This is a genomic window from Ruegeria sp. HKCCA4812 (genome assembly GCF_013034245.1).
Lineage (GTDB): Bacteria > Pseudomonadota > Alphaproteobacteria > Rhodobacterales > Rhodobacteraceae > Ruegeria.
In genome coordinates, this window is record NZ_WQFQ01000001.1 from 670,743 (window position 1) to 1,502,180 (window position 831,438).

General features: G+C 58.0%; 785 protein-coding genes, 17 tRNA genes, 1 other RNA gene, 1 pseudogene and 2 riboswitches. Of the genes and pseudogenes, 405 read left to right on the plus strand and 399 right to left on the minus strand.

Features of this window, described 5'->3' with window-relative positions:
• The first annotated feature begins 234 nt into the window (after positions 1-234).
• The gene (locus GOW04_RS03385; RefSeq protein WP_171231547.1) at positions 235-1,008 is read left to right on the plus strand and encodes a 3-hydroxybutyrate dehydrogenase; all 774 of its coding nucleotides are present in this window, start codon (positions 235-237) and stop codon (positions 1,006-1,008) included.
• Between the two features lie 64 nt (positions 1,009-1,072).
• Positions 1,073-2,098, plus strand: a complete 1,026-nt coding sequence (locus GOW04_RS03390) for a patatin-like phospholipase family protein (protein ID WP_171231548.1) — start codon at positions 1,073-1,075, stop codon at positions 2,096-2,098.
• Here GOW04_RS03390 and GOW04_RS03395 read toward each other — a convergent pair whose 3' ends face one another.
• The 3 genes from GOW04_RS03395 to GOW04_RS03405 form a co-directional block, all read right to left on the minus strand.
• Entirely contained in the window at positions 2,099-2,776 is a 678-nt protein-coding gene (locus tag GOW04_RS03395; RefSeq protein ID WP_152458130.1) for a DUF502 domain-containing protein, read from the minus strand.
• A 64-nt stretch (positions 2,777-2,840) separates the two neighbouring features.
• The gene (locus GOW04_RS03400) at positions 2,841-3,752 is read right to left on the minus strand and encodes a pseudouridine-5'-phosphate glycosidase (protein WP_171115686.1); all 912 of its coding nucleotides are present in this window, start codon (positions 3,750-3,752) and stop codon (positions 2,841-2,843) included.
• Positions 3,749-4,642 carry a PfkB family carbohydrate kinase gene (locus GOW04_RS03405; protein WP_152458128.1) on the minus strand — a complete coding sequence of 298 codons (894 nt, stop codon included), beginning with the start codon at positions 4,640-4,642 and terminating at the stop codon, positions 3,749-3,751. Before GOW04_RS03405 ends, GOW04_RS03400 begins: the two co-directional genes overlap by 4 nt.
• Before the next feature lie 171 nt (positions 4,643-4,813).
• Between GOW04_RS03405 and GOW04_RS03410 the strand changes: the two genes are divergently transcribed.
• Positions 4,814-5,956, plus strand: coding sequence for a HupE/UreJ family protein (locus GOW04_RS03410; protein ID WP_171231549.1), 1,143 nt, complete (start codon positions 4,814-4,816; stop codon positions 5,954-5,956).
• Here GOW04_RS03410 and GOW04_RS03415 read toward each other — a convergent pair.
• Complete coding sequence (locus GOW04_RS03415) at positions 5,953-6,573, minus strand: thiamine phosphate synthase (protein ID WP_171231550.1); 621 nt, start codon at positions 6,571-6,573, stop codon at positions 5,953-5,955. The genes GOW04_RS03410 and GOW04_RS03415 overlap by 4 nt on opposite strands.
• A 155-nt stretch (positions 6,574-6,728) precedes the next feature.
• On the opposite strand from GOW04_RS03415, the gene GOW04_RS03420 reads away from it, so the two are divergent.
• Genes GOW04_RS03420 through GOW04_RS03430 form a run of 3 tightly spaced genes read left to right on the plus strand, consistent with a single transcriptional unit; the run spans position 6,729 to position 10,151 of the window.
• Positions 6,729-7,472 carry an RNA methyltransferase gene (locus GOW04_RS03420; RefSeq protein WP_171231551.1) on the plus strand — a complete coding sequence of 248 codons (744 nt, stop codon included), beginning with the start codon at positions 6,729-6,731 and terminating at the stop codon, positions 7,470-7,472.
• A 59-nt stretch (positions 7,473-7,531) separates the two neighbouring features.
• On the plus strand, positions 7,532-8,680 hold the full coding sequence (gene ctaA, locus GOW04_RS03425; protein ID WP_171231552.1) for a heme A synthase: 1,149 nt from the start codon (positions 7,532-7,534) through the stop codon (positions 8,678-8,680).
• A gap of 1 nt (position 8,681) precedes the next feature.
• Positions 8,682-10,151, plus strand: a complete 1,470-nt coding sequence (locus GOW04_RS03430; RefSeq protein ID WP_171231553.1) for a carboxypeptidase M32 — start codon at positions 8,682-8,684, stop codon at positions 10,149-10,151.
• A 961-nt stretch (positions 10,152-11,112) separates the two neighbouring features.
• On the opposite strand, the gene GOW04_RS03435 is transcribed toward GOW04_RS03430, so the two are convergent.
• Entirely contained in the window at positions 11,113-11,775 is a 663-nt protein-coding gene (locus GOW04_RS03435) for a hemolysin III family protein (RefSeq protein WP_171231554.1), read from the minus strand.
• A gap of 131 nt (positions 11,776-11,906) precedes the next feature.
• Positions 11,907-14,633, minus strand: a complete 2,727-nt coding sequence (gyrA, locus tag GOW04_RS03440; RefSeq protein ID WP_152458120.1) for a DNA gyrase subunit A — start codon at positions 14,631-14,633, stop codon at positions 11,907-11,909.
• A 193-nt stretch (positions 14,634-14,826) separates the two neighbouring features.
• Between gyrA and GOW04_RS03445 the strand changes: the two genes are divergently transcribed.
• Together GOW04_RS03445 and GOW04_RS03450 are read left to right on the plus strand one after the other, a co-directional pair.
• The gene (locus tag GOW04_RS03445) at positions 14,827-15,096 is read left to right on the plus strand and encodes an usg protein (RefSeq protein ID WP_152458119.1); all 270 of its coding nucleotides are present in this window, start codon (positions 14,827-14,829) and stop codon (positions 15,094-15,096) included.
• A gap of 99 nt (positions 15,097-15,195) precedes the next feature.
• On the plus strand, positions 15,196-15,858 hold the full coding sequence (locus GOW04_RS03450) for a hypothetical protein (protein WP_217356887.1): 663 nt from the start codon (positions 15,196-15,198) through the stop codon (positions 15,856-15,858).
• Here GOW04_RS03450 and GOW04_RS03455 read toward each other — a convergent pair whose 3' ends face one another.
• Positions 15,859-16,812 carry a radical SAM protein gene (locus GOW04_RS03455; protein ID WP_171231555.1) on the minus strand — a complete coding sequence of 318 codons (954 nt, stop codon included), beginning with the start codon at positions 16,810-16,812 and terminating at the stop codon, positions 15,859-15,861.
• Between the two features lie 163 nt (positions 16,813-16,975).
• Here GOW04_RS03455 and zwf point away from each other — a divergent pair, with 163 nt between their 5' ends.
• From zwf to GOW04_RS03475, 4 genes are all read left to right on the plus strand, one after another.
• Positions 16,976-18,430: a glucose-6-phosphate dehydrogenase gene (zwf, locus tag GOW04_RS03460; protein ID WP_171231556.1), complete on the plus strand. Its 1,455-nt coding sequence runs from the start codon at positions 16,976-16,978 to the stop codon at positions 18,428-18,430.
• Complete coding sequence (gene pgl, locus GOW04_RS03465) at positions 18,427-19,098, plus strand: 6-phosphogluconolactonase (protein WP_152458116.1); 672 nt, start codon at positions 18,427-18,429, stop codon at positions 19,096-19,098. Before zwf ends, pgl begins: the two co-directional genes overlap by 4 nt.
• A 4-nt stretch (positions 19,099-19,102) precedes the next feature.
• Positions 19,103-20,707 (plus strand): glucose-6-phosphate isomerase, encoded by a 1,605-nt coding sequence (gene pgi / locus GOW04_RS03470; RefSeq protein WP_171231557.1) that lies wholly within the window; start codon positions 19,103-19,105, stop codon positions 20,705-20,707.
• 186 nt (positions 20,708-20,893) lie between these two features.
• A complete protein-coding gene (locus tag GOW04_RS03475; protein ID WP_171232036.1) occupies positions 20,894-22,513 on the plus strand; it encodes a long-chain-fatty-acid--CoA ligase in 1,620 nt (539 codons plus the stop codon).
• 21 nt (positions 22,514-22,534) lie between these two features.
• On the opposite strand, the gene GOW04_RS03480 is transcribed toward GOW04_RS03475, so the two are convergent.
• The 3 genes from GOW04_RS03480 to GOW04_RS03490 form a co-directional block, all read right to left on the minus strand.
• Positions 22,535-22,609: transfer RNA gene (locus GOW04_RS03480), tRNA-Asn, on the minus strand.
• Positions 22,610-22,737: 128 nt separating this feature from the next.
• Positions 22,738-22,812: transfer RNA gene (locus GOW04_RS03485), tRNA-Asn, on the minus strand.
• 76 nt (positions 22,813-22,888) lie between these two features.
• A complete protein-coding gene (locus GOW04_RS03490) occupies positions 22,889-23,803 on the minus strand; it encodes an MBL fold metallo-hydrolase (RefSeq protein WP_171231558.1) in 915 nt (304 codons plus the stop codon).
• 44 nt (positions 23,804-23,847) lie between these two features.
• Between GOW04_RS03490 and GOW04_RS03495 the strand changes: the two genes are divergently transcribed.
• A complete protein-coding gene (locus tag GOW04_RS03495; protein WP_171231561.1) occupies positions 23,848-25,167 on the plus strand; it encodes an ATP-binding protein in 1,320 nt (439 codons plus the stop codon).
• 98 nt (positions 25,168-25,265) lie between these two features.
• On the plus strand, positions 25,266-25,823 hold the full coding sequence (locus GOW04_RS03500; protein WP_171115717.1) for a hypothetical protein: 558 nt from the start codon (positions 25,266-25,268) through the stop codon (positions 25,821-25,823).
• Positions 25,824-26,887: 1,064 nt separating this feature from the next.
• Here the strand turns inward: GOW04_RS03500 and GOW04_RS03505 are convergent.
• Positions 26,888-26,964, minus strand: a tRNA-Ile gene (locus GOW04_RS03505).
• Between the two features lie 106 nt (positions 26,965-27,070).
• Here GOW04_RS03505 and purM point away from each other — a divergent pair.
• The 3 genes from purM to rnd all read left to right on the plus strand — a co-directional run bounded on the left by purM (position 27,071) and on the right by rnd (position 29,982).
• Positions 27,071-28,117 (plus strand): phosphoribosylformylglycinamidine cyclo-ligase, encoded by a 1,047-nt coding sequence (gene purM / locus GOW04_RS03510; RefSeq protein ID WP_171231562.1) that lies wholly within the window; start codon positions 27,071-27,073, stop codon positions 28,115-28,117.
• The gene (gene purN / locus GOW04_RS03515; RefSeq protein WP_171228249.1) at positions 28,114-28,710 is read left to right on the plus strand and encodes a phosphoribosylglycinamide formyltransferase; all 597 of its coding nucleotides are present in this window, start codon (positions 28,114-28,116) and stop codon (positions 28,708-28,710) included. Before purM ends, purN begins: the two co-directional genes overlap by 4 nt.
• A 114-nt stretch (positions 28,711-28,824) precedes the next feature.
• On the plus strand, positions 28,825-29,982 hold the full coding sequence (rnd, locus tag GOW04_RS03520) for a ribonuclease D (protein ID WP_171231563.1): 1,158 nt from the start codon (positions 28,825-28,827) through the stop codon (positions 29,980-29,982).
• Between the two features lie 6 nt (positions 29,983-29,988).
• Here rnd and GOW04_RS03525 read toward each other — a convergent pair whose 3' ends face one another.
• Positions 29,989-30,519: a hypothetical protein gene (locus GOW04_RS03525; RefSeq protein ID WP_171204833.1), complete on the minus strand. Its 531-nt coding sequence runs from the start codon at positions 30,517-30,519 to the stop codon at positions 29,989-29,991.
• 139 nt (positions 30,520-30,658) lie between these two features.
• Here GOW04_RS03525 and GOW04_RS03530 point away from each other — a divergent pair, with 139 nt between their 5' ends.
• The gene (locus tag GOW04_RS03530; protein ID WP_152458107.1) at positions 30,659-31,069 is read left to right on the plus strand and encodes a SufE family protein; all 411 of its coding nucleotides are present in this window, start codon (positions 30,659-30,661) and stop codon (positions 31,067-31,069) included.
• Positions 31,070-31,071: 2 nt separating this feature from the next.
• Here GOW04_RS03530 and GOW04_RS03535 read toward each other — a convergent pair whose 3' ends face one another.
• The 3 genes from GOW04_RS03535 to GOW04_RS03545 form a co-directional block, all read right to left on the minus strand.
• Positions 31,072-31,731: a DUF1638 domain-containing protein gene (locus tag GOW04_RS03535; RefSeq protein WP_171231564.1), complete on the minus strand. Its 660-nt coding sequence runs from the start codon at positions 31,729-31,731 to the stop codon at positions 31,072-31,074.
• 77 nt (positions 31,732-31,808) lie between these two features.
• Positions 31,809-32,846 carry a Hint domain-containing protein gene (locus GOW04_RS22130; RefSeq protein WP_171231565.1) on the minus strand — a complete coding sequence of 346 codons (1,038 nt, stop codon included), beginning with the start codon at positions 32,844-32,846 and terminating at the stop codon, positions 31,809-31,811.
• A 146-nt stretch (positions 32,847-32,992) separates the two neighbouring features.
• Positions 32,993-33,691 carry a B12-binding domain-containing protein gene (locus tag GOW04_RS03545; protein ID WP_152458104.1) on the minus strand — a complete coding sequence of 233 codons (699 nt, stop codon included), beginning with the start codon at positions 33,689-33,691 and terminating at the stop codon, positions 32,993-32,995.
• A 270-nt stretch (positions 33,692-33,961) separates the two neighbouring features.
• Here GOW04_RS03545 and GOW04_RS03550 point away from each other — a divergent pair, with 270 nt between their 5' ends.
• Entirely contained in the window at positions 33,962-35,029 is a 1,068-nt protein-coding gene (locus GOW04_RS03550) for a PA0069 family radical SAM protein (protein ID WP_171231566.1), read from the plus strand.
• A gap of 135 nt (positions 35,030-35,164) precedes the next feature.
• Here the strand turns inward: GOW04_RS03550 and gltA are convergent, their stop codons facing one another.
• Together gltA and gltX are read right to left on the minus strand one after the other, a co-directional pair.
• Positions 35,165-36,460 carry a citrate synthase gene (gene gltA / locus GOW04_RS03555; RefSeq protein WP_152458102.1) on the minus strand — a complete coding sequence of 432 codons (1,296 nt, stop codon included), beginning with the start codon at positions 36,458-36,460 and terminating at the stop codon, positions 35,165-35,167.
• A gap of 121 nt (positions 36,461-36,581) precedes the next feature.
• The gene (gene gltX, locus GOW04_RS03560; RefSeq protein WP_171231567.1) at positions 36,582-37,982 is read right to left on the minus strand and encodes a glutamate--tRNA ligase; all 1,401 of its coding nucleotides are present in this window, start codon (positions 37,980-37,982) and stop codon (positions 36,582-36,584) included.
• A 78-nt stretch (positions 37,983-38,060) separates the two neighbouring features.
• Here gltX and GOW04_RS03565 point away from each other — a divergent pair, with 78 nt between their 5' ends.
• Positions 38,061-40,109 carry a ComEC/Rec2 family competence protein gene (locus GOW04_RS03565; RefSeq protein ID WP_171231568.1) on the plus strand — a complete coding sequence of 683 codons (2,049 nt, stop codon included), beginning with the start codon at positions 38,061-38,063 and terminating at the stop codon, positions 40,107-40,109.
• Here GOW04_RS03565 and lexA read toward each other — a convergent pair.
• The 6 genes from lexA to GOW04_RS03595 all read right to left on the minus strand — a co-directional run bounded on the left by lexA (position 40,103) and on the right by GOW04_RS03595 (position 44,928).
• Positions 40,103-40,801 carry a transcriptional repressor LexA gene (lexA, locus tag GOW04_RS03570; RefSeq protein WP_171167952.1) on the minus strand — a complete coding sequence of 233 codons (699 nt, stop codon included), beginning with the start codon at positions 40,799-40,801 and terminating at the stop codon, positions 40,103-40,105. The genes GOW04_RS03565 and lexA overlap by 7 nt on opposite strands.
• A 78-nt stretch (positions 40,802-40,879) precedes the next feature.
• Complete coding sequence (gene glp / locus GOW04_RS03575; protein WP_171231569.1) at positions 40,880-42,052, minus strand: gephyrin-like molybdotransferase Glp; 1,173 nt, start codon at positions 42,050-42,052, stop codon at positions 40,880-40,882.
• Positions 42,049-42,522, minus strand: a complete 474-nt coding sequence (gene moaC / locus GOW04_RS03580) for a cyclic pyranopterin monophosphate synthase MoaC (RefSeq protein WP_171231570.1) — start codon at positions 42,520-42,522, stop codon at positions 42,049-42,051. The genes glp and moaC overlap by 4 nt, the downstream gene beginning before the upstream one ends.
• Positions 42,522-43,334 (minus strand): indole-3-glycerol phosphate synthase TrpC, encoded by an 813-nt coding sequence (gene trpC / locus GOW04_RS03585; protein WP_152458096.1) that lies wholly within the window; start codon positions 43,332-43,334, stop codon positions 42,522-42,524. The genes moaC and trpC overlap by 1 nt, the downstream gene beginning before the upstream one ends.
• The gene (gene trpD / locus GOW04_RS03590; RefSeq protein WP_171228257.1) at positions 43,331-44,350 is read right to left on the minus strand and encodes an anthranilate phosphoribosyltransferase; all 1,020 of its coding nucleotides are present in this window, start codon (positions 44,348-44,350) and stop codon (positions 43,331-43,333) included. The genes trpC and trpD overlap by 4 nt, the downstream gene beginning before the upstream one ends.
• Positions 44,347-44,928, minus strand: a complete 582-nt coding sequence (locus GOW04_RS03595) for an aminodeoxychorismate/anthranilate synthase component II (protein WP_152458094.1) — start codon at positions 44,926-44,928, stop codon at positions 44,347-44,349. The genes trpD and GOW04_RS03595 overlap by 4 nt, the downstream gene beginning before the upstream one ends.
• A gap of 198 nt (positions 44,929-45,126) precedes the next feature.
• On the opposite strand from GOW04_RS03595, the gene GOW04_RS03600 reads away from it, so the two are divergent.
• Complete coding sequence (locus GOW04_RS03600; protein WP_171231571.1) at positions 45,127-46,560, plus strand: polysaccharide deacteylase family 2 protein; 1,434 nt, start codon at positions 45,127-45,129, stop codon at positions 46,558-46,560.
• Positions 46,561-46,617: 57 nt separating this feature from the next.
• On the opposite strand, the gene trpE is transcribed toward GOW04_RS03600, so the two are convergent.
• The 5 genes from trpE to fabI form a co-directional block, all read right to left on the minus strand.
• Positions 46,618-48,129: an anthranilate synthase component I gene (gene trpE / locus GOW04_RS03605; RefSeq protein WP_171231572.1), complete on the minus strand. Its 1,512-nt coding sequence runs from the start codon at positions 48,127-48,129 to the stop codon at positions 46,618-46,620.
• An 11-nt stretch (positions 48,130-48,140) separates the two neighbouring features.
• Positions 48,141-49,982 (minus strand): peptidylprolyl isomerase, encoded by a 1,842-nt coding sequence (locus tag GOW04_RS03610; RefSeq protein WP_171231573.1) that lies wholly within the window; start codon positions 49,980-49,982, stop codon positions 48,141-48,143.
• Positions 49,983-50,062: 80 nt separating this feature from the next.
• A complete protein-coding gene (locus tag GOW04_RS03615; RefSeq protein ID WP_171231574.1) occupies positions 50,063-51,238 on the minus strand; it encodes an aminotransferase in 1,176 nt (391 codons plus the stop codon).
• Positions 51,239-51,259: 21 nt separating this feature from the next.
• Entirely contained in the window at positions 51,260-51,769 is a 510-nt protein-coding gene (gpt, locus tag GOW04_RS03620; RefSeq protein WP_171231575.1) for a xanthine phosphoribosyltransferase, read from the minus strand.
• Positions 51,770-51,773: 4 nt separating this feature from the next.
• Complete coding sequence (fabI, locus tag GOW04_RS03625; RefSeq protein ID WP_152458088.1) at positions 51,774-52,580, minus strand: enoyl-ACP reductase FabI; 807 nt, start codon at positions 52,578-52,580, stop codon at positions 51,774-51,776.
• A gap of 135 nt (positions 52,581-52,715) precedes the next feature.
• Between fabI and pdxH the strand changes: the two genes are divergently transcribed.
• The 4 genes from pdxH to GOW04_RS03645 all read left to right on the plus strand — a co-directional run bounded on the left by pdxH (position 52,716) and on the right by GOW04_RS03645 (position 54,563).
• Positions 52,716-53,321 (plus strand): pyridoxamine 5'-phosphate oxidase, encoded by a 606-nt coding sequence (gene pdxH, locus GOW04_RS03630; RefSeq protein ID WP_171232037.1) that lies wholly within the window; start codon positions 52,716-52,718, stop codon positions 53,319-53,321.
• A 142-nt stretch (positions 53,322-53,463) separates the two neighbouring features.
• On the plus strand, positions 53,464-53,970 hold the full coding sequence (locus GOW04_RS03635) for a cold-shock protein (RefSeq protein ID WP_174829352.1): 507 nt from the start codon (positions 53,464-53,466) through the stop codon (positions 53,968-53,970).
• 5 nt (positions 53,971-53,975) lie between these two features.
• A complete protein-coding gene (locus tag GOW04_RS03640; protein WP_171231576.1) occupies positions 53,976-54,443 on the plus strand; it encodes a DUF192 domain-containing protein in 468 nt (155 codons plus the stop codon).
• Between the two features lie 43 nt (positions 54,444-54,486).
• Positions 54,487-54,563: transfer RNA gene (locus GOW04_RS03645), tRNA-Pro, on the plus strand.
• An 11-nt stretch (positions 54,564-54,574) separates the two neighbouring features.
• On the opposite strand, the gene GOW04_RS03650 is transcribed toward GOW04_RS03645, so the two are convergent.
• Entirely contained in the window at positions 54,575-55,105 is a 531-nt protein-coding gene (locus GOW04_RS03650) for a hypothetical protein (protein ID WP_254430055.1), read from the minus strand.
• A gap of 446 nt (positions 55,106-55,551) precedes the next feature.
• Between GOW04_RS03650 and GOW04_RS03655 the strand changes: the two genes are divergently transcribed.
• Both GOW04_RS03655 and GOW04_RS03660 read left to right on the plus strand, forming a co-directional pair.
• Positions 55,552-59,172 carry a vitamin B12-dependent ribonucleotide reductase gene (locus tag GOW04_RS03655; RefSeq protein ID WP_171231577.1) on the plus strand — a complete coding sequence of 1,207 codons (3,621 nt, stop codon included), beginning with the start codon at positions 55,552-55,554 and terminating at the stop codon, positions 59,170-59,172.
• 540 nt (positions 59,173-59,712) lie between these two features.
• Positions 59,713-59,958 carry a hypothetical protein gene (locus GOW04_RS03660; RefSeq protein WP_117868858.1) on the plus strand — a complete coding sequence of 82 codons (246 nt, stop codon included), beginning with the start codon at positions 59,713-59,715 and terminating at the stop codon, positions 59,956-59,958.
• A 45-nt stretch (positions 59,959-60,003) separates the two neighbouring features.
• Here the strand turns inward: GOW04_RS03660 and GOW04_RS03665 are convergent, their stop codons facing one another.
• A complete protein-coding gene (locus tag GOW04_RS03665) occupies positions 60,004-61,548 on the minus strand; it encodes a trimethylamine methyltransferase family protein (protein WP_171231578.1) in 1,545 nt (514 codons plus the stop codon).
• Positions 61,549-61,949: 401 nt separating this feature from the next.
• Between GOW04_RS03665 and GOW04_RS03670 the strand changes: the two genes are divergently transcribed.
• Complete coding sequence (locus GOW04_RS03670; RefSeq protein ID WP_253283440.1) at positions 61,950-62,480, plus strand: outer membrane protein; 531 nt, start codon at positions 61,950-61,952, stop codon at positions 62,478-62,480.
• Between the two features lie 8 nt (positions 62,481-62,488).
• On the opposite strand, the gene GOW04_RS03675 is transcribed toward GOW04_RS03670, so the two are convergent.
• On the minus strand, positions 62,489-63,676 hold the full coding sequence (locus GOW04_RS03675; protein ID WP_171231579.1) for a pyridoxal phosphate-dependent aminotransferase: 1,188 nt from the start codon (positions 63,674-63,676) through the stop codon (positions 62,489-62,491).
• A 56-nt stretch (positions 63,677-63,732) separates the two neighbouring features.
• Positions 63,733-64,077, minus strand: coding sequence for an MmcQ/YjbR family DNA-binding protein (locus GOW04_RS03680; RefSeq protein WP_171231580.1), 345 nt, complete (start codon positions 64,075-64,077; stop codon positions 63,733-63,735).
• Between the two features lie 218 nt (positions 64,078-64,295).
• Between GOW04_RS03680 and cysS the strand changes: the two genes are divergently transcribed.
• Genes cysS through GOW04_RS03695 form a run of 3 tightly spaced genes read left to right on the plus strand, consistent with a single transcriptional unit; the run spans position 64,296 to position 68,106 of the window.
• Positions 64,296-65,693, plus strand: coding sequence for a cysteine--tRNA ligase (cysS, locus tag GOW04_RS03685; RefSeq protein ID WP_171231581.1), 1,398 nt, complete (start codon positions 64,296-64,298; stop codon positions 65,691-65,693).
• Positions 65,693-67,327: a citramalate synthase gene (gene cimA, locus GOW04_RS03690; protein WP_171231582.1), complete on the plus strand. Its 1,635-nt coding sequence runs from the start codon at positions 65,693-65,695 to the stop codon at positions 67,325-67,327. The genes cysS and cimA overlap by 1 nt, the downstream gene beginning before the upstream one ends.
• Before the next feature lie 2 nt (positions 67,328-67,329).
• Positions 67,330-68,106, plus strand: a complete 777-nt coding sequence (locus GOW04_RS03695; protein ID WP_171232040.1) for a squalene/phytoene synthase family protein — start codon at positions 67,330-67,332, stop codon at positions 68,104-68,106.
• On the opposite strand, the gene GOW04_RS03700 is transcribed toward GOW04_RS03695, so the two are convergent.
• The gene (locus GOW04_RS03700) at positions 68,107-69,333 is read right to left on the minus strand and encodes an MFS transporter (protein ID WP_171115775.1); all 1,227 of its coding nucleotides are present in this window, start codon (positions 69,331-69,333) and stop codon (positions 68,107-68,109) included.
• Between the two features lie 97 nt (positions 69,334-69,430).
• On the opposite strand from GOW04_RS03700, the gene GOW04_RS03705 reads away from it, so the two are divergent.
• Positions 69,431-70,063, plus strand: a complete 633-nt coding sequence (locus GOW04_RS03705; RefSeq protein ID WP_171115777.1) for a DNA-3-methyladenine glycosylase — start codon at positions 69,431-69,433, stop codon at positions 70,061-70,063.
• A complete protein-coding gene (locus GOW04_RS03710; protein WP_171231583.1) occupies positions 70,060-70,725 on the plus strand; it encodes an alpha/beta hydrolase in 666 nt (221 codons plus the stop codon). Before GOW04_RS03705 ends, GOW04_RS03710 begins: the two co-directional genes overlap by 4 nt.
• A 45-nt stretch (positions 70,726-70,770) precedes the next feature.
• Here GOW04_RS03710 and GOW04_RS03715 read toward each other — a convergent pair whose 3' ends face one another.
• On the minus strand, positions 70,771-71,196 hold the full coding sequence (locus GOW04_RS03715) for a VOC family protein (protein WP_171167989.1): 426 nt from the start codon (positions 71,194-71,196) through the stop codon (positions 70,771-70,773).
• 32 nt (positions 71,197-71,228) lie between these two features.
• Positions 71,229-71,834 (minus strand): rRNA large subunit pseudouridine synthase E, encoded by a 606-nt coding sequence (locus GOW04_RS03720; protein WP_171231584.1) that lies wholly within the window; start codon positions 71,832-71,834, stop codon positions 71,229-71,231.
• Between the two features lie 212 nt (positions 71,835-72,046).
• Between GOW04_RS03720 and GOW04_RS03725 the strand changes: the two genes are divergently transcribed.
• The gene (locus tag GOW04_RS03725; protein ID WP_152458073.1) at positions 72,047-72,634 is read left to right on the plus strand and encodes an HNH endonuclease; all 588 of its coding nucleotides are present in this window, start codon (positions 72,047-72,049) and stop codon (positions 72,632-72,634) included.
• Here the strand turns inward: GOW04_RS03725 and GOW04_RS03730 are convergent.
• Both GOW04_RS03730 and GOW04_RS03735 read right to left on the minus strand, forming a co-directional pair.
• A complete protein-coding gene (locus GOW04_RS03730; protein ID WP_171231585.1) occupies positions 72,631-73,101 on the minus strand; it encodes a disulfide bond formation protein B in 471 nt (156 codons plus the stop codon). The genes GOW04_RS03725 and GOW04_RS03730 overlap by 4 nt on opposite strands.
• Positions 73,098-73,676: a YqaA family protein gene (locus GOW04_RS03735; protein ID WP_152458071.1), complete on the minus strand. Its 579-nt coding sequence runs from the start codon at positions 73,674-73,676 to the stop codon at positions 73,098-73,100. The genes GOW04_RS03730 and GOW04_RS03735 overlap by 4 nt, the downstream gene beginning before the upstream one ends.
• A 147-nt stretch (positions 73,677-73,823) precedes the next feature.
• On the opposite strand from GOW04_RS03735, the gene GOW04_RS03740 reads away from it, so the two are divergent.
• Positions 73,824-73,909, plus strand: a tRNA-Leu gene (locus GOW04_RS03740).
• 588 nt (positions 73,910-74,497) lie between these two features.
• Here the strand turns inward: GOW04_RS03740 and GOW04_RS03745 are convergent.
• Positions 74,498-75,115, minus strand: coding sequence for a hypothetical protein (locus GOW04_RS03745; protein WP_171231586.1), 618 nt, complete (start codon positions 75,113-75,115; stop codon positions 74,498-74,500).
• A gap of 427 nt (positions 75,116-75,542) precedes the next feature.
• On the opposite strand from GOW04_RS03745, the gene GOW04_RS03750 reads away from it, so the two are divergent.
• The 3 genes from GOW04_RS03750 to GOW04_RS03760 all read left to right on the plus strand — a co-directional run bounded on the left by GOW04_RS03750 (position 75,543) and on the right by GOW04_RS03760 (position 79,648).
• Positions 75,543-76,511 (plus strand): TAXI family TRAP transporter solute-binding subunit, encoded by a 969-nt coding sequence (locus GOW04_RS03750; RefSeq protein WP_152458069.1) that lies wholly within the window; start codon positions 75,543-75,545, stop codon positions 76,509-76,511.
• A gap of 99 nt (positions 76,512-76,610) precedes the next feature.
• On the plus strand, positions 76,611-79,220 hold the full coding sequence (locus tag GOW04_RS03755; protein WP_171231587.1) for a TRAP transporter permease: 2,610 nt from the start codon (positions 76,611-76,613) through the stop codon (positions 79,218-79,220).
• Entirely contained in the window at positions 79,217-79,648 is a 432-nt protein-coding gene (locus tag GOW04_RS03760) for a universal stress protein (protein ID WP_171231588.1), read from the plus strand. The genes GOW04_RS03755 and GOW04_RS03760 overlap by 4 nt, the downstream gene beginning before the upstream one ends.
• A 78-nt stretch (positions 79,649-79,726) precedes the next feature.
• On the opposite strand, the gene GOW04_RS03765 is transcribed toward GOW04_RS03760, so the two are convergent.
• The 3 genes from GOW04_RS03765 to GOW04_RS03775 are packed head-to-tail and all read right to left on the minus strand — an operon-like array spanning position 79,727 to position 83,815.
• Positions 79,727-80,767 carry a lipocalin-like domain-containing protein gene (locus GOW04_RS03765; RefSeq protein ID WP_171231589.1) on the minus strand — a complete coding sequence of 347 codons (1,041 nt, stop codon included), beginning with the start codon at positions 80,765-80,767 and terminating at the stop codon, positions 79,727-79,729.
• The gene (locus tag GOW04_RS03770; protein ID WP_171231590.1) at positions 80,757-83,171 is read right to left on the minus strand and encodes an FtsX-like permease family protein; all 2,415 of its coding nucleotides are present in this window, start codon (positions 83,169-83,171) and stop codon (positions 80,757-80,759) included. The genes GOW04_RS03765 and GOW04_RS03770 overlap by 11 nt, the downstream gene beginning before the upstream one ends.
• The gene (locus tag GOW04_RS03775; RefSeq protein WP_170344178.1) at positions 83,168-83,815 is read right to left on the minus strand and encodes an ABC transporter ATP-binding protein; all 648 of its coding nucleotides are present in this window, start codon (positions 83,813-83,815) and stop codon (positions 83,168-83,170) included. The genes GOW04_RS03770 and GOW04_RS03775 overlap by 4 nt, the downstream gene beginning before the upstream one ends.
• 173 nt (positions 83,816-83,988) lie before the next feature.
• Between GOW04_RS03775 and GOW04_RS03780 the strand changes: the two genes are divergently transcribed.
• Complete coding sequence (locus GOW04_RS03780) at positions 83,989-84,423, plus strand: ion channel (RefSeq protein ID WP_152458063.1); 435 nt, start codon at positions 83,989-83,991, stop codon at positions 84,421-84,423.
• Here GOW04_RS03780 and cls read toward each other — a convergent pair.
• The 3 genes from cls to GOW04_RS03795 all read right to left on the minus strand — a co-directional run bounded on the left by cls (position 84,420) and on the right by GOW04_RS03795 (position 88,515).
• Complete coding sequence (gene cls / locus GOW04_RS03785) at positions 84,420-85,832, minus strand: cardiolipin synthase (protein ID WP_171231591.1); 1,413 nt, start codon at positions 85,830-85,832, stop codon at positions 84,420-84,422. The two genes, GOW04_RS03780 and cls, sit on opposite strands and share 4 nt — an antisense overlap.
• 23 nt (positions 85,833-85,855) lie before the next feature.
• Complete coding sequence (locus GOW04_RS03790; RefSeq protein ID WP_171231592.1) at positions 85,856-86,830, minus strand: HAD family phosphatase; 975 nt, start codon at positions 86,828-86,830, stop codon at positions 85,856-85,858.
• Positions 86,831-86,904: 74 nt separating this feature from the next.
• A complete protein-coding gene (locus GOW04_RS03795; RefSeq protein WP_152458060.1) occupies positions 86,905-88,515 on the minus strand; it encodes an arylsulfatase in 1,611 nt (536 codons plus the stop codon).
• A 198-nt stretch (positions 88,516-88,713) separates the two neighbouring features.
• Between GOW04_RS03795 and GOW04_RS03800 the strand changes: the two genes are divergently transcribed.
• A complete protein-coding gene (locus tag GOW04_RS03800; protein WP_171204803.1) occupies positions 88,714-89,394 on the plus strand; it encodes a Crp/Fnr family transcriptional regulator in 681 nt (226 codons plus the stop codon).
• A gap of 3 nt (positions 89,395-89,397) precedes the next feature.
• Here the strand turns inward: GOW04_RS03800 and GOW04_RS03805 are convergent, their stop codons facing one another.
• The 8 genes from GOW04_RS03805 to GOW04_RS03840 all read right to left on the minus strand — a co-directional run bounded on the left by GOW04_RS03805 (position 89,398) and on the right by GOW04_RS03840 (position 97,836).
• Complete coding sequence (locus GOW04_RS03805) at positions 89,398-90,627, minus strand: BatD family protein (protein WP_171231593.1); 1,230 nt, start codon at positions 90,625-90,627, stop codon at positions 89,398-89,400.
• Complete coding sequence (locus GOW04_RS03810; protein WP_171231594.1) at positions 90,624-92,120, minus strand: VWA domain-containing protein; 1,497 nt, start codon at positions 92,118-92,120, stop codon at positions 90,624-90,626. Before GOW04_RS03810 ends, GOW04_RS03805 begins: the two co-directional genes overlap by 4 nt.
• 2 nt (positions 92,121-92,122) lie before the next feature.
• The gene (locus tag GOW04_RS03815; protein ID WP_171231595.1) at positions 92,123-93,106 is read right to left on the minus strand and encodes a VWA domain-containing protein; all 984 of its coding nucleotides are present in this window, start codon (positions 93,104-93,106) and stop codon (positions 92,123-92,125) included.
• Positions 93,106-93,579, minus strand: a complete 474-nt coding sequence (locus GOW04_RS03820; protein ID WP_171231596.1) for a DUF4381 domain-containing protein — start codon at positions 93,577-93,579, stop codon at positions 93,106-93,108. The genes GOW04_RS03815 and GOW04_RS03820 overlap by 1 nt, the downstream gene beginning before the upstream one ends.
• Positions 93,576-94,523, minus strand: a complete 948-nt coding sequence (locus GOW04_RS03825) for a DUF58 domain-containing protein (RefSeq protein ID WP_171231597.1) — start codon at positions 94,521-94,523, stop codon at positions 93,576-93,578. Before GOW04_RS03825 ends, GOW04_RS03820 begins: the two co-directional genes overlap by 4 nt.
• A 17-nt stretch (positions 94,524-94,540) precedes the next feature.
• Positions 94,541-95,518: a MoxR family ATPase gene (locus GOW04_RS03830; protein WP_171168023.1), complete on the minus strand. Its 978-nt coding sequence runs from the start codon at positions 95,516-95,518 to the stop codon at positions 94,541-94,543.
• Between the two features lie 116 nt (positions 95,519-95,634).
• Entirely contained in the window at positions 95,635-96,747 is a 1,113-nt protein-coding gene (locus GOW04_RS03835; protein ID WP_171231598.1) for an acetoin utilization protein AcuC, read from the minus strand.
• Positions 96,748-96,750: 3 nt separating this feature from the next.
• The gene (locus GOW04_RS03840) at positions 96,751-97,836 is read right to left on the minus strand and encodes an AI-2E family transporter (RefSeq protein WP_152458051.1); all 1,086 of its coding nucleotides are present in this window, start codon (positions 97,834-97,836) and stop codon (positions 96,751-96,753) included.
• Between the two features lie 170 nt (positions 97,837-98,006).
• Here GOW04_RS03840 and GOW04_RS03845 point away from each other — a divergent pair, with 170 nt between their 5' ends.
• From GOW04_RS03845 to GOW04_RS03855, 3 genes are all read left to right on the plus strand, one after another.
• The gene (locus GOW04_RS03845; protein ID WP_171231599.1) at positions 98,007-98,873 is read left to right on the plus strand and encodes a YihY/virulence factor BrkB family protein; all 867 of its coding nucleotides are present in this window, start codon (positions 98,007-98,009) and stop codon (positions 98,871-98,873) included.
• Positions 98,870-100,771 (plus strand): cytochrome c3 family protein, encoded by a 1,902-nt coding sequence (locus GOW04_RS03850; protein ID WP_171231600.1) that lies wholly within the window; start codon positions 98,870-98,872, stop codon positions 100,769-100,771. The genes GOW04_RS03845 and GOW04_RS03850 overlap by 4 nt, the downstream gene beginning before the upstream one ends.
• A gap of 87 nt (positions 100,772-100,858) precedes the next feature.
• Positions 100,859-101,050, plus strand: coding sequence for a hypothetical protein (locus GOW04_RS03855; protein WP_171204795.1), 192 nt, complete (start codon positions 100,859-100,861; stop codon positions 101,048-101,050).
• On the opposite strand, the gene GOW04_RS03860 is transcribed toward GOW04_RS03855, so the two are convergent.
• Positions 101,047-101,769: an RlmE family RNA methyltransferase gene (locus GOW04_RS03860; protein WP_171204794.1), complete on the minus strand. Its 723-nt coding sequence runs from the start codon at positions 101,767-101,769 to the stop codon at positions 101,047-101,049. The genes GOW04_RS03855 and GOW04_RS03860 overlap by 4 nt on opposite strands.
• Positions 101,769-102,881 carry a Ppx/GppA phosphatase family protein gene (locus tag GOW04_RS03865; protein WP_171115826.1) on the minus strand — a complete coding sequence of 371 codons (1,113 nt, stop codon included), beginning with the start codon at positions 102,879-102,881 and terminating at the stop codon, positions 101,769-101,771. The genes GOW04_RS03860 and GOW04_RS03865 overlap by 1 nt, the downstream gene beginning before the upstream one ends.
• Before the next feature lie 180 nt (positions 102,882-103,061).
• Here GOW04_RS03865 and GOW04_RS03870 point away from each other — a divergent pair, with 180 nt between their 5' ends.
• From GOW04_RS03870 to GOW04_RS03895, 6 genes are all read left to right on the plus strand, one after another.
• Positions 103,062-104,948 carry a PhoX family phosphatase gene (locus GOW04_RS03870; RefSeq protein ID WP_171231601.1) on the plus strand — a complete coding sequence of 629 codons (1,887 nt, stop codon included), beginning with the start codon at positions 103,062-103,064 and terminating at the stop codon, positions 104,946-104,948.
• Between the two features lie 247 nt (positions 104,949-105,195).
• Positions 105,196-105,492 carry a virulence factor gene (locus GOW04_RS03875; protein WP_117868895.1) on the plus strand — a complete coding sequence of 99 codons (297 nt, stop codon included), beginning with the start codon at positions 105,196-105,198 and terminating at the stop codon, positions 105,490-105,492.
• A gap of 25 nt (positions 105,493-105,517) precedes the next feature.
• On the plus strand, positions 105,518-106,444 hold the full coding sequence (locus tag GOW04_RS03880) for a methylenetetrahydrofolate reductase (RefSeq protein ID WP_171231602.1): 927 nt from the start codon (positions 105,518-105,520) through the stop codon (positions 106,442-106,444).
• A gap of 9 nt (positions 106,445-106,453) precedes the next feature.
• Entirely contained in the window at positions 106,454-107,515 is a 1,062-nt protein-coding gene (locus GOW04_RS03885; RefSeq protein WP_152458043.1) for a methyltetrahydrofolate cobalamin methyltransferase, read from the plus strand.
• A 126-nt stretch (positions 107,516-107,641) separates the two neighbouring features.
• Positions 107,642-108,469, plus strand: a complete 828-nt coding sequence (locus GOW04_RS03890) for a polyphosphate kinase 2 family protein (protein WP_171231603.1) — start codon at positions 107,642-107,644, stop codon at positions 108,467-108,469.
• Positions 108,470-108,539: 70 nt separating this feature from the next.
• Positions 108,540-108,613: transfer RNA gene (locus GOW04_RS03895), tRNA-Gly, on the plus strand.
• 126 nt (positions 108,614-108,739) lie between these two features.
• On the opposite strand, the gene GOW04_RS03900 is transcribed toward GOW04_RS03895, so the two are convergent.
• Positions 108,740-109,762: a LacI family DNA-binding transcriptional regulator gene (locus GOW04_RS03900; protein WP_171231604.1), complete on the minus strand. Its 1,023-nt coding sequence runs from the start codon at positions 109,760-109,762 to the stop codon at positions 108,740-108,742.
• 134 nt (positions 109,763-109,896) lie between these two features.
• On the opposite strand from GOW04_RS03900, the gene GOW04_RS03905 reads away from it, so the two are divergent.
• The 11 genes from GOW04_RS03905 (at position 109,897) to GOW04_RS03955 (ending at position 118,912) form a co-directional block, all read left to right on the plus strand.
• Positions 109,897-110,082: a hypothetical protein gene (locus GOW04_RS03905; protein ID WP_171115836.1), complete on the plus strand. Its 186-nt coding sequence runs from the start codon at positions 109,897-109,899 to the stop codon at positions 110,080-110,082.
• A 23-nt stretch (positions 110,083-110,105) separates the two neighbouring features.
• The gene (locus tag GOW04_RS03910; protein ID WP_171168041.1) at positions 110,106-111,251 is read left to right on the plus strand and encodes a TRAP transporter substrate-binding protein; all 1,146 of its coding nucleotides are present in this window, start codon (positions 110,106-110,108) and stop codon (positions 111,249-111,251) included.
• A gap of 110 nt (positions 111,252-111,361) precedes the next feature.
• Complete coding sequence (locus GOW04_RS03915; RefSeq protein WP_170344207.1) at positions 111,362-111,874, plus strand: TRAP transporter small permease; 513 nt, start codon at positions 111,362-111,364, stop codon at positions 111,872-111,874.
• Positions 111,875-111,885: 11 nt separating this feature from the next.
• A complete protein-coding gene (locus GOW04_RS03920; RefSeq protein ID WP_171231605.1) occupies positions 111,886-113,214 on the plus strand; it encodes a TRAP transporter large permease in 1,329 nt (442 codons plus the stop codon).
• 12 nt (positions 113,215-113,226) lie between these two features.
• Positions 113,227-114,534, plus strand: coding sequence for a histidinol dehydrogenase (gene hisD / locus GOW04_RS03925; protein ID WP_171231606.1), 1,308 nt, complete (start codon positions 113,227-113,229; stop codon positions 114,532-114,534).
• Entirely contained in the window at positions 114,527-115,288 is a 762-nt protein-coding gene (locus tag GOW04_RS03930) for an SDR family NAD(P)-dependent oxidoreductase (RefSeq protein WP_171204787.1), read from the plus strand. The genes hisD and GOW04_RS03930 overlap by 8 nt, the downstream gene beginning before the upstream one ends.
• Entirely contained in the window at positions 115,285-116,265 is a 981-nt protein-coding gene (locus GOW04_RS03935; RefSeq protein WP_171231607.1) for a zinc-binding dehydrogenase, read from the plus strand. Before GOW04_RS03930 ends, GOW04_RS03935 begins: the two co-directional genes overlap by 4 nt.
• Positions 116,266-116,288: 23 nt before the next feature.
• Complete coding sequence (locus GOW04_RS03940) at positions 116,289-116,699, plus strand: universal stress protein (protein WP_171231608.1); 411 nt, start codon at positions 116,289-116,291, stop codon at positions 116,697-116,699.
• 49 nt (positions 116,700-116,748) lie between these two features.
• Complete coding sequence (gene comD, locus GOW04_RS03945; protein ID WP_171231609.1) at positions 116,749-117,255, plus strand: sulfopyruvate decarboxylase subunit alpha; 507 nt, start codon at positions 116,749-116,751, stop codon at positions 117,253-117,255.
• Positions 117,252-117,806 (plus strand): sulfopyruvate decarboxylase subunit beta, encoded by a 555-nt coding sequence (gene comE, locus GOW04_RS03950; RefSeq protein WP_171231610.1) that lies wholly within the window; start codon positions 117,252-117,254, stop codon positions 117,804-117,806. The genes comD and comE overlap by 4 nt, the downstream gene beginning before the upstream one ends.
• Complete coding sequence (locus GOW04_RS03955; RefSeq protein WP_171231611.1) at positions 117,806-118,912, plus strand: alpha-hydroxy acid oxidase; 1,107 nt, start codon at positions 117,806-117,808, stop codon at positions 118,910-118,912. The genes comE and GOW04_RS03955 overlap by 1 nt, the downstream gene beginning before the upstream one ends.
• Positions 118,913-118,964: 52 nt before the next feature.
• Here GOW04_RS03955 and GOW04_RS03960 read toward each other — a convergent pair whose 3' ends face one another.
• Positions 118,965-121,010: an ASKHA domain-containing protein gene (locus GOW04_RS03960; protein WP_171232041.1), complete on the minus strand. Its 2,046-nt coding sequence runs from the start codon at positions 121,008-121,010 to the stop codon at positions 118,965-118,967.
• Between the two features lie 216 nt (positions 121,011-121,226).
• On the opposite strand from GOW04_RS03960, the gene guaB reads away from it, so the two are divergent.
• The 3 genes from guaB to GOW04_RS03975 all read left to right on the plus strand — a co-directional run bounded on the left by guaB (position 121,227) and on the right by GOW04_RS03975 (position 126,326).
• The gene (gene guaB, locus GOW04_RS03965; RefSeq protein WP_171168056.1) at positions 121,227-122,675 is read left to right on the plus strand and encodes an IMP dehydrogenase; all 1,449 of its coding nucleotides are present in this window, start codon (positions 121,227-121,229) and stop codon (positions 122,673-122,675) included.
• Between the two features lie 92 nt (positions 122,676-122,767).
• Positions 122,768-123,925 carry an RsmB/NOP family class I SAM-dependent RNA methyltransferase gene (locus tag GOW04_RS03970; RefSeq protein WP_171231612.1) on the plus strand — a complete coding sequence of 386 codons (1,158 nt, stop codon included), beginning with the start codon at positions 122,768-122,770 and terminating at the stop codon, positions 123,923-123,925.
• A gap of 109 nt (positions 123,926-124,034) precedes the next feature.
• A complete protein-coding gene (locus GOW04_RS03975; protein ID WP_171231613.1) occupies positions 124,035-126,326 on the plus strand; it encodes an ATP-binding protein in 2,292 nt (763 codons plus the stop codon).
• A 5-nt stretch (positions 126,327-126,331) separates the two neighbouring features.
• Here GOW04_RS03975 and GOW04_RS03980 read toward each other — a convergent pair whose 3' ends face one another.
• A complete protein-coding gene (locus GOW04_RS03980) occupies positions 126,332-126,925 on the minus strand; it encodes a sulfotransferase family 2 domain-containing protein (RefSeq protein ID WP_171228307.1) in 594 nt (197 codons plus the stop codon).
• A gap of 192 nt (positions 126,926-127,117) precedes the next feature.
• Here GOW04_RS03980 and recA point away from each other — a divergent pair, with 192 nt between their 5' ends.
• The 4 genes from recA to GOW04_RS04000 all read left to right on the plus strand — a co-directional run bounded on the left by recA (position 127,118) and on the right by GOW04_RS04000 (position 132,316).
• Positions 127,118-128,185 (plus strand): recombinase RecA, encoded by a 1,068-nt coding sequence (gene recA, locus GOW04_RS03985; RefSeq protein ID WP_152458025.1) that lies wholly within the window; start codon positions 127,118-127,120, stop codon positions 128,183-128,185.
• A 174-nt stretch (positions 128,186-128,359) separates the two neighbouring features.
• Positions 128,360-131,032 carry an alanine--tRNA ligase gene (gene alaS, locus GOW04_RS03990; protein ID WP_171231614.1) on the plus strand — a complete coding sequence of 891 codons (2,673 nt, stop codon included), beginning with the start codon at positions 128,360-128,362 and terminating at the stop codon, positions 131,030-131,032.
• Between the two features lies 1 nt (position 131,033).
• The gene (locus GOW04_RS03995; protein ID WP_152458023.1) at positions 131,034-131,321 is read left to right on the plus strand and encodes a DUF1330 domain-containing protein; all 288 of its coding nucleotides are present in this window, start codon (positions 131,034-131,036) and stop codon (positions 131,319-131,321) included.
• 371 nt (positions 131,322-131,692) lie between these two features.
• Positions 131,693-132,316 (plus strand): transglutaminase-like cysteine peptidase, encoded by a 624-nt coding sequence (locus tag GOW04_RS04000; RefSeq protein WP_254430056.1) that lies wholly within the window; start codon positions 131,693-131,695, stop codon positions 132,314-132,316.
• A 74-nt stretch (positions 132,317-132,390) separates the two neighbouring features.
• On the opposite strand, the gene GOW04_RS04005 is transcribed toward GOW04_RS04000, so the two are convergent.
• From GOW04_RS04005 to GOW04_RS04030, 6 genes are all read right to left on the minus strand, one after another.
• The gene (locus tag GOW04_RS04005; RefSeq protein WP_171231615.1) at positions 132,391-132,948 is read right to left on the minus strand and encodes a hypothetical protein; all 558 of its coding nucleotides are present in this window, start codon (positions 132,946-132,948) and stop codon (positions 132,391-132,393) included.
• Between the two features lie 298 nt (positions 132,949-133,246).
• Positions 133,247-135,064: a translational GTPase TypA gene (gene typA, locus GOW04_RS04010; protein WP_152458021.1), complete on the minus strand. Its 1,818-nt coding sequence runs from the start codon at positions 135,062-135,064 to the stop codon at positions 133,247-133,249.
• A 76-nt stretch (positions 135,065-135,140) separates the two neighbouring features.
• On the minus strand, positions 135,141-135,476 hold the full coding sequence (locus GOW04_RS04015; protein ID WP_152458020.1) for a multidrug efflux SMR transporter: 336 nt from the start codon (positions 135,474-135,476) through the stop codon (positions 135,141-135,143).
• A 379-nt stretch (positions 135,477-135,855) separates the two neighbouring features.
• Complete coding sequence (locus GOW04_RS04020; protein ID WP_171231616.1) at positions 135,856-137,019, minus strand: HD family hydrolase; 1,164 nt, start codon at positions 137,017-137,019, stop codon at positions 135,856-135,858.
• Positions 137,016-137,261 carry a hypothetical protein gene (locus GOW04_RS04025; protein WP_152458018.1) on the minus strand — a complete coding sequence of 82 codons (246 nt, stop codon included), beginning with the start codon at positions 137,259-137,261 and terminating at the stop codon, positions 137,016-137,018. Before GOW04_RS04025 ends, GOW04_RS04020 begins: the two co-directional genes overlap by 4 nt.
• Complete coding sequence (locus GOW04_RS04030; protein WP_152458017.1) at positions 137,261-137,914, minus strand: alpha/beta hydrolase; 654 nt, start codon at positions 137,912-137,914, stop codon at positions 137,261-137,263. Before GOW04_RS04030 ends, GOW04_RS04025 begins: the two co-directional genes overlap by 1 nt.
• Positions 137,915-138,095: 181 nt before the next feature.
• On the opposite strand from GOW04_RS04030, the gene GOW04_RS04035 reads away from it, so the two are divergent.
• The 11 genes from GOW04_RS04035 to GOW04_RS04085 all read left to right on the plus strand — a co-directional run bounded on the left by GOW04_RS04035 (position 138,096) and on the right by GOW04_RS04085 (position 146,708).
• The gene (locus GOW04_RS04035) at positions 138,096-138,554 is read left to right on the plus strand and encodes an Rrf2 family transcriptional regulator (protein WP_171115867.1); all 459 of its coding nucleotides are present in this window, start codon (positions 138,096-138,098) and stop codon (positions 138,552-138,554) included.
• A gap of 50 nt (positions 138,555-138,604) precedes the next feature.
• Positions 138,605-139,648, plus strand: coding sequence for a cysteine desulfurase family protein (locus tag GOW04_RS04040; protein WP_171231617.1), 1,044 nt, complete (start codon positions 138,605-138,607; stop codon positions 139,646-139,648).
• An 18-nt stretch (positions 139,649-139,666) separates the two neighbouring features.
• A complete protein-coding gene (gene sufB, locus GOW04_RS04045; RefSeq protein WP_152458014.1) occupies positions 139,667-141,187 on the plus strand; it encodes a Fe-S cluster assembly protein SufB in 1,521 nt (506 codons plus the stop codon).
• Positions 141,187-141,390 (plus strand): hypothetical protein, encoded by a 204-nt coding sequence (locus GOW04_RS04050; RefSeq protein WP_152458013.1) that lies wholly within the window; start codon positions 141,187-141,189, stop codon positions 141,388-141,390. The genes sufB and GOW04_RS04050 overlap by 1 nt, the downstream gene beginning before the upstream one ends.
• A gap of 49 nt (positions 141,391-141,439) precedes the next feature.
• Positions 141,440-142,195, plus strand: a complete 756-nt coding sequence (gene sufC, locus GOW04_RS04055; protein ID WP_152458012.1) for a Fe-S cluster assembly ATPase SufC — start codon at positions 141,440-141,442, stop codon at positions 142,193-142,195.
• On the plus strand, positions 142,195-143,475 hold the full coding sequence (locus tag GOW04_RS04060; protein WP_171231618.1) for a SufD family Fe-S cluster assembly protein: 1,281 nt from the start codon (positions 142,195-142,197) through the stop codon (positions 143,473-143,475). The genes sufC and GOW04_RS04060 overlap by 1 nt, the downstream gene beginning before the upstream one ends.
• Positions 143,475-143,960, plus strand: coding sequence for a YIP1 family protein (locus GOW04_RS04065; RefSeq protein WP_171231619.1), 486 nt, complete (start codon positions 143,475-143,477; stop codon positions 143,958-143,960). Before GOW04_RS04060 ends, GOW04_RS04065 begins: the two co-directional genes overlap by 1 nt.
• A complete protein-coding gene (locus GOW04_RS04070; RefSeq protein ID WP_171231620.1) occupies positions 143,957-144,523 on the plus strand; it encodes a YIP1 family protein in 567 nt (188 codons plus the stop codon). The genes GOW04_RS04065 and GOW04_RS04070 overlap by 4 nt, the downstream gene beginning before the upstream one ends.
• Before the next feature lie 12 nt (positions 144,524-144,535).
• Entirely contained in the window at positions 144,536-145,756 is a 1,221-nt protein-coding gene (locus tag GOW04_RS04075; RefSeq protein ID WP_171231621.1) for a cysteine desulfurase, read from the plus strand.
• Positions 145,757-145,833: 77 nt separating this feature from the next.
• Positions 145,834-145,910 (plus strand) — tRNA-Arg (locus GOW04_RS04080).
• Between the two features lie 426 nt (positions 145,911-146,336).
• Complete coding sequence (locus tag GOW04_RS04085) at positions 146,337-146,708, plus strand: hypothetical protein (protein WP_171231622.1); 372 nt, start codon at positions 146,337-146,339, stop codon at positions 146,706-146,708.
• Positions 146,709-146,763: 55 nt separating this feature from the next.
• On the opposite strand, the gene GOW04_RS04090 is transcribed toward GOW04_RS04085, so the two are convergent.
• A complete protein-coding gene (locus GOW04_RS04090; protein WP_152458006.1) occupies positions 146,764-147,333 on the minus strand; it encodes a DUF882 domain-containing protein in 570 nt (189 codons plus the stop codon).
• Positions 147,334-147,750: 417 nt separating this feature from the next.
• On the opposite strand from GOW04_RS04090, the gene GOW04_RS04095 reads away from it, so the two are divergent.
• The 4 genes from GOW04_RS04095 to GOW04_RS04110 are packed head-to-tail and all read left to right on the plus strand — an operon-like array spanning position 147,751 to position 151,926.
• Entirely contained in the window at positions 147,751-149,292 is a 1,542-nt protein-coding gene (locus GOW04_RS04095; protein ID WP_254430057.1) for a murein L,D-transpeptidase, read from the plus strand.
• A gap of 34 nt (positions 149,293-149,326) precedes the next feature.
• Positions 149,327-150,418: a UDP-3-O-(3-hydroxymyristoyl)glucosamine N-acyltransferase gene (gene lpxD / locus GOW04_RS04100; RefSeq protein ID WP_171231624.1), complete on the plus strand. Its 1,092-nt coding sequence runs from the start codon at positions 149,327-149,329 to the stop codon at positions 150,416-150,418.
• 32 nt (positions 150,419-150,450) lie between these two features.
• Positions 150,451-150,708, plus strand: a complete 258-nt coding sequence (locus GOW04_RS04105; protein ID WP_152458003.1) for an acyl carrier protein — start codon at positions 150,451-150,453, stop codon at positions 150,706-150,708.
• Positions 150,709-150,717: 9 nt separating this feature from the next.
• Entirely contained in the window at positions 150,718-151,926 is a 1,209-nt protein-coding gene (locus GOW04_RS04110; protein ID WP_171231625.1) for a beta-ketoacyl synthase, read from the plus strand.
• Between the two features lie 51 nt (positions 151,927-151,977).
• On the opposite strand, the gene GOW04_RS04115 is transcribed toward GOW04_RS04110, so the two are convergent.
• Entirely contained in the window at positions 151,978-152,556 is a 579-nt protein-coding gene (locus GOW04_RS04115) for an invasion associated locus B family protein (RefSeq protein ID WP_171115889.1), read from the minus strand.
• A gap of 448 nt (positions 152,557-153,004) precedes the next feature.
• Between GOW04_RS04115 and GOW04_RS04120 the strand changes: the two genes are divergently transcribed.
• Positions 153,005-154,552 (plus strand): helicase HerA-like domain-containing protein, encoded by a 1,548-nt coding sequence (locus tag GOW04_RS04120; protein ID WP_171231626.1) that lies wholly within the window; start codon positions 153,005-153,007, stop codon positions 154,550-154,552.
• Positions 154,553-154,584: 32 nt separating this feature from the next.
• Here the strand turns inward: GOW04_RS04120 and GOW04_RS04125 are convergent, their stop codons facing one another.
• The 7 genes from GOW04_RS04125 to GOW04_RS04155 form a co-directional block, all read right to left on the minus strand.
• Positions 154,585-154,839 carry a hypothetical protein gene (locus tag GOW04_RS04125; protein ID WP_171115893.1) on the minus strand — a complete coding sequence of 85 codons (255 nt, stop codon included), beginning with the start codon at positions 154,837-154,839 and terminating at the stop codon, positions 154,585-154,587.
• A gap of 181 nt (positions 154,840-155,020) precedes the next feature.
• Positions 155,021-156,334: a branched-chain amino acid ABC transporter permease gene (locus GOW04_RS04130; protein WP_171115895.1), complete on the minus strand. Its 1,314-nt coding sequence runs from the start codon at positions 156,332-156,334 to the stop codon at positions 155,021-155,023.
• Complete coding sequence (locus GOW04_RS04135) at positions 156,331-157,341, minus strand: branched-chain amino acid ABC transporter permease (protein ID WP_152457997.1); 1,011 nt, start codon at positions 157,339-157,341, stop codon at positions 156,331-156,333. The genes GOW04_RS04130 and GOW04_RS04135 overlap by 4 nt, the downstream gene beginning before the upstream one ends.
• 209 nt (positions 157,342-157,550) lie before the next feature.
• Positions 157,551-157,886, minus strand: a complete 336-nt coding sequence (locus tag GOW04_RS04140) for a hypothetical protein (protein ID WP_171231627.1) — start codon at positions 157,884-157,886, stop codon at positions 157,551-157,553.
• Positions 157,887-158,214: 328 nt separating this feature from the next.
• Positions 158,215-159,045, minus strand: a complete 831-nt coding sequence (locus GOW04_RS04145) for an ABC transporter ATP-binding protein (protein WP_152457995.1) — start codon at positions 159,043-159,045, stop codon at positions 158,215-158,217.
• Positions 159,042-159,830: an ABC transporter ATP-binding protein gene (locus tag GOW04_RS04150; RefSeq protein ID WP_152457994.1), complete on the minus strand. Its 789-nt coding sequence runs from the start codon at positions 159,828-159,830 to the stop codon at positions 159,042-159,044. Before GOW04_RS04150 ends, GOW04_RS04145 begins: the two co-directional genes overlap by 4 nt.
• A gap of 125 nt (positions 159,831-159,955) precedes the next feature.
• The gene (locus GOW04_RS04155) at positions 159,956-161,137 is read right to left on the minus strand and encodes an ABC transporter substrate-binding protein (RefSeq protein WP_152457993.1); all 1,182 of its coding nucleotides are present in this window, start codon (positions 161,135-161,137) and stop codon (positions 159,956-159,958) included.
• A 153-nt stretch (positions 161,138-161,290) separates the two neighbouring features.
• On the opposite strand from GOW04_RS04155, the gene GOW04_RS04160 reads away from it, so the two are divergent.
• Positions 161,291-162,388, plus strand: coding sequence for a PQQ-dependent sugar dehydrogenase (locus GOW04_RS04160; protein WP_171231628.1), 1,098 nt, complete (start codon positions 161,291-161,293; stop codon positions 162,386-162,388).
• 96 nt (positions 162,389-162,484) lie between these two features.
• Positions 162,485-163,012: a GNAT family N-acetyltransferase gene (locus GOW04_RS04165; protein WP_171231629.1), complete on the plus strand. Its 528-nt coding sequence runs from the start codon at positions 162,485-162,487 to the stop codon at positions 163,010-163,012.
• Between the two features lie 9 nt (positions 163,013-163,021).
• Here the strand turns inward: GOW04_RS04165 and GOW04_RS04170 are convergent, their stop codons facing one another.
• Positions 163,022-164,026: a GlxA family transcriptional regulator gene (locus GOW04_RS04170; RefSeq protein ID WP_171168156.1), complete on the minus strand. Its 1,005-nt coding sequence runs from the start codon at positions 164,024-164,026 to the stop codon at positions 163,022-163,024.
• A gap of 169 nt (positions 164,027-164,195) precedes the next feature.
• Here GOW04_RS04170 and GOW04_RS04175 point away from each other — a divergent pair, with 169 nt between their 5' ends.
• Positions 164,196-165,566, plus strand: coding sequence for a class II 3-deoxy-7-phosphoheptulonate synthase (locus tag GOW04_RS04175; RefSeq protein WP_171115908.1), 1,371 nt, complete (start codon positions 164,196-164,198; stop codon positions 165,564-165,566).
• A 68-nt stretch (positions 165,567-165,634) separates the two neighbouring features.
• Here GOW04_RS04175 and GOW04_RS04180 read toward each other — a convergent pair whose 3' ends face one another.
• A complete protein-coding gene (locus GOW04_RS04180; RefSeq protein WP_171228327.1) occupies positions 165,635-166,309 on the minus strand; it encodes a PAS domain-containing protein in 675 nt (224 codons plus the stop codon).
• A gap of 245 nt (positions 166,310-166,554) precedes the next feature.
• On the opposite strand from GOW04_RS04180, the gene GOW04_RS04185 reads away from it, so the two are divergent.
• From GOW04_RS04185 to GOW04_RS04235, 11 genes are all read left to right on the plus strand, one after another.
• A complete protein-coding gene (locus GOW04_RS04185; RefSeq protein WP_171232042.1) occupies positions 166,555-167,445 on the plus strand; it encodes a YicC/YloC family endoribonuclease in 891 nt (296 codons plus the stop codon).
• A 17-nt stretch (positions 167,446-167,462) separates the two neighbouring features.
• Positions 167,463-168,104, plus strand: coding sequence for a guanylate kinase (gene gmk / locus GOW04_RS04190; RefSeq protein ID WP_152457986.1), 642 nt, complete (start codon positions 167,463-167,465; stop codon positions 168,102-168,104).
• Positions 168,101-168,625 (plus strand): gamma carbonic anhydrase family protein, encoded by a 525-nt coding sequence (locus GOW04_RS04195; RefSeq protein ID WP_171231630.1) that lies wholly within the window; start codon positions 168,101-168,103, stop codon positions 168,623-168,625. Before gmk ends, GOW04_RS04195 begins: the two co-directional genes overlap by 4 nt.
• Before the next feature lie 27 nt (positions 168,626-168,652).
• On the plus strand, positions 168,653-169,693 hold the full coding sequence (locus GOW04_RS04200) for a cell wall metabolism sensor histidine kinase WalK (RefSeq protein ID WP_171231631.1): 1,041 nt from the start codon (positions 168,653-168,655) through the stop codon (positions 169,691-169,693).
• 194 nt (positions 169,694-169,887) lie between these two features.
• Positions 169,888-170,928, plus strand: coding sequence for a substrate-binding domain-containing protein (locus GOW04_RS04205; RefSeq protein WP_171231632.1), 1,041 nt, complete (start codon positions 169,888-169,890; stop codon positions 170,926-170,928).
• A 92-nt stretch (positions 170,929-171,020) separates the two neighbouring features.
• Positions 171,021-172,493, plus strand: a complete 1,473-nt coding sequence (gene pstC, locus GOW04_RS04210; protein ID WP_171231633.1) for a phosphate ABC transporter permease subunit PstC — start codon at positions 171,021-171,023, stop codon at positions 172,491-172,493.
• Positions 172,490-173,821: a phosphate ABC transporter permease PstA gene (gene pstA / locus GOW04_RS04215; protein ID WP_171231634.1), complete on the plus strand. Its 1,332-nt coding sequence runs from the start codon at positions 172,490-172,492 to the stop codon at positions 173,819-173,821. The genes pstC and pstA overlap by 4 nt, the downstream gene beginning before the upstream one ends.
• A gap of 12 nt (positions 173,822-173,833) precedes the next feature.
• Positions 173,834-174,631 (plus strand): phosphate ABC transporter ATP-binding protein PstB, encoded by a 798-nt coding sequence (gene pstB / locus GOW04_RS04220; protein WP_152457980.1) that lies wholly within the window; start codon positions 173,834-173,836, stop codon positions 174,629-174,631.
• Positions 174,632-174,647: 16 nt separating this feature from the next.
• Positions 174,648-175,349, plus strand: coding sequence for a phosphate signaling complex protein PhoU (gene phoU, locus GOW04_RS04225; RefSeq protein ID WP_171115921.1), 702 nt, complete (start codon positions 174,648-174,650; stop codon positions 175,347-175,349).
• A 12-nt stretch (positions 175,350-175,361) separates the two neighbouring features.
• The gene (gene phoB / locus GOW04_RS04230) at positions 175,362-176,051 is read left to right on the plus strand and encodes a phosphate regulon transcriptional regulator PhoB (protein ID WP_152457978.1); all 690 of its coding nucleotides are present in this window, start codon (positions 175,362-175,364) and stop codon (positions 176,049-176,051) included.
• Between the two features lie 185 nt (positions 176,052-176,236).
• Positions 176,237-177,004 (plus strand): SDR family oxidoreductase, encoded by a 768-nt coding sequence (locus tag GOW04_RS04235; protein WP_171168171.1) that lies wholly within the window; start codon positions 176,237-176,239, stop codon positions 177,002-177,004.
• Here the strand turns inward: GOW04_RS04235 and GOW04_RS04240 are convergent.
• Positions 177,001-177,870 (minus strand): acyl-CoA thioesterase II, encoded by an 870-nt coding sequence (locus tag GOW04_RS04240; RefSeq protein WP_171231635.1) that lies wholly within the window; start codon positions 177,868-177,870, stop codon positions 177,001-177,003. The two genes, GOW04_RS04235 and GOW04_RS04240, sit on opposite strands and share 4 nt — an antisense overlap.
• Before the next feature lie 51 nt (positions 177,871-177,921).
• On the minus strand, positions 177,922-179,154 hold the full coding sequence (locus tag GOW04_RS04245; RefSeq protein WP_171231636.1) for a serine hydrolase: 1,233 nt from the start codon (positions 179,152-179,154) through the stop codon (positions 177,922-177,924).
• A 197-nt stretch (positions 179,155-179,351) separates the two neighbouring features.
• Here GOW04_RS04245 and GOW04_RS04250 point away from each other — a divergent pair, with 197 nt between their 5' ends.
• Entirely contained in the window at positions 179,352-179,981 is a 630-nt protein-coding gene (locus GOW04_RS04250) for a 2-hydroxychromene-2-carboxylate isomerase (protein WP_171231637.1), read from the plus strand.
• A gap of 28 nt (positions 179,982-180,009) precedes the next feature.
• On the opposite strand, the gene GOW04_RS04255 is transcribed toward GOW04_RS04250, so the two are convergent.
• Positions 180,010-180,828: an SDR family oxidoreductase gene (locus GOW04_RS04255; protein ID WP_171204757.1), complete on the minus strand. Its 819-nt coding sequence runs from the start codon at positions 180,826-180,828 to the stop codon at positions 180,010-180,012.
• Between the two features lie 456 nt (positions 180,829-181,284).
• Here GOW04_RS04255 and aroQ point away from each other — a divergent pair, with 456 nt between their 5' ends.
• Together aroQ and GOW04_RS04265 are read left to right on the plus strand one after the other, a co-directional pair.
• A complete protein-coding gene (aroQ, locus tag GOW04_RS04260; RefSeq protein WP_171231638.1) occupies positions 181,285-181,734 on the plus strand; it encodes a type II 3-dehydroquinate dehydratase in 450 nt (149 codons plus the stop codon).
• Positions 181,731-182,486, plus strand: a complete 756-nt coding sequence (locus GOW04_RS04265; protein WP_152457973.1) for an autoinducer binding domain-containing protein — start codon at positions 181,731-181,733, stop codon at positions 182,484-182,486. The genes aroQ and GOW04_RS04265 overlap by 4 nt, the downstream gene beginning before the upstream one ends.
• Positions 182,487-182,852: 366 nt before the next feature.
• Here the strand turns inward: GOW04_RS04265 and tsf are convergent, their stop codons facing one another.
• The 5 genes from tsf to GOW04_RS04290 form a co-directional block, all read right to left on the minus strand.
• Positions 182,853-183,728: a translation elongation factor Ts gene (gene tsf, locus GOW04_RS04270; protein WP_171231639.1), complete on the minus strand. Its 876-nt coding sequence runs from the start codon at positions 183,726-183,728 to the stop codon at positions 182,853-182,855.
• Between the two features lie 76 nt (positions 183,729-183,804).
• Positions 183,805-184,605, minus strand: coding sequence for a 30S ribosomal protein S2 (gene rpsB, locus GOW04_RS04275; RefSeq protein WP_152457971.1), 801 nt, complete (start codon positions 184,603-184,605; stop codon positions 183,805-183,807).
• Positions 184,606-184,771: 166 nt separating this feature from the next.
• Complete coding sequence (locus tag GOW04_RS04280; RefSeq protein WP_171231640.1) at positions 184,772-185,626, minus strand: 1-acyl-sn-glycerol-3-phosphate acyltransferase; 855 nt, start codon at positions 185,624-185,626, stop codon at positions 184,772-184,774.
• Positions 185,613-186,368, minus strand: coding sequence for a GNAT family N-acetyltransferase (locus GOW04_RS04285; protein ID WP_171231641.1), 756 nt, complete (start codon positions 186,366-186,368; stop codon positions 185,613-185,615). Before GOW04_RS04285 ends, GOW04_RS04280 begins: the two co-directional genes overlap by 14 nt.
• A gap of 108 nt (positions 186,369-186,476) precedes the next feature.
• The gene (locus GOW04_RS04290; RefSeq protein WP_050602459.1) at positions 186,477-186,659 is read right to left on the minus strand and encodes a DUF3553 domain-containing protein; all 183 of its coding nucleotides are present in this window, start codon (positions 186,657-186,659) and stop codon (positions 186,477-186,479) included.
• A gap of 43 nt (positions 186,660-186,702) precedes the next feature.
• On the opposite strand from GOW04_RS04290, the gene GOW04_RS04295 reads away from it, so the two are divergent.
• Positions 186,703-187,299 carry a histidine phosphotransferase family protein gene (locus tag GOW04_RS04295; protein WP_171231642.1) on the plus strand — a complete coding sequence of 199 codons (597 nt, stop codon included), beginning with the start codon at positions 186,703-186,705 and terminating at the stop codon, positions 187,297-187,299.
• Here the strand turns inward: GOW04_RS04295 and GOW04_RS04300 are convergent.
• From GOW04_RS04300 to GOW04_RS04340, 9 genes are all read right to left on the minus strand, one after another.
• Positions 187,296-188,558 carry a glutamate-5-semialdehyde dehydrogenase gene (locus GOW04_RS04300; protein WP_171231643.1) on the minus strand — a complete coding sequence of 421 codons (1,263 nt, stop codon included), beginning with the start codon at positions 188,556-188,558 and terminating at the stop codon, positions 187,296-187,298. The two genes, GOW04_RS04295 and GOW04_RS04300, sit on opposite strands and share 4 nt — an antisense overlap.
• 33 nt (positions 188,559-188,591) lie before the next feature.
• Positions 188,592-189,698 (minus strand): glutamate 5-kinase, encoded by a 1,107-nt coding sequence (gene proB, locus GOW04_RS04305; RefSeq protein WP_171231644.1) that lies wholly within the window; start codon positions 189,696-189,698, stop codon positions 188,592-188,594.
• The gene (obgE, locus tag GOW04_RS04310; RefSeq protein WP_171231645.1) at positions 189,686-190,720 is read right to left on the minus strand and encodes a GTPase ObgE; all 1,035 of its coding nucleotides are present in this window, start codon (positions 190,718-190,720) and stop codon (positions 189,686-189,688) included. The genes proB and obgE overlap by 13 nt, the downstream gene beginning before the upstream one ends.
• A 38-nt stretch (positions 190,721-190,758) precedes the next feature.
• On the minus strand, positions 190,759-191,295 hold the full coding sequence (locus GOW04_RS04315; protein WP_152457964.1) for a GNAT family N-acetyltransferase: 537 nt from the start codon (positions 191,293-191,295) through the stop codon (positions 190,759-190,761).
• Complete coding sequence (locus GOW04_RS04320; protein ID WP_171231646.1) at positions 191,292-191,900, minus strand: LysE family translocator; 609 nt, start codon at positions 191,898-191,900, stop codon at positions 191,292-191,294. Before GOW04_RS04320 ends, GOW04_RS04315 begins: the two co-directional genes overlap by 4 nt.
• Before the next feature lie 95 nt (positions 191,901-191,995).
• On the minus strand, positions 191,996-192,265 hold the full coding sequence (gene rpmA, locus GOW04_RS04325; RefSeq protein WP_039535512.1) for a 50S ribosomal protein L27: 270 nt from the start codon (positions 192,263-192,265) through the stop codon (positions 191,996-191,998).
• An 11-nt stretch (positions 192,266-192,276) separates the two neighbouring features.
• Positions 192,277-192,888, minus strand: a complete 612-nt coding sequence (locus GOW04_RS04330) for a 50S ribosomal protein L21 (protein ID WP_152457962.1) — start codon at positions 192,886-192,888, stop codon at positions 192,277-192,279.
• A gap of 219 nt (positions 192,889-193,107) precedes the next feature.
• Positions 193,108-193,908: a DUF2059 domain-containing protein gene (locus tag GOW04_RS04335; protein WP_171231647.1), complete on the minus strand. Its 801-nt coding sequence runs from the start codon at positions 193,906-193,908 to the stop codon at positions 193,108-193,110.
• The gene (locus tag GOW04_RS04340; RefSeq protein WP_171168195.1) at positions 193,908-194,750 is read right to left on the minus strand and encodes a DUF2059 domain-containing protein; all 843 of its coding nucleotides are present in this window, start codon (positions 194,748-194,750) and stop codon (positions 193,908-193,910) included. Before GOW04_RS04340 ends, GOW04_RS04335 begins: the two co-directional genes overlap by 1 nt.
• A gap of 123 nt (positions 194,751-194,873) precedes the next feature.
• Between GOW04_RS04340 and GOW04_RS04345 the strand changes: the two genes are divergently transcribed.
• The 9 genes from GOW04_RS04345 (at position 194,874) to GOW04_RS04385 (ending at position 203,671) form a co-directional block, all read left to right on the plus strand.
• Positions 194,874-194,963: transfer RNA gene (locus tag GOW04_RS04345), tRNA-Ser, on the plus strand.
• 260 nt (positions 194,964-195,223) lie between these two features.
• A complete protein-coding gene (locus GOW04_RS04350) occupies positions 195,224-195,781 on the plus strand; it encodes a hypothetical protein (RefSeq protein WP_171231648.1) in 558 nt (185 codons plus the stop codon).
• A 200-nt stretch (positions 195,782-195,981) separates the two neighbouring features.
• Positions 195,982-197,010, plus strand: a complete 1,029-nt coding sequence (locus GOW04_RS04355) for an alcohol dehydrogenase catalytic domain-containing protein (protein WP_171231649.1) — start codon at positions 195,982-195,984, stop codon at positions 197,008-197,010.
• 75 nt (positions 197,011-197,085) lie between these two features.
• On the plus strand, positions 197,086-197,961 hold the full coding sequence (locus tag GOW04_RS04360; RefSeq protein ID WP_171168199.1) for a branched-chain amino acid ABC transporter permease: 876 nt from the start codon (positions 197,086-197,088) through the stop codon (positions 197,959-197,961).
• Between the two features lie 3 nt (positions 197,962-197,964).
• The gene (locus tag GOW04_RS04365; protein ID WP_171231650.1) at positions 197,965-199,062 is read left to right on the plus strand and encodes a branched-chain amino acid ABC transporter permease; all 1,098 of its coding nucleotides are present in this window, start codon (positions 197,965-197,967) and stop codon (positions 199,060-199,062) included.
• On the plus strand, positions 199,059-199,823 hold the full coding sequence (locus GOW04_RS04370; protein ID WP_171231651.1) for an ABC transporter ATP-binding protein: 765 nt from the start codon (positions 199,059-199,061) through the stop codon (positions 199,821-199,823). Before GOW04_RS04365 ends, GOW04_RS04370 begins: the two co-directional genes overlap by 4 nt.
• Positions 199,820-200,593, plus strand: a complete 774-nt coding sequence (locus tag GOW04_RS04375) for an ABC transporter ATP-binding protein (protein ID WP_152457954.1) — start codon at positions 199,820-199,822, stop codon at positions 200,591-200,593. The genes GOW04_RS04370 and GOW04_RS04375 overlap by 4 nt, the downstream gene beginning before the upstream one ends.
• 5 nt (positions 200,594-200,598) lie before the next feature.
• Positions 200,599-202,485 (plus strand): long-chain fatty acid--CoA ligase, encoded by a 1,887-nt coding sequence (locus GOW04_RS04380; RefSeq protein ID WP_171231652.1) that lies wholly within the window; start codon positions 200,599-200,601, stop codon positions 202,483-202,485.
• A 25-nt stretch (positions 202,486-202,510) separates the two neighbouring features.
• Positions 202,511-203,671 (plus strand): ABC transporter substrate-binding protein, encoded by a 1,161-nt coding sequence (locus tag GOW04_RS04385; RefSeq protein ID WP_152457952.1) that lies wholly within the window; start codon positions 202,511-202,513, stop codon positions 203,669-203,671.
• Between the two features lie 70 nt (positions 203,672-203,741).
• On the opposite strand, the gene rpsI is transcribed toward GOW04_RS04385, so the two are convergent.
• Both rpsI and rplM read right to left on the minus strand, forming a co-directional pair.
• Positions 203,742-204,227 carry a 30S ribosomal protein S9 gene (gene rpsI, locus GOW04_RS04390; protein WP_152457951.1) on the minus strand — a complete coding sequence of 162 codons (486 nt, stop codon included), beginning with the start codon at positions 204,225-204,227 and terminating at the stop codon, positions 203,742-203,744.
• Positions 204,228-204,233: 6 nt separating this feature from the next.
• Complete coding sequence (rplM, locus tag GOW04_RS04395; RefSeq protein WP_170354147.1) at positions 204,234-204,692, minus strand: 50S ribosomal protein L13; 459 nt, start codon at positions 204,690-204,692, stop codon at positions 204,234-204,236.
• 243 nt (positions 204,693-204,935) lie between these two features.
• On the opposite strand from rplM, the gene GOW04_RS04400 reads away from it, so the two are divergent.
• A complete protein-coding gene (locus tag GOW04_RS04400) occupies positions 204,936-205,301 on the plus strand; it encodes a nuclear transport factor 2 family protein (RefSeq protein ID WP_171231653.1) in 366 nt (121 codons plus the stop codon).
• A 3-nt stretch (positions 205,302-205,304) separates the two neighbouring features.
• Here GOW04_RS04400 and GOW04_RS04405 read toward each other — a convergent pair whose 3' ends face one another.
• Positions 205,305-206,708: a PLP-dependent aminotransferase family protein gene (locus GOW04_RS04405; protein WP_171231654.1), complete on the minus strand. Its 1,404-nt coding sequence runs from the start codon at positions 206,706-206,708 to the stop codon at positions 205,305-205,307.
• A gap of 99 nt (positions 206,709-206,807) precedes the next feature.
• On the opposite strand from GOW04_RS04405, the gene GOW04_RS04410 reads away from it, so the two are divergent.
• Positions 206,808-207,035, plus strand: coding sequence for a DUF1127 domain-containing protein (locus GOW04_RS04410; protein ID WP_171115969.1), 228 nt, complete (start codon positions 206,808-206,810; stop codon positions 207,033-207,035).
• Between the two features lie 61 nt (positions 207,036-207,096).
• Here GOW04_RS04410 and GOW04_RS04415 read toward each other — a convergent pair whose 3' ends face one another.
• Positions 207,097-207,540, minus strand: coding sequence for a PaaI family thioesterase (locus tag GOW04_RS04415; RefSeq protein WP_171115971.1), 444 nt, complete (start codon positions 207,538-207,540; stop codon positions 207,097-207,099).
• A gap of 58 nt (positions 207,541-207,598) precedes the next feature.
• On the opposite strand from GOW04_RS04415, the gene GOW04_RS04420 reads away from it, so the two are divergent.
• From GOW04_RS04420 to gluQRS, 4 genes are all read left to right on the plus strand, one after another.
• A complete protein-coding gene (locus tag GOW04_RS04420; RefSeq protein WP_171231655.1) occupies positions 207,599-208,384 on the plus strand; it encodes an enoyl-CoA hydratase in 786 nt (261 codons plus the stop codon).
• A 253-nt stretch (positions 208,385-208,637) separates the two neighbouring features.
• Positions 208,638-209,978, plus strand: a complete 1,341-nt coding sequence (gene trmFO / locus GOW04_RS04425) for a methylenetetrahydrofolate--tRNA-(uracil(54)-C(5))-methyltransferase (FADH(2)-oxidizing) TrmFO (RefSeq protein ID WP_171231656.1) — start codon at positions 208,638-208,640, stop codon at positions 209,976-209,978.
• Between the two features lie 37 nt (positions 209,979-210,015).
• Positions 210,016-210,630 carry a class I SAM-dependent methyltransferase gene (locus GOW04_RS04430; RefSeq protein WP_171231657.1) on the plus strand — a complete coding sequence of 205 codons (615 nt, stop codon included), beginning with the start codon at positions 210,016-210,018 and terminating at the stop codon, positions 210,628-210,630.
• Positions 210,627-211,508: a tRNA glutamyl-Q(34) synthetase GluQRS gene (gene gluQRS, locus GOW04_RS04435; protein WP_171231658.1), complete on the plus strand. Its 882-nt coding sequence runs from the start codon at positions 210,627-210,629 to the stop codon at positions 211,506-211,508. Before GOW04_RS04430 ends, gluQRS begins: the two co-directional genes overlap by 4 nt.
• A gap of 10 nt (positions 211,509-211,518) precedes the next feature.
• Here the strand turns inward: gluQRS and hisI are convergent, their stop codons facing one another.
• Positions 211,519-211,908, minus strand: a complete 390-nt coding sequence (hisI, locus tag GOW04_RS04440) for a phosphoribosyl-AMP cyclohydrolase (protein WP_171228735.1) — start codon at positions 211,906-211,908, stop codon at positions 211,519-211,521.
• Between the two features lie 48 nt (positions 211,909-211,956).
• On the opposite strand from hisI, the gene GOW04_RS04445 reads away from it, so the two are divergent.
• Together GOW04_RS04445 and GOW04_RS04450 are read left to right on the plus strand one after the other, a co-directional pair.
• The gene (locus GOW04_RS04445; protein ID WP_171231659.1) at positions 211,957-212,409 is read left to right on the plus strand and encodes an iron-sulfur cluster assembly scaffold protein; all 453 of its coding nucleotides are present in this window, start codon (positions 211,957-211,959) and stop codon (positions 212,407-212,409) included.
• A gap of 59 nt (positions 212,410-212,468) precedes the next feature.
• Positions 212,469-213,107, plus strand: coding sequence for a MarC family protein (locus GOW04_RS04450; protein ID WP_152457939.1), 639 nt, complete (start codon positions 212,469-212,471; stop codon positions 213,105-213,107).
• Between the two features lie 183 nt (positions 213,108-213,290).
• Here GOW04_RS04450 and GOW04_RS22135 read toward each other — a convergent pair whose 3' ends face one another.
• The 5 genes from GOW04_RS22135 to GOW04_RS04470 all read right to left on the minus strand — a co-directional run bounded on the left by GOW04_RS22135 (position 213,291) and on the right by GOW04_RS04470 (position 219,085).
• Positions 213,291-213,413 (minus strand): hypothetical protein, encoded by a 123-nt coding sequence (locus GOW04_RS22135; RefSeq protein WP_256367496.1) that lies wholly within the window; start codon positions 213,411-213,413, stop codon positions 213,291-213,293.
• A gap of 112 nt (positions 213,414-213,525) precedes the next feature.
• On the minus strand, positions 213,526-215,616 hold the full coding sequence (gene recG / locus GOW04_RS04455; protein ID WP_171231660.1) for an ATP-dependent DNA helicase RecG: 2,091 nt from the start codon (positions 215,614-215,616) through the stop codon (positions 213,526-213,528).
• Positions 215,613-217,865 carry an NAD-dependent DNA ligase LigA gene (gene ligA, locus GOW04_RS04460; RefSeq protein ID WP_171231661.1) on the minus strand — a complete coding sequence of 751 codons (2,253 nt, stop codon included), beginning with the start codon at positions 217,863-217,865 and terminating at the stop codon, positions 215,613-215,615. Before ligA ends, recG begins: the two co-directional genes overlap by 4 nt.
• A gap of 123 nt (positions 217,866-217,988) precedes the next feature.
• Positions 217,989-218,705, minus strand: a complete 717-nt coding sequence (ctrA, locus tag GOW04_RS04465; protein WP_152457936.1) for a response regulator transcription factor CtrA — start codon at positions 218,703-218,705, stop codon at positions 217,989-217,991.
• 86 nt (positions 218,706-218,791) lie between these two features.
• Complete coding sequence (locus GOW04_RS04470) at positions 218,792-219,085, minus strand: DUF1153 domain-containing protein (protein WP_171231662.1); 294 nt, start codon at positions 219,083-219,085, stop codon at positions 218,792-218,794.
• A 128-nt stretch (positions 219,086-219,213) separates the two neighbouring features.
• Between GOW04_RS04470 and mnmA the strand changes: the two genes are divergently transcribed.
• The gene (gene mnmA / locus GOW04_RS04475) at positions 219,214-220,359 is read left to right on the plus strand and encodes a tRNA 2-thiouridine(34) synthase MnmA (RefSeq protein ID WP_152457934.1); all 1,146 of its coding nucleotides are present in this window, start codon (positions 219,214-219,216) and stop codon (positions 220,357-220,359) included.
• Here mnmA and GOW04_RS04480 read toward each other — a convergent pair.
• From GOW04_RS04480 to GOW04_RS04565, 19 genes are all read right to left on the minus strand, one after another.
• Positions 220,356-220,901: a carboxymuconolactone decarboxylase family protein gene (locus tag GOW04_RS04480; RefSeq protein WP_171231663.1), complete on the minus strand. Its 546-nt coding sequence runs from the start codon at positions 220,899-220,901 to the stop codon at positions 220,356-220,358. The two genes, mnmA and GOW04_RS04480, sit on opposite strands and share 4 nt — an antisense overlap.
• A gap of 99 nt (positions 220,902-221,000) precedes the next feature.
• Complete coding sequence (locus GOW04_RS04485; RefSeq protein WP_171204731.1) at positions 221,001-221,576, minus strand: hypothetical protein; 576 nt, start codon at positions 221,574-221,576, stop codon at positions 221,001-221,003.
• Positions 221,569-222,735 carry a lipid-A-disaccharide synthase gene (lpxB, locus tag GOW04_RS04490; protein ID WP_171231664.1) on the minus strand — a complete coding sequence of 389 codons (1,167 nt, stop codon included), beginning with the start codon at positions 222,733-222,735 and terminating at the stop codon, positions 221,569-221,571. The genes GOW04_RS04485 and lpxB overlap by 8 nt, the downstream gene beginning before the upstream one ends.
• Positions 222,735-223,529, minus strand: coding sequence for an LpxI family protein (locus GOW04_RS04495; protein WP_171231665.1), 795 nt, complete (start codon positions 223,527-223,529; stop codon positions 222,735-222,737). Before GOW04_RS04495 ends, lpxB begins: the two co-directional genes overlap by 1 nt.
• Positions 223,530-223,533: 4 nt before the next feature.
• Entirely contained in the window at positions 223,534-224,319 is a 786-nt protein-coding gene (gene lpxA, locus GOW04_RS04500; protein ID WP_171231666.1) for an acyl-ACP--UDP-N-acetylglucosamine O-acyltransferase, read from the minus strand.
• On the minus strand, positions 224,316-224,789 hold the full coding sequence (gene fabZ, locus GOW04_RS04505) for a 3-hydroxyacyl-ACP dehydratase FabZ (protein WP_152457928.1): 474 nt from the start codon (positions 224,787-224,789) through the stop codon (positions 224,316-224,318). The genes lpxA and fabZ overlap by 4 nt, the downstream gene beginning before the upstream one ends.
• Before the next feature lie 74 nt (positions 224,790-224,863).
• Positions 224,864-225,442, minus strand: coding sequence for an OmpH family outer membrane protein (locus GOW04_RS04510; protein ID WP_171231667.1), 579 nt, complete (start codon positions 225,440-225,442; stop codon positions 224,864-224,866).
• A 6-nt stretch (positions 225,443-225,448) separates the two neighbouring features.
• Positions 225,449-227,701: an outer membrane protein assembly factor BamA gene (gene bamA / locus GOW04_RS04515; protein WP_371814346.1), complete on the minus strand. Its 2,253-nt coding sequence runs from the start codon at positions 227,699-227,701 to the stop codon at positions 225,449-225,451.
• Positions 227,702-227,936: 235 nt separating this feature from the next.
• Positions 227,937-228,065 carry a hypothetical protein gene (locus GOW04_RS22140; RefSeq protein WP_256367495.1) on the minus strand — a complete coding sequence of 43 codons (129 nt, stop codon included), beginning with the start codon at positions 228,063-228,065 and terminating at the stop codon, positions 227,937-227,939.
• Positions 228,066-228,143: 78 nt separating this feature from the next.
• The gene (gene rseP, locus GOW04_RS04520) at positions 228,144-229,496 is read right to left on the minus strand and encodes an RIP metalloprotease RseP (RefSeq protein WP_171231669.1); all 1,353 of its coding nucleotides are present in this window, start codon (positions 229,494-229,496) and stop codon (positions 228,144-228,146) included.
• A gap of 4 nt (positions 229,497-229,500) precedes the next feature.
• Positions 229,501-230,673, minus strand: coding sequence for a 1-deoxy-D-xylulose-5-phosphate reductoisomerase (gene dxr / locus GOW04_RS04525; RefSeq protein ID WP_171231670.1), 1,173 nt, complete (start codon positions 230,671-230,673; stop codon positions 229,501-229,503).
• Entirely contained in the window at positions 230,673-231,455 is a 783-nt protein-coding gene (locus GOW04_RS04530; protein WP_152457923.1) for a phosphatidate cytidylyltransferase, read from the minus strand. Before GOW04_RS04530 ends, dxr begins: the two co-directional genes overlap by 1 nt.
• Complete coding sequence (locus tag GOW04_RS04535) at positions 231,452-232,183, minus strand: isoprenyl transferase (RefSeq protein ID WP_171116012.1); 732 nt, start codon at positions 232,181-232,183, stop codon at positions 231,452-231,454. The genes GOW04_RS04530 and GOW04_RS04535 overlap by 4 nt, the downstream gene beginning before the upstream one ends.
• Before the next feature lie 9 nt (positions 232,184-232,192).
• On the minus strand, positions 232,193-232,756 hold the full coding sequence (frr, locus tag GOW04_RS04540) for a ribosome recycling factor (protein ID WP_171116013.1): 564 nt from the start codon (positions 232,754-232,756) through the stop codon (positions 232,193-232,195).
• A gap of 181 nt (positions 232,757-232,937) precedes the next feature.
• Positions 232,938-233,933 carry an acryloyl-CoA reductase gene (gene acuI / locus GOW04_RS04545; protein ID WP_171231671.1) on the minus strand — a complete coding sequence of 332 codons (996 nt, stop codon included), beginning with the start codon at positions 233,931-233,933 and terminating at the stop codon, positions 232,938-232,940.
• Between the two features lie 89 nt (positions 233,934-234,022).
• A complete protein-coding gene (locus tag GOW04_RS04550) occupies positions 234,023-235,126 on the minus strand; it encodes a dimethylsulfoniopropionate demethylase (protein WP_171231672.1) in 1,104 nt (367 codons plus the stop codon).
• Positions 235,127-235,657, minus strand: a complete 531-nt coding sequence (locus GOW04_RS04555; protein ID WP_371807865.1) for a DinB family protein — start codon at positions 235,655-235,657, stop codon at positions 235,127-235,129.
• Entirely contained in the window at positions 235,654-236,358 is a 705-nt protein-coding gene (locus tag GOW04_RS04560) for a DUF1326 domain-containing protein (protein ID WP_152457918.1), read from the minus strand. Before GOW04_RS04560 ends, GOW04_RS04555 begins: the two co-directional genes overlap by 4 nt.
• Before the next feature lie 4 nt (positions 236,359-236,362).
• Positions 236,363-237,127 carry a DUF2182 domain-containing protein gene (locus tag GOW04_RS04565; RefSeq protein ID WP_171232043.1) on the minus strand — a complete coding sequence of 255 codons (765 nt, stop codon included), beginning with the start codon at positions 237,125-237,127 and terminating at the stop codon, positions 236,363-236,365.
• A gap of 115 nt (positions 237,128-237,242) precedes the next feature.
• Between GOW04_RS04565 and GOW04_RS04570 the strand changes: the two genes are divergently transcribed.
• From GOW04_RS04570 to GOW04_RS04615, 10 genes are all read left to right on the plus strand, one after another.
• Positions 237,243-237,974, plus strand: coding sequence for a FadR/GntR family transcriptional regulator (locus GOW04_RS04570; RefSeq protein ID WP_171231673.1), 732 nt, complete (start codon positions 237,243-237,245; stop codon positions 237,972-237,974).
• Positions 237,975-238,091: 117 nt separating this feature from the next.
• Complete coding sequence (locus GOW04_RS04575; protein WP_152457916.1) at positions 238,092-239,492, plus strand: selenium-binding protein SBP56-related protein; 1,401 nt, start codon at positions 238,092-238,094, stop codon at positions 239,490-239,492.
• A 13-nt stretch (positions 239,493-239,505) separates the two neighbouring features.
• A complete protein-coding gene (locus tag GOW04_RS04580) occupies positions 239,506-240,159 on the plus strand; it encodes a hypothetical protein (protein WP_171231674.1) in 654 nt (217 codons plus the stop codon).
• A gap of 59 nt (positions 240,160-240,218) precedes the next feature.
• Positions 240,219-240,869, plus strand: coding sequence for a TenA family protein (locus GOW04_RS04585; protein WP_171231675.1), 651 nt, complete (start codon positions 240,219-240,221; stop codon positions 240,867-240,869).
• Positions 240,870-240,886: 17 nt separating this feature from the next.
• The gene (locus GOW04_RS04590) at positions 240,887-241,249 is read left to right on the plus strand and encodes a DUF4345 family protein (RefSeq protein ID WP_152457913.1); all 363 of its coding nucleotides are present in this window, start codon (positions 240,887-240,889) and stop codon (positions 241,247-241,249) included.
• A 36-nt stretch (positions 241,250-241,285) separates the two neighbouring features.
• Positions 241,286-241,633: a transfer-messenger RNA gene (gene ssrA, locus GOW04_RS04595) on the plus strand.
• A gap of 100 nt (positions 241,634-241,733) precedes the next feature.
• Positions 241,734-242,165 (plus strand): ester cyclase, encoded by a 432-nt coding sequence (locus GOW04_RS04600; RefSeq protein ID WP_171231676.1) that lies wholly within the window; start codon positions 241,734-241,736, stop codon positions 242,163-242,165.
• Positions 242,166-242,290: 125 nt separating this feature from the next.
• A complete protein-coding gene (locus tag GOW04_RS04605; protein WP_171231677.1) occupies positions 242,291-243,106 on the plus strand; it encodes a sulfurtransferase/chromate resistance protein in 816 nt (271 codons plus the stop codon).
• The gene (chrA, locus tag GOW04_RS04610) at positions 243,103-244,356 is read left to right on the plus strand and encodes a chromate efflux transporter (protein WP_171231678.1); all 1,254 of its coding nucleotides are present in this window, start codon (positions 243,103-243,105) and stop codon (positions 244,354-244,356) included. Before GOW04_RS04605 ends, chrA begins: the two co-directional genes overlap by 4 nt.
• A gap of 76 nt (positions 244,357-244,432) precedes the next feature.
• The gene (locus tag GOW04_RS04615; RefSeq protein ID WP_171168262.1) at positions 244,433-244,891 is read left to right on the plus strand and encodes an SspB family protein; all 459 of its coding nucleotides are present in this window, start codon (positions 244,433-244,435) and stop codon (positions 244,889-244,891) included.
• Between the two features lie 27 nt (positions 244,892-244,918).
• Here GOW04_RS04615 and GOW04_RS04620 read toward each other — a convergent pair whose 3' ends face one another.
• Positions 244,919-245,482 carry a hypothetical protein gene (locus tag GOW04_RS04620; protein WP_152457908.1) on the minus strand — a complete coding sequence of 188 codons (564 nt, stop codon included), beginning with the start codon at positions 245,480-245,482 and terminating at the stop codon, positions 244,919-244,921.
• 205 nt (positions 245,483-245,687) lie between these two features.
• On the opposite strand from GOW04_RS04620, the gene fumC reads away from it, so the two are divergent.
• Genes fumC through GOW04_RS04640 form a run of 4 tightly spaced genes read left to right on the plus strand, consistent with a single transcriptional unit; the run spans position 245,688 to position 248,137 of the window.
• Positions 245,688-247,082, plus strand: a complete 1,395-nt coding sequence (fumC, locus tag GOW04_RS04625; protein ID WP_171231679.1) for a class II fumarate hydratase — start codon at positions 245,688-245,690, stop codon at positions 247,080-247,082.
• Positions 247,082-247,258 carry a DUF4169 family protein gene (locus GOW04_RS04630; protein ID WP_171231680.1) on the plus strand — a complete coding sequence of 59 codons (177 nt, stop codon included), beginning with the start codon at positions 247,082-247,084 and terminating at the stop codon, positions 247,256-247,258. Before fumC ends, GOW04_RS04630 begins: the two co-directional genes overlap by 1 nt.
• On the plus strand, positions 247,255-247,476 hold the full coding sequence (locus GOW04_RS04635) for a ribbon-helix-helix domain-containing protein (protein ID WP_171231681.1): 222 nt from the start codon (positions 247,255-247,257) through the stop codon (positions 247,474-247,476). Before GOW04_RS04630 ends, GOW04_RS04635 begins: the two co-directional genes overlap by 4 nt.
• 58 nt (positions 247,477-247,534) lie before the next feature.
• Positions 247,535-248,137, plus strand: coding sequence for a DNA-3-methyladenine glycosylase I (locus GOW04_RS04640; protein WP_171231682.1), 603 nt, complete (start codon positions 247,535-247,537; stop codon positions 248,135-248,137).
• A gap of 4 nt (positions 248,138-248,141) precedes the next feature.
• Here GOW04_RS04640 and GOW04_RS04645 read toward each other — a convergent pair whose 3' ends face one another.
• From GOW04_RS04645 to GOW04_RS04660, 4 genes are all read right to left on the minus strand, one after another.
• Complete coding sequence (locus GOW04_RS04645) at positions 248,142-249,023, minus strand: fructose bisphosphate aldolase (RefSeq protein ID WP_171231683.1); 882 nt, start codon at positions 249,021-249,023, stop codon at positions 248,142-248,144.
• Between the two features lie 73 nt (positions 249,024-249,096).
• On the minus strand, positions 249,097-250,446 hold the full coding sequence (locus GOW04_RS04650) for a cytochrome P450 (protein WP_171231684.1): 1,350 nt from the start codon (positions 250,444-250,446) through the stop codon (positions 249,097-249,099).
• Between the two features lie 2 nt (positions 250,447-250,448).
• A complete protein-coding gene (locus GOW04_RS04655; protein ID WP_171231685.1) occupies positions 250,449-251,651 on the minus strand; it encodes a hypothetical protein in 1,203 nt (400 codons plus the stop codon).
• A gap of 62 nt (positions 251,652-251,713) precedes the next feature.
• The gene (locus GOW04_RS04660) at positions 251,714-252,466 is read right to left on the minus strand and encodes a cytochrome c biogenesis CcdA family protein (RefSeq protein WP_171228704.1); all 753 of its coding nucleotides are present in this window, start codon (positions 252,464-252,466) and stop codon (positions 251,714-251,716) included.
• A 106-nt stretch (positions 252,467-252,572) separates the two neighbouring features.
• On the opposite strand from GOW04_RS04660, the gene GOW04_RS04665 reads away from it, so the two are divergent.
• Entirely contained in the window at positions 252,573-252,806 is a 234-nt protein-coding gene (locus tag GOW04_RS04665) for a sulfurtransferase TusA family protein (protein ID WP_152457900.1), read from the plus strand.
• 49 nt (positions 252,807-252,855) lie between these two features.
• On the opposite strand, the gene GOW04_RS04670 is transcribed toward GOW04_RS04665, so the two are convergent.
• The 8 genes from GOW04_RS04670 to purC form a co-directional block, all read right to left on the minus strand.
• Entirely contained in the window at positions 252,856-255,726 is a 2,871-nt protein-coding gene (locus GOW04_RS04670; RefSeq protein ID WP_171231686.1) for a ribonuclease E/G, read from the minus strand.
• Positions 255,727-256,234: 508 nt separating this feature from the next.
• Entirely contained in the window at positions 256,235-257,569 is a 1,335-nt protein-coding gene (locus tag GOW04_RS04675) for a sigma-54 dependent transcriptional regulator (protein WP_050603452.1), read from the minus strand.
• Between the two features lie 12 nt (positions 257,570-257,581).
• Complete coding sequence (locus tag GOW04_RS04680; RefSeq protein WP_371807735.1) at positions 257,582-259,264, minus strand: ATP-binding protein; 1,683 nt, start codon at positions 259,262-259,264, stop codon at positions 257,582-257,584.
• 132 nt (positions 259,265-259,396) lie between these two features.
• Positions 259,397-260,065: a phosphoribosylformylglycinamidine synthase subunit PurQ gene (gene purQ, locus GOW04_RS04685; RefSeq protein WP_171116059.1), complete on the minus strand. Its 669-nt coding sequence runs from the start codon at positions 260,063-260,065 to the stop codon at positions 259,397-259,399.
• A gap of 11 nt (positions 260,066-260,076) precedes the next feature.
• A complete protein-coding gene (locus GOW04_RS04690) occupies positions 260,077-261,120 on the minus strand; it encodes a zinc-dependent alcohol dehydrogenase family protein (protein WP_171231687.1) in 1,044 nt (347 codons plus the stop codon).
• A gap of 4 nt (positions 261,121-261,124) precedes the next feature.
• Positions 261,125-261,355 (minus strand): phosphoribosylformylglycinamidine synthase subunit PurS, encoded by a 231-nt coding sequence (gene purS, locus GOW04_RS04695; protein WP_117872765.1) that lies wholly within the window; start codon positions 261,353-261,355, stop codon positions 261,125-261,127.
• 115 nt (positions 261,356-261,470) lie between these two features.
• A complete protein-coding gene (locus GOW04_RS04700; protein WP_171228698.1) occupies positions 261,471-262,136 on the minus strand; it encodes a MarC family protein in 666 nt (221 codons plus the stop codon).
• 139 nt (positions 262,137-262,275) lie between these two features.
• Positions 262,276-263,031: a phosphoribosylaminoimidazolesuccinocarboxamide synthase gene (purC, locus tag GOW04_RS04705; protein ID WP_117869044.1), complete on the minus strand. Its 756-nt coding sequence runs from the start codon at positions 263,029-263,031 to the stop codon at positions 262,276-262,278.
• 187 nt (positions 263,032-263,218) lie between these two features.
• On the opposite strand from purC, the gene GOW04_RS04710 reads away from it, so the two are divergent.
• Positions 263,219-263,536, plus strand: coding sequence for a DUF1476 domain-containing protein (locus tag GOW04_RS04710; RefSeq protein WP_152457893.1), 318 nt, complete (start codon positions 263,219-263,221; stop codon positions 263,534-263,536).
• A gap of 122 nt (positions 263,537-263,658) precedes the next feature.
• Positions 263,659-264,672, plus strand: coding sequence for a betaine--homocysteine S-methyltransferase (gene bmt, locus GOW04_RS04715; RefSeq protein ID WP_171204712.1), 1,014 nt, complete (start codon positions 263,659-263,661; stop codon positions 264,670-264,672).
• 11 nt (positions 264,673-264,683) lie between these two features.
• Here bmt and GOW04_RS04720 read toward each other — a convergent pair whose 3' ends face one another.
• The 10 genes from GOW04_RS04720 to GOW04_RS04765 form a co-directional block, all read right to left on the minus strand.
• Complete coding sequence (locus GOW04_RS04720; RefSeq protein WP_171116067.1) at positions 264,684-265,460, minus strand: enoyl-CoA hydratase-related protein; 777 nt, start codon at positions 265,458-265,460, stop codon at positions 264,684-264,686.
• Positions 265,461-265,535: 75 nt separating this feature from the next.
• On the minus strand, positions 265,536-265,991 hold the full coding sequence (locus GOW04_RS04725) for a cytochrome c-type biogenesis protein (protein ID WP_171116069.1): 456 nt from the start codon (positions 265,989-265,991) through the stop codon (positions 265,536-265,538).
• Positions 265,988-267,952 carry a heme lyase CcmF/NrfE family subunit gene (locus GOW04_RS04730; RefSeq protein WP_171231688.1) on the minus strand — a complete coding sequence of 655 codons (1,965 nt, stop codon included), beginning with the start codon at positions 267,950-267,952 and terminating at the stop codon, positions 265,988-265,990. Before GOW04_RS04730 ends, GOW04_RS04725 begins: the two co-directional genes overlap by 4 nt.
• 75 nt (positions 267,953-268,027) lie before the next feature.
• Positions 268,028-268,606, minus strand: coding sequence for a holin family protein (locus tag GOW04_RS04735; RefSeq protein WP_171231689.1), 579 nt, complete (start codon positions 268,604-268,606; stop codon positions 268,028-268,030).
• Complete coding sequence (locus tag GOW04_RS04740; protein WP_171231690.1) at positions 268,597-269,208, minus strand: holin-associated N-acetylmuramidase; 612 nt, start codon at positions 269,206-269,208, stop codon at positions 268,597-268,599. Before GOW04_RS04740 ends, GOW04_RS04735 begins: the two co-directional genes overlap by 10 nt.
• Before the next feature lie 118 nt (positions 269,209-269,326).
• Positions 269,327-269,773, minus strand: a complete 447-nt coding sequence (ccmE, locus tag GOW04_RS04745; RefSeq protein WP_171116077.1) for a cytochrome c maturation protein CcmE — start codon at positions 269,771-269,773, stop codon at positions 269,327-269,329.
• 7 nt (positions 269,774-269,780) lie between these two features.
• The gene (gene argC / locus GOW04_RS04750) at positions 269,781-270,809 is read right to left on the minus strand and encodes an N-acetyl-gamma-glutamyl-phosphate reductase (RefSeq protein ID WP_171231691.1); all 1,029 of its coding nucleotides are present in this window, start codon (positions 270,807-270,809) and stop codon (positions 269,781-269,783) included.
• Between the two features lie 94 nt (positions 270,810-270,903).
• Positions 270,904-271,713 (minus strand): glutamate racemase, encoded by an 810-nt coding sequence (locus GOW04_RS04755; protein WP_171168294.1) that lies wholly within the window; start codon positions 271,711-271,713, stop codon positions 270,904-270,906.
• 8 nt (positions 271,714-271,721) lie between these two features.
• On the minus strand, positions 271,722-272,600 hold the full coding sequence (locus tag GOW04_RS04760) for a lysophospholipid acyltransferase family protein (RefSeq protein WP_171231692.1): 879 nt from the start codon (positions 272,598-272,600) through the stop codon (positions 271,722-271,724).
• A 78-nt stretch (positions 272,601-272,678) separates the two neighbouring features.
• Positions 272,679-276,098, minus strand: coding sequence for an indolepyruvate ferredoxin oxidoreductase family protein (locus GOW04_RS04765; protein ID WP_171231693.1), 3,420 nt, complete (start codon positions 276,096-276,098; stop codon positions 272,679-272,681).
• Positions 276,099-276,267: 169 nt separating this feature from the next.
• Between GOW04_RS04765 and GOW04_RS04770 the strand changes: the two genes are divergently transcribed.
• From GOW04_RS04770 to grxD, 5 genes are all read left to right on the plus strand, one after another.
• Entirely contained in the window at positions 276,268-277,176 is a 909-nt protein-coding gene (locus GOW04_RS04770; protein ID WP_171116088.1) for a LysR family transcriptional regulator, read from the plus strand.
• Positions 277,177-277,446: 270 nt separating this feature from the next.
• Positions 277,447-279,693, plus strand: coding sequence for a mechanosensitive ion channel domain-containing protein (locus GOW04_RS04775; RefSeq protein ID WP_171231694.1), 2,247 nt, complete (start codon positions 277,447-277,449; stop codon positions 279,691-279,693).
• Between the two features lie 180 nt (positions 279,694-279,873).
• Positions 279,874-282,033 carry a phosphoribosylformylglycinamidine synthase subunit PurL gene (purL, locus tag GOW04_RS04780; RefSeq protein WP_171231695.1) on the plus strand — a complete coding sequence of 720 codons (2,160 nt, stop codon included), beginning with the start codon at positions 279,874-279,876 and terminating at the stop codon, positions 282,031-282,033.
• Positions 282,034-282,168: 135 nt separating this feature from the next.
• Entirely contained in the window at positions 282,169-282,405 is a 237-nt protein-coding gene (locus GOW04_RS04785; protein WP_170354080.1) for a BolA/IbaG family iron-sulfur metabolism protein, read from the plus strand.
• Between the two features lie 66 nt (positions 282,406-282,471).
• Entirely contained in the window at positions 282,472-282,834 is a 363-nt protein-coding gene (gene grxD, locus GOW04_RS04790; RefSeq protein WP_171116094.1) for a Grx4 family monothiol glutaredoxin, read from the plus strand.
• A 6-nt stretch (positions 282,835-282,840) separates the two neighbouring features.
• Here grxD and GOW04_RS04795 read toward each other — a convergent pair whose 3' ends face one another.
• The 3 genes from GOW04_RS04795 to GOW04_RS04805 are packed head-to-tail and all read right to left on the minus strand — an operon-like array spanning position 282,841 to position 284,434.
• Positions 282,841-283,188 carry an MliC family protein gene (locus GOW04_RS04795; RefSeq protein ID WP_152457876.1) on the minus strand — a complete coding sequence of 116 codons (348 nt, stop codon included), beginning with the start codon at positions 283,186-283,188 and terminating at the stop codon, positions 282,841-282,843.
• Positions 283,185-283,580, minus strand: a complete 396-nt coding sequence (locus GOW04_RS04800; RefSeq protein ID WP_171116096.1) for a cell division protein ZapA — start codon at positions 283,578-283,580, stop codon at positions 283,185-283,187. Before GOW04_RS04800 ends, GOW04_RS04795 begins: the two co-directional genes overlap by 4 nt.
• The gene (locus GOW04_RS04805) at positions 283,580-284,434 is read right to left on the minus strand and encodes a hypothetical protein (protein WP_171231696.1); all 855 of its coding nucleotides are present in this window, start codon (positions 284,432-284,434) and stop codon (positions 283,580-283,582) included. The genes GOW04_RS04800 and GOW04_RS04805 overlap by 1 nt, the downstream gene beginning before the upstream one ends.
• A 236-nt stretch (positions 284,435-284,670) precedes the next feature.
• Between GOW04_RS04805 and tkt the strand changes: the two genes are divergently transcribed.
• Positions 284,671-286,695 carry a transketolase gene (gene tkt / locus GOW04_RS04810; protein WP_171231697.1) on the plus strand — a complete coding sequence of 675 codons (2,025 nt, stop codon included), beginning with the start codon at positions 284,671-284,673 and terminating at the stop codon, positions 286,693-286,695.
• A 56-nt stretch (positions 286,696-286,751) separates the two neighbouring features.
• Here the strand turns inward: tkt and GOW04_RS04815 are convergent, their stop codons facing one another.
• On the minus strand, positions 286,752-287,711 hold the full coding sequence (locus GOW04_RS04815; protein WP_171231698.1) for a DUF808 domain-containing protein: 960 nt from the start codon (positions 287,709-287,711) through the stop codon (positions 286,752-286,754).
• Positions 287,712-287,892: 181 nt separating this feature from the next.
• On the opposite strand from GOW04_RS04815, the gene gap (GOW04_RS04820) reads away from it, so the two are divergent.
• From gap (GOW04_RS04820) to gap (GOW04_RS04830), 3 genes are all read left to right on the plus strand, one after another.
• On the plus strand, positions 287,893-288,894 hold the full coding sequence (gene gap, locus GOW04_RS04820) for a type I glyceraldehyde-3-phosphate dehydrogenase (RefSeq protein ID WP_152457871.1): 1,002 nt from the start codon (positions 287,893-287,895) through the stop codon (positions 288,892-288,894).
• Between the two features lie 72 nt (positions 288,895-288,966).
• The gene (locus tag GOW04_RS04825; RefSeq protein ID WP_171231699.1) at positions 288,967-289,110 is read left to right on the plus strand and encodes a hypothetical protein; all 144 of its coding nucleotides are present in this window, start codon (positions 288,967-288,969) and stop codon (positions 289,108-289,110) included.
• 82 nt (positions 289,111-289,192) lie between these two features.
• Positions 289,193-290,197 (plus strand): type I glyceraldehyde-3-phosphate dehydrogenase, encoded by a 1,005-nt coding sequence (gene gap, locus GOW04_RS04830; RefSeq protein ID WP_152457870.1) that lies wholly within the window; start codon positions 289,193-289,195, stop codon positions 290,195-290,197.
• On the opposite strand, the gene coaD is transcribed toward gap (GOW04_RS04830), so the two are convergent.
• From coaD to GOW04_RS04845, 3 genes are all read right to left on the minus strand, one after another.
• Complete coding sequence (gene coaD, locus GOW04_RS04835; protein WP_152457869.1) at positions 290,189-290,680, minus strand: pantetheine-phosphate adenylyltransferase; 492 nt, start codon at positions 290,678-290,680, stop codon at positions 290,189-290,191. The two genes, gap (GOW04_RS04830) and coaD, sit on opposite strands and share 9 nt — an antisense overlap.
• Positions 290,681-290,765: 85 nt before the next feature.
• Positions 290,766-291,203 carry a CBS domain-containing protein gene (locus GOW04_RS04840; RefSeq protein WP_171116112.1) on the minus strand — a complete coding sequence of 146 codons (438 nt, stop codon included), beginning with the start codon at positions 291,201-291,203 and terminating at the stop codon, positions 290,766-290,768.
• 60 nt (positions 291,204-291,263) lie between these two features.
• Positions 291,264-292,166, minus strand: a complete 903-nt coding sequence (locus tag GOW04_RS04845) for a LysR family transcriptional regulator (RefSeq protein WP_152457867.1) — start codon at positions 292,164-292,166, stop codon at positions 291,264-291,266.
• A gap of 104 nt (positions 292,167-292,270) precedes the next feature.
• Between GOW04_RS04845 and GOW04_RS04850 the strand changes: the two genes are divergently transcribed.
• On the plus strand, positions 292,271-293,770 hold the full coding sequence (locus GOW04_RS04850) for a CoA-acylating methylmalonate-semialdehyde dehydrogenase (RefSeq protein ID WP_171231700.1): 1,500 nt from the start codon (positions 292,271-292,273) through the stop codon (positions 293,768-293,770).
• Between the two features lie 203 nt (positions 293,771-293,973).
• The gene (locus GOW04_RS04855) at positions 293,974-294,558 is read left to right on the plus strand and encodes a L,D-transpeptidase (RefSeq protein WP_171116564.1); all 585 of its coding nucleotides are present in this window, start codon (positions 293,974-293,976) and stop codon (positions 294,556-294,558) included.
• A 68-nt stretch (positions 294,559-294,626) separates the two neighbouring features.
• Here GOW04_RS04855 and GOW04_RS04860 read toward each other — a convergent pair whose 3' ends face one another.
• Together GOW04_RS04860 and GOW04_RS04865 are read right to left on the minus strand one after the other, a co-directional pair.
• On the minus strand, positions 294,627-295,103 hold the full coding sequence (locus tag GOW04_RS04860; RefSeq protein WP_152457864.1) for a fasciclin domain-containing protein: 477 nt from the start codon (positions 295,101-295,103) through the stop codon (positions 294,627-294,629).
• Positions 295,104-295,174: 71 nt separating this feature from the next.
• Positions 295,175-296,026 (minus strand): class I SAM-dependent methyltransferase, encoded by an 852-nt coding sequence (locus GOW04_RS04865; protein ID WP_171231701.1) that lies wholly within the window; start codon positions 296,024-296,026, stop codon positions 295,175-295,177.
• A 137-nt stretch (positions 296,027-296,163) separates the two neighbouring features.
• On the opposite strand from GOW04_RS04865, the gene GOW04_RS04870 reads away from it, so the two are divergent.
• The 5 genes from GOW04_RS04870 to GOW04_RS04890 all read left to right on the plus strand — a co-directional run bounded on the left by GOW04_RS04870 (position 296,164) and on the right by GOW04_RS04890 (position 300,722).
• Positions 296,164-297,279, plus strand: coding sequence for a carboxylate-amine ligase (locus GOW04_RS04870; protein WP_171231702.1), 1,116 nt, complete (start codon positions 296,164-296,166; stop codon positions 297,277-297,279).
• A gap of 112 nt (positions 297,280-297,391) precedes the next feature.
• Positions 297,392-298,534, plus strand: coding sequence for an acyl-CoA dehydrogenase family protein (locus GOW04_RS04875; RefSeq protein ID WP_171231703.1), 1,143 nt, complete (start codon positions 297,392-297,394; stop codon positions 298,532-298,534).
• A 7-nt stretch (positions 298,535-298,541) separates the two neighbouring features.
• Positions 298,542-299,582 carry an enoyl-CoA hydratase/isomerase family protein gene (locus tag GOW04_RS04880; RefSeq protein ID WP_171231704.1) on the plus strand — a complete coding sequence of 347 codons (1,041 nt, stop codon included), beginning with the start codon at positions 298,542-298,544 and terminating at the stop codon, positions 299,580-299,582.
• A 3-nt stretch (positions 299,583-299,585) separates the two neighbouring features.
• On the plus strand, positions 299,586-300,458 hold the full coding sequence (mmsB, locus tag GOW04_RS04885; protein WP_171231705.1) for a 3-hydroxyisobutyrate dehydrogenase: 873 nt from the start codon (positions 299,586-299,588) through the stop codon (positions 300,456-300,458).
• 72 nt (positions 300,459-300,530) lie between these two features.
• Positions 300,531-300,722, plus strand: a complete 192-nt coding sequence (locus GOW04_RS04890; RefSeq protein ID WP_171168325.1) for a DUF2892 domain-containing protein — start codon at positions 300,531-300,533, stop codon at positions 300,720-300,722.
• 37 nt (positions 300,723-300,759) lie between these two features.
• On the opposite strand, the gene uvrA is transcribed toward GOW04_RS04890, so the two are convergent.
• The 3 genes from uvrA to GOW04_RS04905 form a co-directional block, all read right to left on the minus strand.
• Entirely contained in the window at positions 300,760-303,618 is a 2,859-nt protein-coding gene (gene uvrA, locus GOW04_RS04895) for an excinuclease ABC subunit UvrA (protein WP_152457857.1), read from the minus strand.
• 177 nt (positions 303,619-303,795) lie between these two features.
• Positions 303,796-303,872: transfer RNA gene (locus GOW04_RS04900), tRNA-Asp, on the minus strand.
• A 44-nt stretch (positions 303,873-303,916) separates the two neighbouring features.
• Positions 303,917-303,993: transfer RNA gene (locus tag GOW04_RS04905), tRNA-Asp, on the minus strand.
• A 180-nt stretch (positions 303,994-304,173) separates the two neighbouring features.
• Here GOW04_RS04905 and GOW04_RS04910 point away from each other — a divergent pair.
• Both GOW04_RS04910 and GOW04_RS04915 read left to right on the plus strand, forming a co-directional pair.
• Positions 304,174-304,248 (plus strand) — tRNA-Val (locus tag GOW04_RS04910).
• A gap of 112 nt (positions 304,249-304,360) precedes the next feature.
• Positions 304,361-305,947 (plus strand): APC family permease, encoded by a 1,587-nt coding sequence (locus tag GOW04_RS04915; protein WP_171231706.1) that lies wholly within the window; start codon positions 304,361-304,363, stop codon positions 305,945-305,947.
• A 44-nt stretch (positions 305,948-305,991) separates the two neighbouring features.
• On the opposite strand, the gene lon is transcribed toward GOW04_RS04915, so the two are convergent.
• From lon to GOW04_RS04935, 4 genes are all read right to left on the minus strand, one after another.
• Positions 305,992-308,400: an endopeptidase La gene (gene lon, locus GOW04_RS04920; protein WP_171231707.1), complete on the minus strand. Its 2,409-nt coding sequence runs from the start codon at positions 308,398-308,400 to the stop codon at positions 305,992-305,994.
• A gap of 223 nt (positions 308,401-308,623) precedes the next feature.
• Positions 308,624-309,031: a DUF6636 domain-containing protein gene (locus GOW04_RS04925; RefSeq protein ID WP_171231708.1), complete on the minus strand. Its 408-nt coding sequence runs from the start codon at positions 309,029-309,031 to the stop codon at positions 308,624-308,626.
• 91 nt (positions 309,032-309,122) lie between these two features.
• Positions 309,123-310,253: a tRNA guanosine(34) transglycosylase Tgt gene (gene tgt / locus GOW04_RS04930; protein WP_171231709.1), complete on the minus strand. Its 1,131-nt coding sequence runs from the start codon at positions 310,251-310,253 to the stop codon at positions 309,123-309,125.
• A 63-nt stretch (positions 310,254-310,316) separates the two neighbouring features.
• On the minus strand, positions 310,317-311,228 hold the full coding sequence (locus tag GOW04_RS04935; RefSeq protein WP_171231710.1) for a nucleoside hydrolase: 912 nt from the start codon (positions 311,226-311,228) through the stop codon (positions 310,317-310,319).
• A 174-nt stretch (positions 311,229-311,402) separates the two neighbouring features.
• Here GOW04_RS04935 and GOW04_RS04940 point away from each other — a divergent pair, with 174 nt between their 5' ends.
• The 3 genes from GOW04_RS04940 to GOW04_RS04950 all read left to right on the plus strand — a co-directional run bounded on the left by GOW04_RS04940 (position 311,403) and on the right by GOW04_RS04950 (position 313,028).
• Entirely contained in the window at positions 311,403-312,293 is an 891-nt protein-coding gene (locus tag GOW04_RS04940; protein WP_171168338.1) for an SPFH domain-containing protein, read from the plus strand.
• Positions 312,293-312,571, plus strand: a complete 279-nt coding sequence (locus GOW04_RS04945; protein ID WP_171231711.1) for an NfeD family protein — start codon at positions 312,293-312,295, stop codon at positions 312,569-312,571. The genes GOW04_RS04940 and GOW04_RS04945 overlap by 1 nt, the downstream gene beginning before the upstream one ends.
• 94 nt (positions 312,572-312,665) lie before the next feature.
• Complete coding sequence (locus GOW04_RS04950) at positions 312,666-313,028, plus strand: SUF system Fe-S cluster assembly protein (RefSeq protein ID WP_152457849.1); 363 nt, start codon at positions 312,666-312,668, stop codon at positions 313,026-313,028.
• A 220-nt stretch (positions 313,029-313,248) separates the two neighbouring features.
• Here GOW04_RS04950 and GOW04_RS04955 read toward each other — a convergent pair whose 3' ends face one another.
• Positions 313,249-313,518 carry a hypothetical protein gene (locus GOW04_RS04955; RefSeq protein WP_152457848.1) on the minus strand — a complete coding sequence of 90 codons (270 nt, stop codon included), beginning with the start codon at positions 313,516-313,518 and terminating at the stop codon, positions 313,249-313,251.
• A gap of 289 nt (positions 313,519-313,807) precedes the next feature.
• Here GOW04_RS04955 and GOW04_RS04960 point away from each other — a divergent pair, with 289 nt between their 5' ends.
• Positions 313,808-314,173 carry an iron-sulfur cluster assembly accessory protein gene (locus GOW04_RS04960; RefSeq protein ID WP_152457847.1) on the plus strand — a complete coding sequence of 122 codons (366 nt, stop codon included), beginning with the start codon at positions 313,808-313,810 and terminating at the stop codon, positions 314,171-314,173.
• Positions 314,174-314,321: 148 nt separating this feature from the next.
• Positions 314,322-315,071, plus strand: a complete 750-nt coding sequence (gene tpiA, locus GOW04_RS04965) for a triose-phosphate isomerase (protein WP_171232044.1) — start codon at positions 314,322-314,324, stop codon at positions 315,069-315,071.
• A 495-nt stretch (positions 315,072-315,566) separates the two neighbouring features.
• Here the strand turns inward: tpiA and GOW04_RS04970 are convergent, their stop codons facing one another.
• The 6 genes from GOW04_RS04970 to GOW04_RS04995 all read right to left on the minus strand — a co-directional run bounded on the left by GOW04_RS04970 (position 315,567) and on the right by GOW04_RS04995 (position 322,571).
• Entirely contained in the window at positions 315,567-315,878 is a 312-nt protein-coding gene (locus GOW04_RS04970; RefSeq protein ID WP_171116148.1) for a multidrug efflux SMR transporter, read from the minus strand.
• 154 nt (positions 315,879-316,032) lie between these two features.
• Complete coding sequence (locus tag GOW04_RS04975; RefSeq protein WP_152457844.1) at positions 316,033-317,409, minus strand: TRAP transporter large permease; 1,377 nt, start codon at positions 317,407-317,409, stop codon at positions 316,033-316,035.
• Positions 317,409-318,086 carry a TRAP transporter small permease gene (locus tag GOW04_RS04980; RefSeq protein WP_152457843.1) on the minus strand — a complete coding sequence of 226 codons (678 nt, stop codon included), beginning with the start codon at positions 318,084-318,086 and terminating at the stop codon, positions 317,409-317,411. Before GOW04_RS04980 ends, GOW04_RS04975 begins: the two co-directional genes overlap by 1 nt.
• Positions 318,087-318,199: 113 nt before the next feature.
• Complete coding sequence (locus GOW04_RS04985) at positions 318,200-319,201, minus strand: DctP family TRAP transporter solute-binding subunit (RefSeq protein WP_171228666.1); 1,002 nt, start codon at positions 319,199-319,201, stop codon at positions 318,200-318,202.
• A 362-nt stretch (positions 319,202-319,563) separates the two neighbouring features.
• Complete coding sequence (locus GOW04_RS04990) at positions 319,564-320,793, minus strand: sigma-54 dependent transcriptional regulator (protein ID WP_171231712.1); 1,230 nt, start codon at positions 320,791-320,793, stop codon at positions 319,564-319,566.
• The gene (locus tag GOW04_RS04995) at positions 320,790-322,571 is read right to left on the minus strand and encodes an ATP-binding protein (RefSeq protein WP_171231713.1); all 1,782 of its coding nucleotides are present in this window, start codon (positions 322,569-322,571) and stop codon (positions 320,790-320,792) included. Before GOW04_RS04995 ends, GOW04_RS04990 begins: the two co-directional genes overlap by 4 nt.
• Here GOW04_RS04995 and GOW04_RS05000 point away from each other — a divergent pair.
• Positions 322,570-323,751 carry a cytochrome P450 gene (locus GOW04_RS05000; protein WP_171231714.1) on the plus strand — a complete coding sequence of 394 codons (1,182 nt, stop codon included), beginning with the start codon at positions 322,570-322,572 and terminating at the stop codon, positions 323,749-323,751. The genes GOW04_RS04995 and GOW04_RS05000 overlap by 2 nt on opposite strands.
• 127 nt (positions 323,752-323,878) lie before the next feature.
• Here GOW04_RS05000 and GOW04_RS05005 read toward each other — a convergent pair whose 3' ends face one another.
• Complete coding sequence (locus tag GOW04_RS05005; protein WP_117869097.1) at positions 323,879-324,361, minus strand: Lrp/AsnC family transcriptional regulator; 483 nt, start codon at positions 324,359-324,361, stop codon at positions 323,879-323,881.
• Positions 324,362-324,505: 144 nt separating this feature from the next.
• On the opposite strand from GOW04_RS05005, the gene cobA (GOW04_RS05010) reads away from it, so the two are divergent.
• From cobA (GOW04_RS05010) to infC, 7 genes are all read left to right on the plus strand, one after another.
• Positions 324,506-325,282, plus strand: coding sequence for a uroporphyrinogen-III C-methyltransferase (cobA, locus tag GOW04_RS05010; protein ID WP_171231715.1), 777 nt, complete (start codon positions 324,506-324,508; stop codon positions 325,280-325,282).
• A complete protein-coding gene (locus GOW04_RS05015) occupies positions 325,282-325,596 on the plus strand; it encodes a DUF2849 domain-containing protein (protein WP_152457837.1) in 315 nt (104 codons plus the stop codon). Before cobA (GOW04_RS05010) ends, GOW04_RS05015 begins: the two co-directional genes overlap by 1 nt.
• A gap of 65 nt (positions 325,597-325,661) precedes the next feature.
• Positions 325,662-327,326, plus strand: coding sequence for a nitrite/sulfite reductase (locus tag GOW04_RS05020; protein ID WP_171231716.1), 1,665 nt, complete (start codon positions 325,662-325,664; stop codon positions 327,324-327,326).
• The gene (locus GOW04_RS05025) at positions 327,316-328,077 is read left to right on the plus strand and encodes a phosphoadenylyl-sulfate reductase (protein ID WP_171231717.1); all 762 of its coding nucleotides are present in this window, start codon (positions 327,316-327,318) and stop codon (positions 328,075-328,077) included. Before GOW04_RS05020 ends, GOW04_RS05025 begins: the two co-directional genes overlap by 11 nt.
• Positions 328,074-328,481, plus strand: a complete 408-nt coding sequence (locus tag GOW04_RS05030) for a DUF934 domain-containing protein (RefSeq protein ID WP_171116164.1) — start codon at positions 328,074-328,076, stop codon at positions 328,479-328,481. Before GOW04_RS05025 ends, GOW04_RS05030 begins: the two co-directional genes overlap by 4 nt.
• Before the next feature lie 109 nt (positions 328,482-328,590).
• Positions 328,591-329,424, plus strand: coding sequence for a ferredoxin--NADP reductase (locus GOW04_RS05035; protein ID WP_171231718.1), 834 nt, complete (start codon positions 328,591-328,593; stop codon positions 329,422-329,424).
• A gap of 158 nt (positions 329,425-329,582) precedes the next feature.
• Positions 329,583-330,131, plus strand: coding sequence for a translation initiation factor IF-3 (gene infC / locus GOW04_RS05040; protein ID WP_152457832.1), 549 nt, complete (start codon positions 329,583-329,585; stop codon positions 330,129-330,131).
• Positions 330,132-330,188: 57 nt separating this feature from the next.
• Here the strand turns inward: infC and GOW04_RS05045 are convergent, their stop codons facing one another.
• Genes GOW04_RS05045 through GOW04_RS05055 form a run of 3 tightly spaced genes read right to left on the minus strand, consistent with a single transcriptional unit; the run spans position 330,189 to position 332,743 of the window.
• Positions 330,189-330,602 carry a hypothetical protein gene (locus GOW04_RS05045; protein ID WP_171231719.1) on the minus strand — a complete coding sequence of 138 codons (414 nt, stop codon included), beginning with the start codon at positions 330,600-330,602 and terminating at the stop codon, positions 330,189-330,191.
• Positions 330,603-330,656: 54 nt separating this feature from the next.
• Positions 330,657-331,973 (minus strand): aspartate aminotransferase family protein, encoded by a 1,317-nt coding sequence (locus GOW04_RS05050; RefSeq protein WP_152457830.1) that lies wholly within the window; start codon positions 331,971-331,973, stop codon positions 330,657-330,659.
• Positions 331,970-332,743 carry a 3-keto-5-aminohexanoate cleavage protein gene (locus GOW04_RS05055; RefSeq protein ID WP_171231720.1) on the minus strand — a complete coding sequence of 258 codons (774 nt, stop codon included), beginning with the start codon at positions 332,741-332,743 and terminating at the stop codon, positions 331,970-331,972. Before GOW04_RS05055 ends, GOW04_RS05050 begins: the two co-directional genes overlap by 4 nt.
• Before the next feature lie 88 nt (positions 332,744-332,831).
• Between GOW04_RS05055 and GOW04_RS05060 the strand changes: the two genes are divergently transcribed.
• On the plus strand, positions 332,832-333,731 hold the full coding sequence (locus GOW04_RS05060; protein ID WP_171231721.1) for a MurR/RpiR family transcriptional regulator: 900 nt from the start codon (positions 332,832-332,834) through the stop codon (positions 333,729-333,731).
• A 65-nt stretch (positions 333,732-333,796) separates the two neighbouring features.
• Here GOW04_RS05060 and GOW04_RS05065 read toward each other — a convergent pair whose 3' ends face one another.
• The gene (locus tag GOW04_RS05065) at positions 333,797-334,798 is read right to left on the minus strand and encodes a molybdopterin-binding protein (RefSeq protein ID WP_171231722.1); all 1,002 of its coding nucleotides are present in this window, start codon (positions 334,796-334,798) and stop codon (positions 333,797-333,799) included.
• Entirely contained in the window at positions 334,795-335,763 is a 969-nt protein-coding gene (locus tag GOW04_RS05070) for an XdhC family protein (RefSeq protein ID WP_171231723.1), read from the minus strand. The genes GOW04_RS05065 and GOW04_RS05070 overlap by 4 nt, the downstream gene beginning before the upstream one ends.
• A 228-nt stretch (positions 335,764-335,991) precedes the next feature.
• Here GOW04_RS05070 and GOW04_RS05075 point away from each other — a divergent pair, with 228 nt between their 5' ends.
• Entirely contained in the window at positions 335,992-336,492 is a 501-nt protein-coding gene (locus GOW04_RS05075; RefSeq protein ID WP_152457825.1) for a hypothetical protein, read from the plus strand.
• Between the two features lie 4 nt (positions 336,493-336,496).
• On the opposite strand, the gene GOW04_RS05080 is transcribed toward GOW04_RS05075, so the two are convergent.
• On the minus strand, positions 336,497-337,756 hold the full coding sequence (locus GOW04_RS05080; protein ID WP_171231724.1) for a VWA domain-containing protein: 1,260 nt from the start codon (positions 337,754-337,756) through the stop codon (positions 336,497-336,499).
• Between the two features lie 6 nt (positions 337,757-337,762).
• On the minus strand, positions 337,763-338,671 hold the full coding sequence (locus GOW04_RS05085) for a MoxR family ATPase (RefSeq protein WP_152457823.1): 909 nt from the start codon (positions 338,669-338,671) through the stop codon (positions 337,763-337,765).
• Between the two features lie 162 nt (positions 338,672-338,833).
• On the opposite strand from GOW04_RS05085, the gene pyrC reads away from it, so the two are divergent.
• Positions 338,834-339,871: a dihydroorotase gene (gene pyrC, locus GOW04_RS05090; protein WP_171231725.1), complete on the plus strand. Its 1,038-nt coding sequence runs from the start codon at positions 338,834-338,836 to the stop codon at positions 339,869-339,871.
• On the opposite strand, the gene GOW04_RS05095 is transcribed toward pyrC, so the two are convergent.
• Entirely contained in the window at positions 339,868-341,160 is a 1,293-nt protein-coding gene (locus tag GOW04_RS05095; RefSeq protein ID WP_171231726.1) for an MmgE/PrpD family protein, read from the minus strand. The genes pyrC and GOW04_RS05095 overlap by 4 nt on opposite strands.
• 37 nt (positions 341,161-341,197) lie before the next feature.
• Complete coding sequence (locus GOW04_RS05100) at positions 341,198-341,644, minus strand: type II toxin-antitoxin system RatA family toxin (protein ID WP_171232045.1); 447 nt, start codon at positions 341,642-341,644, stop codon at positions 341,198-341,200.
• A 72-nt stretch (positions 341,645-341,716) separates the two neighbouring features.
• On the opposite strand from GOW04_RS05100, the gene hpt reads away from it, so the two are divergent.
• Positions 341,717-342,259, plus strand: coding sequence for a hypoxanthine phosphoribosyltransferase (hpt, locus tag GOW04_RS05105; RefSeq protein ID WP_171231727.1), 543 nt, complete (start codon positions 341,717-341,719; stop codon positions 342,257-342,259).
• A gap of 155 nt (positions 342,260-342,414) precedes the next feature.
• A complete protein-coding gene (locus GOW04_RS05110) occupies positions 342,415-342,738 on the plus strand; it encodes a hypothetical protein (RefSeq protein WP_171231728.1) in 324 nt (107 codons plus the stop codon).
• Between the two features lie 11 nt (positions 342,739-342,749).
• Here the strand turns inward: GOW04_RS05110 and GOW04_RS05115 are convergent, their stop codons facing one another.
• Both GOW04_RS05115 and lipA read right to left on the minus strand, forming a co-directional pair.
• A complete protein-coding gene (locus tag GOW04_RS05115; RefSeq protein ID WP_171231729.1) occupies positions 342,750-343,901 on the minus strand; it encodes an amidohydrolase in 1,152 nt (383 codons plus the stop codon).
• Positions 343,898-344,848 (minus strand): lipoyl synthase, encoded by a 951-nt coding sequence (gene lipA / locus GOW04_RS05120; RefSeq protein WP_152457817.1) that lies wholly within the window; start codon positions 344,846-344,848, stop codon positions 343,898-343,900. Before lipA ends, GOW04_RS05115 begins: the two co-directional genes overlap by 4 nt.
• A gap of 263 nt (positions 344,849-345,111) precedes the next feature.
• On the opposite strand from lipA, the gene GOW04_RS05125 reads away from it, so the two are divergent.
• On the plus strand, positions 345,112-345,660 hold the full coding sequence (locus tag GOW04_RS05125) for a peroxiredoxin (protein WP_171231730.1): 549 nt from the start codon (positions 345,112-345,114) through the stop codon (positions 345,658-345,660).
• Positions 345,661-345,708: 48 nt separating this feature from the next.
• On the opposite strand, the gene GOW04_RS05130 is transcribed toward GOW04_RS05125, so the two are convergent.
• A complete protein-coding gene (locus GOW04_RS05130) occupies positions 345,709-346,788 on the minus strand; it encodes a DUF6456 domain-containing protein (RefSeq protein ID WP_152457815.1) in 1,080 nt (359 codons plus the stop codon).
• A gap of 253 nt (positions 346,789-347,041) precedes the next feature.
• Here GOW04_RS05130 and GOW04_RS05135 point away from each other — a divergent pair, with 253 nt between their 5' ends.
• Positions 347,042-347,329, plus strand: coding sequence for a DUF6477 family protein (locus tag GOW04_RS05135; RefSeq protein WP_256368233.1), 288 nt, complete (start codon positions 347,042-347,044; stop codon positions 347,327-347,329).
• Here the strand turns inward: GOW04_RS05135 and GOW04_RS05140 are convergent, their stop codons facing one another.
• Together GOW04_RS05140 and GOW04_RS05145 are read right to left on the minus strand one after the other, a co-directional pair.
• Complete coding sequence (locus tag GOW04_RS05140) at positions 347,330-348,874, minus strand: trimethylamine methyltransferase family protein (protein WP_171231732.1); 1,545 nt, start codon at positions 348,872-348,874, stop codon at positions 347,330-347,332.
• A 123-nt stretch (positions 348,875-348,997) separates the two neighbouring features.
• The gene (locus GOW04_RS05145) at positions 348,998-349,447 is read right to left on the minus strand and encodes a GNAT family N-acetyltransferase (protein ID WP_171231733.1); all 450 of its coding nucleotides are present in this window, start codon (positions 349,445-349,447) and stop codon (positions 348,998-349,000) included.
• 93 nt (positions 349,448-349,540) lie between these two features.
• Here GOW04_RS05145 and guaA point away from each other — a divergent pair, with 93 nt between their 5' ends.
• The 9 genes from guaA (at position 349,541) to GOW04_RS05190 (ending at position 358,961) form a co-directional block, all read left to right on the plus strand.
• Positions 349,541-351,100 (plus strand): glutamine-hydrolyzing GMP synthase, encoded by a 1,560-nt coding sequence (guaA, locus tag GOW04_RS05150; protein WP_171204660.1) that lies wholly within the window; start codon positions 349,541-349,543, stop codon positions 351,098-351,100.
• Between the two features lie 204 nt (positions 351,101-351,304).
• The gene (locus GOW04_RS05155) at positions 351,305-352,210 is read left to right on the plus strand and encodes a DMT family transporter (RefSeq protein WP_371808017.1); all 906 of its coding nucleotides are present in this window, start codon (positions 351,305-351,307) and stop codon (positions 352,208-352,210) included.
• Positions 352,211-352,336: 126 nt separating this feature from the next.
• The gene (locus GOW04_RS05160; protein WP_171204659.1) at positions 352,337-353,497 is read left to right on the plus strand and encodes an OmpP1/FadL family transporter; all 1,161 of its coding nucleotides are present in this window, start codon (positions 352,337-352,339) and stop codon (positions 353,495-353,497) included.
• A gap of 102 nt (positions 353,498-353,599) precedes the next feature.
• The gene (locus tag GOW04_RS05165; protein WP_171231734.1) at positions 353,600-354,496 is read left to right on the plus strand and encodes a DMT family transporter; all 897 of its coding nucleotides are present in this window, start codon (positions 353,600-353,602) and stop codon (positions 354,494-354,496) included.
• A 48-nt stretch (positions 354,497-354,544) separates the two neighbouring features.
• The gene (locus tag GOW04_RS05170; RefSeq protein WP_171231735.1) at positions 354,545-355,417 is read left to right on the plus strand and encodes an ATPase; all 873 of its coding nucleotides are present in this window, start codon (positions 354,545-354,547) and stop codon (positions 355,415-355,417) included.
• 36 nt (positions 355,418-355,453) lie between these two features.
• A complete protein-coding gene (metA, locus tag GOW04_RS05175) occupies positions 355,454-356,371 on the plus strand; it encodes a homoserine O-succinyltransferase (RefSeq protein WP_171231736.1) in 918 nt (305 codons plus the stop codon).
• Positions 356,361-357,314 carry an alpha/beta fold hydrolase gene (locus GOW04_RS05180; RefSeq protein ID WP_171231737.1) on the plus strand — a complete coding sequence of 318 codons (954 nt, stop codon included), beginning with the start codon at positions 356,361-356,363 and terminating at the stop codon, positions 357,312-357,314. The genes metA and GOW04_RS05180 overlap by 11 nt, the downstream gene beginning before the upstream one ends.
• Positions 357,315-357,363: 49 nt before the next feature.
• Positions 357,364-358,233 carry a polyphosphate kinase 2 gene (gene ppk2, locus GOW04_RS05185; RefSeq protein WP_171231738.1) on the plus strand — a complete coding sequence of 290 codons (870 nt, stop codon included), beginning with the start codon at positions 357,364-357,366 and terminating at the stop codon, positions 358,231-358,233.
• Positions 358,234-358,346: 113 nt separating this feature from the next.
• A complete protein-coding gene (locus tag GOW04_RS05190; protein ID WP_152457804.1) occupies positions 358,347-358,961 on the plus strand; it encodes a TetR/AcrR family transcriptional regulator in 615 nt (204 codons plus the stop codon).
• A gap of 5 nt (positions 358,962-358,966) precedes the next feature.
• Here GOW04_RS05190 and GOW04_RS05195 read toward each other — a convergent pair whose 3' ends face one another.
• Both GOW04_RS05195 and GOW04_RS05200 read right to left on the minus strand, forming a co-directional pair.
• The gene (locus GOW04_RS05195; protein WP_171231739.1) at positions 358,967-360,025 is read right to left on the minus strand and encodes an adenylate/guanylate cyclase domain-containing protein; all 1,059 of its coding nucleotides are present in this window, start codon (positions 360,023-360,025) and stop codon (positions 358,967-358,969) included.
• Complete coding sequence (locus GOW04_RS05200) at positions 360,022-360,390, minus strand: group 1 truncated hemoglobin (protein ID WP_152457802.1); 369 nt, start codon at positions 360,388-360,390, stop codon at positions 360,022-360,024. Before GOW04_RS05200 ends, GOW04_RS05195 begins: the two co-directional genes overlap by 4 nt.
• Before the next feature lie 398 nt (positions 360,391-360,788).
• Between GOW04_RS05200 and speB the strand changes: the two genes are divergently transcribed.
• Entirely contained in the window at positions 360,789-361,763 is a 975-nt protein-coding gene (gene speB / locus GOW04_RS05205) for an agmatinase (RefSeq protein WP_171231740.1), read from the plus strand.
• Between the two features lie 33 nt (positions 361,764-361,796).
• On the opposite strand, the gene GOW04_RS05210 is transcribed toward speB, so the two are convergent.
• From GOW04_RS05210 to GOW04_RS05240, 7 genes are all read right to left on the minus strand, one after another.
• Positions 361,797-363,017, minus strand: a complete 1,221-nt coding sequence (locus GOW04_RS05210; protein ID WP_171231741.1) for an aminopeptidase P family protein — start codon at positions 363,015-363,017, stop codon at positions 361,797-361,799.
• Positions 363,018-363,180: 163 nt separating this feature from the next.
• Entirely contained in the window at positions 363,181-364,392 is a 1,212-nt protein-coding gene (locus GOW04_RS05215; RefSeq protein ID WP_171231742.1) for an ABC transporter permease, read from the minus strand.
• 5 nt (positions 364,393-364,397) lie between these two features.
• A complete protein-coding gene (locus GOW04_RS05220) occupies positions 364,398-365,672 on the minus strand; it encodes an ABC transporter permease (RefSeq protein WP_171231743.1) in 1,275 nt (424 codons plus the stop codon).
• 70 nt (positions 365,673-365,742) lie between these two features.
• Positions 365,743-366,834, minus strand: coding sequence for an extracellular solute-binding protein (locus GOW04_RS05225; RefSeq protein ID WP_171204651.1), 1,092 nt, complete (start codon positions 366,832-366,834; stop codon positions 365,743-365,745).
• A 103-nt stretch (positions 366,835-366,937) separates the two neighbouring features.
• Positions 366,938-368,038 (minus strand): ABC transporter ATP-binding protein, encoded by a 1,101-nt coding sequence (locus tag GOW04_RS05230; RefSeq protein WP_152457796.1) that lies wholly within the window; start codon positions 368,036-368,038, stop codon positions 366,938-366,940.
• A gap of 137 nt (positions 368,039-368,175) precedes the next feature.
• Positions 368,176-368,886 (minus strand): aspartate/glutamate racemase family protein, encoded by a 711-nt coding sequence (locus GOW04_RS05235; protein ID WP_171168409.1) that lies wholly within the window; start codon positions 368,884-368,886, stop codon positions 368,176-368,178.
• Positions 368,883-370,028, minus strand: a complete 1,146-nt coding sequence (locus GOW04_RS05240) for a Xaa-Pro peptidase family protein (protein WP_171231744.1) — start codon at positions 370,026-370,028, stop codon at positions 368,883-368,885. Before GOW04_RS05240 ends, GOW04_RS05235 begins: the two co-directional genes overlap by 4 nt.
• A 194-nt stretch (positions 370,029-370,222) precedes the next feature.
• On the opposite strand from GOW04_RS05240, the gene GOW04_RS05245 reads away from it, so the two are divergent.
• Positions 370,223-371,407 (plus strand): M24 family metallopeptidase, encoded by a 1,185-nt coding sequence (locus GOW04_RS05245; RefSeq protein ID WP_171231745.1) that lies wholly within the window; start codon positions 370,223-370,225, stop codon positions 371,405-371,407.
• A gap of 33 nt (positions 371,408-371,440) precedes the next feature.
• Here the strand turns inward: GOW04_RS05245 and GOW04_RS05250 are convergent, their stop codons facing one another.
• Positions 371,441-372,283: a LysR family transcriptional regulator gene (locus GOW04_RS05250; protein WP_171231746.1), complete on the minus strand. Its 843-nt coding sequence runs from the start codon at positions 372,281-372,283 to the stop codon at positions 371,441-371,443.
• 106 nt (positions 372,284-372,389) lie between these two features.
• Between GOW04_RS05250 and GOW04_RS05255 the strand changes: the two genes are divergently transcribed.
• From GOW04_RS05255 to GOW04_RS05275, 5 genes are read left to right on the plus strand one after another with little or no spacing between them, the layout of a single operon-like run.
• Positions 372,390-372,989, plus strand: coding sequence for an amino acid synthesis family protein (locus GOW04_RS05255; protein WP_171231747.1), 600 nt, complete (start codon positions 372,390-372,392; stop codon positions 372,987-372,989).
• Complete coding sequence (locus GOW04_RS05260) at positions 372,961-373,749, plus strand: alpha/beta fold hydrolase (RefSeq protein ID WP_171231748.1); 789 nt, start codon at positions 372,961-372,963, stop codon at positions 373,747-373,749. Before GOW04_RS05255 ends, GOW04_RS05260 begins: the two co-directional genes overlap by 29 nt.
• On the plus strand, positions 373,746-374,663 hold the full coding sequence (locus tag GOW04_RS05265; protein ID WP_171231749.1) for a flavin reductase family protein: 918 nt from the start codon (positions 373,746-373,748) through the stop codon (positions 374,661-374,663). The genes GOW04_RS05260 and GOW04_RS05265 overlap by 4 nt, the downstream gene beginning before the upstream one ends.
• A gap of 3 nt (positions 374,664-374,666) precedes the next feature.
• Entirely contained in the window at positions 374,667-375,701 is a 1,035-nt protein-coding gene (locus GOW04_RS05270) for an LLM class flavin-dependent oxidoreductase (RefSeq protein WP_171231750.1), read from the plus strand.
• Positions 375,702-375,710: 9 nt separating this feature from the next.
• On the plus strand, positions 375,711-377,189 hold the full coding sequence (locus tag GOW04_RS05275; protein ID WP_171231751.1) for an aldehyde dehydrogenase: 1,479 nt from the start codon (positions 375,711-375,713) through the stop codon (positions 377,187-377,189).
• A 423-nt stretch (positions 377,190-377,612) separates the two neighbouring features.
• Here the strand turns inward: GOW04_RS05275 and GOW04_RS05280 are convergent, their stop codons facing one another.
• The 5 genes from GOW04_RS05280 to GOW04_RS05300 are packed head-to-tail and all read right to left on the minus strand — an operon-like array spanning position 377,613 to position 381,259.
• Entirely contained in the window at positions 377,613-378,401 is a 789-nt protein-coding gene (locus tag GOW04_RS05280; protein ID WP_171231752.1) for an SDR family NAD(P)-dependent oxidoreductase, read from the minus strand.
• Positions 378,402-378,423: 22 nt separating this feature from the next.
• Positions 378,424-379,392, minus strand: coding sequence for an LLM class oxidoreductase (locus GOW04_RS05285; RefSeq protein ID WP_171231753.1), 969 nt, complete (start codon positions 379,390-379,392; stop codon positions 378,424-378,426).
• Positions 379,393-379,404: 12 nt separating this feature from the next.
• Positions 379,405-380,181, minus strand: coding sequence for a CmcJ/NvfI family oxidoreductase (locus tag GOW04_RS05290; RefSeq protein WP_171231754.1), 777 nt, complete (start codon positions 380,179-380,181; stop codon positions 379,405-379,407).
• A gap of 49 nt (positions 380,182-380,230) precedes the next feature.
• Positions 380,231-380,533: a DUF1330 domain-containing protein gene (locus tag GOW04_RS05295; RefSeq protein WP_171231755.1), complete on the minus strand. Its 303-nt coding sequence runs from the start codon at positions 380,531-380,533 to the stop codon at positions 380,231-380,233.
• An 18-nt stretch (positions 380,534-380,551) separates the two neighbouring features.
• The gene (locus GOW04_RS05300) at positions 380,552-381,259 is read right to left on the minus strand and encodes an NAD(P)H-dependent oxidoreductase (protein ID WP_152457782.1); all 708 of its coding nucleotides are present in this window, start codon (positions 381,257-381,259) and stop codon (positions 380,552-380,554) included.
• Positions 381,260-381,370: 111 nt separating this feature from the next.
• On the opposite strand from GOW04_RS05300, the gene GOW04_RS05305 reads away from it, so the two are divergent.
• A complete protein-coding gene (locus GOW04_RS05305; RefSeq protein WP_171231756.1) occupies positions 381,371-382,300 on the plus strand; it encodes a LysR family transcriptional regulator in 930 nt (309 codons plus the stop codon).
• 52 nt (positions 382,301-382,352) lie between these two features.
• Here the strand turns inward: GOW04_RS05305 and GOW04_RS05310 are convergent.
• The 9 genes from GOW04_RS05310 to pyrH form a co-directional block, all read right to left on the minus strand.
• Positions 382,353-382,442, minus strand: a tRNA-Ser gene (locus GOW04_RS05310).
• A gap of 134 nt (positions 382,443-382,576) precedes the next feature.
• On the minus strand, positions 382,577-385,003 hold the full coding sequence (locus tag GOW04_RS05315; RefSeq protein ID WP_171231757.1) for a DUF3772 domain-containing protein: 2,427 nt from the start codon (positions 385,001-385,003) through the stop codon (positions 382,577-382,579).
• Positions 385,003-386,037: a cysteine synthase A gene (locus GOW04_RS05320; protein WP_171231758.1), complete on the minus strand. Its 1,035-nt coding sequence runs from the start codon at positions 386,035-386,037 to the stop codon at positions 385,003-385,005. The genes GOW04_RS05315 and GOW04_RS05320 overlap by 1 nt, the downstream gene beginning before the upstream one ends.
• Positions 386,038-386,105: 68 nt before the next feature.
• Positions 386,106-387,221, minus strand: a complete 1,116-nt coding sequence (locus GOW04_RS05325; RefSeq protein WP_171231759.1) for an NUDIX domain-containing protein — start codon at positions 387,219-387,221, stop codon at positions 386,106-386,108.
• Between the two features lie 27 nt (positions 387,222-387,248).
• Complete coding sequence (locus tag GOW04_RS05330) at positions 387,249-387,689, minus strand: TrgA family protein (protein ID WP_171228617.1); 441 nt, start codon at positions 387,687-387,689, stop codon at positions 387,249-387,251.
• A gap of 15 nt (positions 387,690-387,704) precedes the next feature.
• Positions 387,705-388,913 (minus strand): cyclopropane-fatty-acyl-phospholipid synthase family protein, encoded by a 1,209-nt coding sequence (locus GOW04_RS05335; RefSeq protein WP_171231760.1) that lies wholly within the window; start codon positions 388,911-388,913, stop codon positions 387,705-387,707.
• A gap of 69 nt (positions 388,914-388,982) precedes the next feature.
• Complete coding sequence (locus GOW04_RS05340; protein WP_171231761.1) at positions 388,983-390,407, minus strand: deoxyribodipyrimidine photo-lyase; 1,425 nt, start codon at positions 390,405-390,407, stop codon at positions 388,983-388,985.
• Between the two features lie 50 nt (positions 390,408-390,457).
• Entirely contained in the window at positions 390,458-391,684 is a 1,227-nt protein-coding gene (locus tag GOW04_RS05345; protein ID WP_171231762.1) for an aminotransferase class V-fold PLP-dependent enzyme, read from the minus strand.
• A gap of 264 nt (positions 391,685-391,948) precedes the next feature.
• Positions 391,949-392,701, minus strand: coding sequence for a UMP kinase (gene pyrH / locus GOW04_RS05350; protein WP_152457773.1), 753 nt, complete (start codon positions 392,699-392,701; stop codon positions 391,949-391,951).
• Positions 392,702-392,798: 97 nt separating this feature from the next.
• Here pyrH and miaA point away from each other — a divergent pair, with 97 nt between their 5' ends.
• From miaA to GOW04_RS05375, 5 genes are all read left to right on the plus strand, one after another.
• Positions 392,799-393,692, plus strand: a complete 894-nt coding sequence (gene miaA, locus GOW04_RS05355; RefSeq protein WP_171231763.1) for a tRNA (adenosine(37)-N6)-dimethylallyltransferase MiaA — start codon at positions 392,799-392,801, stop codon at positions 393,690-393,692.
• Positions 393,693-394,045: 353 nt separating this feature from the next.
• The gene (locus GOW04_RS05360) at positions 394,046-395,710 is read left to right on the plus strand and encodes an ABC transporter substrate-binding protein (protein ID WP_171231764.1); all 1,665 of its coding nucleotides are present in this window, start codon (positions 394,046-394,048) and stop codon (positions 395,708-395,710) included.
• 136 nt (positions 395,711-395,846) lie between these two features.
• Positions 395,847-396,893 carry an ABC transporter permease gene (locus GOW04_RS05365; RefSeq protein ID WP_152457770.1) on the plus strand — a complete coding sequence of 349 codons (1,047 nt, stop codon included), beginning with the start codon at positions 395,847-395,849 and terminating at the stop codon, positions 396,891-396,893.
• A gap of 13 nt (positions 396,894-396,906) precedes the next feature.
• Positions 396,907-398,370 carry an ABC transporter permease gene (locus tag GOW04_RS05370; RefSeq protein WP_152457769.1) on the plus strand — a complete coding sequence of 488 codons (1,464 nt, stop codon included), beginning with the start codon at positions 396,907-396,909 and terminating at the stop codon, positions 398,368-398,370.
• A 93-nt stretch (positions 398,371-398,463) separates the two neighbouring features.
• Positions 398,464-400,551 carry an ABC transporter ATP-binding protein gene (locus GOW04_RS05375; RefSeq protein ID WP_152457768.1) on the plus strand — a complete coding sequence of 696 codons (2,088 nt, stop codon included), beginning with the start codon at positions 398,464-398,466 and terminating at the stop codon, positions 400,549-400,551.
• Positions 400,552-400,671: 120 nt separating this feature from the next.
• On the opposite strand, the gene GOW04_RS05380 is transcribed toward GOW04_RS05375, so the two are convergent.
• The 3 genes from GOW04_RS05380 to GOW04_RS05390 form a co-directional block, all read right to left on the minus strand.
• The gene (locus tag GOW04_RS05380; RefSeq protein ID WP_171231765.1) at positions 400,672-401,658 is read right to left on the minus strand and encodes an MBL fold metallo-hydrolase; all 987 of its coding nucleotides are present in this window, start codon (positions 401,656-401,658) and stop codon (positions 400,672-400,674) included.
• A 130-nt stretch (positions 401,659-401,788) separates the two neighbouring features.
• On the minus strand, positions 401,789-402,751 hold the full coding sequence (locus GOW04_RS05385; RefSeq protein ID WP_152457766.1) for a LuxR C-terminal-related transcriptional regulator: 963 nt from the start codon (positions 402,749-402,751) through the stop codon (positions 401,789-401,791).
• A 97-nt stretch (positions 402,752-402,848) separates the two neighbouring features.
• Complete coding sequence (locus GOW04_RS05390; RefSeq protein ID WP_152457765.1) at positions 402,849-403,427, minus strand: lytic transglycosylase domain-containing protein; 579 nt, start codon at positions 403,425-403,427, stop codon at positions 402,849-402,851.
• Positions 403,428-403,630: 203 nt separating this feature from the next.
• Here GOW04_RS05390 and ssb point away from each other — a divergent pair, with 203 nt between their 5' ends.
• Both ssb and GOW04_RS05400 read left to right on the plus strand, forming a co-directional pair.
• The gene (gene ssb / locus GOW04_RS05395) at positions 403,631-404,119 is read left to right on the plus strand and encodes a single-stranded DNA-binding protein (protein ID WP_152457764.1); all 489 of its coding nucleotides are present in this window, start codon (positions 403,631-403,633) and stop codon (positions 404,117-404,119) included.
• Positions 404,120-404,137: 18 nt separating this feature from the next.
• On the plus strand, positions 404,138-405,208 hold the full coding sequence (locus GOW04_RS05400) for a site-2 protease family protein (RefSeq protein ID WP_171231766.1): 1,071 nt from the start codon (positions 404,138-404,140) through the stop codon (positions 405,206-405,208).
• Between the two features lie 9 nt (positions 405,209-405,217).
• On the opposite strand, the gene aroB is transcribed toward GOW04_RS05400, so the two are convergent.
• Both aroB and GOW04_RS05410 read right to left on the minus strand, forming a co-directional pair.
• On the minus strand, positions 405,218-406,330 hold the full coding sequence (aroB, locus tag GOW04_RS05405) for a 3-dehydroquinate synthase (RefSeq protein ID WP_171231767.1): 1,113 nt from the start codon (positions 406,328-406,330) through the stop codon (positions 405,218-405,220).
• The gene (locus GOW04_RS05410; protein ID WP_152457761.1) at positions 406,331-406,918 is read right to left on the minus strand and encodes a shikimate kinase; all 588 of its coding nucleotides are present in this window, start codon (positions 406,916-406,918) and stop codon (positions 406,331-406,333) included.
• Positions 406,919-406,997: 79 nt separating this feature from the next.
• Between GOW04_RS05410 and GOW04_RS05415 the strand changes: the two genes are divergently transcribed.
• The 10 genes from GOW04_RS05415 to GOW04_RS05460 all read left to right on the plus strand — a co-directional run bounded on the left by GOW04_RS05415 (position 406,998) and on the right by GOW04_RS05460 (position 418,861).
• The gene (locus tag GOW04_RS05415; RefSeq protein ID WP_171168466.1) at positions 406,998-407,147 is read left to right on the plus strand and encodes a hypothetical protein; all 150 of its coding nucleotides are present in this window, start codon (positions 406,998-407,000) and stop codon (positions 407,145-407,147) included.
• Positions 407,137-408,657, plus strand: a complete 1,521-nt coding sequence (locus GOW04_RS05420) for a hypothetical protein (RefSeq protein WP_171231768.1) — start codon at positions 407,137-407,139, stop codon at positions 408,655-408,657. Before GOW04_RS05415 ends, GOW04_RS05420 begins: the two co-directional genes overlap by 11 nt.
• Before the next feature lie 2 nt (positions 408,658-408,659).
• A complete protein-coding gene (locus tag GOW04_RS05425; protein WP_171231769.1) occupies positions 408,660-409,616 on the plus strand; it encodes a site-specific tyrosine recombinase XerD in 957 nt (318 codons plus the stop codon).
• A gap of 63 nt (positions 409,617-409,679) precedes the next feature.
• Positions 409,680-410,987 carry an HlyC/CorC family transporter gene (locus tag GOW04_RS05430; protein ID WP_171231770.1) on the plus strand — a complete coding sequence of 436 codons (1,308 nt, stop codon included), beginning with the start codon at positions 409,680-409,682 and terminating at the stop codon, positions 410,985-410,987.
• 19 nt (positions 410,988-411,006) lie between these two features.
• The gene (locus tag GOW04_RS05435; protein WP_171231771.1) at positions 411,007-411,165 is read left to right on the plus strand and encodes a hypothetical protein; all 159 of its coding nucleotides are present in this window, start codon (positions 411,007-411,009) and stop codon (positions 411,163-411,165) included.
• Positions 411,166-411,401: 236 nt separating this feature from the next.
• On the plus strand, positions 411,402-413,819 hold the full coding sequence (locus GOW04_RS05440; protein WP_171231772.1) for an FAD-dependent oxidoreductase: 2,418 nt from the start codon (positions 411,402-411,404) through the stop codon (positions 413,817-413,819).
• A 31-nt stretch (positions 413,820-413,850) separates the two neighbouring features.
• Complete coding sequence (locus GOW04_RS05445) at positions 413,851-414,450, plus strand: NTP transferase domain-containing protein (protein ID WP_171231773.1); 600 nt, start codon at positions 413,851-413,853, stop codon at positions 414,448-414,450.
• A gap of 750 nt (positions 414,451-415,200) precedes the next feature.
• The gene (locus GOW04_RS05450) at positions 415,201-416,637 is read left to right on the plus strand and encodes a DegQ family serine endoprotease (protein WP_171231774.1); all 1,437 of its coding nucleotides are present in this window, start codon (positions 415,201-415,203) and stop codon (positions 416,635-416,637) included.
• Between the two features lie 180 nt (positions 416,638-416,817).
• Complete coding sequence (locus GOW04_RS05455; protein WP_171168480.1) at positions 416,818-417,498, plus strand: response regulator transcription factor; 681 nt, start codon at positions 416,818-416,820, stop codon at positions 417,496-417,498.
• On the plus strand, positions 417,491-418,861 hold the full coding sequence (locus GOW04_RS05460) for an ATP-binding protein (protein WP_171231775.1): 1,371 nt from the start codon (positions 417,491-417,493) through the stop codon (positions 418,859-418,861). Before GOW04_RS05455 ends, GOW04_RS05460 begins: the two co-directional genes overlap by 8 nt.
• Here the strand turns inward: GOW04_RS05460 and GOW04_RS05465 are convergent.
• Genes GOW04_RS05465 through GOW04_RS05475 form a run of 3 tightly spaced genes read right to left on the minus strand, consistent with a single transcriptional unit; the run spans position 418,858 to position 421,601 of the window.
• Positions 418,858-419,325, minus strand: a complete 468-nt coding sequence (locus GOW04_RS05465) for a CYTH domain-containing protein (protein WP_171231776.1) — start codon at positions 419,323-419,325, stop codon at positions 418,858-418,860. The two genes, GOW04_RS05460 and GOW04_RS05465, sit on opposite strands and share 4 nt — an antisense overlap.
• Entirely contained in the window at positions 419,322-420,077 is a 756-nt protein-coding gene (locus tag GOW04_RS05470; RefSeq protein ID WP_171231777.1) for a ParA family protein, read from the minus strand. The genes GOW04_RS05465 and GOW04_RS05470 overlap by 4 nt, the downstream gene beginning before the upstream one ends.
• Before the next feature lie 3 nt (positions 420,078-420,080).
• Positions 420,081-421,601 (minus strand): CHAD domain-containing protein, encoded by a 1,521-nt coding sequence (locus GOW04_RS05475; protein WP_171231778.1) that lies wholly within the window; start codon positions 421,599-421,601, stop codon positions 420,081-420,083.
• A 305-nt stretch (positions 421,602-421,906) separates the two neighbouring features.
• Here GOW04_RS05475 and GOW04_RS05480 point away from each other — a divergent pair, with 305 nt between their 5' ends.
• A complete protein-coding gene (locus GOW04_RS05480; protein ID WP_171231779.1) occupies positions 421,907-422,254 on the plus strand; it encodes a TfoX/Sxy family protein in 348 nt (115 codons plus the stop codon).
• A gap of 53 nt (positions 422,255-422,307) precedes the next feature.
• Here the strand turns inward: GOW04_RS05480 and ndk are convergent, their stop codons facing one another.
• Together ndk and GOW04_RS05490 are read right to left on the minus strand one after the other, a co-directional pair.
• On the minus strand, positions 422,308-422,730 hold the full coding sequence (ndk, locus tag GOW04_RS05485) for a nucleoside-diphosphate kinase (protein ID WP_068334875.1): 423 nt from the start codon (positions 422,728-422,730) through the stop codon (positions 422,308-422,310).
• A gap of 114 nt (positions 422,731-422,844) precedes the next feature.
• Positions 422,845-424,047: a multidrug effflux MFS transporter gene (locus GOW04_RS05490; protein ID WP_171231780.1), complete on the minus strand. Its 1,203-nt coding sequence runs from the start codon at positions 424,045-424,047 to the stop codon at positions 422,845-422,847.
• A 106-nt stretch (positions 424,048-424,153) separates the two neighbouring features.
• Between GOW04_RS05490 and GOW04_RS05495 the strand changes: the two genes are divergently transcribed.
• The 11 genes from GOW04_RS05495 (at position 424,154) to GOW04_RS05545 (ending at position 438,055) form a co-directional block, all read left to right on the plus strand.
• Positions 424,154-426,004 carry an ABC-F family ATP-binding cassette domain-containing protein gene (locus GOW04_RS05495; RefSeq protein WP_171231781.1) on the plus strand — a complete coding sequence of 617 codons (1,851 nt, stop codon included), beginning with the start codon at positions 424,154-424,156 and terminating at the stop codon, positions 426,002-426,004.
• Positions 426,001-426,390 (plus strand): ACT domain-containing protein, encoded by a 390-nt coding sequence (locus GOW04_RS05500; protein WP_152457747.1) that lies wholly within the window; start codon positions 426,001-426,003, stop codon positions 426,388-426,390. Before GOW04_RS05495 ends, GOW04_RS05500 begins: the two co-directional genes overlap by 4 nt.
• A 2-nt stretch (positions 426,391-426,392) precedes the next feature.
• The gene (locus GOW04_RS05505) at positions 426,393-427,010 is read left to right on the plus strand and encodes a MarC family protein (RefSeq protein ID WP_152457746.1); all 618 of its coding nucleotides are present in this window, start codon (positions 426,393-426,395) and stop codon (positions 427,008-427,010) included.
• A 42-nt stretch (positions 427,011-427,052) separates the two neighbouring features.
• A complete protein-coding gene (locus GOW04_RS05510; RefSeq protein WP_152457745.1) occupies positions 427,053-427,634 on the plus strand; it encodes a TIGR02281 family clan AA aspartic protease in 582 nt (193 codons plus the stop codon).
• A gap of 48 nt (positions 427,635-427,682) precedes the next feature.
• Positions 427,683-428,303 carry an ImuA family protein gene (locus tag GOW04_RS05515; RefSeq protein WP_152457744.1) on the plus strand — a complete coding sequence of 207 codons (621 nt, stop codon included), beginning with the start codon at positions 427,683-427,685 and terminating at the stop codon, positions 428,301-428,303.
• Between the two features lie 62 nt (positions 428,304-428,365).
• Positions 428,366-429,580, plus strand: a complete 1,215-nt coding sequence (locus GOW04_RS05520; RefSeq protein WP_171231782.1) for a CynX/NimT family MFS transporter — start codon at positions 428,366-428,368, stop codon at positions 429,578-429,580.
• Entirely contained in the window at positions 429,577-430,173 is a 597-nt protein-coding gene (locus tag GOW04_RS05525) for a YceI family protein (protein WP_171231783.1), read from the plus strand. Before GOW04_RS05520 ends, GOW04_RS05525 begins: the two co-directional genes overlap by 4 nt.
• Positions 430,174-430,254: 81 nt before the next feature.
• Complete coding sequence (locus GOW04_RS05530; protein WP_171231784.1) at positions 430,255-431,475, plus strand: MFS transporter; 1,221 nt, start codon at positions 430,255-430,257, stop codon at positions 431,473-431,475.
• 290 nt (positions 431,476-431,765) lie between these two features.
• Entirely contained in the window at positions 431,766-433,511 is a 1,746-nt protein-coding gene (gene metG / locus GOW04_RS05535; protein ID WP_171231785.1) for a methionine--tRNA ligase, read from the plus strand.
• Positions 433,512-433,813: 302 nt separating this feature from the next.
• Complete coding sequence (locus GOW04_RS05540; protein WP_171205018.1) at positions 433,814-434,914, plus strand: efflux RND transporter periplasmic adaptor subunit; 1,101 nt, start codon at positions 433,814-433,816, stop codon at positions 434,912-434,914.
• A gap of 3 nt (positions 434,915-434,917) precedes the next feature.
• Positions 434,918-438,055 (plus strand): efflux RND transporter permease subunit, encoded by a 3,138-nt coding sequence (locus GOW04_RS05545; protein ID WP_171231786.1) that lies wholly within the window; start codon positions 434,918-434,920, stop codon positions 438,053-438,055.
• Between the two features lie 71 nt (positions 438,056-438,126).
• On the opposite strand, the gene glpD is transcribed toward GOW04_RS05545, so the two are convergent.
• Positions 438,127-439,710: a glycerol-3-phosphate dehydrogenase gene (glpD, locus tag GOW04_RS05550; RefSeq protein WP_171232046.1), complete on the minus strand. Its 1,584-nt coding sequence runs from the start codon at positions 439,708-439,710 to the stop codon at positions 438,127-438,129.
• A gap of 180 nt (positions 439,711-439,890) precedes the next feature.
• On the opposite strand from glpD, the gene GOW04_RS05555 reads away from it, so the two are divergent.
• The 6 genes from GOW04_RS05555 (at position 439,891) to GOW04_RS05580 (ending at position 444,625) form a co-directional block, all read left to right on the plus strand.
• Positions 439,891-440,652 carry a DeoR/GlpR family DNA-binding transcription regulator gene (locus GOW04_RS05555; RefSeq protein WP_171231787.1) on the plus strand — a complete coding sequence of 254 codons (762 nt, stop codon included), beginning with the start codon at positions 439,891-439,893 and terminating at the stop codon, positions 440,650-440,652.
• Positions 440,653-440,761: 109 nt separating this feature from the next.
• On the plus strand, positions 440,762-440,917 hold the full coding sequence (locus tag GOW04_RS05560; RefSeq protein ID WP_171116330.1) for a DUF5993 family protein: 156 nt from the start codon (positions 440,762-440,764) through the stop codon (positions 440,915-440,917).
• Between the two features lie 10 nt (positions 440,918-440,927).
• Entirely contained in the window at positions 440,928-441,497 is a 570-nt protein-coding gene (locus tag GOW04_RS05565; RefSeq protein WP_171231788.1) for a disulfide bond formation protein B, read from the plus strand.
• Positions 441,498-441,533: 36 nt separating this feature from the next.
• Positions 441,534-441,896 (plus strand): DUF3302 domain-containing protein, encoded by a 363-nt coding sequence (locus tag GOW04_RS05570; RefSeq protein ID WP_171116334.1) that lies wholly within the window; start codon positions 441,534-441,536, stop codon positions 441,894-441,896.
• A gap of 21 nt (positions 441,897-441,917) precedes the next feature.
• On the plus strand, positions 441,918-443,063 hold the full coding sequence (locus GOW04_RS05575) for an HlyD family secretion protein (RefSeq protein WP_152457734.1): 1,146 nt from the start codon (positions 441,918-441,920) through the stop codon (positions 443,061-443,063).
• 11 nt (positions 443,064-443,074) lie between these two features.
• A complete protein-coding gene (locus GOW04_RS05580; RefSeq protein ID WP_254430060.1) occupies positions 443,075-444,625 on the plus strand; it encodes an efflux transporter outer membrane subunit in 1,551 nt (516 codons plus the stop codon).
• A gap of 3 nt (positions 444,626-444,628) precedes the next feature.
• Here the strand turns inward: GOW04_RS05580 and mprF are convergent, their stop codons facing one another.
• Positions 444,629-447,238, minus strand: coding sequence for a bifunctional lysylphosphatidylglycerol flippase/synthetase MprF (gene mprF, locus GOW04_RS05585; protein WP_371814351.1), 2,610 nt, complete (start codon positions 447,236-447,238; stop codon positions 444,629-444,631).
• Positions 447,239-447,355: 117 nt separating this feature from the next.
• Entirely contained in the window at positions 447,356-447,784 is a 429-nt protein-coding gene (locus GOW04_RS05590; protein ID WP_152457732.1) for an Lrp/AsnC family transcriptional regulator, read from the minus strand.
• Between the two features lie 86 nt (positions 447,785-447,870).
• On the opposite strand from GOW04_RS05590, the gene rocF reads away from it, so the two are divergent.
• The 3 genes from rocF to GOW04_RS05605 are packed head-to-tail and all read left to right on the plus strand — an operon-like array spanning position 447,871 to position 450,761.
• Positions 447,871-448,791 (plus strand): arginase, encoded by a 921-nt coding sequence (rocF, locus tag GOW04_RS05595; RefSeq protein WP_171231790.1) that lies wholly within the window; start codon positions 447,871-447,873, stop codon positions 448,789-448,791.
• Positions 448,791-449,711, plus strand: a complete 921-nt coding sequence (gene ctlX, locus GOW04_RS05600) for a citrulline utilization hydrolase CtlX (RefSeq protein ID WP_171231791.1) — start codon at positions 448,791-448,793, stop codon at positions 449,709-449,711. Before rocF ends, ctlX begins: the two co-directional genes overlap by 1 nt.
• Before the next feature lie 9 nt (positions 449,712-449,720).
• Positions 449,721-450,761, plus strand: a complete 1,041-nt coding sequence (locus tag GOW04_RS05605) for an ornithine cyclodeaminase (protein WP_171231792.1) — start codon at positions 449,721-449,723, stop codon at positions 450,759-450,761.
• 137 nt (positions 450,762-450,898) lie between these two features.
• On the opposite strand, the gene GOW04_RS05610 is transcribed toward GOW04_RS05605, so the two are convergent.
• The 3 genes from GOW04_RS05610 to GOW04_RS05620 are packed head-to-tail and all read right to left on the minus strand — an operon-like array spanning position 450,899 to position 454,009.
• On the minus strand, positions 450,899-452,302 hold the full coding sequence (locus tag GOW04_RS05610) for a TRAP transporter large permease (protein ID WP_171231793.1): 1,404 nt from the start codon (positions 452,300-452,302) through the stop codon (positions 450,899-450,901).
• 3 nt (positions 452,303-452,305) lie between these two features.
• Complete coding sequence (locus tag GOW04_RS05615; RefSeq protein ID WP_152457727.1) at positions 452,306-452,935, minus strand: TRAP transporter small permease; 630 nt, start codon at positions 452,933-452,935, stop codon at positions 452,306-452,308.
• A 57-nt stretch (positions 452,936-452,992) separates the two neighbouring features.
• Positions 452,993-454,009, minus strand: a complete 1,017-nt coding sequence (locus tag GOW04_RS05620) for a C4-dicarboxylate TRAP transporter substrate-binding protein (protein WP_171231794.1) — start codon at positions 454,007-454,009, stop codon at positions 452,993-452,995.
• A gap of 428 nt (positions 454,010-454,437) precedes the next feature.
• Here GOW04_RS05620 and acs point away from each other — a divergent pair, with 428 nt between their 5' ends.
• From acs to GOW04_RS05660, 8 genes are all read left to right on the plus strand, one after another.
• Positions 454,438-456,402 (plus strand): acetate--CoA ligase, encoded by a 1,965-nt coding sequence (gene acs, locus GOW04_RS05625; RefSeq protein ID WP_171231795.1) that lies wholly within the window; start codon positions 454,438-454,440, stop codon positions 456,400-456,402.
• Positions 456,403-456,409: 7 nt separating this feature from the next.
• On the plus strand, positions 456,410-457,093 hold the full coding sequence (locus tag GOW04_RS05630) for an adenylate kinase (protein ID WP_152459846.1): 684 nt from the start codon (positions 456,410-456,412) through the stop codon (positions 457,091-457,093).
• A gap of 181 nt (positions 457,094-457,274) precedes the next feature.
• Positions 457,275-457,559: a DUF4212 domain-containing protein gene (locus GOW04_RS05635; protein WP_152459845.1), complete on the plus strand. Its 285-nt coding sequence runs from the start codon at positions 457,275-457,277 to the stop codon at positions 457,557-457,559.
• Between the two features lie 15 nt (positions 457,560-457,574).
• A complete protein-coding gene (locus GOW04_RS05640; protein ID WP_171228579.1) occupies positions 457,575-459,359 on the plus strand; it encodes a sodium:solute symporter family protein in 1,785 nt (594 codons plus the stop codon).
• A gap of 108 nt (positions 459,360-459,467) precedes the next feature.
• Positions 459,468-461,291 (plus strand): DUF294 nucleotidyltransferase-like domain-containing protein, encoded by a 1,824-nt coding sequence (locus GOW04_RS05645; protein WP_171231796.1) that lies wholly within the window; start codon positions 459,468-459,470, stop codon positions 461,289-461,291.
• 27 nt (positions 461,292-461,318) lie between these two features.
• Positions 461,319-461,837, plus strand: coding sequence for a hypothetical protein (locus GOW04_RS05650; protein WP_171116357.1), 519 nt, complete (start codon positions 461,319-461,321; stop codon positions 461,835-461,837).
• Positions 461,838-461,839: 2 nt separating this feature from the next.
• Positions 461,840-463,252 carry a PolC-type DNA polymerase III gene (locus GOW04_RS05655; RefSeq protein ID WP_171231797.1) on the plus strand — a complete coding sequence of 471 codons (1,413 nt, stop codon included), beginning with the start codon at positions 461,840-461,842 and terminating at the stop codon, positions 463,250-463,252.
• Positions 463,253-463,340: 88 nt separating this feature from the next.
• The gene (locus tag GOW04_RS05660; protein WP_152457720.1) at positions 463,341-463,841 is read left to right on the plus strand and encodes a flavin reductase family protein; all 501 of its coding nucleotides are present in this window, start codon (positions 463,341-463,343) and stop codon (positions 463,839-463,841) included.
• Here GOW04_RS05660 and GOW04_RS05665 read toward each other — a convergent pair.
• From GOW04_RS05665 to GOW04_RS05675, 3 genes are read right to left on the minus strand one after another with little or no spacing between them, the layout of a single operon-like run.
• Complete coding sequence (locus GOW04_RS05665) at positions 463,838-464,317, minus strand: DUF6505 family protein (RefSeq protein ID WP_171231798.1); 480 nt, start codon at positions 464,315-464,317, stop codon at positions 463,838-463,840. The genes GOW04_RS05660 and GOW04_RS05665 overlap by 4 nt on opposite strands.
• Positions 464,314-465,012, minus strand: a complete 699-nt coding sequence (locus tag GOW04_RS05670) for a biotin/lipoate--protein ligase family protein (RefSeq protein ID WP_171231799.1) — start codon at positions 465,010-465,012, stop codon at positions 464,314-464,316. The genes GOW04_RS05665 and GOW04_RS05670 overlap by 4 nt, the downstream gene beginning before the upstream one ends.
• The gene (locus GOW04_RS05675) at positions 465,009-466,070 is read right to left on the minus strand and encodes an Mrp/NBP35 family ATP-binding protein (RefSeq protein ID WP_152457717.1); all 1,062 of its coding nucleotides are present in this window, start codon (positions 466,068-466,070) and stop codon (positions 465,009-465,011) included. Before GOW04_RS05675 ends, GOW04_RS05670 begins: the two co-directional genes overlap by 4 nt.
• A gap of 122 nt (positions 466,071-466,192) precedes the next feature.
• Between GOW04_RS05675 and GOW04_RS05680 the strand changes: the two genes are divergently transcribed.
• Positions 466,193-466,921, plus strand: a complete 729-nt coding sequence (locus GOW04_RS05680) for a cytochrome c (RefSeq protein WP_152457716.1) — start codon at positions 466,193-466,195, stop codon at positions 466,919-466,921.
• Here the strand turns inward: GOW04_RS05680 and GOW04_RS05685 are convergent.
• Positions 466,915-468,870: a 4Fe-4S binding protein gene (locus GOW04_RS05685; protein WP_171231800.1), complete on the minus strand. Its 1,956-nt coding sequence runs from the start codon at positions 468,868-468,870 to the stop codon at positions 466,915-466,917. The genes GOW04_RS05680 and GOW04_RS05685 overlap by 7 nt on opposite strands.
• Positions 468,871-469,132: 262 nt before the next feature.
• On the opposite strand from GOW04_RS05685, the gene GOW04_RS05690 reads away from it, so the two are divergent.
• The 11 genes from GOW04_RS05690 (at position 469,133) to GOW04_RS05735 (ending at position 478,694) form a co-directional block, all read left to right on the plus strand.
• Positions 469,133-469,687 carry a DUF3305 domain-containing protein gene (locus GOW04_RS05690; RefSeq protein ID WP_152457714.1) on the plus strand — a complete coding sequence of 185 codons (555 nt, stop codon included), beginning with the start codon at positions 469,133-469,135 and terminating at the stop codon, positions 469,685-469,687.
• Positions 469,684-470,265 (plus strand): DUF3306 domain-containing protein, encoded by a 582-nt coding sequence (locus GOW04_RS05695; protein ID WP_171231801.1) that lies wholly within the window; start codon positions 469,684-469,686, stop codon positions 470,263-470,265. The genes GOW04_RS05690 and GOW04_RS05695 overlap by 4 nt, the downstream gene beginning before the upstream one ends.
• A 4-nt stretch (positions 470,266-470,269) precedes the next feature.
• Positions 470,270-470,881 carry a molecular chaperone gene (locus tag GOW04_RS05700; RefSeq protein WP_171231802.1) on the plus strand — a complete coding sequence of 204 codons (612 nt, stop codon included), beginning with the start codon at positions 470,270-470,272 and terminating at the stop codon, positions 470,879-470,881.
• A gap of 57 nt (positions 470,882-470,938) precedes the next feature.
• Positions 470,939-471,127 carry a ubiquinol-cytochrome c reductase iron-sulfur subunit N-terminal domain-containing protein gene (locus tag GOW04_RS05705; RefSeq protein ID WP_171116379.1) on the plus strand — a complete coding sequence of 63 codons (189 nt, stop codon included), beginning with the start codon at positions 470,939-470,941 and terminating at the stop codon, positions 471,125-471,127.
• A gap of 105 nt (positions 471,128-471,232) precedes the next feature.
• Positions 471,233-474,127 (plus strand): formate dehydrogenase subunit alpha, encoded by a 2,895-nt coding sequence (locus tag GOW04_RS05710; RefSeq protein ID WP_152457710.1) that lies wholly within the window; start codon positions 471,233-471,235, stop codon positions 474,125-474,127.
• A gap of 12 nt (positions 474,128-474,139) precedes the next feature.
• A complete protein-coding gene (gene fdh3B, locus GOW04_RS05715) occupies positions 474,140-474,733 on the plus strand; it encodes a formate dehydrogenase FDH3 subunit beta (protein ID WP_010439472.1) in 594 nt (197 codons plus the stop codon).
• A gap of 111 nt (positions 474,734-474,844) precedes the next feature.
• Positions 474,845-475,195, plus strand: a complete 351-nt coding sequence (locus GOW04_RS05720; protein WP_171231803.1) for a putative quinol monooxygenase — start codon at positions 474,845-474,847, stop codon at positions 475,193-475,195.
• A 27-nt stretch (positions 475,196-475,222) separates the two neighbouring features.
• The gene (locus GOW04_RS05725; RefSeq protein WP_171231804.1) at positions 475,223-476,419 is read left to right on the plus strand and encodes a formate dehydrogenase subunit gamma; all 1,197 of its coding nucleotides are present in this window, start codon (positions 475,223-475,225) and stop codon (positions 476,417-476,419) included.
• The gene (locus GOW04_RS05730) at positions 476,420-477,682 is read left to right on the plus strand and encodes a c-type cytochrome (protein WP_171231805.1); all 1,263 of its coding nucleotides are present in this window, start codon (positions 476,420-476,422) and stop codon (positions 477,680-477,682) included.
• Between the two features lie 13 nt (positions 477,683-477,695).
• Positions 477,696-477,821, plus strand: coding sequence for a hypothetical protein (locus GOW04_RS22145; RefSeq protein ID WP_256367747.1), 126 nt, complete (start codon positions 477,696-477,698; stop codon positions 477,819-477,821).
• Positions 477,822-478,694 carry a helix-turn-helix transcriptional regulator gene (locus GOW04_RS05735; RefSeq protein ID WP_171231806.1) on the plus strand — a complete coding sequence of 291 codons (873 nt, stop codon included), beginning with the start codon at positions 477,822-477,824 and terminating at the stop codon, positions 478,692-478,694.
• A 49-nt stretch (positions 478,695-478,743) separates the two neighbouring features.
• On the opposite strand, the gene GOW04_RS05740 is transcribed toward GOW04_RS05735, so the two are convergent.
• The 10 genes from GOW04_RS05740 to GOW04_RS05785 form a co-directional block, all read right to left on the minus strand.
• Positions 478,744-479,559: a substrate-binding domain-containing protein gene (locus GOW04_RS05740; RefSeq protein ID WP_171231807.1), complete on the minus strand. Its 816-nt coding sequence runs from the start codon at positions 479,557-479,559 to the stop codon at positions 478,744-478,746.
• A 22-nt stretch (positions 479,560-479,581) separates the two neighbouring features.
• Positions 479,582-480,316 (minus strand): ATP-binding cassette domain-containing protein, encoded by a 735-nt coding sequence (locus GOW04_RS05745; protein WP_171231808.1) that lies wholly within the window; start codon positions 480,314-480,316, stop codon positions 479,582-479,584.
• Positions 480,309-481,022 (minus strand): ABC transporter permease, encoded by a 714-nt coding sequence (locus tag GOW04_RS05750; protein ID WP_171231809.1) that lies wholly within the window; start codon positions 481,020-481,022, stop codon positions 480,309-480,311. The genes GOW04_RS05745 and GOW04_RS05750 overlap by 8 nt, the downstream gene beginning before the upstream one ends.
• A gap of 157 nt (positions 481,023-481,179) precedes the next feature.
• Entirely contained in the window at positions 481,180-482,169 is a 990-nt protein-coding gene (locus GOW04_RS05755) for an ABC transporter substrate-binding protein (RefSeq protein WP_152457702.1), read from the minus strand.
• A 59-nt stretch (positions 482,170-482,228) separates the two neighbouring features.
• Positions 482,229-483,074, minus strand: coding sequence for an ABC transporter permease (locus tag GOW04_RS05760; protein WP_171231810.1), 846 nt, complete (start codon positions 483,072-483,074; stop codon positions 482,229-482,231).
• Entirely contained in the window at positions 483,071-483,988 is a 918-nt protein-coding gene (locus tag GOW04_RS05765) for an ABC transporter permease (protein WP_152457700.1), read from the minus strand. Before GOW04_RS05765 ends, GOW04_RS05760 begins: the two co-directional genes overlap by 4 nt.
• The gene (locus tag GOW04_RS05770; RefSeq protein ID WP_245217983.1) at positions 483,985-484,428 is read right to left on the minus strand and encodes a GNAT family N-acetyltransferase; all 444 of its coding nucleotides are present in this window, start codon (positions 484,426-484,428) and stop codon (positions 483,985-483,987) included. The genes GOW04_RS05765 and GOW04_RS05770 overlap by 4 nt, the downstream gene beginning before the upstream one ends.
• Positions 484,418-485,215 (minus strand): ABC transporter ATP-binding protein, encoded by a 798-nt coding sequence (locus GOW04_RS05775; protein ID WP_171231811.1) that lies wholly within the window; start codon positions 485,213-485,215, stop codon positions 484,418-484,420. Before GOW04_RS05775 ends, GOW04_RS05770 begins: the two co-directional genes overlap by 11 nt.
• A gap of 55 nt (positions 485,216-485,270) precedes the next feature.
• Positions 485,271-486,725, minus strand: coding sequence for a dihydropyrimidinase (hydA, locus tag GOW04_RS05780; protein WP_171231812.1), 1,455 nt, complete (start codon positions 486,723-486,725; stop codon positions 485,271-485,273).
• A gap of 92 nt (positions 486,726-486,817) precedes the next feature.
• Positions 486,818-488,068: a Zn-dependent hydrolase gene (locus GOW04_RS05785; protein WP_171231813.1), complete on the minus strand. Its 1,251-nt coding sequence runs from the start codon at positions 488,066-488,068 to the stop codon at positions 486,818-486,820.
• Between the two features lie 172 nt (positions 488,069-488,240).
• Here GOW04_RS05785 and GOW04_RS05790 point away from each other — a divergent pair, with 172 nt between their 5' ends.
• On the plus strand, positions 488,241-488,849 hold the full coding sequence (locus GOW04_RS05790) for a TetR family transcriptional regulator C-terminal domain-containing protein (RefSeq protein WP_171231814.1): 609 nt from the start codon (positions 488,241-488,243) through the stop codon (positions 488,847-488,849).
• Between the two features lie 47 nt (positions 488,850-488,896).
• Here the strand turns inward: GOW04_RS05790 and preA are convergent, their stop codons facing one another.
• From preA to GOW04_RS05805, 3 genes are read right to left on the minus strand one after another with little or no spacing between them, the layout of a single operon-like run.
• Positions 488,897-490,201, minus strand: a complete 1,305-nt coding sequence (preA, locus tag GOW04_RS05795) for an NAD-dependent dihydropyrimidine dehydrogenase subunit PreA (protein WP_171228556.1) — start codon at positions 490,199-490,201, stop codon at positions 488,897-488,899.
• An 18-nt stretch (positions 490,202-490,219) separates the two neighbouring features.
• Positions 490,220-491,056 carry a methyltransferase domain-containing protein gene (locus GOW04_RS05800; protein WP_171231815.1) on the minus strand — a complete coding sequence of 279 codons (837 nt, stop codon included), beginning with the start codon at positions 491,054-491,056 and terminating at the stop codon, positions 490,220-490,222.
• Between the two features lie 46 nt (positions 491,057-491,102).
• Complete coding sequence (locus tag GOW04_RS05805; RefSeq protein WP_171204581.1) at positions 491,103-492,437, minus strand: NAD(P)-dependent oxidoreductase; 1,335 nt, start codon at positions 492,435-492,437, stop codon at positions 491,103-491,105.
• A 442-nt stretch (positions 492,438-492,879) separates the two neighbouring features.
• Here GOW04_RS05805 and GOW04_RS05810 point away from each other — a divergent pair, with 442 nt between their 5' ends.
• The 3 genes from GOW04_RS05810 (at position 492,880) to GOW04_RS05820 (ending at position 495,953) form a co-directional block, all read left to right on the plus strand.
• Positions 492,880-493,875: a hypothetical protein gene (locus GOW04_RS05810; protein WP_171231816.1), complete on the plus strand. Its 996-nt coding sequence runs from the start codon at positions 492,880-492,882 to the stop codon at positions 493,873-493,875.
• Positions 493,876-493,947: 72 nt separating this feature from the next.
• Positions 493,948-495,240 carry an O-acetylhomoserine aminocarboxypropyltransferase/cysteine synthase family protein gene (locus tag GOW04_RS05815; RefSeq protein ID WP_171231817.1) on the plus strand — a complete coding sequence of 431 codons (1,293 nt, stop codon included), beginning with the start codon at positions 493,948-493,950 and terminating at the stop codon, positions 495,238-495,240.
• 2 nt (positions 495,241-495,242) lie between these two features.
• On the plus strand, positions 495,243-495,953 hold the full coding sequence (locus GOW04_RS05820; protein ID WP_171228551.1) for a GNAT family N-acetyltransferase: 711 nt from the start codon (positions 495,243-495,245) through the stop codon (positions 495,951-495,953).
• Between the two features lie 2 nt (positions 495,954-495,955).
• On the opposite strand, the gene GOW04_RS05825 is transcribed toward GOW04_RS05820, so the two are convergent.
• Positions 495,956-496,660 (minus strand): SIMPL domain-containing protein, encoded by a 705-nt coding sequence (locus GOW04_RS05825; protein ID WP_371814353.1) that lies wholly within the window; start codon positions 496,658-496,660, stop codon positions 495,956-495,958.
• Between the two features lie 155 nt (positions 496,661-496,815).
• Here GOW04_RS05825 and GOW04_RS05830 point away from each other — a divergent pair, with 155 nt between their 5' ends.
• The gene (locus GOW04_RS05830; protein WP_171231819.1) at positions 496,816-498,765 is read left to right on the plus strand and encodes a hypothetical protein; all 1,950 of its coding nucleotides are present in this window, start codon (positions 496,816-496,818) and stop codon (positions 498,763-498,765) included.
• Between the two features lie 89 nt (positions 498,766-498,854).
• Here the strand turns inward: GOW04_RS05830 and hppD are convergent, their stop codons facing one another.
• Positions 498,855-499,952, minus strand: a complete 1,098-nt coding sequence (hppD, locus tag GOW04_RS05835) for a 4-hydroxyphenylpyruvate dioxygenase (RefSeq protein WP_171231820.1) — start codon at positions 499,950-499,952, stop codon at positions 498,855-498,857.
• Positions 499,953-500,099: 147 nt separating this feature from the next.
• Between hppD and GOW04_RS05840 the strand changes: the two genes are divergently transcribed.
• Both GOW04_RS05840 and GOW04_RS05845 read left to right on the plus strand, forming a co-directional pair.
• On the plus strand, positions 500,100-500,555 hold the full coding sequence (locus GOW04_RS05840) for an Lrp/AsnC family transcriptional regulator (protein ID WP_152457686.1): 456 nt from the start codon (positions 500,100-500,102) through the stop codon (positions 500,553-500,555).
• Between the two features lie 20 nt (positions 500,556-500,575).
• Positions 500,576-502,456, plus strand: a complete 1,881-nt coding sequence (locus GOW04_RS05845; RefSeq protein ID WP_171231821.1) for a monovalent cation:proton antiporter-2 (CPA2) family protein — start codon at positions 500,576-500,578, stop codon at positions 502,454-502,456.
• Between the two features lie 30 nt (positions 502,457-502,486).
• On the opposite strand, the gene cobT is transcribed toward GOW04_RS05845, so the two are convergent.
• Positions 502,487-503,497 carry a nicotinate-nucleotide--dimethylbenzimidazole phosphoribosyltransferase gene (gene cobT, locus GOW04_RS05850; protein ID WP_171231822.1) on the minus strand — a complete coding sequence of 337 codons (1,011 nt, stop codon included), beginning with the start codon at positions 503,495-503,497 and terminating at the stop codon, positions 502,487-502,489.
• Positions 503,498-503,575: 78 nt separating this feature from the next.
• On the opposite strand from cobT, the gene cobS reads away from it, so the two are divergent.
• Positions 503,576-504,340: an adenosylcobinamide-GDP ribazoletransferase gene (gene cobS / locus GOW04_RS05855; protein ID WP_171231823.1), complete on the plus strand. Its 765-nt coding sequence runs from the start codon at positions 503,576-503,578 to the stop codon at positions 504,338-504,340.
• On the opposite strand, the gene GOW04_RS05860 is transcribed toward cobS, so the two are convergent.
• The 6 genes from GOW04_RS05860 to GOW04_RS05885 form a co-directional block, all read right to left on the minus strand.
• Positions 504,337-505,098, minus strand: coding sequence for an ion channel (locus tag GOW04_RS05860; protein WP_171231824.1), 762 nt, complete (start codon positions 505,096-505,098; stop codon positions 504,337-504,339). The two genes, cobS and GOW04_RS05860, sit on opposite strands and share 4 nt — an antisense overlap.
• Positions 505,099-505,215: 117 nt before the next feature.
• A complete protein-coding gene (locus GOW04_RS05865) occupies positions 505,216-505,725 on the minus strand; it encodes a CarD family transcriptional regulator (protein ID WP_152457681.1) in 510 nt (169 codons plus the stop codon).
• A gap of 282 nt (positions 505,726-506,007) precedes the next feature.
• Positions 506,008-506,346 (minus strand): ferredoxin FdxA, encoded by a 339-nt coding sequence (gene fdxA / locus GOW04_RS05870; RefSeq protein ID WP_152457680.1) that lies wholly within the window; start codon positions 506,344-506,346, stop codon positions 506,008-506,010.
• A gap of 66 nt (positions 506,347-506,412) precedes the next feature.
• Positions 506,413-506,778: an RNA-binding S4 domain-containing protein gene (locus tag GOW04_RS05875; RefSeq protein WP_152457679.1), complete on the minus strand. Its 366-nt coding sequence runs from the start codon at positions 506,776-506,778 to the stop codon at positions 506,413-506,415.
• Between the two features lie 6 nt (positions 506,779-506,784).
• Positions 506,785-509,610 carry a helicase-related protein gene (locus tag GOW04_RS05880; RefSeq protein ID WP_171231825.1) on the minus strand — a complete coding sequence of 942 codons (2,826 nt, stop codon included), beginning with the start codon at positions 509,608-509,610 and terminating at the stop codon, positions 506,785-506,787.
• 21 nt (positions 509,611-509,631) lie between these two features.
• The gene (locus GOW04_RS05885; protein WP_171231826.1) at positions 509,632-510,240 is read right to left on the minus strand and encodes a tetratricopeptide repeat protein; all 609 of its coding nucleotides are present in this window, start codon (positions 510,238-510,240) and stop codon (positions 509,632-509,634) included.
• Positions 510,241-510,270: 30 nt separating this feature from the next.
• Between GOW04_RS05885 and GOW04_RS05890 the strand changes: the two genes are divergently transcribed.
• The 4 genes from GOW04_RS05890 to GOW04_RS05905 all read left to right on the plus strand — a co-directional run bounded on the left by GOW04_RS05890 (position 510,271) and on the right by GOW04_RS05905 (position 514,126).
• The gene (locus tag GOW04_RS05890) at positions 510,271-510,561 is read left to right on the plus strand and encodes an SCP2 sterol-binding domain-containing protein (protein WP_152457676.1); all 291 of its coding nucleotides are present in this window, start codon (positions 510,271-510,273) and stop codon (positions 510,559-510,561) included.
• Complete coding sequence (locus GOW04_RS05895) at positions 510,561-511,535, plus strand: alpha/beta fold hydrolase (RefSeq protein ID WP_171231827.1); 975 nt, start codon at positions 510,561-510,563, stop codon at positions 511,533-511,535. Before GOW04_RS05890 ends, GOW04_RS05895 begins: the two co-directional genes overlap by 1 nt.
• Before the next feature lie 84 nt (positions 511,536-511,619).
• Positions 511,620-513,440, plus strand: coding sequence for a M3 family oligoendopeptidase (locus GOW04_RS05900; RefSeq protein ID WP_171231828.1), 1,821 nt, complete (start codon positions 511,620-511,622; stop codon positions 513,438-513,440).
• A 185-nt stretch (positions 513,441-513,625) separates the two neighbouring features.
• The gene (locus tag GOW04_RS05905; protein WP_171231829.1) at positions 513,626-514,126 is read left to right on the plus strand and encodes a GNAT family N-acetyltransferase; all 501 of its coding nucleotides are present in this window, start codon (positions 513,626-513,628) and stop codon (positions 514,124-514,126) included.
• A 36-nt stretch (positions 514,127-514,162) separates the two neighbouring features.
• Here GOW04_RS05905 and GOW04_RS05910 read toward each other — a convergent pair whose 3' ends face one another.
• The 4 genes from GOW04_RS05910 to GOW04_RS05925 all read right to left on the minus strand — a co-directional run bounded on the left by GOW04_RS05910 (position 514,163) and on the right by GOW04_RS05925 (position 517,788).
• Complete coding sequence (locus GOW04_RS05910) at positions 514,163-514,432, minus strand: DksA/TraR family C4-type zinc finger protein (RefSeq protein WP_170346639.1); 270 nt, start codon at positions 514,430-514,432, stop codon at positions 514,163-514,165.
• A gap of 58 nt (positions 514,433-514,490) precedes the next feature.
• Complete coding sequence (locus GOW04_RS05915) at positions 514,491-515,465, minus strand: Gfo/Idh/MocA family protein (protein ID WP_171231830.1); 975 nt, start codon at positions 515,463-515,465, stop codon at positions 514,491-514,493.
• Positions 515,466-515,714: 249 nt separating this feature from the next.
• Positions 515,715-516,611 (minus strand): RNA polymerase sigma factor RpoH, encoded by an 897-nt coding sequence (gene rpoH / locus GOW04_RS05920; protein ID WP_171116444.1) that lies wholly within the window; start codon positions 516,609-516,611, stop codon positions 515,715-515,717.
• A gap of 145 nt (positions 516,612-516,756) precedes the next feature.
• Positions 516,757-517,788 carry an RluA family pseudouridine synthase gene (locus GOW04_RS05925; protein ID WP_171231831.1) on the minus strand — a complete coding sequence of 344 codons (1,032 nt, stop codon included), beginning with the start codon at positions 517,786-517,788 and terminating at the stop codon, positions 516,757-516,759.
• Here GOW04_RS05925 and GOW04_RS05930 point away from each other — a divergent pair.
• The gene (locus GOW04_RS05930; protein WP_152457651.1) at positions 517,787-518,089 is read left to right on the plus strand and encodes a DUF6476 family protein; all 303 of its coding nucleotides are present in this window, start codon (positions 517,787-517,789) and stop codon (positions 518,087-518,089) included. The two genes, GOW04_RS05925 and GOW04_RS05930, sit on opposite strands and share 2 nt — an antisense overlap.
• 49 nt (positions 518,090-518,138) lie before the next feature.
• Here the strand turns inward: GOW04_RS05930 and GOW04_RS05935 are convergent, their stop codons facing one another.
• The 4 genes from GOW04_RS05935 to GOW04_RS05950 all read right to left on the minus strand — a co-directional run bounded on the left by GOW04_RS05935 (position 518,139) and on the right by GOW04_RS05950 (position 523,786).
• Positions 518,139-520,034, minus strand: a complete 1,896-nt coding sequence (locus GOW04_RS05935; protein WP_171231832.1) for an ATP-grasp fold amidoligase family protein — start codon at positions 520,032-520,034, stop codon at positions 518,139-518,141.
• A gap of 27 nt (positions 520,035-520,061) precedes the next feature.
• Positions 520,062-521,114: a glycosyltransferase family 2 protein gene (locus GOW04_RS05940; protein ID WP_171231833.1), complete on the minus strand. Its 1,053-nt coding sequence runs from the start codon at positions 521,112-521,114 to the stop codon at positions 520,062-520,064.
• Positions 521,115-521,136: 22 nt separating this feature from the next.
• Entirely contained in the window at positions 521,137-521,838 is a 702-nt protein-coding gene (locus GOW04_RS05945) for a class I SAM-dependent methyltransferase (protein WP_254430061.1), read from the minus strand.
• Between the two features lie 64 nt (positions 521,839-521,902).
• Positions 521,903-523,786 (minus strand): glycosyltransferase family 2 protein, encoded by a 1,884-nt coding sequence (locus tag GOW04_RS05950; protein WP_171231834.1) that lies wholly within the window; start codon positions 523,784-523,786, stop codon positions 521,903-521,905.
• A 400-nt stretch (positions 523,787-524,186) separates the two neighbouring features.
• On the opposite strand from GOW04_RS05950, the gene GOW04_RS05955 reads away from it, so the two are divergent.
• From GOW04_RS05955 to GOW04_RS05970, 3 genes are all read left to right on the plus strand, one after another.
• Positions 524,187-524,753 (plus strand): hypothetical protein, encoded by a 567-nt coding sequence (locus GOW04_RS05955; protein WP_171231835.1) that lies wholly within the window; start codon positions 524,187-524,189, stop codon positions 524,751-524,753.
• 481 nt (positions 524,754-525,234) lie between these two features.
• Entirely contained in the window at positions 525,235-525,759 is a 525-nt protein-coding gene (locus GOW04_RS05965) for a type II TA system antitoxin MqsA family protein (RefSeq protein WP_171231837.1), read from the plus strand.
• On the plus strand, positions 525,759-527,615 hold the full coding sequence (locus tag GOW04_RS05970; RefSeq protein ID WP_171613685.1) for a KGGVGR-motif variant AAA ATPase: 1,857 nt from the start codon (positions 525,759-525,761) through the stop codon (positions 527,613-527,615). Before GOW04_RS05965 ends, GOW04_RS05970 begins: the two co-directional genes overlap by 1 nt.
• Positions 527,616-528,143: 528 nt before the next feature.
• Here GOW04_RS05970 and GOW04_RS05975 read toward each other — a convergent pair.
• Positions 528,144-528,230 (minus strand) — tRNA-Leu (locus GOW04_RS05975).
• A gap of 141 nt (positions 528,231-528,371) precedes the next feature.
• Here GOW04_RS05975 and GOW04_RS05980 point away from each other — a divergent pair.
• Positions 528,372-529,031 carry a DsbA family oxidoreductase gene (locus tag GOW04_RS05980; RefSeq protein WP_171231839.1) on the plus strand — a complete coding sequence of 220 codons (660 nt, stop codon included), beginning with the start codon at positions 528,372-528,374 and terminating at the stop codon, positions 529,029-529,031.
• Between the two features lie 39 nt (positions 529,032-529,070).
• The gene (gene lipB, locus GOW04_RS05985) at positions 529,071-529,727 is read left to right on the plus strand and encodes a lipoyl(octanoyl) transferase LipB (RefSeq protein WP_171231840.1); all 657 of its coding nucleotides are present in this window, start codon (positions 529,071-529,073) and stop codon (positions 529,725-529,727) included.
• A 315-nt stretch (positions 529,728-530,042) separates the two neighbouring features.
• Here lipB and GOW04_RS05990 read toward each other — a convergent pair whose 3' ends face one another.
• On the minus strand, positions 530,043-530,984 hold the full coding sequence (locus GOW04_RS05990; protein WP_171231841.1) for a cation diffusion facilitator family transporter: 942 nt from the start codon (positions 530,982-530,984) through the stop codon (positions 530,043-530,045).
• 82 nt (positions 530,985-531,066) lie between these two features.
• Between GOW04_RS05990 and GOW04_RS05995 the strand changes: the two genes are divergently transcribed.
• Entirely contained in the window at positions 531,067-531,489 is a 423-nt protein-coding gene (locus GOW04_RS05995) for a helix-turn-helix domain-containing protein (protein ID WP_171231842.1), read from the plus strand.
• Here the strand turns inward: GOW04_RS05995 and GOW04_RS06000 are convergent, their stop codons facing one another.
• Positions 531,490-531,909, minus strand: a complete 420-nt coding sequence (locus tag GOW04_RS06000) for an HIT family protein (RefSeq protein ID WP_171231843.1) — start codon at positions 531,907-531,909, stop codon at positions 531,490-531,492.
• 305 nt (positions 531,910-532,214) lie between these two features.
• Here GOW04_RS06000 and ctaD point away from each other — a divergent pair, with 305 nt between their 5' ends.
• From ctaD to GOW04_RS06015, 3 genes are all read left to right on the plus strand, one after another.
• Complete coding sequence (ctaD, locus tag GOW04_RS06005) at positions 532,215-533,873, plus strand: cytochrome c oxidase subunit I (RefSeq protein ID WP_171231844.1); 1,659 nt, start codon at positions 532,215-532,217, stop codon at positions 533,871-533,873.
• 122 nt (positions 533,874-533,995) lie between these two features.
• The gene (locus tag GOW04_RS06010) at positions 533,996-534,595 is read left to right on the plus strand and encodes a 2-hydroxychromene-2-carboxylate isomerase (protein WP_171231845.1); all 600 of its coding nucleotides are present in this window, start codon (positions 533,996-533,998) and stop codon (positions 534,593-534,595) included.
• A 44-nt stretch (positions 534,596-534,639) separates the two neighbouring features.
• On the plus strand, positions 534,640-535,131 hold the full coding sequence (locus GOW04_RS06015) for a DUF2244 domain-containing protein (protein ID WP_171119599.1): 492 nt from the start codon (positions 534,640-534,642) through the stop codon (positions 535,129-535,131).
• 18 nt (positions 535,132-535,149) lie between these two features.
• On the opposite strand, the gene GOW04_RS06020 is transcribed toward GOW04_RS06015, so the two are convergent.
• Positions 535,150-535,635 (minus strand): GatB/YqeY domain-containing protein, encoded by a 486-nt coding sequence (locus GOW04_RS06020; RefSeq protein ID WP_152457635.1) that lies wholly within the window; start codon positions 535,633-535,635, stop codon positions 535,150-535,152.
• A gap of 183 nt (positions 535,636-535,818) precedes the next feature.
• On the opposite strand from GOW04_RS06020, the gene carA reads away from it, so the two are divergent.
• Both carA and GOW04_RS06030 read left to right on the plus strand, forming a co-directional pair.
• Positions 535,819-536,985 carry a glutamine-hydrolyzing carbamoyl-phosphate synthase small subunit gene (gene carA, locus GOW04_RS06025; RefSeq protein ID WP_171231846.1) on the plus strand — a complete coding sequence of 389 codons (1,167 nt, stop codon included), beginning with the start codon at positions 535,819-535,821 and terminating at the stop codon, positions 536,983-536,985.
• 81 nt (positions 536,986-537,066) lie between these two features.
• Entirely contained in the window at positions 537,067-538,944 is a 1,878-nt protein-coding gene (locus GOW04_RS06030; RefSeq protein WP_171231847.1) for a glycosyltransferase, read from the plus strand.
• 3 nt (positions 538,945-538,947) lie between these two features.
• On the opposite strand, the gene GOW04_RS06035 is transcribed toward GOW04_RS06030, so the two are convergent.
• Positions 538,948-539,595, minus strand: a complete 648-nt coding sequence (locus GOW04_RS06035; RefSeq protein WP_152457632.1) for a GntR family transcriptional regulator — start codon at positions 539,593-539,595, stop codon at positions 538,948-538,950.
• 100 nt (positions 539,596-539,695) lie between these two features.
• On the opposite strand from GOW04_RS06035, the gene GOW04_RS06040 reads away from it, so the two are divergent.
• The 3 genes from GOW04_RS06040 to GOW04_RS06050 all read left to right on the plus strand — a co-directional run bounded on the left by GOW04_RS06040 (position 539,696) and on the right by GOW04_RS06050 (position 541,945).
• Positions 539,696-540,340 (plus strand): pyrimidine 5'-nucleotidase, encoded by a 645-nt coding sequence (locus GOW04_RS06040; protein WP_171231848.1) that lies wholly within the window; start codon positions 539,696-539,698, stop codon positions 540,338-540,340.
• Between the two features lie 85 nt (positions 540,341-540,425).
• On the plus strand, positions 540,426-540,674 hold the full coding sequence (locus GOW04_RS06045; RefSeq protein ID WP_171231849.1) for a hypothetical protein: 249 nt from the start codon (positions 540,426-540,428) through the stop codon (positions 540,672-540,674).
• A 74-nt stretch (positions 540,675-540,748) separates the two neighbouring features.
• Complete coding sequence (locus GOW04_RS06050) at positions 540,749-541,945, plus strand: UbiH/UbiF family hydroxylase (protein ID WP_171231850.1); 1,197 nt, start codon at positions 540,749-540,751, stop codon at positions 541,943-541,945.
• 12 nt (positions 541,946-541,957) lie between these two features.
• Here the strand turns inward: GOW04_RS06050 and GOW04_RS06055 are convergent, their stop codons facing one another.
• Complete coding sequence (locus GOW04_RS06055; protein WP_171231851.1) at positions 541,958-543,085, minus strand: aminotransferase class V-fold PLP-dependent enzyme; 1,128 nt, start codon at positions 543,083-543,085, stop codon at positions 541,958-541,960.
• A gap of 229 nt (positions 543,086-543,314) precedes the next feature.
• On the opposite strand from GOW04_RS06055, the gene GOW04_RS06060 reads away from it, so the two are divergent.
• Entirely contained in the window at positions 543,315-544,016 is a 702-nt protein-coding gene (locus GOW04_RS06060; protein WP_254705361.1) for a GntR family transcriptional regulator, read from the plus strand.
• Positions 544,017-544,022: 6 nt separating this feature from the next.
• On the opposite strand, the gene GOW04_RS06065 is transcribed toward GOW04_RS06060, so the two are convergent.
• The gene (locus GOW04_RS06065; RefSeq protein ID WP_171206860.1) at positions 544,023-544,481 is read right to left on the minus strand and encodes an Lrp/AsnC family transcriptional regulator; all 459 of its coding nucleotides are present in this window, start codon (positions 544,479-544,481) and stop codon (positions 544,023-544,025) included.
• Positions 544,478-544,933, minus strand: coding sequence for an Lrp/AsnC family transcriptional regulator (locus GOW04_RS06070; protein ID WP_152457625.1), 456 nt, complete (start codon positions 544,931-544,933; stop codon positions 544,478-544,480). The genes GOW04_RS06065 and GOW04_RS06070 overlap by 4 nt, the downstream gene beginning before the upstream one ends.
• A 131-nt stretch (positions 544,934-545,064) precedes the next feature.
• Between GOW04_RS06070 and ilvC the strand changes: the two genes are divergently transcribed.
• Together ilvC and GOW04_RS06080 are read left to right on the plus strand one after the other, a co-directional pair.
• Positions 545,065-546,087 (plus strand): ketol-acid reductoisomerase, encoded by a 1,023-nt coding sequence (gene ilvC / locus GOW04_RS06075; RefSeq protein WP_171231852.1) that lies wholly within the window; start codon positions 545,065-545,067, stop codon positions 546,085-546,087.
• 132 nt (positions 546,088-546,219) lie between these two features.
• A complete protein-coding gene (locus GOW04_RS06080; protein ID WP_171231853.1) occupies positions 546,220-547,122 on the plus strand; it encodes a DMT family transporter in 903 nt (300 codons plus the stop codon).
• On the opposite strand, the gene glmM is transcribed toward GOW04_RS06080, so the two are convergent.
• From glmM to GOW04_RS06125, 9 genes are all read right to left on the minus strand, one after another.
• Positions 547,119-548,462: a phosphoglucosamine mutase gene (gene glmM, locus GOW04_RS06085; RefSeq protein ID WP_171231854.1), complete on the minus strand. Its 1,344-nt coding sequence runs from the start codon at positions 548,460-548,462 to the stop codon at positions 547,119-547,121. The two genes, GOW04_RS06080 and glmM, sit on opposite strands and share 4 nt — an antisense overlap.
• 33 nt (positions 548,463-548,495) lie before the next feature.
• Positions 548,496-549,494, minus strand: a complete 999-nt coding sequence (gene folP, locus GOW04_RS06090) for a dihydropteroate synthase (protein WP_171231855.1) — start codon at positions 549,492-549,494, stop codon at positions 548,496-548,498.
• On the minus strand, positions 549,491-550,411 hold the full coding sequence (locus GOW04_RS06095) for a dihydroneopterin aldolase (protein ID WP_152457620.1): 921 nt from the start codon (positions 550,409-550,411) through the stop codon (positions 549,491-549,493). The genes folP and GOW04_RS06095 overlap by 4 nt, the downstream gene beginning before the upstream one ends.
• Before the next feature lie 101 nt (positions 550,412-550,512).
• Positions 550,513-551,889, minus strand: a complete 1,377-nt coding sequence (locus GOW04_RS06100; RefSeq protein ID WP_171231856.1) for a multicopper oxidase family protein — start codon at positions 551,887-551,889, stop codon at positions 550,513-550,515.
• Positions 551,890-551,962: 73 nt separating this feature from the next.
• Positions 551,963-552,604 (minus strand): cell wall hydrolase, encoded by a 642-nt coding sequence (locus GOW04_RS06105; protein ID WP_171231857.1) that lies wholly within the window; start codon positions 552,602-552,604, stop codon positions 551,963-551,965.
• 187 nt (positions 552,605-552,791) lie between these two features.
• A complete protein-coding gene (locus GOW04_RS06110; protein WP_171119583.1) occupies positions 552,792-555,332 on the minus strand; it encodes a pyruvate, phosphate dikinase in 2,541 nt (846 codons plus the stop codon).
• A gap of 89 nt (positions 555,333-555,421) precedes the next feature.
• Positions 555,422-557,857, minus strand: a complete 2,436-nt coding sequence (gene glyS / locus GOW04_RS06115; RefSeq protein ID WP_171231858.1) for a glycine--tRNA ligase subunit beta — start codon at positions 557,855-557,857, stop codon at positions 555,422-555,424.
• 9 nt (positions 557,858-557,866) lie between these two features.
• A complete protein-coding gene (gene gltS / locus GOW04_RS06120) occupies positions 557,867-559,075 on the minus strand; it encodes a sodium/glutamate symporter (RefSeq protein ID WP_171231859.1) in 1,209 nt (402 codons plus the stop codon).
• An 8-nt stretch (positions 559,076-559,083) separates the two neighbouring features.
• The gene (locus GOW04_RS06125) at positions 559,084-559,605 is read right to left on the minus strand and encodes a DUF6446 family protein (RefSeq protein WP_171119580.1); all 522 of its coding nucleotides are present in this window, start codon (positions 559,603-559,605) and stop codon (positions 559,084-559,086) included.
• A 78-nt stretch (positions 559,606-559,683) separates the two neighbouring features.
• Here GOW04_RS06125 and GOW04_RS06130 point away from each other — a divergent pair, with 78 nt between their 5' ends.
• Complete coding sequence (locus tag GOW04_RS06130) at positions 559,684-560,316, plus strand: MarC family protein (RefSeq protein ID WP_171206867.1); 633 nt, start codon at positions 559,684-559,686, stop codon at positions 560,314-560,316.
• Positions 560,317-560,324: 8 nt separating this feature from the next.
• Here GOW04_RS06130 and GOW04_RS06135 read toward each other — a convergent pair whose 3' ends face one another.
• On the minus strand, positions 560,325-561,254 hold the full coding sequence (locus tag GOW04_RS06135; protein ID WP_171231860.1) for a glycine--tRNA ligase subunit alpha: 930 nt from the start codon (positions 561,252-561,254) through the stop codon (positions 560,325-560,327).
• Between the two features lie 206 nt (positions 561,255-561,460).
• On the opposite strand from GOW04_RS06135, the gene GOW04_RS06140 reads away from it, so the two are divergent.
• Entirely contained in the window at positions 561,461-563,200 is a 1,740-nt protein-coding gene (locus GOW04_RS06140; protein ID WP_171231861.1) for a serine protease, read from the plus strand.
• 52 nt (positions 563,201-563,252) lie between these two features.
• Here GOW04_RS06140 and GOW04_RS06145 read toward each other — a convergent pair whose 3' ends face one another.
• From GOW04_RS06145 to metZ, 5 genes are all read right to left on the minus strand, one after another.
• Positions 563,253-564,827 (minus strand): thiamine pyrophosphate-binding protein, encoded by a 1,575-nt coding sequence (locus tag GOW04_RS06145; protein WP_171231862.1) that lies wholly within the window; start codon positions 564,825-564,827, stop codon positions 563,253-563,255.
• Positions 564,827-566,275, minus strand: a complete 1,449-nt coding sequence (locus GOW04_RS06150; protein ID WP_171231863.1) for a TrkH family potassium uptake protein — start codon at positions 566,273-566,275, stop codon at positions 564,827-564,829. Before GOW04_RS06150 ends, GOW04_RS06145 begins: the two co-directional genes overlap by 1 nt.
• Before the next feature lie 52 nt (positions 566,276-566,327).
• The gene (locus tag GOW04_RS06155) at positions 566,328-567,320 is read right to left on the minus strand and encodes a hypothetical protein (protein WP_171231864.1); all 993 of its coding nucleotides are present in this window, start codon (positions 567,318-567,320) and stop codon (positions 566,328-566,330) included.
• Between the two features lie 64 nt (positions 567,321-567,384).
• A complete protein-coding gene (gene folE2 / locus GOW04_RS06160) occupies positions 567,385-568,488 on the minus strand; it encodes a GTP cyclohydrolase FolE2 (protein ID WP_171231865.1) in 1,104 nt (367 codons plus the stop codon).
• A 232-nt stretch (positions 568,489-568,720) separates the two neighbouring features.
• The gene (metZ, locus tag GOW04_RS06165; protein ID WP_171231866.1) at positions 568,721-569,926 is read right to left on the minus strand and encodes an O-succinylhomoserine sulfhydrylase; all 1,206 of its coding nucleotides are present in this window, start codon (positions 569,924-569,926) and stop codon (positions 568,721-568,723) included.
• 62 nt (positions 569,927-569,988) lie between these two features.
• Positions 569,989-570,066, minus strand: a riboswitch (SAM riboswitch).
• A 121-nt stretch (positions 570,067-570,187) separates the two neighbouring features.
• On the opposite strand from metZ, the gene GOW04_RS06170 reads away from it, so the two are divergent.
• Positions 570,188-570,886: a glutathione S-transferase N-terminal domain-containing protein gene (locus GOW04_RS06170; RefSeq protein ID WP_171231867.1), complete on the plus strand. Its 699-nt coding sequence runs from the start codon at positions 570,188-570,190 to the stop codon at positions 570,884-570,886.
• A gap of 69 nt (positions 570,887-570,955) precedes the next feature.
• Here the strand turns inward: GOW04_RS06170 and GOW04_RS06175 are convergent, their stop codons facing one another.
• The gene (locus tag GOW04_RS06175; RefSeq protein WP_171119571.1) at positions 570,956-571,342 is read right to left on the minus strand and encodes a hypothetical protein; all 387 of its coding nucleotides are present in this window, start codon (positions 571,340-571,342) and stop codon (positions 570,956-570,958) included.
• Positions 571,343-571,567: 225 nt separating this feature from the next.
• On the minus strand, positions 571,568-571,960 hold the full coding sequence (locus GOW04_RS06180; RefSeq protein ID WP_171231868.1) for an OB-fold nucleic acid binding domain-containing protein: 393 nt from the start codon (positions 571,958-571,960) through the stop codon (positions 571,568-571,570).
• A 127-nt stretch (positions 571,961-572,087) separates the two neighbouring features.
• Between GOW04_RS06180 and GOW04_RS06185 the strand changes: the two genes are divergently transcribed.
• Together GOW04_RS06185 and GOW04_RS06190 are read left to right on the plus strand one after the other, a co-directional pair.
• Complete coding sequence (locus GOW04_RS06185; protein WP_152457603.1) at positions 572,088-572,411, plus strand: 2Fe-2S iron-sulfur cluster-binding protein; 324 nt, start codon at positions 572,088-572,090, stop codon at positions 572,409-572,411.
• Positions 572,411-573,154 (plus strand): VCBS repeat-containing protein, encoded by a 744-nt coding sequence (locus GOW04_RS06190; protein WP_254430062.1) that lies wholly within the window; start codon positions 572,411-572,413, stop codon positions 573,152-573,154. Before GOW04_RS06185 ends, GOW04_RS06190 begins: the two co-directional genes overlap by 1 nt.
• Positions 573,155-573,288: 134 nt before the next feature.
• Here GOW04_RS06190 and purD read toward each other — a convergent pair whose 3' ends face one another.
• Positions 573,289-574,557, minus strand: coding sequence for a phosphoribosylamine--glycine ligase (gene purD, locus GOW04_RS06195; RefSeq protein WP_171231869.1), 1,269 nt, complete (start codon positions 574,555-574,557; stop codon positions 573,289-573,291).
• A gap of 75 nt (positions 574,558-574,632) precedes the next feature.
• Between purD and xseA the strand changes: the two genes are divergently transcribed.
• A complete protein-coding gene (gene xseA, locus GOW04_RS06200; protein WP_171231870.1) occupies positions 574,633-576,117 on the plus strand; it encodes an exodeoxyribonuclease VII large subunit in 1,485 nt (494 codons plus the stop codon).
• A gap of 22 nt (positions 576,118-576,139) precedes the next feature.
• Positions 576,140-576,361, plus strand: a complete 222-nt coding sequence (locus GOW04_RS06205) for a glutathione binding-like protein (RefSeq protein WP_171231871.1) — start codon at positions 576,140-576,142, stop codon at positions 576,359-576,361.
• Here GOW04_RS06205 and GOW04_RS06210 read toward each other — a convergent pair whose 3' ends face one another.
• Positions 576,362-576,742 (minus strand): hypothetical protein, encoded by a 381-nt coding sequence (locus GOW04_RS06210; RefSeq protein WP_171170685.1) that lies wholly within the window; start codon positions 576,740-576,742, stop codon positions 576,362-576,364. It abuts the gene before it with no gap.
• 155 nt (positions 576,743-576,897) lie between these two features.
• Here GOW04_RS06210 and GOW04_RS06215 point away from each other — a divergent pair, with 155 nt between their 5' ends.
• The 5 genes from GOW04_RS06215 to GOW04_RS06235 all read left to right on the plus strand — a co-directional run bounded on the left by GOW04_RS06215 (position 576,898) and on the right by GOW04_RS06235 (position 581,133).
• On the plus strand, positions 576,898-577,536 hold the full coding sequence (locus GOW04_RS06215; protein WP_171231872.1) for a lysoplasmalogenase: 639 nt from the start codon (positions 576,898-576,900) through the stop codon (positions 577,534-577,536).
• 58 nt (positions 577,537-577,594) lie between these two features.
• Entirely contained in the window at positions 577,595-578,734 is a 1,140-nt protein-coding gene (gene ftsY, locus GOW04_RS06220) for a signal recognition particle-docking protein FtsY (protein WP_171231873.1), read from the plus strand.
• Between the two features lie 90 nt (positions 578,735-578,824).
• Positions 578,825-579,727, plus strand: coding sequence for an EamA family transporter (locus GOW04_RS06225; protein ID WP_171231874.1), 903 nt, complete (start codon positions 578,825-578,827; stop codon positions 579,725-579,727).
• Positions 579,728-579,743: 16 nt separating this feature from the next.
• Complete coding sequence (locus tag GOW04_RS06230; protein WP_152457594.1) at positions 579,744-580,349, plus strand: inner membrane-spanning protein YciB; 606 nt, start codon at positions 579,744-579,746, stop codon at positions 580,347-580,349.
• A gap of 115 nt (positions 580,350-580,464) precedes the next feature.
• A complete protein-coding gene (locus GOW04_RS06235) occupies positions 580,465-581,133 on the plus strand; it encodes a Crp/Fnr family transcriptional regulator (RefSeq protein WP_171170683.1) in 669 nt (222 codons plus the stop codon).
• A gap of 220 nt (positions 581,134-581,353) precedes the next feature.
• Here GOW04_RS06235 and GOW04_RS06240 read toward each other — a convergent pair whose 3' ends face one another.
• From GOW04_RS06240 to rpiA, 6 genes are all read right to left on the minus strand, one after another.
• Entirely contained in the window at positions 581,354-582,868 is a 1,515-nt protein-coding gene (locus tag GOW04_RS06240; RefSeq protein ID WP_171231875.1) for a Do family serine endopeptidase, read from the minus strand.
• Between the two features lie 110 nt (positions 582,869-582,978).
• Positions 582,979-583,173: a DUF2065 domain-containing protein gene (locus GOW04_RS06245; RefSeq protein ID WP_152457591.1), complete on the minus strand. Its 195-nt coding sequence runs from the start codon at positions 583,171-583,173 to the stop codon at positions 582,979-582,981.
• Positions 583,173-584,069: a protease modulator HflC gene (gene hflC, locus GOW04_RS06250; protein WP_152457590.1), complete on the minus strand. Its 897-nt coding sequence runs from the start codon at positions 584,067-584,069 to the stop codon at positions 583,173-583,175. Before hflC ends, GOW04_RS06245 begins: the two co-directional genes overlap by 1 nt.
• Positions 584,069-585,211 carry an FtsH protease activity modulator HflK gene (gene hflK / locus GOW04_RS06255; RefSeq protein ID WP_171231876.1) on the minus strand — a complete coding sequence of 381 codons (1,143 nt, stop codon included), beginning with the start codon at positions 585,209-585,211 and terminating at the stop codon, positions 584,069-584,071. The genes hflC and hflK overlap by 1 nt, the downstream gene beginning before the upstream one ends.
• A gap of 72 nt (positions 585,212-585,283) precedes the next feature.
• Entirely contained in the window at positions 585,284-586,642 is a 1,359-nt protein-coding gene (gor, locus tag GOW04_RS06260; RefSeq protein ID WP_171231877.1) for a glutathione-disulfide reductase, read from the minus strand.
• 126 nt (positions 586,643-586,768) lie between these two features.
• The gene (rpiA, locus tag GOW04_RS06265; RefSeq protein ID WP_171231878.1) at positions 586,769-587,557 is read right to left on the minus strand and encodes a ribose-5-phosphate isomerase RpiA; all 789 of its coding nucleotides are present in this window, start codon (positions 587,555-587,557) and stop codon (positions 586,769-586,771) included.
• 167 nt (positions 587,558-587,724) lie between these two features.
• On the opposite strand from rpiA, the gene GOW04_RS06270 reads away from it, so the two are divergent.
• From GOW04_RS06270 to GOW04_RS06285, 4 genes are read left to right on the plus strand one after another with little or no spacing between them, the layout of a single operon-like run.
• Positions 587,725-588,426 (plus strand): glutathione S-transferase family protein, encoded by a 702-nt coding sequence (locus GOW04_RS06270; protein WP_171231879.1) that lies wholly within the window; start codon positions 587,725-587,727, stop codon positions 588,424-588,426.
• Position 588,427: 1 nt separating this feature from the next.
• The gene (locus GOW04_RS06275; protein WP_171231880.1) at positions 588,428-589,801 is read left to right on the plus strand and encodes an L-serine ammonia-lyase; all 1,374 of its coding nucleotides are present in this window, start codon (positions 588,428-588,430) and stop codon (positions 589,799-589,801) included.
• A gap of 23 nt (positions 589,802-589,824) precedes the next feature.
• Positions 589,825-590,241: a GFA family protein gene (locus tag GOW04_RS06280; protein WP_171231881.1), complete on the plus strand. Its 417-nt coding sequence runs from the start codon at positions 589,825-589,827 to the stop codon at positions 590,239-590,241.
• 45 nt (positions 590,242-590,286) lie between these two features.
• Positions 590,287-591,201, plus strand: coding sequence for a DMT family transporter (locus tag GOW04_RS06285; RefSeq protein ID WP_171231882.1), 915 nt, complete (start codon positions 590,287-590,289; stop codon positions 591,199-591,201).
• Here GOW04_RS06285 and GOW04_RS06290 read toward each other — a convergent pair.
• Entirely contained in the window at positions 591,146-591,853 is a 708-nt protein-coding gene (locus tag GOW04_RS06290; RefSeq protein ID WP_171231883.1) for a thiamine diphosphokinase, read from the minus strand. The genes GOW04_RS06285 and GOW04_RS06290 overlap by 56 nt on opposite strands.
• 207 nt (positions 591,854-592,060) lie before the next feature.
• Between GOW04_RS06290 and GOW04_RS06295 the strand changes: the two genes are divergently transcribed.
• The gene (locus GOW04_RS06295) at positions 592,061-593,677 is read left to right on the plus strand and encodes a hypothetical protein (protein WP_254430064.1); all 1,617 of its coding nucleotides are present in this window, start codon (positions 592,061-592,063) and stop codon (positions 593,675-593,677) included.
• 146 nt (positions 593,678-593,823) lie between these two features.
• On the opposite strand, the gene GOW04_RS06300 is transcribed toward GOW04_RS06295, so the two are convergent.
• The 5 genes from GOW04_RS06300 to nthA form a co-directional block, all read right to left on the minus strand.
• The gene (locus tag GOW04_RS06300) at positions 593,824-594,060 is read right to left on the minus strand and encodes a DUF2842 domain-containing protein (protein WP_171228487.1); all 237 of its coding nucleotides are present in this window, start codon (positions 594,058-594,060) and stop codon (positions 593,824-593,826) included.
• The gene (locus GOW04_RS06305) at positions 594,060-595,355 is read right to left on the minus strand and encodes an adenylosuccinate synthase (RefSeq protein ID WP_171119553.1); all 1,296 of its coding nucleotides are present in this window, start codon (positions 595,353-595,355) and stop codon (positions 594,060-594,062) included. Before GOW04_RS06305 ends, GOW04_RS06300 begins: the two co-directional genes overlap by 1 nt.
• A 224-nt stretch (positions 595,356-595,579) precedes the next feature.
• The gene (locus GOW04_RS06310; RefSeq protein ID WP_171231885.1) at positions 595,580-595,909 is read right to left on the minus strand and encodes a nitrile hydratase accessory protein; all 330 of its coding nucleotides are present in this window, start codon (positions 595,907-595,909) and stop codon (positions 595,580-595,582) included.
• A complete protein-coding gene (gene nthB, locus GOW04_RS06315; protein ID WP_171231886.1) occupies positions 595,906-596,583 on the minus strand; it encodes a nitrile hydratase subunit beta in 678 nt (225 codons plus the stop codon). The genes GOW04_RS06310 and nthB overlap by 4 nt, the downstream gene beginning before the upstream one ends.
• Entirely contained in the window at positions 596,580-597,194 is a 615-nt protein-coding gene (gene nthA, locus GOW04_RS06320; protein ID WP_171231887.1) for a nitrile hydratase subunit alpha, read from the minus strand. Before nthA ends, nthB begins: the two co-directional genes overlap by 4 nt.
• A 151-nt stretch (positions 597,195-597,345) precedes the next feature.
• Here nthA and secG point away from each other — a divergent pair, with 151 nt between their 5' ends.
• From secG to GOW04_RS06380, 12 genes are all read left to right on the plus strand, one after another.
• Positions 597,346-597,711: a preprotein translocase subunit SecG gene (gene secG, locus GOW04_RS06325; protein WP_152457575.1), complete on the plus strand. Its 366-nt coding sequence runs from the start codon at positions 597,346-597,348 to the stop codon at positions 597,709-597,711.
• A gap of 160 nt (positions 597,712-597,871) precedes the next feature.
• Complete coding sequence (locus GOW04_RS06330) at positions 597,872-599,515, plus strand: CTP synthase (protein WP_152457574.1); 1,644 nt, start codon at positions 597,872-597,874, stop codon at positions 599,513-599,515.
• Positions 599,516-599,637: 122 nt separating this feature from the next.
• Entirely contained in the window at positions 599,638-600,120 is a 483-nt protein-coding gene (locus GOW04_RS06335; RefSeq protein ID WP_152457573.1) for a bacterioferritin, read from the plus strand.
• Positions 600,121-600,287: 167 nt separating this feature from the next.
• On the plus strand, positions 600,288-601,073 hold the full coding sequence (locus GOW04_RS06340; RefSeq protein WP_171231888.1) for an isocitrate lyase/phosphoenolpyruvate mutase family protein: 786 nt from the start codon (positions 600,288-600,290) through the stop codon (positions 601,071-601,073).
• A gap of 66 nt (positions 601,074-601,139) precedes the next feature.
• Positions 601,140-601,433, plus strand: coding sequence for a DUF1330 domain-containing protein (locus tag GOW04_RS06345; protein ID WP_152457571.1), 294 nt, complete (start codon positions 601,140-601,142; stop codon positions 601,431-601,433).
• A gap of 42 nt (positions 601,434-601,475) precedes the next feature.
• Positions 601,476-601,925, plus strand: a complete 450-nt coding sequence (locus tag GOW04_RS06350; protein ID WP_152457570.1) for a TerB family tellurite resistance protein — start codon at positions 601,476-601,478, stop codon at positions 601,923-601,925.
• A 20-nt stretch (positions 601,926-601,945) separates the two neighbouring features.
• The gene (locus GOW04_RS06355) at positions 601,946-602,383 is read left to right on the plus strand and encodes a TerB family tellurite resistance protein (protein WP_152457569.1); all 438 of its coding nucleotides are present in this window, start codon (positions 601,946-601,948) and stop codon (positions 602,381-602,383) included.
• Positions 602,384-602,388: 5 nt separating this feature from the next.
• Complete coding sequence (locus tag GOW04_RS06360) at positions 602,389-603,147, plus strand: phosphate/phosphite/phosphonate ABC transporter substrate-binding protein (RefSeq protein ID WP_174830218.1); 759 nt, start codon at positions 602,389-602,391, stop codon at positions 603,145-603,147.
• A 109-nt stretch (positions 603,148-603,256) separates the two neighbouring features.
• On the plus strand, positions 603,257-604,033 hold the full coding sequence (locus tag GOW04_RS06365) for an ABC transporter ATP-binding protein (RefSeq protein ID WP_152457567.1): 777 nt from the start codon (positions 603,257-603,259) through the stop codon (positions 604,031-604,033).
• Positions 604,034-604,066: 33 nt separating this feature from the next.
• Positions 604,067-604,816, plus strand: coding sequence for a transporter substrate-binding domain-containing protein (locus GOW04_RS06370; RefSeq protein ID WP_171170557.1), 750 nt, complete (start codon positions 604,067-604,069; stop codon positions 604,814-604,816).
• Between the two features lie 82 nt (positions 604,817-604,898).
• Complete coding sequence (locus tag GOW04_RS06375; RefSeq protein WP_171170555.1) at positions 604,899-605,786, plus strand: ABC transporter permease; 888 nt, start codon at positions 604,899-604,901, stop codon at positions 605,784-605,786.
• Positions 605,783-606,589 carry an ABC transporter permease gene (locus GOW04_RS06380; RefSeq protein WP_152457564.1) on the plus strand — a complete coding sequence of 269 codons (807 nt, stop codon included), beginning with the start codon at positions 605,783-605,785 and terminating at the stop codon, positions 606,587-606,589. Before GOW04_RS06375 ends, GOW04_RS06380 begins: the two co-directional genes overlap by 4 nt.
• Before the next feature lie 94 nt (positions 606,590-606,683).
• On the opposite strand, the gene GOW04_RS06385 is transcribed toward GOW04_RS06380, so the two are convergent.
• Positions 606,684-606,760, minus strand: a tRNA-His gene (locus tag GOW04_RS06385).
• Between the two features lie 47 nt (positions 606,761-606,807).
• Complete coding sequence (locus GOW04_RS06390) at positions 606,808-607,290, minus strand: GNAT family N-acetyltransferase (RefSeq protein ID WP_171231890.1); 483 nt, start codon at positions 607,288-607,290, stop codon at positions 606,808-606,810.
• 77 nt (positions 607,291-607,367) lie between these two features.
• Between GOW04_RS06390 and GOW04_RS06395 the strand changes: the two genes are divergently transcribed.
• A complete protein-coding gene (locus GOW04_RS06395) occupies positions 607,368-607,556 on the plus strand; it encodes a DUF6324 family protein (protein WP_152457562.1) in 189 nt (62 codons plus the stop codon).
• Between the two features lie 2 nt (positions 607,557-607,558).
• Here the strand turns inward: GOW04_RS06395 and GOW04_RS06400 are convergent, their stop codons facing one another.
• Positions 607,559-607,990 (minus strand): MmcB family DNA repair protein, encoded by a 432-nt coding sequence (locus GOW04_RS06400; RefSeq protein ID WP_152457561.1) that lies wholly within the window; start codon positions 607,988-607,990, stop codon positions 607,559-607,561.
• A gap of 114 nt (positions 607,991-608,104) precedes the next feature.
• On the opposite strand from GOW04_RS06400, the gene GOW04_RS06405 reads away from it, so the two are divergent.
• The gene (locus GOW04_RS06405) at positions 608,105-608,428 is read left to right on the plus strand and encodes a helix-turn-helix transcriptional regulator (RefSeq protein WP_152457560.1); all 324 of its coding nucleotides are present in this window, start codon (positions 608,105-608,107) and stop codon (positions 608,426-608,428) included.
• Complete coding sequence (locus tag GOW04_RS06410; RefSeq protein WP_171170550.1) at positions 608,421-608,846, plus strand: SRPBCC domain-containing protein; 426 nt, start codon at positions 608,421-608,423, stop codon at positions 608,844-608,846. Before GOW04_RS06405 ends, GOW04_RS06410 begins: the two co-directional genes overlap by 8 nt.
• A gap of 214 nt (positions 608,847-609,060) precedes the next feature.
• On the opposite strand, the gene GOW04_RS06415 is transcribed toward GOW04_RS06410, so the two are convergent.
• From GOW04_RS06415 to GOW04_RS06435, 5 genes are all read right to left on the minus strand, one after another.
• Complete coding sequence (locus tag GOW04_RS06415) at positions 609,061-609,366, minus strand: hypothetical protein (protein ID WP_171170548.1); 306 nt, start codon at positions 609,364-609,366, stop codon at positions 609,061-609,063.
• A gap of 59 nt (positions 609,367-609,425) precedes the next feature.
• A complete protein-coding gene (nusB, locus tag GOW04_RS06420) occupies positions 609,426-609,908 on the minus strand; it encodes a transcription antitermination factor NusB (RefSeq protein ID WP_171231891.1) in 483 nt (160 codons plus the stop codon).
• On the minus strand, positions 609,905-610,456 hold the full coding sequence (locus GOW04_RS06425) for a 6,7-dimethyl-8-ribityllumazine synthase (RefSeq protein ID WP_171231892.1): 552 nt from the start codon (positions 610,454-610,456) through the stop codon (positions 609,905-609,907). Before GOW04_RS06425 ends, nusB begins: the two co-directional genes overlap by 4 nt.
• Before the next feature lie 2 nt (positions 610,457-610,458).
• Complete coding sequence (gene ribB / locus GOW04_RS06430) at positions 610,459-611,580, minus strand: 3,4-dihydroxy-2-butanone-4-phosphate synthase (protein ID WP_171231893.1); 1,122 nt, start codon at positions 611,578-611,580, stop codon at positions 610,459-610,461.
• Between the two features lie 99 nt (positions 611,581-611,679).
• Positions 611,680-612,267: a riboflavin synthase gene (locus GOW04_RS06435; RefSeq protein ID WP_171228475.1), complete on the minus strand. Its 588-nt coding sequence runs from the start codon at positions 612,265-612,267 to the stop codon at positions 611,680-611,682.
• Between the two features lie 150 nt (positions 612,268-612,417).
• Here GOW04_RS06435 and GOW04_RS06440 point away from each other — a divergent pair, with 150 nt between their 5' ends.
• The 3 genes from GOW04_RS06440 to GOW04_RS06450 all read left to right on the plus strand — a co-directional run bounded on the left by GOW04_RS06440 (position 612,418) and on the right by GOW04_RS06450 (position 616,925).
• Positions 612,418-613,707, plus strand: coding sequence for a capsule biosynthesis protein (locus GOW04_RS06440; protein ID WP_371814358.1), 1,290 nt, complete (start codon positions 612,418-612,420; stop codon positions 613,705-613,707).
• 104 nt (positions 613,708-613,811) lie between these two features.
• Entirely contained in the window at positions 613,812-614,921 is a 1,110-nt protein-coding gene (locus GOW04_RS06445; protein ID WP_171170542.1) for a polysaccharide biosynthesis/export family protein, read from the plus strand.
• A 3-nt stretch (positions 614,922-614,924) separates the two neighbouring features.
• The gene (locus GOW04_RS06450; RefSeq protein WP_171231895.1) at positions 614,925-616,925 is read left to right on the plus strand and encodes a capsular polysaccharide biosynthesis protein; all 2,001 of its coding nucleotides are present in this window, start codon (positions 614,925-614,927) and stop codon (positions 616,923-616,925) included.
• 2 nt (positions 616,926-616,927) lie between these two features.
• Here GOW04_RS06450 and ribD read toward each other — a convergent pair whose 3' ends face one another.
• The 4 genes from ribD to GOW04_RS06470 form a co-directional block, all read right to left on the minus strand.
• A complete protein-coding gene (ribD, locus tag GOW04_RS06455) occupies positions 616,928-618,028 on the minus strand; it encodes a bifunctional diaminohydroxyphosphoribosylaminopyrimidine deaminase/5-amino-6-(5-phosphoribosylamino)uracil reductase RibD (RefSeq protein WP_171231896.1) in 1,101 nt (366 codons plus the stop codon).
• Entirely contained in the window at positions 618,025-618,495 is a 471-nt protein-coding gene (gene nrdR, locus GOW04_RS06460; protein ID WP_117869416.1) for a transcriptional regulator NrdR, read from the minus strand. Before nrdR ends, ribD begins: the two co-directional genes overlap by 4 nt.
• 120 nt (positions 618,496-618,615) lie before the next feature.
• Positions 618,616-619,029 carry a secondary thiamine-phosphate synthase enzyme YjbQ gene (locus tag GOW04_RS06465; RefSeq protein ID WP_171231897.1) on the minus strand — a complete coding sequence of 138 codons (414 nt, stop codon included), beginning with the start codon at positions 619,027-619,029 and terminating at the stop codon, positions 618,616-618,618.
• A gap of 21 nt (positions 619,030-619,050) precedes the next feature.
• Positions 619,051-619,455, minus strand: coding sequence for a hypothetical protein (locus GOW04_RS06470; RefSeq protein ID WP_152457548.1), 405 nt, complete (start codon positions 619,453-619,455; stop codon positions 619,051-619,053).
• Positions 619,456-619,913: 458 nt separating this feature from the next.
• Between GOW04_RS06470 and GOW04_RS06475 the strand changes: the two genes are divergently transcribed.
• Positions 619,914-620,954, plus strand: a complete 1,041-nt coding sequence (locus tag GOW04_RS06475; protein WP_171231898.1) for an AraC family transcriptional regulator — start codon at positions 619,914-619,916, stop codon at positions 620,952-620,954.
• Positions 620,955-621,115: 161 nt separating this feature from the next.
• Here GOW04_RS06475 and rpoD read toward each other — a convergent pair whose 3' ends face one another.
• The 4 genes from rpoD to GOW04_RS06495 all read right to left on the minus strand — a co-directional run bounded on the left by rpoD (position 621,116) and on the right by GOW04_RS06495 (position 627,091).
• Complete coding sequence (rpoD, locus tag GOW04_RS06480; RefSeq protein ID WP_171119526.1) at positions 621,116-623,104, minus strand: RNA polymerase sigma factor RpoD; 1,989 nt, start codon at positions 623,102-623,104, stop codon at positions 621,116-621,118.
• 113 nt (positions 623,105-623,217) lie between these two features.
• Entirely contained in the window at positions 623,218-625,164 is a 1,947-nt protein-coding gene (gene dnaG / locus GOW04_RS06485) for a DNA primase (protein ID WP_171231899.1), read from the minus strand.
• Between the two features lie 80 nt (positions 625,165-625,244).
• Positions 625,245-625,541 carry a hypothetical protein gene (locus GOW04_RS06490; RefSeq protein ID WP_152457544.1) on the minus strand — a complete coding sequence of 99 codons (297 nt, stop codon included), beginning with the start codon at positions 625,539-625,541 and terminating at the stop codon, positions 625,245-625,247.
• Positions 625,542-625,660: 119 nt separating this feature from the next.
• Positions 625,661-627,091 carry a Glu/Leu/Phe/Val dehydrogenase gene (locus tag GOW04_RS06495; RefSeq protein ID WP_152457543.1) on the minus strand — a complete coding sequence of 477 codons (1,431 nt, stop codon included), beginning with the start codon at positions 627,089-627,091 and terminating at the stop codon, positions 625,661-625,663.
• A 390-nt stretch (positions 627,092-627,481) separates the two neighbouring features.
• Between GOW04_RS06495 and GOW04_RS06500 the strand changes: the two genes are divergently transcribed.
• The 3 genes from GOW04_RS06500 to GOW04_RS06510 are packed head-to-tail and all read left to right on the plus strand — an operon-like array spanning position 627,482 to position 630,241.
• Positions 627,482-629,110, plus strand: a complete 1,629-nt coding sequence (locus tag GOW04_RS06500) for a Tad domain-containing protein (protein WP_253282461.1) — start codon at positions 627,482-627,484, stop codon at positions 629,108-629,110.
• Positions 629,107-629,637, plus strand: a complete 531-nt coding sequence (locus GOW04_RS06505) for a TadE/TadG family type IV pilus assembly protein (RefSeq protein ID WP_171119523.1) — start codon at positions 629,107-629,109, stop codon at positions 629,635-629,637. Before GOW04_RS06500 ends, GOW04_RS06505 begins: the two co-directional genes overlap by 4 nt.
• Positions 629,638-629,641: 4 nt before the next feature.
• Entirely contained in the window at positions 629,642-630,241 is a 600-nt protein-coding gene (locus GOW04_RS06510) for a TadE/TadG family type IV pilus assembly protein (protein WP_152457540.1), read from the plus strand.
• Here GOW04_RS06510 and GOW04_RS06515 read toward each other — a convergent pair.
• Positions 630,200-630,682 carry a hypothetical protein gene (locus GOW04_RS06515; protein ID WP_171231901.1) on the minus strand — a complete coding sequence of 161 codons (483 nt, stop codon included), beginning with the start codon at positions 630,680-630,682 and terminating at the stop codon, positions 630,200-630,202. The genes GOW04_RS06510 and GOW04_RS06515 overlap by 42 nt on opposite strands.
• 157 nt (positions 630,683-630,839) lie before the next feature.
• Between GOW04_RS06515 and GOW04_RS06520 the strand changes: the two genes are divergently transcribed.
• Positions 630,840-631,751 (plus strand): pirin family protein, encoded by a 912-nt coding sequence (locus tag GOW04_RS06520; protein WP_171119522.1) that lies wholly within the window; start codon positions 630,840-630,842, stop codon positions 631,749-631,751.
• Positions 631,752-631,772: 21 nt separating this feature from the next.
• Here GOW04_RS06520 and GOW04_RS06525 read toward each other — a convergent pair whose 3' ends face one another.
• Positions 631,773-632,360, minus strand: coding sequence for a TetR/AcrR family transcriptional regulator (locus GOW04_RS06525; RefSeq protein ID WP_171119521.1), 588 nt, complete (start codon positions 632,358-632,360; stop codon positions 631,773-631,775).
• A 102-nt stretch (positions 632,361-632,462) separates the two neighbouring features.
• Here GOW04_RS06525 and GOW04_RS06530 point away from each other — a divergent pair, with 102 nt between their 5' ends.
• The 6 genes from GOW04_RS06530 (at position 632,463) to GOW04_RS06555 (ending at position 637,286) form a co-directional block, all read left to right on the plus strand.
• On the plus strand, positions 632,463-632,711 hold the full coding sequence (locus GOW04_RS06530) for a hypothetical protein (RefSeq protein WP_171119520.1): 249 nt from the start codon (positions 632,463-632,465) through the stop codon (positions 632,709-632,711).
• A 127-nt stretch (positions 632,712-632,838) separates the two neighbouring features.
• Entirely contained in the window at positions 632,839-634,125 is a 1,287-nt protein-coding gene (locus GOW04_RS06535) for a homoserine dehydrogenase (RefSeq protein WP_171119519.1), read from the plus strand.
• A 69-nt stretch (positions 634,126-634,194) separates the two neighbouring features.
• Positions 634,195-635,178, plus strand: coding sequence for a class II fructose-bisphosphatase (gene glpX, locus GOW04_RS06540; protein WP_171170520.1), 984 nt, complete (start codon positions 634,195-634,197; stop codon positions 635,176-635,178).
• A 93-nt stretch (positions 635,179-635,271) separates the two neighbouring features.
• A complete protein-coding gene (recJ, locus tag GOW04_RS06545) occupies positions 635,272-637,014 on the plus strand; it encodes a single-stranded-DNA-specific exonuclease RecJ (protein WP_171231902.1) in 1,743 nt (580 codons plus the stop codon).
• A gap of 98 nt (positions 637,015-637,112) precedes the next feature.
• Positions 637,113-637,187, plus strand: a tRNA-Glu gene (locus GOW04_RS06550).
• Between the two features lie 24 nt (positions 637,188-637,211).
• A tRNA-Glu gene (locus tag GOW04_RS06555) sits at positions 637,212-637,286 on the plus strand.
• Positions 637,287-637,352: 66 nt separating this feature from the next.
• Here GOW04_RS06555 and GOW04_RS21870 read toward each other — a convergent pair.
• The 9 genes from GOW04_RS21870 to GOW04_RS06595 all read right to left on the minus strand — a co-directional run bounded on the left by GOW04_RS21870 (position 637,353) and on the right by GOW04_RS06595 (position 645,667).
• The gene (locus GOW04_RS21870) at positions 637,353-637,868 is read right to left on the minus strand and encodes a hypothetical protein (RefSeq protein ID WP_371814359.1); all 516 of its coding nucleotides are present in this window, start codon (positions 637,866-637,868) and stop codon (positions 637,353-637,355) included.
• Positions 637,787-638,149, minus strand: a complete 363-nt coding sequence (locus tag GOW04_RS21875) for a DeoR family transcriptional regulator (RefSeq protein WP_371814360.1) — start codon at positions 638,147-638,149, stop codon at positions 637,787-637,789. The genes GOW04_RS21870 and GOW04_RS21875 overlap by 82 nt, the downstream gene beginning before the upstream one ends.
• A gap of 131 nt (positions 638,150-638,280) precedes the next feature.
• Positions 638,281-640,122 (minus strand): V-type ATP synthase subunit A, encoded by a 1,842-nt coding sequence (locus tag GOW04_RS06565; RefSeq protein WP_171231903.1) that lies wholly within the window; start codon positions 640,120-640,122, stop codon positions 638,281-638,283.
• Complete coding sequence (locus GOW04_RS06570) at positions 640,119-640,811, minus strand: hypothetical protein (RefSeq protein WP_171231904.1); 693 nt, start codon at positions 640,809-640,811, stop codon at positions 640,119-640,121. Before GOW04_RS06570 ends, GOW04_RS06565 begins: the two co-directional genes overlap by 4 nt.
• Before the next feature lies 1 nt (position 640,812).
• Positions 640,813-641,490, minus strand: a complete 678-nt coding sequence (locus GOW04_RS06575) for a hypothetical protein (RefSeq protein ID WP_171231905.1) — start codon at positions 641,488-641,490, stop codon at positions 640,813-640,815.
• Entirely contained in the window at positions 641,490-641,933 is a 444-nt protein-coding gene (locus tag GOW04_RS06580; protein ID WP_152457528.1) for an ATP synthase subunit C, read from the minus strand. Before GOW04_RS06580 ends, GOW04_RS06575 begins: the two co-directional genes overlap by 1 nt.
• Positions 641,930-643,726: a V-type ATP synthase subunit I gene (locus GOW04_RS06585; protein WP_171231906.1), complete on the minus strand. Its 1,797-nt coding sequence runs from the start codon at positions 643,724-643,726 to the stop codon at positions 641,930-641,932. Before GOW04_RS06585 ends, GOW04_RS06580 begins: the two co-directional genes overlap by 4 nt.
• Positions 643,723-644,328, minus strand: coding sequence for a V-type ATP synthase subunit D (locus tag GOW04_RS06590; protein WP_171231907.1), 606 nt, complete (start codon positions 644,326-644,328; stop codon positions 643,723-643,725). Before GOW04_RS06590 ends, GOW04_RS06585 begins: the two co-directional genes overlap by 4 nt.
• Positions 644,306-645,667: a V-type ATP synthase subunit B gene (locus GOW04_RS06595; protein WP_171119510.1), complete on the minus strand. Its 1,362-nt coding sequence runs from the start codon at positions 645,665-645,667 to the stop codon at positions 644,306-644,308. Before GOW04_RS06595 ends, GOW04_RS06590 begins: the two co-directional genes overlap by 23 nt.
• Before the next feature lie 244 nt (positions 645,668-645,911).
• On the opposite strand from GOW04_RS06595, the gene GOW04_RS06600 reads away from it, so the two are divergent.
• The 8 genes from GOW04_RS06600 to GOW04_RS06635 all read left to right on the plus strand — a co-directional run bounded on the left by GOW04_RS06600 (position 645,912) and on the right by GOW04_RS06635 (position 653,470).
• Positions 645,912-647,651: an ABC transporter substrate-binding protein gene (locus GOW04_RS06600; protein WP_152457524.1), complete on the plus strand. Its 1,740-nt coding sequence runs from the start codon at positions 645,912-645,914 to the stop codon at positions 647,649-647,651.
• Positions 647,652-647,733: 82 nt separating this feature from the next.
• A complete protein-coding gene (locus GOW04_RS06605) occupies positions 647,734-648,783 on the plus strand; it encodes an ABC transporter ATP-binding protein (RefSeq protein WP_171231908.1) in 1,050 nt (349 codons plus the stop codon).
• 1 nt (position 648,784) lies between these two features.
• Positions 648,785-649,861, plus strand: a complete 1,077-nt coding sequence (locus GOW04_RS06610; RefSeq protein WP_152457522.1) for an ABC transporter ATP-binding protein — start codon at positions 648,785-648,787, stop codon at positions 649,859-649,861.
• On the plus strand, positions 649,858-650,721 hold the full coding sequence (locus GOW04_RS06615) for a carbohydrate ABC transporter permease (protein ID WP_152457521.1): 864 nt from the start codon (positions 649,858-649,860) through the stop codon (positions 650,719-650,721). The genes GOW04_RS06610 and GOW04_RS06615 overlap by 4 nt, the downstream gene beginning before the upstream one ends.
• Complete coding sequence (locus tag GOW04_RS06620; RefSeq protein WP_152457520.1) at positions 650,718-651,515, plus strand: carbohydrate ABC transporter permease; 798 nt, start codon at positions 650,718-650,720, stop codon at positions 651,513-651,515. The genes GOW04_RS06615 and GOW04_RS06620 overlap by 4 nt, the downstream gene beginning before the upstream one ends.
• An 8-nt stretch (positions 651,516-651,523) precedes the next feature.
• On the plus strand, positions 651,524-651,925 hold the full coding sequence (locus GOW04_RS06625; RefSeq protein WP_152457519.1) for a DUF2160 domain-containing protein: 402 nt from the start codon (positions 651,524-651,526) through the stop codon (positions 651,923-651,925).
• 65 nt (positions 651,926-651,990) lie between these two features.
• Complete coding sequence (locus GOW04_RS06630) at positions 651,991-652,386, plus strand: BlaI/MecI/CopY family transcriptional regulator (RefSeq protein ID WP_152459841.1); 396 nt, start codon at positions 651,991-651,993, stop codon at positions 652,384-652,386.
• Positions 652,373-653,470 (plus strand): M56 family metallopeptidase, encoded by a 1,098-nt coding sequence (locus GOW04_RS06635; protein ID WP_171231909.1) that lies wholly within the window; start codon positions 652,373-652,375, stop codon positions 653,468-653,470. Before GOW04_RS06630 ends, GOW04_RS06635 begins: the two co-directional genes overlap by 14 nt.
• A 10-nt stretch (positions 653,471-653,480) precedes the next feature.
• Here the strand turns inward: GOW04_RS06635 and GOW04_RS06640 are convergent, their stop codons facing one another.
• From GOW04_RS06640 to xylF, 5 genes are all read right to left on the minus strand, one after another.
• A complete protein-coding gene (locus GOW04_RS06640; protein ID WP_152459840.1) occupies positions 653,481-654,836 on the minus strand; it encodes an MATE family efflux transporter in 1,356 nt (451 codons plus the stop codon).
• Positions 654,837-655,034: 198 nt separating this feature from the next.
• Positions 655,035-656,342: a xylose isomerase gene (xylA, locus tag GOW04_RS06645; protein ID WP_171231910.1), complete on the minus strand. Its 1,308-nt coding sequence runs from the start codon at positions 656,340-656,342 to the stop codon at positions 655,035-655,037.
• Positions 656,343-656,352: 10 nt separating this feature from the next.
• Positions 656,353-657,150 carry an ATP-binding cassette domain-containing protein gene (locus GOW04_RS06650; RefSeq protein ID WP_171119504.1) on the minus strand — a complete coding sequence of 266 codons (798 nt, stop codon included), beginning with the start codon at positions 657,148-657,150 and terminating at the stop codon, positions 656,353-656,355.
• A complete protein-coding gene (locus GOW04_RS06655) occupies positions 657,150-658,448 on the minus strand; it encodes a sugar ABC transporter permease (protein WP_171119503.1) in 1,299 nt (432 codons plus the stop codon). Before GOW04_RS06655 ends, GOW04_RS06650 begins: the two co-directional genes overlap by 1 nt.
• 75 nt (positions 658,449-658,523) lie before the next feature.
• On the minus strand, positions 658,524-659,543 hold the full coding sequence (gene xylF, locus GOW04_RS06660; RefSeq protein WP_152457515.1) for a D-xylose ABC transporter substrate-binding protein: 1,020 nt from the start codon (positions 659,541-659,543) through the stop codon (positions 658,524-658,526).
• 153 nt (positions 659,544-659,696) lie between these two features.
• Between xylF and GOW04_RS06665 the strand changes: the two genes are divergently transcribed.
• A complete protein-coding gene (locus GOW04_RS06665; RefSeq protein WP_171231911.1) occupies positions 659,697-660,914 on the plus strand; it encodes an ROK family transcriptional regulator in 1,218 nt (405 codons plus the stop codon).
• Between the two features lies 1 nt (position 660,915).
• Positions 660,916-662,415, plus strand: coding sequence for a CRTAC1 family protein (locus tag GOW04_RS06670; RefSeq protein WP_254430065.1), 1,500 nt, complete (start codon positions 660,916-660,918; stop codon positions 662,413-662,415).
• On the opposite strand, the gene GOW04_RS06675 is transcribed toward GOW04_RS06670, so the two are convergent.
• The 3 genes from GOW04_RS06675 to xylB are packed head-to-tail and all read right to left on the minus strand — an operon-like array spanning position 662,416 to position 666,115.
• Complete coding sequence (locus tag GOW04_RS06675) at positions 662,416-663,714, minus strand: cytochrome-c peroxidase (RefSeq protein ID WP_254430066.1); 1,299 nt, start codon at positions 663,712-663,714, stop codon at positions 662,416-662,418. It lies immediately after the preceding gene.
• Positions 663,711-664,658, minus strand: coding sequence for an aldose epimerase family protein (locus GOW04_RS06680; protein ID WP_171231913.1), 948 nt, complete (start codon positions 664,656-664,658; stop codon positions 663,711-663,713). The genes GOW04_RS06675 and GOW04_RS06680 overlap by 4 nt, the downstream gene beginning before the upstream one ends.
• Positions 664,658-666,115, minus strand: coding sequence for a xylulokinase (gene xylB, locus GOW04_RS06685; protein ID WP_171231914.1), 1,458 nt, complete (start codon positions 666,113-666,115; stop codon positions 664,658-664,660). Before xylB ends, GOW04_RS06680 begins: the two co-directional genes overlap by 1 nt.
• 323 nt (positions 666,116-666,438) lie before the next feature.
• Between xylB and GOW04_RS06690 the strand changes: the two genes are divergently transcribed.
• Positions 666,439-668,868: an FAD-dependent oxidoreductase gene (locus GOW04_RS06690; protein WP_171231915.1), complete on the plus strand. Its 2,430-nt coding sequence runs from the start codon at positions 666,439-666,441 to the stop codon at positions 668,866-668,868.
• Between the two features lie 31 nt (positions 668,869-668,899).
• Positions 668,900-669,904, plus strand: coding sequence for an Ldh family oxidoreductase (locus GOW04_RS06695; RefSeq protein WP_171170482.1), 1,005 nt, complete (start codon positions 668,900-668,902; stop codon positions 669,902-669,904).
• A 62-nt stretch (positions 669,905-669,966) separates the two neighbouring features.
• Here the strand turns inward: GOW04_RS06695 and GOW04_RS06700 are convergent, their stop codons facing one another.
• The 13 genes from GOW04_RS06700 to GOW04_RS06760 form a co-directional block, all read right to left on the minus strand.
• Positions 669,967-670,674 carry an ABC transporter ATP-binding protein gene (locus GOW04_RS06700; RefSeq protein WP_152457508.1) on the minus strand — a complete coding sequence of 236 codons (708 nt, stop codon included), beginning with the start codon at positions 670,672-670,674 and terminating at the stop codon, positions 669,967-669,969.
• Positions 670,674-671,405, minus strand: a complete 732-nt coding sequence (locus GOW04_RS06705) for an ABC transporter ATP-binding protein (RefSeq protein WP_171231916.1) — start codon at positions 671,403-671,405, stop codon at positions 670,674-670,676. Before GOW04_RS06705 ends, GOW04_RS06700 begins: the two co-directional genes overlap by 1 nt.
• Positions 671,402-672,349: a branched-chain amino acid ABC transporter permease gene (locus tag GOW04_RS06710; protein ID WP_171231917.1), complete on the minus strand. Its 948-nt coding sequence runs from the start codon at positions 672,347-672,349 to the stop codon at positions 671,402-671,404. Before GOW04_RS06710 ends, GOW04_RS06705 begins: the two co-directional genes overlap by 4 nt.
• A gap of 1 nt (position 672,350) precedes the next feature.
• Entirely contained in the window at positions 672,351-673,202 is an 852-nt protein-coding gene (locus tag GOW04_RS06715; RefSeq protein ID WP_171206564.1) for a branched-chain amino acid ABC transporter permease, read from the minus strand.
• Positions 673,203-673,267: 65 nt separating this feature from the next.
• Complete coding sequence (locus tag GOW04_RS06720; RefSeq protein WP_171231918.1) at positions 673,268-674,548, minus strand: ABC transporter substrate-binding protein; 1,281 nt, start codon at positions 674,546-674,548, stop codon at positions 673,268-673,270.
• A 95-nt stretch (positions 674,549-674,643) separates the two neighbouring features.
• On the minus strand, positions 674,644-675,054 hold the full coding sequence (locus GOW04_RS06725) for a Rid family hydrolase (RefSeq protein WP_171228440.1): 411 nt from the start codon (positions 675,052-675,054) through the stop codon (positions 674,644-674,646).
• Positions 675,051-676,232 carry a malate dehydrogenase gene (locus GOW04_RS06730; protein WP_171231919.1) on the minus strand — a complete coding sequence of 394 codons (1,182 nt, stop codon included), beginning with the start codon at positions 676,230-676,232 and terminating at the stop codon, positions 675,051-675,053. Before GOW04_RS06730 ends, GOW04_RS06725 begins: the two co-directional genes overlap by 4 nt.
• Positions 676,232-676,855: a BMC domain-containing protein gene (locus GOW04_RS06735; RefSeq protein ID WP_152457501.1), complete on the minus strand. Its 624-nt coding sequence runs from the start codon at positions 676,853-676,855 to the stop codon at positions 676,232-676,234. The genes GOW04_RS06730 and GOW04_RS06735 overlap by 1 nt, the downstream gene beginning before the upstream one ends.
• Positions 676,852-678,231 carry an aldehyde dehydrogenase family protein gene (locus GOW04_RS06740; protein WP_171231920.1) on the minus strand — a complete coding sequence of 460 codons (1,380 nt, stop codon included), beginning with the start codon at positions 678,229-678,231 and terminating at the stop codon, positions 676,852-676,854. Before GOW04_RS06740 ends, GOW04_RS06735 begins: the two co-directional genes overlap by 4 nt.
• Complete coding sequence (locus tag GOW04_RS06745; RefSeq protein WP_171231921.1) at positions 678,231-679,415, minus strand: hypothetical protein; 1,185 nt, start codon at positions 679,413-679,415, stop codon at positions 678,231-678,233. Before GOW04_RS06745 ends, GOW04_RS06740 begins: the two co-directional genes overlap by 1 nt.
• Before the next feature lie 22 nt (positions 679,416-679,437).
• Positions 679,438-679,746, minus strand: a complete 309-nt coding sequence (locus GOW04_RS06750; protein WP_117869464.1) for a BMC domain-containing protein — start codon at positions 679,744-679,746, stop codon at positions 679,438-679,440.
• Positions 679,747-679,786: 40 nt separating this feature from the next.
• Positions 679,787-680,053, minus strand: a complete 267-nt coding sequence (locus tag GOW04_RS06755) for a EutN/CcmL family microcompartment protein (RefSeq protein WP_152457497.1) — start codon at positions 680,051-680,053, stop codon at positions 679,787-679,789.
• Positions 680,053-681,345, minus strand: coding sequence for a glutamine synthetase family protein (locus GOW04_RS06760; protein WP_171231922.1), 1,293 nt, complete (start codon positions 681,343-681,345; stop codon positions 680,053-680,055). Before GOW04_RS06760 ends, GOW04_RS06755 begins: the two co-directional genes overlap by 1 nt.
• A 91-nt stretch (positions 681,346-681,436) precedes the next feature.
• On the opposite strand from GOW04_RS06760, the gene GOW04_RS06765 reads away from it, so the two are divergent.
• Positions 681,437-682,576: an FAD-dependent oxidoreductase gene (locus GOW04_RS06765; RefSeq protein WP_171231923.1), complete on the plus strand. Its 1,140-nt coding sequence runs from the start codon at positions 681,437-681,439 to the stop codon at positions 682,574-682,576.
• Here the strand turns inward: GOW04_RS06765 and GOW04_RS06770 are convergent.
• The 5 genes from GOW04_RS06770 to GOW04_RS06790 all read right to left on the minus strand — a co-directional run bounded on the left by GOW04_RS06770 (position 682,573) and on the right by GOW04_RS06790 (position 686,766).
• The gene (locus tag GOW04_RS06770) at positions 682,573-682,923 is read right to left on the minus strand and encodes a DUF1127 domain-containing protein (RefSeq protein ID WP_152457494.1); all 351 of its coding nucleotides are present in this window, start codon (positions 682,921-682,923) and stop codon (positions 682,573-682,575) included. The two genes, GOW04_RS06765 and GOW04_RS06770, sit on opposite strands and share 4 nt — an antisense overlap.
• Before the next feature lie 87 nt (positions 682,924-683,010).
• Positions 683,011-683,706, minus strand: a complete 696-nt coding sequence (locus GOW04_RS06775; protein ID WP_171231924.1) for a type 1 glutamine amidotransferase — start codon at positions 683,704-683,706, stop codon at positions 683,011-683,013.
• Positions 683,703-685,127, minus strand: a complete 1,425-nt coding sequence (locus GOW04_RS06780) for an FMN-binding glutamate synthase family protein (RefSeq protein WP_152457492.1) — start codon at positions 685,125-685,127, stop codon at positions 683,703-683,705. Before GOW04_RS06780 ends, GOW04_RS06775 begins: the two co-directional genes overlap by 4 nt.
• Entirely contained in the window at positions 685,112-685,825 is a 714-nt protein-coding gene (locus GOW04_RS06785; protein WP_171170454.1) for a glutamate synthase, read from the minus strand. The genes GOW04_RS06780 and GOW04_RS06785 overlap by 16 nt, the downstream gene beginning before the upstream one ends.
• Entirely contained in the window at positions 685,822-686,766 is a 945-nt protein-coding gene (locus tag GOW04_RS06790; protein ID WP_171231925.1) for a glutamine amidotransferase, read from the minus strand. Before GOW04_RS06790 ends, GOW04_RS06785 begins: the two co-directional genes overlap by 4 nt.
• 128 nt (positions 686,767-686,894) lie before the next feature.
• On the opposite strand from GOW04_RS06790, the gene GOW04_RS06795 reads away from it, so the two are divergent.
• From GOW04_RS06795 to GOW04_RS06805, 3 genes are all read left to right on the plus strand, one after another.
• Complete coding sequence (locus GOW04_RS06795; RefSeq protein ID WP_171231926.1) at positions 686,895-687,566, plus strand: GntR family transcriptional regulator; 672 nt, start codon at positions 686,895-686,897, stop codon at positions 687,564-687,566.
• A 254-nt stretch (positions 687,567-687,820) separates the two neighbouring features.
• Positions 687,821-688,213, plus strand: a complete 393-nt coding sequence (locus tag GOW04_RS06800) for a hypothetical protein (RefSeq protein ID WP_171170450.1) — start codon at positions 687,821-687,823, stop codon at positions 688,211-688,213.
• 38 nt (positions 688,214-688,251) lie between these two features.
• A complete protein-coding gene (locus tag GOW04_RS06805; RefSeq protein WP_171231927.1) occupies positions 688,252-692,541 on the plus strand; it encodes a thiopeptide-type bacteriocin biosynthesis protein in 4,290 nt (1,429 codons plus the stop codon).
• A 168-nt stretch (positions 692,542-692,709) separates the two neighbouring features.
• On the opposite strand, the gene GOW04_RS06810 is transcribed toward GOW04_RS06805, so the two are convergent.
• The 6 genes from GOW04_RS06810 to GOW04_RS06835 are packed head-to-tail and all read right to left on the minus strand — an operon-like array spanning position 692,710 to position 702,822.
• Positions 692,710-694,932 (minus strand): geranylgeranyl reductase family protein, encoded by a 2,223-nt coding sequence (locus tag GOW04_RS06810; protein ID WP_171231928.1) that lies wholly within the window; start codon positions 694,930-694,932, stop codon positions 692,710-692,712.
• A gap of 1 nt (position 694,933) precedes the next feature.
• Complete coding sequence (locus tag GOW04_RS06815) at positions 694,934-695,908, minus strand: polyprenyl synthetase family protein (RefSeq protein WP_171231929.1); 975 nt, start codon at positions 695,906-695,908, stop codon at positions 694,934-694,936.
• Entirely contained in the window at positions 695,901-696,356 is a 456-nt protein-coding gene (locus tag GOW04_RS06820; RefSeq protein WP_152457484.1) for a hypothetical protein, read from the minus strand. The genes GOW04_RS06815 and GOW04_RS06820 overlap by 8 nt, the downstream gene beginning before the upstream one ends.
• Before the next feature lie 30 nt (positions 696,357-696,386).
• Entirely contained in the window at positions 696,387-697,784 is a 1,398-nt protein-coding gene (locus GOW04_RS06825) for a S8 family serine peptidase (protein ID WP_171231930.1), read from the minus strand.
• 16 nt (positions 697,785-697,800) lie between these two features.
• Positions 697,801-702,030 carry a PKD domain-containing protein gene (locus GOW04_RS06830; RefSeq protein ID WP_171231931.1) on the minus strand — a complete coding sequence of 1,410 codons (4,230 nt, stop codon included), beginning with the start codon at positions 702,028-702,030 and terminating at the stop codon, positions 697,801-697,803.
• Between the two features lie 48 nt (positions 702,031-702,078).
• Positions 702,079-702,822: a hypothetical protein gene (locus GOW04_RS06835; RefSeq protein WP_171231932.1), complete on the minus strand. Its 744-nt coding sequence runs from the start codon at positions 702,820-702,822 to the stop codon at positions 702,079-702,081.
• 353 nt (positions 702,823-703,175) lie between these two features.
• On the opposite strand from GOW04_RS06835, the gene parE reads away from it, so the two are divergent.
• The 3 genes from parE to GOW04_RS06850 all read left to right on the plus strand — a co-directional run bounded on the left by parE (position 703,176) and on the right by GOW04_RS06850 (position 707,201).
• Complete coding sequence (gene parE / locus GOW04_RS06840) at positions 703,176-705,134, plus strand: DNA topoisomerase IV subunit B (protein WP_171231933.1); 1,959 nt, start codon at positions 703,176-703,178, stop codon at positions 705,132-705,134.
• Between the two features lie 129 nt (positions 705,135-705,263).
• On the plus strand, positions 705,264-705,950 hold the full coding sequence (locus tag GOW04_RS06845; protein WP_171231934.1) for a hypothetical protein: 687 nt from the start codon (positions 705,264-705,266) through the stop codon (positions 705,948-705,950).
• A gap of 282 nt (positions 705,951-706,232) precedes the next feature.
• Positions 706,233-707,201 carry a UDP-glucuronic acid decarboxylase family protein gene (locus tag GOW04_RS06850; RefSeq protein ID WP_171231935.1) on the plus strand — a complete coding sequence of 323 codons (969 nt, stop codon included), beginning with the start codon at positions 706,233-706,235 and terminating at the stop codon, positions 707,199-707,201.
• A gap of 83 nt (positions 707,202-707,284) precedes the next feature.
• Here GOW04_RS06850 and GOW04_RS06855 read toward each other — a convergent pair whose 3' ends face one another.
• Complete coding sequence (locus GOW04_RS06855; RefSeq protein ID WP_171206580.1) at positions 707,285-707,896, minus strand: hypothetical protein; 612 nt, start codon at positions 707,894-707,896, stop codon at positions 707,285-707,287.
• Positions 707,897-708,107: 211 nt separating this feature from the next.
• On the opposite strand from GOW04_RS06855, the gene GOW04_RS06860 reads away from it, so the two are divergent.
• The gene (locus GOW04_RS06860; RefSeq protein ID WP_152457476.1) at positions 708,108-708,389 is read left to right on the plus strand and encodes a hypothetical protein; all 282 of its coding nucleotides are present in this window, start codon (positions 708,108-708,110) and stop codon (positions 708,387-708,389) included.
• 39 nt (positions 708,390-708,428) lie between these two features.
• Here the strand turns inward: GOW04_RS06860 and GOW04_RS06865 are convergent, their stop codons facing one another.
• Both GOW04_RS06865 and GOW04_RS06870 read right to left on the minus strand, forming a co-directional pair.
• Positions 708,429-709,268 carry a DMT family transporter gene (locus tag GOW04_RS06865; RefSeq protein WP_171231936.1) on the minus strand — a complete coding sequence of 280 codons (840 nt, stop codon included), beginning with the start codon at positions 709,266-709,268 and terminating at the stop codon, positions 708,429-708,431.
• A gap of 98 nt (positions 709,269-709,366) precedes the next feature.
• On the minus strand, positions 709,367-710,137 hold the full coding sequence (locus GOW04_RS06870) for an alpha/beta hydrolase (RefSeq protein WP_171231937.1): 771 nt from the start codon (positions 710,135-710,137) through the stop codon (positions 709,367-709,369).
• Positions 710,138-710,240: 103 nt separating this feature from the next.
• On the opposite strand from GOW04_RS06870, the pseudogene GOW04_RS06875 reads away from it, so the two are divergent.
• Positions 710,241-710,996: pseudogene (locus GOW04_RS06875) on the plus strand (hypothetical protein); the annotation flags it as partial.
• A 7-nt stretch (positions 710,997-711,003) separates the two neighbouring features.
• Here the strand turns inward: GOW04_RS06875 and GOW04_RS06880 are convergent.
• A complete protein-coding gene (locus GOW04_RS06880; RefSeq protein ID WP_171231938.1) occupies positions 711,004-711,678 on the minus strand; it encodes a TIGR04283 family arsenosugar biosynthesis glycosyltransferase in 675 nt (224 codons plus the stop codon).
• A gap of 73 nt (positions 711,679-711,751) precedes the next feature.
• Here GOW04_RS06880 and GOW04_RS06885 point away from each other — a divergent pair, with 73 nt between their 5' ends.
• Both GOW04_RS06885 and GOW04_RS06890 read left to right on the plus strand, forming a co-directional pair.
• The gene (locus tag GOW04_RS06885; protein WP_152457472.1) at positions 711,752-712,489 is read left to right on the plus strand and encodes a folate-binding protein YgfZ; all 738 of its coding nucleotides are present in this window, start codon (positions 711,752-711,754) and stop codon (positions 712,487-712,489) included.
• Between the two features lie 113 nt (positions 712,490-712,602).
• On the plus strand, positions 712,603-713,544 hold the full coding sequence (locus GOW04_RS06890) for an ABC transporter transmembrane domain-containing protein (protein ID WP_171119462.1): 942 nt from the start codon (positions 712,603-712,605) through the stop codon (positions 713,542-713,544).
• A gap of 54 nt (positions 713,545-713,598) precedes the next feature.
• On the opposite strand, the gene efp is transcribed toward GOW04_RS06890, so the two are convergent.
• Entirely contained in the window at positions 713,599-714,162 is a 564-nt protein-coding gene (gene efp / locus GOW04_RS06895) for an elongation factor P (RefSeq protein ID WP_152457470.1), read from the minus strand.
• Between the two features lie 218 nt (positions 714,163-714,380).
• Between efp and GOW04_RS06900 the strand changes: the two genes are divergently transcribed.
• Entirely contained in the window at positions 714,381-714,701 is a 321-nt protein-coding gene (locus tag GOW04_RS06900) for a DUF6280 family protein (RefSeq protein WP_037310273.1), read from the plus strand.
• Positions 714,702-714,788: 87 nt separating this feature from the next.
• Here the strand turns inward: GOW04_RS06900 and GOW04_RS06905 are convergent, their stop codons facing one another.
• Positions 714,789-715,358: a cobalamin biosynthesis protein CobQ gene (locus GOW04_RS06905; RefSeq protein ID WP_171228415.1), complete on the minus strand. Its 570-nt coding sequence runs from the start codon at positions 715,356-715,358 to the stop codon at positions 714,789-714,791.
• A 62-nt stretch (positions 715,359-715,420) separates the two neighbouring features.
• On the opposite strand from GOW04_RS06905, the gene GOW04_RS06910 reads away from it, so the two are divergent.
• Positions 715,421-716,878, plus strand: coding sequence for a cobyric acid synthase (locus GOW04_RS06910; RefSeq protein ID WP_171231939.1), 1,458 nt, complete (start codon positions 715,421-715,423; stop codon positions 716,876-716,878).
• 3 nt (positions 716,879-716,881) lie between these two features.
• On the opposite strand, the gene GOW04_RS06915 is transcribed toward GOW04_RS06910, so the two are convergent.
• The 3 genes from GOW04_RS06915 to GOW04_RS06925 all read right to left on the minus strand — a co-directional run bounded on the left by GOW04_RS06915 (position 716,882) and on the right by GOW04_RS06925 (position 719,895).
• Complete coding sequence (locus GOW04_RS06915) at positions 716,882-717,655, minus strand: hypothetical protein (protein ID WP_171231940.1); 774 nt, start codon at positions 717,653-717,655, stop codon at positions 716,882-716,884.
• Positions 717,656-717,728: 73 nt separating this feature from the next.
• Positions 717,729-719,147 carry a TolC family outer membrane protein gene (locus tag GOW04_RS06920; RefSeq protein WP_171170416.1) on the minus strand — a complete coding sequence of 473 codons (1,419 nt, stop codon included), beginning with the start codon at positions 719,145-719,147 and terminating at the stop codon, positions 717,729-717,731.
• Between the two features lie 94 nt (positions 719,148-719,241).
• Positions 719,242-719,895, minus strand: coding sequence for a protein-L-isoaspartate O-methyltransferase (locus GOW04_RS06925; RefSeq protein WP_171231941.1), 654 nt, complete (start codon positions 719,893-719,895; stop codon positions 719,242-719,244).
• A gap of 225 nt (positions 719,896-720,120) precedes the next feature.
• Here GOW04_RS06925 and GOW04_RS06930 point away from each other — a divergent pair.
• A tRNA-Cys gene (locus GOW04_RS06930) sits at positions 720,121-720,194 on the plus strand.
• A gap of 15 nt (positions 720,195-720,209) precedes the next feature.
• Here the strand turns inward: GOW04_RS06930 and GOW04_RS06935 are convergent.
• On the minus strand, positions 720,210-721,367 hold the full coding sequence (locus GOW04_RS06935; RefSeq protein WP_371814361.1) for a tyrosine-type recombinase/integrase: 1,158 nt from the start codon (positions 721,365-721,367) through the stop codon (positions 720,210-720,212).
• A gap of 565 nt (positions 721,368-721,932) precedes the next feature.
• Here GOW04_RS06935 and GOW04_RS06940 point away from each other — a divergent pair.
• Positions 721,933-722,559 carry a helix-turn-helix transcriptional regulator gene (locus GOW04_RS06940; RefSeq protein WP_171231942.1) on the plus strand — a complete coding sequence of 209 codons (627 nt, stop codon included), beginning with the start codon at positions 721,933-721,935 and terminating at the stop codon, positions 722,557-722,559.
• Positions 722,560-722,758: 199 nt separating this feature from the next.
• Here GOW04_RS06940 and GOW04_RS06945 read toward each other — a convergent pair whose 3' ends face one another.
• The 3 genes from GOW04_RS06945 to GOW04_RS06955 all read right to left on the minus strand — a co-directional run bounded on the left by GOW04_RS06945 (position 722,759) and on the right by GOW04_RS06955 (position 726,592).
• Positions 722,759-724,138 carry a hypothetical protein gene (locus tag GOW04_RS06945; RefSeq protein WP_171231943.1) on the minus strand — a complete coding sequence of 460 codons (1,380 nt, stop codon included), beginning with the start codon at positions 724,136-724,138 and terminating at the stop codon, positions 722,759-722,761.
• A 3-nt stretch (positions 724,139-724,141) separates the two neighbouring features.
• Positions 724,142-726,292, minus strand: coding sequence for an ATP-binding protein (locus GOW04_RS06950; RefSeq protein WP_171231944.1), 2,151 nt, complete (start codon positions 726,290-726,292; stop codon positions 724,142-724,144).
• A gap of 81 nt (positions 726,293-726,373) precedes the next feature.
• A complete protein-coding gene (locus GOW04_RS06955; RefSeq protein ID WP_171206589.1) occupies positions 726,374-726,592 on the minus strand; it encodes a helix-turn-helix domain-containing protein in 219 nt (72 codons plus the stop codon).
• Positions 726,593-726,667: 75 nt separating this feature from the next.
• Here GOW04_RS06955 and GOW04_RS06960 point away from each other — a divergent pair, with 75 nt between their 5' ends.
• The 3 genes from GOW04_RS06960 to GOW04_RS06970 all read left to right on the plus strand — a co-directional run bounded on the left by GOW04_RS06960 (position 726,668) and on the right by GOW04_RS06970 (position 729,039).
• Positions 726,668-727,435, plus strand: coding sequence for an AAA family ATPase (locus GOW04_RS06960; protein ID WP_171231945.1), 768 nt, complete (start codon positions 726,668-726,670; stop codon positions 727,433-727,435).
• Positions 727,432-728,277 carry a hypothetical protein gene (locus tag GOW04_RS06965; protein WP_171231946.1) on the plus strand — a complete coding sequence of 282 codons (846 nt, stop codon included), beginning with the start codon at positions 727,432-727,434 and terminating at the stop codon, positions 728,275-728,277. The genes GOW04_RS06960 and GOW04_RS06965 overlap by 4 nt, the downstream gene beginning before the upstream one ends.
• A 195-nt stretch (positions 728,278-728,472) precedes the next feature.
• Positions 728,473-729,039, plus strand: a complete 567-nt coding sequence (locus GOW04_RS06970; protein WP_171231947.1) for a metallophosphoesterase — start codon at positions 728,473-728,475, stop codon at positions 729,037-729,039.
• A gap of 342 nt (positions 729,040-729,381) precedes the next feature.
• Here GOW04_RS06970 and GOW04_RS06975 read toward each other — a convergent pair whose 3' ends face one another.
• The 3 genes from GOW04_RS06975 to GOW04_RS06985 form a co-directional block, all read right to left on the minus strand.
• Entirely contained in the window at positions 729,382-735,792 is a 6,411-nt protein-coding gene (locus GOW04_RS06975) for a hypothetical protein (RefSeq protein ID WP_171231948.1), read from the minus strand.
• Positions 735,793-735,833: 41 nt separating this feature from the next.
• Positions 735,834-745,598: a hypothetical protein gene (locus GOW04_RS06980; protein WP_171231949.1), complete on the minus strand. Its 9,765-nt coding sequence runs from the start codon at positions 745,596-745,598 to the stop codon at positions 735,834-735,836.
• A gap of 487 nt (positions 745,599-746,085) precedes the next feature.
• Positions 746,086-746,872 (minus strand): IS5 family transposase gene (locus GOW04_RS06985; protein WP_171231950.1). Its coding sequence is split into 2 segments (ribosomal slippage): positions 746,086-746,530 and positions 746,529-746,872, totalling 789 coding nucleotides; the frame shifts between segments, so codons are not numbered across the junction.
• Between the two features lie 159 nt (positions 746,873-747,031).
• Here GOW04_RS06985 and GOW04_RS06990 point away from each other — a divergent pair.
• The gene (locus GOW04_RS06990; RefSeq protein WP_171231951.1) at positions 747,032-747,658 is read left to right on the plus strand and encodes a hypothetical protein; all 627 of its coding nucleotides are present in this window, start codon (positions 747,032-747,034) and stop codon (positions 747,656-747,658) included.
• Positions 747,659-748,134: 476 nt separating this feature from the next.
• On the plus strand, positions 748,135-748,869 hold the full coding sequence (locus GOW04_RS06995; RefSeq protein WP_171206596.1) for a hypothetical protein: 735 nt from the start codon (positions 748,135-748,137) through the stop codon (positions 748,867-748,869).
• Positions 748,870-748,904: 35 nt separating this feature from the next.
• Here the strand turns inward: GOW04_RS06995 and GOW04_RS07000 are convergent, their stop codons facing one another.
• The 10 genes from GOW04_RS07000 to GOW04_RS07040 all read right to left on the minus strand — a co-directional run bounded on the left by GOW04_RS07000 (position 748,905) and on the right by GOW04_RS07040 (position 758,958).
• Entirely contained in the window at positions 748,905-750,230 is a 1,326-nt protein-coding gene (locus GOW04_RS07000) for an MvaI/BcnI family restriction endonuclease (protein WP_171231952.1), read from the minus strand.
• Entirely contained in the window at positions 750,227-751,216 is a 990-nt protein-coding gene (locus GOW04_RS07005) for a hypothetical protein (protein WP_171231953.1), read from the minus strand. Before GOW04_RS07005 ends, GOW04_RS07000 begins: the two co-directional genes overlap by 4 nt.
• 31 nt (positions 751,217-751,247) lie before the next feature.
• Positions 751,248-751,664, minus strand: a complete 417-nt coding sequence (locus GOW04_RS07010) for a very short patch repair endonuclease (RefSeq protein ID WP_371814362.1) — start codon at positions 751,662-751,664, stop codon at positions 751,248-751,250.
• 31 nt (positions 751,665-751,695) lie between these two features.
• Positions 751,696-752,916 (minus strand): DNA (cytosine-5-)-methyltransferase, encoded by a 1,221-nt coding sequence (gene dcm, locus GOW04_RS07015; protein ID WP_171231955.1) that lies wholly within the window; start codon positions 752,914-752,916, stop codon positions 751,696-751,698.
• A 195-nt stretch (positions 752,917-753,111) separates the two neighbouring features.
• Positions 753,112-754,413: a hypothetical protein gene (locus tag GOW04_RS07020; RefSeq protein WP_171231956.1), complete on the minus strand. Its 1,302-nt coding sequence runs from the start codon at positions 754,411-754,413 to the stop codon at positions 753,112-753,114.
• Positions 754,414-754,715: 302 nt separating this feature from the next.
• Positions 754,716-755,030, minus strand: a complete 315-nt coding sequence (locus GOW04_RS07025) for a hypothetical protein (RefSeq protein ID WP_171231957.1) — start codon at positions 755,028-755,030, stop codon at positions 754,716-754,718.
• Positions 755,027-755,395 carry a hypothetical protein gene (locus GOW04_RS07030; protein WP_171206603.1) on the minus strand — a complete coding sequence of 123 codons (369 nt, stop codon included), beginning with the start codon at positions 755,393-755,395 and terminating at the stop codon, positions 755,027-755,029. Before GOW04_RS07030 ends, GOW04_RS07025 begins: the two co-directional genes overlap by 4 nt.
• Entirely contained in the window at positions 755,392-757,587 is a 2,196-nt protein-coding gene (locus GOW04_RS07035) for a DotA/TraY family protein (RefSeq protein ID WP_254430092.1), read from the minus strand. Before GOW04_RS07035 ends, GOW04_RS07030 begins: the two co-directional genes overlap by 4 nt.
• Positions 757,574-758,110: a hypothetical protein gene (locus GOW04_RS21880; protein WP_254430067.1), complete on the minus strand. Its 537-nt coding sequence runs from the start codon at positions 758,108-758,110 to the stop codon at positions 757,574-757,576. Before GOW04_RS21880 ends, GOW04_RS07035 begins: the two co-directional genes overlap by 14 nt.
• Positions 758,107-758,958, minus strand: a complete 852-nt coding sequence (locus GOW04_RS07040; protein WP_171206605.1) for a helix-turn-helix domain-containing protein — start codon at positions 758,956-758,958, stop codon at positions 758,107-758,109. Before GOW04_RS07040 ends, GOW04_RS21880 begins: the two co-directional genes overlap by 4 nt.
• 414 nt (positions 758,959-759,372) lie before the next feature.
• Between GOW04_RS07040 and GOW04_RS07045 the strand changes: the two genes are divergently transcribed.
• Both GOW04_RS07045 and GOW04_RS07050 read left to right on the plus strand, forming a co-directional pair.
• The gene (locus GOW04_RS07045) at positions 759,373-760,692 is read left to right on the plus strand and encodes a hypothetical protein (protein ID WP_171231959.1); all 1,320 of its coding nucleotides are present in this window, start codon (positions 759,373-759,375) and stop codon (positions 760,690-760,692) included.
• A 777-nt stretch (positions 760,693-761,469) separates the two neighbouring features.
• Positions 761,470-763,326: an SLC13 family permease gene (locus tag GOW04_RS07050; protein ID WP_152459837.1), complete on the plus strand. Its 1,857-nt coding sequence runs from the start codon at positions 761,470-761,472 to the stop codon at positions 763,324-763,326.
• On the opposite strand, the gene GOW04_RS07055 is transcribed toward GOW04_RS07050, so the two are convergent.
• Positions 763,323-763,502, minus strand: coding sequence for a hypothetical protein (locus GOW04_RS07055; protein WP_171231960.1), 180 nt, complete (start codon positions 763,500-763,502; stop codon positions 763,323-763,325). The two genes, GOW04_RS07050 and GOW04_RS07055, sit on opposite strands and share 4 nt — an antisense overlap.
• A gap of 51 nt (positions 763,503-763,553) precedes the next feature.
• Positions 763,554-763,761: riboswitch (cobalamin riboswitch) on the plus strand.
• A 91-nt stretch (positions 763,762-763,852) separates the two neighbouring features.
• Here GOW04_RS07055 and GOW04_RS07060 point away from each other — a divergent pair.
• From GOW04_RS07060 to cobJ, 7 genes are read left to right on the plus strand one after another with little or no spacing between them, the layout of a single operon-like run.
• Positions 763,853-764,224, plus strand: coding sequence for a DUF1636 domain-containing protein (locus GOW04_RS07060; RefSeq protein WP_152457464.1), 372 nt, complete (start codon positions 763,853-763,855; stop codon positions 764,222-764,224).
• Between the two features lies 1 nt (position 764,225).
• Positions 764,226-765,281 carry a cobalamin biosynthesis protein CobW gene (cobW, locus tag GOW04_RS07065; protein WP_171231961.1) on the plus strand — a complete coding sequence of 352 codons (1,056 nt, stop codon included), beginning with the start codon at positions 764,226-764,228 and terminating at the stop codon, positions 765,279-765,281.
• Positions 765,282-765,286: 5 nt separating this feature from the next.
• The gene (gene cobN / locus GOW04_RS07070; protein ID WP_171231962.1) at positions 765,287-768,580 is read left to right on the plus strand and encodes a cobaltochelatase subunit CobN; all 3,294 of its coding nucleotides are present in this window, start codon (positions 765,287-765,289) and stop codon (positions 768,578-768,580) included.
• Positions 768,577-769,698 (plus strand): cobalamin biosynthesis protein CobG, encoded by a 1,122-nt coding sequence (locus GOW04_RS07075; protein ID WP_171231963.1) that lies wholly within the window; start codon positions 768,577-768,579, stop codon positions 769,696-769,698. The genes cobN and GOW04_RS07075 overlap by 4 nt, the downstream gene beginning before the upstream one ends.
• Positions 769,698-770,327 (plus strand): precorrin-8X methylmutase, encoded by a 630-nt coding sequence (locus tag GOW04_RS07080; RefSeq protein WP_171231964.1) that lies wholly within the window; start codon positions 769,698-769,700, stop codon positions 770,325-770,327. Before GOW04_RS07075 ends, GOW04_RS07080 begins: the two co-directional genes overlap by 1 nt.
• Entirely contained in the window at positions 770,324-771,052 is a 729-nt protein-coding gene (locus GOW04_RS07085; protein WP_171206609.1) for a precorrin-2 C(20)-methyltransferase, read from the plus strand. The genes GOW04_RS07080 and GOW04_RS07085 overlap by 4 nt, the downstream gene beginning before the upstream one ends.
• Positions 771,049-771,813, plus strand: coding sequence for a precorrin-3B C(17)-methyltransferase (cobJ, locus tag GOW04_RS07090; RefSeq protein WP_171231965.1), 765 nt, complete (start codon positions 771,049-771,051; stop codon positions 771,811-771,813). The genes GOW04_RS07085 and cobJ overlap by 4 nt, the downstream gene beginning before the upstream one ends.
• On the opposite strand, the gene GOW04_RS07095 is transcribed toward cobJ, so the two are convergent.
• Positions 771,804-772,535, minus strand: coding sequence for a cobalt-precorrin-6A reductase (locus GOW04_RS07095; protein WP_171231966.1), 732 nt, complete (start codon positions 772,533-772,535; stop codon positions 771,804-771,806). The two genes, cobJ and GOW04_RS07095, sit on opposite strands and share 10 nt — an antisense overlap.
• On the opposite strand from GOW04_RS07095, the gene cbiE reads away from it, so the two are divergent.
• The 13 genes from cbiE (at position 772,534) to mdoH (ending at position 787,244) form a co-directional block, all read left to right on the plus strand.
• Complete coding sequence (cbiE, locus tag GOW04_RS07100) at positions 772,534-773,733, plus strand: precorrin-6y C5,15-methyltransferase (decarboxylating) subunit CbiE (protein ID WP_171231967.1); 1,200 nt, start codon at positions 772,534-772,536, stop codon at positions 773,731-773,733. The two genes, GOW04_RS07095 and cbiE, sit on opposite strands and share 2 nt — an antisense overlap.
• Positions 773,730-774,110, plus strand: coding sequence for a cobalamin biosynthesis protein (locus tag GOW04_RS07105; RefSeq protein ID WP_171231968.1), 381 nt, complete (start codon positions 773,730-773,732; stop codon positions 774,108-774,110). Before cbiE ends, GOW04_RS07105 begins: the two co-directional genes overlap by 4 nt.
• Positions 774,107-774,901: a precorrin-4 C(11)-methyltransferase gene (gene cobM, locus GOW04_RS07110; RefSeq protein ID WP_171231969.1), complete on the plus strand. Its 795-nt coding sequence runs from the start codon at positions 774,107-774,109 to the stop codon at positions 774,899-774,901. Before GOW04_RS07105 ends, cobM begins: the two co-directional genes overlap by 4 nt.
• Positions 774,888-776,210, plus strand: coding sequence for a cobyrinate a,c-diamide synthase (locus GOW04_RS07115; RefSeq protein ID WP_171231970.1), 1,323 nt, complete (start codon positions 774,888-774,890; stop codon positions 776,208-776,210). Before cobM ends, GOW04_RS07115 begins: the two co-directional genes overlap by 14 nt.
• On the plus strand, positions 776,207-776,935 hold the full coding sequence (gene cobA, locus GOW04_RS07120) for a uroporphyrinogen-III C-methyltransferase (protein WP_171231971.1): 729 nt from the start codon (positions 776,207-776,209) through the stop codon (positions 776,933-776,935). Before GOW04_RS07115 ends, cobA (GOW04_RS07120) begins: the two co-directional genes overlap by 4 nt.
• The gene (cobF, locus tag GOW04_RS07125; RefSeq protein WP_171119446.1) at positions 776,928-777,698 is read left to right on the plus strand and encodes a precorrin-6A synthase (deacetylating); all 771 of its coding nucleotides are present in this window, start codon (positions 776,928-776,930) and stop codon (positions 777,696-777,698) included. Before cobA (GOW04_RS07120) ends, cobF begins: the two co-directional genes overlap by 8 nt.
• 58 nt (positions 777,699-777,756) lie before the next feature.
• Positions 777,757-778,215, plus strand: a complete 459-nt coding sequence (locus tag GOW04_RS07130; RefSeq protein ID WP_171231972.1) for a DUF302 domain-containing protein — start codon at positions 777,757-777,759, stop codon at positions 778,213-778,215.
• Between the two features lie 78 nt (positions 778,216-778,293).
• Positions 778,294-779,913 carry a thiamine pyrophosphate-binding protein gene (locus GOW04_RS07135; RefSeq protein ID WP_171231973.1) on the plus strand — a complete coding sequence of 540 codons (1,620 nt, stop codon included), beginning with the start codon at positions 778,294-778,296 and terminating at the stop codon, positions 779,911-779,913.
• Positions 779,900-781,084, plus strand: coding sequence for a CaiB/BaiF CoA-transferase family protein (locus GOW04_RS07140; RefSeq protein WP_171231974.1), 1,185 nt, complete (start codon positions 779,900-779,902; stop codon positions 781,082-781,084). The genes GOW04_RS07135 and GOW04_RS07140 overlap by 14 nt, the downstream gene beginning before the upstream one ends.
• Before the next feature lie 179 nt (positions 781,085-781,263).
• Positions 781,264-782,634, plus strand: coding sequence for a tetratricopeptide repeat protein (locus GOW04_RS07145; RefSeq protein WP_171231975.1), 1,371 nt, complete (start codon positions 781,264-781,266; stop codon positions 782,632-782,634).
• A gap of 28 nt (positions 782,635-782,662) precedes the next feature.
• Complete coding sequence (locus GOW04_RS07150; protein ID WP_171231976.1) at positions 782,663-783,880, plus strand: OpgC family protein; 1,218 nt, start codon at positions 782,663-782,665, stop codon at positions 783,878-783,880.
• The gene (locus tag GOW04_RS07155; protein ID WP_152457446.1) at positions 783,877-785,376 is read left to right on the plus strand and encodes a glucan biosynthesis protein; all 1,500 of its coding nucleotides are present in this window, start codon (positions 783,877-783,879) and stop codon (positions 785,374-785,376) included. The genes GOW04_RS07150 and GOW04_RS07155 overlap by 4 nt, the downstream gene beginning before the upstream one ends.
• Positions 785,373-787,244, plus strand: a complete 1,872-nt coding sequence (gene mdoH / locus GOW04_RS07160; RefSeq protein WP_171231977.1) for a glucans biosynthesis glucosyltransferase MdoH — start codon at positions 785,373-785,375, stop codon at positions 787,242-787,244. Before GOW04_RS07155 ends, mdoH begins: the two co-directional genes overlap by 4 nt.
• On the opposite strand, the gene GOW04_RS07165 is transcribed toward mdoH, so the two are convergent.
• Entirely contained in the window at positions 787,245-788,069 is an 825-nt protein-coding gene (locus GOW04_RS07165) for a PHB depolymerase family esterase (RefSeq protein WP_171231978.1), read from the minus strand. It abuts the gene before it with no gap.
• Positions 788,066-788,506: a rhodanese-like domain-containing protein gene (locus GOW04_RS07170; RefSeq protein ID WP_171232053.1), complete on the minus strand. Its 441-nt coding sequence runs from the start codon at positions 788,504-788,506 to the stop codon at positions 788,066-788,068. The genes GOW04_RS07165 and GOW04_RS07170 overlap by 4 nt, the downstream gene beginning before the upstream one ends.
• A 257-nt stretch (positions 788,507-788,763) precedes the next feature.
• Here GOW04_RS07170 and GOW04_RS07175 point away from each other — a divergent pair, with 257 nt between their 5' ends.
• From GOW04_RS07175 to selD, 7 genes are read left to right on the plus strand one after another with little or no spacing between them, the layout of a single operon-like run.
• Complete coding sequence (locus GOW04_RS07175; protein WP_171231979.1) at positions 788,764-791,634, plus strand: monovalent cation/H+ antiporter subunit A; 2,871 nt, start codon at positions 788,764-788,766, stop codon at positions 791,632-791,634.
• Positions 791,634-791,993, plus strand: coding sequence for a Na+/H+ antiporter subunit C (locus tag GOW04_RS07180; protein ID WP_152457442.1), 360 nt, complete (start codon positions 791,634-791,636; stop codon positions 791,991-791,993). The genes GOW04_RS07175 and GOW04_RS07180 overlap by 1 nt, the downstream gene beginning before the upstream one ends.
• A complete protein-coding gene (locus GOW04_RS07185; RefSeq protein WP_171231980.1) occupies positions 791,990-793,531 on the plus strand; it encodes a monovalent cation/H+ antiporter subunit D in 1,542 nt (513 codons plus the stop codon). The genes GOW04_RS07180 and GOW04_RS07185 overlap by 4 nt, the downstream gene beginning before the upstream one ends.
• A complete protein-coding gene (locus GOW04_RS07190) occupies positions 793,531-794,028 on the plus strand; it encodes a Na+/H+ antiporter subunit E (RefSeq protein WP_171231981.1) in 498 nt (165 codons plus the stop codon). Before GOW04_RS07185 ends, GOW04_RS07190 begins: the two co-directional genes overlap by 1 nt.
• Positions 794,025-794,294 (plus strand): K+/H+ antiporter subunit F, encoded by a 270-nt coding sequence (locus GOW04_RS07195; protein ID WP_152457439.1) that lies wholly within the window; start codon positions 794,025-794,027, stop codon positions 794,292-794,294. The genes GOW04_RS07190 and GOW04_RS07195 overlap by 4 nt, the downstream gene beginning before the upstream one ends.
• Before the next feature lie 7 nt (positions 794,295-794,301).
• The gene (locus GOW04_RS07200; protein ID WP_152457438.1) at positions 794,302-794,688 is read left to right on the plus strand and encodes a Na+/H+ antiporter subunit G; all 387 of its coding nucleotides are present in this window, start codon (positions 794,302-794,304) and stop codon (positions 794,686-794,688) included.
• A 5-nt stretch (positions 794,689-794,693) separates the two neighbouring features.
• Entirely contained in the window at positions 794,694-796,853 is a 2,160-nt protein-coding gene (gene selD / locus GOW04_RS07205) for a selenide, water dikinase SelD (RefSeq protein WP_171231982.1), read from the plus strand.
• Here selD and mnmH read toward each other — a convergent pair.
• Positions 796,844-797,896 (minus strand): tRNA 2-selenouridine(34) synthase MnmH, encoded by a 1,053-nt coding sequence (mnmH, locus tag GOW04_RS07210; protein WP_171231983.1) that lies wholly within the window; start codon positions 797,894-797,896, stop codon positions 796,844-796,846. The two genes, selD and mnmH, sit on opposite strands and share 10 nt — an antisense overlap.
• Before the next feature lie 47 nt (positions 797,897-797,943).
• Positions 797,944-798,609 (minus strand): SOS response-associated peptidase, encoded by a 666-nt coding sequence (locus GOW04_RS07215; RefSeq protein ID WP_171231984.1) that lies wholly within the window; start codon positions 798,607-798,609, stop codon positions 797,944-797,946.
• Between the two features lie 103 nt (positions 798,610-798,712).
• Here GOW04_RS07215 and GOW04_RS21885 point away from each other — a divergent pair, with 103 nt between their 5' ends.
• Positions 798,713-799,396 (plus strand): lipopolysaccharide assembly protein LapB, encoded by a 684-nt coding sequence (locus GOW04_RS21885; RefSeq protein WP_254430068.1) that lies wholly within the window; start codon positions 798,713-798,715, stop codon positions 799,394-799,396.
• 195 nt (positions 799,397-799,591) lie between these two features.
• Positions 799,592-800,317, plus strand: a complete 726-nt coding sequence (locus GOW04_RS21890; RefSeq protein ID WP_254430069.1) for a sulfotransferase — start codon at positions 799,592-799,594, stop codon at positions 800,315-800,317.
• A 61-nt stretch (positions 800,318-800,378) separates the two neighbouring features.
• On the opposite strand, the gene GOW04_RS07225 is transcribed toward GOW04_RS21890, so the two are convergent.
• The gene (locus tag GOW04_RS07225; protein WP_171170355.1) at positions 800,379-801,962 is read right to left on the minus strand and encodes a bifunctional UDP-sugar hydrolase/5'-nucleotidase; all 1,584 of its coding nucleotides are present in this window, start codon (positions 801,960-801,962) and stop codon (positions 800,379-800,381) included.
• Positions 801,963-802,069: 107 nt separating this feature from the next.
• Between GOW04_RS07225 and GOW04_RS07230 the strand changes: the two genes are divergently transcribed.
• Genes GOW04_RS07230 through arsC form a run of 4 tightly spaced genes read left to right on the plus strand, consistent with a single transcriptional unit; the run spans position 802,070 to position 804,229 of the window.
• Positions 802,070-802,408 (plus strand): DUF952 domain-containing protein, encoded by a 339-nt coding sequence (locus GOW04_RS07230; RefSeq protein WP_171231985.1) that lies wholly within the window; start codon positions 802,070-802,072, stop codon positions 802,406-802,408.
• Positions 802,405-802,836: a DUF1330 domain-containing protein gene (locus GOW04_RS07235; RefSeq protein ID WP_171231986.1), complete on the plus strand. Its 432-nt coding sequence runs from the start codon at positions 802,405-802,407 to the stop codon at positions 802,834-802,836. The genes GOW04_RS07230 and GOW04_RS07235 overlap by 4 nt, the downstream gene beginning before the upstream one ends.
• Positions 802,833-803,891 carry a quinone-dependent dihydroorotate dehydrogenase gene (locus GOW04_RS07240; RefSeq protein WP_171231987.1) on the plus strand — a complete coding sequence of 353 codons (1,059 nt, stop codon included), beginning with the start codon at positions 802,833-802,835 and terminating at the stop codon, positions 803,889-803,891. Before GOW04_RS07235 ends, GOW04_RS07240 begins: the two co-directional genes overlap by 4 nt.
• Positions 803,888-804,229 carry an arsenate reductase (glutaredoxin) gene (arsC, locus tag GOW04_RS07245; protein WP_152457429.1) on the plus strand — a complete coding sequence of 114 codons (342 nt, stop codon included), beginning with the start codon at positions 803,888-803,890 and terminating at the stop codon, positions 804,227-804,229. Before GOW04_RS07240 ends, arsC begins: the two co-directional genes overlap by 4 nt.
• On the opposite strand, the gene GOW04_RS07250 is transcribed toward arsC, so the two are convergent.
• The 3 genes from GOW04_RS07250 to GOW04_RS07260 are packed head-to-tail and all read right to left on the minus strand — an operon-like array spanning position 804,226 to position 806,484.
• Positions 804,226-805,542 carry an MATE family efflux transporter gene (locus GOW04_RS07250; protein WP_171119427.1) on the minus strand — a complete coding sequence of 439 codons (1,317 nt, stop codon included), beginning with the start codon at positions 805,540-805,542 and terminating at the stop codon, positions 804,226-804,228. The genes arsC and GOW04_RS07250 overlap by 4 nt on opposite strands.
• A gap of 2 nt (positions 805,543-805,544) precedes the next feature.
• On the minus strand, positions 805,545-806,063 hold the full coding sequence (locus GOW04_RS07255) for a PaaI family thioesterase (protein ID WP_152457427.1): 519 nt from the start codon (positions 806,061-806,063) through the stop codon (positions 805,545-805,547).
• Position 806,064: 1 nt separating this feature from the next.
• On the minus strand, positions 806,065-806,484 hold the full coding sequence (locus tag GOW04_RS07260) for a PaaI family thioesterase (protein ID WP_152457426.1): 420 nt from the start codon (positions 806,482-806,484) through the stop codon (positions 806,065-806,067).
• A gap of 115 nt (positions 806,485-806,599) precedes the next feature.
• Here GOW04_RS07260 and GOW04_RS07265 point away from each other — a divergent pair, with 115 nt between their 5' ends.
• The 8 genes from GOW04_RS07265 to GOW04_RS07300 all read left to right on the plus strand — a co-directional run bounded on the left by GOW04_RS07265 (position 806,600) and on the right by GOW04_RS07300 (position 814,332).
• Positions 806,600-806,968 carry a MerR family DNA-binding transcriptional regulator gene (locus GOW04_RS07265; protein WP_152457425.1) on the plus strand — a complete coding sequence of 123 codons (369 nt, stop codon included), beginning with the start codon at positions 806,600-806,602 and terminating at the stop codon, positions 806,966-806,968.
• Positions 806,969-807,236: 268 nt separating this feature from the next.
• Entirely contained in the window at positions 807,237-807,638 is a 402-nt protein-coding gene (locus GOW04_RS07270; RefSeq protein WP_152457424.1) for a MerR family DNA-binding transcriptional regulator, read from the plus strand.
• 42 nt (positions 807,639-807,680) lie between these two features.
• The gene (locus GOW04_RS07275) at positions 807,681-809,462 is read left to right on the plus strand and encodes an acyl-CoA dehydrogenase C-terminal domain-containing protein (protein WP_171231988.1); all 1,782 of its coding nucleotides are present in this window, start codon (positions 807,681-807,683) and stop codon (positions 809,460-809,462) included.
• Positions 809,463-809,515: 53 nt separating this feature from the next.
• Positions 809,516-809,728, plus strand: coding sequence for a hypothetical protein (locus GOW04_RS07280; protein WP_152457422.1), 213 nt, complete (start codon positions 809,516-809,518; stop codon positions 809,726-809,728).
• Between the two features lie 60 nt (positions 809,729-809,788).
• Complete coding sequence (locus GOW04_RS07285; protein WP_171231989.1) at positions 809,789-810,427, plus strand: glutathione S-transferase family protein; 639 nt, start codon at positions 809,789-809,791, stop codon at positions 810,425-810,427.
• 11 nt (positions 810,428-810,438) lie between these two features.
• Positions 810,439-811,650 (plus strand): acetyl-CoA C-acetyltransferase, encoded by a 1,212-nt coding sequence (locus GOW04_RS07290; RefSeq protein WP_152457420.1) that lies wholly within the window; start codon positions 810,439-810,441, stop codon positions 811,648-811,650.
• Positions 811,650-812,138, plus strand: a complete 489-nt coding sequence (locus tag GOW04_RS07295) for a cupin domain-containing protein (protein ID WP_171231990.1) — start codon at positions 811,650-811,652, stop codon at positions 812,136-812,138. Before GOW04_RS07290 ends, GOW04_RS07295 begins: the two co-directional genes overlap by 1 nt.
• Positions 812,131-814,332 carry a 3-hydroxyacyl-CoA dehydrogenase NAD-binding domain-containing protein gene (locus GOW04_RS07300; RefSeq protein WP_171231991.1) on the plus strand — a complete coding sequence of 734 codons (2,202 nt, stop codon included), beginning with the start codon at positions 812,131-812,133 and terminating at the stop codon, positions 814,330-814,332. The genes GOW04_RS07295 and GOW04_RS07300 overlap by 8 nt, the downstream gene beginning before the upstream one ends.
• 56 nt (positions 814,333-814,388) lie before the next feature.
• Here GOW04_RS07300 and GOW04_RS07305 read toward each other — a convergent pair whose 3' ends face one another.
• The gene (locus tag GOW04_RS07305) at positions 814,389-815,162 is read right to left on the minus strand and encodes a Hint domain-containing protein (RefSeq protein WP_371814363.1); all 774 of its coding nucleotides are present in this window, start codon (positions 815,160-815,162) and stop codon (positions 814,389-814,391) included.
• Between the two features lie 281 nt (positions 815,163-815,443).
• On the minus strand, positions 815,444-816,379 hold the full coding sequence (locus GOW04_RS07310) for a DMT family transporter (RefSeq protein WP_171231993.1): 936 nt from the start codon (positions 816,377-816,379) through the stop codon (positions 815,444-815,446).
• Positions 816,380-816,526: 147 nt separating this feature from the next.
• Between GOW04_RS07310 and GOW04_RS07315 the strand changes: the two genes are divergently transcribed.
• A complete protein-coding gene (locus GOW04_RS07315) occupies positions 816,527-817,540 on the plus strand; it encodes a hypothetical protein (protein ID WP_171231994.1) in 1,014 nt (337 codons plus the stop codon).
• Between the two features lie 6 nt (positions 817,541-817,546).
• Here the strand turns inward: GOW04_RS07315 and upp are convergent, their stop codons facing one another.
• The 7 genes from upp to GOW04_RS07350 all read right to left on the minus strand — a co-directional run bounded on the left by upp (position 817,547) and on the right by GOW04_RS07350 (position 823,934).
• A complete protein-coding gene (upp, locus tag GOW04_RS07320) occupies positions 817,547-818,179 on the minus strand; it encodes a uracil phosphoribosyltransferase (RefSeq protein WP_152457415.1) in 633 nt (210 codons plus the stop codon).
• Positions 818,176-819,162: an adenosine deaminase gene (locus GOW04_RS07325; protein ID WP_171231995.1), complete on the minus strand. Its 987-nt coding sequence runs from the start codon at positions 819,160-819,162 to the stop codon at positions 818,176-818,178. The genes upp and GOW04_RS07325 overlap by 4 nt, the downstream gene beginning before the upstream one ends.
• Entirely contained in the window at positions 819,159-820,370 is a 1,212-nt protein-coding gene (locus tag GOW04_RS07330) for a phosphopentomutase (RefSeq protein WP_171231996.1), read from the minus strand. Before GOW04_RS07330 ends, GOW04_RS07325 begins: the two co-directional genes overlap by 4 nt.
• Positions 820,367-821,674: a thymidine phosphorylase gene (locus GOW04_RS07335; RefSeq protein WP_171232054.1), complete on the minus strand. Its 1,308-nt coding sequence runs from the start codon at positions 821,672-821,674 to the stop codon at positions 820,367-820,369. Before GOW04_RS07335 ends, GOW04_RS07330 begins: the two co-directional genes overlap by 4 nt.
• Positions 821,675-821,678: 4 nt before the next feature.
• On the minus strand, positions 821,679-822,095 hold the full coding sequence (locus GOW04_RS07340) for a cytidine deaminase (RefSeq protein ID WP_171206635.1): 417 nt from the start codon (positions 822,093-822,095) through the stop codon (positions 821,679-821,681).
• A 68-nt stretch (positions 822,096-822,163) separates the two neighbouring features.
• Complete coding sequence (locus GOW04_RS07345) at positions 822,164-823,267, minus strand: cupin domain-containing protein (RefSeq protein WP_171231997.1); 1,104 nt, start codon at positions 823,265-823,267, stop codon at positions 822,164-822,166.
• Entirely contained in the window at positions 823,230-823,934 is a 705-nt protein-coding gene (locus GOW04_RS07350) for a hypothetical protein (protein ID WP_171231998.1), read from the minus strand. The genes GOW04_RS07345 and GOW04_RS07350 overlap by 38 nt, the downstream gene beginning before the upstream one ends.
• Before the next feature lie 184 nt (positions 823,935-824,118).
• Here GOW04_RS07350 and GOW04_RS07355 point away from each other — a divergent pair, with 184 nt between their 5' ends.
• The 4 genes from GOW04_RS07355 to GOW04_RS07370 all read left to right on the plus strand — a co-directional run bounded on the left by GOW04_RS07355 (position 824,119) and on the right by GOW04_RS07370 (position 830,190).
• Positions 824,119-826,392 (plus strand): NADP-dependent malic enzyme, encoded by a 2,274-nt coding sequence (locus tag GOW04_RS07355; RefSeq protein WP_171231999.1) that lies wholly within the window; start codon positions 824,119-824,121, stop codon positions 826,390-826,392.
• A 125-nt stretch (positions 826,393-826,517) separates the two neighbouring features.
• Positions 826,518-826,748, plus strand: coding sequence for a hypothetical protein (locus tag GOW04_RS07360; protein ID WP_171232000.1), 231 nt, complete (start codon positions 826,518-826,520; stop codon positions 826,746-826,748).
• A 10-nt stretch (positions 826,749-826,758) separates the two neighbouring features.
• Entirely contained in the window at positions 826,759-828,648 is a 1,890-nt protein-coding gene (gene prpE, locus GOW04_RS07365; RefSeq protein ID WP_171232001.1) for a propionate-CoA ligase PrpE, read from the plus strand.
• 90 nt (positions 828,649-828,738) lie between these two features.
• The gene (locus GOW04_RS07370; protein ID WP_171232002.1) at positions 828,739-830,190 is read left to right on the plus strand and encodes an amidase family protein; all 1,452 of its coding nucleotides are present in this window, start codon (positions 828,739-828,741) and stop codon (positions 830,188-830,190) included.
• A gap of 240 nt (positions 830,191-830,430) precedes the next feature.
• On the opposite strand, the gene GOW04_RS07375 is transcribed toward GOW04_RS07370, so the two are convergent.
• Positions 830,431-831,192, minus strand: a complete 762-nt coding sequence (locus GOW04_RS07375) for an NAD kinase (RefSeq protein ID WP_253282455.1) — start codon at positions 831,190-831,192, stop codon at positions 830,431-830,433.
• Positions 831,193-831,438: the final 246 nt, after the last annotated feature.

An 831,438-nucleotide genomic window follows, 5' to 3' on the forward strand; every position in this document is an offset into this window, starting at 1 on the left:
TATCAAACTTTTAGCTTGGACCAAGGCGCAGAATTGCTTATAAAGGTTGCACTGCTCGATAGGTTTCTTGCCTGTATGAAACCTGCCTCAATAACTTAACGCCCGCTTCGTGCGGGCGTTTTTTTGTGCGTCGCGAAGTCTCAGGCCAGGATTCCAATCGGATGTGTTTCCCCGTTTTCTTTGCAGGTGCAGCATGGCATGGTGCGCCTGATTAACGCTTGAGGGAGAATGGACATGAGCCTGTCCGGTAAAACGGCAATCATCACGGGATCAAATTCGGGCATCGGGCTGGGCGTAGCGCGCGAGCTGGCCAAGGCGGGAGCCGATGTGGTTCTGAATTCCTTTACGGATCGCGATGAAGATCACGCGCTTGCCGCAGAGATTGCGAAAGAGACCGGAACCAATGCGCGCTACATCAAGGCCGACATGTCCAAGGGCGAGGAATGCCGATCACTGATCGAACAGGCGGGGTCCTGTGATATTCTGGTGAACAATGCTGGTATTCAGCATGTCTCACCGATCGATAAGTTCCCGGTTGAAAAGTGGGACGCGATTATCGCAATCAACATGAACTCGGCCTTTCACACCACAGCGGCTGCGTTGCCGATGATGCGCAAGGCGGGTTGGGGGCGGGTGGTGAACATCGCCTCGGCCCACGGTCTGACGGCATCCCCTTACAAGGCGGCATATGTTACGGCCAAGCACGGCGTGGTGGGAATGACCAAGACCGTAGCGCTGGAAACCGCGCAGGAGCCGATCACCTGCAACGCCATCTGCCCGGGATATGTGCTGACGCCGCTGGTCGAGTCGCAGATCCCCGATACGATGAAAGAATACAACATGAGCCGTGAGGACGTTGTGAAGAACATTCTTTTGGAACGGCAACCGTCCAAGGAGTTCGCCACCGTCGAGCAACTGGGTGGAACGACTGTCTTTCTGTGCTCGGACGCGGCGGCTCAGATCACCGGAACCACGATTTCCGTCGATGGTGGCTGGACAGCGCTTTGAGGTTTCGTGGGGGCGCTGCCCCCACACCCCCGGAGTATTTTGAAAAAGATGAAGGGGTTGCGGTATGAAGCGGATCAATCTGGCTTTGCAGGGAGGTGGGGCGCATGGGGCGTTCACCTGGGGTGTGCTTGATCGTCTTTTGGACGAGGAAGACATCGAGGTCGCTGCCATCACAGGAACTTCCGCAGGGGCGCTGAACGGTGCGGCCTACAAATCTGGTATGGTTCATTCCGGGCGCGAAGGCGCGCGGGCGCGCCTGGATGGGTTGTGGACGCGCATGGGCGCTATTGGCGACATGCGTTTTGCCAACTGGTTTCGCGGCCTGGAACCGGCGGCCATCGCGCAGGCGGTGGAATATTCTGTGCCGTTTTCGATCGGGGATGCGTGGTCGCGGATGGTGTCGCCCTATGCGTACGGACCGTTCTACAGCAACCCCTTGAAGCCGGTGGTGGACAGGTTCAATTTTGACGAGATATGCGCGGAAGAAGGCCCGCGCCTGTTTGTGTGCGCCACTTGCGTACGCAGCGGCAAGATCCGCGTCTTTACCGGAGACGAGATCAGCACGGATGCTATTCTGGCCTCGGCCTGTTTGCCGACCCTGTTCAAGGCGGTTGAGATTTTTGACCCGAAGACAAACCGGACCGAAGCCTATTGGGACGGAGGGTATACCGGCAATCCGGCGCTCTATCCGCTGTTCAACGATGATTTGCCGGATGACGTGGTGATCGTGAACATCAATCCGCTGGAGCGCGACGAGGTTCCGATCACGCCGCAGCAAATCCAGAACCGGATCAACGAGATCAGCTTCAACTCATCCCTGTTTCGCGAGTTGCGGGCGATCAGCTTTGTCCAGCGGTTGTTGAAAGAAGGCAAGCTGACGGCCGGAGAGATGAGCCGCGTGCTGGTTCACATGATTGCAGATAACGAGTTGATGAACAGCCTGTCTGTTGCCACCAAAACCGTGCCCAATCCGGTCATTCTGAACAAGCTGAAACAGGCCGGACGCAACGCCGCAGATGGTTTTCTTGCCAACCATAAGGACGATTTGGGTCAGACCAGCACAATTGATCTGCCTGCGATGTTCAGCTGATCACTCGGGCGGCTGTGTCGGGTCTTTTCCATTCGGGTATACAAGCCCCGCCGAAATCACCAGTTTGGCGGCGTCTTCGATGCTCATGTCCAGCAGGATCACGTCTTCTGCGGGGAAGAACAGCAGAAACCCAGATGTCGGGTTGGGTGTTGTGGGTACGAACACGCTCAATAGCTCGCCTCCGGTTTCGGCGCGTTGGCTGACCTCACCCTTGGCGCTGGTCGAGACAAAGCCGATGGCCCAGATCCCGCGACGCGGGTACTGGATCAGGCAGGCTTTTTCAAAAGAACGCTCGGTCTGGGCAAACACCGTTTCCGAGATTTGCTTGATCCCGGAATAGACCGAGCGCACGACGGGCATCCGATCAACAACGCTTTCGGCGAAGTGGATCAGGGAACGGCCCAGAATGCCCTTGGCGATCCAGCCGACCAGAACGGTGAAGATCAGGAAGATCACCACACCCACACCGCGCAGGTTGATGCCCACGTATTGTTCGGGCTGGAACTGTTGGGGCACCAGCGGCAGGACCGCGCTGTCTATCCAGCCGACCACCGACCAGATCAGCCAGACCGTCAACCAGACAGGCGCAATGACCACGATGCCCGTCAAAAAGGACGCGCGCAGCCGTGAAAGCATGCCCGGGCGGCGGTGAGGCTCTTCGTCGAAGGGTGTATTCATTGCGGTTCCGAATGGTTTCCGGATTTAGGTAGTCAATCCACGGCCTTGGTACAATAGGTTAACGTCACCTCTGTTTGACGAGCGCTTGCGCGATCTTGGCCGCCAAACGCGCATTGTTTCGAACAAGGGCGATGTTGGCGACCAATGACCGGCCTTCGGTCTTTTCAAAGATACGTTGCAGCAGATAGGGGGTCACGGCTTTGCCGGTGATGCGATGGGCATCTGCATCTGACTGGGCTTCGGCGATGATGGGGGCCAATTCCTCGGCCGGGATTTGATCGGCGGCTGGAATCGGGTTCGCCACCAACTGCCCGCCGGGCAGACCCAGCGCGCGGCGGGTCGTGTGGGCTTTGGCGATGGCATCGGCACTGTCCATGCGCAGGGGCGCGTTTAAGGGCGACTTTGCCGACCAGAACGCAGGAAACTCGTCCTGGCCATGTGCGATCACAGGCACGCCCAGGGTTTCCAGAACCTCAAGCGTTTTGGCGAGGTCCAGGATGGCCTTCGCCCCGGCTGCGACGACGGTCACGGGCGTATGCCCAAGCTCGTGCAGATCGGCAGAGATGTCGAAGGTGGTCTCGGCCCCCTGATGCACTCCGCCGATACCGCCGGTGGCAAAAACCTCGATCCCGGCATAGTGCGCGGCGATCATCGTGGCGGCAACGGTGGTGGCCCCGGTGCCACCGGTCGAGATGCACGCCGCCATGTCCGCGCGCGAGATCTTGGCAACGCCTTGGGCCTGACCCAGCCATTGCAGCTGATCCTGCTCTAGCCCGACATGCAATTTGCCTTCGATCACGGCCATGGTTGCAGGAACCGCACCCGCATCGCGGACGTCCTGTTCGACCTGTACCGCGACTTCGATGTTCTGCGGATAGGGCATCCCATGGGTGATGATGGTGCTTTCCAGCGCGACGATGGGCAGGCCCGCGTCTTTGGCGGTGCGGACCTCGGCAGAATATTGGATGTCGATCACAGTGGGGTTTCTCCGGAAACGTAGGTTGCAGCGGCGTGCAGAGCGCGGGTCAGAGCCTCGTCACTGGATGCACCGCCGGATTCTGAGGCGATATGGGCCGCCATGAAGGTATCCCCGGCACCGGTCACGCGGGTGACCAGAACGGCAGGGGGTGTTTGCGTCAGGATTTCTGTCGAGCTTCCGATGGTTGCCGAATTGCCGCCGTCGGTGACCAGCACCCGCAGCGCGCCGCGATCCAGAAGGCCTTTGGCCGCGGATTCGGAATCGGTGAACTCGCGCTGACACAGGATACCGGCCTCTTCGAGGTTCACGTACAGCGTGGCGCGGGCGTGTTTCAGGAACGGCAGCAATCGTTCGGCCTTGCCCGGCGATGCCGGTGCCACGCGCAGATCCGCACGCGCAAAAGCAGGGCTTTGGGCAATTTCTTCAAGCAGGTCCAGTGTCAGATTGCCATCCAGGGCGATCGGGCCCTCAAATGGTGCGTTCTCATAGCCCAGAGGCCCGTGCATCAAGGGGTGCAGTATCTTGGCGCCTGCGGCCTCCAGCGAATGCGCGTCGGCAATCGCCGCGATCAACCCGTTCGCACCTTCGACAGCCATGTAGCGGTCAGTTGGCAAATCCTGCGACCGATAGATGTGATCCGTCACCATGCCGAGGCGCGAACAGGCATGGACAAGCTCGTCGCCTTCGGGATCTCGGCCAATGGCGGTCAGCAGGGTGGGTGTCATGCCGAAACGTACCAGTGTCATGGCAATGTTCATCGCAACGCCGCCGGGCAGGCGGGTGATCCGGCCCGGCACGTCCGAGCCCTGTCGCATGGCGCTGGCCGATCGGCCGATCACGTCCCAAAGGACCGAACCGATGCACAGGATATTGGTGTTCTGAGTCATAGGGGATGTCATGCCGCAGCGGTGTTGCCCGTGCAAGCCGGAACGTCATCGCAACAAGAGATTCCCGACCGGCCTGGGCCGATATCGCCTTTGGGCTTGCGATCCGTGGTCTTCGCGGGAACAATCAAAAACAATGATTGGTGGTTATATTTTCCTGTTGGAGCGTTTCGTATGAATGGCCCTGTCTTCCGTGCCATCCTCCGAGCCCTCAATACCTGCGCCCTGAGTTTTGTCGTTCTTCTGACTTTGCATCCGGGATCCGTAAAGGCCCAAACGGCCTCGCCGACGGTCATTGATTTTTGGGTCAAGGATGACACTCTGTTTCTTGAGGTGAAACTGAACGCCGAGGCCATGCTGGTCGGTGCCGATCCGACACAACCCGACGCTTATTCCGGCAACTCACAGTACCGATCTCTGCGGCGCATGGTGTCGTCGGAACTGGAACCGCAGATCAGAAATTTCGTTCAGGTCTGGAAGCAGAACCTCGTGGTCGAAGCGCCTGAACGCCTCGACCTGTCTTATGAAGGTGTGCGCATTCCCGTTGTGGGGGATGTGGAAAAAGTGCGTGTTTCCAAATTGTTGTTGACCGCTCATTTGTCGGATCAGGCATCGAACCTGCGCCTGACCTGGCCACTGCATGGCGGGGCGGCCGTGCTTCGCCAGCAAAAGGTTGTGGCCCCGTATACTGGCTTTCTGGCGGCCGGAGAAATCAGCCCGTTGATCCCGTTGCGGGGCGGGGCGTCGTTGACGACCGAGCAGACATTGCAGACGTATTTCGCACAGGGGATCAGCCGATTTGTTCAAAGCCCCCTCAAGCCAACCATCGTTGTTCTGACACTCGTGATGCTGACGCTGAGCCTGCGGCCTGTGATGTCTCAGGTGGCGTTTTGGGCAGCAGGGGTTTTTGTCGGGCTCGGGTTGGACATGTACGGCGTGCTGGACCTGCCGGAAAGCTTACAGGATCAGGCCTTGGTGGCTTCGATCATCATTCTGGCGCTATGGAATCTGGTGGCCCGGCACTTGCAGGTCTGGCGCCTGCTGGCCGTGCTTGCCGCAGGCTGCGTTTACGGATTGGCGCTGGCTTCGGATTTGACAAAGATCGGGGTGCCGCCCGATCATCTGGCCCCTGCTGTTTTGGGGTTTGGCGTCGGAAATATACTGCCTGTCGTCTTTGTGGCTGTTGTGGCCTTTGCCTGCGCGCTTTTGGTTGCAGGCGGGTCACACAGAAAACGAGGCCGGATATCGGTTCTGGCCTCGATGCTGATTGCCGGGATCGGTGTGTATTGGATGGCTGAACCCTGGTTGCTGGCTTAAGACATTGCCGCCCGCAGCCTGTTCAGCGCACCCAGCGGGTCGTCATCGCCCCAGATCTCGTCCCCGATGCCGAAGAAATCGGTGCAGGGGGCCAGATCACCGATCAGTTCGGGCGTCAGGCCGCCTTCGGCCACGACCGGGACTTCGATCATCTCGGACCACCATTGGAACAGATCCTTTTCGGCGCGGGTTCCATCGCCCAACGTGGCGGTGCCTACGGGGCCAAAGGCCACATAATCCGCGCCATTTTCACCCGCCGTCATGCCGTCATGGCTGGACGCGCCGCAGAAGCTTCCGACGATCGCGTCCGCGCCCAGCTCCTTGCGCGCGGCACGGACCGAACGTGCGCCGTCATCCAGGTGCACCCCGTCCAGCCCAAGACGTTGCGCCAGCAGCACGTGGTTCGAGATAACGATGGCCACGTCGCGGGCGTGTGCCACCTCGCGGCAGGCATCAGCGGCACGGGCGATGCTGTCTTCGTCGTTGCCAGCCAGCGCCAGACGAATGCAGGCGATCTCGGCCCCGTCCAGAACCGATGCCAGTTTGGCGGGGAACGTGCTCAGCTCGATGGTCGGAGGCGTGATCAGGTAAATCTGCGGCTGCTCGGGGGTGTCCATGGGCGCGTCCTTCGGCTTTTGGTCTTTGGCGCGGTTTAGCGGATTGCGGCGGGGAAGCAAACTTTTATGGCCGAGACCACGCAAATTCCAGCCCCAGCGCCTTGCCCTGCAAGAGCCTGCCGATTACAGCAGGCCAAGTTTTCATAAGGTGAACCATGCCCAGCGACAAATCCCAGCCTTCCTTCGTGCTTGTGCGCCCGCAGATGGGTGAGAATATCGGTGCCGCGGCCCGGGCGATGTGGAACTTTGGACTGGACCGGATGCGCATCGTGGCGCCCCGCGACGGCTGGCCAAACCCCAAGGCGGTGGCCATGTCCAGCGGTGCGGGCCGGTTGCTGGACGAAGCGCAGCTGTTTGACGATCTGGCCGGATCGCTGGCCGACAGCACCTTTGTCTTCGCCACCACTGCACGGCAGCGCGGGTTGACCAAACCCGTCTACAGCCCCGAGCGCGCCATGCAGATCGCCGCCGAAAAGGTCGCGGCGGGTGAAAAGGTTGCGGTTCTGTTCGGCCCCGAACGCGCAGGGTTGGAGAACGAAGACATCGCCACGGCAAACGCAATCATCTCGGTGCCCGTGAACCCGGAATACGCGTCGCTGAACCTGGGCCAATGCGTTTTGCTGACCGCTTACGAGTGGATGCGCCAGACCGGCGACGTGGTGCATGAATCCACCGATCTGGGCAAGGGCGACTGGGCCACGGGGATCGAAGTCGAAAAACTGGTCGAGCACTACGAGGACCGGCTGGAAGAGGCCGGGTTCTTCTACCCCCCCGAAAAGGCCGAGGGCATGAAGATCAACCTGCGCAACCTGTGGTCGCGGATGCGGATGACGCGGGCCGACGTGCAGATGCTGCACGGGATCATGCGGCAGATGGTCCGCTGGAAAGACAAAGGCTGAGGCTGGACCTATCTTCCACCACACCCTAGCTTGCGACGAAATCAGGACATGAGGACAGCATGAGCGGTAAGCGCAGCATCTTCGAAGAGGTCTCGGACACCGAAAAACAACAGACCGTTCAACCCGGTATGATCGACCGGGGGCGTGGCGGTGCGCGCAAGGCAATCCGTGCCTGGCTGATGATCCTGTTCGCTTTGGTCGTGGTGATGATCGCTGTCGGCGGTCTGACGCGGCTGACTGACAGCGGGCTGTCGATTACTGAATGGCACCCAATCACCGGAGCCGTTCCACCGTTGAGCGAGGCAGACTGGCAGGCCGAGTTCGACAAGTATAAGCAGATTGACCAGTGGCGCATTCAGAACCAGTGGATGCAGCTGAGCGACTTCAAAACCATCTATTGGTGGGAATGGGGGCATCGCCAACTGGGCCGCGTGATCGGGCTGGTCTGGGCCATCGGTTTCCTGGGCTTCCTCGTGGCCCGCAAGATACCCACGGGTTGGACCGGCAAGCTGCTGATCCCCGGCCTTCTGGGCGGTGTGCAGGGTGCTGTCGGCTGGTGGATGGTCGCATCGGGTGTGACGCAGGGCGAGGGGATGACCGCCGTCGCCAGCTATCGCCTGGCCACCCATCTGGGGCTGGCATTCGTAATTCTCGGATTCCTCGCCTGGTATATTTTCGAGCTTGGCCGGGAAGAACGTGACCTGATGCAGGCGCGTCGCATGAAGGAAGCGAAACTGTTCTCGTTGTCCACCGGCCTGATGCATTTCGCCTTTTTGCAAATACTCATTGGCGCGCTTGTCGCCGGGATCGACGCCGGACGGTCTTATACCGATTGGCCGCTGATCGGCGGGCAGCTGCTGCCGCCGGACGCCACCGCGTTGGAGCCGATGTGGCGCAACTTCTTCGAAAGCCCGGGGCTTGTGCAGTTTATTCACCGCTGCGCAGGTTACCTGTTGTTCATCTTTGCTATTGTCGTCTGGCGCCGCGGCAGCGCCAGCGCGCATCCTCAGACGCGCTTCGCCTTCAACGCGGCTTTTGCGGCCCTGTCGTTGCAAGTTGTCGTCGGCATTGTGACCGTCGTCTACGGAGCGCCCTGGCAGATCGCCATCTTCCACCAGTTTATGGCCGTCGTCGTCTGGACCCTTATCCTGCGCACGCGGTTCCTGACTGCATATCCAATCGCAACATCTGTGCGCGGAGTAAAATAACATGACCGCTTTCGACGAACTGATGGCTTTTCAGCGTGAAACCTCAGCACTGGGCCAGATCGCCGGACGATTGGGTTGGGATCAGGAAACCGTCATGCCGCGCGGGGCCGCGCCTCAACGCGCCGAGGAAATGGCGGCGATCGAGGCCGTCCTGCACGCGCGCCGATCGGATCCGCGCGTGGCAGAGTGGTTGGATCAGGCTGCGCCTCAGGATGAAGTCGGAAAGGCGCAGCTTCGGGAAATCCGGCGCGCCTATGATCGGGCGGTCAAGGTGCCTGCCGATCTGGCTACGGCGATTGCCCGAATTACGTCCGCCGCACAGGGAACATGGGCCCAGGCGCGCGCGGATGAAGATGTCTCGGCGTTCCTTCCGGTGCTGGAAGAGGTCGTATCGCTGAAGCGTCAGGAAGGTGAGGCGCTGGCACAGGGCGGAGACGTCTATGACGCCATGGTCGAGGATTATGAACCCTGTACGACCGGCGCTCAGATCGCGGCCATTTTCGATGAGATGCGCCCACGTCTTGTGGCCTTGCGCGCGGCCGTTCTGGAACGCCCTGAACCTGCCGCGCTGACCGGAAGCTTTGACGAGCTGACCCAGATGCGGCTTACGCAAAAACTGGCGGTCGCCTTCGGCTATGACCTCAACAACGGCCGTGTCGACAAGGCGGTTCACCCGTTCAGCTCGGGTTCGGGCCTGGATGTGCGTATCACAACGCGAACCAGCGAAACGGACCCGTTCAACTGCTTTTATTCCACCATTCACGAGGTCGGCCACGCGGCTTACGAACAGGGGATCGACCGCGGCTACCTGCTGACGCCGCTGGGGCGTGGCGTGTCCATGGGGGTGCATGAAAGCCAAAGCCGGATCTATGAAAACCAGCTTGGCCGTTCGCGTGCGTTTACGGGATGGTTGTTCGATCAGATGAAAGACGCATTCGGCGATTTCGGAATTGCCGATGAAGATGCTTTCTACGCTACCGTCAACCGGGTTCACAACGGCTATATCCGCACCGAAGCCGATGAAGTGCAATACAATCTGCACATCATGCTTCGGTTCGATCTAGAGCGCGCGCTGATGGCCGGGGACTTGCAGGTCAACGAACTTGAGGCGGCCTGGAATGACCGCTTCAAGGCTGACTTCGGTTATGCGGTCGACAAACCGTCGAACGGCTGCTTGCAGGATGTGCACTGGTCGGTTGGGCTGTTCGGGTACTTCCCGACCTATTCGCTGGGCAATGTCTATGCAGGATGTCTGTATCAGGCACTGCGCGGCGCAGTTCCTGAACTGGATGCGCAACTGGCAGAAGGTGACACAACAGGCGCAACCGCTTGGCTGCGCGAACACGTTCAGCAACATGGCGGGCTTTATGCCCCACGCGAGATTATCCAGAGGGCGAGTGGAGTAGAGCCGGGGCCCGAACCTTTGCTGGACTATCTGGAACAGAAGTTCAGCGGATTGTACGGGCTGTGACAGCATGAATCGGTAGCCGATTGGCAAGGCTTCTCGCCATATACGCTGCAACATTGGCTTTGGCTTGAATACTCAAACCAGCGTGTCGTGCAAAACGTTTTCACATCTGTACCAAGCAGAGGAATTCGGGCGCGCGGGTATTTCATGTATGGTTTCCGGGTGACAACCCAGTGTCTTGCGTCCGAAGGGCGAATGACTATGTCCAACCGTGATTTTTCTTCATGGATATCGCGGAACGCGCAACGGGTGCTTCAGAGTGTGTTTCCTGTCACACCGGTACTTGAACGCCGGTAGGCCAGCGTCGTTCCGACCACGCTGGAAATTGAGCACCAGAATGGCCGGGGCACAGGCTGGGTTTGGAGTGACTCTCACGATAGGCGCGATGTTTCTGAATTCATTGCCAAATACGCTTGAGGAGGTGTTGGCACGATTCCCCATTGATCTGGCACAGATCGTAACCACCGGCCATTCCCGCGGCGAACCGGAAAAGTGCGCATCAACAGATTTCGACATGTATTGCCGCCATGGCTACGACAACAGAGGTACTCCCTTCGCCACGCCCGGTTCTGATTGGTTTGATCCAGGTTCTATGGGCGCCGTGGAAGCCACACTAAGGCGCGGGACCTCTGCGGGTTTTCAATGGGACCAAGTTTTTTAGCATGGTGCTATGATCGGCGCATTCCGGGGGACTATGAGACCGGTTTGAACATTTCGGTTGTTGGCTACTAAATCAGGCATGGCGTTCCAAATGGCTGGAGCGTTGTGATGCGCGACTGGTTTGAAGCGGTGAATGCTTTGGACCAGAGTGCTGCGAGCACAAATCCGATCACGTGAAGATCGAGTGGAGACTGCGATATATGAAAGTCAGATTGTTTTTTGATTTCACACTGAACGCTGATTTTGGGTGGCGCGTCCTTTCATTCTGCCCAAACACTTGCCGAACAAACATGCACAGATTGACCTAAACCACTGGCACCAGTTCAATCCGGGTCGCGACGGCTGCAAAGAACAAAACGCTGCCGACCAACACAAATACGTGCCAGATCGTATTGTGGAACGGCAGCCAATCCAGCAGGTAGAAGGCGACACCGATCGTATACACGAGCCCACCGGAAATCATCAGTGTGACGATTGTGGGGGACAGATCTGCCAACATGGATCGCCCGGCCCAGACGGCTGCCCAACCCATCATAAGGTAAAGCGCAAGCCCGAACCAACGGAACCGGTTTGGGTCTAACATCTTGAGAACTGACCCAAGCGTTGCCGAGGACCACAACCCGAGCAACAGCCCAGGAGGCTGAGCACCGGACAACAGTAAAAACGGCGTATAGGTCCCTGCGATCTTGACGTAGATGCCGGAATGATCGAGGCGTTGCAGAAACCCGCGCCATTCCTCGCTTTCGATCATGTTGTACAACGCAGAAAACGTCAGCATGAGTATCAACGTCACCCCGTAAACCGACGCGCCCAGTACCGCAGATTGATCATACCGGTAATTGATGGTCATCGTGATCAGCAGGGGAACCGCAATCAACGCACTCGAGACACCGAGCACATGGACCACCCCGTCGCTGATACGTTCTGTGCGGCTGTAAGCTGGTCGGATATGTGCAAAAGACCACATATAAAAAAGCTAGGCGTCAGAATGGCTTCGGGCAAGCGGATCATCCCGAGAGCTATCGATATCGTGACCCAGAATGACAAAACGCCCGCAGAGCGAGCGTTTTGTTTCATATCCGTAATTAAGCGTAAGGATTATTCTTCGGTTTCCTCATCACCCTGATCGGCGATCCGGGCGACGCTGACGACCTCTTCGCCCTTACCGGTGTTGAAAACTTTGACCCCGCCGGCGCTGCGGGACCGGAACGAGATGCCGTCGACCGGAACCCGGATCGACTGTCCCTTGGAGGTGGCCAGCATGATCTGATCGTCGATTTCGACCGGGAACGAGGCCACCAGCGGGCCGCCCCGCATCGCCTTGTCCATCGCCATCACGCCCATGCCACCACGGCCGCGCACCGGATAGTCATGCGACGAGCTGAGCTTGCCGGACCCCTTGGCCGTGATGGTCAGGATCAGGTTCTCGGCCGCCGACATCTCGGCATAGCGTTCCTGCGGTAGGATGCTGTCGGCATTGCCGCCATCCTCGTCGGCTTCGGTGTCGTCGGTCACGCCGGCCATCAGGCGGCGCATTTTCAGATAGGCGGCGCGCTCGTCCGGGGTGGCCTCGAAATGACGGATCACCGACATCGAGACCACGCGGTCGCCCGCGTTCAGCCGGATGCCCCGCACGCCGGTCGATTTGCGCCCCTTGAACACCCGCACGTCGGTTGTGGAGAAACGGATCGCCCGGCCGGAATTGGTGACCAGCATCACATCGTCATCGTCCGAGCAGATGCGCGCGTTGACCAGTTCCACGCCCTCGGGCAGGTCCATCGCGATCTTGCCGTTGCGCTTGACGTTGGTGAAGTCGCTCAGCGCGTTGCGGCGCACGTCGCCGGCGCTGGTGGCGAAGACGATCTGAAGGTTTTCCCATTCTTCATCCGGCACATCGACCGGCATGATCGCCGCAATGGAAACGCCGGTGGGAATCGGCAGGATGTTGACAATCGCCTTGCCCTTGCCGGTGCGCCCCGACTGGGGCAGGCGCCAGGTCTTGAGTTTGTAGACCATCCCGTCGGTGGTGAAGAACAGAAGCTGGGTGTGCGTATTGGCCACGAAGAGGGTGGTAACCACGTCCTCCTCCTTGGTCTGCATGCCCGACAGCCCCTTGCCACCCCGCTTTTGCGCGCGGAAATCGGCAAGCGGCGTGCGCTTGATATAGCCGCCCGAAGTCACGGTCACGACCATGTCTTCGCGCTCGATCAGGTCCTCGTCTTCCATGTCGCCCGACCAGTCGACGATCTCGGTGCGGCGCGGTACCGCGAATTGTTCGCGGACGCTGCGCAGTTCATCAGCGATGATGCCCATTATGCGTTCGCGCGAGGACAGGATATCCAGGTATTCCTTGATCTTTGCGGCCAGGTCTTCCAGCTCGTCCGTGACCTCTTTGACGCCCAGTTGCGTCAGGCGTTGCAGGCGCAGGTCAAGGATGGCGCGGGCCTGAACCTCGGTCAGGTTGTAGGTGCCGTCGTCGTTCATCTTGGACAGCGGATCGTCGATCAGGCGCAGATAATCCGCGATGTCCGCGGCCGGCCAGCGCCGGGTCATCAGCTTTTCGCGCGCCTCGGCCGCGTCGGCCGAAGACCGGATCGTGGCCACGACCTCGTCAACGTTCGAGACCGCCACGGCCAGACCGCACAGGATATGGCTGCGTTCCCGCGCTTTGCGCAGGTCAAAGGCGGTGCGGCGGGCAACGACATCTTCGCGGAAATCGATGAAGCTGGTCAGGAAACGGCGCAGGGTCAGCTGCTCGGGGCGGCCGCCGTTCAGTGCAAGCATGTTGCAGCCGAACGAGGTTTGCATAGGCGTGAACCGGTACAGTTGGTTCAGCACCACCTCGGGCGTTGCGTCGCGCTTCAGCTCGACCACCACCCGCACGCCGTTGCGGTCGGATTCGTCCTGAACGTGGCTGACGCCTTCGATGCGCTTTTCACGCACGGCTTCGGCGATCTTTTCGATCATCGAAGCCTTGTTCACCTGATAGGGGATTTCATCCACGATGATGGCATAGCGATCCTTGCGCAACTCCTCGACGCGGGTCTTGGCGCGGATGATGACGCTGCCGCGGCCTTCCAGATAGGCCTTGCGCGCGCCGGAACGGCCCAGCATCACGCCGCCGGTGGGGAAATCGGGGCCGGGGACGTATTCGATCAACTGCTCGGACGTCAGGTCCGGGTCGTCGATCAGGGCCAGCGTCGCGTTAACCACTTCGCCCAGGTTGTGCGGCGGGATGTTGGTGGCCATGCCCACCGCGATACCGCCGGCGCCGTTGACCAGCATGTTGGGGAACCGTGCGGGCAGGACGGTGGGTTCCTTGTCCTTGCCGTCGTAGTTGTCCTGGAAATCGACCGTCTCTTTCTCGATATCCGCCAGTAGGGCGGCGGCGGGCTTGTCCATCCGCACTTCGGTGTAACGCATGGCCGCCGGGTTGTCGCCGTCCATCGAGCCGAAGTTGCCTTGACCATCCAGCAGTGGCAGCGACATCGAAAAATCCTGCGCCATCCGCACCAGCGCATCATAGATCGCGCTGTCGCCGTGGGGGTGATACTTACCCATCACGTCACCCACCGGACGGGCCGATTTGCGATAGGCCTTGTCATGGGTATTACCGGTCTCGTGCATCGCATAGAGGATGCGCCGATGCACCGGTTTCAAACCATCGCGCAGATCGGGGATCGCGCGGCTGACGATGACCGACATCGCATAGTCCAGATAGGACGTGCGCATCTCGGATTCGATCGAGACCGTCGGGCCGTCATAGACAGGGCGCTCGGGCGGGGTTTCATCCATGTTTTCGGGGATTTCTGGCGTATCGCTCACGTAAACTGCCCGTATTTTGTGCTGGGTCTATATCTTGTGGATGCACCTTATCAGACCCGGCACATAAGGTGCAAGCAAGCAGCGCTCCCCGCGGTTCGAATCCTCGGTAACACCCAAGTAACATATTGTTATCTAAGTGTTAGGGGGTTTTCGTGCTAGCCTGAGAATACCGTGCAACAAACCGGAGGTCTGCATGAAGACAAGTGAAACCGAATTGATGCTCAAGGGCTATGGCCTGACAACGGCCGAATTTTTCTATCACATGCCCGATTACGTCCACGTCCTGAATACCTTCATCTGGCAGGAATACGACCTTGCGCCGGATCATCCGAAACTCTTCGAATTCATCGAGTTTTGGCAACGAGAAATAGAAGGGCCGCTTCATTCCGTGAAATTCACGCACCGCAAGATGATCGCGCCGGGCGAGTGGCGCAACATGGTTGGCGAGTTTCGCGTGAACTGAGTGATCGTCCAGGTCCGCCTGTGCGTCGGAATTCCTGTTCTCATTTGAGGCAAGTCGCGTATGGTGACTGCCAATCTGATGGCGTCACAGGAAAAAACAATGATCAGAGCCGTTCTCTTTGTTGCAGCGCTTTGCATGACCAGCCCCGTTTTTGCCGAGGGTGTTCTGGACAAGATCAAAAAGGGCGCCGAAAGCGTCGGGAAGACGATGGACAAAGGTGCCGAAGCGGTTGACGATACGATCACGTCCACCTCTGAGCTGCTGTCCAATGAGGCAACACCTGAAGAGACGCGCGCAAAGCTTGACGCGATGGCAGGCGAGATTTTGGATCAGCTTTTGGCGGAAAACCCCGATGCGCGGCCACTTTATGACGTCAGTGCCGGATATGCGGTGTTCGACTCTCGTAAGGTTACAGTATTCCCTGTGTCGGCGGGCTATGGCCGGGGCGTGGCGGTGTCGAAAGACACCGGGCAACACACATACATGAACATGGGAACGGGCGGCGTTGGCGGCGCCATCGGCATCGGTGGGTTCGAGACCAAATTCGTGATCCTGTTCGAAACCCCCGCTGATCTGGATAAGTTCATAAACCAGGGCTATGACGCGACCGCAGAAACGGGGGCCATGTATGGCGAGGACAAAACGGGCGAAACCCTGCGTTTTACTGACGGACGCTCGTTCTTTGTTCTCAACAAAAAGGGCTGGCGCGTATCGGCCGGCGCGTCCGGTACGAAGTTCTGGAAATCGCCCGAGCTGAACTGATCAGCCAGAACAGCTGGCCCCGCCCAAAACGCAGAATTTGGCGCAATGAGAGTGGTTCAGATGCACGTCCGCCTCGGCCTCGGCCAGGGTATGACCCATCTCGAACTCGGGCTCATAGGGCAGCAGGGTGCAGGCCAGGACAGCAGGTTTTTCGGCCCCCTTGCGTTTGACCACCATACGGGCGCTGGCGCACATGACGTCGTTGGGGGATTTGTCAAGAATTCCCCAGCACGCGGTGGTGATTTCTGGAACCTCGACAGTTTCGTCCATTTCGGGAAACAGAACGGTCTGAGCCGGGTTCTGCGGGTCAATGTCAAATCCGTGCTTGGCAAAGAACCTGGCATAGCCAGCACGGCTTTCCGCGTCTGACTCCCCCCAGACCGTACGCCCGGCGATGGCCATGTTGAAACCGTGGTCGCGCAACCATTCCATCCCGGCCAGGGTTTTGTCGAAACTGCCGTCGCCGCGTTCTTCATCGTGCAGGGCCGGGCGGAAGTGATCGACCGAAATGCGCAGAGTCAACATGTGGTTGAATTCCTTTTGCAACCCCAGCAACCCTTCGCGCATTTTGCGGCGCATCATCGGCGCCATTGCGTTGGTCAGGATCAGAACCTTGTACCCTCGTTCCAGCGCGGCGCGCGTCATGTCGATCATTTGCGGGTTCATGAACGGCTCACCGCCCGTGAAACCGATCTCGTGCACGGGCCAGTTGCGGGCTTCGATCTGATCCAGGTAGTTCCGGACCTCGTCAGCGGTGATGTAAACCAAAGCGTCATTGGTCGGGCTGCTGGCGATATAGCAGTTCACGCATTCGATATTGCACAAAGTGCCCGTATTAAACCAAAGGGTCTCGGGCCGTGTCAGGGAAACCTTTGCGCGGGTCTGGCCGTCAGCTGTCACCGATTTGTTTTGAAACTTGCCGATATTGGCGAGCTGAGGGGCGTTGTCTTTCATTCCCGCATCCGGTTCTTAAAGGTCATCGATCTGATCTAGCCCTTTGTCGCGGATTTGGTAAGGGTGACGCAGCGGTTCTGACAGAGTTTTGAACAGAGTGATTTTTTGCCGAATGGTTGCGCTAACATTGGACATGCCGGAAAGGGCGAGGTAAGGACAATTCATGGTTTCACGCGTCATACCTGTTGATCCCTTTGATCTGATCATTTTCGGCGGTACCGGTGATCTGGCGCAGCGTAAGATTCTGCCCGCGCTTTACCGTCGGTTTTGCGCCGGGCAATGGCACGAGGATGCCAGGATTATCGCAGCAGCGCGTACGGGCCATTCCGCGGAAGATTTCCGACAGATGGTCGCAGAATCGCTGCACCGGCATGCTGCGGTCCGCGCTTCAGAGTCCCAGAGAGTGTCTCGTTTTCTAAAACGGGTCGATTATGTCCCGCTGGATGCAGTATCAGCCGAAGGATGGGACCTTCTGGGTAAAAAACTGTCGCCCAACCGCGTGCGCGCGTTCTATTTCTCGGTCGGTCCCAGCCTGTTCGGCCCCTTGGCCGAGCGGGTCCGGGCCTATGATCTGGCGACCGAAGATACGCGCATCGTGGTGGAAAAGCCGTTCGGGCATGATTTGGGCAGCGCGCGAGAGCTGAATGCCACACTGGCTGCGCATTTTGATGAAAGCCAGATCTACCGAATCGATCATTACCTGGGCAAGGAAACCGTTCAGAACCTGATGGCCGTACGGTTTGGCAATATGCTGTTCGAACCGCTGTGGAACAGCCAGTATGTCGACCATATCCAGATCACCGTTGCCGAAACCGTCGGTATCGATGGGCGCGAAGAATATTATGAACGCGCCGGCGCGATGCGGGACATGGTGCAAAATCACCTGATGCAGCTGCTGTGCCTGATTGCGATGGAACCCCCGGCGAAGTTCGATCCGGACGCGGTGCGGGATGAAAAGCTCAAGGTGATCCGGGCGCTTGATCCGGTGGAGCCGCATCACATCGTGCGCGGCCAGTTTTCGGCAGGGCCGGAAGGGGTGGGATACCGCGAATGTGTCGGCAATCCACGCTCGACCACTGAAAGCTATGTGGCGCTGAAGGCGCATGTCAGCAATTGGCGATGGGCGGGCACGCCGTTTTATCTGCGTACGGGCAAACGGCTGGTGGCGCGCTCGTCGGTTATCAATGTGATGTTCAAGGACGCGCCGCATTCGATTTTCGGGGAAGAGGCCGGGCGTCACGCCAATGCGTTGTCGATCCGGTTGCAACCCAACGAAGGGATCACGCTGAAAGTGACGATCAAGGAGCCGGGACCGGGAGGGATGCGGCTGATCGACGTTCCATTGGACATGAGTTTCGCCGAAGCACTGGGGCCTGAGAATCAAGACCCGCCAGATGCTTACGAGCGCCTCGTCATGGACGTGATACGGGGCAACCAGACGCTGTTCATGCGTGGGGACGAGGTCGAGGCCGCCTGGGCCTGGACCGATCCGATCATCGCCGGATGGCTGGCGCGCGGGGACGTGCCGAAACTTTATGACAGCGGCAGCACAGGGCCGGGCGACGCCGAGCTGCTGATGAAACGTGACGGTCGCCGCTGGCAGGGAATAAAGCCATGAACATTCAGGAATATGCCGACCGGGAAATGCTGGCCATCGATGTGGCAAACGCGTTGGCGGGTGAGCTTGAGGCCGCTTTGTTGCATAATGACACCGTTGCATTGGCCGTCCCCGGCGGGACAACACCGGGGCCGGTTTTTGACAGCCTGTGTGCCGCCGATCTCGAGTGGGACCGTGTGCGTGTTCTGCCTACGGACGAACGCTGCGTGCCGGCTGATCACGAACGTTCGAACGAACGTCTGATCCGGGAAAGACTGCTGACAAACCGGGCATCCGTGGCGCAGTATCTTCCACTTTATGTTCCGGGCGCAGAGCCTGAAGCGGCGTTGCCGGAAATTGAATCGCTGATCGCGCCGGTGCTGCCTTTGTCGGTTCTTGTCCTCGGGATGGGGGAAGACATGCACACGGCCTCGCTGTTCCCGGGAATGGACGGGCTGGACAAGGCCCTTGACAGCCAGGCGCCGACCTTGATCGTCGCCCGGACCGATGTGCAGCCAGAGCCCCGGATTTCTTTGACGGCCCCTGTTCTGGACGGGGCCTTGTCGAAACATCTGATCATCTACGGGCAGGCAAAACGAGACGTATTGGACAAAGCCATGTCGATGCCACCGGAAGAGGCACCGATCGCCGCGGTCCTCAGCGGCATGACGGTTCATTGGGCGGAGTGAGGCAATGCAGTTGGATGCTTTGAAGGCGCTTGCAGCAGCTGACCGCCGTATCGTCGACCTGTTTGCAAAGGATGCAACCCGGGCCGGGTCGTTTTCAGCCTCGACCGGGGATTTGCTGTTCGATTATTCAAAAACGCAGATCGATGAAGACGTGCGCGCTGCTTTGTTGCAATTGTGCGAAGATGCCGGGCTTGCGACGCGGCGCGACGCCATGTTTGCCGGGAAGAAGATCAACGAAACCGAAGGGCGCGCAGTGCTGCACACCGCCCTGCGCAACCTTGATGGTGGGCCGGTTGACGTGGACGGTCAGGACGTCATGCCCGGGGTTCTGGACACGCTGCATCGGATGCGTGTCTTTGCCGAGGAAGTGCGCGGCGGCGCCATTGCGGGGGCAGGGGGCAGTTTCACCGATGTGGTGAATATCGGCATCGGGGGGTCCGACCTGGGCCCGGTGATGGCCACGCACGCACTGGCCCCTTATCACGATGGCCCGCGGGTGCATTACGTCTCGAACGTGGATGGGGCCCACATCGCGGACACGTTGCGCCCGTTGGATCCGGCGCGGACGCTTGTGATTGTCGCGTCCAAGACATTCACCACGATCGAAACGATGACCAATGCGCGCACGGCCCGCGCCTGGATGTCCGAGGGCGGAGGTGATCCGTCCCGCCAGTTTGCCGCCGTATCCAGCGCGCTGGACAAGACGCAGGCTTTCGGCATCCCCGAGGCGCATGTATTCGGTTTCGCCGATTGGGTGGGCGGGCGTTATTCGGTCTGGGGGCCGGTCGGATTGCCGGTCATGATTGCCGTCGGTTCAAATGCATTTGATGCGTTTCTGCTGGGCGGGCAGGCGATGGATCTGCATTTCCGCTCGGCGGATTGGGTGGAAAACATGCCTGTGATGCTGGCGCTGGTCGGCATCTGGCACCGTCAGGTTCTGGGTTGCACCAGCCGCGCTGTGCTGCCCTATGATCAGCGGCTGCTGCGCCTGCCAGCCTATCTCCAGCAGTTGGAAATGGAATCGAATGGCAAATCTGTCGCGATGGACGGGTCTTCGCTGGCTGTCCCCTCCGGGCCAGTGGTCTGGGGTGAGCCGGGTACCAATGGCCAGCATGCGTTCTATCAGCTCATCCATCAGGGGACGGATGTCATTCCCTGCGAATTCATGGTCGCCGCCGAAGGGCACGAACCCGAGTTGACCCACCATCACCGCCTGCTTTTGGCCAACTGTCTGGCCCAGTCAGAGGCTTTGATGCGTGGCCGGTCTTTGGATGAAGCCCGTGAACTCATGGCAGAAAAAGGCCTTGATGGCGACGAACTTGATCGGCAGGCGCGACACCGCGTGTTTCCGGGCAACCGCCCTTCCACAACGCTGATCTATCCGAAGCTTACGCCGTTCGTTCTGGGGCAGATTATCGCGCTGTACGAACATCGTGTGTTCGTTGAAGGTGTTCTGCTGGGCATCAATTCCTTTGATCAGTGGGGTGTGGAATTGGGCAAAGAGCTTGCCAACTCGCTTGGACCTGTCGTGGATGGTGTCGCCAGTGCTGACGGTAAGGACGGATCAACCGCCGCATTGGTCGCCTACGCGCTGAAACACCGAAACTAAGAGCGAAAAAATGCCGCCCACGGCCGTGTTGGGCTGCATTCTTTTATTGTCAGACAATTAAATGATTGGCAGGGTTCCTCCGTAGGAAACGACTGTATTGACGCATCGGGTCACGCCCCAAGCCGTCAATGCCAGATGGACGAGGCAGAGGCCATCCAAGGTCTCGCCAAGGACGGGAGGATGTCCATGTTAGGACAGATGATGACGCAGCCCTTGCTGGTTTCGTCGCTGATCGATCACGCTGACCGCTATCACGGTCAGACCGAGATTGTTTCGGTTGAAACGGATGGAACGGTCACTGAAACCAACTGGTCCGAGATTGCGGTGAATGCCCGACGGATGGCGTCGGCCTTGGCGAGTCTGGGGCTGGAACCGCAGGACAGAATCGGGACACTGGCCTGGAACAATCGGCGGCATCTCGAGATCTATTTTGCCACGTCGGGCGCGGGCTATGTCTGTCACACGGTCAATCCCCGCCTGTTCCCCGAGCAGCTGATGTTTATCATCAACCATGCCCAGGACAGGGTTCTGTTCTTTGATGCGACTTTTGTTCCGCTGGTAGCTGCCTTGCATGATGCCCTGTCCGAGGTTCAGCATTTTGTCCTCATGGGGCCTCGCAATGAAGAGGCTGCGGCTCAGGTTCCTGATCTGAAGTTCTATGACGAGTTGCTGGAGACCGGGGATGCAGGTTTCCAATGGCCCGACCTGGATGAAAAGACGGCCTGCGGTCTGTGCTATACGTCGGGAACCACGGGCAACCCAAAGGGCGTGTTGTATTCCCATCGGTCAACACTGCTGCACAGTTTTGCATCGAACACACGGGATGTGATCGGGTATTCAGCGATGGATGTTGTCATGCCGGTTGTGCCGATGTTCCACGTCAACGCGTGGGGGTCGCCCTACGCCTGCGCCATGTCGGGATCGCGGCTTGTGTTGCCTGGGCCGGATTTGCACGGCGAGGCGCTGGTCAATCTGATCGACACCTATGGCGTGACCTTGGCCATGGGCGTGCCGACCATTTGGCAGGGCTTGCTGGCCTATGCCGCGGCATGCGGAACCGAACTCAAAAGCCTTGAACGCACGGTTATCGGCGGCGCCGCGTGCCCTCCGTCGATGATCGAAACGTTCCGCGAAACCTATGGCGTTGACACGGTCCACGCCTGGGGCATGAGCGAGATGAGCCCGCTGGGCACGACGAATTATCCATTGGCCAAACATCTGAAGCTGCCGCCGGAAGACCAGCACAAGATCCGCCTGAGTCAGGGCAGACCACCCTTTGGGGTCGAATTGAAAATCGTGGACGAAGATGGGAATGATCTGCCGCATGACGGCGAAACCCAAGGCGATTTGATGGTGCGGGGTCACTGGGTACTGGACAGCTACTTCCAGTTGCAGGATCAGGAACTTTTGCAGGATGGCTGGTTCGCTACCGGGGATGTGGCCACTTTGGACCCGGATGGCTACATGACCATTCGCGACAGATCCAAGGACATCATCAAATCCGGTGGGGAATGGATCAGTTCGGTCGAGCTTGAAAACATCGCCGTGGCCCACCCCCAGCTTGCAACGGCCGCCGTGGTTGGTGTTCCGCATCCGAAATGGGATGAACGCCCCTTGCTGGTTGCCGTGAAAGCCGATGGTGAAGAGCCCAGCGAAGAGGATTTGCTTGCCTTTTTCGAAGGCAAAATCGCCAAGTGGCAGATCCCGGACAAGGTTGTCTTTGTCGACGCATTGCCGCTGAGCGCGACCGGAAAGGTATTGAAACGCAAGCTTCGGGCCGAGTTCGGCGACGCCCTGACAGGCTAGGTCTGCTGCGTTTTTGGGAATTGGCTCCGGCGGTAGGGATCGAACCTACGACCAATTGATTAACAGTCAACTGCTCTACCGCTGAGCTACGCCGGAACGGTTCGCGCCGTATAGCAATCCGGTTTCCCGACGTCCAGAGGGTGCGTGTGTTTTTCGACGAAAAAAACCGGCACGAATCGATGTGATTTTTTTCGGCAATGCAGGTCTGAACGAAGGGGGGATTTTGGCTCCGGCGGTAGGGATCGAACCTACGACCAATTGATTAACAGTCAACTGCTCTACCGCTGAGCTACGCCGGAACTGAGGCGCGTATAGCAACCCCGATTCCGGACGTCCAGAGGTTAAGTACGAGAACCATCAAAAATTTTTTCAGTTTTAGCGAACCCGCCGAAAAACAGATGAAACTGACAGGGGGCCAATGGGCCCCACTTTTTTTTTCCCAGTCAGATCAACGAGATGAGCAAAGACGTTGCGCTCGGCCGCGGGCAGCAATGCCGCTGGCGTATCCGTATAGATGCGCTCGGCCAGATGCCGCGCTGTCCCGTCTTTTTCTTCCAATGCGCTCAGAATCTGGGCCTCGCGGGTCTGGCGATGTGCAATCAGCCAGTCCAAACGTTCGGCAGGGCTGGTGATCGGTGCGCCATGGCCGGCGTGGAAAACCGACCAGTCGCGCGCGCGCAGCCGATGGCAGGCAGTCATGAAGTCGGTCAGATCACCATCCGGAGGGGACACCAACGAGCTGGCCCACCCCATAACATGATCCGCCGTGAAACAGATGTTCTGCCAGGCCAGAGCAATGTGATTGCCCAGATGGCCCGGTGTGTGAATGACCTCAAGCTGCCACCCGTCGCCATTGATGGTTTCACCATTCGCCACTTCGACATCAGGGCGAAACGTGGTGTCGATGCCTTCGCCGCCGCCGGTCAGTCCCTGCGCTGCAAGATCGGTCATGACGGCGCTGCGCCCCGCCTCGGGCCCACCATAAGCATAAATCGTCGCCCCTGTGCGCGCCGCCAGCGGAGCCGCCAAGGGTGAATGGTCCACATGCGTATGTGTGACAATGATATGGCTGATCCTTTGACCCGGCGCCAAGGAATCCAGAATTGCGCCCAGATGTGCCTCGCTTGCGGGGCCTGGATCGATGACGGCAATGTCGCGTTCACCCAGCAGATACGTGTTGGTACCGCGATAGGTCATCGGAGAGGGATTCGGGGCCAGAATACGCCGCAAACCCGGATGCAGTTCCTCTGGCTGGCCGACGGGCGGATCGAAATCATCTGGTGCCTGCATTCTGTGCTCTTTCTCTTGTCCGGGCAGCCCGTTAGGTTTAGCGCATGTCTTCGCACTGGCTCAAACCTTATATGCCTCGCAGTCTTTACGCCCGGGCAGCGCTGATCCTGGTTTTACCTGTGATCGTGCTGTTGCTGGTCGTGGGAATCGCGTTCCTTCAAAAGCATCTTGAGGATGTCACCGGCCAGATGACGCGTGCGGCATCCCGCGAGGTGATGCTGATTTCGACAATGATCGAGGACGCGGAAACGCAACAACAGGCGCTGGCGTCGATTCGTCCCGATTTGCAGGCCCTGGAGATGAAGGCCAGGTTTCTGGGCGTCAACGAACAGCCTGAGATTGGCGCGCGGCGTTGGTATGATTTCATCGCCCCGCAGGTCGAATCCGAACTGTATGCCAGGTTGCCCAATCTTGACGCCGTGGCTTTACCCAGCAGCAAAGAGGCGCGGGTTTATCTGAAGACCCATCTGGGGCTGCTGCAATTGACGTTCGATCGGCGCAGGTTGTCGCCCGCGGCCCCGCATCAATTGATCGTCACCATGGTGTTCTTTGCGGTCATCATGACGACGATCTCGTTTCTTTACATGCGGAATCAATTGCGTCCCATTACGCGCCTCGCTGATGCGGCGCAGGCATTCGGGCGGGGGCGAATCGTTCCGTATTCACCAGGTGGTGCTATCGAGGTGCGCGCGGCGGGAAATGCGTTTCTGGATATGCGGTCCCGGATCGAACGCCAGATCGAACAACGGACGTTGATGCTGTCGGGTGTCAGCCACGATCTGCGGACCCCGTTGACACGTTTGAAGCTTGGACTGTCGATGTTGCCGGAAGACGAGGCCGCACCGTTGCAAAAGGATGTCACGGAAATGCAGTCCTTGCTGGATGCGTTTCTGGATTTTTCGCGTGGGGCTGCCGAGGGATCGGCGGAAGAGGTCCAGCCGGATGAATTCCTCCGCCAGATCGTGGATGATGCAAAACGGGCCGGTCATCAGGCAGAGCTGATCGCGGTCGAGGGGCAGGGGACGGTCATGATACGCCCCATGGCTGTACGCCGGGCGGTGGAAAACCTGATTGGAAATGCCATGCGCTATGGCAGCCGGGCCGAGCTCAGCCTGTTTCTGAACGCGAAGTCGATGCGCATCCGCGTTGAGGATGACGGCCCCGGTATACCTGCGGACCAACGTACAGAGGCGGTAAAGCCTTTCACGCGGCTCGACCCGGCTCGCAATCAGAATCAGGGCAGTGGCGTTGGCCTTGGTCTTGCGATTGTGGCGGATGTCGCGCGTGCGCATGGTGGCGCTTTGCGTCTGTCGAAAAGTGAACGTCTCGGAGGGCTCTGCGCGGACATTATTATCGGGCGATAGACCCCCTGTTATGTCTGCGCTTGGGGTTCAATTTTGTTAATTTGTCTGGCCATGGCATCCTGTCCCCATAGTTTTTTGCTTTTTTGGGGGGGCATAAGATGGTTATCGCAGGATTTGTGAAATTGGCCGAAAAGGGGTTTGTCGGGTGCGCGACACTTGCGGCCCTGCTGCCTCTTTGGCAGTGGTATGACGAAACCGATGAAAGGCGGGTGGAACGTTTGACCGGTTTTATCGGGGCAGGCGATACATGTCTGAAATGGTTGCGGTCCGACCTGATCGAGTCGTTGGCATCCGAGTTGTGGCATGCGTCGCAGCAGGACGTGGTGGATGGCGACGAGGATCTGGCGCCTCTTCCGGTTCAGGTGCGTGCCAATATGGCGATATTTTGCGCTGAAATGCTGGACTATTTGCAGAATGACTTCGGCAAGTTCGATGAGCCTCTCGCCTATGATTACTACATGATGATCATGGATGCGTCCTTTTGGGTCGATCCTGATGAATTCGAGACCTATTTGGAGGCGGTGCATCAAGATCCGAGCCTGTCCGGCAGTCACGAAGATTACAGCTTTGGTGGGCGCGACGGCTATTCCTATGAATGGCAAGTAACCCAAGAGGAGCTCGACGCCTATTTTGGGTTCGAAGATTCGGACGGATAAGCCAGCGCATCAACGTCCAGACGTCAACAACCCACCCGGATGTTTCGGCGAAATGGTAGGCCCGGAGATTCTGTGAAAACGTTTCTAAAACAACAACTAAAATGGCTAACTCTTCGGCAAGTGTTGCGCTGGGATGGCTAACCATTCTAATTAACGGGTTAACAGTGACTAAGGGCTTCGAGAGCAATGGAATCGTACCAATTCATTGGCACAGTCCTGCCCGAAAGGGCGCAGATCAGCATCTCGTTTGGTCTTATGTTTTCTCATCCCAGCACTGGCCATGAAGGTAAGGTCGAGGTTTCGATTATTAACAATCAGATAATGGTCAGGGTTTACTCGGAGGCAGAATGGAGAGTTCATGACCTTCGCAACGTAGTGTTGAACATTGTGCAATCGGAGATAGCAACAGTCAGCTACCTCATTGGGCACGCCTATGACATTGAGATCACGCGGGTAACAAACGGTTCGAAAAAGATCGACTATGTGTTCGGTATCGACATGCCTTGCATCAAGGAGCCCAGAAAAGAACGAGACGTATCTTCGGAACTAAACAAGTTACGCCACCTGAAGGCTGGGGAGCACGGAATTCACATCAATAGATGTTTTAAAGATTTAAGCTTCGCGATGCGACATTCAGACGATACTGCATTTTATTGATTTCGTGCGATTGAGGCCTTTAGGCATCATTGCGCTGCAACACTCGGTATTGGTGGCGCTGATAAGAAGTCTCAATGGAAAAAGTTCAGTGACAGGTGTGGATTTGGTGAAGGCGAAATAGACATTGACGGAATTCGCGAAGCATCAATGCGAGTTCGACATGGGGAATCTCTGATTCAGAGCGAAGAAGAAATAGTGACATTGTTGCAGAATACATGGGCAATAGTTGATAGGTATATTTCGAAACTTCAATAATCCTGCGCCACCATGCCGCTCGGATAGCAGGTAAGAAAAGTCTGCAATAAACAAATAACTTCAATAACTTAAGATATAGTTGTCTGACTATCGACGGTTAGTCAAAATTCATACTCAAAAATATACAATAGTATCAGTTTCTTGCGGAGTTTTGGTAGGCCCGGAGGGACTCGAACCCCCAACCAAAGCGTTATGAGCGCTCTGCTCTAACCAATTGAGCTACAGGCCCGCCTAGGCGCTTGGGTATCACGGTGAACAGCCGCGTCAAGCCTGACCGTTGCAACAAACGCCACAATCGACTAACCCGCCCGCAAAGCTTTCTTGAGGGACCGGACATGACAGCGGGTAAAAACGGAATCACCTATGCCGATGCAGGTGTTGATATCGACGCGGGCAACGCCCTGGTCGATCGGATCAAACCCGCCGCCAAGCGGACCAACCGCCCCGGTGTGATGAGCGGCCTGGGTGGATTTGGCGCGCTGTTCGATCTGAAGGCTGCCGGATACCAGGACCCGATCCTGGTCGGTGCGACGGATGGCGTGGGCACCAAGCTGCGGATTGCGATTGATACCGGCGTCGTGGACGGGGTCGGCGTCGATCTGGTGGCCATGTGCGTGAATGACCTGATCTGTCAGGGGGCCGAGCCGCTGTTCTTCCTCGATTATTTCGCGACCGGCAGGCTGGATACCGATACGGCGGCGCGGATCATCGAAGGGATTGCCGAAGGCTGTGCGCAGTCTGGCTGTGCCCTGATCGGTGGTGAAACCGCCGAGATGCCGGGAATGTATCCCGATGGCGATTTTGATCTGGCCGGGTTTGCGGTCGGTGCGATGGAACGTGGCGCAGATCTGCCCGCGGGCGTTCAAGCCGGTGACGTCCTTTTGGGTCTGGCCTCGAACGGGGTGCATTCCAACGGCTATTCGCTTGTGCGCAAGCTGGTCGAACTGTCCGGTCTGGGCTGGGATTCGCCGTCGCCCTTCGGAGAGGGCAACCTGGGTGAGGCACTTCTGACGCCCACACGCCTTTACGTAAAACCGGCTTTGGCTGCGGTTCGTGCGGGTGGTGTTCACGCGCTGGCGCATATCACCGGCGGCGGGTTGACCGAAAATCTTCCGCGCGTGCTGCCCCAAGGGCTGGGGGCCCGGATCGATCTGGGCAGCTGGCAACTGCCCCCTGTCTTCGGCTGGATGGCGAAGACCGGCAGTATCGTTGAGGCGGAAATGCTCAAGACCTTCAATTGCGGCATCGGTCTTATTGTCGTGTGCGCCGCGGACAAGGCGGATGAGCTGTCGGCCCTGCTGGCGGATGCCGGTGAAACCGTCGCTCGGATCGGTACTGTCTCGGAAACGCCCGGCGTTGCCTATTCGGGCAAACTGCTGTGAGCCAGAAGCGCGTCGCGATCCTGATCTCCGGGGGCGGGTCGAACATGGTGTCGCTTGTTGACAGCATGACCAAAGATCATCCGGCGCGGCCCTGTTTGGTGCTGTCCAATGATGCGCAGGCAGGCGGGCTGAAAAAAGCTGCGGACCGTGGCATTCCGACCGCAGTGGTTGATCATCGCCCTTTCAAGGGGGACCGCAGTGCCTTTGAAGCCGAGCTTTTGAAACCCCTGCAAGAGGCGCAACCCGACATTGTCTGTCTGGCTGGCTTCATGCGGGTTCTGACAGCGGATTTCGTGTCTCGGTTTCAAGGGCGGATGCTGAATATCCACCCTTCATTATTGCCAAAATACAAAGGGTTACACACCCATGCCCGCGCGATACAAGCCGGAGATTCCGAACACGGCTGCTCGGTGCATGAGGTGACGGCGGCACTGGATGACGGCCCGATTCTGGGTCAGGCACGGGTGCCGATCCAAGCCGATGATACACCGGAATCGCTGGCTGCGCGGGTGCTGGTGTGGGAGCATAAGCTCTACCCTGAAGTGCTGCGACGCTTTGCAGAAGGCAACAGGTCGCCCGTCCTGTTGCCGTGAACGCTCGGTGGGTGATTTACACCCGTGCAATAATCGGCCTATGGTCGTCGACAACGCTCGGGACGAGGACAAAAACGGGCAGGCACAAAAACAAGAGCGATACTAGTACGGCGCATGAAAACCCTGACGACGACGCAAGAGCTGGCCGATTTCTGCAAGGCCGCCGAAGGCTATCCCTATATCACGGTCGACACCGAATTTCTGCGCGAGCGGACGTATTACTCCAAGCTGTGCCTGGTGCAATTGGCTGTCCCGTCCGAGGATGAAGACAGCGCGGTTCTGGTCGATCCGCTTGCCGATGGTTTGTCGCTTGACCCGCTTTACGATCTTTTCCGGAATGAAAGCGTGGTCAAGGTGTTCCATGCCGCCCGCCAGGACCTTGAGATCTTCTGGGTGGAAGCCGGCGTGTTTCCCAAGCCGCTGTTCGACACACAGGTCGCAGCGATGGTGTGTGGCTTTGGCGAACAGGTTGGCTATGAAACTCTGGTCCGGAAAATCTGCAAGCAGGGCGTCGACAAGACCTCTCGGTTCACCGACTGGTCCCGGCGCCCGTTGACCGATGCTCAGAAAAACTATGCTCTTGCAGATGTGACCCATTTGCGCGGGATCTACGAGCGTCTGGCCGCAGAACTTGAAAAGACGCAGCGCAGCCACTGGGTTGCCGAAGAATTGCGGACGCTGACACAGCCTGCCACATATGACATCCGCCCCGAAGACGCATGGAAGCGGGTAAAAACACGCACGAACTCGGCCAAGTTTCTGGCCGTGGTGCGAGAATTGGCGCAGTTTCGCGAATCCTATGCGCAGGAAAACAACGTGCCCCGGAACCGCGTATTCAAAGACGACGCGCTGATCGAGCTGGCATCGACCAAACCCAAAACACATTTGGATTTGGGCGGATCCCGCCTGTTGCTGCGCGAAGCCCGCAAAGGGGCGATCGCCGAAGGTATTCTGGCAGCGGTCAAGCGTGGCGTGAATTGCCCGCCCGACAAATTGCCCAAGGTCGACACTTCGCGCGACAAGCTCAAGGTCAATCCGGCGCTGGCTGACCTGCTTAGGGTTCTGCTGAAGTCCAAGACCGAAAGTTCAGGTGTGGCGGCGAAATTGATCGCCACAAGCTCGGACCTGGATCAGATTGCGGCCGGCGAGCGGGATGTTCCAGCCTTGTCGGGATGGCGGTTCGAGGTCTTTGGCGAGGATGCTCTCAAGTTGTGCGAAGGAAAGATTGCCCTCGCGGCCAAAGGACAGTCGGTCAAGGTCGTGTCCCTGTAACATCGCTTACCGGCGCCGTGATTCCAGTGCGTTTTGCTGTCCGACCACGCGGACCAGCCGAATACCTTGCAGTTCCTGATTCGAGATATTGATGGCGTCCGATACCATCCGAGTACGTTCCGACCCTTGCGGCGTCTCATAGCTGGGGTAGTTCACACGGAACACAAATTCCAAAGTTCCGTTCTTCTGGTTTTCTTCCTTTTCAACAGGAACCAGACGCGCGTTGAATGCCCCCTGTCGGACAGCCGTGCCAGACGCATAGATGATCGCGCCGGTGGGAGTTGGGTCGATACGCAACTCGTCGATCTGACCAATTGGAATGCTGGTGTCTTCGGCATCGGGGCGGGAAAACAGGCCGGTTCCTCCGCCTTGCTTCGGAACCAGTGCGTCGGCGGCATTTGGGTCGGGCGGTGTTTCGGCTTCGACAGATCTGCTGGATCCGAACCAGTTTGACGGGTTCACCCGAGAGTCACGCCAGCTGCTGCATGCAGTCAGGGTCAGCGTGGCGATGATGAGAACGGACAGAGATTTTTGCATGGACCCACAGACTTTCACACGAGTTCAGGCAATGGGTTAGCGCATATTCTTCGCGTTGAAAAGCCACCGCGGGGGCTGGACAGTGGCGGGTCACCGGCTTAGGTCACAATTGTGAATGCAACCAAAGGATCACCGCATCATGGCCACGCCTGCCTTTGAAGAGATTGTCGAGGATTTCGAGTTTCTCGAGGATTGGGAAGACCGGTATCGCCATGTCATCGAGCAGGGCAAGGCGATGGAGCCGCTGGACGATGCATTCAAGGTTCCGGCGACAAAAGTCCATGGATGCGCCAGCCAGGTCTGGCTGCATCCGATGATTGAATCCGGCGTCTTCAAATTCGATGGTGACAGCGATGCACTGATCGTGCGCGGCCTGATCGCTGTTCTTCGGTCCTTGTACAACGGTTTGCCCGTGGCCGAAGTTCCCAAAGTCGATGCGGGGGCGGAACTGGCACGCCTTGGGCTGAACGACCACCTGTCCGCTCAGCGCTCAAACGGCCTGCGGTCGATGATCGAACGCATCCGGCAGGTCGCACAGGAAAACGTCTGACCTCATCTTGGGCGGTTTGCCCAGTCCGACAGCGTGTTTTCCAGATCGCCGTAACCGGTGAACCGGCGTTCGAATTCAAGCCCCATCCGGTCTGCGCATTCGCGCGCGCGTTCCGTCAGCTCTGGGCTGTCGATCTGGGCCTGATAGACAAGTTTGGTGTAATTGCCGAAATACATGTCACGCAGTTCCGGGTGGCGGTCCAGGCCCAGTGGTTTCCAGACAAAGGCGTCGAATTGCCGGGCCAGGAAATCTGTCAGATAGAACGCGGTTGTTTCGTCTTCTCCGCGGTCCTGAAAGGCCTGATTTCCTTCGAAGAAGGAATAGCAATGGGGCCCCTTCACCATTTCGACCCCAAGTTTTTCGCAGGCGGCCTGAAGCAGACCCCCGGTCCCGCAATCGGCGTAAACGATGTAGATCTTGTCAAAATCGCTTTGATGCTTGGCCACGGCGTCTTCCACGGCCTGGGTGATCCGTTCCGGGTGAACGTGCAGGATCGCCGGCAGGCAGGTCAAAGCCATGTGATCCCAGCCATTCCGTGTTTTGATGTCCAGTATTTCGCGCGCAAGAGCGCCACAGGCAATCAACAGGATGCTTCCCTTGCCTGTATCGTCATAGCCCTTCGAGGTCAGGCTTGCATCATCTGGCAGGGATTCGTTTGACATCACTTGGCATCCTCCGGGGCTTTAGCCATAGGAGGATGATTGAGGCCGTTGGGCAAGCCCCGATCCGACATCTCATGTCAGGCCGCCGACGCATGCGCTTCGAACGCGGTCAGCAGGGGCCGGGCCAGCGGGCCGTACGCGGCAACACCGTTCAGCGACAGTTCCGGAAACAGAGACAGGATTTCTTGCCGTGCGGCAGACCCGAGACTGTCCCAGATATGCGCGCCGGGATGAAAGCTCTCGCTCAGGCAATCTTCGGCCCAGAGCAGCTCATGCCGGTCGAACAGCAAGTGGATGTAGGTCACCACCCCTCCGGGCCGCAGTATGATGTCGGACCCGCTCACGAGATGTTTGGCAGGCGCCAGGGCTTCGCAATGTCCGGTGTACAGCTCGAGACGCCAATGCCCAATCAGCATGCGGTGCTGTTGTGACACCAGAAGGTCGCGCGTGTTTCCGATGGCGCCCGCTTTGAAAAGAACAGGCGCATGCGAACCCGTTGCCTTGACGGTTCGCCGCCCCATCCAACGCAGGGGTTGCAGCCCATGATCATGGGTTTCAATCCGGTCGCCGACGGACAGGGTTTCAATCGGTCGCGCGCCTTGCTCGGTGCGGATCATCGTTCCGGGGGTAAAGCAGGGCACCAGATCCCAATCTTCACGGCGGGATGTCAGGCCTGAATACCGGTTTCCGGCAAGGCTGTTGAGCGTGATCGAGCGGACAGGGCCAGCCTCCAAGGCGGATTGGTCCGAATTGTCCGAGAATTCCGGCACCAGATAGGTGTTGCCATCCACATCCTGCGCCACAACTGCGGAAATCCTGGCAGTTGATCCGTCAAAATAGGTGATCGTGGCGTTGTAGACCGAAGTGCCATCGAATGTCTGAGGCGGCCCGCCATCGATCGAAAACCGATCATTGGCCGACATGTTGTTCATGTCGTAATACGAACCCGGATTGCCGACCGGGCTCCAGGTGACGCTGTTGTGAGCCAACGGATCGTCGGACCCGCCAAAGGTTTTCTCCACAAGCGCCGAAGCGTTTTCAGCTGTGTTGTTGCCTTCGAAACTGTCGATATCGACAAGTTTGCCGAGCGAGATGGCCGTGAACGTAGTCGGCACGAGACCCCCTGAGGATGTGGATGCCTCGTTCTTTTAGACCTGCTTTGGTTTAAAATTGGATAATCCGGATCGTCCGGTGACAAGGCGCTTCAGAATCGAAAAGGCCGCCCGGATCGGACGGCCTTTCAATCAGTATTGTTCGGGTCTTAGCCAGCCAGTTGATTGTGCTTGCGGCCCACGAATTCCTTGGCGGTTTCCACTGCAACAGCTGCGTCGCGGCAATAGGCATCCGCGCCGATGGCTTTGCCGAACTCTTCATTCAGGGGCGCGCCGCCGACCAGAACGATGTAATCGTCGCGGACGCCCTGTTCGACCATCGTGTCGATGACCACTTTCATGTAAGGCATCGTAGTGGTCAGCAGGGCCGACATGCCCAGAATGTCGGGTTGTTCGTTTTCCAGTGCTTCCAGGTAGTTTTCGACCGGGTTGTTGATGCCCAGATCGACAACTTCGAAGCCGGCGCCTTCCATCATCATCGAAACAAGGTTCTTGCCGATGTCGTGGATGTCACCCTTCACGGTGCCGATGACCATCTTGCCGACGCGCGGTGCACCGGTTTCGGCCAGCAGCGGCTTGAGAATGGACATGCCGCCTTTCATGGCGTTTGCGGCCAGCAGAACCTCGGGGACGAACAGGATGCCGTCGCGGAAGTCATGGCCTACGATGGTCATACCGCCAACCAGAGCCTTGGTCAGGATGTCATAAGGTGTCCATCCGCGTTCCAGCAGGATGTTGGTACCTTCTTCGATCTCTTCCTTCAGGCCATCGTAGAGATCGTCGAACATCTGCTCGACCAGTTCGTCGTCATTCAGTTCGGACAGGACGATGTCTTCTTCGTCGGACATGGGGTATTCCCTGTGCTGGGCGGGCCATCGACCCGTGGTGGCATTTTTTCCGTTTTGGCCAAAACGTCGCATCGTGACTGTGACGATTGCGACGTCGGTCGTTTCGGGACCGACCTATAAGCCAAAAAATGGGGGGGCTCGATAGAAAAGTCTGCAAGATAATCCTGCAGACTCTTCAACTAACTTCAATCCAACGATGATTTGGCGGGGGTTGCGCCAAATCGGTGACAACCCTATGTTCGAGAGAGAACAAAAAACGAACATACTGACATGAACATCGCGCGGACGATCAAGGCAAGAGGAACAACGACGAACGAAGCTGGTCGGTTTGAACGCTTTGCCACCACGGCCACAGAAGACGGGTGGGACATTGAGGAAGAATTGCCGCCGCTGCGGACCGAGACACGCGAAGAGGTTGCGCGCAGCGCTATTACTTACAACCGATCTCCTGACTTGCCCTTCGATCGGTCGATCAACCCGTACCGGGGATGTGAACATGGCTGCGTTTACTGTTTTGCGCGGCCCAGCCACGCGTATCTTGGGCTATCGGCAGGATTGGATTTCGAAACCCGCCTGATCGTTCGACCCAACATGGGGCGTGTTCTGCGCAAAGAATTGTCCGCCAGATCCTACAAAGTCGCGCCGATTGCAATTGGTACGAATACGGACCCGTATCAGCCGATTGAGAAAAAGCACATGATTACAAAGTCATGTCTTGAGGTTTTGAGTGAGTTCAACCACCCGGTCGCAATCGTCACCAAGGGTACCCTGATAGAGCGGGATCTGGAGTTGCTTGCCGACATGGCAGGCCGGGGGCTGGTGCGGGTTGGTATTTCGCTGACAACGTTGGATGCGGAATTGTCCCGCCGGATGGAACCACGGGCGCCGTCGCCCCTTCGGCGGTTGCGCGTGATCCGAACGCTGACGGAAGCGGGCGTTCCGGTGCGTGTCATGACGTCGCCCATCATGCCGGGGCTGACGGATCATGAACTGGAAAGCCTTCTGGAAGCCGGGAAAGAGGCTGGTGCGGATGCCGCAAGCTGGATCATGTTGCGCCTGCCGCGCGAAGTATCGCAGCTTTGGCAGGGCTGGCTTGCCGATCATGAGCCGTCGCGGGCGGAAAAGGTCATGTCCAAACTTCGGGAAATGCATGGAGGGCGGGACTACGATCCGCGTTGGGGGCACAGAATGCGGGGCGAGGGTGAGTATGCCGGGATTATCGCTCAAAGGTTCGTGAAGACCTGCAAACGTCTGGGGCTGTCCATAAAATCGGCCCCGTTGCGTTGCGACTTGTTTGCGGTGCCGCCGCAGCCCGGGGATCAGCTGAGCCTGTTCTGAGGTCTTGCGCCCCGGCTTGTCCGGTGCTGTCTTGCGCGGGAAAACACCGGGTCTTCGCGCTCTCATTGCTTCAGCCCAAACAAAAAGACCCCGGCAGTACCGGGGCCTTCGAAACAGATTGACGTGAGGCGCGTATCAGCGATTTTCGATATCCACGTAATCGCGCAGCGTTTCGCCTAGGTACAGCTGACGCGGGCGGCCGATTTTGTTTTGCGGATCGGCGATCATCTCTTTCCACTGGCTGACCCAGCCAACAGTGCGTGACAGGGCGAAGATCGGCGTGAACATCGAGGTCGGGAAACCCATCGCTTCGAGGATGATGCCCGAGTAGAAGTCGACATTCGGGAATAGCTTTTTATCGGCGAAGTACGGGTCTTCCAGTGCTTCGCGTTCCAGTTCCTTGGCAACCTGCAATTTCGGGTTGTCTTCAACGCCCAGCAGATCAAGAACTTCGTCAGCCGATTGCTTCATCACTTTGGCGCGCGGGTCGAAATTCTTGTAAACGCGGTGACCAAAGCCCATCAGGCGGAACGGATCGTTCTTGTCTTTGGCGCGGGCAATAAACTCGGGGATGCGATCAACGGTGCCGATCTCTTCCAGCATCTCCAGGCAGGCCTGATTTGCGCCACCATGTGCCGGACCCCAAAGGCAAGCGATGCCGGCGGCGATACAGGCAAACGGGTTTGCCCCCGAGGACGACGCCAGACGCACGGTCGATGTCGAGGCATTCTGTTCGTGATCCGCATGCAGCGTAAAGATGCGGTCCATGGCGCGGCTGAGGATCGGGTTGACCTCATATTCCTCGGCAGGAACGCTGAAACACATGCGCAGGAAGTTCGACGCATAGTCCAGATCGTTGCGCGGATACACGAAAGGCTGACCGGTGTGGTACTTGTAGGCCCATGCAGCAATAGTCGGCATCTTGGCGATCAGACGATGCGATGCGATTTCACGCTGCTGCGGGTCCGAGATATCCGTTGAATCGTGATAGAAGGCCGACATCGCGCCGACAACGCCGACCATGATGGCCATCGGGTGCGCGTCGCGGCGGAAACCGCGATAGAAATACTGCATCTGCTCGTGCAGCATGGTGTGGCGTGTGATCGTGGTCTCGAATTTCTCAAGATCCTTTGCCGCCGGCAGTTCTCCGTACAGCAGAAGATAGCAGACTTCGAGGAAATGCGATTTCTCGGCCAGTTGGTCGATCGGATAGCCGCGGTGCAGCAGTTCGCCTTTTTCGCCGTCGATATAGGTGATGGTGCTGTCGCAGCTAGCGGTCGAAGTGAACCCAGGATCGTAGGTGAAGACACCGGCCTGACCATAAAGCTTTCGGATATCAATGACATCCGGGCCAGCGGTCGGAGAATGAACAGGCAACTCATACTCTTTGCCGTGAACGGTCAGAGTGGCTGTTTTGTTGCTATCAGTCATGGTTGTCCCTTCTTCATTCATGCGCACGCCAGAGATACCTCCGGTGATACGGGCAATGACTGCGCGTGGACGCGCAGTCCGGGTGTTAGCGGAGCAGCGTTACCCCTTTATGAAGCTTGGGTTATTTCGCTGCTTCAGAAAGCCGCGCCAGGGTTTCTTCCCGTCCCAGCACAAGCATCATGTCAAAAACCGAAGGCGTAACGGCCCGACCCGCCAGGGCGGCCCTCAGCGGACCGGCCAGCTTGCCGAACTTGAGCTCCTTTGACTCGGCAAAGGAATTCAGGGCCTCCTCCAGTTCGTTCCGCGACCAGCTAACATTTTGCAGATGCGGCGTCAATTCCGTCAGTATACCATCGGATACAGTTGCCAGTGCCTTTGCCGCCTTTTCATCCGGAACGATCGGGCGGTTTGTCAGTGCAAAATGAGCCTTTTCAAGCAGTTCCGGGAAAGTGCGCGCCCGGTCCTTGAGGCAATACATCGCACGTTCCAGATCACTGGATTGTGTTTCGGTAAGGGGCGGAAGGTCTGCTGCGGCCAGATATGCTTCGATCTCTTGCCGCAGTGCAGCATCATCCGAGATTGCGATATGCTGTCCACACAGGTTTTCAAGCTTTTTCAGATCAAACCGTGCAGGGCTTTTGCCGATCCCGTCCAGATCGAACCAGTCCTTTGCCTGCGCATCCGTGAAAAACTCATCGTCGCCATGACTCCAGCCCAGCCGGGCCAGGTAATTGCGCATCCCGGCTGCGGGATAGCCCATGGCCTGATACTCCTGCGCTCCAAGAGCACCATGGCGCTTGGACAGTTTCTTGCCATCCGGCCCGTGAATCAGCGGGATATGCGCCCAGACCGGAACGTCCCAGCCCATGGCTTCGTAGATCATCATTTGCCGCGCGGCATTGTTGAGGTGATCGTCGCCGCGAATGACATGGGTGACACCCATGTCGTGATCGTCGACAACGACTGCCAGCATGTAGACGGGTGTTCCGTCCGAGCGCAGAAGAATCATGTCGTCCAACTGGTCATTGCGGATGCTCACATCGCCCTGAACCTGATCGTGGATCACGGTCACCCCGTCCTGAGGCGCCTTGATGCGTATGGCAAAAGGTGCATCCGGATGTGTAGCAGGATCGGCGTCACGCCATGGGCTGCGGAACAGGGTTGATTTCCCTTCGCTGCGCGCCTGGTCCCGGAAAGCCGCGATTTCTTCCTGGGTCGAGAAACACTTGTAGGCCTTGCCCTCGGCCAGCAACTGATGCGCGACCTCGGCGTGACGGGCGGCCCCTTCGAACTGGCTGATCACATCACCGTCGTGATCAAGGCCAAGCCAGGCCATGCCCTGAAGGATCGCGGCGGTCGCCTCGGGTGTCGAACGTTCGCGATCGGTGTCTTCGATCCGCAGCAGGAATTTGCCGCCCCGACCACGCGCATACAGCCAATTGAACAATGCAGTGCGCGCGCCGCCGATATGCAGGAAACCGGTGGGCGAGGGGGCAAAACGAGTGACGACCTGTTCAGTCATGGTGAGGATTAACCTTTTGGTAACCGTATCTGGCTTAGTTTGAAGCCTGTCTAACGAGCCCGAAGGACGGGGGCAACCATGCGTGTTCTTGCACGGGTCGAGGCCGCGCTGCTGCACCAGACAGGTTACCTTTTCCCTTGGACGCCGGTTTTTCTGGCGACGGGGATTGGTCTTTATTTCGGCGTCCGCGTCGAACCGGATTGGTCAGTTTATGCCGGTCTTGTCTGTCTTGGAATCGCTCTTGTCGCCTTGCGCCGCCGGCTGCCACCGGGGGTGGGAACGTTGGCAATCGGGGGGGTGCTGATCGCTGCCGGTTTCATTCTGGCAGGCGTTCGCGCCCATATGGTGGCAGAACCGGTACTGTCGTGGCGATATTATGGCCCTGTCGAGGGGAGGGTCGTCGCCATGGATCGGTCTGCCTCGGATGCGTTGCGGTTGACGCTTGATCAGGTACGCATAGGGGATGTACCTCAGGAGCGCAGGCCGCAGCGCATCCGTCTTTCCGTTCATGTTCCAACGGGCGCAATCGCACCGGGGCAGCGTATTATGACCACGGGTCATCTTTCGCCGCCGCAGGGCCCGGTCGAGCCCGGAGGTTTCGACTTTCGCCGTCATGCCTGGTTTCAACGATTGGGCGCGGTCGGCTATACCCGCGTCCCGATCATGACCATCGCGCCAGCGACCGAGGGGATCGACGGCATTCGGGTCACTGCGATCCGCATGGCCATTTCGCAGCGGGTCAGGCAGATTCTGCCCGGTGAAATCGGTGGATTTGCCGCCGCCGTCACCACCGGAGATCGCAGCGGGATGGGGCAGGAGACGCTATCATCCTTGCGGGCGTCCAATCTGGCCCATCTGCTGGCCATTTCCGGGCTTCATGTGGGGCTTCTGACAGGCTTCGTATTCGTCGCGTGTCGGTTGGGGCTGTCGTTGTGCCCCCCCGTGGCGTTGCGACTTCCGGTTCGGAAGGTGGCTGCTGTTCTCGCGCTTTGTGCCGCAACCCTTTATCTGTTGTTGTCCGGCGGCAACGTTGCAACCGAACGGGCCTTTGTCATGGTCAGCGTCATGCTGGGCGCCGTATTGATCGACCGACGCGCGATTTCGCTGCGTGCGGTTGCTGTTGCCGCCGTAATCGTGCTGGTTCTTCGGCCCGAGTCGCTGCTGAGCCCCGGATTTCAAATGTCCTTCGCCGCAACCACAGCCTTGGTCGCCGTCTTCGGAGCGTTGCGAGAGATGCGCCCGATGCCCGGCCCAAACTGGCTGAAGCCAGTCGCCGGCGTGGTGATGTCATCGGCAATTGCAGGCCTTGCAACAGCCCCCATAGGTGCAGCGCATTTCAATACGATGTCCCATTACGGTCTGCTGGCCAACCTGCTTTCCGTTCCTGTCATGGGCCTTTTTGTCGTGCCCTCCGCCGTCGTTGCGGCGCTTCTGGCCCCGTTTGGACTGGAGGCAATTGCCCTGACCGTCATGGGGTGGGCGTTGCATTGGATCCTTACGGTTTCGGACTGGGTGTCGCACCTTGATGGCGCGCAGGGTTTTGTCGTCAGCCCGCCTTGGTACATCCTGCCCCTGGTCGCATTCGGCGCCTTGTGGATGGCCTTGTGGCAGGGACATGCACGGCGGGCCGGAGCAGTGCCTGTTGTCCTGGCATTTCTGCTTTGGAACTCGGGGCACAGACCGGATGTCCTGATCGCTGAAAACGGCGGATTGGTAGGGGTCATGACCGACAAGGGGCGGGCCCTCAGTAAAAGCAAAGGCAGCGGGTTTGTCGCCGGTGTCTGGCTTGAAAATGACGGGGACGGCGTTGATCAGATCGAGGCGGCGCTCAGATGGCCGGACAGCGACATCGTGCAACGATACCCGCTGAAGGATTTTGAGATCATCCATATCACCGGAAAACGGGCGGCGCGGGTGTTTGATGAATGTCAGGAAAACCAGATCATCATCTCGGCCGTTGCGCTTGCCCTGCAAGGTTCGTGCGGAGTATTCGATCCGGAACGGTTGTACGAAACCGGCAGCCTGTCGGTTTCGAACGGAAAGCTGACCTCGAGCGCGGACATGACAGGTCATCGGCTTTGGTCCCCGAAACCTGCCGGGGACCGTCATTCCAATCAGGCTCAATAGGTGCGGATCAGTCCGACCAACCGGCCCTGAACCTTGACCTTTTCTTCGGGCAGGACGCGCGTTTCATAAGCCGGGTTTGCAGCCTCAAGCGCGATTGCGTTGCCGCGGCGGAGGTACCGCTTGAGGGTCGCTTCCTGATCCTCGACCAAGGCAACCACGATGTCGCCGTTATCCGCGGTCGAGGTTTCTCGGATGACGACCACGTCACCGTCATTGATGCCAGCGTCGATCATCGAGTCGCCGCGAACTTCCAATGCATAGTGCTGACCCTGTCCCGAAACCATGGGGCCGGGAACGGCCACGTGATGCGATACATGGCTGATTGCTTCGATGGGAACACCGGCTGCGATCCGGCCCATGACCGGCAGCTCGAGCGCGTCCACCGATACAGGCTCCACGTTCGCAGGGCGGGGGCCCTTGGGCCGGTCGCCTTCGATCACACGTGGCGTAAATCCAGCTGTCGGCTCACCGCCAAGGCTTTCGGGCAATTTCACGATCTCAATGGCCCGAGCGCGATGGGCAAGGCGGCGGATAAACCCACGTTCTTCCAATGCGGTGATCAACCGGTGAATGCCGGACTTCGACCGCAGGTCGAGAGCAGCCTTCATTTCATCAAAACTGGGCGGAACACCGTCCGCCTGCACGCGTTTGTGGATGAATTCCAGCAAATCCAATTGCTTCTTGGTCAGCATCGCTCACACCTCGTCGCTCATTCGTTTTCTTTTGTTCTACGCATGTTCACGTTTTGTGTCAACGAATTTGAGGGCAGGTCAGATCGGCAGGTATTCGACCATTTCCCGGATGTCGCGCGCCGGATCGTGTGGGGCGCGGACCAAAAGCGCGTTGGACTGAGCCAATACGCTGAGAAGGGAACTGTCCTGATCTGCGCAAGCTTCGATACCGGCATCCGTCACCACGGCGCGCATATAATGCTCGCGCGGGCCATTCTCGGGCAAAGGACCACTCAGCCGGGCCGTGCGGAAGGGCGGCAGCACCTGTTCAAGCCCCAGCATCCGGCGCACCATCGGAGCCAGAAACAGATAGCCGCAGACCATGGCGCTGACCGGATTGCCCGGCAACCCGACCATCGCCGCGTTGCCAATACGACCGGCCATCAGGGGTTTCCCGGGGCGCATTCGGATCTTGTAGAAGGATTGCTTCATCCCCAACCCCTGCGAGACGTCCGACACGAGGTCATAATCGCCAACCGACGCCCCGCCGATCGTCACGACCAGATCCGCCCCCTGCGCAAGACCAAAGGCCGTTTCAAGTGACGAAACAGTGTCCCGTGCGATCGGAAGCACGCGCACCACAGCCCCCAATCCTTCGAGCATTGCCTTCAGGCCAAATGTGTTCGATGCAATGATCTGATCCGGGCCGGGTTCTTCCCCGGGCATGACCAACTCATCACCAGTCGAGATGAGGGCGATCACGGGTTTGCGCGACACAGGGACGCGAGGGATGTTCATCGCGGCCATCAAGGCCATATCTTCAGCGCGGATCAATCGCGGGGCCGATATGGACGTGCCAGCCTTGAAATCCACGCCAGCGGGTCGGATGTTCGTTTTGGCGCCGGGTGTGTCCGTGATTGTCAGCAGATCACCGCGGCGGTCCGTATCCTCTTGAATCACAACGAAATCCGCGCCCTCGGGCACAGGGGCGCCGGTATAGATGCGAACGGCCTGTCCGGGGCCTACAGCGCCCTCAAAACGACGCCCGGCCGCTGACTCGCCCACGACTTTGAACATGGCGTGCAGTTCGACCTCGTCAGATTTGACTGCATAGCCATCCATGGAAGAGGCGGCAAAAGGCGGCTGATCCCGCGTGGCCGTGACGTCCCGCGACAGAACGCGCCCTGCGGACTGGGCCAGTGGGACTTCTTCTGTCGGCAATGGCCCCACAAGATCGAACAACAGGGCGCGCGCCTCTTCGACAGTAATCATTTCGCCTCGTAACGCCCTGATTTACCGCCATCTTTGAGCAGAACGCGAATGCCGCCTATCTCCATCGCCTTATCGACGGCCTTGGTCATGTCGTATACGGTCAAGGCGGCTGTCGATACGGCGGTCAGCGCTTCCATCTCAACCCCGGTCTGGCCCGAGGTCTTGACGGTGGCCTGGATCCGAACACCCGGCAGGTCCGGGTCAAGAGTCAGCTCTACGGCCACTTTGGTCACCGGCAAAGGATGACACAGCGGAATGAGGTCCGGCGTCTTCTTTGCGCCCATGATGCCGGCCAAACGGGCAATGCCCAGAACATCGCCTTTCTTGGCGCGACCTTCGGAAATGATTTCAAAGGTTTCCGGCGCCATCCTGATGTGACCTTCGGCAACGGCGATGCGATCCGTCACCTTCTTGTCCGAGACATCGACCATATGTGCCTGACCTTGGGCATCGAAATGGGTCAGTGGCATCACATCACTCCGGGGATCAGCGGGTTTGACAGGATATGGCGTGTTGCCGCTTCAACATCGTCCTGGCGCATCAGGCTTTCTCCGATCAAAAAGCAGCGGGCACCATAGCGTGCAATGTCCTTCAGATCGTCTGGTGTACCCAGTCCGCTTTCGCACACGATGGTGCGATCGGCGGGCACCAGCTTGGACAGGCGGCGCGTCGTGTCGAGCGTTGTCTCGAATGTCTTCAGATTGCGGTTGTTAATACCGATCAGCGGGCTTTTCAGCTGTGCCGCGCGTTCAAGCTCTGCTTCGTCGTGTACTTCGATCAGAACATCCATTCCCCAATCGAATGCAGTGTCTTCCAGTTCAGCCGCCTGATCATCACTGACCGAGGCCATGATGATCAGAATGCAATCCGCCCCCAAGGCGCGTGCTTCGACCACCTGATACGGGTCGTACATGAAATCCTTGCGCAAGGCGGGCAGGGACGTCGCCTCGCGCGCCTGCGTCAGATACTCTTTCTTGCCCTGAAAGCTGGGGGTGTCGGTCAGGACGGACAAACATGTCGCGCCACCATCTTCATAAGCCTTTGCAAGAACGGGCGGGTCGAAATCCGGCCGGATCAGTCCTTTGGACGGGCTGGCCTTCTTGACCTCGGCGATCAGGCCATAGCCTTGCCGCGAGGCGTGTTGCAGCGCATTGGCAAAGCCACGGGGTTCCGAGGCGGACCGGGCCTCACTTTCCAGCGTTTCCAGGGATTTCTGCGCTTTGTCCGCCGCGACTTCTTCCAGTTTGTAGGCTTTGATTCTGTCCAGAACGGTTTCGGTCATGCGGCTTCCTGTGTCTTGGCGGCCAAGGCCGTGATTTTGTTTTTGGCATTGCCACTGTCGATGCTTTCAGCAGCCATGGCCACGCCTTCGCGCAGATCATTTGCCGCTTCGGCGACGACCAGAGCCGCGGCCGAATTCAGCAACACCGCGTCACGATACGCGGACGGGGCGCCATCCAGCAAAGCCCGGAACGCAACGGCGTTTTCCTCGGGCGAGCCACCGATGATGTCCTCGAAAGGATGCACCGGAAGACCTGCGTCTTCGGGGTGCAGTTCGACCTCTTTCACAATCCCGTCTTCCAGAGCGGCAACCCAGCTGATACCGGTGATCGTAAGCTCGTCCGTCCCGTCCGAACCATGCACCAGCCAGGCGCGGTCCGAGCCCAGCAGGCCAAGCGTTTCGGCCATCGGGCGGATCAGGTCGCGGCTGAAGGCGCCGGTCAACTGCCGTTTGACGCCGGCAGGGTTGGTCAGGGGGCCAAGAATATTGAAGATCGTGCGCGTTCCCAGTTCTTGCCGGGACGGCATCACATGGGCGATGGCAGGGTGATGCATAGGCGCCATCATGAAGCCGATTCCAACATCTTTCAGCGCATTTTCAACGACTTGCGGGCCAACCATGACGTTGATGCCCATCTGGCCCAATGCATCCGCTGCGCCGGATTTGGAGCTCAGGTTGCGATTGCCGTGTTTCGCGACCGTGACTCCGGCACCGGCCACGACAAAAGCGGTCGCGGTCGAAATGTTCAGGGTGCCTTTGCCGTCACCGCCGGTGCCGACGATATCCATCGCCCCCTCGGGTGCGTTTACGGCATTGCATTTCGAACGCATCACAGCGGCTGCCGCGGCGTATTCATCGACCGTCTCACCGCGTGTCCGCATGGCCATCAGCAACCCGCCGATCTGGCTGGGCGTGGCTTCGCCATCGAACAGTATGGCAAAGGCTTTTTCGGCCTCGGCACGTGTCAATGGACGATCGGCAGCGGCTCCGATCAGCGGTTTCAGCGCGTCGCTCATGCCGGGACTTTCAGTTCTTGCAGGAAGTTTTTGAGAAGGGCGTGACCGTGCTCGGATGCGATGGATTCCGGATGGAACTGCACACCGTGGATCGGCAATTCCTTGTGCTGCAATCCCATGATCGTGCCGTCGTCCAGCTCGGCCGTGATCTCCAGGCAATCGGGCAGGGTTTCGCGCTCGACCACCAGCGAATGGTAGCGCGTTGCCTCAAAGGGTGAGGGCAGACCGGCAAACAACCCCTTGCCGGTGTGCTTCACCGTGCCCATCTTGCCATGAACGATCTCGTGGCATCGAACCACTTTGCCGCCAAACACCTGGCCTATGGTCTGATGGCCCAGGCAAACCCCCAATAGCGGCGTTTTGGTTTCAGCGGCCGCTTCCGTCAGTGCCAGGCAAATCCCCGCCTGATCCGGGTCGCAGGGGCCGGGGCTCAGCAGAATGCCGGCGGGGTTCATGGCCATCGCTTCCTGCACATCCAGCGCATCATTTCGGCGAATGACCATTTCGGCACCAAGTTCGCCTAAATAATGTACCAAATTGTAGGTAAACGAGTCGTAGTTGTCGATCAGCAGCAGCATTTGGGCACTTATCTTCGCTTGGGCATTTCGGGCTGGCGATGCAGCCCCGGGCCACGGTATAATGTCCGCACATACATGCTCAGGCTTGAGCGGCAGCGTCAAGAGGACATACCGTTTCTGGCGCGTTCAATTGGCCGAGCGCCACACCAGATGGCGCAGAGTTGGACGAGGCAGAGGAAAGAGGCGAAAGGCAGGAAAATGGGCGGATTTTTCGGAGGAATGGTCGCGGGCGCGATCGTTGTTTTGATCTTGGGTGCGGTTGTGTCACTCAAGACGCCGATGGTGAATACCCCGGTTGTTGCAACCGAAGCACCGGCGCCGACGATTTCTGAAACTCCCGAGGCTCCAGCTGAAGTGGCGGACGCCGGATCTGACGCCGATCTGGTGGAACTTGCCCCGCGTGCGCCAGAAGCCGCCGATGACGCAGGCGAGGATCTGGCTGATCTGTCGGGGCTGGAAACTTCAATCGATTCCCAGCCGGTTGTCGGTGCGGCAACGGATGCGCTGAACCAACCGGAAGCGGCAGGTGCAAATGAAGTGTCATTCGTTATCGAAGCGCCCGCCGCCCTGCCAGAGCCAAGTCAGGTTCCCGCAATTCAGCCAGACGATGCGCTGCCTGCCGTCATTGATGAAACACCGGCCCCGCCAGCAGAGCCCGAGAACACCGAGGTGGCCGCGCTTGCGCCCGAGCCAGACCCTCTGCCACGGGCAGCGCCAGAACCGGAGTCAGAGTCGACAGAGGCCGAAGAACAGAACCCCTTTGAAAACAGCCCGATTGCCGTGGAAGGGGATGAAGACACCATGCCTCGGGAACTGCCGCGCATCGCTGCGCTGCCCCAGATCGGGGGTGAGCAGAAAGCAAGTGCCAACTCGATCATCGGAAAACGCGTCGTTCCGCTGACGGAACGGGATGATGAGCCGGTCGTGGAACAGGCCTTGGTTGAGCAGCCGAAATCGACCAAGCCGATCGAGCGTTTTGCGGCAAAGTTCGAAAACCCCGAATCCAAGCCGCTGATGTCCATCATTCTGATTGATGACGAGGGGGCATTCGGGTCCGAGGCGTTGCAGGACTTTCCCTATCCGATCAGCTTTGCCGTGAACCCATCGGATCCAGACGCGGCGGAAAAGATGGCCCGTCATCGCAAGGCCGGGTTCGAGGTGCTGGCCCTGGCGGATCTGCCCGAGGCCGCAAGCGCGCAGGACGCCGAGGTGTCGCTGTCGGTGTGGCTGGATACCCTGCCGGAAACGGTTGGTATTCTGGAAGGTGTGAACAGCGGGATTCAGGGCAATCGCAAACTGGCTGATCAGGTCGCCGCGATTGCTGCGGGAACCGGCCGGGGGCTGATCACGCAGGACAACGGCCTCAACACCGTGCAGAAACTGGCGGCGCGAAACGGAATTCCGTCCAGTGTCGTTTTCCGCGATATCGACGGCGCACGGCAGGATCCCAAAATCATGCGCAGATTCCTGGATCAGGCCGCTTTCCGTGCGGGTCAGGAAGGGACAGTGGTCATGCTGGGGCGCGTGCGTCCCGAGACGATTTCAGCCCTGTTGCTGTGGGGGTTGGAAGATCGGGGCAACCGCGTGGCAATGGCTCCGATCTCGGCCGTCATGATGAAACAGGTGCAGTGACCTGCGCAGAATGCAAAGAAAAGGGGCGGTGATCATCTGATCGGCCGCCTCTGTTTTTTAGCCGTTTCCGTTGCCGGTAAACCGCGCGGCGTCAGCTGCTGCGCGCCGTATGGCGTTGGATTTATGAACAGTTTCCATGAACTCGGCTTCGGGGTCGCTGTCGTAAACAACACCACCCCCAGCTTGGATATAGAGTTTCTGATCCTTCACGATGGCGGTACGCAGGGCGATACACATGTCCATGTCTCCGCCTGCGCTGAAATAGCCGACGCCGCCGCCGTAAACGCCGCGCTTTTCCGGCTCCAGCTCGTCGATGATCTCCATCGCGCGCACTTTTGGCGCGCCCGAAACCGTTCCTGCCGGCATACCCGCAAAAAAGGCGTCCAACGCGTCTTTGTCTTCGGCCAATTCGCCCACAACGTTCGATACGATGTGCATCACGTGGCTGTAGCGTTCGATGATGAACTCTTCTGTCGGACGTACGGTTCCGATCTTTGACACGCGGCCGGTATCGTTGCGACCCAGATCGAGCAGCATCAGATGCTCGGCCAGTTCTTTCTTGTCGGCCAGCAGATCCAGCTCGTTCGCCTTGTCTTCTTCGGGCGTCGCGCCGCGTGGGCGCGTGCCTGCGATGGGGCGAATGGTGACTTCGTTGCCAAAGACACGCACCAGGATTTCGGGGCTTGCGCCCACCACCTGAAAACCGCCGAAGTTGAAATAGAACATGAAAGGTGACGGATTGGTACGCCGCAAGGATCGGTAGAGAGCAAAAGGCGGCAGTGGAAAATCCTGCGTCCAGCGTTGAGCCGGAACAACCTGAAAGATGTCACCCGCGCGGATGTATTCCTTGGCCTTTTCGACCGCCTTCATATAGCCGGACTTGGTGAAGTTCGACACCGGCGGGGCGACCTCGCGCGCGTCGCCTAGATCGCGGGTTTCCGCGGGCATGGCCCGTTCCAGGTCGCGGACCGCATCCATCACACGCTCAGCCGCCTGAGCATAAGCCGCCTTGGCCGATTGACCGTCGCTGGCCCAGACAGGTGAAACCACCGTCACTTCACCCTTGACCCCATCCAGCACCGCAATGACAGACGGGCGCAGCATGATCGCATCAGGCAGACCCAGTGGATCAGGGTTCACATCCGGAAGGTGTTCCACCAACCGAACCATGTCATAGCCCAGATACCCGAACAGCCCGGCCGCGGCCTGTGGCAGGTCATCGGGCAATTCCATGCGGCTTTCGGCAAGAAGCGCCCGCAGGTTGTCCATCGGATTGCCATCTTGGGGCAAGAACGCCTCGGCATCGAAACGGGCCGATCGGTTCAGTTCCGAGGTTTCCCCATGACAGCGCCAAACCAGATCAGGTTTCATGCCGATGATCGAATAGCGGCCACGAACCTCACCGCCTGTCACCGATTCCAGCATGAACGCATCTTTCTGCGCGCCCGTCAGCTTGAGCATCAGTGAAACAGGTGTGTCCAGATCGGCGGCCAGACGCGTATATACAACCTGGTTTTCGCCCGCATCATAGGCGCGCGCGAAGGTTTCGAAATCGGGTGTCAGGGCCATATCGGTCTCGTTTAAAAGCTCGCCTGCACGGCGTTCAACGCCTGTTGATCCAACACGGGGCGCGCCCGGGTCTGGGCATCACGTACGTAGGCGTTGAAAATATTCTGTGCCAAAGCCTGATCCATCTGCGAGCTCAGGGCATCACGCAACTGACGCAGTTCATCCGTATCCGCCGGCGGCAGGATTTCGTCCAGACGCACTATCCAAGCCGCACCATTGCCCGAAACAACGCGCAGCTCGCCCGGTTCCATCGCGAAAACTTCGTTCATGAAATTGGCCGGAACGTCATTCAGAAACGCCGTGCGGGTCAGGGCGTTTTCGACGCGGAAGGGCAGGCCGGTCGCCGCGAAATCACCGTCAGGTGCCAGTTGGTTCAGAATGGCATCCGCCTTTTCGCGCAGGGCTTTGTCGATCTCGGCCTGTTGCCAGGCCTCGGCGACACGGTCGCTCGCGCTCTCCAGCGGTTCCGGGCGACGCGGCAGAACCTCGTCCAGGCGCAGGGCAAAAATTGACCCGTCTTCGAGGAAGGCGATTTCAGGGAAATCCCCTTCCTGAACGGCTTCTGCGGCCGCTCGGAACCCGTCATAGGCCGCAACGCCTTCGTCGCTGTCACGGGTCCAGTCGATCTGGCCCAGTTCCATTTCGGTTTCTTCCGCCAGTTCTTCCAGCGTGGCACCACCCGCCAGCATATCGTTGATATCTTCGGATTGCGCCTCGATCAGACGGCGGGCGCGTTCAGTCGCCAACTCTTCGCGAAGTGCCGGCTCGGCCTCTTCAAATGGAACGTTGTTCGCCGCCAGTGATCCGTTGACGCGGAACAGCGCCGGACCGAACACCGAAGGCAACGGACCCACGACAGTGTCAAGCTCGGCCGCAAATACGGCGTCCGCAGCTTCGCCCAGATCCTCACGCGTCACGTCGCCCAGATCAATGTCGTTCAGTTCCAGATCGCGATCCCGAACCAACTGCTCAAAGGTCGTGCCGCCAACCTCAAGCTGCGCCAAAGCGTCCTTGGCGGCCTGTTCGCTTGGGAAGTTCAGACGTTCGACCAAACGGCGTTCGGGCTGGTTGTATTCGTCGTTTCGTTCTTCATAAAGCTTGCGCAGCGCGTCTTCGTCGATGTCGACCGTGTCCACCAACATTGCAGGCGACAGAATCGCGTAAGTCAGCTGCTTGGTGCGGGGCAGCATGAACTGTTCCCCATTGTCATCATAGAATGCCTGGATCTGCGCGTCCGTTGGTTCGGCCACAGGTGTTTCCAGCGCTTCCGTTCCAACAGTTGCAACCGTAAAGCTGCGCCGTGCGCCGATATAATCGATCATCGTGTCCGTCAGCGTGGCCGGCATTTTCACGCCGCCCATGATTGCGCCCTGTACGATGGTTCTGGCGGATTCCTTGCGCAGATCGGATTCGAATTCGGAATCGGTCATGCCGACCTGTTCCAGCTGAAAGCGATAGGATTCACGGTCAAAAGTTCCGTTGACACCCTGAAATGCCGGGATCGAGATGATCTCTTGCTGAAGGTTCTCATCGCCGATGGAAATCCTAAGCTGACCGACCTCGTTGTCCAGCGCCGCCAAAGCGGTCAGGCGGGCAAGGGCGTTTCGGTCCAGACCCAGGTCGCGGGCTTGCGACATCTGCAAAGGTTGCCCAGACTGTGCCTCTACCGCTCGGATCTCACGCTGCAATTCGCGCACGTACTCATCGACCGAGATGCTTTCGTCGCCGACTGTCGCAACTGTGCGGATCGTACCGCTGAGGTTGACCGCGCCAAATCCCGCAAGGCCCAGCATCAGCAGGCCCATCAGAATCCAGACAAAGGTTTTCGAAAGACTTTTAGCGCCTGCGGCCATGATGCCCTCTTGTTTTTTCGGCAGAGTTCTGCCCTGTCGGTTGCGGCCCTGAATACGACGCACACCGCCGAGGGGCAAGCTTAGAAGGACAGGGCCTGCAACCGGTCGAACAATTGGCCCAGCCCGGCCCGATCCAGATTGGCAAAAGCAATGCGCACCTGCCGTTTTCCAGCCGGGTCATGATCCGGCATGAACATGGTTCCGGGCAACAGCAGCACGCCAGCTTCCTTGACCAGACGGCGCGCCAGCTCGTCGGACGGCATGTCGAACGGATGTTCGAGATAGGCAAAATAGGCGCCAAGCCCCAAAAGCCGCCACCCCCGTGCTTCAAGCGCCGGCATCCCTTCTGCAATGGCTGCGCGGCGGTCAAGAATTTCGTCACGCTCGCCGGCCAGCCATTGCGACAGGTTTTGCATACCCCACAACGCTGCGAACTGGCCGATCTGGCCCGGGCAAATGGCGACCGTATCCAGAAATTTCTCGACCTCGGCCAACAAGGCCGGGCTTGTTGCGATGGCACCCACCCTGTGACCCGTCAGACGATAAGCCTTGGAGAAAGAGTATAGGTGGACAAGCGTTTCGTCCCACCCGGGTTGCTGAAACAGATCATGCGGGGGGCCGCTGCGGCTGTCGAAATCGCGATAGGTTTCATCGACGATCAGGCGGATCCCGGTTTCACGGGCCAGGTTGTAGAAGGCTCTGACAAGTTCGGCAGGGTATTCGACGCCGCCCGGATTGTTGGGCGTGACCAGCGCAATGGCGCGTGTCTTGTCGGTAATCATTCCGCGGGCACGCTCTGGATCGGGCAAAAGATCATCGCCGGTCGGCAGGTCCACGGCCTGTACTCCGGCCATATCCAGCCACATTTTGTGGTTGAAATACCATGGGGTTGGCAGAATGACCTCATCCGCTTCGCCGGTGATCGCCGATATCACGGCCGAAAACGCCTGATTGCAGCCCGAGGTGATGGCGATCCGAGGTGCATCTACCTGCGCCGCATAGTGAGAACTGATCTGCGCCGCCAGTTCGGTGCGCAGATCGTCATTGCCCAATACCGGGCCGTAAAGATGTGCGCTGTCTTCGCGCACAGCAAACTCGGCCATAGCCTGCCGCAAGGCCAGCGGCGGCGGATCGACTGGGGCCGCCTGGCTTACGTTGATCAACGGGCGGTCGGATGGGAAGGCAACGCCCTCGACCCATCGGCGCGCCTCCATCACCGGAGGTGCGAATGTTGCGGCGGTGCGGCTGAGCGTCATGTGCGGTCTACTGTTCAGAAATCAATCGGTGCCGCGATACGGCTCGACATATTGAAGGGCCATATCCCATGGGAAGAAGATCCATGTGTCCTGGCTGACTTCGGTGATGAAGGTATCCACCATCGGGCGGCCCTTTGGTTTGGCGTAAACCGTCGCGAAATGCGCGTTCGGGTACATGTCCCGAACCAGTTCCAACGTCTTTCCGCTGTCGACCAGGTCGTCGATGATCAGAATACCGGTTCCGTCACCCATCAGGTCGGCGTCCGGAGATTTCAGCACCTCTGCCTCACCCTGTTCCTGATGGTGGTATGAACGCACGCTGATCGTATCGACCGTACGGATGTCCAGTTCTCGGCTGACGATCATCGCAGGCGCCATGCCGCCGCGCGTGATCGCGGCAACACCCCGCCAATTGCCATCATCGGGACCTTGCCCGTCAAGACGCCAGGCCAGCGCACGCGAATCGCGATGAATCTGGTCCCAGCTGATATGAAAGCCTTTTTCGTGGGGCAGGCGGTCCTTGGCGCTCATGTTATTAACCTTTTTCAACGTCCGGGGCGTCAACTGCCTTCATGCCGACAATGTGATACCCCGAATCCACATGCAGATTCTCACCTGTGACACCGCTGGACAGATCCGACAACAGGTACAGCGCCGAGTTGCCGACGTCATCGATCGTCACGTTGCGGCGCAGGGGCGAGTTATATTCGTTCCACTTCATGATATAGCGGAAATCGCCGATGCCGCTGGCGGCCAGCGTCTTGATCGGGCCGGCCGAGATCGAGTTTACGCGGATGCCATCCTTGCCCAGATCCTCAGCCAGGTATTTGACCGACGCCTCCAGCGCGGCCTTGGCGACGCCCATGACATTATAATGCGGCATGACCTGCTCGGCGCCGTAGTAGGTCAGGGTCACAGCGCTGCCGCCCTCGGACATCATCTTTTCGGCACGCTGCATCACGGCTGTGAAGGAATATACCGACACATCCATCGTCAGTTTGAAGTTCGCGCGGCTGGTGTCGACATAGCGACCGCGCAACTCGTTCTTGTCAGAAAAGCCGATGGCGTGGGCGATGAAGTCCAGCTTGCCCCATTTCTCTTCCAGAGCTGCAAAGAGCGCGTCGATGGATGCTTCGTCACTGACGTCGCAGGGCAGAACGATTTCGCTGCCCAATTGCGCCGCCAGCGGGTCGACGCGCTTTTTCAAAGCCTCGCCCTGATAGGAAAAGGCCAGCTCGGCCCCGGCATTCGACAAGGCGCGGGCGATTCCCCATGCGATTGATTTGTCATTGGCCAGTCCCATGATGAGGCCGCGTTTGCCGGCCATCAACTGATTTGACATGTTCGGTTCTCCGCCTGTCTTCGCGTTATGTTGAGTTGGTTTATGCCATTGGTTGCGTTGCATCAAGGCCGTGCGCTCTTGCCCGCAGCGAGTTCTCGCCTTAGGTTCGACGTTAATACTTTCCAGGGGATGGAAATGACCGAGCGTGATGGCATCTTTGCTGGCTCCGATCCGTTTGAAATAGCGGCCCGGTGGCTTGCCGAGGCTGAAGAAACCGAATTGAACGACCCGAATGCGATTGCGCTAGCAACCGTTGATCCGTATGGCTTGCCAAATGCACGCATGGTGTTGCTCAAGGAAATCGAAGCGGACTCGTTTGTTTTTTATACGAACTACGAAAGCGCCAAGGCCAAGGAACTGGATGCCGCCGGAAAAGCTGCATTTGTGATGCATTGGAAATCTTTGCGGCGTCAACTTCGTGTTCGTGGTACAATACGTCGTGAAAATGGGCCCCAGGCAGATGAGTATTATGCATCAAGGTCATTGAAAAGCCGACTGGGCGCGTGGGCTTCAAAGCAGTCGCAACCGCTTTCAAGCCGGGCAGCTTTGATGGCAGAGGTCGCGAAAGTGACGGCGAAACTTGGGCCAAATCCACCGCGTCCGCCGTTTTGGGGCGGGTACAGATTGACGCCCACCGAGATTGAGTTCTGGGCCGATGGAGCATTCCGCTTGCATGACCGGTTCAGATGGCAACGAATTGAGCCGGGATCGGCATGGCATGTTGAAAGGTTGAATCCATGACGTTCACGTGTCGTGAAATGCAACAGGCAGAAAATAAACGATTTTTTCAGCTTGAATTTGCCTGCCATTCCCATAAACAACAAACCCTTAACGAACTGTTGAAATTCGCGATGGGAAAACCGTGCCAGAAGACCTGAACAACATGTACCGCGTCCGTGGACACGTAAAATGGTTCGACCCTGCAAAGGGTTATGGCTTTGTTGTATCCGAAGAGGGCGGCCCGGATATTCTGTTGCACGTAAATGTTCTGCGCAATTACGGCCAGAGTTCGGTTGCGGATGGCGCCAGCATTGAAATCATGACTCACCGCACGGACCGAGGGGTTCAGGCGGTCGAGGTCGTTGCGATTGATCCGCCGGCGCGGACCGACTCGATGATGCTTGCCGATTTCGCCGAGCTGGATCCGGAGGCTATCGCAAAGGCGCCGCTGGAAGCCGCACGGGTGAAATGGTTCGACAAAGGCAAGGGTTTCGGATTTGCCAATGTCTTTGGGCGAAATGAAGACGTATTCCTTCATATTGAGGTGTTGCGCCGGTCGGGTCTTGCTGATCTGCAACCAGGTGAAGCACTGGCCATGAGGGTGATCGACGGCAAGCGTGGTCGGATGGCCGCGCAGGTTCTGGCCTGGGAAGCGGCTTTGGATAGCTGAACCGGATGAAACGGCTTCGGATACTCTTGACCATATTCGTAACGTTGTGGGCAGGAGTTGCCGCTGCTGCTTGCAGATCGGATCGTGTCACACTCAGAAATGACAGTGCGACCGTGCAATTTAACGTGGAAGTCGCCGTCACTCCGCAAGAGCGATCCCGCGGTTTGATGTTTCGCCAATCGTTGCCGGCTCGATCCGGTATGCTGTTCGTCTTTGATCCGCCGCAACCCGTTGCTTTCTGGATGAAGAACACACTGATCCCGCTCGATATGGTTTTTCTGGATCGCACCGGTTTGGTGACGCGTGTGCATGAAGGCGCGATTCCGGGTGATCTTACGCCGATTGAAGGGGGCGATTCCGTATTTGCGGTGCTGGAAATCAATGCAGGATTGTCCGCGCGCTACTCCATCAGGCCCGGGACACAGATGAAGCACGAAATTTTTTCGCAAGGACCTGCAATTTGGCCCTGTTAGGGCTTTTCAAATCTGATCGGCGTCGTTAGGAAGGCGCACGGTCCGGGGCGTGGCGCAGTCTGGTAGCGCACCTGTTTTGGGTACAGGGGGTCGTAGGTTCGAATCCTGCCGCCCCGACCACTTCCATCAAGCTAATTCGGCGAGCCACCCATTGTCTGGTAGAGCTCGCCGATGGCTTGATTCAAAACCTTACTTTCAACCGGAACTTCAACTGCCGCACCGGTTTTTTGTGGGACGTGGAAGAAAACATGCGCGTCCACGCGATACCCTGCGTTTGTTTTTGTTGACGTAAGACGCATGACGCTTTGGGGCAGTTCCTGCGGATGGCCGTCATAGTTCAGAATCAGAAAAGCTGTCGCCTTCGGGGGCAGGAACTCACTGCATTCAAAAACTTGGTTCCCGGTTTTTTTGAAAGACTCGCCAGGGCCCGAGCAACTGGTTTCAAACGTATCGAACAGCCGTTTCGGGAAGGATTCAAACTGTGCGCTGCGTGACGGGATGGGCACATCTTGTGGTGCGCATGCAACGATGCAGGCCATGGCCGGGAAAAAATGAAACAACTTCATTCGTTTGAACTCCCTCGCTCTTGGGTAAACCGTTCGGCACATGGCGCAGGTCTGTTTGCCCGGACGGTATTGATTCCCTTTCAAGGTAACCAGCATGCCATTGGTTGATCAAATCCAGATAACTATGCTGGTAAAAACGGGAATTCATTTTGAGAGCGCAAAACGTCGGCGGAAATTCGCCGTGGATGAAGCTGTGGAGGAATCGCGGCCTGCACGTAGAAGACCTCAAGCAACCATCAGGTCAATAAAAAAGATTTGGAAAATGACCTAAAAAGGGCGTTGACCTACTATGGGAACATACGTCAAATTGTATGAGCCAACGAGATTGCCACAACATCTGGTGTATATTCCAGAAAAGGCAGCGGGCGAGGGTCGGATAAGCACAAACGATTATCGTGCGGCCGCATTAGCGGCATTGCGCTGTCCAAGGCAGCGAACAGTACCTTTTTGCACGCTTCTCAGGGCGTTGTGGGCGACACCCTGCAACACAAGATTTGGTGTCGGGAATCTGAAATTGAGCTGAATAAACCAGGGCTGCGGACATGAAGATTGAAAGAAAATTCACCAAACCGGATCAGGACGCCTATGCGGAACTGAATTTTGTGTCGGCAACATCTGAAATCCGAAATCCGGACGGTACAATTGTCTTTCGTCTTGATGACATCGAAGTCCCTTCCAGTTGGTCGCAGGTTGCAAGTGATGTGATTGCGCAGAAATACTTCCGCAAGGCGGGGGTGCCCACCAAGCTCAAGAAATTGAAGGAAAAAGATGTTCCTGAATTTCTGTGGCGATCCGTTCCCGCGGAAGGCGCAGAGTTCGAAGGAGAAACATCGTCGAAGCAAGTGTTCGACCGTCTGGCCGGTGCCTGGGCCTATTGGGGCTGGAAGGGCGGCTATTTCTCGACCGAGGAAGACGCGCGCGCCTATTTCGACGAGATGCGCTATATGCTGGCGACCCAGCGCGCGGCGCCGAACTCACCGCAGTGGTTCAACACTGGCCTGCACTGGGCTTATGGAATCGATGGCCCGGCGCAGGGGCACCACTATGTCGATTACAAGTCCGGCAAGCTGACCAAGTCGAAATCGGCCTATGAACATCCGCAGCCGCATGCGTGCTTCATCCAGTCGGTCGATGATGATCTGGTGAACGAAGGCGGCATCATGGACCTGTGGGTGCGCGAGGCGCGCCTGTTCAAATACGGGAGCGGCACAGGCACCAACTTCAGCCATCTACGTGCAGAAGGCGAGGCGCTGTCGGGCGGCGGTAAATCCTCGGGCCTCATGGGCTTTCTCAAGATCGGCGACCGCGCCGCTGGCGCGATCAAATCAGGCGGAACAACGCGTCGGGCAGCAAAGATGGTGATCGTCGATGCAGATCACCCGGACATCGAGCAATTCATCGAATGGAAGGTGATCGAAGAACAGAAGGTGGCCTCGATCGTTGCCGGATCGAAGATGCACGAGAAAATGCTGAACGGCATTTTCGAGGCCATCCGGTCTTGGGATGGATCTGCCGATGACGCCTATGATCCGAACAAGAACGACGCGCTGAAAAAGGCGGTTCGTGAAGCGAAAAAGGTCGCAATCCCGGAAACTTACATCAAGCGTGTGCTGGACTATGCCAAGCAGGGCCACGACAGTATCGAGTTCCCGACCTATGATACAGACTGGGATTCGGAGGCGTACAGCTCGGTTTCGGGACAGAACTCGAACAATTCCATCCGCGTGACCAATGCGTTCCTCAAGGCGGTTGAAAAGGATGCCGATTGGGAGTTGATCAACCGCACCGACGGCAAGGTGGCCAAGGTGGTCAAGGCGCGGGATTTGTGGGAAAAGGTCGGCCATGCGGCCTGGGCCTGTGCCGATCCGGGCATCCAGTTCCATGATACGGTCAACGAGTGGCACACATGCCCCGAAGACGGTGAGATCCGCGGTTCGAACCCGTGCTCGGAATACATGTTCCTGGATGATACGGCCTGTAACCTGGCCTCGATGAACCTGCTGACCTTCCTCAAGGATGGTGAGTTCCAGGCAGCGGATTACATGCATGCCTCGCGCCTGTGGACCCTGACGCTGGAAATCTCGGTGACCATGGCGCAGTTCCCGTCGAAGGAAATCGCGCAGTTGTCTTATGACTTCCGCACACTGGGTCTGGGTTATGCCAATATCGGCGGTCTGCTGATGAACATGGGCTACAGCTATGACTCGGACGAAGGCCGGGCGATCTGTGGCGCGCTGACCGCGATCATGACCGGTGTGGCTTATGCGACTTCGGCTGAAATTGCCGGAGAGCTTGGCCCGTTCAAAGGTTATGAGCGCAACGCCGAGCATATGCTGCGTGTCATCCGCAACCACCGCCGCGCGGCGCAGGGTGTGACAGAAGGCTACGAGAAACTAGCCGTCAAACCGGTGCCGCTGGATCACGGCAACTGCCCGGACAAGCGCCTGGTCGATCTGGCCATGTCAGCCTGGGATGAGGCGCTGAGCCTTGGTGAGAAGAACGGTTATCGCAACGCGCAGGCCACCGTGATCGCGCCCACCGGCACCATCGGTCTGGTGATGGATTGCGACACCACCGGGATCGAGCCTGACTTTGCGCTGGTGAAGTTCAAGAAGCTGGCCGGTGGCGGTTACTTCAAGATCATCAACCGCTCGGTGCCTTCGGCGCTGGAAAAGCTGGGCTATTCCTCGTCGCAGATCGAAGAGATCGTATCCTACGCAGTTGGTCACGGCACCATCGGCAATGCGCCGGGTATCAACCACACTTCGCTGACCGGTCATGGCTTTGGCCCCAATGAGCTGGCCAAGGTGGACGCCGCGCTGGAAAGCGCCTTCGACATCCGGTTCGTCTTCAACCAGTGGACACTGGGCGAGGATTTCTGCACCGGTGTTCTGGGCATCCCGGCGACCAAGCTGAATGACCCGACATTCGACCTGCTGCGTCATCTTGGTTTTTCCCGTGCGGATATCGAGGCGGCCAACGACCATGTCTGCGGAACCATGACGCTGGAAGGTGCGCCGCATCTGAAGGAAGAGCATTATTCAATCTTCGACTGCGCCAACCCGTGCGGGAAAAAAGGCAAGCGTTTCCTTGGGGTTGAAAGCCATATCACCATGATGGCGGCGGCGCAGAGCTTCATCTCGGGTGCGATCTCGAAGACGATCAATATGCCGAATGACGCGACCATCGAGGATTGCCAGAAAGCCTATGAACTCAGCTGGTCGCTGGGTGTGAAGGCCAACGCGCTCTATCGTGACGGTTCGAAACTGTCGCAACCGCTGGCGGCAGCACTGGTCGAGGATGACGACGAGGCGGCAGAGGTGCTGGAGAGCGGCTCGGCGCAGGAAAAGGCCGTCGTTCTGGCCGAAAAGGTGATCGAGAAGGTTGTGGTCAAGGAAATCATCCGCAGCCATCGTGAAAAACTGCCGCATCGCCGCAAGGGCTATACCCAGAAGGCAATCGTTGGTGGCCACAAGGTCTATCTGCGCACCGGTGAGTTCGAAGACGGCCAGCTGGGCGAGATTTTCATCGACATGCACAAGGAAGGCGCCGGCTTCCGTGCGATGATGAACAACTTTGCCATCGCCGTGTCGGTTGGTCTGCAATACGGCGTGCCGCTGGAAGAATTCGTGGACGCCTTCACCTTCACCAAGTTCGAACCCGCGGGGATGGTGCAGGGCAACGACTCGATCAAGAACGCAACGTCGATCCTGGATTATATCTTCCGCGAATTGGCCGTGTCCTATCTGGATCGTACCGATCTGGCCCACGTGAAACCCGAAGGCGCAACCTTTGACGATCTGGGTCGGGGCGAGGACGAGGGTGTCTCGAATGTATCGGAAATCAGCGATACAGCCGCGTCCAAGTCGTTGGAAGTACTGAAACAAATCAGCTCCACTGGCTATCTGCGCAAGCGCTTGCCGCAAGATCTGGCTGTGTTCAACGCGGGTCAGGTCGAGGTGAACGGCATGGCTGAACCGGCGGCTTCCTTCGAAGCACCGGCAGCCGAAACGGCGGTGGCCACCGGCATGGACGCCCGCACAAAGGCCAAGATGCAGGGGTACGAGGGCGATCCCTGCGGCGAATGCGGAAACTACACGCTGGTGCGCAACGGCACCTGCATGAAATGCAACACCTGTGGCGCGACAAGCGGGTGTAGCTAAGGAAAGCGCCCCGGCAACTCGGGGCGTAGGGGTCGGACGCTGCCCTAGGTAACCGACCCCGACGAATTCGGAGAAAGGACACAAGACTTACCAGATGTCCTTTCTTCACTCGGCCGACATGCCCGTGTTGGCCGGGAACAGGGTGGGGCGGAATATTTGCTCCCTCCCACTCTTTCACGGAACGGGTGCGCTCGTTCCATGCGACGTCCAGGCCGCAGGCAAAAAAACACCGGGCGGTCAACGAAATGAGCCTGGATGGCGAAACTGACAGGGGGCTTCGGCCCCCTTTCTTTTTTGCGACTGGTTGCCCGGATGAGCGCGGTCTTGCCGGATCGGGCCATGCCTGTCGGGCAAGTTTTGCCGAAACGGGTCTGGCAAGGTTTTGCCCGGCGGTGTGTCGCAACACCGACTCGGGCAAACACGCAAAGATTGGCGCGACTTCCCGGAAATCACGCAAAACGGGTGACGCCTGCGGCTGTTGCGGTGTTTCTGGGGCCTGTCCGGACGAAGACATAATCAACTTATCCAGGAGGCACGAAAATGAAACCGCAGTACTTGATTGGGATTTCCATTGCTGCACTGACCTTGCCGGGAGTGCTCTCGGCGCAGTCCTCAACCGACGCCAATGGCGATGGCGTTCTGACCATCGAAGAAATTCAGGCCGTGTTGCCCGACGTTGACGCCGATACATTTTCGGCGATGGACGCAAATGGCGACGGGGCGCTGGATGCTGATGAAGTGGCCGTTGCACAAGAGGCAGGTTTGCTTCCACCCAGCAACGGGTAAACAAGAAAGGGCGGCCCGACACGCATCGGGCCGCTTGTTCAGATGCTATAACGGCAAGTGAATGTTGAATTTTTCCCGAATTTCGGCATCCAGAACCGGGTCGAACCGGGCCGCCGACGGGGTGGACAGGATCTCATTCTTTCGGGCCACTGCCTTTTCAACCAGATCCGGCTTGCCAAGCTCCACCCATTCCTTGGGGGACGAGCGGTCACCAAAGGTCGGATAGACATAGTCGGCCTGCATCCGGCTGAGGGTCGCATCGGTGCCCAGATAATGGCCGGGGCCGCCCATGCATACGGATGCGATCTGATCCAGTGCCAGGGTTTCATCGGTCACTTCGATCCCGCGCACACAGCGCTGTGCCTGACCGATCAGGTCGTCGCTGAGGATGAGGCTTTCAAAGCAGAATCCCAGCAGCGAGGCGTGCATTCCAGCGGCTTCATAAACCATGTTCAGACCGGACAGCCCCGCCATCACGTTCGAGCACATCTGTTCCCACCCGGCCTGCATGTCGGGCAGCTTCGAATCTGACGCACCGGCCGCCGCGCCCCCCGGCAAGTCGTAGAAACGGTGCATCTGGGCGCAGCCTGCCGTCAGCAGAGCTTGTTCTCCGGAACCGATGGACATTGCGCCGGTCCGCAGATCAAGACCAAAGGGCCAGGTGCCGAAAACTGCGGGCGCGCCGGGACTTACGGCGTTTACATAAACCAATCCCGCAAGGCATTCCGCCGTGGCCTGGGTGATTGCTCCGGCGATGGTTGATGGCGCGGTGGCGCCGGCCATTCCGGCTGACAGCAACAGAACCGGCATTCCGGCCTTGATGCATTCCTCCATCACTTCGCAGCTTTCAGTGGCGAATTTCATCGGCGGGACGACGAAGCAGTTCGAGTTCGACACGAATGGTCGCTCGCGATATTTGTCTTCGCCGCCCGCGATCATGTAGATCATCTCCATCGCGGGGGCAACGTGGCTGGGTTCCGTGAAGGATGTGCCGACGTGTTTGAATGTTCCTGAACAGCTGGCGTAGATCGTGTTCAGGTCCATTTCCAGGTTGTCCGCAATGTCGCGACAGACCATGGGGCGCTGAACAAAGTGAATATTGTCAAGCTGTTGGCAGATACGTGCGGCATCGTGCAAATCCTGAACGGTTGAATCGCGATACTCGCGACCATGCACGTCGACCATGGAAACGGCTGCACCAGCCGTGCCGTAATGTACTTTTGTACCTGTAAGGTCCAGATCGGTTTTTCCGTCACGGCTGTACAAAGTGACATTGCGGTTCGCCTTTGCGATCGTGTCTTCGACAAGCGCACGGGGAAAGCGGATGCGGCCATCGTCGCCCAAAATGCAGCCTGCACCAACCAGATAGTCGATCCCGCTTTGCGGCGCGTCCGCCAGACCAATGGTTTCCAATGCGATCAGGGCGGCCTCGTGGATACGTTCGATCTGTGCCTGGGTCAGGACATTCAGGACACCGCCCTCCATACCGGGGCGCACGGGACGCAGATGTTCAGGCAATGCGGTTGCACGGGCAGCGCGACGCGCAGCGCGACCGCCGCTGCGCGATGTGTTGCGGGATTGGTCGTTCATTTCTTTTTCCGATCTGTGAGAGATGTTTGGGGAACTGGCAAATGGCCGCTTACGGCCGTCCTCTCGCTGCACGCCCCCGGTCCGCACCAATGGTGCGGCTGATCAGGCTGATTTTCCAGTCGTGGTCAGTCATTCCGCCTCTCAACGTTTGGCGCAACAATTCCAAAACACGGCGACGCAATCTGTTCTGTTTGCGACCTCAACGGAATTTACTTCAGCAAATATCTGCCCAACAAACCTCTGACGGAATTCTAAGGCAGATTTTCTCCCCCGAGGACAGAAATCTGTTATACTGCATTCACTTACTCTTGAGCTTTGCGTGCAAGGAATTGAACTCTGACAAAAGCGATCCCAGTTGAATTTTAAGTTAACACATGATCTGAAGCCCGAGTGAAATCGCGTTGAAACAGACTTTTGAACTTTTTTCTGTCCTGATTGTCGTGGCTCTGACGGCCAGCGCCAGCCCGGTTTTGGCAGAGGATTGGACAGGGGGGTACGTTGGGCTCAGCTTTGGGTACGCGGATGCGGATGGACCGGGTGGATCAAGCGGGGACGACACCGCCTTTGGTGCGCATGTAGGCTATGATCAGGATTTCGGGGCTTTCGTTCTGGGCGGTGAACTTGAATACAACCGCCTTTCCCTGAACCTCAGCCAGTCTCAGGGCAGTCTGGACAGCATGACCCGATTGAAACTGCGTGGCGGGTACGATTTCGGCAGCGCGCTGGGGTATGTCGTCGTTGGCGCGGCACGGGCCGAAACATCCGTCGACAGCGATACCGCCGCTGTTTACGGGATCGGCATCGCTTATCCGATTGGCGAGAATTTTGTCATCAGCGGTGAGGCGCTGCGGCAAGACTTCGATGATGTCACCCGATCCACCGGTGGTCTGGATTCTAACGTCTTCAACTTGCGTACAACGTTTCGTTTCTGACAACAGGCTTATTCAGCTGCGTGCTGCCTCGCAAGATGCGACGCGAATTCGCAAAGCGTTTTCAGCGCAACCGCAAAGCGTTCATCCGCTACGGTCATGGCCACCCGTATGTGCCCGGCAGCGGCCTTGCCGAAGCTTTCGCCGGGCATGACGGCAATTTTGTGTGCGTCCAGTAGCGCGTTGGCAAACGCGTCCCCCGACATCCCGGTCGCGCGGATATCCAGCATCAGATACATGGCGCCCTGCGCGGGGACGAGGCCAACGATGTTTTGCGAGGCCAGAATATCCATGGCCAAGGCACGGCGGCGGCGGAACGGAGCAGCGATTTTTTCTTCAAGTTCAACACCCGCGGTCAGCGCAAAACTCGACGCGTCCTGTACGAACCCGGGAACGCCGTAGGTGGTGTGGGTCGCCAGATTGATCAGATGGGCGATGACCTCCTGTGGGCCGACGACCCATCCACATCGCGACCCCGTCATGGCGTGGGACTTGGACATGGATCCAACCACAAGCGTTCGCTCTGCCATGTCGGGCAGCGCACGCGGAGAAAGATGTTCACCGTCCCAGACCTGCGTGTCGTATACCTCATCCGAGATCAGCCAGAGATCGCGCCGCCTGCAAACAGCAGCGACAGCCTCGAGCGATTGACGGGAATAAACCACGCCGGTCGGATTGTTCGGCGTGTTGATCAACAGCGAAACCGCGCCTTCAGCAGCGGCATCGATCCGCTCGGCCTGGGGCTGGAAAGCGTCATCGGCCGGGGTTTGAACCGCACGGGCCACGGCGCCAACGCCCCGAATCGTGCCGGGATAGGTGGCGTAGTACGGGTCGAGATACAATCCGACATCACCGGGATCGCAAACGGCCATATGTGCCGCGAACAGGGCGGCTTGCCCGCCGGGGGTGATCAGAACGTTGTTCCGAGAGGTCGGAACGCCAGTGCGGGTCTGAACTCGTGCGGCGACCGTGTCGCGCAACAGGTCCGTGCCGGGCACCATCGCGTAACCTGTATGGCCGTTGCGGGCCGACAGCTCCATCGCCCGAAGAATCGAAGGGTCGGTTCGGGTGTCATGTTCACCGATCGTCAGTTCGGTTACGGCTTGTCCTTCACTCAACATCCGGCGCGCGCGATAGAACACGTCCCAGCCATCGCTGCCGCCGCCGGTGATCTGCGTGATGCGTTCAGACAATCTCATGAAATCGCCCCTGGTTGCTTTGCGCTGAATGGGGCAGAGCAGTGGCCGTTTGTCAATCAGCTTCGCGGCGCCAGCGTCGCCTGAAGCTTTTTGGTCAGCGATGCGCGTACGAGGTCATAGGAAACCGTCAAACGATGGCGCAGCTCCTCGGTCTCGGCATCAAACGGCAGGCGGACCCAGCTGCGGTGAAAATAGGGGGCTTTCACCGCGACACCGGCATCAATCAGCATCTGAGCCGTCTCCGCATCGGGTGTTTTGACGGAAACACCGTCATTTGCAGTTCCGATACAGGCAAACATCTTGCCGCCAACCTTCCACGCGTCATGACCGCCGCCCCACGGGTCCGACAGCTCGGCTCCGGGAAATTCCTTGCAGATGGAATTGATGAAGTCTCGATCCATGACGGGCACTCTGCCGGACCTTGTGAACAAACTCAACGCTTGGCTTGGCGGGGTTCCCGTGCTAACCGAGGGGCATGAACCCGGTGACCTGCATCATTATCTGCTGCATTACCTGCTGATTTATCAAGCGGGCCGGTTTCTTTCGTTTTCATCCCTGAGACAAGTTGCTAAGCCCGCGCCAACGCGCAAGCCTTTGCTGTTTTCTAGGAGCCCGACCGATGACGACGATCAAGCTGCACAACACGCGGACGCGGACGAAGGAAGATTTCGTACCGATCGACCCTGATAACGTGCGGATGTATGTCTGTGGTCCGACGGTCTATGACCGCGCGCATCTGGGCAATGCCCGCCCGGTGGTCGTGTTCGACGTTCTTTATCGTCTGTTGCGGCATGTCTATGGCGCAGAGCACGTGACCTATGTGCGCAATTTCACCGACGTGGACGACAAGATCAACGCCACGGCACTGGCCCGCAAACAGGCGGGCGCGGAAGGCACGCTGGAGCAACTGGTGCAGGAACGGTCGGATGAAACCATCGGCTGGTACCTGCATGATATGGGCGCTTTGGGCACGTTGGAGCCGAACGAGATGCCGCGCGCGACCCAGTTCATCGCGCAGATGATCGCGATGATCGAAGACCTGATCGCCAAGGGTCATGCCTATGCCGCCGAAGGCCATGTTCTGTTCGCGGTGGATAGCTGGAAAGAAAGCTACGGCAAGCTGTCGGGGCGCTCGGTGGATGACATGATCGCCGGCGCGCGGGTCGAGGTGGCGCCCTACAAGAAGAACCCGATGGATTTTGTCTTGTGGAAACCCTCGACCGATGAACTGCCGGGCTGGGACAGCCCATGGGGGCGGGGACGTCCGGGCTGGCACATCGAATGCTCGGCCATGAGCTATGAGTTGCTGGGTGAGAGTTTTGATATCCATGGTGGCGGCAACGACCTGATGTTCCCGCACCACGAGAACGAGATCGCCCAGAGCAAATGCGCGCACCCGCACGGTGAATTCGCGCGGGTCTGGCTGCACAACGAGATGTTGCAGGTCGAAGGCAAGAAGATGTCCAAATCGCTGGGCAATTTCTTTACCGTGCATGATCTTCTGGAGCAGGGCGTTCCGGGCGAAGTGATCCGCTTTGTCTTTTTGCAGACGCATTATCGCAAGCCGATGGACTGGACCGAGAAGAAAGCCCGTGAGGCGGAGGCGACGCTGCGCAAATGGCGGGCGCTGACATCGGGCATAGAACCCGCTGCCAGCGCGGCACCTGAAGTGATCGCAGCGCTGAGCGACGATCTGAACACAGCAGGTGCCATGGCCGAGCTTTACCGTCTGGCGTCAGATGGAAACGCTGCGGGATTGCTGGCAAGCGCACAAATGCTGGGTTTGCTGCTGCCCCAGATGGGGGACTGGGCGGACACGGCGTCCATAGACCTGAGTGCCCATGCAGATCGCTTGGCAAAGGCGCGCGTATCTGCAATGGAAAACAAAGATTTCTCGGAGGTCGACCGCCTCAAGGCGGCGTATATTGCGGCAGGGCTTGAGGTTCGAATGAGCAAGGAAGGTGTTGAACTGGTGCCGGGCGCCGGTTTTGATGCCGCCAAGCTGGAGGAGGTCTGATGACCAGAGAACGCCTCTATCTTTACGACACGACGCTGCGTGACGGGCAGCAGACCCAGGGCGTGCAGTTTTCGACCGCTGAAAAAGTGCAGATCGCGCAGGCGTTGGACGCTTTGGGGGTGGACTACATCGAAGGCGGCTGGCCCGGTGCCAACCCCACCGACAGCGCGTTTTTCGAGGCGGCGCCAAAGACCGCGGCCCGGTTGACGGCATTTGGCATGACCAAACGGGCAGGGCGCTCGGCCGAGAATGACGATGTGCTGGCTGCGGTGATGAATGCGGGTACGCAGGCTGTCTGTCTGGTTGGCAAGTCGCATGACTATCACGTGACCCACGCGCTTGGCATTTCGCTTGAAGAGAACACGGAAAACGTTCGTGCTTCGGTCGCGCATATCGTGGCGCAAGGGCGCGAGGCGCTGTTCGATGCCGAACATTTCTTTGACGGGTACAAGGACAACCCCGAATACGCGACGGAAGTTTGCCGGGCCGCGCTGGAAGCGGGCGCGCGATGGGTTGTGCTGTGTGACACCAACGGTGGCGCGTTGCCGTCCGAGGTCGGGCGGATCGTGTCCGAAGTGATCGCGGCCGGTCTGCCGGGTGAACGGTTGGGTATCCACACCCATAACGATACCGATAACGCAGTGGCCTGTTCTCTGGCAGCGGTCGAAGCAGGTGCACGGCAAATTCAGGGAACGCTGAATGGTCTGGGGGAACGCTGCGGCAATGCAAACCTGACGGCGCTGCTCCCGACATTGCTGCTGAAAGAACCCTATGCCTCGCAGTTCGAAACCGGCGTCAGCCTTGATGCGCTGGCCGGGCTGACCCGCATCAGCCGCATGTTGGACGACGTTTTGAACCGGGTTCCCAGCAAGCAGGCGGCTTATGTGGGCGCGTCGGCTTTTGCGCATAAGGCGGGGTTGCACGCCAGCGCGATCCTGAAGGACCCATCGACTTACGAACATGTAGACCCGGCGAGCATAGGCAATGAACGTATCATTCCGATGTCGAACCAGGCGGGTCAGTCGAACCTGCGCAAACGCCTGACCGAGGCGGGGCTGAGCGTCAAAGCCGGTGATCCCGCATTGGGCCGCATCCTTGAACGGATCAAGGATCGTGAAGCGGTTGGGTATTCCTACGACACCGCGCAGGCCAGTTTCGAACTGTTGGCGCGGGATGAACTGGGACAACTGCCTGAGTTCTTCGAGGTCAAGCGCTACAAGGTCACTGTTGAGCGCCGGAAGAACAAATACAACAAGATGGTCAGCTTGTCCGAAGCTGTCGTTGTGGTCAAAGTGGACGGTGAAAAGAAACTGTCGGTCAGCGAGTCCATGGACGACTCCGGAAACGACAGGGGGCCTGTGAACGCGCTGGCCAAGGCGCTGGCGAAGGATTTGGGCCAATATTCGCAGGTCTTGTCGGATATGCGCCTTGTCGATTTCAAGGTCCGTATCACCCAGGGCGGGACCGAAGCGGTGACCCGCGTCATCATCGACAGCGAAGATGGTCAGGGGCGGCGCTGGTCGACGGTGGGTGTCAGTGCGAACATAGTTGATGCGTCCTTTGAGGCGCTGCTGGATGCGATCCAGTGGAAACTGGTCCGTGATTGCGATCCGCAAAAGGCAGCGGCCGAGTGAGTGTGACCTTCGACGATGATGTCAAAGCCTGCGCCGCGTTGGTACAGCGTGCGGATCCTGATCGGTTCCGGGCGACGATGGCTGCTCCGGTCGCGGCTCGCGTGGTTTTGTTTCCGATCTATGCGTTGAATGTCGAAGTCGCGCGCGCGCCATGGGTGACGCAAGAGGCCATGATTGCCGAAATGCGGCTGCAATGGTGGCGCGACGCGTTGCAGGAGATTGCAGAAGGGTCCGCGGTGCGGCGGCACGAGGTGGTGACGCCTCTGTCGCGGGTCCTTTCGCCGCATCTGGCAGGCGTTCTGGATGAATTTGTTGCCGTAAGACGTTGGGATATATACCGGGATCCGTTCGAGGATCAGGAACACTTTGACGCCTATATCAACCACAGTTCCGGATCTCTTTTCGTCGCCTCTGCGCAGGCGCTGGGTGCGGCGGATGAAAGCGTGTTGCGCGATTTCGGGTACGGAGTCGGTGTGGCAAATTGGTTCCGCGCCATTCCCGAACTGGAAAAGCGGGGGCGCATACCGTTGCTTGATGGTACGACGGGCGGCGTTCATAAACTGGCCCAATCCGCTTTGGACCGATTGCGCAAGGCGCGATCAAAGCGGGGCGACATCGCACCTGAGGCGCGTCCCGCGCTGTATGCGGGTTGGCTGGCGGAACGAGTTCTGAAGCAGGCCATCGCCCAACCCGAGCGGGTGGCGGCAGGAACGCTTGAGCCAGGCGAAATGCGTCAGCGACTGTCGCTGATGTGGACCGTCGGCAGCGGGCGCTGGTGATCAGACCCTTTCGGGATCGGCCGGGCGCAGAACCAGCCACAGCAATGCGCCACCTGCCAGTGTCAGCAAAGGGATCATGGCCAGGTTGACGGCATTCCACCCCTCGATCGCGGATCCGCCCGAGCAGTTCATCAACCCGCCCGAGGCCAGCGATGCCAATGTCACACCGCCAAACACCAACAGGTCATTGAGGCCCTGCATCCGTCCGCGCTCTTGCGGTTCATGCGACGCGGCCAGCATCGTGGTCGCGCCGATGAAGCCGAAATTCCAACCAATGCCCAGAAGAACAAGGGCGACAAAAAAGTTCCCCAATTCAACGCCTTGCAGCGCAACCACCCCTGATGCGGCAAGTATGGCCAAACCCAGAGCGACGATCTTCTCAACGCCAAACCGGGCGATCAGGTGCCCGGTGAAGAAGCTGGGGACATACATTGCCAGCACGTGACTTGTCACGATATCCGCCGCGTCATTGGCCGAAAACCCACATCCGACAACCGCAAGCGGTGTCGAGGTCATCACCAGATTCATCAACGCATAAGACACCATGGCACAGATGATCGCGACGGCGATGCGGGGTGTTTTCAGCAACTCGATCCGTGACCGCCCCTTGGGTTCATCGGCCGCAGGTTTCGCAGGTGTCGGAATGTCGAGAAAGAAGAACAGCGCCGAGCCCAGAACGTTGATCCCGATTACGGCCATATATGTTCCCAGAAAAGGGATGACGTATGCTTCAGACGTAAGCTTCACGATCTGAGGCCCGATGATGGCGGCCGCCAGCCCGCCGGCCATCACGTATGAAATCGCTTTTGGGCGGTAATCGTCTGACGCGGTGTCTGCTGCCGCAAAGCGATAGAACCCGTGTGCGCTCATGTAGATGCCGGTCAGCAGGCTGCCGACAAGAAAGGTGGGGAACGAGCCCAGAAACAGACCATAGGCCCCGATCAACCCGCCCAGTGCACCGGCCGTTGCCCCGACAAGGAACCCCACGCGACGGCCCCATTTTTGCATGATGGCCGAGATCGGCGTGGCTGCCAGCATCGATCCCAGAACGATCAGGGATATCGGCAGCGTCGCTAGGCAGGGGTTCGAGGCCAGCGACTGACCTGCAAGCCCGCCGACGATGAACATCATCGGCATCTGCGCGCCCAGAATGGCTTGGGCAGCCACCAGTACGGCCACATTGCGTTTGGCCTGCCGGTCGTCCGGAAGGGTTGAAATCATCGTCATGGGCGAATGGTTATCGGCTAAGTGTTTGCGGCACAAGCGGGTTGCATCTGTGTCACATGCGCCTAACCTGCCCGAAACAAAAGAGCAGGGAGGCCGCATGCCCGCGGGCCGCATCATCGAAACATCGGACTGTGTGGCCGAAGGGGCCGAGTGGCTGGCCAAAACCTGTCCGCGCATGGCGTATGCGATGGATCAGACCGGCCCCTTGCCGCTGCGCCGCCGCCCCGATGGGTTTGCGCAATTATTGAGTGCAATTGTCAGTCAGCAAGTCAGTGTGGCTTCGGCCAATGCGATCTGGAAACGGCTTCAGGATGCAAGGTTGACCGGCCCGCGCAAGATCCTGTGGGCAACGGATGATGATCTGCGGGCAGTTGGGCTGAGCCGACAGAAGATCCGATATGCGCGGGCACTGGCCGAGGCACGTATCGACTACAAGGCACTGCGCGATGCAACTGACGCCGATGTCGTCGCCATATTGACGCAAGTTCCGGGTATCGGTGTCTGGACAGCCGAAATCTATGCCATGTTCTCACTGGGTCGCGCAGATGTCATCGCGCCCGGTGATCTGGCCCTGCAAGAGGCGGCGCGCATCCTCTATGACTTGCCTGAACGTCCAACGGACAAGGAGCTGCGCAAAATGGCCGAGGCCTGGTCGCCTTGGCGTTCGGTTGCGGCACGGGTGCTGTGGGCCTATTACCGGGTTGCAAAACAAAGAGAAGGGATCAGATGACACGGGTTTTGAATGCGCTCCGGAAAGAGCCTGTTTCGGGCGACACGCGCTCGGTCGTGGTGTTCGTGCATGGCTATGGTGCAAACGGTGCCGATCTGCTGGGATTGGCCGATCCGCTGGGCGAACACCTGCCGGACACGTTGTTCGTGGCCCCCGACGCCCCCGAGCAGATCCCCGGAATGCCCAACGGGTATCAGTGGTTCCCGATTCCGTGGATCGATGGATCTTCCGAAGAAGAAGCCCGCCGGGGCATGGAAATGGCTGTCGAGGACTTCAACGCCTTTCTGAACGCGCTGATGGTGGACGAAGATGTTCTGCCCGAACAGGTTGTGTTGTTTGGCTTCAGCCAGGGCACCATGATGAGCCTGCACGTTGCTCCGCGGCGGGAAGATCCCGTGGCCGGGATCGTAGCCTTTTCAGGCCGTTTGCTGGAACCCGATCTGCTGGTGGATGAAACCGTCAGCCGGATGCCTGTCTTGCTGGTGCATGGCGACGCTGATGACGTCGTTCCCCCACAGTCCCTGCCGGGAGCGGCCGAAGCCTTGCAGGCTGCGGGTTTCAAAGAGGTCTATGCCCATGTCATGAAAGGCACCGGGCACGGTATCGCCCCGGATGGGCTGAGCGTTGCGCTGGCCTTCATGCGCGACAAGCTGAGCCTTTAGTCTTTGGAACTTGATCAGCGGAGTGCCCATGCGTTCCGCACCGGATCAAGTCCAAAGGTGCGCTTCGGCGAACTCGACCGAGTTTCCGGCCGGGTCGCGCACATACAGGGACCGTACGCCGCCAGGCCAGTCAAACTCGGCATCTACCGGAATATTCCAGTCCAGAAGGTGTTTGCGCATCACTGCGATTTCATCTCGTGACAGCACAAGACACACATGTCCGGGGCCGCGCGCGCCGTGGGGCGGAACCGGCATGCCGGGGTCGAGCGGCGGTTGTTCGGTCTGGTCGGGATTGAAAATTAGCAGGACCGATCCGCCGATGCGATAGAAAACATGGCGGTCCGCGACACGTTGTATGCGTTCGAGCCCAAGAACTTCGCCGTAAAACTGTTCTGCCGCGTCCAGATCATCGACATAGAGCGCCGCTTCCAGAATGGCCGAAGGGGCCGGGATGTCAGGCGTTTTCTTCATGACCCCAGTTTAGCAGATCGGGGCAGGGTCTGTCACCGGCGTGGGCGACGGTCGCGCTTGCGTTGGGGGGCCGCGTTCAGTGTCGGCATTGGCAGACTGTCCCACTGCCCGGGCTCAAGATCATCTAGGGTCCAGTCTCCGATGCGGTACCGGATCAGGCGCAGCGTCGGCAGACCAACTGCCGCTGTCATCCGGCGCACCTGTCGGTTTTTGCCTTCACGTATGGTCAGTTCAAGCCAGCTGTCCGTTACCGTCTTGCGTTCACGGATCGGTGGGGTGCGCGGCCAGAGCGCCTCGGGTTCGTCGATCTGACGAGCTTTCGCAGGACGGGTCAAACCATCCTTCAATTCGACCCCGTTGCGAAGCGTTTTCAGGGCAGCCTCGTCGGGGGTGCCTTCAACTTGGACCCAATAGGTTTTGGCCATCTTGTGCTTTGGGTCAGAGATCTGGGACTGCAACTTCCCTTGATCCGTCAGCAGCATCAAACCTTCACTGTCACGGTCCAGCCTGCCCGCCGGATAGACGCCCGGCAGATCGATGAAATCGGACAGCGTGCTGCGCGGGCTGTCCGTATTGGCGCGGTCGGTGAACTGCGGCAGAACATCATAAGGTTTGTTGAAGCGAATGAACCAGGACATGATCTGCGCATAGCCTGAAGATTACCCCCGTGCAAGCTGTGGATAACTGTCATGTGCCTGTTACGGATTCGCGTTAACCCGTCTGCGACATATTGTGGAAAATCAGGGCTTGTCAGAGTTTTAACACGATATATAGTTATAAAAAGACCGGGGCGGGTGCTCCCCGCTCTGGTGTCACAAACGGGCAGCTGAGAGCGAGGAGCGATTCTGTGATGGACGGAGACTTCAGGACCGAATTTGTAAGGGAGCCGGGTGCGCTCAAACAACACCCGGCCCTGGTTTTGAACGCCGATTATCGCCCCTTGTCCTATTACCCGCTGTCACTGTGGCCCTGGCAAGAAGCGATTAAGGCGGCCTGGTTGGATCGGGTCGATATCGTGGCTGAATATGACGAGGTCGTCCGCAGTCCGAGCACCGAGATCCGAATACCCTCGGTCGTTGTTTTGAAAGACTATGTAAAACCCAGAAAGCGCGTGGCCTTCACGCGCTTTAATTTATTTTTGCGGGATGAATTCCGCTGCCAGTACTGCGGCAGCCGTGACAACCTGACCTTCGATCATGTGGTGCCGCGGGCCGCCGGTGGTGTGACCAGTTGGCAGAACGTGGTGGCGGCGTGCAGCCCCTGCAATCTGCGCAAAGGGTCGAAATCGCTGCGCCAGGCTCGGATGACCTTGCGCAAGCCGCCACGTCAGCCCGATGCCGAAGCGTTGCGCAATATCGGACGGAAGTTTCCGCCGAACCACCTGCATGAAAGCTGGATCGATTTCCTGTACTGGGATGCAGAGCTGGACGAGTTCTAAGCCGCGCGGGTTTTCCACGCGGCCAGCCAGATCAGTACAAGCATGGCAGAAGCAATAGCGTTCCAGCCAGCCATCGAGATGCCGAACATCTCCCAAGGGATATCATCGCACCGCACCAAAGGCGCGGACATGATTTGATCGAACAGATCGTCTGCGGACAGACCGCTGATGCTGCCGGATGTGCAGCTGCTTGGGCCTTCCCACCAGCCTTGTTCAACGCCGGCGTGAAATGCACCCACCGCCGATGTCGTCGCGGCCGCCGCTGCGCCCAGCAAAGGAAGAAAGGTCAGCCTCGGTAAAGCCAGAGCCACGGCGCCGATCGCGATGGCCACTGCATGTGGATAGCGCTGCCAGATGCACATCTTGCATGGCGCAAGCCCGCCGAGATGCTGAAAGCCAAAAGCGGCCAGAAGAAGCGCCAGTGATCCAAGACTTGCCACCGCGACAAGTTGCGAACGTCTCGTCATAAGTATTTCACCACCAGGAATCCGCCAAACAGGAGGATGATGAACAAAGTGAACATTAGCCCCAGGCGCTTTTCGATGAAGTCGCGGATCGGCTCACCGAATCCCCAGAGCAGGCCTGCCACCAGGAAGAACCTCAAGGCGCGAGCCAGAATCGAGGTGGCAATGAAGGTTCCAAGCGGCATGCCGGTCCAGCCGGACATAATAGTGATGACCTTGTAAGGGAAGGGGGTCACACCAGCGGCCAGAACGGCCCAGAATCCGAAGTCGTTGAAACGGGTATTGAACTCTTCCATGGCATGTGCTTTCCCCATGGATTCCAGAATGGGCTGCCCGATGCTTTCATAGAAAAACGCACCAATCGCATAGCCCAGCATGCCCCCCAGAACCGAAGCCACCAGTGCCACGGTTGCGATCAGCCATGCCCGGGACGGGCGGGCCAGAATCATCGGAATCATCAACACATCTGGCGGAATCGGGAAGAACGAACTTTCGATGAAAGCCACGATGGCCAGCGCCCACAGCGCGTGAGGGTGTTCGGCCAGACGAATGGTCCAGTCATAAAGCGATCGTAACATAAAGCACTCAAATCCCGTTTTCGGTCTGAAGCCCAGCCAAACCATGCGCCTGACGGACCGTCAACAGTCGAGGGCGAAACAAATGGAATATTGGATGGTTTTTGCCTCTGGACCTTCGCTCGGATGGGCGCTAATCCAGTGTTCGTGGCCCAAGTGGCGGAATGGTAGACGCAGGGGATTCAAAATCCCCCGCCTTCACGGGCGTGAGAGTTCGAGTCTCTCCTTGGGCACCACATTTTTTGGCATGGCATTGATAATTAGTTGCTTTTCGGAACTGCCCTTCGTCATCCCCGAATCTATTCGCCCGAGATTTCGTTGACGCCAGCTGATTTCCTGCCGTTGGCGATTCCGCGCGCAGCGCGGTATCTCACCACAACAAAGTGGTCTGCCGGTTGCAGAGCTTCGCCGGTATTTCCCGCTGGGAAGTGGTCTAGGTGCAAAACAATCAACCAAATGCTGCGGCGTTGTATCGCTGCTTTCGGTGAAACATTTGCCCGAATGCAAGTGCGGCTGCGCAGCCGAATTCAAATGATGCCTCAAGTCCAACTATCCTGTTGGCACCTGCCTAAAGCGCAAGAATCCCTGAACCGCTGTATGGCTACTACGTTAGCGTAAACGGGTAAGTGTAAGAAAAACCTGTTGTATGACGGTGGGACAACGATTTTTTTGGTCATGGCGGGTTATAAGTGCTGGACGTCCCTCACAGCAGAGGACGTGGGTGCAAACTCTTGTGCACCCCAGACCGCCTTCGGGAAAGCGTCTTTTCCTTGCTGAATTTAGGAATGCCAAAAGGGGACATTATTCCTGACTAAAATCGTTCCTTAGACGGGCTCGTAGTCACGGCGTCCATGAGCCATTCTTTGAGCAATTAGTCCTAACGCCCCAAGTGCAACCAGAAGTAAGAATCCGGCAGGCGGAAGTGGGACTGGGGCTAGGGGATTTGCAACAGTATATTGAACCGCAGAGGGATTGCCGAAATTAAACAAAGGCGAACAGGTGCTTGCTTGCGAACCCGTGCAAGCAAGAGTCTGAAAATTGTTGTTGAACGATAGGTCGATAGTTCCGAATTGCGCGCTCGCAACTACTGTTACGTCACCGTCTGCATCGGGCGCATAGATAAATGCGCCACCCCCACCCGTCGCAGAAAACCCGAATGGAAGGATGGTCGTTCCAATCAGTGAGCCTGTTAAATTGTGTCCGGAATAAACATCTAACCTTAGCTGATTTGCTTGCACATCGGTGCTGGTAGAAAAGAAGGGATTTATTCCGCCGAACCCGGAACCAGCGCTGGCATTTATTGCCAAGGCCTGACTTGGACTAATCGTGATGGCAGAACTTGGATTAGCGAGCAATAAGCCGCCCAACAGTGACAGTACCGCAACAAAGAACCTCATTTCCCCCTCCCAAAAATGTCGATACAAGGCAATAAATATTAACATAATATTTTTTTAAAATTTGTGGATTCGGTCAAGAAACCCCCCAGTTGTTTTTTCGATCCGAATACGCGCTTCTCATTTGAGTGGCGGTTCGTGCTGTTTCGCGGCGTCTAGTGCCAGTTCATTTTGCTGACACTGAAACCGAGTTTTGGATTTGGAGTGACTGCATGAACCCAGACGGCTCGCTGTGAACTGATGGGGAAAGTTCGGCATTTATGCTCATATATGCGAATTGGCGCAGGTCAGACCGGTGCCGGCCTTGACATTGTGGGTATCTGAATGAAACCTCGAAAGGGTTGGGAGAAATTGGGAAATTCAAAGATTTGTAGCCGTTGCGATGCGGGCCGGTTTGTATTATCGGCACGCTTCCCTGAGCAGGTGATCAAACTTGATTTCCAACTGCCAGACAAAAAAAAGTGGGAGTTAACAGATGAAAAACAGCAGCAAACTGAGCGTCGGCGCCTTCGTCACCGCAGCCCTTCTGGCTCCGGCGGCATATGCCGAAGAGTTCATTACGATCGGTACCGGCGGTGTCACCGGCGTTTACTATCCGACCGGCGGCGCGATCTGTCGTCTGGTCAACAAAGGCCGGAAAGAGCACGGCGTGCGCTGCTCGGTCGAATCGACCGGTGGTTCAGTCTACAACATCAACACCATCCGCGAAGGCGAGCTGGAGTTCGGTGTGGCCCAGTCCGACTGGCAGTACCACGCCTATAACGGCACCTCGAAATTCGAAGAAGCCGGCCCGTTCGAAGGCCTGCGGGCCGTGTTCTCGGTGCACCCCGAACCCTTCACCGTGGTGGCCCGCGCCGATTCCGGCATCACCAACTTTGAAGACCTGAAGGGCAAGCGCGTCAACATCGGCAACCCCGGTTCCGGTCAGCGCGGCACCATGGAAGTTCTGCTGGGCGAGATGGGCTGGACCACAGATGATTTCGAACTGGCGACCGAGCTGAAAGCGGCTGAACAGTCGGCAGCCTTGTGCGACAACCAGATCGACGCGATGGTGTACACCGTTGGCCACCCCTCAGGTTCGATTCAGGAAGCCACCACCGCGTGTGACTCGGTTCTGGTGAACGTCAGCGGTGAGGCCGTGGACAAGCTGGTCAACGAAAACTCGTTCTACCGCAAAGCAACCATTCCCGGTGGCATGTACCGCGGGTCTGACGAAGACACCTCGACCTTTGGTGTGGGCGCGACTTTCGTGACCTCGGCCGATGTATCGGAAGATGCGGTTTACGCGGTTGTCAGCTCGGTCTTTGAAAACTTCGATGACTTCAAAAAGCTGCACCCGGCGTTTGCGAACCTGAAGCCCGAAGAGATGATTGCGGATGGCCTGTCGGCTCCGCTGCATCCGGGTGCCGAGAAGTACTACAAAGAAAAAGGCTGGATTCAGTAAACCAGACCTGACGCAGGGTGCCCACGGGCGCCCTGCACAAAACCCGTGTGAAACGGGATTTCAGAAGGCCGAACAATGGCCGCGACGGGGAGACATTTGATGAATTCCGACACTCAATCCAATCGTCCGCTTTCCGAAGAAGAGCTTCAGGATCTGGTTGCATCTTCTGACGCAGGAGGGCGCAATCCGGTCGGGAACGTGGGCGTTTTCCTGGCGGTCGTGGCCGCGATCTGGTCGATATTTCAGGTTGTTCTGGCTTCGCCCCTGGCGAATTATGTCTTGCCCGGAAGCGTCGTGAACAATGCACGGCAATTCCATCTGGCTTTTGCTTTGTTTCTGGCCTTTGCGGCTTATCCGGCGCTCAAATCCAGCCCCCGGAACTATATTCCGGTTCAGGATTGGATCATGGGATTGGTGGGCGCGTTCGTCGCGCTGTACGGCTATTTCTTCTATGACAAGATCGTTAATGCGGGCGGTTTGGCCGACGACACCGACAAATGGGTTGCGTTGCTTGGCCTGGTGCTGTTGTTCGAGGCCGCGCGCCGTGCGCTTGGCCCGGCCATGGCAATTATCGCGACCATATTTTTGGCCTATGTCTTCTTCGGTGCCTCGGAATGGGTGCCCGAAGTTATCCGCTGGAAGGGCGCGAGCCTGAAAAAGGCGATGAGCCACATGTGGATCACGTCCGAGGGCGTGTTTGGTATCGCACTGGGTGTTTCCACGAAATTCGTCTTCCTGTTCGTGCTGTTTGGCGCATTGCTGGATAAAGCCGGGGCAGGGAACTACTTTATCAAGATGGCCTTTGGGGCCCTGGGCCACCTGCGCGGTGGTCCGGCCAAGGCGGCGGTTGTGGGCTCGGCTGCGACCGGCCTGATCTCGGGCTCGTCGATTGCCAATGTTGTCACCACCGGTACCTTCACCATCCCGCTGATGAAGCGTGTCGGGTTCAGCAGTGAACAAGCGGGCTCGGTCGAGGTTGCCAGTTCGGTCAACGGGCAGATCATGCCGCCGGTGATGGGGGCCGCTGCATTCCTGATGGTGGAGTATGTGGGCATCTCATATGTCGAGGTGATCACCCATGCCTTCCTGCCGGCAGCGATTTCCTACATCGCACTCGTTTACATCGTGCACCTCGAGGCCGTGAAGCGGAACATGCCCACGCTGGGCGACCGCGATGTACATCTGGCGCGGACTGTGGTGGGGATGCTCGGCTTTTTCCTGGTGTTTGCAGGTCTTTGCTATGGGTCACAATTCCCGGTGGATGCCGTGACAAGCTGGGTGCCGTCGGCCGCTGGGATCGTGCTCAGCCTGATTATCTGCGCGGTATATGTCGCACTGCTTTATCTGGCGGCACAGGTGCCTGACCTGGAACCGGACGACCCTAACGCAAAAGAGGTTACGCTTCCGGTCATCGCCGATATCTACAAAGCTGGCCTGCATTACCTGCTGCCGATCATCGTTCTGGTCTATTTCCTGATGATAGAACAGAAGTCACCGGGCCTGTCCGCCTTCTGGGCCACATCGCTGCTGTTTGTCATCCTGCTGACGCAGAAGCCGCTGAAAGCGATGTTCCGGGGGCAGAGCAACCTGTACGACACTTTCATCGATGGTGTTGCCGACCTGTGGCAAGGTCTGATCGACGGGGCACGCAATATGATCGGCATCGCGCTTGCCACGGCAACCGCGGGCGTGATCGTGGGAACCGTCACGTTGACGGGTGTTGGTCAGGTGATGGCCGATCTGGTCGAGTTCCTGTCGGGCGGCAATCTGATCCTGATGCTGGTCATGGTCGGGCTGCTCAGCCTGATCCTGGGCATGGGTCTGCCGACAACCGCGAACTATATCGTTGTCAGCTCGTTGATGGCCGGAGTGGTTGTTGAGTTGGGCGCCCAAAGCGGGCTGATCGTTCCATTGATCGCTGTCCACCTGTTCGTGTTCTATTTCGGGATCATGGCCGACGTGACACCTCCGGTCGGGCTGGCCAGTTTTGCTGCCGCGGCTGTGTCGGGCGGTGATGCGATCAAAACCGGTTTCACGGCGTTCTTCTACAGCCTGCGCACCGTGGCGCTGCCCTTCGTGTTCATTTTCAACACCGATCTTCTGCTGATCGATGTGACATGGGTCGAAGGGATCATAGTGGCGGTTTTCGCGACGATAGCGATCCTTGTCTTCACGGCAGGCACCATGGGGTATTTCCTGACCCACAGCCGGATCTATGAAAGTATCGCGCTGATCGCCGTGGCCTTCGCCCTGTTCAGGCCGGATTTCTTCATGGATCGCATCGCGCCTCCATACACTTCGGTCGAGCCTGCGGCGTTTGTCGAAACCATTGGCCAGACTCCACCGGGGACCGAGGTTCGCATGGTGATCAGCGGGCCGGATTTTGATACCGGCAAGATGGTTGACACCACGATTGTGGTGCCAGTCGGATCCGAAGAGGGCGGTGAAGCGCGCGTCGATGCCATGGGGCTGCTGTTGCTGGAAGAGGATGGCCTTGTCAAACTTGACGAGCCGATGTTTGGATCACCGGTTGCCGAAGATCTGGCCAACTTTGACTATTACGGTGACGAGGCCGTGCGTCTGAGCTCGGTCAGCCTGCCGTCCAGCCAGCCTCCGAAGCAACTGGTCTATATCCCGGCGCTGATCCTGCTGGGTCTGATCGCTTTCCTGCAACGCGGCCGTGCCGCCAGACAAGAGGTGCTCGTATGACACGTTCCGTTCTGTGTGCCGTTGATATCAGCAATGGCGAGATTGATGCACCGGTGCTGCAAAAAGCAGCCGCGCTGGCGGATATGGAAGGGGCGCAACTTGACGTGGTAACAGTGCTGCCCGATTTCGGGGAAAGCTGGGTGTCGGGGTTTTTCGAATCCGACTTCCACGACAAGGCGTTGGAGGAAGCGCAGGTCAAGCTGACGGCGCTGTGCGTATCGGCCCTGGGGGCCGAGCGCAACGAAACCATCCGCCATGTGGTTGCGACAGGAACAGCTTATCAGGAGATTTTGAAGACGGCCGAAAGTGCCGGCTCTGATTTGATCGTAATCGGAGCCCACAAGCCGGATTTCAAGGATTACCTGCTGGGCCCGAATGCCGCGCGCGTGGTGCGACATTCCAACGTTTCGGTTTACGTGGTGCGCTGACGCGAAAAGCAGATGCCGTGCACAGAGGTGCCGGAGCCCCGACGGTCGCCTGCCACCGTTCGGGCTCCCGCAGCCAAGTCAGTAGCCCGTCATCTCGAGATACCCGACGCCCTCGTGGCTGCCGGTGACCGTGACCGGACCTTCCCAATATTCAAAACGCGTCCCCATCCAGGCGTCCGGCGTCAGGGCGGATACCTTGACGTCGATGCCTCGGTCCGCAAGCACGACGCGCCATTGCGTCGGGACGTCGCGACCTGCCACCTGATCGGTCGCAAGCGGCTCAAGCCTGACGGATCCGTCGGGGATGGCATCGGTGCTGCCGTCTGAATTGATCCATGTGGCCGAAGTGAAATCGCCGCGACCACCGCGCAGGCGAAAGGCCATCAGCTTGTCCCCGCCCTCGAAGCTGAGCGAAAACCAATCCCAGCCGGTTTGATCCTCGGCCAGGGGTTGCGAAGACCATTCCCGGTCCAGCCAGCCCTGACCGGTGACGCGCATATCGCCATCTGGTAGGTGCAGTACGCCTTCGACTGAATAGAAGGGTTGCGAATAGTAATAGCTGGCTTGCCCGTCGGCGGATTTCACAGAATAGCCCGCTTGGCCATGAAACACCAACGGGCCTTGTGCGCTCAGCGCAAGATCGTACCCGAAATCAGCCCCGTTTGCCGTCAGGGTCAGGGTGTCCATATCCGGTCCGGCCATGCGCCATTCGTCGATCCAGGCCTCGAACGGTTGCACCGCAACACCTGCCTGCCCAATCCCCCCACGCGACAGGCGTTCGGCAAAATAGTGGGTGTCAGGCGTGGTGACAGCCGCATGGCCCATCCAGATCTGCGGGCTGTGCCACCCATCTGTTTCAAACGGTTTCAGGGCCGACCGGAAAAGGGTCCATTGGATGCCATAGTCACGCCCGTCCTCGCCTTTTAGGTTGGCCGTCAGATACCACCATTCGATCCGATAGGCGGGGTGAGGTCCGTGGTCTTTGGGAAAGTCGAATTCAATCCCCGCCTGCGGAACCTCGAAGCCTTCCGCCGACCCTCCAAGACCTGCATAGCCCTGCGCCCAAAGAGGCGATGGGCACGAAAACACGAGAACGGCCAAAAGGGCATTAACGTTCATTGGCGAACACCTTCAGCAAATCGGCAGGGGGCAGACGCAACATGCGCAGCGCGGGCAGGGCCGCTGCAACCAGGGCGGCCAGCAGGGTCAACAGGAACAGCCACAACCAATCCCAGGGAAACACGAACATCGGCAACCGCCAGCCAAAGGCTTGCACATTGATCACTGCCAACAGAACCCAGGCGAGGATCAGACCAAGCGGCAACGCCAGACACGCGGTCAGAGCCGCGAGCAGCACGCTGCGCAAAAGCTCCAACCGCGCCAGTTGCGCCCGGTTCAGTCCCAGCGCCCATACCGGAGCAATCTGAGGCAGGCGCTGGGTCCACAGGGTCAGCAGGCTGGTGAGTATGGCAAATCCCGCTACGCCGAGGGTCAGAACATTGAGCGCCGATGTCACGACAAAGGTCTTTTCGAAGATTGCCAATGATTGCGCCTTCATGGCGGCCTGCTGGACCACGGCCTGACGCGGAAGGGCAAACCGCTCGCGCAAGGCTTGCGCCATTTCAGTCGCCTGCTCGGGGTTCAAACGGATGCCAAACCGTCGGGTTTCGGCCCCTGGCGCGATCCGGTCAAGTTGGCTCATCGACACAATGGCTTGTCCGGTTGGGTTTCCATAATCCGAATAAACCCCGGCGATGGTCAGCGCGTGATCCGGGGGCAGTGTCAGCGTATCTCCGGGCCAGAGATTCGCGCGCCGTGCCAGTTGTTCGTTGATTAGCACCGCGTCTCCGGCCATGACGTCGTCCCATACGGTCGAGTTTGCCGATATCAACGGCCAGTGCTGCCGATAGACCGGATCGTCAATGACCCCGTACAGAAACAGGGGGCCCGTCTCGTGCGACAGTTCCATGTTGCGAATTGGAAGGATGGCGTCGACCTGAGGCCGCAGCCATTCCGTGATCTCGCGCCCCTGTTCTTCGTCACGGACGGTCAGATACAGCTCTGAAGTCAGGCGCTGGTCGAGCCAGCCGACAAAGGTCAGCCGGAAACTTGAAACCATTGTGCCCACACCGATATTTGCCGCAAGCGCAAGCAACAGGGCCATCAGGGCAAGCGACAGCCCGGGCAATTGTGCGCGCATGTCGGCCCAGACCCACTGCGCGACGGCGCCACGGGATCTGTTGCCAAAGACGGAAAGCGCAAAGGTCAGAAGCGCCGGCAACAAAAGCGCGGCACCCGTCAGCAATCCGGCCAACAGCACGAAACCGGCAACCAGACCACCGATGCCGAGATAGGAGACGACACCGCCGAAGATCAGGAACAAGCCGAGCAAACCTGTGACAAGGCGTGTGCCGGCATTGCCCTGCCACGCTTGCACACCGGGCCCCGCCAGAAGGGGCATACGAGACAATCGCCACAGCGCATGGCCACTGGCAAACAAGGTGCCGCTAACAGCCATCGCCATCCCGGCAACCACCCAATGGGGGTGCAATGTCAGCTGTCCGGTCACGGGCGCACCATACAGGCCGCGAAGGGTTGCTGCGACATCGGGCAACAACGCTCCAGCCAGAAAGAACCCAAGAAGCAGACCCAAGGTTCCACCGATCAGGGCCAGCCCCGTCAGTTCGGTCAGGATCAGGAAGACCAGCCGCCGCATCGAAACGCCCAGTGCACGCAGGGTGCGGATCATGCCTCGGCGTTGGGCAAAAGCCAGCCCGACGGTGCCGTTCACGATGAACAGGCCAACGGCAAAGGACAGCAGGCCAAAAGCCGACAGGTTCAGGTGAAAACTGTCAGTCAGCCGAGCAGTATCGACTTGCGAGGATGGGCTGGCGCGCTCCAGTTCGGGCGCGACTTCGGCCAAAGGTGGCCGATCACGCGGCTGATCCGGCAATACAATGAGGCGCGAGATGAAACCGGTTTGGTTCAGCAGGGCTTCGGCTGTGCCGATATCCGTCAGAATTACGTCTGGTGGCAGCGCCGTGGTGAACGAAACCGGCGGAAGGTTGTTCTGGTCGCGCAACAGCGGCTCCAGCTCTGCCGCGACCAGAAGTCGCCCCGGAGCGGTCAGCATGTCCGCCGGCTCAGTCGGCGCGGCGCTTTGGCCGGCTTCGGTGACGGCTGGCAGGGCCGGGTAGGCGACCATGTCCACACCCATCAGGCGCAATGTGCGGCCCTGGATTCGATAGGGGCCCTCCAGGACGGCCGCCACCTGCCAACCAGCACGACGCAGATCGACGTAACGAGAAACCGGGATCAGACCGGAAGGATCGCGCAGCTCGTCGAACTGCCCAAGGGCAAGCTGCGCGTTGGCCCGGGCATAGCTGGCGCGCGCTTCGGCATTGATGGCCTGAACCGCGGACCAGAGACCGGTGGCCAACGCGATGCCTGTCAAAAGCGTTGCCAGTTGCAACCAGTGCACCCGCCAGTGGGACATCAAAGCCTGAATGACGGCGCGTGTCATTGGATACGACCACCGCAGAGCTGGACGGTTCGATCCAAGCGGGCTGCAATCTGTTGGGAATGCGTGACCAACAGAAGCGCTGCGCCGGTATCAGCCACCAAGGCCAACATCAGATCCAGAACCCTTGCGCTGGCGGTTTCATCCAGATTGCCCGTGGGCTCATCCGCCAGCAGCAGTTTCGGACGCGCTGCCATGGCACGACCAATCGCCACCCGCTGCTGTTGCCCGCCGGACAGGTTTTCGGGATATCGGTCCAAAAGATCGGACAGGCCCAAGCGTTCAGTCAGATGCGCGGTCCAATCGGCATCCTCGGCGTCGGCAAGGCGGGCGTGAAAGGAAAGGTTCTGCGCAACGGTCAGCGAAGGGATCAGATTGAACTGCTGAAAAACCAACGAAAGCTGACTGCGCCGTAATTCGGCCCGCCCGGAATCGTCCAGATGGGACAGGGGCGTACGGTTCAAGATGATTTCACCGCTGTCGAAACAATCAAGCGCTGCGGCAAGATTCAACAGAGTGCTTTTGCCACTGCCGCTTTCGCCGGTCAGGGCCAGTGTCCGCCCTTCATCCAATGTCAGCGACACGTCGCGCAGAACCGGGCGCCCGCCGGGATAGGTTTTCTGAACACGGTCGATGGTCAACAGCATGATCTGGCCTTTTTTCTTCCAAGGATGTGCGACGGAATTCCAAACTGTCCAGTGCGGACCGGTACCCGGTTCCATTCGCCGCAGGCTTTTGGCGCGATCGCCGGGGTTGTGCCTCGCACCTCAAAGGGCCATTCTGCCCGGACGGTCCACTGTCGTAAATCAGGATGAAAAACATGACGTTGCTGCATCAGATCGTTTGGGGCAGTACATTTCTGGCGCTCTGCTTCTTGGTCGAGATTCTTTTGTTGACCTGGTGTACCGTCACGATCATCAAGTGGGATGAAAAATGGTCGGCCAAGGGGGTGTTCTTTGGCACGGCAACACCAATCGCGGTATCTTTGGCCTTTATCGTCGCCACGCACACGATTCAGGTCTGGATTTGGGCCATCGTCTGGGTGTTGCTTGAGGTTCTGCCGGATTGGAACTCGGCCATCTATTTCTCATTGGTGACGTTCACGACCCTGGGATACGGCGATATCGTTTTGGGCGAAGGGTTGCGCATCTTTGGGTCTTTTGCCGCGGTTGCTGGTCTTCTGGCCTTTGGTCTGTCGACCGCTTACCTGGTGGCGATGATGACGCGCGTCTTTCAAGAGAAGTTCTTTACCTAGAGGATAGGCGCAAACAACCGCGCCAATGGGGCGCCAAACCGGATATGCGCGGGTTGCTGGGCCAGACTGCGCGTCAATTCATAGCTTGCCTCGAAATCCGCGCGTAGCATGTGATCAACAGCCAGGGCTGCGCGGGCATCGAAAAACAGGGCCATCGCCTCGAAGTTCAGCCGGAAGGACCGGTTGTCCAGATTGGTCGTGCCGACCGCAGCCAGCGTGTCGTCTACCACGAAAACCTTCTGGTGCATGAAACCGTCCGTGTATCGGAACACGCGTACGCCGCAATCGCGGATTTCGTCGAAATAGGCAAAAGCAGCCAGCCACGGCAGCCGATGATCAATCATATCCGGGACAAGGATGCGCACGTCCACACCGCGCATCGCTGCATGTTGCAGAGCGGTCATGACGTCGATGTCGGGCACAAAATAGGGCGAGGCAATCCACAGTCTTTCTTTCGCCTCGGCGATGGCCGAAAAGAACATCATGGCGCCGGTTTCGGTTTCGTCTCCGGGTCCGGTGGCCACCAATAGGGCATTCATGTCTTGCTCGGCCTCGCTGCCTGCCCAGTCGAGGTCGTCAATCAGGTCTTCATCGCGGGCCCAGTGCCAGTCTTCGGTGAAGATGAGCTGCAATTGCCGGACGATGTGGCCGGTCATCTTGATATGCGTGTCGCGCCAATGGCCGAAATGCGGGTCTTCGCCCAGATATTCAACACCCACGTTGTGACCGCCGATAAAGCCTGTTTCACCGTCGATGATGACGGTTTTACGATGGTTCCGGTAATTCAGCTGAAACCTGAAATTCGGCCCGCGTTGTTCACGCGGGTCGGCCACGTCAATTCCGGCCTCGCGCATTGTGTCCAGATAGGTGTTTGCCAATCCATAGCTGCCGACGGCATCGGTCATGAAACGGACATGCACCCCGCGTTTCGCAGCCTCTATCAGCTTGGTCTGAAGCTGTCGGCCCAAGGCATCGTCTCTGACGATGTAGAATTGGATCAGGATATAGTTCCTGGCCTCGTCTATCGCCTGAAAAATGGCGTCAAACGTTGCCTGACCATCGATCAGAAGCTGAGCGCCATTGCCACTGGATACCGGAAGATGAGCCAGAAATTCGAATGGTCGTGGATTGACCGACATCGTGGATGGGTCAGGTCTGGAGTAGTCAGCAAAGGTCTTGATGCCTTCGACGACCCGTTCGCTTTGTTGGCGCGAGATGCGGTAGCCGCGAAACCTGTGATGCCCCAGAAACAGGTACATCGGAACCGCAAAGATTGGCGCCGATACCAAAAAGACCACCCAGCCAACGGCTCCTTGCGGTGTGCGCGCGGTTTGTGCCGCGCGCACCGAAAACACAACTGCAGTTGCGTACAACGCAAAAACAAAGATGGATACAAGCAATGTCCACATGGGCGTTAAGTCTTTCGGGTCGTTCAGTTTCCTCCAGTGTAGACCCGCGACCAGTCTTTCGCCATATCGACGATGATCCAGCCTTTGTCCGGCCCCTGATCCAGACCGTCAACCAACCGCCCAATCGGACTTTCCCGATCATAGGCCCATTCACGTTCGGCATCCGTATGGTGGATCAGAACACCCAGCCGTGGTCCGTTACCCGAGGTTGTCCAATCCAGCATGGCGAAATCGCCGTCCGAGTTTCCTCCGGCCAGAATGGGGCGTTTGCCGATCGTGCGTTCGATGTTGATGGGTTTGCCTTCCTTGTCGTCGACGAAGGCAATGCCGGGGGCCTTGATGACAGTCGGAACGCCATCGACATCTTCGAATGTCGAGTTTCCATAGGTGCCCAGAATCTGTTCCGGCGGAATGCCATAGGCCTGTTCCGCGAAGACCCGCATGAAATGAATACCGCCGCCCGAGACAATATAGGTCTTGAACCCTTCGTCCCGAAGATAGCGCAACAGCTCGACCATGGGCTGATAGGTCATCTGGTCATAGGGCAATCCGGTGTCCGGGTGTCGGGCCTCGGCCAGCCATTCCGCGACTTGGGCCTGAAACGCCTCGACAGTCGTTCCGGAATGTGACGCGTTGACAACTTCGATCAACGCATCGTGGCCCCCTTGAAGAACCGTCGCAAGATCACCTTCGGCAGCGGCTTTCAAAACGGGTGTGGACAGGATCGAAGGATCTTGTTCAGCCAGTTCAGAAAGCCGATCCATGGCAAAGATAAACTGGAAATAAACCGGCTGTTCTGCCCAGAGTGTGCCGTCATTGTCAAATACCGCGATCCGATCTGAAGGCGTGACATAGTCAGGTCCTTCCGCGTCGGTAACACTGGACACGAATTCAAGGATCGCCTCTTTTGCCGCTGTGGCGTTCCAACTGGGCAGCGGATCAGCGAGCAGGGATACGGGAACACAGGTCAGAAAGGCACCTAAAAGAACGTGTTTCATGAAGATCTCGATAGCTGTTGTGTTGAAAAAAGGCCGCCCTGCGCAGGGCGGCCTACAGCGTGGGGCCGCCGGGCCTAGTTGTTGGTCGGCGTTGTCAGCTTCTCCATGACCTGATCTAGGTTGAAGCTGGCTGCTTTCTGACGTGGCGGGAACTCCTGGAACGTACTGAGGAAATTGCCAACGTATTGCTGGGCGGGCACAAGGAAATAGGCCCGGTCCAACAGCCAATCGTAATAAGTGTTGGACGTGCGGTACGCGCGTTCATACGGATCGCGGCGCAGGTTGACGATCAGCGGGATGCGCAGTTCGGTCCATGGCTCGATCCAGGCACGCAACGTGGCCCAGGCTTTCTGCTCGAGGAAGATGAGCTTCCAGTCTTCGAAGCGCAGCGCCGTGAGGTCACCATCATCCGAGAAATAGAAGATTTCTTTCCGGGGGCTTGCGGCAGTCTCACCAGTCAGCAGTGGCAGAATATTGTAGCCATCAAGGTGCACCTTATAGTCGCGACCCATGCCCGATGAGCTGTAGCCGGCCTTCAGTTTTTCCTTGATGTCCGGATCGCCGGCCACGGCGAGGTAAGTGGGCAGCCAGTCCATGTGATGCACGATCTCGTTTGTGACCGATCCGGCCTCGATCTTGCCCGGCCAGCGTACCATCGACGGAACGCGCCATCCACCTTCCCAGTTGGTATTCTTCTCGCCCCAGAACGGCGTGGCAGCCGCATCCGGCCAGGTGTTCATGTGGGGACCGTTGTCAGTGGAATAGTGGACGATCGTGTTGTCGGCGATGCCAAGCTCGTCCAGCAGATCCAGCAGCTGACCTACATGCATATCGTGTTCGATCATACCGGCGGTGTATTCATCAGCGACCCGCCCCGACAACTCATTGGCCTTGGCGCGCATCTCGTCTTTGACGTGGGTGCGGAAGTGCATGCGGGTACCGTTCCACCAGACATAGAAGGGCTGACCTTGCTCATGCGCCCGCTTGATGAAGTCGATGGCCGCGGCCACGGTTTCGTCATCTACCGTTTCCATGCGCTTGCGGGTCAAGGGTCCGGTGTCTTCGATCGTGCCATCCGCTTTGGACTTGATGACGCCGCGCGGGCCATAGGCCTCGCGGAAGGTGCGCCCATCCGCCAGAACGCGATCACCCGGATAGTCTTCGTTTTCCGGCTCTTCTTCGGCATTCAGGTGGTAAAGATTGCCAAAAAACTCATCAAAACCGTGGTTTGTCGGAAGATGTTCGTCTTTGTCACCAAGGTGGTTTTTGCCGAATTGACCGGTCACATAGCCGTGGTCTTTAAGAAGCCCCGGGATAGTTGGGTCTTCAACCTGCATTCCAAGATCTGCCCCAGGCAGGCCGACTTTGGAAAGACCGGTGCGGAACACGGATTGCCCCATGATGTATGACGAACGGCCGGCGGTACAGGATTGTTCACCGTAGTAATCGGTAAAGATCATGCCTTCTTTGGCAACCCTGTCGATATTGGGTGTCTGATATCCCATCAGACCCATTGTATAGGCCGAGATGTTGGATTGACCGATATCGTCGCCCCATATCACAAGAATATTGGGCTTTTGATCCTGCGCCCAGGCGGGCACGGCAAGGGCGACAGTTACGGTCGCCACTGCGAACCGGCGCAGTGTTCTACGCCAATTATCTGCAATCATTCGTGGAGAAGACATGAAGTGCTCCTGATCAGTCGAGCCTTAATGACCCGGAAAATTGAAATTTAATTGAAGCCGCTAGCTTATAACTTGAAGCTGCAAGCAAGTTCTTGATTGCCCGAATAAAAACAATTTCTTGTTCGGGCAGTGAACACAGCTATTTTACGCGATGAAACGTATCGAAAACTTATCATATGATCACTTTGAAAGATACAAATGTTTGATTCTGATGACGATATGCGGATTCTGGCCAAGACCGACTGGTTTGGCACGCGCGATTCAAAGTTTCAGAGCGATCTTATGACGTGCGCAATTCAAAGAACCTTCGATTCCGGAGAAACCCTGTACCACCACGGTGACCGCGCCAACGGTATTCATGCGGTGCTCGCAGGCGCGCTTCAGATCACGGCACCTGCCGATGATGGACAGGAATTCGTATTGCATCAGGATGGATCAGGATTCTGGATCGGGGATCTCGCGCTGTTTGCCGAAGCCAAACGCCTGGTCAGCGTCGTGGCAACGCAAAAGACCCGCACCTTGTATTTTCCCGGCTCGCGGGTAGAACGCCTGGTTCAGAAGAACCCGGAATACATCCGTGATTTCTATGCGTTGACGCATGAAAACATGAAGACTGCTCTGCGCATCATGGCCAATCTTGCGGTTACGGGGTCTGAAAAGCGCCTTGTGCTACGTCTGCTGCATCTTGACGAAGGCGCCTTGAGTTCGGACGGATGGATTGTTGTGTCTCAGGAAGAACTTGCTGAAATGGTTGCGGTATCTCAGCCGACCTTGCATCGACATCTGCATCATCTGGCAGATCTGGGCCTTGTGGAATTGGGGTATGGCCGGCTGCGGTTGATCGACCGGCGCAAGCTGATCAGCAACTGTCAAAGTTGAAATCTAAGGGTTGAGCGGGGGCAAAGACCCGATCTTTCGTTCTGTTGCGCTTTTCAGTGCGCCTAGGTGTTGCATGGTCGCTTCCCAGTTTTCCTGGCCGTTGCCAGCCGTCGCTGAATACCGCGCCGCACCGATATTCATAAGGCTCTTCTCAAGATCCAAAGAACGCTCTGGATGCGCGCTTCGCGATTTCCAAAGATCCAATGCCTGATAAACCGCAGGCAAATCCCGTGATATTAAAGCGGATCGCAAGGCATCGACGGCATATTTCTCCGATGCCAGATACCTGCGGCGCCGTTCCGTTTTCCAGGTTGCATAGCGCGGGCGCAGAAACCTTCCCAATGTCCACAATGCGAATACAACAATGACAAGGTAAAGAACTGATTTGATGATGGTTTGCGCGTCAGGCGGCTGTCGCCTGGGTGGTGCCAGTGTCAGCTTGGTCGAGGGAAGTGATGCCGTTTCGATCTGACCGGTGTCCAGATTGAACCAGTCGATGGAAACGGCTGACAACTGTGTTTCGCCATCATCTTGGGCGATGTACACGGTTTCTTCGACCCGCTGCCCGGACAAGATGCCCCGGTTCTCTGTTTCCGAAAAGCGGGGTTCCTTGGGATAGGCGCGAAGCAGTTGGCTTTGATCCTGCGGCGTCAGCGCCGGGATTGTCAGGGCCGTGGTGCCAGCGATCTGCGCGCTTATCTCGCGCGTGATGGAATCACCGGCCTGCATATCGGTCGGACCGTCCAGATTCTGATCAAGAGAGAAACCACTTGCGATGATCAGCGGGTCAAGACCTTGAGCGCCCTCGGGGATCTCAGCGTTCAGCTGTATGGAAGGAAGCGTCACCGAAACCTGAACCGGGTCATTGGACTGCGGGTCGGCAAATGTCACGACAACCTCTTGCGCATCATACGCGACCGGCCCTGATGTCAGCGGATACAGGCGATAACTGCGCTGTACTCCGGACCACGTTTCTCCGTCTACCGTTTCGCTTATCGGACCAGAAGCCCTCTCAGGCAGGCGAACAAGGACGTTTTGTTGCTCCAATGATGGGAATACGGGCGGCTGCGGCATGAAGGTCGGTACCAGAACCTTGATGCGGACGATGGCGGGTTGGCCGACGATGACGGCCTCGTTCGGGACGTCCACTGACACCCGAGGTTGATAGGCTGAGTTTTCCTGTGCGGACACGGATAACGGCAACAACAGGATGAAGACAGCAAGGTATCTCATTCTGTTTGCTCCTGAATTTCCAAAAGGAAACGGTTTCTCAGAAAATCCTGCATGTCGGTGTCGATCATACTGATCCACTGGTCGGCGGACAGTGACTGTGGCCCGTCCTTGGGGGCTTGAACCGTGGTGTCACTGCCACGTGCTGCATCGTTGTCAAACACCGTATCATCTGCGCCGATGCCAGCCTCTTCCCCTGTGTCAGACTGTTCACGCGTCGTTTCGACATAGTCCAGGATGGCCTTGGACAGGTCGAGATTATGCTGGGCTTCGGGCCAGTCGGGGCGACGTTCCAAGGCGGTCTCGAACGCCGATATGGCTGGGCGATACTCGCGGTTTTTTATGCGGGCCATACCTTCGGCAAACGCAGCTTCCGGTGTGTCCAGTGTGGAAAACACGGACGACGCCTTTTCATATTGACCATCCCTGAGATAGGCATATCCCTTGTGATATGGGTCTTCGAACATCTCGGCCGCGTCGCCAAATCGTTTTTGGTTCATCGCGATCTGGCCTTGTTGGTCGGAGGTGAAAAACCAGTCTCGCCATCCTTCTGCCCGCGCACCGGATGAAGGCAGCGCAATCAAAACCAGAACCGCCCAACGAATTACCCAGCCCTTGCGGAACCACAGCAGAGACAACACCGCAGCAGGCCAGGCCAGGATCCAGCCCTTGTCCTGCCAGTCCAGACGATCATCGTCATCCAGGGCGGCAGTATAGGCCGATTGAATGCGGCGCATCAGTTGATTGATGTCCCGGTCGTCGCCCGAAAACGCGACCACTGAGGCGTTGGGGATGTTGTCCAGCTGCGCGATACGACCACCATCCGGCAGCATGGTGAGAAAGAAAATATCAGAAGAAGAGGAGCTTAGCCCAGCTACCTGAGATGGATCAAGGTCGTCCAATACAAACAGAATCGCCCCCGGGCTGTCGCTGTCGTCCAGAATGGACTGAGCCAACGCAAGCGCATCGGCTGCTGCATCGCCATCCTTCGGCATCACCGCGGGGGTCAACCCCTCAAGCAACGGACGAAGTATGTTCGCGTCTTCGGTCAAAGGCGCAACTCGGTGCGGCGTTCCCGCATAGGCGATCAAAGCGGTTCGTGCGCCGGCACGTTCGGTGATCAGGTCGGAAATCTTGAACCGTGCCCGATCCAGCCGCGATGGCGCAAGATCCGAGTTTTCCATGCTGTCGGTGACTTTGAGAGCGATCACCAACGGGGCCGTGTCTGCGATCAACGGGTTGGGCGCGCGCGACCATGTCGGACCCGAGGCCGCCAATGCGACAAGCGCCGTAATGATCAGCGCAACATCAATGGGCTGGATGCGCCTGTTTTCTTCCTTGCCCATCAGCAAGGCCTCTGCAAGGTGCGGGGCGATCCCTGATGGCAGTTTGGTGTCTGCCATCGGTCTGGGTCTGATCCGCCACCACAACACAAGGATGGGGATGAGAAGCAGCAGGTAATAGCCTCGGATAAAATGGAAATCAGCCAGATCCATTGTCAGACGGCCCCCTGGTGTCGCTGTGAGAAATGGAACCAGGTCATGCTGACCATAATGACGATCAACGCGATGAGTAACGGAATATGGGCAAGGCTTTGCTTGGGGCGATAGCTTTGCGTTTCCACCATTCTGGGGTTCAGTGAGTCAATGCGTGCGTAGGTCTGTTCAAGGGCCGTTGCATCGTCGGCAAAGAAATATTCTCCGCCCGTGCGATCGGCTATGTCCTTCAGTGCCTGAAGATCGACACGGTCTTCGCCCGTGGCATTCGGGTCTCCGACACCAATCGTATACACAACCACGTTCTTTTCCGCAGCAATGGCCGAGGCATTGACGGGTGTCATGCGACTGGACGTATCGGCGCCATCGCTGAGAACAATCATCATGCGCTGGTCAACCTCGCTGGATTCAAAAGTTCGAATGCCAAGCCCGATCGCATCGCCCAAAGCCGTGTTCGGACCCGCCATGCCAACTTGAGTTTGGTCCAGGAACCCGTTCAAACTGTTCAGATCTTCCGTGAAGGGCGCTTGAATGAACGCGCGTGTTCCAAAGATGATCAGCGCCATCCTGTCACCATCTCTTTCAGAGATGAACTGCTTGAGAACCTCTTTGACCGCCTCCAACCGTTGCATCGGGGCACCGGATCCGGTCTGGAAGTCGCGCTGATCCATCGAGCCAGAGATATCCAGCGCCAAAACCACATCGCGGGCAGATTTTTCCATCACCACAGGGTCGCCCAGACGTTCCGGACGCGCCAGCGCCAGAACCAGAAGTATCCAGATCAAGGCGGCGCTGGCTGTTTGCAGCCGGGCCCGGGTTCGGATCATTGACCCGGATTGCGGCTCGACGCCCGCCGCCTGGGCCACGCGGCGAAAAAACGGAATGCGAATGGACACGGTTGTTTCCCGCCGGGGCGGAGCAATGGCGTACACCAGCAGCGGCAGCGGCAAAAGCAGAAACACCCAGGGCGCAGAGAAGGAAAACATCACGTTCCCCGATTCCGTTTATGGGACTTGACCCAATGCCGAGCAAGCTGGGTCAAGGCGCGGTTTGGCGGCATGTCCTTGTACGGCGCGTCGATCAGTGTTTGCCCAACCTCTGATAAAAAGGATTTTTCATCAGAGGTTTGTGAAAGGAAATTCAACCAGTCATCCCCGTGGATCCCTGCAACCTGCTTGCGCGGATATGCGACCAACGCGGTGCGGCGAAGGATTTCGGCAACTTTTGCCGATGTGATATCCGGGTCTGCCAGCTCTGCCAGCGCATGGCGGCGATACGCGCTTGCCCGCCTTCGCCGGACGAAAAGAACACTGACCAGTACGGCAAGGCCAAGCAGTATGACGGCCAGCGCCAACCACCCCCATGTCTGCGGAAACATCGAAACAGGCGTGGGTTCCGGTGCCGGCTCGAGCATATTCAGCAGATCAACCAGAGATTTCCCTGTCGTGTCGATGCTCATTTCTGCCCCCTGCGATGTCCGAACAGATACAGCAACTGATCCAGGGCAGGTTCCGCGGTCGTCAATGGAACAACCGGAAAACCGTATCGACGGGACCATGTGTGCAGGTGGTCCAACCTGTCTTCCATGGACTTGCGAATTTTGCCGGACAATTCGGGGTCGGCGCTGTCGATTTCGATCTGGTCGCGCCCGTCCGAGACCGTGAGTTTCAGATCAGGCGCCAGCCCCTTTGCTGTCTTGTCAGCAATATTGAACACGATCATATCGTTTGAGACCGCAATACGGCGCAGCAGGGATTCCGATCTTTCGTCAAGCCCGTCGCAGTCGGAAAACAGGCAAACCAGCCCGTTGGTTTGGAGCATACGCGCGGCTTCCGACAACATGTCATTCAGAGTTACGGTGGGTTGCGGGTTCAAGGCAGCATGCAAGGCCGAATTGGCAGCGCCGATGGAAGACAGAAACCGCATGAGCGCCGCCGCGCGGCGCTGCGGCCTGTGTTCAGCAACGCTTGTGTCGTTGAATACCAGACCACCGACACGATCGCCCTGACCAAGAACGCGATGTGCGGTGATTGCAGCAGCTTCGGCGGCGATGACCGATTTCATGTAGACTTCGGTTCCGAAAAACATCGAAACGCGCTGATCGACCAGCAACAGGGCAGGGCGGTCTCGTTCCTCGGTATAGACCCTAACATGGGGTTCACCGGTTCGCGCCGTGACTTTCCAGTCAATTGTTCGGATGTCGTCGCCCGGTTGGTAGTTGCGCAATTCCTCGAAATTCAGGCCGCGTCCGCGCAGGCGCGATGCGTGTCTGCCATTCAGGATCGACCGGGCAGGCTGACGTGGCAAAAAGCTCAGGGCACGGGAATGCAGTTCCAGACGCAACAGGTGATCCGCATCGACGTGAATGCGGGGATCATCGGGATATGCTGAGGATCGCTGCACCCGGCCAACCCTAACAGTCAGGGCAGCGCGACGAGACGCAGGATTTCCGCGATCACGTCATCTGCCGTTTTGGCGTTCCCCTGCGCCTCGAAGCTCAGCGTGATGCGGTGACGGAACACGTCATGTGCAATGGCTCGAATATCCGCAGGGTCCACATAGTCACGCTGGTTCATCCACGCATGCGCCCGACCGCATTTGTCCAATGCCAATGAGGCACGCGGGCTGGCACCGATTTCGATCCAGCTGGCCAGTTCTTCGCTGAGCGCCGCAGGCGTCCGGGTCGCCTGAACCAGATCGGCCATATAGCGATCCATTGCGTCCGAAACATGGATCTGCCCGATTTCCGAACGCGCTGCAAAAACGGCGTCCTGCGGGATTGTCGGTGGTGGCTCGCTTGACGCGCCTTTCCCGGCGGCGATCTCTTCGCCCCGCACCAGCCGGATCACTTCAACCTCGTCCTCGACCGGCGGATAGGTGATCTGAACATGCATCAGGAACCGGTCCATCTGCGCTTCGGGCAGGGGATAGGTGCCTTCTTGTTCAATAGGGTTCTGGGTTGCCATCACGATGAACAGCGGTTCCATCTTGTGGGTGGTCCCGGAAACCGTAACCTGGCGTTCTTCCATCGCCTCCAGCAAAGCGGCCTGCACCTTGGCCGGTGCCCTGTTGATTTCGTCAGCGAGGACGATATTGGCAAAGATCGGCCCGGGTTCGAACCGAAAGGTGCCGCCTTCGTCAGTTTGTTGAAACACCTCGGTTCCCGTCACGTCTGAAGGCAGCAGGTCAGGTGTGAACTGGATCCTGCTGAAGTCTGCATCCAGATTGCGCGCCATCGCCTTGACTGCACGTGTTTTGGCCAATCCGGGCAGACCTTCGATCAGAAGGTTTCCGTTGGCCAGCATCCCGATCAGCAGTCGGTCGATGACCTCGGTTTGCCCGATGATGGACTGGCCCATGCGGGTTTTGAGATCAAGTATCTGATTAAGTGCATTCATGGGTGGTGGTCCAATCGGTGCCAAGCTGGAAGAAACGAATTGATAACGGAACAGGGGGTAAGCCGGTCAGGAATATCCCGAAATATCGGAATGCTAACAGGCTTTGGCGGACCGATCTACCGTGAATGCCTGGCGGTGAGGTGGCGCAAATCTTTCCTCAGTTCCTGTCGTATGGGCCCAGTGTTTGGCGCGTCGCGCAAACTGTCCAGCCAGTGAGGGTGAGGCGCCTGTCCCGCGGCCCTGCTCCAGGTCAGATCCCGCAGGATTTTCTGTGCACCGACGTCAAGTGTGTCAGGAATTTCGAAATCATTCAGGGTGGCCCAGACGCCGCTCCACAAGCGCCCTACGGACCAGGGATTGTATCCGCCGCCACCCAGAACCAGAAAACGAGGCGAAAGAGGCTTCAGCGCCGCGACTGTTCGCCAATGCGCGTTGTTGGACAGGGTCAAACGCGAAAGCGGGTCTTCGGCCACGGCGTCGGCCCCGCATTGCAGGACAATGGCTTGCGGTTTGAACGCCTCGGTCGCTGGCAGGATCAATTGATCCAGAATGGCGGCGAATTCGTCGTCGTTCAGATGCCTTGGAACAGGCAGGTTGAAGGCCGCGCCACCGGCGTCTTCCTCAAGTTGACCCGTGAAAGGCCATCGCCGCGTTTCATGGACCGAGATCATCCGAACTCTGTCCGACCTGTGAAACGCAAGTTCAACCCCGTCGCAATGATGGGCGTCGATGTCGACATAGACCACGCGATCCAGGCCAGCGCTCAAAAGGGTCTGTATCGCCAGAACCGGATCGTTCAGATAACAAAACCCGTTCGCCCGGTCCGCAAGGCCATGGTGGGTGCCGCCCGCAGGGTTGAAAACGATCCCTCCATCCCGGATCAGTTCGGCGGCCAGCATGGAACCACCGGCGGCGGTTGCCGGCCGGCGATACATCTCGGCGAAGACCGGGTTCGACAGAGTCCCCAAACCGTATTTATCCCGTGTTTCGTCCGTAACATGCTGGTCCGCTTCTGCCTTTTGCAGGGCGGCGATATAGTCCGGCGTATGAAACCTTTCCAATACACTTGGCTTTGCGCAGGGGCTGACGCGGTAGTTTTCGGGCGTCAACCAACCCAGTTCGCGACACAGATCGATGACGGTTGAAACCCGTGGGATGGCCAGCGGGTGTTTTGAACCGTAGGTCGAGTTGCGGTAGATATCCGATCCGATGAACAGGGGGCGCTTCATGACCTAGCTTGCTGCGGCCTGACTGTTATCCTCGCCCAACCTGCCATCCAATGACATCAGTATGGCGACCGGTCGAAGGGCCGGGATGTGGCTGAACACGATCAGGATGCATACGGTCAGAGGAACGCTCAGAAACGCGCCGATCAGACCCCAGACCGTTGTCCAGAAGGTCAGGGCCAGAATGACAAGAAAGGTCGACATGTTCAGGGATCGGCCAAGCATGGCCGGATCCAGGAAATTGCCGATCAGGAATTGGATCGTTCCACATCCCAGCACGATCACCAGGAAGGGAAGGATCGTTTCGAATTGAACAAGCGCGATCATGGCCGGAAAAAACACCGCTATGATCGAACCGATCGAGGGGATGAAATTCAGGGCAAAGGTCAATACGGCCCAGGTTTCCGCGTATTCCAGACCAAGCGAGCGGAAAACCGTATAGCTGATGGTTGCCGTTATCAGGCTGATCAGGGTTTTGACGCCGACATAGCGCTGCAAGCTGACCGAAATCGCATCGAGCATGGTGGAAAACTCTGCTGCGGCGACAGGATTTCCGGCGGCCAGTTGGATCTTTTTCCGAAAGGCAAGCCGTTCGGCCATCAGAAAGGCGACATAAAGGCTGATCAGGAAGAACTGGTTCAACAATGAAGTGGCGCTGCCCAGCAACACGCGTGCGACATAGGACATGTCGATACTGACCAGATTGTCACGAATGAAGGTGGTCACGTCGTTGCCGACCAGCCCCGTTACACGCTCGACGGCACCATCAAACTGGTTTTCATAAGTGCTGATGGAGCGTGCAAACTGCGTCGCCTGACTGCCCAGCACGTACATGATCATGAACAAACCCGCCAGTACGACTGTCACACCGGCAATATTGGCCAGCCAGACCGGAGCGCGGGTCAGGGCTACTACGCGATCGCTCAGCGCGATGATCAGAACATTGACCAGCAGCGCCATGGCAAGCGGGATCAGGAAGTTCGCACCGGCATAGAGACCCAGCACGATCAGGGTCGCGATGATGCATGTATCCCGGACAACGGACAATCGAAGCTTGGGTCTAACCGTGATGTCTTTTTGATCCGGGGTCATTCGGTATCCTGTGTGCGGCACAAGCAGTGCCCATTTCCCATCCTGCGTGACCCAATCCTGCACGCGAGGTCTTGTTTATGCAATGCGTTCAGGCGTTTGTTGGCCCTCATTCTACAAATAGATTTTCACGACGGGTTCTGTGTTCTATTTCGGCAGGTTAGGGTTGCAGCATGACCACTGCCGCGAATCCCTTATTTGGCCGACCTATTCAGGCACTTTGGCTGTCGATCCGCCGGTTCAGCAGAAAGAACGGTTTCGTCATGAGCAGCCACGTGGCCATGTCGCTGATGATGGCGCTGTTTCCCTTTGTGCTGTTCACCGTGGCGCTGGCAGGGGCGTTATCTCAAGGCTATGTCACCGATGAGTTGATTGACCTGATTTTCGGCGCGTGGCCCAAGGACGTCGCAGATCCGATCGTGGCCGAACTGCGGGCCGTTCTGGCAGGATCCGGCTCGGGTGTCATCACCTTGGGGGGGCTGCTGGCGATTTACTTCGCCTCCAACGGCGTGGCTGCCGTACGTGCAGCCATGAACCAGGCCTACCACGACGAAGACAGTTGGCCTTTCTGGAAAACCCGACTGCTCTGTCTGGTGCTGGTCATTCTGGGCGGGTCGGCCATTCTGATCATTGCAGCGGTCGAGGTGGTTTTGCCGGTCTATACGAAACTGGTGGCTGAACACACGGAAGTTGCCGTGGCCAACTGGTTTTCCGTGGATCGCCTGCGCTGGACGTTCACCGTGGCGGTTCCTGCGGGCACCGTTCTTCTGGCGCATCTTGTGCTGCCGACTCGCAGGCACAGCCTGATGCAAATTTTGCCTGGCGTCTTGTTGACTTTGGTCTTGTGGGCGGCTGGTGGGTGGGCGTTTTCAATTTATATCAGCCAGTTCGCCACCTACAGCGCCACCTATGCTGGATTGGCGGGGGCCATGGCGGCATTGATTTTCCTGTATCTCTATTCGGCGATCCTGATCTTGGGTGCCGAATACAACGGTGCATTGATTGATCTGCAAAAAGCCGCCCAAGGAGATACGGCATGAGATTTGCCCTGATACTGGCCTGCCTTGCAATTGCTGGTGAAGTTCAGGCGCAGACGGCAGAGTATGTGGGTTCAGACCAGTGTACCGACTGTCATCTGCAAGAAGCCGAAGCCTGGGCCGCGTCACACCATGCGTTGGCCTGGACAGACCCCGCTGACGGCGCTGTTGTGGCGGATTTCAACGGTACCCGGTTCGATCATGACGGGATGTCCGTCCAATTCAAAAATGAGGCGGGCAGTTTCTCCGCCCGTGTAACGGAAAAAGACGGTGCAACGACGGAATATGACGTACATTCCGTCGTTGGAATCGAACCCTTGCAGCAATACCTTTTCGAGACCGAACCGGGCCGGTTGCAAAGTTTCGATGTGGTTTGGGACACAGAACAAAAGCGCTGGTATCACCTGTACCCTGATCAGGACCTGCCGCCTGATGACGGGTTGCATTGGACCGGTCCTTACAAAAACTGGAACGCGCGCTGCGCCGAATGTCATGCCACGGGTTTTGAGAAGAACTACGACCCTCAAACCAGAAGCTACACGTCACAGCAGGTCGAAATTGGGGTCGGGTGCGAGGCCTGCCATGGGCCGGGGTCCGCACATATCGACTGGGTCCGGGAAAAGCGTTCTTCAGATGGCCTGGCCAATGCCGGCTTTCTGTTGAGTTGGGGCAAGGGGCGGACCGAAGAAGAAATACAGCAATGCGCCGGATGTCATTCCCGGCGCGAGGCGCATGGCAACGGAAACCCGGTTCCGGGAACCCCGTATCATGATGCTTATAATCTGGCCGTGCTGCGCCCCGGGTCCTATCATCCCGACGGGCAAATTCTGGATGAGGTCTACGTCTACGGCTCGTTCCTGCAATCCCGGATGTACGCGCAGGGCGTCGGATGCATGAACTGCCACGAACCACACAGCGCAGACTTGAAAGCCGACGGAAACGGGGTTTGCACACAGTGCCACTCGCCTGCCGGAAATCCGGATTTCGCGACCCTTTCCGCAAAGGACTATGACACGCCTGCGCATCATAATCACCCGGAAGACAGCGAAGGCGCCCAGTGCAAAAGCTGCCACATGATCGAGCGGACCTACATGGGTGTCGACGGTCGACGCGATCACAGTTTTCGCATACCGCGACCGGATCTTGGGCTGGGCGTTGATGCCTGCACGGACTGCCATCAAGACCAGGATCAGGCCTGGGCCGCAAGCCAGATAGAGGGCTGGTTTCCGGGATCGCCAAATCGACACCCGCATTATGGGACAGTTTTCAAAGCCGCGGCCGAAGGGCAGCTCGACACGCCCGAAGGTTTGCTTGCGGTCGCAATGGATGCGTCGCAGCCGGGCATCGTCAGAGCGACCGCCGCGTATCTGTTGCAACCGTTTGGGTCGCCACAGATCGCCGCTGACACAGCGCCACTGTTGCAGGACGTTGACCCGCTGATACGAGCAATTGCAGCGGCGCTGCAACGTCAGGCCAGCCCGGCAGATCAGGTGCGCAGGCTCGAGCCGTTGCTGTCTGACCCTCTGCGAAACGTGCGCATCACCGCCGCCAAAGAGTTCCTGAGCATACCGCCGCAGGGCTTGACGGCTGAGCAGCGGGCCAAGCTTGGGCAGGGCATGTCGGAATGGCAGCAGGTCATTTCGAACAGGTTGGACGCCCCGGAAACCCATCTTGTTCTGGGGGGCATGGCTTTGACGCTTCGCAACGCGCAGGCGGCGGAGCAGGCGTTCAGAGAGGTCGTGACGCTGGACCCGCAGAGAGCAGAGGCGTGGCCGATGCTGGTACAACTGGCGCAGATCAATCGTGGCCCGGAAGCTGCGCGCGTAGTGCTGCAAGAGGCGCTGGACAGGTTGCCTGATGATCCGAACCTGCTGCAATTGTCGCAACAGTTCGGGCGTTGATCCGGCACATCCGTGCCCGAATTCTTTCATTTTGACGGCAGAATTCCTTGTTACAGCCAAGAACAAAGTGCTGATCCGAGGTGAGCCATGTCCAGAGAAGCAACAATGCGGAAGATGCCGGGTTCAAGCCCGGTTTCACTTGCCCAGCGCATCGAAGACCTGCGCAACCGGGAACCATCATACGTGACGCACGGAGATACGCTGATGTTGCAGGGAATGGCTGCCACGTCCTTGCGTGAACAGCGTCTGAGCGGAAATCTTATCCGGCTGGATGATTAAGAGCCGCCTCGAAACCCGGTTGCCACAACGAATTTTTCCGAACTGTCCGAGCGAGACGCCGGCGGTTTGACATTGGCGACTTTCTGGAATTTCTGCTTGAGCAACTTTTGCAGATCGCCCTCAGCCCCCCCAGCCAGAACCTTGGCAACAAAAGTGCCGCCTTCTTCCAGAACGTCGAATGCGAAATAGGCGGCAGTTTCGCACAGCGCCATGATGCGCAGGTGATCGGTCTGCTTGTGCCCCGAGGATGCCGCCGCCATATCCGACATCACGACGTCTGCCTTGCCGCCCAGCCAGTCTTTGACCTTCTGATCGGCGTCATCTTCCATGAAGTCCAGAACGTGGATTTCGGCCCCGGCAATTGGTTCGACCTCTTGCAGGTCGATGCCCAGCACGGTTCCGATCCGTTTGCCTGACTTTTCGCCCAGCGCGTTCACGCGTTTGACCGCCACCTGACACCAGCCGCCGGGCGCACAGCCCAGATCCACAACCCGCGCCCCGGGCACGAGAAAGCGGAATTTGTCGTCCAGTTCCAAAATCTTGTAAGCTGCGCGCCCCCGATAGCCTTCGGATTGCGCACGCTTGACATAGGGATCGTTCAGTTGCCGCTCGAGCCAGCGGGTCGAGCTGAGCTTGCGCCCGCGCGCTGTCTTGACCTTGACCTTCAGGTCGCGTTGCCCGCGGCCCGAGTTGTTTTTTCCACTTGGTGTTTTCGCCATCAGAACGGTCCGTCTTCCAATACACCGTCCGCGCTCATCTGTGCGTAAAGCAGACCTTCGCGCAGCCCCCGGTCCGCCACCGAAAGGCGGTCAGTGGGCCAGCAACGGAGCAATGCCTGCAATATGGCCGAGCCGGACATGATCAGGGCTTGCCGGTCTTCACCAATGCGAGGGTCCCGGCGCCGCCCGTGAGGGCCGAGTTCTAAATACCCGCGTATGACTTTGTCAATCTGATCGCTGGTCATGCGCAGCCCGTCCACTTTGGTCCGGTCATAGCGCTTGAGGCCCAGGTGCGAGGCCGCAACAGTGGTGACCGTGCCGCTGGTGCCGACGATCTGAAACCCTTCGCGCGCCTGTTCGTCCTTGTAGGGGGCAAAGTCGGCAAGGTTTTCCTCGAAAAACCAACTCATCAACGCAAAACGGGCCGCGTCATCCTCGACATCATTGAATTGGTCCCGCAGCGTTGCGACGCCCAGCGGCACGCTGATCCAGTCAACGACCTTGGCCGCTGGAAAAGGGCTGTCGACAGTGTGAAACCCGTGATGCAGCCGCATGATGGCCGCAGGTCGGTCGCGCCGTGGAACGGACGAGATGTCGATCCAGACCAATTCGGTCGAGCCGCCTCCGATATCGACGACCAGCAACTGCTCGGTCTTGGTCGAAACCAGTGGGGCACAGGAAATCACCGCCAGACGGGCCTCTTCCTCGGGCTGAATGATCTCAAGCGTCAGGCCGGTTTCGCGCTTCACCTGCCGGATGAATTCGCGCGAGTTCTTGGCGCGGCGGCACGCCTCGGTCGCGATCAGACGCATCCGTTTGACCTTGTTGCGTTTCAGCTTTTGCTGACAGATTCGCAATGCCTGAACGGTACGCGACATCGACGCCCGCGACAGTCGTCCGGTGCGTTCCAGACCCGCGCCCAACTGCACGGATTTGGAGAAGCTGTCGACCACATGGAACCCACTTCCCTTGGGTTGGGCTATCAACATGCGGCAACTATTTGTCCCCAGATCCAGTGCCGCATAAAGAGCATCCGGATCGGGTCTTGCCGGCGCGGGGCTTTCGACCGCTTTCGGGAACGCGCCCGCACCTTTGGGACGCTTGGGCGCCATCTTTACGCCCTCCGATTTTCGAGTTACCTCGACCCTAGGCGGGGGATTGCTGACGTGCAAGTGATTTCAATTTTGAAATTAACGCGCATGTCACATGCCGTTCACAAAATGATGCGATCTCCATGGGCGAACCCACGTTCGGGTTTATCTATTAGCTCTCAGCCAGATACGGAGACCGCAATGAAAGATGAGCGCATCCTTTCCTTCGACGAATTCGATGAAGTCGTAAATCCGCGCCCAGAAGAATGTGAATTTGATCGCGTTGTCGAACGCGCATTGTCCCGTCGCGGTTTTTTGGGCGGCGTTTTGGCGATGGGTAGTTTCACAGCTGTTGGTGGCTCGCTGATTCCTTCAGGGGCTCACGCGGTTTCCAACCGCTTCGCGTTTGAGGCGGTTCCCGTGTCGACTGCGGACGAGGTCATTGTTCCCGCTGGATACAAGGCGGATGTTATGGTGCGCTGGGGCGATCCGCTTTGGTCGGACGCGCCAGAGTTCGATCACGCGACCCGTGGTACGGCTGCCAGCCAGGAACGCGCCTTTGGTGACAATACCGATGGTCAGGACATTTTCTTGCATGACGGTCACGTTCTGCTGGTTGTAAACAACGAATATACCAATCGTGACATCCTGTGGGGCAACAATCCGGACGCCAAGCCAGCATCCGATGACGACATCGCAAAGGGCATGATGGCGCATGGTGTCACGATCGTGGAAATCGCGAGCACCGATGGCAAGTGGGGCATCGTGAAGGACAGCCCCTATAACCGCCGCGTTACACCGCAGACCGAAATGTCCATTACGGGTCCGGCCGCCGGTCATGACTTGATGAAAACCGCCGCCGATCCGTCCGGCACGACGTGCAAGGGAACATGGAACAATTGCGGAAATGGCGTGACGCCGTGGGGCACTTACCTGGCTTGTGAAGAAAACTTCAATGGCTACTTCTCGGCCGAAGACGAAAACCACGAGGTCAATGCTGATCTGAAACGTTATGGCGTATCGTCAAAAGACTGGGGTTACGGTTGGGCCAAAATTGATGACCGGTTCGACGTCTCGAAAAACCCAAACGAACCGAACCGCGCTGGTTTTGTGGTTGAGATCGATCCGACTGACCCAACCTCGACTCCGCGAAAACTGACCGCTCTGGGACGCTTCAAGCACGAAAACGCCGAAGTCATAGTCAACAATGACGGTCGCGTGGTCGTTTACATGGGCGATGATGAACGCGGCGAGTTTCTTTACCGCTTTGTCTCGGAAGGTGTTTATGCCGCTGGTGTGGACACAAACGCGCTGTTGGAACAAGGCACACTTTCGGTTGCCAAGTTCAACGACGATGGAACCGGCGAGTGGCTTGATCTGACGCCGGAAAGCACTGGCATGGCCTCGCAGGCCGAGATCAGCATCCACACCCGTCAGGCTGGTTCGGCAGTTGGAGCAACCACCATGGATCGTCCCGAGTGGGTTGCGGCTAATCCAAACGCGCCCGAGGTTTACTGTTGCTTGACCAACAACAAGAACCGTGGCGTGAAGCCGAATGCAGGGGGCGACGATACCTCGGCCAACGGCCCGAACCCGCGGGACAAGAACAACTACGGTCAGATCGTTCGCTGGCGCCCGGATGGCGGCGATCATGCTGCGGCTGGCTTTGGCTGGGATCTGTACGTTCTGGCAGGCAATCCCACTGTCCACCAAGACGCCTATGCCGGATCCGAGAACGTGAACGCCGACAATATGTTCAACTCACCCGATGGATTGAAGTTCGACAGCAACGGCTTGCTGTGGATCCAGACCGATGGCAATTATGGCAACGAAGGTGACTTCGCCGGGCAGGGCAACAACCAGATGCTGGCAGGCGACCCTGTCACCGGCGAAATCCGCCGTTTTCTGGTTGGCCCCAACGAATGCGAGGTCACCGGTCTCAGCTGGTCGCCGGACCGTCGTACGATGTTTGTCGGCATTCAGCACCCGGGCGAAGATGGCAACAGCCATTGGCCTGAAGGCGGGGACTCGGTGCCACGCTCGGCCATTATCGCCATTACGCGCGAAGATGGCGGTTTGGTCGGCTAAAGCCATTTGCCCCATCAATTCTTGCCTCGGACGGTTTTTCCCGTCCGGGGTTTTTCTTTTTCATGCAGCGCTTTCATAGAGACAATGAGAATTATGATATGCGCGTTTTCCCAGAAACTGGGTAAAAGCCACTACACAGCAGTGGGCGCAAAACGTCGTTTGGAAAGCGTCGTGTGTCGAAAATCGACCGACCCAGGCCTACATTGAAGTTTAGAACCGGCCCATCGGGTTAGGAGGAATCACAGCAATGCCTGACGTCACCATCGTATATTGGCGCGACATTCCCGCTCAGGTCATCGTCGGCAAAGGCCGTCGTGGCGCAAAGCGGCAGTTGGAAGAACGGTTTGAACAAGCAATCGACCGTGCCGCAATGAAGGTGAACGCCAAGGACAGTGATGCCTATCTGGCCGAATGGCGCAAAGCCGAACCTTTCGCGGTCGAAGGCGATCCTGCCGAGATTGCCGAAGCCGAGGCTGTGCGTCTGGAAACGGAATACGATCAGGACCGCGTCAAAGCGCTGATTGCAAATGACGGTTGGGCATGAGCCCCAGACTTTATGGGAGGCCGAAATGGCTTTGCTGAACTTCAAGAAACGTGATGCGGTCGAAAGCGGCCCAGTAAATCCGACCGTCGAAGCCTTTTTGCAAGGCTATTCGATCGAGGTCATGCCGCGTACCGCCGAAAAGGTCGACGATTTCCGCGCGCTGCTGCCCGAGAGGACACGCGTTTACATCGCCCATATCGAGGGCACGCCCATCGAAGACATGGTCAAGACGGCCAAGCGAATTGCGGCGGAAGGTTACCCTGTCATGCCGCATTTTCCGGCACGTATCATCAAGGATGCGGCGACGTTGGAAAACTGGATCGCCATGTATCAGGGCGAAGCAGGCGTTGAACAGGCGTTGTTGCTGGCGGGCGGTGTCGCCAACCCGCACGGCGAGTTCGACAGCTCGATGCAGCTGCTGGAAAGTGGTCTGTTTGACAAGGCGGGCTTCAAGCGCCTGCACGTGGCGGGCCACCCCGAAGGCAACAAGGACATCGACCCCGACGGTTCGACCAAGAACGTCGATGACGCGTTGCGCTGGAAGCAGAAGTTCAACGAGACCACGGATGCCGAAATGGCGCTGGCAACACAGTTCGCTTTTGACGCCAAGCCGATCATCGCCTGGGCCGACAGCCTGAAGGAAGCGGGCATCGATCTGCCGATCCATATCGGAATCGCGGGTCCGGCCAAGCTGCAAACCCTGATCAAATTCGCCATCGCGTGTGGCGTTGGGCCGTCTCTGAAGGTTCTGCAAAAGCGCGCCATGGATGTCTCCAAGCTGTTGCTGCCCTACGAGCCGACCGATGTCGTGACCGAACTGGCCAACCACAAGGCGGCCAACCCGGATTTCAACATCACCAACGTGCACTTCTTCCCGCTGGGCGGGATCAAGACCAACGCCAACTGGGCGATCAATAACGGCGGCGCTTCGGCAAAGCCTGTAAACTCCTAAGGAACGGACATGACCCGAACAGTCGTAGAATCAAAAACAAAAACAGCCGTCCTGGGCTTTGATGAACCGTTCTGCGTGATCGGTGAACGGATCAACCCGACCGGCCGTAAGAAACTGGCCGCCGAGCTGGAAGCGGGCGACTTTTCGACCGTCGAAAAGGACGCCTTGGCTCAGGTGGCGGCTGGCGCGACCGTTCTGGATATCAATGCGGGCGTTGTCTACAACTCGAACCCCAACCCGAACGAGACCGAACCACCGCTGATGCGAAAGATCGTCGAGCTGGTGCAGGGTCTGGTTGACGTGCCGCTGTGTATCGACTCGTCGGTTCCGGGCGCGCTGGAAGCCGGCCTTGAGGCCGCAGAAGGCCGCCCACTGCTGAACTCGGTCACCGGCGAAGAAGAACGTCTGGAACTGGTTCTGCCGCTGGTCAAAAAGTACAACGTTCCGGTCGTGGCTATCTCGAACGATGACACTGGCATTTCGGAAGACCCCGATGTGCGCTTTGACGTCGCCAAGAAGATCGTCGAGCGCGCTGCCGATTTCGGCATCCCTGCACATGACATCGTGGTTGACCCGCTGGTCATGCCCATCGGTGCGATGGCGACCGCCGGTCAGCAAGTGTTCGCGCTGGTCCGTCGTCTGCGCGAAGAACTGGGTGTGAACACCACCTGCGGTGCGTCCAACATCTCGTTCGGTCTGCCGAACCGTCACGGCATCAACAACGCGTTCCTGCCGATGGCGATGGGTGCGGGCATGACCTCGGCCATCATGAACCCGGTGGCGTTGCCCGTGACGCAGAAGAAGATCGCCGAGAAAAAAGAGGCCGTGGCGGCAGCCGGTATCATCCTGCCTGAAGGCATGGACGATGAAACCTTCGTGCAGATGTTCGGTCTGGGATCGACGAAGCCGCGCGCCGGCAAGGAAATGGAAGCCATCCGCGCGGCAAACCTGCTTACCAACAACGACCCACATGGCGGTGAGTGGATCCGGTTCAACAAAGCACCGGACGAAGCGGGTGCCGCAGGACCCGTAGGTGGACGTCGCGGTGGTGGCCGTCGGCGCCGCGCCTGATCTGAACGACACAGACTGCAAAGGCCGGGCTCAGCGCCCGGCCTTTTGCATTTGACCCTGATCAATGTCGAATTTGCAGAAGGTTTCAGAATACCCTGATCCAGGATGCATTGATCAGGTGGCAGCATGAGTAAACATCACCCCCCAAAACTCTCGGATGCGGATCTGACCAGGAAACTGAACAAAAAGGTCTACTTCGATCAGCTGATCGAATTGCAGACACGATTGGCCAGAATTCAGCAAGCTTATCTGTTTCACGGGCTCAAGGGCGTGTTGGTTTTCGAAGGGTGGGACGCTGCCGGAAAAGGGGGGACCATTCGCCGGATCAATCAGGCCCTGGACCCGCGCAGCTTCAAGGTCTGGCCGATCGGTGCGCCCCGGAACTACTATCTCAACCGGCATTATCTGTTGCGTTTCTGGGAACGCCTGCCGCCTTCGGGTGCGATCTCCGCCTTCGACCGCAGCTGGTACGGCCGGGTTTTGGTTGAGCGGATCGAAAAGCTGACCCCGGAAACACGCTGGCGGGCCGCGTATCAGGAAATCAATGATTTCGAACGAATGCTGGTCGATGACGGGACTCGAATCGTGAAACTGTTCTTCCACATTTCACAGGAAGAGCAGATGCGCCGATTTACTGAGCGGCTGACCAACCCGATGAAACGCTGGAAGCTGACTTATGAAGATTTCAGAAACCGCGAAAAATGGGATGTCGCAGAGGTGGCCGTGGATGAAATGCTGGCACGGACGTCTACAGAAGTTGCCCCTTGGCACGTGATCCCGTCCAACAACAAGAAATATGCGAGGATCACGGCCATGAAGGCCATTGTCGAGGCGTTTTCGGAAGGGGTTGATCTGAACCCCCAGCATCTGGATCGCCGTACTTTGGAAGCGGCAGGCAAGACCTTGGCAGTCGACCAGTCCCTGATCGACAGCCTGCGAGCCCGAACCGAGTAAGAACCCGAAAAAGGTTGGTTGCGATCCGGGTTGAACGTCTGGATGTTCTGGTGTTATTTCATCTGACAAGGCGGGTATGATGTAATGGTAGCCTGTCAGCTTCCCAAGCTGAACGCGCGGGTTCGATTCCCGCTACCCGCTCCAAAATCGGACTGTAAGGCGCTGTTATTTCATCAAAAAAGGTGGCGCTGCGTGGCTTTGCCACCACCTTCACGGGCCTGACTGGCACGTGTTTCCACGGATCTGCTCAACGGGCTTGGAAAGCCGGTTCTAGCTGTTGAGGCCAAGCAAGGACTCTCTGCCAACGATGTGCGTCGGCAGTTCAACAGATTTGCCCGGTGCGTTGGATTCGATCATCTGAATCAACGCCTGAGCAGCCTTGCGTCCCATGTCACGATGAGGAACATGGACAGTTGTCAGCGCAGGGGCGACTATGCGCGCAAGCTCGATATCATCAAAGCCGGTGATCGATACATCTTCGGGCACCCGCAGTCCCATCTGCTGAGCTTGCCTTACCGCACCGACGGCCAGAACGTCGTTGCCGCACAACACCGCGGTCGGCGGGTTATCATTCGACATGAGATGCTTGAACGCATCGGCGCCGTTTTCAATCTCGTACGAGGTTTCGATCACCGAAAGGTCGTCTTGCGACAGTCCATGTCGGGACATCGCGTCTTTTATCCCTTGGATCCTCAAACGCGCACGGTCGTTGCCCTTGCTGATGCCTGAAATCGTTGCCAACCGCGTATGGCCTAATTCGATGATCTTGCTTGTCAAAGCCTCCATCGCCCGTCTGTTGTCAAACCCGACGGACGGTATTGGTTCGTCTGGCAGGAAGGACCACGCGACCAGAGCCGGCACTTTACGCCTTTCGAGATAGTCGTAGATTTGCACGTCCCGGTCATGCCCGATCAGCAACAGCCCGTCGGCGCCCCGTGCAACCAGCGTTCGGATCTGTTCTTCTTCTGCGGCCGGTTGGTAGGCCGAGCTGGAGACCAGCAAGGTGTAGCCCTGTTTGTGGATCTCTTCTTGGAACGCCTGCAACCCCCTTGCAAAGATTGCATTTTCCATCGTCGGAATTATCGCGCCGATCGTGAAAGAACGCCGTGCAGCCATCACTCGGGCTGCAAAGTTCGGCGTGTAGCCAAGGGTGTCTACGGCAGACAGAACACGTTTCCGCGTTGCCTCGACCACCTGTTGCGGGGTGTTCAGGCACCGTGACACGGTGGCAGTTGAAACGCCTGCTGCCTTGGCAACGTCATCCAGCGTCGGTGCGGACCGATGTTTTGACATTCTCGAACTCTCAATTCCGGTTCGCCTAAGTTAGTCGCATTTTTCCAAGGATGAAAGCGTTTATGTAAGCGCTTGCATTTATGATGTAAGCGCTTACAAATGTATTTGAGCCGATTCTGAAGGGAGTCCCGGAAATGTATCTCGCTGCATCAGTCATCGTTTTTGCGATCTATTTCGCAAATGTCGCTTTGGGTGCTTTTGCGAGCAGCGCGTTTCTTGGCGACGTTGGAGAGATGTTGGTTCTGTTCGCGGCTTCGATCCTGTTCGTTGTCGCAATTCTGAAAAAGGAAGCTGACCGGGACGCACAAGACGGCAGCTGAACTTTTGCTTGGGAGGGCAATTGATGAAAACCGACAAGACCGAACTGGCATCGGCCGAGCGCCGCAATTTTCTGAAACTGAGCGCCAGTGGCGCGTTTACGGCCGCATTGGTCGCTGGGGCAGGGGGCGTTTTGTGGTCTTCCGAGGCCGCCGCGCAGACCGCGAAGGAAGAAAGCGAGCGTGAAAAGGCCGCTGACCATGTAATGACAGTAGCCACAGCTTACGTGCTGGGCGCATCGCGCAGCTACCCCATCATGCAACTGGATCTGAAAGAGAACATCCAGAACGCCACAAACGGCAAGGTCTATGTGAAACTGGCCCCCGGCGGTCAGCTTGGTGCGGGTGGCGCACTGGTCCAGAAGGTGCAGGGCGGCACCATTCAGGCGGCGCAGCATTCGCTGTCGAATTTCGCGCCGTTCGCGTCGACAGTCGACCTGATCAACATGCCGTACCTGTGCGGCTCGAACCAGCGTTTCACGAACCTTGTCCATTCGGACACGTGGAAAAGTGAGGTTCACCCCAAGGTCGAAGCGGCAGGGTTCAAGGCTCTGTTCTATGTGAACATCGACCCGCGCGTCGTTGCGGTTCGTCAGGGCGGCAATGCCGTGCTCACACCCGGTGATATGAGCGGGATCAAGTTCCGCGTGCCGGGATCCAAGATGCTGCAACAATACTACCGGATGGTCGGCGCCAACCCGACGCCCGTTGCCTGGGGCGAGACCCCCTCGGCCATCAAGCAGGGCGTTGCGGATGCGCTCGATCCTTCGGTTGGCGCACTCTATGTCTTCGGCTTCAAGGACATCCTCAGCCATGTGACCTTCACGCAGGCGGTGCCGGACAGCCAAGTTTATTCCTGTAATCTGGAATGGTTCAACTCGATGCCGGCTGATGTGCAGGAAGGCATCATGTGGGGGTCGGAAATGACCAGCCATCAGAACCTGTCCAAGGTTCCGTCGGCCCGCGCCTATGCCATGGCCGAGCTGAACAAGGCCGGGGTGCAGTTCCACTCGCTCAGTGACGACCAACTGGCGGAATGGCAGGATGCCGGCGGGTATCAAAACGCCGATTGGGATCCGTTCAAGATGGAACTGGCTGGATCGATGGAAAACTTCGAAAAGCTGGTCGAAGCCGCCGGTACTCAGGGCAAATACTACGTCCACGACGCGTAAGCCCAAGCCGTGGACGCCTGACGGGCGTCCACGAACCTTACTTTCAGTCAGCCCGACAACAACCCGCCACATCAGGCGCGGGTCAGGCTGTCCCTGCGCCGGAGGATCAGATGACCATTCTTCAAAACATAGACCGAAACGCAGAGCGTTGGTTGCTGCTGGTGTTCTACGTGATGCTGGTGATTACCATGGCCATCGAAGTGCTGCGGCGCGAGATTTTTGCTTATTCGTCGATCTGGGGCGAGGAAATCGTCCGGTATTCCTTCATCTATCTGGCCTGGATCGGTGCCGCGGCTGCGGTGAAAGAGCGGGCGCATATACGGATCGATGTGATCATGCATTACATCGGGCCTCGCCCCAAGGCGGTGCTGTATATTTTCGGCGATCTCGTGATGTTCGGCGTGGCAATCATCGCGCTCTACTGGTCGTATGAGGCGGTTCATGTCTCGGCCAAGTTCGGCTCGGTCACGGATGGGCTTCGGGTCTCGAAAGTCTGGTTCCTAATGGCCGTGCCCACTGGATTTGCCCTGATGATATGGCGGCTGATCCAATCCTTCCTGCGTGACCTGAAATCACTTCGTGACGGCACCCCCGTCTTCGAAGGCGACAAGCTGTTTGACTGAGGAGAATACGGATGCTTTGGAATTCCCTCAATCAAACCGTTGAACTGGGCTGGGATTTTTACCTGCCGGTGATCCTGTTCGTAGGCCTGATCGCCTTGGCCGTGCCCGTTTGGGCCGCCATAGGAACAGCGGCGGTCGTGATGCTGATCATGTCCGGTGATCTACCTCTCAGCCTGGTCGGAGAAAGCCTGTTCACAGGTATCGACGCATTTGCCCTGACCGCTGTTCCGTTGTTCATCCTGACCGGGGACGTTCTGGTGCGGACCGGTCTGTCGCGCAAATTCCTGGACGTAGCCGAGGCGCTGACCTGCTTCGCCAAAGGCGGGTTCGGTTCGGCCACGGTTCTGGTCTGCGGTATGTTTGCCGCGATTTCAGGGTCGGATGCTGCCGGGGCGGCTGCGGTGGGGCGCATGACCATCAACCGGCTGGTGGAAAGCGGATATCCGCGTCCCTATGCCTGTGCTCTGGTTGCGGCTGGTGCCTGTACCGGCATCCTGATCCCACCCTCGATCGCCTATATCATCATCGGCCTCGTGCTGGGTATCTCCGCCTCGACCCTGTTTCTTGCAGCCTTGATTCCGGGTCTGGCCATCCTGGTGTCGATCCTGATCACCAACATCATCATGAACCGTCTTTACGCCTATGAGGGCGGCGGCATGATGACCATGGGTGAATGGCTGTCCAATCTGGGCAAGGCGCTGAAATCGGGCTGGTACGCCTTCATCGTGCCGGGGATCATTTTCTACGGCATCTTCTCAGGTCGCCTTACCCCGACCGAAGCCGGCGCAACCGCCGTGGTCGTCACCATCATCATGGGCTTCATCCTGCGCACACTGACGCTGGCGGACTTTCCATCGATGCTGGTCAGTTCGGCCAAGGTTAACGGAGTCATCCTGCCGATCATCGCCTTCTCGGCACCCTTGGCCGAAGCACTGGCGATCATGGGCGTGCCACAGGGCTTCGTGGCCTCGGTCACGTCGCTTACCGATGATCCGTATCTGTTGATCTTGCTGATGATCGGCATCCTGATCGCAGCGGGCTGCGTCATGGAGACAACGCCGAACATCGTGATTCTGGCGCCGATCCTGAAGCCGCTGGCCGACAATATCGGCATGAATGAAATCCAGTTCTGCATCATGATGATCACCGCGCTGGGTGTGGGCTTTATCACGCCGCCGCTGGGTCTGAACCTGTTCGTCGTATCTGGCATTACCGGTGAGTCCATTCTGAAGATTGCCGCCCGGGCCATTCCTTTCGTACTGACCATGCTGATCGTGGTGATCCTGATCGCCTACGTGCCTGCTGTGTCGACCACACTGCTTCCTGAAATCTACCAATAGGACCTGCTGAACATGCCTCGTGAATATTTGAAAAAGGCGACTTTAACCGCTCAATCACATGCCTCAGAGGTGCATGATACGGTCAAGACCATCCTTGCCGATATCGAGGCCGGTGGCGATGCCAAGGCGCTGGAATACGCCGTCAAGTTCGACAAGTTCGAAGGAAATGTCCTGATGACGCAGGACGAGATTGATGCCGCCATCGCACAGGTGCCGGAAAAACTGAAGGCCGATATCCGCTTTGCCCACGACAATGTCCGTCGCTTTGCCGAGACGCAGAAGGCCACCGTGTCGGACGTACAGATGGAGATCGTGCCCGGTTTCGTTGCCGGGCAAAAGGCGATCCCGGTGGATGCGGCAGGATGCTATGTTCCCGGTGGGCGCTACAGCCATATCGCCAGCGCGATCATGACGGTGACAACGGCCAAGGTCGCCGGGTGCCGTCATATCACGGCCTGTTCTCCGCCCCGTCCGGGCGAGGGCGTGGCGCCAGCGATTGTCTATGCCGCGCATATCTGCGGAGCCGACAGCATTCTGGCCATGGGCGGTGTGCAAGGCGTGGCCGCCATGACCTATGGTTTGTTCGGATTGCCGCGCGCCAATATCCTTGTGGGGCCGGGCAACCAGTTCGTGGCCGAGGCCAAACGCATCCTGTACGGCAAGGTTGGTATCGACATGATCGCGGGCCCGACCGACAGCCTGATCCTTGCCGACAGTTCCGCGGACGCCCACGTGGTGGCAACCGATCTGGTCAGTCAGGCCGAGCACGGATACAATTCGCCCGTCTGGCTGGTGACGGATGATCGCGACCTTGCGCAGAAAGTCATGGAGCTGGTTCCGGTTTTGATCGACGATCTGCCAGAGCTGAACCGGGAAAACGCCTCGGCCGCGTGGCGCGACTATGCCGAAGTCATCGTTTGTTCCGACCGCGAAGAGATGGCCGCGTGTTCCGATGAATATGCGCCCGAGCACTTGACGGTTCAGGCCGAGGATCTGGATTGGTGGCTGGATCGCTTGACCTGCTATGGTTCGCTGTTCCTGGGTGAGGAAACCACCGTGTCCTACGGGGACAAGGCAACCGGAACGAACCATGTTCTGCCGACTTCGGGTGCGGCCAGTTACACCGGCGGTTTGAGTGTTCACAAATACATGAAGATCGTCACCTGGCAGCGCGCAACACGTGAAGGATCGAAATCGATCGCCGAAGCCACCGCACGGATTTCCCGACTGGAAGGTATGGAAGGTCACGCCCGTGCCGCTGATGTGCGTCTGGCCAAGTATTTCCCGGATGAGCAATTCGATCTGACCGCTGATGGATGACCCGCGCACATTGTTTGACCTGACGGGCCGGGTGGCCTGTATCACCGGCGCCAGTTCGGGGCTGGGGCGGCAGGTGGCGCGGACACTTGCCGCGGCCGGCGCGCGCGTCGTCGGCGTGGCGCGTCGCAGCGACGCGTTGGCGCAGATGCAGGCCGAAATCGGCGAACACGCAGAAGCCGTCGTTGCTGATGTTGCGGATCGTGCCGGAATCGGCGGGCTGGTGCAGGTGATCAATTCCAAGTTTGGCGCACCGGATATTCTGGTGCATGCGGCCGGGGTCAACACGCGTGAGGCCGCCGACGAGGTGACACCTGATGGCTGGGATGCCACGCTTGCCCTGAACCTGAGCGCGCCGTTTTTCCTGAGTCAGTCGATGGTGCCCGAAATGAAAAAAAAGGGGTGGGGGCGCATCGTCAATTTCGCCTCGCTGCAAACGACGCGGGCCTTTCCGGGCGGCATTGCCTATGGCGCGACCAAGGCCGGGATCGCGCAATTGACCCGTGCCATGGCCGAAGCCTGGTCGCCCTTTGGCATTACCGCCAACGCAATCGGTCCGGGGTTCTTTCCGACCGAGCTGACCCAGGCCGTGTTTGACGACCCCCAGCGCGCGGAACGCAACGCCGCTCAAACCTGCATTGGGCGCAATGGGCAGATGCAGGATATCGACGGGCCGATCCTGTTTTTGTGCTCGAACGCGTCCGGCTATGTCACGGGGCAGGTTCTTATGGTTGATGGAGGGTTCACAGCCAAATGAAAGCACTGGTTTACCAAGGTGTGGAGCAGATGGTGTTCGGCGATGTGCCGGATGCCGAGGCGGGTCCGTCCGAGCATTTGATCCGGATCGAGGCGGTTGGCATCTGCGGGTCGGACATGCACGCCTATCTGGGCCATGATGCCCGCCGTCCGGCTCCGCTGATTCTGGGTCACGAGGCGGCCGGTGTGATTGTCGACGGGATACGAGCCGGTGATCGTGTCACGATCAATCCGCTGGTAAGCTGCGGTCAATGTGCGGCCTGCCTTGCCGGTCGGGAAAACCTGTGCCCGGATCGCCAGATCATCTCGATGCCTCCGCGCGAAGGGGCGTTTGCTCAATACGTCACCATGCCTGCCAGCAATCTTGTTGAGGTCCCGGAGGATGTTTCGTTCGCCAAAGCCGCGCTGGCGGAACCGCTTGCCGTCAGCTGGCATACGGTCCGGTTGGGGATCGAGGCTCTGCATCCTGCGATGGACGGTCGCGCACTGGTGATCGGCGGCGGGGCCATCGGCCTTGCGGCGGCATTGGCCTTGCGGGCAATGGGCGTTGACGATGTGACCATCGCGGAACCACATGAGCTGCGTCGCAACTACCTGGCGAAAATCGAAAGCTTTGCGCTGGTGGAGTCAACCAAAGGGACTTACCCGTTGGTCATAGATGCCGTGGGGTACGCTGCGACGCGGTCGGTTGCCTCGGCCATGGCCGAACCGGGCGGCGTGATCGCGCATGTGGGTTTGGGTGAGGATACCGGTGGTCTGGATGTTCGCCGGATGACCTTGCAGGAAATCACATTCATAGGGACTTACACATACACCGCCAAAGACTTTCGCCAGACGGCTCAGGCGATCTTTGACGGGCGGCTGGGGGCTCTGGATTGGATGGAAGAACGCGCTCTGGCCGACGGCGCGCAAGCGTTTTGCGATATCCGGTCTGGCGCCGTGGCCGCACCGAAGATTATCCTGAGACCCTGGGGATAGAACTGACAGAACTGGAGACCTTCATGTACGCAAAAATACTGGTCCCGTTAGCTTTGGATCACGGCATATCGCAACACACGCTGGAAATCGCACGGGCCTTGTCAGGAGAGGGCGCAGAAATAATTGCGCTGCATGTCTACGAGATGCCTCAGGGATCGGTCAGCGCCTATCTGGACAAATCGGTTGTCGCCGAAGGGTTTGAACGGGCCCGTTTGCAACTGTTGCAAAAAGTCGAAGGGCTTGAAGGGGTGACGGCCGAAATCGTCAAAGGCCATACCGCGCGGTCCATCATCGACTATGCCAGCAGCAAGGATGTCGACTGTATCGTAATCGGCTCGCACAAGCCGGACCTGAGCGACTACTTCCTGGGATCGACCGCTTCGCGCGTCGTCCGCCATGCCCCCTGTGCCGTACACGTGCACCGAAGGGCCTGAATTCCTCAATCGCGCGTCTAGCGCCCCAAACAGGACCAAAAGCTGGATCATGAACATAGACAAAAAGATCACCGACGATCTGGTGGCCAACGAAATCTCGTTTGTCACCACTGTCCCGTGCAAGCAATTGGCAGGTGTCATCGCGGAAATCGACGAGCGCGAGGGCATCTATCACATCCCGTCCAACAAGGAAGACGAAGGGATGGGCCTGTGTGCAGGGGCGTGGATGGGCGGCAAGCGGCCCGCGATCATCATGCAGAACACGGCCATTGGCGTGACGATCAATACGCTGGCGACGCTGATCCAGTATTACCGGATGCCGCTGCCGATGCTGATATCGTACCGGGGGGAATTGCGCGAACCCATTGCCTGCCAGGTTGAAATGGCGGTTCACACCAAGGCGCTACTGGCTCAGTTGAACATCCCCACCTACCACTTCCACCATCAGGCCGATGTCGAAGAGCTCGACGCGATCCTGAAATACACATTCATGTGCAACAAGCCGGTCGCCATCCTGACCGACGCCAATTTCTGGGGAGGCTATGGCGACCAATGATCCGTTCTGAAATTCTGAAGGAAATCGCCCCGATCCTGCGTGATCAACTGGTTGTCTGCAACATCGGCATTCCCAGCCAGGAGCTGCATGCCATCGACGACCAGCCCACCAACTTCTACATGCTTGGCACCATGGGGCTTGCGTCCTCGATCGGTCTGGGGCTGGCGCTGTCACAGCCGAAGCCGGTGATCGTCATCGACGGCGACGGCTCGATCCTGACCAATCTGGGCACCCTGCCAACGATCGCCAACAACGTGGCGGACAATTACATCCTGCTGATCGTGGACAATGGCTCGTACGGTTCGACCGGCGATCAGCCGACCTATGCCGGGCAAAAGACCTCGCTGGCCAAAATGGCCGAGGCCGCCGGGTGTGAGCGCGTGATCGAATGTGCCGCCGAAGACACTGGGCGCGTACTGCAAGAGGCGCTGGATGCCAAACAGATGACCGTCATCGTCAGCAAATGCGAAAGCGGCAATGCCAAGATGCCGCCGATCACGATGGATCCGGTGGTCATCCGCGACCGCTTCATGAAGGCCGTTCAGGCCTGATGGGCGCAAGCGCCATCCACAGCGCCGAGGACGCTCGCCGCCTGGCGCGGCGGCGTCTTCCGTGGATGGTGTTCGACTATATTGATGGTGCAGCCGGGGCCGAGATGGGTGCCGATCGCAATCGGTCCGCTTTGGATGCAATGACCTTGCGCCCGCGCATCCTGCGCGACGTCAGTGAAAGATCTCTGGCAACTTCCCTGTTCGACCGGCCCGCGAAACGCCCGTTTGGTATCGCGCCGATGGGCATGTGCAATTTGTCCGCGCCGGGGGCCGACTTGATGCTGGCCCGCATCGCGGCACGCCACGAGGTGCCGCTTGGGGTTTCGACTGTGGCCTCGACCGCGATGGAGGATCTGATCGTCGAAGCGGAAGGCCATGCCTGGTTCCAGCTGTATTTCAGCGGCGATGGCAGCGGCACATTCAAGCTGGTCGATCGCGCCAAGGCAGCGGGGTACGAGACACTGGTGCTGACCGTGGATGTGCCCGAGGTTGGCCGACGCCCGCGCGAGTTGCGTCATGGGTTCAAAATGCCATTCAAAATGGGGCCAAAGCAGGTGATGGATTTTGCCCTGCACCCCCGGTGGTCCTTGCCGGTCCTGCTGAAAGGCAAGCCGGAAATGGCGAATTTCCGGATGGATGGCTACGATTTCGACCGCACCGAAAGCCGCGCCAAGGCCACGTGGGAGACATTGGCCCGTCTGCGCGACCAGTGGACCGGAAATCTGGTGGTCAAAGGCGTATTGGACGCAGACGACGCGCAAAGGCTCAAGTCAGCGGGCGTGGACGCAATTCAGGTCTCAAGCCATGGTGCACGCCAGTTGGAAAGTGCGCCCGCACCAATCACGGTGCTGCCCCAGATACGCAAGGCCGTCGGTCCAGATTTTCCGCTTTTCTACGACAGCGGGCTGCGTTCTGGTGAAGACGTTCTCAAGGCGCTTGCGAATGGGGCGGACTTTGCCTTTTTCGGCCGTATCCTTCAGTTTGCAATTGCGGCCGAAGGCGAAAAGGGTCTGGCGCAGCTATGGTCGGTACTCAGCGAAGAAATCAGCATCGCCTTGGCCCAGCTGGGCGTCACGTCGCTGGACGAGGTCCGACGCAACGCCTGATGTGGTTGACAGCAATGACCCGAGGTTTCCCACGGGTCACTGAACTGTCGGTTTAACCGCGGCGCCTGCGACGCCGACCGCCACCTGCTTCGGTTTCGCCGCCGGTGTTGAAGCTTGGGTTGGGCAAAGTGACAACCTGGGCCAGTTCCGGGAACGGATCCGTCTTGTGCGGGATCGCATTGGCGGCCACGAAGTGATCCTGAAACTTCGGCTCAATGGCGGTTTCGATCTTGGTGATCTCGCGCACGACGCGCTCGATCTCGGCGCGCGATCCGATATTGCACAGCGCGATACGTGCGCCGGTGCCTGCGGCGTTGCCCGCGCTGGAGACTTTCTCCAGTGGCGCGTCGGGTATCATTCCCAGCACCATGGCGTGTTTGGTCGAGATATGCGCGCCGAACGCACCGGCCAGAACCACGCGATCCACCTTTTCGACATTCATTTCGTCCATCAGCAGGCGTGCACCTGCGTACAATGCTGATTTCGCAAGCTGGATGGCACGGATGTCACCCTGCGTGACCGTGATGCGGGGGCCACCCTCGGCGCTGGCATCGTGGATCAGATAGGCATGTGTGCGACCTTCGGGCACGCAGCGGGCAGTGCCGGTCTGTTCCGCCGATCCGATCAGGCCGCCTTCGTCCAGCAGGCCTGCGATACGCATCTCGGCCACTGCCTCGATGATACCGGATCCGCAGATGCCTGTGATCCCGGTCGTGGCGATCTCCTGATCAAAGCCGTCTTCGTCGGACCATTTTTCGGACCCGATGACGCGGAACCGGGGTTCCTTGGTAACAGGGTCAATCTCGATTCTCTCGATCGCCCCGGGTGCGGCGCGCTGGCCGGAACTGATTTGAGCGCCTTCAAAGGCAGGCCCGGTGGGCGAGGAGCAGGCGAGCACGCGGCTGGTATTGCCAAGCAGGATTTCAGCGTTGGTGCCCACGTCGACGATCAGAACCAGATCCTGCGACCTTCCGGGTTCTTCAGACAGGGCCACCGCCGCGCAGTCCGCGCCCACATGGCCTGCGATACAGGGCAGGATATAGACCTGCGCGCGTGGGTTCATGGTTGTCAGATCCATGTCGCGGGCGGGCAGGGACATGCTTTCCGACGTTGCCAGCGCAAATGGGGCCTGACCCAGTTCCACCGGGTCCAGCCCCAGCAGCAAGTGATGCATGACCGGGTTGCAGACGAACACAGTTTCCACGATCAGAGAGGCATCGATGCCTGCCTCTTCGGCAATCGACGTGGCCAGGTCATTGATTGCCTCGCGCACTGCCTTGGTCATCTCCTGATCGCCGCCGGGGTTCATCATGGAATACGAAACACGGCTCATCAGGTCTTCGCCGAACCGGATCTGGGGATTCATGAGGCCAGAGGATGCCTTGACCTCGCCGGTTTCCAGATCGGTCAGATGCGCGGCGATGGTGGTCGAGCCGAGGTCGATGGCCAGACCATACAGCCCGCCTTCATGCAGGCCGGGCCAGATTTCGACGATACGCGCCACGCTGTCCTTGTGACCTTTGTGGACCGCCACGGTGACTTCCCATTTACCCTTGCGCAGAACCGGTTGAAGTTTGGACATCAGCGTCAGGTCCGCCGTGACGGCTTCGATGTCCCACTGTTCGCGCAACGCGCGCTCGAGCCGTTCCAGATCACCGGTGGGCGAATGCATGTCGGGTTCTTCCACCACAACGAAATAAAGGCGCGTGGCCGGGTCCATCGTGATGGCACGCGCGGCTGCCGCCTTGCGCACGACCTGCCGGTGCACCTGGCTTTCGGGCGGTACGTCGATCACGACATCGCCCTGAACCGAGGCCTGACAGCCCAGACGGCGGCCCGGTTTCAGACCGCGCTTGTCGTCATAACGCTGTTCGACGGCGTTCCATTCGCTCAGCGCGTCTTCGGACACCGTGACGCCGTGCTTGGGAAATTCGCCATAGCTGGGTGTGATCTGGCACTTTGAACAGATGCCGCGGCCCCCGCAGACCGAATCCAGATCCACCCCCAATTGACGGGCCGCCGTCAGAATTGGGGTGCCGACGGGAAAGTGCCCGCGTTTGCCGGACGGGGTAAAGACGACAAGAGGGTCGGTGGTCATCAGTGACATACCTTTTCATATTCGCGCGTATGCCGGGCAAGATATGGGTTTGCGCGAAAAGGGAAAGGCCATCAGCGGCACGATCTGCACAACGAGCGTCGTTTTCTTCCACTGCATCGACAACCAGAGCCAAAGAGTTGCCCCCAAGGGCTTTTCCTTTGGTTCAATCCATGTAATAGGGTCACCGCCAAACGGGCTTTTGCATGGGGTATTCAGATGCAGATTCGTGAGGCACTTACCTTTGACGACGTTCTCCTGGTTCCGGGCGCATCTTCCGTGCTGCCGGCAACAGCGGATACGACCACGCGTGTGACGCGCGAAATCACCATGAACATCCCATTGTTGAGTTCGGCCATGGACACCGTGACCGAGGCGCGCATGGCCATTGCCATGGCTCAGGCGGGCGGCATCGGTGTGGTACACAAGAACCTTTCGGTGGAAGAACAGGCCCGCGAAGTCCGCCGGGTCAAGCGGTTTGAATCCGGTATTGTCTATAACCCGGTGACACTGCGAGTGGATCAGACATTGGCGGACGCCAACGCGCTGGTACAGCGCTACAACTTCACCGGTTTTCCGGTCGTCGACGAGCAGGGCCGCGTGGTGGGTATCCTGACCAACCGCGACATGCGCTTTGCGAACTCGGACGATACGCCGGTACACGCGATGATGACTTCGGAAAACTTGGCGATGCTACAGGAACCGGCCGATCTGGAAGAAGCCAAAAGCCTGATGCGGGCGCGCCGTATCGAAAAGCTGCTGGTCGTGGATGGTGAAGGCAAGCTGACCGGTCTTCTGACGCTGAAGGATACGGAGCAGGCCGTTTTGAACCCAACCGCCTGCAAGGACCGCCTGGGTCGCCTGCGGGTCGCTGCGGCGACGTCGGTCGGGGATGCCGGGTTCGAACGGTCCGAGCAATTGGTGGATTCGGGTGTCGACATCATCGTCGTCGATACGGCGCATGGTCATTCGCAGGGCGTGCTGGACGCTGTAAAGCGGGTCAAGACCCTGTCCAACGAGGTTCAGATCATTGCCGGAAATGTTGCAACAGGAGAAGCGACCAAAGCCCTGATCGATGCTGGTGCCGACGCGATCAAGGTGGGCATCGGCCCGGGATCGATCTGTACCACACGGATGGTGGCGGGGGTTGGTGTGCCTCAGTTGACCGCGATCAGCGATTGTGCGGCGGCAGCTGGCGACGTGCCGGTCATCGCGGATGGGGGCATCAAGTTCTCGGGTGACTTTGCAAAGGCGATTGCCGCCGGGGCATCCTGTGCCATGGTCGGGTCGATGATTGCGGGCACCGACGAAAGCCCGGGCGAGGTGATCCTGTATCAGGGCCGTTCGTTCAAATCCTATCGCGGGATGGGCAGCTTGGGTGCAATGGCGCGCGGATCAGCCGACCGCTATTTCCAGAAAGATGCAGCCAATGACAAACTGGTGCCCGAAGGCATCGAAGGGCAGGTGCCCTACAAAGGCTCGGCCAGTGCCGTGATCCACCAGTTGGTTGGCGGCTTGCGTGCGGCGATGGGGTATACCGGCTGCGCCACCATCGAAGAGATGCGCAAGAACTGCAATTTCGTGAAAATTACGGGCGCCGGTCTGAAGGAAAGCCACGTCCACGATGTTCAGATCACCCGCGAAAGCCCGAACTACCGGGTCATGTAAGCCATCCAGCAAGACACAAGGCACCCGGGAACGGGTGCCTATTTGCCACTTGGATCGGCCAGCCGGACCCATTTTCGCCAAGGTATTCCACAATGACACCCGCCGCCCGTGTTCAGGCCTCGATCGAAATTCTGGATGATATTCTGGCTGGCGCGCCGGTTGAAAAAGCACTAACCGGCTGGGCGCGGCGCAGTCGCTTCGCCGGATCCAAGGATCGGGCAGCCATTCGCGATCACGTATTCGACGCACTGCGACGCAAGCGTTCATATGCAGCGTTGGGAGGGTCCGACACCGGGCGCGGTTTGATGATCGGTGCGACCCGTGCGTCAGGCTGGGATCTGGCCGACCTGTTCACCGGCGACCGTCACGCTCCGATGCCGGTTCAGAAAACGGAAGCGGCGCGGGATTTCGCGTCCCAGGCCGAAAGATATGACATTCCGGAGTGGCTTTGGCCTCGGTTCGTTGACTCTCTGAAGGATGCCTTGGTTCCTTGTGCGATGTCATTGCAGCACCGGGCGCCTGTTCACCTGCGGGTCAACTTGCGAAAAACCGATCTTGGCGGGGCCATCGACGCCTTGAAGTCCGAGGGTGTGATCGCCCATCCGGTTCAGGTATGCCAAACCGCGCTCGAGGTGACAGAGGGGGCCCGGCGCATTGCCCAAAGCCAGGCCTATGCCCAGGGTCTGGTCGAGCTTCAGGACGCTGCAAGCCAGGCGGTCGTGGCCGCGCTGGATCTGCGGCCGGGGATGCGTGTTCTGGATTATTGCGCGGGTGGTGGCGGCAAGGCGCTGGCGCTTGCTGCGCACGAGGGCGTCGACGTGTTTGCACATGATGTGAATGCCGGTCGCATGAAGGATATTCCGACCCGGGCGGAACGAGCAGGTGCAAAGATAACCATCCTCAACTCCGATGACCTTACAGGTGTTGATCCGTTTGATGTGGTTTTGGTTGATGCGCCGTGCTCTGGCAGCGGATCGTGGCGAAGGGCGCCGGCCGGGAAATGGGCCTTGACCGAGGATCGCTTGCGGGACCTCACCGCCATTCAGGCCGGTATTCTATCGGACATTGCGCCTTTGGTGCATCCGGGCGGCCTGCTGGCTTACGCAACCTGTTCGGTTCTGAACGATGAAAACGGCAAGATCATAGACGATTTTCTGGATCAGTTTTCCCAGTGGCGGGAAACCTTCCGGAAAACGTGGCACGTTACACACGAATCTGACGGGTTCTTTACGTCGCACTTGACGCGCTGAGTTTTTGGCAAATAACAACCTTGGGTAGATCGCTGCTTTCCGAACGCCGTTAAGCGGGAATTAACCAATTTTGGCCGTTATAGCCGATACCTTTGCGCCCGAGCCGTTTATGTCTGACACAGCAGAATTTTTCAGCGACCCATCTCTTGTCCACACGCCTTCCGCATCTCGTCTATGGTCGTTGGTGGCGGTGGCATTGTTGATCAGCATTGCCCCCATGGTCGGGTTGCTGCCACCGAATTGGACCATGGGCATGATGGTCGCGGGAACTTCACTTTTGATCGTTGCACTATGCGTCGTGATCAAGGGCCAGGTCCACGCCAGACATGCGCAACAAACCACTGCCGTCATGGCCGCGTTTGCAGAACAGGAAGAGTCACCTTTCCTGATCGCAAACACCTATGGCGACGTTCTGGCGTCCAACGCATCAGCGCGGGAACAGTTCGGTGCGGCGAAAGGAGCCAGCCTTGAAAACTGCCTCAGTTCGACGTTCTCGACCCCTCAGGTGATTTTGTTGAGGTTGCAATCTCAGGCCCGATCATTCGGTCGGGCCCGCGAAGACTGCGTGATCAGGGGAAACACAAGCAGTGTAACCGTGTTTCTATTGGCTCCCGACATTTTTTGCTGGCGGTTTCAACAGTCAGAACAGGAAAGCTGGCAGTCTCTCAACCTGCCGGTTCTGACCATCGGATGCGCGGATGACGTGGTGCGCCCGAATCCGGCGGCGAAAAAGTTGCTTGGGCCGCGTTCCGGTCGGGTTCGCGACATCTTCGGTGATGCTGACCCCCGGATCGGAGCCTCAAACATCATCAAGTCACAGGACGGAATGATTTCGGTCGCTGTGACGGAACTTTCCCGATCCAGCAAGGAACGAAGCCTTGGTTTGGTGCCGCTCATTGAAACTCCGGCGCCCGGGGCCAGCACGTCTTTTGCAGATCTTCCAGTTCCGGTCCTCACCCTGTCTCCGGCGGGGGCCATTCTGAATGCCAACAGGCTGGCGAATAAGCTGCTGGGAAATGAAAACCTGGAAGGCGCGAACATAGCCGACATCATGCGGGGTATGGGGCACCCCATTCTGGATTGGCTGGCGCGGACGGCCGCGCAAGAAGACGCGCAACGATCCGAGTTTCTTCAGTTGACCCGAAAAGACAAGGAAGTCTTCGTTCAGGTCACGCTGAGCCGTGTCGTTGTCGATGGCAAGATCTGTCTGATCGCGGTTCTGAATGACGCGACCGAGTTGAAGACTTTGGAGGCTCAATTCGTCCAAGGGCAGAAAATGCAAGCTGTGGGTCAATTGGCCGGCGGGGTCGCACATGATTTCAACAACCTGCTGACGGCCATTTCCGGGCACTGCGATCTGCTGTTGTTGCGTCACGATCAGAATGACCCGGATTATGGGGATCTGGTTCAGATCAACCAGAACGCCAACCGGGCCGCTGCGCTGGTCAGCCAGCTTCTGGCATTCTCGCGCAAACAGACTCTCAGGCCCGAAGTTCTGGATTTGCGCGACACGATCTCGGATCTCATTCACTTGTTGAACCGGTTGGTGGGCGAGAAAGTTCTACTGACCCTCAGCCATGATCCGGTGTTAAAGCCGGTTCGGGCGGACAAACGGCAGTTGGAGCAGGTGTTGATGAATCTTGTCGTCAACGCGCGCGATGCCATGCCTGACGGGGGCGAGATCCGTATCGAGACCGAGGTGTTGAAGCTGTCGCAACCGCTCAGCAGGGACAGGGCGACCGTCCAGCCCGGCGAATACGTTACGGTCAGGGTCATGGACAGCGGCGTGGGAATACCTGCCGACAAACTGCAAAAGGTTTTCGAGCCGTTCTATACGACAAAGCGTACGGGCGAGGGGACAGGGCTTGGGCTTTCAACAGCGTATGGTATCGTCAAGCAGACGGGCGGTTTCATCTTTGTCGACAGTACGGTGGGTCGAGGCACCGAATTCACCGTCTTTCTACCGGTTTGCACCACTGTGGCAGAGGCTGAACAGGACACTCCGGCCCAGCCCGAAGCTCAAAGCGCCCGGCAAGGAGAGGGCGTCGTGCTTTTGGTTGAAGACGAAGCGCCGGTCCGCGCCTTTGCAACCCGGGCCCTGCGGCTCAAGGGCTACACCGTGCTGGAGGCGGATTCGGCCGAGGAAGCCCTGCGGCTTCTGGAAGATCCGTCTTTGAACGTGGACGTATTCGTAACGGATGTGGTCATGCCCGGTATGGATGGGCCGACCTGGGTGCGCAAAGCTCGGGAAACACGTCCGGATGCCCGCGTGGTCTTCGTATCGGGTTACACGGAAGGTGCCTTTGGCGATTCAGAATCCGAGATCGCCAATTCGACCTTCCTGCCCAAGCCGTTTTCCCTCACCCAGTTGACCGAGGCGGTTTTCCAACAGTTGAACTGAGCACCCTACAAGGCTGCATCGTGGAGCGCGAATTCCTCTGCGTGTCTTTTGCGAAATTTCTGCCGTGTCTCGGGCGTCAGCGTCAGATCACCCGGTGGTGATACATTCTCTTGCGGCAGGTCGATCTGCATATTCAGTCGCGCTTGCAGGAAGTCGAGAATTTTGTCCTGGTTTTCGTATTTGAAAATATGCGTGGCGCCGCGACCATTGCTGCGGGTACGGAAAAACTGGCTTTGGCTGCCAACATCGGCAAAATCCGGGCGCGGGTTTGTCATATAGGCTTGCACAAACGCATCGAAACTCATGTCTCGGGTCGAATGGACGTGGCCGACCAGATCGGCGCGGCTGCGAAATCGATACCAGCTGCCCAGCCAGTCAACGGGTTCGCGAACAACTGCCAGGATCTCCATCTCGGTATCGTACATCTTCCGAAAAACGTTCTGGAAAAACCGATCATACCTGCGCACCGGAGCATGTTTGAGCTCGGGCGGATGAGTGACAACGATATCAGCGCGATCCCGCAACGCCGTGTGATAAGCCGTGCTGCCGGTTTTCGGAACGGCAAGGAAGGCAAGGCGTTCCTCATAGAAAACAAGCATTTAATTGCTCCAATTGTCATCCGGCTATGCGCGCAGATTGTCGTAAAGGACTTCTTAATACAATTGCTGAAGACTAAATCCCGTAAGTTTTTATTGAAATGTTCTTCTTTTGGTCCCATAAGGAACAAGAGGCGAACAAAGCAGCGATTGCCGCCCGATCAAGGGTGTGACAAAAGGGAAGGCGACAGGACAATGGCGGATCTTCTGACAATGAGCGACAAGAAAAACGCAGACAAGCAAAAGGCGCTCGACAGCGCGCTGGCCCAGATCGAACGGCAGTTCGGCAAAGGCTCCATCATGAAGCTTGGCGAAGGCGCCAAACAGGACATCGACGCAAGTTCGACAGGCTCGCTCGGGCTGGATATTGCGTTGGGAATCGGCGGTCTGCCCATGGGGCGCATTGTTGAGATTTACGGCCCCGAAAGCTCGGGGAAGACGACGCTGACGCTGCATTGCATTGCAGAACAGCAGAAACGCGGCGGCGTCTGCGCCTTTGTTGACGCCGAGCACGCGCTGGACCCGCAATATGCGCGAAAGCTGGGCGTTGATCTGGATGAGCTTCTGATCTCGCAGCCCGATACCGGAGAGCAGGCGCTGGAGATCACCGATACGCTGGTGCGCTCGGGCGCGGTCAACATGGTCGTGGTCGATTCGGTTGCGGCGCTGACGCCGAAATCCGAACTGGAAGGCGACATGGGTGATAGCAATGTCGGCGTTCAGGCCCGTCTGATGAGCCAGGCGATGCGGAAACTGACGGGCTCGATCAGCCGCTCGAACTGCATGGTGATCTTCATCAACCAGATCAGGATGAAAATCGGCGTGATGTTCGGCAGCCCCGAAACCACCACCGGCGGTAATGCACTGAAATTCTACAGCTCGGTCCGTCTGGATATCCGGCGCATCGGCGCGATCAAGGACCGGGACGAAGTTGTCGGCAACCAGACGCGCGTCAAGGTCGTCAAAAACAAGGTTGCACCTCCCTTCAAGCAGGTGGAATTCGACATCATGTACGGCGAAGGCATCAGCAAGATGGGCGAACTGCTGGATCTGGGTGTCAAAGCCGGTGTGGTCGAAAAGTCAGGGTCATGGTTCAGCTATGGCGACGAACGGATCGGGCAGGGGCGTGAGAATGCCAAACAATATCTGCGCGACAACAGCCGCATTGCCTTTGAGATCGAAGACAAGATTCGGGCGGCTCACGGGCTGGATTTCGACATGCCTCCGGGCGCAGCCGAGGATGATGACATCCTTGAAGCCTGACGATCGCTGACGGGGTGCGGTACGTTCCCGACCCGAGGCGCTGTGTTGAAAATACATGAACAAGGCGGTCCCCGGGCCGCCTTGTTTCGTTCGGACACGCCTCAGCTGTGGACACTCGTTTGACAGGGGGATAAACCTGCGGGGACCAAGTTTTTTGTGCGCCGAGAGAGCCCTATGCCAACCCTGAACGACATCCGATCGACCTTTCTGAACTACTTTGAAAAACAGGGGCATGAGGTCGTGGCGTCCAGCCCGCTGGTGCCGCGCAACGACCCGACGCTGATGTTCGTCAATTCGGGCATGGTGCAGTTCAAGAACCTGTTCACCGGATTGGAAACACGTGACTACAAGCGCGCCACCACGGCGCAGAAATGTGTGCGTGCCGGCGGCAAGCACAACGATCTCGACAATGTGGGTTACACGGCGCGCCACCATACATTCTTCGAGATGTTGGGGAACTTCTCGTTTGGTGATTACTTCAAACACGAAGCGATCCCATTCGCGTGGGAATTGATCACCAAAGAATTTGGGATCGATAAGAACCGCCTGCTGACAACGGTCTATCATACCGATGACGAGGCGTTTGAAATCTGGAAAAAGGTCGGTGTTCCCGAAGACCGGATCATCCGCATCGCCACCAGCGACAATTTCTGGCAGATGGGCCCGACCGGCCCCTGCGGCCCGTGTACCGAGATCTTCTACGACCACGGAGACCACATCTGGGGTGGTCCTCCGGGCTCTGCCGAAGAGGACGGCGATCGGTTCATTGAAATCTGGAACGTCGTCTTCATGCAAAACGAGCAGTTCGAAGACGGCTCGATGGTCGAGCTTGACATGCAGTCGATTGATACGGGCATGGGGCTCGAGCGGATCGGTGCATTGTTGCAGGGCAGCCATGACAATTATGACACCGATCTGTTCAAGGCACTGATCGAGGCATCGGCCGATGCAACTGGCGTGGATCCTTACGGGGATCAGAACGTGCACCACCGCGTGATCGCGGACCACCTGCGTTCGACTTCGTTCCTGATTGCTGATGGCGTGATGCCCAGCAATGATGGCCGCGGCTATGTTCTCCGCCGCATCATGCGTCGTGCCATGCGTCATGCGCATCTGTTGGGTGCCAAGGATCCGGTCATGCACCGGCTTGTCCCGGCATTGGTACAACAGATGGGCGGTCACTATGCCGAGTTGACCCAGGCACAGCCATTGATCGAAGAGACCTTGTTGCTTGAAGAAACGCGTTTCAAGCAGACGCTGGACCGGGGGTTGAGGCTGCTGGACGATGAGGTGTCCAGCCTTTCCGAGGGTGCGCCTTTGTCCGGTGAAGCGGCATTCAAACTGTATGACACCTACGGTTTCCCACTGGACCTGACACAGGATGCGCTGCGTGAAAAAGGCCGGACAGTTGACACCAAAGGCTTTGAAACAGCGATGGCCGAACAAAAGGCCAAGGCGCGGGCTGCCTGGGCCGGGTCAGGTGAAGCCGCGGATCAGGCGGTATGGTTCGATGTTCTGGACAGCGCCGGGGCGACCGACTTCCTTGGCTATGACACCGAGAAAGCCGAAGCTCAGGTTGTGGCACTGGTTGTCGACGGTGCCTTGGTTGACAAGATCGAAGCGGGCAACAGCGGCTGGGTCGTGGCGAACCAGACGCCGTTCTATGGCGAAGCTGGTGGCCAGGTGGGCGATACTGGCGAGTTGCGGCGTCTTGAAGATCGCGATCACCTCAGCCGGGTGGAGGACACCAGAAAATTCGCGGATGGGAAGGTCTATGCACATAAGGTGACGGTCGTCAGCGGTGCCGTGTCAAAAGGCGATTCTGTCGAGCTGGAAGTCGATCATGCGCGCCGCACGGCAATCCGGGCCAACCACTCGGCCACCCACTTGCTGCATGAAGCGCTGCGGGAAAAGCTGGGCGACCATGTGGCGCAGCGCGGCTCGCTGAATGCGGCGGATCGTCTGCGGTTCGACTTCAGCCATTCCAAAGCGCTGAGCCTGGAGGAAATCCAGAAGATCGAACGTGAGGTGAACGGTTTCATCCGCCAGAACTCGGCTGTCGAGACACGGGTCATGACACCGGATGACGCGCGCAAACTGGGCGCGCAGGCACTGTTCGGCGAGAAATACGGTGACGAGGTGCGTGTTGTTTCGATGGGCAAGGCACCTACGGGCAAGGGCCATGATGGCGAAACCTGGTCTATCGAACTGTGCGGCGGCACCCATGTGCGCCAGACGGGTGACATCGGCACCTTTGTCATCCTGGGCGACAGCGCAAGCAGTGCCGGCGTGCGCCGCATCGAGGCACTGACCGGGGATGAAGCTTTCCGTTACCTTTCGGCACAAGATCATCGTCTTGCGCAGGTGGCGTCGGAATTGAAGGCGCAGCCGGATGATGTGGTGGCCCGCGTGAAAAGCCTGCTGGAGGAACGCAAGTCATTGCAAAACGAAGTGGCGCAACTGCGTCGAGATCTGGCGATGGCCGGCGGGAGCGGGCAGGGCGGCGGTGCCGAAGCGCGTGATGTGAACGGCGTTAAGTTCATAGCGCAGGCCCTCAGCGGGGTGTCCGGCAAGGATCTTCCGGCATTGATCGACGAACACAAGGCGCGTCTTGGGTCGGGGGCTGTTCTGCTCATCGCGGATACAGGCGGCAAGGCCGCTGTTGCGGCTGGCGTCACCGAAGACCTGACAGGAACCGTTTCGGCAGTCGATCTGGTCAAGGCCGCCGTGGTGGAATTGGGCGGCAAGGGCGGCGGCGGTCGCCCGGACATGGCCCAGGGCGGTGGTCGGGATGCGTCGAACGCGGATTCGGCGATCAAGGCCGCAGAACAGGTTTTGGGAGGGTAAGTTGGCTGCACTTTGGATTGCACATGTGACGGTGACCGATGCTGAGGCTTATGGAAAATATGCCGAATTGGCCGGGCCAGCCATTGCCAAGCACGGGGGCACTTTCATCGCCCGTGCGGCGCGTTACGTTCAGTTGGAAGGCAAGGAACGGCCACGCAACGTTGTTGCCCGTTTCCCGTCGCTTGAAGCGGCTGTCGAATGCTACAACTCGGATGACTATCAAGAAGCATTGAGTCATGCGCGCGACGCCAGTGAACGTGAATTGGTTGTGGTTGAAATCACGGAGTGAACGTCTGCGTTCACGAAGTGTAGCGCGGTTTGCCAGGTAAACGGGCAGCCAATAGGCAATCATTGGCTTATACCACCACACGGCCAAGGGAACTCAGCCCGTCAACAGGGGGCTGGGTTTATTTTTGCATTATTTCAATCACTTGTCAGGCCACGCTGTCGCGGACTTGCGCGATCGGCGCCCGAATTGTGGCTGCGTCACCTAAATTCTTGCGCAAAATGGTCAGATTGACGGACGAATTTCCGCCCTTTTTCCCCTTCAACTTTTTAGGTGATTGCTTGGGAAGGGTTGTTCGCGGATAGTTTCACGAATCGGAATGCGACCCTGTTTGACGTGCAATCGTACGAAGAACATCGGATTGGGGTACAGGCATGAAACACTTCACAAATCTGGCCAAGCGGTTTGGTGCAAGACTTCTGCCGGTTTCAGTGCGGGCTTTCAGCATCAGTTGTTTGGCCGTTTGCACCATCGCCATGGCCCCTGTCGCACATGCGTCCGGGAACGGGTTTATCCCAAGTGTCGCGTCCTCGCCGCCTCCGTCAGGAGCCATCAACCTGTGTGCTCAGTACAAATGGGCCTGCGCAGGAAAACGATCCGTATCCATGTCCAGCCAGCAAGAACTGAAGGTTGTCGAACAGGTAAATCGGCGCGTGAACAGATCGACGCGAGAAGTCACCGATCAATCTCAGTACAAGATGACTGAGCGTTGGGCGCTTCCGACAGCCAGGGGTGGCGATTGCGAAGACTTCGCGCTGTTGAAGAAAAGGGATTTGATCCATGCCGGCGTCGATCCAAGTAAACTGTTAATCGCTACGGTTCTGGACACGCGTCGGGTGCCTCATGCGGTGCTGGTGTACCGCTCTTCAAACGGTGATTTGGTTTTGGACAACCTCACAAACCGTATCAAACCCTGGACAGCGACGCGGTATCTGTTTCTTCGTATGCAAGACCCGAACCGGCCCGGACGTTGGGTTGGTGTGTACGGCCATAGCTGAGGAAACCTGAAAGTCTTTTTGACAAACTGAATACCGGTGCAATCGTATCTTGCACCGGTAATATTGCTTCCCAATTAGAACGTTTCGCCGCCACCTTCGTTTTCGCCGCCGCCTTCGTTTTCGCCGCCGCCTTCGTTTTCGCCGCCGCCTTCGTTTTCGCCGCCGCCTTCGTTTTCGCCGCCGCCGCCAGAGCCGCTGCCTTCGCCCCCTCGGCCAGTGCCACCGCCGCCGGTGCCGCCGTTTTCACCGCTTGTGTCGCCAGATCCACCGCTTGAACCGCCGCCTCCTCCGAAATCCGGGCTGCTGTCGACTGTCTCATCGGACGGACCATCTCCGGATCGCTGATCACTTGCGCCGATCGAGGCCGTGGGAAAATCAGAAAGCAAGTCTGCAAGTGGTGTACATTCAGCTCCGACACGCGCCAGAATTTGATCGAAATCGTGCCGGCGTTGAATGTATCGGATCATACCCGATGTCACAGCGTCGCACTCACATAACACCTGTGCGGATGCTGCGGATTGTCTGGCTGTTTGAACGGTGCATGTTCCGGCTGCGAAAGCTTCACCCGTAGGCGAAAACAAAAATGTCGTAGCGACAAAATACAGCGGGATATTGCGGGACCGGATACTCATGTGGAACTCCTCGAAACTCGATACTTTACTACGTGTTCATATGAACCACCGAAGCGAGTGTGTTTATGAACGACGTCACACAACTGGCACATTTTCACCTTAAACGGGTCTCAATCACAATATGTGGATTGGGGGAGTGATAGAGAATTAATGCAACCTAAAGAAGAAAAGCTTCTCTTTTCAATTGAAAACCGGGCTTAGTGCCCGGTTGTCTGTTTTTCATCTTTTGTCCGTTTGGACGCAAAATTGCCACACTTGGGCAATTGTTTCCGATTGCGGCAGCGGTCTGCCGGGTAAATCAGGCCGACTTGGCCATCCGCTTGCGCTCGTGCGGGTCAAGATAACGCTTGCGCAAGCGCACCGCATTCGGGGTGACTTCGACCAGTTCATCGTCGTCAATATAGGCAATTGCCTCTTCCAACGAGAACTGAATATGCGGCGTTAGACGAACCGCATCGTCCGAGCCACTGGCGCGTACGTTTGTCAGCTTCTTGCCTTTCAGCGGGTTCACTTCCAGATCATTGTCACGAGAATGCTCGCCAATCACCATGCCTTGATAGACATCCGTTTGAGGACCGACAAACATCCGGCCACGCTCCTCTAGGTTCCACAGGGCATAGGCCACGGCTTGGCCATTTTCCATCGAGATCAGAACACCCGCCCGGCGGCCCGGGATCGGGCCTTTGTGCGGCGCCCAGCCATGGAACACGCGGTTCAGAACGCCTGTGCCGCGGGTGTCAGTCAGGAATTCGCCGTGATAGCCAATCAGGCCACGGGACGGTACGTGCGCGATGATGCGGGTCTTGCCTGCACCTGCCGGGCGCATCTCGACCAACTCACCTTTGCGGGCCCCGGTGATCTTTTCGATCACGGCGCCCGAGTATTCATCGTCCACGTCAATGGTGACTTCCTCGATCGGTTCCAGCCGCTGGCCGTTTTCTTCACGGAACAGAACCTGAGGGCGCGAGATGCTGAGTTCGAACCCTTCACGGCGCATGTTCTCGATCAGAACACCCATCTGCAATTCGCCGCGGCCCGCAACCTCGAAAGCCTCGCCACCGGGAGTGTCAGTGACGCGAATCGCGACATTGGATTCGGCTTCTTTCATCAGGCGATCACGGATGACGCGCGACTGAACCTTCTTGCCGTCACGACCGGCCAACGGAGAATCGTTGATACCAAAAGTTACGGTGATCGTCGGCGGGTCGATGGGCTGTGCAGGCAGGGCTTCTTCGACCTGCGGAGCAACCAGAGAATCTGCCACGGTGGCTTTGCTCATGCCGGCGATGGTGACGATGTCACCGGCTTCGGCCACATCGATAGGTTGCTGAGCCAGCCCGCGGAATGCCAATATTTTTGAGGCGCGAAAGTTTTCGATCAACGATCCGTCACGGCTCAGGGCTTTCAGGCTGTCGCCAGCTTTCAATGTGCCGCTTTCCACACGACCCGTCAGAATGCGGCCGATGAATGGATCGCTGCCCAAAGTGGTGGCCAGCATCCGGAACGGCTCGCCCTTATGCGCGATCTGTTTCGGGGCAGGAACGTGATCGACGATCAGATCAAACAGTGCGCTCAGGTCCTTGCGCGGGCCGTCCAGCTCCATATCCGCCCAGCCGGAACGGCCTGAGGCATACATGGCCGGGAAGTCCAACTGATCATCATCGGCACCGAGGTTTGCGAACAGGTCAAAGCATTCGTCAAGTGCGCGGTCAGGTTCCGCATCCGGTTTGTCGACCTTGTTCAGAACCACGATCGGGCGCAGGCCCAGCGCCAACGCCTTCGACGTCACGAATTTGGTCTGCGGCATCGGGCCTTCGGCGGCGTCAACCAGCAGGACAACGCCATCGACCATGCTGAGGATACGCTCGACCTCACCACCGAAATCGGCGTGGCCGGGGGTGTCGACGATGTTGATGCGTGTGTCTTTCCATTCGACCGAAGTTGCCTTGGCCAGAATGGTGATGCCACGCTCGCGCTCCAGATCGTTGCTGTCCATGGCGCGTTCCGCCACGGCCTGGTTTTCCCGGAACGCGCCGGATTGTTTGAGCAGCTCATCCACCAGGGTCGTCTTGCCGTGGTCCACGTGAGCGATGATTGCGATGTTGCGCAGGTCCATGAGAGGTCAGCCTTTGAACGGGAAGTTGCCGCGCGCATAGCGCGGCGCGACAAAATATACCAGCCCTAACCGATGATCAGTGACCGGCAGTCTTGGAAAAGAGGTGAATGATCAGGATTCCGGACAAGATCAACGTCAACCCCAGGATCGCAGGCCAATCCAGCCTTTGGCCGAACACGATGAATCCGATCACGGCGATCAGAAAGATGCCCAGACCGGACCAGATCGCATAAACGATACCGACAGGCATGTATTTCAGCGTCAGCGCCATGAGGTAAAATGCGAGTCCGTACCCTACGACCACAAGGACGGACGGCCAGAACCGGGTGAATTGTTGACTGGCCTGCAAGGCCGTGGTGCCAATGGTTTCCGCAACAACAGCCAGCATCAGATACAGATACGCTTGGGGCATTTTGATCCTCGAAACAGGAAAGATACCCTCGCGTTGAGCATGAAACCGAAGGGGTGGGCAAGGCGATTTTTTGGGTCTGAGGATATGAGAATACCATCTGAGGTCAGGTATACCTGACTATTCAGAGAATCGAATTGGTGTAGTCTTCTCAACGTATTTTATGATTTGTTATTGAGTTTTGAGTTATGACGACATTTTCGAAATCCGTAATATTTGCTGCGGGTCTGATAGTGGCGATTGGGTGGCTTGCTGACGGGGGGTCCGTCGAAGTTGAAGCAGCCAACATGGTTCAACAGTTTGATGGTAGTAGTGTTTTTTAAGCGCCACGTAGAGCTTAGCAGGGAAAAAGGAGCCGTCGGGCTCCTTTTTTCTTTTCTGCTTAGTGGTGTACAGCCTCGACGCTCTGGAAGTGTGCAGCCAGTTGCGGTTGCAGCCAATCCCACAGCCCGGGAGAACCTGCTGCAATCGCAGGCTGAACGCGTGCCTCAAGCTGGGCATATGTTACCTTGTAATCGACCCACGATCCGCCACCGGTTTCCAGATTGGTGACAGGTGTCTGAAAACGATCAACGGCTTTGGCGAATCTGGCGTCGGGGCTGTCTGCCGCTTCAAACTCATGCCACAATGTCGTGAAGGTGTTGCATTGCGTGTCGGGCAGCAACCCGAACAAGCGCTTGGCCGCCGCTTGTTCCTTGGCTGCTTGCGCTGCGTGATCGACCTGCCCGTGGATCGGATTGTCGCCAGCGTCGATTTCAACGATATCGTGCAGCAACAGCATTTGAAGGACCCGATCAACACTGATCCCTGTGGGCGCATTTTCAGCCAGGACCCAGGCGTAGAGCATGATGTGCCACGAGTGTTCTGCCGAGTTTTCGAAACGATCACCCGCCATCAGCCGCGAGGCACGGAGAACAGACTTCAGCTGATCAGCTTCGGTCAGAAACGCCAGCCGTGTCGTAAACGCGTTGGCCTGCGTATCTGCACCAGCCAGCAGGTTTGCGGCGTGCTCGTAGGCCAGTGAAAAAACCTGTTCCAGATAGGCGGCGCGACCGCCTTCGAGATTTGAACGCGCTATGTCCACGTGATCCGGATCTGGGTTCGGGGCACAAAGAACCTGAAACAGTGGCTGACAACGATCCAGAACCTTTGCAAACCGGGCGTCGGCGGTCTGATCCTCTTCAAATTCACGCCAGACAGCGTGAAACGCATCGGCCTGATCCTTTGGCAAAAGCCCAAACAGTTCTTTGGCTGCAGCTTGCTCAGCTTTGGCAACCAAGTTCCAGTCAGTCTCAAGGTGGATTGGATGGTCGCCGACAACAATTTCAACCAGGTCATGCAGCAACAGCATGCGTATGACCCGATCAATCGAGACATCCGGCCCTGCCAACGGGGCCATGACAAGGGCCCACAAGGCCAGATGCCAGCTGTGTTCTGCCGAATTTTCGGGTCTGGACCGGTCAAGCAGGACATTTGCCCGCTCGACCATTTTCAGTTCGTCGGCCCGTTTCAGAAACGCGATTTGCGCCGACATACGGTCGGTCATTGCTTTTCGATCGCCTTCTGCTTTGCACGATGCGCAGACAAGCGTTTGATCACGAACTGCCTGGCTTTCCGCTCAGCCAACCGAACACGAATTTCCGTCAGAAACGCCTCTTCCAGAGACTGAGACGCGGCCCCGAGCACTTCACCAACTTCGACAAAGAACCTGTCTTCGCCCGTCTCATCCATAACCTTCATCGTATCTTCGGCCAGTTTGGCGGCAAGAGATGTGATGGTGTCGGACATCAGCGGGTGTTCTCGGTCAGGCGGCGTTTCACATAGTCGCTGACATTGGTGATCAGCGTGTCCATGTGACGATCCTGAAAAAAGTGATCTGCACCTTCCACTTCGGTGTGCGTGATGGTGATTCCCTTCTGCTCGTGCAGCTTGTTCACCAGCGAGGTCGTGTCAGCCGGTGGCGCCACCCTGTCAGCCGTTCCGTTGATGATCAGGCCGGAAGACGGGCAGGGGGCAAGGAACGAAAAGTCATACATGTTTGCAGGGGGCGATACACTGATGAACCCCGTGATTTCAGGGCGGCGCATCAGCAGCTGCATACCGATCCACGCACCGAACGAAAAACCTGCGACCCAGCAGTGTTTCGAATTGTTGTTCATCGATTGCAGGTAGTCCAGCGCCGACGCCGCATCGCTCAGCTCGCCCACGCCCTGATCATACTCGCCCTGGCTGCGACCGACGCCGCGGAAGTTAAAGCGCAACACGGTGAACCCCATGTTGTAGAAGGCATAGTGAAGATTGTAGACCACCTTGTTGTTCATGGTCCCGCCGAACTGAGGGTGCGGGTGAAGCACGATGGCGATCGGTGCGTCTTTTTCCTTTTGCGGGTGGTAGCGGCCTTCCAGGCGGCCTTCGGGTCCGGGAAAAATCACCTCGGGCATGTGTGCTTTGGTCCTGTCTTTTTCGTACCGATGCCCGGATATACTTGACGATAATCGTCGGGCACCTTAGAACGGTTCTAATTATGTTGCTTGGCGCATACCAGCGCTGTCAGTCGGAGATACGCACTGGCAACGTCGGCGTCAATGATTTCGCGCAAATCCTGCTGAAAGGGGACATGGAATGAAGCTGTCGACCAAAGGGCGTTACGCAATGGTCGCCCTGGCGGATATTGCGCTCCAGCCGACGGAACGACTGGTGACGCTTGGGGAAATCTCCGAAAGGCAGGACATTTCGTTACCATATCTCGAGCAGCTCTTCGTCAAACTGCGCCGGGCGGACATGGTGTCTTCCGTGCGGGGGCCCGGCGGCGGGTATCGACTGGCACGCCCGGCATCTGAAATTCGTGTCGTCGAAATTCTGGCGGCCGTGGACGAAACCGTTGATGCGCTGCAAAAAGGGGCCGGAGCGTCCGGGGCCTCGTCCGGCAGCCGCGCTCAATCATTGACCAATCGGCTTTGGGAAAGTCTCAGCGCGCATGTCTATGTGTTCCTGCATCAAACCCGTTTGTCAGATGTGATCAAGAACGACCTCGCCCCGTGCCCGGCCGTTCCGAGCCTGTTTTCCGTTGTAGATGAATGATCTGAACGGGCGGGATATGAAATGAAGTCTGTCGGCAAAAAGATGTATCCATGAAACGTGTTTATCTGGATCACAATGCAACAACGCCGCTGCGCTCCGAAGCGAGGGACGCGATGATTGCCGCGATGGATGTCTGCGGCAATCCCTCGTCGGTTCATGCGGAAGGTCGGGCCGCCAAAGCTCTGATCGAGCGCGCCCGGGCCCAGGTTGCATCGGCCTTTGGGGCGGATGGGGCGGATATCGTCTTTACATCTGGGTCAACCGAAGGTGCGGCGTTGGCATTGTCGGGGCGCCAATTGCACGGCGCGGCGATTGAACATGACGCTGTAAGAGCTTGGATCAAAGAGGATCTTACGGTTTCCGAGGCCGGAGACGTGCAGGTAACCGCGCCTGAAATGTCGACATTGCAACTGGCAAACTCAGAGACGGGGATGGTTCAAACACTGCCGTCCGGCCTGGCCGTGACAGACGCCACACAGGCTTTCGGCAAGCTGCCCGTCGCGTTCAACTGGATGAATGCACAAATGGCCTTGGTCTCGGCGCATAAACTGGGCGGTCCAAAAGGTGTCGGCGCCGTTGTGATGCAGCGCGGAACCGATCTGGCGGCGCAGATCAAGGGGGGCGGCCAGGAAATGGGCCGCAGGTCAGGAACCGAAAATGTCATTGGTATCGCGGGGTTCGGCGCCGCAGCTGAGGCTGCGATGCGGGATCTGGCCAATGGCGTTTGGGAGCAGATCGAAGAATTTAGAAATATTCTAGAAAACGCTCTTGAGGCCGCTGTAAAATCACCTATTTTTGTCGGGAAAGGGCGGCAACGCCTGCCGAACACCCTGTGTTTTGCTGCGCCCGGGTGGAAGGGCGAAACCCAGGTTATGCAAATGGACCTGTCGGGATTTGCGGTCAGTGCGGGCTCTGCCTGTTCCAGCGGCAAGGTTCGTTCCAGCGCGGTGCTTACCGCCATGGGATTTGACGAGGAAACGGCCAGCAGCGCAATCCGCGTATCGCTGGGACCTCGGACAACGGAAGAAGATGTGCTGCGTTTCGCCGAAACGTGGCTTGAGAAAGAGAAAAAGCATCGCGCGCGCGCCGCGTGATCTGACGGAGGGTAAGTTATGGCCGCTTTGGACCAGACCCAGGTGAAAGAGGGTGTCGATCAGGAAACCGTGGATGCGGTGCGTGAGGTCGGAACCTATAAATACGGCTGGGACACGGACATCGAAATGGAGTACGCGCCGAAAGGTGTGAACCCGGACATCGTTCGTCTGATCTCGGAAAAGAATGAAGAACCGGAATGGATGACCGAGTGGCGTCTGGCCGCGTTTGAGCGCTGGACCAAGATGGAAGAACCGAAATGGGCCATGGTCACGTATCCCGAGATCGATTTTCAGGACCAGTATTACTATGCGCGTCCGAAATCGATGGAAGAGAAACCCAAATCGCTGGACGATGTCGACCCCAAGCTGCTGGCCACTTACGAAAAGCTTGGTATCCCTCTGAAAGAACAGATGATTCTGGCCGGCGTCGAAGGTGCTGAGGATGCTCCGGCCGAGGGTCGCAAGGTTGCTGTGGACGCGGTGTTTGACTCGGTGTCCGTCGGCACGACTTTTCAGGCCGAGCTGAAAAAGGCCGGTGTGATTTTCTGTTCGATTTCCGAAGCGATCAAGGAACACCCTGAGCTGGTCAAAAAGTATCTGGGCACTGTGGTTCCGGTGTCGGACAACTTTTACGCGACATTGAACTCGGCGGTGTTTTCGGATGGGTCCTTCGTCTACATTCCGCCCGGTGTCCGCTGCCCGATGGAGCTGAGCACCTATTTCCGAATCAACGCCGAAAACACGGGCCAGTTCGAGCGCACTCTGATCATCGCTGACAAAGGCTCGTACGTGTCCTATCTGGAAGGCTGCACCGCGCCCCAGCGCGACACCGCGCAGCTGCACGCGGCCGTGGTCGAGATCATTGTCGAAGAAGACGCCGAAGTGAAATATTCGACCGTTCAGAACTGGTTCCCCGGGGATGAGAACGGCAAGGGCGGGATCTACAACTTCGTGACCAAGCGCGCCGATTGCCGGGGCGACCGGTCCAAGGTGATGTGGACGCAGGTCGAAACCGGCTCGGCCGTGACGTGGAAATACCCGTCCTGCATCCTGCGCGGCAACGAAAGTCAGGGTGAGTTCTATTCGATCGCGATTGCCAACAACTATCAGCAGGCCGATACCGGCACCAAGATGGTTCATCTGGGCAAGAACACAAAGTCGCGCATCGTGTCCAAGGGCATCAGTGCGGGCAAGGCGCAGAACACCTATCGCGGTCTGGTCTCGATGCACCCGAAGGCCAAGGACAGCCGCAACTACACCCAGTGTGACAGCTTGCTGATCGGCGACAAATGCGGCGCGCATACGGTTCCATATATCGAGGTCAAGAACAACTCGTCCCGCGTTGAGCATGAGGCGACGACATCCAAGGTGGATGACGATCAGCTGTTCTATTGCCGTCAGCGCGGCATGGATGAAGAAGAGGCCGTGGCTTTGGTGGTCAACGGGTTCTGCAAGGACGTTCTGCAAGCACTGCCGATGGAGTTCGCCATGGAAGCGCAGCAACTGGTGGCAATCTCGCTGGAAGGGTCGGTTGGCTGATGACGCGGGCGTCACGAAGCGGCATCCGGAAAGAAGACGTGCTGACCTGGCTGGGTTACGCGTTGCCGGTTCTTGGCGGTCTGCTGGGTATGGCGTACGTCAACATCAACCACATGGAATTCATCAACCCGGTTTGGGCGGTTGGCGGAGGGGCGATCCTGGGCTGGATCGTCGCGCGTCTGATCCGCAAGTTGCTGGGATAAGAAGGTTTCGGGGCCACGGTGCCCCCTGCGATACGCAAAAGGATAAAAAATGCTGGAAATCAAGAATCTGCACGTAAAGCTTGAAGAAGAAGACAAGCAGATCCTAAAGGGTGTGGACCTGACGGTTGAAGCCGGCAAGGTACACGCGATCATGGGGCCGAACGGGTCAGGCAAGTCAACACTCAGCTACGTGCTGTCGGGCCGCGACGGGTACGAAGTGACCGAGGGTTCCGCCACGCTGGATGGCGAGGATCTGCTGGAGATGGAACCGGAAGAGCGCGCCGCTGCCGGCGTGTTTCTGGCCTTCCAATACCCGGTCGAAATTCCGGGCGTGGGCAACATGACCTTTCTGCGCACCGCCGTGAATGCACAGCGCAAGGCGCGGGGTGAGGACGAGCTGTCCGCCGCGGATTTCCTCAAGGAAGTGCGTGCCAAGGCCAAGACGCTGAAGATCGACGCGGATATGCTCAAGCGTCCGGTCAATGTGGGCTTCTCGGGCGGTGAGAAAAAGCGCAATGAAATCCTGCAAATGGCCATGCTGGAACCCAAGATGTGCATCATGGACGAAACCGACTCGGGTCTGGATGTGGATGCGATGAAATTGGTCGCCGAAGGTGTGAATGCGCTGCGCGATGAAGGTCGCGGGTTCCTGGTCATCACCCATTACCAGCGCCTGCTGGATCACATCAAACCCGACGTCGTGCACATCATGGCCGATGGCCGCATTGTCAAAACCGGAGGCCCAGATCTGGCGCTTGAGGTTGAAAACAACGGTTATGCCGACATTCTTGCCGAGGTGAACTGATGGCCTTGCCCGAAGTCAAACAATCCGCGACCGAGGCCCGGCTGTCTGCCTTGACCATGCCCGACGCGGGATGCACCCGCGCCGCGCGCGAAGACGCGCTGGCCCGTGTTCTGGAAACTGGTCTGCCCGGACGGCGTGACGAATATTGGAAATACACTCAACCGGACACTCTGGTCTCGCCAGACGCGCCTCCGGCTGCGGTGTTTGCCGATGACGAGCCGTTGATGTTCAGCGGACTCGACCGGCTGAACATCGTCTTCGTGGACGGTGAATTCAGCGCCGAAGAGTCGGACGACCTGACGCTGGAAGGCGTGACCATCGACCGGCTCGAGGATATCTGCTGCAAGGACATTCATTGGGCGAAAGACCTGTATGGCGTGCTTGAGACGCGCGGTCAGTCTCCGGTCCAACGTCCGCTGGCGGCGCTAAATACGGCCTTTGCGTCGGATGGTGTGGCCATTCATGTCACCGGCAAACCGTCCAAATCGATCAACCTGATCTATCGTCATGCGTCGCCGACCTCGGATGCGATCCTGCACCACGTCATTCGCGTGGAAAGCGGGGCCGAGGCCACCATACTGGAAACCGGCCCGGCTGCGTCACGCTTCAACAAATGCATGGAGATCGACATCGCCGACAAGGGCACGCTGCACCATGTGCGCGCGCAGGGCAGGGACCATGAACGCCGGGCCGCGACCCATATGTTCACCCGTCTGGGTACGGAGTCTGTCTATAAATCCTTCACTTTGACAGTGAATGGAGTGCTGACCCGCAATGAGCAGGTCGTTGAGCTGACAGGCGATGACGCGGTCGCCCATGTGGCCGGAGCCTGTGTTGGCGATGGCGACTTCCATCATGACGACACGGTTTTCATCACCCATGATGCGGTGAACTGCGAAAGCCGTCAGGTGTTCAAGAAAGTTCTGCGCAACGGGGCGACGGGCGTGTTTCAGGGCAAGATCCTCGTGAAGGAAGGCGCCCAGAAGACCGACGGTTACCAGATCAGCCAATCGCTGCTTCTGGATGATGACAGCCAATTCCTCGCCAAGCCCGAGCTTGAGATCTATGCCGATGACGTGGCGTGTTCGCACGGCTCGACCTCGGGTGCGATCGACGAAACCGCGCTGTTCTATCTGCGGTCCCGTGGCGTGCCGGTCAAGGACGCAACCAACATGCTGACCTTGGCCTTTCTTGCCGAAGCGGTGGATGAGATCGAAGACAGCGCCTTGGCGGAAGAGATCGTAAGCCGTCTGGAAGGGTGGCTGGCGCGTCGTAGCTGATGGCCGTCTCGTCTGACATATTGGCCACATACCGGGGGCCGGGGCGCGTGGTGCGCCGGCTTCTTGAAATGGGTCAGCGGGAAGACAGGGCGCTGGTGTTTGTCATGGCATTTTGCGTTGTGGCCTTTGTCGCGCAAATGCCCAGCCTTGCCCGCAAAGCGCATCTTGAAGGCGTCGAGCTGAACATGCTTTTGGGCGGCGCTTTACTGGGGTCGGTGTTCATACTGCCGTTGTTTTTCTACACGCTGGCGCTGATTTCCTATTGGGCAGCGCGGATGGCGGGCGGGCAGGGCACTGCTTATGGCGCACGACTGGCCCTGTTCTGGGCGTTGTTGGCATCCGCCCCCCTGGTCTTGTTGAATGGTCTGGTTGCCGGGTTCATCGGGCCCGGGCCCGCTTTGACAATTGTGGGTGTCGTCTGGGTTGCTGTTTTTGTCTGGTTCTGGTTATCCGGTCTGAGACAAGTACAAAGGTCCGCTGCATGACTATCAATTCCCTCGGCGCTCTGGCGGTTCTGACGATCAGAAGCCCCGACCAAGCCGCCCGCCAGCTGTTGTCCCTGAAACCGGGGCGGGAAGGGTTGTGGTTGGCCTTTGCGCTGGCAGTGGTTTTGAACTGTCTCGTGCAGTTGGGAATCGATTTGTCGGTGCCTGTGCCGCAAGGTCAAATCGCACCACCGCCCGAAAGTGTCCCAGTTGTTTTGCTGCGATCCGCCGGAGCGATGCTGCTGAGCATCCTCGCGTTCTTCGTCGTTGGAAAAGCGATAGGCGGCAAAGCAAGCTTTGACAATCTGATGGTCCTGACGGTGTGGTTGCAGTTCCTGCAAATCGTCGCCCTGGTCATGACCCTTATTCTAAGCCTGACGATGCCGTTTCTGATGATGATGATGCTGTTCGCGACGGCGATCCTGAGCCTTTACATCACGCTTCATTTCCTGAACGAAGCGCATCAATTCGGATCCCTTTGGAAGTCTTTCGCCGTAATTCTGTTGTCAGCCCTGATTGCGGTTCCCTTCGTCCTGTATTTAACACCGGCCGCGCCTGTCTAGGAAAACCGTATCATGTATGATGTGCAGAAAATTCGCTCTGACTTTCCGATCCTGTCACGTCAGGTGAATGGCAAGCCGTTGACCTATCTGGACAACGGTGCGTCTGCTCAAAAGCCTCAGGTCGTCATCGATGCGGTGACCCGTGCCTATTCCGAAGAGTATTCGAATGTTCACCGTGGATTGCACTATCTGTCCAATCTGTCGACCGAGAAATACGAAGCTGTTCGGGGGACCATCGCCCGTTTCCTGGGGGCATCGAACGAGGATGAGATCGTTCTGAATTCCGGAACGACCGAAGGGATCAATCTTGTTGCCTATGGCTGGGCCATGCCGCGCCTGGAAGCCGGGGATGAGATCGTCCTGAGCGTCATGGAGCATCACGCCAACATCGTGCCCTGGCATTTCCTGCGGGAACGGCAGGGCGTTGTTCTGAAGTGGGTGGATGTGGACGCTGACGGAGGGCTGGATCCGCAGGCGGTGATCGATGCGATCGGCCCGAAAACCAAACTTGTGGCCGTGACGCAATGTTCCAATGTTCTGGGCACCGTTGTGGATGTCAAAGCCATCACCGAAGGTGCACATGCAAGGGGCGTCCCGGTGCTGGTTGATGGCAGTCAGGGTGCGGTGCATATGCCGGTGAACGTGCAAGACATCGGTTGCGATTTTTACGCCATCACCGGCCACAAGCTGTATGGTCCGTCGGGGTCGGGTGCGATCTACATCAAGTCCGAACGCATGGCCGAGATGCGCCCCTTTGTCGGTGGCGGTGACATGATCAAAGAGGTCAGCAAGGATCAGGTGATCTACAACGACCCGCCAATGAAGTTCGAGGCCGGAACACCCGGCATTGTCCAGACCATCGGCCTGGGCGTTGCGCTGGAATACATGATGGATTTGGGAATGGACAACATTGCCGCCCATGAATCCGGCCTGCGGGACTATGCGATGCAGCGCCTGAACGGTCTCAACTGGCTTCAGGTTCAGGGCACGCGGCCAGACAAGGCAGCCATCTTCAGCTTTACGCTGGACGGGGCCGGCCATGCCCATGATGTCTCCACGATTCTGGACAAAAAAGGGGTTGCCGTCCGCGCCGGGCATCACTGTGCGGGTCCGCTTATGGATCACCTGGGCGTCACGGCGACCTGCCGTGCCAGCTTTGGTCTCTATAACACGACGGATGAGGTCGACACACTGATCGAAGCGCTTGAATTGGCGCATGATCTTTTCGCCTGATTTTGGTTTCAAAGAGGGTGCAACAATCACGATTTTCAGTTGCACCCGGATTGGAACAAGGTTAGCTAACGGCCAAGGCACCTGTAGCTCAGCTGGATAGAGCGCTGCCCTCCGAAGGCAGAGGTCAGAGGTTCGAATCCTCTCAGGTGCGCCACCATCGCCATATTTCTAAGGCTTTTTGGCAAAACAGGAACTTCTGCGCCGAATTGGAAGAAGTTCGCGGGCCACATGGCCGTCGCTAATGAAGAACAAGGGTCCTGCGCTGGTCCGAGGATATGCCGCAGAATAGCGTCATTCAACATCTGACCGGCCAGAAATTCTTTTGCTTTCGCGTTTTCGGTTTCCAGCGCCCGAAGCATCTTGGCTTCCAACAGTTCCAACCCGCATCTGCTGTTGAAACTACGAAAGGTGCCCTGGCTGATCCCCTCTCGGGATATTTTCAACGCGAATACCCTTTCGGGCCATGGATAGTGTCTGCACGCCTCCGTTTTTCGCCCGCTTGCCACCACCCTATTAATCCTGACAATCAATTTGAGGCTTACCCCCTCAAGCAGTGGTTTTTTTGATGTAAACTTTCCGAATGAGACTGGCGCGCGTCAGCTCAAATGGAGGAAGGAATGTGAAAGTCATCTCTTCAAATAAGAAGCTGATAATCGTTGTCGTGATTGTAGCACTATTGGGTAGCGCGATTACCGGGGTTTCAGCTTCAAGCGTTTTAGGATGGATCGTGGTCGCCGTAATTCTGGCGTTTATCCTTGGAAAGCTGACCGATGATGAAGAACCCGAAAGCGATGATGATTCAGAAAGCGACAATGCTTCCGGTTCCAGTGTTCCCGCTGACGTCGGCGATGAAAAGTCTCGTGAGACCAGCAATTCCACTGCGGCGACAGCATCCGCCAATGACACCGGAGGCGGTGATGCCGGTGGCGGAGGGGGAGACGCGGGGATGTAACTGGCCGCCCCAGTCAAACCCCTGTCATATAAGCCGAGATCGTAAAGTCGCTGTCTTAGCCGCGCCAGGTGCGGACGACACCGCAGTCCATATGCACGAAATTGGACCCGTAATATTGACCTACACCGCCGGCCCGGCATGACATAGCAGCCTTAGCCATCTGCGAGACGGAGCGGGAAGACAGGCGCAGGTCTGCCGCTTGTCCCTTCATGTGAAGCGATTTCCGGGCGACGCCGCGAGAGCGGGCGCGGAGCATGGCATTGGTCTGGGGGGAGCGATAGCCCGACAGCAACATGTAAGGTTCGTTGACATCCAGAAGGTTGTGTGATGCCGCCATGATATCAATCGTGCGTAAATCGATGGATTTTACGTGATCCGTGCGCCAATCGCGCATGAAATGGTTCACTTCTTTGACAGCGTCCTTGATATATTTACCATCGACCCAATAAATCATGTCCAACCGTTCGCCCGTGCGACCGGAATACATGCGAATGCGACGGATATCGCCGCCGCCGCGCAAAAAGCCTGCTGCTTTGGAGTAGGTGGGTGCTGCTGCGACTGCTGTTGCTGCAAACGCACCCAATAGGGCACGTCGGGTCAAGCCCGAGGAACTGCTCTTGGTCATTTTGGTTCGTCCCGTACTGTTCCTGCCTGCGCACGATGTTACGCGCGCTGTCTTAATTTTTTCCCATCCCAGATGCGGAATTTATGACACAATCGGATTCGACGGCCAAGAAGTGTTTCATAGTCACCTTTTCAAGGGGGAATTTTCGGCAGATTTTTGCGCAAATGTCACAGCCGAGCGCAGAATATTTGCAAGTGTGGGCTACGCATCACCGGGCCGATGCAAACGCGCATCAGGCGACAATAGAAGCAATTCGGTAAGGAATTTGTGAATAGACAAGTCTGCGCAGTCAAACTCATAGTTGTTCGACGCACGTATCACCAACCAAGCCATTGATTCCAAGGCCATCCAATGCTTTTTGTTTTCCGAACCCGTACCAGTATCCTGCTTGCCGCCTGTTTTGCGGCCACTGCCAGTATGGCAAACACCACTTCTGAACCTGCGCACAACACGGCGTTTCAGATGGCCGTTGCAGAACATACCCCACGGGAATCGCAGATCGCAGAGTTTTACCGGACAAACGGGTTTTCGCCGATTTGGGTGGGTGAATCCGATGAGCATATGCAACGCCGGGCCGCATTGATCCAGGCACTGTCACATGCGCATCTGCACGGTCTGCCGCAGGCTGATGCCACTGTTTCATCCTTGATTCAGAAAATGCAGGATGCACGCTCGACACGCGACCTTGGCGCCGTTGAGGCTGAACTGAGCAGGGTTTTCGTGGATTTTGCCGACGCATTGTACTCGGGTTTTCTTCGGCCCGGAAACATCGACGAAGGGCTTGTTCGGTCGGTGGATCGTCGTAGCGCGGCCGAGCATCTGAACGCCCTGAACACACATGGCGCCGCGTATCTTGCGCAATTGGCTCCTCAAACCCGTCAGTACCGGGCTCTGATGAAGCAGAAACTGGCGCTACAGGATTTGGTAGAACAAGGCGGTTGGGGGGCGACTGTCCCGGAAACCAAGCTGGAATATGGTGATACCGGGCCCAATGTCGTGAAGCTTCGCAATCGGCTGGTGTTGATGGGCTACATGAAATCATCGGCCAGCCCGTCTTTCGACGCCGCGCTGCTGGAAGGGGTCAGGGCCTTTCAATTCGCGCATGGATTGGAACCCGATGGCGTTGCAGGCAAGGGCACGATTGCTGAGTTGAATCGCCCCGCCGTGGACCGGCTCAAGGCTGTTTATGTCGCTCTGGAACGAGAGCGCTGGCTGCCTCGGGATCGCGGCGCGCGTTATATTCTTGTCAACCAGACAGATTTTTCGGCAAAGATCGTGGATGACGGGCAAGTCACGTTTGAAACCCGTGCGGTGATCGGCAAGAACACGCATGATCGCCGCAGCCCAGAGTTCTCGGATGTGATGGAACATATGGTGATAAACCCCAGCTGGTATGTTCCGCGCTCGATCATCACCAAGGAATACCTGCCGAAGCTGAAAGCCAACCCCAACGCGGTCGGTCATATCCAGATCACGGACAGCAGGGGGCGGCAGGTCAATCGCGGGGCGGTTGATTTCAATCAGTTCACCGCGCGAAGCTTTCCTTTTGCGATGCGCCAGCCGCCCAGCAAAAGCAATGCTTTGGGGCTGGTCAAGTTCATGTTCCCCAACAAGTACAATATCTATCTGCATGATACGCCTCAGAAAAGCCTGTTCGCGCGTGAGGTTCGGGCGTTCTCGCACGGCTGCATCCGACTGGCACAGCCTTTCGAGTTTGCCTATGCATTGCTGGCCAAACAGGAAGAGGACCCCAAAGCATTCTTCCATCGTGTTCTGAACACGGGAAAGGAAACCAAGGTCGATTTGGAACAAAAAGTTCCGGTTCATCTGATCTATAGAACGGCATATGTCGGGCCAAAAGGCGAGGTGCAGTATCGCCGCGATGTCTATGGCCGGGACCGCAAGATTTGGGAAGCCCTGCAAAAGGCAGGGGTGGCCCTGCCGGACGTTCAGGGTTAAGCACAGGGCAAATCCTGCCAAAAGGAAGCCCGAGATGCAGTTTACCATTCAGCAAATCGCCGACGCTTTGGGTGCCGAATGCCAAGGCGATGGTGGCCTGACGATCGTGCGGGCGGCCGAGCCGGGCGATGCCGGACCAACAGATCTGGCCATGGCCATGTCCCCGAAATACGCCGAAGCGCTTTCGAAAGGGGAAGCTCGCGCCGCCGTTCTGTGGGAAGGCGCGGATTGGCAGGCAATGGGGTTGCGAGCGGCCATTTTCGTGAAGCGTCCGCGCATGGCGATGGCGGGGATCACCGCAATGCTGGATCGCGGGCAAGGGATTGAACCGGGCATTCACCCTTCCGCAGTGATCGATCCAACGGCCGAAATTGGACCAGATGTGGCGATAGGACCTCTGACTGTTGTTGGTGCTCGGGCGCGAATAGGTTCGGGCTCGGTCATCGGTGCACACTGCGTGGTGGGAATGGACGCCATTCTTGGCGAACAGGCCCTGTTGCGCGAAATGGTCAGCATTGGCGCGCGCGCGCAAATCGGGGATCGGTTCATCGCGCAACCCGGTGCAAGGATTGGCGGCGACGGGTTCAGTTTCGTAACGCCCGAGGTCTCTGGCGCTGAGCGCGCCCGCGAAACGTTGGGTGACCAGGGGGACGCCAAGGCCCAAAGCTGGCTTCGTATTCATTCTTTGGGCGCGGTTGAGATTGGTGACGATGTCGAGGTTGGCGCCAATTGCACCGTCGATAATGGAACCATCCGCAACACGCGGATCGGTAACGGCACCAAGCTGGATAATCTTGTCCATGTCGGACACAACACCCGCGTCGGGCGGGATTGTCTGCTGTGCGGTCAGACGGGTGTGTCCGGCTCGGTCGAGATCGGCAACAACGTTGTTCTGGGTGGCCAGACCGGAGTGGTCGACAATATTTTCATAGGGGACGGCGTCATTTCGGGTGGGGGCACGAAGATTCTGTCAAATGTGCCCGCCGGGCGCGTCATCATGGGGTATCCGGGCATCAAAATGGAGACCCATACCGATGTCTACAAGGCGCAGCGGCGACTGCCCCGAATGGCACGCGACGTTGAGGCACTGAAAAAGGCTGTTTTCAAACAGACCCCAAGCGATTAAATCATCGTCAAACTGAAAATCAGGGGATCGACATGAGCATCAGCGACCGCGTCATCGCAATCATTGCAGAGCAGGCCGTGCTGGAGCCATCGGATGTGACGCCCGAAAGCACGCTGGAAGATCTGGGAATCGACAGCCTTGGTCTGGTCGAAAGTATTTTCGCCATCGAGGAAGAGTTCGACATTTCAATTCCGTTCAACGCCAACGAACCCGAGGCCAACGATTTTGACATATCCAATGTCGCTGCGATCATTGCCGGGATCGAAAAGCTCGTGTCGGAAAAGGTCTGACTGACGCTCATGAAACGTGTTGTCATTACCGGCGCAGGTACGATCAATTCACTGGGCCATTCGGTTCCTGACACCCTGGAAGCCATGCGCGAAGGCCGTTGCGGCATCTCGGAACTGGAATTTCGGGATGTTGATCGGTTGGCCATCAAAATCGGCGGGCAGGTTCGCGGCTTTGAGGCTGAAGGTAGGTTCAACCGTCAGCAAATGTCGTTGTATGACCGGTTCACTCAGTTCACTCTGACCGCCGCCAAAGAGGCCATCGATCAGTCCGGCATCGAGTTTCACGGAGAGTTGGCCGCAAAATCAGGTGTTGTTTTGGGGACCGCCGGCGGTGGCGTATCGACCTGGGATGACAATTATCGCTCGGTTTATGAGGACGGAAAGAACCGGGTACACCCGTTTGTTGTTCCCAAACTCATGAACAATGCGGCGGCCAGCCATGTTTCTATGGAACACAATCTCAAAGGCCCCAGCTTCACCGTGTCGACCGCCTGCGCGTCGTCGAACCATGCCATGGCACAGGCCTTTCAGATGGTCCGAAGCGGCATGGCCCCGGTCATGATCACTGGCGGATCCGAATCCATGTTGTGCTTTGGAGGCGTCAAAGCCTGGGAAGGGTTGCGCGTCATGTCCAAGGATGCGTGCCGACCGTTCAGCGCCAACCGCAACGGAATGGTACAGGGCGAAGGGGCCGGGGTCTTTGTTTTCGAGGAATACGAACACGCCCGCGCCCGTGGCGCCGAGATCATGTGCGAAGTCGTTGGTTTTGCCATGTCGTCGGATGCGGCCGATATCGTGATGCCCAGCAAGCAAGGGGCTTCAAGGGCCATGTCAGGTGCATTGGCCGACGCCAGATTGAATGCAAGCGATGTGGGTTATATCAACGCGCATGGCACCGGGACGGCCGCGAATGACAAAACCGAATGTGCCGCTGTGGCGGATGTTTTTGGGCCCCATGCTGACGACCTGATGATATCGTCGACCAAATCCATGCATGGTCACCTGATTGGTGGAACCGGTGCGGTGGAACTCTTGGCATGTATCATGGCGCTGCGGGACGGTGTTATTGCACCCACCATCGGATACGAGGAACCCGATCCGGAATGCGCGCTTGATGTTGTGCCGAACGAGGCTCGGGAAGCCAAAGTTGACGTCGCGCTCAGCAATGCGTTTGCTTTCGGCGGGCTGAACGCGGTTTTGGCGTTGAAGCGGATTTGATCCGCGAAGCGCCGCCGCAATCGGTGCGGCGGCGCAATCGTAAACGCACCCTCAGTTCGCGTTGACGGTCAGGGTGTCATAGCCGGACGTAAAGCCGGACAACGACATTTCCATCTCCAGTACCTGATCAGGGAAGCGGGCCGGAACCAGCGAAAAGATCGCCTTGGTGCCAGCTTTCATTGCATCGATATCGCCTTGGCTCAGGCCCAGCTGCGCGACGCAGCCAACAGGCAGGCAATGATGATAGTTGTACAACTTGCGGGGCGCACCATCGATGGACAGGGCGAGCTGAGCTTGCAGCAGTGTTTCCAACGGAACGATCACATTCGCCCATGCAACTGCCGCGCCGCCCTCGGGCAGTCTTCCAATCGACACCTCAGCTATCGGATCACCCTGGTTGCCCTTCAGAATCTGGACGATGGCGCACGGGTCTTCGCCTTGCTGCGCCTTGATGCAGGACAAGTCCCAGTCACCGAACTTTTCCTTGACGAACTGTTCTCCGGGGCGCGGGCCTTCCTGACCCAAATCGAGACCGTTGTCCGGTTCGGATGTCGTTGTGTCCTGCGCATATCCTGCGCCACATAGAAGAATTGCCGCCACTGTACTTAGCGAGAGGATTTTCTTGATCATGAATGCCTCGACTTGATGCTTGAGCTTTTTGCTTCGTTTAACACTCTTCTGAACTGGTGTCAGGCACTAACAGAACGCCATGTCTGAACGTGAACGGATTCTTGCCAGAACACCAGAAACCAACTGCCCTGAGACAGAAAAAGAGAGCTGTATAAGCCAGCTCTCTTTTCCAAAAGGTTCTCCCCGTCGGACTGGCCGACTTATTTATGCGCAAACCCTACGAAAGGGGCGCAGACGGGTCAACAGCTATCCTCAAATTTTAATATTACGGTCAGAACTTTGAAACCAAATTCGAGCCTGCAAAAAAGCCGTGCCCGAAGGCACGGCCAGTCGACAGGGAGGAAGTCTGCCCCACGTGAAGGAAGCAAACGCGGGGCAAATTGACTATCGCAGTCAAAGGTTAACTTTGTATGCTGGTCACGGATCGGTGAAACATAAGGCAATGTTAATGGGCAAGAATATATTTTTGGGTGGCGGAGGCGAAGGCTATGGCCAGCCGCAGGAACTGGCGCTGAAATATGCGAACCGCCATGGGCTGATTGCCGGCGCCACCGGGACCGGTAAGACCGTAACGTTGCAAATCCTCGCGGAAGGCTTTTCCCAAGCCGGAGTTCCGGTGTTTTTGTCCGATGTCAAAGGCGATCTGTCGGGCCTGGCTTTGCCCGGAAGCGACGCGCATAAACTGCATCAGGCATTTATGGATCGTGTCAAACGCATTGGGTTCGACGATTTTGCCTATTCCGCCTGCCCGGTTACGTTCTGGGATCTTTTTGGCGAACAAGGCCATCCGGTGCGGACGACGGTCACTGAAATGGGCCCTTTGCTGCTGTCCCGGTTGATGGAATTGAGCGAAGCGCAGGAAGGCATCCTGAACATCGCGTTCCGCGTGGCCGATGAAGAGGGAATGCCTCTTCTGGATCTCAAGGACCTTCAGGCGCTGCTGGTCTGGATCGGCGAGAACCGGGCCCAGCTTTCATTGCGATATGGCAATGTATCGACATCTTCGATCGGTGCGATCCAGCGGCGATTGCTGGTATTGGAAAACCAAGGGGGAACAAAGCTGTTTGGCGAACCCGCGCTGGATCTGTCCGATTTGATGTGCACCGATGAAAACGGGCAGGGGATGGTGAACATCCTTGCTTCGGACAAACTGATGGCCGCGCCACGGCTTTATGCGACATTCCTGCTGTGGCTGCTGAGCGAATTGTTTGAGGAACTTCCCGAAGTCGGTGATCCTGACAAACCCAAGCTGGTGTTCTTCTTCGACGAAGCGCATCTGTTGTTTGACGGTGCTCCGAAAGTGCTGGTGGACAAGGTCGAACAGGTTGCGCGCCTGATCCGGTCCAAAGGCGTGGGAGTCTATTTCATCACCCAGAATCCCGCCGATATTCCCGAGGATATTCTGGGGCAGTTGGGCAATCGCGTTCAGCACGCTTTGCGAGCCTTCACGGCGCGTGACCGAAAGAACCTGCGTCTGGCGGCGGAAACCTATCGCGAAAACCCCGCCTTCGACACCGAAGCCGCAATTCGTGAGGTGGGCGTTGGTGAGGCTGTCACGTCGATGCTGCAGAAAAAAGGTGTTCCCGGAATTGTCGAGCGCACGTTGATTCGACCGCCGGGATCCCAGTTGGGGCCCATTTCTGATGCTCAGCGGCGGGCCATTCTCGATGCCTCGCCGATGGCGTCTAAATATGGCAATGGAATTGATCGAAAATCGGCCTTTGAAATCCTCCAGGCTCGGGCCGAGGCGGCCGCCAAGGCCGCTGAACAGGCAGAGGCCGATGAAGTGCTGGAGGCACAATCACCGATGGAACGAGAGTATTCTTCAGCTCGCAGATATTCAGGAAGCCGGGTTGGCAGATCCTCGTCCCGGGTGCAACGGCGGAAAGACACGTTTGCATCGGCGATGACCGATGCGGTGATCAAGGAACTGAAGGGAACGACCGGACGCCGGATTGTTCGCGGTATTCTGGGTGGATTGTTCCGCAACAGATGACGTTACGGCGCCCATCACGGGCGCCGCAGTGTTTACTTCAAACGACGCTGGCCTTCCTGACGGCAGTAGGCGTCAGCCTCCGGCACGGACATTTTCGAAGCCGGGAAGTCAATCGCCCGGTCCCAGGTCACCCGGTCGTGACGGTATAGCTGACAGGTTACGACACCTTTGGGCGTTTGAACCTTGACGGGAGTTGTTTCAAGTTCTTCCGGAGTGGGAATGCAGGCGGTTGTTACGATGGCAACAACCGGAAACAGAAGCAGTGTCTTGAACCGTGGTGCTTTCATTTTTGACTCTTTTCAAAACGTGTAAATGATCGTTACAGATCGGCGTAGACGGATGTGAGTGCCGGCGACATACCGCAAAAAGAAAACACTGCGGTGTGTCCGTTTATTCAAAAAATCGTTAAGAATCAAGAAACCGCGCCGGATAAGAGGCGCGGTTTCGCTTATTGAAGGTGGAAGTGATCTATTTCTCTGGGATCAGCCCTCTTGGGCTGAATCTGAGAACAATCAACAAGATCAGACCCATCGTGAACAGGCGCATATGTGCGGCGCTGTCCAGCAAGTGGGCTTTCAATGCACTTCCGTCCGGCAAGCCGGCGGTAATGACATTCATCAGCCACAAGCCGATCGGTTCAACCTGAACCCACAGGAACCAGATGAGGAATGCGCCCAGAACGGCCCCGAAGTTGTTGCCCGAACCACCCACGATCACCATCACCCAGACCAGAAAGGTAAAGCGCAGCGGTTGATACGCGCTTGGCGTCAACTGGCCGTCCAGCGTTGTCATCATCGCACCTGCGATACCGCAAACGGCCGAACCCAGTACGAATATTTGCAGATGACGACGGGTGACATCCTTGCCCATGGCCTCAGCCGCCACTTCATTGTCACGGATTGCGCGCATCATCCGGCCCCACGGGCTTTTCAGCGCCATCTGTGCCATCCAGAGCAGAACCAGAAGTACTATCATGAACAGCAGCGAATAGCCGAGTTTGACCGAGAGGGTGGACGCGGTGACGGGGTCCAACCCCAACCATTCGGCCCGCGCCAGAAAGGCCGGGTCGTTCTGCAAATCCACTTCGTAGCCCACAACGGGGGACGGGCGAGGAATGCCGTAGACATTCTTGACGCCCCGGGCCAGCCAGTCTTCGTTTTTCATGACGGCGATGATGATTTCGGCGATCCCCAATGTGGCAATCGCCAGATAATCCGAGCGAAGGCCCAGCGCCGTTTTACCGATCAGCCACGCAGCACCCGCCGCCAGCAAACCACCCGCCGGCCAGGCCAGCAGAACCGGCAGATTCAAACCTCCGATATTGCCGGCAATTGCCGGGTCGATGGCCTCGACCGCCGCAATGCTGGGATCGAACACCGCGCGATAGACAAAAAAGCCCACGACAAGAACGGCGATGATCGTCAGGGTTTGCACACGGCCCTTCGGCAGCTTTGTTGCCACCAGAACGGCGGCAACCACTGTCGCGGCGCCCAGCAGCAAAGACAGAACGATGCCATAACCTCCGGCGGCCCAAGCACCGGGCGTGGGCGGCGTTGAAACCAGTACGACGGCCAGACCGCCCAGTGCGACAAAGCCCATCACGCCCACATTGAACAGACCGGCAAAACCCCATTGCAGGTTTACACCGATCGCCATGATGGCGGAAATCAGCCCCATATTCAGGATCAGGATCGCGGTGTTCCAGCTTTGCGTGAAACCGGTCAACAGGATCAGGCCACCGACAATTGCGAACAGCAGCGTGTTTTTGACAGAGTCGGTCATACGGCCTTTCCCTTGAAAAGTCCCGTGGGCTTGAACAGAAGCACGATCAGCAGGATGACAAAGCTGACCGCGAATTTGTAATCGGTCGAGAGGAGTTGGACCAAACCTGACGGCGCCAGACTTTCAGGCGACACATAGGTCAGCACCTTCTTCCAAGCGTATGTTATCGTCACTTCGGAAAACGCGATGATAAACCCGCCTGCGATGGCGCCCAGAGGATTGCCCAAACCACCCACGATGGCCGAGGCAAAGATCGGCAGCAGAAGCTGGAAATAGACGAAGGGTTTGAAGCTTTTGTCCAGCCCGTAAAGAACGCCAGCAGTTGTGGCCAGCGCCGCAACGATGATCCATGTGATCATCACCACACGTTCCGGGTTGATGCCTGACAACAGCGCCAGATCCTCGTTGTCCGAATAGGCCCGCATCGACTTGCCGGTGCGCGTCTTGTTCAGAAACCAGAACAGCAGCGCCACGGCAACAACGGCCACGATCACCGTGATACCTTGCGACGTCTTGATGGCCAGACCCTCACGCAGACCGGTCATCGCCTTGAAATCGCGTGCCGAAACAATGAACCGAGCCCCATCCGAAAACCGTTGGTCATCCGGCCCGATGATAAACCGGACAAGGCCGTTCATGATGAACATCACGCCCATGGAGACGATCACCAGAATAACGGGCTTTGCCTTTTGTTCACGGTAGAATTTGTAGACCAGCCTGTCGGTGATCAGCACCAGCACGATACAGCCCAGGATGGCAAAGGGCAGGGCAAGCAGGGCGGTTGGCAACGGTCCAAAGCTGATTCCGGCGGCCTGCAACCCCCATGTGACCAGTACGGCGACCATCGCGCCAAAGGCCATGGTGTCGCCATGGGCAAAGTTCGAAAACCGCAGGATGCCGTAGATTAGGGTCACGCCAAGCGCGCCCAATGCCAGTTGGCTGCCATAAGCGACCGCTGGCACCAACACAAAATTCGCAAGCGCAACAAGCGCGTTGAGTAGATCCATTATTTCTTCTCACTGTCCGGGTGCGGCTTTATGGCACGACGCCGACGAAAGACACAACAATTTGGAACATGATTTTTAGGGCTTTATGCATGTTTTTATGCCGTTTGGCAGGCTTCGGACACGCTGGCAGAGGCCGCCTGGTTCTTCCCCAAAGAAAAAGACCGCGCCCCACTGAGGGGCGCGGTCCGAAATCGCGAAAGATCGCGGGGCTAGGCACCGGTTTCCGTGCATTGGCCGCGGTCATTGTGCAGAACCGGGCGGCGGATGGACAGGTTGTAGGACAGATCCGGGCTTTTGACGAAGAACGTCATGACATGCTGTTCGGTCGTCAGGATGAACGTCAAGTTGTTCAGCCCCGGAAACACCTGCGCGTCCCCGGTCGTGTCACCGAACTTGACCGATCCCTTTTGCGCACCTTCGAACCGTGTCAGCCGATACTCGGTTCCATCAATTTCCGATGTACACACAAATTCGCGCTGCTGAGCGACGGCACCGGCACCGGTTGCCAGTTGTGCGGCCAGGGCGGCGATCATCCATTTTTTCATTTTGACTTCCAATTCTTGTGTCCCCAACCGTGGCGCGTTTCGGGGATTGGTTTAGGTGTTCGGGCGCAGCGATATTTTTGAAATTGGGCCTGATTAAAGCAGCAGATTGGCATTCGGCGCGTTTTCAAAGTCTTTTTTCCGCAACGGCCCGCAGGAGATTAATTGATATTTTTCAGATACCTAATAAAGGCTCTCATGTCCTGAGCCTCGGTTTGAAGCACCGGTTGCCATGTTCTGGCCTTCAATTTTGCGCATTGCGATCAAGCAAATGGACCAGCCGAGAATCTCGACTGGCCCCACATGAAAATCTGCCATTGAAAAGCGCCGATCAGCCGCCCAAAAACGACTTTCGCACCTCGGGGTCGGCCAGCAGTTCCTTGCCCGTTCCGGTATAGGCGTTGCGCCCCTGAACCAGAACGTATCCCTTGTCGGCAATCTCCAAGGCCTGGCGGGCGTTTTGCTCGACCATCAGGATCGGCAGGCCGGTGCGGGACACTTCGATGATCCGGTCGAACAACTCATCCATCACGATCGGCGAAACACCTGCCGTAGGCTCGTCGAGCATCAGCACCTTGGGCTGGGTCATCAGGGCGCGGCCCACGGCGACCTGTTGGCGTTGTCCGCCCGACAGCTCTCCGGCGGCCTGATTGCGCTTGTCGCGGAGGATGGGGAACAGGTCATAGACCTGCTCCATCGTCTGGCTGATGTCGTCGCGACGGATGAAGGCACCCATTTCCAGGTTTTCCTCCACCGTCATAGAGGTAAAGATGTTCTGTGTCTGCGGCACAAAGCCCATGCCACGCATGACCCGATCCTGTGGGGTGAGGTTTGTAATATCCTCGCCATCCAGACGCACAGACCCTGAACGGACATCCAGCATCCCGAACACGGCTTTCATCGCCGTAGACTTTCCCGCACCGTTGGGGCCGACGATGACTGCGATTTCACCTTTGTCCACCGCGATGGTGCAATCATGCAGGATGTCGGGCCCTTTGCCGTAGCCACCCGTCATGGTGTCGCCGATCAGAAACGGGCCGCCCCCGACCTTATGCGTCGCACCACTTTTGCGATGGGCCGGCGTCATGGTGCCGACACCGTGCGGATTGGTGATCGAGGCGTCCTTGTTGCCCTTGTCATCCTGATAGGGGTTGTCGCTCACGCGCCTGCCTCCAGTTTGTCTTTGTTCTTAAGGCCGGTGCCCAGATAGGCTTCGATCACGTGCTCGTTCGCCTTGATCTCGTCCAAGGTACCCTCGGCCAGAACCTTGCCTTCAGCCATGCAGATGACCGGATCACAGATCTTGCCGATGAAATCCATGTCATGTTCGATGACGACGAAGGTATAGCCGCGCTCTTTGTTCAGGCGCAGGATCGTGTCGGCAATGGTCATCAACAGGGTGCGGTTCACACCCGCGCCGACCTCGTCCAGAAACACGATCTTGGCGTCCACCATCATCGTGCGGCCCAGCTCCAGCAGCTTTTTCTGACCACCCGAGACCTGACCCGCCTTGTGATCGGCCAGATGTTCAATCGTCAGAAACTCCAGCACCTCATCGGCCTTGGCCTTCAACGCGCGTTCTTCATCAGCGATGCGCTTGCGGCCAAACCACGTGTTCCACAGCGACTCGCCTGATTGCGCGCCGGGCACCATCATCAGGTTTTCGCGGCAGGTCATCGACGGGAATTCATGTGCAATCTGAAACGTGCGCAACAGACCCTTGTGGAACAATTCATGCGGGGGCAGACCGGTGATATCCTCGCCGTCCATCACCACCTTGCCGCTGGTCGGCGGCAGAACACCTGCGATCACATTGAACAGAGTGGTTTTTCCTGCCCCGTTGGGCCCGATCAGGCCGGTGATCGACCCTTTCTGGATTTCCAGCGATGCCCCGTCCACCGCATGAAATCCGCCGAAATGCTTGTGCACGTCCTCGACGACGATCATCTTTTCCCCTTGCCGCCTGTCCGGCGCTGTTGTCTCGACCCCGTTTGTCGGGTGCGGTCTTTTTTCATTGAAACAGCCCGGACACAAGGCCCGGGCTGCTTTCATTCATAGCCTTTGGCGATCAATCAACGGAAGTTGACAGTCTTGTTTTCACCGTCGGTCACTTCGATCTCGCGATAGGAACCCGCGCTTTCGCCGGGGCCGATCAGCTCAACACCGGACGCACCGACATAGTCGATGTCCTGACCATTTGCCAGCAATTCCAGACCCTTGGCCAGTTCGCCGGGATAGATCTTTTCGCCCGGAGCGTTGGCGACGTCCATGATCTTGCCGCCATAGTCGGCCGGATTGGTCGATCCAGCAGCCTGCATGGCCAGCATGAACAAAGCCGCAGCGTCATAGGATTCGGGCGAATAGGGCGACGAACCGTCGAAGCCTGCTGCCTCGGCCATGGCGAAATACTTTTCGGCGCCTTCACCGCCCGAACCGGCGATCTGACCGAACGAACCGTTCAGGTCGGGGCCGACATTGGCCGGCAGCGAGTCACCGATCATGCCGCCGGGCAGGCCAAAGGTGTCAAACGCACCGCTGTCCAGCGCCGACTGGATGATGCCCAGACCGCCCTGATCCAGATAACCCGCAACGACCAGAATGTCGCCACCGGCCGAGGCCAGAGCACCAACTTCGGCCGAATAGTCGGCTTTGCCATCCTCGTGCGCTGCAACGATGGTCACTTCACCACCTGCTGCCTCGAAAGAGGTTTGGATCGCGTCCGCCAGACCCTTGCCGTAGTCGTTGTTGGTATAGGTCAGAGCGATCGAGTTGATGCCGCGATCCTTCAGGATATCCGCCATCACCTGGCCTTCGCGCGCATCTGAAGGCGCGGTGCGGAAGAACAGGCCGTTGTCTTCCATGGTCGACAGGCCCGGCGAGGTCGCCGAGGGCGAGATCATGACCATGCCATTCGGAATCGCGACGTTCTGAAGGATCGCACCGGTCACGCCCGAGCAATCGCCGCCGATGATGCCGGCAACACCGTCGGCAATCATGCGTTCGCCGTTCGAAGTGGCCAGACCGTTATCAATGCAGCCGGTGTCGGCGCGCGATGCGGTCACTTTGGATCCATCCAGCAGTTTTCCGGATTCGGTGACTTCCGCCATCGCCAATTCAGCGCCCGAACCCATTGCGGGTGCCAGCGATTCAATTGGGCCGGTGAATCCGAACAAAACACCAAGCGTAATGTCTTCGGCCAGCGCAGGTCCGGCCAGCAAAGCGGATGCTGCAGTTGCTGTAAGCAGCTTTTTCATATGGTTACTCCCTATTGTGAACGTATTCGTTCTGGCCACGAACCTAGGCAAGCTGCCCGGAAAAGAAAAGTCCTAACGCAATCGTGCCTTTATCGATCGGAAATCTATCTGTTTTGTTAGGGTTTGCCCAAGATTGTCCGGAGAGGGGTCAACATGCTCAGAGCTGCCGCGATTCTGTTCTTCACTTTTTGCACTCAAGGCGCCTTGGCACAGGCGTTGTCGACCTCGGTCGGGAATTTTGAACTTATCGAAATGGCAGGCGGGCTGGATACGCCTTGGGCCGTCGGCATCCTGCCTGACGACAGTTTTCTTGTCACCGAACGGGACGGAAACCTGCTGTATGTTAAGGACGGAGAGGCGAAAGCCATATCCGGTGTTCCCAAGGTTGCAGCTTCGGGGCAGGGCGGATTGCTGGACGTTACGGTCTCGCGCGATTTCAATCAAAGCCGCGAGGTCTTTCTAACCTTTTCAAAACCGCAAAAGGGTGGCGCAGGCACGGCTGTCGCGGTGGCGCGCCTGTCTAAGAACGGCACGCGTCTGACGAATCTGCGGGTCATTTTCGAGGCTTACCCCGGCGGATCAGGCGGGCGGCATTTCGGCTCACGTGTTGTAGAAGCCAATGACGGCACGCTTTTTGTAACCATCGGAGATCGAGGGGATGCGCCGCAGGCGCAGGATCGCTCGAACGCCCTGGGTTCCGTGATCCGTATCAACCGCGATGGCTCGGTACCGTCGGACAATCCTTTCATCGGGCAGGCAGATATCCGACCTGAAATCTGGACCTATGGGCACCGCAACCCACAGGGGGCCGATCTGGATGCGCGCGGCCGATTGTGGGTGTCGGAACACGGGGCGCGCGGCGGCGACGAGGTGAACCTTGTCAAACCCGGCGCCAATTACGGCTGGCCGGTCATCTCGTACGGCACGCATTATTCCGGAGAGAAGATCGGCGAGGGCACCAGCAAGCCCGGTATGGAACAGCCGCGCCTATACTGGGACCCGTCGATCGCGCCGTCGGGGTTGATGGTCTATTCCGGCGATATGTTTCCTGAATGGCGGGGCGACATTTTCGTGGGCTCGCTGAAATTCGACTATATCGCGCGGCTGTCCGGAGACCCGCTGCGCGAGGTCGAGCAGATCAAGGGCCCCGAGACCGAACGGGTCCGTGACATAGTGCAGGCCCCGGATGGGGCGATCTGGTTCATTTCAGTCGGGCAGGGCGCGGTTTACAGGATGTCTGTCAAACAGTGACATACGAAGCATGCCAGCAGACTTTACAATTCCATTTGCGCGTTTCCATCGTCGCAGTCACTCTGTCCAACAGGTTACACGGTTAAGGGGATACTAATGAGTGATTTCGACATTGAATTGTGCACAAGTATCCCGCTAAGAACCGAGCTGAATATGATTTTGGAGCAATATTATGCTCTTATCGCTCAAAGAATGCAGGGTATGGGGTTCGAATTGGATCCTTCCGCACCGCAAAGCGCACTTGAGGAATTCTGGGCGAACACGGATGACTACATGCCTCCGAACGGATGCCTGATCGTCGCAAGAAACCGCGATGGCATAATCGTAGGGTGTGGAATGATGAAACGGTTTGATCAGTCTACCGGCGAATTGAAACGTGTATTTGTAACCGAAGACGCTCGGGGCACCGGAGTGGGGCGCGCATTAATTCAAGCACGAGAACAAGCCGCCAGAGCCATGGGGCTAAAGCGGTTAATCGCAGATACACTCACCCCAAATGTGGAAATGAGGTCTTTGTATCCCAAGCTCGGGTTTGTGGAACTGGCCTCTCCGATCGAGACAACAACCTACAAAGATCAGCCCATGCTCCGACCGCACTTGCACTATTTCGTCAAAGAGCTTTGACGCTGGACCTTAGACTGACAATCTTCCACTTTGCGCACCACGTTCGCGATAGGGCGTGGTGTTGTAATGCGCCCGGTAGCATTTCGAGAAATGGCTGGGCGAGGCGAAACCACAGGCCAGCGCCACGTTGATGACGCTCATGTCTGTCTGCATCAGCAGGTTGCGGGCCTTGTGCAGGCGCAGTTCCATGTAATAGCGCTTGGGGGAACGGCTGAGATACCGGCGGAACAGACGCTCCAACTGGCGGGTCGACATACCCACGTCCTTGGCAAGGATCGATGGCGAGATCGGCTCTTCGATGTTTTTTTCCATCATCAGGATAACCTGGCTCAACTTCGGATGCCGCACACCGATTCGGGTCGGAGTTGACAGGCGCTGCGTGTCCTGGTCGGTTCGAATCGAGGAATAGATCATCTGATCCGCCACCGCGTTGGCCAGATCCTCGCCATAGTCATCTGCAATCAGCTTGAGCATCAGGTCAATCGACGAGGTGCCGCCCGCAGTCGTCATGCGGCTGCCATCGATCTGAAAGACGGCTTTGGTCAGTTCGACCTCATCGAATTCCTCGATGAAACTGTCAGAGTTCTCCCAATGGATCGTTGCCTTCTTGTTGTCCAACAACCCGGCCTTTGCCAGAGTATAGGCCGCAGTGCAGAGGCCGCCGATCCGCAATCCCCTTCGGGCTTCGCGCCGTAGCCAGTTCAGCACGCGCTTGCTGGTGGCCGCCTGAACGTCCACGCCACCGCAAATCAGAACAACGTCGTCTCGCTGCAGCTCTACCAGATCACTGTCAAGCTTGAACTCGGTCCCGGCCGAGCAGGTTACCGTCTCTCCGCCTTCTCCCATCAGCTTCCAGGTGTAAAGCTGTCTGTTCGCCATGCGGTTGGCGATGCGCAGACTGTCAAGCGCCGAAGCAAAGGACAGAAGCGAAAATTTGTCCAAAAGGACAAACACGAAATTCCGGGGTGGGGCCGCAGTGTCTTCCACCGTGACAACTTGGCGTTGCTCTTGCATGGCGAGATGTCCTTGCTTCGCTGCTGGTCAGTTGATTATCCAGCAGCAGATTTGACAGCCACCATGATCAAAGCTTGTTTACGTCGTCAAGAGGCGCAAATGGGATATGGTCACTCTTCATTGCATTTTGTATAGAGACCACCTGAAAACTTCAGCGGAGATCAAAGCTATGACCGAATGGCAAAAATCGAACTGGCGCAACAAGCCCCGGGTTCAGATGCCAGATTATACCGACGCGGCCGCGCTGGCCAAGGTCGAGGCTCAGCTTTCAAAGTATCCCCCGCTGGTCTTTGCCGGCGAGGCGCGGCGTCTCAAACAGCATCTGGGTGCCGCCGGGCGCGGCGAGGCCTTCCTACTGCAAGGTGGGGATTGCGCTGAAAGCTTTGAACAATTCAGCGCTGATGCAATCCGTGACACGTTCAAGGTGATGCTGCAAATGGCGATGGTTTTGACTTATGGCGCCAAGGTGCCAGTGGTCAAAGTTGGTCGTATGGCCGGGCAATTTGCCAAACCACGCAGTGCCCCGACCGAAGTCGTGAATGGTGTGGAACTGCCAAGCTACCGCGGCGACATCATCAACGAATTGGCCTTCACGCCGGAAGCCAGAATTCCGAATCCCAACAAGATGTTGCAGGCCTACACGCAAGCGGCGGCGACATTGAACCTGCTGCGAGCGTTCTCGACCGGCGGCTTCGCGGATATGAGCCGCGTGCATGCCTGGACTTTGGGTTTCGCGGATGAACAGGACGTTCAGAAATATTCCGAGGTTGCCGATCGCATTCAGGACACCATCGACTTCATGGAAGCCGCTGGAATCACTGCGGAAACAACCCATGAATTCTCGACCGTCGAATTCTACACCAGCCACGAAGGGCTGCTGCTTGAATACGAAGAGGCACTAACGCGTCTGGATTCCACCTCGGGCAACTGGCTGGCTGGCTCTGGTCACATGATCTGGATCGGCGACCGCACCCGTCAGCCCGACGGCGCGCATGTCGAGTTCTGCCGCGGGGTTCTGAATCCGATCGGTCTGAAATGCGGCCCGACCACCACGGCCGAGGACCTCAAAGTTCTGATGTCCAAGCTGAACCCCGACAACGAAGAGGGGCGTCTGACCCTGATCGCGCGCTTCGGTGCGGGCAAGGCGGGCGAGCATCTGCCGCGTCTGATCAAGGCGGTCAAGGAAGAGGGTGCCAAGGTCACCTGGGTCTGCGACCCGATGCACGGAAATACGATCAAATCGGCCACGGGCTATAAAACCCGCCCGTTCGATTCTGTTCTGCGCGAGGTGCGTGACTTTTTCGGAGTGCATCAGGCCGAGGGAACCATCCCCGGTGGCGTGCATTTCGAAATGACCGGGCTAGATGTGACCGAATGCACCGGCGGTGTACGTGCCGTGACGGAAGAGGACCTGTCGGACCGCTACCACACCGCTTGCGATCCGCGCTTGAACGCGTCGCAGTCGCTGGAACTTGCGTTCCTGGTGGCGGAAGAGTTGACCAACCTGCGCCGCAACGGTTCGAAACGCGCGGTAAGCTGAGCGCATCTGTAACAATGACAACAGCGGGCCATCGGCCCGCTGTTTCTGATCACGGCAATCGGCGGGTCTCAGTCGTCGCGAGACACCACCAGATGAAGATGGCTGGCAGAGCGTTTGAATTCGCGTTGTTCCTCGGCAAAACCGTCCACAGGGCGGCGCTGTGTGGGCGCGGGTACCTGAATTTCAGAAACCGGTTTGATCCGCGTATCAGTCAGTGTAAACCGGCGCGGTGTCTTGCCGATTGCGCCATCGGCGATCATGACCCCCAAAATACGACTGACATCCCCAAGGTCACTTTTCAGCGGCAGAAGGATCATCCGGGCCTGCATCCGGGTACGTCCCAACACCCCGCCCGACTTCAGACTCAATTCGGCAACAGCGGGGGACGCAAATACCTGTTCCAGTACATCTTTGGTCTGCGCGCGGGCATCGGGTTGAAAGAACGCGGTCAACGGCATCCCCCGCACTTCCATACCTGCAAGCGCGTTCAGATGACTGCCTGCCAGACGAAAACGGGCCAGGCCGGGTGCAATGCGTTCCAGGATAAAAGTATATTCAAGAACATTCTCAAGACCGCGCGGGTCGATTTGAGACCGCATCGGCACGCTGTCGCCGCTCAACAATGCGGTCCAATACGCCTCGGCCTGGCGGATCGGCGATAGGCTGCGCCCACTGTCAAAGCGATCCATTGCGACGATCTTTCCAAATTCTGACCCGGAACCTATCCCGAAAAAGGTTTTCATTTTCATCACCCTACCGTCAATTGGCCGCCTTTTTCATAAAATGCAACACATTGGAAGCATCTGCGGCCCGCAAACCATTGCTATAGGCATTTTGACTCGGGTTAATTCAATTTTGGAGCAATTCTTTAACGAATGGTTAACTTGCGCCAAACAATTGCGTCGTCAGCAAACTCTTGCTCTGCACCAGTCAATGGCATTAGGTGCGGCACATGCTCGAAACAGCAGGGGAACAGGAAAGGGCCATCATGATCAGATCCATGACCGGGTTTGCCTCGGGGAAGGGAACTTTCGGCCCGCACAGTTGGTCGTGGGAACTTCGCAGCGTAAATGGCAAGGGGCTGGACATGCGTCTGCGCGTGCCCGACTGGTTGACCGGCCTCGAAGTCGCGTTGCGGGCGTCCCTGTCCAAATCCCTGAGCCGGGGAAACGTGACCCTGTCGATGCGCTTGAACCGCGAGGATTCTGCCCCGGAACTGGCCTTGAACGAAACCGCGATGGCTGCGGCCCTGACGGCTCTCGAGCGGACGGAAGCGCTGGCAGCTGCGCGCGGCATCACGCTTGCGCCGTCGTGTGCGTCAGATCTTTTGGCGCTCAAGGGGATGATGGACGCAGGAACTGAGGCCGACGATCCGGCTCCGCTTGTTGCTCATCTGACGTCCGAATTCAAAGATCTTCTAGCGGCGTTCATAGTTATGCGCAAAACCGAAGGGGCAGCTTTGGCCGCGGTCTTGAACACGCAACTGGATCAGGTCGCGGAACTGACGGCGCAGTCCGCAGAGATTGCCGAGCAACGCAAGGACAAGATGACCGAGGGGCTGCGCGAGAATCTCGCGCGGGTGCTGGAGAATACGCAGGGCGCGGATCCCGATCGTGTCGCGCAAGAGCTTGCGATGATCGCGGTCAAGGCGGATATCACCGAAGAAATCGACCGCCTGACCGCCCATGTGGCGGCCGCTCGTGAGTTGTTGGCACAGGACGGCGCCGTGGGCCGCAAGCTGGATTTCCTGATGCAAGAGTTCAATCGCGAAGCCAACACGCTGTGTTCCAAGGCGCAAAGCTCGGACCTGACATCGGTCGGGCTGGAACTGAAAGCGGTGATCGATCAGATGCGCGAACAAGTGCAGAATGTGGAATAAGAATGGGAACGACTGACATGGCGGACCGCCGAGGCCTACTAATCATCCTGTCTTCTCCGTCCGGAGCGGGCAAATCGACCCTGGCCAGACGGTTGATGGCCTGGGATACGGATCTGGAATTCTCGATCTCGGCGACGACCCGCGCCCCACGCCCCGGGGAAGAGCATGGGCGCGAGTATTTCTTTCTGTCCGAGGACGAGTTCAAACAGCAGGTCGCTGATGGGCAGATGCTGGAACACGCCCATGTATTCGGAAACTTCTATGGTTCGCCTGCTGAGCCGGTCAAAAATTCGATCAATGCCGGTAAGGACGTGCTGTTCGACGTCGACTGGCAGGGCGAGGTGCAGATCCGAAACTCGGATCTGGGCAAACACGCGTTGTCGATCTTCATTCTGCCGCCGTCCATCCCCGAGCTGCGCCGCCGGCTGGAAACACGCGGGCAGGACAGTGATGACGTCATCGCCCGTCGAATGCTCAAAAGCTGGGATGAAATCAGCCACTGGGGCTATTACGACTACGTCCTGATCAACGACGACCTCGAGGCAACCGAAGAAAAGCTGAAAACCATCGTCAGCGCGGAACGGATGCGCCGCATTCAGCAACCCAGGTTGCAACAGCACGTCCGCAAGTTGCAGAGAGAATTCGAGGGACTGTCATGACCATTTACGCTTTGGGCGAGCACGCTCCGCACATTCACGAGGACACCTGGGTCGCGCCGGATGCCAATCTGATTGGCAAGGTTGTGCTGGAGCAGGGGGCCTCGGTCTGGTTCGGCTGTACGATTCGCGCGGATCACGAAGAAATCCGGATCGGCGAGGGCAGCAACGTTCAGGAAAACTGCGTGATGCATATCGACGCCGGCTTTCCCCTGACGATTGGTCGAAATTGCACCATCGGGCACAAGGTGATGCTGCATGGCTGCACCATAGGCGAAAACACGTTGGTCGGAATGGGCGCAATCGTTTTGAACGGCGCAAAGATCGGCCGGAACTGTCTGATCGGAGCAGGGGCCCTGATCACCGAGGGCAAGGAAATCCCCGACAATTCGCTTGTCATGGGATCGCCGGGCAAGGTCGTGCGCCAGCTGGATGAGGCCGCGGCGCAAAGGATCACGTTCAGTGCGCTGCACTATCAGGAAAGCATGCGCAAATTCCGCGAAACCCTGAAACCTGCGCTTTGACGCCACGGAATGAGTGGGTTTTGACGCATGACCGAAGACGTTCTTGAGGACATTGTTCTTGCGATCCCGCTACCGGCGTTGATGGTGGATCAGACCGAACGGATCATTGCCGCGAACACAGATGCAAAGTCCCTTCTGGGCCAGAACATTGTTGGACGTCATTTTGCGACCATATTGCGACAGCCGCAGGTTCTGGACGCGATTGAGCAAAGCCTGACAAGCAGAAGCGCAAAGAAAGCACGTCATCTGTCAAATGACGGTGCGCAGGACACAACATACACAGTTGAATGCAGATACATGAACGGGGTCGCTTCCGAAGGGGCCGTCATGGTCACGTTTCAGGATACCACCCATCTGGAACACGCCAGCCAGATGCGGCGGGATTTCGTGGCCAATGTCAGCCATGAATTGCGCACGCCGTTGACCGCCTTGATGGGGTTTATCGAAACCCTGCGCGGTCCGGCACGGGACGATCCCGCCGCGCGTGACCGGTTCCTCAAGATCATGGCCGATGAGGCCAACCGGATGAACCGTCTGGTCGGGGATCTGTTGTCGTTGAACCGGGTCGAAAGCGAAGAACGTGTTCGACCCAAGCAACAGCTGGAACTTACCGGTCTACTTCAATCCACAATAAACTCGCTGCGGCCCCTTGCGGAGGATGCTGGCGTGGTTTTGTCGCTGAATGTGAAAAACGGTCCGCTTTCAGTCACCGGTGACAGCGACCAGTTGCGACAGGTTTTCACCAATCTCATCGAGAACGGGATCAAGTATGGCGCCAGTGGCGGTAGTGTTACGGTACGTGTCCTGCCGGCGGACAGGGATCCGGCGATGCGCGGCCCGGCTGTCCGAATCCAGTTCATAGACAAAGGGCCCGGCATAGATGCTGTTCACCTGCCGCGCCTGACAGAGCGATTCTATCGCGCCGACAGCCACAGGTCGCGGCAGCTGGGTGGAACCGGGCTTGGCCTTGCGATCGTGAAGCACATCGTCAATCGCCATCGTGGAAGACTTCGCGTCGAAAGCGAATTGGGAAAAGGCTCTGTTTTTACGGTCATTTTGCCCCGTTGAAACAGCCTGGAATGCAAGTCTGCTTTTATTCTGACCCTTTGGGGCATTGGTTGTTCCAGGGGTCAAACGCAAAAAAATCCCCTGCTGTCATAAAACCGTTACGCATGTGTCACAAAAGGCTTACGCACGCCCCATAGGGGTCCCCGCAGGATCATCATGGTGGTGATCAAGTACACCTTTTCAGGGAGACTGAAATGTCCTTTGTAAAACTGTCGGCATCTGCGCTGGCTATCGCTGCCGTCTCGGCGACCACTGCTGCGGCGCGTGACAACGTTCAGATCGCCGGCTCGTCGACCGTTCTGCCTTATGCCTCGATCGTAGCCGAACTGTTCGGTGAAAACACAGACTTTCCAACTCCGGTTGTTGAATCCGGCGGTTCGTCGGCTGGTCTGAAGCGTTTCTGCGAAGGCGTTGGCGAAAACACCATCGACGTTGCAAACGCGTCGCGCGCGATCCGTGAAAAAGAGATCAAAGCCTGCGCCGAAAACGGTGTGACCGACATCATGGAAGTCCGCATTGGTTATGACGGCATCGTATTCGCAAGCCAGCAGACCGGGCCCGCCTTCACCACGTTCGAACCGTCCGACATTTTCAACGCTCTGGGTGCAAAAGTTCTGAAAGACGGTGAGATCGTTGACAACCCGTACAACACCTGGGCCGAGTTCAACCCGGAACTGCCCGATGTTGAAATCGCAAGCTTCATCCCGGGCACCAAGCACGGCACCCGCGAAGTGTTCGAAGAAAAAGTTCTGCTGATCGGTTGTGAAGAAACCGGCGCCATGGAAGCCATGATCGCGGGCGGCATGAGCGAAGACGACGCTGAAGATGCCTGTCTGGCGGTTCGCACCGATGGCAAATCGGTCGATATCGACGGTGACTATACCGAAACCCTGGCGCGTATCGACACCAACCCCAACGGTATCGGCGTGTTTGGTCTGGCGTTCTACGAGAACAACACCGACAAGTTGAAGGTTGCCACCATGTCGGGTGTCGCACCGTCGACCGAAACGATCTCGACCGGCGAATATCCGGTTTCCCGCCCGCTGTTCTTCTACGTGAAGAAAGCTCATATCGGCGTGATCCCCGGTTTGAAGGAATACGCGCAGTTCTTCACCCATGACGAAATCGCCGGTCCGTCGGGCCCGCTTGCCAACTATGGCCTTGTCGCCGATCCTGAACTGGCAAAAACTCAGGACGCAATCGCCAACGAAGTCACCATGGGTTCGGGCAGCTGAGCCTGACGTCAGTTTAACGCAAATAGGGGCGACGGATCAGTCGCCCCTTCACTGTCTTTTTACTACTCGCAATCGAAGGCAATGGGGGTGTCATGCCGATACTTTGGCTCTTTCTGATCGTTTCGGCGATCGCGGCTGTCGGCTATCTGTTGGGACGCACACGCGCACTGCAAAACGCAGGGGGTGACAGTCGGAACCTGCATTCCCTGCCATCTTTTTACGGTGCAAACGTTGCACTGAAGACACTTGTGCCGGCCTTCGGTCTCTTGATCGTGTGGCTGTTGGCGCAGCCTTTCTTCCTCAATGCGCAGGTGTCGGACATGATACCGGACTCCGTGATAAAGGAAGGTTCCTCCCGCAGCCTGGTGATGGCCGAAGTACGCCGCACCGCCGCCGGGCTGGACAATGCGGTTGCGCTTGGAACCCTGACCGAGAACGCCGCCAGTGATGCCGATGCAAATATCGGCGAGATCACACAGCTTTTGAAGGACGCGGGGCAGGTGGTGACCTCGGACATCACTCAACCGGTATTGCGCGCTGCGCAGAGCTATCGCTCCATGAGCTCGACCGGGTATGCGATCATGTCCATTGCCGTTATCGCGGTTGCCTTGATCGGTGCCGTAGCGGGCTGGTTGCAAACCAACGCCGAATACCGTGCGCGCAACGTTGTGGAACAGGGGGTTCGTGTCCTGCTTCTGGCGGCCGCGTCGGTTGCCATTCTGACAACGGTGGGCATTGTCCTGTCTCTTGTGTTCAACACCTGGGAGTTCTTCAAACTATACCCTGCGTCAGATTTCTTTTTCGGCATGACCTGGGCGCCCAGCTTTTCGGGCCGCGGCGGGTTGTCCGAACTCGGGATCTTGCCGCTGCTGTGGGGGACGCTCTACATCTCTGTCGTGGCGTTGCTGGTCGCAGTGCCGATCGGGTTGTTCGCCGCGATCTATCTCAGCGAATACGCTTCGCCCCGTTTGCGGTCTGTCGCCAAGCCGCTGCTTGAGGTGCTGGCCGGGATTCCGACCATCGTTTACGGTCTCTTCGCTTTGTTGACCGTTGGCCCGCTGCTGTTGGATGTTTTTGGTGAAAGTGGCCTGGGCTGGATGAAAGCCGGCACTGCCGTCATGACTGCGGGTCTGGTGATGGGGATCATGTTGATCCCGTTTGTCTCATCACTGTCTGACGACATTATCAACGCGGTGCCGCAGGCCATGCGCGACGGTTCCTACGGTCTTGGCGCCACGCAATCCGAAACCATCCGTCAAGTCGTTCTGCCCGCCGCGTTGCCCGGTATCGTCGGCGCGATCCTTCTGGCGGCATCGCGCGCCATCGGCGAGACCATGATCGTGGTTCTCGGGGCAGGGGCCGCGGCCCGCCTCAGCCTGAACCCGTTCGAAGCCATGACAACTGTGACAGCCAAGATCGTCAGCCAGTTGACAGGGGACGCCGACTTTGCCTCGCCCGAGGCGCTGGTCGCCTTCGCACTTGGCATGACCCTTTTCATTCTAACCTTGGGGCTCAACGTGTGTGCCCTGTATATCGTGCGCAAATACCGGGAGCAGTACGAATGACCGACACCAGTATGCAAAGCCCCGAATCCGGTCGCCATACGATCTCGCTCACGGCTTCGGATGAACGCACGAAGAAACGTGCCAAAGCCGAGAAACGGTTCCGTGCTTATGGCATCGCCGCAATCGCAACCGGTCTGTTCTTTCTGGTTGTTCTGTTCGCTTCGATCCTGTCGCAGGGGATTCCGGCCTTCCAGCGCACGGTCGTCAGCATTGATTTCACACTGACCGAACCGCAGCGGGACGAGGCCGAAGGGGCCCTGTTCAAGACAAAAGTCTATTCCAACCTGTTCGTCGCCCAGTTGAACAGTGAACTTGCTGAACGCGGAATCAGCGTTGATTTTGATGAGGCCGCGATCGAGCGTCTTTTGGGTAAAGTCGGCGGCACGATCCGGACCTTTTACACCGAAAACCCCGACAAGCTGGGTGAGCCGGTCCAATTCGATCTGGCAGCGTCCAGCCGGGTGGACGGGTATTTCAAAGGCCGCGTATCCCGCGACACGATACAGGACAGCCGGTTTCTGCAAAAAAGCGATCTGGATCTGGTCGATGCGCTGGAACAGGCTGGCATCATCAAGCAGGCATTCAACTGGCCCTTCATCACCGGCGCGGACGCAGGCGTGGACAACCCCGGCGGCGCAGGCATCGGTGTCTCGGTTGTGGGATCATTCTTCATGATGCTGGTCGTTTTGTGTCTGTCTCTGCCGATTGGCGTTGCAGCTTCGATCTATCTCGAAGAATTTGCGCCGCAGAACAAGTTGACTGACCTGATCGAAGTGAACATTTCGAACCTGGCCGCGGTTCCGTCCATCGTCTTCGGTATTCTGGGCCTGGCCGTTTTCATTCAGTTCATGCATCTGCCGCAATCGGCACCGCTGGTCGGCGGTCTGGTTCTGACCCTGATGACGCTTCCGACGATCATCATCTCGACCCGCGCGTCCTTGAAGGCCGTGCCTCCGTCGATACGCGACGCGGCGCTTGGGGTAGGAGCGTCGAAAATGCAGGCGGTGTTTCACCACGTGCTGCCGCTGGCTGCGCCGGGCATTCTGACAGGTACCATCATCGGTCTGGCGCAAGCCTTGGGTGAAACCGCACCACTTTTGCTGATCGGCATGGTGGGGTTTGTCGCACGCGGATATCCCGACGGCTTTCTTGCAGGCTTTACCGAGCCGAATTCGGCCATGCCCGCCCAGATCTATACATGGGCCGCACGCGCTGACGTCGGCTTTTACGAGAAGGCGTGGGGTGGGATCATCATACTTTTGATGTTCCTGCTGACCATGAATATCATCGCAATCATCTTGCGCCGCCGCTTTGAACGCCGCTGGTAAATGGGGGCTGGAATGAACGACATGACACGAGTGGAGAGAACCGTGGACTCCAAAGACATCAAGATCAACGCCAAGAACGTACAGGTTTTCTACGGTGAAACCCATGCCATCAAGGACGTGAGCGTTGAGATCGAAGACAAGACCGTCACGGCCTTCATCGGGCCATCTGGTTGTGGCAAGTCCACCTTCCTGCGCTGCCTGAACCGAATGAATGACACCATCGATATCTGCCGCGTCGAAGGCGACATCCTGCTGGATGGTGAAGACATCTATGACAAGCGTGTCGATCCGGTCCAGTTGCGCGCCAAGGTCGGAATGGTGTTCCAAAAACCCAACCCGTTCCCGAAATCGATCTATGACAACGTGGCCTATGGGCCGCGCATTCACGGCATGGCCCGCAACAAGGCGGAACTGGATGAAATCGTGGAAAAATCCCTGCGCCGCGGCGCGATCTGGGATGAGGTCAAGGATCGTCTGGATGCACCGGGCACCGGACTTTCCGGCGGCCAGCAGCAGCGTTTGTGCATCGCCCGGGCCGTCGCCACCGAACCCGAAGTTCTGTTGATGGACGAGCCGTGTTCGGCCCTTGATCCGATTGCGACCGCACAGGTCGAAGAGTTGATCGATGAACTGAGGTCGCGGTTTTCTGTTGTGATCGTCACCCACTCGATGCAGCAGGCGGCACGGGTCAGTCAGAAAACGGCCTTCTTCCACTTGGGTAATCTGGTTGAATTCGGTGAAACCGGCCAGATCTTTACCAATCCGATAGATCCGCGCACGGAAAGCTACATTACAGGCCGTATCGGCTAAGCACAGGTATCTGACAATGAGCGAACAACATATTGCAACTGCTTTTGACCGCGACCTCGAGGCGATCCAAGCGCATATCATGAAGATGGGCGGTCTGGTCGAGGCCGCCATCATAGGCGCGGCCCGCTCGCTGGAAACCCGTGACGAAGAGTTGGCGCAAGAGGTGCGAAAAGGCGACAAAGCTATCGACGCGCTTGAAGAGCTGATCAACGAAGAAACGGCCAGGTTGATTGCGCTGCGGGCACCCACGGCCAGTGACTTGCGTCTGATCCTGTCGGTTCTGAAGGTATCCGGCAACCTTGAGCGCATTGGCGACTATGCCAAGAATATCGCCAAACGAACTACGGTTCTGGTCAATGCCAGCGAGATTAACGGAAGCGCTGCGGCCCTGCGCCGTATGGCACGCGAGGTCGAGCGGATGCTGCGTGATGCGCTGGATGCCTATATTCAGCGCGATGCGGAACTGGCCACAGACGTCATCAACCGTGATGAAGAAGTTGACCAGATGTATAACGGCCTGTTCCGGGAGTTTCTGACATTCATGGCCGAAGACCCACGCAATATCTCGGCCTGCATGCACCTGCATTTCATCGCCAAGAACATCGAACGCATGGGCGATCACGTAACCTCGATCGCTGAACAGGTCGTGTATCTGGTCACCGGCGACCGCCCGGCCGAAGCCCGGCCCAAGGCTGACAACACGTCGCAAACCGTTTAGGAGACGAGCGAGATGTCCGCAGATCAACCTACCGTTTTGGTTGTAGAGGATGAAATGGCCCAGCGTGAGGTTTTGGCTTACAACCTTGAAGCTGAAGGGTTTCGGGTTTCCAAGGCTGGCAACGGCGAAGAAGCCATGCTGTTGGTAGACGAAGACTGCCCGGACATCATTGTTCTGGACTGGATGATGCCCAATCTGAGCGGAATCGAAGTCTGCCGACGCCTGAAAAGCCGCCCGGACACGCGTTCAATCCCGATTATCATGTTGTCTGCGCGGACCGAGGAAGTCGACAAAGTTCGCGGTCTTGAAACCGGCGCAGATGATTACGTGGTCAAGCCATATTCCGTGGTCGAGCTGATGGCGCGCGTTCGCACGCAATTGCGCCGCGTCCGTCCTTCGACCGTTGGTTTGCGCCTGGAATTCGATGACATCATTCTTGACTCTGAGACGCACAAGGTCAGCCGGGACAACAAACCCCTGAAACTGGGGCCGACCGAGTTCCGGCTTCTCAGCACATTCATGGAAAAGCCGGGCAGGGTCTGGAGCCGCGAGCAATTGCTGGACCGGGTTTGGGGTCGCGACATCTATGTCGATACCCGAACCGTTGATGTGCATATCGGGCGATTGCGCAAAGCTTTGACGCAATATGGTGGGACCGATCCAGTACGAACCGTCCGCGGCGCTGGATACGCCTTGGGATAACCACATCCTGCGTATATGGCGCCAAAATCGTTTGAATTTTGACAGGAGCCGTATTTGTGGGTGGCGCCCCGTGGCGGTAGTCGGGATTCGCATAATCTGTATTATGGTAATTACTGGCCGCTTGTAACTTGGCAGCAAAGTGAACACTCTGCCCAGAACACATAAGACTTGTTTTGGAATGCGCCATGGAGCTCAGAAATAGAACTGTCATCGTGACCGGTGCCGCAGATGGCATTGGCCGGGGTTTGGCGGAACGTTTTGCTCAGGAAGGTGCGCGCGTCATTTGTTCGGATATTGACGAAGCCGGAGCCCGTGAAGTCGCAACCCAAACTGGCGGTGTTGCGTTCACATGTGACGTTTCGGATGAGGAACAGATCAAGGCGTTGATTGATTTCACCGAAGATACTGTTGGCCCAATTGATCTGTTCTGCGCAAATGCCGGCATCCTGACGCTTGGCGGTCTGGATGTTCCCGATGATCAATGGGAAAAAATTTGGAAAATCAACGTGATGTCGCACGTGTGGACCGCGCGCCATTTGGTGCCTCGTATGATCGGTCGCGGCGGCGGATATATTCTGACGACGGCCTCTGCGGCGGGTTTGCTGAACCAACCGGGTGCAGCGCCATACGGTGTCACGAAACACGCGGCGGTCGGATTTGCCGAGTGGCTGTCGCTGACATATGGCGCCAAAGGTCTGCGGGTTTCGGTTCTTTGTCCTCAGGCGGTTCGGTCAAAAATGACTGAAGGACATGAGGTTTCAGTGGCATCGATCGACGGAATGCTGGAGCCCGATGACGTCGCTGAAACCTGCGTACAAGCCATCCGGGAAGAACGATTTCTGGTTCTTCCGCATCCGCAGGTTTTGGATTATCTGCAACTCAAAGCGGCTGACTACGATCGCTGGCTGGGCGGGATGCGAAAGTTGAATCAACAGTTTACGCCAGATACCTAACGTTTTCTCTGAACCTTCCTCATAAGACCTTCCTGAGCCACCGACGCGACCAGGGTTCCGTCTACTGAATAGATCGATCCGCGATTGAAGCTGCGTCCCTGCCCCGTCCACGGAGAATCCATCACATACAGATGCCAGTTCTGAAATTTCACGGGTGCATGAAACCACAAAGCATGGTCCAGACTGGCGCCGTTGAACTCTCCGGAAAACCAACTCAGCCCGTGCGGTCGCAAACCTGACGACATCAGGTTCATATCAGACGCATAGGCCAAAAGCAGATGTTGAGTTTTTGCGTCCGCAGACGCGGCAGCCGCCATGCGAAACCAGGTTTTATTGCGGTCGTCCGACACTTCGGGGTTGAACGGATCCAGATGGTCCACCTCGCGGACTTCGATCGGGCGTTCACGCAGAAGCTCACCGCGAAAACCTTCGGGCACGCGATCCACATATGCGTGTCGAAGCTCGGAACGTGATGGGTATGTCTGTGGAGGATTCACGGTTGGCATCGGATGCTGATGATCCCAACCTTCATCCTGAACGTGAAAGGAAGCTGACATATTCAGGATCTGCTTGCCATTTTGAATGGCAACAACGCGACGGGTTGTGAACGACCCCCCGTCACGCGCCCTATCCACCTGATAAATAACAGGTTTATCTGGATTCCCGGGGCGGATGAAATAGGCGTGCAGGGAATGGCACAACCGGTCTTCCACGGTTCTATATGCCGCGGCCAGGGCCTGCGCAATGACCTGACCGCCGAAAATTCGGGTCGGTGTTTCTCCACCCGATCCTGTGCCGCGGAAAAGATCGACTTCAAGCCGTTCGATATCCAGAAGGTCCAGTAAGATGCGTTCCGCTTCGGTCATTGTCTGCTCATGGGCTAATTGATCGAAACCCGGGTATCAGCCTGAGCAAAATCATTCAATCATGGCGGCGTGCACTAAGGCCTTGAGTTCAGCCCGGGATGGATAGGAACTGGACGGCGACAATTGCGTGAAGAACACAGCCGTCAGATCGTTCTGCCAGTCGATCCAGAAATAGGTCGAGGCCATGCCACCCCAGCTGAAATCACCAACGGATCCGGGCACGCGCACCCGACCCGGATTGAGGACAATCGACCCTGCAAGGCCAAATCCCATGCCTTCCATGGGCTGTTCCGCAAAGCTCTTTTGTCCCATCGAGGCGATATCGCCCGACAAGTGGTTGCGCATCATGAAGTCCACCGTTTTCGGGCCAAGCAGTTGATGCCCGTTGCCGGACCCGCGATTGCGAAGCATGTCGACGAATTTGACATAGTCATCGATTGTGGAAACCAGCCCACCGCCGCCCGAGAAGGTTGTCGCATTCGCAAATGGAGAGGTTTCGTGGGTATCCACCAGCCGCAAGGTATCGCCTCCCTGATCCGCGGAATTCAACGCCATCGCGTCGCCGGCCAGCGGCGTATAAAGCGAGGCGAACCGGTCCCCTGCCCCGTCGGGCACGGAAAACCCGGTTTCGCGCATCTCGAGGGGCGCCAGGATTTCCTGCCGGAAGAATTGTTCCAGGGTCTGTCCCGAGACGACCTCGACAACGCGCCCAAGCACATCGGTTCCAACCGAATATTCCCACCGTGTTCCGGGCTGGAAAGCCAAGGGAAACTCTGCCAGTTCACGTACGCGATCTTTCAGAAGGCCCTGATTTGGTTTGAATATAAGGTCCTTTTCATCCATCGCCTCCGGCAGTATCCCGGGGTTGAACGGATAGCTGAAACCGCCGGTATGGGTCAGCAACTGATGAAGGGTCGGGCTTGCCGCGTCCTCGGTTTGATCCAGCTTGTCCGCGCCGGGTACCAGAGCCTGCATCTGTTTGAACTCGGGAAGGAAATCCGAAAGCGGTGCGTCGAGGTGAAACAGCCCACGTTCCGCCAGCATCATCAAGGCAACAGACGTGACGGGTTTGGTCATCGAGTAGATGCGCACCAGCGTATCGCGTTGGAATGGCAAGTCTTCTTCAAGATTTCGCAGGCCGCTGGAGTGGAAAAAGACCTCATCCCCCTCGTGCTTCAGCAAAAAGGTCGAACCCGCGTACTTGCGCTGCTCAACATAGCTGTCCATCCAGATGCGAATCCGGCTCAGGCGCGTTTCATCGAACATGACTTGTTTTCGAAGCATTTTTGAGTTCCACCAGAAGTTGACTAATATCGTGTACGCGTAGGGCCTGAAACAACAGCAAAACCCGGGCTGAAATGAATGGTTATACAAGCAGAGCCAAGAGGCACGCCTTAAATCCAAGTGATACAGTGAAACCGTCACAGATTCGCTTGTAAATTGTTGGACGGCGACGTGCCGGATTGGCCTGGAGGAATAGCATGACGCAAAGCATAGATTTCGTTTACGATTTTTGCAGCCCAAATGCCTTTCTGGCCCACAAGATGCTGCCAGAGCTGGCCGCGCGGCATAATGCCAAGATCAGGTATTCCCCTGTCCTTCTGCCCGTTGTTTTCAAGGCAACGCACAACCAGAGCCCGTTTCAGGCGTTTTCCGAAAACCGCCAGAAAACCGCCTATCTTACTCATGACTTGCATCGGTTCGCGCGGCGTCGCGGGCTGAGCTTTCACATGAGCCCGCATTTTCCGATCAATACGAAATTTGCGATGCGCGGCGCCCGGTTCGCTAGTGGTAAATCATGGGAAATCCAATACATAAACGCCATCTTTGATGCCATATGGGTGCATGGCCAAAAGGCGGATGAACTGGCCGTTCTGATTGACATTCTACAGGAAAATGAACTGCCGGTTCGCAAGCTGCGCGAGGCCATGACAAGCCCTGAAATCAAACAGGATCTGAAGGATCAGACCAAATCGTTCGTGCGCCGCGGCGTTTTTGGCGTTCCCAGCCTGTTTTACGGCCCTGAAATGTTCTTTGGCAAGAACAGCTTGCCGAACCTGGAAATTGAACTGTCGAAAAACAAGAAACGACACAAATCCAACACGTTGTGAACGGGATCGGTTTTGATCGCAGCGCGACTTAGAAAGCTTCGGCAAAGATATTGCCCGACGTTACAACGTTGATCCCACCAGAAACCGGGATAATCGAACCGGTTACATAACTGCCCCCGCGTCCACACAGAAACAGCACGCACCCCGCTATATCTTCATCACAGCCGACGCGCCCAAGAGGCACTGACTTGCCGACCTTTTCACGCTTGTCCTCATCCGCCGTAGCAAAGGCTGTCATCCGCGATACGAACGGCCCCGGAGCCAGCGCGTTGACCGTCACGTGGTAGGGCGACAGTTCCTTGGCCATGATTTTTGTCAGATGCAGAACCGCAGCTTTCGAGGCTGAATAGCTATAGGCGCCATCCCCCATGGGAACCTCTCCCATCACGGATCCAACATTCACGACCCGGGCCGGATCGTCTGCGGTTCCGGATTGCATCAACATTGGTAGCAGCCTCTGGGTAAGCTCGAATACCCCGGCCACGTTGACCGACATCACCTTGTCCCACGCGTCATAAGGAAACTGGCCCAAGGGTGCCCCCCAGGTCACGCCAGAGTTATTCATAAGAATATCAAGCCCTTCCGTCCGGTTCTGAATGTCCGAAACCAGTTTGGCGATACTTGCCTCGCTGCCGATGTCTCCGGCAAACCCTTCGGCACTTCCCGGTGCCTCCAGCGCATTCAACTCGGCGGCGGCCGCGACACAGGCGTCCCCGTTTCGAGAAGCGATCAACACGCGCGCGCCGGCCCTGACCAACGCCTCTGCGGCCATCCGACCGATACCCGTGGCGCCTCCGGTGACCAATGCGGTTTTGCCGGGCAGCGAGAAAAGGGTATCGGGGGTCATTGTCGTGTTCCTCTGCTAAATCTGATTTCTGTTGCGTTCCGACCCGGTTCAAAGCGTTGTTGTTCTGACGGCGATCAGCCGTCCGCTGCGCTGGCACGAAACCGGGTTGCACCAAAATTCCACATGACAATCTTCAATCGCATCAGATACGGTTTGCAAGGATTACTCAGCGTCGCAAAGGGCCGGCCGATAAGCCCGAATAGTTTCAATGTTCCGATACTGAAACCGACGACAATGCGCCCGAAAACCTGTTTTCCCGCAAACGAAATGCGGATGAAGATGCACGGCCCAAGTCCAAACGGACGCGCTGTGTCGTCATGTCGAAGGACTGAACTTGGTTTCCTCTTCCATCTCAAGGTCTGTTTTCCGGGCAACTGTCTGTATTCAATCCACCAAAGTCAGGTAGACAACCCGGCCTTTTCGCGTCTATGAACCAAGTATGGGGATCGTGAAAACATGCATAACGTTTTGGTATTGAATGGCCCAAACCTCAATCTGCTTGGCACACGGCAGCCCGAGGTTTACGGCAGCACGACACTACATATGATCGAGGATCGTTGCGTTCAGCATGGCGCCTCCATCGGGCTGGACGTCACCCACCTGCAATCCAATCACGAAGGTGTGCTGCTTGACGCCATTCAAGCGGCCCGCGGTGTACAAAGCGGGCTGATACTGAACGCAGGCGCGTTCACGCATACGTCGATTGCCCTTATGGATGCGATTGCATCGGTGGAACTGCCGGTTGTCGAAGTGCATCTTTCCAACATTCATGCCCGGGAAACGTTTCGGCACAGGTCCTACATAGCCCCGGTCGCACTGGGTCAGATCTGTGGATTCGGTGCCCACAGCTATATCCTCGCGCTGGATGCGCTCGCGGCTCATCTGAAAGCAGGCAGCACGACATGAAGCTCAAGGAATATCTTCGGTTTGTCAGCTACGCCAAAACCCTGGAAGACCTGTGGGATGCACATTGCCGCCAAATGGCCGAATTTGGTTTTACCCGCCTGATCTATGGGTACACGCAATTCCGGACGGCCACGTCTCTGGGTGATCCAGAAGATTTCGTAATCCTGACGAACCACAAACGGGCCTATGTGGACGGATTCATCAAGGATGGTCTGTATTTTCACGCTCCGATGTTGAAGTGGGCCTTGGACAACGAAGGCGCCGCCAGTTGGAAAATGTTGCAGGACATGAACTCGGGCGGGACGATGACCGCGAAGGAACGCGAAGTTTTCGAGTTCAACAAATCCATGGGCGTGGTTTCCGGATATACCGTCAGCTTCAACTCGGTTTCCATGCGCTCGAAAGGGGCGATTTCCCTGTCGGCCAATAATGGGTTGAGCCAGGAGGATGTGGATGCGGTCTGGGAAGAGCACGGCGACGACATTCTACTTATGAACAATGTCGCCCACCTGAAAATCCTGACATTGCCGTTCCATCCGCCGAACCGGGCACTTACCAAACGCCAACGCGAAGCTTTGCAGTGGGTTGGTGACGGGAAAACCACTCAGGACATCGCGCTGCTGATGGGTCTGACATCTGCAACGGTGGAAAAGCACCTGCGACTCGCGCGCGAGGCGCTTTCGGTCGAAACGACGGCGCAAGCGGTTCTCAAGGCGTCACTGCACAACCAGATGTTCATTATGGAAGCATAACCGCAATATTTTGACGCTATCCCGCGTCAGTTTACCCTAGGTAAGGAAATCACTACTTTTCAAACCAATCGGAAAAGTTGCAAAGTGAGAGTGTTCCGTGAGTGGTGGCTTTAGCCAGGGAACATTGGATTGGATCTTTGCAATAACAAAGCTCTCCGATCACTCTGACAAGGGGGCGCCTATTTGTCCGCGTACCGGTGTCGGAATTTTGGGGGGCCTCGACCATCCCCATCATGCGGGGCCCTCCAATTCTTCTCTTCATTTCAGAATTTTGAAATCCGCCGATGGCAGAAAAAAGGGTTACGCAGTGCGTAACCCTTTAGATTTGTTGGGAAAGGCCGTTGCTGGTACTTTCCCTGTGCCCTTTTAGCCTTGCGCGGCTTTGGCGACTTCGGCGGCGAAATCTTCTTTTTCAACCACGATGCCTTCGCCAACTTCCAGACGGATGAAGCCGGTGATGGTCGCGCCTGCTTCCTTGGCCGCTGCTTCGACGGTCAGGTCAGGGTTCACGACAAATTGCTGGTTCAGCAGAGTCGATTCCGCGACGAATTTCTTCATGCGGCCTTCGATCATCTTTTCGATCACCTGCTCCGGCTTGCCGGATTCGCGGGCGATGTCCATCTGGACTTGCTTTTCTTTCTCGACAACTGCAGGGTCCATGTCTGCTTCGGACAGGGCCGCCGGGTTCACGGCCGCGATGTGCATTGCAACCTGCTTGCCGATCGCTTCGTCGCCACCGGTCAAAGCAACCAGAACGCCGATTTTGCCCATGCCGTTGGTGGCCGCATTGTGGACATAGGACACAACGGTGTCGCCCGACAGTTTCGCCATGCGACGCACCGACATGTTTTCACCGATGGTGGCGATTTTGTCGGTCAGGGTGTCCGCGACGGACTTGCCGCCCAGATCCGCTGCCAGCAGCTGCTCTACGTTGTCGACGCCTTCAGCCGCATATGCAATCTTGCCGACCATTTCCTGGAACTCGGCGTTTTTCGCGACAAAGTCGGTTTCCGAGTTCACCTCAACAGCAACACCGCTGCCGCCATCGACGTGAACTGCAACCAGACCTTCAGCTGCGGTACGGCCCGATTTCTTGGCCGCCTTGGCCAAACCTTTGGTGCGCAGCCAGTCAACGGCTTCATCCATGTTGCCGCCGGTTTCAGTCAGCGCTTTTTTCGCGTCCATCATGCCTGCGCCGGTCGAGTCGCGCAGTTCTTTAACCATTGCTGCTGTGATTGCCATCTTTAGGCTCTCCTCAATTCAAATGGAATTGGGGCAGGTCTACCCTGCCCCATATGTCATTTACGTGACGGGCAGCTTACGCTTCGGCTTTGGCTTCCGGAGCAGCTTCTTCAGCGGGTGCTTCTTCCGCAACGGCTTCTTCAACCGGCGCTTCTTCGAATTCACCCAAATCAACGCCAGCGGCACCCAGCTGAGCGGTCATACCGTCCAGAGCGGCACGTGCGGCCAGATCGCAGTACAGCGAGATTGCGCGGGCTGCGTCATCGTTGCCGGGGATGATGTAATCAACACCGTCGGGCGAGCAGTTGGTGTCGACAACAGCCACAACCGGGATACCCAGCTTGTTGGCTTCGGCGATGGCCAGTGCTTCTTTCTTGACGTCGATGACGAACAGCAGGTCAGGTACGCCGCCCATCTCGCGGATACCGCCCAGCGATGCTTGCAGCTTGGCCTGGTCGCGTTCCATGCCCAGACGCTCTTTCTTGGTCAGGCCTTCGGCGCCCGATTCCATCGCTTCGTCGATCTGGTTCAGACGGTTGATCGACTGGGAAACGGTTTTCCAGTTGGTCAGCGTGCCGCCCAGCCAGCGGTGGTTCATGTAGTACTGAGCCGACTTTTCAGCGGCTTCTGCGATCGGGCCAGCAGCCTGACGCTTGGTACCAACGAACAAAACGCGGCCACCTTTGGCAACGGTGTCACGAACGGCCTGCAAAGCCTGGTCCAGCATCGGAACGGTCTGGGTCAAGTCCATGATGTGGATGCCATTGCGCGAGCCGTAGATGAACGGGCCCATGCGGGGATTCCAACGCTGTGTCTGGTGGCCGAAGTGAACGCCAGCTTCCAGCAGCTGACGCATGGTGAACTCGGGAAGAGCCATGCTATGTTTTCCTTTTCCGGTTTACGCCTCGGCGGGGGTGAAAGAAGCGAATGCTCCAACCGGCGGGCCAGATAGGGATGTCTCCCCTACAAGGCCCAAACCCCGCCTGCGGGTTTGAATGGCGCGCGTATACGGCAGGTTTGAAGGCAGTGCAAGGGTCAAAGCCTTATTTTTCAAGCCGCGCCAATGCATGCGCGTGGCGCACTGCCGCCTCGCAATGGGCCGCCAGTTCCTTGCGGTTGGCGAAATCCCTGACCCGGGCCGGAGAGTGATAGATCAGTTCAACAGACCCCTGCCTACGCGCGCCCAATGTCTTGAGCAGATGAGGCGCGAAATCCATATCGCCCCACCAGCCATAGAACCGGTCAGGCTGACCTTTCGGCGCGTGAAACACCACCGAGACCGGTTGAACATACATGAAATCCCGCAGTTCGTCCGCGAAGAAAGCGGCAAAGAGCGTTGTTTTAAATGGCAAAACACGCAATCCGTCGGTCGAGGTGCCCTCGGGGAAAAACAACAGCTTGTGTCCGGCCTTCAGGCGTTCTTCGAAGATCGCCGTCTGCTCGCGCGCCTTTTTGCGATCCCTTTCGATGAATACGGTCCCGGTGGCCCGTGCCAACCACCCGATACCCGGCCAGGTTGCAACTTCTGCCTTGGACACGAAGTAGACCCTTTTTCGGGCGTTCAGGGCAAAGATATCCAGCCAGGATGTGTGATTGGCGACAACGGCACCGTGTTCCTTCATCAACGCGCCCGAGCAGCGAAATCCGATTCCCAGGATTCGGAACGCGTTTCGGCACACGAACTGGCTGATGAACGGTGTAACGGGGCGACGAACACCACAAAGTGGCAACTCGATCAGTCGAATGGCCAACAGAACAAGCAGCCCACCGAACACAAGCATGGCCAAGGGCAAGCCCCTCAGGATCACAAGAATCCAGCCGACAAAACCCAGTTCGATCGGATCCGGCGCATCCTCACTGTTCCAAAGCGGATCATTCACCGGATCAAGCCCCGCCATAGATGCGCTTCTGCCGCTCGTTCATACGGGTCGTGTCCAGGATCAGGCACACATCGGTGGTGTTGAAGGAATGATCGATGAACGCCCCCTCACCCACAAACCCGCCAAGCCTCAGATAGGCTTTGATCAGGGCCGGAACCTGTACCATAGCACGGCGACGATCCAGCGCGTCCGGTGCGACAAGATCCATGGTCTGAAACACGCTCGGCTGGGCGCGCACCCGCAGGTCTGGCGGCGCCAGATGATTGTGATGCAGCATCGACAGCGGCTGGGCCAGTTCCTGAACATCCGTGCCGTGAAAGCTGGCGACGCCAAACAGAACTTCGATCTGGCGTTCGGCCACATAGCGAGAGAGACCATTCCAGAGATGAAACATGGCCGTACCGCCCCGGTAGTCCCTGTGCACGCACGACCGGCCCAGTTCCAGCAACTTGCGGCCACTTTGCTTGAGAACGCTCAGATCGTATTCATCCTCGGAATAAAACTGCCCCAATTCAGCAGCGCGATCACCCGGTAACAGCCTGTAAACGCCGACAACTTCTCCGGTCGCATCATCAATGGCCAGCATGTGATCGAAATAGGGATCAAACCGGTCCCGTTCCAGCCCGGCCACATGATCGACCAGCGCCCCTCCGCCGCCGAGTTCGCGCACAAATACGTCATAACGCAACCGCTGCGCTGCGCGCAGTTCGTCCTGGGTTTCCGCCAGTTTGATCGTGAACGAGGGGCCAGCGTCCGGCATGTCAGACTTATCAATCCTGTTTTATCAACGCGGCTGATACCTCAGTTCTTCGGGGGAAGGCAACAAGTGGAGATCTGGTCTTTTCCGTTAACTCTTCTTAAACCAGTTTCACGGATCAAAGACCGGCATCAGGGCGATGCGTGTTCCGTCGATTACCACTTTCCCCTGCTCGCGAAAGTTTACGGTGATCTTGCCTGCGATGTTGGACTGAACCTGTCCGACACCCCATTCGGGGAAATCCGGGTGGCGAACAAACATGCCCGGTGCAAGAATAGCATTCATGTCTGTCATTTGGGGCTTCCGGTTCCTGCGGCAGATACCGCAGGAGGTACGCATGGGCAACACGAACGTCAACTTGGCTGAATTGATCGGCTCACGGATCTGCCACGATTTGATCAGCCCGATCGGGGCAATCACCAACGGGCTGGAACTGTTGGACATGGTTGGTGCTGTCCAGGGCCCCGAGATGGAGTTGATCTCGGGCAGCGTCGGCAGTGCGGGCGCGCGTATCCGGTTTTTTCGGGTTGCCTTCGGATCAGCAGGAGAACAGCCGCTGGGCCGGGCCGAAGTGGCCGAACTGCTCAAGGACATCGAACGCACCGGACGGGTGCGGGTAGACTGGTTTATGACCGAGCCCATGCCGCGCAACCAAATCAAGCTGGCGTTCCTTGCGCTCATGTGCTGCGAAAGTGCCATGCCGATGGGCGGAGAGGTTGAGATCGAGAACCAAGGCACCAATTGGACAGTGACCGGAACTGCCGACAAGTTGAACGTAGACAATACCTTATGGAAACACGTCGCAACCGGCCGGTTTCCCAACAAGATTACCCCCGCGCAGGTCCAGTTCGCTCTGCTGCCGGAAACGGCAAACGCGATGGGTCGGCGCATTTCCGTTGAAACCGCCGCGACCCGCCTTGTGCTGCGTTTTTAATCCCGAATCGTTCCGTTCCCGCGCACCAGATATTTGAAACTGGTCAACTGGGCTGCCCCCACCGGGCCGCGGGCATGCATTTTGCCCGTGGCGATACCGATCTCGGCTCCCATCCCGAATTCACCACCATCGGCGAACTGAGTCGAAGCGTTGTGCATAAGGATCGCGCTATCCAAACGCTCAAAGAAACGGGCCACGGCCGTGTCATCCTCGGTCATGATACAATCTGTATGGTTCGACCCGTAATGCTGGATATGCGCAATGGCAGCATCGATATCGGCGACGGGCTTGGCCGCGATCACGCTGTCCAGAAACTCTTTTCCCCAATCCTCCGCCGTCGCGGAAATTGTACCCTCGACCGCAAGTGCGCCTTCGGCGTGAACCTCGACCCCTGCTTTCAGCAACGCGGTGATCACGTCACGCCCCAGCGTTTCGGCGATGTCCTGATGGATCAGCAGGCATTCGGCAGCGCCGCAGATCCCGGTACGGCGCGTCTTGGCGTTCAACACCACGTCCAGCGTTTTCTGCGGATCAGCGGCCTTGTCGACATAGATGTGCACGATGCCTTCAAGATGGGCAAAAACAGGCACACGGGCCTCACGCTGGACCAGCCCGACCAACCCCTTGCCGCCGCGCGGAACGATGACGTCGACATAGTCGGTCATGGTCAGCAATTCCTGAACCGCCGCACGGTCACGTGTCGGCACCAGTTGAATCGCATCTTCCGGCAGATCGGCGGCCTTCAGCCCCTCGACCAGGCAGGCATGAATTGCTGTCGAAGAATGAAAGCTCTCGGAGCCGCCGCGCAGAATGACCGCATTTCCGGATTTCAGACACAGCGCACCTGCGTCGGCCGTGACATTGGGGCGGCTTTCATAGATCACGCCGATCACACCCAGCGGGGTGCGTACGCGTTGGATTTTCAATCCGGTCGGGCGGTCCCATTCGGCCAGAACTTCGCCCACCGGATCGGTCTGATCAGCCACTGCGCGCAGACCATCGACCATGCCCTGAACACGCGCCTCATCCAGCATCAGCCGATCCATCATCGCCGGGCTCAGACCTTTCTCGCGGCCGAACTCCAGATCCTTCCGGTTGGCTTCGATGATCTGCGCCCGATTGGCCCAAACCGCGTCGGCCGCTGCAATCAGGGCGGCATGTTTGCGCTCTGGGCTTGCAAAAGCCAGATCGCGCGATGCCGCTTTGGCACGTTTCCCAAGATCAGCCATCAGAGCGGGAATGCTGTCGAAATCTTTCATGTCGCGTGCCTTTCAGGTCATCTTTTTCAGTATTTACAGGGCCAGATCATCCCGGTGAATCAAGGCCGCACGGCCGGGATATCCAAGTGTCGCCTCGATCTCGGACGACTTGCGCCCCTTGATCGCGTCAGCCTCCTGCGCGGTGTAACGGCTGATCCCCTGCGCCAGCCGACGGGCTTTGGGGTCAAGTATCGCGACAGGGTCGCCGCGCCCGAAATCGCCGGTCACTTCGACAATACCCGCGGGCAACAGGCTTTTGCCATTTGCCAGCGCGTTGGCAGCCCCTTCATCGATGGTGATTTCGCCACGAGGTTTCATGGCCGAAATCCAACGTTTGCGCGCAGCATGCGGGTCCAGCGTTGCGGTGAACCATGTCGAGTTCGCGCCATTTTCCAGCGTTTTCAGAGGGTTCAGAACCGATCCTTCAGTGATCGCCATCGCACATCCGCCCGCGGTGGCCATCTTGGCGGCCAGCAGCTTTGTCTTCATTCCGCCCTTCGACAGACCAGAGCCCGCATCGCCCGCCATGGCTTCGATCTCGGGCGTGATCTTGTCGATCGTTTCGAAACGCGTGGCCGAGGCGTCCTCGTTGGGGTTGCCCGAATAGAAGCCATCGACATCCGACAGCAGGATCAACTGATCCGCCCCCACGGTCACGGCAATTTGCGCGGCCAGACGATCATTGTCGCCATACCGGATCTCATCCGTTGCCACGGTATCGTTTTCGTTGACGATCGGCACGACACCCAAACCCAGCAGCGTTTCCAGGGTCGCGCGTGAATTCAAATAGCGGCGGCGATCCTCGCTGTCCTCCAATGTCACCAAAACCTGCGCCGTGGTGATCCCATGAGGTGTCAACGCCTCTTCATATGCGCGCGCCAGACGAATTTGCCCGACGGCAGCGGCAGCTTGCGACTTTTCCAACGGCAATGTCGCCATGGGCAGACCCAAAACGCCGCGGCCCAGTGCAATCGACCCGGACGAGACGAGGATTACATCTGTCCCTTGCCCCTTGAGCCATGCGACGTCCTGCGCCAACGAAAACAACCATTCCTTGCGCAACAGGCCGGTTTCGCGATCAACCAGCAAAGCCGACCCGATTTTGACAACCAATCGGCGCGCTGAAGTCAGGGTTGCCAAGGCTGCGCCTCCTCAGCGGGTTTCTGACGCACACGATTGTCATCGATCTGGCCGCGCAACGCGCGCAAAACCTCGGTTACACCTTGATGAGCAACACCGGACATCATCATCACCGGGCCGCCAACGGCCTCTTCAAGCTCGGCTTTGGCCATATCACGTTCTTCGTCATCCAGCGCATCGACCTTGTTCAGGACGGTGATCCGGGGTTTCTGGGCCAGCTCGCCGCCATAGGCCTCAAGCTCGTGGATAATCGTGCGGTAGTCATCGGCAACCGTTTCCGAGGTACCATCGACAAGATGCAGCAGCACGGCACAGCGCTCAACATGGCCAAGAAAGCGGTCTCCGATCCCGCGGCCCTCATGCGCGCCTTCGATCAGGCCGGGGATGTCAGCCACCACGAATTCCATATTGTCGACCCCTACGACACCCAGATTTGGGTGCAGCGTGGTAAACGGATAATCCGCGATCTTGGGCCGCGCGTTTGACGTGGCTGCAAGAAAGGTCGATTTGCCTGCATTTGGCATGCCCAGCAGGCCCACATCGGCGATCAGCTTCAGACGCAGCCAGATCGTGCGGTCAATGCCGGCCTGCCCCGGATTTGCACGCCGGGGGGCTTGGTTGGTGGCCGATTTGAAGTGCAGGTTGCCGAAACCGCCATTGCCCCCTTTTGCAAGCAGAACGCGCTGTCCCACCTCGGTCAGATCGCAGATGACGGTTTCTTCATCCTCATCCAGGATCTCGGTGCCGACAGGCACGCGCAGGACAATGTCATCGCCATCCTTGCCGGTACGTTGCTGGCCCCTGCCCGGCTGGCCGTTCTTGGCAAAGAAATGCTGCTGATACCGGAAGTCGATCAGGGTGTTCAGCCCGTCCACGACTTCGGCCCAGACAGACCCGCCCTTACCGCCGTCCCCGCCATCAGGGCCGCCGTATTCGATGTATTTTTCGCGTCGGAAGCTGACGCAGCCGCTACCGCCGGCCCCGGACCGGATGTAGACCTTTGCAAGATCGAGAAATTTCATGGTCTGTCCCCTACTGCAAAGGCCCCATCGGCCACAAGTCAGAGTTTTTTACTGTATGTCCAGGTGGGCACATTCGCATCACGCGCCACCGAATAGCTTTCTGCATCGCCAAGATACTGGAACCCGCAATGAGTCAGGACCCGCGCCGAGGCCGGATTGTCCTGAAACACGCTGGCAAACATCGTCGCGTTTTTCAGCGGGTTGGCATTTACCAGCGCTTCGACAGCCATCGACGCAATGCCGGTGTTCCAGTAGATCGGCGCCACCCAATAGCCCACTTCGGACTGGTTCCGATCCAGCCGCTTCAGCGTGATCAGACCGATCAGTTCCGGACCGCCGTCCTTGGTGGCATCCATGACCCAGACGTCCTCGTCCCGGTCCTCGGCCATCGAGCGCGTCACAAAGGCCTCGGTCGAGCCGGGGGCCAAAGGATGCGCGATACTCGTCGTCATGCGCGCCACACGCTCATCACCGGCATAGTGCTCGATCAGCCCCATATCCGACCGACGCAGAGGGCGCAGATCGAACCGCTCGGTTTCTATGACCGGCTGATTTATTATTGTTTCAAGTTTCATGGGTGTGTTCCTCCTCCGAACAACACGAAAAGTACGGACGCAACCGTAAGGCCTGCCAACGTCCACATCAGATATTTTTCAACGGGTCGTCCTTCAACCGCATGGGCAATTCTATCGCCCGCAAAAGTCCAGATCGGATGAAGGATCACCTGGCAAAACAACAAACACAGAGCAATCGTAACCGTCGCTTCGAAACTGGGGGTGCCCACAGCCACAAACCCGGTGAACCCGGCAATGATCATGGCCCAGGCCTTGGGGTTGAGCGGATGGACAATCAGCCCGGCCAGAAAGCCGGGGGCGTTCCCTTCAGCCTGTTGTCGCGACAAACGCGTGTTGGCGATCTTCCACGCCAGCCAAAAAATATAGGCCGCTGACGCGTATTTAAGCACCGTAAACACCGCGGGTGCCTGATCCGCGAGATGCAGCAATCCAAAGCCGACCGGCCAAATGATCAACTGCTTCCCAAGGATAACACCCCCGACAAAAGGCAACGCGGCGCGAAATCCAAAACGCGCACCAGTACCCAGCAGGACCATGTTGGCCGGTCCCGGCGTGCCGACCTGGCTGGCGGCAAAGATCAGGAAACTGGTGGTTGCAACTGTCATCGGTTTGTTTGATCACGACTGCGTTAAAACGAAAAAGGGACCGGCACTTTGTGCCGGTCCCCCATGAATTTTTCTTAAACCTTCTGGGTTTCGGCTTACTCTGCGGCCTCCGCCACTGGCAGGACCGAAATGAAGGTGCGGTTTTTGAGCCCCTTGTGGAACTTCACGGCACCATCAGTAGTTGCAAAGATGGTGTGATCTTTGCCCATACCGACGCCTTCGCCCGGCCAGAACTTGGTGCCGCGCTGACGCACGATGATGTTGCCTGCGATGGCAGCCTGGCCACCATACAGTTTCACGCCAAGGCGACGACCCGCTGAGTCGCGGCCGTTACGGGAGGAACCGCCAGCTTTTTTATGTGCCATTCTCTCTCTCCTTAGCCTTTGGCCAGCTCTTTGGCCTGCTCAACCCATTCGGGTTTCACTTTGACCGTTTCGATAGCAGCAATCTGCTCGTCCGACAAGGCGGCCAGAGCGGCAAAGCTCTCGATACCGGCTTCGGCAAGCTTCTTGGCAGCGGCAGGGCCGACGCCGTTCAGCTTGGTCAGATCGTCCGCAGCAGCAGCGGCAGGTGCCTCTGCCTTGGCTTCGGCTTTCTTGGCAGGCTTTGCAGCAGGTGCCGCTTCGCCAGCCGGAGCCGAACCGGTTGCAGCCTTGATGCCCGACTTGTCAGCGCCCGACGACAGGATGTCGGTGATCTTGACCAGTGTCAGCTTCTGACGGTGGCCAACGGTACGCTTCGAGCTGTGCTTACGACGACGCTTGACGAACTTGATGACCTTGTCACCTTTGATCTGTTCGATAACTTCGGCCTGAACGCCCGCGCCTTCGATGAACGGTGCGCCAACGACCGGAGCGTCGCCACCCAGCATCAGAACATCGTTGAATTGAACTTTTTCACCTGCGTCGGCAGCCAGCTTTTCAACGCGGAGGATATCACCCGCCTGAACCTTGTACTGCTTGCCGCCAGTCTTGAGGACCGCAAACATGCGTCTTTCCTTTGTCTAACCGCGTTCTGTGGTCCCCTTCCGGGAGTTTCCGGCTCCAAGACACTTGAAAGCCACCTCGAACAGCGCGCCCTTTTCGGGCTGTGTGAATGACCATCAGGACATCCCAAGGGTCAAATAATAACGATACCCGGCACGGAAAACCGGCCGGGATGCGCGCTTATCCATAGATCGCCGGGAAAAGTCAACACCAAAGCGTCGTCAGAGATCAGACGCCCTGAGTGTCTGTGCGACCGCCCGCCCCAACCGGAAAGAGATATCGTTGAACATGCGGTCAAAGCCGTCGAACAGCGCCTCATTCAGGGCGCGCCCGGTTTCGGTTCTGGAGAACGCAATATTCTCACGCATCTGGGTCTCGTCCAACGGCCGATAGGCCATCAGAAGAAAGGAATAAAGCCACGCCTCGGTTTCCGCTGCGCGGCTTTCTTTCTGTGACAGAAGTTCGGCCAGCAATTCCTGATCGTCGCCTTGCGCGTCGACATCAAGACCCTGAAAGAAGCTGTAGTCGGAACTCAGCGCCCCATGAACGTTCTTTTCGACAAGGTCATTTGCCTGGATGTACTCATCGACCAACTCGAAACGAGTCGAATCGCGCTCAACGGACTCGTAAGCTTCGCGGGCCATGTCCTCGATGGCCGGGTCCGACATCGCCTGCCGGGCCGAGTTTTCCAGCGACACGATCGTCTGACCAAGATCGCTTTCGAAAAACAGGATCGCCTGATCAAGCTGCGCAACGGACAGACCCGCCTCAAAGGCATCCGTCAGGAATTTCTGCATCCAGACCGGTTCGTAAATGTCTTTGACCTGCGCTTCAAAATACGCGCCGCCGGTATTGTCCAACAGCGTTTCGTCAAGTTCCTCGCGGTGCCCTTGACCTTCCTGTACGAGAATTTCCATCACATGCGACAAGTGCATGGCCTGCGCCAGCCGGTCGACCCTTTGATCGGCCAGCAATTGAGCGCCCCACAGAACAAACGCAATCGCCAGAAAAACGCGGTGCATCAAATATCCTGCGCGGGATGCAGTTCGGCCATTCGGGCCGCAAGTACTTCGAACCGCATGGCCATGATTTCGTATTGGATCGCGTTCAGCAGTTCATACACTTCCTGCATCAGGGGTTGTTCCAGCGCCTCGACATACGAGTCGACATCCGCATCGGAAAAGTCCTGATAGGTATACGCTGCCCCCGCAAGGCTGGACAGTTGCAGCGACTGGCGCATACCGGCTTCGTTCCGCTTCATCAGCGCACGCAATTCATCCGCATCAAGTTGCAGGTCAATGACACCTGATGCGCTGGCTGCCAGAAGAAAACGCACCTGAATTTCTTGCAGGGCCCGCACTGCGGTACCGGTCGAATCGATCGCCTTGTTCATACGCTTGAAACTTTCGACCCGTTGCGATCCGTCCTTGATCAAGTCTGCGATGATTTTTTGGCCTTCCAGCTGCTTGGCCTCATCGTCCTCGAGCATATGCGAGGCGTTCTCGGCCTCTACCAAGCGCTGACCCAGATCCGATGCATAAAAGTCAACCGCGTGTGTCAGAGCCTCATCACTCAGGGTTTGTTCGAGGATGGAAACCGCGGTCTCGTGCATGGCGCCGACGTCAAAGACTTCGTCTGCCAGACGCGTCCAGTCCGATCCGAAGCCATCGGGATCAATCCCCAGCATCTGGGGGGCAGACCTCGAGCTCAGCGCGATGCTTTCCAGGGCAACGTCAAACCCGGTCGTGGTCAGAAAGGCCTCTATCCGATCACGGCTGGCGGCGGAAAGTTCCAACGGGATCAGAACAAGCGCAAAGAGCGGGGCCAGAAACCAAAAGGCGGAGCGGCGTACAAACTGTATCATGGATATCAGACTAGGAGTTTTGCGCTGGCAGGCAACGGAAAATCCCGGGTTTCTTCAATTCCCGAATTTTCTGCTTGCACCCCTGCCCGTTCCTCACTAAATCCCCCCCTCACAGACCCCCGCGGAGAGGTGCCGGAGTGGTCGAACGGGGCGGTCTCGAAAACCGTTGTGGGTGCAAGCCCACCCAGGGTTCGAATCCCTGTCTCTCCGCCACTATCCCAACGCAGGCTCAATGCTGCCTTTTAGCCCACAAGAAGCGCCCGAAAATTGGTTGCGTCTGCGGGCCATTCCCGGCGGATCGCCGCCAAAACAGGGCGCGACATCTTTGTGCAGGCGTGTTCTTGCCGCGTTTCAAAGGACAATGAGCATAGCCCGGCTTATACGCTATTCTGCTGAGAATTATCGGGAATTCCCCTTTGTAACTGAGTTATTTTTAGAGCATCCCGGCGACACAATTTCCAAAGGAGACACACATGTCGCGTACTGTTATTCTTGCCATCGTCATCGCCGCAATTGGCGCTGGCGGATACTATTACCTGAATCAACCCGAACCCACACCCGCCGAGCGTTTGGAAACCGCGGCAGAAGAAGCCGCCGAAGCGGTGACAGACGCAGCTTCATCCGTACAGGACGCTGCCTCTGACGCTGTCGATGCCGCGACCGAACAAGCTGCCGAAGCAGCTTCGTCGCTGACGGACCAAGCGACAGAAGCGGCGTCATCGGTTGCAGATCAGGCAAGCGAAGCCGCGTCATCGGTGGCGGATCAGGCCTCTGATGCTGCTCAGGAGGCCAGCGATCAGGTGGCCGCGCTGGCCGGTCAAGGGCAGGAGTTGCTGAACTCATGGATTCAGGAAGGCAAGCTGGACCCGACCAACTTCGACTATGATGGCATTATGACATCCCTTCAGGACAGCACTCTGGCCACCGATCTGAAAGATCAGGCGATCAAAATTGTGAATGATATCAAGGATTCGCCTGAAACGATCGTTCAGAAAATTCAGGAACTGACCAACCTGCTGACCCAACAGTAAAGTGTTGAAGGCCGATCCACGGGTCGGCCTTTGCCCCGGGGCGCATCTGCGCTGCCCCTACGTTACGGTGTCGTTGAATTGACCTCCTGCGCGGCTTTTGATTGGCTGTGCCTGACAAAAAGCCCGCGCCCTGCCCGACTGGTCTGACGCTTTTCGGACAAGGGGCGCGCTTTGATTCAGCCAAACTGGAGGATCAACCGATGACCGACCTGCCACAGACTATGTTCGCCGCAATCCTAAAGCATGACGGGTATTCCGGTACGGCGACCGGACCAGCCATTGAAAACGCCGCCGACTGGTTGGAAGAAGCCGAAGTTCCCACGCCGGAACCCGGCCCGGGCCAGGTGCTGATCCGTTTGCGCGCGGCTTCGGTCAATCCGTCCGATCTGCATTTCATCAAGGGTGAATACGGGCAGCCGAGGGTCAAGGGATCCCCCGCCGGCTTTGAAGGATGCGGAGACGTCGTGGCCGCCGGCAAGGGCGCCGAGGCCCTGCAAGGGCAACGCGTCGCGTTCGTCGCCGCCGGATCGGGGGCCTGGGCGGAGTATGTCGTCACGCAGATGCAGATGTGCATCCCTCTGCGCCCTGATATCTCGGACGATGACGGGGCCGCCCAGATCGTCAATCCAATGACGGCGATGGCCATGGTGGATATGGCCAAGGCCGACGGCGATGCCTTCGTCGTATCAGCCGCGACCAGCCAGTTGGGCAAACTGATGTGCAGCCTTGGTCAGGACCTGGGTTTGAAGCCAATCGCTTTGGTGCGTCGGGCCGAGACCGCAGAGATGTTGAAAGACCTTGGCGCGGCCGAAGTGCTTGTGACAACCGACGAAGGCATTGTCGCAAAGTTTGCGGATCTGAGCGCGCAGCTGAAACCGCGCGTGTTTCTGGATGCCGTGACGGACCAATTGTCCGAACAATTGTTCTGTGCCATGCCCAACCGGGCGCGCTGGATCAGTTATGGCAAGCTGTCTACCGAGGCGCCGACGCTGACTCAGACAGGGCAGTTGATTTTCATGGGAAAGCGGATCGAAGGGTTCTGGCTGACAAGCTGGATGATGTCGACCCCGCCCGCCGATCAGATGCGAGTTGTGGCCGAGGTTCAGGCCCGGTTTGCAGACGGGCGCTGGAAAACGGATGTTTCTGAACACCTTACACTCAGAAATCTTGTACCAAACCTGGCTGATGCGCTGAAAAAGAGTGACGGCAAGGTGATAATAACGCCATAGTAGAACAAACCCGCGTCACCGGAGGATGCGCGCGGGCGGAACGCGACACCGGCAAACCGGTCGAGGGAGGACAGTTTGGATAACGCGCAGCTGCTGATCAGCGGACTGGCAAACGGGTGTGTCTATGGCCTGATCGCGCTTGGCTTTGTTCTGATCTACAAGGCGACCGAAGCGGTAAATTTCGCGCAGGGCGATTTCATGATGCTGGGGGCCTTTGTCACCATCGGCCTGACCAATACCGAATATATGGGCCTGCCGTTCTGGCTGGCCCTGCCGATCTCGCTGGGGATCATGGGGGCATTGGGATATCTTCTGGATCGCCTGATCATCCGTCGCCTGTTTGGCGAAAGTCAGACCGCCGTCGTTATCCTGACCATCGCACTGGGCTTCGTGATCCGTTTCGTGGCCGGATTGATCTGGGGGCACGAACCGCAAACGCTGCAAAACCCGCTTGCGGGGAAAGAGCTGCGCTTTGGCGGCCTTGTGCTGGGCCTGGAGGATGTCGCCGTGATCGTCGTCACCATCCTGCTGACATGGGGCCTTTACGTCTTTTTCAACCGTTCCAAGCTCGGGCTGGCGATGCAGGGGGCGTCGCAAAACCAGCTGGCGGCGTATTACATGGGTGTGCCTGTCAAGCGGGTTCAGGGGTTCATCTGGGCGCTGGCCGGGATCGTGGCGGGGATTGCAGGCATTCTGTTCGCCGCCAAGGGCGCCGTGGATCCGACAACGGGATTGCTGGGCATCAAGGCATTTGCCGCCGCCGTCATCGGCGGGTTCGGAAGCCTGCCCGGGGCGCTGGCCGGTGGTCTTGTCGTCGGGGTGATCGAGCCTTTCGCCAGCCGCTATATCGCGGCGGGTTACAGCCAGATCGCGCCATACGCCCTGCTGCTTGCCGTGCTGATCTTTCGCCCCAACGGGTTGTTCAGTCAGGTTCGGGTCAAAAAGGTCTGAGCCATGCGGATCATCTTCAAAACTGATTACATGCAGGATATCCGCCCGTGGAAAGACCGTTACCAGCTTGTCCTGTATCTGATCCTTCTGACGGTGGTTGCCGCAGCCCCCTGGTGGCTGGATGAGTTCTATCTGGGCGAGCTGACAAACGTGCTGATCTGGGCCATTGCCGGATTGGGTCTGATGGTCCTGACCGGGCATACAGGTCAAGTCAGTCTGGGCCACGCAGCCTTTCTGGCTTTTGGCTGCTATGCCAACGTTGCCCTGATTGAAGCCGGGGTGCCCTTCCTTCTCGCTTTTCCGCTGGCCGGCATCCTGACGGGGATCGCGGGCGTGACCGTTGCGATCCCTGCCCTGCGCCTGCATGGCATCTATCTGGCCATCTTCACCATGGCTCTTTCGATCCTGATGGACGACATCATCGTTCTGTCCGAACCCATCACTGGCGGCGTTGCGGGCAAATATGTCGGCGGGGTCGAAATCTTCGGCCATCTGGTGGACCGCTGGGGAACGCCCGATCAGTTTTTCTGGCTGGTCCTGACCGTCACCGTGCTGGTCACACTGGGATATATCAACCTGCTGCGCGCGCCTTTGGGGCGCAGCTTCATCGCGGTGCGCGACTCTGAGGTTTCGGCCCAGGCCATGGGCATCGACATCGCGCGGACAAAGATGATCTCATTCGCGTTGTCCTGCGCGGTGACGGGCTGGGCCGGGGCACTGATGGGGTTGTTCGCCGGAGCGTTCAACAACGAAACCTTCAGTGTTCTGATCTCGATCCAACTGCTTATGATGATCGTCATCGGCGGGCTGGGATCGATCCATGGCGCATTTCTGGGCGCGATCGTGATCGGGTTCCTGCCGCAGTTTCTGTCGATCTCAAAAGAATATGCCGGTGCCCTGTTCGGCGGCAATACAGTCGCCATTCCGGGGTTGGAGTTCGGCATCTTCGGCATGATCCTGATCGCCTTCATCCTGTTCGAACCCATGGGCATCTATGGCCGCTGGCTGAAAATCCGCACGTGGTTCGAGCTGTTCCCCTTCTATCGAAAAGACATGTTCAAACGGCAGAAATCCTATCTCAAGACGGAGCGTCTGAGATGAGCTTGCTGGAGTTCGAAAATGTCACCCTCAAGTTCGGCGGCCTGACGGCGGTGGATGACCTGTCATTCGACGTTCGGGAAGGTGAAGTCTTTGCCATCGTCGGTCCAAACGGTGCGGGCAAGTCCACTGTTTTCAACCTGATTTCCCGGTTCTACGATCCCGTTGACGGGGCGATCCGGTATGACGGTCATGATCTGCTTCGGGTCAAATCGTCCGGTGTCGCCGCTTATGGCGTGGCGCGGACATTTCAGAACATCGAGCTGTTCGAACACGCAACCGTTCTGCAAAACCTGCTGGTCGGACGCCACCGCCACCGCAGGACAAACTTGATTTCCGAGATTCTGTTCACCCCGTCGGCAAAGCGACAGGAACTGGAAAACCGCGATAAAGTCGAACGGATCATCGACTTTCTCGACCTGCAAGCCTATCGCGACAAGATGATATCGGGGCTGCCCTACGGCGTGCGCAAAGTGGTCGAAGTTGCACGGGCTTTGGCAACTGACCCAAAACTCTTGCTGCTGGATGAGCCGGCCTCGGGGTTGTCCGTGGAAGAAACAACGGACATGCGTTGGTGGATCGATGATATCCGACGGCAGATGGGCATCACCGTTTTGATGGTAGAACATGACATGGGCCTGGTCTCGGGCGTGTCAGACCGGGTTCTGGCCATGGCAGACGGCGCAAAACTGGCGCTTGGGACCCCGGCCGAAGTTCAATCGCACCCGGCAGTGATCGAAGCCTATCTTGGGAAGGCTTCATGAGCGCGCCAATCCTGAAAATCCGAAATGTCGAAAGCTTTTATGGCCCGATCATGGCCATTCGCGGTGTTTCGCTGGACGTTCACGAAGGTACGATTGTTTCGATCCTTGGCGCAAACGGTGCCGGCAAGACGACGTTGATGAAAACCGTCTCGGGGGTGATGGACCCGGAAAAAGGCACGATCACCTTTGATGGAGACGACATTCAGGGGGCCGAGCCGCATACCGTCGTCCAGCGCGGGATCGTGCATGTACCCGAAGGGCGCGAGGTGTTTCCCCTGCTCACCGTCGATGAAAACCTGAGCCTCGGCGCGTATACCCGAACGGACAAAGTGCAGATCGACCAGGATCGCGAGCTTGTTTTCAGTTACTTTCCCGTTCTGAAAGATCGTCGCACGCAAGAGGCCGGCACCCTTTCGGGCGGGCAGCAACAAATGCTGGCAATCGGACGGGGGCTGATGGCCCGTCCCCGCATCATGCTGCTGGATGAGCCGTCGCTGGGTCTGTCACCGCTTTTGGTGCAGGAAATATTCGCCATTCTGAAACGTCTGAACGAAGAACAGCATATGACGATGCTGCTGGTCGAACAGAACGCCAATGCGGCGTTGCGGCTGGCGCATCATGGATACGTGATGGAGGTAGGCCGCATCGTCATGGACGGCGCTGCGGATACGTTGCTGAAATCCGAAGACATCCAGAACTTCTATCTTGGCGTGCAGGAAGAAGGCGCACGCGAAAGCCGCCGTTGGAAACGCAAGAAGACGTGGAGGTAAGCAAGATGGATGCCACGCCCCTCGCCTCGCAGGTCAAGATCAACGGCGTTGAACTGAATGCAACCCCCGGACAACGCCCGTTGCGCGTAGATGGGTGCACCACCATCAGCATGCTGTTTCAACACCGTTGCGCGGAACTGGGGGATCGTACAGCCCATCGCGAAAAGGATTTGGGCATCTGGAAGTCATATTCCTGGGCCGACTACTGGCAGCACGCCAAGTGGATCGGGCTTGCCCTGCGCAAGCTGGGCCTGGAACGCGGTGACGTTGTTTCGATCCTGTCCGAGGACCGCAAGGAATGGATGTGGTTCGATATGGGCATTCAGTGCGTCGGGGGCATTTCTTCCGGCGTCTACACCACGGATTCGGCCAATCAACTGCAATATCTGGTCAACGACAGTGGCAGCAAGTTCCTCATCGTCGAGGACGAAGAGCATCTGGACAAGTTTCTGGAAGTCGAAAATCAAGTTCCGGATCTGATCAAGGTGATCATTCTGGAAGACGAAGGCTTGCATGACCTGACCCATCCGCGCTGCATGATGATCGGCGATCTTTACGCTTTGGGCCAGCAGGCCGAACAGGAAGATCCGGGACGGTTCGAAGCCGAAATCGCATTGGCCAAACCTCAGGATACAGCATTGCTGGTTTACACATCCGGCACCACCGGCCAGCCCAAGGGTGCGATGTTAAGCCATGAAAACATCCTGGCCGGCATCGAGGCCGGTGCCTGGTCATTGCCAACGCAGGCCAGTGACGAACAACTGTGCTTTCTTCCCCTCTGCCATATCCTGGAACGCGACGTATCCGTCTATTTCCCACTGGCCGCCCGCTGCACCGTGAATTTCGCGGAAAGCCCCGAGACGGTCTTTGCAAATCTGCAAGAGGTCTCGCCTTCGACCTTCACGGCGGTGCCAAGAGTTTGGGAAAAGATCTATGCGCATGTGCAAATCCTGGCGCAGGATACAACGCCGTTGGGTCGAATGGCATACGGTCTTGCCCTGAAGGCCGGCGCACGGCGGGCCGATTACGTGAGTTCGGGAAAACCCGTTCCCGCCGCCATCGCGGCCCGGTTCTGGTTTTGGGATCAGTTGGTTCTGAAGAATCTGCGCCGGATGCTGGGCTTGGACAAGCTGCGCCGGGGTGGCACGGGTGCTGCGCCTATCTCGGCGGATTTGTTGAAATGGTACTGGGCCATCGGTGTGCCGATCGTCGAGGGCTTCGGCATGACCGAAACGTCCGGCCTTGCCACACTCAACACCGTGGAAAGCAACAGGATCGGAACCATCGGCAAGGTCGTCCCGGGGTGCGATATCCGCATCTCGGATGAAGGTGAAATTCAGCTCAAAGGCATGAACATCTTTCAAGGCTATTGGCACAACAACGCCAAGACGGCGGAAAGCTTTACCGCCGATGGCTGGCTGCGCACCGGCGATATGGGGCGTATCGACAAGGACGGGTTCGTTACCATCACCGGCAGGTTGAAGGACATCATCATCACCGCCGGTGGCAAGAACATCACCCCGGCCGAAATCGAAAGCCGGCTGAAGTTCAGCCATTACATCTCGGACGCGGTGATCATCGGCGACCGGCGCAAATACCTCACGGCGCTGATCATGATCGATCAGGAAAATGTCGAAAAATATGCGCAGGACCAGAAAATCCCTTTCTCGAACTTTGCCTCGCTTTGCGCCGCGGCCGAAGTCAAGGAGCTGATCGGCGCCGAAGTGGCCGCGGTGAACAAGGAATTCGCACAGGTCGAACAGATCAAGGATTTTCGCCTGATCGACGTTCTGCTGACCGCCGAGGATGATGAGCTTACCGCCACGATGAAGCTGAAACGCGGCCTGGTCGAAAAGAAACACGGACATCTGATTGAAGACATGTACACTTAGCCAAAGAGTTTTCGGGAGGAGAAAGATGAAGAAGTCATTCAAATGGCTGGCCGCCGCCACGGCGTTGACCGCCTCGGCAAGCATCGGTTGGGCTCAGACGCAGGGCGTGACGGATGATGAGATTGTCATCGGGTCCGTCAACGACCTGAGCGGCATCTTTGCCGCGGTGGGTGTCCCGGCGACCAAAGGTGCGAATGTGGTATTCGACCGGGTGAACGAAGCCGGTGGCATACACGGGCGCAAAATCCGCTATGTGGTCGAGGACAACGGATACCAGATGCCGCGTGCGATGCAGGGCTACAACAAACTGCTGAACCGCGACAAGGTGTTCGCCATGCTGCAATCGCTTGGCACGCCGATGAACATGGCCGGGTTCAAGCTGTTGGACCCCAAGGGCATTCCCAACGTGGCACCTCTGACCGCTGCGCGTCAGATGTTGCAAGAGCCGATGCGGAACAAGTTCACGTCTTTCTCGACCTACTATGATCAGGCGCGTGTCGGTGTGAAATATCTGGCCGGCGAATTTGGATCAAAGACGGTTTGCACCATGTATCTTCCGACAGATTTCGGCGAGGAAATTCTTGAAGGCAGCAAGGCCGGCGCCGAAGAAGCCGGGATCGCTTTTGGATCTGAAACGACCCACAAACCGGATGAGACGGATTTTGTCGGGTCGCTCAGCAAGCTCAAGGAAGAAGGCTGCGATATCGTCACCATGGCGCTTGGCGTGCGGCAGGCGATCACCGTAGTTGGCACCGCCAAGAAGATGGGCCTGACGGACATGAAGTTCCTCGGGACTTCGGCCAGTTTCCTGACTGTCGTGGCGCAGGTTCCCGGTGGGGTGACTGACGGGTTCTATGCAGCAGCCTCGTGGCAGGATCTTTGGGCGCGTGCGGACCAACCTGCCCCGGCGGCATTTATCGAAGAATACAAGGCCGCAACAGGCGAAGATCCGGTTGGATTTGCCATGTTGGGCTATTCCGCGGCCGAAATGATGGTCAAGGCGCTTGAGGCCGCGGGCCCTGACCTGACGCATGACAGCTTTATCGAAGCGATGGAGTCACTGGACTATCAGGATGACCTGGTCGGCAATCACATCACCTATGGTCCTGACGACCATCAGGGCGCGGATACGGTTTTCGTCAATGTCGTTGAAAACGGCGCGTGGAAGCTCGTCTACGAAGAATAAGATTTCCCGCAAAACAATGCAAAAGGGCTCGCAATTGCGAGCCCTTTCTTTGTTGGGTTTTCCCGGCGAATTAACGCTTGGAGAACTGGAACGAACGGCGGGCTTTGCGCTTACCGAATTTCTTACGTTCCACAACGCGGCTGTCGCGGGTCAGGAAGCCAGCGGCTTTCAGGGCGCCGCGCAGGTTGGGATCGTACAGTTGCAGCGCTTTCGAGATGCCGTGCTTGACCGCACCGGCCTGACCGGTCAGGCCACCACCTTTGACGGTGGCGACAACGTCGAACTCGCCTTCGACACCAGCAACCTGGAACGGCTGGCGCAGGATCAGTTGCAGAACGGGGCGTGCAAAATAGACGTCCTGATCCTTGCCGTTCACGGTGACCTTGCCGGAACCCGGCTTGATCCAAACGCGGGCAACAGCGTCTTTACGCTTGCCGGTGGCATAGGAACGGCCCAGCTCGTCACGTACGGGTTCACGCACGATGACTTCTTCGGCCACGGTTTCAACGCCTGCGACGGCGCTCAGCTCTTCGAGAGTATTGATCTGATCAGCCATCGGTCATTAGCTCCGGGTGTTTTTCTTGTTCATGGACTTGACGTCCAGAACTTCGGGCGCTTGCGCCTCGTGGGGATGCTCGGCACCAGCATAAACGCGCAGGTTGGTCATCTGCTTGCGAGCCAAGCGGTTGCCCGGCAGCATGCGCTTGACCGCCTGGGTCACGACGCGCTCGGGGTGTGCACCTTCCAGGATCTGCTGTTTGGTGCGCGACTTGATGCCGCCCGGGTGGCCAGTGTGCCAGTAGAAGTTTTCTTCGCGCTTCTTGCCGGTCATCTGGATCTTGTCAGCGTTGATCACGATGACGTTGTCGCCCATGTCCATGTTCGGGGTGAACGACGCTTTGTGCTTGCCACGCAGACGCATGGCGACGATCGACGCAAGACGGCCCAGAACAACGCCCTCGGCGTCGATCAGGATCCATTTCTTGTCGATGTCTGCAGGTGTTGCAGAAAAGGTTTTCATGGCAGGATAGTCCTGTTTGATGTGAAAGACCGCCCCAAGCGAGGCGGCCCGAATTCGATGGATGCGTATCTAGACACCCATGATCGCCACGTCAAGCGACCAAACGCCATTTAAAATGTCTTAAAACAATGACTTATTAAATAGGTATTATTTTACCCCATGTCGTCAGCACGGAAATCGCCCCAATTTCGACACTCTGATACACTCGGTTGGAATTGATCATGCTCAACCACGGAGGGTCGCATGCAGGAATTGATGCGCACGATTGAAAACTATGGCGCGGCCTGGCAGGAAGAGTCCGCCGAAAAACGGCTTGCGCTTCTGACCCAGTGCTTTGCGGAAAACGGTCGGTACGTGGATCCGACAGCCGATGTTTCAGGCCGAGAGCAGTTGAGTGCACATATCGGCGAAGTCCTATTGACTTCGAATGGGCGTGTCCAAATCACCAGCAGTCCGGTGTCGCACCATGATGTCGTCCACTTCACGTGGCATATGGTGGCCCCCGACGGCGCAATCATGGTGGCCGGGCATGATTTCATTCGATTGGACGAGGACGGAAAAATTGCCCATCTGGCCGGATTTTTTGGCGACCCGCCGCCGCTGAGTTGAATGCTAGACGCTGATCTGTTCAGGCGGATTGTCCAGCAAAGCGCGCAACCTCAGCATTGCGTCCTCGAACCGTTCCAACGAAACGTGGCCATTCATTGCGATGCGTACGGCGTTTGGGGCGCGCCCGTCGCGCAGGGCGAACTCATCCGCTGATCTGAGTTGAATGCCTTCCCGCTCTGCCGCGCGGCTGAACGCGGCAGACCGCCACCCCGATGGCAGGTTCAGCCAGATAAAAGGCACATCCGGTGCCCAGTTCAGATCGAAACCACCCAGCGCATTGACGGTGATCCGAACATAATCGCCCATCCGTTTGCGCACATCCTGGGCAATCTGGCGGGTACGCGGATCCGACAGCAGCAGCCGGGTCAGTTCGGCCAAGGGTTGAGCCAGGCCAAAATACCCATATTCGGCCGATCGGCGCAGATCGGCGCTGCGATCCTTTGGGGCAATGGCAAAGCCAACGCGCAAAGCCGGTGTGAGTATCTTTGAAATGGACGACACGTGCCAGCCCCGCTCGGGGGCGAGCGCACGATAACTGGGTTCACGCGCCTCTCCCATGCGATAGCAATCGTCTTCCACGATCTGAAGGTCGAAGCGCCGGGCGACGTCCACGACCTCTTTCCTGCGTGCCAGCGGCGTGTGGATGCCGGTGGGGTTCTGAACTTCTGGCGAGACGCAAACGGCCTGAGCATTGGTTTGCCGCAAGACATGCTCCATCGACGCCGGATCGATGCCCCATTTGTCCATCTTGACGCCAATGACTTCGGCGCGCATCAACTCTCCGGCCCGACGAAACCCGGCGTAAGAGAGGTCCTCAACCAACACGATTGGTTTGGGTCCGCGCAGGATGGTCTGGAACACCAGACACAATCCGTTCTGACCGCCATGGGTCAAGACGATGTCATCATGGGTCAGCGGGCCCAGCGGCAAATCCGACAGCCAATCCACGACCGATTGCCTCATGGGTATATAGGCGTCCCGCGTGGGGTAATTCAGAAACAGCCCGGGATCAGCTTGCGAAACCTTTTGCAGGCATTCCCGGATAAGCGCGACCTGCCCCGCATCCGGCAAACGCGGGCTGAACAGGCTGACATTGGCGTTGTACTTGTCTTCCCTCAGATGCAGTTGCCTGGCCCAGACATCATCTAGAATCGGTGATTTCGGCGGGGCCACAAATGTACCACGCCCAACTTCGGCGTGGAGCAAGCCCTCGTCGGTCAGGATCGTATAGGCACGTGCGACTGTACCAGGTGTGATTTGCAGGCGATACGCCAGTTCACGAACCGGCGGAAGCTTGGCGCCAACATCTAGTTTCTTGTCACCAATGGCTTTTCTTATTGCGTCAGCAACCAATGTATATTTCGGACCCTTGGATTTTGGCAGAGCCTCCGGCCAAATTGTATCCATTACAATTCTTCCTTTGCCTTTGACACAATTTCGAATGTATCAAATCTTTGTACCAAGCAATACTGTTTTGTGTCAATACAATTTGAAAGGAATTCCGAGATGACACGCACAATGCACACCACCGCCCTTCTGCTGCTGAACGACAGCCCACGGCTGCCTCTGCTCGCGGCTCTGGCCGTGCGGTTTGCGGCGGCGGTCACTCAATGGGAACGCCGTCGCCGCAGTCGCGTCAATCTGAGCTATCTGGATGACCGTCTGCTTCAGGACGTCGGGCTGACCCGCCATCAGGCTGGCCGGGAAACAAAGCGCTTTTTCTGGCAGCCCTGACTGATCCCCAGTCCCAATTATTGGGACCTCTTCCTGGGCCGGGGCCTGTCCCCGGCCTTTTTTATCCGAAATTCGCGGCAGCGGACCCTGCTGGCGGCAGGGAATAGGTCATCGTTGCCCGTGCAACCGGAAGATCACTGCCTTCCGAGTATAAAAGCACATCCCCAACGGCCAGTGTTTTTCCCAGCTTCAACAAACGACAGGCCGCAATCATATCGGCGCCGCCTTCCGGCTTGCGCAGGAAATCAAAAGAACTGTTGGTGGTAACAGCCAGTGACTGGCGCCCTTTCCGTGCCAGAACCATCGCATAGACACTGACATCGGCAAGCCCGAACATCGACGGGCCGGAAACCGTGCCCCCGGGACGCAGATGTTGATCCTGAACCACAAGGCGCATGGTGATCGAGTCTTCGGTCAAATCTTCAACGACGAAATCCTTGTGCACCTGCGGGAACACCTCTTTGAGGTATTGTGACAGTTCGTCCCGATTCATTGCCAAAGCCATACTTCCCCTCCTGCTCTTGCCGACCTAGAGTTGGCCCAACTTGGGAACGGAGGGCAAGATGGCAATTCTGGAACGTTACGACACGGGCGCGGTGGCACGGCTGACACTGAACGCCCCGGACCGGCTGAACGCACTGAGTGATGAGATGCTGGCTGCGCTGCAAGCCGAACTTGATGCGCTGCGCGACGACGGCTCGATCCGGGCCGTGGTCCTGTCGGGGGCGGGAAAGGCATTTTGCGCCGGGCATGACCTGAAGCAGATGACGGCCGGACGCCAATCCGAAGATGGCGGCAAGGCCTACTTTCAAGATCTCTTTTCCCGTTGCGCCCGGATGATGATGTCGATCCAGTCCCTGCCGCAACCCGTTATCGCGCAAGTCCATGGCATTGCGACCGCCGCCGGGTGTCAGCTGGTTGCAACCTGCGACATGGCGGTGGCCGCGGAAGGTACACGGTTTGGCGTCAACGGGGTCAATATCGGCCTGTTCTGTTCCACGCCGATGGTGGCTCTCAGCCGCAACATCCCCAGAAAGCAGGCCTTTGAAATGCTGACCACCGGCGAGTTCATCTCAGCGGAACGCGCCGCTGATCTGGGCTTGGTAAACCGTGTCGTTCCTGAAGAGGCGCTGGAACAAGAAGCCAACGGGCTGGCGGAACTGGTCGCATCCAAGCTTGGCGTGGCCGTGAAGATCGGCAAGGAAGCGTTCTATCAACAGCTGCAAATGCCTTTGGATCAGGCTTATGCCTATACCGGAGACGCAATGGCGCAGAATATGTTGTACCGCGATACAGAAGAAGGCATTTCCGCCTTTATTGAAAAGCGCCCCCCGAATTGGACCCAATGACGCAATTGTTTTGAACATTTTTTGCCACTGTTTTCATTTTAGCACTTTCCAAAAGGGCAACTCTGTGGCAAAGCTGGGTCGAGGCTAAGGCCTCAGTACACTTTTGGGTCGCCGTGGGCGGAAGGTCCCTCCAGCTGGTCTCTCTCACCAGCGCTGACATTCCCGCAGCGGCGACCCCAAGACCCCTCCACCAGATCAGTCACAAAAAATACGGCAGTTGCGCCTGTCTGTGCGGTGCCCTATGTGGCTGCACATGACACAAGTTTTGCATATCGTGGGCGGTGGAATGGCCGGGTCCGAAGCGGCCTGGCAAGCCGCTGAAATGGGCGTTGACGTGATCATTCATGAAATGCGTCCCACCGTTGGCACCTTCGCACATCAGACGGGAAACCTGGCGGAAATGGTGTGTTCGAACTCGTTCCGATCGGATGATGATGAACAGAATGCCGTCGGTCTGCTGCACTGGGAAATGCGGGCAGCCTATGGGCTGATCATGAGAACCGCCGACGCACACAGGCTCCCTGCCGGCGGGGCTCTGGCCGTGGATCGCGACCCGTTTGCCGAGGCGGTCACCGCAAAACTCCGCGCCCACCCACGCGTGAGCGTCACCGATCAGGAAGTCACCTCGCTGCCTGATGACGGCCATTGGATATTTGCGACCGGCCCGTTGACCTCACCCGCATTGGGAGAAGCCATCCGGGCGGAAACGGGATCGGACGCGCTGGCCTTCTTCGATGCAATCGCACCCATTGTCTATGCCGACAGCATCGACATGAGCAAAGCGTGGATGCAATCCCGGTATGACAAAGGAGAGACCGAGGAAGAACGCACGGCTTACCTGAACTGCCCGATGGACCGTGATCAATACGAGGCTTTCATCGACGCCCTTCTGGCAGCGGACAAAACCGAGTTTCACGAAGGTGAGACCGCAGGCTATTTTGATGGCTGCCTTCCCATTGAAGTCATGGCCGAACGCGGGCGCGAGACACTGCGCCATGGTCCGATGAAGCCGGTTGGGCTGACAAACCCCCATGCGCCTGACGTCAAACCCCATGCCGTGGTTCAGTTGCGGCGCGATAACGCGTTGGGCACATTGTTCAACATCGTGGGGTTTCAGACCAAGATGAAATACGGCGCCCAGACCGACGTGTTCCGCATGATCCCCGGCCTGGAAAACGCCAGCTTTGCCCGGCTGGGCGGCATCCACCGCAACACGTTCATCAACTCTCCCACCCTGCTCGATGCACAGATGCGCTTGAAATCCAAGCCCAACATCCGCTTTGCCGGCCAGATTACGGGCGTCGAAGGCTATGTTGAAAGCGCCGCGATGGGATTGCTTGCCGGTCGCATGGCCGCCGCGGAAATACTGGGGCGTGACTTGCCCGAAGTACCCAAAGACAGTGCAATGGGTGCGTTGATCCATCACATTACCGGCGGGGCCGAAGCCAAGACGTTTCAGCCGATGAACGTAAACTTTGGCCTGTTCCGCCCTGTGGACGGCCTGAAAGGCGGGCGGCGCGGCCGGAAAGACCGGTACAAGGCCTATACCGATCGCGCCAAGACAGAATGGCAAACCTGGTTGGATCAATGCTAACTGGACGCGCGGCGTGATCTCGGCCTAGCATGACGGGATGAGCGACAAGTTCCTGGACAGCACCTACAATCTCGACACGCCCGAAAACACTGAAACGCATTATCAGAACTGGGCCGCGACCTACGAAAAAGAGGTCGCGGAACAGGGATATGCAACCCCGGGACGGGTGGCCGCGGCTTTGTGGCAATTCCACCCTCACCCCCAAACGCTAATTCTGGACTTCGGCTGCGGAACGGGGCTTTCCGGTCTCGCCTTGCGGGCGGCGGGATTTGAGATCATCGATGGCATCGACCCCACCCCCAAAATGCTGGAAGAGGCAGAGGCCAAGGGTGTTTACCGAAGTTTGACCGGGTTTGACATCACCAAACCGGCCCCGCTCAGGCGCGGCGCGTATTCGGTGATCACCGCCATCGGTGTCATCGGTCAGGGCGCGGCCCCGCCCGAGACATTCGACCAGTTGATGCACACCTTGCCCAAAGGTGGGTTGCTGGCGTTTTCCCTGAACGATCATGCGCTGAAAGATCACAAATTCACCTGCCGAGTGACGGATTGGGTCGACATGGGAGCCGCACGTTTGCTATTTCGTGAACACGGGCCGCACTTGCCCGGCATCAACCTTAACTCTGACGTGTATGTATTAGAAAAAACGTGACTTTCGTAACGCGCTTCGCGCCATCCCCGACTGGCCCGCTTCACCTTGGTCACGCCTATTCTGCGATGATCGCCAGCGACATGGCCAGATCCGAACAAGGCCGGTTCTTGCTGCGCATCGAAGATATCGATCGGTCCCGCTCGCGTCCGCATTGGGAGGATCAGATCTATGATGACCTCAATTGGTTGGGGCTGACATGGCCGGAACCGGTGCTGCGTCAATCAGATCGGCTGAGTATCTATGATCGCGCGTTGGAGCGGTTGTGGATGAAGGGTTTTCTGTATCCCTGCCTGTGCAATCGCAAAGATATTGCCGCCGCCGCAAGCGCGCCCCAGGAAGGCGCGCCATTGCTTGGGCCAGACGGAATTATCTATCCCGGAACGTGCCGAAAAATTAACCAGGGCATAGACTTAAATCAAAAACCTCACCCAAAGGACCAGGTGTTGCGACTGGATGTTGCCAAGGCCTGTCAAACAATCCACGATCCGGCCAGATTCCAATTCTTGGAACTGGGCTCCGGCCCCGGTGGCGAATCAGGAACAATTGCTTTCACCCCGGATGAGATGGAAACCAGTGTCGGCGATATCGTTCTGGCCCGCCGCGACATGGGCACGTCCTACCATTTGTCCGTCGTTCTTGACGACGCGGCCCAGGGGATCACCCATGTGGTCCGAGGTCAGGATCTGTTCGAAGCCACACGCATCCATGTGCTGCTTCAGGTGCTGTTGGATTTGCCGACGCCTGCGTATTACCACCACGATCTGATCCGCGATGACGCCGGCAAACGACTGGCGAAACGCGACGATGCGCGTGCCATCGCGAAATACCGGGCCGATGGTGCCAGCCCGGCAGACATCCGGCATATGGTGGGGCTTTGATCTGGCTCGGTTACTCCATCGGGGCCATCAGTTCGGTCTCGGCCCCGTCCCGCACCGCAGTATAAAAGCACGTCCGGCGGTTGGTGTGACAGGCAGCACCGGTTTGACGCACCAGAACCAACAGGCAATCGCGGTCACAGTCGATGCGGAAATCCACCAGTTCCTGCACATGGCCCGAGGTTTCGCCCTTGATCCAGAAAGACTGGCGCGAGCGCGACCAATAGGTCACCCTACCCGTTTCCAGCGTCTTTTCAATGGCCTGTGCGTTCATCCATGCCATCATCAGCACTTCGCCCGACACCTCATCCTGCGCAATTGCCGGAATCAGTCCCGCCTCGTTATATTTCAGAGTCGATGGATCAAACGCGACGGGGTGAGACATGACAAAAACCTTTTGCATCCGCTGGGTTGGTCACTATGTATGAGGAACACACGACGAGGGAAAGCCATGAGCGGCGAGAACGACCTGATCAAGCTGTATTCTGGACGCATTCTGGCGTTGGCGGCGGACATCCCGCATCTGGACCGTTTAGAAAACCCGGATGCAACGGTCAAGAAACGCGCGCCTCTTTGCGGCTCTACCGTGACGGTTGATTTGAAGGTTCAGGATGGACGTGTCAGCGCCTTCGGGCAGGATGTCAAAGCCTGCGCGCTGGGACAGGCGTCTGCTTCGGTGGTTGGCGACGCGATCATTGGTGCCACGCGCGCGCAGGTCGAAGCAGCGCGCGATCAGCTTGCTGCGATGTTGAAAAAGGATGGCCCCGCCCCGGACGCGCCCTTTGACGGTCTTGAGGTCCTGATGCCGGCGCGGGACTACAAAAACCGCCACGCGTCAATACTGCTGGCACTGGACGCCACTGCGGAAGCCATGGCGCAGGCCGAACAGGCAGATTGCGCCTGATCATAGCTATTTGATGTAAACCCGTTTACCTTCCGCTTAAATTTAAGGAGGGATGGGTTTTGGAAAATCTACTCGAGCATTTTGTAACTCTTTGGGTCGTGATTGACCCGATTGGTACAATTCCCGTTTTCATTGCCGTCACTGCGGGGCTAGAGGCCGCCGCGCGTCGCAAAACAGCTTTGTTGGCATCGATAATAAGCGCCGGCGTCCTTTTGTTCTTTCTCGTGTTTGGGCAATTGCTGATCGAAGCGCTGGATATAGGACTGAATTCATTTCAAGTCGCAGGCGGCATCATCCTGTTTCTGTTCGCTCTGACCATGATCTTTGGCGAAAGCAAACAAGACATAGAACAGCGTCAGGCCGAAGAGGATCAGGAAGATAAGTATCACAAGCAGAATCCCGCGATATTTCCTCTTGCGGTTCCGTCTCTGGCCTCGCCCGGCGCGATGCTTGCAGTGGTGATCCTGACGGACAACCATAGATACAGTGCAGCCGATCAGGGGATTACCGCATTGGTCATGCTGTCGGTTTTAGTAGTTGCCTTCGTTCTCATGCTTCTGGCCGAACCGATCATCCGCCTGATTGGCCATTCAGGAGCAGCGATCATCAGCCGTATCATGGGGATGATCCTAGCCTCGGTCGCGGTTAACTCGGTCCTGTCCGCATTGCTTGAGATTTTCAAAACCGGCCAGTTGTAAAAAAACCGCCGCACCTTCCGGGCGAAAGGGCGGCGGCAGGCATTGCGTGTCTCGCGTGGGGTCCGGAGTACCGCACGGGGCCGAGGCAAGGCCCCTCAAGGGGTTTGGGACAGGCAGGTCACCCTTGACTGAAATGGGGATGACAGCGCGGTTTTTTCGGCACGAGATCGCAGGCAGAAAGGTTTAGAAGCCAACCGGCAGGTGCAAGGCGACCATCAGGATCACGACCAGAGACATCACGCCCACGGCATCCTGTAGGATCGTCGATTGTGAGCGGCTGAATACGGTCTTGATCTGGGTCAGCATAGTATCACCTCCGGTCAGAGCTTTAATCCTTTGTTGACCTTTTGTTCTCATATTTATCCGAGTCGGTAAAGAACTTTTTAAGAACATTTGTGAACTTTCTGGAACTTTTTGCCTAACCTACTGAAATCAAACGGATCGCCTGATCCTGCTTCATCAGCCACAAAAGTACGCGCGCCGCGCGCCCCCGGGCCGAGGTCAGCTTGGGATCCGCATTCAGCAATGCCCGGGCATCGGATTGGGCCACGGCCATCAAGCCGGCCTGACGCTCCAGATCCGCAATGCGGAACTTTGGCAGACCGGACTGCGCAGTTCCGATCAGATCCCCGGCGCCGCGCATCTCCAGATCGGTTTCCGAAATACGGAACCCGTCTTCGGTTTCACGCAGAACCTCCAGCCTTTTGCGCCCCCCCTCGCTGAGCGGCGGCTGATACATCAACAAACACGTCGATTCCGCATCACCCCGGCCCACGCGGCCGCGCAATTGATGCAGTTGGGCCAGACCAAAGATTTCGGCCCGTTCGATGACCATGATCGTGGCATTGGGCACATTGACCCCCACTTCTATGACGGTCGTGGCCACAAGAACCTTGGTGTCCCCGTTCTGGAATGCGGACATTGCCGCGTCTTTTTCCGACGGCGGCATTTGCCCGTGAACCAGCCCGACCACACCTTCGCCCAATATGGCACGCAAGCGTTTGAACCGTTCTTCAGCTGCCGTCAGATCTGAAACCTCTGATTCATCGACCAAAGGGCAGACCCAATAACATTGCCGCCCCTCATCAATCGCCCGACGCAGATGCGACACGACCTCGTCCATGCGCTGCGTACTGACAATCGCTGTCTTGATCGGTTTGCGCCCCGGCGGCTTTTCGTCCAGCACCGAGACATCCATATCGCCATATTGCGCCAGCGCCAGACTGCGTGGAATCGGGGTGGCGGTCATCACCAGAACATCCGCGCCCTGCCCTTTTTCCGACAACTCCATCCTCTGGCGCACACCAAACCGGTGCTGTTCATCAACTATGGCCAAGCGCAGCGCTTTGAATTCAACATCACTCTGAAACACGGCATGGGTGCCGACCAGAATTTGGACATTGCCATTTTTCAAAGCCTCAAGCTTGGCGCGCCGCTCTGCGCCCTTGTCACGCCCGGTGAGCAGTTCCAACACCACTCCGGCCTCTTCCGCCAACGGGCGCAACCCTTCCAAGTGCTGGCGGGCGAGTATCTCGGTCGGGGCCATCATCACGCCCTGCCCTTTAGCCTCGACTGCAATCAGAAGGGCCATGAAGGCCACCAATGTCTTGCCGGCCCCCACGTCACCCTGCAACAATCGGTTCATGCGGGAATCCGATGCCATATCGGCCGCGATTTCCTCGATCGCGCGGCTTTGTGCGCTGGTCGGACGATAAGGAAGGCTGGCCAACACCCTGGATTGCAACGCGCCTGTCCCTACGCTGACGACACCACGGTATTTCCGCTCTCGCTGACGCGCCAGAGCCAGCGTCAACTGATGGGCGAACAGCTCGTCATAGGCCAGACGCTGACGCGCGGGCGCAAATGGTGAGACATCATCAGCCCCCTGAGGATTGTGGCCAGCACGAATTGCCGAGATCCAATCCGGCCAGTTTTGCTGTGCCATCTGCGCCGGGTCGATCCATTCCGCCAGCTTTGGCGCCCGCGCCAATGCGCTGCGGGTGGCCTTGAAGGCCGTCTTTTGAGTCAGCCCCTGTGTCAGATGATATACCGGTTCGAATTCCGGAATTTCACTGGCTTGCTCAACCGGCAACATATGATCCGGATGCACCATCTGAGCCATCCCGTCGAACAGCTCCAGCTTGCCCGAGATCACACGGCGCGCGCCCTGAGGCAGTACTCTTTTCAGATAGTCCCCGCGCGCGTGAAAGAAAACCAGCTGAAAATCGGCCTGGCTGTCTTCGACATGCACGCGGTATGCGCCACCCTTGTTTCGAGGCGGCCTGTGTGGGCCGACAGTCACTTCGACCGTCAACGTCGCAGGCAGATCGACGCCCTGAATCGTCTCTCGCCGACGTCGGTCGACGACGGCATAAGGCAGGCCGAACAGAACGTCGCGTGGGCTCTCAACGCCGGCCTGTTCCAGAACTTGCGCGGTCTTGGGGCCGACGCCCTCGAGTGTTTCAAGCCCCGCAAACAGCGGGAACAGCTGTTCCGGCCTCCCGCTCATGCGCCTTCGATCAGCTGCAACCAGCCATCCTCATCCAGAGTTTCGATACCCAGCTCTGCCGCTTTCCTGGCTTTCGAACCCGCACCGGGCCCGGCGACCAGAATATCTGTTTTCTTGCTGACGGAACCGGAAACCTTCGCACCCAACGCCTCGGCCCGTGCCTTTGCCTCGGCTCGGGTCATCTTTTCCAGAGTACCGGTGAACACGACCGTCTTGCCAGCCACCGGGCTGTCTGAGGCGGGCGCATCAGGTGCGACGATTGTCAGTTCCTTGCGCAACGTATCGAACGCGCGCCTCTCTTCCACGTTCGAAAACGCATCGGACAGGGACAGACCCAGCGTTGCGCCGATCCCGTCTATTCCGATCAATTCAGCCCAGGCGGCATTGGCATCCGGCGGAACGCGCGCCGCGGTTATGGCCGCATCCCGCACTTCCTTGACACGTGCCCGACGACCTTCTGCCAGCGCGGCCGCCCGTTCGGCATCCTCGGCCTCATCCGCTTGCCGCTGAGCCAGAGCTGCCGGGCGGGCGGTGTCCAGGGCCTGCGTCATGGTCTCCCAATCGCGGTAAAACAGCGCCAGATCGCGCGCTCCGACCTCGCCGACATGTCGAATGCCCAAAGCGAACAACAGGCGCGCAAATGGAATAGTCCGCTTTTCGTCGATCGCGGCAAACAGATTTCTGGCCGAGGTTTCCCCCCACCCATCCCGGTTTTTCAGCCGTGCCAGATTGGCCCTGTCACGCTGTTCCAATGTAAAGATATCCGCCGGAGTCTTTATCGGAAGGATCGGATCATCATAGAACATCTCGATCTGTTTCGCGCCAAGGCCTTCTATGTCAAACGCCTTGCGCGAGACGAAATGTTTCAGCTTTTCAACGGCCTGCGCGGGGCAAATCAAACCACCGGTGCAGCGACGGACCGCATCACCTTCTTCACGGATCGCCTCGCTTTGACATTCCGGACAGCGCGTCGGAAAGATAAAGGGCTGCGAACCGGCCGGGCGCTTGGACAGATCAACATCTGACAGTTTCGGAATCACATCCCCGGCGCGGTATACCTGAACCCAGTCACCGACACGAATATCCTTGCCATCGCGGATCGTGCCGCCCTTGGCATCGCGCCCCGCGATATAGTCTTCGTTGTGCAAGGTGGCGTTGGACACAACAACACCGCCCACCGTCACCGGATGCAACCGTGCAACCGGGCTAAGCGCGCCTGTACGACCGACCTGAATGTCGATCGCTTCCAGCCTCGTCCAGGCCAGTTCGGCCGGGAACTTGTGAGCAATCGCCCATCGCGGCGTAGTTGAGCGGAACCCCAAACGCGCCTGAAGCGACAGATCATTCACCTTGTAGACGACCCCGTCGATGTCATAGCCCAAGGTGGAACGTTGCGCTTCGATATCCCGGTAATGTTCCAGCATCTCTTGCGTCGTTTTGCACAGGCGGGTCAGGGGATTCGTCGAAAATCCAAGTGATTTCAACCGCTCGATCGCCCCCATCTGCGAGTCCGACAATGGCTCTGAAACCTCTCCCCAGGCGTAAGCAAAGAAACGCAACGGGCGCGCGCGCGTGATTTCCGGATCCAGTTGCCGCAAAGACCCCGCCGCCGCGTTTCTTGGATTGGCAAAGGGTTTTCCGCCGCGCTCTGCCTGCCGCGCGTTCAACGCCTCGAAATCCGCGTGAGACATGTAAACCTCACCCCTGACTTCCAGAACCTCGGGCGCGTTTTTCAGGTGCTGCGGGATATCGGATACCGTGCGGGCGTTGGCAGTTACGCTTTCACCGACTTCACCATCTCCGCGCGTGGCAGCCTGAACAAGCCGTCCGTTTTCATACCGCAATGACAGCGACAGGCCATCAATCTTGGGTTCGGCGGTGTAGGCCAGACTTTCACCAGCCCCAATGCCCAGGTATTTCCGGATCGACCTGTCGAAATCGGCCACGTCGTCATCATCGAAAGCGTTGCCCAGCGACATCATGCGCACGGCGTGCGTGACTTTCGAAAAACCATCAGCAGGCTTTGCACCCACTTGATCCGTCGGGCTGTCGGGACGCTTGAGATGAGGGAAGCGCGCTTCTATCTCGGCATTGCGCCGTTTGAGAGCGTCATAGTCGGCATCCGACATGTCAGGCGCATCAGCCGTATGATACAGCGTGTTTGCTTTCAACAATAGTTCGGCCAGACGTGCAAGCTCGGCACGCGCCTCATCTTCCGTCAGCTCGGATATGGTAATTAAGTTGCTCATGGCCTCGCCCTGTCACGCGTACTTGGACCTCAGTGATAGGGCGAGGCCATGGCCAGGTCCAGACGTGCTGAGCCGTGAGTGCAATGTGCCGCCCTGGACCACCGGCGGCACGGGTGGTTCAAATCAAAGCCCGACCGCCATCCGTGTTTCGTCCAGCGTGTTGCTTTGCGGATCTCGCAGCACATAGCCACGGCCCCAGACGGTTTCGATATAGTTCTCTCCGCCGGTCGCATTGCTGAGCTTTTTGCGTAGTTTGCAGATGAACACATCGATGATTTTCAGTTCAGGTTCATCCATGCCGCCATACAGGTGGTTCAGAAACATTTCCTTGGTCAAAGTCGTCCCCTTGCGCAGGCTGAGCAGCTCGAGCATCTGGTATTCTTTGCCGGTCAAATGAACCGTCTTGCCATCCACTTCCACGGTTTTTGCATCAAGGTTCACCGCAATTCGCCCTGTATGAATGATCGATTGCGAATGCCCTTTGGAACGGCGGATGATGGCATGGATGCGTGCCACCAGTTCTTCGCGATGGAAGGGCTTGGTCAGATAATCATCGGCACCAAAGCCGAATCCCTTGATCTTGCTTTCGGTATCATCAGCACCGGACAAAATCAGAATCGGCGTTTCCACCCTGGCGATCCGCAACTGGCGCAGAACCTCGTGCCCGTTCATGTCCGGCAGGTTCAAATCCAGCAAGATCAGGTCGTAGTCATAGAGTTTCGCCAGATCGATTCCTTCTTCGCCAAGATCCGTCGCATAGACGTTCAGGTTCGCATGCGTCAGCATCAGTTCGATGCTTTTGGACGTGGTCGGATCATCCTCGACTAGAAGTATGCGCATTTTTCACTGCTCCAATTCGGGTCAATAATTCCAATTAAAATTAAACCTGACCAAGAATGGTTAATCTGACGTTACCGTTGAATCATTTATTCACGCTCTCCTTTAGGTTGTCGATACTTTTTTAGCGCCGTCGCCTTCAACGCCTCGGCGCCGTGTTCCGCGACCAAAGAAACCCAACCGTTGAATTCTTCGTCGCTCAGGCCGTATTTCATTTTTGCGTCAGACAGGCTGATCAGCCCGTAAAGCACCCCACGCACGACAAGAATCTTGCGTGACGCCACCCATCGCCTGGTGTTCGCGGGCGGCAAATCCGCATGCGTCAAAATGGATCCATCCGGCAGAGCAACAGACCTTGGCCCTTCAACTTTGTGCAAATACATCGCTTTACCCTTCTTGCTGCACCAAAGCTGCCCTCAGCCTACTTAAAGTCGCGTGAAACCGCCCCTTGAGAGTGTGTAGAATTTTCCTATATTCTGCCGGTCTTTCTTAACCCGGACTGGAATCTGCAATGGCCCTCGATACCGAGACCCCGCTGAACTCGCTTGGCTTTGCCAAACCACCCTCGGAAACGCGGGTCGTTGTGGCGATGTCGGGGGGCGTCGACAGTTCCGTTGTCGCGGCCTATCTGGCCGATCAGGGCTATGATGTGGTCGGTGTGACTTTGCAGCTATATGACCACGGCGCGGCATTGGCCAAGAAAGGTGCCTGTTGCGCTGGAATCGATATTCATGATGCGCGACGCGTGGCGGAAGAACGCGGATTTCCACATTACGTTCTGGATTACGAGAACATCTTCAAGGATGCCGTGATCGACGAGTTTGCCGACAGCTATCTGGCAGGCGCGACGCCGGTTCCCTGCATCCGCTGCAACGAGCGCGTGAAATTCAAGGACCTTCTGGAAACCGCCAAGGATCTCGAGGCAGACTGCATGGCCACCGGCCATTACATTCAGCGCAAGATGGGCGCCAACGGACCGGAACTGCACAGCGCCGAAGACGCCAATCGCGATCAGTCCTATTTCCTGTTCTCGACCACGCCAGAGCAACTGAATTTTCTGCGCTTCCCGCTGGGCCACCTGCCGTCAAAAGACGCAACCCGTGAGATGGCGGCGCAGTATGGGCTGTCGGTGGCGGACAAGCCCGACAGCCAGGATATCTGCTTCGTGCCCGACGGCAACTATGCCAGCGTCATCGAAAAACTGCGCCCCGGAGCCGCGGAACCCGGCGAGATCGTTCACGCCGATGGCCGCGTACTGGCGCAGCACAACGGCGTGATCCACTATACGATCGGGCAACGTCGCGGTCTTGGTATCGGCGGCCTCAGCGAGCCGCTTTACGTCGTCAAACTGGACGTCGACAAAAAGCAGGTCGTTGTCGGCCCGAAAGAGATGCTGGCAACGCGCGTCGTTCCGGTGCGCGAGATCAACTGGCTGGGCGATGAACCCTTCTCGTCACGCGATGAATGGCATCTGTCCGTCAAAGTCCGCTCGACCCGCCCGCCACGCGAGGCAATCATTCGGCCGCTGTCGGACACCACGGCCGAGGTCGAACTGCTGACCCCCGAGGAAGGAATCTCGCCAGGGCAGGCCTGCGTATTTTACGCAAACGAAGGCAGCCGCGTGTTCGGCGGCGGCTGGATCTGGCGTGGGTATTAGGCTGAAACCGGCTCGACCTCGGGTTCGATCTGAATCTGCAATGCATCGTTGAACCGATTGAACGCACCGCACAAGGCGATGCGCCAGGTCAGCTCAACGATCTGGGCATCGGTGAACCATTCCCTCAGATCCGCCACTTCGGCATCCTTCATACGGCCCGACCGGATCGTCACGGCTTCGGCATAACGCACGACCGCCTTGTCACAGGCATCCAGTTCCGGATGATCCTCGACGTCCGGCAGACGCGCCGCCCCTTCGGGGCTCAGCCCCGCCACGGTCAGCAGCGGTGTGTGATGCGAGACGCAATAATCGCAGGCATTCAGTTTTGAAACCGTCACCATCGCCAGCTCCAACGCACGGCGCGGCAGGGTCTCCTGCTCTCGCAGGGTCGTCAGCATTCCCGTGACGTGGTTCAGAACCGGAGGGCAATTCGCTGCGACGCGGGCCCAGTTTTCAAATGGTCCGTAGGCGCCCAATGCAGCGTGGGACGCGCGCGCGTCGGCCGTCATTTCCTGATCCGACAAAGGGGGGACGCGGGTCATGTCGAAAGCTCCTTTTCTGGGTCACGATACCTTGGACCTGCGCCCCAGCAACAGACCTTGCAGGTCACATATGCGAGACGGCGCGCTCTCTTTGCGGGGTCACAACATATCGGTGGGAGAATTGAAGAGAATATAGAGCCCGACGCAGACCATGATATATGGCGCAATCCGATCCAGCCGGGCAACGCGCGGGCCAAGGCTTTTGGCGTGGGGTGCCCCCCATGCCGCAACAACAACCAGCAAGGCGGCCGCGCTGGCGGCACCGATCAACGCAACAACCCGATAGGACGGCGCCGAATCCGCAAGCAGAGGGGTCATTACCGCAAAACTGTCTATCGAGAGGCTCAGGAAAAGCGTCACCACCGAAGTCACCGCCCCTTTTGACTCCGCACCTTCGGTGTCCGCGTCGCGAAACTGATGCCAGATTCCGCGCAAGCCAAACACCAGCGGGACAAGGCCAAGATAGCCGATCCAAAACGGAAGGCCGCTCTGGTTCAGGCCCACGGCTACGGTCATGGCCAGGGAAAGTACGATCGTCTGAGCGACGGCAAAGCCCACGATCGCACGGCGCTGTTCCATCACCAGAATCAAGCCCAACAAAACAGCCAGATTGTCCAGATTGGTAGAGATCATCGCGATCCCCGCAGAGACTGCAAACAGCGCGTGATCAAGCATTGCGTGGCTGCATTCTGTTCAAAACCGCTCGCGCCGCGCGCAAGCCGGGTGCTTCGCCCCCACGCCCCAACCTGTCCATGGTCAGGTTCATGGCTTGCTGTTGCGCATCGGGGGCGTCGGCGACATTTCGCAAGGCTTCGGCGATTTTTTGAGGCTGACAATCATCCAGCAGACATTCCGGCACGGCGCGTGTTTCCGAAACCAGATTGACCAGTGTAACGGTGTCCAGCTTGACCATCCGTTCCGCCATTTTCTGCGTCAGCCAGTTGAGTTTGTACGCAATGACCATCGGCGTATTCTGCGCCGCAAGTTCCAGCGAAACCGTTCCCGAAGCAGCAAGGGCAAGATCTGCGGCGCCAAAGGCCGCTCGTTTGTCGGCCGTGGCTTGCTCTGCCCCCACCTGGCGCGGGTCCAGCACCACGGGGGTGCCCGGCCATTCCGGCACCAGGTCGTTTATCAGATCGGTTGTCGCACCTACGGTCGGGATCACCACGCGGTAATTCGGGTGGTCATCGAAAAACAACCGCAACGCGCCGCCGAAAGACTCTGCCAGACGTTCGATCTCACCCCGCCGAGACCCGGGCAAGGCCAGCAGGATCGGCGCATTGCCCAGATCAAAGCGGTGGCGGAAGGCGGCGATCTCATCTGGTGTTGCAATCGGTTCGCCAACCACTGGATGGCCGACAAAGTCGCATTCCATCCCTGCCCGCTCCATGTACGGAGGTTCAAAAGGAAGAAGCGCCAGCACATGGTCGATGACCTTTGCCATCTTGCCTGCACGCCCGGGGCGCCAGGCCCAGACACTGGGGGCAACATAATGCACGGTTCGGATGTTGCTGTTGGCTTTTACGATTTTGGCGACGCGCAAGCTGAAATCCGGGCTGTCTATGGTGATTAGAACATCCGGTTTCGTGTCCAGCACCGCCTGTGCCGTCTCGGAAATCCGCCGTTTCAGGTGGAAAAACTTCGGCAGCACTTCGACAAGCCCCATGACCGAGAGTTCGGACATCGGGAACCGGCTGCGCAGACCCTGCGCTTGCATCAGCTGGCCTCCCACACCGTCGAATTCAACCTCGGGCACCAGGGTTTTCAACCCCTCCATCAGCGCGCCGCCCAACCGGTCACCCGAAGGTTCACCGGCGACCAGAAAGACACGCATCAGACCGCCCGCTCGCGGATATAGAGAAACAGACCCAGACGGTTGCATTCAGCGATGACACGCTCTTTTTCCAGAACCAGTACACCGCCTTTTTCCAAAACGATCCCGGACAAACCTGCCGCAACCGTGTCGGTAACGGTTTCCGGCCCGATGGCGGGCAAATCGGCGCGCCGATCCTGATCGGGTTTGGGACCTTTGAAAAGAATGCCGCCGCCAGCGTCGGGGCGTTGGGTCAGGGAGTGCAGCATCCACGCGGTGCCGAACACTCCCTCGATGGCCAGCGCCTGCCCTTTTGACACGGCACAGGCCTGCCCGGTATCCGCCGCCCCCATTGCCCGAAGAATCCCGGCGGCGCGGTCAGCGTCGGCCATGTCGGCGTCCGAGGGCTGGGTTTCGGTCAGACATCCCACAGGCGGCAACAAACCGGGCGCGATCTCATGCGCGGCCCTGAGGGTGAGGCCGGCCCCTTCAAGAATTCCGATCACGGCGCGCAAAGCGCCGTCATCCCCGGACAGGATGGCCTTTTGGATGATCGGAACCAGTGGCAGCGTCGCGGCGTCGATGCGCGAGGGGTCGATTGGCGGGCGCCGAACAGCGCCGGCCAGACAGATATCGGTCACGCCCCGCGCCTTCAGGTCAGCGATGAAACTGCCCAGCTGTTCCAGAGGAAACACGACATCCGCGCTCAGGGTGTCCGGCAGAAACCCCTCCATCGCGCAGATCAGAGGACGTTCTGTCAACTGCGCAACAACTTCGGTCGGCAGCGCCCCGGTTCCCGCAATCAACGCAAGCATGACCCTATTTCCTCGGGGTCAGGAAGGATCGGTCACTGTGACCGGTGACGAAATCCACGATCTGCTGCACATAGTCGCTTTCGTTGCCTTCACCGATCCGGCTGGCGCGATCCATAAAGGTGCCTTCGCCGTCGGACAATTCCTTGAAGGCCGCACGCAGCGCCGAGATATCTTCACGCGAGACACCCTTGCGCTTGAGACCGACGAGGTTTAGGCCATCCAGCTCACCCCTCGACGCCTGTACCAGACCGTAAGGAATAACATCTTTCGGCACCATGGTCAGCGCGCCAATAATGGCCCCGCGTCCAACGCGCACCCATTGATGCAACCCCGAAATGCCACCGACGATCACGTCGTCTTCGACGATGCAATGCCCCGCCGCGCCGGCATGGTTCACCATGATCACACGGTTGCCGATCTGAACGTCATGGGCCACGTGAACACCCGCCATCAACAGGCAGTCGTCACCGATCCGCGTGACCCCTCCGCCACCTTCCGTCCCGGTATTGATTGTCACATGCTCGCGAATGCGGTTGCGTTTGCCAATCTCAAGCCGGGTGTTTTCGCCGCTGAATTTCAGATCCTGAGGGATCTCACCAATCACCGAGAAATGGAACACGACGGTATCGTCGCCGATCGAGGTGTCGCCCGTCACGACCACATGCGATTTCAACTCGACCCGATCGCCCAGTTTCACCTGTGGGCCCACGTGGCAGAAGGGACCGATGATACAATCCTGTCCAATCTGCGCGCCATCTTCAATAATTGCGCTGGGATGGACTCCGTTCATGTTGTTTTTTCCATATCCCAGTCGACATAGGCCGAGAATTCCGCCTCGGCGGCGACTTCGCCTTCGACAGTTGCGCGGCCGCTGAATTTGAACAGCTTTCCGCCTTTTTTCCCACGCACGGTTTCCACATGCATTTCCAGCACATCACCGGGCACAACCTTGCGGCGGAATTTGCACTTGTCGATGCTCATGAAGTAAATCAACAGTTCGGTGTCGATGACGTCCATTCCCACACCCAGCATCACACCGGCGGTCTGCGCCATTGCCTCGACAATCGTGACACCCGGCATGATCGGCGTACCGGGGAAATGCCCCTGAAAATGCGGTTCGTTCATGGTGACATTCTTGATTCCGCGCGCCGACTGATAGCCCGAGATATCTACCACCTTGTCGACCAGCAAAAACGGATAGCGGTGCGGCAGGATCCTCTGGATCAGCTGAATGTCTGCGCTTTTGGTTTCTGTGCTCATGATGCAGATATCCCGTCTTGGATGTTTCTTTTTTTTGCGTGGTTAGCAATACAGCACTGCAAGGGCAAGCGAACCTATTCGCCCTGACCCTGTTGCAAATCGCTTCCATCACCAATCGCGGCGTTTATTCGGATGATTGCGGCTTCGGTGATGTCGGACGTGCTGACGACGACATTGGATCGCTCGATCATCACGCTGGCCCCAATTTCGCGTAACAGATCGACAAGCACCGGGCGCACAATTTCGGAAAAGGTCTGCTGGGCTTCTTCGCTGCGACGGGCCAGAACATCCAGCTTTGCCCTTTGCCCCTCGCGATGGGACTGAACCTTGAGATCAAACGCCTCGGCCAGGGGGCGGAACTCGTCGGCCGACATGGTGGCGCGCTGCTCGGTGAGTTCCTTTTCTTCGCGGCTCAGTTCCGCGACAATCCGTTGGTTTTCTTCGGCCAGTAAGGCGCTTTCCTTTTCAATTTCGCGAAAAACGCGCTGTCCAAAGGCGGACTTGGCAAACAGCTCTTCACTGGACAGGGTGACAACACTGGCTTGTGGCACACCAAGCTGCTGTGCATTTGCCAAAGGCGCCGAGACCATCGTCACAAATGCACACAGGGCCCAAAGCGGGCCCCGTGTTCTGCCAAGCAATCTGTTCAGCATCGCGGATCAGAACCGGGCCTGGATCGTGAAGTCAAAGTTCTGCTCCTTGTCGAAAGATTCTTTCTTGAGAGGCTGCGAAAAGTTGAACTGCAACGGCCCGAATGGAGTTTCCCAGAGCACCGAAATCCCAATCACGTGCCGGATCGATCCGTTTGCACCGACAATAGTTGCACCTGCCGTATTGACGTTGTCGATGTTGTAGAGGTTGCCAACATCATAGAACAAGCCACCGCGCAGACCGAGTTCCTCGGGAAGACCCAGCGGGAAGTCGGTTTCGAAACGGGCAACCCAGTAGTAGTTGCCCCCGATCGCGTCATCCTGACCGTTGGACAGGTCACGCGGTCCGATACCCGCAGGTTCGAAACCCCGGAAAGTATTGGGGCCCAGCACAAACCGGTCAACGGTACGGCTGAAATCGTTTCCGCGCCAGTGCAGAGCGCCCAGTTCCATCGTTGCCCGAAGCACCACCTCTTCGTTCCAAACCCGGGTTTGCGCGATGCCACGTGCCGTGGTCTTGAAGAATTTGTTGTCCCCACCAAGTCCGGCGGCATCAACACCTACTTCAAACAGAACGCCAGTGTTGGGGTCCAGGCCGCCGAGACGGCTGTCATAAATGTAGGACAGTCCCAATGAACTGGACGTCCGTTTGCCCTGCGCAATTTCAGAAGAAATCACCGCACCGTTAACTTCATTGTCCTGCTGCGTCATCTCGCTGCGGTCCCAACCATAGCGAACCCGCAGAGCCGACAATTCACCAATCGCGTAGGTCAGTTGAGGTGCAAAGAAAAGACTGCTTGTGTCGTAACTTGCAAACCCGGAATTGGTGGCTGACAACCCCAGACCAAGGTCAAAGCGCAGCTTGCGGCCCAGCAGATAGGGCTCTGTAAAGCTGAGCGTATATTGTTCCGAGTCCTGCGCGGTGGAGATCGAGACACCAAGGTTCTGGCCACGGCCCAGGAAGTTGGATTCGTTCAGACCAATTGCAATCCCGAAACCGTCCGTAACCGAGTAGCTGCCTCCAAGGCTCAGCGAGCCGGTGGGTTGTTCTTCAACGTCTACATCCAGAATGACCTGGCTAGGCGACGATCCCTCGCGCGGTTCGACTTCGGCGACAGCAAAGAAGCCCAAGGCATTGATACGCTCCGCAGCCTGACGGATTTCGCGTGGATTGAACGGGTCGCCTTCGACAGTGTCAAACTGCCGGCGGATCACTCGGTCCAGGGTGGTTGTGTTGCCTTCAATATCGATCCGCTCGACAAAGATCCGAGGACCTTTTGTCAGAACAAATTCGACATCCAAAGTCAGATCGCGGTCATTGCGCGTTACACGAGGTTCCACCCGAAGGAAATCCACGCCTTGCTTCAGGCCCAGTCGCTCTTGTCTTGTAATCGAGTTTTCAACAAGCGTCGGCGTATATGTGACGCCGGGTTTGATCTTCAGCGCGTCCTGATAAGGTGCCGGATCGACGCCCGGAATTTCGCTGACGGTCGTGATTTTACCGAACGAGAATTTTTGGCCCTCGGTTACATTCATCACCAGGAAAAAAGCATCCCTTTCACGGGTAAACTCGACGTTGGCGCTGTTCACACGGAAGTCGACATAGCCTCGTGAAAGGTAGAAATCCCGAATGACCTGCTTGTCGAATTCGATACGATCGCCGATGAACGTGTCGTTCCGGAAGAACGTCCGCAGGAAGGTTGCCTGCTTGGTTTCCAGAACACGGCGCAAACGACGGTCCGAAAAGGCACGGTTGCCAACAAAACTGACACGTTCCACTTCAATGGTCGTGCCTTCTGCCACTTCAAAAACCAGATCAACTCGGTTGTCGCTACGGCGGATAATCCGAGGGATTACGGTCGCGGCAACTCGGCCTTGGGCTGAATACACTTCAGCAATCATGTCAGCGTCAGACTCGGCCAACTGCGGGGTAAAGACGCGGCGCGGCTGAGATTCGATAACGTCCAACAACACGTCGTCTTTGACACGGGCGTTACCCTCGATGCTGATCTGATTGATCGTCGGATATTCCTGAACCGTGATGACCAGCGTAGACCCCCGCGGCGTCAGCTCAACTGTTTCAAATACACCACTGTCAAGCAAACGCTGATAGGCATCATTGAGCTGGCCCGCAGTTACAGTCTGGCCAGGTTCGATTCCCGTTCGGGCGATGATCGTACCGGTTTCAATCCGGCGATTGCCCTCAACATCAAACGAATTGATCGTATAGTTTTGCGCCTGTGCTGCATGCGGAAAAGTCATTAAGCTCGCAGCAACAAAAAGGAAAAGAACCGCTAGCGCCTGCCACAAAATATTGTTTGTTGGCATTTGCTGCCCGCAGGATGTGCCCGCCCCTCGCCTGTCAGTCATTTTTTGCTCTACCCAGAATTTAAGACTTTAATGCTGAGTAGCGGGATTGAATGAGCTTGTCAAAAGGCGAAATAGAAGCAGCCGCGAAGACTGCCATTCAAATTGACGACGTTAATTTCGGTAAGAATCACATGGCCGCCAGATAGGCGGCACCTGCCATGGCCAACGCCGTAACCGCAAAGCTCAGCAGAACATCCCAATTCAGCACGAACAGGAAGCTAAAGCTCTGATACGATTTTTTCAGCGTTTTGGTCATGGCTTTTCCCTCAGACGCAAAAACCATAACGTCAAAATGAGGCAATATTGCGGCCCAATCTTGCGCCACGCGCCACAATTAGCAGAACAAATCGTTGCTCACTGAAAACAGCATGAGGGTGAGAATTAAGGTGATCCCTACCCCCATGAGCACCCGCAAGGCCCCATCACTGGGTGGTTTCCCTGCAATGGCTTCATAGGCGTAGAACACGAGATGCCCGCCATCCAATGCCGGGATCGGAAACAGGTTCAGCAATCCGACCGCCGTCGACAGAACCGCGATGAAGAAAATGAAGTTCTGCGCCCCCTGGCTGGCCATTGCCCCCGAGGTTTCGGCAATTCCGATCGGCCCCGAGATGTTGCAGGTGCTGATTGCCCCCGTCACCATGTGCCATATACCCGACAGCGACCCTTCGATAATGCGGCCCGTCTGTCTGACACCGCCGGTCAGTGAATCCAGAATACCAGCCGGTTCAGTTGCCGGCTCCAGCATCATGCCCCCGATGATCCCAATCCGCCAATGGGTGACGAAACCGCCATCCGGCTGAGGTTCATCCGTGCGTCGCGGGGCCAATGCGAATTCCAGCTCGGACCCATCCCGCCAGACGTCCAACAGAAGAACCCGGCCATCGGACCCTTCGACAAAATCCTTCAGCTGCTCGAAGGCAAAGATCGGCTCCCCGTTCACCGCCGTGATGACATCGCCTTGTTTCAGCTGAATATCCATCGCCGCGCTGCGTGGGGCCACTTGGCGGATCAGGGGTGGAAACATCCATGGTGCTTGTACATCCAGCGTTTCACCGTCCCGGATCACCGTGTAATCCAGAACCGGTTCCACAGGCAGCGCCTCGATAAAGTCCTGCCAGGCCCCCTCTTCATCATAGTCAGGTGTCGGAACACCGGCGATGGCCGTGATCACATCACCTTCTCTCAGCTCCTGCACAGTGCCCGGCAAGGGTTGCAACGATCCGACTGTCAGCGGCTCTTTCGATACGCCTTGTGACCAGAAAATCAGGCCAAACACCAGAATGGACATGACGAAGTTGAAGACAGGTCCGGCCGCGACCGTTGCGGCCCGTGCCCACAAAGGGGCACCGTGCATGGTGCGGCGCAGCTCTTCCGGGCTTTGGGTAGCGATGCCTTCCATCGCCTTTTCATCCTTGCCCGATGCTGCATTGGCATCGCCCAGGAACTTCACATACCCCCCAAAAGGCAGCAACGCGATCTGCCATCTGGTCCCCCGTTTGTCGACACGGCTCCAGAGAACCGGGCCAAACCCGATCGAGAACACTTCGGCATGGATACCGGACCAACGCCCCACAATGTAGTGGCCGTATTCGTGCACCGCGACGATGACCGACAATGCGATGACAAACGCGACAATCGTCCAGAGAAGATTGCCAAATTGCGGGATTAGGGAAAGTACGTCCAAAATTCTATCCTGCTCGTTCCACCACAGCGTCATCGACCCACTGACGTGCCAGATGGTCTGTTTGCTGTACGTTATCAAGGGTCATCGGGGCATCAATAAGGCTGTCTGACGCGTCGAACCTGTCGAGAACCGCGGCGACGGCATCAGCCATATCCAGAAATCCGGTCCGGCGCGCGATGAAATGATCCAGCGCACGTTCCTTCGCGGCGTTGAAAACAGCACCCGCCAGGCCGCCACGCGCCATCACGTCTCGGGCCAGTTTCAATGCGGGATAACGTGCCAGATCCGGCGCGTTGAAACGCAACTGCCCCAGCTTGGCCAAATCAAGGCGCTGTATCGGCAATTCCCGTCTTTCGGGCCAATGCAGCGCGTAACCGATGGCGTGGCGCATATCGGGTGCCCCCATATGGGCCATCATCGCACCATCACGATAGCCAACCAGGGCGTGTACTATGGATTCCGGATGAACCAGCACTTCGATCTGATCCGGTTCGACACCGAAATATTCTTTTGTTTCGATGACTTCCAACGCTTTGTTGAACATCGATGCGCTGTCGATAGTGATACGCTGCCCCATATCCCAATTCGGATGGCTGGAAGCTTGTTCAACAGTCGCGTTCACCAGTTCACTCAGGGGCCAATCTCGGAACGCCCCGCCGCTGGCGGTGATGATCACACGCTCGACTGTTTCGACGTCTTCACCGACCAAAGCCTGAAACACCGCCGAATGCTCGCTGTCGACCGGCAGCAATCGCGCACCATGCTGTTTGGCCGTTTCCAGAACCAATGATCCTGCGCAGACCAATGTCTCTTTGTTTGCCAGCGCCAGGGTCGCCCCCTGTTTCAACGCCTCGATGCCCGGCGCCAACCCGGCCGAGCCGACAATGGCCGACATGATCCAATCCGCCGGACGTGCCGCAGCCTCGACGATCGCACGCCGGCCCGCAGCCGCCTCGACGTCACTGCCGGCCAAAGCGGAACGCAGGTCATCAAGCCGGTCTTCATGAGCGGTGACGGCAATATCGGCACCGAGCCGACGCGCGTCATCCGCAAGCCTTTGAATATTGGCACCACCGGTCAAGGCCACGACGTCATACTCGGACGGTGCGCGCGAAATCAGATCAATCGTGTTCTGCCCGATCGACCCGGTGGCTCCAAAAACAGATACCTTTCGCATTACATTTCACCCGGCGAATAGATCAGCCCCGCGATCAGAACAAACAGCGCGGCCCCCATCATGCCATCGAACCGATCCAGAAAGCCGCCATGGCCCGGTATCAGGTTCGAACTGTCTTTAACACCGAACTTGCGCTTGACCGCGCTTTCGACAATATCACCGGCCTGACTTGCCATTGAAGCCAAAACGGAAACAACGACAAAAGCGAATCCAAAGCCGGCCAGGCTTGCAAAAACCGCGCCGACACATGCCGCGGCGGCCCACCCGCCGGCGGTTCCCGACCATGTTTTCTTCGGGCTGACTTTGGGCCAAAATTTCGGGCCACCAACTGCCTTGCCCACGAAATAGCCCGCGACGTCCGTGGCAACCACGACAGCAATCAGCCAAACCATCCAGCCAAAACCGGAATTTTCGCGGATCGAAATGAAACCCAGCCCGGCCCCGACGATCCAGACCACGAACATCCCGAACAGAACCTTCGAACGACTGATCTGCCCCACTCCCACAAGCGCTGGCGCAAGCACGACCGGCAAAGTGTAAATTGGCGGGAGATGATAGCTGAGAACCACGGTGATACTTGTCAGAATCCCCAATTGAACGGCCACGCCGCGGGCTTGCGGGTCGATCATTCGAACCAATTCCCACGTCATCAGACCACAGGCTGCGGCAATGAAGGTTTCGAACCACCACCCGCCAAGCCAGACTTCGATTGATCCGATCACGACCAGAACCGCAGCAGAAAGAACCCGTGTTGTCAGGTCAGACCATCGGCCGTCTCTCATGCCAGAACCGCTCCAAACCGCCGATCTCTGGTGCCGTAATTCTGGCACAGACGGGCCAGTTCAGCAGCAGTGAAGTCCGGCCAGAGGGTGTCGATGAATTCATATTCCGAGTAAGCCGATTGCCAAAGAAGAAAGTTTGAAATCCGCGCTTCACCGCTGGTTCGAATAACAAGGTCGGGATCAGGAAGAACCCGCGTATCCAGATACTTAGGAAGAGTTTCTTCATCCACCTCTTCGGGTTTCAGCCGCCCTTCAGCCACATCCCGCGCCAGACGCTTGGTGGCGCGTGCTACTTCGTCGCGCCCACCGTAATTCAGCGCGACGGTCAAATGAACCAGATCGTTGTTCTTGGTTTCTTCTTCCAGCGAGTCCATCAACTCGATCAACTTGGAATCCAGCCGGACTCGATCTCCGATGAACCGAACGCGGATGCCATTATCCGCAAGTGTCCGGGTCTCCTTTATGATATAGCGGCGGAACAGGTTCATCAGGCCGGCCACCTCGACCTGGGTCCGCTTCCAGTTTTCGGTCGAAAAAGCGAACACCGTCAGGTACTTGATCCCCAAACCTGGGCAGGCCTCGACAACCTCGCGCACGCGCCGCGCACCGGCATGGTGGCCGAACAGCCGGGGACGGCCGCGTGCCTGCGCCCAACGACCATTGCCATCCATGATGATGGCCACATGGCGCGGGCCGGACTCCAGCTCGGTTTGCGGGTCTTTTGGCATCAGTTCGGCTCAGACCTGCATGATTTCGGCTTGCTTGGTTTCGAGCGCAGCATCTACGGCCTTGATCATCTCATCCGTCATGTCCTGAACTTCACTTTCCCAAAGCTTCTGGTCATCTTCCGACATGCCGTCCGCCTTGGCCTTCTTGATCTGATCCATGCCATCGCGACGCACGTTCCGGATCGCAATGCGCGCGTTTTCCGCGTAGTGACCGGCGACCTTGCTCAACTCGCGGCGACGTTCTTCGTTCAACTCGGGTATCGGCAGCATTATGATGGTGCCGTTCAATTGCGGATTGATCCCAAGGCCGCTTTCGCGGATGGCCTTTTCCACCTTACCCACCAGTGACTTGTCCCAGACGTTTACAGTGACCATTCGCGGTTCGGGCACGTTCACGGTGCCCACCTGGTTGATCGGTGTCATCGAACCGTAAGCGTCAACCATGACAGGTTCCAGCATCGAGGCGGAAGCACGCCCTGTTCGCAATGATGCAAATTCGGTTTTCAAATTGGCCATTGCGCCATCCATGCGGCGCTGCAGATCATCGGTGTCCAGTTCGAAGTCGTCAGACATTCTGCTCACTCCCCGTCTTCAGGTAATCTTTGGATGGGTCTTACGCCATCGCAATTGGGATGTATAGCAATCATGATCGGGAATTGTATCAATGGCCAGAGGTGTTGCGACCAATTTGGGCAAACATCTTTTCCGGAACCTGGCCGAGTTTCTTCGGCCAGGTTGAGTTCATGGGTCAGCCTCAGGCGTTCACGTCCACCACGACGCGCCCCTTGACCTGACCTTTCAGAATGTCGGCGCCCAGTTGCGGCAGATCGGACAGACCGGCCGGTTGAACCATCGCCTCAAGCTTGTCCATCGGCAGATCCGTGGCGATCCGTTTCCACGCGCGCACCCTGTTGTCATAGGGCTGCATCACGCTGTCGATGCCCAAAAGGTTCACGCCGCGCAGCAGGAACGGAATCACCGTCGCTGGCAAAGCAGCGCCCCCTGCCAAACCAACCGCAGCAACTGAACATCCGTATTTCATCTGGCCCAGAACACGCGCCAGCATGGCGCCGCCCACAGCATCAACGCAGCCCGCCCATGTTTCGCTTTCCAGGGGACGTTTTGTAGTCTCGTTCAGGTCGTCGCGCGGCACGATGGTCGTCGCACCAAGTGATTTCAGATAGTCACCGGTTTCGGGCCGTCCGGTGACCGCGGCGACCTCATAGCCCAAGTTACCAAGAATGGCCGTGGCCACCGACCCTACACCGCCCGCGGCCCCGGTCACCAATACCGGTCCTCGATCCGGGGTCAGCCTATGATCCTCCAGCGCCATGACCGCCAGCATCGCAGTAAACCCGGCGGTGCCCACAGCCATTGCCTGACGCGTTGTCAGCCCATCGGGCAGCGGCACCAGCCAATCGGCCCGCGCGTTGGCTTTTTGCGAATAGCCGCCCCAGTGTGCCTCGCCAACGCGCCATCCGGTCAGAACAACCTTGTCACCGGGTTTGTAGCGGTCATCCGATGAGGCCTCGACCGTGCCGGCGTAGTCAATGCCCGGGACATGCGGATAGGCCCGCACCAGCCCGCCCCCTTTCGGAGACAGGCACAGGCCGTCCTTGTAGTTCACCGTGGAATACTCGACCGCAACCGTGACATCACCATGCGGCAGATCATCCACCGACAATTGTTTGATCGAGCCGGTGGCGAGTCCGCTCTCTTCATCCTTGTCCATCACAAGTGCATTGAACATTTGTCATTCCTTTCGTGTTCAGCGACCAGCCCATGTCGTCAGCTGGTTCAAAATATCCCGAGGTCGACGCGGCAGCGTCCTTGATTCTGCTAGATCCAGAAATGCGATTGCACGGTCGCGCGGCGCATCCCGGCCGGTGTTTCCACTTCCAGTTCCGTCCCGGCATCCCAATGGCTCAGGCGCACCATACCGATCGCCACATTGGTTTCAAAATCCGGAGACCAGGCCGCCGATGTCACCTGCCCCACGCGCTTGCCGCTTGCAAACAGGTCCCAGGGACGATCGCAGCCCGGAACCGGATCACCGGCGATGGCGATTGGCCGGATTTGCTGCACCGGCCCTTCCTTGGCGACACGCAACAGGGCATCCCGACCGATACAGCCAATCGCAGTATGCGTGTTGCAGAACTTTCCCAGACCGCATTCATGCGGGGTATTGTCGTCGGTCATGTCGTTCCCATAGGACAACAACCCGCCCTCAATGCGTTCGATCAGGTTCGGGCAGCCCGCGCGCACGTGCAGGTCTTCGCCGGCGGCAAACAGGGCGTTCCACAAAGGCATGCCGATATCGCCACCTTCCACGTATATCTCGAAACCACCCTGTTTCGAATAACCGGATCGCGCGACGGCCAGATCGCGCCCCTCGAACTCGAACATATCAAATTTGAAAAACCGGATGTCGCGCACACGGTCCCCGAAGACACGGGCCATCAGCTCGTCCGCTTTCGGGCCCTGAACGGCAAGCGGCGACACGTCCGGTTCGTCCACCAGCACATCCAGACGGTAGCCAACGGCGATACCCTTGACCCAGAGCAACAGATCGCTGTCTGCAATCGAGATCCACCAGCGGTCTTCAGACAACTTCACCGCGACCGGGTCGTTCAACATGCCGCCGGTCTCATCAACGATAGGCACATAGAAACACTGCCCCGGAAGCATACCGCGCAGATCACGCGGGGTCAGCATCTGCATCAGGCGCGCAGCATCAGGGCCACGCAATTCAACCTGCCGCTCGCACGACACATCCCAGACCTGCACATGGGCCTTCAGATGCCGGTAATCGGCTTCAACACTTTCAAAAACCGTCGGCAACAACATACGGTTGTAGACCGTATAGCCCTTGACCCCGGCAGCTTCGACTCCTTCCGAGAACGGAGTGCGCCGCAAGCGGCGTGAGGCGGAAATCTGCGGCATTCATACCTCCTGCGGCATAAAGACAATATCACTGACAGGCGCTTCCGAGCCCGTCTCGGTCAGCATTTTGTGCACTTGTCCCCTGTGATGGGTCTGATGATTGAAGAAATGGATCACGCACAGCGCGTAAGGCATTGTGACATCAGCCTCTTTTGCGGCGGAATACCACGTGAACGATCCGGTCAGCGGATCATCCCCCAGCCCTTCTGCCCAGTTCAGGATACGCGCATCGATCTTTTCGCGTAACGCCAACCAGCTTTGCAGATCCGGGCACAGGTATACGCTTTCATGGATACCTCCGCCTGCCTTGAGAATATTGCCATCTGGCCCGTCGCGCTTTTCGAAACGCGACATCCACATCCAGTCGCCCCATAGCAGATGGTTCACCGTGCCCATGATCGAGCCAAAGAACGCCCCGCGTTCAAGGGTCAGCTCCTTCGGTGTCAGAGATTGCAAAAACTCTGCCAACTGTTTGTTCTGCCAGTGATTGTAACGCGCCATTTCCTGCGCATACCCACCCGTGATCATCATTTGGGCCCGTGCCAGTCGATGGGGCAGATTTCAGCGGACTTGCCGCCAAAGTCCCAGACCCGGCCATAGTCGCGCACCTTCGATTTGGTGCCACGCGCCACGATGATGTCAGGTCCCATCCAATATTTGGAATTTGAGACCATCACCGGATGCTCCGGGTCCTTGCCCGCAAGCATCTCGATCTCTCCCTGGATTTTGCGACCAATCGCGATCCGACGTTTGTTTCCGTCGCGCTCAATCTGGACCGGCGCCCGTTCCGCACCAATGATCTCGCTGACCAGCATGGTAAACAGACCGGTCGTGCCGCCCGCCTGACCGCTGAAGATTTGCAACAAACCGTTATAAGCTTTGCCGCTTGCGCGCTCGTCGACATAAGCGGCGACTTTCCACTGGCCTTCCCCCATCCGGCCCGGAATATCGACCAGCAGTCCGACATTCAAACCCGACAGATCCTCGCCTTCATAGTGGCCTTCATCAACGATGATGCCCATCCAAGCATGGCAGTGACCTTCCGTCGGGGGATGTGCGCCCAGCGACACCACGCAGGGGCAAAACACGTCACATGAACAGTTCAGGATCAACTCGCCCTTGATGGCCCATTCCGTCGGGCTCATCTCTCGCCGCTTGGGATTGGGCATGCGGCTGTCGATACGCTGGCTGACGGGCAGCCGGTCGGCGTCTGGTTTTCTGTTTTTAGCCATTGGCTTATCCTCCGTAGCTAACTGGATACACGAGCAGGACAAGACCGCCCGCAATCAACACAAACCCCATTGGACGGGTCACGGCGTGCCCGATCTGAGGAAGTTTCTCCAAAACCATGAACAGGGTCGCGAGCCCCATCCACAACAGGCTCATGACACCGCCGACAAAGCCAAGTGCCATAAAGCCCCAGCAACAGCCGACGCAAAACGCGCCAAGACCCAGGCCCATGCGCACGCCACCTGCAAAACCTGTTCTCCAATGTCCCAGGAAATAGGTCATCGGGGCATGGCAGACACCGTGGCACACCTCTTTGGCGCGGGAAAACTGAAAGGCGCCCACGGCAATCATCAAGCCGCCCGCGACCCATCCGGATTTGGCAATTCCCAGCATATCGACAACACCGCCAAACAGCAGAACCAACTGAATTCCTGCGATCACGGCCGCAAACCCGACCCAGACGATGGAATACCCGGCCAGAACCCCCAGCCAGCCGGCGCGGCTGCCATTTGCGCTGCGGATCAGGTCATCGTAACTGCGCAGGGTCGGGATCAGGGTCGGCAGCATCATGGCCGCCATCATGATCGCCCACATTGAAAACAGCGGCCCGAACTCGGCCATGGGCATGTACATATCCATGCGCGGATCCATCGCGGCCATCGCCTGCCCCATCGGCCCCGGACGGCCGATCAGATCAAGGTCCATGTCCCGGCTCATCGAGAACATGACCCACCACGCCCACAAGATCAGAACATAAAAGCCCAGCCACATTCCGCTGCGCAGCCACGTACGACTCACTTCGGCCTCCCGACTCAACTCCCTTGCTTTTCAAATGTCAGACTTTTAAATGTCAGACAAATAAAAATTTGCCCAAGGTCGTCTGAAGATGAAAACCGCGCCCCGGAAAACCGCAGACCTGTCTGCCCAGATCGCCCAGGCCATTCGGGATGCGATCGTATCGGGTGAACTGATCGTGGACGCGCGCCTGCCTTCCGAAGCCGAACTGTCGGATCAGTTCCAGGTCTCTCGCCCGACCGTGCGTGAGGCATTGAAACGGCTGGCCGCGCAATCCTTGATCCGCACGCAACGCGGCGCTTCTGGCGGAGCGTTCGTGAATCGCCTGAGCTTTGAGGATGCCTATTCTCAGCAAGTCACGACTTCGACATTGCTGCTGTCGATGAATGCGGTCAGCTTCGATACCGCATGCGAGGCGCGATATGCCCTGGAAAGGGCCTGTGCGCCTTTGTCAGCGCAGCGGCGCACGGCAGATCACCTGGCGACCATGCGGGCAGAAATATTCCGCCAGTCTCAACCGGGACTGACGGACGAAGCATTTTGCGCCTCGGACGTGACTTTCCATCGCGCGCTGGTGGATGGGGCTGGCAACCCGGTCCTGTCCTATCAGCTGGCAGGCGCCGTGGAAGCGATGCAACCGCTGATGAACATGATCACGTTTACCGCGCGATCCCGCGAAGAGATCATCGGACTGCACAGCAGAATAGTGGACGCGCTTGAGGCAAAAGACGCGGACACCGTAGACACCGCACTTATTGATCTGGAACATTACACACGACGGCTGGCCCACGACGTGGTCGAAAGCAAACGTAAACCGACCTGAGGGCCGCATTCGAAACAAGATCAGAACAAGGGGCAAACAAGCGGGCAGATTGTCATCCGGCGCCAAGACCGGAACTCTCAATATGAATTGAAGTTCAATGACTTACGGGAGGACGTTATGAACCAAAGACCGGACCCAAGTTTTTATCCATCCGCGAAACTGGCGATGGAGGGCCCCGCTGAGACGCTTGCATTCACGCTGATGCTCAGCCCTGACTTTTCTCAACCCGACGGGCTAGCGGTTGTGAATGTCGATCCAAGCTCGGACGATTTCGGAAAGATCGTGCATCAGGTGATAATGCCCGAAAAGGGCGACGAATTTCACCATTTCGGCTGGAACGCCTGTTCTTCTTCCCTGTCGCCGCTGAGCGGTCACGCGTTTCTGGAGCGGCGCTATCTGATCATTCCGGGCATCCGGTCCAGCCGGATTTATGTCATTGACGTGAAAAACCCGCTTGAGGCCAAGATTCACAAGATCATCGAACCCGAAGAAGTCTTTGCAAAGACAGGGTATTCCCGTCCGCACACGATCCATTGCGGGCCTGAGGGCATCTATGTCAGCACCCTTGGCGGCGGCGGCCCCGACGGCACAGATGGCCCTCCGGGCATATTCATCATGGATTGCGAGACCTTCGATATCATCGGGCGCTATGAGATCGAGCGCGGCGTGCAGGACAAGCATTATGATTTCTGGTGGAACCTGCCGCGTGACTACATGGTCAGTTCCGAATGGGGGCTGCCGCCGCAATTCGAAAACGGGCTGGTGGCCGAGGATCTGCTGTCCAACAAGTACGGCCACCGGATCCATTTCTGGAACCTTCGGAACCGGACGAATATTCAAACCATCGATCTGGGCGAAAACCATCAGATGGCCCTGGAAATCCGCCCCGCGCATGATCCCGTAAAACAATACGGGTTCTGCGGCGTTGTCGTCGATACGACCAACCTGCAAGGGGCGATCTTCACCTGGTGGCGCAATGATGACGGCACGTTCGAAGCCAAGAAGACCATAACAATCGATCCGCAACCCGCTGATCCTGATGATCTTCCTGACCTTCTGAAGGGCTTTTCTGCCGTTCCGCCGCTGGTTACTGATATCGACCTGAGCCTGGACGACAAGTACCTCTATGTCGCGTGCTGGGGAACCGGCGAGATGCATCAATACGATGTATCCGACCCGATGAACCCAACCCTGGCAGGCAAGGTCGAGATCGGCGGAATCGTCAAAAAGACAAAGCATCCAAATGGTCAAACCTTTGGCTATGGTCCACAGATGGTCGAAATCAGCCGCGACGGCAAACGCGTCTATTGGACCAATTCGCTCTATTCCACGTGGGACGATCAGTTCTACCCCGAGGAAGGTGGTGCGGCCATGGTCAAGGCTGATGTCGGCGAGAATGGTGGTCTGACATTGGATCCGAAGTTCTGGGTAGAGTTTCCCAAGGGCTATCGCAGCCACCAGATCCGGTTGGAAGGCGGAGACTGTTCAACCGACAGCTTCTGCTATCCGTCGGTCTGAGTTGGAATTTTTGATGTCATCAACGGCTGGCCTGTGGCTGGCCGTTGTTCTGAGCGGAGCCTATCACGGCCTGAACCCCGGCATGGGCTGGCCACTGGCAGTGTCTTCGGCTTTGATGGAACAACGCCAATCCGCGCTTTGGGGTGCACTCGCGGCTTTGGCTGGCGGGCATTTCGTAGCCATGCTCGGCGTACTTCTTCCTTTTGCCCTGATGGCCGTATTGGTCGATTATCAAAATGAAATCCGCATCGGCGCGGCTCTGGTCGTGATTGGCATGGGCCTGTACATCGCGATAACCCGCCGTCACCCCCGCTTTCTTTCGCGGATCCCGCCAAGCAGGCTCGCGCTGTGGTCTTTTCTTGTGGCGCTTGCCCACGGGGCTGCCCTGATGCTGGTTCCAATCTATCTGGGCCTGTGTGCCGTGGATGAACTGGACGCGGGCCATCAAGCGATTTCTCAGATCATGACCACGAACACCCTTTTGGTTCTGGGCGTCGCCGCGCTGCATACGGCCGCCATGGTTCTGGGGGGCGGTTTTTTGGCCTTTGCGGTCTATCGTTGGCTCGGACTGCAATTCCTGTCGCGCAGCTGGTTCAACCTGGAGCTCATCTGGGCCCTGAGCCTCATTCTGGTCGGTGGTCTGGGTCTCTGGTCCGCACTTGGCTGACCTTGTACTTTGTTTTGAAACGCGCTTTGTCTGCATCGAAACATTACTGGAGCTTCCGAATGCAGGACCAATCCCGCCCAACCGAAGTGCTGCGTCAGGGCAAAATCGACGACTGGACGGCCGCCACAACCCATGCCTTTACCCGCGAGTTGTCTGACGGCACCCTGCCCGAGAACAAGATGCGCTGGTATCTGCAACAGGACTATCAGTTCGTCGACGGCTTCGTGCGTCTTTTGGCCAACGCCATCGCGCATGCGCCTACCCTTGCTGACAGCGTCCCGGCCGCGCAGTTTCTGGCGGTGATCACAGGCCCCGAGAACACCTATTTCCTGCGCGCTATGGACGCTTTGGGCACTGAACCCAGCACCGAGCCCGCGCCCGCCACACGGGCGTTTCAGGATCTGATGGCCGAAGCCGCAGCCTCTGGCCGTTATCAGAACATGCTGGCGGTACTCGTCGTGGCGGAATGGGTTTACCTGAGCTGGGCCAGCCCGGAAAACCCGCCCAAAGACGACTTGCCGTTCTGGTTTGCGGAATGGATCACGCTACATGCGGGCGAAGGGTTCGAAAGCGTCGTGGAATATCTGCGCAGTCAGCTGGACAACGTCTGGCCGACGCTGGATGCGGCCGAACAGGCCGAGGTCACGCGACTGTTCCATCGCGCTGTCGAACTGGAACGTGATTTCTTTGACGCCGCCTACGCGGCCTGAACCATAAGGGGGCCGGAATGGTCGCAACTCTGAACGTCATTGCAGCATTGCTGACCATCGGGTTCGGCGCGTTCGGGTTTCTGGCGCCGGCCCACACCGCGTCGGCCCTGGATTTGGCCCCGACCAACAGCACGATGGGGTTGTCCGAGATGCGCGCCTCGGTCGGTGGTTTGTTTGTTGTGACGGGGATTGCCGTTATCTGGCTGAACAACCCAATGGCCTATGTCATGCTGGGCATTGTCTATTCCGGTGCAGCGCTGGGCCGGTTTGTGTCGGTCGCGCTGGACAATCCCCCCTTGGCCAAGGCGTTGATCTTTGGGGGAATCGAACTGGTTCTGGCCGTCTGGCTGATTGCTGCAAACTTCAACAAAGCCACCTAACAGATTGGAAATGTTAAACACAGCTGCGTTCATTCTGAGTTTGCATCCACCCATCTCCTCACCTATATAAGAGTCGTCCTTCGGGACTATGGACATAAACGCGCTCGTAATAAGCGGATCGGACCCGGGGGCGGTACCCGGCGGCTCCACCAACCATCCTTCGTTTGGGGATTTTGGGGCCGAAACAGGATCGACGAACGTCTAAAGGGGTTAGCTTTGTCTCGGCTGTCTGCCACCGTTACCGGCGAAAACAGTACAATTGCAAACGACAATCGTGCTCCGGTTGCAGTTGCTGCGTAAGCAGTAGCAAGACCGAAACTTAAGCCCTTGCGCCTAGCCGCGTAAGGCGGGGTTCGCAGGTACCTGGCAACAGAAACCTGCATTAATCCCCCACATGTCTGATTTTATTTACCCCCCTTAGGCGGATTCAGAGTTTATTCATTCCTTTTTGCCATCTTGCCAGCACTTGGACAGGAGAACTGGGATGACGAATTCAGAGATACTCAGAAAGTGGTACTCCGAGGTTTGGGAAAATGGAAACACCGAAGCAATTGATCAGTTCTTCGCACCCGAAACGATGGCCGAGGGGCTGATTCCGGAAATGCAGGTCGGTGCGGACGATTTCCGGGATCTGGTCATGGCGTTCCGCCATATTCTGGGGGACATCAAGGTCGAATTGCCCAAGATCATCGAAAACGGCGACTGGGTGTCCGCCATTCTGTATGTGCGTACTTTTCGGGCTGACAATGGCGCGCCAATGGAAGTCACCGGCCAGGTCATGGCGCGGTTCAAGGACGAAAAGATGGTTGAAGCCTACAACCATTTTGACTTCATCTCGTTTTTTGAAGAGCTGGGCCAGTTTCCATCGGACACCCTGCCCGTATGCATGACCGGGCAACGTCTGGATTGGGCGTGAACCCAAAGCAATCTTGACCCCCATGACCCTTGCGCGCTAGCAAGTGCCATGGGGTAAGATTGCGAACGCCCCGTGAGGCGACAGCCCAAGTTTCGCATGTATCCGCGGTCACAAGGAAACATGCCATGGCATCGCCCAACTCTATTTCTCCCAAACAACTCCTGCGTCTGATCGGTACTCCGAACGCGCCCGTTCTATTCGACGTCTGCCTGAATGACGATTTTGAAGAAGATCCCTATCTGATCCCCGCATCAATCCGGCACCCGGCCACGGAACTTCGGGAGCTTTCGTGCAAGATCTCCGATCGCCCAGCCGTGATTATCTGTCAGAAAGGCAAAAAGCTGAGCCAGGGCGTTGTCTCCTGGTTGCGCAGCGAAGGGCATCAAGCCGAATATCTGGAAGGTGGAATGCATGCCTGGCGCGACATGGCCGATGCACCACGTGTGCCCGCAGCACGCATTCCTGATCGAATTGGTGGCAACACGTTGTGGGTCACGCGTCACCGACCCAAGATCGACAGAGTCGCATGTCCCTGGCTGATACGCAGGTTTGTTGATCCCGACGCCAAGTTCCTGTTTGTGGCACCCGGCGAAGTCGAAAGCGTTGCGACTGCTTTCGGGGCGTCACCTTTTGATATCGAGAACACGTTCTGGAGCCACCGAGGCGACAATTGCACGTTTGACACCATGCTGGATGAATTCGGGCTTCACTCCCCTGCGCTGGACCGGTTGGCGACAGTCATCCGGGCGGCGGACACGAACCGGCACGCGCTTGCGCCTGAAGCGGCGGGATTGTTGGCGGTGTCCGTCGGGCTTTCAAGGCAGTATCGCGATGACCATGAAAACCTGAAAGCCGGGATGAATTTTTACGACGCGATGTATCGCTGGGCGCGCGATGGATTTGACGAAAGCCATGACTGGCCCACCGGGCGAACGTCATGACACCGACACTGGCCGAGATAACCAAGGTTTTTGGCAGGATCGGTCTGCTGTCTTTCGGCGGTCCTGCGGCTCAGATCTCCTTGATGCATCAGGAATTGGTCGAACGCCGACCCTGGCTGGATGAACAGACTTACCTGCGCGCCCTGTCTCTGTGCATGTTGCTGCCGGGCCCCGAGGCGATGCAGCTGGCAACTTATGCGGGGTGGCGTCTGCGCGGCGTTGCCGGCGGGCTGATTGCCGGCAGCTTGTTCGTGTTGCCCGGCGCGTTGGTGATTGCGGTTCTGGTCGCGCTCTATTCAGCATTTGGCGATGTTCCCTTGGTGCAGTCGGCCTTCACGGGCATCAAGGCAACCGTCATCGTCATCGTTTTGCAGGCGCTCCGCAATCTTTCGCGCAAGGCATTGAATGATCGCGAGCATCGAACAATCGCAATTCTGTCCTTCCTGGCCATTTTTCTGCTGAACCTTCCTTTTCCGGCGATCATATTCGTTGCCGCAGCCTGGGGGTACGTGACCTTCAAAGGACCCGTAGAAACTCCCACGCGAGAAGGAACACCACATCTGGCGCGGTCTCTGCGAACGATTGCTGTCTGGTTGCCCCTTTGGTTGGGCCCGCTCGTCGCTCTGAGCGTCACAGGCCATCAACTGCTGAGCGATCTGGGGTGGTTTTTTGCCCGGCTCGCCGTTGTAACCTTTGGCGGCGCATATGCCGTATTGGCCTACATGACCCAAACGGTTGTCGACCAGTACCACTGGATCAGCACGGATCAGATGATTGATGGGCTGGGGCTGGCGGAAACGACTCCGGGGCCGCTCATACTTGTCACACAGTTTGTCGCCATGCTGACCGGGCAACTGACCGGCGGGTTCACGCTGGCACTTGCAGCCGGTGCGGTTGCATTGTGGGCGACGTTCGTTCCGTGCTTTCTTTGGATTTTTCTTGCGGCCCCATATCTCGACCGTCTGGCCGCGCGTCCCCGCCTGTCTGCGGCCCTGCATGGAATCACTGCGGCCGTCGTCGGGGTGATTCTCAACCTTTCCGTGTGGTTCGCCCTGAATGTTCTTTTCGAATCAGTGTCTGAAAAATCATGGGGTCCTCTGGCAATCCCCATGCCGCAGATTTCCGCGTTGAATTTTACCGCATTCGGTCTAACTATCCTTGCTGGGGCCTTGATTTTTCGACTGAAATTAGGGATGGGAACCGTGCTTGCCCTGATGTCGATTGCCGGCCTGGCTGCACACAATATCTGATCAATCCGGTCGTACCCGCCCTTTCGTTTCCGAACAAAACCCCTATGCTGAGCATAACCACTTTTGAGGATCACACATGTCGCAAGGCATCGATTATGGAAACCTGATGCACACCGCCATGCGCGGCCTGATCAAAACAGTGCTGAAGGACGTTTCTGAAACCGGTCTACCCGGGGCGCACCACTTTTTCATCACTTTCGACACACGTGAAGATGGTGTGGAAATCGCCGACTGGCTGCGTGAACGCTATCCCGAAGAAATGACCATCGTCATGCAGCACTGGTTCGAGAACCTCGAAGTTGGTGACCTCGGCTTTGGCATCACTTTGAACTTTGGCGATGCCCCGGAACCGCTGTACGTCCCCTATTCCGCAATCAAGACTTTCGTCGATCCTTCCGTGGAATTCGGCCTTCGCTTCGAAAGCCCGGAAGACGAAATCGAAGAAGATCAGATCATCGAAGACGACATCGAAGTCGAAGAAGAAGAAATACATCACGATGCGGATATCGTGTCGCTGGACAGCTTCCGGAAATGAACCTTCAAACCCCGCCCGGCGCGGGGTTTATCGTTTCATCAGGAAAGTCTCGACCGATCGTGATTTTTGACCATCTATGAATCGTGAAAACGCGAGGTTCAGCCCGCCTTGGGCAAGCGTGCGGTCGAATTGCTGCAACTCATATCCTCCGTCCTCGTCAATGAACAAAGAGAACACAGTCAGTGTTTCGTCGACGATGCGGCCCCATACAAATGGCTCGCCCTTCATCGGGTCCAGCGGGACTTCGTGACCAAAGACATTGCGTTTCATCGCCGCCGAAAACACATCCGGGCGGTCTGACGGAACAAAATCAATCGAGAACTTCTGTTCCTTTACGCGTCCATCCAGTTTGTATGTCGTCGTCCGCCAACTGACGTTGAAACCGTTCTTGGTCTCGACGATGGAAACGCTCATGTCGCGGGGCGTTGTCGTGCCATCCGCGTCTACAACTTCGGCTGAACCGATATAATCTCCTATGAACGGTGTAATGTCTGCCGCGCGGGCCGCTGCGCTCAGAACCGACAGCCACAAAGCGCAAACTGCAAGTATCGCGACTGCTTTTTCAAGCGTAAAGCGATGGAAATTTGGCATTTTGTCCTCCATGGCGTCTATTGCTCCATTGTAGCCCAGAGGTATCCGCAAACAATGCACATTCCCCGCCAACAACGATTAAAGTGACGCACCCCGCGCCTATACCTTTGACGCCCTTAAGTTTAAGGTGCGCGCAACTGGCCGATTGCGTCACGGCGTGGCTGCGGCTAAACGGCATACAACTGCATACCAGACGGAGTGACCGATGTCTCAAACCCGCACAGAATCCGACAGCTTTGGCCCGCTCGAGGTTCCTGCCGACAAGTATTGGGGCGCCCAAACGCAGCGCTCGATCATGAATTTTCCCATCGGCTGGGAAAAACAGCCGGTCGCCATCGTGCGCGCGCTGGGCGTAATCAAGAAAGCCTGCGCCATGGAAAACAAGGCAACGGGCAAGCTGGACGCAAAGATAGCCGATGCGATCATTCAGGCCGCAGGCGAGGTGATCGAGGGCAAGTTCGACGACAACTTTCCGTTGGTCGTGTGGCAGACGGGTTCGGGCACCCAGTCGAACATGAATGCGAACGAGGTCATCGCCAACCGAGCCATCGAGATTCTGGGCGGCAAGATCGGATCCAAAGACCCGGTACACCCGAATGACCACTGCAACATGGGGCAATCGTCGAACGATACTTTCCCAACCGCCATGCATATCGCAACAGCGATGAGCGTACGCGACGTGCTGCTTCCCGGTCTTGAAAAACTGGCGTCCGGGCTCGAGCAGAAGGCCGAGGAATTCAAGGACATCATCAAGATCGGCCGAACCCATACACAGGACGCGACACCGCTGACCTTGGGTCAGGAGTTCAGTGGCTATGCCCACCAGATTCGTCAGGGAATCGCACGCGTACATGCGGCGATGCCGGGGATTTATGAACTGGCCCAGGGCGGAACGGCCGTTGGCACCGGCCTGAACACCCAGCACGGCTGGGACAAAGCCGTCGCAGGCCATATGGCCCAGATCGCCGACCTGCCCTTCGTGACGGCGCCGAACAAGTTTGAAGCGCTGGCTGCCCATGATGCCATGGTCTTCCTTTCGGGCGCTTTGGCGACGATTGCCGGCAGCTGCTACAAGATTGCAAACGACATTCGTTTCCTGGGCTCCGGGCCTCGTTCCGGCCTGGGTGAGCTGATTCTGCCGGAAAATGAGCCCGGCTCGTCGATCATGCCCGGCAAGGTAAACCCGACGCAGGCCGAAGCGCTGACGCAGGTTGCCGCGCATGTGATGGGCAACAACGCGGCGATGAATTTTGCAGGGTCGCAAGGGCATTTCGAATTGAACGTCTACAATCCGATGATGTCCTACAACCTGCTGCAATCGATCCAGCTGTTGGGGGATGCCACCGACAGCTTTACCGAGCGGATGCTGTTGGGCATCAAAGCGAACGAACCGCGCATCGACAAGCTGATGAAGGAATCACTGATGCTGGTCACGGCGCTTGCCCCCACCATCGGTTATGACAATGCGACCACCGTTGCGAAAACCGCCCACAAGAACGGTACCACGCTCAAGGAAGAAGCCATCGCGCTGGGCTTTGTGGACGAAGCGACCTTTGACGCCGTCGTCCGCCCCGAACAGATGATCGGCCCAAAAGACTGATGGGCAAGCCGGTCAATCTGAACCGGTATCGAAAGGAAAAAGCGCGGGCCGAAAGAAAGGCCCGCGCTGACCGGAACGCCGTCGCGTTTGGGCGTACAAAAGCTGAAAAAGAAGTCGTGAAGCTTCAACAGAAAAAACAAAAGCGCGACCTCGACAATCATGAGCTGGACGAATGAGCGGCCGTCCTGTCAAACGCTCTCTGACCCTGAAAGGACACCGAACCTCGGTATCACTCGAGGATGAATTCTGGCGTGCTTTTCGCGAGATCGCCCAGGAACAAGGCAAGCCAATCAATGCCTTGGCGGCTGAAATTGATGTCGCCCGCGACCCGGAAACGGGTCTTGCATCGGCCATACGCGTCTTTGTGCTGAACTGGTTCCGAAACCCTGATTGAGACTTGTCACGCCCTCGCCTCGACGTGTAACGTGAGTGGGAACAAAAAGGGTACAACCATGAGCGACACCATTACCGGGCCGGATGGGCGGCAAAGATGCGCATGGTGTCAGGCCGCGCCCGAATTCTTTGAATATCACGACAATGAATGGGGTTACCCTGTCGGCGACGACCAACGGCTGTTTGAAAAACTATGCCTCGAGAGCTTTCAGTCAGGTCTTAGCTGGCGAACGATCCTGAACAAGCGCGAAAACTTTAGGAAGGCGTTTTGCGGGTTTGATTTCAACAGGATGGCCACGTTTTCTGATGCAGATGTGGAACGCCTGCTACAGGATTCCGGGATCATCCGTCATCGCGGAAAAATTGAAGCGGTGATCAACAATGCGCGTTGCGCGCAGGACCTTGTGGCGGCCGAAGGATCTCTGGCGGCCTATGTCTGGCGTTACGAGGCTGAAACGCCTCCGCCTCCGCAAACAGCGTCCACATCGCCCGAGTCGGTGGCCATGTCGAAAGATCTCAAGAAACGGGGATGGAAGTTTGTTGGCCCTACAACCGTGTTTGCGTTCATGCAGGCCATGGGGCTGGTCAATGATCATGCCGAGACCTGCATCGGCAGAAAAAAAGCGGCACAGATGCGCCGCTCTTTCAACAAACCTGCCTGAAAGGTTAGACGGAGGCTTTGAATATCTTATCGATGTTGGCACCCAGGGCCGCGTTGAATTCGGCATCTGACTGCTGTTTTGACAGACCTTCGGTCAAGGCCCGCGAGAAGGATGCAATCATCTTGCCGTTCCGGCCCAGCAGATCACAGGCTTCTTCCGTCGAATAACCGCCCGACAGGGCCACAACGCGCAAGAGCCGCGGGTGGTCAGCCAGCGCGTCATACAAGTTTGCCTTTGTCGGGATCGTCAGCTTCAGCATCACTTCCTGGCCTTCGGCCAGTTGATCGAGGTTCTTGAGAATTTCAGCCTTCAGGATGTCTTCCGCCTCGGCCTTGGTTTCCGAATGGATGTTCACTTCGGGCTCCACGATCGGAACCATACCGGCATCGGTGACTTCGCGGGCGACGTCGAACTGTTGGGCAACCACCGCCGCGATGCCATCGGCATTCGCTTCGTGAATGACCGAGCGCTCCTTGGTTCCGAACACACCATCGGCCTTGGCCAGGGTCTCGGCCAGACCGGGGATCGGTTTCATCATCTGAACGCCATTTGCCTGGTCTTCCAGGCCTTTGTCGATCTTCAGGAAAGGAACGATACCTTTGACCGACCAAAGGTAATCGGCAACCTTGCGGCCTTCGATCTCTTCGCCCAGGGTACGTTCGAACAGGATTGCGCCAATCACTTTGTCCTTTGTGAAATCGTCGGCCAGAATGATGCGGGCACGCATCTTCTGGATTTCACCGAACATCTCTTCCTCCGAGCTGTAGTCGGATGCCTCGACGCCATACAACGCAAGCGCTTTCGGGGTTGATCCGCCGCTTTGATCCAGTGCCGCGATAAAGCCCGTGCCGTTGATCATCTGCGCGCGCTGTTCTGCTTTGGACATATTGTTTTCCCGTTCAATGATGATTCCGATGTTCTTCCCCGCATACAACAGGGCGTGAACCGATGGTAGGTTGTTAGCGCTCAAACAGGCCTAACCATATGCCATCTTTGGATCGAACCGTCAGGTGAGCGACCGGAACAGGTGTTTTTCCCGGGATTGTTTCGAACCGGTAGCGGCGCAAGAGCATCGACAGGATCAGCGGCCCTTCGACCATTGCAAACCCGGCCCCGGTGCACACTCGAGGGCCTACTGAGAACGGGATGTAAGCGTCGCGCTGGCACCGCTTGCCGTTTTCCGTGCCCCAACGGTTGGGATCAAAACCGTCCGGATCGTCCCACAAACGCGCCTGACGGTGCAAATGCCACGGGCTGATCACGATCTGCGCGCCAACCGGCACATCCCGGTTACGGAACCGTTCGGGGCACGTGGTCTCGCGGACCATCATGGGCACCGGAGGATAAAGGCGCAGCGCTTCGCGGAACACATCCCGGCTGATCCGAAGTTTTGAAACAGAGGCAAATGAAGGATCATCCAGAGCAGCGGCCTCCTCTGCAACCTTCTGCTGCCATTCCGGGTAAAGGGCCATCAGGTACAGCGTCCAGGCCAAGGCTGACGCGCTGGTCTCATGCCCGGCAAGAAAAAAGATCGCCACCTGATCAACCATTTCCTCGGGGTCGAAGAACTGCCCGGTTTCGGGATCAGCCGTCGTCATGATCTTTGTCGCAAGATCATCAGGTGCCGTTCCGTCCTTGATGGCCTTTGCGCGTGTTCTGGTCAGTTCGGCAATCAGCGCCCTGATATCCCGCGCGTTTTGTTTGGTCGCCCCGAAATGAAACCGGGGCAGCCACTTTGGCAAGGGAACAAAAGCTGCCAGATTCAGCAAAGGTTGCGCGCGTTGATAGGCCCGGAACTTTTCGAACACCCGGCTGGCGATAGCGTTGTCGATAGGAACGGAAAACAGGGTGCGAAATATCACATCCGCGGCCGCATGGCTTGTCTGTTCTTCGAATTCGAGTTCCCCGCCGACATGAGGCCGCAGCCGTTCCACACACGCCTCGGCAGCGGCCAGCATGGCCGGGAATGTATCCTTCAGACGCCCCCCTTCGAACGCGGGATCGATAATCCGCCGCTGTCGTTTCCAGGTCTCGCCATTGGTCAGAAACACCGAATTGCCAAGCAACGGTCGCAGGCCTTCGCTGATCCTGCCGGATTTGGGGAAATCGTCAGCCCGTTTCTTGAGGACCGTTTGAACCAGATCCGGTTGATTGATCAGAAACGACCGGAAGAACGGAGTTTTGAATTCTGCCATCCACGCGCGATACAGCCGGGCTGGCTGCGCCGACAGCAGGTCTTGTCTGAACAGTTTCACATAGCGCAGCAACGAAACCTTCTCGGGGCGCGGGTCTGGCTTGGGCGGGGTCATGGTCATGGCTGTACCGAGGTGAACTTGGAAACAGGCGTCTCGATGCGGCTGCGCGAAGCCTCACGATCCGCAAACCTTTGCCCCAGCGTCAACGGGCCAGCCGTTGTCCGGAAATAATCATAGCTTTCCGGCTTGTCGAAGGCGCAAAGATACTGAAAATGAAGGCGAAAAAACCGCCATCGCAAAGCTTTCCAGCGTTCCGGAGACAAGGTTTGCGAAAAAGCCGCCGACAGGACCAGCGGCCAGCGTTTATCAGCATCGGCCACCCCGGTGACCGCAACCGGATCGCAAAGCGCAAAGGCGCAGCCATCACCGGGGGCCGAGACATCGATCCAGCTGAGCTCGGACCGTGTGGACAGGAAATGCAGATCGAACCGCAAATCGTGTGCCTGGGGCAGAAACGAGACCATGGGAACCACCTGTCCCAGACTTAGAAACGACAGCACCGCGCCTTGCTCGTGCACTTTCGTTTTTCGGACCAGCTCGGCCAGAACAGACACCCCCAGATGCGCGCCCGAGCTGTGGCCAACGACCAGCACCTCATCCACATCGGAATTCAACGCGTCTTGGATCGCTTCACGAAACGAAGACAACCTTTCCCGTAGCTCGACCGGCATTTGCCCGCTCAACTGCGCTGAATAGGCGTAATCATGCATCAGGTAATACGCAAACAACCGGTTATCGACCTTGCGAAACCACAGCAGTAACGCGACGGCGATGGCCGCTCCGGGGAATACCCCCCACCAACCAGCCATGGCTATGCACGCCCATGCCAACGCAAGCGCGATCAGCAGCTGAGACACCAACATCGCCACTGGATACAACGCAGCGATCACCGGGCCCTTGCGCAATCGCATCAGACGCCACAACGTACCGGTTGATGTGTAAATCCACGCCGTGCGGGCCAATTGCCAAAAGGTCGCCGGGATCGAGACCGACATGCTGTCGCGCACGATGTCGGACCACACCAGAACCTCGAATTCCGTTTCAACAGTCAACCCATCTTGTTCCGAGGTCACACGCCAGCCGAAACGTCCCTCCGTTGTCTTTGGGGATATGGCGATCTCGTACCCCGAGATCCGGGCCTGCTTCTGCGATTCACTGCGATATAGCTCGCGATATCGCCGGGGCGGCATCGGATCATAGCCGGGTATATAGAACACCCGACGTCTGCGCACCTGCGGCTGATTTGTGTGACTGCTCATGCCCTTACCTTCTGATGCGCAGGTTAACGCAGGCTTGAAGCCAAGGTAAGAGGGTCAGTTGATCACCCGAAACTTGCCAGCGCCGGAAAAGTCTCCAGCAACCACCAGCTGAAACGGGTGAAAAGCCCGGTTATCAGCATGATGCCCACAAACAGCAACAGCCCGCCCATGATCTTTTCGATCGTGCCCATATACGGTTTGATCCGGTTCATCACGGTCATGGAGCGATTCAGGAACATGGCCGCCAACAGGAACGGAATACCCAAACCCGCAGCGTAAACCCCCAGTAGAAACGTGCCACGCGCGACAGACGCTTCGTTGGCTGCCAGTGACAGGATCGCACCCAGTTGAGGACCAATGCACGGGGTCCAGCCGAATGCAAAAGCCAGGCCAAGGATGTAAGCGCCAAAGACCGACCCACCGGAATCACCGGTTTCAATCCGTGCTTCGCGATCCAGAAAAGGAATCCGGAAGACATTCAGAAAGTGAAGGCCAAAGACGATGACAACGGCACCGGACAACTTGGCGAACAGCACCTGATTTTGCAGCACAAACGCGCCAAAGGCCGATGCGGTAAAGCCAAGCAGAAGAAACACGGTCGACAGGCCCATGACAAAGAACAGCGCCGACATGGTCGCCTTGCGCCGCGCGCGGGCCTCGTCCTGCATCTCGTGTATGGTAACGCCGCTCATATACGCCAGATAAGGCGGTACGATTGGCAATACGCAAGGCGACAGAAAGCTGATCAGGCCACCGAGCAGCGCGACGAACATGGCGGGCAGCAGTCCCGCGTCTATGATTTCGATTCCGAACATGTTTCTGCACATATGTGATGAAGAGCGATCCGTCACGGGGCCAAACAGTCACATCCTCGTGCTCGGAATCTGGACAATATTACAACTGCGCCCTATCCCGAAAATCATGTCAGAGATTACAGATACCCTGGACGCTTTGGGCCTGTTGTGCCCCTTGCCCGTCCTGAAAGCCCGCAAACGACTGAAATCCATGCCGGAGGGTGCCGTTCTACGGGTGCTGGCCGATGATCCTGCGGCCATCGTGGATGTTCCGCATTTTTGTGCCGAGGCCGGGCATACACTGCTTTCGCAGGACACTGACGGCGCACATCAGATCTATCTGATCCAAAAATCCAGCTGACCTTCGTTGCAGGTCAAAAAAAGGCGGGCCGATCAGCCCGCCTTTTTCATTAACTTCCCAGCGACCACCAACCGCGTCGTTTGGGCTTGGCGGGTACGGGTTCAGGCTCTTCCGCCACGCTTTCAAGCACCGGCTCGGGCGTTGCTTCCGCTGGCCCGGCTTCGGCAGGATCTTCGGTTTCTGCAACGTCAGCGGCTTCTAAGGCTTCCGCAGATTGCTTTTCCGCCTCATCCGCTTCTTCAACCGCTTGTGCCGCATCCACACCGTTTGCAGGTTGCTCTTCCGACGGAGGAGCGTCAGCCTGGGCTTCGGCTGGTTCAGCGGCCTCCTCAACCGGCTCTGCCGCTACCTCGGCGCTTTCGCCCGCGATGCTCTCGCCGGTTTCCTCGGCTGCCGGCTCTTCCGTTGCAGCGTCGGCCGTCGTGGAAGATCGCTCTTCAGGCTGATCCACAACTTCTTCGGCAACCGCATCTTTCTTGCGACGGCGCGGGGCACGTTTGCGCTTGGGCTTTGCCGGTTTTTCTTCCTCCGAAGCCTCAGCTTCAGCCGGCTCAGCGTTTTCGACGTCAGGCGTATCGCTCTCTGCGTCTTCTTGTGCTGGCGCGTCACCCTCTTCCGCGGCCTGCTCTGGCGTGTCGCCATTGCCCGTGCCTTTCTTGCGACGACGACGACGGCGCTTGCGCTTGGGCTTTGCCTCTTCTTCGGTCTGAGCGATTTCCTCTTCGGCCTCTTCCGCGTCCGATGAATCGACAAGATCCATCAGCGACGCATCGACAGAAACAACAGGCGCCGTGGCCTCGGGAACAATCCGGCTGGCCGTCTTGAACTTCTCCATCGAGAAGTCCGGGCTGACCAGATGGATATCCCCTTCGATCCTCACTGAAAGCCCATAACGCGCCTCGATCTGCGCAATATGCTCTCGCTTCTGGTTCATCAGGAAGTTGGCGATGCTGACAGGGCAGCGCACCAGGACTTCGCGTGAACGGCGGCGGGTACCTTCTTCTTCGATTTGACGCAGGATCGACAAGGCCATGTTGTCGTCTGAGCGGATCAGACCGGTGCCGTGACAGGCCGGGCACGGCTGTGTCGTTGCCTCGATCATGCCGGGGCGCAGACGCTGACGGCTCATCTCCAGCAGACCAAAACCTGAAATACGACCAACCTGAATGCGGGCGCGGTCCGTTTTCAGTTTGTCTTTCAAACGCTTTTCGACAGCCGAGTTGTTCTTGCGCTCGTCCATGTCGATAAAGTCGATGACGATCAGACCGGCGAGATCGCGCAGGCGCAGCTGACGTGCAACCTCTTCAGCGGCCTCGAGGTTGGTCTTGAGTGCGGTTTCCTCGATCGAACCTTCCTTGGTGGCACGGCCCGAGTTCACGTCGATCGCCACCAGTGCTTCCGTCACGCCGATTACGATATAGCCACCGGATTTCAGCTGTACGGTAGGATTGAACATCCCGGCCAGATAGCTTTCCACCTGATAGCGCGCGAACAGAGGCAGCGCATCTTCGTACCGTTTCACGTTCTTGGCGTGCGACGGCATGATCATCTTCATGAAGTCCTTGGCGATGCGGTACCCGCCCTCGCCTTCGACCAAGACCTCGTCGATATCACGGTTGTAAAGATCTCGGATCGACCGTTTGATCAGATCGCCTTCTTCATAGATCTTTGCCGGCGCGATGGATTCCAGTGTCAGCGCCCGGATCTGCTCCCACAAACGCTGGAGGTACTCATAGTCGCGCTTGATCTCGGATTTTGTTCGCTTGGCTCCGGCGGTTCGAATGATCAAACCTGCCCCAGTCGGCACATCGATATCCGTTGCGATTTCTTTCAGCTTTTTCCTGTCCGCCGCATTGGTAATCTTGCGGCTGATGCCACCGCCACGTGCGGTATTGGGCATCAGAACGCAATACCGTCCTGCCAGCGAAAGATAGGTCGTTAGCGCAGCACCCTTGTTTCCGCGCTCTTCCTTGACAACCTGCACCAGCAGAACCTGACGTACTTTGATGACTTCCTGAATTTTGTAGCGGCGCGGACGCGGTTTGCGCGGCGGACGAATGTCTTCACTGTCATCATCATCAGCAACCGATTCAATCGATGCGTCTTTTGATGCAGCGTCTGTGCTTTTGGTTTCGTCAGCGTCCTCATCAGGGTCTTGTTCATCATCCGCAGCTTCAACAGGTTCTTCTGCTTGCTCCGGCTCGGATTGGGCTTCATCCCCTTCCGATTGAATGTCTTCAACGGCTTCCACTGGCTCTTCGGCCTGATCCTCCGCGTCGTCGTCCGACACCTCGACAGCCTGTTCAGTGGCTTCCTCGGCAACGTCGTCTAGTGCTGCCTCATCCGATGCGGTTTCGGTTGCTTCTTCAGTGGCCGGCGCGTCATCGTCAACCGGCTCCTCTACCGGAGTTTCAGCGACGACTTCCATCGGCGACGTTCCTTCCGGAACATCAACATTTGCTTCTTCACCCTCGTCCAGATCGATGGTTTCCATGCCGGTTGGTTCGGTCGAAACTTCCATCGTTTCAACCGGATCATCCGATTTCACGTCAGCAGCCTTCGCGCGAGACCGGGTCCGCCGCTTCTTGGATTTGGCCTCCTCAGCCTCATCCCGCGCCTTCATGGCCTCGGCATAGGCGCGCTCTTCCTCCATCAACGCCTCACGGTCGGCGACGGGGATCTGGTAATAATCCGGGTGAATTTCAGAGAATGCCAAGAAGCCATGCCGGTTCCCGCCATAATCCACAAAGGCCGCCTGAAGCGACGGCTCAACCCGCGTTACTTTTGCAAGATAGATGTTGCCGGCAAGCTGGCGTTTGTTTTCGGATTCAAAATCGAACTCCTCGACCTTGTTTCCGTCAACCACCACGACGCGGGTTTCCTCCGCGTGGGTGGCATCGATAAGCATTTTCTTAGCCATTTGTCCTTGGTGCACCGCGCCAAACGCGTTGTCCTGACCTGTCCAGGCGGACAGGCGCTTTTGGGGAGGTGTCTTGTCAGGGCGATATCAGACGGCGCGCGGCAGGGTCTGGCGCTGTGGCCCCCTGCCCGTTCTCTCAATCGTTGCGCGCGCGTCATCGCGGTTCTTCTCCGACAGGCGCGTCTGAACGCAGCCTGCCCATTTATTCCTTTCGCCCAGTGATCCCGGGCTCAGGTACTCCACTGCCCCTTGAGGGGCATAATCGGTCTGCTGAACCGCGAGGTCTTGACCCTCACCAACGGATCAGCAGCGAAACTCAAAGATTCGGGACTTTCAGGCGTCAAAATCGCCCGGCCCGTTCCGACACAATAAAAGCAACCCTGTGGAAAAGACAATGGGCAAACTGCACTCCGCCACCAACCAGCGCAACGGATCCCCTTCATCTGGCCAAAAATATCCCGGGGGAGGCGCCATAGGCGACGGGGGCAGAGCCCCCAAATCGCATCGCTTACAGATAGTCCGAACGCTGAAGGCCGTATTTGGCCATCTTCTCGTTCAGCGTCCGGCGAGGAAGGCAAAGCTCGTCCATGACTGACGCAATAGAGCCTTTGTGCCTGCGCATCGTATTATCAATCAGCATTCGTTCGAAAGCTTCGACATATTCCTTCAGCGGCTTGCCCTCGGTGGTCATCACCGGCTGCATCTCTTCGTGATCGGACATCAACAAAGACGCGATGGTGCCCGAACCACGGCGCGATTGCAGCACCGCCCGTTCGGCAATATTGATCAACTGGCGCACATTGCCGGGCCAAGGGGCCTGCAACAGTTGCGCAGCTTCTTGTGCGCTCACTTGGGGTGCGTCGCAACCGTATTCTTCGGCAAACTGCTCGCTGAGACGGGTGAACAGGGTCAGGATATCTTCGCCCCGCTGCCGCAACGGCGGCATGGTGATGCGCAGCGCGGCCAGGCGATAGAACAGGTCCGGGCGCAGCACGTCTTCCGATGTCTTGCCCGCCTCCTGCAAGTTCGAGATGGCAACGATCCGGGTCTCGGCAGGTGTGCCCTGCTCGTTCATCACGCTCAGCAGCTTGGCCTGCAACGTATCGCTCAACGCTTCCACATCTTCCAGAACCAGCGTGCCGCCACGCGCCTCTTCGATGGCGGGCAGTTGCGCATCTTCGGGCATCATGGGGCCAAACAGACGCTTGGCCAGTGCGTCTTCTTCAAGCGCGGCGCAGGACACCAGAACAAACTTCTTGCCGGCACGGCTGCCAACGGCATGAAGCGCGTGAGCCACAAGCGTTTTCCCGGTACCGGTTTCACCGTCGATCAACACATGGCCGTCAGCCTGGCCGAGATCCAGAATATCCTCACGCAGCCGCTCCATGACCGGGCTGGCACCGATCAGCTTGTTCATGATCTGGGTGCCGCCGGACAGTTCGCGCCGCAAGGCGCGGTTGTCCAGAGTCAGACGGCGCGCATTGCTGGCGCGTTTGGCCAGTTCGGACATTCGATCGGGGTTGAACGGTTTTTCAAGGAAGTCGAACGCGCCAACGCGCATCGCTTCAACCGCCATCGGCACGTCACCGTGCCCGGTGATCATGATCACCGGCAAGGTGCTGTCAGCCCCCATCAACTTTTTCAGAAGCTGAATTCCATCCATTCCTGGCATCTTGATGTCCGAGATCACGATTCCCGGATAATCCGGCCCCAGAACCTTGAGCGCGTCCTCGGCGCTGGCAAAGGTTTCCGTGTCATACCCGGACAAAGCAAGCCATTGGCTGATCGATTGGCGCATGTCCTGTTCGTCATCCACAATGGCGATTTTCATGGCCTGTGCCATAGTCATTCCTCGTTATTCCGCGGCCTCAAGGCCGTCGCTTCCCAGTGCTGGCAACTGCATTTCAAACACCGCGCCACCGTATTGGCCGTTGCGCGCAGTCAGCCGTCCCCCATGGTCGTTCACGATCCCCGACGAGATGGCAAGCCCCAGGCCCACCCCGTCTCCGGGCTGTTTGGTGGTGTAGAACGGCTCGAACAGGTTCTCGATATCCTCGATCCCATGCCCGTTGTCGCGTACCGTCAGTACAGCCGTGTCACCCGCCGCCAGGATGATCTCCACATCCGGCTCTGCCACTGATTTGGTGGCGTCCAGCGCATTGCGCAAGAGGTTGACCATCACCTGCTCGATCCTCATCCGATCCCCCATCACCACCACCGGTTCTTCCGGCAGGATCTGGGTGATCTTCACATGGCGCTGACGCAGCTGTGGCTCCATCATCGACAAGGCCGAGGCCAGCGCTTCGCCAAGATTTACAGGTGAAAACGCATCTGCCCCCTTGCGAGCGTAAGATTTGAGCTGCCGCGTAATCGCCCCCATCCGCTCGATCAGGCCATCGATCCGGCCAAAGCTGGCCAATGCCTCTTCCGGCCGGTTTCGACGCAACAGCAGACGGGCGCCGGCCAGATAGGTTTTCATTGCAGCCAGAGGTTGATTCAGCTCGTGACTGACCGCCGCTGACATCTCACCCAGAGCTGCAAGTTTCGAGCTTTGGGCAAGGGTCTGTTCCGCCAAATCCAACGTCTTTTCAACCCGTTCGCGTTCAGCGATTTCCCGCTGTAGCCTAGCGTTCAATGCGCGAAGCTCTGCCGACTCGCGCTGAAACAGGGTCATGCGCAGCGTCGCGCGTCGGCTCAACGCGTAGAACGCCAGCGCCAGAAGAATCGCAAAGCCCATGATCTCGAGCGCCAGCACGCTGTTCACTTTCTCGCGGATCGAGGCATAGGTCGTGAATGAAGTCATTTGCCAGCCGCGGAACGGGATGCGCGTCTCCAGACGCATCACGGCCTCGCCTTGCAGGTAGGCGTCAGGTGGCAAAGCGGTCCAATCGGTCGTGGCGCGAATGGCCCGCTGGATCGCCCCTTGCGGCGGTTGACGCAGCAGGGCCGCCCCCTCATCCAGACCCCGCCAGCGCGGTTCGGTGGACAGAATGATGGTTCCGGTGCTGTCAGTGACCATCACCGCATCCGAAATACCGGCCCATGCCTGTTCAAACTTTTGCAGATCAACTTCGACAACGATCACGCCCAGTATTTCCGCGCTGTTTTCAAGCCGGCGCGAATAGACAAAGCTGTATCCGCCGGACTCCTTGGGAATAACGGAAAAGATCGTCGCATTTGACCGGATCGCGTCCACAAAATACGGAATATTCCTGTGCGCCTCGCCCAGCCTGTTCCGATCCGTCGCCGCAACCGTTCGCCCGTCACCATCCAACAGCATCAACGACGCCGCACCGATTTCCTCAACGAACGAAATCAAACGCTGCGTCGATAACGAATAGTCCCTGGATTGCAGCGCCGAAATCAGTGTCGGGTCCCGCGCCAGCAACTGGGGCACGATCGAGTTGCGGCGCAGTTCGCTCAGCAAATTGCCGGAATACAGCGCAAGGCGAAGCTCGGCCCGGTTGCGGGTGGATTCGGTGAACCTGTCGGTCAACAAGCGGTTGGTGATCCAAACCGTTGCGATTGTTGCCACCATCAATACAATAACAGCCAGCCGCAGCCGCCACCCCAACGGGGCGCCGCGAAACGGTTTCAGCAGCTTTGACCAGCCTGATCGCACGTCCGAGTTCATGATCAGACGTTACGCGCGGGCGCGCGTGACCTCAAGTCACGCCGCTTCAAACACACCTGACAATGCGCGGAACAGCGCCGCCCCGTCAGTGCCGCCATGCCCTTGATCGGCCGCGCGCTCGGGATGCGGCATCATACCCAGAACACGACGGTTTTCGGAAAGGATCCCCGCGATATCACCGACCGAGCCGTTTGGGTTCTCGGTATAGGTGAATGCGATCCTGTCCTGATCTCTCAACGCCGCCAGCGTTGCGTCATCCGCGAAATAGTTGCCGTCGTGATGCGCGATCGGAATACCGATCACGTCGCCTGCGTTATAGCCACCGGTAAAGACGCTGTCGCTGGTTTCAACTTTCAGGCCCACAGTCTTGCAGATGTATTTCAGCCCGGCATTGCGCAGCAGCGCCCCCGGCAGGATACCTGTTTCTGTCAGAACCTGAAATCCGTTGCAGATCCCGACCGCATAACCGCCGCGTTCGGTGTGGTTGACCACGGCCTTGCAGATCGGCGACTGCGCAGCGATTGCACCGCACCGCAGATAGTCACCGTAAGAAAACCCGCCCGGAACGCCCACGATATCAACACCGTCCGGCAGCGCCGCATCTTTGTGCCAGACCATGTCGACCTGAAAACCGGCCTGCTCAAAAGCGACCGCGAGGTCTCGGTCACAGTTTGATCCGGGGAAAACGATTACGGCTGCGCGCATGGCGGGCCCTCCTACGAGACAAAATCGGTGACGACCGCAACGCCCGGAGGGGTTGGATGGTCAAAGGCGGCAAGCTCGGCGCTCACCTGGTTGAGAGATATTTTTCGCGTGACCAACGGGCCCAGGTCAATTCCACCACCTGCGATCAGCGACAACAAAGACGGATAGCGCCAGCTTGGCATTCCGCGTGTGCCAAAGACGGAAAGCTGGCCAGAGTAAAGCACATCCATCGGCAACGCCATCTGGGTATGATCCCCGGCAGGCATCCCGATCTGCACCATGCGCCCCATTTTGCGCAGGGAACGCATCGCGGAAACGGTCGTGGCTTCGACGCCAAGCGCCTCGATCGCGACATGGGCACCGCCACCGGTGATATCCTTCACCGCCTGGGGCGCGTCGCAGGTTGCCGCATTGACCACCGCATCTGCGCCCAGAGCCTTGGCATAGTTCAGTTTGTCATCCGTGATATCGACAATTACCACACGTGCGCCAAGCGCCTTGCCCAGCAGCAAAGTGGATACTCCGACACCGCCGCCGCCGAAGACGGCAATCCATTCACCGCCCTGAACCTGTGCCCGACCGACCAATGCCTGCCACGACGTCGTCACGCGGCATCCCAAAGCGGCCGCGATGTCCGGCGCGATGCTGTCCGGCAAGGATGTCAGGTTCGCGTCAGCATGGGCCACCGCGACATATTCCGCAAAAGCGCCGTCACAGGTGAACCCCGGCATAACCTGATCCGCGCAGATCGTTTGATGACCTTGCGCACAATCCGGACACCGGCCACAGGCCAGAATGAAAGGAGCAATCACCCGATCTCCGACACGCCACCGGGTGACGCGCGCGCCGACGGAAACCACCTCGCCGCAATACTCGTGCCCTGGCGTCATGGGCAGGATGACGTCCGGGTCCGAACCAGACCACGCGTGCCAGTCAGACCGGCACACGCCGCTGGCCAGCACCCGCACGACCACGCCGTCTTCCGCAGGTGCGGGATCCGGGATCGTCGTTACCTCAAGCGGCTGACGGTAGGTGATCAGACGCGCGGCCCGCATTCCATCAGACCAGTTCGATCTCGTAGCGTTCGATAACAGTGTTGGCCAAAAGCTTTTCGCACATCTCGGTCACATCTGCTTCGGTCGCGCCGTCGGCCAGTTCAAGGTCGATCACCTTGCCCTGACGCACACCTTCGACCTGATCAAAGCCCATTGCGCCCAATGCGTGCCGAACCGCTTCGCCCTGCGGGTCCAGCACCCCGTTCTTGAGCATCACATGAACCCGTGCTTTCATTTTGGCAACTCCACCTGCGGGCCGCAATCCGAGGCCCATTTCGTTGCGCGGGGGATAGCGCGCCAAATGGCTTTCGACAACCCTGTTTGCAAAGCAGTTTGCCGCAGCAATCCAACTATCCGCCTTCTTTGGCCAATCCCGGGTAATGCGCGTCAATTGCATGGAACGTGCCAGTCAGAACCATCTCGACCGCGACGGCGACCAGCAGGATGGCCATGATCCGGGTCAGGACGTTGATCATTGTCTCACCCAACAGGCGCGAGATCTGATCTGCGAACAACAATCCCAGCCCCACGATCACGCAGGCAATCAGGATCGCCGAACCCAGCGTCACGATTTCGGCGCCGTTCGACAGTTGGTGCGAAAAAACGATCGTGATGGCAATCGTGCCCGGCCCTATGGTCAAAGGTATCGCCAGCGGTACGACCGCAAAATTCAGTTTCCGCTCGTGCCCGTCGTCCATCGCGGCCTGATCGCCCGGCGGCCGGTCCTCGGCCTTCAACATCGACATCCCGATTCCGAAAATGATGATCCCTCCGGCAATCCGGAAAGCCGGCACATCAATGCCAAAAACCCCAAGCACCTCTTCCCCGATCACGACAGCGGTCAGCGCAATGACGGTAACCGAGATCATGACAACAACCGCAACGTGCCGCCGCTCTGCCGCAGTGCAGTTCTTGGTCATGCTCAGAAAAATGGGGATGTTGTAAAGCGGATTGAAGATTGCAAGCACGGCGGCCAGAAACTTCAGAAATACTGTCTGATCAAACAGTTCCGCCATTTGACACCCATCCTGAACCTTTTGTGCCTGCCCGAGGCAAACATGCTGGGGAAACGAGAAACTGTCAATTTCAACCGCGAACGAAAAAGCGCCGCAAACACGGTTGCGGCGCTTTGGCAAACTTGTGGTCCGGCCGTTCCTAGTTGATCAGCGTCGGCTTGGTGACATTGTTGCTGGGCAGGACACCCAGTCGGCGTGCAACTTCGGAATAGGCGTCGGTCAAACTGCCCAAATCACGGCGGAACACGTCCTTGTCCAGTTTCTGACCGGTTTCGATATCCCACAGGCGGCAGCTGTCGGGGCTGATTTCGTCAGCAACGATCAGGCGCTGATAATCGCCTTCAAACACGCGGCCGATCTCGATCTTGAAGTCGACCAGACGAATGCCCACCGCCAGCATCACACCGCTCATGAAATCGTTCACGCGCAAGGCAAGGCTGAGGATATCGTCCATGTCCTGCTGGCTGGCCCAGCCAAACGCGGCGATGTGTTCTTCGGTGACTAGCGGATCACCCAGCGAATCGTCCTTGTAGCAGTACTCGACGATCGGGCGCGGCAGTTGCGTGCCCTCTGCAATGCCCAAGCGCTTGGACATCGATCCGGCGGCATAGTTGCGCACGATCACTTCCAGCGGAACGATTTCGCAGTTGCGAACCAGCTGTTCACGCATGTTCAGGCGGCGAATGAAGTGGTTCGGAATGCCGATCTGGGTCAGGCCGGTCATGAAGAATTCCGACAGGCGGTTGTTGAGCACACCCTTGCCGTCGATCACGTCCTTCTTTTCCGCGTTGAAGGCGGTGGCGTCATCCTTGAAATACTGGACGATCGTGCCCGGTTCGGGGCCTTCGTACAGAATCTTGGCCTTGCCTTCATAGATTTTCTTGCGACGCGCCATAAGCGACCTTTCCACTCTGCACAGAGGGATTGAGTCCCCTCACGTTGGCGTCCTCATAGTCCAAGCACCCATTTCCCGCAAGTTCATGTACCCGAGAGGCTTTGACGCAGCGCAAATCCCTTGCGCATGGGACGTCGTATAGTCATATCATCAGGAAAGAAGACATAATCCAAGAGGTCCTTGCCCTATGACGACGTTCGACGAACGCGAAAACGCCTTTGAAGCCAAGTTTGCCCATGATGAAGAGATGCAGTTCAAGGCACAAGCCCGCTGCAACAAGCTTTTGGGTCTGTGGGCTGCTGAAAAACTGGGTAAATCCGGTGCCGACGCCGAAGAATATGCAAAAACGGTCGTGATTTCCGACTTCGAGGAAGCCGGGCACGAAGATGTCGTTCGCAAGGTTTCCGGCGATCTGGGCAACCTGTCCTCGGACGAGGAAATCCGCGCGAAAATGGCCGAGCTTCTGCCCGAAGCCAAGGCGCAGGTCCTGAGCGAGACCAACTGAGCCTAGGGCGTCCGGCTCATGATCTTCATGAGTTTTATGAATTTGATTTGACGCTTTGGTCATGAGACACGGGGCGTCTCTCTTTTTTAACGGCGTTTTGCGCCTTTTCCTGGAACAACCCTATGACAAACGCGCTGAGCAAGCTTCTGGAATCCAATGACGCCATTCTGGCCGATGGTGCCACGGGAACGAATCTGTTCAACATGGGCCTGCAATCTGGTGACGCTCCCGAACTCTGGAACGTGGATGCCCCGGACAAGATCCGGGCTCTGTATCAGGGGTCGGTTGATGCAGGCAGCGATCTGTTCCTGACCAACACGTTCGGCGGCACAGCGGCACGGCTGAAACTTCATGACGCGCACAACCGCGTGGGCGAGCTGAACCGCATCGGCGCCGAGCTGGGGCGCGAAATCGCCGACAAGGCCGGACGACCTGTCGTCGTTGCAGGATCGGTCGGCCCGACTGGTGAAATCATGGAGCCGGTCGGCAGCCTGTCGCACGCCGAAGCCGTGGAAATGTTCCATGAACAGGCGGAAGCGCTGAAAGAAGGTGGGGTGGATGTTCTGTGGGTGGAAACCATCAGCGCCCCCGAAGAGTTTCGCGCCGCCGCCGAAGCCTTTGCCCTGACCGACATGCCCTGGTGCGGCACAATGAGCTTTGACACTGCCGGACGCACGATGATGGGTGTCACATCGGCCGATCTGGCCCAGCTGGTCGAAACTCTGCCGAATCCTCCCATCGCTTTCGGTGCGAACTGCGGCACCGGCGCATCCGACATTCTGCGCACAGTACTGGGATTTGCCGCGCAAGGCACTGAACGCCCGCTGATCTCGAAGGGCAACGCAGGCATTCCGAAATACGTGGATGGTCACATCCATTATGACGGAACGCCCGAACTGATGGGGCAGTATGCCGCCATGGCGCGGGATGCCGGCGCGACCATCATTGGCGGGTGCTGCGGAACCATGCCCGACCACCTGCGCAAGATGCGTGAGGCGCTGGACAGCACGCCGCGTGGTGAACGCCCGACGCTCGATCAGATCACTGATGCGCTGGGTCCGTTCACATCCGCCTCGGACGGGACGGATGACGATGCGGCACCGGAACGTCGCACACGCCGCCGCCGCCGCGCATGATGTCAGCCTGATCAGCGCCCTTCGAATTTCGGAGGGCGTTTTTCCATGAAGGCCACGACACCTTCGGCAAAGTCCCTCGAACGGCCACATTCGCCTTGCAGGTGCGCCTCGGTCGCAAGCTGCTGTTGCAGAGTGTTTTCATACGTTCGGCGAATGGCTTGCTTGATCGCGCCATAGGCGGCCGTGGGGCCTTTTGCCAGATACTCTGCCCTCTTGCGCCAATGATCGGCGAAAGCGTCATCCGGCACGGCTTCCCAGATCATGCCCCATTCATCCGCCTGCTTTGCCGTGATCTTTTCGGCAAACAAGGCCGCGCCCATTGCTTTGGCCAACCCCATCTGACGGGGCATGAACCATGTTCCACCGGCATCGGGAAGCAGACCGATACGGGCAAATGCCTGTAGGAAGTAGGCGCTTTCGGTGGCAATCACCACATCGGCACAAAGGGCAAGGTTCGCGCCTGCCCCGGCCGCCGGTCCGTTCACCGCGGCAATCGTGGGCACCGGGCAATTGTGGATCGTCTCCAGCATCGGTTCATATTCATCGCGCAGCGACCGTTCCAGATCGATCTTGCCGGTTGAAGACGCATCGCCCAGATCCTGCCCGGAACAAAACGCAGGGCCCGAACCGGTGATGACGACACAGCGCGCCTTGATCGCTGCATCTTTCATGGCGTGCGTAATCTCTGCCCGCATCTGGGTGGTCAGCGCGTTCATCTTGTCCGGCCTGTTCAGCGTCAGAACCGCCAGACCGTCTGCAATCTCCAGAGCAACCGTTTCGTAATTCATGAAAACCCTCCCGTCGCGCCATGTGTTTTTGCACACTTACTGGCCCGGACGGGACGGGAAAAGCAGAACCACGCGTCAGTCTTCAAGAATTTGACGCAGACGTTCTTTTTCGTCCTCACTCAACGCGGCAGAGTCCACCGAAGCACGGGCCTTGGCCCGGGTACGGAGAAAGTTCAACCCAACCGCGGCAGCGATCAACAGCATGATTGGCCCGGCCAGCCACAAAAACAGGTTCGAGCCGCTGGCAGTCGGTTTCAGAAGTACGTATTCGCCATACCTATCAACGATAAACGCGATCGCCTGTTCGTCCGTATCCCCAGCCACCAACCGTTCCCGCAACAACACGCGCAGATCACGCGCGAGATCCGCGTTGCTTTCGTCGATGCTCTCATTGCGGCACACGAGGCAACGCAGTCCGGCGCTGAGATCCCGCGCACGCTGTTCCAGTACCGGATCATCCAGAACCTCGTCAGGCTGCACCGCAAAGACGGGTGTTGCGAGCATCATCAGAATCAGAACAAGGCGTTTCATTCCGCAGGTACTCCGCCGACCGGGGTTTTTCTTGCGCCTGCGGCCACACGGAAGCGCCTGTCACACAGGCTCAGGACACCGCCAAGCGCCATCAGGATACAGCCGCCCCAGATCCAGTTTGCAAGCGGCTTGATATAGGTTCGCATCACCCAGCCACCATCTGCCTGTTGATCGCCGATCACGACGTAAAGGTCCCCGAGGAAACGATAATCGATCGCCGCTTCGGTCGTGGGCATCCGCGCAACGGGGTAATCCCGTTTTTCCGGGTGCAATGTCCCGATCGGACGACCATTCTTTTCAACCAGAACATCCGCCGTGGTCGAAAAATAGTTCGGCCCCTCGACCCGACGGACATCTTGCAGCGTCAGCGTGAACTGTGCCACTTCGAAAGGTTGGTTGGGTTGGGCGACGCGAATATCCTCGTCCTCCCATGCAGTCAGGCCTGCAATGGCAAAGATGGTAACACCCAGCCCGGTATGAGCGACGGCTTTACCCCAATCCGCACCTGGCAGGCGGAACAAGCGTTTCAGGCTGCCGTTGCGCCCCGTACGGCTCCACAAATCAACGATGGCGCCAAATGTAATCCACGCCCCAAGGAACAGACCCACCGGCCCCAAAGCGCTGCGGCCGGTCTGCATCGCCCAAACCAGCAAGGCAATCGCCAAGGCCAGACCAAAGGCATAGCGCAGCGACCAGGCCGTTTTTCCAATCCGCCCGCGTTTCCACGGCAACATGGCCCCGATGGGAAGGATCAATCCCAGCAAAACCATGAAAGGAGAGAATGCAGCGTTGAAAAACGGCGCCCCGACCGAGAGTTTGCGATCAAACATCATCTCGGCCACCATCGGCCACATCGTACCGACAAAGACCACGAAACAACTGACCGCCAGCAGGACGTTGTTTACGATCAGCGCGCTTTCGCGGCTGACCATGCCGAAAACACCCTTGGCCTCCATCGCCTGCGCCCGCGCGGCAAACAAAGTCAGCGCCCCGCCGATGAAAACCACAAGAATGAACAGGATGAACACCCCGCGTTCCGGGTCATTGGCAAAGGCGTGAACCGAAGTCAGCAGCCCCGAACGAACGATGAATGTTCCGATCAGCGAAAACCCGAAGGCAATGATTGCCAGCAGGATGGTCCAGCTTTTCAGCGCCTCGCGCTTTTCAACAACGATTGCCGAATGCAGCAGCGCTGCCGCCAGCAGCCACGGCATGAAAGAGGCGTTCTCAACCGGATCCCAAAACCAGAAACCGCCCCAGCCCAGCTCGTAATAGGCCCACCAGGACCCCAGTGCGATGCCGATTGTCAAAAACACCCAGGCGGCCAGCGTCCATGGACGAACCCAGCGGCCCCATGCCGCATCGATACGCCCTTCGATCAGCGCCGCGATGGCAAAACTGAACGCCATGCTCAGCCCCACATAGCCAAGATACAGAAATGGCGGGTGGAAGGCCAAACCGGGATCCTGCAACAGCGGGTTCAGATCTCGCCCGTCAAACGGCGCAATTGCCAGCCGGTCAAACGGGTTCGAGGTAAACAGAATGAAAGCAAAAAACGCCACGGCAATGGCAGATTGAACCGCAAGCACACGCGCCTTCAGGCTTGGGGGCAACCCGCCCCCAAAGAATGCCGCCATCGCTCCGAACAGCGTGACAATCAGCACCCAAAGCAGCATCGATCCTTCGTGGTTTCCCCACGTCCCGCTGATCTTGTAGATCATCGGCTTGGCCGAATGACTGTTTTCGACCACGATCCGCAGCGAAAAGTCCGACACGATGAAAGCCCAGATCAGCGCACCGAAGGAAAATGCAGTCAGCAGAAACTGGACGATGGCCGCAGGCTCGGCAAAAGCCATCCAGCCGGTCCAGTTTTTTGACGCACCGATCAGAGGCACCACGCTTTGCACGATGGCGACGAAAAAGGCGAGGATGAGGGCGAAGTGGCCAAGCTCTGTAATCATGCCCCGGAATATACTGCGAGGCCGAACCGGGGGCCATTAACTTTCGCACGATCCGAGGGCACATAGTGTCGCGGGTCAAAGCCCCCGTAGCTTGCGCCAATCGGTCAATGCTGGATTCGCATCAGGACGCGAGGCGTTCTGTATCAGGTTGGCATCAGGGCCTGGGTCGGCGACGCCCGGGCTGTCGCTGCGCATGGCCCGCACCGTTTCTATTTTCCCCATGACCGTCGGCAGGCGCTGCATGGCTGCGCCTATATCCCGCTGAAAATCCTGCATTTTGCTCTGATGGCGCGCGCCAAAATAAAAAGAGACAATCACGCCCAGCAACCACCAAAGAGGTTCCGGCACCAGCGCAATGCCCTGCATGCGTTCAGCGAACCACAGCGGATCCACCATCGCGGCAACAAACAATCCCAGCGTTCCTAGTGCCAACGCCGGGCGCGGCAACCGGTTCACGCCATCCATGACGCGGTCGAACAGGCCTTTTTGAGGAACCACGAATTCTCGGCCGAACTGCGTCATTGCCTGACTTTGCAACTCTGTCGCGCGCTCGGCACGGGACTCGGCGTTTTCCCGGTATATTTCAACCGTCTCACGCACAGCGTTGCGACCGCCCCCGAACAGCAGCGCCAATACCCCCGAGATCAACCCCATGCCGCAACCCTTTCCTTGAATTCACTTTCCGTCAGACGATAGCGTGGCGACAGAAACTCTTCGGCCCGTTTGATCCAGCCTCCTTTGCCACCGGATCGGGTGCGCGCGTATTTTCTGGATGCCGGGCGTTTGTCGGCCAGCCGAAAGTAATAGTTCCGCCGCGCCACGCCGTACGCATCGCGCAACGCGTTGGGATCTGGTTGGGCCGCGTCTGTGCATGCGTGCGCCGTTTGCGCGCCGATCACGCCATCTGCCACCACGTCAAACCCCATATCACGCAAAAGCCGTTGCAGGATTATTACTGCTTGCGCACCGGCATTGACGTACATGTCGAAGACAGGGGCATGCAGAACATCCGGCAACAGCGCGATGCGTGGCTTTTCAAAGTAGTGCTGAACAAAGATATCGACCGCCTCGCGCTGAGTAAGCGCCCGGACATCCGCCACGTCAACCAGCCCATCCCCGGTCAGGTCCAATCCAAGCCGGCGCATCGTGTGGATCGTGACACCGAACTTGGTTGCCCCGCCCGGATCGTCCGGGTCATTCACGTACCCGCCTTCCCGGCGCACAATTTCATTGGCAATCTGCCGAACCGTTTGCATAGCGCCCTCATTTCGTTGAATGGCGCTGACGATCCCGAAAAAGAATTAACAAGCCTGAACGACCGAGGGCGCTGCCCGCATCCCGCGCGCAACGCCCTCAACACGAATGTGGGTCAGGTCAGCTTTCTTCAGCCTCTTTGTACACGCCCTGCTCTTTCAACGCGTCCACGACTTCCTTCGGCATATAGGTTTCGTCATGTTTAGCAAGAATTTCAGTGGCTTCGAACACACCGTTCACGTAACGTCCGGTGCCGACCATGCCCTGATTTTCCGAAAACAGATCAGGCAGAACCCCGGTGAAAGAAACCTTGACGCTTTCGCCGCCGTCGGTGACGACAAAATGTACGGTTTCGCCCTGCCCACGGATGATTGAACCTTCTTCGACCAGGCCGCCAATCCGAAAGACCTCGGTCGGCTTGGGTGGTTCGGCAATCACCTGGCTTGGCGAGCGGAAAAAGTTGATCCCGTCGCGCATGGCATAGCCAATCAACGCCGTCGATGCCACCAAGGCAACGACAGCTACCAGAATGACTTGTACTCGGCGACGTTTCTTGAGCGTTTTCATACCGTCCTCACGGGAATAACGGTGCCATCATCAGGCCCCGGGTTTCAATTTCACCTAACATCAGATTGGCGTTCTGCAAGGCTTGGCCACTGCTACCTTTTGTCAGGTTATCCAGCGCTGCGATCACGATCGCACGCCGTTCGATCCGATCTGCCACAACACCGATATGACAGAAGTTGGACCCGCGCACATGGTGGGTCGATGGTGTCTCGCCCATCGGCAGCATCTGAATGAAAGGCTCATCCGCGTAGGCCTTTGCAAGCGTTTCATAGACGCTATTCGGGTCACCTTTCACGTAGGTCGTGGCCAGAATACCCCGGTTTGCAGGGATCAGGTGCGGAGTGAACTGCACATGAACCGTACGACCGGCCAGTTTGGAAAACTCCTGATCGAACTCGCCCAGATGCCTGTGGGTCCCGCCGACGGCATAGGCGTTGGTGCCCTCGCTCAGTTCGGCGTGCAGCAGGTTTTCCTTCGGCGACCGCCCTGCCCCGGATACTGCGCATTTCAGATCCAGCACGATATCGTCCAGATCAATCACCCCGGCAGAAACAAGCGGCCGCAGAACGTATTGACCGGTTGCCGCGTTGCACCCTGTGCCCGCCACCAGCCGCGCGCCCCGGATTTCGTCGCGATAGAACTCGGTCAGACCATAAACGGCCTCTTCCTGCTGCTCGAGAGCGGAATGCGGGTTTCCGTACCACTTTTCATATTCATCCGGGTCAGTCAGCCGGAAGTCAGCAGACAGATCGATGATCTTCAGATCCTTGGGCAGTGCACTGATCACTTCCTGGCTTGTCTTGTGCGGAAGGGCACAAAAGCACAGATCGATCCGGGAAAAATCGATCTCGGAAATCTTGCAAAGATCCGGCAGGTCCATGTGGCGCAGATGCGGGAAAACCTGCGCTATGGTCATCCCCGCCTTGCGTTCGGCGGCCAGCGCGGCGATTTCCATGTTGGGGTGTTCGGCGATCAGCCGCACCAATTCCGCACCGGTATAGCCCGAAGCGCCCAGAATTGCGATTTTATGGGTCATGTCAGACCTCTTCTCAACGTGTGTCACATGTTACGACCGCCGATGCGACGGTCTTGAATTAATGAAAGCAGAGCGGCCGCGTCCTTGACCGAAGTCAGGCGGCCTCGAATGTGATTTGTCGTCGGAGGAACTGTGTCGCCCGATCGCTCACCACATTGGGTTTCCCCGTCGTCAGGAACCCTCCCGGGCCGTTACCCAGCATGTTGGGGTGGCGATGCAGATAGTCCGCAAGGCTTTCCGCAACCAGCTCCCCCTGGCTATAGACCTGCACGTCAGGTCCCAATGCCGCCTGAAACACGTCAGCCATAAGCGGGTAATGCGTACAGCCCAGAATGGCCGCCTGCGGTTCAGGCATCTTGCGCTTGAGGGCTTCCACATGACTGCGCACCAGCGCCTCGGCCAGGATCATGTCACCGTCTTCAATGGCATCCACGACGCCACCACATGCCTGCGCCTCGACATCCACGCCAATTGCCCGGAACGCCAGCTCGCGCTGAAAGGCCCGGCTGGATACAGTGGCGGGCGTGGCGAACAAGGCGACATGCTTGACCGCCACTTCGCGTGGTGGGGAATTGTCGCCCCATTGCCGTTCGGTCAGGGCCTCGATCAAGGGAACAAAGACACCAAGCACACGTTTGCCTTCGGGCACGCCCTCTTCCTGCATCCGGCGCAGCGCCGCCGCGCTGGCGGTGTTGCAGGCCAGAATCACCAAGTTGCAGCCGCGATCCCAAAGGTCCTGCACGGCCTTTCGGGTCAGCTGATAGATGTCCTCGGCATCGCGCACACCGTAAGGGGCATGCGCGCTGTCCGCGTAATACAGGAAATCAACGTCAGGCAGACGTGTCTGCGCGGCGCTCAGGACGGTAAGACCGCCCAATCCGGAATCAAAGATACCTACTGCCATTAGCCCCTTCAGGCGCGATGCCGTTCCTCATATTCATAGCCATAGTCATAAGACTTCAGCGGTGTCGGAGACAGCTCATACGTCGCTTTGCGCAGGAAATCCATCATCTTGCGCGTATCCTTGCCCAGCGGATCCAGAATGTCGCGCCCGATAAGCGTGCCAATCACCACTTTGACCGGAGTATCGACACGTTTTTTGAATTCCTTGATCAGCAACCCCATGCGCAGGGTGTTGTGCATATGGCTAGCAATCTGAAACAGACGTGACGTATGCCCGTCGAAGAACACCGGAACGACGGTGGCATTGGATTTGGCCACCATTCGGGCCGTGAAACCGCGCCAACCCGGATCCATGGGATGCGCGAACGGATTGACGCCGGTGCTGACCGTACCCCCAGGGAAAATCCCGATCGCGCCGCCATTGCCAAGGTAATTCAATGCGGTCTTCCGCGTATCCAGATTCAGTTTCACCGCTTCTTTGGTTTCATCAAACGAAACAGGCAAAACGATACGGTTCAGGTCTTCGGCCTTGCGGAAAACGCGATTTGCGAGAATCCGGAAATCACCACGGGTCTGGGACAATATATGCCCCATCATCAGCCCATCCAGAATTCCATATGGATGGTTTGCAATCAGGATAAGCGGACCTTCCTTGGGGATATTCGCCAGTGCGCCACCAACTACATCCAAGGTCAATCCATAGCGATCGACCATGACCGACCAAAAATCCCGACCCTTTGCGACTTCTTGTTCGTATCCGTCGGCCCGTTTGATCAGACGCAACCGTCCCGTGGTGTTCTCCATCAGCCTGATGACCAACCGCCCCCCCTTGGTTTCGGCGGAATGCGCATACGAGATGTCACGAACGACATGACGACGAGAAGACATGAAGGGCTCCGTTTTGCTGCCCGCAAAATAAGTACAAGCAACAGGTTTGACCAGCTATCGTGACACCCTTGTGACGAATTACTCTGCCGCAGCTTGCAATTCAGGCCCACCGCTGCGGATGACGGCCAGCAGCTCCTCTCGCCGTTTCGCAGCCTTGGCCTCATTTTCCCGCAGTACCGGCCCAAATCCGCGGATATCCAGCGGCAACCGAGCCAGGGCAGCAATCGCATCACGGGTGTCCTGCGACACCAGGGGCAGAACCTCGCGCATGTCCTTTTCATACTGTCGGATCAGGGCGCGCTCCATCTTGCGTTCGGATGAATACCCAAAAATGTCCAGTGGTGTGCCGCGCAATGCCTTGAGTTTGGTCAACAGCTTCAATGCAGTCAGGATGGATTCGCTGAAGGCACGCTTTTTCGGCCTGCCATTGCTGCCCGATCCGCCGAATATCGGCGGAGCAAGGTGAAAGGTCATCTTGAAGTCACCATCAAACTCGGCCGCCGCTTTTTCCCGACTGGTCAGCAGAAGGCGCGCAACCTCGTATTCGTCCTTGTACGACAACAGCTTGTGATACCCTTTTGCCACCGCTTCGCGCACATCCGCGTCCTCGACACTGTCCACAAGCTTGCGGTACCGCCTGGCCAGCCGGGCGCTTTGATATTCCGTCAGGTGCTGCGCGCGAAACGCGATGATCTGATCCAGTGTCTTAGGCATCTCAGCCACGGTCGGCGCAAGGATGGATTGCACGTCTTCCGGGTGCAGAACCGCCCAACGTCCGATATCAAACGCACGCTTGTTGCGTTCGACCGCCGTGCCGTTCAATTCGATGGCCTCAAAGATCGCCTGATGGCTGACCGGCAACAGTCCGCGCTGCCAGGTTGCGCCGAAGATCATCATGTTGGAATAGATTGAATCCCCCATCACCGCGCGCGCCAGTTCGGTCGCATCAAACAGCGAGACATCTTCTTTCAGCCGCGCTTGCAGGGCCAGTTCCAGCTGATCCGCCGGAATGCGAAACTCGGTATCACGCGTGAAGTCGCCCGTCACCGTTTCATGGCTGTTCACGACGGCCCCCGTACGTCCGGTGCGCGTCAGGCCCAACGTCTTTGCGCCGGCCGAGACCACCAGATCGCCGCCGATCAGCGCGTGGGCCTCGCCAGTGGCCACGCGAATCGCGCTGATATCCTCGGGGCGGTTGGCCAATCTACAGTGGATGTGGACTGCGCCGCCTTTCTGCGCCAGCCCCGCCATTTCCATCATGCCCGCGCCTTTTCCGTCAATCTGCGCCGCCTGCGCAAGGATGGCGCCAATGGTGACGACACCCGTACCGCCAACGCCAGTAATCACGACATTGTGCGTGCCGGTGATCTTCGGCAGATCTGGTGTTGGCAAATCTGGCAGATCAATTTCGGTCGTCGCCTCTTTGCGAATTTTCGCGCCCTCAAGCGTCACGAAAGACGGGCAGAAACCGTTCAAACACGAGTAATCCTTGTTGCAGCTCGATTGGTCAATGGCCCGCTTGCGACCCAGCTCGGTCTGTTTGGGAACGATCGACACGCAGTTTGACTGTACACCGCAATCACCGCAGCCTTCACAGACATCGGTGTTGATGAACACACGCTTGTCGGGATCGGGGAATGTCCCGCGCTTGCGGCGGCGGCGCTTTTCGGCAGCGCAGGTTTGTACATAGACGATGACCGATACGCCCTCGATCTCGCGAAACTTCTCCTGCACCTGCATGAGGTCGGCACGCTCGTATGTCTGAACGCTGGCGGGCAGAGCCTTGAAGTTGACGTCCTCTTTTTCATCGTAAACCAGAGCCACCTCTCGGACACCCATTGCCTTGACCTCGGCAACGATCCGTTCGGCGGTCAGGTCGCCCTCATTCTCCTGCCCGCCGGTCATGGCAACCGCGTCGTTGAACAGGATCTTGAAGGTGATGTTCGTTCCTGCGGACAACGCAGCCCGGATCGACTGAACGCCGGAATGGTTGTACGTGCCATCGCCAAGGTTCTGGAATACGTGCTTGGTCGTTGAAAACGGAGCCTCACCGATCCAGTTGGCGCCTTCCCCACCCATCTGAGTGAAACCGGTCGTCTCGCGATCCATCCATTGAACCATGTAGTGACAGCCGATACCGGCATAGGCGCGGCTGCCTTCCGGTACCCTTGTCGAGCTGTTATGCGGGCAGCCGGAACAGAAATACGGAAGCCGCGTTGCTATTTCCTGTGCGTTGTCGGCCCGGCGCGCTTCTGACAAAGACGCCAGCCCGGCCCGGATACCATCGGTCTCGCGCCCCTCTTCAATCAGGATCTCGCCCAGCTTTTCAGCGATCATGATCGGGTCAAGCGCACCGCGCGTCGGGAACAGTTCTTCGCGGTGCAATGTCCCGGCACCGCCTTTGTACCAGCCATAGACCCGGCGTCCGCGCCGGTCGTCAAAGATGGCCTCTTTGACCTGAACCTCGATCAGCTTGCGCTTTTCCTCGACGATCACGATCAGGTCCAGCCCCTCGGCCCAGTCGTGGAATCCGGCCATATCCAGCGGGAAAGTCTGCCCCACCTTGTACGTGGTAATCCCCAGGCGCTCGGCCTCGGCTTCGTCGATATTCAGAAGCGAAAGCGCATGTGTCAGGTCCAGCCAGTTCTTGCCCGCCGCGACAAAACCGATCTTGGCGCCGGGTTTGCCCCACATCCGCCTGTCCAGCTTGTTGGCGTGTGAAAACGTTTCGGCTGCGAACCTTTTGTAATCGATGACACGCGTTTCCTGCAGATGCGGCGTGTCGCCCAACCGGATGTTCAACCCACCTTCTGGCATGTCGAATTCTGGGATGACCATTTGCATCCGGTCCGGACTTCCATCCACGACCGAGGTGACTTCGATCGTGTCCTTCATCGTCTTCAGACCCACCCAGACACCCGCGAAACGGCTGAGTGCAAATCCATAAATTCCATAGTCGAGGATTTCCTGAACGCCAGCGGGGCTGACGATCGGCATGTACATGTCGACCAGCGACCATTCCGACTGATGCAGCACCGTCGAGCTTTCGCCGGTATGGTCATCGCCCATCGCCATGAGCACACCGCCATGTTTGGCTGTCCCTGCCATGTTTGCGTGGCGCATGACGTCACCGGACCGGTCAACGCCCGGCCCCTTGCCATACCAAAGCCCGAAGACCCCATCGAATTTGCCGTCGCCGCGCAGACCCGCCTGCTGGCTGCCCCAAAGCGCGGTGGCTGCCAGGTCTTCGTTCAAACCGAACTGAAACGTGATATCGCTTTCGGCCAGTGGCTTTTGGGCCCGCATCATTTGCTGATCCACTGCCCCCAAAGGCGACCCGCGGTATCCGGTGACCAATCCCGCGGTGTTAAGGCCCGCTTGCCGGTCTCTGGCCTTTTGCATCAGCATCAAGCGCACAAGCGCCTGCGTTCCATTGAGAAGAACCGGGTTTTTCTCAAGATCGAACCGGTCGTTCAGCGTTATCTGTGGCTGGCTCATCAGACGTCTCCCCTCGTCAGATCAGTGTGCTTTACTTGGGTTCATTTTAGGTCATAATTTCTGACCTGTATAGAATTTATCCACTGATATGTAACGATTTCGTCCTTTGAATGTAGAACTTGTTACCTATTTCATATAGGGCTTCTGAAAGATAACGAAAGTTGCGGTGATGGATTGGGACAAGCTTAGAATATTTCACGCGGTGGCCGATGCAGGCAGCCTTACGCACGCCGGAGACAAGCTGAACCTGTCTCAATCCGCCGTAAGCCGACAGATCCGCGCATTGGAAGAGTCTCTGGATGCCACCCTGTTCCACCGTCACGCGCGGGGGCTGATTCTCACCGAACAGGGCGAGTTGTTGTTTGACGCCACATCCGCCATGTCGAAACGGTTGGATGCCGCAGCTGCACGTATTCGCGACAGCGAGGAAGAAGTCTTTGGTGTTTTGCGTGTCACGACGACCTTCGGCTTTGGAACACTCTGGCTGGCACCGCGCTTGCCGAAACTTTATGAGCAATACCCGGACCTGAACATCGACCTGATGCTTGAAGAACGCGTTCTGGATCTTCCGATGCGCGAAGCGGACGTCGCCATCCGCATGAAAGAGCCCAGCCAGGCTGATCTGGTGCGCAAGCGCCTTATGACCGTTCAGATGATGTTGTATGCAACCCAGGATTATATCGAAAACCACGGCGGCATGTTGCAGTCCCTGGAAGAGATCAAGGACCACCGTCTGATTTGTCAGACCCCTGCGGCGCCGCAGGTTGGGGCCAGTGCCGCTATGGTGCGCCACCTGATGACCTATAATCCCGGGTCCTTGCTGACTGTGAACAACTATTTTGGTGTGCTTCAGGGCGTTTTGCACAATCTGGGCATCGGTGTTCTGCCCGATTATGTCACTCAGGATTTTCCGCACCTCGTGCCCATCCTGTCAGACATCGAAACCGCAGATGTTCCGGTTTATCTGGCCTACCCGGAAGAATTACGGCATTCAAAACGCGTTGGCGCGTTTCGCGACTTCGTGCAGGACGAAATCATCGCACAGCGTAAGCAGCTGAAACAGATGGGAAAACTGTAGCTATGCGCAAATAGCATAACGGACATGAAGTGATCACAGAGTTAATTGCCTTGAACGTTCACAAACTGACCCCTAAATGAGCACTCGAAGGCGGTGATGCTGAAACGCTCATCATCTTCATACCTCCCTGTTGGACTACGGCCGAGCTCATAGCTCGGCCTTTTTTTTTGGCTGGACCCTGCATTAAGTCAGCGAAAGCTCTGGGAAAAATACACGCATAGGCATATGATCCCCAAAAAACGATACAATTTCGTGTTTGAGGGAAAATACATGTTCCACCCACTCCGCCTGGTTTTGGCGCTCGTCTCAGCATTGTTCATGGCAGTGCCACTATATGCACAGGACGCCGGCTCAACTTCTACAGTGGCCATTCCGGAAGACCTGACACCCGAACAGGTCGACGATCTTGTTGCACGCATGTCCGATGATCAGGTTCGCGCAATTCTATTGGAGCGTCTTGATGCCGTGGCGGAAAAACAAGCCGCCGAAAAGGCGGACGTAGAAGACCCGTTGACCGAGATAAGCGAGATTTGGGCAGCCATGGTCGCATCCTGGACACATGTTCTGACCACTGCTCCCAACATTATCACCGCGCAGATTACCGCGTTCAGCAATTTTAGCGATACATTCGGAACGACCGGTGTCTTTACACTTATGGGGCTTGTCCTTTCTGTACTTGTTGTCGGTTTCATTGCGGAAAAGCTGTTCATCTTCCTGACACGTCGCTGGCATGAAGCGACCGAAGCGGCGGACGAGGCCGACCTTTGGGGCGCCGTCAGATACCTGTTTCGTCGGTTCTGCCGCGAAATCGCCGGGCTGATCATTTTCTATGTCGTGATCCGCGCAGTTGGCCGCGGTCTTCTAACCACGGAACAGATCACCTATGCTGCACCGTTTGTATTCTATCTTATCTGGGTGCCGCGATTGGGTGCAGCAGCGTCCCGGTTTGTTCTGGCACCGGAAAAGCCGCAATTTCGGCTGGTCAATATCGACGACCACTGGGCAAAGTACCTGCACCGCAACCTGATCGGCCTGTTGATCCTGATCGGGTTCACGCTGTTCGTCGTACGGTTCAACGCGCTCAATGGCGTCACGGGTGACGATACCCGCATTGGCTTCTGGCTGAACGCTGCAATTCACGTCTATATCGCCGTAATCGCCTGGACCGCGCGCGAAGGACTGTCGCAGATGATGCTTGGGACAGACCCGGATCACACGAAATTCGATGAGGAAGTTGCGCATTATTACCCCTATTTTGCCATCGGCGTTTCGGTGGCAATCTGGCTGCTGGTCGAGTTCCTGGTCGCACAGCGTGATCCGGCAACATTGAGATTGCTGACCAGCGGTGCGCATTTCACGACGATGTTCTGGTTGTTGATTGCACCTGCGCTAGATACGCTGATCCGCGGTCTCGTGCGGCATTTGCAACCGCCAATGTCGGGCGAAGGTCCTCTTGCCGAACGCGCCTACCGTTCCGCGAAACGCAGCTATATCCGGATTGGTCGCGTTATCGCCGGCTTGGTCGTTGTTTTCATGATTGCACGCGCATGGCATCTTGACCTGCGCAATGTCGCTTCGGCCGGTGTCGGTGCCGAAGTCGGCGGGGCTGTGATCGAATTCCTGCTGATCATCGCCATCGGCTATATCCTGAACGAGGTCGTCTCGCTCTGGATCAACCGCCGACTGGCCAGGGAACAGACTGCGGCCGAGGCCCTGGACGAAGAAGCAGGCGGTGAAGGCGGCGGTGCCGGCGGCTCTCGTCTGGCGACGGTTCTGCCTCTGATGCGGATCACTGCCCAGATTACGATTGCCGTGATTTTTGGCCTGCTGGCGCTGGGCGCATTGGGCATAAATATCACGCCGCTTTTGGCCGGTGCCGGTGTTCTGGGATTGGCGATCGGCTTTGGTGCGCAGAAGCTGGTTGCTGACATCGTGGGCGGGGTTTTCTTCCTGATCGACGATGCCTTCCGCGTCGGAGAATATGTCGATGTCGGCGGCACGATGGGAACTGTCGAGAAGATCTCGGTTCGCTCGATGCAGTTGCGTCACCATCGCGGCCCCGTACACACGATTCCCTACGGTGAGATTCAGAAGCTGACAAATTTCAGCCGCGACTGGGTGATCATGAAGCTGAAATTCACCGTGCCGTTCGACACCGATCCCAACAAGGTCAAGAAGATCTTCAAGAAGATCGGTGCTGAAATGATGGAGGACGAGACCCACAAGGATGGCTTCCTGCAACCGTTCAAATCGCAAGGTGTGTTCGATTTTGACGATGTCGGCATGATCATCCGCGGCAAGTTCATGGCCAAGCCCGGCAAGCAGTTCACACTGCGCAAGGAGATCTTCAACCGGGTCAAGGCGGCCTTCAAGGAAAACGGCATCGACTTTGCCCGCCGCGAGGTACGCGTTGCGATTCCGGGTCTGGACGACAATGAAAACCTGACCCCGGAACAGAAGACGGCTGTTGGCGCCGCAGCCGCAGCGCAGCTCAACAAGGATCAGGGATCGGCGTAGGCTTTGCGGTTCACGCCAGCTGCATGCACCCATTCCGGGGCGCATTCATCCGGAACCGGCAGTGATGCCGGTTCCGTTTTTCTTTGAAAGACGCAACCTGCGCCGTCTTGACCCTTTCCACACGCGCGCGCTTGCCCTACAAGGCGCGCAATCTCGGCCCACTTGGACACAGGACAGAAGATGCAAGAGCCCGCCATCACACCCGATCTGATTGCCGCACACGGGCTCAAGCCCGAGGAATATGACATGATCCTCGAGATCATCGGGCGTGAACCTACTTTCACCGAGCTCGGCATTTTCTCGGCCATGTGGAACGAGCACTGTTCCTACAAATCTTCGAAGAAATGGCTGCGCACCCTGCCCACCTCTGGGCCCCAGGTGATCTGCGGACCCGGTGAAAACGCAGGCGTGGTGGACATTGGCGACGGTCAGGCCGTGGTCTTCAAGATGGAAAGCCACAACCACCCGTCTTACATCGAACCCTATCAGGGTGCGGCGACCGGCGTGGGGGGCATCCTGCGCGACGTCTTTACCATGGGCGCGCGTCCCATTGCGTCCATGAACGCATTGTCCTTTGGCGAGACTGGCCATCACAAGACCCGTCAACTGGTCAACGGCGTGGTCGAGGGTATCGGTGGCTATGGCAACTGCTTCGGCGTGCCTTGCGTCGGTGGCGAAGTGCGCTTTCACCCCGCATACAATGGCAACTGCCTTGTGAACGCCTTTGCGGCCGGTCTGGCTGACAGTGACAAGATTTTCTATTCGGCCGCGTCGGGCGTGGGTATGCCTGTCGTCTATCTGGGCGCAAAAACCGGTCGTGATGGTGTGGGTGGTGCAACCATGGCATCCGCCGAATTCGACGACACAATCGAAGAAAAGCGCCCCACCGTTCAGGTCGGCGACCCCTTCACCGAAAAACGCCTGATGGAGGCGACGCTGGAACTGATGCGGACCGGTGCGGTGATCTCGATCCAGGACATGGGCGCGGCGGGCCTGACCTGCTCGGCCGTTGAAATGGGTGACAAGGGTGGCCTTGGCGTGCGTCTTGATCTGGAAAACGTTCCTCAGCGCGAAGAAAACATGACAGCCTATGAAATGATGCTGTCCGAGTCTCAGGAGCGTATGCTGATGGTCCTCAAGCCCGAGCTTGAGGCCGAGGCCCGCGCTGTGTTCGAAAAATGGGATCTCGATTTCGCAATCGTTGGCGAAACCATTGCCGAAGACCGCTTTCTGATCATGCATAACGGTGAAGTCAAAGCCGATCTGGTTCTGTCCAAACTGTCTTCCACCGCGCCGGAATACAACCGCCCATGGGAGCCTACGCCACAGGCAGAGGAACTGGCCGAAGTGCCCCAGATCGACCCGATTGACGGGCTGCGCGCACTGCTCGCATCGCCCAACTACGCCGGCAAGCAGTGGGTTTACGAGCAGTACGACACCATGGTGATGGCGGATTCCGTCCGCACGCCGGGTCTGGGTGCGGGCCTGGTCCGCGTCCACGGGACCGACAAGGTGCTTGCCTTCACATCCGACGTGACCCCGCGCTATGTGCGCGCAAACCCTTTTGAGGGCGGCAAACAAGCGGTGGCCGAAGCCTATCGCAACCTGACCGCCGTCGGCGCCAAGCCGCTGGCCACCACGGACAACCTGAACTTCGGCAATCCCGAAAAGCCCGAAATCATGGGCCAGTTTGTCGGTGCCATACAGGGCATCGGCGCCGCAGTCGGCGCGTTAGATATGCCGATCGTGTCGGGCAACGTCTCTCTGTACAATGAGACCGACGGACAGGCCATTCTGCCGACCCCCACCATTGGCGCAGTCGGCCTGTTGCAGCATTCGGACGAGGTCATCGGCAACGAAGTGCGCGAAGGCCACGTCGTGCTGGTGATCGGTGAAACCAAGGGGCATCTGGGTCAATCCGCCCTTTTGGCCGAGGTGTTCAACCGCGAAGACGGCGACGCCCCGCATGTCGATCTGGATGCCGAAAAGCGCAACGGTGATTTCATCCGCGCCAACCGCGAGATGATCAAGGCCTGCACCGACCTCAGCGATGGCGGCATCGCTCTGGCTGCCTTCGAACTGGCAGAAGCCGCAGGCGTTGGCGTATGTCTTGACGACGCCCCGACTGAATTCCTGTTCGGTGAAGATCAGGCCCGCTATCTTGTGGCGTGCAATTTCGATCAGGCCGAGGCATTGATGATTGCGGCCGGTCAGACCGGCGTTCCGCTGAATGCGGTTGGTCGTTTCACCGGCGATACGGTGAAGATCGGCAGCTCGGAAGCCTCGCTTGATGAACTTGCCGCGATTTACCGCAACAGCTTTGCCGAGGCTGTCGCCTGACAACGCAACGCGAATGCCAATCGAAACCCGCGCTGTGATCCGGTGCGGGTTTGGTTGTTTTTGCATGTGCCAGTGCTCTTGCACGCCCGGTTCATGCGCTCTACATCTTGGGAAAGACCTTCTGGAGATACCTACATGCCGATGAGCGCCCACGAAATCGAACACCTGCTGCGCGAAGCCTTTCCCGACGCCGAGATTCAGGTCGGCGGAAGTGACGGTGTTCATATGTCTGCCATGGTGGTGGATGAAAGCTTTCGCGGCAAAAACCGGGTTCAGCAACAGCGCGCTGTTTACGCAGCTCTGAAGGGCAAGATGGACGGCCCGGACGGAGAATTGCACGCGCTGGCGCTGACCACCAAAGTGCCGGAATAAGCTTCTCGGCTTCTTTCGAGGCGAACATATGACTCTCCCGTTGGAGAAACGAATAGGAAACGCAAAATGACCGATGTGAAAACCCAGATCGACGAAACCGTCAAAGCCAATGACGTGGTGCTGTACATGAAAGGCACCAAGGAAATGCCGCAATGCGGGTTTTCCTCGCGCGTGGCCGGCGTTCTGAACTATATGGGCGTCGAATACACCGACGTGAACGTGCTGGCCGACGAAGATGTGCGTCAGGGCATCAAGGATTATTCCGACTGGCCGACCGTGCCGCAGCTGTATGTCAAAGGCGAATTCGTAGGCGGTTGCGACATCATCACCGAGATGACCCTTTCGGGTGAGCTGGACACGCTTTTTGATGAAAACGGTGTCGGCTACAACAAAGAAGCAGCCGACAAAATCCGCGAAGCAAACGCGTAATCCTGCCTACCGGCTGGAACAGTCCCGATAAATCGCCTGCTCATTGGCGGCACCCGCCGCCAAATAGCTGATCGACGCGTTCCAGCCTTTAGAGCGCAGGATATAGGTTCCTTCGGCTCCGAGAGATTCATAGCGGATGCCCGATCCGCTTTCGACCTGACGCATCGCGACCAGAGTATTGTCCACCATCGTCGCCGCCGCGCCTGAACCGTCGGGCGCGTTGAAATAGGTCACCGGCAACGGCACGCCGTTCTCGCAGGTAAAGGTGACAGACAGAATGTCGATTTCGGCGAGTGCCGCCGTTGCCGGGAAAACAAGCAAAGCACCGCAGAAGAAATTGCGCAGATACGTCATTGTGCCTTCTTCTCCTCGACGACCGAAGCCAGCGCTTCCGCACGTGCTGCCAGCTCGGCCAGCGTATCCGTGACGGATGGCGGCACCACCGCGACTTCAATACGTTCAGGTTCCGGCGCGGGCGCGTTTCTCAGCGATTGAAGCTCGGCCTCGGCCTCGGCCAGCCTGGCCTCCAGCGACTTGACCTTGTCTTCCGTTGCCGCCGTCTTGTCAGCCAGCAGCAGACCGGCCATCAGCAACATGCGCGCTTCCGGCATCCGCCCAATCTGATCGGACAGAACCTGCGCTTCGTCATCCAGCATTTTGGCGGCCGCGTGCAGAAAGGGTTCTTCCCCGTCCCGGCAGGACACGTCAAAACCCCGCCCGCCAATATGAATGGTTACCTCGGGCATTACTCTACCTCACCTTCTACAAGTTTTGCCTGCGACAGCAGAGGTTCCAACCGTGCCAACACGGCCTGCGCTTCGGCGGCGTCCGAAGCCTGCGCCGCGCGCGTCGCCTCTAGCTCGGCAACGGTGGCGCGGTTCAGCAATTCAGCGTCCGTCAGCCCTTCTGCGGCGGCGGAACGCAACTCTTCGACCGAATTCCGCAACTGCTCGTTCGCCTTGCGCATACGTTGCAGATCGTCATCCAGCCGGGACATCGCAGCACCATGGCTGGCCCGTTCGGCCCGCAGCATCTCAAGCTCGGCGCTCAGTTCATCGACCCGTACCGTATCTTCAAGCTCTGCCTTGAGGCGGCTGTTTTCCGCCTCGACTTCTTTTGCCTCAGCAAGCAATTCACGCAATTGCTCAAGTTCGGCTTTCACCGCCGAAGGATCTTCGATGCCGTCAAGTTCGGTGCGCAACCTTTCGTTCTCGGCCTTCAACGCGTCCAGTTCGGCACTGTTGTCCAAGGCCGCCTTGGCCTCGGCCAGTTCGGCGCGGGCCGCTTCGACAGACGCGATTTTCGCCCGGGCTTCCTCCAGCTCTGCGCGCAGCGCATCCGCGTCTGGGGCATCCGCTGGTTCCGTGCGCAGCTCCTCCAGATCAGCACGCAGCGCGTCCACTTGTTTTTCGTGCTGCTCTTTCAGGGTCTTCAGTCGTTCCTGAAGCTGCGCATTGGCAACTCTTTCGTCTTCAAGTTCGGCCTGAAGCCTCTCATTTACTTCAGCGTTCCGGGACGCACCGCCCAGCCCTTCGACGCCCGCACTGATACGGTCCATCGCAGCAATAATGCGGTGCTGTAGTTCCTCTAACTGGCTCATGCCCCTGTCACCTCTTTATCAAGGTTCATTCTGTCGCGAAGTTATCCGAATCAAAACCGAATCCCGCTTACCGACAGTCTAACGGAATGCGACAGAAAATACCCACTGTTTGGTTTCAATCACTTGGGCCGCGCTCTTCACCTATCGGGCGTTGCCAAAGCCCGGTTCCGCTTGCACTTTGGGTGTTGAATGGTATTGAGCGCGCAATCTGCTTTTTATCCAAAGGAACAACGCCCGTGGACCTGACTGCGCTGCGCAAAGCCAACCCCGAACACTGGGACAAAGCTGCGGCCATCCGCACCCTGACCCTTGACGCCGTCGCCGCCGCAAATTCCGGCCATTCCGGTATGCCGATGGGCATGGCCGATGTTGCGACCGTTCTGTTCGAAAAGCACCTGAAATTCGACGCTTCGGCCCCGAACTGGCCGGACCGCGATCGGTTCATCCTGTCGGCTGGTCACGGTTCGATGCTGGTTTATTCGCTTCTCTATCTCACCGGTCATGCCGATGTGACGCTGGAAGAGATCAAGAATTTTCGCCAGTTGGGCGCCAAGACCGCGGGCCACCCTGAAAACTTTCTGATCGACGGTGTTGAAACCACGACCGGCCCGCTTGGTCAGGGTATCTCGAACGCCGTGGGTTTTGCCATGGCCGAGGAAATCCAGCGCGCGCATTACGGCAAGAAAGTCGTGGATCACTATACTTACGTGATCGCGGGTGACGGCTGTCTGATGGAAGGTGTCAGTCAGGAAGCGATCACATTGGCCGGCCGCCATGAGCTGAGCAAACTGATCGTCTTCTGGGACAACAACAACATCACCATCGACGGCACTGTCGATATCGCCGATCGCACCGATCAGGTCCGCCGGTTTGCGGCCTCTGGCTGGCACGTGATTGAGATCGACGGTCATGACCCCAAAGCCATCGATGCGGCCATAGTTCAGGCGAAAAAGTCCAAGAAACCAACCATGATCGCCTGTGAAACCCATATCGCCCTGGGTCATGCTGCGCAGGACACCTCGAAAGGTCATGGCGCACTGACGGATCAGGAACAGCTGAAAGCCGCGAAAGAGGCCTATGGCTGGCCGCACGACACATTCGAAGTTCCAGCCAACGTCAAATCCGCTTGGGAAGCCATTGGTGCACGCGGCACAGACGAACGTGCGGCTTGGGAAGAACGTTTTGCCCAGCTTTCCGAGAGGAAACAGGCCGAATTCAAACGCGCCTATGCATTTGAGGCCCCCAAGCGGTTGGCTGGCGCCATTCGTGCGTTCAAAAAACAGATGTCTGAAGAACAGCCGAAACTGGCCACCCGCGCCTCGTCCGAAAAAGTTCTGAACGTCGTGAACCCGATCATGACCGAGACTGTTGGCGGCTCAGCCGACCTGACCGGATCGAACAACACAAAATCGGCTGATATGGGCGTGTTCCTGCCGGAATACCGCAAGGGCCGCTATATCCACTACGGCATTCGCGAACACGGCATGGCCGCAGCGATGAACGGTATGGCGCTGCACGGCGGTATCCGCCCCTATGGCGGTACCTTCATGGCCTTCACCGATTATGCCCGCCCATCCATGCGGCTGGCGGCACTGATGAAGATCCCGTCGGTTTTCGTAATGACCCATGACTCGATCGGTCTGGGCGAGGACGGCCCGACCCACCAGCCTGTGGAACATCTGGCCATCTCGCGCGCGACGCCGAACACCTATGTGTTCCGCCCCGCCGATACGATCGAAACCGCGGAAGCCTGGGAACTGGCACTGACATTCAAGGACAGCCCCTCGGTCCTGTCGCTGACGCGCCAGGGCGTGCCGACCGTGCGCACCCAGCACAAGACCAAGAACCTGACCGCCCAGGGCGCCTATGTTCTGGCCGAGGCCGAGGGCAAGCGTCAGGCGATCCTGATCGCGACCGGGTCCGAGGTGTCGCTGGCCATGGAAGCCAAAGCGATGCTCGAAGCCGAAGGCATCGGCACCCGCGTCGTCTCGATGCCCTGCATGGAGCTGTTCGCCGAGCAGGACGAAGCCTATCGCAAGCGGGTACTGCCTGCCGGTCCGGTCCGTGTCGGCATCGAGGCCGCCGTGCGCGCCGGTGGCTGGGATCGCTGGCTGCTGGGCGAGCGTGGCCGCGAAGCCAAGGCAGGCTTCATCGGCATGTCCAGCTTTGGCGCCTCGGCCCCTGCCGGTGAGCTGTACAAGCATTTCGGCATCACGGCCGAAGCAACTGTGGCCAAGGTCAAGGAACTGTTGGGACTTTAAAACAGTCCCTTCTGATCGAGCAAAGGGCGGCCTTGGCCGCCCTTTTCATTTTGGTTTCAATGCGTTTCGGATTTGCTGAACAGGGGCATGATTATCTTGGTCGCCACCGGGATCAAAACCAATCCCCAGGCCAAACCAAATACGCCATCCATCGTGGCCTTGGATACCCACTCAACCGCACCAACCCATTGATCAGACACGGAATGCCCAATGGCATATGCCCAATCGTGGATATGATGGCCCAGCCAGCCAAAGCCCAGAACCTCCATCCCGTGGATGACGATCGAGCCCCCCACCCACAGCATCGCCGCAGTTCCGACAATGGACAGTGTTTTCATCACTCCGGGCATTGCCTTGACCAACCCTCGGCCCAGACCGCGACCGATAGGTGTTGGCGCGTTCTGCGCCAGATAAAGCCCCACATCATCCATTTTCACGATCAACGCGACGGACCCATAGACGGCCACCGTCACGCCGATCCCGACAACGGCCAGCGTCGCGGCCTGCATCCACAGGTTCGGGGCTTCGATCGCCGCCAATGCAATGGTCATGATCTCGGCAGACAGAATGAAATCGGTCTTGATGGCGCCCTTGACCTTTTGCTCTTCCAGGTGGCCCGGATCGCGGTTTTTCATATCGTCCTCAATCACGTGGCTGCCATGAGGAAACAGCACATGAAAAATCTTCTCGGCCCCTTCAAAACATAAATATGACCCGCCAAGCATCAACAAGGGCGTGATCAGCCACGGCGCAAAATTGGCCAGCAACAAGGCGACGGGCAGCAAGAGTATGATCTTGTTGAAGATCGACCCGCGCGCAATGCGCCAGATGATCGGCAACTCGCGCGCCGGGGCGAAACCTTGCACGTATTTCGGCGTCACTGCTGCGTCATCAATGATCACACCGGCGGTTTTGGCCCCCGCTTTGCCTGCCGCCGCGACCACATCATCCACTGATGCCGCCGCAACTTTGGCAATGCCTGCCACATCATCCAACAGGGCCAAAAGACCACTCATCGCGTTTCCCTTCAATCTGCTGTCGCCAACCGGACCCTACCTGATCCAACGGCTAGCGCAAGCGTTAGCGCAACCGGCGCAGGTTTGCGCTAACACCTTAAAAATATGCCGTTTTTGCCCTTTTGAGATTCCCTTTTCGCCGTTATATGGCCCTCAAAGCAAGCGCATCTGGAGACGTCATATGACCATCAAGGTCGGTATCAATGGTTTTGGCCGTATTGGCCGCTGCACCCTGTCGCACATCGCCGCGTCCGGGCGCAACGACATCGAAGTGATCAAAGTCAACGCAACTGGCCCGTTGGAAACCTCGGCGCATCTGCTGAAATATGACAGTGTTCACGGGCGTTTTCCGCGCGACGTCACCATTGACGGCAATACCATGGATCTGGGTCGCGGCCCGATGCAGATGTTCTCGACCTACGACATGACCGAGTTGGACTGGGAAGGCTGTGACGTCGTTCTTGAATGCACCGGCAAGTTCAACGATGGCCTGAAGGCCAAAACGCATCTGGAACGTGGCGCCGGCAAGGTTCTTCTGTCGGCTCCGGGCAAGAACGTGGACAAGACCATCGTTTTCGGCGTCAATCACAACACGCTGGCCGCCAATGACAACATGGTTTCGAACGGTTCGTGCACGACCAACTGCCTCGCCCCGCTGGCCAAGGTGCTGGACGAGGGCGTCGGTATCGAACACGGCATCATGACGACAATCCACGCCTACACAGGCGACCAGCCGACACTGGACCGTCGCCACAGCGACCTCTACCGCGCCCGCGCGGCTGCGATGTCGATGATCCCGACCTCGACCGGCGCCGCCAAGGCGCTGGGTGAAGTTCTGCCAAACCTGAAAGGCCGTCTGGACGGGTCCGCCATTCGCGTCCCTACCCCGAATGTTTCGGCTGTGGACCTGACGTTCCGTGCCTCGCGCGACACAAGCACGGCGGAAATCAACGCGATCGTCGAAGAGGCCGCCAAGGGCCCGATGCAGCGCGTTCTGGGATATGAGCCCGCTCCGCTGGTGTCGACCGACTTCAACCACACCGAGGAAAGCTCGATCTTTGCACCGGATCAGACCCGCGTCGTCGATGACCGCATGGTCCGCGTTCTGGCCTGGTATGACAATGAATGGGGCTTCTCGGTCCGTATGGCCGACGTAGCTGTTGCGATGGGCCGCCTTAACTGACCCTTCGGACTTCGCTTGTACCTTGATGCCCGCTCAGGTTATCTGAGCGGGCATTTTACGTTCAGGACAGCCATGACCAACCAAATCGCTATCTGGCTCGGCCTTCTTCTGCTCGGCGGTGTTGTGCTGGATGTTGCGCTGTACGGCACCGAACATCTGCTTTTCCTCGGAAAGAAACTTTACGACTTTTTGGACTGGCTCGCTTTCTGGCGATGACAGAGGTTTTCCTTGACATTTCGCTTGATCTGTCATTGTTAGCGCTAACTCATCTTGCTGAGACATTTGGACGGAGCAGACCATGACCTTGAAACTGGCGATCAACGGATTTGGACGGATCGGGCGCGGGGTTCTGCGCGCGGTGATGGAAAGCGGACGTACGGACGTCGAGATCGTCGCGATCAACGATCTTGGCAAACCCGAGATGAACGCGCACCTGTTTGAATTTGACAGCGTTCACGGCCGCTACCCCAACCCGGTTACGCTCAGCGATGCAGGTCTGGACGTGGGTCGTGGACCAATTCGGCTGAGCAGCGAGCGCAACCCCGAGGATCTGCCCTGGTCGGATATAGACGTCGTTCTGGAATGTACGGGTGTGTTTCGTACGCGCGAAGCGGCGGAACGTCACTTCAAGAACGGATCCCGGAAAGTTCTGATCTCTGCTCCGGCCAGAGGTGACGGCGGTGTGAAAACCATCGTCTTTGGTGTCAACGATGGCGAACTGACCGCCGATGATCTGGTGGTCTCAAACGCATCCTGCACCACCAACTGCCTGTCTCCTGTTGCTGCGGCTCTGGATGCCGGCCTTGGTATCAAGCACGGCAATATGACCACTGTTCACGCTTACACTGCCAGCCAGCCGGTGCATGATACAGTGGGAAAAGATCCCTACCTGTCCCGAGCGGCGGCGCTGTCGATGATCCCTACGACAACCGGTGCGGCCGCTGCCGTGGGGCTAGTGCTGCCGCAACTCAAAGGAAAACTGACCGGTCAGGCCATCCGTGTTCCAACCCCCAATGTCTCGGTCGTTGATCTTGTGGCCGAGGTTTCACGCCCGACGACCGAAGAAGAGGTCAACCAACTGTTCGTCGATGCGGCTGCCAAAATCCCCGGCGTTCTTGCCGCGGAAAGCCGTCCTCTGGTTTCCATCGACTTCAATCACGACCCGCACAGCTCGACCGTGTCACTGGCTGAAACCAAAGTCACTGATGGCACGCTGGTTCGTGTGCTGGCGTGGTATGACAATGAATGGGGCTTTTCGAACCGGATGCTGGATACTGCGGCCGCAATGGGTGCCTTAGCCTAACCTTTTTTTCAGCGCATCATTGACACGGGGCGTGACGAATTTCGACACGTCCCCGTTCAGCCGGGCGATTTCCTTCACCAGCTTGGACGCGATCGCCTGATGGCGCGCTTCGGCCATCAGGAACACGGTCTCGATCGAATCGTCCAGAGCCCGGTTCATGCCGACCATCTGAAATTCGTATTCGAAATCGGCAACCGCACGCAGGCCACGCACGATGATTTGCGCGCCTACATCACGCGCACAATCAATCAGCAGGTTTTCGAAGGGATGCGCGATGATTTCGGTTCCGGTCTGCTCGGACAGCCGGGCGCATTCCGCTTCGATCATGGCCACGCGCTCTTCCAGCGAGAACAGAGGACCTTTGTCCCGGTTGATGGCCACACCGATAACAAGTTTGTCCACCAAAGCTGCCGCCCGACGGATGATATCGATGTGCCCCATGGTGATGGGATCAAAGGTTCCAGGATACAATCCAACCCGCATCGCGCCCTCCTGCGCAACAAAATTTCTGCGCAAGCAAACATAACTTTGCTGCAGGTGCAAGTGATTGCTTGGGCAACCCTTGTCGTCAGTGCCCCATTATCATGCCTTCAAGGGCATCTTTTTCCATCGCAAGTTCGGAAAGCTGAGCCTTCACCACATCACCCAAAGTGACAATGCCTACAAGTTTTCCATCTTCAACCACCGGCATGTGGCGAAAGCGCCCCTCTGTCATACGGGACATAATGTCTTCCACGGTGGTCTGGCGCGTCGCCGTGACGAGGTCCTGGGTCATATAAGACTTTACCGGTTGGTTCAGACAACCACTGCCGCTGGCCGCCAATTCCCGGACGATGTCGCGTTCCGAAAGGATGCCGACCGCGGTATTGCCACCATCGTCGGAAACAACGACCGTACCGATGCGCTTGTCCGCAAGAATCTTCGAGGCCTCTGAGACTGTCGCCGTTGACGCCACGGTCACGACACCATCTGTCGCTTTGGACTTCAGGATGGCCTGAACTAGCATGAAGAATACCTCCGGAATAATAACACTTATTCCAAAGCGTTGCGCGATTGCCGCGACCTGTCAAGCGTCGGGGCCTGCTTCCAAACGAAGCACTTCATCGCGAATACCGCGTGTCAGGGCATCCGCAAAGCGGTTCAACCGCTCGTTGCGCTGGTCACCCTGATGCCTGACCAGATAGAAGCTGCGCGTCAAACTCACTTGATCCGTCAGGATTTTCCGAAGCCCCGGGTGGAACGGCAACGTGAAATCATGCGCCACGCAAACCCCTGTTCCCAGGCAGACCTGCCGCAGTTGAACCGATACCGAATTCGATGCAAGAGCGACACGGTCAACGCCAATGTCATTCAGGTAGTCGAGTTCCCGGTCAAAGATCATGTCGGGGATATAGCCGATCAATCTGTGGCCCTTCAGGTCAGCTATGCTCCGGATCGGATCATGTCGCTTCAGATACTCTTCGGTCGCGACCATGTGCAGCTTGTAGTCGCTGATTTTCTTCACCAGCAGCTGACCGGCGGTCGGCGCACTGACCGTAACCGCCATATCCGCCTCGCGACGGGACAGGTTGATCACACGCGGAAGCGCAAGGATCTGAATGTCCAGATCAGGGTTTGCGTCGCTGATTTTGGCACACACCTGCGGCAGCAGGTAGTTGGCACTGCCGTCCGGCGCGCCAATCCTGATTTGCCCGCTTAGCGTTTTCGTTGGTCCGGTTACCGCCCCGGCCGCCGCGCGCATCGCCTCTTCTGCGTGCAGCCCGTGTTCCAACAGCCGCTGTCCCGCCGGGGTCAGAACATAGCCTTGCTGCGACTTGGTGAACAATGTGGAATCCAGCGTCGCCTCCAGGCGCGCAATGCGCCGACCGACGGTGGCAGGGTCGATCTTCAGGATACGACCAGCGGAAGACAGGCTTTCCTCGCGCGCAACAGCCAGGAAAATCCGCATATCATCCCAATTTGGGGTCATTTTGATCCCTTTTGCATTTTTGCAAAACTCTTTTGAGACATTGCCTCTGTTCGCGGGATTTCTGCAAGCCTATTCTGCGCGCAAATCTATCGGAGGAGCTATTGATGCAAGACCTGACCCATTTCCTGAACGGCGAAATGGTCGCCGGAACGTCCGGTCGTTTCGACGACGTCTACAACCCGGCAACTGGCGAAGTTCAATACAAGTGCCCGATGGCCAGTGCGGCGGAAACCACCGCCGCGATCGAGGCCGCCGCCGCCGCCCAGCCCGCATGGGGCGCAACCAACCCGCAGAAGCGCGCGCGCGTCATGATGGCCATGGTCGGCCTGATGAACCGCGACATGGACAAACTGGCCGAAGCGCTGAGCCGCGAGCACGGCAAAACCATCCCCGACGCCAAGGGTGATTTGCAGCGTGGTCTGGAAGTGATCGAATACTGCATTGGCGCACCTCAGATGCTGAAGGGTGAGTTCACCGACAGCGCGGGCCCCGGCATTGACATGTATTCCATGCGCCAGCCTTTGGGTGTTGTCGGCTCGATCATGCCGTTCAACTTTCCGGCCATGATGCCGCTCTGGCACGTTGGCCCTGCCCTGGCCTGCGGTAACGCCGTTGTTCTGAAACCGTCCGAACGCGACCCGTCCGTGCCGCTGATGCTGGCTGAACTGTTCGTCGAAGCAGGCCTGCCCAAAGGCGTTTTCCAGGTCGTGAACGGCGACAAGGAAGCGGTCGACACCATCCTCGACAGCGAGATCATTCAGGGCGTCAGCTTTGTGGGTTCAACCCCGATCGCACAGTATATCTACAGCCGCGCAACCGCGAATGGGAAACGAGCACAGTGCTTCGGCGGTGCCAAGAACCACATGATCGTCATGCCCGACGCCGATCTGGATCAGGCGGCGGACGCGCTGGTTGGCGCCGGTTTCGGTGCGGCTGGCGAACGTTGCATGGCCGTTTCGGTTGCTGTTCCCGTGGGTGGAGAGACCGCGGACGCACTGATCGAAAAACTGGTGCCGCGCATCGAAAAGCTGAAGGTTGGCCCCTACACTGCCGGCGATGATGTCGACATGGGCCCGGTTGTGACCGCCGCCGCCAAACAGCGCATTCTGGGCCTGATCAATTCAGGCGTCGAACAGGGTGCGAAACTGGTTGTCGACAACCGCGACTTCAGCCTGCAAGGCTATGAGGACGGCTTCTTTGTCGGCCCGCACCTGTTCGACCACGTGACGCCCGAGATGGACATCTACAAACAGGAAATCTTTGGCCCGGTTCTGTCCACCGTGCGCGCGGGTTCGTACGAAGAGGCCCTTAAACTGGCGATGGATCACGAATACGGAAACGGCACCGCGATCTTTACCCGCGATGGCGATACCGCACGTGACTTTGCTAGTCGTGTGAACATCGGAATGGTCGGCATCAATGTTCCGATTCCGGTTCCGCTGGCCTATCACACCTTCGGCGGTTGGAAGAAATCCATGTTCGGCGATCTGAACCAGCACGGCCCGGACAGCTTCAAGTTCTACACCCGCACCAAAACCGTGACCGCACGCTGGCCGTCGGGCATCAAGGAAGGTGGCGAGTTCAACTTCAAAGCAATGGACTGATCCCACTGTTTCCTGACGCTTGAAGCCCGGCCCGTTAAATGGCCGGGCTTTTTGCATCTTTCCGCCGAAAACCAGCTTTCGTCCGCTCGGTCACAGGAAATTCAAGTGGTTCACTCTGGAAAAATTCAACCAACACCCATATTTTGGCGTGAACGATGTACTGAGCAGTGAACTTATCGGAGGCAACCTTGTCCGAATCCCGTATGACCCGTCGCTCTGCCTTGCTGGGCGTGGCTTCTTTGGTGGCAACACCTGCCCTTGTTCGGGCACAAAGCACGGATGCTTTCCCTGAAACGGAAGACGCGATCAGTACGCAATTGCCAGTCCGACGCAATATATCGTCCTTCTCGCAGCAGAACTGGCAGGACCATTTCGATGAGTTGGGCGTTGGTTGCCTGTTGGCCGATATCACCAGCCGCGCCGTCCATTACTGGGGGCCTGACGGCACATACAAACTGTACCCAAGTTCCGTACCCATGAGCGAAGAGCTTACCAAACGCGGGTACACGAAAGTAGTGCGCAAAACCGAATTCCCAAGCTGGACACCTACGGCATCGATGCGCGAACGTGATCCTTCGCTGCCTCTTCGGATGGAAGGTGGCGATCCCGGCAACCCACTGGGAACCCGCGCCATGTATCTGGGTTGGCCTGCCTATCTTGTCCATGGCACGCACGACACCCGCAAGATCGGTCGTCAGAGCTCGTCAGGTTGCATTGGCCTGTACAACCAGCATGTAGAAGAGCTGTATCCGCTGGTAAAAGTCGGCACGCAGGTTCGACTGGTCTGATCCACCCGGGCTGAAAAGCAAAAGCCCCAGTCGATCGCCGGGGCTTTCTTGTCTTTGGAAGACGGCGTTTATTCCGGAAGGATCACGGCATCGACGACGTGGATGACGCCATTGCTGGCTTCGATGTCGGCCTGTACGACCTTGGCGTCGTTCACTTTCACGCCGTTTTTGGCGTTGACGCTCAGCCGGTCGCCCTGAACAGTCAGGACCTTGGCGCGTTTGCCGGCGATATCACCGGACATAACCTTGGCCGGTACCACGTGATAGGTCAGGATCGCGACCAATTGATCTTTGTTTTCTGGTTTCAAAAGCGTCTCGACAGTGCCTTCAGGAAGCGCAGCAAAGGCTTCGTCTGTGGGTGCAAATACTGTGAACGGACCGTCACCTTTCAGGGTGTCAACCAAGCCTGCAGCCTGAACGGCGGCGACCAGAGTGTTGAACGACCCGGCGGCAACTGCGGTGTCGACGATATCAGCGGCCTGAGCCTTGAGCGGCATAGCAAATGCAAGTGCGGCGGCTGCGCCCATGAATGTACGACGGAACATAGCTGTCTTCTCCTCTCCAGCGTGTTATGGAAAGGGTTACGGACCTTTTACCGCAATGGATCACTTTGGTTTCAGTTTTCTTTGAGCTGCACCCAGATGCTTTGCGCCCGCCCCTCGGCCAGGAACGGCAAGGCAACAACGGCATCAGGCCGATCCTGTTGCAGGTAATATCCCGGCCAAAGCATTGAATACGCGCCAGATTGCAGCAAGCTGTGCAATACGTACTGCTCTCCCCAGCCCGGGCAATCATAGAAGAAGCGCTTGGGATATTCGTAGGGCAAAAAAACATCGTGAACGTGGATCACCACCCCGGGGTTCAGCGACGGTATAATGCGGCAGAACAGATGGGCGACGTCATTGCTCATCCGCACGACATGGCTGGAGTCGATGAACAGAATGTCTCCGGCCTCCAGCTCTGCGAACAGTGCCGGGTCTGTTTCTTCAAGACGTTTTTGTTCGAACCGGTCGACCACATGGGCGATATCGGCGCGTGGGTACGGATCAACCGCGGTAATGGTGGTATCCAGATTGCTATCGATGATTGCCTGACGGGTCACACGGGTGGAATTGCCGCAACCGACCTCGATCACGCGTTTGGGCTGAAAACGGCGGATCATCAGATACAACGCATCCGCATCCGGGCTGTCATAGTAACCATTGCCCGTACGATAACCGGTCTGGTTGCGTGCGGGATCTTTCAGCGCCTCCAGGGCGGCTTTGTGACGCTCGTATTCCGCCACAAGTTGAGAGATGTCGAACCCTTCCATCCCTGGCGACAACGCATAGGCGGGGCGCGTCAACCCACCCGCCGCTTCGAAGGCTTCCAGCCGCGCCCGTTCATCCTGTTCCGCAACTCTGTCGACCAGTTTCACCCCCAATTCTTCAAGGGCGGCGTTGATCTTCGGGAATTTTCTGGGTTTCAAGGCGCTGGCTCCGCGATCTGTGATGCAATGTTCCTTACCGTTGCGAACCGTTTCTCTGCAAGGGCAAGCCTGTCAAACCCTTGGCAAAACGTAAATTTCCGTATTCACTGATGGGACTGACAACTGCGAGGGGCCCCATGCAGCAGGAATTTACACTCGGGATCGAAGAAGAATACCTGTTGGTGGATCGTGACAGCCTGCAATTGTCCGAAGCCCCCGAAGCGCTGATGGCGGCCTGCCAAAGCGATTTCGAAGGTCAGGTCAGCCCCGAGTTCCTGCAATGTCAGATAGAGGTTGGAACCAGACCGCACGCCACGGTCGCTTCGGCGCGCGAAGACCTGAAGCGGCTGCGGTCATGCGTGTCGAAACGGGCTGCTGAATACAACCTGTCCCCTATCGCCGTCTCGTGCCACCCTTTTGCCAACTGGAAGGATCAACACCACACGCGGAAAGAACGCTATGACGCGCTGCAACATGCATTGGGCGGCGTTGCCCGGCGGATGCTGATCTGCGGGATGCATGTACATGTCGGGGTCGAGGACCCTGCCTTGCGTGCCGATCTGATGCCGCAACTGTCATACTTTCTTCCTCATCTTCTGGCGTTGTCCACATCTTCGCCCTATTGGAACGGCGAGGATACCGGCCTGTCTTCATACCGGCTGACGGTGTTCGACAACCTGCCCCGCACCGGGCTGCCACCCGTGTTCGCCAGCTGGGGCGAGTACGAACGGAACACAGGCATTCTGGTCGAGCTTGGGGTCATCGAAGACACCACCAAGATTTGGTGGGATCTACGCCCCTCACATCGTTTCCCAACTTTGGAAACGCGGATCATGGATGTTCAACCCCGTCTGGAACACACTTTGTCGTTGGCCGCACTGGTTCAGGCATTGACCCGGATGCTGTGCCGTCTGAAAGACCGCAACCTGCGCTGGAGGCAATATGATCGTTTCCTGATCGGTGAAAACCGCTGGCGCGCACAGCGCTACGGAGTGGGCGAAGGGCTGATCGATTTCGGCGACCGTTCGGTCAAGCCCATGTCTGAACTGATCGGCGACCTCATGGGGTTGTTGGCAGAAGACTCCGAAGCACTTGGCACGATGACCGAGCTTGCACGGCTCAGGCAGATTGCTGAAAACGGCACTTCCGCCACGCGCCAACGCCGTATTCATGCCGAGGCATCAGCGCGCGGTGATGATCCCGGCCAAGCCGTCGTGCGCCACCTGATCGAGGAATTTCACGCCGATCTCTGAACGTTTCCGGCTTGTGACCCGTTTCAACCGACTCATTGTTGCGCCTGCAAAATTTCTGTAAGAATTCAGAAATAAACAACCGTTCAATTCAATGCCGACGGGAGGGAGCGTCATGGATTTCGCACTCAGCGAGGAGCAAACAGCCATATTCGACATGGCGCACGCGTTCGGGCAGGAAAACATCGCCCCCTTTGCGCGCCAGTGGGAGGTGGACGGAACCATTCCCAAAACCCTGTGGCCCCAGATAGGCGAGCTTGGTTTCGGCGCGCTGTACGTATCCGAGGAAAGCGGAGGGTCAAATCTGACCCGCTTGGATGCCACGCTGGTTTTCGAGGCGCTGTCGATGGCCTGCCCCTCGGTCGCCGCCTTCCTGTCGATCCACAACATGTGCGCCAAGATGTTGGACAATTTCGCAGATGATGACCTAAAGGCGCGCATTATGCCGGATGTTCTGAGCCTGAATACGGTTCTGAGCTATTGCCTGACGGAACCCGGTTCCGGCTCTGACGCGGCGGCCTTGAAAACCCGCGCCGAACGCACCAACGAAGGATATACGTTGAACGGTACCAAGGCGTTCATTTCGGGCGGTGGCTATTCGGATGCCTATGTTTGCATGGTACGCACCGGTCAGGACGGGCCCAAGGGGATCTCGACCGTCTATGTCGAGGACGGCACGCCGGGGCTCAGCTTTGGGGCGCTGGAACAGAAAATGGGCTGGAAAAGCCAACCCACTGCGCAGGTTCAGTTCGACGACTGCAAAATTCCCGCAGGCAACCTGGTGGGCGCCGAAGGCGACGGCTTCAAATACGCGATGATGGGCCTCGATGGCGGGCGGCTCAATATCGCGGCCTGTTCTCTTGGGGCTGCTCAGGCCGGGCTGGATATGACCCTGCAATACATGTCCGAGCGCAAGGCGTTCGGCCAATCCATCGATCAGTTCCAGGCCCTTCAGTTCCGTCTGGCGGATATGGAGATCGAAATGCAGGCTGCACGCACCTTCCTGCGTCAGGCGGCGTGGAAACTGGACAACGGCGCGCCCGATGCCACGAAATTCTGTGCCATGGCGAAGAAATTCGTAACCGAAACCGGGTCGAAAGTGGTGGATCAGTGCCTGCAACTGCATGGCGGGTACGGATATCTTGCGGATTACGGCATCGAAAAGCTTGTGCGCGATCTTCGCGTGCATCAGATTTTGGAAGGCACGAACGAGATTATGCGCGTGATCGTCGCGCGCCAACTGCTCGCCAATCGCTGAGGCCCCGATGTCAGACATTGAAATCCGCACCACAGGCCGTGCCGGTCGCATCACCCTGACCCGCCCCCATGCGCTGAACGCGTTGAGCTATGACATGTGCATGGCCATCGACACGGCGATGCGCAACTGGCGGGAAGACGATGCCGTTGACCTGATCGTTCTGGACGCTGAAGGAGAAAAAGCCTTTTGTGCAGGGGGTGACATTGCCGAACTTTATGAAACGGGCACCAAGGGCAATTATGCGTATGGTCAGAAGTTCTGGCGTGATGAATATCGTCTGAATGCCCTTATCTTCGAATATCCCAAACCAGTCATCAGTTTTCTTCAGGGGTTTACCATGGGCGGGGGTGTCGGCATCGGCTGCCATGGCAGCCACCGTGTCGTCGGAGAAAGCTCCAGGATTGCCATGCCCGAATGCTCGATTGGCTTGATTCCGGATGTCGGCGGGTCATTGATGCTGGCCCTTGCACCAGGGCGACTGGGCGAATTCCTGGGGACCACGGGCTTCAGGATGGGGCCTGCGGACGCGATCTTTGCGGGGTTTGCCGACCATTTCATCCCCCAGTCGCAATGGTCTGACCTGATCGAAATTCTGGAAGCGTCTGGAAATGCCGAACTGGTGGCCGAACATTCCGAAACGCCACCCAATGGTGAATTGGCAGGGGCGCTGACGGATATCGACAATCATTTTTCCGTTGAAACTCTGGGCGACATCCTGATCAGCCTGCGCAATGACGGTCAGGAATTTGCAGACAAAACTCTGGAAAAAATAACGAAAAACGCACCGCTTTCCGTGGCCTGCACGATCGAGATGCTGCACCGTCTGCGTGGCCCCTCGCTTACCATGCGGCGCGCGTTGGAAATGGAATACCGTTTTACCCACCGGGCGATGGAGCATGGTGACTTTCTGGAAGGTATCCGCGCGCAGATCATAGACAAAGACCGCAACCCGAACTGGCAGTTTTCCGATATGGACGTCCCCCTGGTGGCCGTCTCGAAAATGTTGCAGCCATTGGGTGCGGACACCCTGACATTCGAGGAGGACTGAGAGATGCAGATCGGGTTCATAGGGCTGGGAAACATGGGGGCACCCATGGCGGCCAATCTGGCAAAGGCCGGCCATCAGGTTCTCGGATTCGACACGGCCGGCGTTGCCGTTGACGGGGTGACTCAAGCCGGTACCGCGACCGAAGCCGTCGCTTCTGCCGATGCAGTCATAACCATGCTGCCGAATGGCGCCATCCTGCGGGCCGTTGCAGATCAGATCATTCCCACCATGGCAAAGGGTGCCGTGCTGATCGATTGCTCGACAGTTGACGTGGACAGCGCGCGCGCAGTCGCGGAACAGGCCAGCGGCGCCGGTCTGCTGTTCGTGGACGCTCCGGTTTCGGGGGGTGTCGGCGGCGCGGCAGGTGGCACCCTGACATTCATGGCCGGCGGGTCAGACGACGCATTTGCAAAGGCGGCTCCTCTGTTCGACATCATGGGGCAGAAAGCGGTTCACTGCGGCGAAGCCGGAGCCGGCCAGGCCGCCAAGATCTGCAACAACATGATCCTCGGCGTGACCATGATCGCCACGTGCGAAGCCTTTGCCCTAGCCGACAAACTGGGTCTGGACCGCCAAAAGATGTTCGATGTGGTCAGCACCTCATCGGGGTACAGCTGGACGATGAACGCCTATTGCCCTGCCCCGGGCGTTGGCCCGCAAAGCCCAGCCGACAATGGCTATACTCCTGGATTTGCAGCCGAGTTGATGCTGAAGGACCTGCGCCTCAGCCAACAGGCCGCATCCAGTGCGGATGCGGATACACCTATGGGACAGGCCGCGACTGCACTTTACGAACAATTCGTCGAAAACGAGGACGGTCTGGGCCGCGATTTCAGCGCCATGCTGCCTCGGTTTGAAAAGCGTGGGCGAAGTTGATCCAAGTCATATTCCGCCCACGGAATGTTTGATACCCAAAGGGTGCAACCTTTTGGAAAGGATTCTTACGTGATGACCAAAAACATGGGTGGGCTCGACAAATCGCTTCGGATCGCATTAGGCGCCGCGCTTATTCTGGGCGCCCTGTTGGGATACGGAACCTGGATGTGGATCGGCATCGTGCCGTTGGTCACCGGTCTGCTGAATTCATGCCCGATATACTCGGTGTTGGGCATCAGCACCTGCCCAACCAAGAAAAATTGACTGGGAAGGCGGTGGAGTGAAGGCAGCCTGAAGCCGCCTACTCCGCCGCCACCCGATCCGGGTTGAGCATGGTTTTCAGATACCTACCGGTATGGCTGCGTTCGACTTGAGCGATCTCTTCGGGTGCTCCGACGGCTACGATCTCACCACCGCCGTCGCCGCCTTCAGGCCCGATGTCGATGATATGGTCGGCGGTTTTCACCACGTCCAGATTGTGTTCGATCACCACGACGGTATTGCCCTGATCGACCAATTCATGCAGCACTTCCAACAGCTTGCGTACATCTTCGAAATGCAGACCCGTGGTCGGTTCGTCCAGAATATAGAGCGTCCGCCCGGTTGATCGTTTCGACAGTTCCTTGGACAGTTTGACACGCTGCGCCTCACCACCCGACAGCGTGGTCGCCTGTTGACCCACCTTGATATAGCCAAGACCAACGCGGGCCAGCGCATCCATCTTGTCGCGGATCGATGGCACGGCCTTGAAGAATTCCTGCGCGTCTTCCACCGTCATATCAAGCACATCCGCAATGGATTTGCCCTTGAACTTGATCTCGAGCGTCTCGCGATTGTACCGCGCGCCCTTGCAGGTTTCGCAGGTGACATAGACGTCGGGAAGGAAGTGCATCTCGATCTTGATGACGCCGTCCCCCTGACAGGCCTCACAGCGGCCGCCCTTCACGTTGAAGCTGAAACGGCCCGGCTTGTATCCCCGCGCTTTCGCCTCGGGCAGCCCGGCGAACCAGTCTCGGATCGGAGTGAAGGCCCCGGTATAGGTTGCCGGATTCGACCGCGGAGTCCGCCCGATCGGGCGTTGATCGATATCGATGACCTTGTCCAGATGCTCCAAACCCTTGATTGTCTCACACGGCGCAGGCGTCTGCCGCGCGCCATTCAGGCGCATCGAGGCGGTCTTGAACAACGTCTCAATCGTCAGGGTCGACTTACCGCCGCCAGATACACCCGTGACACAAACAAACTTGCCCAAAGGAAATTCGGCCGTCACGTTCTTGAGGTTGTTGCCCGAAGCCTTTACCACCGTTACCTTTTTCTTGTTCCCCTTGCGCCGCTCGGCGGGCACCGGAATCTCGCGTACGCCCGACAGGTACTGCCCCGTGATCGAGGCCGCATCCGCTGCGATCTGCTCGGGCGTGCCGTGGCTGACCACCTGCCCGCCGTGCACGCCCGCACCGGGGCCGATGTCGAACACATAATCGGCTTCGCGGATGGCTTCCTCGTCATGTTCGACGACGATCACGGTGTTGCCCTGATCCCGCAGATTCTTGAGCGTACCAAGCAACCGGTCATTGTCACGCTGGTGCAAGCCGATCGAGGGCTCGTCCAATACATAAAGCACCCCGGTCAGGCCCGATCCGATCTGGCTTGCCAAACGGATACGCTGACTTTCGCCGCCTGACAGGGTTCCACTTGAACGAGATAGCGTAAGGTATTCCAAACCAACATTATTCAGGAAACCCAGCCGCTCGCGGATTTCCTTCAGAATCGCCCGGGCGATCTCATTCTTCTGAGCGCTCAGATGGTTCGGAGCATCCTCGATCCAGGCAAGCGCTTCGCGGATGGACATTTGCACCACCTGACCGACATGCAGCCCCGCAATCTTCACGGCCAAGGCTTCGGCGCGCAGACGATACCCTTCGCAGGTGCCGCACGGGCGGTTGTTTTGGTACCGTTCGAATTCCTCGCGTATCCACGCGCTATCCGTTTCGCGATAACGCCGTTCCATATTCGGAATCACGCCTTCGAAGCTGCGTGTCACCTGGTACACCCGTCCGCCCTCGTCATAGCGGAACTGGATCTCCTCATCGCCCGAGCCCCGCAGGAACACCTGCTGCACTTTGCTGGGCAGGTCTTTCCAAGGCGTGTTCTTGTCAAACTCATAATGACGCGCGATGGCCTCGATGGTCTGAAGGAAATACGGCGACTTGCCTTTCCTCCATGGTGCCAGGGCCCCGTCATACAGTTTCAGCGTCTGATCCGGCACCACGAGACGCTCGTCAAAGAACAGCTCGACCCCCAAGCCGTCACAATCCGGGCAGGCTCCGAATGGCGCATTGAACGAAAACAGGCGCGGTTCAATCTCCGGGATGGTGAAACCGCTGACCGGGCAGGCGAAGTTTTCGCTGAAGGTAATCCGTTCCGGCTCTCCTTCTCGTGGGGCCGTTTCCAGAATCGCGATTCCGTCCGCCAGATCCAGAGCGGTGCGCAGGCTATCGGCCAAACGCGTTTCCATGCCTTCACGAACAACCAGGCGGTCGACCACAACGTCAATATCGTGACGGAACTTCTTGTCCAATGTCGGGGGCTGATCCAGCTCATGGAACTCACCATCCACCTTCACGCGCTGGAACCCCTGCTTGCGCAGTTCCAGAAATTCCTTCCGGTACTCACCTTTGCGGTCGCGCACGATCGGAGCCAGCAGATAACCCCGCGTGCCCTCCTCCATCGCCATGATGCGGTCGACCATGTCCTGTACCTGTTGCGCCTCGATCGGCTGGCCGGTGGCCGGGCTGTACGGCGTACCTGCGCGGGCGAACAACAGACGTAGATAGTCATAGATCTCGGTTACGGTTCCCACAGTCGAGCGCGGGTTCTTCGAGGTCGTTTTCTGTTCAATGGAGATCGCCGGAGACAGTCCACTGATATGGTCAACATCGGGCTTTTCCATCATGTCGAGAAACTGCCGCGCATAGGCGGACAGGCTTTCGACATAACGGCGTTGACCTTCGGCATAAATCGTGTCGAACGCCAGCGACGACTTGCCCGAACCGGACAGCCCGGTGATCACCACCAACTGATCCCGAGGGATGTCGACATCGATGCCTTTGAGGTTGTGCTCGCGCGCGCCGCGCACCTCTATATTCTTCAGCTCAGCCATTTCCGGCCCCCAACAAACAAGTGGTTTAGAGATAGGCGAGCTTGCCCGAGTCTCCAACAGAAAAGTTAGAACATTTAGTGAACGTACAGGTTTTCGCCGACCAAATCAAACGATGGGCATGGAATCGAACAGCTCGATGCCTGGCTATCTGGCGGATCCATGATCTTGAGGAGAAAATGGCGCGGTTGACGGGGCTCGAACCCGCGACCCCCGGCGTGACAGGCCGGTACTCTAACCAACTGAGCTACAACCGCGCATCTATTTCATGGCCTTTGCCCTGGACCAAGGTTGGCAGCGATGGCGCGGTTGACGGGGCTCGAACCCGCGACCCCCGGCGTGACAGGCCGGTACTCTAACCAACTGAGCTACAACCGCCCGCTGCATGTTCATTGCTGAACGTTTGGGTGTATTATGGCCACGGTCGGGCAGCGTCAAGCGGCGTTTTGCAGTTTTTTGTCAGAATCCAGTTTTTTGTTTGCCCGCTGTTTTTTGCCCGCGCGAATTGTTCAATTTCCCTTGCAGCGCACCCCCGCGGAAGATATGACCGCATGTCATGGGTGATTAGCTCAGTGGTAGAGCGCTTCGTTCACATCGAAGATGTCAGGAGTTCAAATCTCTTATCACCCACCATCCCTTTTTCGGATTTTCGCTTGGAATCAGCGGGCTTGCCATGTCGCGCGTTCGGCGGCTATCTTGCCCTATTTGGCCCGATTAAAGGCCACACACAAAGGCTGAGGTCACCATGACGGGGTTAAAGCGCGACATTGGCCTTCTGGGACTGACCTTCATTTCAGTCGGAGGAATCATCGGCTCGGGCTGGTTATTCGGCCCCCTTCTGGCCGTTCAGCATGCAGGGCCTGCGGCCACGATCTCGTGGATAGTCGGCGCGGTTGCCATGTTCATATTGGCCATCACCTTCGCAGAGATTTCCGCCATGCTGCCCATTCCCGGAGGGATCGCGCGCGTGCCTCAGTTTTCGCATGGCAACATCGTATCGATGGCCATGGGATGGACCGCCTGGATCGGCTACAACACCACAGCGCCAATCGAAGTCGAGGCCATGCTGAAGTACCTGGCGCCGTATGCGCCCTGGCTGCATACGGCCGAGACAGGTGATTTGACCGGGGCGGGTATTTTCGTTGCGCTGGTTTTCATGCTGCTGTTCGTCGCGGTGAATGCGCTTGGGGTCAAGTTCTTCACGCGCGTCAATGCTGCGCTGACCTGGGCCAAGATCGCCATACCAGTTGTCCTGTCCATTCTGCTTGTCGCAAGCCGGTTCAACTTCGAGAACTTCACCCAACCGGATGGTTTTGCGCCCTACGGCGCGCAGGGTATCATGGCCGCCGTTTCCACCGGGGGCGTTATTTTTTCATTCATCGGCTTTCGCCATGTGGTTGATATGGCTGGCGAAGTTCGAAATCCAAAATTTGCAATTCCGGCCGCATTGGTGTTGTCGATTGTTCTTTGCGCCGTCATCTACCTTGGCTTGCAAGTGGCCTTCATCGGTGCGCTGGACCCATCCATGCTGTCCAAAGGATGGGCACAGTTGAGCTTTGGTGGCGAAGGACCACTGGACGCTATCATCATGTCTGTCGGGCTAGTCTGGTTTCTGAGCCTTCTGAATGTCGGATCCGTGATAGGCCCCTTTGGAAACGGGCTGGTCGCAACCGGGTCGAACGCCCGTATCGCTCTCGCCCTTTCAAAAAACAGTTTCCTGCCCAAACGGTTGCAGGTTTTGTCGTCATTCGGGGTTCCGCTGTGGGCGCTGGGGCTGAACTTTCTGATCGGAACGGTTTTCCTGCTGACAGTACCCTTTACCACCGTCATTGCCCTGAACGGTGCGGCCATCGTCTTGTCATTTGCCGTCGGGCCCATAGCCGTGGTTTGCCTGCGAAACCTTATGCCAGATCATCCCAGATCGATCCGAATACCGGCCGTGCGACTTGTCGCGCTGTCCGCTTTCGCCATCGCCACGCTGATCGTCTATTGGAGCGGATGGGACACGGTCTGGCGGCTTGGCATCGCGCTGATTGTCGGGAAAGCTCTGTTGCTGATCCGGTTCCGAGGACGTTTGGACGAAATGGACGTTACCGAGGCCCTGTGGCTTGTGCCTTATTTCTCAGGTCTTGGGCTGATCTCATTCCTTGGGCAATTCGGAGCCGGTTCGTTGAAGCAGATCCCGTTTGGGTGGGACCTTCTGCTTTGCATCCTGTTTTCGTCGATCATTTTCGTTCTTGCCGTCCGCTCGGCGCTGCCAGAAAAAAAATTCAATGAATACATAGCAGAAGAAGAAATACTTGATCCAAAGCAACCCGTCATTGGATTGTAAAAAAGGCAGGGCATTCGCCCCGCCTTTTCATTCGCTCAATCTGCTTAGTGTGCCGTGGCCGATGGCCCAGTCGCCTCTGACGAGGCTGCGGCGGCTGCCGCGGCCTCCTCGGCGGCTTCGTCCCATTCAACCGGCTCCGGTGTACGAACCAGAGAATGCGCAAGAACCTCCGAGACGTGCTTGACCGGGATGATCTTCAAGCCATCCTTCACATTGTCCGGGATATCCGCCAGGTCCTTTTCGTTTTCCTCTGGGATCAGGACCGTCTTGATACCACCGCGCAACGCAGCCAGCAGTTTCTCCTTCAAGCCGCCAATCGGCATTGCGTTCCCGCGCAACGAAACCTCGCCCGTCATGGCGATATCCTTGCGAACAGGAATGCCCGACAGAACCGATACGATCGATGTCACCATCGCCAGACCCGCTGACGGACCATCCTTGGGCGTTGCGCCATCCGGCACGTGCACATGGATGTCGATCTTGTCGAACTGAGGCGGTTTGACTCCGATCTTGGGAGAAATCGACCGCACATATGACGACGCCGCATCGATGGATTCTTTCATCACATCGCCCAGCTTGCCTGTCGTCTTCATCCGACCTTTGCCGGGAAGCTTCAGCGCCTCGATATGCAGCAGATCGCCCCCGACCGAGGTCCAGGCCAAACCGGTCACGACACCGACCTGATCGTCCTGTTCGGCCAGACCGTAACGGAACTTTGGCACGCCCAGGAATTCATCCAGGTTTTCAGGCGTGACCGTAACGGTTTCCGCCTCTTTCTTGATGATCTTGGTCAGCGCTTTCCGTGCCACCTTGGCGATTTCGCGCTCGAGGTTCCGCACACCGGCCTCCCGGGTATAGGTGCGGATTATCTTTTGCAGCGCCTCATCGGTCAGCTCAAATTCCTTGGTTTTCAGACCATGGTTTTTGACCTGCTTGGCGATCAGGTGCTGTTTGGCGATCTCGCGCTTTTCATCCTCGGTATAGCCGGCCAGTGGGATGATCTCCATCCGGTCCAGCAACGGCCCGGGCATGTTATAGCTGTTGGACGTGGTCAGGAACATCACGTTCGACAGGTCATATTCGACCTCAAGATAGTGATCCATGAACGTGTTGTTCTGTTCCGGGTCCAACACCTCGAGCATCGCCGAGGCCGGGTCACCACGGAAGTCCTGCCCCATCTTGTCGATTTCATCGAGCAGGATGAGCGGGTTCGTGGTTTTCGCCTTTTTCAGCGCCTGGATGATCTTGCCAGGCATCGAACCGATATAGGTCCGGCGGTGGCCGCGGATCTCGGATTCGTCGCGCACCCCACCCAAGCTAATGCGAATGAACTCGCGCCCCGTGGCCTTGGCGACGGATTTACCCAAGCTGGTCTTGCCCACGCCCGGAGGGCCGACAAGGCACAGGATCGGGCCTTTCAGCTTTTTCGAACGCTGCTGAACGGCGAGATATTCGACGATCCGCTCCTTGACCTTTTCAAGGCCATAGTGATCGGCGTCCAGTATATCCTGCGCACGACCCAGATCCTTTTTGACGCGGGATTTGGTGCCCCACGGCAAAGACAGAATCCAGTCCAGATAATTGCGCACCACGGTTGCTTCGGCTGACATGGGCGACATGTTCTTGAGCTTCTTCAGCTCGCCTTCCGCCTTCTCGCGCGCTTCCTTCGACAGCTTGGTCTCGGCGATCTTGGCTTCCAGTTCGGCGATCTCGTTCGCGCCGTCCTCGCCATCGCCAAGCTCTTTCTGAATGGCCTTCATCTGCTCATTCAGATAATACTCGCGCTGGGTCTTCTCCATCTGGGATTTGACGCGGGTCTTGATCTTTTTCTCGACTTGCAGAACCGACATTTCGCCCTGCATCAGGCCATAGACTTTTTCAAGCCGCTCGCTGACGCTGAGCGTTTCCAGCAGGTCCTGCTTTTGTTCGACCTCGATGCCCAGATGGCCCGACACAAGGTCGGCCAGCTTTGCCGGCTCGGTGGTTTCACCCACAGCCGTCAGCGCTTCTTCGGGGATGTTCTTGCGCACCTTGGCATAGCGCTCGAACTCGTCCGCGACGGTGCGCAACAGGGCTTCGGTCGTGGTGACGTCACCCGGGATTTCGGTCAGATATTCCGCCCGCGCCTCGAAAAACTCTTCGTTTTCAAGAAACTCGGTGATCTGCACGCGCGCCTGCCCTTCGACAAGCACCTTGACTGTGCCGTCGGGCAGTTTCAGCAGCTGCAACACATTGGCCAGAACACCGGACTGGTAAATACCGTTCTCATCCGGGTCGTCGACGCTGGGGTCGATCTGACTGGACAGCAGAATTTGTTTGTCATCCTGCATCACCTCTTCCAGCGCGCGGACCGATTTGTCTCGGCCCACGAAAAGCGGCACGATCATATGTGGGAACACCACGATATCGCGCAGCGGCAGGACGGGGTATGAGGAATTCAGAGGCTCTTGCATGCTCTATCCTTATCATTGGCAAGATGGCGCTTGTCCCTCATCGAGGCAACATCCGGCCATCTCCTGTCTTGGACGATAAAGGTGGGGCCTCATCGCCCTTTTTCAACCTTATCGCCATGTATCGTGTCGCAGCATGAACCGAGGTTTTCGGGACTGCAAGATGTCCCGGGAACATATCCACCGAAATTAGTGTAGCATGCATATGCAATGCGCAACTTCGGGGTCAGAACACCTGCTGCACCGCCCGGGACAGAAAAAACCCGTGGCCATCCAGGTTGCGACATTCCAGACCTTTCGTGGAGGAGGTACAGGTAAATCCTCCGAACCGACCGGTTACACCGTATTCCGCACGGTCAAATCCGTCCCGGCTCCGGTTCAGTGGCTGGCACAGCAATTCCACGGGACCGGTGTCGAACATCTGAAAATCATGCCCCCAGTCAGATTGGCAGTTCGCGGGGCGCGGCAACGCCGGAGGGCCGTATCTTTCTATGATCGTACACCGAATGTCCGAGGACTCGGGGCTTTCCCCCACCGAACACTGAATGTTTTCGGATGGGGTTTCAAAGGTCCAGACGTCAGCAACGGAAGGGGATGCGCAAAAAATGACTGCGCCGAGGAAAAAGCGGAACATCAAAAATTCTCCGGGTAACAAACAAAACAACTTTGAACAAAGTGGTTTCAGAATACCGGAAAACCCCGCAATTGTCACCTGAACGGACAGGTTACAGGGGCTCGATGTCCCCCTGTGCGCGTTGCGCGTGGAACGCGGCCTGCCACGCTTCGAATGAGCCTTCAGCGATCGCGTCCCGCATGCCCTGCATGATTTCCTGAAAGAAATGCAGGTTGTGCCAGGTCAGCAACATGCCCGAGATCATCTCGTTGGCGCGGAACACATGGTGCAGATAGGCACGTGAATAGTTCGAACAGGCCGGGCACGAACAGTTTTCATCCAGCGGGCGCGGATCGTCCGCATGGCGCGCGTTCTTGATGTTCACCACGCCATAGCGGGTGAACACCTGACCGGTCCGACCTGAACGGGACGGCAAGACGCAATCCATCATGTCGATCCCGCGCGCCACTGCTCCGACTATATCATCCGGCTTGCCAACGCCCATCAGGTAACGCGGCTTGTCCATGGGCAGGAAATCAGGCGCATAATCGAGACAGTCGAACATGGCCTCCTGCCCCTCGCCCACTGCCAGACCGCCAACGGCGTAGCCTTCGAAACCAATCTTCTTCAACGCCTCGGCGCTTTCTTCCCGCAGATCCCGCTCCAGACCGCCCTGCATGATTCCGAACAGAGCATGCCCCGGACGATCCCCGAATGCGTCACGGGACCTCTCGGCCCAACGCATCGACAAACGCATAGACTCGGCGATCCGGTCGCGATTTGCAGGCAATGCAGGGCATTCGTCAAAGCACATCACGATGTCGGAACCCAGAAGGCGCTGAATTTCCATTGATCTTTCTGGCGTCAGCTCGTGCTTCGATCCATCAATATGGGATTTGAAGGTCACACCCTTTTCGGTCAGCTTGCGCAAGCCGGCCAGCGACATGACCTGAAACCCCCCCGAGTCCGTCAGGATCGGTCGGTCCCAGTTCATGAACTTGTGCAACCCGCCCAGGCGATCAATCCGCTCGGCCGTGGGGCGCAGCATCAGGTGATAGGTGTTGCCCAGCAGGATGTCGGCCCCGGTGGCCCGGACGCTTTCCGGCATCATCGCCTTGACCGTCGCGGCGGTACCAACCGGCATGAAGGCAGGTGTCCGCACCTCGCCACGCGGAGTGCTTATAACACCGGTGCGCGCCTTGCCGTCTGTGGCCTTGAGCTTGAAAGAGAATTGCTGGGTCATGTCATCGCCTCGGATCGCCGAACCGGGCAGGATTTGCCCGATCCGATCGGTCTTTGCAACCCGTCAGGGCAAGGATGCAACGCGGTCAGTAAACAGACACACGACACCCGCCCCATCCACATCACGACAAACATGAACTGCGGGACGATCCCGGTCAGGTTGCGTCGCACCTATCCGGTCGCCTTCCGTCACAACACGCAGCCCGGTTTCGACCATGTCGAACATGGCCCCATGCGAACAGGCGATCACGGCGGTAGAATCATGCAGGCCGCACCCTTCCAATCCGCCGATTTCTTTATAGAATTTCAGGTAAAATCGAGAGATATCACGCAGAAAAGATCCCATGCCGGGCGATTTTTGAGCCAGCGCGTCGAAATCCGCGGTCTCGTAAAGTGTTTTCAGGGTAACGTCCAAACCAACCAGCACGGTCTCGGGCGGTGCGGAAAAGACCGCATCTGCGGCAACCGCATCGTGATAGATGTTGGCTTCTGCATGGTCGGTAACGTTGCCCTTGCAGTAGACGGCACCGCCCATGATCACCAAACGGCCGAGGTTACCGGCAAATTCCGGGTCCAATCGCATGGCGTTGGCAATGTTGGTCAGCGGTCCGACCGCACATACCACCAACTCGTTTTTGTGCATCCGGGCCATCTCGGCCAGAAACTCTGCGGCGGGAAGATCATGGTTCCGTCCGATCTCGGGAATCTCGGTCAGATCGCCAAACCCTTCGGGACCATGGACATGGTCCGATGGGACGTGCATGTCAGCCCCCAGAGGGAAAGGCGCACCCTCCGCCACCGGAAGGTCCAGGCCCAGCTTGTCCAGCAGGAAACGGGCATTGCGGCTGGACTGATGAACATGCGCATTGCCGAACACCGTGGTCAGGCCGATCAGGTCAAATTCAGGCGCAGCGGCGGCATAGGCGATCGCCATGGCATCGTCGATGCCGGGGTCTGTATCGATTATCAATTTCATCCCCGCCCGATACCGCAAACAAGCCGGGATGCAAAGCAGTCACAGCAGTTCGGCTCAATGCTGAATTCCCGTAGTGAGGCGTTTGCATCTGCCGGTTTTCCCTCCATACCAGAGTTGAAACGAGCGACTCGATCCCCATATGTATACCATAGTACACAATAAAAAGAGGACAGAATGACCGAAGATCAGATCATCGGACTGCTTTCATCAAACATCATTTACCTGCTGGCCGCCGTGCTGGTGGTCATCGTTATTTTCAAGGGCATCAAGATCGTTCCGCAATCCGAAAAATACGTGGTTGAACGGTTTGGAAGACTGCATTCGGTGCTGGGCCCCGGCATCAATTTCATCGTTCCGTTACTGGACGTTGCCCGCCACAAGATCTCGATCCTTGAACGCCAGTTGCCGAACGCGACACAGGACGCGATCACCAAGGACAACGTGCTGGTGCAAATCGACACCTCTGTCTTCTACCGCATTCTCGAACCGGAAAAGACGGTCTATCGTATCCGCGACGTTGATGGAGCGATTGCCACCACGGTTGCCGGTATCGTTCGTGCCGAGATCGGCAAGATGGATCTGGACGAAGTGCAGTCGAACCGTGCACAGTTGATCACACGCATTCAGGAAAGCGTTGAAACCGCAGTGGATGATTGGGGAATCGAAGTGACCCGGGCCGAGATTCTGGATGTGAATCTGGATCAGGCCACCCGCGATGCCATGCTGCAACAGCTAAACGCAGAACGCGCCCGCCGTGCGCAGGTGACCGAAGCCGAAGGCCAAAAACGCGCCGTCGAACTGCACGCCGATGCCGAGCTGTACGCAGCCGAACAAACCGCCAAGGCGCGACGCATTCAGGCCGAGGCCGAGGCCTACGCGACAGGCGTCGTCGCCAAGGCCATTCAAGACAATGGCATCGAGGCTGCGCAGTATCAGGTTGCACTGAAACAGGTTGAAGCCCTTAATGCACTGGGCAACGGTTCCGGCAAGCAGACTATAGTTGTGCCTGCCAATGCGCTCGAAGCCTTTGGTGACGCGTTCAAAATGCTCAAAGGAGGTAGATGATGGCTGATCCCTTTTGGCTGACCTGGTGGATCTGGCTGGCCGCCGCTCTGGCTCTGGGGATCCTGGAAATCGTTCTGCCCGGATTCATCTTTCTAGGCTTTGCGATCGGGGCCGCGATCACCGGCCTTATCCTCGTCATCCCCGGCCTGACACTGTCATTGCATGTGCTCGCATTGATCTTCGCAGTGTTGTCGTTGATCGCATGGCTGATCCTGCGCAGGCTTTTTGCCTTACCGCATGGTCAGGTCAAAACCTTCACGCATGACATCAATGACTAAGACACAGTGACGCTCACCCGAGCGTCACGCCCCTACTGGACGCTGTTGCTGGTATTCCCTATATAATCACTCAGGCAACTGACCCGAGGCAAAGATGACCCACCCGAGCGAACAGTTTGAAGGCACCCCGTTGATTGCGCCGTCAACGATTGAACACCCGCTGTACGAGGCAGTCGTCGAAGCGTGCCGCACGGTTTACGACCCGGAAATTCCGGTCAACATCTATGACCTGGGCCTGATTTATACGATCGACATTTCTCCGGACAACGCCGTGAAGGTAATCATGACCCTGACGGCACCCGGATGTCCGGTCGCGGGCGACATGCCCGGCTGGATTGTCGAGGCCATAGAGCCTGTTGCGGGCGTCAAGGAAGTCGATGTCGAACTGACCTGGGAACCGCCTTGGGGCATGGAGATGATGTCAGATGAGGCGCGCCTGGAATTGGGCTTTATGTAGCCATCAGGCACTTGCCCCCAGCCGACTGTCACGAAACTTTGGTGTTTTTGTCATCCTATCGTGCAGTCCCTGTCACACTCCTGACGGATAACACCCGAAGGTGGCATTCGCGTATGCGGTGCCTTCGGCTGGGTATGCCATGACCGCCCCCCGCTTCCCAGCTCAAGAATATGGGCCGTTCTTGCCCGAGAACGGTCCTTTTTTGTTCCGACAACGACGATCAATTCTGATTGCAGGTTTCCTTGATCTCTGCCGCTCTGGCGTCCAATTGCTTGACGTAGTCACCTGACAGCATTTGCAGCCTTTTTTGCTCGGTTCCCGTGACCAGCCCCAACAGAGCCCCGGCAGGTGTTATGGCAGCAATGCTTTCCAGTTGTTTGTCTTCCGCATGTTTCTTTTCCGATGCAATTGCGCGCAGATCCCCTTCCGCCGTTGCACAATTCACCGGGTGCCGTTCGGATCCCGTGGCCGCCCAAGCTTCGTCGGACATCGCACACACGCTTACGAAAAAAAGTGCGGGCGCAAGTAAAGCTACTTTAACTTTCGACTCTAAATTATTCATATTTATACCACTTCATGTCATGCCATCTATTCGGGCAGGGTTCCAAAACTTCATAAGACCGATGCTAACCCCGCCTCACGTATCAAAGCAAGTTTGCGGAGCGGCGACGCAGAAACACTAAGCTTTCCAGCGAATTCAATTTCTTTACACGACATTGCCTTGAGCAAACGAGCCTTGGCCCCTAGATTGGGTGTAACGCGCGACAACGGAGACTTACATGTTCGGCATCCCCGGCAAACAGGCTGTGACCATGACGCCCAAAGCCGCAGAGCAGATTACCCGCCTGATGGACTCGGGCGGTCACGCTGGTTTGCGCATCGGCGTCAAAAAAGGCGGCTGTGCAGGCATGGAATACACCATGGAATACGTCGATCAGGCAGATCCCCATGACGAAGTCGTCGAACAGGATGGCGCGCGCATCATGATTGCGCCAATGGCCCAGATGTTTCTGTTTGGAACCGAAATCGATTACGAAGTGTCGTTGTTGGAATCCGGATTCAAATTCAAGAACCCGAACGTCGTCGACGCCTGCGGCTGCGGTGAGTCGATCAAATTTGACGAAAGCATCGGCCAACAAGGCTAAGCCCGCCTCATCACTTTTCATTTGAACGTCCCATGCGGACCGATCTTCGATGTTTCCGTCCGGGATCAGCATGCGAGCAGAATTGTAAGATGATGCCGACAATGCTATCCGCATGCTAAAATCATCGGATGATCAGGGAGATACCGAAATGCGGCAGAAGCTGGCAGCTGGAAACTGGAAAATGAATGGGACCGGCGCTGAGCTGACCGAGTTGAAGGCGCTGTCTCAGATCCACCCGGCGGCATCGGTGGAAATCCTGATTTGCCCACCGGCAACACTGCTCAGCCGCGCATCAATTGCCGTTCAGGGCACTGCCATCTCTGTCGGTGGTCAGGATTGTCATGCCGCAAAATCAGGCGCGCATACCGGAGATATCAGTGCGGATATGCTGGTGGATGCCGGTGCAACATCGGTCATCCTGGGCCATTCCGAGCGCCGCGTGGACCACGGTGAACATGACGAAGATGTGCGGGCCAAGGCGCGCGCAGCAATGGATGCAGGTCTGAAGGCGATCATTTGCGTCGGCGAAAGCCTTGAGCAGCGCGACGCTGCCAATACGCTCGACATAATCGGCGGCCAGATGTCCGGGTCGATCCCGGATCAGTCGACCGGCGAGAACCTGATCGTCGCATATGAACCGATCTGGGCAATTGGCACCGGCAAAGTTCCCACCCTGGAAGAAATCGGGGAAGTTCACGACTTCATGCGCGCCCGGCTGGAGCGCCGCTTTGGCGAAGGCGTGGGCCGTTCCGTCCGCCTGCTTTATGGCGGTTCGGTAAAACCCGACAATGCGGCGGATATATTTTCAGTTTCCAACGTCGATGGCGCACTTGTGGGCGGGGCCAGCCTGAAAGCGTCTGATTTCTCGGGAATCATTCAAGCGCTGGAAGACGCCTAATTCCAGACTTCGTCTCGCAGTTTCTTCGGCCCAAGGGTCGGTTATTCAATAGATCGTCGCTTCAACGCGTTGCGGTCAGGGTTGTTCACTACAACAGGCCCGTCCGCTTTGATCGTACAAAAATCCTGCCTTGCGCACGAAACTCCGTGAGTTGACGAAGATACGCGAGATTCCGAACTGAGCGATGGGAAGCGAACAAAATTACACAGGGTAATGGCGCGATATGTTTTCTGACGCCCCGCCTTGCGCAGGGCATCCAGCTCTTCCAGCACGGTCGGGTTGCCGCCCTGTACAGGCTGATTGCGACCTTGTGAGACAAATCCGCCATCCCGCGCCAGAACTGATCCGATGCGACATCCGCCGTCATCAGATCCGGCCTTCGCTTTTTCAAAAGCACCGCAAAATGCGTCTGTCAAAGCCGGTCAAAATTCCGAGCTCCGCTTCGTGTGTGTGCTGTAAACTGCCGAAGTACTTTGGCTTGGCAAGTCAAGCGCATCAGGCCAGCTTCATCACCACAAGGCCTGTCACGATCAGAACCGCAGCTGCGATCCGCGCAGGTGTCAGGGCTTCGCCAAGAAACAGAATACCGACACTGAACGCCCCCACCGCACCGATCCCAGTCCAGATCGTGTATGCGGTCCCCAACGGCAAGTCCCGCATTGCAAGCGCCAGCAGACCAAATGAACCCAACATCGAAACGCCCATCACGGCCGTCGGCCACAATCGGGTAAAACCGGCCGACTGCTTCATGGCAACCGCCCAGACAATTTCCAAAAGGCCAGCAAACAGAAGAAAGATCCAGGGCATAAGACAACCTCATATCCGTACGGGTCGTCCCGAATGATGTCCCAGAAAGCAGAGGTCGTCCTCTTTGCCTCAGATAAGAACCCATCGCGCGGTTTCAAGACACGAAAAAGCCGGGCAGTTGACACCACCCAGCTTTGTTCAGTTTTCAGGCAGTCTAGTTGGTTATTATTTCCGGCCCCATGAAGGTGTTGGGCAGGAAGGTCGATATCCACGGAATATACGTCACCATGATCAGGAAGACGAACAGCACCGCAAGGAAGGGCAGCGCCGCCTTCACAACGCTCATCATCGGCATACCCGCAACACCCGAAGTCACGAACAGGTTCAGACCGACCGGAGGCGTGATCATCCCGATCTCCATGTTGACCACCATGATGATACCCAGATGGATCGGGTCGATGCCCAGCTCGATAGCGATCGGGAACACCAGGGGCGCCACGATGACCAGCAGGCCAGACGGTTCCATGAACTGACCGCCGATCAGCAGGATCACGTTTACCACGATCAGGAAAGCCACCGGGCCAAGGCCCGCCGACAGCATCGCTTCGGCGATATGCTGCGGCACCTGTTCGTCGGTCAGAACATGCTTGAGGATCAGCGCGTTGGCGATCACGAACAGCAGAGTGACAGTCAACTTGCCAGCCTCGAACAGCGTATGCTTGGTGTCCGGGTGAAAGAAAGCCGTGATCAGCGCATAGGGTTTTTTCAGCAGCGGCAGGTTCTGGGTTCCTTCTTCCGTGCTCAGCGGGCCCATGTCCTTGTACACAAAGCTGGCAATGAAGAACGCGTAGACTGCGGCGACTGCGGCGGCTTCGGTCGGCGTGAAGATGCCACCATAGATACCACCCAGAATGATGACGATCAGGAAAAGACCCCAACCGGCCTCACGGGCCGAGGTAAAGATCTCTCCCCAGCCTTTCCATTCGCCCTTGGGCAGGTTCTTGACCTTGGCCATGACATAGATGGTGATCATCAGCATCAAACCGGCCATCAGACCGGGAATAACACCTGCAAGGAACATGCGCCCAACCGAGACTTCAACAGCGGCGGCATATACGACCATGACGATGGACGGAGGGATCAGAATACCCAGCGTCCCCGCGTTGCAGATCACACCGGCGGCAAATTCCTTGGAATAGCCCACCTGACGCATCCCCGCGATGACGATCGAGCCAATGGCGACCACGGTCGCCGGAGACGACCCGGACAGGGCTGCGAACAGCATGCAGGCAAAGACGCCCGCAATTGCCAGCCCGCCGGGCAAATGCCCGACACAGGCGATCGAGAACCGGATGATCCGTCGTGCGACACCACCTGTAGTCATGAAGGACGACGCCAGGATGAAGAACGGGATCGCCAGCAGGGTAAAATGCCCTTCAAAAGCCTCGAACAACGTGCCCGCGACAGAAGCGAGTGAACTGTCTGAGTAGATCAGCAGAAACAGGGTCGAGCTGAGGCCAAGCGCAACCGCAATCGGCACACCGATCAGCAGCAGGCCGACGACCATCGAGAAAAGAAGTACGACGTCCATTAGTTGTGCTCTCCTTGCTGAGCGCGGACTTCTTCGATCTCGTCCTCGACTTCATGGCTGGCGACAAGGCGATCCGTTTCGCCACGCCATATCTGAACGGCAACCTGGGCGAACCGGATCACCAGCAGCAGCATCGATACCGGCAGCACCAGATAAGGCACCACTTTGGGAAGCTTCTCGTACCCTTCGCCATAGTTGATCAGGTCTTCCAGAAACCGCAGCGGAGCGACCATCGGGATATCGTCCACCTCATAGAAGCTCTGGCTGCGGGCGTCGAAGTTGAACCCGGTCGGGAACCAGCGTCCGGATGTCGGCGGCAGATCCGCGAAAACCGCCCAATAGTCATAGGCGCCCTTCAGCAGCAGCAACGAAAACACCAGACAGCACCCCACAGCGATGAGCGCTAGAATGCGACGCGGCGCTGGGGCCAGCATGTTCAGGATCGCATCAACACCCAGATGAGAATGTTTCTTGACCGCGTAAGAGGCGCCAAGCAGCACCAGCCAGCCAAAAGTGAACACCGTCAGTTCAAGCGCCCACAGGATATTGGAATTGAAAACAAACCGCGCGATCACGTTGGCAAATGTCACGACCGTCATCAGGCCCAACAGACACGCGATCAGGGTTTCTTCGATATGGTCGACCAGCCCGCCTTGGCCGGAATTCGCACCAGACATCTTTCTGTCCCCGCATTTTTTGTGATGAGAGAGTGTTGGGCGGGCTTGTTCAGCCCGCCCGGCCAGCGCGTCGAATACTCCCCAGTCCCCGGACGCGCTGCCTTTGGCCAGATTCAGAAGCCGGCGTTGATGGCCTGAGCCGCGTCGATCTTGTCCTGACCCACGTCACCTGCGAACTGGTCCCAAACGGGCTTCATCGCATCAACCCAGGCCTGACGCTGTTCCGGGGTCAACTCGCGGATGACACCGCCTGCTTCAACGATCGAGGCTTTGGCTGCTTCGTTCACGGCAAAGGCTTCTTTGTTCCGTGTTTCCGTGACTTCAGCCAGAATGGTCAGGAACTGGTCTCGTACGTCCGGATCCAAGCTGTCCAGCCAGTCCACAGAGGTTACGACCAGATAGTCGATGATGCCGTGGTTGGTCTCGGTGATACCGTCCTGCACCTCGAAGAACTTCTTGCCATAGATGTTCGACCAGGTGTTTTCCTGACCATCCACAACCCCCTGTTGCAGTGCGCCGTAAACTTCCGAGAACGCCATTTTCTGCGGGCTGCCACCAATGGCCTCCATCTGTGCCACCAGAACGTCCGAAGACTGCACGCGGAATTTCAGACCGTTTGCATCCGACGGATCGACCAGCGGCTTGTTGGCCGACATCTGCTTCATGCCGTTGTGCCAGAAGGCCAGACCCTGAAGGCCACGGCGCTGCATGCTGTCCTTCATCGCCTGACCATCGGCCGAAGCCTGGAATGCATCCACAGCGTCAATGTTCTTGAACATAAACGGCAGGTCAAACAGGCGGAACTGCTTGGTGAACTTCTCGAACTTCGACAGTGACGGCGCGGCCAGCTGAACGTCGCCCTGCAACATCGCCTCCAGCACCTTGTCGTCGTTGTACAGGGTCGAGTTCGGATAGACCTCCATGCACATCACGCCGTTCATCTCATCATTGACGCGCTGTTCCAGCAGCGATGCGGCGATGCCCTTGGGGTGTTTGTCAGTGTTGGTCACATGCGCGAACTTGACGACGATTTCACCATCGTCACAGGCTGCCATGCCTGCGGTGGCTGTGACTGTCAGCGCCAGAGCGGTTGCGGCCGTTGTCAGGAATTTCATCTGTCTTTTCCTCCCAGACTTCCTTGAAACTGTCCTTCGACACCAATTCGGTATCAGATGAAGCGAAGTGAAACGAATCGGCACGATCCACTCAACGATTTGTTTTTTGCCCTTCGATTTTCTATTTAGTTATTTTATTTCATAAGGTTATAAAGCATTTTGCGATGGATGCTCGTCCCGTTAGAAACCCCGAGTGCGAAATTCCGCACAGCAATCTTCCAGTTTGTGCGGAAATCCGCACACGCCGCGAATCAAAACCCCCGAATCAACTGGCGCGAAACCGCAGCCCGCGACAGCGGGCTGCCCGGCCCAACAGCTTTAGACGCATGTTAATGCGGAAAAAGGTGGCGGGAGCCCGCCCGTTACCGCCGGTAATCCTCGGCCCGAATCTGGTACCGCGCCAGCTTGTCGTAAAATGTCTTGCGCGGCAGTTTCAACGCCTTCGCCGCATCTGATGCCTTGCCGTTGTGACGACCCAGCGCCGCGATGAGCAGCGACCGCTCCACCCGCGCCATCTGTTCGCTGAGCCCCAGATCAGTTGCCTGCGCGACTTCTTCCGGCATTCCCAGCACGAAGCGCATCGCGGCTGACATCAGGGATCGCGCATTCCCCGGCCAGTCGCTGGCCATGAGCGACGCCAGATGCTCGGACGAGATTTCCGGCGCCACGATCCCCGCCTGTTCCGCGGCCTGTGCTACGTAATGGCGGAAAATCACCGGAATGTCGTCGGGGCGTTCTGCCAGCGATGGAATGCGCACCCGCATGACATCCAGCCTGTAAAACAGGTCTGCATTGAACCGGCCTTCGGAACTCAGCGCCGACAGATCAGCAGTCGTTCCCGCAATGATACGCCCGCCCGGTCCATGCTCGATGATCTCCAACGCCGCAAATTGCGTGGCATGGGGCATGGCCGAGACTTCGTCCAGAAACAATGACCCACCTGCCGCATCTTCACAGCACTTGGCCAAGTCGTCGGGGCTAAGGCTTGAGGCCGTGCGTTTGACAAATGGTCCCTGCCCTGCTGGCGACATCAGATGCACGACCTCGGCGACCTTCGAGATGCCGCTGCCCGGCGGTCCCGTCACAAGAACTTCGGCACCTGTTGGCGCAACGGTCCGAACCCGTTCGCGCAGGGCCTCGGCCTGCGGCGACAGTCCGAACAGCAAACGCGCGGCGGGGTCTCCTCGTTCCAGCTCGGATTTCGCCGCTCTTTGCTCCAACACCTGCGAACGGGCTGCAAAGGCGCGTTCAAGCACCTCCAGAAGATCGGACGCGGCGCACGGCTTTTCCAGAAAATCGAACGCACCCTTTCCCATGGCGTCGACGGCCATGGGAATATCGCCCTCACCCGTCAGAAGAACCACGGGAAGATCCGGATCGACCTCTCGGGCATACGACAAAAGGTGGAACCCGTCCCGCCCCGGCATGCGGATATCCGAGATGATGACACCGGGAAACTCGCGGCTGATGTGATCCTTGGCCGCCACAAAGGATCCAGCGGTCGTTGGCTGATAGTCCGCCAATTCTAGAGTTTGAGACAGGGCCTCGCGTACGGCGGCATCATCATCGACCAACAAAACCCTGCGCATCATGCGGCCTCTTCCTTGTCGCAGGGTTCCAGTTCGACGGTAAACATAGCCCCATCCGCCGTGTTCGCGCCCCGTATATCCCCACCAAAGCTTTGAACCAGCCCGTAGGAAATGGAAAGCCCCAGCCCCAAACCTTCTGACGATCCAACGCTTTTCGTGGAATAGAAGGGCTCGAACATCCGGTCGGGGTCTTCAATGCCCGGGCCAGTATCCTGCAAGGAAACGCTCAATCGTGCGCCTTTTCGCAGCGTTATCGTAATAATCCGTTTTGGTCGCCCCAGCATTGCATCCGCCGCATTGTTGATCAGATTCACGAACACCTGCACCAAACGTACTTCACCCCCCCAAACATACACAGCGCCATTCGGGGGGGTCCAGTTCAGGGTTACATCGTCGTCTCGCAGGCGGGCCTCGGTCAGTTCAACAGCGGTGTTGAGAACCTGAATCAGGTCAACCCGCCCCATCGGTTCGCTTTCGTTGCGAGCAAAGGCGCGAAGGTTCTTGATGATCCGCGCCATCCGCGCCGCCATTTCCGAGATCCGGCCCAGATTCTCGGCAGCCATTTCAGGTTTTCCCCGCGTCATGAACGCTGAACCGTTATCCGCGAATTGTCGTATGGCCATAAGCGGCTGGTTCAGTTCGTGGCTGATGCCCGCCGACATTTGCCCCAAAGCGCTGAGCTTTCCCGCCTGCACCAGGTCTGCCTGGGCCCGCCGCAGCGCCGCCTCGGCTTCTTCCCGTTCCGCCACTTCCTTGCGCAAACTGGCATTTGCCACTGTCAGGTCATGGGTACGTTTGGCCACACGGCTTTCCAGAACGGCATTTGCTTCTGCCAATGCCCGCCGCCGCTCCATGGCAAGAAAGAGCATGGCCCCAAAGGCCAGACAGATCGCCGCGACGGCCGCCGCCTGAAGCCTGGCAAGCTGAAGGGCTGGCGCCACATCCACCAGAACCTCGGCCGTCATGTCGATCACCGGCAAATCAAGGGTCAGATGCAGCGCATCGCGCGGCAGGTAACGCCCCCAGTTCAAATGCCACAACTCGTGCCTGCCGACCTGTTTCGAAGAAAAATCGACGGCCGCACCATCTGGCGGCGTCAATCCCGCCTCACCGTCCGCCCGGCGCCAGAACAGCAGGTCGGATCTGTTGGAAATGAAAACGACACCATCTGAATCGACAAAGAAAACCGCCTCGGTACTGCCACGCCACGTTTGTTCAACGTCCTGAACATCAGCAACGACCATCAACGCGCCTTCGATCTGGCCAGACGGGCCAAAAGTGGGGGCGGCATAGGAATAGATCCGGTCTTCGCCCGAAGGTACAACCTCATGCGCACTGCCCAAGGCGCCCTGCATCGCACGGCGGAAAGCCGGATGATGGGCCATGTTGCGCTGGGACACAGGCTGCGCCGATACCAGCACCTGCCCGTTCGTATCCAGGTACATCATGTTTACGGCGGCCGTTTTGTCAGCGACGTCCAGCAGCGTTGCCTGGGCTTGGCGAATACCGGCCTGCGTATCCAGTTCATGCAAAACGGGGTGAGTTGCCATCAGCACGGCAAGTTCCTGATACACTTGCATCTGCGTGCTCAGCCGGTCAGCCGCCAGCTCAAGATCTGCCTCTGCCTTCTCGCTCAGCTGAGACAGGGCCTGTCGATAGCCATAAGACCAGACAAACCCCGACAATAGCCCAACGGCGAGCAAAAAACCGGAAATGAACCAAACCCTGTGCATAGACAGGGTCTTGCATTCAATGCGCCGCATGGCAAGTGTGCGGCGCATGAAGTCTTTTTCGCAATCACCGACAGACCCGGGTTTCGTCCAAAACCCCTACCCGTTCTACGACAAGGCGCGAGGCTCAGGCGATCTGTTCTATTGGCAGGACTATGGTGTGGTCGCCGCGGTTTCAAACCGCGCAGTTCGCACCCTATTTCGGGACCGCAGATTTGGCCGCGAGGTACCGCCCGAACTGGCAGAGCAAGGTCCCGCCCATCTGGCGCCCTGGCTGGCCATCGAGGCCCATTCACTGCTTGAGGCAGAACCGCCAAGGCACACACGCCTTCGGTCATTGGTGATGCGCGCCTTCACGCCACGGGCGATTTCTGCGCTGCAACCTTCCATCGAAGATCTGTGCCACGGCCTGATCAAGGAATTCCCTCGGAACACGTTCGACCTGTTGGAAGCCTATTGCACTCAGGTTCCGGTGGTCACGATCTGCCGGCTTCTGGGCGTCCCCGAAGCCATGGCGCCCGATCTGCTACGGTGGTCTCACGATATGGTTGCCATGTATCAGGCCAATCGCACGCAGGACACCGAAGACACGGCCGCCAAATCATCTCGGGAGTTCACCGAATTCCTGAAGGAATACATAGAGCTGCGGCGCAATGATCCACGGGACGACCTGATAACCCGGTTGATAAGCGCCGAGGAAGAAGGCCAGAAACTGTCACTGGACGAGCTGGTTGCCACCTGCATCCTGCTGCTCAACGCAGGCCATGAGGCCACCGTGCATTCACTGGGGAACGGGGTGAAAACCCTGTTGCAGACCCGTACCGCCCCCGACGCCCTGGCACCGGATGGACTCGACGCAACCATCGAAGAGATCCTGCGCTTTGACCCGCCTCTGCACATGTTCACACGTTACGCGTATCAGGACGTGGACCTGTTCGGCCATTCATTCAAACGTGGCGATCAAGTGGCACTGTTGCTTGGCGCGGCCAACCGCGACCCCGCTGTCTGGGCGGAACCGAACACGTTTCAGCCGAGCCGTCCGATTGAAGTCAACACAAGCTTTGGGGGAGGAATTCATTTCTGCGTCGGCGCACCTCTGGCGCGTCTTGAAATGCGGATTGCTTTGCCGATCCTGTTCGAAAGCTGTCCAAACCTGAAACTGGCTGCGCCGCCGCTTAACTCGGACAGCTATCACTTTCACGGGCTGAATCAGCTGCTGGTCAGACGTTAGCCATCACCTTTCGCATTTCTACACGACGCTTCCGGCGATTTTGCTTCCGGCCGGATGAAAACACCCATCAGTTCATCTGGCTCAAAGCCCCATGAAAGACACAGGCAGAAGGGTATGGCCGTGGGTTCTAAGCCCCCTCTGCCAACGCATTCAGCGGCAGCATCGTCGTGGACTTGATCTCTTCCATGGACAACAACGCCGTGACATTGTGCACACGCACCTCCGAGATGAGCGACTGATAGAACTGATCATAGGCACGTGCGTTCTTGACCCGGACTTTCAGGATATAGTCGATATCACCCGCCAACCGGTGCGCCTCTTGCACTTCGGGGTGATCCTTCAATGCTTTCAGGAATTTACGTTGCCAGTCCGCCTCATGTTCCGAGGTGCGGATCAAAACAAAAAAGGTGGCTTCGAACCCAAGTGCCTCGGCATCCAGCAGCACCGTTTGCTGGCCGATGATTCCCGCCCCCTTGAGCTTGCGAATGCGATTCCAGACAGGCGTCTTTGAACTGCCGACCCGAGCCGCAATTTCGTCCAATGATTGGCCCGCGTCCCGTTGCAGCTCGGCCAGAATTTTTCGATCCGTGTCATCTATCCGCACCGACATTCCAATTTTCCTTCTGTTTCGACACCCCTGTTCCGGTTTTCCCGAAAATCGGAACATTTGTCCTTATTTCAGCGGCGATATGGCGCTTTGGTGGGAATATTTCCTATATTGAGGGTCAAGTCAAACAATGTCCGAGACGATCCGATGCAGGATTTTCACACAACCAAGCGCAAAGGTCATGTCGACTTTGTCGGCGCCGGGCCCGGTGACCCCGAATTGCTGACGCTCAAGGCGTTGGCCGCATTCGAGCGCGCGGATGTGGTGCTGCATGATCGCCTGATCAGCAAGCCTGTGCTGGACATTGCCGCCCAGAGCGCCGCTTTGGTCGATGTCGGCAAGGCCGGGTTCGGCCCCTCGTGGAAGCAAAGCGATATCGACGCGCTTCTGGTTGAACACGCCCTGAATGGCAACCGTGTGGTGCGCCTGAAGTCGGGGGATCCCACGGTTTTTGGTCGTCTGGACGAAGAAATCGAAGCCGTCGATGCGGCCGGCATATCCTGGCAGATCATTCCCGGCATCACGGCGGCCTCTGCCGCAGTGGCTGGCATCGGTCAAAGCCTGACCCGCCGTGGACGCAACTCATCGGTGCGTTTTTTGACCGGGCACGACATGCAAGGATTCGCGGATCACGATTGGAACGCTCTGGCTCAGGCCGGTTCCGTGGCGGCAATCTACATGGGCAAGAAATCCGCTCGGTTCATTCAGGGCCGTCTGATCATGCACGGCGCCGATCGCACCACCCCCATTACCCTGGTCGAGAATGCCTCGCGTCCCGACCAACGGATTTTGGCCACCACCTTGGACCAGTTGCCCACCGATCTGGCCGCCGCCGAAATGGATGGACCGGCCCTGACCTTCTATGGCCTTGCCCCGCGCGAAGCGGCGCAGGCTGTAACCGAATTCAACAAGGAGCTTGCCTGATGGCCCGCGCTTTTACCCCCAAAGTCGTCACTGCAAATGACTTGCTCGAAGGTGACGTGATTTATCTGACGGAAGATGACCGCTGGTCTCGTGACCTGAGCGAAGCAGAACTGATCACCGACGAGGCGCATGCGCAGGTTCGCCTGCTGGATGCCGCGCGTCAGGCAAACAAAATCGTGGGCGCTTATCTGGCCGATGCCGTCGCTGGCGAAAACGGCCCCGAGCCCACCCATTTCCGGGAAGACTTCCGCCGCACTGGTCCGTCCAACTATGCCCACGGCAAACAGGAAACTTCCCCGCAGCCCCGGGCCTGACCTCTGGCCCTTCTCTCTCCCCTTCAAGGCCCCAGGTTCGGGGCTGCAACCAAGGACAGCTAGACATGTATCGCTACTCCGAGTTTGACAAAGATTTTCTGGCAGAGCGTAACGCGCAGTTCCGCGCTCAGGTCGAGCGCCGCATCGACGGTTCGCTGACCGAAGATGAATTCAAGCCTCTGCGCCTGATGAACGGCCTGTATCTGCAATTGCACGCATACATGCTGCGAGTCGCCATTCCCTACGGCACGCTGAACAGCGCGCAAATGCGTCAACTGGCCCTGCTGGCTGAAAAGTGGGACAAAGGTTATGGTCATTTCACCACCCGTCAGAACATCCAGTACAACTGGCCGAAACTGAAAGATGTGCCAGACATGCTGGACGCGCTGGCCGAGGTCGGCATGCACGCCATCCAGACCTCGGGCAACACCATCCGCAACGTGACCGCCGACCATTTCGCCGGTGCCGCCGCGGATGAGGTCGCCGACCCGCGCCCCTATGCCGAACTGCTGCGCCAGTGGTCGACCGACCACCCGGAATTCCAGTTCATGCCGCGCAAGTTCAAGATCGCGATCACCGGTTCGGAAAACGACCGCGCCGTGATCAAAGCGCATGACATCGGCCTGCAACTGGTCGAACGTGACGGCGTTCTGGGTGCCCGCGTTATCGTGGGTGGTGGTCTTGGCCGCACCCCGATGATCGGTAAGGAACTGTCCGAATTCGTCGCTTTCGATGATCTGCTGGCCTATCTGGAAGCCACCGTGTCGGTCTGGAACCAGATCGGTCGCCGCGACAACAAATACAAGGCGCGCATCAAGATCACCGTGCATGAACACGGCATCGAGGCCATCCGCGCCAAGGTGAATGAACGTTTCTTGCAGGTTCGCCCACAGTTCAAGGGCGCCGACATGGCGCTGCTGGATGAGATCAAGGGCCATTTTGCGCCTCCGGCCTTCCGCGAAGGTTCGGTTGCGTCGTTTGAAAGTGCCTATTCCAACGATCCGGTTTTCCGATCGTGGGTCGATACCAACATCGCGCCGCACAAGAACGCGGACCACGCGATCGTTACGATCTCGATCAAGAAACACGGCCAGACGCCGGGTGATGCGACCGCCGAGCAGATGCGCGTGATGGCCGATCTGGCCGAAGAATTCGCCTATGATGAGCTGCGTATCAGCCACGAGCAGAACGTGATCCTGCCGCATGTCCACAAATCGGACCTGCCCGCGATTCACGCCAAGCTGAAACAGCACGAACTGGCCACCGCCAATATCGGCCTGATCAGCGATATCATCGCCTGCCCCGGCATGGATTACTGCGCGCTGGCGACGGCCCGCTCGATCCCGGTTGCTCAGGAAATCGCGACCCGCTTTGAAGAGTTGAAGCTGGAGCATGACATCGGGCACCTGAAGATCAAGATCTCGGGCTGCATCAACGCCTGCGGCCACCACCATGTGGGCCATATCGGCATCCTGGGCCTGGATCGTGCAGGCGTCGAAAACTACCAGATCACACTGGGTGGCGACGCCACTGAGACGGCAACGATCGGCGACCGCACCGGTCCGGGTTTTGCCTATGACGAGATCGTGCCGGCCGTGGAACGCATCGTCGACACCTACCTGGATCTGCGCGAGAGTGCTGAAGAAACCTTTCTTATGACCTATCGCCGCGTCGGCATGGAGCCATTCAAGGCCGCTCTCTACCCCGAGGCTCGGGCGAATGCCGCTTGATCTGATCCAAACGGAACTGGGCAAAGACCGCAGCGACCTGACCGAGAAGGTCAACGCATTGAATGCCCGGTTCCGTCACCACAGCGCCCATGACGTGATGCATGGCGCCCTTGAAGAGATCGATGCGCTTGCTCTGGTCTCAAGCTTTGGTGCGGAATCGGTGGTGCTGCTGCACATGGCTGCGGTGATCGACAAGATGACGCCGGTGTTGTTCGTGGATACCCAATTGCTGTTCACCGAAACGCTGGAATACCAGCAGGAAGTCAGCGAGCGTCTGGGGCTCAGGAACATCCGGATCATCCGGGCGGATGAAGAAGAACTGCAACGCGAAGACCCCTATGGCGCGCTGCGACTGCGGGATACGGATGCATGCTGCAACCTGCGCAAGACCTTTCCCTTGCAGCAAGCCCTGACCGGGTATTGCGGTTGGATTACCGGTCGGAAACGGTTCCAGTCCGGCACGCGCGCCGCGCTCGAGTTTTTCGAGGTCGAGGACGGCACGGGCCGGATCAAGGTCAATCCGCTGGCACATTGGGCCCCGGACGATGTGCGCGCCTATATGGAAGAAAACAACCTGCCCCGGCATCCGCTGGTGGCCAAAGGATACCCTTCGATCGGCTGTGCGCCCTGCACTTCGCCGGTGAAGGAAGGCGAAGACCCCCGCGCCGGCCGCTGGCGCGATCAGAACAAGGAAGAATGCGGCATTCATTTTGTCGATGGCAAGATGGTGCGCATCGGAGAGAAAACATGAACGTAATCGTAACGGATGAGGGCTTTTCGCCCGATGACTGGACCGACGGCTTTGTCACTCTGGATGATGCCGCAAATGACGTGGTTGCGCTGGACGTCAGCTCGGACACGGACCCGGATGAGCTTTTTGACCGCTTGGGCAGTGCCAAGCTGGTCCGGGTGGATTTTCCATCCTTTGCCGACGGTCGCGGCTTTACCATCGCCCGCACCCTGCGCCTTAAGGGCTATACGGGACGCTTGCGCGCCAAGGGTCATGTTCTGGCAGACCAGTATGCCATGGCACGTCGCTGCGGCTTTGACGAAGTTGAGATTGACGGAGACCTGGCAGATCGCCAGCCCGAAGATCAGTGGCTTTCCCGGGCCAACTGGAAAGAGAACAACTATCAGGCGCGTTTGCGCGGTTAAAAGCCGCCCATCGCCAGCTTGAAACGCAAAGGGGGCAATCTGTCCCCTTTTCCTGACTTGGATCAAAGATTAAACGGAGATGTCGGTTTAGCAGACCGGCAGGTAAACGATGACAGAGATGAAGCCCGTGAGCGAAGCAACTGCCGTGAAGGCCCCGGTCCTGCCGGACGCGCAAACTGTAACCGAGGTCAAGCATTGGACCGACAGCCTGTTCTCTTTCAAGGTGACGCGCCCCGCCACGCTGCGTTTCCGCTCGGGCGAGTTCGTGATGATTGGTCTGCTGGGCGACAATGGCAAGCCATTGCTGCGCGCCTATTCAATCGCTTCGCCATCGTGGGACGATGAGCTGGAGTTCTATTCGATCAAGGTTCAGAACGGCCCGCTGACGTCGAAGCTTCAGCATATCAAGCCCGGCGACCAGATCATCCTGCGCCCCAAGCCGGTTGGCACGTTGGTGCATGACGCCCTGCTGCCGGGCAAACGCATCTGGTTCTTTGCCACCGGCACTGGCTTTGCCCCGTTTGCTTCGTTGTTGCGTGAACCGCAAACATATGAAGATTATGACGAGGTGATCATCACCCATACCTGCCGCGAAGTGGCCGAACTGGAATATGGCCGCCAATTGATCGACAGCATCCGTCAGGATGAAATGCTGGCCGAACTTATTGGCGAAGGCTTTGCTGACAAGATCCACTATTACCCGACAACCACGCGCGAAGAGAGCCCCAAGATGGGTCGGATCACCGACCTGCTGAAGGATGGCACCGTGTTCAGCGATCTGGGCATCGAAGGCGGAATCAAGCCCGAAACCGATCGCGCCATGGTCTGCGGTTCGCTGGCTTTCAACCTGGACATCAAGGAAATCCTTGAAGGTTTTGGTCTGCGCGAGGGCGCGAATTCCGAACCCAAAGAGTTCGTGATCGAAAAGGCCTTTGTCGGCTAAAGGCACCATGCGTTCGGAGCTTTGCAGCCCCGAACGCAAAAATCAGCGGACAAAACACTGTTTTTTCGCAACTGCCGGTGTTTATGCCGCTTGAAGTGTGGCCCGGCCCGGTTTAAATTCCGGGCTCGAAATTCTGCAATTATCAAAGGAATGAACCCATAGCTCGCAGACCTCACAACGCGCCGCCACAACGAGACACCGGCCCGCGCGTCAATGATAAGATCCGTGCCCCCGAAATTCGCCTGATTGGCGCCGAAGGTGAAAATGTCGGGGTGGTTCATCCCGCCAAAGCCATGCAGATGGCCGCCGATGCCGGTCTTGATCTGGTCGAAATTTCGCCCAATGCGAACCCACCGGTCTGCAAGATCATGGACTTCGGCAAATTCAAATACGAAACGCAGAAACGCGAAGCCGAAGCCCGCAAGAAGCAAAAGATCATCGAGGTGAAAGAGGTCAAGTTCCGACCCAACACTGACACGCATGACTATGACGTCAAGATGCGCAACGTCTTCAAGTTTCTGGAAAACGGCGACAAGGTCAAAGTTACCCTGCGTTTTCGCGGTCGCGAAATGGCACACCAGAACCTGGGCCGCGAATTGCTGGAGCGCGTTGCCGAGGACGTCAAGGACTTGGGCAAGATCGAAAACATGCCCAAGATGGAAGGCCGTCAGATGATCATGATGATCGGCCCGCTGCCGCAAAAATAATCCGGTCCAAAGATCGAAACGGTCCAAGCCCCTTCTCTCTTGAAGGGGCTTTTTTGCTCAGGGCGCTTGCCTGCTGCGCAACCAACGGGCCGCATCCCGGAAATCGAACACCAGCGAGGTGATATCGACGATCAGAAGCACCCGGAGAAAGCCGGCAAAGGCTGGGCTCAGGGAGTCTTCGGAAAACAGCAGAAGCGTCACGATGATGACCAACGGTACCCAGCACAGAATGTGCGGCAAGGCCATCGCACCGCTCATCCCGCGTGCACCCAACATGATAGGCACGTTCAGCGCCATGCCTGAAATTGCAAGCAATGCAATCAGGTGCCCCTGTGGCTGATCCAGAAATGCCAACGGAAGCAGGTTTACCGGTACCAAAACAACGGCTACCCAGACCTGCACCCACACAGGGAGCGTTCGGAAACTGCGCCAGATATCCAGCACCATGGACGTCGCCTTTTCCAATTCCATTGCCCACGACACATAGCAAACGTGTCGCAGGCAAACAGGGTGCTCACGGTATTGTCAGAGAACGGCTGAAAAAGAGCGTTCCAGTTTGGTGACAAGTTCGCCTATCTGCTCGTCATCTATGATGAATGGCGGCGCAAGAAGTATATGGTCTCCGTTCCGGCCATCCCGAGTGCCCGCCATGGGATAACAGATCAACCCTTCGGCCAGCGCCGCCTTCTTTATCTTTCCGGCAATACCCAACGACGGATCAAAGGGCGTCTTCGTCTCGCGATCCGCCACCAATTCCACACCCCGGAACAGGCCACGGCCACGCAAATCGCCCACGTTCGGGTGCTGTCCAAACGCGGCTTCCAGTGCGGAATGCAGTTTGCTGCCCATGCGTCCGGCGCGCGCCGGTAAATTACCCTCTGTCAGTTCACGGACCACCGCAAGAGCCGCGGCCGTAGCGACAGGATGGCCGACATAGGTATGCCCATGTTGGAAAAACCCTGATCCATCGCGAATTGCGCCATAGATTTCATCGGTGCACAGCATCGCCCCGATCGGTTGATATCCTGCGCCCAACCCTTTGGCGATGCAAAGAATATCCGGTGCAACACCGTCGTGATCACAGGCGAACAGATGACCGGTGCGCCCCATGCCGCACATCACCTCATCCAGAATCAGCAGCACGCCATATTGGTCGCAGATTTGCCGGATGCGTTTGAAATACCCCTCAACCGCCGGCACTGCGCCAAGCGTAGCACCGACAACCGGCTCGGCCATGAAAGCCATAACCGTTTCGGGACCAAGGCGCAGAATTTCCGCCTCCAGCTCGTTGGCGACGCGCTGACCGTAGTCAAAGCTGCTCTCACCCTCGGGCTTTTCGGCATATTCATAACAGGCCGAGATATGGGTCATTTCGATCAGCATCGGCGCGAATTGAGCCCGTCTCCAGGCGTTTCCCCCGGCAGACAAGGCCCCCAGAGTGTTGCCATGATAGCTTTGCTTGCGCGCGATCACGTGGCGGCGCTCGGGCTGCCCGATTTCCAGAAAATACTGGCGCGCCAATTTGATGGCCGCTTCGGTCGCCTCGGACCCGCCCGATACGAAATACACCCGGTCCAGATCCCCCGGCGCGTGGTGGATCAGCAGATCGGCCAATGCCTCGGCCGGTTCCGAGGTCATGAACCCGGTATGGGCAAATGCGATCTGTTCCACCTGCTGTTGCACGGCCCGGATCACTGCCGGGTTGGAATGCCCCAAACAAGACACGGCCGCATCGCCGCAATCCAGATATCGCTTGCCGTCGGCATCGATCAGGTAAGCGCCGTCGCCACCCGCCGCGACGGGAAGTTCAGATTTGGTGTGGCGTGGGAAAACATGACTCATGTTCCGGTCCTTCCAAGTGTTTCAACCAAAGCCGCGACCGAGGCCGCGTTGTCCGTCCAGAGCGTGCCATCCGGTGCCGTCAGGCTGTTTTCGAATCCAACACGCAAGTTACCGCCGCGCCGCGCGGTTTCGATAAGACAATCATGTTCCTGCGTCCCAAAGGCGCACACCATCCAATTGGCCGGGCTGGACGGAAACGCATCCAGATCCGCTGGCACGGATTGCTGATTCTGACTGTAGCGCCCCAACACAAGCAACCGGTCTGTCTGGTCCGGCTGGACGATACCTTTTGACTGCCAGTCTTCCAGCAGCTTCACATCTTCCAAGTCGTAGAGAATATGCTGAACCCGCGTGCCCTGAGCCGCACATAGCGCATAGACCCGAGGCGCAAGATCAAGGGCCCGCGCGATTTCCCGGACTGAAATCGAGGCCCATTCAGGCCGGACCCGTTGCAGGCAGTCAAACTGCGACGAGACATCGAACACGCCTGCTGCCTCGGTGGTGATCTGAACATCCATGCCCGGCACCACCCTTTTCAGTTCCGCGATTGTTTCGCGATACAATCCGGCATCCAGCGTGTGATGTCCGTCAGCATCCCGTACATGCAGGTGTATGCCATTCGCCCCGGCCTCGTGGCAGCCCCGCGCCGTTGCGACGATCTGGTCCGTCGTGACCGGCAAGGCCGGGTGATCCGCGCGGCCCCGCCGGGCGCCGTTCGGAGCAACCAGAACATATGGTTTTCCGATGGTTTTCACTGTGCTCTCGGTCATTGCGCCCTCGTGTTCGTCTGCCCTCAGCTAATAAGCTCAAGTTTCGTTTTCAATTTACCAAACGGAAAACATATGTTTTGTTTGCCGCATGACCCGCACTCTTACCGCCATCGTTACGCAAATGCGCCGCGAGATCGATGAAATGCCTGCGCAAATGCAGGTCGCCGTAAAGTACATCATCGATCATCCCGCCGAGTTCGCGTTGAATTCGATCCGAACCACCACCGATCGCATCGGCATCAGCTCGAACGTTCTGATCCGGCTGGCGCAACGCATGGGGTATGACAGCTTTGACGCTTTTCGGCGCCCATTTCGAAACGCTCTGACAACCGATGGTGAGGACAGGTTTGGGCAGGATTGGCTGGAACACCTGAAGGAACAAGGACAGTTTGGTGCGGCGCAGGCACGATTTGCGCAGAACGAAATAAATGTCGTGGCCAGATCGCTGCGCCTCATGGCCCCCCGGTTGACGCAACAGGCCGTCGCGCACATCAGATCGGCGCGTCGCTGTTATGTGACGGCCACACGATCCAGCCACGCGCTGGCCTATTACTTTCACTACGCCGCCCGTATGGCCCATCCCGGGCTTCAGCTGGTGCCCCGCCACATGGGTTCGGCCATCGATGATCTGGTCGAAGCCACCGCCGAGGATTGTCTGTTTGCCATCACGGTTCACCCCTATTCCGCCGACACGATTCAGGCGATGCGGTATGCTCGGGGCCGGTCGATGCGCATCGTCCTGTTGTCGGATAGCGAGGTCATCGCCCCGGGGGTTGAACCGGATGTCGTCCTGCCTGTCAGCACGCGAACCTTGCACCCGTTTTCCAGTTTTTCGGGGGCAATGGCCGTTCTTGAATGCCTGCTGGGCCATTTGTTTGACGCCGGCGGAGAGACCGCCAGAGAAAGAGTGGATGCCTATCAGAAAGCACGGGAAGACACCGGAGCGTATTGGCGACCCGGCGTATTGCCAAAGCTTAGAAAACCATAAGCCGGTTCGGTCAAAGCCTCTGGGGTCAACCTCAGAATTCAGCCCCGTTCAGGATCAGCGGCGGATCATTCTTTTCGTTTGGCGCGCGGCTGCGGTCTGGTCGGGATTTCCTTCAACAATCCTCCGACCCCCATTCCGGCAATATCCGATCCGGTCGTTTCGATCCCGCAGGCAACCCGTGACAGAACCCAATCCGCCCCGTTCAACGCCGGAGATCGTGCGCACCCGGGCAACCCGATCACCGGTCGATCCTGCATCGCACCCAGAAACAGCAGGTTTCCCGGATCAACCGGCATCCCGAACCGATCCACCCGCCCACCGGCAAACCGAACAGCAGACGGGGCAACATCGTCCGGGTCCGAGGTCGCGGATCCGGTCAGGATCATGAGCAGATCACCGGTCGTTCTGGTAACCGCCTTGGCCAGCGCATCCACGCGATGCGGCACGATCTGCACATCACACAAATCCAGACCCAGTGCTTCGGTCCGTCCGCGAATGGCGGCGATCCCCTTGTCGTTGGGCGGGCCGCCGGGGATATCCGTGACGATCAAACCTGCCGTCTTGTGAACGGGTCTTGCCAGGCGCACGGCCCCTTGCGCCAAATTGGCGGCCCGCCGAACATCAGCCTCTGGCACGGCATATGAGATGACCTTGATGGTGGCGACCATGCCATTCGGGCCCATCTGCTGGTATTGCGGAACCGTCGCAACCGTGATCATCGGGTTGACCTGATTGAACATTTCCAGCGCATCCACATCCAGAACCGCCACGCCCGGCCCGTCCGCCAACAGGTTGACCCGGCCGGTGAACGCGTCTGTCACGCGCAGATTGGCCGACGCCGCATCTGGTGCAAGAGCCGCGGCCAAACGACGTGCGGCCTCGTCTTCGTGACAATCGCCGGGTTCAAGGCGCGCAACGATCACTTCGCGGATGTCCGCCTGCGTCAACTGCGCCATATGCTCTGCTTGCAGTGACAGCCCCTTGCGCAGCTTTTGACCGTCAGCTGTCACCGAATGGGCCAGAATGGCGCCTTTTGCTTCGGAGACGGGTACCGGACCAAACCTCATGCCTTGCCTCGCAGAACGGCCGTCATCTGCGCCAGAATTGCAACGGCAATCTCGGATGGGCCGGCAGCCCCGATATCCAACCCGATTGGCCCATGAATCCTCGAGATTTGCTGTTGGCTGAAACCGGCTGCTTTCATACGCTCGACGCGTTTGGCGTGGGTACGTGTCGATCCCAATGCACCAATGTAAAACACGCCCGCATCCAGTGCAGCTTGCAACGCCGGATCATCCAGCTTTGGATCATGTGTCAGCAGGACAATTGCGGTGCGCGCATCCAACCCGAGTTTTGCAACGGCCTCATCCGGCCAATCCGTAAGGATCGTTTCCCCCGGAAAACGGGCGCTGGATGCAAACGCGTCGCGCGGGTCTATTATGGCCGGATCATACCCGGCAATTCGCGCCATCGGCACCAATGCCTGCGCGATATGCACCGCACCAACAACGATCAATCGCAGCGGCGGGTTGTGAACGGCCACAAAGGTCTGACCATCTTCTTCAAAACCAGACCGATCCACGCGCAGCCGTTCCGCATAGGCGTTACGACGCAAGGCTCTGTGCCCGGTATCGATATTGACTTCGTAAGCGATGGGTTCACGCGCTGCGCGGGCTGCAACCAGTTCCGCAAGCATCGGTTCAGGCAGCACCTTTCCAACGGGTTCGACAAGAACGCGAATGGTCCCGCCACAGGCCAGCCCGACCGCAAAGGCATCTTCGTCGCTCACCCCGAATTCCAGCAAGCGGGCTTCGCCTTCATCAATGGCCTCAAGCGCTTCGACGATCACCGCGCCTTCGACACAGCCGCCAGACACAGAACCTTCGATCCGGCCATCGCCGCCGATCACCAGCTGAGAACCCACCCGGCGTGGCGCGCTGCCCCAGGTTTCGACAACCGTGGCAAGCGCGGCGCCGCTGCCATTGCGGTGCCACTTCAATGCCGTTTCCGGGCTGTTGTCGAATCGTTCCATCAGGACCTCCAGACATCGTCTGCCTCCAACATAGGCAGGATTGGCGGGATGAAAAGCGCAACGCCCCTGTCAAAACGTCTATGTTGAGCCCTGCAAGCCGATGCTAAAGCCTAAACAATATTCAATAAATCATAGTATTGATTGTTATGGGCCCGGGTTTTAGCTTGTGCGGGCAGCGGGCCAGTTGCCCAAGCTGCATACCAAACACATTTTTTCGGAGACAAGCAGTTGAAACATTATCTTGCACTGGGCGCAGTGGTTGGCCTTTTGACTTCGACCGCAGCGTGGGCTGACACATTCGAACGTTATGGAGAGGTCGAGGGCTGGAAAGTCTTCATCGACAACGAAAAGAAATCCTGCCTGATCGAGGCCGTGGACGACGCGGAAAACGTCGTTCAGATGGGCCTGACCGAAGATCGCGGCGTGGGGTATGTGGGGGTATTCACCAAAGCTGATACCGACATCAAACGTGGCGAAACACAAGAAGTGGCCATCCTGATCGGGGACAACATCTATCTGGGTGAAGCCACAGGTATGAAAGGCAACATCACCAAGGGCTATTCCGGCGGCTATGTTCTGTCAGACAACCCTCAATTCGCGGATGATCTGGCCAAGAAAAAGGTCATGATCGTGTTCCCCGAGACATCCTATGCATTTACCGTCGATCTGACCGGCACCTACAAGGCCATGGAAATGGCCCGGAAGTGCAACGAAGAACAGTTGTCGTAACGGTCTAATCGGAAAGCGCGGCCATCAGCCGTGCTTTCTGCCCCTGGTCGTCAGGTTGTGAAATCACGGCGGCCAGATCCTCGAGCGAGGCAATCGAGTGCCCTGCCCTGAAACTGTCGACATGGGGCAGCATGGCCGCCACACCCTGCGCCTTGGGGGCAAACCCGTCCCAGCGCAGCAGAGGGTTCAGCCAGATCAGGCGTTTGGAGGACAGGTGCAGCCGCTCGATCTCTTTCTCGAGGCTCTCCGGGTCACCCCGTTCCAAACCGTCGGTGATCAAAAGAACAACCGCACCTTGCCCCATGACACGTCTTGACCAATCTCTGTTGAACTGATGCAGACAGTCGCCGATGCGTGTGCCCCCTTCCCAGTCCTGTGCCTCGGCCCCCGCAGCGGCGAGCGCTGCGTCGGCATCTCGATGATGCAAGTGGCGGGTTATGTTGGTCAGGCGCGTGCCGAACGTGAAGGCATGAACCTTGGCCCAACCCGCCCCCTTGGCGTTCGAGACCGTGTGCAGGAAATGCAGAATGACTCGGCTGTATTGGCTCATCGAGCCCGAGATATCGCAAAGCGCAACTAGATTTGGCCATCGCAGTTTGGGTTGCAGCCGGGCGATATCACGCAATTCGCCCCCTTGCCGCATGGCTGCGCGCAAGGTGCGGGCACGATCGATACGGTGCCCCAGATGGCTGGCCTGTCCGCGGCGCGATTCAATGGGTTTGACCGGCAGGGTCATCCGCGCCAATACGCGCTTGGCTTGCGCGATTTCTGCGGTGTTCATCTGTTCGAAGTCCAGGTTGCGAAGACGCTCTTCGGACGATGCCGTTTGCGTGGCGTCAATCTCGATTTCGGTTTCGCCTTCGTCTTGCGCAGCCGGCTGGGGCGCGTCACGTTCGACACCATCCAGCAGGGCCTCGGCTGCGCGCTTTTCCCCGGCATCCGCCTTGCGCTCCTCTTGCACGCCCCGAATGGCAGGAAGCATCATGGCCATCATGTGTTCCATGTATCGCGGGTCGCGCCAGTACATTCGGAAGACCTGCGCAAACACCGTGCGATGTTCGGGGCGGTTCACGAAACAGGCGTGCAGCGTCCAGTAGAAATCCCGTTTCTGGGTAAAACCCGCGGCTTGTACCGCACGAATTGCATCGATCACCCGCCCCGGACCAATAGGCAGCCCCGCCTTCCGCAGCGCGCGGGCAAAATGGGTGATGTTCTGCGCCAGCTTCGGGTTGTCGGGAATCTCCAGCGGGATTTGCTCGGCCATAGCGCGTCAGGCCGGTTCAAGCGTCGCTTTGGCCTCATCCAGAATGCGCTTGGCCTCAGACCCTTGCAGCTTCTGGATGTCGTCCTGATATTTCAGAATCGCCCCCAGCGTGTCACCGATCACCTCGGGGCTAAGGTTCATCACGTCCAGCGCCAGCAGACATTTGGCCCAGTCAATGGTTTCGGCCACGCCGGGTTTCTTGAACAGGTCCTCGGTGCGCAGACGCTGAACGAAAGCCACGACTTCGCGGCTGAGCGCATCGGCGGCCTCGGGCGCGCGCGCGTGCAGAATTTCGATCTCGCGTTCGAAATCGGGATAATCGACCCAGTGATACAGGCAGCGACGCTTGAGCGCATCGTGCACTTCGCGGGTCCGGTTCGACGTGACAATCACAATGGGTGGTTGGGGTGCTGCAACGGTGCCCAGTTCAGGGATCGTGACCTGAAAATCACTGAGAGCTTCCAGCAGAAAGGCTTCGAACGGTTCATCGGTCCGGTCCAGTTCGTCGATCAGAAGAACCGGCGCACCATTTTCGTCGGGGCGCATTGCTTGCAGCAAAGGGCGTTCGATCAGGTATTCATCCGAAAACAGTTCCGCCTGCAACGCGCCCCGGTCGGCCCCGCCCGAAGCTTCGGCCGTTCGGATCGCAACCATCTGCGCCGGAAAGTTCCATTCGTAAACGGCCGAGGACGCGTCCAGACCTTCGTAGCACTGCAACCGGATCAAACGGCGGTTCAGACCGGATGCCAGCGCCTTGGCGATTTCCGTCTTTCCAACTCCGGCTTCGCCTTCCAGAAACAACGGGCGTCCAAGCTTGAGCGACAGGAATACAACCGTGGCAAGGGCCCGCCCGCAGACATAGCCCTGACGTCCCAGCATCTGCTGCACGGCATCGATGGAATTTGGCTGCGTCATGGAAATCCTCTCTACTTCGCGGACAAACAGGTCACGCAAGCGCCTTTGCGTCAAGGCCCCAGCCCCTGTCAGAGCTACGACGTTCCGGTTGGTTGACAAGTTTTTTCGGCAACTCGTTCCGGGCTGGTTGGTCTTTCGGGGCAGCTATGCTAGCGGAAGGCCATGACTGATACCCTCACGATCCGCCGCCCCGACGATTGGCATCTGCATCTGCGCGATGGCGCCATGTTGCAGGCCGTTCTGCCCGAAACTGCACGTCATTTCGCCCGTGCGATCATTATGCCGAACCTCGTGCCGCCGGTCGTGCGCGGGGATCAGGCCGCCGCTTACCGCGACAGAATCCTGGCCGCCCTGCCCGAAGGCATGGTGTTCGAGCCACTGATGACCCTGTACCTGACCGAGGATACAGATGCGCAGGACGTCGCCGCCGCCCATGCCAGCGGGCTGATAAAAGCGGTCAAGCTGTACCCCGCAGGGGCCACGACCAATTCGGCCTCGGGCGTGCGTGACTTTGACAAAGTGCGCCCGGTTCTGGAGAAAATGGCCGAGATCGGCCTGCCCATGTGTGTCCATGGCGAAGTGACCGACGCCGAGATCGACATCTTTGACCGCGAGGCCGTGTTCATCGACCGCGTTCTGGACCCGATCCGAAAATCGACGCCGGGCCTGCGCGTGGTGATGGAACATATAACCACGTCCAATGGCGTGGACTATGTCAAAGCCAACGAAACGGATCTGGGCGCGACGATCACCGCGCACCACCTGATCATCAACCGCAACCATATTCTGGTGGGCGGGATCAAACCGCATTACTATTGCCTTCCGGTCGCCAAGCGCGAGGAACATCGCCTGGCCCTGCTGGCTGCCGCAACGTCGGGCGACACGAGGTTCTTCCTGGGCACGGACAGCGCTCCGCACACGGATGCAAACAAGGAAATGGCCTGCGGCTGTGCGGGGTGTTTCACCGCGACGAATACCATGTCTCTGGTTGCCGAGATGTTCGACAGCGAAGGAGCGCTGGACAAGCTCGAGGCGTTCGTCTCGCTCAACGGGCCGGGCTTTTACCGCCTGCCTGTGAACGAAGAGACGATGACCCTGACCAAAGGCGAGCCGGTTGCATACCCGTCAAAGATCGACACGGGCGATGGACCTGTCACGGTGTTCGACCCGGGCTTTCCACTGCACTGGAGCGTGGCTTAACCCGCCATACGTTCGGCCAGATCACGGGCGCGACCGCCGGTGCGCAGCATCGACCAGATCGCGTCCGCCTCATCCGTTCCGATCAGCTTCGACGCTTTGGCGCGCACACGATCCTCGCGGTCAGACAGCGACATTGGGGTCAGCAGGTCATGCGTCGCCTCGCGGCGGATACCGTCGCGACGCAGCAAGGCCAGATGCGCCTGCGTTTCCGACAGGTTTTCATCTGCTTCGACCGTGATGCGATCTTGCAGAGACTTAATCCGCGGGTCCGCGCAGACCTTGTCGGTATAGCTGTCCGGCAAAGCCGTATCATGCCCCAGCGCCTGCATCGCGATGACCGTCCGGTAAGAGAACTTGGCCCCCAGCCCGGTTGTGGGCGACAACTGATTGCAAACACTCATCCAACGCGGATGGGTTTTGATTTTGATCTCGGCCACTTCGGGTTCCGCGATGTCCAGCGCGCGCGCCGCCTCCAACGCCGCGTGCAGGCCGTGACAACAGGCGTGGAACTTGTGGCTTACCGTTTCGAACAACCATTCATCGCCCAAACCATCCAGCGCGCCTTGATCCGCTGCACCCTGATGTGTCGCGCCAAATCCATACGTGCCTTCCAGCGCGTCGGCGTTGGGTTGAAATCCACGCTGAACAAGCACAGCCGCCTCGACCCCTGCCGAAGCGGCAAGCCCGGCATTGTAAGGCTTGCCCATTGTTCCGAACTGGGCCTTCAGCCCGGCCGCGCGCGTTGCCGTCAAACCCAATACGGACCGCATCTGAACCTTGTCGAATCCAAGCAACCGCCCCACGGCGACAGCGGCCCCGAATGCACCGGATGTCGCTGTCTGGTGGAACCCGGCCTGATAATGCCCCCTGCCCAGCCACAGGCCGACACGGATTGACGTTTCCATACCGACCAGCGCGGCTTCGAGCAGATCGACCAGAATGCCGTCATCCCACTCGGCCACGGCAAGGGTCGCAGGCAGGATGGCGACTGACGGATGCCCGATATGCGCGAAATGCGTGTCATCGTAATCCAGCGCGTGGGATATCGTTCCATTCACCAAAGCTGCGCCGCGCAATGGGGCCGCGCCCCCTCCGAACAGATGGGCCTGAGCGTTCCCGCCCTCGGCCAGAACCATATCGCGTACTATGCAGGATACCGGCTCGGACGCCCCTGCACGACCAACCGCCATCCAATCCAGAACGGACAGCGACGTGACAATCCGCGCCTGAGCCGTCGTTGAAACCGGGCCCGCCGCGAAGGTGGCCAATGCTGCTGTGAAATCCGTCATGAGCGCAGTCTAGCGTGCGCCCTTGCCGCGTAAAGACCTAGCCGTAGAGTTCTTTCGCACGCGCCTCGAATGCGCGGACGATCCGCTGCATGGCTTCGTTGAACACAACGCCGATGATCCCCTGAAGGATGGCGTTCTTGAATTCGAAATCCACATGGAACGAGATGTTGCACCCCCCGTCGGGCGCGTCCTCGAACTGCCAGTCGGATTTCATGTATTTGAAAGGCCCGTCCAGATACTCGGTATCGATCTTCTTCTGATCTGCAAACAGGGTCACCCGGCTGCCGAACCGTTCGCGGAACACCTTGAACGAGATGACCAGATCCGCCTCCATCACCTCGGCCTCACCAACCGCATAGGTCTTGCGGATCCGGGCCGCGGCGCACCAGGGCAGAAACTTTGGGTAGCTGCCCACATCCGCAACAAGATCATACATCTGCTGGGCTGTGTATGGCAGGTGGCGGGTTTCCGAATGGATTGGCATGATGTCCGGTATTTGCAGGTGACAATGGCGCGTCATGTCGTATGTTGCGCGCCAAAGATCAAGGGGGCTGCGATGACTAACCGCGCATATGTGATAGATGAGATGATCTCGGCCAAGGCCATCGCGGCGCGGATCGAAGAGTTATGCCGCGAAATTACGGATGAGTTCGGCGATACCGACAAGCTTGTCGTCGTGGGATTGCTGCGCGGCAGTTTCGTTTTCATCGCCGATCTGGTGCGGGAACTGGACCTGCCGATCGAAGTGGATTTCCTTGAGGCATCCTCGTATGGCGATTCGATGGAGAGCAGCCGGGAAGTGCGCATTCTCAAGGACTTGCGCGGCGCGATCGAAGGCCGCGACGTGCTGGTGGTCGAAGATATCGTTGACACCGGGCACACACTGAACCACGTCACCAACCTGCTGCGCAGCCGCAAGCCGAAACGGCTCAAGTCGATTGCCCTGCTCGACAAACCCAGCCGTCGCGAAGTTGATTTCCGGTCAGACTGGATAGGCTTTGAAATTCCGGATGAATTCGTCGTGGGTTACGGGATCGATTACGCTCAGCGCAACCGCAACCTGCCGTTTATCGGCAAAGTCCGGTTCACCAAGGACTAGCCGCACTTTACCCAGGGCAATTTGAGTGGCTACCCAGCGCCCCAAATTCAAAAAACCCGAATAACAATCGACAAACTTATTCGCGCGCCCTTACTCTTTCTGTCAGCTCGGGAGGACTATGGATGAAGCGTGTAGTTGCGACAGCTGCTGTCGTTATGGCGATCGTGGCACTTGCAAGTTCGGGTGCTGCAAAAGACAACAAGGGCAAAGGGCAAGGTGCCAATAAAAACAAGGTAGAGAAATCCATCAAGTCAAACGGCAAAGCCGTACCGCCCGGTCAAATCAAAAGATACACGCGTGGGCAGAAGCTGCCGGGTGATCTGAGTTTTGACTATATCGACGATCTCGACAACTGGAAGCTCAAGCCTTTGGGACCCGGCCAGCGCTATATCCGGGTGGATGATGAAATACTCTCGATATCTGATGATACGAAGACAGTTATAGAAGCCGTTGGAATCGTTGGCGATCTGGTCAAATAAGAGGATCGAGACTAGCAGGTTTTGCCAAGCACGACGTCAATCGCGCTCAGGAAAATCCCGGTTCCAATCGGAATAAGCGCATCCGGGAAATCATAATCCGGGTTGTGCAGTTGCGGATGGTCCTGCCCCGCCCCCAACCAGAACATGGCCGCCTGCGCGCCTTTGCCGAATTGGCCGAAGTCTTCGGAAAAACGCTGTGGCTGATCGACCAACCTGCACGCGACGCCCCGATCGGCACAGGCTTTGGCCAAAACCGAAACGGTTTCTCGGTCATTGACGCAGGCTTCGAACACCTCGTCATAGCTGATTTCGAACGCCAGCCCCTCGGCCTTCGCCGTGTTTTTGACCAGAGTTTCGGCCTCGGCCATCAGGCTTTCCATCCGCGCGTCCGAAACCGTACGCAGGGTCACCCACAATTCGGCCCGCCCCGGTGCGACACCGACTGTACGCTCGCCCAGCGTGGCGTGGGTGACCGTGGTCAAAGCGTAGGTGTCATCCAAGTCGCCACCCGCCCCCAATCTGGCCAATGCCGGCATCAACGTCGACAATGCACCTGCCGGTGACACGCCGTCCTGAGGGGCGGCTGCGTGTGAGGTTTTGCCCGTCAGAACGATTTGCATCCCGCGCGAGGCACAGTTCGCGGGACCTTCACACAGTTCCACCGCGCCCAGCTCCAGCCCCGGCAAATTATGCAGAGACAGCACGATGTCAGGGGCAACCTCAGCGAACTGAGGATCGGCCCGATATGCAATCGCACCATGTCCGGTTTCCTCGGCGGGTTGGAAGATCAGAACCACGCGGCCAGATTTTGGGCGCTGTTCCTTCAACGCCTCCGCCACCCCGAGAACCATCACCATGTGGCCATCATGGCCGCACAGATGCCCCTTGCCTGCAATCCGAGATGTATATTCCAGATCCGAGAGTTCCTGAATTGGCAGCCCATCCAGTTCGCATCGAATTCCAACTGTGGGGCCGGGAACACCGCTTTCGTAAACGGCCGCAACACCGTGCCCGCCGATGCCGCACAGAACCCTGTCCGCACCCGCTTGGCGCAAAAGATCCGCAACCCGCGTTGCGGTATGCTCCTCTTGCCCCGAAAGCTCCGGCTGTTGGTGAAACTCGTGGCGCAGGCGGATGAGCTGCGCGATCCGCTCGGGTGTCACGCTTGCTGTAGCTTTGCTTGCCGGGCCGCGCGAAGCCGGGCGAAATCGTCGCCCGCGTGGTACGAAGACCGGGTCAGAGGCGTTGCGGATACCATCAGGAACCCCTTGCCATAGGCCGCTTTTTCGTAAGATGCGAATTCTTCCGGGGTTACGAACCGATCCACTCCGTGATGTTTCGGAGTCGGTTGCAGATACTGGCCGATGGTCAGGAAATCGATATCCGCCGCGCGCATGTCATCCATGACCTGACGCACTTGCTGTTCGTTTTCGCCCAACCCGACCATGATGCCCGATTTGGTGAAGATCGACGGATCAAGTTCTTTCACCCGCTGTAGCAGGCGCAGGGAATGAAAGTACCGCGCACCCGGGCGCACTTCGGGGTAGAGACCCGGTACCGTTTCCAGATTGTGGTTGAACACATCCGGCTTCGCTTCGACCACAGTTTCAAGGACAGTGTTGTCGCATTTCAGGAAGTCCGGCGTCAGAATCTCGATCGTGGTTTTCGGAGAACGATGACGTACCGCGCGGATTGTCTGCGCAAAGTGCTCGGCCCCTCCGTCTTGCAGGTCGTCACGGTCCACCGAGGTGATCACCACGTGGTTCAGGCCAAGTTTTTCGACCGCATGGGCCACGCGACCGGGTTCAAATGCGTCAAGATCGTCGGGGCGACCGGTTGCAATGTTGCAGAAGGTGCAGCCGCGCGTACAAATCTCGCCCATGATCATCATGGTGGCATGACCTTGGCTCCAGCATTCTCCTACGTTGGGGCACCCCGCTTCTTCGCAGACCGTCACCAGATTGTTGTCGCGCATGATCCGCCGCGTATCCGCATAGCCCTTGCCACCGGGTGCCTTGACCCTGATCCAGTTCGGCTTTTTGGGCTGTGCATTGTCCGGACGATGGGCTTTTTCCGGGTGGCGCTCTTCGGGGATCTTCAGATCTCGCACGGTCGTTTTCCTGACTTTGGGTCAACTCTTGTTGCTCATAACATAGTCAGAAGCGCGGTGTTAGACCAGCGGCGCATAGCCGCTATGCGTTGTACCCTCGCAAGCGCAGAAATACATCATGCGCGTATTCGTATTTGCAATTTAATTTCAATATCTAGCAAGACGTTGGCCTTATTCGCAATCGCAGCGTTTACGCGATTGAATGCGGTTTAGAACTGTTTTAATTCACACCAAAATCATATGTGAATCACAGGAGTTTGACTATGAAAACCGGCGCAAAACTGCCCGACGTGACCTTTCACACCCGTGTCCGTGACGATTCCATCGAAGGACCAAACCCATTCCGTTGGGAAGACAAGACGACAGCTGACTATTTCGCCGGTAAGCGCGTGATCCTGTTCTCATTGCCGGGTGCGTTCACCCCGACCTGTTCGACTTATCAGCTGCCTGGGTTTGAGAACGGCTATGCCGATTTCAAAGCCATGGGAATCGACGAAATTTACTGCATGTCCGTCAACGACAGTTTCGTGATGAACAAATGGGCCCAGGATCAGGAGCTGAAGAACGTGAAAGTCATCCCCGACGGATCGGGGGAGTTCACCCGGAAAATGGGCATGTTGGTCGACAAGGACAACGTGGGATTCGGAATGCGCTCGTGGCGCTATGCGGCCATCGTCAATGATGGCGTTGTCGAGGCGTGGTTCGAAGAGCCCGGCCTGATGGATAACTGCCCAGAAGATCCCTATGGCATGTCCTCGCCGGAAAACCTGATGAAACACCTGAAGGCGTCAGCAGAACCTGAAATGGCCTAAGCCGCAAATCCAAAGAAAAGGCCCGTATACACCGGGCCTTTTTTCTGTTCAGCCGATCATCCGATCTCGTTCCGCCTGTTCCTGATAATGCCGTTTCAGCCGTTGCAGGGCGATCCGCAGGACGATTTTGCCGGACCGCGCTGACCAACCCATTCGCTTTTCCGCCAGCTCCAACCCTTCCAGATAGCAACAGCATCGCAACGCAACATCACTCAGACCTGGCCCCAGGTCGGACAAGGCACGTGCAACGCGGTCCTTCGCATCAGAAGCCCCCTTTCCCCCATGGCTTTCACTGTCAAAGCTGCTTCGACCACCTGTCGTCAGAAAACGATCCCAGTTCTGCGAAACCTGAGGGCCGATCTGTGCCAGCTCAAAATCTTCGCGCAAGCGCTCGCCGGCGCTGACGAGGGAGTCATCCAGAAACGGTTTTCCGTCACGATCCCGTCTGCGCGACAATGCAATCAGCGGGCTTTCCGCAGCACTGTACCGAATGCGTTTGACCCGCTCGGCGGACCCGCCCGAAGGCTTGCCCTGAAAGCTACTCTGAGCTTCGGCAAAACCAAAGTCAGTCCCGGCACGTGCCTTGTTTTCTGCCTTGGCGATCAAATGGCTTAGCGCCGTTCGTCCCGCTGCGGATATCCGATATCGCGAAATGCGTCCGGGATTGTCGCAGGTGATCCAGTCTTTCAAAGCCAGGGCCTGCGCGATCCTGCATTCTACGACAGCGGTTCTTGTAGCCCCGGCATTGCCGGTGTCGCGTACGACAACCGCCTTGTCCATTTCCTCGGCCACGGCAAGGACCGAACCCGTCTCGCTCAGGCGGCGCAACACACGCAGTGCCTCATTTTCAAATTCTTCTTCAGCCGCGTTTTCTGACCCGCTTGCCGGGCCGTCTGCGCACTCCGAAGCTGAAAAATGTGTCTCTGCGAGCGATTGCAAGGCCGCATCCACCAGTGGATCGTCGCGGCGCATTTCGATGCGTCGAATTTGCCTGAGGATAGTTGACGCATGGCACCCGGCTGATCGCGCGATATCGCGGATCGAGCGACCGGTCTCGGTATGAGCAAGGTATCTTTGCGCCCCTTCTGGAACCCATGCCGGAATGGTGAAAGCCATGTTGTTTTCCATAATTATTTGCCCTCGTCGACAAAACAAACTGCCACTTTTCGCCCTCGGAATGTGGGTTAACCAAATCTAACTAGAGGTCCATTCGTTACTCGTTCGTTAACCACACAAGGCAAGAACCAGATTTGATTCAAAAAGATAAACAGTCGTGAAACCATCGTTCGGGGAGACTCTGACCAAGGCAACACCCGCTTAAGTTGTGCAAAAACAGGATCCATCAATTTCCGAAAAAGGGACACGTAACATGCAGGACCTGATGACAATGATCGCAACCCTCCGCCGCCCACGCATGTTGGCGCGTGCTGCCAGATTCGGGGCGCGGGATTACAATCGGGACAGGCATCTGCAACGCATTCTGGGATACGGCTCGCTGCCCGGTTCAGGTCAGGCGCTGCTGCGTTTGCTCGAGATGGAGAAAGATGTAAATGAACTGCGAAAAGAAGATGATGCCGCCTACTCATTGGTGCGGCATCTGGATCTGCTTATTGCGCTGTTGGGTGAGGCGCAGCTGTATCAGGCCAGCCGCGCCCCGGTTCTTCAATAATCAGGCGAAAGCATCCGGCATGGAGGCCTTTTTCTCGGCGATATAGGCTTCCAGCGCCGCCGCGGTATCCGGGTCCATCTGTGGTTGCTGATAATTGGCCAGCAAATGTTCTACTCGCGCCGTGGCCAAAGCCCGCGTGTCACGCGCACCCTCTTCCTGCCAGGTTTCATATGGCTTGTAGTCCAGCACTTCGGATTTCCAGAAGGATTCCTTGAAGTTGGCCTGCGTATGGGCACAGCCGAGATAGTGACCACCCGGCCCTACTTCGCGGATTGCGTCCATGGCCTGCGCGTTTTCATCATAGGCCACGCCCTTGGCCAGTGAATGCAGCACGCCCAACTGATCCGCATCCATGACGAACTTCTCGAAATCGGCGACCAGACCGCCTTCCAGCCAGCCGCAGGAATGCAGCATGAAATTCACGCCCGAAAGCAGACCCATGTTCAGCGAATTCGCAGTTTCGTAGGCCGCCTGCGCGTCCGGCAGTTTCGAGCCGCAGAACGACCCTGCCGAGCGGTATGGCAGGTTCAGACGACGCGCCAGCTGGCCTGCACCATACGTGATATGCGCGGCTTCTGGTGTGCCGAAGGTGGGTGCGCCCGAGTTCATATCGATCGACGTCACGAACGCGCCGAAAATCGCGGGGGCACCCGGGCGGATGATCTGGCTGTAGGCAACACCGGCCATGACCTCGGCCAGAACCTGGGTCAAAGTACCGGCCACCGAGACCGGCGCCATCGCTCCGCCCACGATGAAGGGCGAGATGATGCAGGCCTGATTGTTGCGCGCATAAACCTCCAACGACCCCATCATCACATCGTCGAATGTCATCGGCGAGTTGATGTTGGTCAGCGAGGTCATCACGGTGTTTTCCTGCACGAACTCCTTGCCGAACAGGATTTCGCACATTTCAACCGAATCCTGTGCCCGGCTGGGATCGGTCACCGAGCCCATGAAAGGTTTGTCCGACAGGGTCATATGCGCCTTCAACATGTCCAGATGGCGCTTGTTCACCGGAATGTCGGTCGGCTCGCACACCGTACCGCCCGAGTGGTGCAACCACTTGGACATGTAGGCAAGTTTCACGAACTTGTTGAAATCGTCCATGGTTGCATAGCGTCGACCACCCTGTGTATCACGCACGAACGGAGGACCGTATACCGGGGCCAGAACCATGTTGCGGCCACCGATCACAACCGATTTTTCGGGGTTGCGGGCGTGCTGGGTAAACTGGCTGGGAGCTGTCTTGATCAGTTCACGCGCCAGACCACGCGGAATGCGCACACGCTCACCGTCAATATCTGCGCCCGCGTCACGCCACCGTTCCAAAGCTGCTGGATTGTCGACAAAGTTGACGCCGATTTCTTCCAACACGGTTTCAGCGTTGTTTTCGATAATCTCAAGCGCCTCTTCGTTGAGGATCTCGAAATTCGGAATGTTGCGTTCGATGTATTTCGCAGTCTCGATACGAACTGCGGTACGCTCGGCACGGCGGGCAGCGCCACCGCCACCTCTCGCCCTGCGCCGGGTGTTTGCCTCTGCCATGAGAAAATCCCGTCTGATTGGTTAGATTGAGCGTTTTGATACAGGTTTGCCGGAACTCAAGCATAGGGATTGCGGCGCTCTGGGGGGAAAAGCGACATCGCCGCCCCACCAAGAAGCTACCGGTCAGTCAGGATCAGCCGCCAACGCTTTCTCCATGGTAAGGCCGCTGCCCGCCTGATCCGACACTTTCCAGCCCATGTGCCGATACATCGCAATCGTGTCTTTCATCATTTTATGAGTTCGCAACTTCAACTTGGACAGATTCCGCGCCTGTGCTTCTTCTTCGGCGAACTGCATCAATTGCCGCGCAACCCCCTGCCCTTGGGCTTCGGGCGCAACCGCAAGGTTGAACACCATGATTGCGTCGTCAACCTGGTCAAAAACGATGACCCCGACGATACCGCCGGATATCGCAAGCACGACGCGGTGTGTCTTGATGTCATCCGCGATTCCGACAGTCACGTCCGGCAGATCTTCGATCCGGCTCATTGCATCTGCATAAGCACTTTCCAGGCACCGCGTTACCTTATCCGCATCCGCCACATCAGCCGTTCTGAACTCGATCTTTGACATGGCACCTGATCTTTCCACCGGTTTGACTCAGCTTTTGTACCAAATGACGCCATACCGCTTGCACATGCAAGGCTTGCAACTTATGAGCCGGTTATGACCCAGACATCCCACGACCGCCTTCTGATCATCGACTTCGGCAGCCAGGTTACGCAGCTTATCGCCCGCCGCCTGCGCGAGCTGAATGTCTATTGTGAAATTCACCCTTACCAGAATGTCACGATGGATTTCGTGCGGGAAATGGCGCCGCGCGCCGTGATTTTCTCGGGCGGTCCGGACAGCGTAACGCGCGAGGGCTCGCCCCGCGCCCCGCAAGAGATTTTTGATTACGGCGTTCCGATTCTGGGCATCTGCTATGGTCAGCAGGTGATGATGCATCAGCTTGGCGGCAAGGTCGAAAGCGGCCATGGCACAGCCGAGTTTGGTCGGGCATTTGTTACACCCAAAGACAAATTGGATATCCTGGAAGGCTGGTTCGCGGACGGCGATGAACAAGTCTGGATGAGCCATGGCGACCATGTCAGTGAAATCGCACCGGGGTTCGAGGTATTCGGAACCTCACCCAACGCACCTTATGCGATCACGGCCGATCCATCGCGGCACTTCTACGCCGTGCAGTTTCACCCCGAGGTGCACCATACGCCAAAGGGCGCGAAATTGTATGAAAACTTCGTTAAGCTGGCCGGGTTCAAAGGCGACTGGACCATGGGCGCCTATCGCGAAGAGATGATCCGCAAGATCCGCGAACAAGTCGGAGACAAAAAGGTCATTTGCGGATTGTCCGGTGGCGTTGACAGCTCGGTTGCCGCGATCCTTATTCACGAAGCAATCGGGGATCAGCTGACTTGCGTCTTTGTCGACCATGGGCTGCTGCGCAAGAATGAAGCCGAAGAAGTCGTTGGCATGTTCCGGGACAACTACAACATTCAGTTGATCCACGCCGACGAATCCGAGTTGTTCCTTGGCGAACTGGAAGGTCAGAGCGACCCCGAGACCAAACGCAAAATCATCGGAAAACTGTTCATCGATGTGTTCCAGAAACACGCCGATACCATCGACGGCGCCGAATTCCTGGCTCAGGGCACTCTCTATCCCGATGTGATCGAATCGGTGTCGTTCTCGGGCGGGCCTTCTGTAACGATCAAGTCCCACCATAACGTGGGTGGCCTGCCGGAAAAGATGGGCTTGAAACTGGTCGAACCGCTGCGCGAATTGTTCAAAGACGAAGTCCGTGCCTTGGGTCGCGAGCTTGGTCTGCCGCAGAGCTTCATCGGGCGCCACCCCTTCCCCGGTCCGGGTCTGGCCATTCGCTGCCCCGGCGAGATCACCCGCGAAAAGCTGGAGATTCTGCGCGAGGCCGACGCGATCTACATCGATCAGATCCGCAAACACGGGCTTTATGATGACATCTGGCAGGCTTTCGTCGCCATCCTTCCCGTCCGCACCGTCGGCGTGATGGGTGACGGGCGCACCTATGACTATGCCTGTGCGTTGCGGGCCGTCACCTCGGTCGATGGGATGACGGCGGATTACTATCCGTTTAGCCATGAGTTCCTTGGCGAAACGGCGACCCGGATCATCAACGAGGTCAAAGGCATCAACCGGTGCACATATGACGTCACCTCGAAACCCCCCGGAACCATCGAGTGGGAATGATCCGGTAAAACGCAACCTCGGTCGACGCCAAAACGACCCGATCCCGGGAAATCTGCCCTAGTCGTGCCTGAAAAAGCCGGGCACAGCCTTGAACCTGACGCTTCATAAGCGTTTCAATGATTCAACGAATTCAATCTTATTGATCGCGTAGCGAAAGCCCCGATATCGAGGCCGTGACCGCGCGGCCAGGCCGGGGTGCGGTACGTGAATCAGACACAAAAAAACACATTCAAGGCCGCCTTGTGGATGACCGGAGCCATCGCGTCCTTCTCCTCGATGGCGGTTGCCGGTCGCGAATTGAGCCTCGTGCACGACACCTTCGAGATCATGATGTATCGAAGCCTCGTCGGGTTTCTTGTTGTCGCCCTCGTACTCACGGCCACAGGAGGTTGGATTCAGGTTTCCACGCAACGCCTGGGGTTGCACGCCCTGCGAAACACCCTGCATTTCACAGGGCAGAATCTTTGGTTCTATGCGGTCGCTGTTGCGCCTCTGGCGCAGGTATTCGCGCTGGAATTCACACAGCCGCTTTGGGTGATCCTGCTGTCGCCGCTGCTGCTGAACGAACGTCTGACGCCCCTCAAAATAACGGCAGCACTTATCGGTTTTGCTGGTGTTCTGATTGTCACGCGCCCAAGCAGTGCGCCTTTAAGCCCTGGCCTTGCTACCGCAGCCGCGTCTGCGATTTTCTTCGCATTTACAACGATTACAACAAAAAACCTCACTCGTTTTGCCAGCATCGGGTGCATCGTTTTCTGGCTTACTTCCATGCAGGCGGTGCTTGGGGCCATCGCAGCCGGTTTTGATGGGCAGATTGCCTTGCCCACGGCGCAAACCGCTCCGTTTTTGGTTCTGGTCGGTCTGGCGGGGCTGCTGGCACATTTCTGCATTACCAACGCGCTGGCGATCGCCCCGGCGACAGTTGTGATCCCATTTGATTTTGCGAGGCTTCCCACCATCGCTGTGGTCGGAATGATCCTGTACCACGAACCCATTGACCATTGGGTTCTGATCGGTGCGGCGATCATCTTTTCAGGAATATTCCTGAATATCTGGTCTGAAAGCCGTAACAGTTTAGCAACAGTTGAAAACAGTAGTCGCAATACGTAACGCACCGTCACCAGTTGACCTTAAAGTAACCAAAAAGAGAGTATCGCTCATCATACACGGGATAGGCGTTCGTAACACTCAGCCAAACGCCATTGAAACCCGCCTGAGATTGTTAGGGAGGACAGAATGAAAAAAACACTACTCGCGACCTGCGCTTTGTGTGTTGGAGCGACGGCAGGATACGCAGGCGGCCTGGATCGAAGTGGTCAGGGCATCAACCTGATCTTCGAAGAAGGGTCAGCAGTCCAGTTCCGGTTGGGATACACCAACCCCAGCGTAACGGGCACCATGCCTGCTTTGGCTGGACCAAACATCGGGCAGCCGGTCGATTCCGGAGAAGTTGCGAACGACTTTTTCACACCGCATCTGGGTTATAAAACGTCACTGACCGAAAAGCTCGATTTCGCGATCATGTATGACCAGCCCTTTGGGGCCGACATTGAATACGCAAACACCTACCCTCTTTCGATCAACCCTATTCCGGGTGGTCGTACCGATGTTTTGAGGGCTACAGCAGACACGGACGCCATTACGGCATTGCTGCGTTACAAATTCGATGGCGGGTTCAGCGCAATCGGCGGTATTCGAGCACAGCGTGTGAAGGCTTCTGTCACTGTCCCGCTTGCAGCAGGGTACCAGGTTGACACCAATGCCGACACTGCATTCGGCTACGTTATCGGGGTTGCATGGGAGAAACCGGAAATCGCAGCACGTGTGTCACTGACATACAACTCCAAGATCAGCCACGATCTATCGCAAACAGAATCTCTGAACCCACCACCGTTCCCTCCGATTCCACCCGGGACCGTGGCCACCTTCAACACAAACAGCGAAATTGAGACGCCCCAGTCGATCAACCTAGACTTTCAGACGGGCGTCGCGCCTAAAACGCTGTTGTTTGGTTCTGTTCGTTGGGTCGACTGGCCACAGCTGGTGTACAACCCGCCAAACTACCCGCCGACCAGCAACCTTGTTGACTACGACGATGCGACCTTCACCTATTCGTTGGGCTTGGGGTATCAATTCTCGGAAGAGTTCAGCGGTGCTGTAACACTAGGCTATGAGTCTTCTCAGGGTACTCCTGTATCCAACCTCGGCCCGACTGACGGGTTCTGGAGCATTGGTCTGGGCGGAACATATTCGTTGGAGAATGCCAAAATTTCCGGTGGCGTACGCTACACTGACATCGGTGATGCAACGGCAGATGGCGCCTTTGGGCAAACAGCCACCTTCAGCGGCAACAGCGCCTGGAGTGTTGGGTTTCAGATCACTTACGCTCTGAACTAAATCCAAGGTGTTTTCATCTTAGGCTCCGCTGTTTCAGCGGGGTCTTTTTTTATGCGCAGGTTTCGGGTCGTATATCTGTCGAATGAATGAAATTGTGCGGCCATGAACACGCAAAAACACCTTTCTCGGCGCGCCTGGGTCGAACTTCTTCTCCTAGCCGTGATCTGGGGCGCATCCTTTGTAGCCATCCGGATCGCTCTGGACTCCATTCCCGTTATGACATCGGTTCTGCACCGCACGTTCTGGGCGATGCTCGTGCTGTGGCTGGTGGCATGGGGCAAGGGGCTTTCGCTACCCCGCTCTGTGCGCATCTGGGGTGCATTTTTGATCATGGGATTGCTGAACAATGTCATCCCGTTCAGCTTGATGGCATGGGGTCAGCTTTACATCGACTCTGGGCTTACGGCCATTCTGAACGCGACCACAGCCATTTTTGGCGTTCTGGTTGCGGCGCTGTTTTTCAAAGATGAGCGTTTGACACAAGCCCGGGTTATCGGAGTCGTTTTGGGTTTTCTCGGTGTCTCGATCACCATTGGAATACAGACCTTCACGTCTTTCAGCCTGCAAAACACAGCGCAGCTTGCCGTGTTGGCCGGAACGCTGTCGTATGCTTTTGCGGCGGCTTGGGCGCGGTATCATCTGTCTGACCTTCACCCCGTCGTCGCGGCCGCTGGCATGCTGACCGGCTCGACCCTGCTGATCCTGCCGCTGGCGCTCATGACGGACGGGGTGCCAACGCTTGCTCTGCCCGCGATCACCTGGGCTGCGATTGGCTATTACGCCATTGTGGCAACAGCGGGGGCATATCTTTTGTACTATCGAGTCCTGGCAATGGCGGGCAGCGGCAACCTGATGCTAGTCACGCTTGTAATCCCTCCTGTTGCCATCGTGCTTGGCGCAATTCTGCGTAACGAAGCGCTGCCGTCGAATGCCTATTTTGGCTTTGTCATCCTTGCCATGGGTCTTCTGGTATTGAACCGAGCTGGCCGCCGTGATTGACGCCGTGCGCTGCCCGATTTAGCAAAGGCAAAAAAGGGACAGCACAAGATGATATACAATTCAGCCGAAGACTGGCGCACGGCAAGCCGCAAGAAGGTGCTGTTCTTTGGCATGTCCGGTCTGGGCAAGACATATGTCTCGACCATACTTCGGGACTCGGGGAACTGGTTTCACTACTCGATCGACTATCGCATCGGCACCCGGTACATGGGCGAGTACATCACCGACAATGCGAAGGCCGAGGCGATGAAAGTCCCGTTCTTGCGTGACCTGCTCCTGTCGGATTCCATTTACATCGGCTCTAATATCTCGTTCGCGAATCTGACTCCGGTCGCAGCCTATCTGGGCAAACCGGGCAACCCTGCCCTTGGCGGATTGGAGATGCCGGAATACCGCCGCAGGCAGGAACAGTTTCGGCTGGCCGAAATACACGCGCTGCTGGATACCGAGTATTTCATCGACCGGGCCGAGCGTTTGTACAAGTACCCCCATTTCATCTGCGACACCGGTGGGTCGATCTGCGAATGGGTAGACCCCGAAGATCCGAACGATCGGGTACTGTCCGAGCTTTCGCAACACACCCTGATGATTTGGCTGAAGGGGGATGAGGAACACACGGCAGAGCTAGTACGCCGTTTTGACAAAGCCCCAAAGCCGATGTCCTATCAGGCGGAATTCCTGACCAAGGCCTGGACAGATTATCTGGACCTGCAAGGCTGTTCAGAAGCGGATGTTGATCCCGATGATTTCGTCCGTTGGACCTATGCACAGGCCTTGGCGCACCGCCAGCCGCGTTACGAGGCCATGGCGAACAACTGGGGCGTGACGATTGCCGCCAACGACATCGGAAAAATCCGCGATGCCGCTGATTTCGATGAGTTGATCGAGCACACACTTGAGACCACGCGCAATAACGCCTAACTATCAGTTTTCACTGATCTCTTAGAAGCCTGACACATGCCCATCAAAATCCCATCGGAACTGCCTGCTTTTGACGTCCTGACCAAAGAGGGCGTCATGGTCATGGACGAAGATCAGGCAATGCGTCAGGACATCCGCCCACTGCGCATCGGATTGCTGAACCTGATGCCCAAGAAAATCCAGACCGAAAACCAGTTCGCGCGCCTGATCGGGGCAACCCCGTTGCAGATCGATCTGTCTTTGATCCGCATGACCGAACACCGGACCAAGAACACCGCCGCCGAGCATATGTCCGAGTTCTATCGCCCGTTTCAGGAGATCAAGGATCAGAAATTCGACGGCCTGATCATCACCGGTGCCCCGATCGAACATCTGGAATTTCGGGATGTCACCTACTGGGACGAGATCAGCGAGATTTTCGACTGGACGCAAACCAACGTACATTCCACCTTTGGTGTGTGCTGGGGCGGGATGGCGATGATCAACCATTTTCACGCTGTCAAAAAGCACATGCTGGACGCAAAAGCCTTTGGGTGTTTCCGGCATCGCAACCTGGACCCGGCGTCTCCGTTTCTGCGCGGTTTCTCGGATGACTGCGTCGTTCCGGTCAGCCGATGGACGGAAATGAAACAGGATGAAATCGATCGCGCACCGGGGCTGAGGACCCTGTTGGGCAGCGACGATGTCGGCCCCTGTCTGGTCGAAGATCCCGGCCATCGCGCGCTGTATATCTTTAATCACTTCGAATACGACAGTGACACGCTGAAACAGGAATATGATCGGGACGTCAGCAACGGCACGCCTATCAACGTGCCGATAAACTATTACCCAGATGATGATCCAACCAAAACACCGCAGAACCGGTGGCGCAGTCATGCACATCTGCTGTACGGCAACTGGATCAACGAAATCTATCAGACCACGCCATTCGACATAACGAAAATTGGCCACTAAAGTCCTGATATCCCTTGGCTTGGCCGTTCTGGGCCTTGTCATACTGACAACCTGGCGCAGCGCCCGGAACGAAGCGCTGGCCGAGGCGGCTTTCCCCCCCGAGGGTCGGATTCTGGATGTGGGCGGCATCGCCGTGCACGCCGTGGTCATGGGGGACGGCCCTGATGTCGTTCTGATCCACGGTTCCAGCGGGAACACGCGCGACATGACCTTCGCGCTGGCCCCCATTCTGGCCAAGTCATACCGCGTGATCGTTTTTGACCGACCGGGCCTGGGCTATTCCGAAAGCTTCAATCCGGATGGCGAAACCATCATTGAACAGGCGGATATCCTGCAACGGGCGGCGGCTCAGCTTGGTGCGGAAAAACCCATCGTGGCCGGGCAGAGCTATGGCGGATCGGTCTCGCTGGCCTGGGCCGTGATCCGGCCCGAGAATATCTCGGCTCTGGTTCTGATCGCCCCGGCCGCCATTCCATGGGAAACGCCTTTGGATGGGTTCAACCGGCTTGCGTCAACCACGGCGGGCAATGTGCTGGCCTTGCCCTTGATCAGCTCTTTCGTGCCCGAATGGTACGTCACACAGGCGTTGGACAAAGTTTTTGCACCGCAAACGGCGCCCGAAGGCTATGCGGAACATTTCGGGCCCGGGCTGACGATCCGGCGTGGCTCGATGCATGCAAACGCCAAGCAGCGCGCCAACCTGCTGGACGAAATTACCCGTCTGCAACCCAGATATGGCGAGATCTCCGTTCCGACGGAAATCATCCACGGAACGGCCGACGACACCGTTGGTCTTGAATGGCATTCTGAACGCCTGATCGAACAGATCCCCAGGGCCGAGTTGATCGAGCTACCGGGTGTCGGCCATATGCCACAGGTGGTCGCAGCGCCCGAGGTTGCCGCCGCGATAGATCGCGCGGCGCAGCGCGCGGGTTTGCGTTAACCCTCGCTCTAATCCATAGTCAGATATGGATTTTATCGCGAGGTGACATATGGCCCGGTCAGGAAAAGGCTCTATCGAGAAGTATTTTCAGAAAGACGCGCCCAAATCTGTACGGGAAGAGATTCAAAACGCGAAAAAGGGCGATATTCTGAACCCGACCTACCCGTATTCCGAAAAAATGAAGACCAAAGATTATGATGAGCAGATGGACCTGCTTCAGATTGAATTGGTCAAAATGCAATCCTGGGTCAAGGAAACCGACCAGCGGGTTGCCATCATATTCGAAGGTCGCGATGCCGCCGGCAAAGGTGGCACCATCAAACGGTTTCGCGAAAACCTGAACCCGCGCGGCGCGCGCAACGTTGCGCTGGCCAAACCATCAGACGCCGAACGCAGCCAATGGTATTTTCAGCGCTACATCCCGCATCTGCCCGCCGCTGGAGAGATCGTGTTCTTTGATCGCAGCTGGTACAATCGAGGTGTCGTCGAGAATGTCTTTGGCTTCTGCACTCAGGAACAGCGTGAGAGGTTCTTCCGTCAGGTCCTGCCGCTTGAAACGGGCCTGGTGAATGACGGCATCCATTTGTTCAAGTTCTGGCTCAATGTCGGGCGCGCAGAACAACTGAACCGTTTTCTGGCGCGCGAAAACGACCCTTTGAAGCATTGGAAGCTCAGCGCGATCGACGTCGCAGGGCTGAACAAATGGGATGAATACACGCAGTCGATCTCGGAAACCCTGACCCGGTCGCATTCTGATGCCTGCCCGTGGACGATTGTGCGTTCTGACGACAAGAAACGCGCGCGGCTTGCGGCCATCCGAACGGTTCTGCATGCCTTGGACTATGATGAGAACGACAAGAACAGTATCGGCGAGATTGATACCCGTATCTGCGGTGGCCCGGATATGTGGGAGGCATAAATTGTCTCTCTGCCCTGCCCCGTCGATGGCTTCACGATCATGTATTGGACGACAATGCGTCGGTGGTCTATGTCCTTGTCTTCCAACACGCAATCAATGCAACTGAGGCCGGGATGACGAAACGCGGTTATCACCACGGAAACCTGAAGCAAGCCCTGATCGAGGCTGCCTTGTCCCTGATCGAAGACAAGGGCCCGACCGGTTTCACGCTGTCCGAGGCGGCCAAAACCGCCGGTGTCACGCCTGCCGCCGTCTATCGTCATTTTCAAGGGCGCGAGGACCTGATTGCCGAAGCCGCACGGCAGGGGTTTGAGATGTTCGCAGACCTGATGCAATACGCCTATGACGAGGGACAGCCTTCAGCCCTTGCCGCTTTTGAAGCAACGGGGCGTGCATATCTGGCCTTTGCGCGCAAAAATCCCGGGCATTACATCGCCATGTTCGAAAGCGGGATTTCCCTGAACCGGACACCCGAACTGTCCTTGGCAGCCAACCGGGCGAAGGCCGTTCTTGAAAAAGCGGCAGCGGACTTGTCCCAACATATTCCGCCTGACAAGCGCCCGCCCGCGTCGATGTTCAGCGCCCATATCTGGGCGATGAGCCACGGAGTCGTCGAGCTGTATGCCCGAAATACCGGCGCAACTTCGCCTTTTCCTCCCGAAGATTTGCTGGAAAGCGGTATCGGCATCTACCTGCGCGGTTTGGGCCTGATCCCCCAGGACGAGTGACGCGGTCAGAACGAACGGCTGCCCTGAGGCATACTCAAGCCCGATGTCACATTGATCAGATCCATCTCACCCATGCCCTTGATATCAACGCACCCAAGCTCCGAGACCTGAAACTCGTCAATCAGGGCATATTTCATCTCTTCCGGGGCCACGATGTTCATGGGGTTGGCAAAGACCTGCAACCGGGATGCGATGTTTACGGCAGGGCCAAACACGTCATAGACATATTTCTGAATGCCCACGACCGATCCGACCGCCGCACCCATCCCCAATCCGATCCGGGCCTGCCACTTATGCGGATGGCTTTCGTTGCGGCGTTCGAGATAGCGCAGGAACCTTACCGCACAATGCGCCACGGCGGTCGCATGATCCGGTGTTGGATCTGGCATACCTGACACGGCCAGGTAAGCATCTCCGATCGTTTTGATCCGCTCACACCCGAATTGTTCCACGATCCGGTCAAAGGCCGTGAAGATGTCGTTCAGTTCACTCAAGGTGACCGTCGGGTCGGTCTTGGCCGCAAAATCCGTGAACCCGACAAAATCCAGCATCACCACTGAAACCTGCTGATACAGCTGCGGTGTGACAACGCCGAACGTCTTGAACTCTTCATACACGGCTCGGGGCATCAGGTTCAGCAACAGCCGTTCCACTCTTTCCTTTTCGCGCTCAAGTTCTCGGGTGTTGCGCTCGACCATGGTGGAATAGCTGTCGATCATGCTTTCCAATTCTCGAATGCGGGTGATGTTCTGACATTCCACAATCAGCACCTGCTCGGACAAGCCATTGGCCAATGAGACCGTGACAGCAAAGATCAAGGTCCTGCGTTTCGGCTTTATCTGCAATTCGACCGAGTACCGAAGGCCGGACTGCTTTACATCCTCCAGTTCTTTGGGGTCGAGATCCGACAGAACTTCGCTTAGGGTACTCCCCTTTTCAGGAGTGCCGAACCATTCCGTGAAAGGCCCGTTGTGAAAAACGAATTGCAGGTCGGATGCGCGCACCACGGCGACGCCGACTCCGATCGCACGCAGCAATTGCTCGTTTATCGCCAGAATGCTCATGCCGCGTTCCGGGTGACTATGATCGAACGTTTGCCTTCGATTGCGGTCAGCGCAGTTTTGATGTCTCCATCGGACATGCCATGCTGACTCAGCGCGTCGCCAAACAGCTCGGCCATGACGTCGAACTCGTTGTGCGAAATGTTTAGATGCCGATGAACTGCTTCGATCCTGTCATCACTGAAGGATGCGGGTCCGCCAATCAAAGACGAGACGAACTTGGTTTGATGGTCGATCAGGCGCGGCATATCAATGTCTTCGAAATGATGGCCGATCTCATCCGAATCCAAAGCCATTTCATAGAAGGTCATCACGACCCGGCTGATCGTTTTAAAACCGCCATATTTTTCATAAAGTGTCTGTGCCACACGAATACCCGCGCGTTACCAATCAATAACCCCACAACTTTATATCAAATCGATATTTTTGTTAACGCTTATGATTTTCTGGCCCGGAAGGATCCAAAACCGTCTTTCCGCACAGGAAAACCTGCCAGAGCATCGCTGAGGCCGAAGAGGACCCTTCATACGTTCTTTGAGAATGGGAAACGAAGGAAAGTTACACCAAGCAGGATTATCTATTGACTGATCTTAAAGCGCTCTGATGGGCTGGGCCGGATCAGCTTTGAACGCAAGCAGCCCGCCCTTCTGGAGGAAATTTTCCTCTGGTCCCCCCAGAAGTAGCCGTTCAAAGAGAATTTGGTTTTAATACGGCGTGTCGTCATGTTCACATGCAAAAAATGGCTTAACCATCGAAAGGACCAAAAGTGCAGGAACATGGATATGCGTCCGGGCGACTGAATCTTCCTTTTGTCGGAATATCGACCTTCGCAAAATCTCCATATGTCGAGAACTGGGACGGAATCGAGGCCGACGTTTGCGTGCTCGGCGCGCCGTTCGACTTTGGAACTCAGTGGCGCCCCGGCGCGCGTTTTGGTCCTCGGGCCGTGCGAGAGGCATCGACACTTTTCAGTTTTGGCCATGCCGGCGCCTATGATCATGAGGATGACGCGACCTATCTGGACAGCTCGGTTCGGATCGTCGACCTGGGCGATGCGGATATTGTCCACACCAAGACCCAGACCAGCCACAAGAACATAGCCTTTGGCGTGCAAAAAATTCTCGAGGCCGGGGCACTTCCGCTGGTGATTGGCGGTGATCATTCGGTCAACATCCCCTGCATTTCCGCATTTGAAAGCGACTGCGCCGAAAACGGCCCGATCCATGTTGTTCAAATCGATGCGCATTTGGACTTTGTAGATGAACGTCACGGCGTCACCAACGGGCACGGAAATCCCATGCGCCGCGCGATCGAGAAAGACTATGTTTCAGGGATGACCCAGCTGGGCATTCGAAACGTATCGTCCACCGCCAAGGAAGGGTATGACGACGCGCGTGCGCGCGGATCGGACATCCTGTCCGTGCGGCAGGTTCGCAGATTGGGAACAGAGGCTGTTCTTGACCGCATTCCCGAAGGCAAACGGTACTATGTAACGATCGATATCGATGCGTTCTGCCCCTCGATCGCGCCCGGAACCGGAACTCCGAGCCATGGAGGTTTTTTGTATTACGACATTCTGGAAATCCTTCAGGGGCTGGCGAAAAGGGGTGACGTGGTGGGCATCGATCTGGTCGAGGTGGCCCCCGCTTACGACCCCACTGAAAGCACTCAGATTCTGGCGGCGCAGCTGCTGTTGAATTTTCTGGGTTTCATTTTTCACGAACGTGCCCGACGCGCGTGAAAAGCGGGTGGAGCGGAAGCTCCACCCCAAACCTCAGGCGTCGATAATGTTGTGTCCCGGCCCGTAGGGGAAGCCTGTGATGTTTTCGGTTCCGTCTTCGCCCACCACCAAAATATCGTGTTCCCTGTAACCGCCTGCACCGGGCTGGCCTTCGGGGATCCACAGCATCGGCTCGATCGAGACCACCATGCCGGGTTCCAGCACTGTGTCGATGTCTTCGCGGAGTTCCAGACCGGCTTCGCGACCATAGTAGTGGCTCAGAACACCAAACGAGTGCCCATAGCCGAAGGAACGATACTGAAGCAGGCCTTCGTCGGCAAAGAACCGGTTGATCTCGGCGGTGATACCGGAACATGTGGCACCGGGTTTGATCAGGCTCAATCCAAGTTCATGCGCGGCCACATTGGCCTTCCACAGGCGCAGGCTGTCGGCATCCGGCTCGCCCAGAAACAGGGTCCGCTCCAGGGCGGTGTAATAGCCCGAGATCATCGGAAAGGTGTTCAGCGACAGGATATCGCCTTTTTGCAACGCGCGTTTGGTGACCGGGTTATGCGCGCCGTCGGTGTTCAAACCCGACTGAAACCAAACCCATGTGTCGCGGTATTCGGCATCCGGATAGGCCCGCGCGATTTCCACTTCCATCACGTCTCGACCAGCCATCGCGATTTCGATTTCGGTTGCGCCTTCGCGGATTGCGGCATGGATCGCAGCACCACCCACATCGGCCGTGCGCGCTCCACCCTTGATCAATTCGATCTCTTCAGCGGATTTGATCATCCGCGCGGCCATGGTGTCGGCCGCGATGTCAACCAACTCTGGCTTGTCCAGCGTGTTCAGCGCCGTGTCGCGCGCTGCAAGCGTCATGTGGTCGCCTTCGATGCCGATCCGCTTTGCATTCCCGATCAGACTTGCAACTGCCCGCCAGTAGTTGTCGCGTTTCCAGTCCGTATAGATCACATTGTCTTCAACCGACCGGCGCCAGGGTTGCCCGGCATCAATATTGGCAGAAACGGTGGTGCATTTGTCCTGGGTCACAACGCAGCCATAGGGGCGCCCGAACGCACAGTACAGAAAGCCTGAATAATAGGCGATGTTCTGCATCGATGTCAGCAGCACTACCGGTATATCCCGCTGGGCCATGATCGCGCGCAGCTTGCCAAGACGGCGGTCATATTCGGATTTGCTGAACGGCAACGGGGCCTTGTCGCCATTATGGCAGGTGAAGAACTGAGGGCGGTTAGAAATGTCAGTCATCTTTGGTCTCTCATCTATGCCGGACATGCATTTTCCCGGCCACATGTCCCGGCGTTCAGGACAGGCGGTCTCGGGGTCCGAGAGCCGATCACCTCCGTAGTCGCCGCGACGCCATCGCAGCAGAGATGAACAGGTGAATCGTTAGATCAGACGGTTTGCTGCGTCAAGCGGGCGAAAGACCCCGCAGACGTTCTGACCTGCGCCGCAACAGTTCGACCGTCGTCAGCAAGGCAATGGACAGAACCACGAGGATTGTCGCAACCGCCAGAATGGTTGGACTGATCTGTTCCCGCAGGCCGGTGAACATCTGCCACGGCAACGTCTTTTGCGAGGAGGAACCCACAAACAAGACCACGACCACTTCGTCGAATGATGTGATGAAGGCAAACAGGCCGCCCGAGATTACGCCCGGCAAAATCAACGGCATCTGTATCTTGAAGAAGGTCCGCACGGGACCTGCGCCCATATTGGCCGCCGCCCGTGTCAAAGATCGATCAAAGCCCACCAGGGTCGCCGTCACGGTAATGATCACAAAGGGAATACCCAGCACGGCGTGGGCCAGGATAACTTTCAGATAGCCTACGAAGTTCTTGTTCATGCCAAGTGTACCTTCGAGGAAACGCCCGATATCACTGTAGAAAAAGAACATACCCGTCGCCGAGATGATCAGCGGAACAATCATCGGCGAAATCAGAATTCCCATGATCGCACGGCGTCCTGGAACGTGAGACTGGCTGAGCCCGATCGCGGCCAGCGTTCCTAACGTTACCGAGATAACCGTCGCAATCGGCGCGATGATCAGCGAATTCTTGAAGCTGCGTTGCCATTCGTTGTTGGTGAAGAAATCTCGGTAATGCTTCAGCGAATAGCCTTCCGGATCAAGCCGCAGCATCTCGGGCGTGAAGGTAAAGAAGTCCTGCGCGTTGAAAGACAACGGCAACACCACCAGAATCGGCGTGATCAGAAAGACGAAGATCGCACCACAGATCACGCGAAACAGGTAGTGATAGAAAACCTGTTGTGCCGTGAGATACGGCAGCAGCTTGCGCCTATACCGCCCCTCGTACAACCAATAGATAAACCAGGCGAAAAACCAGCCGCCGAGCAGCCCCAATACACCGCCCATCAACCCGGCCACTAAAAAACCCACGACACCGAATCCGATGATATTGATCAAGCGTGCGAGGTTTTCGTTCTTCACGATATTTATGTAGACCCAGGCCAGCCCCGCGATCAGGACGGCTCCGCCCAGTATGCCCAGAAGGACCGAACCATTTCCGGCCCCGACGAAAATTCCGGCAAAGGCCCCGGCAAGTGCCACACTGGGCAAAACCATGGACATGGGTTTGCGGGATATCGGTGTCAGTGCTGCCATCTTGATTATCCCAACTTCACGTTATCGATGCCCACGATCTTGTCGTAGACCCAGTAGAGCAACAGCACGACCGCCAGAAGGATCGTACCCAAGGCCGCAGCCAGCCCCCAGTTCAGTGAGGACGAGATGTGATAGGCAATCCGGTTCGAGATGAAGACACCCTTGGTGCCGCCCACGATCTCGGGCGTGATGTAGTACCCAATCGCCAGAATGAACACGAGGATCGAACCGGCACCGATTCCGGGCACGGATTGCGGGAAGTAGATACGCCAGAATGTCGTCCAGTTCGTCGCGCCCATGGATTTGGCCGCACGCGTATAAGACGGCGGAATGGTCTGCATCACCGAATACATTGGCAGGATCATGAACGGCAAAAGGATATGCGTCATCGCGATGATGGTGCCGATCTGGTTGTTGATTATGATCAGCCGGGCATCATCAGCGACCAGACCCAGCCAAACGAGGGTATCATTAATTACCCCCTGTTGTTGCAACATGACCTTCCACGCGGACGTTCGCACCAGAAGAGACGTCCAGAAGGGCAAAAGGACCAGTATCATCAACAGGTTCGACACCCGCATCGGAAGTGTCGCCAACAGATAACTGACAGGGTAAGCAAGCAGGATACAAGCGCCCGTTATCACGAGCGACATGAACAGAGTACGTCCGAAAAGCTTGATCAGGATCCGCTTGTCTTCGGGTTGGGCCTGCGCGCCTTCCGGGGTTCTGCGCATATCGACGGCATTCAGGAAGTAGCCATTGGTAATCGCCGGTGAGTGGGTCTTGATCACGCGCCAGGTTTGCGGATCTCCCCATCCGTCATGAATCTCGATCAACTTTTCCTTGAAAGGCCCATCCGTTTCAGGATCCAGTTTTTTGATCTGACGCCCGGATTTGCGGAACAGCGAAGACATACCTGTTTCTTCATAGTTCAGACGCGAACCAAGGCGAGTGTGTTCTTTGTTTTCGACCGCAACGACCATATCGCGAACGAAAGCATCGTAAACCGCTTCATCCGGAAGCTCGCCGCTTTGAGCATCCCACCCCTTCAGAGTTTCCACAGTAAGTGGAAGGGTTTCCGACACCATGCTGTTTTCCACCGAACGAAACAGCATCGACGCAATCGGCACGATGAAGGAAAACATGACGAACAGCAGAAGCGGAGCGACGAGCATCAACGCCCGCAATTTCTGCCGCCGCAGTGAACGTGCCAGCGATTGCTTGAGCGGCGTTCCGTCCGCTGCCAGCATCGGCCCTGCATTTTGGCTTGCGTCAGTCATCTGTGCCCCTTGGCTCTGCTTGAGTCTGAGGGCGGCGCGCCGCCCTCGACTTTTTCATGAAAACGCGCGCTTATTGCGCCAACCAAGCTTGGAACTTGGCTTCGATGTCGTCGCGGTAATCCGCCCAGAACTCGTAGTTGTACAGGAACGTGTTCTTGGCGTTTTCCGGATCGGTTGGCATATGGGGCGCCATATCGATACCCAATTCGGCATGCTTACCCACCAGCGGAGCCGACGATGCACGAGCCGGACCGTACGAGATGTACTTGGCCTGATCCGCCAGACGCTGGGTATCGGTCGCGAACATGATATAGTCCAGCGCGCGCTGCTGACGCTCTTCGCTCAGACCAGCAGGGATGATCCAACCGTCCAGGTCAAAGATTTGCGCGTCCCACAACATGGCAACGGGCTGCTTCTGCTCTTCGATCACGCTGAACAGACGACCGTTATAGGTCGAACCCATGACGATCTCGCCATCAGCCAGAAGTTGCGGTGTATCCGCACCAGCGGACCACCAGACTACGCTGTCTTTGATCGTGTCGAGCTTGGCAAGCGCCTGATCCTGTCCTTCCGGAGTGGCCAGAACGTCATAGACATCGTCCTTTGCGACGCCATCGCACAACAGGGCCCATTCCATGTTGTTGATCGCACGCTTTTCAAGCGAACGCTTGCCCGGATAGGCTTCCAGGTCAAATACGGCGCAGACATCGCTGGGCGGAGTGTCTCCGACCAGATCGGTGCGGTAACCAAAGGTGGTTGAATACACGATCTGCGGGATAAAACAGTCGCTGACCAAAAGGTCGCCGAAATCTTCGGAGGCAGGTGTGCCATCCGGCGCCGGCGCAAGCTGGGTGTCAAAGTCGATTTCCAGCGCAAGACCTTCATCACACAGACGAATTGCGTCTGCGGCCACAACATCAACCACATCCCAGGTGATGTTGCCGGCTTCGTTCATCGCGCGCAGTTTCGCAACTGCTTCGGCCGAGCTGTCATCATTCAGGATGGTGACACCTGTCTTTTCCGAATAGGGCTCGTGATACGCCTTAAGCTGCGATTTGGAATAAGCGCCGCCCCAGGAAACGATCGTCATTTCCTCTGCGAATGCACCCCCAGCAACTGCCCCAAGTGCCGCTGCTGTCAACAATGTTTTGGTTGTCTTCATGAATTACTCCCAGTTCTTCCCGTTTATGTGTGTGGTCGACTGATGCACGGGTTTTCACCAGCCGGTCCCTCAGTGAGGTCGCGCTTGTTCCGCGCGACTTGGCCTATGCGTCGAGCGCACGACAATCCTGAGCCAGCCAGCCGATCTCGATCTCCTGACCGGGCGTCAGACGGATTGCGTCTGGCGCGTTCCGTGTTTTAACGATGAATTCATCATTTCCTGCAACGGACATGCGGAAACGGAATACGTCACCCATGTAGATGAACTCTTTGACAGTCGCTTTCAGCGTATGAGCATCGGCGTGCAAGCGATCCTTGTTGAATTCCACCCGCTCAGGCCGGATTGACACCTTTGTCCTTTCGCCCGGATTGCGAACATTGATCGGAACCGCGTCAATTTCAGAGCCATCATCGAGTTGGACAAGGCATGTGTCGCCATCAATCGATTTGATGACACCTTCCAAGGTGTTGTTTTCCCCGATGAATTGGGCAACAAAGCTGTTTTCTGGTTCTTCATAAAGCTGATCAGGCGGTGCAAGCTGCTGAATACGGCCGTCGTCGAACACAGCGACACGATCCGACATAGTCAACGCTTCGGTCTGGTCATGCGTCACATAGACCGTGGTAATTCCAAGCTCATGCGCAAGACGCGTGATTTCAAACTGCATATGCTCGCGCAGCTGTTTGTCCAGTGCGCCCAGGGGTTCATCCATCAACACCAGTTCGGGTTCGAAAACCAAGGCGCGCGCCAAGGCTATTCGTTGTTGCTGACCGCCAGACAACTGAGCCGGGCGTCGCCCACCAAACGCACCCATCTGAACCATGTCCAGGGCCCGCTGAACCTTTTCATCCCGTTCAGACTTGCCCAATTTGCGGACTTCCAAGGGGAATGAAAGGTTTTCGGCCACCGTCATATGCGGAAACAGGGCGTAGTTCTGGAAGACCATGCCAATCCCACGCTTGTGTGGAGGGATATTGTTGATGGGCTTCCCGTCAAGAAGGATTTCGCCATGTGTAGCGGTTTCGAATCCGGCAAGCATCATAAGGCAGGTTGTCTTTCCAGACCCGGACGGCCCGAGCATGGTCAGGAATTCGCCTTTGGGCATTGCAAGGTTGAGATCTTTGACAACGAGATTCTCGCCATCATAAGATTTTTGTACGCGTTGGAATTCAACAAACGCGGCATCAGTATTTGTGTCGGTCACAAGACCCCCTGTTGCGTCAAATGATTATCCGAGAGTTGCGGATTTCATTGATCTGTAGTCAGCAGTTAAGACCATGCAGTAGGCACTTGGCAACATTAGATGACGCTTTTGCGAATATTCATATCATATTTGCTGTTTCAATCAGCAAGATTGAGGCGACCCATATGCCATGCAAGACTTTGATTGCTTGAAAGAACAGGCTTACCAATCCGTTTGCGAATCTCAGGGATTGCTTCAATGGTCCGAAGGTTGGTGCAGCTAATGAATACCGCTTCTACCGACGGATCAGATCCCAATTCTGTCGCAGCTTCGATCACGGACTGCACCGAAATCCGAGCAACCTTTGCCTCTTCGGCCTGCCCGAATGTCCCGAAAACATCCATGGTTATTCCGTTTTCCGAAAACGCGGCACGCAGCGGTGCGTTGACCTCTTCGACATAAGGCGACAGCAGCGCAAACCTGGACACGCCAAGATCCGCGGCGCAGGCCGTGGCCGCGCGCAAAGGGTTCGTAACCTCTTTTGTATTGCACGACTGTTTGACAAGTTCCTCCACACGTTCTGATCCAATGACGGAACTTGCGGACGTGCAGCCATAACCCACCACCCGGAAAGGACGCGCGCTGGGCAGCAATCCCGCCGCCGCCGGCAGGGCCTCTTCCATCTCGGCCAGGGTTTCCGGTGTCACTTCAATGCCGCTGGGTATCCGTGTTACATACAACGGGTTTTTCCGGTCCGAGAAAATCGTGCTGAATTCCGGCTCAATCGTCTCGTCGACCTGAAGAACAATCAATCCAAGCGGCGGGGCTTGCGGGTCGTCCTTGTCAAGCGTGTACGGCACGTAGGTCATAGCTGGATCATCTCCGGCCCGATACGCGGGCTGATAAAGCGCGGAACATCGTCTGTTACGACGATGTTTTCTTCGTGAACCAAGATCTTGCCACCAACGGCAATGCCCGGCTCCAAGGTCAGCACCATGCCTGGCTCAAGAACTGTCTGGTCCGTCGGGATGAGCGACGGCCATTCGGTCAGCGACATTCCCAACCCGTGCCCCAACCGACCGGCATCTGTGCTTTCGGATGCCTTGGTCAGCACGGTGTTCATGGCATGAAACAGCTCTGCTGCGGTGGCGCCGGGGCGGGCGATTTCGAAAGCAGCGTCAGACGCCTCAATCAGCCTAGCGTAAGCAGATTTCACGTCCGGATTTGCTGGGCCGACCGACCAGTTGCGGTCGAAGTCACTGAAATAGCCATCCCAGACCAAGCCGGTATCAAGCATCAGTACATCGCCATCCTCCAAGGGGGACGAAGACGCCGGCGATATTACGTCAGAGTAACCGCCCTGCTCTGCCCCACCTGCGAGATACGGCACCCAGTCGGCACCCTCTTCCAGACAGAGTATCTGGAAACCGCGAAATACTTCATCCAAAGGCACGCCTGCCCGAGCAATCTCGGGAACTCGGGCGAAGGCCCGACCGGCTATGGCGCATGCGGTTTCGATCTTGGCGATTTCCGCCTCGGATTTGACTATGCGAAGTTGGCGCAAAACACCGTGATCTCCGGTGATGTGGCGCGAACCGAGCCTGTTTCGCAGGCGTTCAATATCCGACATGGGCATACGCGCGTGCGTCTCGTGACCATCGGGCATTCCAATACGGCCTGTGAGGGGTGTCAATTCCGTCAGGGCATCCGTCAAAAGCGAGACGCCGTCATCCTGAAGGTCGGGTGAGCTCCACGTTCGGATGTCGCCGATCCAGGTTTGCCCCATCAACGAGGCGCCGATCGAGGGGATGACCGCAACCGGTTTGCCAACCGCAGGCAGGATCAGGAACCAAGGGCGGGTCGGGCTTTCCCAGAATCTGGTTAGGTATCCGGTAAAGTAACGCACGTCGGTTTCCGTGGTCAGCAGCAGTGCCGACAGGCCAGCGGCATTCATCATCACCTGTGCGCGTTCGGTACGCAATGCGAATTCTGCTGGCTCGAACCCTCTCATCCGGCGACCTCAGAGGTGGGGCGCCGCATGCAGGCTGAACCGTTGAAACGACACCGCTTGAATGGCCCGGTGCTATGGCCCGTTCGGTGCGGATTGATATCGGCTTTCATGCAGCCCCCCGAATTTTCGTTCGTTGACGTGAGCGGATCGGTAGGGTTCTGTCAACCAAAGTCTTTTGTTGACCGGAGGCGCCAATGACCCACCCTGATCCAGCCTTCAGCCGGGCGGAATATGATCGCCGTCTTGCCAAGACCCGAAAGGCGATGGCCGCAAAGGGAATTGACTGCCTTTTTGTCGAAGACCCTTCGAACATCGGATGGCTCACCGGTTATGAGGGTTGGTCATTTTACGTTCACCAGGGTGCCTTGATCTTTCTTGACGCGGACCCGATCTGGTGGGGGCGCCGGCAGGATGCAAACGGTGCGCTGCGCACGGTGTGGATGGGGGACGATCGGGTTTTCGGATACGCGGATCACTTCGTGCAGTCGACCACACGGCATCCAATGCAGGATCTGGCCAAACTTATTGCGGACTGCGGACACGACCAAAGCCGAATTGGGGTGGAACTGGACAATTATTACTACTCGGCCAAAGCCCATATTACTCTGACGACGGAACTGCCCGGGGCGAGCCTGATCGATGCAACGGCCTTGGTCAACTGGCAACGGGTCGTGAAATCCGACGAAGAAATCGCCCTGATGCGCAAGGCGGCCCGGATTTCAGAGTTTGTGACTGACGGCGTGCTTGAGCGCGTTGAACCCGGCCTGCGCAAGAACGAGCTGGTCGCACAGATCTACCATGACGCAATCACGGGCGTCGGTGATGACTGGGGGGATTACGCAGCCATCGTCCCACTTTTGCCGTCAGGGTCAGATGCCGCCGCGCCGCACCTGACCTGGAATGGAGATGTGTTCAAATCGGGCGAATGCACCTTCTTCGAGCTCTCTGGCTGCTATCGCCGATATCATGCTCCGTTCTGCCGGTCGGTATTTCTGGGTCAACCGCCTGATTATCTCAAAAGGGCCGAGGCGGCCTTGGTCGAGGGGTTGGAAGCGGGTCTGGAGGCTGCGCGCCCCGGCAATCGCGCGAAGGATATCGCCAAAGCGCTGGCGGCGCCTCTCGAACGTGCAGGGATCGAACGCGGTGCCCGCTGCGGCTATCCTGTCGGCCTCAGCTATCCTCCGGACTGGGGCGAGCGCACTATCTCGTTGCGGGGCGAAGACAATACGATCCTCGAAGCTGGCATGACATTTCACTTTATGCCCGGGCTATGGATGGATGATTGGGGGCTTGCGATCACCGAGACCATCCTGATCAAGGAAAACGGTCCGGCCGAGTGTCTGTGCAAACGACCACGCAAAATATTCGTCAAGCCCTGACAGGTGCACGAACGATTGCAGGCCCGCGCCGGATCAAACCCGTATCTGTTCAATCAACCAGTCACGAAACAATGCGGCCGCCGGATTGCTGGCGTCGGCGGAAAGATAATACCCTTCGTTGCATTCGACAGTGCTGTCATGTGCGCTTTCGACAAGACCGGTTGCCATCGCATGTTTCGCCAGAAACTCGCTGATCAGGGCAACCCCGCTGCCATGAACGGCCAAATGAAGCGCCATGCCGAACGTATCGACGAAAACAGCAGGCTGCCGCTGCACGCCCTGCTTGTCGAGCCACGTCTTCCATCCACTGGACGTGCCGACTGCTTCTATCAGGGGAAGGTCAAACGGATCCCCGGCAAGCGTCGGCGCCTTGACAGCGACAAGCCTGTCAGGTCTCAGGCGCTCGGCCCCCCTGCCCACTTGTTTTTCTGACCCGAACCTGACCTGAACATCAGCCTGCGACGCGTGAAAATCGTCAGGCCAGATTGCACTGAGCAGCCGCACGCTGATCTCTGGATTGCGTGCGGTGAAGTCCGCGAGGTTTGGGGCGATGACCCATTGCGCGACGCTGACAGATGTGGCCACCGTCAGGACATCTCCTGGTGCGCTTGCGTCGGCCCTTCCGGCGGCGGCGGCAAGTGCCTCAAGCGCGCTGCCGATTTCGGGCAACAGTTTTCGCCCGGCATCCGTCAGGGCCAAACTGCGCGGATGCCTTACAAAAAGTGCTGTCCCCAGACGCATCTCAAGGGATTTCACCTGCTGACTGACGGCCGATTGGGTCAGGCCGATTTCCTCGGCAGCCGCAGTAAAACTCAGGGTCCGGGCTGCTGCCTCGAAGGATCGGAACCAGGTCAGCGGTGGAAGTGATTTTCCCATTGATCAAGTTAGCCATTAATCTTTCTAATGCGAAAGCACATAATTCAATCATTTGTCAAAAACCACACCCGTTTCTACCTTCTCCCAGCGCGACAGGAGAGGTGTGATGAAGCCGGAAATACGCAAGATTGTTACCTACGACGAGGAAGTTCTTGTCGAGGGATTTCGCCCTGCGGAAATCCCATGGCGCATGTTTGCCGTGGCCGCAGTGATTACCAATCCCTGGGCGGGTCGATATGTCGAAGACCTCAAACCGGAAATCCATGCATATGGCCCCGTACTGGGAAAGATGATGACGGACCGCATGATCGCGTTGGCCGGCAGTGGTGACGCAATCGAAGCCTATGGCAAGGCAGCCGTCGTCGGGCTGAATGGCGAGGTCGAACACGCCTCGGGCATTATTCACACTCTTCGGTTCGGCAACCACTACCGGCAGGCGGTCAGCGCGAAATCCTATCTGGCTTTCACAAACACGCGCGGCCCCGCGAATGCGCCGATCATGGTACCATTGATGGACAAAAACGATGCCGGGCGGCGTTCTCACTACCTGACCGTACAATTCTCGATCCCGGACGCACCACGCGGCGATGAAATTGTCGTCGTATTGGGGGCCGCAACCTCGGGCAGACCGCATCACCGTATCGGCGACCGGTATCAGGATCTCAAGGATTTGGGCCATGACGTGGACAACCCGGCCGCGGTCTGAAATCGGCGGGCTGGCCGCGATCCAGGCAGGCGCAGGTCCGGACATCCTGTTGCTTCACGGGGTTGGCCTGCGGGCCGAAGCCTGGGGCGCGCAGCTGGACGGGTTGGCCTCTGAAGCGCGCCTGACAGCGCCGGACATGCCCGGCCACGGCAAAAGCCCGCTCAGCCTTATCGGCACGGAACTGTCGGAATACAGTGAAGCCTCAAGGAATGTGCTGGGCAGTCTGAACGGTCCGGTCCTTGTTGTCGGCCACTCGATGGGCGCGATGATGGCGTTGGACCTTGCCGCCAAGGCGCCAGATCGGATTTGCGGCGTCGTGGCAATGAATGCCGTTTTTGAACGCAGCGCAAAGGCAGCGCAGGCCGTTCAGGAACGTGCTGCGGGACTGGATGGTGAAACACCGGTTGATCCAACCAGCACGCTGCGCCGGTGGTTTGGTGACATCGGTTCGCCTGAACGTGATGCCTGCTGCGAATGGCTGACGGCCATGGATCCGGCGGCTTACAAGCTGGCCTATACGGTTTTTGCCCAAAGCCAAAATCCGCGGCGCGACGCGCTGGAGAAACTTGGCTGCCCCGCGCTGTTCATAACCGGCAGTCAGGAGCCGAACTCCACCCCACACATGTCGCGTAGAATGGCCGAAATCACCCCGAACGGACGCGCCCTGATCATCGATGGGGCGGCCCATATGATGCCGATGACACATGCAAGTCAGATCAACGCCGCCATCTCCAGCTTTCAAAGCGAGGTGCAATCATGACCGAACTCGACCCCCGCGACCTTCGGCGGGCATTTGGCAAATTCATGACCGGCGTGACCGTAGTTACCACGCGCAACGCCTCTGGCATGGCCCTGGGCTTCACAGCGAATTCCTTCACTTCGGTTTCGCTCGACCCGCCGCTGTTGATCGTTTGCCCCGGCAAGAACTTGTCTTCATACGGCGAATTCTCGACCTGCACCCATTTCACGGTGAGTGTTCTGGCCGAGGGGCAAGAGGATGTGTCCAACACTTTCGCCGGCTTCAAAGGTGACCGGTTCGCCAAAACCGACCATGACCTCGACGCGCGAGAGATCCCTTTGATCAACGGCGCGGTCGCGACATTTTCCTGCCGGACCCATCGGGTGATCGAGGCAGGAGACCATTGCGTTCTGATCGGACAGGTCGAAACCTATTCCCACAACGACCGCCCGGCGCTGGGCTACGCGAACGGGCGGTACTTCAGCCTTGGGCTGGAACGGGGCGCGCTTGAACCGACGGGGCGCAGGATCGTCTGTGGCGCAATCATCGAACACGAAGGCCGCGTGCTGCTTGAGAAAACGGATGCCGGTTTCAGGCCGCCGCAGGTCACATTGTCCGACCGTCGACAGTTGCGCGACAGCCTTCGGCAGGATCTGCATGATCGTGGCATCGACGCACGTCTTGGCGTCGTCTACTCGGTCTACGACGATGCCACAGCGCATCATGTCTACATATTGGGCAATGCGCCGGAACTTCCCAAACACGGCAAGCTTGAGGCCGTCGCGATTGAAGACCTGGCAACCCTTGCCTACTCGACGACGCCAATCACCACCATGATTTCTCGTTTCGCGCTGGAAAGCCGAACCCGCGACTTCTCACTGTATCTGGGCAGTGCGCAGCAAGGCGACGTGCACAGCTTTTCTGAAAGGACCTGATGGATGGAGTTTTCCCTTTTTGCACACATGGAACGGCTGAGCCCCGATCAACCCCATGAGAAACTGTATGAAGAATTCATCGCGCTGTGTAAAATGGCCGATGAGGCGGGAATGCGTGCCGTCTGGACCGGCGAGCACCACGGGATGGACTTTACGATCGCGCCCAACCCCTTGATGTCTTTGGTAGATATCGCACATCACACCAAGAACGTGCGGCTTGGCACGGGTACAGTTGTTGCACCGTTCTGGCATCCGATCAAACTGGCAGGCGAAACGGCTGCGGCGGACCTGATGACAGGCGGCCGTATCGAGCTGGGCATCGCCCGCGGCGCCTATTCGTATGAATATGAACGGATGATGCCGGGAATGGATGCCTGGGACGCTGGCCAGCGCATGCGGGAAATCGCGCCGCTTTTGCCCCGGCTGTGGGCGGGTGACTGTGACCATGATGGAGAGTATTTTAAATTCCCTGCTACCACCTCGGCCCCCAAACCGGTGCAACCCGGCGGGCCACCGATTTGGATCGCAGCGCGGGATCCGAACAGTCATGAATTCGGTGTGCAGAACGGCTTTAACATTCAGGTCACACCGCTCTGGCAGGGCATGCATGAGATTGAAACGCTAATGGGCCGCTTTGAAGATGCATGCGCAAACCATGAGGGGCCGCGCCCCAAGATCATGCTGCTGCATCACACTTACGTTGGCAGCGACGATGATGATCTGGGTCAGGCCGCGCGGGAATTGTCCCTCTTCTACAACTACTTCGGGGCCTGGTTTCAAAACAAGCGGCCAGTCCGGCAGGGCTTGATCCAGACGTTGACGGATGAAGAGATGGCGGCCAACACGATGATGGCTCCGGAAAACCTGGCGCGCGATCTGACTGTCGGAACCCCGGATGGGGTCACGGAACGTCTGAAACGATACGAAGATCTGGGCTATGATGAGTATTCGTTTTGGATAGACAGCGGTATGAGTTTCGAACGCAAACGCGCATCGCTGGCCCGTTTCATCGACGACGTCATGCCAAAGTTTCAGTAAGGATCGATGATGCATCAGAAACCACATTTCCAGCTTTATATCGACGGCGCGTGGACCGAAGGGGCACGCGGGCAAGTGATGCATTCGCAAAACCCGGCGACGGGCCAAGACTGGTCCAGTTTCGCCTGCGCCGCACCCGAAGACGTTGACCGCGCCGTGTCCGCCGCGCGTCGGTCACTTGATGATCCCGCGTGGCGCGACATGACGCAAACTGCACGCGGCAAACTGTTGTTCAAACTTGCCGAACTGATCGAGGAAAACGCCGGACACCTGGGCCAGCTTGAGACCACAGACAGCGGAAAGCTGCTTGCCGAAACCGCAAGCCAAACAGCCTATGTCGGTGACTATTATCGATATTATGCAGGGCTTGCGGACAAGATCGAAGGGGCGGTTCTTCCGATCGACAAACCGGACATGCACGTCTTCACCAAACGAGAACCGATTGGCGTGGTGGTCGCAATCGTCCCCTGGAACGCACAGATGTTCCTGACCGCAACCAAGCTTGGCCCCGCGATAGCAGCAGGCTGTTCGGTCGTGCTGAAGGCCTCTGAAATTGCGCCCGCTCCGATGCTGGAGTTCGCGCGGCTGATCGATGAAGCTGGCTTTCCGCCCGGTGTCGTCTCTGTCATTACGGGGGATGCCGAAAACTGCGCCATCCCGCTTACCCGGCACCCGGACGTGGACCGGATCGCATTCACCGGCGGCCCGGAAACAGCGCGCCATGTCGTGCGCAATTCGGCTGAGAACTTTGCGGTGACCACTTTGGAACTGGGCGGGAAATCCCCGATCATCGTCTTTGAGGATGCCAATCTGGATGGCGCCGCCAATGGTTTGATTGCGGGAAATTTCGGCGCCTCGGGTCAAAGCTGCGTGGCCGGCTCGCGCGGGTTGATACATCGCCCGGTACTGGAAGCGCTTGTTGACAAGATCGAAGAGAAGATGAAGGGCGTCGCAATCGGCGACCCATTGGAAACGGCCACCCATATTGGCCCGCTCTGCACCGCAGCTCAGGTGGAAAGAATTCAGGCGACTTTGGCGAAAGCCACAGAACAAGGCGCACGCATCCGCTTCGGGGGAAAACCTCTGGACCGGCCGGGCAACTTCATGGCCCCTACGCTGGTGGAGTGTTCGAGCCCAGAGACCGAGACGCTGAAGGTCGAAATGTTCGGCCCTGTAATGTCTTTGCTGCCATTCGACACGGAAGAAGAAGCGATCGCATTGGCCAACGACTCGCTGTTCGGGCTTGGGTCTGGCGTTTTCACTGAAAATGTTGCCCGCGCCCATCGGGTTTCATCCCATCTGAAATCGGGAATTTGTTGGATCAACACTTACCGCGCGGTGTCCCCGATTGCTCCGTTTGGTGGCTACAATCAATCCGGCTATGGCAGGGAAGCCGGGATCGAGACCATTCACGACTACACAAGGACCAAAACCGTATGGCTGAATACGTCGGAACAGCCAATGTCGAACCCATTCGTCATGCGGTAACAAGATCTTGCTGCAGTGTTTTGTCAAAGCTGTCAGACTTTAGCGTTTAGGGTCATCTGCAAACCCTCTTGTAACTGTCCCAGCCAAATAGCTGCGTCTTCAAATCTCGTGCACGCAATAAAGTCCGAGTTTTGAGCCAGCATCTTTTCACCAATCTCGTCCTCAGAGTTTTGCGGGCGCACGAGGGAATATCTGCAAAGAGATAATAATATCTGGTGCCCATCAGATGTAGTGACGAAGGCGGTGGGTCTGGTGTCGAAAACCTGTTCCGGTAGTCCCAACTGCGCGCATCGCAGGTCCCAGACGCCCACCTGCCGCTTTGGCTTGCAGGAGGCATGGCTACTGAGGTCGAAGCACTGTGCCTGGCCCAAGCGGGACCGACCACCTCAAAGCCGGCGCAAGAGCAACGGGCATATCGCGGGGCTAAACTCCGCCGTCGGTCAACGCCGCGATAGCATCCTTGACCCGCGCCGCGTGATCGCGGTCGGCCGCCGCCGAGTGTGGATCAGCAAAATGCCCGCTGTCATTGTCGAAATACAGCCCCGAGGCATTGGCAAATTCGTCCGACAGCGCGGCCCGTCGCAGGATATCAGCGCCGATCGCCAAGTCATTGCCGGCCATTCCAAAACCCTCTCGGACCATCTTTGAGGCCAGAAGCGAGCCAGGGTTGACCGCGACGAAGACTGGGCCTTTTGGGTGCGCGCGCGCCATTTCCCGTGACCAGATCGTGATAGCCAGCTTGCTTTGCGCATAGGCCTCCATGTCGCTCAATTGCCGCTTACCGTGCATCGCTTCTACATCCACCGGCGCCTGCGCGGCCGATGAAAGGTTCACCACGCGCCCTTCGGCTGGGATGATCGGCAACAGCCGTCGGGTCAGCACATGGGGCGTCAGCGCGTTTACCACGAACCGAACATCCATCCCGTCGGCCCGGCGTGGGTGCGGAGTCTTGTAGACACCGGCATTGTTGATCAGAACGTCCAGCCGGTCGTGCCGGGCGCGCACGGCGTCTGCAAGCGTGGCGGCTTCGTCCAGATCGGAAAGATCGGCGCGGAAGGTCTCGGGGTTGCCGCCAACCGTCTGCGCGGCGGCCTGCAGTTTGTCAGAGCTGCGTCCGTGCAGCAGCACGCGGTGGCCTTCGGCCGCCAGTGTCTTGGCGGTCAACAGGCCGATGCCGTCGGTCGCGCCGGTGATCAGGATAGTCTTGGGCATTGCGGCCTCCTTGGGGATGAAATCAGTCGTGAAACTCGGGCAGAACCTCGTCGGCCAGCCGGTGCAGGGTGGGTTCGATCCCGGCCACGTTAAAGCGCAGGTTCAGTGCCACGTGGTTGATGCCCAAATCGCGGATCTCGTGCAGGTAGCGGCGCAGGTAATCGGTGCCGGCACTGAACCCAAGATGGATCGGGCGCGGCGGAGCGTCGGCTTGGTCCACCAGATCAACATAGAGCGACTGCATCACCGGTTTGTCGGGCAAGCCGGCCTGTGCCACGCGCGCTCGATAGTCGGCCACAACGCGGGACTGCGCCGCCGTACCACGCGGATAGGTCATCCAGCCGTCACCGTGGCGCGCCACCCACTCTGGCGTCTGCTGGCTGCCACCGGTGATAAGCAGCGGCAGGCGCCCGGCGGCAGGCTTAGGCAACATGTCGATACCGCCAGAGAGGTCGCCCTGCGGGTTATCCAGTCGCGGGTAATCCTGCGCCATGGCGCGGATATAGACCAGGCTGTCACGGAAGCGCGCCCCGCGATCAGAGAAATCCTTGTTCAGCGCCGGGTATTCCTCGGGACGATCCCCCGAGGCCACACCCAGAAGCAGCCGCCCGCCCGACAGCTGGTCGGCCGAGGCTGCCGCCTTGGCCACATGGGCCGGGTGCCGTAATGGCAGCACGATCGAAGCCACGCCAAGCGCGATGTCGCGCGTCGCAACACCCAGCGCGCCGAGATAGACGAAAGGATCGAAAACCTGCCCCGCATCGCCAAACGAGGGCACGTTGAAGGGCACGTCTCGCAGCCAAAGCGCGGCAAAGCCCAGTTCGTCGGCCAGCACGGCACGCTCCAGATGGCGCGTCATAGTAGGTACCGGATCGTTGCGGTTTGCCTCGAGCGGGACCACAAGCCCAATGCTCAGCCTACCAGGGCGGAACACCGCGTTGAACGCGCGGTTCAGCGGCGCGAAGTTTGGCGTGTTGGATTTGTCCAGCATTTTCTGCCTTTCTCAGAACCGCACCAGCGCCCGGCTTTCCAGGCTTTTGCGGATGGTTTGCCGATCGGGATCTTCGGCAAGATCAATCGCGCTGTGGCCCACCGCTGGACGGCCGCGATTGTCGTAGATGTTGAACCAGACGATCTCGTCCGGCGTCATGCGCGACAGATACACCCAATCATGACTCGGATTGGCCGCCAGGCCGAGGATACGACCGCGCCGGTCGGGATAGATCAGGTCGATGTCGATCCAGTCCGCGTCGTCCACGGTTGCAGGGCGCACGAAACCCAGCGGGGCGGTGTTGATCGGGTTTTCCACCGGCCGCCACAGGTTAACGAAGGCGTAATGCCCCGCCGCCCAATCGCGCGCCCGCTCGGGCCCGAGGATGTCCACCAGCCGCTGGTGCGCACCTTGCGGGCTCAGGTCGCTGTGCACGTTGCGCGCGGGGCGGCGGTTGGCTGCCGGGTCGTCAATGCGCAATGTGTGGTCGAAGAACAGCACCTCGCGCGCGCCGATCCGGTCGCACAGCAGCTCGGCCAGTTCGCGGTCGTAGACCTTCTGCCAGCCGGGGGATTCGAAACTGGTCACCCGCGTCGGTGCCACACCAAATTCGAACCCGTCAGAGACAAAGCTGGCCCCTGCCCGCCCGGCACGCAGATCGGTCAGCGCCACCTCGGTCGCGGCCAGTTCGGGCGAGACCAGATTGCCAGCGATGCTGTCCGCGTCCAGCACGAATGCCTGCGGCGCGGGCTTGTGAACATGATAATTGACGGTTCCGGTCCGGGTCACGAAAGCCTCCTTGGGGGTGCCGGCCCGGCATACCGGGCCAGTGCTGCATTCAGGCGAGGTCGTCCTGCCCCGCGATCAGGTAGTGACGGCTGACCGAGCCCTTGGTGCGGGCGGCCAGGTGCGGTGCATAGGCCGAGTCCGCCATGAAGGCGCGGGCCGCCTCTTCCGAAGGCCACTCGATGATGATCCTCAGCCCGGCGGGCTGATCCTCGCCTTCCATCTGCGCGTGGTTCGCGGTACGCGCAAGATACTTGCCGCCATGTGCCGCCACGCGTTCGTTGGCGGTGGGCAGGTAGCCGGGGATCCAGTCCTCGGCGGTGGGGGTGACGTCCAGAACGGAATAATAGGTCATCGTGTATCTCCTTCGGGGTCAGAACCAAGCGACGGTGTCTTGCATCGTGCGGCGGGTCTTGGGGAATTCAGGATCTTTCGCGCGATGACCAAAGGCGAACATCACCGCCGGTTTCCATTTCGCGGTATCGACGCCGAAATGTTCGGCCAGCGTCTGCGTCGTTCGCTCCATGTCGAAGCCCTCGATCGGGCAGCTGTCGATCCCCATCAGCGCACCGGCGGTCATCATGTTGGCCAGCACGATATAGGCCTGCTTGCCCGACCAGTCGGTGATCTCGCGGTCAGAGGTGATCTTGTGATCCTCGGCCTGGAACTTGCCGTATGCGCCGTTGAAGATCTCGATCACTTCCTCGGGCAGCTGCTTCACTTGCCGGTAGTGGTCTTGCAGATAATCCGATCCGGCGCGCATCAGTTCGCCCGTCGCCGCAAGGATGATGCCGAAATGGCTGGCGGTGCCAAGCTGGCCGGTCGACCCGTTCATCATCCCGTTGGCACCCCATGAAAACTCGCGGAACAGCTCGCGCTTGTCGGGCGACTGGATCATCAGGATGCGGAAGGGCTCGTGCCCGAACGAAGTGGGCGAAAGGCGTGCAGCCTCGAGGATCGTCTCGAAGTCAGCGTCGCTCACCTTGCGTTCAGGGTCGAAGATCTTGGTGGCATGGCGAGAATTGAAGGCCTCAATGATCTGCGCGTTGATATCGGTCTTCACCTCGGTGATCGCGTTCATTTTATGTCTCCGTTGGGGTGTGTGTCGGTGTGCACCTGACTTATCACTTGCAAGAACAAGAAAAAGGTGGTGAAAAATAAGTTCAGTTTTCGTATTTTGGATATAATCTATATGGATACCGACAGCCTGTGCCTGTTCGTCATGGCGGCCGAACGGCTCAATATCAGCGCCGCCGGGCGCGAGCTTGGCCTTGCACCGGCGGTCTCGAGTGCCAGGCTGGCCAAGCTTGAGAACGAACTTGGCGTCGAGCTTTTGCACCGCACCACGCGCAAGGTGTCGTTGTCATTGGAAGGGTCGGAGTTTCTGCCTTATGCGCGTGAAATTCTCGCCCAGACGGATGCAGCGCGCGCTGCCCTCGGAGGCACGGATACCGGCCCCACAGGCACCTTGCGTTTCGCAGCCCCCAGCAGTTTTGCCCAGTTGCACATCATGCCGCTGTTGCCCGAGTTTCATCAACGCTATCCCGACCTGACGCTGGACCTGCGACTGTCGGACAAGCCCTTCGACGCCATCGAGGGCAGTTTCGACCTAGCCCTGCGCAACGCGCCTCTGGCCGATAGCAGCCTCAAGGGGCGCAAACTTTCAGATGACATCCGCCTGCTCTGCGCTGCGCCGGAATATCTCAAGCAGCACGGAGTGCCTTCGACACCCGAGGATTTGACGGGGCATCGCTTCATCGCGTGGGCCAATCTCGACCGGCGCGAACTGGTTGATCCTGCTGGTCAGAAGGCGATCCTGAACCCGCGCGCGATGATCAGCCGAACCATCGTCGATGACGGCACCGCGCAACGCGAGGCAACGCTTGCCGGAGCGGGGCTTTCGATCAACTCACTCTGGAGCGTGGCCCATGAACTGCGCTCCGGGCGGCTCAGGCAGGTATTGCCTGACTGGCGGCTGAATGATCATGCAGGGCTGTGGCTGATCTATCCGCGCTCGAACGTGCTGACGCCCAAGACACGAATCTTCATGGATTTTCTCGTCGAAAAACTCGGCGGCAGGTCAGGCACCGGCTGGGTCGAAGCGCAGCAGGACAGCTTGTAATCGTGCATCGCGTTCGCGGACAGGTGCAGTTCAAGTTTCGCAATGGTGATGGTGGCGGAGAGACAGGGATTCGAACCCTGGAGACGGTTTCCCGCCTACACACTTTCCAGGCGTGCGCCTTCGACCACTCGGCCACCTCTCCGTGCCGGCGATATTTGGACGAATGCCGTCGGATTTGCAAGGCCCCAATTCGACGAATTCAGGGGAATAGCGCAATTTAATCAATGCACCCACCGACGGGTGATCACAGGTCAACACGTGCTGCGATCTGGCCCCTCAGATCTCATCACCGGCATCCGGGTCCATATCCGCCTCGGTCAAATCCGCCGGAACCTCTGCAACTTTGCGTGGCTTATCCTCCACAGGTGCGGAAGGCTCCTGCTTGCTCGGGTCAGATGCCCGCAGGGTTTCGGGATTTCGCAGCCAGACATCACGTTGTGCGAACGGAATCTCGATCCCTGCTTCCGAGAATCTACGGTTGATTTCATGGTTCATGTCAGATTTCACCGACAAAACCCAATTCACATCCCGCAGGATCGCCCGTATTTCAAAGTCTAAGGAATCTGCTCCGAACCCCTGGAACACGACGCTTGGTGCCGGGTTGGCCAAAACCATCGGATGGTTGTTGGCGATTTCGCCCAGAATGGTTTCTACCAGACGCGTATCAGTTCCGTATGCAACACCCACCGGAACGATCACCCGCCCGATCGTATTGCCGCGGGTATAGTTCGTTACGACACCGCTGATCAGGTCAGAGTTTGGAACGATGACATCCGTCCTGTCGAACGTCTCGACCCGGGTCGAACGAACGGAAATGTCCTTAACATATCCCATCATGCCGTTAACATCGATCCAATCCCCCTTGGAAATCGGACGCTCGACCAAAAGGATGATGCCAGAAACGAAGTTCGACACGATTGTCTGCAAACCAAAGCCGATGCCAACAGACAGCGCGCCAGCGACGATCGCCAGCGATGACAGATCAAAACCGGCCACCATGATTGCCACCAACGCAGCAAGGAATATGCCAACGTATCCCGAACCCGCGACAATCGCGTTTTGGCCACCCGGATCTATGTTGGTTTTCGGCAGAAGCGAATTGCGCAGCCCGCTTTGCAACAGACGCGTCAGCGTATAACCGATTGCAAACACGGCAACAAAGGTCAGAAAGTTGCTGGGCGAAATTGTGACGCCACCGATATCAAAACCAAGCAGCAGGCGCGACCATGCTTCCAGCAGGTCTGTTTCCCGCGCACCCCAATAGATCGCCAGAATGGGAAGCGCCAAGATGGCCAATGCAAACCCGACCAGCACGGAAAAAAGCGAATCCCCTGCGGCTTCGCCCTGCCCGGTGACCCAACCGTAAATCTGACTGATGAACCGTTGCAGGATGACCAAGGCCCCGATCAGCACCAATGTCTTGACGGCAGGAAACACGATTGCTTCGGCCGCATTGGTGTATCCGAAAATAGCCAGCAAGGGAGACATGATCCCCAAAAGGAACAAAGCCCGGCGCAAGAACTCGACCAGTTGGCTGAAACCCGCGGAACGGGTCGAGGCAGCTTGATCCGGAGGCCCGTCGGTTGTTCGAATCTGACGTACTCGCAACAACAACAAAGCCGTCGCGACAATGACCGGGAAACTGACTACGGCGCGAGTGGCGTCGGAAATGTTTTCGATCCGTTCGAACAAAAACGCCAATTCGTGCAAAACCAGCATCAGGGCGAGCAGATCGATATACACGCGCAGTTCAGTGATGCGCGCAGCGGACAGACGTTTGAACCCTTGCGACGCGCCGATCACGTATACCTGGCGACCAATCCAGTCATAGAAAAACACGATCGCTGCCCAATACGGAACATTCTGAAGCAAAAGGCTGCCCCGCAGACCCGGAACGCCGGTGAGACTGATCGCCGTGACCACGGCCACCACACCGATCCATGGCAACAGAATTCGCAATAGTGAGATTACGAACGACCAAACCCCCGTCCCGGCCCCGCCGAGTAACCTCAGGTAGTCGCCTCCGAGTTCAGACCACCGTTTGCCAAAGATCAGCAGCACGGCTGAAATGACCAGAAGTATGAAGATTGCGAGCCCACGAGCGCGAATTTGCTCGCGCACGACATCTGAACGCAAATTTGTGATCGTTTCGTTTACCAGGCCTTGAACGGCCTCTTTGACATCCACCCATGCCGGACCCCAATACGCCGGGTTGATCGGCGACGGGCCCTGTTCAAAGAACTCTTTTTTCTGGCGTGCACGAAGAATCTGATCAATTTCGCTGATCAGCCCGTTCGCACGGCTATACGCTTCTTCGGAAATGATGCGCGGAACACGCAGGCTGTTGAGCTGTTCCTCAAGATGCACCCGAAGATTTGCTATGTCTTCAGGTTCAGTCGTGTCCCCTTCGGGTTTGGGCCCCAACGCTTTTATCTGGCTTTCCAGCGTCGTTATTCGGTCGGTATTTGCACCACGAGCTCGATTGAAGTCATCTCTGTAACCATTTATTTCAGAACGTAAATTCTCCAGCGCAGCGTCAGATGCCCGGTTCGCCTCGATGACGGCTTCGGCCCGGCTCGCGGTTTTGACCCAGCCTTGGTAATACTCACTTTGACGATCCGTCAACTGTGCAACAGCGCTATTCGAAAACCCGACAAAGCACAGGAATAGCAGGGTCAGAAACAGGCGGACCTGTCCAAGCATCACACGTCCTCGAAAACGCCGGGAATGCTGCGCGGTGCCTCGGTCATCCAATCCGGAACCGGAAGCTCTTTTTCACGCAGGAACTCGGGGTTGAAAAGCTTCGATTGATAGCGTGTGCCATAATCGCACAGGATGGTCACAATGGTATGGCCGGGCCCCATTTCCTGGGCCATGCGCACCGCCCCTGCCATGTTGATCGCGGTCGAGCCGCCCATGACCAGGCCTTCGTCACGCAGAAGATCAAAGATGTAGGGCAGCGCTTCGTTATCGGTGATCTGATAAGAAAAATCCGGCGTGAACCCCTCCAGGTTTTTGGTGATACGCACCTGCCCGATACCCTCGGCGATTGACCCACCTTCCATCGCGATCTCGCCTGTCGTGTAGTACGAATACAGGCCGGCCCCCATCGGATCGGCAAGACCGATCTTGACGCCCTTGGGCTGCAAAACTTCGGCAACGCCTGCCAATGTCCCACCCGACCCGACCGCGCTGACGAACCCGTCAACCTTGCCGTCTGTCTGCTCCCAGATCTCGGGGCCCGTGGTTTCCACATGTGCCTGACGATTCGCCACATTGTCGAACTGGTTGGCCCAGATTGCACCATTGGGTTCTGTCTGCGCCAATTCCTCGGCCAGACGGCGGGAATAGTGCACGAAATTGTTGGGGTTGCGATACGGGGCCGCGGGTACCTGAACCAACTGTGCGCCCGCCAGACGCAGCATATCCTTCTTTTCTTCCGATTGGGTCTCGGGGATAACGATAACCGTTTTGAACCCCATCGACGCACCGACCAAAGCCAGACCAATACCGGTGTTGCCAGCGGTACCTTCCACGATGGTGCCGCCCGGTTTCAGATCCCCGCGTGCGATGGCATCTTTGATGATAAAAAGAGCAGCACGATCCTTTACCGACTGTCCCGGGTTCATGAACTCGGCTTTGCCAAGAATCTCGCATCCGGTCTCTTCGCTGATGCGGCGCAGCCGGATCAACGGTGTTTTTCCTACTGCGTCAGCAAGATCTCGTGCAATGCGCATGGTCGCCTCTTGTCATTTGGTATCTTCGAAGATTTACAGGCGCACTGCCGGGACCACAAGCGCGATAGTCACGCGCGCAAACGATCCCGATGGCGGGCCAGCCAGTAAGCCAGAGACACCAGCTGCAAATCCTTGAAAAGATGACGGTCTGTCATATCGATGAATTCGTCGAACGGCAGAATCCGACTGCGAATATCTTCGCCTTCTGTGTCCAGGCCACCGGTGATGGTTGTCTGGGTCAAGTTGCCAAGCCCGACATAGAGATACATGAAACCCGTCGACGACCCGCTGGAGGAATACGCCCCGCCCGCATATTCCAGCCTGTCAAATCGAACTCCGGCTTCTTCCATGGCTTCGCGATGTGCCGTCTGTTCCGGCGTTTCGCCGGGGTCGATCATCCCGGCAACCGCTTCCCAAAGCCAGGGCTCTGGATCGTCGATCAAAAACACCGGCGGTCTGAACTGCTCGACCAGAAGCACGGTGTCGCGGATCGGGTCATATGGCAGAACGGACACCGCGCTGCCCTGCATCAAACCGCCCCGGTGCAGCACGGGACCCATGCTGCCGTCATGCTGCCGGTGTTGAAGATCTATTTCCTCCATCCCAAAATAGTCGACGTAAACGCGTTCGTGCCGGTGGACGATCACGTCTTCGGCTATGTTCCGCGGATCGCCGGTTCGTCGTTGCTTGGCCATGATCTTTGCCCAGGCGCGGGTTTGAATGGCGCGGACGCTGCGCGCCATGGTTTTGGGATCGACTTTGCCGAAATAGGCCATTTCTTCTTCGGCAGCGAGCGCCGTAACCTCGCCCAATTTGTCTGCCCAGCCCTGCAACGACCACAACTCACCGGGTTGCCACGCGCCCGGGGTCGGGAAAAAGACCTCTGCCTGTGCTTCGCCCCCGTCCTCCAGAATGACATTCAACGATTTCAGCTCATAGTCGAAGGATCCTTCGTAATAAGCCAGTCTGGCCAGATCATCGGAGGACAGGCCCTGCACCAGCAGGCCTTCGGCAGCGGCACCCTTGGCGGGCAGGATCATCGGGAAATCCTGCCCCTGGACCGCGTGAACCGCGTGATCGCACAGCTTGGCAGCGTGAAACGTTATTTCACTCAGCGGACGACCCAGGACACGCTGCAACAGCGGCAGATACCGCAACGTTCCATAGAAGAACAAATCAGACAAATTTAATCTCTCTTGTGACGAAACGGTTCAGCGCCATTTGCGGCTGGCCTGTTCCGTGGCCAGACCGGCGACAACGGCGCCAATTGCGAGTGCAACCAGAATTTCGGGATAGATCAGCTGCTTGCCATAATCGATACCAATCGAAAAAATGGCCATCACAGCTTCGAACGGGCCGCCATATCGATTGCGCATCGCAAGGTCGAACATGCGGTAGCACCCCTGCACAAACAGCGCCCAGAAAACCAGCGAAGCAACGCCGGTCAGGCCGTTATTAATTCCCGCTGTCCAACCACGCCCAGCGCGCTTGCCCATGATTTTCCAACCACAGATCGCACCAAGAGCCATATTCACATAGGTGAAGTAACCATAGTCCTTACCCTCTTCGCCGTTTTCGATAACCATGCTTGAAACAAGAAAGGCCAGCACGACGAGACAAACAGCGGCGACGAGACGCGAGGCAGTGGGCATGTGACGGTCCGTGAGTTAACTTGGTTTTGCTATTGTGATCTGTGTCACATCGCAATTGCCCGTGTCAAAGGCCGCACCGCACGCAGTCAAATAATAATTCCACATGCGGCGGAAACGCTCATCAAACCCCATATCCGAGATCTGATCCCATTTGTCGTTGAACGTTTCATACCAACGGCGCAGAGTCAGATCATAGCTTTTCCCGAATTCTTTCGAATGCACGACTTTCAACCCGGCCTGATCGATCTGCTGACGCAGGATGGTCGGCGACGGTAGCATCCCGCCGGGAAAGATATATTTCTGAATGAAATCAACGCCGTTCTTGTAAAAATCCCAGCGATGATCACCCACCGTGATGATTTGCAAGGTTGCCTGAGCACCGGGCTTCAACCGCTCACGAACGGTTTCGAAATAGACCGGCCAGTATTTCTGACCCACGGCCTCGAACATTTCGATGGATGCGATGCCGTCATAGACCCCGCGTTCATCCCGATAGTCTTGCAGCTTGAATTCAACCAGATCTGATAAACCTGCTTTTTCAATACGTTCCTTGGCGTACTTGAATTGCTCCTCACTGATGGTCAGGCCGGTGACACGCAAACCTCGTTCCTTTGCGGCATATTCCGCGAAGCCGCCCCAGCCACATCCGATCTCCAGTACATGGTCACCCGGTTTGGCACCCATCTCATCCACAAGACTTGCGTATTTGGCGATCTGGGCCTTCTCTAGGCTTTCCTGCCCAGACTCAAAAATCGCGCTGGAATAGGTCATCGTGTCATCCAGCCAAGAACTGTAAAATTCGTTACCCAGATCGTAGTGATACGAGATGTTCTTTTTGGCTTGGGCCCTGTTGTTTCTGTGCAGCCAGAACCGTAGCCGTTCGTAAGCCTGAACCAGAAACTGGCCCGTAAACCCGTCATAAACGGTCTCGGTTCCAAGATGCACAAGATCCATGAAAGACCGCAGATCGGGTGTACTCCAATGTCCGTCCAGATACGCATCGGAGAAACCCAGTTCTCCTTCGCGGATCAGGCGCGCAAAGACATCGTCGTCGTGAATATCGACCTGTGCCACCGGCCCGGGCTTTGCGCCTTCTGCGCGAAACGTGCGACCGTCGGGTAGTCTGATATCAAGACGCCCGGTTTCCATCCGGTTCAACATTTTAAAGACTTGGGCGAAATATCTGGGCAGGTCTTTTTGCCCTTCGGTCGTCGTCAGGATCATCCGCTCTCCCCTCTGCGGTACGCGTACAAAGCTAGGCGGCGAAATTGTTTCTGGCAAGTTTTCAGTTCCTTAGTGGGATTTTCGGCTTTCATATGCGCGCAAGGCGCGGGTCCGCCCTTCGGGCAATTCGACTATGGGTTTGGGGTAATCCTCATCCGGACGCAGCCCCCATGAACGCGGAACGGCATCAAAATACGACAGGGCGGTCTTGCTGGGTTCGGAATACCCTTCGGCAATCCAACAACGCGTAAAGTTCCCGTCAGGATCGAATTTCTCGGCTTGCGTCTGGGGATTGAAAATCCGAAAAAACGGGGATGCATCGGGCCCAGATCCAGCAACCCACTGCCAGCCCATGGCATTGCAGGCCGGATCCCAGTCGATCAGGCAATCCTCGAACCATGTCATCCCTATTTTCCAATGAGCCATAAGATGCTTGGTCAGATAGCTTGCAACAATCATCCGAGCCCGGTTATGCATTCGACCCGTCACATACATTTGCCGCAGCCCAGCATCGACAACAGGTATTCCAGTTCTGGCCTGCCGCCACGCGGTGACTTCGGGATGGTCCGGATCGGTATTCCAAGGAAAACTGTCCCATTCCGGCTTCCAATTGGAAGCCACCAGTTGGGGCGTGTGATACATCAGGTGATAGGCAAACTCGCGCCAGACGAGTTGACGTAGATAGGCATCGGCACCGGGTGTACCGGTCAACGCGGCCCTTTGGACCATATGCCAGACTGTACGCGGCCCGATTTCACCCAAAGACAGGTATTCCGACAGGTTGGACGTCCCGTCCTGATCCAACCTGTCCCGGTTGCTGGAATAGTGGGAAAGTCGCCCAAGAAACGCCTCGAGATGATCCAGAGCGGCCTGTTCGCCGGGTTTTACATGAGGGCGAACGACGGCCGCGCCCCTGTTCATGGCATCCCCCATCTGCCAATCGCTCAATTTGTCAGAAGCGGGCCACGACATCGGGGCCTGCAAATCGGCAACCCGCGCATCGGGAAATTGTACATCCCGCCCCTGAACCGCACGCCACATGGGCGTGTAGACCCGAAACGGATTTCCTGTTTTTGTAGCGACAGTCCAGGGCTCAAAAAGAAGATGCCCCGCAAATGACTTTGCCGTCACTCCTACTTTTGTAAGCACAGACTTGATCGTCTTGTCGCGTTCGATTGAGGCCGGATCGTAAGCGCGAGACCAGAAGACGGAGGTTGCGCCGGTCTCGGCCATGACCTGCTGCACCTGTTCAAGCGCGTCGCCGCGTCGGAAAATCAATCGGCTGCCCGTTTTGGCCAGTGACGCTGTGAATGCCTCCAACCCCAAGCCCAAGCGCCACTTCGGCGCGGCCCCCATCTGTTCGACGAGGTTGTCATGAATAAACAAAGGTATGACCGGACGGCCACTTTCGGCCGCTGCAGTCAACGCGGGGTGGTCCGACAGACGCAAGTCCCGTCGAAACCACAAAATGATCGGAGCCTGCTGTTGCTTCACAATACGCCCTTGAGGTTTTTTGATTTCTACGCACCCTCAAGAGTAGTGGATCACAAAACGCGCTCAAGAGCCTCTAAAAGCTGATCAATTTCCTGCTTCGTGGTGTAGTGAGTGAAGCTGACCCTCAAAACACCCTGCGCCGGGTCGACGCCCATCGCCTGCAAGGGGCGCACCGCATAGAAGTCTCCGCCACCCGCCATGACACCGTATTGCGCCAGTTCCGCCGCAACCGGTTCAGCCGGACGGTTCAACGAAAGCGCGACGGTGGGCGCGCGCCGACTGGCGTCGGAAGGACCGATCAGGCGCACAGCGTTTCGATCCTTTACCGCATCCAGAACCGGTTGCAGCAACGACTCTTCGTGTGATCGCATCAGATCGTGGACAAATACGCCCTGCTCCGCCGCGCCCGTCTCAGGCCCGCCATGGTGGGCGCAAAGCAGCTCGACATAATCCGCCATACCTGCACTGGCCGCAATCTGCGCGTGATCGGGGCCAGCCGGGGTGAACCGCTTGTACAGGACGTCGCCGTTGAAATAATGGGCCTGGTTGGGCAACAGCTCACCCAACGTGCGGCGGATGACCATGCACCCCTGGTGCGGGCCGTAGGTCTTGTACGCAGAAAACAAATAGATATCCGGCCCCAGATCGCCAACATTCGGAAATCCGTGCGGGGCGTAGGATACGCCATCAACGCAGACAAACGCACCCGCCGCATGCGCAATAGCAGTAATCTCGGTGACCGGATTGATCTCGCCAACGACATTTGAGCAATGCGGGAAACAGACCAGACGCACTTTTTCGTCCAGCATGTTTTCCAGATCCTGAGGGTTCAGCGACCCGGTTTCGGGGTCGATTTGCCATTCCCTCACCTCTATCCCGGCCTCGACCAGACGACGCCACGGGCCAGAGTTGGCTTCGTGATCCTGATTGGTCACGACGATTGCCTCGCCGGGCTTCATCCATTGCCGGAACGCCTGCGCCAGGACATAGGTGTTCTGGGTGGTTGAAGGACCAAAACTCAGTTCATCCGTGTCGACGCCCAGAATGGCAGCCATACGCGCACGCGCCTCGTCCATTTCGGCGCCCGCAAGGCGGCTGGCCTCGTATGGGGCGTAAGGCTGAACCTTGCGCTGCGTGTAGAACCGCGTCAGCCGGTCGATCACTGGTTTGCAGGTGTAAGACCCACCTGCATTTTCGAAGAACGCCTGCCCTTGCAGGCTGGGTTCTGAAAAGGCCGGGAACTGCGCCCGAACGAAATCGATATCCAGAGAGCTCATGCCTCATTGCTCCTTAGTTGTGCAGTCAGATCAATGAGATGCCCGCACATGTTTCCGGACATCTCAGAAATCATGGCAGGTCTTCCAGCCCAGCCTGTGCTTGGGCCTTTGGCCGACGAAACACGGGGCAGCCCTTCGCCTTGAAAGGACACCGATACTTAGACAGGGCCGCCCACAACCGTCAAGCGAAAGCAAAACGCAAAAGCCCCGGCTCGACGCCGGGGCTTTGAAAGCTTGCGGAATTGTCAGGCGATTCCTCTGGCCTCAACCCTGAACCTTGGTATAGGTCCCTTCGCCCGCGAGAATTCCGCGGAAGCCGCCGGGCTCATCAAGCCCAAAGACGATCAGGGGCAGATTGTTGTCGCGTGCCAAGGCAATGGCCGAAGCATCCATGACCCGCAACCGTTTGGCCAGTACGTCATCATAGGTCACGGTATCATAGCGTACGGCGTCAGCGTGTTCCGCTGGGTCTTTGTCATACACGCCATCCACTCCGTTCTTGCCCATGAAGATCGCCTCGCACGCCATTTCGTTGGCGCGCAGGGTGGCTGCGGTGTCTGTCGTGAAATACGGGTTGCCAGTACCGGCGGCGAAAATACAGACCCGCTTTTTCTCGAGGTGCCGAACAGCCCGGCGGCGGATATAGGGTTCGCACACCTCGTCCATGCGAATGGCCGAGATCACGCGGGTGAACACTCCGATCTCTTCCAGTGCGGATTGCATCCCCAGCGCGTTCATCACCGTGGCCAACATACCCATATAATCCGCCGTTGTCCGCTCCATGCCTTGGGCTGAACCGCTCAGGCCGCGAAAAATGTTTCCGCCACCGATGACCATGCAAATCTCAACGCCCAGATCGTGAACCGATTTCACTTCTTGCGCGATGCGTTGAACGGTTGGCGGGTGCAAGCCGAATCCCTGATCCCCCATCAACGCCTCGCCCGAGATTTTCAACATCACCCGATTGTACTTTGTTTTCGGGGTCTCGGCTGTTTCAGAAGAAGGGGAAAGGCTCATGTTGCGCTCCGGGCTGGCACGGGGTTAATTTCCGGCGCAAAATGAAGCAAAAGCTCCGCAGGTTCAATGCGGTTGGTGAGGATAGAGGCAACCGCGCATGACCCGGCGATCAACAGACCTGCTTTTTCGGCAACTGCCGCCTGTTCCGGACGACAAGCCGGTTCTGATTGCGGGGCCTACGGCATCCGGCAAATCAGCACTGGCGCTGGAGATCGCCGAACGCCATGGCGGGGTTATCGTCAATGCGGATGCAAGCCAGGTTTATGACTGCTGGCGCGTCATCTCGGCCCGTCCGTCCGCCCAGGAAGAAACCCGCGCGCCGCATCTGTTGTACGGGCACGTCGCCTATGATCAGGATTATTCCACCGGCCATTGGCTGCGCGAGGTCCTGCCCCTGCTAACGGGGCATCAACGCCCGATCATTGTCGGTGGGACGGGATTGTATTTCTCAGCCCTGACCGAAGGCATGGCTCAAATCCCTGCGACGCCACCCGAAGTTCGGGCCGAGGCCGATCAGATGCCCATGGCAGACCTTCTGGAGGGGGTCGATGCAGACACGCTTGCAAAGCTGGACATACACAACCGTGCCCGCGTGCAACGCGCATGGGAGGTGCAGCGCGCCACAGGTCGCAGCCTGTTGTCCTGGCAAGCCGAAACGCCCCCACCGGCACTTCGGCTGAACGAGACCCTACCAATCGTTTTTGACGTTGATAAAGCATGGCTGCTGAACAGGATAGAACGCCGCTTTGACCAGATGCTGGAACAGGGCGCGATCGAGGAAGTGCGTGCCATGCAGGACCGGTTCGATCCCACCCTTCCGGCCTGCAAGGCCATAGGCGTGCCGGAACTCAGGGCATATCTGGACGGCGCGATGACTTTGGATCAGGCGCGAGAGCGCGCAACCATAGCGACGCGGCAGTTCGCCAAGCGTCAGCGCACCTGGTTTCGCGCCCGAATGAAGGCCTGGAATCACGTCGATCCCTCTTGTTAGTACCCGGCTCTTTTGACTTTGCAAAAGCAAGGCGCCGCCAAGTCTCAAAGCTTAAGAGAACTTAATGATTTGCTGCGATTTCCCTTAACAAACTAAGAAAACAATGGGGAAACCGGCATCGCTTTGGGCTACCAGAAGAAATGCTTCTCCACGACTTCAACTGATCGCGAATGTCGTTTTTGTACTACTTATGACGATTTCGAACATTGACCTTATCTGAAATCTGGTGCCGAATAACGACATGGGGATGAACAGAGTCCAAAAAACAAAATCCTTCACTCTGGCGACCGTAAGAAACCGGGTCGCGTAGAGCCATAATCAATCAACAAAATCAGTGTCACAGGGAGACATCCATGACGAATACCGTATCCACCGAAGACAAGGTGCACTGGGCGGCAGCGATGCACGCTCAGGAATACCGCGACGGCAAGCTAAGCCGAAGGGAATTCATTACACGCGCAACCAGTCTTGGGGTTACTGCCGCAGCGGCCTATGGCATGATCGGATTGCCGACACCTGCTTCGGCCGAAACAGCAAAGCAGGAAGGCGGCACGCTGCGTGTGCAGCAGGAAGTCCGCGCCCTCAAAGATCCCAGAACTTATGACTGGTCGCAGATCGCAAACGTGACGCGCGGCACGCTGGAATATCTGGTCGAGTACAACTCGGACGGCTCATTCCGCGGCATGCTGCTGGAAAGCTGGGAAGTCAACGACGACGCGACCGTTTACACTCTGAATGTCCGTCCGGGCGTCAAGTGGAACAATGGCGACGATTTCACGGCTGACGACGTTGCCCGCAACATCGCGCGCTGGTGTGACAAGAGCTCGGAAACCAACTCGATGGCGGGCCGCTTTGCAACCCTGATTGACGCGGATACCGGTCAGGCCGGTGAGGGTGTCATCGAAGTCGTCGACGCAACCACGGTCAAACTGAACCTGTCAAAGCCGGATATCACCCTTATTCCGGGCATGGCCGACTATCCCGGCGCGATTGTTCACAGCTCGTTCAGCGAGACTGACCTGCTGAACAATGTGGGAACCGGCCCATATCTGATGGACGAACTTGAGGTTGGCGTTAAAGCCGTTCTGGTTCGCAACCCGGATCACACCTGGTGGGGTGAAGAAGTGTATGGCCGCCCTGCCCTGGACCGTATCGAGTACATCGACTACGGAACCGACCCTTCTGCCTGGTTGGCAGCGCTGGAATCCGACGAAGTCGACATGCTGTATGAATCGGTGGGTGAATTCATCGACGTGATGGACGGGCTTGGCTATGTGAAGTCAGAAGTGGTAACCGCCGCGACCATCGTTATTCGTCCCAACCAGCTGGCCGAGATCGACGGGCAAAAGCCTTATGCGGACAAACGTGTCCGGCAGGCCCTTCAGATGGCCGTAGACAATTCAGTTTGTTTGGAACTGGGCTATGGCGGTCGCGGAGCGCCGGCGGAAAACCATCACGTGGCGCCGCTGCATCCGGAATATGCCGAGCTTCCGCCGCAAAAGGTTGATCCCGCAGCAGCCAAGGCGTTGATGGACGAAGCCGGTTTCGGAGATTTCGAGCACGAGATCATCTCGATCGACGATGACTGGCGTCGCAACACCACAGATGCCGTTGCCGCGCAGCTGCGCGATGCCGGGATCAAAGTCAAGCGGACCGTTCTGCCGGGCAATACCTTCTGGAACGACTGGGCCAAGTACCCGTTCAGCTCGACCAACTGGAACCCGCGTCCGTTGGGTGTTCAGATTTGGGCGCTTGCTTATCGTACGGGCGAAGCCTGGAACGAGTTCGGCTATGCGAGCCCCGAGTTTGACGCCATTCTGGAAGAGGCGCTGGCCATTGCCGACGCGGACAAGCGTCGCGAAGTCATGGCGCGTGGCGAAGCACTGCTTCAGGAAGATGGGGTTACTATTCAGCCCTATTGGCGCTCGCTCTATCGCCACATGAAAGAGGGTCTTGTTGGAACCGACATGCATGTGACCTTCGAACACCATCACTACAAGTGGGGCTGGGCTGCCTAAGCACTGCAATCCACACACGAGGGGCGCCTGACACGGGCGCCCCTTTCCAGCCGCAGACTTGCCGACGCGGGGTCGGACGTCCGAGGCCAGAAAATGGTCCAATGATCTGCGGAATACCTGAACAACAGGGGCCACCATGGGACTATTTATCCTACGACGGTTCGGAGTGATGCTGCTTACGGCATTATGTCTGACATTCGTCGTCTTTTTCCTGACCAACCTATACCCGAACCTTGAAAAGCTGGCGAAAACGCAGGGCAACCAGCGTATGTCGGATGAGCAGGTCGAAGCCTGGTTGGAAAACCGCGGCTACTTGCAGCCGACACTCGTTAAATACGGCCAATGGTTGGGCGTGATGCCCGGGTTCCAGAATACACTGGAAGATGGCCAGTTCGTGGGAACCTGCACAAGACCCGGTTCGACGGCAGAGGATACGGCAAGATATTGTGGTGTTCTTCAGGGCGATTGGGGATACTCAACCGTTTTCAAGGAAGAAGTCGGAACCATCGTTGGCAAGCGTTTGGGCAACACAGGTTACCTGATGTTCTGGGTTTTGGTCCTGATGGTGCCATCTGCACTGATCGTTGGTGTACTGGCCGGGATGCGAGAGGGATCAGCCCTGGATCGATCATTGTCGACCTTCTCAATCATCACGACAGCAACGCCGGAATATGTATCTGGCGTTATCTTCATCGCGATCTTCACCTCGTCCACCGTGGGGCTGAAATGGTTCAAGGGAACCGCGACGCAAGCGATGGAGAACCCGACATTCGAGAACTTCTTCCTGCCGGTTCTCACCATTGCGCTGTACGGTATGGGCTATATCGCCCGGATGACCCGCGCTTCGATGACCGAAGTGATGACGGCGCAATACATCCGGACCGCACGGCTGAAGGGTGTCTCGTTCCCGAACATCGTCATGAAACACGCCTTGCGCAACGCGTTGATCGCGCCGTTCACGGTTATCATGCTGCAGTTCCCATGGCTGCTGAACGGCGTGGTGATTGTTGAAACCCTGTTCAACTACAAGGGTTTCGGCTGGGCGCTGGTTCAGGCCGCTGGCAACAACGACATCCAGCTTCTGCTGGCGATCTCGGTCGTGTCGGTCTTCGTGGTTCTGATAACGCAGCTGATCTCGGATATCGGCTACGTTTACCTCAACCCGCGCATTCGCATTTCATAAGGAGGGTGAGATTATGGAACCACTAACCTGGACCGGCTCTATCGCCTTCCTGAACCCGCTGCTGATGATTGCACTGGCTGCACTTTTGCTGTCGATCCTGGTCTGGATCATCGCCAGTATCTTTTTGCCTGAACAGCAGATTGTCGTGAATCCGGATGGATCCGTCAGTTCTGGCGGCGGTGTCCGTGGATTGATCCAGCTTGCGCTGCATTACAGTTTCCTTGCCAGCGTGGGATTGGCCGTGGCCTATCTGGTGCTGGGCATCCTGATGGGCACTGGCGCAGGGATCATCGGCGCCATTTCCCAGCAATTCCTGCCTGTATGGGTCGCGCTGATCATCATGTTCGCCATGTCCATCGCCTTCAAACGACGGTTGGGGTTGTACGGCAAACTGTATGACAGTCCCATCGGAATGATCGGCTTTGGCCTTGTGATGTTCTGGGTCTTTACCGGCATCTTCGGCGCGCTTGATCTGATCGTGACCCATGACCCGCTGACACAGATCTCTGGCATGAAGAACAAAGTGCCGGGAACGCCTCTGCCTAATCTGGAGGACGGCGAGTATGCTTGGTATCTTCTGGGCGGTGACAATCTGGCGCGTGACGTATTCAGCCGGATGGTCAAGGGGGCCTGGGTTGTGGTGCAAATTGCACCGCTGGCAACGATGTTCGCCTTTATGGTCGGCATTACGCTGGGGCTTCCCGCCGGCTACTATGGGGGCCGTTTTGATACGTTCCTGTCCTTCCTCGCCAACCTGATCCTCGCCTTCCCGGTGATCCTGCTGTTCTACCTGCTGGTGACGCCGGAAATCGTGGCAACCGGGGTGCCGAACTACATGGCGGCCGTGTTGTTCGTGTTCCCGATCCTGTTCATCGGCGTATTGCTGAATTCGCGCTATTACACGCGCCCGAATTTCCGCACGCCATTGCTTATCGGTGTTCTGGGTGTTGCGATCTGGCTGTATCTGTCGCTGATTTCGACCGGTGGCTACATCATCAATACCGAGGCCTACCGGATCTGGGGTCTGCCGACCTATCTGGACCTGTTCGATATCCCCGGCGGTATTCTGGTGGTGTTCGTCTCGGTGGTGTTCGTCAACTCGCCCACGGTCTTCCGTATCGTGCGCGGCTTGGCGCTGGACATCAAAACCCGCGATTACGTGGCTGCGGCCCAGACACGCGGCGAAGGGCCGTGGTACATCATGCTTTGGGAAATCCTGCCCAACGCCCGTGGCCCTCTGATCGTCGATTTCTGTCTGCGCATCGGGTACACCACCATTCTTCTGGGGACTTTGGGCTTCTTCGGACTGGGCCTTCCGCCGGAAAGCCCGGACTGGGGATCCACGATCAACGAGGGGCGCAAGCTGCTGTCGATCTACCTGCACCCTGCCCTTCCTCCTGCCTTTGCCCTGCTGTCGCTGGTTCTTGGTCTGAACCTGCTGGCTGACGGTCTTCGCGAGGAAAGCCTGAAGGACTGATGTGATCGAGGCCGGGGGGCCAGCCCCCCGGACCCCCCGGGATATTTTTGGCCAGATGAAGGGGATCCCCGCATTTGGTGAGGAGTAAGCAAAATGAGCAAAATGGCGGATTATGACGGCCCGATCCTGGAGATCGACAAGCTGTCCATCTCATTCTTTACCCGCCTGCGGGAAATCCCCGCCGTGATGGATTTCTCGGTCAGCGTAGAGCCCGGCGAAGCCGTGGGGCTGGTTGGTGAATCCGGTTGTGGCAAATCGACCGTGGCACTGGGCGTGATGCAGGATCTTGGCAAGAACGGTCGCATCGTCGGAGGCACGATAAAATTCAAGGGCCGCGATCTGGCAGAGATGTCGGCCGAAGAGTTGCGCGACATTCGCGGCAATGAAATCGCGATGATCTATCAGGAACCGATGGCATCGCTGAATCCGGCGATGAAGATCGGCAAACAATTAATGGAAGTGCCGATGATCCACGAGGGGGTAAGTCAGGAAGAGGCTTATTCCCGCGCGCTGGAAGTGGTGACGGATGTTCGCCTGCCAGACCCCGAGCGGATGTTGAATTCATTTCCGCACCAACTGTCGGGTGGTCAGCAGCAGCGGATCGTGATTGCGATGGCGCTGATGTCTAAACCGGCGCTGTTGATCCTGGATGAGCCGACAACAGCTTTGGACGTGACGGTCGAGGCCGCTGTGGTCGAACTGGTCAAGGATCTGGGCAAGAAATACGGCACTTCGATGTTGTTTATCTCGCACAATCTCGGGCTGGTTCTGGAAACCTGCGACCGTCTTTGCGTCATGTATTCGGGTGAAGCGGTCGAGCGCGGCTCGATCAAGGATGTGTTCGACGAGATGCAGCACCCTTATACACAGGCGCTGTTCCGTTCGATCCCGCTGCCGGGGGCTGACAAGAACACGCGTCCGCTGGTGGCTATTCCGGGGAACTTCCCATTGCCCCACGAGCGGCCTCCGGGTTGCAACTTTGGACCGCGCTGCGACTATTTCGAAGAGGGGCGCTGTGACGCGAAGGAAATCCTGATGGAGGCCGTTCCGGGAAATGACCGGCACCACACCCGCTGCCTTAAATTCCAGGAAATCGACTGGAACGCCCCACTTGCGCTGGCCGATCAGAAAGAAAAGGGTGAGATTGGCCGAACGGTTCTGAAAATGGACAACCTCAAGAAATATTACGAGGTTGCGGCAAATGCCTTGTTTGGCGGCGGTGAGAAGAAGGTTGTGAAGGCCAACGAAACGCTAAGCTTCGAGGCGCACGAATCCGAGACACTGGCCATCGTGGGGGAATCCGGCTGCGGCAAGTCCACCTTCGCCAAGGTCCTTATGGGATTGGAGACGGCCACAGACGGGCAGATCCTGCTGGACAACCGCAACATCGAACAGGTGCCCATCGAAGAACGCGATGCCAAGACGATCGGCGAAGTTCAGATGGTTTTCCAGAACCCGTTCGACACGCTGAATCCGTCGATGACCGTCGGCCGTCAGATCATCCGGGCGCTTGAAATCTTCGGTGTCGGAAACTCTGAAGCCGAGCGAAAGAAGCGGATGCTGGAACTGCTTGATCTGGTGAAGCTGCCGCGCGCCTTTGCAGACAGGATGCCGCGACAGCTGTCCGGCGGGCAGAAACAGCGCGTGGGTATCGCGCGCGCCTTTGCCGGCGATGCGCGTATCGTTGTGGCGGACGAACCCGTCTCGGCGCTGGATGTGTCGGTTCAGGCTGCCGTGACGGATCTGTTGATGGAGATACAGCGACAGCACAAGACCACTCTGTTGTTCATCAGCCACGATTTGTCCATCGTGCGTTACCTCAGTGACCGGGTTATGGTGATGTATCTGGGCCATGTCGTGGAATTGGGCACCACGGATCAGGTCTTTGCCCCGCCCTATCACCCCTATACCGAGGCGCTGCTGAGCGCGGTTCCGATTGCGGATACCTCGATCGAAAAGCAGCATATCGTTCTGGAAGGCGATATTCCTTCGGCCATGAACCCGCCACCAGGCTGTCCGTTCCAGACGCGTTGCCGATGGAAATCCGAGGTGCCTGACGGTCGGTGCGAATCCCATGTGCCGCCGGTGCAGACGCTGGCTGATGGGCACCAGATCAAATGCCACCTGGCCGAAGATATTCTGGCCCGGATGGAGCCGGTGATCAAAGTCGCAGCGGAGTAAACCCGTTTCTGAACCTTGAAAAAGGGCCGGTCAGGGACCGGCCCTTTCTTTTGGCGCCGTGGTTTCTTGGGGAGACAGGCGGCGCTTGGGAGTGGCGTGAGTGGCGACCCCGGTAATTCGTCAGCCGGTCATGACGTTGTTGCCAAAATGCATGAATTCCTGGTTCATTCCGGCAATGTCACCGGCTTCAAGCTGAAGGCTGGCACTGTCAAGCATCTTGTAGCTCTGCTGCCCCTTCACCCAGTCGTCGGCAGATTGCAGAGTGGTCAGCGTGTAGGATGTGACCTCGTTCAGGTAATGTGTGGGGATGATCACCTTGGGCTTGAGCTTGGATACGATGTCGTTGCCCTGATCGAAGCTGAGGATATGTTCCGAGCCATCAACCGGCAGCGTCAGAACATCCACCCGTCCGATCGCGTCCCAGAACTCCTGCGGCGGGTTGTGGCGGTTGTCGCCCCAGATCAGCGCTCGAATGCCGCCGGTCTCGACCAGATAGACGACCATATCCATGTGGCCCACGTTGTTCGGCGGGCAGGCTTCCACGCCGAACTCGGCCAGCGCATTGGTCCAATCATACCATCCCGGCGCGACACAGGCGTGCTTGTCGGCAAAACCGGTGATCTTGATGTCTGCAAACTCGAAATTGCCCACCATGCGATCCAGCACCATGGTCGAGCTTGGGCGTTCAATCGCATCGTGATCGAAATGGGCATGGGTCGACAGGGTGATGTCCACCGGGATTTGCGGGAATTCGTTGCGGAACCAAAGCCCCCATGCGCCCGACGGATCATCGCGCCAGGGATCAAACAGCACTGTTGCGCCATTGGGCGAGGTGATCTTGATCGCACAATGACCATAATAGTCGATGCCAACCGTCCCGGTGCTGGCCTGACCCGTTGTGCCTTGCAGATCGATCACGTGGTTGTTGTTGCCCGGCTGTAGCCACGCCTGAGACTGCGCCTGAGCCGATCTTGCGCCCAGTACGGAAGCGGTCGCGCCGACACCGACAGCCCCCGCCGCCATAAAGAAAGACCGGCGAGACAGCCCCGGCGCCAGATGATCCTTGTCCCCGTTCAGGATGGTTGGTTTCAGATCTTTGCGATCCATTTTTGTGTACCTCTCTGTTGGACATGTGCAGGTTTTCCGCACGTCCCAACCAAAGGTAACAAGCCAAGGCATCTTGGCTCAGACCGAAAAAATGGGGGCGGAATATGGGGCAAAACCCCATATTCCGTGTTCACGAAATCGAGAGCAAATGACTGCGCAGGTTCTGGCTGCGCCCTTCAAGGCCCAGCTTGCGGCGAATGTTGTTGCGGTGAAAATCGATTGTCGATGTTTCTCGGGACAGGGCCTTGGCGATGTCCTTGGTTGTTTTTCCAAACATGACCATCTGCGCAATCTCGATCTCGGTCGGGGTCATTGCTGCAAACGCATCCGTCAGTTTGTCCGACAATGAAGACGTGATCTCGTTCAGGTTCTTCTCGGCCAACTCAAGATAGACATACTTTGCTTCGTCCCCTGAAAGCTGCGTTCGAGCCTTTTCCAGATAGGGCAGAACTCGGCCGCGCACCTGTTCGACAATTTCGTGATCGCGGTTTTTGCGTTCGTCATCCAGACTGGACAGCAGGACGCGCAGCGCCGTGTTGGTTTCCTGCAACTCACGGGTACGATCCGCGACACGGGTTTCAAGCTGCGCCAGTGTTTCGTTGAGCTTCTCTTCCAGCGCGCGGCGCAGGTAAACCTCTTGCAACAAAGCCAAATCCGACTCGACCATGCGTGCGAACTGCGCCAACCCTTCGCGGAACAACAAGGCACGCCGGTTCTGCTTTCGATCCAGAACACAAATCGTTCCGAACACCGATCCATCGGGCCATTTAAGCGGCAGGCCGATGTAAAATGTCATCCCATGTTCCAGATCGTCATTGTCGGCCCAATCCGGATCGCAGGCTGCATCCTCAACCACCAGTTCTCCGTCCCGTTGCAGGACGCCCTGACAATAAAGTTTGGGATTCAACTGGAAACTCAAACCAACCGGATACGGGTTTTCGGGATGATCCGACGTGATCAGCACCGCGTGATCCGGTGCGTCGGTTTTCATGATCAGGCTTGCGGGCACATCCGCCAATTCCGCGACCAGATCAACCAGTTGCTGCCAGTTGGCCAGCGTTTCTTGCGGAATCTCAGGGTGGTCAACAGGCATGAGGCGGCCTCACCAGTTACTGGACGATACCCTTTCAGATTAGTTGGACTGGTTGAGCCTGATCAAGAACCGGACGTTCTGCGCCGCGGCATCGGGTTTATCCGCCCCAGATGACCTTCACGTAGTTCTGGGTTTCCTTGTATGGCGGTATGCCGCCATGCTTTTCCACCGCTTTTGGGCCGGCATTGTAGGCGGCCAAAGCCAGTGGCCAGGATTTGAACTTGCGATACTGCCAGGACAGGTATCTGGCCCCACCTTCGAGATTCTGCTTGGGGTCATGCGGGTTGACCCCCAGAAGCTCGGCGGTCTGAGGCATCAATTGCGCCAATCCCAGAGCACCCTTGTGAGACTTCGCGTGAGGGTTCCATCCGCTTTCCTGCTGAACAAGGCGAAGGAACAAGTCTTCGGGAATGTTGTGAAGGCGGGCAGCCTGTTTCGCCAGATCCAGATACTGGCCGCGATACTTGCCAGTATATCGCTTGCCGGTATGCGCACGGGATGTCTTGGGTTTCAACCTCGCGGAGTCGCGATACTGCGTCGCCGCACGGGAATCCAGAATCTTGGACTGCTTGAGGAAGATATCCTTGCGGCTTTTGGTAGATAGAGTTTGCGCCTGCACAGGCAAAACGGCCAGCACAAGGCAGACAACAGAAAACCCAGCAACCCAAGAACGCATCAATGCCTATCCTGCTCGATAAGAAACCAGTCGGATTATAGGTATTCCCACAAAAAATGAAAGCTTGGTAAAGGCCAAAGTAAGACTCTTGCCCAACACTGTTGTATCTACTGTTTTCATCCATGATGCAGGCCGTATAGGGTCTCACGAAACAAGTCGCGCCAGATTCGGCGCACATACGCGAAAACAGAACGAGGAATTACATGGCGGGTTCAGTCAACAAGGTCATTCTGGTAGGTAATCTTGGCCGCGACCCCGAGGTCCGGTCGTTCCAGAACGGCGGAAAGGTTTGCAATCTGCGCATTGCCACGTCAGAGAACTGGAAAGACCGCAACACGGGCGAACGCCGCGAACGCACGGAATGGCACTCGGTCGCAATCTTCTCGGAACCGCTGGCCCGTATTGCAGAGCAATACCTGCGCAAAGGCAGCAAGGTTTATATCGAAGGCCAGCTGGAAACCCGAAAATGGCAGGATCAGTCCGGGCAAGACCGTTATACAACCGAGGTTGTTCTGCGCCCCTACCGCGGTGAATTGACCTTGCTCGACAGCCGCGGCGAAGGCGGCGGCAGCGGCGGTGGTTACGGCGGCGGCCAAGCCGGTGGCAGCGGGTACGGAGATCCTTACGGCGGTCCGTCCAGTTCCCCGGCACCGGCATCGGGTGGAATCGACGACGACGAGATTCCGTTCTAGAAAATTCGGAGACACGACATGACATGGTCCTTTTCTCTCGGCCGGTTGCTCGGGTCCGAACTGAGGGTCCATGTCACGTTTTTCCTGCTTCTGGCCTGGGTAGGCTTTGCCGCCTATTCCGCCGGTGGCCTGCCGGCCGCCATAGACAACCTGTTGTTTGTTCTGGCCTTGTTTGCCTGTGTGGTCGCGCATGAATTCGGTCATGCCCTCATGGCGCGGCGCTTTGGAATCAAGACCCCAGACATAACACTGTTGCCGATCGGCGGGTTGGCCCGACTTGAAAGGATGCCGGAAAAACCGATGCAAGAAGTGCTTGTGGCACTTGCAGGTCCGGCGGTGAACATCGTGATCTGGGTCATACTGGTCGCCTTCGGAGCGGGAGTGCCGATCGAGACGCTTTCCCAGATCGATTCACCGGGTATCGGGTTTCTGAACAGGCTGGCCTACATCAACCTGCTGCTGGCCGTATTCAACATGATCCCGGCCTTCCCCATGGACGGAGGGCGCGTATTCCGCGCCCTTCTGTGCCTGCGCATGGACCGCGTCAAAGCAACACGCGTGGCTGCGGTCGGAGGTCAGATCGTTGCGGTGGGTCTGGGTTTTTTGGGGCTGAGCTCAGGCAACCCGTTTCTCGTGCTCATCGCCGTGTTCGTGTTCATCGCCGCCAACGCCGAAAGCCAGGACGTCGCCCTGCGCTCCGCAGCGCGCCGGGTACTGGCCCGGGACGCGATGATCACCGAGTTTCACGCGCTTTCCCCCGACGATACGCTGAGCACGGCGGCGCAAGCCGTGATCCACACCACGCAACACGAATTCCCTGTATTGGACTCAAGCCAGGCCCTGCTGGGATTCGTCACGCGTGAACGGCTGTTTGCTGCGCTGGCAAGTGACCAACCCAGATCAGCACGCGCCACGTCGATCATGGACGCGGCGGTCCCCTCGGTTTCGCTTACCACCGGGCTCGAGACAGTTCTGGAGCACTTGCACAACGGCGCTCCGGCCATCGCTGTGGTCACTCGGGGTGGTCGCATGATGGGTTACATCACGCGCGAGAACATCGGTGAACTGATGGTCATTCAGGGGCGCTAGGCCTTCAGGTCAAGCCGTGGCAAGCGCATCCGACAGGACCGAAAGAACCGCATCTTTCGGCACATCTGAGGTCACGAACGCTTCTCCGATCCCACGCGCCAGAATAAACCGAAGCTGGCCATCCACGACTTTCTTGTCCTGTCCCATAAGATCCACCAGCGCCTCGGCGCTTGGCAATTCGCCCGGAATATCGGCCAGATCCGTCTTCATCCCCATCGCGCGCAAATGCGCGCGCACCCGGCTTGGGTCCTCTTGCGAACACAAACCCAGGCGCGATGACAACTCAAACGCCAGCGCGCAGCCAATTGCCACACCTTCGCCATGCAGAAGGCGGTCGGAATAACCCGTCGCGGCCTCCAGGGCGTGGCAGAAGGTGTGCCCCAGATTGAGAAGAGCCCTGTCACCTTGTTCGGTTTCATCCCGCGCGACGATGTCGGCCTTCATTTGCACCGAGCGCGTCACCGCATGCACACGGGCCGCCATGTCACCCGAGGAAACGCTTGGCCCGTGCGCCTCAAGCCAATCAAAGAACTTCGCGTCGCCAAGCAATCCGTATTTCACGACCTCGCCATAGCCCGACAAGAAGTCTCTTTGGGTCATGGTCCCCAGAACAGAGGTGTCCGCCAGAACCAGCGAGGGTTGATGAAACGCGCCGATCAGGTTTTTGCCCTGTGGTGCGTTGATCCCGGTCTTTCCACCGACCGAGCTGTCCACTTGCGCCAGCAATGACGTTGGAATCTGCACAAAGCGAACACCGCGCCGCAAAACCGCCGCTGCAAAGCCTGCTAGATCTCCGATGACGCCGCCCCCCAAGGCCACGACGACATCCCGGCGTTCGACTTTTTCTGCGAGCAGCCACTCGACAGCGCGCTCGAAATGCGGCCAGCTTTTGGTTGCCTCTCCGGCGGGCAGCGCCAGCGCGGTCATCTCGATCCCCGCGGCATTCAGCCCGGCGCGCAGCGCCTCAAGATGCAAACCGGCCACGTTTTCATCCGTCAAAACCGCGACTTTTGGCCGGGCCAGAAGTGGTGATATCCAGCCCCCCGCCCGCGTCAGAAGATCCGGACCGATTTCAACATCATAGGATCGGTCACCCAGGTCCACATGTACTGTTTGGTGCATTTATTTGAGTTCCAAAACATCAGGGCGCGCCAACAGAGCGTCGACAACGCGGCCTACCATATTTTCGATCGAGGTCTCGCCATCCGAATCCACTGTCAGATCGGCCTCAGCATAAACCGGCACGCGGGCCTCGTAGAGGGATTTCAGCGTTGCATAGGGATCGTCGGTGCGCAGCAGAGGACGGGTGTCTTTGTGGCGCACACGGTTCCACAGAACATTCAGATCCGCGCGCAGCCAGACGGCAGCGCCCTTTTCGGCGATGATGCGACGGTTTTCCGGCTGGAGAAACGCCCCCCCACCCGTTGAAAGAATGCCTTTTTGTTCATCCAGCAAGCGCCCGATGACCTGCGATTCCTTGGTGCGAAAGAAAGGTTCGCCGTCACGCTCAAAGATTTCAGGAATGGTCATGTTGGCGGCTGATTCGATCTCTGCATCGCTGTCCAGAAACGGAACACCCAGACGTGCGGCCAACGCGCGACCCACCGCAGTCTTGCCAGCCCCCATCATCCCCACCAGAACCACGGTTTTGTGCAGATCAAAACCACCCTGTGTGTCTGTGGAATGTGTGTTATGCTTAATTTCGCTCATTTAAACGTGAATGACGTGATCTTGGGAAAAATGCCAGTTATAACTTGGCCAAAATCAAAAATTGAGGCAGCGTGGGGCCATGGGCCGACTGATCAAATTCCTGATATATGTTCTTTGCCTGGTATTCATTGGGCTGGTCGCCTACGCCTATGTTGGCCCATTCTTTGGCGCGGATTTTTCTGCGCCTCAAAGCGAAATCCGCGAACCGGTCGTATTGGATGTCAACTAAACAGGCGCTGTTGGCGGTCTTTCTGGCGGGATCGGCACATGCGCAGACCCCGTTATCCGCGATCGAGTGGCTTGCGGATCCGCCGGAAAACCTGCCCGGAACCGTATTGCTGGAACCGCCGGTGGCACAGAACGGTGGATTGCCCGAAATTGAGGTCACGCCGCTTGAAGCGTTGTCGCAACCTTTGGGCCTGGTCGCATCATCCGTCACCGGGTTGCCCGTGGATTTGTGGCAAGGCAGCGATGCGAACCGGCTGGCGGAGCTGATCGCGAAGACGCCCGTTCGCGACAACCCGGCCATGCAACGCCTGTTGTTTACATTGCTTCTGTCGGAAACCCGGGCGCCGGCGGGCCCTGATGCGCAAGAGATTATGCTGCTGGCGCGGCTGGACCGTCTGATGCAACTGGGCGCGGCTGATCCCGTGCAATCGCTGGTTCAACTGGCCGGGCCGACCGATACACAGGATCGGTTTCAGCGCTGGTTTGACGCAACGCTGCTGACCGGCGATGAGGATCGCAGCTGCACCGCCCTTATCGCCGAACCGCACCTGTCAAAGGACTACGCCGCGCAAGTGTTCTGCAAAGCCCGGCGCGGAGATTGGGCATCGGCCGCGTTGACGCTTGAGGCCGCGCATGCCCTGGACATCCTCCCACCGGAAGAGCTGGCGGTTCTGGATCGTTTTCTAAGCCCTGAACTCTATGAAGGCGCGGCTTATCTGCCCCAACCTGAAAACCCGGATCCATTGAGTTTCCGACTGTTCGAAGCGATCGGAGAGCGGCTTCCTTCCGCCTCGTTGCCACGCGCTTTCGCCAACGCGGATCTTCGGGATGTGGCCGGATGGAAAGCGCAGATCGAAGCCGCCGAACGGCTTACACGCATTGGCGCCTTGACGCCCAATCAATTGCTTGGACTTTATACCGAAAGGTCCCCGGCAGCGTCCGGCGCAGTTTGGGACCGGGTCGCGGCCATCCAACGATTTGAAAGCGCGTTGGATACGCGAAACGCTGAAGCTATCGGAAAAACGCTGCCACCGGTCTGGCAGCAGATGCGCAGCGTCGGGCTTGAAGTGCCCTTCGCCGAATTGTTCGCCGAGCGTCTGTCGAAGGTTTCGCTGTCGGTGCCTGCGACTGAAAACCTTCGCTGGCGCATTCTGATGCTGTCTGGCCTTTATGAACAGGCTGCACAATCAGCACCGGACAACTCGATCGATACCCTGTTTCTTGCGGCGCTGGCGCAGGGTGATCCGGGGCGGGCGGTTTCTCCTTCTCCGTTGGCCGACGCTGTTTCTCAGGGGTTTGCATGGGCGGCACCCGTACCCAACGACATTGACGCCTTACTGGACAACGGTCAGCTTGGTGAAGCCATACTGGAAGCCATGCAGCTGTTTGCGCATGGTGCACGGGGCAATCTGGTGGATCTGACCGCAGCAATTGCAACCTTCCGACGCGTGGGCCTGGAAGACACCGCGCGGCGTGCTGCGCTGAGCCTGTTGATCCTGCGAGAACGTTGAAGATGGCTATTCCGGCGACAAACGAACTGTGGATTTCGACCTTTCTACAGGCCCAGGCGGCGGAACTTGGCGCGGCGACAAACACGTTGCTGGCCTATGGCCGCGATCTGAAAGACTTTGCATCCTGGTTGCAGCACAGGGGATCCGGATTCGATCAGGCAGATCGTGATCAGATCGAGGCCTATCTGATCGACTGCCAGGCACAGGGCCTGTCGCGCTCCACCCGCGCGCGGCGATTGTCGGCGATAAAACAGCTGTACCGCTTTGCGTTCGAGGAAGGCTGGAGCGAGACGAACCCCGCCATCCAGATCAAAGGTCCGGGGCGGCAGAAGCGACTGCCCAAAACGCTGGACGTGCCCGAAGTCGACCGTCTTCTGGCAGCCGCCCGACAAACCGGCCGCAGCAAGGCCGATCGCATACGCAATACCTGTTTGATGGAAGTTCTCTACGCCACCGGGATGCGTGTGACCGAACTTGTGTCCCTGCCCGTTTCCTCGGCCCGTGGCGATCCGCGTATGTTGCTGGTGATGGGCAAAGGCGGCAAGGAACGCATGGTGCCCCTGTCTCCACCGGCGCGGGATGCTTTGGCTGTCTGGTTGACCGTGCGGGACGAAGCCGAAGACCAGACCGTCGAGAAAGGCGGTCAAAGGTCCCGTTTTCTGTTTCCGTCGCGCGGCAAATCCGGCCACCTGACGCGGCACAGGTTTTTTCTGCTGGTCAAGGAACTGGCCGTTCAGGGTGGCGTTTCGCCCGAGAAAGTCACCCCGCATACCCTGCGCCATGCCTTTGCCACGCATCTGCTGGCCAACGGCGCTGATCTGCGTTCGATCCAGACCTTGTTGGGTCATGCCGACGTTGCAACGACCGAGATTTATACTCATGTTCTGGATGAACGGCTGTCGGAACTGGTGTTGCAACACCACCCGCTGAGCAAAGACCCTGACGAAGACCGGGGCTAAGCCCTTGATCCAGCAGCGCGGCATCCCCATAACGGATGCGTCGCCCTAACCCACCAAGGACCAATGGAACCCTCATCTTCTCTGATCGACAGCGCATTCTGGTTTACGTCAGGCGCGATCCTCTTGTTGCTCGTTTTGTCCGGCTTTTTCTCGGGTTCGGAAACGGCGCTTACAGCCTCTTCTCGCGGAAAACTGCGGGCGCAGGCCGACAAGGGATCACGGGGCGCAAAAAAGGCGCTGGAAATCACCGATGACAATGAACGCCTGATCGGCTCGGTTCTTCTGGGCAACAACCTTGTCAACATCCTGGCGGCCTCGCTGGCGACGGCCTTGTTCACCCGTTTGTTCGGCGAAAGCGGCGTGGCGTTGGCGACCCTAGTCATGACTTTGCTGGTGCTGATCTTTGCCGAAGTGCTGCCCAAGACCTACGCCATCACCAATTCCGAAAAGGCCGCGGCGGCTGTCGCGCCGATCATCAGCGTCGTCGTGACGGTGTTTTCACCCATTGTGGCCGCGGTGCGGCTGCTGGTGCGCGGTGTGTTGCGCCTGTTCGGCGTGCAGATCGATCCCGACAGCAACATTCTGGCTGTACGCGAAGAGATTGCCGGCGCCTTGCAACTTGGTCATTCCGAAGGCGTGGTCGAAAAGGAAGACCGCGACCGCATCTTGGGTGCGCTGGATCTGGGCGACCGGACGGTGGAAGAGATCATGCTGCACCGCTCGAATATCGAGATGATCGACGCCAATGCCGCCCCCGAGGAAATCCTGAAACAATGTCTGCAAAGCCCCCACACCCGTCTGCCTGTGTTCCGGGACGAGCCGGAAAACATCGTGGGTGTTGTCCACGCCAAGGACCTCTTTCGCGCCATGTATGCGCAGGCAGGCAGCAGCGACGGCGGGACCGACCGTTTGGCAAGCTTTGACATCGGAAAGGTGGCAAACGACCCTTACTTTGTGCCCGAAACCACGACGCTGGACGACCAGATGCGGGAATTCCTGCGCATGCACAGCCATTTTGCATTGGTTGTGGATGAATATGGGTCACTGCGAGGCCTGATCACGCTTGAAGATATTCTTGAAGAAATCGTGGGCGAGATTGCCGATGAGTTCGACATAGACGAAGAGGTTCCGGTAACACGCATCGAAGATGGCCAGTATCTGGTTGAAGGTTCCATGACGATCCGGGATGCCAACAGGGCACTGGACTGGTCTCTGCCGGATGACGAGGCGAACACGCTGGCCGGTCTTGTGATTCACGAGGCCCAGATGATCCCTGACGTCGGTCAGGTGTTTTCGTTCCACGGTTTCCGGTTCGAGGTCACGGCGCGTGAAGGCAACCGCATCACCGGACTGAAAGTGCGCCCCCTGTAGCTCTTGCGATTTTTCTGAAATGTTCCGCGCGCTGCCCAAGCGCCTGTCGTCAACCGAACGACCCAATTGCGCTGAACCGGGCGCGGATACTCCGATCATCGCAAAGTCCGGCCCAAGCACGGAGCTGGGCGAGATGGGCCAGTTTGATCACCCCGACTTTGTTGCCGCCGTGCAATAAAGTGAAAAAGCGGCCTTTCCGGCCGAAAAACCACCGGGCGATGTCGTGCTGAACGAGGCGCAGGCCGTCTGTTTGTTTGCCCTCGGTTACAAGTATCGACGCACTTTAGCTGCGCGAGAAGGCTGTGCAAATCCAAAGCTGGTGCAATAGGTGACATGCGACACTTGTTGTCGCTAACAGACGAGTAATATCCCCATCGGCTCGACACTTTTTTCAAAATCATGGGGAGGAACACTGTGAAAACCACCTGTCAGGTTGCCGTCATCGGGGGCGGCGTCGTCGGTTGTTCGGTGCTCTATCACCTGACCAAGCTGGGTTGGTCCGACGTGATGTTGCTGGAGCGGTCGGAACTGACCAGCGGATCGACCTGGCACGCGGCGGGCGGGTTTCATACGCTGAACGGCGACACCAACATGGCCGCACTGCAAGGCTATACCATCCGGCTGTACAAGGAGTTGGAAGAGATCACTGGCATGTCTTGCGGGCTGCACCATGTGGGCGGCATTACGCTGGCTGACAACCAGGACCGGTTCGACATGCTGCTGGCCGAACGCGCCAAGCATCGCTTTATGGGGCTGGAGACCGAGATCGTCGGCCCCGACGAGATCAAGAAGATCGCCCCCATCACCAACACCGACGGCATCATCGGCGCGCTCTATGACCCTTTGGACGGACACCTCGACCCCTCGGGCACGACCCACGCCTATGCCAAGGCCGCGCGCATGGGCGGAGCCACGATCGAGACCCACTGCATGGTGCGCGAGACCAACCAGCGCCCCGACGGCACATGGGACGTTGTGACCGACAAGGGCACCATCCACGCTGAGCATATCGTCAACGCCGGCGGCCTCTGGGCGCGCGAGGTGGGCGCGATGGCGGGCATCTACTTCCCGCTACACCCGATGGAACACCAATACCTGGTCACCGACAACATCCCCGAAATCGAGGCGATCATCGACGCAGGCGGCGAGCATCCGCACGTCATGGACCCGGCCGGCGAGAGCTATCTGCGGCAGGAAGGGCGCGGCCTGTGCATCGGCTTCTACGAACAACCCTGCAAGCCTTGGGCGGTGGACGGCACGCCGTGGGAGTTCGGCCACGAGCTGCTGCCCGATGATTTCGACAAGATCACCGACTCGATCGAGTTCGCCTATCGCCGTTTCCCGGTTCTGGCCGAGGCCGGAGTTAAATCGGTGATCCACGGCCCCTTCACCTTTGCCCCCGACGGCAACCCGCTGGTCGGGCCGGTGCCGTGCGTGCGCAACTACTGGTCGGCCTGCGGCGTGATGGCCGGGTTCAGCCAGGGCGGCGGCGTCGGCCTGACGCTGGCGCAATGGATGATCGAGGGCGAGCCCGAGCGCGACGTCTTTGCCATGGACGTCGCCCGCTTCGGCGACTGGATCACCCCCGGCTATACCCGCCCCAAGGTGATCGAGAACTATCAGAAGCGTTTCTCTGTCGCCTATCCCAACGAGGAACTGCCCGCCGCGCGGCCCAACCGCACCACGCCGATGTATGACATCTTCAGCGATCTGGGCGCCGTCTGGGGCCAGCAATACGGGCTCGAGGTCGCCAACTATTTCGCGCAAGCGGGCGAGCCGAGCTATGAAACCCCGTCCTTCCGCCGCTCGGACGCGTTTGCGGCAACGGGCCGCGAGGCGCGTGCCGTGCGCGGGGGCGTGGGTATCAACGAGGTGCATAATTTCGGCAAATACCTTGTGACAGGTCCGCGCGCCCGCGACTGGCTGGATCGGATCTTGACCGGGCGCATCCCCGCCCCGGGCCGCCTGTCGCTGACCCCGATGCTGTCGCCCAAGGGCAAGCTGATCGGCGATTTCACCGTGTCCTGCCTGGGCGAGGAGGAATTCCAACTCACCGCCTCATATGGTGCGCAGAACTTCCACATGCGCTGGTTTCAGCAACATCAGGAAGACGGCGCAACCGTTGAAAACATCTCTGACCGCCGCAACGGCTTCCAGATCGCAGGCCCCAAAGCCCGCGAGGTTCTGGCCGCCTGCACCCGCGCCGATATCAGCGGCATGCGCTTCATGGACGTGCGCCGCATGGTCGTTGGCATGACCGACTGCATCGTGCAGCGGGTCAGCTATACCGGCGACCTGGGGTTCGAGATCTATTGCGATCCGATGGCGCAGCGCCAGCTTTGGTGGACCCTATGGCAGGCCGGCCAATCGCACGGCATGGTGCCCTTCGGCATGCGCGCGATGATGAGCCTGCGGCTCGACAAGTTCTTCGGCTCGTGGATGCGCGAATTCTCACCCGACTACACCCCCGCCGAAACCGGGCTCGACCGCTTCGTCGCCTTCGACAAGACCGTCGATTTTATCGGGCGCACTGTCGCCGAGACGGAACGTGCTACAGGCCCCGCGCGCAGGTTGGTGGCCTTCGAGGTCGACGCAGACGACGCCGACGTGAACGCCTATGAACCGATCTGGCTGGATGGCACTGTCGTGGGCTTCTGCACCTCGGGCGGTTATTCGCATTATGCCCGCAAGTCCGTCGCCATCGGTTTTCTGCCAACCGAACGCGCAGCAGAAGGGCTTGAAGTCAAGATCGAAATACTGGGCCAGATGCGCAAGGCAAAGGTCATCTCGACACCCTTGTTTGACGCAGATGGCGCCCGAATGAGGGGATGACTCGCGCTCGGGCCCACGGCATTGTACCGAAATGACCGAAATACCCATTATCCTTTTGGCGGCGGGTCAATCCAGCCGCATGGGCGGCATCGACAAATTGATGCAGCCGATCAACGGTATTCCGTTGGTCGCACGCTCGGCACGCACAGCCTCCGCCGTGGGTCCTGTGATTGTCGCCCTGCCCCCTGAACCAAATCCCAGATATGGCGCACTTGATGGCATGGATGTTCAGATCGTTCCGGTCCGGGATGCGGCAGAAGGCATGAACGCCAGTTTGCGCGCCGCAATCCAAAAACTGCCGCCGGATGCTCCCGCCGCGATGGTTTTGCTGGCCGATCTGCCCGATCTGACTCAGGCTGACCTGACAACAATCCTGAAAGCGCGACTAACCCATCCCGACTACCTGATCTGGCGTGGTACAACCGAGGATGGAAAGCCCGGTCATCCGGTGGTGTTTGACAGATCCCTTTTTGGTCAACTGTCACAGTTGCAGGGGGACGACGGTGCACAAGAGATCGTGCGGGAGCATAAAGACTTTGTTCATCTGCATCCGCTGCCCGGCCGAAACGCACTTTTGGATCTGGATACCCTGGATGACTGGAAGGCCTGGCGCAAAAAACATGCCCCCTGAACAAACACGGCCCGGTCTTATCGACCGGGCCGGTGCCCAAAACAGGACTACCACTTTGCTCAATCTCCAAAGTGTGGCCAGTGTGCTTTCAGAAACACTCCGACTCCCAAACAGCCAAACCTAAACAAGACCCCCTCGTTAACACGCCGCTATCACTTTTGGTGATCGAGTTAGCCGCCAGCGCCCCCTAGCGCTTTTGGCTCCCCTCACTTGGGCACCTTCATCCTCACTTATCCGATCGCTCGAAACAACGTAAAATTGGAAGGAATGGTTAATTTGGGTCTTCTACGAATGGCTTTTACGCAACATCGCGCGAGACTAGGATCAACTTAAAGGAGACTCGTCAAATTCTGAAAGGGTAGCGATTCGTGATTAAGCGCAAACTTATTCACCGATATCCGCACTCGATAAGATTTTTAGTGTGTCAAGCCATGCCTCACACAGACCCACCCACAACCATTGGAAGAGCAGCTTTTTTCTCCATCATTCGGAAGGATGATTGTCAACAAAACAAAACAAATTCAATATTTTTGAAAGTTTGACGCCATTTTTAGCAACAATCCTCCGATTCGCTCTGGTGCGGATCGGTGAAATTCCGCGAATCCCGATCGACGTCGACCGCAACCCAACACCGGCTTTGTGGCAAAATTAAGATTTATTAATTGATCAGTCAGGAAACGCCAATTCTGAGCAGGCATCTGTTGTCTCAACGCGCAGCCGCAACTGCGCGACGATAATCAGGAGACACAAATGAGCATCCGCAAATCCTCGCTTCTACTTCCCCGCACTTCCAACTGGGTGGGTGTCAGCGCGCTCGGCGCGGCCCTACTGGCAACGACGGCTATACCGTCCATGGCGGACGAGGCATTGGCCGATCTGGTTGAGACCGTTTCACCCTCGGTCGTAACCATCATCGCTGAACAAGATACAGCGCCGACCCCAACCCAGGGGCAAAACTTTGACTTCGAAGGACACCCTTTTGGTGAATTCTTCAAACGCTTCGGCGGCCCCGAAGGGTTCAACATGCCGCAACGCGGCCCATCCCAGGGCCTGGGTTCGGGATTTGTTCTGGACGAAGCCGGATACATTGTCACCAATCACCATGTCGTCGACAATGCCTCGACCGTGACCGTAAGGCTCAGCGATGACCGTACCTTCGAAGCCGAAGTGGTCGGAACGGACCCGTTGACGGATATCGCGGTTCTGAAAATCGACGCAGGAACTGACCTGCAAGCCGTAGAGCTTGGCGACAGCGACGAGATCCGCGTAGGTGAAGATGTGGTAGCCATCGGCAACCCCTTCGGCCTGAGCTCGACCGTGACCACAGGCATCGTTTCGGCAAAAGGCCGCAACATCTCGGAAGGCCCTTATGCCGAGTTCATCCAGACAGATGCAGCGATCAACAAAGGCAACTCGGGCGGTCCCCTGTTCAACATGGATGGCGAAGTGGTCGGTGTGAACTCGGCCATCTATTCACCCAGCGGTGGTTCTGTGGGGCTTGGATTTGCTGTCACGTCGAACATCGTTGAACACATCACGGCCGATCTGCGGGATGACGGACAGGTGAGCCGCGGTTGGCTGGGCGTATCGATCCAGAACGTTAGCCCACAACTTGCGGCGGCGCTGGGAATCGAGGCTTCCTCGGGTGCGCTGGTGTCTGACGTGGTTGCCGGCAGCCCGGCAGACGGCGCCCTGAAGCAGGGAGACGTTATCCTGAGCTTCAACGACGATGCCGTGGAGTCCAGCGGTGACCTGCCCATCCTTGTGGGTACGACCAAGGTCGGCACCGACAGCACTCTGACCGTTTTGCGTGACGGCAAGATGGAAACTGTGACCTTGACGGTTGGCCAGCATCAGGCCGCATCGACCGAGGCCGACAAACCGGTCGAGGCGGAAGTTGCGGGAACAACACTGGGTGTGACCGTGGCCCCCCTGACCGAAGCGGTTCGGGCAGAAAATGGTGTTGCTGAAACCGTCGAGGGCGTTGTCGTCACCGACCTGAAGCCCGACAGCCCTGCGGCAAAGGCCGGCCTGCAACGCGGCGATGTGATCGTCAAGCTCGGCAATCAGGACACTGTCACTCCGGATGCTTTGAAGGCTGCGCTGGACAGTGAAAAAACCGATCCTGCCCTGGTGCTGATCAACCGTGGCGGCAGCCAGATTTTTGTCGCGGTCGAACTGGCCTGACCTTGAACATGCGTGCGCCGCTTGATGGGGATTTTCGGCGCACGCCTCACCCGGCGGATCAGAGTTGTCCACTATCCGCCGGGCTTGCCGGGTGCCGGCCCAGCACCCGGCAAGAACTTCTTCTAACCATATGCTTTAGTTAAAATTTGTGTTTAAATATCAAAAGAAAGGATCCCGACCATGAGCCGCCGTCTGTTGATCGTCGAAGATGATGCTGACACCAGGGACTTCATCGCCAAAGGTTTTGGCGAAGAGGGGTATGTGGTCGAAACCGCGGCTGACGGTCGTGAGGGGTTGTACCATGCCACGGACGGTGGGTTTGACGCCATTGTTCTGGACAGGATGCTGCCCGGTCTGGATGGGCTGTCGCTGATCAAGTCGATGCGGGCCGCCGGTTTGAAAACTCCGGTTTTGATGCTGACGGCGATGAGCGCCGTGGACGAAAGGGTCAAGGGGCTGCGCTCGGGCGCTGACGATTATCTGGTCAAGCCGTTCTCGTTTCAGGAATTGCACGCCAGAATCGAAGCCCTTTTGCGTCGCCCTCAGGAATCCGAAGAGTCGCCGACATTGACTTGCAAAGACCTTCAGATGGATTTGCTGACCCGCAAGGTCACACGCGACGGGCACGAGATCACCCTGACACCGCGTGAGTTTCAGATTCTCGAGTTTTTCCTGCGCCGCAAAAACCGCGTGGTGTCGCGCACCATGTTGCTTGAAGGCGTTTGGGATTATCATTTTGACCCAAACACCAACGTCGTGGACGTGCATATTTCGAAGTTGCGGCGCCAATTGGACGAAGGCGGTGACGCGCCATTGATTGAAACCGTCCGCGGAGCGGGTTACATGATGTCCGATGGATAACCTTCGGCTTTCCCTGAACAATTCCCGCACAAGGCTGGTTGCAACCAGCATGTTTCTGAGCACGATTCTGACGGCGTCTGTACTCGCCATCGTCTATGTGACCGCCAATCGAAGCATCGAGGCCGAAACCCGCTCGGTCGTATCAGCCGAGTTGACAGGGCTTGCGGATGAATACGAAAGGCGTGGGCTGATAGGTTTGATCACTGCAATTGAGCGCCGTTTGCCGAGTGCCGCCGAGCGGGACGCGCTGTATCTTTTGACAGACAGGTTGGGGGTCAAACTTGTCGGCAATCTCAAGTCTTGGCCGGTGAACATTGCCGCTGGAAGCGGTTGGGTGGACTTGGAATTGCGCCGGGCCGACAATGATCAGCTTGTGCCGGTTTCAGCTGCATCCATCCGCCTTCCGGGCGGCGAGCGCCTGCTGGTTGGACGGGATGCAGCGTCGCGCCAGCAATTCGACAGGGTTTTGTTTCGCTCGGTTGCGTTGGCGCTTGGGATTGCTTTGGTTCTGAGCGTCATCACCGGCTGGTTGTTCACGCGTTTGGTGTTTTCGCGCCTTTCGGATATCGCCAGTACGGCCGAGAATATCGTTTCAGGCGATCTGTCAAAACGGATGCCGCTGCGCGGAACCGGGGACGAATTCGATCAGGTTTCAGGCACATTGAACAACATGCTTGACCGGATCGAGGAGTTGATAAGCAACCTTCGGACCACATCTAATTCGATTGCACATGATCTCCGCTCACCTTTGTCTCGTCTGCGGCAAAGGGTCGAGGCCCTCTCTGAACCCGACAAAAGCGACTTGGATCGCGAGATCGACATTGCGCGGGCGACGGGTGAAATCGATCACGTCCTGCGGGTTCTGGGGCAGCTCACCGAAATCTCTCGGGCCGAGGCCGGCCTGGGGCGCGAGCAATTCGAAACCATCGATTTGCAGCAACTTGTTGGTGATGTTGTCGAGCTTTATGACCCGGTCGCCGCCGATCAAGGCGTGCAGCTTGAAGTCAAGGGTTCCGCCCCGGCCATTCAGGGGCACCGGCCCCTTCTGTCGCAAGCTCTTTCCAATCTGTTGGAAAACGCAATGCGTTACGCGCCGGAACATACTGCAATCACGATCTCGATCGGTACTCGCGACGGTTTCACCCAACTGAGCGTCAGGGATCGTGGCCCCGGCGTGCCGCCGAAAGAACTGGATCGCCTTCAGCTTCCTTTCGTGACACTTGACCCCGCGCGGACGGAACGGAATGCGGGTTTGGGCCTGGCTCTGGTGGCCGCAATCTCACATATGCACGGCGGAGAATTTGCCGCCCGGAACTGCGACCCCGGGCTGGAAACCACGATCAATCTTGCACAACTGCGTTAATCCGGAACACCGTGTATCGCCATGGTCTTGTTCTTGTAATGCCTGTCGTCGGTGACATCCGCGCCGAACCAATCCGGTGGCACGTATCCTTTGGCCTGCTCCTCCGAGGTGAACTCTACCTCGACCAGACGCAACGGTGCCAGATCGCCTGAAAAGACGTCCAGCTCGAACAGCAGACCATCGGGCAAATGGCCGGTGTAGCGCTCTTTTTCAACCCTGCGCCCTTCGGTTTCCGGCCAGAAGGTTTCGAACTGATCCGCGGTGATCTCTGCCTCTCGTTCTACCCGGACCAGGCCGCCAACCCCTTTCAAGGTCAGGAAATACGCATCGTTCTTTTGCCTCAGCCGAAGCTCGGTGGAATCGTCGGGGGCCGTCAGATAACCCTGCCTTACGACGGCTTTTTTCGCTTTGCTCAGGTCCGGCAGGCTTGAAACCAGAAACTTGCGCTCGATTTCCTTGCTCATTGGTTCGAAATCACTCCTTTTTCCAGCTCTTCAAACAGCGACCTGTAAGACGCACAGGCCGCACTGCGCCCGGCATAGGTACAGACCGGGTCACGATACTGACCCATCTTTTCAATATCCGCAGCGAAAGGAACCACCGCCTGCAAAAACCGTTTCGGATACAGCTTGCGCATCGCCTTCATGGTTTCCTGATGCAAAACCTTCCGGTGTTGCACCATCGAAAAAAAGGCGCGCAGCTTCTTCTGGCGCAGCTTGTGTTGTTCAAAAAAGCTTACCAGCTGATCGAAACTCCGCTCGGACAGGGTTGTCGGCATGACCGGCACGACGATTTCATCGGCAGCTTTGAAGACATTCTCGGACAAAGTTGAAAAGTTGGGCGGGCAATCCAGAATGATCACGTCATAGTCGCTGCCCGCGGCCATCAAAGCTTTTTTCAGCCGCGAGCGTTTGTTCCGCATCCGCGACAGGAACACGTCGAAGTCGCGAAAGGTCAGGTTCGCCGGCAGCACGTCCAGCCCTTCGAAATCACTGGCCCGGATCGCCTTGATAAACCGCGCCACATCCTCGAAAAACCGCGCATCCTTCAGTTTTTTTGATGGCTTCACCCGAAAGTAGAACCCTGAAGCGCCCTGGGGGTCGAGATCACACAACAGCACCTGTTGCCCCGCCTGCGCATAGGAATAAGCCAGGTTCACCGAAGTGGCGGTTTTGCCAACACCGCCCTTGTTGCTGTAACAGGCAATGATCTTCATTCCTCACTCCTTTTGTCGGTGAAACAAGTTCTGAAACAGGTGCCGGGTATCTGGACCGTCAAACTTCTGAAAGCTGGCAATCACGCGGCTCCGCTCGGCCTTTTGGCGCTGATCCAGAACCGCAATCAATCCCCCAACGGCCAGGCCCATCCGCGCATCCACATGGCCCCGCGTGTCGCTGTGCTGCGCGACAAAAGCCGTCAAGGACTCTTGCTGGACAGCGCAGTCGTTGAACACGCCCAGATTGTCCTGGAGCTTTTTCAATGGCTTGATGATGTTCTTGAAGCTCTTTTCATCGAACAGAGGCCCAAAAATCTCCATCAGATAACGCAGTTTCTTGCAATCAATACGAAGGTCATGCACGGTTTCGTCCGGAGTTTCGTCGGTGATACCGCGTGCGATTTTGCAGGCCTTGCGATACCGTTTCCAGATCAATGCGCACGCGTATTCATGTGCTGCGCGTTTCGCGTTAGATCCGGGCGTAAGGTGATCCGTTCCGTTAAACATCGCCGTCAGATCGGACATACGGGCGTCGTATTCGTCACTGCGCAACCGGCGGGACAAGCGTGACAGTTCCTTGGCGCGCTCCATCTCGAAAAGGTTGAACATCTCTTGCAGGCCCGCGTGAAGACTGGGCGGTACCAGACTGAAGTATTTGTCTTTTTCCAGAAGGTAGACATCCAGATCACGCATACGTCCGGTGGCGGCCATGAGATCGGAAAAGACACGCTTCAATTGCGCTGTCTGCGCGTCTGAAAAAACGCCTTTGAACAGGCTGATCACGGATCGGACCTTTCGCAATGACACCCGGTAATCATGCAGAAACTCTGTGTCGATATCGGCTATAACCCCATATTCGTTTTGCCGGGCAACTTGCAGATATGTTTGAATGATATCTGCCGCGACCTGAATAGATGGCTCAGCTTTTCCCAACTTGATCTCTGGCTTGGCGCGATAGGCGGCCATGCCCGGGAAAAGTCCGGCACAAAGCGCTTCGACACCCGGTCCGCCCCCGGACAAGGCGGAAAACGCGGTGTTCACTTTTTGAAATTCTTTCTGATATCCCCGCAGCCGCTGAAGCTGAACGATTGCTGCCTGACCCGTCTGCGAAGACAGGCACCAAACCGTTCCCCTGACCAGTGTTTTCTCCAGCTCATCCAGTACGACGAGGGGTTTCGTCTGAATCTCTCCGGTTCCGATCTGCATCAGCGCACGCAGTTTGGGGAAACCCTTCAAAGCCGCTTTCACCGGACCCTGCGGCAGGTCTTGAACAAACCGCCCCTGCCCCTTGCAGCGTTGAGACAGCGGCGCACGGCCATTCTGGAAAAGCCACAGTGTTTCTGCGACCTCAACCAGAACACGACCTGAATTCCGCAACGATTGATCGTGACAATCCAAAAGCACGAAAGATCTCGATTCCGTTGGTGGGCCGATCCTGATTGCAAACCCGGGAATGAGCTTTTCAACATGCGCTTTGTCAATGGATCGGGACAGAATGCACTGAACACCTGAAGGTTCGGTCATGATCCACCAATCCGGGGCGTTTTCAGGTGTTCAATGACACTTGTCTCAACGATCTTCTGCACGCTGGTTCCTTCTTCGACGGTTCTGATCCTTCATCACGTTCAGCGTATTCGGCTTTTACCTTGGTCAGCAGTTTGTCTGACCCTGGGCCGACCCGCGTTTGGTATCTGTTGGCTTTTGAAACCCGGACCGCCGAGGCAGCATGACTTCATGAGAGCGGAAACACCAGAAGACAGCAAGACATTATGTTTCGCCAACGCGCAAACATGGGTGACAGACCCCAGAGGTACAATTAAGACAGGCTCATGAGCGATCCAGTTTCTTCGATCCGCAACCTTGGACCGGCTTTCGAGCAGGCCTGCGCGCGTGCTGGCATCCACTCGGCTGATGAACTGCGACAGCTGGGACCGGATGAAGCCTACGCCCGGCTTTTGCGGGCTGGTACCAAAGCACATTTCATCGGCTACTATGTTTTGGTGATGGGGCTTCAGGGACGCCCCTGGAATGATTGCAAGGGTGAAGAGAAAAAGAAGCTGCGACAGCGTTTCGACGCGATCAAGGCCGGCAACAGCGCCGCGCCGGAAAACCGGATGGTTGCCGATCTGGATGCCATCGGGGTTCGGGTTGAACCCAAAGATCTAAAGCAGGTCTGAACAAAAAAGGCCGCTCCTGGCGGAGCGGCCCGATCTTTCGGCAAAAAACCGGCTTAGCCGACCAGTTCGATGCCCGAGAAGAAATATGCGATCTCAACAGCCGCGGTTTCCGGTGCATCCGAACCATGGACCGAGTTTTCGCCAACCGATTCAGCAAATTCCGCGCGGATGGTGCCCGGTGCTGCGTCCGCCGGGTTGGTTGCACCCATGACTTCACGGTTCTTCGCAATGGCACCTTCGCCTTCCAGAACCTGAACAACGACCGGAGCCGACGACATGAATTCGCACAGTTCGTCATAGAACGGACGCTCGGCATGTACTTCGTAGAACTTGCCGGCTTGTTCCTTGGTCATGTGGATGCGCTTCTGCGCAACGATACGCAGCCCGGCTTCTTCGAACTTGGCGTTGATCTTGCCAGTCAGGTTGCGACGCGTTGCGTCGGGTTTGATGATCGAGAATGTACGTTCCAGTGCCATGTCGGCCTCTCCTTACAATGTGGCGCGGGTCCGCGCCGAAATCCATCGCGCGCCGCGTACCACGGTCTTTCGCTCATGAAAAGTGTTATGATGGTTTGCCTGCCGCTTTGGCGCTCAGAATGTATCCGGCAAAGGGTCTACCCGGTCCAGACGCCGAACGTAAAGCACTGCAAGCAAACCTGCAAAACTGCTGGCCCACATCATGCCCAGAACCAGAAACGGCCCGTTTTCAGGGCTGACAAACGCACCCGTCATCGAGGTCAGGATCGCGCCAAGCCCGACCACCATCGCCCCGGACAACCCTGCCGCGCTGCCTGCCAGTTTGGGTCGCACGGACATGACCCCTGCCGAAGCGTTTGCATTGGTCAGTCCATTGCCGAACCCAACGCAGATAGCCGAACCGAAGAATACCCAGACTGACCCCAGCCCGGCGATGAACAGAAGCACTCCGCAGAATGGCCCGGTCGAAGCCACAACGCGGCCGATCAGGATCATTGTGGTCAGACGTGTCCGTGCCGCGATCCGACCAGTAACGAAGTTACCGACCATGAACCCGCCTGTTATGATACCAATCCCAAGTCCCAACATGGCAGGGCTCAGATCAAACCATGCGGCAGCCACCAATGGCGCGCCGGTGATGAAGCTGTAGAACCCACCAATCGAAAACGATGCGCATAAGGCATAGCCCCAGAATCGGCGGGCGCGAAACAGATCCGGATACTCGCGCAATTGGGCTGTAAAAGTTGAAGAGCGGTTTGTATTGGTCTCGCCCATGTCGAACCAAAGCAAAACCAGCACCCCTGCCCCCAGTACCGTGTAAAGCACAAATCCTGAACGCCAGCCAAAGAGCATATCCAGCCCGCCGCCCAGCATAGGCCCAAGCATCGGTGCCAACGCCATCGCCATCGCCACATACCCCAGTTTGCTGGCTGCCTCGTTCGGTGGATACCGGTCTCTGATCGACGCGCTGGACAAAACCGACCCGGCCACCACGGCAGCCTGCACAAGTCGAAAACCCAGGAACACCCAGATCGACTCGGCCAACGTGCAACCGATTGAGGCGACGACGAAGATCGTCATGCACATCAACAGGATCGGCCTGCGCCCGAAGCGATCAGACAGCGGCCCCATGATCAGTTGCAGAACGGCTGACACCGCCAGATACCCGGCAACCGACAGGTTCATCAGGCCGTAATCCACACCGAAATCCGTACTCATGTGGGCCAAAGACGGCAGGAACATGTTCAGTGACAAAACCGACAGTGCCGTGGCAAAAATCAGAGTGACCAAGTGCGGAGGTGTACGGGCCGCGCGCATGTGAAAACCGTTCCGAATAGCAAACGACACAGCGCTATCACATTGCTTAAAGATTGAACATGCCGAGCCGCTGGCAGTGGCAACACAGCTCTGCTAAGAGCGCCCCATGTTACGGATCGAAGACATCACTTATGCCGTTGAAGGTCGCCCGTTGTTTGACGGCGCAACCGCGACGATTCCCGATGGTCACAAGGTTGGCCTTGTCGGTCGGAACGGAACCGGAAAGACCACGCTGTTCCGCCTGATCCGGGGCGAGTTGGCTTTGGAATCGGGAAATATCTCGGTCCCGAAACGCGCTCGGATCGGTGGCGTGGCGCAAGAGGTGCCCTCCTCTGACGTCTCGCTGATCAATACGGTTCTGGCCGCTGATACCGAACGCAGTGCGTTGATGGCCGAGGCCGAAAGCGCCCAAGACCCGATACGCATCGCTGAAATTCAGACACGTCTGGCCGATATCGACGCCTGGTCCGCCGAGGCCCGCGCAGCTTCGATCCTCAAGGGGTTGGGCTTTGACGACGAAGACCAGCAGCGCCCCTGTTCGGATTTCTCGGGCGGCTGGCGGATGCGCGTTGCGCTGGCGGCGGTGCTGTTTTCTCAGCCCGATCTGCTGCTGCTGGACGAACCGACCAACTATCTGGACCTCGAAGGCGCGCTGTGGCTGGAAAGTTATCTGGCCAAATATCCGCACACTGTGATCATCATCAGCCACGACCGCGGCCTTCTGAACCGCGCCGTGGGGTCGATCCTGCATCTGGAAGACCGCAAGCTGACCTATTACGCCGTGCCCTACGATAAGTTCGCGGAACGCCGTGCGGAACGGCTGGCACAGGCGGAATCGGAAAACGCCAAGGCCAAGGCCCGCATCGCACATCTGCAAAGCTTTGTGGATCGGTTCCGCTACAAGGCCTCGAAGGCCGTTCAGGCCCAGTCGCGCCTGAAGATGATCGAACGCATCCAACTGGTCTCGACCCCGCAAGAGGCCGCCCTGCGCGCCTTCAGCTTTCCGGAACCCGAGGAACTGTCGCCACCGATCATCCAGATCGAAGGCGGCGTCACCGGCTATGGCGAAACCGAAGTGTTGCGCCGCCTGAACCTTCGTATCGATCAGGATGACCGTATCGCGCTGTTGGGCAAGAACGGACAGGGCAAGTCGACCTTGTCCAAGCTACTGTCGGACCGGCTGCCCCTCATGGCGGGCAAGATGACCCGAAGCAACAAGCTGCGCATCGGGTATTTCGCACAGCATCAGGTGGATGAGCTTTACGTGGACGAAACGCCGCTGGACCACCTGCGCCGTCTGCGCCCTGACGAAGCACCGGGCAAGTGGCGATCGCGACTGGCCGGGTTCGGGTTGAATGCGGATCAGGCGGAAACCGAGGTCGGGCGCCTGTCGGGCGGACAGAAAGCGCGGCTTTCACTGCTGCTCGCCACGATCGACGCGCCCCATATGCTGATCCTTGACGAGCCGACCAACCACCTTGACATCGAAAGCCGCGAGGCGCTGGTCGAGGCGCTGACGGCTTATTCCGGCGCGGTGGTTCTGGTGAGTCACGACATGCATCTGCTGAGCCTTGTCGCCGATCGACTCTGGCTGGTTTCGGACGGTACGGTCAAACCTTTCGACGACGACCTTGAAGCCTATCGGTCCCTGCTGCTGGCGCGCGAAAGACCCGTCAGGGAAAAGCCCCGGGCGGTCAAATCGAAACGCCCACCGCGCGAGACGATACTGGCCTTGCGTGCGGATCTGCGCAAATGCGAGGACCGGATCGAAAAGCTGACGGAAATGCATGACAAACTTTCGACCAAACTGGCCGATCCGGCGCTGTACGAGGACGACAGGATCAACGACCTGGAAACCTGGAACCGCAAGTTCACAGAAGTCACCGAGGCCATGCAAAAAGCCGAGGCATTGTGGGTCGCGGCCGCCGAACGGCTTGAACGGGCGGAAACCGCATGAGCACGCCCATCACGGACACCAACGCCATGATCGCGGGTATGCATCCCGACTTGCAGCCCGGTGAATTTGCCTTTGTCGTATGGCCTGAAGACAAACCCTGGCCACAGGGGACGCGGGCCAGCTGCGCCGAGGCCGAAGGGCTGTCTCTTGTCGTCCCGATCGCTGCGGCACCGAAAGATGCCGTCGCGATGCGGTGCATCACGTTGCAGGTTCATTCCTCGCTGGAAGGTGTTGGTTTGACCGCCGCCGTTTCCAGCGCGCTGGCACGGGCCGGCATTCCCGCGAACATGGTCGCGGGGTATCACCACGATCACGTCTATGTCCCATCGGGTTGTTCGCAGGATGCCCTGCGTATCCTGCAAGACCTGCAACGGAGCAGCAGATAACAATGGACAGTGCATTTCTGATTACCGCGTTCACAACGCTTTTCGTGGTCCTTGATCCGCCCGCGCAAACGCCGATCTTCGTGGCGCTGACACAGGGTATGGACTGGCACACGCGCCGGTCCATTGCCATTCGGGCCTGCCTGACGGCGGGTTTCATCCTGGCCCTGTTTGCCGCCTTTGGCGAAGCCCTTCTGGGGTTTGTTGGCATCTCGATGGAAGCGTTCCGCGTTGCAGGAGGTGTCCTGCTGTTCCTGACCGCGCTGGATATGCTGTTTGAACGCCGCACCAAGCGACGCGAAAGCAGCGCCGAGGAAGAGGAACACCCGGACCCGTCCGTCTTTCCCCTGGGCATCCCGCTGATTGCAGGCCCCGGATCGATTGCAACGATGATTCTGCTTGCGGGCCAGCAGCCGGGCATTCAGGGCCTTGCTATTGTCATCGGTGTGATGCTGGTTGTGCTGGCAATGGTCTTCGTGATGTATCTGACCTCTGGCGCGGTCGCGCGGGTTTTGGGCAAGACCGGGCTGAACGTGTTGACCCGGCTGCTGGGGATGTTGCTTGCGGCCTTGTCGGTGCAGTTCATTCTCGATGGCCTCAAGGCCTTTGGTTTTGCGTCTTAAACCCCCATATATGTAACGTGCAATTTGAGTGGGGTGAACCCTGTGGACAGCGTCGATATCGGACAACTGGTCTATCTGGTCGTGCTTGGGCTGGCCGTCGCGTTCTGGTTCGTTTCGCAAAACCGCCAGTCCCTGAACAAGACGTTGCAGCAGGTGATGGCCTGGGTGTTCATTTTTGTTGGCGTCATCGCCGTCATCGGCCTGTGGGAAGACATCCGGTCTTCGGTTGGCCCTGCCCCGCAGATGACCGTCACCGGCAACGCGATCGAGGTGCCTCGTGCCTATGATGGTCATTATTACCTTCCGGTTTTGGTGAATGGTGAGCCGATCAACTTTCTTGTCGACACCGGCGCCAGCCAGATCGTTCTCAGTGCCCGGGACGCAGAACGTGTAGGCATCGATCCCGATCAACTGAACTATTTCGGCCGCGCCCTGACCGCCAACGGCGAGGTGCGCACGGCGCCGGTGCGGCTTGACACCCTGACCGCAGGCCCCATTACCGACCAGAACGTATCGGCCTGGGTCAATGAGGGCGAGCTGGATAAATCGCTTTTGGGGATGGAATATCTGCATCGTTTCTCGAGCGTGCAATTTGCAAATGGCAAGTTGATCCTGTCTCGTTGACGGCCCTGACCACTTGAGAACAAAAGTGGAACATGCTAGCATTCCGGCATGTCCACTCAACTTCTTGGCCACAAAACTGCGCGTCAGGCGCCGGGGGTAAAGCTCCATCCGCAGATCACCCTGGAACTGGGCCGCGTGCACGAGGCATGCGGCCCCGCCCGGCGCAGCTTTGCCATGTGGCTGGCCAGTCAGACGCAGGGGCCGGTCTTGTGGATTTCCCCCGCCTGGGAACCCGGCCAGCTGAACCCCGATGGGATGATGGCCTTTGCCGATCCGGCCCGGTTCATTTTTGTTCATCCCACCCGTGCCGAAGATCTGCTGTGGTGCCTGGAGGAGGCGCTGCGCAGCGGGGCCATTCCGCTGATCATCGGCGACCTGCCCGGCGCACCGGGGCTCACGCCGATACGCCGGATGCATCTGGCCGCCGAACAGGGGGGTGCGATGGGGCGGGCTCCGCTTGGTTTGCTGCTGACACCCGGAGATGGCGGCGCGCAAGGGGTTGAAACGCGCTGGCACATGGCGGCCACCCATCGGGATGAGGCTCGGATCTGGGCTCTGACACGCCGCCGCGCCCGTGCCCTGCCCCCGGTCACATGGCAGGCCACCATGACCGCCGCCCGTGCCGGGTTACATCTGGAACGGATCGAAACCGAAGACACACCGGCATAAAGCCACACGGATCACGCAAGATGTGACTGGTCAAAACGCGGGCCGCGCCCTAGCGTCACCACATGAGCCATCCGATCCATGACAGCCGCTATTCCTGGCTTCGCCTTCTGATCACGCTCGCCATTGCAACAGTGGCGAATGTGGGCATGTGGGCCGTGATCGTGGTCATGCCCGCAGTCGAAGCCGAATTCGGGGCCGGTCGTGCCGAAGCCTCGATGCCGTACACTTTGGCGATGATCGGTTTTGCCCTGGGCAACATGTGGCTGGGGCAGGTGGTGGACCGGCTGGGCGTCACCAGCGCCCTGATCGGAGCAGCCGTCTTGAGTGCGCTGAGCTATGTGCTGGCAACGCTGGCACCGAGCATAATGTTGCTATCCGCGGCGCATCTCCTGCTGGGGCTGGGCACATCGATTGGGTTTGGCCCGCTGATCGCAGATATCTCACATTGGTTCATGAAACGGCGCGGCATTGCCGTCGCGTTGGTCGCCAGTGGGAATTACCTGTCCGGCGCCATCTGGCCCACCATGCTGTCCGGAATTCTGGCGCGGGATGGGTGGCAACAGGTCTATCTGACGCTCGCCGTGCTGACGCTTGTCGTCGTCATTCCCCTGTCGCTGCTGCTACGCCGCAGGGTTCCGGTCGAGGCACACAGCACCGCCGCAGCATCCGCCCAAATCAATGCACGAAGTGTCGGTGTGTCACCGCGCGCGCTGCAATATATTCTGGGCCTGGCCGGGATCGGTTGTTGCGTCGCCATGTCGATGCCACAGGTTCATATCGTCTCCTATTGCGTCGGGCTGGGATATGGGCCCGCGGTCGGGGCCGAGATGCTGTCACTGATGTTATTGGGTGGTGTTGTCAGCCGGATCATCTCGGGTTTGTTGGCAGATCGGCTTGGCGGGGTCCTGACGCTTTTGATCGGTTCGCTCCTGCAATGTATCGCCCTGTTCCTGTTCCTGCCCTACGATGGAATGGTGTCGCTTTATGCCATCAGCCTGCTCTTTGGTCTGGCACAGGGCGGCATCGTGCCCAGCTATGCGTTGATTGTCCGCGAATACATGCCGCCGCAAGAAGCTGGTGCGCGGGTCGGGTTCGTCATGATGATGACCATTCTTGGCATGGCACTCGGTGGCTGGATGTCAGGATGGATCTACGACCTCACCGGAAGCTACCAACTGGCGTTCGTGAATGGCATCTTTTGGAATGGTCTGAACATTGCGATCGTTCTGATGCTGCTCAGAAGATCCCGCCCCACACGGGAAAGCGTCATGGCATGATCCTTCTGACCCGTCGCAACCTGCTAGCCGGGCTGGCAACCCTGCCCCTGACCCAGGCGGCACAAGCCGCATTGCGGCCATACATCCTGTCGGATGAAGGCACCCGGGTCGGGTTCACGTTTGATCTTGCGGGGGTGACACAGTCAGGGACGATGCCGATCCGGACCGCCGATGTTCAGATTGACACAGGTCGGCTACAGAACAGCCAGGTCACGGTGACACTGGACGTCAGCAAAGCCAGAACGCGGCTTCCCTTTGCACGTATGCCCATGCTCAGCCCCAGCGTTTTGGACGCGAAGCAGCACCCAACGATCCGGTTTGTGTCAACGGACATACAGCTAGGCGCGGAAGGGCGAATATCAGATGGCGCACGGATCACGGGTAATCTGACGGTCCGCGGCGTGACCCGCCCGATCACGTTGGAGGCCAATCTGTACCGGCAGGCAGGAAGTGCAGTGAACGATCTGAGCCGCCTGACCATTGGCCTGAAGGGCGCCCTGAACCGGCACGACTTCGGAGCTTCGGGCTATCCTGACCTGGTTGACGACACTGTCGGCCTGGACATCCGCGCCGAGATCATCCGCGCGACCTGATCGCCGAACGGCAAAAAAACGACTCGCTAAAGTCGAATTGATGCGCGCATTGTGCGGCGACCCTGCCAATCTGAGACCACCATGCGCACGATCATTTCATTTGCCGCCCTGTTTCTTTCGGTCATTCTGCTTCAGCTTTCCACAGGAGGCGTCGGGCCACTCGATGCCATTTCCGGCATCACGCTGGATTTCACGACCGAACAGATCGGTCTTTTGGGGTCTTCGCACTTTCTGGGGTTTTTCATCGGCTGCTGGTGGGCACCACGTCTGATGGGCAATGTCGGTCATTCGCGCGCATTTGCAGTTTGCACCGCGTTGGGCGCGATGGGCCTCATCGGACATACGCTGACCGAAAACCCATATATCTGGGCCGCCCTTCGTGTGGCCTCGGGCACCTGCGTCGCAGGCGCATACACGGTGATCGAGGCCTGGCTGAACGCGAAGGTCACCAATGAAACCCGAGGGCGTGCAATGGGAACGTACCGGATCGCGGATATGGGTGCGTCCCTGTGCGCCCAGTTGATTATCGCCGTTCTGCCCCCGGCCTCTTACGTTTCGTACAACCTGCTGGCGATCCTGTGCTGTGCGTCACTGCTGCCGCTGACGCTGACCAAAGCAAGCCAACCCAAAACACCTGACGCGCCCCGCCTGAAACCCGGGCTGGCTTGGCGCAGCTCACCCTTGGCCGTGGCTGGCGTGATCGTGGCCGCGCTCAGTTCGGCCTCGTTCCGAATGGTGGGTCCGGTTTACGGGCAAGAGGTCGGACTTGGCGTCGATCAGATCGCATTCTTCCTGGCCTCTTTCGTATTGGGTGGTGCGCTTGCTCAATACCCCGTCGGCTGGCTGGCTGACAAATATGACCGGCGCTGGGTGCTGATCTGGCTGTCGGCTGCCGCGGTACTCAGCTGCGGCGTCACCATGGCAGCCAGCGGCACCGGAACGATCGGGGTTATGTCGGCGGCCGTATTCTTTGGCCTGACAACCTTTCCGATCTTCTCGGTCTCATCCGCCCACGCAAACGACTTTGCCACGGCCGAAGAACGGGTGGAACTCTCGGCTGCCTTGATGTTCTGGTTTGCCTTGGGGGCAATTGCATCACCCTACATAACCTCGACCCTGATCCAGCAATTTGGCCCGGGTGCCCTTTTTGCCTTCGTGGCGTTCGGGCATGTCTTCTTGATCGTGTTTGGTCTGGCGCGGATGCGGTCACGCCCCACCCCCGAAGAGCGCACGAATTATGTTTACGCCCCGCGCACCTCATTCACGATTGGTCGCCTTCTGAAACGGTCGCGGGAAGAGTGAAAAACTGGGCACCCCCGCTGTTCTTTGAATGTCTTTTGTGATCACCCTGGCCTTTTCGGTCGGTTCGGTATGGAACAAGGACGGGGAACTGCGACTCGGATTCAAGGCGTTGGAGTCCCTCTGCTTGCCCCAAAGCTTTGGACATGTCCCCGGAACGCGATCCAGATCGTTGCGGCATCACGATTTTCGTTGCCTTCGGGGTCTAAATCGACAAGCAGGCCAAAGCCGGGCTTTTGCTGGGCGATCACATCATGTAGACGGGCGCGCAGACAGTTACGCGGAAACGGATCATGGCTCGGATTCTCATCACCTCGGCGATCCCCTACATCAACGGGATCAAACACCTCGGCAATCTGATCGGCTCGCAATTACCGGCTGATTTGTACGCGCGTTACCAGCGTGGCCGGGGGAACGAGGTCATGTTCCTGTGCGCCACGGATGAACACGGCACACCCGCCGAGCTGGCCGCCGCCAAGGCTGGCAAGCCGGTGGCGGAGTATTGCGCCGACATGTATGCGATTCAGGCCGATATCGCCAACCGGTTTGGCCTCAGCTTCGATCACTTCGGCCGCTCGTCCAGCGAGCAGAACAAGCGCCTGACCCAGCATTTTGCGGGCAAGCTGGATGACGCGGGCCTGATCCGCGAAGTCAGCGAGAAACAGGTGTATTCCAACGCCGATGGTCGCTTTCTGCCTGACCGCTATATCGAAGGCACCTGCCCCAATTGCGGCTATGATCGCGCGCGCGGCGACCAGTGCGAAAACTGCACCAAACAGTTGGATCCGACGGACCTGATCGAGCCGCGCTCGGCCATTTCTGGATCGACCGATCTGGAAGTGCGCGAGACCAAGCACCTGTATCTGCGTCAATCCGCGATGAAGGACAAACTGGATGCGTGGATCGACAGCAAGACGGACTGGCCGGTCCTGACCACTTCGATTGCCAAGAAGTGGCTGCATGACGGCGACGGCTTGCAGGACCGTGGCATTACCCGCGATCTGGACTGGGGTGTACCGGTCAAGAAAGGCGATCAGGATTGGCCTGGGATGGAAGGCAAGGTCTTTTACGTCTGGTTCGACGCCCCCATCGAATACATCGCCTGCACCAAGGAATGGGCGGATGCCAACGGCAGGACCGATGCGGATTGGGAACGCTGGTGGCGCACCGACAGGGGCGCGGACGACGTGCGCTATGTCCAGTTCATGGGCAAGGACAACGTGCCGTTCCATACGCTGTCCTTCCCGGCCACCATCCTGGGCACCAACGCGCACAATGAAGAGACCGGATCACCCGAACGCTGGAAGCTGGTGGATTACATCAAGTCGTTCAACTATCTGAATTATGACGGCGGCCAGTTTTCGACCAGCCAGGGCCGTGGCGTGTTCATGGATCAGGCGCTGGACATTCTGCCTGCCGATTACTGGCGCTGGTGGCTGCTGAGCCATGCGCCCGAAAGCAGCGACAGCGAATTCACCTGGGAGAACTTCCAGCAATCGGTGAACAAGGACCTTGCAGACGTTCTGGGCAACTTTGTCAGCCGGATCACCAAATTCTGCCGCTCGAAATTTGCTGAGACCGTGCCCGAAGGTGGACAGTTCGGCCCCCGCGAGCAGGCCTTGATCGAAGAGCTTACCAAACGCGTCCGCGCCTATGAAGGCCATATGGAGGCGATGGAGGTTCGCAAATCCGCGCAGGAGCTGCGGGCAATCTGGGTCGCAGGAAATGAATATCTACAGGCCGCAGCTCCGTGGTCCACATTTAAAGAAGACCCCGAGCAGGCCGCTGCGCAGGTACGTCTTGGCCTGAATCTGATCCGGCTTTACGCCGTTCTCAGCGCACCGTTCATCCCCGACACCTCGGCCCGCATGCTGAGCGCGATGAACACGCTGGATACCAGCTGGCCCGATGATGTTGCCACCGCGCTGAACGCCTTGCCGTCCGGCCACGACTTTACCGTGCCAGACGTTCTGTTCGCCAAAGTAACGGATGAACAGCGCGAAGAATGGCAGGACAGGTTTGCCGGAGCCCGCGACTGATCGGTCCGGCGCATTGGACGCAGGGGGCTCGTTTCGGGCCCCTCTTGTTTGGGCCCCACGGCCACGTCAGGGCCTAAGCCAGCATAGTTGCTTGAACTTTTGACCTCCGCCCCGACCGGGGCGGGACTCATCACGCTTGAGATATCGGCACAAAAAAGTCATCCTGAGATCAGGTTCCTCCGACTCGCGTCGCCCTGGCGACTGGGTCGGTATCTTTTGTTTCCGCATCGAACGAGGCTTTCGCCATGTCCCCAGCATTCCTTTCACCCAACAAGATCAGCAGGCATTTGGCCGCCGCATTCATGCTGATGTCCTTGGGTTTGGCGCATCCGGCGACCGCGCAGGAAGAAGGGGCACCACCAAAGGTTTCCATAGCGGCGGCCTATACCGAGGAAATCACCGACGAAGCCACGTTCATCGGACGTGCCGAGGCAATCAACAAGGTCGATATCGTGGCGCGGGTGAACGGGTTTCTCAATAGCCGCGAGGTCGAGGATGGGGCGACTGTCAAAGAAGGCGATCTGCTGTTCACCATCGAACCCGACCTGTACGAGGCGACGCTTGAGGCCCGAAAGGCCGATCTGAACCGGGCCGAAGCAAATCTTGAACTGGCAAAGGTCGATTTGGCGCGTAAAGAAGAGCTCTACAAACGCGACGCGACACCAGAGTCTGAACGCGACATTGCCCGCGCCAACGAATTGGTCGCCGAGGCAGAGGTGAAGGCGGCCAATGCTGCGATCCAGCAGGCCGAGCTTGACCTGAGCTACACGCAGATACATGCGCCGTTCGACGGCCGTATCGGCAGGATCACGACCAGCGTCGGAGATGTGGTCGGGCCAAACAACCCTCCTCTGGTCAATATCGTCAGCGAGACGCCCATATATGTGAATTTCTCGTTGAACGAAAAGCTCTTCACCTCAGTCTTGCAGACTTATGGTGAAAACTCGGCATCGCTGGCGGAAAGCCCGCAAAGCCCGAACGTGCACGTCATCCTGCCCAACGGCACCGAGATGGATGAAGTCGGCAGACTTGTATTCGTTGACAACCGTATCGACCCATTGACCGGCGCAATTACCGTTCGCGCCCAGTTCGACAACGCGGACCGGCTGATTCTGGACGGCGCCTTTGTGAATGTGCAGATCGAAGCGCTGGAACCGACCTTGCAGGTTCTGGTGCCTCAAGCCGCCTTGCAGCGCGATCAGCGGGGTGAGTTTGTCCTGGTCGTCAACGACAAGCAGATGGTTGAACAGCGTTACATCACCACCGGTGACACGGTTGGAACCGCGATTATCGTGCTGGACGGGCTGCGCGAAGGCGAAAGCGTCATTGTCGAGGGCCTGCAACGGGTTCGCCCCGGCGTCGCTGTTGACGCAGTCGTCGCCTCTGAGCAACCGGGAGAGTAACAGATGTTCTCAGCCCTGTTCATCAGCCGGCCCAAGCTGGCGCTCGTCATTTCGCTGGTGCTGACCATCATGGGCGGTATCGGATACCTGGTGCTGCCGGTCGCGCAGTTTCCCGATATCACCCCGCCCGTGGTCAATGTCTCGACCACCTATACCGGCGCAAACGCCGAGACCGTTGAAAACACCGTTGCCGCGCCGATTGAGGCGCAGGTCAACGGTGTGGACGACATGATCTACATGACGTCCAGATCATCGGACAACGGGTCCTATTCGCTGGATGTGACCTTTGAGGTCGGCACTGATCCCGACATCGCATCAGTCAACGTTCAAAACCGGGTGGCGCAGGCCATGTCGTCGCTGCCAGCCGAAGTGACTTCGTCCGGCGTGGTGACACAGAAATCTTCGACCAACATGCTGATGCTGGTCACTCTGACTTCACCAAATGGGACCTATGACAGTGTGTTCCTGTCGAACTATGCCTCGATCAATCTGCGCGATGCGCTGGCCCGCGTGCAGGGCGTCGGCAAGGCCGATGTTCTGACCAACCTTGAATACGCCATGCGAATCTGGATGGACCCGGACAAGATGGCGGCGCTGTCCATCACGCCGGGGGATGTCATCAATGCGATCCGGGAACAGAATATCGAAGTGTCCGCCGGTTCGATCGGTGCCCCCCCCGTTCCCGAAGGGCAGACGTTTCAATACACGATCAAATCCAAAGGCCGCCTGACTTCCGCAGAGGAATTCGGTGACATTGTCATCCGGACTGGCGACGCCGGCGCCATCGTCCGCGTCAAAGACATCGCCCGGGTAGAGCTTGGCGCGGAATACTATGCGGCTTCGGGCTATTTTCAGGCGGTTCCAGCCACGGTCATCGGCATCTATCAGGCCCCCGGTGCAAACGCATTGGCGGTTTCGGAACGTGTGCAGGCCGAATTGGCGCGGCTGTCCCGCGCCTTTCCGACCGATGTCGAATATGATGTCCCCTTCAACACGACCGACTTTGTCGAGGCGTCTTTGAACGACGTGGTCTCGACCCTGATCCTGACCTTCATTCTGGTTATTTCGGTCGTGTTCGTGTTCCTGGGAAGTTGGCGCGCAACGATAATTCCGGCGGTGGCAATCCCGGTATCCCTGATCGGTACTTTTGCCTTCCTGCTGGCATTCGGGATGTCGCTGAACACCATCTCGCTGTTCGCCTTGGTGCTGGCCATCGGTATCGTGGTGGATGACGCCATCGTCGTCGTCGAGAACGTGGAGCGCATCATTGCGGATGAAGGGTTGCCCCCTGCTGAAGCGACTCGAAAAGCCATGGGCCAGATCACGGGTCCGGTCATCGCGACAACACTGGTTCTTCTGGCGGTGTTCGTGCCGGTCACGTTCATGCCCGGCATCTCGGGGCGGCTGTATTCCCAATTTGCCATTACGATTTCGACCGCTGTCGTGATCTCCTCCATCAACGCACTGACCCTTTCGCCTGCCCTGTGCGGCTTGGTTCTTCGTCCCCGGTCCGGCCCTCCCAAAGGGGTGCTTGCGATGTTCGAAAACTTCATCGGCACCGTACGCAACGGCTATGTCGCCATTGTACGAAAGCTGTTGGTTTTTCCGGCCATTGCGCTGGCCATCGTGGTTGGGCTTGGCATGGGAACCGGAACAATCATGTCCAACACCTCAGCCGGATTCATTCCGCTTGAAGACAACGGGTATCTGTTCGTTGATGTACAGTTGCCTGATGCCGCAACATTGGAACGGACCGAGGCGGTGACCGCACGTCTTGACGAACAGATAAGTGAAATCCCGGGGGTCGCGAGTACGGTTCTGGTCAACGGTTTTTCGATGCTGAACGGCACGATCACCAACGGCGCTGCGATTTTCGTCAACCTCGAAAACTGGAGCGAACGGCAGGAAGACGATCTGAGCGCGGACGCCATTCTGGCCAAAGTGCTGGCGATCGCGAACGGTGAATCAGCGGCTTCGGTCCTTGCTTTCAACCCACCGCCCATCCAGGGCCTTGGTATGTCCGCCGGTGTCGAGATGGAAGTTCAGCAAACCGGCGGTGGCACACCGCAGGATCTGGCCTCGGCCGTGGGTTCGTTCGTGTATTCGGCCAATCAGAGGCCCGAGATCGGGCAGGCCTATACGACCTTCCGCGCCAACGTCCCGCAGCTGTTCGTTGATCTGGACCGCGAAAAAGCCAAAACGCTGAATGTCTCGGTCGCCGAGATTTTTCAGACCATGCAGGCGCAGCTGGGATCTTACTATGTCAATGACTTCAACCTGTTCGGCCGTGTCTATCGCGTGATGATTCAGGCCGATGGGACCTATCGGGACAATGTCGAAGATATCGCGAACCTCTATGTCCGTTCTCAAAACGGAGACATGGTGCCGCTGGGGACACTGATCGACATTGAAAACGTGCTGGGTCCGGTTCTGCTGAAGCGCCACAACCTGTTCCGGTCGGCCACGGTGACGGCGGTCCCTGCACCCGGCTTGTCCAGCGGCGATGCAATCAGCGTGATGACCGAAGAATCCGCAACCGCCCTGCCCCCGGGCTATGCGTTCGAATGGACGGGGACAGCGCAGCAACAGCTGGCTTCGGGCAGTCTGGTGATCATCATCCTCGGGCTTGCCATCCTGTTCGGTTACTTGTTCCTGGTGGGTCAGTACGAAAGTTGGACCTTGCCTGTCTCAATCCTGCTTTCCGTTGTCGTGGCCTTGTTTGGGGCCGTGGCGGCGGTGGCCATCGTGGGCAGTGACATCAACCTCTATACGCAGATCGGTATGATCATGCTTGTCGGACTGGCCTCGAAGAACGGTATTCTGATCGTCGAGTTCGCCATGGAGCAACGCGCCAAGGGGCTGTCCATCAAAGAGGCCGCCGCAGAGGCTGCGTATCAACGTTTCCGCGCTGTGATGATGACTGCACTGTCCTTCCTGCTTGGCGTTGTCCCCCTGCTGGCCGCGAACGGAGCCGGTGCCGCCAGCCAGAAGGCGATTGGTGTCGCGGTGTTCGGCGGGATGCTGGCCGCAACACTGGTTGGTGTGATCGTGGTGCCCGTGCTCTATGCCCTGATGCAAGGCATGCGGGAATGGTTGAAGGGCAGCAAGAGCGACCCCGACCCTACAGAAAAAGCCGCCTGAACACAGAAAGCCCCATCTGAACTGATGGGGCTTTTTTGCAGATACGCTGACAGCCTCGAGGCGTTTTCAGGCTACCCCTTATCCGCGGACCGTTCGGACATCCATTGATCGATCCGCGCAATCTGCTCGGCACTCAGCCGCAAGCCCAGCTTGTTGCGGCGCCAAACCACATCTTCGGCTGAACGGGCATATTCCTTGTCCATCAGCCACGCGACCTCTTGCGCTGTCAGGGTTGCGCCAAAATCCTCTCCCAGATCGGATATCTGTTTTGCATCACCCAAAACATCCCTTGCTTCGGTCCCGTAAGCTCTGATCAGGCGGGCAGCCCAGCTTTCGGTCAAAAAGGGATAGGCCGCCAAAAGATCGCCTTTCAGGGATTCGACGGCATCCAACGGAAAATCTCCCCCCGGCAGTGCGACACCAGCGGTCCAGGGGCCGGGCAGGTTCGGAAAAAACTCACCGACCTTCTCAAGCGCGCTTTCTGCAAGCCTGCGATAGGTCGTGATCTTGCCGCCGAACACATTCAAAACAGGTGCCCCGCCCTGCGCATCGACTTTCAACGTATAGTCCCGCGTTGCAGCAGTGGCACTGCTTGCGCCGTCATCATAAAGAGGCCGCACGCCGGAATAGGTCCATACGACATCGTCGCGGGTTACGGCACGTTTGAAATACTTCGATGCAAAGGCGCACAGGTAATCTTGCTCGGCCTCGGTACAGACCGGTTTGGTCGACGGGTCCGGATGATCCTGATCCGTTGTCCCAATCAAGGTAAAGTCCTGCTCGTATGGTATGGCGAAAATGATGCGGCCATCTTCGCCTTGGAAAAAATAGCATTTGTCGTGATCGTAAAGCCTGGGCGTCACGATATGACTGCCCCGAACAAGCCGCACGCCCTCGCGAGAGTTCACGCGGATCTTGGATTGAATGATGTCGCCCACCCAGGGCCCACCCGCATTGATCAGCATTTTGGCCCGGACCAAACGGGTCTCACCGCTGTTCCGATCCCGAACGGACACTTCCCAAAGATCACCGACCCGCTCGGCCGAGGTCACCTCGGTTCGGACCATGATCTGCGCGCCGCGCGACTCGGCGTCACGCGCATTCAGGACCACCAATCGCGAGTCTTCGATCCAACAATCGGAATACTCATAGGCCGTTTCGAACTTGTCCTGCAACGGGGCCCCCTCGGGCGCTGACCGCAGGTTCAATGACGTCGTGCCCGGCAGGATTTTGCGCCCGCCCAGATTGTCATACATGAACAGGCCCAACCGGATCAGCCAAGCCGGACGCCGCCCACGCATCCACGGCATGACCGTGCTGAGCAACCGCGAGGTCGGCGTTTCGGAATCAAACCGCATATCCTTGTGGTAGGGCAGCACAAAACGCATGGGCCAGCTGATATGCGGCATCGCGCGCAGCAGGGTTTCACGCTCGATCAGGGCCTCACGCACCAGGCGAATTTCAAAATACTCAAGATACCGCAATCCGCCGTGAAACAACTTGGTCGAGGCAGAGGACGTGGCAGAAGCGAGATCGTTCATCTCGGCCAGCGTCACCGAAAGACCCCGCCCGGCGGCGTCCCGCGCTATTCCACAGCCATTGATCCCGCCACCGATGATGAAAAGGTCTGTGATCTGGTTGTCCGTTGACTGCATATCCATTGATTCCCTGCCTGACACGGTTGCGGGCATTAGCCAGAATGACTTTCGCTTCGTCAATGTTTATGTTCGTTTTTTTTCTTTTTGCAACACAGATATGATTTTCAAGCAAGTTGGCTTGCCAAAATCGACAAAAAGAACAAAAACGAAAATCAATCCTCTACACCGGAACTGCCCATGTCCTTGTCTTTTCGCCAATCCGACATTCTGGAAATCGCCAGCACCGAAGGGCGCGTTACCGTCGAGGGGCTGGCTGAACGCTTTGGCGTCACCGTTCAGACGATCCGGCGCGACCTGACCGAGCTTGCAGACGCGGGCAAGCTGGACCGGGTTCACGGGGGCGCGGTTCTCCGCTCGGGTGTTTCAAATATCGGATACGAGGACCGCCGCGCGCTGAACGCGGACGCCAAGACCCGCATCGCTCAGACCTGCGCGGCTGATATCCCGGATGGCGCATCAATTTTCATGAACATCGGAACCTCGACCGAGGCCGTGGCAAGGCAGTTGCTGAACCACAAGAACCTGCTGGTGGTGACCAACAACATGAACGTTGCAAACATTCTTGTCGAAAACCCGGACTGCGAAATCATCATGGCCGGCGGCGTTTTGCGTCGGACAGACGGGGGGCTGATCGGCAACCTGACCGTATCGGCCATCCGGCAGTTCAAATTCGACATCGCCGTCATAGGATGTTCGGCGCTGGACAAGGATGGCGATATTTTGGACTTCGACTTTCAGGAGGTTCAGGTCAGCCAGGCCATCATCGAGAAGGCGCGCCGCACTTTTCTGGTTGCCGATCATTCGAAGTTTCAACGCTCGGCCCCGGCGCGGATAGGATCAATTGCCGAACTTGACACGGTCTATAGCGACCTGCCCTTGCCCGGCAAGCTGCCAGAGCACTGTCGCGAGTGGCAGACTGGTGTCATCATCTGCGACTAGAGGCGGGCAAATAACAACGTCCGGGCGAGTTGCGCGGCTTGCCAGATCGAACTTGGCCTGACACTATCCTTCATACAAGAATTTGTGCACGGGAGGGGAGGACCGGGCCATGATTGCGCTTTTATTTTCGTTGTTTATCGCCACGATGGGGCTGAACTATTTCAAGTTGACCAAGGCTGGCAACGCCTTGTTTTTCGTCACGTTGGCCATGTGTATCTACTGGCTGAAATTCCACGCCACCACACCGCTGACAATTCAACTCTGAGGGGCTTGCCATGACACCTGAACTGTCCCGCACCCTAAACGCGATCGGTATGCTTGCCGTCTGCCTTGTACTGGTGTTAGCGTTTTTCTATCAGCTTGTCCTCTATGAGCTGCCCTGCCCGCTTTGCCTGCTGCAACGTGTTGGGTTTGTTGCCGTCGGCGTAGGGCTTGGTTTGAACCTGCTCTACGGTCCACGGCCGCAACACTATGCCATCGTGCTGATTGCGGCCTTGTATGGCGGCACTGTATCGATCCGCCAAATACTTCTGCATATCGTACCCGGCACCGGGCACTACGGCTCTCCTGTTTTGGGCCTGCACTACTATACCTGGGCCGGGATCGCCTTTTTCCTTGTGTTGCTGGGCACGTCGATCATGCTGTTGTTTGATCGCCAATACGCGGACCCTTCTGGTCAGGAACCAAGGTTCGGCGGAAATGCTCTGGCCAAGATCGCGTTTTTCGTCATGCTGGCTTTGGCGGTGCTGAACGCGGGTTCGACCTTGTTGGAATGCGGGCCGGGTCTCTGCGCCGACCCGCCGACAAGCTACAAGTTGATTGACGAGTTGGACGCCGGCAACTGAAGATACCGTAACCTTCCCCAAAAAGGAGGCACGAGCATGGGATTACTGGGACAGCCGCTTGGCTATTATGACTATCTGACTTTCGTGGCATTGATCCTGCTTCTGGCGGCGGTGATGGCACTGTTTCTCTTTCTCATGGGCCTTCCGGGTCGGATCGCCATCAAGCGCAACCATCCCCATGCCGAGGCCGTAAAGATCATGGGCTGGATGGGATTTCTGGCCGTGGTGCCCTGGGTCCATGCCTTCATGTGGGCGTTCCATGATGGCGTTACGGTCGACATTCGCCGTGGCCCTGACGAGGAAAAAGACGCCATTCGTGATGAAATCAAACGTCTGGGTGGTGATGTCCGGCCTGAATATCAAGGTCGTCTGGAAACAGACGATCCGCAGCAAAGCTAAGGCCAGAGGAAGTCACAAAACATGTTTGTCGCCCTTGGCATCACGCTATTTTACATCATTTTCGTCTGGCTTATTTTCTTCAAGCTGGAACTGCTGAAATTCAACATCGCCTGGGGCATCGTATCCTTTTGGGTTGGCGCGCACCTGTTGCTGATTTTTCTGGTCGCATTGCGGTTCTTCCAGCCCTTCTCGGCCGACAGCCACGTGGTGCGTTCGACCATACAGATCATTCCCAAACTGACACAGCCGACGATCCTGACCGAAGTTCTTGTGGAACCGAACACACCGGTCACCAAGGGTGATCCGCTCTACCGCTTTGACGACACCGTATTTTCACTGGCGGTAGACAATGCGCAGGCGCAATTGGTCGCAGCTGAACAGAATTCCAAGATTCTGGAACAGGATGTGATCGCGTCGACCGAAGCTGTTGAACGCGCAAATGCGCAGCTGGCCTATGCGCAGACTCAGCAAGCCCGGTACGAAACTCTTGTGCCCGCCGGTGGAGCGCGGCAAGACGAACTGGACCGCTGGAACGAGCAGGTGACCGAAGACCTTGCTGCCGTCAAACAGGCCGAAGCAAATCTGGAAAAGGCGCAACTGGCCGTGGAGTCCCAGATAGACGGCGTGAACACCGGTATTCTTCAGGCAAGGGCGCAGTTGGCCGAAGCTGAGTATTTTCTTGAAAACACAACGATCTACGCGCCTGAAAACGGCATGATCGTATCGCAACAAGCCCGCCCTGGTCTGGTCGTCGGCGATGTTCGACTGGGCGCGATTGCCAGTTTCGTGACCGAGGACAGCCCCTACATCCTTGCGACCTTTCGACAGCAGAACCTGAAATTCGTGGAACCGGGGCAAGAGGTCGAAGTGGCGCTGGATCTTTACCCGGGCGAAATCCTGACGGGCAAGGTCGAGGCGATCTGGTGGGCCACGCGCCAAGGGCAACTGATCCCTTCAGGCCGCCTGCCCGGCTTTGAACTGCCGAAACTGCCCGGTCGAATTGCCGTGCAGATCACCGTCGATATCCCGGAAGGGCACACTTTCCCGGCTGGCGGCCACGCCGCCGTGGCGATCTACACCGGCATGGGCAAAAGCTTTGAGTTCCTGAGACGCATCAACATCCGTCTCTATTCCTTCGCCAACTTCATTCGACCGCTGGATATCTGAGGATGCGCGCCATGACACTCCGCCGGTTGATGGGAACTGCACTTTGCGCCGCCACCTTCACGGCCTGCACGCCCGTGGGGCCCGATTTCGTGCGCCCGAACTCTCCGGTCGTCAAACAATGGATCGAGGTAAACAGCCCCAGCGTCGGCCAAAGCGGCCTGACATCGCGCAGCGCACCCGTGGTAAAATGGTGGGAGACATTCAATGACCCGACCCTCAACCGGCTGATTGCCGAAGCTTATGCCCAGAACCTGACGCTTCAGGTCGCGGGGGCACGGGTGCTGCAAGCGCGGGCACAGCTGGGGATCGCTTTCGGCGAATTGTACCCGCAATCCCAGGCCATAGGCGCGTCTTTGCAGCGGCGGCAAATCAGCGACAATCTTGGGCCTGTTGCCGATATCAACCGGATCATCCCCCTGGATACCGAGTTCTCGACGTCTCAGGTTGGGTTCGACGCCCAGTGGGAGCTGGATGTCTGGGGCGCACAACGGCGCGGCGTGCAGGCGGCGCGGTCGAATCTGGCTTTGCAGGTCGCAAACTATGATGACGCATTGGTGACACTGACCGGCGACGTGGCCGCGCTCTATGTCAATATCCGCGCGTTGCAGGAATCGTTGGCGGTCGCCCGGGAAAACATCAAATTGCAGCAGGAATCGGCGGACCTGACCCAGCTGCGGTTCAACAACGGGGTCACGACCGAACTGGACGTTCAGGAATCCACTGCGCTGCTCAACAATACCAAGGCCTTGGTGCCCGAGTTGGAAAGCGACCTGCAACAGACCAAGAATGCGCTGGCCGTGCTGCTGGGGGCCACACCGTCCCGGATGACCAACCTGCTGGGGAATTCCGGCCGTATCCCGTCAGCGCGAACAAATGTGGCCGTTGGGGTGCCGGCAGAATTGCTGCGCCGCCGCCCGGATGTCCGCGCGGCGGAATTGGCCGCTGCGACTCAATCGGCGCAGGTGGGTATCGCGATGGCTGACCTGTATCCTCAGTTCGTGCTGTCGGGCGCAATCGGTTTGCAGTCATCGGGCGGGCGCGATCTGTTCAGCGGCAACAGCACCACCGGTCTGGCCAGTGCCGGCGTGGTCTGGAACGTGCTCAACTATGGCCGCATCAAAAACAATGTCCGCGCGCAGGATGCGGCATACCAAGCGCTGATTGCCAATTATCAGAATACCGTTCTGACCGCGTATTCCGAGGTGGAAAGCGCAATGGTCGCCTATGCGCAAGCGCGAAAACAGGTTGGGTTCTATCAGAAAAGCGTCGAAGCTTCGCGCAAGGCCGCGGATATCGCCGTAAGCCAGTACAGAGATGGAATCGCCAGCTATTCTCGCATTCTGAACACGCAGACCGCGCTTTTGCGGTCGCAGGCAAATCTGATCGAAGCGCGGCAGCAGGTGTCCAGCAATCTGGTTGCCGTTTACAAGGGTCTGGGCGGCGGATGGCAGATCCGTCAGAACCAGGAATTCCTGCCTGAAACCGTGCTGGCGGAAATGGCCTATCGCACTGATTGGGGCGATCTGCTTGAAAAAACCCCGACCCGAGCCAGCCTGAACTAAGCGCTACTTGGTCAACCCGCGCAGCCCACCCGAGATCAAAATATTGACCTCGTAAAGGATGCGGGGCGCAGCCAGCCCGCCGGGGCTAGCCAGATAGTTGGGGCTCCATTCCGGATCGAATTTCTGTTTGAAGGCGCGCAAACCTTCAAAATGATAGAACTGCTCACCATGTTCATAGACAAAGCCGCCGATGCGGTTCCAAAGTGATGCAAGCTGACGGTTTTCGATGCCTGAGAACGGCGCCGCACCCAATGAGAACCAGTGGAACCCCTGCTGCGATCCCCAGTTCATCATCTCGGCAAAAAGCGCATCCATTACAAAGCTCGGGCTGTCAGGCTCATAGCGCATCAGATCCAGCGACAGTTCGGATTTGTTGCCGCCCTGAAACAGGTTGGCGAAGGCCATGATCTTGCCTGTCTTACCGTTACGCAGAACCGCATGATCGAAATATGACAGATACTGATCGTCAAAGCCCCCCAACGCAAAGCCCTTTTCGGCACCCGCCTTTTGCGCCAGCCAATGATCTGAAATCGCGCGCAGTTCCGGCAATACCGGGGCCAGGTCTTCTTTCGGGATGATCTCGAATACATAGCCCTCCCGCTCGGCCCGGTTCCTGGCTTGTCTGAACCGCTTGCGCGACTTTCCGTCCAGCGAGAAATCCCTCAGCGGAACCCGCGCGACCTCACCAATCTTCAGGATCGACAGGCCCAGGTCCAGAAATGTCGGCAGGTACTTGGTTGAAACACTGTAGTAGGCACACAGCTTTCCTTCTCGGTCCGCCATTTCCCTGAGTTGCCAGATCAACTGCCGCCCCGCCGTTTCATCGCCAACCGGCTCTCCCTTCGAGATCAGAGCGTTGCCCGTGTCTGCATAGGCAATGAATGCGGTCTCATCCGGTGAGATGAGGAACTGCTTGTCACCGGTAAGCGAGATTTGGGATTCGGTGTCTTCGCACTCCATCACAAGCCGTTCAACGACCTCGGGGATTTCCGTGCGCACAGGCGTCGGAATCTCTCGCCCGAACAGAGAGTTCACGGCCACAATACCCACGATCACCGCCACGATGAGGCTGGAGCGCAAAAAGCGCGAAGCGTCTCCGTTCCAGGCAAATTCCCACCACAGGGCGTTCTTATACTCGACATGGGAATAGGCGAACAGTCCGATCCAGAATATCACCGCCAGCAGCGCCACGACACTGACCAACCAAGGAATATTCAGCCTGAAGATCGACGCGCCACTGACCCGGTAAAACGCCCCGCGGAACATGGCCAGAAGGCCAATCGTGCCCAGCATCGACAGCGCTTCGTGAGTGTCCAGCCCCTTTGCCAGCGAGGCAAAGAACCCGGCCACCATCAACAGCATGGCCACCACCCATGCGCGGTAGAGCTTTCGAAACAAACCGCGGGACACCAGCAAAAGCAGCACGCCGACAGCACTGCCGGCAAGGTGTGATGCCTCGACAAACGACAGCGGCAAGACCTCTCTCAGAACACCAAGGTTCTGCGTGCCCGCTGGCAATGCGCCGGACACCAGCAGGACCACCCCCGCCACGGCCGCAACTCCGGCTGCCACCATGGGAACAATGGGGCGGATGACCCGATAGACCCATGTCGCGGCGCCACCGATCCTGTGCCTTTGCGTCAGTGCGGACGCGATCGCAATGGACACGCTGGCGATACCGAACGGCAAGAAGGTGTAAACGACGCGATACAGCAACAAGGCTGCGATCACATCCGAACGTCCCGACGCCCCGAGGCCCGCGATCAGCGTGGCTTCGAACACCCCAAGCCCGCCCGGCGCGTGGCTGAGAATTCCAACGGCGATGGCGGCGATGTAGATCGTGAAGAAATAGGGATAGCCAACGCCCAGATCGTCCGGCATCAGGACATAGAGCGCCATGGACGCACCAACCAGATCTCCGATGGCGGCCAGTGTCAGAAGACTGGCCAGTTTGCCACCCGGCAAGTCAAACCCGATACCTGCGACGGCCAACCGCCTGCCGCCGCTGGACAACCATATGAACATCGCGACCAATGCCCCCAAAAGGCACAGCCCGATGGCGGTTTCCACCGTTTCGCTGACAGGTATCACTTTCGAGATCCCATCCGGATGCACGGTCAGCAACACACCCAGAACCAGAACAAGCCCCATCCAGAACGCGACCCAGGATGTCGCGATAACCCCGGCCACCCGCCCCAGATCCAATCCCAGCGACGCATATATCCGATACCGGATCGCAGTTCCGGTAATGTAGGAAAAACCCAGACAGTTCGACACGGCATAGCCGCTGGCCCCTGCCATTCCGGCAACAGGCAATGGCACTTTGCCGCCCGCCACACTTTGCACGGCAAACACATCATAGAGCGACAGCGACAGGAAACTGAACGCGGTCCAGCACAAGGCGAAAAACATCAGTTTCCACGACGTCGTTGCGATATCGGTCTGGACATCTGACCATTTCACATGCGCCGACAAATCATGCAGAACCGTCAGCGCGATCCCGGTCACGAGAACCGGTATCGCAATCCGCAGCCAGGGTTTTTCCAACATGGCCGTAAGCTTTTCGGCCCAGTGTACGGCCAGAGGTTCACCGTCACTTTCCGCATTGGTCATGCTGCACGTCCCCGCCAGTTTCTGATCGCAGATACCACGCGCGGCTCACCCGCCCGTCGACGATTCAGACATCATCTGCCAACGGACTCTGGCACATTTTGGTTTTATCTCAAAGCGCTAGAGCCGCCCCTTGCGTGTTGACAGCAAAAGGTTCGTTTCCGAACGCGTCACGCCGTCGATCCTTCGGATCTGAAACAGAACCTCATCCAGTTCAGCCAGGGTTTCCGTACTGATCTCGGCGATCAGATCCCAACTGCCATTTGTCGAATGAACTGCCGTCACCTGACGCATGGCTCCGATCCGGGCCATGACGCGTTCCGTCCCGCGCCCCTCAATCTCGAGCATCATCAACCCGCGCACCGGGCTTTGCGCCAGATCGCGACGCGTCAGGACGGTAAAGCCGACGATTTCACCGGACTGTTTCAGCCGCTGCAACCTGCTGCGGACCGTGGTGCGTGTCACGCCCAGTGTTTCCGACAGCTCTGACAGGCTTGCCCGTGCATCCCGTTGCAACGCATTGAGCAGCCGATTGTCCAATTCGTCCATGGCATCTTCTCATAAAGGATTTTCCGAGACCATTTTGAGCATTTTGCCGACTTCACGCAAGACAGTCCGACGGCCTAAATGAACACATGGAAATCAAGGATATCATACTGGTCGGCGCCCCAATGGACGCCGGGAAGCGTCGTCAGGGATGCCGGATGGGACCTGATGCGTATCGCGTGGCAGGGTTGGATCAAGCGCTGTCTGATCTTGGTCACACCGTTCACGATTGGGGCGACGTGCAGGCCGAAAACGTCGACATTCCCCAACACCCGCACCTGTTCGCCCTGCCCGAATGCGTGGGGTGGACGCAAGCTCTCAGCAAAGCTGCGCAAGACGCGGCGGGTCAGGGCATTCCGATTTTCATGGGGGGTGATCACGCCCTGTCCATGGGTACGGTGGCCGGGATGGCCGCCCATGCCGCTCGGATCGACCGCCCTCTCTTTGTGCTATGGCTTGACGCCCACAGCGACTTTCACACTCCGGACAGTACCGGCAGCGGCAATCTGCACGGCACGCCGGTGGCGTATTTCACCGGCAGACCCGGATTCGAGGATTTCCCACCTTTGCCCGCCGTCATACCGACGGATCGCGTCGGCATGATCGGATTGCGTTCTGTTGACCCGGCGGAACGGGCGGCGCTGGAGCAAGACCGCGCCATGCTGGCGGATATGCGCAGCATTGATGAAAACGGTATCAAAGCCCCCCTTTTGGCCTTTCTTGATCGCGTGAAGGCAGAAAACGCTCTGCTACATGTTTCTTTGGATGTCGATTTCCTCGACCCGGCAGTGGCCCCCGCGGTCGGCACGACCGTGCCCGGCGGTGCAACCGAGCGCGAAGCTCACCTGGTAATGGAACTGCTGCATGAAAGCGGACTTGTCTGCTCGCTGGACCTGGTCGAATTGAACCCGTTTCTGGATGACCGGGGCCGAACCGCAAAACTGATGGTCGATCTGGCCGCCTCGTTGATGGGTCGCCGTATCTTCGACCGTCCCACCCGGAGTTTCTGATGCTGTCTCTTCAAGCGCCATCTGCCGCCGTCATGATCCGGCCGCACGCTTTTGCGTCGAACCCGGAAACACGCGATGACAATGCCTTTCAAACGCTGAGCACCGCATCCGCCCAGGCCACGTCGGAAGCGGCCAGGGATGAACATGATCGGGCGGTGCAGCAATTGCGCGACGCCGGAGTCACTGTTCATGTGTTTGACGATTTCGGCGACCTCAACACACCTGACAGCGTTTTTCCAAACAACTGGTTCTCGACGCATCCCGGCGGCCATGTGGCGATCTACCCAATGTTCGTATCATCGCGCAGACGCGAACGCCGGACCGATGTAATCGAACTGCTCAAACAGGAATACCGTGTGCAGGATGTCATCGACTATTCCGGGCTGGAACAAGACAACCTGGCCCTGGAAGGAACCGGCGCGATGGTGTTGGATCATGTGACCCGTATCGCCTACACGGTGACGTCCAATCGCGCCGATCCAGTCCTGTTGGAACGGTTTTGCACACATTTCAACTATGAACCAATCGCCTTCGAAGCCCGCGATGCCAAGGGCCGAGACGTTTATCACACCAACGTTTTGATGGGTATCGGCACGCATTACGCCCTGATTTGCCTCGACATGATTTCGGATCCGGCCCGCCGCATGACCGTTCGCAATCGGCTGGAAGAATCCGGTCGAACGGTCATTGACCTGACGCACGACCAGATCGCCGAGTTCGCAGGTAACGCCATTGAACTGACCGGACGGGATGGGTTGGTTCTGGCCCTGTCCAGCAGGGCACTTGCCGCCCTCACACCAGACCAAATCGCAACAATCCAGGACAGTGCAAAACCGTTGCCGCTGTCCGTTCCAACAATTGAAACCGCCGGTGGGTCCGTGCGCTGCATGATTGCAGGCGTTCACCTTGCCCGCCGATAGGAGAGCACCATGCAACCTTCAGACAAGGCCCTGGTACCATTCGTTTCCGTCGACAACATGATGCGACTGGTACACCACATTGGCGTCGAACAGATGATCACGCAGATTGCCGCTCAGATCGAGGCCGATTTCAAACGATGGGAAAGCTTCGACAAGACACCTCGCATTCCGGCGCATTCTCCTCATGGCGTAATTGAGTTGATGCCAACTTCGGATGGTGAGGCGTACGGGTTCAAATACGTAAACGGCCATCCCAAGAACACCTCCGAGGGGCTGCAAACAGTAACTGCATTCGGTCTGTTGGCAGACGTCTATACAGGATATCCGACGCTGTTGACCGAAATGACAATGCTGACCGCGCTGCGCACGGCTGCGACTTCGGCATTGGTCGGGCGCTATCTGGCCCCAAAAAATGCCAAGACAATGGCAATGATCGGCAATGGCGCACAGTCCGAATTCCAGTGCCTTGCCTTCAAGGCAATGTGCGGGATCGACACCGTTCGGCTTTATGACATCGACCCGAATGCCACGTCGAAATGCGCTGCGAACTTGCAGGGCAAGGGCCTGACCGTCATCCCTTGCAAGACGCCGGAAGACGCCATTGAAGGTGCCCAGATCATCACCACCTGCACGGCAGACAAGAAATACGCAACGATCCTGACCGACAACATGGTCGGGCCCGGCGTGCACATCAACGCCATCGGAGGCGATTGCCCCGGCAAGACCGAGTTGCATCGCGACATCCTGTTGCGTTCGGACATCTTCGTCGAGTACCCTGAACAAACCCGGATCGAAGGCGAAATTCAGGCGCTGGACGCGGATCACCCTGTGACCGAGATGTGGCAGGTCATCACCGGCGCCGCCAAGGGGCGCATCGATGAGCGGCAGATCACTTTGTTCGACAGTGTAGGCTTTGCCATCGAGGATTTCTCGGCCCTGCGCTATGTGAAACAGGCGATTGAAGGCACAACCTTCTTTGAACCTCTGGACATGTTGGCCGACCCGGACGATCCGCGCGATTTGTTCGGAATGTTGATGCGAGCTGGATAGCGCGCGATCTTGGGGGCTCTGCCCCCGCCGCGCTGCACGCGCCTCCCCCGGGATATTTTCAGCCAGATGAAGCAGGGGATCCGAACTTCATCTGGCCACAAATATCCCGGAGCGCGAGGCAGAGCCTCGCTTCCGAGCTATCCCGCAAGCGATGGCAGGTAGAGGACAATACCCGGGAATGCCACAAGCATTGCGATGGTCAGGGCGTCCGCGATGAAAAAGGGCGTGACGCCTTTGAACACATCTTGAACGCTCAGGTCCGGGCGCACACCGGCAACGACAAAGCAGTTCAGCCCGATGGGCGGTGTAATCAGGCAAAACTCGGCCATCTTGACCACCAGAATGCCAAACCAGATCGCACACATCGGGCCGGACATTCCAAACGCGCTGTCGGCGGCACTGACGGTCTCACCACCATTCAAGGCCATTACCGCCGGATAGACGACGGGCAAAGTCAAAAGCAGCATCCCGATCGCGTCCATGAACATGCCCAACACCGCATATGCCAGTAGAATGCAGATCAGGATCATCATGGGCGACATTTCGAGCCCCGTAATCCAATCCGAGAAGGCACCCGGAAGGTCGGCGAACCCAAGAAAGCGGACATAGATCAGAACGCCCCAGATGATCGAAAAGATCATCGCCGTCAGTTTGGCGGTTTCCAAAAGCGCAGATTTGAACTCGGCCCAGCGCATTCCGTGGAACAAGGCGAAACAGAATACGATGAAGGCGCCAATGGCACCGCCTTCCGTCGGAGTGCCCCATGCTTTTTCACCAAACGGGTTATAGACAAAGCAAATGATAATCAGAATGACGGCGACAATCGGAATGGCACCGGGAAGTGCTGCAAAGCGCTGTTTCCAGGAAAACCCCGTGACCGGCGGGCCAACGGATTTGAAGATCACTGCAATCCCAACGATCAGAAGGCCGTACACGATTGCGGAAAACGCACCCGGAATGAAACCCGCCAACAGCAGTTTCCCGACATCCTGCTCGACGATGATCGCGTAGATCACCAGAATGGCCGAAGGCGGGATCAGGGAGGCCAGCGTCCCGCCCGCGGCAACCACACCTGCTGCAAAGCGTTTGTTATAGCCCACCTTCAGCATTTCCGGAATCGCGATACGGGCGAAGACGGCGGACGTCGCAACCGAAGCTCCGGACACCGCAGCGAAGCCGGCCGTGGCGAAAACGGTCGAAACCGCCAACCCGCCGGGCACCCATGCGACCCAGCGTTTTGCGGCCTCGAACAAAGCGCGGGTAAGCCCCGCGTAATATGCCAGATACCCGATCAGGATGAAGGTCGGAATCAGGCTGAGAGTGTGGGACGCGACCTTGGAATGTGGCACCTGCCCCGCGGTCTTGACCGCCACTGTAAGCGCCTTGCCAAACCGTTCCGGATCGTAACCGAACTTGGCCCAGAAAATCCAAAACAGTCCGACAAGCCCTGCCAAACCGGCTGCGAAGGCAACCCGCATACCCGCCACGACAAGAACCAGAAGGCCGCCTGTGACCCAGAGGCCAATATCAATCGTGTCCATCTATCAGTCCTGCCCTTCGAACTGTTCAGCCTCGGCCGCCGCCTGCGCCGCTGCATCCTGTATCAACGGAACGGCCGCCGGAGCGTCCAGCCCCAGCCAGAACGCCCGACCATACCCCCAGACTTGCAGCGCAAGGCGCAGGCAGAGAACGGAAAATGCAACGGGTGCCAGCAGCTTGGCCGGCCACAAGGGTATACCGATGTCGATCGAACTGTCCCGGCTCCACATTGGGGCGCCAAAATCAAAGGACCGGTCGAAATGAGACCAACTGCCCCAAACCAAAGCCAGCATCAGGATCAGGATCAGAACCACCGAGAGCAGTTCGAACAGCCACAAAGCCCGACCGTGCAAGCGGGATATAACGATATCCATCCGGATATGCCCCCCATCACGCTGAACATATGAAATGCCCAGAAAAGCGATGAGAGGCATCGCCTGTTCGATCCAGTCCACATAGCCCGGCAAAGGAGCATTCAGCGCATTTCGGCCACTGACCGACACAACGGCCAATACCATCAGTGAAAAAACCGCCAATCCGCTGATCAGTGCCAGAAACCGTTCGAGCACGAGCAAACGCTGATCCAACTGGCTAAGACGGCTGCCGTCTACCAGAACCGTGGCTTGTCCTGCCATTCCGGTGTTTCCTTGTTGTTTGTTGCCGGGCGCCTTGAAAGCACCCGGCCTTGTGGATCAGTTGCCGCCGCGCTGTTGCTTCAGCGTCGTCTGGACAAGATCGTAAAGGTCCTGCGCCGGCAGGCCCTGTGCGGTCATGTCCGCAATCCATTTTTCACGGATCGGATCAGCGGCCTTTGTGCGGAACTCTTCAATTACCGCGTCGTCGATCATGACCTTCTGGACACCCTTTTCTTCCAAGACGCTGTCCCATTGTTCGAGCAAGCCGCCGTAATTCGCCAGGTAGTGATCGATCGCCTCGTCAATCGAGCTGTCCAGAGCTTCACGATGTTCGGCTGGCAGGGCCTCATAGGCATCGATGTTGACGACAACCGGGCAGTTCACCGTTCCCGGATTCAGGTTCGCGGTCCACCAGTCCGCTTCGTTGATCGTTCCGAATGACAGGTGCGCGTGCTGGGCAAAGGCCACGGTGTCGACGACGCCCGATTCCATCGCATTGAAGGCTTCGGTCGCCGGAACCGATGTCGGCACCCCTCCGACCGCCTCGAAGGCCTGACCAAGGCCACCGGTCGCCCGGACCCGCATTCCGTCAAATTCAGCCAGTTCATCCCGCGGCTCGCCCGTGCCGACAAGGTTATACTGCGGCATTGGCGAGGTCATGATGACGCGGGCGTTCCATTGCGCCATCTCTTCCTTGACCGCCGGATGGTCGTATACCGCATGGCTTACCGCAACTTCTTCCTGCAGGTTGTTCACACCCAGGAACGGCAGTTCCAAAACGGTGATCGCCCGGTTCTTGTCGCGGTGATAGCCGGCACAGAACTGCGCCATCTCAAAGGCGCCGATTTCGATCCCGTCCAGGTTTTCCCTGGGTTTGGACAACCCGCCATAGCTGACATTGATGGTGAATTCGCCACCGGTTTTTTCGCTGACCAGTTCGGCCAGCTTTTCAACATGTTCCGTAAAGGCGCGGCGCTTGCCCCAGACGGATGCGTTCCATTCTGTCGCCGCGGCTTCGGTCACAAAAGCAACGCCAAGGGCGGCGACTGCGGCACCGCTCAACATCTTTTTCATAGTATCGTCTCCCATAGGTGCGCCCCCTACCGAGGCGCTTGCCGATCAAGCTAGCGCCAACATTCGATTGTGCCAACCCTCACCGGGATTTGCGTATTTTGCAGAATAAGCCCCAGAAACGACCCAAGACGACAGAAGCCTTGAGGTCACCTGTCGTTGCAACCACAATTGACACACAGCGCCCTCAATTCTCGTTACTTTTAAGTGGCTGTTTTTGTTCTATTTTAGTGATTCTTTTGCCGATTTTTTTACAGATTTGGCCATATTGTTGAAATTTCTTTACAAAGAAATCCAAGGATTACACCAATTTATTTATTTATTTTCAGAACGCGGTAATATTCAAACTTGGGGAGGAACAGGATCGACATTGCCTGAATGACAGGCAAAAAATCCACAAGCAATCCAGTCCAGAGGGAGGAGCCTCAAAGATGACCACCGCTGCCCAGGCAGATGCCAAGACTTATCCGCCATCCGCAGAAACTGTCGCTCGTGCGCATGTCGATGCGGCAAAGTATGCTGACATGTACGCAGCCTCAATCAGCGACCCCGACGCGTTCTGGGGCGAGCAAGGCAAGCGCATCGACTGGATCAAGCCCTTCACCCAGGTCAAGGACGTCAGTTACGAGTTTGGCTCGGTCAAGATCAACTGGTATGCCGATGGCACGTTGAATGTGTCGGCCAACTGCCTGGATCGTCATCTGAAAACCCGCGGCGACCAGACCGCGCTCATCTGGGAGCCGGATGATCCGAATGACCCGGCCCAGCATATCTCTTACGCAGAATTGCACCGCCGCACCTGCCGGATGGCCAACATTCTGGAATCCCTTGGCGTGCGCAAGGGCGATCGCGTGGTCATCTATCTGCCGATGATCCCCGAAGCCGCTTATGCCATGCTGGCCTGCGCGCGGATCGGCGCGATTCACTCCATCGTTTTCGCGGGCTTCTCGCCCGACGCTCTGGCCGCGCGCATCAACGGGTGCGACGCCAAGGTTGTGATCACTGCGGATGAAGCGCCGCGTGGCGGCCGCAAAACGCCGCTGAAATCCAACGCAGACGCCGCCCTGCTGCACTGCAAGGACACAGTGAAATGCCTTGTGGTCAAGCGCACCGGTGGTCAGACCACCTGGATCGACGGTCGCGACTTTGACTACAACGAAATGGCGCTCGAGGCTGACGACTATTGCGCCCCAGCCGAAATGAACGCCGAAGATCCTTTGTTCATTCTTTACACGTCCGGTTCGACCGGTCAGCCCAAGGGCGTTGTGCACACCACGGGGGGGTATCTTGTTTACGCCTCGATGACGCAAGAGATCACATTCGACTATCACGAAGGTGACGTGTACTGGTGCACCGCTGACGTGGGATGGGTCACCGGGCACAGCTATATCGTCTATGGCCCGCTGGCCAACGGCGCAACCACGCTGATGTTCGAAGGCGTGCCCACTTATCCCGACGCCTCGCGCTTCTGGCAGGTCTGCGAAAAGCACAAGGTCAACCAATTCTACACCGCCCCCACTGCGATCCGCGCTCTGATGGGTCAGGGCAATGAGTTTGTCGAAAAATGCGACCTCAGCGATCTTCGCATTCTGGGCACCGTGGGTGAACCGATCAACCCCGAAGCCTGGACCTGGTACAACGAGGTTGTCGGCAAAGGTAAATGCCCCATCGTCGATACGTGGTGGCAGACCGAAACCGGCGGCCACCTGATGACGCCGCTGCCCGGTGCACATGCGATGAAACCCGGATCGGCCATGAAACCATTTTTTGGCATCGAACCGGTGGTTCTGGACCCGCAATCCGGTGTTGAAATCGAAGGCAACGGTGTTGAGGGCGTTCTGTGTATCAAAGACAGCTGGCCCGGCCAGATGCGCACCGTCTGGGGCGATCATGAGCGGTTCGAGAAAACCTATTTCTCGGATTACAAAGGCTACTACTTCACGGGTGACGGCTGCCGCCGCGACGAAGATGGTGACTATTGGATCACCGGTCGTGTAGATGACGTGATCAACGTGTCCGGTCACCGCATGGGCACAGCCGAGGTGGAAAGCGCGCTGGTTGCACATGCTGCTGTGGCCGAGGCTGCGGTGGTTGGATACCCTCATGAAATCAAAGGGCAAGGCATCTATTGCTATGTCACGTTGATGAATGATCGCGAGCCTTCGGACGAGTTGATGAAAGAGCTGCGCACATGGGTCCGCACCGAGATCGGTCCAATTGCATCCCCGGATGTGATCCAGTGGGCACCCGGCCTGCCGAAAACGCGCTCGGGCAAGATCATGCGCCGTATCCTGCGCAAGATCGCCGAGAACGATTTCGGATCCTTGGGCGACACTTCGACACTGGCCGATCCGTCGGTGGTCGAAGACCTGATCGAAAACCGTGCGAACAAGTGAGGGTATGATGGACGCTGCCACGATCACCACGCCCGCCGTTCTCATCCTTCTCGGCCCTCCGGGTGCCGGGAAGGGCACTCAGGCCCGGATGCTGGAAGAGAAATTCGGACTTGTACAACTCAGCACCGGTGACCTGCTGCGCGAAGCGGTCGCGGCCGGAACCGAAGCCGGCAAAGCGGCAAAAGCCGTTATGGAAGCCGGCGATCTGGTAAGCGACGAGATCGTCATCGCCATCCTGCGCGACCGCATGGCACAGCCGGATTGCGCCAAAGGCGTCATTCTGGACGGTTTCCCGCGCACGACGGTTCAGGCCGAAGCGCTGGACAGCCTGCTGGCATCGAACAACCAGAAGATCAACGCCGCGATCAGCCTCGAGGTGGAAGACGCGGAGATGGTGACCCGTATTTCGGGCCGCTACACCTGCGCCGGCTGTGGTGAAGGCTACCATGACCAGTTCAAGAAGCCTGCCGAAGAAGGCAAATGCGACAAGTGTGGCCATACCGAATTCAAGCGCCGCGCCGACGACAATGCCGAAACGGTGGCCTCGCGCCTTGCAGCGTACCACGCGCAGACGGCACCACTGATCGCCTACTATGACGGTCAGGGCGTGCTGCAGCGTACAAACGCCATGGGCAGGATCGAAGACATTGCCAATGACCTTGAAGGGATCGTTGACGAAGTCATGAAATAGGGGGTGGATTTAGGGCCGCAAGGCTCTGATCCCAAACAGAATACTTCAAAAGACCGCTTTGGCGGACTGGAGGAGTTTTGCCTGACGTCACATGGCGTCTGGCGCAAGTGAGAAGCGGTCCGACGCACTGGAGGATGTGGGCATCGGGCCGTCCAACGAGGAAGCGAAGGAGGAACCCGCGATGGCGGATCATTCAACAAACTCCGCGCAGACTGCCGAGTCCGATAAGGGCTATTGGCAGGCCAACCTGCGCCTCATCTACATCAGCCTCGCGATCTGGGCGCTGGTGTCGTTTGGATTCGGCATTCTGCTGCGTCCGTTGCTGTCGGGGATTGCCGTAGGCGGAACCGATCTGGGCTTTTGGTTCGCACAACAGGGATCGATCCTGGTGTTTCTGGTGCTGATCTTCAACTACGCCTGGCGCATGAACAAGCTGGACGCCGAATTCGGCGTGGACGAAGAATAAGGGAGAGCGGGGACTATGGATCAGTTTACCATCAACCTGCTGTTTGTTGGCGCATCATTCGCGCTATACATCGGCATCGCGATCTGGGCCCGCGCGGGTTCCACATCGGAGTTCTACGCCGCCGGTCGCGGCGTTCACCCGGTCACCAACGGTATGGCGACAGCGGCGGACTGGATGTCTGCGGCCTCGTTCATCTCGATGGCGGGCCTGATTGCCTTTACCGGCTATGACAACTCGACCTTCCTGATGGGTTGGACCGGTGGTTACGTGCTGCTGGCACTGCTGCTTGCGCCGTACCTGCGTAAGTTCGGCAAGTATACCGTCTCGGAATTCATCGGCGACCGTTTCTACAGCCAGACCGCACGTGTCGTTGCGGTAATCTGTCTGATCGTTGCGTCGGTGACCTACGTGATCGGTCAGATGACCGGTGTGGGCGTGGCCTTTGGCCGCTTCCTAGAGGTGTCGAACACTTCCGGTCTGCTGATCGGTGCATGTGTGGTCTTTGCCTACGCGGTGTTTGGCGGGATGAAAGGTGTGACATACACTCAGGTCGCTCAGTACTGCGTGCTGATTACAGCCTACACCATCCCGGCGATCTTCATCTCGTTGCAGCTGACCGGCACGCCGATCCCTGCCCTGGGTCTGTTTGGTGACACCGCCGGTGGTGAGCCCCTTCTGACCAAGCTGGACGCCATCGTGACCGAGCTGGGTTTCAATGAATACACGGCCCACCACTCGAACACGCTGAACATGGTGCTGTTCACCCTGTCGCTGATGATCGGTACTGCGGGTCTGCCGCACGTCATCATGCGCTTCTTCACCGTGCCGAAAGTCTCTGACGCACGTTGGTCGGCTGGCTGGACTCTGGTCTTCATCGCTCTGCTGTACCTGACCGCCCCTGCGGTTGGCGCAATGGCACGTCTCAACATCACCGACATGATGTGGCCCAATGGCGGCATCGAAGGTGGCGCTGTCTCAGTCGAGGAAATCGACACCGATCCGCGCTATGACTGGATGAAAACCTGGCAGAAAACCGGTCTTCTGGATTGGGAAGACAAGAACGGCGACGGCAAGATCCAGTACTACAACGACAAGTCCGAAGCGATGGCCACCATTGCGGAAGAAAAAGGCTGGGTCGGTAACGAGCTGACCAAGTTCAACCGTGACATCCTGGTTCTGGCCAACCCCGAAATCGCCAACCTGCCGGGTTGGGTGATCGGTCTGGTCGCTGCCGGTGGTCTTGCGGCTGCTCTGTCAACCGCTGCGGGCTTGTTGCTGGCGATCTCGTCAGCGGTGTCCCACGACCTTGTCAAAGGTGCGATCAACCCGCAAATCTCTGAAAAGGGTGAACTGCTGGCTGCGCGTATCGCAATGGCCGTAGCCATCGTTGTTGCAACCTACCTTGGCCTGAACCCACCCGGATTTGCGGCGCAAACCGTGGCCCTGGCCTTCGGTCTGGCGGCGGCCTCGATCTTCCCGGCGCTGATGATGGGGATCTTCTCGACCCGCATCAACAACACCGGCGCGGTTGCGGGTATGCTGGCTGGTCTGGTTGTGACCTTGGTCTACATCTTCCTGCACAAGGGCTGGCTGTTCATTCCGGGCACCAACTCGTTCACTGATGCAGACCCGCTGCTGGGTCCGATCAAGTCGACCTCGTTCGGCGCAATCGGTGCTATGATCAACTTTGCGGTTGCCTACGTTGTTGCAGGCATGACCAAAGAGACCCCGCAGGAGATCAAAGATCTGGTCGAAAGTGTGCGCATTCCCCGTGGTGCGGGCGCAGCTCAGAATAAGTGAGCTTGATGCGGTCGTTGGTTCTTGCCTTCGACCGCGTCTTTCGATCCACTGTTCCCGCCCGGCACACCACTGGGCGGGATTTTTTAACCAGAAAACCGGAGACAACACATGCCCCTGTCCCATGATGAAATTGCCCGGTTTCTGAAATCCGTTCACCCCTATGACGTGTTGCCTTCCGACGCCCTGGATCAGATCGTCAAACAGATCGAGGTCTGGGAAGTTGAGGAGGACGCTTCTGTCTATGAGTTGGGTCACAAGTTGCCCGGGGTGTTCTTGATCTACGAAGGACAGGTTGAGATTACTGATGAGAACGGGGCCATCGTCTCTCATCTGGGGCTGCGCAACTCCTTCGGCGAGAGAGGCCTGCTGAAAGACGGCAAAGCCGCCACCAAAGCCCGTGCTCATACGCCGTCGGTCCTGATGGTTCTGCCACCGGATTTGGTGCGCAGTTTGATCGACAACCACGATGTCGTTGCCAAATTCTTCAATCGAACCCGTGGAGATCGCAGTGGCCCGCAAAGCCTTGCGACCAGTTCGATTGACGTTTTGATGGCGCGCGATCCCGCCACCTGCCCTGCGGACACGACAGTTCAGGAAGCGGCACAGATCATGCGCGACAAACACATCTCGTCGCTATGCGTGACAGATGGAGAGAAGTTGAAAGGTATCGCCACCCTGCGGGACATTTCGGGCAAATATGTTGCCAACGGGTTGCCCGCAACCACACGGATTTCCGAAATCATGACTGCAAATCCCGTGACGCTGTCGCCCAGCGATATCGGCTCGGACGTTCTGCATATCATGATGGAGCGCGGCATTGGCCATATCCCTGTTTCCGAAGGCGGTCGTCTGGTCGGGATCGTGACGCAGACCGATCTGACCCGCTATCAGGCCGTCAACTCGGCCGAGTTGGTTGGTCGGATCGCAAAGGCTGACAGTGCCGAAGAGATGGCGAGGGTGACGGCGGAAATTCCGCAGTTGCTGGTTCAGTTGGTTGCCGGCGGGAACCGACACGAGATTGTCACGCGGCTGATCACCGATATTGCAGACACGGTTACCCGCCGCCTGCTGAAATTGGCCGAATCTGAACTGGGGCCGCCGCCTGTACCCTATTTGTGGCTGGCCTGCGGCTCACAGGGACGGCAAGAACAAACCGGCGTATCGGATCAGGACAATTGCCTGATGCTGGACGATAGCGTCACCGACGCCGATATGTCCTATTTCACCAAACTGGCCAAATTCGTCTCTGACGGGCTGGACGTCTGCGGGTACTTCTACTGCCCCGGCGACATGATGGCGACCAATCCGCGCTGGTGTCAGCCTGTTCGTGTCTGGCGCGACTATTTCAAAGGCTGGATTGCTAAGCCAAACCCCGAGGCGCAAATGCTGGCCTCGGTCATGTTCGACCTGCGCCCCATCGGCGGTGCATTTGAGTTGTTTGGCGATCTGCAAGCGGACACTCTGGCAGTGGCCAGGGCAAACTCGATCTTCGTCGCACACATGATTTCGAACTCGCTGAAGCACACGCCCCCCCTGGGCCTGCTGCGCGGTTTCGCGACGATCCGCTCGGGCGAGCATCGCAATACGCTGGATCTGAAACACAACGGAGTTGTGCCCGTCGTCGATCTGGCGCGCATCTACGCACTGCAAGGCGAACTGACCGAAGCCAACACCCGCGCCCGCCTGAAAGCAGCCGAGGCCAGTGGCGTGCTCAGCCCTTCTGGTGCGCGTGACTTGCTGGACGCCTATGATCTGATCGCTGAAACCCGGCTGGAGCATCAGGTGCGGCTGGTTAAATCCGGAGCGGTGCCCGACAACTACCTGCCACCGTCTGAATTGTCGGACTTTGAGCGAAGTCATCTGCGTGATGCTTTCGTGGTGGTAAAAACGATGCAATCGGCAGTTGGCCACGGCAAGGGAATGCTGGGCTGACATGCGACTGACCAACGGAGAGACCACATGTTTCTGGAACTGATCGGCACGATTTTCGCAGGGGTCGCATGTGCCGGCATCGTTCTTCTGCTGAACAAGCTGACCGGAGGGCGTTTGCCAAAATGGACAACGCCGGTTGCGGCCGGTCTTGGAATGATCGCGATGACCATCAACAGCGAATATTCCTGGTACGATCGCACGCGCGACCAACTGCCTGAAGAGATGACCATCGTGCAAGAGGTCGAAAGCCGCGCGTTTTATCGTCCCTGGACCTACGCGGTGCCGTTCGTTGACCGGTTTGCCGCAATCGACACCGTATCGGTGCGCACAAACGAAAACGTTCCGGAACAACGGCTTGTCGATCTTTACTTCTTTGGCCGCTGGGCTCCGGTTTCGAAACTGCCGGTGGCCGTGAATTGTGCAGAAGGCCGCCGCGCCAACCTGGCGGATGGTGCCGAATTTGCCGAGGACGGGCGTCTGGTGAACGCTGACTGGATTGCAGCCGGAACCAATGACCCCGTCATCGCAGCCACTTGCGGGGTGTGATCATGCTGACCGGATTGAGTTTGAGGCTCAGGATTTTTCTGTTCTTCTGTCTCCTCGCCCTTGGCGGGGTTGCCATCAGCGCCACCGCTCTCTGGATCACCTATTCCCGTGCGGGAAACCCCGGTCTGCTGAATGATTTCGTCTTCGCCGAAATCCTGATCGGATTTGGATTTCTGGCACTGGTCGCGGGTGTTTGGCTGCTGTTCGACGACAACGTCGCCAAACCGATCGAACGGCTTTCCGCCCAGCTGCGGGCCCGTGCACATGCCGGTGTAAGCACTGACCTGGACATGCAGGCCGCGCGGTATCTGGGTGATCTTGCCCCGGCAGCGGCGGGATTGGCGGAACAACTGGCCTCGAACGCCATGCGCACAGCCGAGGCCGTGGCCGCCGAAACCGCGCATCTGGCCGCCGAAAAACAGCGCCTGACCGCGCTGCTGACGGAAATCCCGGTGGCCATGCTGCTGGCCAGTCCGAAACATCAGATCGTTCTGTACGACGGGCAGGCCGCCGAGGTTCTCGCCCAGATCGCGCATCCTCGACTGAACGCATCTCTTTTCGAATATCTCGAAGCCACCGGCCTGACGGACGCATATGCCAAGATGTGCAAAACCGGAAAGGACGTCTATTGCACCCTGTCCAGCGTGGACGGGCGGCAGACCTATTCCGCCAGGATGAAACCCTTGGGGGATGCACCCGGATATATGCTTGTCTTCGAAGACAGCGCGACACATATGTCACCGGACGATGCCCGCCCGCTGGTTTATGATTTCGAACTTCTCAATACACCGGGGGATGATGCGTTCGAGAACCGCCCCCTGTCGGATCTGTGTTTCGTGGTTTTCGACACGGAAACAACCGGTTTGCTACCTCACAAGGATGAGATCGTGCAGATCGGCGCAGTGCGCGTTCTGAATGGTAAAATCGTTCAGGGTGAGCATCTGGACATGCTGGTTGATCCCGGCATTCCGATTCCCCCGGCCTCGACCAAAGTACACAAGATCAGCGATCGTATGGTTCAGGGGGCGCCCGATATCGCCGAAGCCGGACGCGTATTCCATCAGTTTTCGCGCGACGCGGTGATCGTGGCGCACAATGCCCCGTTCGACATGGCGTTCCTACGCCGCCATGCCAAACGGATGGGTGTCGAGTGGGATCATCCGATACTCGACACGGTTTTGCTGTCTGCGGTGCTGTTCGGGGCAAGCGATACGCACACACTGGACGCCTTGTGTGAACGGCTGGAAATCACGATCCCCGAAACGTTGCGCCATACCGCACTGGGCGACGCGGTCGCCACGGCCGAGGCATTGATCAAGATGCTGCCGATCCTGCAAGCACGCGGCCTGACGACTTTTGGCGAGGTGATTATAGAAACCCGCAAACATGGTCGTTTGCTGGAAGATCTGAACTGACGGCATAAATTGCACCCGGCAGTCAGCTTTTCATGGACAATCCGGGCCACGCATGGCACCTGATGCGCGGCCAAGGATTAAGCGCGCGATGACCGAAAAGACCTTCAGACCGACCCCGGATCAAAGCCCCGCCTTTCGGGAAGCGCTGGGGTGCTTCGGCACCGGTGTCACGGTGATTACCGCGCAATCCGACAATGGCCCGCGTGCCATTACGGTGAATTCATTTGCCTCAGTCTCGTTGGATCCGCCACTGGTCCTGTGGTGTCTGGCCAAGGAATCATTCCGATTTGATACGTTCAGTACCTGTGATCTCTATTCGATCCACGTCATGGCGCAGGATCAGCAGGATCAGGCGTTGCGGTTTGCACGCGATGGGGCGGATTTCTCACATGCGGACTGGACCGAGGATGAGGCCGGGCGTCCACATCTGGCCCAGTGTCTGGCCCGGTTCGATTGCCGCCTTCATGCCCGTCATGACGCCGGGGATCATCTGATCATCGTGGGTCAGGTAGATCAGGTCATGTATCGCACCGGCAAAGGGCTGATCTTCAAACGCGGGCAGTTCGGCGGGTTTGTCGACCTGATCTAATCGTCCAGCGACCCGTGAACCGCCAACGCCTCCAGCTCCGCGTCCTGCGGAGTGATCACGCGAAAGGCTTCGTGCACGCCTGTCTCTGTCAATTCCCTTGCGACGGTCAACAGCGTGTTGGCCGGATGGTCTTCGCACAACTCTGACATGTGGTCGATTTCAGCTTGCGCAACGCCCAATGCGGCCTCGACCGAGGGTGCGCCATAGAACTGCACAAAATGTTCGGCCAGGTTATGCGCAATCTGATCTTTCTCTGCGGCTTCGATCTGCGTCACGGCGACAAAAGTCACCCGGCCAAAGGTTTCCAACCCCAGCCAGCCATTCGCAAATGCCTGTCGCGCCTTGCCTTCAAGATCGCCCTGCCCCCAGTTGGAAAACTCAAACCCGCCCGAAACGCACCACTCTCCGGTGCGCGCCGGGGAATGAAACACGTTCATGTCGCTTTCGTCGAAATGGATCGCTCGGGCCAGTTTCATTCACGGTTCTCCAACAAGTCAGTCAGGGGGCGCAGATGCGTGTCGACCCCGTCGCGGATCAGCATCCCGAAACGTTCATCCGTTCCAAGGAAAACGCCACCGTCGATCAGCGGTTCGCCCACGCCGCGCAGCAGGCCCATCCATTCGGCGTGCAAGGACGCGTTGCCATCCTCCTGCCAACGGTTGAGCCAGGTCAACATGTGTCGTGACCAGCTTTCCACCAACTGCGTTGCAGAAACCTCGGCACAGCCTTCATCGTACAGCGCGGTGATATCAGGGGTTTCACCCGGCGCATCACTGGTTTGCAACAGCGTCAGCTCCCAACCGACGACCAGCCAGTCCGGCTCTTCCTCGGGCATTGATGTTGACGCAGCCGCGCGGAACCGGCCGCACCGCGCCCCGTTCACGCAAATCAGACCATCCCAACCCAGATGCACCGCGACCTCTGGCGGGGCCAAAGCGCCCAGCGCGTTCTGGAATCCCACAGCACAAAGCGGCAGCATCGCCACCGCATCCTGCAATGGTACCTCGGGGGCAAAAACAATTGCCACGCGCAGGAAATCCGCCTGAATATTGTAGACAACCGTCCCCGCATCACAGCCCAGCGCAGCCATGGCCTGCGCGCGCTCGAAAGGGTCTTCCCCACCCTGAACCGGGTGGCCCGTCAGCAAGGGTGGGAAAACCGGCTGGCTCATGCGTTGCCTTTGGCAATCATGTCGCGGGCGATCTTGCGGAATGCCTCGGCCTGCGGGCTGTCAGGTTTGCTGACCACGATGGGCGCGCCCCCGTCGGCGGCGACGCGGATGTCCAGATGCAACGGGATTTCACCCAGCAGCGGCACGCCCAGCGCCTCTGCCTCGGACTTGACACCACCATGACCGAAAACATGTTCTTCGTGCCCACAGTTCGAACAGATATGCGTGGACATGTTTTCGATCATCCCGACAATGGGTGTCTTGAGCTGGTTGAACATGTCGATTCCCTTGCGGGCATCAATCAGGGCCACGTCCTGCGGCGTTGAGACGACAATGGCACCATCCACCTGGAACTTCTGGCTCAGCGTCAGTTGCACGTCACCGGTGCCGGGCGGCAGATCGACGATCAGAACATCCAGCGCGCCCCATTGCACCTGGCTCATCATTTGTTGCAGCGCACCCATCAACATCGGCCCACGCCAGACAACCGCCTGACCCTCATTGGTCATCAAACCCATCGACATCATGGTGACGCCGTGGTTGCGCAGCGGCAGGATCGTCTTGCCGTCAGGGCTGGCCGGACGGCCCGAGACACCCAACATCCGGGGTTGCGACGGCCCGTAAACATCCGCATCCAGCAGACCCACACGCCGGCCTTCCGCAGCCAATGCGCAGGCAAGGTTGGCCGAAACGGTGGATTTGCCAACCCCACCCTTGCCGGACGCAACGGCGATGATCCGATCCACACCCGGCACTGCCTGCGGCCCGGTTTGCGATGGCTTTGGTTTCGGTTTCAGATCCGGCGGTGCCTTGTCGGAATGCGCGGTCATCAAGGCCGAAACATTTGCCACGCCTTCCACCATCTGAGCGGCCTTTTCAGCCGTGGCGCGGACGGGTTCCATCTTTTCCGCATATTTCGGGTCGACCTCAAGCACGAAGCGTACCGTGTCGCCTTCCACATTCAAGGCGCGCACGATGCCTGCGCTTACGATGTCCTGCCCGGAAACCGGGTCGGTGATCTTTTTCAGGTTCGCCAGAACCGCGTCACGAACACTCATGCTTGTTCCCCTTGATCCGCCCTGCTGACAGGGGCGTGCGTATCGACTCGCCGCTCATTGCACGTGTCTCCGTCTTTGTCTGTACATTTGACGCATCCCGCCCCGCGAAGTTACGTTGAGCCATGCGCTTTGTCCTCTTGTGCCTGAGCCTGACGCTCTCTGCCACCCCCTCTTGGTCACAAGAGGCGATTGGCCTTGCGGCCCCGGCAGAGGTTAAAGACTCCGGCCTGTTGCAACATATCCTTCCTCGCTTCTCTCTCAAGACCGGGATCCGTGTTATTGCAGACGACGCCGGGGTCATGGTGCTGGAAACCGCGCCGCCCGGTGATCCGGTCTTTGCCCGCAACGACGTGATCTATCACCTGCGTATCGAAGACAACGACCGCCAGACCCGTTTTCTTGAATGGCTGAAATCGGATATCGGCAAGCGCACGGTGGAAAGCTTTGCCCCGGCAGACGGAGGGCCCTACTCTGCCAGTTTTGATATTGCCGTGGTTGAGTCCGGTGACATCGTTGAAGGCGACACCCAACTTGGCGAAGAACTTTCGATGACCCATTGCGGGCGCTGTCATGTCATCGGGCCAAGGAACCGCATGAATGGCCTGGGGTCGACGCCCTCTTTCGCCGTTCTGCGCGCAATGCCCGACTGGTCGCAGCGATTCGAAGCGTTTTTCGCCCTGAACCCCCACCCCGCATTCACACAGATCGACGGTCTGACACCGCCTTTCGATCCCGAACGCCCGTCTCCTATTCACCCGGTTGAGATGACATTGGACGATCTTGACGCGATCCTGGCGTTCGTATCGCGCATCGACGCTGCGGATCTGGGTGCACCTCTGAAACTTCAGTGATCCTTTCTGTCTGAATAGTAATCCTCGGTCGTGACGACCCGAGGCTTGGGCTTTGACTGGAAAGGATTGTCTTGCTGTTGGAACTGCACGTTCACCCGGCAATTGTCACACATCTGGATCATCCGCGCCTGATCCGACGTCGCGAACATCGGATGCGTGCCCGAAAGCTTCTCCATGATCCGCTCAACCGTGGACTTCACGCCGAACAATGCCCCGCATTCCACGCAGGCAAAAGGTTCTTCTTCGTTCAGAACCTGCTGTGACAGGGCCGCATCGCTGAGATCAAGTTGTGGAACAAGCGTGATCGCATCCTCGGGGCATATGGTCTTGCACATCCCGCATTGCAGACAGGCGTCTTGTTGGAAGTTCAATTGCGGCATATCCGGATTGTCGATCAACGCACCGGATGGGCACAGCGACACACAGCTGAGGCACAGGGTGCAGCTGTCGGTATTCAGTGCAACTGCCCCGTAAGGCGCATTTTCAGGCAGCGGCAAAGGCGATTCAGCCTGCGGGTTCAGCGCCTGTGCTGCCAGCCGCGCGATTTGCCGGCGATTGCCCATAGGCAAGACCGGATCGGACAAAGGCCGGGGCACCGCCTGCCCGTACAGCAGATCGGACATCGCATCGGGGTCTGCTTCGCCAATCAGGCCTATACCCTCAGGGCCTGCAATGGCATGTGCCAATTCAAGCTCCCGGTTCAACGCCTCGCGTTCAGTCGTCGGCGCCAACAGCACATCCACCCGCGCGAACCCATGCGCCAGAGCAGCCAGCATCTCGGCATGGCCAAAGCCAGATATCACATTCAATTCCAATGGGATCACGTCCGAAGGTAATCCACGTCCGAAACGCGCCGCCAACCGGATCATTTCGGCCCCGTGGGCGTCATCATGTACAAGCAACCGAGGCGCGGTGCCGCCGGCCCGTCGATAGGTACGGGCCAGAATATGCATCCGCGACAACAGCGCCGAAACAGGTGGGTCTTCATAGGTTATGGCCGTTGAAGGGCACAGCGCTGCGCAAGCACCACAGCCTGCACATACCATCGGGTCAATCGCCACATGCTCGCCCGCCGGGGAAATCGCACCGGTTGGGCAGATATCCAGACAGTTGGTACAGCCCACCTGCTCGGCCCGGGAATGGGCACACAGGGTTTCTTCCACGCGCACATAAAGCGGCTTTTCGAATGTCCCCACCAATTGCGCGGCTTCAAAAGCCAGACGTTCCACGGAAACCGCAACCCTGGGATCAGCCCGTAGATAGCCTTCGCGCTTGTCCGGGGCCTGAACAAAGGGCGTTTCTCCTGCCAGATCGATGACAATGTCACACGATGAAAGCGCGCCGTCCTTTGGATCGGTCCAAACAAACGCGCCGCGCCCACCGGGCACGACCTGCTGAAGCGCGTCCAGACGCAACGAAAACCCACCAAGCGCACCGGAAACCGAACGCAGCCGCCCCCGCACCACGTCATAGGCGCGAGAGAGGGGCTCTGACAAATCAGTCGTCATGACGGTCACTGCCAACGAATCCGCCAGACGCTCTGCCAGATCAAAGGCCACCGCACCGGGTCCGATGATGAAACAGGTGCCTTCACTGAAGACATCCACGCTGGGTGTGACCGGTTGCGCCAGAACGGCCTCGGCCGCCAATGCCGCCATCTTGGGGGTCGCATCCGCACCTTGGTCTGACCACCCGGCCCGATCGCGCAGATCGACAAATCCGGGCACGTCGATATTCAGGTCTTCGGCCAGTGACCTGAAAACGTCATGCTCTTGCGCACAAGCGATGACGGTATCACCTTCTTTCATCAAGGCGGCGGCGGACTGCAACTCATCGGTACAAAGCGCCGTATGCAACCTAGAACAGGCAACGCCGCAGGCGCTTTCGATCTTGTCCGGATCGATTGCCTGTGTTCCGGCGCAATCACATACCAGTAGTTTCGTGGCCATATCCTCTCCTCGGGCAACCGCCCCGGTTCAATGCACACTAGGCTGTACCCCCGGGAAAGCAACTTCAACCCCTTGCCGCGTTTCCTGCATAGGGTTGAATTTCGGCAATAAATGCCACGAAACACAAGCATTCACAGGCCTGCTCACGCAGTTGCTACCCTGGACTACGACCAAAGTCGTAGAGCTTAGGCTTGGCACACAGCCAGTTTGTGTACCATAGTGGACTTGGAAAGGCAGGGGAGAGCCTTTCGGGGAGGAGCCAGTGGCCAAGGCCGCAAGCCAGACTGAAATGCCGGTTGGCGTCATCGTGCGCAAGACACCCGGGGTCACACGGTGGGCCCGGTGGAACTGGCGCGCTGTGGCCCTTTTACCCGGCGCGGGGCCGGCCGACTGGCAGGAACTGCGCCGCGAAGGCGATGCGGTCGAGTATCACGCGGCCACCTTGCCCCTGACGCTTTGGGCAGATGAAACCGAAGCCTACATGGTCAACCTGTCGGATGGGCAGCCTTCGCTGTACCTTGTGCTGCGGGACGAACTGAAGGGCGAAACACCCCTGAATGCAGTGCTGATCACCGCCTCTCCGTTCGAGGGGCAGGATTACGCAGATACCGGCGAAGAAATTGTCGAGAAGATCCCGATGACCGAAGGGTTGATTGCCTGGGTTCGCGATTTTACTTTGAAACATCATCAGCACGAAGTTTTCGTCAAGCGCCGCCGCGACAAGAAGCGGACAGATCTGGTTGAAGACGGTAAGGGTGATGCTCGTATCCGGCAGACGTCGGACGTGTATCGCGCCCCGAGAAAGGCGCTGCAATGAACCGGCCCGATGATTTCTGGTCTCGCCGAAAGGCCGCCGTTCACGCCGAAGCCAAGGCCGAGGCACTGGCCCTTGAAGAACAGGCGATCGCAGAACGGCAAGCGGAGCTGGAAGAAAAGGATGACGCCGAGATCCTTGCCGAGTTCAATCTTCCCGACCCAGAGACCCTGCAACCCGGCGACGATGTTTCGGGCTTCATGGCCAAGGCCGTGCCTGATCGCCTGCGCCGTCGTGCTTTGCGTCGGCTGTGGCGGCTGAACCCGGTTCTGGCCAATGTCGACGGGCTGGTTGATTACGGCGAGGACTACACCGATGCGGCCTGCGTAATCGAAAACATGCAAACCGCCTATCAGGTTGGAAAGGGCATGCTGGCACATATCGAAGCACTGGCGGCCGACGCGGAAGAGGCCAAAGACGATGCTGCTGAAAGCGAAGCCGATACGCGCGCTCAACCCGAGGCCGAGCCGGTCGAACCCGATACCGGGCCCGAACCGGTTTCCGTCGCCCGCGCGGACGAGCCGGAAGAAATCGACCTTCCCCCGGCGCCACGTCGTATGACATTTGAATTTGAAGGATGACCGAATGACCGCAAGTGACGCGCACACTCTGGACGTTTCAGCCGAGGATCGCCTGCGCGCGGATTTCTACAACTTTCTGGGCTTGCTGCTGGCCGGTCCACCCGACCAGATGCTGCTGGATCAAATGGCGGGCCTCAGCGGGGATGACACTGATCTTGGTCAGGCCATCCAAGCCATGGCGCGGGTTGCAAAGGTCACCAAGCCCGCCGCCGCGGAGCGGGAATTCAATGCATTGTTCATCGGTTTGGGTCGGGGCGAATTGCTGCCCTATGCCAGCTTCTATCTCACGGGTTTTCTGAACGAGAAACCTCTGGCGCAGCTCCGCAATGACATGGCGGTGCGTGGGATCACACGCGCCCAGAACGTGTTTGAGCCCGAGGACAACATCGCCTCATTGATGGAGATGATGGCAGGCATGATCGTTGGGCGTTTTGGCAGCCCGGCATCCCTTGAAGACCAGAAAGCGTTCTGGAGCAAACATATCGGCCCCTGGGCCGCACATTTCTATTCGGATTTGGAAGCTGCTGAAAACTCTGTTCTCTATGCATCCGTCGGCACCGCCGGTCGGGTATTCATGGAGATCGAGCGCGAAGCGTTCCGGATGACAGCGGGGTAGCCCGCACATCGCCGGTGCCCTGTGGGCACCAAACCGCAATTGGGACAGGAGGAGCCCATGAGCAAGACCAAGGAAGAAGGCGCCACACGCCGCGACTTCCTCAAACTGGCCGGAACCGCAGCGCCTGCTGCTGTTGCCGCCGCCAGCCTGACCGGGAAAGCCGAAGCGGCCGAAGCGCCGACAGACGATACCCGCATCCAGGATACCGCGCATACACGCGCCTACATCGAAAGCACCCGGTTCTAGGATCGGACGTTTTCACACCCGACTGACGGTTGCGATTGGCCCCGACGTCGGCTTCAGCAGTACCAAGCCAGCCGTGGCATACACGGCGCGCAAGGGAGGAAACAAATGCTTAGGAAAAAGACCAACGGGGTTGCGAGACGCCCCCAGCGGACAAGTATCCTGTCCCAGGTCGGCGAGAAAACCGTCGATCGCCGCGCATTCCTGCGTGGATCGGGCCTGACGATCGGCGGCCTTGCCGCGATCAGCGCCACGGGTGGAACCGTGACGCCAGCCAGCGCCCAGACCGCAGCCAACACGGCTGTCGAGAACATCAAGTCCGTCTGCACGCATTGTTCGGTCGGTTGCACGGTGGTTGCCGAAGTTCAGAACGGCGTCTGGATCGGGCAGGAGCCCGGCTGGGACAGTCCGTTCAACCTGGGCGCCCATTGCGCCAAGGGTGCCGCCGTTCGCGAGCACGCCCATGGCGAGCGCCGCCTGAAATATCCGATGAAAAAGGAAGGCGGAGAGTGGAAGCGCATCAGCTGGGAAGAGGCGATCAACGAGATCGGCGACGGCATGATGAGCATCCGCGAAGAATCCGGGCCTGACAGCGTGTACTGGCTGGGTTCCGCCAAGCACAACAACGAACAGGCCTATCTGTTCCGCAAGTTCGCCGCCTACTGGGGCACGAACAACGTGGACCATCAGGCCCGGATCTGCCACTCGACCACTGTTGCGGGTGTTGCGAATACATGGGGCTACGGCGCCATGACCAACAGCTACAACGACATGCACAACAGCAAGGCGATCTTCATCATCGGCGGCAACCCGGCCGAGGCGCATCCCGTGTCGCTGCTGCATATTCTGCGCGCAAAAGAGCAGAACAACGCCCCGCTGATCGTCTGCGACCCGCGCTTTACGCGCACTGCGGCGCATGCGGATGAATATGTCCGTTTCCGGCCCGGCACGGACGTTGCGCTGATCTGGGGTATCCTCTGGCACATCTTCGACAACGGTTGGGAAGACAAAGAGTTCATCCGCACCCGTGTCTGGGGCATGGATCAGATCCGCGAAGAAGTTGCCAAGTGGAACCCGGATGAGGTGGAACGTGTCACCGGCACTCCGGGATCGCAGTTGAAGCGGGTTGCCCGCACGATGGCCAACAACCGTCCTGGAACGGTTGTCTGGTGCATGGGCGGAACGCAGCACACCAACGGCAACAACAACACCCGCGCGTATTGTGTACTTCAGCTTGCACTGGGCAACATGGGAACCTCGGGCGGAGGCACCAACATCTTCCGCGGTCATGACAACGTTCAGGGCGCAACGGACCTTGGTGTTCTTTCCCATACCCTGCCCGGCTATTATGGCCTGTCCGCAGGCGCATGGGGTCACTGGGCCCGTGTCTGGGGCGAAGAACCTGAATGGCTGGCCGGTCAATTTGCCACGATCAAGGACAAGGACGGCAAGGACAAACCGCTGCAGAACGAGCGCGGCATTCCTGTTTCTCGCTGGATCGACGGTGTTCTGGAAGACCCGGCCAACATGGATCAGGACAACAATGTCCGCGCCATGGTTCTGTGGGGCCACGCGCCCAACTCGCAGACTCGGATGACGGAAATGAAGACGGCGATGGAAAAGCTGGACATGCTGGTCGTGATCGACCCGTATCCCACCGTTTCCGCCGTTTTGCATGACCGGACCGATGGCGTTTACCTGTTGCCGGCCTGCACGCAGTTCGAAACCCGTGGCTCGGTCACGGCCTCGAACCGGTCGCTGCAATGGCGCGACAAGGTGGTCGATCCGCTGTTCGAAAGTCTGCCGGACGAGGTCATCATGGCCAAGTTCGCCAACAAATTCGGCTGGGCGGATCGGTTCTTCCGCAATATCGAGATGGAAGACCCGGAAACCCCGAATGTTGAAAGCATCACGCGTGAGTTCAACTCGGGCCTCTGGACCATCGGCTATACCGGTCAGTCGCCGGAACGTCTGAAAAGTCATATGGCCAACCAGCACACGTTCGACAGAACCACGCTGCAAGCCATTGGTGGACCAAACGACGGCGAATATTACGGTCTACCGTGGCCCTGTTGGGGCACACCGGAAATGGGCCATACGGGGACACCAAACCTCTATGACATGTCCAAACCGGTGGCTGAAGGCGGCCTGACCTTCCGTGCCCGTTTCGGCGTGGAACGCGACGGCGACAACCTGCTGGCCGAAGGGGTCTATAGCGTTGGATCGGAAATTCAGGATGGCTATCCAGAGTTTACGATGCAGATGCTGATGGATCTTGGCTGGGACGGTGATCTGACGGCCGAGGAACGCGCGGCTATCGACGCCGTGGCCGGACCAAAGACCAACTGGAAAACCGACCTGTCCGGCGGCATCCAGCGGGTCGCGATCGCACATGGCTGTGCGCCCTTCGGGAACGCCAAGGCCCGCGCGGTTGTCTGGACCTTCCCGGATCCGATCCCACTGCATCGCGAGCCGCTCTATACCAATCGGCGCGATCTGGTGGCGGACTATCCCACCTACGAGGACCGTCAGGCCTATCGCCTGCCCACCCTTTATGCATCGATCCAGAAGAACGACTTTTCAAAGGATTACCCGATAATCCTCACGTCTGGTCGTCTGGTCGAATATGAAGGCGGCGGTGACGAAACCCGGTCCAATCCGTGGTTGGCTGAGCTTCAGCAGGACATGTTCGTCGAGATCAACCCGCGTGATGCCAACAACCTTGGCATTCGGGACGGATCACAGGTCTGGGTCGAAGGCCCCGAGGGCGGCAAGGTCAAGGTGATGGCGATGCTGACCAACAGGGTCGGTGCCGGCGTGGCCTTCATGCCGTTCCACTTCGGCGGCCATTTCCAGGGCGAGGACCTCAGGGAGAAATACCCCAAAGGTGCAGACCCCTATGTGCTGGGTGAAAGTACCAACACCGCCCAGACCTACGGCTATGATTCAGTAACCCAGATGCAGGAGACCAAGGCGACTCTCTGCAAGATCTGGGCAGCGTAAGGAGGACGATTAATGGCTAGAGCAAAGTTTCTCTGCGACGCTGAACGCTGCATCGAGTGTAACGCCTGCGTAACCGCGTGTAAGAACGAACACGAGGTGCCGTGGGGCATCAACCGCCGCAGGGTGGTGACGATCAATGACGGCAACCCGGGCGAACGCTCGATCTCGGTCGCCTGTATGCATTGTTCGGATGCGCCGTGCATGGCGGTGTGCCCGGTCGACTGCTTCTATCAGAACGAAGAAGGGGTCGTGCTGCACTCCAAGGACCTGTGCATTGGCTGCGGCTATTGCTTCTATGCGTGCCCCTTCGGCGCGCCGCAATATCCGCAGGCGGGTAACTTCGGATCGCGCGGCAAGATGGACAAATGTACCTTCTGCGCCGGCGGCCCCGAAGAAACGCACTCAACCGCAGAGTTCGCCAAATACGGTCGCAACCGGATCGCCGAGGGCAAGCTGCCCATCTGCGCCGAAATGTGTTCCACCAAGGCCCTGCTCGCCGGTGACGGCGACGTGGTTTCCGCAGTTTACCGTGAGCGCGTCGTGGCGCGCGGTTTCGGCTCGGGCGCCTGGGGTTGGGGCACGGCCTACGACCAGAAAGACGGTTGAAATCGGGCTTTCGACAAAACAGCCTCCCGCCCTTTGCGGGGGGCTTTTCAGGTGATGTGATCGGGGATCCGTTTCCTGCAACGTCACAGCAAACAAATTTGAGAGGCGCGCATGACCAATCATGTTTACTGGCTGCTGAAGCTTGACCTCGATCTGGATAAAAAGGATGAGTTCGAAGCGCTTATGGCGGAAATGGTCGCGGCCACGCTGCAAGAAACCGGCGCCAGAAGCTATGAATGGCACATGACCGGTTCGGCTGTTCATATCTATGAACGCTATGCCAGTTCCGAAGATGCCATGATACATATGCAAAATTTTGGTGCTAACTTCGCTGAACGGTTTCTGGCCCTACTGACGCCAGTGGGATTGGACGTGTATGGTCCGGCCAAGGATGATCTTCGCGAAGCGCTCACGCCAGTCGGCGCCGTTTTTCACCAGCAAATCGGTGGATTTGACCGCTGATATGAAAATGCACAGGAGGATATCCCTATGCGTCTGATTCAGTTTCTGCTCGTTTCGATTTTTCTGACCGGAGCCGCATGGGCGCAAGAGACCTCTGAACCCACGGCGGATGAGCGCACCTCGACCGGCGGAGCGACAACGCTGGAAGACATTCTCGCCCGGCAGCGTGGTGAAACCGTCGACAACAGCTATCGTTCCGAGAACACAGGTCAGGGCAATGCCGAGGGGTTGCTGGGGCAGCTTGGCACGCGTGGTGTGGCCTCGGACAGTGACGTGTATCGCGCTTTGCGCTATGGCTCGGCTGATGTGACGGTGTCTTCTCATGGTCCGGCAGACAGCGTGCTGATTCAGGATGGCGGCATGTGGTGGCTGACCTTCCGCACCGGACCGCTGCGCGAATACGGCACCTATGTCATTGCCGGGATGCTGGGTATCATCCTGTTGTTTTTCCTGATCCGAGGCAAAATTCGCATCGATGGTGAGAAAACCGGCCGCACGGTCACGCGATTCAATGGGTTCGAGCGGTTCGGCCACTGGCTGTTTGCCGGGTCGTTCCTGATCCTTGGCGTCACGGGCCTGCTGACGCTTTATGGGCGCGACTTCCTGATCCCGGTTTTCGGGAAAGAGGGCTTTGCGGCCCTCGCACAGGGCTGCAAGTGGTTGCACAACAATCTGGCCTGGGCCTTCATGCTGGGCCTGATCATCGTCACGGTAAACTGGATTGCCCATAACATCCCCAACCGCGTCGATCTGAAATGGCTGGCCGCAGGTGGCGGGTTGTTCACCAAGAACAGCCACCCGCCGGCCAAGAAGTTCAACGCCGGTCAAAAGATCATATTCTGGGCCTGCATCCTGCTGGGCGTCTCCATCAGCCTGTCAGGCCTGTCGCTGTTGTTCCCGTTCGAGATGCCCTTGTTTGCCAAAACCTTCCAGATCGCCAATGCGACCGGTATTCCGCAAATGATGGGCCTGAACCTGCCGGAGCAGATGTCGCCGCAGGAAGAAATGCAATATGCCCAGGTCTGGCACGTGATGGTTGCTTATGTGTTCATTGCGATCATCGTGGCGCATATCTATCTCGGCTCTGTCGGAATGGAGGGCGCCTTTGACGCCATGGGCACCGGCGAGGTCGAAGAACAATGGGCCCGTGAACACCACTCTTTGTGGCTGGAAGAGGTTCAGGAAAAAGAGGCAGGCAAAACCGCCGCCTCGCCAGCTGAATAGATGCGGGGGCTGGTTCTGGCCCTGGCGCTGATCCCTCTGCCCGCCTCGGCCGAATTCTTCACGCTCAAGGGACACGGCGGCCCAATCATGGGGATCGCCACAGCCCCGGACGGGCGTATCGCAACAGCCAGTTTCGACAATTCCGTCGGACTGTGGGCTGATCGGACCCCCGAATGGCTGGAAGGTCACGAAGCCGCCGTGAACGCCGTTGCCTTCAATGGCACGGCCATCTACTCGGCCGGAGATGACTTCACCCTGCGCAAGTGGCCCGGTGGCGACGTGGTTGGGCGACATCAAGGCAAGATCGTGGGTCTGGCAGCATCCAAGACCCACGTCGCAACCGCCAGTTGGGACGGAACGATTGGGCTTTGGCCCGTAAACGGAGCCGCGCCCACAACTCTTGGGCCAACCGGAAGCGGTGTGAACGCCGTGGTGTTTTCTTCTGACGGCACACGGCTTTATTCCGCAGGCATGGATGGGTCGCTGCGCATTTGGGACATCTCGAACGGGCAAGAGATCATCCGGCTCATCGAACACGGGTTCGGCATCAACGAACTGGTCCTGAATGAACAGGACAACTGGATCGCTTACGGTGCCGTTGACGGAGTGACCCGAATTCTGGACCTTTCCACCGGTGAAGAACGCGATTTCACTCTGGATCGTCGTCCGATCCTTGCCATGGCGCTCAGCCCGGATCGTCGGTTTCTGGCCGTTGGTGACGGCGAAGGCTATATCATGGTCATCGATACCTCGGACTGGCGCATCGCGCAGGACTTTCGTGCAACGTTGCGGGGGCCAGTCTGGGCCCTGGCCTTTTCGGTCGATGGTGAAAACATCCATGCTGGCGGGATCGACGAGGCCATGTACAGTTGGCCGGTCACCGCCTCATCCGACCGGCAACAGATGGCTGCTGCCGAGCCGAGTTTTCTGCAAAACCCCGACGAGATGGACAATGGTGAGCGTCAGTTCGCGCGGAAATGCTCGATCTGTCACAGCCTCACCCCCAACAGCCAGCGCCGCGCAGGTCCCTCCTTGCACGGGGTTTTCGGCAGACGAGCGGGCACGTTACCGGGATATTTGTACTCGGATACGCTGCAAGGCTCTGATATCATTTGGAATGACGAAACGATAAATGCTCTTTTCGACGAAGGGCCTGACCATTACATTCCGGGGTCCAAGATGCCGATGCAGCGAATTACACAAGCTCAGGATCGTCTGGATCTGATTGCTTTTCTGCGCCGCGCAACGGGTGCCCGGAACTGAACTGGAGGAGACCATGAAAGCCTTTCTTGCCGCGGTCGCCGCAATGGTCGTCATTGCAGTGGCAGCCCCTGTCGTGCTGGATCGGATCGGGTTCACCGCCGCCGATGCCACGTCCGGCTCTGCCGTGCGCCTCGACTGAATGTCACAATACCTGACCACCCGCGAACTGGCCGATCTGCTGCGCATCGGCGAGCGCAAAGCCTATGATCTTGCCTCCTCGGGCGAGGTGCCCTGTGTTCGCGCCATGGGCAAACTGCTGTTCCCGCGGGCCGAAATCATTGCCTGGCTCAACGCGTCGCGATCCGGTCCGCAGGTGGCCGAACCGCCTCTGCCTCCGATCGTAGCAGGCAGCCATGATCCTCTGTTGGACTGGGCGCTGCGTGAAAGCGGATCGGGGCTTGCCACCTATTACGACGGCTCCTTTGACGGGCTGACACGGCTGAGCGAACGCAGCGCACAGGCGGCCGTGTTGCACATCCACGAAGACGGAGGGTTCAACGAAAAATCCCTGCGGGACGCCTTGGGCGAAGGGCCGGTGGTGTTGTATGAAATCGCCCGGCGCAAGCGCGGGCTGCTTCTTGCCCCGGGCATATCGGATATCAAAACGTTCAAGGATCTCAAATCGCGCCGCGTGATCATGCGTCAGGACAGTGCGGCCAGCCAACACCTGTTCGACAGCCAGCTGAAAGCCCATGGCATGAGCCGAGACGATCTGGACGCGACCCCCGGCTGCGCACGCACGGAAGAGGAACTGGCCATCGCCCTTCACGGCGAAAAGGCCGAGGCCGGCTTTGGGCTGGGGGCTTTGGCAGGGCTTTACAACCTGGGTTTCGTCCCCACCCATTCCGAGAGGCTGGATCTGGCGATTTGGCGCAGGTCATATTTTGATCCGCCAATGCAGAAACTGATAACGCTGCTGCGCTCGGATCAATTTGCGCAAAGGGCCCGAGAATTCGGTGGCTACGACCTGTCGGGCCTGGGCACGATCCACCACAACGGTGTCAGCGGTTGAGCCCTCATCCGCCTTTTACCTTGTCAGGATGCGCCCGCCGCAGGCCGGCTTAGTCGGCGTTCGGAAAGAACACCTGCTGCCCGTCCAGCCTGAACGACGCAATCGCCTCCTGCCCGTCCGGCCCCGTCAGCCAGTCGATGAAACGCTGGCCGGCCGTCGCCCGCACATGCGCGTGCTTGTCAGGGTTTACAAGAATCACGCCGTATTGATTGAACAGGCGCGGATCCCCTTCGACCAATACCTCAAGATTTCCGCGGTTCCCAAAAGACAGCCACGTGGCCCGATCCGTCAGCGTATAGGCATCCATTCCACTGGCCACGTTCAGCGTCGCCCCCATACCAGATCCGGTCTCGCGATACCACGTACCCGAAGCTTCGGCAGGGTCCAGCCCGGCCGCGGACCAATAGCCCAGTTCAGCCTTGTGTGTTCCGCTGTCGTCACCGCGTGATGCAAACGGCGCTTCGGCCTCGGCGATTTTCGACAGCGCGGCCAACACATCGGCGCCGTCGCGAATTCCGGCAGGGTCAGACTTGGGGCCGACCAGAACGAAATCATTGTACATCAGATCCTTCCGCTCTACGCCCCAACCGTCAGCAACAAATTTCTCCTCGGCTGGTTTGGAGTGAACCAAAAGAACATCCCCGTCCCCGTTGATGGCGTTGCGAATGGCCTGACCGGTTCCAACCGCCACGACACGAACATCGATACCTGAATCGGCTTCGAACCACGGAAGGATGTATTCCAACAGTCCCGAGTTCTGTGTGGACGTGGTCGACTGCACCACAATATACGGCTCTTCCGCCGAAACCGCGCTGGTCAACAGGCCCAAAGCCACCGCCGCTGCCCGAATTGCTTTTCGGAACATCACTCTCTCCGCTTTCTCAGTTTCAAGTAACCAATCCGCCCGCCAAATAGCGGCGCGACGCATCGCTTTCGGGTGAATCCAAAACCTGTTTTGCCACACCATGTTCCACGACATGCCCGCCCTGCATCATGACCACGTCCGAGGCCAAACGACGTGCCTGACCGATATCATGCGTCACCATTACGATCCGCACGGCCCGAGCCGATGCCCGCAATATCATTCGTTCGATCATCTGGGTCGCGCTTGGATCCAAGGCGCTGGTGGGCTCGTCCAGAAACAAGGTCTCGGGGTCCAGCGCCAGCGCACGGAGAATCGCCAATCGCTGCGCTTCTCCCCCGGACAATGACCGCGCGGGTTGTCTGGTCTTGCCGTCCAGCCCGCCTTCGGCCAGCAATTCGGCGATACGGGCCTTACGGGCCCTTCGCCCCATGCCTTGACGCTTGAGAACGAAGTCAAGGTTTGCCGCAACTGATCGACGCAGCAGAACCGGTTTCTGAAACACCATCGCCTGGCGGGCTTTCTGTGCCGCGCCCAGCGGTTTTCCACCTTGCACGACCTGCCCCCGATCCGGCGTGATCAGCCCGTGAAGACAGCGCAGCAACAGGCTTTTGCCTGCACCGTTGGGGCCAAGAATCAAGGTTGGCCCCGGCCCATCCAGAACCAATGACGAGACGTCCAACAACGCCTTGCCGTTACTGCGGATTTGCAGGTTCTCGACTTTCAGGCAATTCACCGCGTCGCAGAACAGGTCACGCATGACGTACCCCTTCCCGTTCGGCCCGCAGGCTGACCGCGCTGACCATCGCGTTCACGGCCACCGCGATCCCAATCAGGATTGCCCCCAGCGCCAGAGCCAGCGCTAGATTTCCCTTTGACGTCTCCAACGCGATCGTTGTCGTCATCACGCGCGTCACATGATTGATGTTGCCGCCCACGATGATCACCGCGCCGACCTCGGCAATGGCGCGCCCAAACCCCGCAAGCAAGGCCGTAACCAGTGCCAACCGCGCATCCCAGAGAAGCACGGGAACTGATGCCAGCCGCGACACGCCCAGTGATCGCAGCTGTTCGGAATATTCCTCGGCCAGCATTTCGACCACCTGCCGGGTCAATGCCGCGATAATGGGAGCGACCAACACGACCTGCGCAATGATCATGGCCGTCGGGGTATACAAAAGCTCTAGCACACCCAACGGACCGGAGCGAGACAGCATCAGATAGACCAGCAGCCCCACGACCACGGGCGGAAACCCCATCAGGGCATTCATCAGAACGATCAGCATCCGCCGCCCCGGAAACCTAGCCACAGCCAGGGCGGCACCGACGGGCATGCCGATCAGGGCAGAAATCAGAACCGCAAACACGGATACTTTCAGGGACAACAGCACAATCGCCCACAGCTCTGAGTCTCCCTCAAAGATCAGCGCGATGGCAGAGCTGAATTCTGATGCAAATCCCTGCATTTTATCCCATGGAATTCACATTTCGTATGAAATGCGCTCGTTTACAGGTAAATACTACTCTGATTTCAGGTCGAGTACAGACACATATCCGGCATTTAGAATGAAAAACGCGGCCCCGCTTGGGACCGCGCTTCAATTCCCTAAGGAAAGGCTGAGATCAATTCAGTGCAGCATCGGTGATCTGATGTGTCCAGGCCCCTTCGGGCTTTTTGGTAATAACCGGATCAGACCCGCCTGCCAGCAATGTGTTGACGGTGCGGTCGAAATCAGCTGGGTCCAGCGCGCCGTTCGACCCTGCGGTCAACTTGGCGATCTCACCCATCATACGCTTTTGGTGCTCTTCCGTCTGGGCACCGGTTGCATCGTTTTCCAGAACGATTTCCGCCGCTTCGTCCGGGTTCTCCTCGGCATATTTCCATCCCTTCATCGACGCGCGAACGAACCGCTCCATCTTGTCGGCGAAGGCCGCATCGCTCAGGTTCTCTTCCAGCACATAAAGACCGTCTTCCAGCGTTGCCACGCCCTGGTCTTCGTATTTGAAGGTCACCAACTCATCCGGGCTGACACCGGCATCGATGACCTGCCAGTATTCATTGTAGGTCATGGTGCTGATGCAATCCGCCTGACGCTGAAGCAACGGGTCGACGTTGAAGCCCTGCTTCAGAACTTCCACTCCGTTTTCGCTTTTGCCGTCGGTGCTGATGCCCAACTGGCTCATCCAGCTCATGAAGGGAAACTCGTTGCCAAAGAACCAGACACCCAGCGTGCGGTTTTTGAGGTCTTCGGGCGACGAGATCCCGGCGTCTTTCCAGCAGGTCAGCATCATGCCCGAGCTTTTGAACGGTTGCGCGATGTTCACCAGCGGCAGCCCTTTTTCACGGGCAGCCAGCGCGGCAGGCATCCATTCGACGGTCACATCGGCACCACCGCCTGCAATCACTTGCGTCGGAGCGATGTCAGGCCCGCCGGGCAGAATGGTGACGTCCAGCCCCTCTTCTTCGTAAAAGCCCTTGTCCTTGGCAACATAATAACCCGCGAACTGTGCTTGCGTGACCCATTTCAGTTGCAATGTCACCTCATCCGCCGCCAGCGCCGCACTGGCTGCCAGGCTAAAGGCGGCAACCGCCCCGCTTAGTAGCTTGTTCATCTTCACTTCTCCTAGTTGCTTGTTGTGCCCCAATTTCGGGGTCTGTTGATTTCTTTGTTTTATCCGCGCTGTGACGGGTGCCAGAAGGTCACCACTTTTTCGATCCCCGCCACCAGCCCATAAAAGGCCGTGCCGGCCAGTGCCGCAACAACGATTTCGGCCCAGACCATGTCCAAAGACAATTGCCCGACGCTGGTAGAGATCCGGAACCCCATACCAAGTGTCGGTGAACCGAAGAACTCGGCCACGATAGCGCCGATCAGAGCCAAAGTGGTGGAAATCTTCAATCCGTTGAAAATGAAAGGCATCGCTGCGGGCAAACGCAGTTTCATGAAGCTCTGCCAATAGGTTGCGGCATAGGTCTCCATCAGATCGCGCTGCATCGAGGTGGCTTCCCGCAGGCCTGCCACGGTGTTGACGAGCATCGGAAAGAACACCATCACAACCACCACCGCCGCCTTGGAGTGCCAGTCGAACCCAAACCACATCACCAGAATGGGGGCGGTTCCGACAATCGGCAGGGCGGCCACGAAATTCCCGACCGGCAACAGGCCCAGGCGCAGGAAATCCCAGCGATCCACCGCAATCGCCATCAGAAAGGCCGCGATGCACCCGATGACATAGCCGCTGAGCGCGCCCTTGATGATGGTCTGCACAAAATCAGCCCACAGGATCGGAAGGCTGTCCGCAAACCGTACCGCAATCACCGACGGCGCTGGCAGGATGACCAGAGGAACCTCAAGCCCGCGCACCAGAAGCTCCCAGATCCCGATGACCGTCAGGCCAAAGATCAGCGGGGCCAGAAACCGCACCATTCGGGTGTCAGCATAAGGCCCGCTGGCCAACCGGCTGTTCAACCACCAGCCCAAAAGCCAAAGCAGGACAGCACACAAAACCAGTATCATTGCGCCATCCCCATCCGTTTCAATACGGCCCGTTCAATCAGCCCCAGCAGCCCGACCAGGCACGCCGCCAGAATGGCAGCCGCGAACAAAGCCGACCAGATCTGTACCGTCTGACCGTAATAGCTGCCGGCAAGCAACCGCGCGCCCAGACCGGCAACAGCCCCTGTCGGAAGCTCACCAACAATGGCGCCGACCAGCGACGCGGCGATCCCGATTTTCAGCGAAGTGAACAGATACGGCATGGATGCCGGCAGGCGCAATTTCCAAAAGCCCTGAGACCGGCTGGCGTTATACGTCCGCAACAAGTCCAGCTGCATCGCATCGGGGCTGCGCAGGCCCTTGACCATGCCGACGACAACCGGAAAGAAACTCAGATAGGCCGATATGATCGCCTTGGGAATGATGCCCTGGATACCAACGGAATACAGCACCACAATGATCATCGGCGCCAGCGCGATGATCGGAATGGTTTGACTGACAATGGCCCATGGCATGACCGACAGGTCCATCACGCGGCTATGCACGATACCCACGGCCAGAAGGATCCCCAGGCCGGTGCCAATCGCAAACCCAAGCATCGTCGCGCTGAGCGTGACCCAGCCATGATAGATCAGCGACCGTTTCGAAGTGATCTTTTTCTGGACCGTCGTTTCCCACATTTCCACGGCGACCTGATGCGGGGCCGGCAAACGAGGCCTGTCCTGTTCCCACGTGGCCGGGATGGCGAATGTGTTGTTCAAAACAAGACCAACCTCAGACATGTCCCGCCGGTCCTTGGCGGATGGCGGCTGCACGATGGCCCCCGCGCGTTCCTGTTCGGTCAACACGCCCTTTATGTTCATCGGAATACAGGCCACGTACCAGAACAGAACAATTGCGGCGATGACGGTGAATACGGCGGTGACTTGCTTCATGCACGCCACTCCATCCGATATACGGGCACGGTATCCGGCGGCACAGGGGGTTCCTCGGCCGTCACTTCAAACCCTTCACGGCGATAAAAACGTTGCGCCGCCGTATTGGGCCGGTGCGTCGTCAGCCAGAGAAAATTTCGGCCCTCTTTTGCTTTGTCGACAAGGCGCTTGCCGATACCCTGCCCCGTCCGGCTGCAATACAGCGCGCCGATTTTATTCTGTGCCGGGTCCACTGACATGTAGCAATCGACCGGATCACCTGCGACCCACATTTCGCGGCTGTCGAATGCGTCACTGATCAGCTTTGCCAGCTCGTCGACAGGAAGTTCGTCGGGCATCCAGTCCGTTTGCGTGGCCCAGTCATGAACAACCCTGGCGCAGGCAGGCACATCGTCTGGCGCCGCGCGCCGGATCTTATCCGCATTCAGCTCAGCCGTCATTGGAATGCCCACCCCGCAAACCTTCGCGCACCCGATGCGCGACCTCGATGAATTCCGGGGTGTCGCGAATGTCCAGCGGCCGTTCCTTGGGCAGCGGGCTGTCAATCACATCGGCGATCCGCCCGGGCCGTGGGCTCATCACCACGATCTTTGTGCTCAGATAAACCGCCTCGGGAATGGAATGCGTCACAAATCCGATCGTCTTTTCCGTACGCGCCCAAAGCTCAAGAAGTTGCTCGTTCAGATGGTCCCGCACGATCTCATCCAGCGCCCCAAACGGCTCGTCCATCAGCAGGATATCCGCGTCGAACGCAAGGGCCCGAGCAATACTGGCCCTCTGCTGCATCCCACCGGACAACTGCCAGGGAAACTTGCCGCCAAACCCTTCCAAATCAACTAGTTCCAGGACTTTTCTCACCCGTTCATTCTGTTCGGCAGCAGGGTATCCCATGATCTCAAGAGGCAGTTTTATGTTCTTTGCTATGGTGCGCCAGGGATATAGGCCCGCCGCCTGAAAGACATACCCGTACGCCCGGTTTCGACGCGCCTCATCAGGCGTCATACCATTGACAGTCAGCGTCCCGCCCGTAGGAGCCTCAAGGGCTGCAATACAGCGCAGAAAGGTGGTTTTGCCACAGCCGGACGGCCCGATGAAACTGACGAAATCGCCCTTGTCGATAGTCAGGTTCACGTCTTTAAGCGCGTGTACTGGCCCATCATTGGTCTGGAATGTCAGGTCCAGCTGCCTTGCCTCGATGACGGGCTGGGTCGTGCTTTCAGTGTTCATTTTATTGCCTTGAAAAGAGTGGTGTCAGGGCCGCCAGCAAAGCGGCCCCAACTGATCAAACACCGGTCGCCGGAATTCCTGTCCGCTCGACGGGTCTTGGGGCGGTCAGCTCTTTCCAGGTGCTCAGCGCCTTGTTGACGGTGGTGTTCGCCTCACGCGCGACAAAGTCCCCATGACCTTCCTGCGTCCGGATTTCACCATCATGCACCGCCACCTGACCCCGCGTCAGAGTAAAGCGCGGCAGACCTTTGACCTCTTTGCCCTCGAACACATTGTAGTCGATCGAAGATTGCTGCGACGCGGCGCTGATTGTCTTGCTTTTCTCAGGATCCCAGACAACAAGATCAGCATCCGCCCCGACCAGAACCGCACCCTTTTTAGGATAGCAATTCAATATCTTGGCAATGTTTGTTGAAGTGACAGCCACGAATTCGTTCGGTGTCAGACGCCCAGTGTTGACCCCATGTGTCCACAGCATCGGCATCCGGTCTTCCAGCCCGCCGGTGCCATTCGGGATCTTGGTGAAATCCCCGACGCCAAAGCGTTTCTGTTCGGTTGTAAAGGCGCAATGATCAGTTGCAACCACGCTCAGCGTTCCCGATTGCAGGCCATTCCACAGGCTGTCCTGATGCTGTTTGTTGCGGAACGGAGGACTCATGACCCGTCGCGCCGCATGGTCCCAATCCTGATTGAAATATTCACTTTCGTCCAATGTCAGGTGCTGGATCAGGGGTTCTCCCCACACCCGTTTACCCTGCATTTTTGCCCGGCGGATGGCTTCATGCGCCTCTTCACACGAGGTGTGTACAACATACAGCGGGACACCCGCCATGTCCGCGATCATGATCGCCCGATTGGTGGCTTCACCTTCCACCTGCGGCGGGCGCGAATACGCATGTGCCTCGGGGCCGGTATTGCCTTCAGCAAGCAGCTTGGCACTCAGTTCTGCCACCACATCCCCATTCTCGGCATGCACTAGGGCGGTACCGCCAAGCTCGGCAAGACGCTTGAACGAGGCGAACAGCTCATCATCATTCACCATCAGCGCGCCCTTGTAGGCCATGAAATGCTTGAAGGTGTTGATACCGCGCGTCTCGATCACGGTTTTTATGTCGTCGAACACCTGTTCCCCCCACCAGGTCACCGCCATATGGAACGAATAGTCACAATTCGCCCGGGTCGACTTGTTGTCCCAACGTTTAAGCGCATCCAGCAGGCTTTCACCCGGATTGGGAAGTGCAAAATCGACAACCATGGTGGTGCCGCCCGCCAGGGCCGCCCGCGTCCCGCTTTCAAAGTCATCGCTGGAATAGGTGCCCATGAACGGCATTTCGAGATGGGTATGAGGATCAATCCCGCCCGGCATCACTAAACAGCCGGTTGCGTCCAGTTCCTTGTCCCCCGTCAGGTTCATACCGATTTCGGTGATCACGCCGCCCTCGACCAACACATCCGCCTTGTAAGTCAAATCCGCGGTGACAACGGTTCCGTTTTTGATGACAGTACTCATTTTGAACTCCCTGATGCGGTCTGCGCCGCTTGCTTCATCTGGCCAAAAATATCCCGGGGGAGTCGCCCTCGGGGCGACGGGGGCAGCGCCCCCTATTCCACGATTTCGGCAGTCTCGACCACGGCATGCAGCAAAACATCCGCCCCGGCTGCGGCCCATTCCTTGCTGATTTCTTCGGCTTCATTGTGGCTCAGCCCGTCAACACAGGGGCACATGATCATCGCGGTCGGCGCAACCCGGTTGATCCAGCAGGCATCATGCCCCGCGCCCGAGATGATATCAGTGTGCGAATAGCCCAGCCGTTCGGCTGCGTTTCGCACGGCCGATACGCAAGCATCGTCAAATTTCACCGGATCGAACCCGCCGACTTTCTCGAATTCGATCTGAAGGCCCATCTCGTCAACGATGTCCTCGGCAGCCACCCGCAGGCGGTCTTCCATGTCGGTGATCACCTCCAGCTCGGGCGAGCGGAAATCGACCGTAAACACCACCTTGCCCGGGATCACATTGCGAGAGTTCGGGTAGACATCGATATGCCCCGCCGCGCCCACCGCATGCGGAGCATGAGACCATGCGATCTCGTCGACTTTCTCCAGGATCCGCGCCATGGCCAGCCCGGCATTCTTGCGCATCGGCATCGGTGTCGATCCGGTATGCGCGTCCTTGCCTGTTACCGTGATCTGCGTCCAGCTCAGCCCCTGACCATGGGTGACGACGCCAATATCCTTGCCTTCGGCTTCAAGGATCGGGCCCTGTTCGATATGCAGTTCAAAGAACGCATGCATCTTGCGGGCGCCCACCTCTTCATCACCACGCCAGCCGATCCGGTTCAGCTCATCCCCGAACTTTTTGCCCTCAGCATCTTCGCGGTTGTATGCCCAGTCTTGCGTGTGCATCCCGGCAAATACGCCTGAAGACAGCATCGCCGGCGCGTAACGCGTGCCTTCTTCGTTTGTCCAGTTGGTAGCGACGATCGGATGTTTCGTATTGATCCCCAGGTCGTTCAGCGTCCGGATCAGTTCCAGCCCACCCAGGACACCCAGCACGCCGTCAAACTTACCGCCTGTCGGCTGCGTATCCAGATGCGATCCCACGTAAACCGGCAGCGCGTCGGGGTCAGTGCCTTCGCGGCGGGCAAACATGTTGCCCATCTGGTCAAGCCCCATGGTGCACCCTGCTTCCTCGCACCATTTCTGGAACAAGGCGCGGCCTTCCGCGTCCTCATCCGTCAAGGTCTGGCGATTGTTGCCACCGGCGACACCCGGGCCGATCTTGGCCATCTCCATCAGGCTGTCCCACAACCTGTCGCCATTGATCCTGAGATTCTGCGCCGGAGCTGCCATGTTCATCTTCCCTGTTTGCTCGCGAGTTGGCTCGCTTTTGATGTCTTGATTTGACCATATGGTCAAACTCACGCTATCACGGGTTCGGTATCAGTCAAGAATTTGCGCGGTTCAGCTGAAATTTTCAGTACGTCCCGCACCTGTTCGACGAAAAAAGAGACACGCTGAAAACATGCCAAAAGACCGCGCACCGACCCGTATTCAGAAAAAGAACCGCGCCGCGATTCTAGAGGCCGCCCTGAACGTGTTTTCAGCCCACGGGTTTCGCGGCGCAACCGTAGACCAGATCGCGGCAGAAGCAGGTCTGAGCAAGCCGAACCTGCTGTACTATTTCCCATCAAAAGAAGCGATCCATACTGAATTGCTGTCCGGCCTGCTGGATACCTGGCTGGCTCCGCTGCATGATCTGGACGCCGACGGCGATCCGATGGAGGAAATCCTGGCATACATTCGGCGCAAGTTGCAGATGAGTCAGGAGGTACCACGGGAAAGCCGCCTTTTTGCCAACGAGCTTGTACAGGGCGCGCCGCGTATTCACGATGCATTGTCCAATGATCTCAAGACACTGGTCGACGAAAAGGTCACGATCCTTACCGGCTGGATGGATCAGGGAAAAATCGCGCGGGTGCACCCCTACCACCTGGTGTTTTCGATCTGGGCCTTGACGCAGCACTATGCAGATTTCGATGTTCAGGTTCGTGCAATTCTGGGCAACGAAGATCCGTTCGAGGGCGCAGAAACTTTTGTTGACACGTTGTACCGCAAACTTCTGAGCCCCTGAAAAAAGGGGCCGAAAAAACGGCCCCTTGACGATCTGTCGCAATCCCCTCATTCGGCCGCCTTGGCCATCGGGTTGTTCGGATGCGTCGTCCAGTTCGCATAGGTTGGCTGAACTTCTTTTCCGGTCCGGGGATCAACCTCGCCCGCTGCCATCGGCACCATATCGATGCAGCCTTCGATCGGACAAACATCGACGCATAGGTTGCAGGCGACGCATTCGTCATCCATCACCTCAAAGACGCGGTCCTCGGACATGGAAATCGCCTGGTGGCTGGTGTCTTCGCAGGCCGCATAACACCGGCCACACTTGATGCACTGATCCTGATCGATCTTCGCCTTGGCGACGTAGTTGAGGTTCAGATACTGCCAGTCGGTGACATTGGGCACCGCACGTCCGATCACTTCATCAATGCTGGAATAGCCTTTCTCATCCATCCATTCCGACAGCCCTGCCGTCAGTTCGTCGATGATCTTGAAACCATAGGTCATCGCAGCGGTGCACACCTGAACGTTGCCGCAACCCAGCGAGATGAACTCGGCCGCGTCACGCCAAGTGGTGACGCCGCCGATGCCGGAAATCGGCAGGCCTCGTGTCGCCTCGGCCCGCGCGATCTCGGACACCATCGACAATGCAATGGGCTTGACGGCGGGGCCGCAATACCCACCGTGGCTGCCTTTGCCGTCAATGGACGGTTCAGGGCTGAACGTGTCCAGATTGACGCTGGTGATCGAATTGATGGTGTTGATCAGCGACACCGCATCCGCGCCACCGTTTCTGGCTGCCGCAGCCGGTTTGCGGATGTCAGTGATGTTCGGCGTAAGCTTAACGATGACCGGACGGTCGTAATACTGTTTGCACCAGCGCGTGACCATCTCGATATATTCCGGAACCTGCCCCACGGCCGAGCCCATACCACGTTCACTCATCCCATGAGGGCAGCCGAAGTTCAGCTCGATCCCGTCCGCACCGGTTTCTGCCACGCGTGGCAGAATGGCCTTCCATGCTTCTTCCTCACACGGAACCATGATCGACGCGATCAAGGCGCGATCCGGGTAATCGGATTTGACCCGCGCCATTTCCTCCAGGTTCACCTCGAGAGGGCGATCCGTGATCAGTTCGATATTGTTCAGGCCCAGCAAACGGCGGTCGGCCCCGTAGATTGCGCCATAGCGCGGGCCATTCACGTTCACGACCGGAGGTCCTTCTGCGCCAAGCGTTTTCCAGACAACGCCGCCCCACCCGGCTTCGAAGGCGCGGCGCACATTGTATTCCTTGTCCGTCGGAGGCGCAGAGGCCAGCCAGAACGGGTTGGGGCTGGAAATGCCCAGAAAGTTTGTCGTCAGATCGGCCATGGCTTCTCCCTTCCCGGCTCAGCCGGATTTTTTGAATATCATTTCGGTCGGGCGAATACGCCCGGCCTTGAGGTTTTTGACGTAGTTTTGGAACTTTTCGGGCGCCGTTTCGCCCATCATCAGGTGGATTCCCAGCGGCGCTGGTCCGGTCTCGGCTATCTTGGCAAACACGTCTTCGAAGAACTGGATCGCAAACGCGGTGCGGTCTGTTTCGGCAACCAGCTCAAGACCAGCCGCGGCCGCAGCGTCTTTGTATACCTCTGGCGCGTGAACAAAGGAGGTTTCCGGAAAAGTGGACCAGGGAAGCGGAAAAGCCAGCGGCTCATCCACCTCTCCGCCCATGACGTCGAACAGGGCAAAGGTGCCACCGGTGGCCAGTACGCGTGACACTTCAGCGAACAGCCCCGCTTTGTCTTCGATATTCATGCCCACATGCATCATGACGGCAAGGTCGAACCCGGCATCCGGCACAGGCATGTCCAGAGCACTGCCAACGTGAAAGCTGGTCTTTTCGGAATGCCCGACCAGATCGCTGAGCGCAGTTGCGGTTTCCACGAACTCGGGCGTCAGATCGACCCCTGTCACCGTTGAGTCATATTTGTCCACTATGTACCGGGATGTGCCTCCGATGCCGCATCCAACATCCAGAACGCGTGTCGCATGGGTCGGGGAAAGTTGCGCAAACAGGTTGTCGGTCGCAAGAACGCCGCCTGTATGGAATTCATCCCCCGCCTTCAGATCAGCGACCGTGGCCGCATCCGGGTCGATGCCGCTGGCCTTCAGCGCCGCGCGGACGCGTTCGGTCAGTGCACCGGTGGTATAGTGTTGAGCAACAGCTTGTTCGATCTGGGACATGGGAATACCTCAGCAGCGAAAGGAATGGGGTGAATACCCCACCCTATCACGAAACGAGCGTTGCGTGGATGTCCATCGCCGCGTCCCGACCTTCGGCAACGGCCGTTACGGTCAGATCTTCACCGCCCGCAGCGCAGTCACCACCAGCCCAGACACCAGCCAAGGAGGTTCGGCCAGCACCGCTGACGGCGATCTTGTTGCCATCCAGCGTCAGGCCTTCGGGTGCGCCCTCCAAGGTCTGCCCAATAGCCTTGAGAACCTGATCGGCCGGCAAGCGGATCGTTTCTCCGGTTCCGATCAGCTGACCGTTCTGGCTGGATGTATATTCCAGCTCGATCTCGGTTGCGGTACCATTGCCGTGGATGGCCACCGGCTGAACATTGGTCATGATCCGAACGCCATGCGACGCTGCCAGGTCCTGCTCGTACCGGCTGGCCCCCATGGCATCCCGGCCGCGGCGATAGGCAATCGTGACGTTTTCGGCGCCCAGAAGCTTGGATTTCACGGCGGCATCCACAGCTGTCATGCCCCCGCCGATGACGACCACATTCCGTCCAACGGGCAGATCGGCAAGGTCGCTGGCCTGCCGCACGTCTGATATGAAATCGACCGCGGCCCGCACACCGTCCTTGTCGACGCCGCCTGCACGCAAGGCGTTGACACCGGCAAGACCGATGGACAGAAACACCGCGTCGTAGTTTTCGACCAGCCCATCCAATGAGATGCTTTCGCCCAAAACCGAACCGGTCTCGATTGCAATCCCTCCGATTTTCAGCAGCCAGTCCACCTCGGCCTGTGCAAAATCGTTGGTCGATTTGTAGGCTGCGATACCATATTCATTCAGGCCGCCGGGTTTGGGCTTGCTTTCGTGGATCACCACGTCATGGCCCAGCATCGCCAGCCGGTGGGCACAGGCCAGACCCGCAGGCCCGGCCCCCACAACGGCAACTGTCTTGCCGGTCGAAGGCGCACGTTCAAACGGATGCACACCCGAGGCCATGATTTCATCGGTAGCGAAACGTTGCAGGCGCCCGATCTCAACCGGCTTACCCTCGGCGGCCTCGCGAACGCAGGCCTCTTCGCACAGCGTTTCGGTTGGACAGACCCGAGCGCACATTCCGCCCAGAATATTCTGTTCCAGAATCGTGCGCCCTGCTGATTGCGGTTGACCGGCTTGAATCTGGCGAATGAACAACGGGATATCGATATCCGTTGGACAGGCCGTCACGCATGGCGCGTCATAGCAGAAATAACAGCGATCTGCGGCTACTGCGGCCTCATGCTGCGCAAGCGGCGGGTGCAGATCGGTGAAATTCGAGGTCAGCTCATCGCTTGAAAGCCGCCCGGCTACGATACCGGGTGCCATCTGGCCCTGTGCCATCACTCTACTCCCTGTAGATAAGTTTGTTATGCTCTCAGCTTGCCACAAATAAATTTTTTATCAATTGGTAAAATTTGCCAAATGGTCAAAAAATGAAAAGCCTTGCAAAAACAACTGCGTTTTTGGGCACTTCGCCCGCGGATTAAGCATGAAAAGCGTTGAAACATTGGGTCCAAAGGCAGGATTTGGCCAAGAAAGGGATGTGCGGGGATTGGCAAACAAGGTTCTGTGAGCATGGCTCACCGCCGATTTCACCTTTCGACAGGAACCGGGCCAACCTCGGAAAACCTGCAAAATGACCTTGCTCACCGCTTCCTCGGCGCGATGAGAGGAATACCATAGATAACAAGAAATCAAACTTTCGGCTTTTGACGCCCCACCCCGCTTGCTGTAACCCGGATCAAAGGGTGCCGGTTCCGGCAGCTTTCAGGAATGGGCATAGATGCAGGCAAGTTCTCGGAAATTCAACATCGCGGTTGTCGGGCAAAACAACCGCCTGCAATATGAGGCCTTGTTGTTTGCGGCCTCGCTTCGCCATTGCTCGCCCGGGTTCAAAGGCCGGCTGTTTGTCGCCACACCCAACCCGGGCCCGCGCTGGACCCACAACCCCGGCATCCAGGACGAAGACGTTCTGAAAGCCCTGAAACAGTTGGATGCCGAAATCCTGCCCTTCGACTCGCATGTTTTTGGCGAAAGCTACCCATATGGCAACAAGATCGAGGCTTTGTTGGCCCTGCCGGAAGGTGAACCCTTTGTGTTCTTTGATACGGACACGCTGATCACCGGCGACATCACAAGCGTTCCGTTCGATTTCGACCGCCCTGGAGCCTCACTGAAGGTCGAGGGCACGTGGCCAAAGCCGACGCTGTACGGCCCCGGCTTTGACGGTATCTGGCGGGCGCTTTATGCCCGCTTCGGGCTGGATTTCGAAAGCTCGGTGGATCCGGACCAACCCGATGGTTACTGGCGGCGCTACCTTTACTTCAACGCGGGTTACTTCTTTTACAAATGCCCCAGGATGTTCGGTGAACGGTACCTGGACTACGCAAGAACGATCCGGGATGAAAACATTCCCGAACTGACGGGCCAGAACCTTGACCCATGGCTGGATCAGGCAGCTCTGCCGCTGGTCATTCATTCTTTCGGCGGTGGGCGAGATGCTTTGCCGGACGGGCTTCTGGATGGGTCCGTCAGCTGCCACTATCGCCTGTTCCCTTTGCTTTATGCCCGCGAAAGCGATCACGTGATCGATGTGCTGGAAACCGTCGTGGCCCCCAACAAGGTCAAAAAAGTGCTCAAACAGTATGATCCGCTGAAAAAGCTGGTTCTTCAGGGCAAAGGCGAAAAAATCCGTGCGCTCTTTGATCAGGACAATCTGCCGCGGCGGGAACAGGCACTGCGCAACGCGATCAAAAGCAAAGGACTCTGGCTGCGCTGACAGGATCGTTGTGCGCAGGCGGGCAATGGCCTACAGATTCCGCAAGACAGATACCAACAGGAGATTTTCACGATGTCTGACGGCCCGACCTACGGTTTCGACACATTGCAAATTCATGCGGGTGCCCGCCCCGACCCGGCGACCGGAGCACGCCAGACACCGATTTATCAGACCACGGCCTATGTGTTCCAGGATGCGGACCACGCAGCGGCCCTGTTCAACCTGCAAGAGGTGGGCTTTATCTATTCCCGCCTGACCAACCCAACCGTCGCTGTTCTACAGGAACGCGTGGCGACGCTTGAAGGCGGCGTCGGGGCGGTGTGCTGCTCGTCCGGGCATGCGGCACAGATCATGGCGCTGTTTCCGCTGATGGGCCCCGGCTGCAACGTGGTCGCCTCGACCCGTTTGTATGGCGGTACGGTCACGCAGTTCAGCCAGACGATCAAACGCTTTGGCTGGTCCGCCAAGTTCGTGGACACCGATGATCTAGACGCCGTGAAGGATGCCATCGACGAAAACACCCGCGCCGTGTTCTGCGAGTCCATCGCCAATCCGGGCGGTTACGTGTCTGATATCCGTGCGTTGGCGGACGTTGCTGATGCAGCGGGCATCCCGCTGATTGTCGACAACACCTCGGCCACGCCCTACCTGTGCCGTCCGATCGAGCACGGCGCAACGCTGGTTGTGCATTCTACCACCAAGTACCTGACCGGCAACGGCACCGTCACAGGCGGGTGCATCGTGGATTCTGGCAAGTTCGACTGGTCCGCGAATGACAAATTCCCGTCACTGAGCGAACCCGAGCCTGCCTATCACGGCCTGAAGTTCCACGAGACCTTTGGCCCGCTGGCCTTCACCTTCCACGGCATTGCCATCGGTCTGCGTGATCTGGGCATGACCATGAACCCGCAGGCAGCCCATTACACGCTGATGGGGATCGAAACACTGTCGCTGCGGATGGAGCGCCACGTGGAGAACGCCCAGAAAATCGCAGCGTGGCTGGAAGCGGATGACCGGGTGGAATACGTCACCTATGCGGGATTGCCGTCATCACCGTACAAGGATCGGGTCAAATCGCAGTATCCACGTGGCGCAGGTGCATTGTTCACCTTTGCGGTGAAGGGCGGCTATGACGCCTGTATCAAACTGGTCAACGCTCTTGAGATTTTCAGCCATGTGGCCAATCTGGGCGATGCCCGCTCGTTGATCATCCATTCGGCCTCGACCACCCACCGACAACTGACGCCGGAACAACAGGAAGCCGCGGGCGCGGGCCCCGGTGTCGTGCGGGTGTCTATCGGCATCGAAGACGTGAACGACTTGATCGCGGACCTTGATCAGGCCCTCGCCAAGGCCAGCGCCTGACAATGGCCGGGCACGACACAAACGACCTTGGCCAGCCCATCGGTTTGCCGGTGTCGGGTGACTTTCCGCGCCCGACGCCGCCTTATACACCGATGGAAGGCCGGTACTGTTCTGTCGTGCCACTGGATGTGAATCGCCATGCGCCCGGACTTTTTCGGGCGTTTGCAAATGACAGGGATGGCCGTAACTGGACATACCTGCCCTATGGCCCGTTTGACAGCGAACCGGAATTTGAAGACTGGGCCCGCACCAACTGCATGGATGCAGACCCGATGTTTCATACCGTATTGGATGCGGACGAAGTGCCGGTGGGCATGGCCTCTTATCTTCGGATCGAACCCGCAGCGGGTGCCATCGAAGTCGGCCACATCCACTTTTCGCCGCTGCTGCAACGCAAGCCGCAATCGACCGAGGTCATGTACCTCATGATGAAGCGGGTTTTCGATGAGCTCGGCTATCGCCGGTACGAGTGGAAATGCGATGCACTGAATGCACCGTCACGCAATGCCGCTGAACGGCTGGGATTTACTTTCGAAGGGGTGTTCCGGCAGGCGACCCATTACAAGGGCCGCAATCGGGATACGGCGTGGTACGCGATCATCGACACCGAATGGCCGCGCATTCGCGATGCATTCGAAGCCTGGCTGTCGCCCGACAATTTTGACGGCACGGGCCAGCAGCGCAAACCGCTGATGGCCCGCGCGAAAGCGTGATCTTAGTCTGAAATCTCGAATTCCATCGAGACACTGACGGAAACCGAGACCTCGCCTCCCGCGACGGGAACACCACCCGCATCCGCCATGCTCAGCGCGCGCATTTCTGCCATCGGACGAATGCCAGCCGTTTGTTCCGAGATCGAATGAACCGGACCAAGCGTCACGCCCGCTGCCTCTGCCAACTGCTGTGCTTTGGCCGTGGCTTCGCCAACGGCCTTGGCACGCGCCTGCGCCTCGATCGGGTTGGGATCCTGCACGCCAAAGCTCAAGCCCCCGAAATCATTGGCGCCGTCCTGAATGACCGCGTCCATGATCTTCCCCAGTTGGGTCAGGTCGCGCACACGCACAAACACGCGATTGGACGCAGTAAAGCCGGTGATTTCCGGTGTCTCCCCATTCTGTCCATGACGACCCGACCAGACGGGGGACAATGACAGATCCCGTGTCTGGACGTCACGATCTTCGATACCCATCTCGGTCAGACGCGCCAGGACTTTGGAAACGGCATCCGACGTCGCCTGCATCGCAGCCGAGGCTTCGGCGTTTTCGTTGGTCACGCCCAAGGTTATCGTCGCCATATCAGGCGCAATCTGCACTGTTCCGGTTGCATCAACGTTGATGCGACGTTCTTCCGCATGAGCGGCCCCGGCAGCCGTTGCCGCCATCATCGCGGCCAGAAAAGCGAATGTCTTCAAGGTTATCACTCCAAATTACTCTGCTTTTAGATGGGTTGACGGGTCCTTGCGATACAAGAGGGGATACCGCCTTTTTCTTTCCCTCGGCGGGTTCCTGCTTTAATGTCGGTCTGCAAACGCAAAGTCGTTTGCATTGACATTGATAATTATGGTTCCTCCGGAATATGAAACCCGCTTTTGCGCTGTCTTTTTCTGCGACCGGAATAACACTGCACCACCGTTCCGATGACGACTGGTTTGTCGTCGGTACGATTCCGCTGGATGTTCCGGACTTGTCCGCACAGATACAGGCGTTGCGGGAAAAGGCATTTGCGCTGGAAAATGATCTGAGCTGCAAGCTCGTGCTGCCAGAAGATCAGGTTCGGTTTCTAAAGCTTTCGACCGATGGGTTGCTGCCGGAAGGCCGGACGGAACGTATCGAAAGTGCTCTGACCGAGGCCACGCCTTACGCCCTGTCGGAACTGAGTTATGACAGTCACACCGAAGGCGGCACGACCTTTGTTGCCGCCGTGGCGGTTGAAACTCTGGCCGAAGCACGGACCTTTGCCTCGGAACATGGTTTTGTGGTGGTGGCGTTCACTGCCGAAGACAAAGAGGGCGCGTTCCCGCGCGAGGCGTTGTTTCGCGAAACCTCGGACGCTTCCGATCTGTCACACCCGGAAAACCAGCCATCTCCGGTGGAAATGGACGCAGTTGAACAGGCTGATGATTCCGGCCTGCCCACCCATCCGATTGCCGGCACCGCCGCGCCCGAGGCTTTCCGAGTACCCCGGGAAACAGCGAAAAGCCTTGATGCATCTTCAAGGGTAAACCGGTCTGCCATTGCTGTCTTTGCCGCTGTGTTTCTCGTTGGTGGACTAGTTGGTATTTGGCTGGCATCGGGGTCCGACCCTGAACAGGATCAGGCGGAACAGAGCCCGGCGCAGGTTGCGGTTTCGACTTCTGAACCGGCCGCAGAGCCCCTGCCTGAACCAGAGCTGGACACGGCTGCGCTGGAAACCCCGCAACAAGTCGTTCCGGACCTTACGACCGATGACGCCGAAGAGCCAGCGAACGAGGCCTCAGAAACCGAGACCGGCACGCAGCCGGATCTGACTGCCACAGATGCAGCCATTCTGGAGGCCCTCAAAGTAGCCCCTACCGCGGTGGAATCCGTCGCTCAGGACCCCGAGACACAAAAAGGTGTCGAGGCCGTTACGGGCATAAGCACGACAGCGCCAGCGGCACCGGAAATACCCGAAACTGTTGAACCGCAGGAATTGTATCTGGCATCACTCGACAACGCCGATCTGTTCGAGGATGCGGTTGCCCTACCGCCCGACCCCAGTTTTGACACCGACGCTCCTTTTGAACCCGACGTATCCCCCAACATTGCGGGCACTCGGTTTGATCTGGATGAGAACGGCCTGGTCGTGCCAACACCGGAAGGCACCGTGAATCCGGAAGGGATCGTTGTTTATCTGGGGCGCCCATCCAAGGTTCCGCCTGAAACTCCGGTTCGTTTCGAAGAAGAACCGGTGGTCGACGAGGTCGACGACAGATTGGCGGGCATTCGGCCCAAGCCACGCCCTGCTGATCTGGTCGAGAATTTCGAGCGCGGTCAACTGGGTGGCCGGTCATTGGAGGAATTGGCATCCAAGCGGCCGAAAGCGCGCCCGGAAAGCCTTCAGACCAAGCCACAGGTCGATGATGCACCAACGGCCTTGGCTGTCGTAAGAGTACCGCGCCCCAAATCCCGCCCTGCCGGATTGGCCCCTGCCAAATCAACTGTTTCAAACAGTTCGAATCTTGGGTCCACAGCAGCATTGGATCAGAAATCCGATGAAGCAGGATCGTTCCAACCAAAGACCGTCGCACCCAAAATCCCTTCGACCGCGTCGGTCGCACGACAAGCCACGATCGACAACGCAATCAACCTGCGCAGGCTGAACTTGATCGGGGTCTACGGAACGCCAGCCAACAGACGCGCATTGGTGCGGCTTCCCAGCGGGCGTTACAAAAAGCTGAAAGTCGGAGACCGCCTTGATGGCGGGAAAGTGATCGCGATCAGCGACAGTGAGCTTCGATATCAGAAAAAGGGCCGCAACGTGACCCTGGCGATGCCGCGCAGCTGAAAACCGGCAATCGATCTTCTGACGTACCAACCGTCACATAAAAGCGCCGAAGGCAGATGAACTGCCCCCGGCGTGTCAGTGCGTTGCAATCAGGCTGCGGAAATCTCGCCGCTTTCGATCTGTTCGCGTTCGATGGATTCGAATAGCGCCTGGAAATTTCCCTCGCCGAAACCGTCGTCGCCCTTGCGCTGAATGAACTCGAAGAAGATCGGTCCGATGACGGTTTTCGAGAAAATCTGTAGCAGAATCCGGGTCTCACCACCGTTAACGACGCCTTCACCATCGATCAGGATGCCGTGTTTCATCATCCGGTCCAACGGCTCCTCGTGGCCGGCCACGCGGGTCTTGGACATTTCGTAATATGCCTTGTTCGGGCCCGGCATGAATTTCAGACCGTTTTCCGCAATTGCATCGGTCGAGGCGTAAATATCGTCACTGCCGACAGCAATATGCTGAATGCCTTCACCTTTGTATTTCTTCAGGTAAGACACGATTTGCCCCGTCTCACCGCGGTCTTCGTTGATCGGAATGCGGATACGACCACAAGGAGACGTCAGCGCCCGGCTGTACAACCCGGTGAACTTGCCCTGAATGTCAAAGAAACGAATTTCACGGAAGTTGAACAGGTCGCCGTAGAACTTGAACCACTTGTCCATGTTGCCCTTGTAGACGTTGTGCGTCAGGTGATCGAGATAGAAGAAACCCACACCCCGTGGTTTGGATTCCTTGATCCACTCGAATTCCTGATTGTATGGCGATGTGTCGTAATATTGATCGATAAAATAGATCAATGATCCGCCGATGCCCTTGATCGCAGGCACATTCATGGTTTTGTCAGCGCCGTAGTAAGGTTCTGCACCTTTCGATACGGCATGGTCATAGGCCTTTTGCGCATCAACAACGCGCCACCCCATGGATGGCGCGCAAGGGCCGTGCTCGTCCACGAACCTCGCGGCAAAGCTGTCGGGATCCGCGTTCAGGATATAGGTGACATCCCCTTGCTGCCACAGCTCGACGGCGGGTTTTTCTTTGTGGCGGGCCACCAGATCAAACCCCATCTTCGCGAACAGATCACGTAGCTCCTGCGGTTCAGGATGGGCAAACTCGACGAATTCAAACCCATCGGTACCGGCAGGGTTTTCTTCGCTGATAACAGATTTCGGGGCGTTGTGTGGGAAAGGACCCATGGCGCGTCTCCTTCGAAAACAGGAATTTCTTTGCTGATTCAAAAATATGACTTTTATGACGCTGTTTCTGCGCATTGTTTTCGTGTAAACTGCCGATAGGCGCGCAAAACGCGCATAAAAGTTAATAAAGGCAGGATTTTTCCGCACATGCTGGACGCGACCGACAAGCGATTGCTTTCCGCCCTGCAAAAGGACGCACACCTGACCGCGCACCAACTGGGCGAAATGCTGAACCTGTCGCCCAGTCAGGCAGGACGCCGCCGCCAGCGGCTTGAGGCCGAAGGGTACATCACCGGGTATGCCGCCCGACTGGACCCGTTGAAACTGGGTCTGCAAGTGCAAGGCTTTGTTCAGGTCCATCTTGGGACTCATGGCCCTGAACAATCTGCAAGCTTCGCCCGCATGGTCGACACCCGCCCCGAAATTACCAGCGCATGGACGATGACCGGTGAGGCAGATTACCTGCTGCACATCTATTGTGACGATCTTTCCGCGCTCAACAGCTTGCTACATTCGGTCATCCTGCCGCATCCTGCCGTTGCAAGGGTCCATAGCCAGATCGTAATGGACCAACTGAAACGCGACGCCCCCCTGCCCACCTGAACGGGCCCGAGAGGACACATATGGACGTATTCCTATATCAGGCTTCGATCTATCTGGCAGCGGCGGTCATCGCCGTTCCCCTGTCTGCACGGCTGGGACTGGGGTCGGTGCTGGGATACCTGGCCGCCGGGATCATCATTGGTCCTGTTCTTGGGCTTGTCGGCGCGGAAACGGAAAACCTTCAGCACGTTGCCGAATTCGGTGTGGTGATGATGCTGTTCCTGATCGGTCTGGAACTGGAGCCGCGCGCCCTTTGGGATATGCGCGACAAGTTGCTGGGGTTGGGCGGGTTGCAGGTTGCGTTGTCGACGGCTGCGATCGCTGCCGTGGCAATGTACGCCAACCACCCCTGGTCGGTCGCCCTGGCCGTAGGGCTGACCTTGTCGCTGTCATCCACGGCAATCGTTCTTCAGACTCTTTCGGAAAAGGGCCTGATGCGAACAAATGGCGGTCGAGCTACGTTTTCGGTGCTGCTGACGCAGGACATAGCGGTCATTCCGATCTTGGCCTTGCTTCCACTTCTGGCCTTGCCGGCCATGCCTCATATCGAATCGGATGGTTCGATTGACCGCGGGGCCGGAGACCTTCACGGCGCGGACCATCACAGCCTTTCTCTGGTCGAAGGTCTGCCGGGTTGGGCCGTCACGCTGGTTACGATCGGGGCAGTGGTGTTTGTCATCCTGGCCGGTGTCTACCTGACCCGCCCGCTGTTTCGCTTCATCCACGCGACCCGCCTGCGCGAGATGTATACTGCTCTGGCGCTTATGATCGTGGTCGGGATTTCCTTCCTGATGACCCTCGTCGGACTTTCTCCTGCCCTGGGCGCCTTCCTGGCGGGCGTGGTTCTGGCCAGTTCCGAGTTCAGACATGAAATGGAAAGCGACCTTGAGCCATTCAAAGGGCTTTTGCTTGGGCTTTTCTTCATCACGGTCGGTGCCGGTATTGATGTTGCCTATTTCTTTGATGATCCCCTTGACCTGATCGGTCTGGCGCTTCTTTTGATCCTTGCAAAAGGGATCATCCTGTATCTTGTAGGCAAGGCCTTCAAGTTGCGTGGGCGCGATCACTGGCTGTTCACCTTGGGGCTGGCGCAAGCGGGTGAGTTTGGTTTTGTTCTGCTGGCATTTTCCACGCAACAGAATGTCATCCCCCCCGACCTGTCCCAAAAACTGCTGATGATCATCGCTTTGACGATGCTGATCACACCGCTTCTGTTTATCATCTACGATCTTCTGTCGCGAAAGATCGGCGACACTTCCAAAGAACCTGTGCCGGACGAAATTGACGAAAAAGGCCCCGTCATCATCGCCGGGATTGGTCGGTTCGGGCAAATTGTAAACCGGCTGGTGCGGGCCAGCGGGTTCAAGACGGTTGTGCTGGACCACAACATCGAAACCATTCAGCTGATGCGCCGTTTCGGCGTCAAAGGGTTTCTGGGCGATCCTACACGCCCTGAATTACTGCGCGCTGCGGGATTGGAAAAAGCGTCGGTCCTTGTCGCTGCCATGGATGACCACAAACAAGTCACGCGACTTGTCGGGTATGCCAGACGGCAGCGCCCTGACCTGCACATCATCGCACGCGCCCGCGACCGGACTCATGTGTACGAGCTCTATCAGGCTGGTGCCAACGACATCGTGCGGGAGCTTTTCGACAGCTCATTGCGCGCAGGCCGCTATGTTCTGGAGAATATCGGGCTGAGTGAGTACGAGGCCGCACAGGCGGAACAGACCTTTTATCACCATGACCGGATGTCTGTTCGCGATCTCGCCGAACTATGGGTCCCGGGTCTGCCAACTGCCGAAAACAAGAAATACATCGAGCGTGCACAGCAGCTGGAAAAGGATCTGGAAACCGCGCTGCTGGAACTGGCCGAAAAACACGCCAAGAAATCCGCCTGACCCAAGCCTGTGCCCGGGTCAGGCAATGAATCAACCGTCAGACACTCCTGCCTCGGCAAAGGTTGCCATACCGGAATGGCAGGCCACGGCGCTTTTGAGAATATTGATCGCCAGCGCCCCGCCCGACCCTTCGCCCAGCCGAAGACCAAGGCTCAGTAGCGGTTCCTTGCCCAGCTTCGCCAATACGGCACCGTGTGCGGCCTCGGCGCTTTGGTGGCCGGCCACGGCGTGATCCAGCGCGGTGTCCGACAGCCTCCACAGGCAGGCAGCGGCGGCGGTACAGATAAAACCGTCAAGGATCACAGGAATGCGCAATATCCGCGCGGCGGCAATCGCCCCTGCCATCGCCGCAATCTCACGACCTCCGAGGCAGCGTAGGATTTCAAGGCCGTCCTCTGACTTGTGCAACGCTACACCTTCGGCCACAACGCGGGTCTTGTTGGTCAACCCCGAATCATCGACGCCCGTCCCACGACCTGTCCAATCGGCCGCGTCACCGCCGAACAGCGCGCAGGCAATGGCGGCTGCCGGGGTGGTGTTGCCAATGCCCATCTCGCCCACGACCAACAGATCAGCCTGCGAATCCACGGCCTGCCAGCCGGTGCGCAGCGCGTCCAGCAATTCGGCCTCCGTCATGGCCGGTGCCTGGGTGAAATCTGCGGTCGGGTTGTGCAGATCCAGCGCGTGAACATCCATCGTTGCACCCGCCGCCCGGGCCAGTTGGTTGATCGCCGCACCGCCATGTTCGAAGTTCATCACCATTTGCACGGTCACTTCCGACGGAAAAGCCGAGACCCCCTGCGCAGTGACTCCGTGGTTTCCGGCAAAGACGATGACCTGTGGCGCCGCGATCTGTGGCCGGGCATTTCCTCGCCATCCTGCGTACCAGATTGCCAAATCTTCAAGTCGCCCCAGCGCGCCCGGGGGTTTCGTCAGTTGTCCGTTTCGCTCTGCCGCGCCCTGCGCCGCGGTGGCATCCGGCCCCGGAGCCGCTGCAAGCGCAGCACGGAACGCGTTCAAATCATTCAGTTCAGGCAACATGAAAGCCTCATTGCATCAGAGTGGTCCTGTGTGTTTAACCGAAGCATCGAAACCAACAAGACCCCGAAAGGCACGGGCGTGCATAAAAACGACACCAATCCCTTTTCCCTGTGGGACATTCCGCTGGCTCTGGTGCTGTTGACCCGCCTGCCCCTGCCCCGATTGCCCGAACCTGTATTCAAGCGGCAGGCACAGGCGGCATGGGCCTTCCCCATCGCCGGGCTGGCCGTCGGAGCGATTGCCTGTCTGGTCGGATGGTTGGCAATGGTCTTTCATCTGCCCCCTTTTGTTGCCGCGGCCCTATTGGTTGCAACGTTGATCATGACGACGGGCGCGATGCACGAGGACGGTATGGCCGATACGTTCGACGGCCTCTGGGGCGGGTTCACCGCTGAACGTCGACTTGAAATCATGAAAGACAGCCAGATCGGAACCTATGGTGTTCTCGCTTTGGTTTTTTCTCAGCTTGCTCGGGTTTCGGCAGTTGCCACGATTTTGGCAACCGGGTCGATTTGGGCGATTCTGGCAGCCTGCATGTTCTCACGCGCCTTGATGCCGGTTTTGATGGCATCCCTGCCAAACGCCAGAAAATCGGGGCTGAGCCATTCGGTGGGAACCCCCGGCGCGATTTCGGTCAGCATGTCCTTGGGCCTGGCCGCTCCAATCGCCGTTTTTCTGTGCGGGGGTGCGGCGATCACCGCCATCTTCTCTGCCGCCTCGGTTGCTGCCATCTTGGCGCTGACAGCGCGCAAGAAGATCGGCGGCCAGACCGGGGACATACTTGGGGCATCGCAACAACTGGCCGAGATCGCGTTTCTGCTTGCCATCAGCGCGCAGATCTAGGACACGCCGCCTGTTTCGATCCGCAGTGTTCCACCGCAATGCTTGCAATGCACGGCATCGGGATCATGCCGATACAACCCGCAGCTTGGGCATTTGTGACGTACCTTCTGCGGCATGAATATCGCCTGCGCCAAACGGACAAACAACGCGACACCCACGACCATGATGAACACCGAGAACAGCTTGCCCCAAGGGGTGCTCAGCGTGATGTCGCCGAAGCCGGTTGTGGTCAGGGTGGCCATGGTGAAATACAGCGCGTCTATGTAAGGCGTCTGGGCGTCTTCCGGAATGAAGAACACCAAAACCGCCGTAGAGGTGGCAAAGACAAATACCATCAGATTGATTGCCGCAATCACCGCGTCTTCATGGTTGCGAAAAAAGCTGCTGTCGCGTCGCAAGTCCCTGAGCAGATGGTATGAGTGGATCAGGCGCAAGGCCCGCAGAATCCTCAGGAAAGCCAGGTTGCCCGTCAGGAACGGATCCAGAACCAGCGAGACGATGACGACAATATCCGCCAGCGTATAAATCTGGCGCAGCAACTTCCAACGATCCTTTGAAATCCAAAGCCGCGCAGAGAAGTCCAAGAAAATCAAAAAACCGATCAACTGGCTTGCAAGGACCAAGCCGGGACCATGAGGGACGTGAGCCGTTGCGACAAAGAAAATGATTGTCGCAACATCGAACAGGATCAGAGCGTACCGAAACCAGACCGAAATCGGGTCATGTCCGATATACAGATATCTAACTGTCTGCTTCATGTCCGCCCTGTAGCTTGCTGCATATACAGTGAAATTAGCGGTACTTGCGGAATTCACCAAGCCACGAAAAAGGCCGCCCCGATGGTGGAGCGGCCTGTTGTCATATCGAACTCGCTGTCAGGCAGCGCGAGAGGTCAGAACTTCGTCCACCTGTTTGGCAGCGGATACTTCGCCGGCGCCGGAAACCGCCGCGACCTCGCGGGTCAGGCGTTCCAGGGCAGCTTCGTACAGCTGACGCTCGGAATAGCTCTGCTCGCGCTGGTCGTCCGTGCGATGCAGATCGCGGACCACTTCCGCAATCGAGATCAGATCGCCCGAGTTGATTTTCTGTTCGTATTCCTGAGCACGGCGCGACCACATGGCGCGTTTGACCTTTGCCTTTCCCTTCAGCGTTTTCATCGCCTGACTGATCACGTCGGGCGAGCTGAGCGACCGCAGACCGGATTCGGTAACCTTGTTGGTCGGCACGCGCAGAGTCATCTTGTCTTTCTCAAATGAGATGACGAACAGCTCCAGAGAGAAGCCCGCGACTTCCTGTTCTTCGATCGAGATGATCTGGCCTACGCCGTGGGCGGGGTAGACAACATAGTCGTTCGGGCGGAACTCGAGCTTTTTCGACTTTGTCATTCAGTTTTTTCCTTGCTTGCGGACGGGACACAGAAAACAAAAACACCACATGCGGGGACTTTTTCAGCCCCGACAGGCGGCGATATTGTCACAAATTCAAAGCTCCAAAGCGAGCATACTTGTGGAGCGCATCCCAATCTCGGTCATCATACAAGAACCAAGTATATCACAAAAATACGACACCCGAAAGTTTACCCCACGGTAAATTTTCATATTCAACCTGTTTTCAACAGGTTGTGCCGCGTTCTTTGCGCATCAAACAGGGGTTTGAGCGCGAATCGTTCAACCACCCTCGCCCGGTGCTTCCGAGAAATACTTCTCCATCTTGCCTTCTTCACCGTCGCGTTCTTCCGCATCGGGAAGCGGATCTTTCTTGGTGACGATCACGGGCCACATTTCCGAGTACTTGCGATTGAATTCGACCCATTGATCCATGCCCGGTTCAGTATCGGGGCGGATCGCGTCGGCCGGGCATTCCGGTTCGCAAACACCGCAGTCGATGCATTCGTCGGGATGGATGACCAACGTGTTCTCACCTTCATAGAAACAGTCCACCGGACATACTTCGACACAGTCAGTATATTTGCAGGCGATACAGTTTTCGGTGACAACATAGGTCATGATCGGATTCCCGTTTGCGGTTTGAGCGTTTAGCTAATTCAGTCTGGCCTACTCTTCAAGATATGATCAGCGATCTTCGGTGCGAGAAAGATCAAGTGAACGACGATCTTTCTTTGTCGGGCGACCTTTTCCCTCAAACCCCGGATTTTTGGGCGGAACGTCCTGTTTTTCGGTCATATCGAAATACAGCGTTTGCGCTTCGGGGGCCGGACCACGGCGATCCCCGATTTTTTCGATGCGAACGACGCGGACGATACGGCCCTGAGCAAAGGTCAGAACGTCGCCCGGTGCCACGGCCTGCGCCGGTTTTTGCACCCGGTTTCCGTTCAACCTGACATGGCCGCCGCTGACCTGTTTGGCGGCCAGGCTGCGGGTCTTGAAGAACCGCGCCTGCCACAACCATTTGTCAATCCGCAGCTTGGCCTCGGCCATTTCGGATCAGTTGCCGTCCTTCAAACCCATCAGCGCGGCTGCAAACGGGTTGTCGGGATCAATCGCCTTTTCCTTTTTCGGCGGCCGCGACGAGAAGGTCTTGGCGCCCTGAGGCTTGCCGCCCTTCTTGCCATGCGGTTTGCCACGGCCATCCTGCGGTTTGCCGCGCGGTTTGCCCTTGCCCTGCCCCTGCTCGCGGCGCGGGCCTCGATTGGGCTGTCGCTGACGGGCCCAGGTGAAGGTGTAGAACACTTCAACCTCGGGTTCGTCTGACACTGGTTCTGCGGGAAGGCTGTCCGCGCCAGCCTCGGCTGCCGCCTCGGTGCCGTCGGTGGCCTCGGCTGCCGCCTCGGCGGGTGCGGCGACCTCTTCTGCCGCGACTTCACTTGCCGGGGCTTCTTCGGCGGTCGGTTTGCCCGCCTCAGCTGCCGCTGGCGGTTCGACCGGCGCAGGTTTGACTTTCGGACGCTCGCCGCGTTCCGCCTTGTATCCCAGCCCCTGCATAAGGTCTGCGAACTGATCCAGCGTCATACCGGTGATCGACAGCATATCGGGTTTGGCTTCGAATCCGCCGCGGCTGTCTTCTGCGCGCAGCATGTCCGCCAAACGTTCCAGCATGTCGATACGGATCGAACGCTCGCCCGCATCGCGGTAGCCACACATGGTGTCATAGCCCTGCGGTGCATCCTTGGCGACCGGCACGGTCACCAGGCCCGGAGGCGGCGCTTCGGGGAATTCCTGCAACCCGCTGGACAGCGCCCAGAGCACGAGACGCAGACGTGTGGGGGCCGGTTTCAGCAGCAGCGGCATGAAAATGGTGAACTGGCCGAACCGGATACCATGCTTGCGCAAGGCGCCGCGGGCGTCCTGATCAAGATCCTTGACCTCTTGTGCGACCTGGGCGCGGGGCAGGATACCCAGCGCTTCGACCATGCGGAAAGCAAAGCCTTTGGCAAGGCCGCTGAGTTCCTCATCACGGGACAGGTTCAGCAGCGGCTCGAACAGAGCGGCCACCTTGCGGTCAATGAAGTGCTGCAAACGGCGCTGCACTTTCTGCTCGACATCCGGCCCCGCCGCTTCGTCAACGAACACTTCGACCATGGGTTTGAGAGGTTCCGCCCCGGCAACCAGCTTGCCAACGGCGTATTCACCCCACATCAGGCCACCCTGATCAGTGAAATCAATTTCAGTATCGGGCGCGTTGTAGAAGCGATCGGCGCGCAGATGGAATTGCGGCGCGAGTGCTTGCAGAGACGCCGATTTCAGAGCTTTCGCCTCGGTTCCCTGCGCGCTTTTGTCCGGGATGAACCGGAACCCTTCCAGACGACCGACGAATTCGCCTTCGACGGTCACTTCACCCTTGTCATTTACTTCGGCCAAAAGGGCCTCCTTCTGTTTGAGCCGGCGCAACAAAACCGATGTGCGCCGATCCACAAATCTTTGCGTGAGACGCTCATGCAGAGCGTCGGACAGTCTGTCTTCTACAGTGCGGGTTTCGTCACGCCAATGTGATTCGTCACGAACCCACCCTTTCCGCTGCGCAACATATGTCCACGTGCGAATATATGCCAATCTTTTAGATAAAGCGTCGATATCGCCGTGGGTCTGATCGATCCGTCTGATCTGCCGTGCCATGAACTCGTCGGGAATGGTTCCCCGTTCATGCAGATGGCCATAGATCACCTCCAGCAAGCTGGCGTGTTCCGCGTGGCTGATACCGCGAAAATCAGGGATTCTGCACACATCCCACAACAACCGGATGGACGGGCCGTCGCTTGCACGGGCGACAACCTCGGTCACTTGCGACAGCGATTTCAACGCGTTCAGGTCATCAGCAGGGCGGGCCTTGATCAGGTGTTCATCATCCGGGCTGACCTCAAGCGAGTCGATCAACGCTTCAATCGAGCCGAACCGAAGGGCGGCGTTCCGCCAGTTCAGCTTTTTCATCGGCGTAAACCGGCTGTCCATTATCGCCTGTGCCACGCCCTCGTCCAGCGGCGGGGCCTCTCCGGTTACGCCGAAGGTGCCATCCGACATCCCGCGACCTGCCCGGCCTGCGATCTGCGCCAGCTCGTTCGGCGCAAGCGGACGCATCCTGCGCCCATCGAATTTGGACAGGGATGAAAACGCAACGTGGTTCACATCCAGGTTCAACCCCATCCCGATAGCGTCCGTGGCAACCAGGTAATCAACCTCGCCGTTTTGATACAGGTCCACCTGTGCATTCCGGGTCCGCGGGCTGAGCGCCCCCATGACCACCGCGGCACCACCTTTCTGGCGGCGCAGCAATTCGGCGATGGCATAGACGTTTTCAACCGAGAACCCCACGATGGCGCTGCGCGCAGGCATCCGGCTGATCTTTCTGGAGCCCGAGTAAACCAGCTGTGACATCCGCTCTCGCCGCACGAACTGCGCCTGGGGGACCAGCGCCGAAATCGGGCCACGCATTGTGTCCGAGCCCAGGAACAATGTCTCGTTCGTGCCGCGAGACCTGAGCAGACGGTCGGTGAAGACGTGACCCCGTTCCGGATCGGCACAGAGCTGGATCTCATCGATGGCAACAAAATCAGCGCCCATGCCTTCCGGCATCGCCTCAACCGTGCACACCCAATACTGGGCGCGGGGCGGTACGATCCGTTCTTCACCCGTGACCAGCGCCACCACCGACGGCCCACGGATCGCAACGATCTTGTCATAGACCTCGCGCGCCAGCAGGCGCAGCGGCAGACCGATCACGCCGGTCCGATGGCCCAGCATGCGTTCGATAGCGTAATGGGTTTTACCAGTGTTGGTCGGGCCAAGTACGGCCACGATTCGGGATGACCCGCTCACATTCGCCCCCTGCCCCGAGCCTTACAGCGCCTTGCCTTCAACCTGAGGCTTCAGCCGATTCACGGCATTGGTTACTTCTTCGTGATGAGGATGTATAGACAACGCCCGAGAATAAGCCTCGTAGGCTTTCCGAGGTTCCCCGATAACTTCAAAGATCAGACCCAGACCGTAAATAGCCTCATAGTGATTTGGATTCAGCGTCAGCACATGTTCCAGATCGGCGGCTGCCATACCAAATCGCTCGACCCCGAAAAAGGCAGATGCGCGCAGATGCCAGCCTTCGGCAAAATCAGGCGCGTGATCCGTCAGCGCGGTCAGGTGATCCAGAGCAGCGTCGACGTCGCCCTCATCCAAGGCCTCGCGTCCCCGCTCCAGCAGCAGATCAGCCGACGCAGACCCCGATTGCGACCACAGCGCCTGCAACTGCCGATCCAGTGCAATTGCCTGTTCCGGGGTCGACTGCGCCAGTTTTTGCAGCAACGCATCCTCGTCCCGTGAATCCGCCTGCTGCGCGAAACAATTGGTGGAAAACGTGACTAGGACAAAAAGTGCCGCAACGGTACCTTTGAGATTGTGAATTGCAATGCTCATAACAATAGTCAGTGTAGCGTTGCGACCGGGGATGTCCATTCACGGCGCACTAACAATATGAGGAAAAGCATGAGCGAGACTCTTGAAAAGGCGGCTGCCGCACTGAACGAAAAACTGGATGGCGGCGCGTTTGATGACACGGCCAAGTTCGCCATCACCGATCTGGGTTCGATCGTTCTGGACGAAAACGGTGCGCGGGTCAGCGATGAAGAGGCCAGTGTCACCATGAGCGCTGATGCAGAGACATTCGAACAGATCCTCAGCGGTGAGCTGAATCCGACCGGCGCGTTCATGTCCGGAAAGCTGAGCATTGACGGCGACATGGGTGTTGCCATGAAGCTTGCCTCGGTGCTGGCCTGATGGAGTTGTCGCCGGCCCCCTTTTTTGAAGACGTGGCCGGCGGACCTGCCGGTGGAAAGGCCCATTGGTTGACGACGTCTGACCAAAAACGCATTCGCGTGGGTCACTGGCTTCCGGATGATGGCGCACATGGCACCGTCATGATGTTCCCCGGACGCACCGAATATATCGAAAAATATGGCAGTACCGCCGGTGAATTCGCGAAGCGCGGCTTTGCGATGCTGGCCGTGGACTGGCGCGGTCAGGGTCTTGCGGATCGGTTGCTGGACAACCCACGCATCGGCCATGTCGATCATTTCACCGATTACCAATATGATGTTCAGTCAACCCTGGACCTTGCAAACGCTCTGGAATTGCCCAAGCCGTGGTACGTCGTCGGGCATTCGATGGGCGGTGCCATCGGGTTGCGTGCCGTCATCGAAAAAGGGTGTTTTGCCGCGTGCGCGTTCACCGGCCCGATGTGGGGAATTTTCTTCACTCCGGTCATGAAACCTCTGAGCCGCGTTACAGCGTATTGGGGCACCGCGCTTGGCCTTGGCGAACGCACCCCCCCGACCACGACGCTTGAAAGCTATGTCCTGTCGCAACCTTTCGACGGGAATATGCTGACCCGCGACCCGGACATGTACCGGATGATGCAAAATCAGCTGAATGCGCATCCCGAACTGGCTCTTGGTGCCCCTTCCAACCGCTGGCTGCGCGAGTCGCTGGACGAATGCGAATGGTTGATGGAACAGCCCGCCCCAAAAACACCCTGTCTGACTTTTCTGGGCAGCCACGAACAAATCGTCGATCGCAAGGCCATACGGGCGCGCATGGCCAATTGGCCGAATGGTACATTGATCGAAATCCCGAACGGTGAACATGAAGTGCTGATGGAAGCACCGGACGTTCGGGGCCCGGTTCTGGACCAGCTTGCCAGGCATTTCCGGGCCAACCAATCAAACGGGGCGTCCAAGCTGGTTTCCACGTAAACCTTTTCACCTTGGGATTGGCCGCTTGTGATCCGCGCGCGCCAACCCTAGATGTTTGCAAAAGCAGTCTACAAAAGGTGATCCATGCGCGACCTTCCCTTTCCCGTCCGTGACGCAAACGCAATGGGCGGTGCCGACAATCTGGGCAATCTTCCCGAATGGGATCTGACGGATCTCTACGCCTCTGAAGAGGCGCCCGAACTGGCGCGCGACCTGGACTGGCTGGAAGGCGAATGTGCCGCCTTTGCGGCAGACTATGAAGGCAAGCTGGCAGAGCTGGACGCCGCGGCCCTTTTGGCCTGCGTTCAGCGCAATGAAAAGATCAACGCCGTCGCGGGCCGTATCATGTCCTTTGCCGGCCTGCGCTATTACCAACTGACCACCGACGCAGAGCGGGCCAAGTTCCTGTCGGACATGCAGGAAAAGATCACCGTGTTCACAACGCCTCTGGTGTTTTTCACGCTCGAGATCAACCGGATCGAAGATGATGTGCTTGGGGCGCATTTTGCTGCCAACCCAGATCTTGCCCGATACGAGCCCGTGTTCCGGCGCATCCGCGCGATGAAGCCCTATCAGCTGTCTGACGAGCTGGAAAAATTCCTGCACGATCTGGGCATTGTCGGCGACGCGTGGGAGCGTCTTTTCGACGAAACCATCGCCGGACTGACCTTTACGGTGGACGGCGAAGAGCTGAACATCGAAGGCACCCTGAACCTGTTGACCGAACAGGACCGGTCCAAGCGCGAGGCCGCGGCGCGCGAACTGGCCCGCGTGTTTCAGGAGAACATCAAAACATTTGCCCGTGTCCACAACACGCAGGCCAAAGAGAAAGAAATCGTCGATCGCTGGCGCAAGATGCCGACCGCGCAAACAGGGCGTCACTTGTCGAACGATGTCGAGCCCGAAGTGGTCGAAGCCCTGCGCGAGGCGGTCGTAGCCGCCTATTCCAAACTCAGCCATCGGTACTATGAGCTCAAGCGCAAGTGGCTGGGGCTGGATGTGATGCAGGTCTGGGACCGCAACGCGCCGCTGCCGATGGAAGACACCCGCACCGTGTCGTGGGAGGACGCCGAGAAAACCGTGATGGAAGCCTACGCCGCCTTCGATCCCCGCATGGCCGACATCGCGGCGCCGTTCTTCTCGAAAGGTTGGATCGACGCGGCGGTTAAACCCGGCAAGGCCCCGGGCGCCTTCGCGCATCCCACCGTGACCGAGGTGCATCCTTACGTGATGCTCAACTATCTGGGCAAACCGCGCGACGTGATGACGCTTGCGCACGAGCTGGGCCACGGCGTGCATCAGGTGCTGGCTGCCGATCAGGGCGAGATGCTGTCCTCGACGCCCCTGACGCTGGCCGAAACCGCCAGCGTCTTCGGCGAGATGCTGACCTTCCGCAAGATGCTGGACCAGGCCGAAACGCCCGAACAGCGCAAGGTTCTGCTGGCCGGCAAGGTCGAGGACATGATCAACACGGTGGTCCGCCAGATCGCCTTCTACGACTTTGAATGCAAACTGCACGCCGCCCGCCGCGAGGGGGAGCTGACCCCAGACGACATCAATGCCCTGTGGATGAGCGTTCAAGCCGAAAGCCTTGGCCCGGCATTCGAATTCATGGACGGGTACGAGACCTTCTGGGCTTATATCCCGCACTTTGTTCATTCGCCCTTCTACGTTTACGCCTATGCCTTCGGCGACGGGTTGGTGAACGCGCTATACTCGGTCTATGAAAGCGGTGCCGAAGGTTTCGAGGACAAGTATTTCGAAATGCTGCGCGCAGGTGGATCAAAGCACCACAAGGAACTGCTGGCCCCGTTCGGGCTGGATGCCAGTGACCCGAAATTCTGGGACAAGGGCCTGTCGATGATCTCGGGCTTCATTGACGAGCTGGAGGCGATGGAGGGCTGAGACGCCCGTAACAGAGGGTGGCGACATCTGCCTTGTGGAAAAAACTTGCCATGCCCGGCAATGTCGCGCCCAAGGGGACCTTGAATGCCCGCTACGCGGACAATGCTGCCGTTCCTCATGAACTGGTTTTCAACCGAACAATCGACTAGCCTTATCGTTGAATTATTCACAGATCGACTATGGGCATGAGCAACAAAAATTTTCGCAACGCTTCACTAACGGATGCAACCCGCTGCTTTGAAATTGAGACGCTAGCCTACGACGGCGATGAGGCAGCGACACATGAAAAAATTTTCAAGCGCATCGTTGAGTATCCACAAGGCTTTTTAATCCTGGAAGTCGACAACCAAATCGTTGGCTTCGTAAACAGCGGATGCGCGTATGATGTTGAAATGTCTGACGAAGACTTCAAAGAACTCATCGGGCATGACCCGGTTGCTCCAAATGTCGTGATTATGTCAGTGGTAGTAGATCCGGCACATCAGGGCCTTGGCTTGTCCACCGCGCTAATGTCTGAATTCGTCAAGCGCATGACTGACGCGAAAAAAGAAACCATCCATCTTATGTGCAAAGAACACCACGTCCCCCTCTATGAGAAGTTTGGCTATCGGTACACTCAGCCATCCGCATCTGATCACGGTGGGGTGCGGTGGCATGAAATGATGATGGACCTCCGTAGAGACTGAAATGCTAGGTATGGGCTCATCGCGGCCATACCAAGATCACTTCAACTGACTGTCTTTCGACCCCCGCCGATTGACACCGCCGCGCGCCTTGAACGCGCCGTCCCGCTCTTGCTGGCAATCCAGGCAGAGCTTTACTCCCGGCAACGCGACGCGACGCTTTTCCGGTATGGGTTCCTCGCATTCGGCACAATGGGTCAGGCTTTCGCCCTGGGGCCGCTTTTGCGCCTGCATCCGCGCCAGTTCATCTGAGATCGACGCTTCGATCTGTTCGCTCACGGCGCCGTCGCGTGCCCAACCTCCGGCCATCGGTCATCTCCTGAAATTGTGACACTCAGGATAGCTGAGCCGTTGGCCGCAACGCAAGTTACAGTGAAACCGCGCCCTCGAATACACGATCAATCACCTCTTGCGTCCCGCGTGAGAATTCCAAAGGGCAGGGATACTCCGCCCCGTCCCTGATTGATCGGCAAAAGGCCTCGACCTGCAACTTGTAATGGTCTGCTCCGGGGAAGCGAATGACCTGAACTTCAAGCCCCGGCCGGTGCAGCTCAACCCGAGCCTCGCCAAACACACGCGCATTGAACGGGGTCGTCAGACGGATCAAACCGCTTTCGCCGTGAAATACCATCTCTTGATGGGGATGCATCCGTATGGACACATAGCTGGAATAGGTAAATCCAGGGAACTGCGCGCGAATTTCAGTGAAGATGTCGATATCATCCTGCCAACGGATCGCGGATTGCACCGACACAGGCTCTTGCCCGGTTGCAAAGCGTGCTCCACCGATCACGTAGACCCCGATGTCACGCAATCCTCCGCCGCCCGTTTCCGCACGGTTTCGAATGTTCCGAGTGTCAGAGCGATTGTCGAAACTGAATGCACCGGTCACATGTACCAAATTTCCGATGGCACCATCTGCGATCAGTTTCCTTGCAAGCTGCCATTGAGGGTGATGGACGATCATGTATGCCTCGGCGGCCAGTAGGCCGCTTTGGTCCCGCTTTTGGATCAATGCATCGAATTCATCCGCCTTCATGGTCATGGGCTTTTCGCACAGAACATGCTTGCCAGCGCTCAAAGCCTTAAGGCTCCATTCCGCATGCATATGGTTGGGCAACGGGATGTAGACAGCGTCGATTCCGGCGTCTGCCAACAACGCATCATAGCTGTCAAATACTTGCAAATCCGGGCAAAAGGACTGAAACGGTTCTGCCTTTGCGGTATCCGAGGTTGCCAGCGCGGCCAAGCGCGCGCCATTGGCGGCATGTATCGCCGGGGCCATGTATTCGCGCGCAAATTTCGCTGCACCCAATACACCAAATTGAACCGGTCTTTGCATTGCACCCTCCGTACTCGGCTTGTTTCAAATTACGCGCTTCCCGAGGGGTCACCAGCGCTCGTTCTGCTGCGAAATCAAAGACAAAACACGTCTTTTCCTAACACAGCTTTCGACCTTCAGCCATTGATTTAGGGCTTTGGTTCAGTTTCCGCCAACACTCGCAAAAAACGCCCCCTGATCATCAGAGGGCGTTTTCCGTCATTGCTTGAACGCGATGAATCTTCCTGCGAGGCAAGAAGGGCGCAACTGTTAGCTTACGCCCAACATGCCTTTTTCCCGCGCCAGATCCCGCATTTTCTTTTGCAGCTTCTCGAACGCGCGCACTTCGATCTGGCGAATGCGCTCACGGCTTACGTTGTACTGTGTGCTCAACTCCTCGAGCGTGACCGGCTGATCCATCAGACGGCGCTGGGTCAGGATATCCTTTTCCCGATCATTCAGCACATCCAAAGCCGCCGCCAGCAATTCCCGACGCGCTTCCAGTTCATCGCGTGCTTCGTAGTCACCGGCCTGATCGGCATCCTCATCCTCAAGCCAGTCCTGCCATTGCATGGTGCCTTCGCCTTCGGACCCGACCGTGGCGTTCAGGGACGCATCGCCACCGGACATCCGGCGGTTCATGCTGATCACTTCTTCTTCGGTCACGCCCAGATCAGTGGCGATCTTCTTGACGTTTTCAGGGCGCAGGTCGCCCTCTTCCAGTGCGCCGATGCGGGCCTTGGCCTTGCGCAGATTAAAGAACAGCTTTTTCTGCGCCGAGGTTGTGCCCAGTTTCACCAGAGACCAGGATCGCAGGATGTATTCCTGGATCGAGGCACGTATCCACCACATTGCATAGGTCGCCAGACGGAAGCCTTTTTCAGGGTCAAACCGTTTGACCGCCTGCATCAGGCCCACATTGGCCTCGGAAATCACTTCGGCCTGCGGCAGACCATAGCCGCGATAGCCCATGGCGATCTTGGCCGCCAGACGCAGGTGAGACGTCACCATCTTGTGCGCGGCTTCGGTGTCCTGCTCTTCGACCCAGCGTTTGGCCAGCATGTATTCTTCTTCCGGCTCCAGCAGAGGAAACTTGCGGATTTCCTGCATATAGCGATTCAGGCCGCCCTCGGGCGTCGGTGCGGGAAGATTTGCGTAGTTTGCCATTATTGTGTCCCTCCGACAAATGTTTAGATGTTTAACATAGGATATGGGTAAGGAACCCTTCCCATTCAAGAGGTGCTGCTAACAGTCTGGAATTAATCTTACGTTAAGAAAAGGTAAAAAGCCCTTTTTCACAGGAGTTTGCTTATTATGACAGCGGTGCGCGCAGACGTTCGACAAGGCATTGCATATCTTGCGGCAAGTCAGCCTCAAACCGCAGGGATTCACCGGTGACAGGGTGCTCGAATCCCAAAACAGCAGCATGAAGCGCCTGACGGGGAAAAGCGCCTACAAAAGCGGCGTCGGCGGAGAACGCTTTGGCGGACAGCTTGCGCTTGCCGCCATAAACCGGGTCGCCCACCAGCCCGTGCCCTGCGTGGGCCATATGAACGCGGATCTGATGCGTTCGGCCGGTTTCAAGCCAGCACTCGATCAGGGCAAGACCCGCCGGCACACCAAATGTCTCGACAACGCGTGCGCGTGTCACGGCATGCCGCCCGCCATGAAACAGAACCGCCTGTTTTTGACGGTCGGTCTTGTGTCGCGCAAGTTGCGTTGTGACGCGCATGATGTTGCCGGGTTCAAAGCTGATCCCTTTGACACCGCGCAACCGAGGATCGTTGGCATCCGGCACCCCGTAACACACCGCACGGTAATACCGTTCGACGCTATGCGCCGCGAATTGCTCGGCCAGACCGTGATGCGCCGCGTCTGACTTTGCGACCACCAGAAGACCACTGGTTTCCTTATCGATGCGATGCACGATACCGGGGCGTTTCACCCCGCCGACGCCCGACAGATCGTCTCCGCAATGGTGGAGCAAAGCATTCACCAGAGTACCGCTGGGTGATCCCGGCGCAGGGTGTACGACCATGCCTGCGGGTTTGTTGACAATGATTACGTCCGCATCCTCGAAGACGATCTCGAGCGGGATGTCCTCGGGGCCGATATGGCTGTCTTCGGCCTCGGCCACGGCAATCGTGACCCGCGCCCCTTCGACCACCTTGGCCTTGGGGTCGCGTATCTCGGCACCGTCGATCTGTACCGCGCCCCCTTCGATCAGACGCGCAAGTCGGGTGCGCGACAGGTTTTCCCCGTCTGGCACATCGCGGGAAAGCGCCTTATCAAGGCGAGGCGGCGGATCGGCCGCGATCTGAAACTCAATCTGGCGGGTGCCCATGACTGTCCCTTCCGAACCTCAAGAACCGCAGGAAACTCCGCAACTGCGATTGCTGCGGCGGATGGTCATGCTGTTGACCGCGGTGATGATTGGCGGGGTTCTAGTGACATTCGCCCTGATTGTCATCCGCCTATCGGACCGCACACCCACCTTGCCGGATCAGATCGCGCTGCCCGACGGCGCCCGGGCGCAGGCCCTGACCATCGGGGCAAACTGGTATGCCGTCGCAACCGATGACAATCGCATTCTGATCTTTGACAAAACAACTGGAAAACTGCGCCAGGAAATCGCGGTCGAATAGGCCCTGCCAACTGTTCCGGCGGCATGAAAGATCCGGGGATTGTCCAGCCTCAGCCGGGAAACAGCCGAGTTCCGATCCACGCAGCACCCAGACGCTGATCCAGCGCATCCGACCGCATCTTGTGCTTGCCCGACACCGGCGCCAACATGATGTCACCCAAGCAAATCCTGTCACCAACCGGGAAAAGCTCTACGCTTGCGCATTCAAGGTCTTGCCCCAGGGTTTCAGCGATCCGGATCATGTCTTCAAAACGTTCGGGCCGGGGTTCAACAGTGCTGCTGGTTGGTGAATACAGCTCATCTGCAAGGTAATCGTAGTCGCGATCATGGAGCATCTGGATGCGCCCTCGCCCCCGGTCACGGTCAACCTGCACCAGCTGCACGCGTCCGGCGATTACCCAGAATTTCCAGGTGCCGGCCTGTCGATCCCCGGCGGACAAGTCTTCTTCGATGTGATAGAGGGGCTTTTGCGTGGCGCGCCACCATTCGCCTGTCCAGAACCCTTCGGGCGTTTTTGTCTTGTGCCACGCGGCCAGTTTCTGGTTGGCATCGTCGCGCTGCGTACGATCCAGCGGGAACGACAGGGCCAGCTTGTGACCATGGCTCATCGTTCCTTTCAACCAATACTGGCCGGGCCCGAGGTCGAGTGTTTCGGGCAATGCCGGAATGTGCGCCTCCCACATGCGCTGTGGGCAGGCGAGCAGTTCCGAGGCGCTGCCCACGTATTTGGACCGGTCAGAAATCAACGCATCAGGGACTTCGCCAAACAGCTTCATGACCACCAGCTTTTCGGCGAATGTCTTTGGCGCGCGCAGATCGGGTAATGACCGATGGCTATCCGCATAGTTGTACAAAGACATACCAAGCGCATTCAGCCGAGCAGGGTCACTGCCATAGTGTTCCCAACCGCGCGAAAAACCGACGCGTGGCGGGGTGTTGGCACCGTACAGATTGTCAGCTGCAATTGCGTCGAGATCAGCCTGTGCCGCCTTGAGATAGTCTTCCCTGTCAGAGAGCAGAGCAACGGAAACAACGCCGCCGGTGACGTCGTGGATTTCTTCGGTCGTAGCGCGCAAGGTGGGCAGGTTTGCCGGAAACTCCACCGGTTTGAGGCCCGCTCGGCCGTGGCGCGGCAAAGGCGCGTCGCCCGGTCTCACCCCCAGGTTCCGCAAACGTCGATCCAGAAACGAATGCCGTTTGATCCCGTTTGCAATCCACCACCGCATCCGGCGCCCCCACAGATGCACGGCAAGCGTTTCCTCTTTGATATACGCGTCCCTGAACTCTCGGACGTGAATGTCATTGGCCTGCCCTGCCCGTCTGAACGGCAAAGGATAAAAGACCGGTATGGGGCTGGCATGCTTCAACTCGTCGAAATGGCGCAGAAACCATGTCATGACGCCGGGGCCGTAGACGCTGTGCTCCTGATCTGACGCATGCGGCAATTCACCCGCGCGTTTCTGGCGTTCCAGTTCTTCCCGTTCTTCACCTTCAACCCAGGGGCGGATCGGATAGGGATCCTGGCAGTATTCGGAATACGCGTTCAACGTGGGGCTGTCGAAGGGCAGCCGCATAACAGCATTGCAGATGGTATCGCGGTTGAAATACCCAAAAACATGATCGGCCCTTGGTATCGGGGCAAGCGCCAAAACATCCGTGTCGCACCACAGAAAATCCGTTTTCTTCATCAGGTGCAATCTGAAGATATCGGATTGGGGCACCGGCGTCTTGAACTGGTTGTTCACGATGAACTGCGTAGGTTCGTGGATTTCGTTTGCCGACACCAGTTCGATACCATCCGGAACGTTGTCGACTTGCCCATAGTGGAACAAAACGACCCTGTGACCGCATTCGACGAATGACAGCATGCACATCTGCTCCAGAAAGCTCAGGCTGCCTTCCATCCACAGCATCCCAATCGTCGGAAGAGAGTGATCCGCAACCATTCGTCTATTTCTCCAGGGGCTGTTTTGTCAGGACTCTGTCCGGTTTTCGTCAGTCGAAGACGGCGCGCTGGCCGACAGGCGTTCCTTTACGCCACGGTCCTTTGCGACAAAATCCACAGCCGGTTTTTCAAGAAGTTTCTGGTACAGCTCATCATACTCGGGCAGCTTCAGCAGATCGTTGATCAGGGCCTTGTGCCAGCGGAACGCTCTTCTATGCAGCCGTCGAAGCCTGTCGTCAGCGCGAAACTCTTCCAGCACCGCATCCACTTCATCCTTGTACCGCAGGATTGTTTCATCCTTGGCACCGCCACGGTTCCAGCGGTCCCAATATTCGGTTCCAAGTGTCTGCGAGGAATGATTTGCCCGACCTCGGCTGCGCTTGGCCAGATAGGCCTGCGTGGATCTGACGGCATAGTGGTTGATCTGTGCGACTTCAAAACCAAACGGAGGCGAGACATGGTTGCCGAAGGGCGCAGGTTCCGTGGCGTGCCCTCCGGGCACGGACCGGAACACGCCGGCCTGAAGGTCGGCACGGGGGTGCGGGTTGTGCAACCCGAAACGAAGATAGAAATCGCCCTGCCTGAATAGGGATTTGACAAACCGGCGCCCTGCCCCGCCTTGTTCGAAATCCAGTTCACAATCGAAGAATTGCCGCGTCACCAGCGTATCGCGCATAACATGCCGACCACTGTTCGAGAAAATCTTCCAGGGGATGGAGATGACGTCAACGCCGGGCGTTGCCTCGATCAGATCATCAACCCTGTGATTTCCAACGTGAATATTCAGGAACTCATCCGCGTCCCCGACGTATATCCACTTTGCGTCTTTCACCACCGGCAAACGCCGTGCCTGCCTCAGCGCAGACCGATGAATCCCTCCGGTTCCAACCCGGTTCCTGTGAAACTCCACATGGCCCAAGTCCTGCAACCGTCTCAGAATCTGGTTGGTACCGTCTGTACAATCATTGGTGTAGACAATGATCCGATCAAACCCCAACACCTTGTGATGGGCCACCCATTCCAGAATATAGGGACCCTCGTTCTTCATCGCAGTGATGAGGACTTTTTCAGGCTTTTCCATCGCTGCCACTTATCCCCGCCGCCTAGCCGTTCTGACCTTTGCTGTCATCTTGCGGGACAATCTTTTCAATGGCGATCTGCGCGCCGGCAATCGCGCGGATGCGCAACTCTCGGGGGTGCTGGCCCAGAAATTCGTTGACCGCACGGATCACGCCGTCGCCCCACCAGCCGCGGCGGTGGTAGTCGTCGAACGCCATGATCCCCCCAGGTTTGATCTTGGGAAACAAAGCGGCCAGATCAGCGGTCACGCCTTCATATGAATGATCTCCGTCGACATAGGAGAACGAGATGCTTTCATCATCAAAAAGCTCCAACGCAGGCACCGAAAAATCGCGGATAATACCGACCTTGCCCTCTTCGATCTCGGCCTCGAAAGTCTTTACGACCTTCTGGAAGATGGCCTCCATCTTTTCGTCTTCGGTCCGACCCACAAACGCGGTTGTGTGCGACTCCTCACCAATATGCTTCCACGGGTCAATCAGAAAAAGCTGACTGGGCTCGATCAGTTTCAAGATTGTCGGAGAGAACTCACCCTGCCAGACACCGATTTCAACAGCCAAGCCCCCCTTTGGCAAACGCGAAAGGAATGTTCGGCGGATTGCTTCTTTGCTGTTTTTGCGTTTGGTCGCCTTGTCAGCCTTCGGTTTCTTCTGGCCGCCGGGCGCAACACCGATAACCTTGGGTTCGTTCGACATCTCGACCTCACTTGCAGACGGGTATCCCATTCACTCAAAACCCGTTTTGTTCATTGCGCCATGGCTACCACGCCACAGCCTCAAGAACCAGAAGCTATGTGTCCTTTTTGCCAAGCGGTGGCAACTTGTCGATGCCAAGCCACGGTGGCTGCAAGCTGGTTATCCGGTATCGTGCAGCATTACGCCCGAGGAAACTGTTTATCGCCGCATTCATACCCGTATATGACCCGCCTCCGTGACGGCGATAGGATGTGAACGCGATACTGCCCCCGGGGGCAAGAACCCGGTCGATACGGCGCAACAGCTGGGTCATCACCTGCTCTGCCCGCACCCCGCGGATGATGACGACGCCGACGCTTTCGTCTTCAAACAGCTTCAGCATCAAGGGGGGCAGCGCCCGGTAGATATGCAATCGCCCGGCAAGAATGGGGTCGCGGAAATATTCCAGCAATGCATAAAACGTGCGATCCAACGCCTGTAGCTCGGGATCCTGAGTTGCATCCGGACATGTAAAACCGTCCCAAGACAGCCCCCACGGTCCTATGACCGTCAATTTCTCGACAGCGTCCAGATCAAGTATTTCTTCGATGATTTCAGTCTCAACATGTCCGATCAGCACCCAATTCTTCTTGCCACTGATTGATCGAAGAAAACTCTGCCGCTGGTCTTTTGTTCTTTCAACTTCCGGAGGGGCAGAAGGCAGGTAGACAGGATCCTTGGGATCGAACGGCACCGAAACCTGTTTGGCATCCGTAATTTGCGCATGCTGCGCAGCGGCCTCTTCGTAATCAAACGAGGTTTCGAGGGCATCGAGCCGAACGAACCAAGGAAAATTGTATGGCTTGGAGTTCTCGGGCTTGGACATCTTGCCGAGCCGCGTCCATTTCGCGACCTGGGCAAATGTGATGTCCGGGTCCTTGTACATTTCAGCATTGAAAGACAGATCGCCATCTTCCATCACGCCGAGGTCCAGCGCCTTGACATAGCGCCCGCTGCGAAAGCGGCTGAACTTTGCAACAAAATCCTGCGCCACCTCGGTTTTTCTGAGGCTTGCGATGCGTTCCTTGTGAAATGCAACTGCCTGATGATGCAATTGCCCCAGAACAGGATCGGATCGCAGTTTCTCATAAACCTTCCGAAGTCGCGCAACTTTGGACAGGATCGAGGTTTCTTCGATGTCGTTATAGCAATGCAGCTTCCAGTAAGCCTGACCTGTTGCCTCCATCTTCGGATGAAAACTCGAGGTGTTCACATCCCCACGCAACCGCTTCATCAGATAGCTTTCCACGGACCTCACCGCATAGTGGTTCATCCGAAAAAGCCTGCGCCCAAACCCGGCGCCCGTTGATGAATACGCCCACCCGCGTCTTCGCATGGCCGGCGGCAACGGATCACCGTCCCCGTCGACCCAGGCAAATCGATCCGCCTTGCTGGGTATCGGGCCGCGCGGTCGATGCGTGCTGATTGTGCGATACGATCCGTTGTTGCGAAACAGCGATTTGAACGCCCGCAAGTTATGGGGGCTGACGGCGCCAAGCTCGCCCGCACGGGTGAATTGCTCGACAATGAACCTGTCTTCGAACTCGACGATTCCGTTGTGCCCGAACAGCTGCCAGATTGCGGCAAATCCGTCCGCATGCGGCAATGCACGAAACAAATCGTCCAGTGTTCCGTCGCCGACGCGAATATCAAGAAATTCATCCACGTCGCAGACCAATATCCATTCGGCTTCTTTGCACCAGGGGTGTTCCATGGCGTTTGCATAAGCTGAAGCCTGAGGTCCAAATTCCCACGGGCCGGGATTGTCGATATGCGCCAGAAACCCCAGTTCCTGGCATCGCTGGAGGATCGCGTCGGTGCCATCGGAACAATCGTTCGAATTGACGATAAAGTGGGTGAAGCCGATCGAAAGATAGTATGCAATCCATTCCAGGATGAACGGCCCTTCGTCTTTCATCGTGGATATGACAAGTCTCATCGCGTCTACCTGTACCCGTGGCCCGCAAATTCAGGATAGCGGGAAAAAACGCATCTTTGCAGATGTATAGCGCGCATCCCTGCCTGCGGCTTTGTTACGGGCCCCGGAAATGCATTGCAAGTGGACGAGCCCGCCGGTTCAACGTCTGCCAACTCCAGATCCCGCAGACGGCCACGGCCCCGCACGCAGCGATCCCCCAGCGTGTCTCCGCCTTGAAACCGTCATTCGGATTGCCATCGCGCGCCAACCATCTATCGCTGGCATTCACCGCTGTCGAAGTCATTTGGCAGCACAGGCGCGGCATCTCGAGTGGATCATGACAGGCAATCTCAAAGATCAAAGGGCGCATGCGCTCTGAGCACAATGGGAAATCGTCAGGCAATTGCTTCATCCGATGTTGATGCAGAACTATTCCGGCAAAGCCATCGCGGACGCGTTCTGCATTTCTGTGGACACTGCCTACAGGTGGAAGCAGAGACTGCTGGAAGACCTTTGCAAAGAGGCCGTATCCATGCAGCCGCGTGACTTCGTTATGGAGAGTGTGTCCTCACTCAGGCAAGTGCGTGCGGAAGCGTGGGCCGGCTACCATTCCGCCACAGACCGAAAGGAAAAACGGGCATACCTCAACACGGTGACCCAAGCCGAAGCTCAGTTCGACAGAATGGGAGAACGCATCGGACTGTATGGGCGTCCCGACCAAAACCCACTAGACGCCAATGCCTACGGAGAAGTGCGCGAGGGTGAGCAAAGCGATATGATGCTGGTCCGCGAGCTCCAGATAAGGCTGGTTGAATTGCTTTCTCTATCCGGAGAAGGGCGTGAGTTATCAGAAGAAGATGTGACGGAATCATATGACGACCTGATTTCAGGCATAGGACTGACTACAAAACAGGCAAATGAGCAACGACCGATAACCCAATGTTTTCCCAAACGAAAAAGAATACCAATTCGCCCTCAAATAAAGTGATTACGCTCCCTTTTCTTGTTAGAGATGTTTTCTGAATAGTTAGAACTCAGAGCAAAGAATGCAGTTGACATCCAAGAAGGTCGGTATCATATGATGCCAAAGAACATCTCAGCGAACGAGCATTTTGGAATGGCAGCGCCTGACGAAATACGCAAGCAGCTCGCCAAACTATGCCGCTCGACCCGGACACGGACGGAAACTTGGACGAGAAAGAGGCCAAACCGATGGTCACCGGAAACCATTTGCGCACCGGGCACAATTGACGCGTTTACCAACGCGGGAGCTTGGGAGTTCATTGCTCAATGTCTAGATGACGGCGTCGATATCGAAGTTATGACGTTGGACAAGCCACCTGGGAAAACGGGGTATGTGATGCTTGTTCCGGGAAACCACAATGAAAGCATCTACATCAAGCTGGAGATCGCAGAGAGCAAGGTGATAGGGCGTAGCTTTCACGTAAGTGAGAAAAGGAACTACTAATATGGATAATGCACTTAATGGACCTGCAATTCCCACTCAGGTTTGTGAGATTTGCGGCGCAGCGGGCGCTACGATTTCCATGGTAGATCATGAATTTGACTATAGAGCCGGGGATAGACTGACAACCTTGAATGTACGCGTACCAGTTGTCGAATGCGCTTCTTGTGATGACGGATACTTTGCAGAAGGTGCCGAAACAATAAAGCACGAAGCAGTCTGTAATTTTCTGGGAAGGCTCACACCCAAGGAGATATTAGGACTGCGCGAACAACTGGGTATGTCGCAAGCTCAATTTGCGAGGCACACTGGAATCGGCGTGGCGTCAATCAAACGCTGGGAAACTGGCATAGTGATTCAGGGGCAAGCCTTTGACAACCAACTTCGGGCCCTGATCGAAGACTTGGTTGTCAAAAATGCTCAGTCTTGGACCTCGGTCTTCCGTACAGAGATTTCTGAAGCAACACGCCAGAGAGCACGCAGCTTTTCCTTAAGACCAAGCCACAGTAGACAACTCGAGGCCGCATAATGTACGTCGTAACATTCTACTCCTACAAAGGGGGTGTCGGCAGAACATTGGCTCTGGTCAACATTGCCGCGATGCTCGCTGAATCTGGTAGAAAAGTGCTCGCGGTTGACTTTGATCTAGAAGCCCCCAGCCTACCTAGTTTTGATATCTTTCAGAATGCCCGGAACTCGCAAGGGTTGGTGGACTACGTTTCGTCGTATCGCAACACCGGTATCGCTCCGAACTGTGAAGAGTTTATCGTTGAATGTGATGTCAAAAATAACCCGATTTGGGTGATGCCAGCAGGACGTCATTCTGACGGCAGCTATACAGAAGATCTAAATTCCATTGACTGGAGCGTCTTGTACGAAAAGCAAGACGGCTATCTCTTCTTTGAAGACATGAAGCAGCAGTGGGCACAATACAAAGGACATGGATTCGACTACGTCCTCATTGATAGCAGGACCGGACACACTGATGTTGGAGGAATTTGCACGCGGCATCTACCTGATGCCGTGAGTATTATGTTTTTACCAAATGATTCCAATATCACAGGCCTAACTCCAATTGTGAAAAGCATTCGCGATGAAAATCAAGATAGGCACTCAAAAATTGACCTGCACATTACTCCCACGAACGTTCCAGACTTGGACGACGAGAAAGGAATACTGGCGGAACTACTTCATGATGCTTCGGAAAAACTGAACAAAAGCCAAGAATTCTCAACCACAATTCACCACTATCAGAGCCTTGATATTCTCTCAAAGAGCCCTTTTTCGATTGCTCGACCAAATTCCAAACTTTCGCGGGAGTTGGATGAACTGCGGCTTAAGATCGTTGGCAGGAATTTAGCAGATCGAGAAGGAGCTCTATACACTCTTAGCTTAGTCCCTTCCGAACTAGATACTGCAAGGCAACAAGGAAATGTAGAGAAACGCGAACGACTGCACGAACAAACACGCAATATCTTGTTCCTTCACCCGAATGACGGGGAAGTAGCATTTTTGGCAGCTCAAGCTTTCGACGCTCTTGGCGATCAGTCCGAAGAGATCGAAGCGCTCAGCATTGCCATTGATTGTGGCCACGAGATTGATAGGGCGCGCCTGATCCGAGGAGTAAAATCCCTATCATCCTCCGATAGCACTAGGGATTCTTTAGCTGACTTGGTAGCGGTATTGCGGTCAAAGACGGCAACTGTCTTCGAACTCATTCCTGCAATTCAAGTTTTGAAAGAGTTTTCTGACGAATGGTTGGCCGCTGTAGCGGTCGCCCTAGATCGTCCGGACGAGCAATTCGCCATATTGCTGTCTGTCGTTTCGAATCTAATGTTGTGGCGCGAAGCGACACCACTTTGCGCCCAACGGCTTTTGGAGCTGTCCAACTTCAGCGGAATGCCGACTGATCAGAGGACACAAGCCCGCAATTACGCTATTTTGTGCTTAATCGCCTCTGGTCAATTCCACCAAGCAATTGAGTATATTGATAAGTTCTCTACCTCTGACCCATCCGAATACGTGGTTGAGAACCTGTTTAATCGCGCTATGGCGACGTGGGCTATTGACGGAGAACCGCCCATTGAACTCTTGCAAAACATTATCGAGCGAGCAGAAGCTCGCAACTCAAACCTATCTGTTAATGCAAGACAGTGTCTAGGCTTGGCACAAATTGCGCTGGGCGCACATGACGAAGCCATAGAGCAAATTTCAATTGCAGAACAACTGCTTAAACCCGGAGAAACGGTTTTTAGCTGCTGGACTTACTTAAATACACCAAGTGAGGAGCTCACCCAGCAGCTACAAGATATGAGGACGCTTGCGAACGAAGGAAGCAAGGTCATCCCCCCCTTCATGCAGGTCGAAGAAAACCACCTAGACTAAATTAACCTTTTGGCTCCGCCACTTCCGGTGATTATCACTAGACAATTAACCCAATCGTAACTAGGTTCCGTTAGAACGACGAAACACTTCTTGGAGTACTGAGATGATCTTTCATCCTGGTTCAGACGAGTAATATTGTCGAACTTTCTTGAAGCTTACGTAAGAGGCGCTGCAAATTGTAGCGCCTCTTTGTTCATCGAATAGAGAAAGCTGGAGCTCCCGCAGCGAACGCCCTGCCATACTTGGTGGAAACGGAACTCTAAGATAGCGGTAGCTTGCACCAAGGTGAAAGTCTTGCGAAAGACCCTCAACCGAGGTACATCACTTGAGTCCGAAAGAAACTTCAATCCCAAAGCACCGACAGAGCCCCACGGCAGAGCTGCATCTTTGCCCAATTTAATCGATGGCAGTCATAACGATGGATTTGAACCTCCACCAAAGCAGCACGCATGAGGTGGCCCAAAAGGTGGTCTTAATTATGTGATTTCTCATTAAGTTTCTGAAATTAAAATATTTTTCAGAAAATTATGGTGCGGTCGAGAAGACTCGAACTTCCACGGGAGTTACCCCACAGCGACCTCAACGCTGCGCGTCTACCAATTCCGCCACGACCGCACTGCCAATGACTTGGTAAAGCGGCGTATAGACGTTGGTGCGCGCGATGTGAAGAGGCAAAAACGCAGTGGTTTAAATTCCTTCACCACGGGCTTATCTCTGCCACTGGACAACACGCCATTGACCTGACAGGAGCCGCCGATGCCCCCGCCCGAAAACCTCCCGATCGTTCAGATCGATATCGTCTCGGATGTTGTGTGCCCCTGGTGCATTGTCGGGTTTCGACAGCTTGACATGGCGTTGCAGCAACAGGGTGTCCTTGCCCGGCTTTGCTGGCATCCGTTCGAGTTGAACCCGGACATGCCACCCGAAGGCCAGAACCTGCGTGAACATATCATGGCGAAATACGGCTCGACCGCCGAGCAAAGTCAGCAGGCACGGGACAAGCTTACCTCGATCGGGGCCGAGCTCGGCTTTGCCTTTAACTTCGACGATGAAAGCAGAATGGTGAACACATTCGCAGCGCATCAGTTGCTGGATTGGGCGGAATCAGTCGGCCGACAGCATCCTTTGAAACTGGCTCTGTTCGACGCCTATTTCAAAGCGCAGCGGGATGTCTCCGATATGGATGTTCTGCTGGAAGTTGTTCGATCCATCGGACTGGACGCGGACACGGCGCGACAAGCGCTTGAAAGCGGAGAACATATAGCCCCGGTGCGTGAAAAACAGCTGTTCTGGACCAGCCGGGGAATTTCAGGCGTGCCATCCATGGTTTTTGGCGGGAAATACCTGCTGACCGGCGCACAGGGTTCTGAAACCTATGCCCAGGTGCTGCAACGTTGCCTGTCCGAGGCAGCCTGACCCCTTTTCTTGACCGATTCAGACGGATATGAGACCGGCATGGAATGGAAAATCACCGATGGTCTGACCAGCTATGACGACGCCGTTGCCTTTATGGAGGCGCGCGTCGCCGCAATTGCAAATGGCGAAGCCGAAGAATGTGTCTGGCTGCTGGAACACCCGCCGCTTTATACGGCCGGCACTTCGGCCAGGATCGAAGATCTGACCGACCCCGATCGGTTTCCGGTTTACGAAAGCAAACGCGGCGGCGAATACACCTATCACGGGCCCGGCCAGCGTGTGGCCTATGTCATGCTGGATTTGAACAAACGTGGTCGCGACGTGCGTCAGTTTGTGAAACAGCTGGAGACCTGGGTGATCTCGGCGCTGGCGGAATTCAACGTGCAAGGCGAGATCCGTGAAGGGCGCGTGGGGGTTTGGGTTCGGCGTGATGACAAGCCGTTGACAGCGACCGGCAAACCGGCGGAAGACAAGATCGCCGCCATTGGTTTGCGCCTGCGCAAATGGGTCAGTTTTCACGGAATCTCAGTGAATGTCGAACCGGATCTGGAACATTTTTCCGGCATCGTCCCTTGCGGGATAAGCGAATACGGCGTGACCTCATTGGTCGACCTGGGCTTGCCGGTAACGATGGCAGACCTTGATGCCGCACTGAAAAAGACTTTCGCAGACGTTTTTGGCCCAGTGGCACCCTGAATCCATCTGTCGATCACTGCGCAGCGAATCGCTGCGCGCCACTGTTGCAAACAACAATCCCTGTGGCCGGCTGGCTCTGTTTCCCATGCGTAAGGCAATTAACCCTGAATTCGGTGGATTTATGGAAGTCTTTAAGCATTTTTTAACTCAGGTAGATACAAAGGCCCCGTTAACGAGTAATATGGAACTGCCAATCAAGAGTGAGTGGTATGTTAACCGGTGATCCAGGGCTCGCCCTCGAAATCCGAGAAGTGTTTGGTTACGAGTCTGCCGTTCCGACCCCAAATCGGAACGGCAATTCTCTTTCAGGCACCGCTATTCTTCCTGGTGGCCAAATCGGGACGAACCGACGCAGGCGCGGCCAGCCTGTTCCAGTTCGAGCGTCGCATGCCCCACCCCGAAACGAACTTGCAAAGTGTGCCTGACACTGTCCCGTACCATTTCGGCATCTGACCACGCGTTCGCATCGATGACCAGATGCGCCGTCAGCGCGGGCTGCCGCTCCTGCATGGCCCACAAATGCACGTGATGCACTTCGGCCACCCCATCCGTTTCTTCGATCGCCGCGGCTACCTGCTCTGGCTCCAGGTCGGGCGGAGCGCCCAGCATCAGAACGCGGACCGTCTCGCCTATCTCTTCTTTGACATGCCACATGATGTAGACCGAGATCAGGATCGTCACCGCCGGGTCCACCCATGTCCAGCCGAACAGGATCACTGCGGTGCCCGCTACGATCACGGCGATTGATCCCAAGGCGTCCGCAACATTATGGATGAATGCGGCCCGGATATTCATGCTGTCCTTGGCCATGGTATACGTCAGCGCAGCGGTTATGAGATCGACCACCAATGCCAGCGCGGCGACCCAGACCACAAGCCATCCGTTGATCGGCTCGGGTTCAAAAAACCGCATGACGCCTTCGTAGAACAGGTAGACCGACAACACGATCAACGTAGTGTAATTGACCAAGGCCGCAACGACTTCGGCCCGACCATAGCCAAAGCTCATCCGTGGATCGGCCGGACGCCGTGCAATCTTGCGGGCAAAAAACGCAATGATCAGCGCAACAGCATCCGAAAAATTGTGCAGCGCATCGGCAATCAACGCCAGAGAACCCGAAATGATGCCCCCGATGACCTGAGCCAATGTCAGGAACATGTTCACCGCAATCGCCCAGGCGACGCGCGCATCGCCAGCGTCTGGATCAATGTGGTTGTGTTGGTGACCATGCCCGGTGTGGGAATGCTGGTGTGCCATATCGTTTCATGTCCCTTGTTACGGCTTCCCAGAGCATGTAATTCCTCTAGCCACTAGAGGTTCAAGAGGTCAAAACCGAAAAATGTATTCGATCGGGGACTTATCGCGCCGAACCGGGGTGAAAATTCCGACAATCCGGTTCTATGAAGACAAAGGCCTGTTACCCAAACCAGAGCGAACCGCGGGCAATCAACGCCGGTATGACGCAGCCGCGTTGAAACGGCTGATCTTCATTCGCCATTGCCGTGATCTGGGATTGCCGCTGGCCGACGTCGTGGGCCTGCTGTCCCTTGAAGGCGCGTCTGGCAGCGACCTTAACCGGGCCCACGAAATTGCCCAAAAACAACTGGCCGATCTCCGGGACCGAATTGCCCGCCTGCAAAACCTCGAAGCGGAACTGACCCGAATTTCAGCGGCCTGCGACGGGCAGCACGATCATGTCTGTGCCGTGCTGCACGCGTTTCAGGATCATGGCGAATGCATGGGGCCCCATGGCGCCGAATGATCAGGCGAGAGCGGCGCTGATCTTTTTCGCGTGTTCACCGATAATCTCGAAATCCCCCATCTTGCCCGGCGGGCGCATGGAAACCCCTTCGTGGCGCGGCAGGACGTGGAAATGCAGGTGGAAGACTTCCTGCCCGCCTGCCGCCTCGTTGAATTGCTGAATCGTCACCCCGTCCGCGTCGAATGCGGACTTGACCGCCCGGGCCATCTTCTGCACCGTTTTCACAACCGCCGTCAGTTGCTCGGGCGTGGCATCCAGTACGTTGCGGCATGGTGTTTTGGGGATCACCAAAAGATGCCCGTCCGCGCGCGGCATGATATCCATGAAAGCCAGCGTTTCATCATCCTCGTACACGCGCATGCACGGGATTTCTTCGCGCAGGATTTTGGCAAAGATATTGTCGGGGTCGTAATCAGCCATCTCAAACCTCTGGATTGCGGGTGTTGGCACAGTTCTGAGACGCGCGTGGGCAACGGTCAAGGCGGAACTCTGCCAACGCCCATGCCGCATCGACAGTCCGGGCTTGAATTCTCATCCGCCATGCCCAGATACCCCACATTCAAGGCCGGAAAATCGTGCGGCGCCCGCGTGCCCGCGACAATTAATCTTGATCCAGATCAAACTCGGCCATTGAAGGTGCCCTCTTCACATTCTAAAACCAGCAGGAATCCCGCGCGTTGGAGAGGTCCGACTGCGCGGTGCAGTTGCAACAGGAGGCACCTATAATGGCAGACGCAGCCATTCACGGTCACGACCATGAAGATCAGCGCAGCTTTTTCCAGCGCTGGTTCATGTCGACCAACCACAAGGACATCGGGATTCTGTACCTGGTCGTTTCGGCCCTTGCCGGTCTGATCTCGGTGGCGATGACCGTTTACATGCGGCTCGAGCTGATGCACCCGGGCGTTCAGTACATGTGCCTGGAAGGCTTCATGGCCGACCCGTGTACCCCCAACGGACACTTGTGGAACGTGATGATCACCTATCACGGTGTTCTGATGATGTTCTTCGTTGTCATCCCTGCCCTGTTCGGCGGATTTGGCAACTATTTCATGCCGTTGCAGATCGGTGCGCCGGACATGGCGTTCCCGCGGATGAACAACCTGTCCTTCTGGCTCTATGTCGCCGGCACCTCGCTGGGTGTTGCCTCGCTGCTCAGCCCGGGTGGTAACGATCAGCTCGGCTCGGGTGTGGGCTGGGTTCTGTATCCGCCGCTGTCGACGACCGAAGGCGGCATGTCCATGGACCTGGCGATCTTCGCCGTGCACGTATCGGGCGCCTCCTCGATCCTCGGCGCGATCAACATGATCACCACCTTCCTGAACATGCGTGCCCCAGGCATGACCCTGTTCAAGGTACCGCTGTTCAGCTGGTCGATCTTCGTCACCTCATGGCTGATTCTGCTGTCGCTGCCGGTTCTGGCAGGCGCGATCACCATGCTGCTGATGGACCGCAACTTTGGCTTCACCTTCTTTGATCCGGCCGGTGGCGGTGACCCGATCCTGTATCAGCACATCCTGTGGTTCTTCGGCCACCCCGAAGTGTACATCGTGATCCTGCCCGGCTTCGGAATCATCAGCCACGTGATCGCCACCTTCTCGCGCAAGCCGATCTTCGGCTATCTGCCGATGGTCTGGGCGATCATCGCAATCGGCGTGCTGGGCTTTGTCGTGTGGGCGCACCACATGTACACCGTCGGCATGTCGCTGCGTCAGCAGGCCTATTTCATGCTGGCAACGATGGTCATCGCGGTTCCGACGGGGGTCAAGGTATTCTCGTGGATTGCCACCATGTGGGGCGGCTCGATCGAGTTCAAGACACCGATGCTGTTCGCCTTCGGCTTCCTGTTCCTGTTCACCGTCGGCGGTGTGACCGGTGTGGTTCTGTCGCAGGCCGGTGTCGACCGTGCCTATCATGACACCTACTATGTTGTGGCACATTTCCACTATGTGATGTCGCTGGGTGCTGTCTTCGCGATCTTTGCCGGGGTGTACTTCTACTTCAGCAAGATGACGGGTCGTCAGTACTCTGAGTTCTGGGGCAAGGTTCATTTCTGGCTGTTCTTCATCGGCGCCAACCTGACCTTCTTCCCGCAGCACTTCCTGGGCCGTCAGGGCATGCCGCGCCGTTACATCGACTACCCCGAGGCATTCGCCCAGTGGAACTTCGTTTCGTCGGTCGGCGCGTTTATCTCGTTCGCCTCGTTCCTGCTGTTCTTCGGGATCGTGTTCTACGCCCTGTTCCGTGGTGCGAAAGAGACACGTCCGAACCCGTGGAATGAATACGCGGATACGCTGGAATGGACCCTGCCGACGCCGCCGCCCGAACACACGTTCGAGCAGCTGCCCAAGCAGGAAGACTGGGACAAAGGCCACGCGCACTGATCCCGATCTGATCCAAGGAAACCCCGCCCACGTGGCGGGGTTTTTCGTTTCCACCTCTGCCGGTTCGCCAAGTGTACCAAAATCCGCTATGATACCCCCGCAGAACAGTCGGAGGATCGGCAATGCCGGAAATCGACTTTTGGTATTCAATCGGCAGCACTTACAGCTTCCTTACCCTGATGCGTCTGGACGACTGGTGCGCAGAACATGACGCCACCGTGAACTGGCGGCCCTTTAATGTGCGCACGGTCATGTCAGCCCAGCAGAATATCCCGTTCGCCGGAAAACCCGAAAAATCCGCATATATGTGGCGTGATATCGAACGTCGCTGTGCCAAGTATCACATCCACGCCAGCCTGCCCGCACCCTATCCGATTTCCGATCTTGCCCTGGCCAATCAGGTCGCTTTGTTTGGTATGAGGGATGGATGGGGCAAGTCATTTACCCAGAACCTATACCGCATCTGGTTCGAGGATGGCGTCGAGGCAGGCAGCGAAAGCGCCCTGTCCGAAGCATTGCTGCGGTGCCAGCAGGATCCTCGCCTGACGCTGGCTCGCGCGCGCAGCCCGGATATCGTCACCGCGCTGGAAGCTGAAACAGACATCGCCGTGAAACTGGGTGTTTTCGGCGCCCCCAGCTTCGTGGTGAGGCAAGAGGTGTTCTGGGGCGACGACCGTTTGGATGACGCCTTGTCCTGGGCGCGTGTGGGCCACGTGGTCTGATCAAAATCCGTCGACATGAGGCGGCACTGCGATATGTTTCCGGTATGCCGTACAAATGGAATCAGACATCCGAGACCGAACAGGAACTGCGCCTCTGGCCGCATAACTCACTGCCGCGACGTGGGGCGATGATTGCCATCCTGTCCGTATTTCTGTTCGGTTTGATCCCATTGTTGGCCGTGCTTGGGTCGGTCGTGTTGTGGGGCCTGTTACCGTTTCTGCTGTTGACGGTGCTTGGGCTTTGGCTGGCGATTCAGGCGAACTATCGCGCGCGCAGTGCGTTTGAGGTTTTCACCTTGTCCGGTTCACAAGCCCGCCTGGTGCATCACACTCCGGGCAAAGACCAACAGGAATGGTCGTGCAATCGCTATTGGGCACGACCTGAAATGTACGAAAGAGGCGGCCCGGTTCCACACTATGTCACGCTCGTCGGAGACGGGCGTGAAGTAGAAATCGGGGCGTTTTTGTCGGAAGATGAGCGCATCACGCTCTATGACGATTTGGCCAGGAAACTGCGCGACCCTGTCGCGCAGTAGGTGTTTCAGCCTGATGTCTCAGCAGTCGCCGTTTGACGCGGCGCAGAGGTGGTCCTTGACCATAGGCCCGACCTTGCCGAAATCCATCTGTCCGGTATAACGGGTCTTCAACTCGCCCATGACCTTGCCCATGTCGCGAATGGAACCGGCACCGGTCGAAGTGATTGCAGCCTGAATCGCCTTTGACACCTCATCATCATCCAGCTGCTTGGGCAGAAACTCTTCGATGACGGCGACTTCCTGCATCTCGCGCTCGGCCAGGTCCAGGCGACCGCCCTCTTCATAGGCGCGCGCACTTTCCTTGCGTTGCTTGGTCATTTTGCCAAGAATTTCAAGCACCTCTGCATCACCACAGCCCTTGACCTCTTCATTGTCCGAGGCGCGCGCGGCGATGTCGCGGTCCTTGATGGCCGCGTTGATCAACCGCAGCGTCGACAGACGCTCGGCTGCTTTGTCTTTCATTGCTTGCTTCAGGGCGGCATTCACCCGTGATCGCATGTCCATTTGGCTTGTCCATCCCCATGACAACGGAACCCCGAACATATCTAAACAAAAAGCGTGTTACAACCGGGGGCGAACAAGCTTAACCCATTGAAAAATAACGATAGCCCAAAAATTGAACAGACTTGACCCAAGCGCTTAACCCCCTTAGGTATGCGCCGGTTTACCTTGCAGGAGAGTCGCGCCATGGCCCAGAACGCCCCGTCCAAGCCCACCGCATGTCTGGCTTTGGCCGACGGAACGCTGTTTTACGGCATCGGTTTCGGTGCAACCGGACAGACCGTGGCTGAACTCTGCTTCAACACAGCGATGACCGGATATCAGGAAATCATGACCGATCCATCCTATGCCGGGCAGATCGTCACCTTTACCTTCCCCCATATCGGCAATGTCGGAGTGAACCCCGAAGATGACGAAACCGCTGATCCAGTCGCCGCTGGCATGGTCGTCAAATGGGACCCGACCGAGCCGTCCAACTGGCGCTCGGCCGAAGAACTCAAGGGCTGGCTTGCCCGCCGTGGACGCATCGCCATCGGCGGCGTCGATACCCGCCGTCTGACCCGGGCCATTCGCCAGCAGGGCGCGCCGCATGTGGCGCTGGCTCATGATCCCGAGGGCAATTTCGACATCGAAGCACTGGTTGCTGCGGCCCGCGGCTTTGCCGGGCTGGAGGGGATGGACTTGGCCAAGGATGTCACCTGTGCCCAAAGCTACCGCTGGGATGAAATGCGCTGGGCGTGGCCGGAAGGATACAAGCGGCAAGAGGCCCCCGCCCACAAAGTCGTGGCTGTCGACTATGGAGCAAAGCGCAATATTCTGCGCTGTCTCGCCTCGGCTGGATGTGATGTAACCGTGCTGCCAGCAACGGCAACCGCTGCCGAAGTGCTGGCCCATCAGCCGGATGGCGTTTTCCTGTCGAACGGTCCCGGCGACCCGGCCGCAACGGGTGCCTATGCTGTGCCGATGATCAAGGAAATTCTGGACACAACCGATCTGCCCGTCTTTGGTATCTGCCTTGGCCACCAGATGCTTGCGCTGGCGTTGGGCGGTCAGACAGTCAAGATGAACCACGGCCACCACGGCGCGAACCATCCGGTCAAGGATCTGGAAACCGGCAAGGTCGAAATCACTTCGATGAATCACGGTTTTGCCGTGGACGCACAATCTTTGCCGGAAGGCGTGGTCGAGACCCACAGATCGCTGTTTGACGGCTCGAACTGCGGGATTCGCATGACTGACAGACCTGTATACTCGGTACAATACCACCCCGAAGCGTCGCCCGGACCCCAGGACAGTTTTTACCTGTTCGAACGTTTCGCCGAAGCGATGGAAAAGAAAAAAGGGCAGGCATAAACCCTTAAGTTACCAGAGTTAACGGCACATTAACCTTGTTTGATCAACCCTGAGCGCAGGTAACTGTGCCAGGGTTTTTTAATGGTTGAACTTAACCTTCAGGATTTTACAAACGCGTCCCCGATCCCGGCGCCCGGATTTCGCAAACCGCTGGGCACATGCCTGCTGGAAACCGAGGTCATCACGCGCTCGCAACTGGACCATGCGCTGAGCCTGCAGACCAGGCAGAAAGCGCCGCTTGGCGAGATTCTGGTTGGCGAGGGGTATGCCACCAGGCAGGACGTTCTGAAGGCCCTGTCGACGCAGTTCGGGTGGCAGATCGCGGACCTCGAACAAATTCCACCGATGCCCGGATTGTGTGACCTGAAGCCGGTAGATTTCTGGCTTGAGCACAATGTCATTCCCTGGATGCGCATCGGCCCGTTGCTTTTGGTCGCCACTGCCCGGCCCGACCGTTTTGCAACCGTGGCAGCCGAGATGCAGGATTGCGACTATTCCATCCTGCCGGTTCTTGCGGATTCTCATCAGATCGACCGGGTCATTGCACAGCACTTCTCGCGGACACTCGCAAAAGCGGCCGAAACCCGTGTGAACGCGGAACAAAGCTGTCGCAACTGGACCGCCGGGTCCCGGCTCGTATCATCTGCGGCAACGCTGGGTGTGCTGTGTCTTTCTGCCCTGTTCCCCTCGATTGGATTGATGGTTTTGTTGGGCGCGGCCGTAGGCAGTTTGGTTCTTTTTGCAGCCTTTCGGATAATGGGCGCCCTGGCCTGCCTCAGCGACCGCATGAAAAAGCCGACCGAGCCAACAGAGGCGGCGATCGCGCTGCGTCACCCCTGCGTGTCCATCATGGTGCCGTTGTACAAGGAGCGAGAAATCGCGAGTGCTCTGGTGCAACGGCTTCAAAGGCTGACCTATCCCAAAGCGCTGCTGGACGTCATTCTCGTGCTTGAGGCGACGGATGACGTGACGCGCGACGCCCTTGCGCGAGTGGCTCTGCCCAGTTGGATGCGTGTAGTTGAAGTCCCCGAACTGAACGGGTTGACCACCAAACCGCGCGCCATGAATTACGCGCTGGACTTTTGCCGCGGTGACATCGTTGGCGTTTGGGATGCCGAAGACGCACCACAGCCGGATCAGATTGAACGTGTGGTTGCGCATTTCACCCAAGCTTCGCCCGAGGTGGTTTGCCTGCAAGGTGTTTTGGATTACTACAACCCCCGCACGAACTGGCGGTCGCGCTGTTTCACCATCGAATACAACAGCTGGTTTCGCGTGATCCTGCCGGGCATCGCACGTATGGGGCTGGTCGTCCCGCTTGGGGGAACGACGTTCTTTTTCCGCCGCGAAAAGCTGTTGGAACTGGGCGGTTGGGACGCCCACAATGTCACCGAAGATGCCGATTTGGGCGTGCGGCTTTGCCGAGCGGGTTACCGGACCGAGATGGTGGACACCGCCACCTTCGAAGAGGCGAATTTCCGTGCCTGGCCATGGGTGAAGCAACGCTCACGCTGGCTCAAGGGGTTCATGGTCACCTATCTTGTGCACATGCGGGACCCGTGGAAACTGTATGCTGATTTGGGTGCGGCCAAGTTTATCGGCCTACAGGCGTTCTTTCTGGGCACTCTGGGTCAGTTCCTGCTGGCCCCCGTTCTATGGATTTTCTGGCTATACGCCCTGGGCATGCCCAATCCGATGGAGCAGATCCTGCCGCAGCAGATCACGACGGCGCTGATCTGGCTGTTTCTGGCGACCGAGGCCCTGAATATATGCGTCGGAATCATCGCTGTATCCGCGCGCGAACGTCGGTTTTTGCTGCCGTGGGTTCCGACGATGTGTTTGTATTTCCCTCTGGGGGTGGTCGCCGGCTACAAAGCCCTGTGGGAACTGGCGACAAATCCGTTTTTTTGGGACAAAACCCAACACGGGCAGGCCAGCGAAGACGTTCCGCTGACCTGACGTTCATTTGTCGCGACGACTGGCATCCTGTTTCAGACGTGTCATGAAGGCGACCGAAATATGTTCCTTCAACGCCTGCCCCGCAGCCTCTTCGTCTCGGGCTGCGATGGCATCGACGATTCCCTTATGCTCACTTTGCGCAATCTCGCCACGACCCTGAACAGCCAGCGAAGTGGTCGCCATCAAAGCCATGGTCCGGTGAACCAGATCAAGCTGCTGAACCAGATAGCGATTGTGTGACGCCAGATGAATCTGTTCGTGAAACCGTCGGTTGGCGCGCGACAAGGCCGTTGGGTCATCGATCAGCTTGTCATCTTCGACCACCATGTCCTGAAGAACCTTGATTTCTTCTTCGGTGGCGTGTTTTGCGGCCAGACGCGCAGCCAGCCCTTCAAGTTCCCGGCGTACGATGTAAAGCTCGGCCATCTGGTTGTGATCCAGGGATGCGACGATCAACGACCGCCCGTCCCGTTCCAGCAGAGACTGGGTTTCCAACCGTTGCAACGCTTCGCGGATCGGGGTGCGTGACACTCCGAAACGCTCTGCCAGTTCGCTTTCGACCAACCGATCACCGGGCTTGTAGACGCCCACGTCGATGGCTTCCAGGATAAGGCTGTAGGCGTCCTTGGTCGGGGATCGGGTCTGGCTCATGGGATCGTTGGTCTCCTCGTTCGGACATGTCTAGCCGTGACAGGGGGCGGCGATCAAGTACAGCATTGAAAACCGCCCGACTGCGCCCTAAACCCAAGCTATGGTCAAACCTTCGTTTAGTCATGTCACACAATGGGTGTTCGATCTGGACAACACCCTGTACCCACCGCATATGCGGCTGTTCGATCAGATAGAAGTTCTGATGACGGATTATGTGGTGCAAGCCATCGGTGTTGACCGGGCCGAAGCCGACCGGCTGCGCGCGCATTACTGGCGGCAATACGGGACGACGCTGGCCGGGTTGATGGCCGAACATGATCTGGACCCCGACCCTTACCTGCACGCGGTACATCAGGTTGACATGAGCCACATGGACCCGGATGCGGAACTGGCCGATCACATCCGCGCCCTTCCCGGCCGGCGGATCGTCTACACCAACGGCAGCGCGCCCTATGCGGAACGGGTCCTCGAGGCGCGCGGCCTGACAGGCCTGTTCGACGCGATTTACGGTGTTGAACATGCAGGGTACCGGCCAAAACCCGAAAAAGCTGCATTCGAAACGATCTTTGAAAAAGACGGCCTTCAGACCGAAATGGCGGCCATGTTCGAAGATGAACCACGCAATCTCGCGGCCCCACACGAGATGGGAATGCGCACGGTTCATGTTTCTCCCGACCCGCATGAAGCCGATCACATCCACCATCACACGGACGATCTGACCGCGTTCCTGGCGCGCCTGCGATAGGCTGTCACAGTGCGACGATCTGCACGTTCTGCACACGCATCTGCGTCCTTATATGCGCTGCAGCGACGAACAGATGGAGACCCCGATGAGCGCGATTGACATGCCGCTGCGCCTGCCGATCTGGCAGCGCCTTTTCTTTGCAATTCCCGTCTTTGGATGGCTGGCGCGCGAGGCGGTCAACGCCAAGGCAGAAGACTTGTATTACACCGCCGCTGCGATTTTCAGCATGTGGGGCTGTTCCATCATGTTGTTCGGCCTTCCCGGCCTCTACATCCCTGCCCTTATGATGGTGCCGCTGATGTTTCTGATCCTCATCCTGATTTCACGGGGCTGAAATACGGGACAGGATGTCACTTGGCACTCGGGGCAGATCCGAACTAGGTTCTGCCCAGAATGATGAGAGGCGCCATGTCCGACAGCTGTGACATCCTGATTTCCGGTGGCGGGATCGCCGGTCTGACCGCCGCGGCGGTATTTGGAACGGCAGGTTTTGAAGTGATCTGCGTTGATCCGAGCCCTCCAATCACCGAGCGGGACGTGGACGGGTCAGATCTGCGCACCACGGCTTTTTTGCAGCCTGCGCGCGGCCTGCTGGAACAATGCGGTCTGTGGGCAAGGCTGGATGCACAGGCGGCCCCGTTGCAAGTCATGCGGATCGTTGATGCCGGGGGTGATTTGCCCGAGCCACGCGTCGTTCGCGACTTCAACGCGGCCGACATCTCCGAACAACCTTTCGGCTGGAACCTGCCCAACTGGCTGTTGCGCCGTGAAATGGTGGCGCGACTGGCCGAGTTGCCGAATGTCGATTTCCGCCCCGGCACCGCGACCACCAGCCTGTTCACCCGAACCGCCGAAGCCCGCGTGAGCCTGAGTGATGGCAGCCGCGTCCGGTGCAAGCTTGTGCTTGCTGCCGATGGTCGCAACTCGCCGATGCGCGAAGCAGCCGGCATCAAGGTGCACACAACACGATATGGGCAGAAGGCGCTGGCATTTGCGGTGACGCACCCCATTCCACACGAGAATGTCTCGACCGAGATTCACAGATCCGGGGGGCCGTTCACGCTGGTGCCTCTGCCGGACTGGAACGGGCAGCCCTCGTCCGCCATCGTCTGGATGGAACGCGGACCGAAGGCCGTTGAACTCCTTAACCTGGAACCCGAGGCTTTCGAGGCCGCCATGACCTCTCGGTCCTGCGGGTTGTTCGGCCCGCTGAAATTGGCATCCCGCAGAACGATCTGGCCCATCATCAGCCAATCGGCTGAACGGCTGGCGGGTGAACGCATCGCGCTGATGGCCGAGGCGGCGCATGTGGTGCCTCCCATCGGGGCACAAGGATTGAACATGTCTCTGGGCGACCTGCGTTGCCTGCTGGATTTGGCACAGGCCCGGCCCGAAGGTCTGGGAGACGAGCAGATGCTGGGTGCCTATCACAAGGCCCGTCACACCGAGATCGAGATGCGCGTCAAAGGCATTGATCTGCTGAACCGCGCCTCGATGATTGAGACGCGGCCGCTGCGAGATGCACGGGCGATGGGGCTGAGCGCGCTCTATTCCCTGCCACCAGTGCGCAAGACTTTGATGCAGATGGGCCTTGGCGTTCGCTAAGGCCCGGTCCGCTTACAGAACCTGATCCAGCACCCGTTTCAAACGCGCGATGGTGCCGTCCACGTCGTACAGCTTGTCGAGCCCGAACAGACCCAACCGGAACGTGCTGAACCCTTCGGGCTCATCACATTGCAACGGAACACCCGCGGCAATCTGCATGCCAAGTGCCGCAAATTTCTTGCCGTTCTGGATTTCGGGATCCGAGGTGTAGCTGACCACAACTCCGGGCGCGCCGAAACCGTCGGCCGCAACCGAAACGACACCCTTGTCCTTCAGCATCGATCGCACACCGTCACCCAGCGCCCACTGCGCCGCACGCAACTTTTCGAACCCGTATTCACGAGTCTCTGCCATGGTGTCGCGGAAGGCCAGCAACGCATCGGTCGGCATCGTGGCGTGGTAGGCGTGGCCGCCGTTTTCATAGGCTTGCATGATCTGCCGCCATTTCTTCAGATCAAGGGCGAAACTGTCGGAACTGGTCTGCTCCAGACGTGCCTCTCCGCGTTCAGACAACATAACCAGACCGGCACATGGCGAGGCGCTCCACCCTTTCTGCGGCGCCGAGATCAGAACATCGACACCGGTGGCTTTCATGTCCACCCAGGCGCAACCCGACGCTATACAATCCAACACCATCAACGCACCCACCTCATGCGCCGCGCTTGCCAGCGCGGTCACATAGTCATCCGGCAGAATGACCCCCGCAGACGTTTCGACATGCGGAGCAAAAACAACACCGGGCTTTTGTTCGCGAATCGCGGCGACGACCTCTTCGATCGGAGCAGGCGCAAAAGGCGATGGGCTGGAATTGCCAGTCTCGCGCGCCTTCATGACCGTGGTCGAGTTTGTCAGAGACCCGCTTTCAATGATCTGGCTCCACCGGTACGAGAACCATCCATTGCGAACCACCAGCACATCTGCGCCGCGCGCGAACTGTCGGGCGACCGCTTCCATGGCATAGGTTCCACCGCCGGGAATAACGGCGACGCCATCTGCGTTGTACACGCCCTTCAACATATCCGAAATGTCGCGCATCACCTGCTGAAACTTCTGCGACATATGGTTCAGCGAGCGGTCGGTAAATACGACCGAGAATTCTTCGAGCCCGTTCGGGTCAACGGTTTCCAGCAAGCCTGGCATCGCGCATCCTTTCCAAAGCGTTTTCGAAGTCTTGTCCGCTTTGTCAGTTCGGGTAAAGCCCTTTCGCGGCAAAATTTGACCCAACGTAAAGCTTAACAAACACTTAATTTTTTTCGCTTAAATTCGTGAAAGCACGAAAATGACGCCAACCAGTGTCACTTCCCCTTTACACTTCTACTTGCTTCTGAACAGATGCGCACACTTTATACTTGAAGGGATAGATTCACCCGTGACGATACAAAAGCGGATCAGCTTCCAGTTCGTTCGAGACGAAGTAAAACGACGCATTGAAAGCCGTGTCTGGCCACAAGGATCGCTTTTGCCGACGGAGACCCAGCTGGCAGAGGAGTTCAATTGCGCCCGGGCCACTGTGAACAGAGCCTTGAGAGAACTGGCCGACCAGGGCTTTGTCGAGCGCAAACGCAAGAGCGGCACACGTGTCAAGAAAGAGCCCAGCAAACACGCCAAACTCGAATTGTCACTGGCGCGGCAAGTGGTCGAAAGCCAGAATGCAAACTATCGTTATGCGCTTGTTGAAAGGAATGTCGTCACCAGCCCAGGATGGCTTTCCTCGCAGATCAACGTGGCACCGGATGCGCGTGTTCTACATGTAATCTGTATGCACTATGCGGACAATCGGCCCTTTCAGATGGAAGAACGATGGATCAACATCGAGGCCGTACCTGATGTGGAGGACGCGGACCTGTTCGAACAGGGGCCACATGAATGGCTGTTGACGGCCGCACCTTTCACCGATGCTGAGGTCGCTTTCTGTGCCATTTCCGCAGATGCGCGACTGGCAGAATTCATGGGCACCACGGCGGGAACATCCATGATTCAAATGGAGCGCACCACCTGGAAAGAAGACAGGCCGCTTACCTTTGCGCGTATGACGCATCATCCGGGCTATTGCATCCGCACCAAGTACTGACTCTGTTCAGCCGATGGGACCGGGCAGACGTTCTTCGCTCAGCAGAACGTTGGCCTCGACGTCGCCTGCACCTGGCAGAGTCATGATCCGGCGCCGCAAAACACGTTCGAAATCGGCCAGGTCCCGGGCCACGACACGCAGTCGATAATCATACAGCCCCAGCACGTGCTCGACGGTCTGCACCTCGGGAACGGCACTGACAGCGCGCTCAAAATCTTCAAGGCTGACTTGGCCCTTGCGCCCCAGCTTGATGCCCAGAAAGACTGTCACACCGAATCCCAGCGCCTCGGCATTCAGACGCAGCCGACGGCCCTTGATTATTCCTGCGTCTTCCAGCCGGCGAATGCGACGCCAGGTGGCGGGTTGGGATAACCCGAACCTGCGCCCCAATGCTCCGGCACTTTGCGTGGCATCCTGTTGCAGCGCGCGAAGAAGACGGCGATCAATCTCATCCAGCTCGATCATACCGGCAGCACCTCGTCCCGCTTGACCCGCGCGATGTGCATAAGGGCTTCGATATCAGCAATATGCGGCAGGGTCAGAATCCGGTCGCGATAAAGCTGCTGATAGTGCTTCATATCTCTTGCAATGACGGAAAGACGAACATCGACACGACCCAGAAAGGTCTGGATTTCGATCACCTCTGCCACTTCACGCGCCGCCTGCGTGAAATCGTCGAAAGCTCGGGCCTGCGTCTTGTCGAGCGTGATCCGAAGCGAAACCTCGACGGCATATCCCATCGCGGCCCAGTCTATCACGGCCTCCTGACCTTCGATGATCCCTGCGGCCTGCATCTTTTCGATTCGCCGCCAGCAGACGCCCGCGCTGATCCGGCAAAGATCGGCCAGTTCCGCTGTTGTCAGGCTCGGGTCTGCTTGAAAGTGGCGCAGAATGCGCCGATCAATATCATCAAGCATGATTTTTTCACATTCTCCGATTAGCGCGAATTATTCTTCATCTTTTTCGCAAATACTCAAGCCCAACCCTATCGCCATTGCGCGAACGGGCAGATACAACCGCCGCAATCAAACCAGAAAGGACCGGCGAAATGCGCGTCTATTACGATCGCGATTGCGATATCAACCTGATCAAAGACAAGAAAGTGGCTATCCTGGGCTATGGGTCGCAAGGTCACGCGCACGCGCTGAACCTGCGCGATTCAGGCGCAAAGAACCTGGTCATCGCCCTGCGCGAAGGTTCGCCTTCGGCCAAGAAAGCCGAAGCAGAGGGCCTGGAAGTCATGGGCATCGCCGAGGCGGCCGCCTGGTGTGACGTGATCATGTTCACCATGCCCGACGAGCTTCAGGCCGAGACCTACAAAAAATACGTCCACGACAACATCAAGCCGGGCGCGGCCATCGCCTTTGCCCACGGCCTGAACGTCCATTTCGGCCTGATCGAGCCGAAAGAAGGCGTCGATGTCATCATGATGGCCCCCAAGGGCCCCGGCCACACTGTGCGCGGCGAATACACCAAAGGCGGCGGCGTACCCTGCCTGGTCGCTGTCCACAACGATGCAACCGGCAAGGCGCTGGAAATCGGCCTGTCCTACTGCTCGGCCATCGGTGGCGGGCGCTCGGGCATCATTGAAACCAACTTCCGTGAAGAATGTGAAACCGACCTGTTCGGCGAACAGGCCGTTCTGTGCGGTGGTCTGGTCGAACTGATCCGCTGCGGCTTTGAAACTCTGGTCGAAGCCGGTTACGCCCCTGAAATGGCCTATTTCGAGTGCCTGCACGAAGTGAAGCTGATCGTTGACCTGATCTATGAAGGCGGCATTGCCAACATGGATTACTCGATCTCGAACACCGCCGAGTACGGCCAGTACGTCACCGGTCCGCGCATCCTGAAATACGACGAAACCAAAGCGCGTATGAAAGAAGTACTGAACGACATCCAGCAGGGTAAATTCGTTCGTGATTTCATGCTGGAAAACGCTGTTGGCCAGCCGACCATCAAAGCGTCGCGCCGTGCCAATGACGAGCATATGATCGAAGAAACCGGTGCCAATCTGCGCGGCATGATGCCGTGGATATCGGCCGGAAAGATGGTCGACAAAGAAAAGAACTAAGTAGGGCGGAAGCCTGTCACAGGGCGGCCCATGTGGCCGCCCTTTTCGTTTGAACAAAGGTCCGGCAAGGCACATAAACAGCCGGTCAGGTTTAATTTTTTGGCGCACCCGCGCGTTCCGACAGGACAATCAATGGTTCAACAGCCGACAAAACAGGACTGGAGCGGCGTCTTCACGCTGGGCCTGATCTGGGGCGCGACTTTCATGGTCGTTGCCATGGCGCTTGAAGGGTATGGCCCAATCACCGTTGCCACCTCACGAACCACGCTGGGCGCAGTTACCCTGTTGCTGATGATGAGGGCGACCGGTCGCAAGCTGCCGGTTCTGACGCCGGCGCTGAGTGTTTCGATTGTCCTTATTGGCGTGCTGTCCACTGCCGTGCCATTCATGTTGCTGAGTTGGGGGCAGCAATTTGTGCCATCTGCTTTTGCAGGGCTGTCTATGGCTGCCATCCCGCTGATGGTGCTGCCGCTGGCGCATTTCTTCTCGGATGAGCCACTGAACCTGCGCCGATTTCTGGGGGTGTGCCTTGGCTTTTCCGGGGCCCTGGTTTTGATCGGACCCGGCCTTGCACAATTGGGCCAGGGGGCAGAACCCGTCGCGCAACTGGCCTGCATCACGGCGGCGCTGTGTTACGCAAGTTCATCCGTGCTGACGCGACGCTGCCCGCCGGTTGACCCTTTGGTGCTGGCTGCCCTGACACTGGTTGTCGGCGCCGCGCTTCTTCTGCCCATAATGCTGCTCACCGAGGGGCTGCCGACCTGGCAAGGCCCACGCCCGACAATCGCCCTGATCGTTCTGGGTTTGCTGCCAACCGCGTTTGCCACCCTTTTGCGTGTTTCGATCACCCGCAGCGCCGGGTCGGTTTTCCTGACATTGGTGAATTACCAGGTGCCGATCTGGTCGATGGTGTTCGGCGCATGGATCCTGTCCGAGGCCCTGCCCCTGCGCTTTTTCATCGCTCTGGCCCTGATCCTGACCGGCATGGCCATCAGTCAATGGTTCAGCCTGCGAAAGGTTTTGTTCGGGAATTAGCTTGTGGCGGCTTCGACCTCTGCCACGATGCTGTCGACAACTTGGGTCAGCAACCCATCGTCTTCGCATTCAGCCATCACGCGGATCAGAGGCTCGGTCCCGGATTTGCGGATCAACAACCGGCCCTGCCCGTTCAACCGCGCCTCGGCATCGGCGATGGCCGCCTGAACACTTTGAACCTCCAACGGTGTTTGATCGCTGGAATAGCGCACATTCTTCAGCAACTGCGGAACGGTTTCGAACTGCTTGGACAGATCAGATGCCTTGCGCCCCGACAGAACCATTTCCGCCAGAAAATGCAGCCCGGCCATCAACCCATCACCGGTGGTGGCGTAATCGCTCATCACGATATGGCCGGACTGTTCCCCACCAAGGTTGAACCCACCTTCACGCATCCGTTCGACCACGTAGCGATCACCGACGGCCGTTCGCTCCAGACGCAAACCCTGCGCTGTCAGATGGCGTTCCAGGCCCAGGTTGGACATGACGGTCGCAACCAGGGCGCCACCCTTCAACTGGCCCGATTTCTTCCATGCCGTCGCCAGCAAAGCCATAAGCTGATCGCCGTCAGCCACCTGGCCGGTTTCGTCGACCACAACCACCCTGTCCGCGTCGCCGTCCAGACATATGCCCACGTCGGCGCCATGCGCGACAACGGTTTCTGCGGCCAGTTGTGGCTTGGTCGATCCGCAGTTGAGATTGATGTTCTTGCCGTTGGGCGCGATTCCCACGGGGATCACTTCTGCGCCCAGCTCCCACAGAACCTCTGGCGCGGTGCGGTGGGCTGCGCCGTTCGCACAATCGATCACCACCTTCAAACCATCCAGACTGACGTTCCGCGGCAACGACGACTTCACACGTTCGCCATAGCGAAACCGTGCGTCATCAACCCGGCGCGCCCGGCCGATATTCTGCGCCTGGGCGGGTCCGACGCCTTCGTCGATCAGCCTTTCGATCTCGACCTCGGCCTGATCGGACAGTTTATAGCCGTCCGGCCCAAAGAACTTGATTCCGTTGTCTTCGGCAGGGTTGTGGCTGGCCGAGATCATGACGCCCAGATCAGCCCGCATGGACCGCGTCATGAGGCCAACGGCGGGCGTCGGAACGGGCCCCAGCAGCAGCACGTTCATTCCAGTGGACGTCAAACCGGCCGTCAGCGCGTTTTCCAGCATATAGCCGGACAAACGCGTATCCTTGCCGATGACAACCCGGTGCACCCCTGTCGCGTCCCGTCGGAAATACCGCCCGACAGCGGCCCCGATACGCAACGCCATCTCTGCCGTCATCGGATGCGTGTTGGCGGTGCCCCGCACCCCGTCGGTTCCGAACAGCTTGCGCATAGGTGTCACTCCGTGATTTGCCGTGCGACCGGATTACCGGACAGCAGCCCATAGGCGCAAGGCCTGAGAGGTCTCGGCCACGTCATGAACGCGGATGATCTGCACGCCCTGAGACAATCCCGCCAGAGCCACCGCGATTGATCCCGGCGCGCGGGCAGTTTTGCAAGGCTCTTTTCCGATGGTACCAATAAAGCCCTTGCGCGACACGCCCAACAGGATCGGGCAGCCCAAGCCGTGGAACAGGCTGAGATTGCGCAGAAGGGTCAGGTTGTGATCCTCGGTCTTCCCAAACCCGATCCCGGGATCCACAACGATCTGATCGCGGCTTAGGCCAAGACGTTCCAGCAACGCGATCTGACCTTCGAGAAAATCGTAAACATCCAGCAATACATTGTCGTATTGCGGATTGATCTGCATCGTCGCCGGGTCACCCTGCATGTGCATGACACAGACAGGCACACCCTGCGCGGCACAGAACGGTGCCAATGCCGGATCGAAGGTGAAGCCCGAGACGTCGTTGACCAACCCCGCCCCGGCCGCGCAGGCTGCCTTGGCGACATCGACCTTTCGTGTATCGATGGAAATCAAAGCGCCTGTTTCCGACCGGATCGCTTCGATCAACGGGCGGGTTCGCGCGATCTCTTCCCCGGCCGGGACAAAATCCGCACCCGGACGGGTGGACTCTCCGCCGATATCCAGAATCGTGGCACCATGCGCCACCATATTCACCGCAGCCACGCGAGCAGCATCTACCGAGCTGTGAACACCGCCATCCGAGAAACTGTCCGGCGTGGCATTCAGAATCCCCATGATATGAGGCAGCTGCATATCAAGGCCCGTCACGTCAGCCCGCAGTTGGCTCAAACGGCTCAGGTAATCTGGCGGAACGTCCGAGGCCGCGACGATTTCGGGTTCGAACCCGCGCCGCAGCGCTTCGACATGGGTGAACCAAAGGGGTTGGCCCGCCAGCGGCACAGCGCCTGTGGGACGGGTCGCTCCATGCTGTACCAGTGGTCTGAAATAGGTTCTCACAGCTGGGCCTGATCCACCGCAACAGCGCGCAAGGGCGTTTTGGGTTCCGTCGGCAATGCGCCGCCGATCACCATCATTTCGCTCGCTTCAAAGGTCGCCGCGAACCATGCAGCCAGTGCCACGGCATCCGACGGGGCGGCAGACGGGCCGTCAACGGCATCCAGAACGATCTTGGATGGGGCCCAGACACAGATCTGGCCATTCTTCATCGCCCAATCCAATTCGGTCCGCGTTGAGACCACCACACAGCGATGGTCCCGTGCCGCCAGAACCCAGGCATTCTGTTCAATTGCCAACAAGTCAATTCGGCGTTGCGTCATCGCATGACCCGTTTGCGGAGCGGCCAGGTCGGACGCCCCGACACACAGGATCAGCGGGCGCTGGCGGTTCTCCAACTGATCGATCCAACCCTTCAGGTTTTCCGAGGCGATGGCGTCATTCGACAGGAAGACAAGGCGGGGATGCGGGCGTTCTTCTTCGGCCACCTCATGATGGACCGAGTCTTTTCCGCGCACGATCTCAACCCCCAACGCACCCGGGCCCCGATCCAGTTTTTCGATGCGAACAAAGACTCTTACAGCCTGAGGTTCAAGCAGGATGCGTTCCGCAACGCGTTCGGCCAATGTCTCAAGCAGGTTCAGGCGCTCGGCTGCCAGCTCATAGGCGATGGATTCCGTTACGCGGTCATATGAAAGGATGCGATCCACATCATCATCAATCGGGTCCGTCAGAGGCCGGACTTCGACCACGATGTTGAAGCAGATCCGCTGGGTTGTTCCCCGCTCGGCCTGGAAGGCGCCAATTTCGACTTCGACGATATGGTCGCGCAACGAGATACGATCCAACGGCCCCCGAGGAGACGTCGCCTCGGACCGTTCGGACGGGTGTGCGAATGCCAGACGGATTTCAGAACTCATGGGTCAGGCCTTTTCGGGCTCGTTGCATAGTTTGCCTACTATAGGCGTCGCGAGGGCCTATAGCATTCAAACAAGCGCCATTCCAACCGCCGAATGCGGCGTCACGAGACCCGAAACCAGCTCATCATCCCCGAAGCAGCATGCCCAAGCATATGACAATGCAGCAACCAGTTGCCGGGATTGTCCGCGACCAATGCGATTTGGCGCGCCTGTCCCCGCCCGACCAGAACGGTATCACGCCAGGGGCCCAGAGAGCCATCGTCCATGATCAGCCGGAAGTGATGCCCGTGCAGATGCATTGCGTGCGGAAATGCGGTTTCATTCACGAACTCGATCCTGTGCAAACTACCGACGGCCGCATCCAGAAACGGATCTTCGGGGCGCTCGGCGTAACCGTTCAGTGCCCAGAATTTGCCCAACTGCGCCAGCTCGCGGCCTGACAGTTCCGTTTCACCCAGCCGGGCGCTTTCCAGCCAGCGCATTGCACCACCTTGCAGAACCATCCGGTGCGTTCTGGCATGTTGAAGATTCCCGATCTCAGGCAAAGGGTTAGGCGGCAATGCTGACACGCCCTGCCTGTGCGCCTCGGCAGCGTTTCCACCGACCTCGAACCGTGCCAGCCCAAAGGAACCATCTCTTTCGACGCTGACCAGGCTTGCCGTTTCGCCCTCGGTGACGACATCCACAATCAGATCCGCACGCTGCGCAGGTGCTAGCGGGAAAGAGCCCGACAGCCGCAGCGGTGTTTCCACGGGCATTCCATCCAAGGCGACGATCCACCCCGAAAGACCATCAAGATCCAGATCAAATATCCGGGCATTGGACGCGTTGACCAATCGAAGTCGCAGTCGCTCGTTTCTGCGTACCGCAAACGCGGGATCGAATGATCCGTTGACGGTCAGGATGTTCCCAATCCGACCTGCATGGCTCAGATCATGGCCATTGTCGAAATCATCCGTTATCTGCGCGGTCTCAGGGTTCAACCGCCAATCATCCAACATCAGCACCAGATCCTGATCGACATCCGGTGCCGTGGCCTCTGCAACGATCAGCGGCCCGTAAAGCCCGCGGGCAACTTGTTCCATCGACTGGTTGTGCGCGTGGTACCAATAGGTGCCTGCATCCGGGGCAACGAAGTCATAGTCAAAAGTGCCGCCCGGTTCGACAACATCCTGCGTCAGGCCGGGCACACCATCCATGGCGTTATCGATGCGTATTCCGTGCCAATGCACCGATGTGGGTTGGGGAAGGTCATTCACCAGCTTGCGCTGAACGCTTGCGCCCTGATCGACCTTTATGATCGTACCGGGGACTGTGTCACCGTAACTCCAGACCGTCGTGTCAGGAAACCCATCGGGCGCAACGCGCTGTCGGCTCAGACGCGCCTTGAGGGGCGGATAACCGGCGGCCCCGGCCGCGACCGGCACAATGGTGACTGCGGCGGCTGTTTTCAGAATGTGTCGTCGGGTGAAAAGCATTACGGGCCTCCTGGCCCGCAATATAGACTGCAACCTGCCGCGCGCCACCAAGCTTCCAGCGCGGGTGCGTCAATCAGTTGCTCGCTGTCCGATAGTTGTGGCGGTAGAAAATGTGCACACCGATCCGCGCGGTCTGTTTATAGACCCGCGACCAAGATGGCCGAACCGCCGTCGTGTGGTAGTGGGTCGCCCCTTCGGTCAGCTCTTGGCCGATACCATCAATGGCGGCCCGAGCGACCTTGGACACGCGCTCATACGCTTTCTTCTCGTGGATGACCTCTTTGCGACCGTCACATGTATAGGTGAACTGGCACTGGTATTTCTTGCCGGTGCCCTGGCGGATCACACCACACAGTGAGCTTGGAAAGCGGCTGCTTTTGACCCGGTTCAGAATGACCTCGGCCACCGCAAACTGACCACGCACGCTTTCGCCACGCGCTTCGAAGTACAGCGCCTCGGAAAGGCACTTCCAGTTTTCGTCACCGGTCGCCTTGGGCTGTTGGTCAAGCCAGTCCTTGGAGTATGTTACTTCAACAGGTTTGGCCGACTTGCGCGGTTGGAACAGTTTGAAATAGTCGCGAAAGCTTTGCGCCGGCAATTCGCTGCGGGCGACAAGTTCTTTCTTTGCAGTATCAATTGCTTCCCTCTCGGCGAAGGACGCACTCGGCAGCACGGTTGCCGCCATTGTGGCAACAGCCATTATGTAACGTAGCATCAGATAACCTCGCACAGGCACTTCACGCGCCATACCCTCCCCCGGCGGGCGCGACGAGGCATCTAACGCAATCGAGCGCAAAGGTCCAGTCTTTCGGAAAATGCAAGTGGAATCTTGCCCGCAGCGAAGATAAATTTCGCCTGCGAGTGTTCTGATAACCCACTAATCCTTGGGTTTTCAGCCCCTGTCAACCCCCAAGTCTGGAGGAAATCGCCAGTTGAGCGGCAGCCAGCCGAGCGACAGGAACCCGGAACGGCGAACACGAAACATAGTCGAACCCCAAATCCCTGCAAATGGCGATTGATTCGGGGTTTCCGCCGTGCTCTCCGCAAACCGAAAGGGTTACATCCGGTTTCGCGGCTCGTCCCCGCTCGGCTCCCAGCTTCAGCAATTCCCCGACCCCATCCGGATCAAGAACGTGAAACGGATCTTCGCCGAAGACACCCTGGCGAACATAGGCGGACATGAACCGGCCGGCATCGTCGCGGGACAGACCATAGGTCATCTGCGTCAGGTCATTGGTACCGAAACTCATGAACGCGGTCTGCGGGGCGATCTCTTCCGCGCGCAGACAGGCACGCGGGGTTTCAACCATCACACCCAGCCGATATTCAAACTCCTGCCCTCGTTCTGACGCGACCGCGGCCGCCACCGAATCGATGCGGGACTTGACCAGTTCGACCTCTCGTTTGGCAGAGACCAGCGGGATCATCACTTCGGGCACGACCGGGGCGCCGTTCTTTCTGGCATCAAGCGTGGCTTCGAAGATCGCGCGCGCTTGCATGTCATAAATTTCCGGCACCGTTACGCCCAGACGAACGCCGCGCAAACCCAGCATCGGGTTGTATTCAGTCATCGCATTGACCCGGCGTTCGACATCGGAAACCGGCAAATCCAGAGCCTCGGCCAATTCCCGTTGACCGCTGCGCGTGGTGGGCAGGAACTCGTGCAAAGGCGGGTCGAACAGGCGAATGCAGACAGGCTGCCCTTCCATGATTCTGAACAGTTGAACAAAGTCTTCGCGTTGCATCGGAAGCAAACGTTCCAGCACGGCCGCCCTGCCCGAAGACGTTTGCGCAAAAATCATCTCGCGCATCACGATCAGGCGACCGGGTTCAAAGAACATATGTTCCGTCCGGCACAGGCCGATCCCCTGAGCCTGAAAATTGCGCGCCGTCTGCGCATCGGCCGGCGTGTCGGCATTGGCGCGGATGTCAATATCACGCTCGGCATCGGCCCAGGCCATCAATGTCTGAAAACAATCATCCAACGCGGCCTCAAGCATGGCTGGCTGCCCTGCCAGCACCTGACCGGAACTGCCATCGATTGTCAGAATATCACCGGTTTTGAAAACACGGCCATCGGGCGCGGTCAGCATCTTCTTTTTGGTCTGGAACCGCATGTCTGAGGCACCAACGATACACGGCAGGCCAAGTCCACGACCAATCACGGCGGCGTGGCTGGTCATGCCGCCCTTTTCCGTCAGAACCGCCACGGCGGCATGCATCCCGCGCACATCCTCGGGCGAGGTTTCGCGGCGGACCAGAACGCATGCTTCTCCACGCGCGGCACTGGCCTGCGCTTCTGCCGACGTAAACACGATCTTTCCGGTTGAGGCGCCCGGGCTGGCACCGATGGCCGTTGTCAGAACATCACGCCGCGCTTCCGGATGGACCTGCCGGTGCAAAAGTTCATTCAACGCATGGGGGTCCACACGCATCACCGCCTCTTGCGGCGGTATGATCCCGTCTTCAGCCAGACGAACGGCGATCCGCATCGCTGCGCGCGACGTTCTCTGAACCCGGACGCCATCCAGAATGTGCACTTTGCCGTTTTGAATGACGAACTCGACCTGCATTTCTTCGCGCAGTTTTTCGCGCATCAGCGCGGCTTGTTCTTTCAACTCGGCAAAGGCTTTGGGCGCGACTTCTTCAAGCGACGGTCCTCGCGGGTCTTTTTCAAGAAACAGCGCGGCCACATCTTCGCCCAGCGCATCCCGGCCCTGGCTCTGGCTCAGGTAGCGCCCCGTGATCTGCGGCATTCCGGTGGTCGAGTCGACCAATTGAAGCACGCCTGATCCGCACTCACCCTGCCCGACGCCCGGGATCATCTCTTGAATGACAAGCCCAAGACCGGCATCTGCCGGGGCCCCCTTGGCCTGCCGCAGCAGCCGGGCGGATGTCCCGTCCCATGCGCGGGCCATCGAGCGTAAAACCCCGATCAACTGCTCACCCCGATCCTGCGGGAAGGCCTCGTCCGTTTCATCTTCGTAGGCGCGCAGGGAATGGCGCAGGCCTTCGCTGCCATCCATGTCGATGTCATCAAACACATCCGCGTCCAGCCGCGCCACGTGGATCGCATAGCTTTGAACGAACCTGAGATACAGCGCAGCGGCGGCCTCTGCCCCCATGGTATCGGACAGGTCCACATAGCGTGCATCATTCATGCCAATGTTCAGAACCGCACCGGGCCCACCCCAATCGGGATCTTCAGAACTTGGTCGGACGCACAGCAAGGTCGTGGGATCGAATTGCTCAAGGATCGCGTCAAGGTTCGGAACGTCGCCTTCCGCAATCTGATGGACCGCATCAAACGACAAGGCGACGGTCCGGGGCACCGGCAGGTCCAGTCGGACCAGCCGTTGCAGACACTTGGCCCGCCCGCCATGGGTATGGGCCGTGACCGGAGCATCGGATGTAATGAGCGTGGTATGCGGATTATTCTGCACTGCAGCACCTTTTGATTTGCGTGCAGCATAAGCGCTTGCGCCCTTCGTGCAAGGGCGTTGTGGGCACGCATCACTGCGTGCCCGAGGTTTTAACCTTCGATCCGCGACAGATCGGCCACGCTGGAACAAACCTGCCTGATCTGACTGAGCAGGTTCAACCGGTTACGACGGATCACGTCATTGTCGGTGTTGACCTGTACGTCCTCAAAGAACGCATCCACCGGCCCGCGCAGCCCGGCCATCGCCGCCATTGCAGTTGGGAAGTCTTCGGATTTCAGGGCCACGTCGATTTGCGTCTGCGCCCCATCCAAAGCCGCGAAAAGCGCCTTCTCGCTGTCGGTCTCGGCGAATTTCACATCTGCACCGTAAGAGTATTCCACGCCGTCCTTTTCCTCGGCCTGGGTCAGGATGTTGTTGGCCCGCTTGAACCCCTGCACGAGGTTCTCGCCATCTTCAGTCGCGATCACTGCATTCAGGGCGCGGGCGCGTTTGACCAGCAGGTTGAGGTCGTCATTCCCCTCCATCGCGATGCAGGCGTCGATGATGTCGTGGCGGATGCCCTCGTCGCGGAGGAAGACCTTGAGGCGGTCGTGGAAGAAGGAGAGGAGGTTAGACGCTATCCGTTCAGATGCATTCTTCCATACCGGCCAATAGCCTTCCATTGAGGCGAGGCTTTTAAGTGGTCTGGAATCATCGTCATCGGAGAAGCCCCATGCCGCGATCAAATGATCCGCCGACTCTGCGCATGCCAACAAATTGTCCAAAGCGTCTTTGGCAGCTTTATTTTTGGCTTCATCTTCGTCAAAAATTTCATACTCGAGGCCGCAAAGCTTCACTTCAATCAACCCGACTTCCTCATCGGTGAGCTTGCTTTCTACAAAAATTTGACTGAACGGCGGATCTTGCCAAGGAGTTTGGAGCGTTTCCCCCTCTTGAGGGTCGGCATACTTGATTAGCTTTCTGAAGAATGCAGGTTCTTGGTCACCGAGCGAACACAGCAACGCCAAGTAAGAAAATGGTAAGTTGTTCAACAAACTGAACTTCAAATCATTCTCCAAAACCAACCGAATAACCCCCAGCGCAGCACGACGCAGCGCAAACGGGTCTTTCGAACCCGTCGGCTTCTCGCCAATCGCCCAGAACCCGGTCAGCGTGTCCAGCTTGTCGGCCAGTGCAACGGTCACCGAGAGCGGCGCGGTAGGCACGTCGTCCGACGGACCAAGCGGCGAGTAATGCTCCTGCGCCACGGCGGCCACGGCGGCGTCTTCGCCTGCGGCTTCGATGTAATACCGCCCCATAAGCCCCTGAAGTTCGGGGAATTCATAGACCATCTCGGAACTCAGATCGGCCTTGGCCAGGCGCGCGGCTTTCTCGGCCTGATCCGGGTCGGCGCCCGTCACCGGGGCCAGTTCGCGGGCCAGCGCGGCGATGCGCTCGATCCGCTGGGCCTGGGTGCCCAGCTTGTTGTGGAATGTCACGTTCTCCAGCGCGCGGGTCCATTGGGTGATGTCCGCTTTGGCAATGCGCAGGTCGTTCTCCCAGAAGAACTTGGCATCGGCCAGACGTGCCGACAGCACCTTTTGGTTCCCCGCCAGAATGGTTGCGCCGTTGTCGGCGGTTTCGCGGTTGGCGACGGTGATGAACCGTTCGATCCGACCTGTCTTAGGGTTCTTTACCGAAAAGAACTTCTGATGCTCTTTCATCGAGGTCTGCAACACTTCGGGCGGCAGTTCCAGAAACTCATCATCGATTATCCCCATCAACACCACAGGCCATTCCACCAGCCCGGCAACCTCGGCCAACAGTCCCTTGTCTTCGACGATTTCCAGACCGGCGGCAAAAGCCATGTTCTGCGCATCATTCCAGATGTGTTCGGCACGTTCATCCTGTGACAGCAAAACGAATGCGCGTTTTAGCTTGGCGGCATAGTCCTCGAAAGACGTAACCGAGAACCGGTTGGGGGCCATGAAACGATGACCGGCCGTGGTGTCACCGGAGCGGATGCCATCGACCTGCATCGGAACAACCTGCGCCCCTGATTCATCCGACAAGATGCACAGAATGGAATGCAACGGACGCACCCACCGCAGACTGCCACTGCCCCAACGCATGGATTTGGGCCATGGGAAATTGCGAATGGTGGCTTCCAGCACTTCGGCAATGATCTCGGCGGCCGGGCGGCCCGGTTTCTCGATGGTGGCGAAATAGACAGCGCCCTTGGGTGTCTCACGCTCTTCCAGTTGGTCGCGGGTCAGGCCCGCGCCGCGCAGGAAACCTTCGATCGCCTTGTCCGGCGCGCCGACCTTGGGCCCTTTGCGCTCTTCCCGGATTGTCGGGCTTTGCGCCAGCAGACCTTCCACCGCCAGTGTCAGGCGGCGCGGTGTGGTCAGTGCGGCCGCGTTTGAATAGGTCAAACCGGCCTCGACCAGACCATCGGTAATCCGCTTTTTCAGATCCTCACCGGCACGGGTTTGCATCCGCGCAGGAATTTCTTCGGAAAACAGTTCGATCAGCAGGTCGGGCATAGTCGGTCCTTAGAAGTTCACAATCGTCTGAATGACGATGGCATTGGCGATATCCACAAAGAAGGCGGATACAAGGGGCAGCACGATAAAGGCAATAGGCGACGGCCCATATCGCTTGGTTACTGCCGTCATATTTGCAATCGCCGTGGGTGTGGCGCCCAGGGCAAAGCCTCCGAAGCCCGCTGCCAGCACCGCTCCGCGATAATTCGAGCCCATCAGGGGAAACAGTACCCAAATCACAAAGACGACCGTAAACACCGTTTGCGCCGTCATGATCACGGCAATTGCCACACCCAGTTCCGCGATGGTCCACAACTGCAAGCTCATCAGTGACATTGCCAGAAAGGCACCAAGAGCAAATTCAGACAGCAATGCCAGCGACGGTGTACGCGCAACCGGCGGCGCGGACGGAGCGATGGCCGCCCGGACATTCGAAATCACGATGCCCATGATCAGACAGGGCACAAACAGCGGCAGCTTCAGCCCCGCGGCCGAAATCGCCTCGCCCAGCGCATATCCCAGAATGATGGCAAGGTTCAGATGCAGCAGCACGCGCATAATGGACATATGGTCAATTTCGGTGGCCACGGTCGTTTTTTCCGGCAGTCCGACCGTGTGTTCTTCGTCAGGTCGGTTCGGCGAAAGGTCTCGTGTTTCCACCAGAAGACGTGCAATAGGACCACCTACCAGTGCTGCAAGCACCAGACCAAGCGTTGCCACAGCAACGCCAAGTTCGGTTGCACCGTCCAGACCCGTTGCGCTGGCAACTTCGGGTGCCCATGCGATTGCGGTTCCGTGTCCTCCAATCAACGCGGCCGAACCGAACAGAACGCCAGCTTGCGCAGGATAGCCAAACAAGTAAGCCCCTGCCGCGCCGATAACGTTCTGCGCAACAATCGTGACAAGCGTCAAAATCAGAAGGATCAACAAAGGCTTACCACCGGCAATCAAGTCAGAAAGCCGCGCGTTTAGTCCGATCCCGGCAAAGAACAGAACCAGCAGAGCGTCCCGGGTCTGCAACTCGAATGACAGTTCTACATTGGCAAAGAGATACAGAAGCAAAACCACGAGCGAAGCCAAAAGGCCGCCCGTGACCGGTTCAGGAATATTGAACTGCCTCAGAACTGCGACTTTGCCGTTGATCCGGGCACCCAACAAATACACCGCAAACCCCAGAGTTGCAGTAATGAAGTCCGGGATCAAAACGGCGTCAGCCATGGTTTTCCTCAGTTTTCAGGGCGTTTCGGGCACTCCTCACCCACCACCGTACCGTCATAGGCTTTTTCACCGCAGTTGTTCAACGCGTGCCAGACATATCCCTTGCCATCCCTGGTAATCGCCACGATCCGGTCGACGCCGAAATGGATGTTCTTCTCACTCAAAAACGCCTGCGCCTGCCCCGATTTCAGCGCATCGCCCAGCGAAACGGCGTCGTAACAGTCAAACCAACCCGGCGCGGTCAAGGGTTCTGGGTTTTCAACAGCAATAAACCCGGCCATCTGATCCGGCTTCAGATCCGTTTCAAAACAGCCACGGTAGCGGATCGGAGAACTGTCCGCATCGATCGCCTGAAAGTCTGAATAGGTGATTGGGACAGGCGCATCACCTTGGTCCGTCATCAGGACCACGTCCTGGCCGGGCTGCGGTTCGACCTCATAGTAGAAACCGTAAATCTGCAAATAATACATTCCGGCCCCGGCCACCAAGGCCGACAACAACAGAACAATTGCCAGCAGTTTTCCCGTCATGTTTCAGGCTGCCTCTTTCAAGTTCTTGTAAAATAGGACAGGTTTCGTCCGGGTACAGGCATCAATGAGGTCAACACCATGGAATCCACGCTTGCTGTCGGTTTTTTCGGCGCATTGTTTGCCATCATGAACCCGGTTTCCAACCTGCCTGTGTTTCTGAGCGTCACTCAGGACCTGCCTGCCGCCGACCAGCGCAAGATTGCGGTGAAGACGGTGATCTATTGCCTGATCCTTGGCGGTGCCTTTGCGCTGGTCGGAAGTCAGGCGCTTGGCCTTTTTGGCATCAGCGTCAATCACCTGCGCGTCGCCGGCGGCCTGGTCGTCATGATGATCGGCCTCAACATGCTGAACGGAAACGAAAGCACCTCTCATCATGGAACAAAAGGAGAGAAGGAAGCTTACCCCGAAACCGATACGGTGGCCTTTTACCCGCTGGCCTTTCCCATTCTTGTGGGCCCCGGCACAATAACCACCCTGATCCTGTACGCACATCAGGTTAAAACCACGGTCGAGGCTTTTGTTTTTATGGGAGTATTTCTTGTCGTGGTCGGTCTGCTTCTGATCACGTTCTGGAACGCCGCCTGGCTGGCTGAACGCCTGTCCAGCAACGCGCGCGTGATCATGAGCCGCTTCATGGGTATGATCCTTGCCGCCATTGCCGTCAGCATGATCGCAGACGGGCTCAAGGCGCTTTTGCCCGGGCTGGCCTGATTGCCTCATCAGGCTTGAAACCCGGCGGCCTCGGTCTGCACGAACGCATCCGCACATTGTTTGGCCAACGCCCGGACGCGCCCGATATAGGCCTGCCGTTCGGTCACCGAGATCACGCCGCGCGCGTCCAGCAGGTTGAAGATGTGACTGGCCTTGATGCATTGATCATAGGCCGGGTGCGCCATGATGATGCGTTTGCCCGTCTTCGGGTCCACATGCTCTTGGCTCAGAATGGCGGCGCACTCGGCCTCGGCCTCTTCGAAGTGGCGCAGCAGAACCTCGGTGTTTGCCACGTCAAAGTTCCAGCGGGCGTACTCCTCTTCGGTCTGCTTGAAGATATCGCCGTAAGTCAAAGGACTCGGCGACTGGGGGTCATTGAACGGCATGTCCATCACGTGATCAATGCCCAGCACATACATGGCCAGACGCTCCAGCCCATAGGTCAGCTCGCCTGATACCGGCGCGCAGTCATGGCCGCCAACCTGTTGGAAATAGGTGAACTGGCTGACTTCCATTCCGTCACACCAGACTTCCCAACCCAGACCCCACGCGCCGAGCGTCGGGCTTTCCCAGTCATCTTCGACAAAACGGATGTCGTGCAGGTCCATGTCGATGCCGATCGCCTTGAGGCTTCCCAGATACAGCTCCTGCAAATCCGGTGGGCTGGGTTTGATCAGCACCTGGTACTGATAGTAGTGCTGCAACCGGTTCGGGTTCTCGCCATAACGCCCATCCGTCGGGCGGCGTGACGGTTGAACGTAAGCCGCAGCCCAGGCTTTCGAGCCAAGCGCGCGCAGGGTGGTCGCGGGATGGAACGTTCCGGCCCCGACTTCCATGTCATAGGGCTGTAGAATGGCACAGCCTTTAGACGCCCAATAGGTCTGAAGCCGCAGGATGATCTCCTGAAATGAACGCGGTGCGCTGGTCGGTTCGGTCATGGCATTCCCTCTGGGCGCCTTTGCGCCCGGTTCCGGTCGGTTTTGCCCTTCCTATGCAAGGGGCAAAGGGGCGTCAACGGGGCTTGGGGCCAAGCCTGTATCTGCAGGGCCACACCGTAAATTCCCCGCATTCGCGGCATGGCTTTTCGCAAATGAATTCGCGTATTCTGCGCCAAAGCACGAACACTGCATAAGACGGGCAGACTATGACACGCGTATTTTCAGCAATCCTATTGTTTCTTCTGGTCGGCCTGCGCGCCGCAACCGCACAACAAGATCCCGGCGTCTGGGTCCAGGTCGAGGCCCAGCCATCACTGCGCGAAGCGCAGGAACGGGCACAGGCCTATGCCGGTGCTTTGCCGGATGTGAACGGGTTTCGCCTGAACAGCGGCTGGTACGCGATCGTCATCGGCCCCTATGCGCGGACCGACGCCGAACAGGTGCTGCGCGTCTATCGGGCCGAAGGCCAGATACCGCGCGACAGTTACATCGCGTTTTCCAGCGCGATGGGGCAACAGTTCTGGCCCATCGGGGCAAACGTGCTGAACCGTGGCACCGTCGCGGCACCAATTGAACAAGCGGTACAACCGGAAGAGGCTCCGGCAGCCGCCGCACCACAGGATTCGGATGAAACCCGTGCGCAGGCGCTTCAGTCCGAACGTCTGTTGACCGCGCAGGAACGCAAGGATCTGCAAACGGCTCTGCGCGCGGCGGGGTTTTACAACTCGACCATTGATGGTGCGTTCGGGCAAGGCACCCGCCGATCGATGAGCGATTGGCAGCGCTATAACGGGTTTGACGCCACGGGCGTTCTGACCACGTTGCAGCGCAAGGCCCTGATGGATGACTACAACGCGCCGCTGATCTCTGTCGGAATGGAGCGGTATTCCGACGACAAGGCCGGGATCGTGCTCGACATGCCTCTGGGCGCTGTCAGCCTTGATCGCTATGAGGCCCCGTTCGTACATTTCAAAAGCAGCTCTGACCTGAACGCCAAGGCGCTCCTGATCAGCCAAGAGGGGGACAAGAACACGCTCCGCGCGCTCTACGAAGTGATGCAATCGCTTGAGATCGTTCCACTGAATGGCCCTCGTGAACTGGGCCGCGACCGGTTTACCCTTGAAGGACGCGGCAACGGCATAGTGTCCTTTACGCAAGCGCAATTGGCGGATGGAAAAATCAAGGGCTTCACCCTTGTCTGGCCCGAAGGAGACGAGGCACGTCGCCTGCGGGTTCTGTCAGCGATGACCTCCAGCTTCAGCACAACGAATGCGGTTCTGGATGCCGCCGCCGGTGCTTCCGCAGAACAGCGCATCGATCTGGTGTCGGGCCTTCAGGTCCGCAAGCCTCGGCTGACGCGCTCTGGTTTCTTCGCGGATGAGAACGGGACAGTACTGACGGTTTCCGAGGCCGCGGAGAGCTGCACGCGGATCACTCTGGATGGTGATCAAGAGGTTCAACTGGCCCTGACTGACCCTGAACTTGGCGTGGCGGTCCTGCGCCCTGCAAAAACGCTCGCCCCCATGAGCGTCGCCGCGTTCAGTGCCACCAAGCCGCGCATCAAGTCGGAAGTGGCCGTGTCCGGCTTTTCCTATCAGGGCGCATTGGGTGGCCCCACCCTGACCTACGGGCAGGTCGCGGACATACGTGGGCTGAGCGGTGAGACCGGCGTCAAGCGTCTGGCGCTGAACGCCCAACCCGGTGATGCAGGCGGCCCGGTCTTCAACGACAGCGGCAACGTCGTCGGAATGTTGTTGCCCACACCGTCCGAAGGGCGCACCCTGCCCGCTTCGGTCAGCCTTGCGGCCACCGTTGATCGGTTGACCGAAATTCTTGCAGAGGCCGGAGTGTCCGGTCAATCGAGCGAAGAAACCATACAGATATCGCCCAATGAGTTGAACCGGCGCGCAACCGGCATGACGGTTCTGGTTCACTGCTGGGATTGATCCGACAGCACCTCAGCAAAAAAGCGCCGCATGAAAGTGCGGCGCTTTTTCGTTACAGAATATCAGGTGTCACGTGGATCAAGGTCGGCACAGGCGCATCGAATGCGGCCCCTACTGCACTTTGCATCTCTGCTACATTCGAAGGCGCCGAGGAGCGCGCACCAAAGGCTTCGGCAAGTTTGCAGAAATCGGGATTATGCGCCATGACCGCGTTGGGCGCGATCTGGCTGCGCACCATACTGTCCTCGATTTCCTTCAGTTTGCCATTGTCCCATAGAATGATGGGCAGCGACAATCCCAACTCAACCGCCACGCCCAGTTCCTGCATTGTGTAATGGAACCCGTAATCCCCGGCGATAACCGCCGTGGGTTTGCCGCGCCGGGCAACCGCCCCGCCAATACCGGCGGGCAACCCATAGCCAAGAGTGCCAAACCCCGTCGGATGATGCCAGTGATGAGGATAGGCCATGTCCCATACCTCTTTGGCGACATAGGCAAACTGCGTCATGTCCGAATAGATCATGGTGTCGGCCGGCATGGCCGCGCGCAACGCGTCCGCGATCGGCTCGATTCCGGGCCGCTCTGCATCCACCTCGGCACGCCAGCGGGCGCGCATCTCGGCGACTTCCTCGGGCGACCAGCCTGTTGCTGGTTTCATGTCCTGAGTTGCGTGCCACAAGGCGCGGGCAAAGCTCTGGCTGTCGACTTGCAGCTTGATGGCGGCGCGATGGCGATCCGAAAGAACTTCGGGGTCGAGGTCGACGCGTATCAAGGTCGCCTTATGCCCCAAATCCTGCCGCCACAAATCGACCTCGCTCAGCTCGGCCCCCACCGCAACGACCAGATCCGCCGACGCGATTACCTCGGCGCTGCCGGGACGTGGCAACATGGACCCGAAGTCCAGCGGATAATTTGCGCCCGGCAGCCCGCGCCCGGCATACGTGGTAAAGCAGGCCGCCCCCAGCTGTGTCAAAATCTGACGCCAATCATTCGACCTGCATCCGCCACCTAGGATGAACAGCGGCCTGCGGGCAAGGTTCAACATGGACACGACCGATGACACGTCAGGCGGCAAGGCTTTGGCGCGCAGCGCGGGCTGGTTGGGGAACGGCGCGGGGTCGGCCTCGGCCTGCAACTGCGCGATGGGCACCTGAATGTGCTTGGGGCGCGGACGCGAAAGCTCGAATTCTTCAAACGCCCGTTCTATCAGCCCATAGGCAGCTTCGGCAGAGTTGGCCTGTACAGACCAATCCGCAACCGTGCCGGCGGCAGCACGTTGATCTTTCATCTGGTGCAACTGACCCCGGACAGCCTGCGTTTCATCCAGACAAGAGGACAGAATCAGCATCGGAACCGAGTCGCTGTAGGCCTGTCCGATCGGGGTCATGATGTTGCACAAACCGGGGCCGGTGATCACATAGGCGACGCCGGGGCGGCCGGTTGCGCGCGCGTAACCATCAGCCATGAATCCGGCCCCCTGCTCGTGCCGGGCCAGAACATGCGTGATGCCGGCCTCTTCGATACCACGATACATTTCCTGGTTGTGGACGCCCGGTATACCGAAAATCACATCCACGCCACGATCCTTGAGCATATGCGAGATTTGCGCGCCAAGGGGTCTTTTCATCAGCCTCTCCAGAATTGAACGGTGAAGATCGCGTAAACGGCCAAAAGCTCGAGCCGCCCGACCAGCATCCCGATGGTCAGCAACCACTTGGCCGTATCGTTGAGACCTGCAAAATTACCCGCCGGTCCGATCTGATCGCCGAGACCCGGTCCAACGTTCGCCAACGCTGTCGCGGCCCCGGAGACGGACGTGACGAAATCCAGACCTGTCAGCGCCAACGCCCAGGACAACACCCCCATCGACAAAACGAAGAACATGAAAAAACTCATCACCGAGGTCAGAACGTCCCGTCCGACCGGCCTTCCATCATAGAGCGGCATGAACACGCCATGCGGGGACCTGATCCGTTTGATCTGGCTTTTGATTGAGGCGAACAGCAACTGATAGCGAAAAACCTTGATCGAGCACGCAGTCGACCCCGCGCATCCACCGATCAATCCGATCAGGAAAAACAGCATGATCGGAAAGCTGCCCCACCCCATGTAATCGACACTGGCGTATCCTGTCCCCGAAATGATCGAGGTGATGTTGAACAGTGACTCGCGGAACGCCTGTTCCCAATGATGCGGAAAGACCGAGGTCAGAAAGACTGACATGATGACAACCAGAACCAGAATGATCGCCAGAAATGCCCGGATTTGACTGTCTTTCCATAACGACGCCGTATGACCATTGGCCAACTGGACATAGCGCACAAAGGGAAGAGCCGCCAAAATCATGAAGACGGATGCAGCATATTCGGCCGGGCCTGAAAATGTTCCAAACGAGGCATCATAGTTCGAAAAACCGCCCGTGGACACCGTCGTGAAAGCATGCACCAACGCGTCAAAAAAACTCATCCCAAACGCGGCATAGACCAGCACGCATACAAGTGTCAGGAAGACGTAGATCAGGGAAATCTGCCCCGCAATCTCCTGCGCGCGAGGCAGGATTTTCCCCATGGTCTCAAACCCTTCCGAGCGGAAGATTTGCATGCCACCAACCCGCAATTCGGGCAGGAATACCATCGCGACGACGATGATACCGATGCCTCCCAGCCATTGCAGGGTACCGCGCCACAACAAAAGGCCCTTTGGCAGCGTGTCCAACCCTGAAATTACGGTCGAACCGGTCGTCGTAAGGCCTGACATCGCCTCAAAATAGGCATCGACAAAGCGCAGCTCGGTTTCACCGAACAGAAACGGGATTGCACCAAACACCGGCAGCGCGACCCACACGCCGGTTGTCAGCAAAAAGGTCTGCCGGATGGTCAGCCCCTCGCCCACACCGTTCGAGCAACTCATCGCCAGGACGGATCCGGTCAGCATTGTGATTATCGCGCTTTCCAGGAACACATTCCATTCGCCGCGACCTTCGATAATGTCCGCGAGCATAGGAAACAGCATGGTCGCCCCAAGAATGGCGACCAGCAAGCCAATCACATATCCGACCGGGCGAAGATCCATCATAACGCGCAGCGTTGGCGCGCCAGCCCGACCGTGTCAAGCAGATGATCCCGGTTTACGTGTCTGTTTTGGTATCTGCCCCCGGCATTGCGGGCGGTTTTGACGGCGGTCGCGTTTTGCGCGCCTGCGGTTTTGATTGTTCTGCCGATGCCGCAGGTTTTGACTGCGCAGCATCGGGCGCCGACTTCTGAGGTTCTGCTTTGGGCGCAAGGGGCGCGGTTTTTGCTGGGGTCGAAACGGTTTTTTCGATAGGCTTAGCGGCTTTGGCGCGCGCAGCAGGTGCCTTGGTCGCAGAAGCCGCCGGTCTGCTACGAGGTTTTTTTGCCGGGGCCGACGCGCCTGAGGAAGACGTGGTTGCAGTCGCGTTCCGCGCAGCCGGTTTGGCGTTTTTTGCAACAGCTGCGGCCGGTTTCGATTCTGTTTTTGGCTGCGGCGCCGGTTTGGGTGCTGGTTTTGGTGCGTGCTTTGCTATCGCCGCAGGTTCAGCCTTTGGCGTGACGGCGGCGCGCGGCTTCGCGGAAAACTCCGCAGGTTTGGGCTCAGGTTTGCCGGCGGTGACCTTCGTTACGGTTTTTTTCACTGCTGCGGTCTTTTTGACGGCAGCTTTTTGCACACGCTGCGCAGTGGCTTTTGCCTTGACCGTCGTCTTTTCCACCGGCTTTTCCGGGGACGCCGCAGCCACGTGCAACGCTTGCACAGGAGCCATCGGCAATTCGAACGCTGAACGGGCCACGATCTGCATGATCTTCATCTGGTTGACCATTGCGTAACCAGCCATGCGAATTGCCGCAGCTTGAAACTCCAGCGGTTGGGTAATCGGATTCATTACATGCTTCTCCTGTAATAACGATGCAGCCCAAATGTGATGGATAAAACGCCTTGCCCTCTTCGATTTCTCGAACGGTGGTCGCGGTCTTGCAGTCCAAGGCGTCTCACGTCTCCGCATCCTTTTCGGGGCGGCCAGCCAATCAAATGGCAAGCATCCAGCTGCTGCATTCACGATAGATATACAACAAACGACTGCGCAAATGCAGCATTTTTGCTGCATTGCGGCAAAAGAACGCCTACCGTCGTAATCTCTGATTAAATCCTAATCGCTTACACGGCGGTATTCACCCAACGTGAAACAAAGTGTTGAACAGTCTTGGATCCAAGCTGGATGCCGCAAAGGTTGGGCCTTCGGTCAGAATCGACACAGCGTCGTGGCTATGCAGGCTTTCCTGATGGCTGGCTATTATCCGGAAATCACCAACATGATGATCTGCCAGCAATTCAGCGCAGAACAAGCGCGCCGCATCTTCGACAAAAATCGGATTGGCTGCGTTCAACTCGGCAAAAGCCTGTTCGTCTTCACGTTTGACCATGACCTGAGTTTCGGTCGGCACCGCGCGTCGGCACAACCCGATCAGGTCTTCAAACCAAAGACAATCGGCATCGCAATCCACCACCACGGAAATTCGCGCGACAGATCGTTGCGAATGCGGTGTTGCCAATTGTCCCCGCATGACACGGGCATGTTCGCTCAACTCCAGAGAGCACGGGCAGGTCGAGGAATAGACATAGTCCAGGTGCATGATCTTCTGGCGCACACCGCCCGACTCCACCAGTTCCAGAGCGATGTCGTAATATTGATATCCTTCCAGACCTGATCTCAGGCTCTTGACCTTGTCGGGGTAAGAAAACCGCATTTGGATACGTGCATCAAAGCTGTCCAGATCGTTCATGTAGTCGTCAAGCGCCGCCTGCATGACTTCGAAGCTGAATGTACGCTCGGCATGTTTGTAAAAAGACCGCATGATCCGGGACATGTTGATGCCCTTTTTCTCGGCCTCAAGGCTGACGGTGCCCGTAACAGACGTCTCAAGCGTCAGGTCTTCCCCATCTTTCCGATGGAAACGGATCGGCAGGCGAAAGTTCGAGATGCCAACATGCTGGATCTGCTGCTTGGCACCGCGTATCAAGCTGGACGGGCCGTTTTGCAAGTCGGGCAATGACGCTCGGTAATCCGCGTCAACCGAGAAACCCTCCGGGTACTCGCGCGAAAGCGAAGGATAGTTCACCCGGGTCAGGCCGGGCACCAGCCGCGCAATAGCCGGATCCAGCTGGCTGATCTCGGATGCCGTCGCAGATTCCGCCCATTGCCGCAGAACTTTAAGGGCCTCGGCGGCTTTTTCCTGATCCGGGGTCTCATCAATGTCGCGCGGGTGAATGTTCATCGGCTGCGGTTCCTCGATTGGTCGTAGAAATATATACGACTGCAGGTGATTTACCAGTTTAACCCAATACGCAGGCAATAGCAGTCCGGATTGAAAAAACCGGCGCAAAACCGTCATTCTGCAACGAAATACGCCTTTCGCAGACACAAAGGCCAGGCTTCAACCGCGAACACCACCCGAAAAGACGCCCCGTTCACAGACAACGCGACGACCCCTAGTGGTAAGAGGCTTGTCACTGTGCTGCTGTTTGCTTCTGCGAAGCCTCCAATGCCTGCTGGATGTCTGCCAGCAGGTCTCTGGCGTCTTCCAGGCCTACGGAAAAACGGATCAGGCCCGGCGTAATGCCCAACTCGTCCTTCTGCGCATCGCTGAGACGCTGGTGCGTTGTGGTCGCCGGGTGCGTTGCGATCGACTTGGCATCGCCCAGATTGTTCGAGATCACAGGAATGGTCAGCGCATTGAGGAAAGCAAAAGCCGCGTCCTTGCCGCCCTTGATATCCAGGGACAACACGGTCCCGCCTTTTCCACCAAGTTGCGATTGAACCAGAGCATTTTGCGCGTGGGTCTTCAAACCAGGGTAAAGGGTGCGCGCCAACGCGGGATGCCCTTCCAGCGCCTCGGCGATCCGTTGTGCGCTGTCGGCCTGCGCATTGACGCGCAGCGCCATGGTTTCCAGACCTTTGAGCATGACCCAGGCATTGAACGGGCTGAGCGCGCCGCCGGTATGCTTCAGATACGGCTCGACGGTTCCGCGGATGAAATCCCTGGTGCCGATGATGACACCGCCCAGCGCACGGCCCTGTCCGTCAATATGCTTGGTCGCCGAATAAACGACCACATCCGCGCCCTGTTCCATCGCGCGCGAAAAGACGGGCGTCGAAAACACGTTGTCCACCACCACAATCGCCCCAACGGCATGGGCCAATTTGGACACGGATGCGATGTCGATCACTTCAAGAGTCGGGTTCGACATCGATTCGAAGAAGACCGCCTTGGTGTCCGGGCGGATCGCTGCCTGCCATTGCTCCAGATCGGTACCGTCCACAAAGGTCACCTCGACGCCAAAACGGGTCAGGATGTTTTCCAGAATGTACAGGCACGACCCGAACAGTGCCTTTGCTGAAACAACATGGTCCCCGGCCTTCAGCATCGAGGTCAGCGCACCGTTCACCGCCGCCATGCCCGAAGCCGTCGCAAACGCATCCTCGCCACCTTCAAGGGCCGCGATGCGCTGTTCGAACATAGATACGGTCGGATTGCCATAGCGGGCATAGATGAACTCATCAGGGCCGCATTCCAGAAACCGGGCTTCGGCCTGTTCGGCAGTTTCGTACACAAAGCCCTGCGTCAGGAAAATCGCCTCGCTCACCTCGTTGTACTGACTGCGGCGGATACCGCCATGGACGGCTTGGGTGCGTTTGTTCCAGTTCTCGCTCATCTCATTCCCTTTCAGCCTCCGGCGGAGGCAAACAAAAAACCCCAGACGCGGCCAAGCGAAAGGGGTCTTTCATCCTGACCTTTTAGCGGTGTTGTTTAGCGTGGCCCGCAATCCGGTAACAAATCGCCACGTAGCTTTGGGATGGCAATACGCCTCGGGCGGTTTGCGGTCAAGCCCGGCTTGCATTCGGTCACGCTTTCGTAAGCGGCCCTTGCCGAACCGGCAGAAACCCGCATGATCCCCCCAACATCAGGAGAACACATGGCTGACCCGATTGATCTGTATTTCTGGCCCACACCAAACGGCTGGAAAGTGTCCATCGCCCTGGAGGAGATGGGGCTGCCCTACACCACGCATCTGGTCAATATCGGAAAAGGTGATCAGTTCGACCCGCAGTTCCTGAAGATCGCCCCGAACAACCGTATGCCCGCAATCGTGGACCCTGACGGGCCGGATGGTGCACCGATCTCGGTTTTTGAAAGCGGGGCAATTCTGATGTATCTGGCCCGCAAGACCGGGCAGTTCTATGGCAAGACCGAGCGTGATCGGATTGCCGTAGAAGAATGGCTGATGTGGCAGATGGGCGGTGTTGGCCCGATGGCCGGTCAGGCGCATCACTTCCTGAAATACGCCCCGCAACTGAACCCGCCACAGGACCTGCCCTATGCCAAAGACCGTTACCGGACCGAGGTCTGTCGTCTGTACGGGGTGCTCGACAGACGGCTGGCCGAGAACGAATACGTTGCCGGAGACTTTTATTCGATTGCAGACATGTCGATCTGGGGCTGGGCCAGCCTATGGGAAGGGCAGCAGCAAGTGCTGGAGGACAAACCCCACTTTGCGCGCTGGCTGAAGACCGTCGGCGCCCGCCCCGGTGTTCAGGCCGGGCGCGCTCTGCACGCAGAGCTACGAGGAGACAATCGTGACAAGCAGGCGCAGGAGGTCTTGTTCAAACGATGACTGCGTTGAAAACCCGTTTGGATTGATGCGGATCATCAGCCCTGTCCGCCTTGGCCACGGCAGGTTCGGCTAGCGAAACTTGAATTCGGGTTCCGCCGGGAAAGGCATCGGGGTGTTCCTCCAAGCTCCACTGCGCAGCGCGGCAGGATTTCTGTGGTCAACGCGCATCCGGGGCGTCAGGACAAAAGCCGCTTGCTTCTTCCCATCCGTTTCCCGCACCAAGCGTGTCATCTCTTTTCGCTTCAGACGCTGCAATTCCGAGAGGTATTTTTGGGTATTCCCAAGGTGTCTGCGCTCGAAAGAGTGGGCACTCAATGCTTCCTCGATCATTCTGGCGGTATGCACGTATCCTTTTGAACGCGTATGCTCCAACAGTTCGCCAAGGCGACCGGCAATCTGGCTCTCATCCAGCTGGACGGTTTTTTCGAACGATCCATTTCGTGTTACTTCGGGCATCTGAACTGACTCTGAGAAGATGTTGAGTAGCGCGCCGTCGCGCCTGCGTTCAGACACAGGCCGACGCATAGAGATGCCCGCAGTACTAACACGACATCAAAGAGTCGACCGACCAATGCCGAATTGGCGGGAAAGCGCCTTTGACCCAGCGTGATATGCGAGAACTTACCGACATTGATCGGCGCACAGGTCTTGCTGTGCGCAAGGCGGCAAGACAGCCGCTCGCTATTGTCCGTCACGGCAGGCCGCCCCTGCGCCCTGGACCAGCATATCCAGCATCCCCGAAATATCCTCGATTTCTTCCGCAATCACATGGGTCACTGAATGCGTCCGCTGCATCCGGCCCGTCACCTTCAGCAATCGCCCCGAAATCACCGCACGGCGGAACCGTTCGTAGATTTTGCGCCAGACCACCACATTCACGATCCCGGTCTCATCTTCAAGCGTCAGAAAGATCACGCCCTTGGCCGTCCCCGGCCTCTGCCGCAGGATCACAAGCCCGGCCACAGCCACGCGCGCGCCCTCGGGCGGGGAATCCAGTTGGCTGGAAGGCAGACAGGACGGCGGGCGCGGCCAATCCCGGTTTGAAACCACAGGGCGAATGGGTGTAACAAGCATAAGAACAAAAATAGAACAAACGACAAGAAAGTCCAGACACGGCGCGCTGAGTCGCAAATGAGGCTGGAAAGACCTAAATGCCTTCACTAAGGAAGAAATCGAACATCGCAAAAGGAAGACGCACGCAATGGCAAAGATCACCTATGTCGAGCACGGCGGTACCGAACACACAGTCGAGGTCGCCAACGGACTGACCGTCATGGAAGGGGCCCGTGACAACAACATTCCCGGCATTGAGGCCGATTGTGGCGGCGCCTGCGCCTGCTCGACCTGCCATGTCTACGTCCACCCCGACTGGGTCGAGAAAATCCCGGCCAAGGATGACATGGAAGAAGACATGCTGGACTTTGCCTATGAGCCCGACCCGGCCCGCTCGCGCCTGACCTGCCAGATCAAGGTCACCGATGCGCTGGACGGTCTGGTCGTTCAGATGCCTGAAAAGCAGATCTGATGCAGAACAATGCGCCGCGCCTGCCCCGCCGCTTTTGGCAATCTCGGGCACGCGGCGCTTTGCTATCTTTCGGACTTTGGCTCACGCTGCAACCGGCTGACGCGGCGGAAACCATCAACGACGCCCGCTTCACAGAACCAACCACCCGCTACGCCCATGGCGTCCTGGGTGACACGATCGAATATGGCGCGGTGGAATTCACGACCGACACTACGGTCGTAACTGTTCGACTGCCGCAGGATCGCGTGTTCGAAGACCTCGCTCCGCGTTTGGCAGACGTCAACCTGGACGGCGCGCGCGAAGCAATTGTCGTTGAATCCCACGACAAATCAGGGGCTCAACTTGCGATCTACGACGCCGCCGGAGACAAGATCGCGGCCACGCCTCATATCGGTACCCGCTTCCGCTGGCTCGCCCCGATCGGGGCAGCCGACCTGGACGGCGACGGACATGTCGAGATCGCCTATATCGACCGTCCGCACCTTGCCAAAACGCTGCGCATCTGGCGCTACAAAGACAACGCCCTGACCGAAATCGCGGCTCTGCCCGGATTGACCAACCACAGGATCGGTGAAGATTTCATTTCCGGTGGCCTGCGCACCTGCGGCGACCGCCCGGAATTGATCGTGGCCAGCGCCGACTGGACGCGGATCGTCAGCGTCTTCTACGACAACGGCTGGATCACATCCGACCGGGGCCCGTTCAACGGCCGCAAAAGCCTTGCCCAAGCCCTGAACTGCTGATCCGCCTCTTCATCTGGCCAAAAATATCCCGGGGCGTGAGCGGTTGAAAGGAAATCGTCCAGTGGACGATTTCGACCGCGAACGCGCGCAGCGCCGGGAAGCCGCAAGGCCGAGGGGGCAAAGCCCCTGCCCCGTCAACCATCCAGAGCACGCCACCCGATATCGCGCCGGTAAAACCCGTCAGGCCAATCCACAGCTTCAACCATTTCATAGGCCCGGTCGCGCGCCTCTTGCAGCGTGTTCCCACGGGCGGTCACGTTCACCACGCGCCCGCCCGATGCAACCACCTGTCCATCGACACTCTTTGTACCAGCGTGGAACACCATGTTCCGGCTGTCTTCGGGCAGGCCTTCAAGCCCTTTGATCGCAGTGCCTTTCTTGTAAGCACCCGGATAGCCATTGGCCGCCATTACAACCGTGATGGCATGGTCATCCGCCCAATTCACCCGCATCTCACCCAACCTGCCTTCGGCGGCCGCGTGCATCAGGTCCATCGCCTGCGCGCCCAATCGCATCATCAACACCTGACATTCAGGATCACCGAAGCGGACGTTGTATTCGACCAGTCTTGGCTGCCCGTCCTTGATCATCAAACCTGCATAAAGAACGCCCTGAAACGGCGTTCCCCGACGCTTCATCTCGGCGATGGTAGGGCGCACGATCTCTTCCATCGCGCGCGCCTCCACCTCTTCGCTCAACACCGGCGCCGGAGAATACGCGCCCATCCCGCCCGTGTTCGGCCCGGTATCGCCCTCGCCAACCCGTTTGTGATCCTGGGCCGTCCCGACTGAAAGAATGTCCTCACCATCACAAAGAACGAACAGCGAGGCTTCTTCCCCATCCATGAATTCTTCAATGACGACTTCCGCACCGGCACCGCCAAACGCACCGCCGAACATGTCGTCAATGGCGTCCAGTGCGGTCTTTTCGTCCATCGCAACGATAACGCCCTTGCCTGCGGCCAGACCATCGGCCTTGACCACAATCGGTGCGCCCTGTTCGCGGGTATAGGCTTTGGCAGCCTCGGCCTCGGTAAACCGGGCATAAGCTGCGGTGGGGGCGTTGGCCGCGTCGCAGATTTCCTTGGTGAAACTTTTCGACGCTTCCAGCTTTGCCGCCTCGGCCGAGGGTCCAAAAACCAATACTCCGGCTTCGCGCAACCGATCAACCACTCCGGCCGCCAAAGGCGCCTCGGGCCCGACGATCACGAAATCAATCGCATTTTCTTCGGCAAAGCCGACAACAGCCCCGCCGTTTTCAATATCCAGAGCGGCACAATCCGCGATCTGCGCGATCCCCGCATTCCCCGGAGCAACGATCAGGCGATCACATTTGGGGTTTTGCAGCACTGCCCATGCCAGGCTGTGTTCGCGCCCTCCGCTGCCGAGAATGAGGATATTCATGAAAGCTCTCCGATCTGCTTGGCCTTGCCTGCGCGGCGTTCTAAGCTGGGCGCGCATTTGAAACAAGGCGCTGAAATGTCCGACCTGCTTGATGACCCGATTCCGGGCCAAAACACCCCTGAATACACAGTGTCCGAAATTTCGGGTGAGGTGAAACGGACGCTCGAAGGCTCATTCGGCCGAATCCGCGTGCGCGGTGAGGTTGGGCGCGTGTTCAAAGCCCGATCCGGGCATCTGTATTACGACATCAAGGACGACCGGAACGTTTTGGCCTGCACTACGTGGAAAGGTCAGATTTCCGGCCTGTCCGTTGTGCCCGAAGAAGGGTTGGAGGTCGTCGTCACCGGCCGCCTTACCGCTTTCGGGGCGCAATCCAAATACAACCTGAACGTCGATGAGGTTTCTGTCGCGGGTCAGGGCGCGCTCATGGCGCTGCTGGAGAAGCGCAAGAAACAACTGGAATCCGAAGGTCTGTTCGCGCCGGAACGCAAGAAACCCTTGCCTTACCTGCCGCAGATCATTGGCGTTGTGACATCCCCTTCCGGTGCCGTGATCCGCGACATTCTGCATCGGCTCAGGGACAGGTTCCCGCGCAAGGTGCTGATCTGGCCTGTGGCGGTTCAAGGGGCCAACTGCGCCCCCGAGGTCGCCCGCGCCATCGAAGGCTTCAACCAACTGACACCCGGCGGCGCGTTGCCCCGGCCCGACCTGATCATCGTGGCCCGTGGCGGCGGATCGATCGAAGACCTCTGGGGCTTCAATGAAGAGATCGTCGCCCGCGCCGCAGCTGCGTCGGACATACCGTTGATCTCGGCCGTTGGGCATGAAACCGACACCACCCTGATTGATTTCGTTTCGGACCAGCGCGCGCCAACACCCACCGCGGCCGCCGAACTGGCCGTTCCCGTCCGCATGGAACTGCTTGCCTGGACCGAAGAGCAAGCTGCGCGCCTGTCCCGCGCGGCAACGGATGCAGTCCAACGCCGAACGCAAAGGCTGCGCGATCTGTCCCGCGCCCTGCCGCGCCCGGATAGCCTGTTGAACTCTCCAAGGCAACGCCTTGATTTGATTGCAGATCGCCTCACGCCCGCCTTGATCCGCGGGGTGCAGAACCGTCGCCTGCAAGTGGTGGAATTGTCTGCTCATCTGCGCCCCTCGACCCTGCGAAGCTTGATATCGACGCGACAGGAATCGCTGCGCAACCTGTCATCGCGCCTGTCCTTGCGACCGATCCAAAGGGAAATCGACCAGCAGCGGCAAAACCTCGATCGTTTCGGCGATCGAATGCACACGGCCCAAACCACGCGACTGGACCGCCTCAAACAGCAACTCGAAGCGACGGATCGCCTGCGCGAGACGCTGAGCTACAAAGCCACTTTGGACCGCGGATACGCGGTCGTCCGGGCCGAAGGGAATGTGATCACCACCAAGGCTCAGGCCGCCAAACAAACGGCGCTCGAGATCGAGTTCGCCGATGGTGTCCTCAGCACCGGCCCGGGCGCGAAATCACCCTCAAAGAAACCCAGGCCGGACACTCCGGATCAGGGATCACTGTTCTAAGCCATGTTGACCATCTGGGGCCGTGACAATCGCCGATGCGCAACTTTCTGAAAACACTTTCCTGTGCGGTTCCTGCCTGACTTTGGCCGATATCCAGTTGGGACACATACTCGATCGCTACTATGACATCGATATTTCGCGCGCATCACTGCCCAGTTTGCGCCGCTATTATGAAGGGTTGACGGGCAGGGCAGCTTACCAAACCCATGTCATGATCGATTATGATGCGCCGCGCGCCAACTGATCAAACGCCAACGTCCGGCCCGTAACAAACCATTTCTTCCCCAAGATCCTCTGCCTCATACAGCTCGGTCGCTTGCGGATTACCTTCGAACTGCGCAATCAAACCGCCACCGGATTGAGTGAAAACCCAGCATTGCGGATCCAGCCTGTCTTCGTAGACAAAGCAGATCTGCTCACCCTGCTGATACCAGATACCTTCCTTGCAATTCCCGTCGAGAAAAGACCAGATCACACGACGGTTCGGAAGATACCGCTCCACCCCGTAAATCTGACCTTCGAACCCGTAAAACAGAGTTTTGCCCTGCGTATACTTGTCGAACTCCGAGCCAGACAAAGGCGTTTGTGCCGCCACGGAATGTGCGGCAAAAGTCACGAGAATCATCAGGAACCTGAACATGTTTCCATTTTGTCAGAAGCGCTTCGGTCATGCCATTCGCCTGTTGGATCGGGGTCATCACAAGGTGCTTAACTCAACGTAAGCGGTTGATTTCACGCCACGCCCCAGATCAGATTATTCTGAACCGGCGAGGAGATGACATGACAACCCTACTGTTCTGGATCGCTTGTGGCTGCGCCCTTGGTTACCTGCCGCTGACCTCCCGGCCCGCCGGTTCTTTGCGCACTGTACTGAAAACCGCATCGGTCGCCCTATTGGCGGTCACGGCCATCATGAACGGTGGGCCTTGGCTGTTGGTTCTTGCGCTCGCTCTTTGTGCGACAGGCGACGCGCTGCTGTCGCGCGAAACAGATGCCACCTTCATGACGGGCATCGCCGCATTTGCCGCCGGGCATCTGGCCTATATCGCTCTGTTCCTGACACTGCCGATCAGTTCTGCCGGGCTGATCCTCAGCGCGCCTGCGATTGTATGGTCATTGATCATTCTGGGCATCATCATGGCCACATTGCTCGCGCCGCGCGCCGGAGACCTGAAGGGGCCCGTTCTGGCCTATATCCCCATCATTCTTGGCATGGGGGTCACGGTGCTGGCACTGCCAGATGCCGGTCCTCTTCGGTGGGCCTTTCCCGCCGCCATGGCCTTCATCGCGTCAGATCTGATCCTCGCAACCGAGAAGTTCCTGCTGCCGCCGCACCATCCGGCCCTCAAGGTGACGCCCTATCTTGTATGGCCCCTTTACTGGGGTGCTCAGCTTGGCTTTGTCCTTGCGTTTGCGTGACCCTTTGCAACTGCCGCAAATCCGCATTAGGTGAAGGGAACACCTGTGGAGACCAAGTATGGCGTTTTTCTCAAAGCTAAAGGACAAGCTGTTCAAATCTTCATCTCGTCTTGAAGAAGGGCTGGAAGCCATCGTCGAGGATGGCGGCGAGGAAACGGCGGCTCCGGACCCTGTGATCCCCCAGCCGCAGCCCGATCCGCAACCGATTCCAGAAGTGCCAGAGCCTGCCCCGGCCCCGCAACCGGCTGAACCGCCGGCACCGATCCCGGCTGACCCAACGCCTGTCGCTCCGCCGCCGGAAATACCGGAATCCAAGGGTATCCTGAACCGCCTGTTCAATCGAGGCGCCGTCACGGAAATGCGCCGAACCCTGGACGATGACATGCTGGAGCAGCTCGAAGAGCTGCTGATCGCCTCGGACATGGGCGTCGACACGGCCTTGCGTGTCACATCGAACATGGCTGAGGGCCGCTTTGGCCGCAAACTGTCGACCACAGAGATCAAGCAACTTCTGGCACAAGAAATCGCCCGCGTGATGGAGCCTGTGGCCAAGCCTCTGCCGATCTATCCCAAACGGCCACAAGTGGTGCTGGTCGTCGGCGTCAACGGCTCGGGCAAGACCACAACAATTGGAAAACTGGCCAGCCAGTTCAAAGAGGCCGGCAAAAAGGTCGTCATCGCCGCCGGCGATACCTTCCGCGCCGCGGCCGTGGAACAGTTGCAGGTCTGGGGTGATCGCGCCGGAGTTCCGGTTCTGACCGCCCCCGAAGGCTCGGACCCCGCCAGCCTCGCCTTTGACGCGCTGACCCGTGCACAGGCAGAGGGCGCCGATCTGCTGATGATAGATACGGCGGGCCGCCTGCAAAACCGCACCGACCTGATGGAGGAACTGGCCAAAATCGTCCGCGTCATCCGCAAGGTCGATGACACTGCTCCGCACAACACCTTGCTCGTACTCGACGCCACCACCGGACAGAACGCGCTGAGCCAGGTGGAAACGTTCCGCAATCTGGCGGACGTTTCCGGTCTGGTCATGACCAAGCTGGACGGCACGGCCAAGGGCGGTGTTCTTGTTGCCCTGGCAGATAAATTCGGGTTGCCCATCCACGCGATCGGCGTCGGCGAACAGATCGACGACCTTGCCCCTTTCGACCCCGAAGAATTCGCCGCCGCCCTCACCGGTCTCGACAAAGGCTGATCCCAGGCTTCATCTGGCCCCAAATATCCTTGGGGGGTGTGGGGGGCAGACAGCCCCCTACCCTCTCCGCTCCGCAAAAGGTCCGCGTATTTGAGCGACTGGCTGATCTCTCTCGAAGGCACCGAAGCCGGACACCAGCTGGCATTGGTGCTGGCTTTGATGGCGGCGTTCCTGCACGCGGTCTTCGGTGCATTGCAAAAAGGCAGGCATGACCCATGGCTGTCCCGCGGCGCGATCGACGCCTGCTATTGCCTCATGGCCGCCCCCTTCGCCTTTTTCGTGGTGCCCTGGCCCGAACCTCATATGTGGCCGATCTTCGCGCTCGTCTGGCTGATCCACATCGCCTACAAGACACTGCAAGCCATGGCATATACCAAAGGCTCTTACACCGTCGTCTATCCGGTGGTGCGCGGGACGGGCCCGCTGTTCACGGTCATCGGTGCCTATCTTCTGTTCGGCGAAACATTCTCGGCAGTTCAATGGCTGGGTGTGGCCACCTTGCTGGCGGGGATATTCGGGTTGGCTGCCTACAACTTCAGGTTCCTGGAAACCAACAGGGATACGCTGGGCATCGCGCTGACACTGGCAATCATCACTGGCCTGTTTGTGGCCCTGTACACCACCTATGACGCCTATGGCATTCGCGCCACCGCCGATCCGTTCACCTTTCTGGCCTGGTTCTTCATGATCGACGGCGCGGCCATGCCGATCTACGCATTTCTCAGGTGGCGCGCGATGGCGCACAGACCTGCGCCTGGTCCGCTGATGCTGCGCGGCCTCGCTGGCGGTATCATCGCCCCTTTGTCCTTCGGGGCGATCATGCTGGCCACCCGGCTGGACAAAGTCGGTGAAGCAGCCGTTCTGCGCGAAACCTCAACAGTCTTCGCTGCGCTGATCGGCTGGCTTGTGCTAAAGGAAACGGTTGGCCCAAGACGCATTTCCCTGATGGCATTGATTGCACTTGGCGCCGTAATAGTTGAAATGGGCGGATAAGCAGCAGGAAGTACAGATGACAGGCAAAAAAGACATCAACCCGTTTCTGAAACAGGTTCTGGAACTTGGCCCCCCGCTGGCCTTCTTCTTCATCTACCTGCGCCTGCGCGACGACAGCTTTCTGATCGGCGGCATCGAGTATTCCGGCTTCATTATCGCCACGATTATCTTTGTCCCCCTGATGCTGGGGGCAATGGGTATCCTATGGTATTTGACTGGCAAACTCAGCCGGATGCAGATCTTCACGGCCATCATGGTGATTTTCTTCGGCGGTCTCACAGCCTGGTTCAACGACGAGCGGTTCTTCAAGATGAAAACCACACTTGTCTATGGTCTGTTTGCCCTGATCCTCGGCATCGGTCTGATGCAAAAGAAATCCTACCTGGCCTATGTTCTGGACGAAATGCTGCCGATGAAACACGAAGGCTGGATGATACTCACGCGCCGTCTGTGTGCTTGTTTCGCCGTTCTGGCCGCCGCAAACGAATTCGTCTGGCGCACCATGTCGACGGATCTGTGGGTCAAGATCGAGACTTTCGGCTTTCCCATCGCGCTGATGGCCTTCCTGATGCTTCAGTTCAGCATTCTGCAACGCTATATGGACGATCCCGAGCAGAAATAGCGGCCTTTACACCCGCCAGACCTGCCAAAACAAACAAAATTCTTGGCTTGAGCGCCCAGCTATGGGAAGTTGTGCCACCACCCACTCTCATACCCTGCCCAAGATCGGTGCATACATGACGGCCTTTCCCACCAGCGGCTTCCTTGCCGAAGCTTCCGACGGGCTCAGAGAAATGCTTTCGGCGCAGGCGACCGAAATATCTCTGTCCCAAGGTGAAATACTTTTTGAACAAGGTGACGAGGGCGACTCTCTCTATGCCATTTTGGAAGGCACGTTAGAGGTTTCCTTTCTGGCAATGAGCGGCCGCAAACTGACACTTACCTTGATGCGCCCCGGCGAAGTCTTCGGTGAAATCGCGTTGTTCGACAATGGTCCGCGTACGGCCACCATTGCGGCGGCCGAAAAGTCGCGTGTACTGCGTGTGCGCCGCAACGACGTTATGAACCAGATCAGGCAACAGCCTGATCTGGCCGTGGATATGATCCGTCTGGCCGGATTGCGGATGCGATGGATGGGATTGCAATTGAACGAGCAGGTCTTTCTGCCCATGCCTATTCGGCTGGCTCGCAAGCTGCTGCACCTGTCCAGTTTACAGGACGACCCGGCCGCGCGCATCACCCTGTCGCAGAGCGAACTGGCCGAATTTGTCGGTGCCACACGCGAGGCAGTATCCAAAACCATCTCGATCTGGAAACGCGACAACATGGTCGAAGCCTCTCGTGGCGGTTTGCTGATCCAGGATTTTGAAGCCCTTCGAGAATTGGCTGATTCAGATCTTATTTGATCCGGTGTGATCTGGTTCACAGACCATCGATTACGCTTTGACCTAACGTGAGATTGTTACCGTAGGAGGTCAGAGAATCATCCCCGATATCTGTCCACTGACCTCTCCCTGTATCTGAGCCATACGCAATCACTGCGTATGGCTCATTTTTTTGCGTGGCGGTGATACCGGGTCTGGCCCGCAATAAAAAAAGGCCGGGAGGGTTTCCCGGCCTGTTCAATCAGTTCTCGAGGCTCAGCGCAACAAAACGCGGATCGCCGCCCCTGCGCACCAACAGCAGCAGAGATTTGCGACCAGCTTCGCGCGATTCTTCCATACGGGCTTCAAGATCTCCGATGGTTTCCACCTTTTGCTGGCCTGCTTCGGTGATAAGATCACCTGCCCGCATTCCCTTGGCATACGCCTCAGATGCTTCATCGACATCTGTAATCACAAGGCCGTCTGCATCACCATCCAGACCCAAATCTGCACGCAGCGTATCGGTCAGGGGGGAAATCGTCAGGCCCAGAATATCCGCGTTCTCTTCAATCGGAGCATCCTGCGGTTCCTCCTCGCCAGTGTCAGCGCGTTCCGCATCTTCCCGACGCCCCAGTGTCACAAGTACGGTCTGGGTTCCGCCGTCGCGGTGCACGACCACTCTGACCGACTTGCCAACTTCTGCTTCACCGACCTGACGCACCAGACCTCGGGTGTCTTCCACCTCGACTCCATCAAAGCTGAGGATCACGTCACCCGCCTTCAACCCAGCTTCCTTGGCGGGGCCGTCCGGTACATCGCTGATCAGCGCCCCACCCGGCTTTTCCAGGCCCATGGCCTCGGCCATGTCCTCAGTTACGTCCTGAATGCGGACGCCCAACCACCCGCGGCGGGTCTCGCCATATTTGCGCAGTTGATCCACGACCTTCACGACAACATTCGACGCCATCGAGAAACCAATGCCGATTGAACCGCCGTTGGGCGAAAGGATTGCGGTGTTCACTCCGATCACTTCGCCGTCCATGTTGAACAGCGGCCCGCCCGAGTTGCCCCGGTTGATCGCCGCGTCCGTTTGAATGTAATCGTCATAGGTTCCGCTCAGCGCTCGGTTGCGTGCAGAAACGATCCCTGCCGATACCGAAAAGCCTTGCCCAAGCGGGTTGCCCATGGCGATAACCCAGTCACCCACACGCGCTACGTCGCTGTCGCCGAATTTCACGTATTTCAGTGGGCCCGAAGCCTCGACCTTGAGCAGCGCGATATCGGTTTTCTCATCCGTTCCGATAACCTTGGCCACCAGCTCTTTCTTGGGTTGCCCATCGCCGGGGAAGAATTCCACAAGTATCTCATCGGCTTCGGCGATCACATGGTTGTTTGTGACGATAAAGCCATCTTCCGAGATCACGAAACCAGATCCCAGCGCGTTGCTTCTGCGCGGCGCGTTGTCACCGTTGTCACCGTTGCGATCCTGAAACTCGCGAAAGAAATCCTCGAACGGAGAGCCTTCAGGAACAATACCTTGCGGTCCAGTTTGGCCTTCGATCAAAGTGCTGGTGGTAATGTTCACTACTGCCGGGCTGATTTCCTCAGCCAGCGGTGCCAAACTTTCACTTTTGGCCTGCGCCGCAACCGATTGCGCCAGCAACAGCAGTGAACCTGCAAAAGCCAGCCACATCAGCCGCATCCAAACACTCACTTCGTCCCACCGGACGGATACACTGCGCGCTTTCGCCTGCACTTGAGCTCTCCTTGTCGACATTCACGCCAAGACCGCTTGTTCTCGGCCTTTCTTACAAACCAATGTAGTCAGTTTGCCCCCACGAGCAACTCGGGATCGCAGCGAAATCACCAGCAAGTGAAACCACAGCGTCAAAATCCCAATTGTTGCGCGCCCCAAAGCAGGACCAAACCGCTGATCACGCATAGCAATCCGACCAGGCGCCGGGCTTGCTCTGGCATGTCCCGCAAGGCTTCAAGCATCCGCTCTATAAGCGAAGGGGCCAGCGCATAGGCCAGCCCCTCGACAATCAGTACCAGCCCGAAAGCCAGAAGGATCATACCCATTATTCAGACGCCGCAGCCGCCGGTGCCCGCCGTCCGGTTGGCGAAGCGAGGTAGTTGAAAAACTCGGAATCCGGGCTCAGGATCAATGAGCTATTACCACCTTGCAGCGCATTTTCATACGCGGTCAGCGAACGGTAGAACTCGAAGAACTCCGGGTCTGCACCATACGCTTCGGCAAAGATCGCGTTGCGTTCGGCGTCAGCTTCACCGCGGATGATTTCCGCCTCACGACGGGCATCCGAAACCAGTTCGACCACGGTACGGTCTGCCTGAGCGCGAACACGTTGTGCAGCTTCGTTACCGCGGGCGCGCTCGTCGGTCGCCTCACGTTCACGTTCAGCCTTCATCCGGTCGAATGTTGCCTCAAGGTTCGCCTGCGGCAGGTCGGTCGCTTTCAGGCGCACGTCGATCACGTTGACGCCCAGCGCACGTGCCTCGGCAATTGCGCTGTTGCGGATGCGCAGCATCAGCGCGGCACGGTCTGAACTGAGGATGTCACGCGAGGACACCGAACCCAGTACTTCGCGGGTTTCAGCGCGCAGGATACGATCCAGACGGTCTTCGGCGACCGGAATACCACCCACACCAACGGCCTGACGGAACTGTTCCAGATCAGAAATCCGATAGCGGGCGAAGGCATCAACCACCAGTCGGCGATCATCCAGAGGCGTAACCTCCAACGGCTGAACGTCGATGGACAGGATCCGGTCGTCATAGCGGACAACTTCCTGAATCAGCGGGATCTTGAACGCCAGACCCGGCTCTTCCTTGACCGCAACAACGCGGCCAAACTGCAGAACCAACGCGCGCTCACGTTCATCCACGATGAAGATCGAGGACAGTACACCAACAATCGCGATGAAAACGATCGGCAGAATAAAGGTCGCTTTACGCATCAGTTGCTCTCCTGTCCGGAATTGCGGCGCAGTTCGTTCAGCGGCAGGTAAGGCACGACGCCCTGCCCCGAACCTGTCGAGTTTTCATCCAAAATGATCTTGTCCACGTCACCCAGAACCTGCTCCATCCGCTCCAGGTACAGACGTTTGCGGGTCACATCAGGCGCTTTGGAATATTCTTCCAGAACCGCACTGAAACGGCTCGCCTCACCCATGGCGCTGTTGATCTGTTGTGCGCGGTAGGCTTCGGCTTCTTCGAGTACCTGGGCAGCTTCACCGCGCGCCTCGGCCAAAACCCGATTGGCATAGGCGTCGGCGACGTTTTGCAGCCGGTCACGCTCCTGCGCGGCGGCCTGAACATCGCGGAAGGCGGCGATCACGTCCTGCGGCGGGTCGGCCTTGTCGAAGTTCACTCGGATGATGTTCACACCCGAATCGTAGCTGTCCATCGTCGTCTGGATCAGTTCCTGAAGGCGCTCAGCAATGATGCCGCGATCCCGGTTCAGGATTGGTGCCAGCTCGCTCTGCGCGATAATCTCGCGCATCGCCGATTCCGACACGGCGCGGATCGTCTGACGCGGATCACGCAGATTGAACAGGAACTTGGCCGGGTCGTTGATATTCCAGACGACCTGATAGTCGATATCGACCACGTTTTCGTCGCCGGTCAGCATCAGGCCATCGTCGCTGCCCCGGGCGCCGCCCATATCTTCTGTCTGTTCGCGGGTGACCGGAATCACCTCGGCAGTTACAAACGGCCATGGCGCGAAGTTCAGACCCGGATTGCCCACGGCCGAAAACTCACCCAGAAACAGCTCAACTGACTGTTCTTCCGGTTTTACGGTATAAAAGCTGGCCAGCCCCCACAAAACGGCAGCTGCCACCAGACCAATCGCAACTGTACCTTTGGTAAAGGCCGGGCCTCCACCGCCCTGACCACCGCTGCCATCACGGCCACCGCCGCCGCGACCGCCCATCAGGACGCGCAGCTGCTCCTGGCCTTTTTTCATCAGCTCGTCGATCTCGGGAATCTGCGGGCCTTCGCCTTCGGGTGGGCGTCGCCCGTCCCCGTTGTTACCCCGATTTCCTCCACCTCCTGAAGAGCCTCCGCCCCCCCAGGGGCCACCGCTGTTGCCCGCCATATGTATCATTTCCTTCGTTTAGGCCCGTGTGATCACGGGCACACTTGTAACTTGTGTGCGCGCGCTTGCAAATCAAGCGGAGCGTACAGGTTGCCGCATTGTCACCAGTTCTTCCGCCATAACGGGATGTACTGCAACCGTGCGATCGAAATCTTCCTTTGTCGCGCCCATCTTCACGGCAATTCCGGCCAGCTGGATCATCTCTCCTGCTCCGGGGGCAACAATATGGCAGCCCAGAACCTTGCGGGTGCCCTGGCTGACGATCAGTTTCATCAGAACCCGTTGCGTGCCACCGGCAAACGCCTTCTGCATCGGTTTGAACGAAGTGGCATACACATCGATCGGTTCCTGGGCAGAGGCTTCTTCCTCGCTCAGGCCAACTGTGCCGAATTCCGGTTGCGTGAAAATGGCGGTTGGGATCAGCGCGTGATCCACAGGGGTCGGGTTGCCTTTGAAGACGGTTTCCACAAAAGCCATACCCTCGCGAATGGCCACGGGTGTCAGGTTGACCCGGTCGGTCACATCGCCAATGGCATAGATCGACGGAACCGCGGTCTGGCTGTATTCATCCACGACGATCTCGCCCTTGCGCCCACGTTCAACGCCCAGGTCTTCCAGCCCGAGGTTATCGGCATTCGGTGCCCGGCCGGTGGCGTACATGACAACATCGAAACGATCCTCGGTGCCGTCCGTCGCCTTGACGCGGATCTGGTCGCCATCTTTGGTCATTTCCAACACATTGGTGCCCAGACGGACATCGATGCTGTTCTGGCGCATCTCTTCGCAGATCAGCCCACGCGCTTCTTCATCAAAGCCACGCAGGATCTGCGCACCGCGATAGAATTGCGTGGTCTTGACACCCAGACCGTTCATGATCCCGGCAAATTCGCTAGCGATATAGCCACCGCCGACGATCAGAATGCTTTCGGGCAGCTTGTCCAGATGGAAAATCTCATTCGACGTGATCGCAAGATCCGATCCCGGGAAATCCGGCACCACCGGTCGACCGCCTGTTGCAATCAAGATGTGTTTGGCGGTTTTGCGGGTGCCATTGGCCAGCTCGACCGTGTGCGCATCCACCAGGCGCGCCCGCTGATCAAAGCTTTCAACGCCGTTGTTTTTCAGGATGCTGCGATAAATCCCTTCCAACCGGTCCAGTTCTGCAACCAGTTTGCCGTGAAACATGTCCCAGTCAAACGCGCCGGGCTGAACATCCCAACCATAAGCTTGCGCATCTTCGATCATGCCCGAGTATTCACTGGCAAAGACCATCAGTTTCTTTGGCACGCAGCCCCGGATCACGCAGGTGCCGCCATAGCGGTCTTCTTCAGCCAGCGCGACCTTTGCACCGGCTTCACCCGCCGCCACGCGTGCCGCCCGGACCCCGCCCGAGCCTCCGCCGATCACAAAAAGATCATAGTCAAAGCTCATGCCGGGTTCCTTCGTTCAACTTGCAAAAATCCTCTGGATATCTGGGCGCAAAAACCCCGGTGCCAACCCCCGGGCGTGGAATTTTCGATCTTTTGCCGACGCTTGTCCGATTGGCTTGCATAAAACTCAGTCCGTTTGGTCGGAAAACAGGTTTTCCCGGGATCCGCTCAGCAGCTGATCCAGTTCCAGGGTACCCGCGTTGATATCCCGCAGTTCGACCCGCCCGTCGCCGTGGCCGATGATGACCTTGTCACAGATATCGATAAACAGGCCGTTTTCCACCACGCCGGGAACCTGGTTGAGGATCAGGGCCATCTGACGGGGATTGCCGATGCGTTGCAGGTGCAGGTCCAGAATGTGATTGCCTTCATCCGTCACGAACGGGGCCGCGCCATTCATACGCAGCGCCGACGAGGTTCCAAGTACATCCATCGCGTCCAGCGCTTCTTCGATCAGTGTTCGCGTGGTTTGCCAGCCAAATGGAACAACCTCGACCGGCAAGGGGAAAGCACCCAGCGTTTCCACCTCTTTCCCGGCATCTGCGATGACGATCATCTGATCGCTGGCCGTGGCAACGATCTTTTCCTGCAAATGCGCACCGCCACCGCCCTTGATCAGGTTCAGGTCGGCGTCGAATTCATCCGCGCCGTCGATGGTCATGTCCAGCCACCCGGCCTGATCCAGAGAAATGACTTCGATCCCGACTTCGCGTGCCAGCTGCGCGGTGCGGGTGGAGGTGGGAACGCCCTTGATCCGCAGACCTTCGTCCTGCACCCGTTCGCCCAAACGACGGACCAGCCAGGCCGCAGTGGATCCCGTTCCAAGACCCACGCGCATGCCGTCCTCGACCATCTCGGCGGCACGACATGCGGCCACGTATTTTGCGGTGTCGATGGGCGACAGTTCTCCGGTCATGGCAGCTTTCCCAGTTTGGCCTGCCGGAGTTATAGGGAATGCGCCGCGCGACTGCGACCACAATTTGCGGTTCGGCAAGCGTAAAGATGCCTGAAGACTGCGCGTTTCCTATCGGAAACGTCGCAATCATGTCTTACACCCTCATCTTTGTCATATAGATTGCCCGCATGTTGACCCGATACCGCCTGCACTACGCCCCTGACAACGCCTCGCTGGTGATCCGGCTGGTGCTGGAAGAAATGGGGGCAACTTATGAAACTGTGCTGGTCGATCGGCGTTGCAACGAACAGGACAGCGCGGCGTACAGGGCATTGAACCCCAACGGTCTGATCCCGGTGCTTGAAACTCCGCAAGGGCCGATCTTTGAAACGGCAGCAATCCTGCTGTGGCTGTCCGAGCGCCACGGGCAACTGGCCCCGGCGGCAGACGCCCCCGAACGCGCCGAGTTTTTGAAATGGCTGTTCTTTGCGTCCAACACGCTGCACGCAGATCTGCGCATTCTGTTCTATGCCGAGAAATACATCACCCCGCCACAGGCTGATACCCTGCGTGCAGGCATCCGACCCCGTTTGAAGCAGCACCTGCAACTGCTGGACGCGCTGGCAAAACGCGCACCAGCCTGGTTCTGCGCGGAATGCCCGTCGGTTTTGACCTATTATGTCGCCTGTATGATGCGTTGGATGGCCTTGTATCCGGCCGAGGCAGATCGCAGTTGGTATGCGCTGGCTGACACCCCGGCCCTGCAAACCATCCTGGCACAGCTCGAGACACGCCCCGCCATCCACACGGCCATCGCGGCCGAGGGTCTGGGCCCCGCACCCTACACCTCTCCTATTTACGCCAACCCCTTAGAAGGCTCAGCTACCTGACATGTTCCTCTCTGTCTTCGATATGTTCAAAGTGGGCATCGGCCCGTCATCCTCGCACACCATGGGCCCCATGGTGGCGGCGGCGCGCTTTCTGGATATGATGCGTGCTTCACCCTTTGAATTTGCGGGTCTGAAGGGCTCGTTGCATGGCTCGCTCGCCTTTACCGGCGTCGGCCATGCGACCGACCGGGCGACCATACTGGGCCTGGCCGGCTTCGTTCCGGACACCTACGACAATAACAAGGCCGAGGCCGCATTGGCGGATATTGCCAAGACGCACACGGTTACCCCCGACGGCCTGCCGACGCTTCAGTTCGATCCCAAAACAGACCTGATTTTCGACTATGACACCAACCTGCCGGGACACGCCAACGGGATGATCCTGATGGCCACGGACGCGCAGGGGGACGTGATCCTGCGCCAGGTGTTCTATTCCATCGGTGGCGGTTTTGTTCTGACCGAAGAAGAACTGGCCGAAGGCAAGGCAACGGATGAGGGCGCACCGGTGCCGTTCCCGTTCAAGTCCGCGGCTGAAATGCTGGAGATGGCCAAATCCAGCGGCAAAACCATCGCCGAGATGAAGCGCGCCAATGAGATTGCGCGCGGCTGCGCCGACAGTTTCGCCAAAGGATGCGCCCGTCTGTGGGACGTCATGAATGCCTGTATCGAACGCGGTTTGACGACCGACGGCATTCTGCCCGGCGGGCTGAAAGTGCGACGCAGGGCAAAGGGTATCTATGACGCGCTGATGGCCGAACGCGGCATGAACCTGACCGCGCCGCACACGATCAACGACTGGATGAGTGTCTACGCCATGGCGGTCAACGAAGAAAACGCCGCCGGTGGGCAAGTCGTAACGGCACCGACCAATGGGGCGGCGGGCGTTCTTCCTGCGGTGCTGCGCTATTACCTGGACCACGTTCCTGGTGCCTCGGAGAGCCATATCGAAGATTTCCTTCTGACCGCGGCCGCGATTGGCGGGCTGGTCAAATACAATGCGTCCATCTCGGGGGCCGAAGCGGGGTGCCAGGCCGAGGTCGGCAGCGCATCAGCCATGGCCGCGGCGGGGCTCTGCGCCGTGATGGGCGGTACGCCCGAACAGGTTGAAAACGCCGCCGAGATCGCGTTGGAGCATCATCTGGGCATGACCTGCGATCCTGTCGCCGGGCTGGTTCAGGTGCCCTGTATCGAACGCAACGGGCTGGGGGCCATCAAGGCTGTGTCCGCCGCGTCTTTGTCCCTTCGCGGGGATGGAGAGCATTTCGTGCCGCTGGATGCGGTGATCGAGACGATGCGTCAGACCGGCCATGACATGCACGAAAAATACAAGGAAACCTCGCTTGGTGGATTGGCCGTGAACGTGCCAAACTGCTGAGATCGCAACAAATGGGGGTCGAAATGCGTGGACATTGCCTGTGCGGCAGCATCAAGTACGAAATCGACCCTCCTGCCCTGTCGTGCGTCACCTGTCATTGCGACAGCTGCCGACGCCAATGCGCCGCGCCGATGACAACCTATTTCGCGGTTCGTGACGGTCAGTGGCGCTGGATCGGGGAAGAGCCGAAACGCTTCAACTCTTCGCCCGGAGTCGAGCGCAGCTTTTGCCCGGATTGCGGCACGCCAATCTCGTTCCGCTCGGCCAAAATGTCGGATGTGCTGCATCTATACGTCGCCACTTTGGAGAACCCCGAAGCAATGCAGCCCACATTGCACGTGGCTCATGAAGAAAGGCTGAGCTGGCTGCATCTGGATGACAACCTGCCCACCTGCACCGGGCCGGATTACACAAAGGTTCAACCCCTGCCCGAGGCCTGACATTCGACCTTTCCACTGCGCCGCGAAGCAGATAGCGTCGCGCGCATGACTCAGGATCGTCCCGTCTTTGGCATCTTTTTGATGCTCGGTTTTTGCGTGCTTGCACCCTTGGGGGATGCGATGGCAAAGCTGTTGGGCGAAACGACACCGTTGGGTTTGCTGGTTGCAGCCCGGTTCGCGGTGCAAGCGCTGATTCTTATCCCGTTGGTGATGATAACAGGCCGGCCCTGGCGGATGCACGGGCGTATCCTGCGCCTGACAGTCATCCGCACGCTGTTGCACATCATCGGCATAACCGCGATGTTCAGTGCGTTGCAGTTCCTGCCCCTGGCTGATGCCATCGCCATTGCATTTGTCATGCCGTTCATCATGTTGCTGCTGGGCAGATACGTTCTGGGCGAAGAGGTCGGCGCGCGGCGCCTGGTGGCCTGCATCGTCGGTTTCATCGGCACACTCCTGGTCATACAGCCCAGCTTTGCCGAGGTGGGCTTACCTGCCCTGCTGCCGTTGATCGTTGCCGTGGTCTTTGCCCTGTTCATGCTGGTCACGCGGCAAATCGCCAAGGAAACTGATCCGATTTCCTTGCAGGCGGTGTCTGGTGTCATGGCAACTGTGGGGCTGGTTCCTGTCCTTGTGATCGGAACATCGCTTGGTATCTGGAACCTGTCAGCCGCCTTGCCCGCCCCCGACATGTTTTGGCTGCTGATCGCGATAGGAGTTTTGGGAACTGTCGCACATCTGCTGATGACATGGTCGCTGCGCTATGCACCTTCGGCCACGCTGGCCCCGATGCAATATCTGGAAATCCCTGTGGCGACCCTGATTGGCTGGGCCATCTTCAGCGACCTGCCGGACGGGCTGGCGGCGGTTGGGATCATGATCACGGTCGCCGCCGGTTTGTACGTTATTCTTCGCGAACGGGCCACCGCTCGCTCTGCCCCGACAGAAACACCTGCATAAGCGGATCGAGTGCGGCGCGGGGAACCATCACCAACAGGCCGGGCCCATCCATCTGCAATTCAACATCCGACAGTGCGCGATTGGAGGTGCCCACCTGGTCGTCCGGTTGCAACCGCAGGCCGTCGATGGGCCATTCCAGCCCGGTGCTGCGCCCGGTCACAGGGCACATTGGAAACAGCGACACCACATCCCCCGGCAAGACCGGCAGCCGGATTTGGCGAGGCGCGTGAAACACCACCTCATGCGCACCCAGCAGAATGCAGGCCTGTTCCTGACGTTTGACCAGCACGTTCAGAACGGCAAGCTGATGATCAAGCCGTCCGCCCAGAAAACCGGCCCCCAAAACCAGTGGAGCCTGCACATTACGCAAGGCCTTGTCGAAATCGGTGCTGTCCTGTTCACGAATGGCAAAAAGCCGGTCAGACGGGATATTGGCTTTCGTTGCTTTGTCCAGCGAATCGAAGTCCCCGATGACCGCATCCGGAATCCGGCCTGATTCTGTCAGAACTGCCGCTCCACCATCAGCTGCAACGACAGAAGTGACGCGGTTCAGCACCAAATTCAGGTCCTCGGAACCAATAAAACCACCCCCAAACAGCCCGATTGGATCGGCAGAGCGTACAATTGGTTCATTTTTCCAAAGATTGGCCATTTTTCCCGGATTTGGACACATTAAGACCACAAAATGATAGGTTCATGCATAAAGTTCAGAGCCCTCGTGTGCTCCCGATTCCGGGTAAGTGGGCTCTCGTAGTTTGTAAAGGACGTGCGTCTGATGGTACAGAATAACAAGGTATTAACCGTTTCATATGGAACCTTCTCCTGCACTTTGGAAGGATTCGACGATTCCTTTGAAACGATGAAAGCCATTGCCGAATATTTCCGCGATCTTGCTGCAGATGATCGTTACTTCGGCTCAGAGCCTCCACAACCAGACGCCGAAATGCTGACCCGTATCGCACGCCGCGACGCATCGCAACGCGTCGAAGCCAGCCAAAACGAATCCGGGCTTCTGCTGCGTGCCGCTCCAAATACTGAAGCCCCGGCACCGGTCGCTTCTGACGCAACGGGCCCGCATGCGCAAAATGCAGATGCTATGACCACCCCCCCTCCCGGATATGCGCAAGCAAGCCCGGGGCAGACCGCGTTCACGAACGCGGAGGCCGTCGACGCCACCACATCTCCGCCGGCCGACAGCATTGCCGCAAAACTGCAACGCATCCGGGCCGTTGTTTCCCACTCGGACGTCCCCCCCACTGCCTATTCCGAAGACGAGGAATCTTCGCTGCTGGCCAACACCGCCCCCCCGGTGGACGCCGTGGCCGCTGCGTTCGAAGCAGGTGCTCTCAATGCGGATGACTTTGCTGAACCTGCTCAGCCCGAGGCCGCAGAAATCGAGGATCTGCAAGCGCTTGACGCCGAAGAGGTACAAGACGACGCGCCGGCAGTATCTGAACACCAGGCCTTCGAATCCGCCGCGCCGAATATCGAGAACAATTCCGAACAGCAGGTGCAGCTGACCCCCGACCACCTGCGGGATGAAGAAATCGAGGTCGCAACGGACGACGCGCAGCTTCCTGCTGAGCCCCTGTTTTCGGATCTTGAAGAGGATACCGACGAGGAAATCGACGAAGAAGATGTTCCAAACATCCTCAACGTCGAAGACGTGGCGATCGAATCCGAAGATGAAGCAGATGACGAGCCGCAAGACGATCAGGCGCAAGGAGTATTGTCGGAAGAGGACGAAATTCAGCTGCTGTCCGAGATTTCCGAAATCGAAAAAGACATGGCAGGTCGTTCAAGCCAAAAACTGACGGATGACGCCGATCCTGATCAGGATATCTCGCGACTGATGGCCAAAACCGGTGAACATATGGAGGATCCCTCCAGCAGCGACGCGCGAGAAACCTATTCGCACCTTCGCACCGCCGTTGCCGCGACCGAGGCCGACCGTGATGACCAACCGGCCCCGAAAACCTCGCCTGTTGATGAGTATCGCGTTGATCTTGCGTCAGCGGTCAGCCCGCGCCGCCCCGAAGTTAACGTGACCAGCATACGCCCGGAAGCAGACGCTCCGGCTCCGTTGAAGCTGGTTGCTGAGCAGCGCGTGGACGATCAAAGCGAATCCAATGGCCCCGTGATGCCGCGTCGCGTGACCGCTCAAGTGGAAGAAACCGGGTCGGAAGAAGGCGGTTTTGCGCAATTCGCACAGGATCAGGGTGCACAGTCGCTCCAGGACCTGCTTGAAGCGGCCGCAGCCTACCTGTCTTTCATCGAAGGACAGCAACAATTCTCGCGCCCGCAACTGATGAACAAAGTCCGTTCTTTGAAGCAGGATGAGTTCAATCGCGAAGAAAGCCTGCGCTCCTTCGGACAGCTGCTGCGCGATGGAAAAATCGAAAAAGCCGGTGGCGGCCGTTTTGCGGCCTCTGACCTGATCGGCTTCCGTCCTGATGATGAGCGCGCAGTAGGCTGACTGCCGCGCCATAGCAAAAGGGCCGGGTGAACCCCGGCCCTTTTGCTATGGCGCGCCCAGAGACAAACGCACGTTGTTAAACAAGACTCAGCGTTGCCCATTGTGCCGGGCCCGACCAGTCCCCTTGGTCCGAGCAATGGCCCGGCTCAGGATTGATCCGGGTCCTCTTTGCCAACGCCGCGAAAAACGAACTTGAACGGCAGGGCCCAAAGAATGCCCAGAACGATATAGACCAGAAGTTCCACCCATATCGGGGGGCGCTCCAGCCAGTTCAGAACCGTCACCACCGCCACAATGTAAAGTGGCAGGCCGATCACAAGAATTACCAACGACCAACGCCGGCGCGCCTTATAGCTCAGACCTGTTTTCTGCTCTTTGTTCATCAATCTGCAAACGGGTCGGTCACCAGAATGGTGTCGTCCCGCTCCGGGCTGGTGGACAAAAGGGCCACAGGGCATTCGATCAGCTCTTCCACGCGGCGCACATACTTGATTGCGTTGGCAGGCAATTCGGCCCAGCTGCGCGCGCCTTCGGTGGATTCGCTCCAGCCCGGCATTTCTTCGTAGATCGGGGTGCAGCGCGCCTGCTGTTCTGCGGCAGTCGGCAGATAATCGAGGCGCTCGCCGTCCAGTTCATAGCCTGTGCAGATCTTCAGGGTTTCGAACCCATCCAGAACGTCCAGTTTTGTCAGAGAGATCCCGTTCACGCCACTGGTCGCGCAGGTCTGACGGACCAGGCACGCATCAAACCAGCCACAGCGGCGCTTGCGACCTGTCGTTGTTCCGAACTCATGCCCGCGTTCCCCAAGGCGCTGACCATCCGCATCCTCAAGTTCTGTCGGGAATGGGCCCTCGCCGACACGGGTGGTGTAGGCTTTGACAATCCCCAGCACAAAGTCGATCGATCCCGGTCCAATCCCCACCCCGGTCGCGGCCTGACCTGCGATCACGTTGGACGAGGTCACGAATGGATAGGTGCCGAAATCGATGTCCAGCAGAGCGCCCTGCGCCCCTTCGAACAGGATGCGTTTACCCGCTTTGCGTTTTTCGTTCAGCACTTTCCACACAGGCGCGGCAAACGGCAGAATCTCTTGCGCGATCTCTTTCAATTGCGCGATCAGAGCGTCGCGGTCGACCGGCTCGATTCCCAGACCCTTGCGCAGCGGATCGTGGTGCTGCAAAGCACGGTCTACCCGAGCCTCGAGCGTGGCCTCATCCGCCAGATCCGCGACGCGAACGGAACGGCGCCCGACCTTGTCTTCATAGGCCGGCCCAATCCCACGACCTGTGGTGCCGATCTTGGTTCCCTTGCTGGCCGCCTGTTCGCGCGCACGATCCAACTCGCCGTGGATCGGCAGGATCAATGGGGTGTTCTCGGCAATCATCAGCGTATCGGGGGTGATTTCCACACCTTGTGCCTGGATGGTCGCGATTTCCTTGACCAGATGCCAGGGGTCCAACACCACGCCGTTGCCGATGACGCTCAGCTTACCGCCGCGCACGACACCGGACGGCAGAGCGTGCAGCTTGTAAACTTCGCCATCAATCACCAGCGTATGTCCGGCATTGTGCCCGCCCTGAAAACGCGCGATCACGTCCGCCCGTTCGCTGAGCCAGTCGACGATCTTGCCTTTTCCTTCGTCACCCCACTGGGCGCCGACAACAACCACGTTGGCCATATCCGGTCCTTTTGCGCTGAGTTATCAAACCCGGCTCATATAGCTGGGCGCAAACGGCAGGGAAACCGATATTTCGCCGCAGATGAAAATCGCGCGAACGCGCGATGCCTCCGGCGGGGATATTTATGGCCAGATGAAAAGCGGATCCCCTGCTTCATCTGGCTGAAAATATCCCGGGGGAGCCGCACGGAACGAGCGGCGGGGGCAGAGCCCCCTGCCCGACATCAACGCAGATGCACCGGTTGCCCATGAGGTGTCGTCAGATAAGCCTCTTCCCAGGACTCATGTAGGCCTTTTACCTCCTGTGGCGGCGCGACGCCCTGCTCGGCCAGCAACCCCTCGAGCGTTTCCAGCCATGCACGGAAATAGTCGTCGCCGCCGTCCAGCTCTCGCGCGAGCCCGTGGCGTTTCAACGTGCCCGAGAACCGTGCCGCCCAATCGGACCAATCGAACCGCCCCGCCTCGTTCAGGGCAACGGTGACGGCAAAAACCTGAGCGTGCCAGGGTTCGGCAAACACCGGTTCTGGGGCTGAATGTTCATTGCAGCCGCTCATGCCGGTTCCAGATAGCTTTGCCAGAGATCCAGAACCACTTCGTCATCCGGATGCTCCGGGCTGGTCCAAAGTTCCGAAGCGGGGAAGACCACGGCATAGACCGGTTCGGGCGCTTCGCCCAGCCCATGAGCATTGGAATCGGGCAGGACATGGGTTCCGTGCAGGCGCAGTATTCGACCCCTGGCACCAGACGCATAATTCGGCAGCCGTGTGTGCCCGCCATCCACAATGCGATTTCCCGCCGGACGGGTCGTGACCACCTGTTGACCGACAGAAAACTGCACCGCCACGTTCGAAGGTCTGTCCGCTGGTCCACCTTTGGCCAGGGCGGCTGACACGGCGTCCGCCTTGAGCATCCGTTCCGCTAACGGATGCGGCCCATCCTCTACGCCGCTGCGCAGGTCATCCAGAGAAAGAACGCCGCGTTCAACCAACAGGTCAGCCAGGCCCGAAATCCATTTCTCGTAGTATGAAAACCGGGCGTAGTCCTTCGGCAACAACCGTTCCCTTGCGTGGCGGGATACGTCGATATTCCACTGCCCCAGAAAGCCGGATGCAAGTGTCACCGCAAGCGCCCGCGCGTGCCAGTCTTCGGCGAAAACCGGCGCGTCCTCGGCCTCGGGATTTATCGGACCATCTCCAAAGCGGCCGCCCATATCGTGAACGCGGGTCATGAAGGGGCCTTCGGCAGGCCCGTGCCGATCATGCTGTCACGTGTCACAAGTGCGGCAAGCGCCTCCTCATCCATCCCATCAGTTCCATCGGGACGCATCGGCAGAACGAGATAGCGAACCTCGGCCGTCGAATCCCACACCCGCACCGAAGTGTCTTCAGGCAGGGTGAGGCCGAATTCGGCCAGTACCTTGCGGGGTTCACGTACCGCTCGGGCACGGTAGGCATCAGATTTGTACCAGCCCGGCGGGATACCCAGCAACGGCCAAGGATAGCAGCTGCACAAGGTGCAGACGACTATGTTGTGCCGGGTTGGCGTGTTCTCGACAACAACCATGTGTTCACCCTGGCGACCATAATAACCAAGATCCGCGACCATCGAGGTGGCGTCTTCCAGCAGAGCGGCCTTAAAAGCTGGGTCGCTCCAGGCTTTGACAACCACCCGCGCACCGTTCTGCGGGCCAATCTTGTTCTGATAGGTGTCTATGATTTCGTCCAGAGCCGCCGGGTCGATCAGGCCCTTGCGGGTCAGAATCGTTTCCAGCGCTTTGACGCGCAGCGCGGGTTCGGTCGGCAAAAGGGCGTGCGGGTGGTCGTGGTCGTCATGAGGCATGGGCCGCAGCCTGCGTCACGCATCGGCGTTCTGTCCAGTCCCTTTGACGTGATATGACGTATCACGTGCGGTGATGCGAACTCGTGACTTGCCCCCGCTGGCAAACTTGCATAGATACCACGCGATACACGCCACGCTGTACAGGAACACCATGGAAAACGTCGTTCTCATCATCCACCTTCTCTTGGCCCTAGGCTTGATTGCCGTTGTTCTGATGCAGCGGTCCGAAGGCGGTGGCCTTGGCATGGGTGGCGGTGGTGGCGGAGCCATGACAGGCCGTGCAGCGGCGACGGCTTTGGGCAAACTGACCTGGATCCTTGCCGCTTGCTTCATAGTGACCTCGATCACGCTGACCATTCTGGCGGCGCAGAAATCTTCGGGCAGCTCGGTGATCGACCGTTTGGGCGTGCCGGCTCCGGCTTCAAGCGAAGAAAGTACTCCGGCAATTCCGTCGGCGGATGACCTTCTGCCGCCTGCACAGGGCGACAACGCGCCACTGATCCCGCAGGCCGACTGACCTACAAAACCTAGAAACATGGAAGAGGACTGCAACAGCATCTTGCGGTTCTCTTGCGCTTTTGGCGCGAATCCTTTATACGTGAAGTCCCGTGATGCAGCGGTTTTTCGAAACCGTCGGGCAGCTGATAATGACGTCTCACGGGAGCAGCCGAAAAACTATGGCGCGTTTTATATTCATCACTGGTGGTGTGGTTTCGTCCTTGGGCAAAGGACTGGCTTCGGCGGCGTTGGGCGCCTTGTTGCAGGCCCGGGGATACTCGGTACGGCTGCGCAAGCTGGACCCCTATCTGAACGTGGATCCGGGGACGATGTCGCCGTTTGAGCACGGCGAAGTGTTCGTCACCGATGATGGGGCCGAAACCGATCTGGACCTGGGCCATTACGAACGGTTCACCGGCGTGGCCGCGCGCAAGACCGACTCGGTCAGTTCGGGGCGGATCTATTCCAACGTGCTCGAAAAGGAACGCCGCGGGGATTATCTGGGCAAGACCATTCAGGTGATCCCGCACGTCACCAACGAGATCAAGGATTTCATCGCCATCGGCGAGGATGAGGTTGATTTCATGCTGTGCGAAATTGGTGGCACCGTGGGCGATATCGAGGGTCTACCGTTTTTCGAGGCGATCCGCCAGTTCAGCCAGGACAAGCCGCGCGGGCAGTGCATTTTCATGCACCTGACGCTGCTGCCTTACATCAAGGCCTCGGGCGAGCTGAAAACCAAACCGACTCAGCACTCGGTGAAGGAACTGCGCTCGATCGGTCTGGCGCCCGATATTCTGGTTTGCCGCTCGGAAGGGCCGATCCCGACCAAAGAGCGCGAGAAACTGGCCCTGTTCTGCAACGTGCGCCCCGACAGTGTGATCGCAGCGCAGGACCTGAGCACCATCTATGACGCGCCGCTGGCCTATCACCGCGAAGGTCTGGATCAGGCCGTTCTGGACGCGTTCCAGATCAGCCCTGCGCCCAAACCTGATCTGGCAAAATGGGAAGACGTCAGCGACCGCATCCACAACGCCGAGGGTGAAGTGAAGGTCGCCATCGTAGGCAAGTATACGCAGCTTGAAGACGCCTATAAATCGATTGCCGAGGCGCTGACCCATGGCGGCATGGCCAACCGGGTCAAGGTCAAGGTCGAATGGGTTGACGCCGAGGTGTTCGACAACGAAGACGTCGCACCCTATCTTGAAGGTTTCCACGCGATCCTCGTCCCCGGAGGCTTTGGCGAACGTGGCACAGAGGGCAAAATCAAGGCCGCGCAATATGCGCGCGAGCACAAAGTCCCCTATTTGGGCATCTGCCTTGGGATGCAGATGGCCGTGATCGAGGCCGCCCGAAATGCGGCTGGCATCAAGGAAGCTGGTTCGGAAGAATTCGACCACGAAGCCGGGAAGAAACGTTTTGAACCTGTCGTGTACCATCTGAAGGAATGGGTGCAGGGCAATCACAAGGTCGAACGCAAGGTCGGCGACGACAAGGGCGGCACCATGCGTCTGGGTGCTTACAATGCGGTGCTGGCAGAGGGATCGAAAGTCGCTGAAGTTTATGGCGGCACGCAGATCGAAGAGCGCCACCGTCACCGTTATGAAGTGGACATCAAGTACCGTGAGCAGCTTGAAAAGGCCGGGCTCAACTTCTCGGGCATGTCGCCGGACGGACGCCTGCCCGAGATCGTGGAATGGTCGGATCACCCATGGTTCATCGGCGTGCAGTACCACCCGGAACTGAAGTCCAAACCGTTCGATCCGCATCCCCTGTTCCGCGATTTCGTGCGCGCTGCGAAAGACACCTCGCGCCTGGTCTGACCCTGGGCTGTGTCGGACTGTCACCCCGCGTTGTTTTGTGCGGGCTGATCTCTTAACTGTATGTGCAAGCAGAATTTCTGCTTCGCAGGTTCAATGCCGTTCAGAGTTTCAGGAGATTTCCGATGAGCAACGCAACAACGATTACCAACCTCCAGCAAGCGCTTCATATGGAGCTGACGGCGGCGCACCAGTACCAGCTGCATGCCCATGTGCTGGAGGACTGGGGGCTGGACATCCTTGCCGAAAAAATGCGCGCTGAAATGCAGGAAGAATTGGGTCACTCCGACGCGTTCATCGAGCGTATCCTGTTCCTTGGCGGCGTGCCCGAGCTTGCGTTTCAGAAAAGCCCAGTCGCCGCGGGGTCTCTGGAAGACATGTTTGCCGCGGACCTGAAAGATGAAACCGAGGCGGTCGACTTCTATACCAAGGCCGCGTTGCAGGCCGCCGAGGTCGGCGATGTCGGGTCAAGGACCCTGTTCGAACGCATCTTGCTGGAAGAAGAAGGCCACAAGGACTGGCTGGACACTCAGCTGAACCTGTTGAAGCGTTTGGGTGAGGCCAACTTCAGCGCAAAATTCGTATCCGGCGCCGCAGAAGAAGCCTGAGGCACGCACCGCCGCTTACCCATGCACCAGCATGGCCCGGACCATCTTGCAATGGACCGGGCCGTGCGGTTTCCGTCACTTCAATGTGACGCTGCCGAGCAAAAAACCTCTACTCGGTCTGCCCTCATGGGGTTAACTGTTGATCACACCACGACAGGAGAGCCCCGATGAGCGATCAATCCCAACGCGCGAAGACCTTTGCCAGCCTTCACAAAAAGGGCGACCCCGTCATTCTGTTCAACATCTGGGATGCTGGCAGTGCCGGCGCGGTGCGGGATGCAGGCGCGCAAGCCATTGCAACTGGCAGTGCACCTGTTGCCATGGCACAGGGTTTTGGCGACGGTCAGAACATCCCGCTTGAGACCGCATTGGACAATGCGCGCCGCATCGTTGCAGCGGTTGATCTTCCGGTGACACTGGATTTCGAAGGGGCATATGCCGAAGATCCACTGGGCATTGCACAAAACGTCAAGCGTGCGCTGTATTGCGGCGTGGTTGGTTTCAACTTCGAAGATCAGATCATCGGCGGTGACGGGCTGTACGATACAACTGTTCAGGCCAAACGCGTCGAAGCCATGCGCGCGGCCTGCGAAGACGCGGGCATACCTGCCTATGTCAACGCAAGAACCGACATTTTCCTGAAAGCCCCGGCAGAAACACATGATGAGGCCATGCTGAACGACGCCATTGCCCGTGCTTCGGCCTATGAGGCTGCGGGCGCCAGCGGTTTTTTTGCTCCGGGGCTGAAAGACGAGGCGATGATCAGCCGTCTGTGCGAGCGTACGAATCTGCCGGTCAACATCATCGCCCTGCCCGGCACTCCTGGCACACCGCGTCTGGCTGAACTGGGGGTTGCGCGCGTCAGCTATGGTCCGGTTCCTTATCGCCAGATGATCAAGTGGTTAACAGATCAGGCGCAAGCCGCTATTCACTACCGCAACTGTTCACCCTGAAGTTGTGGGATTGCAATTGCCGCCACTTCTCATCACCCTGCTTTTGAAATCGGACAGGAGGCAAGCCTGATGAAAGGCTATTGGGTTGCACATGTCGATGTGGACGACATGGACACGTACAAGACCTACATTGCTGCAAATGCGGAGCCCTTTGCAGCTTATGGTGCGCGCTTTCTGACGCGCGGAGGAAAGCGTGAAGTTAAGGAAGGCGCAGCGCGCGCCCGGACCGTTGTGATCGAATTTCCCAGCTATGAGGATGCGCTTGCCTGTTACGAAAGCGAAGCATACCAGAAAGCCAAAGCACTGCGCGCCCCGGTATCGATGGGCGATCTTGTGATCATTCAAGGCTATGACGGGTAGACTACGCTTGGCGCACCACAAAATATGGAATAATCTTTTGCCATGTTGAAAAAGTTCCTTCAGGCGCTCAGACCGCCCCAGCATGAACATCTTCCGGACCCGGATGCCGAACTTGCTCTGGGGGCGCTCATGGTGCGCGTGGCGCAGGCTGATCGGGACTACAAGCTGGAAGAGATCCGCCTGATCGACAAAATCCTGGCCCGTCTTTACCAGCACAACGCGATCGAAGCAGCCAAGGTGCGCGCCACATGCGAAAAGCTTCACGCGGCAGCGCCGGATACCGATACCTTCGGCAAGCTGATCCGCGAAACCACGGATCTGAAGGAACGCCTGGCCGCTCTGGATGCGCTGTGGGAAGTTGTTCTGGCAGATGGAAACACCGACGAAGGCGAGGTGAAAATCGTCGAGGAAGCCCGCGTTGCCATGGGGTTGAGCTTTAACGACAGCAAGGCTGCGCGTGAACGCGTTCAAAGCCGCTTGGATGTGAGTTAGTCGCTCGCTATATCTAACGCATGTTCAGTGAATTTCTTTCCAGGCTCACGCAGCCTCAGCCCGATCCTCTTGTCGACGATGACGCCCGCCTGGCCCTGACGGCCCTGCTGGTGCGTCTGGCACGGTCAGACAATGACTATTCCGATACCGAAATGGCCCGTATCGACCGAATTTCGGCGCAACGCTATGGCCTGTCCCCGTTCGAATGCGCCGCCCTGCGTGCCCGCGCAGAAGATCTTGAGGCCGAGGCCCCGGACACCGTCCGCTTTACCCGAGCCATCAAAGAGGCGGTTGCCTACGAAGATCGGCTTGCGGTCGTTCAGGCACTGTGGTCCGTGGCGTTGGCCGATGGGCACCGCACAAGCGAGGAAGATTCGCTGCTGCGTCTGGTGGTCAGTCTTCTAGGCGTAAGTGACGTGGATTCCGCTTTGGCACGGCAAAAGGCTGCAAAATCGTGATTGCCATGCTGGGCATGTATGACATGCCTGCCCTGCAAGCCGCCAATGACAGGTTCTGGAACCTGATTCGCGCCCAACTTGGATCAGGCCCGGAACACCTTACCCGCGACAAAGACGTGTGGACGGTCTGGCGGGACCCAAAACTGATTCTGGCACAAACCTGTGGCATGCCGTTTCGAACCCGATTGCATAGTCACGTGCAACTGGTTGGCACCCCGGACTACGGCCTGCCCGGATGTCCACCCGGGTATTATTGCTCGGTCTTTGTGGCACGCCTTGACGACGATCGGGATCTGGCGGGGCTGAGCACAGGCGTGTTCGCGTATAATGAGAGCCTGTCCCAATCCGGCTGGGCAGCCCCGATCACACATATGACCCAAGCAAACCTGCACCCCGCCGGACTGTTGGAAACCGGCGGGCATGCGCTGTCTGCCCAAGCCGTCGCAGATGGCAAAGCGGACTTTGCCGCACTGGACATGCTGACGTGGCTGATGCTGCAACAACATAGCAATTTGGGGACCAAACTGCGCGAACTGGCAAGAACGACTCCGACTCCGACCCTGCCCTACATCACATCGATGGGTCAGAATCCGCAGGTCGTTGCAGGCGCTGTTCGGGCCGCGATTGACCAGCTTTGCGACGACGATCAACGATTGCTGCATATACGCGGGTTGATCGATATTCCCGCGGCGCACTACTTGGCTGTCCCCACTCCGGCGCCCCCCAAAGACGGCGGATCAACGACTGCCCAATTTGTCGACTGATTTTGGCCAATTTGGGTGTTTCTCCGCTTGATTCTGTCATTTGCACATTGCATTGACCTTTTTTTTCGGTCCTAGTACCGGACCAACACCACCAACCACTGGACTGCCCGTGACAGAAACTGCACCCGTTATCGAAATCAAAGACCTTCACAAAAGCTTCGGAAATCTTGAAGTGTTGAAGGGGGTCGATATCACGGCACATCGCGGTGACGTGGTATCACTGATTGGGTCGTCCGGGTCCGGCAAGTCGACGCTTCTGCGATGCTGCAATCTTCTGGAAGACAGCCAGCAAGGAGAAATCCTTTTCAAGGGTGAGCCTGTGAAATGGTCCGGGGAAAGCCACGGGCGCCGCCCCGCCGACTCCAAACAGGTTCTGCGCATACGCACCAACCTGTCGATGGTGTTTCAACAGTTCAATCTTTGGGCGCATATGACCATCCTGCAAAATGTGATGGAAGCCCCCGTGACCGTTCTGGGGCGCGACAGGGCCGAGGTGGAAGAGAGCGCGCGCAAGTATCTGGATAAGGTTGGCATCGGCGACAAATGCGACGCCTATCCGGCGCAATTGTCCGGCGGGCAGCAACAGCGCGCCGCCATCGCCCGCGGCCTGTGCATGGAACCCGAAGCCCTGCTGTTTGATGAACCGACTTCGGCTTTGGACCCTGAACTGGAACAGGAAGTGATCAAGGTGATCAAGGACTTGGCCGCCGAAGGGCGTACCATGATCATCGTGACGCATGACATGAAAATGGCCGCCGACATTTCAAGCCACGTGGTGTTCCTGCACCAGGGCCTGATCGAGGAAGAAGGCACGCCCGAAGATATCTTCACATCTCCTGAATCCGAACGGCTTCGGGGTTTTCTCTCCGCCACTCAGGCGGCTTAACTTCAAAAACAGAACCAAACTGGGGAGCAACCAATGAAAAATCTGATTCTGTCCACTGCCGCACTGGCGCTGACCGCCGGTATCGCCATGGCCGACACGGTCCGCATGGGAACCGAGGGCGCCTACCCTCCGTACAACTTCATCAATGATGCGGGCGAAATCGACGGCTTTGAGCGTGAAGTCGGCGACGAACTGTGCAAGCGTGCAAACCTGGAATGTGAATGGGTCAAGAACGACTGGGATTCGATCATTCCGAACCTGGTCTCGGGCAACTACGACACCATCATCGCGGGCATGTCGATCACCGACGAACGTGACGAAGTCATCGACTTCACCCAGAACTACTTCCCGCCTGCGGCCTCGGCCTATGTCGGTGCGTCTGCGGATGTTGATGTCACCACCGGCGTCGTTGCCGCACAGACCGCCACCATTCAGGCAGGCCACGTAGCCGAGTCGGGCGCGACTCTGGTCGAGTTTGCAACTCCGGAAGAAACCATCGCAGCCGTCCGCAACGGTGAAGCCGATGCCGTGTTTGCCGACAAGGACTTCCTGGTGCCGATCGTTGAGGAATCCGCCGGAGAGCTGGTCTTCGTGGGTGATGACGTTCCGCTGGGCGGTGGCATCGGGCTGGGCATCCGTGAATCGGATGGCGAACTGCGCGGAAAGTTCGACGAGGCGATCACCTCAATGAAAGCGGACGGTTCGTTGAACGAACTGATCATCAAGTGGTTCGGCGAAGGCGTTCCGACCTACAACGCTGACGGTTCGGTCGTTACAAACTAATCCGTATCACGCGGTTCGGCGCGTCCATCGCGCCGAACCCTGCCCGGTGGAATAACCGGGTACGACGCTCGAAAGACGCTTCATGTTTTCCTATTGCGCTGACCCTGACACGCTTGGAACGTTCCGCTGGTTCTCCTGCTACCTGACCAACGGCGTGCACTGGTCCTTCTACCTGTCGTTCCTCAAGGTGTTGGGATTGCTGGCGGTGACCGCGCCGGTCGCATTGGCGTTTGGTTTTGTTGGCGCAATGGCCGCCCGATCACATTTCCCGCCGCTGAGCTGGCTGGGCAAAGGGTATATTGCCATCGTGCGTGGTGTTCCGGACATCGCTTTCTTCCTGTTTTTCGTGATAGCCTTGGATCAGGCATTCGAATGGACGCGGCACAAGATATTGTGCCCCGAATGGACCGACCCGATCCGGCAGGGAAATGACTTTATCGTCTGTCAGGCGGCCAAGCTGCCATTGGGGACCGCACCGGAATGGGTGCATGAAACCTACGGCTTTTTCCTGGCCGTCGTTACCTTCTCAATTGTTTTCGGGGCGTTTGCGGCAAACGTTTTGTTTGGTGGAATGCGCGCCGTGCCCCACGCGCAGCTTGAAACCGCCGAAGCATATGGCATGTCCCGTCGCCAGACCTTCTGGCGCATCCTTGTGCCGCAGATGTGGGTCTATGCCCTGCCCGGCCTGTCGAATCTTTGGATGGTTCTCATCAAGGCCACTCCGCTGCTGTTCCTGCTGGGGATCGAAGACATCGTTTATTGGGCCCGCGAACTTGGCGGCACCAAGACGTCCAAGTTCACTCAGTATCCGCATGGCGACTGGCGCATGTGGTACTTCCTGTTCCTGCTTGTCTTCTACCTCGGCATGACGCGCGTATCTGAACTTGGGCTTGAAAAGCTGATGCGGAAACTGTCCCACGGGCAGGCCACGTCCGGCGGCGAGCTTCTGCGCAAGGAGACCACGGCATGAGCTGCTTGCAGACGATTCAAGATTACGGCCTGCGGTCCCTGGGTATCGGCGAGCGGCTACTGCCCAAAAGTGACTTCACCCTGTGCGAACAGTTCACGCTGATCGGGTCGGGGATGATCTGGAATGTCTATTTCGGGATCATGGCGCTGGCGACCGGATTCTTTCTGGCCACGGCCCTGGCCGTCGGCAAGGCGTCAGCAAACAAATGGCTTCGCAAGCCTTCGGAATGGTTCATTTTCCTGTTTCGCGGCTCGCCCTTGTTTATCCAGTTTTTCTTCGCCTATTTCCTGTTCCTGTCGCTGAAGAAATCCAACCCGATGTTCGACGCCTTCACCTCGGCCTGGCTGGGGGCGCTGATCGTGCTGTTCCTCAACACTGCCGCCTATTCAGGCGAGATCTTTTACGGAGCGCTAAGGTCCATTCCCAAGGGCGATATCGAAGCCGCAGATGCCTATGGCATGTCAGGCTGGGCCCGTTTTCGCCGGATCGTCTGGCCCACCATGTTGCGGCTTGCCTGGCCTGCCTACACAAACGAAGCGATCTTTCTTTTCCACGCAACAACGCTGGTCTTCTTTTCAGCCTTCCCGGCATGGCAGCAACGCGGAGACGCCCTGTATTACGCCAGTTACTTTGCGGACAAGACGTTCAACCCGTTCATCCCATACCCGATACTGGCGTTCTATTTCATCCTGCTGACGCTGGTGATTGTCGGGGGCTTTGGCCTGATCAATAAACGCCTGAACCGGCACCTGCCGGTCGCAAAACGGGCCAAGATGCGGTTCAAACTGAACCTGGCGCGCTGAGTTTCAGCGCGCCAGTCACGTCTGGACACCAAATCAAATCAACGCCAATCACCGCGCGCCCGCACGCTTTACAGCACATTCAAAAGGGGAGAAGTGGTACCGCCTCCCTGGCTTGAACAGGGGACCTCTGGATCCACAATCCAGCGCTCTAACCAACTGAGCTAAGGCGGCACTCGTGAGGGGCGATGTACCGAACACGCCCGCGGAATGCAAGAGCATTAAAGCCGAAATTTCCAGCTTTGTTCGACAAGATCGACACCGAAGGAATGCACCGCTTTGCTATCTGTCAATTCCCAGCCGGACGCCTTGTAAAGTGCGCAGGCGGCGGTATGGCTTTCGTGCGTCCACAGAACCATTTCTTTGTATCCTGCCCCGCGTGCGAAGGCAGTGCATGCTTGCAACAGGCGCTTTCCCAGCCCCAGCCCTCGTGCTTTCGGGACAAGCAGAAACAGCCGCAACTTGGCGGTATTCCGGTCAACAGCAACGCAGAAAATACTGCCCAGACGCTGCCCGTCCTGCTCGGCGATCCAGCCTCTTTCAAGCTCGGGGTCACTGTTGGCCATGAAGTCGTCAAGGATGCTGGCCACCAGGGGCGCAAAGCTGTCATCAAACCCTTCGTCGCGCGCATAAAGCAGACCGTGCTGTTCAACCAGCCACGCGGCGTCATCGAGGTGAAAGGGTCTGAGAACGGCGTCTTCCATATCTTATCTGACCGCAAAGGTGACTTGATTCTCAACCCCGTGCGCGCTAGCAGGAACGCTCAGTCTCGGAGGCACAGATGGGCATCAATACCGAACGCGACATTCAGGCAAACCTGCAAATCGGTCCGACCGATCAGGGTATGGTCCGCCTGTTCATCGAAGCTGACGGCATCGAAATACCGATGGATTTTGACCCGGAAGAAGCAGAAGAAATCGCCGACGAAATTCGTGCTGCGGTACAAGCCGCCCTTGCCGTCAAAGGTTGACCTTACAGCCTGGGATCCCGAAGCGCGTGCAAACGGCGCGCGGCATCCGTTGCAAATTTCTGGATCATCTTCTTGCGCCGCGCCGGTGCGATTTTGTCCTCGGGCGCCATGCGCACGATTTCCGCATCATAGGCATCGGCGATGATCAGGCCTGTTTCATCAGGCAACAGATCGGTCGGGAATTCTGTATCGACGGCCCAAAAAAAGCGGTCACACCATTCCAAATAGCCCTGCCATTTCGAATCCGACTGATAATCGGCACGGCTGGATTTGCACTCAATCACCCACAACTCACCCTTTGGCCCCAGCCCCATCACGTCAACGCGCAACCCGCGCGCAGGTACGAATTCCTCCACAGAAACAAAGCCATGGGCCGCAAGATGCCGCGCGACGCCACGTGCCAGTCTCTGTCCAGGTTGCAGATCCAAAGTCATAGCTGAAAATGTGAACAATTAGCGAACAAAAGTAAAGTGCCTTTGCGTCTTGACATAGTACCTTTTGGTATTACTTTAATATGACGCCAAAAGGTACTATTTCTGGGGTTGCTTATGGAGAACCAAACTCAAAACGCGTTTCGCGCGCTGGCCGATCCCACACGCCGGAACATCGTGCGACTGCTCTCGTCACAGGACATGACGATCGGGCAGTTGACGGACCGGTTCGACATGACCCGCGCTGCGGTCAAAAAACACCTGACGATTCTGTCCGACGGTGGGTTGATCACAGTCGAAGCGCGCGGCCGGGAACGCATCAATCGACTTGAACCACAGGGTATGGCCCCGGTGCTCGACTGGCTCAGCTATTTTGACCAGTTCTGGGACGATCGCCTCAACTCTCTCAAGGAAGCCATTGAAAGGAAACAAAATGACTGATGCCGTATTGAAGAAATCGATTTTCCTCAGGGCGGAACCGGAAACCGTTTGGGCATATCTGACGGAACCTGAGCATTTGGCGGAATGGTTCCACAAACCTGAAAGAACACTGGCAGAAGGTCAGAAGCTTGAGATGTTCGGCACGACAAGCGGCGACTTGCTGATCTGGGGAGAGGTCCGTGTCGCCCGCCCCCCAAAATATCTTGAACACACCTTCACCGTCAAACCGATGGGAGACGCTGTCAGCGTGGTCAAATGGACATTGGAGCCGGTCTCGGGCGGCACACGTCTTGAGCTTGTGCACGAAGGATTGCCGCAAGGCGTCGCAGCATTTGATCTGATCCTGGCCCTGGACAAAGGATGGGATGAACATTTCGGCAAGTTGCGTGTGGCATTGCACGAAACTGTTGACGCCTGACCTCTTGCGCGAACCCGTCAGACACCCTACTTAAGCGCGTGGCGGGTTCTGCCCTTCTTGTGACAGGTAGCATTCTGGTGGCCTTAAGCAATTCCGAGGGGGCTGGCTCTGTTCAGGTCCTGGCCTGATTACCCGGCGCCCACCTGTACATACAGGTCCTCGGGAATCAAACCGCACGGTTGACTGGTGGTCCCGCCGCACTTTCCCTGAAATATCAGCGCCCTGCGTGGGCTTCCTGTTTCACGGTTGCCGGCTCAAAACTGTGTGCGACCGGTGTTCCCCGACGCGGCCCCTGCGGCTTTTCCGCCATGCTCATGATCTTGTACGCGAACTGAACGCCGGCAAAGACGATGCCGTTCATGAACCAGATCATCACCAACGCGATCAGGCCGATTTCCGACCCGGTGATCAGATGCCGAAGGTTCGCGACGTTCAGCGCCAAGAGCACCCCGACAAACACTGCCGAAATGACAAAACCCCAGGCGACTTGCGTGATATACAGGCGGATCAGTTTGGGCATGGCGAACCTCCTTGCGCTTCGACAACAATGCTAGCGCATGTCTGGTTCAGGTAAACGTGTCAGAACGCCTCGGGCTGGGCCTCGCGCGCCATGTGATCCAGCACGGCATTGACGAATTTTGGTTCTTTACCTTCTGAAAAAAAGGCACGCGCCACATCGACAAACTCGGTGATCACCACCTTGGGCGGTGTGTCGCTTTGGGTCAGTTCCGCACCCGCCGCGCGAAACAGCGCGCGCAGGGTCGGGTCGATGCGCGCGATCGGCCATTTCGCCACCAGCGCGCGGTCGGTCATCTGGTCGATCGGCGCCTGATAGTTCACGGCGTCATCCACCAGCTTGCGGAACAGCGTGCTGTCGCCCTCGAGCATCTCGTCGCCCTCGTAGACCGCGCCGAACCGGTGGTCCAGAAACTCGTCGACCACCTGCTCGGTCGTCTGGCCCGACTGTTCCATCTGGAACAGGGCCTGCACGGCATAGAGCCGCGCGGCAGACTTCATAAGTCGTTTCTGATTGGCCGGCTTCGGCGCGTCTGTCTGGGTCATGCTGTCGTGGGTCCGTTGCTGTCGCCCGCCACAAGGATGGACTCGGACGGCGGCTTGAATCCGACGCCCTTTTTGGAAGAGCCCCACTTACGGCTGAGTGCGATCAGATGCAAGGCCGCAGCAGCGGCTCCGCCACCTTTATTCATCTTTTCGGGATTTGCGCGGACTTCGGCCTGGTCGTCATTTTCGACGGTTAGGATACCGTTGCCGATACACAGCCCCTGAAGGCCCATCAACTGGATCGCACGGCTGGAGTCGTTACAGACAGTTTCGTAATGCGTGGTCTCACCGCGAATGACGCAGCCCAGCGCGACATAGCCATCGAAGTTGCACTGGCGATCAGCCATTGCAATGGCCGTGGGGATTTCCAGCGCACCGGGCACCTCAACGACTTCGCATGTGCCACCTGCCGCTTCGATCTCGGCCTCTGCGCCTGCAACCAGATTGTCGGCGATGGCGCGATAGAACGGCGCCACAACGATCAGCAGTTTCACCGGCTTGTCGAATGTCGGTGTCGGCAGCACGCCGTGTTTGTCTTGTTCAGCCACGATCAGTCATCCTTGAGAATTGAGCGGGTCCCCACAATCGACAGCCCAAAGGCATCGAGGCCCAGATACACGGTTTCCGGCGAGTCGGTCAGCAGTACGAGTTCCTGAATGCCCATCTTCGACAGGATCTGCGCCCCCAGACCGGTTTGCTTGATGGTGCGCGGGCCTTCATCTTCGACCGCATACAACGAGTTGCGCGGCTGGCGGAACAGGCAGACCACGCCGCGGCCCTCTTCGGCGATCTTTTCCATCGCGCGCGGCAACTCGCGCGATGATTTCGGACCAAGCCCCAGGATATCCGGCGCTTCGTGCAGGGCGTGCGTGCGCGTCAGAACGGGCTCGGGCGTGGTGATGTCACCTTTGATCATGACAACATGTTCAATGCCGTGGGTCTGATCGGTGAAAATCCGCATTTCCCACTCACCGCCGTATTCCGAGGTGACTGTTTGACGAGAAGTCTCGACAACCAGATTGTCATTGCGCGCCCGATAGCTGATCAGGTCGCTGATCGTGCCGATTTTCATGTTGTGCTTTTTGGCGAACTCGACCAGATCCGGCAGGCGCGCCATGGTTCCGTCTTCATTCATGATCTCGCAGATCACGCCTGACGGGTTCAGCCCGGCAAGACGCGAGATATCCACGGCGGCCTCGGTATGGCCTGCGCGCACCAGCACCCCGCCCCGCTTTGCCCGCAACGGGAAGACATGGCCCGGGGTGGCGATATGCGCCATCGTGTTCTGTTCGTTGATCGCGGTCGCCACGGTCAGCGCCCGGTCGGCGGCTGAAATCCCGGTGCTGACACCTTCGCGCGCCTCAATCGAAACCGTAAAGGCCGTCTCGTGGCGGGATGAGTTGTTCACGGCCATCATCGGCAAGCCCAGCGCATCTATCCGTTCCGCCGTCATCGGCAAACAGATCAGGCCGCGCCCGTGGGTGGCCATGAAGTTGATCGCCTCGGCATCCGCAAACTCGGCCGGGATCACCAGATCGCCTTCGTTCTCGCGATCTTCGTGATCGACCAGAATGTACATCCGGCCGGCGCGCGCCTCTTCGATGATTTCTTCGATCGGGCTGATCGCGTCACGCAACTGGGCCTCGACCGGTCCGGGGGTTTCAAAGCTCATGGTGCAGCCTTTCACATGGCAGGTTTGCTCGGCGGAATAGACCACTGAGGGCGCAAAGACCAGTCCACAAACGGCGCAGGTACTTTCCGACGCGACGTATCAGGACATCTCGGCCAGACGCGCGACGTACCGGGCCAACGTATCGATCTCAAGATTGACGCGATCGCCCACACCCACATCGCCCCAGGTCGTGACTTCCTTGGTGTGAGGGATGAAATTGATGCCAAACTCGCAATCATTCACGTCATTGACCGTCAGCGATGTCCCGTTCAGCGCAACCGACCCTTTGGGCGCTATGAACCGGGCCAGTTCCTTCGGTGCGCGCAAGGTGACACGTGTGCTGTCGCCTTCATCTTCGACCGCGACCACGTCGGCCACGTCATCCACATGACCCGAAACGATGTGACCGCCCAGTTCATCACCGACTTTCAGCGCTCGCTCCAGATTGACGCGTTTTCCGACGGCCCAGGTGTCAAGATTGGTCTTCGAAACCGTCTCGGCGCTGATCTGAACATCATACCAATCGTCGCCCAGCGCGATCACCGTCAGGCACACACCATCACTGGCAATCGAGGCTCCGATATCGATACCGGCCGTGTCATAGGCCGTCTTGATCCGGGCGCGCAGATCCCCCTGCTGTTCCAGCTCGGTGACGGTGCCGATGTCGGTGACGATCCCTGTGAACATTCCGTTAACCCTCAGTTCCTAACCTGTGCCTGCTATTCACCGTCGAGGTAAGCCCAATGGGCCGCGCGGGCAAGCCCCGCCTTGCCGTACAAGGCCCAAACGGGCATAGTTTCGGCAACAAATACTAAAAGAGCAGTCCAGATGCCGCAAATGCCTTCAGGCTCAGACAAACGGGTCTTCCTGTTTCTTCAGGGACCTCACGGGCCGTTTTTCTCAACACTCGGGCAGATGTTGCGCGCCACGGGGGCACAGGTCTGGCGGGTTGGGTTCAATGCGGGGGATCAGGCGTTCTGGTTCGACAAGGCAAGATTCATCGCGTTCCGGAACAAGCCCGACGATTGGCCCGAGACATTGAACAGACTGATTGCCGACAAGGGCGTCACGGATATCGTACTTTATGGCGACACGAGACCGGTCCACGCCCGCGCAGTTGAGATTGCGAAGTCTCAAGGGCTGACAATTCACGTTTTCGAAGAAGGCTACCTGCGGCCTTGGTGGGTTACGTACGAGCGGGACGGGTCAAACGGGCACTCGCGCCTGATGTCACTGAATGTCGACCAGATGCGGCAGGCTCTGGCCCGGGCGGACGGCAAAACGCCCCCGCCACCATCGCATTGGGGGGATATGCGGCAACACATATTCTACGGCGCCCTCTATCATTGGTTCGTCATGTTCCTGAACAAGGGATACCGTAATTTCCGGCCTCATCGTGATCTGTCGGTTTCACAGGAATTCCGGTTGTATTTCAAACGCCTGATGCTGATGCCTGTTCATCGCCTGCAACGCAGCATTGCCACGGCGCGCGTCAGATGGGGGGGCTTCCCCTATCACCTCGTGTTGCTGCAACTGGGGCATGACAGTTCGGTTCAGGCCCATTCCGAATTCTCCTGCATGTCCGATTTTCTGGAACTGGTCATCGCAGGATTCGCGCAAGGCGCACCGGCGCATCACAGGCTGGTTGTAAAAGAGCACCCTTTGGAAAACCACCGTGAACCATTGCACCTTCGCGCCATGGAGATTGCCAGGAAACACGGGGTGCAGAACCGTGTTCACTATGTCCCCGGCGGAAAACTGGCAGGTTTGCTGGATGAGGCGAACTCGGCCGTCACCGTGAATTCCACTGCGGGGCAGCAGGTCTTGTGGCGGGGTATTCCGCTGCGTATTTTCGGACGTTCGGTTTATGACAAGACCGACTTCGTATCACAGCAGTCGATCGCCGCATTTTTTGCTGAACCAGACGCGCCGGATGTCGACGCCTATCGCTGTTACCGGCAATTCCTGCTGGAAACCAGCCAGGTTCCGGGCGGGTTTTATTCCCGGCGCGGCAGGCGGCAGTTGCTGCGCCGCGCCGTGGACATGATGCTCAGCAGCAGTGACCCTTATCAGGCCCTTCTGAACAAGAACGAGGCACCGACGCCACAGTTGAAAATCGTCGAGTAATTCGGGCGCTCTGTGACTGGAAGTTGTGCTGCTTACCGGCTAATCTTCCCGCAACAACAAAAGACTGAGGATATCCGGCAGTGCAATTCTCTCCTAAGCGATGGATGCGGGGGGTTTCCCTTGTGGCCGCAATCGGCTTGATGGCGGCCTGCCAACTTCCGAAATCCGGGCCGAACAAGACCGAAATTCTGGCGGGCGCAGTCCAGAATGGCGGCAACGCGTTTGTCGTCGAAGTCGATGACCGCGTGACACGCCTTGCATCCGCCGTGCCTCAGTTTGGCTTTTCGTCCTCGTTCAGCAGCGCCCAGGCCTTGACCGCCGACACTGTCCGCCCCGGTGACGTGCTGGGCTTGACCATATGGGAAAACGTGGACGATGGGTTGCTGTCCGGCGAAACCGGTGCGGCGACCATTCTGGACGAAGTTCAGGTCGACAGCGATGGTTTCATTTTCGTCCCCTATGCGGGTCGGATTCGGGCCGCAGGCAACACGCCCGAACAGCTTCGCGTTTTGATTACGAACAAGCTGCGGGAACAGACACCCGACCCACAGATCGAAGTGCGACGTGTTGCGGGTGACGGTTCCACCGTCTCGCTGACGGGTACAGTCGCAACCCCCGGCATCTATCCGATCGAACGCCCAACCCGTTCCCTGCTTGGCATGCTGTCCAAGGCGGGCGGGGTCTCAGTAGCGTCGGATATCGCACTGGTGACACTGATCCGAGGGGATCAAAAGGGCACTGTCTGGTACGAAGATCTGTTCCGCAACCCGAAACTGGACGTCGCTTTGCGTGGCGGCGACCGCATTTTGGTGGAAGAAGACAGCAGATCATACATAGCTCTCGGCGCGACCGGGGGTCAGTCTCGCGTGGCCTTTGACAGTCAGGACCTTACCGCCTTGGAAGCTTTGGCTCAGGTCGGTGGTCTGCTAACGCTGTCCTCTGATCCAACCGGCATTTTCATTCTGCGAAAAGAGCGCCAGGACATCGCGCGCAGCATCACCGGACGCGCCGACCTGAAGGGGGATCAACGCATGATCTACCTGCTGAACCTGACGGCCCCCAACGGCCTGTTCATCGCGCGGGATTTCGTGATCCGCGACGATGATACGATTTATGTGACCGAAGCACCCTATGCACAGTGGAGCAAATCGATCTCGCTGATCGCTGGTGGCCTGACCCCCATCGCAAACGTCGCCACGCTGACCGGCAACTGATGCATGGTACCCGATCCTGACAGCGCAGCCGGGGCCAAGCGCACCCGGCTGTTCGTCTACAACGGCGGGTTTCTTACGCAAAAACGCCTGAGACGGATTCTGACGCTTGCCGGATATGACATTCGTCTGGGTCTTCCCAAGGATGGCGATTGCGTGGGCATTTGGGGCAACAGCCCGACCGCGTATCGGGGTCTGCGCATCGCCGAAAAACACCGTGCACCCGTTCTGCGGGTCGAGGATGCCTTTCTCAGGTCTCTGCACCCGGGGCGCGCCGGTGAACCGCCCTTGGGTCTTTTGCTGGACCGTTCAGGCCCGCATTTCGATGCGGCAGAACCTTCGGACCTTGAGAAGCTGCTGAACAGTGATCCCTTGGACGACACCGCGCTGCTGAACCGCGCACGTGCGGCGATGGAGCGGGTCAGGGAATTGCACCTCAGCAAGTATTCCGCGTTTGACCCCGATCTTGCCGCACCTGACCCCGGTTATGTACTGGTCATCGATCAGACGGTTGGCGATGCCGCCGTCACGGCAAGCGGCGCCGATCGTGCCCGTTTTCTTGAAATGCTCGTGGTCGCGCAGGAGGAAAACCCAGGCGCGCGCATTCTGATCAAGACACATCCCGAAACGATGGCAGGTCATCGTCAGGGGCATTTCACCGATCAGGACCTGTCAGGCCGGGTCACGTGGTTTGACAAGCCCATCAGCCCCTGGCCCCTGCTCGAGGGCGCCGTTGCGGTTTATACCGTGTCCTCGCAGCTGAGCTTTGAAGCAATCCTGGCCGGTCACAAACCGCGCGTTTTCGGCCAACCGTTCTATGCCGGCTGGGGCCTGACGCAGGATGAATTCCCGGTCCAACGCCGACAGCGCAACCTGACGCGCGCGCAACTGTTCGCGGCCGCGATGCTGCTTTACCCGACCTGGTACGACCCCTTTCGCGATCAGCTCTGCGAACTGGAAACGGTTCTGGACATTTTGGAGGCGCAGACCCGCGCATGGCGGCAGGATAGGCTCGGTTGGACGGCTGCCGGTATGCGTCTGTGGAAACGCAGGCACATGCAACAGATTTTCGGGCGGCATAGCACGTTGCGCTTTACGGCCACACAGCCTGATGCCTCAGATCGCCCCCACATGGTCTGGGCCAGTCGGGCGCGCGACAGCGAAGGGGCCGTTCGTGTGGAAGACGGCTTTTTGCGTTCCCGCGGACTTGGGGCGGCGCTTGTTCCGCCCCTATCCCTGGTAACCGACGAAATCGGTATCTACTATGACCCCACAAAGCCCAGCCAGTTGGAAAACCTGATCAGCGAGCGCGCAACATTGCGTCCGGATCAGGAATTGCGCGCTGAACGGCTTGTCGAGAGATTGCTGGCCGATGGTTTGAGCAAATACAACACGGGCCAATCCGCGCCGGTTCTGCCCCATGGGCACCGAATTCTGGTGCCCGGACAGGTTAAAGATGACGCCTCGATCCTGCTGGGCACCAACACGGTGCGCAGCAATCTGGACCTGCTGCAAACGGCGCGCGAGGCCAACCCCGATGCAATCCTGATCTACAAACCGCATCCTGATGTCGAAGCCGGGTTGCGGGATGGCCAGATAGACGCAGAGTCACTTGCGGACCTTGTCGTGACCCGGACTGACCCCGCCTCGCTGCTGACGCAGGTGGACGAGGTGTGGACAATGACATCGCTATTGGGGTTCGAGGCATTGTTGCGCGGGGTGAAGGTCACGACTCTGGGCGCGCCCTTCTATGCGGGATGGGGCCTGACCACCGATCTGGATACCGTCCCCGTCAGGCGAGGTGCACGGCCGTCGCTGATGGGCTTGGTGCACGCCACCTTGATTGACTATCCACGCTATTTCGATCCGATCACCAGACAACCCTGCCCTGTCGAAGTGGCCGTTGAACGCTTGGCGCTGGGGTATTCGGCACCGTCCGGTCCGTTCAACCGGTTTCTGTCAAAGCTTCAGGGCGCGTTCGCAACGCACGCTCATCTTTGGCGTTGACATTATTCCGACGCTCTGCGCCAACGGTGCAATACATCCCCGCCGACCGCCTGCGTCTCGATCAATTCGAACCTGGGGGCGGCCTCCAGCGTTTCCAGACCTAGTGTCCCAACTGCGGCCAGGCCCTCGGCCCCGATGGTTAAGCCGGCAGTGAACCCGATCAGCTCATCCACCAAATCTTCGGCCAGCAGCGAGGCCGCAAGCGCGGCACCGCCTTCGCAGAAGACACTGGTCAAACCGGCCTGACCCAGTTGCTGAAGCAGATCCACCGCATCGATATGATGATCTTTCAACGCACAGGGGATCAGCTTTGCCCCCAATCCCTCCCACGCCTGTGCGCGTTCGGCATCCGGGTGATGCGCATGGCACAGCCAGACAGGTATCTTTGAGGCTGTGCGCGCCAGCTGCCCCATCAGAGAAATATCCATATGGCGGGACACCACGACGCGGACGGGTTGATGCTCAACCCCAAGATCCCGAACGGTCAGCGAGGGGTCGTCGGCGCGCGCCGTCCCTGCCCCGACCATAACCGCATCGTGACGTGCGCGCATGGCATGGACCACACGACGTGCCTGCGGTCCGGTGATCCATTGACTGTGCCCTGTCGAGGTTGCGATGCGCCCGTCGAAACTGCTGGCCATCTTCAGCGTCACAAAAGGCCGGCCTTGTTCAGTCTTGAGGAAAAAGCCCGCCAGATCCCGTTCTGCCTGTTGCGCAAGAACGCCAGTTACGACGTCAATCCCCGCCTCGCGCAACATGGCAAAACCCTGCCCGGCCACGCGCGGATCGCTGTCTTCGACAGCGGCCACAACACGGGACACACCTACCGCAATCAAGGCCTCGGCGCAGGGCGGCGTTTTGCCGTGATGGGCACAGGGTTCCAGCGTTACATAGGCGGTTGCACCTCGCGCACCCTGCCCGGCCTGAGCCAATGCTTCGGTCTCGGCATGAGGGCGGCCACCCGGTTGCGTCCAGCCCCGCCCGATGATCCGGTCATCACGAACGATGACACACCCCACAGCGGGGTTCGGCCAGCACGTCCCCTGACCGCGCCGCCCCAAAGACAGGGCAAGCGCCATGAATCGCTTATCTGTTTCGTTCACTCGTCAGTCGAAGGCTGCGGCGGGCGCAGTTCGTGGACGAACTCCTCGAAATCATCGGCCGCCTGGAAATTCTTGTACACACTCGCAAAGCGAACATAGGCGACAGTGTCGATCCGCGCCAGAGCTTCCATAACGATCTCACCGATCTTGTTGGACGGGATATCCGTGTCGCCCATGCTTTCCAGACGGCGCACGATGCCCGAAATCATCTGATCGATCCGTTCGGGATCAACGGGGCGTTTCTGCATCGAGATGCGGATCGAACGCTCCAGCTTGTCGCGATCGAAATCTTCGCGTTTACCATTGGTTTTTATGACAACCAGATCACGCAGTTGCACACGTTCGTAGGTCGTGAAACGCCCGCCACATGCCGGGCAGAACCGACGCCGGCGGATTGCCACATGGTCCTCTGCCGGGCGTGAATCTTTCACCTGAGTGTCGATATTTCCGCAAAACGGGCAGCGCATCCGCCGTCTCCTCGTCCCATGTTCGGCCACTTTTTGTAAGCGCTGCGGCTTACTTATCCACAACTATAGGGCAGCCGCTAGGGTTTGGGTAGTCGGAAATTCAAACCGCTAAATAGTGGGTCAGGCCAGATACGCCGCAACCTTCCTTTGATGCGGCGCGGTGCGGTGTTCAAACAGGTAAATCCCTTGCCATGTTCCAAGTACGGGCCGCCCCTGCGACACCGGGATCGTCAGCGAAACCGGCAGGAGCGCGGCCTTGATATGCGCAGGCATATCGTCCGGGCCTTCATAGGTGTGCCGCAGATACGACATGGCAAGGTTGTCTGACGATGGAACCAGCCGTTCGAAGAACGCCTGAAGATCTGTTTGAACTTCGGGGTCCGCGTTTTCCTGAATCAGCAATGAGCAGGAAGTGTGGCGAACGAACAGGGTCAAGACCCCATCTTTCGCCACCCGTTCAAGCCATTGCAGAACGTCGGACGTGAATTCGTACAGCCCCGGTCCACGGGTGTGCAAAACGAACTCGGTCTGCATCGTGTCTATCCTGCGCGTTTGTCAGTCGTTGAAGAACGGTCGATAATTACAACGTGCATTCGCACCTTGTACAGATTCACTGTTGCCAGGCTGAAACCCGAACGAGACAAAGCTGCTGGGTTGCACATCAACCGTTTGAGGTTGCTTGATCGAAAACTGAACCGCTGTTCTGCGACCGGTTGTGACACTGGGCCCGTACCCCCGCAGCACGTAAATCCGGTCCGTCCAACCCAATCCCAAGGTTCGGCGCGCATAATCTGCGGCCGCGCACCAATAGCCTTCGGTACGCATGTCGCCGCGGGGGATGACCTCAAAATCAGTGGCGTTTATGGGTTCCGTTCGAAATCCGTTCCGTGCAGCATCTGCTGTCAATGGAACACTGAAGGCCAAGGCTGCCAACGCGGCGAAAGTGTATGACTGTTTCATGGTAATTTCTTCCCTGATTGCTTGTTCCAAATAGTGACCTCCAAATAGGTTAGTCGAACTTCACCGCGTGCACAGGGTGCCTCACGATCAATTCAGCCCGTCTGGTACATAGCGTGATCCGGTGTGAGCCAGCCTTGACAGCGGATCAGCAGGCCCAAGCCCGGCGTCGCAATACAACGCGTCGCTTGCGGGAAAAAGAGCGTGCCGGGGAGCCCTGAGCAGAGATTGGTGATTTCTCCGAGGCTCTGACCTCATCCCCAAAAAGGTCCCGACCCGGCAACAAAGCTGATTTGGACAGCCCCGCTCTACACTTCATGCGCGTTCCGGTCAAAACCTTTCGAGAACTTGCCAACAAGTAGTACTCAAGTGCAAAATCCTTTCTGCCAAAGCCAAAGTCAACAAAGGGATTTCCCTGATAAACTGTTAGTGTATTTGAGAACGTAAGGTGTTGTACCACGATGGATGTAGATATCGACCGACTACATTTTTTGATCCAAGCACTGGATCGCCACGCCGGCAACAGCAAAGTATCCCAGCGGGTATTGAAACAGGCCGGGCTGCGTCAGCAGGATATCGCGCCCCCTGCCGCAGTCTACAGCGCACATAAAGAGGCCCTTTTCATCCGGCACGCCTGTGACGCCGTTGGTGACATCACATTTGCGGCACGCACTGGGCTCGAGGTCACGTCGGCCTCGACCGTGACGGGGTATATCAGTAAATACTCCCGCGATTTGAGGCAGGTGATGGAAAACCTGTCCCGTTTTCACGGCATCATCGATCCGGCCATCGGGCTCAGCTTCCGTGTTGCCGGTAACTTCGCGGCCCTTGAGGCCGATTGGAAAGACGCCAGCTTTGCCCGCTATCATCGGCGCACGGAATTCCTGTTGTTCGCTGCGCTGGCCAGGATGAGAAACCTCACGCAGGTGAAGTTGTACCCGATCGAGATGCGCTTTCAGCACAAAGTTGGAAGCCACGCCAAAACCTACGAAAAGCTGGCAGGCTGCCCGGTGGTTTTCAGCGCTGAAAAGATTGAGATCATTCTGCCGCTATCTGCGCTGGAATTGAAAGTGCCGACCTATGATCCCAAGCTGCGGGAGCATTTGCTGGAATACGGTGAACGTCTGCTGGCCGAAAAAACACCTCCCAAGCACCAGACCCGCGCCCGTGTCGAAGGTCTGATCACCCGATCCCTGCCCGGCGCAATCCTGCAAGCCGAAGATGCGGCGGCTGATCTGGGGATAAGCCTCAGAACCTTCAGTCGACGTCTCAAGGAAGAAGGCACAAGCTATCGCGATATTGTGGACGATCTAAGATGTGATCTGGCCCAGACTTTCATCACAAATGGCATGACTCTGTCTGAAATCTCATATGCGCTGGGGTATGCCGATCAGGCAGCTTTTTCTACGGCCTTCAAACGGTGGACAGGTCAGCCGCCCAGCGCCTTCAAGACCCGAGTGGAACATCCCATTCGGCCAGCTGGCCGGGGGTCATCAGCCTGAAAAGCCTCGCCCCGGCCTGTCCCATGAGTGGACAAGACCGATATAGAAAGGCACACCGCCCCGGCCTTGTGCATTCGCGCCAACGTGATGCGAGAACCAGCCAATGTGAACGAACAAAGGCGCCTCTGACGGGGCGCCTTTGTTCTGATAGATCTTTGTTCTTATTGATCCAGGAAAGACCGGAGTTTTCGTGAACGGCTGGGATGCTTCAGCTTCCGCAGCGCCTTGGCCTCGATCTGACGGATCCGTTCGCGGGTCACGCTGAACTGCTGGCCGACTTCTTCCAAAGTGTGATCGGTGTTCATGCCGATGCCAAATCGCATCCGCAGAACCCGTTCTTCGCGCGGGGTGAGCGAGGCCAGAACCCTTGTGGTGGTTTCCTTGAGGTTTTCCTGAATGGCGCTGTCCAGGGGCAGCACGGCATTCTTGTCCTCGATGAAATCGCCCAGTTGGCTGTCTTCCTCGTCGCCAATCGGCGTCTCCAGAGAAATCGGCTCTTTGGCGATCTTCATCACCTTGCGCACTTTCTCGAGCGGCATCTGCAACTTTTCGGCCAGTTCTTCCGGCGTCGGCTCGCGGCCGATTTCATGCAGCATCTGACGGCCCGTGCGCACCAGCTTGTTGATCGTTTCGATCATGTGAACCGGAATACGGATCGTGCGGGCCTGATCCGCGATCGAGCGGGTGATCGCCTGACGGATCCACCAGGTCGCATAGGTCGAGAACTTGTAGCCACGACGGTATTCGAACTTGTCCACTGCCTTCATCAGGCCGATGTTGCCTTCCTGAATAAGATCAAGGAATTGCAGGCCACGGTTGGTGTACTTTTTGGCGATCGAGATCACCAGGCGCAGGTTGGCTTCGACCATTTCCTTCTTGGCCTGCCGCGCCTCTTTCTCGCCCTTCTGAACCTGCTGCACGATGCGGCGGAATTCCGAGATATCCAGACCGACATACTGGCCGACCTGAGCCATGTCGTTGCGCAGTTCCTCGACCTTCGCGGTCGAGCGTTCGATGAACATCTGCCATCCCCGGCCCGGCTTTTCGGCCATCTCGGCCAGCCAGTTCGGATCCAGCTCACGTCCCCGATACGCTTCGATGAACTCACGGCGGTTGATGCGTGCCTGATCGGCCAGCTTGACCATCGCGCTGTCCAGAGACATGACGCGGCGGTTGATGCCATAAAGCTGGTCGATCAGCGCCTCGATCCGGTTGTTGTGCAGGTGAAGGCCATTCACCAGCTCGACGATCTCAGCCCGCAGTTTCTGATAGGTTTCTTCGTCCTTTTCACTGAACGTACCGTCTTCGTTCAGCGTGGCCGAAATCCGGCTGTCCTGCATTTCAGACAGCATCGAGAAGTCGGTCGAGATACGCTCCAACGTGGTCAGGACCTGATCCTTCAGCGCCGCTTCCATCGCGGCCAGCGACATGTTGGCCTGATCGTCTTCGTCGTCATCGTCATCGTTGTTCAGCGGGTTGCCATCCGCATCCAGCTCAGGGCCGGTATCCTTGGCTGGCTTGTTCGCCTGCACGGCCGAGGTATCGACGACCGGCTCTTCAACGTCACCGTCTTCGTCCAACTGGTTGCCGAACGTGGTTTCCAGATCAATGACATCCCGCAGAAGAATGTCTTCGGACAACAATTCGTCATGCCAGATGGTGATCGCCTGAAAGGTCAGCGGGCTTTCACACAGGCCCGCAATCATCGTGTTGCGACCGGCTTCGATCCGCTTGGCGATTGCGATCTCACCCTCGCGGCTCAGCAGTTCGACCGACCCCATCTCACGCAGATACATGCGCACAGGGTCGTCGGTGCGATCCAGCTTTTCAGTGCCGGAACCGGCCAGTGCAACCTCACGGTTGCTTTCCGCGGCAACCAGTTCGGTCGAGCCTTTGTTCTCTTCTTCTTCGGCCTCTTCATCTTCGATGATGTTGATGCCCATCTCGGACAGCATCGACATTACGTCTTCGATCTGTTCCGAACTGACCTGATCAGGCGGCAACACCTGATTGAGCTGGTCGTAGGTAATGTAACCTTTCTCGCGAGCCTCGGCGATCATCTTCTTGACGTTCGCCTGGCTCATGTCCAGCGAGATTTCCTGTTCCTGCTCGTCGGATTTGCGGTCTTCGTTCGTATCCTTGGCGGCCATTCAATGCTCCTGCAGGGATGGGTGATTCGTCTCAGCCGAATCATTAGCGCGTATAAGTGATTCGGCCACCCGTTTACCCGTTTTTCTTTTCCAGTGCCTTACGAAAACACCACTTATCGGCGTTTCCGCTCGAATTTGATGCCAGACATGATCGCCGCAAACGCGTCTTTCTCGTCACGATTGATTCGCGCCCCATTGTCAGCAATGTCGAAAACGGCCCTATCCTCGTTCTGGCTTCGACTCGTGCGGTTGCGCTCTTCGGCGGCTTGCGCCAGCCGGTATGTCAGCGCCTCATCGGGCAGATCGGACAGTTCCTCTGCCGCTTCGGCAATCTCGGCATCCAACCCCCGGAGCGCTTTGATCTTTGCGAGTTCCTCGGCCAGTGTCATCTCGGCCTTTTCAACGTCGCCTGGCTTGGACACACAGGGGATGACTGCCACATGGCGAAGGGTCAGCAGGTTTTCAAGGGCGTCAGGCCCCATTGATGCGATAATATGGTCTTTCAGGTTGTCCGGATCATCGATCGCGTGACGCAGAACAGCATCGCGCAACGCCGCGTAGTCCGGATTGTGACATTCCATTTCTTCCAACTGTTGCTCAAATTGGACAACAACCTTGGGATTCAGAATTGAAATCGCCAGAATAGCGGCTTCACGCAGCTGGATATCCGCGTTTTCCGAAGAGGCCAGAAACGAACTGCGCGCGCCCGGCGTCGCGGTTGGCTGCGGCTGCCATTTTCCCCGCGGTTGCCAGGGACGGTTTTGAGGTTGTCGTCGGGGGCGGAACAGTTGCCAGCGCAGGTCTTTGATTTCCTGACCGTAATGCGAGCGGATCGAGGGATCTCGGATCAGCTTGATCTTGTCCCGCAGTGCCTTGTCCAGTGCTGCCTTGCGTTCCGGGCTGTCGAATACCTTTCCTTCGGTCTCGCGCTGCCACAGCAGTTTGACCATCGGTATGGCCCCTTCCAGAACGGCCTGAACGGCGCCCGGGCCTTCTGTGCGCAACAGATCGTCCGGGTCCTTGCCTTCGGGCATCAAGGCAAAACGCAGGGATTTTCCGGCCTCCAGCAGCGGCAGTGCCAGATCAACCGCCCGCATGGCAGCCCGCAGACCCGCGGCATCCCCGTCCAGTGCAATGATCGGTTCATCCGCGATCCGCCAGAGCAGCTGCAACTGATGTTCAGTAATGGCCGTTCCCAAAGGTGCAACCGACGCGCCAAACCCCGCCTCGGCCAGCGCGATCACGTCCATATACCCTTCGGCCACGATCAGCGGCTGCCCTTTGCCCGCCGCCTGCCGCGCCGGACCTTGATTGTAAAGGCTGCGCCCCTTGTCGAACAACTCGGTCTCGGGCGAGTTCAGGTATTTCGCGTTGTCATTCGGATCCATCGCGCGGCCACCGAATGCAATGCAGCGCCCACGCGGATCACGGATCGGGAACATGATCCGGTTGCGGAAGGTGTCATAGGGTTTTTTGCCTTTGTTTGAAGGCTTGGCCAGCCCGGCGCCAAGGATCAGCTCCTCTTGGATGCTCTTGCCGCGCAGGTGATCCCAAAGCGCCTGCCAACTGTCCGGCGCAAACCCGATCTCCCACCGATCCAGCGCGCTTTGATCCAAACCCCGGCGCGACAGGTAATCCCGTGCCTCTGCCCCCGCCCCTGTTTTCAGCTGCAAGCGGAAAAACTGCACCGCCTGTTCCATCACATCGGCAAGCTGACTGCGGCGATCCTGCTTTTCCTGTGCTTTCGGATCCCGCGCAGGCATCGGCATGCCAGCCTCGCGGGCGAGGATCTCCACCGCTTCGATGAACGAAACATTTTCCGTTTCTTTTACAAAGCTGATCGCGTCGCCCTTGGCGTGACAGCCGAAGCAGTAATAAAACCCCTTCTGATCATCGACATGGAATGAGGCCGTCTTTTCGTGATGAAACGGGCAAGGCGCCCACATGTCACCTTTGCCTTGATTGGATTTGCGCTGATCCCAAATCACCTTGCGCCCGACGACCTGAGACAGGCTCAGGCGGGTGCGCAGTTCATCCAGAAATCCGGGGGGCAGTGACATGGGTCAAACCTGACAGAAACAGGAACGCGCGCCAAGGGGATGGCGCGCGTTTGTCCACAGGGAAATGTCCGGGCTGTGGATTATTGCTGCAAACACAGCTCAAGCCAAGCGGCGCCCAGATCCTTTTTGCGCACGTCGCGCATCTTTTGTTCATAGACCCACGGTGTGATCAGCGGAATCGCGGCGTTGTAGTTCTCGGGCCATGTCGGGCCACTATCAGCCACGGCTTGCGCCACATCGCGTTCTTTCACGCGGTCCAGCCGCGCCTTCTGGATCGCTGCCACCACATCCGCCTGATACTTGCAGCTTTGTTCCTTAGTTTCCTGAGCGGCCAAAGGGGTGGCCAGCAGAGCCGCGACAATGGCTATACGCAACATGGAGGTCTCCGGGATTCGTTTCTCTGAGTGTCTACTATCCGTCAAACTAACGGGCCGCCATCGACATTCAAGCCGCGGCGTGTACCGGCGGGGCGAAATGATCACCCCGCCCGCCTGCTTCAGAGCCCCTTGGCGCGATAGCTTTTGGCCACGCGGTCGATCGCCACGATATAGGCCGCAGTACGCAGGTCTTCGACATCGTCGCGGCTGTGCCACACTTCACGCATCGACTGATAAGCGATACGCATCGTGTCATCGAGGCCCGAGCGCACCAGTTCAAGCTCATCGGCACCCTTGAGGTATTTTGCCTTGAAGTCCGGAGACATCGACCACGCGTCACCCAGATAACGGTCCAGCCGCTCCAGTTCGCTGACGATCAATTCATGTCGCGCCTCTTCCTGCCGACGCTGCATCCGGCCGAAACGAATGTGGCTAAGGTTCTTGACCCATTCAAAATAAGACACCGTCACACCACCCGCGTTGGCATACATATCCGGGATGATAACGGTACCTTTCTTGCGAAGAATCTCATCCGCGCCAGCGGTGACCGGGCCGTTCGCTGCTTCGATGATCAAAGGTGCCTTGATCCGCTCGGCGTTGGAAAGGTTGATGACACCCTCCAAGGCCGCCGGAATCAGAATATCACACTCAGCCTCCAGAACGCTTGTGCCTTCCGCTGAATGAGTCGCGTCCGGATAATCCTTGACGCCGCCATGCTTGACGATCCACTGGCGGACGGCTTCGACGTCGATACCATCCGGGTTATAGAGCGCTCCGTCCCATTCGATGATACCTACAACGCGTGAACCGTCCTCCTCGCTCAGAAACTTCGCAGCGTGATAGCCCACATTGCCGAGCCCCTGCACCACAACACGCTTGCCGTCCAGCTTGCCCGACAGGCCTGCCGCCCTGACGTCTTCGGGGTGACGGAAAAATTCGCGCAGAGCGTACTGAATGCCACGTCCGGTGGCTTCAACCCGCCCAGCGATACCACCTGCGTTCAATGGCTTGCCGGTCACACAGGCCCGTGCATTGATGTCGGTGGTGTTCATCCGGGCGTATTGGTCAGCCATCCAGGCCATTTCGCGTTCGCCCGTTCCCATGTCGGGCGCGGGAACGTTTTGCGACGGGTTTATAAGATCCCGCTTTGCAAGTTCATAGGCAAAGCGTCGTGTGATTTGCTCCAGCTCGTGTTCTTCGTATTTCCGCGGATCAATGCAAAGCCCGCCTTTCGATCCGCCAAAAGGCGTTTCGACAAGAGCGCATTTGTACGTCATCAACGCAGCCAGCGCTTCGACCTCATCCTGGTTCACAGCAGTGGCATAGCGAATGCCGCCTTTGACCGGCTCCATATGTTCGGAATGGACGGACCTGTATCCGGTGAACGTATGGATCTCACCACGCAGACGCACACCGAACCGAACTGTATAGGTCGCGTTGCAAACCCGGATTTTCTGCTCCAGCCCCGGCGGCAGTTCCATCAGGGCGGCCGCCCTGTTGAACATCAGGTCAACACTCTCGCGAAAGCTTGGTTCTTGGATGCCGGTCATAAAATCCTCCGTACCGCTGGATGACGAAACGTCATGACGTTTTGTCGCACCACTCAAGTCTGGCTGCAATCAAACAATGCACTTTTTTTCATCACCTTCTTAACAGAGACTTGATGGCCTGATGGTGAGTCGCCCAATCCAGTCAACCGCTTAACTGATTGTCTTCATTTCATCGACAGACCAGGGGAAAACGTGAAAATTATACCCCTTGAGTGCGCAAAAAGGCCAAAACCAAGCCTTTTTCGCCCAATTCACGCCACGTTTGAAAATTAAATTTAACCGGAATTTCCTTTCTTTGGCGCACGACTTCTATGTGCGAGGCGGAGTCATCAAATGATAATTTTCTCGCTTCAGAACGACGGCTCGAAGCCGAAACACAAGATTTCCCGGTTGCGGCTGTTTGCCCGAAAAGAAGACGGCACTTTTACGATATTCACCCTGCTCATTTTAATCCTGATGCTGGCCATCACCGGCATGGCGATGGATCTGATGACGTACGAGCGCGACCGCGCCAGCCTGCAATCAACGCTGGACCGCGCGGTGCTTGCTGCAGCAGATCTTGACCAGAAGCTGCCACCCAAGGATGTTGTCGACGCCTATATGGAAAAGGCCGGGCTGGGCCATCTTGAGAAAACCGTGACCGTCACCGAAGGATTTGGCTCCAGAAAGGTGGCCGCGACCGCCAATGCAGTTGTTCCGACGCGTTTTATGAGGTTCGGAAAAGTCACCGAACTGAATATGAAAGCGGCAAGCACTGCCATAGAGTCCATCGGTTCTGTCGAAATCTCCCTGGTTCTGGACATGTCCGGGTCCATGACAAGGTCTTCTGCGACCGCCGGAAAGTCGAAGATCGAAGTCTTGAGAACCGCGGCGAAGGGCTTTGTCACCAAAATGCTTGAGGAATCTGGTGAAACGAAGATTTCGATGTCGATTGTCCCCTATGCCACTCAGGTCAATGCCGGGCAGGACATACTGGGTAAATTCACCAACGTGACCTCAGAGCACAACTATTCCCATTGCGTGAACTTTACTTCCGGACAATTCGGATCTGCGACGCTTAGCCCGAATACCTTCTATCAGCGCACTGGGCATTTCGATCCTTGGCGATACAATTCGGCAAACGTCAACGGCGTTTCAACCGATGGAGAACAGCCCCCGGCCTATTTCGTATGCCCTGTTCGCAGCGGCAGTGAAATTACAGCTGTCACCGACAATGTCCAATATCTGCACAACCGCATCGATGCCCTGACCGCAAGTGGCAACACATCTATCGACGTAGGCATGAAATGGGGTGTCGGCATGCTGGATCCGTCATTCCAGCCTGTGATCAATGCCTTGGCCACCGAAAACAAGGTTCCTGCAAAATTCGCTCTGCGCCCGGAATCTTATGACTCGGACGTGCTTAAGGTCGTAATCGTAATGACCGACGGGCAAAACACTTCGCAGTACATGTTGGACTCGTCCGCGCGTAGTGGCCTGACTGAAGTTTGGTTCAACCCTGACTATCAAAGACCCGACGGGAAAAAGGGTGAATATAGTATCCGCTATTCGACCAACCCGGATCGTTGGGTCTGGATGCAACATACAGAAGAAAACGGCAGCTATGTCACGGCAGGCCATCCTTTTGGGAATCCACCCAATGAAAACTCCTCTAACGAAGAGATTGGCACCGCCACTCGCCTGACCTATCCCGAGCTTTTTGCCCGAGCTTCGCTGTGGTGGAACGCCAAGAACAACTTCTATTGGCAAAGCAACCACGAGAATAACTGGTACTACGGCCTCAGAAAATCAGTGGGATCTTCCACAAAGAACGCGCGCACGACCAGCATCTGCGGCGCGGCCAAAGACAAGGGTGTCATCATCTATGGCATCGCTTTCGAGGCCCCCACCAGCGGCTTGAATACCATCAAGTCCTGCGCAAGCTCTGACAGCCATGTTCACAATGTAGCTGGATTGGATCTGGACAAGGCGTTTACTGCGATTGCTTCGTCCATCCGCAAATTGAGGCTGACGCAATGATCCGCAAATCACTGTCAAAACTCCGTACTTTCAAGCGATCCGAGTCCGGGAACGCGACGATCGAATTTGTCATGATCATTCCGTTTTTCCTGGCATTCATTGGTATTGGTGGAGAGATGTCGATAATCACCACCAAGCACGCCGCGCTGGAACGGGGAGTTGATCTGGTCGTTCGGGATATCCGTCTGGGCACAGGCACCAACTGGAGCCACGATGTAATCAAGGACCGGATTTGCGACATTTCCGGTATCAAGAATTGTAAAACCAACCTGCGGCTGCAAATGCTTCGCCAGAATGCATTCAATGGCATCGTTCTTTCGGACGAAATACCCTGCACCGACAGTTCGGAAGACCCCAAACCAGTGCTCGACTTCAAAAGCGGGGCCTCAAACGAGTTGATGATTTTGCGGGCCTGCCTGCGTATCGATCCTGTTCTGGAAAGCTCGATCATCGCAAACACAGTGGTCGACGAAAGCGGCCACTATGCAGTGACCGCAACGACCGCATTCGTGCAGGAGCCACGGTAAAGCTATGTTTGTATTCAGAAACGTGAAAAACCGCATCAAGGCCTTCAAGCAGGACGAAAGTGGTATTCTGACCGTCGAGGCCATCATGATCTTCCCGCTGTTGTTGTGGACGATTACGTTTACGTTCACCGCATTCGAGGGATTTCGTCAAAGCGCGTCGAACCTGAAAGCTGCCTATACGGTCAGCGATCTGATCTCACGTGAATCGGCCGCTGTGACTGATGTTTACATCGACTCGCTTCACGAACTTATGGGCGAAATGGTCAACAACCGGTCTGAAGTGCGCATGCGTGTCTCTCTGATCCGTTTTGACGAGAACGACAACCGCCACTACGTGGATTGGTCGACCGTGCGCGGCTATGACACGGAATGGAACGACAACAACATCCAGGAAATCGAAAACCGTCTGCCGCCGATGCCGGATCAGGACACGGTCATTCTGGTGGAAACATCCAACGAGTATATTCCTCAGTTCAAACCTGGCTGGGATCTGGCGACCGGCATTAACTTTCAAAACTTCATCTTCACCCGTCCCCGCTTTTCCACCAAGGTCGCTTGCAACCTAGTGCGCCCTCCGGTCGTCTGCGTGGATAATAGTGCTTAAGACTTCTGACATGAACTTGGCCTCGGCGGCAGACGTCATGCCGCCCACGCCGACCCGGCGACCAATCCGCCACCACAATCCGGGGGCCCATTGGTACGTATCTTTGTGCTTGGTGCGAACCAGAAAGCCGTTTGACGGCTTGAACGCGAATACGCCGCGATCCACCGATTCAATATCAGCCACCTTTGCGATCATTTGACCTGACCCGGTACGCAATTCCGACTGTGTCAGTTCAATATAGTCCCGGGTCGCGTGCCATACACGATAGGCCAGCCAAAGCGACGCGCCCCCTACAGCAAAAAGAAATACTTGCCACGCCGGTTCGGGCGGAGATGCCAAAGCGACGTATGTGACCAGCACCCCAACCGTCGACAGCATCCCTACCCCGATCCACCGTCTGGGGGATGATGCCTGAATCGTTGCCAGCACTTCGTCCTGCATGGATGTCTCCTGTCCGTTCCGCTTCGACTTAGCGACTTTCCAGGGGAAACAACAGGGCTTTGGTTGCTTAGCAAATTTGCACAGCTCCGGTTAATTAACGCTGATTGACCGCAATCACGCAGGGGTTACATGCTGATCAAACGAACCGGAGGCGAATATGTCCCTTAGACCCACACTGGAAACACGCAGGGCCACCCCGACGATGGAAGGGGCTGGCGTGAAACTTCACCGCGCATTCGGGTTTCAGGACCCGTCCGAACTTGATCCTTTCCTGCTGTTCGACGACTTCAGGAACGAACGCCCGCAGGACTATAAGGCTGGTTTTCCCTGGCATCCGCATCGCGGAATCGAGACGATCACCTATGTTCTGGCCGGATCGGTCGAGCATTCGGATTCGCTGGGCAACACCGGCACTTTGGTCGCGGGCGACGTGCAGTGGATGACGGCGGGGTCCGGCATCCTGCATCAGGAAATGCCGCAGGGAAACACCTCGGGGCAGATGCATGGGTTTCAGCTGTGGGGTAACCTGCCTTCGGATCAGAAGATGACTGCCCCGCGCTATCAGGATGTTCAAAGCAAGGATATCCCCGAAGTCACTGATGACGACGGCACCACCGTTCGTGTGATTGTCGGAGAGTTCTGGGGCAAAACCGGCCCCGTGGACGGCATTGCGGCAGATCCACAATATCTGGACATCTCGGTTCCGGCGGGTGTGAAGAAGACCTTTCGCATCGACACTTATCGCCGAGCCTTCGCCTATGTCTTTCAAGGTCAGGCAGCTTTTGCAGATGCGTCACGCCCGTCCGGTGTGCTGTTGGAAAAAGAGGTCGCCGGGCAAGAGGTGAATATCCGGGATATGTCGGGTGACCGCACGCTTGTCCGTTTCGGGACGGGGGACGAAATCACCGTTCAGGCTGGCCCCGAAGGCGTTCGGTTTCTGTTGATCTCGGGGGCTCCGATCAATGAGCCCGTCGCATGGCACGGGCCCATTGTGATGAACACGCGGGCCGAATTGGAACAAGCGTTTCGCGAACTGCGAAACGGGACCTTCATTCGCCCTGCGCACTGACACAGTGACGGTCTGGCCCTGTCAGGCCGTCACCGCCTTATGCACCATGTTCCAATAAATCCGTTCGACCTCGTCCAGTGACAGCCGCCCTCCGGACCTGTACCAGGTCATCACTCCGTTCAACATGGCAATCACCGCCAGCGTCGCGATCTTGGTGTCCGGTATCGCAAACTGTCCAGCCTGCTGGCCAGAGTGAAGGATGTCCTCCAACGCGTTTTCGTATTGGCGCCGAAGGTCTTCGATTTCGGCGAAGTTTTCGGGCGAGAGGTTGCGAAGTTCCATATAGGCGATGAACACCTCGTCAGGGCGTTGCAGGTGGAAACGAATGTGAAAACCGACAAATCGGCGCAACGCTTGCCGGCAGTCATCGCAGCGCTCCAGCGCGTTGAGCGCCGAAAGCAGATCCTGCATATGCTCTCGCATCAACCGATACAGCAAACTCTGCTTGTCCGGTGTGTAATTGTATAGCGCCCCCGCCTGAACGCCGACCTCTTTCGCGATCTGCCGCATCGAAACCGCGGCATAGCCGTGGCGGGCAAACAGGTTCAGGGCCGCCTTTCGGATGCGCGGGCCTGTGATGTCAGAGTGGGAGCCTTGAGTACGTGCCATGCACCCACAGTATCTGAACAAATGTTCATATAGAACCCCGCTTGATCGGCGCCGGTAAAAGGTGCATCACGAAAGGACGAACGAAACCGAAAAGCGTGCCACATGAAACTGCTGCCTGTTCTGCCTCTTATTCTTGTGTTTGCCGGGTGTTCAGACTTTCCCGAACTTGAAGGCAGTGAACCGGCCTCGGTCAAATCGGCCCCCTACCCGCGCCTTGTTCCGGTGCAGGAAACGTTGGGGCCTTCGATTGATCCCGTAAGCCAGGCCGCAGAGGTGGAGGAAGACCTGACGCAGCGCAGCGAGGCGCTTGCGAAAAAGGCCCAGGCGCTGCAAAACGCGCAAACCAACTAAAGCGTGACATTTGACCTCGACAATCCCCCGGTGACGGATTGCACCCTTGGCCTGAACCCGATAAGGCAGCGCTGATCGGGCAGGCGTCCGAATTCAGACAAGTTTCGAGCGGAAAGGAACCCACGACATGACACAGGCACTGCGGCTGGGAATTGCGGGCTTGGGAACTGTCGGCGTGGGTGTCGTCAAGATTGTTCGCCGCCATGCAGATTTGCTGAAGGCGCGCACGGGCCGGTCGATTGAAATCGTGGCCGTATCGGCGCGGGATACGAACAAGGACCGCGGTGTGAACCTGTCGGATTATGCCTGGGAAACCGACCCGGTTGCGCTGGCGAAACGTGACGATATCGATGTCTATGTCGAACTGATGGGCGGCGAAAACGGTCCGGCCAAGGCCTCGGTCGAAGCCGCGCTGGCCAGCGGCAAAGACGTCGTGACCGCCAACAAGGCATTGCTGGCCATTCACGGGCAGGAACTGGCCGAACAGGCCGAAGCTGCTGGCCGCGTCATCCGGTTTGAGGCCGCAGTCGCGGGCGGTATCCCCGTAATCAAGTCCCTGACCGAGGGGCTGGCCGGAAACGAGATCACGCGCGTGATGGGCGTGATGAACGGCACCTGCAACTACATTCTGACCCGGATGCAATCGCAGCGTCAGGGCTATAACGCCCTTTTCGACGAATGCGCCGAACTTGGGTATCTTGAGGCTGACCCCAATCTGGATGTCGGTGGCATCGACGCCGCGCACAAACTGGCTTTGCTGGCCTCGATCGCTTTTGGCACCAAGCCAAATTTCGACGGGATTGAGATCGAAGGCATTCAGCAAATCAGCCTCGACGATATCGACCAGGCCGAGGATATGGGCTTTCGCATCAAACTGCTGGGCGTGGCACAGCGCACCGCGCGCGGGCTGGAACAACGCATGCAGCCTTGCCTTGTGCCCAGCGACTCGCCCTTGGGGCAATTGGAAGGCGGCACCAACATGGTGGTGATCGAAGGCGACGCGGTTGAACAGGTTGTTCTGCGTGGCCCCGGTGCGGGTGAAGGCCCGACGGCCAGCGCCGTGATGGGCGACGTGTGCGATCTGGCACGTGGGCTGCAAATCCCGACCTTTGGCCGACCGGCCAATTCGCTTGAGGCCGCGGCCCCGGCCGTCACGGGCCTGCCTGCGCCTTATTATCTGCGGCTGGGTCTACTGGATAAACCGGGCGCACTGGCCAAGGTTGCAGCCATTCTGGGCGATGCCGGCGTTTCGATAGACAGGATGCGCCAGTATGCCCATGCAGAAAGCACGGCGCCTGTGCTGATCGTTACCCACAAAACCACCCGCGCCGCGCTGGACGTTGCGCTGGACCGGTTCCGGGAAACGGATGTGGTTGCCGGTGCCCCCGTCGCGTTGCGGATTGAAGAGGTTTGAACTTGCGGCCTGTATGAAACGCAAGCTATGCCGATAGAAACGGCTTAAATGACCAGAGGATACATGACAATGAGTGCTGCCAAAACCGATTTCAACGACCGCCTGCTGTCTCTGGGGCTGGCAAGGGTGGCGGAACAGGCTGCGCTGGCCTCGGCTTCGCTGGTGGGGCGCGGTGACGAGAAAGCCGCCGACCAGGCCGCTGTGAATGCGATGCGCGAACAGCTGAACATGCTGGACATTGCTGGCGTCGTGGTGATCGGTGAAGGTGAACGCGACGAAGCTCCGATGCTTTATATTGGCGAAGAGGTCGGCACCGGAAACGGCCCCGGCGTGGACATCGCGCTGGATCCGCTGGAAGGCACAACGCTGACCGCAAAGGACATGCCCAACGCGCTGACCGTGATTGCCATGGGCCCGCGCGGCTCGATGCTGCATGCGCCCGACGTCTACATGGACAAGCTTGCCGTTGGTCCGGGCCTGCCCGAGGGTGTCGTCAATCTGGACATGTCTCCACGTGAACGGGTGGAAGCCTTGGCAAAGGCCAAGAACTGCAAGCCTGCGGACATCACCGTCTGCATTCTGGAACGCCCCCGTCACGAGGCGATGATCGCCGAAGTGCGCAAAACCGGAGCATCGATCCGCCTGATCACCGATGGTGACGTGGCAGGTGTCATGCATTGCGCAGAAAGCGAAGTGACCGGCATCGACATGTATATGGGCCAGGGTGGCGCCCCCGAAGGCGTGCTTGCCGCTGCCGCGCTGAAATGCATGGGCGGGCAGATCTTTGGTCGCCTGATGTTCCGCAACGATGACGAGCGGGGCCGTGCTGCCAAGGCGGGCATCACCGATCTGGACCGGGTCTATTCGCGCGATGAGATGGTGACCGCGGATGTGATCTTTGCCGCAACGGGTGTAACTGGTGGTTCTCTGTTGCCGCGCATCAAGCGCGAGCCGGGTTGGGTGGAAACCACGACGCTGCTGATGCGTTCAAAGACCGGGTCCGTACGCCGCATGTCGTATCGCACCCCAACGTGGCCGCACGATAACGCCTAACGGCTTGCGCCGTTGCCTCCGGCGGGAGTATTTGGGAAAAGATGAAAAGGCCGGGTCCGAAAGGATCCGGCCTTGGTTCACAAGGGGCAGGCAATGGGTTTTCTTGGCGTAGAACAATCACTGACCGGGCGGCGCTGGGTTGGCCCGGAAGCCGAGCTGGAGCGGGCTGCCGAGATGATGACTCAACAGACCGACCTGCCGCGTGCGGTATGTCAGGTTCTGGCCCGTCGTGGCGTGCCGGTCATGGAGGCGCGCGGCTTTCTGGACCCCAAGCTCAAGGAGCTGCTGCCAGATCCCCGCGACATGAAGGACATGGAAACGGCGGCGGCGCGTTTTCTGGACGCCGTACGCCATCGCCAGAAAATCGCGGTGTTCGCGGATTACGATGTTGACGGCGGCTGTTCTGCCGCTCTGCTGCTGGTTTGGCTTCGGCAGATGGGGTTGCAGGCGACGCTTTATGTGCCGGATCGGATTGATGAGGGATATGGTCCGAATGTTCCGGCAATGCGGGAACTGGCAACCAGCCACGACCTGATCATTTGCGTCGACTGCGGCACGCTCAGCCATGAACCGATTGCCGCGGCCACGGGGGCCGACGTGATTGTTCTGGATCACCACCTCGGCGGCGAAACCCTGCCGGATTGCGTTGCTGTCGTGAATCCCAACCGCCAGGATGAAAGCGGTGATCTGGGCTATTTCTGCGCGGCGGGTGTCGTGTTTCTGATGCTGGTCGAAGCAGGGCGCCAGTTGCGCGCGGCAGGCGCAAAGGGGCCTGACCTGATATCGATGCTGGACCTAGTGGCCCTGGCAACCGTGGCTGACGTTGCGCCATTGATCGGCGCCAATCGCGCCCTGGTTCGACAAGGCCTGAAAGTGATGGCCCAAAGGCAGCGCCCCGGACTTGTCGCGCTGTCCGATGTCTCGCGCATGGATACGGCGCCCAACAGCTATCACCTGGGTTTTCTGCTTGGCCCCCGCGTGAACGCAGGCGGTCGCATCGGGCAGGCCGATCTGGGTGCCCGCCTGCTGAGCACGGATTCCCTGCACGAGGCACAAGCCCTGTCCGAACGTCTGGACGCGCTGAACACAGAACGCCGGGACATTGAAAACGCCGTGCGCGCCGCCGCGATGGAGCAGGCCGAGGGTCGCGGACTCGACGCGCCGCTGGTCTGGGCCGCCGGTGAAGGCTGGCATCCGGGTGTGGTGGGCATCGTGGCGTCTCGTTTGAAGGAAACCGCCAACCGTCCGGCCATCGTGATCGGCTTTGACGGTGATGAGGGCAAAGGCTCGGGGCGTTCGGTCTCGGGCGTGGATCTGGGGGCGTCGATCCAGCGGCTCGCGGCCGAAGGGTTGCTGGTCAAGGGTGGCGGTCACAAGATGGCCGCTGGGCTTACCGTCATGCGCGACAAACTGGAACCTGCGATGGAACGCCTCAGCGAGCTGCTGGCAAAACAAAGCGCAGGTCAGGGCGGTCCTGCGGATATGAAGCTGGAAGGCGCCCTTATGCCGGGTGCCGCAACAGTGGATCTTGTCGAACAGATCGAACAGGCCGGACCGTTTGGTGCCGGAGCCCCTGCCCCGCGATACGCGCTTCCGGATCTTCAGGTGCGCTTTGCCAAACGTGTCGGGGAAACGCACCTGAAGTTGTCGTTGTCCGATGGCATGGGTGGAGGAGTGGATGCGATTGCCTTTGGTGCCTTTGACGGTCAGATGGGCGAGAGGTTGTCAAATCATGGTGGCGCGCGCTTTCATTTTGCAGGCCGGCTTGAGGTGAACACCTGGGGCGGGCGGCAATCCGTACAGCTCAGGCTCGAGGACGCGGCAGAGGCAAATTGACGTCTCGCTCGAACGGCGTAAAAAACTTTCTCATCCCTGCGTTTTTCGGCTTGCGGGGGTCACAGTGAAACCGTAAAAGGCCCTCCACAAGCCAGCGTGGCCCGTTCGTCTATCGGTTAGGACGCCAGGTTTTCAACCTGGAAAGAGGGGTTCGATTCCCCTACGGGCTACCACTTGTGCTTGCGTCACTACCAAGTGGCCCGTTCGTCTATCGGTTAGGACGCCAGGTTTTCAACCTGGAAAGAGGGGTTCGATTCCCCTACGGGCTACCATTTCATCGCATCCTCAGCCTTTGTTTTCTGATCTGACGATTGGTCTTTGCTGGCGCGTGATTTGTGTCACGCCGCATGAGGTTTCCCTGCTGTCGCAAACCGTACGTCGATGCCCCAGCGGTCAAAAGACTTGATCATCGCCCTTTTCGGTGCCGTGTCTGTCACAAGCGTGTGCACCAGACGCGGATCCGGCCCGACATAGGGGGCCTTGTCGCCGAATTTGAAATGCCCGGAGGCCATGACAAGAAGATCCGCCCGACCGGCCACGACCGTGGCAAGATCTGCCTCTGCCGGGCTGTGATACAGAAACCCCGTGCTGTCCGAGATCTCATCCGTGCTGAGGATCGCGACGTCAAACGCATATCGTTGCAACTGCCTCTGGGCGACATGGCCAAAGGTGCCCCGCTCATCGCTTTGCAGTTCTCCGCCCAGCAGATGCACACGGTTTCCGTTGATCCCTGCCAATGTCTGCACAACGCCGATAGAATTGCTGACAACCGTCAGACGGTTGGCCCGGCGCAATTCCTCGGCGACAAAAGCCGTGTTCGAGCCGACATCCAGGAAACCGTCATCTGATCCCACACCATATTGGCCGTACGCAAAGCGATCAGACGCTTTTCGTCGGCATGTTGCGAAATGCGGCGAAAGAAACCGGGATCCCCTTGCGCCCCGGCATGGTAGGCGCCGCCATGAACGCGCTCGATCGTGCCCGCCTTGGACAAGGACTTGATCGTACGTCGCACCGTTTCTTCGGACACACCCAGCACATTCACCAGATCAGAGTTTCGCGCTGCCCCGCCTAGACGCCGCAATGCGTCCAGCAATTCCGGTTCACGATGGGTGTTTGGGGCTTTTTTCTTCACTGTCAACTCCGAATACTCGGTTTTGCATCACAAGGGCATGGATCGCTGCATACGACAAGCCAGTGCAATCTCTGCAACGCGCGGTTTTTCCAGCCTACGGGGATCACCGGAATAATTCGGCGTGACCTGTCTCAGACTCCGAACTTTTCTCGGCACAGGTTTTCGATCTTTTGCCAGGTGGACTTGTATTCGGGTGTGTTTTCTGCCGCGTAGTGAAAGTTTTTCATCAGCCCGGTCAGCTGCGTGAACACCTGCCTCACTTCGGCTTTGTCCGAGAAGACCGCCTTGGATTGCGTCACATCGTACACAAGCTTGAACGTCTTTATCTGCCGTTCAAGCGGCACCGTCGCATCGACTGTGTCAAATGCGTCCTGCTGCAAGTAGACCATATCGACGAACAAGGCTTTCTGTTGGGTTACAAAGTCGTCAATTGTGACGCCCTCTTCCCCGGTGACCTGCATCATCTGATCGACCTGTTCGCCTTTTTCGATCAGGGCCAACAGGGTGCGCACTTTGGCTGTCCACCCCGGCTCGGCGTTCCTGTCATACCAGTCGGACAATTGGTCAGTGTACCGAGACCAGCTGAGCATCGGATCGACCGCTGGATAAAACCGCTTGTAGGCGCGTTCGGATGACAACCCGAGGAAACACTTGACCGTCGACAAGGTTGACTGGGTTACCGGCTCGTCAAAATTGCCGCCAGCAGGCGAAACCGTTCCGATCAGCGTCAGGCTGCCAAGATCGCCGTCATTCGTTTTCAGCGCCCCGGCGCGTTCGTACAAACCCTTGATCGAGCTTTCCAGATAGGCCGGGAACCCCTCTTCGCCCGGGATCTCTTCGAGCTTGCCAGAGGTCTCGCGCATGGCTTGCGCCCACCGGCTGGTGCTGTCGGCGATCAACAAGACATCATTGCCCATTTGGCGGTAGTATTCCCCCAACGTGATCCCGGTGAAGATCGACGCCTCGCGCGCGGCAACCGGCATGGAGGACGTGTTGCAGATGATGATCGTCCGATCCATCAGGCTGCCACCGGTGGTTGGATCGGTCATCTTCGGAAATTCCTCGATGGTCTCGACCACCTCACCTGCACGTTCGCCGCAGGCCACGACGATCACGATATCAACCTTCGCATTCCGTGCGATCAGGTTTTGCAGCACGGTCTTGCCCGCCCCGAACGGCCCGGGAATACAGGCGGTGCCGCCGCGTGCAATCGGAAAGAACGTGTCGATCAGCCGTTGCGACGTCAGAACCGGTTCCGTGGGATACAACCGCTCGGACAGTGCGCGCTTCAGGATGTTTTCCGGCAATGGTCTCCGAACCGGCCATTTCTGCGAAAGAGTCAGCGTATGCTCGCCACCGTCTTCGTCTTCCAGGCGGGCCACGATGTCATGGATCGTGGCCGCGCCTTTTTGCACCCAGACCACCTTGTACGCACCGGTCCAGTTGAACGGCAGCATGATCTTGTGGCTGAAATGGCCTTCGGGCACCGTTCCGATGCTGTCCCCGGCAGTGACCGTGTCGCCCACCTTCACGGACGGCGTAAAGGACCATTTCGCGTTTTCATCCAAGGGCGCGACATCTGCGCCGCGCGGCAGGAAGGTACCAAATGCTGCCGCCACCTTGGGCAAAGGCGACTGCAACCCGTCAAACACCTGCCCCAGCAGCCCCGGACCCAGCTCTACTGACAAGAGCTGACCTGATTGCTCCACCGGGTCGTCGACCGCCACCCCATCAGTGCTTTCATAGACCTGAACGTCCGCCATATCCCCACGTACGCGCAGCACTTCGCCCTTGAGCCTTTCCTGACGCCCACCGGGGCCGGAACGCGAAGGCAATATGTAAACCACTTCGTTTTTGACCAGTTGACCGGGGCGACCGGTCGCGTCCGGATTGGCCTGTATCCGCACAAGCCCTTCCTGAACCAGGACGACGCGAGCGGTCGATGAATGTTTGGCTGAGATTGGGGCTGTCATGCACTTGCTCCCTCAAAATCGACATCAGCGAAGTCGGCCATGGCCTGTTGTGCCAGTTTCTCAAATCTCTTGGCTGCTTCCGCAGCGCTGCTTTGCGCCCAGCGGTCGAAGATGTTCCAGATCAGAACGTAGATGGCGACCGCCTCGAAATCGAACATGTGACGAGCCGCGTGCCGCTTGAGCTGCTTGTGGCTTATCGACAAAAGCAGACGTTCCAGACCCAGCGGATTTTCGCTTTCCAGCAATTGGGTTGCCTCTTTGATCCAGGGCATGAGTCGTTCCAACCGAAAACTGGGATCACCCCAATTGGCTGGGATGTGGCGGCTCCATCGTCCGACTCCGAATGGGCCTGAAGGCGCCGGTTCTCCGCGTTTTCTCAGGCGCAGCGCCGCAACAGCCGAGCGCAGTTCCATGCGTTCCATGAAAAGCTTGCGCAAGGTGGGCTGAGGGATGTCCTCCATCGCTTGTTTGCAGCGCTGGATCGCCTGAGCGTCGGAGACATCCATGTCGTAGGCGCTCCAGCTCAACGTGTGCTCGAGGATCTTCAGAACTTTGCTGTCCTCAGGTGTCAAAGCCGTCAATCGACGGTCCAGCCTGATACGTGACAGGGGCGGCTGCCTGGCAACGAACAACCGTTCCGAACCCGGAAGGCTGCACATCAACGCGATATAGGCGTCCTGCTTTGACATCTCAGCGGATGACCCCTTCCAGAACGGCACGGAACCGGGGCTGCAAATGCTCCATCAACAGCGATGCCACTGCCTTATCCGTAAGGTCCAGAACAACACCCTGATCTTCTGCGCGAACGCGGATGCCTTCCTGCACGTCATCGGCTGCGTGCAACTCGATACTCTCGCGCAGCATCTTCGCAGTCAGCCCAAGAACATATTTTGTCAGCTTGCCGGATTGAATGTCATCGGCGTTTTGCTTGATGTCTTCTTGCGTGGCGACCCGGGCAGGCAGGATAACGGAAACCTTGCCATTCAAATTTGCACCTGCCCCGGCTCGGCCTACCACCTCGAGGATCATCTGCCTGAGAAGCTCGGGATCGGACATCTCTTTGGTTACAAGGCGTTCGACATCTGCCTTGAAGCGATCCGTCAGACCTGCCTTCATGGTCAGCACGGCATCCCGCATCGCGGTGTTCAATGCTTCTTCGCCGGCAGCCCTGTAATTGTCTGTCTCCGTGCGGGCTTTCTTTTTCAACTCATTGGCTTCGCGCTTTGCCTCTGCCACGATGCGCGCGGCTTCGGCTTTTGCTTCCGCGCGCAATTTTTCGGCTTCGGCCTGACCAGCGGCAACCCCATCGTTGCGCAATTTGTCGATCAGCGCGTCAACCCCATGCGCAATCGTTCTGTCTTGTGCCATCAGCTGATCCCCGCACTGATGACCAACGCAAACACGAAGGCAAAAACACCAAACCCTTCGATGATTGCGGCAGGGGCCAGAGCAAGGCCAAAAATCTCGGGCTTTTCCTTGGTCGCATTGATCGCAGCCGCACAGGCCCGACCCTGCCAGATGCCGCAATACATCAGTGCGATACCCGACAGGATGCCGATCCCGAACAGACCGCCCGCGTTTTCAGGTGTCACGTCGCGGTTCAGGGTAAACATGATGACGATCCCGTAGATGACCATCGTTGAGGGAAACGCGGATACACCCACGAAACGGCCATAGCCGCCCTCGGTTTCCGTCATGGCCCCGATACTGGCCATACCGGCGATCGAACACCCTATGGCGCTGGCCGCAGCCCCCAACGCCATTGGCGCATAAATACCCAGCCAACCCAGTGTAAGAACAAGCTCATTCATTCCTGAACCTCCTTGCGGGCAAATGGACGAAAGATGATGCCTTCATCCGGCAGACCCCATTTAAAGAATTCGATGTAATTGAGACGCAAACCGTGCACGACGCCGCTCATCATCGCGAGCGCGAAGTTCAAAACATGACCTATGATCAGTATCAGCAGCCCAAACAGAATGCCCGGCCCCCTAAGAGCCTGCATGACCGACACCGCCAGCTCATTGAACGTGATCGCCAGCGAGGCCGAAGCAAGGCCCAACGCGAAAAGACGCATATAGCTGAGAACATCCCCAAACGCGCCCATCGCCCCGGCAAGGCTTTGAAACCCTTCGAGCAAACGCCGGATCCAGTCCATCGGCCGCTGGATGACCCGCTCGCTAGAAAACAGGACAATCGCCACGATGCCGGCGGTCAGGATAGCTGCGCCCGGCACCGGCGAATTGCCGTTCATGTAGCCGAGCCAAAGGACAAACCCGCCGATCAGGGCCGCAACCCAGCCCAGATTGGCAACCGCCTTGCGTTGCCCCCACGCTGCGCGGGCCGCAAGTGCGTTGGCCAGGACAAGGTGTATAACGCCAACGACGATCGAAACCATCATCATCGCGCCGAAATCGTTCAAATCCAGCACCTTGAGCCTTGCCCAAATCGAGCCCGCAGCCGGTGATACCCCAAAATAGCTGCCCACCATGACCCCGTAAAATATCGTAACAGCCGAGATGATCAGGCCGAACAGACGCCAGGACCTTTGACCAGCGGTGCGGTCCATCCGTCTCCAAAAGGCCAGCACCGCCAGCAGGATGACAGCACCGTAACCGGCATCCGCCACGATCATGGCAAAGAAGATCGCAAAGGACGCCGAGACGATGACGCTGGGGTCCCAGTTCTGATATCCGGGCACCTGATAGAACAGCGCCAGATCGACAGCGGCCCTGCGGTTTTCAGGCTGCTTTAGCAAGGTCGGAGGCGCGTCGCCCGAACCCGGATCTTCAATCAGGACGGCTGAACCCTTGGCGTTTGCCGTGGCAAGAACAGCATCCACCTGATCCACGGGAACCCACCCCTGCAAAGCAAACACTGCCTCTTCGTCGCGCACTTTCTGCGTTGCATGGGCAAGCTCGGCGGCACTTTCGGCGACGGACAGGTTCCGGCGCATCAATGTCAGATAGCGCGTCAGCGCCACGCGTTCGGCTTCCAACGCCTCGAGGGCGATTTCGGCCTCTTCCAACTGGGCCTCAAGCTCGTGTACCGGTAGCGAACCGACATGGGTTCGCGGAACAGGAAGAACACCATCATCGGGTTCGTCAGGTGAAATCAGAACGGCGTAAAGGTACCGGTGGTCTTCCTCCAATATTGCCCAGGGAAGCTTGACCTCGGACAGGGCATCCCGGTGCTTCAGCGGCAGCTGATAGAACCACAGCCTGTTGCCAGCCAGCGCATCGGTCGGCGGAAAATCCAAATCCCCCCAAGGTCGCACCTGGGCGATGCGATGCGCCAGAAAGTCACGCCGGTCCATTGTATCCCGAACGCGCTGCATGAGGTCGGTCACCTCGCGCACGAAACGATCCATGTCGAAATCAGACGCACGCTGGACCTGGCGGCGCGGATCAGGCACTTCTGCAAGGAAACGCAATGCCTTATACGCCTCTCTTGCACCGCGCTCACTGATCTTTTCCGGCTCTTTCGGTGTGGGAACAAGCGGCAAAACATGCATGCAGCCAAGGGCCTGAAGCGCCTCAAGCGTTTCCGCCTTTCGGGCAGCAGGCCCGATCAGAGACATCTTTTTCAGACGCGCAACGCTCATGTCAAAGCCTCCTGCGCGTGTTTGCGTTTCGAGATCTTCGACCGCACGACGGCCTGCATCTGTTCGTCGCTCAGGTAGATGCGGATTTTCTTGATGTTGGCCTTGGCGCGCGGGATCAGAACCTTTTCGAACAAGTTGACCCGCTGGGTGATGGTGGCCACCGCCTTGTCGAAGATGCGAACGCGTTCTTCGGCAATCTTCACCCGCACCCGCGCTTCGATGACGTCGTGCAGCAAAAGCGCAGCGGCATCGACCCAATGGGGCTTGGCCAAAACGGAATACGGGCGCACTGCCACTTCGATCCGATCAAGGTCAGGCAGTTTGACCCCTACCAAATTGACCTCTTTGACCTTGTAGTCCTTGAGCTTGACCAGCCCATCCAGAGCGACACCCTGCTGGGCCAGCATCGGCAGCTTTTCGCCAACCTGCTGCACCAACGCCTGCACCATTTGCTCGAGGCGGTCGACCTCTTCCCGGGCCCGGACCCGTTCAGCCATCAACTGTTGTCGCTTCAGGTCCAGCGACGGCAGGAACCGCTCATAGCTTTTCAGCTGCGTCTGCTCGCGCGCAAGCGACGATTTATTCAGCTGCAACCGCGCCATTGGCATCCTTCGGGAAATACTTATCGATCAATGCCTGCTTCATCAGCAACTGTTCCGGCGCAAAACACTCTGCCAGCGTCTTCCAACCCAGATCAAGCGCCTCTTCCAGCGGGATCGAAACATTGATGTCCATGAACCGAGACCGGAACAGGCCGCCGAATTTCAGCAATTGGTGATCATAGTCTGACAGGTCGAAGGCCATCGCTTGTTTTTGCGCGGCATCGCGGCTTTCAGAATAGAAACGGATCATCGTGTTCATGATCTGCCCATGATCTTCGCGGGTGGTCTTGCCGATCACGTTCTGCTTGAGGCGCGACAGGCTGCCGAACGGATCGATCACGCCAGAATGCAGATAGAACTGCCCTTCAGTGATATAGCCGGTGTTGTCAGGCACCGGGTGGGTCACGTCGTTTCCGGGCATGGTCGTGACGGTCAGAACCGTGACCGACCCGCCTTTGGCATAGTCACAGGCTTTTTCGTATCGGCGCGCAAGCTGCGAATACAGGTCCCCCATATAGCCGCGCTGAGATGGCACCCTCTCCTGGCTGATGCCGACCTCTTTCATCGCGTCAGCATAGGCGGTCATGTCCGTCAGCAGGACCAGCACGCGTTTGCCCTCTTCCACAGCGAACTTCTCGGCCACTGCCAATGCCATGTCCGGCACCAGCAGACGTTCGACCAAAGGATCCATCGCTTGATTGACGAACATGACGGTGCGCGAAAACACACCCGCATCTTCGAACGAGGTGCGAAACGTGTGGTAGTCGTCAAAAATCAGCCCCAGCCCGCCAAAGATCACGATATCCGCGTCGGCCTGAATACCGATTCGGCTGAGGAACGCGTTGAATGGCTCGCCTGAAACCGAGAAGATCGGAATTTTCTGGCTCTCGACCAATGTGTTGAACACGTCGATCATCGGCACATCCGTGCGGATCATTCTGTTTGGAACCGCGCGTTCCGCCGGATTGACGGTCGGTCCGCCAATATCGATATGCGGTTCCGCAGACAGGTCGGGGCCTCCATCAATGGCCACACCGGCACCATCAAACACGCGGCCCAGAATGTTGGCCGAATAGGGTGTCTGCATCGGGTGACCGAGAAAGGTTGCCGTTGCTTCGGTCGATATGCCCTTGGTGCCGGAAAACACCTGCAACGTGACGACATCCCGGTCGATGAAGATCGTCTGGGCCAGTGTTTTTCGACCATCCACCGTCTCGATCACAGCGAGGTCGTTGAACCGGACAGCCGGCTCCCCTTTGTTCTGGATCGGAACCCGAACCTTGATTGTGTCCCCGACGATTTCCAGAACACGCGTGTACTTCAACAGACTTCGGGACATTGCCTATCCTCACTGTTCCAAGTCGTTTTTCGTAATTCGCGCCGCACGTCTCAGCGGTAATTTTTGCAATGACAATCCTAGCTTACAACGAATTCACAAATTGGCAAACGAGTTCAGCGCCACCTCTTTTGGGATGCCTGAACGTCAATTACTAAATTTTTAGTTTGACACATACGCAAGAAATCGCTGATGCTGTCCGTCATCCGGTTTCCGCCGGAGAACCATAATTTTTGGGAGGAGACAGATGCGGAGACATCTACTTTCCGCAGTGGCGGCGGCTGCCGTCATTGCGGGGCACGGTCCTGCTTGGGCCGACGAAGCCGCAGCACAACGTTGGATCGACGACGAATTCCAGCCATCGACCTTGTCGAAAGACGAACAGATGGCCGAGATGCAGTGGTTCATCGAAGCTGCACAGCCTTACGCAGGTATGGAAATCAACGTCCTGTCCGAAGGTATCCCGACACATTCCTACGAATCCGAGGTGCTGACCAAGGCGTTCGAAGAAATCACCGGTATCAAGGTCAACCACCAGATTCTGGGTGAAGGTGAAGTGGTTCAGGCCGTTCAAACCCAAATGCAAACGGGTCGTAACCTGTATGACGGCTATGTCAACGACAGTGACCTGATCGGCACCCATTCGCGTTTGCAGCTGGCCTATCCGCTGACGGACATGATGGGCGGTGACTGGGCCGCGACGACTTCGCCGACGCTGGATCTGGATGACTTCATGGGCATTCAGTTCACCACCGGACCGGACGGCAAGCTGTATCAGCTGCCCGATCAGCAGTTTGCGAACCTTTACTGGTTCCGCAAGGACTGGTTCGATGATGAGGCGAACAAAGCCGCGTTCAAAGAAAAGTACGGCTATGATCTGGGCGTTCCGGTCAACTGGTCCGCGTATGAAGATATCGCCGAGTTCTTCACCAATGATGTGAAAGAAGTCGATGGTACCACGATCTACGGCCACATGGATTACGGCAAGCGCGCGCCCGACCTCGGATGGCGCATGACCGATGCCTGGCTGTCGATGGCCGGTGCCGGCGACAAGGGCGAACCGAACGGTGTGCCTGTCGACGAATGGGGCATCCGCATGGAAGCGGGCACCTGTAACCCTGTTGGCGCTTCGGTGTCGCGCGGTGGTGCTGCAAACGGTCCGGCTGCGGTCTATGCGATCCGGAAATGGGATGAATGGCTGCGGGCCTATGCGCCTCCGGGTGCCGCGTCTTATGACTTCTACCAGTCACTGCCGGCACTTAGCCAGGGCAACGTGGCCCAGCAGATCTTCTGGTACACGGCCTTCACCGCCGACATGGTCAAGCCGAAGTCCGAAGGCAACAACACCGTGGATGACGAAGGCACGCCGCTGTGGCGGATGGCGCCCAGCCCGCACGGCCCCTATTGGGAAGAAGGCCAGAAGGTTGGCTACCAAGACGTGGGGTCCTGGACGTTCCTCAAATCGACCCCCTCGGATCGTGCCCAGGCAGCCTGGCTTTATGCCCAGTTCGTGACCTCCAAAACTGTCGACGTGAAGAAGTCCCATGTGGGTCTGACCTTCATCCGCGACAGCTCGGTCAACCACGAGTCGTTCACCGAACGCGCACCCAAGCTGGGTGGTCTGGTCGAGTTCTACCGCTCACCTGACCGCGTGGCATGGTCGCCGACTGGCATCAACGTGCCGGATTATCCGAAGCTGGCCCAGATCTGGTGGCAGCAGATCGGTGACGTGAACTCGGGCGCCTTCACCCCGCAAGAGGCGATGGATCGTCTGGCAGAAGAGATGGACATCACTATGGCCCGGATGCAGGCCGCGGATGAAAGCGCCGGTGTCTACGGCGGCTGTGGTCCGCGCCTGAACGAGCCGCAAGACCCATCTTTCTGGCTGGAAAAGCCGGGCTCACCCAAGGCCAAGCTTGAGAACGAAAAGCCGCAGGGCCAGACCGTCAACTATGACGAACTGGTTCAGCGCTGGCAGTCAAAGTAAGCCGTTGAAACCCGGGGGTGCCGCGTCAGGCACCCCCACCTCAAGACCAGTGCATTGCACTGAAGGACCGGAACCCACGGACATGATCGAACTTCAAGACGCGACCAAAAGGGTCGGCAACGTCATCCATATCAAGCCCACAAACCTGACCCTTCAAACAGGCCACTTCAACGTGCTGCTGGGCGCGACGGGCTCGGGCAAGACCTCTCTGATCAAGATGATGGCCGGTCTGGACCCGATCGCCTCGGGCAAGGTCCTGATGGATGGGCAGGACGTCACACGGCTGAATACGCAGAAGCGAAAAATCAGCCTCGTGCACCAGTTCTTCGTGAACTACCCACATATGACCGTATTCGACAACATCGCCTCGCCCCTGCGTGTGGCAGGCATGGCGCAATCCGAGATCGAAGGCCGCGTGGAAGAGGCCGCCGAGCTGCTGCAACTGCGCCCGATGCTGCACCGCCGCCCGCACGAGCTGTCGGGTGGGCAACAACAACGTACCGCGCTGGCGCGTGCTATTGCTAAAGAAAGCCGCGCCGTGTTCCTTGACGAACCGCTGGCCAACCTCGACTACAAACTGCGTGAAGAACTGCGCGAGCAGCTACCCGATCTGTTCGCAGGTCGCGGGGCCGTGGTGGTCTATGCCACGTCCGAGCCCGAAGAGGCGCTGCTGCTGGGCGGCTACACCGCCCTGATGGAAGATGGCCGCGTGACCCAGTTCGGGCCAACCGCTGACATTTATCGCAACCCAGAAAACATCGCCGCCGCGCGGGTCTTTTCGGATCCGCCGATCAATGTCGCACGCATCACCGTTTCCGCTGCGCAGGCGCAACTGGCCGGTGGAGGTGGCTGGGCCGTTACCGACATGGCCGACGGAGATTACATGGTCGCGGTGCGGCCGCATCGTGTGACGCCGTTCCGTACGTCTGACGCGGACGTGGAACTGACCGGCCGCGTGATCGTGACAGAGCTTTCGGGTTCGGATTCCAGCGCGCATTTCCAGCATGGCGAGGACGCCTGGGTGTCGCTGGCCGCCGGAGTCCATCCCTATCAGGTGGGCGAGGACCACACATTCTTCATGAACCCGGCCCATTGCCGGTATTTCGGCCAAGACGGCAAAAGGGTGGCCTGACATGGCACAGATCAAACTTTCAAACCTCCGCCACAGCTACATGCCGTCGCCAAAAGGCCCCGAGGATTATGCGCTGAAGGAAATCGACGTGACCTGGCGTGATGGCGGCGCCTATGCCTTGCTGGGGCCGTCAGGCTGCGGCAAGTCCACGCTGCTGAACATCATCTCGGGCCTGCTGACCCCGTCCGAAGGGCAGATCCTGTTCGACGACCGTGACGTGACCGCCCTGCCCCCCGATCAGCGCAACATCGCACAGGTGTTTCAGTTTCCGGTGATCTACGACACGATGACCGTGGGCGAGAACTTGGCCTTTCCGCTGAAGAACCGCGGCGTCGATCCGGCGACGATCAAGCGCCGCGTCGATGCGATCGCCGAGATGCTGGATGTCACCGACATGCTGAACACCCGTGCCAGCGGCCTCAGCCCGGACAACAAGCAGAAAATCTCGATGGGTCGCGGCCTGGTCCGCGACGACGTAAACGCGGTGATGTTCGATGAACCTCTGACCGTGATTGACCCGCATCTGAAATGGAAGCTGCGGTCCAAGCTGAAAGAACTGCACCAGCGCGTCAAGGCGACGATGATCTATGTCACCCACGACCAAACCGAGGCCCTGACCTTTGCGGACGAGGTCGTGGTGATGCAAGAGGGCGAAGTGGTGCAGATCGGCACTCCGGTGGAGCTGTTCGAGCGCCCGCAGCACACGTTCGTGGGCCATTTCATCGGCTCGCCCGGTATGAACGTGCTGCCCTGCAAGGCGCGCGGCGACCGCGCCCTGTTCGAAGGGCACGAAGTCATGCTGGAAGGTCCCATTCACGGTGATGGCGGCCGTACCGATCTGGGTATTCGCCCGGAATATGTTGGCTTCGGCGAGACCGGCATCCCGGCGCATGTGACCAAGGTTTCCGACATCGGTCGCCACTTTGTGGTCAGCGCGATGGTCGGCAATACCGCCCTCAAGGCCGTGACCGAACACAGCGTGCCCGAACCCGGATCACAGGTTTTCCTGCAATTCAAACCCGAACAATCCCGCGTCTACCGCGACGGGTGGATCGCAACCGAGGAGCGGGCCCAATGAGAACAGAAAATCAAAAAGCGTGGTTCTTTGTCCTGCCCGTGCTGGCACTGGTCGCGTTCAACGCGCTGGTGCCGATGATGACAGTGGTCAACTATTCGGTGCAGGAAACCTTTGGCAACAACCAGTTTTTCTGGGAAGGCCTGGGTTGGTTCGAACAGATCCTGCGGTCGGACCGGTTTCAGGCCGCACTTGGACGACAGTTCCTGTTTACTTTCCTGATCCTGATCATCGAAGTGCCTCTTGGCATCATCGTGGCCCTGTCGATGCCGCGCAAAGGTTTCTGGGTGCCTGTCTGCCTGGTGCTGATGGCCCTGCCGATGCTGATCCCGTGGAACGTCGTTGGGTCCATGTGGAACATCTTCACCCTGCCCAAAATCGGTCTGTTGGGATATTTCCTGAATGACGTTCTGGGCATCAACTATGACATGACGCAACAGCCGCTTTCGGCCTGGATCACCGTCATCGTTATGGATGTCTGGCACTGGACGTCCCTGGTCGTGTTGCTGTGCTATGCAGGCCTCGTGTCGATTCCGGACGCCTACTATCAGGCGGCCAAGATCGACGGCGCAAGCCCTTGGTCGGTGTTCCGCTACATCCAGCTACCCAAGATGAAGACAGTTCTGACGATCGCGGTCCTGCTGCGGTTCATGGACAGTTTCAACATCTATACCGAGCCCTTCGTGCTGACCGGCGGTGGGCCCGGCAACTCGACCACCCTGCTGTCGATCGACCTTGTGAAAATCGCGCTGGGGCAGTTCGACCTTGGCCCTGCGGCTGCGATGAGCCTGATCTATTTCGCCATCACGCTGCTAGTTTCGTGGCTCTTCTACACTCTGATGACAAAGGATGACGCGCAATGAAGAAGCGGTCTCTCATCCCGATCCTCTATATCGCGTTCCTGATGCTGCCGATCTATTGGCTGGTGGCGATGTCCTTCAAGACAACGAACGAGATCCTGTCGGGCTTTTCCCTGTTCCCCCAGACCTTTACGCTGGAGAATTACATCACCATCTTCACGGATCCGACGTGGTATTGGGGCTATATCAACTCGATCACCTATGTGACGTTGAACACGGTGCTGTCGGTCAGCGTCGCCTTGCCCGCTGCCTATGCGTTCTCTCGCTATCGGTTTCTGGGCGACAAGCAGCTGTTCTTCTGGCTGCTGACCAACCGGATGGCCCCTGCCGCGGTCTTCGCCTTGCCGTTCTTCCAGCTCTATTCTTCGATCGGCCTGTTCGACACGCATCTGGCTGTGGCACTGGCGCATACATTGTTCAACGTGCCGCTGGCAGTTTGGATTTTGGAAGGCTTCATGCGCGGCATTCCAAAAGAGCTGGATGAAACCGCCTATGTCGACGGCTATTCCTTCCCGCGTTTCTTCGTGACGATCTTCCTGCCCAATATCAAAGCGGGCGTGGGCGTGGCGGCCTTCTTCTGTTTCATGTTCTCGTGGGTGGAAATGCTGCTGGCCAAGACCCTGACCGCGGTCGAGGCCAAACCCATCGCCGCCGTGATGACCCGCACCGCATCCAGCGCGGGCTATGAATTGGGCCTGCTGGCCGCCGCCGGCACCCTGACCATCATCCCCGGCGCCATCGTCATCTGGTTTGTCCGCAACTACATCGCGCGTGGTTTCGCGATGGGACGTGTGTGAGGTTTGATATGCGTAAACTTCTTCTCATCCTTCTTTTCCTTCCTTCTACGACCTTTGCCCAGCAGGCCGGATGGGGCAGTGTCGGCCAGCAAGAGGAAAAAGGCTTTTCCTGGACTGCGCCACTGTGGCCCGATTTCTGGATGGCCTGGACCCCGGCGACACTTGCCGTATTTGTCGGCATCTTTTCGGCCATCGCACTGATTGGCGTTCTTGAGGGCTTCAAGTATCGCGATGGCATAGAACGGCGCGGTGTACTGGGGCTGACAACCACATTGGGCGATCGGCTTTTCATCACCCTTCTGGGGTCCGCCTATATCTTCCTCGCATGGCTGGGCATTGTCGGGCAGCCGGTATGGACACCTCTTTTCCTGTCTATCGGCTGGGGCGTTTTTGTGTTCTGGAAAGTTTAGACTTTGAGAAATCGCGAAAGGATGCTTGTCTGGCAGGCATACTAAACATGACCACACCGAGATCGATGCGAAAGAAAAAGACAACAAATCTGCTGACCGAGGTTGAACTGGAGTTCATGAACGAGCTCTGGGCCCTCGGGCAAGGCTCGGTGCGAGATGTCCTGGACCGCCTGCCTTCGGAACGCAATCTGGCCTATACATCCGGTGCCACGATCCTGCGTATCCTAGACGAGAAAGGTTTTGTGGAAAGCCGCAAGACAGGAAAGACCCTGATCTATAAGCCGCTTCTGGAAAAGGACAGATATCAGGCCCGTTCTCTGCAAAACCTGTCCCGCACTCTATTTGACGACACACCCGCCACACTGGTGGCCCGGCTTGTCGATGATGCGGGGCTGAGCGAAGCCGACCTGGAGGAAATTCGAGCACTGGTAGAAAGGAGACTGCAAAATGACAGCGGTTAGACCGGTTCTCGACACATTTATCGAACTCAACATCGTGCTGGCCTTGTCAGCCGTCATCTGGCTGGCGGCCCGCGCAGCCCTGACCCGAACAGCCCTGCGCCACAGCTATGTCGCGCAGTTGCGTGCGCTCAAGGCGCTGTGCGTGTGCGTTCTGATCAGCCCGTTTCTTGCGTTCGGCGTGTCATCACTCGCCTCTTATGCATGGCCGGGCAGCGCCATGGCGCTTGGCGACATCGCCGTTGCTGCCTATCTGCGCGGCGATATCGCCATGCCCGCCACCCAGTTCGAGGCCTTGCTGAACACCCGTGAACGGTGGGTGGAACTTGCGTTGTCGGGGCAACAGCCGGTGATCACTGCCCTTGTGACGCTGCTTGTTTTGGTCGCCGCCGTGTTTGCGGCCCGTGCTCTGCGGGACGCGGCGATGATCCGTCAGACAGTCAAATCCAGCTTTCTTTGGCGGCAGTCGGCCAAGGTTGACATCCGTCTTTCGGATCGCATCACCGTTCCGTTCGCCGTGCGCGGATTGCGCCGTCGCCATGTCGTTCTGCCAAGCCACCTACTGGATACCCCGCACGAACTGCGCTTTGCGTTGGCGCACGAGCTTCAGCATGTTCGCGCGGGTGACGTGGAATGGGAACTGGGCTTTGAAATGCTGCGCCCGCTGTTGTTCTGGAACCCAGCCTATTTGATGCTCAAATATCAGTTCGGCCGCTTGCGTGAACTGGCATGTGACCAGTCCGTGGTGGCCCGCAAACGGATCGACGCGCGCGAATACACGGCTTGCCTGCTGGATTATTGCGCGCGTACGATCTCGGCAAACAATCCTCGTGTTCTGAATGTTGCGTTTGTGACGGGCAGCAAGGCCAAGCGCGTGCTGCGTCAGCGCGTGCTTGCATTGACCGATGCACAGCCGGCGGTGCCTACCCTGCCCGCTCTGTTCCTGGGGATGGCATTGACTTTTGCCACCCTTCTTGCATTGGGGTCTGCGTCGATCCAGCAAACGCAAGATTGGAGCCATGACCGCCTGATGCTGTCAACCGTGGTCAATCTGGAACGGCTGGAAGCGCGCAATCAGGGGAACTGATCCGACCAGATCACCAGCCGCGACGCCCGAACAGCGAATGAAGCCGACCTTGATCTGAAAAAGGCTCGAGCGCTTGCGAGCGCTCCAACCGCGCCACGACCCGCGCGACCATAACCCAGCCTATGACTGCAAAGATGACGCCTCCAAACGCCTGCCCAAGCAGAACGCCGGATGCGCCGGCGATCTGTGAACCAATCGTCGCGAAAACCCAAGTGCCGATAGTGTGACGACCCCAGTTTATCCATGTGGAATAGACCGGATGCCCCAGATTGTTGAAGCTGGCATTTGTCACGAAGATCACGCCATTGAAGAACGAAGCCAAAGCCAACGGGCCGCAGAACAGATAGATCAGACTGCGGGTTTCGCCCTCGGCAGCAAACAGATCCGCAATCGGTGCGCGCAGCAAAAACAAAATGGCCGACATGCAAACGACATAAATGGCCGTGAACTTGATCCCTGCCAGAAAGGCAGCGCGCACGCGATCGAACTTTTCGGCCCCGAAATTCTGCCCGATGATTGGCCCTATCGCGCCGGACAGAGCGAAGATGACCGAAAACGCCACTGGCAAAAGGCGCCCGATCACCGCCATGCCCGCAACCGCGTCCGTTCCATATTGCGCGATTTCCCGCACAACGATTGCATTGCCGATCGGCGTGGCGACATTTGTCAGAACCGCTGGAATTGCAATCGCCCGCACGGGGCGCAAATCCTTTGCAACCTGCTTCAGTGAAGGGCGCGCAAATCCCCGATGCACCCGATGCGCTGGCCACAACGCCGCCCCCAGCATGCACAGCCGCGCCAGGACCGAGGCGATAGCGGCCCCATCCAGCCCCAGCCCGACCGCAAAGATCAGTATCGGGTCCAGAACTGCATTCACCACTCCGCCGTAGATCGTGGCCATCATTGACCTCCGCGCATCGCCATGAGCGCGCAGCACGGCCATCGCCGTCATCGCAATGGACATCACGAACATGGTCGGAAGGATGATCGACACATAACGCGTCGCCAGCCTCAGAACCTCTCCTTCCGCACCAAGCAAGGACAGCAGGTAGCTGAGGTTAAACAAGACCAGTCCCGAGGTCGTCAGCCCGGCAATCAGCCCAATAACGGCCACGCTGGACGCGTAGTGTCTTGCCTGTTCAGCCCGCCCGGCCCCGAGTTCGCGAGCAACCAGCGCCCCGGCGGAAATCGACAATCCGATATTAATCGCGTTGGTGAAAAACAGCAGCGTACCGGCATAGCCCACCGCCGCCGCAAGCGCATCGTTGCCCAACATCGAGATGAAGATCATATCGACAAAGTCGACGGCAAAAATGGCCATCAGGCCAATGCTGGTGGTCAATGACATGCGTGTCACATGCAGCATCAGACTGCCGCTCAGAAACACCGCTTTGCCCGCCGATTGATCCGCCAAAACCCTGTTCGCCCCACCTGTTCGACCCCGACGGGCCTTTGATGCCGTTGCGCCCAGCAAGGGAAAGCCCCGGCCAACGCTGAAGCAAACTCACGCGTTTCCGGGGCATTGTACACAAGTTATTTTACGGATCGGCTGAACCCACAGGGATCAGACAAAACGGTTCACGTAGTTCTCGAGGATTTCCTGACGCCCCGAGCGCGGATCTGGATTGAGACCCTCGGCCAGCACCCGCGCTGCAATCTCATCAAGACCAGAGGTCAGCATTGCCTGCGCCTCGGGCGTATTCCAGCCCGCGTACCGATCAGCCAGCGCCTGTTCCAATCCGCCATCTTCGATCATCGCTGCCGCTGCTTTCAGGCCCCGGGCACAAATGTCCATCCCGCCCACATGCGCGGCGATCAGATCTTCGGCATCAATCGACTGCCTGCGCAGCTTGGCATCGAAATTGGTGCCGCCGGTGGTAAACCCACCCGACTTCAGGATGTGGTAATAGGCCAGCGCAACCTCGGGGGTGTTGTTGGGGAACTGATCCGTATCCCAACCCGATTGATAGTCGTTCCGGTTCATGTCGATGGAGCCCAGCATCCCCTCGGCCGCGGCTACGGCAATCTCATGTTCAAAACTGTGCCCCGCCAGGATCGCGTGACCCTGTTCGAGGTTCAGTTTGACCTCATTCTCAAGCCCATATTTGCGCAGGAAACCAATGCAGGTCGCGGCATCGAAATCATATTGGTGCTTTGATGGCTCCTGCGGTTTGGGTTCGACGAGGATCGCACCTTTGAACCCGATCTTGTGCTTGTACTCGACCACCATGTTCAGGAACCGGCCCATATGATCCAGCTCGGTTTTCATGTCGGTGTTGAGCAGCGTCTCGTACCCTTCGCGCCCACCCCAAAGCACATAGTTTTCGCCGCCCAGCTTGTGGGTGGCATCCATGCAGGATTTCACCGTGGCGGCAGCAAAGGCAAAGACGTCGGGATCGGGATTGGTGCTGGCACCGCCCATCCAGCGGCGATGGCTGAACATGTTGGCCGTACCCCACAACAGCTTGGTGCCGGATGCCTGCATCTTTTCACCGATATAGTCGGTGATCTCGTTCAACGTGCGCAGATTGTCGGCGAAGTTCCCCTGCTCTGGACGGATATCGGCATCATGCCAGCAGAAATAGGGCTGTCCCAGAATCTGGAACATCTCGAACGCGATATCGGCCTTCATCTTGGCGCGGCCCATGTCATCCTGTGGGTGCCAGGGGCGCTCGAAAGTGGGGCCGCCAAACGGATCTCCGCCCTCCCACGCGAAGGAATGCCACCACGCCACGGCAAAACGCAGGTGATCCTCCATGCGCTTGCCCAAGATGATCTCGTCCGGGTTGTAGTGACGGAATGCGAGCGGGTTCTTGCTGTCCTCGCCTTCAAATTGGACTTCTTCAATTCCCTGAAAAAAACCGCTCGTCATTTCGCTTACCTCATTCCGTCTTTTCGCCGGGCTTTTTGCCCAGAATGATCATCGACAACAGATCGTCATCGGTGACGTCTGCGATATCGACTGTTCCAACCAATTGCCCGTTCTTCATGACCGAGGCCCGGTCACACAGCTCCATCACCGCGTGTACATCATGGTCGATCAGGAAAATCCCGATCCCCTGCGCCTTGAGCTGTTGGATCAGGTCCGCCACCATCTGTGTTTCGTGCGGGCCAAGTGCGGCCGTGGGCTCGTCCATGATCAGGATACGCGCGTTGAAATACACCGCCCGTGCAATGGCCACCGATTGACGCTGACCGCCCGACAGGGCCGAGACCGGATCATTGAACTTCTGAAAGTTCGGGTTCAGCTGCGCCATGATCTTGCGGCATTCCGCCTCCATCGCGGCGTCGTTGACCAGACCAAAGGGCGTGACCATTTCGCGGCCCAGAAACAGGTTCGAACTTGCATCCAGGTTGTCCGCCAGCGCCAGCGTCTGATAGATCGTCTCGATATTGTTGGCGCGCGCGTCACGGGGGTTGTTGATCTCGACCTTCTTGCCGTCGATCAGGATTTCGCCATGGTCCATCTGATAGGCGCCCGAAAGAACCTTGATCAGGGTGGATTTGCCGGCCCCGTTGTGGCCCAGAAGGCCCACGACCTCGCCCGGGTAGAGATCAACCGACACATGGTCTACCGCCTTGATACCCCCGAAGGAAATCGAGATATCGCGCATTTCCACCAGCGGAGGCTGGCCCGATCCGCGACCCGAAGCCCGGTTCTGTGTTTCTTGTGCTTGCATCATTTCGCCCCCAGACGTTTGCGATAGACGATGTCGATATAGACGGCCAGAACCAGGACGGTGCCGACGACGATGTTCTGAAACGGCGCATCCACGCCAACCATGGCCATGCCGGATTGCAGCGCCTGCATGATCAACGCGCCAAGGATTGCGCCGTAGATCGTTCCGATGCCGCCGGACAGCGCGGTTCCACCAATCACGGCAGCGGCAATCACGCGAAGCTCATCCAGCGTCCCGATATCATTCGAGTGATTGGCCAGACGGGCCGAGGCCACGACTGCCGACAGCGCGCACAGGAACCCCATCAGGGCAAAGATCTTGACGGTCATCAAACGGGTGTTGATGCCCGACAACTCGGCCGCGTCCGGGTTGCCGCCAGTGGCAAAGATGTAACGGCCAAAGCGGGTTTTGCGGGCCACGACGGTCAATGTCACCGCCACAATGATCAGGATCAGGACCGAGATCGGAATGCCGTAGCCGACAACCAGCCCTTCCGGCATGGTCTCGCCGCGCGCTTCGAACATACGTTCCAGACGGCGCGTCGGGATGGCATAGCTGTTGACGATCAAGACATAACCCATAATGGCGGTGCCAATGATCCCGGCCAGCGTTGTTTCAGCCCAAACCGGCTTAACAGGGAACCCGTGGGCTGCTTTGGACCGGCGACCGCTCCACAATGCCCAGATCGCGACGGCCGTGGCCGCAAGGCCGAACAGAAGACTGACCGTTGTTCCCAAGGTTCCGTTGGTACCGCCGAACATCAGGAAGGTGCTGTCCAGCGGGCCGATCGTCTGGCCATCGGTCATGTACCAAGCAACATTGCGCCAGACCAGAAAACCACCAAGCGTCACGATAAAGGCTGGGATGGTCAGGTACCCCACCATCCAACCGTGGAACGCGCCGATCAATGTGCCGACCACAAGGCCAACCACCAACGTGATCGCCCAGGTCGCCGGGTGGTTCAATCCCATGCCCAGAACATTCGGCAACAGCTCGGTTTGCGTCATCGCCATAACGGCGGATGTGGTCGCCAGCAGCGCCCCAACCGACAGGTCAATGTGGCGCATGACGATGATGAACACCATGCCGCAGGCCATGATCGCAACCGAGACGGTCTGGATCGACAGGTTGAACAGGTTTCTGGGCGTCAGAAAGCGGCCATCCGTCACGATGTTGAAGCCAATGCACAGGATGATGAAGGCGCCGATCATGCCCAATAGCCGCATATCCAGTTCCAGTTGCTGAAACAGGTTGGCCTTTGCTTTTTGGGGTACCGGCTGAGACGAAGTTTCGGTCATATCCGATCTTTCATGTTCAGCTGTGATCTCTGGCCCACCCTTGCGGGCCAGAGATATTATAGTTTGGAACTTGGTTTAGTTACAGGGTGCAGGGCCGTTTTCGACGCCCTGGCACAGGTCTTCCAACGGAATCCAGCCAGCATCGACCACGACGGACAGGTTGTCTTTGGTGATCGGTACAGGCGCAAGGAAGACCGAGTTCATCTCAGTTCCGCCGGGCGAAGTCCATTTGATGGCACCTTCAATGTCCTCGGGGCTTGTCCCGTTGCTCAACGCAACTGCAATTTCACCGGCAGCTTTGCCCAGCTCACGCGCATCTTTCCAGACAGAAACGGTTTGCGTACCCTTGGCAACCCGGTTCAGCGCCGCGTGATCGCCATCCTGACCCGAGACCGGAATGCCTTCCATGCCCTGCGCGGTCAGGGCTGCAACAACACCGCCGGCAGTACCGTCATTCGAGGCCACGACGGCATCAACGTTGTTTTCGTTCGCGGTAAGGATCTGTTCCATGTTGCGCTGTGCGTTCGCAGGCAGCCAACCGTCGGTATAAGCTTCTCCCACGATGACGATATCGCCGCTGTCAACGGCGGCCTGGATGATCTCTTGCTGACCGCCACGCAGGAAATCCGCGTTCGGATCCGTGGGCGAGCCCTTGATCATCACATAGTTGCCTTTCGGCATCGCCTCGAACACCGCGCGGGCCTGCATCCGGCCAACTTCAACGTTATCGAATGTCAGATAGAAGGCACGGTCATCTTCGATCAGACGGTCATACGCGATGACCGGAATGCCTTCGTCTGCCGCCGCCTGCACTGCCGGGCCGATAGCCTGGGAATCCTGCGCCAGAATGATCAGCGCATCAACGCCCTGGGCGATCAGACTTTCAATATCCGACAATTGCTTGGCAGAAGAAGATTGGGCATCAGACGAGATGTATTCCGCACCGCCCGCTTCCAGTGCAGCCTTGATCGCCGCTTCGTCGGTCTTCCAACGCTCTTCCTGGAAATTCGACCAGCTTACGCCGACCGTGGGCTCTGCGAATGCAGCTGTCCCCATCAGGACCGCCACGACAGAGGCGCTGAGAATTCGTTTCATGATTTCCTCCCGGTTTCATTGAGCCATCGTTTCATGATTCGTGGCCCCGATAATTCTGAGTAGCATATTTATTTCAGTCGGTAAAATATTTATGCTATCGGTAACTGAAAAAACCACCTAGGTTGAAACAAGGATCAGATTCGCGAGGGCAAGATGCTGAAAAGCAAAGCTTCTTCAAATGCCACAGACCAAAGGAACGTCACTCGCCTGCGCGTTCTGGAAAAAATCCGGGCCACAGGGACCATTTCGCGAATCGACATCGCCACCGCGTTGGAGACCAGCCCAGCGACCATCACGTCCGCCACTGCCGATCTGCTGTCTGCCGGTCTGATTGCGGAAATAGAAAGCGAAACACCTTCCAAATCAGCGCGCCGCGGCAGACCGCGGGTACAGCTGAAACTAAATGGCGCGTCACATCTGATCGCGGGCGTGAAAGTCGCCCGCCAGCAGGTTTCAGTCATTCTCGTGGATTTCGAAGGAACCGAAATCACTTCGTACACGCATCCACTGGACCAAGCCCGCATGGCCCCGGATGCGTTTGCCAAGAAGATCCGCGGCGTGCTTGATCAGGCCTGCGCCTCGGCAAACCGATCCCTTGCCGATTTGTCAGGTGTCTGCATCGGCATCGCTGGCCTTATCGATGCAAATCAGAACTTTGTGCATTGGTCATCTTCGCTGACGGAACGAAATGTGGATTTGAGCCCGCTGTTGTCCAAGGTGCTCCCCTGCCCCGCCTTCATCGAAAACGACGCCAATCTGGTCGCAAAGGCGGAACAGCTTTTTGGGTTGGGAAAGGGGCTGAAGAACTTTTTGGTTGTTACGATCGAACATGGCATCGGCCTGGGCATCGTCCTTGATGGCAAGCTTTATCGCGGTGAACGCGGATGCGGCGCAGAATTCGGGCACCTCAAAGTTCAGTTGGACGGTGCCTTGTGTCAGTGCGGCCAGCGCGGATGCCTGGAGGCCTATGTGGGGGAATACGCCTTGATCCGCGAAGCCACGATCGCCAGTGAAGCAACGGATCCCCGCACTCTTGTCGATATACTTGCAGCAGCAAAAGCCGGCGACGCTCGATCCATTTCCGTTCTGGCCCGCGCGGGCCAAGTGTTCGGGATGGGAGTTTCGAACCTGATCAATCTGTTCGACCCCGAGTGCATTATCCTGTCCGGCGCCAGAGGCCGATTTGATTATCTGCATTCAGACGAGGTGATGGCACGTGTCCAAAACGGCGTCGTCAGCGTCGACGCGCCGTTGCCGGAAATCAAGGTCAACCACTGGGGCGATTCAATGTGGGCAAAAGGGGCAGCGGCTTATGGAATTGAACAAGTCTCTATCCTGAAGGTCAGGGAACTGGCGGCTCATGCGAATTAAGATGGCAATCTTGCTTGCGGCAGGTTCCGCTGCCGCTGCGGACACCGTTCCACCCCGCTTTCAAAAGGTGGAAACCCCCGGCCATGTTTACGATGGCGGCTGGGAACATTTCGTCGGCGGGGGTGTCGCGGTCTTCGACTGCAATGATGACGACCGCCCTGAAATGTTCGTGGCAGGCGGATCAAGCCCAGCGCAATTGCTCATCAACACATCCGACACAGAGGTCCGTTTTCTTCAGGATACGCCCGGCCATCTATCCTTGACCCGTGTGACCGGCGCATACCCGGTGGATATTGACGGCGATGGGTTCCTGGACCTTGCGGTTTTGCGCGTAGGCAAAGACCTGTTGCTTCGTGGCAGACCGAACTGCGCGTTCGAGCCGTTCACGGCACTGAGTTTTCAATCTCAGGACCATTGGACAACCGGCTTTTCCGCCACTTGGGAACGTGGGCAAACCCTGCCAACGCTGGCCTTTGGAACCTATGTCGACCGAAGCAATCCGAATGGACCTTTTGAGGCTTGCGGGCCGACGCTTTTGTACCGACCCCAAGGCGAAAAGTATGGCGATCCTGTCCGTTTGGAACCCGGTCACTGTTCCCTGTCGATCCTGTTTTCCGACTGGGCGCGCACGGGTCGCGCGGATCTGCGTGTCAGCAATGACCGCCACTATTATGTGCGTGGCGGGCAAGAGCAATTGTGGGCCATGGAAGACACCCCGCGCCTGTACAGCGAGGCCGATGGATGGCTACCCTATTCGATCTGGGGCATGGGGATCGCCTCGCGGGATCTGACCGGTGACGGGTTTTCCGATGTTTATCTGACGTCCATGGGGGACCAGAAATTCCAGGTTTTTGATCCTGCACCAGATGGGCCGACATGGCGGGATGCAACCTACGACCGTGGAACAACGGCACACAGGCCACATGCAGGAGGAGACGGCCGCCCCTCGACCGGCTGGCATGCACAGTTCGGGGACGTCAACAATGACGGGCTGGACGACATTTTCGTCGCCAAAGGCAATGTTGAGCAGATGCCCGACGCGGCGCAGAACGACCCCAACAATCTGTTGATGCAGACTTTCACCGGTCAGTTTGTCGAAACAGCATCAGAGGCTGGTGTCGCGTCCATGGCAAAGTCCCGCGGCGGGGCTCTGGCGGATTTCAACGGGGATGGATGGCTGGATTTGGTGGTGGTCAATCGCGGCTCGGACCTCGAGGTTTTTCAGAATGAGCCGACGACCGGCAACTGGCTCATGATTGATCTCGGCCAGAGCCACCCCAACAGACAGGCAGTCGGCAGTTTTATCGAGGTCAGGACGCCCGAGGGCATTCAAACCCGTGAAGTGACCATTGGCGGGGGGCACGCCAGCGGAAGTGCCGGGTTCCACCACTTTGGTCTGGGAGACCTCGAAACCGCAGAAGTACGGGTGATCTGGCCTGACGGTGAACATGGAGATTGGCAGAAGGTAGATGCCAATCAGGTGTTCCGCCTCAGCCGTTGATCATTGATCGACGGGCAATCCGCTGGGAACGGTTTGGGGAACACCCAGCCGCACAGCCGGATCTTCCAGCGTACCCAGAAAACTCAGGATGGCATCGACCTCGTCATCACTCAGGACGATGGGCGCCAGATCGTTTGACGCAGCTATGGCTTCGACATGCCGGGGATCAAGCAAAGCCTTTTGATCCTCTGCCCCGAAAAACTCTGGCAGGTCAGCCTTTTCGATGGCGTAGTTCCGCAACGCGGAAACCGGGTCCAGATGATGGCGCACGATATTCTCAAGCCGTGCGTAGGCACCGCTGTGGCCATATGGCGCCGTCAGGGTCACGTTGCGCAGCGAAGGCGTGCGGAATGCGAACGCATCATCCTTGTCGCCCGTGACGCGCAGTCGCCCGTCATCCCGCACATGATTTTCGAAACGGGCTGATTTTCCGGGGCCTATCTGAGGCATGGCGATGGAATGGAACCCGTGATCGGTCTGGAACCAGCCGGAATGGCAGGCGCTGCATCCAGCCTTTCCGTAGAACAGCGCCATCCCCAGCTGCGCTTGTTCGGGCAGCGTGTCTTCGCCTCGCATCGCACGATCAAACAGGCTGTTGTCAGCCCGCCATTCAAACGCGATGAAATCGGCAATGACATTGGCGATTGCGGTAAAGGAGATGTCTTCTCCGGGCGCGATGTCATCAAATCGCCTTTGATACTCTGGTATCGCCGCCACACGCGCGGCGATCAGATCCCAGGCGCCACCCTCTTGGGTCAGCAGGCCGAGACGTACGGCCTTGCTCACCTCGTTTTCGGAATAGTGCCCCGCCATTTCGTCAGGTGACAGCACCGGAAACATCGCCTGCGCCGCCAAAGCCGATTTGAACCCCGGCCTCATATGCGTCCCCAACGGGGTTCTGATGCCATTGGGCTGTGACGGATCCGCCTCGAGGCGGCCGTCATGGAAAAACGTCGTGAATTCCGGCGCCCCGAGGTTCCACATCGCGGGCGAGTTCCTAGGAATGCGCTGTTCGGGTCTGTTGTCTTGTGTGACCTTGCGCTGACCACCCAGCCCAGCCCCACCTTCGCCGATTCCCAGTGAAAGCCCGTCGGACGTTCCCAGCTTCGGATGATGACAGGTTGCGCAGCTGATGTTCTTGTTGCCCGACAGGATCGGATCGTAGAACAGCAGTTGCCCCAACTCTGCGTTTGAAAAGTCAGGTTCGATGAATTCAGGTTTCGGACCAAGGTCTTGCGCCTGAGCAATTGAAAGCGACATCCAGATGCCTACGGCATGTGCTGCAATCTGAAGTCTCATGATCGTTCCTCGGAAATCTCAAGTGTCAGAGTTTGTTGATACGGGTTGTCCGGCGTATGGATGACGGTCGGGAACGCGGGGACATTCACGGCGTTCGGATATCCTGACGGTTCAATGCACAGCCCCGCACACGGGCTAAATCGGCCTGACAGATGTGCTCCGGCATAGACCTGTGCACCGGGTTGATCTGAATACAGGTTCATCTTCAATCCCGAAGGTGCCGTGACCTCTGCGACCGGATGATCATGGGTTCCACCGTCATCAAACACAAAATAATGGTCCAGCTCGCGCCCCTCTGGCCCGACGGTACGTGACAACGCGAAATCTGGCACACTTTCGCCGGCAGCGGATATATCTCCGGCAGGAACGGAACGCGCGCCCAACGCCAGCACCCGGTTCGATCTTAGCCTGAGCCGGCAGTCCAGGATATCCTTAGGACAGCCCAGAGTGTAATAATTGTGCTGCGCGATGCTGATCGGCGTTGGGCGATCCGGGCGCGCCCTGATTGTGTAGATCAGACGCGGACAGGTCAGTTCGACATCCACCTCGAATTTGACTTCACCGGGAAAACCGCCTTCACCGTGAGGTGAAGTCAAGGACAGAACCGCCTGATTTGGAGAGGTTTTCACGATATCCCAGTATTTGCGCGACAGCCCGCTCGGGCCACCATGCAGCGTTGTCGGCCCTTCGTTTGCTGTCAGGTGATGAACGCGCCCCTGCAATGCAAACTGTGCCCCGCCGATGCGGTTGGCCACTCGCCCGACCATCGCGCCAAGGTAGAACGGGTCCGACAGGTAATCCTGCGGGTTTTCGTAGCCCAATACCAAAGATGTTTCGTCAAGCCACCAGCCTTGCGTGATTGCGCCATAGTTCAACAGGGAAACGGACATGTTGCCGTCTTCCAGAAGGACCTGCTCGACAGGCATGTGTTTGGGCTCAGCCATCAGCGCGCGGCCAAAGGGGACAAAGCAGCATAGTATTCGCGATACCGCTGATATTCCGCCTCATATGCGCCGGACAGTTCGACACGTGGTTCAACATGCTCAGCGACTTCCGGGGCCAGCATGACATCCCTGGGGTCGGTGCCGTCCACCGCACATGCAGCAAGACGCGCTGCGCCCATGGCTGCGCCGAACCCACTTCCATCGGGCACAGCAAGCGGCGTGTTCAGAACCGTGGCCAGCGTTTCCAGCCAAAACCGCGACCGCGCCCCGCCACCGACTACCAGCAGACTTTCGGGATTGGTGCCCGTGCTTCTGAGCGCCTCCAAACAATCGCGCATGGCAAAGGAAACCCCCTCTGTCACGGATTGCGTCAGATCAGCGGGTTCCGATGCGATATCCAGCCCCAGGAATGCCCCGCGTATGTCGCTGTCGTTGTGAGGCGTCCGTTCACCGGACAGGTACGGAAGGAATGTAATCTTTGAAGGCCCCTTCACCGAATCCGGCAGGGTCGACGCCAGCGCACCGACGGGTTGACCGAGGTGACGGGACAGCCAGTTGAGACTGTTGGTGGCCGACAGGATCACACCCATTTGAATCCAGCGATCCGGCACCGCATGGCAAAAACAATGAACGGCTGTTTCCGGCGCGGGCGCATAGCTTTCCTTTGCGACAAGCAACACACCCGACGTGCCCAATGAAAGAAATCCGCTGCCCTCACCGATGCTTCCGATGCCGCAGGCCGCTGCCGCGTTGTCACCGGCCCCGCCGGCAACCACGACGGGCCCAGTCAGGCCCCATTGCCGAAGGATCTCTGACCGCAGCTCTCCGCCTGCCGAACTGCCTTCAACCAGCTCTGGCATTTGATCCCGGCGCATATGGCTTTGATCCAGCGCAGTGTCTGACCATTCACGTTTTCCAACGTCCAGCCATGCCGTACCGGCGCTGTCGGACATGTCGCTGACATAGGAACCGGTGAGCCAGAAACGCAGATAATCTTTCGGAAGCAACACCTTGGATGTCTTCGCAAACATGTCAGGCTCATGCCCGCGCACCCATTCCAGCTTGGGTGCGGTGAAGCCCGGAAAAACGATGTTCCCGGTGATCGCGCGCATCGACGGCAGACCATCCAGCTCCGCAGCTTCCTGCGCTGATCTCGTGTCGTTCCAAAGGATACAGGGCCGCAGCACATTGCCATCCCGATCCAGCAACGTGGCACCGTGCATGTGGCCGCTCAGACCGACGCCGCGCACCGCAGAAAATGCAACACCGTTCAACGCGCGTAATTGGGCAACGACGTTTTGGCAGGCCTCTACCCAATCGGACGGATCTTGTTCCGACCAGCCGGGATGCAAAATCGATGTCTCGACACCTGCTTCGGCTTCGGCGACGACTTTGCCCTCTTCGCTGACCACAATTCCCCGAAGACCTGACGTCCCCAAATCCAGACCGAGATACACGCGATTTTCCCCCTTCGTATGCCGCACGGATCGCGGGCGCAACAAAGCGCACCCCAAGCCGATGTCAGACCTTACCAGCACAGTTTGCGCTAACACAACAATTCCAAACAAGAGATGGCCGGTATTTTTGCGGGCCGCCTCACAGAATGCGCGAGATCATCGACAAACCCGATCATGGTTTAACTGAACTCAGCTGGACCGGAAAATTTTTCGAATTGCCTGGCGCTGATTTCACGTAAACAGTTCAATCAGTTTTCAGCCCGCTGATTTCGTTTTGACTGACCCTCTGGAAACGAAATCAGCCTCAGGAAGGAATGCGTCGAATGCAGTCACATGCCAAGGTTGTCGTCGTTGGAGGCGGATGCGTTGGGGCTTCGGTTCTTTATGGTCTGACGCAGCATGGATGCACAGATGCAGTCATGCTGGAGAGAACGACGCTGACCTCCGGTTCTACCTGGCATGCGGCGGGTCTGCTGGTCACCTTCGTGCGGTCCCACAATGTTTCGAAGATGACGATGGAGACCATCCGCATCTATTCCGAAGTCGAAAAGAAGATCGGCGCCTCGGTCGGGCTGCGCCAGGTGGGCCAGTTGCGCGTTGCCAATACGCAGGAACGCTGGGACGAGTTCCTGTCCTACGTCTCGATTGCCGAAGCCGCCGGTGTGCCCTGCAAGCTACTGACGCCAGAGGAAATCGCCGAACTGCACCCTCTGCTCAACCAATCGGAACATATTCGCGGCGGCATCCTGCATACCGAGGACGGCTATGTGAACCCGGCCGACATCACCATGGCGATGGCCAGGCTGGCGCGCGAGAAAGGCGCCAAAGTGTTTCAGAACACCGAAGCGCTGGCTTATGAAAAACTGGAAAACGGTCTTTGGAAGGTGACAACCAATCAGGGTGAGATCACTTGCGAACATCTTGTCTTCGCGACCGGAAACTATGCCCGCGAAAACGCGCGCCGTGTTGGTCTGGATCTGCCTTGCATTCCAATCGTTCACCAATATTGGACAACCGAAACCGTTCCGCTGCTGAAAGAACGCCGCGCGCAAGGGTTGCCCGAGTTCCCGATCCTGAGGGATGAAGATTACGGTGCCTATCTGCGCGAAGATGTGGGCGGCATTCAGTTCGGTCCTTATGAGTTCACCAAAGACCTCAAGCTATTTGCCGAAGATCGCGTGCCGCCTGACTTTGGCGCCGACCTCTTGCCCGAAGACTTCGACGCGGTCCAAGCGCAGTGGGAGCGTGCCATCGAGCGGGTTCCAACACTTGCAGAGGTGGGTATCAAGGCCAACACCCGAGGTCCGTTCCAGATGACGCCGGACGAGTTGCCGCTTGCGGGGCCTGCGCCGGGGCATGAAAACCTGTGGCTGGCCGAAGGCATGCCCGGCGGCATATTGTGGGGGGGCACTGTTGGTGAACGCCTGGCCCGCTGGATTGTCGATGGGGATCCGGGCATGGACATGTCTGAACTCGACCCACGCCGTTTTTCGGATTACGCGTCCAAGCGGTGGACCATGGACAAGGTGCGCGAAACGTGGGGGACCCACATGAACGCGCACATTCCCGGAGAAGATTTTCGCAACGCGCGCCCGATGAAAACGATGGGGTCCTACGACCTGCTGAGCGCGCATGGCGCCGTCTGGACCAGCTTCAACGGATATGAGTTTCCGCGCTGGTTCGCCAAATCGCGCGAGGACGCTGTTCCGGAACATTCCTTCCGTCGCACCAACCACATGGAACGCGTTCAGGAAGAGGTGCGCACCACCCGTGACGTGGCCGGATTCATCGAGATGTCACCGATGACCAAGTTCACCCTGCGCGGACCCGAGGCCGCCGAATGGCTGGATGGCCTCATGGCGAACAAGCTGCCCAAAGTGGGGCGAATGACCCTGTCGCTTTTGTTGAACCCAAAGGGCGGCATGGATGCGGAATATACGGTCGTCCGCTATGCCGAGAATGATTTTTACCTGGTTTCCACCCCGAACTGGCGCGCCTACAACTGGGATCAACTGCGACGTTTGCTGCCCAATGATAGCTCTGTCCTTCTTGAAGATGTTTCAGAACAATTGGGCGTGATTGCTCTGGCTGGCCCCAAGGCACGAGAGATCCTGCAACCGTTGACCGACAATGATCTGTCGAACGAAACCTTCCCGTGGCTTTCTGCGCAAATGGGTGAAGTGGGGTACGCCAAGGGCGTTCATCTGCTTCGCGTGTCCTATACCGGCGAGCTGGGGTGGGAACTGCATCACCCGGTCGGTTACAACCGCCATCTTGTCGACCTGCTGCTGAAGGCCGGTGTGAAACCTTTCGGGCTTGAGGCACTGGAATCCATGCGTCTTGAAAAATCCTATCGCGCCATCAATCGCGAGATTTGCAAGGACATGACGCCATACGAGGCCGGCCTTGATCGGTTCGTGGTAACAGATGGTCGCGACTTCATAGGCAAGGCTGCTCTTTTGAAACAGAAAAAGGAAGGCGCGTACCGGCGGTTGGTCACGCTGAAACTGCCCTTTGGCGAAACATCGGTGATGTTTGACGAGGGTGTCTATGCTCGGGGCAAGCTGATCGGCCGTGTCACCTCGGGCGGGTTCTCTTATTATTGCAACCACGACATTGCGATGGCACTAGTGCCACAGAACATGACGGCGCCCGGAACGAAAATGCAGGTGCTGGTCCACAATGAGATGCGCGACGCCGTGGTCATCGACACATGTGCTGTTGATCCCGCAAACACACGCCCGCGCGCTTGAGTGCGAAAACAGAAAGACTGGACTCGAACGGATGACCGAACAACCGACAAAAACGCTTTCACTTGCCGAAGTTCGGGACTTGGCCAAATCGGTTCTTGTTTCTGCCGGAGCGGACTCGCGCAGTAGTGATGTACTTGCCGATATCGTCACCCGGTCTGAACGGGACGGCCCGCGCAGTCACGGGTTGCGCATGTTGCCGGTCTATGTCCAAAGCTTCACGTCCGGCTATGCCAACGGGCACGCGAAGCCCAAGACCGAAAAGGTTGCCCCGGGCGTTTTGCGCTGTGATGCCGACAACGGGTATTATCAGGTTGCAGCGGCAGCAGCCCGCGAGGACCTGATCGCGATGGCCCGGGAAAACGGGATTGCCGCGTTCACCTGTGCGAACTGCCACCATCTGGGTGCGTTACGGTTTGACACCGAACCTTTGGCCGAAGCCGGATTGGTCGCCTTTGCCGTGATCAACTCGTTGTCCATGGTGGTTCCGCAAGGTGGCGTTCGCCCGGTTTTTGGCACCAACCCCATGTCTTTTGCCTGCCCGCGTGACGGCGACGCGCCCGTGGTCTGGGATCAGGCCTCGTCCATGGTGGCCCTCATGGATATCCGCATGGCCGCTGCCGAGGGGCACGACCTGCCCCGCCCTGCCGGCCTTGATCCCCAAGGCGAGCCCTCAACAGACCCGAATGCCATCCTTGAAACCCGCAGCCTGTTGCCGTTCGGAGAGCATAAGGGGGCCGCGATCGCCTTCATGGTTGAGGTGTTGGGCGCAGCACTGGCCGGTGGAACCCTGTCCGTGGACAACGAAGAACGCGAATCCTTCGGCGCCCTGAACATCAAAGGTGGTGCGACCCTGATTGCCATCGACCCCACCCGGTTCGGCAACGCGGCCTTCAACGAATATGTCGCCCGCATCTGCGCCGAGATTTCCGGCAACGGGTCCGCCCGGGTTCCGGGGGACGGTCGCCTTGCAAAACGGGCAGCCGCCGAAGCCCATGGCATCGACGTGAGCACCGAGGTTCTGGCCGCACTTGGCTGAAACTGAAATCACCCGCCACCGAATGGCCGGACAGCACCCGCCCGGCTTGCCAACCACGCCACTCAATGGCCGCCGAAATAGGCCTCGAGCAAGCGTTTGTCATTTCTCAGTTCGTCAGCCGTGCCCGACGTCTGCATCCGCCCGGACTCCAGCACATAGATGCGGCTGGCAAGCGACAGGGCAAAATTGGCATTCTGTTCCGTGATGACTACGGTCAGCCCGTATTCCTTGTTCAGCTGACGGACGACTTCGGCAATCTCGTGACAGATCTTCGGGGCAAGACCGATCGTCGGCTCATCGACAAGCAGCAGTTCCGGGCTGGTCATCAAAGCCCTGCCAAAGGACACCATCTGCCTTTCCCCGCCGGATTGGGTCGACGTCTCCTGCCCTTCCCGTTCTTGCAGACGCGGGAAAAGACTGTGCACCATCTCAAGGTTGTTTTCGATATCGTCTCGTGCGGTGAAGGCCCCCACCATCAGGTTGTCGCGCACGGACATATAGGGAAACAGGTTGAACCGCTCGGGCGCATAGCCCACCCCGTGACGCACGATTTCCGAAGGGCTTCGACCGGCAAGGCTGTGCCCGCGCAAGCGGATGTCGCCTTCGATTTTCACAAGGCCCATGATGCTGTCCAACAAGGTGGATTTACCTGCACCGTTCGGGCCGACCACGGCGACGATCTCGCCGGGCTGCACCGTGATCGAAATATCGGTCAACGCCTGGGCCTTGCCGTAAAACGCGGACAGGTTCTCGATTTCCAGATAGGACATCAGACGCTCCCCAGATACGAGGCCTGAACGGCCGCGTCGTTCATCACGTCGCTGAACGCGCCTTCGGCAATCATGGTGCCCCGCTCGATGGCGATGGCGCGGTCGATCAGCGGTTCCAGCGCCGGCAAATCATGGCTGACGATCAAAAAGGTCATCCCGTCCTTGCGCATGGATTGTATGAGATCGGAAATCTGCGCGATTTCACCAACTGTCAAACCTGCAAACACCTCGTCCAGCAACATGACTCGCGGTGCCGTGGCCATGGTTCGGGCCATTTCGAGCTTGCGCAGATCACCCATTGCCAGTTCGGCGGGGGAGCGGCTCAGATCCGTTTCCGTGAACCCGACACTCAGCGCAAGCTCTTTTTCCCTGTCCGTATCCGGCGGCGAAACGATCATGCGCCAGATGTCGTCCGGCATCAGGCCCACCCTGATGTTTTCTGCAACACTCATGTCGCCGAACGGCCGAGGTATCTGATAGGTTCTACTGACCCCGGCCCGGATACGCTGAGGCGTCGACAGTGCCGAAATCTCATTGCCGAACAGCTCGATCGTACCGCTGTTCTGCCGCAATTCGCCCATGATCTGGCTGAATACCGTCGTCTTTCCCGCGCCATTCGGACCGATCAGGCCCAGCGACTCTCCTTCTTGCAGGGAAAAGGACAGATCATTCGTGGCCACCAGCCCGCCGAACCGTTTGACGAGACCGGAAACTTTCAGCGCAACGGTCATGCCACCCCCCCTTTCCGCAGTCTTTGAAAGCCGCGTTGTACAAGTTCAACCAATCCCTTTGGCTGATACATGTAGAGAAGCAGTGCGATGGCACCGTAGACGAAATACCGTTCAGCCCCGGGAAGCACGGGGCGCAGGTATTCCAGAAGGAACGTCATGAAGAACGCACCGATCATGGGGCCGATGATGGTCGATGTTCCGCCCAGCAATGCCGCCACGATGATGGTGAAAAGAAAGTTGATGTCAAACAGCGCGCGGGGCGCAAGTGAGCCCAGGTAATGGACATAGAACGCTCCGCCCAGACCGGCGATGAACGCGCTGGTCAGAAACGCAAAGGCCTTCAACCTCGTGGTGCTGAGCCCCGAACCGCGCACGCTTTCTTCATTCATCCCGATGGCGGCCAGTGCAGTGCCCAGCCGGGTTTTCATCAGCAGCCACATGCTGACCGCCACGCCGAGCATCAAGGCCGTGGACAGGTAGTACCCGTTTGTCGCGCCGCGTGTCAGAGTTTGAATTCCCGACATCCCGCGTGTACCGCCGGTCAGATCCGGGCGGATCACTTGAACCAGCTGATAGAGCAGTTCCATGAAAGCCAGCGTGACCAGCGCGAAGTAGCTGCCGCGAATGCGCAGAGCGGGTAACAACACAATCAGGCCTGCGATCATTGTAACCAACACGGCCACAGGGATTGAGATTTCGACCGGCACGTCAAACCGTTTGGTCAGGATGGCAGTCGTATAGGCCCCGATACCGATCAGGAAGGGATGCCCGAAACTCACATACCCGGTCCTGCCCGACAGCACATCCCAGCTGATAGCGAAGATGGCCAGATAGTTGGCAAAGATCATCGTGCGCAGCGTCCCGTTCGAGACGACCTGGGGCAGCAGCAGCATCCCCGCAATCAAGCCGCCCCAAAGGACAAAGTGAAACCAGCGCAAACCCATGTTACAACTCCTCGCGGCCGAAAAGGCCCTGCGGTCGCGTCACCAGCACGCCGATGATCAGCAGCATGGTGAAGACACCGCGCAGTTCCGGCGCCAGGGTGGCGACAACGATGACTTCGAGAAAGCCGACGATATGAGCAACGACCAGCGTGCCGATGATCGACCCGATGCCGCCCACAATGACGACGGCCACCGAGATGATCAAAGGCGCAACCCACATTGACGGCGAAAGCTGCGTATAGCTGGCGAAAAACACGCCGCCCAGCGCACCCAGTGCCCCTGAGATACCCCATGTGATCAGGTTGATCCGATCCGGGTCGATCCCTGAAATCGCGGCCCCCTTGGCGTCCATCGACACCGCCTGCATCGCCCGCCCTGTATGTGTCAGGCGGACAAAAGCATACAGGCCCAGCAAAACGGCCCAACTGATCATCGTTGCGATCAGGATATTATAGGTGACGGACGCTCCGGCCACGTTGATCACGCCCGGCACGATCGGCAGCAGGATCTTGCTGCTGTCGCCAAAGACAAGAACGATCCCGGCCTGAATCACGACCGCCAGGATCAGAGTCGATATCTCGACGGCTACGTGATCCCCTTTCAGGGTCTTGACGATCAGGCGGTATTTCAGAACCCCCATAAGAACGCCCAGAACCACGGCCACCGCAACGCCCATCAGCTTTGGCATTCCCAGCGTCTGGGACACCCAGAAATACATGTACCCGCCGACCATCAGATAGGCACCGTAGGCCAGGTTCAGGACCCGACCGATGCTGAAGATCAGCGTGAAACCCATTGCGATAAGCGCATAGAGACCGCTGAGCAAAAGCCCCTGGATCAGTATTTGCAACATGTAAGGATCCCTGGCTGCGGGTGCGCGCACCCGCGCACCCATTTCAAGCTAAGCGAACGGACAGGTTACTGTTTGACCCAGCTTGGCAAGGTGAATTCACCCGTCGCGTATTTCTCGGGATAGACAACGGCGGCGGTGCCGTCTTCATACCATTGGACCACGACCATTGACGGCGCGGCATCGTCGAACGGCTCGGACAGATCAAAACGGATATTGTGCGGGTAAGTCCGGCCAGTCACGGGCTCTACTTCGTCATCGCCCCAGAAGGCGTAACGCAGCCACAACTGGCCATCCAGTTCCAGAACCAGATCCTGTTTCTTCATCGCATCGGCCCAGCCTTCGACATTTTCAAAACCGCCGGCCTCTTCGGCTGCGGCCATCGCCTGTTTCAGCCCATGATAGGCATTGAACCCGTTGAAATGCGGCAGCAGCGGGCGGCTGTCATACTTCGCCTGATAGGTATCGACAAACTCCTGGCTGGCCGGATCGAGCCGAAACCCGACCGAAGGGATCGGAGACAGGGTCGAGATACCGCCACCGGCACCGCCCGTATCTTCCCAATACTCCATACCCAGCGCAGCGACGTTCACGCCCGTCATCGCCATCGGCACCTGGAGTTTCACGTATTGCGATGACACAACCTGCGAATTGACCGACGAGACCTGATAGATGAAGTCCGCCCCGGTATCCTGTGCGCGGCTAAAGATCGGAGCGAAATCGACGGTGGCGACGTCATAAGTGATGATGTCCTTGACCTCGATACCCGCAACCGGTGCAAGCGCTTCAGTGACAAGGCCGGTGATCGCCTCGCCAAAGGCCGTATCTTCCGCCAGAATGACGACGGAATCCCACCCCATTTTTTCCTTCAGAACATCCGCGCCAAAGTTGATGTACAACGTGGCCAGAGCCTCATCCGAGGCGATGTTCATGAAATAGGGCGCCATGCTTTCAGGGTCTTCGACCACCATGTCGATGATGCCGATATAGGATGTCCAGGTGTCAAGCGTCGGAATCCGGTACTCCTGCATGCGGGGCAGCCATCCCAGTGACACATCGTCAATCGAGCCCGAGATGATGAAATCAACCTCTTCCGTTTCCGCAAGATATTCATAGGCCCGGATGCCCTCGGTCGGGTCCTGTCCGGTATCCGCCGAGACCAGGGTGATCTGTTCGCCCATCACGCCGCCATTTGCGTTGAGCTCTTCAATCGCAATCTCGGCCCCGCGCAGCGTCGACAATCCGGTGTCCGAGGAAAGCGACCCAATGAATCCTACCTTGATTTCCGCTCCGGCCGCCGAGGCCATGAGCGCGATGCATGTTCCGCTGAGCAGCGCTGTCTTGATCATCACATTAGCTCCCTGTGTCTCATTATGCCTTCTTGTATTCTGTATACAGTACACAAGAAGATGGTTCGATCAATTCCTTTCTTGAAGACTCATGTTCAGAATCCGCTGATTTCGCCGTTTTCATCGTGGATCACGGCATCCACGTCGATTTCCACCATCAGCCCCGGCTGCGTCAGCCCAGCCTGAACAGCCGTCAGAACCGGATCGATCCCCTTGAAAACTTCGCCATGCGCCTGCGCAAACGCGCCCGCTTGGGACAGATCGGTCAGATAGGCGCGCACCCGCCCCACATGTCGCAGTTCGGCGCCAACTTCTTTCAGTGCGTCCTCGATGCGTGACAGGATGTAAAAGGTCTGCGCACCAACGTCCCCGGGCGCGTGGATGCGGCCCGTCGGCTCGATGGCAGTTGTTCCCGCAACCCAGACAAAGGGGCCGATGCGCTTGGCCCGAGAGTACGAGGCCACCTCTTCAAACCGTCCGCCGGATTTCCAAAAACGCAGGGTCACAGGCCCAGCCTCACCCGGATCGCTTCGGCCGCGTTTTGCAATGCCGCGTTTTCTTCGGCGGTCAGCCGCAGCTCCTCGACCTCAACCAATCCGCCTGCGCCAAGATGGGCTGGCACGCCCAGCACGACACCGTCGATGCCGTATTCCCCGTGCAGCATGACCGAGACCGGAACCGGGCCTGTACGCGCGCCGCGGATATGATCAATCAATTCGATCGAGGCATGAGCCGGAGCTATCGTTGCAGAGCCTGACTTCCGAAGCGCGACCACCTGACCGCCCCCGGTGATCGCATCCTGAACACAGGCTTCGATCTGTTCGCGGGTCAGAAATACATCCAGCGGACGGCCTTTGATCCTGGCGCGGCTGGGGATCGGGGCCATTTCGTCCCCATGGCTGCCAAGCGTGAAGGCTTCGACGTCCGCAGGCGTGACACCCGCGGCGATCGCCAGCGCGTTGCGAAACCGGCTGCTGTCCAAAGTTCCTGCCATACCCAAAACCTGTTCGCGGGGGAAACCTGTTGCACGCAGCATCTCGACCGTCATTTCGTCCAGCGGGTTGGTCACCACGATCACGATGGCATTTGGCGCGGCCGACCGGATCGCTTCGGCCGACTGTCGGATAACGCGGGCATTCACATCGATCAGATCGGCACGTGTCATACCCGGACGGCGGGCTCGTCCGGCCGTGACGACGACCACATCCGCCCCGGCCACCAGATCCATCGCTTCGCCACCGACACATCGGGCCCGCGCACCGGTGATCCCGGACGTATGATTGAGATCCAGCGCAGTCGAAGCCGCCAATCCCGGAGTGATGTCGATCAGCGCGATTTCATCCGCCATGTCCGCCATCGCCGCCAGATGCGCGACATTGCCGCCAACACCCCCTGCCCCGATCAAGGCAAGTTTGCCCAGCCTGCGGGCTTTGCGCGGCGCACGCGAAGGGGCAACCCATTTGGGTGAACGACGGTACAGCACCCGGCGCATGGAAACAGCACCATCCGTACGCGGCGGTTTCGGTCTCTCCAGCGGGCCATCCACCAAGGCGATACCAACGCGCTCTGCGGTTTCACGCGCAAGGGCCGTCACGATGTCACCCGGCAAAACCTCGAACACGATCCTGCCACGGCGGCGCGCATCCTCGACCGCATCCGAGCCTATGACGCGTGGTGTTGCCATCAGCCGTCCTGCCCGTCCACCGCCTCGATTGCACGCGTCGCGGCCTCGACAGCGGTTTTGACCGAATTTTCAGACCCCGAGATGAACAAGCGACCGAACCGCCCCACCGCGCGCACCTCGACGATGTCAATCTCGGCGGCCTTTTCGGCCTCATTCGCGGCAATCGAGATATAGGCGGCCGGCGCACATTCCACGATCCCCAACGTCTGCCCCGGCACTATCAACGCGCCTTTGCGCCATTTGTTCAAAAGCTGCGCCTGATAGGGTTCGACACTTGTGATGATTTGCGTGGAACTGATGGCAGGCTTCAACCGGTCTGTCATGGAAGCCCCAAGTTCGGCCAGCATCGCGTCCCGCGCAGCGGACACTTCGGCGTTTGAAGGTGAGCGGAGGATGAAGAAGCCGAATTCGCGCTCGACCATCTGCGTCGTCGCTTCGACCGAAGACGCCTTGAGCGCCCGGTCGATCAGCGAGAACACGCCATTGCCCGGCGCGAACTCTCCGATCAGCACGGTGTCACCGGACAAAGGCACTGACCCTTGCACCGTCGCGCCGTTGTAGGCGGCGAATTTCGGTTGCAGGTTGTCGATCTGCATCAGCGCCCGGATCGTGATCTCGCTCATGCGCCATACTCCTCGTAAATGTCGCGCCAGGGTCTGCTTTCATACGCGACCCGCTTGATGTTGATGAGATGCAGGGCGGTGACATTGTCCGAGGTGATCGACCCCGACCACGTACCGGTACCCAGCATGAAGGATGGTTCAAGGTCGGTGGAATACCCCATGCCGCCCATGATCCCCGGCGTATTCACCAGGACCCGCCCCGTGGGCACGGTGGAAAACCGAGCGACCACCTCGGGATCATCGGAATGGATGACCGAGGAATGTCCCCAACCTTCGAATTTGGCAATGGATTGCGCCAGTTCGATGCCGTGATCGGTGGACTTCGCCTCGTAAAAGGCCAGCACCGGGTTCAGCTTTTCAGCCGAAAGCGGGCGTTGCCACCCCACTTCGGTTTCTTCCGACACCACACAGCGCGTGCGCGGCGGAATCGAGAACCCCGCAGCATCGGCCAGCGCCTGAGGGCTTTGGCCGACGCGTTCGGGATCCATTGCCCGAACACCCTTGAAGATGACCCGAGCCAGCCGATCAGCCTCGGCCGGGGTGCAGAAATATGCGCCTTTGAGTTTCAGTTCATGGCGCAGATCGCGTGCAATTTCAGGATCGGCGACCACGGCCTGCTCACTGACACAGGCCGTGCCATAGTCGAAGCTTTTTGACGTCACGATCATCTCGGCAACTTCGGACAGATCGCGCGCCTTGGACTTGTGCACGTAACACGGCACGTTCCCCGCCCCGACTGCAAGCGTCGGTTTGCCGCTGGAATAGGCGGCCTTGACCATGGCAGGGCCACCTGTCGCCATGACAACCGACGTGCGGCGATGCTTCATCAATTCGGCGGTGCCCTGAATGGTCACGGCGTCCAGGCATTGTATCAACCCTTTGGGCGCGCCCATCTGTTCGGCAACGCGCGCCATGATGCGGACGGTCTCCTTCCCGCATTCCACGCCGCGCGGATGCGGGGCACAGACAACGGCATTTCCCGCCTTCACCGCAGACAGAACCTTGTAGATGATCGTGGATGTCGGATTTGTCACCGGGATAAGCGCCGCGACCACACCCATCGGCTCTCCGAAGGCCGCGATCTTTGTCGCATCGTCCCGCCACAACAGGCCCAGCGTCGTGACGTCCCGCAGGTAATCGGCGACCGACAAGGCGTTGAACAGATTCTTGACCCGCTTGTCTGCTACGTTGCCGTACCCGGTTTCCTCGACCGCCAATTGCCCCAACCGTTCGGCTTCAGGTTCGATCGCCCGAGCCATGGCTTCGACGATGGCATCCACCTGTGCCGGGTCGGTGCCGAGAAAGGCGCGATAGGCTTCGAAAGCCGTTTCAGCAGCGCGCCGTGCGGCGGCGATGGATTTCAGATCAGCGTCCATCACGAGGCTCCGGTGGCAATGGTGTCAAAGATACGGCGGGCCTGATCGACATCGCCTGCGGAAATTCCGATGGTTTCCAGCCTGCGCCCGGATGCGGCCACGTCAGCACCCAGGATGCGATCTGTCATGCAGATCAGGCTTTCCGTCAGAGGCGCAGTCAAACCTGCAAGCTTTGCGGCGGAAACAAGGGGCACCAGTGATCCCAAGACGCCGTCGCGCATCAATTGGCGCGCGGCCTGCCGATCCGGGACCGGACGCGCGCCCGCCCCCCGCTCGGCGCCGGCATAGGTCGCGATCCAGTCATCGGTCTCGGGCAGGTTTCGAACGCCAAAGGCCTTTGCGACCTGCCGCCTTTCGCCAGCCAACCCGTGGATCACCTCATGCTGTTCCGGCCCTATGAGCGCAGAGAATGTCCGGTTGCCTTCCAGCGGCACCCCGCCCATCGGCACCTCTGGTCCACCGGACCCCAGCCCCGCGCCACCAAGAATCAACGCCGGAATCTCGACCGCTGCGGAAAGATCGGCAAAGCCTGAGGCCAGAACCGAATCCAGCGGCTGGATGTTCGAAAGAAAGGGTTGCAGCGCTTCAAGAACGTCCGCGCGGCCTCGTGGCAAGGTCGCAGCAGCCATCGGTGCCGCCTGCGTCAGGGTCAGGCCCGCCCCTTCGGCCTGATACCAGTATGGCAGGCCCTGCGCCTCGACCAGAGTAACGTCGGCGGTGCAGCCGCCTATTCGCAGCATCCAGACCGCTTCGACCGCGCCCAAAGAGCGACCGGGCGCCAGAACAAGCACCTGCCCATCGTGCAGATGATCGGCCAGCACCATCGCATAGGTGCGCTGTTTGTGGATCGGCCCGGTCAGAAAGATCGCCTTTGCGTCCCGCACTGCTGCATCCAACTCTGCCGTGGTTCGGATCGAAGGCCCGTCGCGATCCACCTGATACGTGCCCACAGGCCCTTCGCCGCGAATGCCGATGCCCGAGGATTGGGCAAGCAATGACAGTTCCGCCCCATAGGCCGAAAACAGCGTAACCTCAGCCCCTTCGGCCAGACACAGCGCTGCCAGAAGACGGGCATCCGGGCCGCCACCCAATACAGCAATGCGCTCAAACCTTTGGGCAACGGGTGCATCCCGTGTCGCGCCACGTGTCACCGCGCGCGTGAAATCCTCGAAACCGGCTGACATGGTACCTCCTCAAAGGGGTTGATCAGGCCGACGACCCGGCACCCAGCCCGTCGATGATTGCCTCAAGCTCGTCATGCGGCCGTGCGATCACGTGAACCGAGACCACCTCGCCCACCTTGTTGGCCGCTGTCGCGCCTGCATCGGTGGCGGCTTTGACCGCGCCGACCTCGCCGCGCACAAGGGTCGTCACCAGCCCGCCGCCAGCTTTGGTCTGACCCACGATGGCAACGCTGGCTGCCTTGACCATCGCATCTGCGGCTTCAATCGCGCCGACCAGGCCGCGTGTTTCGATCATGCCCAGGGCCATCTGCCCCGCCACTGGTTTCGCCATTTCCTGTTCCTCCAAAAATAGATGTTTCGCGTAGTGTGATTCAGGTCGTCGAGACGCGGTCGATCACCGCGATGATGGCCATGTCCACGGGGGCCGTGGACAGCCCGGCCGCCATGCGGGCGGCAGACCCGCTGACAACCAGCACCGTATCCCCGACCCCAGCGCCGCAGGTATCGACCGCAACCCGCGCGGGATCGATCAGGCTGCCCTTGCTGTCGACCAGATCCGTCACCAGCAGCTTTGCTCCGACCAGCCTGGCATCCTTGGCAGTTGCCGTGACAGTTCCAGCGACCTTGCCCAAGTGCATCAGAACGCCCTCAGGTAGCGGTCCAGCTCGACCTGTGTGACCTGTTGATTGAAGAATTCCAGCTCTCGCTCGGCCTGTTGCAGGACCAGTTCCCACTGCATTTCGCCCATGACATCGCGCAGCCATTCCGATCCGCGCGCCAGATCGATGGCGGTTGGCAAATCGGTGGGAATTGGGTCTCCGATCCCTTCTTCATACCCGTTGCCTGTCGTCGGTTCCGAAGGGGACAGCCCCTGTTCGATCCCGTCAAGCCCGGCGGCAATCTCGGCCGCAAGCAACAGATACGGGTTGGCGTCTGCACCGGCATCGCGCTTTTCCACCCGCACGGCACTGTCCGAGCCTTCGATGACCCGGATCCCAACCGTCCGGTTGTCATAGCCCCAGCTCGTGTTGATCGGGCAGAAGGTATAGGGCTGGCGACGGCGATATCCGTTGACCGTACCACTGCCGCAAATCGCCGTTTCGCACATGCGCTTTTGAAGGCCTGCGATGAAGGATTTTCCGGTGTCGTTGATCTTGCCGTTGTCGGCAAAGGCGTTTTTGCCGTCTTTCCACAACGAGTAATGCGTATGAAACCCGTTGCCCGATTGATCAAAAAACGGCTTGGGCATGAATGTCGCCAGATAGTCGTGCGCGATCCCCAATTGCCGGATCAGGGATTTGAACAGAACGACACGATCCGCAGCTGCCAGGGCTTCACCATAACGAATGTTGACCTCGATCTGGCCGGCCGCATATTCCGGGTTCGACTGTTCGATGGGAATGCCACATTCGTTGATCTGCTGACGGATCGGGCCAACGATGTGTTCCATCCGGGCGGCGCGGCCCAGGCCATAGACCTGGATGCCCGTGTCGCGCGGCTGGCCGGTTTCCGGGTCCAGCAGATAGAATTCCAGTTCCGTGCCGACATTCACCTCGAACCCCATGTCGCGGGCCCGGTCCACCTGCCGCACCAAAGCCTGACGCGGATCGATCGGCACCGGTTTGTGATCCATGCCCTCAGCACGGCCAAAACAGACGGCCACGCCCGGTTCCCAGGGGACAGCGACAGGCTTTGTCATCGGAAAGACATGCATGTCGGGATAGCCGTTGTCGAAATTGACGTAAGGCGTATCCCAGACGTCGCAGGTCATATCGATCGCCAGCAGCGCAATCGACAGAGCATTGCCGCTTTTGCAGACATGATCCCAATGGCTGGCCGGAATGCGCTTGCCACGCATGATGGCGTTGAGATCCCCGACACCAAGAATGACGGTATGTGTGCCCTCGGGCAGATCAAACCCCGAACTCATTTGCGCGTGCTCCCTGTTTTTAGCTTTATAATTGCTGTATTCTGTATACAGTATTCACAAAGCCAGTCAGGAAACAAGGAAAATCTGCGCCATGTCCAAAAGCTCGGTCATCGTTGTCGGAGGCGGCATAGTCGGCGTCATGACAGCGCTTACACTGCAACGGCGCGGCGAGGCCGTGACATTGATCGACAGGTGGGAGCCGGGACATTCCCGTGCATCTTCAACAGATTACAACCGGGTGATTCGCGCCATATCCGGACGGGACGAGTTCTATACACGCTGGGCGCGTGAAAGCCGCCTGCGCTGGCTGGAGCTGCAAGCCGAAAGCGGCCAGAACCTGATGTATGAATGCGGCGCCTTGATTCTGGCGACGGCGGGACATTGCGACTGGGAAGACGCAACCGCACAAACTTTCGACCGGGTCGGGGTGCCCTATTACAAATTCGGTCGGTCGGATATCGAATCGCGGTTCCCTCAGTTCAAGGTCACCGACATCGAATATGCGCTGTTCGAACCCGAAGCCGGAATGCTGATGGCGCATCGATGCGTTCTGACCGGTTTGGATCTGTTCCGAAAGGCAGGAGGCAAAGTACAACGTGGTCGCGTCACCACGGATGGATCGGAACGTCCGATGCTTGACGGCAAACCGCTCGAGGCTGATCTGATCATCATGGCGACCGGCCCATGGATGGCCGACATGTTTCCCAGAACGATCAAGCCGATCTCGACTGTGGTTGGCGTCAATGTCCTCTACACTTCGACACCCGACGGGTCGGAAGATTTCGACATGAGCCGGATGCCCTGTTGGATCGATCACGGGCAAGGGTCATTTGGTCTGCCGTCGTCCGAAGGCTCCGGCGTGAAGGCGGCGGTCGTCATCCCGGACAAGATCGATCTGGACAATGATGAACGGCTGATCCGCCAGGAAACGCTGGGCCGCACACGCAGCTATATCCGCCACCGGCTTCCGGGTCTGGAGGGGCAACGTGTCGTGGATTCCAAGTTCAACCAGATCATTCTGACCCCGGATACACATTTCATTGTCGACTGGCACCCCGAGCATGAAAACGTGCTGTTCGCCGGCGGATGCTCTGGCCATTTGTTCAAGCACGCCCCGGTGTTTGCAGAATTTGCAGCAGGCGTTGGGCTGAAGGATTTTGGAACCGCGGACCGGTTCAAGATCAGCGGCCGCAGAAAGCTGAGCCCGAAGGAAAGCCCCAGCGGACGCTAACCATCCAAGAGGGCGCGATAAATTCCAGCATTCGGGCATTTGCCCTGGGGAAGACGCGCGCCCGCCCGAATTGCGTCACGGCAGGTTTCGGCCTGAAGGCAGTGCCCGCATTTTTCCGCCAGTTCCAACCCCAGCTCCGGGTGCGCGTTCAGGTCTGCCTCGGTCAGTCCGAATTGTCCGGCCATGGCGAGTATACGCTCTCGTGCCTGCGGTGCGCCCGATCGCAACATGGCCAGATCCGCGCGGGACAAGCCGAGGTCCGAAAGCTCTCTGTCACTCAGGTTTTCATCCCGAGGTGTACTGACAATCCGTGCTATTTTCTGAAAGAAATCTGTGTATCCCGACATCTCGCGGCCTCCTCCACCACGTTATGGATACAGTATACACCGCATTTCAAAGCCGGAATTGATCAGGATCAAGCGGGTTTTCAGGTCTTACGGCCGACCGCAGGCCTTGCGAAACAAGTCAACCGCCTGCGCGGCCGCCAGATCCTTCGACACATGTGCGGCTTTAATCGAGGCCAGCCCCTCATCCGCCTCTTGCGGTGCAAGAAACACGTCGCGCCCGCGCACGAACAATTCACGCAGATGGCTTGCCCGGTATTCGGGATGGAATTGCACGGAACGGGCCGGGAAATTATAATCCAAGGCCCCTACCGGGCAGTGATCCGCCGACCCTGTCATGCGCGCCGAAGGCGGAACATGCGTGACCTGATCCTGATGCCAGACAAAGGCATCAACGCTGCTCCCGCCATAGTCAAAGCCTCGCGCGCCGACGACATTGCCGATCTCGGCCTTCTCGGCTTTGCCGCCATAGACATCCGCCATGATCTGATGACCAAAGCAGATGCCGAAGACCGGCTTGGCATGGTCCCGGCACAACTCCAGGAAATCGCGAAGGGGCCGCATCCACTCCGTGTCATCGTAGACGCCGAATTCGGACCCTCCGACAACAACCCCATCAAAATCCCCGAGCTGAGGCAATGCCTCGCCGTCGACCACATCCACCGTGGAAAATCGGGCTTCGGGCAGATGTGGTTCAAGCCATGCGCGGATCTGCTGGGCCGTACGCGGCAGCCCCTCAAGCAGCGGCAATGGATGAAGGGTCAACTCAAGAAGTGCTATCCTCACCAGTCGAAGGCCCGGTCGATGCCCGCCATCTTGACGCCGGTAAAGGCCGAGGCCTGAAAGCTGAGCGCGCGCAGATCTTCGGTTTCCAGATTGTGCACCGAAGATTTGCCGCAGGCCTTGGCAAGCGCCGTGATCTCCATTGTCATCGCGGTCAGATACCGCGCGACGCGCTCTGCACCTGCATGCGGGTTCATACGCGCCTCAAGGTCAGGATCCTGCGTTGCGATCCCAACCGGGCAACGGCCCGTATGGCAGTGATGACACGCCCCCGGCGATGTTCCCAGCGCCTGGTAATCGTCCAGATATCTGGGAGTATTGCATCCTAGCGCGACCATCGCGGCATTCCCGATCATGACCGCATCCGCCCCAAGCGCCAGACATTTGGCCGCGTCCACACCTGATCGAATACCCCCCGCGGCGACAAGCGAGACCTTGCCGCTCATCCCGCACTCATCCAGCGCTTCGCGTGCCGCGCGTATGGCACTCATGGTCGGTATGCCCGTGTGATTCAGCAGCAACTCGGGTGACGCACCGGTGCCGCCCTCGGCCCCGTCCACCACGACCACATCCGCGCCCGCCTTTGCAGCCACGGCCACGTCGAACCGTGGTCGCGTGGCCCCCATCTTGATGAAGATCGGCACCTGATAATTCGTGGCGATCCGCAATTCCTCGATTTTGACGGCCAGATCGTCGGCCCCAAGGAAATCGGGATGCCGGATGGTGGATCGCTGATCGACCCCTTCGGGCAAAGTTCGCATTTCGCTGACCCGCGGGCTGACCTTCATACCCAGCAACAGACCGCCGGTGCCCGGTTTGGCCCCCTGCCCGACCACCAGTTCAAGCGCATCGGCGCGGCGCAGGTGATCCAGATCGACCCCATAGCGGGCGGGCGACATCTGGTAGAGCAGGCGTTGGGAGGCTTCGCGCTCCTCTTCCAGCATGCCGCCTTCGCCGGTGCAGGTCATGGTGCCCACCTTCGAGGCACCATAACCAAGCGACGCCTTGGCCGAAGCCGAGAGCGCGCCGAAAGACATCGATGCGATATAGATCGGGATTTTCAGTTCCAGTGGCCGTTCCACCAATCCGCGCCCGCCGCCCAGAACCGTCGTCGTATCGCAGCTCTCGCGGTATCCTTCCAACGGCAGGCGGGTCATCGTCGCCGGGACAAATGTCAGATCGTCGAATGTCGGCAACTGCTTGTTGAACGTGTTGTAGCCACGCACCTGATACCGCCCAAGCTGCGCCAATGCGTGAACTTCCGATATCGCTTCGGGCGTCCAGCGGGTTGATCCCCCTTCATCATAAGACGAAGGCACACCAGCCGGTCGTCCATCGACCGCGCCTGCGTCGCGGAACCGTATTTCTTCCTCTGACGCGACTTCGAACGGGTAGTCATAGGGTTTACTCAGATCATGAGCCATGCGCTTGCGTCCCTGCTTTCAAAATACCAAAGGCGCTGGCCAGAGACCATTTTGCGCCAGTTACGAGAGCTGTCGACAAGCCCCAGAGGGTCAAGGATTGCATCGACCTCGGCCACCTCTTCGGCAGTGGGTTCGATCACCGAGACGTCCACACCCAGACTTTCGACTTCGCCTGCGACCCAAACCTCGCCTTGCCACAACGCGTCCGCACAGGATTCGCCCGCACCGCCCAGCGCAATGATGCGGCCCGCATGCGCCATGAAACCGGATTGGTATCCGATCTTGCCCTCGACCACGATGTTGCCGCCCTTCATGGCAACACCCACACGCGGCCCGGCATCACCTTTGACATGAATGGTGCCGCCAATCATCGCCGCCCCGCAGGACATGCCCGCATAGCCGCCGACAGTGATGTGACCCTTGGCCATCCCTTCGCCCACGGCCCACCCGCAATTGCGTTCGATGGAGATGTTGGCGCCAGTGTTCAGTCCACCGCAATAGTATCCCACCGAACCTTCGAAAGTGATGTCCACATTATCCGGCAGGCCCACGCCCAGATTGTGTCGCGACAGCGTATCGACAACCCGGATCGGCCGTCCTGATGCGCAGGCTGCCATGATATCCCGGTTCACCTCTCGAATGTGCCGCTTGCCGACTTCGATGACGATTTCATCCATCTGTCTTGCTACCTCGCTCATGCTGCCAGGCTCCGGTTGCCGACACCCCAGATGCCGGTCAGCGATGGGCCATCATAGTTGATCACGTCGCATTCCTCGGTCATCACGCGACGAACAGCCTGTTCTTCGGTCGCGGCGGCCAGATCCCCATCGCGATTGACCACAACCAGCGGCTTCATCGCGAACCGATCCTTGGCAAATCCGATCCCGTCCGGCGTTGCGATCATGTAGGTGAATACCCCGTCGATAGAGGTAATCGACTTTTTCAGCGCCTGTTCCATCGTCAGGCCCGCTTTCATCTGGTCACTGACCCAGACCGCAATCAACTCGCTGTCATTCTCGGTCAGAAAGCGATAGCCCTTTCGGCTCAACTTGTCGCGCCATGTGAAATAATCGGTGATCTGGCCGTTATGCACGATCGCCACATCCGAAAACGGCCGCGCCCAGAACGGGTGTGAAGCGTTGGGCAGAACCGAGCTTTCCGTCGCAAGCCGCGCGTGGCCAAGACCATGGGTGCCGATCATGTTGCGCACGCCATGCTTTTCGGCAACCGCTTCGGCGCCGCCGATGTCCTTGATGATCTCAAGACTGCGGCCGCAGGACTGAACTTCGAACCGGTCCGTCAGCTCATCAGCATCCCGCACCCAGGCCTGCAAATCAGTCGGGTCCGAGATTTCCGCGCGAAAGCAATAGTGCCGGTTCTCATCGGTTACGATCTTCGGATCGGACAGAAAGCCAGAGCTGTGATCCTTCAACACCGCCTCAAACGCATTCAGGTCAGCATCCTGCCGGGATTTGTCAAATCCCATCCCTCGTAAAACATATCCGGTGTCTCGTGGCGGCCCATAAACTGCAAACCCGGTGCTGTCTGCGCCACGGTGTTCCTGCGCATCCATCAGGTCTACCAGGTCCGCCCCGACCTGCCCGGGTGCGGTAAGAATCCTTCCAGCGATTCCACACATGAAGAGCTCCCTGTTCAACTGCGTCTGTATACTGTATACAGTACACGAGCAATAGCAAGCCCATTCGCCTTGGCACCAGATGCTTTTTTGAATACAGAATTCACAAAACACGGAAAGAGAGGCTCCGAGTGGCTCTGAAACAGATAAAAACACAGCGCAGACGGCTGGCGGACGAGGTTTATGATCAGTTGGTCGAAGCCATAATGAGCCGCGAAATCTCTGCTGAAGACCGATTGGTTCAGGAAAAGCTGGCAGCGGAACTGAACATCAGCCGCACCCCGGTTCGCGAGGCTCTGATGCGGCTGGAAACCGAAGGGGTTCTGGAAGTCGCCGCAAGCGGTGGTTTCCGGCTGGCACGCATGGATCAAGCCGAAGTCCGGCAACTGTATCAGGCCCGCGCCGCAATCGAAGGTCAGGCCGCCCGGATTCTTGCGACCCACGCAGACCCCGCGGTTCTGGACGGTTTGCGCGAGCTGATCCGTCGTGAGGAAAACCTGACCAACCCTACGACGCGCGACTATTTCATTGCCAATCGGCGCATTCACCGCGCCTTCATGGTTGAAGCGGGAAACAAGTTCCTGCTGGACATGTTCGACATGATCTGGGGCAAGGCCATGGCCTTTCACCTGTTTTCCGCCATCGAAAATGTCGACATTTCACAGTCTCTGGGTGATCATCAGGCGCTTGTCGACGCGATTGAAACCGGAGACGTGACAGAAGCACTGGAAACCTTTACCGCCCATATTCAGGCCGGGTTCGATTTGCAGATCGAGGGGCTGAAAGAAGCGGACAACGGCTGACGCACGGAACCGTCGGCAAGGCGGACCGCGCCGGTTCGCCTGCCTGAAACCGGCTCATGCATCGCGGGCAATGCCATCAAGGTATCCGCGCGCTGTTCTGACGGCTTCATGACAAAACGGTCATTTTCGTCTATTATAGAAGTCTCTCATTACAAAGACGCTCCGATTCCATCGGAGTTGATATTTGAACGACAAGTTTTTCCACAGGCGGTCCCAAGTCGACTATTCGACCACCTCAGATTCCGGAGAGAGAAATGAGTGCTGACGAAAACGACAATCGCAAAGAACACGAATACACCGAAAGCGAAAAGACAGATCCGGAATGCCGGTCTGTCGATGACAGGCTGACCGCGATCGAGCAGCGCCTCGACCAATTGATGCGCGTCATGGAACCAGGCCCGGAAGACAGGCTGGAAACCGTCGAACATCGCGTGGACGCGCTTTTGACATCCATCGAATCCCTGGGCGAGCTGGGTAATCATTCTTCTGATTTCAACCCCACGTCCACCGGTCCTGCCTTCGGCTTCGTTGACGCCGGCAGCGTTGGCGCTCCGACGCGCCGCACGTTCAGCTGGGCCAAAAATTGCTGCAAGAACTGGTGCAGCATCCGTGCCAGCAGCAAAGGGTGCCATCCAAACGCCTGCTGAATGACAAATCCCGTTTGGCGGGGAAGATTGTTTTGCCCATGTCTATTTCGACAACGCGGATTGATGCGGCAATACAGTCCATTGCAGGGTCGATTGTTGCGGCCCCGATCAGAAATGATGCAATCGGACTGGGAAGCGCCGTCGCCGGAGAGGCGCTGGCATTGTTGGCGGCAGACAATTTTCTGAATGATGATCGCGTGCGATCCGCCGCGTCACGTCGCCTTGCGACCATTTGGGCTTGCGACCGAGACCTGCGCGGAGCCCCTGTTTCTCTGTTCGATGGCCGCGCCGGCCTTGGGTTGCTGGCCTGTCATGCTCTGGACGCCAATCCACACGATCCCGAAGCGCAACTGGCGCTTGACCGTGCCCTGCGTTCGGTTGCGCAACGCCTTCTCGAAGCCCCCTGGATGGGGCACTTCGATCACGTGTCCGGTCTTGCGGGTATATCCGTATTTCTGTGCGAACCGAAATCCCGGACGGCCCGTCTTGGGGGAAAGTCGCTGTGCCTGCGTTTGGCAGAGGAGCTTTGGAGGCACTCGGCACGAACAGAACGGGGGCTTGCGTGGACAGAACCTTTTTCCTCACCGGAAGACGAGACCGGCCCCCTGAAAACAACGCGGTACCTCGTCAACATGGGGCTGGCGCATGGTTCTCCCGGCGCCGTTCTGGCTCTGACCCGCCTGGGTCGGCGGCACGCGTTCACGCCACGACACATCGAAGACCTCAAAGACGCGGTCCTGTTTCTGCTTTCGCACCGGGGCGCGTTTTCAGACAGCGGCCTGTCATCCTGCTTTCCCTGCATGTCAGCGCTCAGTCATGCCTGGGAGGTACCGTCACGTCTTGCATGGTGTTATGGCGACCTTGGCATCATATACACCGCGCTCGCGGCGGCGAGGCTGGTGGGGATGGAGGACGAAATACGCGATGTCGCATCGCGGGTTCTGGTATCCTGCGTCGACAGACCTTTTCGTGAGACGGGTATCAATGACGGCGGGCTGTGCCATGGCGATGCCGGAATTGTGGTGATGGCCCTTGCCATTCGATCGCTTTTTCCCAAAGCAAACGTCGATCCTCTGATCAAAAAGCACACCGAACGGCTTTTGTCTCTCGTTGAACGGGAATTGAGCCCGGACGGGCTTCCCGCGATCGGCGCAGGCTGGAAGACGTTTCAATCGACGGACCTTCTGACCGGGTCGAGCGGCGTTTTGTTGGCACTGCTTGCCCTAAGGGACACGGGTTACCTCGGATATCTGAAGTTCATGGGGCTGGATATTGAACAGAATGTCCACTGCCCGTCCCATCCGGAACCGCACAACTCTCGTCCGTTCCTCGGAATTCGTGTTTGTACGCGTTCACCGCAGCACGATCTTGGCGGAGTCACAAAAAGCACCCGAAAAAAGGATCTGGAAAAGCGTGCTTCAGATTTAATTCGCGATCCGTCCTTTGCCTTGTCGTTGTTCATAGCACGACCCGGTTTTTTCTCGAAGGTCATGCGGGAAATCGAGAAAGGCGAAGGCCTCTCCCCCGCAGTCCTCGGCACATTGTATCGGTTTGTTTACAGAATGTGTTTTCGCCCGACGCCGTTCGGCGCATTCGCGGCAGTGGGCACGGCAATACCTGTTGCAGGCAAGGACATCGTCACCGTGGCAGACCACCATCTGGATATGGATCTGGACTGTGGGTTTTTGTCTCATATTGCCGCCGGACTCGCCGAAACGCAAAGCACGAGGGTGCGGTGCAATCCATCGGCTTGGTGGGAACAGGACGTTCTGCACTGGATAACCAACGGTGATCTCGACGGGCCCTGGAACCACGAACACATCATTGCAGCGGCGGATTCCGATCTGGCAGAGTTCATCTTTGATGTGGATTCCGTCTCGATTTCCGATCTGGAAACGGCCCTCAAAGACCGCCCTTTCAAATCTGCCGTGACAATCTCGGATCTATGTCGGTCCGAGGCTCTGATTCCACAGAAAGACCCAATACTTCTGGGGCATGACGCAACCGCCAGAACCCTGAAGCGGCTGGAAAGAGATATGACCGCCCGTCAAAAGAGAGGCTTGGCGGCGCTCGGGCGTGCTCTTGATGCCGCGCGTGAAATCCCTTCGATGATCGCGTTAAAGCAACTGGGGCGAACAGCTGACTCTTTCGCCCCGGGTTGGAGAGGTGATTTTCTGCATGTCGATGCGCATTGCGTCGGCACGTTGGAAACTCCACTGCGCGCGGTGCAGGCACTGACCGACGCATGGAACATTTTGGAAAAGATCGGCTTTCGCGTCCCAAAGCCAAACCGTTTTCTGGAATTTGAACGGCGTTTCCTTGACCGTTACGGTGACCGCGCCGTATTGCTAGGTCAGGCCGTGGATGCCGAAAGCGGGCTTGCATATCTCGGCATGCCGCTGCGAATGGATTTCGTTACAGGTACGGAGTCGTCAAGTGATGCCCCCAGGCAAAACCTTCAGGAATTTCCGCTGGAACCCGATTGGGACGCGCGCAAGTGGGTGCTTTGCGCGCAGGATATCGAGATCCTGCATGCCCGCAACACGGATCAGGCCCCTTTCGCCATCCAAGATGGCGTTCTTCTGAGCAAAGTAGGACGCAGCTCCGGGCACAACCCCGTCTGGACGGCCTATCCCGAAGGAATTTTTCCGGGCGGGCCCAAGGCGATTTTCGGCCGTTTCTCAAGGCGAAATCAGTTGATCGCAGACGCGTTGATGCAACACAGCCCCACGCGTGAAGAGGATTCGACAATTGTCGAAGCAGACATCCTGTGCGCCACGGACCCCCGGTCATCAAACATCCTGAGGCGCGCCAGCCTTTCCCGGTATGTTATCGAGATCCTCGGCGACAGCGGGTTGCCGCCGGAAAGGAGGATTCCGCTGCACGATCTGTGGATTCGTCACGATGGCAGTCGGTTCCGGCTGTTCTGGGGCAGCCAAGGCGTCGAGGTCATTCCACAGCTGCATGCTGCGCACCAAAGCCCTCCCGGGGCGCCGGCTGTCTATCTTCTGCTCATCGACATCGCCATGCACATGCGGCAACCGTCGGTGATCTGGTCGTGGCAATCGCAAAGCAATCGGAACCGGCTGCCCAGGGTCTGTGCTGGAAATGTGGTCCTTGCACCGCAACGGTGGCGGCTTTGTATCCCGACAGAGGTGGTCAGGTCAGGCAAAGCGGAATTCTGGCTGGAAGCAAACCGACAAAAACTGGAATTGCCGCGATATGTGGCCCCTACGGATGAGGCCAGCGACATGGCCACGCCATGGGATCTTGACAACCCCTTTTCCACTGCCAACCTGACCAAGACGTTGAAAAAAGGGCCGCTTTCGATCTGCGAGTACCTTCCGGCGCCCAAGGATTGGTGGATCGACTCGCCGCATGGTCGATTGGCCTCTGAACTGGTTTATGCCCCAGCAAAGCCCGTTGATACGTCCTTTGTCGAATACGATGCCAACCCGACCGCATGGCAACCGCTGGGGCACGGCACTGATGAGGCCGGATCATGGTTGTATCTGCGGCTTTTCGGGGATGCCATAAAGCTGGAACAGTTCCTGAAACTGCAATCGAAGAGGTTGACGCTTTGGCAGAAACGCAACCTGATCGAGAACTGGTTCTTCGTAAGATATGCAGACCCGGAACTTGAACTGCGCCTCCGCATCAAATTTTCAAACGATCATGACAGAGTTCTGAGGAACCGGGTGCTTGTTCACTTGCAGAAAACGGCCGGTGGATTGGTGGACAGGTTTCTTGTTGACGAATACCTGCCTGAAACGGCGCGCTACGGCGGAGAACTGGGGCTCGGCGCATGCGAGAGGATATTCGGCGCCGACTCGATCACTGCGCTTGACGTACTCAACGATCCGAAGATCAGCCGGTCCAGACGGTGGATGGCGTCAGCCGCCAGTATCGATGCCCTGTTCGAAGATTTGGAACTGCCCACAGGTGTTCGGCTGGCGATCTCCGAGCGCTGTTCACAAAACTACGGGGGCGGCCCGGCGTCGCGCCGGATTGCGCGTCGTGCTACTGGAAAGGAATGGAAAAGTGCATGCGTTGTTCTGAGTGAACTCGGTGTAGGCAAAGGCATTCATTCGCGGCCATCGCGCTGGAACGCTCGTGCGGCCAGGCTTTATCCGGATATTGGACGCCTTCAGCGAGAAGAACAGGATGGCCGGTTGGGAAACAGCTTGGCCGACGTTCTGGGAAGCCTCGCTCATATGTCCATCAACCGGGTCCTCCACTGGGGAACCGCCGCGGAAGAGGCGGTCATCCACGAGGCGCTGTGTCGACATTATCGAACCAAATTGAACCACGGGTGGAAGTCGTCCTAGGCGGCATGCTCATGGCAGCCGGTTGGAACCTGAACCCTCCGTCCGAAACATGGGCTGTCCACACATACCCCCTGCCCCTGAATGAAGCACCCGGCGCATGGGGAAAGGCAACGTGGATCACTGCGCTTTTGACCGACAGCGGGACACCTCGGAACCTGGATCGCACTTTTACAGCACGCGGCGTTTTGGGACCTGTCGACTTACCGCGTAACCTGCAAGCGCCGAAAGCGATTTTGCCACGCCGCCCCGTGGCACGGGGCTTAGCGCCGCTATTGCCTGATCGCGGTATTCTTCGGGCAATTGCTGCCTCTTGATATGGCGCGTGGCCGGAGAAAGCTCTGCCAAAAACCGCGCTGGGTCGCGGTGACTGAGGAAAGTACGGGCCGCTGCGCCCCCCGTTTGCCGCTGGGCTGCCTCGAGAACAGGCACGCTGAACAGGCCGCTCGAGAGGTCTGACGCAAATGGGGTGCTGCCCGGGGGGCGGTCCAGGGCAAGTTCATCCTCGGTCAGCAGGTAAGCCAGGCCAAGATTCTCGCCATAGTCGCGAAGGGCACCTGACAGATCGTTTTGTTCGGCAAGCATCGCGCCGAGTTCGCAAGGTAGTCGGAAGAATGCAGCCATGCATTGCCGCATCTGCGCGATGCGCTTTTCGACAGCCATATCCGGTTGCCATGCAGTCCGAAGCTCGGACACTCGGCCTTCACAGGCCGAGGCCATGGCACTCAGGATTGATGGCACCAGGTCTGGGCAGTCCCGAGCACCTACTTCATGCGCCTTCGCCAGAAGATAATCACCTGTGAGTATCCCAAGCTTGTCGCCCCAGTTCGCCGTGGCGTCGGCTGTTGCGGCCGCCCCCTCGATCCCTCGAATGCCGCTTTGGGCAAGAAACCCCAGATACGCAAGCTCCAGCGCCGTGGCCGCGGCACGACGCCGTTTTGCCTCAACATCACCCAAATAGGACGTCAGCAAAAGCAACAGCGAAGGTCGAAACGCAACCATGCCAGCCCGCTTGCCCGCGAAGGACATGCGCGTCAGAAACGGCCAATCGGTGCGTACGATGTGATTGAGGCGCGCACCCACATCGCGCAGGTCGTCCCCAAGCGGCATCTCGGGCACTCGCACAAGGGGCGAGACGTCATCCAACATGGCGCTTTCCACATCACCGCCAGTGCCTTCAGGCACCAAAACGGCGCGGCGCAGCATGTTGTGAACGGGCTTTTCGCTTTCGAACGTATCGTCCAACACGCGCCAGATGAACTCGTATCGGCGGCTTGCGCGGTTCCCGAGCGTGAAGTACCCGGCAAAGCGATCCCCCAACAAAAGCGCGTAGTCGTCTGCCGCCACCCAAGGGCCTGCCCCGGTGCGGAGACATCGATCAGTGGTTTGCGCCGCAAGCGCACCGGATTCCAGCGCAAAGCTGATTCCTTCGCCTGTAAACGGGCTGATAAGACCGGCGGCGTCCCCAACCAGCAACAGACCCGAATGGGCGGCGCGTTCCGGTGCGAAATCGAATCTCAGCGGTGCACCCAAGGTTGTGCCGGACAACTGAATGCCCGAATATTCCGGATAATCCTTGCGGAGCACGTCCAGAAATTGATCGAACAATGTCCTGACATTGGTGTCAAACGCCCTGCAGAACAGCCCGACACCGACATTTGCAGTTCCCTTCCCCGTTGGGAATGCCCAGCCATAGGACGGCAACAAGTACCGGTCTGTAACATCAGTCAACGGCAGCATTATTTCCAGCAGTGGCGGAGTGTCTCCGCAGCCATCGACATAACCGCGAAGCGCGGTGCCATAGCCTTGTTCCGGTGTTTCCCGCAATCCCGCCGCTTTCGCCAATCGAGACGCGGCCCCGTCTGCGGCGATGACCATGTACCCGGTCAGAACCACTGTCGCGCCATCCTGCATCCGAGCGGTGACACCTGTGACAGTCCGGCTTTCATCCGTTACCAGATCGTCGGCGCGGCATTTCGGCAAGAAAGCCGCTCCTTCCGCGCGGGCCTGACGCAAAAGACAGTCATCCAGTATCAAACGGGGTACAACCAGCCCATAGTCGTCTTCGCCCTCGTATCGAAAATCCCGGTGGCCCCTGTTGCGCATATGGACACGCACACCTTCGACCTCCTGCTGATCTGTAAGCGCAGGCAGAATGCCGAGGCGTTTCAGCTGAGAGATACCGGACCGGGTGATTCCGTCTCCACAGCTTTTGTCCCGAGGGAAATCCTCACGGTCGATCAGAATGACCTTTCGACCTCTGCGCGTCAGCTCGATGGCGGCAGCGCTGCCGCCGGGCCCCGCACCGACAATGATGGCGTCCCATGTCTCGGCCGCGGCTTCCGCAGGTGTCGCAAGCGGCAGATCCTCGGCAAAAGGGCCGTAACCGTCCATGTCAGGCCCTCCTTTCGACCGAAAGCCGGGCGAGGTTTGCCAGCGAGGCGCGCAGCACATGATCATCCAGCCCCGAGATGACCTGTACGGCCGCTTCGGATTTGTCCCGCGCCAACTGTTCCGTAGCTTCCACCGCGCCCGAATTGCGAATGATTTCCACAGCGCGCGAAATATCCGCATCCTGCATTTCAGCCAGCCTCAACCTGGCTCGCAATTCATCGGCGGCCTGACCGTTCTGACCCAGGCACAGGAGCACCGGCATCGTATAGGCCCCTTCGCGCAGATCAGAGGCGGACCCCTTTCCAAGTTCCGCGCTGCTTGCAATGTAGTCCAGAACATCGTCGCGCAGTTGAAACGCAAGGCCCAGGCACTTTGAATAGGTGATCAGTGCGTCTCGATCCTGATCACTTACGTCCGCCAACATCGCCCCCAACGATGCGGCGAGAACAAACAGCTCGGCCGTCTTGCCCTCGAGCATTTCAAGATGCTCTTCAATGGTCCAATCGGCGTTGTAGGCGTTTTCGGCTTCGCGCAACTGCCCCAGACACAGCGCAGCGCAGTGTTTGCCAGCCAGCTCAGAGGCCTTTGGGCTGATGGACTCCAACAGGTTTATTGCACGGGCCAGAATGAATGTTCCGGCGAAGCTGGCGATGGGCGAAGACCAGCGACGGTTCACGCTTTCCGCTCCACGCCGAAGTTCGGCCCGGTCCATGACGTCGTCATGATAGAGCGACGCCACATGGATCATTTCGACAGCCGCCGCCGCCTGAATTGCGCGGTTGCGGCCTTCTGTGTCGGTGAGGCTTCGCGCGGTAAGCAGCAGAAGAATTGGCCGCAACCGTTTCCCGCCAGCCCCGATAAGCCAGTGGGCTATCTCTTCGAATCCCGGCTGGTCCGAGGCGACGGCATCCAACATGGATGCTTCAACCTGGGGTATCGTGGCCCGGACCTGTTCGTCTTGCAACCAGTCAGACATCCGCAATCTTGCGGAACTGCGCCAGCGTCTTCTGCAAACGCTTCGACCTGAGCGCCGCTTCGGAGTTCCTGATGAAACTGTCGTAGCCCTCGTGCAATGCTGCGGACTCGGCGCGAACGACAATCTCACCACGGTGGAAAGCGTCCATTACGGTCATCCTGCCTTCGGATATGGCCACAAGTGCTTCCGGTGAAATCGCGCCGACGCCCCGGCCTTTCCCTTTGCGCTTTTGGCTCGGGTTGATGAGAACTTCACCGCTCATCACCGAAACTTCGACCGACCCCATACCAAAAACACCAACCGTTGCACTGGCGCCCTCGTACTGCTTGACCAGTTCAGCATATTCCTTCTTGGCGTCCGCCTTGAAACCCGCCAAAGCATCTTCGGCCAGTTTTTCGACTGCCTTTGCACCCTCTTCCGGCTGCATCCGCTGTTCATAGTCTGCCACGTTCGTATCCTCCGTTCAAAAATATCCAAATCAGACCGAGCCGACCGCCGCCCGAGCATCCACACGCCCGGCGCCCTGCTGCGTGGTCGGTGCGCCGATATCGACGGCGGTGGCCATGAGAACTGCCTTGATGTCAGCCGGCAGCAGTGTCGGGTTTCGCTGCAACATCAGCGCCGCGACCCCTGCGACATGGGGGCAGGCCATCGAGGTGCCGCTGGCCTCGAGATGAAGCGGATCTATCACCGTCGCGCCGCCATTCATGTCATTGCCGGTCGCCGATCGCGATGCCACGATATCCACGCCGGGGGCGGTGACATCCGGTTTGTCGCGTCCATCCGGCGTTGGTCCGGGACTGGAGAAACCGGCCATGTTGTCGCTGTCATCGCTTGCGCCGACGGTAATCACGCTCTGCGCAATACCCGGACAGCGAATGCGCGTGTCATAAGTGCCGCAACTGTCATTGCCCTCGTTGCCCGCGGCCACCACAAAGGTCACCCCGGCGGTCGAAGCCGCATCAGCGGCGACACATAAAACGCATGTTCCGTCCGGATCGACCCAATTGCCGTTTCTGTGGGAAAAGCCCCAGGAATTGGAAAGAACATCCATCCCGTCTGCTACGGCCTGTTGGATTGCCGCAACGCAGTTGGGAGCGTTCCCGCTGCCAAACTGATCCAGCAGCTTGTAGTCGTGGATAACCGCCCCCGTGGCGACACCACGGAACGTCGCGCCATTGCTGGCGACAACACCCGCACAATGCGTACCGTGCCCGTTCAAGTCGCCCAACCCCTCGCCGGTAAAATCCTGTTGGGTGCCGAAATTCCCGGCAAGTTCGGGATGTGTCTGGTCCACGCCCGTATCCAGAACGGCAACATCCACTTCGGCACCGTTGATCCCGCTGGCTTCCACGACATCGGCATTGATCAGCGGACGGCTGTTATCCAGGTCGACCAGGATCTGGTTTTTGCAATGAGCCATCTTCAGGACATCGGCGCGCCCTGCGATATCCGTAATGCGCTGATCATCGGCAAGGACAACCAGACTGTGAGTCAGCCAAAACGACCGCTCGACTTCAATCCCCCGCTCTTCAAAGCTTTTGGCGATTTTGCCCACCACGTCTTCACCATGGCGTCGGTGTTGCATGATCGAACGGCGGCGCGGGCGCCGGTCGAACGCACGGGGCGGGCGATCCGGCGATGCCCTGCCGCTGCGCAGCGAGACCAGCACGCGATGCCGGGGAAGCTGGGCGGTTTCGGTTTGGCCAAGCAGAGCGTTCAGGCGCGCCTCTTTTCGGTTGGCCAAGAGGTCGCGCAAGATAATGCTGTCCATCTTCGAGATGGACTCGCTGCCAAACTCGGCACGAAGCTTCTCGATTTCACGACGTTCCGCTCTTTCGAAGCGATCAACGTGTTCCCGGCTTAACTCGGACATTTCGTGCTCCTTTAGATCATGGTCTTGTGGGATTTTCAGGAATGGCCTGACGTTTGGTGGAATGGGTGATCATCACCACGGAAGGATCGTTGGCCATTGTCGCGATGGCCCCGGGCGAAAGTTCAACGGCAACACTGTCTATCAGCCACAGTTCGGTAATCCCGACACCGCCCAGGTTTTCCAGGGTACCGACCAGGGGCCGTGTGCGTCGGCGGAAATAATCTTCGCGTGCCTTCGTTTCGGCGCGCCGGAAAGAGGGCGCATTGCCTTCGGTGTCTGGCGCCAAGCGCAATATGACCTGCACCGAGTGCCCATCATCGCCGTCTGTTGCGGCCTTCGCCAATTCCGATCGCAGCTGCGTGTCCAGCTTGCCCCAAGCCGCCTTGGACAGGCCGAACGGATGGGGGCTGTTGGTTTCGGTCAAGGTTCTGTCCTCCGTGGTCGTCCTTGCACTGAACATGGCCGGTGCGACGGCACGATCGAAGCGCGGATTCACGACAATGCCGGGCCCCGGTTCAGGCTCAGCCGAGGGCGTACTGCGCGGGTGTTCCGGCCGGAAACACAGTTCGATCAACGCCGCTTCCTGCGCGCGCATGGCGAGGGTCATCATACCGCTCGCCTGAATCTCGATGACCTGTACCCCCTGCTGCTGCGTTCCTGTCTGGGTCGTCAGGACATTGCCCGCCGCATCAAGCGCGATGATCGTTATGGGCTTTCCGCCAGCAAAGCTCAACTTGAGGCGGGCCCAATCAGCAACGACCGGCAGATGGGCAAAGACACCGGCGATGGAAAGCAACAATTTGGGTGTGCCTTGCGGCTGGAACCCGCCAATGATCTGAAGAACGCTGCCCTTCGTCGGCAGGAACCGCACACCGCCGACGTTCAATACCGGATGGCGGGAAGGCAGTTTCTGGCCGCGAAAATCAATGCAACGTTCACGCGGGGGAATTTCCGGATCGGGCTTCGGCTGCTCCGGACAATGCGGCTGAATCGCGATGAAAGCGCAATCATCAACATAGCCAAGCGCATCGTTGCGCGGATCATCTCCACTGAACTCCAGAAATACCGTCACGGCTTCGGCTTCCGCCGTCACGCGGCCCCGCAATTGCCGCCAGGCACCGTCCAGATCGCCGGTCCACCATTCCACCCAGGGCGCCCGCGGATCATCACCACCGCGCGGATCCAACCCCAAAGCATAGCCGCCTGCGTCGCCAGCCTCCTTCGCGAACCAACACGAGAACTCATAATCCCATCCCGGGTTTGAGCCCAGCGATTGCCACAGCCCGACACGAAGGCCGCGCTGTGCGATGACCCGTTGGGACCTGTCCCCGGTCCGGACGATGCAACCTTCGCAGTCAAAGGCATCGGCAGGGATCGGTGCCAATTGCGGAACGGGATTTCCCTTTCCGGCGTGAAAGGCTGCCAAGTCGGTCAGCCATGCATAGGGTGTCCAGAACCGACCGACATTGCCCGCTGGAAGCGAACGGAAACCATCTTCGAAACCGGGGTTCAGCAAATGCACGACCCGGACGGTCAGGTCGTCCTGACCAAAGGCGCCATCGTCATCCATGACGGTACAGACGGCCCGGAAGTCACCACAGTTTTCATAGATATGCGAGGCGGTCGCCGTGCCTTCGGCTGCCGGTGGTTCGTTCGTTTCCTCGATCAGGGCGGTGCGGGGTTCGCTGCAATCGCCGAAATCCCACTTGGCCGTATGCGTGTCGCACCAGCCGGGATCCCGGAAATCAGCGACAAGCGTAATCGGTGTGCAGACATATGCATAAAGGTCAGGGCCAGCTTCGACCTCGGGCGGAACATTGGTAACGGTGACACGCAGGGTGTCGATGGCCTCGCCGCCGTTGACGTCGCGAATACGCACCGTGACGGTGTATTCGCCATTGTCGCACCAGGCATGGGTCACGGTCGACGTGCCTGTCGCCGCAGGAGGAGCATTGGTTTCAGAAATCACGCCGGGTTTGGGCGCGTGGTGATCACCGAAATACCACATGGACTCGTGGGTGTCGGGGTATTCGACATCTCGGAACCGTGCGACCAGAGTGACCTCTTCACCCTCCTGCACCGTCAGATCAGGGCCGGCATCCACTGTCGGCGGCACATTTTCGACGGTAACAAGCGAGAAACTGCGACTGCGCGCGCCACCCGGCTGGTTGATCGTCAGCGCATGTTTTGCGGTGTAGACACCACTTGCAGCATAGACATGCTGAATCGAGGGCAAGACCGCGGCCGGTGTTCCGTCACCCGGCAACCACTCGTACCCCGCGTCAGGATGTTCATTCGCAGCCGCAAGCGACACGGCCGATGCGGCCGCACCCGACCGTGCCCCGCCCGAATCCGCCGGGACGACATCCGTGGCTTCGCAACTGCTTATGACAGTGAAGTCTCCGGCAATTTCAAGACCGTCGGTATCAATCACGATGGGGTCCGAGAATACCGCTTCGACCCGCCCGATCCTGGCAAGGTTCTCCGGCCAGCCGGTGATACCCGTGACCGTATTTGTAACTTCATCTGACAGGATTTCACTGCCCATGCTTTCGGCAATTCCCCGGACGACAAGGGCCACGATCACAACGACCAAAGCGCCCAGAATTCCGAAAGCGCCGAAAGACAATATCGCGGCGATTGCCGTCAGCACCCAAAGCAGCACGGATTCTTCGGGATCGACATCGCTGTCGATTTCAAAGTGATCCATTTGCTGTCCACCGGTTGGGCCCAACGAACCATTCGGCTGCCAGCGCAATCCGACATCATTAAAAAAGTCGGCATCCACATCAATGCTGCCCAGGATCGCGTCTACGACCGTCACCTTGCCCGATATTCTGATCGCCCCCGCCCTGAGGCTGACGTCCAAATCGGTCAGCCGGACTTCGCGCCCGTCAGGTGTAAAGGTCTTTGGAAGGTCGTCATCCGACAATTCGGCTTCGATGCGCGCCGTTTCTATCGAAGCTTCGACCTGGGTCGCGCTGATGGCAATTGCAAAATCCCTGTCAGCAGGAATGAAATTGGCAAGCCCGCCTACGTCACCGCCGCCATCATCGTTCAAGGCGATCGCCAGAAACTCGTTTGTCACGCCGACGGTGATGCTGTCGACTTCAAACTCTTCGTCCGTTGCCTCTGGTCCCCAGATGTAAACGAAATCGCGGGCCTCAAGATCCTGATGAAAAAAGTCGCCGATGAATTCTTCGATCTCGGCCACTGTCGGGGCCGCAATTGAAATCTCGCCCAGCCCACTGGCCAATTCCTGCCCCCGCGACACCAGTTCGCTGGAAATCTGGGCGTCGAGGTCAATCGCGACCAACGGGATCGCCGCCAGTTGATCACGGTTGTCGATGTAATTGTCACCCTCTGGCCCATATTCCGGACCGGCGGGGGTGATCGCGTCCACGGTAACGGTGGCCGCGTTCAAATCCGTTCGGAATTCCGAACCGACCCGACTGAAAGGTGCCGTGATGTTGATCCGCGTTTCGATCCCCATGGGGTCCTGCGGATTGAAAAAAAGCTGCACCGTCGGCCCAACGACAATGTTGAACATCCGCAGATAAACCGGCAGCGAAATTGTTATGTCACCGCCTGACACGGTGGTTTCAATATCGTGCGCCGCATCAAAGGCGTCGTTGAAGATTTCCGCATGGACATCCGTCGTCAAAGCTCCCAAGGCGAATTGCAGCTCGGTCTCATCGATGACATGGGGGATGGAGGGAAAGGCCGGATCGATCGGGCCGCCGGGGCCGCCGTTCTCATAGGCTTTGTCCACGAATTCACTTGCGAACAACTCGATATTGGACGCAATCGGATCGCCGCTGGTCAGCGTGGCGGATACCTGGTTGCGAGGCAGGCCATCCAACAGCCATCCCACATCCTGACGCCCGGGAATTAGACCAATCGGCGCAGCCGCAGCAAGATCGGCCGTCATCGTCAGCATTTGCGCCGATGGAACCGGGGGGTTTTCGATTTCGATCTGGATCAGGACACCAAGTTGAATTTCGGCACCGGTGATGTCCGGGCGCAAGCTGGCGTCCAACTGGTCTTCGGGAATCTGAACCGACCCGTCAGCTACAACAAAACCGCCAAAGGTTTCACCTGCGGGAACATCCATGAATTCGGGAATGCGGCCTTCATCGCCGGGATCATCGTCGCATTCCGCGGACTTCCACGCCCCCCGAATGACCTTTCGCAGGACCTCTTCCGAGGCTTCGACGACAACTTGATATCCTCTTGTATTTGCCATCCTGACGTCCTCGGTGTGACGGCGCGAGGGAATCGCGCCCGGGTGTCTTCAAGCAGTGCCGGTAAAAACGGCGCGGGGCGTGATATTGACCAGCCTACGTTTCCCGGTTCGCACGGCACGATACAGCGCCTCGGTCGCAAAACGCGGTGTCGATGCATCAAGTTGCCGGTAGGCAAGCAACGGAGAGATGATTTTGTGCGCCTTGCCCAGTGCTTCCAGCGGATCGGGAATCTTCGCGGGCTCAGTCAAACTTGGATCGATCCCGGCGACGGATTTGCCCTTGGCTTTCCCGGGAAACCGGCGCGCGATTTCCGATGCCTTGACCCTGGCCACCTTCACTTTGGAGGTGGAATAGCGCACTTTTCGCATCGGCAAGGACAAGGGAGACAGGTCAGGGCGTTTCGAAGTATCATCGACCAGCTTCAACTCGTCGAAAAGTACCACAGCAAGATCCTGTTCCTGCCCGGGGTCAAATTCATGCCCGGACGCGGCGAAAATCTTTTTACGCAAACTTTTGCGTACAACGATCTGTTTCTTGGAAAACCGCGCTCTGTCCTCCAGCTCAAGTCGGCCAGACAGGTCCAAATCGAACCCAAGCTCCTCAAGCGCCAACACGGGGTTAATCAGCGCAGCACGAGCAAGCTCTGGGGTGACATTCAAACGGGCAGCAATATCATGCACTGCTGCTTGAACGTCCTGAAACGTAGCCATAGCAGCCTTCCAATTACGAAATAAACGTAACTCTTGAACGCTTGGAACTGATAGATAGATACTTTGGGAGTCTTCCTTCACGATATATTTTTAAAGCGATTCCGTCAATGAGCCGGAGAGGCCGCAAGGCTGACTTCAACCCGACCGCGTAGTGGGAATTGTCGCGTCGCTGGTTTTATCGGACGGGTTTGTCGCGAGAAATGCAGCCCGGAATACAGACCCTGACCAACTGTCGACAACAGCAGTGCGGGACCTTCCCGCGCCACGGCGAGGGGTGGTGGTTTCAAACAAAACCGCCAGTCGTGACGCCGCCACATTGTGCAAGCATCCCGCGGCCCCATGCCTTCAATCCGTCCACAACACCTCGCGCCCCTCTTCCCCCGGACCACATCACCTGCCATAATGGGGGAAACTCAAAAACAAGAGCAGCACCCATGCCCGACGATCTGTTGACGCCAGAAGCGACCACAACTTATGACGCCTCCTCGATCGAGGTGCTCGAAGGTTTGGAACCGGTCCGCAAGCGACCTGGTATGTATATCGGCGGCACGGATGAACGCGCTTTGCACCATATGGTGGCCGAGATCCTCGACAACTCGATGGACGAGGCAGTGGCAGGCCATGCCAACCGGATCGAGGTGGAACTGCACGCCGATTACGCCCTGACCGTGCGCGACAACGGGCGCGGCATTCCGATCGACCCGCACCCGAAGTTCCCGGACAAATCCGCGCTCGAGGTGATCCTGTGCACATTGCACGCGGGCGGCAAATTCTCGGGCAAAGCGTATCAGACCTCGGGTGGTCTGCACGGCGTGGGCGCCTCGGTGGTGAATGCACTGTCGGATTCGATGGTCGTTCAGGTGGCCCGCGACAAGCAACTTTATGAACAACGTTTCTCGCGCGGTGTCCCGTTGGGCCCAGTGGAAAAGGTCGGCGCCGCCCCCAACCGGCGCGGCACCACAGTCACCTTCCACGCTGACGACCAGATCTTTGGCCACCACCGGTTCAAACCCGCCCGCCTGTTCAAATCCATCCGGTCCAAGGCCTACCTGTTTTCGGGCGTCGAGATTCGCTGGAAATCCGCCATCGATGACGGCGAGACGCCCACCGAGGCCACCTTCCACTTCCCCGGCGGGCTGTCGGACTACCTGAAAGAGACGATGAATGGTTCGTCGACCTATGCCGAGCAGCCCTTTGCCGGAACCGTAGATTTTCAGGAGAAATTCGGAACCCCCGGCAAGGTCGAATGGGCGATCAACTGGACGCCCTCACGCGATGGGTTCATCCAATCCTACTGCAACACCGTCCCCACGCCCGAAGGGGGTACTCATGTGGCCGGGTTTTGGGCCGCGATCCTCAAGGGGATCAAGGCTTATGGCGAGTTGATCAATAACAAGAAAGCCGCCCAGATCACGCGGGAAGACCTGATTGCAGGGGGCTGCGCGCTGGTCTCGTGCTTCATCCGCGAGCCGGAATTCGTCGGTCAGACCAAAGACCGCCTTGCCACGGTCGAGGCGCAGCGGCTGGTCGAAAACGCGGTGCGCGACCATTTCGACAACTGGCTGGCCGCCGATACGAAATCCGCCGGCGCGATCCTCGACTTCCTGATCCTGCGGGCCGAAGAACGCCTGCGCCGACGGGCCGAGAAGGAAACACAACGCAAGTCCGCCACTAAAAAACTTCGTCTTCCCGGCAAGCTGGTGGACTGTTCCAGTTCAACACGCGAAGGCACCGAACTATTCATCGTCGAGGGCGACTCGGCCGGCGGCTCGGCCAAAATGGGCCGCGATCGCAAAACTCAGGCCCTGCTGCCCCTGCGCGGCAAGATCCTCAACGTGCTGGGCGCGGCCAGTTCGAAACTGGGCACCAATGCCGAGATCAACGACCTGACGCAGGCGCTGGGCGTGGGGCTGGGCAGCAAGTTCAACCTCGACGATCTGCGCTATGACAAGGTCATCATCATGACCGACGCCGACGTGGACGGGGCGCATATCGCGTCCTTGCTGATGACATTCTTCTTCACCCAGATGCGCCCGATGATCGACGCGGGCCACCTGTACCTGGCCTGCCCGCCCCTATATCGTCTGACCCAAGGCGCCAAACGCGTCTATTGTCTGGACGAGGCCGAGCGCGATGAGTGGCTTGAGAAAGGTCTGGGCGGCAAGGGCAAGATTGACGTGTCCCGCTTCAAAGGTCTGGGTGAAATGGATGCCAAGGACCTGAAAGAGACCACGATGGACCCAAAATCCCGGAAATTGATCCGGGTCACCATCGACGAGGACGAACCCGGCGAAACCGGCGACTTGGTCGAGCGCCTGATGGGCAAAAAACCCGAACTGCGGTTCCAGTACATTCAGGAGAACGCACGGTTTGTTGAGGAGTTGGATGTTTGAGTTTGGCACAACCGTTAAAGAAATTGCCAATTGATAGGTTTTGTGACTAACCAATTGGAGTTTTTCGAGGCTATCTTTGTCACTGACTTTGACAGTCGTTTCCCAAAAACTTGAAATTAAGAAACGCCAATGGCGAAAAAGAAAAAATTTCGCTTCTATATCGGGACGGAGACTGAACGTTTCAGTTCTGTTTATTCAATTACAGTTCACCGAGGAAACGTTTACCTTATTTCCAAAAGCCTTGGTGGAATTGCAAAATGTTCCTTCCACGAGGGAGGTGTCTGCCACTTTGGGTTTACCAATGAATACTGGAAAAAGAACTTTATTGGAATGCGGTACTCTCCGAGTAGGTGGCGAAGACCAACGAATATTTCACTTAACAGATTTGCGCCAATCGCGTTTGTCCGGTTTCAAAACAACCTTTTGAAGGCACGGCATTCTATTGCAAGCGGCAACTTGAATTGTGTTCGAGCACCGCAAAGGGCCCAAATGGTGGAAATTATTCTCATCATCGCATCTCCGGAAATTAGCGGCACCGAAAGAGCGTTCCAAAACCAGAATGTGCTCTGGGAGCAGAACACAAAGGAAAATGAAAAACTCTTGGTGTTGTCACAACGCGGACCCGAGCGTCATAGAACCGACGACATAGTATCAAAACTCAATCCTCACGGCCCAAGATACGAGTGGACCGGGATTTCTGAAATGGCGCCAGGCGAGCGGATGGAAGACTTGAACGCCACATTAGCGACTAAGCCAAAAGATGGTGAACCCATTATTCTTACGGAAATCTCTGGGCTTAAGTTCACTAAGTACTAGCCAGCGCCGATAGGTTACCTGCGCCCGTCAAATTCCCACATCGAGATCGGCGTAAACATCCATCCGACCTCAACACAACCCTCGCGCCCGTCCATGGGGCGGGTCGGGCGCGTGCTTGATGCTTTGCATCAAGCATTGGGTGGACAGAAGACACCCCAACACCACACGCGCCCTCAAAAAACCAAAATCTGCTGCAATTCAAACCCCTTCAGTTTACTAATCAAACCAAGACCCGGCTTCCCCATAACAAGCTGGCTTGGATTTAACGATTAAGGATTTGCAATGGCCCGCCTTTATGACAGTCGAAAACGTGTTCTCGTAACCGGTGGGGCCGGGTTTCTGGGCTCGCATCTGTGCGACCGGCTTCTGGATCAGGGGCATGAGGTTCTGTGCGTCGATAACCTGTTCACTGGCACCAAGCGCAATATTGACCACCTGCACAACAACCCGCGTTTCGAGTTCATGCGCCATGATGTGACCTTCCCTCTGTTTGTGGAAGTGGACGAGATCTATAACCTCGCCTGCCCGGCCTCACCCGTGCATTATCAGCACGATCCGGTGCAGACGACCAAGACCAGCGTTCATGGCGCGATCAACATGCTGGGGCTGGCGAAGCGGCTGAAATGCAAGATCTTTCAGGCCTCGACCTCCGAGGTCTATGGCGACCCGACCATCCATCCGCAGACCGAAGATTATTGGGGCAACGTCAACCCGGTTGGCCCGCGATCCTGCTATGATGAGGGCAAGCGCTGCGCCGAGACCTTGTTCTTCGACTATCACCGGCAGATGGGGTTGGAGATCAAGGTCGCCCGCATCTTCAACACCTACGGGCCCAGAATGCACCCCGCCGATGGGCGCGTCGTGTCGAACTTTATTATGCAGGCGCTGACCGGCGAGCCGATCACGATCTTTGGCGACGGTACGCAGACCCGGTCTTTCTGTTACGTCGATGATCTGATCGAAGGGTTCATCCGACTGATGGAGACCGGCCCAGACGTGACCGGCCCGGTCAATCTGGGCAATCCTAACGAATTCTCGATGAACGAGTTGGCCCGCGAAGTGCAGGCCCTTGTGGGGGCCGAGACCCCTGTCAGTTTCAAGGAATTGCCAGAGGATGACCCGAAGCAGCGTCAGCCAGATATCACACTGGCGCGGACCCTGCTGGGCTGGGAACCCAAAGTGCAACTGAAAGAAGGGCTGCACACAACCATCCGGTATTTCCGAGACCTTCAGGCCGAAGTCGAGACCTAGGGCCAAGGCCCGGTTTAAGATCCGGGCACGCCCCCAGCCCCTGTCCTGCCCCGGCGCTTGCAGAACCTTTGCAAGGCATCGCCTTATTCGAAATCTGCCTGATCCAGCAGCGTATAGGTGAACTTGTTGCCAAACGCGTCGCGCCCGGCTTCGCATTTCAGCAGAAACTCGGCAAAATGACGCTGATCCGCGAATACCTGACACCCGGCGGAATAGATCGTATTCGCCGTGTCATCGTCACCGTTGTTTGGCCCCTTGTGCAGATTTATGCCGAACATCCCGCTTTGAGGATTAACAAGGTTCAGGTTTCCATCCCTGTTGTTGTCCCGAAACACGGTAACGGTTCCCAGCCTTTGACACAGCGCCTTGTGGCCTCCGGGCCGGCCTCGTTTATGAATATCGATCTTGTAGCAGGACCGATATTGCCCCGGCGCCAGAATGGCCGTCCCATCCGGGTTTATCGGGTTCTTCAGGTAATGATCGCTGGGATCGGCCGTCATCGGGTAATACGCTATATCCCAAACGCCAAGAAACCGGTGAAACACCGTCATGACATCATCGAATTTCTTGGGTGAAACCGGGTGGGCGCGAATGCCCACTATGTTCAGGTTCCAATCGACGGTGGGGGTGTCGAAAACCACAAAACCTTTTTGGGACATGACGTCCATAATCGCTTGCACAGAAGGTCTGAACATCTCTCAATTCTCCTTAAACAATGCGGTCATGTTACCACAGATACGACCGACCGTAAAAATCGCCCCCTTGGCTTGTCGCTGCGCGTGTAGGATTTTCGTTGCCTAACCCGTTGATCTCGTTCAAACTTGCCGAAACAAAAAACCATGATTGAGGTCCGGGCGTCCAAAACCCTTTTTGATCGACAACAGATTTGCAGGACGAGAGGACGACATGAAAACACTGACCTATGGGCTGGCCTTTGCCATGCTGGCGACCCAGGCCCCGGCGCAACAGACGCTCAGCCTGGCATCTCCGATCCCGGACGGGGCGGAAACACGGTTTTGCTATTACAAGGGGCTGGCTTATTCCCCGGATTCCTTCATCGTGATCTTTGGCGACAACACCGTGACTGACACGATCAACACGCGCGAGGAACGCCTGCTGCGATGTGTAAGCAGCGACAAGGGCACCATGCACTGGAAGCCACAAAGCACGTTTCAGGTCGGCCGCTAAGCCAGAAATATCACTGTCGCCCAAGGCTTTTCAGCCGGATCAGACCGCCATTCCGATCAGGGCGACACCCACGGCCATGAGCACCGCGGCACCCAACCGTCGCGCCCAGTTGCCTTCCTTGAGGAATACGAACCCGATCAGTGCAGCAAAGATGACCGAAGTTTCCCGCAGCGCCGAAACCGCTCCCAGCGGTGCAAAATTCTTGGCGTACAGTACCAGACCATAAGCTGTCATCGATACCAGCCCGCCAAGAATGCCGATCATCCACACTTTGGCTGGCAGTTCTTTCAGGGTCGCACGTTTCCGTACCCCGACAAATCCGGCAATGAACAGGTGCAGAAACGCCCCCCACGCCCAATAGCTGAGCGTGTTGCTCGACAGCCGAACGCCGATCCCGTCAACGACCGAATAGATCGAAATGCAGAACCCGGTGCCCAGCGCAAACATCAGTGCGCTGCGCCCAACGCCCGAGCGCAGAGCTTTCCAACTGCTCAGTTGGATACCCACGGCAATCAGGGCGATACCGGTCCAGGCCTGAAAAGGCAGCACTTCTCCGACCAGGACCATTGCCCAAAGCGAAACCAGCGCCGGGACAATTCCACGGGCGATGGGGTAGACCACACTCAGATCACCATGCTGATAGGCTTTTCCCAGCATGAAGTAATAGCCGAAATGCACAACGGTCGAGAGCAGGATGTAAACAAAGCTCTCTGGGTTTGGCAGCGGCAGGGCCATCACCATGACCGCCGCAGGCAGCACTTGACCCAAAGCGACCAAACCCAGCATGGTGGTGCGATCCGCCGCTGTCTTCACGATTGCATTCCACACCGCGTGCAGCAAAGCAGCCGAAAGAATAATAAGGACAACGAACAGGGTCATGTCCGGACCTTTCCCGCAGAGGTTTCGCGCTAAAAGGGTCAACTGCCCTATTCACTTGGCGCCATGTCTGCAAAGGGTGGATCGTTGTCAAGCCCGTTTCAGATCACCTGGGTTGTCAGCCATGTCTCGATCTTCGAGGCCGGCCCTTCCCAACCCGGCTCCATGAACAGGAAATGCGCGTGATCTTCGACCAGCAAAAAGGTTCCGCGATCCCCATAGCGCGTTGCCAGCGCGCGGCAGGTATCGGGGTTGACAGCCCTGTCTTCGGCACCCGAGACCACCAGAACCGGGCAGGCAACCTTGTCGAAATCAACCTTGATTGCGTGATGGTCATCGAACATCCAGAAGAACATTTCAAACATCACGCGCCCGCTTTCCGCGCCCAATTGGTCGAATACGGCGTGTTGTTGCGCCTCATCCATCTTGTTCAGAGCAAACGGGGCCATCAAATCGAACCCCACCCGCATCGGCTGCTTCCAGAATGGGCCGCCTTCCATCAAGGCTCGCGGTACAGCCCGTTCATCATCGGTTTCGGGCAAGGTGCCCCAAGGCGCATTGGGATTGATCAGAACGATGGCACTGGCTAGGCCACGAGACGCCACTTGTTGCGCCACCACCCCTGCAATGGCATGCCCCAAAATGACAGGCTTGCGGTCCAGTCCCTGTACAAAATCGGCGATGTCGTTGGTGTAGTCCATGACACTGGTATCGGTCAGACCCGGATCGGGGTCCGCTTTCGGATCACCGTCATGGTAACGTAAGGCAGGAACGTGAACCGTCCAACCTTGGCCCCGAAAGAAGGCCGCGTAATTCTGCATGCACCAAGGTCCGGCAAATGCTCCGTGTATAAGAACGATTTCTTTGGTCATCGAAGTCCCCCCTGCGCTGCCTACAGTATGGGGATATGGTAAGACGTTACAACTGCCCGTGATCCCTGTTGCAGGTCGAAGCACAGGTCCTAAGATTGGACGCATGAGTTTTGTGACCGACAATCAATTGCCCCTGCTGATCCTGTTCTTTGTCATCGGCTCTATCGGCACTGCCTTTCTGTTTCGCAAACCGGCAGGTCACCGGGCGTGGAAACTGGCTGATCTGGTATGGGTTGTGTTGGGTGGCATTGGGGCATTGGTGGCTGTTTTGGCCGGGCTTTACACCTCGGACAGCTCGCGACTGGACCGACAGATCGACGTGGCCTATGCCGCGACGCTGGCATTTGACAGGGATGCGGCCCGGTTCCGCCTGCGGTTCTGTGATCCGGCCTATGATCCGGATACCGCCGTATTATGCGAAAAGGTTGAGTTCCTTTCAGCTTCGACCGCCAGCAACTCGGAACTGCCCCTGTTCATCGCGGTCACGAACGAAGTGGCCCCCCTACAGGGGCTTCACTTCTTGGTTGGCGGTCAGTCCAAGGACGAAAAGGACGAAATACGTGACATGGCCGCCAAGGCCGATGCCTTTGATATCGACCAGTTCCTAGTCTTCACATCACTGGACGAAAACACACAGACCGCCATTGACAACATGCGCCGCAAGGTTCCCGCGATTGCGGGCGACTATCTGATACTTGCGCAGAGCTACGATGACCTGATCGCGCAGGTCGGGAAGCTGAAAGAAGAATGGGAATACCTACAGGACAATGCTCATATTCTTGTCCTGCAAATCGTGGCCCTATGCCTTGTCAGTTTTGCGGCACCGTTTCGGTTGGGGAAATCCGTGGTCGAGTTGCGCACCACGCTCAGCGACGATACGTCTGCGCCAAAGCTTGCGGGTCAGCCCCAAGAAAGTAACGCAGAAGAGTCCACAGGTTCCGAGAACCGCGCCGAATCCAGCCCGCCCGCTCATACCGCTCCGCACTCGTAAAGGCGCGTGTGTTCAGAACAGTTACCTTTGGCAACACGCGCACCAAAGCCACATCTTCCATCAGCGGCTGGTCGGGAAACCCGCCTGCCGCTTGATAGGTGTGACGCGGAACCAGCAACCCCTGATCTCCGTAGGGCAATCCCAGCATCCTGCTGCGCAGATTGGCCCAGCCAGCCACCCAGGCCGGCGCGATCCCGCGCGCGCGGAACGCCAGCTGAAACGCGGCAGGTTTGGCTGAAGGCAGGTGGGCGCTGACGGTCTCGCTCCACCCCTGTTGCAGCACTGTATCCGCATGAAGAATCAGCAGCCAATCCCCTTTGGCCTGCGCGCACCCTCGGCGCAGCTGGCCGCCTCGGGATGGGGGGCCGGTCACGACCGTCGCACCGGCCTCTTCCGCAATATCCGGCGTGTGATCGGTTGAGCAGGCATCGCTGATGATCAATTCCCGGATCAACCCGGCATGCACCCCTTCCATCAAAGCCCCAAGACATTCGGGCAAAGCGTCGGCAGCGTTGAGGGTCGGGATTACGACGGTAATAGGCGCGGGCACGTCTGATAACCTCTGGTCTTGGCATCGGGACTTCCTATATCACGAGGTCTGAGGAAATGACGAGGACCAAGCCATGCCCACCCGCCGCATTCTGCGCCTGTCCGGCTCGGATACCGAAAGCTTTTTGCAGGATCTGATTACCAACGACATTAAGGGGTTGGACAACGGGCTGGTCTACGCTGCTCTGCTTACTCCGCAGGGAAAGTACCTGGCGGATTTCTTCCTGAAACGAAATGACGACAGAGTTCTTCTGGATGTGGCCGAACACCTTGCGGATGATCTGGTCAAACGTCTGACGATGTACAAGCTGCGAGCGGATGTGACGATCGAGGGAACCGATCTGAACCTGCAACGCGGCACCAAGGCTGCGCCGGAAACCGCCCTGCCCGATCCCCGCCACCCGGACATGGGCTGGCGCAACTACTCCCCCGAACCCGAGGGCGATGATGGAACCGACTGGGATGCACTGCGCGTCCGGCACTGCATTCCCGAGTCAGGCATTGAACTGACCCCGGACAGTTACATCCTGGAATCTGGCTTCGAAGCGCTGAATGGCGTGGATTTCAAAAAAGGATGTTATGTCGGGCAGGAAGTGACCGCGCGCATGAAGCACAAAACCGAATTGCGCAAAGGTCTGCGACGCGTCGTTGTCCAGGGCTCGGCCCCGGTGGGGACCGAGGTCAGTGCAAATGGCAAACCTGTCGGAACATTGTACACACAGGCCGGCGGAAACGGGATCGCGTATCTGCGATTTGATCGTGCAGGCCCTGAGATGCAGGCCGGAGACGCCACAGTGCGCCTGGAGGACTGAGCCCACCTTGTTGCCAAATCGGCACGACCCGCGCATCAGCTTGTATCGAAAAGTTTGAACCCGTTGTCCTGCACTGCCAAAGTGCAGGCAAACAGGACGAACCGGATACCCGCATGTTTCGACTTTATTCCGCGATCTGGCGCGCCAGTGCAGGGCGACAGATCATCCTCATCATGCTGTCCGTCGCAATTGCGGGCCTTGCCGCCGTGCCGCTAGAGTTTCAGCGCGACATCGTCAACCACCTGACATCCGACGATGTCGGGACTGAAAAACTGATCCAACTGGGCATCGGCATGATGGCCGTCATCCTGCTGAGCCTCGCCCTGAAATGGGTACTGGGCTATCGCGCCGGAACCTTGGGCGAAGACATGATCCGGCTGATCCGCCAACGCCTGCTTTGGCGTTCGACCGACCTGAAGGATTCGGACGAAGGCCTGCGCAAAGGCACCATGACCACCGCCATTTCGGCCGAAGCCGAAGAGTTGGGCAAGTTTGCCGGTGGAGCCTTTTCGGATCCGGTCGTTCAGATTGGAACGCTGATCAGCGTCATCGGCTATATCTCGTCCACGCAACCAGGTCTGGGGTTGATTGCGTTGTCAATGATCGTGCCGCAAATCATCATCGTTCTGGTCTCGCAGCGCAAAGTGAACACTTTCGTGGCGGAACGGGTTCGCATTCTGCGCGGTGCCACCGACCGACTGACGACCGAGGATATCGAAGCCGTTGAGCGGGATATCAACATCATGTTCGATGACATTTACGACACGCGGCGGCGGATGTTCCTGTGGAAACTTTCGGCAAAGTTCCTGCTGAGCGTGATCAACGGGGCCGGCACCGTCGGCATCCTGATGCTGGGGGGATATCTGGTCTTGCACGGCAAAACGGATGTGGGCACCGTGGTGGCCGCCACCAGTGGGCTCAGCCGCATTCAGGGACCCACTGCCTTTCTGATCGCATTCTATCGTCAGGTCAGCGCCAATCGTATCAAGTACGAATTGATGCTGGAATTGTTCGGCCCGGATCCAACCCGCTATCGCTATCGACCCAACGCATAAGAAAAGACCGCGCGGCGGGTGCCTGCGCGGTCTGATGCGTAACGTGACGAAACGTCACGCGCGTTCGGAATACTCCATCGTTTCCGTGTTCACGACGATCATTTCGTCCTGGCCGATGAAGGGGGGAACCATGACTTTCACGCCATTGTCCAGCACCGCGGGCTTGAACGAGTTCGCCGCCGTTTGACCTTTTACCACCGGTTCGGTCTCGACGATTTTGCAGGTCACTTTCTGCGGCAGCGTCGCGTTCAGCGCCTCGCTTTCGTAGAACTCGACAACAATGGTCATGCCATCTTGCAGAAACGGACGACGGTCACCCAGCAATTCTGCTGGTAATTCAATCTGTTCGTAGGTTTCTGAATCCATGAACACCAGCATTCCGTCGGATTCGTACAGGAATTGCTGATCCTTTTGCTCCAGACGCACGCGTTCGACTTTGTCCGCCGAGCGGAAGCGTTCGTTCAACTTCGAGCCATTGCGCAGGTTGCGCAGCTCCACCTGTGCAAAAGCTCCGCCTTTGCCCGGCTTTACATGGTCAACCTTGACCGCTGCCCACAGGCCACCGTTATGCTCAAGCACATTGCCGGGGCGAATTTCGTTCCCATTTATCTTGGGCATTACATAAATCCTTCACAAACGGTTGATGCATCAGTTGCGGTCCCTATATCTGGCGGGATCACACCTGACAAGACAACGACACCTAGTGCTGCAGGTGCAGCGAGCCATGCAAGTGACGCAACGCAACTATGCATTTTAGCTGTATCCGAATCGCACCTAATCGGTCATAAGGACCCTCACGCCGAAAATGCAAGAGCAAGAACAACAAGGAAGACGAGATGAGAGATTTCGTTGACGGCACTGCCTTTAACAATGAGCAAGGCAATCGTGCGCGCAAACTTTTCGCGGCCGTTGTCCTGGCTGCGCTTGATGATGCTATCGCCGATGACAAGAAATACGGCAATGGCCCCGAACAAATCGCCCGCTGGGCGCGTTCGCGCGATGGGCGCGAAGTTCTGTCCTGCGCAGGCATTGACCCGAACGAACGGGTCGTCAGCGGATTGATGGAATTCGTTGGACGCGGCGTCCGTACCTCGGTCGCCCTGTCGCGGGAAGAAAGCGAACGCCGCAACGCTGCACAGCAGGCCGAAGCTGCCTGAACCAAGGTAGATTTGGATTGAACAAACGCGCTCTGCCTATCAGAGCGCGTTTTTCTATGCCTGATCGACAGGCATGAAGCCAATGGCTCAAAAGAACAACAGCCATTGCCGCACCACCCAGAATTCAGCCGCCAGCATGGTTGCGAACAGGGCTTTGCCCCAAACCGGCAATCCACGCTGCCAAAGCAGAACATATGCGGCCAGACAGACAAAGGCTGACACCGGAGCCACCCACAATGCATGATGGTCGCTGTCCCAATAGCTGACAGGGCTGTGGAACACCCAGTCGCTGATGGGCCAGAACTGTGGCCGTCCGTCGCCCGCATGAAGCAGGAAATCTGTCGCAAGATGCAACAGACCCGCCGCTGCACCGACAGCCAGAACATGCCAACCTCTCCAGACTGCCAGCAAGAATGCCAGCCCCCAGAGGATAAAGGAATTGTCTATGGCGAATACGGTCTGCCACGCCGGGGAAAAGTAAAGCTGCCCGAAGACCACCTGCTCGGGGATGCCCAGAACAAACAGGGACACGCCCGCCATCACGTACAGGGACAGATCCGGCAATAACGCTCCCACGAGCGCGGCCCAGAGGATACGTCCTTGCGGCGGCCGGGCGAACACGGCAGCCCCGATCAAAAGATGCGCAGGCGTATTCATCCGGGGCTTTCCCTTTCGGCTCAAATCGGATCATCTGCGCCCAGACTTATAGGAGACAAGGCATGGTTCGCGCCATCATGATTCAAGGGACCGGCAGCAATGTCGGAAAATCGGTTCTGGTGGCGGGGCTGGCGCGCGCCTACACGCGCCGGGGCCTTCGGGTCGCGCCGTTCAAACCGCAAAACATGTCGAACAATGCAGCCGTCACTGAAAACGGTGGCGAAATTGGCCGCGCACAAGCCCTTCAGGCCCGTGCGGCAAAGCGGGAAACGCACACGGACATGAACCCTATTCTGCTCAAACCCGAGACGGATACCGGCGCGCAGATTATCGTTCAGGGGCAGCGCGCCGGCACGATGAAGGCCGGTGACTATCGCAAGGACAAATCCAAGCTACTGGGCGCAGCGCTGGAAAGCTTTGACAGGCTCTGCGCCGACGCTGATCTGGTTCTGATCGAGGGCGCTGGCAGCCCGGCTGAGACCAACCTGCGCAAAGGTGACATCGCCAATATGGGATTTGCCTGTGCAGCGGACATTCCTGTTGTTCTGGTCGGGGACATCCATCGTGGCGGGGTGATTGCGCAGATCGTTGGGACTCAGGCCGTTCTGGACGAAGGCGACGTGGCGCAGATCAGGGGTTTTGCCATCAACCGTTTCAAGGGCGACGTGTCCCTGTTTGACGAAGGCCGTGATGACATCTCGGCCCGAACAGGCTGGCCCTGCCTTGGGGTTGTGCCCTGGTTTCACGACGCCTGGAAACTGCCGGCCGAAGACATGATGGACATCCGTTCCCATACAGGCGGCGCGTGCAAGGTCGTTGTGCCCCAACTGGAGCGTATGGCCAATTTCGACGATCTCGATCCGTTGTCTGCCGAGCCCGGCGTGAGCGTCGAGGTCATTCCAGGCGGACGTCCCCTGCCCGGCGATGCGGATCTGGTTCTGCTTCCCGGCAGCAAGTCCACGATCGGAGATCTGAGCTATTTTCGTGCACAGGGCTGGGATATCGACCTGTATGCCCATGTTCGCCGCGGTGGACATGTCCTGGGGTTGTGCGGCGGCTATCAGATGCTGGGCAAGACCATTTCCGATCCTGATGGCGTGGACGGCCGGCCGGGCAAAGTTGATGGATTGGGGTTGCTGAACGTCGATACCGTAATGGGCGGGCAGAAACAGGTCATCCTGCGTTCCGCCCATGCCCTGCCAGACCGAGAGCCGGTCAGCGGATACGAAATCCACATGGGCCATACCGACGGCCCTGACCGCGCCCGTGCATGGCTTGAGGTCGAAGGCAGACCAGAAGGCGCCGCCAGCAGCAACGGCCGGGTCAAGGGCAGCTATTTGCACGGAATTTTCTCGTCAGACGCATTTCGTGCCCGCTATTTGTCAACGCTGGGCGTGACGTCGGACATTGCCTACGAAGACGGAGTAGAGCAGGCGCTGGATGATCTGGCCGATCATCTAGAGCGCCACATGAATCTTGACCTGATGCTGAGCCTGGCACAGCCACCACAGCGCGGCTGAGTCTTATCCCAGATCTTTCGCGGCGAGCGCGCGCGCAATTTCCCGCCGCACCATTTTGCGCACGTTTCGCGTAATCCGCTCGCCCATCGCGCCTTGCAACTCCTGGCGGACAACTTCCGCGATCAGCTCACGCAATGTTTCTTCATCCAAATCCGTTGTCGAAACGTCTTCAACGACTTCAGTGGCACGATCGGATTCAGCCGGTCGTCCCGCCCGGATGAACTCTGCGTTTTGTACCGAAGCGGACTCGGGCTGAGGATCGTCCGTATCTTCCTGATCAGTCAGAACGACGGTCCTTGCGGCCGCAAACTCCTCTTCGACGTTCCACGGCAGGGAATGCGTCGGTGTGCCGGAATAGGCGTCTGCGCTGTCGCCATCCGGCTCCCATTGATCCTCGGTTTGCGCAATCGCCGCTTCCAGCGCTTCGATCTTGGCACTCAGGCTGATCGCGGGATCATCGGTTGAGCCAGTTTCCGCGGAATGCCCCTCGGTCGCGTCATCCGCAGTGTTGGCAGGATCACCTGCCCTGACGATGTCACAGGCACGCAGCAGCATCGGCTTGGCCGAGTCGGCAACATCAGGAGACGGCTTGGCGGGCATGATCTCGGGCTGAGCGGGTTTGCTGATGCGCAGCGCGTCCGTCAGCACTAAGCGCCCCGGCTTGCGCGTTGCACCCTGTTGATCCGAGGAGGATTTACCGCGACTGTCTTCACTGACCAGACGTTTGACCGAAGACAGAACGTCTTCGATCCCTGCTTTCACGACATTATCAGACATTGTTCTCTACCGCTCTATCGTTGGATCGAGTGTAGCCAAACAATCCGAGCCCTACAACAAATAGTATTGCCGGTCAGTCCCGACGCAACGCTTTGAGGACTCGATCCAGATCCTTGCTCTGTTTGCTGACACGCGCGGGGGCTTTCTTGACCAGATTATAGTACAAAGTCGGGTCATAGATCTGAACCGCCAGGCCAAGACGTTCTGCCGTCAAAAGGCCCTGCGCCTGCAGCAGCTGATACGCTGCGCGGGATCGTTCCGTTCGCGACGCCACTTCGGCCAGCTGCGCGTCCAGCAAATCCTGCTGAGCATTCAGAACGTCCAAAGTGGTCCGGGCACCCAAGGTCGCTTCTTCCCTGATGCCATCAAATGCCACCTGCGATGCGCGAACCCGTTCCGTCGATGCCCTGAGGCTGGCACTGGCTGCCTGGAACGCTGCATACCGGTCCGTAACGCCCTGTGTGATATTCTTTTGTACGTTCAGAAGATTCGCACGAGACGCATCCCGATTTGCCATAGCGCGCCGCACATTCGCGGCCAACCGGCCACCGGCGTAAATCGGCTGTGTAAAGTCCAGCGACACGGTCGCGTCGTTCACATAGTCGTTGTTATCATAGCTTTCACGCACACCCGCATCAGCATTCAAACTGACATTCGGCCCAAGGTTGGCCCGCTGTTGCTGGACAATCAGATCAAAAGCGCGGACCTGATGCTGCGCCGACAGAATCGCCGGGTGGTTGCGTTGCGCGAGGCTGATCGCTTCTGCCTCACTCCGTGGAAGATTGGGCAGGCTGGGTTGACCGGCCGTCCTCCCTGGCGCCTTGCCGACCGCATTGACATATTCAGCCTGCGCGATGCTCAGTTCACCACGAGCGACCGCCAGATCAGCTTGAGAACTTGCCAACTGCGCCTCGGAAAGCGCCACGTCCGTTCGCGTCACTTCGCCAACTTCGAAGCGATCATTCGATGCGCGAAGCTCTTCCGCCGAAACATCCACGTTGTTCTGGCGAATTGCGACTGTTTCTTCCTGTAGCAGCACGCCCAGGTAAGCATTTGCAGCGCGGATAAGCACCTGTTGCTCAATGTCGATTAAGGTTTGCCGGGTCGACAGAACCGTCTCCTGCGCCGATTGCTTGCCCAGAACCGAAGCGCCACCATCATACAAAAGCTGAGTTAGCCCCAGACCGGTGAAAAACCGGGACGGCTCGGTCGTTGTGACCACATTGTTGGTCCGAGACCGGGTATAATCCTGGCTGACCTGTACAGTCCAGTTGATGATTGGCCGCAATGCAGAAAGCGCGATTGCCACGTCTTCATCTGCCGCGCGCAGCAGCGCCCGGTTCTGCTCCAGCAAGCCGCTTGTATTATACGCGCCGATGAAGGCGTCTGTTATGTTGTCAGCCCACACCGGACGCCCTGGCATAACGCTGATGGCAAGTCCTGCGGTCACTGCGAATGCCCTGACCAGCTTGCCTGTCGCTGAACCACGCATACCGAAATCCTCTCAAACGAAATTACACTGCCCTGAAAGCAGTTTGCGGTCTTCTTTTCAACTAATCAAGGCGCCAGCAGAATCTATCGGCGAACTATAGCGAAAATGCACACTCCGCCGAAAAGCTCTCTAGTATCGGTGCACTGGCGTTGAACGCATCCCGCCAGCTGACCCGGCCTCCGGTCTTTCGACCGATCCGCACAGTTCCAAGATTGCCTTCAACAAACAGGCATGCAATCCGGCCATGTTCCTTGAGCTGATCCAACAGAGCGTCGGGAATCCGTTCAACACCGCCCTGCACCATGATCGCATCGTAAGGACCGTGCTCAGCCGCACCCTGCTCCAAAGGACCGACGTGGATAATGGCATTGTCCACATCGGCCTCAGCCAACAGGCTTTGCGCCTCGGACGCCAGCGAGTCGTCGCTTTCCACACCAACAACCAACTGGGCCATACGCGCGGCAACCGCAGTGGAATACCCCGTTGCCGGCGCGATATCGAGAATCATCTCGTCGTTCGAAATGTTGAGCGCATCCAGCATTTTAGCAAGCGTTCTCGGCTCGAGCATACAGCGCCCGTTGCCCAGATCGATCACACTGTCGGCATAGGCGGCCTCACGCTGTGCGTCAGGCACGAAGTTTTCGCGCGGGACGTTCAGCATCGCCTCAATGATCGGGAACTTTGTAACATCCGAAGGCCGGATTTGCGTATCAACCATAGTGCGGCGCCGGGCAGCGAAATCTGTCATAGGATCTCTCGAGTCATTCCCAAAGTTACCCGGCTTTTGCCACATCCTGAAACGCCCAGCAACGGCCCTGTTGACGCAACCCCCCTACGCCCATGCGTTTGCGGTTGCGGGCTTCGGCAAATTTCAATCTCGTCGACAAAATTGCGCGCAATCCTCTGGACGCCCCTTGGGAAAGCTGCTAAAACCCCACGCACACCACGGCAAGTATTTGATTTTACTTGTAAAGGCGAGTTGGCGGAGTGGTGACGCAGCGGATTGCAAATCCGTGTACACCGGTTCGATTCCGGTACTCGCCTCCATTTACTTTCAGTCACTTAGCCCTCTCCTCTGTTTGCCCCATTGGGGCCGTTTACAATAGCGTTTACAGTTTTGTCCTCACGGCGCTGCTTTTCGCGCTCCAGTAAATCGAGGACTTCCGCACTCTCAGCAGGTGAAACGGCGGCATAATGTTCGATCACAGCGGCGGCGTAGCGAAGCGACCAGCCCATGTGATTTGCGATTTGGTTAAGGCCCAGGCCTGCACGCAAGAGTCGCGTTGCAGCCGTTCCGCGCGTATCTTGGAGCCTGAGCGTCGGATCGCTCAGCCTGTCGATAATGCGAGCCCGGTAGCGTGCGATAGCTCGACTTGCAGATGTGGGCTTGAGCGGTTTGTTCCGATCATTGACCAACAAAACAAGCTGATCCGCCGGTGTTTCATCGATCAGTTGCCGAAGTTCAGGCGTCACAGGAATATGTGCCACACGCCCCCTCTTCTGCGTACGAACCCGAAAACGATCGATTCCATCGAAGCTTTCAAGGTTGCCCCGCGTCAATCGCACAAGATCTGCAGGCCTAAGCCCGGTTTCGCATGCCAGCGTCATCACGCGTTGCACCCAAGGCGGTGCGGCTTCTTTGAAATACCTTTGGTCGGCGTCCGTCCAAACGATCTCTGCCCGGTCTACTGTATAGATGCGGTGGAGGCGATCGCAGAAGTGCGCCGCAATCTTTCCTTCATCCCGCGCCCAATTGAGGATGCGCACCGCGACTGTGCCGGCGTAGTCATGCTGCTTTGGCGAGTCTTTCCACGTCGCCCTCCACTCGTTGAGTTCACCCCTAGACTTTGGGTTTTCCCAAAGTTTCGCGGGATCATCAGCGAACTCCGCTGCAAAGCGCAGAGCCCATTTTCGATAATCCGCTTGTGTGCGTTCGCCCTTCGGCATTGCAGTACTATCGAGAAAACCGTCCACCATCTCGGGCGTCATGTATTCTGCGGCAAACCTGAACTTTGCTTTCTCGGCAAAAGCTATAAGAAACTCAGGTTCGCGAGGCTCCTTAACGGAAGACTCCCAGAATTTCGGGCCTCCGCCACGCCAAGCGTAAAAATGAAATTTCACGCCTTCCACGGTATCGCGGCGAACACGATGCACACCCTTTGGCAAGCTACTGCGCGGCACGTCTTGCCCTCCTTTGCGCAACAAAATCAACTTTATCACTTTGCATCTCATCTACGCTTTGCAGACCCTGTGCTTGATCCAATCTTAGACGGACGAGTTTGGGATCAAAAAAATTCGGGTTCCGCCTCAACGGGATGATGTCCAGAGACCGACAGAAGTTGCGGAATGCATCGTTCGGAGCAGCAAATCCAAGCGCGGCTGCAAGATCGTTAGATGATACTAGCCTTATATCTTGAGAGCTGCTCGACACGGAAAAACTAGCCTCTTGTCTGACTTGCAGAGGCTGAAGCTTCAATGCACATGAGCGCCTCGATGTGACTGGAGGTGAGCATCATAGCTCGACCAAGTGAGTAAAACTGCCCATGCTCACGAGCCAGGCTTCGAAGAGCTCGCGCAGAAACAGAAGCGCCGGATTTCTGCAGTCTTTTACACCACTCTTCAGGTGTTGCCATATCATCGATTGCAATCAAAGCTGCATCCTCCAAACTGCGTCTAACCGCAAGTTTCTACAAGTTTTTGTGCGATACCAGTGGTAAAATACCCGCTGTTAAAGTTAAGCTCTATTTGAGCACAAGTGTGCGCAACCAAGGGTAGGACTTCTCCAATGGATCGCGACTTCAAAACCCAATTTAAGGCAAAAATTGTAGCCGAGAAGAAACGTCGAACCCGAAAACTTAACCAACACCGAAAGAGCGGGTCTTCGGATTCCTTTCCATATCTTCAGAAAGAGGATGCAAATCGACGCAAGGCAAATCGCAATCGCATCTGCGTTTCAGAAGGCCTTACCAAGTGCCGAAAGATGCGGAAACAAAGTCAGACCGAATTTGCTGAGTTTTTGGGGATATCAAGACGTGCATTGGTGAACTACGAAAACGGAACGAGGCCCGTCGGCAGTGATATTCTTGAAAAACTGCTATCAGATGAACGCATCGATCTACACAGTGTATTTGATTTAGCTCCGGAGCCAGTGCCAATTCGGGATCGACTTCAGATTGCGGAACTGACGGTTAATCTGTTAGCCGCTTGCCTCAGACAACACCCCAACGCCGATTTGAATGATCTGTTTTCTGCGGTTAAGCACCCAGTTGGTTGGTGGCCGAAGTCCACGAGAACGTCGTCACAAAACATTGAAAAGGCTGCCACAAAAATCTTAGATCTCTTGGATCAGGAGTATTTGGAGCTACACTCTGATGACAATCACACAGTACAAAACAGTGAAGCCAACATTTGATCCAACTAGCCAAAACGTCGCCGTGGCGCCACCGACAACAGCAAATCTGATTTCCGTATCAGCCTACTGCCGGAAGCCCAAACTCGCCCATCCACATCGGAGTTTTTCTCTCTAACATTGCTGTTAACTTGTGCCGCGTGCTTCTAACTCGAATACTTTGGGATACAGTAAACTTCTGGTCATCGGCGAACAACCTAACTCAGTCGTCGGGACTCATGGTGAGAATACCGGGTCTTGAAATGTGGCGAGCAAATTCTTGTGTCAACTTTGAAGCCAATTCCTCCCTCAGCCGATAGACCGCATTCCAGTTTGTAACATCTCCCCGTTTCGCGCTGAAAGTACAATTTAGGAAGACAGACAGCTTGCCCGGCACCAAGTCGTCGCCAACCAAAATACTGGGTGTCTTCCACTCTAGTCCAGATTTGCTGCTCTTCTTCGCATGGAGTTTGGCGCTATCGACTTTAGAGCCATCAGCGTTTTGGTATGGCCATTCCAAAGCTAAAAGGTAAAGCAAAGGACCATCCTTAGGCTGTGCATGGTCGCATGAAGCCCCAATCTGGACGAGCCGCAAAGCACACTTTTCCCAATCCTGTTCGTGCATTCCGAAGAAGGTGTCTTGGCGGAATTTTTCGACCGAGAGATCGAACAAATCGCTCAAAGTATTTTGCTCATTCTCAAATGGAAATTCGATAACCGCGCCTAAGTCAGTGGGTAGTATTGGCGCGCTATTGGGCGAAGTGGCTCGAGACACATGGATGGCTGTATTGATTGCGGCTTGCACTGGAATAGACGCAAATTTATCAGGGTGGGACACAATAGCGCTTTTCCAAGCGTCTCCCGCATCACCTTGTGGATCATGTTCGGTAATCCTATCCGCCAGAATAGGAACCAAAACGTGGTTGATTGCCTCTCTTGGGTTTTCTTCGGCCCGATCAATACCTGCTCCCGCCTGGGACAGCCGATAGAGCACATTTCCCAGCTCCTTGCTGAAATCATCGGAAGAACGCTTGCTCATCGGCACTAAGTTCACGATTGACCTTAGAACAGCGCCAGCGGCAACAGCGACGTCAGTCTCCCAGCTCAGAAGTGCTTTCATTTGTGGGTTCTGGGAAAGCCGACTTACTATATCTTCTTGAAGTTTAACAGGATTTTTGACCCTTCCATCGTTTGTGTCAATGTACTCACCCTTCTGAAGCGCAGCAAAAAACACTGGTAAGTAACGGGCTTCATCACCTGTAAAGCGCTCGAAAAGACTGGCTTTTAAGGTCTCCAAATCTGGCTCTTCAGCCCACAAGATTAGACCATACGGGCCGCTATCGGGGCAGATAACTTTGGTGATGACATCCTGTATCGCAGTAACGGCAACCTTGTTGTCCGCGGTTCCGAAAGTCGCCCCTGTAACAAGGTTCTGATCTAGAAAAAGGATTCTTGTACCGGGCAACGCAGTCCACTCACCCACGGCCTCGTCTTCGTATAGTTTTGAGTGACAGTCTATTCGAAGCGAATCCAGTGTTTCCTTGATACCTCTCAAATGATGCTCTTTGTCGTCCACGACGACAAACTTGGAATGCAGAAACATCAATTAGTCCTTCAAATCAGCAAATTGGAGCGCAATAATCGCCCCCTCAAATTCATCAGGCACATCCGCTTCTAAAAAGTCAGGAAACACAAGCGCCCCATCGTTTAATTCCATAACCATATTTGCGTAGTAGAGCCCCATGCCCATACCTTCAGGCCTTCTTGTATAGAATGGGCGTACTAGTTCAGAGGGCGCGTCCCGGAACCCCGGTCCAGTATCAGCGATGATGACAGCTGGACCGCCTTCGAAATCCTCGTCAATGCCTATGTATAGTGCGCGTCCAGTATCGTCCTCGTTCGGCCACTTAGCCCGCATCCAATAGATCGCATTGTCGATGATGTTCGTAATCGCACCCAAGGTTAAGCCATAAGAACAAGACACTGTAACTTCGGGGGCGTTATCTTCGACAGCTGGGCAATTCAGACGTACGTTATGATGCCTGAAACGAATTTGGTTCAAGTCTCGCGCGCGTCGGATGAGTTTCCTCAAATCCACGGGCTTGCGATCCTTCTTGCGTAACAGGTCGGAGAACCCGTCGAGAAGCTTCATCATCTCTTCGACTTGAGATGCGACATTTTCCATCTCAGGATGGTTTTCCATGTTTTTGTACAGAGACCTAACTCCTTGTTCGATCTCGTGAAAAACCACGGCTAAGCTGGTCCCTGAGATACCAGTAGCCAAAAGTCGGTTCTTCATTTCAACGTATTCATGCTCTATGCGATCCAGCAGTGGATCAATCTTGCCTGAAAGGTTGTTTTTGCTGGCGATAACCCGAATCTTTGAGACCGGCTCCATAATACTGCGGACCTCGGGGTCTTGGACGTCGCCTAAGAGCTCTCTTATAGCTTTACGGTCAACTTCGCGTTCTCGTTGAAGCGGGTCGATCGCTCCCAACACTACTTGCTTAAACCGTTCGTAAGCATCATTTTCAATGAAGCCTTCACGATTAGATTTCTCAACTAGACCAGGACTTCCATCCTGATCTATCGAAACGTGCCCTACCACGATATTGCGACTAAGCCCTCTTGTTGGATTGTTAACCCGCTTCAAATCCAAGCCCAGCCAATCATTGCTTCGTTCACCATAGTCGTAAACACGTATTCCATCTCGGTAGACACGGATACCTCCGTTTTCGTCCAAGAAGTCTTTGATTAGCTTTGTCTCTCCCATCTGTTTTGCAATGCGGGGTGACAGATCAAAAACGTAAAACTCCCCAGAGACCGGCCCAATACCTTCGATTGTCGTTAGATCAGCAATCACCTTTCGCAGGGTGGTGGATTGCGCTTTACCACTGAAAAGCGGATCGTCGTCATCGGCTTCATGAGGTGGCACAAGTAGTGAAACCTCTTCTTCTTCGACTTCGCGTGCTTGACGCTGGATTCCCGGAATTCCTCTGAACAAGTAGTGGTACTCGAAGTTCTCACCATCAAACTTGAAGGTGTATTTCCAGGGCGCTCGTTTTAGCAATTCTACTGGATCAGGCAGCCGCTCTATCCATTGTGGAACATCTGGCACCTGAAGAATTGCTTTGAAGTCGTCTCTTCCGACTTGGCCGAATGGCGATGAAATGGATGTGACTTGACGATACAGACGGCGTATCTCACCTCTAGTCCATCGTTTTTCACGCAGCTCCAATATTTGTAGCTCGGTGCCGGTCTTCTCGCCCGTGAAAACCTCAGGTTCGCGCAACTCGATGTCGACTTCAGCATCAGAAAGAAACTCGTGCTCGATCATCTTATTCCAGTCAATATCGACCACGACTTCTTGTTCGCCCGCAGCGCGGGTTACCATGCGTATTTTGTTCCCAAGCTTATGCACCGACAGTCGACCTAAACCCTTGGATCCGAGAGGCAATCGGCCCTTTGCGGTTCGCTCTTTCTTAGCCAGCTGTTTTTCTTTGTGATCGTGAGCGATTACGAGCCAAATATCTTTGACTGTTTCTGGTGACATTCCAGTGCCATCATCCGAAACCCGAATAGATGGATGCTCGCTACCAATTCCAGCAATTTCGACTACGACTTCTGAAGCATCGGCATCATATGCATTTTTAACTAGTTCGAATACGGCTAGGCGGGGTGTACCAATTAATTGATCACCAAGATGTTGAAGCAGTCGAGCACGTGGCCGAAAGTGCCTATCAATTTTGGCTTGCATGGGTCTCTAATATTCCCTTTTGGGCGAAACACCCTTTTCCACAAGTACTTACGCGTTCCCTTTCCAAATAGCCAGCCGCCTTCAGTTTTGATCTCTGGGCTCAACCAGCTCGACATGGCTAACTTCAAGAGCCTGCGAAAGTTCATACAAAGTGATGATCGTAGGATTCCTTCGGCCTCGCTCCAATCCGCTTAAGTATTGCTGACTAAACCCGGAGCGAGCTTCGATGTCCTCCTGTGTCAGGCCTTTTTCCCTTCGCAATCGGGCGAAGTTTTGTCCAACTAATTTGCGCATATCCATGCGCTGGACGATTGTGGATTACATACTTTAATGTTATCAACTATAATATGTATTTGGTTAACAAGGACATGCAGTATGCACACCATCACCATTCATGCAGCAAAGGGCGGGTCCGGGCGGACGACGGCAGTTATGGCGTTGGCGTCGGGATTTCTGGCTTTGGACAAGCGTGTGATGGTGATGGATTGCACCAGTCAGACCTCCAGGGGCTCAAATTGTAAGGACCCTTCCACATTACAGACATGGCTGACTGCGATGGAGGCCTGTCGGTTACGGTCGCCTCAACTGGAATTGGTTGAATGCCCAACAGACGAAAGTGTGGAAGATGCCTTAGCTGCCGCCGCCACGCGCGGCTTTGACATCGTCCTGATCGACACACAGGTCTATCCTGAAGACGCCGTGTCGATGGCACTTGCGAAAGCTGATTTGATTGTTGTGCCCGCTACAGGCCCGATAGAGGCACGCTTCTCATCACAGAGCATCAATGAACGATTTGACTGCCCCGAACACATCATTGGCCTGATGACCGGCCATCGCCATGGCGCAGCCGAAGCTGCTGAGATCCGCTCGGCGTTTGGTACGCTTCCCGCATTCCACTCAGAGCTCCCTGGCTCCGAAGCGCTGGCTGAACAGATCCTGCATGGCGACGTTGCTCATTTTACCTCCATGCTGTCCTGTAAATCCGGCCAACCGGGATATGCCCGATATCGCGAGGCGCAGGCAGCCTGGTCCGAAGTGATTGCACTGACCATCGAACTTCAGTGGGCCCTGCGAGGCCTGCGCCTTGAAGCTTTCGAAGGTGACAACTCTCCCTTTTCCTACATCAGAAAGTCCGTTGCATGATCCGTTTTGCATTTGCGCTTGCTTTTTGCCTCTCGTTTGCCTCCGCTGGGTTCGCGGAAGATACCTTGACCGCTGTGCCCGCGCCTGCAGAGCGCCCATACCCCTATGAGATCCTCGGCCTTCAGCCCGGCGATCCGCTTGATGATGTTCTGGGCGTTTACGCGGAACGCAGCGACGCTGACCCCACAAGCGAGAGCGAAGTTCTGAGGATTCAATCCCCTGATGGCGCAGTGTTTGAGTTCACCTATCAGCTATATTCCCGCATTGGAGATGTCGGCATCAATGGACGCCTCGCCAAAGCTCCTCAAGATCAGATAACTGCACGGCTGTCTTCGGATGTGATGGAGCAGCGCCCCATGGCGATCTATCGCAGCATTCGCCAGCCGAGTGACGAATTGCCCGAACCACTGGAGCTGAAAGCCCAGATTGAGGAGACCTACGGGCCACCCTCTCGCGTTGAGATCAACGGACGCGACATGGTGCTGATCTACGCCTGGAGCACGGACGGTTTCATTTCTGACCTCGATGCGCTTGGGCCAATAAGACGTGAGGAAACGACTAGCTCGGGCGGTAAGCTCATTTCTGAGTATGAGCTGTGTGGCTCGGCTCAGCATTATCGCAACACTGTCGAGTATCGGTTTAAGTATCCGCGCGACAAGCTGATCAAACCGGGCTGCATCGCAACGTTCAAAGTCAGCTATCGTGGTGAACCCGGCATGACCTCCATCACCTTCTCTCTTGAAGATTATGAGCTCGGCCGGATGCACACCGAAGAGCTGGATCGCCAGATTGTCGACACGCTGACCGGTGAGGAGGTTGAAGCCTCGGACATGGATCTGTGATTTCCCGGATAGTCAGGCGGACGCAAAGCCGCTATGAACGCTGCATGATCACAGCACGCGCAGATATCACCCTATTCTAGCGCCCGCAGAATGGCGGGCGGCTTCGAGCTGTTCGCCACGCGATGATCCCCCATCCCCGCACTGTCTCTGACGCCGCCACCAGACATGAAAGGTAGGCATTACGGAGTTAAAGACATGATCAATTGGTATACAGCAGACCCCCATTTCGGGCACGAGAACATCATCAAGTTCTGCGACCGCCCGTTTCGCTCAGTAAACCACATGGATGCAGTTCTGATGCAGAACCTCTGGGCCATGGTCGGCCCCAAGGATGCGCTGTGGATCGTTGGTGACTTCGCCTTTGGGCAGAAGGCGAAGGACCGCGAATGGCTGACCAAACTGTTCTCCAAATTGCCCGGCGCGGAAAAGCATCTGATTGTTGGCAACCATGACCTGGAGCAGACACTGGCATTGCCCTGGAACAGTACCTCTCACATGGCGGAAGTTAAGGATGGCCCTGACAAACAGATGCACACCCTGTGCCACTATCCCATGATCACGTGGAACCGCGCCCGACGCGGTGCGCTCCAGATCTTCGGCCATGTGCATAAGAACTGGAAAGGGTCCAGCAACAGCGTCAATGCAGGCGTCGATGTCTGGGATTACATGCCCGTTCGGTTTGAGGATATCGCACGACGCGCCAAATCGCTGCCAGCGAACAAACACTGGCAGGACGTCGAGCACAATGCGAGGGGGTTCTGAGATGTTCCGATCTTATACCCGAGGCACCCATGCTGTGAACCTAACTAAGTTGGCCATCATGTACGATACCCCGCGTTCGAACAGAATTGATGACGAGCCCAGACTGTCGTTCGACGTCTTTTCCTTCGGCTAGCTTGAGTATCGCGAACGTAGTTGGATCCCCTTGCTTGCTTAAATCAAATGTCAGGTTTGCCGTTTTCACCTCCAAATAGCTGATTTACTTTGATTGAGTATCGACCGCGACATCCTCGCCACAAAACGAATGTTCCGATCAGTAATCCGAGGAAGCGAATTCGCAATACTTACGTTCGCTATCACAGCAACTATTTGCATGGTTCGGTCCTATGACCAGCCCGACAGATCAAAAACCGCGCGCATCCGTGCACCGCTGTGGTGATAGCCAACCGTACGAACGTTTGGTGGACCAGCCGTGCTTGTTGTTTCGTCATTCTCCTCCTCCGCCGCCGCCATTTCATTCTCAACAATACTCGGCACCAACTTGCGGGCTTGTTCTTCGAGTGTGTCAGGATCGGCCGGCTCGAAGGCTTCGACTTCTTCGACCTGTATTTTTAGGCCGTTGAAATCGCCGAGAATCTCTTTGGGAATATTCAACAGCCAGGTCCCATCGCCGCGCGCTACGAACGCGGCTTTGACGACGACACTCCCAGCTCTGAACTTGTCGTCTTCCTTTAACCTGAAGAAACGCTTTCGGGCCTCGGGGTTCTCTCTAGTGATCGGGGCGAAATCACTCGGGCCTATGACACCGGTGTCGGCATCAAGCGGCAATAGCAGGTGGCTGTCCCGTCCGACGGCGGATACGGGAAGTGGTACAGTCTCGCGGAAAGCGCGCCCATGGGGGTCCGTCCCTTCGCGGAAGACGGTAACCTTCATACGCGGCGCGGCTTCAGCCCCATGTACCATGTCGGATGCGTCGGCCATATGCGCAATTCTCGGGTCGTCTGGAGGGTTGCACCCTACATCCGCGAACCAAGAGTCTAGGTTTTCTGGTTGGTCTTTCAAACCCAACTCCGCCTGAAGCGCATCGCTGATCCGGCGGCGATAGAATGTCGGACCGCAGAGCCGCACGCGAATGCCATTGCCTTCCTCGGGCGCAATTCGGCTGATATCGGCTATACGCTCCGGTAGGGGTTGGACGAACTGCCGGACCGGCCGCGAGCATCGGAGTTCGGGTCGCGTGTGGGGCTGATAGCGGACGAGACCAAAACGCACGAAGGTCTCGGCAGCCTCGCTGTCTTCAAGCGTTACGTCGACGTACCATGTCTCCTTTTCAGGGTCGAACCTTGGCTGATATGTCAGGAGCGACACCATCATCGGGGGCGCTCGGTCTCCGGCGTTGCTTTCGGGTGCCTCGTCATCCGACAGAGGCATCTCTACCATGGTGACAAGCTCTGCCTTCTGAGGGTCTCCGTCTTCGAGATCGAGATCGGGGAAATCGCCCGGTGCAAACAGGATTTGCTTGTGGTGATTTCCTTCACGCACCGGGTCGGCACCCCGCCGCGAAACAAAGCGGCCACCGGGACCAAGATGGCTGTCCTCGAACGGCATCGGATCATCTGCTCCGTCTACTGCAGGACAGATAATGTCGATAAGCTTGCGTTTCGTCAGGCGGTAGTGGCTAAGATCGTCGAGGTCTATCCGGCGAACCTCTTTGCCGGTTTTTGGATCGCGAAGAACAACTTTGTTCTGTTCGATCAGTCGGTTGTCTTCTGTTGAAATCTGCGGCGGCCAGAGCACGATGCCAAGGCGTTCTTCTTCGCCTGACGAAAACCACTCTCGACCGAGCGGAATGCGGATGATCGAGCGGCGGTGGTGCATCAGCTTGGTGCGGGTCTTGTCGGCCTCCTTAGGCAGATCATGGCGGAATGCCGGAAGCGGTGCGCGGGCGTCCGGTTTGGCAGGACGCTTGGTGGCTGGGAGAATGACTTCGATCTCTTCGCTGAGCCGGCACTGTGCCTCCGCCCGGAGGTCTTCTCCGGCGACAAGCTCACCGACATCGTGATGCAGGCCTTCGGAGGCCACCCAGGGGTCCCCCGCCCGCAATTGGCGATCTGCAGTGCGCATGAATTGCCCGGCGCGCGGCAAACCGTTGACCCAGACCGACATTCGGCGCGCCTTGCCATCAGGAAACAGGTGGCGTTCCGTGATGCGGACATCGCCGATATCGCCTTCTTCGAAAAGCCTGCGAAGACTGAGCTTCCGGCGGCAGGAATTGCTACTGGGACGCGGTAGGTTCTCGGCGCGCAAAAGCGTGACTTCGGCGCGATCAAAGGCAATTTGACCGCTGGGATAGACGTGGAATCCGAACAGGCTTTGAGCGTCACGAAAAGCTTCCCCTTCGTGATCTGCAGGAACGCCAGTCGGTTTGTCGACCAGCGGCCACCATCCGGCGCGTCGGAGTGCCAACGATCGACCACGGAGTCGATCATCGAAAGTTGTCGATCCGGGGAAAGCCATCCGCGCGCGCACTTCGATCGTGTCGATTTGATTCAAATCGAGGGCCACGTCGCCGTCAAGGATCAGGTTGGTCGATCCCTTCGCCGCCACAGTGATTGGCGCGCCGTCATCGATGCAGACTGCATGCGGAATCTCTGAGATAGGCTCAAACGGTTGGTCCTTTCCGAACGCTCTATTCTCCCTCTCAACCCTCTTCCTCTCGTTCACAAGTTCGTCGAACGAGCGCGGACCGGCGGCAAGCTCGGCAGGGCGGAACGCTCGGAGGGGCTTTTCGGGGCCGTATTGCAGTGAGGCTGCGTTTGAATACGTGGCGCGCTTGAAGTGATCTGTGTTTTCTGCCGGGACGATTACGGGGGCAACCGTTGCACGGTTATTCGCATGGATCGCGCGCAGGCAGGACACCCCGGAAATCTCGGCTATCGGATGGCGGATCATGCAACGCCGCACGGCATTTGCGAGTTCCAGAAGCGCGGGCATTGTCGGCGCACCGATGCCACCGGGACCAAAGAAAACTTGCCCTGCGCGAACTCTTTGCAAATCGGCGATAAGGTCGTCCAAAATGTCTTCGGGCAGGCAAAGATTTGCACCTGTGCACATGGCTTTCAGGCTGGACGCTACAGCATTCTCGCCACGCTGCGCGAGATGGGTGCCAAGGGTCTGGATGACCGAGAAATCACGTGCAAGTCGTTTTGCGCTTGGTAAAAGCCACATCTCGACATCGACCCACTCGTGCGGGGCAAGTGTGAGGATCAGTTCGCGGGCGAGAAACCGACCTGAGGAATTGGTGCCGTCCGAATGTGATGGATTGAAGGACCTGCGCCCACGGTATGTCATAATGTCTTCAAGAGCAGTCGGAATCTGCTCGCGATCATTTCTGCGGTTCACGGTTAATAGCACGCGACGGCGGTCAGGATAGGTATTGCCGCTGATCAGATCGATGGGCGCTATCTCTTTCGTGTCGGGTTTAGCGGTTTCGACCATCGTGAGCCAATCACCCGATCCGCCCTGCAAACGCACACGCACTACAAGGGATTCGGCAGCGGGGTCAGGATAATAAGCGCTTTTCGGAGACGATCCGGCGGCAAAGATAGCGCCATCAAGGTCCTGCCCCTCTGCCAAAGCGGTATCCGCGGGGGCATCTTCGATCTCACGTTTCGAGAAATGCTGGGTGCCATTCAGACCTTTTAAATAGCTGGTCTTTATCGCCGGGAATCCCCCACCGTTTTTTTGTTGGCGGACGAAAGTAAGGCCACCGGTTGAAGTTGGCGTTTGCCGGAGATTGTCGAACACGCCACGTGTTGGATCTTCCGGGCGGCTGGTCGTTCCAGCGGTGTTGTCAGGACTACCCATATGTGCCGCGGCACGTGCAAGCGGGATCGACGGGATCAGGATTACGCGGCGGGCGGTTGCGGGCTGCCCGCGCGACGTGAAACGTTTATCCTTGGGGTTCTTCTCGTCCGTATCGACGCTTCGAACAAGCATCATGCCAAGTTGATCCGGCCCCATTGGGCCGTTCAGACGTCGCGCATGTCCTTCCGGCATCAGCACCTGCGGGGCCCCGATTTTTGCTTGCCGCAGAGCCCGGACGAAAGGTTGCACCGTCGGCGAGGTGCAATCTTCGCTATTGGTTGCGCAGGTCTGAACAGTCGACTTCATTCGCTCGGAGGGATAGTAAAGATCGGCGCGCGTATCATGCTGCCCTGTGTCATCCGGGAATTCAACCTCATCGATCGAACGTCCGCCGGAATAAACGGCAGCCAACGCAAACCGATAGGGGCGGCCATAACGCAACCGGGGAAGCCGATAGGCGTTGCCTTCGGGGATGCTCAGTTCCCGCCCAAAGATCAATGTGTCTGGCGTAGTCATCTCGGTGCCTGGCTGGACAGAGCATTCCACCCCCATGGGGCCACCATCCCAGACTGAAACGGCCTGCTCGAACACTGCTTCGGTGTCAAGCTTGCCGCCGCCATTCGGTGCCTCGGATTTCGGCAGCATACGACCGGGCACGTTAAAGGAAGCACTCTCAAGCGCCACCCGCTCGGGCGAGCCGAAGCGGCCGACCAAGTCCGACAGGATGTCTTCGATACGTCTAGTTTCTCTCCAATCGGGGCCAGTGGTGCCAAACTTGATCGCACGCGACATCATCGGATGCCATTTCGTGCAATCATTGCCAGGTGTTCCGACATATAGGCGGTAACCCATCGTTAAATCCTCGGCGTCGAGCACGATGGCAAGCCTATCCTCGACGACACATGCAGCCTCCGGGTCGTCAGTATCGAACTTGGCGTCGCGCGCGGCCATTTTCCGAATTGCCTGGGTACAAAGACCGCGGTCCAGCAGAGTCAGTCCGACATCCTGGCGGTCACCTTCGTCCACCAGATCGGTCGGATCGCTGGCTTCGTTTACGCCAGGTGGTAGCGCCTTGGTTTCAGTGGCGGATGCCCCTGGAGTTTCTGCACGGTTCTCTGTAGCCGATTGCTGGCCGACTTCCTGTTCTGTCTCGACATTTGACTGTTCGATGCTGCGACGCTGGAGTTCCAGCTCCATGGCCGTCCGAATGTCGAGGCTGGTGATATCGAACCGTGGCGTGTTGGTATCTGCGGCACTACCAGAGCCAAAGCCCATGACCATCAATCCCCCATATTGGCGTGCGGTGTTCTGGGCAGGTGCACCTTGGCCAGCAGATCGACAGTCCGCCTCTTCACGCGAAGCGGGCCAGAAGTGATAGCAATTCTCGCGCTCGGGTTCGGTTACGCGAAGCAACGTCCAGGGGCGCGGCAGGACGGACTCAACTTCATTCCCAAGCGTGTTAGCATTGAGATTTACGGAGAGATGAGCATATTCTCCCATCTCATCCAACGTTGCCTTGTGCTCGTCGTTGAGATCGAGTTCGAGGTCGATTGCAAGCATGGTTGCGCGCGCCAGCGTCGGAGTGGATTGTAGCGTGAAAAAGCTGCGTTGAGCAGCTTCTAGGCTCTTGTCGACTTTTTCACCTTGCGTCTGCTTGTCTTCATCGATCTTGGTTCGATATTGCTGCCAGTTGGCATAGCGGGCGGCGGCAGTATTGTCGTCGAAATCGTCTTCGCCATTAGCGACGGTGGCGGGCGTGACCATCGTGCCGGCCCATTCCGGACCATTAGCGGTGACGCATTGATCTGAAATCACGACGTTCTTGGCTTTGTTGTAAAGAGTCACAGAGCCTTCCCGGTCGGTCTTGAGATCTTCGAACAAGGCGGTGCGCTCGGCGATACGGCGTCGACGGCGCAACTCGGCGATCAGACCTTCGTTGGTAAGAAGGATGCGTTCGACATCTTTCGGCAGAAAGAGGCGACGTCCGCCGGGAAAGTTCTCGGGGTCCAGATTCGGAAGGATCGGAAGCCCATCGGAAAGACGCTTGCAGTAGGTGGCAAACGTCTCATTTACTTCGCGCGGCGGTTGTTTGATTATCTCATTGGCAAGTTCCTGATACTCTTCGTCGATGTTGTTCTTGATATCAGCGTCTTTCAGCACTTTGACAGATCGCTCAGATGACCGGCGCTTCAACGGATTAGGTGCGCGCTCAACGGCCTCCTTGCAGGCCGCCTTCAGAGACTCTGCAAGCGCGACTGCGCGTTGACCTTCCAAGGAAACGGCGAGGTCCGCATGACGGATGTCGAGGGCCGCCACAACATTCATCGTCTTTGCCTGACCGGCCGCTTCAGACGGCGCGACCTGACCGTCGGCCCCGTAAAGGGATGCGTCAGGCACCTTGTTCGCTGTTTCGACTGCGTTGTCTTCCCCCATCCCGTTGGACGTTACGGAGTTACTTCCAAGCGTTCGGGCGATACTTTCGCCGAGTAACTTCCACCTGTCGGCGCCGATGACGACATTGTCGCGGGCACCGTTTTCGTCGGCGATATCGTATTTCCAAAGAGAACCGACCCAGATGTCGCAAAGCGCCTGCAGGTCGCGCTCTGACGAGATATTTGCAATACTTGGCGCAGTGAATTTCAGCGCCCTGACGTCCCCATCACAGACCTTGCCCGAGCCTTGGCCAGACGGAACAGTAACGATCAAACCCTCGACACCGCCTTTCAAAAGCTCGTGCACTTTCGCAGGCCACTGGTCGAGGCGCACGCCCTCGGTTTTGGTATTCGACGACAGGATCTGAGGGGTAAGAAGAAGGGTCGCGCGCAGTTTGCTATCATCACATTGCTCAAGCGCGCAGCCGGTTTCGCTGGAAGGTCGGCGCGCAACTCCGTTCGGCACGATGCGTGCGTGGATGCGGACGCGTGGCATCGCGGCTGCGTTTGATTTTTCGGTCTTTGGGTCAGATCGCATTAGAACAGGTTCCCTGCCGGTTCGTCGGTGAAGTATTTGGCATAACCCCGCCAGTCGCGAGCCTGGCACGCGGTGCGGGTGTCGACACGCGGCACCTGATTGCTGAGTTTCTGAAGCGTGCCTGTGTTGAAGTTTAGATCAGCGACGCGGATACCGGCGCGTCCAAAAGGCATGTTGCGCAGGCTTGCCCCTTGCTGGCCATTGAAGCCTTTGGCCTCGCGTTTGAACATCACCACTGAGTATTCGAAATCGGCCAGCCCCATCGAGAAGGAGAACGAAAAAATCGCCTCTCCGCTCATGTTGCCGTTCACCATGCCCAGCCGCACCGAAAGCGCCGCTGCGAAGGAAAAGATCCAAATCTGCGCGGTACCGCCAACAAAGAAAGTGGCGCTGAGCTCGGTGAGTTTCTGACCGTTGTCGGCAATCGACTGGCGGATGTAGAACCCGGCCATCAATCGCCCCTGTCCGGTCAACGGTCCAAATGCAAAGACCGCCGAGCCGCCGAACTCGAAGGATGCCTCAAATCCCAGGATACCATTGGCATTGGCCTCGATCGCGAAAAATCCGGATCCACCGTAAGGCGTGTAGGTGATGGTGAAGGGGCTCATGCGGGTTGAAAGCGATGCTTTAAACCGCGCGTCCTTGTCTTCAAATGGAAGAATCGCCGAGGTCGCAAGCCCGACATTGGAAATCGCCATCGCGCCGACAGAGAAATCACCGAGGTTGAGGATGTAGCCTGCCTCGACCCCAAGCGGCGAGAACTGTGGCTCGAGGAAGAAACCCGAATTGCCTTTCGGGCTGAGGAAGCTCTGGAATTGCTGAACGAACTCCAACATCGGTCCGATCTCGTAATCGGAATACGAGATATCGAAATTCATCTTTTTACCGGTTTCAGCTGTGAACGTGGCACCATTAAACTTCAACGTCAGCGCGTCGAAAGCGTCGCCGACGAGCTTGACATCAAAGGCGTCGAGCCGGCCAACGGTGCGGGCGTGAACGGATGCCTTGTCAAATCCGAGATCGATTTTAATGCCTGCCTCGATGGTCAGTTTCGAGCCGGAACCCGGCGCGAATATCCCAGCGGTCGCCTGTCGGACCTTGTCCCCAAGCTCGACGCCGTAGCCATAGCTCATGTCAATTTGCGTGGGCACAAGGCTGAGTATGTAATCTTCGACCTGACCGCGCAGATCATTGAAATCGATGGCCGCAAAAAGATCGCCTTTGAGGAACTCGGCGACGATGTTCTCGATATTGCTTGCGATTTCCACCGGCGTTGGGCGTAGGACTTTCCACTCCTTGAGAAATGCCTGAAGGAAGGTATAAACCGGGTCCTCTTTGTTGATGGTGAGCCTCGGCGCACCTTCCGTCCCAAGAAACGTCAGCCAAGCGACGTCGCCCGCTAACCGATCATTGCCGCCATCAAGTTCTTTATCCCCACCTGGCTGGTAAGGTTCGAATTTCGGTGGATCATCGCGCAGCAATCGGCCGTCAGGCGGCACGAACAGTATGTTGTCGGCGCCCAGTGCAGTCAGTGTCTCGTCCTCTGCAATTCTGTTTCGGAACTCCAGAAGCTGCTGATAAATTCCAACAAGGCTGTTTCGCCCTTGCTCGCCAGTGAATTTGCCGCCGATAGGCGCAAGTTCTGGAAACGGAATAGGGATTTCGGTGGTCAGGATGGTCGTGATGGCGTCGTTCGCGAGCGTCACGACATCGCTGCTGACCTTCGTAAACAAGGCAGCGCCATGGTCGGCGAGGTCGTCCAATGCCTCTGTCAGGCGATCTTCGATTGCGTTCAGGACATTGATATTCGCAAGGCCCTGTTCCGTGGGTGATTGAAAAAACTTGAGAAGGTCGGTTGTTGGTCTTCCAACCGGTTCGATCTTCACTTCCGCCAGTGCCTTGCCCTTGTCATCGGCGGTCTGCACTTGTTCGAGGGCTATGCGTACGGCGCCGAGCCACTCAATGTATTCGTCGAGCAATCCAAGAATCTCGGTGACAGCGCCATTGATGTCAGCACCCAAAAGGGCTTCGAGTTGCACAATGAGCGCGGGCCTTGCCTGATCGGCACCCCGCCGCAGCATGGCCCTTGCACTTTCCAGCAACCGCGCGAGTTCGTCTGTATACGTCAGAAGAAGCGTGACGACCTGACCGGTGTAAGCGTTGGCTTGTTCTGTAAGCCTGGTTTGCAGAGCCTTCAGGCTTTGGATATGCGTATTCGCCGCATTCTCAATGTCGCTGCCGAAATCGGCGAGATTGATGACCGACAGGTAGGCATTTGCCGAGTCCTCCGCGACGGCAGCCGCCGCACCGACAACAGACGCGGTTTGGACCGTCGGGTTGTTCACCAGGCTTTCAACAGCTGCGAAGATGTCGTTGGCGCGTTCTATCAAGCGCATCATGAGCGTGCGTCGTTCATCGATCATCAAGCGGAAATCGCGGTGAAGATCATCCAGACCGGCGAGCTCGCCGATATTCTCCGGTTTGCAATCAAAATTCGCAAGTTTGTCGAATTGGCCGGCAAACCGAGCGGTTCGTGCGGCGTCGGCTTTGACATCCGCGACGATCGCTGCCAGGGATTGAGCTATGCTGTTGAGATCATTGAATGCCGCATCGACATTACCTGCATGTCCGGCAACGGTTTCCCGTGCCGATGCCAGCGTATTCTGTGCGGCTTCCGATCCAAGATCGGCAACTTTGGTATGGATCGGACCGCCGGGATTCAATTGCGTTTGGACGCTAGCGATCTCGTCATTTGCGTTCTTGACTTCGACGAGAAGAGCGCTGACCCGCGCCTGATAGATATCAATCTGGGTTGATAATTGCGCGTGTATGCCGTCCTCTCCGGGATAAATCGCCGCGACCACTTCCTTGAATGGTTCCAGCGTTTCCTTGCAGAGCCGCTCGAAGCCGGTCATCGGTCCGAAGTGCAGTTCAGCAAGCCTGACGAGGGCGTCGAAAGTCCTGTCAAAGTCGCCTGCCTCAATGCCGGCGACGGCCTGACGCACATAGCGTTCGGTGTTTTTGAAGAGGTTCCACTCGTCGCTGAAGCCTGTTTTTATCCAACGCTTCAGAGCGTTTCGCACCTCAGCCTCGTTATCGCCCTCGAATCCGGCGAGAAGATTGCGATACTCGTCCAATGCAGTCTTTGCTTGCCCTTGGGCCGGTTCGGGTAGTGCCGCAATCGCGCTTTGGAACGCCGTACTGTTGACCCGTTCAATTGCCAGTGACCGGATCTGCTGTGCCATCGTCAGATCATCGCCGAGCCAGCCCCTGACACTCTCCAGTGCATTCCGCAACCTGTCGTCGAGCGTTCGGATGAAATCCGCCCTAGTCTGATCTAGCAAGTCTTCAAGAGAGGATTGCCCACGATCCTTGATGAGCAAGATTATCATCAGTCGCAAAACGTCGCGTGCTTTGTCCGCAGTCGGATAAAGATCGTTCCACAGGTCTTGATCCACACCTGCGGGTTTTGGCGGCACCGCGATGATCGCAAGGAACTCGGGGCCACCGGTTTCCGGAATCAAAGTTGTTACAAGCTTTTGTGCGAAACCTTCGACCTCTGGGGGAAGTGTGTCAGTTTGACCTGAGACGTAAAGCGCAATCTTGGCGAATGGCGCTATGACGTCTTTGTCGTCCAAAAAGCTGCTTGCCAGTTCCAGAACCAGTTCGGCGCGACGTTCCTGCAAAACATTGATGAGTTCAAGGATGCCTTCGATCCCGCCGCGCAGCCCCGCTTCGATGCGATGGCCGGGGTCGGACGCGGCCCGGAACAGTGCATCAAGGAAGCGGCGGCCGGCTGCGAAAACCTCGCTGACCGCGAGCGTGAATGCGATGGCGTCGGCGGCGCCGATAGCGCGGGCGAGCGCGGCGTCAAAGGCGACAAGCGTGCAATGGAGGTCCGGAAAAATCTTTGCGAACGAAATATCGCCCAGAAACTTTGCAGGCACTTTGCCGGCGAAACTCGCGATGTCGCGGTCCAGTTTATTCCAGCCTTCGCGAATGTCGTGTACCGCCTCGGCAAGCGGAACGATCACCGTTGTGCGAACCAGATCGACCGTCTCATCCAAGGCCGAAACCGCATCGCCAACCGCATCGTCAACCTGTCCGATGGCTGATTGCACTTCCTTTGCACCGTATTTGGCGTTCTCGGCGAGCTCGGGCATGCCGCTTGATGGTGGGTCAAGTTTCTCGATGAACTCAAAAAGTTGCTTTATGCTGACGAGGCCAAGGATCTTGGCGTTGCCATCGACAATGTCGCTGTAGAGTTTCTGGGCGTCCTTGATCGTCTGCTCGATATTCGGATCGATAAGCACCGGCGTCGCCTTGGTGCAGAGCGACGGCAAATTCTCGGCCTTTGGTGCCTGCCCGTTCTCGGGCGTTGCTGGCACCAGTTTTTCGCCGATATCAAACGCCTTTGCGACGGACAACAGCCGGTCGCAGGCGAGAGGAATGGTCGGATCAAGCCGATCTGACCATGTCAGAACACCCCGGCTGCGCGACAACCCGACCACATGTCCAGAGGGGCGATAGATACCACCCGCGTTGTCACCCTTGTCGCCCATAGTCAGCTTGAGCTGGTCAACTAAGGCGAGATAGGTTTCAGCAACATTGCCTTCGACAGCATACTGAACCGGCCCGTTTGCGTTGGTGGAGGCCGGAAGACCGAATTCGACGAAATGCGCATCCGGCATGGCGCGCAGGAACCGGTTGTCCTTAACCTGCCCGGCACGCGCACCCGACAGCGGCCTTCCGATCAAGCGCTCAGCCTGGCGGACGCGGATTCGGCAGCATTCGAGTGCGGGGTAGAATGGCGGTTGATCAGCGCCTTGCAGAACCGGGTCGCTTCGGAAGATCGTTTCCTGCCGGGACCAGACACGGGCAGTCACTGTATCTTCGGGCTGCGACACGGTCCCTGACAAGCCGGTTGCACAAAGTGTCCAAAGCTGTGTTTCGGCGCTCGCACTCCCCGCCTCTTTTTCCGCAGCATAGCGCCTTTTGCCTCCACCCATATCAAGCGTACGGACATGAGTGATCGGGTCGAAGTCCTTTTGGTTATCGCTTGCCGACAGCGGGTCGGGTGTTGGTAAATCATTGTAGTAGGCTGCCAGCAGCTCCAATGTCTGGCGGTCGTTGGCCGCAACGTTGTCGACGAAGATCAGCGGCATGTCTGTCAAAGTACCGTCGAGGTCGAGTTCGAAACGGATATTGGCGTCGGGTAGCTTCGCTGTCCTCGGCCAGAAGACGAGCCCCTTTGCGCCTTGCGCCATCTGAATACGCCCGCCCGGCAGGGTAATCGCACCGTTGGTATCTCGGATAGGATCGTCCGACGGATCGACGATATCGGGTGTTTGGGTCGTCAGGTTTTTCAGCCTTTCGACCGGGAAACGGCGGCCCTGGGCGGGTTGCTTCAATGCCGGGAACAGTTTCTCGGCTTTCCCGACACGGATAAAGAGCCGCTGACGCAGGGCGGCACGGATCGCACCGGTGATGTCGATAAAGAACTCGCGTTCAGTGACCTGCACCAGCGAGGCACGTTGACCGATGGGCCAAAGGAACCCTTTGTAGACGATCTCGCAATGCACGTCTCGCCCGAGGTTTGTCCATTGCTGCCAACTCTCGACCGACGCGGCGTCGAATAAGGCCTCGCCATGACTGTCAAAGGCAGCGGCAAAAGGCTCGAAACTGCTGGCGTGGCGGAGAGTGCCGCCAATGGGCGTCAGCGACAGTTCGATGGTCTGAAGCGTGCGTGGCTCGTAAAGCGCGCTGCCGTGTTCCACGTCGGCAAGGCGATAGCGCTGTTCGGGTTCGGATTGCCCCGCATCGGCGACAAGCTGGCCGTTGGGCTTGCGACGCCCCAAAACGGGAAGGCCCCATACAGAACTGAGAAGGACCAGTTCGTGGCGCGCATAAGCATCAATGGCACCGCGAAACTTCATATCGCGCGCTTTGATGGCGGCGAGGCGTGCTTTTTCCCCCGATAGGTAGGCATAGAGCCTAGAAATCGCAGGCTGCGTGGGCAGCGGGTTTTCTAGGTTCTGCGTACCGAGGGCACGGGTCTGGGTCTCATGCGCTCCAAGATGCCACGGGGCGACGGGCCCACGCGGCGGTGCGCTTGCACCAGGAAAGCGTCCCCCCTCGGCGCTCGCAGGATAGACTTGGCCAGCGTTTGCATCGGATTGGAAGTTCTTGCGCTGGACCCGCGCCGCAAACACGTCGGGGCGCAAGTCGGGTGAGTGCACGGCACGTAGATTTGGGTCCACTTCGTCCACCAGGAAATCCGCCGACCATAGCGGCACGTATGGTTGGTGACCGAAGGTCGAAAACGGGCGGCACCCCGAGTTTTTGTTCACCTTGCTATCGTCTTTAACGGAGCAATATATACCATCGGGGATTTTGCCGGTCCGCGTGATAACCACGGCGTTCTGATCTGGCGACAACGTCAATCGCGCGGGGATTTCGATGGCCGTTTCTCGCAAGTGCGGAGGGTCTTTCAGAGATCTGGCGACTTCTCCCAAGCGCGTGCCAGAGGTAACGAACGGACCTGAGCTGAACTCAAGAAGGTCTAAACGCGCGCCCTGCGACAGGTCGAGGCGGCGGCGGGAAGCAAGGTCTATCCGTCCCGCTTCGCTTGGGCGATACACGGCCTGGGCACGGCGAACGACCGAGAGCTCAAAGTCGGAAAACCGCGTCAGACCGTCTAGGGTGAAGTCTAGCCGTTCCCTTACCTCCTCGGCCAACGCGTCTGTTGGGACATCGAGCGTTTCGACCCTGTTGCGTGCGACCGAGATTCCATCCCGGCACCGAACGCGGAACGCTAAACGCGAGGGGTTCGAGATGCGGCCACGGGCGGGTATATCGACGGGTTCTTTGCCCTTGAGCGCTTCAATAAACCTCGTCCTTGCGGCATCGCGATCTTCTTGGAGCGACTCAACGGTCAGTCCAATCTGGCTCATCCAGCGCGGGAAATCGTTTTGGCCGTCCGTAATACCTAGCGCATCGACGCTTACGATTTCAATCCGCTGCGGCGCCAGATCTGCAATATTCTGGCTCGCGCCTTTCAGGGTACGATCCAGAACCATGTCGCGATAAACGGTGCGGAACAGTTGGTAGCTCGGGTACAACGTTTCGAGGCGCTGCTCTAGCGCAAGTGCGCCTTCGAAAGTCTGATGCGCTTGCTTTATACGTCGCATCTCATGCGTCAGTGCCGCATGTTGGAGTGCATTGGCTTCTACATGGAGCGCTTTCGCCGCGTCCCGCACCCCTTCGAGGAGCCGATTTGCCTGATCCTCGAGCTGATCCCGGAAGGATTGACGCCAGGCTTTCTGCGCAACGCGCATCACGTCAGGGTCAAGCGCGTAGGGTCCGATGTAGACATGCTGATCCGCTGGTGCACCCGGCAAGTTTGCCAATCCGGCGGCGAAGCTTGCGGTCAGAGCTGCGAAAGGGCGCGGGGTCATTTTTCCTCCGGCCGGTTTTCCCTTGTCCTTCGCCAAAGCGGTGGATTCCTCGGCCGCGATTTTTGCTGAATTCAACGCAGTCCGAAATTTCTCGCGCGGGTCATCCAGTTTGAAGATGCCCAGAAGATCGACGACCTGTTGCCGGTCATTGGGATCAAGCACCCATCCATTGCCCTGCTCTTCCGCTGTCAGAAAGACCCGTTCTGTAGTGAATTTGACCCCCTCCGTCGTCCCGTTTCGCGCGACTGTCATGATCGCGTGCTTTTCGTCGCTCCCTGACGGTGCCTCGAAGATCACGTCGGGCAGTTCCTGAAGATTGGGGCGGAAAAATGCCTCCTCGAACAAATGCTGTCCGGGAAACTCGACAACCAGAACCGGGCGACTGTCACGCACGTCATGGCTGCCATCAAGTTCACGGTCAGTCGTGATCCGGCAGGAGGCATTGCGGCGCACCAGTTCTGTGCGATCGCGTTGCATCGAAAGGGCGAGGTCCCCAAAGCGGAAGGTCAACCCAAGAAGGTTATCCGATTTCGCCGCGATAAGCGCAGCGTCGGATAGATCGAATTGCGCGATCTCCGCAGCGTCTGAGGGCGCTGCAAGGCGGATATAGCTGGTTTGCGGCGGCGGCAACTCGCCCGGCGAGTAAAACAGTGTAAGCGAGGTGGGCGCAAAGGTTAGCCGGTTGAAGTCGGCGTCCGGAAGCGTGACGGCAGCTTCGCGCAACACGCCATTGATTTCGATCCAGTCGGTCCGTGGACGCCGCCGCGGGATGAACGGACCATTCTCGCGTCGGCCCCAAGAAAAGGTCGCTTGAACCTGGTCGCCGTGGCGTTGGCGAAACGGATCATCTGCGGCAACTTCAGCATCCCCGTTAACAGCGTCATCTTCAGGTGCTGGCCCACGAAATCCGATCGGACCGATGGCGCATTCGACCCGCCAGTGTTTGCTGGCATGGCCGGTGAAGTCGGCGCTAAAGCCGATATTGCCGACGCGTTCGGCGTAGTCGAAATCGTTCATGCGAGCGGGTGCATCCACCCGTTCCATCAATCGCCCACGAAGCTTGTTGAAGGGCCCGGCGGCGGCTTTTGCCGAACCCGTAACCTGAACCAGTGCCCAATCGGTAAGAAGCGAAGCTTCGGCGCGTAGTTGACCAGGTTTGATCTTACCCGCCTCTATTTGTGTGGGTTCCAAGATGCGAAACCGCACCTTACTGGTGCGGCGGGCATCGGGATCGATGTAAAGTGTCAGGCCGGGCGCTTCCCCCCTTCCCTTGAAGGCCAACGGCGCATCGCCCGGCGCGACGTTGGACCAGCCTACAAGTTCGAATGCCTCCATCGCGGCTGAAGGACCCGCACGTTCTTGCGCATCGGGTCCATCATCTTCGGCCGGGTTTTCCGGTTGCTCAGGAATGTCCGCAAGGGTTTCACCGCCAACCGGCTGCCACCGCATAAGGAAATTCGAAAGCTGAAGTTCCGGCGCCAGAGCGTTGAGAAAAACGCCGTCTCGGGCGACACGCCATGTTCCGAACTGGTCGAAAGACAACAAAACATTGCGGCTTGCGTCCCTGTCTTCGTAACCGACCTGTCCGTTGAAGACGAGCTTGAGGGTAGATGTGATCCGGCCTGCATCGACGAGCAGGTCGAAACCAAGCGGCGATTCCTCTTCGGTTCCGCGCGTAGGGGCTCGATCGATCCAGCGGTCGAGCCGCAGGAACTCTCCCACCTTTGCGGTGGCGTCATACCCTTCCGCCGGTTCCAACTCGAACCAGCGCTTTGAGGTGGGCGCGCTTCGCAACGACCAGATGTCCGTTTCCACGCGGATCGTGTAGACCCTTCGCATTGGCACGTCATCAACGGTAAGCTTCTTTAACCGCGCCGCAATGACCTCTCCCACCAATTCCGGATGCTGCTCCATGTCTTCGAAGAGCCTACGTCCTTCGGCATCCAATTCCAGATGCTCGTCAAAGATGAAATGGACCGTTCGTCCGGAGACCCGCCCATACGACACGTCATGCAACGTTACAGTATAGCGTCGGCGACCACTCTTTATGATCTGATTGCGAAACCGGACTTTCGTGTGGGGCCCAAATCGATCCGTCTCGATACTCCAGGTCGACCCACTTACCTGCTCCTCGTCGAGCGCTTCATTGCCGTTTTTGTCGAGCACGGCGCGCGATCGCCGTACTGCGGTTACACCCAATCGAGACCAGAACGCGCGACGATCCCGCGACAGCCCGCTCTGAATCGCAACCTTGAGTAATCCTCCGGTGTCGGAAATATCGAGATCTACGTGCTCCGGCTCGAGCACGGCAAGGTTGAATAAGAATTCAGCTTGAGCCGCGATTGGAACGGATATGGCAGCGCTAATAAACCCTCGCCGCGTTAGTTTGGCATCTGCTAATTTGCCAACTACCGAAATCGAATCATCGCTCCCACCAATAGACAATGCCTACCTCAAAAATTGATGCTGGAAATAGCTTGAGAGTAGTTGCCAACTGCCGCAGCTGTCAATTTTGTTTGTTTTTGGCGGTGAGCTGGGATGATTTTTATAGTATTTCTTCCTAATATCAGCTTCCCTAGGGCGCTTTTTCGTAACCTCAAAAGATACATTTGACGCATCTTGTGAATGGACTGCAATCAATCAAAAGTCGTTCTCAAGTATACAGAAATCGCATGGCAACTTGAGGAGCAATCAAAAAACTAAATCTCCAAAAGTCCGGGAGGCCAACGGTCTTCCCATCAGCAATCGCACTCACAGCGTTCGTCATTTATTGGCTATGAGCCCTGATCCTAGGTCATGTTGACAAATGGCGGAGCCAAATGCGGATTGACGTGATGTCGACGAAGCCGAGGAAGCTTTCAGCAGTTTTGTCGTAACGTGTCGCGACACGGCGGGCATTCTTCAGCTTGTTGAAGCATCTCACAACTAGGTTCCGTAGTCGATACAGTGGGCGATCAACACCGACACGCTTCTTTCGCGACTTCCGCATTGGGATCACAGGTTGGATATATCGGCTGCGCATTTGGTCGCGAATGCTGTCGGCGTCGTACCCCTTGTCGGCCAGCAGTACTAAGGGTTCCGGCAGATTGTCGTCCATGATGAGATCGAAGCCAAGATAATCGGACGTCTGGCCAGGTGTGATGTCAGTTCTCATCGGCAGACCGGCCGCATTCACCCGGAGATGGATCTTGGTCGTGAAGCCACCCTTTGAGCGGCCAAAACCCTGTCGCGGAGTCCCCTTTAGCGCCCGCTGCCTGATGATGGGCGCGAACCACGGTGCTGTCGACCATTTGCAGGGCATCTGGAACGATCCTGCTCTCGATCAGCGCCTCTAGGATCTGTTCCCAGAGGCCAACAAGTGTCCAACGCCGGAATTGCCGATAGACACTCGACCATTTCCCGAACTCTTCAGGAAGGTCCCGCCACGGTGCGCCGGTACGTGCTATCCAGAAAACGCCGTCAAGGACAAGGCGGTGGTTAGTAGGTTTTCGCCCATTCGGGGCGCGAACGGAAAGAATGAACTGTTCAAAGAACGCCCACTCCTCGTCCGACATCAAATCTCGTGCCAAGCTGGTCTCCATCGCAGATGTCAGCTTGAATCATGCTCAAAGCCTGATGTGAATCCCTTTTGTCAACACGACCTAGCTCAAAGAAGAAGCAAATAGCTGGAACTACAAATGTCCAAATTTCTTGATTTGAAAGGTGTTCTGGACCTATCGTCGTAGGTGTGGGGTGAAACTATGCTGCGGTTTTTTTATGAAAACATGGTTTTCAATCGGGTCAGGCGGACTCAAAAAATGATGCGCCTTGTTCTAGGCCTTTTAACATATTCTTGGGCTATTTTTTCGGCTTCCTTGATTTGGGCCGAGGACATACCAGTGATCGACCTGTCCCAGGTCGAGAGTAAGGAAACGGTTGATCGTAGAGAAGACTTGTCACCCCAAGCTTGGCGAATGGCAGTGTTTTTCGCGCGTGATACAAGTATCACCGATTTATCTATCGGGCACGCCTATGTAGCTCTTTTGACATTTCGAGAGGACACGGAGTCATTCGTTACGGACGGTGTTTTTGGTCTTTATCCCGACAAGGACGAAAAATTCAGTCTTGGTAAAATGCCTGGAGGGATTGATTTAAGACCATTGGATGAGAGACCGGATTCGGCGCTACTTGTCTGGATAAATCCCGCCCAGCACCAAGCTATTGAAGAAATTGCCCAGAAATTTGAGAAAGCTGGCGAGTACCAACTTCTTCTGAATGACTGCGTGTCATTGATGTCGGAAGTGGCGACTGCAGCAGGTTTAACGAAATCGCCAATTACTCTACACCCGTGGGCCTATGTAAACGACCTGATGTTTCTGAATAACTAATTGGGATTGATGCGCCGATACAATAATCTGTCAGCCCGTTTTTGCTATTCTGTTGAGAGTGTTGCGCCGAACTAATCAGAACCAAAGTATTGAGTAAGTTGAAGTCATCCCACTTTTTAAAGAGCTAGATATTTCATTTCTTGGGGGCATGATCGTTGAGGTCTAAGACAGCTAAAACCGTTTCCATACTGACAGAGTCGATTGAAAAAGGCGAACAGACGCGTCGGGCGTATCTTGGATCAGCCCTCGTCGTGCCCGTCGTCGCGCAAACCGGCCACCTTGGCGCGAATGAGCAGCTACAACTTGAAGATGTTGATCTCGGTATCTCGCATGCGGACGGCTTGCTCAAAGCTGCCATACAGCGTGGACCGTCGCGGGAACGGCGAACGTTCTGGATGCGGCGGGGGTCTTCGACCGCTCCCATTAGCCCGATGAATTCAGCTAAATTCACAAAGACACATAGAAAGGAAGGAGTTATGAAAAAGTTTGCGACAGCTGTTACGGCCGCTGCCCTCCTGTTCGGAGCGGGGTCGGCTTTTGCTCAAGTGGTGATAACTGGACATGGCGTGTTCGCTGATTGCGATGCTGCATGGAAGTACCGCGACGGACCGCTCGTCGAAATGCTCGATGCCGAATTCGCCAACTATGACGCGGATGTGGAACAGCGCATCCAGAACACTATCGCGCTCTTTGAGCAACACCGCGCGGCGGCCGAGGCCGCTTACGCGGCAGCTGACGCTGACCAGCAGAAACGGATCGCGCTTACCATCGGCAAATGGCTATTCCTTGAGGCAGTCAGCAACCTCAGCACGAATTCACTGCCAAAGGAGGTGAAGGACGCTTATAGCGAAGCACAGCTCAAAGTCTTCCAGCAAGTCATCGATTCCAGCAATGGCCTTAAGGTCGAGGTCGCCGCGTCTATCGCCACAGGCAATCCACCGGACAACATCCTTTCAGATCAAGCTGCGGACCTCATGCTTGGCATCTTGGGCAAATACTTTGGTCCAGTAGGTCAGTTTCTGACAGGGGCTGCAAAGGCCGGTGTCGACAGCGCGGTGCATTACTGGGAAACCCAGCCAATTAAGGATGTCGCGGAGCAGGAGGCTGCAATATTCGCTGCGGCCATCACGAAAATGCACGTCCGGTCGAAGGCTGAAAAGATCGCAGGGATTAATGTCGTGAAAAATGAGATCGACGCCACGTGCGGGTAGGAAAACGGGAATCCGTTGATACTCTCTCAAAGAATTCACAAGGCGACCTCTTCGAAATTGCGATACAAAGTGCTTAAGTCTGAGTGTTTGATCCGAAATTGGCTTCTTCGCTTTAACAGCGGTTTTTTACTGTCAGCCTTCTCCATTTTGATGCCCGGGTCGTAGTAGGCACTGCCCGCCGCAATGGCTTTCAGCAACAAAAGAACATCTGTTTCCTCGCAAAGCTGAACCACACCACCATACTTATAGAACGGTGGTGGTGATTTCATAATTGATGGCACATACGCAGCTTTGGCATGCTTGCGGTTCCAGTGGGCCATGATGTCCCTGAATGACCAAGTTGCGCCTGGTTCTCCGTATTTATCAACGAGCACGATACAGCCGTCTAAGTCTTCAATTTTTCCTTTCGCGGCATCAAACCCCTCAAGTCTCAGCGCCAAACCGGTATCCGGGTGATGTTCCTTGGTGTTGGTATACACCCCACCGAAGTTTATCCGCCCCTTTTTTCCGCTTTTGTCGGGATAACCAAAACGCCGCAGGAATGCTTCGACACCGGCATCACGGTAGAAGCCTCCTGTTGGCTCAGGCGTCATCAGCGTGACGGGAGATTTAGCTATGTACCTCTCGAAATCTCTCACACCGTATTGCTTGAGCTCCCAACCCAAAAAATCTGGTTCAGCGTAACCATTTGGAGAAATACCCAATTTGGCTTCAAGCGTGTAACCGCCGCCATTTCTGGCGCTATAAGGTTCTGGTTGTCCGGATTTTCCAATTTTGCACGATGCGATCCACTCTTCATCATAAATGTTCTTCAGAGCCGCCAACAAGGCAGCTCGGGTGTCCTGCACGCCAGACCTTAGTTGTGTCAGTTCTAGGAATACGCCACTGGTCGAGAGTACCCCCGCGAGCTCACTTAGCCTAATTGCAGCAGGGTGATCCCGACCAAAGACATCGCCTAACACTCTTCCGTCGTCGCAGATTCCCAAGATCAGCACTCGGCCCTCTGCTCGACTAGTCATGAGTGAGTTGGGACCGTTTTTTGTTCCGCGCAAGAAACCGGACATCCGAACCTCTGGATACTTAGGATAAAGTATCAACTGAGCATCTGGAGCCGACTCTGGTTTTCCAGAAGTTACCCAAAAAAAGTTCACTGGTGCTTTTGCACGATCACGCACGGACCCTGCCACATGAGTTACATCATCTTTGATGCTCCCATGAGGAATAATGTTCAGGGCACCAAAGCCTCCTCCGAGATACACTTGGTTCTTTGAATTGTCATTTGCAGCAAGCGGTTTAGCGTAAAATCTTACCGCGCCGAAACTACTCAGCAATTCTATGAAACTACTCAGTGGGCACGTCATAGGGATTCGACTTCATTTTGAGGAGATAAAATATCGAAGAGCCGAAAATCGGCTCTATCAACAGTCAACTGTAATCGTCTTCCAGAGTTGAATGATCCGCTTTGTGCTCGTCGAGGCGCATCTCTACCACGGTGAACGCCCTTCGTTTCTGCGATACCTCGAAATGAAGCCGGCGTGACCTCGGCAAAGAGTAAAGGCTTTCTATAGAGAGCTTGCAGATCGGTTCCAAAGAACTCGTCTGGTGAAGTCATCCGCGATTCCAAAACCAAGTACAGGTAGCGAATACCTGCAGCAAAAGCATCAACAACTGTCTTCCCATGAGACTTCGTATCGAGTCCAAAGTGTTGCCCGGGACGGCTTCGTGGCTTAGCGAAGGGCTCAGGATCGCTCAGAGCATCCAACGGAAATGGTTCTAAGTCCTTGCCACTCCGCCAAGGGCGGAAATTGCGCATAGGATACTTCCGCTTAAACTCCACTATGCTTAACCCATTGTCTTCGCTGTAGAACACTGCGTCCAAATCGCGAATGTTTGAAACAATTTCAGCCTTCATCAAGCAGTTCATCGCAGCTCGGCTGGCAAAGCCACCGGCAAGCACTGCCTCATCAATCACGTGAAGATACTTCATCACACGATTTTCGACTTTGCTTTCGGATTTGGAGCAATAGTCTTTGAACTTCACATTCGCGCGTTCGCAACCAGCCTGCAGCCAATTCTCGGAGTTATGCATTGCCCGAAAGGATCGTCCATCAAACTCAAAGAGTCCTGTTTTCCAACCTTTGCTACTGACGTGCTCAATAAAATTCTGATCAACCGAATTCAGACCATTTCTGACATCTTTCAAAGCAACTGGTTTTCCGTCGCGCTCGCCGGTGATCCAGCCAGTTGTAAAGCCTGCGGAAGGCTTTCTCGCTATCATCGCAGGACAGATAAACTCTTCAAAATGCAGCTCAAACAGCAAGCTTCGGAGACGAAGATCCGTGTCCATGCGAAGCAACAGGTTAATTAGTTGTTTTCGATCAATATTCATTAGGAATTACTGTCGTTTTTTCGTCAGAGGACAACCAAAACGACAAGGAGTCAATTACCCTTATTAAGGGAAGGTGTTCGCGCCCTTTCAACGCGCACTCCCACACAACACCTACCCTCCAGCCCAAGTTCAGTATCTCAGCCTCCACACGCCGGTCACGCTCTTGATTTCCAGTAATCTTGGCCCGCCAGAACTCTTGACGAGTAGCGGGCCAGCGAAACAAAGGGCAGTTGTGTCCATGCCAAAAACAGCCATGCACAAAAATTACGGCCCTGTGCTTCTTGAAGACTAGATCAGGTTTCCCGGGCAAGGAGGAGGAGTGCAGCCTGTAACGAAAACCTCGCGCATGTAGCGCCTTTCGTATCACCAACTCAGGCTTCGTGTCCCTGCTTTTGATAGCTGCCATGTTCCTTCGGCGCGTAGCTTTGTCGTGAACATCAGCCAACTTTCTTGAGCGATGCTGAACGGTTCATAACGTCAAAAACATGAGGTGCCATGAGATTTGCCACCTCCGCAAACACTGGAACTGCCACCGAGTTACCGAACTGCTTATATGCTTGAGTATCAGAAACTGGGATACGGAAATCTTCGGGATATCCCATAAGACGTGCGCACTCTCGTGGCGTTAAACGGCGAGGGTTGTTACCTTCTCCACGACTTACGAGGATCTCTGAACCGTCTTTATAGTAGCGAGCGGACAGCGTTCTCGAGATGCTATCCCCATCAACCATGCCAAAACCAAAACCATTACCTTTGGCCTTATGTTTCGCCGCATATCCCTGCAAATACGCCCAGAGTTTATCAGTAAGAGTATATTTGGAGTTCACCTTTGCGTCGATGCCGATAGTAAAATGTCCTTCAGCAGACTCCGTGCCATCTTCTGGGTGCAAGATATCGCGCATGCGTCGACGCCCATATTCAGGCAAATACAAATCATCGAAGGAAAAGTCTGTTTTCTCTCGAAAACCAACCATGACAATTCGTTCACGGTGCTGCGGAACGTAGTGGCCAGCGTCAATGATCCGAGTATCGAGCGTGTAGCCAAGCTCTTCAGTCAGCTTCCTTTTGATGACATCGAAAGTCCTGCCTTTGTCATGGCTCTTTAGATTTTTCACGTTCTCCAGCATGAAAGCCGCCGGCCGGTGATGCATCAGTATCCGCAGTACATCGAAGAACAACGTTCCTTGGGTCTCATCTGCGAAACCATGCGCTCTTCCTAGCGCATTCTTTTTGGAAACACCTGCGATAGAGAACGGTTGGCAGGGAAACCCGGCAACTAGTACGTCGTGCTCTGGTATGTCTTCTGCGTTGACTTCCTGAATGTCTCCAACAACGGGCCGGTTGTCCGGAAAGTTTGCCAGATAGGTTTGTTGTGCGAAACGATCCCATTCTGAGGTAAACACGCAACGGCCGCCTGCACTCTCCATAGCCTTCCGAAGACCGCCGATTCCAGCGAACAGGTCGATAAAAGCAAATGATCCCTCGTGGTTCACCTGTCGGTTTTCGATTTCAAGCTCAAGAAGACGGATCACGCTGTCTCGCGGGGTTTCTTCACCGCGCTTCCATCGATAGATATGTCCTTCAGAATACCCAAGTCGCTTGGCTGCTTCAGCTACACTGTAGCCAGCCTTCGTCAATAGCTGAGAAAAGTCCTGCACGTGTCACCTCTGGGTATTTTTTTGACACTATGTGGTTAAAATCCCCCTAGCTCAAGAACAAAAGCAGTATATTTGACCAGATTGACGGATCTCTTAGCAACAATCTACAGCTAAACTTCTCCCTGTTGGACACGGCCAGGGAATGAATGGGCGATCGAAGGAGCTGCGGCCTGATCCACCTTTGGAATCCCCAGACTAGATGGGTGGTCCGTCTTCGGAAAACAAAGGCACTTCTGAACTAACCCTTTTCTGCTCCAATCGGCCAGCCTCATAAGCACTTTTTACTAAATTTCGAAACTTAGGCGGCAAAACAGACCTCAGAACTCTCGAAATCAATTGAATTATCTGGCTCTGCCGAATGACCTCTGCCCTCAAACTCTCATTCTCTTTTTTTAACTCGACAATTTTTCGTGCGTCATCGGAAAGCAAGGCGTGGGTTATGGCATCGGCATCCGCCTTCGCGCCTTCAAAAACGCGATCCATCATCGCCTCGGCATCTCTCCGCGCAACCTCTTCGATGTGCTTAGACGCCAAGATCGCCTCGTTTGATGCACGTTCGCCTGCCTTCTCGATTAGCTTAGATGCTGTTTTCTGAAGAGTGGTGTCTCCGAACTGGTCTAATTTCTCATCATCAAGTTGGCGATCAACCTCAGCTCGGAGTTTTTGTGCTTCCTGCTGTGCCGCGTATTCCTCGGGCGAGAGGCAGTCAGGGTCATTGCCTCGCTTTCTTTTGCCTCGCTCAGCCCACTTGATGTGGGCGCTGTCCTGAAGATGTTCGTGCCAGGCGTCCTGCAAAGCGCGCCCTTGAAACTTACCGCTGTCGTTCCAGATCATCACTGGTTTGCCAGACTTGTCCAACACGGTAACCATATCGCCTGTTTTGCTATCTCGTTTGCGTTTTTCTCGCTTTTGGTACCGTCTCCGGGCATTCTCCTTGCTGAACTTTGACAAGCTGACCCATTGTGTGACACCCGCTTTCGTGTGTTTTTCATAGCGTGGCGCGAAAAAGACATCGACGCCATGCCGACCAACTTCATCACGATCAAGGCGCGCGTGGAACACTGCATTCCCACCGTAGGTCAGGTTGATGAATTCCACCGCTTGTCGAAGCATTATTCGCTCCCACTTTGCGTCCAACTCCAGGTCAGTTGGGTATTGAAGAAACGCGTGAAGAAACTCTTTCTTGGCGGCCTTGCTCTTGCGCGCTCCTGCTATGTGGGATTGGAGCGCATCCCAAATGGTGAAGTTGGTATCAGCTGGCCTCGGGCGAATGAAACGATCAATGCAAAGGAGACGATCTTTCCGAGACCGGTTTGCTCGAGTTTCCCGGTCCGGATCGGGTGCCTCAAGTGCGGCATACGGAGAATAGATTAGCGGCGGCACGTCTCGCACTCGCCGTTTAGCTCCCGCATAATCCAGACGTTCTTCGTGGCTTTGCATCGCGGTCGCATATGCCAGATCACCGGACTTTACTCTTGCCGCACCCGACTTCCCCATAATGATCGCTCCGTTTCGGTTACTCTTTTTCAAAAAAGAGTAACCCGCTTACCCTTTTTTCATCCCGCCTGTGGCGTCTTCAAAAAGAGCGGTCGAGGGTATCCCTTCGAACCCACTCCGGCTCCGCCTGCGCAGATCGTTCCGATCTTTGCCAGCCGCCCACAAGGCGGCGCAAAACCCTTCTTCCTCCTGCCTCATGGTGGGCGATATCCAGATGAGTTTTGCCATGGTTGACCAATGAAATTTGCCGTTGTCTTGAGGGCGTGTATTGAGGGCATCAAACCAGTCCAACATCCTCAACGTCAGCTTGCGGGCCTACGGAACGTCGAAATAACGAACATCGCCAGGACCAACAGCGCCACATAGCTGGTTGTGATGGACCAAAGGATGATGACGGTTGAAGCAAGATAGAATTCGATACCAACGTTGCTGCCTAGAATACCATCTACGGCATAGCTCAGCAGAAAACCCCAAGTCAGCAAAGACAGGACGAGCGCCCAAGCTGCACCGAGATACCGCCGACCAAGCCGCTCGAGCCATCCCCTCTTCATTGTGGTGAACGGGCGAAAGAACGTGGTTGCCATATCGAACAGCAGGTTATCGAGAAACGTGGTCATTGCGCGACCTCCTCGACAAGCCAACCGGCATCACCTTTGAAGACATGCCCGCGAATATCCTTGATGCCTGCCTGCACCACAAAGCCATCATCGCGGAGCAGGTCGAAATTGTAGATGCACAAATAACCAATATTGGTTGGATGCTCCTCGCATGAAGTCAGCTCCACGTTCCTGGCCCGCATCTTCAACGAGAGCTGCAAGCCAGTAGGCATGTCTTCGATTGACCCATACTGAGCCAGTGCGGCAGCTTTGTCGGCCTCGATCCCGTTCAAATAGCCTTGCTCAATATCTGCAGCAGTTGGGCTGTCAGCTTTGCATCCGGCCAGAGCCAACAATGCCAACATAATAATGACCGTCCTTATCATTGTCGGTTTCCTTTCGATTTTGGACCTTTGAGGAGGCGCTGCGCACCTTGGCCGCCTCCGGCCTTGGTCACGCGGCCCACGGCAGCTGCTTGATTACTGATGATCCGTGTGGGTGCGGCAGTACCAACCACGTTGGATTCAAGGTTCATGGTGTTGGCTCTTTCTGTGAGCATCCCGGCGAGGGAAAGCACACGATCACCGAGCTCTGTAATCAGGCTGGACGCCACAATGACCAGGTAGAGCGTTACCAGAACGTACATACAGACCAGGCCCACCAGAATGATCACAGTGAACCAGGACCCACCCGCCGTCATGAAACCCAGGAAGCCCGAGAACAGCAGGAACAGGAAATCCATCCCGATCCGCATGATGATCAGGCTGGCAATGAAACCCAGGATAATGAACAGTGGTCTCAGAGCCGCTCCAAGGATCGAGGTCAAAATGCCTGCCGCCGGGCCAATCAATGTTCCGTCTCGGGCGGGCGCAAAATATGCGAGAACTGCCAGAGGTGCTGCGAACAGAATTTCAATGACCGTCAGCAGCCAGGACAGAACGGCGGCGAAGAAATACACGAGCGGTATCGCCGGAATGATCGCGATCAAGACGAAACCGAAGATCAGCAGCGCCCACCCGACTGGGTAAAGCAGATACTCGGCGACATATCCGAGACCCTTTGCAAGCCCCCCAAACATCGAAACACCATCCGCAACAGCACCGGCGGCAATCATAGTGCCGCCCACGGCCGAGATCTGTTTGCCTACCGTGATCACGTCCGCCATCGGATCAAGGTAGGTCGCGGTGTCGCCGCCATCTGTGACTGTGAAGACTTCAAGTAAAACTTGGTACAGACGATAGAACCACCCGCTGGTTTCGCTATTCCCAGCGTCAATCACTGTCGCAGTCGCACCGGGTTCATAGGTGCCCAGCTCGGTCACGAAGCCTTCGAATTGCTCAAGGTATCCGAAGTCATCGTTAACCTTCTGGAACATGGCGGCATCGACGGAGCCTGTCATTCGCGACAACAGCCCGCCAAAGTAGTCGTTAATGCCATTGTCGAAATTGGTGTAAATCTGAAGCTCGGCTGCGGTTCCAGTGGATGTGTAAGCAGCCATGGTAATGCCGCGATGCCAGCTCAACGCGAACGGCCAGCCGAGAGTGTCCACTTCATCTAGCAGATCGGCGTGAAGCGCCTCGTACTCGGTGTTCGACAAGCCTCCAGATGTGATGCCGGCCATGTAGTTGGCAAAAGCGTTCGAAACTGCGTCATCCATCAAGGTTTGGATGGCGTCTCGGTCGCGCTCTCCGGCGAAAGTCAAATCTGCGATCTGGGATGCCACAGGCAGCAGATTACCGGTGATGGCACCGTCAGCTGCTTGGTATCGATTGAGCAGAACACCTGAACCAACTCGCGTTGCGAAGTCGGCACTGCTTTCGCCATCGGCAGTTGCAATGTACTCGACCTGGTGCGAAACGCTGGCGCAGAGATTGTCGGCGCGGCCATAAGACCCGCCCTCATCTGAGTAATAGATCTGACGTTCCAAGTGCGTGTATTCAGTCGAGTTTATGCCCAGAAAACCTGTCCGCGCAACGCCATAACTGCCAGCATCTACAACGCGCTGAGTCGTCCCTGCTGGCCTTTGTGCAAGGATCGCAAGACGATCCATTTGGCGTTGGCAAAGTTCGCCGTGGGCAAGCGCATAAAGCGTATTCGCGAACTGCTGGTTGATCAGGTAGTCGGTTTCCGAAAGCGGCGCACTTGCAGCGAGGACAGGCTCGTCCCGCAGCGCACCATCAGCAACAGTACGCCACGCCACGTCGCCCAGGGCCGATCCTTGAACGCTCAGCCAGATCAGAGCGAGCTGCGCCACTGTCAGCCCGCCTTGGATGGGAACGAACGCGATTGCCCCCACAAGAATGCGAACGATAGTGTACTTTGTGTCCGACTGGTTGCCGAAGGTTTTGCCATCGGCGGCGGTGTCGAAGACAAGCACGTAAGTCGTATAGCTGCCGACGATCAGAGCAAGCAAAAGGCACGCCGTATTGAAGATCGAAATCAAGTCTGTGAGCAGCGTTACATCTGTCAAAGACCCACCTTCACCGGACACAAATTCCACCACGCCACCAAAAACACGCGTCAGAAGATCCACCGCATAATCGTTATCTGAAAGATTGAAGAGATCACTGAACTCCATGGTGCCTCCGTGGTGCTTCAAACACCGCTGCTCGATGGTATTGGGGGAGGTGTTCGTAGCCTGCTTCCAACACTCTCGATGCAGTGCTTCGAGGAAGTGGCCCGGCAACGATCAAGAGTGGCGCTTGTGCTGTGAATTCTGGCAGGGATCCGTCGCTATAGCGACGGGTGTCAATGAACAGCACATCAGTCGAGATTTCATTGGCGATTTCATCGACCACCACCACATTTCTGCGTTGATTTAGCCGAAACGTCTCACGTGCTAGGCTCAAACGCCTCGCATCTGGATCAGTGCAGAAAATCTGACGCGTGCATGGCGCAAGATATGCGGCTCTAAGCCCCAAGCTGCAGCCCAGTTCAGCTACGGTCTTTCCTTGCCATAGCTCAGAAAGCCAATTGTTTTCTGTCAGTTCCTCGCCAAAGTTCAACTCCGTTACCAATTCTGGATGAGATTTGGCCGCTGCGGGGACTTTCAAACCTTCAGGAAACGCGAACGAACAGCCCTTAATTTGATTGGTGTTCATAATCCGGCTCCCTGAATCAGTTGCGGCCTAGAATTGTGATTGTGCTGACCACGCCGCCTCTCGGGATCACCAGGCGTTGGCCACCCATACTGGTGCGCTAACGACCACCGGATGTATCCTCGGACCATTGATTGATCTTCATTGTTGGTGGGCACCCATCGGCGCGGCATTAGGTAGCCGTGATCACTCCCATCACTACCGTGGATCGACAAACCGTGTAGCGGGGGAAAGCCGTTGTCGCTCAACCACTGATCCCAGGCCACAGTCTTCTCAGCATCGTCAGCTCTGACGACAACGAGCGTGCGTACCGGGCACTGTCGCGGCGGGCCGGATTGCCCCTGATCAGGCAAATCCGGCGCGCAAGCGCCTTTTTCTTTTGTTTTTTCTTGCTCTTTTTTTGGCGGACATTTCTGTCCGGGCTCTGAGGTCAGATTTGTCCGGGTTTTCGGACAAGAATGTCCGCCTTTGGCGGTTGGAAGGCGGACAATATTGTCCGGCTTTTTTTCCTCTTCTTGTTCGCGTAGTTCTTGAGCTGCGAGATGCGTTGCTTTGGTAGGGACGTATTCTGTCGAATGCCTGAGACCATTCCCGCGCTTAATATCGAACCACTTGCCGTCGAGTTCTTTAATCAAGCGCTGGATGGTCTTTTCGCTTTTTAGGCCAAGGTCTTCGCATACCTGCGAATGAGACGGCCAAGCCTTCCCTTCGTTCGGTCCTGCTTCCTTGTTGCAGCGCCAAACCGCCAAATAAGTCGCAAACTGGAATGCGCGCGGACTGAGCTCTGAATCGAGCAACAACAACCGTAACCACTGGAGCTGAACATCTTTGAATGGACGGAGCCTTTTCATGTTGCATCCGCCCGGAAACCGTTTACCGTTTCCTTGTAAGTCGTTGATTTCTCGTCGTGAACAAACGGGGTCCGTTTACAGTAAAACCGTTGAAAAACAGACCTCACTGGCGGATTGCAAATCCGTGTACACCGGTTCGATTCCGGTACTCGCCTCCATTTAGTTAATCACTAAATCCCGTAACACGTTGAAACTGTTTGCTTTCAATTGGTTACGTTGCGCCAAACCGTTAATTTCGCCAAAAATCCCGCAACATTTCCCGCAACACGATTTTTGCTGCAAAAACCACCTTACGTCGCTTGGTGGATGTCAAGAACAACACTCCTAGTGACTTGCGACGATTTACACCTATTGCGTGCTTGCCATAGGCATGGGAAACATTTCTAAGTTGAAGATTTGAATGAGACTTTGTGAATGGCATATCAAGATTTGCCGCTTAGCGCGCTTATTGTGAACCCAGCAAACGATCGGCATGGGGAGTTAGAAAACGAAACTGCTGCGATTGCCCAACTTTTTGCTCTGCGAGAGCAGCACATGAAAAACCTCGCAAAAGACCTAGCCAGCAAGGGCGAGATTTTCGAACCGCCTTTAGTCTACCCCAAGGACGGCAAGTTCATAGTTGCGGATGGTAACCGACGGACGACCTGCCTCAAGCTCATTACTGAACCCAGGCGAGCACCCACAGTCGAACTTCAACAGTATTTTCAAAAACTAAGAACTGAGTGGAACGGTACGCTCCCCGATACAATTGAATGCCGGGTGGAGGATGACCGCGACCGAGTGGACGACATACTTTTTCGACGTCACACAGGCGTTCAAAGCGGTATCGGTCAAAGCACTTGGGACGACCGGATGAAGAACAACTTTGTCGTCCGTACAGGAAAACATCGCGGGCTGAACATCGCTGATGAAGTTGAAAAGTTCCTTCGGCAAGAAAACCTCTTGCCACCGCAGAAAATTCCACGTTCTAACTTAAACCGTTTGCTGTCCGCCGAAAGCCTCCGCAATCGCCTTGGAATCTCTGTAAAAAAGAACAGCTTTGAGTTCATTCGAAATAAGAAGGAAGCTTTACAGGCACTAAGCCGTGTAGCGTCAGACCTCTCTAACCGTAAAGTAACACTTGATGATATTTGGGACGCTGAGTCCAAACTCAGGTACATTGATCAGTTGGAGCGCGAAGGCATATTGCCGACCGCCAGCAGCCCATCGCCGAAGCCCAAGCCCACTCCAATGCCGGGCCCGACTCCTCCAAATCCACAACCACCCTCACCAAAACCGCCAAAACCAACGGTCTGGCCGCATCTAATTCCAATTGTTGAGCACGGTATAACTTGGACAGCACAGCAGCACAGAGTTCGCGAGATATGGGAGGAGCTTCAATTCAAACTTGAGCTTCACCAGCATCCAAATGCTATTTCGGTTCTTCTTCGCGTGCTGCTTGAGCTTGGCGTGGAACATTATGTGAAAGTTAGGAACGTGAGCGCTGTGCACAAAAACGATAAGCTAGCACTTCGCATATCCAAGGTAGCTCAGCACATGTTGGACGATGGGTTAATTGACAACAAGTACCTCGGTGCACTCAAGAAGCTTCAACAGGGCGACGTTATTATTTCGATGGATACCTTGAACAGATACGTTCATTCGCCAAATTTTAGCGTTTCACCTGAACACCTAAAGATGCTTTGGGGTACGCTTTCTGATTTCATAATGCTCTGTCTAAAAGCCAAAACCTAGCACGAGAGAGAAAAACTAGGTCGAGCTATCCCGCAACAAATCCCGCAACATTTCCCCTGTGCAGCACGGCTCGACCAAATCCAAGATTTTGTTTTAAATATGTTTTTCTGAAAAAGCGGTTCGATTTCAAAACAGGTACTCGCCTCCAGTACCTCCAATGACTTGCGGTACTTTTTCCCTCCTCGAGGTTCAATATCCAACCAACTATTGGATTTTTCGTGTTGCGATCTGGTTCTGTTCCATCCGACTGCGAGCATTCTTGGCATATGCCGCCAGCTTGCGTTCAGGCAACACCTCGCCGTACTTCCTTGGCATCTTCATCTCGAAATGTTCAGAATTGGTGACCTGAACCATTGTTCCGGCCCTTTCAGATGTATACCATTCTTGTAGTCAGATTGCGATCAGGGACGGCCAAGCAGGCCCTTTAAGCGGTTCAGGCAGCGGCAGAATGGTGCCGCAAACAAAGCTGTCGGATTGTCTGTCGTCCATGGCTGGAATTGACCTGCCATTACCTGTGCTGCTTCGACTTGGTTGGAACGGCATCGCACCCGCTCGAAACGTGCAGGCTGCCTCATGCAATTTGTCCAATCCTTCTTTCTGACGTGTTCGTCAAACGGGGTTCCCGAAAGCATTGCTCAAACAACAGCCCTTGAGCAATATTATGTCTCACCATCGCCGAAAAACGAAACTTCATGACAACTCGGGAAGGATGAACTAGGACTCTAACAAAGAAAAAGTTCTGGACGTATTGTGGAACACATTGCCTTTACCTTCGAGATGGGGGTCGTTTGCACCCTGCTGGCTTTCACCGTTTTTCTGTTCGTTTCCGAGATCATAAGGATCGACCTTTCCGCCATATTGGTTCTGGTTCTCATAGGCTTGCTCAGCTACGCACCCGGGCTGGGAAATCTGGCGGATGTCACCCTTCTGTTCGACGGCTTCGCATCCAATGCCGTCATCTCGATCATTGCGGTCATGATCGTCGGGGCCGGTCTGGACAAGACGGGGATCATGAACAAGGTGGCTGCCGTCATCCTCAAATACGGCGGCAAATCCGAAGGCAGGGTTGTACCAATCATTTCCGGCACCGTTGGCGTCATATCCTCGTTCATGCAGAATGTCGGCGCCGCTGCTCTGTTTCTGCCGGTTGTCAGCCGAATTTCCACACGGTCGGGCATACCGCTGTCGCGCCTGCTCATGCCGATGGGATTCTGCGCCATTTTGGGCGGCACAATGACGATGGTGGGGTCGTCTCCTCTTATCCTGCTGAACGATCTGATCCTGACGGCAAATGACAATCTGCCGGCCTCTCAGAAAATGGAGCCCTTCGGCCTGTTCTCGGTCACGCCGATCGGTGCGGTTCTGATCCTGACGGGAATTGGTTACTTTCTGCTGTTGGGACGCTGGGTTTTGCCCGAGGCTGAAGGACCTGACAATACGGGTACCGGACAAGGGACACAGGAATACCTGCAAAGGGTCTATGGCCTCAAAGCCGATGTGTTCGAAGTCGTGGTGCCCGAGGACAGCCCCTTGGTCGGCGAGATTCTGGCCGACATCAACCACGAAAACCACCTGTACATCATTTCCACCTTCTATCGCGGCAAAACCTCGATGGTTCAGGTTTTGACAGCGGAAATAGCAGCGCCGTGTCGGCTGGCCATCGTCGGCCGCCGTTGGGAGGTCGAGAAGTTCGCCGAGAAATACGGGCTGACCGTTCTTCCGGATTTGGACATTTTCGTCGAAGAGTTCGCCCCAACCAATGCAGGCGTGGCCGAGGTGGTCATCACGCCCGACAGCAAGCTGATCGGCAAATGCCCCCGCGAGCTTTTGTTTCGCAAGACCTACGGGATGTCGCTGCTGGCCATTCACCGCGGCGAAGAGACGCTGAGCCATGTCGAGACCGAGGATCACGAATCCACTCAGATCGGGCTCGAAAAGTTTCAGGCGGGCGACATGCTTGTGGCACATACCAGATGGGACAACCTGATGCGGATCAAACGAGATCCGGATTTCGTCGTCGTGACGACGGACTTTCCTCAGGACGAGCTGCGGCCGCAAAAAGTCGGCTGGGCCCTGGCATTCTTCGCCATTTCGCTGTCGTTGATCCTGTTCACGGATGTCCGGCTTTCACTCTGTCTTCTTACCGGCGCGGTGGGCATGATGCTGACCCGTGTGCTCAGCGTGGACGAGGCATACCGCGCGGTCGGATGGAACACCGTATTCCTGCTCGCCTGCCTCATACCTTTGGGACAAGCCGTGCAGAACACAGGCACGGCCGCGTGGATCGCGCAGCAGATCATGATAATTCTGGACGGCTGGCCGCTCTGGTCGCTGCAAACCGGCATCGCCGTTCTGGCGACGGCCTTTTCTTTGGTCATGTCCAACGTGGGGGCCACGGTTCTGCTGGTGCCTCTGGCGGTATCAATTGCGGTGGCGGCGGGTGGAAACCCAGCCGTCTTTGCCCTGACGGTCGCCATATCGACCTCGAACAGCTTCATCATCCCAACCCATCAGGTAAACGCGTTGATCATGGGTCCGGCCGGATACAAGGTGATGGATTTCGTCCGCTCCGGCGGAATAATGACGGCGCTGTTTCTGGTCGTCTCGCTGCTCATGATAAACGTCATCTATTAGCGCAAGAGTATCCGGGGTGTTCGGTGGTCTTTACCCATCATCTGGACAGGTTCAGTCGAGGCACCGGTTGGCCATAGTCTACGCCCCTTGCTGAGATACCGTTCGTCGTCCGGCCCATCTCGGGCTGGGTCCCGGCACACCATGCCGCCCATCGACGCCCACAGGTCGCTTTCCATGCCTCTGCATAATTGTTGCGCGCGACTCGCTTGACAAGCAGGCCAGCGGTGCCGCATGTCCCTTTCGTTGGTGTCGGTGACAGCCGATGAAAAGGGAATGCGTCAACGGTCTTGCCGCCAAACGCAGCCGCCCCCGCGACCGTGAACGGAGAGGATGCCCAATGCCACTGGCTCGAAAGCCGGGAAGGCGGGACATCCGACAGAGGCCCGCCTCTGGCATCCGCAAGCCGGGAGACCTGCCAACAACCGAAGTTGAAACCGGGCGGGGTGTTCCGGTGTCGGGTCCATGACCAATCGTGGCCCGCATGAAACCCCGTCCCCCGCGAAGAGGATTTGGGGGGATGAGAGACATGACCGAGACCGCACCAGTCGAGTTGCTGGTCTGTACCACCTGCCGTCGCGGCCTGCCTGTCGAAGATGACGCGCAACGCCCGGGCGCTTTGTTGCACAAGGCCCTGGAACAGGCAGACCTGCCCGACGGTGTCACCCTGAAAGCCGTTGAATGCCTGTCAAACTGCGATCAAGGCTGTTCGATCGTGTTGCGCGGGCCGGGCCGCTGGACCTTCGTGTATGAAAACCTGAACGAAACAGATCATGTCGACGTCATCGTCGACGGCGCGACCAAGTATCTGGCCACTGAAGATGGTTTGGTGAAATGGCGCGAACGCCCCGAACATTTTCGCAAGAACTGTGCCTCGCGCATTCCCCCGATTGGAGCCTGACATGTCGAACCTCGAAAAACTCCCCGTCACAGTGATCACCGGCTTTCTGGGCTCGGGCAAGACCACTTTGGTGCGTCACCTGATGCAGAACCCGCAGGGCAAGCGCCTTGCCGTCGTGGTCAACGAGTTCGGCGATGTAGGCGTCGATGGCGACATCCTGAAATCCTGCGCCATTCCTGATTGCCCGGCGGAAAACATCATGGAACTGGCCAATGGCTGCATCTGCTGCACCGTGGCAGATGATTTCATTCCCACCATCGAGGCCCTGATGGCGTTGGAGCCGCGCCCGGATCATATCCTGATCGAAACCAGCGGTCTGGCCCTGCCGAAACCGCTGCTCAAGGCATTCGACTGGCCTGACATCCGCTCGAAGATCACCGTCGACGGCGTGATCGCCTTGGCCGATGCCGAGGCTGTGGCCGCAGGCCGTTTCGCGCCCAATGTCGAAGCGGTGGACGCCCAGCGCATGGCCGATGACTCGATCGACCACGAAACGCCCCTGTCCGAGGTGTTCGAGGATCAGATCTCGTGCGCCGACATCATCCTGCTGACCAAGCCCGACCTCGCCGGCCCCGAAGGCGTGGCCAAAGCGCGCGAGATCATCGCCGCCGAGGCGCCGCGCCCCCTGCCCGTCGTCGAAGTGGCCGAAGGTGCCGTGGACGTGCGCGTTGTGCTGGGTCTGGAAGCCGCCGCCGAGGATGACATGGACGCCCGACCCTCGCATCACGACGGCCATCACGATCACGAGCATGACGATTTCGAAAGCATCATCGTCGAGCTGCCCGAGCAGACCGATCCGGCCCAACTGGTCGCCAATATCGAACGCTTGGCCAATGAGCTGAACATCCTGCGCGTCAAAGGTTATGCCGCCGTTCAGGGCAAACCCATGCGCCTGCTGGTTCAGGCAGTGGGTGCCCGCGTGCGTCACCAGTATGACCGCCCGTGGGAACCCGGTGAAGAACGCCGTTCGCGTCTGGTCGTCATCGCCGAGCATGACGATATCAAAGAGGCGGAAATCCGCGAAATCCTCGTGGGTGTGCGTGAGGCTGCCGAGTAAGACACATGCACGTCGTCTTCCGCGAAAGCCACGGGCTCGAGGAAACCGAGACCCCAACCGATCTGGGCCAGAGCCCGGCGGATCTGGTGGTGCTGTCCTTTTCGGACAGCGATCTGGGTGCTTTCGCGGCGGGCTGGCATCGTGGTGGCGGACCGGAAGGGCGAATGCCGACCCTGCGGCTGGCGAATTTGACGGCGCTGAAACACCCGTTGTCGGTCGATACCTATGTCGAACAAACGCTCGAGGGCGCCAAGGGCATTCTGATCCGTCTGATCGGCGGGGTGCCCTACTGGGCTTATGGGTTGCAGCAGGTTCTGGCGCTGGCGCAGGCCAAGGGCATCGCGCTGGCGGTGCTGCCCGCTGACGGGCGCGAGGACACGCGGCTGGATGACTATTCCACCCTGCCGGTCTCGACCCTGCGACGTCTGGCGCATCTGTGCGATACCGGCGGCGAGGTCGCGGCACAGGCGGCGCTGGCACAGATGGCTTTGGCGGCGGGGCTTTATGCCGCTCCGGTGATGGGCGCCAAGACCTTGCCCGAATGTGGCACGTGGTGTCCGGATCGCGGCGTAATCCCGGTGGAAACCGCGTTCGAAGGCACGGCCAAACGAATCCTCGTCACCTTTTACCGCGCTTACCTGACCTCGGCAGACACCGCCCCGATCGCCGCCCTGATCCGCAGCCTGCGCGCCCGTGGATACGCGGCGGTGGGCCTGTTTGCCCCGTCTCTCAAGGCGCCCGTGGCTGCCGACTGGTTGCGGGAACAGGTTGTTGCGCTGAACCCATCGGCCATTGTCAACGCCACGTCGTTTTCGGGAAAAGGCGCGTCGGGAACGTCGCCTCTGGACGCGGCAGGCGTGCCGGTGTTTCAGGTCGCTCTCGCCACCTCGCGCCGCAAAGCCTGGGCCCAGGCGGAACGCGGTTTGTCCCCCGCCGATCTTGCCATGCATGTGGTACTGCCCGAGGTGGATGGACGGATCTCAGCAGGAATCGCGTCTTTCAAGGAACCCGGCAAACGCGATCCGCATCTGGAATACGCGCGCTTTGCACATCGGCCCGAACCGGACCGGATCGAAGCGATCATCGACCGTGTATCGGGCTGGCTTGCACTGAACGACAAACCCAAGGCAGATCAGATTCCTGCGTTGGTCCTGTCCACCTATCCCGGCAAAGACTGGCAGATGGCCCATGCGGTTGGCCTCGACGCGCTGGCCTCGGCCGAGGCGATGCTGTCCGATCTTGACGAAGAAGGCTACGACATCGCGACTGGCGAGCCGATTGCCGACACTCTTCTGGACGCACGGATTTCGTGGTCGCTTGGGGATTATCAGGATGCGCTTGCGGAATTGCCCGAGACCCTGCGCGCTGATCTGCACACCGTTTGGGGCGCGCCCGAAGATGATCCGGCCTGTGCCGATGGGGCCTTCCATTTCACCGCGCTTTGGCGCGGCAAGGCGCTGGTCGCGCTGCAACCCGAACGCGGCACGCCCGAGCTGCGGGATGACGACTATCATGACCTCTCGCGCACCCCGCGCCACGGTTATGTCGCCTTCTATCTGTGGCTGCGCAAAGGCTTGGGTGCGGATGCGCTGATCCATATCGGCGCGCATGGAACGCTGGAATGGTTGCCCGGAAAATCGGTCGCCTTGTCAGCCGCTTGCTGGCCCGAGGCGCTGATCGGCGATCTGCCGGTGATCTACCCTTTCATCGTGAACGACCCGGGCGAGGCCGCGCAGGCCAAGCGCCGGATCGGAGCCGTCACGCTGGGCCACATCCCGCCCCCGATGAAGGACAGCGGCACGCCGGATCGGATGGTGCGGCTTGAATCGCTGCTGGATGAGTTTTCCAACGCCGACGGGCTTGACCCCAAACGCCGCGATCGCTTGCAGGAAGATATCCGAGATGAGGCGCAGGCGATAGGGCTGGAAAGCGATCTTGGCCTCGATCAGGCAACCTGCACCGCCGAGGCCATCACCCGCATCGACCGCTTTGTCTGTGACATCAAGGAAAGCCAGTTTGGCGACGGGCTGCACATCTTCGGGCGCGTGCCCGAGGTGACGGGCAGTTTCGATCCGGCTCCTTCGGCCCACGCCGAACGCGACGCGCTGATCAAAGCGCTCGAAGGCAAGCGGATTGATGCCGGGCCTTCAGGGTCCCCCTATCGTGGCCGGTCAGATGTTCTGCCCACCGGGCGGAACCTTTACACCACCGATCCGCGGTCGGTTCCGACCCGTGCGGCCTATGCTCAGGGTGTGAAACTGGCCGAAGAACTGGTGCGGCGCCATCTTCAGGAAGAAGGCGATTACCCGAAGGGGCTGATCGTCGATCTGTGGGGGTCAGCCACCATGCGCACGGCGGGCGAGGAATTCGCCATGGCCCTGCACCTGCTGGGCGTCAAACCCGTGTGGGACAAAGGGTCCGAGAGGGTTTCCGGCATCGAGGTTCTGCCGATTACCGACCTGAGCCGCCCGCGCCTGGACGTGACCTTGCGGGTTTCGGGCCTGTTCCGGGATGTTTTCCCGACGCTGTCCGCCTTGTTTGGCCAAGCGGTTCGCGCATTGGCCGCGCGCGATGAGGCAAGGGATTGGAACCCCTATGCCGGGCAGGAGCCGGCAGCGCGGGTCTATGGACCTGCGCCCGGAAGCTATGGCGTCAATATGACCGAACTTTCCGAAGTGTATACCGACGAGGCCCGTGCGCAGGCCGGTGAAGCGTGGCTTGAGGCCAGCTCTTTTGCATTGGAAGGCGAACACATCTCGCAGGACAAGGACGGCATCACCCAACGCGTTGCAAATGCGGACAGCTTTGTCCACTTGCAGGACCTGACCGAAACCGATCTTCTTCTGGCCAACGATTATGCCACACACGAGGCGGGTTTTGCCGCCGCCAAGAAGATCGCCGGCGGAACCGCGCAGCTGTACCATCTGGACAACACCAACCCCGAAAAACCGCGTGCCCGTACTTTGCGCGAAGAAATCAGCCGAGTCGTCCACGCCCGTGCCGCCAACCCCGGCTGGATCGCCGGAATGCAACGCCATGGTTTCCGGGGGGCGGCTGAAATCGCGGCAACGCTGGATCATATGGCCTCTTTCGCGCATCTGTCCGGCACGGTCGCACCGCATCTTTTTGACCTCTACCACTATGCCACGCTGGGCAACGAAGAGGTCGACGCGTTCCTGCAAGAGGCCAACCCCGAAGCGCGCCAGGCCATGCAGGACCGGTTTCGCGCGCTTCTTGAGGCCGGGCTTTGGAACACGCGCCGGAACTCTATCCGGGCTGATTTGGAGGAATTGAGATGAGTGCACCAATTGTTCAGGGCTGGTGCCCGGGCGCCCATCGTCCGATGATTTCCGGTGACGGTCTGGTCGTCAGGGTCAGGCCCCGGCTGGCGCGTCTGGACGCCGATCAGGCACTGGGACTGTGCGATCTGGCTGACCGCTTTGGCAACGGCTCGATCGATTTGACCAATCGCGCCAATCTGCAATTGCGGGGCGTGGAAGAGGAAGACCATCAGCCTCTGCTCAAAGAGCTTGCCGCGCTGAACCTGCTGGATGCGGAACCCGGTATCGAAATACGCCGCAATATTCTGGTTACACCGCTCTATCAGGCGGGCGATTTGACTGCTCGACTGACCCATGAACTGATTGACCGGCTTGCGGAGCTGCCGGCCCTGCCGGCAAAGTTCGGCTTTGCAATCGACACCGGCCCCGAACGTCTGCTGGCGTCGGATTCGGCCGATATTCGCCTGGAATCCGGTGCAGGCAGCCTGATCCTGCGCGCTGACGGGTGCGCAACCGGGCGGAGCGTGACCGAGACCGACGCCATTGATCACGTGATCGCGCTGGCAATGTGGTTTGCCGAAACCTACACACCCGAGACACGCCGCATGGCGCGTGTCATCGACGCCCTGCCGCAGGAATGGCAGGGATGTGCGCCCGGTTCTGTTGGCGCAAAGCTTCAACCGGGCCGCTGTGAACTGGGTGCCCTGTACGGCGCGGCTTTTGGGTCGCTGCCTGCGCGCAAGCTGTATGACCTGATCGAGGACAGCGGTGCTTGCGCCCTGCGCGTCACCCCGTGGCGGCTGATCCTGCTGGAAGGCGGGGCGGCGATACCTGCCCCGGCCTTTGTCGAAGATGGAACCGATCCGTTGATGACCACCGACGCCTGCCCCGGCGCACCGTTCTGCCCGCAGGCGCAGGCCGAGACGCGCGACATCGCCCGGGCGTTGGCTTCGCGGGTGTCCGGACGCCTCCATGTTTCAGGCTGTAGCAAGGGATGCGCTCGCATGGGTCCTGCCGACATCACATTGGTGGGCGCAAACGGACGATTTGATCTTGTCAAACAGGGCCGCGCAGGGGATGAGCCCAGCCAACGCGGGCTCGACCCGGAAACACTCATGACTATGGACTTCACCTGATGCCCTATACATACGAAACCGATGGCGCGGCGATCTACAAGGAAAGCTTTGCCACCATCCGGTCCGAGGCTGATCTGGCCCGTTTTGATGCCGATGAAGAGCAGGTTGCCGTTCGCATGATCCACGCCGCGGGCATGGTCGGACTGGAAGAGTTCGTGCATTTCTCGCCCGGCTTCGTGCAGACGGCCCGCACTGCTTTGGAAAATGGCGCACCGATCCTGTGTGATGCGCGCATGGTCAGCGAAGGTGTCACCCGTTTCCGCCTGCCCGCCGACAACCAAGTGATCTGTACCCTGCATGATGAACGCGTACGCCCGCTGGCCGCCGAGATGAGCAACACCCGTTCCGCCGCTGCGCTGGAGCTGTGGCGGCCGCATCTGGAGGGTGCGCTGGTCGCCATCGGCAATGCGCCCACCGCACTGTTCCATTTGCTGAACATGCTGGAAGACCCGGATTGCCCGCGCCCTGCCGCGATTATCGGCTGCCCGGTTGGCTTTGTCGGCGCGGTGGAATCCAAGGATGCGCTGTGGCAGGCGCAACCGGTGCCATCCTGCATCGTCAAAGGTCGTCTGGGCGGCAGCGCCATCTCGGTGGCGGCCATCAACGCCATCGCAAGCCGGGCAGAATGAAGATGGGCACCATATATGGTGTGGGCCTTGGCCCCGGCGATCCGGATTTGATGAGCGTCAGGGCTGATCGCCTGCTGCGCAATGCAAAGCATGTGGCGTATTTCCGCAAACCCGGTCGCAGTGGTCAGGCGCGCAAGATCGTTAACGGGATGATCCCCGAAGGCGCGGTCGAGTTTCCGATGGAATATCCCGTAACCACCGAGATCCCAGTGACAGACCCGCGTTACAACGAATTGCTGGCAGCATTCTACGAAGACTGCACAAGGCATCTCAAGGCCCTGTCAGAACGGGGTGAGGACGTGGTTGTTCTGTGCGAGGGCGATCCCTTCTTCTATGGCTCGTTCATGCACCTTTACAGCCGACTGCGCCAAGACGCGCCGGTTGAAGTTGTACCCGCCATTACCGGCATGTCCGGAGCCTGGACCGCGACCGGAGACCCGATCACCTGGGGTGATGATGTGCTGACCGTGCTTGTTGGCACCCTGCCCGAAGACACGCTGGCGGAACGCATGGCTCTGACCGATGCGTTGGTCGTGATGAAAATCGGACGCAACATCGACAAGGTGAAGCGCGCTCTGAAGACCGCTGGCCTGTATGACCGGGCGTGGATCGTGGAATATGCGCAGATGCCGAACCAGACGGTGACAAAGCTGTCCGAAGCCTGCGAGAAGATCACCCCGTATTTCTCGATCATCGTCGTGCACGGTCAGGGGCGGCGACCATGAGCGGCTGGGTCAAGATTGCCGGTCTGGGGCCGGGTGACGAGGCGCTTGTTACACCAGAAGTAACAGCCGCGCTGGCCGAAGCCACCGATGTTGTGGGCTATATCCCATATGTAGCGCGTATTGCCGAACGCCCCGGCCTTACACTGCATGCCAGTGACAACCGAGTCGAAATTGACCGCTCGCAACACGCGCTGCAAATGGCTGCCGATGGCAAACGGGTGGTCGTTGTATCCTCGGGCGATCCCGGCGTGTTTGCCATGGCGGCGGCCGTTTTCGAAGCACTGGAAAACGGCCCTGCGGAATGGCGTGGCCTTCAGATCGATGTGCTGCCGGGGATCACGGCGATGTTGGCTGCATCCGCGCGCGCGGGCGCCCCGATGGGGCATGATTTCTGCGCCATCAACCTCAGCGACAACCTCAAACCATGGTCATTGATCGAAAAACGCCTGCGCCTTGCTGCACAGGCGGATTTCTCGATGGCCTTTTACAATCCGCGCTCGAAGTCTCGCCCGGAAGGCTTTGTAAAAACGCTGGAAATCCTGCGTGAAGAGTGTGAGCCCGAACGTCTGATCCTGTTCGCCCGCGCCGTATCGCGGGCCGATGAAGAGATGCGTATTTCGACACTGGCCGAAGCCACGCCCGACATGGCGGATATGCAGACCGTGGTGATCGTGGGGTCATCCCGAACGCGCGTCATCGAGCGCGATGGCGCACCCATCGTTTACACCCCTCGCTTCACCCCTGATAAGGATCAGGGATGAGACAGCCAGTCCAGAACCTGTGCGACCTGCGAAAACTCGGTCCGCTTCGGCAGAACCGGGCGGTCGATCATCAGCACGGGAAGGCCCAGCGCCCGCGCCGCGTCCAGCTTGGCGCGCGCGCCCGTGCCGCCAGCGTTCTTGGACACGACCAGCTGCGTCCCATGGCGCTGCATCAACGCCCGGTCGTCGGCTTCGGTAAACGGCCCTCGGGCGACGACCACCTCTGCGTTCGGCAAGGGCAAAGTGTCGGGCTCATCCACAAGGCGCAGCAGGTAACTGTGTTGAGGTTGGGTCGAAAAATCTTCAAGATGCATGCGGCCAACGGCAAGGAAGACACGCTGAGCATCGCCGGACAATGCGTCGACGGCGGCAGCGATGTCGGGCACGTGACGCCAGACATCGCCGGGCTGCGACACCCAGGCCGCGCGGGTCAATGCGGCCAATGGCGTCCGCGTCGCGGTGCATGCCTCGATCGCGTTCCGGCTCATCCGGGCCGCAAATGGATGGGTCGCGTCCACGACATGGGTGATGGCGTTCTCATGGATATAGGCGGCCAGACCTTCCGGACCGCCGAAACCGCCAACCCTTACCGGCAAGGGCCGCGGACGCGGGTTTTCCACCCGTCCAGCGTAGGAATACACAGCCGCAATCCCTTGTTGCGAAACAGCTTTGGCCAGCGCGTTGGCCTCGGTCGTGCCGCCAAGGATCAGGAGGGTTGTCATGTCTGAATCTCCGTGGCTGACCGTTCTGGGACTGGGCGAAGATGGGTTTGATGGCCTGTCGCCAACCAGCCGTCAAGTGCTGGACCGGGCCGAAGTGATCATGGGGCCGCCGCGCCACCTGTCGTTGCTGCCCGAAACAGGGGCGGAACGTGTCGAATGGCCCGTGCCGTTCTCGGAAGGGCTGCCGATCCTGAAGGGATTGCGTGGCCGCCAGACGGTTGTTCTGGCCTCGGGCGATCCGTTCTGGTTTGGCGCGGGTTCGGTCATTGCGCGCAATTTCGATGCCGGTGAATGGACCGCCCTGCCCGGCCAATCCACCTTCTCGCTGGCCGCTGCCCGGCTCGGCTGGCCTTTGGAAAGCACCCTGACCTTCGGCCTGCACGCCGCGCCGCTGACCCGTTTGCGTCCTCATCTGGCGCCGGGAGCGCACGCGATCTTGTTGCTGCGTGACGGAAAGTCCGTGGCGGAACTGGCACGGTATCTGACCGAGACAGGCTTTGCCGACTCGGCCCTGCATGTGATGCAGGCGCTTGGCGGTCCGCGCGAAAACACCAGAACAGTCACGCTGACCGAGGCGCTGTTGGGCACGTTCGACCATCCGGTTTGCGTCGGTCTGGAGGTTTCCGGTGCAGGACCTGCCCTTTCCAAGGCGTCTGGCAAACCGGACCACATCTTCGAGACGGACGGTCAGATCACCAAACGCCCGATCCGCGCGCTGACACTCTCGGCGCTTGCTCCGCAACGGGGCGAACACTTGTGGGATATCGGAGGGGGCACCGGTTCGATCAGCATCGAATGGCTGATGTGCGATGCGACCCTGACCGCGACCAGCATTGAACCCCGTGCTGACAGGGCTGAGCGCATTCGTCGGAATGCCGATGCATTGGGTCAGGATCGGCTGAATGTCATCCATGGCACCGCGCCCGCTGCACTGGATGGGTTGGAACTGCCCGACGTGGTGTTCATCGGAGGGGGGCTTGATCCAGACCTGCTGCACTGGCTGCACCAGAACCTGCCGTCCGGAACCCGCCTGGTTGCCAATGCCGTGACTTTGGAAAGCGAGGCCACATTGGCCCAGTGGCATGAGAAACTGGGCGGAGAGCTTCTGCGGATCGAACTCGCTCAGTCGGCGCCGCTTGGACCGCGCCGCGGCTGGAAATCCGCCTATCCGGTCGTGCAGTGGAGCGTGACGCTATGATCGTTGCCGGTTTGGGATTCTCGTCCGCTGCCACGGTTGCCAGCTTGCGCGCCGCATTTGACACGGCGGCCGCAAACCACGATGTCGCCGCCCTGGCAACCGTTGCCGACAAGGAAGGTCATTCGGTCCTGACGACCTTTGCCGAAGAACTGTCGCTTCCCCTGCATTTCGTTGCCGCCGCCGATCTGGCCGGTCAACGTACACTCACCTGCTCGAACCGCAGCCGCGCAACCTATGGCACCGGAAGCGTGGCCGAAGCATCCGCATTGGCCGCCGCCGGAAAGCTTTTTGGCCCGGGCGCGCGGCTGCTTTCACCCAGACAGATTTCAGGCGACCGGCTGGCGACCTGCGCCATAGCCATCGGAGGACAGACATGACCGTTCATTTCATCGGCGCCGGACCGGGCGCCGCCGACCTACTGACGCTGCGCGGGCGCGACATCATCGCATCCTGCCCCGTTTGCCTTTATGCGGGTTCCCTGGTTCCGGAAGAAATTCTTGGCCACTGCCCCGAAGGCGCAAGGATCGTGAACACCGCGCCAATGGACCTAGATCAGATCATGGCCGAGATCGAGGCCGCACATCAGGCCGGCCAGGATGTGGCCCGTCTGCATTCGGGCGACCTGTCGGTCTGGTCGGCGATGGGGGAACAGATCCGCCGCCTCAAGGAAATGGGCATCCCGGTCAGCGTAACCCCAGGCGTTCCGTCCTTTGCGGCGGCTGCGGCGGCTTTGGGAACCGAGCTTACTCTGCCCGGGCTGGCGCAATCCGTGGTTCTGACCCGGACGCCGGGCCGTGCATCTTCTATGCCCGAAGGCGAGACGTTGGAGAATTTCGCACGCACAGGGGCGACACTTGCCATTCATCTGTCCATCGGCAATCTGGAAAATGTCATTGCCGATCTGACCCCGGCCTATGGGTCCGATTGTCCGGTCGCCGTGGTCTATCGCGCAAGCTGGCCGGATGAACGGATCATCCGCGCGACGCTGGGAACGCTCAAAGAGGCGCGGGATGACAGCATCTCGCGGACTGCGTTGATCATGGTCGGTCCGGCCCTGGCGGGCGAAGGTTTCGACGAAAGCTGCCTGTATTCGAAAGATTACGACCGCCGCTATCGCCCACAAAGCGCCGAGAGCCCCTGGTCAAGCTGGAGCCATGGTGATGATTAACCCTCCGGGCCTTCTGATTTCCGCCCCGTCTTCGGGCACGGGCAAGACAACGGTCATGCTGGGCCTGTTGCGCGCTCTGGCCGAGGATGGCCTGACCGTTCAACCGTTCAAGAGCGGACCGGACTATATCGACCCCGCCTTCCACCGAGCCGCGTCTGGGCGGGCTTCGTTCAATCTTGACAGCTGGGCGATGGGCGATCCTTTGTTGAACACGATCTCCGCGCAGGCCGAAGGCGCTGACATCGTGGTGGCAGAAGGTTCGATGGGCCTTTTCGATGGCGTGGCCAAGCCGGGTGAGTTGGGTCATGGGTCCAGCGCCGAGACCGCTGCACGGATGGGTTGGCCGGTTGTGTTGGTGCTGGATGTCGGCGGCCAGGCGCAATCTGCGGCGGCAACCGCGCTGGGGTTCAGGATGTACAACCCCGATCTGCCCTTTGCCGGCGTCATTCTAAACCGCTGTGCCAGCCCCCGGCACGAGCGCCTGACCCGGATGGGGATGGAACGCGCCGGCCTGCCGGTTCTGGGTGTGCTTCCGCGCCGAGGCGATCTGACCCTACCCGAGCGGCATCTGGGGTTGATCCAGGCCGTCGAACACCCGGATCTGGAAAGCGCCATTGTGGGCTATGCCGCATTTCTGCGCGAACATGTGGATCTCGAGGCGATCAAACGGGCGGCTTCCTCAGGCCCCATTGGGCCATCGTCAGACGCGCTGCCGCGCCCTCCAGCCCAGCGGATTGCATTGGCACGGGATGCGGCTTTTTCTTTTACATATCCACATTTGCTGGAAGGCTGGCGCGCCGCCGGGGCCGAAATCCTACCCTTCTCGCCACTGGCTAATGAAGCCCCGGCGGCGGATGCCGATCTGGTCTGGCTTCCCGGCGGATATCCTGAACTGCATGCCGGGACATTGGCTGCTGCCCAAACCTTCCTCGCGGGTCTGCGCAAGCACGCGGAAACAAGGCCTGTGCATGGCGAGTGCGGTGGATACATGGCGCTGGGTCATGCGCTGATCGACAAGGATGGCGTGCGGCATGAAATGGCTGGCCTGCTGGGGCTGGTGACGTCGTACCAAAAACGCAAATTCAACCTAGGCTATCGCAAGGCCGAACTTTTGGCCCCGATGCCGGGATTTGCGCGGAATGCAGCGCTGCGCGGGCACGAGTTCCACTATTCCTCGATCGTGGATCAGCCTGACCCGCCGCTGGCCCGTGTGTTTGATGCCGAAGGCGCAGAGGGACCTCAGACCGGCTCTGTTCGCGGCAATGTCACAGGTACGTTCTTTCACCTGATTGCGGAGGCAACTGCATGAGCGGATTTGTCTCTTTCATCGGCTCGGGCCCCGGCGATCCGGAACTGCTGACGCTGAAGGCCGTCGACAGGATGAAAAAAGCCGATGCGATTTTGTTTGATGACCTCAGCAGCGGGCCGATTCTGAGCCACGCGCGCGAGGACGCCGATCTTGTGGGCGTGGGCAAACGGGCAGGTCGCCCCTCGCCCAAACAGGACCATGTCAGCAGGTTGCTAGTGGACTACGCCCAGACCGGCCAACATGTCGTGCGGCTGAAATCCGGCGATGGCGGCATGTTCGGGCGGCTTGAAGAAGAGCTTGTTGCCATTCGTGATGCGGGCATTGAATTCGAGATCATCCCCGGCGTACCGTCTGCGGTGGCTGCCGCTGCTGCTGCAGGCATCCCGCTGACGCGTCGTCTGACCGCACGGCGGGTGCAGTTCGTGACGGGACATGACGTCAGTGGCGCGTTGCCGGACGACCTGAACCTGACAGCCTTGGCCGATTCTCAGGCTACCACTGTCGTATTCATGGGTAAACGTACTTTCCCGCTTCTGGCAGAAGCACTGCATTCACACGGCCTGCCTTTGGATACGCCTGCTTTGATGGCTGAATCTGTTTCGACCCCGGATCAGAAGCTGACGCGCGCCACCATCGGTGCCCTGGCCGAACAGCTGAAATCCGAGATCGGCACGGCTCCGGCCTTGATCCTTTACGGGCCGCTGGCGGAGTTCGAAGATGATTAACCTGAGCCTGATTGGCATCGGCACCGGCAACCCGGATCACGTGACCTTTCAGGGGGCGCAGGCGATCCGGTCGGCCGATCTGATTCTGATCCCCCGCAAGGGCGAAAACAAGGCCGATCTGGCCGGGCTGCGTGAGGACATCATTGATCGGGTAACCGAGACACCGCCAAGGATAGCCTATTTTGACATCCCAAGGCGCCGGGCGGATGACGGCTATCTGCGTGGCGTGGACGAATGGCACGACGCCATTGCGCTGCGCTGGCAAGAGGCGATCGAGGCCCACCCGGAGGCGCAGAACATTGCGCTGCTGATTTGGGGCGACCCGTCCCTGTATGACAGTTCGCTGCGCATTGCGGCGCGGCTGGACCCCAAGCCCAACACCAGGGTGATCCCGGGCATCACGGCCTTGCAGGCTTTGACCGCGGCTCATGCGATCCCGATCAATGACCTGGGCGCACCCTATGTCGTGACCACCGGGCGTCGTATCCGGAAGGAAGGCTGGCCTGAAACCGCTTCGAAAGTCGCCGTCATGCTGGACGGGGAATGTTCGTTCCAGTCCCTCAGAATGTCAGAGTATGACATCTGGTGGGGGGCCTATGTGGGCATGAAAGAAGAACTGCTGATCAGCGGCCCTTTGGATCAAGTCGCGCAGCGGATCCTTGACACGCGCGCCCGCGCCCGAGCCGACCATGGCTGGATCATGGATATCTACTTGCTGAAGAAACGCGACGTGCAGCAGCGCGCGGCGAACACGGATTCGTGACTGCGCAGAACTCTCAAGTCTGGCACACAGGTCAGAGCAAGATACCGGAGACGCGTTGATGAAAGCCTTCATTCCCCTGCTCTGCCTGATCGCGTTGCCTCTGTGGGCTCAGGATGCGCCCGAGGGCTGGGCCGTATACCCAACCCAGAAACCGTATGCAGAACTGGTTGACGCAACCAAAGCCGCGATCAAGGAAAACGGGCTGATCGTCGTGACTCAGGCGGGCCCGACCAAAGCGGCGGCAGCACGTGGGATATCGATTCCCGGAAATCGCGTGATCGGCGCTTTCAACAATGACTACGCCGTGCGGGTTCTGGAAACCTCGGTCCACGCGATGATCGAGGCCCCGATCCGGTTTTACGTTACCGAGAACAAAGACGGGACGGCGAACCTGTTGTATAAAACCCCCAGTTTCGTCTTTGCGCCCTACGTCTCGGAAGGTGGGCAGAACCTGATGGATATTGCGGCCGAACTTGACTCGACGTTTCAATCGATCGCTGAACGCGCAGTCAAATAGTCACACTGGCGTGAACCGCCTTGCGTCCGGGAACGTCCTCCGCAATCTGCTTGAAACGGTTTTATCGGAGCATGACTGATGCAAGACCCCTCGCCCCGCGCTGCGGATATTCTGGCCCAACGCCTTTATGAAGCGGGGTGCCGAAACGCATTCGGGATGCCGGGGGGCGAGGTCCTGACGCTGGTCGATGCGCTGGAAAAGGCTGGGATCACCTTTCATCTGACCAAGCACGAAAACTCTGCCGGGTTCATGGCCGAGGCCGTTCATCATCGCGACGGTGCACCTGCGATTCTGGTCGCCACTCTGGGTCCGGGCGCAATGAACGGGATCAATGTCGTGGCGAACGCTTTGCAGGATCGCGTGCCGATGGTTGTTCTGACCGGATGCGTCGATGCGGACGAAGCGTTGACCTATACCCATCAGGTCATGGATCACAGCCGGGTTTATCGCTCGATCACCAAAGGCACTTATACGCTGACAGCCAAAGGCGCGGATATCATTGCCGACAAGGTGGTGTCACTGGCCATGCAGCCACGACCCGGCCCGGTTCATATCGATGTCCCGATCTCGGTTGCCGACACGCCTGTAGCCGGCATGAAACGCCGCCGGCTGGCCAAGGTCGCGCCGGTCAGCCCCGGTGGTGAATGCCTTGAGAAGGCCCGCCGCTGGGTGGCCGAGGCCGAACGCCCCATCGCCATCATCGGCCTGGATGTCCTCTATGACGACTCGCGCAGTGTCGTGCAGGCGTTCCTGGAGCATTTTGGCATTCCTTTCGTAACGACCTACAAGGCCAAAGGCGTCGTGCCCGAGGATCACGCGCTTTGTCTGGGCGGCGCGGGGCTGTCGCCGCTGGCTGACAAGCATCTTGTGCCTCTGATCGAACAATCGGATCTGGTATTGTGCCTGGGATATGACCCGATCGAAATGCGCCCCGGCTGGCGTGAGATCTGGGATCCGGAAGAAAAGCGCGTCATCGATATCTCTGCCGTGGTCAACGACCACTACATGCATCAGGCTGGATTGAACCTTGTTGCCCACACGGGCGAGACATTGGAGGCAATAGCCAAAGGCAACCCGGCCCGTGAAACATGGCCGGGCAACGAACCCGAGCAGGTCAAAGCCGCGCTGGCAAAGGCCTTCCCCACCGATGAAAGCTGGGGGCCCGCTGCCGTCATTGCCGAAACCCGCGCTGTCCTGCCGCCTGAAACACTGGCCACGGCCGACAGCGGTGCACACCGCATTCTGCTGAGCCAGATGTGGGCGTGCAGCGAAGAACGCGGGCTGATACAGTCCTCGGCGTTGTGCACGATGGGATGTGCCCTACCCATGGCCATTGGCCTGAAACTGGCCGAACCCGACCGCCCGGTGATCAGCTTCTCGGGGGATGCGGGGTTCCTGATGGTTGCGGGCGAGTTGTCGACAGCGGCTGAAATGGGCGGCAACCCGATTTTTCTGGTCTTCGTGGATGCCAGCCTTGCCCTGATCGAGCTGAAACAACGCCAGCGACAGATGCGCAACACGGGCGTGGATTTCGGCCATCATGATTTTGCCGCCATGGGCCGGGCCTTTGGCGGCAATGGCCATACGGTTCGCAACAGGGCAGAGTTGCTCGCCGCACTGGAAGCTGCTGTAAAGGCTGATACATTTACGGTGATTGCTGCTGAAGTTGAGCGTGGAGGCTATGATGACCGCATCTGATGGCCCGTTGAAGGGTGTCAAGGTTCTGGACCTTAGCCGGATCCTGGCAGGCCCAACATGCACACAGCTTCTGGGCGATCTGGGCGCAAGCGTCATCAAGATCGAAAACCCGGCAACCGGGGGCGATGACACGCGGCAATGGGGCCCGCCCTACGTGAGCGATGCCGAGGGCGACCGCTCGGATCTGAGCGCCTATTTCATGTCTGCCAACCGCAACAAGAAATCCGTCGCGCTGGATATCTCCTCGGCCGAGGGTCAGGCGGAAATCAGACGCTTGGCGTCACATGCGGACATCCTGATCGAGAACTTCAAACCGGGCGGGCTGGCCAAATACGGGCTGGACTATGCCACCCTGTCGCAAGAGTTTCCAAGCCTCGTATACTGTTCAATCTCGGGCTACGGCCAAACCGGCCCGAATGCCAGCAAGCCTGGCTATGACCTGATGGCGCAGGGCTATGGCGGGATCATGTCGCTGACCGGCGACCCCGACGGCGCGCCCATGAAGGTGGGTGTTGGCATCGCCGACGTGATGTGCGGAATGTATGCAACCGTGGGTATCCTGGCCGCGCTGCGCCACCGCGACTTGACCGGCGAGGGCCAGCAGATCGATCTGGCGCTGGTGGATTCTCAGATCGCCTGGCTGATCAATGAAGGCGTCAACTATCTGACGTCAGGCAACGTTCCGCAAAGACGCGGAAACGGGCACCCCAACATCGTCCCTTATGACGTCTACGAAACCGCCGATGGGCACGTGATTCTCGCGGTTGGAAATGACGGCCAGTTCAGAAAACTCTGCAACTTCATCAATGCTCCTGAACTGGCAGACGATCCGAGATTCGCGACCAACCCGGCCCGATTGGAGCATCGTGACGCACTGAATTCGATTCTTCGCCCCGCTGTGAAGGCGCTGGACACCCAGACCGTCATTTCCGGTCTGGAGGCTGTCAAAGTGCCCGTCGGCCCGGTGCAGACGCTGGATCAGGTGTTCAACACGGAACAAGTGGCCGCAAGACAGATGCAGATTGCCATGCAGGCCCAGCCGGGTCAGGTCAACCTGATCGGGAATCCTCTGAACCTGTCTCGGACACCTGTAACATATCGTAACGCCCCGCCGGTCTGTGGGGCCGATACTGAGGCTGTTCTGAACTCCGAAAACCCGTTCGAGGATTGAAATACTTGCACATTTAGGCGGCAAGTCGCTGAAACATGCCCTTGAATCGGCGGTTTTTTTCATCTTTTTCGCACACGTCATTTCACCAATTCGAGAGCAGCGTCGATACTGTTACGTCCCTCTCGCACACTCTGGTACATCGAACAGTGTCAAATATCGCAATCAGATTGGACCCAAGTATGAAACAAGACGTTTTCGGACAGATGAACACCCTGACCCAGCCGGCGGCAGTCGAAGCGTGGAATGGTGTTCTGCTTGGGTTCATGGCTCATGCCGCTGTCACGCCGCAGCACTTGGGCAAAGTGCTGGAACTCGAGCCCGACTTCGCGCTGGGTCAAGCGGTCAAAGGTCTGTTCATGGCGCTGCTTGGGCGGCGCGAGATGATGGCGGTTGCTGTCGAAGCGCTGGCTGCTGCCAACGCGGCGATGGAACGTCAACCTGCAACTGAACGCGAACGTCTCTACGTGGATGCGCTGGCCCTTTATCTGGCCGGACAACAGGCACAGGCGGTTCAGAAATTCGAAGCGATTCTGCGTGACCATCCGCAGGACACTCTGGCGATGAAACTAAGCCATGCGACCCGCTTCGTTCTGGGTGATGCAAACGGAATGCGCCGCTCGATCGAGCGGGTGATGCCCGCTTATGAGCCGGACCACCCCGGGCGCGGCTATCTGCTGGGCTGTCATTCCTTCGCGCTGGAAGAAACAGGCGCTTATGAAAAAGCCGAAATCGCGGGCCGTCAGGCGCTGTGGATGGTGTCCGATGATGCCTGGGGCCTGCACGCGGTGGCCCATGTCCATGAGATGACGGGCAATGCGCAGCTGGGCCTAGACTGGCTGGCCGGGCGCGAGGCGGCCTGGGCCCACTGCAACAACTTCCGGTACCACGTGTGGTGGCACAAGGCGCTGATGCATCTGGATCTGGGTCAGGTCGATCAGGTGATGGAACTGTATGACAACCATATCCGCAAGGACAAAACCGACGATTATCGTGACATCTCGAACGGTACTTCGCTGCTGATGCGGCTTGAACTTGAGGGCGTGAATGTCGGAAATCGCTGGGAAGAGCTGGCTGATATAAGTGCAGCGCGTACTGAAGACGGCTGCCTGATCTTTGCCGATCTGCACTATCTGCTGGCACTGACCGGTGACAATCGCGCCGATGCCACGGCCAAGATGCTGAACCGCATGAACAAGGATGCGGCCCGCGCCGACGACGACGCCACCCGCCGCATGGCAGACCCAGGTATCGCTGCGGCCATGGGCCTGGAGGCCTTTGGTGACGGCCATTATGGAACGGCGTTTGATCATCTGCTGGCGGCGCGCGATTCCATGCAACTGGCCGGTGGCAGCCACGCGCAACGTGATGTATTTGAACGCATTACCATTGATTCCGGCCTGCGCGCTGGTCGCCTGGACGCGGTGGAACGCATTCTGGATGACCGTCGCGCCAAGCGCGCCGGGGGCGAAGACAATTATGCCATCGCGCGTCGCGCCCTGATCGACGCGGCCCGCGACAGCGGTGACGTCCAAAGCGTCCCCGCCGAATAACAAGAAGACCAAGAAGGACAGAAAACGTATGGCGACCATATCGCCCGCTTCTGATTTTGTACCCGCTGCGGCCCCGGCCGCAGCCCCTGCCAGTGCGCGTGACCCGCGTCTGGATTTCTATCGCGGCATCGCGATGTTCATCATCCTGATCGCCCATATCCCCAACGACCCCTGGGCCAAGTGGATCCCCGCGCGCTTCGGCTATTCCGACGCGACCGAGATTTTCGTGTTCTGTTCGGGCATGGCCTCGGCCATCGCCTTTGGCGGGGCATTTCTGCGCAAGGGATGGTGGATGGGCACCGCCCGAGTGGCCTACCGCATCTGGCAGGTCTATTGGGCGCATATTGCCCTGTTCTTCTTTGTTGCAATGACAATGGCCGCGTTGGATCAGACCGGCGCGTTCGAGAAGACCTATGTCTCGTCGTTGAACCTTCAGCATTTCTTCAATGACCCGGCCCCGCAATTGGTCGGGATTTTCACACTGACCTATGTGCCGAACTACTTCGATATCCTGCCGATGTATCTGGTCGTACTGGCGCTGATGCCGCTTTACATGGCGCTCTACCGCGTCAGTTCCTGGCTGATGGCGGCAGTTTGCGTGGCCATCTGGTTCATCGCCCAAACCGGCGCGCTTGCCCTTCCCGCCGAACCCTGGTCCGAGCGCCAGTGGTTCTTCAACCCCTTCGGATGGCAATTGCTGTTTTTCACCGGCTTCGCCTTCATGCGCGGTTGGATTCCGGCCCCGCCCGTGTCGAAATCCTTGATCTGGGTGGCGATTGCCTTTGTCGTTTTGTCAGCCCCGTTCGGGTCATGGAAAGTCTTCACCTGGATCAACACGGCTGCACCCGAGCTTGGCGCAGTGATCCGCAAGGGCTGGCCCCTGACCGAAGAGCTGCGTGGCAAAACCGAGTTCGGCCTTCTTCGATATGTCCACTTTCTGTCGCTGGCCTATCTGGGATGGGTTGCAGCGGGCGAACACGGCCACCGCCTGATCGCGACGGGTCATGGTGTGGGCGCACGTATCTGGCAATTCCTGCTGGCCGTTATCACCAAGGTCGGCCAGCAATCCCTTGCCGTTTTTGTGTTTTCGATGGCCGCGGCCCGGCTGATCGGCGTCGCGCTGGATCAGGCTGGGCGGGATGTCGCCACTGTTTTTGTCGCCAACATGATTGGGTTTGCGATGATCATCGGCGTTGCCTATCTGGCAGCTTGGTTCAAGTCACAACCCTGGAAGTCGAAGAAATGAATTTTACCCGTCGCGCATTCCTCGTCTCGACGACTGCTTTGGCCTTCGCTCCATCCGCCTATGCGACGGGCGGTGAGACGCCTTTTGACCGCGACTATGTGATCGAAATGGCCCGCGATCTGGCCAGCCGCCCCTATGTGGAACGCGAGATGGTACCGCAGGAATGGCAGGACCTGACCTATCAGCAATACCGTTCCATCCGGTTCCGGCTTGACCGGGCGCTGTGGTATGAAACCGAGACGCCCTTCAACGTGGATTTCTTCACCCCCGGCCTGTATTTCCCGCGCACCGTCAAGGTGGAAACGGTCGAGAACGGCATGACCAAGCCGGTCGCCTTCGATCTGGATATGTTCGACAAGTCCGAAGACGTGCCGCAACTGCCGATCGATGACACGCTGGGCTTCTCGGGCCTGCGCCTGCGCACTGAAATGCACCGCCCCGGCAAGACAGATGAATTCTGCGTCTGGCAGGGGGCCAGCTATTTCCGCGCCATTGGCCTGCACGAGGTTTACGGACTGTCCGCACGGGGTCTGGCGTTGAAAACGGGCGACCCGGATGGCGAGGAATTCCCCGAATTCATCCGTTTCTGGCTGGAGCGTCCCGAACCGGGCCAACGCAACATGGTCGTGCACGCATTGTTGGACAGCCCCAGCGTGACCGGCGCCTATCGTTTCAACGTCACGGCGGGCGCGGATTGCATCATGGATATCGAGGCAACGCTGTTCCCGCGAGAAGACCTGCCCCATGTGGGTATCGCACCGGGAACTTCGATGTTCCTGTTCGACCAGACCAACCACAGCCGGTTCGACGATTTCCGCCCTGCTGTGCACGACAGCGACGGGTTGATGATCCGCAATGGCGCGGGCGAGGTCCTGTGGCGTCCGTTGGCCAATCCGACCCGATTGCAGGTTTCATCCTTCGTCGATACAAACCCGCGCGGGTTTGGTCTGATGCAGCGCAAACGAGAGTTTTCGGACTATGCCGATCTCGAGGCCAATTACCACAAGCGCCCGGGCCTGTGGGTCGAGCCCCAGGAAGACTGGGGCAAAGGCTCGGTCACGCTGGTCGAGATCCCGGCAGATCAGGAAATCTATGACAACATCGTCGCCTATTGGAGGCCCGCTGAACCCTATGCGGCAGGCAGTCAGGTTGATCTGTCCTATCGCCTGATCTGGGGGGAAGAACCCCAGCGCACACCGATGCCGCGCGTGATCAACACCGCGATGGGCGAAAACACCTTTGGCGAAGGCCGGCTGGCCGTCATCGATTTTGAAGACAGCGAGCTGTTCGAGGACCTGGGCGCAATCACTGTCTTTGTGGATTCGCCACATGCGGAAACTTCGGAAGGCGTCTTGCAGCGCAACCCGGATACCGGTGGTCCACGCCTGGCGTTTTCATTCCAGCCCGGCGAACGCAACCATGTCGAGTTGCGCGCGCAATTGTTGAAAGACAAACAGCCCGCCTCGGAAGTCTGGCTGTACCGTTGGACCGCATGAGCCGCGATCTGCATATCATGCCGCCCGAGGCCCCTCTGGCGATGCCGGCGCAGAATTTTGGCGCACGGTTCCGGGATGCCGATGCGCCTTCCAGTCAGCACAAATCAACTGCCGGATTCTGGCGCGCGCTGGCCTTTTCGCCTGCCATGGCCGCCACTCTGGCGTTGCTGTGGGTCATGTGCGACTGGTTCGGCGCGGAAGGCATAAACGTGGTCGAAGCCATCCTTTTGGCTTTGATTTCGTTCAACTTCTTCTGGATTTCCTTCACCGTCTGCACCGTTTTGCTGGGCATGGTGTCGCTGGCGAAACAGGAACGCCCCGAGCGCCGGACCGCGGCGCAACCCCTGCGGGTGGCCCTGCTGACCCCGGTCTACAACGAAGTCCCCTGGAACGTGTTGGGCAATGCCCGCACCATGCTGGAGGATCTTCAGGCGCGCGGCGGCAAACACCACTATGCCATGTTCATTCTGTCGGACACGCGCGATCCCGAGATTGCGGCGCAGGAACAGGCCAGCGTCGAAGCACTGCGCACCACGCTGGCACCCGGGCTCGAGCTGTATTATCGCCGCCGCGAACGGAATACCGACCGCAAAGTCGGCAACATCGCCGACTGGGTCAGCCGTTGGGGCGCGGATTGGGATGCCATGCTGGTGCTGGATGCCGACAGCCTGATGACCGGGCGCGCGATCCATCGCCTGACCGATGCACTGGCATGCGATCCGGGTGCGGGCTTGATTCAAAGTTATCCGCAGCTGATCGGCGCACAGTCGGTCTTTGCCCGGATGCAGCAATTTGCAAATGGTGTCTATGGCATCGCCTTTGCCGAAGGTCTGGCCCGTTGGTGCGGGCAAGAAGGCAACTATTGGGGCCATAACGCGATTATCCGCACCAAGGCCTTTGCCACCAGCGCCGGCCTGCCCAAGCTGCGTTCGTTCAGCGGTCAGGACAAGCTGATCATGAGCCACGATTTCGTCGAGGCCGGCCTGCTGCGCCGCGCCGGATGGGCCGTGCGATTTCTGCCGCGTATTCGCGGGTCATATGAAGAAACACCGCCGACCCTCATCGATCACGCCATGCGGGACCGCCGCTGGTGTCAGGGCAACCTGCAACACCTGAAATTGCTGGGTTCTTCCGGATTCCGTGCCGTATCGCGATTCCACATGTTCCACGGCGCGGTCGGCTATCTGATGTCCCCGTTGTGGTTTGCGCTATTGTTGATGTGGGCGCTGATCGGTCAGGGTCAGGATGCCTCTGTCCTGCATTATTTCAGCCCCGACAATCCTCTGTTCCCGCAATGGCCCGAGATGTCGGAAACCCGTCACGTCCTGATCATTCTGGTCATGTACGCGATGCTGTTGGCCCCCAAGGTTCTGGGCGTTCTAGCCCTGCCGTTGAGCGGTGTACGCTACGCGGATTTCGGTGGCGGGCGCAAATTCCTTGTCTCTTTCCTGGCCGAGGTTCTGCTGTCAATCCTTTACGCTCCGATCCTGATGGTGCAACAGATGATCGCTGTATTCCGTACGGCTTTCGGCATTCAGCGCGGCTGGTCGCCTCAGGCCCGCGACGGTGGCACCTATGGTCTGCGAACGCTGATCCTGTGCCATGCGCTTGAAACCGTCATTGGAGTGGCGCTGAGTGTCGGTATCCTGTCCGGTCTGGTGTCGATCTGGCTGGCCCCGATCGCAATCAGTCTGGCGCTGGCTATCCCGTTGTCAGCGCTCAGCGGTGTCTCGGCAGGTGCCGCGCGCAAGATGGTCGGAATGCGGGAAGACTTCAGCGAACCCGCCATTACCCGGTCAGCACGCCGCTATCGCGATGAACTGAAGCGACTGGTCGAAGGCAAAGGCAACATGACCCCGGCCGAGTGATCAACTGCCGGGAAGCCCTTCGTACCAATCGACTATCATATCGGCCCAGCCCGCGGGAACGGTGTGCCCTCCGGGAAAGAGAGCAAATTCCAGCGCGCTGCCTTCGGCACATGTGGTCCAGCGGCGGCGCATGAAATCCCCCGTCGTGCTGAACCCGGTCGGTTTGTGATCGACACAACCGTTCGCATCGCGCCAGATTTCGAGACCCGCATAGATATCTCCCTGCTGAAAGCGTCCTCCGCCCAGCACACGCCCTTCCAGCGGCACCACATTGTCGGTCCAGCCATGCGTATGGAACATACGGATCGGACCATTGCAGGTTTCAGGGTGCGGGCGCCAGAAACCACCGGACACCGGGACATAGGCCGAAAACGTATCGGGGCTCTCGCACGCCAGATAGTTGACCATGAAGGCTCCGGCGGAAAACCCGCCCAGCAGGACACGGTCAGTGTCGATGCCAAACCGCCGTGCCGCGTCTTGCACCGCTTCGGTCAGAAAGGCGGTTTCGTCCCGCTCACCAAAACCGGGATAGAAATTCCAGCTTTTGGTGCCGCCCCGGTCGGGCCTTTCCAACCCCTCAGGGGCCATCACCGCATAGCCGCGCTCCAGCAGCGGCTCGACCATCCCGCGATTGCGCATCGTGCCCGACCCGCTGCCGCCATACCCATGCAGGAACACCACCATGGGCGCATTGTCCGCGTCGGGCAGTTCGATGTGATAGGCGCCCATGGGAATCTCACAGGTATCCTCTTGTCCGGCACACCCCGCGAAAGCGATTTGCCCGGTCACTGCCAAGGCCAACGCCAGACTGAATTCCCGGATCATCCTGCATCCTCATCATATTTGCGCACCGGCAATCCGGCCCGAACCCATCCCGGCCCTGCGGCCGAACCCAACATACCTTCGGGCACGTCGATCACATTGGTGAATCCAGCTTCGATCAGGCGGTTGCTCAGGCGTGCCGAGCGCACGCCGCGCGCGCAAATCAAGGCCACCGGGGTCGCCGGATCGCCGCCAGCCAATTCTGTCAGTGCTTTGACAAAATCCTCGCGCCGCATGTCCAGCGGCACGGCACCTTCGCCTATGCCCGATGCGCGCCATTCACGCGGCGTGCGGATATCGATCAACAGAACGTTTCCCTTCGAAGCCTGCTCATGGGCCTGGGCAACCGTTATCCGGCCGCCGCCGTGGTCTTCGGGGATCAAACGGTATTCCCTGATCGCAAACCCGCCTGCAATCGCCGCGCATGCGCCGATCAACATCCATCTTCGGGCTCGGTTCACTTTCTCGGCCAAGATTCAGCCTCCTGTTCGCTGAGATTTGTTCTATCACAGATGGTCTGAAACGGGGGCGTTGAAAAACCCCGGCCCGCATCAAGATCGCGTCATTTTTTCGCAACGTGGCAGAATTCCTGACCGGGCCATTAGGACTCTGTAAAAAAGTTACAATATCTGGACAGTCGGGAAAATATCCTTACAAAATTGGCTTCACACTGACCGCCCAGATCGGAGTATCGCACTTGTCCCTATTCCTTATCGCGGCCCTTCCCTTCCTTGGCGCTGTTTTTCCCGCCCTGCTGATCCGGGCAGGCCGGAACGCAGCCGCCTCCGCCGCCGGGTTGACCACATTCCTGGCCCTGATGGGCTTGTTGATTCATATCCCGTCAGTGATGCGCGGAGAGGTGGTGACCGCCCGGTTCGATTGGATACCGGGGCTGGGTCTGAACGCAAATTTCATGCTGGACGGATTGGGCTTTTTGTTCGCGTTGCTGATCCTGGGCATAGGGTTGCTGATCATCCTTTATGCAAGGTTCTATCTGTCGCGCGAAGACCCGATGGGGCAGTTCTTTACCTATCTTTTGCTGTTTCAGGGCGCGATGGTCGGGATTGTCCTGTCCGACAATATCCTGCTTCTGCTTATTTTCTGGGAACTTACATCGCTCAGCTCATTCCTGCTGATCGGCTATTGGAAGCACCTTCCCGAAGGTCGTCAGGGCGCGCGCATGGCCTTGGCTGTCACTGGCTCTGGCGGCTTGGCGATGATTGCCGGGATGCTGATCCTCGGCAATATCGTGGGCTCCTACGACCTCAGCGTCATTTTGCGGAACAAAGAACTGATCCAGGCTTCACCCTACTACATGCCTGCGCTGATCCTTATCCTGCTGGGCTGTTTTACCAAGTCGGCGCAGTTCCCGTTTCATTTCTGGCTACCGCACGCCATGGCCGCGCCAACACCGGTTTCGGCCTATCTGCACTCTGCCACAATGGTGAAAGCGGGCCTGTTTCTGATGGCACGGATGTGGCCGGTTCTGGCCGGCACGGATGCGTGGTTCTACATCGTCGCCACGACGGGGCTGATCACCATGCTGATTGGCGCGTCTATCGCGTTGTTCAAGGACGACCTTAAGGCGCTGCTGGCGTTTTCGACCGTTTCGCATCTTGGCCTCATCACCATGCTGCTGGGCTTTGGCACAAAAATTGCCGCCGTCGCTGCCGTGTTCCACATCATCAACCACGCAACGTTCAAAGCCGCCTTGTTCATGACCGCCGGGATCGTGGATCACGAAACAGGCACGCGCGATATCAAAAGACTGGGTGGCTTGCGCCACCTGATGCCGATCACCTTCACAATCGGCACGATTGCCGCCCTCTCGATGGCCGGGCTGCCGCCTCTGAACGGTTTCCTGTCCAAAGAGATGATGCTTGAAGAAACCGTGCACACCACATGGCTGCACTCTCATTACCTGGTGCCGGGGCTGGCGCTTTTGGCTGCGTTGTTCTCGGCCGCTTATTCCTTCCGCTTCGTCAGCCACGTCTTTCTTGGACCACAGCGGGAAGATTATCCGGCACATCCGCATGATCCGCCCGTTGGGTTGTGGATTGCGCCCGCGTTCCTGGTCGTACTTGTCATCCTGATCGGCCTCTATTCCGCGGCCATTGTCGGCCCATTGGTCGCAGTGGTGTCCAGCGCGGTGATTGGCGGCGAGAAGCTTCCGTATTACTCGCTGAAACTCTGGCATGGCTTCACACCGGCCCTTTACATGTCGGTCGTGGCCACGCTGGGTGGTCTATTCCTGCTGGCGTTGCACAGACGAGGTGAGCAGATCTGGAACGCTCTGCCCCGCCCCGAAGCCAAGCAGATCTTTGAAGCAATCATAGAAGCGCTGACCAGGTTGAGCCGATGGATCACGGATGAGTTGCACAACGGGGTCCTTAGCCGCTATGCAATCATCTTCGTCGCCTTTACCGTTGGCCTGGGTTATTACGCGTATTCGACCGGAACCATCGGCATAGAAACCCGCGTTCCGCTGCCGGCTCAGATCATTCCTATCCTTGGCTGGATCTGTCTTGTGGGTGCGACGCTGGGCATTATGTGGTTCCACCGGAATCGTCTTTTGTCACTGGTATTGATCGGTGTCGTCGGCCTGATCGTTTCGGTTGCCTTCAACTATCTCTCGGCCCCCGATCTTGCCTTGACGCAGATCTCGGTCGAAGTGGTGACAATGATCCTTTTGTTGCTGTCGCTGAACTTCCTGCCGACCGAAACGCCCTGGGACAGTTCGGCGGCACGGCGCTGGCGGGACGCGGCGATTTCCGTGGTCGCGGGCCTTGGCACCGGTGCGTTGATCTACGCGATGATGATGCGCGATTTCGCGTTCCCGACGATTTCAGAGTTCCATCTGGCCAATTCCTACAAAGGCGGCGGCGGCACCAATGTGGTCAACGTGATCCTTGTCGACTTCCGGGGTTTTGATACCTTTGGCGAGATCATCGTTCTGGGCATTGCCGCACTGATCATCTTTGCGCTGACGGAATCCGTTCTCGGTACAAATGTCCGCAGCTATCTGCTGAACCGCAAACCGCATTGGCCGCAATCCGGGGATTCGCATCCGCTGATGATGGTTGTGGTCACCCGTGTCATGATGCCGATCGCACTGATGGTCGGGGCTTACATCTTTTTCCGCGGGCACAACCAGCCCGGTGGCGGCTTTATCGCCGGCCTGATCGTCGCCATCGCCTATCTGATGCAATACATGGCCAGCGGCTATACCTGGGCCATCGAGCGGCAAAGATTCTATTACCACGGCACCATCGGCTGGGGCGTTCTGATCGCCGCGGCAACCGGGTTGGGTGCTTGGTTCAATGAGCGCCCCTTCCTGACCAGCGATTTCGGCTACATCAACTGGCCTCCGCTGGAGGAATTCGAATGGGCCACCGCCATGCTGTTTGATACAGGCGTATTCCTGGCGGTTCTGGGTGCGGTCATGCTGGCATTGGACAGCCTGTCCCGCTTTGCGTGGCAACCGGGGATGGCACAGGAATTCCCGATGGATATCAACCCGCTGCGAGACAACCCTCCGGAAGAAGAACAAGAGAAGGAGCAGGCCTGATGGAAGCGCTCGTAGCCTCTGCCGTCGGTATCATGACCGCTGCCGGGATCTTCCTGATCCTGCGCCGTCGGACGTTTCCGGTCATTCTGGGCCTGTCTCTGATCACATACGCGGTGAACGTCTTCCTGTTCGCGACCGGACGACTGGCGCTGAACGCACCAGCGGTTCTGAACAAGTACGAGGACGTCCCCTATACCGACCCACTGCCACAGGCGCTGGTCCTGACGGCCATCGTGATCTCGTTCGGGATGACCGCCGTGATCGTGATGATCTCGCTCAGCGCATACCTGTCCGCCAAGAATGACCATATCGACATGACCGCCCAGGACAGTGTTGACGCGCCGGGAGATGACGCATGAACCACTGGATCGTTGCGCCGATCGTCCTGCCCGCGATTCTGGCCCCATTCATCATCATGGTCCTGCGATACCATCTGGACCTGCAACGCATCTTCTCGGTCGCGGGCGTCGTGGCTTTGCTTGGGATTGCGCTTACAATCACGGCTCAGGCCTCGGGCGGGGTCATTCAGGTGTACGAGCTTGGCGACTGGCCCGCCCCCTTTGGCATCGTCATGGTGCTGGATCGCATGTCCGCAATGATGGTTCTGCTGACCGCCCTGCTGGCCCTGCCGATCGTGCTTTATGCCATCGCCTCGGGCTGGGATGACCGGGGCAAGCATTTCCACGCGCTGTTTCATTTCCAGCTCATGGGCGTCTGCGGCGCCTTCCTGACCGGCGACGCCTTCAACCTTTTCGTGTTCTTCGAGGTGCTGTTGATCGCGTCTTACGGCCTTATGACTCATGGCGGTGGCGCGGTGCGGTTGAAAGCGGGTGTGCAATATGTGGCGTACAACCTGTTGGGGTCGACTCTGTTTCTGTTTGCCCTTGGCACGATCTATGGCGTGACTGGTACGCTGAACATGGCGGACATCGCCCTGCGCGTTGCAGAGATCCCAGCCGAAGATACCGCATTGCTGCGGGTTGGTGCGGTGCTGTTGCTGCTGGTCTTCTGCATCAAGGCTGCCGTTCTGCCCCTGCACTTCTGGCTGCCCGCCAGCTATGCCAACGCCCCGCTGCCTGTTGCGGCCCTGTTTGCAATCATGACCAAGGTAGGGGCCTATTCGATCCTGCGAATGTACACTCTGGCCTTCGGTCCCGACGTCGAAGTCACACAGGGTCTGGTTGGCGATTGGTTGCAACCCGCGGCGCTGCTGACGCTTGCCGTCGGTGCCATCGGCATTCTGGGATCGCAGCATATTGCCCGCATGGTTGCCTTTTGCGCCATCGCGTCCATGGGTACTTTGCTGATCGCGATTTCGCAGTTCACGCCCGGCGCGACGGCAGCCGCCCTTTATTACGTGTTCCATTCGACACTTGCGACCGCGTTGCTGTTCCTCATTGCTGACCTGATCATGGAACGGCAGGGAGGGGCCATAGCCCCCAAGCCGCCGATGCCGCAAAGCGGGTTGATTGCTGCCCTGTTCTTTGTCGGCGCCATCGCGATGGCTGGAATGCCGCCGTTGTCCGGCTTTGTTGGCAAGCTTTTGGTTCTGGACGCTTCGCGTGATGCATCCGATGCCACCTCGGTCTGGGCCGTTATCCTGATTGGATCATTCGTCACCATCGTCGGGCTGGCCCGTGCCGGGACGCTGATTTTTTGGAAAAGCTACGACGCTGAGGTTGTCACAACCGATGAAACCGCCGAAGGCGAAAACGCGTCTGCCGCCGCCCCCGAACCGCAACCCGGCCTTGCTTTTACGGCTGTGTTCGGGGCCGTGGCAGGTCTGGTCCTTCTGACCCTGTTCGCAGGTCCGGCCCTTGAGTACACGAGCAAAACCGCAGAGCAGTTGTTTACGCCTGAAAACTACATCTCTGCCGTCTTGGGAAGGGAAGAGTGATGAAACTGCTGCGCCGAATTTTCCCGCACCCCCACCTGACGATTTTGCTGACGCTTGTCTGGATTCTGCTGGCGAACAAGCCTTCGCTGAACTCTTTGATCTTTGGTCTGATCCTCGGGATCATCATTCCGTTCGTAACACAACCCTACTGGCCGGATCGTCCCAAGCTTCGCAACTGGCCAATGGTTGTGGAATATATGCTGGTGGTGCTTTGGGATATCGTGGTTGCGAACGTGACGGTGGCCCGGATCATCCTGTTCAAACGCAATGACAACCGCCAGCCCAATTGGATCTGCGTCCCGCTTGAACTGCGCACACCCGAAGCGATCACGGTTCTTGCGGGCACCATCACGATGACTCCGGGCACCGTCAGTTGTGATTTGTCAGCTCAGGGGCATAATCTGCTGGTGCACTGTCTTGATGCCCCCGACCCCGAGGTCGTGCGGGACCAGATCAAACAGCGCTATGAACGTCGCCTGAAGGAGATTTTCGAATGATCGACTACGCGATTTATTTTGCATTTGCCTGTTTCGGTGCGGCGATCATGATGTGTCTGTGGCGTATCATAACCGCTGACGGGGTCGGCACCCGGGTTCTGGCCTTGGACACTATGGTAATCAACACCATCGCCCTGATGATCCTATATGGGTTGGATCAGGGGACCGAGATCTTTTTCGAGGCCGCCATGATCATTGCCATGCTCGGTTTTGTTTCCACCGTGGCCTACGCGCGCTTCATGTTGCGCGGCAACATTATCGAATGAGGGCGGGATGACATTCATCGTGGAACTGCTGATCGCCTTTTTCCTGATCGTCTCGGGTATCTTCGGCTTTGTCGGGTCTTTTGGCATGATCAAGCTGAAAGACCCGATGTCCCGCCTGCACGCCCCGACCAAGGCAACGACCTTGGGGGTGGGCGGCGTGCTTCTGGCTTCGATAGTGCATTCTGTTCTTCTGGAAGGAAAGCTGTCCCTGCACGAGCTGCTGATCACTCTGTTCCTGTTCCTGACCGCTCCGATCACGGCCCTGTTCATTGCAAAGTGGCACATACACCGGCATGAAAAACCCGAAGACCTGCCGGATGCCGGCGAGGATGAACTTTGGGCCACCCACGCCGTCGAGCAGGTCGAGGACGTTCCGGATCATAGCGCGAATTGAAACCTATGCATATTCCTCCGCTGCCCCTGACCCGCGATCTGGTTCTTGTAGGTGGAGGTCACACCCACGCGCTGCTGCTGCGCAAATGGGGGATGGACCCGTTGCCCGGGGCGCGTGTGACCGTGATAAATCCCGGCCCGACGGCCCCGTATTCCGGAATGCTGCCAGGCTATGTCGCCGGGCATTATGACCGGTGGGAGCTGGACATCGATCTGGTCCGACTGGCCCGCTTCGCAGGCGCGCGCGTCATTCTGGGCGCGGTCGATGGAATCGATACCGATCGTCAGGAAATCCATGTTCCCGGGTGTCCACCGGTGGGTTTCGATGTGGCATCGGTCAATGTCGGGATCACTTCGGACATGCCCGCAATGCCCGGCTTTGCGGAACATGCCGTACCGGCCAAACCATTGGGGCCATTCGCGGCAGAATGGGCTGCTTATCTGGCGGGCAGCGGCCCTGCCTCGGTCGTCGTGATCGGCGGTGGAATCGCCGGGGTTGAACTGGTCATGGCGATGGCTCACGCGCTCAGGGCCAAGGGTCGGTCAGCGCAGGTTGCGCTGATCGACAATGCCTTTGCCCTGACGGCCACCAGACCCAAAGCAGCAGAGACGATCCGCCGTGCGATGCAGGATCTTGGTGTAGAGGTGATCGAAAACGCCGCGATCAGCCGGATCGCTTCGGATCACGTCGCATTGCAGGACGGGCGCAAGATCCCGGCTGGTTTCGTGACAGGGGCGGCCGGAGCCCGCCCCTATGGCTGGATCGAAAAGACCGGGCTGGACCTTGAGGATGGCTTCATCCGGGTAAACAGCTACCTGCAATCCAGCGATCCCGTGGTTTTTGCCGCCGGTGATTGCGCCCATCTGACGGACAATCCCAGACCCAAAGCCGGTGTATATGCAGTGCGCGAAGCACCGGTTCTGTTCGACAATCTGCGCGCGGCGCTGGGGGCTGGACGGATGCGCAAGTACGTCCCGCAGAAAGATTACCTGAAGCTGATTTCGCTAGGCGGCAAATCAGCGCTGGGCGAGCGTTTGGGGTTGTCCCACAGCGGAGCGATGATGTGGAAATGGAAGAACCACATCGACCGGATTTTCATGAACAAGTTCCGGGACCTGCCGCAGATGAAGCCCCCCGCGCTGCCGCGTGCACATGCCGCCGGGCTTGTCGAGGTGCTGGGCGAAAAACCGATGTGTGGCGGATGCGGTGCCAAGGTCGGGCGCGGAGCATTGCAGGTGGCGCTGAAATCGCAGCCCGGTCCCGTTCGCCCGGATATCATCCCCCTGCCCGGCGACGACGCGGCTCTGCTTCAGACGGGCGGGGTTCGGCAGGTCATGACATCAGATCACCTGCGGGCTTTTACCAATGATCCCGCACTTATGGCGCGCATCGCCGCTGTACATGCCCTGGGGGATGTGTGGGCCATGGGGGCCACGCCTCAGGCTGCCACGGCAACGATCATCCTTCCGCGCATGTCTGCTGCCCTGCAACGCCGTACCATGTCGGAAATCATGTCGATCGCAGGAGACGTCATGCGGGACGCCGGTGCCGATATCGTGGGCGGGCACAGTTCCATGGGTGACGAGATGACAATCGGTTTCACACTGACCGGCCTGTGCGACGCCGACCCGATTACGCTGGCCGGCGGGCAACCGAGCGACTGTCTGATCCTGACCAAACCCATAGGAAGCGGCGTTCTTATGGCGGCCGAGATGGCAGGCCAGGCCAACGGTGCCTGGGTCGCCGCAGCCTACCGGCATATGGCGCAGCCGCAGGGTAAGGCGGCCCGCATATTGGCCGGGGCCCATGCGATGACCGACGTGACCGGATTTGGTCTGGCCGGACATCTGCAAGGTATCTGCGACGCTTCCGGATGCGGGGCCATGATGGATCTGGGTGCCGTGGAGGTGATGGATGGCGCGCAGGAACTGACGGATCGGGGCGTTCGATCAACCCTTTTTGCAGACAACAGGGCAATAGCACCTGCCCTGCCCGCCGAGGGCAAAGCCGCCCTGATATTCGACCCGCAGACAGCAGGCGGCCTGCTGGCCGCGGTGGCGGCAGCGGACGCCGATACCGTCCTGAATGACCTCAGGAACGCTGGATATCCGGCTATGGCAATCGGCGAGCTCACCGATGCACCGGGACTGCGCCTTCAGGACTGATCCAGCAGGGTTTCGATCCGGGCGGCCGCCTCGCTCAGGCCGGCATCGTTCAGAAGGGCGATCTCAATATCGGCCAGAACCTTGACGGAACGGGATCGCCGCGACTTTGCGTATGCCGGGTCGTAATGCTGCTCCATCAGGGCCTGGGTCAGCACCTGTTTTTGACCTGCTTCGATCAACTGCATCCAACCATCCACGACCTCGTGCCCGCGATGAAAGCGCAGCGGCGACAAACGGTCCCTCAAACGGTCACTGTCAGACAGGATGTCGTCATAGGCCTGAACGAGATAGGCAGCGCGCGCCTCGAGCGGAGCCGTGATGTTCACCCGTGGGGCTGCGCACAAAGCGTTCCACAGGCTGGGCGGCAGTATCAGGCTGCCGATCTTGGACGATTCCGCTTCGATGACGACCGGGCGCGCCGTATCCATCGCACAAAGCGCCCCTGCCAGGGCCGATTCAAAAGCTTTCTGGCTGGGCTGGCCGCCCGGTCTTTCCCCCAGCAGAGACCCTCGGTGATTGGCTAGTGCTTCGAGGTCAAGAACCTGCACCCCGCGTGACTGCAAACGTGCCAGCAATTCTGTCTTGGCCGTTCCGGTATAGCCATCCAGCGCCACCAACCGATGCGGCAAGGGATCATCGTACAAATACGCATTCACCAGCCTGCGGTAGGTGCGATAGCCGCCCTCGATCACATCCGCGCGCCAGCCGATTTGTTGCAGCATCCATGTAAACGACCCCGAACGCTGTCCGCCACGCCAGCAATAGACCAGAGGGCGCCAGCTGCCTTCGTGGTGGCTTAGATGTTGCTCGATGTGGTTGGCCGCATTGCGGAATACCAGAGCGGCCCCGAGTTTACGCGCCAGAAACGGGCTTTCCTGTACATACATGGTTCCGACACGGGCGCGTTCCTCGTTGTTCAGAACCGGCAGGTTGATCGCACCTGGCAGATGGTCTTCAGCGAACTCTGCCGGGCTGCGCACATCGATGACCGTGTCAAAACCATGCGCATAAAGTTGTGTCAGATCAGGAAAGGTCAGGTCCATGCCGATGGTCTAGCTTGCCGCGTCTGCAAAGAAAAGGCCGCACGCCCTCACTCGTGCAAAGGCTTGACCAGATCAGGTCCGCTTGCGCGGTTCGAGTTCACGACTGGATCAACGCGATGAAACGTCAGCACATCCTCTGCCCCCGGCTGCATCAAACGAGCAGCGCCTTTTCCCGCTTCTCCCAGCCACAATGACCAATGTTCGGGTTCGAGGATCAGGGGCATCCGATGATGGATGGTGCCAAGGTTTTCGTTGGCCGCCGTCGTCACGATGGCACAGGTGCCCTGACGGTTTTCATCCACCCCCCAATCCTGCCAGATCCCCGCAAAGGTAATGGGGGCGCCGTCCCTACGATGGATGTACCATGGCAAGCGCGTTCCCTCGTCCGTCTTGGTCCATTCGTAGAATCCCGTTGCGACAATCAGACAGCGACGCGACCGGCAGGCATCGCGAAAGGCAGGCTTTTCCGCCAAAGTCTCGGCGCGGGCGTTGATCAGCAAAGGCCCGGCGGTTTCCGTCTTGTACCAATGTGGCAGGAACCCCCAGCGCAGCGCATCCAGACGCCGACCTGAGTCCCCACCCCGAACCACATGCACCTGATTTGTCGGACAAACATTGAAATTCGGTGCTGTCGGCAACGCGTTTGCCGGACGCGCGGAGAACAGCTGCGCCATCGCGTCATTGGGAAGAGTTATTGCAAACCGTCCGCACATGGGTAATGAACCACCGATACTACATTGATACTGGCGCAGGATCTTACGGGGTCATATGGAAAACCAAATAACGCAATCCCTCAAGAGCAAAGCAATGGCCCTTTTGGATGCGGGCAAGCTGCCACAGGCGCTGAAAAAGGCCCAGCTGGGTATCAAGAAATTCCCAAAGGACTCTGACTACCAAGCCCTCGCCGGTTTCGTTTTGACCGAGATGAAGCAGTACAGGAAATCCATTCCGTATTTTGTTGAAGCCTCGAGGATGAAGCCCGATGATCCGCAATTTGCCGAGAATCTGGCTAACGCCTTGATGCAAACAGGGCAAATTGTGCAGGCATTGACCTACGCAGAGAAAAAGATTGAAAGATTTCCAAACAATCGGGAACTCACCAGAGTTATCGACGAAATACAGCGCCAAGGGGAAAACTGGCGATCCATCATCCAGTTCACCACACACAAACTGGCGTCAGATCCGGACAACGCGGAATTGCTTTCAAAGCGTGCCCGCGCCTACCAAAGCATCGGTTTTGTCGAGGAAAGCACGCGGGATATCCAACGCGCGTACGAGTTGGCACCAAAGAACACAACGATTGCATTGCAAATGACCATCAATCTGCACCAGACCGGTGACAGAGCCCAAGCGATCAATGTTCTGAATAATATCCTGGAAACCGATCCCCACAACCCGAATGCCCTGTTGCAATCCGCAATATTGATCGCACCGGAAAACGTGCCGCAGATGATCCCTGCGTTGAACGAGGCCATCGCTCAGACAGATCAACCTCTGTAAGAGCTCGAGTTTGCCAAAGCACATCTGATCGAAAAAAGCGAAGGCTTGGCCAGGGCGTTGCCGCAATTTGCAAAGGCAAACGCAATCCAACAGTGAATCCTGCCCTACGACCCCGAAGCTGAAGAGAACAAAATATCCGATATTCTGGACCTGTTCCCTCAAGGGTCGCCTCGGGTCAGTGCAGAGCAAAACAGTATGCCGGTACCAATTTTTGTTATCGGTCAGCCGCAATCCGGAACCACTTTGATGGAGATGATGCTGAGCTCTGCGCCCGGTGTCGCCGGTTGCGGCGAGCTGATGCTGATGACCGACCTTTCCGCCAAGTTTTATACGTCCGGCACGTCGCTCGATTCAGAAGCCGCGAAGGCGATTGCCCAAAGCTACCTGGACCAGATGCCTGGGATTCCGACGGATTCAATCGCCTTTGTCGACAAGATGCCGCACAACTATCAAAATGTCGGCTTCATTCTTGCAGCCTTCCCGAATGCCCGGATCATCAACATGCTGCGGGATCCACGCGATGTCGGTTTGTCAAAATGGATCCAGCGGTTCCTAGCAGACGGCATGAACGACACATCCAATCTTGAAGCGATCGCGCATACCGCAAATCTGTATCGCCGTTACATGTCCCATTGGGATAAGCTGTTCGGAAACCGCATTCTGACACTGTCCTATGAAGATCTGGTGGCGGACCCCCTGACCCACAGCCAGCGCGTTGCCGAGTTTTGCGGTATTGAGTGGTGCCAATCCATGGTACACCCCGAAAAGAACACCAGACAGGTGCGTACGGCCAGCGTGGATCAGGTGCGCAACAAGATCTCGACCAAGTCAATCGGGCGCTGGCGCGAGGTCGCGGATCAGATCAAACCGATGCTGGATGGCTTTGACCCGGAACTTTGGCCGGAATACGATTTCAGTTGATCCGCAGAAGCAGAAAAGCCGCATCATGATGACGCGGCTTTTTTCCTTTTCAAAAACAGAGTCACTTCTGCTGGATGCGTCCGTCGACATAAGGCTGGTACGGCGCGTTTTCGGCCAGATATTCCGCGGTTACATCCGCAAGATCCGGACCGAAGTCATAGGCGTTCTTGTCATCGCCCTCGAACATCGAATACCCATCGCCACCGTTGCGGACGTAGTTGTTGGTTACGACCAGGTAGGTTTTGTTCGGGTCAATCGGAACGAACCCATCACCCTCGGCGACCATCACATCAATGATGCGCCCTTCGTTCGGCGCTACGCTGGGATCCCAGGTAAAGCGCAGGCCCGCCACTTGCGGGAACCGGCCCTTGACCTCTTCCACCTGGCTTACACCGTTTTCCAGCGCGTCAATGACGGTCTGCCCGGTGATCTCAAAAGTGGACAGCGTGTTCTGGAACGGCAGCACGGTCAGCACTTCGCCCATGGTCACTTCGCCTTCGTCAATCGACGCGCGCAGACCGCCAGAATTCGCAATCGCAATCTGAGCGCCCTGTTCGGCAACCCGCGCCAGCATGGCGTCGGCGACAAGGTTACCCATTTCGCATTCTTGTACGCGGCAAACCGCCCGATCGCCTTCAATTGCAGCGGCCGAGTTGGCAACGACGCGTTGCTTCATTTCTTCGATCGGTGCGCCCATTTCGGCCACGCGTGCAGCGATATCCGCATCGGGCGTGACAGACGCATCAAGCAGGATAGGCTCACCTTCCGCTGAAATCAGGTTGCCATCATCATCAAAGGTCAGCGTGATCTCGCCCAGATATTTGGAATAGGCATAGGCCTGCACGATCGGGACATCACCGACCATCATCGGATATGACCCAGCCGCACCTTCCTGCGTGTTCGAGAGCAGCGTATGCGAATGGCCGCCGACAACAAGGTCAAGCCCCGGCACCTGCTCTGCGATCTCCAGATCCTTGGCCAATCCAACATGGTTCAAAGCAATGATGATATTGACACCTTCATCCTGCAACGCAGCCACATCAGCCTGCAGGCTTTCTATCTCATCCTGGAAAATTACGTCCTTGCCTGGGCTTGACGTTTCAACCGTGTCCGTCGCCAGTGCTGAAATTATGCCGACCTTCTGACCGCCAACGTCAAGCACAACATGGTTGCCGACCTTGTCCTTCAACTCGGCCGACGACGACAGGTCCAGATTGCCCGAGATCACTGGGAAACTGACCGCGTCGATGAACGACGCCAGACCTTCCGGACCATCGTCGAATTCGTGGTTGCCAACGGCCATAACATCGTAACCGATGGCTTCCATGAACTCGGCCTCTGCCGCGCCCTTATATGTTGTGTAGTAAAGCGATCCCTGGAACGGATCCCCCGCATCCAGCAGCAGCACATTCTGATCCGCCAGCGCATCGCGTCGGGCGTCTACCATGGTCTTGAGGCGTGCAACGCCGCCAAAACACTTACCTTCGGCTTCGCCTTCTGCGTCACAGGTCGAGTCGTATTTGTTGATCGACTCGATACGACTGTGAATGTCGTTAGTATGCAGAATGGTCAGCTTGTATTCTGCCGCCGCCACGCCAGCGGTCAGGCCAAGAATTGCAGCCGAAGCCAGGAAACGCGTCAACATATTGAATCTCCCTGTTTTAATTTGCAGGGATCGTGCGCCGATGACGCCAAAGAGTCAAAGAAGAAATCCGGCTTGATTCCAACGCGTACGCGGGGCATCAGGTCCGTATGCTGATTTACAAGATTTTCCGAGCCGAAGAGTGGGCCGCCTTGCAGGACCAGGGTGCCTCGGACGGTGCTCCGATCGACGTCGCTGACGGGTTTGTCCACTTTTCCACCGTTGAACAAGCAGCTGAAACCGCAGCCAAACATTTTGCCGGTGTCGATGGTCTGGTTTTGCTGGCCTGTGACGCAGATGCGATGGGCGACGACCTGAAATGGGAGGTTTCGCGCGGCGGTGCCCTGTTCCCGCATCTCTATCGCCAGATCCGGATGAGCGATGTTGTCTGGTCACGCCCTCTGCCGTTTGACGGCACCGCGCACCAGCTCCCAAAGGACATGTCATGACATCCTATATCGACCCGGACCGCGACCAGTTCGAGGCCTTCAAGGCATTGGATCGGGACCAGCCGATCGAAATGCTCAACCTGGTGAAGTTTCGGGCCAAGGCGCAGTACCCACCCGCGCATGAACTGGCGAATGCGGACCTGACCGGAGCGCAAGCCTATCAGAACTACGGGGCTGAAACCGCTCCGATCATTGAACGTATCGGGGCGCGCATCCTTTGGCGTGGGGTGTTTGAATCAACCCTGATTGGCCCGGCGGACGAGGCGTGGGATGCCGTCTTCATCGCCCGCTATCCGACGGCACACGCATTTCTGGAAATGGTCACCGACCCAGCCTATCGGGCGGCGGTGATCCACCGTCAGGCGGCGGTGGAAACGTCGCGCCTGATCCGATGCGGTTCAGGTGAAGCCGGGGCGACGTTCGGATGAAACTGACAGAGAAACTGGGCCTTGCCGCCCTGCACCGCATGGACCCCGAGACAGCCCACGGGATGTCGATCAGGGCGTTGAAGTCAGGGCTGGCACCCGCACCCGGGCCGGTAACGACGCCGCGCCTGAAAACGGTCGTTGCCGGGTTGACCCTGCCGAACCCGATTGGGCTGGCCGCCGGGTTCGACAAGAATGGTGAGGTTTTGGCCCCGCTGTCCCGCGCCGGGTTCGGTTTTGTCGAAGTCGGGGCGGTCACGCCGCGCCCGCAACCGGGAAACCCCAAACCCCGTCTTTTTCGCCTGACCGAGGACAAAGCAGCCATCAACCGCTTTGGCTTCAACAATGAAGGCATGGGGGTGATGGCAAAACGGCTGGCAGACCGCCCCAAAGACGCGGTCATCGGCCTGAATCTGGGGGCCAACAAGGACAGCGAAGACCGCGCGGGCGATTTTGTCAAAGTGCTGGCCCATTGTGCCGAACACCTGGATTTTGCAACCGTCAACGTGTCATCCCCGAATACGGAGAAGCTGCGGGATTTGCAGGGCAAAGCCGCTCTCACCGCGTTGTTGAGCGGTGTGATCGAGACACGTGATGCGCTGCCGCGCCGGCTGCCGATCTTCCTGAAAATCGCTCCGGATCTCACCGAGGCGGAATTGCAGGACATCGCCGAGGTCGCACGCGAAACCGGGGTGGACGCTGTGATCGCCACCAATACCACCTTGTCCCGCGACGGGTTGCGCAGCGCGCAGAAAGACGAAAGTGGTGGTTTGTCGGGCGCCCCGCTGTTTGAAAAGTCGACCCGCGTACTGGCTCAGCTGAGCAAACTGACGGAAGGGGATATCCCCCTGATCGGCGTGGGCGGCATCAGCACTGCCGAGCAGGCCTATGCCAAGATCTGTGCCGGGGCATCGGCCGTGCAGTTCTATACCGCAATGGTGTATGGCGGCATTTCCCTGGCGGCCGACATCGCCAAAGGGCTGGATGACTTGCTGGCGCGTGACGGTTTTGACACCGTATCGCAAGCCGTCGGCAGCAAACGAGAGGATTGGCTGTGATCGAATACTGGCACAACCCCCGCTGTTCCAAATCCCGCGCCGGTCTGGCGCTTTTGGAAGAAAACGGTGCGCAGGTCTGCGTTCGAAAGTACCTGGAAGACGCGCCGTCAATCGACGAGTTGCGCGCTGCGCAATCCGCGCTTGGGCTGTCGCCCATCGAAATGATGCGCACAGGAGAAAAACGGTTCAAGGAACTGGGGCTGGCCAAAACCTCGCCCGACGAAGACCTGATCCGTGCCATGGCCGAAAACCCGATCCTGATCGAGCGCCCTCTTGCAATTGCCGGAGACAAAGCCGCCATCGGACGTCCGCCGGAAAACCTGTTGACGTTGCTCTAGGCCACCTGGGCTTCAAGCTTGGGATAGCGCCAGCCCATTGTCACACCACGTGCTATATTAAGAACCATCAGCGCGGCCCACAGGCCGTGATTGCCGAAGACAGGCACCAGCATGAACAAAGCGACCACATAGATCGCCACCGACTGAATCATCGCGTTTCGCATGGCGCGGGTCCAGGTGGCACCGATGTAGATACCGTCGAACATCCAGCTTGCCACCCCGATCACCGGGGCGATCGCGGCCCAGAACAGGTATTCGCGCCCGGCTTCACGCACTTGCGGTGAAGTTGACATCAGGTCGATCAGCGCCGGGCCGGCGACGAAGAAAACCGCAGCCAGCAACAGCGCGCCCCCAACACCCCATTGCGAGGCCATGACAGAGGCGCGACGCACCTGATACCTGTCTCTGGCACCGACTGCGCCTCCGACCAGCGCTTCGGCGGAAAAGGCAAACCCATCAAGCGCAAAGGCGGTGATTTCAAGAAACTGAAGCAAGACTTGATTGGCCGCCAGATTCACGTCACCCAGATCCGAACCAACAAAAAGGAATGTCGTGAACGATCCGGTCAACAGAACCGATCGCAGCATGATATCACCGTTGACCTGCAACATACGCCGCAGCCGGGCGGCATCGAAAACCCGAGCCCAATCGCGCCAGATTCCATCAGCGAACCCATCCCGGCAAAGCCACACCCCCAAGGCCAAACCGGTCCATTCTGCGATCAGGGTGGCAATGGCAACCCCTTCGACCCCCCAGCCAAGGCCCAGAACGAACCACAGGTCGAGACCGATATTCAACCCGTTCATCCAGACCTGAAGGATGAACACGCCGCGCGTACGCTCGACGGCGATCAGCCAGCCGGTAACGGCATATAATGCGATGGTTGCAGGCGCCCCCCAGATGCGGATTTCCAGATAGGATCGGGTCAGGGCTTCGACTTCGGGGCTTGCCGGGGAAAGCGCGAACGCACCCGCAAACACGGCCACCTGCGCAAGGATAAAGAACAGTCCGGCCGCGCCTCCCAGGATCAGGCCGCGCATCAGCAGCGCCCGGGTTTCGACGGTATCGCCTGCCCCGCGTGCCTGCGCCGCCATCCCGGTCGTGCCCATCCGCAGGAAACCGAAGATCCAATAGATTGTGGACAGGATCACAGCCCCGATGCCGACCGCCCCGATCGGGGCCGCCTCGCCCATCTGACCGACAACGCCCGTATCCACCGCACCCAGTATCGGCACGGTGGCATTCGACAGGACTATGGGCACCGCGATCTTCAGCACCCGCCTGTGCGTGATGGGCGCCGAGGCGTCCTGCACGGTCAGCTCTTGTCTCTGGGAGGTTGCGGCATCAGGAAATGTCCGGAAGCCTGCGCGAACAGTTTCGCGTGGTTGTCCTGCCAGGCTTCGACTCGGACCGAGGCATACCGCCGCCCGGATCTGCTGATGAAGGCCCGTGCATATGCGTCCCGTGGAAGGCCCGAGCGCAGATAGTCGACGGTAAAGTCGATTGTCTTGGGAAACCGGATATTCGGGTCGGTCACAATCGCCTCTCCGTCGATCTCGCCACTTTCGATACGCGGGAACATATGTTCCCAACTAAGGGTGATGACAGCGGTCACTTCGAGGAATGCCGCGGTTACACCGCCGTGAATCGCAGGCAGGAACGGGTTGCCGATCAACTTGTCATCGAAGTTCAGAACGCCGGTCAGTTCATCCCCGCGCCGGTCGAAGCTGATATTGAGAAATCGGATGTAAGGGACACCGTCAACCAGCGCACGCAACGCTGCGTCGCGTCGCTGCTTGACCACCTGCATTGGTTCGGGACGAGGTCTTGCCATGTTATTTCCCCTCAACCGTAAAGGACCCCGAGGCCGTGGCCACCGGCAGGTCTTTGTCATGGTCCATAGCCGTGGCTCGTACAAACGCCACGTTCCGCGTGATGTGATAGCAGACGGCATGCGCTGTCACCGTCTGACCCGGTGTCGCTGCGCGCATGTAGTCAATGCGCAGATCGATCGTGGCTGTCCCGCCGGGGGCCGAGGGGTGGCTCATCACAGCAGCACCGCAGCATGTGTCCAGAATTGTGGAAATCGCCCCACCGTGAATCACCCCTGTGCGCGGATCCCCGATCAGATCCTCATTGTAGGGCAACGTGATCTCTGCCTCGCCCTCACCGATCTGCGTGAGCTTGAGGTTCAATGCCCGCGCATGGGGGATCGCCTCGATAAACTGGCGGGCTAAAACTGTCTTGTCGACCATTGGTTTGCGTCCTGTTCTCTGCCCGTCCTTTATGAGCCGCTGTTTCCGCAAAGGGCAAGCCCACCTGTTGCGCTTGGGATCGGGACCGCCTAGGTTGCTGACAAGGAGATCGGGAATGTCCAACAACCGTTTGTCATTCAAAGAGATGTGCGCCGAGTTCGACGTGACCCCGCGCACTCTGCGCTATTACGAATACATCGAACTTTTGCAACCGGACCGTGAAGGTCGGTCCCGGTTTTACGGCCCGCGCGAATGCGCGCGGATGAAGCTGATCATGCGCGGCCGCAAGTTCGGTTTCCCCCTGGAAGAGATCCGCCAATGGCTTTTGATCTACGAAGATCAGGGCAATGAGGCGCAAATGGCCACCTTCGTCGAGATGGCGGATCGCCAGATGAACGAGCTTCAGCAGCAGCGCCAGCAACTGGACGAAGCCATGGACGAACTCAAGCGTCTGCGCGACCAGACGGCCAAGTCGTTGGGATAGCCGCCCCCCAATCCGAAAATTCGAATTGATCACCCTGAATCTGCGCAAACAGATGCGCGGTGTTTCCTCAATTGCGACAGCTTTGGCGGGAAATTCCGCATGACGCAACGGAAAGAAAATTGCGTCAGACCGTGCTTACGTGGCCGGATGTTACGTCAACTTTGAAATGACGCAGCGTCTGGATTACGTAAACGTAACTCTCGTGTTGTAAAGCGCGTACCAACTGCGCAACTCATATCTCATGACGCCAGTGACGAGAGTATGACGAATGACCGAAGATGTGATGACCATCCGTGAGATGTGCGAGACCTATGATGTCACGCCACGCACCTTGCGGTTCTATGAGGCCAAGGAACTTCTGTTCCCGATCCGTGAAGGCCAGAAACGTCTGTTCACCAAGCGTGATCGGGCGCGGCTCAAACTGATCCTGCGCGGCAAACGATTTGGGTTCAGCCTGGAAGAAATTCGACAACTGCTGGATTTGTACCATGTAGGCGACCAGCAGGTCACACAGATGACCCGCACCTATGAAATCGCGTGCGAGCGTCTGGAGGACATGGAAGCGCGCCGCGAAGAGCTGACGCAGGCCATCGACGATCTGAAAGAGCAGTTGCGCTGGGGCGAGAAAGTCATCGCCTCGATGAAACAGGAAAAGAAGGCAGCCGAGTAACCTCGACCTGTCATCCGGACATATGAATTAAGGGAGCTTCACATGCCCGTTTACAACGCGCCAACCAAAGACATGCAGTTCATCCTGCACGACGTGCTGAATGTCTCAAAGTCGGACATACCCGGCTATAACGAACTGGAAGCCGAGTTTACCGGCGCGGTTCTGGAAGAAGCCGGCAAGGTTGCCACAAATGTTCTGCATCCGCTGAACGTTGTCGGCGACACCGAAGGATGCCGGTTGGAAAACGGTATTGTGTACACCCCGACCGGGTTCAAGGAAGCCTTCGAGCAGATGAAGGAAGGCGGCTGGACTGGCCTCGACATGCCGGAAGAGTATGGCGGCCAAAACATGCCCTATGTGTTGGGCACTGCTGTGGGTGAGATGTTCTCGGGCTCAAACCAGGCTTTCACCATGTACCAGGGCCTGACGCACGGCGCGGCCTCGGCGATTCTGGCGCACGGAACGGACGAGCAGAAGAACAAGTACCTGCCCAAAATGGTCAGCTGTGAATGGACCGGTACCATGAACCTGACCGAACCGCATTGCGGCACCGATCTGGGCCTGATGCGCACCAAAGCGGAACCGCAGGGCGACGGCAGCTATAAAATCTCGGGCCAGAAGATCTTTATCTCGGCTGGCGATCACGACATGGCCGACAACATCATCCACCTGGTGTTGGCGAAAATCCCCGGCGGCCCCGAGGGAATCAAAGGTGTTTCGTTGTTCATCGTCCCCAAGTTCATCGTGAACGAGGACGGTTCGCAGGGCGAACGCAACGGCGTCTCGGTCGGCAAGATCGAAGAAAAGATGGGCATCCACGGCAACTCGACCTGCGTCATGAACTATGACGAGGCCACCGGCTGGCTGCTGGGCGAAGAGCACAAAGGTATGCGTGCTATGTTCACCATGATGAACGAAGCGCGTCTGGGTGTAGGCATGCAAGGCCTGTCGCAGGCCGAAGCGGCGTATCAGAACGCTCTGGAATACGCCAAAGACCGCCTGCAGGGCCGCGATGTAACCGGTGTAAAGAACCCCGATGGCCCGGCTGATCCGCTGATCGTTCACCCTGACATCCGTCGCAATCTGATGGATCAGAAAAGCTTCACCGAAGGCGCACGCGCGTTCATCCTTTGGGGCGCGACCATGATCGATAAAGCCCACCGATCGGGTGACAAAGACGCGGACGGGCTGATCTCGCTTCTGACCCCGGTCATCAAGGGCTTCCTGACAGATGAAGGTTACGACATGACCGTTCAGGCGCAGCAGGTCTATGGTGGGCACGGCTACATCGAAGAATGGGGCATGTCGCAATACACCCGCGATGCCCGGATCGCCATGATCTATGAAGGCGCCAACGGCGTACAGGCGTTGGACCTTGTTGGCCGCAAACTGGCGCAGGATGGCGGTAAGCACGTCATGGCCTTCTTCGACATGGTCAAAACCTTCTGTAAGGAAAACGCAGGCCAGAACGAGGCTTATGACAAAGCCTTCATCGAACCGCTGAAGGCTGCGTCCAAGGATCTGCAGGCGGCTGGTATGTATTTCATGCAGGAAGGCATGAAAAATCCGAACAACGCGCTGTCCGGTTCCTACGATTTCATGCACATGTTCGGTCATGTCTGCCTGGGCCTGATGTGGGCCCGTATGGCCAAGGCCGCACAAGAAGCGCTGGACAGTGGCACGTCGGACAAAGAGTTCTACGAGACCAAGATCAACACCGGCCGCTTCTACATGGCCCGCCGTCTGCCCGCCACGGCGTTGCATCTGTCGCGCATTCAAACCGGCGCGGATACCGTCATGGCGCTGGAAGCTGCAAACTTCTGATCTTTCTCCGGTTCCGGGGTCCCGCCCCGGAGCCGGTTTTCGGAGGAGATACAATGCCAAAACGATTTCGCCTGACCCGCCGATTCCCGGTCGCCATGACCGAGGACGGCTATCGAAAGCTCAGGGCTTTTGCCCGTGAGGCAGGATTAGATGAAGGCGAAGCGCTGTCTTTTCTGTTCGAAAATTTCAACAGCGTCATTGATGAAGACAACCTTACCCATCGATTGCGTCTTTTCAATTCCGAGTTGGAGGCGCGCAAGCGCTAGGCACCAAAACCGCCAAGCTAGGGTAAAAGACGCACAAAACGCCACGGGAGGGGCGATTGCATGACCATTAAACTGCACTGCTTCGGAGAAAGCGGCAATTCCTACAAGGCCGCTCTGGCGTTGGAAATGTCTGGCCTCGATTGGGAACCGGTCTTTGTCGATTTCTTCAACGGCGTCACCCGAAGCCCCGAGTTCCGTTCGGAAATCAACGTGATGGGCGAAGCGCCCTTCATGGTCGATGGTGATTTCCAAACCTCCCAATCCGGTGCCATTCAGGCCTATGTGACTGAAAAATCAGGAAAGTTCGGCGGCAAAAATCGGGAAGATAACTATGACATCCTGCGCTGGGTGCTGTGGGACAATCACAAGCTCAGCTCGATGGCGGGCCTGACCCGGTTCCTGATCAACTTTCTGCCCGAACAGCATCGCAACCCGGATGTGATCGCCTTCAACCAGGGCCGCCTGAAGGCCGCCTATCAGGTGCTGAACGCGCATCTGGAAGGCCGCGACTGGATCGTCGGCGACGGCGTGACCAACGCCGATCTCAGCTGCTGCGGCTATCTGTATTACCCTGAACCATTCGGCTTTGACCGCGCCGACTGGCCCCATATCGACGCCTGGCTGACTCGCCTGTCCGAACAGCCCGGCTGGAAACACCCATATGACCTGATGCCCGGCAACCCGTCGGATCGAGCTTGAGGAGAAGACCCATGACCGAAGCTTATATTTATGACGCCCTGCGCACCCCGCGCGGCAAGGGCCGCAAGGATGGCAGCCTGCACGAGGTGACCTCGGTGCGTCTGTCCGCCCTGACCCTGAACGCGATGAAGGAACGCAACAACCTGGAAGGCCACGCCGTCGAGGACGTGATCTGGGGCAACGTCACGCAGGTGATGGAGCAAGGCGGCTGTCTGGCACGTTCGGCGGTTCTGGCCTCGGATCTGGACCAGTCGATCCCCGGCCTGGCGATCAACCGCTTCTGCGCGAGCGGGATGGAAGCCGTGAACCTGGCCGCAAACCAGGTCAAGGGCGGCGCGGGCGACGCTTACATCGCAGGTGGCGTCGAGATGATGGGCCGTGTTCCCATGGGCAGCGACGGGGCGGCGATTGCCGTTGACCCCTCTCTGGCGATGGAGACCTACTTTGTGCCGCAGGGCATCTCGGCCGACATCATTGCCACGGAATACGGGTTCAGCCGCGATGACGCTGACGCTCTGGCAGTTGAATCGCAAAAGCGCGCGGCGGAAGCCTGGGCGGAAAACCGGTTCGAAAAGTCGATCATCACGGTCAAAGACCAGAACGGCCTGCCCATTCTGGACCGCGACGAGTACATGCGGCCGGGTACCGACATGCAAAGCCTTGGCGCGCTGAACCCGTCCTTCCAGATGATGGGTGAGCAGATGCCGGGCTTCGATAAGGTCGCGATGCTGAAATACCCGCATCTTGAGCGGATCAACCACATCCACCACGCGGGCAACAGCTCGGGCATTGTGGATGGTGCGGCGGCTGTTTTGATCGGCAACAAGGAATTCGGTGAGAAATACGGCCTGAAACCGCGCGCCCGCATCAAGGCCACCGCCAAGATCGGTACCGACCCGACCATCATGCTGACCGGCCCGGTTCCTGTGACCGAGAAGATCCTGGCCGACAACGGCATGAAGATCAGCGATCTGGACCTGTTCGAAGTCAACGAAGCCTTTGCTTCGGTCGTGCTGCGGTTCCAGCAGGCCTTTGACGTCGATCCGGCGCTGGTCAACGTCAACGGCGGATCGATCGCGATGGGTCACCCGCTGGGCGCAACCGGTGCGATCATCATCGGCACCTTGTTGGATGAACTGGAGCGTCAGGACAAGGAAACCGGTCTGGCCACGCTTTGCATTGCGTCCGGCATGGGTGCGGCAACGATTATCGAGCGGGTCTGATGCCCAAGCTGGATCTCTCTCAGATCCCGTTCAAGGGGGGCTCGTCCTATCCGGGCAAGCTGGCCGAGGCGACCGCTGGTCGTTTCGTGCAGCGCGTCGGGGATGCGGGCGGGCTGACCCAGTATGGGGTCAACATCGTGCGGCTGGAGCCTCAGGGCCTCTCGTCGCTGCGCCACTACCATATGGAGCAGGACGAGTTTGCCATCATGCTCAGCGGTAAATGCGTGCTGATCGATGACGATGGTGAGCATGAGATGCTGCCCGGTGACTGCGCCGCTTGGCCCGCTGGTGAGGCCAATGGCCACCACCTTGTGAACAAGACCGATGCGCCCGCGACCTTTCTGGTAGTGGGCACACGGACCCCGACCGAGACCGGCTATTACAGCGACATAGACATGATGGTGAAGGATGATGAGAACGGATTCTCTTTCACCCGGAAAGACGGCGGCCCGCTGACGGCTGACCAGATTGGAGATGACAATGACTGATTTCACTCTGACCAAAGACGCGGACGGCGTCGCCTTTGTGACCTGGGACGCCCAGGGAAAATCCATGAACGTGCTGACCCGCGAGGCTTTTCAAGAAGTCAGCCAACTGGTTGATCAGGCCCTGAGCGACGACGAGATCAAAGGTATTGTCATTACCTCGGGCAAGGAAGGCTCGTTTGCCGGCGGAATGGACCTGAACACATTGGCCACCATCCGTCAGGAAGCCGGGGACGAACCTGCGCAGGCGTTGTTTGATTTCGTCATGGGCGGACATCACATCCTGCGCAAGCTGGAATTGGCGGGCATGGACCCCAAGACCAAGAAAGGTGGCAAGCCCATCGCCTGTGCGATCAACGGAACCTGCGCCGGGATCGGGACCGAGATCGCACTGGCCTGCCATCACCGCGTCATGACAAGCAATCCAAAGTCCAAGATCGGGCTGCCCGAAATCCTGCTGGGCATCTTCCCCGGCGGCGGCGGCACCATCCGTTACAGCCGCATGGTGGGCGCCATGGCGGCGGCCCCCGTACTGCTTGAAGGCAAGATGATGGACCCGGCCAAGGCCAAGGGCGCGCAGTTGATCGACGCGGTTGCCGACGATCCGGTTGCCGCAGCCAAGGAATGGGTTCTGAATGCCAAGGACGCTGATCTGGTGAAACCCTGGGACGCGAAGGGCTACAAGATGCCCGGTGGCGCGCCTTACCACCCTGCCGGTTTCATGACCTTCGTGGGCGCGAGCGCCATGGTTCACGGGAAAACACAAGGCGCCTTCCCCGCGGCCAAAGCCCTTCTGAGCGCGATCTATGAAGGCGCGCTGGTCGACTTTGACACCGCTTTGAAAATTGAAGCCCGCTGGTTCACCAACGTGCTGATGAACCCGTCCTCGTCGGCGATGATCCGGTCACTGTTCCTCAACAAGGAAGCGCTTGAAAAAGGCGCGGTCCGTCCGAAAGATGTGCCCGATCAGCGTGTCAAGAAGATCGGCGTTCTGGGCGCTGGCATGATGGGGGCCGGTATCGCGCTGGTTTCTGCCCAAGCTGGCATGGAAGTCGTTCTGGTCGACCGCGATCAAGAGGCGGCCGACAAAGGCAAAGCTTATACCGAAACCTATCTGGACAAGGGTATCAAGCGCGGCAAGGTCACGGCCGAAAAGAAAGAGGCCATGCTGGCCCGCATCACGGCGACACCGGATCTGGACCATCTGAAAGGGTGTGACCTGATCATTGAAGCCGTGTTTGAAGACATGGGCGTAAAGGCCGAGATGACCAAAAAGGTCGAAGCGATCATTCCCGAGGACTGCATCTTTGCCTCGAACACCTCGACCCTGCCGATCACCGATCTGGCCAAGGCAAGCGTGCGTCCCGACCAATTCATCGGCATCCACTTCTTCTCACCGGTCGAGAAGATGTTGCTGGTCGAGATCATCAAGGGCAAGGAAACCGGTGATCGCGCCGTTGCCAAGGCGCTCGACTACGTGCGCCAGATCCGAAAGACGCCGATCGTGGTCAACGATGCGCGCTTCTTCTACGCCAATCGCTGCATCATTCCGTACATCAACGAAGGCGCACGGATGATCACCGAAGGCGTGAGCCCCGTGCTGATCGACAACGCCGCACGTCAGTTGGGCTTTCCGGTTGGTCCGATCCAGCTGACCGATGAAACCTCGATTGATCTGGGGGCCAAGATCGCCCGTGCGACCAAGGCCGCCATGGGCAATGCCTATCCGGAAAGCCCCTCGGACGATCTGATCTTCTGGATGGAAGAACAGGGCCGTCTGGGCCGCAAGGCAAACGTCGGCTTCTTCGACTATGACGAAAAAGGCAAGCGCGTCGAATACTGGAAGGGTCTTCAGGATAAGTATCCGCTTGCCAAAGACCAGCCCGACCTGATCGAGGTACAGGAACGCCTGATGTTCGCTCAGGTTCTGGAAGCGGTTCGGGCGCTGGAAGAAGGTGTGCTGGAAGACATTCGTGAAGGCGACGTGGGCGCCATTCTGGGCTGGGGCTTTGCGCCGTGGTCCGGTGGTCCGCTCAGCTGGCTCGACATCATCGGCACGCCCTACGCAGCCGAAAGATGTGATCAGCTGGCCGAGAAATATGGCGAACGCTTTGCCTGCCCGCCGCTGCTGCGTGAGATGGCAGAAAAGGGTCAAACCTTCTACGGGCGTTTCAACCCCGAAGCAAAGGCTGCCTGAATCAGTGACGCAGGCGCGTGAAATCACGCGCCTGCATCGTTTTTGTCAGTGTTTGGTTAGATCTGCCATTCGGGCCGCAGAAACAGCACCGGCGCGTTTGGACGCCCCGGTCGACCCGGCCGCCTGACCCCAGAGGGCGGACGGATCGGAAATATCGGTTCCTGCGGAATGGGTGCAGGCAGGGCACCCAATGGGTTGGCAAGGGCTGACATATCTCCCATGCTTGCAATCAGGTTGACCAGCATTGTGCCGGTCTCTTCATCGGCCACATCGTAACCAGCCCCGCTGACCCTGCCGCGCATGTTGAACAGGCCGGAAGGGCAGTAGGCTTGCAGGCCGCCCTCGACAAAAATCACCTGATCTTCGTCGAAAAAAAGGGAACGGACCTCAAACGACGATCCCGGTGCCTGCGACATAAACCGACCCACGCCATTCAGCAGTCTTGCGGATACGACGGAACACCCGCTGACATCGGCATCAATCTGCGACAGGTTCAGAGCGATGCCCTGTTCGGGCATCAGCCAAACGGGGCGCCCGTTATACGCGGCGCGTGCCGGTACGAAAACCGGCAAATACTCGGAACGGCGCTCTTCGGCAGGAATGACCACGACGCTGGTCGAGATGCGGCGCACCTCTTTGAACCCGTGATCCAGAGTTCGGACAAGATCGCCGACTGCAATGCGCTCAACCGGTTTCCACCCGCTGGTCGTCGCAACCTTCGTGCCGCTCAAAAAACCACCACGGCGCGCGTTCACTGCGTGGTTCAAACCGGATGGATCAGTTTCCGACGACTGATCAAGATAAACAGAAATACTCGTAACTTCAGACACGTGCCTAACCCCCTTTGGCACAAACTCACTATGCAAAACAGCTAACATCAAAAATCGGGGCTGTCTTATTTCGGACATATTTATGCCCAATTTGGACTGTCTCAGCGCATTCCCAGGGCGATTTGGTGAACACTCACAAGGCAAAAACAGGCTTTTGTGCAATTTCCGAAACGGTCAGCATGCATGGAACTTACGAATCCATCTGCACCTGATCCGTTGAAATGAACCCGCTTGTTGAGGTTGCAGCCGCAAAATCCGTTGGCAGTGCGCTGTTGTACGTGTCAGGCAAGTTCCTGCTGGGTGGATGACCGCCTGGCCCGCCAGCCCAGCAAAACCCCTGCCGCCGCGATCAGGACAATCCCGGACACTTGCATCAAATCGAGGGTCTGACCCAGTGCGACGAATGCAAAGAGCGGCCCGAAGATCATCACCGAATACTCGAAAACGGCCACGTAAGAGGTCTCGCCTACCTGATAGGCTTTGATGAGCATGAAGACCGCAATGGTCGACCCGACGGCCTGAACAACAATCCATGGCAGCGCGGGCCCCACTTCCCAGACCCAACCCCGCGTAACAAAGCCATCCGGCCCGTCCAGCGTGGCAACGGGCGCAACCGTGAACAAGGCGGCGCCCACGGCCCCTGACAGCCCAAGGGTAATGACCATGGCTGCCAGCATCGCAACCGTGCTTTCACGCGCGCAATATGTCCGCGTCATGATCGAACTCAAGGCATAGAAAAAACCTGCGGCAATTGGAAAAACCGAACGCATGTCAAATTCGACCGGGTTGGGTTGCAATACCAGAAGGGTGCCTGAAAAACCGACCAGCACAGCCAGAATGCGCCAGGGCCCGATCTTTTGCCCAAGCGCAAATGACGAAATCAGCAGCACGAAAATCGGCGAGGTGAACAACCCTGCCAGGGCTTGCGCAATCGGCATCATCGACAGCGACGCAAAATAGAAAAACATGGCCGTCGTAATCAGAAGGCTGCGCAAGGTGACCGCCCCCCACCGTTGCGGCCTCAGCCCGCCCAGCCCCATAAGGGACAGGCCGACAATCAGCGGCAGCATCAGCAATGCCCGCATGAAATGGAATTGCCACAGCCCGACCGTCTCGGCCAGCAGGATCACAACATTGTCGATCACGCCGATAATTGCCATTGCTGCTACCATAAGGGCTGAAGCCAGCACCGGAGAGGTGGTCGTGTCTGCCTGCATGTTCGCGCCCTTGTTGCGATCAAAGATCGGCGATCTTATTCCTGCCGGGTATCCAGCACAAATCGGAATACCTGCGCAACAGGTTTGCGCACGGCGTTTTCACCATGCTAAGCTGCGGCAAAACAATTTCGAGCAGACCCCAACCAGATGACGGCCCTGAAACAGTACCAGCGGATCGAAGCCACCGGTCTGTGGCGCCCTTCGCCCGATGAACAGCGGCGCGAAGTCGTGGTATCGATTGGCGAGGCGACCCTAACCATTTCCGATTTCAATGACAGGGCTTTGACGCATTGGTCTTTGGCGGCGCTTGAACGGCAGAACCCCGGTGCCTTTCCGGCTATTTTTTGCCCCGACGGTGATCCGGATGAGACACTGGAACTGGGAGAATCCGAAACCACGATGCTTGAAGCGATCGATCGGCTGCAACGTGCCATCGAACGTTCGCGCCCCCATCCCGGCCGTTTGCGCTGGATGAGCGTCGGCGGCGTCGTGGCTGCGGTTCTGGCCGTATTGTTGTTTTGGCTGCCCGGTGCGTTGCAAAACCATGTTGTCTCGGTCGTGCCCGAAATCAAACGACAGGAAATCGGAGACACGATCCTGCGTCGGATCGAGCGCGTCTCGGGACCGGCCTGTTCTTCCGTGGATGCGCAGGCTTCACTGGATCGCTTGGCCAGTCGTACGGGCGTACGGCAGATCGTTATTCTGCCCGCCGGCGTTCAGGACAGCCTCAGCTTGCCGGGTGGCACCGTTCTGTTGAACCGGGCGCTGGTTGAAGATCACGAAGACCCTGCTGTCGCAGCAGGCTATGTTGTTGCAGAGCGCGCGCGGACTGCGCTCAACGACCCGCTGGATGATCTGCTGGACAGAACCGGGGCGGCCTCGGCCTTTCGGCTGTTGACGACCGGGGAACTGACACCTGAGATCATCGACACCTATACCGAACAGGTCCTCTCGCAGCCCCGACCTTCCCTTCCGGACGAAGACTTGCTGGCGATGTTCTCGCAAAGCGCCCTGCCTTCCACCCCTTACGCCTATGCTCAGGATATTACCGGAGAGTCAGTATTGGGCCTGATCGAGGCTGATCCCATGGCCGGCCGGACACTGGAACAGGTGTTGCCGGACCGTGATTGGGTCCGGCTGCAAAACATATGTGGTGAGTAAGCCGGTTTACTTGGTTCCAAACATCCGGTCGCCCGCGTCGCCCAGACCCGGCATGATATAGCCTTTCGAGTTCAGCTCGCGATCCAGTGCGGCAGTGACGATGTGCACATCCGGGTGCGCCTCTTTCATACGCGCCACACCTTCCGGCGCGGCCAACAGGCACAGAAAGCGGATATCCGTCGCCCCCGCCTCTTTCAGCAGGTCAATCGCCGCAGCCGAGCTGTTGCCGGTGGCCAGCATCGGATCCACCGCGATAACCAAACGGTCTTTCAGGCTCTCGGGTGCCTTGAAGTAATACTGCACGGGCTTCAGCGTTTCTTCGTCGCGATACAGACCGACAAAGCCGACGCGCGCAGAAGGAACAAGCTCCAGCACCCCGTCCAGCATCCCGTTTCCGGCACGCAGGATCGACACCAGCGCCATTTTCTTGCCCGCCAGAATGGGTGCATCCATTTCTTCCATCGGTGTTTCGATATGGCGCGTGGTCAACGGAATTTCGCGCGTGACCTCATAGGCCAGCAGCAGCGTTATTTCGCGCAGCAACTGCCGGAACACGGCGGTCGAGGTGCCCTTGTCCCGCATGAGCGTCAGTTTGTGTTGCACCAGAGGGTGATCGACGATGGTCAGATGTTCGCTCATGTTTTCTCCAGTCTTTTCTTGACCCGCGCACGGGTGGCGTCATCGCAAAAGGCCGCTTCCAGGGCGGTTTCGTTCAGGGCCGCAAAATCTTCGGCCTCCCAGCCGAAGGCTGCGTTCAACATCTCATATTCCCGTCGCATGGTCGTGTGAAAAAATGGCGGGTCATCCGTTGAGACGGTGACCTTCACGCCCGCATCACGCAAGGCCGCGATTGGATGTGTCGCAAAATCCGGGAAAAGCCCCAGAACCACATTCGATCCCGGACAGACCTCAAGAGTGATGTCCCGGTCGACCAGTTCGCGAACAAGGTCTGGATCCTCGAGGGCGCGAACACCGTGTCCGATGCGCTCGACCCCCAGATCGCGCACGGCATCGCGCACGCTTTCAGGGCCGCCGAACTCTCCGGCATGTGTCGTCAGGCGAAGCCCGGCCTCGCGCGCGCAGTCAAACGCCCATTTGAAATCGCCCTGAGTGCCAACGGATTCATTGCCACCCATGCCAAAACCGGTGATCCAGTCGCCCGCAGTCTCTGCCGCGCAATAGGCGCTGCGCTTGGCTTGATCGGGGCCGAAATGGCGCACACAGGTAATGACGCCGCGCAGGGTGATGTCAAACTTGCGCTCGGCCTCGTCCGCCGCGTCCTGAATGGCGTTCAGATAGTCTCGCCAGGCGTGCAGGTCGCCGCCGCCACAAAAATCGGGGCTCAGAAAAGTCTCAGAATAGACGACACCGTTTTCGGCGCTTTCTTCGAGAATGGCCAATGTCAGCCGCCGAAAGTCTTCGGGCGTCTTCAGGACTTCGCAAGCAGCTTCATACACATTCAGGAAATGCGCGAAATCGCGGAAATCATAGGATCCGTCCGGCTTGAAGATACCGCTCAGATCCACCCGTTTTTCATGCGCAAGCTGACGTATGAATGCCGGGGGGGCGGCGCCTTCGTGATGCAGGTGCAGTTCTATTTTCGGCAGATCGGCGACGCTCATAGAAAGTTCCTTCCCGGCCCTTGCGCCGGAACGTTCAGGTGATGGGCGATGCTGGCGGCGATATCGGCAAAGTCTACCTGGCCGATCTGCCCCGTGCCCGACCCGGAAATCAGAACCGGCACTTGTTCACGTGTGTGATCCGTCCCGGTCCAGCTGGGATCATTGCCATGATCGGCGGTCAACACCAACAAGTCGCCGGGGCGCAGCCTGGCCAGAAACTTGCCGATCTCGTGATCGAACCATTCCAATGCTCGGGCATAACCGCTGATATCGCGGCGGTGGCCGTAAAGACTGTCGAATTCAACAAAGTTGGCAAAAGTCAGGCTGCCCTGTTCGGCGTCATCCACCAGATCTGAAAGGTGCCGCATGAGTTCAGCGTCCGACCCTTTGCGCAGCGTGTCGATACCCTGCATGGAAAAGATGTCGCCGATCTTGCCCACCGCGTGCACCTTCCGCTCGGCATCCTGCACCCAATTGGTCAGAACCGGTGCGGGCGGCAGAATGGCGAAATCCTTGCGGTTGGCAGTCCGTTCAAAACCCGCCTCTGGCGAGCCGACAAAGGGGCGCGCAATGACACGGCCCACTTTCATCTCGTGCAAGCGCGGTGCAAGTGCGCGGCACATGTCCAGCAAACGGTCCAGTCCGAAACTCTCCTCATGGGCTGCGATCTGAAACACACTGTCAGCTGAGGTGTAGCAGATCGGCCAGCCGGTTCGCATATGCTCGGCACCCAGTTCGGCGATGATCGCCGTGCCCGAGGCATGGCAATCGCCAAGGATGCCTTCGGTCCCGGCGGCCTGAGCCGCTGCGCGGCTCAGGTCCGCGGGAAAAGCCGGAACCGTATCCGGGAAATAGTGCCAATCCCACGGCACTGGCAGACCTGCCAGTTCCCAGTGGCCCGAGGGCGTGTCTTTGCCGGGCGAATGCTCGCGCGCGCAGCCCCACAGCCCATTGGGTTTCGCGTTCAATCCGGGGGTTGCGTCCCCAGACGCCAGTTGCGCAGCCGCACCCAAACCCAGCGCGTCGAGGTTCGGCAGGTTCAAGGGGCCCGAGCGCCCGTCTTCGGCCCGCCCTTCGGCACAGGCCTGCGCGATATGGGCCAGCGTATTTGCCCCACTATCCGGGACGTCGCCATTGAAAAAACGATCGGCATCAGGCGCACCGCCTATTCCAACGGAGTCCATGACGACGAGAAATGCACGGCTCATACGCTGATCCTTTCGTGGATCAGATCCGGAAGCGTCGGAGCCCTATCGCTGATCTCAATCGCGCTCAGCACGGTTTCTGCGGCTCTGCGCGCGGCATCTTCCCGAGCAGTATGGATCACTGCAATCGGCGCTCCCTTTGACACGCGATCCCCAAGCCGAAGAATACTGGATATCCCGACGGCGGGGTCGATCTCATCACTTTCGACCTGACGACCACCGCCCAGCGCAACCACGGCAAGACCCAGAGCTTCACCATCGACCGCCGAGATGAAGCCGTCCTGCGGGGCCGGAACCTCTTGGATGACATTCGCCTCAGGCAGGAACCGGGCCCAGGTATCGACAAACTGAACCGGGCCACCGACCGCTGCCATCATGCGCCCGAACCGTTCGGCAGCGCGGCCGTTACGGATGATTTCAAAGATCTTCTCACGCCCTTCCTCAACCGTTCCGCACATTCCTGCGTCGGTCAGCAGGACACCCCCCAACTCGGCGGAAATGTCTGCCAAAGGGGACGCATTCGACGTGGTCAGCACCTTCATCACTTCCGCGATTTCCAAGGCATTGCCCAACGCCGGGGCCAATGGTTGGTTCATATCCGTGATCACCGCCGACGTGCGGCATCCTGCTGCGTTTGCGGTCTGGGTCAATGCGGTGGCCAATTTGCGGGCATCTTCCATCGTTTTCATGAAAGCACCGCTGCCGGTTTTGACATCCAGAACCAGCGCGTCCGGGCTGGCGGCCAGCTTTTTGGACAGGATCGACGCTGTGATCAGATCCAAGCTCTCGACCGTCGCGGTCACATCCCGCACCGCGTAAAGGCGCTTGTCTGCCGGCGCGATCTGGCCGGTCGCCCCGACGATGGCCGCGCCGGTATCGCGTAAAATCTGCGCAAGACGGTCCTGCCCAATCTGAGTGCTGACCCCCGGTATCGCCTCTAACTTGTCCAGCGTTCCGCCGGTATGCCCAAGACCCCGGCCCGAGATCATTGGGACATACGCCCCACATTCCGCCAACGCCGGAGCAAGAACCAGACTGACGCTGTCCCCGACCCCTCCGGTCGAGTGCTTGTCGATCACCGGCCCGTCCACGTCCCAGGTCAGAACGTCACCGCTGTCGCGCATCGCAATCGTCAAATCCGCACGCCCCCGAGGGCCCAATCCGCCCATGCAGACAGCCATGGCGAATGCCCCGGCCTGCGCGTCGCTGACGCTTCCGTCCGCAAGCCCCTGCGCAAACCAGATCAGCTCCTCGCGCCCGGGCACTTCCTGCCTGCGTAGTTTTGCTATGATCGAGCGGGCATCCATGCGTTCAGACATCCTCCATATGTGACGCGTCGAATGCGCCCGGCAACAAATCCCCGATGGTTGTCTCGAATTCAGCGCCGTCCACGGTTGCAAGGGTAACCTTCACATCGCGCTTGCCAAACTCGGCCAGTTTCTGGCGACACCCACCGCAAGGCGGCACAGGCTGAGGGCTGGAGGCGACCACATAGACCTCGGTCAGTTCCTGCTCTCCTGCGGCGACCATCGCGGCGATTGCGCCGGCCTCGGCACAAGTGCCTTCGGGATAGGCCACGTTTTCAACGTTGCACCCGGAAAAGATCTGACCCGTCGAAGCCCGAAGCGCTGCGCCAACCTTGAAATTCGAATAAGGCGCATAGGCGTTTTCGCGGACTGACAAGGCAGCGTCTTTGAGCGACATGGCGATTCCCCGTTTTTTGATCATCTGGTCAGAAATTTGGATCGTTACGTAAAAAGGCCGAGGAATTGAAGCCCCCAGCCAATGTTTTTCAGTCAACCCAGTGTTGTCGTGAACGTACCGGGCAAGGTGACTTCCAGCAACTCGATGTTGTCCGAGGGCGAGGACAAGCGCGTGCGCATCCCGGGCGGGATGACAAAGGCGTCTCCCTGCTCCAGCCGATAGGGCTCGCGTCCTTCGCCTTCCAGTGTGACCGCTCCGTCCATCACGAAGGTAAAGTGAATGTCCGTATCGTGGCTGGCCCATTCGGTATCGCCCTGCCCTTTGCGAACGACCTGGACGCCTGCGACCCCTTTGGTGTTCTCGGCAATTGTCGTGTCGCGGCAGATGTAACCCGGAAGGCGGAACGGTACCCATTCGGCGTCCTTGGCCCGGTTGTAGACAAAGCGTTGTCCCTGCCATTCGCGGTCCGGGCGAAAATGCGGCGTGGGAAGCTGCATGTCATGGTCGATTTCCGTGACATGTTCCGCTGGCACACCTATCTCGATGACCTGAACATTGTCCGACGCCTCAAGCACGCGATGACGAATTTCCGGCGGCTGGATAAAGCAATCCCCTGCGGTCAGGCGCATTCTCTCTCCCTGATCCTCGTAAACGACATCCACCCAGCCATGAATGCAGAATATCAGCTGGAACCCGACTTTGTGAAAATGCACCATATCGGGCACCGGGCCCCCGTCCGGGATGCGGATATGGCTGGCGATGATCGATCCGCCCAGACGATCCGGCACCAGATCGCGATAATGCATCCCCGCCCGACCGATGATCCAGGGCGCCTGATCCTTGAGCCTGCGCACCACGAAGGAATGAACTGTTTCAGGCATCACCAGCGGCGGGTTACGCTCTTCGATTTCGATCCGGGTCCCATTCGGCGCGACAAGAACGCGTTGGCCATCTGCAAAGCTTTCCGGGTCATCTGTCAGGATGCGCAATGTTCCCGGACCTTCGGGCGCGTCTTTGTCAATCCGCAGCCGCAGACCGTGCCCTGAAAACACAGCAACGCGCGGATCGTCCGCGGGATAGATCATGTCCATCTGCATCCCCAATACCTTGGTATAAAAGGGGATGTCGTTTCGAATTTCCTGGGTAGGCAAACGAAATTCAGCTTGGGTCCGGGAAGGCTCGGATGTCTTTGTCATGAGATGTCTCGTCAGAATTCGATTTTGACCATCCGATCAGAACAGAGGCCAAAATGCCAATCGAAAAGAACATCTCGAGCGTTTCTTCCATCACGAAAAGCCGCGCCTTCATAACTGACGACAAAGCTTCGCCGTGCAGCCCGGTAAATTCTTCAAAAAGCTGAGCGATGACGGCAAGACAGCCGGCCGCAATGAACACGATCATAAAAGGCGCGCGCCGCTTGACAGCACGCCATCCCGTCGGGATCCCATGCCAGATGACACCGCCCAGAACAACGCAGGCCAGCAGGACCCTGACCATAGTGACGTCCAGCACCGAATCCAGACCGTCAAGGATCATGAACGGCAAGCTGCCTTCAGGATAAACGCCTGCTTCCAGCTCACGCTCGGCCAACAACAGGAATGTCAGCCCGATATACAGCCGGGTGACACCCGGATATCGCCACAAAGCGGCCACACCCGCTGCAAACAAACACGCCGCGGAAATTGTTTCAAACAACCCGCCTTCCTGATTGAAAACCAGTGCCTGTTCTGGCCAGATGCCAACAGCACCAAGAAGCACAACACCTGACAGCACCGCCAACCAAAGGGTTAGCCGCACAACTCCGGTATCCGCCACAGAACCGGAGAACAGGCCATCGACCTGATCATTTGCCTTGAAAGTCATTACTGCTTGTCTTGCCTGAGTGTTTGTTCGTCTCGCAAAGTTGCCTAGATGTAAAAAAAATATGTCAAAATTCAACCCATTTCGGGTGTGCAACTGCGCCACGTCGGCAAAATTACGCAACGTAGCCAAGCTTGGACGAATAGTTTAATGTTAAATCAAATTCTAAGAGGGAACTGAAACTTCAATGTCTGACACCCCCAGCCTGCGACAGGCCGCGCTTGACTATCACGCCCATCCGAAACCCGGAAAACTTGAGATCAAGGCCACGAAACCGATGGCCAACGGTCGCGATCTGGCGCGCGCCTATTCGCCCGGCGTGGCCGAGGCCAGCCTTGAAATCAAAGCCGACGCCGCAAACGCGGAAAAGTACACGGCGCGCGGCAACCTTGTCGCCGTGGTATCCAACGGCACCGCGGTTCTTGGTCTGGGCAATATCGGGGCGCTGGCCTCGAAACCGGTGATGGAGGGCAAAGCCGTCCTGTTCAAGAAATTCGCTGGCATTGACTGTTTTGATATCGAAGTAGACCAGCCTGATCCCGAAAAGCTGGCGGATATCGTCTGCGCGCTGGAACCGACATTCGGGGCCATCAACCTGGAAGACATCAAGGCACCGGATTGTTTCATTGTCGAAAAGCTGTGCCGCGAGCGCATGAACATTCCCGTTTTTCACGACGATCAACACGGAACCGCCATTGTCGTCGGGGCCGCGGCCAAGAACGCTTTGCATGTGGCGGGGAAATCCTTTGCGGACATCAAAGTCGTATCAACCGGCGGTGGGGCTGCTGGGATTGCCTGCCTGAACATGCTGGTGAAACTGGGTGTGAAACAGGAAAACATCTGGCTGTGCGATATTCACGGGCTCGTCTACGAGGGGCGCGCCGAGGATATGAACCCGCACAAGTCGCAGTTTGCGCAGAAAACGGAATTGCGGACTCTGGATGATGTAATCGGCGATGCGGATCTGTTTCTGGGCCTTAGTGGCCCGAATGTCCTGAAGCCTGAAATGGTTCAGAAAATGGCCGATCGTCCGATCATCTTCGCACTGGCCAACCCAACGCCAGAAATTCTGCCTCAGGCCGCGCGTGAGGTAGCCCCGGACGCGATCATCGCCACCGGGCGCAGCGATTTTCCCAATCAGGTCAACAACGTATTGTGCTTTCCGTTTATCTTCCGGGGCGCTCTGGATGTGGGCGCGACCGAGATCAATGACGCGATGCAGATCGCCTGCGTCGACGGCATTGCGGAAATGGCCCGCGCGACGACAAGCGCCGAGGCCGCAGCCGCCTACAAGGGCGAGCAACTGACCTTTGGGCCGGATTACCTGATTCCGAAACCTTTTGATCCGCGCTTGGTGGGTGTCGTCTCATCTTCCGTTGCCCAGGCAGCCATGGAAAGCGGCGTCGCAAAGCGCCCCATTAGGGATCTTGAGGCCTATAAGGAAAAACTCAACCAGTCTGTTTTCAAGTCGGCGCTTTTGATGCGCCCCGTATTCGAGGCCGCGGCCGTCGCATCCCGTCGCATCGTATTTGCCGAAGGCGAAGATGAAAGGGTGCTGCGGGCTGCACAGGCTATTCTTGAGGAAACGACGGAAACACCGATTCTGATCGGACGCCCCGAAGTCATCGAATCCCGATGCGAAAAACTGGGCCTGACCATTCGCCCGGGCACAGACTGCCAGATCGTGAACCCGGAAAATGATCCGCGTTATTACGATTACTGGAACTCGTATCATCAGATCATGCAGCGCCGAGGTGTGACCCCGGATCTGGCCAAGGCGATCATGCGCACAAATACAACCGCCATCGGCGCGATCATGGTGCATCGGGGCGAGGCTGACAGTCTGATCTGCGGCACGTTCGGCGAATATCGCTGGCATCTGAACTATGTTGAACAGGTGCTTGACGATGGCAACCTGCGTCCGCACGGCGCGTTGTCGCTGATGATTTTGGAAGACGGCCCCCTGTTCATCGCCGATACGCATGTCCGGCAATTGCCGACGCCCGAAGAACTGGCGGAATCCACCATTGGCGCCGCGCGGCATGTTCGCCGATTTGGGATCGAACCCAAGATCGCATTCTGTTCGCAATCGCAATTCGGCAATCAGGCGGAAGGATCGGGAAAACGCCTGCGCGCTGCATTGGACATCTTGGACCAGAAACCGCGCGACTTTGTCTATGAAGGCGAAATGAACCTGGATGCGGCCCTTGATGCGGATCTTCGGGCGCGGATTTTTCCGGGTTCTCGCCTACAGGGCGCGGCAAATGTGTTGATCTTTGCTCATGCGGATGCGGCCAGCGGCGTGCGCAATATCCTGAAAATGAAAGCGGACGGGATCGAAGTTGGCCCCATTCTGATGGGAATGGGCAACAAGGCGCACATCGTCACCCCGTCCATTACCGCACGCGGATTGCTGAACATGGCTGCCATCGCGGGGACCCCGGTGGCGCATTACGGGTGAGCCGACCGCCCGACGCCCTGAACCGCATCCCCCACGGGGGTGCGGTTAACACAATTCTCACCTTTTGACTGCTATATGCCGTTGCATCTCCGTGGGAGCCATAGCGCACGCGGAAGAAGGACGAATTGGCATTGCGCCGAGTCGCCTCGGACGTGATCTTTTGCACGGTCGAGTTTGCAAGTTTGCAAAATAGCCTCTTTGGCGCAGAAAATCCAATGCTGGAAAAGAAGTTTGCAAAAATTTGCAAGCTGTTGCGCGAATTACTGCAAATATTTTGCGATAAACTGACGCGTCGTCATTTGACTCGCTTGCCCGATAGTTTTCTGGGTCCTAACACAAAGGCCAAGTCGTTGTGAGGAGGACGAGATGGCGTATCAGGACGTTTATGACAGTTGGAAGAAAGACCCCGAGGCGTTCTGGATGAGCGCCGCCAAGGGGATCGATTGGGTCAAAGAACCCAGCAAAGCTCTGTTCGACGACAACGCGCCTTTGTATGAATGGTTCAGCGACGCACGAGTCAATACCTGCTGGAACGCCGTGGACCGCCACGTGGAAAACGGGCGCGGCGAGCAGACCGCCATCATCTATGACAGCCCGATCACCCATACCAAGCGCGAGATTTCATATGTCGAGCTGCGCAACCGCGTGGCCAATCTTGCCGGCGCGCTGCGGGCGAAAGGCATCGAGAAAGGTGACCGCGTCATCATCTACATGCCAATGATCCCCGAGGCGCTTGAGGCGATGCTGGCCTGCGCTCGTCTGGGCGCTGTGCATTCCGTTGTGTTCGGCGGATTTGCCAGCAACGAACTGGCGGTCCGTATCGACGACGCCAAACCCAAAGCCGTCATTGCGGCGTCCTGCGGTTTGGAACCTGGCCGGGTCGTGCACTACAAGCCGCTTCTGGACGGCGCCATCGAACTTGCCGAGCACAAGCCGGATTTCTGCGTCATCTTTCAGCGCGAACAGGAAGTTGCTCAGTTGATCGAAGGGCGCGACTACAACTGGCACGGGTTCCAGTACGGTGTCGAACCGGCGGAATGTGTTCCCGTCGACGGCAACGATCCGGCGTACATCCTGTACACTTCGGGCACCACGGGGGCGCCCAAGGGCGTCGTGCGCCCCACTGCCGGGCATCTGGTGGCACTGAACTGGACCATGAAGAACATCTATGACGTTGATCCCGGTGATGTATTCTGGGCGGCATCTGATGTGGGTTGGGTCGTTGGACATTCCTATATCTGCTATGCACCCCTGATCCACGGCAACACGACGATTGTGTTCGAAGGCAAACCGGTCGGCACCCCTGATGCGGGAACCTTCTGGCGCGTAATCTCTGAACATAAGGTGAAAAGCTTCTTCACCGCCCCTACGGCGATCCGTGCCGTGAAACGAGAAGACCCCAAAGGCGAATTGATCGCCAAGTATGATCTGTCTCATCTGCGGGCACTGTATCTTGCGGGGGAACGGGCTGACCCCGACACCATCATCTGGGCGCAGGATGCGCTGAAGGTCCCGGTGATCGACCATTGGTGGCAGACCGAAACCGGATGGGCCATCGCCGGAAATCCGCTGGGCATCGAAGAGCTTCCGATCAAGCTGGGTTCGCCCGCGAAACCGATGCCCGGCTATGACGTGCAAATTCTCGACGAAGGCGGCCACCCGATGAAAGCTGGCGAACTGGGGGCCATCGCGGTCAAACTGCCCTTGCCTCCGGGCACCCTGCCGACCTTGTGGAACGCCGAGGAACGGTTCAGGAAATCCTATCTTGAACATTTCCCCGGCTATTATGAAACCGGCGATGCCGGCATGATCGACGAGGACGGATATCTTTACATCATGGCCCGCACCGATGATGTCATCAACGTCGCGGGTCACCGTCTGTCGACCGGGGGGATGGAAGAAGTGCTTGCCGCTCACCCGGATGTGGCCGAATGCGCGGTGATCGGTGTATCGGATCAGCTAAAGGGTCAGATGCCCGTTGGGTTCCTGTGCCTGAATGCCGGCGCTGATCGGGATCATGGCGACGTGGTTCAGGAAGTCGTCAAGATGGTGCGGGAAAAGATCGGCCCGGTGGCGGCCTTTAAACTGGCCGTCGTCGTCGACAGGTTGCCCAAGACACGTTCGGGTAAAATCCTGCGGGGTACGATGGTGTCGATTGCAGACGGTCAAGACTACAAAATGCCTGCAACGATCGATGATCCAGCCATTCTCGACGAGATCAAAGAGGCCTTGCAGACAATCGGTTACGCCAAGTAACCCGAGGGGCGGCATTAGCCGCCCATTTTTTTGTCTTCTCTTGCAACCGGAAGCAGCCCCTCTACTGTCACGTTAAGACAGTGAGGACCCATGACACAAACCGATATCTGGCGTCTCAGCGCCACAGACCTGACCACCCTGACAAGACGCGGCGACCTGAGTGCGACCGAGGCGGTTCGGGCCTCGATCGAGCGAATGGATGAGGTCAACCCGGATTTGAATGCGGTTGTGGAAGACCTGCGCGAGCAAGCGTTGGAACGTGCCGAAGCGCTTGACAATGCGCGGGCTGGCGGCAAACCCACGGGTCCGCTGCATGGCGTGCCGGTCACGATCAAGGTGAACATTGACCAAAAAGGCCATGCCACAACGAACGGTGTCGTCGCATTGAAGGATGTGATTGCACCGGATGACGCCCCGGTTGTGAGCAATCTGCTAGAGGCCGGCGCTGTTGTTGTCGGGCGAACCAACACGCCCGAGTTCTCTTTCCGCGCCGACACGGACAATCCGCTGTATGGCCGCACGCACAACCCCTGGGGGCGGCATATCTCGCCCGGCGGCTCTTCCGGTGGGGCTGGCGCCGCGGTCATGGCCGGAATCGGCGCGCTGGCCCACGGCAACGATATCGGCGGCAGCCTGCGCTTTCCCGCGGCGGCCAACGGAGCCGTGACGGTGAAACCCGGGCTGGGGCGTGTCCCGGCATGGAACCCAAGCCAGAAGGTCGAACGCGGTTTGCTGGCGCAGTCGATGTCAGTTCAGGGCCTGATTACCCGGTCGGCCGCTGACCTGCATCTGTCCATGCCCAGCCTGATCACCGCCGACGCGCGTGACCCGTTTCACGTGCCGATGCCCTGGCGTGGTCCTGATCCCGACGCGCCCGTCAAGGTGGCATTCACCAAGAACACATTCGGCTATGCCCTGCACCCCGAGGTGGAAAAAGCGCTCGACACGGCGCGGGACGCACTGACCGATGCGGGTTATGTGGTGCAAGAGATTGACCCTCCCGATGTATTTGAATGCGGTCGGATCGGTTACCGTACGCTGATGGGCGAGGTGCTCACGCTCATGCAGTCGGATATCGAAGCTGCCGGTTCGAAAACCATTCAGAATATCTTTGCGGTCTATTTCCAGGAATTCCCGCCTATTGTCGAAACCGAGATGGTTCAGATGCTGGCCAAGCGAAGCCACTATGCGCGGGAATGGTCCCTGTTTATGCAGGATTACCCTTTGGTGCTGTCGCCTTTCCTGCCACAACCGTTCTTCAAACCTGACCGGGACACCGAAGGCGCCGATGGAGTGCATGAGGTTCTGGGGTGCGCCGTTTATTCCTATGCGATGAACTTTCTGGGCCTGCCTGCGGCATGTGTCCCGGCCCGGCTGGCTGAATTGCCTAAGGGCCCCCAGCCGATCAATGTTCAGATTGCCGCACAGCGTTGGCGCGAAGACCTGGCGGTGGATGCGGCCGCGGCAATCGAGGCACGCGTGGGGCAAATGTGCCTGCCGCTTTGGGAAAAGTCAGAGTTGCTGGGCGGCTGCAAAAAATAGACCCCGGGACATTGTACCCGGGGCCCGACTGCTAAAATAAGCCCGGATTTCTGATGACGAGCGTAGCACCACCCACCCTCGCCAGCGCAAAATCTGCGCAATCATTCGAATACGCCGTTCAGGTGGCCACTCACTCCCACCTTGGCGTGTTCTCCGGGCAATTTCACATTAGCCAATTGCCAAAAGATTCCCTGTGAACTGCTTCACACAGTTTCAAAAAATCCTCGCAGAGACGCAAATTTATGTGAATTGCTCGGAAATCAGTCGTTCTTCCAAACCGTGCCCGGGGTCGAAAAGAATGCGATGTGAAATCGTAGGCTCGGACCGGATTTCGACCCAGTCAATGTCTGGGAAAGCTACGGAATCAGCGGCAACGATAACGGGTCGCTTGTCCGCATCCAGCACATCGAACCGTACCTTCGCGATTTTTGGCAGCAAGGCACCACGCCACCGGCGGGGGCGGAATGCGGCGATTGGGGTCAACGCGAGAACGTCCGAACCAATCGGCAGAATAGGCCCGTGTGCCGAGTAGTTATACGCCGTGGACCCCGCCGCTGTGGACAGCAGCGCTCCATCGCATACAAGTTCATCCATTCGCTCGCGGCCATCAACGCTGATCTTCAGCCGCGCGGCCTGCGGGCCTGCCCGCAACAATGACACTTCGTTGATCGCCAACGCCTCGTGCAGCTTTCCGGACTGATCCATCGCCCGCATCGCCAGCGGATTGATGACCTCTTCCTCAGCATCCTCCAGGCGGGCCATCAGGTCGTCTTCGTGATACTCGTTCATCAGGAACCCGATTGTGCCACGGTTCATCCCGTATACCGGTGTATCAAGATGCTGCATGTTGTGAAGGGTATGCAACATGAAGCCATCCCCCCCAAGAGCAACCACAACATCTGCGTCGCGGGGCGCCGCATTACCGTGTTTGGACACCAGAGCATCCCGGGCCGTTTGCGCCACTTTGACCTCACTGGCAAGAAAGGCGATTCTTTTTTTCATGTTTTCCGGTTTCCGGTGCTGCACATTTGGTTCCGAAACAAACATACCTTTCCCCGATAGGCCAGTCTTGACGCCGCAGCGGGCCAAATCGTCGCTTTAAGCCTTTTGCAAATGTGGCGTTTCCGATAGGAAATCCGCAAGATTTTTACCCAGCCATGTGGAGCGCCCATGAACGCCAATCTTCGTGATACCGGATTTTTCACCCAGTCCCTTTCTGATCGTGATCCCGAGCTTTTTGGCTCGATC

Coding starts and splice junctions, on each gene's coding strand:
- GOW04_RS07345 (WP_171231997.1), bottom strand. CDS start 823,267: ATGACAAAGACATCCGAGCCTTCCCGGACCCAAGCTGAATTTCGTTTG.
- metG (WP_171231785.1), top strand. CDS start 431,766: ATGGCTCGGATTCTCATCACCTCGGCGATCCCCTACATCAACGGGATC.
- GOW04_RS04065 (WP_171231619.1), top strand. CDS start 143,475: ATGGCCGTCTCGTCTGACATATTGGCCACATACCGGGGGCCGGGGCGC.
- GOW04_RS05295 (WP_171231755.1), bottom strand. CDS start 380,533: ATGACCTATTATTCCGTTCTGGACGTCACCCCCACCGCCGAGGACTGG.
- GOW04_RS05895 (WP_171231827.1), top strand. CDS start 510,561: ATGGAGTTGTCGCCGGCCCCCTTTTTTGAAGACGTGGCCGGCGGACCT.
- GOW04_RS07165 (WP_171231978.1), bottom strand. CDS start 788,069: ATGATCCGGGAATTCAGTCTGGCGTTGGCCTTGGCAGTGACCGGGCAA.
- GOW04_RS04290 (WP_050602459.1), bottom strand. CDS start 186,659: ATGACAGACATGAATGCTATTCTTGCACCGGGCATGTTTGTTCGCCAC.
- GOW04_RS04840 (WP_171116112.1), bottom strand. CDS start 291,203: ATGCTAGTTCAGGCCATCCTGAAGTCCAAAGCGACAGATGGTGTCGTG.
- GOW04_RS04365 (WP_171231650.1), top strand. CDS start 197,965: ATGCGGATCATCTTCAAAACTGATTACATGCAGGATATCCGCCCGTGG.
- GOW04_RS07285 (WP_171231989.1), top strand. CDS start 809,789: ATGACCATTAAACTGCACTGCTTCGGAGAAAGCGGCAATTCCTACAAG.
- GOW04_RS03795 (WP_152458060.1), bottom strand. CDS start 88,515: ATGTCTTCTCCACGAATGATTGCAGATAATTGGCGTAGAACACTGCGC.
- GOW04_RS05635 (WP_152459845.1), top strand. CDS start 457,275: ATGGCGGATCATTCAACAAACTCCGCGCAGACTGCCGAGTCCGATAAG.
- selD (WP_171231982.1), top strand. CDS start 794,694: ATGCATATTCCTCCGCTGCCCCTGACCCGCGATCTGGTTCTTGTAGGT.
- GOW04_RS04550 (WP_171231672.1), bottom strand. CDS start 235,126: ATGCCGCAGATTTCCGCCTCACGCCGCTTGCGGCGCACTCCGTTCTCG.
- GOW04_RS03565 (WP_171231568.1), top strand. CDS start 38,061: ATGCGTGTTCTTGCACGGGTCGAGGCCGCGCTGCTGCACCAGACAGGT.
- GOW04_RS06870 (WP_171231937.1), bottom strand. CDS start 710,137: ATGACCAAAGAAATCGTTCTTATACACGGAGCATTTGCCGGACCTTGG.
- GOW04_RS04280 (WP_171231640.1), bottom strand. CDS start 185,626: ATGGCGGGGCTTGATCCGGTGAATGATCCGCTTTGGAACAGTGAGGAT.
- GOW04_RS06925 (WP_171231941.1), bottom strand. CDS start 719,895: ATGACAGATTTCGCTGCCCGGCGCCGCACTATGGTTGATACGCAAATC.
- GOW04_RS04195 (WP_171231630.1), top strand. CDS start 168,101: ATGACCATTTACGCTTTGGGCGAGCACGCTCCGCACATTCACGAGGAC.
- GOW04_RS05135 (WP_256368233.1), top strand. CDS start 347,042: ATGACAATGATCGCAACCCTCCGCCGCCCACGCATGTTGGCGCGTGCT.
- glp (WP_171231569.1), bottom strand. CDS start 42,052: ATGATTACTGTCGAAGAGGCGCGCGCCCTGTTGTTCGATCTTGTGGGG.
- GOW04_RS07000 (WP_171231952.1), bottom strand. CDS start 750,230: ATGACGTGCCCACTGAGTAGTTTCATAGAATTGCTGAGTAGTTTCGGC.
- ctaA (WP_171231552.1), top strand. CDS start 7,532: ATGAGCGGTAAGCGCAGCATCTTCGAAGAGGTCTCGGACACCGAAAAA.
- GOW04_RS04570 (WP_171231673.1), top strand. CDS start 237,243: ATGAAAACCGCGCCCCGGAAAACCGCAGACCTGTCTGCCCAGATCGCC.
- GOW04_RS04960 (WP_152457847.1), top strand. CDS start 313,808: ATGTTCGGCATCCCCGGCAAACAGGCTGTGACCATGACGCCCAAAGCC.
- GOW04_RS22135 (WP_256367496.1), bottom strand. CDS start 213,413: ATGCTGACCCAGATCAAGACCGTATTCAGCCGCTCACAATCGACGATC.
- GOW04_RS06240 (WP_171231875.1), bottom strand. CDS start 582,868: ATGTCGACAAGGAGAGCTCAAGTGCAGGCGAAAGCGCGCAGTGTATCC.
- GOW04_RS06650 (WP_171119504.1), bottom strand. CDS start 657,150: ATGCAAGCACAAGAAACACAGAACCGGGCTTCGGGTCGCGGATCGGGC.
- GOW04_RS04700 (WP_171228698.1), bottom strand. CDS start 262,136: ATGGCGGAACTGTTTGATCAGACAGTATTTCTGAAGTTTCTGGCCGCC.
- GOW04_RS04725 (WP_171116069.1), bottom strand. CDS start 265,991: ATGAAACGCCTTGTTCTGATTCTGATGATGCTCGCAACACCCGTCTTT.
- GOW04_RS05810 (WP_171231816.1), top strand. CDS start 492,880: ATGCAGGCAAGTTCTCGGAAATTCAACATCGCGGTTGTCGGGCAAAAC.
- GOW04_RS04185 (WP_171232042.1), top strand. CDS start 166,555: ATGATCAGATCCATGACCGGGTTTGCCTCGGGGAAGGGAACTTTCGGC.
- GOW04_RS07145 (WP_171231975.1), top strand. CDS start 781,264: ATGAAACAAGACGTTTTCGGACAGATGAACACCCTGACCCAGCCGGCG.
- bamA (WP_371814346.1), bottom strand. CDS start 227,701: ATGACTTTTCCGCATGCAGCACAGGCGCAAAACTATACGATCAATTCG.
- sufC (WP_152458012.1), top strand. CDS start 141,440: ATGCTGGAAATCAAGAATCTGCACGTAAAGCTTGAAGAAGAAGACAAG.
- trpD (WP_171228257.1), bottom strand. CDS start 44,350: ATGAGCGACGCGCTGAAACCGCTGATCGGAGCCGCTGCCGATCGTCCA.
- GOW04_RS04815 (WP_171231698.1), bottom strand. CDS start 287,711: ATGAGTGGTCTTTTGGCCCTGTTGGATGATGTGGCAGGCATTGCCAAA.
- GOW04_RS05170 (WP_171231735.1), top strand. CDS start 354,545: ATGATATACAATTCAGCCGAAGACTGGCGCACGGCAAGCCGCAAGAAG.
- GOW04_RS06565 (WP_171231903.1), bottom strand. CDS start 640,122: ATGACAGCCCCAATCTCAGCCAAACATTCATCGACCGCTCGCGTCGTC.
- GOW04_RS04690 (WP_171231687.1), bottom strand. CDS start 261,120: ATGCGGGCCGCGCGTCTGATCACCTACCGTCAGCCGCTTGAGGTAACG.
- mmsB (WP_171231705.1), top strand. CDS start 299,586: ATGCAGATCGGGTTCATAGGGCTGGGAAACATGGGGGCACCCATGGCG.
- GOW04_RS03810 (WP_171231594.1), bottom strand. CDS start 92,120: ATGGATCTGGCTGATTTCCATTTTATCCGAGGCTATTACCTGCTGCTT.
- GOW04_RS03545 (WP_152458104.1), bottom strand. CDS start 33,691: ATGTCCGACGAAGAAGACATCGTCCTGTCCGAACTGAATGACGACGAA.
- GOW04_RS03475 (WP_171232036.1), top strand. CDS start 20,894: ATGTTAGGACAGATGATGACGCAGCCCTTGCTGGTTTCGTCGCTGATC.
- GOW04_RS03665 (WP_171231578.1), bottom strand. CDS start 61,548: ATGAACGACCAATCCCGCAACACATCGCGCAGCGGCGGTCGCGCTGCG.
- GOW04_RS04630 (WP_171231680.1), top strand. CDS start 247,082: ATGGGCAAGCCGGTCAATCTGAACCGGTATCGAAAGGAAAAAGCGCGG.
- GOW04_RS06330 (WP_152457574.1), top strand. CDS start 597,872: ATGGCGCGTTTTATATTCATCACTGGTGGTGTGGTTTCGTCCTTGGGC.
- ilvC (WP_171231852.1), top strand. CDS start 545,065: ATGCGCGTCTATTACGATCGCGATTGCGATATCAACCTGATCAAAGAC.
- GOW04_RS06920 (WP_171170416.1), bottom strand. CDS start 719,147: ATGCGTGGTTCAGCGACAGGCAAGCTGGTCAGGGCATTCGCAGTGACC.
- GOW04_RS05530 (WP_171231784.1), top strand. CDS start 430,255: ATGCGCACGATCATTTCATTTGCCGCCCTGTTTCTTTCGGTCATTCTG.
- GOW04_RS05315 (WP_171231757.1), bottom strand. CDS start 385,003: ATGCTTGGACAGGTCCGCCTGTTTCTGACCCTGCTATTCCTGTGCTTT.
- GOW04_RS04115 (WP_171115889.1), bottom strand. CDS start 152,556: ATGATCAAGAAAATCCTCTCGCTAAGTACAGTGGCGGCAATTCTTCTA.
- GOW04_RS04380 (WP_171231652.1), top strand. CDS start 200,599: ATGGATGCCACGCCCCTCGCCTCGCAGGTCAAGATCAACGGCGTTGAA.
- cobF (WP_171119446.1), top strand. CDS start 776,928: ATGATTAACCTGAGCCTGATTGGCATCGGCACCGGCAACCCGGATCAC.
- preA (WP_171228556.1), bottom strand. CDS start 490,201: ATGGCCGATCTGACGACAAACTTTCTGGGCATTTCCAGCCCCAACCCG.
- GOW04_RS06295 (WP_254430064.1), top strand. CDS start 592,061: ATGAAAGCCATTGCCGAATATTTCCGCGATCTTGCTGCAGATGATCGT.
- GOW04_RS04335 (WP_171231647.1), bottom strand. CDS start 193,908: ATGCACCGCGTTTTTCTGGCGATTGCGTTTGTTCTGTGGGGCGCTCAA.
- GOW04_RS07060 (WP_152457464.1), top strand. CDS start 763,853: ATGACCGAGACCGCACCAGTCGAGTTGCTGGTCTGTACCACCTGCCGT.
- GOW04_RS05285 (WP_171231753.1), bottom strand. CDS start 379,392: ATGCTGGACAAATCCAACACGCCAAACTTCGCGCCGCTGAACCGCGCG.
- hflK (WP_171231876.1), bottom strand. CDS start 585,211: ATGGCGGGCAACAGCGGTGGCCCCTGGGGGGGCGGAGGCTCTTCAGGA.
- GOW04_RS06845 (WP_171231934.1), top strand. CDS start 705,264: ATGGCGAAAAAGAAAAAATTTCGCTTCTATATCGGGACGGAGACTGAA.
- GOW04_RS07135 (WP_171231973.1), top strand. CDS start 778,294: ATGCAAGACCCCTCGCCCCGCGCTGCGGATATTCTGGCCCAACGCCTT.
- GOW04_RS03725 (WP_152458073.1), top strand. CDS start 72,047: ATGGACGGAGACTTCAGGACCGAATTTGTAAGGGAGCCGGGTGCGCTC.
- rpoH (WP_171116444.1), bottom strand. CDS start 516,611: ATGGCAAACTACGCAAATCTTCCCGCACCGACGCCCGAGGGCGGCCTG.
- GOW04_RS06215 (WP_171231872.1), top strand. CDS start 576,898: ATGACAACCCTACTGTTCTGGATCGCTTGTGGCTGCGCCCTTGGTTAC.
- GOW04_RS06440 (WP_371814358.1), top strand. CDS start 612,418: ATGCCTTCAGGCTCAGACAAACGGGTCTTCCTGTTTCTTCAGGGACCT.
- cysS (WP_171231581.1), top strand. CDS start 64,296: ATGACGACGATCAAGCTGCACAACACGCGGACGCGGACGAAGGAAGAT.
- GOW04_RS06580 (WP_152457528.1), bottom strand. CDS start 641,933: ATGAATGAGCTTGTTCTTACACTGGGTTGGCTGGGTATTTATGCGCCA.
- GOW04_RS05475 (WP_171231778.1), bottom strand. CDS start 421,601: ATGACCGAACCTTCAGGTGTTCAGTGCATTCTGTCCCGATCCATTGAC.
- recJ (WP_171231902.1), top strand. CDS start 635,272: ATGGGTTTTCTTGGCGTAGAACAATCACTGACCGGGCGGCGCTGGGTT.
- GOW04_RS06570 (WP_171231904.1), bottom strand. CDS start 640,811: ATGTCAAAGCAGGACGCCTATATCGCGTTGATGTGCAGCCTTCCGGGT.
- GOW04_RS07375 (WP_253282455.1), bottom strand. CDS start 831,192: ATGAAAAAAAGAATCGCCTTTCTTGCCAGTGAGGTCAAAGTGGCGCAA.
- GOW04_RS05385 (WP_152457766.1), bottom strand. CDS start 402,751: ATGCCTGTTGACCACCCTGAGATTCCGCAAGAAACGCTGGCCAACTGG.
- mprF (WP_371814351.1), bottom strand. CDS start 447,238: ATGACCAATGCGGAAAGTGACGGTGAACCTCTGGCCGTACACTGGGCC.
- GOW04_RS05450 (WP_171231774.1), top strand. CDS start 415,201: ATGAGCATCCGCAAATCCTCGCTTCTACTTCCCCGCACTTCCAACTGG.
- hisI (WP_171228735.1), bottom strand. CDS start 211,908: ATGCAAAAGGTTTTTGTCATGTCTCACCCCGTCGCGTTTGATCCATCG.
- GOW04_RS06865 (WP_171231936.1), bottom strand. CDS start 709,268: ATGACCCTGTTCGTTGTCCTTATTATTCTTTCGGCTGCTTTGCTGCAC.
- GOW04_RS06410 (WP_171170550.1), top strand. CDS start 608,421: ATGACTGATGCCGTATTGAAGAAATCGATTTTCCTCAGGGCGGAACCG.
- upp (WP_152457415.1), bottom strand. CDS start 818,179: ATGAGCGAACATCTGACCATCGTCGATCACCCTCTGGTGCAACACAAA.
- GOW04_RS06765 (WP_171231923.1), top strand. CDS start 681,437: ATGTCCAAAAGCTCGGTCATCGTTGTCGGAGGCGGCATAGTCGGCGTC.
- GOW04_RS06805 (WP_171231927.1), top strand. CDS start 688,252: ATGTCTATTTCGACAACGCGGATTGATGCGGCAATACAGTCCATTGCA.
- GOW04_RS06140 (WP_171231861.1), top strand. CDS start 561,461: ATGACACGCGTATTTTCAGCAATCCTATTGTTTCTTCTGGTCGGCCTG.
- GOW04_RS03675 (WP_171231579.1), bottom strand. CDS start 63,676: ATGAGATTGTCTGAACGCATCACGCAGATCACCGGCGGCGGCAGCGAT.
- GOW04_RS06300 (WP_171228487.1), bottom strand. CDS start 594,060: ATGAACAAAGAGCAGAAAACAGGTCTGAGCTATAAGGCGCGCCGGCGT.
- GOW04_RS07180 (WP_152457442.1), top strand. CDS start 791,634: ATGGAAGCGCTCGTAGCCTCTGCCGTCGGTATCATGACCGCTGCCGGG.
- GOW04_RS05375 (WP_152457768.1), top strand. CDS start 398,464: ATGAGCAAAATGGCGGATTATGACGGCCCGATCCTGGAGATCGACAAG.
- GOW04_RS05910 (WP_170346639.1), bottom strand. CDS start 514,432: ATGGCCGGAGGTTGGGCACGCGACGGCGCCGTGAGCGAACAGATCGAA.
- GOW04_RS07140 (WP_171231974.1), top strand. CDS start 779,900: ATGACCGCATCTGATGGCCCGTTGAAGGGTGTCAAGGTTCTGGACCTT.
- GOW04_RS04945 (WP_171231711.1), top strand. CDS start 312,293: ATGGCTGATCCCTTTTGGCTGACCTGGTGGATCTGGCTGGCCGCCGCT.
- GOW04_RS04650 (WP_171231684.1), bottom strand. CDS start 250,446: ATGACCCCGCCCAAGCCAGACCCGCGCCCCGAGAAGGTTTCGTTGCTG.
- GOW04_RS06375 (WP_171170555.1), top strand. CDS start 604,899: ATGTTTTCCTATTGCGCTGACCCTGACACGCTTGGAACGTTCCGCTGG.
- GOW04_RS03700 (WP_171115775.1), bottom strand. CDS start 69,333: ATGACGATGATTTCAACCCTTCCGGACGACCGGCAGGCCAAACGCAAT.
- GOW04_RS04565 (WP_171232043.1), bottom strand. CDS start 237,127: ATGTGGCTGGGCTTTTATGTTCTGATCTTGTGGGCGTGGTGGGTCATG.
- GOW04_RS04560 (WP_152457918.1), bottom strand. CDS start 236,358: ATGGCTAAAAACAGAAAACCAGACGCCGACCGGCTGCCCGTCAGCCAG.
- GOW04_RS03800 (WP_171204803.1), top strand. CDS start 88,714: ATGTTTGATTCTGATGACGATATGCGGATTCTGGCCAAGACCGACTGG.
- tgt (WP_171231709.1), bottom strand. CDS start 310,253: ATGACCCAGCAATTCTCTTTCAAGCTCAAGGCCACAGACGGCAAGGCG.
- GOW04_RS06810 (WP_171231928.1), bottom strand. CDS start 694,932: ATGGACGGTTACGGCCCTTTTGCCGAGGATCTGCCGCTTGCGACACCT.
- GOW04_RS06340 (WP_171231888.1), top strand. CDS start 600,288: ATGAGCGATCAATCCCAACGCGCGAAGACCTTTGCCAGCCTTCACAAA.
- GOW04_RS04180 (WP_171228327.1), bottom strand. CDS start 166,309: ATGAAAACCTTTTTCGGGATAGGTTCCGGGTCAGAATTTGGAAAGATC.
- GOW04_RS05410 (WP_152457761.1), bottom strand. CDS start 406,918: ATGAGCGAAATTAAGCATAACACACATTCCACAGACACACAGGGTGGT.
- GOW04_RS05260 (WP_171231748.1), top strand. CDS start 372,961: ATGACGTGGACAACCCGGCCGCGGTCTGAAATCGGCGGGCTGGCCGCG.
- GOW04_RS06610 (WP_152457522.1), top strand. CDS start 648,785: ATGGCACAGATCAAACTTTCAAACCTCCGCCACAGCTACATGCCGTCG.
- GOW04_RS04535 (WP_171116012.1), bottom strand. CDS start 232,183: ATGCCAAAAGACCCGCAAACCGAGCTGGAGTCCGGCCCGCGCCATGTG.
- dnaG (WP_171231899.1), bottom strand. CDS start 625,164: ATGTCACTGCCCCCCGGATTTCTGGATGAACTGCGCACCCGCCTGAGC.
- GOW04_RS06470 (WP_152457548.1), bottom strand. CDS start 619,455: ATGAAACAGTCATACACTTTCGCCGCGTTGGCAGCCTTGGCCTTCAGT.
- ndk (WP_068334875.1), bottom strand. CDS start 422,730: ATGGCACTGGAACGTACATTCTCGATCATCAAACCCGACGCAACGCGT.
- GOW04_RS21880 (WP_254430067.1), bottom strand. CDS start 758,110: ATGAACACCAATCAAATTAAGGGCTGTTCGTTCGCGTTTCCTGAAGGT.
- xylF (WP_152457515.1), bottom strand. CDS start 659,543: ATGAAACGAATTCTCAGCGCCTCTGTCGTGGCGGTCCTGATGGGGACA.
- GOW04_RS04495 (WP_171231665.1), bottom strand. CDS start 223,529: ATGCTTGCGTTGATTGCGGGAACCGGGGCGCTGCCGACCGAAGTTGTT.
- GOW04_RS07330 (WP_171231996.1), bottom strand. CDS start 820,370: ATGAGCCGTGCATTTCTCGTCGTCATGGACTCCGTTGGAATAGGCGGT.
- GOW04_RS06735 (WP_152457501.1), bottom strand. CDS start 676,855: ATGAGCGAGATCACGATCCGGGCGCTGATGCAGATCGACAACCTGCAA.
- GOW04_RS05430 (WP_171231770.1), top strand. CDS start 409,680: ATGGAACCCTCATCTTCTCTGATCGACAGCGCATTCTGGTTTACGTCA.
- GOW04_RS06575 (WP_171231905.1), bottom strand. CDS start 641,490: ATGGCACAAGACAGAACGATTGCGCATGGGGTTGACGCGCTGATCGAC.
- GOW04_RS03830 (WP_171168023.1), bottom strand. CDS start 95,518: ATGAATGCACTTAATCAGATACTTGATCTCAAAACCCGCATGGGCCAG.
- GOW04_RS07045 (WP_171231959.1), top strand. CDS start 759,373: ATGGCATATCAAGATTTGCCGCTTAGCGCGCTTATTGTGAACCCAGCA.
- GOW04_RS04370 (WP_171231651.1), top strand. CDS start 199,059: ATGAGCTTGCTGGAGTTCGAAAATGTCACCCTCAAGTTCGGCGGCCTG.
- GOW04_RS05630 (WP_152459846.1), top strand. CDS start 456,410: ATGGACGCTGCCACGATCACCACGCCCGCCGTTCTCATCCTTCTCGGC.
- metA (WP_171231736.1), top strand. CDS start 355,454: ATGCCCATCAAAATCCCATCGGAACTGCCTGCTTTTGACGTCCTGACC.
- GOW04_RS07055 (WP_171231960.1), bottom strand. CDS start 763,502: ATGGAAAGCGACCTGTGGGCGTCGATGGGCGGCATGGTGTGCCGGGAC.
- GOW04_RS05425 (WP_171231769.1), top strand. CDS start 408,660: ATGGCTATTCCGGCGACAAACGAACTGTGGATTTCGACCTTTCTACAG.
- GOW04_RS07195 (WP_152457439.1), top strand. CDS start 794,025: ATGATCGACTACGCGATTTATTTTGCATTTGCCTGTTTCGGTGCGGCG.
- purD (WP_171231869.1), bottom strand. CDS start 574,557: ATGAATATCCTCATTCTCGGCAGCGGAGGGCGCGAACACAGCCTGGCA.
- GOW04_RS04635 (WP_171231681.1), top strand. CDS start 247,255: ATGAGCGGCCGTCCTGTCAAACGCTCTCTGACCCTGAAAGGACACCGA.
- GOW04_RS04645 (WP_171231683.1), bottom strand. CDS start 249,023: ATGTCCAAAGCAGAACAGCGCGCGCAGATGATCAACGGCACGGGCTTT.
- GOW04_RS07270 (WP_152457424.1), top strand. CDS start 807,237: ATGACCGAAGATGTGATGACCATCCGTGAGATGTGCGAGACCTATGAT.
- phoU (WP_171115921.1), top strand. CDS start 174,648: ATGAGCGAACAACATATTGCAACTGCTTTTGACCGCGACCTCGAGGCG.
- aroQ (WP_171231638.1), top strand. CDS start 181,285: ATGCATAACGTTTTGGTATTGAATGGCCCAAACCTCAATCTGCTTGGC.
- GOW04_RS04720 (WP_171116067.1), bottom strand. CDS start 265,460: ATGAATTACGAAACGGTTGCTCTGGAGATTGCAGACGGTCTGGCGGTT.
- xseA (WP_171231870.1), top strand. CDS start 574,633: ATGTCCGACCTGCTTGATGACCCGATTCCGGGCCAAAACACCCCTGAA.
- GOW04_RS06445 (WP_171170542.1), top strand. CDS start 613,812: ATGCGGGGGGTTTCCCTTGTGGCCGCAATCGGCTTGATGGCGGCCTGC.
- GOW04_RS07200 (WP_152457438.1), top strand. CDS start 794,302: ATGACATTCATCGTGGAACTGCTGATCGCCTTTTTCCTGATCGTCTCG.
- nthB (WP_171231886.1), bottom strand. CDS start 596,583: ATGACCCGCGTTCACGATATGGGCGGCCGCTTTGGAGATGGTCCGATA.
- GOW04_RS04015 (WP_152458020.1), bottom strand. CDS start 135,476: ATGCCCCAAGCGTATCTGTATCTGATGCTGGCTGTTGTTGCGGAAACC.
- GOW04_RS06170 (WP_171231867.1), top strand. CDS start 570,188: ATGGCTGACCCGATTGATCTGTATTTCTGGCCCACACCAAACGGCTGG.
- GOW04_RS03855 (WP_171204795.1), top strand. CDS start 100,859: ATGTCCAGAGAAGCAACAATGCGGAAGATGCCGGGTTCAAGCCCGGTT.
- GOW04_RS06730 (WP_171231919.1), bottom strand. CDS start 676,232: ATGGCAACACCACGCGTCATAGGCTCGGATGCGGTCGAGGATGCGCGC.
- GOW04_RS05140 (WP_171231732.1), bottom strand. CDS start 348,874: ATGGCAGAGGCAAACACCCGGCGCAGGGCGAGAGGTGGCGGTGGCGCT.
- GOW04_RS06350 (WP_152457570.1), top strand. CDS start 601,476: ATGTTGAAAAAGTTCCTTCAGGCGCTCAGACCGCCCCAGCATGAACAT.
- GOW04_RS05545 (WP_171231786.1), top strand. CDS start 434,918: ATGTTCTCAGCCCTGTTCATCAGCCGGCCCAAGCTGGCGCTCGTCATT.
- GOW04_RS04890 (WP_171168325.1), top strand. CDS start 300,531: ATGACCAAAAACATGGGTGGGCTCGACAAATCGCTTCGGATCGCATTA.
- GOW04_RS06855 (WP_171206580.1), bottom strand. CDS start 707,896: ATGTTCAGACCTTCTGTGCAAGCGATTATGGACGTCATGTCCCAAAAA.
- GOW04_RS05335 (WP_171231760.1), bottom strand. CDS start 388,913: ATGATCCTGACGACGACCGAAGGGCAAAAAGACCTGCCCAGATATTTC.
- GOW04_RS06185 (WP_152457603.1), top strand. CDS start 572,088: ATGGCAAAGATCACCTATGTCGAGCACGGCGGTACCGAACACACAGTC.
- GOW04_RS06030 (WP_171231847.1), top strand. CDS start 537,067: ATGGTTGAACTTAACCTTCAGGATTTTACAAACGCGTCCCCGATCCCG.
- GOW04_RS05930 (WP_152457651.1), top strand. CDS start 517,787: ATGACTGTCCCTTCCGAACCTCAAGAACCGCAGGAAACTCCGCAACTG.
- lexA (WP_171167952.1), bottom strand. CDS start 40,801: ATGCTGACCAAGAAGCAATTGGATTTGCTGGAATTCATCCACAAACGC.
- GOW04_RS05965 (WP_171231837.1), top strand. CDS start 525,235: ATGGATAATGCACTTAATGGACCTGCAATTCCCACTCAGGTTTGTGAG.
- GOW04_RS04040 (WP_171231617.1), top strand. CDS start 138,605: ATGAAACGTGTTTATCTGGATCACAATGCAACAACGCCGCTGCGCTCC.
- GOW04_RS04605 (WP_171231677.1), top strand. CDS start 242,291: ATGGCATCGCCCAACTCTATTTCTCCCAAACAACTCCTGCGTCTGATC.
- GOW04_RS06770 (WP_152457494.1), bottom strand. CDS start 682,923: ATGTCGGGATACACAGATTTCTTTCAGAAAATAGCACGGATTGTCAGT.
- GOW04_RS06915 (WP_171231940.1), bottom strand. CDS start 717,655: ATGTCTGATAATGTCGTGAAAGCAGGGATCGAAGACGTTCTGTCTTCG.
- GOW04_RS03980 (WP_171228307.1), bottom strand. CDS start 126,925: ATGCTTGTTTTCTATGAGGAACGCCTTGCCTTCCTTGCCGTTCCGAAA.
- GOW04_RS03750 (WP_152458069.1), top strand. CDS start 75,543: ATGAAAAACAGCAGCAAACTGAGCGTCGGCGCCTTCGTCACCGCAGCC.
- GOW04_RS06910 (WP_171231939.1), top strand. CDS start 715,421: ATGGTTCGCGCCATCATGATTCAAGGGACCGGCAGCAATGTCGGAAAA.
- GOW04_RS05680 (WP_152457716.1), top strand. CDS start 466,193: ATGCGCTTTGTCCTCTTGTGCCTGAGCCTGACGCTCTCTGCCACCCCC.
- guaB (WP_171168056.1), top strand. CDS start 121,227: ATGCAGATTCGTGAGGCACTTACCTTTGACGACGTTCTCCTGGTTCCG.
- GOW04_RS05125 (WP_171231730.1), top strand. CDS start 345,112: ATGAAAACCGGCGCAAAACTGCCCGACGTGACCTTTCACACCCGTGTC.
- GOW04_RS04950 (WP_152457849.1), top strand. CDS start 312,666: ATGACCCACCCGAGCGAACAGTTTGAAGGCACCCCGTTGATTGCGCCG.
- GOW04_RS04975 (WP_152457844.1), bottom strand. CDS start 317,409: ATGGACGTCGTACTTCTTTTCTCGATGGTCGTCGGCCTGCTGCTGATC.
- GOW04_RS07225 (WP_171170355.1), bottom strand. CDS start 801,962: ATGTTGACGCGTTTCCTGGCTTCGGCTGCAATTCTTGGCCTGACCGCT.
- GOW04_RS06860 (WP_152457476.1), top strand. CDS start 708,108: ATGAAAACACTGACCTATGGGCTGGCCTTTGCCATGCTGGCGACCCAG.
- alaS (WP_171231614.1), top strand. CDS start 128,360: ATGCCAACCCTGAACGACATCCGATCGACCTTTCTGAACTACTTTGAA.
- fabI (WP_152458088.1), bottom strand. CDS start 52,580: ATGTCAAATCAGTTGATGGCCGGCAAACGCGGCCTCATCATGGGACTG.
- GOW04_RS04245 (WP_171231636.1), bottom strand. CDS start 179,154: ATGCTTCGAAAACAAGTCATGTTCGATGAAACGCGCCTGAGCCGGATT.
- trpE (WP_171231572.1), bottom strand. CDS start 48,129: ATGGCCCTGACACCCGATTTCGAAACCTTCGCGCGCGCCTATGATGCG.
- gpt (WP_171231575.1), bottom strand. CDS start 51,769: ATGAGCGCCAAGGACCGCCTGCCCCACGAAAAAGGCTTTCATATCAGC.
- GOW04_RS04170 (WP_171168156.1), bottom strand. CDS start 164,026: ATGCAAGAGCAACGCCAAGTTGTCACGGTGGAAGACACTGCGGCCCCA.
- GOW04_RS05990 (WP_171231841.1), bottom strand. CDS start 530,984: ATGGCACACCAGCATTCCCACACCGGGCATGGTCACCAACACAACCAC.
- GOW04_RS03450 (WP_217356887.1), top strand. CDS start 15,196: ATGATCAGAGCCGTTCTCTTTGTTGCAGCGCTTTGCATGACCAGCCCC.
- GOW04_RS03890 (WP_171231603.1), top strand. CDS start 107,642: ATGAGTAAACATCACCCCCCAAAACTCTCGGATGCGGATCTGACCAGG.
- hppD (WP_171231820.1), bottom strand. CDS start 499,952: ATGGGTCCTTTCCCACACAACGCCCCGAAATCTGTTATCAGCGAAGAA.
- glpX (WP_171170520.1), top strand. CDS start 634,195: ATGAGTGCTGCCAAAACCGATTTCAACGACCGCCTGCTGTCTCTGGGG.
- GOW04_RS04995 (WP_171231713.1), bottom strand. CDS start 322,571: ATGCGCCGCACACTTGCCATGCGGCGCATTGAATGCAAGACCCTGTCT.
- rpsB (WP_152457971.1), bottom strand. CDS start 184,605: ATGGCTCTTCCCGAGTTCACCATGCGTCAGCTGCTGGAAGCTGGCGTT.
- GOW04_RS05050 (WP_152457830.1), bottom strand. CDS start 331,973: ATGAGTCATGTTTTCCCACGCCACACCAAATCTGAACTTCCCGTCGCG.
- GOW04_RS05935 (WP_171231832.1), bottom strand. CDS start 520,034: ATGGTTGCGGATCACTCTCTTCCGACGATTGGGATGCTGTGGATGGAA.
- GOW04_RS06360 (WP_174830218.1), top strand. CDS start 602,389: ATGCTGGGCATGTATGACATGCCTGCCCTGCAAGCCGCCAATGACAGG.
- GOW04_RS07275 (WP_171231988.1), top strand. CDS start 807,681: ATGCCCGTTTACAACGCGCCAACCAAAGACATGCAGTTCATCCTGCAC.
- GOW04_RS07340 (WP_171206635.1), bottom strand. CDS start 822,095: ATGATCAAAAAACGGGGAATCGCCATGTCGCTCAAAGACGCTGCCTTG.
- GOW04_RS03610 (WP_171231573.1), bottom strand. CDS start 49,982: ATGGCCGCAGGCGCTAAAAGTCTTTCGAAAACCTTTGTCTGGATTCTG.
- GOW04_RS06405 (WP_152457560.1), top strand. CDS start 608,105: ATGGAGAACCAAACTCAAAACGCGTTTCGCGCGCTGGCCGATCCCACA.
- GOW04_RS05865 (WP_152457681.1), bottom strand. CDS start 505,725: ATGACAAAGTCGAAAAAGCTCGAGTTCCGCCCGAACGACTATGTTGTC.
- GOW04_RS07075 (WP_171231963.1), top strand. CDS start 768,577: ATGAGTGCACCAATTGTTCAGGGCTGGTGCCCGGGCGCCCATCGTCCG.
- GOW04_RS05555 (WP_171231787.1), top strand. CDS start 439,891: ATGTCCTTGTCTTTTCGCCAATCCGACATTCTGGAAATCGCCAGCACC.
- GOW04_RS03870 (WP_171231601.1), top strand. CDS start 103,062: ATGAAAGATGAGCGCATCCTTTCCTTCGACGAATTCGATGAAGTCGTA.
- GOW04_RS06000 (WP_171231843.1), bottom strand. CDS start 531,909: ATGGCTGATTACGACCCCGACAATATCTTTGCCAAAATCCTGCGCGAA.
- GOW04_RS05675 (WP_152457717.1), bottom strand. CDS start 466,070: ATGAGTGTTCGTGACGCGGTTCTGGCGAACCTGAAAAAGATCACCGAC.
- GOW04_RS07170 (WP_171232053.1), bottom strand. CDS start 788,506: ATGTTGATCGGCGCATGCGCGGCGATTGCAGGCGGGTTTGCGATCAGG.
- GOW04_RS05365 (WP_152457770.1), top strand. CDS start 395,847: ATGGGACTATTTATCCTACGACGGTTCGGAGTGATGCTGCTTACGGCA.
- GOW04_RS03885 (WP_152458043.1), top strand. CDS start 106,454: ATGACCCGAACAGTCGTAGAATCAAAAACAAAAACAGCCGTCCTGGGC.
- GOW04_RS05640 (WP_171228579.1), top strand. CDS start 457,575: ATGGATCAGTTTACCATCAACCTGCTGTTTGTTGGCGCATCATTCGCG.
- GOW04_RS06055 (WP_171231851.1), bottom strand. CDS start 543,085: ATGCCAGGCTTGCTGGAAACCGTTGACCCGAACGGGCTCGAAGAATTC.
- GOW04_RS03600 (WP_171231571.1), top strand. CDS start 45,127: ATGGGCGGATTTTTCGGAGGAATGGTCGCGGGCGCGATCGTTGTTTTG.
- GOW04_RS05590 (WP_152457732.1), bottom strand. CDS start 447,784: ATGGACGAATTGGACAATCGGCTGCTCAATGCGTTGCAACGGGATGCA.
- GOW04_RS03905 (WP_171115836.1), top strand. CDS start 109,897: ATGTATCTCGCTGCATCAGTCATCGTTTTTGCGATCTATTTCGCAAAT.
- GOW04_RS04375 (WP_152457954.1), top strand. CDS start 199,820: ATGAGCGCGCCAATCCTGAAAATCCGAAATGTCGAAAGCTTTTATGGC.
- GOW04_RS06335 (WP_152457573.1), top strand. CDS start 599,638: ATGAGCAACGCAACAACGATTACCAACCTCCAGCAAGCGCTTCATATG.
- GOW04_RS06990 (WP_171231951.1), top strand. CDS start 747,032: ATGCTGCGGTTTTTTTATGAAAACATGGTTTTCAATCGGGTCAGGCGG.
- GOW04_RS04825 (WP_171231699.1), top strand. CDS start 288,967: ATGACCAACCAAATCGCTATCTGGCTCGGCCTTCTTCTGCTCGGCGGT.
- GOW04_RS07325 (WP_171231995.1), bottom strand. CDS start 819,162: ATGAGCGTCGCCGATCTGCCGAAAATAGAACTGCACCTGCATCACGAA.
- GOW04_RS05840 (WP_152457686.1), top strand. CDS start 500,100: ATGCTGGACGCGACCGACAAGCGATTGCTTTCCGCCCTGCAAAAGGAC.
- pstC (WP_171231633.1), top strand. CDS start 171,021: ATGCCGATACTTTGGCTCTTTCTGATCGTTTCGGCGATCGCGGCTGTC.
- GOW04_RS05265 (WP_171231749.1), top strand. CDS start 373,746: ATGACCGAACTCGACCCCCGCGACCTTCGGCGGGCATTTGGCAAATTC.
- GOW04_RS04600 (WP_171231676.1), top strand. CDS start 241,734: ATGACGAATTCAGAGATACTCAGAAAGTGGTACTCCGAGGTTTGGGAA.
- GOW04_RS06675 (WP_254430066.1), bottom strand. CDS start 663,714: ATGAGACTTCAGATTGCAGCACATGCCGTAGGCATCTGGATGTCGCTT.
- GOW04_RS06605 (WP_171231908.1), top strand. CDS start 647,734: ATGATCGAACTTCAAGACGCGACCAAAAGGGTCGGCAACGTCATCCAT.
- GOW04_RS06680 (WP_171231913.1), bottom strand. CDS start 664,658: ATGGCTGAGCCCAAACACATGCCTGTCGAGCAGGTCCTTCTGGAAGAC.
- GOW04_RS04240 (WP_171231635.1), bottom strand. CDS start 177,870: ATGACCGAAGCGGAACGCATCTTACTGGACCTTCTGGATATCGAACGG.
- GOW04_RS03530 (WP_152458107.1), top strand. CDS start 30,659: ATGGCCACGCCTGCCTTTGAAGAGATTGTCGAGGATTTCGAGTTTCTC.
- GOW04_RS05885 (WP_171231826.1), bottom strand. CDS start 510,240: ATGGACATCCCCGGTCGCAACGCTACACTGACTATTGTTATGAGCATT.
- nrdR (WP_117869416.1), bottom strand. CDS start 618,495: ATGCGCTGCCCGTTTTGCGGAAATATCGACACTCAGGTGAAAGATTCA.
- rnd (WP_171231563.1), top strand. CDS start 28,825: ATGAAAACCCTGACGACGACGCAAGAGCTGGCCGATTTCTGCAAGGCC.
- GOW04_RS04730 (WP_171231688.1), bottom strand. CDS start 267,952: ATGATTACAGAGCTTGGCCACTTCGCCCTCATCCTCGCCTTTTTCGTC.
- xylA (WP_171231910.1), bottom strand. CDS start 656,342: ATGACGAGCGGTTTTTTTCAGGGAATTGAAGAAGTCCAATTTGAAGGC.
- GOW04_RS06525 (WP_171119521.1), bottom strand. CDS start 632,360: ATGGCACGTACTCAAGGCTCCCACTCTGACATCACAGGCCCGCGCATC.
- GOW04_RS04470 (WP_171231662.1), bottom strand. CDS start 219,085: ATGTATTTGCACAAAGTTGAAGGGCCAAGGTCTGTTGCTCTGCCGGAT.
- GOW04_RS04075 (WP_171231621.1), top strand. CDS start 144,536: ATGTATGATGTGCAGAAAATTCGCTCTGACTTTCCGATCCTGTCACGT.
- GOW04_RS04735 (WP_171231689.1), bottom strand. CDS start 268,606: ATGGGGTTGATCTCGGGGGTATTGGCGCTGCTGTTCGGGGGCGGTCGC.
- GOW04_RS04575 (WP_152457916.1), top strand. CDS start 238,092: ATGAACCAAAGACCGGACCCAAGTTTTTATCCATCCGCGAAACTGGCG.
- GOW04_RS05950 (WP_171231834.1), bottom strand. CDS start 523,786: ATGAGACTTGTCATATCCACGATGAAAGACGAAGGGCCGTTCATCCTG.
- dxr (WP_171231670.1), bottom strand. CDS start 230,673: ATGCGAAAGGTATCTGTTTTTGGAGCCACCGGGTCGATCGGGCAGAAC.
- GOW04_RS07040 (WP_171206605.1), bottom strand. CDS start 758,958: ATGAAAAGGCTCCGTCCATTCAAAGATGTTCAGCTCCAGTGGTTACGG.
- ccmE (WP_171116077.1), bottom strand. CDS start 269,773: ATGAAAACGCTCAAGAAACGTCGCCGAGTACAAGTCATTCTGGTAGCT.
- GOW04_RS06595 (WP_171119510.1), bottom strand. CDS start 645,667: ATGTCCCGAAGTCTGTTGAAGTACACGCGTGTTCTGGAAATCGTCGGG.
- GOW04_RS05190 (WP_152457804.1), top strand. CDS start 358,347: ATGACGAAACGCGGTTATCACCACGGAAACCTGAAGCAAGCCCTGATC.
- GOW04_RS06280 (WP_171231881.1), top strand. CDS start 589,825: ATGCGTGGACATTGCCTGTGCGGCAGCATCAAGTACGAAATCGACCCT.
- GOW04_RS04120 (WP_171231626.1), top strand. CDS start 153,005: ATGGGCAAGAATATATTTTTGGGTGGCGGAGGCGAAGGCTATGGCCAG.
- GOW04_RS07370 (WP_171232002.1), top strand. CDS start 828,739: ATGACACAAACCGATATCTGGCGTCTCAGCGCCACAGACCTGACCACC.
- GOW04_RS04765 (WP_171231693.1), bottom strand. CDS start 276,098: ATGAGCCAGCCACAGATAACGCTGAACGACCGGTTCGATCTTGAGAAA.
- ligA (WP_171231661.1), bottom strand. CDS start 217,865: ATGAGCAACTTAATTACCATATCCGAGCTGACGGAAGATGAGGCGCGT.
- gltA (WP_152458102.1), bottom strand. CDS start 36,460: ATGACTGATAGCAACAAAACAGCCACTCTGACCGTTCACGGCAAAGAG.
- GOW04_RS05645 (WP_171231796.1), top strand. CDS start 459,468: ATGCCCCTGTCCCATGATGAAATTGCCCGGTTTCTGAAATCCGTTCAC.
- GOW04_RS05760 (WP_171231810.1), bottom strand. CDS start 483,074: ATGATACTGGTTTTGTGTGCTGTCCTGCTTTGGCTTTTGGGCTGGTGG.
- GOW04_RS06045 (WP_171231849.1), top strand. CDS start 540,426: ATGAGCGCGATTGACATGCCGCTGCGCCTGCCGATCTGGCAGCGCCTT.
- ftsY (WP_171231873.1), top strand. CDS start 577,595: ATGGCGTTTTTCTCAAAGCTAAAGGACAAGCTGTTCAAATCTTCATCT.
- GOW04_RS04970 (WP_171116148.1), bottom strand. CDS start 315,878: ATGCCCTGGATCTTTCTTCTGTTTGCTGGCCTTTTGGAAATTGTCTGG.
- GOW04_RS06720 (WP_171231918.1), bottom strand. CDS start 674,548: ATGATCAAGACAGCGCTGCTCAGCGGAACATGCATCGCGCTCATGGCC.
- secG (WP_152457575.1), top strand. CDS start 597,346: ATGGAAAACGTCGTTCTCATCATCCACCTTCTCTTGGCCCTAGGCTTG.
- GOW04_RS06590 (WP_171231907.1), bottom strand. CDS start 644,328: ATGGCGCGGTTGCAGCTGAATAAATCGTCGCTTGCGCGCGAGCAGACG.
- GOW04_RS04295 (WP_171231642.1), top strand. CDS start 186,703: ATGGGCAACACGAACGTCAACTTGGCTGAATTGATCGGCTCACGGATC.
- GOW04_RS04070 (WP_171231620.1), top strand. CDS start 143,957: ATGACTATCAATTCCCTCGGCGCTCTGGCGGTTCTGACGATCAGAAGC.
- GOW04_RS21890 (WP_254430069.1), top strand. CDS start 799,592: ATGCCGGTACCAATTTTTGTTATCGGTCAGCCGCAATCCGGAACCACT.
- GOW04_RS04785 (WP_170354080.1), top strand. CDS start 282,169: ATGCCGATGAGCGCCCACGAAATCGAACACCTGCTGCGCGAAGCCTTT.
- GOW04_RS06235 (WP_171170683.1), top strand. CDS start 580,465: ATGACGGCCTTTCCCACCAGCGGCTTCCTTGCCGAAGCTTCCGACGGG.
- GOW04_RS04250 (WP_171231637.1), top strand. CDS start 179,352: ATGACGCAAAGCATAGATTTCGTTTACGATTTTTGCAGCCCAAATGCC.
- GOW04_RS05045 (WP_171231719.1), bottom strand. CDS start 330,602: ATGGAATTGGAAAAGGCGACGTCCATGGTGCTGGATATCTGGCGCAGT.
- GOW04_RS03430 (WP_171231553.1), top strand. CDS start 8,682: ATGACCGCTTTCGACGAACTGATGGCTTTTCAGCGTGAAACCTCAGCA.
- gap (WP_152457871.1), top strand. CDS start 287,893: ATGACCATCAAGGTCGGTATCAATGGTTTTGGCCGTATTGGCCGCTGC.
- fabZ (WP_152457928.1), bottom strand. CDS start 224,789: ATGAGCACAGAAACCAAAAGCGCAGACATTCAGCTGATCCAGAGGATC.
- GOW04_RS04760 (WP_171231692.1), bottom strand. CDS start 272,600: ATGTCTTCTCGTCGTCATGTCGTTCGTGACATCTCGTATGCGCATTCC.
- purM (WP_171231562.1), top strand. CDS start 27,071: ATGACAGCGGGTAAAAACGGAATCACCTATGCCGATGCAGGTGTTGAT.
- GOW04_RS03420 (WP_171231551.1), top strand. CDS start 6,729: ATGCCCAGCGACAAATCCCAGCCTTCCTTCGTGCTTGTGCGCCCGCAG.
- acs (WP_171231795.1), top strand. CDS start 454,438: ATGACCACCGCTGCCCAGGCAGATGCCAAGACTTATCCGCCATCCGCA.
- GOW04_RS07280 (WP_152457422.1), top strand. CDS start 809,516: ATGCCAAAACGATTTCGCCTGACCCGCCGATTCCCGGTCGCCATGACC.
- cimA (WP_171231582.1), top strand. CDS start 65,693: ATGACCAGAGAACGCCTCTATCTTTACGACACGACGCTGCGTGACGGG.
- GOW04_RS07190 (WP_171231981.1), top strand. CDS start 793,531: ATGAAACTGCTGCGCCGAATTTTCCCGCACCCCCACCTGACGATTTTG.
- GOW04_RS05225 (WP_171204651.1), bottom strand. CDS start 366,834: ATGAAGACAACCAAAACATTGTTGACAGCAGCGGCACTTGGGGCAGTT.
- GOW04_RS04660 (WP_171228704.1), bottom strand. CDS start 252,466: ATGTTCGGAATCGAAATCATAGACGCGGGACTGCTGCCCGCCATGTTC.
- GOW04_RS04005 (WP_171231615.1), bottom strand. CDS start 132,948: ATGAGTATCCGGTCCCGCAATATCCCGCTGTATTTTGTCGCTACGACA.
- GOW04_RS06585 (WP_171231906.1), bottom strand. CDS start 643,726: ATGAGCGTTGCGCGTCTGAAAAAGATGTCTCTGATCGGGCCTGCTGCC.
- GOW04_RS05515 (WP_152457744.1), top strand. CDS start 427,683: ATGTCCACTCAACTTCTTGGCCACAAAACTGCGCGTCAGGCGCCGGGG.
- GOW04_RS03760 (WP_171231588.1), top strand. CDS start 79,217: ATGACACGTTCCGTTCTGTGTGCCGTTGATATCAGCAATGGCGAGATT.
- GOW04_RS03650 (WP_254430055.1), bottom strand. CDS start 55,105: ATGCTGGTTACCTTGAAAGGGAATCAATACCGTCCGGGCAAACAGACC.
- GOW04_RS06310 (WP_171231885.1), bottom strand. CDS start 595,909: ATGAGCGGCTGCAATGAACATTCAGCCCCAGAACCGGTGTTTGCCGAA.
- GOW04_RS04915 (WP_171231706.1), top strand. CDS start 304,361: ATGACGGGGTTAAAGCGCGACATTGGCCTTCTGGGACTGACCTTCATT.
- GOW04_RS05390 (WP_152457765.1), bottom strand. CDS start 403,427: ATGCGTTCTTGGGTTGCTGGGTTTTCTGTTGTCTGCCTTGTGCTGGCC.
- GOW04_RS05775 (WP_171231811.1), bottom strand. CDS start 485,215: ATGAACACTGAAAGCACGACCCAGCCCGTCATCGAGGCAAGGCAGCTG.
- GOW04_RS03960 (WP_171232041.1), bottom strand. CDS start 121,010: ATGACCACCGACCCTCTTGTCGTCTTTACCCCGTCCGGCAAACGCGGG.
- GOW04_RS06905 (WP_171228415.1), bottom strand. CDS start 715,358: ATGAATACGCCTGCGCATCTTTTGATCGGGGCTGCCGTGTTCGCCCGG.
- phoB (WP_152457978.1), top strand. CDS start 175,362: ATGTCCGCAGATCAACCTACCGTTTTGGTTGTAGAGGATGAAATGGCC.
- lpxB (WP_171231664.1), bottom strand. CDS start 222,735: ATGCGTGTCTTTCTGGTCGCCGGTGAACCTTCGGGTGACCGGTTGGGC.
- lon (WP_171231707.1), bottom strand. CDS start 308,400: ATGCAAGAGCCTCTGAATTCCTCATACCCCGTCCTGCCGCTGCGCGAT.
- GOW04_RS04940 (WP_171168338.1), top strand. CDS start 311,403: ATGACCGAAGATCAGATCATCGGACTGCTTTCATCAAACATCATTTAC.
- GOW04_RS04555 (WP_371807865.1), bottom strand. CDS start 235,657: ATGATGATCACGGGTGGGTATGCGCAGGAAATGGCGCGTTACAATCAC.
- GOW04_RS06945 (WP_171231943.1), bottom strand. CDS start 724,138: ATGTTTCTGCATTCCAAGTTTGTCGTCGTGGACGACAAAGAGCATCAT.
- GOW04_RS05900 (WP_171231828.1), top strand. CDS start 511,620: ATGCGCGACCTTCCCTTTCCCGTCCGTGACGCAAACGCAATGGGCGGT.
- GOW04_RS05980 (WP_171231839.1), top strand. CDS start 528,372: ATGCCCCCGCCCGAAAACCTCCCGATCGTTCAGATCGATATCGTCTCG.
- GOW04_RS07295 (WP_171231990.1), top strand. CDS start 811,650: ATGCCCAAGCTGGATCTCTCTCAGATCCCGTTCAAGGGGGGCTCGTCC.
- GOW04_RS04020 (WP_171231616.1), bottom strand. CDS start 137,019: ATGACCGACCGTATGTCGGCGCAAATCGCGTTTCTGAAACGGGCCGAC.
- GOW04_RS05380 (WP_171231765.1), bottom strand. CDS start 401,658: ATGGATCGCAAAGATCTGAAACCAACCATCCTGAACGGGGACAAGGAT.
- GOW04_RS05740 (WP_171231807.1), bottom strand. CDS start 479,559: ATGTTCCGAAAAGCAATTCGGGCAGCGGCGGTGGCTTTGGGCCTGTTG.
- GOW04_RS06715 (WP_171206564.1), bottom strand. CDS start 673,202: ATGTTGCAAATACTGATCCAGGGGCTTTTGCTCAGCGGTCTCTATGCG.
- GOW04_RS06890 (WP_171119462.1), top strand. CDS start 712,603: ATGTTTCGACTTTATTCCGCGATCTGGCGCGCCAGTGCAGGGCGACAG.
- GOW04_RS03765 (WP_171231589.1), bottom strand. CDS start 80,767: ATGAACGTTAATGCCCTTTTGGCCGTTCTCGTGTTTTCGTGCCCATCG.
- GOW04_RS03735 (WP_152458071.1), bottom strand. CDS start 73,676: ATGTTACGATCGCTTTATGACTGGACCATTCGTCTGGCCGAACACCCT.
- GOW04_RS06095 (WP_152457620.1), bottom strand. CDS start 550,411: ATGAGTTCTGAAATCCGTCTGGCATTCGCACACCCGTCCGAACGGTCC.
- GOW04_RS06830 (WP_171231931.1), bottom strand. CDS start 702,030: ATGGCAAATACAAGAGGATATCAAGTTGTCGTCGAAGCCTCGGAAGAG.
- GOW04_RS06135 (WP_171231860.1), bottom strand. CDS start 561,254: ATGACCGAACCGACCAGCGCACCGCGTTCATTTCAGGAGATCATCCTG.
- GOW04_RS03495 (WP_171231561.1), top strand. CDS start 23,848: ATGTCTTCGCACTGGCTCAAACCTTATATGCCTCGCAGTCTTTACGCC.
- GOW04_RS05245 (WP_171231745.1), top strand. CDS start 370,223: ATGACCCACCCTGATCCAGCCTTCAGCCGGGCGGAATATGATCGCCGT.
- GOW04_RS05720 (WP_171231803.1), top strand. CDS start 474,845: ATGACCAATCATGTTTACTGGCTGCTGAAGCTTGACCTCGATCTGGAT.
- GOW04_RS07150 (WP_171231976.1), top strand. CDS start 782,663: ATGGCGACCATATCGCCCGCTTCTGATTTTGTACCCGCTGCGGCCCCG.
- GOW04_RS04530 (WP_152457923.1), bottom strand. CDS start 231,455: ATGAGAGACGGCCGATGGTCTGACCTGACAACACGGGTTCTTTCTGCT.
- GOW04_RS04955 (WP_152457848.1), bottom strand. CDS start 313,518: ATGTCCGACGAAGCTTGGGCGGCCACGGGATCCGAACGGCACCCGGTG.
- GOW04_RS04655 (WP_171231685.1), bottom strand. CDS start 251,651: ATGAGCAGTCACACAAATCAGCCGCAGGTGCGCAGACGTCGGGTGTTC.
- lpxD (WP_171231624.1), top strand. CDS start 149,327: ATGCAGTTTACCATTCAGCAAATCGCCGACGCTTTGGGTGCCGAATGC.
- fdxA (WP_152457680.1), bottom strand. CDS start 506,346: ATGACCTATGTTGTCACCGAAAACTGTATCGCCTGCAAATATACTGAC.
- GOW04_RS05945 (WP_254430061.1), bottom strand. CDS start 521,838: ATGGGATACCCGTCTGCAAGTGAGGTCGAGATGTCGAACGAACCCAAG.
- GOW04_RS05620 (WP_171231794.1), bottom strand. CDS start 454,009: ATGAAAAAGATGTTGAGCGGTGCCGCAGTCGCCGCCCTTGGCGTTGCT.
- GOW04_RS06515 (WP_171231901.1), bottom strand. CDS start 630,682: ATGCAGGACGAAGTGCTGGCAACGATTCAGGCATCATCCCCCAGACGG.
- GOW04_RS04150 (WP_152457994.1), bottom strand. CDS start 159,830: ATGATCGTCGTCGAGGACGTGCACAAGCATTTCGGCGGATTTCATGCG.
- GOW04_RS06885 (WP_152457472.1), top strand. CDS start 711,752: ATGCCCACCCGCCGCATTCTGCGCCTGTCCGGCTCGGATACCGAAAGC.
- GOW04_RS04175 (WP_171115908.1), top strand. CDS start 164,196: ATGACCGAATGGCAAAAATCGAACTGGCGCAACAAGCCCCGGGTTCAG.
- cobA (WP_171231971.1), top strand. CDS start 776,207: ATGAGCGGATTTGTCTCTTTCATCGGCTCGGGCCCCGGCGATCCGGAA.
- GOW04_RS22145 (WP_256367747.1), top strand. CDS start 477,696: ATGAAAGCCTTTCTTGCCGCGGTCGCCGCAATGGTCGTCATTGCAGTG.
- GOW04_RS06815 (WP_171231929.1), bottom strand. CDS start 695,908: ATGTCTGACTGGTTGCAAGACGAACAGGTCCGGGCCACGATACCCCAG.
- GOW04_RS06800 (WP_171170450.1), top strand. CDS start 687,821: ATGAGTGCTGACGAAAACGACAATCGCAAAGAACACGAATACACCGAA.
- cobN (WP_171231962.1), top strand. CDS start 765,287: ATGCACGTCGTCTTCCGCGAAAGCCACGGGCTCGAGGAAACCGAGACC.
- guaA (WP_171204660.1), top strand. CDS start 349,541: ATGACCCAGACATCCCACGACCGCCTTCTGATCATCGACTTCGGCAGC.
- GOW04_RS03680 (WP_171231580.1), bottom strand. CDS start 64,077: ATGGATCGAGACTTCATCAATTCCATCTGCAAGGAATTTCCCGGAGCC.
- GOW04_RS05160 (WP_171204659.1), top strand. CDS start 352,337: ATGAAAAAAACACTACTCGCGACCTGCGCTTTGTGTGTTGGAGCGACG.
- GOW04_RS05025 (WP_171231717.1), top strand. CDS start 327,316: ATGCCGCTTGATCTGATCCAAACGGAACTGGGCAAAGACCGCAGCGAC.
- gmk (WP_152457986.1), top strand. CDS start 167,463: ATGGCGGACCGCCGAGGCCTACTAATCATCCTGTCTTCTCCGTCCGGA.
- GOW04_RS03860 (WP_171204794.1), bottom strand. CDS start 101,769: ATGGCGAAAACACCAAGTGGAAAAAACAACTCGGGCCGCGGGCAACGC.
- GOW04_RS06035 (WP_152457632.1), bottom strand. CDS start 539,595: ATGAGCCAGACCCGATCCCCGACCAAGGACGCCTACAGCCTTATCCTG.
- GOW04_RS06040 (WP_171231848.1), top strand. CDS start 539,696: ATGGTCAAACCTTCGTTTAGTCATGTCACACAATGGGTGTTCGATCTG.
- GOW04_RS07085 (WP_171206609.1), top strand. CDS start 770,324: ATGAAGATGGGCACCATATATGGTGTGGGCCTTGGCCCCGGCGATCCG.
- GOW04_RS05345 (WP_171231762.1), bottom strand. CDS start 391,684: ATGAGCTCTCTGGATATCGATTTCGTTCGGGCGCAGTTCCCGGCCTTT.
- gltS (WP_171231859.1), bottom strand. CDS start 559,075: ATGGCTGACGCCGTTTTGATCCCGGACTTCATTACTGCAACTCTGGGG.
- GOW04_RS04030 (WP_152458017.1), bottom strand. CDS start 137,914: ATGCCCGAGGTGATTTTTCCCGGACCCGAAGGCCGCCTGGAAGGCCGC.
- GOW04_RS06960 (WP_171231945.1), top strand. CDS start 726,668: ATGCACACCATCACCATTCATGCAGCAAAGGGCGGGTCCGGGCGGACG.
- GOW04_RS03970 (WP_171231612.1), top strand. CDS start 122,768: ATGACACCCGCCGCCCGTGTTCAGGCCTCGATCGAAATTCTGGATGAT.
- hpt (WP_171231727.1), top strand. CDS start 341,717: ATGACTAACCGCGCATATGTGATAGATGAGATGATCTCGGCCAAGGCC.
- GOW04_RS03445 (WP_152458119.1), top strand. CDS start 14,827: ATGAAGACAAGTGAAACCGAATTGATGCTCAAGGGCTATGGCCTGACA.
- GOW04_RS06015 (WP_171119599.1), top strand. CDS start 534,640: ATGCCGTACAAATGGAATCAGACATCCGAGACCGAACAGGAACTGCGC.
- GOW04_RS07035 (WP_254430092.1), bottom strand. CDS start 757,587: ATGGAGTTCAGTGATCTCTTCAATCTTTCAGATAACGATTATGCGGTG.
- GOW04_RS05270 (WP_171231750.1), top strand. CDS start 374,667: ATGGAGTTTTCCCTTTTTGCACACATGGAACGGCTGAGCCCCGATCAA.
- GOW04_RS04300 (WP_171231643.1), bottom strand. CDS start 188,558: ATGAAAGATTTCGACAGCATTCCCGCTCTGATGGCTGATCTTGGGAAA.
- GOW04_RS04620 (WP_152457908.1), bottom strand. CDS start 245,482: ATGCCAAATTTCCATCGCTTTACGCTTGAAAAAGCAGTCGCGATACTT.
- GOW04_RS05805 (WP_171204581.1), bottom strand. CDS start 492,437: ATGGCACAGGGCCAGATGGCACCCGGTATCGTAGCCGGGCGGCTTTCA.
- GOW04_RS03405 (WP_152458128.1), bottom strand. CDS start 4,642: ATGACTCAGAACACCAATATCCTGTGCATCGGTTCGGTCCTTTGGGAC.
- ppk2 (WP_171231738.1), top strand. CDS start 357,364: ATGGCCCGGTCAGGAAAAGGCTCTATCGAGAAGTATTTTCAGAAAGAC.
- frr (WP_171116013.1), bottom strand. CDS start 232,756: ATGTCTGACGACTTCGAACTGGACACCGATGATCTGCAGCGCCGCATG.
- GOW04_RS04925 (WP_171231708.1), bottom strand. CDS start 309,031: ATGTTCCGCTTTTTCCTCGGCGCAGTCATTTTTTGCGCATCCCCTTCC.
- GOW04_RS07315 (WP_171231994.1), top strand. CDS start 816,527: ATGACGGCCCTGAAACAGTACCAGCGGATCGAAGCCACCGGTCTGTGG.
- GOW04_RS05435 (WP_171231771.1), top strand. CDS start 411,007: ATGTTCCGCGCGCTGCCCAAGCGCCTGTCGTCAACCGAACGACCCAAT.
- GOW04_RS06210 (WP_171170685.1), bottom strand. CDS start 576,742: ATGATTCTCGTGACTTTTGCCGCACATTCCGTGGCGGCACAAACGCCT.
- GOW04_RS06975 (WP_171231948.1), bottom strand. CDS start 735,792: ATGCCACGCGTCCGCATCCACGCACGCATCGTGCCGAACGGAGTTGCG.
- GOW04_RS05970 (WP_171613685.1), top strand. CDS start 525,759: ATGTACGTCGTAACATTCTACTCCTACAAAGGGGGTGTCGGCAGAACA.
- GOW04_RS05915 (WP_171231830.1), bottom strand. CDS start 515,465: ATGCAAAGACCGGTTCAATTTGGTGTATTGGGTGCAGCGAAATTTGCG.
- GOW04_RS06270 (WP_171231879.1), top strand. CDS start 587,725: ATGTTGACCCGATACCGCCTGCACTACGCCCCTGACAACGCCTCGCTG.
- GOW04_RS03865 (WP_171115826.1), bottom strand. CDS start 102,881: ATGGCGCCCAAGCGTCCCAAAGGTGCGGGCGCGTTCCCGAAAGCGGTC.
- GOW04_RS05765 (WP_152457700.1), bottom strand. CDS start 483,988: ATGAAGCAAGTCACCGCCGTATTCACCGTCATCGCCGCAATTGTTCTG.
- GOW04_RS07235 (WP_171231986.1), top strand. CDS start 802,405: ATGACATCCTATATCGACCCGGACCGCGACCAGTTCGAGGCCTTCAAG.
- GOW04_RS06900 (WP_037310273.1), top strand. CDS start 714,381: ATGAGAGATTTCGTTGACGGCACTGCCTTTAACAATGAGCAAGGCAAT.
- GOW04_RS04860 (WP_152457864.1), bottom strand. CDS start 295,103: ATGTTCCGTCGTACATTCATGGGCGCAGCCGCCGCACTTGCATTTGCT.
- GOW04_RS05210 (WP_171231741.1), bottom strand. CDS start 363,017: ATGACTGACATTTCTAACCGCCCTCAGTTCTTCACCTGCCATAATGGC.
- GOW04_RS06520 (WP_171119522.1), top strand. CDS start 630,840: ATGTCCCTTAGACCCACACTGGAAACACGCAGGGCCACCCCGACGATG.
- GOW04_RS04235 (WP_171168171.1), top strand. CDS start 176,237: ATGGAGCTCAGAAATAGAACTGTCATCGTGACCGGTGCCGCAGATGGC.
- GOW04_RS05560 (WP_171116330.1), top strand. CDS start 440,762: ATGATTGCGCTTTTATTTTCGTTGTTTATCGCCACGATGGGGCTGAAC.
- gor (WP_171231877.1), bottom strand. CDS start 586,642: ATGAGCTTTGACTATGATCTTTTTGTGATCGGCGGAGGCTCGGGCGGG.
- GOW04_RS04315 (WP_152457964.1), bottom strand. CDS start 191,295: ATGAAACTTGAAACAATAATAAATCAGCCGGTCATAGAAACCGAGCGG.
- GOW04_RS06105 (WP_171231857.1), bottom strand. CDS start 552,604: ATGCTACGTTACATAATGGCTGTTGCCACAATGGCGGCAACCGTGCTG.
- GOW04_RS06600 (WP_152457524.1), top strand. CDS start 645,912: ATGCGGAGACATCTACTTTCCGCAGTGGCGGCGGCTGCCGTCATTGCG.
- GOW04_RS06100 (WP_171231856.1), bottom strand. CDS start 551,889: ATGCTTTTCACCCGACGACACATTCTGAAAACAGCCGCCGCAGTCACC.
- GOW04_RS04775 (WP_171231694.1), top strand. CDS start 277,447: ATGTTCCACCCACTCCGCCTGGTTTTGGCGCTCGTCTCAGCATTGTTC.
- GOW04_RS04350 (WP_171231648.1), top strand. CDS start 195,224: ATGTCGCGTACTGTTATTCTTGCCATCGTCATCGCCGCAATTGGCGCT.
- GOW04_RS05565 (WP_171231788.1), top strand. CDS start 440,928: ATGACACCTGAACTGTCCCGCACCCTAAACGCGATCGGTATGCTTGCC.
- GOW04_RS06130 (WP_171206867.1), top strand. CDS start 559,684: ATGGAATCCACGCTTGCTGTCGGTTTTTTCGGCGCATTGTTTGCCATC.
- GOW04_RS04330 (WP_152457962.1), bottom strand. CDS start 192,888: ATGTTTGCGGTCCTCAAGACTGGCGGCAAGCAGTACAAGGTTCAGGCG.
- GOW04_RS03550 (WP_171231566.1), top strand. CDS start 33,962: ATGAACATCGCGCGGACGATCAAGGCAAGAGGAACAACGACGAACGAA.
- GOW04_RS04590 (WP_152457913.1), top strand. CDS start 240,887: ATGGTCGCAACTCTGAACGTCATTGCAGCATTGCTGACCATCGGGTTC.
- GOW04_RS04580 (WP_171231674.1), top strand. CDS start 239,506: ATGTCATCAACGGCTGGCCTGTGGCTGGCCGTTGTTCTGAGCGGAGCC.
- GOW04_RS05500 (WP_152457747.1), top strand. CDS start 426,001: ATGAGCACGCCCATCACGGACACCAACGCCATGATCGCGGGTATGCAT.
- typA (WP_152458021.1), bottom strand. CDS start 135,064: ATGGACCTGCGCAACATCGCAATCATCGCTCACGTGGACCACGGCAAG.
- GOW04_RS04090 (WP_152458006.1), bottom strand. CDS start 147,333: ATGACCAAGAGCAGTTCCTCGGGCTTGACCCGACGTGCCCTATTGGGT.
- GOW04_RS05815 (WP_171231817.1), top strand. CDS start 493,948: ATGTCTGACGGCCCGACCTACGGTTTCGACACATTGCAAATTCATGCG.
- GOW04_RS06965 (WP_171231946.1), top strand. CDS start 727,432: ATGATCCGTTTTGCATTTGCGCTTGCTTTTTGCCTCTCGTTTGCCTCC.
- GOW04_RS06755 (WP_152457497.1), bottom strand. CDS start 680,053: ATGCACTTGGGCAAGGTCGCTGGAACTGTCACGGCAACTGCCAAGGAT.
- pgi (WP_171231557.1), top strand. CDS start 19,103: ATGCAGTTGGATGCTTTGAAGGCGCTTGCAGCAGCTGACCGCCGTATC.
- GOW04_RS05445 (WP_171231773.1), top strand. CDS start 413,851: ATGACCGAAATACCCATTATCCTTTTGGCGGCGGGTCAATCCAGCCGC.
- fumC (WP_171231679.1), top strand. CDS start 245,688: ATGTCTCAAACCCGCACAGAATCCGACAGCTTTGGCCCGCTCGAGGTT.
- GOW04_RS05660 (WP_152457720.1), top strand. CDS start 463,341: ATGACCGAAAAGACCTTCAGACCGACCCCGGATCAAAGCCCCGCCTTT.
- GOW04_RS07240 (WP_171231987.1), top strand. CDS start 802,833: ATGAAACTGACAGAGAAACTGGGCCTTGCCGCCCTGCACCGCATGGAC.
- GOW04_RS05420 (WP_171231768.1), top strand. CDS start 407,137: ATGTCAACTAAACAGGCGCTGTTGGCGGTCTTTCTGGCGGGATCGGCA.
- uvrA (WP_152457857.1), bottom strand. CDS start 303,618: ATGGCTGAGCTGAAGAATATAGAGGTGCGCGGCGCGCGCGAGCACAAC.
- GOW04_RS04265 (WP_152457973.1), top strand. CDS start 181,731: ATGAAGCTCAAGGAATATCTTCGGTTTGTCAGCTACGCCAAAACCCTG.
- purC (WP_117869044.1), bottom strand. CDS start 263,031: ATGGCGCGTCGCAAGAAAATCTATGAAGGCAAGGCCAAGATTCTGTAC.
- GOW04_RS06495 (WP_152457543.1), bottom strand. CDS start 627,091: ATGACCGGCATCCAAGAACCAAGCTTTCGCGAGAGTGTTGACCTGATG.
- mdoH (WP_171231977.1), top strand. CDS start 785,373: ATGAGCCGCGATCTGCATATCATGCCGCCCGAGGCCCCTCTGGCGATG.
- GOW04_RS06475 (WP_171231898.1), top strand. CDS start 619,914: ATGGATGTAGATATCGACCGACTACATTTTTTGATCCAAGCACTGGAT.
- GOW04_RS05400 (WP_171231766.1), top strand. CDS start 404,138: ATGACATGGTCCTTTTCTCTCGGCCGGTTGCTCGGGTCCGAACTGAGG.
- GOW04_RS05890 (WP_152457676.1), top strand. CDS start 510,271: ATGAGCGAGACTCTTGAAAAGGCGGCTGCCGCACTGAACGAAAAACTG.
- GOW04_RS03770 (WP_171231590.1), bottom strand. CDS start 83,171: ATGACACGCGCCGTCATTCAGGCTTTGATGTCCCACTGGCGGGTGCAC.
- GOW04_RS03930 (WP_171204787.1), top strand. CDS start 114,527: ATGGATGACCCGCGCACATTGTTTGACCTGACGGGCCGGGTGGCCTGT.
- glmM (WP_171231854.1), bottom strand. CDS start 548,462: ATGCGCAAGCTGTTCGGAACCGACGGGGTGCGGGGCACCGCCAACACG.
- GOW04_RS06655 (WP_171119503.1), bottom strand. CDS start 658,448: ATGACCGAAACTTCGTCTCAGCCGGTACCCCAAAAAGCAAAGGCCAAC.
- GOW04_RS06245 (WP_152457591.1), bottom strand. CDS start 583,173: ATGGGTATGATCCTTCTGGCTTTCGGGCTGGTACTGATTGTCGAGGGG.
- GOW04_RS04385 (WP_152457952.1), top strand. CDS start 202,511: ATGAAGAAGTCATTCAAATGGCTGGCCGCCGCCACGGCGTTGACCGCC.
- GOW04_RS06175 (WP_171119571.1), bottom strand. CDS start 571,342: ATGCCCGAAGTAACACGAAATGGATCGTTCGAAAAAACCGTCCAGCTG.
- aroB (WP_171231767.1), bottom strand. CDS start 406,330: ATGCACCAAACAGTACATGTGGACCTGGGTGACCGATCCTATGATGTT.
- GOW04_RS07215 (WP_171231984.1), bottom strand. CDS start 798,609: ATGTGCGGACGGTTTGCAATAACTCTTCCCAATGACGCGATGGCGCAG.
- GOW04_RS04615 (WP_171168262.1), top strand. CDS start 244,433: ATGTCGCAAGGCATCGATTATGGAAACCTGATGCACACCGCCATGCGC.
- GOW04_RS05860 (WP_171231824.1), bottom strand. CDS start 505,098: ATGAAGCAGACAGTTAGATATCTGTATATCGGACATGACCCGATTTCG.
- GOW04_RS06640 (WP_152459840.1), bottom strand. CDS start 654,836: ATGCTGCATGTGACACGCATGTCATTGACCACCAGCATTGGCCTGATG.
- rpmA (WP_039535512.1), bottom strand. CDS start 192,265: ATGGCACATAAAAAAGCTGGCGGTTCCTCCCGTAACGGCCGCGACTCA.
- argC (WP_171231691.1), bottom strand. CDS start 270,809: ATGACCCATAAAATCGCAATTCTGGGCGCTTCGGGCTATACCGGTGCG.
- GOW04_RS04085 (WP_171231622.1), top strand. CDS start 146,337: ATGAGACTGGCGCGCGTCAGCTCAAATGGAGGAAGGAATGTGAAAGTC.
- GOW04_RS03525 (WP_171204833.1), bottom strand. CDS start 30,519: ATGCAAAAATCTCTGTCCGTTCTCATCATCGCCACGCTGACCCTGACT.
- folE2 (WP_171231865.1), bottom strand. CDS start 568,488: ATGAACATTCACCCGCGCGACATTGATGAGACCCCGGATCAGGAAAAA.
- GOW04_RS05685 (WP_171231800.1), bottom strand. CDS start 468,870: ATGGCCACGAAACTACTGGTATGTGATTGCGCCGGAACACAGGCAATC.
- GOW04_RS05490 (WP_171231780.1), bottom strand. CDS start 424,047: ATGCGCGCGGCCCGTACACCTCCGCACTTGGTCACTCTGATTTTTGCC.
- GOW04_RS05240 (WP_171231744.1), bottom strand. CDS start 370,028: ATGAGAGGGTTCGAGCCAGCAGAATTCGCATTGCGTACCGAACGCGCA.
- GOW04_RS03940 (WP_171231608.1), top strand. CDS start 116,289: ATGTACGCAAAAATACTGGTCCCGTTAGCTTTGGATCACGGCATATCG.
- GOW04_RS04985 (WP_171228666.1), bottom strand. CDS start 319,201: ATGAAATTCCTGACAACGGCCGCAACCGCTCTGGCGCTGACAGTCACA.
- GOW04_RS07005 (WP_171231953.1), bottom strand. CDS start 751,216: ATGGACACGGATCTTCGTCTCCGAAGCTTGCTGTTTGAGCTGCATTTT.
- GOW04_RS03850 (WP_171231600.1), top strand. CDS start 98,870: ATGAGATTTGCCCTGATACTGGCCTGCCTTGCAATTGCTGGTGAAGTT.
- ribB (WP_171231893.1), bottom strand. CDS start 611,580: ATGAGCTTTGAAACCCCCGGACCGGTCGAGGCCCAGTTGCGTGACGCG.
- GOW04_RS06275 (WP_171231880.1), top strand. CDS start 588,428: ATGTTCCTCTCTGTCTTCGATATGTTCAAAGTGGGCATCGGCCCGTCA.
- GOW04_RS05655 (WP_171231797.1), top strand. CDS start 461,840: ATGCTGACCGGATTGAGTTTGAGGCTCAGGATTTTTCTGTTCTTCTGT.
- GOW04_RS05215 (WP_171231742.1), bottom strand. CDS start 364,392: ATGGCAGCACTGACACCGATATCCCGCAAACCCATGTCCATGGTTTTG.
- miaA (WP_171231763.1), top strand. CDS start 392,799: ATGACCCGGCGATCAACAGACCTGCTTTTTCGGCAACTGCCGCCTGTT.
- glpD (WP_171232046.1), bottom strand. CDS start 439,710: ATGCAGTCAACGGACAACCAGATCACAGACCTTTTCATCATCGGTGGC.
- GOW04_RS06705 (WP_171231916.1), bottom strand. CDS start 671,405: ATGACCGTTGCGCTGAAAGTTTCCGGTCTCGTCAAACGGTTCGGCGGG.
- GOW04_RS03595 (WP_152458094.1), bottom strand. CDS start 44,928: ATGCTGCTGCTGATCGACAACTACGACTCGTTTACCTACAATTTGGTA.
- GOW04_RS05080 (WP_171231724.1), bottom strand. CDS start 337,756: ATGGCCGAGCAAATCCCGCTGGAGATTCCCGACAACCCGAAGCTGGCG.
- cobA (WP_171231715.1), top strand. CDS start 324,506: ATGCAGGATTTTCACACAACCAAGCGCAAAGGTCATGTCGACTTTGTC.
- GOW04_RS04990 (WP_171231712.1), bottom strand. CDS start 320,793: ATGATGCGCAGGGTTTTGTTGGTCGATGATGATGCCGCCGTACGCGAG.
- GOW04_RS05505 (WP_152457746.1), top strand. CDS start 426,393: ATGGACAGTGCATTTCTGATTACCGCGTTCACAACGCTTTTCGTGGTC.
- pstB (WP_152457980.1), top strand. CDS start 173,834: ATGAACGACATGACACGAGTGGAGAGAACCGTGGACTCCAAAGACATC.
- recG (WP_171231660.1), bottom strand. CDS start 215,616: ATGAGCGGGAGGCCGGAACAGCTGTTCCCGCTGTTTGCGGGGCTTGAA.
- pstA (WP_171231634.1), top strand. CDS start 172,490: ATGACCGACACCAGTATGCAAAGCCCCGAATCCGGTCGCCATACGATC.
- GOW04_RS05670 (WP_171231799.1), bottom strand. CDS start 465,012: ATGAGCCAGCCGGTTTTCCCACCCTTGCTGACGGGCCACCCGGTTCAG.
- GOW04_RS04485 (WP_171204731.1), bottom strand. CDS start 221,576: ATGCTTGATCACGCGCTGTTTGCAGTCTCTGCGGGGATCGCGATGATC.
- GOW04_RS06125 (WP_171119580.1), bottom strand. CDS start 559,605: ATGACGGGAAAACTGCTGGCAATTGTTCTGTTGTTGTCGGCCTTGGTG.
- GOW04_RS22140 (WP_256367495.1), bottom strand. CDS start 228,065: ATGACCAAAACGCTGAAAAAATCGTATCAGAGCTTTAGCTTCCTGTTC.
- GOW04_RS05060 (WP_171231721.1), top strand. CDS start 332,832: ATGACCCGCACTCTTACCGCCATCGTTACGCAAATGCGCCGCGAGATC.
- GOW04_RS06750 (WP_117869464.1), bottom strand. CDS start 679,746: ATGGCGAAACCAGTGGCGGGGCAGATGGCCCTGGGCATGATCGAAACA.
- GOW04_RS06530 (WP_171119520.1), top strand. CDS start 632,463: ATGAAACTGCTGCCTGTTCTGCCTCTTATTCTTGTGTTTGCCGGGTGT.
- GOW04_RS06380 (WP_152457564.1), top strand. CDS start 605,783: ATGAGCTGCTTGCAGACGATTCAAGATTACGGCCTGCGGTCCCTGGGT.
- purL (WP_171231695.1), top strand. CDS start 279,874: ATGCAAGAGCCCGCCATCACACCCGATCTGATTGCCGCACACGGGCTC.
- GOW04_RS07300 (WP_171231991.1), top strand. CDS start 812,131: ATGACTGATTTCACTCTGACCAAAGACGCGGACGGCGTCGCCTTTGTG.
- GOW04_RS03805 (WP_171231593.1), bottom strand. CDS start 90,627: ATGAGATACCTTGCTGTCTTCATCCTGTTGTTGCCGTTATCCGTGTCC.
- GOW04_RS04130 (WP_171115895.1), bottom strand. CDS start 156,334: ATGACCGACTCTGTCAAAAACACGCTGCTGTTCGCAATTGTCGGTGGC.
- GOW04_RS03385 (WP_171231547.1), top strand. CDS start 235: ATGAGCCTGTCCGGTAAAACGGCAATCATCACGGGATCAAATTCGGGC.
- GOW04_RS06155 (WP_171231864.1), bottom strand. CDS start 567,320: ATGCAGCAAAAATGCTGCATTTGCGCAGTCGTTTGTTGTATATCTATC.
- GOW04_RS06400 (WP_152457561.1), bottom strand. CDS start 607,990: ATGACTTTGGATCTGCAACCTGGACAGAGACTGGCACGTGGCGTCGCG.
- GOW04_RS04770 (WP_171116088.1), top strand. CDS start 276,268: ATGGATTGGGACAAGCTTAGAATATTTCACGCGGTGGCCGATGCAGGC.
- GOW04_RS03490 (WP_171231558.1), bottom strand. CDS start 23,803: ATGCAGGCACCAGATGATTTCGATCCGCCCGTCGGCCAGCCAGAGGAA.
- GOW04_RS07030 (WP_171206603.1), bottom strand. CDS start 755,395: ATGATAAGGACGGTCATTATTATGTTGGCATTGTTGGCTCTGGCCGGA.
- GOW04_RS05830 (WP_171231819.1), top strand. CDS start 496,816: ATGAAACCCGCTTTTGCGCTGTCTTTTTCTGCGACCGGAATAACACTG.
- GOW04_RS05615 (WP_152457727.1), bottom strand. CDS start 452,935: ATGGCAGGACAAGCCACGGTTCTGGTAGACGGCAGCCGTCTTAGCCAG.
- ctrA (WP_152457936.1), bottom strand. CDS start 218,705: ATGCGCATACTTCTAGTCGAGGATGATCCGACCACGTCCAAAAGCATC.
- hisD (WP_171231606.1), top strand. CDS start 113,227: ATGCCTCGTGAATATTTGAAAAAGGCGACTTTAACCGCTCAATCACAT.
- sufB (WP_152458014.1), top strand. CDS start 139,667: ATGGCCGCTTTGGACCAGACCCAGGTGAAAGAGGGTGTCGATCAGGAA.
- trpC (WP_152458096.1), bottom strand. CDS start 43,334: ATGACCGAAACCGTTCTGGACAGAATCAAAGCCTACAAACTGGAAGAA.
- cobT (WP_171231822.1), bottom strand. CDS start 503,497: ATGTTGCCTGAACTGAATGATTTGAACGCGTTCCGTGCTGCGCTTGCA.
- purS (WP_117872765.1), bottom strand. CDS start 261,355: ATGAAAGCACGGGTTCATGTGATGCTCAAGAACGGGGTGCTGGACCCG.
- GOW04_RS05145 (WP_171231733.1), bottom strand. CDS start 349,447: ATGTCAAAGATCGAGTTCAGAACGGCTGATGTGGCGGATGCGGATAAG.
- GOW04_RS05035 (WP_171231718.1), top strand. CDS start 328,591: ATGACAGAGATGAAGCCCGTGAGCGAAGCAACTGCCGTGAAGGCCCCG.
- GOW04_RS07185 (WP_171231980.1), top strand. CDS start 791,990: ATGAACCACTGGATCGTTGCGCCGATCGTCCTGCCCGCGATTCTGGCC.
- comE (WP_171231610.1), top strand. CDS start 117,252: ATGATCCGTTCTGAAATTCTGAAGGAAATCGCCCCGATCCTGCGTGAT.
- GOW04_RS03920 (WP_171231605.1), top strand. CDS start 111,886: ATGCTTTGGAATTCCCTCAATCAAACCGTTGAACTGGGCTGGGATTTT.
- GOW04_RS06690 (WP_171231915.1), top strand. CDS start 666,439: ATGCAGTCACATGCCAAGGTTGTCGTCGTTGGAGGCGGATGCGTTGGG.
- GOW04_RS05015 (WP_152457837.1), top strand. CDS start 325,282: ATGGCCCGCGCTTTTACCCCCAAAGTCGTCACTGCAAATGACTTGCTC.
- GOW04_RS05320 (WP_171231758.1), bottom strand. CDS start 386,037: ATGCGCATTGCACGAGATCTTGCTGACGCAGTAGGAAAAACACCGTTG.
- GOW04_RS05790 (WP_171231814.1), top strand. CDS start 488,241: ATGCCAAAAGACCGCGCACCGACCCGTATTCAGAAAAAGAACCGCGCC.
- GOW04_RS04415 (WP_171115971.1), bottom strand. CDS start 207,540: ATGGCTTTGGCAATGAATCGGGACGAACTGTCACAATACCTCAAAGAG.
- GOW04_RS04405 (WP_171231654.1), bottom strand. CDS start 206,708: ATGGATACAATTTGGCCGGAGGCTCTGCCAAAATCCAAGGGTCCGAAA.
- GOW04_RS04585 (WP_171231675.1), top strand. CDS start 240,219: ATGCAGGACCAATCCCGCCCAACCGAAGTGCTGCGTCAGGGCAAAATC.
- gap (WP_152457870.1), top strand. CDS start 289,193: ATGACCTTGAAACTGGCGATCAACGGATTTGGACGGATCGGGCGCGGG.
- GOW04_RS05305 (WP_171231756.1), top strand. CDS start 381,371: ATGGATACCGACAGCCTGTGCCTGTTCGTCATGGCGGCCGAACGGCTC.
- cobJ (WP_171231965.1), top strand. CDS start 771,049: ATGAGCGGCTGGGTCAAGATTGCCGGTCTGGGGCCGGGTGACGAGGCG.
- GOW04_RS05480 (WP_171231779.1), top strand. CDS start 421,907: ATGAGCGATCCAGTTTCTTCGATCCGCAACCTTGGACCGGCTTTCGAG.
- GOW04_RS06065 (WP_171206860.1), bottom strand. CDS start 544,481: ATGATCGAGCTGGATGAGATTGATCGCCGTCTTCTTCGCGCGCTGCAA.
- recA (WP_152458025.1), top strand. CDS start 127,118: ATGGCGGATCTTCTGACAATGAGCGACAAGAAAAACGCAGACAAGCAA.
- GOW04_RS07105 (WP_171231968.1), top strand. CDS start 773,730: ATGATCGTTGCCGGTTTGGGATTCTCGTCCGCTGCCACGGTTGCCAGC.
- pdxH (WP_171232037.1), top strand. CDS start 52,716: ATGACCGAGCGTGATGGCATCTTTGCTGGCTCCGATCCGTTTGAAATA.
- GOW04_RS05165 (WP_171231734.1), top strand. CDS start 353,600: ATGAACACGCAAAAACACCTTTCTCGGCGCGCCTGGGTCGAACTTCTT.
- GOW04_RS05905 (WP_171231829.1), top strand. CDS start 513,626: ATGAGCAACAAAAATTTTCGCAACGCTTCACTAACGGATGCAACCCGC.
- GOW04_RS06665 (WP_171231911.1), top strand. CDS start 659,697: ATGCTGAAAAGCAAAGCTTCTTCAAATGCCACAGACCAAAGGAACGTC.
- GOW04_RS05460 (WP_171231775.1), top strand. CDS start 417,491: ATGGATAACCTTCGGCTTTCCCTGAACAATTCCCGCACAAGGCTGGTT.
- GOW04_RS05110 (WP_171231728.1), top strand. CDS start 342,415: ATGGCGATCGTGGCACTTGCAAGTTCGGGTGCTGCAAAAGACAACAAG.
- GOW04_RS05520 (WP_171231782.1), top strand. CDS start 428,366: ATGAGCCATCCGATCCATGACAGCCGCTATTCCTGGCTTCGCCTTCTG.
- GOW04_RS03455 (WP_171231555.1), bottom strand. CDS start 16,812: ATGAAAGACAACGCCCCTCAGCTCGCCAATATCGGCAAGTTTCAAAAC.
- GOW04_RS06050 (WP_171231850.1), top strand. CDS start 540,749: ATGTCCGACAGCTGTGACATCCTGATTTCCGGTGGCGGGATCGCCGGT.
- GOW04_RS04420 (WP_171231655.1), top strand. CDS start 207,599: ATGGCAATTCTGGAACGTTACGACACGGGCGCGGTGGCACGGCTGACA.
- GOW04_RS07025 (WP_171231957.1), bottom strand. CDS start 755,030: ATGACCACGTTTCTCGATAACCTGCTGTTCGATATGGCAACCACGTTC.
- hflC (WP_152457590.1), bottom strand. CDS start 584,069: ATGCGTAAAGCGACCTTTATTCTGCCGATCGTTTTCATCGCGATTGTT.
- GOW04_RS04105 (WP_152458003.1), top strand. CDS start 150,451: ATGAGCATCAGCGACCGCGTCATCGCAATCATTGCAGAGCAGGCCGTG.
- GOW04_RS04870 (WP_171231702.1), top strand. CDS start 296,164: ATGCAGCAGGAATTTACACTCGGGATCGAAGAAGAATACCTGTTGGTG.
- ctaD (WP_171231844.1), top strand. CDS start 532,215: ATGGCAGACGCAGCCATTCACGGTCACGACCATGAAGATCAGCGCAGC.
- GOW04_RS05700 (WP_171231802.1), top strand. CDS start 470,270: ATGACCGCAAGTGACGCGCACACTCTGGACGTTTCAGCCGAGGATCGC.
- GOW04_RS05330 (WP_171228617.1), bottom strand. CDS start 387,689: ATGCCCACTGCCTCGCGTCTCGTCGCCGCTGTTTGTCTCGTCGTGCTG.
- GOW04_RS07095 (WP_171231966.1), bottom strand. CDS start 772,535: ATGACAACCCTCCTGATCCTTGGCGGCACGACCGAGGCCAACGCGCTG.
- GOW04_RS07010 (WP_371814362.1), bottom strand. CDS start 751,664: ATGGCAGCTATCAAAAGCAGGGACACGAAGCCTGAGTTGGTGATACGA.
- GOW04_RS03875 (WP_117868895.1), top strand. CDS start 105,196: ATGCCTGACGTCACCATCGTATATTGGCGCGACATTCCCGCTCAGGTC.
- GOW04_RS04140 (WP_171231627.1), bottom strand. CDS start 157,886: ATGAAAAAATGGATGATCGCCGCCCTGGCCGCACAACTGGCAACCGGT.
- GOW04_RS06180 (WP_171231868.1), bottom strand. CDS start 571,960: ATGCTTGTTACACCCATTCGCCCTGTGGTTTCAAACCGGGATTGGCCG.
- GOW04_RS07230 (WP_171231985.1), top strand. CDS start 802,070: ATGCTGATTTACAAGATTTTCCGAGCCGAAGAGTGGGCCGCCTTGCAG.
- GOW04_RS05800 (WP_171231815.1), bottom strand. CDS start 491,056: ATGTCCCAGATCGAACAAGCTGTTGCTCAACACTATACCACCGGTGCA.
- GOW04_RS05580 (WP_254430060.1), top strand. CDS start 443,075: ATGACACTCCGCCGGTTGATGGGAACTGCACTTTGCGCCGCCACCTTC.
- GOW04_RS06150 (WP_171231863.1), bottom strand. CDS start 566,275: ATGATGGATCTTCGCCCGGTCGGATATGTGATTGGCTTGCTGGTCGCC.
- GOW04_RS05495 (WP_171231781.1), top strand. CDS start 424,154: ATGTTACGGATCGAAGACATCACTTATGCCGTTGAAGGTCGCCCGTTG.
- GOW04_RS05605 (WP_171231792.1), top strand. CDS start 449,721: ATGCAACCTTCAGACAAGGCCCTGGTACCATTCGTTTCCGTCGACAAC.
- GOW04_RS05455 (WP_171168480.1), top strand. CDS start 416,818: ATGAGCCGCCGTCTGTTGATCGTCGAAGATGATGCTGACACCAGGGAC.
- obgE (WP_171231645.1), bottom strand. CDS start 190,720: ATGAAATTTCTCGATCTTGCAAAGGTCTACATCCGGTCCGGGGCCGGC.
- GOW04_RS05875 (WP_152457679.1), bottom strand. CDS start 506,778: ATGGCCGAGGCCAAGCTGCGGATTGACAAATGGTTGTGGCAGGCGCGG.
- GOW04_RS03975 (WP_171231613.1), top strand. CDS start 124,035: ATGTCTGACACAGCAGAATTTTTCAGCGACCCATCTCTTGTCCACACG.
- GOW04_RS03790 (WP_171231592.1), bottom strand. CDS start 86,830: ATGAAACACGTTCTTTTAGGTGCCTTTCTGACCTGTGTTCCCGTATCC.
- GOW04_RS04640 (WP_171231682.1), top strand. CDS start 247,535: ATGAGCGACACCATTACCGGGCCGGATGGGCGGCAAAGATGCGCATGG.
- GOW04_RS06490 (WP_152457544.1), bottom strand. CDS start 625,541: ATGTTGCGTATAGCCATTGTCGCGGCTCTGCTGGCCACCCCTTTGGCC.
- GOW04_RS04400 (WP_171231653.1), top strand. CDS start 204,936: ATGCAGGAATTGATGCGCACGATTGAAAACTATGGCGCGGCCTGGCAG.
- GOW04_RS06740 (WP_171231920.1), bottom strand. CDS start 678,231: ATGGACGCTGATCTGAAATCCATCGCCGCCGCACGGCGCGCTGCTGAA.
- zwf (WP_171231556.1), top strand. CDS start 16,976: ATGGTTTCACGCGTCATACCTGTTGATCCCTTTGATCTGATCATTTTC.
- GOW04_RS04755 (WP_171168294.1), bottom strand. CDS start 271,713: ATGGCAGTAGGTATCTTTGATTCCGGATTGGGCGGTCTTACCGTCCTG.
- GOW04_RS04255 (WP_171204757.1), bottom strand. CDS start 180,828: ATGACCCCCGATACCCTTTTCTCGCTGCCCGGCAAAACCGCATTGGTC.
- GOW04_RS05005 (WP_117869097.1), bottom strand. CDS start 324,361: ATGTCGGTGCGGATAGATGACACGGATCGAAAAATTCTGGCCGAGCTG.
- GOW04_RS03640 (WP_171231576.1), top strand. CDS start 53,976: ATGAAACGGCTTCGGATACTCTTGACCATATTCGTAACGTTGTGGGCA.
- GOW04_RS05280 (WP_171231752.1), bottom strand. CDS start 378,401: ATGCCCAAGACTATCCTGATCACCGGCGCGACCGACGGCATCGGCCTG.
- GOW04_RS05130 (WP_152457815.1), bottom strand. CDS start 346,788: ATGGAAAACAACATGGCTTTCACCATTCCGGCATGGGTTCCAGAAGGG.
- GOW04_RS07310 (WP_171231993.1), bottom strand. CDS start 816,379: ATGCAGGCAGACACGACCACCTCTCCGGTGCTGGCTTCAGCCCTTATG.
- GOW04_RS03615 (WP_171231574.1), bottom strand. CDS start 51,238: ATGACGCTCAGCCGCACCGCCGCAACATTCGCACCTCCGGTGATGGAG.
- GOW04_RS03705 (WP_171115777.1), top strand. CDS start 69,431: ATGCCCGCGGGCCGCATCATCGAAACATCGGACTGTGTGGCCGAAGGG.
- tpiA (WP_171232044.1), top strand. CDS start 314,322: ATGCGGCAGAAGCTGGCAGCTGGAAACTGGAAAATGAATGGGACCGGC.
- GOW04_RS06625 (WP_152457519.1), top strand. CDS start 651,524: ATGCGTAAACTTCTTCTCATCCTTCTTTTCCTTCCTTCTACGACCTTT.
- GOW04_RS06695 (WP_171170482.1), top strand. CDS start 668,900: ATGACCGAACAACCGACAAAAACGCTTTCACTTGCCGAAGTTCGGGAC.
- GOW04_RS06995 (WP_171206596.1), top strand. CDS start 748,135: ATGAAAAAGTTTGCGACAGCTGTTACGGCCGCTGCCCTCCTGTTCGGA.
- GOW04_RS04355 (WP_171231649.1), top strand. CDS start 195,982: ATGACCGACCTGCCACAGACTATGTTCGCCGCAATCCTAAAGCATGAC.
- GOW04_RS03730 (WP_171231585.1), bottom strand. CDS start 73,101: ATGACGAGACGTTCGCAACTTGTCGCGGTGGCAAGTCTTGGATCACTG.
- GOW04_RS04000 (WP_254430056.1), top strand. CDS start 131,693: ATGAAACACTTCACAAATCTGGCCAAGCGGTTTGGTGCAAGACTTCTG.
- hydA (WP_171231812.1), bottom strand. CDS start 486,725: ATGAGTACTGTCATCAAAAACGGAACCGTTGTCACCGCGGATTTGACT.
- tsf (WP_171231639.1), bottom strand. CDS start 183,728: ATGGCAATCACAGCAGCAATGGTTAAAGAACTGCGCGACTCGACCGGC.
- GOW04_RS05735 (WP_171231806.1), top strand. CDS start 477,822: ATGTCACAATACCTGACCACCCGCGAACTGGCCGATCTGCTGCGCATC.
- rocF (WP_171231790.1), top strand. CDS start 447,871: ATGGAAATCAAGGATATCATACTGGTCGGCGCCCCAATGGACGCCGGG.
- GOW04_RS04740 (WP_171231690.1), bottom strand. CDS start 269,208: ATGCAAACGGTTCGGCAGATTGCCAATGAAATTGTGCGCCGGGAAGGC.
- ssb (WP_152457764.1), top strand. CDS start 403,631: ATGGCGGGTTCAGTCAACAAGGTCATTCTGGTAGGTAATCTTGGCCGC.
- GOW04_RS05370 (WP_152457769.1), top strand. CDS start 396,907: ATGGAACCACTAACCTGGACCGGCTCTATCGCCTTCCTGAACCCGCTG.
- GOW04_RS06850 (WP_171231935.1), top strand. CDS start 706,233: ATGGCCCGCCTTTATGACAGTCGAAAACGTGTTCTCGTAACCGGTGGG.
- GOW04_RS06415 (WP_171170548.1), bottom strand. CDS start 609,366: ATGCCCAAACTGATCCGCCTGTATATCACGCAAGTCGCCTGGGGTTTT.
- GOW04_RS03845 (WP_171231599.1), top strand. CDS start 98,007: ATGACCACTGCCGCGAATCCCTTATTTGGCCGACCTATTCAGGCACTT.
- GOW04_RS04445 (WP_171231659.1), top strand. CDS start 211,957: ATGAGCGGCGAGAACGACCTGATCAAGCTGTATTCTGGACGCATTCTG.
- GOW04_RS03755 (WP_171231587.1), top strand. CDS start 76,611: ATGAATTCCGACACTCAATCCAATCGTCCGCTTTCCGAAGAAGAGCTT.
- GOW04_RS05250 (WP_171231746.1), bottom strand. CDS start 372,283: ATGGGAAAATCACTTCCACCGCTGACCTGGTTCCGATCCTTCGAGGCA.
- carA (WP_171231846.1), top strand. CDS start 535,819: ATGGCCCAGAACGCCCCGTCCAAGCCCACCGCATGTCTGGCTTTGGCC.
- GOW04_RS03815 (WP_171231595.1), bottom strand. CDS start 93,106: ATGTTTTCCTTCTCTGCGCCCTGGGTGTTTCTGCTTTTGCCGCTGCCG.
- GOW04_RS04285 (WP_171231641.1), bottom strand. CDS start 186,368: ATGCCGGACGCTGGCCCCTCGTTCACGATCAAACTGGCGGAAACCCAG.
- lpxA (WP_171231666.1), bottom strand. CDS start 224,319: ATGAACGGAGTCCATCCCAGCGCAATTATTGAAGATGGCGCGCAGATT.
- GOW04_RS03840 (WP_152458051.1), bottom strand. CDS start 97,836: ATGACCCCGGATCAAAAAGACATCACGGTTAGACCCAAGCTTCGATTG.
- nusB (WP_171231891.1), bottom strand. CDS start 609,908: ATGACCCAGACAGACGCGCCGAAGCCGGCCAATCAGAAACGACTTATG.
- GOW04_RS05195 (WP_171231739.1), bottom strand. CDS start 360,025: ATGAGCATTCTGGCGATAAACGAGCAATTGCTGCGTGCGATCGGAGTC.
- GOW04_RS06290 (WP_171231883.1), bottom strand. CDS start 591,853: ATGGCCAATCTTTGGAAAAATGAACCAATTGTACGCTCTGCCGATCCA.
- pyrH (WP_152457773.1), bottom strand. CDS start 392,701: ATGAGCCTTTCCCCTTCTTCTGAAACAGCCGAGACCCCGAAAACAAAG.
- cobM (WP_171231969.1), top strand. CDS start 774,107: ATGACCGTTCATTTCATCGGCGCCGGACCGGGCGCCGCCGACCTACTG.
- GOW04_RS04340 (WP_171168195.1), bottom strand. CDS start 194,750: ATGATACAGTTTGTACGCCGCTCCGCCTTTTGGTTTCTGGCCCCGCTC.
- cls (WP_171231591.1), bottom strand. CDS start 85,832: ATGTGGACATTGCTTGTATCCATCTTTGTTTTTGCGTTGTACGCAACT.
- GOW04_RS05100 (WP_171232045.1), bottom strand. CDS start 341,644: ATGCCAATCCATTCGGAAACCCGCCACCTGCCATACACAGCCCAGCAG.
- GOW04_RS04410 (WP_171115969.1), top strand. CDS start 206,808: ATGACACGCACAATGCACACCACCGCCCTTCTGCTGCTGAACGACAGC.
- GOW04_RS03780 (WP_152458063.1), top strand. CDS start 83,989: ATGACGTTGCTGCATCAGATCGTTTGGGGCAGTACATTTCTGGCGCTC.
- GOW04_RS06355 (WP_152457569.1), top strand. CDS start 601,946: ATGTTCAGTGAATTTCTTTCCAGGCTCACGCAGCCTCAGCCCGATCCT.
- GOW04_RS05750 (WP_171231809.1), bottom strand. CDS start 481,022: ATGCAGGGATTTGCATCAGAATTCAGCTCTGCCATCGCGCTGATCTTT.
- purQ (WP_171116059.1), bottom strand. CDS start 260,065: ATGCGCGCAGCCGTAATCGTTTTCCCCGGATCAAACTGTGACCGAGAC.
- GOW04_RS07355 (WP_171231999.1), top strand. CDS start 824,119: ATGTCTGACACCCCCAGCCTGCGACAGGCCGCGCTTGACTATCACGCC.
- GOW04_RS05710 (WP_152457710.1), top strand. CDS start 471,233: ATGCTTAGGAAAAAGACCAACGGGGTTGCGAGACGCCCCCAGCGGACA.
- GOW04_RS07050 (WP_152459837.1), top strand. CDS start 761,470: ATGGGGGTCGTTTGCACCCTGCTGGCTTTCACCGTTTTTCTGTTCGTT.
- GOW04_RS04850 (WP_171231700.1), top strand. CDS start 292,271: ATGCAAGACCTGACCCATTTCCTGAACGGCGAAATGGTCGCCGGAACG.
- GOW04_RS06760 (WP_171231922.1), bottom strand. CDS start 681,345: ATGAGTTCGGGGTTTGATCTGCCCGAGGGCACACATACCGTCATTCTT.
- GOW04_RS05785 (WP_171231813.1), bottom strand. CDS start 488,068: ATGGCAGCTCCGGCGCAGAATCTCAGGATCAATGGCGACAGGTTGTGG.
- GOW04_RS05695 (WP_171231801.1), top strand. CDS start 469,684: ATGAACCGGCCCGATGATTTCTGGTCTCGCCGAAAGGCCGCCGTTCAC.
- GOW04_RS06505 (WP_171119523.1), top strand. CDS start 629,107: ATGATCCGCAAATCACTGTCAAAACTCCGTACTTTCAAGCGATCCGAG.
- mnmH (WP_171231983.1), bottom strand. CDS start 797,896: ATGGACCTGACCTTTCCTGATCTGACACAACTTTATGCGCATGGTTTT.
- GOW04_RS06230 (WP_152457594.1), top strand. CDS start 579,744: ATGACAGGCAAAAAAGACATCAACCCGTTTCTGAAACAGGTTCTGGAA.
- GOW04_RS04155 (WP_152457993.1), bottom strand. CDS start 161,137: ATGAAAAAGCTGCTTACAGCAACTGCAGCATCCGCTTTGCTGGCCGGA.
- GOW04_RS04060 (WP_171231618.1), top strand. CDS start 142,195: ATGGCCTTGCCCGAAGTCAAACAATCCGCGACCGAGGCCCGGCTGTCT.
- GOW04_RS03820 (WP_171231596.1), bottom strand. CDS start 93,579: ATGAGCATCGACACGACAGGGAAATCTCTGGTTGATCTGCTGAATATG.
- rplM (WP_170354147.1), bottom strand. CDS start 204,692: ATGAAAACCTTTTCTGCAACACCTGCAGACATCGACAAGAAATGGATC.
- GOW04_RS05570 (WP_171116334.1), top strand. CDS start 441,534: ATGGGATTACTGGGACAGCCGCTTGGCTATTATGACTATCTGACTTTC.
- GOW04_RS06970 (WP_171231947.1), top strand. CDS start 728,473: ATGATCAATTGGTATACAGCAGACCCCCATTTCGGGCACGAGAACATC.
- GOW04_RS07155 (WP_152457446.1), top strand. CDS start 783,877: ATGAATTTTACCCGTCGCGCATTCCTCGTCTCGACGACTGCTTTGGCC.
- GOW04_RS03660 (WP_117868858.1), top strand. CDS start 59,713: ATGAAACCGCAGTACTTGATTGGGATTTCCATTGCTGCACTGACCTTG.
- GOW04_RS05275 (WP_171231751.1), top strand. CDS start 375,711: ATGCATCAGAAACCACATTTCCAGCTTTATATCGACGGCGCGTGGACC.
- GOW04_RS04880 (WP_171231704.1), top strand. CDS start 298,542: ATGTCAGACATTGAAATCCGCACCACAGGCCGTGCCGGTCGCATCACC.
- GOW04_RS05030 (WP_171116164.1), top strand. CDS start 328,074: ATGAACGTAATCGTAACGGATGAGGGCTTTTCGCCCGATGACTGGACC.
- GOW04_RS05235 (WP_171168409.1), bottom strand. CDS start 368,886: ATGACCTACGTGCCGTACACGCTTGACAAGGACGACCCGCAAGCCCCG.
- GOW04_RS06620 (WP_152457520.1), top strand. CDS start 650,718: ATGAAGAAGCGGTCTCTCATCCCGATCCTCTATATCGCGTTCCTGATG.
- GOW04_RS03955 (WP_171231611.1), top strand. CDS start 117,806: ATGGGCGCAAGCGCCATCCACAGCGCCGAGGACGCTCGCCGCCTGGCG.
- GOW04_RS05070 (WP_171231723.1), bottom strand. CDS start 335,763: ATGGAACGATTCGACAACAGCCCGGAAACGGCATTGAAGTGGCACCGC.
- GOW04_RS06535 (WP_171119519.1), top strand. CDS start 632,839: ATGACACAGGCACTGCGGCTGGGAATTGCGGGCTTGGGAACTGTCGGC.
- grxD (WP_171116094.1), top strand. CDS start 282,472: ATGACCGATGTGAAAACCCAGATCGACGAAACCGTCAAAGCCAATGAC.
- GOW04_RS03745 (WP_171231586.1), bottom strand. CDS start 75,115: ATGTTAATATTTATTGCCTTGTATCGACATTTTTGGGAGGGGGAAATG.
- GOW04_RS05415 (WP_171168466.1), top strand. CDS start 406,998: ATGGGCCGACTGATCAAATTCCTGATATATGTTCTTTGCCTGGTATTC.
- GOW04_RS07130 (WP_171231972.1), top strand. CDS start 777,757: ATGAAAGCCTTCATTCCCCTGCTCTGCCTGATCGCGTTGCCTCTGTGG.
- GOW04_RS07080 (WP_171231964.1), top strand. CDS start 769,698: ATGCCCTATACATACGAAACCGATGGCGCGGCGATCTACAAGGAAAGC.
- GOW04_RS04320 (WP_171231646.1), bottom strand. CDS start 191,900: ATGACAGTTGCAACCACCAGTTTCCTGATCTTTGCCGCCAGCCAGGTC.
- GOW04_RS07260 (WP_152457426.1), bottom strand. CDS start 806,484: ATGGTCGACAAGACAGTTTTAGCCCGCCAGTTTATCGAGGCGATCCCC.
- pyrC (WP_171231725.1), top strand. CDS start 338,834: ATGACTGATACCCTCACGATCCGCCGCCCCGACGATTGGCATCTGCAT.
- GOW04_RS05525 (WP_171231783.1), top strand. CDS start 429,577: ATGATCCTTCTGACCCGTCGCAACCTGCTAGCCGGGCTGGCAACCCTG.
- efp (WP_152457470.1), bottom strand. CDS start 714,162: ATGCCCAAGATAAATGGGAACGAAATTCGCCCCGGCAATGTGCTTGAG.
- pgl (WP_152458116.1), top strand. CDS start 18,427: ATGAACATTCAGGAATATGCCGACCGGGAAATGCTGGCCATCGATGTG.
- GOW04_RS07290 (WP_152457420.1), top strand. CDS start 810,439: ATGACCGAAGCTTATATTTATGACGCCCTGCGCACCCCGCGCGGCAAG.
- GOW04_RS04430 (WP_171231657.1), top strand. CDS start 210,016: ATGAGCGACAAGTTCCTGGACAGCACCTACAATCTCGACACGCCCGAA.
- GOW04_RS06305 (WP_171119553.1), bottom strand. CDS start 595,355: ATGGCCAACGTGGTTGTTGTCGGCGCCCAGTGGGGTGACGAAGGAAAA.
- GOW04_RS05020 (WP_171231716.1), top strand. CDS start 325,662: ATGTATCGCTACTCCGAGTTTGACAAAGATTTTCTGGCAGAGCGTAAC.
- GOW04_RS03655 (WP_171231577.1), top strand. CDS start 55,552: ATGAAGATTGAAAGAAAATTCACCAAACCGGATCAGGACGCCTATGCG.
- GOW04_RS06010 (WP_171231845.1), top strand. CDS start 533,996: ATGCCGGAAATCGACTTTTGGTATTCAATCGGCAGCACTTACAGCTTC.
- GOW04_RS03915 (WP_170344207.1), top strand. CDS start 111,362: ATGACCATTCTTCAAAACATAGACCGAAACGCAGAGCGTTGGTTGCTG.
- GOW04_RS05845 (WP_171231821.1), top strand. CDS start 500,576: ATGGACGTATTCCTATATCAGGCTTCGATCTATCTGGCAGCGGCGGTC.
- GOW04_RS07265 (WP_152457425.1), top strand. CDS start 806,600: ATGTCCAACAACCGTTTGTCATTCAAAGAGATGTGCGCCGAGTTCGAC.
- rpoD (WP_171119526.1), bottom strand. CDS start 623,104: ATGGCCGCCAAGGATACGAACGAAGACCGCAAATCCGACGAGCAGGAA.
- cobW (WP_171231961.1), top strand. CDS start 764,226: ATGTCGAACCTCGAAAAACTCCCCGTCACAGTGATCACCGGCTTTCTG.
- GOW04_RS03880 (WP_171231602.1), top strand. CDS start 105,518: ATGGCTTTGCTGAACTTCAAGAAACGTGATGCGGTCGAAAGCGGCCCA.
- GOW04_RS05575 (WP_152457734.1), top strand. CDS start 441,918: ATGTTTGTCGCCCTTGGCATCACGCTATTTTACATCATTTTCGTCTGG.
- GOW04_RS05665 (WP_171231798.1), bottom strand. CDS start 464,317: ATGAAACTGGCCCGAGCGATCCATTTCGACGAAAGCGACATGAACGTG.
- GOW04_RS04795 (WP_152457876.1), bottom strand. CDS start 283,188: ATGACGTATCTGCGCAATTTCTTCTGCGGTGCTTTGCTTGTTTTCCCG.
- parE (WP_171231933.1), top strand. CDS start 703,176: ATGCCCGACGATCTGTTGACGCCAGAAGCGACCACAACTTATGACGCC.
- GOW04_RS06615 (WP_152457521.1), top strand. CDS start 649,858: ATGAGAACAGAAAATCAAAAAGCGTGGTTCTTTGTCCTGCCCGTGCTG.
- nthA (WP_171231887.1), bottom strand. CDS start 597,194: ATGCCTCATGACGACCACGACCACCCGCACGCCCTTTTGCCGACCGAA.
- GOW04_RS03910 (WP_171168041.1), top strand. CDS start 110,106: ATGAAAACCGACAAGACCGAACTGGCATCGGCCGAGCGCCGCAATTTT.
- GOW04_RS04935 (WP_171231710.1), bottom strand. CDS start 311,228: ATGAAATTGATAATCGATACAGACCCCGGCATCGACGATGCCATGGCG.
- GOW04_RS04035 (WP_171115867.1), top strand. CDS start 138,096: ATGAAGCTGTCGACCAAAGGGCGTTACGCAATGGTCGCCCTGGCGGAT.
- mnmA (WP_152457934.1), top strand. CDS start 219,214: ATGGCCCTCGATACCGAGACCCCGCTGAACTCGCTTGGCTTTGCCAAA.
- ctlX (WP_171231791.1), top strand. CDS start 448,791: ATGCTGTCTCTTCAAGCGCCATCTGCCGCCGTCATGATCCGGCCGCAC.
- GOW04_RS06710 (WP_171231917.1), bottom strand. CDS start 672,349: ATGGGTTTGCGCTGGTTTCACTTTGTCCTTTGGGGCGGCTTGATTGCG.
- GOW04_RS05770 (WP_245217983.1), bottom strand. CDS start 484,428: ATGACGGCTGAGCTGAATGCGGATAAGATCCGGCGCGCGGCGCCAGAC.
- GOW04_RS05220 (WP_171231743.1), bottom strand. CDS start 365,672: ATGACTGACGCAAGCCAAAATGCAGGGCCGATGCTGGCAGCGGACGGA.
- GOW04_RS06635 (WP_171231909.1), top strand. CDS start 652,373: ATGACAGCGGTTAGACCGGTTCTCGACACATTTATCGAACTCAACATC.
- GOW04_RS03395 (WP_152458130.1), bottom strand. CDS start 2,776: ATGAATACACCCTTCGACGAAGAGCCTCACCGCCGCCCGGGCATGCTT.
- GOW04_RS04805 (WP_171231696.1), bottom strand. CDS start 284,434: ATGAGCCAGTTAGAGGAACTACAGCACCGCATTATTGCTGCGATGGAC.
- GOW04_RS05995 (WP_171231842.1), top strand. CDS start 531,067: ATGTATTCGATCGGGGACTTATCGCGCCGAACCGGGGTGAAAATTCCG.
- GOW04_RS05540 (WP_171205018.1), top strand. CDS start 433,814: ATGCTGATGTCCTTGGGTTTGGCGCATCCGGCGACCGCGCAGGAAGAA.
- GOW04_RS06465 (WP_171231897.1), bottom strand. CDS start 619,029: ATGCAGACCGAGTTCGTTTTGCACACCCGTGGACCGGGGCTGTACGAA.
- acuI (WP_171231671.1), bottom strand. CDS start 233,933: ATGTTCAATGCACTTGTGATGGACAAGGATGAAGAGAGCGGACTCGCC.
- GOW04_RS06395 (WP_152457562.1), top strand. CDS start 607,368: ATGGGCATCAATACCGAACGCGACATTCAGGCAAACCTGCAAATCGGT.
- GOW04_RS06510 (WP_152457540.1), top strand. CDS start 629,642: ATGTTTGTATTCAGAAACGTGAAAAACCGCATCAAGGCCTTCAAGCAG.
- GOW04_RS05065 (WP_171231722.1), bottom strand. CDS start 334,798: ATGAGGTTTGGTCCGGTACCCGTCTCCGAAGCAAAAGGCGCCATTCTG.
- GOW04_RS04800 (WP_171116096.1), bottom strand. CDS start 283,580: ATGCCCGAGGTAACCATTCATATTGGCGGGCGGGGTTTTGACGTGTCC.
- GOW04_RS03710 (WP_171231583.1), top strand. CDS start 70,060: ATGACACGGGTTTTGAATGCGCTCCGGAAAGAGCCTGTTTCGGGCGAC.
- GOW04_RS03835 (WP_171231598.1), bottom strand. CDS start 96,747: ATGAAGCGCCCCCTGTTCATCGGATCGGATATCTACCGCAACTCGACC.
- GOW04_RS04480 (WP_171231663.1), bottom strand. CDS start 220,901: ATGACCCGCGTCCCCCCTTTGTCGGATCAGGAAATGACGGCCGACGCG.
- GOW04_RS05360 (WP_171231764.1), top strand. CDS start 394,046: ATGACGAATACCGTATCCACCGAAGACAAGGTGCACTGGGCGGCAGCG.
- metZ (WP_171231866.1), bottom strand. CDS start 569,926: ATGAGCGAGAACTGGAACAAACGCACCCAAGCCGTCCATGGCGGTATC.
- GOW04_RS03410 (WP_171231549.1), top strand. CDS start 4,814: ATGAATGGCCCTGTCTTCCGTGCCATCCTCCGAGCCCTCAATACCTGC.
- GOW04_RS05095 (WP_171231726.1), bottom strand. CDS start 341,160: ATGACGGATTTCACAGCAGCATTGGCCACCTTCGCGGCGGGCCCGGTT.
- GOW04_RS03935 (WP_171231607.1), top strand. CDS start 115,285: ATGAAAGCACTGGTTTACCAAGGTGTGGAGCAGATGGTGTTCGGCGAT.
- GOW04_RS06940 (WP_171231942.1), top strand. CDS start 721,933: ATGGATCGCGACTTCAAAACCCAATTTAAGGCAAAAATTGTAGCCGAG.
- GOW04_RS04165 (WP_171231629.1), top strand. CDS start 162,485: ATGAGTGATTTCGACATTGAATTGTGCACAAGTATCCCGCTAAGAACC.
- GOW04_RS04875 (WP_171231703.1), top strand. CDS start 297,392: ATGGATTTCGCACTCAGCGAGGAGCAAACAGCCATATTCGACATGGCG.
- GOW04_RS03775 (WP_170344178.1), bottom strand. CDS start 83,815: ATGCTGTTGACCATCGACCGTGTTCAGAAAACCTATCCCGGCGGGCGC.
- GOW04_RS04510 (WP_171231667.1), bottom strand. CDS start 225,442: ATGCTGAACAGATTGCTTGGCAGAACACGGGGCCCGCTTTGGGCCCTG.
- GOW04_RS03535 (WP_171231564.1), bottom strand. CDS start 31,731: ATGTCAAACGAATCCCTGCCAGATGATGCAAGCCTGACCTCGAAGGGC.
- GOW04_RS04125 (WP_171115893.1), bottom strand. CDS start 154,839: ATGAAAGCACCACGGTTCAAGACACTGCTTCTGTTTCCGGTTGTTGCC.
- trmFO (WP_171231656.1), top strand. CDS start 208,638: ATGACACAAGTTTTGCATATCGTGGGCGGTGGAATGGCCGGGTCCGAA.
- GOW04_RS05085 (WP_152457823.1), bottom strand. CDS start 338,671: ATGACGCAGCCAAATTCCATCGATGCCGTGCAGCAGATGCTGGGACGT.
- GOW04_RS05705 (WP_171116379.1), top strand. CDS start 470,939: ATGAGCAAGACCAAGGAAGAAGGCGCCACACGCCGCGACTTCCTCAAA.
- GOW04_RS04135 (WP_152457997.1), bottom strand. CDS start 157,341: ATGGATCTACTCAACGCGCTTGTTGCGCTTGCGAATTTTGTGTTGGTG.
- GOW04_RS05940 (WP_171231833.1), bottom strand. CDS start 521,114: ATGGAAAAGCCTGAAAAAGTCCTCATCACTGCGATGAAGAACGAGGGT.
- GOW04_RS06390 (WP_171231890.1), bottom strand. CDS start 607,290: ATGGAAGACGCCGTTCTCAGACCCTTTCACCTCGATGACGCCGCGTGG.
- GOW04_RS04980 (WP_152457843.1), bottom strand. CDS start 318,086: ATGTCTGGTGCGAATTCCGGCCAAGGCGGGCTGGTCGACCATATCGAA.
- GOW04_RS07115 (WP_171231970.1), top strand. CDS start 774,888: ATGGTGATGATTAACCCTCCGGGCCTTCTGATTTCCGCCCCGTCTTCG.
- lipB (WP_171231840.1), top strand. CDS start 529,071: ATGGAATGGAAAATCACCGATGGTCTGACCAGCTATGACGACGCCGTT.
- GOW04_RS06145 (WP_171231862.1), bottom strand. CDS start 564,827: ATGAAAAGACCCCTTGGCGCGCAAATCTCGCATATGCTCAAGGATCGT.
- GOW04_RS04050 (WP_152458013.1), top strand. CDS start 141,187: ATGACGCGGGCGTCACGAAGCGGCATCCGGAAAGAAGACGTGCTGACC.
- GOW04_RS06435 (WP_171228475.1), bottom strand. CDS start 612,267: ATGTTCACAGGGATCGTCACCGACATCGGCACCGTCACCGAGCTGGAA.
- GOW04_RS05000 (WP_171231714.1), top strand. CDS start 322,570: ATGAAGTCTTTTTCGCAATCACCGACAGACCCGGGTTTCGTCCAAAAC.
- GOW04_RS06780 (WP_152457492.1), bottom strand. CDS start 685,127: ATGGCTCATGATCTGAGTAAACCCTATGACTACCCGTTCGAAGTCGCG.
- glyS (WP_171231858.1), bottom strand. CDS start 557,857: ATGCCCGACCTGCTGATCGAACTGTTTTCCGAAGAAATTCCTGCGCGG.
- GOW04_RS06825 (WP_171231930.1), bottom strand. CDS start 697,784: ATGTCCGAGTTAAGCCGGGAACACGTTGATCGCTTCGAAAGAGCGGAA.
- GOW04_RS05300 (WP_152457782.1), bottom strand. CDS start 381,259: ATGAACGCGATCACCGAGGTGAAGACCGATATCAACGCGCAGATCATT.
- GOW04_RS06450 (WP_171231895.1), top strand. CDS start 614,925: ATGGTACCCGATCCTGACAGCGCAGCCGGGGCCAAGCGCACCCGGCTG.
- GOW04_RS06080 (WP_171231853.1), top strand. CDS start 546,220: ATGGTTCAACAGCCGACAAAACAGGACTGGAGCGGCGTCTTCACGCTG.
- GOW04_RS06670 (WP_254430065.1), top strand. CDS start 660,916: ATGGCAATCTTGCTTGCGGCAGGTTCCGCTGCCGCTGCGGACACCGTT.
- GOW04_RS05055 (WP_171231720.1), bottom strand. CDS start 332,743: ATGACCGAGAGCACAGTGAAAACCATCGGAAAACCATATGTTCTGGTT.
- GOW04_RS03435 (WP_171231554.1), bottom strand. CDS start 11,775: ATGTGGTCTTTTGCACATATCCGACCAGCTTACAGCCGCACAGAACGT.
- GOW04_RS06790 (WP_171231925.1), bottom strand. CDS start 686,766: ATGTGTGGAATCGCTGGAAGGATTCTTACCGCACCCGGGCAGGTCGGG.
- GOW04_RS04855 (WP_171116564.1), top strand. CDS start 293,974: ATGACCCGTCGCTCTGCCTTGCTGGGCGTGGCTTCTTTGGTGGCAACA.
- GOW04_RS06190 (WP_254430062.1), top strand. CDS start 572,411: ATGCAGAACAATGCGCCGCGCCTGCCCCGCCGCTTTTGGCAATCTCGG.
- GOW04_RS06955 (WP_171206589.1), bottom strand. CDS start 726,592: ATGGATATGCGCAAATTAGTTGGACAAAACTTCGCCCGATTGCGAAGG.
- GOW04_RS04200 (WP_171231631.1), top strand. CDS start 168,653: ATGACCGAAGACGTTCTTGAGGACATTGTTCTTGCGATCCCGCTACCG.
- GOW04_RS04095 (WP_254430057.1), top strand. CDS start 147,751: ATGGCAAACACCACTTCTGAACCTGCGCACAACACGGCGTTTCAGATG.
- GOW04_RS04665 (WP_152457900.1), top strand. CDS start 252,573: ATGTCAGAGATTACAGATACCCTGGACGCTTTGGGCCTGTTGTGCCCC.
- GOW04_RS06745 (WP_171231921.1), bottom strand. CDS start 679,415: ATGTCAGCCGGTTTCGAGGATTTCACGCGCGCGGTGACACGTGGCGCG.
- fdh3B (WP_010439472.1), top strand. CDS start 474,140: ATGGCTAGAGCAAAGTTTCTCTGCGACGCTGAACGCTGCATCGAGTGT.
- GOW04_RS04680 (WP_371807735.1), bottom strand. CDS start 259,264: ATGGTGGCAACAATCGCAACGGTTTGGATCACCAACCGCTTGTTGACC.
- GOW04_RS04025 (WP_152458018.1), bottom strand. CDS start 137,261: ATGTCCGACACCATCACATCTCTTGCCGCCAAACTGGCCGAAGATACG.
- GOW04_RS06285 (WP_171231882.1), top strand. CDS start 590,287: ATGACTCAGGATCGTCCCGTCTTTGGCATCTTTTTGATGCTCGGTTTT.
- GOW04_RS04205 (WP_171231632.1), top strand. CDS start 169,888: ATGTCCTTTGTAAAACTGTCGGCATCTGCGCTGGCTATCGCTGCCGTC.
- GOW04_RS03390 (WP_171231548.1), top strand. CDS start 1,073: ATGAAGCGGATCAATCTGGCTTTGCAGGGAGGTGGGGCGCATGGGGCG.
- GOW04_RS05725 (WP_171231804.1), top strand. CDS start 475,223: ATGCGTCTGATTCAGTTTCTGCTCGTTTCGATTTTTCTGACCGGAGCC.
- GOW04_RS05820 (WP_171228551.1), top strand. CDS start 495,243: ATGGCCGGGCACGACACAAACGACCTTGGCCAGCCCATCGGTTTGCCG.
- GOW04_RS05925 (WP_171231831.1), bottom strand. CDS start 517,788: ATGGGCACCCGCCAGATTGAGTTTCAGATCGCGGCCGATCCGCCGCCT.
- coaD (WP_152457869.1), bottom strand. CDS start 290,680: ATGCGGGTTGGATTGTATCCTGGAACCTTTGATCCCATCACCATGGGG.
- GOW04_RS06020 (WP_152457635.1), bottom strand. CDS start 535,635: ATGGACATGCGATCACGGGTGAATGCCGCCCTGAAGCAAGCAATGAAA.
- GOW04_RS06370 (WP_171170557.1), top strand. CDS start 604,067: ATGAAAAATCTGATTCTGTCCACTGCCGCACTGGCGCTGACCGCCGGT.
- GOW04_RS04710 (WP_152457893.1), top strand. CDS start 263,219: ATGACGACGTTCGACGAACGCGAAAACGCCTTTGAAGCCAAGTTTGCC.
- GOW04_RS07020 (WP_171231956.1), bottom strand. CDS start 754,413: ATGGGGAAGTCGGGTGCGGCAAGAGTAAAGTCCGGTGATCTGGCATAT.
- GOW04_RS06630 (WP_152459841.1), top strand. CDS start 651,991: ATGCGAAAGAAAAAGACAACAAATCTGCTGACCGAGGTTGAACTGGAG.
- GOW04_RS07350 (WP_171231998.1), bottom strand. CDS start 823,934: ATGACTTTCAAGGCAAATGATCAGGTCGATGGCCTGTTCTCCGGTTCT.
- GOW04_RS06785 (WP_171170454.1), bottom strand. CDS start 685,825: ATGAGCGAGGTAGCAAGACAGATGGATGAAATCGTCATCGAAGTCGGC.
- chrA (WP_171231678.1), top strand. CDS start 243,103: ATGACACCGACACTGGCCGAGATAACCAAGGTTTTTGGCAGGATCGGT.
- GOW04_RS03720 (WP_171231584.1), bottom strand. CDS start 71,834: ATGTCCTGGTTCATTCGCTTCAACAAACCTTATGATGTTCTGCCGCAG.
- GOW04_RS03715 (WP_171167989.1), bottom strand. CDS start 71,196: ATGAAGAAAACGCCTGACATCCCGGCCCCTTCGGCCATTCTGGAAGCG.
- GOW04_RS05255 (WP_171231747.1), top strand. CDS start 372,390: ATGAAGCCGGAAATACGCAAGATTGTTACCTACGACGAGGAAGTTCTT.
- GOW04_RS05955 (WP_171231835.1), top strand. CDS start 524,187: ATGCAGAACTATTCCGGCAAAGCCATCGCGGACGCGTTCTGCATTTCT.
- GOW04_RS04675 (WP_050603452.1), bottom strand. CDS start 257,569: ATGGCACAGGCCATGAAAATCGCCATTGTGGATGACGAACAGGACATG.
- GOW04_RS05745 (WP_171231808.1), bottom strand. CDS start 480,316: ATGCGTGACCTGTTCTGCGACGCGGTGAATTGCCTGAAAGTCGAGAAC.
- GOW04_RS06950 (WP_171231944.1), bottom strand. CDS start 726,292: ATGCAAGCCAAAATTGATAGGCACTTTCGGCCACGTGCTCGACTGCTT.
- rpsI (WP_152457951.1), bottom strand. CDS start 204,227: ATGGCTGATCAGATCAATACTCTCGAAGAGCTGAGCGCCGTCGCAGGC.
- GOW04_RS07335 (WP_171232054.1), bottom strand. CDS start 821,674: ATGGATGCCCGCTCGATCATAGCAAAACTACGCAGGCAGGAAGTGCCC.
- bmt (WP_171204712.1), top strand. CDS start 263,659: ATGACAAACGCGCTGAGCAAGCTTCTGGAATCCAATGACGCCATTCTG.
- GOW04_RS03900 (WP_171231604.1), bottom strand. CDS start 109,762: ATGTCAAAACATCGGTCCGCACCGACGCTGGATGACGTTGCCAAGGCA.
- GOW04_RS04160 (WP_171231628.1), top strand. CDS start 161,291: ATGCTCAGAGCTGCCGCGATTCTGTTCTTCACTTTTTGCACTCAAGGC.
- moaC (WP_171231570.1), bottom strand. CDS start 42,522: ATGCCACTGACCCATTTCGATGCCCAAGGTCAGGCACATATGGTCGAT.
- GOW04_RS05610 (WP_171231793.1), bottom strand. CDS start 452,302: ATGGACACGATTGATATTGGCCTCTGGGTCACAGGCGGCCTTCTGGTT.
- GOW04_RS06070 (WP_152457625.1), bottom strand. CDS start 544,933: ATGCTTGATGATATTGATCGGCGCATTCTGCGCCACTTTCAAGCAGAC.
- prpE (WP_171232001.1), top strand. CDS start 826,759: ATGGCGTATCAGGACGTTTATGACAGTTGGAAGAAAGACCCCGAGGCG.
- GOW04_RS05730 (WP_171231805.1), top strand. CDS start 476,420: ATGCGGGGGCTGGTTCTGGCCCTGGCGCTGATCCCTCTGCCCGCCTCG.
- gltX (WP_171231567.1), bottom strand. CDS start 37,982: ATGACTGAACAGGTCGTCACTCGTTTTGCCCCCTCGCCCACCGGTTTC.
- GOW04_RS06700 (WP_152457508.1), bottom strand. CDS start 670,674: ATGTCCTATCTGGAAATCGAGAACCTGTCCGCGTTTTACGGCAAGGCC.
- cbiE (WP_171231967.1), top strand. CDS start 772,534: ATGTCTGAATCTCCGTGGCTGACCGTTCTGGGACTGGGCGAAGATGGG.
- rpiA (WP_171231878.1), bottom strand. CDS start 587,557: ATGACCGGAGAACTGTCGCCCATCGACACCGCAAAATACGTGGCCGCA.
- GOW04_RS05470 (WP_171231777.1), bottom strand. CDS start 420,077: ATGAAGATCATTGCCTGTTACAGCAACAAGGGCGGTGTTGGCAAAACC.
- GOW04_RS03635 (WP_174829352.1), top strand. CDS start 53,464: ATGTACCGCGTCCGTGGACACGTAAAATGGTTCGACCCTGCAAAGGGT.
- GOW04_RS05755 (WP_152457702.1), bottom strand. CDS start 482,169: ATGAACAAGCTACTAAGCGGGGCGGTTGCCGCCTTTAGCCTGGCAGCC.
- comD (WP_171231609.1), top strand. CDS start 116,749: ATGAACATAGACAAAAAGATCACCGACGATCTGGTGGCCAACGAAATC.
- GOW04_RS05465 (WP_171231776.1), bottom strand. CDS start 419,325: ATGAGCAAGGAAATCGAGCGCAAGTTTCTGGTTTCAAGCCTGCCGGAC.
- GOW04_RS07255 (WP_152457427.1), bottom strand. CDS start 806,063: ATGGCAAGACCTCGTCCCGAACCAATGCAGGTGGTCAAGCAGCGACGC.
- GOW04_RS05650 (WP_171116357.1), top strand. CDS start 461,319: ATGTTTCTGGAACTGATCGGCACGATTTTCGCAGGGGTCGCATGTGCC.
- GOW04_RS03415 (WP_171231550.1), bottom strand. CDS start 6,573: ATGGACACCCCCGAGCAGCCGCAGATTTACCTGATCACGCCTCCGACC.
- GOW04_RS04845 (WP_152457867.1), bottom strand. CDS start 292,166: ATGACCCCAAATTGGGATGATATGCGGATTTTCCTGGCTGTTGCGCGC.
- GOW04_RS04110 (WP_171231625.1), top strand. CDS start 150,718: ATGAAACGTGTTGTCATTACCGGCGCAGGTACGATCAATTCACTGGGC.
- GOW04_RS04670 (WP_171231686.1), bottom strand. CDS start 255,726: ATGGCTAAGAAAATGCTTATCGATGCCACCCACGCGGAGGAAACCCGC.
- GOW04_RS03500 (WP_171115717.1), top strand. CDS start 25,266: ATGGTTATCGCAGGATTTGTGAAATTGGCCGAAAAGGGGTTTGTCGGG.